Source organism: Cognatundibacterium aquatile (assembly GCF_014699135.1).
Classification (GTDB): Bacteria; Pseudomonadota; Gammaproteobacteria; order Burkholderiales; family Burkholderiaceae_D; genus Undibacterium; species Undibacterium aquatile.
In genome coordinates this window covers 57672-969802 of sequence record NZ_JACOFT010000001.1, presented here as the reverse complement: position 1 = coordinate 969802, position 912131 = coordinate 57672, and the positions used below count along the sequence as shown (strand labels likewise).

At 50.4% G+C, this 912131-nt stretch carries 830 protein-coding genes, 7 tRNA genes, 1 other RNA gene, 4 pseudogenes and 2 riboswitches (1 of these 844 only partly in view); of the genes and pseudogenes, 365 read left to right on the top strand and 477 right to left on the bottom strand.

The annotated features are described in order from the left end of the window. Nucleotides 1-2: 2 nt before the first annotated feature. A complete protein-coding gene (locus tag H8K26_RS04400) occupies nt 3-389 on the top strand; it encodes an ExbD/TolR family protein (protein ID WP_190477558.1) in 387 nt (128 codons plus the stop codon). Between the two features lie 235 nt (nt 390-624). Here H8K26_RS04400 and H8K26_RS04395 read toward each other — a convergent pair whose 3' ends face one another. The 7 genes from H8K26_RS04395 to H8K26_RS04365 all read right to left on the bottom strand — a co-directional run bounded on the left by H8K26_RS04395 (nt 625) and on the right by H8K26_RS04365 (nt 12681). Then, nucleotides 625-1047: a hypothetical protein gene (locus tag H8K26_RS04395; RefSeq protein ID WP_190477557.1), complete on the bottom strand. Its 423-nt coding sequence runs from the start codon at nt 1045-1047 to the stop codon at nt 625-627. Nucleotides 1048-1090: 43 nt separating this feature from the next. Further along, complete coding sequence (locus H8K26_RS04390) at nt 1091-1963, bottom strand: DUF6348 family protein (RefSeq protein WP_190477554.1); 873 nt, start codon at nt 1961-1963, stop codon at nt 1091-1093. Nucleotides 1964-2146: 183 nt separating this feature from the next. Then, entirely contained in the window at nt 2147-4030 is a 1884-nt protein-coding gene (locus H8K26_RS04385) for a glucokinase (RefSeq protein ID WP_190477551.1), read from the bottom strand. A 127-nt stretch (nt 4031-4157) separates the two neighbouring features. Further along, nucleotides 4158-6590 (bottom strand): glycoside hydrolase family 31 protein, encoded by a 2433-nt coding sequence (locus tag H8K26_RS04380; RefSeq protein ID WP_223826814.1) that lies wholly within the window; start codon nt 6588-6590, stop codon nt 4158-4160. Beyond that, nucleotides 6587-8347, bottom strand: coding sequence for an alpha-amylase family glycosyl hydrolase (locus H8K26_RS04375; protein WP_190477550.1), 1761 nt, complete (start codon nt 8345-8347; stop codon nt 6587-6589). The genes H8K26_RS04380 and H8K26_RS04375 overlap by 4 nt, the downstream gene beginning before the upstream one ends. Before the next feature lie 167 nt (nt 8348-8514). Continuing rightward, nucleotides 8515-9834 (bottom strand): MFS transporter, encoded by a 1320-nt coding sequence (locus tag H8K26_RS04370; RefSeq protein WP_190477547.1) that lies wholly within the window; start codon nt 9832-9834, stop codon nt 8515-8517. Nucleotides 9835-10017: 183 nt separating this feature from the next. Further along, entirely contained in the window at nt 10018-12681 is a 2664-nt protein-coding gene (locus tag H8K26_RS04365; protein ID WP_223826813.1) for a TonB-dependent receptor, read from the bottom strand. Nucleotides 12682-13199: 518 nt separating this feature from the next. Between H8K26_RS04365 and H8K26_RS04360 the strand changes: the two genes are divergently transcribed. Next, nucleotides 13200-13571: a hypothetical protein gene (locus tag H8K26_RS04360; RefSeq protein ID WP_186896545.1), complete on the top strand. Its 372-nt coding sequence runs from the start codon at nt 13200-13202 to the stop codon at nt 13569-13571. A gap of 127 nt (nt 13572-13698) precedes the next feature. Here H8K26_RS04360 and lnt read toward each other — a convergent pair whose 3' ends face one another. The 7 genes from lnt to H8K26_RS04325 form a co-directional block, all read right to left on the bottom strand. Beyond that, the gene (gene lnt / locus H8K26_RS04355) at nt 13699-15294 is read right to left on the bottom strand and encodes an apolipoprotein N-acyltransferase (protein ID WP_223826812.1); all 1596 of its coding nucleotides are present in this window, start codon (nt 15292-15294) and stop codon (nt 13699-13701) included. A gap of 7 nt (nt 15295-15301) precedes the next feature. Then, the gene (locus H8K26_RS04350; protein ID WP_190477545.1) at nt 15302-16180 is read right to left on the bottom strand and encodes an HlyC/CorC family transporter; all 879 of its coding nucleotides are present in this window, start codon (nt 16178-16180) and stop codon (nt 15302-15304) included. Nucleotides 16181-16382: 202 nt separating this feature from the next. Continuing rightward, nucleotides 16383-17273, bottom strand: a complete 891-nt coding sequence (locus H8K26_RS04345) for an ion channel (RefSeq protein WP_190477542.1) — start codon at nt 17271-17273, stop codon at nt 16383-16385. 8 nt (nt 17274-17281) lie between these two features. Beyond that, complete coding sequence (gene ybeY, locus H8K26_RS04340; protein WP_190477540.1) at nt 17282-17749, bottom strand: rRNA maturation RNase YbeY; 468 nt, start codon at nt 17747-17749, stop codon at nt 17282-17284. Next, complete coding sequence (locus H8K26_RS04335) at nt 17733-18815, bottom strand: PhoH family protein (protein ID WP_190477539.1); 1083 nt, start codon at nt 18813-18815, stop codon at nt 17733-17735. The genes ybeY and H8K26_RS04335 overlap by 17 nt, the downstream gene beginning before the upstream one ends. After that, nucleotides 18812-20152: a tRNA (N6-isopentenyl adenosine(37)-C2)-methylthiotransferase MiaB gene (miaB, locus tag H8K26_RS04330; protein WP_186886191.1), complete on the bottom strand. Its 1341-nt coding sequence runs from the start codon at nt 20150-20152 to the stop codon at nt 18812-18814. The genes H8K26_RS04335 and miaB overlap by 4 nt, the downstream gene beginning before the upstream one ends. 169 nt (nt 20153-20321) lie before the next feature. Then, on the bottom strand, nt 20322-20705 hold the full coding sequence (locus tag H8K26_RS04325; protein ID WP_186886176.1) for a hypothetical protein: 384 nt from the start codon (nt 20703-20705) through the stop codon (nt 20322-20324). 290 nt (nt 20706-20995) lie between these two features. Here H8K26_RS04325 and H8K26_RS04320 point away from each other — a divergent pair, with 290 nt between their 5' ends. Both H8K26_RS04320 and H8K26_RS04315 read left to right on the top strand, forming a co-directional pair. Next, complete coding sequence (locus tag H8K26_RS04320) at nt 20996-21505, top strand: flavin reductase family protein (RefSeq protein ID WP_186886175.1); 510 nt, start codon at nt 20996-20998, stop codon at nt 21503-21505. Between the two features lie 6 nt (nt 21506-21511). Further along, entirely contained in the window at nt 21512-21772 is a 261-nt protein-coding gene (locus tag H8K26_RS04315) for a SemiSWEET transporter (protein ID WP_190477537.1), read from the top strand. 51 nt (nt 21773-21823) lie between these two features. Here the strand turns inward: H8K26_RS04315 and H8K26_RS04310 are convergent, their stop codons facing one another. From H8K26_RS04310 to H8K26_RS04270, 9 genes are all read right to left on the bottom strand, one after another. Continuing rightward, nucleotides 21824-22861: an L-threonylcarbamoyladenylate synthase gene (locus H8K26_RS04310; RefSeq protein ID WP_190477535.1), complete on the bottom strand. Its 1038-nt coding sequence runs from the start codon at nt 22859-22861 to the stop codon at nt 21824-21826. Further along, on the bottom strand, nt 22858-24075 hold the full coding sequence (locus H8K26_RS04305) for a 5-(carboxyamino)imidazole ribonucleotide synthase (RefSeq protein WP_190477533.1): 1218 nt from the start codon (nt 24073-24075) through the stop codon (nt 22858-22860). Before H8K26_RS04305 ends, H8K26_RS04310 begins: the two co-directional genes overlap by 4 nt. A 362-nt stretch (nt 24076-24437) precedes the next feature. Further along, nucleotides 24438-24935 (bottom strand): 5-(carboxyamino)imidazole ribonucleotide mutase, encoded by a 498-nt coding sequence (purE, locus tag H8K26_RS04300; RefSeq protein WP_186886171.1) that lies wholly within the window; start codon nt 24933-24935, stop codon nt 24438-24440. A gap of 1 nt (nt 24936) precedes the next feature. Then, nucleotides 24937-25833, bottom strand: a complete 897-nt coding sequence (locus tag H8K26_RS04295) for a phosphoribosylaminoimidazolesuccinocarboxamide synthase (protein ID WP_190477531.1) — start codon at nt 25831-25833, stop codon at nt 24937-24939. An 88-nt stretch (nt 25834-25921) separates the two neighbouring features. Beyond that, nucleotides 25922-26986, bottom strand: a complete 1065-nt coding sequence (gene fba, locus H8K26_RS04290; RefSeq protein WP_190477529.1) for a class II fructose-bisphosphate aldolase — start codon at nt 26984-26986, stop codon at nt 25922-25924. Nucleotides 26987-27029: 43 nt separating this feature from the next. Further along, on the bottom strand, nt 27030-28463 hold the full coding sequence (gene pyk, locus H8K26_RS04285) for a pyruvate kinase (RefSeq protein WP_190477528.1): 1434 nt from the start codon (nt 28461-28463) through the stop codon (nt 27030-27032). Between the two features lie 67 nt (nt 28464-28530). Further along, complete coding sequence (locus tag H8K26_RS04280) at nt 28531-29724, bottom strand: phosphoglycerate kinase (RefSeq protein WP_190477526.1); 1194 nt, start codon at nt 29722-29724, stop codon at nt 28531-28533. Between the two features lie 191 nt (nt 29725-29915). Beyond that, entirely contained in the window at nt 29916-30239 is a 324-nt protein-coding gene (locus H8K26_RS04275; RefSeq protein WP_186896532.1) for an AzlD domain-containing protein, read from the bottom strand. Continuing rightward, entirely contained in the window at nt 30236-30964 is a 729-nt protein-coding gene (locus H8K26_RS04270) for an AzlC family ABC transporter permease (protein WP_190477524.1), read from the bottom strand. The genes H8K26_RS04275 and H8K26_RS04270 overlap by 4 nt, the downstream gene beginning before the upstream one ends. A gap of 126 nt (nt 30965-31090) precedes the next feature. Here H8K26_RS04270 and H8K26_RS04265 point away from each other — a divergent pair, with 126 nt between their 5' ends. The 4 genes from H8K26_RS04265 to H8K26_RS04250 are packed head-to-tail and all read left to right on the top strand — an operon-like array spanning nt 31091 to nt 33317. After that, complete coding sequence (locus H8K26_RS04265) at nt 31091-31291, top strand: zinc-finger domain-containing protein (protein ID WP_186886164.1); 201 nt, start codon at nt 31091-31093, stop codon at nt 31289-31291. Nucleotides 31292-31306: 15 nt separating this feature from the next. Further along, nucleotides 31307-31738, top strand: a complete 432-nt coding sequence (locus H8K26_RS04260; protein ID WP_186886163.1) for a YybH family protein — start codon at nt 31307-31309, stop codon at nt 31736-31738. Between the two features lie 6 nt (nt 31739-31744). Continuing rightward, the gene (locus H8K26_RS04255; protein ID WP_190477675.1) at nt 31745-32707 is read left to right on the top strand and encodes a YheT family hydrolase; all 963 of its coding nucleotides are present in this window, start codon (nt 31745-31747) and stop codon (nt 32705-32707) included. Continuing rightward, nucleotides 32700-33317, top strand: coding sequence for a DUF2946 family protein (locus H8K26_RS04250; protein WP_190477522.1), 618 nt, complete (start codon nt 32700-32702; stop codon nt 33315-33317). The genes H8K26_RS04255 and H8K26_RS04250 overlap by 8 nt, the downstream gene beginning before the upstream one ends. Nucleotides 33318-33336: 19 nt before the next feature. Here the strand turns inward: H8K26_RS04250 and H8K26_RS04245 are convergent, their stop codons facing one another. Further along, entirely contained in the window at nt 33337-34854 is a 1518-nt protein-coding gene (locus H8K26_RS04245) for a M48 family metalloprotease (RefSeq protein ID WP_190477520.1), read from the bottom strand. Between the two features lie 81 nt (nt 34855-34935). On the opposite strand from H8K26_RS04245, the gene moaC reads away from it, so the two are divergent. Continuing rightward, nucleotides 34936-35445: a cyclic pyranopterin monophosphate synthase MoaC gene (gene moaC, locus H8K26_RS04240; RefSeq protein ID WP_190477518.1), complete on the top strand. Its 510-nt coding sequence runs from the start codon at nt 34936-34938 to the stop codon at nt 35443-35445. A gap of 12 nt (nt 35446-35457) precedes the next feature. Here moaC and H8K26_RS04235 read toward each other — a convergent pair whose 3' ends face one another. The 14 genes from H8K26_RS04235 to H8K26_RS04170 all read right to left on the bottom strand — a co-directional run bounded on the left by H8K26_RS04235 (nt 35458) and on the right by H8K26_RS04170 (nt 48864). After that, the gene (locus H8K26_RS04235; RefSeq protein ID WP_223826851.1) at nt 35458-36645 is read right to left on the bottom strand and encodes a PglL family O-oligosaccharyltransferase; all 1188 of its coding nucleotides are present in this window, start codon (nt 36643-36645) and stop codon (nt 35458-35460) included. Nucleotides 36646-37310: 665 nt separating this feature from the next. Continuing rightward, nucleotides 37311-38126: a TfpX/TfpZ family type IV pilin accessory protein gene (gene tfpZ / locus H8K26_RS04230; protein WP_190477514.1), complete on the bottom strand. Its 816-nt coding sequence runs from the start codon at nt 38124-38126 to the stop codon at nt 37311-37313. Nucleotides 38127-38273: 147 nt separating this feature from the next. Next, complete coding sequence (locus tag H8K26_RS04225; RefSeq protein ID WP_190477512.1) at nt 38274-38720, bottom strand: pilin; 447 nt, start codon at nt 38718-38720, stop codon at nt 38274-38276. Between the two features lie 80 nt (nt 38721-38800). Continuing rightward, a complete protein-coding gene (locus H8K26_RS04220) occupies nt 38801-39262 on the bottom strand; it encodes a pilin (RefSeq protein ID WP_317889240.1) in 462 nt (153 codons plus the stop codon). Between the two features lie 69 nt (nt 39263-39331). Next, entirely contained in the window at nt 39332-39793 is a 462-nt protein-coding gene (locus H8K26_RS04215) for a pilin (RefSeq protein ID WP_317889239.1), read from the bottom strand. A gap of 203 nt (nt 39794-39996) precedes the next feature. Beyond that, nucleotides 39997-40596, bottom strand: coding sequence for an FHA domain-containing protein (locus H8K26_RS04210; protein ID WP_190477510.1), 600 nt, complete (start codon nt 40594-40596; stop codon nt 39997-39999). A 31-nt stretch (nt 40597-40627) separates the two neighbouring features. After that, a complete protein-coding gene (locus H8K26_RS04205; protein WP_190477508.1) occupies nt 40628-41434 on the bottom strand; it encodes a Stp1/IreP family PP2C-type Ser/Thr phosphatase in 807 nt (268 codons plus the stop codon). A 189-nt stretch (nt 41435-41623) separates the two neighbouring features. Continuing rightward, entirely contained in the window at nt 41624-42505 is an 882-nt protein-coding gene (gene sucD, locus H8K26_RS04200; protein WP_110255493.1) for a succinate--CoA ligase subunit alpha, read from the bottom strand. A gap of 18 nt (nt 42506-42523) precedes the next feature. Further along, complete coding sequence (sucC, locus tag H8K26_RS04195; protein WP_263398846.1) at nt 42524-43705, bottom strand: ADP-forming succinate--CoA ligase subunit beta; 1182 nt, start codon at nt 43703-43705, stop codon at nt 42524-42526. Nucleotides 43706-43735: 30 nt separating this feature from the next. After that, a complete protein-coding gene (locus H8K26_RS04190) occupies nt 43736-44320 on the bottom strand; it encodes a DUF2889 domain-containing protein (RefSeq protein ID WP_390365860.1) in 585 nt (194 codons plus the stop codon). Between the two features lie 175 nt (nt 44321-44495). Continuing rightward, entirely contained in the window at nt 44496-44948 is a 453-nt protein-coding gene (recX, locus tag H8K26_RS04185; protein ID WP_263398842.1) for a recombination regulator RecX, read from the bottom strand. Nucleotides 44949-45031: 83 nt separating this feature from the next. Next, on the bottom strand, nt 45032-46078 hold the full coding sequence (gene recA / locus H8K26_RS04180) for a recombinase RecA (RefSeq protein WP_190477504.1): 1047 nt from the start codon (nt 46076-46078) through the stop codon (nt 45032-45034). A 158-nt stretch (nt 46079-46236) separates the two neighbouring features. Continuing rightward, nucleotides 46237-47865, bottom strand: a complete 1629-nt coding sequence (locus H8K26_RS04175) for a methyl-accepting chemotaxis protein (protein ID WP_190477502.1) — start codon at nt 47863-47865, stop codon at nt 46237-46239. Between the two features lie 528 nt (nt 47866-48393). Further along, a complete protein-coding gene (locus H8K26_RS04170) occupies nt 48394-48864 on the bottom strand; it encodes a cache domain-containing protein (RefSeq protein ID WP_186896501.1) in 471 nt (156 codons plus the stop codon). A gap of 316 nt (nt 48865-49180) precedes the next feature. Here H8K26_RS04170 and H8K26_RS04165 point away from each other — a divergent pair, with 316 nt between their 5' ends. The 3 genes from H8K26_RS04165 to H8K26_RS04155 all read left to right on the top strand — a co-directional run bounded on the left by H8K26_RS04165 (nt 49181) and on the right by H8K26_RS04155 (nt 51417). Further along, a complete protein-coding gene (locus H8K26_RS04165; RefSeq protein WP_190477501.1) occupies nt 49181-49747 on the top strand; it encodes a nucleotidyltransferase family protein in 567 nt (188 codons plus the stop codon). Between the two features lie 172 nt (nt 49748-49919). After that, nucleotides 49920-50495: a TMEM175 family protein gene (locus tag H8K26_RS04160; RefSeq protein WP_190477499.1), complete on the top strand. Its 576-nt coding sequence runs from the start codon at nt 49920-49922 to the stop codon at nt 50493-50495. Between the two features lie 43 nt (nt 50496-50538). Next, a complete protein-coding gene (locus H8K26_RS04155) occupies nt 50539-51417 on the top strand; it encodes a pirin family protein (RefSeq protein WP_190477498.1) in 879 nt (292 codons plus the stop codon). Nucleotides 51418-51617: 200 nt separating this feature from the next. Here H8K26_RS04155 and H8K26_RS04150 read toward each other — a convergent pair whose 3' ends face one another. Together H8K26_RS04150 and H8K26_RS04145 are read right to left on the bottom strand one after the other, a co-directional pair. After that, nucleotides 51618-52058 (bottom strand): ProQ/FINO family protein, encoded by a 441-nt coding sequence (locus H8K26_RS04150; RefSeq protein WP_186884912.1) that lies wholly within the window; start codon nt 52056-52058, stop codon nt 51618-51620. A gap of 175 nt (nt 52059-52233) precedes the next feature. Then, complete coding sequence (locus H8K26_RS04145; protein ID WP_190477496.1) at nt 52234-53124, bottom strand: LysR family transcriptional regulator; 891 nt, start codon at nt 53122-53124, stop codon at nt 52234-52236. Between the two features lie 91 nt (nt 53125-53215). Between H8K26_RS04145 and H8K26_RS04140 the strand changes: the two genes are divergently transcribed. The 9 genes from H8K26_RS04140 to H8K26_RS04100 all read left to right on the top strand — a co-directional run bounded on the left by H8K26_RS04140 (nt 53216) and on the right by H8K26_RS04100 (nt 63350). Next, on the top strand, nt 53216-54181 hold the full coding sequence (locus H8K26_RS04140; RefSeq protein ID WP_190477494.1) for a sodium-dependent bicarbonate transport family permease: 966 nt from the start codon (nt 53216-53218) through the stop codon (nt 54179-54181). A 346-nt stretch (nt 54182-54527) separates the two neighbouring features. Beyond that, the gene (locus H8K26_RS04135; protein ID WP_186884909.1) at nt 54528-55241 is read left to right on the top strand and encodes a response regulator; all 714 of its coding nucleotides are present in this window, start codon (nt 54528-54530) and stop codon (nt 55239-55241) included. Next, complete coding sequence (locus tag H8K26_RS04130; RefSeq protein WP_190477492.1) at nt 55238-56776, top strand: sensor histidine kinase N-terminal domain-containing protein; 1539 nt, start codon at nt 55238-55240, stop codon at nt 56774-56776. The genes H8K26_RS04135 and H8K26_RS04130 overlap by 4 nt, the downstream gene beginning before the upstream one ends. A 1-nt stretch (nt 56777) precedes the next feature. Continuing rightward, the gene (locus H8K26_RS04125) at nt 56778-57071 is read left to right on the top strand and encodes a DUF4212 domain-containing protein (protein WP_190477490.1); all 294 of its coding nucleotides are present in this window, start codon (nt 56778-56780) and stop codon (nt 57069-57071) included. A gap of 4 nt (nt 57072-57075) precedes the next feature. Then, the gene (locus H8K26_RS04120) at nt 57076-59115 is read left to right on the top strand and encodes a sodium:solute symporter family protein (RefSeq protein ID WP_190477488.1); all 2040 of its coding nucleotides are present in this window, start codon (nt 57076-57078) and stop codon (nt 59113-59115) included. 71 nt (nt 59116-59186) lie between these two features. Next, entirely contained in the window at nt 59187-60611 is a 1425-nt protein-coding gene (locus tag H8K26_RS04115) for a circularly permuted type 2 ATP-grasp protein (protein ID WP_190477486.1), read from the top strand. Nucleotide 60612: 1 nt separating this feature from the next. Continuing rightward, a complete protein-coding gene (locus H8K26_RS04110; RefSeq protein ID WP_190477485.1) occupies nt 60613-61563 on the top strand; it encodes an alpha-E domain-containing protein in 951 nt (316 codons plus the stop codon). Between the two features lie 17 nt (nt 61564-61580). Continuing rightward, entirely contained in the window at nt 61581-62387 is an 807-nt protein-coding gene (locus H8K26_RS04105; RefSeq protein WP_190477483.1) for a transglutaminase family protein, read from the top strand. A 72-nt stretch (nt 62388-62459) separates the two neighbouring features. Then, nucleotides 62460-63350 (top strand): proteasome-type protease, encoded by an 891-nt coding sequence (locus H8K26_RS04100; RefSeq protein ID WP_190477481.1) that lies wholly within the window; start codon nt 62460-62462, stop codon nt 63348-63350. Nucleotides 63351-63384: 34 nt separating this feature from the next. On the opposite strand, the gene H8K26_RS04095 is transcribed toward H8K26_RS04100, so the two are convergent. From H8K26_RS04095 to purM, 4 genes are all read right to left on the bottom strand, one after another. Then, nucleotides 63385-63942, bottom strand: coding sequence for a DNA-3-methyladenine glycosylase I (locus tag H8K26_RS04095; protein ID WP_190477478.1), 558 nt, complete (start codon nt 63940-63942; stop codon nt 63385-63387). A 93-nt stretch (nt 63943-64035) separates the two neighbouring features. Beyond that, nucleotides 64036-64407 (bottom strand): hypothetical protein, encoded by a 372-nt coding sequence (locus tag H8K26_RS04090; protein WP_190477477.1) that lies wholly within the window; start codon nt 64405-64407, stop codon nt 64036-64038. Next, complete coding sequence (locus H8K26_RS04085; protein WP_223826810.1) at nt 64407-65819, bottom strand: S41 family peptidase; 1413 nt, start codon at nt 65817-65819, stop codon at nt 64407-64409. The genes H8K26_RS04090 and H8K26_RS04085 overlap by 1 nt, the downstream gene beginning before the upstream one ends. Nucleotides 65820-66095: 276 nt before the next feature. Continuing rightward, nucleotides 66096-67139, bottom strand: a complete 1044-nt coding sequence (gene purM / locus H8K26_RS04080) for a phosphoribosylformylglycinamidine cyclo-ligase (protein ID WP_190477475.1) — start codon at nt 67137-67139, stop codon at nt 66096-66098. 154 nt (nt 67140-67293) lie between these two features. Here purM and H8K26_RS04075 point away from each other — a divergent pair, with 154 nt between their 5' ends. The 9 genes from H8K26_RS04075 to H8K26_RS04035 all read left to right on the top strand — a co-directional run bounded on the left by H8K26_RS04075 (nt 67294) and on the right by H8K26_RS04035 (nt 74267). Further along, nucleotides 67294-68379, top strand: coding sequence for an AI-2E family transporter (locus tag H8K26_RS04075; protein ID WP_190477663.1), 1086 nt, complete (start codon nt 67294-67296; stop codon nt 68377-68379). Continuing rightward, nucleotides 68376-69050, top strand: coding sequence for a DnaA regulatory inactivator Hda (gene hda, locus H8K26_RS04070; RefSeq protein WP_190477472.1), 675 nt, complete (start codon nt 68376-68378; stop codon nt 69048-69050). Before H8K26_RS04075 ends, hda begins: the two co-directional genes overlap by 4 nt. A 17-nt stretch (nt 69051-69067) precedes the next feature. After that, nucleotides 69068-69745 carry a histidinol-phosphatase gene (locus H8K26_RS04065; RefSeq protein ID WP_190477471.1) on the top strand — a complete coding sequence of 226 codons (678 nt, stop codon included), beginning with the start codon at nt 69068-69070 and terminating at the stop codon, nt 69743-69745. Then, on the top strand, nt 69742-71109 hold the full coding sequence (gene pcnB, locus H8K26_RS04060) for a polynucleotide adenylyltransferase PcnB (RefSeq protein ID WP_190477469.1): 1368 nt from the start codon (nt 69742-69744) through the stop codon (nt 71107-71109). Before H8K26_RS04065 ends, pcnB begins: the two co-directional genes overlap by 4 nt. Continuing rightward, complete coding sequence (gene folK, locus H8K26_RS04055) at nt 71109-71588, top strand: 2-amino-4-hydroxy-6-hydroxymethyldihydropteridine diphosphokinase (RefSeq protein ID WP_190477661.1); 480 nt, start codon at nt 71109-71111, stop codon at nt 71586-71588. The genes pcnB and folK overlap by 1 nt, the downstream gene beginning before the upstream one ends. An 82-nt stretch (nt 71589-71670) precedes the next feature. After that, nucleotides 71671-72018 carry a DMT family protein gene (locus H8K26_RS04050; protein ID WP_186884895.1) on the top strand — a complete coding sequence of 116 codons (348 nt, stop codon included), beginning with the start codon at nt 71671-71673 and terminating at the stop codon, nt 72016-72018. A 63-nt stretch (nt 72019-72081) separates the two neighbouring features. Next, nucleotides 72082-72894: a 3-methyl-2-oxobutanoate hydroxymethyltransferase gene (gene panB / locus H8K26_RS04045; RefSeq protein ID WP_190477467.1), complete on the top strand. Its 813-nt coding sequence runs from the start codon at nt 72082-72084 to the stop codon at nt 72892-72894. Between the two features lie 9 nt (nt 72895-72903). Then, the gene (locus tag H8K26_RS04040) at nt 72904-73611 is read left to right on the top strand and encodes an ABC transporter permease (protein ID WP_186896483.1); all 708 of its coding nucleotides are present in this window, start codon (nt 72904-72906) and stop codon (nt 73609-73611) included. Next, entirely contained in the window at nt 73608-74267 is a 660-nt protein-coding gene (locus H8K26_RS04035) for an ABC transporter ATP-binding protein (RefSeq protein WP_186896482.1), read from the top strand. Before H8K26_RS04040 ends, H8K26_RS04035 begins: the two co-directional genes overlap by 4 nt. On the opposite strand, the gene H8K26_RS04030 is transcribed toward H8K26_RS04035, so the two are convergent. Next, the gene (locus tag H8K26_RS04030) at nt 74254-74535 is read right to left on the bottom strand and encodes a TIGR02450 family Trp-rich protein (protein WP_223826809.1); all 282 of its coding nucleotides are present in this window, start codon (nt 74533-74535) and stop codon (nt 74254-74256) included. The genes H8K26_RS04035 and H8K26_RS04030 overlap by 14 nt on opposite strands. Nucleotides 74536-74631: 96 nt before the next feature. Here H8K26_RS04030 and H8K26_RS17865 point away from each other — a divergent pair, with 96 nt between their 5' ends. Continuing rightward, on the top strand, nt 74632-74757 hold the full coding sequence (locus tag H8K26_RS17865) for a hypothetical protein (RefSeq protein ID WP_263398841.1): 126 nt from the start codon (nt 74632-74634) through the stop codon (nt 74755-74757). A 41-nt stretch (nt 74758-74798) separates the two neighbouring features. Beyond that, a complete protein-coding gene (locus H8K26_RS04025) occupies nt 74799-76973 on the top strand; it encodes an NHL domain-containing protein (RefSeq protein ID WP_223826846.1) in 2175 nt (724 codons plus the stop codon). 16 nt (nt 76974-76989) lie between these two features. On the opposite strand, the gene can is transcribed toward H8K26_RS04025, so the two are convergent. The 5 genes from can to grpE all read right to left on the bottom strand — a co-directional run bounded on the left by can (nt 76990) and on the right by grpE (nt 82529). Beyond that, on the bottom strand, nt 76990-77658 hold the full coding sequence (gene can, locus H8K26_RS04020; protein WP_186884890.1) for a carbonate dehydratase: 669 nt from the start codon (nt 77656-77658) through the stop codon (nt 76990-76992). A gap of 117 nt (nt 77659-77775) precedes the next feature. Beyond that, nucleotides 77776-78384, bottom strand: a complete 609-nt coding sequence (locus H8K26_RS04015; protein ID WP_186884889.1) for a chalcone isomerase family protein — start codon at nt 78382-78384, stop codon at nt 77776-77778. A 288-nt stretch (nt 78385-78672) separates the two neighbouring features. Next, the gene (gene dnaJ, locus H8K26_RS04010) at nt 78673-79791 is read right to left on the bottom strand and encodes a molecular chaperone DnaJ (RefSeq protein WP_186884888.1); all 1119 of its coding nucleotides are present in this window, start codon (nt 79789-79791) and stop codon (nt 78673-78675) included. Nucleotides 79792-79888: 97 nt separating this feature from the next. Then, complete coding sequence (gene dnaK, locus H8K26_RS04005; protein WP_186896479.1) at nt 79889-81823, bottom strand: molecular chaperone DnaK; 1935 nt, start codon at nt 81821-81823, stop codon at nt 79889-79891. A 142-nt stretch (nt 81824-81965) separates the two neighbouring features. Further along, the gene (grpE, locus tag H8K26_RS04000) at nt 81966-82529 is read right to left on the bottom strand and encodes a nucleotide exchange factor GrpE (RefSeq protein WP_190477462.1); all 564 of its coding nucleotides are present in this window, start codon (nt 82527-82529) and stop codon (nt 81966-81968) included. Nucleotides 82530-82875: 346 nt separating this feature from the next. On the opposite strand from grpE, the gene rfbB reads away from it, so the two are divergent. From rfbB to H8K26_RS03905, 19 genes are all read left to right on the top strand, one after another. After that, nucleotides 82876-83943 carry a dTDP-glucose 4,6-dehydratase gene (gene rfbB, locus H8K26_RS03995; protein WP_190477461.1) on the top strand — a complete coding sequence of 356 codons (1068 nt, stop codon included), beginning with the start codon at nt 82876-82878 and terminating at the stop codon, nt 83941-83943. Next, the gene (rfbA, locus tag H8K26_RS03990; RefSeq protein ID WP_186884884.1) at nt 83940-84836 is read left to right on the top strand and encodes a glucose-1-phosphate thymidylyltransferase RfbA; all 897 of its coding nucleotides are present in this window, start codon (nt 83940-83942) and stop codon (nt 84834-84836) included. Before rfbB ends, rfbA begins: the two co-directional genes overlap by 4 nt. A gap of 3 nt (nt 84837-84839) precedes the next feature. Beyond that, nucleotides 84840-85385, top strand: a complete 546-nt coding sequence (gene rfbC, locus H8K26_RS03985; RefSeq protein WP_186884883.1) for a dTDP-4-dehydrorhamnose 3,5-epimerase — start codon at nt 84840-84842, stop codon at nt 85383-85385. After that, nucleotides 85382-86287, top strand: coding sequence for a dTDP-4-dehydrorhamnose reductase (gene rfbD, locus H8K26_RS03980; protein WP_190477459.1), 906 nt, complete (start codon nt 85382-85384; stop codon nt 86285-86287). Before rfbC ends, rfbD begins: the two co-directional genes overlap by 4 nt. 154 nt (nt 86288-86441) lie before the next feature. Beyond that, nucleotides 86442-87227, top strand: a complete 786-nt coding sequence (locus H8K26_RS03975; RefSeq protein ID WP_190477457.1) for a glycosyltransferase family protein — start codon at nt 86442-86444, stop codon at nt 87225-87227. Continuing rightward, entirely contained in the window at nt 87193-88179 is a 987-nt protein-coding gene (locus H8K26_RS03970; RefSeq protein ID WP_223826808.1) for a UDP-glucose 4-epimerase family protein, read from the top strand. Before H8K26_RS03975 ends, H8K26_RS03970 begins: the two co-directional genes overlap by 35 nt. Nucleotides 88180-88186: 7 nt before the next feature. Beyond that, nucleotides 88187-88747, top strand: a complete 561-nt coding sequence (locus H8K26_RS03965; protein ID WP_186884972.1) for a sugar transferase — start codon at nt 88187-88189, stop codon at nt 88745-88747. 55 nt (nt 88748-88802) lie between these two features. Then, nucleotides 88803-90689, top strand: coding sequence for a polysaccharide biosynthesis protein (locus tag H8K26_RS03960; protein WP_317889238.1), 1887 nt, complete (start codon nt 88803-88805; stop codon nt 90687-90689). Nucleotides 90690-90740: 51 nt separating this feature from the next. Then, nucleotides 90741-92117, top strand: coding sequence for a phosphomannomutase/phosphoglucomutase (locus H8K26_RS03955; protein WP_190477453.1), 1377 nt, complete (start codon nt 90741-90743; stop codon nt 92115-92117). A gap of 228 nt (nt 92118-92345) precedes the next feature. Then, a complete protein-coding gene (waaC, locus tag H8K26_RS03950) occupies nt 92346-93317 on the top strand; it encodes a lipopolysaccharide heptosyltransferase I (RefSeq protein ID WP_190477451.1) in 972 nt (323 codons plus the stop codon). A 55-nt stretch (nt 93318-93372) separates the two neighbouring features. After that, the gene (locus H8K26_RS03945; protein ID WP_190477449.1) at nt 93373-94362 is read left to right on the top strand and encodes a glycosyltransferase family 2 protein; all 990 of its coding nucleotides are present in this window, start codon (nt 93373-93375) and stop codon (nt 94360-94362) included. Between the two features lie 49 nt (nt 94363-94411). Further along, on the top strand, nt 94412-95311 hold the full coding sequence (locus H8K26_RS03940) for a DMT family transporter (RefSeq protein WP_190477447.1): 900 nt from the start codon (nt 94412-94414) through the stop codon (nt 95309-95311). A gap of 3 nt (nt 95312-95314) precedes the next feature. Then, on the top strand, nt 95315-96595 hold the full coding sequence (gene waaA, locus H8K26_RS03935) for a lipid IV(A) 3-deoxy-D-manno-octulosonic acid transferase (RefSeq protein WP_190477445.1): 1281 nt from the start codon (nt 95315-95317) through the stop codon (nt 96593-96595). Nucleotides 96596-96829: 234 nt separating this feature from the next. Beyond that, on the top strand, nt 96830-99334 hold the full coding sequence (locus H8K26_RS03930; protein ID WP_190477444.1) for an adenosylcobalamin-dependent ribonucleoside-diphosphate reductase: 2505 nt from the start codon (nt 96830-96832) through the stop codon (nt 99332-99334). A 1086-nt stretch (nt 99335-100420) separates the two neighbouring features. Beyond that, nucleotides 100421-103570: an autotransporter domain-containing protein gene (locus H8K26_RS03925; RefSeq protein WP_190477442.1), complete on the top strand. Its 3150-nt coding sequence runs from the start codon at nt 100421-100423 to the stop codon at nt 103568-103570. Nucleotides 103571-103801: 231 nt separating this feature from the next. After that, entirely contained in the window at nt 103802-104560 is a 759-nt protein-coding gene (gene modA, locus H8K26_RS03920; RefSeq protein WP_390365878.1) for a molybdate ABC transporter substrate-binding protein, read from the top strand. Nucleotides 104561-104569: 9 nt separating this feature from the next. Further along, a complete protein-coding gene (gene modB, locus H8K26_RS03915; protein WP_190477439.1) occupies nt 104570-105247 on the top strand; it encodes a molybdate ABC transporter permease subunit in 678 nt (225 codons plus the stop codon). 11 nt (nt 105248-105258) lie between these two features. Then, nucleotides 105259-105957: a sulfate/molybdate ABC transporter ATP-binding protein gene (locus tag H8K26_RS03910; RefSeq protein WP_190477437.1), complete on the top strand. Its 699-nt coding sequence runs from the start codon at nt 105259-105261 to the stop codon at nt 105955-105957. A gap of 111 nt (nt 105958-106068) precedes the next feature. Next, entirely contained in the window at nt 106069-106881 is an 813-nt protein-coding gene (locus H8K26_RS03905) for a TOBE domain-containing protein (protein ID WP_190477435.1), read from the top strand. Nucleotides 106882-106896: 15 nt separating this feature from the next. On the opposite strand, the gene H8K26_RS03900 is transcribed toward H8K26_RS03905, so the two are convergent. From H8K26_RS03900 to H8K26_RS03885, 4 genes are all read right to left on the bottom strand, one after another. Continuing rightward, nucleotides 106897-107337, bottom strand: a complete 441-nt coding sequence (locus H8K26_RS03900) for a universal stress protein (RefSeq protein WP_186896462.1) — start codon at nt 107335-107337, stop codon at nt 106897-106899. 89 nt (nt 107338-107426) lie between these two features. Continuing rightward, the gene (locus H8K26_RS03895) at nt 107427-109001 is read right to left on the bottom strand and encodes a DHA2 family efflux MFS transporter permease subunit (protein WP_390365881.1); all 1575 of its coding nucleotides are present in this window, start codon (nt 108999-109001) and stop codon (nt 107427-107429) included. A gap of 9 nt (nt 109002-109010) precedes the next feature. Continuing rightward, nucleotides 109011-110135 carry an HlyD family secretion protein gene (locus tag H8K26_RS03890; RefSeq protein WP_190477433.1) on the bottom strand — a complete coding sequence of 375 codons (1125 nt, stop codon included), beginning with the start codon at nt 110133-110135 and terminating at the stop codon, nt 109011-109013. 28 nt (nt 110136-110163) lie between these two features. After that, complete coding sequence (locus H8K26_RS03885; RefSeq protein WP_190477431.1) at nt 110164-111627, bottom strand: efflux transporter outer membrane subunit; 1464 nt, start codon at nt 111625-111627, stop codon at nt 110164-110166. A 118-nt stretch (nt 111628-111745) separates the two neighbouring features. On the opposite strand from H8K26_RS03885, the gene H8K26_RS03880 reads away from it, so the two are divergent. Together H8K26_RS03880 and H8K26_RS03875 are read left to right on the top strand one after the other, a co-directional pair. Then, nucleotides 111746-112363: a TetR/AcrR family transcriptional regulator gene (locus H8K26_RS03880; protein WP_186896459.1), complete on the top strand. Its 618-nt coding sequence runs from the start codon at nt 111746-111748 to the stop codon at nt 112361-112363. A gap of 5 nt (nt 112364-112368) precedes the next feature. Then, nucleotides 112369-112740, top strand: a complete 372-nt coding sequence (locus H8K26_RS03875) for a c-type cytochrome (protein WP_190477429.1) — start codon at nt 112369-112371, stop codon at nt 112738-112740. Between the two features lie 304 nt (nt 112741-113044). On the opposite strand, the gene H8K26_RS03870 is transcribed toward H8K26_RS03875, so the two are convergent. Beyond that, nucleotides 113045-113551, bottom strand: a complete 507-nt coding sequence (locus tag H8K26_RS03870; protein ID WP_186896458.1) for a hypothetical protein — start codon at nt 113549-113551, stop codon at nt 113045-113047. Nucleotides 113552-113769: 218 nt separating this feature from the next. Here H8K26_RS03870 and H8K26_RS03865 point away from each other — a divergent pair, with 218 nt between their 5' ends. Then, complete coding sequence (locus tag H8K26_RS03865) at nt 113770-114369, top strand: phosphorylase family protein (RefSeq protein ID WP_190477428.1); 600 nt, start codon at nt 113770-113772, stop codon at nt 114367-114369. 76 nt (nt 114370-114445) lie between these two features. Beyond that, nucleotides 114446-114757 (top strand): hypothetical protein, encoded by a 312-nt coding sequence (locus H8K26_RS03860; RefSeq protein WP_186884861.1) that lies wholly within the window; start codon nt 114446-114448, stop codon nt 114755-114757. Between the two features lie 51 nt (nt 114758-114808). Here H8K26_RS03860 and H8K26_RS03855 read toward each other — a convergent pair whose 3' ends face one another. The 7 genes from H8K26_RS03855 to H8K26_RS03825 form a co-directional block, all read right to left on the bottom strand. Further along, nucleotides 114809-115510: an ABC transporter ATP-binding protein gene (locus tag H8K26_RS03855; RefSeq protein ID WP_190477426.1), complete on the bottom strand. Its 702-nt coding sequence runs from the start codon at nt 115508-115510 to the stop codon at nt 114809-114811. Further along, on the bottom strand, nt 115503-116672 hold the full coding sequence (locus tag H8K26_RS03850; RefSeq protein WP_223826807.1) for an FtsX-like permease family protein: 1170 nt from the start codon (nt 116670-116672) through the stop codon (nt 115503-115505). Before H8K26_RS03850 ends, H8K26_RS03855 begins: the two co-directional genes overlap by 8 nt. A gap of 56 nt (nt 116673-116728) precedes the next feature. Next, entirely contained in the window at nt 116729-117949 is a 1221-nt protein-coding gene (locus H8K26_RS03845) for an efflux RND transporter periplasmic adaptor subunit (protein WP_223826806.1), read from the bottom strand. Nucleotides 117950-118175: 226 nt separating this feature from the next. Continuing rightward, nucleotides 118176-119498, bottom strand: coding sequence for a TolC family outer membrane protein (locus H8K26_RS03840; protein ID WP_186884857.1), 1323 nt, complete (start codon nt 119496-119498; stop codon nt 118176-118178). Nucleotides 119499-119521: 23 nt separating this feature from the next. Continuing rightward, complete coding sequence (locus H8K26_RS03835) at nt 119522-119845, bottom strand: rhodanese-like domain-containing protein (RefSeq protein WP_186884856.1); 324 nt, start codon at nt 119843-119845, stop codon at nt 119522-119524. 24 nt (nt 119846-119869) lie between these two features. Continuing rightward, nucleotides 119870-120520: a protein-L-isoaspartate O-methyltransferase family protein gene (locus H8K26_RS03830; protein ID WP_190477419.1), complete on the bottom strand. Its 651-nt coding sequence runs from the start codon at nt 120518-120520 to the stop codon at nt 119870-119872. 192 nt (nt 120521-120712) lie between these two features. Continuing rightward, on the bottom strand, nt 120713-121348 hold the full coding sequence (locus H8K26_RS03825; protein ID WP_186884969.1) for a TetR/AcrR family transcriptional regulator: 636 nt from the start codon (nt 121346-121348) through the stop codon (nt 120713-120715). Nucleotides 121349-121797: 449 nt separating this feature from the next. On the opposite strand from H8K26_RS03825, the gene H8K26_RS03820 reads away from it, so the two are divergent. After that, on the top strand, nt 121798-122055 hold the full coding sequence (locus H8K26_RS03820; protein WP_190477417.1) for a YkgJ family cysteine cluster protein: 258 nt from the start codon (nt 121798-121800) through the stop codon (nt 122053-122055). Nucleotides 122056-122087: 32 nt separating this feature from the next. Here the strand turns inward: H8K26_RS03820 and H8K26_RS03815 are convergent, their stop codons facing one another. Both H8K26_RS03815 and H8K26_RS03810 read right to left on the bottom strand, forming a co-directional pair. After that, on the bottom strand, nt 122088-125438 hold the full coding sequence (locus H8K26_RS03815) for a PAS domain-containing protein (RefSeq protein WP_190477415.1): 3351 nt from the start codon (nt 125436-125438) through the stop codon (nt 122088-122090). A gap of 346 nt (nt 125439-125784) precedes the next feature. Then, a complete protein-coding gene (locus H8K26_RS03810) occupies nt 125785-126252 on the bottom strand; it encodes a hypothetical protein (protein WP_190477413.1) in 468 nt (155 codons plus the stop codon). Nucleotides 126253-126695: 443 nt separating this feature from the next. Here H8K26_RS03810 and H8K26_RS03805 point away from each other — a divergent pair, with 443 nt between their 5' ends. Genes H8K26_RS03805 through H8K26_RS03795 form a run of 3 tightly spaced genes read left to right on the top strand, consistent with a single transcriptional unit; the run spans nt 126696 to nt 130230 of the window. Continuing rightward, nucleotides 126696-127541: an undecaprenyl-diphosphate phosphatase gene (locus tag H8K26_RS03805; protein WP_190477411.1), complete on the top strand. Its 846-nt coding sequence runs from the start codon at nt 126696-126698 to the stop codon at nt 127539-127541. 3 nt (nt 127542-127544) lie between these two features. Next, nucleotides 127545-129389 carry a DNA helicase RecQ gene (gene recQ, locus H8K26_RS03800; protein WP_190477409.1) on the top strand — a complete coding sequence of 615 codons (1845 nt, stop codon included), beginning with the start codon at nt 127545-127547 and terminating at the stop codon, nt 129387-129389. 22 nt (nt 129390-129411) lie between these two features. Next, the gene (locus H8K26_RS03795; protein WP_190477407.1) at nt 129412-130230 is read left to right on the top strand and encodes a fumarylacetoacetate hydrolase family protein; all 819 of its coding nucleotides are present in this window, start codon (nt 129412-129414) and stop codon (nt 130228-130230) included. A gap of 51 nt (nt 130231-130281) precedes the next feature. Here H8K26_RS03795 and trmB read toward each other — a convergent pair whose 3' ends face one another. Together trmB and H8K26_RS03785 are read right to left on the bottom strand one after the other, a co-directional pair. Continuing rightward, the gene (trmB, locus tag H8K26_RS03790) at nt 130282-130998 is read right to left on the bottom strand and encodes a tRNA (guanosine(46)-N7)-methyltransferase TrmB (RefSeq protein ID WP_190477405.1); all 717 of its coding nucleotides are present in this window, start codon (nt 130996-130998) and stop codon (nt 130282-130284) included. A gap of 25 nt (nt 130999-131023) precedes the next feature. Beyond that, a tRNA-Gly gene (locus tag H8K26_RS03785) sits at nt 131024-131097 on the bottom strand. Nucleotides 131098-131335: 238 nt separating this feature from the next. Here H8K26_RS03785 and H8K26_RS03780 point away from each other — a divergent pair. Then, nucleotides 131336-131779 (top strand): thioesterase family protein, encoded by a 444-nt coding sequence (locus H8K26_RS03780; RefSeq protein WP_186884965.1) that lies wholly within the window; start codon nt 131336-131338, stop codon nt 131777-131779. A 61-nt stretch (nt 131780-131840) separates the two neighbouring features. Next, on the top strand, nt 131841-132197 hold the full coding sequence (locus H8K26_RS03775; protein ID WP_190477403.1) for a DUF1304 domain-containing protein: 357 nt from the start codon (nt 131841-131843) through the stop codon (nt 132195-132197). 65 nt (nt 132198-132262) lie between these two features. On the opposite strand, the gene H8K26_RS03770 is transcribed toward H8K26_RS03775, so the two are convergent. Together H8K26_RS03770 and H8K26_RS03765 are read right to left on the bottom strand one after the other, a co-directional pair. Then, nucleotides 132263-133372, bottom strand: coding sequence for a phospholipase A (locus H8K26_RS03770; protein ID WP_190477402.1), 1110 nt, complete (start codon nt 133370-133372; stop codon nt 132263-132265). 52 nt (nt 133373-133424) lie between these two features. Beyond that, nucleotides 133425-134168, bottom strand: coding sequence for an LOG family protein (locus H8K26_RS03765; protein ID WP_186896424.1), 744 nt, complete (start codon nt 134166-134168; stop codon nt 133425-133427). Between H8K26_RS03765 and polA the strand changes: the two genes are divergently transcribed. The 3 genes from polA to H8K26_RS03750 all read left to right on the top strand — a co-directional run bounded on the left by polA (nt 134169) and on the right by H8K26_RS03750 (nt 140405). Next, nucleotides 134169-136949: a DNA polymerase I gene (gene polA / locus H8K26_RS03760; protein ID WP_190477400.1), complete on the top strand. Its 2781-nt coding sequence runs from the start codon at nt 134169-134171 to the stop codon at nt 136947-136949. A gap of 707 nt (nt 136950-137656) precedes the next feature. Further along, entirely contained in the window at nt 137657-139348 is a 1692-nt protein-coding gene (locus tag H8K26_RS03755; protein WP_190477397.1) for a methyl-accepting chemotaxis protein, read from the top strand. Between the two features lie 271 nt (nt 139349-139619). After that, nucleotides 139620-140405, top strand: a complete 786-nt coding sequence (locus H8K26_RS03750; RefSeq protein ID WP_190477395.1) for a substrate-binding periplasmic protein — start codon at nt 139620-139622, stop codon at nt 140403-140405. Between the two features lie 88 nt (nt 140406-140493). Here the strand turns inward: H8K26_RS03750 and corA are convergent, their stop codons facing one another. From corA to mpl, 9 genes are all read right to left on the bottom strand, one after another. Continuing rightward, nucleotides 140494-141468 (bottom strand): magnesium/cobalt transporter CorA, encoded by a 975-nt coding sequence (gene corA / locus H8K26_RS03745; protein WP_186884826.1) that lies wholly within the window; start codon nt 141466-141468, stop codon nt 140494-140496. Nucleotides 141469-141644: 176 nt separating this feature from the next. Further along, nucleotides 141645-142106, bottom strand: a complete 462-nt coding sequence (locus H8K26_RS03740) for a hypothetical protein (protein ID WP_190477393.1) — start codon at nt 142104-142106, stop codon at nt 141645-141647. After that, a complete protein-coding gene (gene mtgA, locus H8K26_RS03735; RefSeq protein ID WP_186896419.1) occupies nt 142103-142798 on the bottom strand; it encodes a monofunctional biosynthetic peptidoglycan transglycosylase in 696 nt (231 codons plus the stop codon). The genes H8K26_RS03740 and mtgA overlap by 4 nt, the downstream gene beginning before the upstream one ends. Continuing rightward, nucleotides 142798-143652, bottom strand: coding sequence for a shikimate dehydrogenase (gene aroE / locus H8K26_RS03730; protein WP_190477392.1), 855 nt, complete (start codon nt 143650-143652; stop codon nt 142798-142800). The genes mtgA and aroE overlap by 1 nt, the downstream gene beginning before the upstream one ends. Next, a complete protein-coding gene (locus H8K26_RS03725; RefSeq protein WP_186884964.1) occupies nt 143649-144542 on the bottom strand; it encodes a TonB family protein in 894 nt (297 codons plus the stop codon). The genes aroE and H8K26_RS03725 overlap by 4 nt, the downstream gene beginning before the upstream one ends. Before the next feature lie 35 nt (nt 144543-144577). After that, the gene (locus H8K26_RS03720) at nt 144578-146686 is read right to left on the bottom strand and encodes a ribonuclease catalytic domain-containing protein (protein WP_190477390.1); all 2109 of its coding nucleotides are present in this window, start codon (nt 146684-146686) and stop codon (nt 144578-144580) included. 147 nt (nt 146687-146833) lie between these two features. Further along, nucleotides 146834-147454 carry a chorismate--pyruvate lyase family protein gene (locus H8K26_RS03715; RefSeq protein ID WP_317889237.1) on the bottom strand — a complete coding sequence of 207 codons (621 nt, stop codon included), beginning with the start codon at nt 147452-147454 and terminating at the stop codon, nt 146834-146836. A gap of 2 nt (nt 147455-147456) precedes the next feature. After that, nucleotides 147457-148038, bottom strand: a complete 582-nt coding sequence (locus tag H8K26_RS03710) for a YqiA/YcfP family alpha/beta fold hydrolase (RefSeq protein ID WP_186896416.1) — start codon at nt 148036-148038, stop codon at nt 147457-147459. Continuing rightward, nucleotides 148035-149429, bottom strand: coding sequence for a UDP-N-acetylmuramate:L-alanyl-gamma-D-glutamyl-meso-diaminopimelate ligase (gene mpl, locus H8K26_RS03705; protein WP_190477389.1), 1395 nt, complete (start codon nt 149427-149429; stop codon nt 148035-148037). Before mpl ends, H8K26_RS03710 begins: the two co-directional genes overlap by 4 nt. A gap of 93 nt (nt 149430-149522) precedes the next feature. Between mpl and H8K26_RS03700 the strand changes: the two genes are divergently transcribed. The 7 genes from H8K26_RS03700 (at nt 149523) to H8K26_RS03670 (ending at nt 155641) form a co-directional block, all read left to right on the top strand. Then, a complete protein-coding gene (locus tag H8K26_RS03700) occupies nt 149523-150146 on the top strand; it encodes a hypothetical protein (RefSeq protein ID WP_190477388.1) in 624 nt (207 codons plus the stop codon). Continuing rightward, nucleotides 150143-150685: a TlpA family protein disulfide reductase gene (locus H8K26_RS03695; protein ID WP_190477387.1), complete on the top strand. Its 543-nt coding sequence runs from the start codon at nt 150143-150145 to the stop codon at nt 150683-150685. Before H8K26_RS03700 ends, H8K26_RS03695 begins: the two co-directional genes overlap by 4 nt. Nucleotides 150686-150757: 72 nt before the next feature. Next, nucleotides 150758-151195, top strand: a complete 438-nt coding sequence (aroQ, locus tag H8K26_RS03690; protein ID WP_186884817.1) for a type II 3-dehydroquinate dehydratase — start codon at nt 150758-150760, stop codon at nt 151193-151195. A 145-nt stretch (nt 151196-151340) separates the two neighbouring features. After that, entirely contained in the window at nt 151341-151799 is a 459-nt protein-coding gene (gene accB / locus H8K26_RS03685; RefSeq protein WP_190477386.1) for an acetyl-CoA carboxylase biotin carboxyl carrier protein, read from the top strand. Between the two features lie 65 nt (nt 151800-151864). Next, the gene (accC, locus tag H8K26_RS03680) at nt 151865-153232 is read left to right on the top strand and encodes an acetyl-CoA carboxylase biotin carboxylase subunit (protein WP_186884815.1); all 1368 of its coding nucleotides are present in this window, start codon (nt 151865-151867) and stop codon (nt 153230-153232) included. A 57-nt stretch (nt 153233-153289) separates the two neighbouring features. Next, on the top strand, nt 153290-154201 hold the full coding sequence (gene prmA, locus H8K26_RS03675) for a 50S ribosomal protein L11 methyltransferase (protein WP_190477385.1): 912 nt from the start codon (nt 153290-153292) through the stop codon (nt 154199-154201). A 6-nt stretch (nt 154202-154207) separates the two neighbouring features. Then, complete coding sequence (locus H8K26_RS03670) at nt 154208-155641, top strand: DUF3426 domain-containing protein (RefSeq protein ID WP_190477384.1); 1434 nt, start codon at nt 154208-154210, stop codon at nt 155639-155641. A 64-nt stretch (nt 155642-155705) separates the two neighbouring features. On the opposite strand, the gene H8K26_RS03665 is transcribed toward H8K26_RS03670, so the two are convergent. Beyond that, nucleotides 155706-156626 (bottom strand): pseudouridine-5'-phosphate glycosidase, encoded by a 921-nt coding sequence (locus H8K26_RS03665; RefSeq protein ID WP_190477383.1) that lies wholly within the window; start codon nt 156624-156626, stop codon nt 155706-155708. Next, nucleotides 156611-157729 (bottom strand): carbohydrate kinase family protein, encoded by a 1119-nt coding sequence (locus tag H8K26_RS03660; protein ID WP_190477381.1) that lies wholly within the window; start codon nt 157727-157729, stop codon nt 156611-156613. Before H8K26_RS03660 ends, H8K26_RS03665 begins: the two co-directional genes overlap by 16 nt. 547 nt (nt 157730-158276) lie before the next feature. Here H8K26_RS03660 and rbsK point away from each other — a divergent pair. The 8 genes from rbsK to H8K26_RS03620 all read left to right on the top strand — a co-directional run bounded on the left by rbsK (nt 158277) and on the right by H8K26_RS03620 (nt 166684). Continuing rightward, entirely contained in the window at nt 158277-159206 is a 930-nt protein-coding gene (gene rbsK / locus H8K26_RS03655; RefSeq protein WP_190477379.1) for a ribokinase, read from the top strand. 193 nt (nt 159207-159399) lie between these two features. Next, nucleotides 159400-160395, top strand: a complete 996-nt coding sequence (locus H8K26_RS03650; RefSeq protein ID WP_190477377.1) for a BMP family lipoprotein — start codon at nt 159400-159402, stop codon at nt 160393-160395. Between the two features lie 91 nt (nt 160396-160486). Further along, nucleotides 160487-162016, top strand: coding sequence for an ABC transporter ATP-binding protein (locus H8K26_RS03645; protein WP_190477375.1), 1530 nt, complete (start codon nt 160487-160489; stop codon nt 162014-162016). 65 nt (nt 162017-162081) lie between these two features. Next, nucleotides 162082-163164, top strand: a complete 1083-nt coding sequence (locus tag H8K26_RS03640) for an ABC transporter permease (protein ID WP_190477373.1) — start codon at nt 162082-162084, stop codon at nt 163162-163164. Next, nucleotides 163161-164132 (top strand): ABC transporter permease, encoded by a 972-nt coding sequence (locus H8K26_RS03635; protein ID WP_190477371.1) that lies wholly within the window; start codon nt 163161-163163, stop codon nt 164130-164132. Before H8K26_RS03640 ends, H8K26_RS03635 begins: the two co-directional genes overlap by 4 nt. A gap of 177 nt (nt 164133-164309) precedes the next feature. Beyond that, a complete protein-coding gene (locus tag H8K26_RS03630; RefSeq protein ID WP_190477369.1) occupies nt 164310-165302 on the top strand; it encodes a nucleoside hydrolase in 993 nt (330 codons plus the stop codon). Between the two features lie 11 nt (nt 165303-165313). Beyond that, entirely contained in the window at nt 165314-166153 is an 840-nt protein-coding gene (locus tag H8K26_RS03625; RefSeq protein ID WP_190477367.1) for an isopenicillin N synthase family dioxygenase, read from the top strand. Nucleotides 166154-166285: 132 nt separating this feature from the next. Beyond that, entirely contained in the window at nt 166286-166684 is a 399-nt protein-coding gene (locus H8K26_RS03620; RefSeq protein ID WP_190477365.1) for a cytidine deaminase, read from the top strand. A 147-nt stretch (nt 166685-166831) separates the two neighbouring features. Here H8K26_RS03620 and H8K26_RS03615 read toward each other — a convergent pair whose 3' ends face one another. Continuing rightward, on the bottom strand, nt 166832-167464 hold the full coding sequence (locus tag H8K26_RS03615; RefSeq protein WP_190477364.1) for a hypothetical protein: 633 nt from the start codon (nt 167462-167464) through the stop codon (nt 166832-166834). Between the two features lie 498 nt (nt 167465-167962). Between H8K26_RS03615 and H8K26_RS03610 the strand changes: the two genes are divergently transcribed. Next, complete coding sequence (locus H8K26_RS03610) at nt 167963-169384, top strand: MBL fold metallo-hydrolase RNA specificity domain-containing protein (RefSeq protein ID WP_190477362.1); 1422 nt, start codon at nt 167963-167965, stop codon at nt 169382-169384. A gap of 83 nt (nt 169385-169467) precedes the next feature. Here the strand turns inward: H8K26_RS03610 and H8K26_RS03605 are convergent, their stop codons facing one another. Beyond that, the gene (locus H8K26_RS03605) at nt 169468-171165 is read right to left on the bottom strand and encodes an L-lactate permease (protein WP_190477359.1); all 1698 of its coding nucleotides are present in this window, start codon (nt 171163-171165) and stop codon (nt 169468-169470) included. A 176-nt stretch (nt 171166-171341) separates the two neighbouring features. Here H8K26_RS03605 and H8K26_RS03600 point away from each other — a divergent pair, with 176 nt between their 5' ends. The 3 genes from H8K26_RS03600 (at nt 171342) to H8K26_RS03590 (ending at nt 173356) form a co-directional block, all read left to right on the top strand. Then, nucleotides 171342-171479: a hypothetical protein gene (locus tag H8K26_RS03600; protein WP_190477357.1), complete on the top strand. Its 138-nt coding sequence runs from the start codon at nt 171342-171344 to the stop codon at nt 171477-171479. Nucleotides 171480-171563: 84 nt separating this feature from the next. After that, nucleotides 171564-172445, top strand: coding sequence for a dienelactone hydrolase family protein (locus H8K26_RS03595; protein ID WP_190477355.1), 882 nt, complete (start codon nt 171564-171566; stop codon nt 172443-172445). Between the two features lie 209 nt (nt 172446-172654). Further along, a complete protein-coding gene (locus H8K26_RS03590; RefSeq protein WP_317889242.1) occupies nt 172655-173356 on the top strand; it encodes a ZIP family metal transporter in 702 nt (233 codons plus the stop codon). Nucleotides 173357-173435: 79 nt separating this feature from the next. Here the strand turns inward: H8K26_RS03590 and H8K26_RS03585 are convergent, their stop codons facing one another. The 3 genes from H8K26_RS03585 to H8K26_RS03575 all read right to left on the bottom strand — a co-directional run bounded on the left by H8K26_RS03585 (nt 173436) and on the right by H8K26_RS03575 (nt 176428). Next, on the bottom strand, nt 173436-174302 hold the full coding sequence (locus tag H8K26_RS03585; RefSeq protein WP_190477353.1) for a sulfurtransferase: 867 nt from the start codon (nt 174300-174302) through the stop codon (nt 173436-173438). A 41-nt stretch (nt 174303-174343) separates the two neighbouring features. After that, entirely contained in the window at nt 174344-175264 is a 921-nt protein-coding gene (locus tag H8K26_RS03580; protein ID WP_190477351.1) for a DMT family transporter, read from the bottom strand. A gap of 63 nt (nt 175265-175327) precedes the next feature. Next, nucleotides 175328-176428, bottom strand: a complete 1101-nt coding sequence (locus H8K26_RS03575; RefSeq protein ID WP_186896396.1) for an aromatic ring-hydroxylating oxygenase subunit alpha — start codon at nt 176426-176428, stop codon at nt 175328-175330. A gap of 543 nt (nt 176429-176971) precedes the next feature. On the opposite strand from H8K26_RS03575, the gene H8K26_RS03570 reads away from it, so the two are divergent. After that, nucleotides 176972-177904, top strand: coding sequence for a lipase family alpha/beta hydrolase (locus H8K26_RS03570; RefSeq protein WP_190477350.1), 933 nt, complete (start codon nt 176972-176974; stop codon nt 177902-177904). A gap of 50 nt (nt 177905-177954) precedes the next feature. Continuing rightward, on the top strand, nt 177955-178926 hold the full coding sequence (locus tag H8K26_RS03565; protein ID WP_190477348.1) for a lipase secretion chaperone: 972 nt from the start codon (nt 177955-177957) through the stop codon (nt 178924-178926). Nucleotides 178927-178974: 48 nt separating this feature from the next. Here the strand turns inward: H8K26_RS03565 and H8K26_RS03560 are convergent, their stop codons facing one another. Then, nucleotides 178975-181191 carry a DUF1631 family protein gene (locus tag H8K26_RS03560; protein WP_190477346.1) on the bottom strand — a complete coding sequence of 739 codons (2217 nt, stop codon included), beginning with the start codon at nt 181189-181191 and terminating at the stop codon, nt 178975-178977. Between the two features lie 411 nt (nt 181192-181602). On the opposite strand from H8K26_RS03560, the gene H8K26_RS03555 reads away from it, so the two are divergent. Genes H8K26_RS03555 through dxs form a run of 3 tightly spaced genes read left to right on the top strand, consistent with a single transcriptional unit; the run spans nt 181603 to nt 184644 of the window. Next, nucleotides 181603-181875, top strand: coding sequence for an exodeoxyribonuclease VII small subunit (locus H8K26_RS03555; RefSeq protein WP_190477344.1), 273 nt, complete (start codon nt 181603-181605; stop codon nt 181873-181875). Beyond that, nucleotides 181872-182759, top strand: a complete 888-nt coding sequence (locus H8K26_RS03550; RefSeq protein ID WP_190477342.1) for a polyprenyl synthetase family protein — start codon at nt 181872-181874, stop codon at nt 182757-182759. The genes H8K26_RS03555 and H8K26_RS03550 overlap by 4 nt, the downstream gene beginning before the upstream one ends. A 13-nt stretch (nt 182760-182772) precedes the next feature. Then, a complete protein-coding gene (gene dxs, locus H8K26_RS03545) occupies nt 182773-184644 on the top strand; it encodes a 1-deoxy-D-xylulose-5-phosphate synthase (RefSeq protein WP_190477340.1) in 1872 nt (623 codons plus the stop codon). A 204-nt stretch (nt 184645-184848) separates the two neighbouring features. Here dxs and lpxC read toward each other — a convergent pair whose 3' ends face one another. Together lpxC and H8K26_RS03535 are read right to left on the bottom strand one after the other, a co-directional pair. Next, a complete protein-coding gene (lpxC, locus tag H8K26_RS03540; RefSeq protein WP_190477338.1) occupies nt 184849-185784 on the bottom strand; it encodes a UDP-3-O-acyl-N-acetylglucosamine deacetylase in 936 nt (311 codons plus the stop codon). A gap of 156 nt (nt 185785-185940) precedes the next feature. After that, the gene (locus tag H8K26_RS03535) at nt 185941-186447 is read right to left on the bottom strand and encodes a peroxiredoxin (protein ID WP_190477337.1); all 507 of its coding nucleotides are present in this window, start codon (nt 186445-186447) and stop codon (nt 185941-185943) included. A gap of 289 nt (nt 186448-186736) precedes the next feature. Between H8K26_RS03535 and H8K26_RS03530 the strand changes: the two genes are divergently transcribed. Further along, nucleotides 186737-188404 (top strand): RCC1 domain-containing protein, encoded by a 1668-nt coding sequence (locus H8K26_RS03530; RefSeq protein ID WP_190477335.1) that lies wholly within the window; start codon nt 186737-186739, stop codon nt 188402-188404. Between the two features lie 52 nt (nt 188405-188456). Continuing rightward, entirely contained in the window at nt 188457-189965 is a 1509-nt protein-coding gene (locus H8K26_RS03525) for a S8 family peptidase (RefSeq protein ID WP_190477333.1), read from the top strand. A 105-nt stretch (nt 189966-190070) separates the two neighbouring features. Here the strand turns inward: H8K26_RS03525 and ftsZ are convergent, their stop codons facing one another. From ftsZ to rnpB, 17 genes are all read right to left on the bottom strand, one after another. Next, nucleotides 190071-191267, bottom strand: a complete 1197-nt coding sequence (ftsZ, locus tag H8K26_RS03520) for a cell division protein FtsZ (protein ID WP_186884961.1) — start codon at nt 191265-191267, stop codon at nt 190071-190073. 123 nt (nt 191268-191390) lie between these two features. After that, nucleotides 191391-192623, bottom strand: coding sequence for a cell division protein FtsA (gene ftsA / locus H8K26_RS03515; RefSeq protein ID WP_186884784.1), 1233 nt, complete (start codon nt 192621-192623; stop codon nt 191391-191393). After that, nucleotides 192620-193402, bottom strand: coding sequence for a cell division protein FtsQ/DivIB (locus H8K26_RS03510; RefSeq protein ID WP_190477331.1), 783 nt, complete (start codon nt 193400-193402; stop codon nt 192620-192622). Before H8K26_RS03510 ends, ftsA begins: the two co-directional genes overlap by 4 nt. 14 nt (nt 193403-193416) lie before the next feature. Further along, entirely contained in the window at nt 193417-194376 is a 960-nt protein-coding gene (locus tag H8K26_RS03505; protein ID WP_190477328.1) for a D-alanine--D-alanine ligase, read from the bottom strand. An 18-nt stretch (nt 194377-194394) separates the two neighbouring features. After that, nucleotides 194395-195780: a UDP-N-acetylmuramate--L-alanine ligase gene (gene murC / locus H8K26_RS03500; RefSeq protein ID WP_190477326.1), complete on the bottom strand. Its 1386-nt coding sequence runs from the start codon at nt 195778-195780 to the stop codon at nt 194395-194397. Next, nucleotides 195777-196859 (bottom strand): undecaprenyldiphospho-muramoylpentapeptide beta-N-acetylglucosaminyltransferase, encoded by a 1083-nt coding sequence (gene murG, locus H8K26_RS03495; RefSeq protein WP_190477323.1) that lies wholly within the window; start codon nt 196857-196859, stop codon nt 195777-195779. Before murG ends, murC begins: the two co-directional genes overlap by 4 nt. After that, nucleotides 196856-197989 (bottom strand): putative lipid II flippase FtsW, encoded by a 1134-nt coding sequence (ftsW, locus tag H8K26_RS03490; RefSeq protein ID WP_223826840.1) that lies wholly within the window; start codon nt 197987-197989, stop codon nt 196856-196858. The genes murG and ftsW overlap by 4 nt, the downstream gene beginning before the upstream one ends. A gap of 83 nt (nt 197990-198072) precedes the next feature. Further along, nucleotides 198073-199575 (bottom strand): UDP-N-acetylmuramoyl-L-alanine--D-glutamate ligase, encoded by a 1503-nt coding sequence (gene murD / locus H8K26_RS03485; protein ID WP_190477321.1) that lies wholly within the window; start codon nt 199573-199575, stop codon nt 198073-198075. Between the two features lie 38 nt (nt 199576-199613). Continuing rightward, on the bottom strand, nt 199614-200783 hold the full coding sequence (gene mraY / locus H8K26_RS03480) for a phospho-N-acetylmuramoyl-pentapeptide-transferase (protein ID WP_186884777.1): 1170 nt from the start codon (nt 200781-200783) through the stop codon (nt 199614-199616). A gap of 1 nt (nt 200784) precedes the next feature. Next, nucleotides 200785-202182, bottom strand: a complete 1398-nt coding sequence (locus tag H8K26_RS03475; RefSeq protein WP_190477319.1) for a UDP-N-acetylmuramoyl-tripeptide--D-alanyl-D-alanine ligase — start codon at nt 202180-202182, stop codon at nt 200785-200787. Then, nucleotides 202182-203717, bottom strand: coding sequence for a UDP-N-acetylmuramoyl-L-alanyl-D-glutamate--2,6-diaminopimelate ligase (locus H8K26_RS03470; protein WP_190477316.1), 1536 nt, complete (start codon nt 203715-203717; stop codon nt 202182-202184). The genes H8K26_RS03475 and H8K26_RS03470 overlap by 1 nt, the downstream gene beginning before the upstream one ends. Beyond that, complete coding sequence (locus H8K26_RS03465) at nt 203717-205480, bottom strand: peptidoglycan D,D-transpeptidase FtsI family protein (protein WP_186896381.1); 1764 nt, start codon at nt 205478-205480, stop codon at nt 203717-203719. Before H8K26_RS03465 ends, H8K26_RS03470 begins: the two co-directional genes overlap by 1 nt. Next, nucleotides 205477-205752 carry a cell division protein FtsL gene (gene ftsL / locus H8K26_RS03460; protein WP_186884773.1) on the bottom strand — a complete coding sequence of 92 codons (276 nt, stop codon included), beginning with the start codon at nt 205750-205752 and terminating at the stop codon, nt 205477-205479. Before ftsL ends, H8K26_RS03465 begins: the two co-directional genes overlap by 4 nt. Next, nucleotides 205749-206708 (bottom strand): 16S rRNA (cytosine(1402)-N(4))-methyltransferase RsmH, encoded by a 960-nt coding sequence (gene rsmH, locus H8K26_RS03455; RefSeq protein WP_190477314.1) that lies wholly within the window; start codon nt 206706-206708, stop codon nt 205749-205751. The genes ftsL and rsmH overlap by 4 nt, the downstream gene beginning before the upstream one ends. Before the next feature lie 9 nt (nt 206709-206717). Continuing rightward, a complete protein-coding gene (gene mraZ, locus H8K26_RS03450; RefSeq protein ID WP_186896379.1) occupies nt 206718-207146 on the bottom strand; it encodes a division/cell wall cluster transcriptional repressor MraZ in 429 nt (142 codons plus the stop codon). 430 nt (nt 207147-207576) lie between these two features. Further along, nucleotides 207577-210771: an EAL domain-containing protein gene (locus H8K26_RS03445; protein WP_190477312.1), complete on the bottom strand. Its 3195-nt coding sequence runs from the start codon at nt 210769-210771 to the stop codon at nt 207577-207579. Between the two features lie 274 nt (nt 210772-211045). Then, nucleotides 211046-211385: RNase P RNA component class A (gene rnpB, locus H8K26_RS03440), an RNA gene on the bottom strand. Nucleotides 211386-211507: 122 nt separating this feature from the next. Between rnpB and H8K26_RS03435 the strand changes: the two genes are divergently transcribed. Next, nucleotides 211508-213214 carry a thiamine pyrophosphate-binding protein gene (locus H8K26_RS03435; protein WP_190477310.1) on the top strand — a complete coding sequence of 569 codons (1707 nt, stop codon included), beginning with the start codon at nt 211508-211510 and terminating at the stop codon, nt 213212-213214. Between the two features lie 82 nt (nt 213215-213296). Continuing rightward, nucleotides 213297-214490, top strand: a complete 1194-nt coding sequence (locus H8K26_RS03430) for an MFS transporter (RefSeq protein WP_190477308.1) — start codon at nt 213297-213299, stop codon at nt 214488-214490. A gap of 27 nt (nt 214491-214517) precedes the next feature. On the opposite strand, the gene H8K26_RS03425 is transcribed toward H8K26_RS03430, so the two are convergent. Then, a complete protein-coding gene (locus H8K26_RS03425; RefSeq protein WP_186884767.1) occupies nt 214518-214691 on the bottom strand; it encodes a hypothetical protein in 174 nt (57 codons plus the stop codon). A gap of 300 nt (nt 214692-214991) precedes the next feature. Here H8K26_RS03425 and H8K26_RS03420 point away from each other — a divergent pair, with 300 nt between their 5' ends. Beyond that, on the top strand, nt 214992-215717 hold the full coding sequence (locus H8K26_RS03420; RefSeq protein ID WP_190477306.1) for a DNA/RNA non-specific endonuclease: 726 nt from the start codon (nt 214992-214994) through the stop codon (nt 215715-215717). A gap of 70 nt (nt 215718-215787) precedes the next feature. Here the strand turns inward: H8K26_RS03420 and H8K26_RS03415 are convergent, their stop codons facing one another. The 6 genes from H8K26_RS03415 to H8K26_RS03390 all read right to left on the bottom strand — a co-directional run bounded on the left by H8K26_RS03415 (nt 215788) and on the right by H8K26_RS03390 (nt 223844). Then, on the bottom strand, nt 215788-216564 hold the full coding sequence (locus tag H8K26_RS03415; RefSeq protein ID WP_186884765.1) for an enoyl-CoA hydratase: 777 nt from the start codon (nt 216562-216564) through the stop codon (nt 215788-215790). A gap of 223 nt (nt 216565-216787) precedes the next feature. After that, a complete protein-coding gene (locus H8K26_RS03410) occupies nt 216788-217984 on the bottom strand; it encodes an acetyl-CoA C-acyltransferase (RefSeq protein WP_190477304.1) in 1197 nt (398 codons plus the stop codon). A 123-nt stretch (nt 217985-218107) separates the two neighbouring features. After that, complete coding sequence (locus H8K26_RS03405) at nt 218108-220495, bottom strand: 3-hydroxyacyl-CoA dehydrogenase/enoyl-CoA hydratase family protein (protein WP_190477302.1); 2388 nt, start codon at nt 220493-220495, stop codon at nt 218108-218110. A 192-nt stretch (nt 220496-220687) separates the two neighbouring features. Continuing rightward, complete coding sequence (locus tag H8K26_RS03400; protein ID WP_190477300.1) at nt 220688-222478, bottom strand: acyl-CoA dehydrogenase C-terminal domain-containing protein; 1791 nt, start codon at nt 222476-222478, stop codon at nt 220688-220690. Between the two features lie 76 nt (nt 222479-222554). Further along, nucleotides 222555-223157 carry a TetR/AcrR family transcriptional regulator gene (locus H8K26_RS03395; RefSeq protein WP_186884960.1) on the bottom strand — a complete coding sequence of 201 codons (603 nt, stop codon included), beginning with the start codon at nt 223155-223157 and terminating at the stop codon, nt 222555-222557. Nucleotides 223158-223439: 282 nt separating this feature from the next. Next, entirely contained in the window at nt 223440-223844 is a 405-nt protein-coding gene (locus tag H8K26_RS03390) for an RNA-binding S4 domain-containing protein (protein ID WP_190477299.1), read from the bottom strand. 267 nt (nt 223845-224111) lie between these two features. Between H8K26_RS03390 and H8K26_RS03385 the strand changes: the two genes are divergently transcribed. Next, entirely contained in the window at nt 224112-224765 is a 654-nt protein-coding gene (locus H8K26_RS03385) for a TetR/AcrR family transcriptional regulator (RefSeq protein WP_190477297.1), read from the top strand. Between the two features lie 199 nt (nt 224766-224964). On the opposite strand, the gene H8K26_RS03380 is transcribed toward H8K26_RS03385, so the two are convergent. From H8K26_RS03380 to H8K26_RS03330, 11 genes are all read right to left on the bottom strand, one after another. Continuing rightward, on the bottom strand, nt 224965-225765 hold the full coding sequence (locus tag H8K26_RS03380) for a DUF429 domain-containing protein (RefSeq protein ID WP_190477295.1): 801 nt from the start codon (nt 225763-225765) through the stop codon (nt 224965-224967). Further along, nucleotides 225762-226934: a cardiolipin synthase ClsB gene (gene clsB, locus H8K26_RS03375; RefSeq protein ID WP_190477293.1), complete on the bottom strand. Its 1173-nt coding sequence runs from the start codon at nt 226932-226934 to the stop codon at nt 225762-225764. The genes H8K26_RS03380 and clsB overlap by 4 nt, the downstream gene beginning before the upstream one ends. Before the next feature lie 10 nt (nt 226935-226944). Further along, a complete protein-coding gene (locus H8K26_RS03370) occupies nt 226945-227751 on the bottom strand; it encodes an endonuclease/exonuclease/phosphatase family protein (RefSeq protein ID WP_186896369.1) in 807 nt (268 codons plus the stop codon). Between the two features lie 4 nt (nt 227752-227755). Further along, nucleotides 227756-228205, bottom strand: a complete 450-nt coding sequence (gene nudB, locus H8K26_RS03365; RefSeq protein WP_186896368.1) for a dihydroneopterin triphosphate diphosphatase — start codon at nt 228203-228205, stop codon at nt 227756-227758. 186 nt (nt 228206-228391) lie between these two features. Beyond that, nucleotides 228392-228871, bottom strand: coding sequence for a cache domain-containing protein (locus tag H8K26_RS03360; RefSeq protein WP_223826804.1), 480 nt, complete (start codon nt 228869-228871; stop codon nt 228392-228394). 385 nt (nt 228872-229256) lie between these two features. Then, nucleotides 229257-230063 (bottom strand): CsgG/HfaB family protein, encoded by an 807-nt coding sequence (locus H8K26_RS03355; RefSeq protein WP_190477291.1) that lies wholly within the window; start codon nt 230061-230063, stop codon nt 229257-229259. 144 nt (nt 230064-230207) lie between these two features. Next, nucleotides 230208-230735 (bottom strand): GNAT family N-acetyltransferase, encoded by a 528-nt coding sequence (locus H8K26_RS03350; protein ID WP_190477289.1) that lies wholly within the window; start codon nt 230733-230735, stop codon nt 230208-230210. 69 nt (nt 230736-230804) lie between these two features. Further along, nucleotides 230805-232610 (bottom strand): aspartate--tRNA ligase, encoded by a 1806-nt coding sequence (gene aspS / locus H8K26_RS03345; RefSeq protein ID WP_190477287.1) that lies wholly within the window; start codon nt 232608-232610, stop codon nt 230805-230807. A gap of 70 nt (nt 232611-232680) precedes the next feature. Beyond that, a complete protein-coding gene (locus H8K26_RS03340) occupies nt 232681-233289 on the bottom strand; it encodes a DUF502 domain-containing protein (RefSeq protein WP_186896366.1) in 609 nt (202 codons plus the stop codon). Nucleotides 233290-233344: 55 nt separating this feature from the next. Beyond that, complete coding sequence (locus tag H8K26_RS03335; RefSeq protein ID WP_190477285.1) at nt 233345-233665, bottom strand: FmdB family zinc ribbon protein; 321 nt, start codon at nt 233663-233665, stop codon at nt 233345-233347. 166 nt (nt 233666-233831) lie between these two features. Continuing rightward, nucleotides 233832-235262 carry a high affinity choline transporter 1 gene (locus tag H8K26_RS03330; RefSeq protein ID WP_190477283.1) on the bottom strand — a complete coding sequence of 477 codons (1431 nt, stop codon included), beginning with the start codon at nt 235260-235262 and terminating at the stop codon, nt 233832-233834. Between the two features lie 634 nt (nt 235263-235896). Between H8K26_RS03330 and H8K26_RS03325 the strand changes: the two genes are divergently transcribed. From H8K26_RS03325 to H8K26_RS03300, 6 genes are all read left to right on the top strand, one after another. After that, nucleotides 235897-236631, top strand: a complete 735-nt coding sequence (locus H8K26_RS03325; protein WP_190477280.1) for a ribonuclease T2 family protein — start codon at nt 235897-235899, stop codon at nt 236629-236631. Nucleotides 236632-236772: 141 nt separating this feature from the next. Further along, on the top strand, nt 236773-237738 hold the full coding sequence (locus H8K26_RS03320) for a hypothetical protein (RefSeq protein ID WP_190477278.1): 966 nt from the start codon (nt 236773-236775) through the stop codon (nt 237736-237738). Nucleotides 237739-237964: 226 nt separating this feature from the next. Continuing rightward, nucleotides 237965-239215, top strand: coding sequence for an exonuclease SbcCD subunit D C-terminal domain-containing protein (locus tag H8K26_RS03315; protein ID WP_190477651.1), 1251 nt, complete (start codon nt 237965-237967; stop codon nt 239213-239215). Next, nucleotides 239212-243159, top strand: a complete 3948-nt coding sequence (locus tag H8K26_RS03310; protein WP_190477276.1) for an AAA family ATPase — start codon at nt 239212-239214, stop codon at nt 243157-243159. Before H8K26_RS03315 ends, H8K26_RS03310 begins: the two co-directional genes overlap by 4 nt. 88 nt (nt 243160-243247) lie before the next feature. Continuing rightward, nucleotides 243248-244570, top strand: coding sequence for an anti-phage deoxyguanosine triphosphatase (locus tag H8K26_RS03305; protein ID WP_190477274.1), 1323 nt, complete (start codon nt 243248-243250; stop codon nt 244568-244570). Nucleotides 244571-244704: 134 nt separating this feature from the next. Continuing rightward, nucleotides 244705-245034, top strand: coding sequence for a DUF2322 family protein (locus tag H8K26_RS03300; protein WP_190477272.1), 330 nt, complete (start codon nt 244705-244707; stop codon nt 245032-245034). Between the two features lie 184 nt (nt 245035-245218). Here the strand turns inward: H8K26_RS03300 and H8K26_RS03295 are convergent, their stop codons facing one another. The 4 genes from H8K26_RS03295 to H8K26_RS03280 form a co-directional block, all read right to left on the bottom strand. Next, complete coding sequence (locus tag H8K26_RS03295) at nt 245219-245545, bottom strand: phage tail protein (protein ID WP_190477269.1); 327 nt, start codon at nt 245543-245545, stop codon at nt 245219-245221. Nucleotides 245546-245648: 103 nt separating this feature from the next. Next, a complete protein-coding gene (locus H8K26_RS03290) occupies nt 245649-247850 on the bottom strand; it encodes a PGDYG domain-containing protein (protein WP_190477268.1) in 2202 nt (733 codons plus the stop codon). Between the two features lie 34 nt (nt 247851-247884). Beyond that, the gene (locus H8K26_RS03285) at nt 247885-249369 is read right to left on the bottom strand and encodes a toll/interleukin-1 receptor domain-containing protein (RefSeq protein ID WP_190477266.1); all 1485 of its coding nucleotides are present in this window, start codon (nt 249367-249369) and stop codon (nt 247885-247887) included. Between the two features lie 63 nt (nt 249370-249432). Continuing rightward, entirely contained in the window at nt 249433-250662 is a 1230-nt protein-coding gene (locus H8K26_RS03280; protein ID WP_190477264.1) for a hypothetical protein, read from the bottom strand. Nucleotides 250663-250998: 336 nt separating this feature from the next. Between H8K26_RS03280 and H8K26_RS03275 the strand changes: the two genes are divergently transcribed. Continuing rightward, a complete protein-coding gene (locus H8K26_RS03275) occupies nt 250999-251310 on the top strand; it encodes a single-stranded DNA-binding protein (protein WP_190477263.1) in 312 nt (103 codons plus the stop codon). A gap of 51 nt (nt 251311-251361) precedes the next feature. Here H8K26_RS03275 and H8K26_RS17860 read toward each other — a convergent pair whose 3' ends face one another. After that, nucleotides 251362-251496, bottom strand: coding sequence for a hypothetical protein (locus H8K26_RS17860; RefSeq protein WP_263398840.1), 135 nt, complete (start codon nt 251494-251496; stop codon nt 251362-251364). Nucleotides 251497-251739: 243 nt separating this feature from the next. On the opposite strand from H8K26_RS17860, the gene H8K26_RS03270 reads away from it, so the two are divergent. Together H8K26_RS03270 and H8K26_RS03265 are read left to right on the top strand one after the other, a co-directional pair. Beyond that, nucleotides 251740-253200: a hypothetical protein gene (locus tag H8K26_RS03270; RefSeq protein ID WP_190477261.1), complete on the top strand. Its 1461-nt coding sequence runs from the start codon at nt 251740-251742 to the stop codon at nt 253198-253200. Between the two features lie 273 nt (nt 253201-253473). Then, a complete protein-coding gene (locus H8K26_RS03265) occupies nt 253474-254178 on the top strand; it encodes a substrate-binding periplasmic protein (RefSeq protein WP_190477259.1) in 705 nt (234 codons plus the stop codon). A gap of 56 nt (nt 254179-254234) precedes the next feature. Here the strand turns inward: H8K26_RS03265 and H8K26_RS03260 are convergent, their stop codons facing one another. After that, entirely contained in the window at nt 254235-254375 is a 141-nt protein-coding gene (locus H8K26_RS03260) for a DUF3149 domain-containing protein (RefSeq protein ID WP_186884739.1), read from the bottom strand. 298 nt (nt 254376-254673) lie between these two features. On the opposite strand from H8K26_RS03260, the gene H8K26_RS03255 reads away from it, so the two are divergent. Together H8K26_RS03255 and H8K26_RS03250 are read left to right on the top strand one after the other, a co-directional pair. Then, entirely contained in the window at nt 254674-255849 is a 1176-nt protein-coding gene (locus tag H8K26_RS03255; protein WP_190477257.1) for a GNAT family N-acetyltransferase, read from the top strand. A 158-nt stretch (nt 255850-256007) separates the two neighbouring features. Next, nucleotides 256008-256817 (top strand): substrate-binding periplasmic protein, encoded by an 810-nt coding sequence (locus H8K26_RS03250; protein WP_190477256.1) that lies wholly within the window; start codon nt 256008-256010, stop codon nt 256815-256817. A 3-nt stretch (nt 256818-256820) separates the two neighbouring features. On the opposite strand, the gene pssA is transcribed toward H8K26_RS03250, so the two are convergent. The 12 genes from pssA to H8K26_RS03190 all read right to left on the bottom strand — a co-directional run bounded on the left by pssA (nt 256821) and on the right by H8K26_RS03190 (nt 271061). Beyond that, complete coding sequence (gene pssA / locus H8K26_RS03245) at nt 256821-258191, bottom strand: CDP-diacylglycerol--serine O-phosphatidyltransferase (protein ID WP_190477254.1); 1371 nt, start codon at nt 258189-258191, stop codon at nt 256821-256823. A 63-nt stretch (nt 258192-258254) separates the two neighbouring features. Continuing rightward, nucleotides 258255-258881, bottom strand: coding sequence for a methyltransferase (locus tag H8K26_RS03240; protein ID WP_190477252.1), 627 nt, complete (start codon nt 258879-258881; stop codon nt 258255-258257). Between the two features lie 3 nt (nt 258882-258884). Then, entirely contained in the window at nt 258885-260450 is a 1566-nt protein-coding gene (gene ubiB / locus H8K26_RS03235) for a ubiquinone biosynthesis regulatory protein kinase UbiB (RefSeq protein ID WP_190477250.1), read from the bottom strand. After that, nucleotides 260447-261019, bottom strand: coding sequence for a ubiquinone biosynthesis accessory factor UbiJ (locus H8K26_RS03230; RefSeq protein ID WP_190477248.1), 573 nt, complete (start codon nt 261017-261019; stop codon nt 260447-260449). Before H8K26_RS03230 ends, ubiB begins: the two co-directional genes overlap by 4 nt. A gap of 201 nt (nt 261020-261220) precedes the next feature. After that, nucleotides 261221-262138, bottom strand: a complete 918-nt coding sequence (locus tag H8K26_RS03225) for a Tim44 domain-containing protein (protein WP_190477246.1) — start codon at nt 262136-262138, stop codon at nt 261221-261223. Nucleotides 262139-262168: 30 nt separating this feature from the next. Beyond that, nucleotides 262169-262903 (bottom strand): bifunctional demethylmenaquinone methyltransferase/2-methoxy-6-polyprenyl-1,4-benzoquinol methylase UbiE, encoded by a 735-nt coding sequence (gene ubiE, locus H8K26_RS03220; protein WP_186884731.1) that lies wholly within the window; start codon nt 262901-262903, stop codon nt 262169-262171. Between the two features lie 191 nt (nt 262904-263094). After that, a complete protein-coding gene (locus H8K26_RS03215; protein WP_186884730.1) occupies nt 263095-263592 on the bottom strand; it encodes a TonB family protein in 498 nt (165 codons plus the stop codon). Nucleotides 263593-263744: 152 nt separating this feature from the next. Further along, nucleotides 263745-264164 (bottom strand): gamma-butyrobetaine hydroxylase family protein, encoded by a 420-nt coding sequence (locus tag H8K26_RS03210; protein ID WP_186884729.1) that lies wholly within the window; start codon nt 264162-264164, stop codon nt 263745-263747. A 9-nt stretch (nt 264165-264173) separates the two neighbouring features. Continuing rightward, the gene (locus H8K26_RS03205) at nt 264174-264620 is read right to left on the bottom strand and encodes an HIT family protein (protein WP_190477244.1); all 447 of its coding nucleotides are present in this window, start codon (nt 264618-264620) and stop codon (nt 264174-264176) included. Nucleotides 264621-264623: 3 nt separating this feature from the next. After that, nucleotides 264624-268598, bottom strand: coding sequence for a DUF3683 domain-containing protein (locus H8K26_RS03200; protein WP_190477242.1), 3975 nt, complete (start codon nt 268596-268598; stop codon nt 264624-264626). A 445-nt stretch (nt 268599-269043) separates the two neighbouring features. After that, nucleotides 269044-270348: an HAD family hydrolase gene (locus tag H8K26_RS03195; RefSeq protein ID WP_190477240.1), complete on the bottom strand. Its 1305-nt coding sequence runs from the start codon at nt 270346-270348 to the stop codon at nt 269044-269046. Nucleotides 270349-270569: 221 nt separating this feature from the next. Continuing rightward, nucleotides 270570-271061, bottom strand: a complete 492-nt coding sequence (locus tag H8K26_RS03190) for a YqaA family protein (protein ID WP_186884958.1) — start codon at nt 271059-271061, stop codon at nt 270570-270572. Between the two features lie 81 nt (nt 271062-271142). Here H8K26_RS03190 and ilvA point away from each other — a divergent pair, with 81 nt between their 5' ends. The 7 genes from ilvA (at nt 271143) to rapZ (ending at nt 279349) form a co-directional block, all read left to right on the top strand. Continuing rightward, nucleotides 271143-272690, top strand: a complete 1548-nt coding sequence (gene ilvA, locus H8K26_RS03185; protein WP_190477238.1) for a threonine ammonia-lyase, biosynthetic — start codon at nt 271143-271145, stop codon at nt 272688-272690. Nucleotides 272691-272697: 7 nt separating this feature from the next. Beyond that, nucleotides 272698-273546: an NADPH-dependent 7-cyano-7-deazaguanine reductase QueF gene (queF, locus tag H8K26_RS03180; protein ID WP_190477237.1), complete on the top strand. Its 849-nt coding sequence runs from the start codon at nt 272698-272700 to the stop codon at nt 273544-273546. Between the two features lie 49 nt (nt 273547-273595). Continuing rightward, nucleotides 273596-274180, top strand: a complete 585-nt coding sequence (locus H8K26_RS03175) for a hypothetical protein (RefSeq protein ID WP_223826803.1) — start codon at nt 273596-273598, stop codon at nt 274178-274180. A 95-nt stretch (nt 274181-274275) separates the two neighbouring features. Further along, entirely contained in the window at nt 274276-276930 is a 2655-nt protein-coding gene (locus tag H8K26_RS03170) for a putative bifunctional diguanylate cyclase/phosphodiesterase (protein ID WP_190477235.1), read from the top strand. A gap of 103 nt (nt 276931-277033) precedes the next feature. Next, nucleotides 277034-277507 carry a PTS sugar transporter subunit IIA gene (locus tag H8K26_RS03165; protein ID WP_186884721.1) on the top strand — a complete coding sequence of 158 codons (474 nt, stop codon included), beginning with the start codon at nt 277034-277036 and terminating at the stop codon, nt 277505-277507. Between the two features lie 41 nt (nt 277508-277548). After that, nucleotides 277549-278490 (top strand): HPr(Ser) kinase/phosphatase, encoded by a 942-nt coding sequence (gene hprK / locus H8K26_RS03160; protein ID WP_190477233.1) that lies wholly within the window; start codon nt 277549-277551, stop codon nt 278488-278490. 1 nt (nt 278491) lies between these two features. Continuing rightward, nucleotides 278492-279349 (top strand): RNase adapter RapZ, encoded by an 858-nt coding sequence (gene rapZ / locus H8K26_RS03155; RefSeq protein ID WP_190477231.1) that lies wholly within the window; start codon nt 278492-278494, stop codon nt 279347-279349. 110 nt (nt 279350-279459) lie between these two features. Here the strand turns inward: rapZ and H8K26_RS03150 are convergent, their stop codons facing one another. The 6 genes from H8K26_RS03150 to mutM all read right to left on the bottom strand — a co-directional run bounded on the left by H8K26_RS03150 (nt 279460) and on the right by mutM (nt 287091). After that, nucleotides 279460-280614, bottom strand: a complete 1155-nt coding sequence (locus tag H8K26_RS03150; RefSeq protein WP_190477229.1) for an ABC transporter permease — start codon at nt 280612-280614, stop codon at nt 279460-279462. Between the two features lie 5 nt (nt 280615-280619). Beyond that, on the bottom strand, nt 280620-281477 hold the full coding sequence (locus H8K26_RS03145) for an ABC transporter ATP-binding protein (protein WP_190477227.1): 858 nt from the start codon (nt 281475-281477) through the stop codon (nt 280620-280622). After that, entirely contained in the window at nt 281474-282907 is a 1434-nt protein-coding gene (locus H8K26_RS03140) for an alpha/beta hydrolase (protein ID WP_190477225.1), read from the bottom strand. Before H8K26_RS03140 ends, H8K26_RS03145 begins: the two co-directional genes overlap by 4 nt. 145 nt (nt 282908-283052) lie before the next feature. Next, nucleotides 283053-284219, bottom strand: coding sequence for an A/G-specific adenine glycosylase (gene mutY, locus H8K26_RS03135; RefSeq protein WP_190477223.1), 1167 nt, complete (start codon nt 284217-284219; stop codon nt 283053-283055). A gap of 11 nt (nt 284220-284230) precedes the next feature. Next, entirely contained in the window at nt 284231-286168 is a 1938-nt protein-coding gene (locus H8K26_RS03130; protein WP_190477221.1) for a dynamin family protein, read from the bottom strand. Between the two features lie 101 nt (nt 286169-286269). Beyond that, the gene (gene mutM / locus H8K26_RS03125) at nt 286270-287091 is read right to left on the bottom strand and encodes a bifunctional DNA-formamidopyrimidine glycosylase/DNA-(apurinic or apyrimidinic site) lyase (RefSeq protein WP_190477219.1); all 822 of its coding nucleotides are present in this window, start codon (nt 287089-287091) and stop codon (nt 286270-286272) included. A gap of 184 nt (nt 287092-287275) precedes the next feature. Between mutM and H8K26_RS03120 the strand changes: the two genes are divergently transcribed. The 7 genes from H8K26_RS03120 (at nt 287276) to ggt (ending at nt 294679) form a co-directional block, all read left to right on the top strand. Beyond that, nucleotides 287276-289123, top strand: coding sequence for a tetratricopeptide repeat protein (locus tag H8K26_RS03120; protein ID WP_190477217.1), 1848 nt, complete (start codon nt 287276-287278; stop codon nt 289121-289123). A 96-nt stretch (nt 289124-289219) separates the two neighbouring features. Continuing rightward, nucleotides 289220-289837, top strand: coding sequence for a lipoprotein insertase outer membrane protein LolB (gene lolB / locus H8K26_RS03115; RefSeq protein WP_190477216.1), 618 nt, complete (start codon nt 289220-289222; stop codon nt 289835-289837). Next, nucleotides 289834-290676, top strand: coding sequence for a 4-(cytidine 5'-diphospho)-2-C-methyl-D-erythritol kinase (gene ispE, locus H8K26_RS03110; protein WP_190477213.1), 843 nt, complete (start codon nt 289834-289836; stop codon nt 290674-290676). The genes lolB and ispE overlap by 4 nt, the downstream gene beginning before the upstream one ends. Before the next feature lie 83 nt (nt 290677-290759). Further along, nucleotides 290760-290836, top strand: a tRNA-Gln gene (locus H8K26_RS03105). 122 nt (nt 290837-290958) lie between these two features. Next, nucleotides 290959-291921, top strand: a complete 963-nt coding sequence (locus H8K26_RS03100; protein ID WP_186884709.1) for a ribose-phosphate pyrophosphokinase — start codon at nt 290959-290961, stop codon at nt 291919-291921. 115 nt (nt 291922-292036) lie between these two features. Further along, nucleotides 292037-292636 carry a 50S ribosomal protein L25/general stress protein Ctc gene (locus H8K26_RS03095; protein WP_186884708.1) on the top strand — a complete coding sequence of 200 codons (600 nt, stop codon included), beginning with the start codon at nt 292037-292039 and terminating at the stop codon, nt 292634-292636. A 333-nt stretch (nt 292637-292969) separates the two neighbouring features. Then, a complete protein-coding gene (ggt, locus tag H8K26_RS03090) occupies nt 292970-294679 on the top strand; it encodes a gamma-glutamyltransferase (RefSeq protein ID WP_390366128.1) in 1710 nt (569 codons plus the stop codon). 244 nt (nt 294680-294923) lie between these two features. On the opposite strand, the gene H8K26_RS03085 is transcribed toward ggt, so the two are convergent. After that, nucleotides 294924-295517 carry a 5-formyltetrahydrofolate cyclo-ligase gene (locus H8K26_RS03085; RefSeq protein ID WP_223826802.1) on the bottom strand — a complete coding sequence of 198 codons (594 nt, stop codon included), beginning with the start codon at nt 295515-295517 and terminating at the stop codon, nt 294924-294926. 34 nt (nt 295518-295551) lie between these two features. Between H8K26_RS03085 and H8K26_RS03080 the strand changes: the two genes are divergently transcribed. From H8K26_RS03080 to H8K26_RS03065, 4 genes are all read left to right on the top strand, one after another. Continuing rightward, nucleotides 295552-297534: a lytic transglycosylase domain-containing protein gene (locus tag H8K26_RS03080; protein WP_190477211.1), complete on the top strand. Its 1983-nt coding sequence runs from the start codon at nt 295552-295554 to the stop codon at nt 297532-297534. After that, nucleotides 297521-298234, top strand: coding sequence for a glutathione S-transferase family protein (locus H8K26_RS03075; protein WP_190477645.1), 714 nt, complete (start codon nt 297521-297523; stop codon nt 298232-298234). Before H8K26_RS03080 ends, H8K26_RS03075 begins: the two co-directional genes overlap by 14 nt. Continuing rightward, entirely contained in the window at nt 298231-299484 is a 1254-nt protein-coding gene (locus H8K26_RS03070; RefSeq protein ID WP_190477209.1) for a multifunctional CCA addition/repair protein, read from the top strand. Before H8K26_RS03075 ends, H8K26_RS03070 begins: the two co-directional genes overlap by 4 nt. Nucleotides 299485-299566: 82 nt before the next feature. Further along, a complete protein-coding gene (locus H8K26_RS03065; protein ID WP_186884703.1) occupies nt 299567-300247 on the top strand; it encodes a GNAT family N-acetyltransferase in 681 nt (226 codons plus the stop codon). A 37-nt stretch (nt 300248-300284) separates the two neighbouring features. On the opposite strand, the gene H8K26_RS03060 is transcribed toward H8K26_RS03065, so the two are convergent. After that, complete coding sequence (locus H8K26_RS03060) at nt 300285-300788, bottom strand: Lrp/AsnC family transcriptional regulator (RefSeq protein ID WP_186896329.1); 504 nt, start codon at nt 300786-300788, stop codon at nt 300285-300287. A 175-nt stretch (nt 300789-300963) separates the two neighbouring features. Here H8K26_RS03060 and hppD point away from each other — a divergent pair, with 175 nt between their 5' ends. Both hppD and phhA read left to right on the top strand, forming a co-directional pair. Next, nucleotides 300964-302079: a 4-hydroxyphenylpyruvate dioxygenase gene (gene hppD, locus H8K26_RS03055; RefSeq protein WP_190477207.1), complete on the top strand. Its 1116-nt coding sequence runs from the start codon at nt 300964-300966 to the stop codon at nt 302077-302079. 90 nt (nt 302080-302169) lie between these two features. Next, complete coding sequence (gene phhA, locus H8K26_RS03050; protein WP_390366130.1) at nt 302170-303057, top strand: phenylalanine 4-monooxygenase; 888 nt, start codon at nt 302170-302172, stop codon at nt 303055-303057. 173 nt (nt 303058-303230) lie between these two features. On the opposite strand, the gene H8K26_RS03045 is transcribed toward phhA, so the two are convergent. The 3 genes from H8K26_RS03045 to H8K26_RS03035 form a co-directional block, all read right to left on the bottom strand. Then, nucleotides 303231-303761 (bottom strand): hypothetical protein, encoded by a 531-nt coding sequence (locus H8K26_RS03045; protein WP_190477203.1) that lies wholly within the window; start codon nt 303759-303761, stop codon nt 303231-303233. A gap of 269 nt (nt 303762-304030) precedes the next feature. Beyond that, nucleotides 304031-304894 carry an LpxL/LpxP family acyltransferase gene (locus H8K26_RS03040; RefSeq protein ID WP_190477201.1) on the bottom strand — a complete coding sequence of 288 codons (864 nt, stop codon included), beginning with the start codon at nt 304892-304894 and terminating at the stop codon, nt 304031-304033. Further along, nucleotides 304891-305751: a lysophospholipid acyltransferase family protein gene (locus H8K26_RS03035; protein ID WP_186884697.1), complete on the bottom strand. Its 861-nt coding sequence runs from the start codon at nt 305749-305751 to the stop codon at nt 304891-304893. Before H8K26_RS03035 ends, H8K26_RS03040 begins: the two co-directional genes overlap by 4 nt. Nucleotides 305752-305972: 221 nt before the next feature. Here H8K26_RS03035 and metK point away from each other — a divergent pair, with 221 nt between their 5' ends. From metK to H8K26_RS03000, 7 genes are all read left to right on the top strand, one after another. Further along, complete coding sequence (gene metK / locus H8K26_RS03030) at nt 305973-307154, top strand: methionine adenosyltransferase (protein WP_186884696.1); 1182 nt, start codon at nt 305973-305975, stop codon at nt 307152-307154. Between the two features lie 26 nt (nt 307155-307180). Continuing rightward, entirely contained in the window at nt 307181-308098 is a 918-nt protein-coding gene (locus H8K26_RS03025; RefSeq protein ID WP_223826801.1) for a M14 family zinc carboxypeptidase, read from the top strand. 666 nt (nt 308099-308764) lie between these two features. Beyond that, entirely contained in the window at nt 308765-310639 is a 1875-nt protein-coding gene (locus H8K26_RS03020; protein ID WP_223826800.1) for a M4 family metallopeptidase, read from the top strand. 326 nt (nt 310640-310965) lie between these two features. Then, complete coding sequence (locus H8K26_RS03015) at nt 310966-313077, top strand: prolyl oligopeptidase family serine peptidase (RefSeq protein WP_190477198.1); 2112 nt, start codon at nt 310966-310968, stop codon at nt 313075-313077. A 344-nt stretch (nt 313078-313421) separates the two neighbouring features. Continuing rightward, on the top strand, nt 313422-315173 hold the full coding sequence (locus tag H8K26_RS03010) for an ABC transporter ATP-binding protein (protein WP_190477196.1): 1752 nt from the start codon (nt 313422-313424) through the stop codon (nt 315171-315173). Between the two features lies 1 nt (nt 315174). After that, nucleotides 315175-316935, top strand: a complete 1761-nt coding sequence (locus tag H8K26_RS03005; protein WP_223826799.1) for an ABC transporter ATP-binding protein — start codon at nt 315175-315177, stop codon at nt 316933-316935. Between the two features lie 6 nt (nt 316936-316941). Beyond that, nucleotides 316942-319176 (top strand): penicillin-binding protein 1A, encoded by a 2235-nt coding sequence (locus H8K26_RS03000; RefSeq protein WP_190477192.1) that lies wholly within the window; start codon nt 316942-316944, stop codon nt 319174-319176. Between the two features lie 156 nt (nt 319177-319332). Here the strand turns inward: H8K26_RS03000 and metC are convergent, their stop codons facing one another. Further along, nucleotides 319333-320538, bottom strand: a complete 1206-nt coding sequence (metC, locus tag H8K26_RS02995; protein ID WP_190477190.1) for a cystathionine beta-lyase — start codon at nt 320536-320538, stop codon at nt 319333-319335. Nucleotides 320539-320692: 154 nt separating this feature from the next. Between metC and H8K26_RS02990 the strand changes: the two genes are divergently transcribed. Then, on the top strand, nt 320693-321175 hold the full coding sequence (locus tag H8K26_RS02990) for an Lrp/AsnC family transcriptional regulator (protein ID WP_190477189.1): 483 nt from the start codon (nt 320693-320695) through the stop codon (nt 321173-321175). Here H8K26_RS02990 and H8K26_RS02985 read toward each other — a convergent pair whose 3' ends face one another. The 7 genes from H8K26_RS02985 to H8K26_RS02955 all read right to left on the bottom strand — a co-directional run bounded on the left by H8K26_RS02985 (nt 321176) and on the right by H8K26_RS02955 (nt 328603). After that, on the bottom strand, nt 321176-321958 hold the full coding sequence (locus H8K26_RS02985; protein WP_223826798.1) for an oxygen-binding di-iron domain-containing protein: 783 nt from the start codon (nt 321956-321958) through the stop codon (nt 321176-321178). Between the two features lie 248 nt (nt 321959-322206). Continuing rightward, nucleotides 322207-323034: a methylenetetrahydrofolate reductase [NAD(P)H] gene (gene metF / locus H8K26_RS02980; protein WP_186884689.1), complete on the bottom strand. Its 828-nt coding sequence runs from the start codon at nt 323032-323034 to the stop codon at nt 322207-322209. Then, nucleotides 323031-323375, bottom strand: a complete 345-nt coding sequence (locus H8K26_RS02975; RefSeq protein ID WP_190477187.1) for a phage holin family protein — start codon at nt 323373-323375, stop codon at nt 323031-323033. Before H8K26_RS02975 ends, metF begins: the two co-directional genes overlap by 4 nt. Nucleotides 323376-323443: 68 nt before the next feature. Then, complete coding sequence (gene ahcY / locus H8K26_RS02970; protein WP_190477185.1) at nt 323444-324871, bottom strand: adenosylhomocysteinase; 1428 nt, start codon at nt 324869-324871, stop codon at nt 323444-323446. Between the two features lie 26 nt (nt 324872-324897). Further along, nucleotides 324898-324971: riboswitch (S-adenosyl-L-homocysteine riboswitch) on the bottom strand. Between the two features lie 385 nt (nt 324972-325356). Continuing rightward, on the bottom strand, nt 325357-325881 hold the full coding sequence (locus H8K26_RS02965; RefSeq protein WP_190477183.1) for a GNAT family N-acetyltransferase: 525 nt from the start codon (nt 325879-325881) through the stop codon (nt 325357-325359). 163 nt (nt 325882-326044) lie between these two features. Next, complete coding sequence (locus H8K26_RS02960; protein WP_190477181.1) at nt 326045-326587, bottom strand: adenine phosphoribosyltransferase; 543 nt, start codon at nt 326585-326587, stop codon at nt 326045-326047. 33 nt (nt 326588-326620) lie between these two features. Beyond that, on the bottom strand, nt 326621-328603 hold the full coding sequence (locus tag H8K26_RS02955; RefSeq protein ID WP_390365946.1) for a monovalent cation:proton antiporter family protein: 1983 nt from the start codon (nt 328601-328603) through the stop codon (nt 326621-326623). Nucleotides 328604-328727: 124 nt separating this feature from the next. Here H8K26_RS02955 and H8K26_RS02950 point away from each other — a divergent pair, with 124 nt between their 5' ends. The 8 genes from H8K26_RS02950 (at nt 328728) to H8K26_RS02915 (ending at nt 335494) form a co-directional block, all read left to right on the top strand. Beyond that, nucleotides 328728-329768 (top strand): KpsF/GutQ family sugar-phosphate isomerase, encoded by a 1041-nt coding sequence (locus H8K26_RS02950; protein ID WP_186896314.1) that lies wholly within the window; start codon nt 328728-328730, stop codon nt 329766-329768. Continuing rightward, nucleotides 329768-330292, top strand: coding sequence for a KdsC family phosphatase (locus H8K26_RS02945; RefSeq protein ID WP_190477177.1), 525 nt, complete (start codon nt 329768-329770; stop codon nt 330290-330292). Before H8K26_RS02950 ends, H8K26_RS02945 begins: the two co-directional genes overlap by 1 nt. Next, on the top strand, nt 330289-330909 hold the full coding sequence (gene lptC / locus H8K26_RS02940; protein ID WP_190477175.1) for an LPS export ABC transporter periplasmic protein LptC: 621 nt from the start codon (nt 330289-330291) through the stop codon (nt 330907-330909). The genes H8K26_RS02945 and lptC overlap by 4 nt, the downstream gene beginning before the upstream one ends. Nucleotides 330910-330973: 64 nt before the next feature. Beyond that, nucleotides 330974-331549, top strand: coding sequence for a lipopolysaccharide transport periplasmic protein LptA (gene lptA / locus H8K26_RS02935; RefSeq protein WP_186884680.1), 576 nt, complete (start codon nt 330974-330976; stop codon nt 331547-331549). A gap of 1 nt (nt 331550) precedes the next feature. Further along, the gene (lptB, locus tag H8K26_RS02930; protein WP_186884679.1) at nt 331551-332303 is read left to right on the top strand and encodes an LPS export ABC transporter ATP-binding protein; all 753 of its coding nucleotides are present in this window, start codon (nt 331551-331553) and stop codon (nt 332301-332303) included. Nucleotides 332304-332314: 11 nt separating this feature from the next. After that, nucleotides 332315-333796 (top strand): RNA polymerase factor sigma-54, encoded by a 1482-nt coding sequence (locus H8K26_RS02925; RefSeq protein ID WP_190477172.1) that lies wholly within the window; start codon nt 332315-332317, stop codon nt 333794-333796. A 109-nt stretch (nt 333797-333905) separates the two neighbouring features. Then, nucleotides 333906-334250: a ribosome hibernation-promoting factor, HPF/YfiA family gene (gene hpf, locus H8K26_RS02920; protein ID WP_186884677.1), complete on the top strand. Its 345-nt coding sequence runs from the start codon at nt 333906-333908 to the stop codon at nt 334248-334250. Between the two features lie 149 nt (nt 334251-334399). Then, entirely contained in the window at nt 334400-335494 is a 1095-nt protein-coding gene (locus H8K26_RS02915; protein ID WP_190477170.1) for an enoyl-CoA hydratase/isomerase family protein, read from the top strand. A gap of 352 nt (nt 335495-335846) precedes the next feature. Here H8K26_RS02915 and H8K26_RS02910 read toward each other — a convergent pair whose 3' ends face one another. The 13 genes from H8K26_RS02910 to H8K26_RS02850 all read right to left on the bottom strand — a co-directional run bounded on the left by H8K26_RS02910 (nt 335847) and on the right by H8K26_RS02850 (nt 351153). Then, nucleotides 335847-336575: an ABC transporter ATP-binding protein gene (locus tag H8K26_RS02910; protein WP_186884675.1), complete on the bottom strand. Its 729-nt coding sequence runs from the start codon at nt 336573-336575 to the stop codon at nt 335847-335849. A gap of 10 nt (nt 336576-336585) precedes the next feature. Beyond that, complete coding sequence (locus tag H8K26_RS02905; protein WP_190477168.1) at nt 336586-338550, bottom strand: branched-chain amino acid ABC transporter ATP-binding protein/permease; 1965 nt, start codon at nt 338548-338550, stop codon at nt 336586-336588. Nucleotides 338551-338559: 9 nt separating this feature from the next. After that, a complete protein-coding gene (locus H8K26_RS02900) occupies nt 338560-339450 on the bottom strand; it encodes a branched-chain amino acid ABC transporter permease (RefSeq protein ID WP_186884673.1) in 891 nt (296 codons plus the stop codon). Nucleotides 339451-339620: 170 nt separating this feature from the next. Then, on the bottom strand, nt 339621-340778 hold the full coding sequence (locus H8K26_RS02895) for an ABC transporter substrate-binding protein (protein ID WP_186884672.1): 1158 nt from the start codon (nt 340776-340778) through the stop codon (nt 339621-339623). Nucleotides 340779-341088: 310 nt separating this feature from the next. After that, nucleotides 341089-341793: a DUF4197 domain-containing protein gene (locus H8K26_RS02890; protein WP_190477166.1), complete on the bottom strand. Its 705-nt coding sequence runs from the start codon at nt 341791-341793 to the stop codon at nt 341089-341091. Between the two features lie 35 nt (nt 341794-341828). Continuing rightward, on the bottom strand, nt 341829-342983 hold the full coding sequence (locus H8K26_RS02885) for a deoxyguanosinetriphosphate triphosphohydrolase (RefSeq protein WP_190477163.1): 1155 nt from the start codon (nt 342981-342983) through the stop codon (nt 341829-341831). Then, complete coding sequence (gene aroKB, locus H8K26_RS02880) at nt 342980-344605, bottom strand: bifunctional shikimate kinase/3-dehydroquinate synthase AroKB (protein WP_390366132.1); 1626 nt, start codon at nt 344603-344605, stop codon at nt 342980-342982. Before aroKB ends, H8K26_RS02885 begins: the two co-directional genes overlap by 4 nt. Nucleotides 344606-344654: 49 nt before the next feature. Next, the gene (locus H8K26_RS02875) at nt 344655-346037 is read right to left on the bottom strand and encodes a hypothetical protein (RefSeq protein ID WP_190477159.1); all 1383 of its coding nucleotides are present in this window, start codon (nt 346035-346037) and stop codon (nt 344655-344657) included. Between the two features lie 58 nt (nt 346038-346095). Beyond that, the gene (gene pilQ / locus H8K26_RS02870; RefSeq protein WP_190477637.1) at nt 346096-348207 is read right to left on the bottom strand and encodes a type IV pilus secretin PilQ; all 2112 of its coding nucleotides are present in this window, start codon (nt 348205-348207) and stop codon (nt 346096-346098) included. Nucleotides 348208-348239: 32 nt separating this feature from the next. Continuing rightward, nucleotides 348240-348776 carry a pilus assembly protein PilP gene (locus H8K26_RS02865; protein ID WP_223826797.1) on the bottom strand — a complete coding sequence of 179 codons (537 nt, stop codon included), beginning with the start codon at nt 348774-348776 and terminating at the stop codon, nt 348240-348242. Then, nucleotides 348773-349423, bottom strand: coding sequence for a type IV pilus inner membrane component PilO (locus tag H8K26_RS02860; protein ID WP_190477157.1), 651 nt, complete (start codon nt 349421-349423; stop codon nt 348773-348775). Before H8K26_RS02860 ends, H8K26_RS02865 begins: the two co-directional genes overlap by 4 nt. A 21-nt stretch (nt 349424-349444) precedes the next feature. After that, complete coding sequence (locus H8K26_RS02855) at nt 349445-350077, bottom strand: PilN domain-containing protein (RefSeq protein WP_190477156.1); 633 nt, start codon at nt 350075-350077, stop codon at nt 349445-349447. Beyond that, nucleotides 350077-351153: a pilus assembly protein PilM gene (locus H8K26_RS02850; RefSeq protein ID WP_186884664.1), complete on the bottom strand. Its 1077-nt coding sequence runs from the start codon at nt 351151-351153 to the stop codon at nt 350077-350079. The genes H8K26_RS02855 and H8K26_RS02850 overlap by 1 nt, the downstream gene beginning before the upstream one ends. Nucleotides 351154-351496: 343 nt before the next feature. On the opposite strand from H8K26_RS02850, the gene H8K26_RS02845 reads away from it, so the two are divergent. Beyond that, complete coding sequence (locus H8K26_RS02845) at nt 351497-353815, top strand: penicillin-binding protein 1A (RefSeq protein ID WP_190477155.1); 2319 nt, start codon at nt 351497-351499, stop codon at nt 353813-353815. A 20-nt stretch (nt 353816-353835) separates the two neighbouring features. Here H8K26_RS02845 and cyaY read toward each other — a convergent pair whose 3' ends face one another. Next, nucleotides 353836-354147, bottom strand: a complete 312-nt coding sequence (gene cyaY / locus H8K26_RS02840; protein WP_186884662.1) for an iron donor protein CyaY — start codon at nt 354145-354147, stop codon at nt 353836-353838. A gap of 63 nt (nt 354148-354210) precedes the next feature. On the opposite strand from cyaY, the gene lptM reads away from it, so the two are divergent. Further along, nucleotides 354211-354327 carry an LPS translocon maturation chaperone LptM gene (gene lptM / locus H8K26_RS18015; protein ID WP_186884661.1) on the top strand — a complete coding sequence of 39 codons (117 nt, stop codon included), beginning with the start codon at nt 354211-354213 and terminating at the stop codon, nt 354325-354327. A 69-nt stretch (nt 354328-354396) separates the two neighbouring features. Here lptM and H8K26_RS02830 read toward each other — a convergent pair whose 3' ends face one another. Then, nucleotides 354397-354990 carry a 1-acyl-sn-glycerol-3-phosphate acyltransferase gene (locus H8K26_RS02830; protein ID WP_223826796.1) on the bottom strand — a complete coding sequence of 198 codons (594 nt, stop codon included), beginning with the start codon at nt 354988-354990 and terminating at the stop codon, nt 354397-354399. Between the two features lie 75 nt (nt 354991-355065). Here H8K26_RS02830 and H8K26_RS02825 point away from each other — a divergent pair, with 75 nt between their 5' ends. Continuing rightward, nucleotides 355066-355815: a transporter gene (locus H8K26_RS02825; protein WP_190477153.1), complete on the top strand. Its 750-nt coding sequence runs from the start codon at nt 355066-355068 to the stop codon at nt 355813-355815. Between the two features lie 27 nt (nt 355816-355842). Here H8K26_RS02825 and H8K26_RS02820 read toward each other — a convergent pair whose 3' ends face one another. The 5 genes from H8K26_RS02820 to H8K26_RS02800 all read right to left on the bottom strand — a co-directional run bounded on the left by H8K26_RS02820 (nt 355843) and on the right by H8K26_RS02800 (nt 361689). Next, on the bottom strand, nt 355843-356460 hold the full coding sequence (locus H8K26_RS02820; protein ID WP_190477152.1) for a protein-methionine-sulfoxide reductase heme-binding subunit MsrQ: 618 nt from the start codon (nt 356458-356460) through the stop codon (nt 355843-355845). A 1-nt stretch (nt 356461) separates the two neighbouring features. Beyond that, nucleotides 356462-357442, bottom strand: a complete 981-nt coding sequence (gene msrP, locus H8K26_RS02815) for a protein-methionine-sulfoxide reductase catalytic subunit MsrP (protein ID WP_190477151.1) — start codon at nt 357440-357442, stop codon at nt 356462-356464. Nucleotides 357443-357559: 117 nt separating this feature from the next. After that, the gene (ccsB, locus tag H8K26_RS02810) at nt 357560-358708 is read right to left on the bottom strand and encodes a c-type cytochrome biogenesis protein CcsB (protein WP_390365958.1); all 1149 of its coding nucleotides are present in this window, start codon (nt 358706-358708) and stop codon (nt 357560-357562) included. 78 nt (nt 358709-358786) lie between these two features. Beyond that, nucleotides 358787-360943, bottom strand: coding sequence for a cytochrome c biogenesis protein ResB (locus H8K26_RS02805; RefSeq protein ID WP_190477148.1), 2157 nt, complete (start codon nt 360941-360943; stop codon nt 358787-358789). Nucleotides 360944-361023: 80 nt separating this feature from the next. Then, a complete protein-coding gene (locus H8K26_RS02800; RefSeq protein ID WP_190477146.1) occupies nt 361024-361689 on the bottom strand; it encodes a c-type cytochrome in 666 nt (221 codons plus the stop codon). 211 nt (nt 361690-361900) lie between these two features. Between H8K26_RS02800 and yihA the strand changes: the two genes are divergently transcribed. The 6 genes from yihA (at nt 361901) to H8K26_RS02770 (ending at nt 368327) form a co-directional block, all read left to right on the top strand. After that, nucleotides 361901-362608 carry a ribosome biogenesis GTP-binding protein YihA/YsxC gene (yihA, locus tag H8K26_RS02795; RefSeq protein WP_186884653.1) on the top strand — a complete coding sequence of 236 codons (708 nt, stop codon included), beginning with the start codon at nt 361901-361903 and terminating at the stop codon, nt 362606-362608. Nucleotides 362609-362781: 173 nt separating this feature from the next. Beyond that, entirely contained in the window at nt 362782-363792 is a 1011-nt protein-coding gene (hemB, locus tag H8K26_RS02790) for a porphobilinogen synthase (protein WP_186884652.1), read from the top strand. A gap of 154 nt (nt 363793-363946) precedes the next feature. Beyond that, nucleotides 363947-365194, top strand: a complete 1248-nt coding sequence (locus H8K26_RS02785; RefSeq protein WP_190477144.1) for a sterol desaturase family protein — start codon at nt 363947-363949, stop codon at nt 365192-365194. Further along, nucleotides 365175-366269: a magnesium transporter CorA family protein gene (locus H8K26_RS02780; protein ID WP_190477142.1), complete on the top strand. Its 1095-nt coding sequence runs from the start codon at nt 365175-365177 to the stop codon at nt 366267-366269. Before H8K26_RS02785 ends, H8K26_RS02780 begins: the two co-directional genes overlap by 20 nt. Nucleotides 366270-366407: 138 nt before the next feature. Continuing rightward, nucleotides 366408-367850: an exodeoxyribonuclease I gene (gene sbcB / locus H8K26_RS02775; protein WP_190477140.1), complete on the top strand. Its 1443-nt coding sequence runs from the start codon at nt 366408-366410 to the stop codon at nt 367848-367850. A gap of 45 nt (nt 367851-367895) precedes the next feature. Beyond that, nucleotides 367896-368327, top strand: coding sequence for a hypothetical protein (locus H8K26_RS02770; protein WP_190477138.1), 432 nt, complete (start codon nt 367896-367898; stop codon nt 368325-368327). 149 nt (nt 368328-368476) lie between these two features. On the opposite strand, the gene H8K26_RS02765 is transcribed toward H8K26_RS02770, so the two are convergent. The 36 genes from H8K26_RS02765 to rpsL form a co-directional block, all read right to left on the bottom strand. Beyond that, nucleotides 368477-369115 carry a peroxiredoxin gene (locus H8K26_RS02765; RefSeq protein WP_190477136.1) on the bottom strand — a complete coding sequence of 213 codons (639 nt, stop codon included), beginning with the start codon at nt 369113-369115 and terminating at the stop codon, nt 368477-368479. Nucleotides 369116-369271: 156 nt separating this feature from the next. Further along, complete coding sequence (gene dsbD / locus H8K26_RS02760) at nt 369272-371068, bottom strand: protein-disulfide reductase DsbD (RefSeq protein ID WP_190477134.1); 1797 nt, start codon at nt 371066-371068, stop codon at nt 369272-369274. Further along, complete coding sequence (cutA, locus tag H8K26_RS02755) at nt 371065-371400, bottom strand: divalent-cation tolerance protein CutA (RefSeq protein WP_370587083.1); 336 nt, start codon at nt 371398-371400, stop codon at nt 371065-371067. The genes dsbD and cutA overlap by 4 nt, the downstream gene beginning before the upstream one ends. 146 nt (nt 371401-371546) lie before the next feature. After that, nucleotides 371547-371942 (bottom strand): 50S ribosomal protein L17, encoded by a 396-nt coding sequence (gene rplQ / locus H8K26_RS02750; RefSeq protein WP_186884644.1) that lies wholly within the window; start codon nt 371940-371942, stop codon nt 371547-371549. A gap of 121 nt (nt 371943-372063) precedes the next feature. After that, the gene (locus tag H8K26_RS02745) at nt 372064-373041 is read right to left on the bottom strand and encodes a DNA-directed RNA polymerase subunit alpha (protein WP_186884643.1); all 978 of its coding nucleotides are present in this window, start codon (nt 373039-373041) and stop codon (nt 372064-372066) included. Between the two features lie 102 nt (nt 373042-373143). Further along, nucleotides 373144-373767, bottom strand: coding sequence for a 30S ribosomal protein S4 (gene rpsD, locus H8K26_RS02740; protein WP_186884642.1), 624 nt, complete (start codon nt 373765-373767; stop codon nt 373144-373146). Nucleotides 373768-373963: 196 nt separating this feature from the next. Next, entirely contained in the window at nt 373964-374368 is a 405-nt protein-coding gene (gene rpsK, locus H8K26_RS02735) for a 30S ribosomal protein S11 (protein ID WP_110255932.1), read from the bottom strand. A gap of 31 nt (nt 374369-374399) precedes the next feature. Continuing rightward, nucleotides 374400-374765, bottom strand: a complete 366-nt coding sequence (gene rpsM, locus H8K26_RS02730; protein WP_186884641.1) for a 30S ribosomal protein S13 — start codon at nt 374763-374765, stop codon at nt 374400-374402. A gap of 28 nt (nt 374766-374793) precedes the next feature. After that, nucleotides 374794-374907 (bottom strand): 50S ribosomal protein L36, encoded by a 114-nt coding sequence (gene rpmJ, locus H8K26_RS02725; protein ID WP_014004415.1) that lies wholly within the window; start codon nt 374905-374907, stop codon nt 374794-374796. Nucleotides 374908-374940: 33 nt separating this feature from the next. Continuing rightward, the gene (gene infA / locus H8K26_RS02720; RefSeq protein WP_005663428.1) at nt 374941-375159 is read right to left on the bottom strand and encodes a translation initiation factor IF-1; all 219 of its coding nucleotides are present in this window, start codon (nt 375157-375159) and stop codon (nt 374941-374943) included. 24 nt (nt 375160-375183) lie between these two features. Next, nucleotides 375184-376521 carry a preprotein translocase subunit SecY gene (gene secY / locus H8K26_RS02715; RefSeq protein WP_190477132.1) on the bottom strand — a complete coding sequence of 446 codons (1338 nt, stop codon included), beginning with the start codon at nt 376519-376521 and terminating at the stop codon, nt 375184-375186. A gap of 25 nt (nt 376522-376546) precedes the next feature. Continuing rightward, nucleotides 376547-376978, bottom strand: a complete 432-nt coding sequence (gene rplO, locus H8K26_RS02710) for a 50S ribosomal protein L15 (RefSeq protein ID WP_186884639.1) — start codon at nt 376976-376978, stop codon at nt 376547-376549. 28 nt (nt 376979-377006) lie between these two features. Next, complete coding sequence (gene rpmD, locus H8K26_RS02705; protein ID WP_186884638.1) at nt 377007-377186, bottom strand: 50S ribosomal protein L30; 180 nt, start codon at nt 377184-377186, stop codon at nt 377007-377009. Between the two features lie 10 nt (nt 377187-377196). Then, nucleotides 377197-377715, bottom strand: a complete 519-nt coding sequence (gene rpsE, locus H8K26_RS02700; protein ID WP_110255927.1) for a 30S ribosomal protein S5 — start codon at nt 377713-377715, stop codon at nt 377197-377199. A 12-nt stretch (nt 377716-377727) separates the two neighbouring features. Further along, on the bottom strand, nt 377728-378090 hold the full coding sequence (rplR, locus tag H8K26_RS02695; RefSeq protein WP_186884637.1) for a 50S ribosomal protein L18: 363 nt from the start codon (nt 378088-378090) through the stop codon (nt 377728-377730). Between the two features lie 12 nt (nt 378091-378102). Then, on the bottom strand, nt 378103-378636 hold the full coding sequence (rplF, locus tag H8K26_RS02690; protein WP_186884636.1) for a 50S ribosomal protein L6: 534 nt from the start codon (nt 378634-378636) through the stop codon (nt 378103-378105). 10 nt (nt 378637-378646) lie between these two features. Beyond that, nucleotides 378647-379042: a 30S ribosomal protein S8 gene (gene rpsH / locus H8K26_RS02685; protein ID WP_186884635.1), complete on the bottom strand. Its 396-nt coding sequence runs from the start codon at nt 379040-379042 to the stop codon at nt 378647-378649. Nucleotides 379043-379056: 14 nt separating this feature from the next. Then, entirely contained in the window at nt 379057-379362 is a 306-nt protein-coding gene (gene rpsN / locus H8K26_RS02680) for a 30S ribosomal protein S14 (protein WP_186884634.1), read from the bottom strand. Between the two features lie 7 nt (nt 379363-379369). Next, nucleotides 379370-379909 (bottom strand): 50S ribosomal protein L5, encoded by a 540-nt coding sequence (rplE, locus tag H8K26_RS02675; RefSeq protein WP_186884633.1) that lies wholly within the window; start codon nt 379907-379909, stop codon nt 379370-379372. Between the two features lie 4 nt (nt 379910-379913). Next, nucleotides 379914-380228 carry a 50S ribosomal protein L24 gene (gene rplX, locus H8K26_RS02670; protein ID WP_186884632.1) on the bottom strand — a complete coding sequence of 105 codons (315 nt, stop codon included), beginning with the start codon at nt 380226-380228 and terminating at the stop codon, nt 379914-379916. A gap of 9 nt (nt 380229-380237) precedes the next feature. Then, nucleotides 380238-380606: a 50S ribosomal protein L14 gene (rplN, locus tag H8K26_RS02665; protein ID WP_006464924.1), complete on the bottom strand. Its 369-nt coding sequence runs from the start codon at nt 380604-380606 to the stop codon at nt 380238-380240. 239 nt (nt 380607-380845) lie between these two features. Further along, the gene (gene rpsQ / locus H8K26_RS02660) at nt 380846-381118 is read right to left on the bottom strand and encodes a 30S ribosomal protein S17 (protein ID WP_186884631.1); all 273 of its coding nucleotides are present in this window, start codon (nt 381116-381118) and stop codon (nt 380846-380848) included. Beyond that, nucleotides 381118-381309, bottom strand: coding sequence for a 50S ribosomal protein L29 (gene rpmC, locus H8K26_RS02655; protein WP_186884630.1), 192 nt, complete (start codon nt 381307-381309; stop codon nt 381118-381120). Before rpmC ends, rpsQ begins: the two co-directional genes overlap by 1 nt. A 13-nt stretch (nt 381310-381322) precedes the next feature. After that, on the bottom strand, nt 381323-381742 hold the full coding sequence (gene rplP / locus H8K26_RS02650) for a 50S ribosomal protein L16 (protein WP_186884629.1): 420 nt from the start codon (nt 381740-381742) through the stop codon (nt 381323-381325). A 2-nt stretch (nt 381743-381744) separates the two neighbouring features. Then, nucleotides 381745-382569, bottom strand: a complete 825-nt coding sequence (gene rpsC / locus H8K26_RS02645; RefSeq protein WP_186884628.1) for a 30S ribosomal protein S3 — start codon at nt 382567-382569, stop codon at nt 381745-381747. A gap of 9 nt (nt 382570-382578) precedes the next feature. After that, nucleotides 382579-382911, bottom strand: coding sequence for a 50S ribosomal protein L22 (rplV, locus tag H8K26_RS02640; protein ID WP_186884627.1), 333 nt, complete (start codon nt 382909-382911; stop codon nt 382579-382581). 6 nt (nt 382912-382917) lie between these two features. After that, a complete protein-coding gene (gene rpsS, locus H8K26_RS02635) occupies nt 382918-383193 on the bottom strand; it encodes a 30S ribosomal protein S19 (RefSeq protein ID WP_124574225.1) in 276 nt (91 codons plus the stop codon). Nucleotides 383194-383203: 10 nt separating this feature from the next. Then, nucleotides 383204-384031, bottom strand: a complete 828-nt coding sequence (gene rplB, locus H8K26_RS02630; protein WP_186884626.1) for a 50S ribosomal protein L2 — start codon at nt 384029-384031, stop codon at nt 383204-383206. A 2-nt stretch (nt 384032-384033) separates the two neighbouring features. Continuing rightward, on the bottom strand, nt 384034-384348 hold the full coding sequence (gene rplW, locus H8K26_RS02625) for a 50S ribosomal protein L23 (protein ID WP_186884625.1): 315 nt from the start codon (nt 384346-384348) through the stop codon (nt 384034-384036). After that, a complete protein-coding gene (gene rplD, locus H8K26_RS02620; protein ID WP_186884624.1) occupies nt 384345-384968 on the bottom strand; it encodes a 50S ribosomal protein L4 in 624 nt (207 codons plus the stop codon). The genes rplW and rplD overlap by 4 nt, the downstream gene beginning before the upstream one ends. A 3-nt stretch (nt 384969-384971) precedes the next feature. Continuing rightward, entirely contained in the window at nt 384972-385628 is a 657-nt protein-coding gene (rplC, locus tag H8K26_RS02615; RefSeq protein WP_186884623.1) for a 50S ribosomal protein L3, read from the bottom strand. Nucleotides 385629-385844: 216 nt separating this feature from the next. Then, entirely contained in the window at nt 385845-386162 is a 318-nt protein-coding gene (rpsJ, locus tag H8K26_RS02610; protein ID WP_110255911.1) for a 30S ribosomal protein S10, read from the bottom strand. A gap of 130 nt (nt 386163-386292) precedes the next feature. Further along, nucleotides 386293-387483: an elongation factor Tu gene (tuf, locus tag H8K26_RS02605; RefSeq protein ID WP_186896239.1), complete on the bottom strand. Its 1191-nt coding sequence runs from the start codon at nt 387481-387483 to the stop codon at nt 386293-386295. A gap of 78 nt (nt 387484-387561) precedes the next feature. Next, nucleotides 387562-389667 carry an elongation factor G gene (gene fusA / locus H8K26_RS02600; protein ID WP_186886133.1) on the bottom strand — a complete coding sequence of 702 codons (2106 nt, stop codon included), beginning with the start codon at nt 389665-389667 and terminating at the stop codon, nt 387562-387564. Between the two features lie 128 nt (nt 389668-389795). Continuing rightward, nucleotides 389796-390266: a 30S ribosomal protein S7 gene (rpsG, locus tag H8K26_RS02595; RefSeq protein ID WP_162039546.1), complete on the bottom strand. Its 471-nt coding sequence runs from the start codon at nt 390264-390266 to the stop codon at nt 389796-389798. A 144-nt stretch (nt 390267-390410) separates the two neighbouring features. Continuing rightward, nucleotides 390411-390794, bottom strand: a complete 384-nt coding sequence (gene rpsL, locus H8K26_RS02590) for a 30S ribosomal protein S12 (RefSeq protein WP_186886132.1) — start codon at nt 390792-390794, stop codon at nt 390411-390413. A gap of 426 nt (nt 390795-391220) precedes the next feature. On the opposite strand from rpsL, the gene H8K26_RS02585 reads away from it, so the two are divergent. The 11 genes from H8K26_RS02585 to H8K26_RS02535 all read left to right on the top strand — a co-directional run bounded on the left by H8K26_RS02585 (nt 391221) and on the right by H8K26_RS02535 (nt 401912). Continuing rightward, complete coding sequence (locus tag H8K26_RS02585; RefSeq protein ID WP_317889235.1) at nt 391221-393176, top strand: phosphoethanolamine transferase; 1956 nt, start codon at nt 391221-391223, stop codon at nt 393174-393176. Nucleotides 393177-393499: 323 nt separating this feature from the next. After that, nucleotides 393500-394624, top strand: a complete 1125-nt coding sequence (locus H8K26_RS02580; RefSeq protein WP_190477130.1) for an MlaE family ABC transporter permease — start codon at nt 393500-393502, stop codon at nt 394622-394624. Continuing rightward, complete coding sequence (locus H8K26_RS02575; RefSeq protein WP_186896281.1) at nt 394624-395406, top strand: ABC transporter ATP-binding protein; 783 nt, start codon at nt 394624-394626, stop codon at nt 395404-395406. Before H8K26_RS02580 ends, H8K26_RS02575 begins: the two co-directional genes overlap by 1 nt. Nucleotides 395407-395413: 7 nt before the next feature. Continuing rightward, complete coding sequence (locus tag H8K26_RS02570) at nt 395414-396352, top strand: MlaD family protein (protein ID WP_190477128.1); 939 nt, start codon at nt 395414-395416, stop codon at nt 396350-396352. A 30-nt stretch (nt 396353-396382) separates the two neighbouring features. After that, the gene (locus tag H8K26_RS02565) at nt 396383-396997 is read left to right on the top strand and encodes an ABC-type transport auxiliary lipoprotein family protein (protein WP_190477127.1); all 615 of its coding nucleotides are present in this window, start codon (nt 396383-396385) and stop codon (nt 396995-396997) included. Nucleotides 396998-397005: 8 nt separating this feature from the next. Next, complete coding sequence (locus tag H8K26_RS02560) at nt 397006-398202, top strand: VanZ family protein (protein WP_190477126.1); 1197 nt, start codon at nt 397006-397008, stop codon at nt 398200-398202. A 98-nt stretch (nt 398203-398300) separates the two neighbouring features. After that, nucleotides 398301-398627: a (2Fe-2S) ferredoxin domain-containing protein gene (locus H8K26_RS02555; RefSeq protein WP_186896277.1), complete on the top strand. Its 327-nt coding sequence runs from the start codon at nt 398301-398303 to the stop codon at nt 398625-398627. A gap of 9 nt (nt 398628-398636) precedes the next feature. Next, nucleotides 398637-399284, top strand: coding sequence for an alpha/beta hydrolase (locus H8K26_RS02550; protein ID WP_190477125.1), 648 nt, complete (start codon nt 398637-398639; stop codon nt 399282-399284). Between the two features lie 57 nt (nt 399285-399341). After that, complete coding sequence (locus H8K26_RS02545; protein ID WP_190477124.1) at nt 399342-400490, top strand: D-alanyl-D-alanine carboxypeptidase family protein; 1149 nt, start codon at nt 399342-399344, stop codon at nt 400488-400490. 218 nt (nt 400491-400708) lie between these two features. Next, nucleotides 400709-401554: a D-amino acid aminotransferase gene (locus tag H8K26_RS02540; RefSeq protein ID WP_190477123.1), complete on the top strand. Its 846-nt coding sequence runs from the start codon at nt 400709-400711 to the stop codon at nt 401552-401554. Nucleotides 401555-401630: 76 nt separating this feature from the next. Then, the gene (locus tag H8K26_RS02535) at nt 401631-401912 is read left to right on the top strand and encodes an HP0495 family protein (protein WP_390365974.1); all 282 of its coding nucleotides are present in this window, start codon (nt 401631-401633) and stop codon (nt 401910-401912) included. Between the two features lie 105 nt (nt 401913-402017). Here H8K26_RS02535 and gcvA read toward each other — a convergent pair whose 3' ends face one another. Then, on the bottom strand, nt 402018-402908 hold the full coding sequence (gcvA, locus tag H8K26_RS02530; protein ID WP_186886120.1) for a transcriptional regulator GcvA: 891 nt from the start codon (nt 402906-402908) through the stop codon (nt 402018-402020). Between the two features lie 188 nt (nt 402909-403096). On the opposite strand from gcvA, the gene H8K26_RS02525 reads away from it, so the two are divergent. From H8K26_RS02525 to lipA, 3 genes are all read left to right on the top strand, one after another. Further along, nucleotides 403097-403420: a DUF2917 domain-containing protein gene (locus tag H8K26_RS02525; RefSeq protein WP_186896274.1), complete on the top strand. Its 324-nt coding sequence runs from the start codon at nt 403097-403099 to the stop codon at nt 403418-403420. Between the two features lie 192 nt (nt 403421-403612). Then, complete coding sequence (gene lipB / locus H8K26_RS02520) at nt 403613-404281, top strand: lipoyl(octanoyl) transferase LipB (protein ID WP_190477122.1); 669 nt, start codon at nt 403613-403615, stop codon at nt 404279-404281. Between the two features lie 32 nt (nt 404282-404313). Then, the gene (gene lipA / locus H8K26_RS02515) at nt 404314-405309 is read left to right on the top strand and encodes a lipoyl synthase (RefSeq protein ID WP_190477121.1); all 996 of its coding nucleotides are present in this window, start codon (nt 404314-404316) and stop codon (nt 405307-405309) included. A 267-nt stretch (nt 405310-405576) separates the two neighbouring features. Here lipA and H8K26_RS02510 read toward each other — a convergent pair whose 3' ends face one another. Genes H8K26_RS02510 through H8K26_RS02500 form a run of 3 tightly spaced genes read right to left on the bottom strand, consistent with a single transcriptional unit; the run spans nt 405577 to nt 409468 of the window. Then, on the bottom strand, nt 405577-405978 hold the full coding sequence (locus tag H8K26_RS02510) for a GtrA family protein (protein ID WP_223826795.1): 402 nt from the start codon (nt 405976-405978) through the stop codon (nt 405577-405579). Further along, nucleotides 405978-406925, bottom strand: coding sequence for a glycosyltransferase (locus tag H8K26_RS02505; protein ID WP_190477120.1), 948 nt, complete (start codon nt 406923-406925; stop codon nt 405978-405980). Before H8K26_RS02505 ends, H8K26_RS02510 begins: the two co-directional genes overlap by 1 nt. Further along, nucleotides 406922-409468: a DUF7657 domain-containing protein gene (locus H8K26_RS02500; RefSeq protein ID WP_190477118.1), complete on the bottom strand. Its 2547-nt coding sequence runs from the start codon at nt 409466-409468 to the stop codon at nt 406922-406924. The genes H8K26_RS02505 and H8K26_RS02500 overlap by 4 nt, the downstream gene beginning before the upstream one ends. Before the next feature lie 532 nt (nt 409469-410000). Between H8K26_RS02500 and infA (H8K26_RS02495) the strand changes: the two genes are divergently transcribed. Beyond that, entirely contained in the window at nt 410001-410264 is a 264-nt protein-coding gene (gene infA / locus H8K26_RS02495; RefSeq protein ID WP_186896270.1) for a translation initiation factor IF-1, read from the top strand. 126 nt (nt 410265-410390) lie between these two features. Here the strand turns inward: infA (H8K26_RS02495) and mdcG are convergent, their stop codons facing one another. The 3 genes from mdcG to H8K26_RS02480 all read right to left on the bottom strand — a co-directional run bounded on the left by mdcG (nt 410391) and on the right by H8K26_RS02480 (nt 413968). Next, nucleotides 410391-411074, bottom strand: coding sequence for a malonate decarboxylase holo-[acyl-carrier-protein] synthase (mdcG, locus tag H8K26_RS02490; RefSeq protein WP_190477116.1), 684 nt, complete (start codon nt 411072-411074; stop codon nt 410391-410393). A 12-nt stretch (nt 411075-411086) separates the two neighbouring features. After that, nucleotides 411087-412613, bottom strand: a complete 1527-nt coding sequence (locus H8K26_RS02485) for a biotin-independent malonate decarboxylase subunit beta (RefSeq protein WP_190477113.1) — start codon at nt 412611-412613, stop codon at nt 411087-411089. A 74-nt stretch (nt 412614-412687) separates the two neighbouring features. Next, nucleotides 412688-413968, bottom strand: a complete 1281-nt coding sequence (locus H8K26_RS02480) for an HD-GYP domain-containing protein (protein WP_190477111.1) — start codon at nt 413966-413968, stop codon at nt 412688-412690. Between the two features lie 182 nt (nt 413969-414150). Between H8K26_RS02480 and H8K26_RS02475 the strand changes: the two genes are divergently transcribed. Next, the gene (locus H8K26_RS02475; protein WP_186886138.1) at nt 414151-414486 is read left to right on the top strand and encodes an ArsR/SmtB family transcription factor; all 336 of its coding nucleotides are present in this window, start codon (nt 414151-414153) and stop codon (nt 414484-414486) included. Between the two features lie 49 nt (nt 414487-414535). Beyond that, nucleotides 414536-415645 (top strand): 6-phosphofructokinase, encoded by a 1110-nt coding sequence (locus H8K26_RS02470; protein ID WP_190477109.1) that lies wholly within the window; start codon nt 414536-414538, stop codon nt 415643-415645. 58 nt (nt 415646-415703) lie between these two features. On the opposite strand, the gene H8K26_RS02465 is transcribed toward H8K26_RS02470, so the two are convergent. Continuing rightward, nucleotides 415704-417014, bottom strand: coding sequence for a hemolysin family protein (locus H8K26_RS02465; RefSeq protein WP_190477628.1), 1311 nt, complete (start codon nt 417012-417014; stop codon nt 415704-415706). Nucleotides 417015-417307: 293 nt separating this feature from the next. Here H8K26_RS02465 and H8K26_RS02460 point away from each other — a divergent pair, with 293 nt between their 5' ends. After that, entirely contained in the window at nt 417308-419335 is a 2028-nt protein-coding gene (locus tag H8K26_RS02460) for a site-specific recombinase (RefSeq protein WP_190477107.1), read from the top strand. A gap of 135 nt (nt 419336-419470) precedes the next feature. Next, nucleotides 419471-420103, top strand: a complete 633-nt coding sequence (locus tag H8K26_RS02455) for a YitT family protein (protein ID WP_190477105.1) — start codon at nt 419471-419473, stop codon at nt 420101-420103. Here H8K26_RS02455 and H8K26_RS02450 read toward each other — a convergent pair whose 3' ends face one another. Continuing rightward, a complete protein-coding gene (locus H8K26_RS02450; protein ID WP_190477103.1) occupies nt 420104-421108 on the bottom strand; it encodes a GlxA family transcriptional regulator in 1005 nt (334 codons plus the stop codon). It lies immediately after the preceding gene. Between the two features lie 193 nt (nt 421109-421301). Here H8K26_RS02450 and H8K26_RS02445 point away from each other — a divergent pair, with 193 nt between their 5' ends. The 3 genes from H8K26_RS02445 to H8K26_RS02435 all read left to right on the top strand — a co-directional run bounded on the left by H8K26_RS02445 (nt 421302) and on the right by H8K26_RS02435 (nt 424750). Next, complete coding sequence (locus H8K26_RS02445) at nt 421302-422408, top strand: S-(hydroxymethyl)glutathione dehydrogenase/class III alcohol dehydrogenase (RefSeq protein WP_190477101.1); 1107 nt, start codon at nt 421302-421304, stop codon at nt 422406-422408. Continuing rightward, entirely contained in the window at nt 422408-423295 is an 888-nt protein-coding gene (gene fghA / locus H8K26_RS02440) for an S-formylglutathione hydrolase (RefSeq protein ID WP_317889234.1), read from the top strand. Before H8K26_RS02445 ends, fghA begins: the two co-directional genes overlap by 1 nt. A 333-nt stretch (nt 423296-423628) precedes the next feature. Further along, nucleotides 423629-424750 carry a beta-ketoacyl-ACP synthase III gene (locus tag H8K26_RS02435; RefSeq protein ID WP_186896261.1) on the top strand — a complete coding sequence of 374 codons (1122 nt, stop codon included), beginning with the start codon at nt 423629-423631 and terminating at the stop codon, nt 424748-424750. Nucleotides 424751-424784: 34 nt separating this feature from the next. Here the strand turns inward: H8K26_RS02435 and H8K26_RS02430 are convergent, their stop codons facing one another. The 3 genes from H8K26_RS02430 to H8K26_RS02420 form a co-directional block, all read right to left on the bottom strand. After that, complete coding sequence (locus H8K26_RS02430) at nt 424785-426986, bottom strand: TonB-dependent receptor plug domain-containing protein (RefSeq protein ID WP_190477099.1); 2202 nt, start codon at nt 426984-426986, stop codon at nt 424785-424787. A 118-nt stretch (nt 426987-427104) separates the two neighbouring features. After that, entirely contained in the window at nt 427105-428982 is a 1878-nt protein-coding gene (locus H8K26_RS02425; protein ID WP_190477097.1) for a M56 family metallopeptidase, read from the bottom strand. Next, on the bottom strand, nt 428979-429386 hold the full coding sequence (locus tag H8K26_RS02420) for a BlaI/MecI/CopY family transcriptional regulator (protein WP_190477095.1): 408 nt from the start codon (nt 429384-429386) through the stop codon (nt 428979-428981). Before H8K26_RS02420 ends, H8K26_RS02425 begins: the two co-directional genes overlap by 4 nt. Before the next feature lie 266 nt (nt 429387-429652). Between H8K26_RS02420 and H8K26_RS02415 the strand changes: the two genes are divergently transcribed. After that, a complete protein-coding gene (locus H8K26_RS02415; RefSeq protein ID WP_190477093.1) occupies nt 429653-432244 on the top strand; it encodes a cation-translocating P-type ATPase in 2592 nt (863 codons plus the stop codon). A 19-nt stretch (nt 432245-432263) separates the two neighbouring features. On the opposite strand, the gene H8K26_RS02410 is transcribed toward H8K26_RS02415, so the two are convergent. From H8K26_RS02410 to H8K26_RS02400, 3 genes are all read right to left on the bottom strand, one after another. After that, nucleotides 432264-432785, bottom strand: a complete 522-nt coding sequence (locus tag H8K26_RS02410; RefSeq protein WP_186896256.1) for a TlpA family protein disulfide reductase — start codon at nt 432783-432785, stop codon at nt 432264-432266. 132 nt (nt 432786-432917) lie between these two features. After that, complete coding sequence (locus H8K26_RS02405; protein WP_190477091.1) at nt 432918-433721, bottom strand: transporter; 804 nt, start codon at nt 433719-433721, stop codon at nt 432918-432920. A 1-nt stretch (nt 433722) separates the two neighbouring features. Next, entirely contained in the window at nt 433723-434178 is a 456-nt protein-coding gene (locus H8K26_RS02400; RefSeq protein WP_186886100.1) for an Lrp/AsnC family transcriptional regulator, read from the bottom strand. 132 nt (nt 434179-434310) lie between these two features. On the opposite strand from H8K26_RS02400, the gene lysA reads away from it, so the two are divergent. Beyond that, on the top strand, nt 434311-435558 hold the full coding sequence (gene lysA, locus H8K26_RS02395) for a diaminopimelate decarboxylase (RefSeq protein WP_190477089.1): 1248 nt from the start codon (nt 434311-434313) through the stop codon (nt 435556-435558). Nucleotides 435559-435628: 70 nt separating this feature from the next. Here lysA and H8K26_RS02390 read toward each other — a convergent pair whose 3' ends face one another. The 3 genes from H8K26_RS02390 to H8K26_RS02380 form a co-directional block, all read right to left on the bottom strand. Next, the gene (locus H8K26_RS02390; protein WP_190477088.1) at nt 435629-436525 is read right to left on the bottom strand and encodes an alpha/beta hydrolase; all 897 of its coding nucleotides are present in this window, start codon (nt 436523-436525) and stop codon (nt 435629-435631) included. Between the two features lie 96 nt (nt 436526-436621). Further along, complete coding sequence (gene sodC, locus H8K26_RS02385; protein WP_390365986.1) at nt 436622-437140, bottom strand: superoxide dismutase [Cu-Zn] SodC; 519 nt, start codon at nt 437138-437140, stop codon at nt 436622-436624. Between the two features lie 130 nt (nt 437141-437270). Then, nucleotides 437271-438023, bottom strand: a complete 753-nt coding sequence (locus tag H8K26_RS02380) for a phytanoyl-CoA dioxygenase family protein (RefSeq protein WP_190477085.1) — start codon at nt 438021-438023, stop codon at nt 437271-437273. Nucleotides 438024-438165: 142 nt separating this feature from the next. Between H8K26_RS02380 and H8K26_RS02375 the strand changes: the two genes are divergently transcribed. After that, nucleotides 438166-439221, top strand: a complete 1056-nt coding sequence (locus H8K26_RS02375) for a 3-deoxy-7-phosphoheptulonate synthase (RefSeq protein WP_190477084.1) — start codon at nt 438166-438168, stop codon at nt 439219-439221. Nucleotides 439222-439345: 124 nt separating this feature from the next. Here H8K26_RS02375 and H8K26_RS02370 read toward each other — a convergent pair whose 3' ends face one another. After that, nucleotides 439346-442114 carry a M16 family metallopeptidase gene (locus H8K26_RS02370; RefSeq protein WP_190477083.1) on the bottom strand — a complete coding sequence of 923 codons (2769 nt, stop codon included), beginning with the start codon at nt 442112-442114 and terminating at the stop codon, nt 439346-439348. A 607-nt stretch (nt 442115-442721) separates the two neighbouring features. Between H8K26_RS02370 and H8K26_RS02365 the strand changes: the two genes are divergently transcribed. Then, nucleotides 442722-443285 (top strand): GNAT family N-acetyltransferase, encoded by a 564-nt coding sequence (locus H8K26_RS02365; RefSeq protein ID WP_190477082.1) that lies wholly within the window; start codon nt 442722-442724, stop codon nt 443283-443285. A gap of 148 nt (nt 443286-443433) precedes the next feature. Here H8K26_RS02365 and H8K26_RS02360 read toward each other — a convergent pair whose 3' ends face one another. The 20 genes from H8K26_RS02360 to H8K26_RS02265 form a co-directional block, all read right to left on the bottom strand. Next, nucleotides 443434-444795 (bottom strand): formimidoylglutamate deiminase, encoded by a 1362-nt coding sequence (locus H8K26_RS02360; RefSeq protein WP_190477081.1) that lies wholly within the window; start codon nt 444793-444795, stop codon nt 443434-443436. After that, on the bottom strand, nt 444792-445607 hold the full coding sequence (hutG, locus tag H8K26_RS02355) for an N-formylglutamate deformylase (protein ID WP_190477080.1): 816 nt from the start codon (nt 445605-445607) through the stop codon (nt 444792-444794). Before hutG ends, H8K26_RS02360 begins: the two co-directional genes overlap by 4 nt. A gap of 80 nt (nt 445608-445687) precedes the next feature. Then, nucleotides 445688-446488, bottom strand: coding sequence for an IclR family transcriptional regulator (locus tag H8K26_RS02350; RefSeq protein WP_190477079.1), 801 nt, complete (start codon nt 446486-446488; stop codon nt 445688-445690). Nucleotides 446489-446709: 221 nt separating this feature from the next. Then, nucleotides 446710-447357, bottom strand: coding sequence for an SPOR domain-containing protein (locus tag H8K26_RS02345; RefSeq protein ID WP_186896243.1), 648 nt, complete (start codon nt 447355-447357; stop codon nt 446710-446712). 51 nt (nt 447358-447408) lie between these two features. Next, a complete protein-coding gene (locus H8K26_RS02340) occupies nt 447409-448179 on the bottom strand; it encodes a type III pantothenate kinase (RefSeq protein WP_190477078.1) in 771 nt (256 codons plus the stop codon). Between the two features lie 42 nt (nt 448180-448221). Further along, nucleotides 448222-449064, bottom strand: a complete 843-nt coding sequence (locus H8K26_RS02335) for a biotin--[acetyl-CoA-carboxylase] ligase (RefSeq protein ID WP_223826794.1) — start codon at nt 449062-449064, stop codon at nt 448222-448224. 387 nt (nt 449065-449451) lie between these two features. Continuing rightward, nucleotides 449452-453678 (bottom strand): DNA-directed RNA polymerase subunit beta', encoded by a 4227-nt coding sequence (rpoC, locus tag H8K26_RS02330; RefSeq protein WP_190477076.1) that lies wholly within the window; start codon nt 453676-453678, stop codon nt 449452-449454. Nucleotides 453679-453908: 230 nt separating this feature from the next. Next, complete coding sequence (gene rpoB / locus H8K26_RS02325) at nt 453909-458015, bottom strand: DNA-directed RNA polymerase subunit beta (RefSeq protein WP_190477074.1); 4107 nt, start codon at nt 458013-458015, stop codon at nt 453909-453911. Between the two features lie 215 nt (nt 458016-458230). Continuing rightward, nucleotides 458231-458605, bottom strand: coding sequence for a 50S ribosomal protein L7/L12 (gene rplL / locus H8K26_RS02320; RefSeq protein ID WP_186886085.1), 375 nt, complete (start codon nt 458603-458605; stop codon nt 458231-458233). Between the two features lie 57 nt (nt 458606-458662). Then, nucleotides 458663-459160 (bottom strand): 50S ribosomal protein L10, encoded by a 498-nt coding sequence (gene rplJ / locus H8K26_RS02315; RefSeq protein ID WP_186886084.1) that lies wholly within the window; start codon nt 459158-459160, stop codon nt 458663-458665. A 292-nt stretch (nt 459161-459452) separates the two neighbouring features. After that, entirely contained in the window at nt 459453-460145 is a 693-nt protein-coding gene (gene rplA, locus H8K26_RS02310) for a 50S ribosomal protein L1 (protein WP_190477072.1), read from the bottom strand. Continuing rightward, nucleotides 460145-460576, bottom strand: a complete 432-nt coding sequence (gene rplK / locus H8K26_RS02305; protein WP_186886082.1) for a 50S ribosomal protein L11 — start codon at nt 460574-460576, stop codon at nt 460145-460147. The genes rplA and rplK overlap by 1 nt, the downstream gene beginning before the upstream one ends. A gap of 121 nt (nt 460577-460697) precedes the next feature. Then, complete coding sequence (gene nusG, locus H8K26_RS02300; protein WP_186886081.1) at nt 460698-461291, bottom strand: transcription termination/antitermination protein NusG; 594 nt, start codon at nt 461289-461291, stop codon at nt 460698-460700. Then, on the bottom strand, nt 461291-461674 hold the full coding sequence (gene secE, locus H8K26_RS02295; RefSeq protein ID WP_186886080.1) for a preprotein translocase subunit SecE: 384 nt from the start codon (nt 461672-461674) through the stop codon (nt 461291-461293). Before secE ends, nusG begins: the two co-directional genes overlap by 1 nt. 38 nt (nt 461675-461712) lie before the next feature. Further along, nucleotides 461713-461788 (bottom strand) — tRNA-Trp (locus H8K26_RS02290). Between the two features lie 73 nt (nt 461789-461861). Further along, nucleotides 461862-463052 (bottom strand): elongation factor Tu, encoded by a 1191-nt coding sequence (gene tuf, locus H8K26_RS02285; protein ID WP_186896239.1) that lies wholly within the window; start codon nt 463050-463052, stop codon nt 461862-461864. A 74-nt stretch (nt 463053-463126) separates the two neighbouring features. Continuing rightward, nucleotides 463127-463201: transfer RNA gene (locus tag H8K26_RS02280), tRNA-Thr, on the bottom strand. A gap of 32 nt (nt 463202-463233) precedes the next feature. Continuing rightward, nucleotides 463234-463307: transfer RNA gene (locus H8K26_RS02275), tRNA-Gly, on the bottom strand. A 39-nt stretch (nt 463308-463346) separates the two neighbouring features. Beyond that, nucleotides 463347-463431 (bottom strand) — tRNA-Tyr (locus H8K26_RS02270). Nucleotides 463432-463503: 72 nt separating this feature from the next. After that, nucleotides 463504-464226, bottom strand: a complete 723-nt coding sequence (locus H8K26_RS02265; protein ID WP_223826793.1) for an MgtC/SapB family protein — start codon at nt 464224-464226, stop codon at nt 463504-463506. A gap of 178 nt (nt 464227-464404) precedes the next feature. Then, nucleotides 464405-464533: riboswitch (yybP-ykoY riboswitch) on the top strand. Nucleotides 464534-464624: 91 nt separating this feature from the next. On the opposite strand from H8K26_RS02265, the gene H8K26_RS02260 reads away from it, so the two are divergent. Genes H8K26_RS02260 through H8K26_RS02250 form a run of 3 tightly spaced genes read left to right on the top strand, consistent with a single transcriptional unit; the run spans nt 464625 to nt 466375 of the window. Further along, nucleotides 464625-465197 (top strand): TMEM165/GDT1 family protein, encoded by a 573-nt coding sequence (locus H8K26_RS02260; RefSeq protein WP_190477071.1) that lies wholly within the window; start codon nt 464625-464627, stop codon nt 465195-465197. 10 nt (nt 465198-465207) lie between these two features. Continuing rightward, the gene (locus H8K26_RS02255; RefSeq protein ID WP_190477069.1) at nt 465208-465579 is read left to right on the top strand and encodes an arsenate reductase family protein; all 372 of its coding nucleotides are present in this window, start codon (nt 465208-465210) and stop codon (nt 465577-465579) included. Next, nucleotides 465572-466375 (top strand): hypothetical protein, encoded by an 804-nt coding sequence (locus tag H8K26_RS02250; protein WP_190477067.1) that lies wholly within the window; start codon nt 465572-465574, stop codon nt 466373-466375. The genes H8K26_RS02255 and H8K26_RS02250 overlap by 8 nt, the downstream gene beginning before the upstream one ends. An 18-nt stretch (nt 466376-466393) precedes the next feature. On the opposite strand, the gene H8K26_RS02245 is transcribed toward H8K26_RS02250, so the two are convergent. The 5 genes from H8K26_RS02245 to H8K26_RS02225 all read right to left on the bottom strand — a co-directional run bounded on the left by H8K26_RS02245 (nt 466394) and on the right by H8K26_RS02225 (nt 472115). Then, nucleotides 466394-467038 carry a LysE family transporter gene (locus H8K26_RS02245; protein WP_190477065.1) on the bottom strand — a complete coding sequence of 215 codons (645 nt, stop codon included), beginning with the start codon at nt 467036-467038 and terminating at the stop codon, nt 466394-466396. A 99-nt stretch (nt 467039-467137) separates the two neighbouring features. After that, nucleotides 467138-468691 carry an HDOD domain-containing protein gene (locus H8K26_RS02240; RefSeq protein ID WP_186883807.1) on the bottom strand — a complete coding sequence of 518 codons (1554 nt, stop codon included), beginning with the start codon at nt 468689-468691 and terminating at the stop codon, nt 467138-467140. Between the two features lie 100 nt (nt 468692-468791). After that, nucleotides 468792-470426 (bottom strand): tetratricopeptide repeat-containing response regulator, encoded by a 1635-nt coding sequence (locus H8K26_RS02235; protein ID WP_186883808.1) that lies wholly within the window; start codon nt 470424-470426, stop codon nt 468792-468794. Nucleotides 470427-470629: 203 nt separating this feature from the next. Beyond that, entirely contained in the window at nt 470630-470827 is a 198-nt protein-coding gene (locus H8K26_RS02230) for a DUF2905 domain-containing protein (protein ID WP_186883809.1), read from the bottom strand. Between the two features lie 112 nt (nt 470828-470939). Further along, complete coding sequence (locus H8K26_RS02225) at nt 470940-472115, bottom strand: class I SAM-dependent methyltransferase (protein ID WP_190477063.1); 1176 nt, start codon at nt 472113-472115, stop codon at nt 470940-470942. A gap of 45 nt (nt 472116-472160) precedes the next feature. On the opposite strand from H8K26_RS02225, the gene H8K26_RS02220 reads away from it, so the two are divergent. The 3 genes from H8K26_RS02220 (at nt 472161) to ttcA (ending at nt 474396) form a co-directional block, all read left to right on the top strand. Further along, entirely contained in the window at nt 472161-472958 is a 798-nt protein-coding gene (locus H8K26_RS02220) for an SDR family oxidoreductase (RefSeq protein ID WP_190477062.1), read from the top strand. 86 nt (nt 472959-473044) lie between these two features. Then, nucleotides 473045-473443, top strand: a complete 399-nt coding sequence (locus H8K26_RS02215; protein ID WP_186896232.1) for a dihydroneopterin aldolase — start codon at nt 473045-473047, stop codon at nt 473441-473443. 8 nt (nt 473444-473451) lie between these two features. After that, nucleotides 473452-474396 carry a tRNA 2-thiocytidine(32) synthetase TtcA gene (ttcA, locus tag H8K26_RS02210; RefSeq protein ID WP_190477060.1) on the top strand — a complete coding sequence of 315 codons (945 nt, stop codon included), beginning with the start codon at nt 473452-473454 and terminating at the stop codon, nt 474394-474396. Between the two features lie 76 nt (nt 474397-474472). Here ttcA and H8K26_RS02205 read toward each other — a convergent pair whose 3' ends face one another. Further along, the gene (locus H8K26_RS02205) at nt 474473-475351 is read right to left on the bottom strand and encodes a pirin family protein (RefSeq protein WP_190477058.1); all 879 of its coding nucleotides are present in this window, start codon (nt 475349-475351) and stop codon (nt 474473-474475) included. 37 nt (nt 475352-475388) lie between these two features. Further along, nucleotides 475389-475991 carry an FMN-dependent NADH-azoreductase gene (locus tag H8K26_RS02200; RefSeq protein ID WP_190477056.1) on the bottom strand — a complete coding sequence of 201 codons (603 nt, stop codon included), beginning with the start codon at nt 475989-475991 and terminating at the stop codon, nt 475389-475391. Nucleotides 475992-476168: 177 nt separating this feature from the next. On the opposite strand from H8K26_RS02200, the gene H8K26_RS02195 reads away from it, so the two are divergent. Next, the gene (locus tag H8K26_RS02195; RefSeq protein WP_190477055.1) at nt 476169-477086 is read left to right on the top strand and encodes a LysR family transcriptional regulator; all 918 of its coding nucleotides are present in this window, start codon (nt 476169-476171) and stop codon (nt 477084-477086) included. A gap of 156 nt (nt 477087-477242) precedes the next feature. Here the strand turns inward: H8K26_RS02195 and H8K26_RS02190 are convergent, their stop codons facing one another. From H8K26_RS02190 to hmgA, 4 genes are all read right to left on the bottom strand, one after another. After that, nucleotides 477243-477779: a flavin reductase family protein gene (locus tag H8K26_RS02190; RefSeq protein ID WP_190477053.1), complete on the bottom strand. Its 537-nt coding sequence runs from the start codon at nt 477777-477779 to the stop codon at nt 477243-477245. Between the two features lie 135 nt (nt 477780-477914). Further along, on the bottom strand, nt 477915-478349 hold the full coding sequence (locus H8K26_RS02185) for a YidB family protein (protein ID WP_186883818.1): 435 nt from the start codon (nt 478347-478349) through the stop codon (nt 477915-477917). A gap of 142 nt (nt 478350-478491) precedes the next feature. Beyond that, nucleotides 478492-479823, bottom strand: coding sequence for a fumarylacetoacetase (gene fahA / locus H8K26_RS02180; RefSeq protein ID WP_190477622.1), 1332 nt, complete (start codon nt 479821-479823; stop codon nt 478492-478494). Between the two features lie 44 nt (nt 479824-479867). Beyond that, a complete protein-coding gene (gene hmgA, locus H8K26_RS02175) occupies nt 479868-481169 on the bottom strand; it encodes a homogentisate 1,2-dioxygenase (protein WP_190477051.1) in 1302 nt (433 codons plus the stop codon). Nucleotides 481170-481285: 116 nt separating this feature from the next. On the opposite strand from hmgA, the gene H8K26_RS02170 reads away from it, so the two are divergent. Both H8K26_RS02170 and H8K26_RS02165 read left to right on the top strand, forming a co-directional pair. Further along, entirely contained in the window at nt 481286-482206 is a 921-nt protein-coding gene (locus tag H8K26_RS02170; RefSeq protein ID WP_190477049.1) for a LysR family transcriptional regulator, read from the top strand. Between the two features lie 94 nt (nt 482207-482300). Next, entirely contained in the window at nt 482301-483437 is a 1137-nt protein-coding gene (locus tag H8K26_RS02165) for an alpha-hydroxy acid oxidase (protein WP_186883821.1), read from the top strand. A 77-nt stretch (nt 483438-483514) separates the two neighbouring features. On the opposite strand, the gene H8K26_RS02160 is transcribed toward H8K26_RS02165, so the two are convergent. Then, nucleotides 483515-483967, bottom strand: coding sequence for an Hsp20 family protein (locus H8K26_RS02160; RefSeq protein ID WP_186883822.1), 453 nt, complete (start codon nt 483965-483967; stop codon nt 483515-483517). A gap of 225 nt (nt 483968-484192) precedes the next feature. On the opposite strand from H8K26_RS02160, the gene H8K26_RS02155 reads away from it, so the two are divergent. Next, nucleotides 484193-484744, top strand: a complete 552-nt coding sequence (locus tag H8K26_RS02155) for a thymidine kinase (protein WP_190477047.1) — start codon at nt 484193-484195, stop codon at nt 484742-484744. 368 nt (nt 484745-485112) lie between these two features. After that, nucleotides 485113-487653, top strand: a complete 2541-nt coding sequence (locus H8K26_RS02150; RefSeq protein ID WP_223826792.1) for an alkaline phosphatase D family protein — start codon at nt 485113-485115, stop codon at nt 487651-487653. A gap of 123 nt (nt 487654-487776) precedes the next feature. On the opposite strand, the gene H8K26_RS02145 is transcribed toward H8K26_RS02150, so the two are convergent. Next, nucleotides 487777-488580: a prohibitin family protein gene (locus tag H8K26_RS02145; RefSeq protein ID WP_190477044.1), complete on the bottom strand. Its 804-nt coding sequence runs from the start codon at nt 488578-488580 to the stop codon at nt 487777-487779. A 151-nt stretch (nt 488581-488731) separates the two neighbouring features. Here H8K26_RS02145 and rlmF point away from each other — a divergent pair, with 151 nt between their 5' ends. The 3 genes from rlmF to H8K26_RS02130 all read left to right on the top strand — a co-directional run bounded on the left by rlmF (nt 488732) and on the right by H8K26_RS02130 (nt 491717). Further along, complete coding sequence (rlmF, locus tag H8K26_RS02140) at nt 488732-489706, top strand: 23S rRNA (adenine(1618)-N(6))-methyltransferase RlmF (protein ID WP_190477042.1); 975 nt, start codon at nt 488732-488734, stop codon at nt 489704-489706. Between the two features lie 206 nt (nt 489707-489912). Further along, nucleotides 489913-490152 carry a hypothetical protein gene (locus H8K26_RS02135; RefSeq protein WP_190477041.1) on the top strand — a complete coding sequence of 80 codons (240 nt, stop codon included), beginning with the start codon at nt 489913-489915 and terminating at the stop codon, nt 490150-490152. 308 nt (nt 490153-490460) lie between these two features. After that, complete coding sequence (locus H8K26_RS02130; RefSeq protein ID WP_190477039.1) at nt 490461-491717, top strand: nitronate monooxygenase; 1257 nt, start codon at nt 490461-490463, stop codon at nt 491715-491717. A gap of 187 nt (nt 491718-491904) precedes the next feature. Here the strand turns inward: H8K26_RS02130 and H8K26_RS02125 are convergent, their stop codons facing one another. Together H8K26_RS02125 and H8K26_RS02120 are read right to left on the bottom strand one after the other, a co-directional pair. Further along, the gene (locus H8K26_RS02125) at nt 491905-493044 is read right to left on the bottom strand and encodes a cupin domain-containing protein (protein WP_190477037.1); all 1140 of its coding nucleotides are present in this window, start codon (nt 493042-493044) and stop codon (nt 491905-491907) included. 160 nt (nt 493045-493204) lie between these two features. Further along, nucleotides 493205-494227 (bottom strand): DUF2804 domain-containing protein, encoded by a 1023-nt coding sequence (locus H8K26_RS02120; RefSeq protein WP_190477035.1) that lies wholly within the window; start codon nt 494225-494227, stop codon nt 493205-493207. 219 nt (nt 494228-494446) lie between these two features. On the opposite strand from H8K26_RS02120, the gene H8K26_RS02115 reads away from it, so the two are divergent. Then, complete coding sequence (locus H8K26_RS02115) at nt 494447-495850, top strand: 3'-5' exonuclease family protein (protein ID WP_223826791.1); 1404 nt, start codon at nt 494447-494449, stop codon at nt 495848-495850. Between the two features lie 70 nt (nt 495851-495920). Here the strand turns inward: H8K26_RS02115 and H8K26_RS02110 are convergent, their stop codons facing one another. From H8K26_RS02110 to H8K26_RS02095, 4 genes are read right to left on the bottom strand one after another with little or no spacing between them, the layout of a single operon-like run. Beyond that, nucleotides 495921-497183: an alkaline phosphatase family protein gene (locus H8K26_RS02110; protein ID WP_317889233.1), complete on the bottom strand. Its 1263-nt coding sequence runs from the start codon at nt 497181-497183 to the stop codon at nt 495921-495923. Between the two features lie 39 nt (nt 497184-497222). Continuing rightward, the gene (locus H8K26_RS02105) at nt 497223-498278 is read right to left on the bottom strand and encodes a bifunctional nicotinamide-nucleotide adenylyltransferase/Nudix hydroxylase (RefSeq protein WP_190477034.1); all 1056 of its coding nucleotides are present in this window, start codon (nt 498276-498278) and stop codon (nt 497223-497225) included. 15 nt (nt 498279-498293) lie between these two features. Then, nucleotides 498294-499484, bottom strand: a complete 1191-nt coding sequence (pncB, locus tag H8K26_RS02100) for a nicotinate phosphoribosyltransferase (RefSeq protein ID WP_190477033.1) — start codon at nt 499482-499484, stop codon at nt 498294-498296. Nucleotides 499485-499539: 55 nt separating this feature from the next. Beyond that, on the bottom strand, nt 499540-500409 hold the full coding sequence (locus tag H8K26_RS02095) for a cysteine hydrolase family protein (protein ID WP_190477032.1): 870 nt from the start codon (nt 500407-500409) through the stop codon (nt 499540-499542). Between the two features lie 460 nt (nt 500410-500869). On the opposite strand from H8K26_RS02095, the gene H8K26_RS02090 reads away from it, so the two are divergent. The 3 genes from H8K26_RS02090 to H8K26_RS02080 all read left to right on the top strand — a co-directional run bounded on the left by H8K26_RS02090 (nt 500870) and on the right by H8K26_RS02080 (nt 506499). After that, the gene (locus tag H8K26_RS02090) at nt 500870-503515 is read left to right on the top strand and encodes a hypothetical protein (protein WP_190477031.1); all 2646 of its coding nucleotides are present in this window, start codon (nt 500870-500872) and stop codon (nt 503513-503515) included. A gap of 256 nt (nt 503516-503771) precedes the next feature. Continuing rightward, nucleotides 503772-505373: an HD domain-containing phosphohydrolase gene (locus tag H8K26_RS02085; protein ID WP_317889232.1), complete on the top strand. Its 1602-nt coding sequence runs from the start codon at nt 503772-503774 to the stop codon at nt 505371-505373. 160 nt (nt 505374-505533) lie between these two features. Further along, a complete protein-coding gene (locus tag H8K26_RS02080) occupies nt 505534-506499 on the top strand; it encodes a cation diffusion facilitator family transporter (protein WP_390366136.1) in 966 nt (321 codons plus the stop codon). Between the two features lie 67 nt (nt 506500-506566). Here H8K26_RS02080 and H8K26_RS17920 read toward each other — a convergent pair whose 3' ends face one another. Continuing rightward, on the bottom strand, nt 506567-508078 hold the full coding sequence (locus H8K26_RS17920; RefSeq protein ID WP_190477029.1) for a methyl-accepting chemotaxis protein: 1512 nt from the start codon (nt 508076-508078) through the stop codon (nt 506567-506569). 420 nt (nt 508079-508498) lie between these two features. On the opposite strand from H8K26_RS17920, the gene H8K26_RS02070 reads away from it, so the two are divergent. Beyond that, the gene (locus tag H8K26_RS02070; RefSeq protein WP_190477028.1) at nt 508499-510211 is read left to right on the top strand and encodes a cation:proton antiporter domain-containing protein; all 1713 of its coding nucleotides are present in this window, start codon (nt 508499-508501) and stop codon (nt 510209-510211) included. 53 nt (nt 510212-510264) lie between these two features. On the opposite strand, the gene map (H8K26_RS02065) is transcribed toward H8K26_RS02070, so the two are convergent. The 7 genes from map (H8K26_RS02065) to H8K26_RS02035 form a co-directional block, all read right to left on the bottom strand. Then, nucleotides 510265-511062 (bottom strand): type I methionyl aminopeptidase, encoded by a 798-nt coding sequence (gene map, locus H8K26_RS02065; RefSeq protein WP_190477027.1) that lies wholly within the window; start codon nt 511060-511062, stop codon nt 510265-510267. Then, nucleotides 511059-511319, bottom strand: a complete 261-nt coding sequence (locus tag H8K26_RS02060) for a ParD-like family protein (RefSeq protein WP_190477026.1) — start codon at nt 511317-511319, stop codon at nt 511059-511061. The genes map (H8K26_RS02065) and H8K26_RS02060 overlap by 4 nt, the downstream gene beginning before the upstream one ends. Before the next feature lie 103 nt (nt 511320-511422). Continuing rightward, nucleotides 511423-512067 (bottom strand): maleylacetoacetate isomerase, encoded by a 645-nt coding sequence (maiA, locus tag H8K26_RS02055; protein WP_190477025.1) that lies wholly within the window; start codon nt 512065-512067, stop codon nt 511423-511425. A 190-nt stretch (nt 512068-512257) separates the two neighbouring features. Next, nucleotides 512258-513673, bottom strand: coding sequence for an aminotransferase-like domain-containing protein (locus tag H8K26_RS02050; protein ID WP_190477024.1), 1416 nt, complete (start codon nt 513671-513673; stop codon nt 512258-512260). Between the two features lie 129 nt (nt 513674-513802). Next, complete coding sequence (gene ccoG, locus H8K26_RS02045) at nt 513803-515206, bottom strand: cytochrome c oxidase accessory protein CcoG (protein ID WP_317889231.1); 1404 nt, start codon at nt 515204-515206, stop codon at nt 513803-513805. Nucleotides 515207-516109: 903 nt separating this feature from the next. Further along, nucleotides 516110-516601, bottom strand: coding sequence for a GIY-YIG nuclease family protein (locus tag H8K26_RS02040; RefSeq protein ID WP_190477023.1), 492 nt, complete (start codon nt 516599-516601; stop codon nt 516110-516112). A 77-nt stretch (nt 516602-516678) separates the two neighbouring features. After that, nucleotides 516679-517038 (bottom strand): hypothetical protein, encoded by a 360-nt coding sequence (locus H8K26_RS02035; protein WP_190477022.1) that lies wholly within the window; start codon nt 517036-517038, stop codon nt 516679-516681. 615 nt (nt 517039-517653) lie between these two features. On the opposite strand from H8K26_RS02035, the gene H8K26_RS02030 reads away from it, so the two are divergent. Further along, nucleotides 517654-518271 (top strand): carboxymuconolactone decarboxylase family protein, encoded by a 618-nt coding sequence (locus H8K26_RS02030; protein ID WP_190477020.1) that lies wholly within the window; start codon nt 517654-517656, stop codon nt 518269-518271. 219 nt (nt 518272-518490) lie between these two features. On the opposite strand, the gene H8K26_RS02025 is transcribed toward H8K26_RS02030, so the two are convergent. From H8K26_RS02025 to H8K26_RS01995, 7 genes are all read right to left on the bottom strand, one after another. After that, the gene (locus H8K26_RS02025; RefSeq protein ID WP_190477019.1) at nt 518491-518874 is read right to left on the bottom strand and encodes a hypothetical protein; all 384 of its coding nucleotides are present in this window, start codon (nt 518872-518874) and stop codon (nt 518491-518493) included. A 95-nt stretch (nt 518875-518969) separates the two neighbouring features. Next, complete coding sequence (locus tag H8K26_RS02020; RefSeq protein ID WP_190477016.1) at nt 518970-519506, bottom strand: hypothetical protein; 537 nt, start codon at nt 519504-519506, stop codon at nt 518970-518972. 322 nt (nt 519507-519828) lie between these two features. After that, nucleotides 519829-520413, bottom strand: coding sequence for a transglutaminase-like domain-containing protein (locus H8K26_RS02015; protein ID WP_190477015.1), 585 nt, complete (start codon nt 520411-520413; stop codon nt 519829-519831). Nucleotides 520414-520620: 207 nt separating this feature from the next. Continuing rightward, nucleotides 520621-520869 (bottom strand): hypothetical protein, encoded by a 249-nt coding sequence (locus H8K26_RS02010; RefSeq protein ID WP_190477013.1) that lies wholly within the window; start codon nt 520867-520869, stop codon nt 520621-520623. Nucleotides 520870-521066: 197 nt separating this feature from the next. Beyond that, nucleotides 521067-521534: a hypothetical protein gene (locus H8K26_RS02005; RefSeq protein WP_190477011.1), complete on the bottom strand. Its 468-nt coding sequence runs from the start codon at nt 521532-521534 to the stop codon at nt 521067-521069. A gap of 300 nt (nt 521535-521834) precedes the next feature. Next, nucleotides 521835-522329 carry a GNAT family N-acetyltransferase gene (locus H8K26_RS02000; protein WP_186883850.1) on the bottom strand — a complete coding sequence of 165 codons (495 nt, stop codon included), beginning with the start codon at nt 522327-522329 and terminating at the stop codon, nt 521835-521837. Nucleotides 522330-522515: 186 nt separating this feature from the next. Beyond that, nucleotides 522516-523757, bottom strand: coding sequence for a YbfB/YjiJ family MFS transporter (locus H8K26_RS01995; RefSeq protein WP_190477009.1), 1242 nt, complete (start codon nt 523755-523757; stop codon nt 522516-522518). A 64-nt stretch (nt 523758-523821) separates the two neighbouring features. Between H8K26_RS01995 and H8K26_RS01990 the strand changes: the two genes are divergently transcribed. Then, on the top strand, nt 523822-524688 hold the full coding sequence (locus tag H8K26_RS01990; RefSeq protein WP_190477007.1) for a LysR family transcriptional regulator: 867 nt from the start codon (nt 523822-523824) through the stop codon (nt 524686-524688). 76 nt (nt 524689-524764) lie between these two features. Here the strand turns inward: H8K26_RS01990 and H8K26_RS01985 are convergent, their stop codons facing one another. From H8K26_RS01985 to exaC, 3 genes are all read right to left on the bottom strand, one after another. Then, on the bottom strand, nt 524765-525142 hold the full coding sequence (locus H8K26_RS01985; RefSeq protein ID WP_190477615.1) for a DUF779 domain-containing protein: 378 nt from the start codon (nt 525140-525142) through the stop codon (nt 524765-524767). Nucleotides 525143-525247: 105 nt separating this feature from the next. Then, complete coding sequence (locus H8K26_RS01980; protein WP_190477005.1) at nt 525248-526399, bottom strand: iron-containing alcohol dehydrogenase; 1152 nt, start codon at nt 526397-526399, stop codon at nt 525248-525250. A gap of 215 nt (nt 526400-526614) precedes the next feature. After that, a complete protein-coding gene (gene exaC / locus H8K26_RS01975; RefSeq protein WP_190477003.1) occupies nt 526615-528135 on the bottom strand; it encodes an acetaldehyde dehydrogenase ExaC in 1521 nt (506 codons plus the stop codon). Between the two features lie 343 nt (nt 528136-528478). Here exaC and H8K26_RS01970 point away from each other — a divergent pair, with 343 nt between their 5' ends. Continuing rightward, nucleotides 528479-530410, top strand: coding sequence for a sigma-54-dependent Fis family transcriptional regulator (locus tag H8K26_RS01970; protein ID WP_190477001.1), 1932 nt, complete (start codon nt 528479-528481; stop codon nt 530408-530410). Nucleotides 530411-530520: 110 nt separating this feature from the next. Here the strand turns inward: H8K26_RS01970 and H8K26_RS01965 are convergent, their stop codons facing one another. Continuing rightward, nucleotides 530521-532497, bottom strand: a complete 1977-nt coding sequence (locus H8K26_RS01965; RefSeq protein WP_223826788.1) for an autotransporter-associated beta strand repeat-containing protein — start codon at nt 532495-532497, stop codon at nt 530521-530523. Nucleotides 532498-532714: 217 nt separating this feature from the next. On the opposite strand from H8K26_RS01965, the gene H8K26_RS01960 reads away from it, so the two are divergent. Both H8K26_RS01960 and H8K26_RS01955 read left to right on the top strand, forming a co-directional pair. Then, nucleotides 532715-533002 (top strand): metal/formaldehyde-sensitive transcriptional repressor, encoded by a 288-nt coding sequence (locus tag H8K26_RS01960; protein ID WP_190477000.1) that lies wholly within the window; start codon nt 532715-532717, stop codon nt 533000-533002. Nucleotides 533003-533012: 10 nt separating this feature from the next. After that, nucleotides 533013-534119 carry a nickel/cobalt efflux protein RcnA gene (locus tag H8K26_RS01955; protein ID WP_190476998.1) on the top strand — a complete coding sequence of 369 codons (1107 nt, stop codon included), beginning with the start codon at nt 533013-533015 and terminating at the stop codon, nt 534117-534119. A gap of 49 nt (nt 534120-534168) precedes the next feature. Here H8K26_RS01955 and H8K26_RS01950 read toward each other — a convergent pair whose 3' ends face one another. The 8 genes from H8K26_RS01950 to H8K26_RS01915 all read right to left on the bottom strand — a co-directional run bounded on the left by H8K26_RS01950 (nt 534169) and on the right by H8K26_RS01915 (nt 545112). After that, the gene (locus tag H8K26_RS01950) at nt 534169-534915 is read right to left on the bottom strand and encodes a TorF family putative porin (protein WP_190476995.1); all 747 of its coding nucleotides are present in this window, start codon (nt 534913-534915) and stop codon (nt 534169-534171) included. A gap of 171 nt (nt 534916-535086) precedes the next feature. Beyond that, on the bottom strand, nt 535087-535821 hold the full coding sequence (kdpE, locus tag H8K26_RS01945) for a two-component system response regulator KdpE (RefSeq protein ID WP_390366013.1): 735 nt from the start codon (nt 535819-535821) through the stop codon (nt 535087-535089). Further along, the gene (kdpD, locus tag H8K26_RS01940) at nt 535818-538616 is read right to left on the bottom strand and encodes a two-component system sensor histidine kinase KdpD (RefSeq protein WP_190476993.1); all 2799 of its coding nucleotides are present in this window, start codon (nt 538614-538616) and stop codon (nt 535818-535820) included. Before kdpD ends, kdpE begins: the two co-directional genes overlap by 4 nt. A gap of 114 nt (nt 538617-538730) precedes the next feature. Beyond that, nucleotides 538731-539327 carry a potassium-transporting ATPase subunit KdpC gene (gene kdpC, locus H8K26_RS01935; protein WP_190476991.1) on the bottom strand — a complete coding sequence of 199 codons (597 nt, stop codon included), beginning with the start codon at nt 539325-539327 and terminating at the stop codon, nt 538731-538733. Between the two features lie 20 nt (nt 539328-539347). Then, complete coding sequence (gene kdpB, locus H8K26_RS01930; RefSeq protein ID WP_190476989.1) at nt 539348-541540, bottom strand: potassium-transporting ATPase subunit KdpB; 2193 nt, start codon at nt 541538-541540, stop codon at nt 539348-539350. Between the two features lie 18 nt (nt 541541-541558). Further along, nucleotides 541559-543370: a potassium-transporting ATPase subunit KdpA gene (kdpA, locus tag H8K26_RS01925; protein WP_190476987.1), complete on the bottom strand. Its 1812-nt coding sequence runs from the start codon at nt 543368-543370 to the stop codon at nt 541559-541561. Further along, entirely contained in the window at nt 543370-543459 is a 90-nt protein-coding gene (kdpF, locus tag H8K26_RS01920; protein WP_186883864.1) for a K(+)-transporting ATPase subunit F, read from the bottom strand. Before kdpF ends, kdpA begins: the two co-directional genes overlap by 1 nt. A gap of 480 nt (nt 543460-543939) precedes the next feature. Further along, complete coding sequence (locus H8K26_RS01915; protein ID WP_190476985.1) at nt 543940-545112, bottom strand: GGDEF domain-containing protein; 1173 nt, start codon at nt 545110-545112, stop codon at nt 543940-543942. A gap of 620 nt (nt 545113-545732) precedes the next feature. Between H8K26_RS01915 and H8K26_RS01910 the strand changes: the two genes are divergently transcribed. Next, nucleotides 545733-548261, top strand: a complete 2529-nt coding sequence (locus H8K26_RS01910) for a PAS domain S-box protein (protein ID WP_190476983.1) — start codon at nt 545733-545735, stop codon at nt 548259-548261. 34 nt (nt 548262-548295) lie between these two features. Here the strand turns inward: H8K26_RS01910 and H8K26_RS01905 are convergent, their stop codons facing one another. From H8K26_RS01905 to H8K26_RS01895, 3 genes are read right to left on the bottom strand one after another with little or no spacing between them, the layout of a single operon-like run. Beyond that, on the bottom strand, nt 548296-548994 hold the full coding sequence (locus H8K26_RS01905) for an anaerobic ribonucleoside-triphosphate reductase activating protein (protein WP_190476981.1): 699 nt from the start codon (nt 548992-548994) through the stop codon (nt 548296-548298). A 7-nt stretch (nt 548995-549001) separates the two neighbouring features. Further along, nucleotides 549002-549193, bottom strand: a complete 192-nt coding sequence (gene nrdD / locus H8K26_RS01900) for an anaerobic ribonucleoside-triphosphate reductase (RefSeq protein ID WP_190476980.1) — start codon at nt 549191-549193, stop codon at nt 549002-549004. A 16-nt stretch (nt 549194-549209) separates the two neighbouring features. After that, nucleotides 549210-551240 carry a ribonucleoside triphosphate reductase gene (locus H8K26_RS01895; RefSeq protein WP_190476977.1) on the bottom strand — a complete coding sequence of 677 codons (2031 nt, stop codon included), beginning with the start codon at nt 551238-551240 and terminating at the stop codon, nt 549210-549212. Between the two features lie 533 nt (nt 551241-551773). Here H8K26_RS01895 and H8K26_RS01890 point away from each other — a divergent pair. Continuing rightward, nucleotides 551774-552526: a substrate-binding periplasmic protein gene (locus H8K26_RS01890; protein WP_190476975.1), complete on the top strand. Its 753-nt coding sequence runs from the start codon at nt 551774-551776 to the stop codon at nt 552524-552526. A gap of 131 nt (nt 552527-552657) precedes the next feature. After that, a complete protein-coding gene (locus tag H8K26_RS01885) occupies nt 552658-553764 on the top strand; it encodes a porin (RefSeq protein WP_223826787.1) in 1107 nt (368 codons plus the stop codon). Between the two features lie 75 nt (nt 553765-553839). Here H8K26_RS01885 and H8K26_RS01880 read toward each other — a convergent pair whose 3' ends face one another. The 4 genes from H8K26_RS01880 to H8K26_RS01865 form a co-directional block, all read right to left on the bottom strand. Beyond that, nucleotides 553840-555426, bottom strand: coding sequence for a methyl-accepting chemotaxis protein (locus H8K26_RS01880; protein ID WP_190476973.1), 1587 nt, complete (start codon nt 555424-555426; stop codon nt 553840-553842). A 415-nt stretch (nt 555427-555841) separates the two neighbouring features. Next, nucleotides 555842-557161 carry an MFS transporter gene (tcuC, locus tag H8K26_RS01875; RefSeq protein WP_190476971.1) on the bottom strand — a complete coding sequence of 440 codons (1320 nt, stop codon included), beginning with the start codon at nt 557159-557161 and terminating at the stop codon, nt 555842-555844. Between the two features lie 97 nt (nt 557162-557258). Then, the gene (locus H8K26_RS01870; protein WP_223826786.1) at nt 557259-558053 is read right to left on the bottom strand and encodes a substrate-binding domain-containing protein; all 795 of its coding nucleotides are present in this window, start codon (nt 558051-558053) and stop codon (nt 557259-557261) included. An 18-nt stretch (nt 558054-558071) separates the two neighbouring features. After that, on the bottom strand, nt 558072-559160 hold the full coding sequence (locus tag H8K26_RS01865; protein ID WP_190476967.1) for a porin: 1089 nt from the start codon (nt 559158-559160) through the stop codon (nt 558072-558074). A gap of 158 nt (nt 559161-559318) precedes the next feature. Between H8K26_RS01865 and H8K26_RS01860 the strand changes: the two genes are divergently transcribed. The 3 genes from H8K26_RS01860 to map (H8K26_RS01850) all read left to right on the top strand — a co-directional run bounded on the left by H8K26_RS01860 (nt 559319) and on the right by map (H8K26_RS01850) (nt 562983). Next, nucleotides 559319-560239, top strand: coding sequence for a LysR family transcriptional regulator (locus H8K26_RS01860; protein ID WP_186883875.1), 921 nt, complete (start codon nt 559319-559321; stop codon nt 560237-560239). Nucleotides 560240-560241: 2 nt separating this feature from the next. Next, entirely contained in the window at nt 560242-561507 is a 1266-nt protein-coding gene (locus tag H8K26_RS01855) for a cation:dicarboxylate symporter family transporter (RefSeq protein WP_223826785.1), read from the top strand. A gap of 708 nt (nt 561508-562215) precedes the next feature. After that, nucleotides 562216-562983 carry a type I methionyl aminopeptidase gene (map, locus tag H8K26_RS01850; RefSeq protein ID WP_190476962.1) on the top strand — a complete coding sequence of 256 codons (768 nt, stop codon included), beginning with the start codon at nt 562216-562218 and terminating at the stop codon, nt 562981-562983. A gap of 125 nt (nt 562984-563108) precedes the next feature. Here map (H8K26_RS01850) and H8K26_RS01845 read toward each other — a convergent pair whose 3' ends face one another. After that, complete coding sequence (locus H8K26_RS01845; RefSeq protein WP_317889230.1) at nt 563109-563816, bottom strand: MOSC domain-containing protein; 708 nt, start codon at nt 563814-563816, stop codon at nt 563109-563111. Beyond that, nucleotides 563813-564517 carry a glutamine amidotransferase gene (locus tag H8K26_RS01840; RefSeq protein WP_190476960.1) on the bottom strand — a complete coding sequence of 235 codons (705 nt, stop codon included), beginning with the start codon at nt 564515-564517 and terminating at the stop codon, nt 563813-563815. Before H8K26_RS01840 ends, H8K26_RS01845 begins: the two co-directional genes overlap by 4 nt. A gap of 152 nt (nt 564518-564669) precedes the next feature. Here H8K26_RS01840 and H8K26_RS01835 point away from each other — a divergent pair, with 152 nt between their 5' ends. After that, the gene (locus H8K26_RS01835) at nt 564670-565215 is read left to right on the top strand and encodes a helix-turn-helix domain-containing protein (RefSeq protein ID WP_186883879.1); all 546 of its coding nucleotides are present in this window, start codon (nt 564670-564672) and stop codon (nt 565213-565215) included. Nucleotides 565216-565302: 87 nt separating this feature from the next. Here H8K26_RS01835 and H8K26_RS17650 read toward each other — a convergent pair whose 3' ends face one another. The 3 genes and pseudogenes from H8K26_RS17650 to H8K26_RS17645 all read right to left on the bottom strand — a co-directional run bounded on the left by H8K26_RS17650 (nt 565303) and on the right by H8K26_RS17645 (nt 566316). Then, on the bottom strand, nt 565303-565761 hold the full coding sequence (locus tag H8K26_RS17650; RefSeq protein ID WP_399320317.1) for a helix-turn-helix domain-containing protein: 459 nt from the start codon (nt 565759-565761) through the stop codon (nt 565303-565305). After that, nucleotides 565762-565965, bottom strand: a pseudogene (locus tag H8K26_RS17855) (AraC family transcriptional regulator); the annotation flags it as partial. It lies immediately after the preceding gene. A gap of 18 nt (nt 565966-565983) precedes the next feature. Further along, nucleotides 565984-566316, bottom strand: a complete 333-nt coding sequence (locus H8K26_RS17645) for a type 1 glutamine amidotransferase family protein (RefSeq protein WP_223826784.1) — start codon at nt 566314-566316, stop codon at nt 565984-565986. A 115-nt stretch (nt 566317-566431) separates the two neighbouring features. Here H8K26_RS17645 and H8K26_RS01825 point away from each other — a divergent pair, with 115 nt between their 5' ends. The 9 genes from H8K26_RS01825 (at nt 566432) to H8K26_RS01785 (ending at nt 576065) form a co-directional block, all read left to right on the top strand. Then, entirely contained in the window at nt 566432-567244 is an 813-nt protein-coding gene (locus H8K26_RS01825; RefSeq protein ID WP_190476958.1) for an alpha/beta fold hydrolase, read from the top strand. A 33-nt stretch (nt 567245-567277) separates the two neighbouring features. Continuing rightward, a complete protein-coding gene (locus H8K26_RS01820; RefSeq protein ID WP_190476956.1) occupies nt 567278-567904 on the top strand; it encodes an FMN-dependent NADH-azoreductase in 627 nt (208 codons plus the stop codon). A gap of 32 nt (nt 567905-567936) precedes the next feature. After that, nucleotides 567937-568254: a YciI family protein gene (locus H8K26_RS01815; RefSeq protein ID WP_190476954.1), complete on the top strand. Its 318-nt coding sequence runs from the start codon at nt 567937-567939 to the stop codon at nt 568252-568254. A gap of 65 nt (nt 568255-568319) precedes the next feature. Further along, a complete protein-coding gene (locus H8K26_RS01810; RefSeq protein WP_190476952.1) occupies nt 568320-569291 on the top strand; it encodes an MBL fold metallo-hydrolase in 972 nt (323 codons plus the stop codon). Nucleotides 569292-569771: 480 nt separating this feature from the next. Further along, on the top strand, nt 569772-571469 hold the full coding sequence (locus H8K26_RS17915; protein WP_190476951.1) for a methyl-accepting chemotaxis protein: 1698 nt from the start codon (nt 569772-569774) through the stop codon (nt 571467-571469). 646 nt (nt 571470-572115) lie between these two features. Then, nucleotides 572116-572724 carry a TetR/AcrR family transcriptional regulator gene (locus tag H8K26_RS01800; RefSeq protein ID WP_186883881.1) on the top strand — a complete coding sequence of 203 codons (609 nt, stop codon included), beginning with the start codon at nt 572116-572118 and terminating at the stop codon, nt 572722-572724. Nucleotides 572725-572824: 100 nt separating this feature from the next. Beyond that, the gene (locus H8K26_RS01795; RefSeq protein ID WP_190476949.1) at nt 572825-573619 is read left to right on the top strand and encodes an SDR family NAD(P)-dependent oxidoreductase; all 795 of its coding nucleotides are present in this window, start codon (nt 572825-572827) and stop codon (nt 573617-573619) included. A gap of 34 nt (nt 573620-573653) precedes the next feature. Next, nucleotides 573654-574727: an alkene reductase gene (locus H8K26_RS01790; protein WP_190476947.1), complete on the top strand. Its 1074-nt coding sequence runs from the start codon at nt 573654-573656 to the stop codon at nt 574725-574727. A 330-nt stretch (nt 574728-575057) separates the two neighbouring features. Beyond that, on the top strand, nt 575058-576065 hold the full coding sequence (locus H8K26_RS01785; RefSeq protein WP_190476945.1) for an NADP-dependent oxidoreductase: 1008 nt from the start codon (nt 575058-575060) through the stop codon (nt 576063-576065). 189 nt (nt 576066-576254) lie between these two features. Here the strand turns inward: H8K26_RS01785 and H8K26_RS01780 are convergent, their stop codons facing one another. Beyond that, on the bottom strand, nt 576255-576902 hold the full coding sequence (locus tag H8K26_RS01780; RefSeq protein WP_190476943.1) for an NADPH-dependent F420 reductase: 648 nt from the start codon (nt 576900-576902) through the stop codon (nt 576255-576257). A 121-nt stretch (nt 576903-577023) separates the two neighbouring features. On the opposite strand from H8K26_RS01780, the gene H8K26_RS01775 reads away from it, so the two are divergent. Continuing rightward, a complete protein-coding gene (locus H8K26_RS01775; RefSeq protein ID WP_190476941.1) occupies nt 577024-577947 on the top strand; it encodes a LysR family transcriptional regulator in 924 nt (307 codons plus the stop codon). A gap of 80 nt (nt 577948-578027) precedes the next feature. On the opposite strand, the gene H8K26_RS01770 is transcribed toward H8K26_RS01775, so the two are convergent. The 3 genes from H8K26_RS01770 to H8K26_RS01760 all read right to left on the bottom strand — a co-directional run bounded on the left by H8K26_RS01770 (nt 578028) and on the right by H8K26_RS01760 (nt 580279). After that, entirely contained in the window at nt 578028-578426 is a 399-nt protein-coding gene (locus H8K26_RS01770) for a helicase (protein ID WP_190476939.1), read from the bottom strand. Between the two features lie 53 nt (nt 578427-578479). Then, the gene (locus H8K26_RS01765) at nt 578480-579328 is read right to left on the bottom strand and encodes an alpha/beta fold hydrolase (protein WP_190476937.1); all 849 of its coding nucleotides are present in this window, start codon (nt 579326-579328) and stop codon (nt 578480-578482) included. 72 nt (nt 579329-579400) lie between these two features. Then, complete coding sequence (locus tag H8K26_RS01760; RefSeq protein WP_223826828.1) at nt 579401-580279, bottom strand: alpha/beta fold hydrolase; 879 nt, start codon at nt 580277-580279, stop codon at nt 579401-579403. A 656-nt stretch (nt 580280-580935) separates the two neighbouring features. Between H8K26_RS01760 and H8K26_RS18010 the strand changes: the two are divergent. After that, nucleotides 580936-581055: pseudogene (locus H8K26_RS18010) on the top strand (ATP-binding protein); the annotation flags it as partial. A gap of 1253 nt (nt 581056-582308) precedes the next feature. On the opposite strand, the pseudogene H8K26_RS01755 reads toward H8K26_RS18010, so the two are convergent. Both H8K26_RS01755 and glmS read right to left on the bottom strand, forming a co-directional pair. Next, a pseudogene (locus H8K26_RS01755) lies at nt 582309-582668 on the bottom strand (IS66 family transposase); the annotation flags it as partial. 122 nt (nt 582669-582790) lie between these two features. Continuing rightward, the gene (gene glmS, locus H8K26_RS01750) at nt 582791-584608 is read right to left on the bottom strand and encodes a glutamine--fructose-6-phosphate transaminase (isomerizing) (RefSeq protein ID WP_190476935.1); all 1818 of its coding nucleotides are present in this window, start codon (nt 584606-584608) and stop codon (nt 582791-582793) included. 160 nt (nt 584609-584768) lie between these two features. Between glmS and H8K26_RS01745 the strand changes: the two genes are divergently transcribed. Next, nucleotides 584769-585230 (top strand): Lrp/AsnC family transcriptional regulator, encoded by a 462-nt coding sequence (locus H8K26_RS01745; protein ID WP_190476932.1) that lies wholly within the window; start codon nt 584769-584771, stop codon nt 585228-585230. Here H8K26_RS01745 and H8K26_RS01740 read toward each other — a convergent pair. After that, nucleotides 585227-585988, bottom strand: a complete 762-nt coding sequence (locus tag H8K26_RS01740) for a substrate-binding periplasmic protein (protein WP_190476930.1) — start codon at nt 585986-585988, stop codon at nt 585227-585229. The genes H8K26_RS01745 and H8K26_RS01740 overlap by 4 nt on opposite strands. 264 nt (nt 585989-586252) lie before the next feature. Beyond that, complete coding sequence (locus H8K26_RS01735) at nt 586253-586942, bottom strand: Crp/Fnr family transcriptional regulator (protein WP_190476928.1); 690 nt, start codon at nt 586940-586942, stop codon at nt 586253-586255. A 117-nt stretch (nt 586943-587059) separates the two neighbouring features. Here H8K26_RS01735 and H8K26_RS01730 point away from each other — a divergent pair, with 117 nt between their 5' ends. Genes H8K26_RS01730 through H8K26_RS01720 form a run of 3 tightly spaced genes read left to right on the top strand, consistent with a single transcriptional unit; the run spans nt 587060 to nt 589239 of the window. Continuing rightward, complete coding sequence (locus H8K26_RS01730; protein ID WP_190476927.1) at nt 587060-587647, top strand: HD domain-containing protein; 588 nt, start codon at nt 587060-587062, stop codon at nt 587645-587647. 18 nt (nt 587648-587665) lie between these two features. Further along, a complete protein-coding gene (locus tag H8K26_RS01725; protein WP_186883895.1) occupies nt 587666-588421 on the top strand; it encodes a class II aldolase/adducin family protein in 756 nt (251 codons plus the stop codon). Next, nucleotides 588418-589239, top strand: a complete 822-nt coding sequence (locus tag H8K26_RS01720) for an SDR family oxidoreductase (RefSeq protein WP_190476925.1) — start codon at nt 588418-588420, stop codon at nt 589237-589239. The genes H8K26_RS01725 and H8K26_RS01720 overlap by 4 nt, the downstream gene beginning before the upstream one ends. Before the next feature lie 113 nt (nt 589240-589352). Here the strand turns inward: H8K26_RS01720 and H8K26_RS01715 are convergent, their stop codons facing one another. The 3 genes from H8K26_RS01715 to glmU all read right to left on the bottom strand — a co-directional run bounded on the left by H8K26_RS01715 (nt 589353) and on the right by glmU (nt 592013). Continuing rightward, a complete protein-coding gene (locus H8K26_RS01715) occupies nt 589353-589676 on the bottom strand; it encodes an AzlD domain-containing protein (RefSeq protein ID WP_190476923.1) in 324 nt (107 codons plus the stop codon). Continuing rightward, nucleotides 589673-590416, bottom strand: coding sequence for an AzlC family ABC transporter permease (locus tag H8K26_RS01710; RefSeq protein WP_190477603.1), 744 nt, complete (start codon nt 590414-590416; stop codon nt 589673-589675). Before H8K26_RS01710 ends, H8K26_RS01715 begins: the two co-directional genes overlap by 4 nt. A 238-nt stretch (nt 590417-590654) precedes the next feature. Further along, nucleotides 590655-592013 carry a bifunctional UDP-N-acetylglucosamine diphosphorylase/glucosamine-1-phosphate N-acetyltransferase GlmU gene (glmU, locus tag H8K26_RS01705; RefSeq protein ID WP_190476921.1) on the bottom strand — a complete coding sequence of 453 codons (1359 nt, stop codon included), beginning with the start codon at nt 592011-592013 and terminating at the stop codon, nt 590655-590657. A gap of 160 nt (nt 592014-592173) precedes the next feature. Between glmU and H8K26_RS01700 the strand changes: the two genes are divergently transcribed. Continuing rightward, nucleotides 592174-593592, top strand: coding sequence for a tetratricopeptide repeat protein (locus tag H8K26_RS01700; RefSeq protein ID WP_223826783.1), 1419 nt, complete (start codon nt 592174-592176; stop codon nt 593590-593592). Between the two features lie 39 nt (nt 593593-593631). On the opposite strand, the gene H8K26_RS01695 is transcribed toward H8K26_RS01700, so the two are convergent. The 4 genes from H8K26_RS01695 to H8K26_RS01680 form a co-directional block, all read right to left on the bottom strand. Next, the gene (locus H8K26_RS01695) at nt 593632-593973 is read right to left on the bottom strand and encodes a zinc ribbon domain-containing protein YjdM (protein WP_186883899.1); all 342 of its coding nucleotides are present in this window, start codon (nt 593971-593973) and stop codon (nt 593632-593634) included. A 64-nt stretch (nt 593974-594037) separates the two neighbouring features. Next, nucleotides 594038-594994 (bottom strand): hypothetical protein, encoded by a 957-nt coding sequence (locus tag H8K26_RS01690; RefSeq protein ID WP_190476920.1) that lies wholly within the window; start codon nt 594992-594994, stop codon nt 594038-594040. Between the two features lie 44 nt (nt 594995-595038). After that, on the bottom strand, nt 595039-595302 hold the full coding sequence (locus tag H8K26_RS01685; protein WP_190477599.1) for a DUF2164 domain-containing protein: 264 nt from the start codon (nt 595300-595302) through the stop codon (nt 595039-595041). 101 nt (nt 595303-595403) lie between these two features. After that, entirely contained in the window at nt 595404-596252 is an 849-nt protein-coding gene (locus tag H8K26_RS01680; RefSeq protein ID WP_190476918.1) for a DUF4062 domain-containing protein, read from the bottom strand. 631 nt (nt 596253-596883) lie between these two features. On the opposite strand from H8K26_RS01680, the gene H8K26_RS01675 reads away from it, so the two are divergent. Continuing rightward, a complete protein-coding gene (locus tag H8K26_RS01675) occupies nt 596884-597528 on the top strand; it encodes a 2OG-Fe(II) oxygenase (RefSeq protein ID WP_317889229.1) in 645 nt (214 codons plus the stop codon). An 81-nt stretch (nt 597529-597609) separates the two neighbouring features. Here H8K26_RS01675 and H8K26_RS01670 read toward each other — a convergent pair whose 3' ends face one another. The 12 genes from H8K26_RS01670 to H8K26_RS01620 form a co-directional block, all read right to left on the bottom strand. Beyond that, nucleotides 597610-598119, bottom strand: a complete 510-nt coding sequence (locus H8K26_RS01670) for an energy transducer TonB (protein ID WP_190476916.1) — start codon at nt 598117-598119, stop codon at nt 597610-597612. 126 nt (nt 598120-598245) lie between these two features. Further along, nucleotides 598246-598626, bottom strand: coding sequence for a hypothetical protein (locus H8K26_RS01665; RefSeq protein WP_190476914.1), 381 nt, complete (start codon nt 598624-598626; stop codon nt 598246-598248). 48 nt (nt 598627-598674) lie between these two features. Next, nucleotides 598675-598980 (bottom strand): hypothetical protein, encoded by a 306-nt coding sequence (locus tag H8K26_RS01660; protein ID WP_190476912.1) that lies wholly within the window; start codon nt 598978-598980, stop codon nt 598675-598677. A gap of 445 nt (nt 598981-599425) precedes the next feature. Continuing rightward, entirely contained in the window at nt 599426-600730 is a 1305-nt protein-coding gene (locus H8K26_RS17910) for a glycosyltransferase (RefSeq protein ID WP_190476910.1), read from the bottom strand. Nucleotides 600731-600869: 139 nt separating this feature from the next. Next, on the bottom strand, nt 600870-601289 hold the full coding sequence (locus H8K26_RS01650) for a DUF4019 domain-containing protein (protein ID WP_190476908.1): 420 nt from the start codon (nt 601287-601289) through the stop codon (nt 600870-600872). Nucleotides 601290-601341: 52 nt separating this feature from the next. Beyond that, the gene (locus H8K26_RS18005; RefSeq protein ID WP_223826782.1) at nt 601342-601515 is read right to left on the bottom strand and encodes a DUF6404 family protein; all 174 of its coding nucleotides are present in this window, start codon (nt 601513-601515) and stop codon (nt 601342-601344) included. A 161-nt stretch (nt 601516-601676) separates the two neighbouring features. After that, complete coding sequence (gene pstS, locus H8K26_RS01645) at nt 601677-602720, bottom strand: phosphate ABC transporter substrate-binding protein PstS (RefSeq protein ID WP_190476907.1); 1044 nt, start codon at nt 602718-602720, stop codon at nt 601677-601679. A gap of 334 nt (nt 602721-603054) precedes the next feature. Continuing rightward, entirely contained in the window at nt 603055-603273 is a 219-nt protein-coding gene (locus H8K26_RS01640) for a hypothetical protein (protein WP_190476905.1), read from the bottom strand. Between the two features lie 64 nt (nt 603274-603337). Then, complete coding sequence (locus H8K26_RS01635) at nt 603338-603910, bottom strand: DUF7010 family protein (RefSeq protein WP_190476903.1); 573 nt, start codon at nt 603908-603910, stop codon at nt 603338-603340. Nucleotides 603911-604089: 179 nt separating this feature from the next. Beyond that, a complete protein-coding gene (locus H8K26_RS01630) occupies nt 604090-604728 on the bottom strand; it encodes a hypothetical protein (RefSeq protein WP_190476902.1) in 639 nt (212 codons plus the stop codon). Between the two features lie 1378 nt (nt 604729-606106). Continuing rightward, complete coding sequence (gene icmF, locus H8K26_RS01625) at nt 606107-609475, bottom strand: fused isobutyryl-CoA mutase/GTPase IcmF (protein WP_190476900.1); 3369 nt, start codon at nt 609473-609475, stop codon at nt 606107-606109. Nucleotides 609476-609762: 287 nt separating this feature from the next. Then, on the bottom strand, nt 609763-613374 hold the full coding sequence (locus H8K26_RS01620) for an indolepyruvate ferredoxin oxidoreductase family protein (RefSeq protein WP_190476897.1): 3612 nt from the start codon (nt 613372-613374) through the stop codon (nt 609763-609765). Between the two features lie 574 nt (nt 613375-613948). Here H8K26_RS01620 and H8K26_RS01615 point away from each other — a divergent pair. Then, nucleotides 613949-615310: a pyridoxal-phosphate dependent enzyme gene (locus tag H8K26_RS01615; protein WP_190476896.1), complete on the top strand. Its 1362-nt coding sequence runs from the start codon at nt 613949-613951 to the stop codon at nt 615308-615310. Between the two features lie 78 nt (nt 615311-615388). Continuing rightward, nucleotides 615389-616537: a trans-sulfuration enzyme family protein gene (locus H8K26_RS01610; RefSeq protein WP_190476894.1), complete on the top strand. Its 1149-nt coding sequence runs from the start codon at nt 615389-615391 to the stop codon at nt 616535-616537. Nucleotides 616538-616553: 16 nt separating this feature from the next. Here H8K26_RS01610 and H8K26_RS01605 read toward each other — a convergent pair whose 3' ends face one another. After that, nucleotides 616554-617492 (bottom strand): LysR substrate-binding domain-containing protein, encoded by a 939-nt coding sequence (locus H8K26_RS01605; protein WP_190476892.1) that lies wholly within the window; start codon nt 617490-617492, stop codon nt 616554-616556. Between the two features lie 2 nt (nt 617493-617494). After that, nucleotides 617495-617941 carry an Lrp/AsnC family transcriptional regulator gene (locus tag H8K26_RS01600; protein ID WP_186883919.1) on the bottom strand — a complete coding sequence of 149 codons (447 nt, stop codon included), beginning with the start codon at nt 617939-617941 and terminating at the stop codon, nt 617495-617497. A 133-nt stretch (nt 617942-618074) separates the two neighbouring features. Here H8K26_RS01600 and H8K26_RS01595 point away from each other — a divergent pair, with 133 nt between their 5' ends. Both H8K26_RS01595 and H8K26_RS01590 read left to right on the top strand, forming a co-directional pair. Beyond that, nucleotides 618075-618302: an EamA family transporter gene (locus H8K26_RS01595; protein WP_190476890.1), complete on the top strand. Its 228-nt coding sequence runs from the start codon at nt 618075-618077 to the stop codon at nt 618300-618302. Continuing rightward, on the top strand, nt 618302-618946 hold the full coding sequence (locus H8K26_RS01590) for an EamA family transporter (RefSeq protein ID WP_190476888.1): 645 nt from the start codon (nt 618302-618304) through the stop codon (nt 618944-618946). The genes H8K26_RS01595 and H8K26_RS01590 overlap by 1 nt, the downstream gene beginning before the upstream one ends. 84 nt (nt 618947-619030) lie before the next feature. On the opposite strand, the gene H8K26_RS01585 is transcribed toward H8K26_RS01590, so the two are convergent. The 3 genes from H8K26_RS01585 to H8K26_RS01575 all read right to left on the bottom strand — a co-directional run bounded on the left by H8K26_RS01585 (nt 619031) and on the right by H8K26_RS01575 (nt 622623). After that, nucleotides 619031-620743, bottom strand: coding sequence for a sensor domain-containing diguanylate cyclase (locus H8K26_RS01585; RefSeq protein ID WP_190476886.1), 1713 nt, complete (start codon nt 620741-620743; stop codon nt 619031-619033). 469 nt (nt 620744-621212) lie between these two features. Next, the gene (locus H8K26_RS01580) at nt 621213-621722 is read right to left on the bottom strand and encodes a DUF1993 domain-containing protein (RefSeq protein WP_190476884.1); all 510 of its coding nucleotides are present in this window, start codon (nt 621720-621722) and stop codon (nt 621213-621215) included. 289 nt (nt 621723-622011) lie between these two features. Beyond that, nucleotides 622012-622623, bottom strand: a complete 612-nt coding sequence (locus H8K26_RS01575) for an OmpW/AlkL family protein (protein WP_190476882.1) — start codon at nt 622621-622623, stop codon at nt 622012-622014. Nucleotides 622624-622805: 182 nt separating this feature from the next. On the opposite strand from H8K26_RS01575, the gene ettA reads away from it, so the two are divergent. From ettA to H8K26_RS01545, 6 genes are all read left to right on the top strand, one after another. Beyond that, entirely contained in the window at nt 622806-624473 is a 1668-nt protein-coding gene (ettA, locus tag H8K26_RS01570; protein WP_186883924.1) for an energy-dependent translational throttle protein EttA, read from the top strand. Nucleotides 624474-624541: 68 nt separating this feature from the next. Continuing rightward, nucleotides 624542-624973 carry a flagellar basal body-associated FliL family protein gene (locus tag H8K26_RS01565; protein WP_190476880.1) on the top strand — a complete coding sequence of 144 codons (432 nt, stop codon included), beginning with the start codon at nt 624542-624544 and terminating at the stop codon, nt 624971-624973. A 108-nt stretch (nt 624974-625081) separates the two neighbouring features. Further along, complete coding sequence (locus H8K26_RS01560) at nt 625082-625663, top strand: IMPACT family protein (RefSeq protein WP_190476878.1); 582 nt, start codon at nt 625082-625084, stop codon at nt 625661-625663. Nucleotides 625664-625791: 128 nt separating this feature from the next. Further along, nucleotides 625792-626094, top strand: coding sequence for a DUF2288 domain-containing protein (locus H8K26_RS01555; RefSeq protein WP_190476876.1), 303 nt, complete (start codon nt 625792-625794; stop codon nt 626092-626094). 156 nt (nt 626095-626250) lie between these two features. Then, entirely contained in the window at nt 626251-626841 is a 591-nt protein-coding gene (locus H8K26_RS01550; RefSeq protein WP_190476874.1) for a hypothetical protein, read from the top strand. 128 nt (nt 626842-626969) lie between these two features. Then, nucleotides 626970-628247 (top strand): tetratricopeptide repeat protein, encoded by a 1278-nt coding sequence (locus H8K26_RS01545; RefSeq protein ID WP_190476872.1) that lies wholly within the window; start codon nt 626970-626972, stop codon nt 628245-628247. Nucleotides 628248-628445: 198 nt separating this feature from the next. Here H8K26_RS01545 and H8K26_RS01540 read toward each other — a convergent pair whose 3' ends face one another. From H8K26_RS01540 to H8K26_RS01530, 3 genes are read right to left on the bottom strand one after another with little or no spacing between them, the layout of a single operon-like run. Further along, entirely contained in the window at nt 628446-630020 is a 1575-nt protein-coding gene (locus H8K26_RS01540) for an ammonium transporter (protein ID WP_190476870.1), read from the bottom strand. A gap of 21 nt (nt 630021-630041) precedes the next feature. Next, nucleotides 630042-630380 (bottom strand): P-II family nitrogen regulator, encoded by a 339-nt coding sequence (locus tag H8K26_RS01535; protein WP_186883931.1) that lies wholly within the window; start codon nt 630378-630380, stop codon nt 630042-630044. Between the two features lie 14 nt (nt 630381-630394). Further along, nucleotides 630395-631141 carry a TorF family putative porin gene (locus H8K26_RS01530; RefSeq protein WP_190476868.1) on the bottom strand — a complete coding sequence of 249 codons (747 nt, stop codon included), beginning with the start codon at nt 631139-631141 and terminating at the stop codon, nt 630395-630397. A gap of 434 nt (nt 631142-631575) precedes the next feature. Between H8K26_RS01530 and H8K26_RS01525 the strand changes: the two genes are divergently transcribed. From H8K26_RS01525 to H8K26_RS17995, 7 genes and pseudogenes are all read left to right on the top strand, one after another. Continuing rightward, a complete protein-coding gene (locus tag H8K26_RS01525; RefSeq protein WP_186884197.1) occupies nt 631576-631815 on the top strand; it encodes an accessory factor UbiK family protein in 240 nt (79 codons plus the stop codon). Between the two features lie 15 nt (nt 631816-631830). Then, a pseudogene (locus H8K26_RS18000) lies at nt 631831-631938 on the top strand (magnesium chelatase domain-containing protein); the annotation flags it as partial. A gap of 52 nt (nt 631939-631990) precedes the next feature. Next, nucleotides 631991-633721 (top strand): recombinase family protein, encoded by a 1731-nt coding sequence (locus H8K26_RS01520; RefSeq protein WP_190476866.1) that lies wholly within the window; start codon nt 631991-631993, stop codon nt 633719-633721. Further along, nucleotides 633714-634556 carry a DNA/RNA non-specific endonuclease gene (locus H8K26_RS01515; RefSeq protein ID WP_317889228.1) on the top strand — a complete coding sequence of 281 codons (843 nt, stop codon included), beginning with the start codon at nt 633714-633716 and terminating at the stop codon, nt 634554-634556. The genes H8K26_RS01520 and H8K26_RS01515 overlap by 8 nt, the downstream gene beginning before the upstream one ends. A gap of 140 nt (nt 634557-634696) precedes the next feature. Beyond that, nucleotides 634697-635065: a hypothetical protein gene (locus H8K26_RS01510; protein ID WP_190476864.1), complete on the top strand. Its 369-nt coding sequence runs from the start codon at nt 634697-634699 to the stop codon at nt 635063-635065. Nucleotides 635066-635074: 9 nt separating this feature from the next. Continuing rightward, nucleotides 635075-635494, top strand: coding sequence for a DUF1249 domain-containing protein (locus H8K26_RS01505; protein ID WP_190476861.1), 420 nt, complete (start codon nt 635075-635077; stop codon nt 635492-635494). Next, nucleotides 635481-635705, top strand: a complete 225-nt coding sequence (locus H8K26_RS17995) for a SymE family type I addiction module toxin (RefSeq protein ID WP_190476859.1) — start codon at nt 635481-635483, stop codon at nt 635703-635705. The genes H8K26_RS01505 and H8K26_RS17995 overlap by 14 nt, the downstream gene beginning before the upstream one ends. A 159-nt stretch (nt 635706-635864) precedes the next feature. Here H8K26_RS17995 and H8K26_RS01495 read toward each other — a convergent pair whose 3' ends face one another. Beyond that, on the bottom strand, nt 635865-637952 hold the full coding sequence (locus H8K26_RS01495; protein WP_190476857.1) for a plasmid replication protein, CyRepA1 family: 2088 nt from the start codon (nt 637950-637952) through the stop codon (nt 635865-635867). Between the two features lie 101 nt (nt 637953-638053). Further along, nucleotides 638054-639013: a hypothetical protein gene (locus H8K26_RS01490; protein WP_190476855.1), complete on the bottom strand. Its 960-nt coding sequence runs from the start codon at nt 639011-639013 to the stop codon at nt 638054-638056. A 13-nt stretch (nt 639014-639026) separates the two neighbouring features. Here H8K26_RS01490 and H8K26_RS01485 point away from each other — a divergent pair, with 13 nt between their 5' ends. Then, nucleotides 639027-639176 (top strand): hypothetical protein, encoded by a 150-nt coding sequence (locus H8K26_RS01485; protein ID WP_190476853.1) that lies wholly within the window; start codon nt 639027-639029, stop codon nt 639174-639176. A gap of 24 nt (nt 639177-639200) precedes the next feature. Here H8K26_RS01485 and H8K26_RS01480 read toward each other — a convergent pair whose 3' ends face one another. From H8K26_RS01480 to H8K26_RS01470, 3 genes are all read right to left on the bottom strand, one after another. Beyond that, nucleotides 639201-640034 (bottom strand): hypothetical protein, encoded by an 834-nt coding sequence (locus H8K26_RS01480; RefSeq protein WP_190476851.1) that lies wholly within the window; start codon nt 640032-640034, stop codon nt 639201-639203. Between the two features lie 128 nt (nt 640035-640162). After that, entirely contained in the window at nt 640163-640666 is a 504-nt protein-coding gene (locus tag H8K26_RS01475; protein ID WP_190476849.1) for an H-NS histone family protein, read from the bottom strand. Between the two features lie 230 nt (nt 640667-640896). Next, on the bottom strand, nt 640897-641820 hold the full coding sequence (locus tag H8K26_RS01470; protein ID WP_190476847.1) for a hypothetical protein: 924 nt from the start codon (nt 641818-641820) through the stop codon (nt 640897-640899). 237 nt (nt 641821-642057) lie between these two features. Here H8K26_RS01470 and H8K26_RS17990 point away from each other — a divergent pair, with 237 nt between their 5' ends. Further along, the gene (locus H8K26_RS17990; protein ID WP_190476846.1) at nt 642058-642678 is read left to right on the top strand and encodes a tyrosine-type recombinase/integrase; all 621 of its coding nucleotides are present in this window, start codon (nt 642058-642060) and stop codon (nt 642676-642678) included. Nucleotides 642679-642760: 82 nt separating this feature from the next. Here the strand turns inward: H8K26_RS17990 and H8K26_RS01460 are convergent, their stop codons facing one another. After that, nucleotides 642761-643789, bottom strand: a complete 1029-nt coding sequence (locus H8K26_RS01460) for a hypothetical protein (RefSeq protein WP_190476844.1) — start codon at nt 643787-643789, stop codon at nt 642761-642763. A 312-nt stretch (nt 643790-644101) separates the two neighbouring features. Beyond that, nucleotides 644102-644734: a DNA-3-methyladenine glycosylase family protein gene (locus H8K26_RS01455; RefSeq protein ID WP_190476842.1), complete on the bottom strand. Its 633-nt coding sequence runs from the start codon at nt 644732-644734 to the stop codon at nt 644102-644104. A gap of 40 nt (nt 644735-644774) precedes the next feature. Between H8K26_RS01455 and H8K26_RS01450 the strand changes: the two genes are divergently transcribed. Further along, nucleotides 644775-645662, top strand: coding sequence for a hypothetical protein (locus H8K26_RS01450; RefSeq protein ID WP_190476840.1), 888 nt, complete (start codon nt 644775-644777; stop codon nt 645660-645662). On the opposite strand, the gene H8K26_RS01445 is transcribed toward H8K26_RS01450, so the two are convergent. Then, nucleotides 645659-647032: a site-specific DNA-methyltransferase gene (locus H8K26_RS01445; RefSeq protein ID WP_223826781.1), complete on the bottom strand. Its 1374-nt coding sequence runs from the start codon at nt 647030-647032 to the stop codon at nt 645659-645661. The two genes, H8K26_RS01450 and H8K26_RS01445, sit on opposite strands and share 4 nt — an antisense overlap. Nucleotides 647033-647294: 262 nt before the next feature. Here H8K26_RS01445 and H8K26_RS01440 point away from each other — a divergent pair, with 262 nt between their 5' ends. Together H8K26_RS01440 and H8K26_RS01435 are read left to right on the top strand one after the other, a co-directional pair. Then, nucleotides 647295-648005, top strand: a complete 711-nt coding sequence (locus H8K26_RS01440) for a hypothetical protein (RefSeq protein WP_190476839.1) — start codon at nt 647295-647297, stop codon at nt 648003-648005. A gap of 71 nt (nt 648006-648076) precedes the next feature. Further along, entirely contained in the window at nt 648077-648946 is an 870-nt protein-coding gene (locus tag H8K26_RS01435; protein ID WP_190476837.1) for a DnaB-like helicase C-terminal domain-containing protein, read from the top strand. Nucleotides 648947-649196: 250 nt separating this feature from the next. Here H8K26_RS01435 and H8K26_RS01430 read toward each other — a convergent pair whose 3' ends face one another. The 3 genes from H8K26_RS01430 to H8K26_RS01420 all read right to left on the bottom strand — a co-directional run bounded on the left by H8K26_RS01430 (nt 649197) and on the right by H8K26_RS01420 (nt 652708). Beyond that, nucleotides 649197-650360 carry a lysozyme inhibitor LprI family protein gene (locus H8K26_RS01430; RefSeq protein WP_190476835.1) on the bottom strand — a complete coding sequence of 388 codons (1164 nt, stop codon included), beginning with the start codon at nt 650358-650360 and terminating at the stop codon, nt 649197-649199. Nucleotides 650361-650476: 116 nt separating this feature from the next. Beyond that, nucleotides 650477-652396 (bottom strand): DUF4214 domain-containing protein, encoded by a 1920-nt coding sequence (locus H8K26_RS01425; RefSeq protein WP_190476833.1) that lies wholly within the window; start codon nt 652394-652396, stop codon nt 650477-650479. 96 nt (nt 652397-652492) lie between these two features. Next, nucleotides 652493-652708 (bottom strand): helix-turn-helix domain-containing protein, encoded by a 216-nt coding sequence (locus H8K26_RS01420; RefSeq protein WP_223826823.1) that lies wholly within the window; start codon nt 652706-652708, stop codon nt 652493-652495. 285 nt (nt 652709-652993) lie between these two features. On the opposite strand from H8K26_RS01420, the gene H8K26_RS01415 reads away from it, so the two are divergent. Then, nucleotides 652994-654103 (top strand): helix-turn-helix transcriptional regulator, encoded by a 1110-nt coding sequence (locus H8K26_RS01415; protein WP_190476829.1) that lies wholly within the window; start codon nt 652994-652996, stop codon nt 654101-654103. Nucleotides 654104-654188: 85 nt separating this feature from the next. Here H8K26_RS01415 and H8K26_RS01410 read toward each other — a convergent pair whose 3' ends face one another. Genes H8K26_RS01410 through H8K26_RS01400 form a run of 3 tightly spaced genes read right to left on the bottom strand, consistent with a single transcriptional unit; the run spans nt 654189 to nt 656789 of the window. Then, a complete protein-coding gene (locus tag H8K26_RS01410) occupies nt 654189-655301 on the bottom strand; it encodes a beta family protein (RefSeq protein ID WP_190476827.1) in 1113 nt (370 codons plus the stop codon). Nucleotide 655302: 1 nt separating this feature from the next. After that, nucleotides 655303-656517, bottom strand: coding sequence for an ImmA/IrrE family metallo-endopeptidase (locus H8K26_RS01405; RefSeq protein ID WP_190476825.1), 1215 nt, complete (start codon nt 656515-656517; stop codon nt 655303-655305). 8 nt (nt 656518-656525) lie between these two features. Continuing rightward, nucleotides 656526-656789 carry a type II toxin-antitoxin system HigB family toxin gene (locus tag H8K26_RS01400; protein ID WP_190476823.1) on the bottom strand — a complete coding sequence of 88 codons (264 nt, stop codon included), beginning with the start codon at nt 656787-656789 and terminating at the stop codon, nt 656526-656528. A 289-nt stretch (nt 656790-657078) separates the two neighbouring features. On the opposite strand from H8K26_RS01400, the gene H8K26_RS17985 reads away from it, so the two are divergent. Genes H8K26_RS17985 through H8K26_RS01385 form a run of 3 tightly spaced genes read left to right on the top strand, consistent with a single transcriptional unit; the run spans nt 657079 to nt 658900 of the window. Next, a complete protein-coding gene (locus tag H8K26_RS17985; protein ID WP_399320021.1) occupies nt 657079-657471 on the top strand; it encodes a helix-turn-helix domain-containing protein in 393 nt (130 codons plus the stop codon). Nucleotides 657472-657482: 11 nt separating this feature from the next. Then, complete coding sequence (locus H8K26_RS01390; protein ID WP_190476819.1) at nt 657483-657872, top strand: hypothetical protein; 390 nt, start codon at nt 657483-657485, stop codon at nt 657870-657872. Nucleotides 657873-657910: 38 nt separating this feature from the next. After that, nucleotides 657911-658900 carry a hypothetical protein gene (locus H8K26_RS01385; RefSeq protein WP_190476817.1) on the top strand — a complete coding sequence of 330 codons (990 nt, stop codon included), beginning with the start codon at nt 657911-657913 and terminating at the stop codon, nt 658898-658900. A gap of 97 nt (nt 658901-658997) precedes the next feature. On the opposite strand, the gene H8K26_RS01380 is transcribed toward H8K26_RS01385, so the two are convergent. Then, complete coding sequence (locus H8K26_RS01380; RefSeq protein ID WP_190476815.1) at nt 658998-660038, bottom strand: DUF4917 family protein; 1041 nt, start codon at nt 660036-660038, stop codon at nt 658998-659000. Nucleotides 660039-660080: 42 nt separating this feature from the next. After that, nucleotides 660081-660239 (bottom strand): hypothetical protein, encoded by a 159-nt coding sequence (locus tag H8K26_RS01375; protein WP_190476813.1) that lies wholly within the window; start codon nt 660237-660239, stop codon nt 660081-660083. A 234-nt stretch (nt 660240-660473) separates the two neighbouring features. On the opposite strand from H8K26_RS01375, the gene H8K26_RS01370 reads away from it, so the two are divergent. From H8K26_RS01370 to H8K26_RS01355, 4 genes are all read left to right on the top strand, one after another. Next, nucleotides 660474-661913 (top strand): YifB family Mg chelatase-like AAA ATPase, encoded by a 1440-nt coding sequence (locus H8K26_RS01370; RefSeq protein WP_317889227.1) that lies wholly within the window; start codon nt 660474-660476, stop codon nt 661911-661913. Nucleotides 661914-661985: 72 nt separating this feature from the next. Then, a complete protein-coding gene (locus H8K26_RS01365) occupies nt 661986-662675 on the top strand; it encodes a DUF2076 domain-containing protein (RefSeq protein ID WP_190476809.1) in 690 nt (229 codons plus the stop codon). Between the two features lie 123 nt (nt 662676-662798). Next, nucleotides 662799-664391 carry a DUF1800 domain-containing protein gene (locus H8K26_RS01360; RefSeq protein ID WP_190476807.1) on the top strand — a complete coding sequence of 531 codons (1593 nt, stop codon included), beginning with the start codon at nt 662799-662801 and terminating at the stop codon, nt 664389-664391. Nucleotides 664392-664460: 69 nt separating this feature from the next. Next, a complete protein-coding gene (locus H8K26_RS01355; protein WP_190477592.1) occupies nt 664461-665675 on the top strand; it encodes a DUF1501 domain-containing protein in 1215 nt (404 codons plus the stop codon). Here the strand turns inward: H8K26_RS01355 and H8K26_RS01350 are convergent. Beyond that, nucleotides 665647-667839, bottom strand: a complete 2193-nt coding sequence (locus tag H8K26_RS01350; RefSeq protein WP_190476805.1) for an ATP-binding protein — start codon at nt 667837-667839, stop codon at nt 665647-665649. The genes H8K26_RS01355 and H8K26_RS01350 overlap by 29 nt on opposite strands. Before the next feature lie 190 nt (nt 667840-668029). On the opposite strand from H8K26_RS01350, the gene H8K26_RS01345 reads away from it, so the two are divergent. Then, entirely contained in the window at nt 668030-669568 is a 1539-nt protein-coding gene (locus tag H8K26_RS01345) for a M20 family peptidase (RefSeq protein WP_190476803.1), read from the top strand. A 216-nt stretch (nt 669569-669784) separates the two neighbouring features. Further along, nucleotides 669785-670045, top strand: a complete 261-nt coding sequence (locus tag H8K26_RS01340; RefSeq protein WP_190476801.1) for a DUF1161 domain-containing protein — start codon at nt 669785-669787, stop codon at nt 670043-670045. Nucleotides 670046-670059: 14 nt separating this feature from the next. Here the strand turns inward: H8K26_RS01340 and H8K26_RS01335 are convergent, their stop codons facing one another. Together H8K26_RS01335 and H8K26_RS01330 are read right to left on the bottom strand one after the other, a co-directional pair. After that, nucleotides 670060-670563 (bottom strand): GNAT family N-acetyltransferase, encoded by a 504-nt coding sequence (locus tag H8K26_RS01335; RefSeq protein WP_190476799.1) that lies wholly within the window; start codon nt 670561-670563, stop codon nt 670060-670062. An 11-nt stretch (nt 670564-670574) separates the two neighbouring features. Next, on the bottom strand, nt 670575-670976 hold the full coding sequence (locus tag H8K26_RS01330; RefSeq protein ID WP_223826780.1) for a hypothetical protein: 402 nt from the start codon (nt 670974-670976) through the stop codon (nt 670575-670577). Between the two features lie 188 nt (nt 670977-671164). Between H8K26_RS01330 and H8K26_RS01325 the strand changes: the two genes are divergently transcribed. The 10 genes from H8K26_RS01325 to H8K26_RS01280 all read left to right on the top strand — a co-directional run bounded on the left by H8K26_RS01325 (nt 671165) and on the right by H8K26_RS01280 (nt 680319). Next, nucleotides 671165-672112, top strand: coding sequence for a DMT family transporter (locus H8K26_RS01325; protein WP_190476797.1), 948 nt, complete (start codon nt 671165-671167; stop codon nt 672110-672112). A 36-nt stretch (nt 672113-672148) separates the two neighbouring features. Further along, nucleotides 672149-672646: a hypothetical protein gene (locus H8K26_RS01320; RefSeq protein ID WP_190476795.1), complete on the top strand. Its 498-nt coding sequence runs from the start codon at nt 672149-672151 to the stop codon at nt 672644-672646. 162 nt (nt 672647-672808) lie between these two features. Beyond that, on the top strand, nt 672809-673147 hold the full coding sequence (locus tag H8K26_RS01315) for a DUF1840 domain-containing protein (protein ID WP_190476793.1): 339 nt from the start codon (nt 672809-672811) through the stop codon (nt 673145-673147). Between the two features lie 3 nt (nt 673148-673150). Continuing rightward, nucleotides 673151-674038, top strand: coding sequence for an alpha/beta hydrolase (locus H8K26_RS01310; RefSeq protein WP_190476791.1), 888 nt, complete (start codon nt 673151-673153; stop codon nt 674036-674038). A 29-nt stretch (nt 674039-674067) separates the two neighbouring features. Further along, nucleotides 674068-674706, top strand: a complete 639-nt coding sequence (locus tag H8K26_RS01305; RefSeq protein ID WP_190476788.1) for a LysE family translocator — start codon at nt 674068-674070, stop codon at nt 674704-674706. Between the two features lies 1 nt (nt 674707). Next, nucleotides 674708-676120 carry a 16S rRNA (cytosine(967)-C(5))-methyltransferase RsmB gene (gene rsmB / locus H8K26_RS01300; RefSeq protein ID WP_190476786.1) on the top strand — a complete coding sequence of 471 codons (1413 nt, stop codon included), beginning with the start codon at nt 674708-674710 and terminating at the stop codon, nt 676118-676120. Between the two features lie 56 nt (nt 676121-676176). Then, the gene (locus tag H8K26_RS01295; protein WP_190476784.1) at nt 676177-676764 is read left to right on the top strand and encodes a DUF4390 domain-containing protein; all 588 of its coding nucleotides are present in this window, start codon (nt 676177-676179) and stop codon (nt 676762-676764) included. Further along, complete coding sequence (locus tag H8K26_RS01290) at nt 676761-679115, top strand: sensor histidine kinase (protein ID WP_186883960.1); 2355 nt, start codon at nt 676761-676763, stop codon at nt 679113-679115. Before H8K26_RS01295 ends, H8K26_RS01290 begins: the two co-directional genes overlap by 4 nt. Before the next feature lie 99 nt (nt 679116-679214). Continuing rightward, nucleotides 679215-679937 (top strand): response regulator, encoded by a 723-nt coding sequence (locus H8K26_RS01285; protein WP_190476782.1) that lies wholly within the window; start codon nt 679215-679217, stop codon nt 679935-679937. Next, nucleotides 679900-680319 carry a GTPase gene (locus tag H8K26_RS01280; RefSeq protein ID WP_317889226.1) on the top strand — a complete coding sequence of 140 codons (420 nt, stop codon included), beginning with the start codon at nt 679900-679902 and terminating at the stop codon, nt 680317-680319. Before H8K26_RS01285 ends, H8K26_RS01280 begins: the two co-directional genes overlap by 38 nt. 47 nt (nt 680320-680366) lie before the next feature. Here H8K26_RS01280 and H8K26_RS01275 read toward each other — a convergent pair whose 3' ends face one another. Next, nucleotides 680367-680549, bottom strand: coding sequence for a hypothetical protein (locus H8K26_RS01275; RefSeq protein ID WP_190476780.1), 183 nt, complete (start codon nt 680547-680549; stop codon nt 680367-680369). A 24-nt stretch (nt 680550-680573) separates the two neighbouring features. Here H8K26_RS01275 and H8K26_RS01270 point away from each other — a divergent pair, with 24 nt between their 5' ends. The 4 genes from H8K26_RS01270 to H8K26_RS01255 all read left to right on the top strand — a co-directional run bounded on the left by H8K26_RS01270 (nt 680574) and on the right by H8K26_RS01255 (nt 683767). Further along, nucleotides 680574-680831: a BTH_I0359 family protein gene (locus H8K26_RS01270; protein WP_186883964.1), complete on the top strand. Its 258-nt coding sequence runs from the start codon at nt 680574-680576 to the stop codon at nt 680829-680831. 121 nt (nt 680832-680952) lie between these two features. After that, the gene (gene xdhC, locus H8K26_RS01265; protein WP_190476778.1) at nt 680953-681837 is read left to right on the top strand and encodes a xanthine dehydrogenase accessory protein XdhC; all 885 of its coding nucleotides are present in this window, start codon (nt 680953-680955) and stop codon (nt 681835-681837) included. A gap of 5 nt (nt 681838-681842) precedes the next feature. Then, nucleotides 681843-682871 (top strand): adenosine deaminase, encoded by a 1029-nt coding sequence (locus tag H8K26_RS01260; protein ID WP_190476776.1) that lies wholly within the window; start codon nt 681843-681845, stop codon nt 682869-682871. 365 nt (nt 682872-683236) lie between these two features. Continuing rightward, nucleotides 683237-683767 carry a DUF6985 domain-containing protein gene (locus H8K26_RS01255; RefSeq protein WP_190476775.1) on the top strand — a complete coding sequence of 177 codons (531 nt, stop codon included), beginning with the start codon at nt 683237-683239 and terminating at the stop codon, nt 683765-683767. A 96-nt stretch (nt 683768-683863) separates the two neighbouring features. Here H8K26_RS01255 and H8K26_RS01250 read toward each other — a convergent pair whose 3' ends face one another. The 4 genes from H8K26_RS01250 to H8K26_RS01235 all read right to left on the bottom strand — a co-directional run bounded on the left by H8K26_RS01250 (nt 683864) and on the right by H8K26_RS01235 (nt 687282). Next, entirely contained in the window at nt 683864-684955 is a 1092-nt protein-coding gene (locus H8K26_RS01250) for a porin (protein WP_186883968.1), read from the bottom strand. A 91-nt stretch (nt 684956-685046) separates the two neighbouring features. Continuing rightward, nucleotides 685047-685565, bottom strand: a complete 519-nt coding sequence (gene uraD, locus H8K26_RS01245) for a 2-oxo-4-hydroxy-4-carboxy-5-ureidoimidazoline decarboxylase (RefSeq protein ID WP_190476774.1) — start codon at nt 685563-685565, stop codon at nt 685047-685049. Next, nucleotides 685562-686542, bottom strand: coding sequence for an allantoinase PuuE (gene puuE, locus H8K26_RS01240; protein WP_223826779.1), 981 nt, complete (start codon nt 686540-686542; stop codon nt 685562-685564). Before puuE ends, uraD begins: the two co-directional genes overlap by 4 nt. 2 nt (nt 686543-686544) lie before the next feature. Next, nucleotides 686545-687282, bottom strand: coding sequence for a GntR family transcriptional regulator (locus tag H8K26_RS01235; RefSeq protein ID WP_190476772.1), 738 nt, complete (start codon nt 687280-687282; stop codon nt 686545-686547). A 239-nt stretch (nt 687283-687521) separates the two neighbouring features. Here H8K26_RS01235 and uraH point away from each other — a divergent pair, with 239 nt between their 5' ends. The 6 genes from uraH to H8K26_RS01205 all read left to right on the top strand — a co-directional run bounded on the left by uraH (nt 687522) and on the right by H8K26_RS01205 (nt 693351). Then, complete coding sequence (gene uraH, locus H8K26_RS01230) at nt 687522-687875, top strand: hydroxyisourate hydrolase (RefSeq protein WP_190476770.1); 354 nt, start codon at nt 687522-687524, stop codon at nt 687873-687875. Nucleotides 687876-687947: 72 nt separating this feature from the next. Continuing rightward, the gene (locus H8K26_RS01225; protein ID WP_190476768.1) at nt 687948-689153 is read left to right on the top strand and encodes a urate hydroxylase PuuD; all 1206 of its coding nucleotides are present in this window, start codon (nt 687948-687950) and stop codon (nt 689151-689153) included. A 28-nt stretch (nt 689154-689181) separates the two neighbouring features. Continuing rightward, a complete protein-coding gene (gene alc / locus H8K26_RS01220) occupies nt 689182-690192 on the top strand; it encodes an allantoicase (protein WP_190476767.1) in 1011 nt (336 codons plus the stop codon). A 30-nt stretch (nt 690193-690222) separates the two neighbouring features. Next, nucleotides 690223-690717 carry an ureidoglycolate lyase gene (locus H8K26_RS01215; protein ID WP_190476765.1) on the top strand — a complete coding sequence of 165 codons (495 nt, stop codon included), beginning with the start codon at nt 690223-690225 and terminating at the stop codon, nt 690715-690717. A gap of 796 nt (nt 690718-691513) precedes the next feature. Beyond that, nucleotides 691514-692722: a M20 aminoacylase family protein gene (locus tag H8K26_RS01210; protein WP_190476763.1), complete on the top strand. Its 1209-nt coding sequence runs from the start codon at nt 691514-691516 to the stop codon at nt 692720-692722. 50 nt (nt 692723-692772) lie between these two features. Next, nucleotides 692773-693351: an ATP-dependent Clp protease proteolytic subunit gene (locus H8K26_RS01205; protein ID WP_190476761.1), complete on the top strand. Its 579-nt coding sequence runs from the start codon at nt 692773-692775 to the stop codon at nt 693349-693351. Nucleotides 693352-693539: 188 nt separating this feature from the next. Here H8K26_RS01205 and H8K26_RS17905 read toward each other — a convergent pair whose 3' ends face one another. The 6 genes from H8K26_RS17905 to H8K26_RS01175 all read right to left on the bottom strand — a co-directional run bounded on the left by H8K26_RS17905 (nt 693540) and on the right by H8K26_RS01175 (nt 702752). After that, complete coding sequence (locus H8K26_RS17905; RefSeq protein ID WP_190476759.1) at nt 693540-695294, bottom strand: methyl-accepting chemotaxis protein; 1755 nt, start codon at nt 695292-695294, stop codon at nt 693540-693542. A 393-nt stretch (nt 695295-695687) separates the two neighbouring features. Continuing rightward, nucleotides 695688-696101, bottom strand: a complete 414-nt coding sequence (locus H8K26_RS01195; RefSeq protein WP_186883978.1) for a type 2 periplasmic-binding domain-containing protein — start codon at nt 696099-696101, stop codon at nt 695688-695690. Nucleotides 696102-696111: 10 nt separating this feature from the next. Beyond that, nucleotides 696112-697302 carry a hypothetical protein gene (locus H8K26_RS01190; protein ID WP_190476757.1) on the bottom strand — a complete coding sequence of 397 codons (1191 nt, stop codon included), beginning with the start codon at nt 697300-697302 and terminating at the stop codon, nt 696112-696114. 310 nt (nt 697303-697612) lie between these two features. After that, complete coding sequence (locus H8K26_RS01185) at nt 697613-699868, bottom strand: TonB-dependent receptor (RefSeq protein WP_190476755.1); 2256 nt, start codon at nt 699866-699868, stop codon at nt 697613-697615. A gap of 183 nt (nt 699869-700051) precedes the next feature. Next, a complete protein-coding gene (locus H8K26_RS01180; protein WP_190476753.1) occupies nt 700052-701485 on the bottom strand; it encodes a metallophosphoesterase family protein in 1434 nt (477 codons plus the stop codon). 88 nt (nt 701486-701573) lie between these two features. Continuing rightward, on the bottom strand, nt 701574-702752 hold the full coding sequence (locus H8K26_RS01175; protein ID WP_223826778.1) for a serine hydrolase domain-containing protein: 1179 nt from the start codon (nt 702750-702752) through the stop codon (nt 701574-701576). 106 nt (nt 702753-702858) lie between these two features. On the opposite strand from H8K26_RS01175, the gene H8K26_RS01170 reads away from it, so the two are divergent. The 5 genes from H8K26_RS01170 to H8K26_RS01150 all read left to right on the top strand — a co-directional run bounded on the left by H8K26_RS01170 (nt 702859) and on the right by H8K26_RS01150 (nt 709211). Continuing rightward, on the top strand, nt 702859-704127 hold the full coding sequence (locus H8K26_RS01170; protein ID WP_190476751.1) for a glycerate kinase type-2 family protein: 1269 nt from the start codon (nt 702859-702861) through the stop codon (nt 704125-704127). Between the two features lie 343 nt (nt 704128-704470). Further along, complete coding sequence (locus H8K26_RS01165) at nt 704471-706018, top strand: ABC transporter ATP-binding protein (protein WP_390366141.1); 1548 nt, start codon at nt 704471-704473, stop codon at nt 706016-706018. Next, a complete protein-coding gene (locus tag H8K26_RS01160; protein WP_190476749.1) occupies nt 706011-707087 on the top strand; it encodes an ABC transporter permease in 1077 nt (358 codons plus the stop codon). The genes H8K26_RS01165 and H8K26_RS01160 overlap by 8 nt, the downstream gene beginning before the upstream one ends. A 2-nt stretch (nt 707088-707089) precedes the next feature. Then, entirely contained in the window at nt 707090-708001 is a 912-nt protein-coding gene (locus H8K26_RS01155) for an ABC transporter permease (RefSeq protein WP_186896077.1), read from the top strand. A gap of 70 nt (nt 708002-708071) precedes the next feature. After that, nucleotides 708072-709211 carry a BMP family ABC transporter substrate-binding protein gene (locus tag H8K26_RS01150; protein ID WP_190476747.1) on the top strand — a complete coding sequence of 380 codons (1140 nt, stop codon included), beginning with the start codon at nt 708072-708074 and terminating at the stop codon, nt 709209-709211. 77 nt (nt 709212-709288) lie between these two features. Here the strand turns inward: H8K26_RS01150 and H8K26_RS01145 are convergent, their stop codons facing one another. Together H8K26_RS01145 and H8K26_RS01140 are read right to left on the bottom strand one after the other, a co-directional pair. Further along, nucleotides 709289-710215 carry a LysR family transcriptional regulator gene (locus H8K26_RS01145; protein ID WP_190476746.1) on the bottom strand — a complete coding sequence of 309 codons (927 nt, stop codon included), beginning with the start codon at nt 710213-710215 and terminating at the stop codon, nt 709289-709291. Continuing rightward, on the bottom strand, nt 710212-710991 hold the full coding sequence (locus H8K26_RS01140; RefSeq protein WP_190476744.1) for a class II glutamine amidotransferase: 780 nt from the start codon (nt 710989-710991) through the stop codon (nt 710212-710214). Before H8K26_RS01140 ends, H8K26_RS01145 begins: the two co-directional genes overlap by 4 nt. Before the next feature lie 280 nt (nt 710992-711271). On the opposite strand from H8K26_RS01140, the gene H8K26_RS01135 reads away from it, so the two are divergent. Next, a complete protein-coding gene (locus tag H8K26_RS01135) occupies nt 711272-711595 on the top strand; it encodes a hypothetical protein (RefSeq protein ID WP_190476742.1) in 324 nt (107 codons plus the stop codon). A 52-nt stretch (nt 711596-711647) separates the two neighbouring features. Here H8K26_RS01135 and H8K26_RS01130 read toward each other — a convergent pair whose 3' ends face one another. Continuing rightward, complete coding sequence (locus tag H8K26_RS01130) at nt 711648-712538, bottom strand: LysR family transcriptional regulator (protein ID WP_190476740.1); 891 nt, start codon at nt 712536-712538, stop codon at nt 711648-711650. A gap of 121 nt (nt 712539-712659) precedes the next feature. Between H8K26_RS01130 and H8K26_RS01125 the strand changes: the two genes are divergently transcribed. Both H8K26_RS01125 and H8K26_RS01120 read left to right on the top strand, forming a co-directional pair. Next, on the top strand, nt 712660-713526 hold the full coding sequence (locus H8K26_RS01125) for an MBL fold metallo-hydrolase (RefSeq protein ID WP_190476738.1): 867 nt from the start codon (nt 712660-712662) through the stop codon (nt 713524-713526). Nucleotides 713527-713538: 12 nt separating this feature from the next. After that, complete coding sequence (locus H8K26_RS01120) at nt 713539-714177, top strand: DsbA family protein (protein WP_190476736.1); 639 nt, start codon at nt 713539-713541, stop codon at nt 714175-714177. A gap of 125 nt (nt 714178-714302) precedes the next feature. On the opposite strand, the gene mnmE is transcribed toward H8K26_RS01120, so the two are convergent. The 5 genes from mnmE to rpmH all read right to left on the bottom strand — a co-directional run bounded on the left by mnmE (nt 714303) and on the right by rpmH (nt 718502). Further along, nucleotides 714303-715709: a tRNA uridine-5-carboxymethylaminomethyl(34) synthesis GTPase MnmE gene (gene mnmE / locus H8K26_RS01115; RefSeq protein ID WP_190476735.1), complete on the bottom strand. Its 1407-nt coding sequence runs from the start codon at nt 715707-715709 to the stop codon at nt 714303-714305. A gap of 154 nt (nt 715710-715863) precedes the next feature. Then, nucleotides 715864-717609: a membrane protein insertase YidC gene (yidC, locus tag H8K26_RS01110; RefSeq protein WP_190476733.1), complete on the bottom strand. Its 1746-nt coding sequence runs from the start codon at nt 717607-717609 to the stop codon at nt 715864-715866. 9 nt (nt 717610-717618) lie between these two features. Continuing rightward, complete coding sequence (gene yidD / locus H8K26_RS01105; protein WP_186896068.1) at nt 717619-717918, bottom strand: membrane protein insertion efficiency factor YidD; 300 nt, start codon at nt 717916-717918, stop codon at nt 717619-717621. A gap of 1 nt (nt 717919) precedes the next feature. Beyond that, the gene (rnpA, locus tag H8K26_RS01100; RefSeq protein ID WP_186883995.1) at nt 717920-718327 is read right to left on the bottom strand and encodes a ribonuclease P protein component; all 408 of its coding nucleotides are present in this window, start codon (nt 718325-718327) and stop codon (nt 717920-717922) included. A 40-nt stretch (nt 718328-718367) separates the two neighbouring features. Beyond that, on the bottom strand, nt 718368-718502 hold the full coding sequence (gene rpmH / locus H8K26_RS01095) for a 50S ribosomal protein L34 (protein WP_061535510.1): 135 nt from the start codon (nt 718500-718502) through the stop codon (nt 718368-718370). A 521-nt stretch (nt 718503-719023) separates the two neighbouring features. On the opposite strand from rpmH, the gene dnaA reads away from it, so the two are divergent. From dnaA to H8K26_RS01070, 5 genes are all read left to right on the top strand, one after another. Next, a complete protein-coding gene (gene dnaA / locus H8K26_RS01090; protein ID WP_186883996.1) occupies nt 719024-720406 on the top strand; it encodes a chromosomal replication initiator protein DnaA in 1383 nt (460 codons plus the stop codon). A 290-nt stretch (nt 720407-720696) separates the two neighbouring features. Continuing rightward, nucleotides 720697-721803, top strand: a complete 1107-nt coding sequence (gene dnaN / locus H8K26_RS01085) for a DNA polymerase III subunit beta (RefSeq protein WP_190476731.1) — start codon at nt 720697-720699, stop codon at nt 721801-721803. 181 nt (nt 721804-721984) lie between these two features. Then, nucleotides 721985-724489, top strand: a complete 2505-nt coding sequence (gyrB, locus tag H8K26_RS01080; protein ID WP_190476729.1) for a DNA topoisomerase (ATP-hydrolyzing) subunit B — start codon at nt 721985-721987, stop codon at nt 724487-724489. Between the two features lie 196 nt (nt 724490-724685). Continuing rightward, complete coding sequence (locus tag H8K26_RS01075; protein WP_190476728.1) at nt 724686-725105, top strand: nucleotidyltransferase substrate binding protein; 420 nt, start codon at nt 724686-724688, stop codon at nt 725103-725105. An 8-nt stretch (nt 725106-725113) separates the two neighbouring features. After that, complete coding sequence (locus H8K26_RS01070; protein ID WP_190476726.1) at nt 725114-725434, top strand: nucleotidyltransferase family protein; 321 nt, start codon at nt 725114-725116, stop codon at nt 725432-725434. A gap of 18 nt (nt 725435-725452) precedes the next feature. Here the strand turns inward: H8K26_RS01070 and H8K26_RS01065 are convergent, their stop codons facing one another. Continuing rightward, nucleotides 725453-726673 (bottom strand): MvaI/BcnI family restriction endonuclease, encoded by a 1221-nt coding sequence (locus H8K26_RS01065; protein WP_190476724.1) that lies wholly within the window; start codon nt 726671-726673, stop codon nt 725453-725455. Nucleotides 726674-726747: 74 nt separating this feature from the next. Then, nucleotides 726748-727989 (bottom strand): DNA (cytosine-5-)-methyltransferase, encoded by a 1242-nt coding sequence (dcm, locus tag H8K26_RS01060; protein WP_223826777.1) that lies wholly within the window; start codon nt 727987-727989, stop codon nt 726748-726750. A 155-nt stretch (nt 727990-728144) separates the two neighbouring features. Here dcm and H8K26_RS01055 point away from each other — a divergent pair, with 155 nt between their 5' ends. Together H8K26_RS01055 and H8K26_RS01050 are read left to right on the top strand one after the other, a co-directional pair. Continuing rightward, the gene (locus H8K26_RS01055) at nt 728145-728609 is read left to right on the top strand and encodes a very short patch repair endonuclease (protein ID WP_190476719.1); all 465 of its coding nucleotides are present in this window, start codon (nt 728145-728147) and stop codon (nt 728607-728609) included. Nucleotides 728610-729073: 464 nt separating this feature from the next. After that, the gene (locus H8K26_RS01050) at nt 729074-729694 is read left to right on the top strand and encodes a glutathione S-transferase (RefSeq protein ID WP_190476717.1); all 621 of its coding nucleotides are present in this window, start codon (nt 729074-729076) and stop codon (nt 729692-729694) included. Between the two features lie 222 nt (nt 729695-729916). Here H8K26_RS01050 and H8K26_RS01045 read toward each other — a convergent pair whose 3' ends face one another. Further along, a complete protein-coding gene (locus H8K26_RS01045) occupies nt 729917-730114 on the bottom strand; it encodes a hypothetical protein (protein ID WP_190476715.1) in 198 nt (65 codons plus the stop codon). A gap of 530 nt (nt 730115-730644) precedes the next feature. On the opposite strand from H8K26_RS01045, the gene H8K26_RS01040 reads away from it, so the two are divergent. The 5 genes from H8K26_RS01040 (at nt 730645) to H8K26_RS01020 (ending at nt 733790) form a co-directional block, all read left to right on the top strand. Beyond that, nucleotides 730645-730860: a hypothetical protein gene (locus H8K26_RS01040; protein WP_190476713.1), complete on the top strand. Its 216-nt coding sequence runs from the start codon at nt 730645-730647 to the stop codon at nt 730858-730860. A gap of 35 nt (nt 730861-730895) precedes the next feature. After that, nucleotides 730896-731591 carry a DUF3334 family protein gene (locus H8K26_RS01035; RefSeq protein ID WP_190476711.1) on the top strand — a complete coding sequence of 232 codons (696 nt, stop codon included), beginning with the start codon at nt 730896-730898 and terminating at the stop codon, nt 731589-731591. 327 nt (nt 731592-731918) lie between these two features. Then, complete coding sequence (locus H8K26_RS01030; protein ID WP_190476709.1) at nt 731919-732713, top strand: tRNA-uridine aminocarboxypropyltransferase; 795 nt, start codon at nt 731919-731921, stop codon at nt 732711-732713. A 93-nt stretch (nt 732714-732806) separates the two neighbouring features. After that, on the top strand, nt 732807-733055 hold the full coding sequence (locus H8K26_RS01025; protein WP_190476707.1) for a DUF3297 family protein: 249 nt from the start codon (nt 732807-732809) through the stop codon (nt 733053-733055). Between the two features lie 144 nt (nt 733056-733199). Continuing rightward, nucleotides 733200-733790, top strand: coding sequence for a hypothetical protein (locus H8K26_RS01020; protein ID WP_190476705.1), 591 nt, complete (start codon nt 733200-733202; stop codon nt 733788-733790). A gap of 45 nt (nt 733791-733835) precedes the next feature. On the opposite strand, the gene H8K26_RS01015 is transcribed toward H8K26_RS01020, so the two are convergent. Then, nucleotides 733836-734588, bottom strand: a complete 753-nt coding sequence (locus tag H8K26_RS01015; protein ID WP_190476703.1) for a substrate-binding periplasmic protein — start codon at nt 734586-734588, stop codon at nt 733836-733838. Nucleotides 734589-734938: 350 nt separating this feature from the next. Here H8K26_RS01015 and H8K26_RS01010 point away from each other — a divergent pair, with 350 nt between their 5' ends. Further along, the gene (locus tag H8K26_RS01010) at nt 734939-735820 is read left to right on the top strand and encodes a hypothetical protein (protein ID WP_190476701.1); all 882 of its coding nucleotides are present in this window, start codon (nt 734939-734941) and stop codon (nt 735818-735820) included. Nucleotides 735821-736026: 206 nt separating this feature from the next. Here H8K26_RS01010 and H8K26_RS01005 read toward each other — a convergent pair whose 3' ends face one another. After that, on the bottom strand, nt 736027-736347 hold the full coding sequence (locus tag H8K26_RS01005; protein ID WP_190476698.1) for a hypothetical protein: 321 nt from the start codon (nt 736345-736347) through the stop codon (nt 736027-736029). A 255-nt stretch (nt 736348-736602) separates the two neighbouring features. Continuing rightward, complete coding sequence (locus tag H8K26_RS01000) at nt 736603-736938, bottom strand: hypothetical protein (protein WP_190476696.1); 336 nt, start codon at nt 736936-736938, stop codon at nt 736603-736605. A gap of 271 nt (nt 736939-737209) precedes the next feature. On the opposite strand from H8K26_RS01000, the gene H8K26_RS00995 reads away from it, so the two are divergent. The 5 genes from H8K26_RS00995 (at nt 737210) to H8K26_RS00975 (ending at nt 743341) form a co-directional block, all read left to right on the top strand. Further along, on the top strand, nt 737210-737602 hold the full coding sequence (locus H8K26_RS00995) for an MAPEG family protein (RefSeq protein WP_190476694.1): 393 nt from the start codon (nt 737210-737212) through the stop codon (nt 737600-737602). 24 nt (nt 737603-737626) lie between these two features. Next, the gene (locus tag H8K26_RS00990; RefSeq protein WP_223826776.1) at nt 737627-737881 is read left to right on the top strand and encodes a hypothetical protein; all 255 of its coding nucleotides are present in this window, start codon (nt 737627-737629) and stop codon (nt 737879-737881) included. Nucleotides 737882-738121: 240 nt separating this feature from the next. Next, nucleotides 738122-738601: a low molecular weight protein-tyrosine-phosphatase gene (locus H8K26_RS00985; protein WP_186884014.1), complete on the top strand. Its 480-nt coding sequence runs from the start codon at nt 738122-738124 to the stop codon at nt 738599-738601. Between the two features lie 286 nt (nt 738602-738887). Next, nucleotides 738888-740090, top strand: a complete 1203-nt coding sequence (locus H8K26_RS00980; RefSeq protein WP_190476692.1) for an efflux RND transporter periplasmic adaptor subunit — start codon at nt 738888-738890, stop codon at nt 740088-740090. A gap of 2 nt (nt 740091-740092) precedes the next feature. Beyond that, a complete protein-coding gene (locus H8K26_RS00975) occupies nt 740093-743341 on the top strand; it encodes an efflux RND transporter permease subunit (protein WP_186896053.1) in 3249 nt (1082 codons plus the stop codon). Between the two features lie 97 nt (nt 743342-743438). Here H8K26_RS00975 and H8K26_RS00970 read toward each other — a convergent pair whose 3' ends face one another. Then, entirely contained in the window at nt 743439-744428 is a 990-nt protein-coding gene (locus H8K26_RS00970) for an LLM class flavin-dependent oxidoreductase (RefSeq protein WP_190476689.1), read from the bottom strand. A gap of 292 nt (nt 744429-744720) precedes the next feature. Here H8K26_RS00970 and H8K26_RS00965 point away from each other — a divergent pair, with 292 nt between their 5' ends. Continuing rightward, entirely contained in the window at nt 744721-745206 is a 486-nt protein-coding gene (locus tag H8K26_RS00965; RefSeq protein WP_190476688.1) for an arsinothricin resistance N-acetyltransferase ArsN1 family B, read from the top strand. A 116-nt stretch (nt 745207-745322) separates the two neighbouring features. Beyond that, nucleotides 745323-746228, top strand: a complete 906-nt coding sequence (locus H8K26_RS00960; protein ID WP_190476686.1) for a DNA ligase — start codon at nt 745323-745325, stop codon at nt 746226-746228. A gap of 131 nt (nt 746229-746359) precedes the next feature. Here H8K26_RS00960 and H8K26_RS00955 read toward each other — a convergent pair whose 3' ends face one another. Next, on the bottom strand, nt 746360-746875 hold the full coding sequence (locus tag H8K26_RS00955) for a hypothetical protein (RefSeq protein WP_190476684.1): 516 nt from the start codon (nt 746873-746875) through the stop codon (nt 746360-746362). A gap of 577 nt (nt 746876-747452) precedes the next feature. Here H8K26_RS00955 and H8K26_RS00950 point away from each other — a divergent pair. Further along, on the top strand, nt 747453-748394 hold the full coding sequence (locus H8K26_RS00950; RefSeq protein ID WP_190476682.1) for a peptidylprolyl isomerase: 942 nt from the start codon (nt 747453-747455) through the stop codon (nt 748392-748394). Between the two features lie 80 nt (nt 748395-748474). Here H8K26_RS00950 and H8K26_RS00945 read toward each other — a convergent pair whose 3' ends face one another. The 3 genes from H8K26_RS00945 to H8K26_RS00935 form a co-directional block, all read right to left on the bottom strand. Beyond that, nucleotides 748475-750820, bottom strand: coding sequence for a DEAD/DEAH box helicase (locus tag H8K26_RS00945; RefSeq protein WP_190476680.1), 2346 nt, complete (start codon nt 750818-750820; stop codon nt 748475-748477). Nucleotides 750821-751053: 233 nt separating this feature from the next. Then, nucleotides 751054-751863 (bottom strand): substrate-binding periplasmic protein, encoded by an 810-nt coding sequence (locus H8K26_RS00940; RefSeq protein WP_190476678.1) that lies wholly within the window; start codon nt 751861-751863, stop codon nt 751054-751056. 27 nt (nt 751864-751890) lie between these two features. Next, on the bottom strand, nt 751891-752727 hold the full coding sequence (locus H8K26_RS00935; RefSeq protein ID WP_190476675.1) for a 1-aminocyclopropane-1-carboxylate deaminase/D-cysteine desulfhydrase: 837 nt from the start codon (nt 752725-752727) through the stop codon (nt 751891-751893). 270 nt (nt 752728-752997) lie between these two features. Between H8K26_RS00935 and H8K26_RS00930 the strand changes: the two genes are divergently transcribed. After that, a complete protein-coding gene (locus tag H8K26_RS00930; RefSeq protein ID WP_190476673.1) occupies nt 752998-753660 on the top strand; it encodes a GGDEF domain-containing protein in 663 nt (220 codons plus the stop codon). A 65-nt stretch (nt 753661-753725) separates the two neighbouring features. Here the strand turns inward: H8K26_RS00930 and H8K26_RS00925 are convergent, their stop codons facing one another. Next, nucleotides 753726-754259, bottom strand: a complete 534-nt coding sequence (locus tag H8K26_RS00925; protein ID WP_190476671.1) for a restriction endonuclease — start codon at nt 754257-754259, stop codon at nt 753726-753728. Nucleotides 754260-754351: 92 nt separating this feature from the next. Continuing rightward, nucleotides 754352-756628, bottom strand: coding sequence for a KAP family P-loop NTPase fold protein (locus H8K26_RS00920; RefSeq protein ID WP_190476669.1), 2277 nt, complete (start codon nt 756626-756628; stop codon nt 754352-754354). Between the two features lie 408 nt (nt 756629-757036). On the opposite strand from H8K26_RS00920, the gene H8K26_RS00915 reads away from it, so the two are divergent. Further along, nucleotides 757037-758965 carry a CocE/NonD family hydrolase gene (locus H8K26_RS00915; RefSeq protein WP_190476668.1) on the top strand — a complete coding sequence of 643 codons (1929 nt, stop codon included), beginning with the start codon at nt 757037-757039 and terminating at the stop codon, nt 758963-758965. Between the two features lie 191 nt (nt 758966-759156). Here the strand turns inward: H8K26_RS00915 and H8K26_RS00910 are convergent, their stop codons facing one another. The 5 genes from H8K26_RS00910 to H8K26_RS00890 all read right to left on the bottom strand — a co-directional run bounded on the left by H8K26_RS00910 (nt 759157) and on the right by H8K26_RS00890 (nt 765504). Then, nucleotides 759157-760023, bottom strand: a complete 867-nt coding sequence (locus H8K26_RS00910; protein WP_190476667.1) for a DMT family transporter — start codon at nt 760021-760023, stop codon at nt 759157-759159. 126 nt (nt 760024-760149) lie between these two features. Continuing rightward, nucleotides 760150-760905: a LytR/AlgR family response regulator transcription factor gene (locus H8K26_RS00905; protein ID WP_190476664.1), complete on the bottom strand. Its 756-nt coding sequence runs from the start codon at nt 760903-760905 to the stop codon at nt 760150-760152. Then, nucleotides 760902-762305 carry a sensor histidine kinase gene (locus tag H8K26_RS00900; protein ID WP_190476662.1) on the bottom strand — a complete coding sequence of 468 codons (1404 nt, stop codon included), beginning with the start codon at nt 762303-762305 and terminating at the stop codon, nt 760902-760904. Before H8K26_RS00900 ends, H8K26_RS00905 begins: the two co-directional genes overlap by 4 nt. Before the next feature lie 123 nt (nt 762306-762428). Next, complete coding sequence (locus H8K26_RS00895) at nt 762429-762851, bottom strand: ANTAR domain-containing response regulator (protein WP_186884031.1); 423 nt, start codon at nt 762849-762851, stop codon at nt 762429-762431. A gap of 151 nt (nt 762852-763002) precedes the next feature. After that, the gene (locus tag H8K26_RS00890; RefSeq protein ID WP_223826775.1) at nt 763003-765504 is read right to left on the bottom strand and encodes an alpha/beta hydrolase family protein; all 2502 of its coding nucleotides are present in this window, start codon (nt 765502-765504) and stop codon (nt 763003-763005) included. 344 nt (nt 765505-765848) lie between these two features. Here H8K26_RS00890 and H8K26_RS00885 point away from each other — a divergent pair, with 344 nt between their 5' ends. Continuing rightward, nucleotides 765849-767378: a peptide MFS transporter gene (locus H8K26_RS00885; RefSeq protein WP_222610781.1), complete on the top strand. Its 1530-nt coding sequence runs from the start codon at nt 765849-765851 to the stop codon at nt 767376-767378. A 95-nt stretch (nt 767379-767473) separates the two neighbouring features. Here H8K26_RS00885 and H8K26_RS00880 read toward each other — a convergent pair whose 3' ends face one another. From H8K26_RS00880 to H8K26_RS00865, 4 genes are all read right to left on the bottom strand, one after another. Beyond that, the gene (locus tag H8K26_RS00880) at nt 767474-768652 is read right to left on the bottom strand and encodes an acetyl-CoA C-acetyltransferase (RefSeq protein WP_190476660.1); all 1179 of its coding nucleotides are present in this window, start codon (nt 768650-768652) and stop codon (nt 767474-767476) included. A 209-nt stretch (nt 768653-768861) separates the two neighbouring features. Next, nucleotides 768862-769422 carry a phasin family protein gene (locus tag H8K26_RS00875; RefSeq protein WP_186884033.1) on the bottom strand — a complete coding sequence of 187 codons (561 nt, stop codon included), beginning with the start codon at nt 769420-769422 and terminating at the stop codon, nt 768862-768864. 206 nt (nt 769423-769628) lie between these two features. Next, nucleotides 769629-770132, bottom strand: coding sequence for a methylated-DNA--[protein]-cysteine S-methyltransferase (locus H8K26_RS00870; RefSeq protein WP_190476658.1), 504 nt, complete (start codon nt 770130-770132; stop codon nt 769629-769631). Between the two features lie 2 nt (nt 770133-770134). Continuing rightward, entirely contained in the window at nt 770135-771847 is a 1713-nt protein-coding gene (locus H8K26_RS00865) for an AlkA N-terminal domain-containing protein (protein WP_317889224.1), read from the bottom strand. 60 nt (nt 771848-771907) lie between these two features. Between H8K26_RS00865 and H8K26_RS00860 the strand changes: the two genes are divergently transcribed. The 3 genes from H8K26_RS00860 (at nt 771908) to H8K26_RS00855 (ending at nt 775522) form a co-directional block, all read left to right on the top strand. Beyond that, nucleotides 771908-773119 (top strand): MFS transporter, encoded by a 1212-nt coding sequence (locus H8K26_RS00860; RefSeq protein WP_186896024.1) that lies wholly within the window; start codon nt 771908-771910, stop codon nt 773117-773119. 2 nt (nt 773120-773121) lie between these two features. Continuing rightward, on the top strand, nt 773122-773256 hold the full coding sequence (locus H8K26_RS17840) for a hypothetical protein (RefSeq protein ID WP_263398838.1): 135 nt from the start codon (nt 773122-773124) through the stop codon (nt 773254-773256). Between the two features lie 124 nt (nt 773257-773380). Next, a complete protein-coding gene (locus tag H8K26_RS00855) occupies nt 773381-775522 on the top strand; it encodes a M3 family metallopeptidase (RefSeq protein WP_190476656.1) in 2142 nt (713 codons plus the stop codon). Between the two features lie 94 nt (nt 775523-775616). Here the strand turns inward: H8K26_RS00855 and H8K26_RS00850 are convergent, their stop codons facing one another. Beyond that, nucleotides 775617-775964: an energy transducer TonB gene (locus H8K26_RS00850; RefSeq protein WP_190476654.1), complete on the bottom strand. Its 348-nt coding sequence runs from the start codon at nt 775962-775964 to the stop codon at nt 775617-775619. A gap of 86 nt (nt 775965-776050) precedes the next feature. Further along, nucleotides 776051-777811: a methyl-accepting chemotaxis protein gene (locus tag H8K26_RS00845; RefSeq protein WP_223826774.1), complete on the bottom strand. Its 1761-nt coding sequence runs from the start codon at nt 777809-777811 to the stop codon at nt 776051-776053. A 474-nt stretch (nt 777812-778285) separates the two neighbouring features. On the opposite strand from H8K26_RS00845, the gene xdhA reads away from it, so the two are divergent. The 3 genes from xdhA (at nt 778286) to guaD (ending at nt 783496) form a co-directional block, all read left to right on the top strand. Beyond that, nucleotides 778286-779782, top strand: coding sequence for a xanthine dehydrogenase small subunit (gene xdhA, locus H8K26_RS00840; protein WP_186884038.1), 1497 nt, complete (start codon nt 778286-778288; stop codon nt 779780-779782). After that, a complete protein-coding gene (gene xdhB, locus H8K26_RS00835; RefSeq protein ID WP_190476652.1) occupies nt 779779-782094 on the top strand; it encodes a xanthine dehydrogenase molybdopterin binding subunit in 2316 nt (771 codons plus the stop codon). Before xdhA ends, xdhB begins: the two co-directional genes overlap by 4 nt. A gap of 109 nt (nt 782095-782203) precedes the next feature. Continuing rightward, on the top strand, nt 782204-783496 hold the full coding sequence (gene guaD / locus H8K26_RS00830) for a guanine deaminase (protein ID WP_223826773.1): 1293 nt from the start codon (nt 782204-782206) through the stop codon (nt 783494-783496). Nucleotides 783497-783584: 88 nt separating this feature from the next. On the opposite strand, the gene H8K26_RS00825 is transcribed toward guaD, so the two are convergent. Together H8K26_RS00825 and H8K26_RS00820 are read right to left on the bottom strand one after the other, a co-directional pair. Then, nucleotides 783585-786350 carry a TonB-dependent receptor gene (locus tag H8K26_RS00825; RefSeq protein ID WP_190476650.1) on the bottom strand — a complete coding sequence of 922 codons (2766 nt, stop codon included), beginning with the start codon at nt 786348-786350 and terminating at the stop codon, nt 783585-783587. Nucleotides 786351-787218: 868 nt separating this feature from the next. Then, nucleotides 787219-787758 (bottom strand): c-type cytochrome, encoded by a 540-nt coding sequence (locus tag H8K26_RS00820; RefSeq protein WP_190476647.1) that lies wholly within the window; start codon nt 787756-787758, stop codon nt 787219-787221. Between the two features lie 230 nt (nt 787759-787988). Between H8K26_RS00820 and H8K26_RS00815 the strand changes: the two genes are divergently transcribed. The 4 genes from H8K26_RS00815 (at nt 787989) to H8K26_RS00800 (ending at nt 793110) form a co-directional block, all read left to right on the top strand. Beyond that, a tRNA-Arg gene (locus H8K26_RS00815) sits at nt 787989-788065 on the top strand. A gap of 408 nt (nt 788066-788473) precedes the next feature. Beyond that, a complete protein-coding gene (locus H8K26_RS00810; protein WP_190476646.1) occupies nt 788474-790882 on the top strand; it encodes a TonB-dependent receptor plug domain-containing protein in 2409 nt (802 codons plus the stop codon). Between the two features lie 11 nt (nt 790883-790893). After that, a complete protein-coding gene (locus H8K26_RS00805; protein ID WP_190476644.1) occupies nt 790894-792225 on the top strand; it encodes an aminotransferase class V-fold PLP-dependent enzyme in 1332 nt (443 codons plus the stop codon). A 126-nt stretch (nt 792226-792351) separates the two neighbouring features. Continuing rightward, nucleotides 792352-793110, top strand: a complete 759-nt coding sequence (locus H8K26_RS00800; protein WP_190476643.1) for a substrate-binding periplasmic protein — start codon at nt 792352-792354, stop codon at nt 793108-793110. 166 nt (nt 793111-793276) lie between these two features. On the opposite strand, the gene dinB is transcribed toward H8K26_RS00800, so the two are convergent. Next, entirely contained in the window at nt 793277-794362 is a 1086-nt protein-coding gene (gene dinB / locus H8K26_RS00795) for a DNA polymerase IV (RefSeq protein WP_190476641.1), read from the bottom strand. A gap of 158 nt (nt 794363-794520) precedes the next feature. Here dinB and H8K26_RS00790 point away from each other — a divergent pair, with 158 nt between their 5' ends. Further along, on the top strand, nt 794521-795000 hold the full coding sequence (locus H8K26_RS00790) for a thioredoxin family protein (RefSeq protein ID WP_186884049.1): 480 nt from the start codon (nt 794521-794523) through the stop codon (nt 794998-795000). A 138-nt stretch (nt 795001-795138) separates the two neighbouring features. Then, on the top strand, nt 795139-797499 hold the full coding sequence (locus H8K26_RS00785; protein ID WP_190476639.1) for a PAS domain-containing sensor histidine kinase: 2361 nt from the start codon (nt 795139-795141) through the stop codon (nt 797497-797499). A 10-nt stretch (nt 797500-797509) separates the two neighbouring features. Here H8K26_RS00785 and H8K26_RS00780 read toward each other — a convergent pair whose 3' ends face one another. Further along, entirely contained in the window at nt 797510-798538 is a 1029-nt protein-coding gene (locus H8K26_RS00780) for an AraC family transcriptional regulator ligand-binding domain-containing protein (protein ID WP_190476637.1), read from the bottom strand. Between the two features lie 149 nt (nt 798539-798687). Between H8K26_RS00780 and H8K26_RS00775 the strand changes: the two genes are divergently transcribed. After that, nucleotides 798688-800289, top strand: a complete 1602-nt coding sequence (locus H8K26_RS00775) for a GMC family oxidoreductase (protein ID WP_190476635.1) — start codon at nt 798688-798690, stop codon at nt 800287-800289. A gap of 124 nt (nt 800290-800413) precedes the next feature. Here H8K26_RS00775 and H8K26_RS00770 read toward each other — a convergent pair whose 3' ends face one another. After that, a complete protein-coding gene (locus H8K26_RS00770; protein ID WP_190476632.1) occupies nt 800414-800560 on the bottom strand; it encodes a hypothetical protein in 147 nt (48 codons plus the stop codon). A gap of 16 nt (nt 800561-800576) precedes the next feature. Here H8K26_RS00770 and H8K26_RS00765 point away from each other — a divergent pair, with 16 nt between their 5' ends. Beyond that, nucleotides 800577-801794 carry a DUF4124 domain-containing protein gene (locus H8K26_RS00765; RefSeq protein WP_190476630.1) on the top strand — a complete coding sequence of 406 codons (1218 nt, stop codon included), beginning with the start codon at nt 800577-800579 and terminating at the stop codon, nt 801792-801794. Nucleotides 801795-802490: 696 nt separating this feature from the next. Continuing rightward, nucleotides 802491-805241: a M16 family metallopeptidase gene (locus tag H8K26_RS00760; RefSeq protein ID WP_190476629.1), complete on the top strand. Its 2751-nt coding sequence runs from the start codon at nt 802491-802493 to the stop codon at nt 805239-805241. Between the two features lie 129 nt (nt 805242-805370). Here H8K26_RS00760 and H8K26_RS00755 read toward each other — a convergent pair whose 3' ends face one another. Next, the gene (locus H8K26_RS00755) at nt 805371-806012 is read right to left on the bottom strand and encodes a YcbK family protein (RefSeq protein ID WP_190476627.1); all 642 of its coding nucleotides are present in this window, start codon (nt 806010-806012) and stop codon (nt 805371-805373) included. 294 nt (nt 806013-806306) lie between these two features. Between H8K26_RS00755 and H8K26_RS00750 the strand changes: the two genes are divergently transcribed. After that, nucleotides 806307-807515: a GIN domain-containing protein gene (locus tag H8K26_RS00750; RefSeq protein WP_190476625.1), complete on the top strand. Its 1209-nt coding sequence runs from the start codon at nt 806307-806309 to the stop codon at nt 807513-807515. 94 nt (nt 807516-807609) lie between these two features. On the opposite strand, the gene H8K26_RS00745 is transcribed toward H8K26_RS00750, so the two are convergent. From H8K26_RS00745 to H8K26_RS00730, 4 genes are all read right to left on the bottom strand, one after another. After that, nucleotides 807610-808014, bottom strand: coding sequence for a hypothetical protein (locus tag H8K26_RS00745; protein ID WP_190476623.1), 405 nt, complete (start codon nt 808012-808014; stop codon nt 807610-807612). A gap of 3 nt (nt 808015-808017) precedes the next feature. Further along, nucleotides 808018-809022, bottom strand: a complete 1005-nt coding sequence (locus H8K26_RS00740) for a TraB/GumN family protein (protein ID WP_190476621.1) — start codon at nt 809020-809022, stop codon at nt 808018-808020. An 82-nt stretch (nt 809023-809104) separates the two neighbouring features. Next, the gene (locus H8K26_RS00735) at nt 809105-809962 is read right to left on the bottom strand and encodes a CPBP family glutamic-type intramembrane protease (protein ID WP_190476618.1); all 858 of its coding nucleotides are present in this window, start codon (nt 809960-809962) and stop codon (nt 809105-809107) included. 139 nt (nt 809963-810101) lie between these two features. Continuing rightward, nucleotides 810102-812135: a UvrD-helicase domain-containing protein gene (locus tag H8K26_RS00730; protein ID WP_190476616.1), complete on the bottom strand. Its 2034-nt coding sequence runs from the start codon at nt 812133-812135 to the stop codon at nt 810102-810104. Nucleotides 812136-812253: 118 nt separating this feature from the next. Between H8K26_RS00730 and H8K26_RS00725 the strand changes: the two genes are divergently transcribed. Further along, nucleotides 812254-812736 (top strand): SRPBCC family protein, encoded by a 483-nt coding sequence (locus H8K26_RS00725; protein ID WP_190476613.1) that lies wholly within the window; start codon nt 812254-812256, stop codon nt 812734-812736. Between the two features lie 43 nt (nt 812737-812779). Here the strand turns inward: H8K26_RS00725 and H8K26_RS00720 are convergent, their stop codons facing one another. The 5 genes from H8K26_RS00720 to H8K26_RS00700 form a co-directional block, all read right to left on the bottom strand. After that, complete coding sequence (locus H8K26_RS00720; protein WP_190476611.1) at nt 812780-813268, bottom strand: DUF4405 domain-containing protein; 489 nt, start codon at nt 813266-813268, stop codon at nt 812780-812782. Nucleotides 813269-813331: 63 nt separating this feature from the next. Then, on the bottom strand, nt 813332-814150 hold the full coding sequence (locus H8K26_RS00715) for an FAD:protein FMN transferase (RefSeq protein ID WP_223826772.1): 819 nt from the start codon (nt 814148-814150) through the stop codon (nt 813332-813334). Next, nucleotides 814147-814683 (bottom strand): FMN-binding protein, encoded by a 537-nt coding sequence (locus tag H8K26_RS00710; RefSeq protein ID WP_190476609.1) that lies wholly within the window; start codon nt 814681-814683, stop codon nt 814147-814149. Before H8K26_RS00710 ends, H8K26_RS00715 begins: the two co-directional genes overlap by 4 nt. A gap of 9 nt (nt 814684-814692) precedes the next feature. Beyond that, the gene (locus tag H8K26_RS00705; protein ID WP_223826771.1) at nt 814693-816039 is read right to left on the bottom strand and encodes a hypothetical protein; all 1347 of its coding nucleotides are present in this window, start codon (nt 816037-816039) and stop codon (nt 814693-814695) included. A 70-nt stretch (nt 816040-816109) separates the two neighbouring features. Continuing rightward, complete coding sequence (locus H8K26_RS00700; RefSeq protein WP_190476607.1) at nt 816110-817354, bottom strand: cytochrome-c peroxidase; 1245 nt, start codon at nt 817352-817354, stop codon at nt 816110-816112. A 376-nt stretch (nt 817355-817730) separates the two neighbouring features. Between H8K26_RS00700 and H8K26_RS00695 the strand changes: the two genes are divergently transcribed. After that, the gene (locus H8K26_RS00695) at nt 817731-818807 is read left to right on the top strand and encodes a polymer-forming cytoskeletal protein (protein WP_190476605.1); all 1077 of its coding nucleotides are present in this window, start codon (nt 817731-817733) and stop codon (nt 818805-818807) included. Then, nucleotides 818758-819348, top strand: a complete 591-nt coding sequence (locus H8K26_RS00690; protein WP_190476603.1) for a GNAT family N-acetyltransferase — start codon at nt 818758-818760, stop codon at nt 819346-819348. Before H8K26_RS00695 ends, H8K26_RS00690 begins: the two co-directional genes overlap by 50 nt. A 92-nt stretch (nt 819349-819440) precedes the next feature. Here H8K26_RS00690 and H8K26_RS00685 read toward each other — a convergent pair whose 3' ends face one another. The 7 genes from H8K26_RS00685 to H8K26_RS00655 form a co-directional block, all read right to left on the bottom strand. Then, complete coding sequence (locus tag H8K26_RS00685; protein WP_190476601.1) at nt 819441-819770, bottom strand: hypothetical protein; 330 nt, start codon at nt 819768-819770, stop codon at nt 819441-819443. A 155-nt stretch (nt 819771-819925) separates the two neighbouring features. Then, nucleotides 819926-820294 (bottom strand): VOC family protein, encoded by a 369-nt coding sequence (locus tag H8K26_RS00680; RefSeq protein ID WP_190476600.1) that lies wholly within the window; start codon nt 820292-820294, stop codon nt 819926-819928. Between the two features lie 141 nt (nt 820295-820435). Next, entirely contained in the window at nt 820436-820816 is a 381-nt protein-coding gene (locus H8K26_RS00675) for a hypothetical protein (RefSeq protein WP_190476598.1), read from the bottom strand. Next, nucleotides 820809-821450 (bottom strand): DUF2238 domain-containing protein, encoded by a 642-nt coding sequence (locus H8K26_RS00670; protein ID WP_190476596.1) that lies wholly within the window; start codon nt 821448-821450, stop codon nt 820809-820811. Before H8K26_RS00670 ends, H8K26_RS00675 begins: the two co-directional genes overlap by 8 nt. A 3-nt stretch (nt 821451-821453) precedes the next feature. After that, a complete protein-coding gene (locus tag H8K26_RS00665) occupies nt 821454-821987 on the bottom strand; it encodes a GNAT family N-acetyltransferase (RefSeq protein ID WP_190476594.1) in 534 nt (177 codons plus the stop codon). Nucleotides 821988-822007: 20 nt separating this feature from the next. Then, entirely contained in the window at nt 822008-822724 is a 717-nt protein-coding gene (locus H8K26_RS00660; RefSeq protein WP_190476592.1) for an FRG domain-containing protein, read from the bottom strand. Between the two features lie 183 nt (nt 822725-822907). Further along, nucleotides 822908-823282 (bottom strand): hypothetical protein, encoded by a 375-nt coding sequence (locus H8K26_RS00655; RefSeq protein WP_190476590.1) that lies wholly within the window; start codon nt 823280-823282, stop codon nt 822908-822910. A gap of 91 nt (nt 823283-823373) precedes the next feature. On the opposite strand from H8K26_RS00655, the gene H8K26_RS00650 reads away from it, so the two are divergent. Next, nucleotides 823374-825497: a S46 family peptidase gene (locus H8K26_RS00650; protein WP_390366145.1), complete on the top strand. Its 2124-nt coding sequence runs from the start codon at nt 823374-823376 to the stop codon at nt 825495-825497. Between the two features lie 134 nt (nt 825498-825631). Here the strand turns inward: H8K26_RS00650 and H8K26_RS00645 are convergent, their stop codons facing one another. After that, nucleotides 825632-828454, bottom strand: coding sequence for an EAL domain-containing protein (locus H8K26_RS00645; RefSeq protein ID WP_190476587.1), 2823 nt, complete (start codon nt 828452-828454; stop codon nt 825632-825634). 497 nt (nt 828455-828951) lie between these two features. Between H8K26_RS00645 and dbpA the strand changes: the two genes are divergently transcribed. Beyond that, the gene (dbpA, locus tag H8K26_RS00640; RefSeq protein ID WP_190476585.1) at nt 828952-830343 is read left to right on the top strand and encodes an ATP-dependent RNA helicase DbpA; all 1392 of its coding nucleotides are present in this window, start codon (nt 828952-828954) and stop codon (nt 830341-830343) included. A 330-nt stretch (nt 830344-830673) separates the two neighbouring features. Here the strand turns inward: dbpA and H8K26_RS00635 are convergent, their stop codons facing one another. The 5 genes from H8K26_RS00635 to H8K26_RS00615 are packed head-to-tail and all read right to left on the bottom strand — an operon-like array spanning nt 830674 to nt 833098. Further along, complete coding sequence (locus H8K26_RS00635) at nt 830674-831159, bottom strand: GNAT family N-acetyltransferase (RefSeq protein ID WP_190476583.1); 486 nt, start codon at nt 831157-831159, stop codon at nt 830674-830676. 15 nt (nt 831160-831174) lie between these two features. Beyond that, complete coding sequence (locus tag H8K26_RS00630) at nt 831175-831468, bottom strand: DUF6916 family protein (protein ID WP_190476582.1); 294 nt, start codon at nt 831466-831468, stop codon at nt 831175-831177. Nucleotides 831469-831518: 50 nt separating this feature from the next. Continuing rightward, on the bottom strand, nt 831519-832034 hold the full coding sequence (locus H8K26_RS00625; RefSeq protein WP_190476581.1) for a phage tail protein: 516 nt from the start codon (nt 832032-832034) through the stop codon (nt 831519-831521). Between the two features lie 10 nt (nt 832035-832044). Continuing rightward, nucleotides 832045-832578 carry a phage tail protein gene (locus H8K26_RS00620; protein WP_190476580.1) on the bottom strand — a complete coding sequence of 178 codons (534 nt, stop codon included), beginning with the start codon at nt 832576-832578 and terminating at the stop codon, nt 832045-832047. Nucleotides 832579-832588: 10 nt separating this feature from the next. Continuing rightward, nucleotides 832589-833098 carry a phage tail protein gene (locus H8K26_RS00615; RefSeq protein ID WP_190476579.1) on the bottom strand — a complete coding sequence of 170 codons (510 nt, stop codon included), beginning with the start codon at nt 833096-833098 and terminating at the stop codon, nt 832589-832591. Nucleotides 833099-833460: 362 nt separating this feature from the next. Here H8K26_RS00615 and H8K26_RS00610 point away from each other — a divergent pair, with 362 nt between their 5' ends. Next, nucleotides 833461-838902 (top strand): fibronectin type III domain-containing protein, encoded by a 5442-nt coding sequence (locus H8K26_RS00610; protein ID WP_190476578.1) that lies wholly within the window; start codon nt 833461-833463, stop codon nt 838900-838902. Between the two features lie 154 nt (nt 838903-839056). Here H8K26_RS00610 and H8K26_RS00605 read toward each other — a convergent pair whose 3' ends face one another. From H8K26_RS00605 to H8K26_RS00515, 19 genes are all read right to left on the bottom strand, one after another. Continuing rightward, nucleotides 839057-841093, bottom strand: a complete 2037-nt coding sequence (locus tag H8K26_RS00605; RefSeq protein WP_190476577.1) for a primosomal protein N' — start codon at nt 841091-841093, stop codon at nt 839057-839059. Between the two features lie 495 nt (nt 841094-841588). After that, on the bottom strand, nt 841589-842680 hold the full coding sequence (gene hemE / locus H8K26_RS00600; RefSeq protein ID WP_186884082.1) for a uroporphyrinogen decarboxylase: 1092 nt from the start codon (nt 842678-842680) through the stop codon (nt 841589-841591). A 438-nt stretch (nt 842681-843118) separates the two neighbouring features. Next, nucleotides 843119-843943, bottom strand: coding sequence for a PPK2 family polyphosphate kinase (locus tag H8K26_RS00595; protein ID WP_190476576.1), 825 nt, complete (start codon nt 843941-843943; stop codon nt 843119-843121). 3 nt (nt 843944-843946) lie between these two features. After that, entirely contained in the window at nt 843947-844402 is a 456-nt protein-coding gene (locus H8K26_RS00590) for a CoA-binding protein (RefSeq protein ID WP_223826770.1), read from the bottom strand. 84 nt (nt 844403-844486) lie between these two features. Next, nucleotides 844487-844909: a F0F1 ATP synthase subunit epsilon gene (locus tag H8K26_RS00585; RefSeq protein ID WP_186884084.1), complete on the bottom strand. Its 423-nt coding sequence runs from the start codon at nt 844907-844909 to the stop codon at nt 844487-844489. A gap of 76 nt (nt 844910-844985) precedes the next feature. After that, nucleotides 844986-846392 carry a F0F1 ATP synthase subunit beta gene (gene atpD / locus H8K26_RS00580; protein ID WP_186884085.1) on the bottom strand — a complete coding sequence of 469 codons (1407 nt, stop codon included), beginning with the start codon at nt 846390-846392 and terminating at the stop codon, nt 844986-844988. Nucleotides 846393-846421: 29 nt separating this feature from the next. Further along, the gene (atpG, locus tag H8K26_RS00575) at nt 846422-847291 is read right to left on the bottom strand and encodes a F0F1 ATP synthase subunit gamma (RefSeq protein ID WP_186884086.1); all 870 of its coding nucleotides are present in this window, start codon (nt 847289-847291) and stop codon (nt 846422-846424) included. Nucleotides 847292-847309: 18 nt separating this feature from the next. Beyond that, nucleotides 847310-848851, bottom strand: coding sequence for a F0F1 ATP synthase subunit alpha (atpA, locus tag H8K26_RS00570; RefSeq protein WP_190476575.1), 1542 nt, complete (start codon nt 848849-848851; stop codon nt 847310-847312). A 25-nt stretch (nt 848852-848876) separates the two neighbouring features. Further along, nucleotides 848877-849410, bottom strand: a complete 534-nt coding sequence (locus tag H8K26_RS00565) for a F0F1 ATP synthase subunit delta (protein ID WP_186895980.1) — start codon at nt 849408-849410, stop codon at nt 848877-848879. Nucleotides 849411-849412: 2 nt separating this feature from the next. Next, nucleotides 849413-849883: a F0F1 ATP synthase subunit B gene (locus H8K26_RS00560; protein ID WP_186884089.1), complete on the bottom strand. Its 471-nt coding sequence runs from the start codon at nt 849881-849883 to the stop codon at nt 849413-849415. Nucleotides 849884-849950: 67 nt separating this feature from the next. Next, on the bottom strand, nt 849951-850190 hold the full coding sequence (gene atpE, locus H8K26_RS00555; protein ID WP_162019491.1) for a F0F1 ATP synthase subunit C: 240 nt from the start codon (nt 850188-850190) through the stop codon (nt 849951-849953). Nucleotides 850191-850268: 78 nt separating this feature from the next. Continuing rightward, the gene (gene atpB / locus H8K26_RS00550; RefSeq protein WP_186884090.1) at nt 850269-851090 is read right to left on the bottom strand and encodes a F0F1 ATP synthase subunit A; all 822 of its coding nucleotides are present in this window, start codon (nt 851088-851090) and stop codon (nt 850269-850271) included. Then, entirely contained in the window at nt 851087-851431 is a 345-nt protein-coding gene (locus tag H8K26_RS00545) for an ATP synthase subunit I (RefSeq protein ID WP_186884091.1), read from the bottom strand. Before H8K26_RS00545 ends, atpB begins: the two co-directional genes overlap by 4 nt. Before the next feature lie 159 nt (nt 851432-851590). Continuing rightward, nucleotides 851591-852151: an RBBP9/YdeN family alpha/beta hydrolase gene (locus H8K26_RS00540; protein WP_190476574.1), complete on the bottom strand. Its 561-nt coding sequence runs from the start codon at nt 852149-852151 to the stop codon at nt 851591-851593. Between the two features lie 7 nt (nt 852152-852158). Then, nucleotides 852159-853052: a ParB/RepB/Spo0J family partition protein gene (locus tag H8K26_RS00535; RefSeq protein ID WP_190476572.1), complete on the bottom strand. Its 894-nt coding sequence runs from the start codon at nt 853050-853052 to the stop codon at nt 852159-852161. A gap of 2 nt (nt 853053-853054) precedes the next feature. Further along, complete coding sequence (locus H8K26_RS00530; protein ID WP_186884094.1) at nt 853055-853831, bottom strand: ParA family protein; 777 nt, start codon at nt 853829-853831, stop codon at nt 853055-853057. A gap of 18 nt (nt 853832-853849) precedes the next feature. Next, nucleotides 853850-854497: a 16S rRNA (guanine(527)-N(7))-methyltransferase RsmG gene (rsmG, locus tag H8K26_RS00525; RefSeq protein WP_190476570.1), complete on the bottom strand. Its 648-nt coding sequence runs from the start codon at nt 854495-854497 to the stop codon at nt 853850-853852. Next, nucleotides 854497-856449, bottom strand: a complete 1953-nt coding sequence (gene mnmG / locus H8K26_RS00520; RefSeq protein WP_190476568.1) for a tRNA uridine-5-carboxymethylaminomethyl(34) synthesis enzyme MnmG — start codon at nt 856447-856449, stop codon at nt 854497-854499. Before mnmG ends, rsmG begins: the two co-directional genes overlap by 1 nt. A gap of 175 nt (nt 856450-856624) precedes the next feature. After that, nucleotides 856625-857386 (bottom strand): sulfite exporter TauE/SafE family protein, encoded by a 762-nt coding sequence (locus H8K26_RS00515; protein ID WP_186884097.1) that lies wholly within the window; start codon nt 857384-857386, stop codon nt 856625-856627. A 123-nt stretch (nt 857387-857509) separates the two neighbouring features. Between H8K26_RS00515 and H8K26_RS00510 the strand changes: the two genes are divergently transcribed. Next, nucleotides 857510-858667 carry an iron-containing alcohol dehydrogenase gene (locus H8K26_RS00510; RefSeq protein ID WP_190476566.1) on the top strand — a complete coding sequence of 386 codons (1158 nt, stop codon included), beginning with the start codon at nt 857510-857512 and terminating at the stop codon, nt 858665-858667. 287 nt (nt 858668-858954) lie between these two features. On the opposite strand, the gene H8K26_RS00505 is transcribed toward H8K26_RS00510, so the two are convergent. From H8K26_RS00505 to H8K26_RS00470, 8 genes are all read right to left on the bottom strand, one after another. Next, on the bottom strand, nt 858955-859935 hold the full coding sequence (locus H8K26_RS00505; RefSeq protein ID WP_190476565.1) for a branched-chain amino acid ABC transporter permease: 981 nt from the start codon (nt 859933-859935) through the stop codon (nt 858955-858957). A gap of 11 nt (nt 859936-859946) precedes the next feature. Next, a complete protein-coding gene (locus tag H8K26_RS00500; RefSeq protein WP_186884100.1) occupies nt 859947-860831 on the bottom strand; it encodes a branched-chain amino acid ABC transporter permease in 885 nt (294 codons plus the stop codon). Nucleotides 860832-861026: 195 nt separating this feature from the next. Then, entirely contained in the window at nt 861027-862238 is a 1212-nt protein-coding gene (locus H8K26_RS00495) for an ABC transporter substrate-binding protein (RefSeq protein WP_190476563.1), read from the bottom strand. A 69-nt stretch (nt 862239-862307) separates the two neighbouring features. Continuing rightward, the gene (locus H8K26_RS00490) at nt 862308-863042 is read right to left on the bottom strand and encodes an ABC transporter ATP-binding protein (RefSeq protein ID WP_190476561.1); all 735 of its coding nucleotides are present in this window, start codon (nt 863040-863042) and stop codon (nt 862308-862310) included. Continuing rightward, complete coding sequence (locus H8K26_RS00485) at nt 863039-863812, bottom strand: ABC transporter ATP-binding protein (RefSeq protein WP_186895968.1); 774 nt, start codon at nt 863810-863812, stop codon at nt 863039-863041. The genes H8K26_RS00490 and H8K26_RS00485 overlap by 4 nt, the downstream gene beginning before the upstream one ends. A 294-nt stretch (nt 863813-864106) precedes the next feature. Further along, nucleotides 864107-865732 carry a GMC family oxidoreductase gene (locus tag H8K26_RS00480; RefSeq protein ID WP_190476559.1) on the bottom strand — a complete coding sequence of 542 codons (1626 nt, stop codon included), beginning with the start codon at nt 865730-865732 and terminating at the stop codon, nt 864107-864109. Between the two features lie 11 nt (nt 865733-865743). Then, nucleotides 865744-866805 (bottom strand): NAD(P)H-dependent flavin oxidoreductase, encoded by a 1062-nt coding sequence (locus H8K26_RS00475; protein ID WP_190476557.1) that lies wholly within the window; start codon nt 866803-866805, stop codon nt 865744-865746. Between the two features lie 188 nt (nt 866806-866993). Continuing rightward, entirely contained in the window at nt 866994-868490 is a 1497-nt protein-coding gene (locus H8K26_RS00470) for a CoA-acylating methylmalonate-semialdehyde dehydrogenase (protein WP_186884106.1), read from the bottom strand. A gap of 169 nt (nt 868491-868659) precedes the next feature. On the opposite strand from H8K26_RS00470, the gene H8K26_RS00465 reads away from it, so the two are divergent. The 4 genes from H8K26_RS00465 to H8K26_RS00450 all read left to right on the top strand — a co-directional run bounded on the left by H8K26_RS00465 (nt 868660) and on the right by H8K26_RS00450 (nt 871283). Then, on the top strand, nt 868660-869553 hold the full coding sequence (locus H8K26_RS00465; RefSeq protein ID WP_190476555.1) for a LysR family transcriptional regulator: 894 nt from the start codon (nt 868660-868662) through the stop codon (nt 869551-869553). A gap of 257 nt (nt 869554-869810) precedes the next feature. Continuing rightward, the gene (locus H8K26_RS00460) at nt 869811-870497 is read left to right on the top strand and encodes a substrate-binding periplasmic protein (RefSeq protein WP_190476553.1); all 687 of its coding nucleotides are present in this window, start codon (nt 869811-869813) and stop codon (nt 870495-870497) included. Continuing rightward, entirely contained in the window at nt 870497-870760 is a 264-nt protein-coding gene (locus tag H8K26_RS00455) for a hypothetical protein (protein WP_186884109.1), read from the top strand. Before H8K26_RS00460 ends, H8K26_RS00455 begins: the two co-directional genes overlap by 1 nt. A gap of 82 nt (nt 870761-870842) precedes the next feature. Further along, a complete protein-coding gene (locus tag H8K26_RS00450) occupies nt 870843-871283 on the top strand; it encodes an FKBP-type peptidyl-prolyl cis-trans isomerase (RefSeq protein ID WP_190476551.1) in 441 nt (146 codons plus the stop codon). 41 nt (nt 871284-871324) lie between these two features. Here H8K26_RS00450 and H8K26_RS00445 read toward each other — a convergent pair whose 3' ends face one another. Continuing rightward, nucleotides 871325-871594, bottom strand: coding sequence for a hypothetical protein (locus H8K26_RS00445; RefSeq protein WP_190476549.1), 270 nt, complete (start codon nt 871592-871594; stop codon nt 871325-871327). Between the two features lie 112 nt (nt 871595-871706). Here H8K26_RS00445 and glpK point away from each other — a divergent pair, with 112 nt between their 5' ends. From glpK to H8K26_RS00415, 6 genes are all read left to right on the top strand, one after another. Beyond that, nucleotides 871707-873176 carry a glycerol kinase GlpK gene (gene glpK / locus H8K26_RS00440; RefSeq protein WP_190476547.1) on the top strand — a complete coding sequence of 490 codons (1470 nt, stop codon included), beginning with the start codon at nt 871707-871709 and terminating at the stop codon, nt 873174-873176. A gap of 210 nt (nt 873177-873386) precedes the next feature. After that, on the top strand, nt 873387-873794 hold the full coding sequence (locus H8K26_RS00435) for a hypothetical protein (RefSeq protein ID WP_190476545.1): 408 nt from the start codon (nt 873387-873389) through the stop codon (nt 873792-873794). A gap of 125 nt (nt 873795-873919) precedes the next feature. Further along, the gene (locus tag H8K26_RS00430) at nt 873920-875134 is read left to right on the top strand and encodes a BtaA family protein (protein WP_190476543.1); all 1215 of its coding nucleotides are present in this window, start codon (nt 873920-873922) and stop codon (nt 875132-875134) included. An 11-nt stretch (nt 875135-875145) separates the two neighbouring features. Then, nucleotides 875146-876225, top strand: a complete 1080-nt coding sequence (locus tag H8K26_RS00425; RefSeq protein ID WP_190476540.1) for a hypothetical protein — start codon at nt 875146-875148, stop codon at nt 876223-876225. Between the two features lie 1027 nt (nt 876226-877252). Next, entirely contained in the window at nt 877253-877780 is a 528-nt protein-coding gene (locus H8K26_RS00420; protein ID WP_186895958.1) for a DUF2059 domain-containing protein, read from the top strand. 267 nt (nt 877781-878047) lie between these two features. Further along, entirely contained in the window at nt 878048-878518 is a 471-nt protein-coding gene (locus H8K26_RS00415) for a GNAT family N-acetyltransferase (protein ID WP_190476538.1), read from the top strand. 147 nt (nt 878519-878665) lie between these two features. On the opposite strand, the gene putA is transcribed toward H8K26_RS00415, so the two are convergent. Next, nucleotides 878666-882325, bottom strand: a complete 3660-nt coding sequence (gene putA / locus H8K26_RS00410) for a trifunctional transcriptional regulator/proline dehydrogenase/L-glutamate gamma-semialdehyde dehydrogenase (protein WP_190476536.1) — start codon at nt 882323-882325, stop codon at nt 878666-878668. Nucleotides 882326-882476: 151 nt separating this feature from the next. Here putA and H8K26_RS00405 point away from each other — a divergent pair, with 151 nt between their 5' ends. Continuing rightward, complete coding sequence (locus tag H8K26_RS00405; protein WP_110254407.1) at nt 882477-882935, top strand: Lrp/AsnC ligand binding domain-containing protein; 459 nt, start codon at nt 882477-882479, stop codon at nt 882933-882935. Nucleotides 882936-883061: 126 nt separating this feature from the next. Here the strand turns inward: H8K26_RS00405 and H8K26_RS00400 are convergent, their stop codons facing one another. Beyond that, nucleotides 883062-883574, bottom strand: coding sequence for a MarR family winged helix-turn-helix transcriptional regulator (locus H8K26_RS00400; protein ID WP_190476533.1), 513 nt, complete (start codon nt 883572-883574; stop codon nt 883062-883064). Nucleotides 883575-883666: 92 nt separating this feature from the next. Here H8K26_RS00400 and H8K26_RS00395 point away from each other — a divergent pair, with 92 nt between their 5' ends. After that, nucleotides 883667-884551, top strand: a complete 885-nt coding sequence (locus H8K26_RS00395) for an EamA family transporter (RefSeq protein WP_190476531.1) — start codon at nt 883667-883669, stop codon at nt 884549-884551. A 122-nt stretch (nt 884552-884673) separates the two neighbouring features. On the opposite strand, the gene H8K26_RS00390 is transcribed toward H8K26_RS00395, so the two are convergent. From H8K26_RS00390 to H8K26_RS00380, 3 genes are all read right to left on the bottom strand, one after another. Then, nucleotides 884674-885378 carry a riboflavin synthase subunit alpha gene (locus tag H8K26_RS00390; RefSeq protein WP_190476529.1) on the bottom strand — a complete coding sequence of 235 codons (705 nt, stop codon included), beginning with the start codon at nt 885376-885378 and terminating at the stop codon, nt 884674-884676. A gap of 121 nt (nt 885379-885499) precedes the next feature. Next, nucleotides 885500-887545 (bottom strand): sensor histidine kinase, encoded by a 2046-nt coding sequence (locus H8K26_RS00385; RefSeq protein WP_190476526.1) that lies wholly within the window; start codon nt 887543-887545, stop codon nt 885500-885502. Nucleotides 887546-887683: 138 nt separating this feature from the next. Beyond that, a complete protein-coding gene (locus H8K26_RS00380) occupies nt 887684-888652 on the bottom strand; it encodes a LysR family transcriptional regulator (RefSeq protein WP_190476524.1) in 969 nt (322 codons plus the stop codon). A 139-nt stretch (nt 888653-888791) separates the two neighbouring features. Here H8K26_RS00380 and H8K26_RS00375 point away from each other — a divergent pair, with 139 nt between their 5' ends. Both H8K26_RS00375 and H8K26_RS00370 read left to right on the top strand, forming a co-directional pair. Next, nucleotides 888792-889109, top strand: a complete 318-nt coding sequence (locus tag H8K26_RS00375) for a hypothetical protein (protein WP_186884124.1) — start codon at nt 888792-888794, stop codon at nt 889107-889109. Between the two features lie 47 nt (nt 889110-889156). After that, nucleotides 889157-889549, top strand: a complete 393-nt coding sequence (locus tag H8K26_RS00370; protein ID WP_190476522.1) for a DUF2798 domain-containing protein — start codon at nt 889157-889159, stop codon at nt 889547-889549. 223 nt (nt 889550-889772) lie between these two features. Here the strand turns inward: H8K26_RS00370 and H8K26_RS00365 are convergent, their stop codons facing one another. Continuing rightward, on the bottom strand, nt 889773-891635 hold the full coding sequence (locus H8K26_RS00365) for a phosphoenolpyruvate carboxykinase (GTP) (RefSeq protein WP_186884126.1): 1863 nt from the start codon (nt 891633-891635) through the stop codon (nt 889773-889775). Between the two features lie 343 nt (nt 891636-891978). Here H8K26_RS00365 and H8K26_RS00360 point away from each other — a divergent pair, with 343 nt between their 5' ends. From H8K26_RS00360 to H8K26_RS00290, 15 genes are all read left to right on the top strand, one after another. Then, nucleotides 891979-892953, top strand: a complete 975-nt coding sequence (locus H8K26_RS00360) for a D-2-hydroxyacid dehydrogenase family protein (protein WP_190476520.1) — start codon at nt 891979-891981, stop codon at nt 892951-892953. A 418-nt stretch (nt 892954-893371) separates the two neighbouring features. Continuing rightward, on the top strand, nt 893372-893977 hold the full coding sequence (locus tag H8K26_RS00355; RefSeq protein WP_190476518.1) for a hypothetical protein: 606 nt from the start codon (nt 893372-893374) through the stop codon (nt 893975-893977). Nucleotides 893978-894379: 402 nt separating this feature from the next. Continuing rightward, a complete protein-coding gene (locus H8K26_RS00350) occupies nt 894380-894592 on the top strand; it encodes an alpha/beta hydrolase family protein (protein WP_190476516.1) in 213 nt (70 codons plus the stop codon). A 117-nt stretch (nt 894593-894709) separates the two neighbouring features. After that, complete coding sequence (locus tag H8K26_RS00345) at nt 894710-895396, top strand: hypothetical protein (protein ID WP_223826769.1); 687 nt, start codon at nt 894710-894712, stop codon at nt 895394-895396. 112 nt (nt 895397-895508) lie between these two features. Next, on the top strand, nt 895509-896042 hold the full coding sequence (locus tag H8K26_RS00340) for a hypothetical protein (protein WP_190476514.1): 534 nt from the start codon (nt 895509-895511) through the stop codon (nt 896040-896042). Nucleotides 896043-896044: 2 nt separating this feature from the next. Then, nucleotides 896045-896455 (top strand): hypothetical protein, encoded by a 411-nt coding sequence (locus H8K26_RS00335; RefSeq protein WP_190476512.1) that lies wholly within the window; start codon nt 896045-896047, stop codon nt 896453-896455. A gap of 104 nt (nt 896456-896559) precedes the next feature. Next, on the top strand, nt 896560-897210 hold the full coding sequence (locus H8K26_RS00330; RefSeq protein WP_190476510.1) for an SGNH/GDSL hydrolase family protein: 651 nt from the start codon (nt 896560-896562) through the stop codon (nt 897208-897210). Nucleotides 897211-897280: 70 nt separating this feature from the next. Further along, complete coding sequence (locus tag H8K26_RS00325) at nt 897281-897553, top strand: hypothetical protein (RefSeq protein WP_190476508.1); 273 nt, start codon at nt 897281-897283, stop codon at nt 897551-897553. 63 nt (nt 897554-897616) lie between these two features. Beyond that, on the top strand, nt 897617-898393 hold the full coding sequence (locus tag H8K26_RS00320) for a sterol desaturase family protein (RefSeq protein ID WP_190476504.1): 777 nt from the start codon (nt 897617-897619) through the stop codon (nt 898391-898393). 443 nt (nt 898394-898836) lie between these two features. Beyond that, nucleotides 898837-899346 carry an SRPBCC family protein gene (locus H8K26_RS00315; RefSeq protein WP_190476502.1) on the top strand — a complete coding sequence of 170 codons (510 nt, stop codon included), beginning with the start codon at nt 898837-898839 and terminating at the stop codon, nt 899344-899346. A 54-nt stretch (nt 899347-899400) separates the two neighbouring features. Then, nucleotides 899401-899616, top strand: coding sequence for a cupin domain-containing protein (locus tag H8K26_RS17610; RefSeq protein ID WP_223826768.1), 216 nt, complete (start codon nt 899401-899403; stop codon nt 899614-899616). A 420-nt stretch (nt 899617-900036) separates the two neighbouring features. After that, entirely contained in the window at nt 900037-900834 is a 798-nt protein-coding gene (locus H8K26_RS00305; RefSeq protein WP_190476500.1) for a hypothetical protein, read from the top strand. A gap of 25 nt (nt 900835-900859) precedes the next feature. Then, a complete protein-coding gene (locus tag H8K26_RS00300) occupies nt 900860-901186 on the top strand; it encodes a hypothetical protein (protein WP_190476498.1) in 327 nt (108 codons plus the stop codon). Continuing rightward, nucleotides 901161-901523, top strand: a complete 363-nt coding sequence (locus tag H8K26_RS00295) for a hypothetical protein (protein ID WP_190476495.1) — start codon at nt 901161-901163, stop codon at nt 901521-901523. Before H8K26_RS00300 ends, H8K26_RS00295 begins: the two co-directional genes overlap by 26 nt. A 428-nt stretch (nt 901524-901951) precedes the next feature. Continuing rightward, on the top strand, nt 901952-902167 hold the full coding sequence (locus tag H8K26_RS00290) for a hypothetical protein (protein ID WP_190476493.1): 216 nt from the start codon (nt 901952-901954) through the stop codon (nt 902165-902167). Between the two features lie 274 nt (nt 902168-902441). Here the strand turns inward: H8K26_RS00290 and H8K26_RS00285 are convergent, their stop codons facing one another. Further along, nucleotides 902442-902618, bottom strand: a complete 177-nt coding sequence (locus H8K26_RS00285) for a hypothetical protein (protein WP_190476491.1) — start codon at nt 902616-902618, stop codon at nt 902442-902444. A gap of 152 nt (nt 902619-902770) precedes the next feature. On the opposite strand from H8K26_RS00285, the gene H8K26_RS00280 reads away from it, so the two are divergent. Beyond that, the gene (locus tag H8K26_RS00280; protein ID WP_190476489.1) at nt 902771-903421 is read left to right on the top strand and encodes a DUF1877 family protein; all 651 of its coding nucleotides are present in this window, start codon (nt 902771-902773) and stop codon (nt 903419-903421) included. Between the two features lie 692 nt (nt 903422-904113). Further along, nucleotides 904114-904443 carry a hypothetical protein gene (locus H8K26_RS00275; protein WP_190476486.1) on the top strand — a complete coding sequence of 110 codons (330 nt, stop codon included), beginning with the start codon at nt 904114-904116 and terminating at the stop codon, nt 904441-904443. Between the two features lie 373 nt (nt 904444-904816). Here the strand turns inward: H8K26_RS00275 and sugE are convergent, their stop codons facing one another. Further along, a complete protein-coding gene (gene sugE, locus H8K26_RS00270; protein ID WP_190476485.1) occupies nt 904817-905137 on the bottom strand; it encodes a quaternary ammonium compound efflux SMR transporter SugE in 321 nt (106 codons plus the stop codon). 318 nt (nt 905138-905455) lie between these two features. Further along, nucleotides 905456-906229 carry an L-asparaginase gene (locus tag H8K26_RS00265; protein WP_223826767.1) on the bottom strand — a complete coding sequence of 258 codons (774 nt, stop codon included), beginning with the start codon at nt 906227-906229 and terminating at the stop codon, nt 905456-905458. A 120-nt stretch (nt 906230-906349) separates the two neighbouring features. On the opposite strand from H8K26_RS00265, the gene H8K26_RS00260 reads away from it, so the two are divergent. Together H8K26_RS00260 and H8K26_RS00255 are read left to right on the top strand one after the other, a co-directional pair. Next, nucleotides 906350-906835, top strand: coding sequence for an asparaginase domain-containing protein (locus H8K26_RS00260; protein ID WP_190477569.1), 486 nt, complete (start codon nt 906350-906352; stop codon nt 906833-906835). A 10-nt stretch (nt 906836-906845) separates the two neighbouring features. Continuing rightward, a complete protein-coding gene (locus tag H8K26_RS00255; RefSeq protein ID WP_190476483.1) occupies nt 906846-907340 on the top strand; it encodes a DEAD/DEAH box helicase family protein in 495 nt (164 codons plus the stop codon). A 141-nt stretch (nt 907341-907481) separates the two neighbouring features. Here the strand turns inward: H8K26_RS00255 and hisC are convergent, their stop codons facing one another. Together hisC and alaC are read right to left on the bottom strand one after the other, a co-directional pair. Continuing rightward, a complete protein-coding gene (hisC, locus tag H8K26_RS00250) occupies nt 907482-908543 on the bottom strand; it encodes a histidinol-phosphate transaminase (RefSeq protein WP_190476481.1) in 1062 nt (353 codons plus the stop codon). Between the two features lie 152 nt (nt 908544-908695). Continuing rightward, on the bottom strand, nt 908696-909961 hold the full coding sequence (alaC, locus tag H8K26_RS00245; protein WP_190476479.1) for an alanine transaminase: 1266 nt from the start codon (nt 909959-909961) through the stop codon (nt 908696-908698). Between the two features lie 190 nt (nt 909962-910151). Between alaC and H8K26_RS00240 the strand changes: the two genes are divergently transcribed. Next, nucleotides 910152-911027, top strand: coding sequence for a Dyp-type peroxidase (locus tag H8K26_RS00240; protein WP_190476477.1), 876 nt, complete (start codon nt 910152-910154; stop codon nt 911025-911027). On the opposite strand, the gene H8K26_RS00235 is transcribed toward H8K26_RS00240, so the two are convergent. Next, nucleotides 910986-912131 carry the 3' portion of a bifunctional diguanylate cyclase/phosphodiesterase gene (locus H8K26_RS00235; RefSeq protein WP_190476475.1) on the bottom strand. The gene runs 1773 nt beyond the window's last position, so only the last 1146 of its 2919 coding nucleotides appear in the window; the start codon falls outside the window, past its right edge — the gene reads right to left on this strand; its stop codon occupies nt 910986-910988. The two genes, H8K26_RS00240 and H8K26_RS00235, sit on opposite strands and share 42 nt — an antisense overlap.

The window sequence follows — 912131 nt, the reverse complement described above, 5'->3', positions numbered from 1 at the left end:
AAGTGATGATAGAAATGAACATGACGCCGTTAATCGACGTCATGTTGGTGCTGATCATCATGCTCATCATCACGATCCCGATTCAGAATCACTCCGTGAATCTGAACATGCCGACGAACACCCCGAGCAAGCCGACAGAACCACCGGTCGTGATCAATATCGACGTTGACTTTGATGGCACGGTGTTATGGAACGGTGTGGCCGTGGCCAGCCGTAACGAACTCGAAGCGAAGCTGGGTGAAGTGGCGGCACAGCCGAATCAACCGGAAGTGCATCTGCGTCCGAATGCGGTGGTGCCGTACAAATCGGTGGCTGCAGTGATGGCTTCGGCTCAGCGTCTTGGGGTGACCAAGATCGGGATGGTCGGCAATGAGCAGTTCTTGAAGTAATTCAGCCGCAAACGTAGTCGCAAAATACCGTCACAACGCGGTACATAAAAAAAGGCAGGGATTCCCTGCCTTTTTTGCTTTCGGTCCAGTCTGCCTGTAAGGTGCCCGCTGAGCAATAAATATACTCCCCCCAGTATCTTAAAACGTCTTTATTTCATAAGGACATCAGGGGTAATTTCATAAAAACAAGGGGGAGTATATGAAATTCAGGATAAAACAGCTGCCGTTGTGCATCTTACTGCGACTCTTTTTCAGCCGCAGTATGAGTTGTAGCATCAGCCGTCGTATTAGTGACAGCTTCGGTTACAGCTTCGGTCGCAATGTCATCAGCCACAACATCCGCAATACCAGCATTAGCAGCATTCGTGGCAGCAGCAAGCGGAGTGAACCCGGCAGACTCCGGCTGATTGCGGTCTTTCTGCCGTATCGTTTTGAGCGCCAGTGCAATCAATAAAAATAACAGACACAACAAAGCAATCGCTGGCGCAACCCATTTCACCCCCAGCAAGATCAGCCGTTGCTGCTCTTCTGATTGTGCAAAGAACCAGACGTCCACTAATGGCAGCACATAGCTGACAAACACCGATGGCGCCAGCACCAGCACCGCCGTCATCACCAGAGCAATCAGCAAGGCTATCAGCTTAAGCAATACGTTCATTCTCATCTTCCTTCGCAATCGGCATCGTTATTCTTGCGCGAACTCAGCTACTCACATCCGTGCTACTTAAAGGAACAGCGCTGGCATCCACTATCCGACTCACGGTGCGGATCACCACATATTGCTTACGGAATTCCAGTCCGCGTTGCGGCCATTTTTCTACATAAGCCGTCAGCGCTGGCAATGCCGCGGGAAAATCCTCACCGTTGACGCGGCAATCCGCTGCCTGCGCACCGAGCTGATCACGCGATGCGAACAGGCGCACACCAAGAAACTGATCGGTCTGCAAGACAGAGTGAAATGCCTCCATGCTCTCAGTAAACAAACAGCAAGGGCAAAACGGATGCGCTTCTTTTTTCTTTGGTGGCGGATTGGTCGCCAGATGCGCGACCGGCCCTAATATCACCTGACGGAACTGGGTAAGTCCGGCAACGTCAGACGCGTCAACAACGTCTGAAGCTCCGGCCACATTCATTTCTATCACGGTGCAATCACGCGGTACATCACGCGTCGCATCCAGCAAAACCACCAGATCCATTTTGATCCATTGCGCAAAGCCTTCAGCGATGGCAGCAGCCTCATCCGCGCCAAGCGCATGCTGATATTCTGATATCCCTTGCGGAAAATACTGTGGATGCCAGGCGTGTATGCGGGTGCAGCTACGAACCCGCCCTTCACCAATCACATTCGTTGTCACCGGCTGCACGGCCAGTGCCAGCCCTTCCGGCAGTTGTATGCACGATGCTAAACGTTCAAATGCGATTCCTGCCTCACTTAATGAAGCGGCCAGCACTTCCGTCAACAGCGGGTCGCTCTGCATCTGCGGCGTCTGCACTGACGACGTGACAGAAGCCACCGCAGGCGAGCCAGAGCTGAACTTATTTTTGAGGGTTTTGAGAGATTGAAGCAGCGACATAAAGTAAGATCAGAAGGCAGATGAAGCGCAATTGCAGGTCACGCTAAACCAGCATTGTACTTTTTTACGCCGCTACTGAGCAGCAGTGCAATAAATTCTTACACTGCATCACACCATAACCGGCTGAGCCTGGCTGCCTCGCTGCCTCGCTGCCGTGAAACCAGTGTCGCAACCCGCCTGATATCAACTATCCAGATGTGAAATCAGCAGATGGCTCAGACGTGTCGCTTCTTTCTCGCGGGAGTCTGCGCTGTGTGGTGCATCGACTGATAAACCGACGGCCAGAATATCGATCAGCAACAACTGCAATATGCGCGAAATCATCGATAAAAATGTAGCGTTATCTTCGGTGTGATTCACCGCCAGACAGACGCTGGCTTTTTTCGCTAATGGCGACTGGTGCGGGGCAATCGCAATCACATCAGCACCTGCATTCAATGCAACGTCCACTGCATTCAGCAGTTCCGGCAACTTACCGGAATTGGACACCACAATCACGACATCACCGGGATTGAGTAATTCGGCTGCCATCGTGAACAAATGCGCATCACCGTAATTGGCGGTCGGAATGCGGAAACGGAAAAATTTGTGCTGCCCATCCAGCGCGACCGCGCGGGAATTACCCATCGCATAAAATTCGACCTTGTTTGCCTTGCGCAATAAGGCAATCGCCTGATCTATCGCGTGCACTTCCAACTGATCGCGGAAATTTAAAATCGCCGACACGGTGTTATCGATCACTTTGGCACTCAGATCGTGGGTGCTGTCATTGCGCCTGACCTGGCTGTGACGTACGGGAATCGTTCCCGTCAGACTGCTGGCAAATTTCAGCTTGAAATCGGCGAGACCGGTAAAACCCAGCGAGCGGCAAAAACGGATCACCGTTGGCTGGCTGACATCGGCCAGACGCGATATTTCTGCAATCGCTTCATTCAATACGGTGCGCGGATTCTCCAGTATCAGCGCCGCAACACGACGCTCTGCCGGGCTCAGTTCCAGCTGTATCTGTTGTATGCGATCCAGCAAAGAACTGTCGCCGCTGCGCCCGCGCAAATGCTCAGACAAGATAGCCGACACACCGTAAAACGCTGGATTCGGTGTGGTAATCACATACGTTGGAATTTGCGCCAGATAGCTGCTGAAGCGCCCTTTCGCCTCGAAACGGCTGCGGAACAGCGACGCTGCAAACTTTTCGCCCATCAGTGGCACGATGCCGCCGCCAATATAAATGCCGCCAAAAGCGCCCAGCGTTACCGCCAGATTCGCAGCGAAACTTCCCAGCATCGCGCAAAAACATTCCAGGGTTTCCAGACTGAGCGGCTCGGCTTCATGCAAGGCGGCATGCATAATTTCCTGCGCCGATAAGGCGCGCACCTGCTGCTGATGCCGCGCTGCCAGCGCACGATAGATCAGCTCCAGGCCGGGGCCGGAAATCAGACGCTCAGTCGAGACGTGCGGCCATTCTTTCCATGCGAACTGCAAGATCGCATATTCACGTTCATCACACGGCGCAAAATTGACATGCCCACCTTCGGAGCCCAAAGTGACGAAACCATCCGAGGTAGGTATCAGCCCGGAGACACCCAGACCGGTACCCGGGCCGAGCACGCCTATCACTGATTTTGCGACGGCAGTGCCGCCGCCGATCTGCATCACATCGCTTGCCTGCAAGCCGGGCAAAGACATCGCCAGCGCCGTAAAGTCGTTCACAATCAGCAAGGTGTACAGGCCAAATTCACGCCGCACCGCTTCGATAGAAAAAGCCCAGTCACGATTCGTCATGCGGACATCGTCGCCGTCAATCGGGTTGGCAATCGCAAACGCTGCATGTTGAATACGGCTACCCTGATGATCATGCAGGTAAGCACGGATCAAGGGCACGATGCCGGTGTAATCATCACATTTCAATACACGTACTGCAGAAAAATTTCCGGGTGCCGTTTCCAGCGTAAAACGGGCATGGGTCGCGCCGATGTCAGCCAGTAAACGTGGGCCACCGGAAAACCCGGCGCTATGATGTTCTGCGTGTTCTGCGTATGCAGGTCCTGCCAACGTGTGTTCTGCCATGTTTTTTTATTTAATTAATTTCCGGAATTTCATCACACCATGATCCAACATTTGTCTCGCTGTCTGCGCTGACAAAGGTTAAGCAATTTACCATAGCCGCTGCCGGTTTCCGCATATTCTGTCGCGCTCATTCCGACATTTGAACAACTAATTTCGCCGTGCTGCCCGCCTTCCAGAGTACATCCAGCGTCACTTGCCGGCTGGACGCATCCCAGGCAAACGCGACCGGCTGATGTTGCAGCAGAATTTTTTCCGGTGCAGCGGCGATATTGTGAATGACCATCTGTACACGCCTGTCGCTGACGGCACGCTTATTGCCATTATTTTTACCATTCACAGCATCCAGTGTCAGCACCAGTTGCCGTTGCCGGTATGCGCTGTGAAACTTCATCAGTGTGTATGCGCCGCGTTCAAATGCCTTAGCCGTCATACCGTCATCATCGTATAACTGCGACTGGGAAGAGGCAACTGCGGGGTCATAGTAGTAGTGTAAATCAAGCGTCTGAGTCGAATACTCCCGGGTATTCTGCAGCGGCTTTGTCATGGGAATGAACGCACCGCCACGAACAAAAACCGGAATATGTTCACGAACGATATCGATGCTCTGGCGGCTGCCTGCGGCATAAGTCTGCCCCGTATAAAAATCAAACCAGTTACTGCTGACTGGAAAGTAAATGTCTGCCTTTTTCTGACCTGCACTCAGTACAGGATGCACCAATAAATCACGCCCCCACAGATAACTGTCGGATGCCGAGGTCAACACCGGATTCATTGGTTCGGCAAAAAACAGCGGGCGCATCAGTGGCCAGCCATGCTGGTTATTCTCAAATGCCAGCGTATAGTTATACGGCAACAGGCGGTAGCGCAACGCTATCGCCGCCTTGGCAAGCGCCCGCGTCGCAGGCTCACGAAACACCGGTTCTGAGGCAACTTCCTCCTGTGCATGCGGGCGGAACACAGGTTGAAATACACCATATTGCAACCAGCGTGTATATAACTCGTCGTCCAGATTGGCACCGGCAAAACCGCCAAGATCAGAATGCATATACGCCATTCCCTGCATTCCCATTTGCAGCGCAATTTCGGGTTGCGAACGCAAACCACCCCAGGTCCGGTTCACGTCGCCCGACCACGGAATCATACCGAAACGTTGCGAGCCGGAATAACCCGCGCGCATCAGAATGAAAGGCCGTTCTTGCGGATATTCTTTGCGGTAGCCTTCCGCAATGAGTTTCGCCCATTGATGCCCGTAAATATTATGGACCTGCTCTGCCGATCCGGTTTGATGCTGCAGACCGGCAGGATGCACTTCCGGCTCGCCCAGATCGCCCCACCATCCGGCAACACCTTCGGCTTTCAGATTTTTATAGATATTCCAGAACCATTGTTGTGCATGCTTATCGAACAGATCAATCAGGCCAGTGTGACCGAAATAAAAATCATAGGTATAAGGCTGACCTTGCTGATCTTTCGCCAGAATATTTTCTGTAACGGCTTCTTTCCATCTGGCCGAACTGGTCAGGATAAACGGTTCAGTAATCAGTATGGTTTTGACGCCTTGTTGCGCAAAGTCGGCAATCATTTTTTTGGGTTGCGGGAAATTATCGCGATCAAAAGCGAGATTGCCCATGGTTCCTTTAATCTCTTTTCCGAACCAGTACAGGTCAAAAATAATCGCATCAACAGGAATCTGCTCTTCCTTATATTTCGCCAGTACCGAACGTGCCTCGGATTCTGAATGATATCCAAAGCGGCTGGCGAAATTACCGAAGGCCCAACGCGGCGGCAATGGTTGCCGGCCTGTCAGTTGCGTGTACGCAGAAACAATGTCTTCCCAGCTATCGCCCGCAATCACCTGATAAGTCTGGCGTCCGCTCAGGCTTTCATAGGCGAGCAGATTTTTCTTTTTACTGTCGAGATCGAGAAATCCTGTCGTCGGATTATCAAAATGTATGCCGTACATTTTGGAAGAAAAAACCAGAGGCATAGCAAAATTCATTTGCTCGGAATGTTCTTCGTAACCGTAATGCGCTTTGTTATATAAAGGCAGGCGATAACCACGCCGGTTCATGCCAAGGGCGCGGGCACCTGCGCCATATAAAGCCTCATCCTGATCCAGCTGGAAATCCAGACTTCGCCCCTGTGCCGATTGCTGATAACCCTCATGTTCTGCAATCAGGGCTTTATTTTTGTAGGTATAACTGATCTGGAATGGCGCACGATTGATATGAACTGCCATATTGCCGGCGATATAGCTGAGATGCTGGGCATCAGTACGAAGCTGTGCTTTGATTTTTTCCGGCTTCAACACCACCGCATGTGAGGCTTGCTGAAAATGTTCGCCCGCCGGAATAAAACTGGTCTCGATAATATTTTTTGTATACGGCTTGAATAGATAGCGGCCATCATTCGTTACCACTTCGAGATAAGCAGGCTGAACAGAAACACGCTGTATGCTGCGGCTGAGATTTTGCGCGGCAAGATCAGTCACACAGAACTGCATCAACAGCGCCAGCGTTGCCAGACATGAGATGCGTTTGAAATGCGTTTTCTGTTTCATGGTGCATCCTGTGCAATCAGAGCAATCGGAAACTGGCTCGCAAAAGTCACGCGGCCGTTAATGACGATTGCAGTCTTTCCTGAATAATGGTCGCGTAATCGCTGACCATCAGAAAATACGCCGGTAACTGAAATCGGATTATCCTGATGTGCAGGTAAATCTAAGGCCACCACTACCTTGTCGTGCCGCCCGTGGTCGTCGTATGTGCGCTTGAATGTATAAGGACGATCATTGATTTTCTGATGTCTTCCCGCGCCGATGGCAGGATGCAGCCTTCTGAATGACGCTAGTTTTTGCCAGTGTGCGAGTACATCGGCAATCCGGTAATCCTGTTGCATAGCATTGGCTTTCAGCGCGTCCCAGTTCATGAAGGAACGCAGTCTGGCATCGCCCTGCGCTTCTTTCACATCGATATCACGCGCGGTTTCGTCGCCATAATAAATCTGCGCTGCGCCCGGACTCAGCAAGAGTCGCGTCGCCGCCTCAAAAGGCTGGTGTCGTTGCAGATCAAAAGGTGCGCTGTCATCGTGAGAGCTGATGTAGTTGAGAACCGAATAACCTTGCAAATCACCGTGCAGTCGCGCTGAATACGTGCTGAAGAGCTGCTCACGATCTTTCTTCGCATCAGACTTGAAGCCAAAATTAATCAGATTATCAAAACCGTTTTGGTAAAAATTAATCTGGCTGCCACCATCCATCGTGAACTTCTGGCCTTCAGTGATCGAATAACCATAAACTTCTGCGGTCATAAAAAAAGGCGTGTCCCCGATTTTTTTCTTGGGGTTTGCGGTTTTCCACTCTTCATAAGCACTGCTGGCGAGTTGTTTCAGTTCTTTCCAGACATCTGGCTCAACGTGCTTGACGGTATCGGCACGAAAGCCGTCAACACCGTATTTCCGTATCCAGTCGGTATGCCATTTCATCAGATAATACTTTGGCGCACGCGGATAGCCGGTACGTTGAAAAAATTGATCAAGCTCGCCGATTTCTTTGGCATAACGGCCTTCGGCTTTCCACTTGTCGATCAGAAATGACGGCAATGGCGTCGACTCATTACTGTCGGTACGGATGTCCGGCAAGCCTTGCACTAACGTGCAACTGACGGTACTGGCCACATCCTTGTAGGTACAGACAGGCGCATGGCGCACCCAACTTTCCGGCCAGGCAGTATCTTGCTCAGTCTGCGGGCCGACGTGATTCATGACGATATCCAGCAAGACGCGTATGCCATGTGCGTGCGCGGTATCGACCAGTTCGTGCATATCGGCTTCCGTGCCAAGATTGGCATCAACGCTGGTGAAATCGCGCGCCCAATAACCATGAAAACCGTATGATTTGCCACTGCCTTCATCGGTTGCACCATGTATCTGTTCGACTGGCGGTGTCAGCCAGATCGCATCCACACCCAGCTGATTGAAATAGCCTTCTTTTATTTTCGCAGTAATTCCGGCCAGATCACCGCCCATATAAGCACGCAATGGTGCCGCATCTTTTTTCCTGCTGTAAGCAAGATCATTCGCAGGATTTGCATTGTAAAAACGGTCGGTCAGCAAAAAATAGATGGTCGCATTGTCCCAGGTAAAGAAGGGTTTCTCAGACAATGGAATTTTATTTTTTTGGCTGCTATCGCTGCCGTGGCTTTCGGCTTTCAGGTGAACTTCATTGCCCGTACTCTCTGCGCGGGCTGAAGGCGATACACATAAACTGCTAAAACACAGGAATAAAATTGGAATACAGAACAGGAGGTTTTTTTTCATGGCGGAGCTCTTACCGGTCAATGCGGAATTGGGGCGCTGACGAAAGAAAAGTATCAGGTTGCGCCAGAGGAGATTGGAGACACCGCAACCTGAATTCAAATCAGCGTAATACAATCAAAACTCAGACAAAAATAAAGATGATTTTTTAAACCAAACGACATCGCGGCTTATCTATGCGACTCATCTTTCACGATCAGAGTCAGCAAGCCCGCCAGTATCATGCAGGCACCACCAAGCACCAGCGTTTGCATGGTGTGTCCGTGAAAGAAAGTCTTCGTCACAAAGCCTAACAACAAGCCGCTGACAATTTGTGGAATCACGATAAAGAAGTTAAACACGCCCATGTAGTAGCCCATCTTTTCAGCCGGCAATGCAGACGCGAGTATCGAATACGGCATAGTCAGAATACTGGCCCATGCGACACCGACACCGATCATAGGCAGCAGCAGCCATTCTTTTTGGGTGATCAGGAACATGCTCATCAAGCCCAGGCCACCGAGCACAAGACAGGTCAGATGAACCATCTTTTTGCTGGTCAGTCGGGCAAAAACCGGTAGCAAAAATGCTGCCAGCGCCGACACACCGTTGTAGACGGCAAACATGGTTCCCACCCAGTTTCCGGCATCCTGAAAAATACCGGAATGAGAATCCGTCGTGCCGAATACCTTATCGGCCACCGCTGACGTGGTGTAAATCCACATCGAAAACAAAGCGATCCAAGTAAAAAACTGTACGATCGCCAGTTGCACCATGGTCTGCGGCATCTGACGAAAACCGGCCATGATCTCTTTGACTACGTGAGCCATTCCGACTTTTTTCTGACGAGCCGCCTGAAACGCCTGCAGATCGGCCGGTGGCAATTCGTAGCTGAAAAATACCGTCCACATCACTGCCAGAAAATAGATAGCACCACCGGCATAGAATGAATATCGGACCGTGTCAGGAATCGTACCGTTCAATGACTCATTACTGAAACCAAACACGTCTGAAAACAGGGTCGGCAGCAATGATGCAATGACCGCACCGCAACCGATGAAAAAAGTCTGCATCGCAAATCCTGCTGTCTGCTGTTCCGGATTCAGCTTGTCGCCAACGAAGGCGCGGAACGGCTCCATCGACACATTGATCGCCGCATCCATCAGCCACAGCACCAGGACGGCCATCCATAACGCAGAAGAATTCGGCATCAGAAACAAGGCCAGCGAGGCCAGAATTGCGCCGATAAAAAAGAATGGCCGGCGACGGCCCCATGTCGGATGCCAGGTGTGATCGCTGAGATAGCCTATCACTGGCTGCACCAGCAGACCGGTGACCGGCGCCGCCAGCCAGAATAAAGGGAGATCATCCGGGCTGGCACCCAGGGTTGAAAATATGCGGCTGGTATTGGCGTTCTGTAATGCAAACCCGAATTGAATTCCAAAAAATCCGAAACTCATATTCCACAACTGCCAGAAAGACAGCAGGGGTTTATTGGTCAAACTAGGCATCTTGGTGTCCCCGTATTATGTGTGAGGCCGGATGAAATCTGGCATTGCGACCGCAAAGTCTTCACATTTTATGCTTGAATGTTTTTCAGATGATGAAGGCAATCACAGCCATGCTGAAAAACCCTTCTCCGGCATGCGTCAGAGAAGGGTCAGATTCACTACAGTGCTGAATTACTGGGGCAATTACATTTTGTAATTAATACCGACAAACATCTGGCGACCATACTTCTGGTAGCCGCGTGGACGATCAGGCGAGCCGGAATACGTCTGGAACGCGGTATCGGTCAGATTATTCACCTGGAACAGTAACGATGCGCCTTTCGCAAATCCACTGGAAAAATCATAGCCAAGTTGCAGATCGACGACATTATCCGCCTTCACAAACGTCAGCTCGTTCTGTCCACCCGGGCCACCGATTTCGCCAACAAAATCGCTGCGGCGGCGCTGACTGATACGTGCAGAGTAGCCGTTCTTTTCATAGTAAGCGGTGATATTTGCGACGCTCTTGGAAAGACCTGGCAAAGGAACGCTCTGACTACCGAAACGGCTGTCTTTGATAGAAATAGCGCTGTTAGTCAACGACAGATTGGCTGTCAATCCAAAGCCATCCAATGCCGAAGTCAGCAAATCCAGTGGCAGAGATGCCGCCAGTTCCAGGCCTTCGAGCTTGCCACCCTGACCATTAATCGGTTGGGTAAATGTGCCGATATTTGTCGTCGCACCTGCAATATTCATGGCCGAAAAATCATACGGTGTCGTTTGCTTGTAGATATATGATTTCAGGTTTTTATGGAATATCGCTGCAGAAACGTAGGCTTTCTTACCGAAATATTTTTCGTAAGAGAGATCAATGTAATCTGCCTTCCATGGATCAAGCTGCGCATTACCACCGTTACCGCTTGGTGTTCCGGTTTTGCCGTTAGACAGGCCGACTTCACGCGCCGCATTCAGCTCATCCAGCTTAGCCCGGGCAATCGATTTACCAATACCAAAACGGATTACCTGATCACCAGGCAAATTAGCTGCCAGATTCACACTAGGTAAAACGTCGGTATAAGTCTTTCCGTCGGTAATTGGCACCAAAGCAGCGATAGGCCAAGACAACAAAGCATTCGATGTCGATGACTGATCCGTACGCACGACCTGTGCACCAACGTTACCCGACACAGGAATATTGGACACCATCGTTTCCAGATTCAGCTTCGCATAACCGGTCGTAACTTTTTCTGTCAGAGACCAGTTTTTTGTCGCGCCCCATGGATTCAGGACTGCGGCTTTGTAGGGGCCGAAATTAGAGGACAGAACGCCCGGAATATCCCAGCTCAGCGTGCTTGGTAAGCCAATGAAACTGAGGTCCTGAGGGCTATACAAAACGCCAGGAGAAAACGTCCCTGCGCCGATTTTATCGAAGCCGGTTTCCAGGTGCTCTTTCGTCTTTTCACGTTTGGAATAATTCACGCCAACTTCCGCGCTGGAAATCATGCCATCGGTGAAATCGCGCTTCAGACTGAAGCGGATGGAATTGAGCTTGTCACTCAACGATGGAACATTCACATAACCGTCGCCGTATTTGCCGCCTATGCTGATCGCAGAAGGATCAGAAAGACTGTCAGCAAAAGTAAAGGTAGGAATGTCACGTCCGTTCAGATAATTGTAGGAGATATTACCTGCGCTGCGACCAGAGTTGATCTCTATGAGTTTTTCATGAATGTTCGCCGATGAATGACTAAAATCCGCGACGGCAGTCCATTGATCAACAGTGAATTTATTATTCCAGCCAAATGCTTTGATATCACTCTCTTTAGTGAACCAGTTATTCCGGATCACAGGGCTGGCATTGATCGTACCGCCAACGGCGAGTCCGTTGACAATATTCAGATTAGAGAAATTCGCACCGGACCAGCTTTCCAAAGGCACTTCCACGCCACGGCGAATTTCATTTTGTGACAACTTTGAATAGTAAGTATCCAACGTCGAGATAAAATTTTTCGATGGCCGCCACTCGAGTACGCCGATCACGCCATCACGTTTGGAATTACCTGTGATTGCCAGACCTTTCACACCTTGTGGAGCTTTAACGCCTGCAGGAACGCCGTTATTTCCTTCAACCCAGTTCCAGGTTTCGAAAAAATTGTTGACGTTCGGTTTGTCGCTGTGCGCAACGCCGACGGCCAGACCGATGGTGCGGTTCGCAAACTGATCAATGTAGGACGCGCTGAAACGATTGCCGGTACTTGGTGCGCCCGGGCTTTCACTGCCGAGAGAATTTTTCTCGCCGCGTGCATTGAGGGAAATAGTGCGCCCGCCAAATGCCAGCGGCTTAACGGTCTGCAAATCAACCGTACCTGACAGACCTTGTCCGACCAGAGATGAGTCTGCAGTTTTATAGACAGTCACACCATTGATCAGTTCGGAAGGATACTGGTCATACTCAACCACGCGGCTGGCACTGGTGCTGGCTTGTTCACGGCCATTCAGTGTGACCGTCGATAAATCGCCGGAGGTGCCACGAATACTGATTTGTTGTGCCTGACCATTCACACGTTGCGCGGATAAACCTGGCAAGCGGGCAATCGATTCAGCGATGCTGGTATCGGGCAATTTGCCGATATCTTCAGCAGAAATCGCTTCGACGATGGAATTGGAATTTTTTTTCACACTGATCGCATCTTCGATACCTTTGCGGATACCGGTAACAACGACAGTGTTTTCTGCAGTCTGCTGCGCATGTGCAATACCGGTCAGACTCAAGACCAACACTGCACAACCTGCCGCAACAGGACTCAACTTAAAACCCGGGCGCGCAAAATCCTGCCCATGCTCGCGCTTCTGCATAGCGTGCTTCATTTAATGTCCCCTCACTCTTATATTTGACCTACACCTCAGGAGTGATACTTTGTTTCAAAGTGCACTCAGAACCCAACGTTCCGAAAACAATTTTGTACTAAAACTAGATTATTTGTCAAACAGAGACTACAAAAAACTACTTTAACTATCAAACCTATGCGAAAACTGAGAGTAGATAAGGTGCAGCCTCGTTGCGTTTCTTCCACAAAGAACAAATCAGTAAATGTAGTTCAACTACTTTCGGCGATTTATTGCCTCACTTATTGCCTCACTTAGTGACGTCATTTAGCAAATGGCGTTTCACAAGCCCTTTCTCGCCTGCTACCGAAAAACTTGAATTCTATGATCACGGCGCAAAACCGGGAAAGTTGGCGGTGCTATGATATATTCCCATTCGAAAATATCTCTGCCAGACCGGTGCGGCATATGTCCGCTGATCTGTGGATATTGGCAACAATTGCAGTAAATATCGTCGCTGGCAGCTTCAGTTCAGCGACATCCCGAAAAAGAAAGCCACAATGAATCACAAATTAAGTATTGATGAATACGATGCTCTGGAACAGATCAGCAAACTGCCTAAAAACGTTAAACCTAATGCCTGCATAGGCAGAAATACGAAACGTCTGACCGGTATCAAACTGGTCGCGTACCGTAAGGACGGCAGCCTGGAACTGACTGAGAACGGTCGTCAGGTTTTGTTCATCAAGCAATGTATCGATGGTCTGCGCGCAATTGCAAATGACGCCGGAACCAAGCTATCCGGGCCTGTCGCTATATTTCTGGAAAAAAAGGGACACATACAAATCAATCCCGAATCAGGGCTGCATGAAATCAGTCAGCGCGGTAAAGAATGCCTGGCCGATATAGAAACCAACAGCAAGAAAGCCTGATTCGCTGCGAAATCACAATGACGCAGTAATGCGTCAGCAGGATGAAGTTCATGAAAAAAATGCCGCCCGTTTTAACAAATGGGCGGCATTTTCTATTTCAAAATCAACAGAGCTTACAGACAACGCTTCAGGACTCGCGCTGACATGAACGCGCAGATCTGTGAGTCAAATAAGCTGCTAGTATCAGACTGCATAGTGCCAGCAACATCACGATTGCATTGCCCCAACGTATATACGGCGTCACGCCTTGCCGCCCCTGCACTGTCGCCTGCAATATCCCCTGTTGCAGGTAGGGCAGTTGCGTCACCAGTCGCGCACCAACGTCAATTACCGCAGTCGCACCAGTATTTGTCGCCCGCAGCATAGGACGTCCTGTTTCCAGAACACGCATCATGGAAAACTGTAAATGCTGAGGGATCGCAATGGAATCACCGTACCATGCCATATTCGAGACATTCAACAACAGGCTGGCAACGTCTTTACCTGAACTGTTTTGTGATGCCAGTTGTGCAGCGATTTCGTCACCAAACAGATCTTCATAACAGATATTCGGCAATACAAACTGATCTCTTACCTGCATCGGCGCCTGAATCGCATTCCCCTTGGTAAAGTCACCCAAAGGAATATGCATGAGATCGACAAACCAACGAAAACCGAAAGGAATAAATTCACCGAAAGGCACCAGATGATGCTTGTCGTAGCGATAGGCTTGCTGCTCATAAGACGGTGAGAAACCTAAAACACTGTTTGCATAGCGACTGCCACCGTCGTGCACGGCAACACCGAGCACAACTGCACTCTGATTTTTTTGTGCAAACGCGTTAATGGCAGGCAAATAATCAGGCGGCAATTGCGATGACAACATCGGCAATGCCGTTTCCGGCGTGACGACCAGATCCGCTTTCGATTGCAGTATCAGATCATGGTACAAATGCAGGGAATCATTCAGGTGATCCTGATCGAATTTTTTATCCTGTTCAACATTGCCCTGTATCAGATTGATAGTTAAAGGCTGGCCCAGAGGCTGAGTCCATGTGATCGTGGTCAGATACTGACCGCCACCAAACAGCGCAATGACAGCGACAAGAACCAACAAGCGTACACGCCTGCTGTCTGTAAAGATCATCAAACCCAATCCGCCTGCGCAGAGGGCGACGAGCCAGCCTAGCCCAAGAACGCCAAGCACAGGCGCATAGCCCGCGAGCGGACTGGCAGTATGTGCATAGCCGATAATTGCCCATGGAAAGCCAGTGAATAAATAACCGCGCAGCCATTCATTCAGCAGCCATAAAGCAGGGAATAACAATACGGCACAGATTGTGGGATTAACTTGCCAACGTTGCCGCAGCCAGGCGAGCGTTGCCGCACATAAAGCGGCAAACAACGCCAGATAAGATGTGAGTAAAGCAAGCGCTATAACAGCAAGAAAGATGGGCATGCCGCCATAACGCGTCATGGCAACTAACAACCAACTGGTTGCAGTAAACAGACTGACGAAGCTGAATACCCACGCCAGCACTGCAGACTGGCGGATAGAAAACGCCTGCTGTCCTGGCCGGAGCAGCAAAGAGGCGAATAAAGCCATGCTCAGCAATTGACCCGGCCAGAAACCGAATGGGGCAAAGCCCGCAACGGCCACCACACCCGCCAGCGCCATCACCAGCAGCGCAGAACGGAAAGACAGAGTGGAAAGTAAAACCGCTGGAGACAATCGTTTCAGCAAACCAGCCTCATTCTTTCAACAAGTTTGCTGGTCGCTGCTCAACCTGCAATATCTGCACCTCAACAGCATCGGCACGCAATACCTCAAAATGTAAATTACCGATTTCAAACTCATCGCCTTTATGCGGCACCTGACCAAGATGGCGTATCAGAAAATCGCTGATGCTTTCCAACTCATTACCTGGCATATGCGCACCAAGAACACTGTTGAACTGCTCAAGCTCAGTCAGACCTTTGATGCGCCAGCGCTTGCCGTTACCTTTATTTTCCAGCGCCAGAATATTGTCTTCTTCTTCATCGAAATCGTATTCATCATCAATGTCGCCGACGATTTGTTCCAGCACATCTTCGATTGTAATCACACCTGCAATGCCACCATATTCATCAACCACCATCGCCATGTGATTATGATTGGCACGGAAATCGCGCAACAGAACATTCAGTCGCTTTGATTCAGGTATGTAAATAACGGGACGCAGCATATCCCGCACATCGAACACTTCTTCTGCGTAATAGCGGAGCAAATCCTTCGCCAGCAGAATCCCGACCACTTTTTCAGGGTCACCATCGATAGCAGGGAAACGCGAATGCGCGGTACGCAGTACTTCCGGCATCCATTCTTCCAGCGGGCGGGAAATATCGACAACGTCCATTTGTGCGCGTGGCACCATGATATCGCGGGCAGAAAGATCAGATACCTGAAATACGCCTTCTATCATTGCCAGTGCGTCAGCGTCGATCAGATTGCGTTCTTGTGCATCGGTCAGAACTTCTAACAGTTCAGCGCGATTTTCAGGTTCGGGGGATATGAATGCGGTCAATCGTTCAAACAATGACCTGTGGGGTTTAAGGTCAGTTGATCTGACCTTACTAGAGTGCTCTTGCATAGGAGGCGTGACGCCGTTGTTTCAATCCTACAGAATACAACAAATACGCCTGATTCCAAAATTTTGTTAAGACGTTCACCTTGTTATTTCACAAAAAGACGGTTATTCGATGGCTGTTAGGTTGTTATTAAATGGCGATTAACGAGATTTAAAGTAAAGCCGGTCGCATGTATTGCACATGCCGGCAAAACACGCCAACGCATCAGCTTATGTCATCCAGATTCTCGGATTCATGGAATTTTGCATAATGCAAATGTGGTGTATCGCCTTGAAACTTCAATATATCAACATAGCGATGATTCCAGCGTATCGATGAACACGGATAATAATGACGCGCCCTCTGGCTCTGATTCGTCATTTCATCCAGCCCTTCGATACTCAGCACTAATGCCGCATTGAGTTCATTCAGTTGTTCTTTGGTGTAACCGTATAAAGGACTGGACTCGTCGATCACATGTATCACAGTCCAACCCAGACTAAAAATGGGGTGGTGGTCACGCTCCAGTTCCAGATCAAGAATTTTACGGAAGCTGCCTGTCTCGGGAGAAGCATGATTTTTAACCAGACGCAGTTTTGCCGATGCTTCACTGATGATATTCATGCGGGCATTCGCCAGACGTATCATCAGTAATCGTCGCCCGTCAACCATGTGGCAAACCGGATGATCGGCAAAAATAATGTTCGAGCGCGGACGCGAAAAGCGCGCAAACATCACACCTGTCGTCAACGCCACACTGGACATTCCGATAAATATTTCCACAGACGAAATCACATGTGCATAGACCGTTTGTGGATGCATATTGCCGTAGCCGACCGTTGCCAGTGTCTCTACGCTGAAGAAAAAATATCCGAGAAAATTATCCGGCGTCAGATTCGCAACAGGATGATCGCCGAGCGCATACAACCCAGCAAACACTATATTAAAAATCAGATATACCACGGCTGCAGCGAAAAAAAACATCGTCCAACTTGATGTCATCGCATAAAAATAAATGTCCTGCAGATAATGGCGGTCGAGGCCAAAAGCGACAACATCACGTCCGCCCATACTGATACGGCGGCCATGATGCTGGTGAGAGCGCGGCATTTTCATACTGAAACTTAGTCTTGATAAGGATTTGCAAGACCTAAACCGGCGAGGATGGCGATTTCCAGCGCCTCCATCTCTTCAGCTTCTTCATCCGTCTCGTGATCATAACCCTGTGCATGCAGCACACCGTGAACAATCAAGTGCTGCGCATGCTCGACGACGGATTTTTTCTGTTCACTGGCTTCGCGCTGCAACACATCAGTACACAGAATAATATCGGCCTGAGTGACTTCTGCATCCTCATCTTCGGTGTACGCAAACGTCAGCACATTGGTCGCATAATCTTTACCGCGATAATCGCGATTCAATATCTGCCCTTCCTCTGCATCGACAAATCTTAACGTCAGTTCAGCCGGAAAATATAAGGCGGCCTGTACCGTTTTACGCAACAAAGGACGCGGTAATATTTCTTGCAAGCGCGGGTCTGCGTATTGAACTGATAAGTTCAGTTTATGTTTGGAATTACTTTTTTCGGCCATGATGTACAGAACTGAATTGCGTTGTATTTTTTAATAAACCGAGTGCCGCGCTCTGCGCAGTGCTACCTGCATTCGCCGTTTCGTAAGCATCGACGATGCGTCCGACCAGAGGATGGCGCACAACATCAGCACTGGTGAATTGTGTGAAAGCGATACCGCGTACATCTTTCAGTACCTGGCAAGCATCGATCAGACCACTTTTCTGACCCCGCTGCAAATCCACCTGCGTCACGTCACCGGTAACGACAGCCTTGCTGCCAAAACCTATGCGGGTCAGGAACATTTTCATTTGTTCCGGCGTGGTGTTTTGTGCCTCGTCGAGAATGATGAAGGCGTGATTCAAGGTACGGCCGCGCATATAAGCCAGCGGTGCAATTTCTATCGCCTGTTTCTCAAACATTTTTTGAGTGCGGTCAAAACCTAACAAATCGTATAAGGCATCGTACAAAGGACGCAGATACGGATCAACCTTTTGCGCCAGATCACCCGGTAAGAAACCCAGGCGCTCACCGGCCTCAACCGCCGGACGCGTCAGAATAATCCGTTTGACGGCATCGCGCTCCAGCGCATCCACGGCACAGGCAACGGCGAGATACGTTTTACCGGTACCGGCAGGGCCAATCCCAAACGTAATATCGTGTTCGACTACCGCCCGCAGATACTGGGTCTGGTGCGGTGTTCTACCGCGCAAATCGCTACGGCGGGTTTTCAGCACCGGGCTTTCCAGTTCACCAGCGTTTATTTCTTCAGCGGATTCTTCCAACGCTGCCAGCATCGGCATTTTCTGGTTCTGATGCGCCGTTTGTTCGACTAAGGCTAACTGCACCTCATCCACCGATACCGGCTTTTTCGCCAGCAGATAAAACTGCTCGAGTAATGCCAATGCCCGTTCAGCGTTATGTCCGCTGATAATGAATTTTTTACCGCGACGAAAAATCGTCACATCCAGCGCGGCTGAAATCTGACGCAAATTTTCGTCCAGCGGGCCGCACAGGTGAGCGAGGCGGGTGTTATCCAACGGTTGCGGAATGAAATGAGAAACGGGCACCGGAGTCTTAGCCATCATGCAGTCACAGTCTCGTCGATCAACTCGCCACGCAAAGAGTAATTATAGGATTCAGTAATGCGCGTATTTACCAGCGTTCCTATCAATTCTTTGCCGCCGGCAAAATTCACTACCCGATTATTTTCCGTACGCCCCTGTAACTCATTCGGGTCTTTGACCGAAGGCCCGTCAACCAGAATGCGCTGCACGGTACCTATCATCGCGTTACTGTATTTTTTGGTATTCGCGTCAATGACCGCTTGCAAGGTTTGCAAGCGGCGTAACTTCAATTCCGCTGGCGTGTCATCAGCAAGATTGGCGGCTGGCGTACCGGGGCGCGGGCTGAAGATAAAGCTGAAGCTGTTATCGAAACCGACATCATCAATCAGCTTCATCAAGGCATTGAAATCTTCGTCCGTCTCGCCGGGGAAACCGACGATAAAATCGGAAGATACCGACATCTCAGGTCGCACCTGCTTCAGGCGGCGCAATACGGATTTATATTCGATTGCGGTATAGCCTCGCTTCATTGCCGACAAAATACGGTCTGATCCGTGTTGTGCAGGAAGGTATAAGTGGTTCACCAATTTCGGCACTTTTGCGTAGCAATCGATCAGTCGCTGAGTAAATTCTTTCGGATGGCTGGTCACGAAACGAATCCGTTCTATCTGCGGAAATTCAGCGACATATTCAATCAGCAAAGCAAAGTCAGCAATCTCGCCATCTTCCATCACGCCACGGTAGGCATTCACGTTCTGCCCCAGCAGGGAAATTTCTTTTACCCCCTGCGCAGCGAGACCGGCTACTTCAGCCAGCACATCATCAAAGGGACGCGACACTTCTTCACCGCGGGTATAAGGAACCACGCAGTAACTGCAATATTTGCTGCAGCCTTCCATAATAGAAACGTAGGCCGTCGCACCTTCCACCTTCGCTGGTGGCATGTGATCAAATTTTTCTATTTCCGGAAAACTGATATCAACCTGCGAGCGACCGGACAAGCGGCGTGCATCAATCAGTTGCGGCAAGCGGTGCAGAGTCTGCGGGCCAAATACGACATCAACATACGGCGCGCGTTTGATGATGGCATCGCCTTCCTGCGAGGCGACACAGCCACCGACACCGATCAGCAGATCAGGTCTTTTACGCTTCAGTTCACGCAGACGTCCCAGATCCGAAAACACTTTCTCGGATGCTTTCTCGCGCACGCTGCAGGTATTCAACAGAATCACATCAGCATCATCCGGAGAGTCGGTTTTTACCATGCCATCAGCGGCATTCAACACGTCTGCCATTTTGTCTGAGTCGTACTCATTCATCTGGCAACCGAAGGTTTTAATAAATACTTTTTTTTGCATCATTTTTTTCTGTAAAACAGCCCGCTTTCTCAATATGAAACGCCGCAGGCAATAACCGGATTCCGGCTGTATTCGAACATACACAAACTCATCACGCAGGAAAACCGATTCACCTTCTCAAACAAAGCGACATCTGCTGACAGCGAGAAAACAGCCGACGGAAACTTATTTACTTAATTTCCGGATTTTTAAATGGTATCGGTGCCCAGACTTCTGGCTTGGGTAATTGTTTCGGCATCTCATCCGATGTCAGTATCCAGACCTTATCAATATCACCGAAAGAATTCTCCGTGTAATTCACCACAATTTTCGGCGCATCCAGCGAAGCTGCCAGCACGATCAGATTATCCGCGTTGTATATGCGGCTGGATGGCGCCAGGTAGCGTGGTTTTCCATCCAAACGGATATCCGGATACGAGGACATATCGAGTTCACCACGCATGGTGTTCGGCGGAAACTGACGTTGCGTCACACCTTGTGCAAAAACTGTACATGTCAGACCGAACAAAACCAGCAGTAAACTGAGGCGACGGCAAATTGTAGTCAGGAACATAGTTATCACTTCATTTAAAGATAAGACCGGTACAAAATTATGCGGACTGGACATAACGACGAAGGCCATACACTGAGTGCAATCCGGAACGATCAAGCAGCCAGGGCCATTTTGCACAAGTCTTAAGATAAAATAAAAAAACCAAAAGAATCAATTACTTAAAGTATGAATCCAGATTTTGACAAGGGCGCAAGTTTACCACAGTCGCCCGTCCCAAGAGGGAATACCTGCCGCAGATCAACGGCCAGAGCGAAATCTGGGATAATGTCGCAAAAATTGATGGATGACTGATGCATACCCGCTCTCCCCGCGCCGAAAAACGTGATTTTGATACCCGCCACTTCCGCCACGCCCTGTCTCAGTTTGCGACTGGCGTGACAGTCATTACCACCAAGCTGGCAAACGGACAGTTTCTCGGCCTCACTGCCAGCTCATTCAATTCTGTTTCACTCGAGCCGCCACTGGTTTTATGGAGCCTCGGTAACGCTGCCAATAGCATGCCTGTGTTCACCGGCAACTCACATTACGTGGTTAACGTACTGTCCGACCAACAAGCCTGGCTGGCAGAACAGTTTGCCAGCCGTAAAACTGACAGGTTCGAGGGCGTCGAATACACCTTGTCGCGTACCGGTCATCCTATCCTGAAAGGCGCCTCTGCCTGGTTTGAATGCCATAACCGCAGCCGCTATCCAGAAGGCGATCACGTCATTTTTGTTGGTGAAGTTGAACATTGCGAATTCACCCAACAGGCACCGCTGATTTTTCACGGTGGCCAGTTTATCCACGCATCATCCAAATAACCTGCCATGTTCACACTGACATCCGATGTGATCGGCTATATCGCCGCTTGCCTGACTACCAGTGCGTTTGTGCCACAAGCCTGGTTAACCTGGCAACACAAACGCGCCGAGGGCGTTTCCACCGGTATGTATCTGATCATGGTTTGCGGCGTGCTGATGTGGATGGTCTACGGAATACTGTTGCATGCCTGGCCCATCATCATTGCGAACGCAGTGACGCTGGCACTGGCGATGTTTATTCTGGTGATGAAAATCATCTATAAATAAATCGCGCAAATACCAAAAACTCCCGCGGATGCCGTCAACACTGGCGTCAACTCAGGCTTGCAGTATTTTCTGTAAAACATCCCGTGAATCAAACGCGGCGCGTCGCAAGCGGTCATTCACGCCCAGCCATTCTTTATCCTGAGGTATCGCTTCGACCAGAATCAGATCAGCATGGGCATGATCCAGTTCACGCAAACCGGCATACAAATCATGTGCATAACCAGCCGCATCTGCCGGTAACTGCCGCACTGCCAGCGCCACGATTCCGGGATGCAGCTGGTAACAGAGCAATGCGATCGTTTTCCCTTTTGCCTGCAATTGCGCAGCAACATTATCCAACTCAGCAAGCGCCACCTGCACCACCGGTGTTTGCGGCGCGTAATGGGCATCAAGGGTGCCGGAAGCGCGCGGCGCAGCGGCGTCCGGGCTGGCAGGTGTCACGCCCAGCACTTCGGCTAACTGGGCAGTACTGATCTGCCCTGGGCGCAGCAATACCGGGCCATGTGTCGCCAAGCGGCTCAGATCAACGATCGTCGATTCAATCCCTACCTCACTCTGACCACCGTCAAGCACCGCGGCAATCAGGCTGCCAGGCAAAATTTCCTGGGCAAATTCCTCGGCCACATGCTGCGCCAGAGTCGGGCTGACATGACCAAATTTGTTTGCCGAAGGGGCAGCCACGCCGCCTTTGCCGTTTTTAAAAGCAAGCAATAATTGTTGCGCCACAGGATGCGAAGGGCAGCGTATACCAACCGTATCCTGGCCGCCGGAAACCGCATCTGGAATATGATCGGCGCGTTTTAAAATCAGCGTCAACGGTCCCGGCCAGAATGCTGCAATCAACTGATCTGCTTCGTGCGGAATATCTTTTGCCCAATAACGGATATCGGCACCGGGAGCAACATGCACGATCACAGGATGATCCGATGGACGTCCCTTGGCTTTATAAATATCAGCGACTGCAGCCGGGTTTTCAGCGTCGGCCCCGAGCCCGTAGACGGTTTCAGTCGGAAATGCGACCAGACGACCAACCTCCAGCGCCTGCGCTGCCGTGACAATTGCGTCGGGTGTTGATACCACTACATTCATGCCTGCTCCGGTGCTGCCAGACCTAAAATGCCGCAGGCTTGATGTAATGCTGCCCGCGCTTGTTCCATCGTTGGCGCAACGAAAGTGATGTGTCCCATCTTGCGCCCGCGCCGTGCTTCCGCCTTACCATACAAGTGCAAGTGAGCGCCCGGTATTGCGAGTATCTGATCCCAGACGGGTTCACGTGGCGTGTCGCTGCTGCCGCTGAACCAGACATCGCCAAGAATATTCAGCATCGCTGCAGGTGAATGCTGACGCACATCGCCCAACGGCAACTGTGCGAGCGCACGAACCTGCTGTTCAAACTGGCTGCTGACGCAGGCATCAATGGTGTAATGGCCGCTGTTATGCGGACGCGGTGCCATTTCATTCACGACCAGAGTGCCGTCGGTCAGCACAAAAAATTCGATGCACAGCACGCCGACGTAACCCAGCTCTTCTATGATCGTCAACGCGGCTTTTTGCGCAGCATCGGCGACATCGGCAGATACGCTCGGGCTCGGCGCCAGCGTCGTGAACAGGATGCCATCGCGATGCACGTTTTCGGCGATAGGGTAAACCACGGCCTGACCATCGACACCTCGTGCGACCAGAACAGAAATTTCGTAGGCGAGTGGCAGCATTTTTTCAAGCACGCAGGCCTGACCGCGCATGCTGATAAAAGCTGCCGCCAGTTCTTCGCGATTACGGACACGCGCCTGACCTTTGCCGTCGTAACCAAGACGCACGGTTTTTAAAATACCAGGCAACAAATCATCTTTCGCGCTGGTCACGTCTTCCTTACGCGAAATACCCCAGTGCGGCGTCGGGAAAATACCGGTACGCAGACTGCAACGGGTGAAAAAGCGTTTTTCTATCAGCCGGTCTTGCGCAATCGACACGCAATCGCCGGAAGGAGACACGAAACCGTCGTAAGCCAGTTCCTTCATGCTATCCGCGGGGACGTTTTCAAATTCAGTCGAAATATGTTTCGTCAACGCCAGCAAGGCCTTCAGACCTTCGGGGCTATCGTAGTCTGCCTGTACATGATGTTCAGCAACTTGCGCTGCAGGGCAGCCAGCCTCAGGCTCCAGCACGGCAACCTTGTAACCCATCGCCTGCGCGGCATGCGCGAACATGCGACCCAGCTGACCGCCGCCCATAATGCCGAGACAGCTTTTTTCTGTATTGGGTAACAGGGCTTGTCGAGGACGTACTTGTTTGTCGATATTCATGATGTCTGTCTGAAAGTGACGCGATGACTGAGCATCGCCAACGATTACGAGAATAAGGCAGGAGAAATCATATACTCCCCCCTGAAAATGCAAAAAACCAGCTAATGTCGGCAAAAACAAAGGGGGTTTAAAAATACTCCCCCGGAGTATATAAAGCGACTGATGCTGCTAACTAAGGTCAGTCTGATTAAATGGCCCGATTAGACTGAATAGCCTGAGCGAAGCGACTTACTTCCATCAGCTATCCACAAATTAAGCAAAAAAATATCCGAATCAAAACGCTGCGCGAGAGAAATTATCTCTGACAAACTTTCCCTCGCCGCAACTCTGATGATGAGCAATGGCTATGCTTGCCGTTATTTTCAGACGGGCAACACCATGTCGCGTGCGACTTGCGTCTGTCTGACTCGGAAATCGATCAGCTTTTGCGCTAATGCCTCGTCGGTTGTCGCCAGCATTGCGACTGCTGCCAGCGCCGCATTCGCCGCCCCGGCTTCACCGATCGCAAAGGTCGCTACCGGTATGCCTTTTGGCATCTGCACGATCGACAACAATGAATCCTCGCCACGCAGATATTTGGATGGCACAGGGACACCAAATACCGGCACGATGGTTTTTGCCGCGATCATGCCAGGCAAATGCGCCGCGCCGCCAGCGCCAGCGATAATCGCACGAATGCCGCGTTCGCGCGCTGTCTCGGCATAGCTGAACATTTCATCCGGCATGCGGTGTGCCGACACCACCTGCGCTTCAAACGGAATACCGAATTCCTTCAGAATCGCGACGGCGTTTTGCATCACGTCCCAATCAGAAGAGGAACCCATCACGACACCCACTAGGACTTTATTCGCTTGCGTCATGTTATGCCTTCAAAGTCTCGCCAGTCAGGCGCTCCAGCGCTTCACGGTATTTTGCCGCGGTCTTCTGGATCACTTCTTCCGGTAATGCCGGTGCCGGCGCAGTTTTATTCCAGCCGGTGATCGTTTCCAGATAATCACGCACAAATTGTTTGTCAAACGACGGTGGTGAAATGCCGGTCGCATACGAATCCGCAGGCCAGAAACGGGAGGAATCTGCCGTCAGCACTTCATCCATCAGGTGCAAGACACCATTGTCATCCAGGCCGAATTCAAACTTCGTATCAGCGATGATGATGCCGCGCGTTGCCGCATAGTCTGCCGCTTCAGTGTACAACTGTATGCTGATGTCGCGGATTTTCGCGGCCAGTTCTTTACCGATTAACTCTTCTGTTTTTGCAAAACTGATGTTCTCATCATGCTCGCCCATTTCCGCTTTCGCCGCAGGCGTGAAAATCGGTGCTGGCAGTTTTGCCGCTTGCGGCAAACCGGCAGGCAGGCTAATGCCGCAAATCGCGCCGGTTTCCTGATAATCCTTCCAGCCGGAACCGATGATATAACCACGCACCACCGCTTCCACCATAATCGGTTTCAGGCGTTTCGCGACGACCGCGCGACCGCGTACCTGCGCTACTTCATCGGCCGCCACCACAGTCTCAGGTGCGATACCGGTCAGATGATTCGGCACGATGTGACCGAGCTTTTCAAACCAGAAATTCGCCATCTGATTCAAGACGCGGCCTTTATCCGGAATTGGTTCGTTCATGATGACGTCGAATGCAGATAAACGATCGCTGGTCACGATCAGCAATTTATCGTCACCAACAGCGTAGTTATCACGAACTTTGCCACGACCTAACAATGGCAGCGAATGAAGAGTGGAATTAATTTGGGTAGTCATGATTTTTTCAGCACCTCACGGCGCAACAATTTTGATTCAGCAAAAATGCGCAGGGCGCATACTCTGCGCCCTGAGATACGACGTCAGCTTAGTTGACGATCTGCGACAAAGCGCCTTTTTTGTATTGCTCGGCCACTTTTTCGAGCGCCATAGGTTTGATTTTCGCGGCCTGACCTTCGCAGCCGAAAGACAGATAACGCGCCTTGCACACCAGTTTTGCAGCTTCGCGTGCAGGTTTCAGGTAATCACGTGGATCAAATTTGCCCGGATTTTCAAACATATAGCGGCGAATCGCCCCTGTCATCGCCAGACGGATGTCGGTGTCGATATTAATTTTGCGCACGCCGTTCTGAATACCGATGACGATTTCTTCTACCGGCACGCCGTAAGTTTCTTTCATGTCGCCACCGAACTGACGGATTTCTTCGAGTAATTCTTGTGGTACGGAAGAAGAACCATGCATCACCAGATGCGTGTTAGGAATGCGTGCGTGGATTTCTTTGATGCGATCGATCGCCAGGATGTCGCCGGTTGGCTTACGGGAAAATTTATACGCACCGTGCGATGTACCGATCGCAATCGCGAGCGCATCACATTGCGTTTGTTTGACGAAATCAGCGGCTTGCTGCACGTCAGTCAGCAATTGTTCACGTGTCATTTTACCGTCGGCACCGTGGCCATCTTCCTTGTCGCCCATCATGGTTTCGAGTGAACCGAGCACGCCGAGTTCGGCTTCGACTGTCACACCGATGGAGTGAGAGAATTTCACTACTTCGCGCGACACTTCCACGTTGTATTCGTAGCTGGCAACCGATTTACCGTCTTCCATCAGCGAGCCATCCATCATCACCGAAGTGAAACCAGATTTAATCGCAGCCATACAGACGGCAGGTGATTGTCCGTGATCCTGGTGCATGACCACAGGAATATGCGGATACGCTTCAACCGCAGCTTCAATCAGATGGCGCAGAAATGCTTCACCGGCATACTTGCGGGCACCGGCAGAAGCTTGCATGATCACAGGAGCGCCAACTTCATTGGCGGCGTCCATAATCGCGGTAACTTGTTCCAGATTATTGACGTTGAACGCTGGCAGACCGTAGCCGTTTTCGGCGGCGTGGTCCAGCAATTGACGCATGGATACGAGAGGCATAATAAACTCCAGAAGTACTATTAAAAAATTTAACCTGGCAAACTCAGTTGTCGCCGACTTTCACTATTTTCATTGCGTTCGTGCCGCCGACCTGCCCCATAGGTTCGCCCCAGGTCACGACGATCTTATCGCCCTGACTGACAAAACCTTTTTTCAGCAATACAGCTTCTGCCGCTTTCAACACCGCATCACGATCGGTCGAATACGGCGAATTGAAGGTACTGACATTACGGTACAGCGCGACTTTACGCTGGGTGACAATACTTGGTGTCAGCGCAAACAAAGGCACATTAATACTGTGGCGGCTCATCCATAAAGCCGTCGAGCCAGACTCTGTTAAAGCGACGATGGCTTTAACGCCCAGATGATGCGCCGTAAACAACGCACCATACGCAATCGACTGATCAATACGGGTGAACGCCAGATTCATAAAATCGGAATCGAGCTTGGATTCCTGAAATTTCTCGGCATCAAGACAAATGGCCGACATGGCTTCCACTGTCTCGACCGGATATTTACCTGAAGCCGTTTCGGCCGATGCCATCACAGCATCAGTGCCATCCAGTACTGCATTGGCGACGTCGGATACTTCCGCACGCGTCGGCACCGCATTCACGATCATGGATTCCATCATCTGGGTCGCGGTAATCGCCAGTTTATTTGACGCGCGCGCCATCTTGATCATACGTTTTTGCAACGCAGGCACAGCGGCATTACCGACTTCAACAGCCAGATCACCACGCGCCACCATGATGCCATCAGATGCATCGAGAATTTCCTGCAGCGCCGGGATCGCCTCTGAACGCTCAATCTTGGCAATCATCATCGGCTTGTGATTATAGGCTTCGCCAGCAATATTCGATAAATGCCGTGCCATTTCCATGTCCGTCGCATTTTTCGGAAAGGAAACGGCGACGTAATCAGCCTGAAAAGACATCGCTGTCTTGATGTCTTCCATGTCTTTGACCGTCAGCGCAGGTGCCGTCAGGCCGCCGCCCTGACGATTGATTCCCTTATTGTTCGACAGCTCACCGCCAATCTTCACAACGGTATGAATCTCGTTGCCGATAATCCGTTCAACTTGCAGCACGATCAAGCCGTCGTTGAGCAGCAAAATATCACCAGCACGTACATCGCGTGGCAAGGCTTTATAGTCCAGGCCGACTCGCTCCTGGTTACCGATAACGCAATCGGCATCCAGAATGAATTTATCGCCATCAGCAACCACAATGCGCGTATTTTCAAACTTGCCGATACGGATTTTAGGTCCCTGCAAGTCTGCCATGATGGCAACTTCACAACCACATTCAGCCGCCGCCTGACGCACCATCGCGGCACGGTCTATATGATCCTGCGCCTTACCATGAGAAAAATTCAGGCGCACAACATTCACGCCCGCCTTAATCATGCGTTTGAGGGTTGCCACATCGTTAGACGCGGGGCCTATGGTGGCGACGATCTTGGTTGCACGCAGCATCTGGTCTCCTGAATTATTTTTTATAAGATGAAGCTAAACGATGATCAAGCTTTGCAGCAAAGAACCCTTATTTTGCCGCGCGTTGCAACAGTATCTCAACCGCAGGCAAAGTCTTGCCTTCCAAAAACTCGAGGAAAGCACCACCGCCGGTGGAAATATAACCAACGCGATCAGCAATGTGGTACTTCGCAATCGCCGCCAGTGTATCGCCACCACCGGCAATCGAGAATCCGGCAGAATCCGCAATGGCCTGCGCCAATACCTTCGTACCGTTACCAAACTGATCAAATTCAAACACGCCGACCGGACCGTTCCAGACGATAGTGCCGGCTTTTTTGATTTGCTCTGCGAGCAGCGCTGCGGTCACCGGACCGATATCCAGAATCATGTCGTCATCAGCGACATCGGCCACTTGCTTCACAGTCGCCACTGCTGTCGGGGAAAACTCTTTTGCACACACCACATCGGTAGGAATAGGCACGGAAGCACCACGCTTTGCCATCATGTCGATGATGGCTTTTGCTTCATCGACCAGATCAGCTTCTGCCAGCGATTTACCGATTTTCAGACCAGAAGCCAGCATAAAGGTATTCGCAATACCGCCGCCGACAATCAGGTTATCGACTTTATCTGCAAGCGATTTGAGGATAGTCAGCTTACTGGAAACTTTAGAGCCGGCGACGATTGCGACCAGCGGGCGCGCCGGATGGCCCAACGCCTTGCCCAATGCATCTAACTCTGCGGACAACAAAGGACCGGCACAGGCAATCGGCGCAAATTTTGCAATGCCGTGCGTTGTTGCTTCGGCGCGGTGAGCAGTACCGAACGCATCGTTCACATACACATCGCACAATGCTGCCATTTTCTGCGCCAGCGCGTCGTCATTTTTCTTTTCACCTTTGTTGACGCGGCAGTTTTCCAGTAATACCACCTGGCCAGGAGCGACATCGACGCCATCTACCCAGTTTTGCTTCAGCGTCACAGGCACACCCAGCAATTCGGACAAGCGCACAGCAACGGGTGTCAGCGTATCTTCAGGCTTGAATTCGCCTTCGGTCGGACGTCCGAGATGAGATGTCACCATCACTGCCGCCCCAGCTTGCAATGCTTGTGCTATCGCAGGCACAGAAGCACGGATACGCGTATCTTCGGTGATATTACCGTTGTCATCTTGTGGCACATTGAGATCGGCACGGATAAAAACACGTTTGCCTTGAAGCTGATTAGCTGCGATCAGATCGCTGAGTCGGTTGAATTGCATCGTAGTCTATGGGGGCAAGGTTAAAAAGCAGTCTTCCGGCCAGCGCAGCCAACAGCAACCAGGTATTTCTTCACTGTTGCCTGTTTGAATCGATGCTGACGCGGATTAAACCGCTATTTTACCAAAGCCCCAGCGCCTGCCACAGCGTTTTCCGGTCTAATTGCATGCATACCAGTGACGCATGTTGAAATTCACAGATAAAGCCGTGCCAGCGTGAATACCAGCATGCCAAAAATGATGGTTTGCAGCATATCTTTGCGAATCAGAAAAAAGACGGTAGCGAGCACTCCGGCAATCAGCCGGGGATTATGCCAACTGACATCCAGTTGCGCGTTAGTCAGTAATAAATCCGGAACGATGATGGCAGCCAGCGCACAGGCAGGCGCATAGCGCAGGGCTTCCTGTACGCGCTTGGGTAATTGAATCCGATTTCCTGCCAGCCAGAAACTGCTTCTGGCGATGAAGGTTGCCAGAAACAATAAAAAAATAACCATCCAAATATCAACGGCGCTCATCGCTTGCCCTTTCTATCGTGTCGGTCGCGACGTGATTCGCGCCATTCATCGACCAACATCGCCGTCCCCATGCCAGCAATAACAGCAATTAACAACCCCAGCTTATATGGCATTGCAAATGCAAGTAGTGCCACAACACTGGCAACCAATACCCCGACTATCGCGGCATGGTTCATCATCAACGGCAACATGATGCAGAGAATTGCCAGCGTGCCAGCGAATCCCAGCCCCCAACTCGCTGGCACCTGACTACCTAACAGAACACCAATCACGGAACCGAGTTGCCAGGAAGCCCAGTTAGGGAAGATCAGGCCTTTCAGGTAGGCAAGCTTCCCTTTTGCATCAGCGAACTCAGGAAAACGCTGAATAAACAAAGTGACAGAAAAATCGCCGGATAAATACCCGAGCCAGGCGCGGGTGCGCCACGGCAGATGGGAAAAATGCGGTGACAAGAGCGCTGAAAAAATCACAAACCTCAAATTCACTACCAAGGCAGTCACAAAAATCACCCATAACGGCGCATGCGCCGCAATCAGTGGCAGCGACGATAATTGCGCGGAACCGGCGAAGACGATCAGCGTCATTCCCAGGGCTTGTGGCACACTCAGCCCTGCCTTAATCATGGCAACGCCGACCACCAGCCCCCATGCACCGACACCGAACCAGGTGGGTGCTCCCACTTTCAGCGCGGCTTTGGTAGCGGCTTGATCAGATTCAAATGACATGAGATTTTTTGCAATAGAAAAGTCCGCGATTTTACCGTCGAATCAAAAAGCACGCTGATCAGGCGACTGCAAGCGGCAGGAATCCGTTAAAATTCTCGTCTGGCGTTTTAACTTTATGGAATCATCATGACCACATCTAACACCGCGAATAACGTTGTCGAGCTGCAAGCCAAAGATTTGCCTGCCTATTGCCCTAATCCTGCGATGCCGCTCTGGTCTTCACATCCACGCGTTTTCCTGGATCTGTCGCATGGCGGCTCAGCAACCTGCTCATACTGCGGTACGCAATATAAATTAGCGCCTGGTACTGTCCTTAAAGGGCATTAATCAGCACCACCAGCTATGTCAGCCAAAAAGCAATTTAACGGTAGTGCAGATGAAGCCGAGGCAGCATTTTATGCTGCCCTTGCCCGCGCCGATCTCGACGCACTGATGGCGCTATGGGCCGATGACGAAGAAATCGTCTGCATTCACCCCGGTGCTGCGCGCCTGATAGGGCATGCAGCAATACGCGCATCTTTTGAGGCTATCTTTGAAAGGGGCAGTGTGCAGATTCATCCGACACAATTGCATGCTACGCATACGATGGCGACAGCCGTACACAGCGTGATTGAGCAAGTCACGAAAACCAGCGACGCGATGCCGGAAGTTCACATACTGGCGACGAACGTTTATCTCAAAACACCGCATGGCTGGCGCATCACCATGCATCACGCCTCTGTTGCGGCGGGCAAAGCCCCCCTGGATTTATTTAAAGCCAGTGTTCTGCATTAAAACGTGATGAAATATCTGGCTCCTGCATGGCTACCCGGTGGTCATCTGCAAACAATTTATCCGGCCACATGCATCAGCAAGCCAGCGGTCAGATTCCGTCGTGAAAGGTGGGACACTCCCGACAATGATTTCATTGACGTTGATTTTATCGATGGCAAAGCTGGGCAACCATTTGTTGTCCTGTTTCATGGTCTGGAAGGATCGAGTGACAGCCACTACGCACGTGCATTGATGGCGGCTGTTCAGGCGCGCGGCTGGTCGGGGGCAATTCCGCATTTCCGCGGATGCTCAGGAGAACTGAATCAGGCACCACGTTTTTATCATTCTGGCGATGCCGAAGAAATTAACTGGATCATTCGTCGCTTGCATGCACAACATTGTCAAAAGAATGCGGCTGCGCCCTTTTTTGCCGCTGGCGTCTCGCTCGGTGGAAATGCCTTATTACGCTGGATCGGTGAATCGCAACAACAAGCGACTATTGTTCATGCTGCCTGCGCTGTTTCCGCACCGTTGGATCTGGCGCAAGGCGGTGCGTCCTTATCCAGCGGCATCAACATGCTTTACACCCGCATGTTTTTAAAAACCTTGAAGCCAAAATGTTTGCGCAAGCTGGAGCAATTTCCGGGTTTATTCGACAGTAATCGCTTACTTGAAGCAAAAAATTTATACGAATTTGATAATGTCGTCACTGCGCCGTTACATGGCTATCTGGATACGGATGATTACTGGCACAGAGCCAGTGCAAAACACGTGCTGAACGACATCACTATTCCTACGCTGGTGTTGAACGCAAAAAATGATCCGTTTCTTCCCGGCCAGTATTTACCATTGAAGGCAGCGAAGTGCGTGCAACTCGACTACCCTGATCGTGGTGGGCATGTTGGTTTCGTCAGCGGAAAAATTCCAGGGCAACTGGATTGGTTACCACAAAAAATCCTTCACTTTTTTGACAAGGCGACACATGGATGACATCGTCAAAGCAGCAATGGCAAAGTGGCCCGATGTGCCCGATTGTTACGGCTGGTTAACTTTGGATGCGCGCGGCAACTGGCGCATGCGCGATGCACGATGCCAGGCGCTGAACCTGCCGGGCGACATCATCCGCCATCCAAGCTTGTTGAGTTTTATCGACCGGAATTATCAGCACGATGACAAAGGCCAATGGTACTTCCAGAATGGCCCGCAGCGAGTATATGTAGATCTGGAAGCTACGCCGTATATCGCCCGCACTTCCTGTGCCGGATTTACTCTGCATACCGGGGAAATATTGCCACAGCCAGATGCAGCATTTTTTAACTCAGAAGGAAATCTGATACTGCAATCAAATAAGATATTGGCACAATTAGACGACCGCGACCTCGCGGAGGTAAGCAGTCAGTTGTATGAAAACAATCAACTGCTGGACGACAATGATCTGATGGATTGGCTGAATCAGACAAATCAGGCTGATTGCAAACGACGACTGGTTTGGTGTTTTCACGGAAAAAGTGACTGTGCGATTCCCGTTGCAAAAAATGAACTCGCAGACTTAATGGCGACGCTGGGCTTTAAATCACATCCGGCGGCAGATCATCCATAATCAATATTGTCTTGCTTGCCTACTTACGTTTGCGCTCTTCGGCCAATTCTTCTTTGTGCAGCTCTTTCCATTCCCGCTCGCGCGCATCAATCACTGACTGCTCGTAGTATTGCGCATCCTTCTCATTCCTGGCGATGTCCAGCTGCTGTATCGCGGCTGGCCAGCTGCCCTGAATCGCGTAGGCTTCGGCTAAGGCAATGTGTTGCAGCGCTTGCTTACCCTGAGCGGCGTATACCTTTGCAAGTAAATTCTGCAGCCTTGCATCCTGCCGGTACATCACAAGCTGATCCCGCAGGTATGCACCGGCAACCTCATATTTCTTAGCAGATAACAAGGCCTCAACATATTGATATACCAGACCGCGCGACAATGGCAGTTGCTGCATTGCCTTTTCTGCACTCGCTGCAGCCAGTTCAAATTGCTTGCTTCCCAACTGAATATCGATCGCCAGACTGGCAAACATACTGCTGGTATTCAGTATGTTTTTATTTGCTTGCGATTTTTCGAGTCTGGTTTTCGCTTGTTCCAGCAAGACTCTGGCGTTAGCAAAGTCCAGCTGTTTAAAAGCAACAAATGCAAGGCCATAAGTACCCGCAATTTTGTCCTCTTCTTTCTCTGATCTGATTTGCGTTTCGAAAAATACCTTCGCATCCATCAGACCTTGTATCGTCGAATCCTGCAACACCCGGATTCGTGCCTTAGTCAGGTAGAACTCCAGACTATCTGCCCGCTGCCGGTAGCGCTGATCCAACATTCTCGCCTGAATATCTGCAATACGTTCGCTGGTTAATGGATGGCTGCGCAAATAGGCAGGAGCGTTATCGGTGTAGTTACGCATAGATGCTTGTAAACGACCAAAAAAGCTCACCATACCAGCAGTGTCAAAACCGCTGTCATTTAAAATCTGAAAACCAACCCGGTCAGCTTCACGCTCCGCTTCGCGACTGAAATTGAGCTGGCGCTGTATTGCCAGTCCCTGCCCGCCCATCGCAACCGCCATTGCAGCGTCAGGGCTGGTACGGGCAGCAAGCACTGCCAGAGCTAATGCTGCTAAAGGAATAAAAGAATCAAATTTCTGGCTCGTCAGCATACGGGCAATATGACGTTGCGCGACATGCCCTATTTCATGCCCCATGACCGACGCAAGCTCGGACTCAGATTGTGCTGCCAGAATCAGACCAGAGTGAAATCCAATAAAACCACCAGGAAACGCAAACGCATTGAGTACCGGGTCACGTACTGCGAAAAACTCGAAATCATAGGTCGTCTCGCCCCTCGCATCGGGGCGGGCTTCCAGCATTTTATTGCCCAGCCGGTTCAGATATTCAGAAATTGGTCCGTCATCCATGAAATCCGGATCACGCCGGACGCTGTTCATGATTTGCTCACCCAACTTACGCTCCATAAGTGGCGACAATTCCTCACGGGAAGTATCGCCCAAGGTTGGTAAATTTTGCGCTGCAGACACGGATAAAAATGATGCTGACATTAACAAAGCGAAAGTCAGCGCACCATAGCAGAACAGCTTTTTCTTCATGTGGTTATTTTTTGATTCCGCGGTGCTATCATGATCCGTTAATGGAAACACTCCGAATATCTTCAACTTTTCACCTTAAATATGACTACTGAAGCCCCGAATTCTGGTCTGACACATTTTAACCAAACAGGTCAGGCACATATGGTCGATGTCGCAGAAAAAAAAGACGCGCATCGTACTGCCATCGCAGCAGGAAATATACGAATGAAACCAGAGACACTCGCCATTATTCAACAAGGTTCAGCAAAAAAAGGCGATGTCCTTGGCATTGCGCGCATTGCTGCAATTATGGCAGCAAAACGAACCAGCGACCTGATTCCCCTATGCCATCCACTGGCCCTTACCAGAGTCAACGTCGATTTTAACATTGCAGAAAAAACCTCTACTGTTCAGTGTATTGTTCAAGTAGAAACCATCGGGAAAACTGGCGTCGAAATGGAAGCACTCACCGCTACGCAGATAGGCTTACTGACGATTTATGATATGTGTAAAGCAGTTGATCGAGGTATGGTCATCAGTGATGTCAGGGTACTCGAAAAGCATGGTGGAAAATCCGGTGACTGGGTGAGTCTGGCAGATGAGGCTATTTAGCAATTTGTCAGATCAGGGCGCGTCGCGCCTTGGCATATTCACAAAAACAGCGTGATAACGCGCGTCAATATTACCCTTTGCTTTCCAGTAGTCAAAATAATCGGGATAAAGATCCGGATGCAGACGCTGCAACGTCTGCATCATGCGTTCTGCTTTTTCAGGGGCACCATTCAGAACATAAATCTCAGCCATCTTATTTAAGATATGCACAAAGCCAAAACGTGGAGTCCAATGTTCAACGTAGGCGATAGTCTCTTTCGACATACCTTCTGCCGGCTCTATTTTCATCAACTTAAAATACGCAAAAAATTGCGGAAAAAATGTGAATTCAGGCTGTTCAAGCAAACGTACATCGACTTTCGTGCCCGACTGTTCCCATCTCAGAACATTAAAACCTGTCACCACGCGCTGATAATCCCAGGTAATTGCTCCCGTCAAAAAAAGTCCAAACACAACAACCGGAATAATCAGAGCTTTGCGAATCATGACGCCACCGCCTGACCAACGCATCTGATGTAACATTCCCATGAATATAACCGTCGGGAACAACACATATCCATACCACAAAGGAAACTCAACCAGACTGTGAACAAATACTGCAATCAAACACAGAATGGCAAACTGTCTTGTGGAAGTTTTCACAGGCTGCATGCAAGCCCGATAAAACCAACAACCCAGACCTGTAAAAATCAACACCGTCAAAGGCCAGCCTAATTCAGCAGCGAAATTCAACACGATGTTATGCGCATGTTCGGCATAAGTGGACGATGGAAAATCAGCGGCAATGTGAACTTGCGCCGGGCCGAAACCACCCCAGCCGACACCAAACCATAGGTGATGAGCCGCCATTGACCAGGCTTGCGCCCATAAACCCATACGCTCAGATCTGCCACCAACGTGCTCGGCCACGGAGCCGCCGGAAAAACCGAAATGACCGATGATGTGAGACAAACCAAACACCATCAGAAAATAAGCCATCAGCAATAACATAAAAAATGCCGCGGGTGCCCGTCGCTCATTTACATCCGTTTGGGTCTTCCAGATATAGAAACAAAACATGGGCAGAATAATCCAGCCGATTCTCGACTGAGTAAACACTAAACCGACGATCAACGTGACTGCGGCGACAATAGCAACAGTCTTGGTAATTTTTATTTTTCGATATAAGAACCAAGTTGACGCAAGAGCAAAACAGAGCATAAGCGCTAACTGATTTGGTTGCGCAACATTCGCGTATGGCCTGGGGAAAGAACCCGTGTTAGAAATAAACATCACCAGTGAGCCCAAATGCAAACCGGAAATTTGCACAATCTGCATAGCAACGGAGAGCCCCCCTGCTAGAACGTAGGCATAGGCAAACGCCAGACATAATTTTTCCTGCTGCTCGGGTTCGGTCGACAAGGATGCCCCAGCAGAATAAGCAAAAGGAAGTAACAACAAATACAGGCAAGGAATAAACAAATCTTCCAATGCTTGCGAATGTTCCAAAAGGAATTGGAACAAAATACAACTCGCAAGCCCAATGCAAATCAAAGATAGCCCATTGAATCGTAGCTTCAATTGCCCATTCAAAGATAAGCTAAGGATAGCCAGCAACAAACCAAGAATAACGATTGCATCCTGATAAAACGTACGTAAAGGATGAATGTGAATTGGCAGCAAGTAAGAGAAAACGATACTCAGTCCGAGAATCGCAAAATTTATATTATTTTTATTTGACATTAGCTTACGTGGAAATAAGTTCCTGTTCCATCCAGACATGAAGCCATCACCACGTGAAGAACATCATCATTTAACAAAACCGATCTATGAAAAAAACGCTTCTGTTTAGAATGAAAAATTGAATACTTCTCAAACGTTGAGGATCAGAAAAATCCGTCCTTCTGGACAAAAAACAAAGGCTTAGCTGTGTTGGCATCAATAACTACAATCCAGTCTGAGTCTCGGCTTAATACTGGTAAAAACTTCACGTTGGCGACAGCGTAACCAACATTGTTCAGTTGATGCTCTATCTCAACTTTACTTTCCGGATACTTCTTAATCAGCAACTCAATCGGTCTGGCTATCTTCAACACCTTCGCCTGAGAATCGGCATAAGCTTGCCAAAAAGACGGTCTGGCACCAATGTCATAGCCAGAAAAAGCACGAAAAGCAGCATCTGATTTTTCGACAGCGTCCTTATAATCCCGAACGCCCAGTAAAATCGGCCCTGTCAGCGACAAGTTACGCATGTCTTCCCGTGCCAATGGCAGCTCATTTGTATCGACATCGTTAGCTGTCACGATACGAAACTGAGAACCCTCAAAAACCATCGCAACCGGTCGGGCGACATAGACTATGTGCGCCCCGTAGATCAAGCCAGAAATTTGTAAAATACCAATCACCGCGATATCACGCAACAACTCTGATTTTTTCTTCTTTTGGTTGAATGCGACAAATGTCAGCAGCGGGCCAAGTACGATATCAACGGATATCACCAGCCATATCAACTGAATTCCTTTGCAAATGTCAACATATTGGCCTGGATACCACAAAAACAGAATGGTGCCCGCAACGACACTGGCAATGATCGCAGATGCCACCAAATGCATTCCTGACGCACGCAAACGAAAAAAAAGTCCGGACATAATCAAGCTGCCAATAAAAAAAGCATTCTGTAGGAATGCCTTAAGTTGAAACATGAAGAAAAATGATTGGTGACTATCGTGTCACAACAACAGCTATTTCTTTGTCCTGAATTCTAAACTAATCCAACTTGTTTTGGAGTGATACGTACTGACAAAAAGTTATTTTCAAATATGAAAAGACTCGGCACAGTCTGCAAAGACTTATTTACATGCCTGAGGGCGCCACTTCAGATCGATGTCAGTACCCGCACCTGTGCTGCAATCCCAGATTTTTCCACCGTCAGGCGTTTTAAATACCACTTTCTTAGTTTCCGCCTGACCATAAGTCATCACCGAGGTGATACTGCCTTCAGGATAAGTTCCTTGCACAGTACTATCAATTTTTGAATATTTACCCACCAGAGCAACATTAATTTGCGTTGCCGTAGGCGAAGTATCGACTAAACCCGGCCATTCCTTATTTTCATAACCATAAACGGCAAGTGGTCCCTTCACGCCCGCAAGCAACTCCACCGCTTCAGACACTTGTGCACGAGTGGTGTAATCGAGGTATGAGGGTAATGCTATTGCGGCCAAAATACCAATGATGGCTACCACTATCATTAACTCTATCAGAGTAAATCCTCTTTGAAACAGTTTTTTATACATGGCAATCTCTCGGCAAGGAACGACTCAAAAAAAAAGGTGCCGAAAACCAGCACCCTTTTTTACACAGCAAGAGGTATAAATTACTTACATGCTTGTGGCAACCACTTGATATCAACTGTAGTAATTGTATTCGCGGCGGTGCAGTCCCAAGTTTGACCACCATCGGCCGTAGCCATTCCGACGACCTTTGTATTTGCCTGACCTGCTTTCATCGTCGCTTTAATAGAACCTACAGGGAACGCTCCTGTAACTGCATTAGCGACATTCGAATATTTACCAGTCAATGTTGCAGCAACATCAGTAGCCAATGTTGGCGTTGCAGTCAAAGTTGGCCATGCTTTATTTTCGTAACCGTATGCAGCAATAGGTCCTTTCAAACCGCCAAGCAATTCAACCGCTTCAGACACCTGTGCGCGTGTTGTGTAATCATTGTACGCAGGCAATGCCACTGCAGCCAAAATACCGATAATCGCGACAACGATCATCAATTCAATCAAAGTAAAACCTTGTTGTACTTTTCCAACCAATTTCATAGATTTCATGTTAACTCTCCAGGTAATGATTCAAAAAAAACGCTTCTAAAGGAGCATTACCTCAGAAGCGCATTTAAATTATTTACATGCTTGTGGCAACCACTTGATATCAACTGTAGTAATTGTATTCGCGGCGGTGCAGTCCCAAGTTTGACCACCATCGGCCGTAGCCATTCCGACGACCTTTGTATTTGCCTGACCTGCTTTCATCGTCGCTTTAATAGAACCTACAGGGAACGCTCCTGTAACTGCATTAGCGACATTCGAGTATTTACCAGTCAATGTTGCAGCAACATCAGTAGCTAATGTTGGCGTTGGAGTCAAAGTTGGCCATGCTTTATTTTCGTAACCGTATGCAGAAATAGGGGCTTTCAAACCGCCAAGTAATTCAACCGCTTCAGAAACCTGAGCACGTGTTGTGTAATCGTTGTAGGCAGGCAACGCCACTGCAGCCAGAATACCGATAATCGCGACAACGATCATCAATTCAATCAAAGTAAAACCTTGTTGTACTTTTTTAACCAATTTCATAGATTTCATATAGTTCTCCGGATAACAATTAAAAAGGATGACCCTGCTCACCTTACAGCAAACTGTGTGCCAGCTATTTAATATTAAGCTGCTAGAGTAAATTGACGTTAACATTGAAGATGAACATAAAAAAAATGACACCCTACGTCAATCAATGACATTTTTTGTCAGCAATTTACATTCGAAGTCGGAAATATTTATGGTATTGGCAACTAATTGCTGAATTGCATGTGAGTACCGCTGATATCAATCACGTCGCCATGCTGTAATGTATGCGGCTGATCTGAAAGCAGTTGCCCATTCACTTTCGGAAATTCTTTACCTTCCACATGGCGGACAATATATTTGTCCGTTTGCTTTGCAATTGCAATAACCTGCGTTCCGGGACTACCCACTGTCGTCACTGCTTTTGTCAATGCCAGTTCTTTACCTGCATTCGCGCCATTGATCACTTTTATTTTCGCCGGAGCCTGTGCCATCACTGACGCCGAAGCAACTGAGGAAACTGCTGTGACCTGCGCACTCTTCTCTACCTGAAAGCGTAATTTGTACTTACCGATATCAATGACATCGTCGTGCTGGAGTAAATGCTTTTTGACTGGCTGATTGTTGACCAACGTGCCATTGGTACTACCTAAATCGAGAACGAAAGAACCGTTTGACGTGGTATCGATCGCCGCGTGTTGACCACTGACAGTCAGGTGGTCAATGACTATATCGTTCCCAATGCGCCGACCTATCGTAATACGGGACTTGTTAATACTAACTTCTTGCTGCACCAATCCATTAAAGGTGACGATTATTTTCGCCATAAATCATCTCTCACTCATTCAATTTAAAAAATTACCGAAATAGCAATTTCTCCACCCACGACGGACCTGATACCGCCTTTAATTTAAACAAAACAACAGAAGTGTTATCAAAACCCCCTGCCTCATTTGCGCAATCAATTAATGCCCTGCAACACGCCTGTAAATTACCTTCGTACTGCCGCAATATGTCCTGTATCTGATCGTCAGCAAGCAAGTCAGTCAATCCGTCAGAACAGAGCATATACACATCGGTCTCATCTGCCTGATGCACACTCAGGTCTACCTCAATATTCTCCTGGGTTCCTACCGCACGCGTAATCAAATTTTTGATCGTTGAAAACCGTGCCTGCGATTCTGAAATTAAACCTGCATTGATTTGCTCCTGGAGCACGGAATGATCTTCCGTCATTCTTACAAGCGCATGATTACGATAGCGATATGCCCTGGAATCGCCTACATGTGCAAATAAAATTTTATCTTGAGTACAACATGCTACAACCACTGTTGTTCCCATACCAAAACATTCCGGATTTTCCTGCGAAGTCTGCACGACCTGACGATTTGCTAAATGAATGGCATCTGAGATCCAGCGCGACAAATGAATCGATTGGAAACCCAATTTTGTATACCAAGCTGAATCCAGTTTTGCGCAGAGATAATCAGCAACAATCTTTGCCGTCATCGCACTGGCAACTTCTCCTGCTTTGTATCCTCCCATGCCATCCGCAAGCACAACACAGCCGTAATCAGCACAGACAACGATCGCATCTTCGTTATGTTTCCTGACTCGTCCGATATCAGACAGTGCAGCAAATTCTAGTACATACTGATGTGACATCGATAAATAGCGCTCATTGATTACAGGCTCGGGCAGAAAACCAAGGAAGTTTAGTTTATTTAATATTGCCTATCGTTGCTAGCTTAACATTAAGGTATTGAGTTTGCACTTCATATACTCAAAAGCAAAGTGTGAGTACGAAAAAAAACCGCGAAAATCGCGGTTTTTTTATTTTGAATAAAAAGAAAATTACAGCATTGCTTTCAACAAACGCGCCATTTCAGATGGATTCTTCGTTGCTTTAATGCCGCACTCTTCCATAATGTCCAATTTTGCTTGCGCAGTATCGGCACCACCGGAAATCAACGCACCCGCATGACCCATGCGTTTGCCTGGAGGCGCAGTCACACCAGCGATGAAACCAACCACTGGTTTCTTCATGTTGTCGCGTACCCAGTAAGATGCATTCGCTTCATCTGGACCGCCGATTTCGCCAATCATAATCACAGCGTCAGTATCTGGATCATCATTGAACATCTTCATGATGTCGATATGTTTCAAACCGTTGATAGGATCGCCACCGATACCAACTGCAGAAGACTGACCCAGACCCAGTGCTGTCAATTGACCAACAGCTTCGTATGTCAAAGTACCTGAACGGGAAACCACGCCGATACGGCCTTTACGGTGAATATGGCCTGGCATAATACCAATCTTGATTTCGTCTGGTGTGATCAGACCTGGGCAGTTAGGGCCGAGCAATTTTGTTTTGCTGCCAGCTTTAGCCATGCGGTCTTTCAACATCATCATGTCGCGGACAGGAATACCTTCAGTGATGCAAATAGCCAAATCGAGATCCGCTTCTACAGCTTCCCAGATCGCAGCTGCTGCACCTGCTGGTGGAACATAGATCACAGAAACAGTTGCACCTGTTGCTGCCTTCGCTTCGGAAACATTCGCGAAAATTGGAATGCCTTCGAAATCTTCACCAGCTTTCTTAGGATTGACGCCTGCCACGAAACAGTTTTTACCGTTTGCGTAATCGCGGCACATACGTGTATGGAACTGGCCAGTTTTACCAGTGATACCTTGGGTAATAACTTTAGTGTCTTTATTAATCAGGATGGACATAGTGATTCCTTGCGATAATTAAGCTTGAGCAGCAGCGGCAACAACCTTCTGCGCTGCCTCTTCCATCGTGTCTGCAGAAATGATAGGCAGACCAGAGTCAGCCAACATCTTCTTACCGATATCTTCGTTTGTACCTTTCATGCGTACAACCAAAGGCACTTGCAATGACACTGCTTTAGACGCGGTAATCACGCCTTCTGCAATCACGTCACAACGCATAATGCCGCCGAAGATGTTGACCAGGATCGCTTTCAGACCTGGATTTTTCAACATGATCTTGAAGGCTTCAGTGACTTTTTCTGCTGTCGCGCCACCACCTACGTCGAGGAAGTTAGCTGGCTCACCGCCGAACAATTTGATGGTATCCATTGTTGCCATCGCCAAACCTGCACCGTTGACCAAGCAACCGATATTGCCGTCGAGGGAAATATAAGCCAAGTCAAATTTAGACGCTTCGATTTCCGCTGGATCTTCTTCATCCAGATCGCGGTAAGCAACGATTTCAGGTTGGCGGAACAAAGAGTTCGCGTCAAAGTTAAATTTCGCATCGAGTGCAATTACTTTGCCTGAACCAGTCAAGATCAGCGGATTGATTTCAGCTAAAGAACAATCTGTTTCCATGAAGGCTTTAAACAAACCTTGCAATTGAACGCGCGCATCAGCGATAGAACCTTCTGGCACCCCGATTTTGCGGGAGATATCATCAGCTTCTGCGTCTTGTAAGCCAGCACTTGGATCGATCGCGATAGAGTGAATCAACTCTGGATGTTTCTCTGCAACTTCTTCGATGTCCATGCCACCTTCAGACGATGCCATCAATACAACGCGTTGGCTGATACGGTCAGTCACCATACTGACGTACAGTTCTTTCGCGATATCGGCACCCTCTTCGATCAACAAGCGACGAACTTTTTGACCTTCAGGGCCGGTCTGATGTGTCACCAGTTGCATACCCATGATCGCATCAGCGTATTCACGCACTTGCTCCAGAGATTTTGCGACTTTCACGCCACCACCTTTACCGCGGCCACCCGCGTGGATTTGCGCCTTGACTACCCAGACTGGCCCGCCCAGAGTTTCAGCCGCTTTAACGGCTTCATCAACAGACATGCATGGGATACCGCGTGGTACGGTCACTCCGAATTTACGGAGGATTTCTTTACCCTGATACTCATGAATTTTCATACGACTTCCCTTCAGACACTGAGGTATAAATAATTAAAAAACAAACTAGCTGGGTGATTTTGCGTTAGGCACTGATTTCGCCCAACGCGGGTAATACTGAACGACAGCCGGACCATCCAGACGCAAAGCGTGGCAACGGTCAAGCTGAAACGGTTGTTGAGATTCAGTTGAGCTACTGGCGCCATCGCGAGTGTCAATAACATCGCCGGCAAAAGCCTGGATCGCAGCGGTTGGAAGTACTAAAGCAAGTTCCGTTAAATGAGAGCAACCATTAACACCTGACATGCGCTCTTTGACTCCCTGACGAAATTGCTGCATCAGATTGAGTCCAATAAGCTTTTTATAGTCAGCTTCTATGACTTCACAATAACCAGGATAAGGAACTGCCACTGACAGCGCCTGCGCATCGACAATGGTCAATTGCAGGTCAATCGTTACACGTAATTGAAGATCGTGCAAAGCCACACCCTCCGGTCGGACGCCGGACGCAAGCGTAATATCACGGGTCTTATGATCAGTGATACGCGCGTCAAGATCCCATAATCCATCGTCCCGGGCGAACGCGGATATGCTGATCGCACGCGTATGCTTCAACGTGCGTTGTATATTGGGAGTAGATAAGGGCATCATGCCTTTTAAGCGGCTTACTTTAAATTAGCCACAATTGCGTGTCGCTACCGCAGCTTCTACGGTAGCAGCCGCTCCTGCGGCGCTGCAAAAAACCTGCGGATTCTAGCACAGCTAATTAAGCAACTCGTATCTCGCCTCATTTTTTTTTGCATGACGAAACCGAGATTTACTTTTGCTAATCATTGGCTGAACGTTCCGTCTTCAGGGCAAGTTGTATGGACTTCCCGGAAAAACCTCTTTGTTGTAAAAACCTACTTTGCTTGAGGCGTTCAATTTGATTCAAAGGCGGACGGGGAAATTTGCGGAGCAATACATCAACTGCTCTGGATGTCTCGGACTCTGCTAATTCGGATTTAATCCGGTCTATTTCTATGGCATCTACGTTGTGACTTTGCAACTCCGCCAGAATACGATGATTCCCAAAGCGCCCCGAACGTCTGTTGACCAACGAATCTGAAAATCTTTCTGTAGATAGAAAATTATTTTCTTCAAGCCAGTCAAGAATGGCATCGACATCATCCCCATCTTCTGCGTGTGAAGATAGTTTTCTGAATAATTCGGCGCGACTGTGCTCACGCATAGATAAATACCTGAGTGCCCTGCCTTTAAGACTTAATTTTTGTTTCATCACGATTAAAAAAGCCGATAAACCCATTAACAGAGGGCTTATCGGCTGTTGTTCTATCCTGAATCGATTACCGGTAAGTATCGTTAAACTGCTGCGTCAGAGCTGATCGCAGGCAACAAAGGTACACCAAGATGTTCACGTACCTTATTTTCGATCTCATGCGCAAGCTGCGGACGCTCTTTCAGGAAATTACGAGCGTTATCTTTACCTTGACCAATGCGCTCGCCATTGTAGCTGTACCACGCACCGGCTTTTTCAATGATTTTAGCATCCGCACCCAAATCAAGAATTTCTCCTTCACGAGACGTTCCTTCTCCATACAAAATATCAAAATGTGCTTCTTTGAATGGTGGCGCAACCTTATTTTTGACAACTTTGACTTTAGTTTCATTACCGATCACTTCATCGCCAGCCTTAATAGAACCGGTACGGCGGATATCCAGCCTTACAGAAGCGTAAAACTTCAAGGCATTGCCACCAGTCGTCGTTTCCGGGCTGCCAAACATAACGCCAATTTTCATACGAATCTGATTAATGAAAATCACCAGCGTATTCGTCCGTTTAATACTACCGGTAAGCTTACGTAAAGCTTGGGACATTAAACGAGCCTGCAAGCCTGGCAAAGAATCGCCCATGTCGCCTTCGATTTCAGCACGTGGTGTCAATGCTGCGACCGAGTCAATTACGACCAGATCGACACTCCCAGAACGAACCAGCGCATCCGTGATTTCCAGCGCTTGCTCACCTGTGTCCGGCTGAGAAATCAGCAGATCATTTAAATTCACGCCCAGTTTCTGAGCGTAACCTACGTCTAATGCATGCTCAGCATCAATAAATGCACAAGTACCGCCAATCTTTTGCATCTCAGCGATCGCTTGCAGAGTCAAAGTGGTTTTACCTGAAGATTCCGGGCCATAAATTTCAACCACACGCCCGCGTGGCAAGCCACCAACACCTAAGGCAATATCCAGACCGAGCGAACCAGTGGAAACAACCTGCACTTCTTCCACCACCGCACCATCGGCCATACGCATGACCGATCCCTTACCAAATTGCTTCTCGATTTGCGCCAATGCTGCGGCGAGTGCCTTGCTCTTCTCTGAGCTGTTTTCAGGTTTCTTATCGTCCATACATTCTTTCATTCAATAAGCAGCGGGTGGAAAGTCAAACCGCAATTAATATTAACTGCGTTTGACAGTACTGTATAAAAAAACAGTGATTTATGCAAGCGGGATTTTTATTTTATGTACATATCATTGACCAGCACCGACACCCGCTGCCCAATATGTCATTGCCCGCTCAAATATGTGGTGTGCGGATGCGTGCCGGTAGCGGCATTTTTTGCAACTCTTTTCATGGCTTGCTGATGATCTCCCTGATTTAGCCGGAAGACGCTGACTACGTTGGACAAATTCGCGGCCTGTTCTTGTAAGCTTTGCGCTGCAGCTGCGGCCTGCTCTACAAGTGCGGCATTTTGTTGCGTCGTGTTGTCCATTTGAATGATGGCTTGATTCACTTGCTGAATACCTGCCGATTGTTCTTTGCTGGCGTTGTTGATTTCACTCATGATGCCGGTAACATGCTTAACGCGATCGACAATTTCTGTCATCGTTGCTCCGGCCTGATCAACCAGCTTCGTTCCCTGATTCACTTTATCAACCGAGTCATCTATCAGTTGTTTGATTTCCTTCGCCGCGCTAGCGGAACGCTGCGCCAGATTACGGACTTCCGACGCTACTACAGCAAATCCACGCCCTTGCTCACCCGCCCGCGCAGCCTCCACAGCCGCATTGAGTGCAAGGATATTCGTTTGAAAAGCAATGCCATCAATGACCGCAATAATATCGACGATTTTTTTCGATGATGTGCTGATATCGCCCATCGTGCCAACGACTTGCGAGACAACCGTACCGCCCTGAATCGCTGCATCTGCCGCTGCATGTACGAGTTGATTTGCGTCATGTGCGTTCTGAGAATTCTGCTGCATCGTGCTGGTCAGCTCCTCCATTGAAGACGCGGTCTCCTCAAGTGATCCCGCCTGGGATTCTGTTCTGGAGGACAGATCCATATTCCCGCTGGCAATTTCGGTAGAAGCAGTGACGATGGTATCCGTGCTATCTCGAACCTCGGCCACAATTTTCCGCAAACCTTCGTTCATATCTTTTAATGCCATCACCAACTGACCTGTCTCATCGCTGGAATCAATACGAATATCACTCGTCAGATCACCATCCGCCACGCGGCGTGCAAGCACTACTGCTGAATTTAATGGCCGGGTGATACCTATGGTCAGATACCATGCACAAAAACTACCTATCAGCAAAAACAGAACGATCAGAGTCGTAATAAGGATGCGGCTGCTGGCCGCAATGGCATCGACTTCCTTACTGAGATGATCCACCTCTTCCTTCTGAAAATTAAGATAATCGAGTAAGGCTTTTTGAAAGGCGTCAGACATTGGTATGAATTTTTCAAACAGTTTATTCATCTCCTCAGTCTGGCCTTCTTTTTTGGCCTTTAAAATCTGGTCTCTGGTGCTGACGTAGGACTTACGTACAACAACGATGTTTTCCAGAAGTTGTTTTTCGTCAGGCGTATCGACGTTACTTTCCAGGTATTTTTGAATTTCATTATTTCGTGTGGTTGACGTCTTAACGTCCGCAGAAAAAAAATCGCCTAATGATTCATCGGAACTTTTAACAACCGCCAAAGTACGCTTTAAGCCCGCAACGGTAACCCTGTACCACTCCTCTGTTAGACGCTCTTTTTTTAAAGGCTCCTGCATCATCGCCCTCGTACTACTCGCCACCTCGTTCAGTCGCCAAAGACCTATGCATGAAGATATTGTTGCCAATAAAAGTACTATCCCAAAACCAAAACCGAGTCGCGTACCGATAGGCAGATCTTTAATTTTCATCTTATCCTCACAAGTTAACTGAGCAGAGCGAAACTGGTTACAAAAGCTGACGACTGAGCGGATCACAACGGCAACAGGCATACTGTCATGCTCATATTACGCCTTGATATCACTATAAAAAACTAATACGTGCAAACATCAAACAAACGTCTATTCTTCCTGTGTATTTTTACGACAAGCCATACGAAACAATGTCACTTTTATTTCATACAACTAGCGTAACGAATAACGAGAAGTGAAAACTCACTCCATTGGGAAAATTCAAATTAACAATGAAGCTGTGTGAGGAAGTTCAGTTTCAGACTCAGAATGAAATGCAAGGCTGTCAGTACCTAGCAACAGAAACAGCGCAGACTATCCGGAAGCGTTTCTGTTCCCTAAAGTAGCTAAACAATTTGGAAGCATTGAAAAGAATTTGATGCATCAGACTGGCCGCGTTGATGCATCGCAAAAGTGACGGCCAATCTGATAAGAAATGAGGTACAAGCGCAGTATTATGAATTACAAAAAAAAGAGGAGCCCTCAAAATTATTTATAAATTCCACAGGCAAAGTACACGTCATCGACGCGCTCAACATAAGTACTTTTTTGTTCCAATGCTTTGGTCACAGGATTTGGCCATCTGTAATCAACCCAGCCCTTACCTTCTTTACTGGCGGCGACATCATTGATTTTTTTAACAAAGAAAACACCATCGCCATCACGCAATTCTCCCAGCGGCTTACCTAATAATTTAGGATTACCGCCATGCGCCAACGTCACGCCACCTGGTTTCACCGAGCCTGCAAAAACATAAAGATCTTTGTAGATGAACTGTCCCTTAGGATCGTTCACCGCAGCATAGGTTTTTTCCGGACCATTGGCTTTATAAAAAGCGATGACTTTTTTGATCATCTCAGTTGCTTCCTGAGCAGTTGCGCGATCTGCAGCAACAGCCGCTCCGTGTGCAAGCAATGACAGGGAACAGGCGAAAAGAATACTTTTAAAAAATTGTCTCATGTTGACTCCGTTATATGTTTTTTTAAGTTTATGTGCTCAGACACGCCTGCTATGCAGCAATATGAATACTGCTGAAACACCAGAAAATACCACAGCAGATACCGATCTGCTTTACAAAGTGTTCTGTCACGCAAAAAACAATAACAGATTTCTTTATGGCAATGTGAGTGAAATACTGATGGCACGATTAAAATTCATTTGCTCTCTTTAACTTTGGGCTGAACACAACAAAGAGCAAGGCAAGACAAGTAAAACTTCGACAAATTCCCTTTACTATCCGCCATTGGCATTACCGACAGTTAATAGCATCAGCAATATGAATCTCAATACAAAAATAAACGACTGGATCAAGGCCGATCCAATTCGTTGGCAAGCACTAGAAATTGCTGCTGCGCTAGAGCTGAAAGACTGGTGTCTGGCGGCTGGCTTCGTGCGCAACTTAGTCTGGGATAAACTGCATCATTATCCGCAACCAACGCCTTTATCAGACATTGACCTGATTTACTTTGATCCATCGGATATCTCTCCCGAACGAGATGTGTTTTTTGAGACGTCATTACGCTCACGATCTGCACTGAACTGGTCAGTTAAAAATCAAGCCAGAATGCACTTACGGAATAATGATCATCCCTATCTGAATACTCTCGACGCGATGTCGTACTGGGTAGAAATTGAAACCGCAGTCGGTATTCAGTTAAGCGTTACAGGCGAATTGCTGATACTTGCGCCATTCGGACTGAACGGACTGAGTCAACTGACAATCACACTAAACGATAAGCGTCCGAAGCCTGCAGATTTTTACGCCAGAATCACCGAAAAAAGATGGCTGGAAACATGGCCGCAGTTAAAGCTTGTCAACAACAGTTTGCTGACAGATATATAGATGCTTTCAGCGTATCGATACAAGAAGCTCCCGATAGTGAATCGCCACAGTGGAACGATAATGTCGCGTTTGCAGTAAGATAAGTCAGCGTCGGCCTGATCAGGCGTGAAACGGTTCATCCGAACTGGCGTTTCATTCAAAACGAATACTTGTTTTTTTATCTGGAGAACCCGTGGGGAAAAATCGCCTGGAAGCATTCAGTGACGGCGTTATCGCCGTCATTATCACCATCATGGTATTGGAAATGAAAGCACCGCATGGCGAGAGCTTTGCTGCACTGATTCCCGTTATTCCTATATTCCTGAATTACGTACTGAGTTTTATTTACGTCGCGATTTATTGGAACAATCATCATCATTTAATGCATGTGACACAGAAAGTGACTGGCGGCGTCCTTTGGGCAAATTTGCACTTGCTATTCTGGTTGTCATTATTCCCCTTCGCTACTGCGTGGATGGGCGAAAATCATTTCGCCAGTGACCCCACCGCAATATATGGCGTGGTGTTATTTATGGCCGCAGTTGCCTATTTCATTCTTGAGCAAGTGATTATTGCCGACGAAGGTTCGGCATCACCTTTAAAAAAAGTACTGGGTCGCGACCGCAAAGGAAAAGCCTCAGTGATTCTGTATGCGACCGGTATTGCAGCGTCATTCTGGGTACACTGGATTGCGCAAGGAATATACGTATTGGTGGCATTGATGTGGCTCATTCCTGATCGCCGTATAGAACGCGCCAGCAATCACTGAGTTGAAAAATCTGAATCCGAGCATAGTCTGGAGAAACGCCACCATGAACAATTTACTTCGCATCCCCGGACGAGTCACTCATCTTGTCGATGAATTTCCTGTTCGCCGTTTGTTACCGGCAGCCGCCAGACGCTCCATTGGTCCGTTTATTTTCTTCGATCACTTCGGCCCCACCACACTCGCGGCAGAGAGCAATAGTGATCTCGGGGTTCATCCGCACATCGGGATAGCGACCGTCACTTACTTATTTGAAGGCAGTCTGCTGCATCGAGATAGTCTGGGTACGGTGCAAACGATTACACCCGGTGCGATTAACTGGATGACGGCAGGCCGGGGAATTGTTCACAGTGAGCGCACAGTTGACACTGAACGCGGAAAAGTACGCCGTCAGCATGGTTTGCAACTATGGGTTGCGCTGCCACCGGATCAGGAAACTGTCGCCCCATCATTTCAGCACGTGGCCGCCGCCGATTTACCGCTGATTGAAATGGAAGGCGGCGTACAGATCAGAGTATTAGCTGGCAGTGCTTTCGACAGGACAAGTCCGGTAAAAACGCTGTCTGCCACGCTTTATCTTGATGTTTTTCTGCCACCCGGACATGAATTTACGCTACCGGTTCTGGCATCTGAAATGGCTCTATACAGTCCCGAACATGCCTTAGTGATTGACGGACAAGAGGTCGCAGAACAGCAACTGGTCGTGCTGCAACAAGCTCCGGTCAGGCTATGTGCGGGGTCGTCTGGCGCGCGCCTAGTCGTCATCGGCGGCGCCCCACTGGAAAAACCCGTCCGCATGTGGTGGAATTTTGTATCAACCGATCGCGGCCGGATTGCAGCAGCGGCACAGCGATGGGACAAAGGTTTGTTTGAACAGATCAGTGACGATCAGGATCTGATCACTGCACCGCCGTGGAAAGAGTAAGTGGCAGGCGGATCCAAGCGCTGTCAGTACGTCGGCTGCTTTTCAAGCATCATACTTACCCCGCCTTGCTGACATATGGGCAGCATAAGCGGCGTCAAAGTTTTAAAGCGATAGCAATACCGCGATTGCGCTGGCATAAAAAAGGAGGCACAGCGAACGCTGTTGCCTCCCGATGTAACCAATATGAAAATCAAAAATAATTACTTAGCGAATTTCTGCGCAAGCTGGTTGATTTTTTCTGCTCTCTTTTGCAGTTTTTCTGCTTCCTCTGCAGCTGCTTGCTGTTCACGTTTAAGTTTTGCTTCAGCCTTCGCACGTTCAGCATTATTCTTTGCACGCTCTTTCAGCATTTCTTCTGCATGCGTTTTATGCGTCTCTTCTAACGGTTCTGCCGGATTGCCATCGAGATCAAAACGCGTCGTCGCTTTAATGGTCTTTTGCAGATATCGGGTCGATTTCGTATGATAAGCAAGCACCATCCGTAAAACTTTGCGCGGGGTCTCAGGCAATCTGGCAAGGATTTGCTTGTCGATGCCTATCGCCAACGGCTCATGATTGAGAAACACCGGAAATGTCTCTTTTAAGGTGCTCAACAGGGCTTGCGCATCAGAAACGGGAATGGACTTGCTTTTGGTATTCATGACTTTAGAGAACTTTATTACAAAGGAGCAAAGCATAACATAGTGGTTCAGCACTTACCTTCAATAGTCAACTCTGCCGCCATAGGAAAATAGTCGCTGTCAGAAAAAATGCTGAATGATGTGCGCAACTGACAACAAGCAAAAACCGAAAAATAAGTTCGCGCGAGCAGCCATTTCAATCTTGCGCATGCGCCTGCAGATATTCAAGGAACGAGGTTGCGACTGGCGATAATCGCTTCCCTTTCAGATAAACAATATACCAGCTGGAATGCACGGGAAAGCTGCTGACCTTCAATACTGTCAGCGATTGATCAACTAAATGTTCACCCAACGCATGTGCGGATAAAATCGCCAGTCCCATTTCTCCCGCGACCGCTTGCTTAATGGCCTCGTTACTGCCTAACTCCAGTCGCACGAGCGGGGTAAATCCTTGTGCGGAAAAATGCTGATCGCAAGCGAGCCTGGTACCCGATCCTTTTTCACGCAAAATAAATCGCTCCTGGCTGAGATTTTCCAGCGAAATCCGTTTACGTTTGGTCAAAGGATGTGACAAAGGCGCAATCACCACCAGCGGATTTGGTAAAAAGACCTGCTGTACAACGTCAATATCTTTTGGCGGGGCAGACATAATATATATGTCATCGCGGTTATCACGTAAGCGCTGCAAAACACCATCACGGTTTTGCACTTCCAATGCAATGTCAATTTCTGGAAAATCACGACAAAAAGCCCCCAGTAACCGGGGAACAAAGTATTTTGCCGTGCTGACTACCGCCACCCGCAAACGTCCACGCTGATAGCCTTTCAGACTATCGATACGTTGTCCAAAAGACGACCACTCGTCCGCTAACGTGCGCGCAGTTTTTGCGAGTTCTTCACCTGCCTGGGTAAGAAAGATTTTTTTGCCTATGACTTCATACAATGGCAAACCGATTTCTTCCGTCAGTTCACGCATCTGCATAGATACAGTTGGCTGCGTAACATGAAAGCTGCGTGCAACTCCACTGATGCTGAGCTGTTCAGCCAGTTCCGCAAACAAACGTAATTGACGGAAAGTGACATTCATAGATTTTTACTGATGATCATAGCGAGAAAAATTGATTTTACCTGATGATTTAGTCTGCGTAGTATGGCGCCTGAATTTTGAAGGGAAATTTATGTCCAGTTTGCGCGATCCAGCTATTTTATTTTTTAGCTTCGGTATCTTTGCCGGCCTCATCCGCTCTAATCTGAGCATTCCTACACATATCTCCCGATTTTTATCGCTGTATCTGTTAATGGCGTTGGGTTTAAAAGGAGGATTTGCGCTGAATCATTCCGGATTAAATTTACAAATCATGAGCAGTCTGGGATGTGCTGTTTTTCTGGCGCTGCTGACACCAGCGCTTGGATATTTTTTACTGAAGCGGATTATTCCTGCACTTGATGCCACCGCAATCGCCGCCACGTATGGTTCTGTCAGCGCAGTTACGTTTATAACCGCTGTTCAATATCTGGAAAGCAGACATATAGAATATGGCGGCCATATGGCAGCGGCGATGGCGTTAATGGAGTCGCCTGCCATTATTTTTGCCGTCATTTTGTCGAATACGATCCGGCGTAGGGGAACGTCGATGCAAATGGGAACGCTGTCCTCGGTCAAAGGTGTTTTGCATGAATCGCTGACAGATGGCGCGCAACTGCTATTGTTAGGTGCGATGCTGGTTGGCATCCTATCCGGCGATGCAGGTAAGACAGCCATGCAACCGTTTTCCGGCGATTTATTTAAAGGAATGCTCGCTTTTTTCCTGCTCGATATGGGGCTGATGACAGCGAAAAGCCTCGGTAACATCAAAGGCAATTCGCCCTTGGTGATCAGCTATGCCATTCTCGCCCCGCTCTGCCACGCAACTATTGCGTTAATGCTTGCTGTGTTGCTGCAAATTCCGTACGGCGACGCCGGATTGTTGATGGTGCTGGCGGCAAGCGCCTCATATATCGCGGTTCCGGCTGTGCTGCGTTACGCCATACCAGAGGCATCACCATCGCTTTATCTCGGCATGTCTCTCGGCATTACTTTTCCACTGAATATTTTGCTAGGCATTCCCGTTTATATGAACGCGGCAAAATTTGTTCTGGGCTAGTCATGATCGTTTTCAGATCAGACTCAAGCAAACTTACTTGCGTCTGATTTCCACACTGTCTGAACCTACCACATTCAGCGATGCGCTTGAGGGGATAGATGGAAATCCAGACATATTAAAAATTTATTGTGCCTTTAAATCTACGCAGACCTGAATTGGGCTAAAGTTGAGCTAATATTAATGGCTGGGGATGGCGATACAGATAACGGCCAAGATTGTTATCTGGAATCGCCTTTGCAAACCCGCGAGACCTTTCATTATCCAAAAAAATCAGAAAAATCGGTCAGCGGCACGGATACCATTTATCCATTTCCCGTCAGAATCAACTTGGTTTGGAATATTCATTATGCGTATTTTATTAGCAGAAGACGACAGCGTGCTGGCAGACGGACTGACCCGCTCACTGCGGCAATCAGGTTATGCGACTGACTGCGTCAGCAACGGACAGGAAGCGGATTCTGCGTTATCGACTCAGGACTTCGATTTACTGATTCTGGATCTCGGCCTGCCAAAAATGAGCGGATTGGAAGTACTGCGCCGTTTGCGCGCCCGCAATTCACATCTTCCGGTACTGATCCTGACTGCTGCTGACTCAGTAGAGCAAAGAGTAAAAGGGCTGGATTTAGGTGCGGACGATTACATGGCTAAACCGTTCGCCTTGTCCGAACTCGAAGCACGCGTCAGGGCTTTAACACGACGCGGTGCTGGCGGCGGCCCCACTGTTATTAAACACGGGCCGCTCAGTTACGATCAGGTTGGCAGAATTGCATATATCCACGAACAGATGCTGGATTTATCGGCACGCGAACTGGGTCTGCTAGAAGTGTTATTACAAAGAACCGGACGTCTGGTCTCGAAAGAGCAATTGGTCGACCACCTTTGTGAGTGGGGCGAGGAAGTCAGTAATAACGCGATCGAAGTGTATGTGCATCGTCTGCGTAAAAAAATTGAAGTTGATGGCGTCAGAATTGCGACAGTCAGAGGATTAGGTTACTGCCTTGAAAAATTCTTCGTCGCACCGTCAGCGAAACCAGCCAATCCAGATGCCGGACAACAATGAGTACAGACAGCAGCGTCGCTGATACTTCATCGAATTCTGCGCCCGCTGCGTCAGAAAATATATTGTTGCAGCAGCCAGAAGAAAAAATCCAGCGCTCGTTATTTGGCGAAATTCTTGACTGGATGCTGGCGCCGCTGTTGCTGCTGTGGCCTATGAGTATTGCCATTACGTATCTGGTGGCAAAGTCGATTGCAAATCAGCCTTTCGACCGTGCACTGGAAGACAAGGTGCTCGTGCTCGCACAACAGGTCAAAGAATTTGATGGTCAGGCGATTACCCAATTATCCAAACCGGCACGTGATATTTTGCGGGCCGATGATCTCGACAATATTCATTTCCAGATAAAAAATGCCAAGGGGGATCTGATCGATGGCGATCAGGATATTCCGGCGCCTGCTGATGAAGAACGACCTGCGGCCGGTAATATTCAGTTCAGAAATCTGAGTTTGCGCGGTATCGATTATCGCATCGCGTACAGTTATATCGATTTAACGCCACCGACCAAGAAAACGGTCAATCCTGAGTCGTCGCAGATCATGATACAGGTCGCGGAAACGCTGGAAAAACGCGCTGTTCTGGCGAATGAAATTATTAAAGGTGTGGTGCTGCCACAATTCATTATCTTGCCAATCGCGCTGGCACTGGTTTGGTTTGCACTGAGCCGGGGCTTATCGCCGCTGGCCGAATTGCAACAACGCATACGCGCCCGCCGCCCGGATGACCTCAGCCCTATCGATTCGCGCCAGGTGCCGGAAGAAATCACACCCCTGGTTAATTCATTAAATGACATGCTGGCACGTCTGGCGCAAACGATAGACATTCAAAAACGCTTCATCGCGGATGCTGCGCACCAGATGAAAACACCGCTGGCGGGTATGCGTATGCAATCTGAACTGGCATTACGACAAACCGATCAGGAAGAAATCCGGCGCTCACTATTGCAGTTATCGACCAGCTCAGAAGCAGCAACCCGCCTCATCAATCAATTGCTGACGCTGGCTCGCGCAGAAAACCTGACCCCAGCCACCCGGCCTCTGGAGCAAGTGAACTTGAATGAACTGGCGATGAATGTCGTTCGGGACTGGATACAGGCATCATTCGCAAAAAAAATTGATCTGGGTTTTGAACAGCCCGATTTTCCCATCACCATTTTCGCTAATCCGTTGATGCTGCGGGAAATGCTGAGCAATCTGATCGACAATGCAATCCGTTATACACCGTCAGGCCACAGCATCACGGTCAAAGTCAGCATGAATGAACAGCAGGCGCTGGCCATCATCGAAGTAGAAGACAATGGTCCCGGTATCCCCGTCGCTGAACGTGAACATGTATTTGAACGTTTTTACCGCATCCTCGGCAGCAATGTACAAGGCAGCGGACTTGGTCTGGCCATCGTCAGGGAAATCGCCCAGCAACATGGCGCGCAGATAGAAATTCTCGATAATCCCCATCCTCAGGACCCGCAATTTCCTGGTACCGTTTTCCGCATTTCGTTCAGATTAAACCCCTTTGATGAATTCATCGGCGAAGCGTGAAATGAAGACGCCATCGACATCAATACCGGAAACAAAGTCTGCGCCACATCATTATTGGCGACGCACCAAACGGCTGACTACGGCTCTGTTGTTATGTTGGGGATTGCTCAGTTTTTTCAGTCTGTTTTTTGCGCGGGAACTATCCGAATGGCATTTCTTTAGCTGGCCACTGTCGTTTTATCTGGCAGCGCAAGGATTGACGCTGAGTTACGTTCTGATCCTCGCGATTTACTCGATAGGCATGCGCTGGATACAACGCCCTCGACAAGACGATAAAAACGATAAAGACGAATAAGCACATGTCGCCACAAAAACGATTTACACAGAGATTAACGTCCTACTATCTTTGGTATACCTTACTTTTTTTTATCTTTCTGATCGTCCTGACGATACTGGAAAAAGAAGGCGTTCCACGGGTCTGGATAGGCTATCTGTTTATGTTCGCCACCATCGTTATTTACGCTGGCATCGGCTTGGTCAGCCGAACCTCTGACATTGCAGAATACTATGTCGCCGGCAGACGGGTGCCAGCAGTATTTAATGGCATGGCAACTGCGGCCGATTGGATGTCTGCCGCCAGTTTTCTGAGTCTTGCCGGCGGGCTGTATTTACAAGGCTTTGACGGACTCGCCTACATCATAGGCTGGACCGGCGGATTTTGTCTGGTAGCGATGCTGATCGCACCATACATCAGAAAATTCGGCCAATACACGATTGCAGATTTTCTGGGTACGCGATTTTCAGGTAAACCACATACCAATATCGTGCGTATTCTGGCGGTACTGGCGACCGTATTCATTTCTTTTATCTATGTCGTGGCGCAGATTTATGGCGTCGGCCTGATCACTTCGCGCTTTACCGGCGTCGATTTCTCGGTCGGTATTTTTCTGGGATTAGCCAGCATACTGGTTTGTTCATTTCTGGGCGGTATGCGTGCCGTCACATGGACGCAGGTGTCGCAATACATCATCATCGTAATCGCATTCATGATTCCGGTCGCCTGGTTGTCGGCCAAACATACGGACAATCCATTTCCGCAAATATCCTATGGTGCATTTTTACCAGAGCTGGCAAAAAAAGAAGCCCAGTTTGATAAGAGCCCCAAGGAAAAAGAAGTCAGGGACATTTATAAATTACGTGCAGACGAATACGATAAAAAAATTCAGCAGTTGCCTGAATCATGGGAATCTGGGCGCGCCGAGCTGCAAAAAAATCTGGAAGAATTAAAAGCCGGGAATGGCTCATTAATTGCGATCAAAACTGCCAGTCGTGCACTGGCGAACTACCCAGCATCGCCAGCTGATGCAAGAAATAGCTGGGCGGAAGCGCGCAATTCCTATCTGTTGAAATCCAGGCCGGGCTTTGCACAATACACGCCTTATGCTGCCAAAGATAAGGCTGAATCCGATATCAAACGAAATAATTTCATGGCGCTGGTGTTGTGTCTGATGATGGGTACCGCAGCCTTGCCCCACGTACTGACACGCTATTACACTACGCCCTCAGTGACAGAAAGCAGAGACTCCGTATTCTGGTCTTTGTTTTTCATTATGCTGCTGTACATCACGATTCCATCGCTGGCGATACTCGTTAAGTACGATATCTATAACTCGCTGGTTGGCAGCGAATTCTCCAAGTTACCTTCGTGGGTCACGTATTGGGCAAACATTGACAAACTTAACCCGCTGGTCAGCATCACCGATATCAATAAAGACGGCATAGTGCAACTTGCGGAAATCGTCCTTGATGGCGATATCATCGTTCTCGCCACGCCGGAAATTGCTGGCTTACCTTACGTTGTTTCCGGTCTGGTCGCCGCTGGCGGGCTGGCGGCGGCACTGTCAACGGCAGATGGATTGCTGCTGACTATTTCAAACTCTTTGTCGCACGATATCTATTACAAAATCATTGACCCCACGGCATCTACACAAAAGCGGGTGACGATTTCAAAATTACTGCTGCTGGTCGTTGCGCTGATTGCGGCCTATGTGGCATCCCTCAAACCAGCCGATATTTTGTCACTTGTTGGTGCGGCCTTTTCTGTCGGCGCATCGACACTGTTTCCCGCACTAATATTGGGCATATTCTGGAAGCGCGCGAATCGTCAAGGCGCTGTTGCAGGCATCATCACAGGCTTTTTTGTCTGTATTTTCTATATGGTATTCACCCACCCATTATTTGGCGGTAGTCCGGCCAATCAATGGTGGCATATTGCACCGATATCCGCCGGCGTATTCGGTGTTCCTGCAGGATTCATTGCCATGGTGATCGCCAGCCTGATGACACCAGCACCCGATCACCATACTACGGAACTGATTGACTATATCCGCGCCCCCTGATTTACACGACTGAGTTTGCTTGGCACGCTTTTTGATATAGCTAAGTTGACTCAGTAATCGTGGAATGGGACATGGCAAAATTCTTTAATGAAATGACGGCCGAGACCATCGGCACAGCAGATTCGACGCGTGAGCATTATCGCGAATTCCATCACTGGTTAGCGAAGCAATCAGCGGAGCGTCTGCAACGCAAACGAGCGGAAGCCGATCTCAGCTTTCGTCGCGTCGGCATTACCTTCGCTGTCTATGGCGACGATGCGGGCACAGAACGCCTGATTCCTTTCGACATCATTCCCCGCATTATCCCCGCCAAAGAATGGGCTCTACTGGAAACCGGGCTGGTACAGCGCGTGAAGGCATTGAATATGTTTATTCATGATGTCTACCATGATCAGAACATCATTAAAGCCGGGATCATTCCACCTGAGCAGATTTATAAAAATGCGCAGTACCGGCCTGAGATGCAGGGCGTTTCTGTTGCATCAGATATCTATGCACATATCGCCGGCGTCGATATTGTGCGTGCAGGCCAGGGTGATTTTTACGTATTGGAAGATAATCTGCGCGTACCATCCGGTGTCTCTTATATGCTGGAAGACCGCAAAATGATGATGCGGCTGTTTCCTGAATTATTCGCCAAAAACAAGATTGCTCCTGTAGACCATTACCCGGATATGTTGCTGGATAATCTGCGCTCAGTGGCGCCGATGGGAATCGACAATCCGACCATCGTCGTCATGACGCCAGGTATGTATAACTCAGCTTATTTCGAGCACGCATTTCTGGCGCAGCAAATGGGGGTTGAGCTGGTCGAAGGTAAAGACCTGTTTGTTGACGATAACGCCGTGTATATGCGCACGACGCGAGGGCCAAAACGGGTGGATGTAATTTATCGCCGGGTCGATGATGATTTTCTTGATCCACTCGCATTTCGCCCGGATTCATCACTTGGCGTTCCAGGTTTATTATCGGTCTATCGCGCCGGACGCGTGACCCTTGCCAACGCGATTGGCACAGGGGTTGCAGATGATAAATCGATTTATCCTTATGTCACGGATATGATCAAATTTTATCTGTCTGAACAACCGATACTGAATAATGTGCCGACGTATCAGTGTCGCAAACCGGATGATCTTGCCTATACCCTCGCCCATCTTCCTGAATTGGTCGTGAAAGAAGTTCATGGTGCAGGTGGCTATGGCATGCTGGTTGGCCCAGCTTCGAGCAAACAACAAATTGAAGATTTCCGTCAGCGCCTGCTTGCCAAGCCAGAAGGCTATATCGCGCAACCGACATTAGCCTTGTCGTCATGTCCGACTTTTGTCGACAGTGGCATTGCTCCGCGCCATATTGATTTGCGGCCATTTGTATTGTCTGGCAAGACGATCTCGATGGCACCTGGCGGACTGACCCGGGTCGCGCTGGAAGAGGGTTCATTAGTCGTGAATTCGTCACAAGGTGGTGGCACCAAAGACACCTGGGTATTGGAGAACTGACATGCTGAGCAGAACTGCTGATCATTTATTCTGGATGGCGCGCTACACAGAACGCGCTGAAAACACCGCCCGCATGCTGGACGTGAATGTACAGACATCCATGTTGCCGCAATCTGCAGAACATGCAGAAAATGGCTGGCGTGCCATGTTGGGTATCTCGGAGTTGCAATCGTCGTTTGATTTCCACTATGGCATCCTGACCAAAAAAGATGTGCTCGATTTCATGGTGCGTGACCCGATGAATCCATCCTCGATTGCGTCCTGTTTAAAAGAGGCCAGAGAAAACGCACGTGCAGTGCGCGGCACGCTGACAACCGAAGTATGGGAAACCCAGAATGCAACCTGGCTATCGATGCAGGAAAAACTTGCGAGCGGCATCGTCGAACAAGACCCCAGCCAGTTCTTTGAATGGGTCAAATACCGTTCGCATTTATCGCGCGGTGTGACGCTGGGAACGATGCTAAAAGATGAGGCGGTTCACTTCATACGGCTCGGTACATTTCTGGAACGGGCCGATAACACGGCGCGTATTCTGGATGTGAAATTTCACGGCACGAAAGCAAAGGGGCAGCCGAAGGAAAGTATACAAAAGGATTTTTATTACTGGGCAGCATTGCTGCATTCCGTTTCAGGATTCGAAATTTATCGCAAAGTGTATCGCGACGTTATCACACCGGAACGCGTGGCAGAGTTACTCATGTTACGCGGTAATATGCCACGCTCTTTACTCGCATGCATGGATGAAGTCATTGCCAACCTCGCGGTGGTCAGCAATGATGTCTCAGCAGACACCGAACGTTTCGCCGGAAAGCTACATGCGGAATTAAAATTTGCCACCATTGAAGACATTCTGAACGCCGGACTACACAACACGCTGACGGAATTTCTGGAGCGCATTTTTGAATTAGGCAATCGCATCAGTCGTGATTTTTTAGTACCTCTGGCTGCCTGAAAGCACCAACGTTCATTATGCAACTCAATATCCGGCATCAGACCAAATATATCTACTCCGCGCCATCGTCATACACGATACAGCAATTGCATCTGACGCCACGTACGGAGTTGCATCAACATATAGCGCAGTGGAGCATTGTCGCTGCCGGACATCGACATGCATACACAGACGCCTATGGCAATCAATCTCATACATTGACCATTACTGAACCACATCTGGAGGTCAATATACTGGCATCGGGCATCGTCAATGTCAGAAGCCCGGATGCCGGACGTATTACCAACGCCGAGCCATGGTCGCCACTAATATTCACCATTCCCACTCAGCTCACGGAAAGCAGTGCGGAAATTCAGACGTTTGCGAAACGCTCTTTACCTCGGGAACAATCGGCCTCCAGCCGTGAGCTCCTTTATCTTGCAGAGCAAATAAGAAATGCGGTTACCTATCAGACCGGCAGCACGGTCGTTACCACTACAGCCAACGATGCCTTGTTAATGGGACGAGGCGTGTGTCAGGATCATGCTCATTTATTTCTCGCTTGCTGTCATGTCATGGGCGTACCTGCCCGCTATGTCTCAGGATATATCGATCCGGAATCCAGCGATCACGCTGAAAGCCACGCCTGGGTGGATGTCTGGGCGCAAGACCATGATTATCACGGCTGGATCAGCATCGATGTGACCCACGTCAGACTGATGACAGACTCTTATTGCCGCCTTGCTATCGGTCGTGATTACGATACGGCTGCACCGGTTCGCGGCATACGGCGCGGCGGTGGTATTGAAACATTAACGGTCAGCGTACAGGTGACGCCGCAATAGCGTGTTGCATGACAGTTCAATGATGGCCTGAGGTAAAATCCTGACTTATACATACTCTACTCACGATTTAATATGACTTACTGTGTAGGCATACGCCTCGATGCCGGGCTGGTTTTTCTATCTGATTCCCGCACGAATGCCGGCGTGGATCAGGTCGGTACATTCAGAAAAATGTCCGTCTTTGAGAAAGCGGGCGAACGCATGATGGTATTGATGACGGCGGGTAATCTGTCGATTTCACAGTCCATACGCGAATTACTTTCTGAGTATCAGGATGCAAATGGCAATACGATCTGGAACGTTCAGAGTATGTACGATGCTGCACGTATTCTGGGTGAAGCCGTGCGTGTCATACATCAGCGTGATGCCAAAGCCTTATCCGAATTTGGCATCGACTTTAATGTCAGCCTGATGTTTGGCGGACAAATCAAAGGCGAACGTTGCCGTCTGTTTCAGATTTATTCAGCAGGTAATTTTATTGAAGCGCACAACGAAAACACCTACTTTCAGATCGGCGAAGCCAAATACGGCAAACCTATTCTCGACCGCGTCATCAATCCTGCCACCAGCCTTGACGATGCGGCAAAATGTGCGTTGATTTCTATGGATTCCACACTGCGCTCTAATATCTCCGTCGGTCTGCCCTTGGATCTGCTGGTCTATGAAAATAATCATCTGGCAGTATCACGCTTCGTCACCATCGATGAAAAAAATCAGTATTTTCAGATGATCAGAAATAGCTGGGGGCAACAATTAAAAACCGTCTTCGAAGGAATAGAAGCGCCGGTCTGGGATATCAATGCTTCCGCAAGTAATCTGACCGGGCATCAACCATCAGCTTCAGCGGCCAATACTCACAGCAAACCTGTGATGGTTGCGCATCCGGATAAAACCTCAGGCACATCCACAATGGGAAGCCTGCAATCCTTCGCGGAACAACGCAGCAATCCGCGTCAGCATTGATACGTTTGTTTAATTTTGAACTGAAGGTAATTAATCAGACTGCAGACTGACGCCAGTCACAGTCTGCGGCATGATCCTGCACCATGCCGATGGCCTGCATATACGCATAAATTATCGTTGAGCCGACAAACTTAAATCCTCGTTGGCGCAGATCCTTGGAAATACGATCAGACAATGGTGTCGTTACTATGCGCTCACCATGATTCAGTATCGGTTTGCCGTCGACATATGCCCAAAGATACTTATCCAGACTGCCTACCTCCTCGCATAGTTGCAGATACGCTTTGGCGTTATTGATGGTCGCTGCGACTTTTAAACGATTACGCACGATGCCGGGATTGGCCAGTAATTCCGCCACCTTATCGGCGTCGTACTGTGCGATTTTTTTTGCGTCCCAGTCATCAAAAGCGATGCGGTAACTCGCGCGCTTATTTAAGACGGTTTCCCAGCTTAGTCCGGCCTGAGCACCTTCCAGATTCAGCATTTCAAACAAACGGTTTTCATCATGACATGGGCGCCCCCACTCGTTATCGTGATAGGCAATGTATAAGGGATTGACTGAGTTGGCCCAAGAGCAGCGTTTGACGTTCATCTTTCATTTTCCAATCTGTACGTGATCAGTTGGGATATCGATCATCAACTTCCGGCCGGAGATGCGCGGAAGTTGATGTTTTCATTACCTGATTTATTTCACCTGACAGCGGGCTGCATTCAAAAGGCGACGTTGTCCCGAGTTCAGATGAACCAGCCAGCATTGCGTTCCATTCGTCTCTAGCCTGAAGCGATGCGGTATTTCCAGATCACGCCCTTGTATCAGCTCACCATGCTGGTTCGTCTGATGTTTGCGCTCAATGATCACTTCGCTGCTTTGCATGAAATCAGAAGCAGATAAAGTGACTTCAGAAAAGCCGCTCATACTGCTGATGGCAGCACCTAACTCCTGCATCACTACAGGATCGGAGGCCAGCAACACTGCCGCTTTATCAGGGGAAGCAGCAGTGAACTGACATGCCGACAGCATCAGAATACTAACGGCAAAAGTAAGCTGATATCTCATCAGTGTGGCATCGCCGCGAGAATACGCATTTCCTGACTTGCCGGACGTATCAACTCATAACCGGGCTCGGCACCAAGCACATTGGCACCAGCAGAATTAGCCGGGCACAAACCTGTCTGACGATAAGATAAAGCCGTTTTGAGCATCGTTTCATTTGCGTCGCCACGCAGATGAGTGACATCGTCGGACGCTTTGCAGGTCGGTGAAAAGCCGTCAGCATAATCGCCAAATCCTTTTTGATTCACACCTTTAAACTGAATCGCGAAATAGGTGTACGAGCAATTGTCCTGAGGAACGAAACCATAAGGCTTACCGCGTGTCAGATCGCCGATCAGATCAACTGCGACATCGACTCCGCGCAAACTGTTAATAATCGATTCGCTTGCGGAAGCGGTATTCCGTGTGACCAGCAGGGTGACACGTTTTAAACCCAGATATGGAAGCTGCTCGTTCGCCGTCGTGACCGCATAGAACGGATACACCGTATTTTTTGCAGCGAGCTTGTCGTTGTAAGTCAGCTTTTCAAATATCTGTCCGTTTGTCGTAGTTGGTCCGGCAATCATATATGCCAGTTGACTCGCAACATACAAAAGGCCACCGCCGTTGTAACGCAGATCGATGACCAGATCCGTAACGTTCGCAGCTTTCAGTTGCTTGATGGCGGCAATCAACTCCGCTTCGGATTTCGCGATATGTGTATCAAACGTGAAATAGCCAACCGTACCGAATGCCGTTGGAATAGTCTTCACATTCAACACTGTTGACGTCGAATAGGTCGCAGGAGTCAGACTAATCTCTGCGGCACCGTTGAACCCTAATTGATGCGCCACCACTTTAGTCGGAGAGAGGATCTCACTCAGATCTGCAATGCCGACAGGCACGCCATCAATCGAAGTAATAACATCGCCGCGCTTGATCCCCGCCAATGCAGCGGGCGAACCAGGTGCAACATCCGCTGCAAGAAGGATGAATGACGGAGCCGTACCTTTTACCATCCATTTAATGCCGTAATCCTGCGCAATACCTGATGACGACGCATTCCAGGATGCGGTGGTCTGCGACCAGTGAAACTGATCAACACTTGCGCCAGAATTAGTCTTGGCGTTTGTTTTCAGCACATCAAAATAGAGTTGCGGCGTCGCATAATTTGCAGCCACGATATTGGAAGGTATATCGGCGTACCAGAGATAAGTTTCGTCGACAAACGAACGTAAATAAGATTTTTCGTTCTCGACGGTCCCCTGACGATCGCTAGTATTAGCGCGGGGATTAGCACAAAGATTTGCCAGCGTGGAAGATGGCGGAAAACCTGAATTACCCGGTGGCGTAGTGGTGCTATCACCACTGTTACCGCCTCCACCACCACATGCGGCCAGAATACTCAACAAGCTCAGTGAAATTATTTTTCTCATTTTAATTAACATTTAAGTGGTCTTTAACAAAATCCAGTTTCAGATTCTGCACCGAACAACAGCAAATAAAGTGTAAGTTAATTAATTAAAAATGAGCAAGTTGATTATTAAATTTATTAAATCAAGGAAAATCAGGGACTAAAACTATCTCCCTGATTTACCTTTTGTTTGATTCAAAACTGACGCAATTTATCCGGGCAAGGGATAGCGGCGCAGACAGTGCCAATGTAGGGTCAGTGGCCATAACGCCGCTTGGGCGTTGCATAAGTTCTACGCTTAAACAACGATAGTCGGATGTTCATTGCCTTCGCGGGCACGAATTTCACCGATACGATAAACCGATTCGCCAGCGGCGCTCAGTTGTGCCATCGCTGCATCTGCGTTTTCAGCAGACACAATCACCACCATGCCGATACCACAGTTGAATACACGATGCATTTCGGCATCTGCCACACCGCCGTGTTGTTGCAGCCATGTGAATAATGGCGGCAGAGTCCACGCATCTTTATGCAGGACCGCAGTCAGTTTGTCACCCAGCACGCGAGGTACATTCTCGACCAGACCACCACCAGTAATGTGTGCCATGCCTTTCACTTCCAGCGACTCCATCAGCGCCAGCAAAGGTTTCACGTAAATACGTGTCGGTGCCATCAGTGCATCGCCCAGGCTGCGTCCGTGGAAATCTGCATTCAGGTCAGGTTTAGCCACTTCGATGATTTTGCGCACCAGAGAAAAACCGTTTGAATGAATACCGGAAGAAGCCAGACCCAGAATCACGTCGCCCGGTTGAATTTTGCTGCCGTCGATGATTTTAGATTTTTCAACCGCACCGACCGCAAAGCCGGCCAGATCGTATTCGCCATCCGGATACATGGAAGGCATTTCAGCAGTTTCGCCACCGATCAGTGCGCAGCCAGCTTGTTCGCAACCGAAAGCCACGCCTTTGATCACGTCCGTGGCGGCCGCCACATCGAGTTTGCCGCAGGCGAAATAATCGAGGAAGAACAAAGGCTCAGCGCCCTGCACCAGAATATCGTTGACACTCATCGCGACCAGATCGATACCGACCGTGTCATGTTTGTTGAGGTGAAATGCCAGCTTCAGCTTGGTACCGACGCCATCGGTGCCTGAGACCAACACAGGCTCTTTGAATTTTTTGCTGACTTCAAACATCGCGCCAAAACCACCGATACCGGCCATGACGCCTTCGCGCATCGTGCGTTTTGCAAAAGGCTTGATTGCATCGACCAACGCGTCGCCAGCAACCATATCGACACCGGCGTCGGCGTAAGAGAGAGAAACAGGGGTAGAAGTGCTCATGATATTCGTCAGTAGGGGGCTTGAGGCGGTAAAATAGGAAAATTGCCAGAAAACTCCGGCAAAACCGCTATTTTAACAAAATGACTGCGTATTGACCTATATTTGGGCGATACGTAACAAGCCGACAACTTATTTGCAAGCACACCATCTGAAAATGCCATTTTCTTTTTCGCCAGAACAAAAGCAATCCCTACTCTGGATCCTCGTCGGTGCAGCGTTCCTGCTATTGCTGTCGTTGCTGGGTCCGGTGTTAATGCCATTCATCGTCGCCGCGATACTCGCGTACGTACTCAACCCCTGGGTCGATAAACTGTGTGCGCTGCGATACAAAAATCTGCGTCTGCCGCGCACAGTGGCAGCCACGCTGTTGATTATTTTCGTCATCGCTGCAGCATTGGCGATGGTATTGATTATCGTGCCTATCCTGCAAAAAGAAGCGCCGCAGTTACAAGAACAGATACCGCGTTTTTTTGACAAATTCGATCAGGTGATTTCGCCGTTTCTGGCGCATTACGGATTCACGATACGCCTGGACAGTACCGGAATTAAAGCCTTGCTGACCGAGCAAATGGCTGGCAGCGGTGACGTCATCGGTAAGGCGGTTTTGTCATCGATACGCGTTGGCGGCACCGCCCTGCTCGGTCTGCTGGCGAATTTATTACTGATTCCGATAGTGCTGTTTTATCTGTTGCTGGACTGGCACCCGCTGATCCACAGGATCGCGCATTTCATCCCGCGCCGCTGGGTGCATGGAGCGAACAATGCCGTGAATGAGGTTGACGATATTCTTGCCCAGTATTTGCGCGGACAAATTCTGGTGATGATCGTGCTCGCTGCATATTATGCAATCGCACTGAGCATCGCCCGTTTCGATCTGGCGCTGCCCGTCGGCATCATCACTGGCTTTCTGGTGTTTATTCCTTATCTCGGCTACGGCATAGGACTGGCGCTCGCCCTGATCGGCGCGGTCTTACAATTTAACGATCTGAGCGGATTAATTTACGTCGGCATTATTTATGGCTTCGGACAATTTTTTGAATCATTCATACTGACGCCACGTCTGGTCGGTGAACGCATCGGCCTGCATCCGCTGACGGTCATTTTTGCGCTGATGGCGTTTGGTCAGTTATTTGGCTTCATCGGCATTCTGGTTGCCTTACCAGCGTCGGCAATTATCTCGGTAGCCGTCAAACATATACGCAGCTCTTACCTGAACAGTCCTTTTTATCGCCAGCCATGAGGCAACTTTTACTCGATCTGGATGCGCAAAAGCTGCCATCCCTTGCTACCTTTGTGGTCGGACAAAATGCCGAACTGGCGCAATTGCTGGGTTTATTCTCACAGCGCATTGCGAGTCAGTATGGTGAGCGCTCGGTCTATATCTGGGGTGAAGCCGGTGCGGGTAAAACCCATCTGCTGCACGCCCTCGCAGATCATCCGGATTCCCGCTACATCCCCGCCAATGCACCAGAAGAAGCATTTGATTTCAGCGATGAAGTCAGCCTGTACCTGCTTGACGACTGCGAACAATTATCGCCACTGAACCAGATTGCGGCGTTCAATCTGTTTAATGAAGCCCGGGCACGCGGCGGTTTTCTGGTGGCAGCAGGCAACCATCCGCCGATGATCTTGAATGTGCGCGATGATTTACGTACCCGCTTTGGCTGGGGCCTGATTTATCAGCTCCATGAACTCACCGACGAAGATAAGATAGACGCCTTGGAACGTGCTGCGCAGGCACGCGGCATCCAGTTATCGACAGGCGTGTTACCCTATCTGATCACGCACTACCGGCGCGACATGAGTTCATTAACCGCGATGCTGGATCAGCTCGATCATTATTCGCTGGTCACCAAGCGCCCGATTACCTTGCCGCTCCTGCGTGAACTGATGCTGCAACAACAGCCCTGAATCCGGAATACAACAGCATGCCTAATATTGCTTTATTTGATCTCGACCACACCCTGATTCCTATCGATTCCGATTATGAATGGGGCCAATTTTTATGCCGCGTCGGCGCGGTCGATGCCGAAGCATTTGCCAAACGGAATGCCGATTTTTTTGCACAATATCAGGCAGGCACTCTGGATCCGGTGGAGTATCTGGAATTTGCACTCGGCACGCTGGCACAATTTCCACGCAAGAAAATCGACGAGCTGCATCAGCAGTTCATGCAGGAAGTCATACAGCCTGCCTTGTTACCGGCCGCGTTTGATTTACTGAAAAAACATCAGGATCAGGAAGACCTGATCGCGATTATCACGGCGACCAATCGCTTTGTCACCGCCCCGATTGCACAGGCATTAGGAGTACCGCATTTACTGGCTGCCGAGCCTGAGCTCGATGCCGCCAACAATATCACTGGTAAACTGCTGGGCGTGCCAACTTCGGGCGCCGGCAAAGTCATCCATTTACAGGACTGGTTAGCAAAACAAGAAAAACAACTCAGCGATTTTGGCAGCAGCCATTTTTACAGCGACTCCCATAACGATATCCCTTTACTCGAGGTCGTGACACATCCTGTCGCCACCAATCCGAATGCCAGGTTGAGCGCACATGCGCTGGCAAAAGGATGGCCTCAAATCCAGCTGTTCGACAAACAATGATCAAGAAATTTATTCGCAAAATACTCGGCGTGAAAAGCGTCCCGGAAGCTACCGTAGCTGCCGTCAGCAATCGCAAGCCAACTGTGCTGAGCGCGAAAGAGCATGGCATCAATCCGCAACTGGTGTCGGCGAATGCGATTCGCGTGACGCAGACTTTGCAGGACAATGGTTTCAAAGCATTCATCGTTGGCGGTGCCGTGCGCGATCTGCTGACTGGTGTGAAACCGAAAGATTTTGACATCGCCACCAACGCCACGCCAGAACAAGTCAAACGCCTGTTCCGGCGCGCCTTTATCATCGGCCGTCGTTTCCAGATCGTGCACGTGATGTTCGGTCAGGATCTGCTTGAAGTCACGACCTTCCGCGGCCCATCCAACGATGCAGCACCAAAGGATGAACATGGCCGCGTGCTGCGCGACAACACCTTTGGCGAGCAGCACGAAGATGCGGCGCGGCGCGATTTCACCATCAATTCGATGTACTACGATCCGGCCTCGCAAACGGTGCTCGATTACCACGGCGGCATCAAAGATATCCGTAAAAAAATCCTGCGTATTATCGGCGTACCGGAAGCGCGTTACCGCGAAGACCCTGTGCGTATGCTGCGCGTGGTGCGCTTTGCCGCAAAATTACAATTTACGATAGACTCAGCCACGCAGGCACCGATCGCGGTGATGGCACCGCTGATCAATAACGTGCCGGCAGCACGCGTCTTCGATGAAATGCTGAAACTACTGACCAGCGGCCATGCCATGGCGTGTCTGCAGGAACTACGCAAAGAAGGCCTGCATCACGGTCTGATGCCTTTGCTGGACGTGGTGTTGGAACAGCCTATGGGTGAGAAATTCATCACGCTGGCGCTGGCGAATACCGATGAACGCATACAACAGGGTAAACGCGTTTCACCAAGTTTCCTGTTCGCCTCGCTGTTGTGGCATCAGGTGCTGGAAAAATGGGAAGCCTATAAAGCTGCCGGCGAATTCCCGATTCCGGCACTGCATCTGGCGGCAGATGATGTGCTGAATACGCAAACAGATGCGCTCGCGATTCAACGAAAAATCGGCGCCGATATGCGCGACATCTGGGCGATGCAGCCGCGCTTCGAAAAGCGGGTGGGCAAAACGCCGTACAAAATGCTTGAACATCAGCGCATGCGGGCGGCCTATGATTTCCTGTTGCTGCGTTGCGCCTCGGGCGAGATCGATGCTGACATCGGCGAATGGTGGACTGCCTTCATCAATGGCGATGCCGATGAACGTGAACGCCTGATTAACAGCAAACCCAAAGCCCCGGCGGGTGCCAGTGCCGCAAAAAAACGCAAACCACGGCGCCGTGCGCCACGCAAGGCGGCAGCGCAGGAATGATGCTGGCTTACATCGGTATCGGTGCGAATCTGGGCGCAGCACAGGATACGGTGCAGCAAGCCATCGCCCGCCTTGGCCAGATTCCGGCAACGCAGTTGCAACGCGCCTCGTCGCTGTACAGCAGCGCGCCAATCGATTCCAGCGGTGACGATTATGTGAATGCCGTGGCGGCCATCACCACGAGCCTCAGCGCTAACGATTTATTGCTGGCCTTGCAGGAAATCGAGCAGGCATTTGGTCGTGAGCGTCCTTACCGTAACGCCCCGCGCACGCTGGATCTGGATTTGTTGTTATATGCGGATCAGCAGATCGCGACAGCACAACTGAGCGTGCCGCATCCGCGCATGACAGAACGTGCATTTGTGCTGCTACCGCTGCTGGAAATCGCAGCGAAAATCGATATCCCCGGTCAGGGGCCGGCACAGACATTTGTCGCCGGGGTCGCACAGCAGGCTATTTTCAGGTTACCGGCGGGCTAAATCGGTTTAAATATACACCCCCCAGTATTTTTTAAGCCCCTTTAAAATCAAGGACATTAAGCCATTTTTACGGGATACTCCCATGCAAATACCAGTTATCGTACAAACTGCCGGGTTGTTAACGCTGTCAAACGTCTTCATGACCATCGCCTGGTACGGGCATCTGAAGAATTTATCCAGCAAAACCTGGTGGATCGCCGCGCTGATCAGTTGGAGCATTGCGCTGTTTGAATATCTGCTGCAAGTACCGGCGAATCGTATCGGTTACACTCAGTACAGTCTGGCGCAGCTCAAAATTTTGCAGGAAGCGCTGACGCTGATCGTATTCGTGCCGTTTGCGATGTTCTATATGGGGCAACCATTCAAACTCGATTACGTCTGGGCTGGCTTATGTCTGGTCGGCGCGGTTTATTTTATTTTCAGGAATTAGGACGCAAGCGCCTGATGACGCTGTCAGCGACAACTCCTGACAGCTTTACCTTTGGAGAAACACATGGCGGAATATTTGCAAGACCGTAAAGCAGTCAGCATTCCCGGCTTAATGTCTATGCGTGAGCAAGGCAACAAAATCACGATGCTGACCTGCTACGATGCCAGCTTTGCCTCATTGATGGACAGATGCGGTGTCGAAATATTACTGATCGGCGACTCGCTTGGCATGGTCTGTCAAGGACATCAATCCACGCTGCCAGTGACGATTGCCGACATTGCCTACCACACCGCTTCCGTTGCGCGCGGCAATCAGAAAGCACTGATCGTGGCCGACATGCCGTTCGGCAGTTATGCCACACCGGAAGCGGCGTTTAATAATGCCGTGCCGCTGATACAGGCCGGCGCACAGATGGTGAAACTCGAAGGTGGAACCTGGTTGCTGCCAGTCATACAATTTTTAACTGAGCGCGCGATTCCGGTCTGCGCGCATCTGGGGCTGACGCCACAATCCGTACATCAGCTCGGCGGTTATAAAGTCCAGGGTAAAACCACCGCCGCCGCCGATTTGCTTAAAGCAGAGTCACTCGCAGTGCAAGCCGCCGGAGCCACCCTGCTGGTGCTGGAAGCGATTCCTGCCGCGCTCGGCAAAGAGGTCACCGACGCATTGACGATTCCGACCATCGGTATCGGTGCCGGTGCGGATTGCTCCGGTCAGGTGTTGGTGATGCATGATTTGCTCGGTGTCTTTCCTGGCCGTAAAGCGCGTTTTGTGAAAAATTTCATGGAAGGTCAGACCAGTATTGATGCAGCAGTGACGGCATATGTCGCGGCGGTGAAAGACCAGTCTTTCCCCGGACCAGAGCACTGCTTCTGATTTTAATTTATGAATATCAGCATCGCGATTCAGGACGCGTTTTCCCTCTTGTTCAGCGGCGATGAAACGCTGTGGAATATCGTCTGGGTATCGCTGAAAACTTCACTGGTCGGTTTAGCCTTTGCAACGCCGCCGGCGCTGCTGCTCGGCTATGCCATTGCGAGCCACGCGTTTCCTGGCCGCCGTATCGCGATCTGGCTGGTGCAGGCCGCCCTGTCGCTGCCGACGGTGCTGATTGGTTTATTGTTGTATCTGCTGTTAAGCCGCCAGGGCTTGCTCGGCTCATGGCATTGGTTGTTCAGCCAGACCGGCATCATTGCTGGTCAGGCGGTGATCGCGTTTCCAGTCCTGACCGCATTCACCCTGAGCGCGGTGCAATCGGCCGACCCTCGACTGGCAGAAACCGCGATCACGCTGGGCGCGAATCGCCGCCAGGTAATGTGGACGGTGCTGCATGAAGTGCGTTTCGGCGTGATGGCGGCGCTGATCAATGGCTTTGGCCGTGTCTTATCGGAAGTCGGCTGCGCCATGATGGTGGGCGGTAATATCGCCGGTGAAACCCGCACCATCACAACGGCCATCGCTCTCGAAACCAGTAAAGGTGAATTTGCGCAGGGCATTGCGCTCGGCATGGTCTTGATTGCACTGGCCTTGGTCATGAATGCGGCGCTGATGCTGTTGCAAGGCGACACCCGGAATGCGGAGCAATTGCAATGAGCACACTCTTACAAGTACGCGGTTTGCGCAAATCGTTCGGGCAGCGGCACCTGCTCGACATCGCCGAACTGAACATCGAACAATCACGCGCTTATGTGCTGACGGGTATGAATGGCAGCGGTAAAAGTACGCTGCTACGCATACTCTCAGGACTCGAGCAGGCGCAGATAGATGAAGTGAAATACCTCGATAACGCAACGACATTTGCGCCGTATCCGCGCCACTTACGTACCGACATCGTCTATGTGCACCAACACCCGGTGATGTTTTCCGGCACGGTTGCCGAAAACATCGCCTATGGTTTACGTTTAAGAAAAGCGGAGAATATTGAAAAGCAAGTCGCGCTCGCCATGTGTTGGGCAGGCATACTGCATCTCAGTGATCACGATGCGCGGCATTTATCCGGCGGTGAAAAACAAAGAGTGGCACTGGCACGTGCCAAAGTGCTGGAACCACGTTTGCTATTGCTGGACGAGCCAACCGCGAATCTGGATGGGGAAGCGCGGGAACAGGTGATCGCCCTGATCCCGACGCTGACACAGGCGGGCAGCAGCGTGGTGGTGGTTTGCCACGACCGTGAACTGATCGCCCTGCCCGACATGCATAGACTGAAATTACGCGACGGCAAACTGGAACTCCGCACTACGGGCACATAAGCACGCAGTCAGAGCCAGCGTTAGTTTCAGTGCCAGCCCCATTTCCACAAGCGCTCATCCTGTAACTCACGCCACGGAATCTGACGCACCTCTTTGTGTACACCGCTTCGATTTCGATCAACTCTGGCGGTGCATCAGACAACGCGGCTGACTCAGGCTGAATCACTTTACTGACAATGAAATGCTTTTGCTTCGCGACGACTTGTACCGCCGTCCATTTCGACAATAAAAGCTTTTTCGGTTGCAGGCTGATTTTCATCGTTTTCATCTCATTTAATCGCAATAAGGCATGTATTTCATACGTCTCAAATAGCATGTGCCTGTTGGCACGAAATGCTGCCAGAAACCAGACCAGATGCCGATATTGAGTATTCGATACACGCAGAATAAAGCAGCATTTAAAACACCATTGAATACACCATTCTGGCATGAATCAGCATCTGCCGTTGGCAGCGCCGGATGGCTGGCGATCTGCGGACAAATACGCTAAGCTGCGCCCCTCACACACCCATATTGGAACCTCAGGTGGCAATGCATTTCTCGAAACCGACTCTGATAGCAACGCTGGCGATGACTCTTCTGATTGGCAGTGTCGCTTACTTTTTCTCACCGTTCTCAGGCAATCAACACATTGGCAGTCTGATGGAAAAAGTCGGAAAAACACTGGGAGTAAAGCCGCGACTACAGCCAACGTCCACCGACTGGCAGCCGCATGTGTTACGTTTCGCTGGCGACGGCACTGCGGGAAAACGTGACGGTGCAGCATTGCAGGCACGTTTTGCTGACCCTTTCGGCATGGTGCAGGATCAGGAAGGCAATCTGTATGTCACTGATGCCGCCGACAACAATGTGATACGCCGTATCGCTCCCGATGGTCAGGTCAGCGTCTATGCCGGGGGCAAAGAAGGTTTCGCCGATGGCGAACGTATGCAGGCTGCTTTCAATACACCTTCCGGCATCGCGATTGATAAACAAGGCAATCTGTATGTGGCCGATACCGGCAATCATGCGATACGCAAAATCTCCAGCCAGGGACTAGTCACAACATTGGCTGGCAACGGCCAAGCTGGCGATCGTGATGGTGATGGGACTTCGGCGCAACTGAACGCACCTCTGGCCGTTGCCGTTGACGCTGACGGCAACGTCTATGTGGCCGATACCTATAACGATAAAATTCGCCGCATATCGACCGACGGTAAAGTCAGCACCATCGCTGGCGGTAAGCAAAATGGCTTACTGGATGGCGCTGCCAGCGATGCCTTATTCGATACGCCGTCTGGCATTGCAATCAACTCGCACAAGGATCTGATCATAGCCGATACGCGTAATAACGCGATTCGTAAACTGACGCAGACGGGTATGGTCAGCACGCTGCAGCAATCCGCCAGCAACGATAAAAATGCGCTGATGCGACGTCCGGTCGGGCTGGCCATCACGCATGATGATCACGTTTATATCGGAGAAAGTGGCGAAGGCCGGATTTTACATCTGACGCCAGACGGCATACTCAGAGGCGTCACAGGCATCGATGTTGATTTTGTCGCCGGTGACGAGAAGGTTTTACGGCTATCTTCACCAAGCGGTTTGCTGGTGACACCAACCGGTGAAGTCATGGTCGCAGATTCAGCTACCACATCGATATACCGGCTGACATCAGTGCAGCCAGCGACGCCGGAGCAAAGCAGATTTCCGGCGACCCACCTTGACCTGCAAACGATGTTTGCCGGTCAGACTTTTCCGTGGCCCTTAAAGCCATTTCAAACAGCACACGAAGTGGTCGGCACAATGGGAGAGGTGCGTGGAAAAACGGATGGTGAAGCACGCGATCATTTTCATAGTGGGCTTGATATACAAGGCAATCTCGGCGCGACAGTGTATGCCGTTGCCGACGAAAAGGTGCGTCATCCTGTCACTGCCTGGGGATATGGGACGCTGAATGAAGGAATCAATATCGATCATTTTTCTTACATCCACATGAAAGCAGGACGCGACCGCGACAATCTGCTGATCGATGCCCAGCGCTTTCAGATCCTGAATGATATGCAGGGAAAACCAGCTGCAGTCAGAATTCCGCGCGGAACAAAATTCAAAACCGGAGATGCTTTAGGTAGTATCAACCGCATGTACCATGTCCATCTGAATTACAGCCTCGGCAGCGGCGAAATCAATCCCTTAGCCTTGCCGTTCCCCGGCTTTAAAGATGAAACAGAACCGGTGATTGAGTCGATACAAATCACCGATGATCAGGGCAAACCGCTGAAACAGAAACAGGATAATCGCCTCCTCATCCCACGCCAGAGCCCATCATTGAATCTGCTTGTCGATGCGTATGATCAGAGCGATGACAATCTTTCGCGCAGACGACTGGGCTTATACAAGATAGGCTATCAATTCCTGCATGCGAATGGCAAAACTGTCGCCGGTTATGAGCAAGCATTGATGACGATAGAATTTAATCAGTTACCGCCTGATCGCTCGTCCGTCAAAGTCGCCTATGCAGATGGCAGCGGCATTACCGTGCATGGCAATGCGAAAACCCGCTTTTTGTATCAGGCCAGTAATGTCGTGCGTGACGGCTATGCCAGAAATGCTCACCTGCCTGTAGATAAACTGGCTGCCGGTGATTATATTCTGCGGATTTTTGCCGCAGATTATGCCGGCAACATGGCCAGATCTGGACGCGATCTGGCCATCAGAATTGAATGAGGCGGATATATGTTGTTCAGTCCTGATACCGGGTCAGACTCGCGGCAAACTGGGTGGCAAGCATTTCCGGTGAACTGACCGCCATTCCCAGTGGATTTAATAAGCCATCCTGAATGCCATAGACCCAGCCATGCACAGTCAGTGTCTGGCCGCGTTCCCACGCATCCTGAATCACGGTGGTCTGGCACAGATTGACGACTTGTTCGATCACGTTCAGTTCGCACAAGCGGTCTGCGCGCTGTTTTGTATTCAGTGTTTCACCAAGATAGCGTTCATGCTTCTGATGTACATCCTGTACGTGACGCAGCCAGTTATCGGCCAGACCGACACGCCGCCCGGTCATTGCAGCATGTACGCCTGAGCAACCATAATGACCGCAGATGATAATGTGTTTGACGCCCAGAATATCGACTGCAAACTGCAGCACAGAGAGGCAATTTAAATCTGAATGAACGACAACGTTGGCGATATTTCTGTGTACAAATAACTCACCAGGTAAAAGCCCCAGCAATTCATTGGCAGGGACCCGGCTGTCAGAGCAGCCTATCCACAGATATTCAGGATTTTGCTGGGCTGCGAGTTTTTTAAAAAAATCAGCATCCCGGTTGGAGATTGCCTGCGCCCATTGACGATTATTTTCAAATAACTGTTCCGGAGTTAATTCGGCACGATTTTTCTCGGTCATCATCCTGTCCTGATATTGAAAACAGGCGTGATTCTAACCTTTATGCAGGTAAGCTGCATAAACAGAAAAAGCCGTACCCGGGCAGGTACGGCTTTTTCTGTTTCAGATCAAGGTAAATTAACGATACATATTTCTGTCGTCAGGCTCAGCCAGCATCGCTTTCTTCAAGCCGCTGTCAACGGGTTTTTCACCTAACCAGATGCGCAGCAATGCGTTGTTAAATCCGATGTCAGGGTAAGGTTCACCCATTTTTTTTCCATTTAAATACACCACCGTACCAACGCCGGGAACCCAGTCGTTCACCATGACATCCCCTTTTTTCAATTCAGGAACGGATGCAAACAACTCACCGAAACGAAGAAACTGCGAAGTGAATTTCACTTTTTCTGCTTTGTCTGTATTTTGTTGTATACCTTGCATAAAGCCGCGGCCAAAATCTTCGTTACTGAGATCGCGCAGCATCACTATCGTGACCCGACGCGGACCTTGCGAGGCAAGTACTTCAGGTACGGTATTTTTCTTGTCTTTGAGGTACAGGCCCGCTGCGTACACTTTGAAAATAGCTTTGTAACGGATCCCGGCTCCATTCAGTTTCAGATCGGTGTTTGCAACATGAACCGTATCTTCAAATTTGGCACCCGCTATATCCACGGTACCGGCATTTGCTGTACTGAGCAGGGTCAGACCCAGCCCGGCTAACCAACATTTATATTGATTCCAACGCATTTTTGTCTCCTGTTTATATTTTATTGATTCCAGATTGATCAGGCTTGGCAGATAAGATGCTGTCGCTGATAAATCCGGGCACCGCTACTTATAATGTAGTTTTTATATTGGCTCTTTAGCTTAACCGATTCCCGGGCGTATCGTCAGCGCTGATTTTGGAGTCCGCTCTCTAATTTAGCAGCAAATTTATCCGCCTGATGCCTGTATCTAAATACCGATCTCCGACAACACGGGAAGTAAACGTTAAAAAGCCCCGTTCAACATCAACGGGGCTTTTTTTTAGCAAAATTATTCAAAGAATTTTTTTACTTTATCCATCCAGGTTTTACTTTGGGGGTTGTGCTTAGCCCCGCCTTCTACCGTCAACTGCTCAAAATCTTTCAACAACTGCTTTTGCTTTTCAGTCAGCTTGACTGGCGTTTCTATCACAACGTGACAGAACAAGTCGCCAGCATAACCAGAACGCACGCCCTTCACGCCTTTGCTGCGCAAACGGAAAGTTTTACCTGACTGCGTTCCTTCCGGTACAGTGAACGACGCTTTGCCACTCAACGTAGGTACTTCAATCTCGCCGCCCAGAGCCGCTTTCACAAAGGAAATTGGAATCTCGCAATGCAGATCATCGCCTTCGCGCTGGAACACCGGATGCTGCTTGATATGTATCTCTACATACAAATCACCCGGAGGCCCGCCGTTGACGCCAGGTTCACCGTTACCCGATGAACGGATACGCATGCCATCGTCTATCCCTGCTGGAATTTTAACTTCCAGTGTTTTATTGCGTTTGATGCGACCAACACCTGAGCAAGCGGTACATGGATCAGGAATCATTTTCCCTGTGCCATGACACTTAGGACAGGCTTGCTGGATACTGAACAAACCTTGCTGCATCCGTACCTGACCGTGTCCGCCACAAGTGGTGCACGTTACCGGTGACGTACCGGGTTTTGCACCGGAGCCGTGGCAAGTATCGCACTCATCCCAGCTAGGCACGCGTATCGTCGTATCAAATCCGTTAGCGGCCTGCTCGAGTGTGATTTCGAGGTTATATCGCAAATCAGCACCGCGATATACCTGAGGACCCGCACTACGACGGCCACCGCCGAAAATATCACCAAAAATATCGCCGAACGCATCAGCAAAACCGCCTGCACCACCGCCACCGCCGCCACCCATATTCGGATCAACACCGGCATGACCGTAACGGTCGTAGGCATCCCGTTTCTGGCTGTCGGAAAGCATCTCGTAAGCCTCTTTGGCTTCCTTGAATTTCTCTTCGGCAGACTTATTATCCGGATTACGATCCGGATGGTACTTCATCGCCAGCTTGCGATAAGCCTTTTTAATTTCGTCTTCTGAAGCGTTTTTACCGACGCCGAGAATTTCATAAAAATCACGCTTCGCCATCTCTTGTTAACCTCTGTATTAAGCGCAAACGCCGGGCCAGCAACGCAAGCGCGAGCCACCCGGCGAGTGATGACGGGCAAGCCCGTCAGACTGGGAATTACTTATTGTCTTTCACTTCTTTGAAGTCTGCATCGACAACATCGTCATCTTTAGCTTTTGCATCAGCGTCCGCAGTACCGCCCGCTGCACCAGCCGCAGCTTGCTGAGCCTGCATATCCGCATAGACTTTTTCGCCCAGCTTCTGAGCCGCTGTCGTCAAAGCACCAAGCTTAGTATCGATCTCAACTTTGTCGCCGGTTTTCAACACATCTTCCAACTCTTTGATCGCAGCTTCGATTTTTTCTTTCTCGCCTGCGTCCAGTTTGTCGCCATGTTCAGCCAGCGCTTTTTTGGTTGAGTGCACCAATGCATCACCCTGATTGCGGGACTCAGCCAGTTCTTTGACCTTTTTGTCTTCTTCCGCGTTCAGTTCTGCATCTTTCACCATTTTCTGAATTTCTTCTTCAGTCAAACCTGAGTTTGCTTTAATAGTGATTTTGTTTTCTTTACCGGTTGCTTTGTCTTTTGCACCTACATGCAAAATACCATTCGCATCAATATCGAACGTGACTTCAATTTGTGGTGTGCCACGTGCTGCTGGTGGAATACCTTCCAGATTGAATTCGCCCAGACCTTTATTACCGGCAGCGATCTCACGTTCACCCTGGAACACTTTGATCGTTACCGCAGGCTGATTATCATCTGCTGTCGAAAACACCTGACTGAACTTAGTCGGGATGGTCGTGTTTTTCTGTATCATCTTCGTCATCACGCCGCCCAGAGTCTCGATACCCAGCGACAATGGTGTCACGTCCAGCAACAACAGATCTTTACGATCGCCAGACAATACAGAACCCTGAATTGCTGCACCGACCGCTACTGCTTCGTCCGGATTCACGTCTTTACGTGGCTCTTTACCGAAGAACTCTTTAACCAGTTCCTGAACCTTAGGCATACGGGTCATGCCACCAACCAGAATGATGTCGTCGATATCAGATACTTTAACGCCAGCATCTTTAATCGCCAGACGGCAAGGCTCGATGGTTTTCTTGACCAGTTCTTCGACCAGCGCTTCCAGTTTGGCGCGCGTGATTTTCAAGTTCAGATGCACCGGTGCGCCATTCGCCATCGCGATATATGGCTCATTGATTTCAGTTTGCTGTGCGCTTGACAGTTCAATTTTTGCACGCTCAGCAGAAGCCTTGATACGTTGCAAAGCGATAGGATCTTTGGACAAATCCAGACCATTGATCGTTTTGAATTCTGTGATGATGTAATCAATGATACGTTGATCGAAATCTTCACCACCGAGGAAAGTATCGCCGTTAGTCGACAACACTTCAAACTGCATTTCGCCATCAACGTCTGCAATTTCAATAATGGAAACGTCGAAAGTACCGCCGCCAAGGTCATACACAGCAATCTTACGATCGCCTTTTTCTTTTTTATCCAGACCGAACGCCAATGCGGCAGCCGTTGGTTCGTTGATGATACGTTTCACATCCAGACCAGCGATACGGCCGGCATCTTTCGTTGCCTGACGTTGCGCATCGTTGAAATAAGCAGGAACGGTAATGACCGCTTCTGTCACTTCTTCACCGAGGTAGTCTTCGGCAGTCTTTTTCATTTTGCGCAAAACTTCAGCGGAAATCTGTGGTGGCGCTAATTTTTTATCGCGCACAGAAACCCACGCATCACCATTGTCTGCTTTGGAAATCGTGTAAGGCATCAGACTGATGTCTTTTTGGACTTCTTTTTCTTCAAATTTACGACCGATCAGACGTTTGACCGCAAATAAAGTGTTTTTCGGATTTGTCACTGCCTGACGTTTTGCAGAGGCGCCGACCAGAATCTCGCCGTCTTCCTGATACGCGATAATCGATGGTGTCGTGCGTGCACCTTCTGCATTTTCAATCACTTTTGGCTGGCCGCCTTCCATGATTGCAACGCAAGAGTTGGTTGTACCCAAATCAATACCAATCATTTTTCCCATGATATTTCCCTTAGAATGTAGATTTTATTTGTCAATGTTGGTGAGTCGGTCTGAATTTAGCAGCAAAACCAACTCGTCTGTTCCGGATATAAGGTAAAAAACCCGCTTTTCAAGCGTTTTATGCGTTTTTTTTACGTTTTTCTTACTTTCCTTGCGCAACGGTCACTAAAGCCGGGCGCAAAAGACGATCAGCAATCGTGTAGCCTTTTTGCAGTACAGTCACGATAGTGTTGGCCTCTTGCTCTGCCGGAACCATAGAGACAGCCTGATGTTTAGTCGGATCAAGTTTTTCCGCCTGCGCCGGATTCACTTCCATCAAGCGATTTTTTTCAAATGCAGAATTCAATTGCTTCAGCGTAATTTCCACGCCTTCTTTTAAAGAATCAATGGATGGCGTTTCCACTTTCAAGGCCATTTCCAGACTGTCTTTGACGGGCACCATTGCTTCCGCAAAACCTTCTATCGCAAATTTATGTGCTTTCGCGATATCTTCCTGCGCACGGCGACGGATATTTTCACCATCAGCTTTGGCGCGCATAAAAGCATCCTGCAGCTCAGCAACCCGCGCTTCTAACTCAGCAATTTTTGCTGCTGCGTAATTCGCTGGATCATTTTGCTGCTCTACAACAGTCTCCGCAGCTGCAACTTCGGCGCTCTCAACTGCAGTAGCAGGGTTTTCAGCCTGATGATTTTCTTGTTCTTGCATCCTGTTTCTCCATTCAAATACACGTTACACCTGTAAATAGGGCTGATTCTGATTATTTCAAGGGATACCTGGCACCCTAAATCGACGATTCATATCGCAAACGGCATATGTATGTATGCATCATTGGAAAGTCAAAAATCAAGGCAGCCCGATTAGCAAAATGAAAGCTTGAAATGCGGGCAGACATGAAAAACACTATTCCCGACATATCAAAACCACATTAATGCAAATAATTGTTACTAATCTTACAGCGTAAAATCATCACAAAATAGAACGACTTCGGGCTTATCTCAAGTAAAATCGCGGGTTGGGTATTAAAAATAAGCGGTTCAGACAGGGGTTAGTTATGATTTTCGTCACAGGCGGCGCTGGATTTATCGGCGCTAATTTTGTATTAAGTTGGCTGGCACAATCTGACGAGACAGTGCTTAATTATGACAAACTGACTTATGCTGGCAATTTAAACAATCTTACAAGCTTACGTCACGATAACCGGCATATTTTCGTTCAGGGTGACATCTGCGACGGCGACAAACTGACAGCATTGTTTGCAGAACATAAGCCACGTGCGATCGTGCATTTTGCGGCAGAAAGCCATGTAGATCGCTCGATTCATGGTCCGGCAGCTTTCGTCACAACCAATATTAATGGCACGTTCAGCCTGTTAGAGGCTGCGCGGGCTTACTGGAATTCACTCGAAGCTCAGGAAAAAAAGGACTTTCGTTTCCTACATGTATCAACCGATGAAGTGTATGGAACGCTGGGTCCGGAAGATCCGCCATTCAGCGAAACAACTGCTTACGCGCCGAACAGCCCGTATTCCGCATCGAAAGCAGCATCCGATCATCTTGTTCGCGCTTATCACCATACTTATGGCATGCCAGTCTTAACAACGAACTGCTCGAATAACTATGGTCCTTATCATTTTCCGGAAAAACTGATTCCGCTGATTATTACCAACGCCCGCGCAGGTAAAGACTTGCCGGTGTATGGCGATGGTCAGCAAGTGCGTGACTGGTTGTTTGTGACAGATCATTGTGCAGCAATCCGCCGCGTCCTTGAAGATGGACGCCTGGGCGAAACCTACAACGTCGGCGGCTGGAACGAACAGACCAATCTCAGCGTCGTTCATACCATTTGCGATTTACTGGACGAATTACAACCTAAAGCACAAGGCAGTTACCGCGATCAGATCAAACACATCACTGACCGCCCGGGCCACGATCGCCGCTACGCTATTGATGCGCGCAAAATCGAACGCGAACTCGGCTGGAAACCGGCTGAAACGTTCACGACTGGCCTGCGCAAAACAGTGGAATGGTATCTCGCCAATGATGCGTGGGTCGCGCAGGTACAATCCGGCGATTATATGAAATGGGTTGATCTGCAATACAGTAACAAGGAACAAGCATGAGTTTTACATCAAGTACCCGCAAAGGCATTATTCTGGCCGGTGGTTCCGGCACACGCCTCTACCCGGTCACACAGGCAATCTCCAAACAACTGCTGCCGGTATACGACAAACCGATGATTTATTACCCGCTGACATCGCTGATGCTGGCAGGTATTCGCGACATCCTGATTATCTCGACGCCACAAGATACGCCGCGTTTTTCTGAGTTGCTTGGCGACGGTTCGCAATGGGGGATTAATCTGCAATATGCAGTGCAACCGTCACCTGATGGTCTGGCTCAGGCCTTCATTATCGGTAAAGAATTTATCGGCAATTCTCCTTCTGCGTTGATTCTTGGCGACAACATCTATTACGGCCACGATTTCGAACCTCAATTACGCAATGCCGATGCCAGAAATCAAGGCGCAACCGTGTTTGCTTACCACGTGCATGATCCTGAACGCTATGGCGTAGTTGATTTTGACGCTAACAAACAAGCACTCAGCATCGAGGAAAAACCAGCAAAACCTAAGTCGAATTACGCGGTGACTGGCCTGTATTTTTATGATCAGCAAGTATGCGATATCGCCGCCAACATCAAACCATCACCACGCGGCGAACTGGAAATTACCGATGTCAATAACGTTTATCTGAAACAAGGCGAGTTAAACGTCGAACTGATGGGACGTGGCATGGCATGGCTTGATACCGGCACCCATGAATCTTTACTGGAAGCAGGTCAGTTTGTCGCGACGATAGAAAAGCGCCAGGGCTTGAAAGTCGCCTGCCCTGAAGAAATCGCCTTCCGCCGTAACTACATCAGCGCCGCGCAGCTCGAAACGCTGGCACAGCCGCTGAAGAAAAATGAGTACGGCCGCTATTTGTTGAACCTCTTAGAGAAAAAGACGTTTTAAACCATGAAAGCTATTCCTACCAATCTGCCAGAAGTCATGATCATAGAACCGAAAGTATTCGGTGACGAACGTGGTTTTTTCTTTGAGAGCTTCAATGCGAAAAAGTTTGCTGAACTGACGGGTGTCGATGTTGAATTTGTTCAGGACAACCATTCACTCTCAGCAAAAAATATCCTGCGCGGCCTGCACTATCAAATCAAACAGGCACAGGGAAAACTGGTGCGCGTCGTGACCGGCGAAGTGTTTGATGTGGCTGTTGATATCCGCAAAAGCTCACCACGCTTCGGCCAGTGGACCGGTGTCGTTCTGTCCGCAGAAAATCAACGTCAGCTCTGGATCCCGCCTGGCTTTGCACATGGTTTTGTTGTGCTCAGTGATAAAGCGGAATTCCTCTATAAAACCACAGATTACTGGGCGCCGGAATATGAACGCTCATTGCAATGGAATGATCCTGCAATTGGTATTGAATGGCCGATTCAGGGCGAACCGGTGATGTCTGCTAAAGATCAGCAAGGAAAACTGCTCGCTGATGCTGAGGTATTTGAATGAAGATTTTATTGACCGGCGTCACGGGACAGCTGGGCCATACTTTACAGCAGCAACTCAGTGCGCAGCATGAAGTGATCGCCCCTGATCGCAGCCAGCTTGATTTAAGCGATGCTGCTGCGATTACTGCGTATGTTGATGCGATACAGCCAGATCTGATTATCAATCCGGCCGCCTACACCGCAGTCGATAAAGCAGAGTCAGAAACTGAATTAGCAGAAGCGATCAATGTGACAGCGCCAGCGACCTTTGCTGCGGCAGCAAAAAAGCACAATATTGGTCTGATTCACTATTCGACAGATTACGTCTTTGACGGCAGTTTGCGCGATGCCCACGCCGGTTTAAAAAGTTATACAGAAACAGAAACAACTCATCCGTTGAATGTGTACGGCACAACGAAACTCGCAGGCGAGCAAGCCATTATTGCCAGTGGCTGCCGTCACCTGATTTTCCGCACCAGCTGGGTCTATTCGCGCTTCGGTAAAAATTTCCTGCTGACGATGTTACGGTTGGCGAATGAGCGTGACGAACTGCGTATCGTCAACGATCAGTGGGGCGCACCTACATCGGCTAAAGCCATCAGCAACGCCACTTGTCAGATTCTGGCGCAACTGCTGGCCGCACCGGATAGCGGACAATGGTGGTCGCAATATCAAGGTTTATATAATCTGACGACAACCGGACACACAAGCTGGTGTGGCTTTACCGAAGAAATTTTGCGTCAGGCGGCTAGCCGTGGTTTGCTGAACAAGCCAGCACCCGTTGTGCATGGAATTCCTGCCAGCGAATACCCGACACCTGCAACAAGACCGGTCAATTCCTGTCTGAACACAGATAAAATCAGCCGCACGTTCGGATTGACGTTGCCATCGTGGCAAACGGCGTTGACGGATAGTCTGGCATAGATACTGGTAAGGAATAGTTCATCGCGGGCAAAGCGAATGCTGTTACTCTGTACGCCAACACAGCAATCGCATACGCCGCGCGTCGTGACAGCACAGTAAAGCAGATGCCAGCAAGCATGCCCTCACACCCAAATATGAATGGAATCGTTCACTTATGATTCATGTTGCCATCATCAGTCATGGACATGAAGATCTGCTGATCTCAACCCGGCTGGGCGGATTACTCGGCCAGCATGACGATATCCATCTGTGGCTGAAAGATAATCTGCCATCCGCAAAATTAAAAGACTACTGCCACCAGCACGGCGTTTCTTACACCGATGCCTCTGCAGGACTGGGCTTCGGTGCGAACAATAATTTTCTGTTCCGGCAAATACAAAATAGTGTCGGCTTGCGCTCAGGTGACATATTCGTCGTCATGAATCCGGATATTTCCATCACCCCGGATACGCTCAGGCAACTGGTTGAAGAAATGCAGCGTGATCAGTTTCCACTGGCAACCCTGAATCTGTTTAAAGATGAAAATCACCTCAGGACTGATGCGAATATCCGCCTGTTCCCAGATTTTCTTTCGCCATTGCGTATGGCCGTCATACGCTCGCTGACGCAGGCCTACGATAAAGAAAAAATCACAGCGCCGTTTCATGCAGACTGGGCTTCCGGTGCTTTTTTAGTATTCGATGCGCGGCATTACGAAGCGCTGCAGGGCTTCGATGATCGCTATTTTATGTATTTTGAAGATGTCGATCTTTGCTATCGCTCGTATCTGATGTTGGGAAAAGGTGTGCGTTATTACCCGCAACTGCAGGCAGTCCATTTTGCGGCACATAAAAACCGCAGTCTGTTGTCGCCGCACGCGAATTGGTTTATCCGCAGTTTCCTGAAATTTTTATCGCGTAAATATTTTGTCTATTCACGCCGTACAAGCGGCGCGCGCTGATATGGTTCAGCGTATCTTCATCACCGGTGCGAGTGGATTTGTCGGGCAGGCAGTCGCCAGATATTTTCTCGCACAACATCAACAATTGGTCTGCCCAAGTCGGCAGCCACTCAGCTTTCAATCCCTACTGATGGCAAACCCGCTGATTCCGGAGCTTTCTCCTGATCTCGACTGGTCTGCTCATTTGCATGAGATTGACGCGGTGATTCATTGCGCGGCCCGTGTGCATGTGATGCAAGAGTCCGCGGCTGATCCGCTGGCCTTGTTCCGTCGCGTCAACGTCGACGCGACACTGGCGCTGGCCAGACAAGCGGCAGCGGCGGGAGTGCGCCAGTTTATTTTTATCAGTTCCGTCAAAGTCAACGGCGAGCTGACGCAACCGGGAAAACCGTTCAGCGAAAAAGATGTATCCCTTGCCGAAGACCCGTATGGCATATCGAAGTGTGAAGCAGAAATTGCCCTGTTGCAGCTGGGTGAGCAAACGGGTATGGCAGTAACGATCATCCGGCCACCGCTGATCTATGGACCAGGCGTGAAAGCGAATTTTTTAAGCATGCTGCGCTGGGTTAAAAAAGGTATACCGCTGCCGCTGGCCAGCACCAGAAATAAGCGCAGCTTTGTTTATCTCGGCAATCTGATCAGTCTGATCGATACCTGCCTGCATCACCCACATGCGGGGCAAGAAATTTTTCTGGTCTCCGATGGTCAGGATTTATCGACCGCTGAATTATTGCAGGCGTGCGCCAAAGCCTTGCAGGTGCCATCACGCTTGCTGCCGTGTCCACCATCTTTACTCACGCTGGCGGCAACGCTGGCCGGAAAAAAATCTGTTGCTGATCGCCTGTGTTTATCATTGCAAGTCGATATCACCAAAGCGAGAACATTACTAGGCTGGACTCCGCCCTATACTGTGGAACAGGGACTGGCCGCTACCGTGACACAATTACCATAAGACTATGTTGAAACGTTGCTTTGACCTGCTGCTCGCTGTATGTGCCACACTCATATTGCTGTTGCCCATACTGATCACCGCCTTGTGCGTGAAGCTGACTTCGCGCGGCCCTGCCGTTTACTGGTCGGATCGTGTTGGCAAGAATAATGTCATCTTCAAGATGCCGAAATTTCGCAGCATGCGCATAGACACGCCCGCAGTTGCCACTCACTTGTTGAGTAACCCGGATCAGTATCTGACGCCGATAGGTTCGTTTCTCAGAAAATCAAGTCTGGATGAGCTGCCGCAACTGTGGAGTATCCTGAATGGCGATATGAGTTTCGTTGGCCCGCGCCCGGCGCTGTACAATCAGCATGATCTGATTGCCTTACGTACGGAAAAAAACGTCCATACGATTCCGCCCGGTTTAACTGGCTGGGCGCAAGTTAATGGTCGTGATGAATTGCCGATTCCGGTGAAAGTGGAACTGGATGCCTATTATCTGCAACATCAGTCATTTCTTCTGGATATGCGCATATTGCTGATGACCTTTTTCAAGGTTTTGCGTCGCGACGGCATTACGCATTAGGACAAACTTCATGCTGCAAACTCTACTCCATCTCCCCCGCCTGCAGAAGCAAATCATGGCCGCTGCGCTTGATGTGCTGTGTCTGCCGCTGATCTTCATACTGGCAATATGGTTGCGTTACGATGGTTTTAACGCCGAGTTATTCCGGCATTATTTCTGGCTGATCGTTTCTATCCCTGTTGTCTCCATCCCGATTTTTATCCGCATCGGTTTGTACCGTGCAGTGATTCGTTTTATCGATCAGAAAATTATCAGCGTGATTTTTATCGGTGCCTGCACGTCAGTTCTGCTGCTGGCCTTCATCGGCGTGATGCTGCATATCATGCCGATTTCACGCGCGATCTTTGGCTTTTTCTGGGCCGGCTCGATACTCTATCTCAGCGCCAGCCGTTTTCTCGCACGCAACTGGTTTCTGCGCGCCGATATGGCAGACAACGTGATTCATGTCTGCATTTACGGCGCAGGAAAAGCCGGGGCGCAACTCGCTACGGCATTGCGGGCTGGCGGTGAACATATCTGCGTTGCGTTTATTGATGACAATGAAAAAAAACACCGCTCAACGATCGCTGGTATCCAGATTTACAGCCCGGCAGAGATTGATGCGCTGGTCGTTAAATTAGGTATCAAACAGATTCTGCTGGCGATACCCTCGGCCAGTAAAACCCGGCAAAAGCAGATATTGAATCAGCTCGAACATCTGAAGCTAAAAATTAAAGTCACGCCTTCCATACAAAGTCTGGTCAATGGCGAGCTGCGTGTTCAGGATGTACGCGACGTTGAAATTGAAGATTTGCTGGGCCGTGATCAGGTCGAGCCGGATGCCCGTTTACTGAGTACCTGCATCACTGGCAAACATGTGTTGGTCACCGGTGCGGGTGGCTCCATTGGTTCAGAACTGTGCCGCCAGATTCTGCGTCAGCGCCCCAAAAAACTGGTGTTACTGGAAATGTCCGAATACGCTTTATATGCGATCGAACATGAATTGCTGTCGCTGCGCGCTCAGCTTCATCTTGATGTCGAGATACTGCCGTTTCTCGGCACGGTGCTTGATGCTGCCAAGCTCGACAGAATTTTTGCAGCCTGCAATATTGACACGCTATACCACGCCGCTGCCTACAAACATGTGCCGCTGGTCGAACACAATCCGGTCGAAGGCATACGCAATAATGTGTTCGGTACGCTGGCGGTGGCGCAAGCAGCGATCAAAGCGAAAGTGGCTAATTTCGTGCTGATTTCCACGGATAAAGCAGTGCGTCCTACGAATATCATGGGTACCAGCAAACGGCTTGCAGAATTAATTTTGCAGGCATTTTCGCATGGTCAGCACAGCACGCGTTTTTGTATGGTGCGCTTTGGCAATGTGCTGGGCTCGTCAGGCTCAGTCGTGCCGCTGTTTCGCAAACAGATCATGGCAGGTGGCCCGATTACTTTGACGCATCCTGAGATCACCCGCTATTTCATGACCATCCCTGAAGCAGCGCAACTGGTGCTGCAGGCAGGTGCGATGGGCGAAGGCGGCGATGTGTTTGTGCTTGATATGGGTGAACCTGTACGCATTATCGATCTGGCGCGCCGCATGGTGCATCTGAGCGGGCTGGAAGTGAAATCAGAAACTACGCCGCAGGGAACGATAGAGATACAGCACGTCGGCCTGCGTCCCGGTGAAAAACTGTACGAAGAACTGCTGATCGGCGACAACGTTGAAGGCACCAGCCACCCGCTGATTATGCGTGCGCAGGAAAATGAAATTCCCTGGGAGCAATTAAGTCTGGCGCTGACCGCGCTTGAGCAAGCCTGCACCGCATTTGACTATGAACAAATACGTACGCTGTTGTTAAAAACAGTGGCAGAATACCAGCCGCAATGCGGCATCGAAGATCTGATCTGGCAAGCATCCCATGTCAATTCAGGCAGCACGACCGACATCAAAGTTCTGCATTAAATAGCTATTTACAATTCCAGTCATCATCTCATTTTGATCAGCAAGGTTGCTATGTCCCTACTTTCCCCCAGCATTTTCAAGGCTTATGATATTCGCGGCATTATCGGCAAAACGCTCGATGCTGATGTTGCTTACCTGATTGGTCAGGCATTCGGCAGCGCCGCCGTTGCCAAAGGTGAAAAGACCGTCGTGATTGGCCGTGATGGTCGCTTGTCCGGCCCCGATCTGATCACCGCACTCGCTAAAGGTTTGCAATCCACTGGTGTCGATGTGATCGATCTCGGTGTGGTTGTCACACCGATGGTGTATTTCGGCACCAATGTGCTGGGTGCGACATCCGGCATCATGGTCACCGGCAGCCATAATCCACCCGATTACAACGGCTTCAAAATGGTGCTCGCCGGTGAAGCGATTTATGGCGATGCGATTCTGGCCTTGTATCAGACCATACTGAAAAAAGAATTTGCTCAAGGCAGCGGTAACTACCGTACCCACGACATCAGAGCGGCCTATCTTGAACGCATTATCGGCGACGTTAAACTGGCGCGCCCGATCAAAATCGCCGTCGATTGCGGTAACGGTGTGGCCGGTGCGTTTGCGGCAGATCTGTATCGCGGCATGGGTTGCGAAGTGATTGAGTTATTCTGCGAAGTTGATGGCACATTCCCGAATCACCATCCTGATCCTGCGCATGCTGAAAACCTGCAAGACTTAATCCGTTGCCTGCAAACCACCGATGCCGAAATCGGCTTGGCCTTTGATGGCGATGGCGACCGCCTCGGTGTCGTGACGAAAGACGGACAGATCATTTACCCTGATCGCCAGCTGATGCTGTTTGCCGAAGATGTGCTGACACGCAATCCCGGTGCACAGATTCTGTATGACGTGAAATGCACGCGCCATATCGCACCGTGGGTCAAAGCGCGCGGCGGTGTACCGCTGATGTGGAAAACCGGGCATTCGCTGGTGAAAGCGAAATTGCGTGAAACCGGCGCACCACTCGGCGGCGAAATGAGCGGGCATATTTTCTTCAAAGACCGCTGGTATGGTTTTGATGATGGCTTGTATGCCGGTGCCCGTTTGTTGGAAATTCTGAGTCGCGTTACGGACATGACAGCAACCCTGAATGACTTGCCACAATCGGCCTCGACGCCGGAGCTGCAACTGAAATTAGCGGAAGGCGAGAATTTCACACTCATCGCCGCAATGCAGGCGAATGCCAATTTCCCGGGTTCCGATGAAATCATCACGATTGACGGTCTGCGGGTTGAATATCCGGATGGCTTCGGTCTGGCACGCTCGTCCAATACGACACCAGTAATCGTGATGCGTTTTGAAGCAGAAACGCCCGCCGCACTGGCACGCATACAAGCGGCGATGAAACAGGCAGTGCTGGCGGTAAAACCGGATGCGGTGTTACCGTTTTAAACCGCTTGGCGCTTCACTGGTCTGAGAATAACCAGTAAAAGCAAAAAAGCCCTTTAAAATGCTCTTAATATACTCCCCCCCAGTATTTTCTACAGCCCAATGTTTATAAGGACATGAAGCCGAAAATACTAAAAAAGAGGGGGAGTATATGAAAAAAGCACAAAATTTCGGCTTCTGGCTACTCTGTTCTTCGTTTAATCTGTCCCTGCTTTTGTGACTGACAATTCCGTGAAAATTCTGCTGGTCCGTGTTTCTTCCCTTGGCGATGTGCTGCATAACATGCCGGTTGTTGATGATCTGCTGCGCCATTTCCCTGATGCGCAGATCGATTGGGTGGTGGAAGAAGCCTATGTGAATCTGGTGCGTCTTCATCCGGGTGTGCGTCACATCATCCCTTTTGCCTTACGACGCTGGCGCAAGAGTTTGCGCTCGGCCGCAACACGCGCAGAAATCGCCGGTTTTTACCGCCAGTTACGGCATGACGCCTACGATCTGATCCTCGACACCCAAGGGCTGCTGAAAACCGGCCTCATCATGGGCATGGCACGCAAAACGCCAAACGGGAAAAAAGTCGGTCTGGCGAATGGTACCGAGGGTTCTGGTTACGAAGGCGTTTCGCGACTATTTCATGATCTCAGCGTACCGGTCGACAAACACACCCATGCTGTCTTGCGCGGCCGTCTGGTCGCTGCCGCAGCGGCTGGCTACGTTGTCAACACACCGGCCAGTTTCGGCTTGCGTGTGCCCGCTGGTGACACCAGTTGGAAACCGGCGACACCTTACGTGGTCTTTTTCCACGGTACCGCAGGCGCTGCAAAGAAATGGGCGCGGGACAACTGGATAGCGATTGCCGCGTATTTGTACCAATACGATTTACCTATCCTGCTGCCGTGGGGCAGCCCGGCCGAAAAAGCCGAAGCAGTAGCAATGGCCGCCGCCATGCCGAATGCCACGGTGTTACCGGCGCTCTCCATGCAAGAGGCCACGATACTGGCGCAATCAGCCGCGCTGGCGATCGGTGTCGATACCGGTCTGACGCATATCGCAGCCGCCTACGAAACGCCGACCATAGAAATTTACTGCGCCTCACCGAAATGGAAAACCGAAGGAAACTGGTCACCGAAGATCATCAACCTCGGTGATAATGGCGTACCGCCCGGCGTTGCTGAAGTCGAACAGGCAATACAGCAGTTACTATGACAACGCAGCCGCTGTCAGCACCTCCGGCAATTTGAACCGAAAAGAATATCACCGCATGCAAGCCGCTCATTCACCGCATTCCCCCAAAGTCAGTGTCGTCATCGTCAACTGGAATGGCGGCGACTTGCTACAACGCTGCGTCACCGATCTGTGTGCGCAAAGTTATCAGCCGCATGAAATCATCGTGGTGGACAATGCCAGCAGCGACGGCTCCGGTCATGCGATAGAACAGGCATTTCCACAGGTCAAAGTGATACATGCGGGCAGCAATCTCGGGTTTGCGGCGGGAAATAATCTCGCCGTCAAACTGGCAGCGCCCGACAGCGAGTGGATCGCGTTGCTGAATCCGGATGCGTTTCCGGAACCGGACTGGCTCAAAGCCTTAGTCGATGCGGCCGCTGCGCAGCCGGAATTCGCGATCTTCGGTAGCCGCCTGATGGATGCCAACACACGTACCCTGCTCGACGGTGTCGGTGACGCGTATCACGTCAGCGGGCTGGTCTGGCGTGAAGCCCATGGTCAGCCATTGCAGCCATCATTTTTAGAACGCAGGGAAATTTTTTCGACCTGCGCAGCCGCCGGTTTGTACCGGCGCGATGTGTTCGACGCGATTGGTGGTTTTGATGAAGATTATTTTTGCTATGTCGAGGATATCGATCTCGGCTTTCGCTACCAGTTGCTTGGCCACCGCTGTTTGTATGTGCCGGAGTCAGTTGCCAATCATGTCGGCTCGGCATTAACCGGCAAACGCAGCGATTTTTCTGTGTATTACGGCCACCGCAATCTGGTCTGGACTTTCGTTAAAAATATGCCCGGCATCCTGTTCTGGCTTTGTCTGCCTTTGCATATATTGCTGAATCTGATCACGATTGCCTATTTCATCAAAGCTGGTCAGGGCAAGGTCATTCTGCGCGCCAAGCGTGACGCCTTGTACGGCTTGCCGGACACCTGGCGCAAACGCCGTGCAATACAGTCACAACGGGTCGCCAGCATCAGCCATATCTGGCGCTTGCTGAACAAGAAACTCAGCCGCCGTGCGACTTAGGGTATAGTCCTGCTTCTTCAGATTTCTGCATTATTTTCTTTTTTACCACATGACTATCCGCAAGAGCCTCGACGGCAACGCCATCGGTCTGATGTTACTGCTGTGCCTGTGCTGGGGTTTACAACAAGTGGCGGTCAAAATGGCCGCGCATGCTATCAGTTCCACACTACAACTCGGCTTGCGCTCTGGCATTGCCGCCATGTTAGTGCTCGCTTTAATTTCGTTCAGAAAAATTCCGTTCACACTCAGCGGCCCGCATCTGCGCCCGGGTTTGCTGGCCGGTCTGCTGTTTGCCGGCGAATTTCTGGCGGTCTCGTATGGTCTGAATTTCACCACGGCGTCACACATGTCGGTGTTTTTGTACACCGCGCCCATCTTCACGGTACTCGCGCTGCACTGGCTGATTCCGGCAGAACGCCTGCAGGCGCGGCAATGGCTGGGCATATTGATGGCCTTTGGTGGCGTCGCCATTGCGTTTTCCGGCGCGTTTGGCAATAACCCACGCGCCATGCATGACATGCTGATCGGTGACAGTTTCGGTATTCTGGCGGCGCTGCTGTGGGCATCGACGACGGTGGTGATACGTAAATCGAGCTTATCTGAAGCTGAGCCGACGACCACGCTGTTTTATCAGCTCGCCGGTGCAGCTGTTGCCTTAACCGTCATTGCCTATGCGCAGGGCGATAATGTGTTTGCAGCGTGGGATCAAACCGCCTGGATCAGCATGTTGTTTCAAAGTGTGGTGGTGGCTTTCGCCAGTTATCTGGCATGGTTCTGGCTGATGCGCCGCTATCTGGCATCGCGCCTGTCTGCGTTTTCGTTTCTGACGCCGCTGTTTGGTGTCGCGGCGGGTGTCGTGCTGATGAATGATGTCGTCAGCCCGCGCTTTGCAATTGGCGCCGTGATGGTACTCAGTGGTATCGTGCTGGTGAATTTCAGAAAAAACTAATCCATGCGCCTTCTTTATTCTTTCGTCTGGGGTTTATCGCTGCCCTTCGCCGTATTCCGTCTCTGGTGGCGTGGTCGTCGCGAGCCGGGTTACCGCCAGCATATCGCCGAACGTCTGGGATTTTTCCCTGCTTATCAAACGCAGGCAACGATCTGGGTGCATGCGGTATCGGCTGGTGAAACTCGCGCCGCCGAGCCTTTGATACGGGCATTGCTCGATGCGTATCCGCAGCATCATCTGCTGCTGACGCACATGACCGCGACCGGACGTGAAACCGGCGGCAAGCTGTTTGCCGATGTATCGTCACGGCTGACGCAGGCATTTTTGCCGTATGACATTAACTGGATGATGCGCCGTTTTCTGCGGCATTATTCTCCGCAATTGTGCGTGCTGATAGAAACGGAAGTCTGGCCGAATCTGATTGCTCAATGCAAAGAATTGCAGGTGCCGGTCACGCTGGTGAATGCACGACTGTCAGAAAAATCGCTGAACAAAGCACGCCGTTTGTCCGCCCTGATGCTGCCCGCGGCACACGCGATCAGCGCGGTTGCAGCGCAGTCAAATCCGGATGCGGATCGCTTACGTGAACTGGGTATCAGCGAACCGCAAGTCACAGGCAATATGAAATTTGATGTCACGCCGCCAGCACTGATGGCAGAACGCGGCATAGCCTTACGCCGTAGTTTTGGCGAGCGTCAGGTCATCTTGTGCGCCAGTACCCGTGACGGCGAAGAAGAACTGATACTCGCCGCGTTTCAGGAACAGTTTCCGTTGCTGACAGAAAAACCGCTGCTGATCATCACACCGCGCCATCCGCAACGTTTTGATCAGGTGGCAGGCATGCTGGAAACGCGTGGCATCGCGTATGTACGCCGCTCCACACTTGATCACGACACAGTCGCGCCGATTGCCAGCGATGTACAAGTATTGCTGGGTGACACCATGGGTGAAATGTATATGTACTATGCCGCAGCGGATGTCGCCTTCGTCGGTGGCAGTCTGGTGCCACTGGGCGGACATAATCTGATCGAAGCCTGTGCCATGGGCAAGGCCGTGCTGACGGGGCTGCATACCTTTAATTTTTCCGAAATTACCGATCAGGCCATTGCAGCCGGTGCCGCTTTGCGGGTTGACGGTGCGCGGAGTATGCTACGCGAAGCGCTTGCCTTACTTGGTGATGATAAAAAACGTAACGATATGGGACAACATGCCTATGCGTTTTTTTTACAGCATCAGGGTGCAACCGCCCGCACCATGGCAATTCTGGCACCATACCTGAGCTGAGTCACAGAATCAGGGTCTTTTCAGCATAGCAATTACTTACTGGCGAAATTACTGCATCAGTAAGAATTGAAACAAGAAATGATGAACAGGCAGGGATTTTGTCTGCCTTGATACCCATCAAGGCAAATCAGCCCCTGCCCCATATACTGAAGCGCTGCCCATCATAGTGGCGCTGGCTTTACGACAATAATCGATACGATAATCTGTAATCCTCACTGAGAAATTAAGCTGATAATGAATGCGAACGCACAACTCCCGGGAATCACTGACATGGCGCCACAGGAAATCTCACTCGATGTTTTATTAGAAAAATACGCGAAGGGCGAAGAAGCCACGATTCATGATGTGCAGGCACGCGTCGCCAAGGCACTCGCTAGCGTAGAACAAGCGGACGTGCAGGCCTATTACGAAGAAAAATTCTTATGGGCGCAAAAAAACGGTTTTGTTCCTGCGGGCCGGATTAATTCCGCGGCCGGTATGGATTTACATGCGACGCTGATTAACTGTTTCGTACAACCGGTCGGCGACTCTGTATCCAGCCCGACGGATGGCAAACCCGGCATTTACGCAGCATTGGCGGACGCGGCTGAAACCATGCGGCGCGGCGGCGGTGTCGGCTACGATTTTTCCAGCATTCGCCCGAAAGATGCGCTGGTGCGCGGTACACGTTCGCGCGCCTCCGGCCCGGTATCCTTCATGCAGGTATTTAATGCCTCATGCTCGACGGTTGAATCTGCCGGTGCGCGGCGTGGTGCGCAAATGGGCGTGCTGCGCGGCGATCATCCCGATATTCTGGAATTTATCCGCTCGAAAGACGAAGGCGGCCTGACCAACTTTAATATCTCAATCGGCGTCACCGATGAGTTCATGCAAGCGGTTGCTGACGACACAGATTTCTGCCTCGTGCACAAAGCAGAACCGAGCGAAGACCGCAAAGCCGCAGGCGCCTATCAGCGTAAAGATGGTCTGTGGGTCTACGAAACACTGCGCGCCCGCGACCTGTGGGAAGTCGTCATGAAATCGACTTACGACCATGCAGAGCCAGGCATTCTGTTCCTGTCACGCATGAATACAGAAAACAATCTGTATTACTGTGAAAAAATCGAAGCGACCAATCCTTGCGCCGAACAGCCTTTGCCGGATTATGGCTGCTGCTGCCTCGGCTCTATCAATCTGACACGTTTCGTCAAAAATCCCTTCTCGCTCGGCACCAGCTTTGATTTTGATGCATTTAAATCCGTCATCACAGTGGCGACCCGCATGCTCGACAATGTGCTCGATGCCACCGCATGGCCACTTGATCTGCAAAAAGCCGAAGCGATGTCAAAGCGACGCGTCGGCCTTGGCTTTCTCGGCATAGGTAGCACTCTGGTGATGCTGGGCATACGCTACGATTCCGACGAAGGGCGAGAATTCGCCCGTCAGGTATCTGAAGTTCTGCGCGATACGGCGTATCTCGCCTCCGCCGAACTGGCAAAAGAAAAAGGCGCATTCCCCTTGTTCGACAGCCAGAAATATCTGGCGGGACAGTTCGCACAACGTCTGCCGAAGGCAGTTCGTAAAGCCATAGAAAAAAATGGTCTGCGCAATTCTCACCTGCTGTCGATTGCGCCGACCGGCACCATCACACTGGCATTCGCCGACAATGCATCGAATGGTATCGAGCCCGCGTTTTCATGGGTCTATAACCGTAAAAAGCGCATGGCCGTTGGCGACGCGCGTATCTATGAAGTCGCCGATCACGCCTGGCGTTTATACCGCGCGATGGGACATGACGTGTCCGACGACAGCAAATTGCCGCATCAGTTTGTCACCGCGCTGAATATGTCAGCCAGCGACCACATGAAAATGCTGCAGGTCGTGCAGCCTTACATAGACTCGGCGATCTCGAAAACAGTGAATGTTCCGGCCGATTATCCATACGAAGACTTCCAGAATTTGTATATGGACGCATGGCGCGCCGGACTCAAAGGTCTGGCAACCTACCGGCCAAACAGCATACTCGGCAGCGTCTTATCTGTCGCCAGCACCACACCGGAAACCGAAACGGCTACGACGGTTACGCATCAGCCGCATGATGAAGATTTGCTGCGCAAGCAGTTTGAGGGACGTCCTTTCGGCGATCTGGAATCGATCACCTCAAAAGTGCAGTACACCACCTATGAAGGTAAAAAAACGGTCTACCTGACCGTCAGCTTCATACACGTACAAGGTATGGTCGGCGGCGAACTGATCACGATAGAACGTCCGTTTGAATTCTTCATGCCAGCCGGTCAGAAAAACGACGGCCAGCAATGGATTTCCGCCAGCATGCGGCTGCTGTCGATGGCGGCGCGCTCTGGTGGTTCGATTGCAAAAGCCTTGGCCGATATGCGTGAAGTGGTGTGGGATAAAGGCACCGTACGCTGCGGCATGCTGACCAAAGACGACGGCTCACAAGCGCCGCTGTTCCACGAATCCGAAGTGGCTGCCATCGGCTACGCATTGCAGCGCATCCTGATGAAACGCGGCTTTCTGGACGCATCCGGTAATCAGATTCCGGTGCATGTACTGGCTGAGAAATTTAAATCCCGCCTGCAGCAATATGGCGTCAATGATCTGACTTACGTCGCGGAAACTGCGCCGGTATCGTATATCCCTAGTGGAAAAAAATGCCCGGATTGCGGCGCGTATGCATTGCAAAAAATCGACGGCTGCAGCCGTTGTGTTTCCTGCGGCTACGTCGGCGCTTGCGGCTGAGCAAACACTAGCCGGATACGTTCGAAGCCTTCACCTGCTCGCTTGAGCGGGTGAAGGTAAAAAAGCAGTCCTCGTTGTATTTCATTGAGACTAACGAAAAATTGCCCCGGCAAGGCAAAATAAAGACGGCACCCAACCTACACGTCAACCAGATGCACACATGACGTCATCTCACGGTATTGTTCAAATACCCTCAGCAAATTGCCTTGAACGCGTCTTCGTGCATAACCATCCCCTGATACTGTCAGCAGTTTCGTATTAGTCACATACTCATACGTCTATTTTTAAAAAAACAACACTGTCGGGACTTCGGTGGTAATTTTCATTGTTGCAAAAATAAAAACTGTACAATGGAATCCTCATCTGTGCTTTACCGCTCACTTTTCCGCAGTCAATGCTCGCATTGAGCTCTGATAGTGCATCAATGCGCTGGCGTTGCAGACACATCTTTTCCCCGTTTCGCTCTATTTATTTGAAAGTCGCGCCATGCTCCAACGCATCTTTTCGATAAGATGGCTGGCTTTTGCCAGCCTCTTCATCACCATCCTCAGCACGGCGCTACCGGTGCATGCAGACCCAATTAGTTTCAATCCAGCCCAGGGTAGCAACTACACTTGCACAGTAAACACCAATTGCACCATCAGCCTCACATACGGCTTCGCTGGAACAATTAGTAATTTTAATGCGAATTTTCCAGCTTCACTAGCAAATGGGTACGGAGGGCAGTTGAATGGGATAACTAAAACTGTTTCTTTTAATTTCACTGCTTTAAATACTGGAACGTACCAAATAGACATTATTTTATTTGATACCAACTCCGTTCAATATCCGGTGACCTACAACCTTGTTGTGATTCCAACGCCGCCCATGAGTTTTAACCCAGCCCAAGGTAGCAGCTACTTTTGTACAGTAAACACCGATTGCAACATCAGCTTCGCATACGATTCCACAGCAAGGGTTAACGATATTAGTCCAAATACTCCCGCTTCAGTTCAACCGCGCCAAGGGCAATATAATACGGCCGCTCAAACTGCTTCTTTTAATTTCACTGCTTCAAATACGGGAACGTACCAAATAGAAATGATTTTGGATAGTCGCAGCTCCGGTCGATATTCGGTGACCTACAACCTTGTTGTGACTCCACCGCAGATTCTGAGTTTCAATCAACCTAGCCCGCCCCCGATCACTGCCGGCAATGGTCTGACAAATCCAGCAACATCAACGCTCAGCGGAGGCAGTTATGGTGCGATCACCTACACCAGCAGCAATACCGCCGTTGCCACGGTGAACGCCAGCGGCACCGTCACTACCTTGAGTGGGGGAACGGTCACAATTACCGCAACGCAGGCAGCTGTCACAGGAATCAACGCACAGGTGATCAATACTTACAGCCTCACCGTCAATCCCGTGCCTGTCCCCGTTTTAAATTTCAATCAGCCGGGGCCGCTCGCAATAACCGTCGGCAACAGCCTGACAAATACGGTGACGTCGACATTGACTGGCGGCAGTTATGGAGCGATCAGCTACAGCAGTAGTGACTCCACCATTGCCACAGTGAACGCCAGCGGCTCCGTCACGACACTGAATGCGGGAACGGTCACCATTACCGCAACACAGGCAGCTGTCACAGGAATAAACGCGCAGGTGATCAAGACTTACAGCCTCACCGTCAACCCCGTGCCTGTCCCCGTTTTAAATTTCAATCAGACTGGCCCACTCGCAGTAACCGTCGGCAACAGCCTGACAAATACTGTGACGTCGACATTGACTGGCGGCAGTTACGGCACGATCAGCTACAGCAGTAGCGATCCCACCATCGCCACGGTCAACGCCAGCGGCGCCGTCACGACGCTGAATACGGGAACGGTCACAATTACCGCAACACAGGCAGCTGTCACAAGAGTGAACGGACTATCGACAAAGACATACAGCCTGAGTGTTATTGATGTACCTGTGCTGCGTTTCAGCCAAGCGGGTCCGTTACAAGTCACATTAGGTAACAGCCTGACGAATATCGCGACCTCCACACTCAGCGGTGGCAATTATGGTGCAATCAGCTACAGCAGCAGTAATCCCGCCATCGCCACGGTCAATTCCAGCGGCACAGTCACTACATTGAATGCAGGGGCAGTGACAATTACGGCGACGCAAACAGCAGTGAACGGAGTGAACGAACAGGCTATACAAACCTACGCCTTAACGGTTACGGCATTACCATTGCCAGTACTCAGCTTCAGCCAACCGGGGCCGTTGCAAATCACTATCGGTAACAGCCTGACGAATATCGCGACCTCCACACTCAGCGGTGGCAGTTATGGTGCGATCAGCTATAGCAGCAGTAACCCCACCATCGCGAGTATCGATGGCGTTGGTAAAGTCTCTGCGCTGGTATCCGGTAGCGTGACCATTACGGCAACACAGGCAGCAGTCAAAGGTATCAATGCACAGACATTGGCGACATATAGTCTGAGTGTTAGTAAGAATGCGCAGATCGCATTGGTGCTGAACGCAGATAAACGCGCCATCTATACATCGACAGGCAAAGCAATCATCACTGCCTCTGGCGGTTCCGGCAGCGGCGCGGTCAGTTTTGCCATCACATCTGGTGCTTGCAGTTTGTCTGGCAATATCCTGTCAGCTGGTAGCACCGCTGGCACATGTGTTGTTACCGCAACCAAAGACGGCGAAAGCAATTTCAATCCGGCAACGACCAGCATTAGCATTGAAATTCAGAACCTCACTGCTTCTGCTGTAACGATAGGCACGTCCCAATCACAGGTGTTGGATGGCGTTGCTGTGACGTTGACTGCGGCGGTGAGCCCGGCAACATCGACGGGTTCAGTCATCTTTATGGACGGACAGGTAAATCTGGGAAGCGTGCCATTGGCAAATGGTTCCGCCGCGTTAATGACGAAAAATCTGTCGGTCGGTACTCATTTAATTACTGCGCTCTACTCTGGCGATGCGATAACTGCTGGTGCGAATAGCACGGTGTTGAATGTCGTCGTCGGCAAACGCCCTGATCCTGTGAGCAATGCTGTAGTGAAAGCGACGGCAGTTGCTGCGGCTAATATCAGCCAGCGCTTCACAGAGACCCAGATCACGAACGTGTATAGCCACGTTCAGATTCTGCATAGCGACTTTTCGATTAAAAACCGCTTTGGTGTCGCACTCAATGCCCCCGGACTGGATATGTTCAGAATGGCTGTTAATAAAATTTCTGACAATCTGACTGCAAGCAAGGACACCTTCGGTAACGATTCGTACCATCTGAGTCCGAAGGATTCCCAGGAATACACAATGGCAAAAGCGCCATTTGCCAAAGGTGAAGCCTTCCATGCAGATGATGGTAACAATGAAGAAGAACCAGCAAAAAATAATGAATTGCTGCAGATTGCGGGTAAGCCAATCGGCATCTGGACGGCGGGTAATATCGACGTTGGTGGTATTGATGCTCAGAATGGTAAGCGGACAAAATTCTCCAGCAGCGGCCTTACTATCGGTTTGGATATGATGTGGAATCCCAAGCTGATCATTGGCGCATCGATTGGCTATGCACGTGACACAGCAACCATGGATACGCTGGGGAGCGAAAGCAAATCCAGACAATGGTCTGGCATGTTGTACGGCACGTACAAGCCAGAGAAACAATGGTTTGTGGATGGTGTCGTAGGTATGGGCAAGCTCAATTTTGATAATCGTCGCTGGGATGATGTCAATAATCAGTTGCTGGCGGGCGAGCGTTCCGGTCAGGTCAGCTTTGCATCGACGGCGCTGACACGCGATATCACGATGGGCAATGATTTACATATTCAGCCATTCGGACGTCTCGATGTATTGCATGCCAGACTGGATGCCTACAATGAGCGCGGCAGCGTTTTAGCTCTTTCTCTGAATAATGCCCGCAGCACTACCACTGCATTGACCGGAGGTCTGACGATTGCAAAAGACCTGTACTACGAGTTTGGTCAGGTTTCACCATCGTTGAAGCTGCAATTGCGTCACCGCACCAGCGGTGATATGGATCAGTCTATGTATTACACAGATCTGGGTGCAGGCAGCACTAATTACAGTGTCGTCGTCGTTGGTTTACCGGAAGATATCCAGTCTGTCGGTCTGGGTCTGAATGTCAGATCGCGTCGTGGTTTAACAACCAACTTTAGCTGGCTAGGTTCTATGGGTGCGAATACCTATCGTGCTAACAGTTTCAGGGTCGATTTCCGGCTTGGATTCTGATCAGTCTCTTATCCTAAAAAACACCAGCTTACGAGCTGGTGTTTTTTTTTGCGAAAAAGCACGACCAGCCCTGCCCCGATATTGAGACAACGATCAGGTGCCTCCCCGCCCCTTATGCTCCCGGTTTTTCTTTCTAAACTGACCTGAGTCAAGATTATCCGGACTCGGTCTTTGATAGCGTTATATATAAGTGTATATTACGACTTCTGTTCAACTCACCGGAGCTGTCACGTGCAAACGAAAACCTTGAAACGCCTGATGTTGGCAACTTTACTGGTCGGGGTTTCAAATCTCGCCTGTGCGGCAGAAATCACGGTTTCGGCAGCAGCCAGTCTGACCAACGCGTTCAAAGAAATTGCACAGAATTATCAGGCGCAATATCCGGATGCGAAAGTCTCCCTGAACTTTGCTGCATCAGGTGCCTTGTTGCAGCAAATCGCCAAAGGCGCACCGGTAGATGTGTTCGCCTCGGCGGATCAGGAAACCATGGATGCCGCAGAAAAACAGGGCTTGGTAATGGCGAGTGACCGTCATGATTTTGTGCGGAATGCCCTCGTTCTGATCGAACCAGCCGACAGTAAAATCGCCATCAAACGACTCGACGATCTGAATCAGGCAAATATCAAACGCATCGCGATTGGCAATCCGGCCAGCGTGCCCGTGGGTCGCTATACCATGCAGGCGTTGGAAACGGCAAAACTGTGGCCAGCACTCGAAAACAAAACCATCAGCACGCAAAACGTACGGCAATCGCTCGATTACGTTGCCCGCAGCGAGGTTGACGCTGGCTTCGTTTATGCGACGGATGCCGCGATCATGAAAGACAAAGTCAAAGTCGTGCTGGAAATACCGACTGCCACAGCGATCAGTTATCCGGTTGCCCGCATCAAAAATAGTGCTAATGCAGAAGAAGCGAAGCGCTTCATCAACTATCTGCTGTCCGCACCGGGACAGACGGTGTTGACGAAATACGGATTTAAGAAAGGCTGATCGTCTGGTATGGATGTCGCATGGAACGCGCTGCTGTTGTCGCTGAAAGTTGCCGGTTGGGCGACCGCGCTGAATCTGGTTGCGGGTATCGCCGTTGGCTATCTGTTGGCGCGCGTTCGCTTTCCCGGGCGCGATCTGCTCGACACCTTGCTGACCTTACCGATGGTGATGCCTCCAACGGTGCTCGGATATTATCTGCTGGTCTTGCTGGGACGCCGCAGCTGGCTTGGCGCATGGCTGCAGGATCATCTTGGCATCAGCCTGATCTTTACCTGGCAAGGCGCCGTCATTGCCGCTGCTGTCGTCGCGTTTCCTTTAGTCTTTAAACCGGCACGAGCCGCCTTTGAAGCAATCGACGGACAACTGGAACAAGCCGCGCGCGTACTAGGTATTTCAGAAATTGGTATTTTCTTTCGTGTGACCCTGCCACTCGCATGGCGCGGGATTCTGGCCGGTGTGTTGCTGGCATTCGCACGGGCATTAGGTGAGTTCGGCGCAACCTTGATGATCGCCGGCAGCATCCCTGGTAAAACACAAACCCTGTCTATCGCCGTGTATGAAGCCGTGCAGGCCGGGCAGGACGATGTCGCCAACACGCTGGTGTTACTGACCTCATTCGTCTGCATCAGCGTGTTACTGCTGGCAGGAAAACTGGCGCCGGGGCGCATCGCACATCGCTCTTCATAACGGAATGGTCTATGCAGTTTGATCTCCACATTCAGAAAACGCTGATCTCAGGCACACGTCGGTTTGAACTCGATATTCAGTTCGCCAGCGATCAGCAGCGCGTCGTCATCCTCGGCGATTCCGGCGCGGGCAAGAGCCTGACGCTGAAAGCGATTGCCGGATTACTGACGCCAGATCGCGGCCATATCCGTCTCGGCGAAACGACTTTATTTGATCATCAGCAGCGCATTCATCTGGCACCGCAAAAGCGGAATATTGCCTATCTGTTTCAGGAATACGCTTTATTCCCGCACCTGAACGTGCGCCAGAATATCGGTTTCGGACTGACGCAGGGTTGGCGTAATCCGGACCGGCAACGCAGCAATGAAAAGGTCAATCATTGGTTAGCTGCGCTGGATTTACAAACAGTCGCCGATCAGCTTCCACATGAACTTTCGGGCGGACAAAAACAGCGTACGGCGTTGGCACGGGCATTGGTTGCGGAACCCCGGGCATTATTGCTGGATGAGCCATTCGCTGCGCTTGATCCATCTTTGCGTATTCTGATGCGCAAAGAACTCGATAGTTTGCAACGTACATTGCAAGTACCGATGATATTGATCACGCATGATCCGGAAGACGCCCATGTCTTTGGCGATCACGTTGTGCATTTACGTGATGGGAAAATTCGTCATGATGATGCACCGGTCGTACTCAGCCAATGCGTATGAACAATGACGTTCTCACAGCTGACGAAGAAAAGGGCAGCGTGACTTCAGCGCTACGGCTGATACTTCCGACACTGCCAGCTTCTGGCAGATGTTTTTAAGACGGGTGTTTGTATGACGAGCAAAGAGAAAACGATAGCCTTACATGGCTCGGTCTGGATGACCGTTGATGGAGAAAATTTCGGCGGCAAAGGCAGGATTGCCCTGCTGGCGCAAATCGCCGCTTGCGGCTCGATCACACAAGCAGCCAAAGCCATGAAGATGAGCTATAAAGCCGCCTGGGATGCGATTGACAGCATGAACAATCTGGCGGGCGAACCGCTGGTTGAACGACTGACCGGCGGCAAAGGCGGCGGCGGGACAAGGCTCACGCAACGCGGTCAGCAACTGATCGACAACTTCCACATTATCGAACAGGAACATCGTGATTTTATCCGGCAACTCAGTCAGCAAGCGGATGGCATCGCCGACGATTTTTTACTCATCAAAAAAATGAATATGAAAACCAGCGCCCGCAATCATTATCTGGGCAAAGTCACGCACATCAAACTGGGCGCGGTGAATGATGAAATAGAACTGACGATTGCAGGCGGGCAAAAAATTGTCGCCGTCATTACCCATGAAAGCACGGAAGAGCTGGGGTTACAGCCGGGTGCAGAAGCATTTGCGCTGATCAAATCTTCGTCGATTATCGTCATGACAGAAAATCAGAATACCCGCTTATCGGCACGCAATCAGTTAAGCGGCATCGTCACACGCATACAACCGGGTGCCGTGAATACCGAAATTATTATCACGATGGAAGGCGGCAGTACACTGGCTGCCATCATCACCAATGACAGCTGCATCGCGCTGGGCTTGCAGACCGGCACAGCTGCCACCGGTATATTCAAAGCCTCCAGCGTGATACTGGGTGTGCCGGCATGACAGGCGACGATTAAATCAACGATAAACCAATACCGGTATAGTCGAATGTGTGAGTACCTTCTGCGTTTCGCTGCCGAGTAACAAGGCATCCAGCCCGCGCCTGCCGTGAGAAGCCATGAAAATTAAATCACAGCCCTGCAGCGTCGCTGCCTCGATAATTGCAGCATAAGGCTGCTCTGCAATCTGCGACAACGTTGTACAAGGAACACCCTGTATCTGCGCCTGCTTTTCTGCCGCAGCAAGAATTTCCTGACTGATGTTATTCGCGATGTCGCGCAGAGTTGCAGGTGTCTGCGCAGAAAAAATGCCGCCCAGCCCATCGTACATGGTAGCGGCTTGCGCGGCACAGAAAAAACTGATGCGCGCACCAGACTCTTTCGCAAACAACACCGCTTTTTCTATGGCTGCCTGCGATAGTGCAGAGCCATCAGTGGGAACAAGAATATGTTTGAACATGAGAATTCTCCTGTCATCCGTGAGAAATTAAATGAAAGGGCTGACCGGCATCCGCTGCACCGGTCAGTCGCCTGACGAACGGGTGTCGTCTAGTGTCCGCCCGCTCCCGGCTCGACCACTCTGGTCGGTTTCGGTGCCAGCCAGATCACCGACGCAGCAACCAGAAATGCGACAGCGATACCCATCATTAACTGGTTGGTCGCCAGCATCACGCTTTGACTGGTAACCAGAGAATCGATGGTTCCCCGAACCGCATCAATTGCCATTCCTGAGCTTTCCAGCATTTTCTGTACACTCAGATCGGTATCGGTGAGCCCGACCAGTTCGGCATGATTGCGGGAAATCTGATCATCCCAGATGGTTGTCACCATTGAGGTTGCAAACGCACCGGATAAAGTCCGTAAAAAATTCATCAGACCCGCGGCAGAATCCATTTCACGTTCCTCGACACTGGCCATAGCGAGCCCGGTTGTAGGAATGAAGAAGAAGGGCAAACCTAATCCCATGAACATCAGCGGCATGGCAATGTCCCAGTAGCCCATATCTGTCGTGGCAAAGGTGCGCCACAAAGTCATCAGCCCCAGCCATGCAACGCCGCCAAACACCAACCGGCGCGGATCTGTTTTCGACGACAAGCCAGCGGCAAGAGGCGCAACAAAGACAGCAAAAATACCTGTCCATGCCGTTACCATGCCAGCCTTGGTTGAGGTGTATCCCATGAATGCCTGCAACCATTGTGGCGTCAACACATTCGCAGCAAAAAAGGCAGCAAACGCGACACTGATCGTGAGTACGCTGACGGAAAACCCGCGATGCCGGAACACCCGTAAATCGACAATCGGATGCTTTTCATGAAACTCCCAGATTAGAAAAACGACGAAACCCACCGCCGCCACCAGACTGAGCAAAACGATTTCAGTTGAGGCAAACCAATCGAGTTCTTTTCCTTCATCCAGCACCAGTTGCAAAGCACCGACCCAGATCACCAGCAATGCCAGCCCGACTTTGTCTATCGGATTGAGCACCGGCGCTTTTTCATAGCGTTTGAGTAATTGCCACGCCATCGCCGCGCATAAAACGGCAATCGGCAGATTGATATAAAAAATCCACGGCCAGGAAAAATCATCACACAGATAACCGCCAAGAATGGGGCCCAGCACCGGAGCGATCAGAGTGGTCATCGACCATAAACCTATCGCTGCCGGTGCTTTCTCTTTCGGAAAAATCCGCAGCAATAAAGTTTGTGACAATGGCATCAACGGGCCACCCGCAAAACCCTGACAGATACGCGCAAATACCAGCATGCCGAGAGAATTGGCGAGGCCGCAAAGACCAGAGAAAATGCCGAACATCGCCATCGCTATCGTGAATACACGCACAGCGCCAAAACGCGCTGCGAGCCAGCCAGTCAGCGGTACTGTAATCGCCTCTGCCACTGCATACGAGGTAATCACCCAGGTGCCCTGACTGCTGGTCGCACCCATTGCACCAGCGATGGTCGGTACAGATACATTCGCAATCGTCATATCCAGCACGGCAATAAAATTGGCAGCCGCCAGAATGATGGCGGCGAACCAGAGCATGCCGCCTGTCAGCGGTGCATCTTCTGACGCGCTCCCCGCTGGCGTACCGGGTGCTCCGCTCTGCAAAGCATGGTTTTTCATATTGCCTCCTTAGCGTTGCTGATCGCGGGTATCAATGCGGGCGCTCATGGAAAGGCCGACTTTCAGCGGATGGGCTTGCAGCTCTTTGGAGTCGAGCTTGATACGTACCGGTAAACGTTGGACAACTTTGATCCAGTTACCGGTTGCGTTCTGTGCCGGAATCGCGGCAAACGCAGCGCCCGATCCACCCGAAAAGCCTTCTACTATGCCGTGATAAGTCACGCTGCTACCGTGGATATCCGCCTGCAATGCAACCGGCTGACCGGCACGAACATTTTCCAGTTGTACTTCTTTGAAGTTCGCATCAACGTGCATCTCCTGCACAGGCACGACCGATAACAATGGCACGCCTGACGACACGCGCTGACCAAGCTGAGCCTGGCGTTTAGCAATAATGCCGTCAACCGGTGCGCGCACGACAGTGCGTTCCAGATCAAGCGCAGCCTGATCGCGGCGGGCGCGGGCAAGAGCAACTTCCGGATTGTTTTCTTCACTGACATTAGCGATCAATACGGCATTGGCCTCACGTGAGCCAAGCGCCATAGTTTGATTTGCCTGCGCCTGCGCAGCGGCGGCGCGGCTCGCTTCCAGATTCGCTTTCGCAGTTGTAAAAGCATTCTGTACACGGGTCAGTTCATCACCGGAAACCGAGCCTGAGGCGGCCAATGCTTCGCGGCGTTGCAGATCAATTTTTGCCCGCTCGAAATCGGCTTCCGCCGCACGCAACTGCGCCGCTGCTTTTTTCTCATCGGCTTCGCGGGCAGTGATCTGTGCTTTCAGACTGGCATCATTGGCGACAAATCCTCTGACCCGGCGTACAGCACGATTCAGATCAGCCTCGGCCTGCGCCAGTGCCAGACGCGCATCCGCAGGGTCGATCCTGACCAGGATCTGGCCTTTTTTTACCGCTTGGGTATCCGTGACTAATACTTCGTTAATCGTGCCGCCGACGGCCGATGTCACCTGCGCCACTTCGACTGCAGCGTAGGCGTTATCGGTAGAGACAAAATGCGAGCCATACGTGAACCAGTAAACACCTGCGGCGATCGCAGATAAAGCCACGACACCTGCAACACCGCCCAGTAATTTATTGCGTCTTTGTACGTTATTTGCGTTCAGATTCGTTTCAGACATGGTAAAAATCCTTCAGATAATTTTTAAATTAAGTATTTGCAGTTGACTGATAACCGCCGCCGAGCGCGCGCTTCATCGCGACATCGAGAGTAAAGGCACGCGCCTCCAGCGTGGTCAGTGCACGCAGGTTGATCAGCAGACTATCTTCCGCGGATAAAACTTCGAGATACGTTGCCAGACCACCCTGATAGCGATTTTTTGCAACGCCGTAGGCATCGGTCGCCGCCGCAACACCTTGTTTGCTTTTCATCAGTTGCGCACTTAATGCCTGCTGGCTCAGACCGGCACTGGCCACTTCCTGCAAGGCCTGACTAATCGCGCGGTGGTAGTTCGCCACAGCTTCGTTATAGCTGGCGGTGCTGCTGCGTAACTCACCCTGCAAGCGACCTGCGGTGAAGATCGGTAAAGAAATCGCCGGGCCGATACTGCCGGTGGAGGAACCACTTTTACTCAGCATATTCAGATCCAGCGATTGCACGCCTATGAATGCCGACAGATTGATATTCGGATAAAACTCTGCTTTTTTCTGATCTATGCTGTGCGCACTGGCTTCGGCTTGCAGGCGGGCCGCAACGATGTCCGGGCGGCGTCCCAACAGATTTGTCGCCAGTTCCGCAGGAAGACCGGTGGGCATCTGCAAATTCACGGTAGGACGGGAAATCGCCAGCGCACGGTCAGGCCCGGCACCCAGCAACGCAGCAATCCGATAACGCTGCAGACCGATTTGCTCTTCGTTTGCCAACAACTCCGCTTCGGCACTGATCAGTCGGACTTTCGCTTCACTCAGCCCGCCTTTGGTTTCCATGCCATAGGCAAACCGGTCGGCAAACATCTGGACGGTTTTCTGACGTATCTCTACCGAACGTTGCAGCGTGTCGCGTAATACAAATAATTGCGCCAGATCGGCGTACTGACTGGCGATGGCCGCGGCAAGAGTCAGACGCGCCTGTGCGTATTCGGCGCGGCTGGCTTGCTCCTGTGAAGTCGCCGCCGCCAGTGCAGCGCGATTTCTACCCCAGAAATCCAGCTCCCAGCTGACATCTAAAGTCGCGCGTCCGTAATCATTCCAGCCATTCGGCGTCATCGACTTTGGCGTCAGATAGTTGTAACTCATCTTTTGCTCTGTAATCGATGCATTGGCATTGACCTGCGGCTTTGTTGCCGCATTTTTTACCTGACTGAAGGCTTCTGCTCTTGCCAGTCGTGCGGCAGCGGCGCTCATGTCCGGCGCATCACGCAAGGCTTCGTCAATCAAAGTATTCAGTTGCGCATCCTGATATGCCTGCCACCAACGTTCATCGGGCCAGATGCTGGTAGCGGAGGTAGTCGCTGCGAACGCGTTTGCCGCTGGAAAATCAGCGCCAGTCTTCATTGATAAAGTTGGTTCTGATTGCGGCAACTGGGCGCAGCCGCCTAGCGCCAAAGTCAGCGCCAGCAGCAATCTGCGGAGCTTAATCTGAGGTAAAAACCCGGGTGAAGATATAGAAGACATAAGAAGTTCTCTCTTTCATTCATTACTGTACCGTACAGTACGTTTTACGAATTATAGCAACCACATGCTAAAATGAACAGGTCGGTACAGTTATTTATTTTTGAGAGATGCTATTGACATGAAAATGAAAACCGAAGCAAAACGGCAGGCCATACTGAGCGTGGCGGCACAGGCTTTTCAGGAATTGGGATTTGAACGGACGTCGATGTCGGAAATCTGCGCCCGGCTGGGGGGCTCGAAAGCAACGCTGTATAACTACTTCGCGTCAAAGGAAGAGTTATTTTTTGAAATCATGTACAAGTCTGCCGAGACCAAGCGCCAGGCAATGTTCGATGCATTCGACCAGACCAACACGGATATCACCGATGCCTTGCGTTACTTTGGCGAACATCTGCTGTCATTTCTGTATTCTCCAGAAATCATGGCGCAACGACACATGGCAATTACAGCGCCAGGGCAACTTGGCAAACTGCTCTATGAACGCGGCATTCTGAGTAGCCAGAGCATTATCACGAACTTTCTGCAAGACGCCATGACGCAAGGAAAGCTACGCCAGGGAAATGCGGCAGTCGCCACTCTGCAATTACATGGTTTGCTGGAAGCGGAATTAATTAATCCATTTCTGTTCAAGCTGCTGGAGCATGTCAGTGAAGCAGAAATCAAAGCAATGACGGCCAGAGCAATCGATGTCTTTATGGCGGCCTATGCACCGCAAAAACCGGCGCAGACGACATGAGCCTGATGAGGCAACGCCACCTGCTTCTGCTAGTCATGGCAATGGTTTCGCCATTTGCGGTCGCCGCAGGAAATGTCGAGGCGGGCAAATTGGTGTTTACATCGCGCTGCGCGTCCTGCCATCAGATCGGTGCTTCCGCACACGGCGGCTTTGCGCCACAACTGAACGGCGTGATCGGCAGAACAGCAGGGGCGACCATTGATTTTAAATATTCTCCCGCGATGAAAAATGCGAAGCTGATCTGGACAGAAAAAAATCTGCGCTCTTTTCTGCAAGCGCCGGAAGATGTCGTACCCGGCACGAAAATGCGCTTTTATGGCATGAGCGATGACAAAAAAATCGCCGATCTTCTGGCCTACTTGCGCAGCTTTCAGTAAGTCAATCTCAGCGAGCGCCGCTGCTTCTGCAACATAATGCAATCACCCAGTATGGTTGCGGCAAACCCGGTTATCCGCAACGATGCAATTGTGCAGCAAGACCCGTCTGTACCGCTGCACAATACCCCTTTTTTTCATAAAACAGGGGAGTATCAGCCAAAACATGCCAGATGTCCTTATAAACAAAGGCGGTCTGAATATACCCCCGGGAGTATATTCAGACCGCCTGTAGCCATTCCGGAATGCCCGGGCACAATGCCTGCGCTAAAACCGCGACAGACATCGTTCGCCAGCCACTGGCAGATTAATCGTTATGCTGCCCTCTGCCGTGCCCATTATCGTGGCCACGCCCATTTCCCTGACCACGGTCATTATCTTTACCGCGACCGTGTTCGCGATTATCTCTGTCATCGCGGCCATCGTAACCTCGGTTTGGTCCGTTGTTATAGTCGCGGTGTGGTTCACGATATTGACCGTCACGATAGCGAGGCACCACCTGAGTGTTATACCAATTCTCGGTCACAAAATAAACCGGCCGGCCACAAGCGTCATAACGTGAACAATGCTTATCCCAATGTTTGCGATGACCGGGAGGCACAACCAGATACAGCGGCGGCAATGGCGCGGGGCTGCGATAAACGATGCGGGGTTCGCGATAAATTAATTGCGGCTGCGGAAAATTACCGACATCCAGTTGCCCGTAAAAACCCGGCTGACCAAATTGCACCGATAAATTAACATTCTGCGCTGACGCCGACTCAACACTCAGCAATGAGGACGCAAGCGCCGCGAATAAAATGATTTTTTTCATATAAGCTCTTAAATTGTCTCTGCTGCTGTCAGCGAAATGAATGGCAACCAGACGAGCATCGTCATGCTATTTCGATGCGGTTTAGTTGAAAATGCCTGTACTCCTTATAACGCGCTGCAAAGAAAAAGGTTTACAGCATTTTGTTGATTTGCGACATGGCAGCCGATAAGGATACGCAATACCTTACACCCTTTCCCCTTGAATCCGACTCTCCTCCTATGAAGATCATTGTTCTGTTTCCTACTCAAACCGAAGCCAGCCTGTTTCAACGTAATGACGTGATCAGTATTGTTTCCGGCGTCGGCCTGACGGCAACCACGTATGCGACCGTCAAAGCGATACATGAGCACCGCCCGGACATGCTGATTTTGTCCGGCATTGCTGGCGTATTCCCTCATTCACGTTTCAAGATCGGCGATGTTGTGCTGGTAGAAAGTGAAGTAGAAGCCGACCTCGGATTTTTCACACCGACAGGTTTTGTCCACATGGCGCATCTGCCGATAGAGATGGAATTTGAACGCCGTCACACCTTGCACTGCGAACACATCCCCGTCGGACAACCCTTTCCGCTGGCACATGGTATTTCCGTCAATGCAGCCATGGCGCCGTTTATCGACAACAGCAAATGTGATATCGAGAATATGGAAGGTGCCGCTTTTTTCCATATCTGCCAACTGGAAAAGCAGAAATTTCTGGAACTCCGGTCAGTCTCAAATTACGTTAAAATCGGCGACGATCAATGGGATATGCTCGGTTCAGTGCAAGCAATGACTGCGGGTTTGCATCAATTGATCAATCATTTGCAGACAAACGAATAAAGCACTTCCCTGGCAAGACAGTTCAGGCCGGGGAGAGCTAATTCTCCGGCACACTTACGCAGAAGGAAATCATCCGATGAGGTCATTACCTGTCATGGAATTTGCTCACAGAATCATGGTGTCGGCACTCTCTGCGTGGATTGCCTGGAGCGCCATTATTGCGATTGCTGCACCGTACCGCCCCGAAGGTTTTTTATTGATACTGTTCATGTGCTCGCTGGTGCTGGTCTACCTGACGTGCGTATGGGCGGTCACACCATTGATTTCCCGTCAGTTGTGGTTACTCTGGAAAGTCATTGCGCAGGCCTGCGTTGCTCTGGTGCCATTCATGCTCATCGTCGTCTTCGGACATTTTATCGGTCTCAATGTCAGAAACTGGTTCAGCTGAGTCCTATCTGAACCAACTGAATCAGCAAAATCAACAGAGCCGGTCTTACGTTTAAGTCACGGAAGAAATCGGCGGAGCGATTCTTCCGTCGACCAACTCTATCGTACGATCACAACGTTCTGCCAACTCCATATTGTGCGTCACCATCAGAAACGTGGTGTGTTGATCGGCATTCACTTTACGCATCAACTCAAAAATAGCGTCAGTGGATTTGGTGTCGAGATTACCGGTAGGCTCATCTGCGAGTATCAACGGCGGATTCAGTGCCAGCGCCCGCGCGATCGCCACCCTTTGTTGCTGACCACCAGACATATTTCCCACCAGACTATCCTGCCATTGCCTCAAGCCCACTTCAGCTAACAAATGCTGTGCCCGTTCGCGCATACGATCATCCGGACGACCATTCTGCATCAGCATAGGCATCATCACGTTTTCTGTCGCGCTGAACGCAGTGAGCAAATAATGCGACTGAAAAACAAAGCCGATCGCCTGCCCGCGTAACTGCGTCAGCCGCGCCTCATCAAGATTGCCGGTATCCTGCCCGGTCATAATCAGTTGCCCGCCACTGGGACGATCCAGTAAGCCTATGATATTGAGCAAGGTGCTTTTACCGGAACCTGAAGGTCCGATCAACGCGGCAAACTCGCCCTGCTGCAGGTGTAAATCGATATCAAACAACACCTGCGTTTCTGCCGGCGTACCGACAGCATACGATTTACAGACTTGTTTAAGAAGGAGGACAGTATCAGCCACGGATCGCCACCACAGGATCAAGTCGCGCGGCACGCACCGCCGGGGTCGCCGCAGCAAGCACACCGGCCAGCATCGCCAGCAATGCGCTCCAGACAAAGAACTGCCAATCGACATTAATCACAAACATGGGCGTTCCATCCGGATTTCTGGCAACGATTTTCCACATCGCCAGTAAGCCAACCGCCATCATAGAGCCGATCACAGATCCCGCTAAACCAACCAGCGCACCTTGTATCAGGAATATCCGACGCACCTGCCCGCGGCTGCCGCCCATCGCCCGCAGGATGCCTATGTCTTTTTGCCGCTGCACAACCGACACCACCAGCACACTGGCGATCCCCGCTGCCACCGACAGCGCAACGAAAAGACGGATCAATAAACTGGAATAAGTCTGCGCCCGCATCGCCAGGAAAAACTGGCTGTTGGTGGTAATCCAGCTCAGCGCGTTAAGCCCCGTACTGTTGGCAATAGATTGCGCAATATCCTCTGCGCTGTAGGGATCATGCACCGTTAATTCTATGCTCGACACGCCACCGACCATATTCAATAAATTCTGTGCGGTCGACAACAGCACATACACGTTACGCTGATTGGCAGCGCGGCTACCCAGATCAAAAATGCCGACGATATTCAAGATCAGACTGGTGCCTGCTGCTGAATTGAGGCGTAATTTATCACCGAGCCCAACGCCCATGTCTTCCGCCAGTTGCGTGCCTATCATGACGTCGGTATTCGTCAGGCGAAAAACACCAGCGGTTATTTTTTCTGAGAGCGGCACGATCTTGTTGTATTGCTCGGGCAAAATGCCGATCACTGACACCGATTGCGTGGCGCTGCCGCGCACCACCAGTGCCGGTCCGGTTGTGGTAGGCGAGACGGTCACAACGTCGTTGCGAGCCTCGACCTGATCGCGGATTTTTTGCCACTGGTCGATGGTATTCACGCGCTGCGACGGTTTTTGTATCGTCGTCACGATCTGCTGTCCCGGTGCGGCAAGCAATACCGGGGTCGCCTGCTGCTTCGGTCTTTCGAGCGTGATATGCGGCTGCGAACTCAGCACGCGGCGAAATAAATTGGCCTGCAAGCCTGCCAGTAAGGCCGACATAAACACGATCACGCCGACACCGATAGCAACCCCGAGAATAATAAACAGAGATTGCATGCGCCCCTCCCGCAAAAAACGGGTGGCGACTATCCACTCAAAAGGAAGCCAGCTATTCATGGCTGCGGATTTTTCGTGACGACAGGACGTACCCGCTGCCCCGCCTCGACCGTCATATTTGTCGCTGGCAATACGACGTCATGCTGATTCAGCCCGGAAGCAATTTCCACGCTTTTATCGCCGCGTATGCCTATCGTCACCGGACGCCGGGCTGCGCGGCCATCCACCACAGCCATCACCCACGGATGCAGCGTACTCGCATCACGGATCGCTTCTACATTCAGCGATAAAGCATTCTGACTTCTGGCGACTTCTATCTCCACCGATACCGTCATATCCTGCGTCAGAAACAGCGGTGGTTTTAATACGTTCAATTTGACGTTCACTGATCCCCTCTGCGCGTCAACGCCGGGGTTAATATACGCGACTTGTACCGGAAATTTCTGCCCGGGATAGGCATCAGTCACGCCGAAGGCAGACTGCCCCATACGGATGTAACGCAGATTCTTTTCATCTATCTGCACCACTAACTGGCTGATTCCTGCGGGCGATAACACCATCAGGATTTTGCCCGGCTGCACGATATCGCCACGCTCTACGTCTCTGGCAATCAGGACGCCATCCACTACCGCCGTGATTCTGGTGTGCTCAAGTTTGGCCTGCGCTGCCGCCAGATTCGCTTTCGCCTGCTGTAATCCGGCAACAGCGAGTTGATAATCGCTGCCGTCGGGCTTACTCGATTGCAGCTGGAATTGCGCACTCTTTAACTGACTTCGCGCAACATCGAGCGCGCGCTGCGCCTCATCGAGCTGCGCCTTACCGACAAAACCCTGCGCAACCAGCTCGCGGGTGCGCTGATATTGCTTATCGACGTTAATCAGATTGGCCTGTGCCTGTACCAGCACTTGCTCCGCGGTCGGCTGCGTCAGTTGTTGCAACTGCCTGAGTCTGGCCTCGGCTTGCCGGACATTCGCCTGCGCCAGCTCCAGCGCTGCTTTTTCGTCGGCAGCAGCCAGCTCTATCAACAGCTCTCCTGCTCGCACAGTCTGCCCTTCTTTGACGGGAACAGCAGCAACGCGCCCGGTAATTTGTGTACCGACATCCACTCTTGCAGGTGTCGCCACCCTGCCGCTGGCAACCACGGTTTGTACTAATTCACCGCGTTGCAAAGTAAAGACCTCCAACCGGGGACCAAACAGCGAGGACGAAAAAATCAAGCCTGACAGCAAGATCAATCCGGCCAGAACAAAGACTGGTAGCAGCCAACGCTTATTCAAAAACCCGGACAACGCCATAAATGACTTTCATAAGTAAATCGGTAGCCAGGCTGGACGACAACATCTGTGTACCAGCGATCAGCACCTATGATACGTCAGTGTTCACTCTGCGCTAAAGTACAAATTGATATGCAACAAACTGGCATGATCAAAATCAAAAAAGCCCGCATTCAGCGGGCTTTTTTGTTGTCGGACTGTTGTCCTGGAATCGACTTGCTTTTTGTTTTTAGCGCTGCAACAAAGTATTCACTTCAGATAAATCTTCTTCTTTCAATGTACCCGCTGCCGACTTCAGACGCAGACCATTCATGATGGTGTCGTAACGTGCTTTCGCCAGATTCTGACGAGTGGTATACAACTGTTGTTGCGCATTCAGCACATCGATATTGATGCGGACACCAACCTGATAACCGAGTTTATTTGAATCCAACGCAGACTGACTGGAAATTTCTGCTGCCTCATATGCTTTAACCTGTGCCAGACCGCTGGTCACGCCGGTGTAAGCCTGACGCGCGCCTTGCGCTGCGCTGCGACGATTTGTCTCCAGATCGTTGCGGGCTTTTTCTTGCAAGGCAACGGCTTCTTTGACTTTGCTGTCAACCGCAAAACCGGCAAATAATGGAATGCTCCATTGCACACCGATCGTCGTCGGTTTCACAACGCCGGTGCCAGTCGAAGAAGCACCACCTGTTGCGGTACGGCCGGTACTCGCCACCAGATCCAGCGTAGGATAATGTCCGGCGCGGTTTCTTTCAATTTCACGTTTCGCGACTTCAACTGCAACTTCGGAGGCGACAACATTGAAGTTTTGTTTTTCAGCGGAGCTGACCCACTCATTCACCGCTGCTGGCTGAGGTGAATTCAGTTTTACACCGGCTTTCAGTGTCGCCAGTTCACCCGCTTCCTTACCAATGATTTGCTGTAAGGCGGAACGCTTGACCTGCAGATCACTTTGCGCAGCGAATTCCTGTGCCGTTGCCAGGTCGTAACGCGCCTGTGCTTCATGCGTATCGGTAATGGTTGAAGTACCGACTTCAAAGTTGCGTTTCGCTGATGCCAGTTGTTCTGAGATCGCCACTTTTTGCGCCTGCAATGTTGCCAGCGTATCTTGCGCGGCGAGCACATCGAAATAGGCCTGACCGACACGTACGATCAAATCCTGTTTTGCCTGAGCAAACTGCGCTTCGCTGATCACGACAGACAATTTACCTTGTTCGTATTGTTGCCAGTTCGCCCAGCGGAACAAAGGCTGCGACAAGGCAAGCGACCAGGTATTCGAGAAGGTCGTAAAATTGCGATCCGCATTCGCAATATCTGGTTGTGATTCGACACGTGAACGGGTATCACTTCCGTTCAGACCTATCGTTGGCAGCAAACCAGCGCGTCCCTGAACTGACTTTTCCTGACCAGCCGTCAGCGAGGAACGGGCGCTCGCATATTGAGGGTCATTCGCCAGAGCATCCTGATAAATTTGCAGCAAATCAGTAGCATTCGCACTCAGCGACAGGAAAGCACTTGCAAGCAGTGCAGCAACAACTGGATTACGCATGAAACACTCCGAATAAAAGTTAGTTAATAGGTCGGCATAGCCGGATCGACTTGCTGTGCCCACGCATGCACACCACCAGTCAGGTTAATCACTTTGCTGTATCCCCGGTGTTCGAGGAAATGAGCGACTTGCATACTGCGACCACCGTGATGACAAATACAAACAATCGTCGCATCCTCATCCAGCTCATTCAAGCGCGCAGGAACTGTCTGCATAGGCATCAGCTGTGCGCCCTCAATATGACAAGTTTCATACTCGCCGGGTTCCCGGACATCGAGTAAAAGCGGAGATTTTTTACTGCTATCAGTCAGCCATTGCGCTAGTTCTTGTGCGGTGATGTGTTGCATACGTTTTCTATTTTGACTAACAGATCAGAATTTGAATTGTGAGGAAGGTACGGCGCCCGGTGCTGCCGCAACCACCGTATCAAACACAATGCGAGTGTCGTATGCGGCATCAGCAGAGCGGGTGATCAGTTCTGCGTGCATGACCGGCAAGCGGCCAACAATTGCCAGCAAACGACCGCCGATATTCAATTGTTTTTTCAATGTTTCAGGAACCGATTCCACGGCGCCGGCAACCACGATCACATCATACGAACCTGTATGCTGACCGGACAATCCGTCTGCCAGTAAAACGCTGACATTCCGTACGCCATCTGCCGCCAGATTTTTTTCAGCAAGTTCTTTCAGCACCAACGATGTTTCCAACACAGTCACGTGGCTGGACATAGAAGACAGCAAAGCCGCCAGATACCCGGATGCAGCGCCGATCAGCAGCACAGACTCCTGTTTTTTAAGGCCCAGTTCCTGAACAATGCGCGCCTCCAGTTTAGGACTCATTGCTTTAGAGCCGTCCGGCAATGGCAACTCTGTGTCAAAGAAAGCCAGTGTTTTCTGGTCTTGCGGAAAATAGTTTTCCCGCTTCACCACAATCAACATATCCAAAATATCCTTATCCAACACGTTCCAAGGACGTATTTGTTGTTCAATCATGTTGAAACGGGCTTTTTCGATATTCATTTGTTCACTCGATTGCATAAATTAAAGGAACCCGCATTTTATCAAAGCACTGCTCTGTATGCCGGTTTGATTCCGGTATTCAACGATATTTAATGTCTTTTCAGTACGCCATTTTCTGTTTAAGCAGACGCCGGAATCATTCAACAGGTATAAATCACCAGAGTCACCATTGGCGCGTCAGCCAAGCCACATTTATCCCTGCCGTATCAATAAACTATTCCAGGCCATCTGGATGTAATGCTCCAGATAGACGTTGAGTTTTTCTGGCTCGATCTGGCACACGCATGATGAGTGCTTCCACATCATCATCATGATCACCGGCGCGATCAACAATCTGGTATCGATTTCCAGATCGATATTCCGGATCTCACCACGCTGCATTCCCCGCGCCAGCACCGTTGCCAACAATGCCTCACCGCGGGCAATCACTTCATCCTGATAAAACCGTGCAAGCTCGGGGAAATTTCCGGCTTCCCCCATCATCAGTTTTGGCAAACCGGATAACTTAGTTTCTCCCGCATTGCGCCACCAACTCAGTGTCAACTCCCGGAACAGACTTTCTGTATTACCTTCAAAAGCCGTGATCATCCCCTCAGCTTCACCCAGCAGCGGCACGATGTTTTCGCGCACGACTGCTTTGAACAAATCTTCCTTGCTTGAAAAATACAAATACAAGGTTCCTTTGGAGACGCCTGCGGCTTTCGCAACATCATCCAGACGGGTCGCAGCGAAACCGCGCTCAACAAACAGATTTAACGCAGCAGCAAGCAATTCCTGAGGACGAGCTTCTTTGCGGCGCTCCCATTTCGGTTTAAACGGACATGACATCATAACGATAACTTTTCACTGAATCTCAACACAGTACGCACCGTCAGGTCATATACAAACATAACAACCATTGATTGATGCACACTGCCTTTGTAAGTATAAATAACTTACCCATGAGTCAGTAATGTAATCCGCCGTCCAGGTAGCGTCAAGCAGCGATTCCTGCGCATCATGCAAGAAAGACAGCGGCAAAACCAGGCAAATGCGACAAAATGCCAAAATCTGCACTTAAAATGATGAATTGACGGCATCACCTGCATGCGGGTATTAGCCGTTCTACCAAGCGCAACGCCATCGCACTCTGGCTCATTAATCATTGGATGTCTAAGCAAGTATGAAAAGAATTCACGGTCGCAAGCCAACACGCGCAAATTCAGAGAATGCTGTTAACGCGTTCCGCAGAACAATATCCGCCCAGTCCGTCTTATCCCCAAAAAAGGAGGCGATCCATGCAGTGTCGTGATGCTTGCGGTGCGTGCTGTATCGCACCGTCGATTTCCAGCCCCATACCTGGCATGCCTGAAGGGAAGCCTGCGGGCGTTAAATGTATACAACTGGCAGATGATCTGCGATGTCTGATTTTTGGGAAGCCTGAGCGACCAGCCTGCTGCTCTGGCTTGCAGGCGTCGCATGACATGTGCGGAACAAATCGCGAACACGCAATGTTATGGTTGCATGAACTGGAAAAAGCGACCGCACCGCGATGAACATCATGCAAACGCTGAATCCCGCACTGTTCTTATTTCTGTGCCTTTACGATGCGGTTGCGGCCACCGTTTTTAGCCCGATACAGCGCTGCATCGGCCTCCGCTAAAATGCTCTCGGGGCTGCCATTCAGTGGCGCGATACCTCCGCTCAAAGTGATTCTGATGCAATGGCCTTCACCGGAATCGATCATGCTGTCTTCCAGAGCAAGACGTAAACGTTCAGCGACCATCATGCCGTCTTCAGCGCTGGTGTTTGGTAACAGCACAGCAAATTCCTCGCCCCCCAGACGGCCAGCCAGATCGTCTTTACGCATGGTATTGCCGTGCAGAAGACCGGCAAGATAAACCAGCACTGCGTCGCCAGCAGCGTGACCAAAGCTGTCATTCACATGTTTGAAGTGATCAAGGTCGAGCATAATCAGCATGCCGCCTTTTCCGCCTTGAGCGATCAATGTCAGCTCTGCCTGCAGACGCGCCATGAAGGCGCGGCGATTCGCTAACCCCGTGAGCGCATCTGTGGTCGCTAAATACTCCAGATTCTGCTCATGGCGTCGCCGCTCGGTGACGTCACTGACGATCATCAGGCGACCAATATTGTCGTCGCCATTTTTCAGCGGAATCAGATTAATTCTGATGGTGCGGCCATCCGGCAAACTGTATTCGCCATCTTCGACAGATTCTTGGAATGTATCCAGAATGTCTTGCGAAATCATTTTGCGAAAGGCTTCCCGGTTGATCCCGGTCAGCGCCACAGGAGGCGTCTGCACCCCCAGAAGATCACAGATCACGCGGTTCGCCACAACAACGTCGCCATTCTGATTTTGCGCCAGAACACCACCCGGAAAATGTTGTATGACTTCAAATAAGTGCGCGCGGGTGCTGCGTAATGCATCCTCTATCCGCCGGCGCTCGGTGGTATCGACCATGGTCCATATCAGATCACCCTCAGGATTATCGGGATCCAGCAAACTGCCACGAACCGCAAACCAGCGCAACTCACCACCAACGATAAACTGTTGATAATCAATATTAATGCCGCCATCCTGCCGCACCGTTCTGTAATAGCCGCCAAAGGTATCAAAAGAATCGTCATCAGGATGGATGATGCGAATACTCCTGCCGGTTAATGCCAATCCATCTTCAGAAAACGTATCAATCGCACGCTGATTTGCCAGACGGATAATGCGCTGCGGGGTAGTCACAAACAAAGCTGCCGCCGCATTATCGAGCAAGGCACGGCGCAAGGTTGTATCGGCCATGCGCTGACTGATGTCCGTCTGCGTTCCTATGACCTGTTGTCCTTTGCCATTGAGTTCCTGCGTAATCTGGCCGCGTATTTCTACCCAACACCAATCACCTTGCGATGTCAGCAGACGGGTTTCAACATGAAACGGCTCACTGCGCTCTATTTGTGCCTGTAATTGCTGTAGCACGCTCATTCTGTCGTGTGGATGCAGCCACTGGCTCCAGTCATCAAATTGAATAGTGTCATCGTGTGCCGGATAGCCCAGCATTTCGTAACAACGCGCATCCAGTTGGATCTGACCACTGCCGAGATCCCAGTTCCACAGACCATCCTGCACCGCCAATACGGTCAGGCGTAAACGTTCTTCCCTTTGTTGCAAGGCTTCATGCTCTGCATGCTGTTTGGTCACGTCTTGTATATAACCGTGCCACAAGGTATTGCCGTCCGCTTCACGCTCAGGATTAGAGCATCCGGCTAACCAGCGTATCTCACCGTTATCACGGACAAAGCGATATTCGTTGAACCAGGGTGTCAGCGCGCGGGCGGATTCGTCAATACTGGCGCGCAGTTGCGGCTGATCCTGAGGATGAACGTGCTCAAGCAGAAAAGCAATATCCTTTGCCGCTTCTTCCGGCGTCGTATCGTAAATATCCACAATATGCGGGCTGGCATACGGGAAATAGCCGCTACCGTCAGGGCGTTGGCGATATTGATAAACAACACCCGGTACTTGCGCCACCAGTTTGGTCAGGCGTTGCTCTAATTCTCTGCGCGCAGCCTCGACTTCACGACGCGCGGAAATATCGGTAAAAATACCAAACACCTTACGTGCCCGGCCATCTTCGTCATGCAGAATCACCCTGCCGCGCGCACTGATCCAACACCATCCGCCATCGCTACGCAGCATTCGATGTTCGTTCTCAAAGTTATCGGTTTTACCGTGGCGTACCTGTTCCAATTCGGCATACACCGCTGGCCAGTCATCCGGATGAATCAAACGCCGGATACCCTCAATACTCTGTTCAAGATCGTCCGGAGTAATACCCAATATGAAATGAATGCGACTATCGATGTTCATATGGTCGTTACTCAGATCCCAATCCCAGACACCGAATACGCCGCCTTCCAGCGCCATCTCGAAACGCCGCATATGCTCCTGCAGCAACATCTGTTTGCGACGCACGCGCTCGAATAAGGAAACAATCCACAACACGGCAGCCAGAATAAGAAGCGTACCCAGCGCATTTCTCCAGCGGCTGTCAGAAATCGCCTCATGTAAATTCTCCAGTGCACGCTCACTATCCAAGCCGACGCTGACCACGAGCGGATAGTTTTTCAAGCGGTTCCAGGCGTAGTAACGCTCAACACCATCAACCTTCGCCTTGACATGATATTCCCCCTGATTTTTTTGTGGCATCCGCACAAATTCACGTTCCGGCGCGACCCATTGCGTCATCGCCTTATCCTGCATCACCGAGCGCGCCAGATAGCTGCCATCGTTGCGCACGACAAATGCGACGTCGCTGCCGCCGGAAAACACCTCACGGAAATAATTGGAAATGTAATCGGGTGAGATGGAGAGCACCAACACGCCGGCAAATTGACCGGCACGCTCCACCGGGTAAGAAAACTGCAGCGACCATTTGCCTGAAACGCGTCCCATGATCGGACGGCTGATAAATAATTTTGCAGGGCCACCATGTGTATGCGCCAGGAAATGCTCACGGTCTGCAATCGACACTTTAGGTGCTGCGCCCTGCGGGCCGGACAAACTCGAATAAACGAGATTTCCGCTGACATCGGCGACGGCAATTTGCAAGATACTGTCACGCGGAAAAGTCTTGAGTGCAGTCTCAACTGAACGCGGAAAATCCGGTGCACGGTCAGTCACGAACTTCGTTGCGAGCGTGTGCGCCAGATATTCGAGGCTGGCGATCGACGAGCTGACCTGCGTCACCATCGCCGCCGACATTTGCACTGCCCGCAAACGCGTCTGATATTTATTGTCCTCTAATTCAGAGGCCTGATAACGCAGCAACTGCGCCCAATACAATGCGCACAGCAGTAATGCCAGCGTAATCGCAATGAAGGGACGTAAAAATGCACGGTGACGGGGGAAAATTCTGCTGGATATCATTTTAATCATGCTTTCAACTACCGGGTATTCACATCCGGTAGCTTTCTGTTTCGCACGCATTGACCTCAACACGTGCAACTAAGTTCAGAATAAGCGATTTACTGACGAAACAGAACAGAGCAAAAACTCTATCTTTGCGGAAACTCAGGCTATATCAAATCATAGACACAATGATTGACATTTAGTCGTCAAAAATAGACGGAAATGTGCTTCCGATTTAGCATCGGAAAAAGAAAATGCACCGCCAGCAGTTGACGATGCATTTGAAGAATAAAGCGAAGAATAGCGTCATTCCAAAAATGGAATATCGAGAAATTAAGTGGCCGCAGGACCAGCTTATTTCTGATTACATCAGGCGCATACGCATGGTGTCGCCATTCAGAAAGAAAAGCGACACGCCATCGTCGTGCGCTTTCACCAGATCGACCTGTTGTTCAAGTACCGTTGCATAGATTTTCTTGCCATCTGCACGGAAAATTCCGAACCAGCATTTGCTATTGGAAATCAGCTTAGAGACTGAACGTGCCGCCAGAAATAAATACTCACTACCACGCACGTTCATGCTGGCACTCAGTATCTGCCCGCGCGCAAATGGCGTTGGCAAATGCGCCGAGATAATCCGTGCCCCCTGATGATCAACTTCCATCACCGCACCTTTGGTCGGCCGGGATGGTTTCACTACAAATTGATACGACCCCATATTTGTTGGCACCTTCGCCGCAATTTCTGCGGTTTCCGGAAAATCCTGAAAATACGTCCCCGAATTTGCTTGCTGCTTCAGGGAAGCGCTGGTTTGTATGCCGGATTTTTGCATGGTGATATCTCCTCTGCTGGCAATGATGTGCAGACATCTGCATTCGTTTTCCATCTCATCACTCAACAAGGCGATCACGATGGAGGAGTAAAGTATCTTTAAACCTCACAAGAACAACAATAATTTTTAATTAAGTATTAAATTCCGATACTATGCGTAGCAATATCTGCACGGCATTGCTTACCCTGCCCAAATCGGGCTACACAGGTAAAAATATACTCCCCCCAGTATCTAAAACAGCTCAGCAAATACGCTGACATTAGCTGCATTATTGAAAAATATGGGGGGAGTATGCATTTCTGGCCGTATTTCCCGGGTCGCGGGCGGCAAAAACCGGAATTGAGTCGCGTCCGGCATGTTAAGCTTCATGCCTGCTAAAACTGCGGCTTCCGCCCGGTTCAATATCGCCCGATTCAACATCGATTACACAAGTGACAAACGCTATGGATTTACTGCTCGCCGTTAAAATTATCATCATGGGCATCGTCGAAGGTCTGACGGAGTTTTTGCCTATCTCTTCCACCGGTCATCTGATCCTGACCGGCAGCCTGTTGAATTTCACCGGTGAGACGCAAAAAGTATTTGAAATCGTGATTCAGGCCGGTGCCATTTTCGCCGTCTGCTGGGAATACCGCGCCAAAATTGCTTCAGTACTATCTGGCCTCGGCCGCGATCCCAAAGCACGCAAATTCACACTCAATTTGCTGATCGCCTTTTTTCCGGCAGCCATTCTGGGTCTGCTGTTTTCCAAACACATCAAAGCCGTGTTATTTGCGCCGGTGCCAGTAGCGCTCGCCTTCATCGTCGGAGGCCTGATTATTTTGTGGGTAGAACGCAATCAGAAAGGTGCCGACACGCACGATGACAGCCATGCGCGGATACAGACGGTCGATGACATGACACCGCTCGATGCGCTCAAAATCGGCGTCGCGCAGGCGTTTGCGCTGATCCCGGGCACCAGCCGTTCCGGTGCCACGATCATCGGCGGTATGCTGTTCGGCCTGTCACGCAAAGCGGCAACCGAATTCTCCTTTTTCCTGGCGATACCAACCCTGCTGGGCGCCACGGTTTATTCGCTCTACAAAGCCAGAAACGAATTGTCGATGGCAGATTTGCCGATGTTCAGCCTTGGCACTGTGGCGGCGTTTATTTCTGCTTTCTTTTGCGTACGCTGGCTGTTGCGCTACATCAGCTCACACAATTTCAATGTGTTCGCGTGGTACCGCATCGCGTTCGGCATCATGATTCTGATCACCGCATATACCGGCATGATTCAATGGGTTGATTAAGCAGTGTCATCAGCAAGTTATCCCGCCAATACGGTTGATCAGGCGCTGCACCTGCTGCAAACCGTTTTTGGCTATCCCGCTTTCCGTTCGCAACAAGGACAGATCGTAGAACATGTCGTGCACGGCGGTGATGCACTGGTACTCATGCCGACCGGCGGCGGTAAATCGCTGTGCTATCAGATTCCGGCACTGATCCGTCACGGCGTTGGCATCGTGGTGTCACCGCTAATCGCGTTGATGCAGGATCAGGTCGATGCGCTGGCCGAAGTTGGCGTACGCGCAGCATTTCTGAATTCCACTCAGAGTTTTGACGAGATACTTGGGGTTGAAAAAAAGATGCGCGAAGGCGAGCTTGATCTGGTCTACATCGCGCCCGAACGTTTGCTGACGCAGCGCTGCCTGGAATTGCTGGAAGTCGTTGATATCGCCTTGTTCGCGATTGACGAAGCGCATTGCGTATCGCAATGGGGACATGATTTCCGGCCTGAATATATCCGCCTGTCGATACTGCACGAACGCTTTCCGCAGGTGCCGCGCATTGCACTGACGGCCACCGCCGATCAGCAAACCCGCGATGAAATCATCCATCGTCTGCGCCTGGAAAATGCGTTGCAATTTGTGTCTTCGTTTGATCGCCCGAATATCCGTTATCAGATCGTCGAGAAAGGCAACGGGCGTAAGCAGTTGCTGGATTTCATTCAGGCGCAGCATGCGGGTGACGCCGGTATCGTGTATTGCCTGTCGCGCAAAAAAGTCGAAGAAACTGCCGAATTTCTGAATGAAAACGGCATCACCTCCCTGCCCTATCACGCAGGTATGGACATGACGGAGCGCAGCCGCAATCAGGCGCGCTTCCTGCGCGAAGATGGCATCATCATGTGCGCCACGATTGCGTTTGGCATGGGGATAGATAAGCCGGATGTGCGTTTCGTCGCCCATCTGGATCTGCCAAAAAGCGTCGAAGGTTATTATCAGGAAACCGGACGCGCCGGGCGCGATGGCGCCAGCGCGAATGCCTGGATGGCGTATGGTTTGCAAGATGTGGTGCAGCAGCGACGTATGATCGATGAATCGGAAGCCAACGACACGTATAAACGCGTGCAAGGCGTCAAGCTCGATGCCATGTTATCGCTGTGCGAAACTCTGAATTGCCGTCGCGTTCATATTCTTGATTATTTCGGACAAGCATCCGACCCCTGCGGCAACTGCGACACCTGCCTCAGCCCGCCGACCTCGTTTGATGGCACGATCGCGGCACAAAAAATTCTGTCCACCATTTACCGCGTCGATCAGCGTTTTGCTGCCGGTCATATTGTCGATATCTTGCGCGGCATCGATACCGAACGCGTACAACAGTGGCGTCACGAACAGTTGTCAACGTATGGCATAGGATCAGACAAAAGCGAAGCCGAATGGCGCGCGATTCTGCGCCAGTTGATTGCACTCGGCCTGATTGCAGTCGACTATGAAAATTACAGCTCACTGAAACTGACCGAAGCATCACGCGCTGTCTTACGCGGTGAAACCAAAGTTCAGTTGCGGCAATACAAAAAAGCAGAAAAAGCGGTGAAACATAAACGCCAGTCTGCGAAAGATTATGCGGAAGCCGAGCTCGGTGCAGAAGAACAGGCCTTGTTCGACAAGCTGCGCTGGTGGCGTGTCGAAACAGCGCGCACACACAACGTCCCGGCGTATGTGATTTTCCCCGATGCCACATTGCGCGAAATCGCCCGCAACGCACCGCAAACACTGACCGCGCTACGTGCGATTTCAGGTGTCGGTGATAAAAAGCTCGACAGTTATGGTGCAGAAATTTTGCAACTGATTGCAGAACTGCACGCGACCTGACATGACAATGGAGCATCTGGACATGCCCTCTTTTCACTCGAATCAACAGCAGCGCTTTTCTGAAGCGGCAGCTATCCTGCTCCAACGCAGGCGTAATGGCAACAAAGGCGAACGATTACCAGAGTCCTGCCGCCCGCAAAATCTGGATCAGGCACTGGCGATACAAGCAGAAGTAAGCGCGCAATCTGGTGACAAAATAGCAGCATGGAAATGCGGAATGCCGGGTGCAAATACGGTCGTACTCGCACCGATTTATGCCAACACCGTTTTTCAAGAAACGGATACCTGCGAAGTCTGGGGCGATCAGCCATGCGCACGCATAGAGCCAGAACTGGCCTTTATTCTCGGACGTGATTTACCGGCTCGCACAGAGTCTTATACGGTTGCCGAAATCGATGCGGCTATCCGGGAAACGCGACTGGCGCTGGAATTGATAGGCACGCGTTACAGCAATCCCGACGCTGCTACTTTTGCCGAACATCTTGCCGATGGATTGTTTAATCAGGGCTTATATCTTGGCCCGGTGATTCATACAAACATTCACACCGACATTCATACCGACGATGCGGCAAACTTACAAACGATGCCGATAAAGATCAGTTGCGCCGGACATACGCCACAACAATTTTCTGGTGTGCATCCGGCAGGTAACCCGCGTGCGCCGCTGTATTGGCTGGTGGAGTTTTTGCGCAACCGTGGTCAGGGCTTGCAGGCAGGTCAGGCCATTATTACCGGCTCTTATGCCGGCAGCCCCGATGTTCCGTTGCATGAAGATATCAGCGTCAGTTTCGGGCAGCTCGGTGAATTGCATGTGCGTTTTATCAGTAAAACGCCAGCATAAAAAAAGGCAGCTCAGATTAACTGGCTGCCATTATTTAAGCTACTGCTGATATTATTTTTTTAGGAACACCAGATCCCATACGCCATGCCCTAAACGCAGACCACGGTTTTCAAATTTGGTCACCGGACGATAGTCAGGACGCGGCGCATAGCCATCTGCCGTATTTTCCAGCGCAGGCTCAGCACTCAACACCTCAAGCATCTGCACGGCGTATTCTTCCCAGTCAGTCGCACAATGCAGATAACCACCAGACGCCAATCGTGACGCCAATAATTGCACCAATGGTCCCTGTATCAGGCGGCGCTTATTGTGACGCGCCTTGTGCCACGGATCGGGAAAGAACACATGCACACCATGCAAAGACTCTGGCGCAATCATATTGGTTAACACTTCGAATGCATCATGCTGAATAATGCGCTGGTTTTGCAAGCCCATCTCATCGGTCAGTTTCAGCAGACTGCCGACGCCCGGCGTGTGTACTTCAACGCCGATGAAATTTTTCTCAGGCATGCTGGCAGAAATCTTGGCACTGGTTTCACCCATGCCAAAACCAATTTCAAATACCGTCGGCGCATGACGGCCAAAAGCCGCGTCAATATCAAGTAGCTCTTTTTTATACGGAATACAAAAACGCGGCCCCAGAGTTTCAATCGCACGCGCCTGCGCATCAGACAAACGTCCTGCGCGGGTCACAAAGCTGCGGATGCGGCGCTCAGTAGGGTCATAAAACAGCGGTTTGCTGCTGTCAGCAGGCTTGGAATCAGGCATACGGGAAATCAAAGGAAGAATTTACTGGAGCGGGTGAAGGGAATCGAACCCTCGTATGAAGCTTGGGAAGCTGCCGTTCTACCATTGAACTACACCCGCGAAATCGCCATTTTACGCGGGTTTGACTATCCTTGGCAAACCGCCAGCCGCCTGGCTGACGGTCACGGAATCCGGAATGATGAATGCAAGCGATGTCTTGTCGTCACCGCAGCAGGTTCCGATTTCGTGCGTTAAAACCTGCTGGCGGCTTGGATAGTCAACTTAGGAAGCCGTCCAAGATCGCCTCAGAACGGCTAAACGGCTACAATCAGACTTTATGTCTTTTTCCAGAATTCCCATGGCTCGCCTGCAATTGCATTTCCCTGAAGACCAGTATTACTACTCCACTCAGCTCACCGTTCGCGTTACTGATATCAATGGTGCCAATCATCTCGGTAACGATTCCATGATCTCGATGATTTCTGAAGCGCGTGCCCGTTTCTTGTTTGAGTTCGGCATCCGGGAAACGGCTCAGGATGGTATCGGCATTATCGTCACAGACTTGGCGACAACCTATAAAGCCGAGGGACATGCGCGAGACCAGTTGCTGTTTGAAGTCGGCGTGATGGATTTTAATAAATACGGCGGCGACATTACTTTCCGCATCAGCCGCCCGGCAGATCAGGCGCAGGTCGCAATGGCAAAATCAGGTTTTGTATTTTTTAATTACCAGTTGGGAAAAGTCGTTCCTATGCCGGAAGAGTTTAAAAACAAATTTAATCGCGTTAACTGGCTGGACTGATGCTCAAAAATGCAAGATCCGTTATGATCATCACAATTAATAATATAAAAGGAGCATCTGCATGTCTTTAATCGGAAACATCATCGTTGGGCTGGTTGCGTTATTACATGTCTACATTCTGATACTGGAAATGTTTTTATGGGAAAAACCAGCGGGACTGAAAGCCTTCAGGCAAACCAAAGAATCCGCCGCTGCCACCAAAGTGCTGGCAGCAAATCAGGGTTTGTATAATGGATTTCTCGCCGCTGGCTTATTCTGGGGACTCAGCCTCGGCAGCGCCGGACATGATGTGAAGGTGTTTTTTCTTGCTTGCGTTCTGCTTGCCGGTTTGTACGGTGCGGCAACCGCCAGCAAGAAAATTCTCTACATCCAGGCATTGCCCGCCTTGCTCGGTCTGATACTGCTGAATGTAGCCTGAACCTGCAGTTTCGTTATTCATCTCCAAAAAAGCCCGTCAGTTATCAACGACGGGCTCTTTTTTTATCAACGCCACTCGACCAGGGAAATACCGAGGCCAAACCTGTTCTGGCGGAAATTGTAATCAATCAGACTTTCGCCATAACCACTGAATATCTGAGCATATCCATGCAAACCAGCAACCAGCGGAAATGCCCATTCCAGCTGAACGGAACCACGGGATTCTTTCCCAGAACGCAAACTATGCCGCCCCTGAAAAGTAAAAATATGCTCGCCGGTTTTGCGGGTCAATAACAACTCACCCCGTCCAATATAATTTTCAATGCCGGGATTATCATCTGCACCAGCCGTCTCCTTGATGCGCCACCAGGGACGCAGACTGAGGCTCCAATCGCCACGCTCAGCGGCGACTTCACCAATCACACGATTCCAGCTGCGGGATAAAGGCAGGGAGCGGCCATTTGACTGGTGATTTAAACTGACCGATGCCATGCGTCCATGCCAGCCCATGACTTCAAACGGTGTGGAAAAAACCGCCATCAGTTCAGGCTCATAATTCGTTTCGCGGAATGGTCGCGACAAATCGTCGTTGTACACCTGCCAGCGTGAGGATTGCGTATAGCCGCCCCAGATCGTCGCGCGGTCGCCAAATAAACCGTCAATAATCTTGGACTTAAAACTCAACTGGAATTTTGCTTCGGCAGGGCTCAGTCCCATCGCATCGGACTGATGCCCCGGAGTTGGCGAGAATGGCGCTTTGTTGATCCGGCTACTGTAGGTCGCTGGCAAGATGTACACAGGTTTATACAAACGCGGTAAAAACCGTGGATTTTTATTCGACGGATCAAGATCCCAGCGCTCGGTCAATCCATCGACCCGCTCGCTCAGAAACGAGCGCGGCGCCTCACCTTCTGCAACAACGGCAACCGGTGCAATAGGTGAAACGACGGTTTCCGCTGTCATTGCAGGTGCAAGATTAACGGCATTTGCACCCGCCACACTCTTATTCCTGTTATGCAATTGATCGTAACAGGCGAGTCGTTCTGCATCGTTTGCCAACTCAACGCAATTACTCTGTGCGGCAGCATTCAGACATGGTGCCATCAGCAACAGCGCGCTCATCGGCCATATCTTCTGACGCGATTTATTTAATTTATTCGATTTATTCTGTTTCATTGCATTTTTTCTTGTCTGGCATCATCGCTGACGGATATTTCCTACACTGTGATTACAAGTACAACATGCGTTGCCGTTCGTCTTCAGAAGGCTCGATATCGCGTGCTTCGTAGAAGGCAAAAATTGCATCGACAATATTTGCGGGCTCATCAATCAGATGCACCAGATTCAGATCCGACGGCGCAATCATGCCATTGCCCGCCATCTGTACCCTGATCCATTCCAGTAAGCCGCTCCAGAAACTGGTGCCCACCAGAATCACGGGTATATGCCGCGTCTTTCCAGTTTGTATCAGTGTCAGGACTTCGCTGACTTCATCCATCGTGCCAAAGCCGCCGGGAAACACGACATACGCATCGGCATATTTAACAAACGCGACTTTACGTGCAAAAAAATGGCGGAAACTCAGGCTGATGTTTTGCCACGGATTCGTACGCTGCTCATGTGGCAATTCGATATTCAGTCCCACCGAGGGCGAGGCACCTTCATAGGCGCCTTTGTTCGCGGCTTCCATAATACCGGGGCCGCCGCCGGAAATAACTGCAAAGCCCTGATCTGACAAACGGCGGGAAAGGTCAACACAGAGCTGATAGTATTTGTCATCCGGTTTGGTTCTGGCTGAACCAAAAATAGTCACCGCCGGGCGTATCGTCGAAAGGCGCTCGGTGGACTCGATAAACTCTGCCATAATCGTGAACATATGCCACGATTCACGCGCTTTTAAGGCGGTTGCCTTATCTCTGTCGATAATCTGGCGCAACCTCGTTACATCTTTTCTGTTTCCGTTTCCGTTCATATGCAAAATACCCTGTTATTAGTCGATGGCTCAAGTTATCTGTACCGAGCCTTTCACGCCATGCCCGATCTGCGCAATCCGCAAGGAGAGCCAACCGGCGCCATCTACGGCATGATCAACATGCTACGCCGTTTGCGCAGTGATTATCCGGCAGCATACATGGCATGTGTATTTGATGCAAAAGGCAAAACTTTCCGTGACGATTTGTATCCCGAATACAAAGCACAGCGTGCCGCCATGCCTGATGATTTGCGCCTGCAGATAGAACCGATACACGAAGCCGTCAAAGCCATGGGCTGGCCTATCCTGATGGTCGAAGGCGTCGAAGCCGATGACGTGATCGGCACACTCGCTGTCGAGGCAACGGCACGCGGCCTCAATACCATCGTTTCTACCGGTGACAAAGATCTTGCTCAGTTGGTGAATCCCCACGTCACCCTGATCAACACCATGAGCAACGAAAAGCTTGACGAAGCAGGTGTGCTGACAAAATTCGGCGTACCGCCTGAGCGTATCATCGATTATCTGACGCTGATCGGCGATACCGTCGATAACGTTCCCGGCGTGACCAAATGCGGCCCCAAAACAGCGGTCAAATGGCTGGCCGAATATGACAGTCTGGATGGCGTGATCGCTAATGCTGACAAGATCAAAGGTGTGGTCGGCGATAACCTGCGTGCGGCATTAGACTGGTTGCCGCAGGGTCGCGTGCTGATCACCGTCAAAACGGATTGCGATTTATCAGCACATCATATTTCTATCGATGAATCGCTGGTCGCAAAAGAAGAAAGCAAAGAAGCGATGCTCGCGTTCTACAAACGCTATGGTTTTAAAACCTGGCTACGCGAATTATCCGGCGATGCAACGGCGGGCGCGACGCCGTTAAGTTCAATAGCAAAAGCCACTGCTGGTTCAGGTAATACGCCGGCACAGGCAGGCTTATTCAATGACGACGGCGCAATACCTGCAACCGTTATCAGCAATTACGAAACTGTGCTAACCGAAGCCCAGCTTGATGCCTGGATCGCACGGATCAATGCTGCCAGCCTGACCGCGGTCGATACCGAAACAACCTCGCTCGAACCGATGACAGCACAGCTGGTCGGGATTTCTCTGTGCTGCGAAGCAGGTCATGCCTGCTATATCCCGGTGGCGCATCAATATGCAGATGCACCGGCACAACTGTCGCGCGCATCGGTATTGGAAAAACTCAGGCCGTGGCTGGAAGATGACAGCAAAGCCAAGGTCGGGCAAAACCTGAAATACGATACGCATATTTTTGCGAATCATGGCGTCGCGCTGCGCGGTATCGTCCATGACACCCTGCTCGAATCTTACGTCTTTGAGTCGCATAAATCGCATAACATGGACAGCCTCGCGCTGCGCCATCTCGGTAAAAAAACTATCAGCTTTGAAGACGTCTGCGGCAAAGGTGCGGCGCAAATCTGTTTCGATCAGGTCGAGCTGCAACGGGCGACAGACTATGCCGCGGAAGATGCTGATATCACACTGCAATTGCATCTGGCGATGTGGCCAGAAATCGAAACTGACGCCAGCTTGCAACGCGTTTATCACGACATAGAATTGCCGACTTCGGTTGTATTGCAAAAGATAGAACGCAACGGCGTCCTGATCAATAAAGACTTGCTCAATGCTCAGTCAAATGAAATCGGCAAACGCTTGCTGGAGCTGGAACAAAACGCCTACGAACTCGCTGAACAACCGTTCAATCTGAATTCCCCCAAACAACTCGGTGAGATTTTCTTTGGCAAACTGGGCTTGCCCGTCGTAAAAAAAACACCCTCCGGTGCGCCGTCGACGGATGAAGAAGTTTTACAAAAACTTGCGGAAGATTACCCGCTGCCCAAAGTATTGCTGGAATATCGCGGCCTCGCAAAACTCAAATCGACTTACACCGACAAACTGCCGAAAATGGTCAATGCGCAGACGGGTCGCGTGCATACCAACTATGCGCAGGCCGTTGCCGTGACTGGTCGGCTGGCATCGAATGATCCTAATCTGCAGAACATTCCGGTGCGCACGGCAGAAGGCCGGCGTATCCGCGAAGCCTTTGTCGCCGCACCTGAGCATGTGATTATTTCCGCTGATTATTCGCAAATCGAATTACGCATCATGGCGCATATTTCCGGTGATGCCAGCTTACTGAAAGCCTTTGCCGATGGCGAAGACGTGCATAAAGCCACCGCCGCTGAAATTTTTGGTGTTGCGCTTGATGATGTCACGAGTGAGCAACGACGCTACGCGAAAGTGATTAATTTCGGTCTGATCTACGGCATGAGCGCGTTTGGCCTCGCCAGCAATCTCGGCATAGAACGTGCGGCGGCACAAAGCTATATCGACAAATATTTTCAGCGCTATCCCGGCGTTGCGCAATACATGGCCGATACCCGCACCAAAGCCAAGGCACACGGCTATGTCGAAACCGTGTTCGGACGGCGACTGTGGCTGGCAGAAATCAACAGCCCGAATGGCCCGCGTCGTCAGGGCGCCGAACGTGCAGCGATCAATGCGCCTATGCAAGGCACTGCTGCCGACCTGATTAAACTCGCCATGATTGCAGTGCAAAACTGGCTGGAAAACGATCACTTGCAATCAAAGATGATCATGCAAGTCCACGATGAACTGGTGCTCGAAGTACCGGAATCTGAACTCGAACTGGTACGCAAAAAATTGCCAGAACTGATGGCGAATGTGGCGCAGCTGCACGTTCCTTTGCTGGCAGAAGTCGGTATAGGAAAAAACTGGGAAGAAGCACATTAAAGTGCATTAATTTCCGCGACACCTCCGTTATATATGCGGCTGCTGGCAGCGTTTCGTGCCAGCAGCCGCATATATATTCAACATAGCCAACGATAATAGTTGCCCATAATTGCCGACCATTGATACTGCGTCTGGTGCGAACGCATTGTTTACCTCAAGTCACCGACAGCACGCCCATTTTTGTCTGATTAGCGTCATACGTTAAGCCCTTCGTTTACCGTGAAACGTTAATTAAAGTTAAGTCAGTCAGTCCTTTTTGCAGCAAATAAGATCCGTTCCTGCCTGTAAAACAGCCAGATTGGCGCTGATCACACCCATCCTCTTGCAACTGCATTTAATTTTGCACGTCAATAGCGACGCAATAAATTTGCGACGTATCCACTGAGCAACTTCCCTTTTACCGGCAAAAAATTTACTTATTGTCAGCTATATTTTCTTGGCGTAGAGTCGAAAAGGAGCAATTTTTGATCGCTGAAAATGTTCCGCACTCTGACATTCTGAGTGTTTTTTTTAATGCATATCACCTGCTTAGGTACTCTGATTTTTGACATTAACCTGTAAGTCACATCGTTCTTTTTTATCAAATACGCAGAGTGATATTGAATGTTTCAATGCGTCTCAAGCTGTACAACGCAGTACTGAGAATTTATGTTGAACCAAACAGGATGCGGAGATTCCAGCCGCTCAGATCATGAAAGAGGAATACCATGCGTTTAAATATGCCTGTCAGTCAGAATGAACATCCGATCAGTGATACAGAATCAATTGTCTCGACCACCGACTTACAAGGAAACATTACTTACGCCAATCCTTATTTCATTGAAGTCAGTGGTTTTACAACAGATGAGCTGATAGGTGCACCACAAAATATTGTTCGTCACCCTGACATGCCAGTTGAAGCCTTTGCTGACTTATGGAGCACAGTCAAATCCGGCTTACCATGGACCGGTATCGTAAAGAATCGCTGCAAAAATGGCGACTATTACTGGGTCTGTGCGAATGTCACACCGGTGATTGAGGATGGTAAGCCAGTCGGCTATATGTCGGTACGTACCAAGCCATCGCCCCGACAAATCAGTGACGCAAAAAAATTGTATGCAGAACTGAAAAACGGCAACCCGAATAATATCCGCCTGCATCAGGGTGGCGCTCGCAGTAATAATTTTATTGCCCGGTTACGTTCTCGTTTCAGGTTCTCCATCAATCATCACCTCGCTCTGACCGCGGCTCTGATGGTCACTTCTTTTGTTTTTACGCTGATCTGCAATTTTGTGGCGATAAACCCGGCGACTGAAAGTCAATGGCTGACAGGGCTGCTGTTTCTGTCCACTTTCAGCGCGCTGTCATCGTGGTACAACTTTCACCGGGCCGTCACGATTCCCAGCCGACGGGCGCTGGAAGCCTGCAAAATTATGGCGGGCGGCGACCTGACCGGCGAAATCAATACCAGCCGTACCGATGATCTGGGACAGGTGTTACGAATGCTGAGACAGTTACGAATTAACCTGCACTCTATCGTCGGTGATGTCCTCAAGAATGCAGAAAAAATAGGGCTGGCAACCAAAGAGATTGCGGCGGGCAACCTGGACTTATCCAGCAGAACTGAATCGCAGGCATCCTCGCTTGAAGAAACCGCCGCCAGTATGGAGCAGTTTGCATCCACTGTATCGCAAAACTCTGACAATGCAACACAAGCCAGCACCATGGCGAACGAGGCCTTACATATCGCTGGCAGTGGTGGAAAAATTTCTGATCAGATGGTCGCGACGATGGATGACATCAGCCATTCCTCCAAACGCATGATAGAAATTACAGGCATCATCGAAGGTATCGCGTTTCAAACGAATATTCTGGCGTTAAATGCTGCGGTCGAGGCTGCCCGCGCAGGCGAACAGGGACGCGGCTTCGCCGTCGTGGCGTCAGAAGTGCGTAATCTGGCGCAACGCAGCGCATCTGCATCAAAAGAAATCAAAGAACTGATTGATGAATCCATGCAAAAAATTCAGACAGGTTCATCGCTCACCAGTAATGTCGGCGGTGCCATGCGGGAAATTATCACCACAACGGAAAAAGTAACGAGCGTCATGGGAGAAATTGCCTCAGCCTCACAAGAGCAACGTGCAGGCATATTGCAAGTCAATGATGCGGTTACGCTGATGGATGAGGTGACACAGCAAAACGCCGCATTGGTAGAAGAAGCGGCAGCCGCAGCAGCGAGCCTGGAAACCCAGACCACAACGCTGGTGAGCGCATTATCAGTTTTCAAGCTGACTCATCGTTCGTCGCAGACATCAGCAAAACACGTGTCATATGCTCAGCAATCACGCACAAAAGCAGTACCGCGTTCCACATCTGTGAAAAATCGTCAACCTGTTGCGCAGATAGAACAGCTAAGCTGAGCACCGCCTCCCCTGGAAAACCCGCGTATCAGGACTAATCTGCCGTGGGTTTTCTTTTTTTCTGGTGTAACAGCATGCGTCATCTCTCAAAATAACTTACGGACGCCATGATCGTCACTACTTAAGACGCAAACGACATCGACCATCGACGCTTTGAATTGTGAAAAAATGCAGAGAGCAGGAAAAGTGAAAATCAGGTCTATGTAATTCCGTCAAAATACGTCAATATGATGATCAATAGCGATCAATATTTATCTCCAACCATATCTGCATGACGATCCGTAGTACAAGCAACATCACTGTGCGTTTTTTGCGTTTGCTGCTGTTGTTCGTTTTTATCACTGGCAACAGCCTGGCGACTGCGAGGGCTGAAACGATCACATTGATTGGTGAGGATGACTGGTACCCATACTCCGGGCTAAAAGATGGCAGGATTCGCGGCTTTGCCGCCGACATCATTGAAGCCGCGTATGCCGCTGCTGGTATTCAGGTCAAATTTACATCGGCGCCCTATTCACGTTGCCTGATGCTGGCACAAACTGGTCAAGCACTCGGCTGCTTCGACAGCTTGCAAGATGCCAAACTTGCGTCGCTGTTTATCTTTCACAAAGAGCCCATATTCAAAGCTGTCATCGGAATTTATGCCAGAGAAAACGATAAGCTGCCAGCCATAACCAGACTGGATCTACGCGGACATCAGGTTGGCGTCACCCACGGTTATACCTACGGCAGCGACATCGAGAATGATGCTGGAATAATCCGGGAAACCGCACCGTCTGACCTGTCAAATTTACGTAAATTATTACGCGGAAGGTCGGATTATTCACTGGTCTATACCAGAGTTGCCGATCACCTCCGCGTCACTCATCCGCAAGAATTTCAGGGGAAAATTAAGCAGGTCGGTGTTGCGCTGGAAGACAAGCTGTTTGTCAGCTTTTCAAAGTCCTGGCCGGGTGCCGCCCGCTACGCACAGTTACTCGACAGTGGCTTGGTTACGATCAGGGCAAACGGAACGTACGCAAAGATAGAACAACGGTGGCAAACGCCACCGCCCTGACCCCGATGCTGAAGCGGATATTGATGTGATATTTTGATCCCGCCTATGCGCGTTCAGAGGACAGAGCTGCGCTGCTATACCACAGCTTTTATTTTAACCAGCCGCGACGACGGAAATACCAGAACGGTGTGATCGCTGATGCCAGCATCAGCAGCAGAGCGAATGGATAGCCAAGCTCCCAGTCCAGTTCCGGAAACCAGCCTTTGAAGTTCATGCCGTAAATACTGGCAATCAGCGTCGGCGGCAGGAAAGCCACACTGGCGACCGAGAATATCTTGATGATCTTATTCTGATTGATATTGATAAAACCAACGGTGGCATCCATCAGGAAGTTGATTTTATCGAACAGAAATGAGGTGTGACCATCGAGGGATTCGATATCGCGCAAAATCTGGCGCGCTTCCTCAAACTGATCTGCATTCAGCAACCGGCCACGCATCAGAAAACTGACTGCACGGCGCGTATCCATCATATTACGGCGGATACGACCATTCAGATCTTCCTCTTGTGCGATCGAATTCAGTGCCGCAGCGGCGTCCTGATCGCTGAAATCTTTTTGCAGCACAGCGCGGCTGACATCTTCCAGATTTTGATAAATACCTTCCAGCGCATCCGCCGAATACTCGGCATCGGTCGCATACAAATCCAGCAGTACATCTTTGTAATCGTTAATAGAACCAGGGCGTGAACGGGCACGCATGCGGACCAGACGGAACACCGGCAAATCGGTATTGTGTACAGAAAAGAGAATATCGCGCGCCAGAATAAACGCGACTGTCACCGTGCGTGCTGGCTCATCGTCTTCGTTTTCATCGATCAGAAAATCGGTGCGTAAATGCAGATCACCACTATCAGCTTCGTAATAACGTGCAGACGCTTCAATATCTTTGACTTCGTCTTCGCCCGGCAAAGTCACGCCGTAGATACTTTTGACCCACTCGCGTTCTTCTTCATTCGGGTCTGTCAGATCGACCCACACCGGCAAGGTATTTTCGAGATCGGCACGATTTTCGATATTAATCTGACTCAGCCGTCCATTGTGTAAAACGAAAACATTAATCATGGGCAATTCCGGTAAAACCTGCTAAGGGTGGGGCCGGGCGGGCAGTGCACTGATCGCTATAGTTGCGGTAAATTGCTGCAAGACCCGGCCTGACTTAAAATTTCTATGTTCGCGTACATCCTGCGAACAGCGCGCAAACAATAAAAAATATGCGCTCTACATTTGCGCGGCGACGGTCAGCGCTGTGCCTTTTGCAAGGCTTTTTCCAATGCTTTCAATCGCAAGTCTTGCTCCGCATTGCTGGCAGACGCTTCCTCAACCGGCGGTGGAGGTTTGACGAATCCCTTAGCATCATTGAGCTTGATATTTTTACTGGTCGGATTACTGTCAAGACAGGCGGTATCTGAATAAACGGTTTTGCCATCGATGGTACAACGACGCACACCGGATTCAACCGTGGCGGCCTGGCGGACACCGCTGCTATTTTGACCCGGTAAACTAAGTTCCTGTATGCCCGTAACATTTTTCAATTCATTACCAATCACGTTCGCCGACTTCCCCCATTTCGACCAGACATCCTGCATCGGTAAATGTCCGTAACGTATCGTGTATAAAAAGCCCATCGATACTAAGCCCAGTAACATAAACAAAACAGAAATCCAGATCAGACTCAGACCGCGTTGTCGTTGTAAATTCATGGTACCTCCGCGTAATTCATACGTTTTAAAATTAACTCAGTCCTTCTCTGCAAATAGCCGGACCCCTGATTTTTATCAAAGTAACGGGGCTTCGGCAGCATCACCGCTAAACGCGCCGCTTGTGCTGCCCCCAGATTTGCCGCACTGGTGCGGTAATAATGCTGGGCTGCTGCTTCGGCACCAAATACACCAACGCCCCACTCGACCGAATTCAGATAAATCTCTAATATCCGGCGCTTACTCATGCAGGCTTCGAGCATGTAAGTAATGACCAGCTCCTGTCCTTTGCGCAGATAACTACGCTGACCAGATAAGAACAAATTTTTTGCGAGTTGCTGCGTGATCGTGGAACCGCCGGAAACCACCTTGCCCTTTTTCTGATTCTTTTCGTAGGCCTTTTGCATGGCTTCCCAATCGACACCTTCATGATCCACAAAAGTATCATCTTCCGAGGCAATCACCGCGCGTTTCAGATGCGTGGAAATGCGGTTATACGGCACCCATTTATGCTGTAACTGCGCATCCGGATTTTTCTCCTGCAACACGCTGAGTTGCTGGCGCATGAAACTGGTGGAAGAAGGATTGAAATTAATCCACCAGCAAATCTGCAACAGAAAATACGCTTGCAGCAAAATCACCAGCAACAGCGGCACCGCAACCAGCCAGAACAACAATCGGCGGAATAATTTCATTACGCCTCCGCAGTGACATTCAATGCTTGTCGCAAATCAGCCAGCACCGTTAATGTGTCCGGCCGCACTCCGCGCCAGATAAAAAAAGCTTCCGCCGCCTGCTCTACCAACATGCCAAGGCCATCGCGACATTGCGCGCCGTGCGCTGCTGCGAAACGCAAAAATGCCGTTGGCTGCGCGGCATACATCAGATCGTAAGCCAGCGTTCCGGTATCAAACAAGCTGCCCGCCAGTGGCGGCACATCGTCATGCAAACTGGCAGAAGTCGCATTGATGATCACATCGAAATGGCCTTCAACATCGGTAAAAGTCCGGGCAAAAACCGGAATCTGAGGCAGATATTGTTGTGCCAGTTGCTGCAGCTCATGCGCCTTCGATAAGGTGCGGTTGGCGATCACCAGTTCTGCCGGCAATTGCTCCAGCAAAGGTAATAAGCTACCGCGAGCCGCGCCACCTGCACCGAGCAAGAGAACGCGCTTGCCCTGCAGAGATACGCCTGCATTACGCACGATGTCGGTCACCAGTCCGATGCCGTCCGTGTTGTCACCCAAAATTTTTTCGCCATCAAAGCGCAAAGTATTGACGGCACCTGCGGCAGCGGCACGGGTCGTTAATTCAGTTGCCAATGCGCAGGCGTCCAGCTTGAATGGCACGGTTACGTTCGCACCTTTGCCACCCTGTTGCCGGAACGTCTGCACACTGGCAGCAAAGCCATCCAGCGGTGCCAGCAAACGCTGATAGTCCAGCGCCTGGGCAGTCTGCGTTGCAAATGCTGCGTGGATATACGGCGACTTGCTGTGCGCAACAGGATTGCCGATCACGACATAGCGATCTGGCGTTGCGGTGTGACTCATTTTTTACCTCCGCGCAATTCTGTTTCTAACTGCTGATCACGCGTGAATTTGAAGCGGGTGATGACCACCCATAAATCGTCTTTATCGTCCGAGCGCATGTTTTGCGGGAACTTGCCAAACGGTGCCGCACTGCGCACGATACGCAATGCGGCTTTATCGAGCGCCTTATTGCCAGACGATTTTTCTATGCGCGGGCCGCCTTCTTTTTCATAAATGGTGCCATCCTGAAAAATCGGGATATACACAATCAATTCACCGTAGAGTTTCTTCCCTTCTTTTTGCGGGAAATTCAGGGTGCCGAAATCTTCTATGCGCTTTTGCAATTCCTTGTAATACATCGCATAGCCAACCTTTTGCGTACTGGGTGTGATGAAGGTTTTACGCGGACGTTTATTCTGATCTTCGATGGTCTGTGAAATCTCTGCTGCCATCCGGGCTAACGCTTTGCTGGTATCGAGATCGTCGCTGCCTTTATTCGGCGTACGGCTGTCATCGAGGCGACGTTTTTCTTGCTGCGGCAAGCGGAAATTTTCTTTACGTTTAGCCTGATCAAGCAATTGCTGTTGCTGCTGTTCCAGCTCTTCTATGCGTTTGGTGGCGGTACGGATATTGTCGCCATCTTCGCTTCTGTTCATATCCGGCAACGGCGATTTACTGCGGCCGCTGTCATGGGCACCGCCGCCGTCAAGATCGGCTTGTGCCAGCGCATCTGCTTTCAACGGCTTGCGGTCGTGTTTGGAATTCACCAGTATCACTTCCAGCCCGGGGTCTGCGGCCTGCGTTTCTGCAGGCTTAGGTGCGACGAAATGAACCAGCAGCAATGCCGCATGAACGACCACGGAAATGGTAACCGCAATCGTGAGTATCAAATTATCAAACACGGATTTCATGGGCATGCTATCTGTCTTTTCTGTCGCGCTATTCATTACTCGGCTTGTGGCTGAATGTTGTCACTATCACTGCTGTTGTTGCTACTACTGTCTGCATCTGACACGGCTTCCTGATTGCCGTTTGCAGCGCTACCGTCATCCGGCAATGCATCAACCGCATGTTCCAGTGCATTTTCAAGTTCGGCATCCATTTCAGCTTCGAGCACTTCATCTTCACCGATCTCTGTCACGGTTCCCAGCACTTCAAGTATGCGCGCCTCAACGCTGAGATCGACTTCATCCCAACGCAAAATATCGAGTCGGACTTGCGCGCCACGCGCAGTCTGCGGCATACCTGGCAAGCGGATCACCAGCGGAATCTCAACCAGACGCAGAATCTCGTCTTTCAACACCACCGCATCGACCTGACGCGCCTGTTCCTGCTCCAGCCAACGCAGGCACCAGTAACGTTCCATATTGGTCTGGAAATCGTTGTACGCAGAATACGCTGCATCAAAGCCGGAAACGATCGCAAATAAATCGGCATCTTTCGGTTTGAACGGTGCCACCAGCGGCGCAGTCACACCGTGTTGTACGCAAGCGATGATCTGCCACTGGTTCACCAGATCCGTGTAACGGCGCAATGGTGATGTACTCCATGCATACTGATCCACGCCCAAGCCCTGATGCGGTGCCGCGTGCGTCAGCATACGGACTTGCATGCGGCCAGCCCAGCCGCCCTGACCACGGCCACCCGCCACGCCCTGCGCGCGATAAATGCCGGGGATGCCGTGATCCGCCATCAATTTACCCCAGGTGCTGTTAGCGAAAATCATCAGCTCCGCCACCATCTTATCGAGCGGTGCGCCGCGTTTGCGACGGACAATACTGACGACATCGTCTTCGACATAAAAATTGAAATCGACGCGATTGGTTTGTTCCGGCTTCATGCCGAAACTTTCACGCTTCGCCATACGTCCCTGTTCCAGCACCAGCGCCCATTTCCAGATCTGCGCAATCTCGGCTTTATGCGGATAGTCACCCGCATCGTTCGCCAGATTTTCTTCGGTCACCAGCGCATCGAGATCGTTATGCCGCAAATTCGACGCCATCGGTACCGCTTCAACTTTAGTTTCCGTACTGATGACGGCCCAGTCGGCAGTATCCAGCGTCGCGTACAGCGACAATGCTGGCCGTGTTTGCCCGGCACCAAGCGTGTAGGTATCAACCAGCTCATCTGGCAACATGGTGATTTTGTCGCCCGGCATATACACCGTCGACATGCGCGCGCGCGCCAGCTGATCAATCGCGTCGCCGCGTGCCACGCCTAAGGCCGGTGCGGCAATGTGGATACCGACGCGCAACTTGCCGTCACCCAGATCAACGACGGAAAACGCATCGTCAATTTCAGTCGTCGTCACGTCATCGATAGAAAATGCCTGTACATCGGCGACCGGTAAATCGGTCGGTAAGGCCGGTATCGTAATCGCCGGAAAGCCCAGACCTTTGGGGAAATGCTCGAAATAAAATTTCGCCAGATGCAGCTCTTTCGGGCTGCGGATGCCACCGGTCGCCAGCATCAGGCGTGAGGCCGACATTTGCAGTGCATCGCAAGCCTCTGCCAGCGCTTTGTATTCGATCGTGTTTTTATCGGGCTTGAACAGGAGCTGCAAAGCGAGTGGTTTCATCGTTTCCGGCAAACGATGCTGCTTCAGCTCTTCCACGTAGCCAGCTTGTATCAGCAATTGCTGTTTTTTCTTTTCGATACCGGCGAGTGCGGCTTTCAGTGATGCTTCCGGCGCAGCCTTGTAACGGCCACGGCCTTTTTTGTAGAAATACACCGGTGCCGAATGCAATGCAAAAATCAGGCTGGCTGCTTCCACTGGCTGCGGTGCATGGCCAAAATATTCAGCGCCGAGTTCAGCAAAGCCGAACTCTTCCTGACCAGCGACTTCCCATAAAAATTCGAGGTCAATATCTGCCGCGGCTGCGCGTGCCTGCTCTATCAGCGTGACCGGATCAGGCGCCGCGAATTGCAACAGCACATCCTTGGCTTTGATTTTGCTGCGTTTACCGCTCGCCAGTTCGACCTGATAGGCCTCGCCTGCCTGCGACATCATGCTGCCCGCTTTAAAATCGCCCGATTCTTCAAAAAATAAATTCATGCAAGACTTCTTTTCTTCATTTTTACGTCTGTATTTTTATCAATCGGGGGGAGTATCTTGTATTTTCAGCCTAATGTCTTTGTATTTAAAAGGCTTTTAAAAATACTCCCCCCAGTATATTTTTCCGGTTTTTCCCCGTTTTCAGCGTCAGCGTCGCTTGCGCACTGTTTCCGGCAGCTTGTGCGGCAATGTCAGCACAGCGGGCAAAAACACCTCAGTCACCAGCAGGCAGGCACCTTTGCGCCAGAATAAGGAGCGTCGCGCCGTCAGACTGCGTTCTGCCGACAGCCGCGGCAATGCCCGCACGATGCGACGCATCAGCGGGTGCGTCTGATGCAAGCGGGCATACGATAATGTGCCGCGCACCACCTGCGGATCATTAAACAAGGTGCTGCCTAAAGAACGCTCTCCCAACCCCTGAAACAAAGGCCATTGCGTCGCCGTTGCACTCAGCGGCACCACGGTGTGACCGTAAATCATTGCTTCGCCATCGCAGCGCAATATCACTTCGCGCTCATGCACCTGACGCCGTTGCGCTAATCCGATCACAGCGTACTCATCCGGCAGACACAGCGCCTTGTGCTGCGACAAACGCTGCACCCGGAATTGCGTACAACGTGCAGTCAGTCTGGCCGTCAGCGAATCGCGGTTGGTCAGCCAGTCCTGCATCGCCGGCCGCCGGTCGATGGTGTTGATATGCTCAACCCAGTGCGCCATTGCCGCATGGCGGAATGCGGGAATCAGAGCGCTTCCTCCAGCATCACGCACGGTCAGACCTCATCATCACAAAAAGCCATGACCAGACCGAGGTAATCTGCGAACTCCGCAATGCCGTGGTCGCTGCCTTCGATGATTTTCTGTTTTGCTCCCGGATAATGCGCAACCATTTCGCGCCAGTCGAGTACTTCATCGCCGGTTGCTGCCAGCAAAAAATAACGTTCAGGCCGGGTAATTTTTTCGACTGCCAATGCCCGCAATTGCGCGACGTATTCCGCTTTGAACTCAAATACTTGGTCGCTGTGATAATACGTCGTCACACCGACATAACTTTCCAGATCGCGTGGCGGTTTGACGGCAGGATTCAGCAGCAGGGCTTTGCAAGCATACTTTTCCGCCAGCCAGGTCGCATAGAAACCGCCTAACGAAGAACCTATCACCGTCAATTTTGCGCGTTGCGCCGGATCAGCTTTGGCAATGATGGCTTCCGCCTGCGCAATTGCCTCGGCAGGTGATGGCGACAGCGCCGGACAAAAAAATTCATCCGTGCGTCCCAGCTCCTGCATATGTTGCTGCATCACCCGCGCCTTATAAGACTGCGGGGAGGAACGAAAACCATGCAGGTAAACAATCATGCTGCCGCAACCTCAGCCTGCGCGCGGATTTTCAACGCATCGAGTAATTTCTGATGCACACCGCCGAAGCCACCATTACTCATGATCAGCACATAATCACCGGGCCGCGCCTGACGGACGATCGCTTCAACCAACTCGGGGATCACGGAAAAAGTCGCCAGCTTGTCACCCAGCGGTGCCAGTGTTTCTGCCAGATCCCAGCCAAGCGCATCTTTGCCTTCATGCGCGCCAAAACCAAATACCAGATCGGCTTCTGCCAGACTGCCGGGCAGCGCTTGCTTCATGGTACCGAGTTTCATCGTATTCGAACGGGGTTCGAGCACAGCCAGAATGCGGGCGTTACCAACTTTGCGGCGTAATCCGGCCACCGTCGTCGCCACTGCGGTCGGGTGATGGGCGAAATCATCGATCACGGTAATGCCGTTTTCGACGCCACGCACTTCCATGCGTCGTTTGACATTCACAAACTGCGCCAGCGCTTCAATCGCTATCTCCGGCTTCACACCGACATGACGGGCGGCAGCAATCGCGGCCAGGGCGTTCTGGCGATTATGTTCGCCATTCAGTTGCCATTGCACCGTACCCTGACATTCATCCTTGAAAAAGACCTCGAAATCTTCACCGTCTTTTAAGACGATGCGCCATTCCTGTTCGCTGCCGAAAAACTCTTTCTCGCTCCAGCAACCGCGTTGCAACACGCGTTGCAGCGATGCATTCTGGCCATTGACGATCAGACGCCCGACACCGGGCACTGTACGCACCAGATGGTGGAATTGCGTCTCTATCGCGCCGACATCGGGAAATATATCGGCGTGGTCATATTCAAGATTATTCAGAATCGCCGTCTTGGCGTGGTAATGCACGAATTTGCTGCGCTTATCAAAGAACGCGGTATCGTATTCATCTGCCTCAATCACGAAAAAATCTGAAGCGTGATTGCCTTGCAAACGCGCGGAAATGCCGAAATTCAAAGGCACACCACCGATCAGGAAACCCGGCGCGTAACCGGCATATTCGAGTATCCAGGTCAGCATTGCCGAGGTCGTGGTTTTACCGTGGGTCCCAGCTACCGCGAGTACCCACTTATGACGCAGGATATGATCGCCCATCCATTGCGGGCCGGAAACATAGGGCAAGCCGCGATTCAGAATTTCTTCCATCAGAGGATTGCCGCGCGACACCACGTTACCAACAACGTATAAATCCGGCTCCAGCGCGATTTGTTCGGCACCGAAGCCCTGCGTGAGCGTAATGCCCTGCGCTTCTAACTGCGTGCTCATCGGTGGATAAACGTTGGCATCACAGCCTGTCACGGTGTGTCCGGCTTCCTTTGCCAGCACAGCCAGCCCGCCCATGAACGTGCCGCAAATACCTAAGATATGAATGTGCATAATTTAACTAAATTTCAGAATCCCGCAATTCTACCTGACTGCGCCCGTGTTTCCCTATGCACAAAGGCGCAGATGTTAGGTTATGATGCCGCCATGATGATTCACACTCCCAACGAAGCCGAAGCCCTGCGGGCTGAAATCGCCATGCTGGCGGCACGCATGATCGCTGAAGACGGCGCAGACTATGCGACCGCCAAGCGCAAGGCTGCCAAACAGTTGCTGGGTAACCGCAAAATCAAGGGCGATGTCCTGCCAGACAATGCGCAGATCGAGCAGGAAGTCCGTGAATACAATGAACTCTTCTTTGGCGACACGCAGCCGCAAAGGCTGCTCCACTTAAGGCAACTGGCGGCAGAATTAATGGAAGAGCTGACGCGCTTTCATCCTTATCTGGTGGGCGCGGTACTAAATGGAACGGCGGGCAACCATACCGACATCTATCTGCATTTATATACAGACAATACCAAAGACGTCGCTATTTATCTGCTGAACAGGGATATTCAGTTTGAAGTCTCAGAGCATTTCAATAATCGCAATGAAAGCGTAGAAACCCTGAGTTTCCTGCATGAAAATGAGGGCGTACACCTCGTCTTGCATGACCATGATGCGATCCGTAACGGTGGTGGCAAGAGCCTGGAACGCGCCAATTTGCAGGCATTAAAAGCACTGATGCAGGAAACTGCGGATCAATCTGCCGGAAAGAAAGACCTGATATGAATAAACGATTTATCTCCATCGCCCTGCTTTGCGGCACATTATTCGGCGCGCTCGGTATTTACGCCGGAAATCTGAAGACAGCGCCCGAAACACCGCAAAGCGATGCCGTCAAACAATTAATGGCAAAGACTTTGCCAGACAGCAATGGTAAGCAACAAGCCTTAGCACAATGGAATCAACGCCTGCTGGTGGTGAATTTCTGGGCAACCTGGTGCGCCCCTTGCGTACAGGAAATGCCGGAATTATCGGAGTTGCAGCAGGAATTGAAAGGCAAGCCGGTACAAATCCTTGGCCTTGGCATAGACAGCCCCACCAATATCAGCGAATTCGCCAAAAAACTGAACGTCAGCTACCCGCTGTATGTGGCTGGACTCGATGGAAGCGAATTGTCGCGCCAACTCGGAAATAAGGCGGGCGGCCTGCCATTTACCGTCCTTATTTCCGCTGATGGCAAGGTGCTGAAAAGCTATCTGGGTCGCCTGAAGATGAATGAGCTGCGCGCCGATATCGCCAAATTTTCTGCGGAAAAGGCCAAGTAAGTTGATTTTTCCTTGCCAATTTGCTGTCATTAGCGGCAAAATGCGGCCATCTTCGTCAAATTGAATGTGACTATGGCGCGCAAACTATTGCTGCTGAATGGCCCCAATCTGAATTTACTAGGCACCCGCGAGCCTGCCGTTTATGGCTCGACCACGCTTGCCGACATTGAATCCGCGGCACAGGCACAAGCCGCCGCCGCTGGCGCTGAACTGATCAGCTTTCAAAGCAATCACGAAGGTGCGCTGATCGACAGAATACACGCCGCGCGCGCTGAAAAAGTCGATGCGATTGTCATTAATCCCGGTGGACTGACCCACACCAGCGTCGCCCTGAGGGATGCGCTGGCAGGCGTTGCCATCCCTTTCGTCGAAATTCACATCTCGAATATTCATCAGCGCGAGAGCTTCCGTCACCATTCTTTTCTGTCCGCCATCGCCAAAGGAGTGATTTGCGGCCTCGGTACCGACGGTTATCGACTGGCTATTGATTTTTCTCTAAAAAATATCTAATTTCGCTCTTCTTCGTGCATTTAACGAATATTTTCGTTTAATTTAATGTACAATCACTTTTTTTCCGGCATTGCAGGAACGTCAGAAACGTTCTATATTGCGCGCTCTCATTAATTCAGAACTACTTTTTTCTAGGGGATTCCACATGGATTTAAGAAAACTCAAAACCCTGATTGACCTCGTTGCAGAATCGGATATTGCCGAACTCGAAGTCACAGAAGGTGAAGGCAAAGTCCGTATCGTTAAATCTTCGGCATTACCTCAGAATCAAGTGGTCATGATGCAGCAGCCACAACAGCAACAGATGGCACCAAGTGCAGCGCCAGTTGCTGCCGCGCCAGTCGTCGCAGCGGCACCGGCTGTACCGGAAGGCAATATCGTGAAATCCCCGATGGTCGGTACTTTCTACCGCTCATCCGCTCCTGGCGCCGCACCTTTTGCAGATATCGGCAAAAGCGTCTCCAAAGGCGATACGCTGTGCATCATCGAAGCAATGAAATTGCTGAACGAAATCGAAAGTGACTTTGAAGGCACGATCAAGCAAATACTGGTGGAAAACGGCCAACCAGTTGAATTCGGCCAGCCTCTGTTCGTCATTGGCTAATTCCGGCAACGTGCCAGATGTCACTGCACTCATAGCAGCAACCATTGCCACAGCAAAGTTAAATCATGTTTGAAAAAATTCTTATCGCCAACCGTGGTGAAATCGCGCTCCGTATTCAGCGCGCCTGCCGCGAGATGGGCATTAAAACCGTGGTCGTGCATTCCGAAGCCGACCGCGAAGCAAAATACGTCAAACTCGCCGATGAATCTGTTTGTATCGGTCCTGCCGCTTCCAATTTAAGTTACCTCAGCATGCCAGCGATTATCAGTGCCGCTGAAGTGACTGATGCGCAGGCAATCCATCCGGGTTATGGCTTCTTGTCAGAGAATGCCGATTTTGCTGAACGCGTCGAGCAATCCGGTTTTGTTTTCATCGGCCCACGTGCCGAATCCATCCGTCTGATGGGCGATAAAGTATCGGCCAAGCACGCGATGATAGAAGCGGGCGTTCCCTGCGTTCCGGGCTCAGAAGGCGCCTTGCCTGATGATCCGAAAGCGATTGTGCAGACGGCCCGCAAAGTGGGTTATCCAGTCATCATCAAAGCAGCAGGCGGTGGTGGTGGACGCGGTATGCGCGTCGTGCACACAGAAGCCGCCTTGATTAATGCAGTGGCAATGACGAAAACCGAAGCTGGTGCTGCGTTCGGTAATCCTGAAGTGTATATGGAAAAATTCCTGGAAAATCCACGCCACGTGGAAATCCAGATTCTGGCCGATCAACATGGTAATGCGGTCTGGCTGGGTGAGCGCGATTGCTCCATGCAACGTCGCCATCAGAAAGTGATAGAAGAAGCGCCTGCACCTGGCATTCCACGCAAGATTATCGAAAAAATCGGCGACCGTTGCGCTGCTGCCTGCCGCAAGATCGGTTACCGTGGCGCTGGTACATTTGAATTTTTGTACGAAAACGGCGAGTTTTATTTCATCGAAATGAATACCCGTGTGCAGGTTGAACATCCGGTAACCGAAATGATTACTGGCGTGGATATCGTACAGGAACAAATCCGCATTGCATTCAATGAGAAGTTGCGCTTCAAACAAAGCGATATCACGCTCAAAGGCCATGCGATCGAGTGCCGTATCAATGCAGAAGACCCATTTAAATTCACACCATCACCAGGCCGCATCACGTCGTGGCACGCGCCGGGTGGCCCTGGTATCCGTGTTGATTCACATGCATATGCAGGCTACTTCGTGCCGCCTTATTATGATTCGATGATAGGCAAAGTCATTTCTTACGGTGAAACACGCGAACAAGCGATCCGCCGTATGCAAATTGCGCTGTCGGAAATGGTGGTGGAAGGCATACAGACCAATATTGCCCTGCATCGTGAACTGATGATTGATGCGCGCTTTATCGAGGGTGGCACCAATATTCATTACCTCGAACATAAACTGGCAGATATGCCGGATCTGGCAAAGAAAAATCAATAATCATCACCACGGATCTTGCGTTATGAAAATGGCGCAAGATCTTTTAGAAAGAGCAATATGGGTTGGATAGAAGTTGTTATCGAAGTGGCACGTGAACATGCGGAAGCATTATCAGACGCGTTGATGGATACTGGCGCATTGTCGGTTTCTGTCGAAGATGCGGACGAAGGCACTGCGAACGAAAAACCATTGTTTGGCGAACCGGGCATGGAGCCTGAAGAAGCCGCATGGGATCGCAGTCGTGTGGTCGCACTCACCGATACCGACAGTGATCATGCGGCGATAGTTGCCGCCGCAGCGCAATCCATCGGACTGCCTGCAACCCCGTCCTACACCACGCGCTCAGTGGAAGAACAAGACTGGGTGCGCTTGACGCAATCCCAGTTTGCGCCGATTCATATCGGCAAAAATATCTGGGTCGTCCCTAGCTGGCATGATGCGCCGGATGCCAATGCACTGATACTGGAACTCGATCCTGGGCTGGCATTCGGTACTGGCAGCCATCCGACAACACGACTGTGCATGGAATGGTTGGAAGCACATGCACCGGCAAACCTGACAGTGCTTGATTACGGCTGCGGCTCGGGCATTCTGGCGATGGTTGCAAGCAAACTCGGCGCTGGCAAAGTCATCGGCGTTGACATCGATCCGCAAGCGATAGAATCGGCGAATTTCAATGCCGAACGTAATCATTGCAACATCGAATTTGCGTTGCCCGAAAAATTTGGCACCGAACATCCATCAACTGAAAAATTCAATGTCGTCGTGGCGAATATTCTCTCCAGCCCGTTGAAACTGATGGCACCGATGCTGGCGGGACGCGTTGCAGCAGGCGGCTCACTGGTGTTGTCCGGCGTGCTCGCACGTCAGGCGGAAGAAGTGGCGGCAGCTTATGCTCCATTTATCCAACTCAGCGTCTGGGCAGAGCACGAAGGCTGGGTCGCGCTCTCAGGACAATTGCCAGGTTAATCTGTCATGGCTCTCGCCACACGCTGCCCTCACTGCCTGACCATCTTCCGCGTGGCGAATGACCAGCTGAAGCTGCATGCGGGGCTGGTACGTTGCGGCTCTTGCCAACAGACGTTTAATGGCGTTGAACATCTGGTTCCGCCGCACGAATTAACAAAACCAGTTCAACCTAAACCCGACGTCGCCACAAACAGCGCGACGGCGCAAGCGCAGCCTCAAGTTCAGTCCCAAGCACAGCAAGCTGAAATATCGGCAGAAATACCTGCTGAAAAAATGCCTATTCAGCCTGAATCTATCGTTACCCCAGGCCCGGTTGAGATCATCATCGATGAAGCGGCGTTAGAGAAAGCGGCATTTCCTTCGGTCGCAAAAACACCGGTAGCGCAGGCAGTCGTTGACGATATTGAGATTCGCGAAAAAACGAATGAATTGCCGGAAGACCTGGAATCGGTTCTGGCAGCCACAACGACGCGCAAACCGGAAGAGCCGGTTGCTCCTTCGCCTGCGCCAACACCGGTACCAGCGCCAACACCAGCGCCGGAATCATCCGCGTCACTGGATTTTTTCTTTGGTGAAGATGATCCTTTTGCTGAAATAGCAGCCACTCCCCCGGAAACAGTCTCGGCTCAAATCCAATTGGAAGCAAAAGCAGCAATGCTGGAAGAACCCAGCATAGACTGGTCAGTGGCGGATGAAGTCAGCACCACCGGTGCCGGACAAATCTCAGAACCGGACGCAGATGAACCAGAAGAGTCTTTACCGACCACGATTGTGGTGGATACGATTCAGGAACCTTATCTGCCAGATACTACGGATGATGTTGCGATTGCCGAAACAGAAGCTGCATTAGAACAACTGGCAACGGCAGCAGAAGACTCCGTCAGCGATACCGGTACAGGTGTCAGCGAAGACGATAAGCCTGAATTTGTCTTGCAGGCAGAAAAAGCAGAGAAACGCGGGCGACTGTATAGCATAGTCATGATCTTGCTGAGCCTGATTTTGCTGCCGGCACTGATAGTACAATCTGGCTATGTCTTCAGAAATCAGATCGCAGCAGCTTACCCGGAAACTCGTGCCGTACTGGAACAAGCCTGCCGCATTCTGCATTGCCAGATTTCACTTCCAGCACAAATTGACTACATCACGATAGAGTCAAATGAATTACAGACACTGTCACCGGAAAAGAATACGTTTTCGCTGGTCATGCAGTTGCAGAACCACAGTAATACCGTGCAATCATGGCCAACGATTGAGTTAGTACTGAATGACGCGAAAGACAAACCAGTGTTACAGAAAGCCTTCGCTCCGAAAGACTATCTGAGCGAGCCAGCTGAGATAGCAAAAGGTTTCTCACCAGTCTCAGAAAAAAACATCACACTGTATTTTGAATTGCCCAAGCTGAAAGCGTCCGGTTATCACGTCAGAGCCTTTTATCCATGACATACACTGGTAGTCATCGCGGATGACTACCAGTACCAATGCAGCTGGATGCAATTTATCTGTATCAGGATTTTTTATGTGCGGCCAGTGCGTGCGCCAGTTGCGCTCCGACTTTCGCATTATTTTTCACCAAAGCGATATTGCTGACCAGACTGCGACCTCCAGTCAGCTCCTTAATTCTTGCCAATAGAAACGGCGTCACAGCTTTGCCGCTGACACCTTGTTGCGCAGCTTCCTGCAATGCTTGCTGAGTGATGCCCTCGATCTCTGCGCGCGGCATCGCATCCGCGACAGGAACCGGGTTCGCAATCACGACCCCGCCACGCAAACCCAGCGTCCACTTTGTAGCGATAAAATCAGCCTGCTCAGCAGCGCTATCGAGTTGAAAATCCGCGCGGAAACCGCTGTTGCGGGTAAAGAATGCGGGGAATTCAGCCTGACCAACGCTGACAACAGGAACGCCGTGGGTTTCTAAATATTCCAGCGTCAGACCAAGATCCAATATCGATTTCGCGCCAGCACAAACGACAGCGACGGAGGTGCGCGCCAGTTCCTGCAAATCGGCAGAAATATCGAAACTGGTTTCTGCGCCACGATGTACGCCACCGATTCCGCCCGTCACAAACACCGGAATACCAGCCAGCTCAGCACAAATCATCGTCGCGGCAACCGTTGTTGCACCCAATTTTTTAGTAGAAATCACATACGGCAAATCGCGACGACTAACTTTCAGCGCATCTGCCGATTGCCCCAACAATTCCAGTTCTGCGTCTGACAGGCCTATGTGTATCTTGCCATGCATAATCGCAATGGTGGCAGGAACCGCACCGTGTTCGCGAATAATGGCCTCAACCTCACGCGCGGTCTGCACATTTTGCGGATAAGGCATGCCATGCGAAATAATGGTGGATTCCAGCGCGACTACAGGTTTGCCTGCGACTCTCGCAGCGCGTACTTCTTCAGAAAAGACTAAATAGGATTGCATGATGGTTCCTCATTAAAAATTGTTGTATGCGGTGTTTGCAATACACTGGTATCGGTTTGTATGGTCAGCGCCGCCAATTGCAAACCGCGCTGACAGGCAAGCAACATATCCTCCGGAGCGTGATGTAAAGACCCGCATACGGCAGCGGAAAAAGCGTCGCCTGCGCCCGTTACGTCAACGACCTCTACCTTTGGCGCTGGTAAATATTGTGCTGGTGCGTTGTATTTAGAATCTGTAAAAACGATACCGTCCGCGCCGAGGGTAACGATAACGTCAGTCACACCTTGTGCCTGCAGTTGCGCACACGCTTCAATAATCGCGCTGGTATCAGTGAGTTTAGTCGCTAGCCGCTGTTCGAGTTCGGTCTGATTCAGAATCAATAAACGCACTCCTTTTAAGCTTGCAGGAAGACGCGCCATTTTCGGCTGGGAAACGGCGACGATCACCAGCGGTTTGTTATTCAAGGCTGCCTCATTCATCAGTAACTGAATACTGTCGGAGGGCAGATTCATGTCCGCGACGATCATCGCAGCAGCATTCAGTTGCGGTCGGCACCCAGCCAGATAATCACGATCAAGCAACTCACACAATTCCATATGAGCCAGCGCCAGCACCAATTCACCGGCATTATCCAGAATCGCCGTGTAGGTTCCGCTGCAAGCGCCTGCAACGTGTAAAGAACCACTGGTGTCAATTCTTGTGCCGTCTGCATGCGCCATCAAACCTTTGCCGCTGACGTCATCACCTACCGCGCAGATTAATGCCGCGGGGACGCCCTGCCGCGCCAGATTTTCGGCAATATTGCGGGCAACGCCGCCGTAAGACTCGGTCTGACTGGCCGGATTTGACGTACCCATTTGCAAGGCCGCCAGCGTTCTTAATTTGCGGTCGATATTTGCGCCGCCAATGCAGAGTATCGCGCGCGTCCCTGGAAACGTATATGCCCGCCCGAGGATACGCCCTTCCCTGATCAGGGCGGCGATATGACCTGCAATCGCAGATCGCGATAATTGCAATACGTCTGCCAGCTCTTGCTGCGACACATAAGGATTCGCACTCACCAGCGCAAATAATTGCTCTTTTTTTGACAAAGGCTTACTCATGTCATCTTCCCCACCAACACTTCCCGGCCAGAATAGCTGCCCGGCATCAGATAAATAGCGATCAAGCTATAGTCAACTGTAGTCAACATATCGCCGCGTTAAAAAGCCCAGCAACACGCAGGAATCTACAACAACGATATGCAGCAGCAACGCACAAATCAAATACCAAGATCAAATTCAAAAATCAAATACATAGCTCAAACAAAACAAACAAATGTCCAATAAAAAAACATTTGTTTTAATTTTAAATATTAACACATCCGACTGTCGCCATTTATTGAATCAGACCGCGTTGAAACCTTGGTGTCGTCTGCAATTCCGATTTGACAGCAGTTACTATCCACAGCACAATCTCGCTCGGCATTAACCAATATCAAAAAAATAAAACAAATCACTGCTCGGCCTCAAGGTTTTGCCTGTCCGGAAATTGCATAAAATTTCATCAAAATTTGAGAATGCGCTTGACTAGCAGAAGTAGGCCATAGTTAAATACGAAATCGATTGCGCAAACGATTGCGCATCATTATTTTATCGAGAAAAAAGCATCATGAAGCCACGCATTACCGTAGTCGGCAGCGTCAATATGGATTTAGTTTTCCGCACGCCGCGCATGCCCGCAGTGGGAGAAACCTTGCTGGGTCATGAATTCCGTCAGATTCCCGGCGGCAAAGGTGCCAATCAGGCGGTGGCCGCTGCACGTCAGGGTGCCGATGTGAGCTTTATCGGTGCAGTCGGCGATGACGGTTTTGGTGATTTTTCGCAGCAATGTCTGACGAAAGAAGGCATCAACATCAACCACCTCGCGCGTGTTGCCGGTGTTGCCACCGGTGTGGCTGGCATATTGGTGGAAGACAATGGCAGCAATAGCATCGTGCTTGCTGCCGGTGCAAATGCGACGCTGAACGTCAATCAGATTGAGGCAGCGACAAGTGCAATAGGTGCGGCACAATTATTGCTGTGCCAATTAGAGACACCGATCGCGACGGTGACCAGCGCCATCACAATCGCGCATGCTCAGGGTGTCAAAGTGGTGTTAAATCCGGCTCCGGCACAACAGCTGGACCCTGCATTATTAAAGCAAGTCGATTACCTGATCGTGAACGAAACAGAAGCGTCGCAACTCAGCGGCATCAGCGTGACCAGCCAGGCCAGTGCACAGCAAGCATCAGAACGCTTACTGGACTTGGGTGTCGGTACTGTGTTGCTGACCATGGGCGGCGACGGCGCGTTGATCACACAAACAGGCAGTAGCGAATTTATTCCGGCGATTAAGGTCGATGTGGTTGATACCACCGCTGCTGGCGATACTTTTGTCGGCGCGTTTGCAGTTGGTATCGCGAATGGGCTCAGCGTCTCAGACGCCAGCCGTGAAGCACAATATACTGCTGCACTGACCGTGACGAAATTGGGAGCACAGACTTCGATTCCCCATCGACATGAAGTTCTGGATTTCATGAAAGCGCGGAAAGTCGCCTGATTGCGATTGAATACGAATACAAGATGGCAGGATTTGATAGAATTTTGACCTTACAGCCAGACTCGCTGGTGACGCGTGGTAGTCTGATGTCAGTAAGTGCCGATAAATAATGAGTGATGCCACTTGCGACTTGCCGTCAGCGAATAGCGATCACGAACGCAATCACACAAGATATACGAATAAGGAAGCTCTCATGAAACTCAAACAACTCTGCCTGACTCTGGCTGGCTTGCTCGTTGCAGGCGGCGCTTATGCTGCAGACCCGAAATTTGCCGTCATCTACGATGCGGGCGGTAAGTTTGATAAGTCTTTCAATCAGTCCGCTTCCGAAGGTGCAGAGCGTTTCAAGAAAGAAACGAAAATCGGCTTCATGGAAGTGCAGGTCGCCAGCGACACGCAAACAGAACAAGTGCTGCGTAATCTGGCACGTAAAAATGTTGATCTGATTGCCGCAATCGGCTTCGGACAAGCGCAGGCAGTGCAAAACATCGCCAAAGAATTTCCGAAAACAAAATTCGTGTTGATTGACGGCGTTGCCGCTGGCAACAATGTCAGCTCGGTATTATTTAAAGAGCAGGAAGGTTCCTATCTGGTCGGTGTTGCTGCAGCACTCAGCAGCAAATCCAAAAAAATTGGTTTCATCGGCGGCATGGATATTCCACTGATCCGCAATTTCTCCTGCGGTTATACACAAGGGGCGAAAGCCACCGATGGCAAAGTCGAAGTGATACAGAATATGGTAGGCACCACGACCGCAGCATGGAACGATCCGGCCAAAGGCGGCGAACTCGCGCGTGCGCAGTTTGAACGTGGCGTCGATGTGATCTTTGCAGCAGCTGGTGGCAGCGGCATGGGCACACTGCAGGCGGTCAAAGAAAAAGGCAAACTCGGTATCGGCGTTGACTCGAATCAAAATTATATGCATCCGGGCAATATGCTGACATCGATGGTCAAGCGCGTTGATCAGGCGATTTATGACAGCTTCATGCAATTGAAAAATGGCAAATGGCAAGGCGGTACCGTCTACAAAGGCCTGAAAGAAGGCGGCGTGGACTGGGCGCTGGATAAAGACAACCGCAGCGTTGTCAGTGCCGAGGTTGAAAAACGCGTCAATGCAGCGAAACAAGACATCATCAACGGGAAAATCAAAGTCGTCGATTTCCGTGATGCAAATAAGTGCCCGATTTAAAATAAAACTCACCATGATCGGGGCGCCAACATCGGCGCCCCGAAATTTTTACCCCTATTCCTGACTCGATCACACCGAGAATCCCGAACGTATGCAAGCTGCCGTCGAATTTCAACACATATCCAAACGCTTTGGCGCAGTGCAAGCGAATCGCGATGTGAGTTTTTCCATTGCACCCGGTTCCATCCACGGCATCATCGGAGAAAATGGTGCAGGTAAATCGACATTGATGAGCATCCTGTACGGTTACTATCGTGCGGATGGCGGTCAGTTGCTGATCAATGGCACGCCACAACAAATCCGTAACAGTCAGGAAGCAATCGATCTCGGCATCGGCATGGTGCATCAGCATTTCATGCTGGTCGAAAACATGACCGTGCTGGATAACGTGATGCTCGGCTCTGAAGGCGGCTTCCGCCTTGCCGCTCATCGCAAACAAGTTGAAGCCAGCCTGCGTGAAATTTGTCAGCGTTACTCGCTCGACGTTGATCCACTCGCCAAAATTCAGGATTTATCGGTCGGCATACAGCAGCGCGTTGAGATTCTGAAACAGATATACCGCAGTGCGAATATCCTGATTCTGGATGAACCAACGGCAGTGCTGACGGTACAGGAAACCGCCTCGCTGTTTGCTGTTTTGCGCCTGTTCAAAGAGCAAGGCAAAACGATTATTCTGATCACCCACAAGCTGCAGGAAATTCTCGACATCACCGACGAAGTGACCGTGATGCGCGCGGGTACCGTCGTCGGTTCCGTGCAGACGGCGAACACCAATAAAGAACAACTGGCAGAACTGATGGTTGGTCGCCCTATCGAAACACATCTGCCGCGCGCGCCTTATGCGCCGGGTGAAACAGTGCTGGATGTGAAGGGTCTGAATCTGATCAACACCCAGCAAGTCAGCTTGCTCAAAGATCTGAATTTCAATATCCGCGCCGGAGAAATCGTCGCCATCGCTGGCGTCTCCGGGAATGGACAAAGCGAGCTGCTGGAAGTGCTGAGCGGTATGCGCTTACCGAGCAGCGGTGCAGTGACGATGCAAGGAAAGCCGCTGCCATTTGTAGGGCGCAAAGATGCTGATGGTTTGCCTGCGACGTTCCGCGAACTCGGCATCGCACATGTACCGGAAGACCGCTTGCGCGATGCGGTCGTGAAGAATTTCTCGGTCATGATGAACAGCTTTCTCGGCTATCAGAAAAAACTGGGCAAAGCCTTTGGCCTGCTCGACTACAAAGCCATACTGAAAACCTGCAACGAGTTGCTGAGTAAGTTTGACGTGCGCCCGGCTGATCCGCATTTGCGCATCGCCCTGCTGTCTGGCGGTAATCAGCAAAAAGTGGTGATGGCGCGTGAGATGGCATCAGAACCCAAACTGATGCTGGTTGGCCAGCCAACACGCGGTGTCGATATCGGCACCATAGAAAGTCTGCACGCGCGCCTGCTGGCGATGCGCGATGCCGGTGTCGCCATACTGTTAGTGTCTGTGGAGTTGGAAGAAGTCCGCGCCCTGGCTGACCGCATACTGGTGATGTCGGGTGGCTGTATCACTGGCGAGCTGAAAGTAGAAGAATTTGATGCGACCCGCATCGGCCTACTGATGGGTGGATTACACAAGCACTAAGCAAGCAGCCGGAATACAAAGCAAACATAAGCGAAATAAGCGAACAAACAAGCGACGAACCACGTATGAATCAAGCCGATCTTCCCCGCTGGGCCACCGCCTTTGCCCTGCCTTTACTGAACTTGCTATCCGCCCTGCTGGTGGCAGCCGGTGTGATTTATCTGCTGGGTGAAAGCCCGCTGGAGTCGCTGGGCATACTGCTGAATGCTGCCGTTTTCAATCCTGAAGGACTGGGCTACACCCTGTTCTACGCCGCCACATTTATCTTCACCGGTCTGTCGGTGTCAATTGCGATGCAGGCAGGTTTATTCAATATCGGCAGCGAAGGTCAGATGTATCTGGGCGGTCTCGGGCTGACACTGGTGCTGCTCGCTTTTGATGCCAGCTTACCGGCATGGCTGTTGATTCCGCTGGCGATTGCCGGCAGCGCAATCTTCGGCGCGGCATGGGCTTTTTTACCCGGTTATCTGCAGGCAAAACGCGGCAGCCATGTGGTGGTAACGACCATCATGTTCAATTTCATTGCGGCCAGCCTGATGAACTACATCATCGTCAGCTTTCTGATTCCTGCCGGTGAACAAAACACCGCCAGCCGCGTCTTTGCCGATAGCGCATGGCTGCCTAAGCTGAATGGCATCCTGCCTGTGCTGGGTGAAACACCGCTGAATATCAGCTTCATCATGGCCTTGCTGGCATTGGTCATTTACGGCATTGCTGTGTGGCGCACAACCTGGGGTTACCAACTGCGCGCTACCGGTCTGAACCAGCACGCAGCGCACTATGCGGGCATTTCCATCAGCAAAACCATCATGATTGCGATGATGATTTCCGGTGCACTCGCCGGTCTGGCATCGGTCAATTCCGTCATGGGATCAACCCATTATCTGGGCTTGAATTTCCCCGCAGGCGCAGGCTTTATCGGTATCGCCGTGGCATTGATGGGGCGTCAGCATCCGATAGGTATTTTGCTGTCGTCGATACTGTTCGGTGCGCTGATCCAAGGTGGTTTTGATCTGTCGCTGGAAAAACCAAATATTCCGACCGAAACTTTTATTTTCATTCAGGGCCTGATCATTCTGTTTTGCGGTGCGATGGAAAATCTGTATGCCCCGGCGTTATCCGCCCTGCTCAAACGTAAGGAAAAATGATGTTTGATGATTTTCAATTTTCCAGCATTCTGGTCTCTACCATCCGTAATGCACCGGTATTAATGTTTGCAGCGATGGCGGGTCTGTTTGCCGAACGCAGCGGCGTGGTGGATCTGGCACTCGAAGGCAAAATGCTGGCAGCGGCATTTGTGTCAGCAGCAGTCGCCTTTGCGACGCAAAACCCGTGGTTCGGCATACTCGCCGGTATCGGCATTTCCGCTGTCATCGCTTTGTTGCAAGGTTTTGTCAGCATCACGCAAAAAGGTAATCAACTGGTAGCCGGTATTGCGTTGAATATTGCCCTCAGCGGTCTGACCTTTGTGCTTGCCCAGTTTTTCTTTATGCAGGGCGGACGCACGCCAGATCTCGGTTCTGCCCGCCTGTTTGATATCGTTTTACCGGGTTCAGATGCGGTGGCAGGTATCCCATTTCTGGGCTGGTTTTATACCAAGCTGATCGGTGGTCACAGCGCGCTGGTGTATCTGGCGTTTGCCCTGATACCGCTCGTGCACTGGGTCTTGTATCACAGCCGTTTCGGCCTGCGTCTCCGCGCCGTTGGTGAAAACCCGCACGCGGCCGATGCGGCCGGCATCAATGTCGAACGTACCCGTTTTATGGCGATGCTGTGTGCCGGTGTGTTGTGCTCATTCTCCGGCGCTTATCTGTCCATCGTGCAAAGCGGTTTTTTCCTGCGCGATATGTCGGCCGGTAACGGTTATCTGGCGCTGACGGCGCTGGTGTTCGGTAACTGGCGGCCACTGCAAACGGCGCTCGGTTGCCTGATGTTCGGTTTTTTCACTGCTCTGCAAGTTCAGATCGAAGGCGTGGTCTTCCCTGGCTTGGGCAAAGTACCGGGATCATTGATACAGATGATTCCGTATGTAGTCACCGTCGTCGTTCTTGCGGGCCTGATGGCGAAATCCGTCGCGCCGAAGGCGATAGGCGTGCCGTTTGTAAAGTCACGATAAAAGACTATAAAACCTGCCGGTCGTCCGTATGGGCTTGCCCCGTACTGGCTGCCGGTGATTTATTTTTTAAATCGACAACGTTAATAACGGCCTCCTTGAACCAGGTCAAACACAACAAATTGCTTCAAACTGGGTTCTGTTCAATGGCCAGTTGAAGTTAATTCCTGGAGTATTTTCATGCAAGCAAAACATAAAGTCATTTTCGATACGGACCCTGGCGTTGATGACGCAATGGCCTTGTATTTCGCGCTCGCGCATCCGGATATCGACGTGGTCGGTATCACCACTACTTTCGGCAATGTGTACGTCGAACAAGCAACCATCAATGCGCTCTACCTGACCCGCATCGCAGGCCGCGATATTCCGGTGGCGCAAGGTGTGAATGTGCCGTTTGCGAAAGCCGCCGGCACTCCGCCAGATTTCATCCACGGTGCAGACGGTCTCGGCAATCTGCCGTCCCGTATCGAAGTCGGCGGTAAAGCTGAAGTGGAAAGCGCGGCAGAATTCATCGTCAAGATGGCACGTCAGCATCCGGGTGAAATCACACTGGTTGCAGTTGGCCCGCTGGGCAATCTGGGTCTGGCACTGAAAATGGAACCGCAACTGCCTAAGCTGCTGAAAAAAGTCGTGCTGATGGCCGGTGCTGTCGATGAACCCGGCAATGTCTCACCAGTCGCAGAGGCGAATGTCTGGAACGATCCGGATGCCGCCGATCTGGTTTTCACTGCAGGCTGGGATCTGACCATGGTTGGTCTGGATGTGACGCATCGCGTGGTCTTGCCGTCGAGCTTCTTTGCGCGTCTGGCAGGACAACACAAACACGTGGCGATGGACACGCTGTCGCACGCCGTGAATTTCTACGCGAACTTCTACCAAAGCATACGTCCAGATCTTGGCCATGCTTGCTACGGGCATGACGTGCTGGCGTTTGTCTGGCTGGTCGCACCGGAAATTTTTGAAACACAAAATGGCCGTGTGCGCGTTGCCAAAGAAGGCATAGGCAATGGTCAGACCATGATGGCGAAACTGGCGATTCCTTACCCGCAAGCAGGTTGGGAAGCCAGCAAACCAGAAACCCGCGTCTGCATGAAAGTGGATGCCGAGGCCTGCGCTAAACTGATCGACCAGACCTTGTCCGGCGACTGGCTGAAACCAGCACTGGCAAAATAAGGGGAACCGTCATGTTGATACAACCAGTTGATTACCGTGATCCGGATGCGGCAAGAAAATTCACCGAAAGCCTGCACAACACCGGCTTTGGCGTACTGACCAATCATCCTTTATCGCAAAATCTGCTCAATACTATTTATCAGGAATGGTACGAGTTTTTCCAGACCGATGCGAAAAACAAATACGCGTTTACGGAAAAAATGGACGGCTATTTTTCGCCGAAAATTTCCGAAACCGCCAAAGGCTATGCCAAGCGCGATCTGAAAGAGTTTTACCATGTCTACCCGTGGGGACAATATCCATCCGAAGTCTCCAAGGCTGCGCTGGAATACTACGAACACGGCAACAAACTCGCCACTGAATTGCTGCAATGGGTCGAAGATCACACACCGGCAGAGATCAAGGCCAAGTATTCGATGCCCTTGTCTGACATGATCACCGACAGCGATCTGACCCTGCTGCGCGTGCTGCACTATCCGCCGCTGACGGGCGATGAAGAGCCGGATGCAGTGCGGGCAGCGGCTCATGGCGACATCAATCTGCTGACCGTGCTGCCAGCCGCTACCCAGGCCGGTTTGCAGGTATTGGGCAAAGACAATGCCTGGCATGATGTGCCGTGCGATTTCGGCATGCTGATCGTTAATATCGGTGACATGCTCGATGAAGCCTCGCAAGGGTATTACCCTTCGACGATTCACCGCGTACTGAATCCGACCGGCGAAGAAGCGAAGAAATCCCGCATTTCACTGCCCCTGTTCCTGCATCCGCGTCCAGACGTCGTGCTGTCTGAACGTCACACGTCCGGCAGCTATCTGCAGGAACGTTTGCGCGAACTGGGCGTGAAAAAATAATCTCCCAAACCTGCTGCGCCTTTCAGGGTATAAATGATCTGAAAGGCAGAAAATATGCGCAGTAGATATCAGGAATAAACTTAAACAAAAAAGGCATGCTGACCGGCGTGCCTTTTTAAATGGAAAATAAAAATGAACATGCAAGAACTGATCATTGAAGCCAAACTGGCGCGCGAACGCGCGTATGCACCGTATTCCAAATTCAAAGTCGGCGCGGCCGTGCTGACCAAAGATGGCAAAGTTTTCCACGGCTGCAATGTGGAAAACGCGTCGTACGGCCTGTGCAACTGCGCCGAACGCACCGCCTTATTCAGCGCCGTCGCCGCGGGTTATCGCCCCGGTGATTTTCAACAAATCGCCGTCACCGGCGACACCGACGGCCCGATCGCCCCTTGCGGTGCCTGCCGACAAGTCATCATCGAACTCGGCGGCCCGGAACTCGAAGTCGTGCTGACCAACACCAAAGGCGACATCAAAACCACCACCGCCGGCGCACAATTACCGGACGCGTTTTATCTGCAACCGGAATAAATTTCTACCCAATAAAAAATCCCCGACAGATCGTTTGATTTGTCGGGGATTTTTATTGGGGAAACTATCGCGCTGTTGCTATCTCAACATGAATTTTGAAGGTATCACATTGTCGAATGCAATCAATTGTTCGATTGAAATTATAGTTTACACATTGAGAATACTTTGCAAAAAAGGAAATTCCTTTAGACAAACGGCATCAATTTGTGAGCGCAAATAATCATCGCCACTCTTATGTTTTCCTATGCAGAGATAATAGTTTCTGCTCTCATATTTCGCGAAAATTAGCCACTCTCCGGTGAGAGACTCAGTTTCAACAAGCCTTTCCCAATTCGACGAAACTGCATCATTTACGATATGAGGTATGTCCGCCTCTGTAACATACCGCTCTTCACCCGCAAACTCTGCTTCTACAATTTTTTGGTTGAAATATGGCAGTCCAAATTTATCCAGGCCTTTTAGAAAATTTTTAGCGAAACTTTCCATTCCGTCCTCAAGATAATGCTGATGCCACAACCCTTTAAGCGCGGGGCGGTTGAATGGGGTAGGAGCCTTAAGCCCATTATTTGCTTCCAACCCTTCCAGAACCCTGATCTGACTGACTACTTTCGCGGGATTTAAGTGCCCAGATTTAGCCGCATCAAAAAGTTGAAGTAAGAGCAAAAAGCTATATCTATCGCTAGTTACAGATTCGAGACCAATGTATTCAGCAAAATTCCTTAATTCAGAGTTGGCATCAGTGCCATCTGCGAAGGTTGCATTGAAAGATAAGCGAGGCATTATATTTGGCCTAACTTGTTTTGAAGTGACAGAACTCGAAATTAACATGCCAGTGCAAAATTAGCCACACTATTCCAAACTTCTCTACAGCCAGGTATCTTCCATATTCCCTTGAACCAGCAACGGCAAAATTCATTGTTATTCGCCTCATCACTACGTTCGGCGTTAAAAACCCTTCAAACAGCCCAATATATACTCCCCCCAGTATATTTTAAGCCCCTTTATTCTTGCTAAGATCAGGGCGATTTTCATGAAATATGGGGGGAGTATCTTGTTTTCTGAGAATTTAGCGCCGAAAAGGCGCAGCCATCGTCAACGCCAAAGCAGGTCACACAACGCCCAAAGTTTGCGCTAACGCAGCATGCATGCATTCATTGCGGCATTCACCGACGATGGTGCGGTGTTCGCTATCTGAATGGCATCACACTGGCTATACTTGATACCTCGGGCGGCGCAGCGGTAAGCGCGATGCCCTGATTGTTCTGTGAGGAAATTCAATTGAAACTTTCATTTCATGGTGCCGATCTCGGTGTGACCGGTTCCTGCCATCTGCTGGAATGCGATGGTGTGCGCATACTGATTGACTGCGGCATGTATCAAGGTAGCCGTAATCTGAATGAAGAGAATGCCGATGCCTTCGGCTTCGATGCGGCATCCATCGACTATGTGTTGCTGACGCATGCGCATCTGGATCATTGCGGTCGTCTGCCATTGCTGGTGCGACGCGGATTCCGTGGCAACATCATTGCCACCGCTGCGACCCGCGATCTGGCGCGCATCGTGTTGCTCGATTCTGCGCATCTGCAGGAATCGGAAGCCGAATATCAGAACAAGAAAAGCGCGCGGCGCGGTGAAGACAAGCGCACCGAAGCGCTGTACAACACGCATGATGTGTTGCATATGCTGGATCACTTTAACCAGACTGTGCATTACGATCAGGAGCTGCTGATCGCGCCCGGCATCACCGCGACGTTTATCGATGCCGGCCATATTCTGGGTTCATCCTCTGTCGTGCTGAATCTGACGGAAGATGGCAAAAAATGTCGCATCGTTTTTTCTGGCGATATTGGCAGCAACGGCAGAAAGCTGCTGCGCAACCCGACGACGCCGCCGAAAGCCGATGTGGTGGTGATGGAAACCACGTATGGCGACCGTCTGCACAAACCGCTGGATCTGTCGATAGAAGAGCTGTATCAGGTGATTACCGACACCTTCCGGCACGGCGGCAATGTCGTGATTCCGACCTTCGCGCTGGAACGTGCGCAAGAGTTGCTGTATTACCTGCGTGAAGGCGTGCAGCAGCATCGCTTACCGCGTTCCATGCAGGTGTTTCTGGATTCACCGATGGCGATCTCGGCGACGGAAATTTTCCGTCAGCATACCGGTTGTTATGACGCCGAAACGGCAGCGATGTTCAGCAATGAGCATGATCCGTTTGATTTGCCCGGTCTGCATTTCACGCGGGATGTGGCGGACAGTATGGCGATCAACCGTTTTTCCGGCGGCGCGGTCATTATGGCAGGCGCTGGCATGTGTACCGGCGGCCGTATCCAGCATCATCTGAAGCATCATTTATGGCGACAAAACGCCAGCATCGTGTTCGTCGGTTTTGCGGCGAAAGGAACGCTGGCACGGGAAATTATCGATGGTGCGCGTACAGTGCGTGTGCTTGGTGAAGAGATCGCAGTCAGAGCTGGCGTACATACCATCAACGGTTTTTCAGCGCATGCCGACCGCGATGAATTACTGGCCTGGCATCAGCATACGCATGCCACACATACGTTTCTGGTACATGGTGAAGAAGAAGTCATGCGCAGCTTTGCGCGCTTGCTGCCAGCAGGTGCCGTCAGCCTGCCGCAGACGGCCGACAGCATTGATCTGACGCCGTATTGCCATCCTAAGAAAACAGCGAAGCACTGAAAAAAATCCCTGCGCACAGCACGCTGTGACAGGGATTTTTTTATACGACAGGGACAATCGCCCCTATCGTTTGTAATGCGTCTTTAATGTACCAGTGAAGTGAATGGCGCAACGTAGGCTTGCATAAACACGAAGAAGCCAACCAGCACCGCCAGCGCCAGACTGTGGAAAAACACGAAGCGCAGAATCGTACCTTCATGTCCATACCAGCGTGTGGCGGTACTGGCGACCACGATACTCTGCGCATCGACCATCTTGCCCATCACACCGCCCGAACTATTGGCCGCCGCCATCAGCACAGGGCTTAAACCGAGTTGCTCTGCGGTGGTTTTTTGCAGCCCGCCAAACAGCACATTAGCTGCCGTATCCGAACCGGTCAGCGCCACACCGAGCCAACCGAGCAAGGTGCCGAAGATAGGATAGAAAGCACCGGTATGCGCAAACACCAGACCCAGCGTCGCATCGGTGCCGGAATAGCGTGTCAGGTAACCCAGCGCCAGCATCAGCACAATGGTCAGCAGCGAATAACGTACCAGCCAGATCGTGCGGAAATAAATTTTGACCAGATCCAGCGGCTTGTATTTCATCAGCAAACCGCTAATGATGGAGGCAAGGAAAATCCCAGAACCTGTGGCCGACAGCCAGTTCAGCGTATACACCGCCGCTTCTTTATGCGGTTTGGCGACGACAGGGGCGACCTTCTCGACCATGTTATGCAAACCGGTAAATGGAATCTTGAACACAGAAATGCCATCGACCCATTTTTTGAATTCTGGTATGCCCCAGATAAACACTAACGCCGTTAAGATCACCCACGGCATCCATGCCAGCACCAGCGCACGGGTATCGTGCTTTTTGAAAATCGCTGCCGCGGCATCGGCTTCATGACCATGCGGTTTTTCACTTTCCAGATCAGGTTCGCCGGAATCGGTTTCATGACCTTTGAGTGAAGTCGACGTCCAGATTTTTTTCGGTTTCCAGACTTTCAGGAACAAGATCAGGCTGACCATAGACACAATCGCCGCGACCACGTCCACCAGCCACGGGCCATGGAAGTTCGACACCAGATATTGCGGAATCGCGAAGCTCAGACCGGCAACCAGAATAGCTGGCCAGATTTGCAGCATGCCGCGGAATCCGGCAAACGCCCAGATCAGCCAGAACGGCACCAGCAAAGAAAATAAGGGCAACTGACGGCCGATCATGCCGGACAACTGCATCAGATCGATGCCTGTCACAGCCGCCAGCGCAATCACCGGCGTGCCGAGCGCACCATACGCCACTGGCGCGGTGTTCGCGATCAGACACAGGCCTGATGCCGCCAACGGAGAAAATCCCAGGCCTATCATGATCGCTGCGGTCACAGCAACCGGCGTACCAAAGCCAGCAGCACCTTCAAAGAATGCGCCGAAACAGAACGCGATCAGCAATAACTGTATGCGGCGATCATCGGTGATGCCGGTCAGGCTGTCCTGCAATACAGAGAATGAACCGTTTTCTATGGTCAGCTGGTGCAGGAAAATAATATTCAACACGATCCAGCCAATGGGCAGCAGACCAAATGCGGCACCAAAACCTGCCGCATTCCATGCCAGCCCGGCAGGCATGCCGAAACCAAAAATCGACACTGCCAACGCGCTCGCTAAACCAAGACCCGCAGCGTAATGCGCCTTCATATGACCAAATGCAATACATCCCAGCATCACAACCACAGGTATCGCCGCCATGAGGGCGGATAACCATATATTGCCTAGCGGGTCATAAACCTGACTCCAGACCATTTCTATCTCCATTGTTTTAAAAGCGCTTGCGGACAATTGCCGCTATAGCGGCGATAGTACGACAGGAAGCCATGCAGTTTTCGCATTGCACAGATGAAATGATTTTCAACTATTGTTGAATAATTCGATGCTTTCCTTAAAACAGAATTGCGCTTTAGTTAAAGCTGCCTTATTTGATGCGGCAACGTTGCACACCGCAAAACCGTAAAAAGCAACAAGGCGATGCCGTGCTGACGTTATCGTGCGCGGCCAAAGTGCCGTATATGCCTGCGGCAATTGACGTGATTGCGCTAACCGGGGCGGCTTCGGAATAATTTTTCTTTTCAGGTTAATATCTTTCGCACAGCTGCTCACCCGTTTGCAGCTTCCCCCCCAAAAAAATACCAACGGAGATCACCATGCAACTTGAAAAAGACTGCCGCAGCCTGATCGGGCATACGGATGTTGATGAAGGCATCAATCGCAGAAATTTTATTCAGACAGCAGTCGGCGTCGGCTTTGCGGCAGCAGCACTGCCCGTGTTTGCGCAAAGCGTGATTAAAACCGATACCAAAGGCTTGAGTGCAGGTGTGGTTTCGCTCGACATCAATGGTCAGAAAGTACCGCTCTACTATGCGCAGCCAGAAGGTAAAAGTAATCTGCCGGTGATACTGGTGATCTCGGAAATATTTGGCGTGCATGAGCATATCGCGGATGTGGCACGCCGCTTTGCGAAACTGGGTTATCTGGCTCTGGCACCGGAATTATTTATCCGTCAGGGTGATGCCGGCAAATATGCGTCGATTGCAGAACTGATGAAGGAAGTGATTTCTAAAGTGCCGGATGCACAAGTCATGAGCGATCTGGATGCCGTCGTTGCCTGGGCGGGCAAGAATGGCGGCGATTTGCAACGCCTTGGTATCACCGGTTTCTGCTGGGGTGGGCGCATCACCTGGATGTATGCGGCGCATAACCCTGCCGTCAAAGCGGGCGTCGCCTGGTATGGTCGCCTGAGTGGTGACGCCAGCGCGCTCACGCCTAAGCACCCTATGGATATCGCAGCCAGCCTGAAAACGCCGGTACTCGGTTTGTACGGTGCGAAAGACACGGGCATCAGCGTGGAATCAGTCAAGAAAATGGAGGCGGCGCTGGCGCAAGGCCATAGTCACTCGGCATTCAACATCTATGAAAATTCCGGCCACGCTTTCCATGCCGATTATCGTGCCAGCTATGTGGAAGCCGATGCCAAAGATGGCTGGAGCCGTTGTGTCGCCTGGATGAAAGCCAACGGCGTCGCCTGATTGCTGCTGTAAAAATGCGGGTTGCCATCAATGTTATGAGCATTGAGGCAACCCGCAAAAGCATGCATGCATTTGCGTAAATTGCCAGCCTGTGCTTTAATTTGCAACCTGGTTGCAAATTATCCCCGAGGCTCAAAATTCACTCCACGCTGTTATCCATCCTTTTTACCACCGCGATTGCCGGGGTATTAAGTATTTCTGCCGCTGCGATTTTTTCGTTTTCACTGCTGACCAAAATGGTCGAGCGCATGGTCAGCCTGTCTGTCGGCATCATGTTGTCGACATCCTTGTTGCACGCATTACCGGAAGCGTTTGAATCAAAAGCCGATACGCGTTCTTTATTCGCCTGTTTGCTGGCGGGCTTACTTGGATTTTTTCTGCTGGAAAAATTTGCTGTTTTACGTCACTCACATCATCATGAGGGCGACGGTCATCATCACGAACACGGCCATGATGCGCACGAAGCGGGCAAAGCTGGCTGGATGATACTGGTTGGCGATGGCATGCATAATTTTACCGACGGCATCCTGATCGCGGCAGCATTTCTGGCCAATCCTGAATTAGGCTTTGTCACCGCGTTTGCCATTATTGCGCATGAAATTCCGCAGGAAATCGGCGACTTCATCGTTCTGCTGAACGCCGGATTCAGCCGCATGCGCGCTTATATGTATAACCTCGCCTGTAGCATGATGGGTGTGCTGGGCGGCGTGATCGGTTACTTCACACTGGAACGTGCGAGCAATCTGATTCCGTATGTATTAGTGATGGCTTCGTCCGGCTTCATTTATATTGCCGTCAGCGATCTGATGCCGCAAATGCAGCGCCGCGCAACGATGCGGGAAACGATAATACAAGTGATACTCGTCACCATGGGAATCTTGCTGGTGCTGTTTGTCACGCGCCACCGATAAAACACAGCGGGCATAAAAAAGGAGCTGAAGAAGCTCCTTTTTTTGTGCCTTAAGCTGCGTTAAACGGTACAGCCATGCATCAACGCGCAACCGGACGGGAAGGATCGGCACACCACTCACTCCAGGAACCCGGATACAAGGCTGCGCCTGGTAATCCGGCCACTTCCAGCGCCAGCAGATTATGGCAAGCCGTCACACCGGAACCACACTGCATAATCGCTTTGCCTGGATCCGGCAACAGTGCTCGCCATTCTGCGTTCAACTCAGGCGCTGTTTTAAAACGGCCATCGGCTTGTAAATTATCTTTGAAAAAGCGATTCAGCGCACCGGGAATGTGGCCACCGACCGGGTCTATCGTTTCATTTTCACCGCGATAGCGATCTGCTGCGCGGGCATCAATCAGCGTGCATTCCTGAGTGTCTATATTTGCCAATACCTGATCCACATTCACTTGTCCAACTAAAGAAGGCTGGGGGCTGATATTGCCAATACGTACAGCAGGCAGCGCCGTTGTCACCGGCAATTGCTGTGCTGTCCACAACGGGAAACCACCATCCAATACGGCCACCGCCGCGTGTCCGACCCAGCGCAACATCCACCATAAACGTGCCGCAAACATTCCGCCCTGCGCATCATAAGCGATGACCTGACTGTCATGATTGATACCCAGATCGCGCAAAGTCTGAATAAACGCCTCTTTCTCTGGCAACGGGTGACGACCGCGGAACACACCGTCGGCGGATAATTTAGGTGCGGATAAACGCTGATCAAGATGAACAAATTGTGCGCCTGGCAAATGCCCCGCGTCGTATGCTGTCTGGCCTGCATCCGGATTCATCAGATCATGGCGGCAATCCAGCACGATCCAGTTACGGCCTGTATCGCTGCTGAGTTGGCTGCTGAGTTGGCTGGCCAGATCTGCGGCACTGATCAAGGTGGTATACATCGTCTTCTCCTAAAAAATACATCGCGGACTATCAGGTAATTTTATTCTGAACAAATCGCATCTCTGTGAATCGGTGACTGGTCTGCTCTGGCATTATAAAAAGTGGCAATCAGGCCGCTGCATAAAATCACAGCGATGCCGACCCAGCTTAACCATGCCAGACTCTCATCCCATAACAACATATCCCACAAACTGGAAAACACGATGCCCACGTATTGCAGATTCGCCGTCACCAGCGTATTACCAAGGCGATAAGCACGGGTCATCGCCATCTGCGCTGAAGCGGCGGTAAGACCTATCGCCAGCAACAAAAATATGCCGCGGCTATCCAGGTGATGCCAGACAATTTCTTGCGCGGAGGCTTGTGCGGATTTAGCAATCAAAGTACCGAGCACACCAGCAATTGCACAAGTCATGGAAAAATAAAATACCACGCGGTATTCCGGCTCACCCATCAATCCCATTTTTCTGACTTGCATATACGCCCATGCGGCCAGCATGCCAGAAACCAAGGCGATAATGCCACCCACCACCTGATCCGCATGTATGCTTGGACGCAACAACAGAACCACGCCGATGAACCCCAGCAAAATGGCGACGATAGGTTGCCAGGTCAGGCCGCGCTGCTTATGCCACCAGGCACCGATCAGCATCATCGCCGCGATCCATATCGGTGACATGTAATTCAGGGTCACCGCCATTGCCAACGGCAACTTACCGATAGAGTAAAACCATAACCATAAGGCCAGCACACCCACCGCACCACGCACCAGATGCTGAGACGGCATCGGTGTCTTCAAGGTCCCGCCCTGAATTCTGGCCAGCATGGCAATCATCAGCATGCCGATCAGGCCGCGATAAGCGACGATTTCAGATGTCGAATAATCCGTTGAGGCCAGTTTGACGCAGACACCCATAATGGAAAACAAAAAACTGGCAAGCAACATCCACAAAGACTGCATAAAAACCTGACTCCAAAAGACAGGGGAGGCACGCGCCTCCCCTCTTCAACTATCTGAACGACCTCAGATTTCTATTTTTTTCCGGTACCACTCATGGAAATGCTGCATGCCGTCTTCCATTGGTGACTGATAAGGCCCGACTTCGTTTTCACCGCGATCCAGCAGAATTTTACGACCGGCATCCATGCGTACACCAATTTCATCATCCTCGATACATGTCTCCATATAGGCGGCACGTTCAGCTTCGATGAATTCGCGTTCGAATAAAACAATCTCTTCCGGATAGTAAAACTCGACGACATTTCTGGTCTTGCCGGTGGCAGTAGGCCACAAGGTAGAGACGACCAGAACATGCGGATACCATTCCACCATGATATTCGGATATAAGGTCAGCCAGATTGCGCCATACTTAGGTGGTTCACCGTTGCGGAATTTCAGTACCTGCTCTTGCCAGATTCTGTATTTCTCGGAACCGGATTTCAGCAAACCACTGTTCACACCGACAGTCTGCACACTGTAATCTTCGCCGAATTCCCAACGCAGATCGTCACAGGTGACGAAGCTACCCAGGCCAGGATGAAATGGTTCGACGTGATAATCTTCCAGATAGACTTCGATGAACGTCTTCCAGTTGTAATCGCATTCGTGAACCTCAACGTGATCTAGCATGTAGCCAGTAAAGTCGAGATCTTTGGTGACGCTGAGCTGCGCCATGCGTTCCATGACGTTGTAACCATTTTGCTCAAACAGCAAGCCATTCCAATTCTGCAATGGCGTGCGCTTCAGATTCATGCAAGGCGTATCTGAAAAATGCGGAGCACCGATCAGTTCACCTTTGAGATCATAGGTCCAGCGATGCAGCGGACAAACAATATTATTTGCATTGCCGCGGCCATTAAACATCAGCGCCTGACGATGACGACAGACGTTAGACATCAGCTCGATACCCTGAGCGCTGCGAACCAGCATACGCCCTTCGTTTTCGGACGCTAAAGTTGCGAAGTCACCGAGATTCGGCACCATCAACTCGTGACCGACGTAACGAGGACCAGAATGGAACAGGTCTTTGATTTCGCGCTGTAACAGCGTTTCATCAAAATAGACATGCACCGGAAGTTGCGCGTCAGAACGCGCGAGTGTAGACAAAGAAGCCAGATCGGACATCCCCACCCCCCAAATTAATTTGCACCAACCTAAGAGAGAAAGAATCCACAAAAACCTGTTTTCGCTTGGGTTTTCAATCCAGACGAAAGTTCAAACGATCAAACGACTTGAAGAGGAAATTTTGGACAGAACCGCGGATTATACCCGAATCGTCGCAGGTTCGCCCCGCAAGCAATGATTTCCTGAGAAAAATCAAATAATTAAACCAATACGGCGCTCGTCTCAACACAGGCCTCTCGCATCGGCAAACAAACAACATCCATGCTTTTTAGATTAGACCATCTAATTTCACTCTTTCGCCGCATCAAAAACGACACTTGCTACCCGCCTCACTCTGAAGAAAATTTTGCTGCAAGTGCAAATATATGATGAAAATTATTAATTATATTAACCAAATCCAACTTTTATGCTGCATAGCAGCTTGTCTTCACCTTTCTCTGAACTTAGCCTGATTCTGGCTGATTTGACCAGAACTCGGAGAAGTTCAGTGCAAACACGCTCCCATCCGGTTTCATTTGAATTAACTTATTCGAAAGAATCAACATGAAAAAAACACTGATAACAAAGCTGATGGCGATTTTGTTTGCCATCTGCGCCCTGCCCGCTCAGACATGGGCAGCAGGGTATACGGAGACAAAATATCCTATTGTGTTAGTCCATGGTTTATTTGGATTTGACAATATTGGCCCGGTTGAATACTGGTACGGTATTCCATCGGCTCTGCGCTCAGACGGTGCGCGCGTGTATGTCACGCAAGTCGCAGCGGCCAACAGCACAGAAGTGCGCGGTGAACAATTGCTGACGCAGGTTAAGCAAATTCTCGCAGTCACCGGTGCCAGTAAAGTGAATCTGATCGGTCATAGTCACGGTGGGCCAACGACCCGCTATGTAGCATCGGTCAGGCCAGATCTGGTCGCATCAGTCACCTCAGTCGGTGGCGTCAACCGGGGTTCCGCTGTGGCAGATATTATTTTGGGCATCGCGCCGCCGGGCTCTGTGACAAACAGCGTGCTTGTTTCCGTGACTAACGGTCTGGCGAAAGTCATCAGCTTCTTGTCGGGTCAGCCTAATTTATCGCAAGATGCACTGGCTGCAGCCAATTCCCTCAGCACCGCAGGTTCGCTGAAATTCAATAGTAAACATCCGGAAGGCGTACCGACCACTGCTTGCGGTGAAGGCGCATATCAGGTCAACAATGTTGCGTATTACTCATGGAGTGGCGCAAAACCATATACCAATGTTCTTGATGCCGTTGATCCGGCCTTATCACTGACCTCGCTGGCCTTTGGCAGTAGCAAAAACGACGGACTGGTCAGCAGTTGTTCATCCCATCTCGGCAAGGTTATTCGCGATGACTATGCGATGAATCATCTTGACGAAGTGAATCAGACCATAGGCCTTGTCAATATTTTTGAAACGAATCCGGTGACGATATACCGGCAGCATGCAAATCGCCTGAAAAATAGCGGCTTGTAAGCAGAAACACCAGCGCTGAAGATTTTCTGAATATACCGGATCGGGATTTTATGAAAACAAGAAATCTGACTTTTCTGGCAGCGACGCTCATTCTGATCGTCGCCTCTTTTTTCCTGATGTCGAAACAAGGTAGTCACGAAGAGCAGGCCATCAGGCTGACACCTCAAGACCGCATGTTTTCATTTGTACGATCGATGGAAGGCACCAGCGTAGATGGACAAGCGACACAAGCAGACGATGGAAATCTGGTCGTCAACGCTGAATTACGACTGATGTTTGATTATTACCTTGCTGCCACTGGTGAGAAAAGCATTCCGGACATTAAACGCGAAATCGAAACCGTACTCGATCAGAAACTCAAGCCGCATGCAGCAGCGCAGGCAAAAGAATTACTGACACGCTACCTTGCGTACAAGCAGGCATTACTCGATCTGGAGAAAAATACCGGAGCATCAGCGACAAGTCACACAAATAACATGAGCAACGACATGATCTCAGCGATGCAGAACCGTTGGCAAAGCATGCAGAAATTACGCTTGCAATTTTTTAGCGCTAAAGACAATCAGGCGCTGTTTGGCTTTGATGATGCTTACGATATGGATGCACTGGCACGGTTAGAGATTAGTCAAAACCCTGCCTACAGCGATAAACAAAAACAGGAAAAACTTCAAGCCCTGGACGCCACAATGTCACAGGAACTTCGCGAAGCGAAGAGCGCGCCATACCAGATCATACGACTGGAAGAACAGGCGCAGCAATTACGTTCCAGCGGTGCGAGCGAGGACGATATTTACCGGATGCGGGCGGCTGCTGTCAGTCCTGAAGCAGCCAACAGACTGGCCGATCTGGACAGGGAAGAAGCAGAATGGAAAATACGGATCGCAAACTATCTTGAGCAAAGAAGGCAGTTGCTGAGCAGGGATGAAAATAAAAGTACGACTGACAAAATCGCGGCACTACAACAATTACGGGATCGGTATTTCAGTATTCAGGAACAAAATCGCCTGGCGGCGTATGAGTAAAAATATCTGATGAAACTGGCATGCCACCTCAGCCTGAGCAGCAATCAATCAGGCTGCGGGCTCGCGTGCTTCCAGCTGTGCGTCCGGCGAATCCGGCAACGTCGCCAGCGCTTCTTGCAATGCGCGATCAACGACTTTATCTAACTGTAAAATCTGAGCACGTTTTTCACGGAATGCCTGTTCCAGATTTTTTGCGGAGACAGAAAAACTTTTTTCTTTTTCACTCGCGGTAAAAATATACAGGCTGCGCATAGGGCTGACCCATGCGAGCCTGACTCGGGCTATCTGCGCATTCTCCTGGGTGAATTCTATCCAGATACCACGTTCCAGCTGATGCACAACATCGACAAATTCATCGTCAGTGGCAAGCTCTTCCTGCGCTGCATTTTTCTCAGCTTCGGCACGTTTTTCCAAGCGACGTTCGGTCGCTTGCTGCGCAGCTTCAACGGCAAGCTCCAACTGCCGGTCTGGCGATAACTCTAACGGTGCGCGCACGATAGACGCGTGGCACTCAGAAAGTTCAGCAAAAAACTGTACGCGATCGGCATCTTCCCATTTAATCAGGCTCAGCCATTTATTCAGACGTGCCAGAATCGCCGGCAGACGATTTAATAATTCCTGCCTGTCTTGCAAGGTAAATTTTGGCTTCACACTCCAGATCAGGTCATCCATCGTCTTGATCGCATCTTGCACCGCATGTGGCTTTTCATCTCTGACACTGTAAGCCAGCGTCAATACCTTAATCCACCGGCTTTCCAAGAAAGTCTCGACAAAAGCGACGACTTCGCCGGAACCAACACGGATTGCGACTTCCTGATTCGCATGTATGCTCGCCTGCTTAATTTTTTCTTTGCGGATCGCACTCTTGATCGGTGCTTCTAATGCTTGCGCATTTGCCTGTTCTTCTTTCTCGATGAAAGATTCAAGATCGGTAACGACCTCGTCAAACAAGGCAATTTCCTGATCAAACTCTTGCGATACTCGTTCGACATTGCGCTTCATCGTCTGGAACAGAGGATCTTGTGCGCCTTTGTTCTGATCCAAGGACAAACTGTAACGGGACAACAGATCAATCAGGCGACGCGCAGGATGCTGATCTTTAAAGAAAAATTCTTTATCAATTAATGCCGCTTTTAATACCGGTACCTGCAGAACGGAAATCAGTTCTTTTACCGGTGCGGGAATTGCCTGATTACGGAAAACATTATCAAAGACCTGCGACAACAAATCGAGCGTATGTTTTTCAACGCCTGTCGTCGCTACGTCTGCAACATGTTCGCGCATTTGCGACAGGCGCATTACCTCGCCTGCGCCGGACATCATCTGATTGAGTTTCAGATTCTGTTGAAATTCTGCCAGATGCTGAAACAGGCGGGACTCAGCAGGATTGGATGCAAATCCGGAATGATCAGAGTAATTTCCGTTACTGCGTGGTGCTTGTTGCTGACTCTGCGCACCGGAAAAATAACGCTTCAGCTTTTGCGCTATGTCTTGTGAATGACTTTCCTGTTCCGCGTTTTTAGCTTCCGTTTCGTCATCCGCCGGACTGGTCGTCTTGTTTTGATTGCGACGAATTTTGTAAGAATCCTGCAAATCAGGCAGAATTCCTTTCTTCACCAGAGCCGAATTGATCTCGTACAAAATCGGTTCAAGATCAAACAAAATATCGGCTCGTAACAAAGGCAGTACCATCTCATGCGTTCCCACCTCAGGATCAAACTGACACCATGCTGAGTACAAAGCATTCAGCAAAATATCCGGGCGGAACGGATTCTGGGCAATACTTAATGTTTCTCGCCCAAGCAAATGCGACAACCGCATGTTCAATGCCGCATATTGCTCTGCGCTATCGAGCTCTATTGTGCGGCTGACTCTGCTGAGAGCCAGCTTTTTATCCATTTCTTCATAACTGATCAGACTCAGATCTGCATCCGTTGCCGTACTTACTCTGTTTCCAGATTGCTTGGGTGAAATCAGCAGATCCACTTCCTGGCGAAACGCTTTTTCTACATCGGCAGAAGATAAATGATAAAACGCATACGCATTTTTTTTCAGTATCTGCCCGGCATTGAAACTCAGATTTGCTTCGCGCGAATCCATGCTTTGCTCAGACATCGCCAGAAAAGCATTCGACAAACGTGAAGAAAATGCATCCAGTTGCGACACAACCAGATGCGTTGCCAGCGGAATCAATCCACGCAACACGTCCTCAGCGGCGGCAGAGCCCGTCGCTGTTTTTGCGTGTAATGGATGAAGACCACTCATAATTGAAAAGAAAACCTTATCAGATGCAACAAATGTAGAAAATAAGACTCATATTTACGGCACTCAATTGTGGAAGTTGAGGAATTGCGCGTATCACGGATGAAATCTGATTATTTCAACAAGATCAGTGACTTACGATGCAATATACAGTCAATAAAAAGGCCATTGAGCACACTATATACGCATATTTTCCACATGGAAATGTTTTGAATGCAATTTCAGATTGCGTTCAGTATAAATCTCTACGCGCAAGCACACCGGTTTCCCAACTGAAACAATTATTTCAAATTGTAAGTAAACATCGGGACTAAAAAAGCAGAATCACCGCCAAGCTGACTTGTTTGCTCTAAAATAGAACGTTACATTACTTTTTTGCGTAATTTCACGCGCTGTTAGTCATTAAATATCAATATGCCTAAAAAAAACGCTGGCGCAAACCAGCCGGATCCCGCCAACACGCCAGTCTCTTTTGAGGCAGCAATGAATGAACTAACCGGATTGGTGGCAAAAATGGAAGCCGGGGATCTGCCGCTGGAAGCCTCTGTCATTGCTTATCAGCGTGGCGCTGAATTAATTCAATTTTGCACTTCACAGCTGGATAAAGTGGAGCAACAAGTCAAAGTATTGGAAGCCGGAATGTTGAAATCTTTCCATGTAGACAATGGGGATGAGGATCTCACATGAGCCAACAATTCCGTGTCTGGATGCAACAAAAACAGGATCAATGCGAACGTGCGCTAGCGGATTTCATTCCGCAAGCCTCCGTTGTTCCGGGTCATTTACACGAAGCTATGCGTTATGCCGCGCTGGATGGTGGTAAGCGCGTTCGCCCATTACTGGTCTATGCAGCCGGACAATTATTCGATGCGCCGCAAGAAGCGCTGGATCGCGCTGCCGCCGCAGTCGAAATGATTCACGCCTATTCGCTGGTACATGATGATATGCCATGCATGGATGATGATGCGCTGCGCCGTGGCAAGCCGACCGTCCATGTGAAATATGACGAAGCAACCGCCTTGCTGGTTGGCGATGCGTTACAAGCACAGGCGTTTCTGGTTCTTTCCGAGGGAAATGCCAGTGCAGAAACCAGACTCGGGCTGGTGCGCCTGCTTGCCCATGCTTCCGGCTCGGTCGGCATGTGTGGTGGTCAGGCCATTGATCTCGCCAGCGTTGGTCTGGCACTGACACGCGAACAGCTGGAACAAATGCATCGCTTAAAAACCGGCGCTTTGCTGCGGGCTTCGGTACTCCTGGGCGCTTCCTGTGGCAAAACATTAAATCCGGAAGAAACTGTTGCGCTCAACACCTATGCTGCGGCAATCGGCCTCGCCTTCCAGGTCGTCGATGACGTGCTTGATGCGACGGCTGACTCTGCAACACTCGGCAAAACAGCCGGTAAAGACGCCGCGGACAATAAACCGACGTATGTCAGCCTGCTGGGTCTGCCGGCATCGCAGGAATTAGCTCAGCAACTTTGCCGCGAAGCACACGGCGCGCTGGATTCTTTTGGCGAAAAAGCACAATTGCTCCGGGATCTGGCTGACCTGATCGTGCAGCGACAAGCATAACAAGCACTTAACTATGACGAATTTACTGCAAAAAATTAACTCTCCTGCCGATCTGCGGCTGTTGTCGCGCCATCAGTTAGCGCCGCTGGCGGATGAATTGCGCCAATACGTGATTGATTCCGTTTCCAAAACCGGCGGGCATCTGTCGTCCAATCTTGGTACGGTAGAGCTGACACTGGCGCTACATTACGTATTTAACACACCTGAAGACCGTTTGATCTGGGACGTTGGCCATCAGACTTATCCGCACAAAATTCTGACCGGCCGGCGTGATCGCATGCACACTTTGCGTCAGTGGGAAGGCATCTCCGGCTTCCCGCGCAGGGACGAAAGTGAATACGATACCTTTGGCACTGCGCATTCATCGACTTCAATTTCTGCGGCGTTAGGTATGGCTCTGGCCGCCCGCACGAAAGGTGAAGACCGGCATGCGGTTGCCATCATCGGCGATGGCTCCATGACTGCCGGCATGGCATTTGAAGCACTGAACAATGCCGGGGTACATGAAGACATCAACCTGCTGGTGGTACTGAACGACAACGATATGTCGATCTCGCCGCCGGTCGGTGCACTGAACCGTTATCTGGCAAGGTTGATGTCCGGCAAATTCTACGCAGCAGCGCGCAACGTCGGCAAATCTGTACTGCCTTCGCCAGTGCTGGAACTCGCCAAACGCTTTGAGGAACATGCAAAAGGCATGCTGGTACCAGCCACGATGTTTGAAGAATTCGGTTTCAATTACATCGGCCCGATTGACGGCCACGATCTCGAATCGCTGATCCCGACACTGCAAAATATCCGGCAACTCAAAGGGCCGCAGTTTTTGCATGTGGTCACCAAAAAAGGTCAGGGATATAAACTGGCGGAAGCCGATCCTGTGTTGTATCACGGCCCTGGCAAATTTAATCCAGCCGAAGGGATCAAACCAAGCACGTCAGCGAAACAAACCTATACCCAGGTTTTCGGGCAATGGTTGTGCGATATGGCAGCCAGCGACCAGAAACTGGTAGGAATCACGCCTGCCATGCGTGAAGGCTCAGGCATGGTGGAATTTGAAAAGCAATTTCCTAAGCGCTATTACGATGTCGGCATTGCTGAGCAGCATGCCGTCACATTTGCCGCCGGCCTCGCTTGCGAGGGTCTGAAACCTGTTGTCGCGATTTACTCGACCTTCCTGCAACGCGCTTACGATCAGTTGATCCACGACGTCGCCCTGCAAAATCTGGATGTGACATTCGCGCTGGATCGCGCCGGGCTGGTTGGCGCAGACGGCGCCACCCACGCGGGCAATTACGACATCGCCTATTTGCGCTGCATTCCTAACATGGTCGTGATGGCTGCTTCCGATGAAAATGAATGTCGCCAGATGTTGACGACCGGCTACAACTACCCCGGGCCTGCCGCCATTCGCTACCCGCGCGGCGCCGGTATCGGCGTCAAACCTGATACTGAATTGAGCAGTCTGATTATTGGTAAAGGCGAAGTCAGACGCGAGGGCAACAAGATCGCCATTCTGGCCTTTGGCTCTATGCTGCAACCATCGCTCCACGCCGCTGATATTCTGGATGCGACCGTGGCGAATATGCGTTTCATCAAGCCGCTTGATGTCGAATTACTGAAAACTCTTGCTGACTCGCATGATGTTCTGGTGACCGTGGAAGAAGGCTGCAAAATGGGCGGCGCCGGATCGGCCGTTGCCGAAGCGCTGGCCGAAGCTGGCATCTGCAAGCCTTTGCTGATCCTTGGTTTGCCGGATAAATTTATCGATCATGGCGATCCGGCATTGTTACTGAGCCAGTGCGGTCTCGATAGCAATGGCATCGTGCAGGCGATACGCGAGCGCTTTAAGCTCAGCGCCACATCAACACCAGCGCAGGCTGCCTGATTAACGACACCGGCGCGATCAACGAAAAATGGCTACCGTGCGGTAGCCATTTTTTTGCCTGATTGAGATCGGTGGATGAGCGCCAAAGACATCAATACCGGAAAATCGAAGCCGCTGAGAGCTAAAATATACTCCCCCCAGTATCTATTAAACCCCTTTATTTACGCTGAGAATAAGCGTTTTTTACGACATACTCCCCTGAAATCAGGCGGCAACCCATTCGCGTGTGGCTTGTCCGGCATAGCTGACGGGCGCATTCTGCACATCATCAAACGTCACAATCTCGTACGCATCCGGCTGTGCCAACAAAGCACGCAACAATTGATTATTCAGTCCATGTCCGGATTTGTGCGCTGTGTAGCTGGCCAGGAAAGGATGACCGATCAGATACAGATCACCGATGGCATCGAGAATTTTATGGCGCACGAATTCATCGTCGAAACGCAGACCATCTGAATTCAGTATCCGGTATTCGTCCATGACGATCGCATTTTCCATGGAACCGCCACGGGCAAGGCCTATGCCGCGCAACATTTCCACATCCTGCATGAAACCGAAAGTGCGCGCTCTGGCGACGTCTTTGACAAACGAGACTTTTTCAAAATCGACCTCGGCAGTCTGCACCGTGCCATCCACAGCGGGGTGATTGAATTCAATGAAGAAATGCAGTTTGAAACCGTTATATGGCTCCAGTCTCGCCCATTTTTCAGCGGCCCCTTTGCCCTCGCGGATTTCTACCGGTTTCAATACGCGGATAAATTTCTTGGCTGCGTCTTCCTGTTGCAACCCGGCTTCCTGCAACAAGTAAACGAACGACGATGCGGAGCCATCCATAATCGGAATTTCTTCAGCGCTGACATCGATATACAAATTATCGATACCCAGTCCGGCGCATGCAGATAACAGATGCTCGACCGTCGAAACCCGTTCGTCACCATTGGATAAAGTGGATGCCATGCGGGTGTCGCCGACACCGGTTGCGGTGGCCGGGAAAACTAATGGCGGGGTCAGATCCGTACGGGTAAAAACAATGCCGGTATCCACCGGTGCAGGACGCAATACCAGTTCGACCTTGGTGCCGGAATGCAGGCCCACGCCTATGGTTCTGACTTCTTGTTTGATAGTGATTTGCTTTAACATCTTCGTATTATAACGAGTCACGCCAAGCCGATGTGCTGGCACGGTCATTCGCTGTTGCAAAAACAGATATACCGCAAACGAGCGGTAAAAAAATCATTTATATAAAAAAACAGCGCCAGCCAGAAATGGCGGCGCTGCTCTCATGGAAACTGAAAATTAAGCGAGTTGCGCTAACAAGGTTTCCACATTGGATACTTCAAATTTTCCGCCAGCTTCCACGTTCAGTTGCTTGACGACGCCGTCAACTGCCAGCAAAGAATAACGCTGGGAACGAATACCCATGCCAAATTTACTGAAATCTGCGTCCAGACCCAGCGCTTTGCTGAATGCAGCATTACCGTCGGCCATCATACGCACGACGCCGGTGGCTTTCTGATCGCGGCCCCACGCGCCCATCACAAATGCGTCGTTCACGGAAACACACCATATTTCATCAACGCCTTTGGCTTTTAATTCAGCAGCATGCGCGATGTAGCCAGGAAGATGTTGTGCCGAACAAGTTGGCGTGTATGCACCTGGCAGACCAAAAATCGCAATCGTTTTTCCTTTGACCAGATCAGCAACCTGGAAAGTATTCGGGCCAATACTGCAACCTTCGCCAGCAACCTCGATAAATTCTGCCAGGCTGCCTGCCGGTAAATGTTCGCCAATTTGTATGCTCATCATCATTCCTTTCGTTTAATTCAAATAATTAACTATCTTGCGATAGCCCGGTACGCCAGATCATTCCGGCGATCAAGCTCGCAGTATGCCTGAGCTGTCGAAAAGCTGCTGGCGCCGTCCCAAAGTCAATTCAGGAAAACCAAAGTTGTAAAAATTTTTACATTTTTATATGTAATTTCCCAACAGTAAGTTCCATAAATGCAATACAGATGCTAGGATAGTCCAATTAATTACTTAAATATCAATGATTCGGACTGGTAATTCCCATTACATGGAGGGGTGCATACAAATGAAGCAATCCAAGGCAAATGGCAGTATTCACAGGAAATATCTTGCAAGCGCACTGATCAGCATCGGCGTCAGTTATGGGCTTTCAGGCTGTGGCGGTGGCAGCAGTGCTCCGGCGGTGGTCGCGCCACCCACACCACCAACCGTCAGTATCGATGTTTTCGGCGCACGCGGCGCGCTATTAACCGCAGTCGTCAGCAGTACGGACTGCGCCACGACGCCAACAGTCAGTTGGCAAAATTCTTCTGGCGTTGCGGTGGGTAGCGGCACCAGCATTCAGGACACACAACCCAATTCCATTCTGACTGCGACGGCAAGCTGCTCAAGCGCTACTGCCAGCCAGAAGCTCGCAGCGAATTCTGTGCATACCGCACTTTCCGCTTTTGCGGTACTACAAAACGGCAGCGCCGTGGCCTGGGGCAATCCGGTCTGGGGCGGACAAACCAGCACCGCTGCGGCAATCACGGGTATTTCTCAGTTATACGCGTCCGAGCGCGGCTTTGCAGCGCTGCTCAGCGACAATACAATGAAGGCCTGGGGCAGCAGCTATGTCGCTGTCACCGATCCGAATTTAGTCTATCCGGCAACAGGCGCGATCGCTACCAGCCCACTGACCAACATCGCTACCGTCATGCCAGGCAGACTCGCCTATTTCGTGACAAAAAAAGATGGTTCGATTGCTGCCTGGGGAAATTTCCGTGGCGTCACCGATGGCGTGGACGGCTATATCGGTGATGCGAAAACTGGTCTCAACCCTGTCACGCTGGCGTTGCTGACCGACGTCAAAGCGCAGGCTTCGACCGAAGGTGCGTATGCCTTATTGAAAGGCGACGGTACCGTGGTGACGTTTGGCGATCAGGATGCGGGCGGGAACTCGTCAGCAGTTCAGCCCTTACTGGTTGGCGTAACGCAGATCGTCGGGAATAACTTTGACTTTGTCGCCTTACGTAAAGATGGCAAGGTAGTGACCTGGGGTTACGGCTACGCGGCACAATCAGGTGATGCCGAAATTAATCCAACGCTGGCAGACATCTCGAAACTTTATGTCAGCGGTAATGCGGCGGCGGCAGTATCCAACACCGGAGCCGCATTTGCCTTTGGTTTTACACCCCAGATTGAAGCAGCCGATTCCAGTTCACTGACAGCATCACTGACCAACGTCAGCAATATCTATTCAACGCAAACGGCATTTGCCGCATTGCGAACTGATGGCACCGTTATCAGCTGGGGTGATCTGCCACGGATGGGAAATAGTCTGAATGCCGTTCAGTCTTCCCTGACGAACGTAAAATCAGTACAGGCGACAGAATATGCATTCGCTGCACTGAAAGGTGATGGTACGGTCATCAGCTGGGGCGATCCGGAACTGGGTGGCGACAGCAGCGCAGTGAAAGCGCAGTTAACTAACGTCGTTGCTCTCAGTGCCAACAAATATGCATTCGCCGCACTGAAGTCAGATGGCAGCGTGGTGACCTGGGGCATGAAAACGAAAGGCGGCGACAGCAGTGCCGTCGCGGCAAAATTAACCAATGTCCGCGCCATTTATGCCACTGCATATGGTGCGTTCCTCGCAGTGAATAAAGACGGCAGCTTTGTTACCTGGGGCGATCAGTGGGCTGGCGGCGGAACCGCTCCGGCAACATTGACAAAAATCCCTTACCTCGGCTGACATCAGCGTCATCCATCGCATCAATGCCATGAATAGAAATGGAGAACATCGTATGAAATTTTTCGCTTTCAAAGCAAAACCTCTGATCGCAGCCATACTCGGCACCATGATATGTGCGTCAGCGCACGCCACCGTCAGAGAGCAGGACAACACCACTGCCACGCCTCGCAGAGAAGCAGAAAATCTGACTCAGATCATAGTGAAGTACCGCAATGAGCGCAGCAATGCAAACGAAGCGGCCAGCCTCAGCGGCAATAAAGCGGCGCTGGCACAAGTGCAGACACAAAGAATATCGGCACTACAATCAGTCGCCAGAACTTATAACGCCACATTTGCGTTAAAGCGTCAGATCGTTACCGGCGGCTGGGTGTATCGCGCAAATACTGCGTTAAAACCTTCGCAAATGATGGCACTCGCCGCGAAACTGCAAGCAGCCGACCGCTCTATCGAATATGCAGAACCAGATTACATTCTGCGCCCGGCGTATACCCCGACCGACCCGCTATTTACCTCGCAATGGGATATGCAGGAAAGTGCCACACAGCCAGGCGGTCTGAATCTGTCTGCGGCCTGGGATATCAGTAAAGGTGACAAAGTCACCGTTGCCGTCATTGACACTGGCTACCGTCCACATCCGGATCTGCTGCAAAATCTGATCCCGGCACCAGGCGGAAGCGCAAATCAGTATGGCTACAACTTTATCAGCAAGGCCTCGACAGCCCGCATTACGTTGCCAAAGGATGTGAGCAGCGCGCGCGGCCCGGATGCGATTGACCTCGGTGACTGGGTAGAAAAAACGGATACAGATTGCCCGTCTCACGCACAAGATAGCAGTTGGCATGGCACACATGTGGCAGGCACAATTGCTGCAGCAGCCAACGGTACCGGAATTACCGGTGTCGCACCGAACGCCCGGATTTTACCGTTAAGAGCACTGGGTAAATGTGGCGGAGAAAGTTCAGATATTGCCGATGCCGTTGCCTGGGCTGCAGGATTACATATCGAAGGCGTGCCGGATAACACCAACAAAGCGAATGTCATTAATCTCTCTCTTGGCGGTACACATGCCTGCAGTAAAACAAATGCAGCAGCCTATCAAAGTGCGATCGCGAATGGAGCAGTGATTGTTGTCGCGGCCGGCAATGAAGCGCTTGACGCACGCCTGTCGAGTCCGGCGAACTGCCCGGGTGTGATTACCGTCGCATCAAACTCGATCACCGGTGGTCGCGCAAGTTATTCAAATTACGGAGCGACCGTCAGCGTCACCGCGCCGGGTGGAGGCTTTACGACAGCGGCAGACAGAATCCTCTCAACGCTGCCAAGCGGAAAAACCGTCGCGACGGATGACACCACGTATGGTTTGATGGCGGGTACCTCGCAAGCGACACCGCATGTGGCGGGTGTGATCGCGCTGATGATGGCAGTCAATCCTAAACTGACATCCGCGCAGGTACGCAGCATACTGATCAAAACCGCGCGCCCGGCACCGGCAAACTGTCCCGGCTGTGGAGCCGGTATTGTTGACGCAACTGCAGCTGTCAAAGCGGCCAGCGGAAATTAAGAAATAACGCCCCGGATGTATCGAGGGCGTACCTCGATTAATTTTGCCAAAAATAAAAAAAGCCCGCATTGTATGCGGGCTTTTTTAATGAGTACGACAGATAAATCAGTCTGCCTGCTTACGCAAAAATGCTGGAATGTCGTACGTTTCCATGCCATTTTTTTCTAACGCACGCACCGTGTCTGACGCAGATTCGCGACGCCATACTGCTGGCTTGCTCAATCCGTCAAATGCTGGTGCAGCGCTTGCCATACCATTCGACACTGTCGTTGTAGCCATCGCCGCAGCCATCATCGGCTCATTATTGGTACCGGTACGCAGCATCGGTGTTTGCACCAGCTGAATATTTTTCTTACCGCGTCCCAATCCTGTTGCAACGACCGTCACACGGATATCGTCACCCATGGTGTCGTCGTATGCGATACCTTGAGCAATCGATGCATCCGGTGCTGCGAATGCGCGCACAGCTGCCATGACTTCTTTAATTTCTTTACCTTTGAGGCTACGGCTGGCAGTCACATTCACCAATACACCACGCGCACCGGACAAATCAATACCATCCAGCAAAGGTGATGCAACGGCTTGCTCAGCAGCGATGCGTGCGCGATCAACACCGGATGCTGTCGCCGTACCCATCATTGCTTTACCTTGCTCACCCATGATCGTTTTCACGTCGTTGAAGTCAACATTGATATGACCCGGTACATTGATGATTTCAGCAATACCGGCAACGGCATTATTCAGCACATCATCCGCATGTTGCAGCCATTCGATCATGCTGTCGTCTTCATAAATCTCTTCGAGTTTTTCGTTGAGAATGATGATCAGCGAATCGACGTGCTGGGTCAGCGCATCCAGACCTTCATCAGCGATGTCCATGCATTTCTTACCTTCGTAAGAAAAAGGTTTGGAAACCACCGCCACGGTTAAGGCACCAAGCTCTTTCGCCACTTGTGCCACGACTGGTGCTGCACCGGTACCGGTACCACCACCCATACCAGCAGCGATAAAGACCATGTGTGCGCCACGCAATGCGTCTTCGATGCGGGCACGTGAATCTTCTGCCAGCTTACGACCGACTTCCGGTTTCATACCAGCACCCAAACCGGTTTCACCGATTTGAATCACGTTATGCGCTTTGGATTGCAGCAATGCTTGCGCATCCGTATTTGCGGCGATGAATTCAACGCCGCAAACCCCTTTATTGATCATGTGCTGAACAGCATTGCCGCCGGCACCACCCACGCCAACCACTTTGATTACAGTACCTTGTGTGGCGTTATCAACCATATCGAACTCCATCATGACTCCTCCAGATAGGCAGTTACCAGTCGCTAATGATCACAAGATGTGACGACTAGCGACTAATAACTGTAGATCAAACCATTATAAAATGAGTACACCAATTACGATACAAAAAGCTACTTAAAAATTCCCCAAAAACCACTCTTTCATGCGCTGCCAGACTGCTTTTGCTGAACCTTCCTGCCTTGTCACAAGATGACCGCGCAAATACTGCTTCTTCGCTTCCAACAACAACCCTAAAACAGTGGCGTAACGCGGACTTCTGACAACATCAGCAAGTTGTCCGCTGTACGCTGGCATCCCTAATCTCGTTGGCTTTAAAAATATATCTTCCGCCATCTCGACCATACCTGGCATCGCTGACGATCCGCCTGTTAAAACGATGCCTGATGAGAGCACATCTTCATAACCGGATTCACGTACCACCTGGTGCACCAGCGCAAATAACTCTTCAACACGTGGTTCAATCACTGCTGCCAACGCCTGACGTGACAACGAGCGCGGACCACGATCACCCAGCCCCGGCACATCCAGCGTATCCGCCGGATCAGCGAGCACTTGTTTGGCAACACCGAAACGCACTTTGATTTCTTCCGCTTCCGAAGTCGGTGTGCGCAAAGCCATCGCAATATCATTCGTGATCTGATCACCTGCAATCGGAATCACAGCCGTATGACGAATCGCGCCTTCACTGAAGACCGCCACGTCTGTCGTGCCGCCGCCAATATCAATCAGAACAACGCCGAGTTCTTTTTCGTCTTTCGTCAGCACCGCTTCTGCCGACGCCATCGGTTGCAGAATCAGATCGGACACTTCCAGTCCACAACGGCGCACGCATTTCACAATATTCTGGACAGCAGAAACGGCGCCAGTCACGATATGTACTTTGACTTCGAGACGGATACCGCTCATACCTATCGGTTCACGTACATCATCCTGACTATCGACAATGAATTCCTGAGGCAAGGTATGCAGCAGCTGCTGATCAGTCGGAATGTTGACCGCTTTTGCCGTTTCGATTACGCGCGACACGTCGGCGGCGGTGACTTCCTTATCTTTAATCGCCACCATGCCGCTGGAATTAAAGCTGCGGATATGACTACCTGCAATGCCGGTATAAACACGACTGATCTTACAGTCCGCCATCAGCTCGGCTTCTTCAAGCGCACGCTGTATCGATTCGACGGTCGCCTCAATATTCACGACCACGCCTTTTTTCAGGCCTTTCGATTCGTGCTGTCCCAGGCCGATCACTTCATGCCTGCCATCCGGCATGACTTCAGCGACAACCGCCACCACTTTGGAGGTTCCGATATCGAGACCAACGATCAGATTTTTTGCGTCTTTTGTCATGTCTTTCCACTTGCTTTTGTTTGCTTTTTCAATCCCATGGAACTGTGGCTGGATTTCAACGCCAATCCATTTGGATAACGCATATCTACACTTTGAATACTATCTTCCAGACTCGATATCAATTGCGGATAGACCGTCATCAATTTATCCACTCTATCCTGCAAAGTCTTACCGTCCTGCACCCTGCCCAACTCTACCTGCATGCCATTATTTAACTTGACGCTCCATGCATACCGACTGGAATATTTCACTTCGTCCGGTTCAAGATTTATTCTGGAAAACCATTTTTTAAATTCCTGATACTGCGTCAGCACTTCTTTTTCACTGCCATCAGGGCCGCTCAGGTTAATCAGATCAGCGTCTTCTTCTGCTTCGGCAAGATTGGCGGTAAACACATCACCACTCACAGAAATCAAACGACCGTCATCCCCCCAGGTGCCTAACACAACATGCTCGTCCAGTTTCACAATCAGCTTATTCGGCCACTCTCTCTGAATACTCGCTTTTCTTACCCATGGAACGCTTTCGAAAGCACCGCGTACTGCATCCAGATTCGCCGTAAAAAAATTTCCTCTGATTCGTGGAATGGCTGAATTTTTAATCGTCAACGCATTCACGTGTTTTAAGGCTTGCGAACTCATGCCTTCCACCCGGATCGAGGCCAATGTGAACATCGGGCGTTGTATCACCCACCAGACGCCAGACATCATCAGAATGAACAGCACCATGCCGAATAAGGCATTTGCCGTGTTGTTCATCAGTTTGACGTCATGCCACATCAGTTATTCCTTTTTTACTTTGTTTCAGTACGGATTTTCAAGCGTGCTGTTTTTAAAATTTCAACGCACAGATCCTCGTAACTCATCCCAGTTGCTTTGGCAGCCATCGGTACCAGTGAATGCCCTGTCATACCTGGCGAGGTATTTATCTCCAGCAAAAATGGACGCTGATCAGAATGACGTACCAACACGTCTATCCTTGCCCAGCCTTCACAATCTAGTGCGCGATAAGCCTCCACAGCCATTTGCTGAATCTCTGTTGTCAGTACCGCATCCAGTGGTGCGGGACACAGGTATTGCGTATCGTCGGTAAAATATTTGTTCTGATAATCATAGTTACCATCCGGTGCAACGATTTCAATGATGGGCAATGCATAAGCCTGCTCACCTCTGCCGAGTACGGCAACAGTGAATTCACGCCCCTCAATAAATTCCTCCGCCAGCACGACTTCATCAAACTGCGCGGCAAGCGTATACGCCTGCTGCATTTCAGCAGCAGTATTCACTTTAGTAATTCCTATCGTCGAGCCCTCGTGTGGCGGCTTCATGATCAGCGGCAAACCCAGGTTCTGAGTAATCGCTGCTAAATCAGATTGCGCGTTCAACACAGCGTAGCCCGGCGTGCTGATGCCATGGGTTTGCCAAATGCGCTTCGTAAAAATTTTGTCCATGGCAATCGCAGATGCCATGACACCGCTGCCGGTATACGGAATATTTAACTGTTCCAGCACACCTTGCATACTGCCGTCTTCACCATATCGACCATGCAATGCGATAAACACGCGATCAAATTTTTCAGCAGCTAATTCCGCAATACTGCGTTCAGCAGGATCGAAGGCATGCGCATCGACGCCCTTGCTTTTCAGCGCTGCCAATACGCCGCTGCCAGACATGATGGAGATATCGTGCTCAGCAGAACGCCCGCCAAACAAAACGCCGACTTTACCTAAAGATTTATAATCAATTTCGCTCATGATTTTGTATCACTTCATTTATTTTGCCTGTGCCAGTTTTGCCGGCACTGCACTGATAGATCCTGCACCCATCACAATCAACACGTCACCATCTTTTAGGACGTGTAACAAGCTTTCCGGCATCTCTTGTATTTCCTCAACAAATACCGGCTCTATTTTTCCCATCACCCGCAAGGCGCGTGCCAGTGAACGTCCGTCAGCGGCGAGTATCGGCGCTTCGCCTGCGGCATACACTTCCGCCAGCACGGCAGCGTCAGCTGTAGAAATGACTTTAACAAAATCCTCAAACAAATCGCGTGTCCGGGTATAGCGGTGCGGCTGAAATGCCAGAACTAAACGACGTCCCGGATAAGCGCCACGCGCGGCCGCCAGGGTTGCCGCCATTTCGACCGGATGATGACCATAATCATCTACCAGTGCGAAACTGCCACCACTGGCCAAAGCGATTTCACCATAACGGGTAAAGCGACGCCCCACACCATTGAATTCGCTCAATGCTTTTTGTGTCGCTTCATCTGCGACGCCGACTTCACGCGCGATCGCAATCGCAGCGCAGGCGTTCTGAACATTATGCATACCAGGCTGATTTAAACTCACTCGCATATCAGCATAACCATCCTGCACCACGGTGAAATGCATCTTGCCATCGGCAGCAATCGCGTCAATCGCGCGGACATCTGCATCTTCCCGAAAACCGTAAGTGACGACAGGCTTAGAGATAAACGGCATGATTTCACGTACATTCGAATCATCCACGCACAACACAGCAACGCCATAAAATGGCAGGCGTTGCGTGAATTCAATGAATGCCTGTTTCAGTCGCGCAAAATCATGTCCATAGGTTTCCATGTGATCGGCATCGATATTCGTGATGACTTCTATCACTGGCAACAGATTCAGAAATGAAGCGTCCGACTCATCCGCCTCGGCAACGATGAAATCGCCACTTCCTAATTTAGCATTGGCACCAGCACTGTTAAGGCGTCCGCCAATCACAAACGTAGGATCAAAACCACCTTGCGCCAACACGCTCGCCACCAGACTGGTCGTCGTTGTCTTGCCATGTGTGCCGGCAATCGCAATGCCGCTCTTCAGACGCATCAGCTCGGCCAACATCAGCGCGCGTGGCACGATAGGAATGTGCTTCGCTCTGGCAGCGATCACTTCCGGGTTATCTGCTTTCACTGCCGTTGACGTCACAACCGCGTCCGCTCCTGCAATATTTTCCGCCGCATGCCCGATCTTCACGTCAGCACCGAGGCTTGCGAGACGTTGCGACGCAGAGTTGCTACTCAGATCTGAACCTGAAATGGTGTATCCGAGATTGAGTAAGACCTCGGCGATACCACTCATGCCTGAGCCGCCAATACCGACAAAATGAATATGTTTAACTTTATGCTTCATGCTAATGCTTCCAGAATTTTTGCAATGTTTGCATTCGCTTCGCGTTGACCGAGTGCATACGCTTTCTCTGCCATCTGCAAACATTGGTGGCGATCAAGCGCCTGTAATTTTTCAGCCAACAGCGCCGGTGTCAGCTCCGACTGAGGCAGATAAACTGCGGCCTGCTGCTGTGCCATCCAGGTGGCATTTTCCTTTTGATGCGACGTACTGGAAGCCATAAAAGGTACGAGTATGCTGGCAACACCTGCTGCAGTTAACTCCGATACCGTAATGGCACCAGCGCGGCAAATCACCAGATCTGCCTCAGCATAACGCTGCGGCATGTCGTCGATGAAATCGAGTATCTCGGCCTGCACGCCAGCTTGCGCGTAATTCGCACGCAAAGCATCAATATTTTGTTTGCCTGACTGATGAGTTAACGTCGGACGCTGCGCTTCCGGAATCAATGCCAGTGCTTGTGGCAGGCAATCATTCAACACTTTTGCGCCAAGGCTACCGCCGACAACCAGAATACGTAAAGCACCTGTACGCTGCGCATAACGCGTTGCGGGTGCAGGCAAAGCCGTAATTTCCTGACGCACAGGATTACCGGTCAAAGCGATTTTTTGATCTACGGATAAACTCTCAGACGGCAGTCCAAATAACAGTTTGCTGGCAAATGGTTTCAACGCTTTATTCGACAACAACAATGCGGCATCGGCATTCATCAATACCAGCGGAGTACCACGCAAGGCGGCGACAACACCGCCTGGTACCGTCACATAGCCGCCCATACCAAGCACAACATCAGGCCGACGCTGACTGAAAATGCGTGCGCAATGAAAAAAACTGGCGATCAGTTTGAAAGCCCCGGTCACGCTGTGTTTCCAGCCTTTGCCTCGCAAACCGGTGAAGTCCAGGCTATCCATAGGAATTTGATACTTAGGAACAATCTGGCACTCCATGCCTGTCATGGTTCCGAGCCAGGACACTTCCCAGCCGCGTTCCCGCATCAATTCTGCAATTGCCAGCCCCGGGAAAATATGACCGCCAGTACCCGCCGCCATAATCATGAGCTTTTTCGGTGAGACTGAAGTCATAAGCGGCCTCCACGCATCAAAACGCGATTTTCATAATCGACCCGCAGCAAGATAGCCAGCCCCACACAATTAATTAACACACCAGAACCACCATAGCTCATCAACGGCAAAGTCAGACCTTTGGTTGGCAACAATCCGAGATTCACGCCCATATTGATAAACGCCTGTACACCAATCCAGATGCCGATTCCCTTCGCGGTCAGACCGGCGAAAGTCTGATCCAGCGCGATCGCTTGTCTGCCAATTTCAAATGCGCGTTTGATGATCCAATAAAACAATAAAACGACGACAGTCACACCGACGAAACCCAACTCTTCACCGATCACGGCCAACAGAAAATCCGTATGTGCCTCCGGCAGATAATGTAATTTTTCAACGCTGGCACCCAAGCCGACACCAAACAACTCGCCGCGCCCGAACGCAATCAGCGAATGCGTCAATTGATACGCTTTGCCAAGCGCATGATCATCGTCAAACGGACTCAGGTACGCAAAGATACGTTCGCGGCGCCACGGCGACAGCAAAATAACCATCGTGAAAATACCCACCAGCGTTGCGGCGATACCACCGAACCAGATGCCATTAATCCCACCCAGAAAAAGTATGCCCATCGCAATACAGACAATCACACCGAAAGCGCCAAGATCGGGCTCCAGCAGCAGCAACAATCCCACGACGCCCACAGCTGCCAGCATAGGAACGAAGCCCTTGGTCAGCTTGTGCATATATTCTTGTTTACGCACCGTATAGTCAGCGGCATACAGCACCATGAATAACTTCATGAACTCGGATGGCTGCAAATTAAATACCTTGAATGAAAGCCAGCGTTTCGCGCCATTCACACCCTTACCGAGTCCTGGGATCAGAACCGCGACCAGCAAAATCAAAGTGAAGACGAACAAATACGGTGCCAGTTTTTGCCAGGTCAAAACGGGCATACGAAATACCAGAGCAGCTGCGATAATCGAGACCAATACAAACATCGCCTGGCGCACCAGAAAATGCGAATTTTTATAGCTCGCATATTTAGGTGAGTCTGGCAGAGAGATCGATGCCGAATACACCATGACCATGCCGAATAACATCAGGATCATGGTGACCCATACCAATGGTTGGTCGTAGTTCATCATTTTCGAACGATTCACCAGTTGCGTCTCCGGACCCGGAGCCGAAAATGGCAGCCATCGCTGTATTGGCAGGAGCAATTGCTTCATCAACAAATCTCCCCGCGTGACAATGCTACTTCACGCACTGCATCAGCAAAGACCTCGGATCGGTGCGCATAGTTACGGAACATGTCCAGACTCGCACAAGCAGGGGACAGCAGAACAATATCGCCCTCTTTTGCAATATCTGCCGCCGCCTGCACCGCAAGCTCCAGGCTGTTAAGTTCCTGAGTCTCGACCTGCGTTGTAGAAATCGCCTGACGAATCTCGTCCTTCGCTTTACCGATCAGCAATACACTCTTCGCATATCGTCCGACCACATCTGCCAATGGAGAAAAGTCCTGTCCCTTGCCCTCGCCACCCGCAATCAGAATGATACGTTTGTCGAATCCGTCAGCCTGCTGCCCCAATCCTTTTAAGGCGGCGACAGTTGCACCGACATTCGTTCCTTTACTGTCATCGATGTAATCAACACCACCAACACTATTGATGAGTTCAACCCGGTGCGGCTCACCTTTATATTCACGTAAGCCGTGCAGCAAAGGCGCAAATGAAAGACCTATGCCACGACATAATGCCAGTGCTGCAAGCGCATTCGCTGCATTATGCTGCCCACGAATCTGCAAAGCATCCGTTGGCATCAGTCGCGTGATCATGCACGGAATTTCTTCTGCTTCTTTTTTCTTCCGACGACTGGTGACGACGGGGGCGTCTTCCGCCGCAACAGATACTGCCAGCCAGCCCATGCCATGTTCATTCAGCAGACCAAGATCACCGATATGCACTGGCGCATCAACCCCAAAACTGATTACCGCCGCCTGTGGCTTCAACATCGACATCACCAAAGCGTCGTCACGATTCAGGACTTGTATCGTTGTCTCACCGAAAATCCGCGCTTTATCAGCGCAATAGGCTTGCATGCTGCCATGCCAGTCGAGGTGATCCTGGGTGATATTAAGCACGGTCGCCACATCCGCATTCAGACTGAATGTCGTGTGCAACTGAAAACTGGATAATTCCAACACCCATACTTGTGGCAGAACGTCTTGTTCCATCACTTCGTACAAGACATCAAGAACTGCCGGACTAATATTGCCAGCGACACGGGTTGATAAACCAGCGCGTTCGCACAATAAGCCAACCAGACTGGTCACTGTAGTTTTACCATTCGTGCCGGTAATCGCAATGACTTTTGGCTGATACGCACGCTCTTCTTTCAGGCTCAACAGGGCTTGCGCGAACAACTCGATCTCGCCCCATAGCGGGATATTCTGCGCAGCTGCAGCCGGAATGATGTCACGCAGTTCGCGCGCGGGAGCAAGACCGGGGCTGACTGCCACAAAATCTATATCGTTCAGCAATTCTGCAGAAAACTCACCGGCAATGAATTCAATCTGATTGCTCAAAGCGCGTAACGCCGTTAAACGTTCAGGTGCAGAGCGGGTATCCGCAACACGCAGACGAGCCCCGGCACGCAACAACCAGCGTGCCATTGCGAGACCGGATTCTCCCAGCCCCAGGACTAATACGTGTTTTTCAGAAAATTTCATAAACCCTTACTTCTGCCAGAAAATAACAAAACCAGACTTCAACGTAACTTCAGTGAAGATAAGCCAACCAATACCAGCAACATCGTGATGATCCAGAAACGCACGACCACCTGCGTTTCCTTCCAACCTTTTTTCTCAAAATGATGATGCAGAGGTGCCATCAAAAATAAACGGCGGCCTTCACCAAATCGTTTTTTAGTAAATTTAAAGTAAGACACTTGCAAAATAATCGACAGTGTTTCCGCGACAAAAATACCGCCCATAATGAACAAAACGATTTCCTGTCTGACGATTACCGCCAGCGTGCCGAGCGCACCACCCAGCGCCAATGCGCCGACGTCGCCCATAAACACCTGCGCTGGATGCGCGTTAAACCACAAGAATGCGAGACCGGCACCGGTCATCGCGCCGCAGAAAATCAGCAATTCACCTGCTCCCGGAATATGCGGAATCAACAGATATTTCGAGTAACCGATATGTCCGGACAAATAGGCAAACAAACCTAATGCAGTACCAACCATAATCACGGGCATGATGGCAAGGCCATCGAGTCCATCGGTAAAATTCACCGCATTACTGGTGCCGACGATCACGCAATACGTGAGCGCGATAAAGCCCCAGACTCCGAGTGGATAGCTGATCGATTTAAAAAACGGCACAATCAAATCTGCCTTCGGCGGTAAATCCATACTGAAACCTGATTGCACCCACGCAAACAGCAATTCAAGAATCTTGGAATTACTTGGTGCCGATACCGAGAATGCGAGATAAAACGCCGCAGCAATACCGATCAATGATTGCCAGAAATATTTTTCGCGCGAACGCATACCTTCCGGATCTTTGTAGACTACCTTGCGATAATCATCAACCCAACCGACCGCACCGTAACCCAGAGTCACGATCAACACGACCCAGATGAAGCGGTTACTCAAGTCAGACCACAGCAGCGTCGACACCGCAATCGAAATCAAAATGAGTACACCGCCCATCGTTGGCGTGCCAGACTTCACCAGATGCGTTTCCATGCCATACGAACGCACGGCTTGGCCAACTTTCAGACGAGTCAGCATACGGATCACCGCTGGCCCGGCAAAAATGCCGATCGCCAACGCGGTCATGGTCGCAAATACTGCGCGGAACGTGATAAAACCGAAGACGCGTAGCAGCCCCAGATCCTGTTTAAAAATTTCTGCCAACCAGAGCAACATGCTAATGAGTTCCTGTTATTTTTTGTTGTGTTGAAGTGCCGTCATCCGCCGCCAACAAATGGCTGACAACGCGTTCCATTTTCATGAAACGTGAGCCTTTGACCAGTACTGTCTTTTCCTGATGAATACTGTTGTCTAAGGCGTTGAATAAATCCTGTATCTCAGTGAAATAGTGTGCCCCGGCATATGCCGTTGCCGTATGGGCGACCAGATCACCAAGTAAATACAGCTCTGTAATACCCTGAGCTTTGGCATATTCGCCGATCTCTTTATGAAACTGAGCGCCGTTTTCGCCCACTTCACCCATGTCACCCAGTACCAGAACAGTACCTCCGCCGATCTGCGTCAGCACGTCGATTGCGGCACGGACAGAATCCGGATTGGCATTGTAGGTATCGTCAATCACCATCGCGCCACAGCTGGCTTGCTTACGCTGCAAACGGCCACTCACCGGGCTGAAATTCTCCAGGCCAGCAACGATTAATTCGTCAGAAATTCCTATCGCGTGGCAGCACGCGGCGGCGGCGAGCGCATTCAATACATTGTGCTGACCGGCTGCCTGCAAATGAACCTCAGACGCGCGGCCTGCTATATACATGTTGACTTCACTACCAAATGGGGTCGCCACAAAACTGGCATGGACTTCGGCATCGCTGTTTAATCCAAAGCGAATAACTTTACGTTGTCCGCGTTCTGCCGCATATTGCTGCCACAAAGAACAATATTCATCCTCTGCAGGAATAACAGCAACACCGTCATCTGGCAGAGCTCTTATAGCTGCACCATTTTCTTCAGCGACAGCTTTCACCGTCTGCATAAACTCCTGATGTTCACGCTGGGCGTTATTAACTAAGACGACTGTCGGTAAAGCAACTGAGGCAAGCAAGGCAATTTCCCCGGGATGATTCATACCCATTTCTATCACTGCTGCCCGGTGAGATGAGTTGAGACCAAGGATAGTCAGCGGTACGCCGATTTCATTATTCAGATTGCCGCTGGTCGCTAAACGACATTCGACACCAAAAGCCACGCTCAGAATCGATGAAATCATTTCTTTAACGGTCGTTTTACCGTTACTGCCAGTCACCCCGATGACATGCAACATAAACTGTTGTCGCCAGTATCGGCCGATCTCAGCTAATGCCAGTTTGGTATCCGGCACGATCAGTGCAGGTAATGCAAAATGTTCCGGAATCCGTTCTGCCACGACAGCGACTGCGCCTGAATTAGCAACCTGCGCGAGGAAATCATGGGCATCAAAATTTTCACCACGCAAGGCGACAAACAAATCCCCCGCCTTAATTTTGCGGCTATCGGTGGTTAAACCTGTCACCGCTGCGTCCGCTTTCATGATCGCGGATGTCAGCACTGGCTGCAATTGTTGAAGAGTAAAATGCATCAGCTACCTCTCTTCATGTTGCCGCTGGTTGCCACGGTTGCAAGCGCAAGCGCAGCATGTTCTGCATCTGAAAATGGCCATTTCTTACCATTGATATCCTGATAGGTTTCATGCCCTTTGCCTGCCAGCAGCACCACATCCTGATCACCAGCGTGTTTAATTGCGTACAAAATTGCGTTTGCCCGGTCTTCGATGATGTGGGCAGTTTTACTCATCCCTGCCACAATCTGCCCGATGATATGAGCGGGATCTTCGCTGCGCGGATTGTCGCTGGTGACAATCACGTGATCCGCTTGCTCCGATATCCGTCCCATCTGTGGACGCTTGCCTGGATCTCGATCACCGCCACAACCAAAAACACACCATAGTTGTCCACCACGCTCATCCGCGACGAGGCGCAAAGCTTCAAGAGTCTTTTCAAGGGCATCCGGTGTGTGGGCGTAATCAATCACGACCATTACATGTCCGGCAGTACCGGCTAATTGCATGCGACCTGGCACCGGCGGTAATTTCTCTATCAGCGCCAACGCTTTCGACAAAGGAATTCCTTTGCTCAGCAGAACAGCGAGGACGCCAAGAATGTTGCTGACATTAAACCGGCCTATCAGTTGTGTTTTCACCAGACCGGAGCCAAGCGGCGATTCAAGATGAAAGCTGGTTCCGGCATGCGTTGTTTTCAAATTACTGGCGCTCAGTAAAGCAGTACCTTCGTAACTTGATTTTTCAAGACTGTAAGTCATCAGACGCACGTCTGGCCGTGCCTGCTGCAAATGCGCTAAAAGTTTAAGCCCGAACACGTCATCGAGATTGATGATGGCGGTCGTCAAACTATTCCAGCCAAACAAGCGTTGTTTGGCCGCGGCATAGGCATCCATATCACCGTGATAATCAAGGTGATCGCGTGTCAGATTAGTAAATAAAGCGACGTCAATATGTAAGCCATTCAGCCGCCCCTGATCCAGACCAATGGACGATGCTTCTATCGCCAGCGCCTTTGCACCATTCTTCTGCATCACAGACAACTCGCGTTGCAAACTGATTGCGTCTGGCGTTGTAAAGCCCGTTTCTGATAACTGTCCTAATACTCCCTGATGATAAATGCCGGTACCCAGTGTGCCTATCACTGCGGTGTCACACTTTTCCATTGACAGCGCTTTTGCCAGCCACTGACTGCAGGATGTCTTGCCGTTGGTGCCGGTCACAGCGACGCTGAACATAGCCCGATCTGGATTGCCATACCACTCGTTGGCGATCAACCCGAGTTGCTGCGATAAATCCGGCACTGCAAAATGAGGGACTGAAATACTCTCATCCCACACGAAAGTATCGCCATCCGCAACGTCATATACAACTGCAATTGCGCCACGAGCAAGCGCATCAGGAATATATTTGCGGCCATCGCCATGATGCGTGCGGGCAGCAAAAAACACATCGCCAGTAATGATTTTTGCCGAATTTGAGCACAACTGTGCTTCAGGTGCGACTTGCCGCAGCCAGTTAACAATCTCGTTAATGGATATTTTTTTATTGGTCATTACATGCTCTCCTGCACGCTATTGTCAGGAATGATGCTGGTGACGGATGAATCAGGTGGCACGTTCATAGAGCGCAATACGTTCGCGGTGATTGCAGCAAAAACCGGGGCGGCGACGATGCCGCCAAAATGACCGCCAGCGCTTGGTTCATCAATCATCACAGCAACGATGACTCGTGGATTCGATACCGGAGCAAAGCCAATAAAGTCGCCGACATATTTATTCACGTAGCGACCACCTTCTATCTTATGTGCAGTACCGGTTTTTCCGGCAACGCGATAGCCGGGCACACGCGCCTGCGTTGCGGTACCACCCGGCTGTGTTACCGATTCCATCATGACGCGCAATTGCTGCGCTGTTTTGTCGGAAATGACCCGCTGCGCTGCCGGAGCGTCACTAGTTTTTTGAAATGTGATCGGTATCATGTCGCCGTTGCGCGCAAAAATCGTATACGCACGCGCCATTTGCAGCAAGGACACCGACAGACCATGGCCGTAACTCATTGTCGCCTGCTCGATGGGCCGCCAATTTTTATAATTACGCAAACGACCGGCAACGGCACCGGGAAAACCAATTTTTGGCTGCTGCCCAAAACCTAAGGTGGTAAACAACTCCCACATTTCCTTAGGTGGCATTTGTAACGCCATTTTGGCGACGCCGATATTCGAGGATTTCTGGATAATCTGCGCAACGGTCAGCACAGATTCTTTATGGGCGTCATGAATCACAGCCGGGCCTATCGTCATATAACCCGGTGCGGTCTGAAATACGGTATCCGGAGTAACCCGTCCAGTCTCAAGCGCCAGTGCAACGGTGAAGGGTTTCATGGTCGAACCCGGCTCGAACGTATCGGTAATAACACGATTACGCAACTGCGCACCGGTCAATACCGAGCGGTCGTTCGGGTTATAGCTGGGTAAATTCACCAGAGCCAAAACCTCTCCGGTGTGAACGTCAAGCACAACGGCGCCGCCAGCTTTTGCCTTGTGTTTTTCTACTGCATCTTTTAAATGGGTGTAAGCGATATACTGAATCTTGCTATCAAGCGACAAGGTCAGCTCTTTGCCATCATGTGGTTCACGAATAGCACGAATATCTTCAACGATGCGACCAAGGCGGTCTTTAATGACGCGACGGCTACCCGTTTTACCTGCTAGATTTTTTTCCGAGGCGAGCTCAATTCCTTCCTGCCCGATATCTTCCACATTCGTGAAGCCGACGACGTGTGCCATGACTTCACCCTCTGGATAAAAACGCTTGTACTCTTTGCGGGTTTCAACACCAGGAATAGCAAGCGCCTGAATTTTGTCGGATATCTGCGGTTCGACCTGCCGCTTCAGATACACAAACTGACGATCAGAATCGAGTTTCTTACGTAACTCAGCCTCACTCATATCGAGTAAGGCTGCGAGTTGTCGGATTTTATCTTTGGGCGCTTCCAGAACATCGTCGGGGATCGCCCATATCGCCTTTACTGGTACCGATGACGCCAGCACCTGACCATTCCGGTCTGTGATTTTTCCGCGCGTTGCCGGTAGCTCTAATGTGCGGGCATATCGATTAGCTCCCTGCTTCTGCAAAAAATCCGTCGTCATTCCCTGCAGCCACAAAGCACGGGCGATCAGCGCAAAAAAAGCGCCGAATAATAAAAATAAAACCAGCCGGGAACGCCAGATAGGCAATTTCACTTCCAACACCGGATTGGAAGAAAATGAAACACCGCGTGAAGCAGCTGTGCGCGACATGTTCCCAGCACGGCTCATTTCAGCTCCGCCGCTTTCAGATATTGGGTGCGCGCCGGCGTGACCGGCACCATGTTCAGTTCCTTGCTCGCGGTTTCCTCAATGCGCGAGTGTTTACCAAAAGTGGATTGATCCAGTTTCAATTGGGTCCATTGCAATTCATATTGTTTGCTGAGACTTTGCTCACGCTCGAGCTCAATAAACAAACGTCGAGCCTGATACTGAGAATTAATCAGAGACAAAGCGCAGGCGATCAATGCGATTGCCAGAAAAATGTTCACGCGCGTGATCATTTCAGCACCTCTGGCAAACGTTCAGCAATACGCAAGATCGCCGAGCGCGCACGAGGATTGGCAACCACCTCGGCTTCAGAAGGCTTAATCCGGTTCAGCAAACGCATTTGTGCTTGCGGTAAATCGACGTGACGGATAGGCAAGCGCCGGTCTGGCTGCTCAAGTTTCACTTTAGAAGCAAAAAACTGCTTCACTATCCGGTCTTCAAGAGAATGAAAACTGATCACTGACATTCGCCCGAAAGGAGAGAGCGCAGCAAAAGCAGCATCAAGCCCTATCTCGAGATCTTCAAGCTCCTTATTGACGAAAATCCGTATAGCCTGAAAGGTGCGAGTTGCCGGGTCCTTGCCCTTCTCGCGAGTTTTGACGGCGTGCGCGACAAGTTCGGCGAGTTGTCGGGTTCCAGTAATGGACTCCGTTTGCCGGCGAGCAACAATCGCCTTTGCAATCTGAAAAGCAAACCGTTCTTCCCCATAATTTTTTATCACCTCCCTGATTTTTTCTTCTTCTTCCACTGCCAGCCATTCAGCAGCAGACATGCCACGACTGGTATCCATCCGCATATCAAGCGGACCGTCTGAGCGGAAACTAAAACCACGGCTCGCGTCATCCACTTGCGGTGATGAAATACCCAGATCCATCAAGATACCGTCCACTTTACTGACGCCGAGTTCTTCCAGCGCAGCGGTCATTGCCGCAAAACTGTCATGCACAATATGAAAACGGGGATCGCTGATTTCAGCTGCACTGGCAATCGCCTGCGCATCTTTATCAAAAGCAATCAGACGACCTTTCGGTCCGAGCTGTTGCAGGATCAGGCGGCTATGCCCACCTCGCCCGAACGTGCCGTCAATGTAGACACCATTTGCCCGTTCACCGGCTATGCCGAGTGCATCCACTGCCTCATTCAAGAGCACAGTTGTATGGGTATATTCTGTCGCCTGCTGTATCGTCATTGCCCGCGATCAGAAAGTAAAATTGTTTAGCACATCAGGAGCACCAGCCGCTTTCGCGTTGGCTTCATTTTCGGCAAGCTTACCGGCATCCCATATTTCAAAATGGCTCCCCATGCCCAGCATCATGATGTCACGCTGAATACCAACGGCATTACGCAACTCTGGTGCCAGCAAAATACGGCCAGCACTATCCATATCGACGTCAAATGCATTTCCCAGAAAAATACGTTTCCAGTCACGCGCCTGGATAGGCCAGGCGGCGATTTGCTCACGATGAGATTCCCAGGTCGGACGTGGAAACAGCAACAGGCACCCGTCAGGATGGCGGGTCAGGGTGATGTGGCCCTCGTATTGTTCGCTCAGGGCATCACGATAGCGGGCAGGAATTGACATTCTGCCTTTCGCATCGAGATTGAGTGCGGATGGACCCTGGAACACGCTTTTACCTTTTACCTGGACTTGGATTGATATGACTCAGTTTGCGAAGATAAATGAAAATTGGGGATTTATCCCACAAAATTACACTTTCTCACACTGTTTCCCACTTTAGAGGATGCCATCAACATGGTCAAGTGAAATTACTCAGAAAAACAGCAGTTTCTTTAATGAAGTCAATGACTTAGCGCAACTATCGAGAAAGTTAATTTATTCAAATAACTGAATAAAATTAATGAGTTACAGAAGATAGTGAAAGTGGCTTGTAATACGCGGAGGAATAAAGAGCTTAAAATCCCGCGTCATTGGATCTCTTAGGGTAATTTTGAGGATGTTGCGACCGTGTTTGCCGACGTTCGCCTGCATTCCCAGCGGCAAAGATGAAACGAGAGAGATCACAAGTAAAGATCGCCTCTTGAATAAGGCGATGGCTTTAATTCACTTGCTGTTGCAGCAGTTGAAGAAATTCTTTTGCAGGCACCGCTTTACTAAAATAAAAGCCCTGATATTCGTCGCACTTAAAGTCAGTCAGAATTGCCAGCTGCGTCTGCGCGTCGACACCTTCAGCAATAACTTTTAGTCCCAGGGTGTGCGCCATCGCGACGATGGCTAATACGATCGCGGTGTCATTCGGGTCATCCGGGATATCTTTGATGAAGGAGCGATCCACCTTCACACTATCAACAGGAAATCGTTTCAGATAAGCCAGGGAAGAATAACCGGTACCGAAATCATCGATGGAAAGGCTGAAACCCGCCGACCTGAAGCCATCCATCAACACTATCGCCTGCTCACGGTTATGCATCACCATACTTTCCGTGATCTCAAATTCAATGGCATCGGCAGGCACCCGCCAGAAATCGACGATACCCTTAATTTCATCTAAAAGCTGAGGGTCATTGAATTGCGAGCCTGATAAATTAATTGCAATCCGCCCAAAATCACTGTCCATCTGCCGGAAGCTCAACACATCGCGACAGGCAATATCGAGCACGAGCATGCCGAGCCGGCTAATTAAGCCCGTCTCTTCCGCCAATTCAATAAAATCTCCGGGATAAAGAATTCCACGCTCAGGATGATCCCAGCGAACCAAGGCTTCGGCTCCGACGATCTTTCCGGTCTGCAGTGAAATCTTAGGCTGATAATACACAACAAATTCCAGTCTCTCTAAAGCCTTACGCAAACGAGCCTCAAAAGCTAACTGCTCAATTGTGTGTGTATTCATTTCAGATGCATAAAACTGGTAATTATCCTTGCCCTTATTTTTGGCTCTGTACATCGCGATATCCGCATTTTTCAGCAGAGTTTGCGCATCGTGTCCATCTGCGGGGAAAGTGGCAATACCAATGCTGGCACTGAGTTGGCATTCCTGACCATGAATTTCAAATGGTTGCGATGCTTCGAATAACAGTTTGTCCGCGACATCCCCCAAATCACGTGGGTCACTGAATTGATCAATCAGCAAAATAAACTCATCACCGCCAACTCTGGCAATGATGTCCGATTCCCTTAAGACCTGTCGGAAACGCTGAGAAATACTGCGCAAGACACGATCACCTTCATCATGACCAAAGGTGTCGTTAATATTCTTAAATCGGTCCAGATCGAGAAAAAGCACCGCAAGCTGACAGCTGTTTCGCTCCGCCAGTGCCAAAGCTTTGGCGAGATGCTGATGATATAAAAACCGGTTGGGTAAACCAGTAAGCTCGTCATAATGCGCCAGTTGCAGTATTTTTTTCTCGGAGCGGCGGCCTTCAATCGCGATCGTGGCGATCTCGATCATGATGCCAATCAAACTCATATCGTCATCGCTTAATTCTTGCGATTCCGCCAGTAACACCGTGAAACTGCCTAATATGTGGCCATGCTTGTCCATCAACGGCCACGCACTGCCAGCATTTATTTTACCCAACGCTTCCAGATCATTGACGAACTGCATCGATGGCGCTTGCTGAAAATTACTGAGCTGCACCGGGCAGGCGACTAATACAGCTTCGCTCCAGATCCCACTGCCATGCGCAACCGGCATATCGACGATCTGTTTCGATAATATGTCAGGAAAACCGCGCCCGACACTTTGAATAAAAGTTCTCTGATCATCGGCCAGTAACTGAATTCCCACACACCAGAATGGCCGTAATTTTTCGACAAAATCACAGACTGAGCTCAGAATAAACAGCGGATCTTCATTCGCACCGATCAGTTGCAACAGATGATTCTGAGCCTCCAGCAATTGCTCTGAATATTTCTGGGCGCTGATGTCTCTCTCGGTACAAAACAACAGCCTCTCGCCATTTAACTCAACCAGGCTGAGAGTCACCTCGTTATACAGGGTATTCCCCTCTCTCTCCATGATCGATTCAAAACGCTGAGGAACACCATCAAAAGCACGTTCGATGAATTGATCAATCAAGGTATCACCGTCATTTTGCGGCGTGCCCGGCATCGCTTGCAATATGGATGAAAACTCACCCGCTTTGTGACCGACGATATCGGCGACACTGCTAACGCCAAACAACCTGACGGCAGCGGGATTGCAATCGACATAACGATGATCCTGATTAATCAGCAAAATCGCATCTTCTGCGCCGCTAAACAGCAAGCGATATCGCTCCTCACTTGCCTCGACCCGGAGGCGGGAGTGATTTAACTGCTGCACCTGCCTTAACAAGAGCCAGATCAGAATCAGGATAAGAATAAGCGTCGCTGATGTGTACAACATTTTATGCCTGACCCTGCTCTTCCAGTCCGACAAAATATTTTCGACATTGCGTGCATATAACAGCGTCAGTGGAAATCCTGCGACTTTCCGGTAGGTGTACAAAAACTCACCACTGCCATCCTGTAGTGCGCCACCATAAAGCGATCCCTCTCTGGAGCCATCGACGATCGCCGACAATAAAGCTGGCTGCTTAAGACTACGATTAAAAATATAATTATCAGCTGGTGCCCCGGTCAGAACGATTCCGTTCAAATCATGAAGTGAGACCGATGCCACGCTGCCGCGTGCAACCAATTCATAAAATTCTTGTAGATAGTTGAGGCGCATTTGCACTTCAAGAATGCCAGCACGCTGGCCATTCAGCCCCATCACGTTTCTAGCAACTGGCAATATCCACTGATCAGAACCTGTCAACTTGATTGCGGCCCCCACTCTTAATTGCGTATCGGTGGGATTACTGATGAGCGATGTCACATGCAACTGTGGCGATAACGGTGGTGTTGGCCGAAGCTGCTGAGATGAGCTATCGACAAAATCAGAAGCAAGATGCTGCCCCTGTGTATCGAACAGCGATACCGCACTCAATAACTGCGAATGGTGGCGTTGATTCGCTAAAATCTGTTCCGACCTGCTTTTCTGGGTATCTTTTTCAGGCGGGTAAGTAGCGACCTGTTCACTGATCGCATCCATCAACTGAACAACTTCACTTAATGCGCGATTGGCATGCTCTTCAAGAATACGGACGGTGAAGTAACTATCCTGCTGGGCGTCAGACAAGGTCAGATTTTTATCCTCGGCAATCGACCACCAGCTCTGCGCCACAATGACGGCAAGAATCAGACAAGTGCAAAAGGCAAATATCTTCAGGGGAATAATCCGTTCTTTATTTTTGCCTCGGTTTTCCATGAGTCTGGAATAATTTATCGTTAATAGGTATTCAGAACAGGCGTTTGCAATGATCAGACAGGATATTAGTCAGCAAGCTGCTGCATATAAACCGGATTGTATTGCGGCAAGTGAGTGTAACACCAGTTTTTTTGAATTATTCCGATTTACAACAAACAGAAGCGCAATCGCGTAATGCTGCAAAAAATGAACATGGTGCGTTATCTGGAGTTGTGTCAGAGATGATTCTGACAGATAGCGGTCGTCTGCGCCTGGCGACGACCAATGGAAAAAGAAGTAAAGCAGGCCGGTAGGCCGGATTCTGTTACGGTCTTTCATATTGCTATGACCGACTATGACAATCATTCCTCTAGGCGACGGATTGCTCCGCCGCTCAAGCTTTCTACCCGCACGCTCCGCGAGCCACCTCAACGCGTGCCTATTTGAAATTGCTCCGGGTGGAGGTTACCGCGTTTCACCGTAACTTAATACGCTCGTCTCTGTGGCCCTATTCCTCGTCTTATACCTTGCGGCTTTCAACGTACGGCCGTTAGCCGTCACCCTGCTCTATGGAGTCCGGACCTTCCTCCCGTCACCATATTGCTATGGCAACCAGCGATTGTCTGGCCTGCTTCGGGCGCTATTTTACTCTACTCACCCGCAATTCGTTCGCAATTCGTCGTGACTCATCAATAGCGCTGCAAATTCGGCAAGCTTTCTGTTAGCGTATGGTTTTTCCTTTTTAGCTATTACTGTCATGTTGAAATCTCGCTCGGGTGGTCAGTTAATTGTCAATGCTTTGCAAATCCACGGTGTCGATACTATTTTTGGTGTACCCGGCGAGAGTTACCTGCCGGTGCTGGATGCGCTGCATGACAGCGCGATACGCTTCATCATCAACCGCCAGGAAGGTGGTGCGGCATTTATGGCCGATGCCTATGGCAAGATGACAGGCAAGCCCGGCATCTGCTTTGTGACACGCGGGCCGGGTGCCACCAATGCCTCGATAGGCGTGCATACCGCGTATCAGGATTCGACACCGATGATCTTATTCATAGGTCAGGTCGGTAATGATTTTGTGGAGCGCGAAGCCTTCCAGGAAATCGATTACCGCCGCATGTTTGGCCCCATGGCGAAATGGGTGGCGCAAATCGACCGCGCCGACCGCGTACCCGAATACATCGCGCGCGCCTTTCAGGTCGCCACCAGTGGCCGCCCTGGCCCGGTGGTGCTGGCACTGCCGGAAGACATGCTGGCCCAAACGGTGGAAGTGGCGGATACCCTGCATTACACGCCAGTACAGGCCTACCCTTCGCCAGCACAACTGAGCCAGTTACGCAGCATGCTGGAGGCGGCTGAGCGTCCCGTGCTGATCCTAGGCGGCAGCGGCTGGGATCAAACCGCCTGCACGCAGCTGCGTGAATTCGCAGAACTGAATCATTTGCCGGTCGCCTGCGCTTTCCGCTTCCAGGACTTGCTGGACAATGCGCATCCTAACTACATCGGCGATGTCGGCATCGGCATCAACCCACAACTGGCAAAACGTATACAACAAGCCGATCTGGTGATCGCGATCGGCCCGCGTCTGGGTGAAATGACGACCGGTGCCTATACCCTGCTCGAAGCGCCGCTGCCAAAACAAACTCTGGTGCATGTCCACAGCGATGCGCTGGAACTGGGGCGCGTGTATCAGGCACCGCTGATGATCAACAGCGGCATGAAGGAATTCGCGCATGCGCTGTCGGAACTGGGCAAACAGGGCAAATTAGAAAGCGCCGCCCACTGGCAGCACAGCGTGGCGGAAGCCAAAGCAGAACTGCAAGCCTGGCAACAGGAACCCGCCATTTTTGCTAAAGAAAATGCGCCGCTCAATCTGTGGCAAGTGGTGCAGGACATCATGCGCCTGGCACCGGCTGACAGCATCATCACCAATGGCGCAGGTAATTACGCAACCTGGGCTCATCGCTACTTCCGTTATGCCGGACTGCGCACCCAGCTGGCACCGACGTCGGGCGCGATGGGTTACAGCGTGCCATCCGGCATCGCGGCCAAACTCATCGCACCGGAACGTTGCGTGGTCACATTTGCGGGTGATGGGGAATACATGATGAATGGTCAGGAACTCGCGACTGCCGTGCAATACCGCGCCGGTATCGTCATCATCGTGTTTAACAATGGCATGTACGGCACTATACGCATGCATCAGGAACGTGAATTTCCGGGGCGGGTGTCCGGCACGGAATTACACAATCCTGATTTTGCCGCACTGGCGCGTGCCTATGGTGCGAGTGGAGAAACCGTCCTGACGACAGCTGAATTCGGCCCGGCGCTGGAACGCGCGCTACAGCATACGCACGATCACCAGTTACCGGCTGTGATCGAACTGCGTTACGACGGCAATCTGATCACCCCGGGCGCCACGCTGGAAACTCTGCGACAAACAGCACGTAATGCGGGAAAATGATCAGTACTGACCAAATCAGTTTCAGATAAATTAAATTCCTGCATTTATCGCCATAGTCGCAGATGATTTTCGCTTAACACACATGACACGTCCCCAAATTCCCAGAAGTATCTGGATACTCGGTTTCGTCAGCATGCTGATGGATATTTCTTCAGAAATGATTCATAGCCTGCTGCCGATGTTTATGGTTGGAACCCTGGGGATCAGTGTGTTTGTGGTGGGCGTGATTGACGGTATCGCCGAATCAACGACCTTGCTGGTTAAAGTATTTTCCGGTGCACTCAGTGATCGTCTCGGAAAACGCAAAATGCTGGCGGTGTTTGGCTATGGGATCAGTGCCTTCTCCAAACCTCTGTTCGCACTTTCGCAGGGGATGGGGCTGCTGTTAACCGCCCGCCTTCTCGACCGCGCCGGCAAAGGTATCCGTGGCGCTCCGCGCGATGCACTCATTACGGATATTACGCCGGCAGAAATCCGTGGCCAAGCCTTTGGCTTAAGACAGTCACTCGATACGATAGGTGCCGTCGCCGGACCACTGCTGGCCACGGCACTGATGCTGCTTTGGGCAAACGATTATCGCCATATTTTCTGGCTTGCAGTGATCCCGGGTCTGGCGGCAATGCTACTGCTGTTTGTCGGTGTGCAAGAGCCGGATACCAGACCGCAAACCAGCCTTGGCAACCCACTCAGCAAGCACAATCTGAAACGGATGGGGCAGGAATACTGGTGGGTGGTTTCTCTCGGATGTTTGTTTACGCTCGCCCGATTCAGCGAAGCATTTCTGATCTTACGGGCACAACAATTATCCGTTCCTGTCGCGCTGGTGCCACTTGTGATGGTCGCCATGAACCTCGTCTATGCGGCGACAGCTTATCCATTTGGTAGATTGTCAGACCGCATATCTCATCGCCATATGCTCGCTGGCGGATTAGTCATACTGATTGCCTCTGATCTGATACTCGGATACAGCCAGAGCTGGAGTGGATTGTTAGCTGGCATCACGCTCTGGGGCATACATATGGGAATGACGCAAGGCCTGCTGGCAAGTATGGTTGCCTCCAGTGCACCATCCGATTTACGTGGCACGGCATTTGGCTTTTTCAATCTGGTCAGCGGTATCGCTCTGTTGCTTGCCAGCGTGGTAGCGGGTCTTTTGTGGGATCAGTTGGGTTCCACTTTTACTTTTTATACCGGCGCGGCATTTGCCACCGTCAGCCTGATTGGTTTATTGGTGCATTCAGCCCGCAACGCGCCGTTACTGTCTAAAAAAAAATAAACGTAAACATCGGCTCCCCAAAAAAAATCAGTCGGTGTCATCCCCACCGGACCGACCGGATAACACGCCATGCAGGCGTTGTTTGTACTTTCGCCGCTCTGCCCGCGCCGGTTGAGATGCGCCATGCGCCCCGCCTTTACGCTGTTTCACTAATACAGCCAAAGGATTGCGTGGTTTTGGCAATTTGACTCTGATCTTCATCGATGAAACTTCCCTGAAAAATGATCGGGGTGTTAGTGGCATACGCCTCGCCAGCACACACCTTACGAATAGCAGCACCTGATTAAATAGTGAGCAAACCAATGTTCGGTAGTGCAACTCTACTGCACGGAAGCAAATAAATAAACACAACTGAGATTTGTTGCCGTTAAAATTCGTGTCGGAAATGTGCTGCTGCACTTTCTTCTTCGCTTCACTCTCCCGCTTTGCTGATGGCCGCGTGGTTGTATGAGTTGCGGTTTTCAGTACCTGTTTTTCTTTTGATTTTCGCGCATAAAATTCATGTTCAAAAAGTTTATTTTCGCGTTAGCGTTAGTGCTATCGTCGTCTGCCAGTTTTGCCGCCCCGCCATTTTCAGAATGTCGCCAATTTTTTTCCAAAGGACAGATTCCCGTTATCCCGCATGAAACCGAATTCAATACACGGGCATTGTGCTATTCATCGTTCGCGATCCTTCATTCGGCTAAAAGCCACACACCGATTTATGTCGCAGAAAAACTCAACCGACAAACCATCATCGATGCGAAAGGAAACGAAAGAACGAATCGTTTTTTTGCCGATGCCCGTTTGCCTCGTGCTGAACGCGCTGAACTGAGCGATTACAAGAACTCCGGCTATGATCGTGGTCACATGGCGCCGGCAGGAAATATGGCAACACCGGAAGCAATGGCGCAGAGTTTTTCTCTTGCAAATATGGTTCCGCAAGCACCGGAAAACAATAGAAAGACCTGGGCATCGATAGAAAATGCGACACGTAAATACGCCATGCGTGCCCGTGGTGATGTCTATGTCCTGACTGGTCCGGTATTTGAAGCCAGACCGACAACGATAGGAGAGAATAAAGTCTGGGTACCCAAATATCTTTTCAAACTGGTCTACGACCCGTCAGAAAACAAGAGATGGGCTTACTGGGTCGAAAACATCGACAACACAAAAGCAGGAAAACCGATCACCTATGAAGAACTGGTCAAACGCACCGGCATACAGTTCTTTACTGAGAGAATGTAAGCAACAAAATAAAAAACCTGTTCATATCAATGAACAGGTTTTTTCACCAGATAAACGATTGATTCCGCTATCAGTTGAACTGACTGAAATCCGGTTTGCGTTTTTGAAAAAAGGCCATGAATGCTTCTTTGGCTTCTGGGCCATTCAGCATCGCCGCAAAATGTTTATTCTCTTCCAGCATTTTTGCATTCACTTCGGCAGGCTGATTCGCTTTCATCAGACGTTTAGTGACGCGTATCGACGCTGCGGGTAAAGCCACAATTTTTGCAGCGACTTGCTGCGCATACGGTAACAACTCGTCCAGCGGCAATACTTTGTTGACAAATCCCATCTCCAGCGCTTCCTGCGCGCTAAACGGTTCACCCAGCATCAATTTCTCAGCGGCACGCTGATAGCCGACGATTTTCTGGAAAATCATACTGGAAGCAAATTCCGGGCATAAACCCAATTGCGTGAATGGCATGGATAACTTCGCATTATCGGCAAGATAAATCAGATCACAATGCATCAGCAAGGTCGTACCGATGCCGACGGCTGCACCGGAAACAGCAGCAATTACCGGCTTACCCGATTCATTCAATGCCTGCATGAACTGATAGACAGGAGGTACAACCTCTGGCGAAGCAAGTGAAGACGCATTTTTCATGAAGTCTTCAAGATCATTACCGGCAGTAAAAATTTCTGGCTTACCGGTAATCAGAATCGCCCGCACGGCATTGTCGCTCTCGGCATCACGCAATGCGTCAGCCATCGCCTGATACATTGCCGCGGTGATCGCATTTTTCTTTTCAGGGCGATTGAAGCTAATCGTCAGAATGCCATTTTCTTTGTGAGTCAGGATATCCATTATTTTGTCTCTTCAAATCGATTATTTTTTTGGGGTGTTATGACCAGTAATTGTAAAGCCTGCTGCCAACAGGTATGACGTTTTTCGTCACCCATCGTGCACTGGCGGCAGCAACAATTTGTCGCGCCCGTATGAGAGCAGATTCCAGATCATTTCACATACCTTTAAAAAAAACGCGCAGAAAAATTATTCTGCGCGTTTTGATTGTAGCCGGGCTTAAAGCTTACATACGCTCGAAGATACCTGCTGCACCCATGCCGGTACCAACGCACATCGTCACCATACCGTATTTCAGGTTGTTACGATGCAATGCATGGATGGTGGTTGCGGAACGGATTGCACCGGTTGCACCGAGTGGATGACCCAATGCAATCGCGCCACCCATAGGGTTCACTTTCGCTGGGTCGAGGCCGAGGTCTTGCACCACTGCCAGCGATTGCGCAGCAAATGCTTCATTCAGTTCGAACCAGTCGATCTGATCTTGCGTGATACCAGCGGCGCGGCAAGCAGCCGGAATCGCTTCTTTCGGGCCGATGCCCATGATTTCCGGTGGTACGCCACGCACGGCGAAAGACGCGAAACGTGCCAGCGGTGTCAGGTTGAATTGCTTCAGGATTTTTTCACTCACGATCAGCAAAGCACCTGCGCCGTCGGAAGTCTGGGAACTGTTACCGGCAGTAACGCTGCCTTTGGCGGCGAACACGGCTTTCAGTTTTGCCAGACCTTCCAGCGATGTATCAGGACGTGCACCTTCATCGCGAGTCACGGTGCGGGTTTTCAGTTCAATTTCGCCAGTCGCCAGATTCGGCACACGGTCGATGATATCCACAGAAGTGGTTTCCGCATCGAAGTAGCCCGCGTTTTGCGCAGCGATTGCACGTTGATGCGATTGCAAGGCAAATGCGTCTTGTGCTTCACGGGAAACTTTCCATTGCGCAGCAACTTTTTCCGCTGTCAGACCCATACCGTAAGCGATACCGGCATTTTCATCTTTCAGAATCGCCATATTCATCGATGGATTACTACCCATCATCGGTACCATGGACATCGATTCGACACCGGCAGCGATCATCACGTCGGCCTGACCAACGCGGATGCGGTCAGCCGCCATTGCCACGGCGGTGATACCGGATGCGCAGTAACGGTTAATCGTGACGCCACCGATAGTGTTAGGCAAACCTGCCAGCAATACACCCATACGCGCCAGATTCAAGCCCTGCGCGCCTTCCGGAAACGAGCAGCCGACAATCGCGTCTTCGATCAGTTTCGGATCCAGATTAGGTACCTGTGCCACTGCCGATTGCAGTACGCGCACCAGCAGATCATCAGGACGGGTGTTACGGAACATACCGCGACCGGATTTGCCGATCGGGGTGCGTGTAGCAGAGACGATGTATGCGTCTTGAAGTTGTTTAGTCATTTTGAGTACTCCTTTTGAGTAAAGTCAATTTGTATCCGGAAGGAGAGCAAGGCGCGCTATCGAAGACAGTACTTTAGTACGCCAAGATTGCGTAAGGCAGCTATCGTTCCGGTGACAAATTGATTAATTGCGTACTGGTTTGCCGGTTTGCATCATGCCCATAATGCGCTCTTGCGTTTTCGGATGATTCAGCAATTCCATAAACGCCTTACGTTCCATGTCGAGCAACCATTGTTCGCTGACCAGACTGCCATTATCGATATCGCCGCCGCAAACCACTTCTGCAATCATTCTGCCGAGTTTGAAGTCATGCGCAGAAATGAAGCCGCCGTCACGCATATTGATCAATTGCGCGCCGATTGTTGCAATGCCATGACGACCAGTGACCGGCACCAGCTTTCTCATCGGTGCACGATAGCCCGCATCAAACATCGCACGTGCTTCTACCTTCGCTACATGCAGCAATTCATAAGGGTTGAACACGACGACATCGCTGTCAGACAGGTAACCCATTTTCTTCGCTTCCAGTGCCGATTTGGATACTGCTGCAGTCGCTGCATTGGTGAAGTAGTTCTTCAGGAATTGCAGCAAGTCTGTGCCTTTGGCATCTGCTGCAGCACGTACTGCGGCTTCTTTCAGACCGCCACCGCCTGGAACCAGACCAACGCCGACTTCAACCAAACCGATGTAGGATTCTATCGACGCAACGCGCTTTGCTGCGTGCATCATCAATTCGCAACCGCCACCAAGTGCCAGACCAGAAACGGCTGCCACCACAGGAATATTCGCGTATTTCAATGCCTGATGCGCATTTTGCAGACGGGAAATCGCAGGCTCGATCGCTTTCACACCACCGGACATGAACAGCGGCAGCATCGCTTGCAAGTCAGCACCGGCGGAGAACGCGCCGCCATCAGCTGCATCAGCACTCCAGATCACCAGACCTTTGTAATTCTTCTCAGCTTCGGCGATCGCTTTTTCCATGCCTTCGATCACGCCTGGGCCAATCACATGCATCTTGGTTTTCATCGACAGAATCAGCACGTCGTCATTCTGATGCCAGATACGGACGGAGTCATCTTCGAAGAATGTTGTACCGGCTGTTGCACCAGTCGCGGCGCCAGTACCGAGTACAGGAGCGCGGAATGCCTGACGGTCATACACAGCCAGTTTGGAACGCGGTACATAAGTGCTGCTTGCTGGCGACCAGGAACCTTCGGCTGTATGTACACCGGTGCGGCCATCAAATACCCACGCTGGCAATGGAGCGTTACACAATGCTTTACCGGCGTCGATATCTTCTTTGACCCAGCCAGCTACTTCCTGCCAGCCTGATGCCTGCCATGTTTCAAACGGACCTACCTGCCAGCCGAAACCCCAGCGCATCGCAAAGTCAATGTCGCGTGCATTGTCGGCAATCGTTGCGCCATGCACAGCGATGTAATGGAACGCATCACGGAAAATCGCCCACAGGAACTGCGCCTGTACATTGGTCGATTCACGCAGGGTCTTCATTTTTTTGACCGGATCTTTTTCTTTCAGCATGCGGGCAACAACGTCATCTGCTTTCGCGCCGCCAGTCACGTATTGTGCTGTCGCGAAGTCAAGACGCTGAATATCTTTACCCACTTTTTTGTAGAAACCGGCACCGGTTTTGGAACCGAGCGCACCGGCTGCGACCAGCTTCGCCAATACTTCCGGTGTTTTGTAGACCGCGAAGAAAGGATCATCCGCCAGGTTGTCCTGCATGGTCTTGATTACATGACCCATGGTATCCAGGCCAACCACGTCGGCAGTACGGAAAGTACCGGACGATGCACGACCGAGTTTTTTACCGGTCAGATCATCGACAACGTCAACGGTCAGACCAAATTTTTCTGCTTCATAAATCGTTGCCAGCATACCGAAAATACCAACGCGGTTAGCGATGAAGTTCGGTGTGTCTTTCGCACGTACCACGCCTTTACCCAGCGTTGTTGTCAGGAAGCCTTCGAGCTGGTCGATGATTTCAGGACGGGTAGCCACGGTAGGAATCAGTTCCACCAGATGCATGTAACGTGGTGGGTTGAAGAAGTGCACGCCGCAGAAACGCGCTTTCAGTTCTGCGTCAAAGCCTTCGGACAATGCTGTGATCGACAAGCCGGACGTATTCGAAGCGAAGATCGCAGTTGGCGCAATGTGTGGCGCAACTTTTTTGTACAGATCATGTTTCCAGTCCATACGTTCAGCAATCGCTTCGATGATCAGATCGCAGCCAGCCAACACGTCGAGATTGTCTTCGTAGTTGGCGACTTCGATCAGCGCAGCGTCGTCTTTATTGCCAAACGGTGCAGGATTGAGTTTTTTCAGGTTGTCGATCGCACGCAGAACGATGCCGTTTTTCGGGCCTTCTTTGGCAGGCAGATCAAACAGAACGACAGGCACTTTTGCATTGACGCAATGTGCAGCAATTTGCGCACCCATAACGCCAGCGCCGAGAACGGCGACTTTTTTAACGATGAAATTGGTCATTTTTAACCTCGGTTAAATTCGTAAAACAACGAAAAGCAATTTTTTCAGATGCCCCTCTTAGCGAGAGGGTGGGAACGGGTGACAGATGAAGCAACTCCGGTTGGTATTCTGCTACCGAAGAGCTTCAATCTGATGACATCATTTCATCCGTTACCAATAACGCTCTCCGTTTGACGGGAGAGCGCATTTGCATCAGAACAGATCAGCTTCGAGAGACAACAGATTAGCGGAGCCGGAACGTGCCTGACGGATCAGCATGGCTGTTTCAGGATACAGGCGGGCAAAGTAGAAACGTGCTGTAGCCAGTTTCGCTTTGTAAAAGGTATCGCCGGAATCTTGTTTCGCCAGTGCGATTTTTGCCATTTGTGCGAAGAAATAGCTGTAGACCAGATGGCCAACCACACGCAGATAAGGCACAGCAGCAGCGCCGACTTCATCTGGGTTCTGGAAGGCTTTCATACCGATTTCCATCGTCAGTTTAGTCACTTTGTCACCGATTTCAGCCAGTGGAGTGATGAACTCTGCCATCGCTTCGTCTGTACCGTTCGCTTCGACAAATGCCTGTACTTTCGCGCCGAATTTACGCAGTTTCGCGCCGTTGTCCATCAAGATTTTACGACCCAGCAAATCGAGTGACTGAACGGTGTTTGTACCTTCGTAAATCATGTTGATACGGGCATCACGCACGTATTGCTCCATGCCCCATTCAGCGATGAAACCGTGGCCGCCGTAGACTTGCAGACATTCAGATGTCGCAGTCCATGCGTTATCTGTCATGAAGGCTTTGATGACCGGTGTCAGCAACGCAACTTCATCGGCACAGTCTTTACGTACTTGCTCGTCAGGGTGATTCAGTTCTTTATCCAGTTGCAACGCAACGTAGGAGCTGAATGCACGGCCAGCTTCTGCGTAGGCTTTTGCTGTGAACAGCATACGACGCACGTCAGCGTGAACGATAATCGGATCAGCAGCTTTGTCCGGTGCTTTCACGCCAGACAGACTACGCATCTGGATACGGTCTTTCGCATACACCAGCGCGTTTTGATACGCGACTTCAGTCAGACCCAGACCTTGCATACCAACGCCCAGACGCGCAGCGTTCATGAACACGAACATCGCATTCAGACCTTTGTGCGGGCCACCGATCAGCCAGCCGGTTGCACCGTCCAGATTCATCTGGCAAGTGGAGTTAGCATGGATACCCATTTTTTCTTCGATCGCGCCGCAGAAAATCGGGTTGCGCGCGCCCAGTGTGCTGTCTGCATTCGGCAAGAACTTCGGAACGATGAACAGGGAAATACCTTTCGAACCTTCCGGTGCATCTGGCAAACGTGCCAGCACCAGATGAACGATGTTTTCGGCAACATCATGTTCACCGGCAGAAATAAAGATTTTTGCGCCAGTGATTTTGTAAGAGCCGTCTGCCTGTGGTTCTGCTTTAGAACGCAGCAAGCCCAGATCGGTACCGCAATGCGGTTCGGTCAGGCACATCGTACCTGTCCATTCACCGGAAACCAGCTTAGGCAGATACAACGCTTGCTGTTCTGGTGTGCCATGTTCATGGATACATTCGTAAGCACCGTGCGACAAGCCTGGGTACATCGTCCAGGCCTGGTTCGCAGAATTCATCATTTCATAGAAAGAATTGTTGATGACAACAGGCAAGCCCTGACCACCGAATTCCGGATCGCAGGACAATGCTGGCCAACCAGCTTCCACGTACTGTTTGTACGCTTCTTTAAAGCCTTTTGGTGTCGTGACGGTGTAGTTTGTTTTGTCGTGGTGGCAGCCTTCGCGGTCACCGGAATGGTTCAGCGGGAAGATGACTTCAGAACTGAATTTGCCGCCTTCTTCCAGAATCTGATTGATGATGTCAGCATCGACTTCAGCATGCTTAGGCAGTTGCTTGAGTTCAGATTCAACATTCAATAATTCATGCAACACGAACTGCATATCACGCAATGGAGCGATATATTGACCCATGATTTTCTCCTGACGGCAAAGTTAGTACATTAGATTGAGAAACAAAATTTGGCTTGCAACAACAACGACAGCCGCCTCAGACTTTTGAAGCTGCTGGCGCGTAATATTCGATCATTCGTTCAAATCCGACCTGTGCCCTATCCACACTTCCCGGTTTGCGCAAGAAACGCGCATCGTGGTGCAGAGCGAGTATCAGTCCATACATTTCATAGACGATCTGATCGGCATCCACATTGGCATTCAGATGACCAAGCTGGATGGCCTGACTTGCTGCGCGGTGCAATGCGCCTTGCCAGGCTTTCACCATGCCGACCAGTTCATCACGGATAGGTCCCTGCCGATCATCGTATTCGGCCGCGCCACTGATATAAATACAACCAGAGGCAATTTCAACCGTCACGCGTTTAATCCACAATGCAAACATCGACTGCAAACGCGGCAAGCCACGTTCTTCTTTCATGCTCGGGTAGAACACTTCCTGCTCAAAGTGATGGTGATATAACTTCAGCACTTCGATCTGCAAATCCTCGCGCGAGCCGAAATGAGCAAAAACGCCGGACTTGCTCATGTTCATCTTGTCGGCCAACAAACCTATCGTCAGACCTTCGATGCCATCACGACTAGCGGCGTCCAGTGCAACATCCAGAATGGCGGCGCGAGTCAATTCTCCCTTACGCATGAATTTCGATGTCATATTCATATTACATTGTTTTTATTGAAATGCTTCTTGCTTACATAAAACATGTAAACCAGTGAATTAATCGAACGCTCGTACTATTAAGCAGAGCGCATTAAAAGTCAAACCCGATTCCGTCTTTAGAGGAGAGTATCTACTTGTTTTGCTGGCCTGACGGCTGCCGTTTTTTTACTCCTTTTTTGCCATATTTCCCTCTGAAATTCCAACCTCCACAAGATTGCTGTCAAGTTGCCCCGTCGCGCTGCAATAGAGCTTTTCTTCAAATTAACCGCGGGTAAAATCGATTTGCCGCCGGTCACGCTTGGTCGGCCGCCCCTGCAGTTGAGCGGCAGGTTCGCGGAAGTATTTTCTGTCTTCCGCTGCCTTACTGCGTTTTGCCAGACTCTCTGCCGTTTCTTCATACATCGTTTGCGCGACCGCTGCCGGTCCGCGCACATCAGAGACGCGCAGCACTTTGATCTGCCAGATTTGTTCGCCGTGCTGGACTTCGATCAGATCACCGGCTTTCACACTATGCGCTGGCTTGATACGCTGTTCGTTCTGCAAAACCCGACCCAGCTCGACGGCATGCGTGGCGAGGCTGCGGGTTTTAAAAAACCGCGCGGCCCATAGCCATTTATCGATGCGGATAGTGCCGTTCTTGTCGTTCTTCTCGTTCTTGTCGCTCATGTCTATCATTTTGTTCTGACGGCCGGCAGACCTGTGCCAGGTGTGACTGGCGACTGAAAAGGCGCCGCTGCCAAATCCGTACGTTCATTCTATTTTGAAGCAATGTATTGCAGCCCGACGGCAAATACAAGGCATTTATATTGCCAGCGCAGGAACAGCGGCGGATTCCGTTGCTTATGTTGCGGCGCGCATAGACAAGAATTCGCACGACCGTACAATTCACGACACCTTACTGTTGGCATAGACGTTTGCACCTTGGGATCTGTGATGAGCTCAGTTGATGATTTGAACGGAAAAAAGCGTGCCATTCTGATCGCTGCCGAAAAATGCTTTGCAGCGCAAAGCTACGAGGGCGTATCGATTCGCGACATTGCGCATGAAGCCGCAGTTCCCGTCGCGCTGGTCGGATATTACTTCGGTGCCAAAAATGAGTTGTACCACGCGATCTTTGAATATCACAGCAGTTATCTGGCCGAGCGCCTCGACAAATTACGTCATGCGCGCCAGCAGGCAAGGAACGACAGCATGCTCGATGCCGTCATTGCCGCCTTCATTTTGCCTACCCTGCAACTGAATCAACACCCGGAAGGCAAGTATTTCTGCCGCATGGTCATGCGCGGCGCCATCGACCAACACGAAGCCAGCGAACGGATTTATCAGGATTTTTACGAACCGATGGCAAAAGAATTCATCGCCGCCCTGCGAGACGCGCTGCCCGATGCCAGCGCCGACAGCATTTGCTGGAGCTATCAATTTACGCTGGGGGCGCTGCTACACCATGTCGTCGATACCAGTCTGCCGCGTCTGGCTGGTACGCCCTACGCTGACAAGCTGAATCTGAACGCCGCGCCCTATTTGCTGAAATTCATCAGCAGCGGCATACGCGCCACCACCGACACGGGTGTCGCAGAGGAAAATTAAGGATACTCCCCCCTGTTTTTATTAAAAACGCCTTCATCTCCTTGAGAATAAAGGGCTTTAAAACATACTGGGGGGGAGTATATTTAGCATCAAAAACCGCTGAATTACCAACTTTGCGATGCTGACGCCGGATAGTCATACAAGGTCGGCAGACGTTGCGCTCAAATCAGCCGCAAATCAGACCTCAGCCAGACCAGATTCAGGCACCGACGATCCAGCCTTCGAGTGCATCAAACTCCGGCAAACCATAATTCTGCTCCCGCCGTTGCCACGCCCATGCGGCGAGCATCAGACATAACACGGCATCGAGCAAATCGGCGCTGCCATCGTCGATCAGCGCATCGCGGAATTGTCCGGCGTCGAGTCGAATCTGCCACGGGGTCGCGCCCTGCTCCAGCGCAGAAACGATGCGCTCGCGCGCAAGGCGGCGTTCCGGTGTCTGCTTGGTTTTATCATCGCTCTTGTACGAAGCGCTGGTAATACTGCGCGCCACCATGCCAGGATAAGCTTCCAGCGCAATGCGTTGCGGATCACCGGCAATCATGCCGGGAATGCTGACCTCGGCAGCCAGCAAGCGCGGCGCACCCGCATGCAACATATACGCGACCGGCGGATTGACCCATTTCATTGATGGGGAAGAGCCTGCCGGAATATCCGTCGCCCGGTGCGCGAACTTGCCTCCCACGGGGCGGGCATCGCAAAAAGCCTTAAATTGCAATCGCATCTCTGCGCGCGTGACAGTAGTCAAATGACGCATCAGGGCTTGCCACTCCTGCGGCCAGTGCAGATGCGCCAGCAATTCCCGTGGTAAAGAAAATGGCAGATCAAACCCAGCCAGCCACGGCCCATCATGTTTTAACCATGTATCGAACGCCGCAAAACTCGTCAGCGATTGCAAACTGTCGAGACATAAAACGCCGGATCGCAGCACGCCGCTGGCGACGGTGATCGCCTTGCGTTTCGACGGTGCAGAAGTGAAATCAACGCCGTGCAGCCTCATCCGTAGCCACCCAGCGTGACAATGCGCATCAGACCGCGATACAGCAGATACACGGTGCCATACCAGGCACGCCGGTACCATGCGCGGCTGACATAGTCTTCCAGTAATACCTCAACGCCATCGTCAATACCTTGTTGCAACTCGGTCGTCAGACGCTGGTTAAAATGTTTGTCACGAATCACGATATTGGCCTCATGATTAACAAACAAGCTCAGCCCATCAAAGTTACTGGAACCAACTGTCGCCCAATCATTGTCGATCACAGCCACTTTCGCATGCAATTGTGTTTTCCTGTATTCAACGATGCGCACGCCTTTGCTGAGTAACTTTGGATAGTAAGAATGCGCGACGGCGTCTTGCAAAACAAATTGATTCACGCCGATCAGCAGCGTTACATTCACGCCACGTGACGCCGCAGAAATCAGAGCACTCCGGAATTTTCTGCCGGGCGCAAAATAAGGTGTCACCAGCACCGCGCTCTGGCGTGCGTTGCCCAGCGCATGTAAATAAGCTTTTTGTATGGTGGCGCGGTTACGCAAATTATCCCGGACAATCAGCGCCGCCCGGCTGAGGTGCCGAAGCTGGCTGCGCGAGACTTTTGCGTCGGTGCGCAAATCACGCATCAGACCTATCCGGGACAACAAATCGAGCCGGCCTGTGCGCCGCCATTGGGCATCAGCTTCCAGATGAATATGCGTGACCAGCGGGCCGCTGATCGCGACCGCAAAATCCCAGCGTGGAAACGCTAAGGTATCCGCCCAACCGTCATCGGAAATGTCGTCGCTGATAATATTAAAGCCGCCCAGAAACGCGCGTTGCCGGTCGATCACGCAAATCTTTCTGTGGGTGCGCGCCCATCCGCGCCGGAACCACGGATTAAAGCAGCGACACTCAACACCGGCAGCCACCAGCAAAGCAGTTAATTGCAAAGCCTGATCGCGCCCGCTGCCCAGCCAGTCGATCACCACCCGCACCACGACGCCGCGTTGCGCGGCCGCGATCAGCGCATCACGCACCTGAGTTGCCGTTACGTCGCTCGCAAAAATATAGGTTTCCAGACAGATTTCTTGTTGCGCCTGCGCTATCGCCGCCAGCAAGACAGAAAAATATTCGCCGCCAGAATGCAATAGCCGGACATCATTACCGTCGATGTAATGAAGCTTTTTCATGCCTCAAACATCAGCGAAGCTGGCGCAATTCAAGATGCGCCATGATGGGAACATGATCTGACAATTTGCGCCACGGGTCGCCGGTCATCACATTCGCTGCGGCAATGTGAAAGCCACGCAGATAGACGCGATCCAGACAAAGCCACGGAAAGCCCGCCGGAAATGTGCGTGCATGAGCAGAAGCGGACTGTGAAAATAAATGCGCCAGACCTTTGCGCTGGAATTTATCAGTACCATGCTGACCATCCACATCAAAGGCTTCCACTACGCCTAGCTGTTCATATAAAGCAGAACTGAGGCGTTGATTCCAGTCATTAAAATCCCCCGCGATGATCAGTGGCGCATCGGCTGGCGTATCTCTTTGGATGGTATCAATCAGCGCTTGAATCTGGCGCCGGCGACTGGCGGCAAATAAGCCCAGATGAATCACAAAACAATGAATATCAACCTGATTTGCGCGGACCACGGCATGCAAAATACCGCGTTGTTCATACGCGTGATCCGAGACATCATGATTCACCTGAGTGGTAATCGGAAAGCGGCTGAGCAAGGCATTGCCGTGATGCCCGTGGTCGTACACCGCATTCATTCCGTACGCGACATGATGCGATGCCCCCGCCAGAAATTCATGCTGCCCTTCTTGCGGCCAACTGAGATGTTTTCTGGCGTGCATATCATGCTGTCCCTGCACTTCCTGCAAAAACACCATATCGGCATCCAGCGCCGCAATCGCGTCTTTAATGCTGTGTATGCGCTCATGCCGGCCAAAAGCACTGACGCCTTTGTGGATGTTGTAGGTCGCAATGCGTAGCTTCATGATTTCAGTTCTGATTAAATTCTGGCAGCAGCAATATCGCTTCTGCATTCGATGCTGAAAAACAGCGGTCTGCAGCGGCTTGCCAGGGCAACCATTGATATTGCACGTGTTCACGCGGGGCAAGGCGCACCGTCACATCCGGGCTGACACATAAGCCAAATACGTGTTCCGTATTGTGTGTCACACCCGGCGCATAGCGATGACGCCAGACCGGATAAATTTCATACACATTCGATAATTGCCAGTCGCGCAGCGCAAATTGCGTGGCGTCGATGCCAGTTTCTTCTGCCACTTCACGTATGGCGGTGGTAAGCAACGCTTCGTCCGGCGTATCTTTAGAGCCAGTGACCGATTGCCAGAAACCGGGTTTATCAGCGCGTTCAATTAAGAGTACATCGAGTGCAGGGGTGTAAATCACAACCAACACAGATTCAGGAATTTTATACGGGGACATTATGCTCGTGGGTGCTTATGCTTATACATACATGTGTCGTCAACCACTCCATTCTAGCGCCTTTAGCTACCGTTTTTTTCTTTCGCTGAAAGTAAAACGCTGCTCCGGAACAAACTTTCACGGAACAGCGTTTTACTTTTGTCAGATCAGTGCCCGCGTTTTGCAGCAGGCATTTTCCGAAGCAGATTATTTGGCAACGTAAGTGCCGACACACACGATGGTATCACCCGCACCACGTTCGCAATACGAACGTTTCAGATCATACGATTTGGTCGCCGGATTATTGAATTTATACGGACCGTACCAACCTTTTGACGATGCTTTGACGGTATCGATCATACCTTTGATAAATGCATTGCCATCGACGTCTTTCATCGACAACAGGTTTTTACCAACCATCTTGGCATTCGCACCCTGTGCCAGACAGTTGCCTTCAAAGTCGTACACGAAGACATACAGATCTTTATGGTTAAACGTTGCGTCTGGATGCTCGGTGAATGCTTTATAGGCTTTTTCCGGGCCGGCTGATTTCACCAGCGCTACCGCTTTTTTTACCATCTCTTGTGCTTCCGCTTCAGTCCCATGATCCGTCGCATACGCAACCGACGACAACGCAACACTTGCCAACATGGCGACTGGCATGATTTTCTTTACAAAACTGCTCATTTTCCACTCCCTGAAATTAATTATTGTTCTGACCAGATACCAATATTTCTTGTAACTACAGGATAGTTATAGCAGTTTTTTATTGCTTAATTGCATCTGGAAACAAGAATTCACATTGTCGTATCGATGTCGTTGTGACGGTATGTAGCACCAACGCTAAGCGTGACAAAATGCGTTCCCGGCTTCGTGCAGCAACATTTTTCAGTTTGCTCAATGGGTATCGAGGCTGTGCCTGTAAGGCTGAATCCGGCGGATCAATTCAGCAGCAAACGAGGTCCGCGGATATGTTCAATTCAGGAAAATCAACATGCAACAGCGCCCACAACGTAAAAGGGTTCGCCATGCGAACCCTGAACAAACTTTTATCACCCGCAAAAAATAAATGCTATTTCTTCAGCGGCACAGCAGGTGGTAATTCTTTACTCTGCAACTGCCTGATCTGCGACACCAGTTTATTGTGTGCATCAAGAAAGGCGGCAACAATCACTTTGGCTTCGTTGGTATTGCTCCATCCAGCCCCTAAGCCGCCTATGCCACCACCAAAACTGAGTCCGCCGATACCAAGATCAGTCGTCTTCGCAGCGCCCGTTGACGCCGCGATTTGTTCGGTTGTCTCATTATCAGTTAACAATAGTGCGACCTGCGCTTCTTTAAAACTGACCTTTTCTGCATATCCGGTATAGTTTTTCAGGAAAGGAACCATGCCCATAATGACACCGAGCACGCCGCCAGCTTTGCTTTCGGAAAATGTCAGGCTCGGCGTCATGGTGTATTGCGCTTCATAGCCTTTGCCTTTTTGCACGGTCGTATTCTTGCGAATGATGCCCTGTGCCTGTAAATCCTGCTCTTGTATCACGGCCTTCAAACCTGACGCCCGGTCAACGACGCGGAAACATCCGCTTTGCTGCGCCAGCAAACGAATCAGCGGTACAGGCGAAGTCGGCAAATTGTAGGAACTTTGGAGCGTATAGCCATTCGGATTTTCCACCAGCGCCAGCGTGGCGACAGGTGCATCACACTTCACCAGCGATTTGTTTGCTCCCATTGCACCGACTGGACCCGCAGCACCGGTGATTTCCGACGAACCTTGTCCCAGCTCGGTCTTTTTTTCACCACAGGCACTCAGTACGAATGCAGTAAGCCCGAGCACAACACAGACACCGCAACGAGATGCAGACAGACGATATTTCATCACTACGAACCCAATCTTCCAAAAAATGAACCCGCCGAATTTACACGAAATTGCACTCCGCAACGCCAAACCTGATATGTAAAATTCGTAACAATTTATGTTTCAGGCCGATGACGATAGCGCTCCGCGTCTCTGCACTGGTTCTTATGCTGTGTCTGGTGTTTGTAACATGATCCAGTTTTTATGCCGGGTCTCTCCTAAGTCAAAAAAGATCTCGCCACATTGCTGGTATTGATGTTTCTGATAAAACTGCATCGCTTTGCTATTTTCCGCATTGACACTCAACCACAAGCGGCTGCCTTGTGCTGCAGCCAGTTGTCCGGCACGTTGCAACAATGCTGTACCAAGACCATTGCCAGCAAAATGTGCCTGCACATATAAAGTCTTCAATTCGACATGGCTATCGTCACACGTCGGACATGCACTATCGGTATCCACCAATGCCAGTGCGAGCAAATGTTGCTGATGTTCAACCACCAGCAGTTGCTGCGATGCCTGTTGCATACATTGCAGAAAATAAGCAGGCGTCAGATTCTTCAGGACATAGCTGGCAATCTCGTCGTTAATTCCCTGCTTCGCATAGGTATGCGTCCAGACCTGCACTGCCAGCACGGCCAGACGCGGTGCATCTGCCGGAGTGGCAAGGCGAATCTGCGTGGTCAAATTCAGCATAGTTCAATTTTTCAAAAAAGATGGCGAAAAAAAAGCGCGGAATCCGCGCTTTTTTTAATCTGAAATAATTCAGGCTTTGATTGCTGGCTCTGTCGCACGCAGACGGATGTGCAATTCGCGCAATTGCTTTTCGTCGACTTCCGATGGTGCCTGTGTCAACAGACATTGTGCACGCTGAGTTTTCGGGAAAGCGATCACGTCGCGAATCGATTCTGCACCAGTCATCATCGTGACGATACGATCCAGACCAAACGCCAGACCACCATGCGGAGGCGCGCCGTATTGCAATGCATCCAGCAGGAAGCCGAATTTCAATTGCGCTTCGGCATCGTCGATCTTCAATGCACGGAACACTTTGCTTTGTACATCAGCACGGTGAATACGAACCGAGCCACCGCCGAGTTCCCAACCATTCAGCACCATGTCGTAAGCCTTGGCGATACACTTGCCCGGATCACTTTCCATCAAGTCTTCATGACCATCTTTCGGAGCAGTGAACGGATGATGCGTTGCTGTCCAGCGATCATTTTCTTCGTCATGTTCAAACATCGGGAAATCAATCACCCACAATGGTTTCCAGACATCTTCAAACAAGCCGTTGGCTTTACCGAATTCACTATGGCCGATCTTAACGCGCAAAGCACCGATCGCATCGTTAACAACTTTGGCTTTGTCCGCACCAAAGAAAATCAGATCGCCGTCTTTAGCGCCAGTGCGAGTCAGGATTTCTGTCAGTGCAGCGTCATGAATATTTTTGACGATAGGCGACTGCAGACCGTCACGGCCTTTTGCCAGTTCGTTGACCTTGATGTAAGCCAGACCTTTAGCGCCATAAATCGCAACGAATTGCGTGTACGCATCGATCTCGGAACGCGGCATGTTCGCGCCACCCGGCACCAGCAAACCAACCACGCGGCCATTGTTCATGTTGGCGGCGCCAGAGAACACTTTGAAATCCACGTCCTTCATCACGTCGGTCAATTCAGTGAATTGCAGCTTGACGCGCATATCCGGTTTGTCGGAACCATACAGACCCATCGCTTCGGCAAAGTCCATCACTGGGAATGGATTCGGCAGGTCGATATCCAGCGTGTTTTTGAAGACCAGACGGATCATGCCTTCAAACATGTCGCGGATTTCCTGCTCATTCATGAACGATGTTTCGCAATCGATCTGAGTAAATTCTGGCTGACGGTCAGCGCGCAGATCTTCATCACGGAAGCATTTGGTGATCTGGTAGTAACGGTCAAAGTTAGCCACCATCAACAATTGTTTGAACAACTGCGGCGACTGTGGCAACGCAAAGAAATTACCCGCATTCACACGAGACGGCACCAGATAGTCGCGTGCGCCTTCCGGTGTGGATTTGGTCAGCATCGGTGTTTCGATATCGATGAAGCCGTTTGCATCCAGGAACTTACGCACTTCCATCGCGACTTTGTAACGCAGACGCAGATTGTTTTGCATTTGCGGACGACGCAGATCGAGTACGCGGTGGGTCAGGCGTGTAGTTTCAGACAGATTGTCGTCATCCAGCTGGAACGGTGGCGTGACGGAAGGATTCAGCACTTCAACGTTGTGTGCCAGCACTTCGATCTTGCCGGATTTCAGATTCGCGTTACCGGTTCCCTCAGGGCGGCTGCGTACAACACCGGTGATACGCAGACAGAATTCATTACGCACAGATTCTGCGGCGGCAAAAACATCTGCACGATCAGGATCGCAGACCACCTGCACCAGACCTTCGCGGTCGCGCAGATCAATAAAAATCACACCGCCGTGATCACGACGACGATGAACCCAGCCGCACAGGCTGACGGTTTGGCCGAGTAATTCCTCAGTAGTGAGGCCGCAGTAATGGGTACGCATGGACATAATTTCTTACCTGTCTGTATTCAAAATTTAAAATGAGTTGATCAAGCGGCAGCTTGTGGCTGCAAGATCTTTATTTCTTCTCGGTGGGGAGATGCTCGGGAGCCACCACGCCCATGGAAACAATATATTTGAGTGCCGCATCGACACTCATATCCAACTCTATCGCATCCGCCTTCGGCACCATCAGGAAAAAACCTGAGGTCGGGTTCGGCGTCGTCGGCACATACACGCTGACAAAATCACCTTGCAGATGATTAACCACATCGCCGCCCGGCACACCGGTCAGAAAACCGATGGTCCAGCAATCACGGCGCGGATATTCGATCAATACGGCTTTACGGAAAGCATTGCCGGATGACGAAAACAAGGTATCAGAAACCTGTTTAACGCTGGAATAAATCGAATTCACAATCGGAATCCGGTTTAGCAAGCCTTCCCAGATACGCACAACATAATTGCCGATGAAATTTCGTGTCAGCAAGCCTGTCACAAAAACAATCAACACTGTCAGTAAGGCACCGAGACCGGGCACCTTGGTACCGAACACCACTTCAGGCCGCCATTGCTCCGGCAGCAGCAGCAAAGACTGATCCATGGTCGTGATAATGGCGTGCAACACCCAGAAGGTGATACCCAGAGGAACCAGAATCAGCAAACCGGTAATAAAGTATTTACGCATAGTGTTCAGTCAAGCTCAGTCTAAGTAGTGTTTCATTGTGCATCGTTGACGACGCTCAGGTCGATGTCTTGTCGCTGGCCGCAGCCGGTGCTGCTGGTGTGGCCGGTGTTTCTCTCGCCGTTGGGGCGCTTCCTGCGGCACTACCGCCATCTGTCGGCACAGCCGGCGCGGATGTTCCAGCAGAACCACCGGAACCGCCACGGAAATCCGTGACATACCAGCCCGAACCTTTAAGCTGAAAGCCAGCGGCAGTGACTTGTTTCTTAAATGAGGCTTTGCCACAAGAAGGGCAATCTGTCAGCGGTGCATCGGAAATCTTTTGCAATACATCTTTGGCAAAACCACACTCTTCACAACGGTAAGCGTAAATCGGCATACTCTCGCCCTAAAAAAACTGATAAAACCCTGAATTATAAAGGTTTTCAACTGAAATTTGCGCATTGCATCAACAAGCGGTGTGCTCGGTAGCGCTAAACACCGACCCACGTCACTGGCTGGTGACATCGCTGAGGCGGACAAAAAGCGCTGCCACAAGCTGGAAATCAGCGTAACGACGTTTTCACCCCGCCCTTGTATTGCGGTAATAGCGAACCAACGATCATTCCCGCCATGCTCATCAAGACACCGACCAGTTGCGGCGGCCAGAAACCTTCCGGCGCGGTCAATTCCAGCGCAACCCAGCAAGTAATGCCGAAAATAATCGATACCAGCCCGCCCTGCGCCGTTGCCCGTTTCCAGTACAAACCGAACGCCAGCGGCACAAACGCAGCCACCAGCGTCACTTTGTAAGCATTTTCCACCATCTTGTAGATGCTCGATTCGGTATTCATGGCAAAGATGGTCACGATTGCGGTAAATACCAGTACCACGATCCGCATCATCAGCAGGAACTGCTTATCAGACTGTTTAGGGAAAAATGGCTTCAGGATATTTTCTGAAAAAGTAACCGATGGTGCCAGTAAGGTCGCACTGGCGCAGCTCTTGATCGCCGACAACAAAGCGCCGAAAAACATCACCTGCGCCAGCATCGGCACTTTATTCATGATCAGTGTCGGTAAGATCAACTGCGAATCTTTATCGATCAGACTATTCACCATGCCAGGGTCGATCAGCGTGGCGGAATACGCGAGAAACATAGGAATAAACGCAAAGCAAAAATACAAAACGCCGCCGAGTATCGACGCGTTCCCGGCAATTTTTTCGTTTTTCGATGAGGCTACGCGCTGGAAAACGTCCTGCTGCGGTATCGACCCCAGCATCATCGTGATCCACGCGGCAAAAAACCACAGCATTTCCCGCGCTGTCGGCGATGGCCAGAATTCAAATTTACCCGCAGCCGCCGCATGTTCGATCACGACGCCTGCACCGCCCACCATGCCGGAAACTTCCCAGCCTATGTAGACCATGCCGACCACGATAATGATCATTTGCAGAAAATCGGTAATCGCCACCGACCACATACCGCCCATCAGCGTATAGATCAGCACGCTGGCGGCACCAATGATCATGCCGGTTTCCATGGCTATGTAACCACCTGAGACCACGTTAAACACCAGCCCCAGCGCCTTGATCTGCGCCGCAACCCAGCCCAGATACGAAATTACGATACACAAGGTAACCAGAATTTCGACTGTGCGTCCAAATTTATTCCGGTAATAGTCGCCTATCGTCAGCAGATTCATGCGGTACAGCGGTTTGGCAAAAAACAACCCGACCAGCACCAGACACAAAGAGGAACCAAACGGATCTGCCACCACGCCTTTTAAGCCTTCTTTGACGAAAGTGGAAGAGATGCCCAGCACCGCCTCAGACCCGAACCAGGTCGCGAATACGGTGGCAGTCACCACGTACATCGGCAAAGAGCGTCCGGCAACAGCAAAGTCCTTAGAGTTATTCACATAGCGCGCCGCATACAGGCCTATGCCAACCGAGATAACCCAATACAGGATAACGAACCAGATAAGTGTATTCATGAAGTTGCGTGTGTCAGGAAACCAATAAAAAAACCCGCGAATTTTGAGCGGGCATTATAAAGACATAGGAGATGAGAATATACAGCGAATAATCACTATTTATATAGAGAAAATCATCAGTTTCCGGCATCACCGTAATGATCTGTGCGTATCTTCAAGCTTTGCAACAGCATGCGTGCATACAGTTCGAATCACAACTGTCATACCCACGTAACACTCAGCATATATAGTGCGCGTCAGACATGTGAACGTCTCCCCTCGGATTAACCATCCATTCGGCAGCCTGATAAGGCTGCTTTTTTTTGCTGTTTTCGACAGAAAACGCCACCCGTAGACAGACTATGACTGCGAACAGCGTCGCCATCACAACGGCAACAGTTCGACAATCTCGCAGAAATCGTTATAAAACAACATTTGCCACACCAAATAGTTTGATGGGGCCAATCGCTCATTGTTGTTATATTTAAATTACAAATTTGTCACATTGACGTCATATCCTGACGGTAACTTTCTGAAGTCGCCACACTGGCGATAAATCCGGCGCATTCATGTCTCAGCGATGCGTTTTCACTTCACTGGCATCTCAGTGTATTTCGCTTTAAAAACAAATAAACACTAACCTCAGGGAAAATCTATGTTGTCTAAACTTATCAAGGCGTCAGTCGCTATATGTGTTTCTATGCTGGTCAGCGTTGCGGCGCAAGCGCAATCGTATGACTTCGTTTTACTTGCTGCGTCCTGGCAGCCTGGCTTTTGCGTCACCCACAGCAGCAAACCAGAATGCCAGAATCTGAAAGGCACTTACGCTGCCACACATCTGTCTCTGCATGGCTTGTGGCCAAATGCCTACGATGGCAACCATCCACAATATTGCAATGTTCCGCAAAAGGATATCGATCTGGATGCGAGCAGCGCCTGGTGCAGCATGGATTCTTACGGCGCCAGCAGTTCCACCTTGTCGGTGCTGAGCACTTATATGCCAGGCGTGCAATCCTGCCTCGACAAACATGAATGGTTCAAACACGGCAGCTGCAGCACCAAAACAGCCGACAACTACTGGGGCGATGCCAGCAGCCTGAGCAATCGTCTGGGACAAACCGCGCTGAACACGCTGATCGCGAATAACATCGGCAAAACTTTGTCGCGCTCGCAATTGCTGGCAGCAGCGAATACATCGTTCGGCAGCAGCGGCTCATCCGCAGTGTCGCTGAAATGTACCAAAACCAACGGCGTCAGCTATCTGACTGAAGTCTGGGTCAATCTGAATAAAAATAATCTGAGCCAATTCCCGGCATCGACATCGCTGGTCACAAATGCGAATGTTGCTGGCACCTGCCCAAGCTCCAATATTTTTATCGCTAAACCATAATGACTATAGAGTTGCGTTGCTGACGACATTCGTCACGGTCGAATTGTCGTAGATCGAAAAATTTACGGTGACGGTGACGCAGTACGCAACGCAGGTCAAAAATAAAAACAGCTATCCGCTTGCATGACGGATAGCCGCTTCATGCAACATCAATCCGCCATCGACAGTCATTTCATGTCCCACAAACAATTGCTGGCATTCTCTTTATTTCTCAGCAGCGTCGTGCTGATGCTGGTATTCGCCACGCAAAATTCTGGCGACAGCGATCATGCGCCGATCAGATTAATCATGCACGGCAGTTCATCGGCACCAAGTGGCGACAGCAATCACCAGAACGATACGCACCTCACCGAAACGCTGACGACAAATACCGTCATTGCCGACCCGCTGGAACAAAGCAAAGATTTACACGCGATTTTTGAACAAAACAAAAATGCGCAGGATGCCGCACGCCAGCAACTGGCTTATCGCGCCTGGCGCACCTGTCTGCCAAATTTTGCAGGTACCGGTGGCGATACCCTGCGCCAACAGATGCAATTGCTAGCGGATAACACGCCACAAAAAATCGCGTACCGACAACTGACCGAACGCTGCAAAAATTTCGATCAACTCTCTGCGGATGAGATACGGCAACAGCAAGAGATACAGCAAACGCATTGGTCCGATGGCATGGTCAGAACAGCGGGTGAACGCGCAAGCCAATTGCTGCAGCAAGAGCAGTACGCTGCCGCGATGCAAGCGGCCAACGCTGCGTTAGCGACGCGTAACCCGCAGGCGCTGGAATCCTTGCGCGGCTTTGTCAACGCCTATCTGCGCAGCAATAGCCTCGATGAAGAACAACAAGCCGCGCTCAGCATACGCGCGCAGGCATTCACGCTGGCGGCATGCCAGCTCGGTTATCCATGTGCTGCTGACAGCCTGCAGGCGACTGAGCAATGCGCGTACAGCGGTGTCTGCGAAGGAAATATCCGTGAACGATTGCTGGCGGCATTTCCGCATGATGCTGGCGGCGACAGACAGCGCCAGCAATTATTAAGCGACAGCGCCCGCATCCTCAAAGAGTTGCAAGCACCGCACCCGGATCTGCAAACGCTGCTGAATCCCTGAATTAATATGCGCGTTTCCAGCCATTTTTGGTCTGTGAAGCGCATAAAATATAGGACATTCATCGTCAGGTTTTCTGCCATCTCATCCGCCATTTTGCAGACAGCTCTGGTAAAGTCATCGCTATACATTTAAACGCACAGCGATGTCCGCCGCACCTCGGAAAGCCACCCCAACATGGCATCCGGACAAACTGACATCGCGCCGCTACCGCATTCAAAGGCTCCCCTTGCGCATCATTCATACTTCCGACTGGCATCTCGGCCAGACTCTGCACCAGTTTGACCGCAGTGTTGAACATCAGGCTTTTCTCGACTGGCTGAGCGACACGCTGGTCAGCGAACAAGCCGATGCCTTGCTGATTTGCGGCGATATTTTCGATACTGCGAATCCGTCTGCCGCCGCCCAGAAACAGTTCTACCGTTTTCTGCAGCAAAGCAAAACCCGCCTGCCGCAATTACAGATAATCATCATTGCGGGCAACCATGATTCGCCGGGACGTCTTGAAGCACCTGCTCCTTTACTCGATAGTTTCGGTGTGACTGTGATCGGCTTCGTGCCGCGTCAGGCCGATGGCAGCATCGACATCGCATCGTTGCTGCTGCCGCTGAAAAATGCGCAGGGTGATATTGCCGCATGGTGTATGGCCATTCCGTTCCTGCGCCCGGGCGATGTGCCGCGCATAGAACAGGCCAATGATCCGTATATGGAAGGTATCGCGCTGCTGTATCGTCAGGTCTTGCAACATGCCATCGACATACGCGAGCCGCAGCAAGCCATCATCGCGCTTGGTCATTGCCATATGGTGGGCGGTGAAATTTCTGAAGAATCCGAACGCCGCATTGTCATCGGTGGCACCGAAGCTTTATCGGCGACTATTTTCGACAGCAATGTCGCTTACGCAGCGCTCGGGCATTTGCATCTGGCACAAAAAATCGGCAAGCAGGAACACTTGCGTTATTGCGGCAGCCCGCTGCCCTTGTCGTTCGCCGAAGTGGATTATCGCCATCAGGTATTACGCGTCGATCTGCAGGAAAATCAGGTCAGCGCGATCACGCCGCTGTATGTGCCGCGTGCAGTCGCCTTATTGCGCGTGCCGGAAAAACCGGCACCGCTGGCGCAAGTGCTGGTGGCATTGACCGCGCTGGATATCCCGCACGATACTCCCGCCGAACGTATGCCGTTTCTGGAAGTACGCGTGCGGCTGAACGCACCGGAACCCGGTTTGCGCGCAGCGATAGAACAGGCGATCGAAGGCAAACCTGTGCGTCTCGCTAAAATCGACACCAGTTTTGCGCAAAGAGAAGCCAGTGCAACATCCGATGTCGCACTTGCCGAGCTGGAACGCCTGCATCCGGATCAAATTTTTGATCGTCTGTATCAAAGCAAATTCGGTGATGACAACCAGAGCGGAACACCGCCGGAAATCAGCGCTGCCTTTGCTGAATTATTGCTGGCAACGCCGGAGGTACAGGCATGAAAATTCTGGCACTCCGCGGTAAAAATCTGGCCTCACTGGCGGGTGAGTTTGTCGTCGATTTTGAACAGGAACCCTTGCGTTCCGCTGGCTTATTCGCCATCAGCGGCGCCACTGGTGCAGGTAAGAGCACGCTGCTCGATGCGCTCTGCATGGCCTTGTATGAAAACACGCCGCGTCTGGTAAAAGCCGGTGGCAATAAAACCCTGCCGGATGGCAAAGAACTGATCTCGCAACAAGACACCGGCAACCTGCTGCGCCGAGGCACTGGCGAAGGCTATGCCGAAGTGGACTTCACCGGCAACGATGGCATCAATTACCGTGCGCGCTGGAGCGTGCGCCGCTCGCGTAACAAGGCGAATGGCAGCTTGCAACCAACGACGATGACGCTGCATCAATTGCCGGAAATGCTGGCGATCGGCGGCAAAAAAACTGAAGTCAAAGATGAAATCGTCAAACGTATAGGACTCAAATTTGAACAATTCACGCGCGCTGTTCTGCTCGCACAAAATGAATTTTCCAGCTTCCTGAAAGCCGACGATAACGAGCGCGGTGAATTACTCGAAACACTCACCGGCAGCGACATTTATTCTGTACTGTCGAAGCGCGCGTTTCAGCGCGCCAAAGACGAACGCGAAGCACTGGAACGTTTTCAAAGCCGCCTGGCCGACCATCAGCCATTGAGCGATGAAGCACGCGCGTCGCTGGAGCAGCAGATCACCGCCGCACAAACGACGCTGGAAAAACTGAATGCCCACAGCGCTGCGATTGAACTGCATCTGCGCTGGCATCAGGATGCTGAAAAATTCGCGCAAAGCGAGCAAGCCGCGCTATCGAATTTGCAGGAGCGCGAGCAGGAGTATGCCGCCAGCATCCCGCGTCAGCGCTTGCTGGAACAACTTGATGCGGTGCAAAGCGCCAGCCCTTTGTTCGCCGACATCACCCGCCTGCAACGCGAGATTGTGCAAGATCAGGCGACGATAGAAGCTGCGCAGCATCAGCTGCTGCAGACACAACAGGCGCAACAACAAGCACAGGCAGCGTTCCTTCTCGCGCAAAGCGAATTGCAAAACAGAGAGCAGGAACAAGCTGCCGCTGCTGTCTTGCTCGATCAGGCAAAAGCACTGGATGCCAGCATAGACATTATGCTGCCTGCGCATCAGGCTTTACAGCAAAGTAAGGAGCAAGCCGATCTCGCATGCAGTGACGCCAACACGGCATGTCTAAGCAAGCAAAATGAACTCGGCCAGTTGCAAAAGCGCCTGGCACACTCGGCGCAATGGTTGCAACAACACGCTGCGCTGCGTGTGCTCGCTGAACATTGGGATAAATGGGATGCCTTGTTATCGCAGGCCGCCGTTGCCCGCGCCGACCACGAACGCTATCAGGCCAATATCCTCGCACTGGATGCAAAACAATTGACGCAGCAAGCGCAAGTGGCACAGCACGCTACCAGCCTGCACACTGCAGAAGAAGCACTGGCTGCCGCCGATCAACAACGTCAGCAAACCGCGCAGGCATTCGCGGTGATCGATATCGACGCACTCCGTCGCAACAAACAAAACGCGGAAGAAAAACGCGAACAGCTCAGCAGCGGCATGCAATTATTGGGACAGTTGCAGGAACGCCATGCGCGTCTGCAAAACTTGCAGTCACAAGCAGATCAGGCGCGACTGGCGGTCACTGCCGCACAAGCTGCGAGCGTGCAAGCGAGCACGACCTTGCCGGCATTAAGCGCAGCGTTGCAGCAAGCGGAACGCGCACTCAGAAGCGCAGAAGCAGCCTGCGCCGACAACGTAGAAAATCTGCGTGCGCAATTACAGGATGAAGCGCCCTGCCCGGTGTGCGGCGCGACGGCCCATCCGTATGCGCAGGCCGACAGCAATCCGCAATTGCATGCGTTGCTCACGCAACTGCAAGCGCAGGTGCAGGATTGCCGTCTACAAGAACAGCTCGCCCGCGAACAAGCCAGCCACCACCACACGCTAGCCACACAACACGGCCAGCAGCTTGCACAACTTCAGCAGGAACTCAGTACCCTGCACGAACAGATCGCACACCAGCAGGCGCAGTGGCAACAACACGCCATGTTTGCGTTCGCCGCATCTGAGGAATTACCTTATCTGCAAACATGGCAATCGCTGGAACAACAGCAGCAAGCGCTTCACCTCCATACAGCAGAAATACAAAAAAGCGAGACCGTTTATTATCAAGCCCTGCAGGCCAAAGATGCCGCACAAGCCGCATGGGATAAGGGACATCAGTTATATCTCGGTTTAAAAGAAGCACACAGCATTGCGTTGAACGCGCTGGAAAATAACGCAACTGAACGTGCAAATAACGCGGAACAGGCGATACACAGTCGCACCCGGCTTGACGACATATTGAATGAACTCGATACCGCTTTCGCCGTCACGGATGTCGTCAGCGATGACAGCAACGATGCACAAGTATCCTGGCGCGACCACTGGCAAGCGTCTGCCATCGCCTTCCAACAACAATGCAAACAAAATGCCCTAGCCTGGCAACAGCAGCAGCAAACACATCAGCAAGCTGAACTCGGTATTGCAACGCTGAATATCAGTCTGGAAAGCAGCCGCATTCAGCAGCAAAAGGCGAACGACGATCAGCAAGGTATTGCGCTGGCACTCAGCAACAGCGAACGTGCGCTCAGCGAAAAACAACAGCAACGCCGCGCGCTGTTTCAGGGTGAAGCCGTGGCGGTGATCAGCGCGCGTTTTGCCAACGCTATACAAGTGGCGAAAGACCAGTTGGCGCAACATACGATCGCCACCAGCGCCAGCCAGCAACAGCTAAGCCGCAACACCGAAGCACTCGCCCAGGCACAAGCGCGGCTCAGCTTGCATCAGCAAGAAGCGATCAACGCACACACGCAACTGGCTGCATGGTTAGCGCACTACAATGCACAGACTACCGACGCCAGACAAGGCGACGCTGAGAATGATCACGGCGATGACGATGCCAATAGCGGCAGCATCCTCACCGAAGCGCAGTTGCGCACGCTGCTGGAGCACGACAATGCATGGATCAGCGCCGAACGCAGCGCACTGCAAGCGATTGCCAATGCGCGTCAGCAAGCGGCGACAGTGTTGCAGGAACGCCGCCAGCAAAGCAGCACCCATCAATTACAGCGACCACCAGCGTTGCCACAGCCAGATGTTGCTGACGCCGAAGATAGCGACAACACCACAGCGACCAGCAACAACGGTGACGACAGCGCACCGTTGGCAGAACAAGCCTCAAAAGAAGATAACAGCAATGCGGCACACATCGCCCATTTGCAACAATGCCTGCAGACCTCACATACCGAACGTCAGCAAGCGCAACAGCATCTGGGTCAACATCAGCTTGCCAAAGCACAGGACGATGCACGTCGCCAGCAGTCCGCCGATCTGCTGCAGGAAATGCAGCAGCAACAAAACCGCCAGCGCATCTGGGCGCAGCTCAACGACCTGATCGGTTCGCAGGACGGCAAGAAATTCCGCAATTATGCGCAGCAATACACTCTCGATGTGTTGCTCGCTTATGCCAATCAACATCTGCATCAGCTGGCGCGGCGTTACCGTCTGCAACGCATACGCGACAGCTTAGGCCTGATGGTAATTGATCAGGATATGGGTGACGAAAACCGCTCGGTACATTCGCTGTCCGGCGGCGAATCTTTCCTCGTTTCACTTGCCCTCGCGCTCGGTCTGGCTTCGCTTTCCAGCAACCGCGTGAAAGTCGAATCGCTGTTCATCGACGAAGGCTTCGGCAGCCTCGACGCCGACACCCTCAGAGTCGCCATGGATGCCTTAGACAGCCTGCAAGCCCAAGGCCGCAAAGTCGGCGTCATCTCACATGTACAGGAAATGACCGAACGCATCGCAACGAAAATCATGGTGCAAAGAACAGCGGGAGGACGGAGTTTGGTGGGGGTGGTGTAACATTTTTTTACGTATAGTCGTTTTTTCTGAAGTCATGTTGTAAGTAAGTCGGGTTATTCATTTTTAACTAATTTCAAAGGGAAACTACATGGGCGATTTATGGACTGTCAGAAAGCGATCTGACGACGAAAACTACGAGGTTAAAAATTTCAACTCAGCAGCAGCTGATGCGCAATTTCAAAGAGATAGGGCAAGGATTATTCACTCATCATCTTTTCGTCGACTCCAATCAAAAACCCAGGTGTTAACTTTGGGAGAAAGTGACTTCTACCGTACACGTTTGACTCATTCACTCGAAGTTGCTCAAGTAGGATCAAGCATATGTGAACATTTAAAAGAAATAACGATTAGTGAAGAAATACGAAACTTAATTCCACCTACAAGTCTTATTGAGTCTATATGTCTTGCTCATGACTTGGGACATCCGCCGTTTGGTCATGGAGGAGAAGTAGCCCTCAATCACTTCATGAGAGATGATGGTGGATTTGAAGGTAATGGCCAAACCTTGAGAATCGCCAGTAAATTAGGCGAGTATTCACCTAATCACGGATTGGATTTGACCCGTCGCACGTTGTTAGGTTTGATTAAATATCCTGTTACTCACAGCCAGGTAAGAAATTATCAAGATAAAAAATCAGACTCTTCAAATATTGAAAGCTCCAAACCTCCCAAATGCATACATGATGATGAAAAAGACATTCTTGACTGGATTATTATGCCTTTTTCGGAAAACGACAAAAATTTGTTCACTCAAATTCAAACCCAAACTCACAAACACCATCGCTCATCTAGTAAATGCCTAGATACGTCAATAATGGAGTTAGCGGACGATATCGCATACGGTGTACATGACCTGGAAGATGCACTTGCTTTGACGTTTGTTACGCAAAAGGAATGGAGCGAACATATCCTTTCGAATAAAAACTTATTTCAAAGTTCACCAATTATCAAAGACGAAAAATTCTATTTGGATAAACTTTTTTCTAAGTCAGGAAAAGAAAGAAAACATGGAATTAGCAAACTTGTTGGTTATTTTATTTCTGGAATTCAGTTAAAAGTTGTGTCAAACACTGCTAATTCAAATTTCTTAAAATACAACGCAATAATGGATGATGAAGCAAAAAAATGTTTAGAACTTTTGAAAAAATTAGTAAGGGATTTTGTCATTTTTAGACCGCAAGTGCAGGCGCTTGAATTTAAGGGGCAACAAACAATCCGATCATTATTTGAGACTTTTTTAGAAAATCCAAAGCGATTGCTACCAGAGAATGTGCAGGAAAAATATAAGGTCAGTGGCAGCAAAAATCGAATTATCTGTGACTACATTGCTGGAATGACTGATGTCTACGCAACAAAACAATATAGGCGACTATTTGTGCCAGATATCGGATCAATATTTGACAGACTATGAATACTGCGTTGGACTAATCTAGTGATAATTTTTCTGGCAATTCACAATTAAAATGCTTCTGTTAAGATCGACCGACGAGATTGCTGTACGCAATTCGTCTGCTCGATCAGCTTATTTATATCGAAGGAAACCCGATGGAATTCAGTGAAATTTTAGCCACCCTACCCAGCATTGACCATATCGCCGCGCTGGAATTATCTGATGGTGATGTACTCATCGCCAGACTGGAAAACAAGCCTGGCACGGCAGGCAGTGTGCGTGTCTATCATGCGCTGGCGCAGGAGTTTGGCGAGATCAATACCGCAGCGGCAGAAAAAGGGCTGCGTTTGTATGCAGAGCACACCGCCGATGCCAAAGCGTTTCCGGGTAAGCATCCGAATATCGACCGCTTGCTGACATTGATCAGCAACGCTGCCGATCATACTGGTACGCAGTCTTTTGCAGTCAAACTGATTGCACAATAAGACACAGTGAGTGGCAATGCGCGGTGCTGATGTGCCGCAGGCTATACCCTAATAAAAATGCGCCTTGCAAGCCATTAATGACTTGCAAGGCGCATTTTTATTAGGGGTTTTATTTTACTTTCGATTTTCTTGATAGAACAAAATCCCGTGAGTAAAACGCAGTGAGTATTAATTTCAGCGAATGTCAGACAAATCTGATCAACTGAGAAATCGTGATGTTTGTGGGTCTGGTCTCAGTCGCGTCTCCCACCGGCGATATATTGGCAACATCTGCCTGAGGAATATGAAATTGTCCGTCACTGCCACCAAATCGATAACCGATTACGGCAAATAAAACGGGATACTGCTCAACGTTCAGCGCTCTGCCATCGCATACCATCCATCCGGATGATTCAATCGTATTTTTTGTCGCATCCCCTGCAAATGCCACGATACTGCCAACAGGTGGTTCAGTACGGATCAATCCGGGAATTCCGGAAGCATTAATTGTCGCAGCGCCAGGTGTTTTCATGGTGACCTCTTTCGTTTAGTTGTTAAAAATAGATAGCGTCGGGATTTTATCTCGCTAAGAATATACAACACCGCAAATATTCATCAGAAATCCAAGCTGAATTTCAACCTCCGGTCGCGGCTTCCACCGGACGTTCATGATGGAGCGCATGCCAGTTGGCCTGGTCGAGTACAAACACGCGGCCTATGCTGAGGATGGCTGCACGATTGATCTGATCTGCATTGCCATCATTTTGCAGCGAGCTCTGCGCGCGCAAAAACACTTTCACATTATTGAATGCAGCAACCATCGCTTTCGCTCTTCTGATTTCGCTTTCCAAACCGAAATTGTCGAGTACTTTTTTATTCGCAGCCCAGAAACTCAGCGATGCCAACGTGATCAGAATCAGAAAATGATGTGCCATGCCTTCCATGCCAACATGCAGAAATGTCTCAGAAAAAGTATTGATGACGATGGCAATCACACACAGTACGAAACAGGACAAGCCTATTCTGGCGCGGGCAGCGAGGTAATTGGCGGCCAGTTCACGACGCTCCAGCAAAATGCTCTCGTGGTAGCGCAGCTGGCCTTCGATGAATTCTTCTTTTATCGGTTCAGGTGCATCTGGTGTCTGTGCTTTATTTTGATCTGACTCTTGCAGATGGATTGCCCGCAAAGCATTTTTGATCCAGTGATTATCTTCGCTATCGACGGTGGGCAGCGCATCTGCAACGCATTCACTCAAGCCTGAATGATTCCAGTAATGCTGCACGCGCAGACATTCTGCGAGCAAACGATAATCCTGATGCTTGCGTTCAGACTCCGCACGCTTGGCGCTGCCATAACGGAAAAATGCAATCAGTAAGGCAGCCAGATAAATGCTGAGGAATACCAGCCCGGCGTAGTGTTCCCACGCCGCAGATGCACATCCGGTAAACGCAAAAGGATCGTCTGCTTTGCAACCACCGGAGAGTTCAGTGTAAGCGGCAAACGCAATGGCGGCAATCATGCCCAAACCGACCAGCGAGCGGAACCGAAGCAGCCATTCCTGAAAAAAAATCTGCAGATGGGAAGTGCGCCAACTGTAAATAAATCCACCATTCTGCGCAATGCGCTTGGTGGTCGAATACACCAGTGTTTGCCAGGCGTCCTGATATTGTGACGCCAGCGTATCGGCAATCGTGTGCATGCGTTCGGTTGCCGTGACTCCGGTGAAAATATGATCTGCGCCCGATGCTTGCTGTCGCTCAAACGCCTGCGCTTCGATGTTGAACAAATTTAATTCCTGTAATTGATTACCAAGAATCGTCAACTTCTTACGCGATGCTTTGTCTTCGGTATTCGTCAGCGTTAAGCCACGCCAGATTGCTGTCACATCAGGCAAGGTCTGACGCAATGTCTGCCATCGTGTGATGCGTCTGGCCTTCATGCTCATGCTAGTCTGGCGCCCAAGCTCGTTCAGTAAACGCTGGAATTCCTGCTTACCCAGTAAAGGTGCCGGCTGCGGCAAGGAATGCAAATCAAGATTTCCGCCCGACTGCGCAGAACCGGTCGCAACAGCGGCCCAATATGGCAGACCTTTGCTGTATTCATTCAAGATCGCGTGAAGCTGGCTCTGCTGTTGACTGGCGCGTAAAACCAGACTGCAACTTCGTAATAAAGTGACAGCCTGATGCTCGTCCTCGCTACGGCTCATATCCGACGGAGTAAGCGCACTTGCATCGTTGGTGATCTTGCTGAGTTGCTGATGGATAAAGTGATATTGCGCCGGAACTCCGGATGCAGTGGCGTGCAACACGCGCAACGGCGTCGCTGGCAGTAAGGCACTCAGCGCCGTTAATTGCGCCAGCGTCTGCTGATCCAGTTCGCCTGCAATCCCGATCACCAGCGGCACCGCATGCTGTTGTAACACATAGGTTGCGGTGAAGATTTCGTCTGCGACAATACTCTGACTCTGATCCGCATATTGCACCAGCCAGCTACCGGGCTTTCCGTGTAACACACCGATACCACCCGCCAGCGGCAACTTTAACTCGGTCTTTAAACGCATTGCCAATACGCGTACCGGCAAACTTTGATAACGCCCCGATTCGCCCGCAGCAGTCGGTGGTAGTGGCTGATATTTTTGTCTGAATTTTTCTGGATTGACTGGCCAGCGCTCACCGCTGATACCAGTCACAATCGCATCGCCGGGAAGGCATTGCACCGGGCCTTCGAGCGTTTCTATGGTTTGTTCATACTCAGAAAATACGACACCAAAAGAGAGTATTTTCTTTTCATACGGCAAAGCGCCATAGTTCTGTTGCGTTCTTAAGTCGATCATCATCTCAGACATCAGTGATTGTTACAGATTGAGAAATTTATGCGTTGAGCATCAATGCCGGCTGATGCTGATTCACCCAAAAGGCGAGATTTGTCAGCAACGGCAAGCTGGCGCGAGCACCTGCTTTGACTTCCATTTCCTGAATAATTTTTTCAAATCGCTGGCGATAATACAAAGCTTCCTCTTCATCCAGACGCGCTGTTGCATAGCGAAATGGCATAGAAAAAGTCTCGCCTTCCCGTTCTTTCGGAAAACATTCAAGTATCTCTTTGGCGGACAAATCAATATCAACGGCAAAAAATAATTCTGGCTTACCGCCGCGCAGCAGTTCCCGGCTAAGCCCCATGAAACAACGCTCCGCCACTGAATTTTTGCGAATACCGAGTTCTTCTGTCAGCTCACGAAACACATGCACATCCTGCAAAACGCCATGGGTATCGCGACCAGTAAAGCAGCGGCGAATATCATCTTCCGTCATCGCACCGGAAAATCCTTGGCAAAGCTGATTGGGATTGGTCAACACTTTGGCACTGCGACGCTGAAAAATCATGTGCCCGTCATTCGAGAATACCAGCCCGCTGATACCAGTCTGGTTCGCCAGTTTACTTTTTGAGAGTAATTCCAGTTTGCCGTCGCGATGTACTTCATCGCGTAAGATGCCATCAACTGCATCGTCAAAATCCATCGCCATATTGGTTTTGACGTACTCAAAATACGATGTGGGTTGAAAAATTAATTTAATTTTTTCGCCGCCAACGACATCAGCCAAACGCGCTGTCTCTGTATCGTAGAACGACTTTCCGCGATGAATCGCGTCTGCTTTATATTCTTCGAATGCTTGCCGCGAACCTATCTTCGCTTTAAAAAATTCATCTTTTAATTCGACTTCGACTTGCTCTTCGTTGCAACCGTCATTTGCATTTAATACGGCGACGGCCGGAATCCGGTAACTGTCACCCAAGTCGCTGTCTACCGACAATATCTGCGGCTGGTTCGGATAACGTTCCAGCATATCCATCAGAGGATCAAGAAAACGACGCAAGCCTGCCGCAGGTTTGCCTTCCCTCACCGGGCGGATATGCGCTAACACGCCACAGATCTGCGTCAGAACTTTGTCGAAATCTTCACTCTTGGGCGATGCCAGTGTCAGCGCATTATATTGACTGAGCAGACAAATTTCTTCCGGCAAATCCAGCGGATCGGGCATGCTGGCAGCACTGATCAGCAGTGGCACAATAGTCTTCCCCAGCGCGATAGCCGTTTTTATTTCCCAGACAACCTGATCTTCGCTATCTGCACGTTTCTGTATTTCTTCCATCCATAAAGGACCGATGACAACGATGACCAGACTAGCTGCATTAATCGCGGTTTGCAGACGTAATTTCCAATCTGCGGCGACATCGATGTTTTCTACGTCAAGAAAGACTTCTTCTTGTCCCAGCTTTTTATCTAAACCCTCATGCAGTCTGGCAGAAAACTGCTCACTGTCTTTCCTGCGATACGAAATAAAAACGGCGCTCAAAAATCTCTCCTTCAAACTTCAATCTGGTCGCTTTGATTCACGACAATCAATTCTCTAAACAAATCAGCTTGTCATCATCGATGCGCTTTTCGGGTGACGCAACAGATCGGTTAACACCTGCCAGCGCAAATCTTGATTATCGGTTCCGGCGCGCTTTTCTATGTAGGCCTGCACGACATCCTGACCAAGATTGTAGTTGATGACATATGAACGTAAATGCTCGATAAAACGCAGCCGCTGCGCTGAGCGGTCTGCATCTGAGAGGCTGTATTTCATCAACATTGCCAGCGCGGTGTCTTTATCAATCATGCCATCCAGATACTGTTGCGCCACCATATTGCCGGCATACGACAGCTTTTGCAGCACGGCTTGTATCTGGTAATAGCGTTCGGCTTTGGCGGGATCAATACCGGCCAATGGGAACAAAACTTCCTGTTCAAACTGCATGCGTTCTGCATGTGGAAAGGCTACCTCGATACCGTAATTCGCACTTCCTTCAGCCAGAAACGACATCGGTGAATACAGTGGATATATCGAGTATTCGATCCAGCCTTTTTCTTTCACTAATTCATTTTCGATCAGCACATTAAAGACGTGGTGACCGGGATAGGCTTCGTGGCTGGCGAGATCAATCGCGCGGCTGATGAACATAGGAAAATCGGTGTTGATTTCGATCAGGCTGTGGCTGTTTCCCTTGTACCAGTTATACGCACTCCAGACTTTATCCGTCACATAGGCAACCTGAAAACTTTCATGCTCAGGCAAGGCGATATAGCGTCTGGTGCGGACGCGCGCTTCATTAATCGCGGCAGTGAAAACGGCATCGAGTTTATCGCGCGGAATTTCAAATGCTTTGTTATAAGCAGACAATCTCGCATTCAGATCGCTGCCCTGAATTTCCAAAGGTAAAAGTGTCGCCAGTTCTGCCAACGTGATATCGAGGTCCGCTGTGGTCAACGCCGGGGATACTGCGTCGTATAAGGCTTTCGATTCCGCATCGAATGCCAATTTGTTGCCATTCAGTTGCGCGATAAAAGCTCTTACTGCATGTAGCTGCAGACGTAAAAATTCCTGACGTTCAAGCTGATCTTGTGGCGGCGCCGGCAAAGCATCTGCCTGCTGCAATAAGGTATCGGCCTGCATCAATAATTCTGACAATGGAGTCGCCGGTGATTGTTGCGCTTCGTTTTGCCAGGATGGCGGGCCAATATAGGCATCAACATAACCGGCGTCATGCTGACCTACAGCAAGGACGAGTTTGACGTAGTGTTCCGCAATCTGATTCAGAGTCATGGCGTTTAAGAAAAAAGTAAATGTGGAAGGCAGAGCTGAGACGATATCACGCCAGCGTCGTTGCGCAGGCTTGAAGTATAAGCATTTTACTTTTGATGTTCACACATCCACACCGACCGCGTATGAATGTGATGGATGAGTCGCTTATTTGCTTTATTCCCGCATCCGGCGTTTAATTCGTTTCGCACAGAAAAGAGACTGACAAAAAATTGACGAGACAAAATGTGGCGGCAAAGATAATGCAAATAGCCGCGATGCAATCCGAAAGATGGACAGCAGGTTCTCATAGTGAATCCTCTGGTGTCTCAGACCAGACTGAATGAAAATAGAAAAACGATGATAGATGGATTAATCGCCGGGCGCATGTACGGCAGCGCCGAAGAACGTAGCGGGCAAGCTGGTTCAGCATATGTGACTTGTAAGGTGCGTGCTGCGACAGATGACGGTGACACAATCATGTGTAATGTGATCGCCTTTAATGACAAGGTACGGCAGGCCTTACTTGCGTTGAACGATGGCGACAGTGTCTCGTTGTCCGGCGCTTTAACACCAAAAGTCTGGGTTGATAAGCAAGGAAAACCCAGACCCGCCATTGATCTGATTGCGCATCAGATTCTGACGGCCTATCCATCAATGGCGTCTGCCTGAGTAAGCAGATGCGCCATCCTTCGCGGTGCGATTGATCTGCTGAAAGGCAGATCAGCTGTCCCAACAACCGCGCGTCGCGCTGGTCTTGCCCCGCATCCGCGCGACGATAAATAACTCCGCATATTCAAAACCTGCATGCTTCTGACCGGCACCAGGAATCTCATGCGTCCGTGACATTTGAGACATGCATCCTTCAAATTTGATTTCAGAAAAACATCTGCTGCTCACCCGGATACCCGATGGGAAAACGATCAATCTATTTAGCTTGCTATTTCATTCATTCCAGCTACACTGAAAATCTTACATAAAAAATAAGAAAAAAAGCAATATCCCCGCTGGCACTATTATTCAACGTTCCACGCTATCGGGTTCCGTTTCAAGCCTCAGATCAACCTTACGTCGTTCGCAGTAACATCACAGGGAGAAGGTATGAAAACGCATCTGAAATTCGATCATTCCAATAAGACCAAGCTTCGGCAGATACGCATTTTCTGCTCAGCAACGATGGTCGCTGGCTTGTTGAGCAGTCAAACGCTACAGGCACAAACGATGCCTGCGGATAGCGGCAAATCCAATGTCATTGTCAGCTCTTTTAAGCCAGTTCCACTACAAGATCCTAAGATCCCCGGTTATACCTACCCTGTCGCGGCAGACACGATTACTGCCTGGACAAAATCTCCGAAAGGACAAATTGAAATACAAAAACATGCATGGGGTATCTGGACGGCGCTGACACTCAATTCAGGCGAGACCTATCAGGGGCAGCCTTTGCGCGTCTTTGAAACCTGGGAAACGCCAGACGATATTATGACCGCCAGTTCGCAAGCATTAATGAATAAGCCACGTGTTCCCAACGTACTCACACCATTTCATCAATTGAACCACGCCGGATTATTGAAGACCACCCAGGGAAAAGAAACAGTGCTCGGCTTTGTCAAATATGATCCGATTGCCGCAGCGCATATCCGCGCGAATAATCTGTTTTCCATCGCTGCATTAAACAAAATGCTGGCAGCGAATGAGACCAGCATTCCGGCTTTTCCTGCGCCATCCCTCTCTCTGAAACCAGTATTTCAGACTTTAAAAAGTAAGAATCTGGTTCAGGCAAGATATTTTCAATTATCGGTCTGGCCCGGCCCGCCAAAAACTCCGGTTCCATTTCCGTCTTCCGACTGGAAAACATGTGTTTGGATAGATACTCAGGATACTGGCACAGAGAAATTATCCGGTGGTGTCGATAACAAATGTGCGGCCGATGGTTCATCACGTACAGCTGCAAACACCTATGGTCTGAAAAATTTTATCCACTTTAAAGTGGATGCTGCCAATGCAGAATTGCTGAACAAATCGACTGAGAATTTCAAAGGTATCGCAGCCGGTGATTATTCAGTGCTCGTCGCCATGCACGTCGGCAGCCGTGAAATTACGGAGTGGACCTGGCAAAGTTTCTGGTGGACGCCAGCCCCCGATTTACCGCCAGCACCTAGTTCAGCAGCGATAGCGAAACTGCGCCCTGCCGCACTGCAAGGTGCACCGCGCCATTACGCGCATTGTGCGGCCTATCAGACCCTGTCTCCACCACAACCTGAAACTGGCGGCAAAAATGTCGGGGAATCCGTCTACTGCTACAACCCGTATCTGGAAGCAGGATTTGGCCCGAGTGATTTGCCCGACTCCATTCCGGGTAAATATAAGGGACAAACCGTTGCCAATAATGTTGGTGTTCAAACTAACTGTATGAGCTGTCACGCAGCCGCAAATTTCAATCCTAAAAACCTTACGACTGCACCAAATTATTCCGGTGATCGTTACCTTGGTTTAAACGATCCGCGCTTTAAGGGAACTCTGCAAGTAGATTTCTTATGGTCAATTCCTGGTAATGCTAAATAAAGCAGCTTAAGCCCGTGCCAGCCTGTGTAGCGGTAGCATCAGTTTTGATGCCGGAACGCAGGTTGGTGCTGGTGCAGACAGTATCTGAAGCCCTCTCTCGCCACAGTTTCGTGACAAACGGCGTGGCATTCTCCCCACATTTTCTTTCCAGGTTGCATTACACATCAGAATCAGCCAACATTAAATCGTGAAGACGATGCCACTGGTGCGACATCGTTGACTTTATTTGGCACGGTGATAAGGGCTGACATGAGGTTTTTCCGGATATATGTATTGCTAAGTTGTCTGCTGACGAGCTGGGAAGCGCAAGCACTGGAACTCTTGTTTCATGTTTCAGCGTTACCACCGTATGTCAAAGACGATCCACGTCGGGGTCTGGTGCCAGAAATTGTTACCCGCGCCTTTGCCACGCAAGGCATACAGTGCAGATTTATCCGCTCGAATAACAAACGTATGGAAACTGAGGTGGAAGCGGGAACTGCAGATGCGGGGTTTGCCGGAATTCCGGTGAATAACGCGAAAATCTTTTTCTCTGACCCTGTCATCGAATTTGAGAATGTGGCTGTCACTCTGCGTGATAAACACTTACAGATCAATTCCTTATCTGATCTATCAGACAAAAAAATCGTGGCGTTCAGCAATGCGCAAAAAGTGCTTGGCTCAGAATTTACGATGGCAGTTAAAAACCATCGATCATATTCAGAAGTAGGCGATCAGGCTTCTCAGGTACCGATGCTGGATGCCGGCCGGGGGGATGTTATCTTGCTGGATTTACGGGCTTTCCTGTATTTTGCGAGGTTATTGCATGGCAAAACAGAGGCGACGAACCGTTATACGGTACATCATTTATTTAAACCGACTCCACGCTTGCTTGGTTTCCACAAAAGTGAACATCGCGATCACTTCAATAAAGGATTGAAAGCAATACGGCAAAGTGGTGAATATGCCGCAATTCTGAATAATTACCGCAACGACTGAAACAAAATCAAGGTGACCGAAAGCACAAGGTCACCAATTTCATAGGTATCCGCAGCTTATCGTTCTTGCTGCTCTTCTTCACGCATGTGCGATAAGAAATAGCGAATAAAAAATATCCCCATGCAAATCATAAAAATGATTCCGGCAATACTCATCAGGCCGTAGTCAGTAGAAAACAAGTCGATTAACAGTTTCATTTCCGTTCTCCTTTAAAGTTTTTACTGCAGGAAGTATGGAGTGCTTACTCTCGTCTGCTGTTGATTTGTATCAAGGGGCGACCGTGACAGATTCAGAACACTTTATGTGTACGAAAAATAAGACAATATGGTAGCCAGAGAAATGTACGCCGCCAATCTCAAATAAGCCTATTGATACTCGCCATTCTCCCTTGCAAAAAGATAACTTTTATGGGATAAGTTACTTGTTTCAGTTTGTAACGTACTCTATCAAACAGGCAAACAGATAAAGTTAAATCAAAGCAATATTTTAGTTTCTGTGAGCTCGCCACATTTATCTTCGATGCACAACCTCAAACAAATCATCATCACCAAAGAAAAAGATTTCGAAGCTCTTGCAACCGCATGGCGAGCTTTAGAGACGAAAGTAAACTATCTGCTCCCGTTCCAAACCTACGACTGGAACTGTGCATGGTGGAAAGTTTTTTCTGGCAAATCCTTCTTTCATCAACATGAACTGGCTATTTGTGCCGTGTACGATAACGATCAGTTGGTTGCAGTGATGCCGCTGATGAACACGCATGTAGGATTGCATCGTTTTTTCCTGTATCGCTATGTACGGCCTTTCGGCGGCGACCCCAATCTGACCGAATTACGTGTTCCCCTCACCTTGCCGGAATATGCTGAGAAAGTTCTGCAACTCTGGGAAAATTTAACTCGGTGCGAGACCTTCGGACTCACTGAGTTTCAGATCATCGGAGCTAAAGCTCCCGCAGATCATTTCATCCAGAATAATAAGTCGCTCTTCCCTCTGACTGACCGCACTATTCCTAACTTCGTACTGACGCTGGGTGAAGACTGGGATAGCTTTAAATCCGGATTAAAGCGCAACATTAAAGAATCCCTGCGTCGCTGTTACAACTCGCCGAAACGAGACGGTCTGGACATGAATTTCCGCGTTCTCCAAGGGCGTACCGCTATCGTTCAACAATTACCGATGTTTTATGCGCTGCATGGTGCACGTGCGTCAGCGAAAGAGACGATAGAACATCCTGATTATTTTTCTCATCCACAACACAAGGCACTGCTGGAAAATCTGCTTGATACGCCTTTTGCTGATCGCATGTGTTTGTTTTGTCTCGAGTTGAATGGCAAAGTCGTCGCGATGCGACTGGCATTCAATATGGGTGATGAACTCTATTTATATTATTCGGGCTACGATCTGGATTATGCGCAATACAGCGTCATGACGACCTTAGTAGCAGAAGCAATCCAATGGGCAATCGGACAAAAAATTCAACGACTGAACCTGTCAATTGGCGAGGATGTATCCAAAACCCGCTGGGGCCCCGCTGTGATTAACTATGTTGAATATCAATGCGTCAAAAACAGTGCTTGGCGCAGGTTTGTCGGAAAGCAGATTTTCCGCTTGAGAAAAATCAGAAATAATCAGAGATCTCAACTCAGCTCTGCCAACGACGACAAGCCAGGCTGATGGCGGTAAAAAAGTATCATTGTGACGATGTGTTACATTCACAGTGATTACCTGAAATCCTCTGGCTCTGACTGTGTAAACGGTTTACATTGGCAATATGTGTACACACATTTTGTTGTTCACTGCAATTTGCCAACGATTTGCTGCTGATGATGATCATGTCCCACATTGACTGTCGCCCACTGATCACTACCCGCTGTCGCACATTCGTAGCGATATGCCTGTCATTTTTCTGTTCTTTGTCTGATGCACAAGAGTTACAGATCCTGACTGAAAACTGGCCTCCGATTTCTTTCGGCAATGATACGAAAGCAGAAGGTATGGCGGTAGAAGTCGTCAAGGCAATACAAGCAAAAACAGGGAATACACAAGCTATTCAGGTAGTGCCATTTGCGCGAGGATACAAAGCCTTACTGGATGAGTCTAACGTTTTACTTTTCACGGTAGGACGCTCGGAAGAGCGAGAAAAACTCATGCACCTGGTGGGTCCGGTTGCGATCTCTTACATCACGCTGTATACCCGTAAAGGAAATGCGGCAAATTTGCTGCGTCAGGGAGACGCTATCCGCAAACTGAAAGTCGGTGCTTATCGCTCCAGTATTTTTGCCGACACTGCACGTAAAAAAGGTTTTTTCAATCTGGAACTGGCAGTATCACCTCTGGTCATCGCAAATATGCTGATGGCCAAACGTTTTGACTTATGGGTGGAAGGCAGTATTGTTGTCCCCTCGATTCTGAAAGACATAGGCTATTCCAGCGATGATGTTGAGCCTGTCATGGTGCTTGATGCACTGGAGCTATATCTGGCGTTTTCCGCTAAGACGCCAGCCTCGACTATTAAGATATGGGAAGATGCATTACGCGCCATCAAGAAAGACGGTAGCTTCGCAAAAATCTATCATAAATGGTTGCCTGACGAAGTCCCGCCCATGCAAGTCATTCATACCTCTCCGCCAACACAACCTTAACTTCTACAGCACCCGGTAAGCCAAGCGATCCAGTCTGATGGTACTCAGGCGTGTCAGTAATTTCCGGACTGGTTCCGGATAATCTTTTACCTTCTCCAAAGTACGATAATCGCTGATCAGCGTCGTATGCTCAACGATGCTCATCAGCTCTGCATTTCTTTGTGCCAGTAACTCTTGCCGCGGATCATGAATTAACAGCGCATTTTCCAAATCAAGACGGAATGCCCTGGGATTCAGATTATTTCCGGTCATCAGTGCGTAACACTGATCTATCCACAATCCTTTCAGATGATAGGTATTCTCCCCATCTTTCCACAGGCGTAATCTGAGTCGATTTTTTTGGATATCAAGCTGATGCGCTTTGGCGAAACGCCTGAGGTTGACCTCATAAAGATAAGGAAGAGCCGAAATGACTTTAAAAGGCTGCTCCGGTGGAATAAAAAAATCATTCGCAACTTTATCGCCGACGATAATATCAACGCTCACTCCGCGTTTCAGCGCGCGATTCACTTCTCTGGTCACAGCACGGGGAAAATTGAAATAAGGGGTACAGATGATAATCTGCGTCTTACTCGCCGCAAGCAACTGACATATCGCTTTATTCAGTGGATTATTTTTACCAACACCAACCAATGGCGTCACACTCAGTGCAGGTGGCGTCTCTGAATATTGTCCTACAAATTTTTCATTGAACTGATAGCGCGCCTTTTTTAACTGCTCGCGAAAGCGGCGAATATCATTACGAATGCTACGTGTGGCAGGAATTTCTGCCTTATCAAGGCGATGTACCGCCGAGGCTAACAGCAAGTGCTGACGTATAAAATCGACCATCGTGGTCGCCAATACAGAATTCTGGATCAGTAAATAACGGTCATGCCGGTATTTATCCTGCTTATGCAGATACACGTTATTAATACTGGCGCCGCTGTAAATCACCACATCATCAATCACAAAACCTTTAAGGTGCAAAACACCAAACAACTCGCTGGTCTGTACCGGAATGCCATACACTGGTACGCCTGCAGCATGCGCCAGACTTAGTTTTTGATACCAGGCGGCATTTCCGGTTTGTTGCCCTGCCTGCCTGCGTTCGCCGATCAAGCCACGTTGCGCGCGATGCCAATCCACCAATACCGCAATGTCCAATGATGGGCGTGCAGCTTTGGCAGCATACAAAGCCTCCATGACTTCGGCACCAGCCTCATCATTTTGCACATATAAACTGCACAGATAAATTCTGTGTTTTGCACTGGCAATCTGTTTTAGCAATTCGACCCGGTATTCAGCCGCACCAAACAAGGTTCTGACCGCCTCTGCCTGCAATGGAATTGCGGGTAACTGCTCAGTGCTCAAACGGGGATTCAGATAGCGCATAAATGGGTATCACAAATAAAACACGTGCTGATAGTAGCACTGAAAATCATCGCTAAAAAAGGATTACTGGCCATTCGTCGCGTGACGTCGCTGCCAGATCTGCCAACGCTCGCGGCCTTCGAATACGGCAATCGAATCGTTCACAGCCCTATCTGTCAATAACGTGAAATGAGGCGCCATTAACTCTTGCCAGACCTGATCCGATATAGAAAAAGGCGGGCCCTTCTTGCTCGCGTCGGCATTCGTATCAACGAAAAAATATCCTGCCAGCAAAGCACCGGGAGGCAGAAGTTCAGCCCAGCGCTGGACGATATCCTGTCGCCGCACCGGCGGTAAGGCACAGAAAAATGCGCGCTCGTAAATCAACTCCGGCGCCTGTGCGGGTTGATATTCAAAAAAATCCGCTTCAACGACATGGCGGGACCACTCCCCTATCGCCATCTGCGCACTTTTCACTGCTGCCGGTGAGAAGTCGATTGCAGTCACGTCCCAGCCAGCCTGCGCCAGAAAAGCCGCTTCATAACCGTTACCGCACCCTGGTATCAGCGTTCGCATTTTGCCAGTGGCTGTTAGCACAAAATCGCGTAAGTCCTGAGGAACCGCCCCTTTATCCCAAGGCGTAAAATTTTTGCTGAAACGCTCGTCCCAAAAACATGAATTATTCGGATCTCTGCTGACAAAATCTGCCATGACTCAGCCAATAAAATAAAAATGAAGTAATAGCTGCGCCGCGATAACGCCGGCGAACAAACCACCGCCGAAGTAGATAATAACTTTCAGCAAGGTATTGGTGCTACGCTGCTCCGACAATAATGCAGCAAGCATTTCATTACTATTATTTTGTTCGCCAGCCCGGCTCAGAGCCTGATGCGCAAGCCGCGGCAATTGTGGGAAGATGTGACTGTAACGTGGCGCTTCCGCTTTCAATTTATCAATCAACCCGCGCCAGCCCACTTGCTCATTCATCCAACGCTCAAGATACGGTTTAGCGGTTTTCCATAAATCCAGCTCAGGATCGAGTTGACGTCCGAGACCTTCAATATTCAGCAAAGTCTTTTGCAATAAAACAAGCTGAGGCTGGACTTCAACATTGAAACGGCGCGATGTTTGAAAGAGACGCAACAACACCTGACCAAAGGAAATATCTTTCAGCGGCCTATCAAAAATCGGCTCACAACAGGCGCGGACGGCCGCTTCCAGCTCATCTACCCTCGTATCCTTAGGCGCCCAGCCAGATTCGATATGCGCCTCGGCTACACGTTTATAGTCACGCTGAAAAAATGCCAGAAAATTTTGCGAAAGATAGTCTTTATCAAAATCATTCAAGGTGCCAACAATACCGAAATCGAGCGCGATATAGCGCCCGAAAGTTGCAGGATCAGTCGAAACCAGAATATTCCCCGGATGCATATCCGCATGGAAAAAACCGTCGCGGAAAATCTGTGTAAAGAAAATCGTGACGCCGTCGCGTGATAATTTCGCCAGATCGACACCCGCCGCCTGTAATTTATCGATTTGCGAAATCGGTATGCCATTCATACGTTCCATGACGATCACGGATGAAGAGCAGTAATCCCAATACATTTCCGGCACCAGCAACAAATCGGAATTCTGAAAATTCCGCCGTAACTGGCTGCCGTTCGCGGCTTCCCGCATCAAATCGAGTTCATCATGCAAGTATTTATCAAACTCACCGACCACTTCTTTTGCCTTGAGACGCTTGCCATCTGCCCATAAAGCTTCCAGCCATCCGGCGGCTACCTGCATCAGTGCAACATCTTTATCGATCGTCTCCTTCATGCCGGGACGCAGCACTTTCACTGCGACTTCACGACCATCTTTCAGCGTGGCGAAATGTACCTGAGCGATCGATGCCGATGCCACCGGAACGCGCTCAAAACTCGCAAACAATGTATCCGGATGCGCGCCTAATGACTTGGTAATCTGCGCTATCGCCAAATCAGGATCAAACGAAGGCACACGATCCTGCAACTTCGCCAGTTCATCTGCGATGTCAGGTGGCATCAGATCACGCCGGGTCGAAAGTACCTGCCCCAGTTTCACAAAAATCGGTCCCAGGTCTTCCAAAGCCTTACGTAAGCGTTCGCCACGGGGAGCCGATAAATCGCGCCAGAACAGCAGCGTCTCTATCAGGCGTGCAGTACGCGGGACTTTAAGACCGGATATGGCGATTTCATCAATCCCGTAACGTAACGTCACGCGAATAATTTTAAAGAGCCGTAAAAACTTCAATATCATCTGCGCGTCCTTTCGAGTTTCTCGATGCGCTTGATGAGACGCTCGACATCATCACGAGTTTTATTCACTTCTGTAGCAAAGCCCTGCACTGCGACCGGACGAACCAACATGGGGTTTTCTTCGAGAAAATATTCCGCCAGATTTTCCTGAATTTTAAGATGCGTCTGCTGTGCGGTTTTGAACATCGATTTAGCGCCACCGACCATGCGAACCGCCGCAATATCACCAAATATTTTACTTAAATCGGCTTCGGCTTCCCATTTTAATTCCTGACTCAAGTGGGAAATCGTATTCGCAAAATCAGCATCTCCTTCAATCTTGACATAAGAAAATGCACGTTCACGATTCTGCGCCATCAATGGCAAATCGCTCAGTCTGGCACGGATAGTCACATCGGGAGACGTCTGTGCAGCAGCAGATTCAAGGTATCCGTCAACACCGACTTTCAGGCGCAATTGAAATGCATGCAAATCAATACAGGCGATTTTGCCAGCATGTGGCAGGAGCATATTTCTGGCCCAGGTTTCCTGTGCCAGCAAATGATTAATGAAGGGAGCAGTTGAAATCATATCGTTGAGAAAAGACTGACGCAGGATTGTGCAATAAGCAGTTACTTTGTCGAAACAAGATCCCGGCGGATCAATCTGAGTCATTCTTAATAAAAAACCGCCCGACAAAATGACGGGCGGTCTTTAGTTTAACAGCTTATGCAGCCTGTTATGTTCGATCTGCATCAGGACTTATACGAATCAGGCTAAGTCCTGCTGACATCATAATTGCTGAATACCTGCGAGTACCCAACCGCCCTGACCATTCACAGGTTTAGACAAGTTCCAGACCTCGGCAAAAGCTTCTGCCGGGGCATTGGCGGCTTCTTTGATCATGCCGGTAAATTTAACGCTCGCCAGATGATCATTGCCGATGTTTTCTATACCCAGCAATTCAGCATCGATCGATACGACATCCGTCACGTTGGCAGTTGCGCCACGTTCCTGAATTTCCAGTTTCAGCTCTGCATACATTTCAGGTGTCGTGAACTCACGCAAATCATTGATATCAGCTTTATCCCATGCGGCCTGCAAACGAATGAAATAAGTTTTCGCGCTACGCAGGAAAGCAGGCACATCAAAATCAGCAGGAATACCCCAGCTTGCCGCGGCTGGTGCTGCGGACGTGGAAGAGCCAGATTGATATGCCTGCGGCTCCAGACGCGAACCAATTTCTGGCGTCGCAGAGGAAGGCACACCCGCATAAGCTGGCGGAGCAAATGCCGAAGGTGCATTCGTATTCGCTTTATTGCCGCGGAACAAACGGATAACAAAGAAAATCGCAAAGGCGATCAGCGCAAATGTCAGCAAAGAACCTAACATGCTGGCCATCGCGCCACCCAGTCCGAAGTGCGACAACGCTGCACCCAACAATGCACCGCCGATCAGCCCCCCAACGATGCCTTTCCATGGGCTTGCCGGTTTAGGTGGAATCGCTGGTGCAGGCGCTGCAGCCGGAGCCTGTGCTGGCCGGGCCTGATTGGCATTATTGGTATTCGACGGTGGCGTCGCCTGACGCGAGACATTGCTTGACTGGCGACCGATAGAACCACCACTGCCCAGACGTTTGGCGTCGGCATCATGCATCGTCATTGCGAATGTGCTGGCAACCATCACCATGGCGAGTAAAAATTTCTTCATTGATGTCACTCCTTTTGCTTCGTCAGCGATTTAAAGTTTAATACCAGTGTGTAATGCGGCCACACCTGCCGTCAAATTAAAGTACTGCACTTTTTCAAGACCCGCCGTTTCCATCATACCTTTCAGCGTTTCCTGATCAGGGTGCATGCGTATTGATTCTGCCAGATACCTGTAACTGTCCGCATCACCCGCAATTTTTTGCCCCATCCACGGCAGAAAATTGAATGAATATAAATCGTAGGGCTTTTGTAAAATTTCCGGCACTTTAGAAAATTCCAGCACCAGCAATTTACCACCCGGCTTTAACACACGCTGCATCTCGGCTAAAGCCTGATCTTTATGTGTCATATTGCGCAAACCGAAAGCCACCGTCACACGGTCAAAATAATTATCCGGAAATGGCAGTTTTTCTGCGTCACAAAGTAACGTGGGGGTGATCAGGCCTTTATTCAAGAGGCGATCCCGGCCAACCCGTAGCATGGATTCGTTGATATCCGTGTGCCAGACTTCACCTGTCTTGCCAGCTTGTTTGACAAATTCTTTCGTCAGATCGCCAGTGCCACCGGCAATATCCAGCACCTTGAATCCAGGACGTACACCTGCCTGTGCAATAGTGAACATTTTCCAGATACGGTGCAGACCGGCGGACATCACGTCATTCATGATGTCGTATTTCGCGGCCACCGAATGAAATACCTCGGCAACTTTATGCACCTTCTGGTCTTCTTCAACAGTGGTATAACCGAAATGGGTAGTATTACTCATGATCTCAAGGCTCCTATACGAAGTCGCATTATAGGGGAACTGAGACTGGCTTGGCAGCAGATTGGCTGAAAAAGGCTAGCCAGCCTGACCTTAGTCAGAAGGCGGAGAATGCAATCAAAACCAGCGGGGGCGCTTAAACAAAGGCCTGATCCGCCGCGACTCAGGAATGCCAGCTTTTCCCGAAGGAATTTTTATCCGGCACGCTGCGGCAATGCAATGCTGCGGATCTGAAAGCGTCCATCATCGTTAAATAACCATGTTTCCGACACTTCAAGGCGCCCGCTGCGCAATAACTGCGGATGCGGTTTAGGGAATGGTGCACTATTTTTCAGACTCGCCAGAGCAGTCTTTTCCGTCTCATGGTCTTTGTTACTGCGCTGAATCTGGGCGTTGATCAAGCTGCCATCAGCATTGACTGAATAACGCACAACGACGACTGAACGTAATAATGGCTGAGGGTTTTCAGAATAAACCTGCTGCCGGTGCAGGTGACTGATACGGTGCGCCACTTCTGCCTTGTACGCTTCGACAGTACGAGACGCTGACGCGACCGGAATTAGTTCACTTCCCTTTGTTGTTTTGCCGGATTGCACGCCGCTCACAGTTTTACCCGCGCTGTTTCCGGTTTCATTTGTGGAGCAAGCGGCCAGCGCACAGACGGTGACCATGCTCAGTATGCGTATTTTCATGCTTATCGTTCCCAGCTTAATGATGATTCTGCGGTAAAAAGATGCCTGTTCGAGGAATCAGAGATGATGAATCACCTTACTGCCAGGCTCAGCAATAGCCAAATTTTTATCGTAAGCAAACGTAAAAAAATGCGTCACGAAGACGCATTTTTTTAATGATGGTGGCCGCAGGCACTGCCCGACTTTGCCGTCATCGGAGCATCCCTGCCGGTTTCTCCCGGATACCCGGCTTCCTGCAAGCGTCCAAGATATTCCTGCCAGAGCTGCGCCTGATTCTCGCCCAGCCAATATAAGTAATCCCACGAAAATATTCCTGAGCTATGTTCGTCAGAAAATACTGGTTTGACGGCGTAATTACCGACGGGTTCCAGCGCAACCAGGCTCACTTCTCGCTTACCGGTTTGCAGCGTTTCCTGTCCCGCGCCGTGCCCCCGCACCTCCGCTGATGGCGAATACACCCTTAACAGCTCAAACGGTAAAGAATATTCTTTACCGTCGTCGAAAGAAATTTCCAGCACCTTCGATTGGGTGCGCGCGTTCAGGGATGTTGGTTGTGGCTTACTGTTACTCATTATTTCTGCCTAATAAAAACGGGAAACAAGCGCTGTACGCAATGCCGGCAACAGCGCACGACGCGCATTCAATGCAGCCGCATCAACAGCGGTCTTTTTTTCTGATGCCCATATGGGATCAGGAAAATGCAGGTCATCGGTGTAACGCGGGATGACATGCCAATGCAAATGCGGAACCATATTCCCCAGACTTGCCAGATTGATTTTCTGTGGCGCCATGACATCGCGAATCGCCTGCTCGGTTTGGCATACCGCCTGCATGATGGCAGAACGATCCTCTATCGATAAATCGGTCATTTCTTTCGCATGAGCATTCCAGATCACGCGACAAAAACCCGGATAATTCGCGTCATCCACTAAGACAACGCGCAACTTATCTGTTTTGACGATGAGTTCGCCACCATCCACCTCACATAATTCACAAGGAGGGACATCACGATTGATTAAGGTGCTCATCGTTTATACCAATACTCTCTCAATACCACCGTTATTCGCTCTTGCGACGTATTCTGGCAGCCAGTTCTCACCCAACAAATGACGAGCCATCTCGACAACGATGTAATCGGCTGTCGTGTCAGCATCTTCGTTATAACGGGATAAACCTTGCAAACAGGACGGACACGACGTAAGGATTTTCACATCGCCATGAAAACCGTCTGCCCGCAATTTATCTGCCCCCTTACGCATTTCCTCTTCTTTGCGGAAACGTACTTGCGTAGAGATATCCGGGCGGGCAATCGCCAGCGAACCGGACTCACCACAGCAACGCTCACTTTTTTCGATCTTAACATTACCCTCAGTCGTAATCAGCGTATTCACCGTTTTCACCGATTCCTGCAACTTCATCGGATTATGACAAGGTTCGTGATACATGTAACGCGTACCTGTGACACCTTCAAGTCTGACGCCTTTTTCCATCAGATACTCATGAATATCAATAATGCGGCACCCCGGGAAGATTTTTTCAAACTCATAGGTTTCGAGCTGGTCATAACATGTCCCGCAAGACACAACGACGGTTTTGATATCCAGATAATTCAGTGTATTCGCCATGCGATGGAATAACACGCGGTTATCCGTCATCATCTTTTCTGCTTTATCAAACTGACCGCTGCCGCGCTGCGGATAGCCACAGCAGAGATAACCCGGCGGTAATACCGTCTGCACACCGACATTCCACAACATCGCCTGCGTCGCCAGCCCTACCTGCGAAAACAAACGCTCGGAACCACAACCAGGGAAATAAAATACGGCTTCCGTATCCGCGGTAGTCGTCTGCGGATCGCGAATAATCGGGATGATTTTATCGTCTTCAATGTCAAGCAAAGCACGCGCGGTTTTCTTCGGCAGATTGCCCGGCATCTTTTTATTGATGAAGTGAATCACCTGCTCTTTAATGGGCGCTTTACCAACAGTCGCCGGGGGAATACGGGTTTGCTTTTTCGCAAATTTCTTCAGCAAATCATGACCGAAACGCTGTGCTTTGTAACCCCAGCCTATCATGACCTGGCGCGTCGCATTGATCGTCGCCGGATCTGTCGCATTCAAAAAGAACATGGTTGCAGCCGAACCGGGATTAAAGGATTTTTTCCCCATCTTCCGCAACAGATTTCGCATGTTCATCGACACATCACCAAAGTCGATATCGACCGGACACGGGTTCACGCATTTATGGCAGACGGTGCAATGATCAGCGACATCTTCAAATTCTTCCCAGTGTTTGATCGATACGCCGCGGCGGGTTTGCTCTTCGTACAGAAAAGCCTCAACCAGCAAGGATGTCGCCAGAATTTTGTTACGTGGCGAATACAGCAGATTGGCGCGCGGTACATGCGTTGCACAAACCGGTTTGCACTTGCCGCAACGCAGACAGTCTTTCACGCTATTTGCAATCGCCCCGATGTCGCTTTGCTGCATGATCAGCGATTCATGCCCCATCAGGCCGAATGACGGCGTATAGGCATTACGTAAGTCAGCAGCAAAATCTGGCAGGTTCAGCAGCTTGCCTTTATTGAAGCGGCCTTCAGGATCAATCCGTAATTTGTAGGCGCGGAAATCTTTAATCTCATCTTCGGTCAGGAATTCCAGTTTGGTAATGCCGATACCGTGTTCGCCAGAGATCACGCCATTCAGCGAGCGCGCTAGCACCATGATGCGGGCAACCGCATGATGTGCGACCTGCAGCATTTCATAGTCGTCGGAATTCACCGGTAAATTGGTATGCACATTGCCATCACCGGCATGCATGTGCAAGGCGACGAACACGCGGCTACGCAATACTTTTTTATGCAAAGCAACGCACTCATCGAGGATGAGTTTGAATGCCGCGCCGCTGAAAATCTGGCGCAATTGCGCGCGTATTTCCGTCTTCCATGAAATACGGACTGTTCTGTCCTGCACGATAGAAAACACGGTGGCGTCAGGCTGACGCTGCAAACGCTCATCAAACACAAAAGCCAGTTTATCTAGACCCAGGTCAATCAATTCTGCTTTTGCGTCGATCAGCGGTTTGTCGAGATTATTCAGCACATAGGTCCAGCGGGCATGCGTTGCATCCAGCAAGGCTTCGGTCTGATGAACCCGGTCTTCCAGCAATTCGGTCGCAGGAATATCGTCGCCATCAACGTCTTCACTTTTACCTAATGGCAGATTACCTTTTGCAAAAAAATCCTGCAGCGCGGCGACTAAGGCGAGTTTGTTTTGTATCGACAACTCGATATTGATACGCTCAATGCCATCCGTGTATTCACCCATACGATTGAGCGGAATGACCACGTCTTCATTGATTTTGAACGCATTCGTATGCTTGGAAATCGCCGCTGTTTTAGCACGATCCAGCCAGAATTTTTTACGTGCTTCGGGGCTGACCGCAACAAAGCCTTCACCAACCCGCGTATTCGCCATGCGCACGACTTCAGATGCAGCCTGTGCTACCGCATTTTCATCATCACCAACGATGTCGCCGAACAAGGCCATCTTAGGCAGCACGCCGCGTTTCGATTTCGTGGTGTAACCCACCGCGCGCAGATAACGTTCGTCCAGATGTTCAAGCCCGGCAAGGATAGCGCCGCCTTTTCTGGTTTCGCCATCGAGATAATCTTTGATCTCAACAATGCTCGGAATAGCGTCGCGTGCCTGTCCAAAAAATTCCAGACAAACAGTGCGCGCAAATTTCGGCATCTTGTGCAAGATCCAGCGTGCCGACGTGATCAGACCATCGCAGCCCTCTTTCTGAACGCCCGGCAAACCGGCCAAGAATTTATCGGTGACATCTTTACCCAGACCTTCTTTGCGAAAGACGCGGCCTTTGATATCCAGTTGTTCGGTTTTGAACGGCTGTTTTTCACCAGGATGTCGCCATTCGAGCCGGAATTTCGCGACTTCGACATCATGAATTTTGCCGAGATTGTGTTCAAGACGGGTCACTTCCAGCCAGTCGCCATTCGGGTCGACCATTTTCCATGACGCGAGATTGTCTAATGCGGTTCCCCACAATACCGCTTTCTTGCCGCCTGCGTTCATCGCGACGTTACCGCCAACGCAAGAAGCTTCGGCAGAAGTCGGGTCAACGGCAAAGACAAAGCCTGCCTTTTCAGCCGCATCCGACACCCGCTTGGTAACTACACCAGCACCGGAATAAATCGTTGCATAGTCACGATCCACACCTGGCAAGCGCGTCATTTCAACAGCGCCAAGCTGTTCCAGTTTTTCAGTATTAATCACCGCAGATAACGGTGTCAGCGGAATAGCACCGCCGGTATAACCCGTACCGCCGCCGCGTGGAATGATCGTCAATCCAAGCTCAATACAGCTTTTGACCAGCCCGGCCATTTCATCTTCAGTATCCGGTGTCAGTACCACAAACGGATATTCAACACGCCAGTCGGTCGCGTCAGTGACGTGGGAAACACGGCTCAGGCCATCAAACTTAATATTGTCTTTGGCGGTGTAGCGCGATAACAGCTTATTCGCCTTTTTACGTAAATCGTACGTATCGCGGAATTCCTGCGAAAAATCGGCGACTGCTTTGCGCGCCGCCAGCACCAGCGTTTCGACACTGTTGCTGCGCTCCGCATCGTCATCATTTGCGGTATTTAAACGGCGTTTTTCCACTTCGCCCAGACGATGGTTCAGTGCATCGATCAGATCCTGACGGCGCTTAGGATTGTCCAGCATATCGTCTTGCAGATACGGATTACGCCGTACCACCCAGATATCGCCTAACACTTCGTACAGCATGCGGGCAGATCGCCCGGTCTGCCGTTTCCCACGCAATTTGTCGAGCAACTGCCAGGCGTCTTCACCGAGCAAGCGGATCACAATCTCACGATCAGAAAATGAGGTGTAGTTATAGGGAATTTCCCGGACACGGGTAGGCGAAGCGCCCTGCGGCGACTCGGCATGCAGGTGAGGTATCTGGACTGGAGCGTTCATGTATGGCGTGGTTTGGCGATGACAGACAACGCAATCAAACTGCCGGCAAACCACCGCCAGCTCAATGCCTTACATCCGTCTGAGGTTTCTCAAAGGCTTATTCTAACTTATTGCGATGCACCACGCGGCAACAGCCTTGAAGTTTGTACGGCTATGAGCCTGTTTTGTGGCTATTCACCAAAGTTTATTTCGTTGAAGGTTAAATTTCGAGAAAAATAAATGAAAATTTAATCGTCATACAAAATCAGTCAATGGAAAAATATGACCATTTTTCAGGAAAAATTTTCCGTGAATATAGCTTGCCGTAAGCTCGGATTGATTCTGCATCGCAAGATGTTTTCATCATGCCAGATATGTGTTAACTGACTACATATCTCAAAACAAATCCCGGGAACCAGTTGGCGCCCGGGATTTTTTGTTCAACCAACGAATATTATCAGCTGACTCAGCCTAACAACGCGGCGGCAGTTTTGCCGAATTTAAGCGTGGTTTCGACAGGCAGCCAGTTGCCTGTCGATTCCTGACGCCCCTGCAATAAGAAGCGAGGATGCACTTCTTTCAATGCCTCAGCTGCAGCCTTCGATAATTCACCGATTTTGCCTTTTTTCAGGCGGTTGACGACCAGGCCGATTTCGGTTTCCGGGAAATCACGCAACATATCGTAATCGCCGTCGCTGTCGCCAGCAACAAACACCGGACCATAGCCTTTTTGCGCAACCAGTTCACGCTTAATGACCGCAGTTTTACCCGGGCCCCAATTCAAAGGCCAGTCTTTGCGGTAGGCGTTTTTATAGACGTCGCCGTTTTGTTCCAGGCGCAAACCCAATACGTTTTCGCGTTTGACGTGATAACCATACTTAGGATTGGTCGCAAATACAGCAACCACATCTTCCAGCGAAGCGGTACTGACATACACGTCGAAACCATGATGACGGAAGGTGTCCATCAGTGTCGCGATTTCTGTGCATAAGCGTATGCCGTGAAAATGGGCAGTCGTGATGACACCGGCCACACCGGGCAAAGATGCCGGGCTGGTGTATTTGGTCTTAGTCAGGCTCATGCCAAGATTGGCGTCATTCGATGCCTCGGTCAGTGCACTGACTTCAGATACGGTCATATTGGCAAAGAAGTAAATCACCCATGGATAACCGACATTCACGCCATGCGTATCATTGACCGCTTCGTACAGGAAATACAATTTGGCGCGGAAATCTTGGAATTGTGGTGTCTCTACGATCTCTTCCAAGGTGCGGCTACCGGCCATACCTTTGTAATTCGCATGCAGGAATGCGTAATCGCTGTCGAGATCAGCGCAGATACTTGCCAGATCCAACACTTTGCCGGACGCATTTTTGTAGTCAGGCGCAAAGTTCCCGGCAGGAACATTCTGACGAATGATCGCAGAGAATTCTGTCGGGCTGAGTTTGAAGGCCAGATGGTTGATCTGGTACATCAGCAAAGCTTCTTCGCAGTCATTCATGATGCTGGTGTTATCCCAGTCAAACACTGCATAGGGCTTGCGTTTAGGGTTATAGGTCTTACTGCTGACGCCATGCTTGGCGATCAGCGCTGTCACCATTTCACGGTTACGCGGTGCCCATTTCGCTGCATCCAGATACACATTTGCCACTGTCGTCGCTGGTTTTGCTATGGCTGGGGCAGCGAGAGCGGTACCCGCCGCCGTAGCGACCAATCCTTGCAAAAATCCCCGGCGTGGTTGCTTGCTTATCAGTTCTTCTCGGTCTTGCATTTCATTTCCTTGTGTTGAGCATGCCTATTCCGCAACGCCAGGTGAATAATCCTGACAACCCGTCAGCTAAAAAAAGCATTGATATGCTGAAGACTGACGATCATATTCAACAATTGTGACAAGCCTGTAAAACGACGGCATTTTTCGGATAAAAATCTGCTCTTCTCAACGCCTCTCAGCACTGTTCAAGCGTAGGAAAATTAAATTTGCATGAAATAAGATCAAAAAATGAACTTGGCAACACTGTGCCAGAAACCATCCGGCACACTGAGCAGTAAAGAACTGACCGTCAGGTAACGCAGGAATTTTCCCAGTGCCATATAGGCGATGCTGGGCCAGAAAGGCAGCTTCAGCCACCCGGCCAGCGTACAGATAGGATCACCAATAACCGGAAGCCAGGAGAGCAACATAGTCTTCGCACCGAATTTCTGTAACCAGGCAAACCAGAAACTCTGACGTTCATGATGAAACGCCCGGTTCGCGGCATAGCCCATCGCATAATCAACAACGCCACCCAGCGTGTTACCCAGAGTCGCAACCAGCATCGCAGGCCAGAATAATTCAGGGTTGGCTTTAATCACCGCAAATACGGCGGGTTCCGATCCCATAGGAATCAGCGTCGCAGAAATAAAACTGATAATAAATACAGAGCTGAGACCTACTTTGGGTAGGGCTAATACGCTAAACAACCATTGCACACCTGCTTCTATCATGTCATTCCAAAGGTCAGCTGAAATGACATCCATTATAATAGGAGCCATGTTTCCCACCATCCCACTCACTTTCTCAAGCATATGAGCACTGATTATCTGAAAAAGATCCTGACTGCGCGCGTCTATGACGTTGCATTTGAAACACCGCTGGAATTCGCTCCCAGCCTGTCAGCGCGGATGGATAATCGAATTATGTTCAAGCGTGAGGATATGCAAAGTGTCTTCAGCTTTAAGTTGCGCGGCGCTTACAACAAGATCGCGCATCTGACACCGGCCCAACTCAAACGCGGTGTCATCTGCGCTTCTGCCGGCAATCACGCTCAGGGGGTCGCCCTCAGTGCGAAACGCGTCGGTTGTAAAGCGGTGATCGTGATGCCGACTACAACGCCGCCAGTCAAGATTGATGCGGTTCGTGCGCATGGTGGTGAGAATGTCGAGATTGTGCTGTTTGGAGATTCGTATTCAGACGCGGCAGCCTATGCGTCTGAGCTGGAAAAGAAACGTAAATTGACGTTTGTGCATCCGTTTGACGATCCTGACGTGATCGCCGGACAAGGCACTATCGGCATGGAAATTTTGCGCCAGCACTCTGCGCCTATCCATGCAATTTTTGTCGCAATTGGCGGTGGCGGTCTGATCTCTGGTGTGGCGGCGTATGTGAAAGCGATACGCCCGGAAATCAAAATTATCGGCGTGCAAACCGTCGATTCAGATGCAATGGCACGCAGTCTGAAAGCGGGCAAACGCGTAGCATTGACCGATGTGGGCTTATTTTCCGATGGCACCGCAGTCAAGCTGGTTGGTGAAGAAACCTTCAGACTGGCAAAAATGTACGTCGACGAGATCATCACTGTCGATACCGACGCCGTCTGTGCCGCGATCAAGGATGTATTTCAGGATACCCGCAGCATTCTTGAACCTGCCGGGGCATTGGCGGTCGCTGGTTGCAAGGCATATATCGAACGTGCCAAAGCGAATAAAAAGCCACTGAAAAACGAAACACTGGTGACCATAGCCTGTGGCGCGAATATGAATTTCGACCGCCTGCGCTTCGTTGCTGAACGTGCCGAAGTCGGTGAAGCGCGCGAGGCAGTGTTTGCCGTCACCATTCCTGAAGAACGTGGTAGTTTCCGACGTTTTTGCGAACTGGTCGGTGACCGTAATGTCACCGAGTTTAATTACCGCATCAACGACGAGAAAAATGCGCATATTTTTGTCGGCATACAAGTCAATGGTCGCGCCGAATCTGGAAAAATCGCCAGAAATTTTGAAAAACATGGTTTTCCAACCTTAGATCTGACGGATGACGAGCTGGCAAAAATGCACATTCGCCATCTGGTCGGAGGTAAAAGTGGACTGGCGGAAAACGAATTACTGTACCGCTTTGAGTTTCCAGAACGCCCTGGCGCACTGACTCGCTTCCTCAATAGCATGGCGCCGAACTGGAATATCAGCCTGTTCCACTACCGTAATCATGGCGCGGATTACGCGCGAATTCTGGTGGGATTGCAGGTACCGAAAAAAGAAATGCGTGCTTTCCGCGAATTTTTATCGACACTCGGCTATCAATACTGGGATGAAAGCAATAATCCTGTCTATCAATTATTTTTAGGCCAAAAGCCAAACTGACTTTGCAATGACTGAATCAACATCCGGTAATCTGCCTGAGCAATCCTTACTCGGGAAAGTCGCCACCTACAAAGCAGAATATGATCCCTCACTGCTGTTTCCGATTCCCCGCTCGGGTAAACGCGAAGAGATAGGCGTCGGTAATACCTTGCCTTTCTTTGGCATCGACATCTGGAATGCCTACGAGGTGTCGTGGCTGAATTTACGCGGCAAACCGCAAGTCGCGATTGCCACGGTCACGGTGCCGGCAGATTCGCCAAACATCATCGAATCCAAATCATTCAAGCTGTATCTGAATTCGTTTAATCAGACAAAACTGGCAGGCAGCGATGCATTAATCAGCTTGCTGCAAGCCGATTTATCTGCGGCAGCCGGTGCGCCTGTGCATGTGCAACTGACGCTGTCAGACAATTTTGGCTCGCTGACGATGGCAGAACTTGAAGGTACTCTGCTCGACAGACTTGATATCGAAGTCGATTCTTACACGCCTGCACCGGAATTGCTGCGTGCCGATCAGGCAGAAGCCATCGTTGAAGAAACTCTGATTTCTCATTTACTGAAATCCAACTGTCTGGTGACTGGCCAGCCAGACTGGGGCAGCGTACAGATTCACTATGTCGGCGCGCAGATTGATCAGGAAAGCCTGTTGCGCTATCTGATCGGTTTCCGTAATCACAACGAATTTCACGAACAGTGTGTCGAGCGTATTTTTGTTGATATCATGCGCCACTGCAAACCGCAGAAGTTATCAGTTTATGCACGTTATACCCGCCGTGGCGGGCTCGATATCAATCCCTGGCGCAGTAATTTTTCGACCGGGAAAAAACCGGCAAATGACCGGAACGCGCGGCAATAAGAAGCAGCACAGGAAACTCTGTACATTTTTATATTTTTCTGAATTGATTATGTCTATTTCTAAAATCTCATTTTTACATCGTTTTTTTTGCATGTCAGGTTTGCTGATGGCATTAAGCGGCACTGTTCATGCGCAACAAAAAGAAGACGAAAGCTGGTGGGACAGCGGCAAAGCGAAAGCTGAAAATATTCTCGACAAAGGTGATTTGTCTTTACTGCTATCCGGTTACGCTCATCATGGCCGCAACACGTACACCCGTGAGCGCCTCGCAGAATTGAATGAACGCGCATGGGGTTTAGGTTTTGCCAAAACGATACGGAATGAAAAAGACAATGAAGAATTGTTGTACGCAATGATTATTTCTGATTCTCATTTCAAACCGCAACCGATGGCAGGTTATGCCTATCAATGGATGAAGCCGCTCTCTGAAAAACTGGAAGTCGGCGTTGGTGCTACCGCCTTGTTAATCAGCCGCGCCGATTACTTCTCAGGCGTTCCGTTTCCGGCAGTATTACCGATTGCCTCCATCGGTACCCGCAAAAGTAAATTAATGGCATCCTATGTGCCGCGCATCTCGCAAAATAAAGGGAATGGCGACGTCTTGTTGTTATTTGTGCGTCTGGATTTGAACTAAACAATTGACGAAGCGACTAAGAGTTTGTCATTATTGATGGCGTACATTGCCATAGTGCAACAACCGAAGTTCGAACAGATTCCAGAATTGTTGTCGTGAAATTGCCTCCACCACTCCTGAGTAGCAACATTCCTGCGTACATCCTTGATGACGAATGGCATGCAACCTTGTTGGAACAGCATCCTGACGCCTTCTATGTCCTGATCGACAATCGCATCGCTTATGCAAATCCTGCCGGGCTGGCTTTAATAAAAGCCGCTGATCTGGTACAAGTGCTGGGCTTAAAGCCTGAGGCTTTCTTACTCGCCAGACAGCCCGGTGCGGGAATCATACCGACACCCGGCAATCACGACGATCTGCACTTTTATCAATGCATCGCACTCGATGGTCAACAACAAGAAATTGAAGTCCGCAGCGTTAGCTTTGACTATCAGGGGCAGCCGGCAATATTGCTGAGTGCCCGTGAAACGCACCGGCATGGTCTTCAGGTATTCAGCCGCAACGGGAATGACTCCTTAGACGCAAAAGCCAGCAGAATTCACGAAGCACTGCATCACGAGAAAGAGATTCTCGAGATGATAGCGCTGGACAAACCCTTGGTACACATACTGGAAGATGTCTGTGACCGCATGGAACGCTTGCTGGACAACAACGCCCTTTGCGCAATCAGCCTGTTTGATCATTCAAGCAAGCAAATCACGATAGGTGCCGCGCCCTCTCTGCCGGAAACATTCACTTCCCTGCTCAACAATATTGAAGTTGGCACAGACAGCTGTACAGCCGCCGCCGCAGTCCATTACAACCGCCTGACGATCGTTCAGGACATCGCACATAGTCCGATGTGGGAAAAATTCAAAGCCAGCGCGCTGGAACATGGTTTGCAAGCGTGTTGGTCTTATCCTATCAGTACCGCTTTTAACAGCGTGCTGGGAACGGTGGACGTCTATTACCGGCACCGGCACAGCCCTGGTGAGGATGAGCAGGCCATGATCATTGATGCCTGCGATCTGATCGGTTTGGCGATCGATAAAAAGAACATGGAGCAAACGCTGGAAGAAAGCGAAGAACGCTATCGCTCCGTTGTCACTAATCTGTCCGAAGGCATTATGGTGATTGCGCCAGGAGGACAAATCCTGACCAGTAACCCCAGCGCACTCAGAATTTTAAAGATAGACGATATTACTAAAATCAGTCGCCGCCACCGTTACTTCAAACGTCTGATGAGCGAGGACGGGAAAGATATCCGACTCGGTGACGATCCGGCTTCTACCGTTGTTCGCACTGGCAAACCGATATTGAATTTATCAACCAGCGTGGAATTAAGTGATGGTTCTATCGTCTGGCTACTGATCAATTGCTTCCCGATTTTTAAAAACCGCAGCACTTCCGTTTCTGCCGTTTTACTGTCGTTCACCGATACCACCCAAGTCAGGGAAACGCAGCAGCAGTTAAAGTTCATGGCATCGTTTGACGCACTGACAGGTCTGCCGAACCGTCATCAACTGAATTTAAGACTGACCCGGGCGCTCACTGATTCGCAGCAAAAAAAGCAACGCGTGGCGATATTATTTCTGGATCTCGATCGTTTCAAATACGTCAACGACACCGCAGGACATGCCGCCGGAGACAGCTTGTTGCGCGATGTTGCAAAACGCCTGAGCTCGTGCATACGCACCACCGATCTGCTCGCTCGCTTAGGTGGCGATGAATTTGTGATCGTTGCCGAAAATGTCGAAGATGTGCAATACCTGCGCGACCTCAGCGAACGCGTTCTGGCAAGAATGCGCGATCCTTTCATCATCGATGGCAATGAATATTATCTCGGCACTTCCATCGGTATCAGCATCTCGCCGCATGATGGATTGGATGCCTCTACGCTGATGCTGTGCGCGGATTCCGCGATGTATCACGCCAAAGAATCAGGCCGGAATAACTATCAGTTTTTTACAACGGAATTAAATACTCGCGCCCAGCATCGGTACACGCTGGAAACGAATCTGCGACGGGCGCTGACCGAGCAGGAATTCCTCGTTTATTATCAGCCTAAAATTTCTCTGCAAACATCGCGTATCGTCGGCGCTGAAGCCCTGATACGCTGGCAAATGCCCGGCCAGGGTTTAATTCCTCCGAATGAGTTCATACCAATTTCTGAAGAAATTGGACTGATTCTGCCGATAGGGCGCTGGGTGCTGGAACAAGTCTGCTATCAAACAAAATACTGGCGGGACAATCTGGTTCCCGATCTGGTGGTCAGCGTGAATATTTCTCCGCGTCAATTTCAGGATGTGACGTTGTGCGATTTTATTGCGGCAACCCTGCAAGAATCCGGCTTACCGCCTTCGGCTTTACAACTGGAAATCACCGAAGGTTTGCTGATGGGTGAGATTGATCGCCTGTTGCCGATGTTCAACGCAATCAAAGCACTGGGCGTGAGTATCTCGCTTGATGATTTTGGTACCGGCTTCTCCTCTTTATCGTATTTACAACGCTTCCCTATCGACAACCTGAAAATTGACCGCTCCTTTATCAGTAAAATTCCGGAAAATCAGGATTCTGTCGTCCTCACGCACGCGATTATTGCGATGGCCAACGCATTGGGTATGAGTATTACCGCCGAAGGTGTGGAAAATGCAGAGCAAATGTTTTTCCTGACCGACTCCGGATGCCAGGAAATGCAGGGCTATTATTTTAGTAAGCCCTTACCCGTTGAGCAATTTGAAAAACTGTTGAAGAACAACAGACAGCAGTGAAGTTGCGCTAATTTGCCGCCCCCTCCAAAAGCAGCCTATAATTCGGTTCGCACCGGACTCGCCTTTGCACACCAAACCCTCTGCTGTAACCCGATCTTGCACTATGACGAATATCGCAAAAATTCTTCCCCTCGCCAACGTACTGCTGGACCTGGAAATTTCCAGTAAAAAACGTGCATTCGAGCAAGCAGGCCTGTTATTTGAAAATAATTGCGGCATCGCCCGTTCTACCGTCTCCGATAATCTGTTTGCGCGCGAACGCTTAGGTTCCACCGGACTGGGGCACGGCGTTGCCGTCCCGCACGGACGCATCAAGGGTTTGAAAACTCCGATCGCAGCATTAGTCAGACTGAAAGACGGCATTCCGTTTGAGTCACCGGATGGGCAGGCTGTCAAACTGCTGATTTTCCTGTTAATGCCAGACAATGTGACGCAACAACATCTGGAAATACTGTCAGAAATTGCCGAAATGTTGTCGAATGAAAGCTTCCGTGACGAATTAAACGCAGAAGCCAGCGCCAGCGTCGTGCACGAAAAAATTCTCGCCTGGCGTCCGGACGTTTCCGCCGTTTCCTGACACACCATATTGTTGTCGTCTGATTTTTTTATTGCTTATCCATGCCCTTACTCACTGAATTAACGATACAAAAAATTTACGATGACAATCGCGACATCATGCAACTCGGCTGGTTCGCCGGCTTTGCAGGTGCCGATAAACAAATCATCGGCGATGCAGCCTCGTCTGCGGATCAGGTTGGCCATTTAAATCTGATTCATCCGGGTCGCATTCAGGTACTTGGACCGCAGGAGTTAGCCTACTTTGAACGTTTATCCAGTGCATCCCGCGCCAACCTTTTCCGGGAACTGGTGGCCGGTGAGCCGCCGGCACTGATCGTCGCACAGGGACTCGATTCCCCGCCGGAATTTCTGACTGCCTGTGACGATAACAATATCGCCCTGTTTTCTACGCCTTATCCTTCGGCGCAGGTGATCGATTATCTGCGCGTGTATCTGTCGAAAAAACTGGCGCAAAAAATCACCATGCACGGCGTCTTCATGGACGTGCTGGGCGTAGGTGTACTGATTACCGGTGAATCCGGTTTAGGTAAAAGCGAGCTGGGTCTGGAATTGATTTCCCGTAGCCACGGTCTGGTGGCGGACGATGCGGTTGAATTTTCCCGCATTGCGCCGAACATGATAGAAGGCCGCTGCCCTGAGCTTTTACAAAATCTGCTGGAAGTCCGCGGTCTGGGTCTGCTCGATATCAAAACAATTTTCGGTGAAACAGCAGTACGCCGCAAAATGCGGCTGAAACTGATTGTGCATCTGGTTCGCCGCAGCACACTCGAAGAAAATTACGAGCGCCTGCCTATCGATTCGCATACCGAAGATGTGCTGGGGCTACCGATACGCAAAGTCGTGATCCCGGTTGCGGCAGGTCGTAACATCGCCGTTTTGCTGGAAGCAGCGGTACGCAATACGATCTTGCAATTGCGCGGTATTAATACACTGGAAGATTTCATGGAACGCCAGCGCCGCGCGATGGAGGCGGGAGACTGACATGCAAATCCTGCTGATCTCCGGTATTTCCGGCTCAGGAAAATCGGTCGCGCTGAATGTACTGGAAGATGCAGGCTATTACTGCGTCGATAATTTACCGCCCAGCCTGTTGCCGGAATTAATCACAACTTTATCGAATGAACCGCAGGTCGCGGTTGCGATTGACTCGCGCAGCGCCAGCCAGCTGACCGGCGTCCTGCAGACCAAGCAGATTTTATCGAAGGCCGGACACGAAGTCAGAATGCTTTTTCTCACGGCCAGCACTGATTCGCTGGTCGCCCGTTTTTCAGAAACGCGGCGCAGCCATCCGCTGTCGCACCGGCTGATCCGGGAAGATGCTTGTGTCGAAAAATTAAGCCTGATTGAATGCATAGAAGAAGAGCGTGAAATTCTGGCCGAAATTCAGGCCTTAGCCCATGTCATCGACACGACAGACCTGAGCGCCAATCAGTTGCGTAGCTGGGTCAAGAACATGATCGACATGCCGCATGCGCCATTAACGCTGATGTTTGAATCATTTGCGTTTAAACGCGGCGTACCGCTTGATGCTGATTATGTTTTCGACGTCAGGATGCTGCCGAATCCTCATTACGATCTGGTGCTGCGTCCGCTGACCGGGCGTGATGCCCCTGTTGTTGACTATCTGGACAATCAGGCCATGGCGCAGGATATGTATGCAGATATTCTGGCTTTTCTGACGAAATGGATACCGTCGTTCAAAGACGACAATCGCAGTTACCTGACTATCGCCATCGGTTGTACCGGCGGCCAGCATCGCTCGGTGTACATGGTAGAAAAACTGAGCCGCCATTTTCAGCACTCAGAGCAGGTGCTGGTCAGACACCGCAGGCTGCACTGAGCATTTTTAGCAAAAATATACTCCCCCGGAGTATATAAAAACCCCGTTTATTTATAAGGACATCAACGGGGTTTTCCTAAAAACAGGGGGGAGTATCGCTAAAATGTGCGTTACACCATCACTACCTTGCGCATTTTCTGCGCAATATACATCAGACAAATCACGGTAATCAGAACACAAGTGGCAAGCGCCATACCAACCGTCAGCGGGTGCAGCACCTCGCCTTTTAATACCTGATTCATCATCTGATTCTGCGCCAGCACCGGCACCCATTTGAACCAGGCCGGCTCGCGCCCCGGGAACAAAATAGGAATCAAGCTGACGAACGGAATGAACATGGTCACGATCTGATTGCGAACCTGCGCTTCTTTGTAGCTTTTACAATCGAGCGCAATCGCGATCTGTAACGCCGCCATGCTCGCCGCCAACGGCAACAGCACCATCAGAAAACCGATCGCATCCTTGATACCGAATTGAAACTCAGCGCGCAAAGTGTCATTTTTAATCAGCCACTGCGACGGAAAAAAGCTGAAGATCGTCAACACCACCACTCCCATTCCTACCGCCGCTACCGCGCCCCATTTGCCTATCGCCAGTTGCCAGCCGCTGACCGGATTCATCATCAGTGGTTCGAGCGAGCCGCGCTCACGTTCACCCGCCGTAGTGTCAATCGCGGCATACATGCCACCGATGATAATCGCCATCAATACCATCATCGGCAGCATTTCCGTGATCGATGCTTTGCGTTCTTCCGGCTTTTGCAAACGACGTTCCCTGACTTCAATCCGCTGCAATAATTCGGTGGAAATGCCGCGCATGGTCAAGCCCATCAGCGTGGTTTCCTGCGTGAAGGCTTCCAGCAAACGCTTGAGTGGTCGCAAACCGAATTCGGCCTGACGATTATTACTGTCATACGCAACTTCGAGAATGGCTTTATCGCCCGTCATCAGCTTCTTTTCAAAATCCTGCGGCACCAGTAACACTGGCTGATCCAGCTCTTTACTACGTGATTTGGCCTCATAATCCACCGGAGCAGCTTTGATCTGATATCCCTGCCGCAAAATGAAATTTTCCAGTTGCGGCGCATATTCGATACCAACCGCCAGCACTGTGCGTTTCTCTTCCTGTGACTCGACCTGCGATAATACAGTCGAGAAAATAAACAGCATCAGAGGAACGCCAAGCAGGGAACTCAGCAAGGCCGTCATCAACGTGCGGCGGTCGCGCAAAGCATCTTTTATCTCTTTGCGAAAAATCGTTAACATCGCTTTCATCCGCGCGCTCCCATCGTCACATTAGTCGTCACATTAGTCGTCACATTTTCGGTCTGCAAAAATGCCAGCTTCACGAAGGCATCTTCAAAATTGTTTTCTTCCGCCTGTTGCAACAAGCCGGCAACGGTGCCGCGCGCAACATTTTTTCCTTGTGCCACGATGACGACATCGTCACACAGACGTTCCACTTCCTGCATGATGTGGGTGGAAAAAATAATGCATTTGCCGCCGCCTTCGACAGAACGCAACCAGCGCAAAAATTCTCGCAATGCGCGTGTCGCCACAACATCCAGACCATTGGTTGGCTCGTCAAGAATGATGTTCTTAGGATCGTGCACCAATGCCCGCGCCAGTGCTGTTTTCATGCGTTCGCCCTGACTGAAACCATCGGTACGTCTGTCCAGTAACGCGCCCATTTCCAGCCAGTGCGACAGTTGCTCGGTGCGCTGCGCCGCCTGCTCTGCGGACATGCCATGCAACAGACCATAGTAGTGAATATTCTCGCGAGCCGTCAGTCGCGGATACAAGCCGCGCGCATCGGATAACACGCCCATCTGCGATTGCGTCGATGAAATGCCCGCCTGCACCTTAATGCCATCGACCGTAATGTCACCGCGATCAGGATTCAGTAAGGCGGCGACCATGCGTAAGGTAGTCGTCTTACCGGCGCCATTGGCGCCCAGCAGGCCAGTAATCGCGCCGTCCTGTGCAGTAAAACTGACACCATTGACGGCATTCACTACTTCATTTTTTTTCTTCATCAGTCCCAGCAAACGCGCAATATCGGTGATATTTTTTGTGCTGACTTTTCCTTGTCTGACGAAAGTCTTATGTAAATCGTTGACGATAATCATGGCTGCACTTCCTTTCCGGCTTGCAGAGCTTGCCACGCCAGCGGTCGTGGAATCTGACGGACGCAACTGCTATCAACTTTCAGCGCATCGGTATTTTCTTTGGCGTTCAGAAAACGATAAACCACATCCCGCACGCAACCTTGCGCCAGCAAACCATGACCAGCGTTCTCTATCGTGATATGCACAGCCTGCGAACCCAATGCTTTCGCAACGGCTGCACCATGCCGTATAGGCGTGACCGGATCAATGCCACCGCTCAGCAACATGACTGGTGACTGTGCTGCTGGAATCGAGAAAAATTCCGCCGGAATACTGGCGCGTGGCCAGTTTTTACAAGTGCGCTGATACATATCCGTCATCAGCTTTTCAAATTCATCTTTAGGAGGAGCTAAGGAGCGCGCAAATATCTCGGAACACCAGACCGAAAAATGCATGCCGTAATTAATTCCTGCCGGGCCGGGCAGATTCGTAGCGCCACTCAAAGTAACCAGCGGCTGGTAGTTGCCCTGACCTGCCTGCGTCAGCGCATACGGCAAACCGGCGACCGTTGTCGGTGCATACAAGGTCTTATGCACCAGACTCAAAAGAACATCATGCGTCATATTGAATTTCAACGGTGTCCCCAGGCGTGGATGCGTGACACTGACAGATTGCGGCATGCGCGTGGTTAAACTTTTCCACTGCTGTGCCAGCGCCGGATAAGCCGCGTTGCACGATGCTTGCCGGGCGCAATCCTGAAACACGCCATCCAGTGCAGCCTGCGCATCAGCGGCCGGCAGACTCATATCCGGCGGCACCACGCCATCAAGTACCATGCGCTTCACTGAAAGGGGAAATTGTCTGGCAAATTCAAGACCTACGCGAGTGCCATACGAAGCACCGACCAGATTAATTCTGTCGTACGCCTGTTGCTTGCGCACCGCTTCAATATCCTGCACCGCGATACTGGTACTGTAAAAACGCAGATCACCGTGCGGCAAGGTTTTTAAACGCGCCAGACAAGCGTCTGATTGCTTTTGCATCTGCACGTCATCGGCAACGTCTGGTGAATTTTCTAGTTCAGGGCAAGCCAGCGAGGCGCTGCGTCCGGTACCACGCTGATCGACAAAGACCAGATCACGCCGCTTATTTAAACGGCTGAACATGGCCTGCCCAAAGCTGGCGAGACTGATCGCACTCTGCCCCGGACCACCGGCAAGCAAGAACACGGCATCAGGCAGTTTATTTTTATCCTGCGAAGGCAATACAACGTAATGCACATCGATTTTTTTGCCGCCCGGCTCCGCCGGATTCAACGGCCGTTGAACTTTTCCGCATCGTAATTCCTGAGGAAATTCAGGTAAACGGCAGGGGCTGGTGACGGTATCAGCGGCGAACGACGCACCGGCTGAAAAAATACCAAAAACCGCAAGGAAAATATGCTTTCGCAAGGTGGTCTCCTGAATAAACAATATCGAGGAGCGTAGTGTAAAGCGAACAATATATAAAAAGTCCGTCTTGCGATAAAACAACGAAATCAGCGACGAAAACCGTGGAAACGGCGATGAGTCAGCAATGGCAAGGCAACAAGATAAATCAGAGTTGCAATTCCGCCTGTGCTAAAGACTGCAATAGAGTCTTGATCGGGGCTGGCACACCGGCCTCAGCGGCCTGCTGTAAATCCAGCCACACGTAACTGTTCTCAGGCACTTGCGGCGCATGCTGCGACAGTTCAGCAAGCACCGTATGAATATGCAATCTGAAATGCGTGAAGACATGCTCAATCACTGGCAATTCACGACGGATTTCAACTTCACCAAAGCGCGCAGTCAGCGCCAGCAAGGCGGGGGTCACCACCGAGAATACCGCAGCGGTATCGCCGGTATCCTCCTCCGTCCGGACGTATGGCTGCATGCCGTCAACCTCCGGTAAGGACAACAAGCCGCCCCATATACCGCTATCGGGCCGCCGCTCTAATAAAACCCGGTTCTGATCCAGCAACAGCAGCATCACAGCGCGCTTTTCTTTCGCCAGTTTTTTCGGTTTACGAGTCGGCAATTCGGCGGTACGGCCTTCCGCAAAGGCGACACAGCGCGCCTGCAAAGGACAACGTCCGCAAGCAGGGCTGCTGCGGGTACACAAGGTGGCGCCGAGATCCATCAGACCTTGCGTGTAGGATTCAATACCCTCGTCCGGCAACAGCGCGAGCGCACGTTGCCACATACTGTCCTCGATGACTTTACTGCCGGGGTAACCGGCAATACCGAATACCCTTGCAAACACGCGTTTAACATTACCGTCGAGGATGGCCGCCACCGTACCATACGAAAATGCTGTAATCGCGGCGGCAGTAGAACGACCTATGCCCGGCAATTGTTCGAGCAAAGTCTGGTCTGCGGGAAATTGTCCCTGATATTTTTCCACCACCTGCTTTGCGCACTGATGCAGATTGCGGGCGCGGGTGTAATAGCCGAGTCCGCTCCAGTGCGCCATCACAGCCTCGGCTGGTGCGGCGGCGAGATCAGATACGGTAGGGAAGCTTTGCAGAAATTTCTGGTAATACGGAATCACTGCACTGACCTGCGTCTGCTGCAACATGATTTCGGATAACCAGACGCGGTAGGCGTCGCGGCTTTGCTGCCAGGGTAATCCATGTCTGCCATGCTGTTTCTGCCACCGGATCACCGTTGCAGAAAAATCGGGATCAACAAATTCAGGGTGAATAAAATTGGCGGCCGCAGCCGCCGGAATACGACGTTTCATTAATTCTCGACTTATGCCGCGACCTTCAGGTTTTTCAAGTCTGCGCTCAATGCTGCTTTCAAATTGTCCTGCATCTGTTGCAAACCCTGCTTCTGTGCATCCACCTCGGCTTGCAGCGCTTCGAATGAGGCAATTTTATCTTCCAGGCTATCGGTCGCAACGTGTATCCGTTGTATCGACTGCATGCGGTTTTTCAGTTGATTTTTGTGTTCACGGATTTGCGCTTCTAACGGTGCCATCACCACTTTCTGCCAGGCTTCCACATCTTTATTTGCCTGTAAAAAGTTTTGCTTTACGCGCGCCGCAACAGAATCGAAAAACTTACGCATCAGGGCGACACGGGTGTTCGTCAGCATGGTCGTCGCGTTAAATTGTTTTTGATATACGACTTCGATTGCGTCCAGTTCTTTGATGTACTTATCCAGAGAAAACGGCATCGGTGCTGATAAGGCCAGGCCATGTTCGGTCGAGAATTTACGGTACATCACGACCATCATTTCTGATATTTCATCCGTCTTTTTATTGGACTCAATCAGATTCAGGCGCACCTGCGCAAAGAAGTGTTTGATTGACTCGCGCAAGCCCAGCGACAAATAACTTTTTTCCATCGCTTCACGGGTCTTGCGTATCTCTTCACGCAAAATATCCATGCCTAGATTGGTGTAGACCTCGGTCGACAGGCGAGTAAAGACGGAACGTGTTCCCTGCATACGGATCAGGCTCGCATCAAATTCTTTTTTCTCTGCGTCGACACGTTTCATCATGTGTTCGATCACATTCATGTTTTTGCCGCGCAAACCTTTGAGCTCCAGCATTTGCTCCACGACGTTCCGGCCGCGCGATGAAATGATGGCCTGTTGCGTAGCAGCGATTTCATGGATATCGGATTCCAGTTGGGCGCGGATGATGTCTTGTTTAGCCGGAATCAACTCTTTCGATAACGCGTATTCCAGTGCGGGCAAGCGGGTTTTCGCCAGTAAAGGCGCATCTTTGTTGATCTTGGCGACCAGCCCTTTTTGTGCTGACACAGGAAAAATCTGCTTTTCTTCAATCGCCAGCGTATGCGCAACGGTAGTCACCTGACGCGACAACTGCTTTTCAATTTCTTCCGGTGTGCGCAACTCATCCCACATGCTGTCGATCTTGTTCAGTACGACCATGCGTCCTGGCCCGCCACCGATATGGTTACGCCAGACATCAATATCACTCTTGGTGACACCGGTATCAGCTGCCAGAATAAACAAGACGGCATGCGCATTCGGAATCAGATTCAGCGTCAGTTCAGGCTCAGTACCGATCGCATTCAAGCCCGGCGTATCAACAATGATCAGGCCTTCTTTTAACAAAGGATGAGGGAAGTTCACGATGGCATGACGCCATTGAGAAATTTCCACCATGCCGTTTTCGTCGATTTCCAGCGCGGCATCCGGGTCATCTTCATCAAACAAGCCATATTGCTTAGCCATCTCGATGCTGACTTTCTTGGTCAGACTGACTTGCTTGAATGCTTCCAGCATGCCATCACCGGAACTGATATTCAGCGGCAGCACTTTCCAGACGTGGCTCTGACCTTTGTATTCGCTGGTGGACTGTGCCTCTGCGCGGGTCTCTATCGGCAACAGGCGTATACATGGCGGAATCGTGTCGTCATACAGTAATTCTGTCGGACACATCGTCGTGCGCCCTGCTGAAGAAGGCAGAATGCGCTGACCGTAATCGGCAAAAAAAATCGCGTTAATCAGTTCAGATTTACCGCGCGAAAATTCCGCCACAAAAGCGATCGACAATTTATCGTCAACCAGACGTTCCATCAGGCGCGCAAGTCGCTGATCTGTCGCCGTATCGGCCATATCCGATCCATTCGTCCAGGCGCGATACTGTTCAAGTGCACGTACAACTCCCTTGCGCCACTCACTGTATTCTTGGAATTTTTGGACCAGATTGCTCATGTTTCCCTCGGTTAATTTCTTATTCGTTCAAGTATATATGGGTGGACGAAAAAATACCCGTAAATCCAGCTTTCACTCACAATTCGAAACACAAATGCGATTTATTTCTGACAATTCGTACAATAAAAGCTGCTGCGCTGCCCTTGCAATATTTTGCGCACAGTCTGCCCGCAAAGCCGGCAATCTTCACCTGCGCGATCATAGACGAAGTAATTTTGCTGAAAATAGCCGCTTTGTCCGTCAACTCCGACGAAATCTTTTAAGGTGCTGCCACCCTGCTCTATCGCTGCGGCTAAGGTTTCGCGTATCGCCTCGGCCAGCAAACGATAACGGGCAAGACTGATGCGTTTTGCCTGTGTTTTCGGATTAATTTTTGCTTTAAACAGACTTTCCGATGCGTAAATATTGCCAACGCCGACCACGATATCGCCTGCCAGCAATACCTGCTTGATCGCAGCACTGCGCTGTCGGGTCTGGCGAAACAGCAACTCTGCATTGAACTGATCTTCCAGCGGTTCAACACCCAGATTTTTCAGCAAGACATGATGATCGAGATCCCCATCCGCCAAGGCATGCCAGAGTACCGCGCCAAAACGACGCGGATCCGTCATCCGCAACGCCTGCCCGCCGACGATGATATCAATGTGATCGTGTTTTTCTGGCGGCGTTGTCGCTGGCAAAATACGCAAATGCCCCGACATTCCCAAATGGATCAGCACCGTGCCATGCTGAAAATGGAGCAACAGATATTTACCGCGCCGCCCTGTCGCAAGTATGGTGTGCCCCGTCAGCAAAGCAGGTAAATCTGCTGGAAAAGGCCAGCGTAAGCCAGCGCGCCGCATGATCACAGCGGTCACCCGCTGCCCGGTTAAATGGGGCGCAACGCCACGACGTGTCACTTCAACCTCAGGTAATTCGGGCATAGTCTGGAACTTTTATATCAATGAAGTTTCTAATTTTGCAGAGTTCAGAAAGTAAGGCGGCATTCATGTGCGTGAACATGAGTCATCGCTATGTACAATTTGAAACAGGGTCAGGCGTGTCAGCTCCCACGCGTTGGCTACTTCGGCGTAAAATCAGCCATCCACAGTTCATTTCGGGTTCGTCTTGAAAACTATCTCTGCATTTGTCACCACATCTATTGTATCCGTACTTCGTCCGGCGGCTTACCTCAGTTGCGCCGCGCTGCTGTCTGCCTGTGCCGGCATCGGCGGATTACATAATTTTAAATCCGAAGACACCCATCATGTCAGCGATGCAGCGAAAGCGGCTCTGTCTGCCGATCAGGATCTGAACGGCGCCAGCCCGACGATTGTCGAAAACAAAGATAAACTACCGGCGGTCGCCCTGACAGACGAGTTGTTATACAAAATACTGACAGCAGAAATCGCGTATCAACGCGGTAACTGGCAGGCAGCGTATATCACTCTGATGAGCACCGCTCAGCAAACCAGCGACCCGCGTCTGGCAAAGCGTTCAGCGGAAATTGCCCTGAGTGCGAAACAACCCGGCGAAGCGCTGGCAGCAATCCGTCTGTGGCGCGAACTGGCACCAAACTCAAATGAAGCGACCCAGTATTATCTGGGCTTCATGGTCATGAATAATAATCTGGGCGAAATCCAGAAAGTGTTTTCGGAAAAGCTCAAAGAAGCTGACCCGAAACAATACGGCGTCATCATGTTGCAAACCCAGCGTCTGCTGGCACGCGGACGTGATAAAAATGCCGCATTTGACGTACTGGAAGAAACCTTAGCGCCCTACAAAACCTTGCCGGAAGCCCATCTGGCGCTGGCGCAAGGCGCTTACAGCAAAGGTGACAACAAACGTGCCGTTGAAGAAGCGCAACTGGTTCTGAAAACCAAAACCGATTCGCAACTGGCGATACTCACCATCGCACAGGCATCGTCGCAAAAAGATGCCGCCAAAGCGATGGCGGCATTTCTTGCAAAAAATCCGGATGCGCGCGATGTCCGCCTGGCCTATGCCAGTATCCTGATCGATTTAAAACAACTGGACAAAGCCAGTGTCGAGTTTGAGCATATTTTGCGCGACAAACCCGATGATCTGAGCGCGATTTACACACTCGGTTTGCTGGCGATGGAGAAAAAACAGCCGCAACAAGCCGAAGAATATTTCATGCAGCATCTGAAAATCGTCGAAACCAAAGGTGAAGACCGCGACACCACACCAGTGCTGCTGAATCTGTCCAGAATCGCGTTCGAACGCAAGGACTACAAAGCCGCACAAGAATGGCTGAGCAAGGTTGAATCCTTTGATGGCCGCAATTCTGCATGGTTTAATGTACAGATGCGGCGGGCAAACTTATATGCCCGCGATGGCAAGCTCGACAGTGCGCGACAATTGCTGAAAGACCTCAAACCGGCAAATCCGTCTGAACAACTGCAGATCATACAAACCGAAGCGCAAATTCTGCGCGACAGCGGTCTGCCAGCAGAAGCCGATCAGGTTCTGCAAAACGCGATCAAAGCCCATCCGGATAATGCAGACCTGCTGTATGACTACGCAATGCTGCTCGAATCACAATCAAAGTATGCAGAAATGGAACAGGTTTTACGGCGCGTGATCAGCATTGAGCCAAAGAGCCAGCATGCTTACAATGCGCTCGGATACTCGTTTGCCGACAGAAATATCCGCCTTGATGAAGCGCTGACACTGATCGCAAAGGCAAACGAATTATCGCCGGATGATCCATTCATTCTGGATAGTTTAGGCTGGGTGAAATTCCGCCTCGGGCAATTTGATGACGCAGAAAAAGCCTTGCGCCGCGCTTATGAATTGCGCTCCGATACCGATATTGCCGCCCATCTTGGCGAGCTGTTATGGACACAAGGTCAGAAAGATGCGGCACGCAAAATCTGGCGTGAAGGTCGTACCAAAGACCCGAAAAACACTTCCCTGAAAAATACGCTGGAACGCCTGAATGTGAAGCTGTAAGCGCTCAGTCAAGACCTTCAGATAATGCATATACTCCGGTGGGGTATATGCATTATTTTTAATATAGTCCAATAAAATAAAGGGCTCCAGAGCATCATGAACAGATACTCCCGCATTTTCATGCTTCTGACAGGCTTATCCGGCGCGCTTCTCAGCAGTGCGTGCAGCAGCCTTCCAAACGCTAATGTCAGCAGCACAGAACAAGCTCCCAAGGCAACCCGCAACTACCAGGAAACCATACACCTGAACGGTAAAATCTCCGTTCGCTACGAACACAACAACAAACCGCAAAACCTGCCCGGCAGTTTCGAGTGGGAACAAACCGGCAACAGCTTGCAGATCACATTGTTCTCTCCGGTTGGACAAACGATCGCCAAAATCACCCAGAACGAGCGTGGCGCATTACTCGAGCAGGAAGGCAAAATGCCGCAGCAGGCAGACAATCTGGATCAGCTACTTGCCGATGCACTGCGCTGGCCGCTGCCGGTGTCCGGTATGCGCGATTGGCTGCAAGGCTTTGTCCGTCAGCCTGATGGCAGCAGAACCGCGCTGACAGCCAGTGATCAGACCATCATTAGCGACGGCTGGAATATCCGCTACGCGAGTTGGCACGAATCGACAAATTCCCCCAAGCGGATTGATTTAAATCGCTACACCACGAGTGCCGGCGAAGTAACCCTGAACATTTTTATTGAAGCGCCACAGAACCCATGACGCAACGACTCCTTGCCTGCCCGGCACCCGCCAAACTGAATTTATTTTTGCATGTGACCGGTCGGCGTGCCGATGGCTACCACTTGCTGCAAACCGCATTTCAACTGATAGACCGTTGCGATACGCTGGACTTTGAAGTTCGCGACGATGGTCAGATCATCCGCTCCAACGATATTCCCGGTGTGCCGGCAGAAACCGATCTGATCGTGCGCGCCGCGCGCCTGCTACAAGAAAAAACCGGATGCCCACTCGGCGCCAATCTGACACTGCATAAAATTCTGCCTATGGGTGGCGGACTGGGCGGTGGCTCCTCCGATGCAGCCACCACACTGATAGCACTAAACCGTTTGTGGCACACAGGTCTGAGTAAAACGGAGCTGATGTCGCTGGGCTTGCAGCTCGGTGCCGATGTACCGTTTTTTATCTTTGGCGAAAATGCTTTTGCGGAAGGCGTCGGTGAAGAATTGCAGGCAATTCAGACGCCGGAACGCTGGTTCGTCGTCATCGAACCCGGCGTGCAAGTGCCGACACCTGCAATTTTTTCGGCAAAGGAGTTGACAAGAGACAGTAAGATCGTCAGAATAGCGGACTTTTCCAGCAATGCAGAAATGTTCTGGAAAAACGATCTGCAAACAGTTGCCTGCGCAATGTTTCCTGAGGTTGACGAAGCGGTTAGATGGCTGTCACAATTCGGAAACGCGAAGATGACAGGATCAGGATCTTGTGTTTTTTGTGCTTTTGCCGACGAATCGGCAGCAGACAAAGTGATAGCGCAAATGCCTGAACGCTGGACATCGTGGAAAGCAAAAGCACTGAATCGCCATCCTATGGATGAATGAAGCAGAAGTAAAAAAGATTTGGTCTGATGCCGATTTGACGCTAAAATAGCGGTCGATTCTGGACGACAGACAAACGGTTGAGTAGGGGAGTCGCCAAGCTGGTTAAGGCACCGGATTTTGATTCCGGCATGCGAAGGTTCGAATCCTTCTTCCCCTGCCATTAAAATTAAAGCCGCCGCATAGATTCTGCGGCGGCTTTTTTAGTTTTTACTTTTGATTTTTTTGCAAAAAGTCTATGCAAATAAATCAGGTCCTCAAAAAATTCAGCCAATAGGTCCCGCCATGGCAAACGCGCGCGCAAATGACAACATGATGGTCTTCACTGGCAATGCCAATCCGGCATTAGCAGCTGGAGTCGTCAAACAACTGGGCATTCCTCTAGGTAAAGCAGATGTTTCAAAATTCTCCGACGGTGAAGTAATGGTCGAGATTAATGAAAATGTCCGTGGTAAAGATGTCTTCGTTTTACAATCCACCTGTGCTCCAACCAACGACAACCTGATGGAAATCATGTTGATGGTCGATGCACTCAAACGTGCTTCTGCTGGTCGCATTACAGCAGCCATTCCTTACTTCGGTTACGCCCGTCAGGATCGCCGCCCACGCTCAGCGCGTGTTGCGATTTCTGCCAAAGTGGTCGCGAACATGCTGGAAGAAGCCGGCGTTGACCGCATCATGATCATGGATTTGCATGCCGATCAGATTCAGGGTTTCTTCGACATTCCGGTCGATAACATCTACGCGTCGCCAATTTTGCTGGGCGATCTGGTCTCGAAAAACTATGACAACCTGCTGGTTGTTTCCCCGGACGTCGGCGGTGTGGTACGTGCCCGCGCTCTGGCAAAACGCCTCGGCTGCGATCTGGCGATTATCGATAAACGCCGTCCGAAAGCCAATGTGTCAGAAGTCATGAACATCATTGGTGAAGTCGAAGGCCGTAACTGCGTGATCATGGATGACATGGTCGATACCGCAGGTACGCTGACCAAAGCAGCAGAAGTATTGAAAGAACGTGGCGCCAAAAAAGTGCTGGCGTATTGCACGCATCCGGTATTATCCGGTCCGGCCATCCAGCGCATTACCCAATCACCGCTCGACGAGTTGGTGGTGACGGACACGATTCCATTATCCGAGGCAGCGCGCGCATGCCCGAAAATCCGTCAACTGTCTTGCGACAGCTTGCTGGCAGAAACCTTCCGCCGTATCACCAAAGGCGAATCAGTTATCTCCCTGTTCACGGATTAATTTGTACCAGTTTCGGCGCTGTCTTTTATCTGACGGCGCTTTTTTATGAATCCCTGGTCGCGGGGATTCTTTATCGCAAAACGACAAACCGTTTTGCATTTTTTGGAGTAACACCATGAAAGTTATCGCATTTGCACGCAAAGAACAGGGGACCGGAGCGAGCCGCCGCCTGCGCAATGCTGGCCAAACACCTGGCATCATCTATGGCGGCACAGAAGCACCAGTCGCTATCACGCTGGATCACAATGCGCTGTACCATGCATTGAAAAAAGAAGTATTCCATTCTTCTATTCTGGATCTGGAAGTTGACGGTAAAGTAGAAAAAGTTCTGTTGCGCGACTTCCAAGTCCACGCATACAAACAATTGGTATTGCACGCTGATTTCCAACGCGTTGATCCAAATAAAGAAATCCACGTTAAAGTGCCTCTGCACTTCGTGAACGCTGACGTATCCCCGGCAGTAAAAACTTCTGGCGCAGTCATCAGCCACGTAGCAGTTGAGCTGGATGTATCCTGCTTGCCAGCAAATCTGCCAGAATTCGTTGAAGTTGACCTGTCCAAACTGGAAGCTGGTCAATCTATCCACGCGTCTGGCCTGAAACTGCCAAAAGGCGTAACAGCTGTTGTACACGGTGGTGATATCACTATCGCTATCGCAACTGTACCAGCAGGCGCAGTTTCTGCTGAAGCTGAAGCCGGTACTGAAGCGAAATAATTCTCGCGAATTCATTTCGTTTTACCGCTGAAAAGCCACCTTACGAGGTGGCTTTTTTATTTTGACGACAGCTCTGGACTGAGCTCCCCTACTCTCTTTACACATCCGCACAAGAGCGCCGCATCGCCCGTCAATCGCACACGCCCCACGTGCAAATCACCTATCGATATGCGATAGAAATATATTCGTCGCCTGACGAAGCAGATACACTGTCGGCTGCGCATTATGCAACGCACACCAGACATGACATCACGGAGAATTCGCGTGTTACTAAAGAAAAAATCGGGGCTGACGCCATTCATTGCAGCCAGCTTCACGGGTTTCAGCCTCGCTATCAGCGTCGCCATCAGTCTCACCATCAGCCCACTCCCGGCACAGGCGCAAATCGCGGCGAACATCCGTTACGATACCAATTTCCCCATCATCAGCCCGGTCAGCAGTCGTCACGGTATGGTCGCGACCGAACAGGCTTTGGCCAGTGAAGTCGGTGTAAAAATACTCGCGCAAGGTGGCAACGCTGTCGATGCGGCAGTCGCCACCGGATTCGCTCTCGCAGTTGTGCTGCCGAATGCCGGTAATATCGGCGGCGGCGGCTTCATGGTGATTCACGATAGTCGCTCCGGAAAACAGATCGCCCTCGATTTTCGTGAAAGCGCGCCGGAAAAAGCCCACAAAGACATGTATCTCGATGCCAGCGGCAACGTTATTCCCGGCAGTTCCACCCACAGCCATCTGGCGATCGGTGTGCCCGGCACCGTCGCCGGTCTGGAGCTCGCGCTCAGCAAATACGGCAGCATGAAACTGAAAGACGTCGTCGCACCCGCGATCCGTCTGGCGGAACAGGGATTCATCGTCACGCCTTATCTCGCTGCATTGTTGCAGGCCGAACGTGAGCATCTTGGAAAATGGCCGTCCAGCCGGGCGATTTTTTTCAAAGACGGGCGACCATTGCAGGCCGGTGAAAAGCTGGTTCAAAAAGACCTTGCGCATTCGCTGCGACTAATAGCGTCACAAGGTTCCAAAGCATTTTACGAAGGCGAGATTGCAAAGAAAATTGTCGTCGAAGTGCAGCAGCATCAAGGCTTTATCAGCGCCAGCGATCTGAAGAATTACAAGGCGATAGAGCGCCAGCCAGTCAAAGGCAATTATCGCGGCTACGAAATCGTTTCCATGCCGCCACCCAGCTCTGGCGGTGTGCACATCATCCAGATGCTGAATATGCTGGAACACTACCCGCTCAGACAGCAAGGTGCCAACAGCGCGCAGACCTTACATCAACTCAGTGAAGTCATGAAGCTCGCTTATGCCGACCGTTCCGAATATCTGGGCGACCCGGATTTCTACACCGTCCCCAAAAAAGGACTGACTGCGCGCAGCTACGCCGATGAACTCGTCAAAAAAATTAATTCTGAGCGCGCCACGCCTTCGGCAGAAATCAAGCCAGGCCAACCACAAGCCTATGAAAGCGACCAGACTACGCACTACAGTGTGGCCGACAAATTCGGCAACGTCGTTGCAACGACCTACACCCTGAATCTGAATTTCGGCAGCGGCATTGTCGCCAGCGGCACTGGCATCGTGTTGAATGATGAGATGGATGATTTTTCCGTCAAGGCGGGTGTACCGAATGCATTCGGACTCATCGGCGGCGCCGCTAATGCAATACAGGCAGGTAAGCGCCCACTGAGCTCGATGTCACCGACGATAGTGTTGAAAGATGGCAAACCGTTTCTGGTCACAGGCAGCCCCGGTGGCAGCCGCATCATTACCACCACGCTGCAAACCATCTTAAATGTGATCGACCACGGCATGAACGTCGCCGAAGCAACGATCGCGCCACGCATCCACCAGCAATGGATGCCGGATCAGCTGTATTTTGAAAAAGGCATCAGCGCCGATACGCTCAAAATACTGGCGGACAAAGGCCAGAATCTGAAACAAGCGCCTGTCATAGGAAAAACCCAGACCATACAAATCAGCGATGGCGTGTTTTACGGCTTTTCTGATTCGCGCAATCCAGATGGTAAGGCGCTGGGGTTTTAAAGAACGACATTGCTGATCGCATCGCGGGGCGTATCAATGCACTTGTTGTTGCGCCCTTATCTTCCCTGTTTTGATATCGGATCAGTACTCCCGCATCATAAAAAACACCGATTTTTAGCATACTCCCCCTCTTTTTTATCAAAATCACGCTCTTGTCAGCGAAAAATAAGGGGGTAAATATATACTCCCCGGGAGTATATAAAGCACATAAAACGCCGAAAATAGCTCTGTTGCACCAGCTGACTCAAGCCAGACATCCGGTTTCGGTGATGATCTGCGTCATCGGGATGTCGTGTTCACCCGGCGCAAAGTCGGCGCAGGCGCATTGATAGGCGATGCCGAGGCTGACCGCATCCGGCAGACCGGGCAACGTTCTGTCGTAATACCCACCACCATAACCGAGACGATAGCGATCGGTATTAAAACCAACGCAGGGAATCAGCAGTGCAGCTGGCGTCACCAGATGATTGCGTTGCGCCGGTAAAGGAATGCCGTAGTCATCCGTCAGCATCGCATCCCCTTCGCGCCAGGCGAGAAAGCGCAAAGGTGCCTCTTTCGCGCTAACCCAGGGCAATGCGAGTTGTATTCCCATTCCAGCAATCGCGGCGTAGCAGGAACGCAAGTCCGGCTCAGCCTGTATCGGCCAGTAAACGGCCAGACTGGCGGGTTTTTCCTGACGGCACCACGCCAGTAAATGATCTGCGATTTGTGCGTCCCATTGCTGGCGCACAGCTGCGTCAAGCTGACGACGGCAATCTAATAAATATCGTCGCAAGGCGCTGCGATTCTGGCTAAGTTCTGCGAGGCTGGTGTGTCCGCTCAGAGGTGGCTGTGTCATACTGTCAGAAATAGATTTTGATAGCGATACAAAGATGTCTGTGAAAAATAAATTAGCGCAATGTAGCCTCATGATCTTAGCAGGTTTGAGTGTTTTACCCAGTGCGTATGCGGCCTCTCCCAAAAAGAGTTTCATCAATGATGATGATCGCTTCATGGCCTTACGCGATGCAGGCTTGCATGAAGATGCGGCAAGTGCCGAGCAGCATGCGCCGGCACTGGCGCAATATGAAATCCCATCGTATGTCGATTACTACCGCCTGCGCTCGCATCTGCAGCGGGCATCGAATACAGAATTCCGCGAATTTATCAGCAAATACGAAGGCAGCGCCATCGCAGACCGCTTGCGCAATGACTGGTTATCTTTGTTAGGCAAACGCGGCGAATGGGATTTATTTGATCAGCAATATCCACAGTTTGTGGTGGCCGATGATAATCAGTTGCGTTGCTATGCACTGTTATCGAAAGCATATAAACAGCAGAAAGTGGCAACCGAAGCCAAAGCCTTGCTGAACGCGCCGCGTGATTATGGCGAGGGCTGTTACAGTCTGGTGAGCTATCTGGCGGCAAATGGCCAGCTCAGTCAGGCGGATTTGTGGACACAGATACGCATGGCAGCAGAATACGGTGCCGTACCGCTGGCACAACGCCTGGGGAAATTACTGGATTTGCCGGAGAAAAAGCTGAGCGCGGCACTGGAGAAACCTGCGAGTCTGTTAAAAACCGGGCCGGAAAATAACCGGATTTCCAAAGAGTTGTTCGTCATCGCGCTGGGTCGCGCAGCGAAATCAGACTCCGAAGACGCGGCAGAAAAATTGTCGCGTTTCAGCGCCAAACTCAACGACAGCGAACGCGCGAATGCGTGGGCGCAAATTGCCTTACAGTCGGCGCTGAAATTAGAACCGGAAGCGTTGGCTTACTGGGTACGCGCGGATGGCGCCACCTTGTCGCAGGAAGCCTACCAATGGCGGGTGCGTACTGCATTGCGTGAAGGCGACTGGAAAATCGTTAAGACAACAATCGCGCTAATGCCTGCTTCACTGAAAAATGAACCGGCCTGGATTTACTGGCTGGGACGTGCGCTGAAAGCCGAAGGAAAAAACGAAGAAGCGCGGCAGTTATTTGCCAGCATCGCTGATCAGATTCATTTCTATGGCCAACTCGCGCTGGAAGAAAACGGTCAGAAAGTCGGAGTGCCTCTGACTTCCAGACCTGTCACTGCCGATGAACTGGCAGCGGTGGAACGCAATCCGAATTTGCAACGAGCGCTGAAATTTTATTCCATGAATCTGCGGCTAGAAGGCACGCGGGAATGGAACTGGGAATTGCGCAAAATGACAGAGCGGCAGCATCTGGCTGCGGCAGAACTGGCGCGTAAAAACAATATGCTGGACCGCATGGTGAATACCTCTGACCGCACCCGGGGCGAATTCGATTTCAACCAGCGCTACCCTACGCCGTTCAACGACAGCATGTACAAAACCACACAGGCACTCGGACTCGATATGGCGTGGGTGTATGGTCTGATCCGTCAGGAGTCGCGGTTCGTCATGCATGCGAAATCACATGTCGGCGCATCGGGATTGATGCAAATCATGCCAGCGACGGCCCGCTACGTCGCCAAAAAAATTGGGCTGGGTAATTTCGTGCCGGAACAGGTCAATGATATCGATACGAATATTGCCCTTGGTACCAATTACCTCAACATGGTGCTGACCGACTTGGGCGGCTCACAGGCGCTGGCATCGGCAGCCTATAACGCCGGCCCTGGCCGTCCACGCGCGTGGCGGGCGAAACTGACGCGGCCAGTGGAAGGTGCCATTTTTGCTGAAACCATTCCATTTGCAGAAACCCGTGGTTACGTCAAAAATGTATTGTCTAACGCAACTTATTACGCGGCATTGTTCGAGAAAAAACCACAATCGCTGAAAGCCCGTCTCGGCATTGTAGTACCGAAAGGCATGTCCGCTACTGATGCCGAAATACCTGATGAGTCAACAAATAATGCAAGATACTGAAATACTTCCCGCGCTGGCTGAGCTGATGGATGAACGCCGCTCTCGCATGGTGCTGGTGATAGGAAATAAAAATTATTCGTCGTGGTCCATGCGCGCCTGGGTGACCATGAAAGCCTTTGGTATTCCATTTGAAGAGATACGCATACATCTGGATCAGCCTGATACCACGGCAAAAATTTCAGAATATTCGGCGGCGGGAAAAGTGCCGGTGCTGATCGCCAACGATATTACGGTCTGGGACTCGATGGCGATCTGTGAATTTTTAGCCGAACAGTTTTCGTTATTAAATTTATGGCCGGAAGACACAGCAGCACGTGCATTTGCGCGTAGCATCTGCGCTGAAATGCATGCCGGATTTTCTTCGCTGCGTTTTGACATGCCGATGAATATCCGGGCTGATTTACATGGCAAAGGCCATACCCTCGGCGCGCAGGCGGATATAGGCCGGATTTGTGAAATCTGGGAAGATTGCCTCGCACGGTTTGGCGCACATGAATTTCTGTTTGGTGCATTCTCGATCGCCGATGCTTATTTTGCGCCTATCGTTACGCGCTTTAAAACCTACGGCGTTTCCTTAGCCCCGGCACTGGCAGCGTATGCCGACCGGGTCTGCGCGCACCCGGCCGTGGCGCAATGGATACGGGAAGCCAAGGCCGAAACGGAATCCGCTCCCTGGCATGATGCCCGCCCGCTAAAATGAGCGTGAAACAAACCTATATCGTCGGCGGCGCAGTACGTGACTCCCTGTTGGGACTGCCGGTACAGGACAGGGATTATGTCGTCGTCGGTAGTACGCCGGAAGAAATGATCCGGGATGGGTTTCAGGCCGTGGGTAAAGATTTCCCGGTGTTTCTGCATCCGAAAACCCACGAAGAATATGCGCTCGCGCGCACCGAACGCAAAACAGCCGCGGGCTACAAAGGCTTTGTTTTTCATACCGATGCCAATGTCACACTGGAACAGGATTTAATCCGACGCGATCTGACGGTGAACGCGATGGCGCAAGACAGCAACGGCCAGATTACCGATCCGTTTGGTGGTCAGCAGGATTTGCAACGACGCGTATTCCGCCATGTTTCTGCCGCATTTGCGGAAGACCCGGTGCGCATACTGCGGGTTGCGCGCTTTGCTGCGCGCTTCGCCTTACCGCCGCACAACTTTACCGTTGCCGACGAAACCAATGCGCTGATGCAAGAAATGGTGGCAGGCGGGGAAGTCGATGCGCTGGTGCCAGAGCGCGTCTGGCAAGAGCTGGCGCGCGGTCTGATGGAGGTCAAACCATCGCGTATGTTTGAAGTCTTGCGCGCCTGCGGTGCTCTGAAACGATTACTGCCCGAACTGGATGCGCTGTGGGGCGTGCCGCAACCGGAAAAACATCATCCCGAAATTGATACCGGTGTTCATGTCATGCTGGTCGTCGATTATGCGGCGCAACAGGGATATTCGCTGCCGATCCGGTTCGCTGCCCTGATGCATGATTTAGGCAAAGGAACAACACCTGCAGAACTCTGGCCAAAGCATCACGGTCACGAGGAGCGTAGCGCAAAGCTGGTCGATATCGTCTGCCAACGCTTGAAAGTACCGTCAGATTGCCGCGATCTGGCTTACATGACCGCGCGTGATCATGGCAATGTTGGGCGCGCGTTTGAAATGCGTGCGTCGACTATCGTCGATTTTCTGTCCCGCAATGATGCATTCCGTAAACCACAACGTTTTAGCGACATGCTGCGGGCGGCCGAGTGTGATTGTTTTGGTCGTGCGGGCCTTGAAAACACAGAATTTCCACAAACTGCATTTTTAGAACAGGCACTGAATGCAGCGCAGCAAGTGAATGGCGGTGAAATTGCACAGCTCTGTAAAGATCAGCCCAAACGCATCCCAGAAGCCATACGCGACGCCAGAATTGCGGCGGTGCAACAGATTAAAAAACAGACTCCACTCTCACATTGACAATGTTTTCTGGAATAATCAGAACAGATCGCCTACAATGCTTTGTGCACTGCACAAATTCTATTTGCAGTAAGGACATGTCATGAATCCTACCGATATTTTCCCCATTAATTTCAATGAACATTCCGGCAGCAACAAGCCTGCTGTCTACGTCAAAGAATTGTCTGAAAAAGACCGGCATCGCATACTCAAACATTTTCTGGCATTAGAAGAAAGTGATCGTTTACTGCGTTTTGGCACCTATCTGCCGGATCCCATGATAGAAAAATATGTTAATGGTCTGGACTTTTCCCGGGATAAAGTATTCGGTGTGCTAAGCCGTAACTTCCGGCTGGTCGGCGTCGGTCATCTCGCATTTGCGCCGCGCAGCGAAAAAGATGAGGCTACCGATAAAGATACGGTCGCTGAATTTGGTGTCTCGGTATCCAAATCAGCACGCGGCAAAGGCGTTGGCGCCAAGCTGTTCGAACGCGGCGCGATTCATTGTCGCAATGCCGATGTAGATACCTTGTACATGCATTGTCTGTCGTCAAATCAGACGATGATTCATATCGCCAAGAAAGCAGGCATGGAAATCCAGCGCGAATACGGCGAGGCCGATGCCTATCTGAAATTATTGCCAGCCGATGCAGTCAGCGTTCTGAAAGAAGCCGTGCAGGAACAAGTTGCCGCTATTGATTACTCGATCAAAGCGAATACCCGTGCCGCCGTCAAATGGCTCAGACACTTGCCGGGTATGGGCAACCACTCTGAAAAAAAATAGTCACCGCGCGGCGAATCATATACTCGCTGATTCGCCGTCAAGCCGTGCCTGACACTGGCATGGCCGTCGTCTCTTTGATCTGCTGTAATGCAAAGCTGGATTTCACATCCAGCACAGCCGGATGACGCAATAAGGTCTCCATCATGAAGCGTGAAAAATGATTCATGTCTTCGACATGCACGCGCAGTAAATAGTCCATTTCACCCGTCATCGCGTAACACGCCACCACTTCTGGCCATTGCCCTACCGATGCAGAAAAATCGTCCCGTGGCGACCGCGAGCCACTCTTTCCGGGCAAATCATTGTGTTTTTCCAGGCGCACATTCACGTACGCCAGCAAACCCAGACCAATCTTGGCAGGCTCGAGCAAAGCCACATACTTGCGTATCACACCACTCTCTTCCAGTCGCTTAATACGACGCAGGCAAGGTGAAGGTGACAGATTCACGCGCTCTGCCACCTCCTGATTCGTCAGCCGCCCGTCGGCCTGCAAGATCGCCAGAATTTTACGATCAATTTTATCGAGAGGAATTTCAGCCATTATTTGCCAATATTTAAAATAAATAAGACATATTATTGCTCAAATAAGAAATACCTTAGGTTATTTTGAAATTTAATGGCGCATTTGCCGGACTATACTGCTCGTTTGATCTACATCAAAACACGCGTAACGACGTGCCGATGCAGACCCGGACGAATTAATACAGGAGACACGCATGACTTTCCAGACTTGGGAAAACCCTATGGGGACAGATGGTTTTGAGTTCATCGAATACGCAGCACCAGACCCAAAAGCACTCGGTGAATTATTTGTTACCATGGGCTTTACCGCCATCGCCAGACACCGCACAAAAGATGTCACACTGTTTCGCCAGGGTGACGTAAATTTCATCATCAATGCCGAAAAAGATTCGTTTGCACAGAAATTCGCCCGCAAGCATGGTCCGTCAGTATGCGCTTTCGCATTCCGCGTCAAAGATGCCAATGCCGCCTACAAACGCGCGCTGGAATTAGGTGCCTGGGGCTTTGATAACAAAACCGGCCCGATGGAATTAAACATTCCTGCCATCAAAGGCATCGGTGATTCATTGATTTACTTCGTGGATCGCTGGCATGGAAAAGACGGCGCACAACCCGGCGCGATCGGCAATATCAGTATCTATGATGCTGATTGTGTTGCGATTCCGGGCGTTGAGTCCAATCCGGTTGGACTGGGTCTCACCTACATCGATCACCTGACCCACAACGTGCATCGCGGCCGCATGAAAGAGTGGGCTGATTTCTATGAAACGCTGTTCAATTTCCGCGAAATCCGCTACTTCGATATCGCCGGCAAACACACCGGTCTCAAATCAAAAGCGATGACATCGCCTTGCGGGAAAATCCGTATTCCTATCAATGAATCGTCGGACGACAAATCACAGATTGCCGAATATCTCGACCTGTATCAGGGCGAAGGCGTGCAGCATATCGCGATGGGCACGGACGATGTGTATGCGACCGTCAGCGGCATGAAAGCAAGTGGCGTGGCGTTCCAGGACACGATAGACACTTACTACGATCTGGTTGATCGTCGTTTGCCCGGCCACGGTGAAAATCTGGAAGCCTTGCGTAAGTTACGGATTCTGATTGATGGCAAGAGCACAGAAACATCGCGTGAATTATTACTGCAGATTTTCACGACAACAGTGATCGGCCCTATTTTCTTTGAAATCATTCAGCGTAAAGGGGATCAGGGCTTTGGCGAGGGTAACTTCCGCGCCCTGTTTGAATCTATCGAGCTCGATCAGATTCGTCGCGGTGTACTGAAAGACGACAAAGCGACAGCATAAAATTTCTGAACGGATGTGATGTGAATGACCTCAAAAGGCTGACCGGTTTCTGGTCAGCCTTTTGTCAAAGAGAGACAAACTATGGACAACATCAACACAAACAACATGACCGTCAGTAATGAAGAATTTCTGGCAACCGTGGCTGAAAAATCTCATGGGGCAGCGCTGCGCGGTGATTATGAACATGCTGATTCGCACTACGTCGTCAAACAACATTGGCAGGCTTATACAGAGGCAGAACACGATCTCTGGCGCGCCTTATATCAACGGCAGATGTCGCTGTTACCGGGACGCGCATGCGACGAATTTATTGATGCCTTACATAAAATGAATGCAGCCGACGGTATTCCTGAATTTGAAAAAACATCGCGTGAATTATTTGCAGCAACTGGCTGGACTATCATCGCCGTTCCTGGACTGATTCCTGAGCTGACCTTCTTTGAACACCTTGCGAATCGCCGCTTTCCGGTCACCGTCTGGCTGCGTAAGCCCGAAGAATTCAACTACATCGTTGAACCTGATGTATTCCATGATTTCTTCGGACATGTGCCTATGCTGTTCAATCCGGTATTTGCCGATTATATGCAGTTGTATGGCAAAGGCGGCTTAAAAGCCATGCAGTTGGGTGGTCTTGAGCAACTGGCGCGTCTGTATTGGTACACCGTGGAATTTGGCCTGATCAACACACCGCAAGGTTTACGCATTTATGGCGCAGGTATTTTATCTTCCGGTGGCGAAGTCGAATATTGTCTGACGCCAGGCACCAGCTCGCGGCATATCCATCTGGATATACAACGCTGTCTGAATACGCTGTACAAAATCGATACCTATCAGGAAACCTACTTTGTCATTAACAGCTTCCAGGAATTATTTGATGGTACTGCGGCAGATTTTGCGCCGTACTATGAAAAACTGAAACAAGGTCAGGCGTTACCTGCCAATACCTTGTTGCCTGACGAAACCGAGCTTTTAGTGTAAATCCTTAGTCTTTACAAAGCCTGCGAACCACGAACGCCGGAGAGTAATTCACCGGCGTTTTTTGTGGGTAGCTGAATATTTACCAGTTTTCAAATCTGGATAAAATTTTTCAACACCTGTGGCAGTGATGACCAACGGGGCTGTCAATCAAACGCGGTTTGCGGTCAACTCTGCTATTGCGCAAAGCGACCAACACGGCTGGTTTGTAAACGTTGTAATGCCAGCGCCTGCCATGCAGGACTGGCATACGCCAGCGTCAGATTTCTTTGCAGGCCGTGCCACAATCCCGCATCCAGATTCAGCTGCAGCGCTTCCAGATAATGCGTGCTGACCAGCATGAATTGCCGCCGGTAAGGAAGCAAATAAAGATGCGGGTCGGCCTGCAGTTGCTTGTCTGCGTCGGCGTAAGTGGCATACCAGAGATTACTCAGACCAGCGACTTCCGGGCCATGCCAGAAATCCCCCATATCGTCACCCGCTTTTGCCTGACCAGACAGCACGTGGCGGGCATGCTCCCAATGAGAAAAGCCAATATCCGCCGCGGCCAGATTAAGACAATGGCGCAGTTGCCAGCCGTCAGGAATATCCCAGCGGTGCTGGCGACAAAGAACCTGCGCACGCTTGCGAGCATTGGCATTGTCACTTTGCAGCAGTGTTAACCACAGACGGGCGCGAGTTTTGAGTTCGTTGATTAAAACGTTCATGTCTGCGCTCCCTGAGTAAGGCAGACAATAAAAGGAAATAGTGCAGAAATATACAAGGTCAACATGACGAGCTCCGATTCGTTATCTGACGACCCGCTACGTCAAACGAATTTCGCTTATCACATCAAAAGATGGCAGCAACAGTATCGTCAGTAACGACATTAGTACTGTGGCTGCAAAGATAAAGGGTGAGAGCCTCTTGTGCGGGAAGGCGCCCCTTAGCACCTGTGCCGCGATTGTAAAAGTAAGCGCAACAAAGTGTCAACCGCTCAATACAAACTAGCTTCACCTTCCGGCCGGGTCTTAAAGCGTTTGTGTGCCCAGAAATATTCCGCCGGTGCTTTCAGGATTTCCTGCTCAATGAAAGCATTCATCTGACGGGTCGCTGCGATGATATCTGCACCAGGGTAATTTTCCCATGGTGGATGAAATGTGACTTTCCATCCCCGATAATCTGGCAGCATCGTTGCAATGACCGGCACCACTTTTGCGCTGGTCGATGCGGCAAGCCGTGGCAATGCAGTCAGCGTTGCGGCAGGTACGCCAAAGAATGGAACGAACTCTGCATTTTTTGCGCCGAAATCCATATCTGGCAACATGAAATACGGCAGACCTTCATGCATCGCCCGGATAATCGGTTTCACACCATCCGCGCGTGAAAATAACTTCACCGGCCGAAACCGCGAACGGCCGCGACGCAAAGCGAGATCAAAAACTTTGTTTCTCTGCTCGGTGTAGATCGAGCACAATGATGATTCCAGCATCACAGCGACACCAGCCACATCCAGACAAACAAAATGTGGACACATCAGTATGGTCGGTTCCTGTTGAATAACATCCAATGGAACAGCTGGTTCGACCTGAATCAGACGCTTAAGACGAGGTTCTGATGCCCACCAGAGAATGCCGCGTTCCAGCACACTGCGTGCATACATTTGAAAATGCTGGCGGGCGATACGCACTCTTTCTGCCTCACTCAAATGCGGTAAACAGAGTCGCAAATTGGTCAGAGTAATATGGCGACGTTTGCGTATCAGGGAAAACAATATACTACCGACGCCCGCCCCCAAACGCCCCAAAACTGGCAAAGGCAACCAATGCAACAACCACATCATCAGGAGCACAGCTCTCATGCCTGTCCCTCTGTAACATCAGTATCGGGACCACTGACACCATCCGGTTTTTTGTAGCGGTTATAACTCCAGAAATACTGTGCTGGTGAACGGGCAATCAATTTTTCCATACCGCGATTAATCGCTTCCGCCTGTTGTACAGGATCACTTCCTAACTCTTCCTCAAATGCGGCAAAACGTACCACGTAGCCACGTCCATGCGGCAATCGTTCCGCGTAAGTCAGAATAATCGGCGCACCGTTCATACTGTGCAACTTGGCAGACAAGGTCATCGTATACGCTGGCTTACCGAAAAATTTTGCCCAGACACCTTCGCCTTCCTGCGGTACCTGATCTGGCAATAAACCAATCGCCTCGCCTTTCTTCAGTGCCTTCGCCATAATGCGCACACCAGATAAATTCGCCGGTGCCAGCAACAGATTTTCCCGCGCACGCGCCCCTTCGATCAAGGGCTTCAGTGCGTCTTTACGGGGCGGTCTATACATCACCGTCAAACGCGTGCGTACCGCGATCGACTGCGCAACAATTTCAAAGCAGCCTAAATGCGGTGTCAGAAAAATCACGCCTTTTTTGGCATCCAGCGCCTGTTGCACTAAGTCCCAATTTTCCAGACTGGCGGTACGCAAAACACGATCAGGTTTCGCGCACCAGATAAAAGGTAACTCGAGTATATTTTTCCCGGCCTCTTTGACCGCATCGCTTAAATGTGCGGAAAATCCGGCACGTTCGAGATTTTCCCGCAAGCGCCGACGATAAGAGCCTGACAACAAATACACAATACGTCCTAATACTGCGCCAATCAGATGCAGTACAGAGAGCGGAAAAAACGACAGAAATCGGAATAGAATGACAAGCATGACGCTGCTCAAGAATAGGTAAAAAAAAGAGGGGTATTCGACAGAAATCGAATAGAGAGCGTAAAATATCACACATTGGCTAGCTGTTGAGGTTCTGACGGCAAGCTACCGCCGAGTTAACAGACAACTTGCGAGGCGGTTTATAAAATTCGCTAAAGCGTCGCAGGATCTCTTTCCGACTGCGGCACAATTTTTTACGGTCATTTTTACAGGAGCCTGCGATGGCAAATGATTTTCTTTTTACCTCAGAATCCGTTTCTGAAGGACATCCCGATAAAGTCGCGGATCAAATCTCCGATGCAATTCTCGACGCTATTCTCGAACAAGATCCCTACTCCCGTGTTGCGGCTGAAACGCTGACAAACACTGGTTTAGTTGTCCTTGCCGGTGAGATTACGACGCAAGCCAACATCGACTATATTCAGGTAGCACGCGATACCATCAAACGTATCGGCTATGACAATACTGAATATGGCATCGACTACAAAGGTTGTGCCGTCCTGGTCGCCTACGACAAGCAGAGTAACGACATTGCACAAGGTGTGGATCGCGCGAGCGACGACTATCTGAATATCGGTGCGGGTGATCAGGGTCTGATGTTCGGCTACGCTTGCGATGAAACACCTGAGCTGATGCCAGCACCGATTTATTACGCACATCGTCTGGTGGAACGTCAGGCGCAATTGCGTAAAGATGGCCGTCTGCCTTTCCTGCGTCCGGATGCCAAATCTCAGGTCACAATGCGTTATGTCGATGGCAAGCCACACAGCATCGACACTGTCGTGCTGTCAACCCAGCACAGCCCGGATCAAAGCGAAACACCAACCAAGATGAAGCAGTCGTTCATCGACGCGGTCATTGAAGAAATTATCAAACCCGTGCTGCCGAAAGAATGGCTGCAGGATACCAAATACCTGATCAACCCTACCGGTCGCTTTGTGATCGGCGGTCCGCAAGGCGATTGCGGCCTGACTGGTCGTAAAATTATCGTTGATACATACGGTGGTGCCTGCCCGCATGGTGGCGGCGCATTCTCCGGTAAAGATCCTACAAAAGTTGATCGTTCTGCTGCTTACGCTGCACGTTATGTCGCAAAAAATATCGTGGCGGCAGGTCTGGCTAAGCAATGTCAGATTCAGGTGGCATATGCGATCGGCGTGGCACGGCCTATGAATGTCACGGTTTATACCGAAGGCACCGGCGTGATTCCTGACGCGCAGATCGCAGCACTGGTTAATGAATATTTTGATCTGCGTCCAAAAGGTATTATCCAGATGCTGGATTTACTGCGCCCGATTTATTCAAAAACTGCGGCGTATGGTCACTTTGGTCGTGAAGAGCCAGAGTTCACTTGGGAACGCACAGATAAAGCAGCGATCTTGCGGGCGGCGGCAGGTTTGTAATTTTTGTAGCGGGAGTTGAAGTAACGATGCAGTGGTTTTTATTGAGTGGTAAAAAAGTCATTGCATCGTCCTGCAAAAAAACAGCGCTGGCCTGCACGATGCTGATATCCGCCGTATCAGCATCCTCGGCATTTGCCGTCCCCCTAATCAAGACAAAAACCGTCACTGATTGGTGCACTCCGCTTGCACTCAAATTACCGGGAGTCAATGTCAACGATTGCCTCAAAAGTAAGTTGATACCCGCAGGTACAAATTCACTGAATGGTTTTCCTCTGCTGTCACGTGACTGGCGTGCAGATGCCAGACATCCGCATGCCATCAAAGTATTGCTGCTCGGCGGCATTCACGGAGACGAACAAACGGCGTCGGCCATCGTATTTAAGTGGCTGGAAAATATCCAGAAAAATGACGTGACCGAGTTTCATTGGAAAATCGCGCCGGTCGTGAATCCTGACGGCTTACTCGCGGCGAAACCGCGCCGGGTCAACGCCCGTGGCATTGATCTGAACCGCAACTTCCCCACACCAGAATGGGAAAAAGAAGCGCCCGCCTACTGGGCTCGCGTGACAAGAAAAGATCCGCGCCGCTATCCAGGTAAAGCACCAATTTCCGAGCCGGAAAGTCGCTGGGTGTATGACACCATCGAAAAATACAAACCGGATGTGATCATCTCGGTTCATGCACCATTTGGTGTGCTGGATTTTGATGGTCCAAGTAAGCCGCCGAATCGTTTTGGCAGACTGGTCTATAACCGTGTCGGTGTTTATCCGGGCTCACTGGGAAACTATAGTGGCTTGCACAAGGATATTCCAGTCGTCACCATAGAGTTACCCAACGCAACTCAGATGCCACCTGAAGCTGAGGTGCAACGCATCTGGCAAGACATGCAAAAATGGATACGCCAGAATATCGCGGCACCGGTAAGAACTGCGCGCAACCCTTAAGTAAAAGTATTTTCAAAAAAATTTTAAAAATAGAAAGAGGCATTTCTACGCACAAAATCTGGCATTCAGATAAGGCAGCATCCATCCCCCAAAGAACGGTTGCAGCTACTTAACTCGATGCAGAAAAATAAATTGATTATTTTTCTAAATAAAGGGAATTTTTTTCGATACGGCGAATCTTAGCTCTGACTGATCAGAATCAATACGCCAGTCTTCAGAATAAGTTATTTAATCACAATAGTTTTTCTGTCAAGCCCATCTATCATCTTCCATTACTTATTACATAATAATTAGTAAAAATATTTTTAACTATTTGTTATGTAATATCCCTGTTTGCTTCGTACATCCCGTGTTTCGATGAAGCAAGTTCAATATTTACTAATTGAAAAGAAATTTTCTTCTGTTGGTAAAAAATTTACTTTTTTAAGTAATTAAAAATACGCAACACTGTCATTTTCCCTTAACAAATTATCTGATTAACTATTTATCGCTATCAGGGCAATCGCTTGTCGGGTAGCGAGCATGTATCGCAGTGTTTTCGCTGGGCGATAAGCCATTTGTTTCAGGCTTTCCCGCTTTGATCTGGTTTGTTTAAGTTCTACTCTTAACTTGCTGCCATAAGCTGCAAGTTCAATAACATTAACAACAATTTAGGGATAAACAAAAATGACACGTACTTCTAATACCAGCTTAGTGTTCCGGCCAACCATGATGGCAGCGTTGCTCGCCTGTGCATGGAGCGCCTCAGCAGCAGACAAAATCAATTTGGAACAATTGACACCTTCGGCGACAGCGCAATCTGCGGCAAGCAGATCATCCTCGGTCACAGGTAAAGCGAGCTCGGGGGCTCCCAGCATCCACAGCACTTTGGGTTTAACAAGCAGTGAACTGCAAGCCGCACGCAGCCAGACTTACGCTAACGGTCGCGTAGTAACGCGCTTCCAACAATTTCATCAAGGCGTGCCAGTCTGGGGTGAGGCCATTGTTGAGCACGCCAATGCTGGCGCAGCGCAATCGACCCTGTCAGGCTATCTGATCAGCAATCTGGCCAAAGATGTACCAAATGCCAAACCGTTCTATTCAACAACACAGGCAGTTACTCTGGCAAAAACTCAGGCTCGCGCATCCAGCAGCGAAAATGAACAGGCAAAACTGTTTGTGAAACTGGACGAGAATAACGTCGGCAAACTGGTCTATCTGGTGTCATTTCTTGACACTACAAATCCGGCAAAACCCAGCCGTCCGCATTTCATCATCGATGCCAATACTGGTGTCGTTGTCGAGAAATGGGAAGGTCTGACTCACGCAACGACAGGCACAGGGCCTGGCGGCAATGCGAAAACCGGTCAGTATGAATATGGTACAACAGCCGGATACGGCTTCCTCGACGTGACTGTCAGTGGTTCTACTTGTACGCTCAACAGCACTAATGTTGCCACCTACAACATGAACAGCGCAACCTCGGGTTCAGGGACGTTGCATTCATTTACCTGCCCGAGAAATACCGTCAAAACGATCAATGGCGGTTACTCACCGATGAATGATGCACATTACTTCGGTAACCAGGTATTCAACATGTACCAGACTTATCTCGGCGTGCGTCCTATCAGCCAGAAGCTAGTCATGAAAGTGCATTATGGCTCCAGCTACGAAAATGCGTTCTGGGATGGCAGCTCGATGAATTTCGGCGATGGCGCATCTACTTTCTATCCGTTGACAGCACTGGATGTAACCGGACATGAAGTCAGCCATGGCTTCACCGAACAAAACTCCGGTCTGGTGTATTCGGGTATGTCGGGTGGTATGAATGAAGCATTCTCCGATATGGCTGGTGAAGCAGTTGAGTACTATGTCAAAGGGACGAACGATTTCAAAGTCGGTACCGATATTTTCAAAGCCACAGGTGCATTACGTTATATGTACAACCCACCGCTGGATGGTGGCTCCATTGCAAATGCGAGCAACTACACCAGCAGCCTCGATGTTCACTATTCGAGCGGTGTGTATAACAAAGCCTTTTACCTGTTAGCAACAACAGCAGGCTGGAATACACGCAAGGCATTTGAAGTGATGGCAGATGCAAATCGCCTCTACTGGACATCCAGCAGCACATTTAACCAAGGTGCCTGCGGTGTAGAAAAAGCAGCGACTAACCGTGGCTATGCCACTGCAGACGTGACTGCTGCCTTCGCCAGCGTTGGTGTCAGCTGCGCAAGCACAGCACCGACTGCGACCCCACTGACTAAAGGCGTGACCGTCAGCGGCATCACACTGGCGAAAGGTGCAACGAAACTGTATTCCATCGTTGTTCCTGCTGGTGCGACCAATCTGACATTTAAATTGTCTGGCGGTACAGGTGACGGTGATATTTATGTCAAAGCATCGACAGCACCGACAACGACATCGTACACAGCAAAATCAACCGGTTCCACCAATACCGAAACCGTGACTATTGCTTCGCCGTCAGCTGCAACATACTATGTTCTGGTCAGTGCGTACGCGGCAGTCAGTAGCACAACGCTGGTCGCGAATTACCAATAAACGTAAGTACAAAGCCGTCGCTCATTCGTAACGAATGAGAAAAAAATCCCGCTCCTTCTGCTATGCAGTTGAGCGGGATTTTTAATGCGCAGAAGTACCGCAAAAATGTGTGATCTGCACATCCTGTCTGAATCTACGCGTCAATTCAGATCGGCATAACAAATCAACTTTCTTACGGGGTGCCATATCAGAAGCAGGAAATATATGCTTACATGGAACTAGTCAGTTAATTCTGTGTCGATGTATAGCTACAATGGCGCAGATAAACAATACGACACCAGCCACAAAACAAGTAACAAAATCACACAGCGGAGAACTCTTAAAAAATGAAACCACAGTTATCACTGCTCACCACCCTCTGCATGCTCGGCGTAACCAGCATCGCGGCGGCACAAACCACGGATTCTCAACAATGGCTGGAAGACGTCACCGGAGAGAAAGCGCTGAATTGGGTCAAGGCACAAAACCAGGTCACCCGTAACAAACTTGATAACGACGCTGGTTTCAAACAATTACGCAGTGATTTGCAAGTCATCCTGAATTCCAAAGACCGCATCCCCGGCATACGAAAAATGGGCGATGCGGTCTATAACTTCTGGACCGACGCTGAACATCCGCGCGGCATCTGGCGCAAAACTTCGCTCGAGGAATATCGTAAGCCTCAACCGAAATGGGAAACTGTCCTTGATATCGGTGCGCTGGCGGCAGCAGAAAACGAAAACTGGGTATTCAAAAACAGTAATTGCCGCGAACCCGCATTTGACCGCTGCCTGATCGAACTCTCCCGTGGCGGCGCCGATGCCGTCACCATGCGCGAATTCGATCTGAACACCAAAACATTTGTGAAAGATGGCTTCTCGCTGCCGGAAGCAAAAATGTCGCTGGACTGGCGCGATAAAGACAGCTTGTTTGTCGCCACCGACTTTGGCGCCGGCTCACTCACCGATTCCGGTTACGCCCGTATCGTCAAATTATGGAAACGAGGCACGCCGATCAGCGCTGCTAAAACTATTCTGGAGGGTAAAAAAACCGACATGGCTGTCTCAGCACAAAGTACGCAGCATGGCGGAATTCAACACAATCTGGTTCATCGTCAGATCACGTTTTACACCGCAGAAAATTTTTTACTGGAGGGTGACCAGTTGAAGAAGCTTGATATTCCGGAAAAATCCGGCGTAGCCTTTTTCAGCACACAAATGATTGTGACACCAAGAGAAGCCTGGAAAATTGGTGAAAAAACCTATACCAGTGGCAGCGTTCTCGCGATTGATTTCGAAGCCTTTCAACATGGTGATCGCCAGTTCACCACCTTGTTTGAACCAACCGACAGCACGTCTTTCACGGGCTTAACTGCAACTAAGAACTACCTGTTAGTACAGTCACTCAACAATGTTAAAAGCCATTTGCAGGAATGGAAATTTGCAGATGGAAAATGGGTATCCCGCCAGGTGCAGTTGCCGACCATGGGCGCAGTGGGCATCAGTGCCGTTGATACTGAAGGCAATGATGATTACTTCCTGAGTTATTCTGATTATCTGACTCCAAGCGTCTATCTGCTCGCACATGCTGGCAACGATACGCGCGAACAATTGAAATCAGCGCCAGCATTTTTTGATGCATCTCCTTACGAAACAGTTCAGCAATTTGCAACTTCGGCTGACGGCACGAAAGTTCCTTACTTCGTCGTCAAACGGAAAGATGTCAAATACGACGGCAACAATCCTACCCTGCTTTACGGTTACGGCGGTTTCCAGATTTCCATGACACCATCCTACTCTGGCGCCTTAGGTAAAACCTGGCTGGAAAAAGGTGGCGTCTACGTCGTTGCGAATATTCGTGGCGGCGGTGAATTCGGCCCACGCTGGCATCAGGCCGCACTGAAAGAAAACCGTCAGCGTGCGTATGATGACTTTGCTGCCGTCGCAAACAGCCTCATTACCAGCAAAATAACCAGCCCGCGCCATCTTGGTGCCATGGGTGGCAGTAACGGCGGCTTGCTGGCAGGCGTCGCTCTGACTCAGCATCCGGACCTGTTCAACGCCGTTGTTAGTCAGGTGCCGTTGCTGGATATGCAGCGCTACAATCAACTGCTGGCGGGTGCGTCCTGGATGGGCGAATATGGTAACCCTGACGTGCCGCAAGAATGGGCATACATCCAGCGTTACTCGCCTTACCACAACGTCAAAGCAGGCGTTCGCTATCCTAATGTTCTGTTCATTACCTCAACCCGTGATGATCGCGTACACCCCGGCCATGCCCGTAAAATGGCAGCAAAAATGCTGGATCAGGGTCACAAGAATGTCTGGTACTACGAAAACATCGAAGGCGGACATGGCGGTGCGGCAAATAATGAACAAAGAGCCGATATGAGCGCAATTACCTATAGCTTCTTGTGGAATATGTTAAAACGCGACAACGAAGCAAATGCGATTCACTGATTGCGGCAAACTGCCACAAATTGGAGCGACGCTGATTCAACGATGATAGTCGAATCAGTCTGTGATCCAATCACAATCCGTTTAATCCGTTTACAATCCGTTATCCTGTTGCGGGATAACGGATTTTTTATTTAACAGGGCTGACGCAAAATTGACCCGGCAAGGCTAAAAAGCTTTTTTCTGCTTTGGGAAACATCGCTGGTAAGCGATGTCCGTTTCGCCAGCAGGCAACATGTTGCCTGAAACCCTGGCTACACCATGGCGACGAAGATAGTACGAATAGGTCGGCCAGGAGCCATCACGCCACAGAGGCGGTTTTGCGGAAGTCCTACTTAAGAATTTGCATGACACTGTTCCAACTACTGAAAACATTTATCCGCCGCCATTGGCAGCGCTATTGCGCAGCAGCCAGTATGCTGTTCGCCGTCGCCCTAATGACCGTATTGATACCACGTCGCGTTGGCGCCGTCATTGACGGACTGGTCAGTGGGCAGCTTGATCAACGCGGTATGCTGACCGAACTCGCATGGCTGTTATTGATGGGCATCGCCATTTATTTCCTGCGCGTCGGCTGGCGCATGCAGCTGTTCACAGCCTCGTATCAGCTCGGCGTTGAACTTCGCACTCGTTTATATCAGCGCCTGAGTTTGCAGGGACAGAATTTTTTTCAGCAACAACGTACCGGCGACCTGATGGCTCTCGGCACCAATGATGCCGATGCGATAGAACTTGCGGCCGGTGAAGCAGCGCTGGCAGGTTTTGATGGATCGATGACATTTGCATTAGTCATCGGCATGATGTTACTTGGCGTCGATTGGCGTCTTGCGGTGGCGGCGTTATTGCCGTTTCCCCTGATGGCCTGGGCGTTCCGGCATATCACACATCAGGTGCATGAAGCCTCGCGCGATTCGCTGGAACGCTTCAGCAAACTCAACGATCAGGTGCAGGAAACCCTCGCTGGCGTGCGCACTCTGCGCGCTCTGGGTCTGGAACAACGCAGTGCCGCGCAGTTTGCCAAACTCGCTGAAGACGCTGCCAGCGCCAGCCTCTCGGCGCAAAGCTGGGAAGCCGCCTATGAGCCTGCGGTCGGCATCACGCTGACGGCAGCCGGTGCACTGACTTTGGCGGTCGGCGGCTATCTTGTGTGGCACGAAGAAATGACGATAGGCGCGCTCACCAGCTTTACTATGTATCTGGGACAACTGATCTGGCCCATGTTTGCTGCGGGCTGGGTATTATCGTTAATGGAGCGCGGCAAAGCGGCCTGGGGCAGACTGGAACCTGTTCTGTCACAAGAACTGTCGATTCAGGATAAGGGCACGCTGAGCAGCCCGCTATCTGGCACAATTCATTTTGACCACATCAGTTTTTCGTATCCCGGCCAAAGCAGAAATGCACTGAACGATATTTCGGTGTCAATCGCGCCTGGACAAACGCTGGGCATCGTCGGGCCAACTGGCGCAGGAAAATCGAGCATCATTAAATTGCTGTTGCGGCAAATAGAAACTGCGCATGGGCAGGTGCGGTGGGGTGAACATGCCATCGCAGAATATCCATTGCACAGCTTACGAACGGCCATTAACTGGGTAGCACAGGAACCTTTTTTATTTTCGGCGTCAGTGGCAGAAAATATTGCGCTGTCGAATCCCTATGCCAGTCGTGAGCAGGTAATCCGTGCCGCGACCTTAGCGGCAGTACATGATGACATTCTGCGTTTTCCACAAGGCTACGACACACCCGTCGGTGAACGTGGTGTCACACTGTCAGGTGGGCAGCGCCAGCGCGTTGCGATTGCCCGCGCACTGCTGACATCCAGTCCGCTGTTGATACTGGACGATGCGCTTTCCGCCGTCGATACGGATACCGAAACCCGCATCCTTCAGCATCTTGCCGAATTACGCCAAAAACAAAACGAACGCAGTGCGATCATCATCAGTCACCGCCTGAGTGCGGTGGTCGATGCCGATCACATCCTTGTTTTGCGGGATGGAAAAATCACTGAACAAGGAACGCATCAACAACTGCTGGACGCCAATCAATGGTACGCATCGCAATGGCGCTATCAGCAACTGGAGGCAAGCTTACATGCCGCGTGATATGAGTACGACAGAAAATACCACTCCGAAATCTGAAAAAAAATTAGCGGTACAGTTATTGGTGCAAGCAGCCCAGCCAGAAAAAAAGCACGTGATCTGGGGCGTATTTTTTTTGCTGATTGCGGCGGGACTGGAAGCGCTCGGCCCTTTGCTAGGCAAAGCGTTTATCGACCGCTATCTTCTGCCGCGCAGCATGGACTGGCCTGCTGTTATCGCCTTACTGGTGGCGTATGTCGTAACAGGCTGGGGAGCAACCTGGCTGCGCTACATGCAGTTGACCCGGCTTGCAGGCGTTGCGATGCGCTCCGTGCGGCGCTTACGCGAACAGGTGTATGGGCATGTCCTGCGTTTGCCTATGGCCTTCTTCGATAAGGCGATTACCGGTCAGCTCGTCAGCCGCGTCACCAACGATACCGAGTCGGTCAAAAATCTGTATGTGCAAGTTTTGTTTGTGATGCTCGACAGCTCCATCGTTGTGCTCGGTGCACTGGTGGCAATGGCATGGCTGGACTGGCGGCTGATGCTGATCGTCATCACCTTAATTCCGGCCGTCGTGATTATTGTCTGGTTTTACCAGCGCTGGAGCGCTCCGGCGGTCAGCCGTGCACGCCAGTTACGCAGCGACATCAATGCGCAGGTTGCAGAGAGCATCAGCGGCATGAGCGCACTGCAGGCCAGCAATGCCGAACAACGTTTCGGCCAGCGCTTTGCCAACACCAACCAATTGCATTACGTCGCCCGTCTTGATGAACTGCGTGCAAACGCGTGGTTACTGCGACCAGCACTGGATTTACTTAATTCCGTGCTGCTGGTGGTCGTGATTTACAGCTTTGGGCAACGCAGTTTTTCAGGTGTCGAAGTCGGGATTCTGTATGCATTTGTCAGTTATATCGCGCGCGTTGTTGACCCGCTGATTCAGATTACGCTGCAATTCGGACAAATTCAGCAAGCCGTCGTCTCAGCTGCGCGGGTCAACACCTTGTTACACGAACAGCAGGCAACGAACACCAGTACCGATGTACAAATGCTGTCAGGCGACGTGAACATCGCGCATCTGAGCTTTGCATACAGCGCCGGACATCCGGTATTGCAGGACGTGAATTTACACGTGCCGGCAGGGAGTTTTTTTGGCGTGGTCGGTCATACCGGCAGCGGAAAATCGACGCTGATGAGCTTGCTGCTGCGCTTTTATTCCGCGCAATCCGGCAGCATCAGGATCGATGGGCATGACATTGCCGCTTTCTCAGACGAGCATTTCCGCGCCAGCGTCGGCCTCGTACCGCAAGAACCTTTTTTGCTTGCCGCCAGCGCGCGTGAAAATATTGCGATGGGACGCAGCATCAGCGAGGCTGACATCATCACGGCAGCGAAAGCAGCGCACGTGCATGAGTTTATTCTGCAACTGGAACATGGCTATGACACGCCACTCGGCGAAGGCGGAGCCAGACTATCCACCGGGCAAAAGCAACTGATCGCCATTGCCCGCGCGCTGGCGGGTCGGCCACGCATCCTGTTTCTGGACGAAGCGACCTCCCATATTGATAGCGAAACCGAACAGATCGTGCAGATTGCGCTGAACGAATTACGCGGCAAAGTCACCATCATCGCCATTGCGCATCGCCTTTCCACCATCAGGGATGCGGACAGCATCATCGTTCTGAATCACGGCAAAATCGCAGAACAAGGTCAGCATCAGGAATTAATGCAGATAGATCAGGGTATTTATCAAAAACTGTATCTGCTGCAAACTTTAGAGGATTAAACCGACATGAAATGGATTGCTGCCATCGTGGCATCGCTGGGCATCATTGCTGCGGGCGTGCTGGCCTACGTGTTTCTGGTACTTGCACCAAACCTGCCGCCACTCGACGCGGTAACCGATTACCGTCCCAAGATACCGCTGCGTATCTACACAGCAGATAACGCGCTGATCGGTGAGTTTGGTGAAGAACACCGCGAATTTGTACCAATCAAAGAGATTCCAGAAAAACTGAAAACAGCCTTGCTGTCGACTGAGGATGAACGCTTTTACGAACATAGCGGTATCGACTTTATCGGTGCCGGTCGCGCCGTGCTGGCAGATTTGCGCGGTGGTTTTCATCAGGGCGCCTCGACCATCACGATGCAGGTTGCCAGAAATTTTTTCCTGTCGCAGGAAAAAACCGTGAATCGCAAACTCAAAGAATTATTACTCACCACCCGTATCGAAGCCGCACTCAGTAAAGACCAGATTCTGGAGTTGTACATGAACCAGATTTATCTGGGTCAGCGTACCCATGGCTTTGCCGGTGCGGCACGCACTTACTTCAATAAATCGCTGAATGAACTGAGTCTGGCGGAAGCCGCAATGCTGGTCGGGATACCGAAAAATCCGGTGCGGCATAATCCGGTAAGCAATTTCCAAAAGGCCAAGCAAAGGCAGGAAGTGGTGCTCAAGCTCATGCTCAATCGTGGCGTGATTACCGAAGCGCAATACGATCAGGCCATACATGAAAGAATCACCGTCACCGGCAAACAAATTTATGACACTCATGCCGACTATGTCGCTGAAATGGTGCGCCAGAAAATCGTCGACGAATACAAAGAACAAGCCTACACCAGTGGTATCAAAGTCTATACCACGCTGCTGAAAGCAGATCAGGAAGCTGCTTATGAAGCCGTGCGTAACAACGTCATGGCATACGACCAGCGCCACGGCTATCGCGGCCCCGAAGCCTTTATTCAGTTACCTGCTGATGAAGATGAACGTGACGATGCGATTGATGAGGTGCTGCGCAAACATCCTTCCAGCGACAAATTACAGGCCGCAGTCGTAACCGAAGTCAGCAGCAAAGTCATCAAGGCAGAACTGGTCAACGGCGACACTGCAGTGGTTGATGGCGACGGCTTAAAATTTGCTGCAAACGCCTTACAAGCGAAAGCGAAATCCAGTCTGAAAATCGTTCCGGGCGCGGTGATCCGCGTGATACAGGATACGAAGAAACGCTGGAGCATCAGCCAGTTACCTGAAGTCGAAGGTGCCTACGTTGCCCTGAATGCGGAAACCGGTGCTTACAGTGCACTGATAGGCGGATTCGATTTCAATCGCAAAAAATTCAACCATGTCACCAGCGCCTGGCGTCAGCCTGGTTCCAGCATCAAACCCTTCATTTATTCTGCTGCGCTGGAAAAAGGCTTTTCTCCGGCAACGCTGATCAATGACGTGCAACTCTCCGCCACAACAGGCACCCTGCTGCGCTGGGACCCACGTAATGACGATGGCAAATATGATGGCCCCATCAGCATGCGTACGGCGCTGGCACAATCGAAAAACGTGGTCTCTGTGCGCATACTCAAAGCCATCGGTGTCGATACTGCGCATAACTGGTTGCCACGTTTTGGCTTTAATAAAGAAAAGCATCCGGATGATCTGACCATGGCGCTCGGCACTGGGGCAGTCACACCTGCGCAACTAGCGGCAGGGTATGCCGTATTTGCGAATGGTGGTTATCAGATCACGCCGTGGCTGATCAGCAAGGTCGTTGATGCCAAAGGCAAGGTGCTGAGTGAAAATAAAGTACCGGTGATTGCCCAAGAAGATGCTCGTGTGATTGATGGCAGGAATGCCTTTGTGATGCATAGCCTGTTAAGTGAAGTCACCCGCAGCGGTACCGGCGCCTCAGCAAGCGCGCGCTTAGGGCGCCATGATCTGGCCGGTAAAACAGGGACGACCAGCGATGCGGTTGACGGCTGGTTTGCTGGCTACGCAGCGAATGTCGTCGCGGTTGCATGGATGGGCTATGACGATCCTAAATCCTTAGGCGGCAGAGAATTTGGCTCCACGCTCGCCTTACCTATCTGGATAGACAGCATGCGTGCGAGTCTTGCTGGTAAAGCCGAGAGCCAGAGAAGTGCACCGGACGGCGTCAGCAATGCCGAAGGCGACTGGATGTACGTGGAATTTCTGAATGGCGGCGGCGTAAAAACATTGGATATGGATGAGGCAGTCAGCCCGCCACCATAACTCACCACCCCAAAAAAAACCCGCAGAAAAATCTGCGGGTGAATATCCTGACCTTTGGAGGTAAAGCAGTAGGACCTTGGCATCTTAATCAACGTGAATGACACGTTGATGACAATACCGGCGAACGCCACGAACTGCATTCACTGTATTAAAAATTTATGCTGCTCTGGCGATAGCACCTGGCTCTCTTAATGCAGAAAATCCAGCGTCCAGATCGGCAATTAAATCCTCCACTGCTTCCAGTCCGATATGCAAACGTATCATCGGTGCGCTCCATTTTTCTGCATTAATCGTCCGGTATCCGGCTGGGCGGGTCGGCAGAATCAGGCTTTCATATCCGCCCCAGCTGAAACCTATTCCAAACAAACGCGTACGGTCAATCAATGCAGCGACCTGCGCTTCAGTCACGTTGGAATGAAAGACAGCGCCCATCAATCCACATGCATATTCGGCGCGGAAATCGCGCTTCCACAAAGCGTGCCCTGCAGCGCCTTCCAGCGGTGGATATAAAACCTCTGCCACTTCAGGCTGCGCCTGCAGCCACTTCGCAACGACCTGCGCACTTTCGCGATGCACTGCCAGACGCGCAGCCATGGTACGCAAACCGCGCAATGCCAGCGCCGCATCATCACCGCCGACAGACATGCCCAATTGCTTATACGTATTGCGAATACGCAGATGCAAGGCTTCATTCGTCAAGATCGCACCCATCAACGCGTCAGAGTGACCGACGATGTACTTGGTCGCTGCATGCAGTGAAACATCCACACCCAGCGCAAAGGAATCCCAGCCTATCGGTGTAGCCCATGTGCTGTCAGAAACCACCACCGCACCAGCCGCATGTGCAACAGCCGCAATCGCCGGTATGTCCTGCACTTCAAACGTCAGCGAACCCGGAGACTCAACAAAAACCACTTTAGTGGTCGGCTGCATCAACGCAGCAATACCCGCACCAATCAGCGGGTCGTAATACGTTGTGCTGACACCGATCTGTTTCAACAAACCATCACAGAACTGGCGCGTAGGATCGTAAGCCGTATCGACCATCAACAGATGATCGCCCGGTTTCAGCAAAGCCAGCAAGGTCGTTGTAATCGCAGACAAACCCGACGAGGTCAGCATGCAGGCAGCAGCTCCCTCTGCTGCGCACAATGCCTGCTCCAGCGCCAGTGTGGTTTCGGTTGCATGACGCGCATACGAGCGGCGGGTGCCATTAGCTTCCTGCAAAGCCGCACAATCGGGAAACAACATCGTCGAGGCGCGAACCACAGGCGGGTTGACGGGGCCATGATGCTCTTTTCCTTTGCGCCCGGCATGGGTCAGGCGCGTTGCCGTTTGCAATTCAGATGAGTGTTGCTGCATGGCGTTCTCCAGAGACAGAATATTTCAGGTATCGCGTTCAGGTGACTGTAGGCGATGGTATAACCGTCATCGTAACAATCATCGGGCGGAAATTTTTACTCATTTTTTATGTATATATGTTATTTTTAGAAAAATTTACTAAAAAAAACTGATTATGGATAAAAAAGATCTTGAAATACTGAATTTCCTGCAGAAAGATGCCTCGATTGCGCTGGCCGATCTGGCGCAGGCAGTACACCTTTCCGTCACACCTTGCTGGCGGCGGGTGCAAAAACTGCAGGAAGATGGCGTCATCCGCAGTCAGGTTGTTTTATGCGATCCGGGCAAACTGAATCTCGGTTTAACCGTGATGGTGGCGCTCAAGGCGGCACAGCATAACGAGAAATGGATGCAGAAGTTTATTGCGGGTGTCAAAGACATCAGCGAGATTGTTGAGATACTGCGCATGAGCGGCGACATCGACTATCTGTTGAAGGTCCATGTGCCGGATATGGCGGGCTTTGATCTGGTCTATAAAAAACTGGTGAAAGTCGCCGACTTGCAGGACGTCAGCTCCAGTTTTGTGATGGAAGTGATTAAGAGTACTACCGCATTGCCTCTCGACTATGCGGTAGTGAAACCGCTGAAAACTGGCTGATCAGCCACGGAAGCGGTAGTTTTCCTGCGTGAACAGGTCGATGCCGCACTGCAAATTTTCTATCCAGTCGAGGAACGCGTGTATCGCTTCTTTACCGAAAAAATAACGGCCGTGCTGCGGCACCATCATTTCAATGTCCATTTGCCGTACCATGTTTGCCCACAGGCGACAGACCTTGTTTGACACCATGTAACGCTTATGGAAACCACTCATGGTGTGCAGCTCTTCGAGGAAATCTGCTTTGGTTCTCATCGGTTTCTCGATATCGCTCGCATCCACCATCGACGCGCCCATATCACCGGAAAACAGGATTTTTGATTTCGAGTCGTAAAACTGGAAATTGCCTTCCGCATGCAGAAAATGCGCAGGTATTGCATGGATCGTGGTGTCACGCATAGGCACAGGCATACCCTCATCTGGAATACCGATAATGCGGCCGTCAGCACGGTTCAGATTACAGAAATGCGGTACAAAACGTGACCAGAGTTTAGACACGTACAGATTACATTCGGTACTGAACAGCCACTTGTCGAGTGAACCGATAATGTCAGGATCCTGATGCGAAGCAAACATATACTTCAACTGCTGCTTGGGTACGTATTTGTGCATCGCCAGTACCAGCGAGTTGTATGTCAGATGGCCGGACGGATCTATCAAAGCGCCTTCACCATCGGAAACGACAAGGAACTGGTTGGCCTGAACGGCATGATCCCCGGCATCTTTCACCAGATCGTTAAACATCACGCAGATGTGTTTGCCGTCATTGTAAAGTTCAATAGCCAATTTTGCTCCCGGTGGCAAGGTTATTTAAATATGAAAAATTAAATATAACGAATTATTGTAGTGCAGAAAAAGGCATGTATTCTTGACTTGAATCAAAATAAATATTTTCTTACAGACAAGAATTTGTGCTTAAAAACGGAGAATGAGTTCAGCAGCCTGACAAACCGCTCCTTTTTCACAAGCAAAAAAAAGCGTGCTGACATTGCCTTCAGCACGCTTTTGAAAAAATGGACGATTACAATGGACGGTTACACTAGGCGTTGCCAGATTGCCGTTGTTGCGGCGGCCTGATTCAATGAATAGAAATGCAGCCCGGGTGCACCGCCTGCCAGCAAACGTTCGCACATAGATGACACCACGTCGAGTCCAAAGGCTTTGATCGACGCTGTGTCGTCGCCAAAACTCGCCAGCTTCAGGCGTACCCAGCGTGGGATCTCTGCACCGCACATTTCAGAGAAACGCAACAACTGACTGCTGTTGGTAATCGGCATAATGCCAGCGACGATAGGTGCGGTCACACCAGCCTTCTGTGCTTCATCGACGAAACGGAAATAAGCATCCGCATTGTAAAAATATTGCGTGATGGCGGCATTGGCTCCGGCGTTCATCTTACGGACAAAATTTTGTAAATCGTCTTGCGGTGAACGCGCCTGCGGATGCATTTCCGGATAAGCCGCCACTTCGATATGAAACCAGTTACCGGTTTCGGCACGGATAAATTCAACCAGATCACTGGCGTGACGGAATTCGCCGCCCATGCCATAGCCACTCGGCAAATCACCACGCAACGCCACCAACCGCCGTATATCATTGGCCTGATATTGCTGCAGAATGTCGCGTATCGATTCACGGCTGCCGCCGACACAAGACAAATGCGGCGCGGCGTCGTAGCCTTCTTTGCGAATGTCCAGAACAGTATCCAGCGTCCCCTGCTGCGTCGTGCCACCGGCACCAAATGTCACGGAAAAATATTTAGGCTGCAACTCAGCCAGTTTTGCTCGGGTTGCACGTAATTTCTCAGTGCCTTCCGCCGTCTTTGGCGGGAAAAATTCTATGCTGAAATTATGCGTCTTCATCGTTGTTGGAAGAGTAAAGTCGACAGTGTCCAGGAGATCACGCTGTACAACAAAGCACCGCCGACTGCTGCCCAGAATCCTGCAACATGAAAGCCATCAACCACGTTCGCCACAGCCCAGAACAACAAGCCGTTGATGACAAAAATAAACAAGCCCATGGTCAGCATCGTTACCGGCAAGGTCAGCACCAGTAACACCGGGCGCAAGATAGTATTCACCAACCCCAACACCAGCGCCACCAGCAAAGCTGTGCCGAAACTATCGATGGCAACAGAATGCATCAGATAAGGAATGGCGAGCAAGGCAAGGGCGTTGATTAACCAGATAGCAAGCAGACGCATACGGACTCCTGTTTTAATGGACAAGAAAAACTCCCCGCTGGCAAGGCCAGACGAGGAGTCAGTGACAATTAATAACGGTAGTGATCAGGCTTGTACGGGCCTTCTTTTTTTACACCGATATACGCAGCCTGCTCATCGGTCAGTTCGCTCAGTTGCGCATTGAGTTTTTTCAATTGCAAACGGGCGACTTTTTCATCCAGATGCTTAGGCAAGGTGTAAACGCCAACCGGGTATTGATCGTTGTTCAGGAACAGTTCAATTTGCGCAATCGTCTGATTTGCAAAGGAAGAGCTCATCACGTACGAAGGATGGCCGGTACCGCAACCCAGATTCACCAGGCGACCTTCTGCCAGCAGAATAATGCGTTTGCCGTCAGGGAAAATCACGTGATCCACTTGCGGTTTGATGTTATCCCAGGTGTATTGCTTGAGCGAAGCGACATCAATTTCATTGTCGAAGTGACCGATATTGCAAACGATCGCCTGATCTTTCATCTTCAGCATATGCGCATGATTGATGACGTGGTAATTACCGGTTGTCGTCACGAAAATATCGCCATGTTCTGCGGCGTATTCCATCGTCACCACGCGGAAACCTTCCATCGCTGCCTGTAATGCGCAGATAGGATCGATCTCAGTCACCCAGACCTGTGCCGACAATGCGCGCATCGCTTGTGCGCAACCTTTGCCGACGTCACCGTAACCAACGATCACCGCGACTTTACCGGCGATCATGACGTCAGTCGCACGCTTGATACCGTCCACCAGCGATTCGCGGCAACCATACAGGTTATCGAATTTGGATTTGGTCACGGAATCATTGACGTTAATCGCAGGGAAAGCGAGTTTGCCTTCTTTATGCATCTGATACAGACGATGCACACCTGTCGTCGTTTCTTCGGTCACGCCTTTGATAGCGGCCAGACGTTTGGAATACCAGTCTGGTTCTGTTTTCAGATGCGATTTGATTGCATTAAACAGGCAGATTTCTTCTTCTGAACCTGGATTGGCCAGCACAGAAATATCTTTTTCCGCACGGGTGCCGAGATGCAGCAACAAAGTCGCATCGCCGCCATCGTCCAGAATCATGTTGGAATAACCACCGTCAGTCCATTCAAAGATACGGTGCGTGAATTCCCAGTATTCATCGAGGTTTTCGCCTTTGAATGCGAATACCGGTGTGCCGCCCGCAGCGATCGCCGCCGCTGCGTGATCTTGTGTCGAGTAAATATTGCAGGAAGCCCAGCGCACCTGTGCACCAAGTGCATTCAGGGTTTCGATCAAGACGGCCGTCTGAATTGTCATATGCAGCGAACCGGTGATACGTGCGCCTTTTAAAGGCTGGCTGGCAGCGAATTCTTCGCGGATTGCCATCAGGCCTGGCATTTCTGTTTCAGCGATCTGGATCTCTTTGCGACCCCAGTCTGCCAGACTGATGTCGGCAATGAGAAAATCCTGGGATGTATTCGATGGTGCGGAAGTTACAGTGGCGTTCATCACGCCCTCCTTTCTGATTGAAAAAAGTAACGTGAGCGCAGTTGTGTGGATTCCAAGCCTGGCAAGATAGCAAGATCTTGTCGCAGCGCTCCTTGGAAGACCTGAAGTATAACGCAGATGCCTGTTGTTGGGCGATGTAAAAAACTTCGGCACAATACGTCGGCTTGTCCATCTTGTGCGGATGAAACTGGTCGCAAGACGAAGCACGGCATCGGAAAATCAGCCGTGCATGCCTATTTTCCCAGCGCCAGTCTATGCCATTTTCTGCCGGAAAATTTCTGTCAAAATATGATTTTGATGGGAGTATATTCAAAAACCACGCTATTCTCACAATAAAACAAAGGGGTTTTTTATATACTCCCCCTAGTATATTTTAACGTCCAAACGGTCGCTGACAGAAAAAAGCATGTCAGCATACGCAGCACATCGCAGAACAACGCCGTGTTGGCGTTTGCAAAAACATACGCTAGCAGCGTCGTCCGCTTTTACCCGCGTAACAATTGTTTATACATAATGCTCGTGCTGTCTAGCGTTCCCGTATCTGACATGGCATAACCGGGAATCGTCCCGGCCAACTGAAAACCCAACGAAAAATACAAAGGTTCTGCGGCATCGCCGGTTCTGGTATCGAGCACGATCAGACTGCGTTGTTCCGCGCGGCAAACATCTTCCGCCCACAGCATTAAGCTGCGCGCAATACCACGCCGCCGGGCGTCCGGTGCCACCATCAACTTGGCGATTTCTGCACGATGCTGGCCGTTTTGCGGCATATCCAGCACAAGCTGCACGGTGCCCTGCACCTGGCCATCGTCGTCGAGCGCCAGCGCCATACGTCGTTCGCCAGACTGTACGGACTGATGGACGTTTGCCCAGAAAGCCGCCGCTTTATCGTCGCTGAGCGGCGCGATGAAACCGATGCTGGCACCAGCGGCAACACATTGCTGCAACAACAGATTCAACTGCGCCGCATACGTCGGCAGCGTCGCGCCCTGCACTTCCAAAACAGGCATACTTTATCCCTCACAATTTCGGCATAAAAAAAGCTGATAGCAATCAGCGTATCAGCTTTTTTTCAGGGTCAGACGAACCAGTCCGTTCTTCTTTTCATTTTTTTACGCTGTCATGACGCCGTCAATTCAGCACGGCGTTCAGCGGCGAATTAATTTGCCGATATCAATGTCCGTCGAAATTACACACGGTAAACAGTGGCAAGCCACTATCTTTAATCAGCTTAGAGCCGCCCAGTTCAGGCAGATCAACAATCACCGCGCCTTCGACCACGATTGCGCCGAGACGCTCCAGCAGCTTTTTACCGGCCATCATGGTGCCGCCAGTCGCAATCAGATCGTCGATCAGCACGACACGCTCACCTTTTTTGCAGGCATCGGCATGCAGCTCGACGGTTGCGCTGCCGTATTCCAGCTCATATTCTTCCGACACGGTGTGAAACGGCAATTTACCTTTTTTTCGGATAGGCACGAAGCCCAGATTCAATTCATACGCCAGCACCGAACCGATGATGAAGCCGCGCGCATCCAGACCAGCGATCACATCAATCTTCTGATCCATGTAGCGATGCACAAACATGTCGATTAAAACGCGAAACACCTTAGGATTTTGCAACAAAGGGGTGATGTCGCGGAACATCACGCCTTCTTGCGGCCAGTTTGGCACGGTGCGGATATGTTCTTTAATGTACTCGGATGGATTTATCATCGCCGGATGACCTTCAAATTTTAAAATAACCCGCTATTTTAGCAGTCGCTGCTCTGCTCTTGCGACTGCTTCTGATGTTCCGCGCACGACGATCACGTCGCCTGCCTGTAAAACGATTGTTTCGACGTGCGCAAGACGTTGGCGGCCACGGCGCACTACATGCACATCCGCCCCTGTTTCCGTCAGGCGTATCTCTTGCAGGGATTTACCTGTTGCCGTTGCCCGCTCATTCAAAACGATCGTATGCAAACGGATCTGCATCGCTTCCGGGCTATCGGACGCATCGCTGGCACCACGGAAAAATCCCCGCAGCGATTCATAACGCTCATCACGTGCCGCCTGCACGCGATGCACAACGCGCCGTAAAGGCACACCAAGAATCACCAGCGCATGCGATGCCAGCATCAGGCTGCCTTCCATTAATTCAGGCACCACCTCGGTGGCGCCGGCGGATCTGAGTTTATCCAGATCCGCATCATCGTGGCTGCGTACGATCACCGGCAAAGCAGGATTGAGCTCATTCACGAAATGCAGAATTTTCAACGCCGAGGCAGTGCTGGTATACGTCACGACCAGCGCGGCCGCGCGATTAATACCAGCCGCCGTCAGGCTTTCACGGCGCGCCGCATCGCCATACGAAACATTTGCACCCGCCATCTGCGCTTCTTGCACGCGATCAGGGTCGAGATCCAGCGCGTGATACGTGATCCCCTCCTCTTCCAGCAGACGCGCCAGACTTTGCCCGCTGCGCCCGAAACCGGCGATGATCACGTGCTTTTTCGCATTCATCGTGCGGGCGGCAATTTGTGTCAGGGCGAGTGATTGCATCATCCATTCGTTGGCGGAAAACTTCATGACGATCACATCTGATTTCGCCAGAATAAACGGCGATACCAGCATCGATAACACCATCGAGGCCAGTATCACCTGCAGCAATTGCGGGGGTATCAGATGCAGATCACCGGCCTGGTTTAGTAAAACAAAACCAAACTCACCGGCCTGCGCCAGCGCCAGACCGGTGCGCAAAGAAACACTGGTCGAATTGCCAAATAATTTCGCCAGGCCGGCGATCAACAACAGCTTGATGACCATCGGCAAAATAAATAGCAACAACACTAACCACAGATGCTCAACCACCAGCCGCCAATTCAGCAGCATGCCGACGGTGATAAAAAACAGCCCCAGCAACACGTCGCGGAAAGGCTTGATATCTTCCTCCACCTGAACGCGGTATTCAGTTTCTGAAATCAGCATCCCCGCCACAAATGCCCCCAGTGCCATTGAGAGGCCAGCCTTGTCAGTCAGCCAAGCAGCCCCCAGCGTAATCAGCAAAAGATTGAGCATGAATAACTCTTGCGAACGCTGTTTCACCACCACACGAAACCAGGCACGTATCACTTTTTGCCCGACGACCAGTAATAAAATCAAGACCAGAATCGCCTTCGCGCTTGCCCATGCGAGGTTTTGCAGCAGATCTGAAGAATGTGAAGCCAGCGCCGGAATCAGGATCAGCAGCGGCACCACCGCCAGATCCTGAAACAACAGGATGCTGATAATCTGCCGCCCATGCAGGCTTTCTAACTCCAGCCGCTCCGTCAGCATTTTGGAAACGATCGCTGTCGATGACATCGCCAGTGCACCGCCTAAGGCAAAAGCGGCTTCCCAGCCGATCTGAAAATACTGCGGCAACCAGATGCTGGCTAAGCGCGCCGCCGCCAGGCTAACCGCAATCGTCACGAATACCTGTGCCATCCCTAAGCCGAATACCGCCTTGCGCATCGTCATCAGCTTGGGCAAAGAGAATTCCAGCCCGATAGAAAACATCAGAAACACCACGCCAAACTCGGCGAGTTCGTGCGTGACCGCGCCATCGTCGGCAAACCCGAGGCCGAACGGACCGATCAGCACGCCGACCACGAGATAACCCAGAATCGGCGGCAATTGCCACAGACGAAAAACAACAACCCCGAGAACCGCGGCAGCTAACAGAGACAGAGTAGTATCAAGGGCGTTCATAAAGGACATTATTGCCGATTTATGCCTATGCTTCCGTCATATCTCGTTAACAATATCGACTGAATATGCATTTCGTTACGTCTGGCAGAGTTTTTGCTTATAGGATTTCGTTTATACTTCAGGCATGAATGATCTGAACGCAACCCCATTTAACGAGACGACTGCAGACGATGCGTCCTCGATCGCCGCGCAACGCGCGGTGCAACTGGCATCCACGACCCTGCAAATCGAAGCAGATGCGCTGATTGCCTTACAAAACAGGCTTAATTCTGAAGACGCTGCGAGTTTTGCCGTTGCAGTAAAGATGCTGCTTTCATGCAACGGTCGTGTGGTCGTTTCCGGCATCGGTAAATCCGGCCATATCGCCCGCAAGATTTCAGCCACCTTCGCCTCCACCGGCACTCCGTCGTTTTTTATCCACCCGGCAGAAGCGGCGCACGGTGATCTGGGCATGGTGACCAAACATGATGTGTTCATCGCGATTTCCTATTCTGGTGAGGCGGCGGAATTAATCTCTATTTTGCCCATCATCAAACGCCTTGGCGTCAAACTGATTTCACTGACAGGCAATCCGCAATCGAGTCTGGCGAAACTGGCCGATGTACATCTGAATCTGCACGTCGATAAAGAAGCCTGCCCGCTGAATCTGGCGCCGACAGCAAGCACCACGGTGACACTCGCTTTAGGCGATGCGCTGGCCGTCGCAGTATTGGATGCGCGCGGCTTTCGCGAAGAAGATTTCGCACGTTCCCACCCAGGTGGCGCGCTGGGACGCCGTTTGCTGACCTACGTCAAAGATGTGATGCGCACCGGTGACGCGGTGCCATGTGTAACACCCGAAACCAGGCTGACCACGGCATTGCTGGAAATAACCAAAAAAGGCATGGCGATGACAGCAGTCATTGATGCCGAACGAAAAATTATCGGCGTTTTCACCGATGGTGATTTACGCCGCCTGATGGAAGATGTGCGCGATTTCACGCAAATTCAGATTGCTGACGTGATGCACAAGAATCCACGCAGCATACGCGCCGATCAATTGGCTGTCGAAGCCGTCGACATCATGGAAACCTATCGCATCAACCAATTGCTGGTGACGGATGAGCACGACAGATTAGTCGGCGCCCTGCATATTCACGATCTGACCCGCGCCAAGGTGATTTAATGTCCGACGCAAGCACAAGAGCCGCAAAAATCAAACTGATGATCTTTGATGTCGACGGTATTCTGACCGATGGCAGCCTGCACTTCGGTGCGGACGGAGAAGCGCTGAAAACATTCAATGTGCTCGATGGGCAAGGCATACGCCTGCTGCAAAACGCGGGCATTGCCACTGCGATCATCAGCGCCCGGCAATCACCGATCGTTGCGCGGCGCGCCGCTGACCTGGGGATCACCCATGTACGCCAGGGCATCCATGACAAAAAAACGGCGTTTCTGCAACTGCTGCATGAACTCAGCATAAGCGCAGACGAATGCGGCTTCATTGGTGACGACGTGATCGATCTGCCGGTTCTGACCCGCGTCGGTTTCGCGGCCAGCGTTCCAAACGGACACGCCGAAGTGCGCCAGCGCGTGCATCATGTGACGACCGCCAGCGGCGGCAAAGGCGCGGCGCGGGAAGTCTGCGACTTCATTTTACGTGCGCAAAACAAGTACGACAGCGTTCTGGCAGAATACCTCGCATGAAGGCACAAATCACTATCGACCGTGCACGCATCTGGATGGCAATCGCTGCTGTCGGTGTCGTTGCACTTGGCAGTTTCTGGCTGTATGACACGGTGCGCCGTCAGGGTGCTGATGACTACAACCGGGCATCGGCACGTCTGGAACCGGATTATTACGTAGAGAATTTCAATTTCATCAAACTCTCAAATAACGGTAAAGCGAATTATCATGTCACCGGAAGAAATCTGATTCATTTACCGCGCACAGATCAATACGACATCAAAGAGCCGCGCATCAGCAGTTTTGATGCGCAGCGCACACCGATTACGATCAATGCCGGACGCGCGGTTGTGGAACAGAAATCGGAAGTGCTGACACCCAAACGCACAGAAGACGTGGTGCATCTTTATGATCAGGTCACAGTCGAAAGACCCCAGGGCATCAATTCCAGTTTCATGCGGGTGGAAACTGAATATCTGCAATTACTGCCCGATGCCGACATCGTGAAGACCGATCAACGCATTAAGCTGATTACGGATAATGGCGAAACCCTTGCCACCGGCATGATGGCTAACAATACGAATCAGGAATTACGCCTGCTCAGTAAAGTACATGCGCGCCTGTCAAAACATAAATAAAGACATGCGCAAAGATATTTTTTCACTTCATCAACATCAACATCAACAAGTCAGAGAGTAAAACATGCGCCCCGAAAAAAAATCAGTTTATCTGGTACTGAACTCATGGACGTTAGCCCTTGTGACTTTGCTGTCAGCGTCCGGCGTTCATGCTGAAAAAGCAGACAGTCTCAAAGAAATGACGATAGAAGCAGATCAGTTTTTAAATAATGGTAAAACCAATGTCAGTACATTTTCAGGCGATGTCGTGGTAGTACGCGGTACGCTGAAAGTCAAAGCAGAAAAAGCCGTCGTGACAAAAAGTGCGGATGAATTCCAGCACGTGGTGCTGACGGCCAAACCCGGTGCAAAAATCAGCTTTCGCCAAAAACGCGATGGCGGTCCGGATCTGTGGGTCGAAGGCGAATCAGAAAAAGCCGAATACGATGAAAAAACTGAGTTTGTAAAATTCCTGTCCAAAGCGCAGATACGCTATCTTGATGGCAGCAAAGTCACTCAGCAGCAAGAAGGTGAATTCCTCTCTTACGACAGTAAAAACGATGTCTTTGTTGGCGTCAATTCCAGCTCAGGTCAGTCAGTTTCAGGTGGCGGTCGCATCAAAACCACGATACAACCAAGAACCGAAAAACAGGCAAATTAAGATGGCATCAAAAGACAGTACGCTGACCGTCAAAGGTCTGCAAAAACGCTATGGCGCGCGACAAGTGGTGCGTGATGTCTCGCTGTTGGTGAGAAGCGGTGAAGTCGTCGGTTTGTTAGGGCCGAACGGTGCAGGTAAAACCACCTCTTTTTACATGATCGTCGGACTCGTGCCTTCGGATTCCGGTGAAATCAATATCGACGATACGAACGTTTCTGATTTACCGATACATCAGCGCGCCGTACTCGGTCTGTCGTATCTGCCGCAGGAAGCATCGGTATTTCGCAAGTTGACGGTGGAAGAAAATATCCGCGCCGTGCTCGAACTGCAAAGGGACAAAGAAGGAAAATTTTTGTCTGAGAAAAAAATCCGGCAACGTCTGGATAGTTTGCTGACCGATCTGCAGATAGAAAAAATCCGTGACAGTCAGGCGCTTGCGTTATCGGGCGGTGAACGGCGCCGGGTTGAGATTGCGCGTGCACTCGCGACGAACCCGCGCTTTGTTCTGCTAGATGAACCTTTTGCCGGTGTTGATCCTATCGCCGTCATTGAGATTCAACGGATTGTCCGCTTCCTCAAAGAACGCGGCATCGGCGTGTTAATCACCGATCATAATGTGCGCGAGACACTGGGCATTTGTGACCACGCCTACATCATCAATCAAGGCTCGGTATTAGCCAGCGGCAAACCCGACGATATCATTCAGAATGAGTCCGTGCGACGCGTCTATCTCGGAGAACATTTCCGGATGTAACGGGACGCATTATGAAACAAAGCCTGCAACTACGTACTTCACAGCATCTTGCACTGACGCCTCAACTGCAGCAATCAATACGGCTGTTGCAACTGTCAACGCTGGAACTGCATCAGGAGCTGGAAACGCTGCTGATAGAAAATCCTATGCTGGAGCGTGTCGACGATCCTATGGACAATGCGGTTCGCTTACTGGCCGACGGTGCGATCAACAACACAAGTACGACACCGGATGCAGGCATGGAAAGCGCCGCTCAGGCTGACAACAATACACCGCAAGAAGCGACAGCCGACGCCGATGTACCAGTCAACGACAGCGTCAGCGCTAACGAGGAAGAATGGAGTTTTAACGACGCGCCTTCCGGTGCATCTAACAGCGACGAAGATGAAGGACGTCCGCAGCTGGAAGCGGCGCACATCAGCTTACGCGAATACCTGCTCGAACAAATGCGTCTGACGCTCAGGGAACAACGTGATCGTGCGTTGATGGAACTGATCATCGACACCCTGGATGACAACGGCTATCTGACAGAAAGTCTGGAAGAAATTCATGCCGGTCTGCCGATAGAATTGTTAATTGAAGAAGATGAATTGTCGTTTGCACTGAAGATGCTGCAGAGTTTCGATCCGCCCGGCGTCGGTGCCAGAAATTTATCAGAATGTCTGGCGCTACAGATCAGGCGTCTGCCAAAAATTCCTTTTGTCACCCGTCGTCTTGCACTGGCCGTGGTGGAGACTCAGCTGACTTTATTTGCGCAGCGAGACTTCACTAAATTAAAAAAAATATTCGGCTGCGACGACGAAGATTTACGTGAAGCACAAGCAGTCATACGACAGTGTGAACCACGTCCCGGCATCACATTTGCCACCAGCAGTTCCGACTATGCAGTGCCTGATGTGATCGTCAAAAAAAGTGGTAATGGCTGGCAGGTTTTACTGAATCAGGATGTGATGCCGAAACTGCGCGTCAGCAGTATGTACGCCAATATCATGCGGCAAAACCGTGGCGAAGCAGGACTGGGAACGCAGTTACAGGAAGCACGCTGGCTGATCAAAAATATGCGTCAGCGTTTCGATACTATTTTGCGTGTATCGCAAGCGATAGTTGAAAGACAACGTAACTTTTTTACGCATGGTGCAGTCGCGATGCGCCCCCTTGTTTTGCGCGAAATAGCTGATACACTAGGTCTACACGAGAGCACTATTTCTCGTGTGACGACCCAGAAATACATGCTGACCCCGCATGGTATGTTTGAGTTGAAATATTTTTTCGGCAGCCATGTCGCGACGGAAACAGGGGGTGAAGCATCTTCCACCGCGATACGTGCACTCATCAAGCAGTTGATAGGAGCAGAAGACCAGAAAAGCCCACTCTCTGATAGCAAAATTGCAGACATGCTGGGCGAACAGGGCATGGTAATAGCCCGACGGACCGTTGCCAAATACCGTGAAGCCCTGAAAATTCCGCCAGTGAGTTTGCGTAAATCTTTGTAAGACGTCCTTGTAATCACGGTTTGAATTGCTATATATGATTTAGCTCAACGCAGTAAAAACGAAATGAGCTTATCGTTAATAGCAAGTAATATCACTATAGGAGCACAGTATGAATCTCACCATCAGTGGACATCACGTCGAAGTCACTCCTGCCATTCGTGAATATGTACATACCAAGCTGGAACGCATCCGGCGCCACTTTGATCAGGTCATTGACATTACCGTCACGCTGACCGTCGACAAACTGAGCGAAAAAGAGAAACGGCACAAAGCCGACATCGATCTGCATATCAGCGGTAAAGATATTCATGTTGAAAGTCTGGCGCATGATTTGTACGCAGCCATTGACACACTGATTGATAAACTGGATCGTCAGGTGATAAAACATAAAGATAAAGTCCAGGGTCACGATCGCGATGCGATCAAACATATCCCCGATCCTGCATCGGCATAATCGCCAACCCCGCGCTTAACGGGACTCCAAAACAAGGACGCCAACAGCGTCCTTTTTTGTTATCTGTTTTTTGTTATTTTTGTCGTACTGACGATGTGCAAACAGGAATAAAATGAATGCCCTGTCACGACTATGTTAATGGTATCTACATGAGCGAATACGTAATCACTTCCGTTAAAAATCAGATCGGCTACATCACTCTCGACCGCCCCAAAGCATTGAACTCCTTATCGCTGGACATGGTGCGCACACTCACCGCGACTTTATTGGCATGGCGAGACGATACAACGATCCGTGCAGTATTCATTCACAGCAGTAGTGAAAAAGCATTTTGTGCCGGTGGCGACATCCGTTTTTTTTATGATGTCGGCACCGCTACGCCAAGCGGTGACAGCGCCCTGCTTGAAGATTTCTTTACCGAAGAATATGCGTTAAATCATTTGATACATTTTTACCCCAAACCCTACATTGCGTTGATGAATGGTGTGGTGATGGGTGGCGGTATGGGCATTGCGCAAGCAGGTGAAAATTGCCGTCTGCGCATCGTTACCGAGCGTACCAAAATGGCGATGCCGGAAGTGAACATCGGTTTATTTCCCGATGTCGGCGGCAGTTATTTCCTGTCGCGAACACCGGGTGAAATCGGTACTTATCTCGGTCTGACTGGCGACATCATCGCCGCCGCAGATGCCTTGTATGCAGGCCTCGCCGACGTCTATATTCCGACGTCCGAGTTACCGGCATTACTGTCCATGCTGGAGACCAGCAACGCGCAGGATATACGGCTGGCGATACGTGAATTTGCTGCGCCATTTGCGTCACAGGCCGATCCGGCCAGCAGCAAACTTGCCAGCCAGCGCACCTTGATTGATCAGTTTTTCAGTGGCAACAACGTGCTAACCATCGCAGAAAAATTAAGCAACAACAGCGATGCATTTGCCCAACAAACGCTGGTCACGATGGAGAAGCGTTCGCCTTTACTGATGTGCGTCACACTAGAACAACTGCGGCGCGGTGCACGTCAGAATGTGGCTGACTGTCTGCGCATGGAACGCGCCATGGTACGCCATTGCTTCAAACATGGCGAAGTGCTGGAAGGCGTGCGGGCCCTGGTCGTTGATAAAGACAATATGCCGCAATGGTCGCCCGCGCATCTGCGCGATGTGAGTCAGGAACAGATCACACAGTTCTTTACCGAAGTGTGGCCGGCACACGCACATCCGCTGCGCCATTTGCAGGGTTAATAGCGGACAGGTTTCTAAGCAATTTCACTAACAGATTTACTGACAGATTCGCCAGCACATTTTTTCCGGCATCAGCACAGTAGCGCCCATCACGCAATAAAGTGATGGGCGCTTTTTCATGGAACGCTGCTTAAAAAATGTGGCTGTATTTCTATCGCATCCGTGTTTCAGTATCAGATCACGACAAATCCTGCAACGAAGTATCAGGAAATTCCATTAAGAGCATCAAATATACTCCCCCCAGTATATGTAAACCACCCTTATTTTCTGCTGACAATAGACCGATTTTATAAAAAAATAGGGGGAGTATGTGAACTCCCCCTCTTTCGTTTTGACTTCTGACTTACTTCATTTAATGATGTGAGCCACCACCCAGATACGCTGCTTTCACTGCCGGATCATTTTGTAATTTATCAGCTGGGCCGTGCACCGAGATGCGACCATTTTCCAAGACGTAACCGTAATCAGCAACAGCAAGTGCGGCGGCGGCAAACTGTTCCACCAGCAACATGGTGCGGCCTTCCTGCTTGAGTCGCTGGATGATACGAAACACTTCATCCACCAAGATCGGCGCCAACCCCATCGATGGCTCGTCCAGCAAAATCACTTCCGGATTCAGCATGACGGCGCGCGCCATCGCCAGCATTTGCTGCTCACCACCGGATAAAGTTCCGGCTAGTTGGTGACGGCGTTCACGCAGGCGTGGAAATAATTCCATCGCTTTTTGCAGATCGCTTTCGATATCGCCACGCGGGCGCGAACGGGTAAAACGCGGAAACGCACCTAGCAGTAAATTATCTGTTACCGACATCGTGGCGAAGACACGGCGACCTTCCGGTGAATGGGCAAGGCCAGCGCGCGCGATCTTATGCGAGTCCAACCCGGTCACATCTTTACCATGCAAAGTAACGGTGCCTTGTTTCGGTTTCAGCATGCCGGAAATCGCGCGCATGGTCGTGGTTTTGCCAGCGCCATTCGAGCCTATCAGCGTCACCACTTTGCCCTTAGGCACGTCCAGCGAAATACCATGCAAGACTTCCACCTTGCCGTAAGCCGCGTGTAAATTTGAAATACTTAACATACTGATCTCCTCAGGCGGTGGCGGTCGATGGGGCAGCAGACCCCAGGTCATCACTGACGCTGCCACCGAGATACGCTTCGATTACTTTCGGGTCTGCCTGCACTTCGGCTGGCTTGCCTTCAGAAATTTTCTGACCAAAATCGAGCACGGTCACGGTATCGCAAATCGACATCACCACGTCCATGTGATGTTCAATCAGAATGATGGTGATATCGTGCTCGCGGATTTTACGAATGATCGCGATGAGGTCTTTGATGTCCGGTGCGGTGAGACCAGCCGCAGGCTCATCCAGTAACAGCAACTGTGGATTCAGCCCCAGTGCGCGACCAATTTCCAGCAAGCGTTGTTTGCCGTAAGGCAGATTCCGCGCTTCTTCATTCGCCAGATCAGCCAGACCAACAAAGTTGAGAATACTCGCCGCCCGTGCACGCGCTTCGCGCTCTTCACGCAGATAACGCGGGCTGTGTATCATCACGTCAAACACATTGCTGCGGAAAGTATTGTGCAAACCGACCAGCACGTTTTCTGTTGCGGTCATTTCACCGAACAGTTGCACATTCTGGAAAGTCCGCGCAACACCGCCCAGCGCGATTTCTGAAGGTGTGGTGCCGGAGATCACTTTGCCACCGAACTCGACCACGCCATCGGTAGGTTTATAGATACCGGTCAGCACGTTCATCATGGTGCTCTTACCGGAACCGTTCGGTCCGATCAAGCCATGTACCGTGCCTTTGGCGATTTGCAAATCCACCTGATTCAAGGCTTTCAAGCCGCCGAATTGCATCAGCAACTGGCGTGCGCTCAACAACACACCGACACGTTCGCCGTTGGCTTTGACGATCGCCAGATCTTCACCGCCGCTCAGCTCACCGGCTTTCGCCAATAAGTGGCGCGGGCCTTTACCTAACAAGGAATTGACGAAACCAACGATACCATCCTGCAGGTAATACACCACGAACAGCGTCATCAGACCGAACACCGTCAAACGCCAGTCGGTGATATTTTCCAGCTTGTAGGAGAAGATCGCCATACCGACAACAGCCGCCACCGGCACCAGCAATTCCTTCGCTGTTTTACGTCCCTTGGCGATAGTAAAGGCAGCACCGGCAATACCAATCACCGCAGCAACGGTCGCAATCTTGCGGAACAGCTCAATGTCTGCCAGTAACGACGGCAGCATCACCACAATAAACGCCCCCAGCAAAGAACCGATACGCGACTTGCGGCCACCCATGATCACTGCGAGCAAGAACATAATCGTCAGCTCAAAGTTATACGTATTCGGCGAAATGTATTCTTCGGAATACGCATACAGGCTACCCGACAGACCAGCCAGTGCCGCACTGATAATGAACGCATACACTTTATAGCGATAGACGGAAACGCCCATGCAATCAGACGCGATCGGGCTGTCACGCAAGGCCTGAAAAGCACGGCCGAGATGCGAGCGCAAAATGCGATGCACCACAATCATCGCCACGACCATCATGCCGGCGACCAAATAGAAGTTACCGACTTCACTCAGTTTTTGACCAAACAGAATTGGCTTCGCAACCTTGATCCCCATCGGGCCTTCGGTCAGAAACGTCATTTCGTTGATCAGAATCTGAATAATGGTGCCGAATGCCAGTGTCACCATCGCCAGATAAGGGCCGGTGACGCGCAGCGCAGGCAAGGCCAGCAAGGCTCCAAAAATAGCGGTCACACCGATACTGGCGGGGAGCGCCACCAAAATCGGCATACCCAGCTTGAAATACAGCACGCCTGTGGTGTACGAGCCGATTCCGAACAGACCTGCATGTCCGAGCGATACCTGGCCGGTGTAACCGACAACGATGTCCAGACCGAACAATAAAATCGCGTAAATTAAAATCGTTTCGGCGAGATGTATGTAGTACGGGTTATGTACTATCATCGGAAACAGTATCAGGGCAATAATGCCGAGAATTGAAAAAGCTAAGGTTTTCTTGTTCATGTTTATTCCTTATACCTTTTTGATCGCTGCTTTGCCGAACAGACCAGCAGGTTTAAATGCCAGAACCAGCAACAGCAATACCAGGCCAGGTACTTCTTTGTAACCTGTCGAAATATAAAAACCTGTGAGCGTTTCCGCCACACCTAAAATCAGGCCACCGACAATTGCACCGACACCGGAAGTCAGACCACCGATAATCGCCACCGCAAATGCCTTCAGGCCGAGCGCAGAACCCATCGTTGCACCAGTCAGTGTCAACGGTGCCACCAGCACGCCTGCAAACGCCGCTGTGGCCGACGATAATGCATAAGAGAAGGTGATCACGAGGCTGGTGTTAATCCCCATCAGGCCAGCCGCATCGCGGTCATTCGAGGTTGCCACCACGGCTTTACCGTAAATTGATTTGCGGTTGAATAATTCCACCGCCAGCATAATCGCCAGCGCGCCAACCACGACGACGATTTGCATTGCCTGCACGTTCGCGCCGAAAATTTGAAACGGTGCAGCAGACAATGGCGACGGGAAAGTCAGATCGTCTTTACCCCAGATATTTTCAGCGACATTTTTAAAGATAATCGCGAGCGCAATCGTGGACATAATCCAGCCAAACTCTGATTTGATTTTGATCGCCGGACGCACACCTATCCATTCAACGAACATCCCTTGCAAGCCACCGAAGACGATGACGATAGGAATCATCAGCCAGTAATTCATGTAAGGGCCGCCATGAATATTACCGACCACACTCAGGCCGACCAGCGCGCCCAGCATCAATGATTCGCCCTGACCGAAATTCAGGGTGCCGGAAGTGGCAAAGGTCAGTTGATATCCAAATGCGATGACCGCGTAGATCATGCCAAGAGCGATACCACTGAACACTAACTGTAATAAAATTTCCATTTTCATTTACCTAATGGAGAGCACGACACAAGACTCACATAACAGCTGCAGACATGGCCGAGCCATTCAATGCAAGCGATGTGGTCTTGATGATGCAGTACAGAGAAACGAGTCAGATCTTGCCTGAATTGCCGCAGACCTGACTCTGATGACAGCTAAAAGACGACGTTTTATTTAGCCAGAACGATGTGACCGCCTTTGGCTTCACCCATCACTGGAATACCAGTTTTGATCGCTTCGTGATCGTCGTGGGTAAATGGTTTGTTGTAAGTCGTTACAACACCATCGACTTTTTCAGTCAGATTTTCGAGCGCTTCACGAACTTTCACGCCGTCAGTAGTACCGGCCTGTTTGATCGCTGCAGCAAGCACGTAGATAGAGTCGTAGCCTTGTGCAGCAGAGACTGGTGAAGGAATACGCTCAACTTTGTAAGCCTTCTGATAGGCATCAATGAAGGACTTGCGTTTCGGTGTTGTCGCGTCTTGAATGAAGGTCTGTGGCATACGTGCGCCATCGCCATTTTTGCCAGCGTTATCAAGGAAGTTACCCATCGATAATGTCCAGCTGCCTATCATCGGTACTTTCCAGCCAAGCTTTTCCATCCCATTGGCGATCTGCGCCAATTCAGGGCCGATACCGTAAGTCAGAATCGCTTGTGCGCCGCCTTGTTTGGCTTTCAGCAATTGCGCCGTCATATCCACATCTTTGATATTGAATTTTTCTACTGCAACTGGCTTGATGCCTTTTGCTGCCAGCGCTTTTTCCAAATCTTCGCGGCCTAATTGTCCATAGTTGGTGGAGTCAGCAAGAATCGCCACTTTAGTGAATTTATGCTTGCCGATCGCTTCTTCCACAATCATTGCGGATTGAATCGTATCACTGGCAGCAATACGGAAGATGTAGTTATCTTTGTGTTCTGGCGCAACGAACTGCTTGGTGATTGCAGTACCGGTAGCGATGTTATTCATGACCGGAATTTTAGCTTCCTGATAGAAGCGCTGTGAAGCCAGAGCCACGCCGGTGTTTGCGTAGCCGACGGTAGCGACCACTTTTTCTTTATTGATCAGCTCTTGCGCGACCTGAACGCCGCGTTCGTTCTTGGCTTCATCATCACGTTCAACGAGTTGGAACTGACGACCAAGTACACCGCCTTTTGCATTGATTTCAGCAACAGCAATTTTGACGCCATCGCGCATCGAAACGCCCATCGGTGCAGAGCCGCCAGTCAGCGGGCCGGAAACGCCGATCTTGATCGGTTCGGCAGCAATACCTGCTACGGACCAGCTTACGAGTGCAGATGCAATAACAGCTTTCATTTTGTATGACATGTCGGTCTCCAGATTATTTGTATGAATTTGAATATTTGCTTTTCGACGTACTACCCATACAAATTACCAGAAAATTCTTTTTGCATTGCAACAAAAGCTACTTAAGTAAAACTACGCAAGCTATTTTCTGTCAACACTCGTCATTCGTAATCCCGTTGAAGACCTCATGTTTTCTGGGTTTCCGCAGAGAAAACAATTTTCCATCAAATCTGTTTCATCAAAAGGCGAAATTTTTTTCACCAATTCTGATCAGAATTGATTTTTGTCAAGAGCGCAAAAAGAGACAATCAACATGCAGCACTGCGGTCGCTTATTTCAGTAAGCTGAAAACCTGGCTGATCGCTTTGCTGCCGGAACCAAGCGGATCTTTGCGTATCGCCTTTTCTTCTTCCGCAATCATGAGATACAGACCATCTAATGCTCGCTGCGTCACATAGCCTTCCACCGTTGACTCTTGTGCCGGGACCACGCCGAATTTCTGCGCTTGTCCCATCATATTGTTGTACTTAGAAGATAAGCCTGCCTTATCCGTCACATTCTTCACCAGAGGCAAAAATTTGACCGCTAACGGTGCCGCTGTTTTCTCTTTGAAAAAATCGGTGACCGATGTCTCGCCGCCAGTCAGAATATTTTTTGCGTCAGTCAGTGTCATTGATTTGACCGCGTTGATTAACAACGGCTTCGCCAAAGGCACGGCTGATTCAGCAGCACGGTTCATTGACAACACAAGCTCATCGAGCTGCTGCGACTTTCCGGTCATTTTCAATATTGGCCGCGCTTTTTCCAGCACCGATGGCAGCGGTATTCTGACCTTCTCATTATTCAGAAAACCGTTTTCCACGCCAAGTTTGGCGACCGCGGCCACACTGCCCTTGTCCAGCGCCGCTTTCAAGCCAGTGCTGGCATCTTTATTACTTAAATCACTGAAGGAAATCGCGTGGACGGACATCGCTATCGTCGTCAGCGAAACAGCCAGCAGTAAGCGTCTTTTAGATAAGGAATGATCAGAAAACATAAGGAACTCCACAATAAATGTGATACAGCAGCAGATTAAATTTCTTGCATAGAAAACAGGCGTCTATGTTCACGTATTGCATAACGATCAGTCATACCTGCGACGTAATCGGCTATTTTTCGCGCTTGTAAATTACCGTTGTCGTGATTCCGCGATTCATGCGCCACCTGATAATCTGGCGGCAACAAGTTAGGTTCAGCTATCATCGTGTCGAATAATTCTTTAATGATTCTGCGCGCCTTCGACGTCATACGGTTGACCTGATAATGCCGGTACAAATGGTGATGTAAAAATTGCTTAAGCAATTTGGCTTCTTCAAATCTGGCATCCGAGAAAGCGATCAGTTTGCTGCTGTTTCTGACATCATCGACAGATTGAGGAGCACAATCGCGGATGCGCGATGCAGAGGTTTCAATCAGATCAGTGATAAGGGTGTTGATCATGCGTCGTATGGTTTCTGAAATTGCCCGGCGCCCCTGTACACCCGGATATGCCGCACTAACCTCAGCACGATGGCGGGCGAAGAAATCGACTTCCATCATCTGCGCCTCAGTCAGCAACCCGGAGCGTAGTCCGTCATCAATATCATGATTGTTATAGGCGATTTCATCTGCCAGATTTGTCAGTTGCGCTTCAAGACCAGGCTGAGTTTTATTGATAAACCGCTGCCCAACGTCGCCGAGTGCAGTGGCATTGGACAAGGAGCAATGCTTGAGGATACCTTCGCGTGTTTCAAAGCATAAGTTCAATCCATCAAAGCCCGCATATCGCTCCTCAAGTTGATCTACGATGCGCAAGCTTTGCAGGTTATGCTCGAAGCCGCCATAAGGCTGCATGCTGGCATTTAAGGCATCCTGCCCCGCATGACCGAAAGGTGTATGGCCGAGATCATGCGCGAGTGCAATCGCTTCCACCAAATCCTCGTTGAGTCGCAGGTTACGTGCGATAGAACGACCTATCTGCGCGACTTCCAGGCTGTGCGTCAGCCGCGTCCTGAACAAATCGCCTTCGTGATTCACGAACACCTGGGTCTTATATTCCAGCCGCCGGAATGCGGAGCAATGAATGATACGATCCCGGTCCCTCTGGAACTCAGTGCGTGAACCGGATGACGGCTCAATAAAAAGCCGCCCACGTGATGTTGCTGATTGGGCGGCGTATGGTGCTAAATGGTCGTCGGCGAAATTCATTTATGGTCAAGAATACAGTGACGTAAGGTTTGTAATAATAACTCTTCCGGCACATTGGTAATGACGGAATGCCCTAAAGGTTTTAGCAAAATAAATTTGATTTGCCCACCTTCATTTTTCTTATCCACTTCCATTAATTCTAACCAACGCTGTTCGCCAAGGTCCGGTGCAATGACCGGTAAACCCGCAGCTTCGACTAGCTGTTTAATTCTGGTTTTAGTCACAAAATCAATATAGCCTAAGCGGCAGGAAAGATCCGCAGCCATGACCATGCCACAGCCAACCGCTTCACCATGCAGCCATTTTCCATATCCCAGACCAGATTCAATCGCATGTCCGAAGGTATGTCCGAAATTCAAAATTGCGCGCAAACCACCTTCCCGCTCGTCCTGTCTGACGACATCGGCTTTAATTTCGCACGAGCGGATAACCGCATAAGCTAAGGCTTGTTCATATCTTGCCCGGAGCTTCAACATGTTAGCTTCCAGCCACTCAAAAAAAGCCAGATCAATGATCGCACCATGTTTGATGATTTCAGCCAGACCTGCGGATAATTCATTATCCGGTAGCGTAGTCAGCGTTGATGTATCTGCAATAACGGCCTGAGGCTGATAAAACGCGCCGATCATATTCTTGCCGAGCGGATGATTAATGCCAGTTTTACCGCCGACCGACGAATCCACCTGAGACAATAAGGTCGTTGGAATCTGCACGAATGGAACACCGCGCATGTATGTAGCGGCAGCAAATCCTGTCATATCGCCGATCACTCCACCGCCAAGCGCAATCAAAGTGATTTTACGATCACACTTTTGCTCCAGTAAATGATCAAAAATCATCATCAGACTGCCCCAGTGTTTATGCTCCTCACCATCTGGAAGAATCACAGCACTACATGTCTTGCCAATACCGCGCAGCGTTTTTTCAAGAGAAGGCAAGTACAAAGGGGCGACCACTGTGTTCGTGACGATAACGACGCTTTTACCCTTGATGCGATCTGCCAATACGGAGGCATCATTTAATACGCCAGCACCGATAGTGATAGGGTAAGACCTATCGCCTAACTCGACATTCAGTGTGTGAAATCCGGCTTCTGTTTTATGCATACTGAGATGTTTCTGAGGAAATCGTTCGCTGACATCAGACCGGGGCAACTTATCCAGAATGTTCTGTACCAGATGCTGAACATTCGGACGTCCGGTTTCTATGACTAAATCAGCAATTTCCTGATATAAGGGGTGACGTTGAGACTCAAGTTCTTCGAGTTTTTTACGCGGATCTGCAGTACGAAGCAAAGGCCGATTTTTATCGTTGCGGGTACGCTGGAGAATACTATTTACACTCGCGTGCAAATAAATAACGGTACCGCGCTCTTGCAGGTAACGGCGGCTATCTTTATTCAGAATAGCACCACCACCTGTTGCCAGCACGATACCGTCTTGCGCGGTTAAGTCACGTATCACCTCAGCCTCTCGCTGACGAAAACTGACTTCACCTTCAATTTCAAAAATCACCGGAATCGAAACGCCTGTACGCGCCTCGATTTCGTGATCTGAATCAATGAAACGTTTATTAAGCTTCTTTGCCAGGGCCCGGCCTACTGTTGTTTTGCCGGAGCCCATCAAACCTACTAAGAAAATATTATTCGACACTGTCTTGCTTTAATTCCCATTATTTACAAGTAGAGTCTAAAGTATCTCTGACCGACATAATACTAACAGCAGACGCACCCAAACTATCAACCACTGTGAGAGATACTGGATATACACCTAACACTGTTGTCGGTGTTACGCATCGACGATTTGTACCACCTGGCGCCGCTACTGTATAAGTATTCCCCGAAATGGACACAACTCCAAACTGAGGATCACTAGTGAAAGCAGTATATGGTGCAGAACCACCATAAATTTTCAATTGGAAAGATTCAACCGATTGTTCGCTGACTTCGATAGCATTCGGCGCCAGACGGAGAGTTGACGCATTAGCATTGACTACAATAGTAATATTGCTGGTTGTTCCTAAGGAATCAATGATGGTAACAATTGTGCTACCTACATTTCCTAAAGCCGCAGTAAATGAAGATCCATTACCGGAAGCTGTAACCACGGCAATACTATCATTAGTATTGGTAATCTTATAAGGTAATACGCCCCCAACGACATTAAACTTTAAGGTATCACCGACACTACCAGAAGCACCAGCAGGCAAAACAGACAATGTACCTGCGGCTGGAGTCGTTACAGTTACAGCAATGGTGACTGAACTACGGGATGCGTCGGTCACGATAATATTAGCAGCCCCGGCCGTGATGGCCTTGATATCAAAATCGGTACCATTTTGTTTTAAGCTTACGTCAGCGGCCGCTGAGTTATTACTGGAGACAGAGTAAGGTGCAGAGCCACCTGAAATCGAGTAAGAGACTGTTTTACCCGATGGAACCGTAACTGCAGAGGGTGCTGTCGTAAACAGTGAAAGAGTTCCACCAACCACAGTAACATCAATGCTCACAGATTGACCTGCATTGTCTTTTACAACAACTGTTGTTTTACCAGTACTGACGCCACCAATCACAAACACACTTCCGGACACGCCGACGTTCGCAATAGAAGTATCACCGCTATTTACCGCATACACTCCAGTTCCACCAGTAATAGAGTATTTCGATGTTACAGCACCAACACCAACAGTAATGGACGCCGGAGCGCTGGTAGTAAGTGTTGCTCCGGTTCCGACAGTGACTTCGATAGACACCTTAGCACCAGCTTTATCAGTAACCGTCACGGTACCAGTCCCCGTTGCATTGGTAGTAACTGTTATTGCTGTTCCAGTCAGAGTTGCGGAAACTGCTCCAGAACTTGATACTGAATATGATGGAACACCGCCACCTACTGTAAAAGTTTTAGTTTCTCCATAAAGCATCTGAATCTTGTCGGCCGCAGTTGTAAACAAGGCAGCGCCGTTCATGCTAGTTCCAGCAGAACCGCCGCCGCCACCGCACGCAGATAAGATTGCCAGCAAAAATAGTCCAGAAACTATTTGAAAAAACGTCTTCATGTAACACCTGTAGTTAAGCTAAAAATTATCAAATCTGCGCGTTAGTCTAAGTTCAGTATTACTTCACACTAAACTTATCAGTTACGATTTTAGGCGTAATGAAGATTAACAATTCAGTTTTGTCATTTGTGCGGCCGGTATTCTTAAACAAGTTACCAAACAGCGGGATATCACCAAAAAATGGTATTTTCGTAATATTATCACGTTCGGTCTGTTGGAAAATCCCACCTAACACAACGGTACCGCCATTTTCAACCAAGACCATCGTTTTTACTTCTTTAGTATCAATTGCATAACCCATGCGTGTTTCCTGACCAACACTGTCTTTGTGCACTTCAACATCCAGTATGACGTTACCGTCAGGGGTGATCTGAGGTGTTACTTCCAATCTCAAAGTTGCTTTACGGAAGAAAATCGATGTAGCACCACTGGATGTCGCCACCAAGTAAGGTAATTCAGTACCCTGCTCAATTAACGCCTTTAATTGATCCGCAGTAACAACCCGTGGGCTGGAGATAATCTTACCTTTACCATCGGCTTCTAGTGCAGATAACTCCAAATTCAAGAAGCGATTTGCGGCAGCAGAGAACAAACTGATAGCTAAACTACCTGGTGTTGAGCCATTAATACCGGCAGCAGGCAGACTGACAAACTGTGAGTTAGGCACGAAACTCTGATCGGTAATCTTAGCCTGACCAGTTTGCTCACCAACACCCAAATAATTGCCGGTCAAAGCGACGCGCTGATTTCCACTGACAGAATATCCTGCATCACCACCGCGTAATCCACGCAGATCTGTGAACCCTAATTTTGCACCGAGGTTTTTACTGAATTTATCATCTGCTTCAACAATCCTTGCCTCAATCAACACTTGCTTTGAAGCGATATCTGTTTTTTGAATTAACTTCCGAACTTCTTCAAGTTTTGAAGGGATGTCAGTGATAAATATCTGATTTGTTCGAGGTTCAATAACAGCACTACCACGCTTAGACAAAATACGATTTGTGGACGCACCGTCGACACCAAATACTTGCTTAAACGCTTCGGCTTTTTGATAATTCAACTGAAAAGATTCAGTCTTCACCGGTTCCAAATCTGCAATCTGTGCTTTTTGTTCCAGCTCCAGTTTTTCTTTCGTTAACAATTCATCTTTAGGTGCAATCCAGATCACATTACCGTTCTTACGCATATCAAGACCCTTGATTTGCATAATGTTATCCAACGCCTGATCCCACGGAACGTCTTTCAGACGCAAAGTGATAGTTCCGGTTACAGTATCGCTCGCGATAACGTTCAAGCCACTTACTTCGGCGATAATTTGTAAAATTGCCCGAACTTCGATGTTCTGGAAATTAAATGACAGGCGTTCCCCCCTATAACCTTGTGTGCCCTGTGTCAGCTTGTTCGGATCTTCTTTGATAGGCTTCACTTCAAGCACAAACTGCGTATCACTTTGATAGCTACTTTGTTCCCATAATCCTTTTGGCTCAATCACCATCTGCACGTTATCACCGACTGGAGTAGTAGTAATAATCTGCACAGGAGAACCAAAGTCAGCAACATCTAAACGCTTACGCAAGACTTCAGGCAAACCAACTTTCTGGAACGTCACCAAAATCTTTTGTCCTTGTTGACGCACGTCCACAGCAATCTGATTCAAAGGCAGATCAACAACTATCCGACCATCGCCAGCAACTCCGCGACGGAAATCAATGTCACGTATCTGTGGCTTTGTCGATATCGGGCTCTCAGTATTAACAGGAAGCCCTTGTGAGTTAACTGCGGTTGCAACTCCGCCAGAACCATCAATAGTAACAATCAGAAATTTACCTTCGATCACGGTTGCGTAATTCAACGGCTTATTCAGATTGAATATCATCCGGGAACGGCCTGAGGCCTCGACAAGGGTAACTGTACGTAAATCGCCGATATTGACATCGACCGTTGCCTTGCCCGTTGCATTCGAAACATCAGCAAAATCAAGTGCGATGCGAGCCGGATTCGCGATAGAAAACCCAGCCGGTAATTTTGTGATTGGATTTTTCAAACCAACTTTCACAACAATATTCGAACCTTGTTGATTAGCAACAACTGACTCAATACTGTTCGATTGGGCAAAAGCCAACTGGCAAATGCCCAGCATCATAAAGATACAGGCTTTAAAAAACATGGCGCCCCTTTTACTTATATTTATCAACGCGTTCATTTCTTACTCTCCTGCAACTCAAGCTTAACGTTACGTTCAACCCACTCCCCTGATGCATCTTGAATGGTTTCTTTAATTTCAATCTCAGAATCAGTAATTCGTGTCATCAGTCCAAAATTTTGTCCAATATAACCACCAGCTTTCGCCTGAAAAACAGTTTTATCTGCTTGCACCAAAGCTTGCTTAACCCCGGATTTTTCAATCACACCAACCATTTTTAACGCATCAAGAGGGAATGCCTCTAAAGCTTCTTTCCTCCTGTCCATATCAGGTTTAAAACCATTACCGGAATCTCTCATTCGTGCAAGAACAACAAGAAGCTTAGCGGGATTAAAAGGATCAATGTCTGCTGCACCAGAATAAGCAACAGGAACATACACTTTAGGTGGACTCAGCTTAGGAATCGATAATTTGGTCTCTTTCTTCACTGAGTTCATCCACTCGGTCAGCTCAGAAACACCATTGTCGCCACAACCGGCAAGGAAAATTGCTGGCAACAGCAGTATCAGTATTTTGAAATATCTAAACATCATTTCTTTGCTGCCTTTTTCAGGTTAGCCTGAGCTAAAACTTCGTCCTTATCCAGATAACGGAATGTTTTAGCGACGACATCCAAAGTCAACCCGCCATCTTTGCTGCTTGTCAGAGCCAGGTTATTCAAAGTTACGATCCTCGGTAATTTTGCGATGTCAGCAACAAATTCGCCTAAATCATGGTAACTGCCAGCAAGTTTGATATCAATCGGCAATTCAGCATAATAATCTTTGACAATAACGACACCAGGTTTAAACGAATCAAATTGCAACCCACGTCCTGTTCCCGCCTGATTAATATCCGACAGCAACGCATACATTTCAGCCTTGCTCGGCAATTGCTTTTCCATCGTAGCGACATATTGCAACACCAACCCGCGTTGATCTTTCAAAGCATCCAGATTAATCGCTTGCTGCATTTTGTCGCGGTAGTCCTGCTTCAACTTAACTTCTTCTTGCAGCTTTTGGTTTATTTCCTCTGTTTGTCCATCCCAGTAAAAAAACCAACCTAGTACCAGAACCACTACCGTCAAGGCAAAAGCCATAGCGATTCTCGGGGCAATCGGCCACAAACCAGGATGCAATCCATTCAGGTCACGGAATTGCTCGCTGATTCCTTCAAAAAATTCTTTTGCATTTGTTGCCATTCCTGATCTTCCCTTTTTACATTATCGAGCAGGACTCGGAGCACTCGTATTTTTTACCGGGTTCGCCACAACACCGGATGCCGATTCTTCTTTTTCACGCGGGCGTTTAATGCCAACATTCACAGTAAAGTCTGAAACTTTTTTAGCGTCCCTTCCTTGTCCGATTCCTGTTGTGTGGATATCAATCAGCTCCGGCTTAAACATCCATTCAGAGTTATTGCTTAGATTACGAATAAACTCAGCGACCCGCTCTTGCGATTGCGCGTACCCATTCAAGGTCACACGCTGTCCATCCTGTTTCAACGCACGCAAATAAACGCCTTCCGGAGTATGCGTCACCAGTTCACTCAATAAAAACACTGGCTGATTCCGGTCACTCTGCAAATCTTCAACGGCCTGCTGGCGCGCTTTCAAAGAGTCGATTTCTTGCTTCAACGTAGCGATTTCTTTAATTTTCTCGTCGAGCTTTGCATTTTCGCTCTTGATGAAATTCACCCTGTCTGTTTGTATAGCAAGCTCTCGCGCATTAAATACACCAACCACCACAACAATTAACGCACCAACGATCACTGCCAATAGCAAGAGGGAATAAAAGTCTTTAACCCGCTGTTTGCGCTTTTCCTCTCGATGAGGGAGAAGATTAATTTTTATCATTAGTCAAATCTCCGCAGCGCGAGACCGCAAGCAACGGTGTAAGCAGGTGCTTCACTGCGCAAAGCTTTTTCATTTACTCCTGTACCCAATTCCATCCCCTTAAACGGACTGATAACCGCGGTCGAAATCTTCGTACGCTCAGCGACAATATCAACAAGTCCTGCAACAACAGCACAACCACCAGTCAGAAAAATCTGATCAACTCTTGTATAAGGAGTGGATGTAAAGAAAAACTGAATTGCGCGGGTTACTTCTAACGCAGCATTCTCTAAAAATGGCTCAAGCAGCTCCATTTCATAACTATCAGGTAGATCACCGTTTTTCTTTTTAATTTCGGCTTCTTCCTGAGAAAGTCCGTAATTCCTGACGATATCCTGAGTCAGTTGCCCACCGCCGAATTGCTGCTCACGTTCATAAACCACTTCACCATTGAACATGATGTAGATATAAGTTCGTTTGGTACCAATCTGGAAAATAGCAAAAACCTGATCACGTCCCTCGTTGGCCTGTTTTTCAATCAGACGCTGCATTGCAGCGCGAGCCGCATAGGACTCAATGTCCATTACTTTTGCCTGCAATCCCGCTGCCTGAACAACAGCAACCCGATCTTCAATTTTTTCTTTACGTGAGGCCGCCAGCATCACTTCGACATCTTCCTGATTTGCAGCCGGGCCGATCACACAAAAATCAAGGCTGACTTCATCCATAGAAAACGGAATATATTGGCTTGCTTCAGATTCAACCTGGACTTCCAAGGCCTGATCACTCAACGTTGCAGGTAAAAATATTTTCTTTGTAATGACCGCTGCAGCAGGCATGGCAACCGCAGCATTCTTTGAACCGGACCCGCTTTTCTTCAACAATTTTCGAATCGTGTCAGAAACCTGCTCGATGTTTTCAATATTGCCGTCCAGAATCGCGCCCTTAGGCAAAGGCTCGGAAGCATAGCGTTCCAGCCGGTATTCTTTATCGCTACCCTCAGAAAGTTCGACCAGTTTGATATCAAACGAACTGATATCCAACCCGATAAGAGGCGGATTTTTTCTGCCGAGCAGTGAAGCAAGATCTAAAGCCAAGAATACCCCCTCATGAACACATCCGTTTTTTTAAACACGACAGTGTTCGTTTTTTAAACACTTCAGTGTTCGTTTTTTACAAATTGAAACAAACCCATCAATGAAAACCGAAAAATCTCTTTAAAAACCGCTATTTAGGAGACACTTATAAAAGCCTACGTGAAATGCTAGCAACATCGCCAGTATTGGTAAAGAACTTTCCTAAGGGCATATTCAGAATCCGTTGCCAAATCCCCACGCTCGGTCAAATTTCATGTCCGGGCGCAAACCGGGAATCAGGTTTCAACAGCTGTCGAGGTGACAACCGTTATAATGTCTGCCGCGATTGTTACTGAGTAAACACATGACGGATAACGAAAAAGAACTTTCTCAAAAGAACACCCATAAGGCAGGTGCAAAACGCAGCCTCGCCAGTCGTATCGTCATTGTTACCTTAGGCACACTATTGGGTTTAGGTGTCGCCCTGGCACTTGTCATTGGTTTTGCCTTAACCATGGCCTATCCGAATTTGCCCGAACTTGATTCAATCACCAGCTACAAACCGAAAATGCCTCTGCGCATTTTTTCTGCTGACAATGTATTAATTGGCGAGTTTGGTGAAGAGCGAAGGAATGTCGTTCGTTTCGATCAGATCCCTGACATCATGAAAAAAGCGGTTCTCGCGATCGAAGATGATCGCTTCTACGAACACGGCGGTGTTGATTATCTGGGTATCACACGTGCAGCTCTGCACAATCTGACTGGCGGTGCCAAGCAAGGTGCATCAACGATTACGCAACAAGTCGCGCGTAATTTCTTTTTATCGAGCGAGCAAACCTTTAAACGAAAAATTTACGAAATCCTGCTTGCCTGGAAGATAGAACAAAATCTGAGCAAAGATCAGATTCTCGAAATTTACATGAACCAGATTTATCTGGGGCAACGCGCTTACGGCTTCTCGTCGGCAGCGCAGATTTATTTTGGCAAAAACCTGAAAGACCTCACGATTGCCGAAGCAGCGATGTTGGCCGGCTTGCCGAAGGCTCCTTCTGCTTACAACCCAGTCGTTAATCCGAAACGGGCGACAGCACGTCAGCAATATATCCTGCAACGGATGCGACAACTTGGCTACATCACCAATGATCAGTATGAACAAGCCAAGGCCGAAGAACTGGTCACAAAAACAGACAGCAGCGAATTCGGTGTGCACGCAGAATACGTCGCCGAAATGGCGCGCCAACTGGTGTATGAGCAGTTTAAAGAAGATACCTATACACGCGGGCTGAACGTCTACACAACGATCACTAAGCCAGATCAGGATGCGGCTTATTTATCGTTGCGCCGCGGGGTGATGGAGTACGAAAAACGCCATGGCTATCGCGGGCCGGAAGCAATTATCAGCATACCGGAAGGAAAAGAAGCGGCGGAAGATGCGATTGAAAAAGCACTCGCAGAGCACTCGAATAGCGATGACTTGCAGGTGGCAATGGTACTCGACGCCACGCCAAAATCGGTACGCGCCATTCTGGCTTCGGGTGAAGAAATTCGCATGGATGAAGCCGGCATCAACTTTGCGGCTTCAGGCTTGTCTGCAAAAGCGCCGGCCAACAAACGTATACAGCGCGGTGCTGTCATCCGCGTGATGCAGGAAGGGAAAAACTGGGTCATCACGCAGATGCCTGAAGTGCAGTCGGCGTTCGTGGCCGCCAGCACCACCGATGGCGCAATAAAAGCGCTGGTCGGCGGTTTTGATTTTGACCTGAATAAATTCAACCATGTGACACAGGCATGGCGTCAGCCGGGCTCCAGTTTCAAGCCGTTTATTTACTCCGCTTCGCTGGAAAAAGGTTTATCTCCGGCCACCATCATCAATGACGAACCCATCAGTTTTGACGCAGGTCAGACCGGCGGTCAGGCGTGGGAACCAAAAAACTATGATGGTAAATACGAAGGTCCGATGACCATGCGTAAGGGCCTGACGAAATCGAAAAATATGATTTCGATTCGTATCCTTAACCGGATAGGGGCGAAATATGGGCAGGAATACACCAGCCGCTTTGGCTTTCTCCCGGAAAAAAATCCACCTTACCTGACACTCGCCCTCGGCGCTGGCGCAGTGACACCATTGCAGATGGCAGGCGCATACGCGGTGTTTGCGAATGGCGGCTATAAAATCAACCCGTATCTGATCAGCAAAATTACCGACAGCAACGGCAATGTGCTGGTCACTGCAAAACCGGATAAAGCGGGCGATGAAAGTAACCGCGTTATCGATGAACGCAATGCATTCCTGATCGATAGCATGTTGAAAGACGTGGTGCGCTATGGTACTGCCGCCAAAGCCATGGTGCTGAAGCGTCCGGATCTGGCAGGTAAAACAGGAACAACGAATGACTCTTTCGACGCTTGGTTCGCTGGTTACCAGGCCAAGATCGTGGGGATTGCATGGATAGGTTTTGATCAGCCGAAGAATCTCGGCAATCGTGAAACGGGCGGTGGTCTGGCATTACCTATCTGGATAGGCTTTATGCAAAAAGCGTTAAAAGATATTCCTATCGAAGAGCGTCCGGTTCCTAATGGCATCATTTCTGTGAATGGCGATTTCTATTATGCAGAGAATCCGCCCGGAACCGGGATCAGCGATCTGAGTACACCGCCGGTGATTGAAGAACCGAAAGAGTAACTTCAGTAAATTCGGTAAATTCAGCGACCTTGTTCTTGCGCCAGCGAGGACAAGGTCGTAAATAATTCCGAGCCATCGCGCGTGTTGCGCCATTGCTGTCCATCATATTTATAGTGGTAACCTCCGGCGCGCGCCGCCAGCCACATTTCTTGCATCGGCGCCTGACTGTTGACGATCATTTTTGAGCCGTTGTTCACAAACTCTATCGTCAATACATTCCCGGTACGGCTGCATTCAACATCCAGCTCATCATTGTCGAACGCTTTTTCAAACATCTCTTCCACTTGGCCAAGGCAAGATTCCGCCAGAGTCAGGAAATCAGATTCAGTCATGCTACACTCCTCGCATTGATTCACACTTAAAACGCCATTTTATACGGTGTCAGACAATTCAAGATGCGTACCCTGATTTCTTCCCTGTTACTCCTCAGCCTGCTTTCCGCCTGCGGACAAAAAGCTCCTTTGTATTTGCCGAATAAACCGAGTGCCCAGACGCTCTCTACGGCAAAATAATACTCCCCGGGAGTATATTTAAAGCCCCTTTATATTCGTAGAGATTCAAGCATTTTTGGCATATACTCCCTATTTTTTAGCGTTATCGGGGCGAAACTGTATCGGGCTGGCGAGTTGCGGACGACACCCCTGCACGCCATCGTAAATGCCGCGTATCTTCGCCAGATCGCCATCGATGTCGCCACTTAACTCAAGATAGTCGACCAGACTGACTTCTTTGCGACGAAAATCAAAATAGGCGCAGCCCAAAGGAACCCTGGCAGCGCAAGTGATGTGATAAAACCCGCTGCGCCAGTAAGGTTTACGACTACGGGTGCCTTCAGGTGCGATCACCATCCAGTACCAGTCAGACTGATTGACTTTTTCCGCCAACCGGGAAATCGCACCAGTCGAGACACCGCGCTCCACAGGTTCGCCGCCCAAAGCGCGGATAATGCGGCCTATCGTCGCGCCAGTGAAGCCTTCGAACAGAGAAGACTTTGCGATGAAATAAAATGGCATACCGATCGCCAGCTTTCCCAGAACACCGATAGGAAAATCCCAGTTTGACGTATGCGGATAAACGATGATGATGCCCCGGGGACCGGGCAAGGGACGGAAATGCACCTTCCATCCGATGCAACTTAACAGTCGCAACGCCACGCGCTGCGTCAGCGTTTGCATCTGGTCCTTTTTAAGTAGATAGCTTGTCATAATTCAACGGTACGATGTGCTGAAAATTGTGCCGAGCATTATGCCGTGGAAAAAATAGAGATGCAAAAATTACGTAAAACCATGTTGCTCATCGCCTGCGCACTGATGACACAGAACGCAGCACATGCCGCCCATCCGCTGGTGACAGAAGACGCCAATCTGCAAACCACTGGCAAACAGCAAATTGAATTTAATAGTGATCACTGGTCAACATCGAGAGCACACAGTCAGATCGGCAATCTGACTTACACCTACGGTGCCAGCGATCAGCTCGATCTGTTTTTTTCCAGTCCCATACGCTGGTCTTCTCCCGGTGCGCTCGGCGATTTGTCGGTCGGTAGCAAGTATGTGTTCTCGTCCCGGGAAAACACCAACTGGGCCTGGAAAACCGAAGTCTTTTTCCCGACTGGCGCAAAGACATTCGGTAGCGACCGTTATGATCTCGCCCTGACTTTGGTCCGTACGGAAAACGCCGGGCCGTGGGTGATACACAGCAATCTCAGTCTGAATATACGTCAGCACCGACAGGCGCTGGCAGATGCACAGCAACGCGATCAACTATGGCGCACGTCGGTCGCAGTATTGCGTGCGATCACGCCACAAACACAGTTGCTTGCTGATATGGGCATAGCGCAAGCCGATCAAAAAAATGATGGCTACTGGCAACCTTATCTGGTCGCTGGCGTCATTTATTCGCCAGCGAGCAATCTCGATCTGGATATCGGTTTCAAATATCAGAAGAAAACGCTGTTCACAGAACGGCAAATCGGCATAGGTATGGCCTGGCGTTTTTAAGCGATTTGTCTGGCGTTTTCAGCGTCCCTACGACAGCTCGCTGCGGCTGGCAGACCAGCGCCACCACATGCGCATCAACAACAACACGCCGACCAGTACAGCAAACATCAGTGGTTGCGACAAATCATGCTTACCGGCTTTCATCCAGTAATAATGCAAGACACCGGCAGGCACAATCAGATAAATCAGGCGATGCAAAAGTTGCCAGCGCTTGCCGCCGAGGCGCTTGATCATGCCATTCGTGCTGGTCAGCGCCAGCGGTAACAATCCGGCAAAGCCGAGAAACCCAACCGTGATGAACGGACGTTTCAGTACGTCAGCCCACATTTCCGCCAGATCAAAAAAGTGATCGAACCAAAGGAAAGTCAGAAAATGCAGGCTGGCATAAAAGAATGCATACAAGCCCAGCATGCGCCGCAAGCGCAGTAACCAGCTCCAGCCAGAAATTTTACGTATGGGCGTCACTGCGAGGGTGGCGCATAAAAAATACAAGGTCCAGTCACCAGTGTTGCGGGTAATAAATTCCAGAGGATTGGCACCCAGTTGATCCAACACAGCGAAGCCTATAAGCCTCGCCAAGGGCAATAAACAAAGAATAAAGACGACGGTTTTGATCACCGTTATCTGCCGCTGAGACATCGCCATATCAAAAGAATTTTTTCAGATCCATGCCCGCGTACATGGAAGCGACTTCAGGATAACCATTAAACATCAGGGTCTTGCGCTTGCGGGTAAATAAGCCATCTTCACCGATACGTCGTTCCGTTGCCTGCGACCAGCGCGGGTGATCGACTTGCGGGTTCACATTCGAATAAAAACCGTACTCGTTTGGCGCAGATTGATTCCACGCCGTGCGCGGCTGCTCTTTAGTCAGACGGATTTTAACGATAGACTTGGCCGACTTAAAACCGTATTTCCAAGGGACAGACATGCGTACCGGTGCGCCATTCTGATTCGGTAAAATTTCACCGTACATGCCGAATGTCAGCAGCGCCAACGGATGCATCGCTTCATCTATCCGCAGACCTTCGACATACGGCCAGTCGAGCACAGGGCTGCGCAAACCCGGCATCTGCTTCTTATCGTCGAGCGTGATGAATTCTACGTATTTGGCGTTGCCCGTCGGCTCTACTTTTTTCAGCAGATGCGATAAAGAATAGCCTACCCACGGAATAACCATCGACCAGCCTTCGACGCAACGCAGACGATAAATGCGTTCTTCCAGCGGCGCCAGCCTGAGCAAACTATCGAGGTCGAGTGTGACAGGCTTTTTGACTTCGCCTTCGATCACCACTGTCCACGGCCGTGTTTTCAGGCTACCAGCCATCACGGCCGGATCTGCTTTATCGGTGCCGAATTCATAGAAATTATTGTAGGTCGTGGCGTCTTTGTAAGCGGTCTTTTTCTCTACCAGCGCGTATGCCGGATTAAGATTCGCCGCCAGTTTCTGCGCCGCCGGTGTTTGCGCAAACGCTTCACGATTGGCCATTTCCAGCAAGCTACCACCGGCAATCGTTCCGACGGCCAACTGGCGTATGAAATCGCGACGCGATTCAAACACCTCTTTTGGGGTAATTTCAGATGAAAGCGGCAAATGCTTGCCACTGGGATGAGATTTGATCAGCATGACAGACTCCAGGGTTGAAACGCCAGACAAAACAGAATGAATGAAACACTCACCCTGTTTTGCCGCTTAGTTTCTCACGAGTCGCAAAAGTCTGCTGAGCGAGGAAAATTTAACTGATTACAGCGTGCCGTAGGAATGCAGGCCGGACAGGAACATATTGACGCCAAGGAAAGCAAATGTCGTCACGAGCAAACCCACCAGCGCCCACCAGGCGGCAACCTGCCCCCGCAAGCCCTTCATCAGGCGCATGTGCAGCCATGCAGCGTAATTCAGCCAGACGATCAGCGCCCAGGTTTCTTTCGGGTCCCACGACCAGTAACCGCCCCAGGCTTCCGCAGCCCACAGCGCACCAAGTATCGTGGCGATCGTGAAGAAGGCAAAACCCACCGCAATCGCTTTGTACATCACATCGTCCAGCACCTCCAGTGCAGGCAGGCGATCCTCCAGATAGCCTTTCGATTTCAGCAGATACGCCATTGCCACCATCGCCGCCAGCGCAAACGTGCCGTAACCGATGAAGTTTGCAGGTACATGAATTTTCATCCACCAGCTTTGCAGCGCCGGCACCAGCGGCTGAATTTCTGCCGCATCGCGAGTGACTGTGTACCACAGCAAAAAGCCAACCGCAGCGGAAATCACGAGCAACACAAATGCCCCTAATTGCCGGGTTTTGTATTCCTGTTCGTAGTACAGATAAAACAGTGCCGTAATCAGCGAAAACAGAATAAAGACTTCATACAGATTTGAGACCGGAATATGACCGATGTCGGCACCAACCAGATACGACTCATACCAGCGCACCAGCATACCGGTAAAGCCCATCACAACCGCCGCCCAGCACAGCACAGAGCCGACCGAGGCACCGAAATCAGACCGGGCAATCAAACCGCCCCAGTAAAATAAAGTCGATAAAAAGAACAGCGTGCTCATCCACAGAATCGCGGACTGGCTCGACAGCAGATATTTCAGAAAGAATTTCTGGTTCGCCATTTCCAGTGAACCGGCGTACAAATGAATGGCAAAGAAACTCAGTAAGGCCAGCAGTACGATCAGCGGACGCACCGGCTTCCAATGCCAGCCCAACCATGCAAATGTCGGGGCAGCTAACAACAAAATGCCTTTTTCATAGACATCCATGTAAGCACCGAAACGGTTCAATGCAAACAGCGACGCCATGCACAGAGCAACGGCATACAGCCAGTCGAGCACACCCAGTCGCTTAAAAAAGCCTTGATAGGGCGTGTAATTTTGTGTCATTTCCATCATTTCTCCCCGAACCAGAATAGGAAAATATCCTGGTCGTCAGTGTAGTCTATTCGTTGCATCTTTGTTCTGATTACATTCTTACGCCTGACCGTTACTGATCACCTGCCCCAGCTGCGCCTTCAGTTCGCCGAACTCTTTTTCAAAATCCAGGGTTTTGCGTTGTGAACTCAGAGCCATCAGTGTATTCGTCCCCTGTCCGTCGTCTTTGAGCCAGATCCAACAACGTCGCTCACGGATGTAAAACATCGCAAACACGCCTATGACTAAAAATAAGCAGCCGAGATAAACGATATTTTTCCCCGGTGAGCGAGTGACTTGCAATACCGATGCCTTGACCTCGTCAAAGCCTCTGAGTTGCAGATACACAGGCGCACCATAGAAATAAGCATCTGACATCGCACCGATAGATAATTGCAGGAAACGTCCATGTTTCTCAGTCAGTTCCAGCGCAGGCAACCCGTCTTTCTCACGCGCCAGCATCCACAGATCCCACAGGCTGCCATTCAGAATTTTCATGAATACATCCGCCGCCTTGCCCTGATCTGCGGCGGGAATCTGTTCTAAGAATGTCGAAATAGCCACGAAACCAGCTTGTTTTCCGTCGCCTGCAAAAATGCCCAGACTTTTTTTCGCAGATTCTGCCAGTTGCGTCTGCATCTGCGACGCATTGTTCATTTTGGCGGGCAAAGCTCTGGCTGCATAACGCTGTGCGGCAGCCTCACGCAGAGCCGGATTGGCGACCGCTGCGCGCAGACGCATCCATTCATTCACGCTGTCATTATCATCGGCAGGAATACGTAAATACCGGAAGGCATCAGCCGGACTATCTCTGGTACCGGCAAGAAACATGTAATCGCCATCGACCAGCAATGGCTGCATGTAATTATGAAACTCCCGCGCTTGCCCGGTTTTGTCGCGCAATTTGTACTGCACACTGGGGCCGACGTTTTTCAAATCCTTGTTGTTCGCATTCTTCGCAGCAGAACCAAGATGTTTGTCGAGATCGGCACTGAATTTTTCGTTAAAAGATTTACCGGTATTGACCGCGCGTACGTCAGCGCCATTCCGCGTCATGTTTTCGACGTTGAACGGGCGGAACCCTGACCATTCTATGGTGTAAGCATTGCCGCCCTGCCCGCTCAGCGGCGTATTTCCGCCGACTTCACCTGCGACTTCAAAACTGGTCGCCGATGCCCCGGACATAGGAAATGCGGCTAACTTCAAACGACTGCCGCCATCTTCAAAACTCGATTGATAGACCGCCACGCCTTTGTATATCAAAGGCTGATTCACCTTAATCGTAGAGTTGAATTTTTTACCGGTTTCATGATCGGTCACCTCAACATCGCTGGCAAACAACTTAGGCATGCCACTGCTGTAAAAATCGATCGTGAATTTATTCAGTTTAATCGTGAACGGCAAATCCTGAATCAGGACACCGGTTTGCTGCGGAATAATTGCAGTATTGCTGCTGGCACCTTCAGGAATCATAGTATTGCCACGGAAAGTGGGATTCGCCAGCGACAAGCGATGTTGCTGCGGAATATTGGCAATAATGCCGTTACCATCAAACGGCACTTTACCCATGAACCATTGCTGAAAGCGGATTGGCAACTCGGAGTCCAGCATGCCGCCGATACAGATAATCACGATCGCGGCATGCGCAAAAATATAGCCCCATTTATTCCCCGCTCCTTGCTTGGCGGCGATCAGGGTTGCACCTTCTTTTTCTACGACTTTGAATTTATAACCAATACGCGCAAGGTGTTGCGTCATATCAGCCAGCAGTTGCGAACGCTGATGCGTTGACGTCCATTCTGCTTTATGACGGAAATTGCGCAATGATTGCTCGCGCACGTTGTCGCGCCAGCTACGCATGTCTTTCAGCATTTTGGGGGCATTGCGAATCAGGCACAGACTGGTCGACAAGACCAGAAACGCCATGATCAGCAGAAACCACCAGGCAGAATACACAGAATACAAACTGAATTTACCGAAGACCTCAAACCAGAATGGCCCGAACTGATTGACGTAATTCGGCATAGGCTCATTTTGCTTGAGCACGGTGCCGATCACCGATGCAATCGAAATCAGCGTCAGCAAACTAATCGCAAAACGCATAGACGATATTAACTCTATCGCGTCGGCCAGCCACAACTTGCGGGTCGCAATCTGTATACCGCCGGTGTCGGCCACCGGATCATCCGCGATGCCGGTTTCTGTTTTGTTTTCCATACTGCTCCGAGAAAAACCTGAAAAAAAAGGGGATGGCTTTGCGCCACCCCCTCCTGTTGTCTTTAGCTTGTAGTAATCAGTTATTTCAAACCGGCTACGTAATCTGCAACTGCCTTCATTTCATCGTCCGACATTTTTTTGGCGATGGTCACCATTTGTGCGCTGTTTTTACGTGCACCAGTGCGGAAATTGGTCAACTGAGCAATCGTGTAATCCTGATGCTGGCCAGCGATACGTGGGAACTGAGCAGGAATACCGGCACCGTTAGGGCTATGGCAACCCGCGCAGGCAGGTACATTTTTCTCAGCAATACCGCCGCGATAGATTTGTTTGCCCAGTTCAACGATGTCTTTATTTTTTGCAGCACCCGGCTGAGATTTTTGTTTCGCCAGATAAGCAGCGACGTTTTTCATATCGTCTGCCGTCATCACTTTTGCAAAAGTCGTCATGACCGGATTGTTACGATCAGCGCCGGTGAAATCCTGCAACTGCTTCACGATATACGCGTCGTGCTGTGCAGACAACTTAGGATTGACGGTAATCGTGGAATTGCCGCCGGCACCATGACAGGATGCGCAGGCAACGATGCCGCGCGCCGGGTCGCCGTTAGTGAACAGCGCCTCGCCTTTAGCCGGATCTGCTTTAACAGCCTTGGCTGGTTCATTGGCATACGCGGAAGCAATCGAGGACAACGCCAGAATAGCGATGCTGATGGACTTCAAAAATGGTAAGAAAGCACGGTTCATTCAAACACCCTGAGACTAAATAATAGAAATCTGCCCTGATGGCGACACGTAGCTACTGGCTTGATCTGAATTCAGTTGAATCAAACCCTGGAAACAACCAGAAGGGGTCAGTACGATGCTGCTACCGCCCGTTACCGAACCCCTTATTGTACAATAGCTTTCAGGCGTTTTTACTGCTGACTGTTGCATTTTTCAATTTTTCCTTTCCTCTATGTCTATCCTCTGGCAAGCCCGCTTCTTTACTACGGTAAATCACTTACGTGATCTGCCGCGTACCCATGTACCGGAAATCGCATTCGCCGGTCGCTCCAATGCAGGCAAATCAACTGCCATTAATACCCTATGCAACCAGAAAAAGCTTTGTTTTGCATCAAAGACTCCTGGTCGCACTCAACATATCAACTATTTTTCTATCGGCGGAGCCCACGTCGCGATGCATCGCAAAGATGAAACCCGGGTTGATGAGATCCGTGCGCTACTGGTCGATTTACCCGGCTATGGCTACGCTGAAGTGCCCGGCGCGGCGAAAAATCACTGGAACCAGTTACTCGGCTCCTACATACAACGCCGAACGCAGCTCGCGGCATTGGTGCTGATTATGGATGCACGCCGCCCGTTTACCGATCTGGACATCCAGATGCTTGAATGGTTTGCGCCAAGTGGACGGCCTATCCATTGCATACTCACCAAAGCAGATAAATTAAACAAAAATGAATCTGCCAATGCTTTGCGCCAGGCCAAAGACATACTCGCCAGCTACGCGGATGATGAAGGTCCTTTATTTCCATACAGCGTGCAATTATTTTCAGCCTTGAAACGCACCGGCATAGAAGAAGCCGATGCAACGATACAGCGTTTACTTGGTCTGGATCGCCCGCCTGAACAGATGGAGACAGAAGTTCCACCAGAAAGCGAATAAAAAAAACCCCGGCTTTGGCCGGGGCGAAATAACACCGATACGAATAGGGACGAACGGTGCCCGCTCAGGGAGGAGAAGCGGTAGGCTTGGAGATCATGATTCCTAACCTGTGCGTTAAGATATGGCTGAACCCAAAAAGTTTCATTTACCTGACAAATATTTTTTAATTCATCATGGCCCAAAACAAACCCAATCTTTTCCCCGCTGTACGTATGCGTCGCATGCGTAAGGATGTTTTTTCACGCGCGATGATGCGCGAAAATACCATTACCTCTGCCGATCTGATTTATCCGGTATTTATACTGGATGGCGTTAATCAATGCGAAAAAGTGGCGTCGATGCCAGGCGTGGAACGCGTTTCCATTGATCTGCTGCTGGGCGTTGCAGAAGACTGCGTCGCACTCGGCATTCCAGTGATGGCTTTATTCCCGGTCATTAATCCCAGTTTAAAAACCCCGGACGGTATCGAAGCAACCAATCCTGACGGCCTGATGCCACGCGCTATCCGCGAGTTGAAAAGCCGCTTCCCTGAACTCGGCATTCTTACCGATGTCGCACTGGACCCCTACACCAGTCACGGTCAGGATGGCCTGATCGACGCGAATGGCTATGTGCTGAATGATGAAACCACAGAAATGCTGGTGCGTCAGGCACTGACCCACGCCCGCGCCGGCGCTGATATTGTTGCCCCCAGCGATATGATGGACGGCCGCATCGGTGCGATTCGTCATGCACTCGAAGCGAACAATTTTATTCACACGCGCATCATGGCTTACTCCGCTAAATATGCATCCGCTTTCTACGGCCCGTTCCGTGATGCGGTTGGCTCTGCGACCAATCTCGGCAAGAGCGATAAAGCAACCTACCAGATGGATCCGGCCAACAGCAATGAAGCCTTGCGCGAAGTGGCGCTTGATCTGGCCGAAGGTGCGGATATGGTGATGGTGAAACCCGGCATGCCATATCTTGATATTGTGCGTCGCGTCAAAGATGAATTCAGGGTGCCGACCTTCGCTTATCAGGTCAGCGGCGAATACGCGATGATTAAAGCGGCTGCGCAAAACGGCTGGCTCGATCACAACAAAACCATGATGGAATCCATGATGGCATTCAAACGGGCTGGTGCCGATGGCGTACTGACCTATTTTGCCCGCGATATCGCACGCTTGCTGCGACACGCTTAAACCACCACACCGGCTGCGCCGGTGTTCTACCTACGCAGATAACTGCCGCCAGCGATGCTGCGCGACAGCATTCTGCGTCACGGCTACAGGCATTCCCAAGATGTCTGTAGCCGTGTAGCATCACTGCTTCCTTTCTCTTTTGACGGTGAAGCGCATGCAAGAAAAAGTCATCACTTTTGCCAGCCCGATATTTTTTCTGCTGATCGCGCTTGAAGCCTACGTCGCTATGCGCCGGCATCGCCATGAATACCGCGTTAATGATGCGATCAACAGCCTCAGCCTGGGCGTGATGAGCCAGATTATTAACGTCTTTCTGAAGTTATTATCTATCGGTATTTACGTCTGGGTTGCGCAACATTTTGCCATCGCCACGCTGCCAGCAGATCAACCCTGGGTCTGGCTCAGCGGTCTGTTGCTGTATGACTTTTTATATTACTGGCTGCACCGCATGGGTCATATGACGAACCTGCTGTGGGCAGCGCATGTCGTCCATCATCAAAGTGAACATTACAATCTGAGTACCGCGTTGCGGCAAACCAGCAGCGGCCATTTATTCGGCTGGATATTTTATTTACCGATGGCATTGCTCGGTTATCCGCCGGAAGTATTCATCGTCGTGGGACTGATCGATTTGCTGTATCAATTCTGGATACACACGCAGCAAATCGACAAGCTGGGCTGGTTTGACCGCGTGTTTGCATCGCCGTCAAATCATCGCGTGCATCATGCGGTCAATGACATCTATCTGGATAAAAATTTCGGCGGCATCCTGATCCTATGGGATCGCTTGTTCGGCACCTTCATCGAAGAGCAGGATGCGCATCCTGTCGTGTTTGGCACACGCAAACCCTTGCGTAGCTGGAATCCATTCTGGGCCAATGCGGAAGTCTATGCTGCCGTGCTGAAAGACATGCTGAGTACCCGGCGCTGGGTGGATAAATTCAAGATCTGGCTGATGCCGCCGGGATGGCAACCTGCCGATCTGGCGGCACGCTCTGCGCCCGTCACATTCGATCTGCAACGGCCAGAATATAATCCGCCATTGCAAGGCGCGCTGATGTGGTACTGTCTCGCGCAGTTCGCGCTGGGACTGAATATCACAACGCATTTTTTACTCAGCGCAAATAACGCCGGTGGCGTTTCGCTGATGCTCTATGCAATGTGGCTGCTGGCCGGTTTCTGGATCATCGGCGGTCTGATGCAACAGCAAAAATTCTTTGCGCTGTTCGAAGCATTCAGAATTGCAATCTGTGCTGCGATGGTGCTGACGACATCAAGCTGGTTTGGCATCAGCACACTCACCAGTACGGCGCAGGCCTGCATCCTTACCGCCTGCGCGGCTTGCTTACTGACGCTCTTACTGATTTTTAAAACGAAACCGCATGGATATCTTTCATATTAACGACAATCAGGTATTACTCAATCCGGATTCCGCCGTCACACCGCAAGGCTTTCTGTGGCTGGATGCAACCCACGATGAAGTCAGCAACAATGCAGAGGCATGGCGGGCAGAAGTAGAACGCATTACCGGCATTCATATTTACGATCTGCATCTGAGCGATGCCGTCAATCTGAGCCATCCTTCGTATTTCGATAACACCCATGATTACGAGTTGGTGGTCTTTCGCAAGCTCGCGTTAAACGGTGAAGCTGTCGCAACCGACACCACAGAAAAACGGAAAATTCCGGCTGCGCTGAATAAATTATTGACCGTTCCGGTCTCCTTTTTTGTCTTCAGTCATGCGCTTGTCACCGTCCGTGCGGCGAACAGCAAAACCATCGACAACGCCCGCGCCCGCTTGCTGAATTACAAGGCCAAAGCCGATGGCGGCAGTCATGGTCGCTTGCCAGCGTCACCCGAAGATCTGATGCTGCGCTTACTCAATGCGATGGTGGATCAGTATCTGGAATTGCGCCAGCCACTGACACAACAACTCGATCGCTGGCAGCACGCGCTGCTGGACCCGCGCCGCCCGTTCAATAATTGGATGGCCTTGCTCGATTCGCGTCTGGAATTACGCAAACTCGATAATCTGTGCGAAGAACAACGCGATGCATTGCAGGAATTGCGCGATCATATCGTCGATACGCATGACGGCAATGACGATGCGCAAAGCCGTGCGAAAGATTTGTTATTGGTTCGCACGACTGATGTGATGGAACACATCAGCCGCGTACTGAATCATGCGCGCCGCCTCGAAGCATCGCTGGAATCGGCGGTGCAGATACACTTTTCTGCGATGGCGCACCGCACCAGCGAAATCATGCGCACCCTGACAGTCATCACGGCCTTGTTCATGCCACTGACACTGATTACCGGGATTTTCGGTATGAATTTTGAAGTCATGCCGCTGCTCAAAAACGCCTCCGGTTTCTGGATCACGATGGGTGCGATGGGCTTCATCGTCGTGCTGCTGTTGATATATTTCCGCAGCCAGCGCTACCTCGAAGATCGCCTGCGCAATTCGCGTCGATAATACGTTTTTGGGGGAGTATGTGGTTAAATACCCTTCATTTCCTTATAAACATTGAGCATTTAAAAATACTCCCCCCAGTATATTTCACCTGTTTTTGCACTTATTTCTTTTACTTTTGCAGCCATTCCTGACGATTCCATGCAAGCACTGACCTATCTGTGGCACGACTATGAAACTTTCGGCGCCGTGCCACGCCGCGATCGCCCGGCGCAATTTGCCGCCATCCGCACCGATGCGGAACTCAATGAAATCGGCGACGAACTGATGCTGTATTGCCAGCCCGCACCCGATTTTCTGCCCGATCCACAAGCCTGCCTGATCACCGGAATCACGCCGCAAACTTGCCTGCAAAGCGGCGTTCCGGAACACGAATTCGCGCGGCAAATCGAAGCCGCATTCGCGCAACCCGGCACCGTCGGCGTCGGCTACAACACCATACGCTTCGATGATGAAGTCACCCGTTTTTTATTCTGGCGCAATCTGATCGACCCGTATGCCCGCGAATGGCAAAACAATTGCAGCCGCTGGGATATTCTCGATGTCGTGCGTACCGCGTATGCGCTGCGCCCCGACGGCATACAGTGGCCGCGTAACGAAGAAGGTAAAGTCAGCTTCCGCCTCGAACATCTGACGGCCGCCAACGGCCTCAGCCACGAAGCCGCGCATGATGCTTTATCCGATGTGCGCGCGACGATTGCGATGGCGCGTTTGCTGAAAGAAAAAAATCCGCGGCTGTTTGATTTCTGCCTGAGTCTGCGCAAGAAAGATCGCGTGATGGAAGAGATAGGCTGGCCTGTGCCAAAGCCGTTTCTGCACATCACGGGCATGATTCCGGCAGAACGCGGATGCATCAGCGTGATGTGGCCGCTGGCGATGCATCCGACCAACAAAAACGAAATCATCGTCTGGGATTTGAGCGCCGATCCGGCTGAATTATTTTCGCTCAGCAGCGAAGAAATTCAGCTGCGTATGTTCAGCAAGAGCAGCGATTTACCTGAGGGTGTGACCCGTCTGCCGATCAAAACCATCCACATCAATAAATCACCAATAGTCATCAGCAATCTGAAAACACTATCCGCCGAACGCGCCGCGCATTGGGGCATCGATATGAATGCAGTGATGGCGCACGCTGCCATCGCAGCCCATGCGCCGGACATGGCTCAGATATGGGAAGTGGTGTTTGACCGCTCTGCCGCAAACGGCTCATCAACGAACAATGATGTTGACGAAGATTTGTACAACGGCTTCATCGGCAATGCTGACCGGCGCTTACTGAACGAGCTGCGGGCGCTGCCAGCAGAACAACTGGCGCAAGCCTCGACCCATTTTCAAGATGCACGACTGGACGAACTGCTGTTCCGCTATCGCGCCAGAAATTTCCCCGCAACGCTGAGTGCGGAAGAAGCAGAAGTATGGGAACAACACCGCGCCGCCCGCCTGCATGACGGGCTGGGCAATGCAATGACGGTAGAACAGTTTTTTGAGCGCATCGATCAGTTATCGGAAGAAGCCGATGAACGCGCCGAAGAGATACTCGGTGCTTTGTATGATTACGCTGAGCACATCACGCCTATGCGTTGAACAGAAAAAAGATAGAACTTGCCTCCCAATACTCTCGATGCCAAAATGGCATTCTTACAATGGGAGCAAGTTCTAATGAAAACATTTTTCCGTATTGCGATCTTGATCGGAATGATCGCTCAAACTGCTTGCACCCGTGAAAGCACTCAAATTGCACCTGGCAAGCTCACGGTACGCTGGGAGCTGCCGCCTCAAAAAGTCACGATGGATGTCAATCGCGAAGCACCTACGATAGATCCGCAACTCGATCAACAACTTCGTACCATCGGAAGTTATCAACTGACGAAAAAAATCATTTATCAGGATGGTCAGCAGACTGATTCTTATGTTGCAGAATTCGTCAATCCAATATCAGAAGAAAAACGCAAACAGGCAATACCAGTGCTCGTCAGCATGCTAGATAAGTACACTGTCTCAGTAACCTCGGAAGGCAATAAAAAGCTCACTACGAAGACGATTAGCCAGCTTCCCTGGTGAGAGAACGCATACGCATCCGCTTGTCTGCAAAAGCAATGATGCGTCAATGCACGAACAACAAGGATATCTGCCAGCTTAGGAACGTTGGGCCACGCAAATAAAAAATCCCCGATCGCTTTCGCACTGGGGATTTTTCATTGAAACGTCAGTTACTTATTTGGTTGCGGTGTAATGCGCAGATACGGCTTCGGTGCTTTGTAACCTTTCGGGTATTTCTGCTTGATCACTTCTTCATCTTTGATCGACAAAGGAATAATCACATCGTCACCATCACGCCAGTTGCCTGGTGTGGCGACCGTATAGCCATCGGTCAGTTGCAGGGCATCGATCACACGCAGCACTTCATCAAAATTGCGGCCAGTGGTCAACGGATAAGTAATGATCAGGCGAACTTTTTTATTCGGATCAATGATGAATAGCGAGCGCACTGTGACGGTTTCCGATTGATTCGGGTGAATCATGTCGTACAACGCGGCAACCTTACGATCAGCATCAGCGATGATAGGGAAACCAACCACGGTATGCTGCGTTTCCTCAATATCTTTAATCCATTGCAGATGTGAATCCGCGCCGTCAACCGACAAGGCAATCGCTTTGACATTGCGCTTGTCAAACTCTGGCTTCAGCTTCGCGGTCAAGCCGAGTTCTGTGGTGCAGACCGGTGTGAAATCCGCCGGATGGGAAAATAGCACCACCCAGGAATTGCCAGCCCATTCGTGGAATTTCAGTTTTCCTATGGAGGAATCCTGCTCGAAATCCGGTGCAATATCGCCTAAACGTAAAGTCATCTTACTCTCCCAAAAATGTAGAGTCTGACTATAAGTCGCCTCTTTCAACTTCTCAAGAACAGAGAAGTTGCAAGCTTATATCGGCTTAGTTATATAAGTGCGATTAGGAGGGACGCTGGATCAGCGCTGCAAAAGTACGGCGCTGATCCCGGTTAATTACTTACCTTCAATTCTTGATAGGGACTGCAAGAATTTTTCAGCATTCTGGAAGCCGACGACGCGACTGTCTGGAATTTCTGCACCTTGATTATTGAAGAAAATGATGCCCGGAGGGCCGAATAATTTAAAGCGCTTCAGCATTTCTTTATCGTCGTCATTATTCGCGGTAACGTCGACTTGCAGCAGCAACATTGCATCCATTTTTACTTTTACTTTAGGATCTGTAAACGTCAGTTTCTCCATCTCTTTACAAGAGACGCACCAGTCGGCATAGAAATCGAGCATCGCGGTTTTTCCTTTGCTCTGCGCCAATGCCGCGTCCAGCTCTGCAACATTACGTACACGGACAAACACTGCACCATGCGTCTGCGTGCCGAACAAATGAGCGACCGGAGCATAGATATCGCGACCGCCGGTAGCGACACCAACGAGCTGCAATAAACCCAGTACGCCGAACGCAGCGGCAATCAGCTTCCCTGGCAAACCTGATCGATGAAAAAATAACTGATAGCCAGCGTATGCAATCAATAGCGTTGCCCACCCGAGCATCTGTAACCAGACCGGAATGACTGGCGAAATCATCCATAACGCCATCGCCAGCATCAGCACACCAAAGAAACGTTTGATGTTTTCCATCCAGATTCCAGCGCGTGGTAACAAGCTGCCTGCAGATATACCGAGTAACAACAAAGGCACGCCCATACCGATCGCAATAGCGAACATTGCGGCACCACCAACGATCACATCGCGCGTCTGACTGATATAGACCAGCGCGCCAAGCAATGGGCCCGTGACACATGGTCCAACGATCAACGCAGAAATCGCTCCCATCAGGAATACACCAATTAATTTTCCTAATTTACTATCGCGCTGACCTTCGGAAATTTCGGTTAACTTAGTTTGTAATGCCGCCGGCATTTGCAATTGATAGACGTTAAACATCGACAACGCGAAGAACACCATCAATAAGGAAAATGCACCCAATACCCAAGGATTTTGCAGGGTCGCCGCCAAGCCCTCACCGGCGAGACCGGCAGCAACACCCATTCCTGTGTACACCAGTGACATCCCCAGGACATACGCAAGCGATAACATAAATCCACGCGTACGACTGACACCCGCGCCTTCACCAACGATGATAAAAGACAAAATAGGCACCATCGGCAGCACACACGGTGTCAGCGATAAGCCCAGACCAAGAATGAAGAACAAAGGCAGGATGACGGATAACTTACCGCTCTTTAGTGCTGCACTGATGCTGCTGCTTTCTGCATCTGGCGCGGCATCGGTCTTGCTGAGGTCTGCGCCGCCCGACTGTGACGAAGTGGCAGCGTTACCCGCTGCGATGCTCAGTCTGAATTCACTTTCCAACGGCGGATAGCACAAGCCCTGATCAGCACATCCTTGTCTGCCGACTTTCAATGTGAAGTCATTAGCAGCCTGTACCGGAATCCTGATCAATACAGACTTGCGGTACGTCTCAACGTCTTTCTGAAAAGTTTCGTCAAACTTGACCTTACCGGCTGGCAGCACGACATCGCCAATTTTTGCGTCGGCCGAAGTGAATTTCAACTTTTCACGGTACAAATAATAACCATCAGCAATGGTCAGCGTCACCTCGGCAACGCCGGGTTCAGCCATTCTGGCTGATGCTTTGAAAGCGACTTCCGGATCGAGAAACTCATCGGCATGCGCCAGGCTACTGAGAATCAGAAATGCGCTCATTAACAGCATCTGTAATACATGAATGAAACCGTTTTGCGGCGAGAGCGTTGCGATGCGATGCGTGTTCATTTAAGTCCTGTTTGTTCTTGTACCCATTGCAGATAGGCAGGTAAGCCATCGACCACGGGAATAGCAATAATTTCCGGTACTTGGTAAGGGTGCAGCGAGCAAATCAATGCCTGCAGATCTGGATAGGCTTGAGTTGTTGTCTTGATGTGCAATGGCACTTCAGTAGTGACTTCCTGCTGACCATCCCACGTGTACAGAGACATTATTTCGGGCATGACGTTCACGCATGCGGCCAAATTATTTTCTAATATATTTTGGGCGATCGTGAGCGCAACGGTCTTATCCGGACAATTCGTCATTACCAGTAAAACTTTATCGTCGTTTGTCTTCATAGCGCTCATTTTAGCAAGAGTCTGATGATCACGAGCAACCCAAACTGAATAGAGCTAAATATAAACGCGTTGATAACAGGCACACAAATGAAGAAAAAAAAGCCCGGATAAACCGGGCCTTTTTATTTAAGAAATATCGTCTTAAATTATTCTGCTACTGGAGCATTTTCTACATCAGTGACTTCTGGACGATCCAGCAACTCAACGTAAGCCATCGGTGCATTGTCGCCAACGCGGAAGCCCATTTTCAGAATACGCAGGTAGCCGCCATTACGATTTGCGTAACGTGGGCCGAGTTCCGCAAACAGTTTCAAAACCATTTCGCGATCGCGCAGACGGGAAAACGCCAGACGTTTGTTAGCCAATGTATCAACTTTACCCAAAGTCAGAATCGGCTCGATAACGCGGCGCAGTTCTTTTGCTTTTGGCAATGTTGTTTTGATCGCTTCGTGACGCAACAGGGATACTGTCATGTTGCGCAACATAGCCAAACGGTGGGATGAAGTACGATTCAGCTTACGTAAGCCGTGACGGTGACGCATGGTATTTCCTTTCAGATTTCATTGCCAGCTCTTCTATCGACAACATTGTCGCGGGCCGGTAATTATTTTTACTACGATAAAAAAATGAACGGCTTTATTTAAAACCGTTCATTCCGACAAATTATTTTTCCAAGCCTGCAGGTGGCCAGTTTTCCAGCTTCATGCCCAAAGACAAGCCACGGGAAGCCAACACTTCTTTGATTTCGTTCAAAGATTTGCGACCCAGGTTTGGTGTCTTTAACAGTTCATTTTCGCTACGTTGGATCAGATCACCAATGTAGTAAATGTTTTCTGCTTTCAGGCAGTTTGCTGAACGTACTGTCAATTCCAGATCATCCACTGGACGCAACAGAACTGGATCAACGGCTGGTGCACGGGATGGTGCTTCAGCGGCTGCTTCTGTACCTTCCAGAGCAGCGAAGACATTCAATTGATCAACCAGCACGCGGGCAGATTGACGAATTGCTTCTTCTGGTGTGATCACGCCATTGGTTTCAATATTGATGATCAATTTATCCAGATCGGTACGCTGTTCAACACGAGCGGACTCAACGGAGTAAGAAACACGACGCACTGGAGAGAAAGACGCATCCAGAATCATGCGGCCTATCGTTTTGTTTGCATCTTCAGACAAACGACGAACGTTACCAGGCACATAGCCACGGCCTTTTTCAACTTTGATCTGCATGTCCAGCTTACCGCCGGCGGTCAGATTCGCGATGACGTGATCTGGATTGATCAGTTCCACATCATGTGGCAACTCGATGTCGGACGCCAACACTGCGCCTTCGCCATCTTTTTTCAATGTCAGTGTCACTTCTTCACGATTGTGCAACTTGAATACAACACCCTTCAAGTTCAACAGAATATCAACGACGTCTTCTTGAACGCCATCGAGGGATGAATACTCATGAACAACACCAGCAATCACTACTTCAGTTGGCGCATAACCAACCATCGTCGACAACAATACGCGACGCAGCGCATTGCCCAGTGTGTGGCCATAGCCACGTTCAAACGGTTCCATCACGACTTTAGCGTGACCGGCACCCAGCATTTCCACATCGATAATACGTGGCTTCAACAGATTGTTTTGCATGAAATGTCCTTTTCAATACCCTCGGCTCGTTACACCGATAAGGCTGACGGCATTAAAGAAAAAGCCTGCCTGTCGTAAAACAGGCAGGCGATGAAACTAAAATTAACGAGAATACAATTCAACGATCAGGGATTCGTTGACATCGTGAGCGATATCGCTACGATCTGGCATGGACTTGTAAGTGCCTTCCATTTTCTTCGCATCAACAGCTACCCATGAAGGCATGCCGGATTGCTCAGCCAGGGACAGAGCTTCAACGATACGAACTTGTTTTTTCGCTTTTTCACGAACAGCAACAACGTCACCAGCTTTAACTTGGTAAGAAGCGATGTTAACAACGATACCGTTGACTGTGAAAGCTTTGTGGCTTACCAACTGACGTGCTTCAGCACGTGTAGAGCCGAAGCCCATGCGGTATGCAACGTTGTCGAGACGGGATTCCAGCAATTTCAACAGTGTTTCGCCTGTGTTGCCTTTTTGGCGATCAGCTTCAGCGAAGTAGCGGCGGAATTGACGTTCCAGAACGCCGTACATACGTTTAACTTTTTGCTTTTCGCGTAATTGATTACCGAAGTCAGAAGTACGTGCGCCAGATTTAGCACCGTGTTGACCTGGTTTTACATCTAATTTGCATTTTGAATCCAAAGAGCGGCGTGCGCTTTTCAGAAACAGATCCGTGCCTTCACGACGGGATAACTTAGCTTTTGGTCCGATATAACGTGCCACAATATTTTCCTTTTATAAATGACGCAGAACTTGGCTGCGCTAGTCTGATCTGCTTGCTATCAGACAGTGGTCTTAAAGGCGAAAGCGAATCGCTTAATGCCTGAAATAAAATTCCCAACACAAAACCCGCCAACAAAATGGCGGGCTTGCATTCTAACGGAAATACCGTCAGAACGCCAGCAGCAAATGCTACCGCTTAGATACGACGACGCTTTGGAGGGCGGCAGCCGTTGTGTGGTACTGGAGTTACGTCTTGGATCAAAGAAATCTTGATGCCGAGATTGTTCAGTGCGCGTACTGAAGATTCACGACCTGGGCCTGGGCCTTTGATGCGAACTTCCAGATTTTTGATACCGCATTCAACAGCAACTTTACCTGCTGCTTCCGCTGCAACCTGAGCTGCGAACGGAGTAGATTTACGTGAGCCTTTAAAACCAGCACCGCCAGCAGTTGCCCAAGAGAGAGCATTGCCTTGACGATCAGTGATCGTGATGATGGTGTTATTGAAAGAAGCGTGAACGTGTGCGATACCTTCAGCAACGTTCTTTTTAACTTTCTTACGAGCACGTGCTGCTGCTGCGTTGTTTTGTGCTTTTGCCATAATGATTTCCTTGGATCCGGGCTAGCCTGGATTATTTCTTCAAAGATTGAGCTGCTTTACGTGGACCTTTACGTGTACGTGCGTTAGTACGTGTACGTTGGCCACGGCAAGGCAAGCCTTTACGATGACGCAAGCCGCGATAGCAACCCAAGTCCATCAAGCGCTTGATGTTCATGGACAATTCACGACGCAAGTCACCTTCGACGATAAATTTACCGATTTCGTCGCGAAGCTTCTCGAGTTCGTTGTCATCCAGATCTTTAACCTTTTTATTGGTCAAAACACCTGTTGCTTCACAGATTTTCTGTGAGCGTGGACGGCCAATACCATAGATAGCAGTTAAGCCGATTACGGTATGCTGATGATTTGGGATATTAACCCCTGCGATACGTGCCATTCGTTATTCCTCGTTCAATAACGTTAAATTAACCTTGGCGCTGTTTATGGCGTGGTTCTGTGCAAATAACACGAACAACACCTTTGCGCTTGATGATTTTGCAGTTGCGGCAGATCCGCTTAACTGATGCGAGAACTTTCATTTTTGCCCTCTTCCCTTCTTGTTCACTTTTAATTTACTTGGTTCGGAACACTATTCGCGCCCGGCTCAAATCATAAGGCGTCAATTCCACTGTCACCTTATCACCTGGAAGAATACGGATATAGTTCATCCGCATCTTCCCGGAAATATGGCCTAGTACAACATGCCCGTTTTCCAACTTAACTCTAAATGTTGCATTCGGAAGATTCTCCAGAATCTCGCCCTGCATCTGTATAACGTCGTCTTTTGCCATTCGATCTGCTGTCCCTTCAGCAAATTACCGCGAAGGAATCCCGCCCTTGAAATTTGCTTTACGAAGCAGCGACTCGTATTGCTGCGACATGACATAGTTTTGCACCTGAGCCATAAAATCCATGGTCACCACTACGATAATCAGCAGGGATGTACCACCGAAGTAGAAAGGAACTTTCCATTTGGCAATCAAAAATTCAGGTAACAAACAGACTAGCGTGATATAAACCGCACCAGCCAACGTCAATCGCATCAAAATTTTGTCGATATAGCGGGCAGTCTGATCGCCTGGACGTATTCCAGGGACAAACGCTCCACTCTTCTTCAAATTATCAGCTGTTTCTTTGCTGTTGAATACCAAAGCGGTATAAAAGAAGCAAAAGAAAATAATCGCAGCAGCGTACAACAACGCATGAATAGGCTCGCCTGGCGCCATTGATGCAGCCAGATCTTTCAAGAACGTAATAAACCCGCTCGTTGAAGAATCTGCACCCTTGGTGAACCAGCTGGTAATCGTCGCTGGGAATAAAATGATCGATGAAGCAAAAATCGGAGGAATTACACCAGCCATATTCAACTTCAGCGGCAAATGACTGCTTTGCCCGCCATACACTTTATTTCCGACCTGACGCTTCGCATAATTAACCAGAATCTTACGTTGGCCACGTTCCACAAATACCACCAGAAACGTCACAGCTACCGCAATAACACAGATCAACAATACTGACGCAGGATGCATAGAACCAGTACGAACCAACTCAAACAAACTTACCAAGGCACCTGGCAAACCAGCAGCAATACCGGCGAAGATAATGATAGAAATACCGTTACCTAAACCGCGCTCAGTGATTTGTTCGCCCAGCCACATCAAAAACATCGTACCAGTCACCAATGACACTACAGTAGTGAATCTGAAAGCGAGGCCGGGATCAATAACGAGCCCTGGCTGCGCCTCCAGACCAAACGCAATGAAATATGCCTGCACTGTCGCCAGTAACAAAGTTCCATAACGTGTGTACTGAGTAATTTTTCTGCGACCGGATTCACCTTCTTTTTTCAGTGCTTCCAGTTGCGGAGAAACGATAGACATCAGTTGCATGATGATCGATGCCGAGATATACGGCATGATGCCGAGTGCAAACACGGTGAACCGTGACAATGCACCACCGGAGAACATATTAAACATCCCCAAGATACCACCTTGGTTTTGCTTAAACAGATCTGCCAATGCAGTTGGATCTATACCTGGAACAGGTACATGAGCACCAATCCGATAGACAACCAATGCTGCAAGCAGGAACCAGAGTCGCCCCCAGGGAAATCCGCTTGCTGCACTTTTAGCTTGTTGTGGAGATGTTGCCAATTATTGCTCCGGTGTCTGCAGTGAATTAAGCGATCGTACCGCCAGCAGCTTCGATTGCAGCTTTAGCGCCTTTTGTGACGATCAAGCCGTTCAAAGTTACTTTCTTAGTAATCGCACCAGACAAGATCACACGAACTACACGTGCGAGCTCAGAAACAACACCAGCTTGTTTTAAAGCAAGGATGTCAATTTCAGTGACTGGCAAATTTTCCAAGTCTGTCAGACGAACTTCTGCTTTGTACGGTGTTGCCAGTGATTTAAAACCACGTTTTGGCAAGCGACGTTGCAAAGGCATCTGACCGCCTTCGAAACCGACTTTATGAAAGCCGCCGGAACGAGATTTTTGACCTTTATGGCCGCGACCCGCTGTCTTACCCAAACCTGAGCCGATACCACGACCAACACGACGTTTGTAGTGTTTAGCGCCATCAGCAGGTTGTATGTTATTCAATTCCATAATTTGCTCCGAACATAAGTCTGACGACTTACGCTACAACCTTCACAAGATACGAGACTTTATTGATCATGCCGCGTACTGCTGGCGTGTCTTGCAATTCAGAAACTGAATTAACACGACGCAGACCCAGACCACGCACGGTAGCACGGTGATCCTGGCGTGTGCCGATCAGACCTTTGACCAATTGCACTTTTACTGTCTTAGTCATCGCGCTCTCCTTAACCGAGGATTTCTTCAACGGTCTTGCCACGCTTTGCAGCGATTTCAGATGGAGTACTCATCTTAGCCAGACCATTCAAAGTTGCACGAACCATGTTGTAAGGATTTGTTGAGCCGTTGGATTTAGCAACAACATTAACAATACCCATTACTTCAAAAATCGCGCGCATTGGACCACCAGCGATAACGCCAGTACCTTCTTTTGCAGGAGAAATCATGACGGAAGACGCGCCGTGCTTACCAGTAACGGTGTGTTGCAAAGTACCGTTTTTCAAAGTCACTTTGATCATCTTACGACGTGCTTCTTCCATCGCTTTTTGTACGGCAACAGGAACTTCTTTCGACTTACCTTTGCCCATACCGATACGGCCATCGCCGTCGCCTACAACTGTCAATGCAGCGAAGCCCATGATACGACCACCCTTAACCACCTTGGTTACACGGTTGATCGCGATCATTTTTTCGCGCATGCCATCATCCGGCTTGTCGGCTGCTGTTTTTGCTTGCATTTTTGCCATGACAAATTTTCCTTAGAACTTCAAGCCAGCTTCACGGGCAGCTTCTGCAAGCGCCTTGATGCGGCCATGGTAACGGAAACCGGAGCGGTCAAACGCAACTTCGGTAACCCCTGCTTTGATTGCCTTCTCTGCTACACGCTTGCCGATCAAAGTCGCGGCTGTGGTGTTGCCACCAGCTCCGGACTTGCCAGCCAATTCTGCACGTACTTCCGCCTCTACGGTGGAAGCCGACGCCAACACTTTGGCGTCTGGGCCAATAATGTTTGCGTAGATGTGCAGGTTGGTGCGATGCACGGCCAGGCGGTTCACTTTGAGTTCTGCGATCTTGGCACGGGTTTGACGTGCGCGGCGCAGACGTGATTGTTTCTTGTCCATCGTCAACCCCTATTACTTCTTCTTGGTTTCTTTAATCACAACCACTTCGTCCGCATAACGGACACCCTTGCCTTTATAAGGCTCTGGGCTGCGGTATGCACGGACTTCAGCTGCCACCTGACCTACTACCTGTTTATTAACACCTTTAATCAGGATTTCAGTAGGAGTTGGCGTAGCACAAGAAATACCTTCTGGCATTTGATGTACGACTGGATGTGAAAAACCTAAAGACAAATTCAACTTATCACCCTGAGCTTGCGCTTTGTAACCAACGCCGACCAAAGTGAGTTTTCTTTCAAAGCCTTTAGTAACACCGGTAACCATGTTATTGACCAAGGCACGTAAAGTACCAGTCATTGCATTAGCTTCACGGCCATCATTGGCTGGTGAAAAACTCAAAGTGCCGTTATCGTTCGCAACTTTCACTAAGCCATTGAGGCTTTGTGTCTGCACGCCCATAGGACCTTTTACTGTAATCTGCTCTGCTGAAATTGCAACTTCTGCACCGGCCGGCAAAGCGATTGGCATCTTACCTACTCGAGACATCTTTCACTCCTTAGGCGACGTAGCAAATTACTTCGCCACCGACACCGGTTGCGCGCGCTTTGCGGTCAGTCATGACGCCTTTTGGTGTAGAAACAATCGCTACACCCAAACCGTTCATCACATTTGGAATCTCGTCTTTACCTTTGTAAATACGAAGACCTGGACGTGAAACACGTTCCAAACGTTCAATAACTGGACGTCCTGCATAATATTTCAAGCCGATTTTTAATTCGGACTTCCCTGCAGTTTCTAAAACTGCGAAATCTTCAATGTAACCTTCGTCTTTAAGTACGTTTGCAATTGCAATCTTTACTTTAGAGGACGGCATCGCAACAACAGTTTTTTGAACAACTTGTGCGTTACGAATGCGGGTCAGCATATCGGCGATAGGATCGCTCATACTCATTGCTTATTCTCCTATTACCAGCTGGCTTTAGTCATACCCGGGATTTCACCACGCATGGCGACTTCACGGAGTTTAATACGGCCCAAACCGAATTTACGGAATGTGCCACGCGGACGACCTGTCAAAGCGCAACGATTACGCTGACGTGTCGGATTAGAATTACGTGGCAAAGCCTGCAACTTCAGACGAGCAACATAACGCTCTTCTTCAGTCTTTGATTGGTCATCAACGATGGCCTTCAATTCGGCGCGCTTACCAGCGAATTTCTTCACCAAGTCTGCACGCTTTTGCTCACGATTAATCAGTGCCAGTTTTGCCATGGCGACCTCAGTTTCTGAACGGAAATTTAAATGCGGCGAGGAGTGCTTTCGCTTCTTCGTCGGTCTTTGCGGTTGTCGTGATACTGATATTCATACCACGCAATGCGTCGATCTTGTCGTACTCGATTTCAGGGAAAATGATTTGTTCCTTGACACCGATATTGTAGTTACCACGACCATCAAACGCACGACCAGAAACACCACGGAAGTCACGTACGCGAGGCAAAGCCACGGTAATGAAACGATCCAGGAATTCATACATCTGAGCGCCACGCAAAGTAACCATACAGCCGATTGGATAACCTTCACGGATTTTAAAACCTGCGATCGCTTTACGAGCTTTGGTCACAACTGGCTTCTGGCCTGCGATTTTCGTCAAGTCACCAACTGCATGCTCGATAATCTTTTTATCTGCAACTGCTTCAGACAAACCCATGTTCAGGGTGATTTTCAAGATACGTGGAACTTCCATGCTTGACTTGTAAGCGTACTTTTCAGTCAATTCACCGACGATTTTTTCTTTATATAATGCTTGTAGACGGGCCATGATGTTATGCCTTCACAACTTCGCCAGTCGACTTGTAGATACGGACTTTCTTACCATCCACTACCTTGAAGCCTACACGGTCTGCTTTGCCAGATGCAGCATTGAACAACGCCACATTGGAAACATGAATCGGCATCAATTTATCAACGATGCCACCAACTGCGCCAGTCATTGGGTTTGGCTTAACCGCTTTTTTAGCGACATTAATACCAGCAACAACAACGTAATCACTATCGATGCATGATTGCACCTGACCGCGCTTACCTTTGTCTTTACCCGTCAAGACGATGACTTCGTCGTTTTTACGAATTTTATTCATCACGACTCCTTACAGCACTTCTGGAGCCAAAGACACGATTTTCATAAAGCGCTCAGTACGCAGTTCGCGTGTCACTGGGCCGAAAATACGAGTGCCGATAGGCTCAAGCTTTGCATTCAACAATACTGCAGCATTGCCATCAAATTTGACCAACGAGCCATCTTGACGACGAACACCCTTAGCTGTTCTCACAACCACGGCGTTGTAAATTTCACCTTTTTTTACACGACCGCGCGGAGCAGCAGATTTCACAGTGACTTTAATTACATCACCGATACCCGCATAACGACGCTTGGAACCGCCCAACACTTTAATGCACAGAACTTCACGCGCACCAGTATTGTCAGCCACTTCCAGCCGGCTTTCTGTTTGAATCATAATGTTCTCTTTCCCAACTTAATCCACACAACTTACACAATGCAAGCTTGTAGTCAGTCTTGGTCCTGCCAGCCAACCCCTACATAACCTGCAATGCACGAGCCAACTGATTAGGTGGACGATTTTTTAACCACTTTCACAACGAGAGGGTGTTGCGAAAGACATTTAGGCTGTCATTTACTTACTACGCAAATGACAGCCCATCATTATTACATCAAAAAATTTTTTGTGCAATAACTTTATACGACTTGTGCTACTTGAACCACACGAGTCAATGTCCAAGCTTTAGTCTTGGAAATTGGGCGACCCTCTTGGATTTCAACTGTGTCGCCAGCTTTTGCCTGGTTAGCTTCATCGTGTGCATGGTACTTTGCAGTACGTACGATGATCTTGCCATACAAAGGATGTTTAACGTGACGTTCAACCAGTACTGTGACTGTTTTGTCCATCTTGTCAGACACAACCTTGCCAATCAATGTGCGCTTCAGAGCCACTTTAACTTGATCGTTCATTATTTGGCATCCTTCTGATTCATGACGGTTTTAACGCGTGCGATGTCGCGACGAACTTTTTTCAACTGTGAAGTATTAGTCAGTTGCTGTGTAGCGATTTGCATACGCAGGCTGAATTGTGCCTTCAACAGATCATTCAGTTCTTTCGTCAAAGCTGCAGAGTCTTTGCCTTGGAGTTCAGATACTTTCATTTACAACTCCCTATTAAGTGCCGACTTGACGTACGACAAACGTTGTCAACAATGGTAATTTGGCAGCTGCCAAGCGGAACGCTTCACGCGCCAGCGCTTCATCAACGCCATCCATTTCGTACAACATTTTGCCTGGTTGAATCTCGGCAACGTAGTACTCAGGATTACCTTTACCATTACCCATACGAACCTCTGCAGGCTTCTGGGAAATTGGCTTGTCCGGGAAAACGCGGATCCAGATACGACCACCGCGCTTGATATGACGAGTCATTGCACGACGCGCCGCTTCAATCTGACGCGCTGTGATACGACCACGGCCAACCGCTTTCAAGCCAAACTCACCGAAGGAAACAGCTGTACCACGAGTATGCGAAATACCCTTGTTACGGCCTTTTTGCTCCTTACGATATTTTCTGCGTGCTGGTTGCAGCATGATTATTCTCCTGCTTTCTCAGCTGGTGCAGCATCAGCTTTTGCGCGTACACGCTTAGCTGGAGCTGCTGCGCCAGATGTATTTTGCCCTTCAGGACGTTTAGCACGTGGACGGCTGCTCGGCTTGCCATCGTCACGACGTGGGCCACGACGTTTTTTGTCGTCTTCCGGAGTCGATTCGATCACAGGCGCATCGCCATTTGCTAAACGGTCACCTTTGTAGACCCACACTTTTACGCCAATAATGCCGTAAGTTGTGGATGCTTCGCCAAAACCGTAGTCGATATCAGCACGCAAAGTATGCAGAGGCACGCGGCCTTCGCGATACCATTCTTTACGAGCGATTTCGATACCGTTCAAACGACCACCGGACATGATCTTGATACCTTGAGCGCCGAGACGCATTGCATTCTGCATCGCACGTTTCATCGCGCGGCGGAACATAATACGTTTTTCGAGCTGCTGAGCAATAGAGTCAGCGATCAATTGCGCATCGATTTCTGGCTTGCGAATTTCTTCGATGTTGACGTGAACTGGCACGCCCATCATTTTCGACAAGTCAGCTTTCAATACTTCAATGTCTTCGCCTTTTTTACCGATCACAACACCTGGACGGGAGCTGTAAATGGTAATACGTGCGTTTTTCGCAGGACGCTCAATAACGATGCGGCCTACAGACGCGTTTTTCAGTTTTTTCTTCAGGTATTCACGTACCTTCAGATCTTCACCGAGCATAGAAGCAAAGTTACCATTGCCTGCATACCAACGGGAAGACCAGTTACGCGTTACCGCCAGACGAAAACCGGTTGGATGTATCTTCTGTCCCATCGTGACTCCTTAGTTACCAACAGTCACGTAGATGTGACAGGATTGTTTAGAGATACGATCACCACGACCTTTAGCGCGTGCTGTGAAGCGCTTCAGGATCGCACCTTTTTCGACATAGATACTCTTTACTTTCAACTCATCGATATCTGCGCCATCATTGTGTTCAGCGTTTGCAATTGCAGACTCCAACACTTTCTTGATGATTGCAGCACCTTTTTTAGGGCTGAAGGCCAGGATATTCAATGCCTGATCAACTTTTTTACCACGGATCAGGTCTGCCACGAGGCGACCTTTTTGCTCGGACAGACGCACACCGCGAAGATTAGCTTTAGTTTCCATCATCGGTCCTTATTTCTTAGCCTTTTTGTCGGCAGCGTGACCCTTGAACGTACGGGTCAGCGCGAATTCGCCGAGCTTGTGACCAACCATGTTTTCGGAAACATAAACTGGTACGTGTTGCTTACCGTTATGAACCGCAATGGTCAAACCGATGAAGTCCGGCATAATTGTCGAACGACGGGACCAAGTCTTGATTGGTTTCTTGTCTTTATTTGCCTGAGCAGCTTCGACTTTCTTCACCAGATGAGCGTCGCAAAACGGCCCTTTTTTCAATGAACGTGTCATGTTTTATCCCTTATTTCTTACCACGGCGTGAGACGATCATCGAAGTAGTACGCTTGTTGCGACGTGTCTTCTTACCCTTGGTCTGTTGACCCCATGGAGAAACTGGATGACGGCCTGCTGCAGTTTTACCTTCACCACCACCGTGAGGATGGTCAACCGGATTCATTACCACACCGCGAACGGTAGGACGAATACCACGCCAACGCATCGCACCAGCTTTACCAATCTTACGCAGATTGTGTTCGCCGTTACCAACTTCACCGACGGTTGCGCGGCATTCGATATGAATACGACGAACTTCGCCAGAACGCAGACGAACTTGAGCGTAAGTACCTTCGCGCGCCATCAGAACGACACCAGCACCAGCTGTACGTGCAATCTGCGCGCCTTTTCCTGGCAGCATCTCTACGCAATGCATAGTTGTACCGACTGGAATGTTGCGGATAGGCAAGCAGTTACCAGATTTGATCGGGGCTTGTGAGCCACTGATCAATTGATCGCCTACTGCAACACCTTTAGGAGCGATGATGTATGCACGTTCACCATCCGCGTAACACAACAAAGCGATGTGTGCTGTACGGTTAGGATCGTATTCAATACGTTCAACTTTTGCAGGAATACCATCTTTGTTGCGTTTAAAGTCAACAACACGGTAATGCTGCTTATGACCACCACCGATGTGGCGGGTAGTGATGTGACCGTTGTTATTACGGCCAGCAGTTTTGGATTTCTTTTCCAACAAAGCAGCGAACGGACGACCTTTGAACAGGCCTTCAGTTACCACTTTCACCATACCACGACGACCTGGTGAGGTTGGCTTCATCTTAACGAGTGCCATTATTATGCCCCCTCAGTGAAGTTGATTTCCTGACCTGGCTTCAAGCAGACAAAAGCACGTTTTGTATGGTTGCGGCGGCCAGTAAATCTACCGGTACGTTTTTGTTTACCTTGACGATTTGCCACTTGTACAGATTCAACCTGAACCTTAAACAGCAATTCGACGGCAGCTTTAATTTCTGGCTTGGTTGCATCTGGAGTAACCAGGAAAACCACTTGCTCATTCTTTTCAGCAACCATCGTTGCTTTTTCAGAAATCACAGGAGCCAGCAACACCTTCATCAGGCGCTCTTCACTATGTTTGATTAATGCACTCATGCCAGCATCTCCTCAATCTTTGCCAGTGCTGGCTTGGTGATCAACACTTTCTTGTAGAACACCAAAGAAACTGGATCAGCGTAACGTGGCTCAACAACCAAAACATTTACCAGATTACGTGCTGCCAACATCAGATTTTCATTGAATTCGTCAGTGATAATCAGAACAGAATCCAGGCAACCCAATGCTTTGAGCTTTTCAGTCAACAACTTAGTCTTTGGAGCATCAACCGTTACAGCATCAACCACGCTCAAACGATCTTCACGAGCCAACTGAGAAAGGATAGAGCAGATACCTGCGCGATACATTTTCTTGTTAACTTTGTGAGAGAAATTCTCATCCGGGCTATTCGGGAATATACGACCACCGCCACGCCACAAAGGAGAAGAAGACATACCAGCACGTGCACGACCAGTACCTTTTTGACGCCAAGGTTTCTTGGTTGTGTGATGGACTTCTTCACGATCTTTTTGCTTGCGGTTACCGCTACGAGCATTTGCCTGATATGCAACAACAACCTGATGAATCAGAGCTTCGTTGTAATCACGACCGAAAATAGTGTCAGGAGCAGCAACATTCGCAGCAGCTTGACCTTGTTCGTTTAGGAGCTTCAGTTCCATGGATTAGGCTCCCTTCTTAGCTTTAACTTTAACAGCAGGAGATACAATCACCTGACCATTTTTTGCACCCGGCACAGCACCCTTCACCAGCAACAACTGACGCTCTGCATCAACGCGAGCGATTTCCAGATTTTGCACAGTGCGGTTAACGTCACCCAGATGACCAGTCATGCGCTTACCAGGGAAAACACGACCTGGATCCTGCGCCATACCGATAGAACCTGGAACATTATGGGAACGGGAGTTACCGTGAGTGGCGCGACCAGAAGCGAAGTGATGGCGCTTGATAGTACCGGCATAGCCTTTACCAATCGTCACACCTTGCACGTCAACTTTCTGACCAGCTTCGAACAAACCGACAGGCACAACATCACCAGCCTTCAGTTCAGAAGCTTTAGCAGCATCAACACGGAATTCTTTTAATACAGTACCAGCTTCAACACCTGCTTTTGCGAGGTGACCGGCAGCCGCTTTAGTTACGCGGGATGCACGGCGCTGACCGAAAGTAACCTGAACAGCAGAGTAACCGTCTGTTTCAGGAGTTTTGACTTGCGTCACGCGGTTGTTGGACACATCCAGAACAGTAACAGGAATTGAATCCCCGTCATCTGTAAAGATGCGCATCATGCCAACCTTGCGACCAACTAGGCCCAAGCTCATTATTTTCTCCATTCTCACCTACGATTGGGTGAGGCTGATGTTTAAAAAACTTAAACGAAAAGGTCAGCAAAAGCCGACCCACATTTAAGCCTTCGATTATAGCCCGCAAATTTTTTATTTACAAGGCAAATTATTTGAAAATTCGAAGAATTGTGGTATGTCAAATTTCTTCAATTATCTGATTTTTAATCAAATCAGATATTGATAAAAATCTGATTACTGCAATTTGATTTCAACATCAACACCAGCAGGCAAATCGAGCTTCATCAAAGCATCAACTGTCTTATCTGTTGGATCAACGATGTCCATCAGACGTTGGTGTGTACGAATTTCAAACTGATCACGGGAAGTTTTGTTCACGTGTGGTGAGCGCAGAACGTCAAAGCGTTGAATGCGAGTCGGCAAAGGTACAGGGCCTTTTACAACAGCGCCAGTGCGCTTTGCTGTTTCAACGATTTCCAAAGCGGATTGGTCGATCAATTTATAATCGAATGCTTTCAAACGAATGCGGATCTTTTGATTCTGTGTAGACATAACATTTCCTAAAGAACGAGCCACAAACTCAGTGAGAGTGGCATTTTTAACAAAGAGCGAATACTAAAAAAAAGCGGCTGTCGCTTAAAAAAACAGCGACAGCCGACTAGTGTACTACAAAATTACGAAATTACTCGATAATTTTAGCAACAACACCCGCACCAACAGTACGACCACCTTCACGGATAGCGAAACGGAGACCTTCTTCCATCGCGATCGGGTTGATCAGTTTGACTGTGATAGAGACGTTATCACCTGGCATGACCATTTCTTTGTCTGCTGGCAACTCGATCGAACCAGTTACGTCCGTTGTACGGAAGTAGAACTGTGGACGGTAGTTGTTGAAGAATGGTGTATGACGACCACCTTCATCTTTCGACAAAACGTAGATCTCGCCTGTGAAGTGGCTGTGTGGCTTGATTGAACCTGGTTTTGCCAACACTTGACCACGTTGGATGTCTTCGCGTTTTGTACCGCGCAACAAAACACCGACGTTGTCACCGGCTTGACCTTGATCCAGCAATTTGCGGAACATTTCAACGCCAGTACATGTTGTTTTAACTGTGTCTTTAATACCGACGATTTCGATCTCTTCGCCAACTTTGATGATACCGCGTTCGATACGACCAGTCACCACTGTACCGCGACCAGAGATGGAGAATACGTCTTCTACTGGCAACAGGAAAGCGCCGTCAACAGCACGTTCTGGTGTTGGGATGTAGGTGTCGAGTGCATCAGCCAGTTTCAGGATTGCTTCTTCACCCAATGGACCTTTGTCGCCTTCGAGCGCCAGTTTTGCGGAACCTTGGATGATAGGCAGATCGTCGCCTGGGAATTCATATTTGGACAGTAATTCACGTACTTCCATTTCAACGAGTTCCAGCAATTCAGCGTCATCAACCATGTCGCATTTGTTCAGGAAAACGATGATGTATGGAACGCCAACCTGGCGAGCCAACAGGATGTGCTCACGTGTTTGTGGCATTGGGCCGTCTGCTGCGGAGCAAACCAGAATCGCGCCGTCCATCTGAGCCGCACCAGTGATCATGTTTTTAACATAGTCAGCATGGCCTGGGCAGTCAACGTGAGCGTAGTGGCGTGTTGCTGTTTCGTATTCAACGTGGGCAGTATTAATTGTAATACCGCGTGCTTTTTCTTCTGGTGCTGCGTCGATTTCGTCGTATTTCTTCGCTTCGCCACCGAATTTTGCAGACAATACTGTTGCAATCGCTGCTGTCAATGTTGTTTTACCGTGATCAACGTGACCAATTGTACCTACGTTGACGTGCGGCTTGGTGCGTTCGAACTTACCTTTTGCCATTTTATTCTTCCTTCAAAAAGAACGATTTATCAATAAGATGCCTGCTCCAGGCAAGGAGCAGGCTTTTCAGATTACGAATTACTTAGCTTTGGATGTCACGATTGCGTCGATAACATTTTTCGGCGCTTCGGAGTAATGCTTGAATTCCATAGAGTACGTTGCGCGACCTTGTGTTGCGGAACGCAATGAAGTGGAATAACCAAACATTTCAGACAAAGGAACTTCAGCCTTAATGATCTTACCGCCACCACCAGCAACTTCATCCATACCCTGAACCATACCACGACGGGAGGACAAATCGCCCATGACCGTACCAGCATAATCTTCTGGCGTTTCAACTTCAACTGCCATCATTGGTTCCAGAATAACTGGACTTGCTTTGCGGCAGCCATCTTTAAACGCCATCGAACCCGCCATACGGAACGCGTTTTCGTTGGAGTCAACGTCATGGTAAGAACCGAAGAACAGAGTTACTTTAACGTCAACCACTGGGTAGCCAGCCAATACACCGGATGTCAGTGTTTCACGAACACCTTTTTCAACTGCAGGGATGTATTCGCGCGGAACGGTACCGCCTTTGATCGCGTCAACGAATTCAAAGCCTTTACCTGGTTCTTGTGGTTCAATTTTCAGAACAACGTGACCATACTGACCGCGACCACCGGATTGCTTAACGAATTTACCTTCGATTTCTTCGCAAGTTTTGCGAATAGTTTCGCGGTAAGCAACCTGCGGTTTACCAACTGTCGCTTCAACGTTGAATTCACGCTTCATACGATCAACGATAATATCCAGATGCAACTCACCCATACCGGCAATAATTGTCTGACCTGATTCTTCGTCAGTACGTACACGGAAAGATGGATCTTCAGCAGCCAGACGGTTCAGCGCCAAGCCCATTTTCTCTTGGTCAGCCTTTGTTTTTGGCTCAACAGCCTGAGAAATAACTGGCTCAGGGAAAACCATGCGTTCCAGAACGACAATCGCTTTATCATCACACAATGTATCACCAGTTGTTGTGTCTTTCAGACCAACAACCGCAGCGATGTCACCGGCAAGCATTTCTTTGATTTCTTCGCGCTGATTCGCATGCATCTGAACAATACGTCCGATACGTTCTTTTTTACCTTTGACAGAGTTATAAACTGTGTCGCCAGAATTCAAAGTACCGGAGTAGCAGCGGATAAAGCACAATTGACCAACGAATGGATCCGTTGCGATTTTGAACGCCAAAGCAGAGAATTTTTCATCATCTTTTGCCTGACGAACCACTGGCTCTTCATCTTCGTTTGTACCTGGTACCGGTGGAATATCCACTGGAGATGGCAGGAATTCAACAACCGCATCCAACATCGCCTGCACGCCTTTGTTTTTAAAGGCAGTACCGCACATCATCGGAACGATTTCACTCGCGATAGTACGCTGACGAATCGCCGCTTTGATTTCGGCTTCAGACAAATCACCTTCTTCAAGGTATTTGTTCATCAATTCTTCAGAGGCTTCAGCAGCTGCTTCCACCATGTTTTCGCGCCATTTCTTAGCATCAGCCAACAAATTCGCAGGGATCTCGCCGTATTCAAACTTCATACCTTGGGATGCTGTATCCCAGATAATCGCTTTCATTTTGACCAGATCGATAACGCCTTCGAACAAGTCCTCAGCACCGATAGGCACTTGCATAGGAATTGGGTTTGCCTTCAGGCGTGTGCGCATTTGCTCATACACTTTGAAGAAGTTCGCGCCAGTACGGTCCATCTTGTTGACGAATGCCAGACGAGGAACTTTGTACTTATTAGCCTGACGCCATACAGTTTCAGACTGAGGCTGAACGCCACCTACCGCACAGTAAACCATGCAGGCGCCATCGAGAACACGCATAGAACGTTCAACTTCAATAGTGAAGTCAACGTGACCTGGTGTATCGATAATATTGATATGGTGCGGCGCGAAATTATTCGCCATACCGCTCCAGAAGCAAGTTGTCGCTGCAGAAGTAATAGTAATACCGCGCTCTTGCTCTTGTTCCATCCAGTCCATGGTAGCAGCGCCATCATGCACTTCACCGATTTTGTGGTTGACACCGGTGTAGAACAGAACACGTTCTGTCGTCGTCGTTTTACCTGCATCAATGTGAGCCGAGATACCGATATTGCGGTAGCGCTCAATGGGGGTCTTACGGGCCATAGATAATCCTAAATCTTTTAATGGACAAAACCGAGCGCAATTTTTTGTGAAAATCGCGCCCGGCCTGATTCAAAATACTTGCCAGAACCATTGCATAATCATCATACAAAGGCTCCTTACTCTTACTCTTAGAAGCGGAAGTGAGAGAAGGCCTTGTTGGCTTCAGCCATACGATGAACTTCGTCACGCTTCTTCATTGCACCGCCGCGGCCTTCTGCGGCTTCTAACAACTCACCACCCAAACGTTGTGGCATGGATTTTTCACTACGCTTGTTTGCAGCTTCACGCAACCAACGCATAGACAAAGCCAGACGACGAACTGGACGCACTTCAACAGGCACCTGATAGTTCGCGCCACCAACACGGCGGGATTTTACTTCAACCAGTGGCTTGGCGTTGTTAATTGCCAATGCAAACACTTCCAGAGGATCTTTACCAGATTTTTGCTGGATGTGATCAAACGCACCGTAGATGATGCCTTCAGCAACAGACTTCTTGCCGGACAACATCAATACGTTAACAAATTTTGCTACTTCAACATTACCAAATTTTGGATCTGGCAATACGTCCCGTTTCGGGACCTCACGACGACGTGGCATTTCAATTCCTTTCAATCTTCAGTTGAGCATCGGGCAACAATTCACCTGACACTCGCGACAGGCCATCATAACCAGTCACTTACTCGGCTCATTCCGAACCGACACTGATCCGTAATACTTTACGGAGATTAAATTACGAGATAATTACTTCTTCACTGCCTTAGCGCGCTTAGAACCATATTTGGAACGAGCTTGCTTACGGTCTTTAACGCCTTGTGTATCCAAAGCACCGCGAACCATATGGTAACGAACACCTGGCAAATCCTTTACACGACCACCGCGCAGCAGGACTACGCTATGTTCTTGCAAGTTATGGCCTTCACCGCCAATGTACGAAATAACTTCGAAACCATTAGTCAGGCGAACTTTGGCAACTTTACGCAAAGCCGAGTTAGGCTTTTTTGGAGTTGTAGTATAAACGCGGGTGCAAACGCCACGTTTCTGCGGGCTGTTTTCCAGCGCCGGCGATTTGCTCTTAACCACTGCAGAAACACGTGGTTGGCGAATCAGTTGATTGATGGTTGGCATCGTTTTTAATCCAACAAAATACAACGTTAAACACAAACCCGGAAACGGTTGCCCGGGAACTAAAAATCATTTTTTACGTCCGAATTATTCAGACGAGCCCAATATCTGCCTGCTTTTTAAGCATATTTTTTCGCAAAAAACAGCTAGAAACATGTTGAAAACTGCAAACCCAAAATCGAGAACTCGCAATTTTATGTCGCCTGATCCAGCTATGTCAACGTTTTTCGTTGCGAAGCAGACTGCTCCGACTACTTCAATATGGCAAGTCAGGGTAGGAAATTTCCTTGAAAAATCAAGCATTCCCATGCTTTTTATTTAATTTTGTTTAAATTAATGCAGTATGTTGAAGTGATTTCGCTAATGGCCTCCACCAGCAGCGCCCCGTATTTTTGCAAATCATTTATATTGTCGACCTGAACTCTTTTAGTGACCATCCTATGTTGCGGTAAACGGCGACGTATCCGTCACACCGCAACAACCGCAAGCCAGCCTGCCACTATCCTGATGCGCTCTTTATTACGCCCAAGCCCTCTCTTTCTGTTATTGAGTTACCTGCTGCTCTCAGCGATTCCATTTTTTTCGCTGATGCTGGGCAAACCGGTAGAAAAAGGCTGGCAGCTGCTGGCGATGGAGGTCATCTGCTGGCCGATACTGTGGGCGGTCTTCAAGCATCCGCGCTGGTTTCATTTCCTGTTACTGCCGGCAATGCTGGCGATACCCATAGAGATTTATCTGCGCCTGTATTTCGGACAGAGCATTTCGACTCATCACCTGGGCATACTGCTAGAGACCAGCCCCAAAGAAGCGATTGAATTTCTGGGGCAAAAAATCTGGCTGCTGCTGTTTCTGACGCTGATGATTACAGCGTGGTGGTGGAGCCTGCTGAAAATTGCGCTGAACACGCCGGCGCTGCACTGGCAACATCCAAGCCGCTGGGCGTTGATCAGTATGGTGGCGATGGGGTTCTGCATCTGGGGTTACGGCGAATATGTTGGCGTCACTGCACCACCAGCATCAGCGTCAGCGGCAAGTAGCCATAGCGACGACGACAGCGACGGTGAGCCCGTTTCGGTCGCCAGTGCCAAGCCGATGGGCAAAGTGATTCCACTGGTTTGGCTGGAGCATCAACGACAGAAATTAAGCCACGCCCTTGGCCCGCTGCCGTCCTGGGCTCAAATACGTTACGACGAGGATGTCTTCACAAGTACCTGGCCATTCGGCCTCGCAGTGCGTATTGCTGACTTCTGGAGCGAACGTGGATATTTATCGAAGCTGTCTGAAAAAAGCCGCAACTTCCGCTTCAACGCCGCCCTCGAAGGCGATCCAAAGTTAGCGCAAACTATCGTCGTAGTGCTTGGAGAGTCATCGCGCTACGACCGCTGGAGCCTGAATGGCTACGAACGTGAAACGAATCCCTTGTTATCACTGGAAGACAATCTGGTCAGCTTCAGCGACATGATTACCGCCGTTGCTGCAACTCGCCTGTCGGTGCCTGTTATTGTGTCGCGCAAACCGGCGGCACAAAGCCTGAAGGCCGGTTTCTCTGAAAAATCCTTTCTGTCTGCGTTTAAAGAAGCGGGATTCAAAACCTTCTGGATATCGAACCAGATGAGCTTTGGTCAGTTCGACACGCCGATCTCAGTGTTCGCGAAAGAAGCCGATGTCACGCAATTTCTGAATCTCGGGGGCTTTACCAATAATTCCAGTTTCGATGACATCCTGCTCGACCCCATGAGCCGCGCGCTGAACGATGCCACACCGAAAAAACTGATCGTCTTACATACCTTGGGCAACCACTGGAATTACAGCCATCGCCACCCGAAAGAATACGACCACTGGAAACCATCGCTGTTCGGGGTCGATAACCCGGCCTATACTGACCTGAAGAATAAACCGGCACTCAACAACAGCTATGACAATTCAATTCTGTACACTGACTGGATATTGTCGGAAGTCATACAGCGCCTGAAGGCCAGCCAGCAAGTCACCTCGATGATGTATATCTCCGATCATGGGCAAACCTTGTATGACGGCACTTGCGGTCTGGCGTTTCATGGTCACAATACGCAATACGAATTTCACATCCCTGCCTTCATCTGGTATTCGGATGACTATCAGCAACTGTTTCCAGAAAAAATCCGCCAGCTCAAACGCCATCAGAAATTCCGTCTGTCAACAGAAAACGTGTTTCACACCTTGCTCGACATGGGCAATATCCGCTATCCCGACGAAAGGCTGAACTGGAGCATCCTCAGCCCGCAACTGGTTGCGCACACGCGCTATGTCGATAGTTACGGATGGTCTGATTACGATAATGCGACGCTGAAGGGAGATTGTCGCGAAGTGATTGATAAAAAAACGCCGGTACGGCAAGAGAAATAAGCGTTACACCAAGTGACAACACCGATGCAGCATCCCCGTTACGTGCCCATGCGCGCCTGTTGAGCACTAAATATACTGGGTGGAGTATATTTAAAAGCCCAATGTTTATGCTGAGAATAGCCCGATTTTTGAATATACTCCCCCTTAAAGCTCATTTTCACAGCAGAATAAAACCAGTTTTGCCAGCAAAGCATCTGACTTACGTCATCGCTAGCGGTCGAGCTCAGACGCCGATGGCGTATTTCTTTTAATGAAGATCAACCTCAGTCAATGTATGCTTTGCTTCATTGCAGCAAAACAGTTATCTCGTTTACACTGACGACATGCCCTCAGTTAGCCCTCCCACCCTGACCGTCAATCATGCAGATCAGACCACGATTAGCGTCGCTGGCGCGTGGCTGGTGCACGCTTTGTCCGAAGGTCACCGCTTGCATGATTTGCAGAAGGAGCTGACCAACCAGGGAAAGCGCGACGATATTCACTGGGATTTAAGCCAGATCAGTGCGCTCGATCATGTCGGTGCGCAGATATTGTGGCGCGCCTGGGGCAAGAAAAAGCCACAACATCTGTTACTGCAGCCGGTACATGAAGGTTTGTTTCAGCGTGTCGCAGAAGCCAGTCAGGTCAATCTGGTCAGCGCAAAACGCCCGCTCTTTTACGGCATCATGCAGTTGGGCGAGATCGTGCTTGGCTTCTTTGAGCACTTGTACGGCTTCAGCATCTTGCTCGGTCAACTGATGATCGATCTGGCTGGGTTTATACGCCACCCGCTGCGAGGCCCATGGAAAGAATTGTCAGCCAACCTTTATCGCATGGGTGCGCAGGCGCTGGGCATTACCGCGCTGGTCGGCATCCTGATAGGGATCGTGCTTTCTTATCTGTCGGCACAACAATTACTGACGTTCGGCGGCGATTTATTTATCGTCAATATTCTTGGCATGAGCATCATCCGCGAACTCGGCCCTTTGCTGGCGGCGATTCTGGTTGCTGGTCGTTCGGGCTCGGCCATCACGGCGCAGCTCGGCGTCATGCGGGTCACCGAAGAGCTCGATGCAATGCTGGTGATGGGCATACCGCATGGTTCGCGCCTGATCCTGCCCAAGGTGCTGGCACTGGCGATCGCCATGCCACTGCTGGTGATCTGGACGGATGTGATGGCACTGATAGGCGGGATGATTTCGGCACAAGCGCTACTCGGTATGAGCCCGGAATTTTTTGTCTATAAATTGCCGGATGCCGTGCCGCTGTTGAATTACTGGATAGGCTTGGGTAAAGGTGTTGCCTTCGGTATCCTGATTGCGTTGATTGCCTGCCATTATGGTTTGCGCATCAAACCGAATACGGAAAGTCTGGGGCACGGCACCACCAATTCCGTGGTGATTGCGATTACCGTCGTGATCATTGCCGATGCAATTTTTGCGATTATTTTCAGCAAAGTGGGCTATTGATGACGACCGATAACGTGATCGAAATTCAGGGTTTACGCACGCAGTTCGGGCGTGCCGTCGTCCACGATAATCTGGAATTATCGGTCAGGCGCGGTGAGATTTTGTCTATCGTCGGTGGTTCCGGCACCGGTAAAACCGTACTCGTGCGCCAGATGCTGGGGCTGGAAACACCACGTCGCGGCAGCATCAAAGTCTTCGGTGAAGACTTGCAGGTGTCCGACAGTCGTCATCTCGATTATCTGCGCAAACGTTCGGGCATGTTGTTCCAACATGGCGCTTTGTATTCGGCGCTGAGCGTGTTCGATAATATCGCCCAGCCGATGCGCGAACTCAAAAAATTGCCGGAATCGCTGATCACCGATCTGGTGTATCTGAAATTGCAGATGGTGAATATCGCCTTTGAACATGCACCGAAAATGCCGGCAGATTTATCCGGCGGCATGATCAAACGGATCGCGCTTGCTCGCGCTTTAGCACTCGACCCTGAATTATTGTTCCTTGACGAACCAACCGCCGGACTTGATCCGGATCGTTCCGACAGTTTCGTCGAACTGATACAGTCACTGCACCGGCAACTCTGCCTGACAGTCATCATGGTCACGCATGATCTCGACAGCCTGTTTGCACTGTCGAATCGTATTGCGGTGCTGGCTGAAAAAAAAGTCATCGTCGTCGGCACACCGCAAGAAGTCGTACGCTTCCAACATCCGTTCATCAGCAGCTTCTTCCTCGGTGGTCGCGGCAAACGCGCCATGGAAGTGCTGACACCCGCTACACCATAGGAAAGCCATGGAAAACCGATCGCACGCCTTAATCGCTGGATTCTTCACCATCGCCTTATTGATACTCGCTATTTTTATCGCGATCTGGCTGGGGCGCGACAAAATTCAGCGCACGCCGTATGAGATCGTGACCAAATCAGCGGTCTCCGGCCTCAACGTGCAAGCGGCTGTCCGCTACAAAGGGATTAAAGTCGGCAATGTGACCGACATCGATTTTGATGATAAAAATCCGGGACAACTGATACTGCGTCTGGAAGTGATTCCGGATACGCCCGTCACCAACGCCACCTTCGCCACTCTCGCCTATCAGGGTGTGACGGGCATTGCATTTGTGCAGCTGGATGAAGACAAAACAGCGGGCGCTTCTGTCCCTTTAGCGCAGGATGGTACAACGCAACGGATTCCGCTGCGTCCCGGCGTCATGCAAAATCTGGAAGAGCGCGGGCTCGCAATTCTGACGCAAACCGAAGAACTGACCCGCCGTATCAATAGCCTGCTCGACCCGAAAAATCGTCAAACCATGATCAGCGCCGTCGACAATATCAACAAAGCTGCGGAAGCGTGGCAGACATTACCGAACAAACTCAACCCCAGTCTGGATAAATTGCCCGGGCTGATCGATCAGACGCAGAACACATTAAACACCGTCAGTGTGTTATCCAAAGACGCATCGCGCTTCACCAATAATCTGAACCAGCTGAGTACGCAATTGCAGTCTGCCGATGGCCCGATCGCCCGCTTTAATCTGGCATTAGACCAACTGAGTAACGGCGTAACGATGGAAACACTGCCACGTATCCAGAGTCTGACCGGCGAAGCCCGCAGCAGCCTGCGTTCTCTCAACCGCACCACGGAAAATCTGAACGACAGGCCGCAAAGCATCCTGTTTGGCAATCCGCCAGCCGCGCCCGGCCCCGGCGAAGCCGGTTTTGTCGCACCCAAATAAATAACAGAGAAGACTACCTGAGGACATCGTATGCAACGACTCTATCGCCTTACTCACTATCGTTTTCTGCCCGTACTGCTGATCTGCTGCAGCCTGCTGAGCGCCTGCAGCAGCACGGCTCCGGCACAACGCCAGCAATACGATTTCGGCCCGTTCAATACGGTCTCGCTGCCGAATACCAAAATGCAAATTGCGCTCGCCGAGATTCAGGTACCCGCCGCGCTCGACAGCAATGCCATGCTGTATCGCCTGCAATACGATAACGCACAGCAGTTGAAGCCGTATGCGCAGGCGCGCTGGAGTATGCCGCCCGCACAGTTAGTCGCGCAAAGAATCAAGCTGGTGCTGAACTCGCGCGGCGCTGTGGTCACCAACACCGCTGATAGCGCGGGAAGTTTGCCGGTCTTACGCCTGGAGCTCGATGAATTTTCTCAGATATTCACCACGCCAAGCGCCAGCCATGCACACATTTATGCGCGCGGCATCGTGCTTAAAGGACGCAACATCGTCGGCACGCGGAATTTTCTGTTGCAGATACCGGCTGCCAGCGCTGATGCTGCGAGCGGTGCAAAGGCCATGCAAACCGCAGTCGACACCATGATCAACGACATGCAGAAATGGCTCAATAGCCTGGCTCTGAATTAACTCCCGCCATGAGCGAACACCTGCCGGACAACCACGCTCCGTCGCCAGACGCAGGTGCGGACAGTCACTTAGTCAGTCACGTCGTCAGCCACTTACACAGCTCCCCTTTCGCACGTGTCTGCCTGCTCGCCTATACCGTACTGATTCTGTATGCGAGCTGGTATCCATTTACCGGCTGGCAGGCAAATAATTTATCTGCGCTGCCTGATGTGATCCGGCAATGGCCACGTTACTGGACCAAATTTGATGCCGGCATCAATATTGTTGGCTATATCCCGTTTGGCACCCTGATCGTCTTTGCGCTGTACCCGCTGGTGAATCGCTGGTGGGCGGCGCTGATCGCCTGTTTTGGCGGTGCGCTGATCTCTGCGGTGGCCGAACTGGTGCAATATTTTCTGCCGAGCCGCGTCACTTCGCTGCTGGATTTTCTGACCAACACCAGCGGCGCGGTACTGGGGGCGATCTTAGGTGCGCTGCTGACGCCGCTGATACTTGAAAAAGGACGTCTGCAATTATTGCGCAAACAATGGACGTATCAGGATTCGAGCTGGGAAATCGTCTTGCTGGGTTTATGGCCGATGGCGCAACTGTATCCACAGGCCTATCTGTTCGGGCTGGGGCAATTGCTGCCGATATTGTCGCAACACCTGAGCGACTTGTTCGACATGGATATCGACATCGGCGCATTTGTTCTGCAAGGCATGGAATTCAGTGCCGATGAATATCTGCTGGCAGAAACCTTCATCACAGCCAGCGGTTGTACCGGTGCCATCCTGATCTGCCTGAGTTTATTTAACCGCCATGCACCAAAATTCCCGCTTGGCATGCTGTTGCTGAGTATGACCCTGATCGCCAAAACACTCGCCAGCGCTTTGCTGTTCAAGCCCGAATATGCGTATGCCTGGCTGACGCCCGGCGCGATCGGTGGTTTGCTGATCAGCGCCATCATGTTGTACGGTTTTTCATTTGCGCCTGTGCGGGCGCAAAAGCGGCTGGCATTTTTACTGCTGCTGATTTCGCTCGTGGTGCTGAATCTGTTACCGGACAATCCCTACTTCGCCGCGACGATGCAAACCTGGGTGCAGGGAAAATTTTTGAACTTTAACGGTGCTGCGCAGTTCTTATCACTATGCTGGCCTTGGATGGCATTGTGGACTTTGTTACGAAAGCCCAAACCGGCAGCTGCGCAAGTTGCAGTATCATAGCGGCTTGACGGCACAGCCGTTCGCCCTTCGCCTGACCGCTCTCACCGGATAGCCATCCGGAGTCAGATTAACTGCCTGAAGCTAAAGAATTGCTCATCATGTCTGAACCTCTCTATTTTCAAAAACATGTGTTTTTCTGCATGAATCAACGCGACGATGGTCGCCCCTGCTGCACCGATCACGGCGCGCAAGCCGCACAGGAACACGCCAAACGGCGCATCAAACAAATGGATATGAATGGTCAGGGCAAAATCCGCATTAATAAAGCGGGTTGCCTCGATCGCTGCGACGAAGGCCCGGTGATGGTGGTCTATCCGCAAGGCACCTGGTACACCTTCGTCGATCAGACAGATATTGATGAAATCATCGACGTTGATCTGGTCGGCGGCGGCATCGTTAAACGCCTGCAATTACCGAATACCTGATTTTTCCGCATGAACGCACAAACTGAACATTTTCTGGTGCCCGGCGCCATCGGCCCCTTGCAATGCGCGCTCGATTTACCTGATCCTGAAATTTTCGCCGCGCCGCTCGGTCTGGCACTGGTCGCGCATCCGCATCCGCTGTACGGCGGCACGATGGATAACAAAGTCGCGCAAACACTGGCACGCACCTTCACTGGCTTGGGCTACGCCGCCGTGCGTATGAATTTCCGCGGCGTCGGCCAGTCTGCCGGAACACATGATGCAGGCATCGGTGAAACCGATGACATGGCATTATTGCTGGCCCACATGCGCGCACGTTATCCCGCGTTACCAGTAGCGCTGGCGGGATTTTCTTTCGGCACCTTCGTGCAGGCTTGCCTGCAGCAAAGGCTTATACAGGCAGGTATGCCAGCCGAACGTCTGGTGTTAGTCGGTGCTGCCGCGGGTAAATGGGCGATGCCTGAGATTCCGGCGAACACCATACTGATCCACGGCGAACAGGACGATACGATACCGTTGTCCGCCGTGCTCGACTGGCTGCGCCCGCAAGATATTCCGGTCACCGTGATTCCCGGTGCCGATCATTTTTTCCATCGTCGCCTGCACCATATCAAACAGCTGGTCACCAGCATGTGGGATAAACCTGCTGAGCGTTGAAGCCTTTTGCTTTTATCCCCTTTTGCTTTTATTTTTTGTTTTTTTAAGTCTCATCCAATGAAAAAATTCCTTGCCACTATTGCCGCCTCACTGCTGACGATGTCAGTGGCGATGGCACAAACTCTGCCAGCACCGACAGTTGCTGCGAAATCCTGGATACTGGTGGATGCCACCAGCAATCAGGTGATCGCAGCCCAAGACCCGGATCTGCGCATAGAACCAGCGTCGCTGACGAAAATCATGACAGCCTACATGGTCTTTTCTGCGCTCAAAGAGAAAAAGCTCGATCTGAATCAGAGCGTGAATGTCTCTACCCGCGCCTGGAAAGTGGATGCCAGCAGCTCGAAGATGTTCATCGAGCCAAACAAGCCTGTCACCATCAATGAATTGCTGTACGGTCTGATCGTGCAATCCGGTAACGATGCTGCCGTCGCATTGGCAGAGGCCGTCGCAGGCAGCGAAGAAGCCTTCGTCGTGCAGATGAACCGCGAAGCAGAACGCATAGGCATGAAATCCAGCCACTTCGCTAATCCGCATGGTTTGCCCAGCCCGGAAAACTATGCGACCGCACGTGATCTTTCCACGGTAGCAGCACGTCTGATTAGTGATTACCCAGAATATTACAAAACCTATTACAGCACCAAGAGCTACACCTATAACAAAATCACCCAGCCTAACCGCAACCGTTTATTGTGGCTGGACCCAACGGTCGATGGCATGAAAACCGGCCATACCGAAGCGGCTGGCTATTGCCTGGTCTCTTCGGCGAATCGTCCGAATGGCACGGGTCAGCGCCGCCTGATTTCCGTTGTCACCGGCACCGCCAGCGACCAGGTACGGGCACAGGAAAGCCTGAAATTGCTGAACTGGGGCTTCCTGAATTTCGATACGGTCAAACTGTATGCTAAAGGCCAGGCCATCGACACGCCGGTGATCTGGAAAGGTTCGCAGGCACAGATCAAGATCGGTTTCGACCGCGACCTGTACGTGACGCTGCCAAAAGGCTCGGCAGCTAAACTGAAACCAGCGCTGGAACGCAAAGATCCGCTGGTGGCACCGATTGCCCAGAACAGTAAGGTCGGCACCGTGAAAATGATGCTCGATGGCAAAGCGATTGCTGAATTCCCGGTACTTGCTTTAGAAAAAGTCGATCAGGCCAACATCTTTGGCCGCGCCTGGGATTCAATTCGCCTGATGTTCAAATAAGTCAGAAGACACGCATGCCAGCGTAACGCGTCATGCCCACAAAAAGCCACGCTCGCCGCACGGTTTGCGTGGCTTTTTTACGTCTTCAGCAAGGCTGATTTCAAGCAAATACAGCACCAGACAAATAACCCGGGGGCATCCTTGTATGCGATATTTGCATAATCTGGCAGCATTATTTGTGTGAGAATAAGTTCTTTCTTCTCACTGGCACTCACATCATGAATGATCCTCTGGTTTATCTGAACGGCGTAATGACGCTCCTCTCCGAAGCTAAAATTTCCGTGCTGGATCGCGGCTTTATTTTTGGCGATGGTATTTACGAAGTCATTCCCGTTTATGGTCGCAAGATGTTCCGCGCAGACCAGCATCTGGCACGCCTGTTCCGCAGCCTCGACGCGATCGGCATCAACAATCCGCACAGCAAGGAAGAATGGCTGGCGCTGATCGCCAAGGTCATGGATGCGCATGAAGCCGATGATCAGATGGTCTATCTGCAAATCACACGCGGTGTTGCCAAACGTGCCCACGCTTACCCAAAAGATGTGACACCGACCGTGTTCATCATGACCAATCCTATCGTGATGCCATCCGCCGAAGCGCGTGAACATGGCGTCGCCTGCGTCTCTATGGAAGACCTGCGCTGGCTGCACTGCGAAATCAAATCGATTTCTTTACTCGGCAATGTTTTTGCGGCGCAGAACGCGGCTGAAAACGGCGTCACGGAAACTATACAATTCCGTAACGGCTATCTGACCGAAGCCTCGTCATCGAATGTCTGGATCGTGAAAGACGGCGTGCTGATGGGCCCGCCGAAAGACAATCAGATTCTGGAAGGCATACGTTATGCACTGATCGAAGAAATCTGTGCCGCCAACCATATCCCATTCAAAGCCTGCCGTATCACCCGTGATGAAGTGTTTGCGGCAGATGAAGTCATGTTGTCATCGGCGACTAAAGAAGTGCTTGCCGTCGTCAAACTTGACGATCAGACTATTGGAAATGGCCTGCCAGGCCCCATCTACCAGCAACTGTATGCCGCATATCAATTAGCCAAAGCGGCGTAAGCGCAGCGTATTTCCATTTCTTCATGAACTCAGGAATGCAAAGCGCCGTCCGGCAAGATGAAGAAATGGAATTATCATGGAAATGAAACCTATCCCGCCAGAAGAGAGCCTGATCGAATATCCGAGTGATTTTCCGATCAAGATCATGGGCGCAACGCACGACGCCTTTGCGCAAACCATCGTGGAAGTGGTGACACTGCACGACCCGACGTTTCACGCCGGGAAAATGGATATGCGCCCTTCCAGCAAAGGCACCTATCTGTCATTAACGGTCACGGTCTGGGCCACCAGCCGTGAACAACTCGACAATCTGTACCGAGAGTTGTCTGGTCATCCTATGGTCAAAGTCGTGTTGTAAGCAATATTTAGTACTGAATATACTCCCCCCAGTATATTTTAAAGCCCTTTATTTCTGCGGACATAAAGGGCTTTTTCATTAAAACGAGGGGGAGTATGCAAGAAATCAGGTTCTGGCCGAGCGCACTTCTGCCAGCAACCACTCCCTGAATGCCCTGACCTGTGGCTTATCCATAGAACTCGCCGGATACACGAGGTAATACGACACAGGGCAAGGAATACTGATGTCAAACAAGCGTCGCAGCAGGCCGGATTGAATATCCGATTCAACGATCGCATGCCTGCCGAGCGCGATTCCCTGACCATCGACCGCCGCTCTGGCGAGCATGGAAGAATCCTGAAAAATCAGGCCGCCACTGGGTTCATCCGCATCCAGCCCGGCCGCCCGGAACCACGGCAACCAGGGCTCTTCGTCACAACGCAACAAATGTGCGCCCACCAGCTCGGCTGGCGTCTGCGGCACTTTATCAGCCTGATAAGTGGGGCTGATGACAGGATAATATTCATCGCCCATCAGCAATTCGCTGACGAGTCCCGGATAATGTCCGAGGCCAAAACGTATCGCAATATCCACCTGCTCGCGGGTGAAATCGACCAGCGATGAACTCGATTGCAGGCTGACTTCCAGGTCGGGGTGGTGTTCGATGAAACGCCCCAGACGCGGCGACAACCAGCGGGCAGCAAATGAAGGCAGCGATGTGATCCCCAACCGTTTTTGCTTATTACGGTCACGCAGCAAATCCGCCGCATCCGCCAATTCCTGCAAGGAACGCCGGATCGCACTGGCAAAACGTTCACCGTCCGGCGTAATGCGGATGCGCTTGCCATTTCTGACGAATAACTCCACGCCGAGCTCTTCTTCCAGCGCCCTGACCTGATGGCTGATCGCGCCGTGGGTCAGGTGAATTTCGTCAGCAGCACGCGAGAAATTTTCATGACGGGAAGCCGCTTCAAACGCACGCAAAGCAGCAAGATTCGGCAGACGGCGGAAATCCATTTGGCTTATATCTCCTATTTCGATAACGCATATTACTGTGAATTTAATTAGCAAGGAAAGACAAAATTACTCGTTTTGCATCTTACTTTCCAACGACTACAATTCTGACATCGTAATGCAGGATTGGTCTTTTCAGAGATAAATTGCTGCATATTTAACTTTATGCAGATATCGCAAGGAGTCTGGAAATGACAATTAATTTCGCAAAACCATCATTCACTATCACTGCGGGCGACACCGTTTCAGGCCAAAGTGAACAAGCGCAAACATTCACCGTTACAGCTGGCCGTGTCTGGCTGACGATTGCAGGTGAAGACGAAGATTTCTGGCTGAGCGCTGGCGAATCCGTAACAGTACCTGCTCACCGTCTGGTGGTGATTGAAGCCGATCAGCAAAATAGCAGCATCGCATCCGTGGCAGCAACCCAGCCACAACAAGCGTCAGCAAAAAATGCAGGATTCCCGTTCCAATGGCAAAAACTGACGCAAAAAATCAGCCACGTTTTTGCCTGATCAACGTAGCCAGTGTTTCAGCATAAAGATCACCGGGATGTCCGCGTGATCTTTATTTTTTTGGGAACGCATTAACTTGTCGAAACGCGCTCACTGAGACTCCTCGGCAAGCGGCGCCACGCAATACATGCCACAATTGCTGGCGGCGCTAAAAGCAGAATTCGTCGCGCAGCGATGTTACACTAGCGTTCTATGCAAGCAGCTCAGTCTAATTCCATCTCCCCTCGCGTCATCCATCGCGGCGTTGAATCTTATCAGCTCACTTTTGATGCGATGCGTGCGTTCACCGATGCGCGCTATGCGCAGACGCCGGATGAGTTCTGGATCGTTGAACATCCTCCTGTATTCACACTCGGCCTCGGCGCAGATCAGTCGCATGTATTGGCGGCGCATGATATTCCGGTTGTGCAGACCGATCGTGGCGGCGAAGTCACTTATCATGGTCCGGGCCAGGTTGTGATTTATCTGATGATGGATCTGCGCCGCAGCCACCCGAAAGCGCGCTTGTTTGCGCGTGAATTTGTGCACAAGATAGAACAGGCCGTTATCGATACGCTGGCAGCGTATAATCTCGCCGGCGAACGCAAAGCCGGCGCGCCTGGCATTTATGTCAGCGATGGTCAGTACAAAGGCGCAAAAATCGCCGCGCTGGGACTCAAAGTGCGCGGCAATGGCTGCACTTATCACGGGGTTTCGCTGAATGTGGCTATGGATCTGGCGCCATTTTCATGGATCAATCCCTGCGGCTATGCTGGACTGGCAACGGTAGATATGAAGACGCTGGGAGTCAGCGTTCCGCTGGCCGATGTACAGACGACACTCGCACAACATTTGCAGCACCTTTTGACTGTTACTCAATAAACGCTTTCTGATTTTCTGAACCGATCCGTATCATGACAACCGACAACACACCCGCATCCCCCGCCACCACGACTGCTGCTTACGATCCGACTGAAAAACAGAAAGGTGCCAGCAAAACTGCGCGCATTCCTATCAAGATTGTGCCGATGGAACGCTTGCCTAAGCCCGACTGGATACGCGTGAAAGCGGGTTCGCCGACAACCCGCTTCTACGAAATCAAAGATATTCTGCGCGCCAGCAAACTGGTCACGGTCTGCGAAGAAGCTTCCTGCCCGAATATTGGCGAATGCTTCGGCAAAGGCACGGCAACCTTCATGATCATGGGCGACAAGTGCACACGCCGTTGCCCGTTCTGCGATGTCGGTCATGGCCGCCCGGATCCGCTTGACGTCAATGAACCATTGAATCTGGCAAAAACCATTGCCGATCTCAAACTCAGTTATGTTGTCATTACCTCGGTTGATCGTGACGATCTGCGCGACGGCGGCGCGGCCCACTTTGCCGAATGCATTAGTAAAATCCGCGAATTGTCGCCAGCAACGCGCATAGAAATTCTGACGCCGGATTTCCGTGGCCGCATGGATCGCGCACTGGAAATTCTGAACCGGGCACCACCTGATGTGATGAACCACAATCTGGAAACTGCGCCACGCCTCTACAAAGAAGCGCGCCCCGGTTCAGATTACGAATATTCACTGAGCTTACTCAAGCGTTTCAAGGAACAACATCCGGACACGCCGACCAAATCCGGCATCATGGTTGGCCTCGGTGAAACCGATGAAGAAGTGCTGCAAGTGATGCGCGATATGCGCGCCCACAATGTCGATATGCTGACCATAGGCCAATATCTGGCACCAAGCGGGCATCATCTGCCTGTGCGCCGTTATGTGCATCCTGACGTCTTCAAAATGTATGAAGAAGAAGCCTACAAAATGGGCTTCGCCCACGCCGCCGTCGGCGCAATGGTGCGCTCGTCATACCACGCAGATCAGCAAGCGCATGGTGTTGGAACGGATGCAAAAAGTTAATCAGTAAAGAGAAAATTGAGCAGTTAGTGAGAAGAATCAATCCTTTAACAAGCACTGATTTGAACGCTAACTCTCATAATTTCAGTCTTCCCGAAGGATGAAGAAATATGGTGTATTGACTGGTTCGGAACAATGTTTTTCCAAACCAGTCAATACACCCAACTCAGCCTTCCGTCATCGGTGATAGTACCGCCCAGGTTACACCGTCAACCGATCCGGTTCCCCAATTGCAATCACGGAACGCTTGTTTGATCTCCCGTGTTGAATTTATATGTGTTTTTTTTGTTTCGAGTACAGCACATATTTCAGGGAGAGAAAGTTAATCGTCATACTGGCAACACTGCCCGCAGCTACCGCCCACACCGGGTATTTCTGCATATAGGAAAACCAGTGAATCAACGCTGCATACGTCAGATAATTGATTGCTCCGCCACCCAGCATCAGCCAAAAATAACGGATGAACTCAAGAACCGGGGAAACGCCTGAGGCTTTTCCATGAAACGTGAACTGCCGGTTCAGTAACCAGGTACAAAACACTGCCAGAAAAAATGACAGTGCACGTCCCAAATAATAGCCAAGGCTGTCTTTTACCAGATATAAAACACCAGCATCGACGACGAAGCCAACGGTGCCGGCAATCGCAAAACGCAGTAATTCTTTTTTCACCATTACGCGTCGTACCGCTCAGCAAAACGGGCAACCGACAAATAAGCAAGGCGTTTCATTTCATGCCGTCCGCGGGTGACATTGTCGAGTAATAAACCGCAAAGAAGCGACAATAAGCCGGACAACATCACACCTACGCTCAAAACCGCTGTCGGCAATCGGCGCACCAACCCGGTTTCATAAAATTCCAGAACCACCGGACCAATTAAGCCTAGCGACAGCAATGTCAACAGCAGACTGATGATGCCGAAAAAAGCAAATGGTCGCTCCATCATATAAAAACGAATAATGGATTTCAGAATACGAAAGCCATCGCGGTAAGTAGAGAGTTTGCTCTCCGAGCCTTCCGGACGTGCACCGTAGGGAGTCGTGACCTCGCCATACGGCATACGCAATTCCAGCGCGTGTATTGTCAGCTCGGTTTCAATTTCAAAGCCCTTAGTCAATGCGGGAAACGACTTCACGTAGCGTCGGGAGAATGCACGGTATCCGGATAACATATCGGTGAATTTGCCGCCAAAAACACTCCTGACAGCGCCTGTTAACAACTGATTACCCCAACGATGCCCTGGGCGATAGTTTTCTGCCTGCCCCTGATCGACGCGGCAACCAACAACCATATCCAGATGCTCATTTAACAGCTTCGCTATTAATTTGTTGGCGCAACTGGCATCGTAAGTTGCATCTCCATCGACCATCAGATAAACATCTGCTTCGACGTCGGCAAACATGCGGCGCACGACATTACCTTTCCCTTGCAAGGGTGTATCCACCACGATTGCACCTGCGGCAGCAGCCACCTCTTTTGTTTTATCACGGGAGTTATTATCAAACACGTAAATACTCGCTGCAGGAACCGCAGCCTGAAAATCGCGGATTACTTTTGGCACCGTTAATTCTTCGTTATAGCACGGTATCAGAATCGCTATCCGGGGTAACAATTTGGTCATTTTTTTAATTCGCAATAAGGTAAATCTACTGGGTTATTCAACAATACCCGACGGCCTGTGCCGACGTCATGTGATACAAGACAAAGTGAGGAGATTTTGCCAGTCACAGGAATGGACAGAGTAAATCCATTCATTGCCGGAACCTGATTATTCGTGTTAATCGGTAAATCTGAGCGCATCATCATTTCGTGCACAGGCGCACCATTTGCCCCCGGACTAACCATGATTTCGAGTGCGTGCTCTTGCAGTGGCGCTTTCCAGGCAGCCCATCCTGTCAATATCAGTTGCTTGCCCTTCGTTGTTTCGACGTTGAAATAACCATCTTTTTCGTTTGGCAAGGAATTGAATTTGACATAGTCAGCCGGCAAGCTGCGTTTTTTTTTGTTCAAGTCGCAATAAGGCAAACCTTCTGGATTATTCAACAAGATTCGACGACCAGTCGAGATGTCCAGTGATACGAGGCACAGCGAAGAGACGTTACCATTCACTGGAATGCGCAGCGTAAACCCATTTAATGCGGAGACCTGGTGATTGGTATTCATCGGCAGATCCGGGCGCATCATCATTTCATTTTTTGGTTCGCCAATGGTTACGGGGGGGATCATGATCTCCAGAGCATGCTCTAACAGCGGCCCCTGCCAAGGTGCCCATCCTTTCAACACAAGTTGCTTATCATCCTTAATTTCAACTTTAAATTCGCCATCTTTCTTATCGGGCAAAGAACTGAAATTAACGTAGTGAGCCGGTAAATGACCGGCTCTACTGAAGTGATTGAATGGCACTCTTATAACGTCCAGTTGAGGGGAGTCAGGTTTTTCAATTTCACCAGTGAGATGAATGTGAGAATACCGATTGAATACCTGATTTAGCTCCGCGGCCAATAGCTCTGGAAATTGCTTGCGCCAGAATTCCAAATGAGGAACCGGTGTAACGTGACTTACCGATAGAAAACCCATTCCATTTGCCGTGGCACCGGGTAAATCCTGAACGGCAAGCACGCCATTATTTGCTGACGCTAATGCATCATAATTCCGGATTATTTCATTTTTTTCGTGATTAAAAATCGGCCATGCTGGCTGCAACGGATTGAAACGTCCAAATAGCAGTGCAGCAAGTATCAGAGAAATAGTAACTAATCCGTGGTGAGGCTTAAACCATTGTCTGCGAACACCGACATAGGCCATCACTAGCAGGAACAAAAATACGAGTTCTTCAGCAATACTCCTGTCTTCAGGACGTTTGATGCAGTACCAGGTAGACAGAACAATCGCACTCAGAATCACGCCTCTGAGAAGCGACAATTTCAAGCCAAAACTGTTCGCGGCAACAAACATCAGGCAAGTCAGCAATACCCCTCCTGCGAACTGCATCCGTGCAGCCTGCACATGATTCCACAGCAACGGTTTACCAACCCAATCAGGCAGAGGCAATAACATCCATGCTGCCATCATTAAAAAGCCGGCCCCCAGTATCAATAAACGCAAACGAGTTTTTTGATCACTCCATGGAGTTCGCCAGTTACTGAAATCCAGAAAGCAAGCGATCAGCAAGTAGTAATACATCCCAACCGTGCCCAACTCAGAAATATTGGCGGCGATAGTTGGCTCATATCCCCAGTGAAAATTCAATGCAGGGAAAAACCATGAAAGAAAAAAACGATCAAACGTATGATTGCCCCCTACACTGCGACCACCTGGATACACTGTTTGTGCTGTTGCCTGCAAATAATCCCAAAGATATGCTGCCGTGGTTAAGGAAGCGAGACCTGCAACTAAAATCAGAATCACGCAGGTTTTAAATTTGAATAATTCTGGCCTGTACGCCAATAAAAGTACCGCTCCGGTAAACGCCAGAGAGATTTGTATGGGCGGATAAAAATCGACTAGCAGCCAGCAAACCGCCAGCCAGTAGAGCAGCAATGCTTTCGCCCAGATGGAAATGCGCGAGAACAAAGGTAGAATCACCCATGGAAAGAAGGCAAATATCGGCCCTTTCTCGCTCCACCAAAATTGTGCAAAACCAGTGAAATACAAACCGAAAGACAAACCGTAGGCGATTACCGGACTTGCTCCCAACTGCCGAAATAAAAATGCATAACCAAAAATAAATAAACTAAATATGGCATACCAGTGAAATGAGTATGCATAGGCAGGATTCACAAATTTGTACAACCACATCGTGGGCTTAAAAATAATGCCCCAATCCATTACTGGCAAACCGTAATTAATGCGCAAATCTTCTTTGTATAACGAAGTCTGGTTAAAGCGTTGGAAATGATTATTCACCGTTGCTTGTGTCAGCGGCGTCGCCACTATCCATTCGTCGCTGCGAATAGGACGTGGTTTTCCAAGGTCGGGACCACTTGCGGAATAACCAAAAAAGTGTTCCAGCGCTATACCGTAAGAAGATGGAGACCAAGTGTTGGCGACATACAATATTGCTGTCAGTAAAAAAACTACGGTGGCAATCCTGTTCCAACGATGCCACAGCCTGTTATTCTGTTTTACTTCTACTTCTGCAGAAAAAGATGAGAAATTACCCATAAAGATTACATTATTTATAATGACAGAATCATACACCGACATTATTGGACTTGGCACCTGCCTGAATGCTCCAGCTCTCAGTTAATGGAGAACGATCCCTCGCATTGTCTATTTAGGTGTGAAAATTTATGATCGCCCTCAGCCCTGTCTGTAAAAGACAATGCAATAGTGATTAGAAAAGGAAAATCTGAGAAGCGACTACGACCACCTAATCAGGGTATAATCTTCCATTAAAGTGAGTTAGTCCAATTATCAAACAAATTTTCCGGCATCCGTTATCCTCTTCCGTCAGCTTAGTACTTTGCGTCAATTGGTGGCTCTTGCCTGTGCTGATTTTCCGGATATGTCTTTACGCTCTGACGTAAATGCCATACAAGTATGGCCCGCATAACGATCTTTTTCTCTTTAATGCAGCGGATACGCTGTACGAACAATAAGTAAAACCAGCTCCTGCAATAAATGTCATTGCAGGACTATATCAACTGCCGCAACAGCGACAGTACCTAATCATTAATATGAATGTGAACCCACAATGGCAAAAGAAGAACTGTTAGAAATGAGCGGCCTGGTTGAAGAAGTTTTACCGGACTCCCGCTTCAGAGTGAATCTGGAAAATGGACATCAACTGATCGCCTACACATCAGGCAAAATGCGTCAGCATCACATCCGCATTCTTGCGGGAGATAAAGTGACACTGGAAATGTCGCCTTATGATTTGACTAAAGGCCGCATCACTTTCCGCCATATTGAAAAACACAGCGGCTCAGGTTCTGCTCAGCCACGCCGTCGTTACTAAACTGCAGGTGCGTTGAAATAAGCTGTCCGGACTGATCCAGGTAATCAACTCGTCAAGTGATGAGGGCATTTGAAACCGAATCAGTCTTCGCTTTGAACATGCCTGTATTTTGCCATTCCGGCAAGGCTAAGTTTCATGCAGACTTTCTGTCAGCACATGTTTAGGAAGTAGCCGTGCCTGATACATGTCTTTCACCAGAACAAGCTGATCCTGCGCAGCGTCCGGCACCGAATCGGATAATAACCACTCCTTCCAACTGACCGCCTGCCCACGTGGAAAGATGACTTCACCATCCAGCGGCATCTGTTCACGATAACGCTGCAATAAAGTCAGTCCGGCAACAAGATGTTTGTGGTCCTGCGGACGAAACAGGATGTCAATTCTGGAATTCGTATCGAGATAATTTAATCCCGTCAAAAACTGCAACGCGAGTGCACCATACACGCGTAAGCGCACACCGGCAGCCGTTGCCTCCAGATTCAGCTCTCGTAAAGCGGTTTGCCAGGCAACAGGTGCTACCGGAATGACCGTGCTCAGCGATAAGCTCGACTGATGCTCTATGATGTACTCGACTCTGGTTCTGGCAAATATGTATGGCTTACGTCCATCCGTCAGCGACAGATCAAATCCTATACAGACTTCATCATCGGCGGCGTCCGCATCCCGGCGCAACACCACAGCAGGCCACTCCTCATGTTGCCAGCGTTGCAAACCCTCGCTATTTTGCGTTTGCCTGGAAAAAATGTCGCTCCATGCCTGATCAGATAACCACACCAGATCGTGACGCTGAAATTGTTCAATCTGATCCAATTGAATACTGCCTTAACGTTTAATATCTGCAAATAATACGGCATCAACGACTTTTTGTGCCATAACACGCCCACCTCGTGCGGCGCCGTGCGACATACGTAAATCTTCATTGGAAATATCTGCGAATGCGGTCATCAGACAAGATGCCAGATTATTTTTCCAAATTTCCTGCATGCCACCCATGCGTTGATAGTTTTCAGGGCCGGGCGCAAAAACCGGATGAGATTGCGCCAACCCGGCAAGCGTTTCCGGTGGAATTTTCATAATGCGCGCCATGGCAGATAAATCCATGACTCTGATTATTGACGAAGGTAGTGCGTAGCAAGCATCTGCCATCATGCCGCTACTGACAAAACCTCCGGATAAGGCCTGCCCATAGACCAAAGCGACGATCTTATGTCCGTTTCGCCGCGCTGATTCTATACATTTTCCCAGATGCGCCATATATCGTTGGATGCCCAGCATTTCATCCCTGCGACGCAAACGCTGCCCCGTCGTATCGACCAGCAACAAAATCGGTCGCTCTGGATAATCACGCATCGTCATCAACACCAGTTGTGCCTGCTTCAGAGCGATTTCCACTCCGATTTCGGTGTGATTTGTCGTACCCATAACTCTGACGGTTGCGCTATTCATTTGCGCAGTGCCTGATAACACTGAGTTTTCTTCGGCGATGTCATATCCTTCAGGGAAAAGCTGTGCCGCCAGATGACCCCATTCCGGCTCAGGCTTCCCGGCTCTGCAAGTATCAGCGTAACCAATATCGCCAGTCGCTGGTGGGAATGTCGCTAAGCGCTGCGTCAACATTGCATGTTCGGCTTCAAGTGAGCTGAAGCCCGATACTGTCTGCCTGGTGACCGTCAGTGCCTGCACCGCCGCTGCTTTAAATGCGGCAATCGTATCTTCCACCAGCATCTGGCAATCTCCACTACGATAGCGATGTTCGCCGCCGCTGACTTGCCATACCAACGCACGATCTCTGGAGTCAAATTCCTCAATACCATGCACAGTTTCAATGACTCTGGGCCCGGACATTCCCAACCGCGCCTCGGTCGACATGACGAGAGTATCCGCGCAATTGGCGACGATGCCCATACCGCCAAAACATCCATGCTGGCCTCCATTGAATACGATTACAGGAATACCGGCTGCACGCACCGCCAATACTGCCCGCATCAGCTCAGAAACTGCGATCAAACCCGCGTTGGCTTCTTGTAAGCGCACGCCGCCAGATTCAGCCAGAAGTATCACTGCCGTCGGTTTTTCCAGCAGCGCTTTGCGCAATAAGCCAACTAATTTGGCACCATGAATTTCGCCTATCGCACCGCCCATGAAATTGCCATCCTGCACAGCAGCAAACACCATTTTTCCACACAGGTAGCCGTAGCCTATGATGACACCATCATCGAATGCAACCGGAGTATTCAGGTGTGGCAAATGCGGACTACCCCATGCAGGTGATGCGGGTAGCAATTCTTGAAAATGTTCAATGATGCCGTTTATGCGTTGCCGCGCAGTCGCATGCAGATAACTGGTCATGTCTTTATCCGGATAAATTTGCCGCTCTTGCTGCGCTGTGAGCGACCGGGAATCAGTCTCGTCTGACAGACCTATCAGGATGACTGTCTGGCGTTTTTCTGGGTATCGAAGAAATAAGTCATGCGTTTGCGCGGACTCAGATATTCATATATTTCAGGAGCAAGCTGAGCAGGCTTCAGACTCGCCTCAATCTCAAGAACCGGCTCATGAACCAGATCAAGAATAATCGCCTCCGATTTAGGGACACTCGGATCATAGATCAATACACTGGGACGTAAGGGCTTACCAGAATTGACAGCAACGACCATACCGTAAGTGCCATCAGATAACCGGACTATCGTTCCGGGAGGATAAATACCCATACTGCGGATAAACAGATTCAAGGCAGCAGGGTCAAACTGCTTGCGCAGATGACCGAACATATGCGCCATCGCTTCGTAAGGACTCATGGAATCTGCAGGATTAGGGCAATTACACAAATTATCGTAAGCATTCGTTATCGTCACAATGCGCGCCAGTGGGGAAATTTTTTCGCCCGGCAAAGCACCCGGATAACCGCTCCCATCCATATGTTCATGATGCTGATTGATAATATCCAGTACCTGTTTTGGCAAATGTAATTTTTCAGCAATTTGCTGGCCATAAAAAACATGCTGTCGCAATAAATTCTGCTCAGCACGCGTCAGTTCAAATGTCTTATTAACAATCCGGTCAGGAATCTCCATTTTGCCTATGTCGTGAAACAGGCATCCCATACCCATCAACTTGATATCATCGGCGGAAAAAGCGAGTTCTTTCGCCAGCATCATCGTCAGCACAGTCACATTCAGTGAATGGTAATAAGCCTCTTCACCAGCGATTTTGTCATTCATCAGATGGATCGCGATATCCTTATCAACGAGCAGAGACTCCAGCATCTGTTGCACCAGTTCATCGGCTTGTCGGACGGATTCCTGCGGGCGGGCGAACAGGTTCTTCGTAATATTTTTCAACGTCCCCGCTGCTTTCAGCAATTCCTTTTCACACTCGGCAATAGCATTGCGCTCTTTCAGAAGACGATCAATCCGCGCGCGCTTTTCTTTGATTTTCTCAAGTTCCTCGGGCGTCGGCAGGGCTACTTCTGCAACGGGTGCGTTGGCCGATGGCGGTGGCAGAGGCCGACAATCCGACTTGGATGGATTCACCCTGATCGTTTTCAAACCTAACTGGCGAAGTGCCAGAATTTCCTGTTCGTTTTTTATCTTAAAACTGTTCAACGCAAAGGAATGATCAAGCCAGGAAATATCGAGATGAACATATAAGCCGACACACAGTTGTTCGACCGGAACGTTCACAGTAATTGGGGTAGCGCACATGTTGCAGATGAAAAGTATGAGTCAGGCTATTTTAACAGCCTGACAGCTTGGAATGACCGCGGCACTGTGCTTTCATGCTGAACTCTAAGAGTCGGCGCTGGCATCCGCTTCTCTTGATGGACACCTGCATCGCGCATTGAAATGGTATGATTGTCGCTTTAGAAGCGGAGCTTGCTACTGTGATGGAAGGCTTGTCAGATCAGGCGTTGACGCAAGTCGCGCAGTATTTCTCAGCGTTGGCAGAGCCAACGCGTTTGCGCATTCTGAATTGTCTGCGCGATGGCGAACTGAATGTTGGTGAACTGGCGGAACGCTGCCAATGCTCTCAGGCGAATGCCTCACGCCATTTATCGACGCTGGCAAAACACGGACTGGTTGAACGTCAGAGTCGTGGCACAACGGTGTTCTACCAGATCGCCGATCAATCCGTCTATGACTTATGTGATCTGGTCTGCGGCAATGTGGCCCGACAACTTGATGCGCAAGCAGCTTTGCTGGGATCAATCAGAGGCAAATAGTGACCTGAGCGCAATCTGATCCGCTTCATTGGTATCACAGAGGAAATTCATGTCACATCCTATACGACGTATTGCCATCAGCACCGGTGGTGGCGATGCCCCGGGTTTAAACGCCGTCATACGTTCTGTCGTTTTTGCCGCTGAAAAACGCGGCTGGGAATGCTTCGGTATCCGCGAAGGCTTTAATGGCATATTACGACCGGATCGCTATCCGGTTGATGGCATTACCAAACTAACGATGACACAAGTCGATCATATCGGTCATCTTGGCGGAACAATACTGGGAACCACCAATCATGGGAATCCTCTTAAGTTCGCCACCACCATGCCAGACGGCAGCGTGACAGAAACCGACCGCAGCGGGGAAATACATGCCGCGCTGAAGGCAATGGATATTGATGCCTTAGTCTGCATCGGCGGCGACGGCACATTAACGATTGCCAATGTGCTTCATCAACAAGGAATGCGCGTCGTTGGCATTCCGAAAACCATCGATAACGATCTCGATAAAACCTTTACCACATTTGGCTTTGACACCGCCGTCGCCTTTGCAACCGAATGCACAGACCGCCTGCACAGCACTGCCGGTAGTCATCAACGGATTATGGTGGTCGAGGTCATGGGACGTTATGCCGGCTGGATCGCATTACATACGGGTATTTCTGCAAATGCGCACGCGATCCTGATACCGGAAATTCCTTACGATATTGAAAAGCTGGCTACCCACCTGACCGCCAGAGACCGCGCCGGCCATCACTATTCCATCGTTATCGTGGCCGAAGGTGCGAACCCATTGGGCGGCGAACGCGTACTGCATGAAAAAGCGGGAGCCGGCTATGTGGAAAGACTGGGTGGTATAGGCGAAAACCTGGCGCAAGAATTACAGAGAAAAACCGGGAAAGAAACCCGCGCCGTTGTGCTCGGTCATCTATTACGCGGCGGTAGTCCGAGCGCCTTCGACCGCGTTTCTGCAATGCGCTTTGGTGCTGCTGCAGTCCGGGCATTAGATGAAGGGCATTCCGGCATCATGGTGGCACTGGCATATCCGGATGTGAATTATGTCGCACTGGAAGAAGTGGCAGGACGGATGAAAAGTGTGCCGCTGAATGGTGATATTGTGCAGACTGCGCGCGACCTGAATATCTGTCTCGGCGACTGAATTTCCTACTGTATCCGACTTCGCATCAGCACGTCACAGCCTGCTGATGCGACGCGTATCACGATACGGCAAGCTCTTTTTTAGGGTAAATCCTGACTAGGACGATGCGTGGACCATTCATCTTTTTGACCACGGCGTCAAAACGGTCGAACTCCACTTTCTGTCCTTCGACCGGCAAGTCACCTAATTTCTGCATGATCAAACCACCGATCGATTCGACTTCATCACTATCGAGATCAAAGCGCAATGCCATGCCCAGCGTGTACAAGGGCAAGCTACCTTTTCCTATCAGTGTGCCATCATCCAGCAATGTCCAGTCGTTTTCATTCTGCCGGAATTCATCGCGAATCTGACCAACCAACGCGCCCAGCAAGTTATCCAGCGTTAAGAAACCGACTGGCTTACTGCCTTTATGTCCGACTATCGCGAAATGCGGTGCGCCTTTACGAAAGCGACGGAACAACTCCAGAGCAGGCATATTCGGCGGCACAAATTCTACCTGACGCAAATGTTTACTCAGATCATCCAGCGGTTTGCCGGATTGCTGCGCCAGAAATAAATCCTTCAGATGCAACATACCCAGTACCGTTTTTTCATCTTCATCAAAATACGGATAGCGGCTGAAACGGTTACGTGCTGCCGTCTCCATGTTTTCTTCCAGGCTGGCGCTTTTGTACATCGCCACGACTTCATTAATCGGGCGCATCAGATCAGAAATTTCCAACCCGCCGAAATCGAGCACCTGCGCCATGATGCTCCATTCATCGCGTATTTCTTTGCTGCCGCCATGACTGCCGCGCAAAATCAGCTTCAATTCTTCCGGTGAATAATGGCTATCGCCGCCATGCGCAACATCCAGCCCCACCCATTTCAGTACCAGATTCGCACTACTGTTGAGCACCCAAATTACCGGGTACATCAGCCAGTAGAATGCATATAAAGCGGGAGCCGTCCACAAAGACACTTTTTCTGGCATACGAATTGCCATCGATTTCGGTGCCAGTTCGCCCACCACAATATGCAGGAAAGAAATGACGAAAAAAGCAAAAAAGAAGGAAACACCGTGAATAATTTCAACCGAAGTCACGCCCAAAACGTGGAACAAAGGTTGCAATAAATTTGCAAACGCAGGTTCGCCTATCCAGCCCAACCCGAGTGAGGCGAGCGTAATACCAAGCTGGCAGGCAGAAAGATAAGTATCGAGATGCTGATGTACCGTGACTAATAATTTGCCACGCAAGCCCGAAGATTTGGCAATACTGCGAATTCGGGTCTGGCGCAACTTCACCAGTCCAAATTCGGCTGCCACAAAAAAACCGTTTAACAACACCAGTAACAGCGCAGCTATCACTAACAATAAATTATCCAACACGAAACCTTAGTTACGAACACGGCATTACTTTAGACTAGTTTGCAACCATTTGCATGCAAATGCCTGTGAGTCACACAAAAAATGGAACTTTTCCTGGTTTTTCCCGGTCCATCTTGTCACACCTCACAGGTAAAGCCGGTTCATTCAAGTATTGAACCAGCAGCCGGTACCGGCATCTTCCTCCTCCATAGCCCTGCGTTCATCGCGAATAGCAAGAGATGAACCCGGCAACATGACAAATCGTGCAAAGTACGCTACAAGTTGTCAGCAAAAAAATTAAGGAGAATCAAATGTCTTTCGATATGATTCTGGCAGAAATAAAGTCCAGCCTTGCATTAACACCTGCATATAACGACATCAGCCCGCTGCGCCGCTTAGTGGCACAAATACGGCCACGGCAAGCAACCGACAAGCAAAGAGCCACCGATAACATACGCGCGCTGTGCTTTGTGTTACGCCAGCATCCGGCATGGCGCAAGGCGCTGCGCGAATACGTGCTGCAAGTCATCAGCACCCGCACTCTGGTCCATTTACTGACGGACACCGGCATCACCTTGAACAACGGCTTCTGGGGTGCTGCCTGGCAAAGACTGATCAATAAATTTCTGCCACCGTTAGTCAACAATGATTATGTGAAAGACATTTTCGGGCAAATCTTTGATCACCCTTCCGATCACATTTGGGTCAACGAGTTGGATGAAAGTACCTGGCAAGATCTGATCGACAGTATCGGTTTTCGTACCTCAAAAGCACGACAAGCACATGCGGCGTTAACCAACGAAATTCTGAGCGCCGTACAGGTATTGTCATACCGGATAACCAATATCGGACTGGAAGCAGAGCTGGTACGCAATTATCCTGAGATCGAAAGATTCGAGTCGCCGTTTCTCCGGCAAAATGACGAGATCAACAATTACGTGATCAGCTATCGCACGTGGTTAAACGACTGCACAACAGCACGTGAAGACAATAAACATATCGAAGTCTTGTTGTCGCAGTGTGATGATATCGTCAACCGGATACGGAAAACCGCAGCTGTCGCAGGGGTTTCTGTCAGCCTGACCCGCTTGCTGTTGCGCCTGACGCAAAGCATGCACAGGTTACGCAGTCTGCTGGATTTACTCGACAGCACGGACGCCAACGAAGTGTCCTCAATAGCCATACGCTTATTCAAAGAACTCGTCAGTGCCGACAACAAACGTCACAGCCTGACCGACCTGATGCAGACCAACACCGAATTACTATCGCTGCAAGTGACAGAACGCGCCGGGAAAAGCGGGGAACATTATGTGACCAATAATCGCAATGAATGGATGGCGATGCTGCGCTCGGCACTCGGTGCTGGCTTTATCGTCGGCTTCATGGCAACGATAAAAATCCTGTTCAGTAAATTAGCACTTGCCCCATTTGGGTATGCGGTTCTCTTCAGTCTGAATTATTCAACGGGTTTCATGTTGGTACATGTACTGCATTTTACGATTGCGACCAAACAACCGGCGATGACTGCCGCGCTGATCGCCCGTGCGATCGACGAAGGCAAACAAAAGCTCGATGAGCTGGTCGAGCTGATCGTACGCGTCTTCCGCTCACAGTTCATTGCCATCATAGGCAATATCGGCTTAGCGATACCGACGGCCTACGTCATTGCGTGGGTCTGGCTTTGGATGACCGGCAGCCATTTGGTCTCACCGGAAAAAGCCGAATATCTGCTGCACGATCTTGATCCGCTCAATAGCCTCGCGCTGCCGCACGCCGCGATTGCCGGCGTCTGCTTATTTTTATCGGGATTAATTTCAGGCTACTACGATAATAAAGCCAGTTATGGGCATATCCCCGCCCGCTTACGCCAACTTGCCTGGCCAAGAAAAATATTCGGTGAAGAACGTCTGCACCGCATCACTGATTACATCGGTGACAATCTGGGCGCACTGGCCGGAAATTTCTTCTTCGGCATCATGCTAGGCACGATAGGTCAGTTAGGCGTTTTCTTCGGGCTGCCGGTTGATATTCGCCACATCACTTTTTCCAGTGCCAATTTTGCTTTTGCGCTGGTCGGTCTGGATCACCATATCAGCTGGCAACTGGCACTGTATTCATTGCTGGGCATCTTGTTGATCGGCATCGTCAATCTTGGCGTCAGTTTCAGTCTGGCAATGCTGGTTGCGCTGCGTTCGCGCCGCGTCAGCTTTGGTCGCGGTAGTACCCTGGTGCATTTGTTGTGGCGCAGGTTCCGTTCCGGTGGCAGAGATTTTTTCTTTCCGGGCAAAGAGCAACACCCGGAAAATCAAGCGCCAGAACAACGCGATCAGCAACATTAAGGCGTCTCGTCTGGGTCTGTTATTGATACAACTCAAGTATCCGGCTCGCAGCAGTTATCCGCCTTCATGACACTGCTGCGAGAGCCTGATCAACAGGTACAATAAGCGTCCTTTCCGGTTCCTACGCTTCCCATCATGTCAACGCAGCCCACACCATCCAAACGCTTTATTCCGCACAGTTTGCTGGAAGACGTGCTGGCGATTCTGACCGGCACGTTATTTGTCTCGCTAGGGATTGCGCTCTTCAATCAGGCTGGGTTACTGACCGGCGGCACAGCTGGGCTGGCATTCCTGATTCATTACCGCACAAGCTTGTCATTCGGCTCTGTCTTCTTTCTGGTGAATCTGCCGTTTTACTGGCTCGCTCTCAAACGTATGGGCTGGCGTTTTACACTCAAGACCTTTTGCTCGGTCGCCCTTGTCTCTTTATTCTCGGGGCTGCATCCTAAACTGGTACATCTGGTCGATGTGAATATGCTGACGCCGTTTTATGTCGCGCTGATTGGTGGCTTACTGATGGGCGTTGGATTTATCGTTTTGTTCCGCCATCAGGCCAGCCTTGGTGGAATTAATATTCTGGCGCTGTACCTGCAACAGACACGCGGTATCCGTGCCGGAAAAATACAAATGGGGCTGGACTTCGTCATCGTGCTGGCGTCACTTGCTGTCGTCACACCGCTCGCATTGGCAGCCTCAATACTCGGTGCTTTTGCGCTGAATCTGGCGATCAGTCTGAATCACCGCCCGGGGCGTTATATGGCGATGTGATCACTTCGTCGCACGCAGTCGGGCGCGATAATCTGTCGGCGAACAACACAAACGTTTTTGAAATACGCGACGCAAATGATCGTCGCTGGAAAAGCCGCAACGCGCTGCAATGGCTTTAACGGGCGCATTTTTTTCCGCATTGTCTGCCAATAATTGACAGGCAAATTCGACCCGCGCCGCTTCAATAAACTCCAGAGTGCTGACGCCGACTTCCTGATGAAACAGGCGACTGAAATTGCGCAGACTCATCCCCGCCATCTTAGCCAATTGCGCAACTGGTAAGCGTTGATGCAGATTCGCCATAATCCACTGCTGCACATCGCGGATATTCGATTGCGCTGTTTTCTGACTCAATAAATGCGTACTGAACTGGGATTGCCCACCCGGCCGCTTCAGATACACGACCATGTCGCTCGCGACTTCCAGCGCGAGCGCATGGCCGCAATCGGCTTCAACAAATGCGAGTGCCAGGTCAATCCCTGCAGTAACACCGGCAGAGGTCCAGAGATTGCCGCTGCGGATAAAAATTGCATCCGCATCCACCTGAACCGCCGGGAAATCCTGCTGTAATTGTGCGGCAACGCTCCAGTGCGTCGTCGCATGTTTGCGATCCAGCAGCCCCGCTTGCGCCAGAAAAAATGCACCGGAACACAAAGCCGCCAGCCGATTGATTTTGGGTGCGGCCGCCGACACCCAGTCAATGATTGCCGGGTTTTCGACCAACGCAGCATTGATATTGCGAGAGCCGACGATAATCGCGTCGTCAGGCAGCGCCAACGTATTCAACGCCTTGGTCGCATCCAGACACATCAGCGTATCGGAACGCACCATGCCAATCTGAGCGGCGGCAATTTTTACGTCATATGCCGCAGGCTTGCCCTTTCGCTGCAAATGAATATTCGCATATTCAAAAACGGACATAGGACCGATGGCTTCCAGTGATTTAAAACCGGGATAAATCACAATATCCACGGTTCTCGGCAAGTGGTGCTTTTCTGATTTCATCAAACACATCCGGCTAAATTAACAACGACATGATAAACGCGATCAGGACGCCCGTCATTTTCAGCCATTCTTCAGCTGTTTTACGCCACACTACGCGATAAGCGATGCAAGCGCGCGTGCTATCCACGACAATCTGCGGCATCACATCATCTGAAGAGCGCCATTCCCGGCGTTCTCTCCTTAAAGGATTAACATGAAAACCAAAGCCGCCATTGCCTGGAAAGCCGGAGCACCATTGACCATCGAAGAAGTCGATCTGCAAGGGCCGCGCGCAGGTGAAGTCCTGATCGAAGTCAAGGCCACCGGTATCTGCCACACCGATTACTACACGCTGTCCGGCGCCGATCCTGAAGGCCTGTTTCCGGCGATTCTGGGCCATGAAGGTGCCGGCATCATTGTTGATACCGGCCCGGGTGTCACCAGCGTGCGCAAAGGCGATCATGTGATTCCGTTGTACACGCCAGAATGCCGTCAATGCAAATTTTGTCTGTCGCGCAAAACCAATCTTTGTCAGGCTATCCGCTCGACTCAGGGTCGCGGTCTGATGCCAGATGCCACATCGCGCTTTTCGCTGAATGGCCAACCGCTGTTCCACTACATGGGCACCTCGACATTCTCTAACTACATCGTCGTGCCGGAAATTGCCGTCGCCAAAGTCCGCGAAGATGCACCATTCGACAAAATCTGCTACATCGGCTGCGGCGTGACCACCGGTGTCGGTGCTGTCGTATTCAGCGCGAAAGTGGAAGCCGGTGCGAATGTCGCCGTCTTCGGTCTGGGCGGTATTGGTCTGAACGTGATTCAGGCCGCCAAAATGGTCGGTGCAGACAAAATTATCGGTGTCGATATCAACCCTAAACGGCAGGAAATGGCACGTAAATTTGGCATGACGCACTTTGTGAATCCGAATGAAGTTGAAAACGTGGTGGATCACATCACGCAACTGACGGATGGCGGTGTCGATTATTCGTTTGAATGCATAGGCAATACCAAGGTCATGCGCCAAGCGCTTGAATGCTGCCACAAAGGCTGGGGACAATCCTTCATCATCGGCGTGGCGGAAGCCGGTGCAGAAATCAGCACCCGTCCGTTCCAGCTGGTGACGGGACGCGAATGGAAAGGCTCCGCCTTCGGCGGTGCCCGTGGCCGCACCGATGTGCCGAAAATCGTTGACTGGTACATGGAAGGCAAACTGAATATCGACGATCTGATTACCCATCGCCTGCCGCTGGAACGGATCAATGAAGGTTTTGATCTGATGAAGAGCGGCGAATCCATCCGTTCTGTTGTGCTGTACTGATGATGGCGGACGTCACGATAAAGGCGCTGTCTGAAGGTGTGGAACTGCTGAGCCAACACGCGTGTTTTGGCGGACTCCAGCAGTTTTATCGCCATGCATCCACAGAAATCGGACTGCCGATGCGCTTTTCAGTTTTTCTTCCACCGCAGGCACTGACAGGCGCAGCATGTCCGGCGATTTTTTTTCTGGCAGGTCTGACCTGCACCGAAGAAACCTTCATGATCAAAGCCGGAGCGCAACGCGTCGCTGCGCGTGAAGGGCTGATTCTGATCACGCCGGATACCAGTCCGCGTGGTGCGAATATTCCCGGTGACAGCGAGGCCTGGGATTTCGGCGTCGGTGCGGGCTTTTATCTGGATGCCATCGAAGCACCGTGGAGTGCGCACTACCGCATGGAAAGCTACATCGTCCATGAACTGCGTGCGCTCCTGACCCAGTTCTTACCCATCGACACAGAACGCCTCGGCATCATGGGGCATTCCATGGGGGGACATGGCGCACTGACACTGGCCTTGCGCCACCCCGGCATTTACAAAAGTCTGTCGGCTTTTGCACCGATCGCCGCGCCGACCGAATGTGCATGGGGACAGAAAGCGTTTCAGGGCTATCTCGGTAAGGATAATGCCGTCTGGGCAAAGCATGACGCCAGCCTGTTGATGGCACAACAAACGCTGGCACCTTTTCCACAAGGCATACTGATCGACCAGGGCGAGGCAGATCAGTTTCTGGCCAGTCAGTTACACCCGCATTTATTCGCAACCGCCTGCGAAAAAGCAGGGCAACCACTGACTTTGCGTCGGCATGCAGACTATGATCACGGGTACTACTTCATCAGCAGCTTTATCGAAGACCATTTACTGCACCATAAAAATCAGTTGACCACCTGATTTTGCGAGAGGATGAAGCACCGTGTACGCAGTACTTCATCCTGTCATCCGAGTTGACTGCTCCCTTCCGCCACAGTTAAATGCTTGTTTTTGATTCATTTTTTACCCTACTGGCTAGCATAAAAACTCTATTTCTATCGCTAATCGGATAAATTTGACGGAGTTTTGTGTAAAATTGGGCGACAACGTCGCGCTTACAACGCATTCACATGACCAACATTAGGGCGCCGCTATCCCTCATATTCCGATTATCGTCACCGGTGTAGCGCACACCATGCGCCCGGCACAATATTCCGTAGCGGAAACACGGCACCCAGCATAAGAAAGAAAACGATGAACAAAGTAGTCATCAGCGGCACCGGCCTTTACACACCTTCCGAATCCATCTCCAACGAAGAACTGATCGTCTGTTTTAACGCCTACGTACAGAAATTCAATCAGGAAAACGCCGCCGCCATCGCCGCCGGTGAAGTCACAGCACTCGAAGAATCTTCGGTCGCCTTCATAGAAAAAGCATCTGGCATCAAATCACGCTACGTCATCAACAAAGATGGCATTCTGGATGTCAACCGCATGGTGCCGCGCATTCCTGAGCGCAGCGATGACGAGCCTTCTGTGATGTGTGAAATTGCGATGGCCGCTTGCCATCAGGCGCTGGAGCGTGCTGGTCGCACAGCGGCAGATGTTGATGCTGTCATCTGCGCCGCATCGAATATGCAACGTGCGTATCCGGCGATGGCCGTCGAAATTCAGAATGCACTCGGTATTGACGGTTACGGCTTTGACATGAACGTCGCCTGCTCTTCTGCGACGTTTGGTATTCAGGCCGCGGTCAGTGCGATCCAAAGCGGACAAGCCCGTGCGGTGCTGGTCGTCAGCCCGGAAATCACCAGTGGTCATTTGAACTGGCGTGACCGCGACAGCCACTTTATTTTTGGTGACGGCTGTACTGCCATTTTGTTGGAGCGCGCTGATCTGGCAACATCAAAACACCAGTTTGAAATCCTTGGCCTGAAACTGAAAACTCAGTTCTCCAATAACATCCGTAACAATTTCGGTTTCCTGAACCGTGCCGACGAGTCTGGCATCGGCAAACCAGACAAATTGTTCCGCCAGCAAGGTCGTAAAGTATTCAAAGATGTGTGCCCGATGGCGGCAGCGACGATCACTTCCACTATCGAATCAACTGGTGTCCCTTTGCAAGACGTCAAACGCTTCTGGCTGCATCAGGCAAATTTGAATATGAACTTGCTGATTTCCCGCATGATACTGGGTCGCGACGCAACGCCTGAAGAATCACCGACGATACTCGACACTTACGCCAATACATCCTCTGCCGGTTCGATTATCGCGTTCCACAAATATCAGGATGATCTGACCGCCGGTAGCGTGGGCGTAATCTGCTCGTTTGGTGCTGGCTATTCCATTGGCTGTGTGCTGGTGAAAAAGCTCTGATCAATCCCTGGCTTCCAGGCTCTGTCAGACAAGGTCACAACTTAAGCTCCCACGCCAAACGCCATGTGCGCGCTGATTGCTGACGACTATTGTCGCTCCAGCGCGCGGTCGGCGTGGTGTAAGTGTCACTATCGACGCTGTCCTGTTGCAGCACATTGCTGATAGACATTCGTAGCTGGCTCTGAGGGTTTTGCTTCCAGGCCAGATAGAGATCAAGATGACGTTTTGGGTTGCGATGAACCCGCATATATTCTGATTCACGCGTAGTATTGCTGGCCTGAAAATGATAGTCCCCACCGATACGCAAACGAGGCAGCAGCTGATAATCTGCCCCTGTGCTGATCAGCAAAGGCACTTGTTGCGATAAGTGATTATCGGGACCAGGAACATTGTTCAGCCTTGACCAATTGCGGTTGAGCGTTGCGCGCAATTCCATGTCGGGGAAACGACTGGATAATTCTGCTAACTTTGTTTTCACTTCGATTTCCAGACCCATCACGCTGGCGCGGCCATGATTGCTCAACACATTCAGCCAGCTGCCGCCGCTCTGGCTAAGCTGCTCCATGATAATGTCGTCAATCTGACGCCGGTACAGATTCGCACTGATCAGGCTGGTGCTACCAAAATAATGTTCATACGCCAGCTCAAGACCCCACGCACGTTCAGGGCGCAGTTGTGGATTCCCCTGAAAGTCTGCATTAAGCGGAGTATTGTTGTTATCGACGCGAAAACGGCGCGGCACCAGATTGGCAACGCTGGGTAATTTAAAGCTGCGGTTCATTGCAAGCCGCCACTGCGTCTGTTCTGTCTGCTTCCAGACGGCTTGCAATATGGGACTGGCCATGGTCGCAACATTATTGAAATCAAACCCGTCAGCTGCGAGCAACTCTTTACTGCCGCTGGTAATGCGCTCCCAACGCAAGCCCAGATAAGCCGACCAGGTTTTATTGATACGCCATTCATCCTGTATGTAGGCAGCGAATTTATTGATGCGCGCCTGGTAGAAATGCGCATCGCTGATCACGCTGCTATCGCTTACCTGTACATCGCGTTCAAGGCGATTTTCATTGCGCAAGGCGTGGCTGACTTCCCAGCCCAGACTGACAACGTGGTCAGCCGAATACGGCGCAAGATATTTACCTGACAGGCGATATTCATTTTCCAGCGCAGCACCGTTGACGTAGCGTATTTCCTGCAAATTCGCCTGACTATCTTTACCCCAGAACTTGAATTTTGCGTCACGTTCCAGCCTGTTCCATCCAAAGTTAATGTTGAGTTTGGCGCTATCATCGAGACGACGTTCCCAACTGAGATCATTGCGCGATGTCAGCACATGCGCCGCCCAGAGACTATTGTTCGTCGGGAAGTCTGTCGTATCACTGTCGTCTTGCTCATGCTTTGCTTGTTCCAGTCTGCTGGCGTTAATGTTGCCTTGCCAGTTCAGACTGTTTTCTGCATTGATTTTCCATTGGATGCGAGGCGATAAATTCAAGCCATCTTTACGGTTTTGCTGCGACTGTTGTAGTTGCCTGCGGATTTGTGTTTGCCATTGTCCATTTGCAGGCTGAAAAACCGCGACGTTTTCCGCCAGGCTGATGTTGACATCATTGGTATTGCTTTCGGCATTTCCAGCTAAGACGTAAGAAATATCACCCCATTCTTCCGGAGCCTGCGCCCCAAGGCTCCAGGACACATTACCAGACAACCTGTTTGCTTGCAGGCTGGCATTGGCCTTAAATTCGCTCGCCTGTTTGCTGCTCTTTTTCTTGAGGACAATGTTAATGATGCCTGCGATGCTTTGGGCGCTCATATCAGCACTGGCGACGCGCATGACCTCGATTTTTTCTATCAAATCGGGAGCAATGTTATCGATGGAAAAACCGCTGGGCGTGGCCTGACCATTGAGCAGTATCTGGGTATAACCATTGCCTAAGCCACGCATACGTATTTCAGACGCTTTTCCCGCGCCTTCGCTGATGCTGATGCCGGGCAAACGTTTCAGCACTTCGCTAAGATTGGTATCGCCGTATTTTTCTATCTCGTCACGACCATAAATGCTGCGCATGCCGATGTCGTCCTGGCGCTCGCGTACTGCCGTTGTTTTTCCGGTGATGTCGACTTGCTGGCTGGTCGCTTGCGCGAACGTAGCTTTACTGACGAACAGGCTGAAGACAGCCACAGCCAGCACCTTTAGTCGCGGCAACTGACTGCTGAAAATTTCACGTGTAAATTGCATGGTGTGTCTTTCTTTTGTTGTGTGTGGACGTGCCCTGTCCTTGCACCGCTCGGGGCGCAATATGTAAGACATGGGGGGAGATAGCGTCAGCCAGCGAACCTGACTGACTAAAACCTGCTTAGCTGGCTGTGGTCGGTAGCATGGCAGCCCGTATATTCATCACATCACCATCGCGCGCATCAAGGTTTCTGGCATTCAGTAATACCATGACGACAGGCTTACCTCCGATATTCATACGCATGGCCAGACAGCGACCAGCCGCTTTGGAATAGCCAGTTTTGGACAGACTGATGTTCCAATCCTGGTTGGCCGTCAGGGCATTGCTACTCTGGTATTTTTGCAGCGTGCCGTCGATGAAAACAGCACCTTCGCTACGGCTGCTCTGGCGGCTTAACTCAGGATACGCAGCCGCAGCCATCACCAGTCTGGCAATGTCTTTAGCACTGGAGCGATTCTGGCTTGAAATACCGGTCGCTTCGACCAATTGTGTTTGCTGTAGCTTGAGCTGACTTATTTTCTTTTGTGCGGCATCGATAAATGCAGGCTCGCCACCGGGATAAGTCCTGGCCAGCGCCTTGGCAGCGATATTGCTGGAGGCGGTCAGCGCCAGTTCCAGCAAGCTTTGCCGCGTCAGTACCTGACCGGGCTTCAGCATGATCTGACGGGTATTCCAGACTGCAGCATCGTCTTTTGTGATGGTGATTTTTTCCTGTCGATCTAAACCTGCGTCGACAATCAGCATGGCCGTCATCAGTTTGGAGATAGAGGCGATAGGCACAATCGCGTCCGCATCTTTGTCCATCAATACCTGCCCGGTTTGCTCGTCCATCACAAGCACATGTTCAGACTGGGTGCGGACATATACTGTTCTGCGAGGTGCAGCGTTGTTAGCAGCGTTGTTTACAGTATTGGCGTTGCTGACATTACCATCGATTGCGGTCGGCACGGCAGGACGTTCTGGCATAGTCATATCCGCCGTTGCCATCATCGGCATCTGCATCAACAGCAGCAATGCCATTCCGATACCCAATACGGGGCTCGCCATTTTCCAGTGCCATGGTTGCGCGTCAGGACGTATCAGGTGTCTGATACGTGACAGCAGGTCACCGCCATTCGCAGCGAGCCCGGGCCGGTAAAGCACACCTGACTCGAGTTTATCCAGCGCTTGCAATGCACACGCCAAAGGGCGGGCGTGACCAACGGCACTGATTGCAAGGTCATCGGCAATCAATTCTCTTTCTGTATTGATGCGCCGTGACAACCACCAGACAGCAGGATGGTAGAACAACAAAGACAAGACCAGATTTTGCAATAAATTGACGGCGTAATCCCAGCGTTTGATATGACCAAGCTCGTGTGCCAGCAAGGCTTCTATCATGTCGTATGACATACCGCTCAGCAGCGACGCAGGCATGAGTATCACCGGTTTGAAACAACCGTAAGTAATGGGGCTGAATAATTGCTGGCGAAATTGCAGCGTTACCTGACGTTGGATACCAAATTTGTGCGCCAGTCGATTGGCGCGACACTGCCATGTTGATGACGCGTCAGCTAAGGTGCCCGTCGCATGCTGCGCTCCCAGCTTGTGTACCCATAGCAAACCCAGCCCAAGGCGTAGCATCATGATCGCGACGCCGAGACTCCAGACACTGACGATAAAGGGCAGGCAGGCGCCGATTCCCGCAACAAAAGCGCTTTCTTTTATCCACACCAGATCCAGAGCGATGGCCGTGTTTGTTGCCAGTTGTAATGCCGCCTCCAGACTGAGCGTTTGAGGCGCCTGCCATTGCTGGACAATGCTCAGCAATGGCCATAACAGGCACAGCAACATGGCGATACAGGCAATCAGATAACGTAAATGCGGGCGGGCATTGCGGCATAGCGCAAACAGGATAGCGCTGATGCTGGCGATCAAAGCGCCCTGCCAGACGAAATTGAGTAAAGGCCAGCCCAATACCTCACTCATGCTGCGCGTCATGATGTCTGCGGATATCATGATTTCTTTTCTTCCTGCAGAATTTGCTCTATCTCTTTGCGTTCTGCGGCGCTGACATGACCACGTAGGGCTGCCAGTACCAGCGCCTTGCCAGAACCGGCAAAGACTTTCTGTATCAGATCCTTGAGCAGATTAGTTTGCAGTGAGTCTTGTTCTTGTGACGGTGCATATACGTGCGATCGCTGGCGTTCATCGCGGGTCAAAATACCCTTCCCATGCATGATTTGCAGATGGCGCAATACCGTCGCATAGGCGAGGTCAGGACGTTCCGCATGGGCAGCCTCATGTACCTGTTTGGCATTCATCGGGCCCTGCTGCCACAGTATCTTAAGCAAATTCAGCTCCGAGGCTGTGGGCTTGGGGATGGCGGATGTGGACGATACAGATTTAGGAACGGAGTTCATGAATAACTTCGAAATCAGGAATGAATGCAGAATAAATGTTCTAGAAACTTTTGTCTAGAAATTTTTTTCTATAATATTTTCGACTAATAAGCACCGGATCTCAGTCCATTGCGACGCTTCATAATGCGACAGTCGCTTGCAAGCCATTGCAAATCAGTCGCCGGACTTGCTCTTGCACAAGCTTATCTGGCGAGTTTGTTTGCTACTATGAGCATGTGTTTTTTGCATACTCCTCACCTGCCAGCTCACGTGAAAAGGTTCAGTACATGGTATCCGAAGTGAACGCAATGACCGGTCTTAGCGCTACGGAAGCCGCCGCCCGGCTGACGGCAGAGGGCGCCAATGAATTACCCTCCGCCAGACCGCGCAACATCGCCAATATGATATGGAAAGTCATCAGTGAGCCCATGCTGCTGTTGCTGTTTGCCTGTGGTGGTGTCTATCTGATTCTTGGCGATACACACGGCGCTGTCGTACTGGTATTTTTTATCCTGATCATCGTCAGCATCAGTCTGTTTCAGGAACATAAAACCGAACGTGCACTCGAAGCACTGCGTGACTTATCCAGCCCACGAGCCATCGTGATACGCGACGGCAGACAGCAAAACATCGCCAGCCGGGACGTCGTTTGCGGTGATCTGTTGGTTTTGTCAGAAGGTGATCGTGTCGCTGCTGACGCCATATTAGTTTCGAGCATGAATATGAGCGTGGACGAATCCTTGCTGACCGGTGAATCTTTAGCTGTCGGAAAAACAGTGGCAAAGCCGGCGCCGCTCACAATGGGACAAGCTGGCGGCGAACACATGCCTTTTGTGTTTTCCGGATCACTAGTGGTGCAAGGCAACGGCATTGCGCGCGTGATGGCGACTGGCAGCCGCACGGCGATAGGAAAAATCGGACAAGCTCTGGCCAGCGTGCAACAGGAACCAACGCGCGTGCAGACTGAGATGGACAAAGTCGTCAAAATGATCGCCTTTGCCAGTCTGGCTGTCGCACTGCTGCTGACCATTTTCTATGGCATCAGTCGCCACGACTGGCTGAACGGGATTCTGGTTGGCATCACATTTGCCATGGCGCTGATTCCGGAAGAATTACCCGTCGTGCTGGCTCTTTTTCTGGGACTCGGTGCCTGGAGAATTGCCCGACAAAGAGTGTTGACCCGCCGCGTACCGGCGATTGAGATGCTCGGTGAAACAACGGTGCTGTGCGTCGATAAAACCGGCACGCTGACACAAAACAAAATGGCCGTTGCGCGCCTGTTTGCGCAAGGCAGCCACTATTGCTGTACCGCGCCCGATGCGAAGCAGCCACAGGTACTGGAAGAAGAGTTTCACGAAGTACTGGAATACGCGATTCTGGCCAGTCATCGCTCGCCATTTGATCCTATGGAAGTGGCGATTCAGGAATTCGGAAAATCAATGTTGGGGCAAACCGAACATCTGCACGATAGCTGGACGCTGGTTGATGAATATCCGCTCTCAAAAGAATTACTGGCGATGTCACGCGTATGGCAATCGGCCGATCAGGCACATTTTGTGATCGCCAGCAAAGGCGCGCCCGAAGCGATTGCCGATCTTTGTCATCTCAGCGTTGAGCAAATAAACGCATTGCACAAGGAAGTCGATCTGCTGGCGAAGCAAGGATTACGCGTACTTGGCGTCGCCAAAGCGCAATTCAGCCCGGTATCACTGTCTGCAACTGAAAATACAGATAAAAAACTGCCGCCTATCCAGCATGATTTCGAGTTTGAGTTCATCGGCCTGATCGCGCTCGCCGACCCGATCCGCGCTGGCGTACCCGCGGCGATACAGGATTGCCAGACTGCTGGCATCAGAGTCATCATGATTACCGGCGACTATCCTGCTACCGCGCAAAACATCGCTCAACAATGTGGCTTTGCAACATCCTCCGGCATCATGACCGGCGCCGAATTAACTGCGATTGACGATGCCGAACTCAGCCAACGCATCAAGACAACGGGTATCTTTTGCCGCGTATCGCCAGAGCAAAAACTAAGACTGGTCAACGTGCTGAAAAAGAATGGAGAGATCGTCGCGATGACCGGTGATGGCGTCAATGATGCGCCTGCATTAAAGGCCGCCCATATCGGTATCGCCATGGGCAAGCGCGGCACCGATGTAGCGCGTGAGTCGGCTGCACTGGTATTACTTGATGACGACTTTACAGCGATCGTGGCGACCATACGCTCAGGACGGCGCATCTTCGATAATTTACGCAAAACCATTCGTTTCATCATTGCTGTGCACATTCCGGTGATCGGCATGTCGCTGATTCCGGTGCTCGCAGGCTGGCCGCTGGTGCTTATGCCCGTGCATATTATGGTGTTGCAACTGATTATTGACCCGACCTGTTCACTGGTGTTCGAGGCGGAATCGGAAGAGCCCGATGTCATGCACAGACCACCGCGTTCCGTCAACGCCAGTATTTTTGATGCTGCAGTACTGCGTACCGGCTTGTTACATGGCACGGCGTTACTACTGACGGTGCTTGGTATCTATGGGTATGCATTGCAGCATTATCCAAATACCGGAGAAGCCCGCGCCCTGGCGTTCACGGCAATGGTGATAGGAAATATCGGTTTGATTTTTATTCATCGCAGCGTGTCGTCAGACATCATCCACAGTCTGCGTTTGCCAAATCCGGCATTGTGGTGGGTGGTCGCTACGGCCTCAGCAATCTTGCTTCTGGCGCTAAGCATACCGGCGATCAGTGCACTGTTTCACTTCGGGCAACCGGCTTTACCCGAAGTGCTGACCAGCGCCGCAGCGGCTCTGTTTTGTATCGGCCTGATTGCCGCAGCCAAAGCATACCGATACAGACAGCGCCGTTTGTCCTGAGCTGTGTCTCAGATGAAGATCAACCAGCTAAAGCTTTTTCCAACAAACCATGCAATTCAGTGAATGAAGGCTCACCGACATAACGTTTTAAAACATTGCCCTGCTTGTCGATAACATAGGTAGTCGGCGTCAGCTTTACATCGCCGAAAGCCTGCGCCAACTTGCCCTGCACATCCAGTGCAACGTGAAATGGCAGTTGCCGGGTCTCAGCATAATTGAGTACATAATTCGGCGGATCGTAGCTCATTGCCACCGCAACAAATTCCAGACCTTGCTTGTTGTACTTGTTATAGGTCTCTATCATTCGCGGCATCTCAGCGATACAAGTAGAACAGGAAGTCGCCCAGAAATTCACCATAACGACTTTGCCGCGCAAATCCTGCGTCGTCAATTTGTCGCCTTTCAGATTGGTGAACGTCACTTGTGGCATCGCCGGTTTGGCAGCGACCGATTGGTAAAAGAGAAAACCAAGCACAGCCAGTGCGATTGCGGCGATAGCGGCAAACAAAGCGAATTTACGTGGAGAAGACGGTGCCAACATGGGACTTCCTCAATAGTTCAGAGATAAGCGGGCATTATACGGTTTACGCGTGATGTCGGCAGCGTGTCATCCATGTAGCGCCGGATTGACTGCCCTCGGTCTGACCTTCATCAAACGGCTGCACTCCTGCAGCTAAAATAATCTGGCAACCGGCACAACCACGCCCGCAAAAAAAGCACGATCAGTGGCCGTAGCGCTGATGCCTTTGCTCAACCCTATATCAAAAGTCAAACGTTTGTTCGGGCTGTAAGTCAGCGCCAGCAAGATCTGATTTTGCGGCTGACTGCCTTTACTTTTAGTTCCCGACCACTCAGCAGTGACACCCAGAGCCTCGCTGAGGCTATATGAAAAAGCCGAAGACAGACCAGTTTGCCAACGCGATACGCCGTCATCTGCCCATCCCATTCTCGTCACATTCGCGTTCAGATCCAGATGCCAGTCGCCCAGGTCTTTGCTGTAAATACCGTTCAGGGTGTAATCGCGTTTTTCTGTACCTATCGCTTGTTTTGCGGTTGGCAGTTTCACGCCCAGCTCCAATCCGAAAGCAGTGTCGCTGTCGATCACAAACGCCCGCTTCAACACCAGATTCACGTCACCCATGCCACGCACACGCGCCCCCGCGCCATCATCATTCATCACCCGCAGATCACCGCCCAATAAGATGCCCCACTGCTCGGAAAAAGCCAGTTTCAACAATGAAGGCAAGCAGTCACGCCTCGCTTCTCCCGATTTACCGGATAACATACCGAACTCCGCTTCGAGCTGACCTGGAAACGGCAATTGCGCCGAGTTCGATACCGATGGCCGATACGGTGTGATCGGCGCATCGTTCTGCTCTGCGGCGGCAGCCAGAAGGCTTACGCTACCAGCCAACAATCCTGCGCCGATACGTTTGATACACGCAACTCTCTTACCGGAAAATCTCTTATTTTTCATCTCAGCCTCCTTCATGGACAGGTGCTGTAATCGTCTTTCCGGCAACATGCGTCGTCAGCACGATCGCCGTTGATGTCGATCCGAAGGCATTGAGCTCATTGATAATGCGCTGCAAATGCTCCACGTCAGTTGCCAGCACACGCATCACCGCACCGTCTTCGCCGGTAACCGTATAACAATCGATAATTTCTGGACAAGATGCGACATACTGCGCGTAAGGTCTGCCCTGCTGCGTCGATAAACGTATCATTGCTGTAATCTGATAACCGAGCGCCTTAGGATTCACGTCTGCACGGTAACCACGTATGACTTCAGCCGCCTCCAGACGCTTGATGCGTTCGGATACGGCGGGTTGACTCAGATGCACCTGACGGCCAATTTCCGCATGCGACATGCGTGCATCCTGTTGCAATAAACTCAGGATTTTCTGATCAAAATTATCTATTTTGGGATTCATAAGGAGACAAAAGAATTTTCCGTTGAATTCCATCAATCACGGTTGAATTGCTTATGGAATCCTATTTAAGCATCACGAAGCGCTTGTTAAAGTAGAGCTTACACTAAACCCGGTAAGGTTCAAGAGATCATCATGACGACCACTATCAGCAACACCCAGATCGCGCAGATCGCCAAAGAATTCCACACCCCTTGCTGGGCATACGATGCCAGCATCATTCGCCAGCAAATCGCCCGCCTTAAACAGTTTGACGTGATCCGATTTGCTCAGAAAGCCTCCAGCAATATTCATCTGCTGCGCCTGATGCGCGAACAAGGGGTGATGGTTGACTCGGTCTCTCTTGGTGAGGTTGAACGGGCACTGGCGGCCGGTTATGCGCCAACCGCCAATGCCGATCAGACCCATGCACCGATCGTGTTCACAGCGGATCTGCTGGATCGCAATGCATTGAAACGCGTGGTCGAACTGAATATTCCCGTTAACTGCGGTTCGCCACAAATGCTGGAACAGCTTGGACAGGCACATCGCGGGCATCCGGTCTGGCTGCGTATCAATCCCGGTTTTGGTCATGGTCACAGCCGCAAAACCAATACCGGCGGAGAACAAAGCAAACACGGCATCTGGTTTGAAGAATTGCCGGATGCACTGAAGATCATTGACCAGTATGGTTTGCAACTGGTGGGTCTGCACATGCATATAGGCTCAGGCGTTGATTACGACCACTTGCAAAGCGTCTGCGATGCAATGATCGCGCAGGTAAAAACCGCAAATCGTGACTTACAGGCGATCTCCATCGGCGGCGGCTTATCGATTCCTTATCGTGGCGATGAAGCTGTGGTCGATACCGATCATTATTTCCAGATCTGGGATAAAGCGCGTAAAGAAATTGAAGCGCATCTCGGCCACAAAATCAGTATGGAAATTGAACCGGGACGTTTTCTGGTTGCACAGTCGGGCATCCTGATTTCGGAATTACGTGCGCAAAAACAAGTCGGCAGTAATTTCTTTGTACTGGTCGACGCCGGCTTTAATGATCTTGCCCGCCCGGCGATGTATGGCAGTTTCCATCGCATCACCGCCCACACCGCGGACGGCACACCGCGCACGACCGCATTGAAGCCAACCGTGGTGGCGGGTCCTTTGTGCGAATCCGGTGATGTGTTCACACAGGAAGACGGCGGCGTCGTGATAACGCAGGATTTACCCGCCTGCGAAATCGGAGATCTGTTTGTCTTTCACGATACCGGCGCTTACGGTGCCAGCATGTCGTCGAATTACAATTCACGTCCGCTGATTCCGGAAGTGCTGGTCGATGGCGATAAAATCACGCAAATCCGCCGTCGTCAGACCATACAGGAACTCATCGCTTTAGAGCTGTAATACAGGGCCCATTGCGATGAAAACGAAAGGCGCTATACGTGCCATACAGCTCACGCTGTTGCGCCTTTTTTTATTTCAGACAAGCTCCGAGAAACTCCTGAATTTTTGCGGACACCTGGCGTCCCTGAGAACCAAAAGCGAAATGATCGGCATCGGCAATCGTCATTAACTCCACCGATGCGCCAGTTGCTTTCATTTTCTTTGTAAAATCCCTTGCCTGCCGCACAGGTACAGTCGCATCCAGCTCGCCCTGCAACAGCAATAATGACGGCAGCTTATTTTTAAGTTTGCTTGATGCCGGGATATAACTGACAGGACTGGCGTCTTGGTAGATGTTCGCCGATGCAGAGAAATCTTCACCCAGCAGCGATTTCAACATTACCCGCGGTGACATGGGGCCGCGTATTGCAGGGTCGGCAGTTTTCCACCAATCGACAAAATCCAGCGGCGGCGCATGTAAAACCGCACACCGCAACTGACTGCTGATACCAGCATAACCACCTGTGTTTTCCCATTTCCCCGGCGTGACCGCTGCCAGTGCAAGCAAATGCGCACCGGCGGAAACACCAAATGCGCCAATTTTTTCGGGATTGATCTGATACTCAACTGCATGGCTGCGTAACCAGCGCACCGCACATTTCACATCCTCTATCTGCGCCGGAAACCGTGCTGCGGGCGCCAGGCGGTAATCCACACTCATAGCGACAAAACCCATACGCGATAATTGCTGCAACAAACCGTGTAAATCCGTACGGGAACCGCCGAGCCAGCTACCGCCGTGTACCACTATCATCGCAGCGTATGGCGGCGATGCGTTGGCCGCTGGCAGCACATCAAATTTCAGAGGTACATCATCGCCGCAAGCGGTGACGGTTTGCAACACCGGCGTCGCTGTTGTCGTTGCAGCCTGCGCTGGATGAATGAATATCACCAGAATCAACACAGATAAACAAAAACGCAGAAGCATAAAAACCATTAAAAAGAAGTACGAAGAAAAAAACCTCACGTCAGACGCAAGGTTTTCAAATCACGACACAAAAGAAACTGCTCATGCCCTTGGAAATTACGGAACCACGCCACACGCCATACGTGCACCGCCACCGCCCAGCATTGCAGGATGATCGCTATGATTATCGCCACCCGCATGCACCATCAGCGCATGCCCACTGAGATCGGCCGCCTTCAGACGCGGTGCCAGCACAGGATAATTCGCCTTGCCATCCGCATTCACGTACAACGCTGGTAAATCGCCTTTATGTCCTTTGCCATACGGCCCCAGATGCGCGCCTGATTTTTCCGGGTCCCAATGTCCTCCGGCGCCTAATGCCGCTGTCGCGACGCCATTATTTGCAGCTGGTGCGCAAGAAGGATTCGCGTGTACGTGAAAACCGTGCACACCGGCTGGAAAACCAGTTAAATCCGGTGTCATCAGCAAACCGTAGGCAGTATCTTCCAGTGTCACTTTGCCAGCAGAACCTAGATTGCCGCTCGCATCGACAAAATGCAATTCCAGTGTTTGTGCCTGCGCAATTCCAGTAATCAGGCTTGCCGCCATCAGACTCAGCTTCATTTTCGATAACATGTTGTCTCCTCAGGTTGTATGACAGGTGAAACGAAGCCATTGCCCGCATGTATGCATGTAACAACATTCTGCAACGGTATCTGGCAATGGACTGTGAAGCACAGCAAAGGCTGACTATACACTTTTTATATCACAAAGGAATTTCAGGCAAACTCGCCGAACGCGAACCTGCTTCCGGCACATTTGCCGCATCCCGATAAGTGAATACCATAGAAAATTTTCCTGCGGTGGTCAGATTTTTTCCCGCCGCATGAAACAGATTACTGTGAAACAGCAAGACATCACCTTGCTGCAAAGCCACTGGATTCGCCTGTGCCAGCAAGGCTTGATTCTGCGGCAAATCAGCACGTAAAAACTGTGCCGCATCCAATTGCGATGCATCTATCTGAAGCTGATGCGATCCCGGTATCACCAGCAGACATCCGTTTTCCACCGTTTCATGTCGTAAGGCCAGCCACGCTGAAATCAGTTCGGCGCGCGCAAAATGCCAGTAGCGGCTGTCACGGTGCCAGCCAGTTGCCGTGGAATACTGCGGCTGTTTCGTCATGATGCAATTGTGATGTGCTTGCGACATCAGCGCACCATTGCCAAGTAATTGCAACAATGGCTGCGCCAGTGCCGCGCCTGTCGCCCATGTTGCCAGCAGAGAATCACGCCCATACGCCTGCAACAAACGGCGTGCGGTATGCCCACCTTCGGCTTCGCGCGATGCCGGTGCGCCGGGATAGCGGGTATCCGCCTCATATTCTATGGGCTGTACGTCGTCCGTTAATTGTTGCTCTGCAAAGCGAATCACTTGTTCGCAAAAATCCGGCGTTGCCAATCCTGGTAAAACTAAAAAACCCTGAGTCTGAAACTCCTGAATCTGATCATGACTAAGCATTGTTATTGCCAATTTTCAAAAAGTGCAAAGCACTATTGTGCCACGCACTCGACACCGCGTTGCCCTGAAAACAGGCAAGTTTTGCGGCAGAGCAGCAAATTAAGTCATAATAGTCTCCAGGTTTTTCACTACTGACACCAACATGACTACTACCGCACTCGAAAATATCAACATCGTCTCGTTTGACCACATGCCTGCGCCGGAAGAGCTGCATGCACGTTTGCCGCTCACGGAAGCGGCAGGTAACGTCGTCGAACAAAGCCGCGAAGCCCTGCGCAATATCCTTGATCGCAAAGACAAACGTCTGTTCGTCGTCGTCGGCCCTTGCTCCATTCACGATCCGGTGGCGGGTCTGGATTACGCGCGTCGTCTGAAAGCGTTGCAGGCAGAAGTCAGCGATGTGATGTTGCTGGTGATGCGTGTCTATTTTGAAAAACCACGCACCACGACCGGCTGGAAAGGTTACATCAACGACCCGTATCTGGATGATTCTTTCCGTGTCGATGAAGGCATGGAAAAAGCGCGTCGCTTTTTACTCGACGTCTGCGAGCTCGGTTTGCCTACCGGCACCGAGGCACTCGACCCGATTTCACCGCAATACCTGGGTGATCTGATCGCCTGGACAGCAATTGGCGCACGTACGACAGAATCGCAGACCCACCGGGAAATGTCGTCCGGTCTGTCAACACCAGTCGGTTTCAAAAATGGTACTGACGGTGACATCAGCATCGCGATCAATGCGATTCTGTCCGCCTCGCATCCACATTCCTTCCTCGGCTACAACAGTCAGGGTCAGGTGTCGATAGTACGCACCAGCGGCAATCAATATGGCCATGTCGTGTTGCGTGGCGGCGGTGATCGTCCGAACTACGACACGGTGTCGGTGGCGATGGCGCAGCAGGCACTGGTGAAAGCGAAACTGCCGCCGAACATCGTGGTTGACTGCTCACATGCCAACAGCTTCAAAAAGCCGGAATTGCAACCACTGGTGATGGCGGATGTGGTGAACCAGATCGCCAACGGCAATGACGCTATCGTCGGCGTCATGATCGAATCGAATATCGTCGCGGGTAATCAGGCAATTCCTGCCGATTTATCGCAACTGAAATACGGCTGTTCCGTCACCGATGCCTGTGTGGACTGGAACACGACCGAAAATATGCTGCGTGAAGCAGCCGCCAGATTGCGTCAGAAATAATCTGGCTCAATCTGGTTCAGCATGTAAAAAAGCGCAGTGTGAAAAATCACACTGCGCTTTTTTTATATTTCCACTGACAGTTACGCGAGCAGAATTTTCTGTCGCGTTATGCCCTCAAAAAAACTTACTTCGCGGCTGCTGCTTTTTTCGCTGCGCCAGCAAAATCGCCGACATAGAAATGGGCAAAACTGTCTGGTTTCACGTATTTGCGTATCACCGCATTCACATCGTCCAGCGTCAGTGCGGCAATTTTCGCTTCGACCTCAGCATCAAATGCCATAGAGCGACCAACATATAACTGGCCGCGCAGGTTGCCTGCCAATGCCGGATCTTGCGCACGGCGGATATTGCCTTCCTGTGCGATAGACTGCTTCGCGTCCGCCAACTCTGCTGCCGTCACGCCATCTTTGACTAACAAAGCCAGCTCTTCTTTCACGCCGGTTTGTAATTTCGCCAGATTTTGCGGTGCGTACATTGCGTACAAAACAACCGCTGCGTTTTTGTCCAGACTCGGCACGCTCAGTGAACTGCCGGCACCGTAGCTGATGCCTTCTTTCTGACGCAGGCGATTGAACAGACGTGATTTGATACCACCACCGAGGATATTATTGGCAACGCGCAACGCTGGATAATCAGGCGACTGGTCATCGAGTTCAAACGGCAGTGATGCCAGATAAAACGCATTCGCTTTGTCCGGAGTTTCTATGCTGTTCGCTTGCCCGTTTGCATTCAGATTCAGGCTGGGAACACGAACATACTTCGCTGGACTATTCCAGTCGCCAAGCACCGTGGCCAGTTTCGTTTTGACTTCTGCCGCATCAAAATCACCGACCAGAGAAAACTCGGCACTGTTTGCACCATAGAAGGTTTTGTAGAAATCTTTGACGCTGTCGAGTTTTGCAGTGCTGTATTCTTCCATCGCTTCATTGAAAGAAGACTGATAACGAATATCGCCTTTTTTATACAGACTGTTTTTCAAAGCGCCCATCGCACGTGTTGCAACGGCTTGTGGCTCGTTTTTACCAGATTCTATCTGCGTCAGATTTTCTTTGACCAGCAAATCGAATTCAGATTGCGGGAAAGTCGGTGCACGCAGAACGTCACGCAGCAGATCTAGCAAGGCAGGCAGATTGGCGCGCACGGTGTCAAAGCTGACATTCAGATTCTGACCTGCACCGGAAATACGTAATTTAGCTTTCAGCTCACCGAGTTTGGTATCGAGTTCGGCACGGGTAAATTTTCCCGAACCGCGCATCAGCATATCCGCAGTCAGATCGGCAACAGCGACTTTGCCGAACAGGGATTTTTCATCGCCGAAATGCAGACTCAGATTGCCATTCACGGTTTCACCGCGTGTTTTTTTACTCAACAACGCGACTTTCGCACCATTTTTCAGCGTCAGTTTTTCTGTGCGCTTATCGATATTGGCAGCGGTTGCATCGAAAGTTTCGCCTGCCGCTACAGTCGCACGGCCTTTGTAACCCTCTACCAGTTTGGCAACGTCCGGTGCCGCCGGAATTTCGGCGCGATCAGGTTTTGCCACTGGCAGGAACTGACCGTAACTGCGGTTATCGGCTTTAAAGTAATTTTGCGCGACGCGCTGTACATCAGCAACTGTCAGCGCCTCAATGCGATCACGTTTTACGAAAAACATGCGCCAGTCACCCAGCGCGATCGATTCAGACATACTGACGCACAGACGTTGCGGATCATTGTTGATTTTTTCCAAAGTATTCAGCAGATTGGTTTTCGCCCGTTTCAATTCAGCTTCGGTGACTGGTTCTTGCGCCAGCCCTTCGACTGTTTCAATCAGACCTGCTTTAACGTCAGCCACATTCTGATCTTTGCTAATGATACCGAGGAACATGATGTAGCCAGGCTCTGCCAGCTGGAAAGGCACGTCTTCGACACTCACCGCCTTTTTGCTTTCCACCAGTTTTTTATACAAACGGCCATTGGGTGCCGAACCAAGAATCTCGCCTAACGCAGATACTGCAACAGCATCGGTATGACTGCCTGATGATGTCGGATACAGTACGGCAGCCAGTTGCTGATCGCTGACGCGGCGTACTGTTACCTCACGCGTACCGTCGCGTGGTGCTTCGCGGGTCCAGGTGTTGCTCAGTTCACGTGTCGGTTTGGCGATGACACCAAAGGATTTTTCGATCAGCGCCAGCGTTTTTGCCGGATCGAATTTACCGGCCACCATCAGCACAGCATTATCCGGCTGATAGAACTTACGGTAAAACGCCTGCAGGTTAGTAATTTTCACACCCTCGACGTCAGAGCGTGCACCGATGGTGCTGTGACCATAGTTGTGCCAGTCGAAAGTGGCGGCACTCAACTGCTTCCAGAGTACGCCAATCGGATTGTTTTCACCGATTTCCATTTCATTGCGGACCACGGAAAATTCGGTATCGAGATCAACCCGCGCCACTTTGGAATTGACCATGCGGTCGGCTTCCATTTCCAGCGCCCATTTCAGATTATCTTCACTGGCAGGGAAGGTTTCGAAGTAATTGGTGCGATCGTAAGACGTGGTGCCATTGAACTGCATGCCGCGCTTGCCCAGCTCTTGCATGATGTTGCCACGGTCTTTGGTACCCTTGAACACCATGTGCTCAAGCAAATGCGCCATACCTGTTTCGCCGTAACTTTCATGGCGTGAACCAACAAGATAAGTCACATTGACGGTGGTGGTTGGTTTTGATGCATCCGGTGCCAGCAATACGCGCAAGCCGTTAGGCAAACGGTATTCCGTGATGCCTTCAACACTGGTGTACGCAGTCGCTTTTGCTGCAACAACCGCTTTTGGCGCTGCTGCAAGGGTAGGCATTGCAGTCGCAGCAGTAAACGCGAGGGCAAATGCAAGGCAAATTGGTTTGAGTTTCATTGATTTATTCCATTAGTCGTTAAACGGTCAACTTCACTACTTCTGAACTTTTCTCTTCTATTTCTCTGATCTCTGATGTCAGGCTGACATCGATAACAGCGATCAGTACCACTGATGCACCATCACGCCGGAAAGGCGGTTTTGCATGCACCTCGTTAGGACAGAAAATGCTTGTTCTCTTATTAAACGAGAAATGAAGCATAACAAATTTTCATTGTTTTGCGAGAGTTTGTGACGAAACGATGAATACGCCGACGAAATGCAGAATGTGGTCAATAAAAATAGCGTGAATTCCCCCTCAAGAAGATCGCTGAAGTTCATCGACAATATCAATAAAAATGGGGAGTATGTGGCTTTTTCATCCTTATCTCTTTATGAAATAAGGATGTCTGGAAATACTGGGAGGGAGTATATTTATTCTTTCGCGACGAATTAGTGCGCCACAGACACTTCAATGCTGGCTTGATTCGCCTGACTTTCGCTTACTTCGGCTCCACCGCTTGCCAGTAGATTGGTTTTGTCTGGCAGGAATACTAACCTGCTCCTGTGCAGCGGCGTTGCACGAAAAACCAAGCAGCGACACATCCCTTGCACCTGAGATCAACCGATGACATCTTCACCCACGTCTTACACCGTACGTCCCTTAACCGCACACGAATGGCAACAATATCGGCAGATCAGACTTCGCTCTCTTGCCGATGCGCCAGACGCCTTTGGCAGCACACTCGCCGCAGAAAAAGATCGTCCTGACGATGTCTGGGCAACACGACTCTTACTGGCAACAAGCTCAGGAAAAGATCGCCCGTTAATAGCGGAAATCTCGGGCATTAAAAATGAATTTGCTGGTTTGCTGTGGGCGAAAGAGGATGCCACTGATACTTCCGTCGTCAATATTTTTCAGGTGTGGGTGGCACCAGAATATCGGGGACAAGGTATGGCAGCGGCGCTGCTCAGAGCAGCAATTCTCTGGGCGAGATCCAGACGCGCCAAGCTTGTTCAATTAGGGGTGACATGCGGCGACAGCGCCGCAATGCGACTCTATCTCCGGGAAGGATTTCAGGCCGTCGGCGTGCCTGAACCGCTGCGTCCGGATTCCGCTTTACTGGAACAAACAATGCGTCTGGTACTGGAGCAAACGCCTGTCGCCACGGACATTCCCCCTGAGAAATAGTGGCATATTGATTGCGCATCGACCTTGTTCATTGACTGAAAATTGGGGGAGTATGCACAAAAACAGCCTTAATCTCAGCATAAAATAAGGAGGTTTAAAAATACTCCCCCCAGTATATTTTTCACGTCCAACAACGGAAAATGCAAAATCACAGCCTGCGCAACTCGCGCATGCAATTGACATAGGCGCTTTCTATCTGCGCTTGATGGCAGTGGCGGCCATTGCTGACGACTTGTTTTCCACCGACATAAACGTCACGCACCAGCGTATCGTTTCCGGCAAAGATCCAGGTATTCAGGACATCGCTGCTGGAAATTCCGGCCAGATTCGGATGCGCATCGTCGAGCACAATGAAGTCGGCACGATAACCGGAAGCGAGTTTGCCCAGCCTGCGCCCGCTGGCTTGCGCGCCGCCTTGCAGCGCTGATTGCCACAGAAAATCGCCCACCTTTTTTTGCTGCGCGTTGCTGGCAATATTACGACCTTGCAGACGCAGACGCTGGCCATATTCCAGCCAGCGCAATTCTTCGACCACGCTGTGCGAAACATGGCTGTCGCTGCCGATACCGAAACGGCCACCGGCGGCGACGTAATCCGGCAAATCGAAAAAGCCATCACCCAGATTCGCTTCGGTGGTCGGGCAAAGTCCAGCCACGGCACCGCTGGCGGCGATGCCGGCGACTTCAGTTGACGTCAGATGCGTTGCATGCACGAGGCACCAGCGCTGATCGACGAGCCCGGTATCCAGCAGCAATTCGACCGGGCGCTGGCCGCTGGCAGCAAGACAAGCCTCAACTTCTTTGATCTGCTCTGCGATATGGATATGCACTGGCCGCCCGACAGGCATTGCCTGTTGCAGCTCACGTATCTGGCCTATGCTGGCCGCACGCAGTGAATGCGGCGCAACGCCAACTTCCACCTGATGACTGCGGCTGGCTTCCAGATTTTGTACCAGCAGCAATATGTCATCGACACTCGTTGCAAAGCGACGTTGATCATCACGCAGCGGCTTTGCATGGAAGTCAGCATAGCTATACAACACCGGCAGCATAGTCATGCCGATGCCGCTCTGACTGGCAGCAGCGATCAGGCGTTGCGCCATTTCCGCCGGATTTGCATACATCTTACCCGCAGGGTCACGGTGCAGATAATGGAATTCGCACACAGCGGTGTAACCGTGGCGCAGACATTCTGCATACAGTTGTGCGGCAATCGCCTGTATCTGCTCTGGCGTGATGTGCAGCGCGTAGCGATACATGAGATCGCGCCAGGTCCAGAAACTGTCTTTGCTGTCACCGGCGATTTCGGTCATGCCCGCCATCGCGCGCTGGAATGCGTGGGAATGCAGATTGCACATGCCAGGTAACACGTAAGTCGCCTGCGGTTCGCCGGGTCTGACGGTGGCATCGTTTTCTATGCTTTGAATATCGCCCTGCGCATCCCACTGCAGGCGGACATTCTTTGTCCAGCCTTGCGGCAAAAACGCATTGCGCGCAAACAGCGTGGTCATGCCGCCTCCGTTTCATTCGCCCAGTCTATGCACTGCTGCAGCAATTGCCGCAACAGACCCTGCACCTGCTGTGCCAGATCGGGGCGATACGCATACGGCGCGGCTTCGTTCATATACATGCGCTGGCTCATTTCCAATTGCACTGCGTGAATGTGCTGTGCGGGTTGTCCGTACTGGCGCGTGATATAACCGCCCTTAAATCGACCATTGAATACATGGCTATAGCGCTGCGCATCAGCGGAATATTGCAAGCAGGCCGCCAGCCTTTGCTGTAATGCGGGGGCGCAGGATTTCTGATCGGCGGTACCAAAATTCAGATCAGGTAATCTGCCATCAAAAAAGCGCGGCACGACCGATGGAATGGAGTGGGCATCCCACAACACCACTCTGCGATGCTGACGCTGCAAGCGGGCAAGTTCTGCTTGCAATTGCTGGTGATATGGTTGCCAGTACGTTTGGATGCGTCGCTGAATTTCAGCGTCCGTCGGTAGCTGATCCGGCAGATACAAAGGCTGTTTGGCAAACGTATCGACGGGACACAGGCCTGTCGTATCCTGCCCCGGATACAGATTCGCATTATCCGGCGCACGATTCAGATCAATCACATAGCGCGAATGCTCCGCTATCAGCGTTGATGCGCCCAGCTCCTGCGCCATGTTGTAAAGCAAAGCTAAATGCCAGTCGGTATCCGCTTTCTCTTGCGCCACTGGCAGCATCTGCGCGGCGACTTCGGCTGGTATCGTTGTTCCGACATGCGGCATGGAAATCAGTAAAGGCGTGCTGCCTGGTTGAAAATGGAATGCGGGATACATGGGACGCTTTCAAAAATGGCTAAGACGATAGAGGTAATGTTAGCGATGGTAACGGCACTGTCGATATAGTTTGTTCAGATTCAGATACGGCTTTCGATACGCAGACGCTGACTGATCTTGGCCGCAGCCGCCTGCGTCAGCCGTATCAATTCATCGCTACGCGGCAGGGCGCGGCTGGTCGGCGCCATCAGTGACAGGGTCGCCTCGGCCTTCGTCGTGCCTGACATCACCGGCACGCTGACGCCCCAGACGCCGATGTCGACTTCATCCTGACTGACCGCATATCCTTGCCGGGCGATCTCTTGCAGTTGTTGTTTCAGCTTAGCGACGCGTGCATCATCTAATTGCTGAGTCGCCAGTTGGGCATCCAACACGGCGGGCGGCAAGCTGGCCAATAAGGCTTTGGCCGATGCGCCGCGCGCCGTCGGCCCTGTGCTGCCACGCGTGAACGAACAGCGTAAAGCCTGCGGACTTTCCAGCATATCGAGACAAATTACCTGCCCATGCAAGTAAATTAATAAGCCTACGCTTTCGCCGGATCGCTCCAGTAATTGCTGCATTTCTTCGCGCGCTTGCTGCATCAGATGGGAATGATGATCGAAGCCCCACGCAAGCTGTACCGCCATTGGCCCAGGCTCATATAATCCGCTCTGGGCTACCTGCCCGTTGTGCACATGTTCCTGCAACAGTCCCCACTTTTTGAGCATGGCAATTTGCCGGTACAAGCTGCTCAGCGGTATTCCGGTTTGTGCAGCCAATTCTCTGGCGCTGAGTGCCTGCCCTGCGCGCGCGACGCAAGCCAGAACCTGCAACACCCGCTCACCGGATGGCACATCGAACCGGACATCATGTACAGGTGCAGAAGGAAAAAAGTTGATCATCGCTGACATTTCAAAAGAAGCTATGCCATGCTAACAGCAGACTCCGGAATATCAAGTCTGCATTCTCATATTATGAGAATAGGTGGTGAGATTTTAATCAGAAAAGGATAAAGAGCAAATACTACTTAGCTTTGCGTCTCGGGGACAAAAGGTGATAAAAAAGCGCCACGGCGGGCGCTTCATCAGATCATAAAAACCACTGTTCAAAATGCGAATGAAGATCAGCTTTTGCTATAGGCCGTATTCTGGCAATTGCGGGTTTCCTGTGCAGGGAATTGTGCCTTGATCGCATCAAACTTCGTCTTTTCATCCCCATTCAGCGCCCGTAGCTGATAGGCAAATTTGGAGGTGGTCACTGTACGCGGCATGATGCGGGCGGTGCGTACCCCTTTATTATTCAGATTGGCCAGATGCAATTTCGCCGCTTCTTCAGTCTTGAAAATGCCGAGTGAAATTCCCCAATGTAAGGTGCCTTGTTCCTGTATCACGAAGAAATCAGTAATGCCGATACGGCGCAATTCACCTACTTTCTTATCCGCACCATCTTTGCTGCCCTGAGACGGGATGTACACCATGTGGGTGCCGATATCGCTGACATTCAGCCTTGACTGTCTATCACCCAAAGCCAGCGTCTTTAACTTCTCTTCTATCTTCGGTGCCTCGGCCTGAGGAAAATTCCCGATTTCCAGACAAGCGATGATTTCAGCTTTTTTTTCCGGCACGGGCTCTGCCGCGGTCATCGCTGCGCTGGCGGAAATCTGTACCAGTTCATCGACATGATGCTGTTTTTTCAGGCGTTCCGGCTCATGCGTCTCCAATGACCAATGTCCCAGCCAGCCAAGATTGAACGCCAGCGCAAATGCGTTCAAGACCAATAAACTCCAGAAAAAAAATCGCAGCATGATGATAAGTAGGTGAATTCAGCTCGGGCTTGATTGTGCCACGACATACAGTCCAGTCAAGACAAGATTGGGGATATGCTGGCAATCAAAATCCAGATGGGGCAACAGATAAGGCGCGGCACCGCCGGAGATCAGACACGTCACCGCTGTTTTCTGTTCCTCGGCGAAGGCTTGATAAGCCAGTGTGATCGCACCAGTCTGCGCATGTATACAACCGCTGACGATCGCCTGATCAGTGTTATCGGCAAATGGTTGATGGACCCTGATGCTTTCTGCAACCTGCGGCAATTGTGCTGTATTGCGAGCCAGCGATTCCGCCATCAGTTTCAAGCCCGGCAAAATCATACCGCCAGTGAACACACCATCCACACTGACCGCATCGACCGTCGTCGCAGTACCGCAGGTTGCCACAATCAGATTCTGTTGCGGATACAGATAATGCGCCGCAATCGCAGAGATAAAACGATCACAACCCAATTGCTGCGGATGACGATAATGGTTTTGCAGACCGGCCAACTCCGCTTGCGACGCCAGCCAATATGGTTGCAGCGCGGGGAAAATACGCACCAGTATATCGTTGAGCTGCGCTTTCACACCCTCACCCGCGACATTCGACACCAGCACTCTGGTGACAGGATATTGATGCCAGCGCTCCGCCAGGGTGGCAATCTCTGTATGGGCAACAGAATCCATGGCCAGCCAGTCTGGTAACGTGTTAGTCAACGCTGTCGCTAACTGGGGGATGCCCCATTTGATGCGGGTATTACCGGCATCAATCAGTAATAGCATGTCTATTCTTCTTTCATTGTTTGTGCAATCTCAGGGGGTATCTCAAACAGTATCGACTGGTCTCAACGAGACATCGCCTGCGAGTACGGGTATTTGCCCATTGGCAGTTTGCAGCAGCAGACGGCCGCTGACATCGACCCCGGTGGCGATACCACGCTGCAGTATCTGGCCGTGGTCAATGATCTGCACCTCCTGATTCGCGTAGGCATGCAGCGCATTCCAACGCGCCTGAAACGCAGAAAAACCGTGCTGATCGAACTGCTCGAAAGCTTTTGCGAGGGCGTTCAGCAAATGCGCAAGCAAAGCATTTCTATCCATCCGTGCCAGCCACGGCGCATCTGCAACTGCACGCCCCAGGCTGGCTTCAAATGCCTCGGGCAACTGCAGATTCAGGCCGATACCAGCCACAATCCAGGTGCCGCCATTTTTTTGGGCGGCACTTTCGATCAGTATACCTGCCAGCTTTTTTCCGTCGCGTAAAATATCATTCGGCCACTTCAGTTGCACTGGTAAATCGAGTGCCTGTAATACGTCTGCAATAGCAACGCCAACCGCCAACGGCAATCCCATCAGTGCGTGTGTCTCCCGGCTCAATGGCCAGGCAAGCGAAAACATCAGCATGCCACCCGGCACCGATTGCCAGCTGCGACCTGCGCGCCCGCGGCCGGCAGTCTGATGCAAGGCAACGCGCAACAGCGGCTTATTCAATTCGCCCAATCGGGACAGCAGATCAGCATTCGTCGAGCCGGTTTCCGCGACAACTTCAACATCTGCCAACATACCAAACGCGTCACGCAACACGAGGATCTTCTCCGCAGTGATATTGAGCTGAATATCATCAGTACGGCTGCTTGCAGGCGTTGTGGTCAGGCATTGATCTGGCATGAGTCTGTATTCGTCGTGAAAATTTAAATTTTTATGAACCTTGCTTCAGACGTCAGCCTCTGGTGCAGTACGGTTAGGGGTAACAGCAACTGACAACACTGCGATGGGCTACGCTGAATCTCATTCTCTTAGGGCTGACGCAATTTGCCCCGGCAAGGCTAAAAAGCTTTTTTCTGCTTTGGGAAACATCGCTGGTAAGCGATGTCTGTTTCGCCAGCAGGCAACATGTTGCCTGAAACCCTGGCTACACCATGGCGACGAAGGCAGTACGAGTAGTACGGCGAGGAGCCATAACGCCGCTGGGGCAGTTTTGCGACAGTCCTATCTCTATAAAAAAACGGCACCGGAGACTAAGCTTCGGTGCCGTTTTTATTCTTTCAGCTACGCTTACGCGTCGCCTTCATGCACATCAGTTGTTGCTTCTGGAGCAGGAGCGAAGACTGCTTTTTCTGCTTCCAGCAACGCGTGACGTTCATCCGCTTCCCAGGTTTCTTTCAACTTGCGGGCGCGGTGGAATGCCAGACCGGTACCAGCAGGAATCAGGCGACCCACGATGACGTTTTCTTTCAGGCCGCGCAGGGTATCTTTCTTGCCCATGATCGCTGCTTCTGTCAGAACGCGGGTTGTTTCCTGGAAGGACGCTGCCGAGATGAAGGAATCAGTCGACAGAGACGCTTTGGTAATACCCAGCAAGATATTTTCATACGTTGCAGGAATACCGCCAGCAGCGACCACGCGATCGTTTTCACCTAACAGGTCAGAACGTTCAACTTGTTCACCGACGATGTAGTTCGCATCACCTGGATTCACCACAACCACACGACGCAACATCTGACGCACGATCACTTCAATGTGCTTGTCATTGATCTTAACGCCTTGTAAGCGGTACACGTCCTGCACTTCATCAACGATGTAACGTGCCAACGCTTCGATACCCAGCAAACGCAGGATGTCTTGTGGATCAGCCGGGCCGTCAACAATCATCTCACCTTTGTTCACAACCTGACCATCATGCACCAGGACTTGTTTGTCTTTGGTAATCAGGAATTCGTGTTTCTCACCGTCCATGTCGGTGATTTCCAGACGTTGCTTACCTTTGGTTTCTTTACCAAATGCAACCGTACCAGTTACCTCAGCCAGCATACCTGCATCTTTTGGTGAACGTGCTTCGAACAATTCAGCAACGCGTGGCAGACCACCGGTAATATCACGGGTTTTTTGTGATTCAGTCGGGATACGCGCCAGAACTTCACCAACGTGTACTTGCTGACCATCTTTCACCGTAATCAGCGCGCCAACCTGGAAGCCGATTGTCACCGCATGTTCAGTGCCGGAGATCTTGACCTCTTCACCTTGTTCGTTCAACAGCTTAACCTGTGGGCGCAGTGTTTTACCTGCTGCACTACCACGACGTTTCGCATCGATCGCCACCAGTGTGGACAAGCCAGTCACTTCATCAACCTGTTTCGCAACAGTTACGCCTTCTTCGACGTTTTCGAACTTCACAGTACCTGTGTATTCGGTAATGATAGGACGTGTCAGCGGATCCCATGTTGCCAGTGCAGTACCAGCCTTGATCACCATACCGTCTTTCACGATCAGCGTGGCACCGTAAGGTACTTTATGGCGTTCACGTTCACGACCGTGGTCGTCAGTGATCAATACTTCACCGGAACGGGAAATCACGATCTGATCACCCTTACCGTTCGTCACATAACGCATCGTTGCTGTGAAACGAATCGTACCGTTGGATTTTGCTTCAACGGAAGATGCCACTGCTGCACGGGAAGCCGCACCACCGATGTGGAACGTACGCATCGTCAACTGTGTACCTGGTTCACCGATGGACTGCGCAGCGATAACACCGACTGCTTCACCAGCATTCACCATCATACCGCGACCCAGATCACGTCCGTAACACATTGCGCACAGACCGTAACGTGTGTCACAAGTCAGTGGCGTACGTACTTTGACTTCATCAATGCCCAGTGCTTCGATACGTTCAACCGCAACTTCATCCAGCAAAGTACCTGCTTCGTACAGTGTTTCCTGCGTTTCAGGATTCACGATATCGTTAGCAGAAACACGGCCCAGGATCAGGTCGCGCAGAGGCACGTTAACTTCACCACCTTCGACCAGCGCTTTCATCGAAGAACCATTGCTTGTACCGCAATCGTCCTCAACCACGACCAGATCCTGCGTCACGTCAACCAGACGACGTGTCAGGTAACCGGAGTTCGCTGTTTTCAACGCCGTATCTGCCAGACCTTTACGTGCACCGTGCGTAGAAATAAAGTACTGAAGAACGTTCAGACCTTCGCGGAAGTTCGCGGTAATCGGTGTTTCGATAATGGAGCCATCTGGTTTCGCCATCAGACCACGCATACCGGCCAGCTGACGAATCTGCGCAGCAGAACCACGCGCACCAGAGTCGGCCATCATATAAATCGCGTTAAACGATTCTTGCGTACCGACTGTGCCGTCGCGGCGTGTGACTGGTTCCACTTTCAGTTGCTCCATCATGGCCTTACCGACTTCATCACCGGTTTTGCCCCAGATATCGACCACTTTATTGTAACGCTCACCAGCCGTCACCAGACCGGACGCATATTGCTGCTCGATCTGTTTCACTTCGTGCTCAGCCGCTGCCAGCAAAGTCACTTTTTGTGGCGGTACCAACATGTCATCGATACAGATAGAGATACCGGCGCGTGTCGCGAGGCGGAAACCCATTTGCATCAGTTGATCGGCAAACACAACGGTAGCGCGCAGGCCGCACTTACGGAACGATGTATCGATCAGTTTGGAAATTTCTTTTTTCTTCAACGCGCGGTTCAGCACGGTGAATGGTAAACCTTTTGGCAGAATTTCTGACAAAATCGCACGACCAACTGTGGTTTCGTAACGTTTGATCGTTTTAACGAATTCACCAGTTGCCGGATCTTTCGGATATTCCGTAATACGGACAGTCACGCGTGTTGCCAGCTCGACTTCCTTATTGTCCCAGGCGCGGATCGCTTCTGAAACGTCAGGGAACATCATGCCTTCGCCCTTGCCGTTAATGGCTTCGCGAGACGCGTAGTACAGACCCAACACGATATCCTGAGAAGGCACGATAGACGGTTCGCCATTGGATGGGAACAGAATATTGTTAGACGCCAGCATCAATGTGCGGGCTTCCATCTGCGCTTCGATAGACAAAGGCACGTGAACCGCCATCTGGTCACCGTCGAAGTCGGCATTGAAAGCCGCGCAGACGAGTGGATGCAACTGGATCGCTTTACCTTCGATCAACACTGGTTCAAACGCCTGAATACCCAAACGGTGCAAAGTTGGCGCACGGTTCAGCATAATCGGATGTTCGCGGATCACTTCTTCCAGAATATCCCAGACGACTGGTTCTTGAATTTCAACCAGTTTTTTCGCTGCCTTGATCGTTGTTGCCAGACCCATCAATTCCAGTTTATTGAAAATGAATGGTTTGAACAGTTCCAAGGCCATCAATTTTGGCAGACCGCATTGATGCAATTTCAGTTGCGGACCAACCACGATAACGGAACGACCAGAGTAATCGACGCGCTTACCCAGCAAGTTCTGACGGAAACGACCGCCTTTACCTTTGATCATCTCAGCCAGAGATTTCAATGGACGCTTGTTCGCACCAGTCATTGCCTTACCACGACGACCATTGTCTAACAATGAATCGACTGCTTCTTGCAACATACGCTTTTCATTACGCGTAATGATTTCCGGAGCGCGCAATTCCATCAGGCGCTTCAAACGGTTATTACGGTTAATCACGCGACGATACAGATCATTCAGATCGGAAGTCGCAAAACGGCCACCGTCCAGCGGTACCAATGGGCGCAGCTCTGGCGGCAACACTGGCAACACTTCCATGATCATCCAGTCTGGTTTGATACCGGAGCGTTGGAACGCTTCGAGTACTTTCAGACGTTTTGCATATTTCTTGATCTTGGCTTCAGATTTGGATTCTTTGAGTTCTACACGCAAAGTTTCAGCATCACGGTCGATATCAATCGAACGCAGCAATTCACGGATACCTTCTGCGCCCATGAATGCGGTGAATTCATCGCCGTATTCTTCGTATTTAGCAGCGTAGTCGTCTTCCGACATGATCTGGCATTTTTTCAGCGGTGTCATGCCAGGATCGGTCACAACGTATGCTTCAAAATACAAAACGCGTTCGATATCGCGCAATGTCATGTCGAGCACCATACCCAGACGGGATGGCAGAGATTTCAGGAACCAGATATGCGCTGTTGGCGATGCCAGCTCAATGTGACCCATGCGTTCACGACGCACTTTCGCCAGTGTGACTTCAACGCCGCACTTTTCACAAATCACGCCACGGTGCTTCAGACGTTTGTATTTACCGCACAGGCATTCGTAATCTTTGATAGGGCCAAAAATTTTGGCGCAGAATAAACCGTCGCGCTCAGGCTTGAAAGTACGATAGTTGATGGTTTCCGGCTTTTTAACTTCGCCGTAGGACCAGGAACGAATTTTTTCAGGAGACGCCAGACCAATTTTGATCGCGTCGAATTGTTCGTTAGGTTGGACTTGCTTGAATAGATCGAGCAGGGCTTTCATGTATATCACTCCAGTGAAGCGCGCAATTTACTTTGAAATTCACGCTTGGTGGCTGAATGGTGCTGCAACAGAAGGTCTTTCGCCTTACCCTGTTCGCATCAGCGGGAGAGCCAGGTCTGTCGACACTGGTTCCGCTCATACCGGGAACGAACTCGCTTCCAAACTGCTGGCTAGCTGAATGACCAACGCCCGAAACTCGTTCGGGCGATGGTTTTACTACTTAATTACAATTAATCGCGTTCGAGATCGATATCGATACCCAGAGAGCGGATCTCTTTGACCAGAACGTTGAACGATTCCGGCATACCAGCGTCAATCACGTGGTCGCCCTTAACGAGATTTTCGTACACTTTCGTACGACCATTCACGTCATCGGACTTGACGGTCAACATCTCTTGCAAGACATAAGACGCGCCGTATGCTTCGAGAGCCCAAACCTCCATCTCACCGAAACGCTGACCACCGAACTGTGCTTTACCGCCCAATGGCTGTTGAGTCACCAGAGAGTAAGGACCAGTCGAACGGGCATGCATTTTATCATCAACCAGATGATGCAGTTTCAACATATGCATGTAACCCAGTGTGACTTTACGTTCAAACGCTTCACCAGTACGGCCATCGTACAAAGTAACCTGGTTTTTCGATGGTGTCATACCGAGGTGCTGCGCGATATGGTCAGGGAAAGCCAGATCCAGCATGCGACGAATTTCCTCTTCATCCGCACCGTCAAACACTGGCGTTGCAAACGGCACACCATTTTTCAGGTTATTCGTCAATTCCAGAATTTCTGTATCGGTGAAGCTGTCCAGATCTTCTGTTTTGCCGGATTCGTTGTAAATCTTTTTCAAGAATTCACGCAGCTCTTCGACCTTGGCTTTTGCCTTCAGCATTTCGCCGATACGCAAGCCCAGACCTTTTGCGGCCCAACCCAGATGTACTTCCAGAACCTGACCCACGTTCATACGTGAAGGAACACCCAATGGGTTCAATACGATGTCTGCAGGAGTACCGTCGGCCATGTATGGCATATCTTCGATAGGCACGATACGGGAAACCACACCCTTATTACCGTGACGACCCGCCATTTTGTCACCTGGTTGCAGACGACGTTTAACAGCCAGATAGACCTTGACCATTTTCTGTACGCCTGGCGGCAATTCATCGCCTTGCGTCAGTTTGGTACGTTTTTCTTCGAAAGCCAGATCAAACTGGTGACGCTTCTCAGCGATAGAATCTTTGATCGCGACCAGAGCATTCGCTGCTTCGTCCGATGCCAGACGAATATCGAACCAGTGGTATTTGTCTATACTTGCCAGATATTCTTTGGTCAGTTTCGTGCCTTTCGCCAGTTTGGCTGGGCCACCATCGGCAATCTTACCGTCAAGCATACGTTCCAGACGTTCAAACGCATCGCCTTCAACAATACGCAACTGATCGTTCAGATCGAGGCGATAACGCTTCAATTCATCATCGATAATTTGCTGTGCACGTTTGTCGCGTTGGATGCCTTCGCGAGTGAACACTTGCACGTCGATGACTGTACCTACCATGCCTGAAGGCACGCGCAGGGACGTATCTTTGACGTCAGACGCTTTCTCACCGAAAATCGCGCGCAACAGTTTTTCTTCCGGTGTCAGCTGAGTTTCACCTTTTGGCGTCACTTTACCGACCAGAGTATCACCAGCTGTTACCTCAGCGCCGATGTAGACGATACCGGACTCATCCAGACGAGCCAGTTGGTTTTCTGCCAGATTCGAGATATCACGTGTGATTTCTTCGGCACCCAACTTAGTATCACGGGCAACAACAGACAACTCTTCGATATGAATCGATGTATAGCGGTCGTCAGCGACCACTTTTTCAGAGATCAGGATCGAATCTTCGAAGTTATAACCGTTCCATGGCATGAACGCGACCAGCATGTTCTGACCAAGAGCCAGCTCACCCATATCTGTCGATGCGCCGTCAGCCAGTACGTCGCCTTTAGCAACCACATCACCGACTTTAACGATCGGACGTTGGTTGATATTTGTATTTTGGTTAGAACGTGTGTATTTGATGAGGTTGTAAATATCCACACCGACTTCACCAGCCTGCGCTTCAGCATCATTCACACGAATAACGATACGGCCCGCATCGATATAATCAACTTTACCGCCACGCAATGCCTGTACTGTTGTACCGGAGTCAACTGCAACAGTACGTTCAATACCTGTACCGACAAATGCTTTTTCCGGACGCAAGCAAGGAACTGCCTGACGTTGCATGTTGGCACCCATCAACGCACGGTTCGCATCATCGTGTTCGAGGAATGGAATCAGCGATGCCGCAACAGAAACGACCTGGCCAGTTGCCACGTCCATGTACTGGATACGTTCCGGGGATACCAGGATCGTTTCGCCAGCTTCACGCGCGGAAACCAGTTCATCAATCAGTTTGCCTTCGCCATCGATCGTCGCATTCGCCTGAGCGATGATGTAACGACCCTCTTCAATCGCGGAAAGGTAGTCGATCTGATTCGTGATTTTGCTGTCAACCACTTTACGGTATGGCGTTTCCAGGAAACCGTATTCGTTTAGACGTGCATACAACGCCAGCGAATTGATCAGACCAATGTTTGGTCCCTCAGGAGTTTCAATCGGGCAAACACGACCATAGTGAGTTGGATGAACGTCGCGGACTTCAAAGCCAGCGCGCTCACGTGTCAAACCACCAGGCCCCAGAGCGGAAATACGACGCTTATGCGTGATCTCGGACAATGGGTTAGTCTGATCCATAAACTGAGACAATTGTGAAGAACCGAAGAACTCACGAATCGCAGCAGAGATAGGCTTGGAGTTGATCAGGTCATGCGGCATCAGGTTGTCGGCTTCAGCCTGACCCAGACGCTCTTTCACTGCACGCTCTACACGTACCAGACCAGCACGGAACTGATTCTCAGCCAATTCACCGACGCAACGTACACGACGATTACCCAAGTGATCGATATCATCGACTTCACCGCGACCATTGCGCAGTTCTACCAGAATCTTGATTACGGCTAATACATCTTCGTTCGACAGTGTCATCGCGCCTGTCAGTTCATCACGACCGATACGGCGGTTGAACTTCATGCGACCGACAGCAGACAGATCGTAACGGTCTTCGCTATAGAACAAACCATTGAACAATGCTTCAACGGAATCTTCTGTTGGAGGTTCGCCAGGACGCATCATGCGATAAATCGCAACACGGGCAGCCATCTGATCCGAAGTGTCGTCAGTACGCAAGGTCTGAGAAATATAAGCACCCTGATCCAGATCATTTGTGTACAGAGTCTGAATATCAGTCACACGTGCATCGCGCAAACGCGCCAGCAATTCCTCTGTCAACTCGTCGTTGGCATTCGCAATCACTTCGCCAGTATCAGCGTCGATAATATTTTTTGCCAACACGCGACCAAGCAGATAATCTTCAGGTACGGAAATATGCTTGATTCCACCCGCCTCGATTTCACGTACATGCTTAGCATTGATACGCTTATCCTTAGCAACAATCACTTTGCCGGATTTGTCAGCGATGTCGAAACGCGCAACTTCACCGCGCAAACGCTCAGCGACAAATTCCATCTCTGCGCCATCTGCATGCAGGTTGAAATTATCGAAAACAAAGAAGTTTGCCAGGATCTGTTCGTTGCTCATGCCGATAGCACGCAACAAGATCGTTACTGGCATCTTACGGCGGCGGTCAATACGGAAGAACAGGATATCTTTCGGGTCAAACTCGAAATCCAGCCATGAACCACGGTAAGGAATGATCCTTGCCGAGAACAACAATTTACCGGAAGAATGCGTTTTGCCGCGATCATGTTCAAAGAACACACCTGGCGAACGATGCAACTGGGAAACTATCACACGCTCGGTACCGTTAACAACAAAAGAACCCGTCGTCGTCATCAAAGGCAATTCGCCCATGTAGACTTCCTGTTCTTTCATTTCTTTAACGACAGGCTTAGTCGGCGATTCTTTATCCAGAATCACCAGACGTACTTTTGCACGCAATGGTGACGCATAGGTAAGTCCACGCAATTGACATTCCTTGACGTCAAAAGCAGGATCACCTAAAACATAGGACAAGAATTCGAGACGAGCGAATCCATTGTGTGAAACGATAGGAAAAATCGAAGTGAAGGCTGACTGCAAGCCCTCATTTTTGCGGTTTGCCGCTGTTCTGTCTTCTTGTAAAAAGCTTTGGTACGACTCGATTTGAGTCGCCAATAAGAACGGAACGTTGTGGACGTTGGCGCGCTTCGCAAAAGATTTACGAATACGCTTCTTCTCAGTAAATGAGTAGTGCATGGACACTCCGTGAGTGACAAGGAAGGATGGAGAATTCAGGATTCCTGTCACAAAATTAATTCAACTCTGCGACAAAAAACCTCAAGTCTCAGCCCTCGGTCTTAATAAACAGCTAAACAACCCTGAACGACAAAGAAGCCAAAGAGGAACCCTCTCTTTCGAGAGGATTCCTGCCTTTGACTTCGGCAAATCCGCAGATTTGCCTTAATACTGTATTACTTAACGTCGACTTTAGCGCCAGCTTCTTCAAGCTTTTTCTTAGCGGCTTCAGCGTCAGCTTTAGCAACACCTTCTTTAACTGCTTTAGGTGCGCCATCAACCAGATCTTTAGCTTCTTTCAAGCCCAGACCTGTGATTTCACGAACTGCTTTAATGACGCCAACTTTGTTCGCGCCAACTTCAGCCAGAATTACGTTGAATTCTGTTTGTTCTTCAGCAGCTGCAGCAGCACCGCCACCAGCAGCAGGACCAGCTGCAACTGCAGCAGCGGACACACCAAATTTTTCTTCGAAAGCTTTAACCAGATCGTTCAGGTCCATTACGGACATCGCGCCTACGGCTTCCAGGATATCGTCTTTGCTAATTGCCATTTGAAACTCCAATTAATTAATTACATTGATACGGTATTTGACGGAAACATCAGTGCATTACGCAGCTTCTGTTTCTTTCTTTGCTGCCACGGCGGCCAGAGCACGTGCGAAAGCAGATACAGGAGCCTGCATCATACCTACGACTTGCGCCAACAATACTTCGCGGCTTGGGATGCTTGCCAATGCAACAACGCCAGCTTTATCCAGCGATTTGCCTGCATAGTTACCCGCTTTGATAACCAGTTTGTCATTGCTTTTTGCAAAGTCTTGAACGACTTTAGCAGCAGCAACAGCATCTTCCGAGATCGCATAGATCAACGGACCGGTCATTTCAGAAGCGAGGCTGGCAAATGCAGTTCCCTCAACAGCGCGACGTGCGAGTGTGTTTTTCAACACACGCATGTATACGCCTTGAGCACGTGCGTTAGCACGTAATTGCGTCAAATGACCGACCTGGATGCCACGATATTCAGCCACGACGATAGTCTGAGCAGTTGCTACTTTTGCAGAGACTTCAGCGACGACGGCTTTTTTGTCATTCAGATTGAGACTCACGGTCAACCTCCATTAATGATATTCAGTCTGCACATCAGGATGATGCACTTCCCTCACATCGTTTCGAACACGGCGTCCGAAGTTAGGAGTTTCACTGGGGGACCAGTAATCACTACAAAACTTGTTCGGGTACACCATCTGCGTTGGGTTCTGCAAATTACTCCGCAGATGTTTAACTTGTAACAAAGTAACAAGCCCAACGGTCTTTGACACTCTGAATATCCTGATTACTCAAGATATCCAGCCCAAAGATACGCCTCATGCAATACAGCATGAGGACTTAATTTTTTACTTAACCGAGATTAGCGTGATCAACGCGTACGCCCGCACCCATCGTAGATGAGATAGAAATCTTACGCAGGTAAACACCTTTGCTTGTCGCTGGTTTAGCTTTGTTCAGTGCATCAATCAATGCAACCAGATTCGACTTCAGATCACCATCAGCAAAAGACTTACGACCGATAGTAGTGTGAATAATACCTGCTTTGTCTGTACGGTATTGTACTTGACCTGCTTTTGCATTTTTAACTGCAGTAGCAACGTCAGGAGTCACAGTACCAACTTTCGGATTTGGCATCAGGCCACGTGGACCCAGAACCTGACCTAAAGTACCAACGATACGCATAGTATCTGGAGATGCGATCACAACGTCAAATGGCATATCGCCAGCTTTAACGCGCTCTGCCAGATCTTCCATACCAACGATATCTGCACCGGCTGCTTTAGCTTCTTCAGCTTTTGAACCTTGAGCGAATACCGCTACACGTACTGTTTTACCTGTACCAGCTGGCAACACAACTGCGCCACGAACAACTTGGTCAGATTTCTTAGGATCAACACCGAGTTGAACAGAAACGTCGATAGATTCGTTGAATTTCGCAGTAGCACATTCTTTGATCAATGCGATAGCATTGTCAAACGGGTACACTTTCAGACGATCTACTTTAGTTGCGAGCAACTTTGCTTTTTTAGATAACTTAGCCATTACAGACCCTCCACCGTGATGCCCATAGAGCGAGCGGAACCAGCGATAGTACGCACTGCTGCGTCCATATCAGCTGCTGTCAGATCTGCGCGCTTAGTAGTCGCGATCTCTTCAGCTTGCTTACGTGTGATGCTACCAACTTTATCAGTGTGAGGTTTAGCTGAACCTTTAGTGATACCTGCAGCTTTTTTGATCATATAAGTTGCTGGTGGAGTCTTCATCACGAAAGTGAAAGACTTATCCGCAAATGCAGTGATCACGACAGGAATCGGCATACCTGGCTCAACACCTTGAGTCTGTGCATTAAATGCTTTACAGAATTCCATGATGTTCAAACCACGTTGACCCAGAGCTGGACCGATTGGTGGGGATGGATTTGCTTTACCAGCTGGCACTTGCAGCTTGATAAAACCAATAATTTTCTTTGCCATGTTGGCTCCTTCATTAATTGAGTGTTAGCGCCTGACAAGGCTATTAACTAAGTCAGGCTCCTCTGCTTACTTCTCAGTTTCAAAAATTGCTTTTTTTCGTACTGATCAACGATTGCTACTCTCAGACTTTTTCAACCTGAGCAAATTCCAACTCAACTGGTGTAGCGCGACCAAAAATCGTCACTGTTACACGCACTTTGGATTTCTCGTAATTAACTTCTTCAACGTTTCCGTTGAAATCAGTGAACGGGCCTTCCTTAATACGTACAACTTCACCAACTTCATACAATACTTTTGGCCTTGGCTTCTCAACGCCATCCTGCATTTGCTGCAGAATTTTATCTACTTCATGCTGAGGAATCGGCGCAGGCTTATTCGACTTACCACCAATAAAGCCAGTCACTTTGCTGGTATTTTTTACCAGATGCCATGTATCGTCCGTCATATCCATTTCAACGAATACATAGCTTGGAAATAAACGGCGCTCAGTCACTACTTTACGACCATTGCGAACTTCAATCACTTCCTCTGTTGGCACAAGAATGCGACCGAACAGATCTTGCATTTCAGCGCGCTCAATACGCTCCACCAGAGCACGGTGCACACTTTTCTCCATGCCTGAGTAGGCGTGAACGGCATACCATCTTTTAGCGCTTTTAGGCACAGACACCTCAGGCGCTGTACCTTGCTCGTTTTCCTGAATGTTATCGCTCATTATTTTTTCCATCCAAGAATTACGTCATACAACAAAAACTCGAGAAACTTATCCGTCCCCCAGAGAAAGATCGCCATGACCAATACAAAACCAAACACCACTGCCGTAATCTGACCGGCTTCTTTGCGCGTAGGCCAGACAACCTTTTTTGTTTCACGAACAGATTCTTTAGCGAAATCAAAAAAATTACGACCAACTTCGGAGATTGCAAGCAGTCCGACAGCAACAACCAAGCCCGCCAGAAGAGCAACAACCCGAACCCAAGTCGACTGACCAGCGAGAATGTAAAAAGCAGCAATTCCAGAAACGACTGCAGCACCAGCCAAAATGACTTTATATTTGTCATTGGAGGTACTTACTGTTTGTACGGAATGATTAGACATACTTTTGATTTACTTTCGGTGCCCTGCGGCCTTGACGGTGGCAGGGGCGGTAGGAATCGAACCTACAACCTTCGGTTTTGGAGACCGACGCTCTGCCAATTGAGCTACACCCCTACATCTTAGAACCACTTGATAAGTACTGCGACCTTGGCAAGCCGCAATACTTATTTCGAATGAACTTTAAAAATTACTCGATAATTTTAGCAACAACACCCGCACCAACAGTACGACCACCTTCACGGATAGCGAAACGGAGACCTTCTTCCATCGCGATCGGGTTGATCAGTTTGACTGTGATAGAGACGTTATCACCTGGCATGACCATTTCTTTGTCTGCTGGCAACTCGATCGAACCAGTTACGTCCGTTGTACGGAAGTAGAACTGTGGACGGTAGTTGTTGAAGAATGGTGTATGACGACCACCTTCATCTTTCGACAAAACGTAGATCTCGCCTGTGAAGTGGCTGTGTGGCTTGATTGAACCTGGTTTTGCCAACACTTGACCACGTTGGATGTCTTCGCGTTTTGTACCGCGCAACAAAACACCGACGTTGTCACCGGCTTGACCTTGATCCAGCAATTTGCGGAACATTTCAACGCCAGTACATGTTGTTTTAACTGTGTCTTTAATACCGACGATTTCGATCTCTTCGCCAACTTTGATGATACCGCGTTCGATACGACCAGTCACCACTGTACCGCGACCAGAGATGGAGAATACGTCTTCTACTGGCAACAGGAAAGCGCCGTCAACAGCACGTTCTGGTGTTGGGATGTAGGTGTCGAGTGCATCAGCCAGTTTCAGGATTGCTTCTTCACCCAATGGACCTTTGTCGCCTTCGAGCGCCAGTTTTGCGGAACCTTGGATGATAGGCAGATCGTCGCCTGGGAATTCATATTTGGACAGTAATTCACGTACTTCCATTTCAACGAGTTCCAGCAATTCAGCGTCATCAACCATGTCGCATTTGTTCAGGAAAACGATGATGTATGGAACGCCAACCTGGCGAGCCAACAGGATGTGCTCACGTGTTTGTGGCATTGGGCCGTCTGCTGCGGAGCAAACCAGAATCGCGCCGTCCATCTGAGCCGCACCAGTGATCATGTTTTTAACATAGTCAGCATGGCCTGGGCAGTCAACGTGAGCGTAGTGGCGTGTTGCTGTTTCGTATTCAACGTGGGCAGTATTAATTGTAATACCGCGTGCTTTTTCTTCTGGTGCTGCGTCGATTTCGTCGTATTTCTTCGCTTCGCCACCGAATTTTGCAGACAATACTGTTGCAATCGCTGCTGTCAATGTTGTTTTACCGTGATCAACGTGACCAATTGTACCTACGTTGACGTGCGGCTTGGTGCGTTCGAACTTACCTTTTGCCATTTTGGACTCCTAACGATTTTATGAGATACTCAGGCACGCGCCCGACGACTTCAGACTTGAAACACCAGCTTACATGGTGCCCTTGACGTGGATTGAACACGTGGCCTCTCCCTTACCAAGGGAGTGCTCTACCACTGAGCTACAAGGGCAGCTTAGTCTGCACAAAGCCATGCAAAATAACTGGAGCGGGTGAAGGGAATCGAACCCTCGTCATAAGCTTGGAAGGCTTCAGCTCTACCATTGAGCTACACCCGCAGGGGCTACCACTTCAGCCGCAATACAAATTCTTTCCTATGGTGGAGGGGGCTGGATTCGAACCAGCGTACTCAGAGAGAACAGATTTACAGTCTGTCGCCTTTAACCACTCGGCCACCCCTCCATAGGGAACTCAGAACTATAGAGATCCGAAGCACTGATGTCAAGAGCTATTTAAAAAAAGTGTCGAAAAGAGTCAATTTCGTGCATGCGACAGCTGGAAGGAATCAACGCCGTCAAATTTTTCGAAGTCCTGAGATAAAACACTGATTGGCAGCGCAAGCTTTTTATCCATTGCGACGGCAACAAAACGCCACTCCAGAGCACCATTACTCTGTGCAATCGCCAATGTACCACTGGCCATTTCATAACCGCGTCTCAAAGCCATTTCGCCCATCGTTTTCTCATCCGGCAAAAATCCCTTTTTAAAACGTATCGTGATCACAATTGCCGCCTGTGAAGGTAACCAGGACTCAAGGCGATGCACCCATACCATGCAGGCGGCCGACAAAAGTGCCAACAGAATTGCCGCGGCATAAAAGCCCACTCCGACCAAAACACCGATCGCAGATGACGCCCACACCGAAGCAGCCGTCGTCAAACCGCTGATCGTGAATCCCTCCTTCATGATCACACCGGCACCGAGAAAGCCAATACCGGTAACGATTCCCTGAATAATTCTGGTCGGATCAAGCGCCACCGGCGCTATCGCGCGACCGCCGTACCAGAAGTCAGGGTAGCCGGCAATCACGACCAACGCTGCAGAAGCCATGCATACCAGCCCGTAAGTCCGCATGCCTGCGGCACGTCCGTGATAAGATCGTTCATAGCCGACGACAAAGCCCAGCAACATTGCGCCAGCCAGATTCAAGAATATGATGATGTTGGCGTTCAGCTCGGCAGCCGACCAGAAACTCATGAAATGACTCAGGTAACTTCCCATAACGCCCCATAAATGATGTAAATCGTTTTTTAGTTTATCAACTATCAGTCTGTGGCGGAAAGCAATTTACGCTACCTGCGTAAGATATCCGGGTAAAAATCAGCTCCGTTTTTTAAACCTATCATCCGCAAGCGACTATGCAGTATAATCCGCGCTCACATTCATTGGGGAGTAGCCTGCTTCAGCCTTGCTGAAGAAATCGCATCAACATACTTGACTCAACAGTCATGGTGCGGTTGATCCTGTAATCAGCAATGGATCAGCGATGATCTGCGCGGGATTTGGCAAGACCTTTGATAGTTGCACTTCTGTTACCGGAGATCGGGCGGAGTGTTGCTGTCATTGGTTATCAGCGCCCGATCTCAATAAAAATCATGGAAGCTTTCCTCGTCTCTGCTCTGGCCGTCACCGTTGGCGAAATTGGTGACAAAACACAATTGCTCGCCTTATTACTGGCAGCGCGCTATAAAAAACCAATCCCTATCATTCTCGGCATATTGATTGCTACCTTAGCCAATCATGCTCTGGCCGGATTACTGGGCCAATGGGTTGCTACTAATATTCCCTCCACGTTGTTGCGCTGGGCGCTAGGATTATCTTTTCTGGCCATTGCAGCCTGGACACTGAAACCTGATGAAATGGAAGATGAAGGTCTGAGTGAAGGAAAATACGGCGTCTTCGCGCTGACCTGCATCACTTTCTTTATTGCTGAAATCGGCGATAAAACACAGCTGGCAACGGTCGCACTGGCAGCAAAATACTCGAATCTCTACCTGGTTATCGCAGGTACAACGCTGGGTATGCTGATTGCTGATATTCCTGCAGTCTTTTTAGGAAAAATCGCAGCGCCGAATTTTCCATTCAAAATAGTCCGCTGGATTGCTGCTGGGGTATTCGCTATTCTTGGTGTCTTGGTGCTGTTGGGTATCGGCGATCGTTTTTTATAAAGAGAAAGAAATGCTGACGATTTATCATAATCCGCGTTGCTCCAAATCCCGTGAAGCACTGGCGATACTCGAATCTGCCTGCGCTGAACACGCGCAGGAGTTAAAGGTCATCGACTACCAGAAAACACCGCTGTCGGTCGGACAATTAACGACGCTGCTGGAGCAACTGGGCGGCGATGTACAACAAATGTTGCGCAATAACGAAGCGGAATATGCCGAGAAAAATTTAGCGGAAGCCGACGATTCCCGCGCGCTTCAGGCCATCGCTGATTGTCCCAAATTACTGCAACGTCCTATCGCTACATTCAATGGAAGAGCAGTCATAGGACGTCCGCCGGAGCAAGTGCTGCATCTATTTAAGAAAGTGTCATCACATGAGTGAATTTAAACTTGCCGCTGGCAGTATCGTCAAATTCGGCTGCACGACAACCCAGCTTTATCCGATTTTAAGAAATGGTATTGCGATGAGTAGTGTGCGCCAGGGTTTGCAAGATGCCGCTGGCGCATCAATACCAGGAATCATGATAGGCGAGTTGATGGCTTACTTCGCTGCGTGTGCAGATTTCTGCAATGACACCGGCGCTGTCCATCACGCACATCAGGACATCATGGCAGCTTTCGTGCAGGCACTGCAGAATCATCGCGGCGAAAAACCGCAAATGCCGGAGCTGGAAAGCATTGCCAGTGAAACCGGCTTACCGGTCGTACTGGAAATCGTGCTCGGGGAAGATTGCGTCATACTGGCAGACACGCATTTCGTCAGTGAAGGTGAAGCCGAGAAAAGCTGGAAACTCTGGCGCAGTGGTTCTTTGCAAAGAGAAGGCGGAATTCCGGCGAATTGGATCAAACAATTTTATTTCCCGCGCCTGCTCGATTACCGCGATATCAGCGTTGCCAGAAATCCACGCAGTCTGGAACAAACTACCGATACAGCGTTGATGGTCGGTGGCCTGATGCAATCGTGGCACAAAGACACACCGGCAGATTTACTGAATGCCTTTAACAAGCAATACGGTCGCATTAATTTTTCTCAGCGCAGTCAATTTGATGAAACATCGCTGGAGCGCTTCTTCAATCTGAATGCCATGCTGGACCCGGCAACCCGCTTGTTAAATCAGATGACCATCTGGCAAGACATTGATTCTCTCGCCAAGAAACAAGGTATTGAGCTGAACTAAAGCAAATCAGTTGGATGTTCAGTTGGACGGGCTGCGTTTGACGAAAAACAGCGCAGCCCCAATCGCCATCAGTATCCCGCCAAAGAAGCGATTCTGGCTTTTTAACCAGCTTGGATCACTGAAATATCTCTGCATGGTCGAGGCGGCATACGCATAGCTATGCATCACGATCAGATCGACGCCGCACATAGTCGCCCCGAGTATGCAAAGCTGCGGCAACAACGGCGCATCATGCGAAATAAATTGTGGTAACACCGCCACCATAAAAATGATGCCTTTAGGATTCGTCGTATTCGTGAAAAAACCGATCAGGAAACGTCTGCGTGCAGTGGGCAACTGTGTCAGCGTGACGTTTTTTTCTTCTTCCTTCACCACTTCTACCCGCGCACGCCATTGATTAAATCCAAGATAAATCAAATACAGCGCACCAACGATTTTAACGATATTAAACGCGAATTCTGACGCTAACAGAATCGAACCCACCCCTGCCCCGGCAATCGCCAGAATCAACAACAAGCCAGCCTGCAAGCCCAGTATCGTTGTACTGGCTTTTTTGACGCCGTAATTCAGCCCATGCGACATTGATAACACTGCACCAGAACCAGGGGAAATAGCGATTACACAAGCGGCAATCAGAAAGGCAAACCAGGTAGAAAAAGTCATAATCATCAATAGCGACAAGCGCTGAAATTAAACTGCAAAAAAAACACAAAAACTATTGTAGCCGCTGCCGCAATCAATCGCAGATCGTAGAATAAAAAATCAGCCTCGCATCATCGCCGCGAGTAACTGACTTTTCAAGGTCTTGATCAAAGCGGTTTCATCCGGCGGCACGCCTTCATCTGCGGTGGTCGCGCGATCCGCATAAAACAAGCCCAGGGGCTTCTTTTGTATGACCAGCGGCAAAATAATGAAACTACGGGCGTCCGGTAATAATTCCTGATGCCAGGCTGGCAATAAACTGCGGATTTTTGGCACCATCGCATCCGAAATCATCACGTCAGCATTATTGCTTAAGGCCAGCGCAAATAAATCAGACTCGGATTTGCCGCCGAAGAAAAAGCTCTTTTGCCGTTCGGCATAATGTTCACCAACCGCCAGGCGCGCGACATAACGCCCGCTGCTGATATCGCGCAGGCAGACTGTGGCAAAACGAAATCCCATGCTGGTGTACAAGGTTTCGAGCACCAGCAAGATCAGATCATTCAGCTTGTAGTCATCGGAGGTCAGCATCTGCGTCACATCCTGCACGCCGGTCAGCAACAGATCGCGCGCGTTGTGCGGTTTTCCGCTGGGGTAACGAATCGCTTCCTGTGCGGGAGTGACTTCGGCGGTCTTCAGCAAAAATTCACTGGGAACGCCCAGCGTTTTCAATAATTCCGGCGCTTCTGCATTCGCCTCTGGCAAGGCAATATCCATGCTCTTTGCCATCTGACGGGTCTCAGCTTCGACTTTGAGCAACAAATCGTCCAGCATCGCCTGATCCAGCTCCAGCACTTTACCGAAGCGCTTCAGCAATTTTTCATAACGGGCTGATTTATCGCCGACACCCGAAATCAGAATACCGGCCAGCGCATCGCTGAAGCTTGCCACTTGTTTCAGCCATTCATTACGTTGCGTGCTCTTACGCAGCTCGCCGGAAGGCAATGGCGCCATCGCCTGAATAATTGCGTCCGGGATTTTCCAGCCTTGCAACGCCAGCTCGCCAAAACGCTCGAAGCTACAGCCGAGCAACAAGACCGATGCCGCATCCTCACTGGTTTCTCCGGTGGCAGCAACATTCTGGATACGAGAAAATAATCCATGGTCAAACGAGGCAATCAGAACCTTGCCGACATTCTTGAACAAGGAAGCAACCGCCGCTTCTTCGCCATCCTGAAAGCGCCCACGCTGTGCAATTTCGCGGCCGATAATACTGGCGCACAAAGAATGAATCAGCTCTTTACGTACACTGATCGCCTGCGCCTGATCTTTGAAAAAATCGACCAGCAGCATCGCCAGCGCGCTGGTTTTAACGGTATTAAATCCGAGCAAAAATATCGAGCGTGAAATGGTCGTCACCGCAGCGCCAGCCGCAGTCCGGTATTGGACCGTATTTGCCAACCGCAAGATTTTTTGCGTCAGACCGACATCCGACAAGACAAAATGCGCGAGACGGGACACCGAATCTTCGCCGGACGAAGTAATTTCAACGACTTTAGCGATCGCGACACCCAGTGTCGGTAAATCGTTTTCGTCTCTGATTTTTTTTAATAAGCGTTCGCGATGCGACTCGAGGGGAATCTGAGAAAAACCTGCTGTTGGATAAGTTGCCATAGTTCCTGCGTGTGCAGCCAATGAATTCTACAAGATACTGTGCGACTCCTGCCTGCCGTTCGATCAATCGCCGATACGGCTGGCAGATATGGCAATCGATCTAATTTTTTGTAAAACGACTGATACTCAAACCATACTTTTTCTGCAGCTCATCATATAAACCCCGAATCGCCTTCAGACGCGGATTCATAGGATCAAGATGACGCGCAGATTCGATCAGCGCCTTCGCCTGCTCGCCGATAGTATTGTCCCAGCCAAGATTTTCCAGACATTTCAATGCCGCCAACGCGGCATTCATCACCACTTGTGAATTGTCCGGCGATTTACGGGCAGCGGCCGTCATCAGCTCAACCGAGCCGCGGAAATCGCCCTGCTTCGCTTTTTGCACACCCAGCGCCACCAGATCCATAACTTCCTTCTTGCTGCGCTGTGCCAGCTCTTTCGCCAGATGCCCTTTGCCGGCGCTTTCAAACACGCCCATCGCCTTGTTCATGACCTGCTGGTTACTCGCCGCATTTTTCATCACGTCGAGAATAATTTCGGAAGCCGCATCTTCATTGTCGTTATCAAGGCAACTCTTCGCCAGACCGATCTTGGCACCGGTCGATAAACCGATGTCTTCGCGCGAGGCTTCGACGGCGGCACCGAGTTCTTCGGTCAACCTCGCGTCACCGGTTTTGGCATGCACCATCGCATTTGAAATCGCGCGGCAGGCCGCGGTCTTTTTCAGACCGACCATACTTCTGTCCATGTCGCGGATCACCGATTTAGCCTGATCGGTATCGCCTTTTTTGACCAGCGCATCGACCAGATTCATGTGATCTTCTGGGTCACGGAATTCAGAAAATTTTGCCTTGCTGACGACTTTTTTAAACACGTTTTCTGCGGTTTCGATGTCACCGGTTTCCATCGCAATCCGCCCCAGATTACGTAAGCGGCGTACACCGTGCGGCGAAACGGCGACCGCCGTATCGAGCACTTCTTTCGCTTCGGGGAGCTGGCCAACCATTTCATGTGTTTTGGCAAGCCAGTCATACGCATCCATGTACTTGCTGTTTTCCGCGACCAGATTTTTCAGGATGCTTTCCGCTTCCTGATATTTTCCCTGCATGTACAGCGTTTTCGCCAGACCCAGGCGAGCCCAGGCGACGGCTTTCATTTCAAACAGCTGGGTGTACAGCGCTTCGGCTTCGGCGGCTTCGCCCAGCACCACATGCAGTTCGGCGCGCAGGCGCATGAAATCAATCACATAGCGCGGAAATTCACGTTCGCCGTGGTAGGTGGCAGTAATCGCCTCGCTCACTTGGCCCTGTTCCATCAGGTTATAGACATCGACAAAGGCTTTGCGTTTTTCCAGCGCACGAACCACACGTTCCAGCAGCATGTCGGCAGTAAATGGCTTGAGCAGGTAATCAGACGGGGCAAGTTCAGCGGCGCTGACAACTTTGGCGTAAGAGCGCTCGGCGGTCACCATAATAAAGATGGTCGATAAAGGCGCAAGCTTGTGATGGCGCATGTCTTCCAGCAATTGCTGACCGTCCTGACCGACGCCGAGATCGTATTCGCACAGAATCAGATCGAATACTTTTGCCTGTATGGTCCGCACTGCAGTACCGGCAGTCAGCGAGTGCTCGATTTTTGTAATGCCACACAGATTGAGCATATTGTGCAAACTGACCCGCATTCCCTGATGCGGTTCAATGAGCAATGCCCTGATTTCGCTGAGTTCGCTCATTTCTACCTTTAGCGTAATTTTTTGTTTGTAATCGCTAGTAAGACATATCAGATAGCAATGCTGATATAAGTTCAGCAACCTCCTGATTGCTGCCACGCCTGTCGATTCATTATATTAAAGTGACGGCGAAATAGCGTAAAAACTTTAATCGGCCAACGCTGCAAAATCGGTGCAAAACCGGCATTTTTTCTGCGCTATTGCGTTCACTTGAAGACGCGCGCCAGCAACAACACGACCAGCGAAATCAGTATCGTCGAGGCAAACGGAAAAGAAAAATCACGGCCAAATAAGCGAAAACGAAGGTCGCCGGGCAAGCGCCCTATGCCCAGTTTCTCCAGCCACGGCAGCAGGCTGGAAAACACCACGACGGCCAGAAATATCGTCAATACCCACCGAAACATCAGATACTCCCCCCTGTTTTCATTAAAAACACCTTTATGTCCTTATAAACACTGGGCTTCAAAATATACTCCCCCCAGTATATTTGACGCCTATTTTCACGTCAGCACGCGATCAAAGACGGTGACTACGGTCGTGCCGCAGTAAATTGTCAGGAAGATCAACGCCGCTGCCGACCACAAGGACTTTGAATAACTCGCCCATTTCCGCCGGAGAGATCAGTTTTTGCAACGCGTTCGCCTGCGGCAGATAAGCCATCACCTCTTCCGGCGAGGTACGGCTGAGCAGGTCTGCAATGCCCGATTCGAGTAAAAAACCGGCCTGACTGGTGTAGCTCAATACAGACAAATTTTCTTCCAGCGCCGCGCGCGCCATGGCAGTAAAGTCAACATGGGCGGTGATATCTTGCAAGCCTGGCAAATAAAACGGATCAGGATGTGCGTGATGGCGATAGTGACACATCAGGCTGCCCTGCGAGCGCTGCGGATGATAATACTCTTGCGCCGGAAAACCGTAATCGATCAGGATCGCCGCGCCGCCTTTGCCAGTCGCTGCGCAACCAGCATTCAGCATCTGCGCCAGACTGTGCATAAAACCGCTGGCCACCGCATGCACTTCAGTCAGATAAGCAACCGGCAGCTCACCGGCATCAGGAATCTGCGCGCATTTTTCTGCATCGCAGGCACGTTCGCAGTATTGCAGAGGTGCCGCGTCGCCGTCGTCCGCCAGCGCCACGCCGATCTCGCACCAGCCATCGGCGGTCTTGCGCACCAGATCGACCGGCATCGCATCGAGCACTTCATTGCCCAGCACGATGCCGGAAAATGAGACTGGCATTTCCTGCAACCAGACCACCTGCGGAAAGTCTTTCAGCAAATCTTCCTGACGGGCGCGCAATTCGCCGGACAATTCCACGATAAAATAGCGTTCTATCGCGATACCGGATAATTGACACTCCGTTAAAAAATCTTTGGCGAGCTTACCTGTACCGGCGCCGAATTCCATGACTTGCGCGGTGGTTTGGGCGAATAATTTGCCCGCCAGCGTGGCCAGCGTCGCACCGAATAAAGCAGACATTTCCGGGGCTGTTGTAAAATCGCCGTCTTTGCCTAATTTTGTGGCACCGCCGCTGTAATAACCCAGATCCGGCGCATACAAGGCCAGTTCCATGTAGCGCGAAAAAGGGATCCAGCCCTGATGTTGCCTGATGTCGTCAATGATGAGCTGTTGCAGTGCCTGTGAAGCTGCGAGCGCCTCCGGCGCAGGAATAGGAAGAGATAATTTTTGCATACCGGCATTGTAGTAAAAACCCCGTAGTCACGTTAAAGAATTTCCATGACCCAGACCAAGCTCAACAACACCGAGGCGCGTGTTGCTCTCGTTACCGGCGGCGCGAAACGCATAGGACGGCATATCGCCCTGACGATGGCGCAACAAGGCTGGGATATCGTCGTGCATTTCGGCACGTCGGCCAGCGATGCCGCCAGCGTAGTGCAGGAAATTCAGGCGCTGGGGCGACGCGCCGTGGCTTTGCAATGCGACCTCGCTGATGAAGCCGCGACGCGCGCTTTGTTACCGCAAGCGATATCCGCGATGGGTGCCGTGCATTGCGTGGTGAATAATGCGTCGCTGTTTGCCGAAGACAGCGCCAGCAGTTTTACCTATGCGGCGCTCGACCGCCACATGCACGCCAATCTGGGTGCACCGCTGATCCTCGCGCAGGCGCTGCATGCGGCCACTGGCGAAGGTCAGCAAGCCTGCGTGATTAATTTGCTCGATCAGAAATTATTTAATCTGAATCCCGATTTTTTATCGTATACCTTGTCCAAAGCTGCACTACAATGCGCGACCACGACGCTGGCACAGGCGCTGGCGCCACAAGTGCGGGTGGTCGGTATCGCGCCTGGCATCACGATGGTGTCCGGTCATCAGAGCGAGGCCGATTTTCAGCAAGCGCATCAGGTCACACCGTTGGGTCGTTCCAGCACGCCGGAAGATATTGCGCGCACAGTCTGCTTTGTTGCCGACAGCCCGGCGATGACAGGCACGACCTTATTGGTCGATGGCGGGCAGCATTTAATTCCTTTGCGGCGCGATGTGATGTTTGTTGCCACTGCAAATCAATGCTCATGAATCACAGAAAATGATACGCAGGCCTGACGACGCACTTGCCGCAGGCTACCCGAATCAGAACACGTTTTTACTTTATCAGGCTCTTTATGCTATCCATTTTGCACCACCCACAACTCGCCGACTGCCGCCGCTTGTTTTTGCGGAATTACGAAGTGTCGATCAATATCGGCGTTCACGAGTTTGAGAAAAAAGGCGAACAGCGCGTCATGATCAATGTCGATCTGTATATTCCGCTGGCACTCTCGACACCGAAAGACGATCAGCTTGATGAAGTCGTCGATTACGATTTCATGCGCGGCACGATCGCCGCCCGCGTTGCGCAGGGTCATGTACATTTGCAGGAAACGCTGTGCGACGACGTCGCCCGCATCATGCTGGCACATCCGCGTGTGCGCGCCGTGCGTGTATCGACCATGAAGCCGGATGTGTATCCCGATTGTGAAGGCGTCGGCGTTGAAGTATTTCAGATCAAAACAGAAATTTAAGTCAGACCATGCAAGCAATCAATGAATCTTTAACAGCACAGGCTGATGCGCCTGCTGCCGTTGCAAAATCGCAGGAAAAAATCACCTACGAAAATAATAAGCTGCACAAACGTCTGTGCCGTCAGGTCGGTCAGGCGATTGGCGATTTCAATATGATAGAAGACGGTGACAAAGTCATGGTCTGTCTGTCGGGCGGCAAAGACAGTTATGCCTTGCTCGATATTCTGATGACGCTGCGCGAACGCGCACCGATACATTTCGATATCGTCGCGGTGAATCTCGATCAGAAGCAACCGAACTTTCCGGCCGATGTCTTGCCGGCGTATCTGGAAAAAATCGGCATTCCGTATCACATCGAAAATCAGGATACTTACAGCATCGTCAAGCGCCTGATCCCGGAAGGCAAAACCACCTGCTCGCTGTGTTCGCGCCTGCGCCGCGGCATTCTGTACCGGGTTGCCGATGAACTCGGCGCGAATAAAATTGCACTCGGCCATCACCGTGACGACATACTCGAAACCTTTTTCCTGAATATGTTTTTCGGCGGAAAAATCAAAGGTATGCCAGCCAAATTGCAATCCGATGACGGCAAACACATCGTCATCCGCCCGATGGCATATGTCAAAGAAGCCGATACCGAGCGTTATGCGCAGGTCAAAAACTTCCCTATCATTCCTTGCGATCTGTGCGGCTCGCAAGAAAACCTGCAACGCAAGCAAATCAAAAATCTGATGCGTGAATGGGATAAAAAATATCCGGGTCGCGTAGAAAATATTTTCTCGTCTTTATCGACCGTGGTGCCTTCTCATCTGATGGATAAAAACCTGTTCAACTTCACCGATCTGCAAATCAGTGGCGAAGCAAATCCGGATGGCGATATTGCATTTGACGAAGAGCCATGCGCGACGCCAGCCAGCGGCGTGATTCAGTTGCATCTGGATCAGGACGATTAAGTCTTTTTCCCTGACAAAAAAAGCGGGCATGAAATAAATTCATGCCCGCTTTTTTATTTTCTATACTGCGTCCGTTTCAGGCAAATTTCCCTTCACGGAAATCGCTGATCGCTTTGAAGATTTCTTGCTGGCTATTCATCACAAACGGCCCGTACTGCACTATCGTTTCACCCAGCGGTTCACCGGCAATCAACAAAGCGCGGGTAGCCGTGGCAGCGCTGATGATGACGCCATCGACATCCGCTGTTTTTTTCAAAATCGCCATTCTTTGCTGCGGCACTGCTTTGCCCGCGACTTCCAGCTCGCCTTCATACACATATAAAAACGCATTGGCCGTCGCACTCAGATGCTGACGGAATTGCGTTCCGGCAGGCAAATGTATATCGAGATACAAAGGCTGCGTTACTTCACGCTGCATCGCACCGGCAACGCCATGACTATGCCCAGCAATCACGCGCGCTTTCACGCCTTCTGCGGTCAGCAATTCAGGAATCGCTTCACTCTGAATATCGCGATACCACGGCTCTGTCATCTTATCCTTGGCAGGCAAATTCAGCCACAACTGGAAGCCCGCCATGCGGCCTTCTTCCTGCTCCGGCAATTCTGAGTGAATCACGCCGCGCCCTGCGGTCATCCATTGCACGCCGCCGTTTTGCAGCAAACCTTCGTGCCCGGCGCTGTCGCGATGACGCATGCGCCCGGTCAGCATGTAAGTGATAGTTTCAAAGCCGCGATGCGGATGGTCGGGGAAACCACCGATGTAATCATCCGCTTCGTCACTGCCAAACGCATCCAGCATCAGGTAAGGATCAAGACGATACTGGAACGGTTGCGTCAACACCCGCGTCAGTTTGACGCCGGCGCCATCGGAGGTCGCCTGACCGGCAACCAGTTGTTCCACCACCCGCGACTGGTTGACGTTTTCGGTCTGCAGATCTGTATGTACGGTGCTCATCCTGATTCTCCTTGTAACTGATTGCGCCAGATGGCAATCAGGCTTTCAGTGCATCTTCAATTTGTTGTGTCGCTGAAGCAATCGCTGCCGCTTCGGCGTCCGGCCCCATTGCCAGACCTTCGGCATAAATGAATTCCACATCGGTCATGCCGAGGAAGCCGAAGAAAGTCTTCAGGTAAGGCATTTGTGTGTCATTCCCTGTGTTGCGATACAAGCCACCACGGGTCAGCACCACATACACTTTTTTACCGGTCAGCAAACCTTCAGGGCCATTCGCGGTATAACGGAAAGTGACCTGAGCACGTGAAATCGCATCGATCCAGTTTTTCAGCTGGGACGAAATACCGAAGTTATACATCGGTGCGCCGAGCACGACCACGTCTGCTGCCTGAATTTCTGCGATCAGCGCATCATCTTGTGCCACACGCGCCTGCTGCGCTGCATTGCGCTGATCGGCCGGTGTGAACAAGGCTTGCAAGGCCGCTTCGTCGAGTGCCGGATGTGGCGTATGTCCCAGATCACGCACCGTCAGCGCTGCGCCCGGATTTGCTGCCAGCAAACGCTCGACCAGCACTTTAGACAAACGGTTGGAATGGGAACCTTCGGAACGGACGCTGGAATTGATTTGTAAGAGTTTCATTTTCTTGCCTTCGATAAAGTGGTTAAGGATCAGATGACCATGAACGTACTTTATATGTTCCAATCATATTCCAGAAGACCATAAATTGGATATCATTATCCCAAATATGAAACAATAGCTTATTTCATCAATCAAGCCACCCAGCTCCACAAAAAATCAAGCGAAAAGAGAACGACGATGCAACTGGAAGCGAATGATCTTTTACTGTTTGCCCGCATTGTGGCCGAAGGCAGCTTCAGCAAAGCGGCCGCCCGTTTAGCGGTGCCGAAATCAACCCTGTCACGCCGCATCACGGCGCTCGAATCGCAACTCGGTGAACGGCTGCTGCTGCGCACGACCCGCAAACTCAGCGTCACTGAATTTGGTCAGCATGTCTTGCAGCACGCGCAGCATGTGCAGGAAGAAGTCGATGCAACTCTGGCGCTGACCCAGCATCGCCAGGCCGAACCTTCGGGACGTCTGCGGGTCTCGATGCCCGCCGATTTTGCGAATCAGGAAATGAGCCAGTTTTTATCTGCGCTGATCGCTGCGCATCCGGCGATTGCGTTTGAAATTGATTTGTCGCCGCGCCGTGTTGACCTGATCGGCGAAAACTATGATGTCGCCATCCGCGCCGGTGATCTGCCGGACGATGCCTCGCTCGCGGCGCGCCGGCTGGCCGTGTTCACAGTCGGCCTGTATGCGTCGCCCGCGTATATCGCGCGGCACGGCTTACCCAGCGAACCGGAAGCGCTGATGGAGCATGATGCTTTGCTGCTGTTGGCGCGCAATGGCGAGCCGACGCCGTGGAAACTCAGTCGCAATGAAGAAAAATGGGAAGGCATTCCGCCCGGACGCGCCAGCGCCAATTCGCCGGAACTGCTGACCCGCCTCGCGCGCAATGGTAATGGCATCATCATGCTGCCGGATAATTTTGCGGAATGCTATGTGAAATCGGGCGAACTGATACGCATCCTCGGCGACTGGCAATCGCCGGATATCAAACTGTGGGCAGTCTTTCCCGGCCGTCGTCTGATGCCAGCGCGCACCAGAGTGTTTCTTGATGCCTTGCAGCAGCAATTTGAATCGACCTGCGCGTCGAAACAATCAGCCTGAAAAGCCTGCGAAAACCTCAAAAATTGAGGTTTTCAGGGGAGTATATGGCAATTTCGCACTCATGTCCTTATGAATAAAGGGCTTTAAAATATACTCCCCCCAGTATATTTTTAGTCTCTGGTGCCGGAAATAGCTGAAAAATGACAGCCGCAGCCATTAACGCATGGTCGATTTCAACTGAATGATGTCGCCAGCGACCATGAATTTGCCGTAACCCAGATGATGCAAGGTGCGCGGCGCCGTCACCGCCGGATCACGCCACGCCTTGACGACTTCCAGCACAAACTGACCGTATTTTTTGACCCTGCTGATGTCCACCACCCGGCATTCCAGACTCGCATAACATTCAGCGATCAGCGGCGCACCCACCATTTTTGCGGCGACCGGCGTCAGCCCGCATTGCAGAAATTTATCGACCGTCGCACCGCTGACATTGCCGCATTGCACGACTTGTTCCGCAATCTCTGCGGTCGGAATATTGATCACACATTCCCGCGTTGCCATCAGCAAATCGAAAGAATAATTACGGTTGCTGACGACGCAGCTCAGCAGCGGCGGCTCGAATTCCAGCATCGCATGCCACGACATCGTCATCACATTCGCCCGCCCCGCAGCCGCCGTCGTCAGCAACACCACCGGGCCCGGTTCCAGCAAGCCATAGACTTTGGCCAAGGGATAAGATTTTTTGGGCATGATTTCAGTTCACTCAATATATCGTCTTCACTGCTGCACGCTATCCATACAAGCACAAAAAACTGAGCCCGTGAAACGATCAACGATTCACAGGCTCATATTGTGCAACATTCCGTTATCAACAAAACGCTGCGATCAGCGGCTCATGCCCTTTAACATCCCCAACACACTGCCCAGAGTATCGCCCATCGCATTGCCTTCAGGCACAGTGCCGTCCGGCGTTAACTTGTCAACGACCTGAGGCAACAGTTCTGCCAGATGACCAGACACTTCCTCAGCGGAAAATCCAAATTTTTCAGCGATCGCCTGCACCTGTTCACTGCCGAGTACCGACTGTAACTGCTCAGCAGATATCGGCAGATTCTCGCCGGTTGCAACCCACGAGGAAACTACGCCACCCAGCCCTTTTTCCTGAAATATGGTGATCAAACCGCTCAGGCCGCCGATCTGCGGATTATTCATCAAACCGCCTATCGCTTCCAACAACCCCGCATGCTGCGTTGCGCCTGCCTGACCGGACTGCGTCAACGAGCCCAATACCTGTCCTGCGATTGAATCGAATAATCCCATCATCATCTCCTCAACTAAGCTACTGAACGCCTGAATGTCCATACATTCAGGATCTGACCAGATTGGCTTGCTTAGTATAAGCATAGATCAGTTAAATGCGCAGTAATTGGTTTCAGCGATGAATACAGTCTGCGCCAAGACCTCAGCTTCTGGCAGGCAACAAAGTACCGGTGACTTCGCCGAAACCTATGCGCGGCAGGCCTTGTTTTTGCGTCCAGCCGCGCAGGATGACGGTGTCGCCATCCTCCAGAAACAGCCTTTGTTCACCATTGCTCAGTGCAATCGACTTTTTGCCGCCTTCGGTCAGTTCCAGTAAAGAACCGGCTTCTTCCGGTGCCGGGCCGGATTGGGTGCCGGAACCGAGCAGATCGCCGGGATTGAGGTTGCAACCATTGACCGTGTGATGCGTGACGAGTTGCGCTACCGTCCAGTAGGAATCGCGGAAATTCGATGTCGACAAGCGTTGCGGTGCGGCGCCGTCAGCCCGCATTTTTTCAGTTTGCAGCAAGACTTCGAGCTGAATATCAAACGCTCCACTGTCGCGCAGATCGGGCGCGTCCAGATACGGCAAAGGTTGCGGGTCAGCCGCATTGCGCTGCCACGCCTGACGATATGGCGCCAGCGCTTCCAGCGTGACGACCCAGGGTGAAATCGTGGTGGCAAAATTCTTTGCAAGGAAAGGGCCGAGCGGCTGGTATTCCCAGGCCTGCACATCGCGCGCCGACCAGTCGTTCAACAGGCACAGGCCAAACACATGTGCTTCAGCCTGATCCATGCTAATCACATCGCCCGGCGCATTGCCCTGACCGATGAAAATGCCGATTTCTAGCTCATAATCCATGCGCTTGGCCGGGCCGAATACCGGTGTCTCCGCTGTCGGCGGTTTGGTTTGCGCGACCGGGCGACGGAATTGCTGGCCGGACACGCCTATTGATGATGCGCGTCCGTGATAACCGATAGGCACCCATTTGTAATTCGGCAGCAGCGGATTATCGGGACGAAATAATTTACCGACCGCCGTTGCGTGATGCAGCGAGGTGTAAAAATCGGTGTAATCGCCGATCTGCGCAGGTAAAGCGTATTCCGCCGCGCTCTGCGGCAGCAGGCAGTTTTGCAATGCGGCCAGATGTTTGGCATCGGCCCGCAATACGCGCGATAAAGCCAGACGCAATGCCGACCAGACCGGCGTGCCGAGTGCCATCAGCGCATTCAGGTACGGTGCATTAATTGCTGTCGTAAAGTGCCCGCCCTGCAATTCGGTATAACCGGCAAACGCGTGTATCGCATGGGCTGCGGCCAGATCAAGAATCTGGTCACCGATCGCCACACCGATGCGGAAAGCCTGATGGCTGCCGTGGCGGCGAAATACGCCGAAAGGCAGATTCTGGATAGGAAAATCGCTGTCAGGCTGATTCGCCGACGCAACCCAACTGCGCAGCTCGGGATTGTGGGTTTCGTTCAATTGTATCGTCATGGTGATGCTGTCTTTCACACTTGTTTTCACGCTTGTTTTCACGCTTATTGCGGATTGAAATTTTTTCTGATGCCCTGCCAGCATTGATAATAATCCGCCTGCAATTGCGGCGATGTCATGGCGGCGCGGGTCGGTTTGATTATGTTACGCGTCTCTATCATGAACGCCATCGTATCTACGACTTTGTGCGGTGTGCTGGTGTCAATATTGCTGGCTTTTTCAAACGTAGATGCATCCGGGCCGTGGCCGCTCATGCAGTTATGCAGACTCGCACCACCCGGACGGAAACCGGTCGATTTCGCATCGTACTGACCATGAATCAGCCCCATGAATTCACTCGCGATATTGCGATGGAACCAGGGCGGGCGGAAGGTATTTTCTGCGGCCAGCCAGCGCGGCGGGAATATCACGAAATCGATGGTATCGACACCCGGCGTATCGCTGGGCGATTGCAATACCAAAAAAATCGACGGGTCCGGATGATCGTAACTGATAGAACCTATGGTGTTGAAATGACGCAAATCATATTTGTATGGCGCAAAATTGCCATGCCAGGCGACCACATCAAGCGGTGAATGGCCGATTTTTGCCGACCACAGATTGCCGCTGAATTTAGCCAGCAATTCAAAATCACCTTCTTTATCTTCATACCACGCGACCGGCGTCTGAAAATCGCGCGGATTGGCGAGACCATTCGAGCCGATCACGCCAAGATCAGGCAAGCGGAACATGCTGCCAAAGTTTTCACAAACATAGCCACGCGCCTCGCCATCCGGCAACTGCACCTGAAAACGGATGCCGCGCGGAATCACCGCTATCTCTTGCGGCTCAATATTCATGCGGCCCAGCTCGGTGAGTATATGCAAGCGCCCTTGCTGCGGAATGATCAGTAATTCGGCATCGGCGTTGTAATAGAAACGCGTGCTCATATCGCGGTTTGCCGCATACAGATGGATCGCGCAACCGCTCTGCGCATCGGCAGAGCCATTGCCTGCCATCGTCAGCCAGCCATCAATAAAATCGGTGGGCGTCAGCGGCATGGGTTGCGGGTCCCAGCGCAGTTGATTCGGTGTCGATGGCATCTGACTAAAATCATTCGTCATGTTGCCATTGCTGACTTGCTGAAACGGCTGATGCATTGCCGCCGGACGGATGCGGTACAACCATGAACGCCGGTTCGCATGGCGTGGTGCGGTAAACGCCGTACCGGACACCTGCTCGGCATACAAACCGTACGCGCATTGTTGCGGAGAATTCTGGTGTTGCGGCAACGCACCAGCCAATGTTTCACTGGCAAATTCGTTTGCAAAACCGGTCTGATAACGAAGGATATCTTGCATGCTCATAGCGCCATCCTGTCAGGAAATAGGAGAATTTCTGGAACTCTACTGCAGGCAGGTGTTTTTTACGATATAAATATAGAAATACAGACCATTCATCAAATCAATAATAAGAGACGCGCATGATAGAAGCCAAAGATATCGACCTGAATCTGCTGGTGGTGTTTCAGCATATTTTTGAAAGCAGACAAATTTCGCTGGTGGCGCGTCAGCTTGGCCTGTCGCAACCGGCGGTCAGTAATGCGCTGGCAAGGCTGCGACGCAGTTTTGATGATGAACTGTTTGTGCGCACCGCCAACGGCATGCAGCCGACGCCACGCGCCGCACAACTGGCGGATTCCGTTGCACTCGCACTCAGCCATATCACGCAGGCCTTGAACAGCGAAGACAGCTTTGATGCGGCAAGCTCGAAACGCCACTTCACCGTGGCGATGACGGACGTGGGGGAAGTCTATTTCATGCCTTTGCTGGTGGAGGAATTGCTGCGGCAAGCACCGCAGATACAAATATCGACGGTACGCGCTGGCAGCATCGATCTGAAAACCGAGATGGAATCTGGCCGTGTCGATCTGGCGATCGGTGCGTTTGATGATTTATCCGATGCCTGGTATCAACGTCGTTTATTCCGGCAAAACTATGTCTGCATGTTGCGGCAGACACATCCGCTGGCGGGCAAGCCGCTGGAGCTGAAGGAATTCGTCGCCGCACGCCATCTGATCGTCGCTTCGCAAGAGGAACCGTATATCAGTATCAATCAACGTCTGGAAAAAGCGGGCATCCATCCCCACGCCCACTTTAAAGTGCCGCATTTCGTTGCTGTTCCGTATATCGTCAGCAGTAATGATTTACTGGTCACCGTCCCGCGTAAGCTGGCGGAGCGGGCGGCAGCGCCTTTTGGTTTGACGTATGTCAAGCCGCCGCTACGTTTGCCAGCGCTGCAAACGAATCTGTTCTGGCACCGTCGCTATCACCAGGATGCCGGCAATCAATGGCTGCGGCAGTTTATTTGCGAACGTTTTGTCGAAACAGAAACGCTCAGTTGAAAATACTTCACCGCAAAACTGAAACGTTTTCCCCCATCAAATCACCGTTATCCCCTACACTTTTACCTATTCATTAGTCCACCGGAGAATCAGCATGCCTGTCATTACTTGTGTAGAAGATTTACGTTTACTCGCCAAAAAGCGCGTACCGAAAGCATTCTATGACTACGCGGACAGCGGTTCGTACACGGAAAGCACGTATAAAGCGAATAGCAGCGATCTGGCCGCAATCAAGTTGCGCCAACGTGTCGCTATTAATGTGGATCAGCGCAATACCCGCACCACGATGATAGGTCAGGATGTCACGATGCCGGTCGCCATTGCGCCGACCGGCCTGACCGGTATGCAGTGGGCGAACGGCGAAATGCTGGGCGCGATTGCCGCAGAAAAATTCGGCATTCCATTTACGCTGTCCACCATGAGTATCTGCTCGATTGAAGATGTTGCCAGCGTGACCACCAAGCCATTCTGGTTTCAGCTGTATGTGATGCGCGACCGTGGCTTCGTCAAAGAAATGATACAGCGCGCCAAAGCCTGCAAATGCTCAGCACTGGTATTGACGCTGGATCTGCAAATTCTCGGGCAGCGTCACAAGGATTTAAAAAATGGCATGTCGGTACCGCCGAAACTGACGCTCGCGAATATTCTCGATCTGGCAACCAAACCATCATGGGCACTGCGCGCGCTGGCCGGGCGTAAAACCTTCGGTAATCTGGTCGGCCACGTCAAAGGTGGCGATGGCATACTGACACTAAGCCAATGGACGGCCAGCCAGTTCGATCCTACGCTGAACTGGGACGATGTGGCCTGGATTAAAAAAGAATGGGGCGGCAAACTGATCCTGAAAGGCATACTGGATGTGGAAGATGCCAAACTGGCCGTCGCTGCCGGTGCCGATGCGATTGTCGTCAGCAACCATGGCGGTCGCCAGCTCGATGGCGCAATGTCGTCGATTGAAGCTTTACCGGCAATTGTAGACGCCGTCGGTCATCAGACCGAAGTCTGGTTCGATGGTGGAGTCCGTACGGGTCAGGATATTCTGAAAGCGACTGCACTCGGCGCTAAAGGCAGTATGATAGGCCGCGCGTTTCTGTATGGCCTGGGGGCGATGGGCGAAAAAGGCGTCACCACGATGCTGGAAATTTTACAAAAAGAACTGGATGTCAGCATGGCACTGACTGGCACAAAAGATATCCGCGAAGTGAATCTGAGCAATATCATCCGCAAATAAAACTAATCAAACGTCATAAAAAAAGCATGGAAAAATTCCATGCTTTTTTTGTTTGCGTATCAGAACAAACGTAGTGTTTACGCTGCTTGTGACTGCACCAGTTGCAGGTTGTCGCCATCAATCAGGATGCGACGTGGTTTATAGGCTTCCGGTACTTCGCGCACCAGCTCTATGCTCAGCAAACCATTGTCAAGACGTGCGCTGACCACTTTCACATGATCGGCAAGGCGGAAGCGGTGTTCAAAATCGCGTGAGGCGATGCCGCGATGCAGATAGTTTTTCTGGGTTTCATCTTTTTGCTTGCGACCGACGATTTTCAGTGTATCGCGTTCGCTTTCGATATCGAGTTCGCTGCGATCAAATCCGGCAACGGCCATCGTGATCGCATATTTATCTTCCGCAATCAGTTCGATGTTGTATGGCGGGTAGCTTGGTGTTGCATCATTACGCTGCGCGTCATCAAACAATTGTGCAAGACGGTCAAAGCCAATTGCCGAACGATACAACGGAGCAAAGTCAAAATTACGCATGGTGATATCCTTTTAAATTGAAGCGATATAAATAATTTCCGCAGACCTCAGGTGAGCATCTGCTGAGTCAAAGATAGGGTGCGTCAAAAGCTTTTCAAGAGAAAAATTTGTATACATTTTTTTCGTGACCCGGGGCGTGATGATTCTCTACAATAGCGGTTTCGACGCTCTTGAAATCACCCCAGACCGTCACTATTTATCTCGACCTCAATTTTAAGGAACACCGTGGCAAAGCTTTATTTCAGATATTCAGCCATGAATGCAGGAAAATCGACCGCCCTTCTGCAAGTCGCACACAATTACGAAGAACAGGGTCAGCAAGTCTGTCTGTACACGGCCGCGATCGACCATCGCTACGGCCAGGGCAAAGTTACTTCGCGTCTTGGACCGCAACGTGAAGCCGCCGTGTTTGATGCCGGTTTCGATTTTTTTGAAGAAGCGCCGCAAGTCAGTTGCGTGCTGGTCGATGAGGCGCAGTTTTTATCTGCCGATCAGGTAAAGCAATTGCATCAGCTCGCGCATGTGCGCGGTGTGCCCGTCATTTGTTACGGCCTGCGCAGCGATTTTCTGGGTGAACCATTTACCGGCTCCACGTATTTACTGGCACTGTCAGACACGATAGAAGAACTCAAAAACATCTGCAGCTGCGGTAAAAAAGCGACAATGAATATCCGCGTGGACGAACAAGGCAAGCGCACCCGCAGCGGCGAACAGATCGATATCGGCGGCAACGAACGTTATCACCATGTCTGCGGCCGCTGTTTTTACAGTAACTGAGTTCACAGTAACGAAACTGCCTGTCGAGCAATCTGCTTCAGCGCAAAATTCTAAGAGATGGCAGCGGTTTTACAAACGCAGCAAATACCGCCGACCATCTCGTTCTTCTTTTCCCGGGGCATAGGAAGCACAGATATTTCAGCTGACGAATAGAGTAAACACCCTAGTATCAATGTCATCACGATGACATATCCACCCCCTAGTCTTTCTGGTTTTTAGCTTGTTGTTGTGTACTGCTTTTTGCGTACGCCAGCAATATGGTCTGATGCAGAATCGTCTGTCGCATCAACGCATGACCTCCGGCTCCTGTATGCCCATGCGATACGTCAACAGCAGTCTGCTCAACCGCCAACTCCAGGGAGATGAAATTGGATAGACGACAGTTTTTGAAATATAGCGGCTTTTTATCAGTATCAGTGGCCACCGGCAGTCTGAGTGCCTGCGGCGGTAGCAGCAGCGTTGCCAGCGACCAATCTGAATTACCGCTGGCTACCGGCACAGGCTGGAAATTCCCGCAAAGTGTCGCTTCCGGTGACCCTCGTCCTGACAGCGTTATCCTGTGGACACGTGTAACTCCGGCATCGCTGGGAGTCGCAGCGGTAGCGCCAACTGGCAACGATGTCGCAATACGCCTGATCGTAACCGCAACAGATAACACAGCTCTGCTCGGCAGCAATACCGCACTGACTGGCACGACCGTCGTCGATACACGTTTGTCTGTACTCGCCAGCTTCGATAACACAGTTCGCAATAAAGTGACTGGCTTGCAGGCAGGTCAGACTTATTTCTATCAGTTCATCGCCGGTGATGTGCGCTCGAATGTCGGACGTTTCAAAACAGCGCCAGCAAGCAACGCAGATGTCGCACAATTACAGTTCGCCTATCTGACTTGCCAGGATTGGAGCGTCAATCACTGGGGTGCGATGGACTACATCGCTAAAAATGAAAATCTCGATTTCATCATCCACCTCGGCGACTATATTTACGAAACCGTTGGTGCGGCATTCCAGACAGGTAATGCAGAAGCGCGCCACACCGCATTGCAATTGCCTGATGGCACTGCATTGCTGAATGCCGACGGCACTACCGGTAAAGCTAAATATGCAACGACGCTTGCCGATTACCGTTACCTTTACAAAATGTATCGCAGCGACCCGCGTCAGCAAGCGATACACGAACGTTTCGCGTATATCGCGATCTGGGACGATCATGAATTTTCTGATGACGCCTGGAAAGACGCCGTCACCTACGAAAACAACAGCCTCGATTCAAGCGGCAATAATATTCACCAGACCAGTCGCCGCCGCACAGCGAATCAGGCATGGTTTGAATTTATGCCGGCCGATGTCAGCCTGGATGCAGCAAATACCGGCTTCCAGAATATCCAGATTTATCGTGACTTCCAGTTCGGCAAGCTGATGCAACTGGTCATGACCGATGAACGCTTGTATCGTTCAGATCACGTCGTGCCGGAAAGCCTGTTCAACCCTGCAACAGGTAAGGCGCTGAACAGCAGCATGGGCACACGTTATGTGGTGCCGCAAGATGTATTCAATCTGGTGGAAGGACAAAAAATCACTGCGGCCACTGCCATGACCGGCGATCCATTGTCGGATGTCAGTATGCTGGGTAAAACCCAGCGCGACTGGTGGAAAAATAAAATGCAGACATCGACCAATACCTGGAAAATCTGGGGTAACGAAGTCTGCCTGATGCGCATGGGTCTCAATGGTACGGATGCGATTGCGACATTACTTGCACTGAATTCCATCTCCACACTGGCAACAAATATCACCACCACACTGAGTAATCCTGCACTCGGCGGCAATGTGCTGGTCGCAGCAACGCTGGTGGCAGCAATGACTGCCGGTGCTTCACAGGCTGTTGCCAGTGGTGCAGCAGTCGCCATGGTCACGGCTGCCGCAACGGGCGGCAATGTCGCCACAGCAGGAACATCGGCGGGTCTGACTGCTGCGCAGGCAGGTATCGCCGTAGCAACGTTCAACGCCGCGAAAGCTGCTGCAGCAGCGGGAACAGCGCCACAGATCGGTGCCGCTGCGCAAACCATCGCGTTTGGTTACATCAAACCGGACGTGCAGACCAACAAGCAAAATTCCAGTTTCGTCATCGCTTCAGGTCAGCAAGCGGCGCTGTCATCATTCTTTACTAAGTTCTTGCTGAACTGCGATCAATGGGATGGTTATAACAGCGAACGCAAAGCGCTGATGCAACATTTGCTGACGAATAAAATCAGTAACGTGGTCTCGGTGACCGGTGATATTCACGGCTTCTTTGCCGGTACTGTTAACGATGATTTCGATGCGGCTGGTGGTGGCACACCTGCGATGGTAGATCTGGTCAGCGCCGGTATCAGTTCCGACTCTTTCTTCACTTATATGAAAGATGGTGCAGGTTCTACCGGTCTGGCAACGATCATCTTTTACCCGCTGAGTATTCCTGTACCGAATATCGGCACGATCACCATCAACGTCAATATGCTCGATTACACCATGGGCAAAGCAGCGCCGACGGTCGATGGCCTGCTGGAACAGATCCGCGTACAACTGACAGGCGCGCTGACAGCCAAAGGCGTACCTGAAGGCGCAACGCTGACGGGCACAGTACAGGCCATTCTGGCGGGGTTGAAAACGAATAGCGACTTCAATACCAGCCTGCTGGGTCTGGCGCAGCAACTGGCAGCACTCGGAAATAATCAGTGGATGAAGTACATCAATTCCGATGCGCAGGGATATACGGTGGTGACATTAACGCCGGGTAAACTGGTCGCCCAGTTTAAGCAAGTGAATAAGCTGGTGAATAACGGTACGATGACAGCACCAACAGATGTGATCGCTCGCATTACCACTGCCACCGTCAACAGCGGCACCAGTGCGGTCAGCATTTCCTAATAACTCGCAACAACATTTACCAGAAAATCAGGTGCCGGTTCTGCGGCACCTGTATTCACAGCAGTAATGATGCATGAACGCCGTTGTCTGACACGTTTGCCAGACAAGGGCTTTTTTTTTTGCTTATTTATTGTTGCCGTTACTGTTGATATTCAAAAACGGAATCGCGCCACCGGTTGTAGTCGGCAGACGACCATCCCATTTCTCTATCGCTTTCGCCTGATTTTCTGTTTCACGCAGACGCAGCAACTCCGGTGTCACCTGCTGACGTTGTAAGGCCAGCGCTTCCGCTTCAGCACGCGCACGCGACACTTTTTGTTTCGCTTCGACTTCGATACGTTGCAAATCACGTTCCGCTTTCATTTTTAACTGATCTGCGGTCGTTTTCGCTTCAATCGCTTCATTGAACGTGCGGCTGAAATTGAAGTTAACGATAGAGAATTCATCCACAACTAAACCGTGTCTGGCCATGCGTTCTTTGAGCGCGATGACAATTTCATCGCGGACTTGCGAGCGTTTTGAAATCAGCTCTTCAGCGGTGAATCGCGCAGTTACGGCTTTCACCGCTTCCTGCACACTAGGAATAATGATGCGCTCGCCTGGCTCATTGCCGAGATCACGGAAGACGGAGACTACGGCATCTGGTCTGACGTGGTAATTGATCGCAATTTTTGTATGAACGGTTTGCAGATCTTTCGATGCGGCGTCACCATCGCCCTCGCCTTTCTGTATCGCGACCGATACTTTATGTAAGCGCTGTGCAATCGGCCAGACGAAATGGATGCCTTCGCTATACACCTCATCAGAGGGCTTACCAAACGTCGTTAACACACCGCGATGTCCCGCTTGTATCGTGGCAAAGGGATTCAAAACCAGTAACAGCAAAATCACAATGATGATGGACGCAATAGCAGGAATATTTTTCATGATGTCTTTATCTCGTTATTGAAAAAACATGTGAAGTATAGATTTAAGATTTACAAATGACCGTGGTAATTTTTTCAAAAAAATACCACTGTCGTAATTTCGCCGCAGTTTGTGCAACAATGCCTTCTCTACCAGACCGGTTCATCAACGCATGTCACGCCCGCATCCCAGCTCCGCTATACAAAAGTCCAGCAAACTCCATCCGCGCAATCGCCATCAGGGGCGCTATGATTTCGCCCGGCTTGTAGCGGTGGACAGTGCATTGGCGGTGTTTGTGATGCGCAATGAGTACGGTGAATCCAGTATCGATTTTGCTGACCCGGTAGCGGTGAAAGCGCTGAACCGTGCTTTACTGAAAAGTGAATACGGGATACTTGACTGGGATATTCCGGAACAGCAGCTTTGTCCGCCAGTGCCTGGACGCGCTGATTACCTGCACTATCTGGCGGATTTACTGACATCGACGAACAAAGGCGTGCTCCCGAAAAAAAATTTACTGAGTGTGCTCGATATCGGTACGGGAGCGAATGGCATTTATCCGCTGATCGGTGTCAGCGAATACGGCTGGCAATTTACCGCGACCGACATCAATCCGGCATCGCTGGCGAATGTACAACGCATACTCGACGCGAACCCTGCACTCGCTGCCAGAATCAATTTGCGTCTGCAGCCATCGGCAAACGCTATTTTTAATAACATCATTTTTGATGATGACTGGTTTGATCTCAGCATGTGTAATCCGCCCTTTCACACTTCGATGGCGGAAGCGCAGGCAGGCTCGCAACGTAAATGGAATAATCTCGGCAAGGAAAAGCAGGCCGATGCAACTACGCCCATACTGAATTTCGGCGGCCGCGATGCTGAACTGTGGTGTCCTGGCGGTGAGCTTGCTTTTATCGAACGCATGATCACTGAAAGCGCCAGCATACCGGGACGATGCTTCTGGTTCAGCACGCTGGTATCAAAATCAGATAATTTGCCCGCACTCAAAGCAGCACTGAAACGCGTCAAAGCGCTGGAAATCAAAGAAATTGCCATGAGCCAGGGCAATAAACAAAGCCGTTTTCTCGCATGGACTTTTTTGACACCACCTCAACAAACAGCCTGGAAAAAATTGCGCTGGTGAACGCCAGGCGAGAGTCTGCAACGCGGCACTCATTACCATCAGCACGGCAACAGAGACTGACGGAGGCGATCAGAAATAAAACTCAGGAAGACATTGTTTTTTTCTGAGAGAGCCTTATGTAAAGCAGATATCAAGCGCATCGCACGAATGATGAGCAATTTAAAAGAAGACGTCATTCAACTCTGGCACTGGTCTACGGCAATATTATGTTTGCCAGCGTTGCCGGTGTTCGGCAAAAAGTGCAGGCTAATGCGACAATCGTACGTGTGAGCCGCCTATGTCATGTCCCTGAAACAGTCGTCAGGCACATTGAGGCGTCAATAAAACCACTTCACGCCAGTACGAATTTGAGGGATATCAACAAGCTGCAAAAAAATAGCGCTGACTGCAATTATTTTCCGGGAGCAGAAAAAAGAAAAATGATGTTTTTACTAATATCTGTGTAAAAGAAAAATAGCTTAATTAGGATTATTTCCCTCCCTTTGTCGTCTAGCTGTCTGCAAAATCATAAAAATGATGCTAATGACAATTTTTGTGCACTTAAATTTGCTGTTTTTTTAGGCACAAATGTGAATATTTGCGAGACGAAATTATTCACAGCGCATAGCTAGCCTGGCTTACAATCTGGGGCGCTGTTATTTTATAAAATAGCTTTGTGAAAATATTTGACAAACTTATGTTGAATAACCGCCTCACTCAGTAACGAGATTTCGCCATCGGGTGCGACTTACAGCTCAATGTGTCAAGGATTGCAATGAAACGAGTAGATGATTTCCGCCTGAAGTTAGGCAAAGATGAACTGGTTCCCATCATGATAGGCGGGATGGGTGTCGATATTTCCACTGCGGAGCTGGCGTTGGTTGCCGCCCGTCTGGGTGGTATCGGCCATATTTCTGACGCACTGGTGCATGATGTGTCGGATCGCCGCTTTGGTACCAGCTACATCAAGGAAAAAACCAAATTCTACAAATACAACATCAACAATACCGACAAGACGGATATCAAATTCAATCTTGAAGACCTGGCTGCGGCGACGCGCCTGCACATTGGTCGTACCATGGAAGCCAAACAAGGCTCGGGTATGATCTTTGTGAACTGCATGGAAAAGCTGACCATGAACGGCCCGCGTGAAACGCTGAAAGTGCGTCTGGAAGCAGCGCTGGATGCGGGTATTGACGGCATCACGCTGAGCGCCGGTCTGCATCTGAGCTCCTTCGGTCTGATGGCGGAGCACCCGCGTTTCCGTGAAGCCAAGCTAGGCATCATCGTCTCATCAGTCCGCGCGTTGCAATTATTCCTGCGTAAAAATGCAAAATTAAACCGTCTGCCTGACTACGTGATCGTCGAAGGTCCGTTGGCGGGTGGTCATCTGGGTTTCGGTGATGACTGGGCCACATTCGATTTACAGACGATTGTGACCGAAGTGTCTGAGTATCTGAAAGCAGAACAACTGGATATTCCTATCATTGCGGCGGGCGGTATTTTCACCGGCAGCGATGCGGTTTCCTTCCTCGAAAACGGTGCCTCCGGCGTACAGGTGGCAACCCGTTTCACGGTGACGAAAGAATGCGGTTTGCCGGATAGTGTCAAACAGGAATACTTCAAAGCCAGCGAAGACGATATTGAAGTCAATCATATTTCGCCGACCGGCTACCCTATGCGTATGCTGAAAAATACGCCAGCAATTGGCGATGGCATTCGCCCAGGCTGTGAGTCGTATGGTTATCTGCTGGATGCGAACGGCAATTGCGCTTACATCACGTCATACAACCGTGAAGTTGCGCTGCACCCGGATGCAAAAAAAATCTCAGTCATGGACAAGACCTGCCTGTGCACCCACATGCGTAACTTCAATTGCTGGACTTGCGGTCAGACCACGTATCGCCTCAAAGACACCACGCGCAAATTGCCGGATGGTACTTACCAGATCCTCAGTGCCGAACATGTGTTCCGTGATTACCAGTTCAGTACCGATAACAAGATCGCCTTACCGGACGCACAGCCTGAATAACTAAGCCTGATTCAACGCTAAACGCCAGTGCTCTCCTGACATCGTAGTCAGAAGACACTGGCGTTTTTTATAAGTACTGTTCGTCCGGGCTGGTCTTTATTTAGTACTTCAGACGACTACGCTGATTATCAGCATTTTTATTCTCTGATCTCAATATTGAGACTCGAGATGCAAATCAACGCGCCATTCAGAAATACCAATAACCGTCATTCACCCATTGCGTCAGCGCTTTGACGAAAGCAGCGTGCTGTAAACCTTGTTCCAATGCCGCCAAACTGAGATTGTCTTCATCGCACAGCGCCAGCACAGTCGCACTGCAGTCTGCCCCGAATTCGTACCGCTCGCCGTTGACATAGCAAATACCCTGACTGATGCTGTCGTCAAGATAGAAACAACGCAAGCCACCGGTGCGAATCAGATCGGTTTGCTGCAAACTCTTGCGTAACTCGGTTTCATTGATAGGAAAATCCAGCGCCTGCAAATCGAGTTCGCATTTGGTTTTCGATAAATGGCAGCCGACAAAATTCATCATGATTTCGTCGTCATTCAGTATCGTCTGCATTTGCTGTTTGATCAGCGCAAAATCACTGGCATTAATATGCCCCTGATGCTGATGCATACGGCGTTGCGGATCACTGATCAGGGTGCCGCCGAGTTCATTATCTATCAGGTAGTCCGCCAATCCGCTCAGCATATCGCTGGCGGATTTGCTGCGAAAGCCCACTGAAAAACTCATGGAACTCTCAAGTGATACGCCATCATGCGGAAAGCCGGGTGGGATATAGAGAATGTCACCCGCAGTCAGCACCGCGTCGATAATGGGTTCGAAAGGATCGGTATGCAATAAGGCGGCGTGAGCGGCGAATTGACGATGGTTACCCCGATCACCAACGCGCCAGCGACGGCTGCCTGAGCCCTGACAGATAAACACGTCATACAAATCGATGTGCGGCCCGACACCGCCGCCCGGCGCGGCAAAGCTGATCATCACGTCATCGAGCCGCCATTTCGGAATGAAAGAAAATGCCCGCACCAGACTGGCGACTTCAGGCGACCAGTGATCAACGGCCTGTACCACCAGCGTCCAATCGCGCTCGCCAAGATGTTCGTAGCTTTCAAACGGGCCATTTTCGGCTTGCCATTTTCCTGATTGTTTATAAATCAGACGAGAATCTATCTGCGATTCACATGCCAGCCCAGCCAGTTCATCCGGTGAAATCAGATCGCTGAATCCAGGAAAGCCCTGACGTATCAGGACCGGCTTTTGCTGCCAGTAATCAGCTAAAAATTTATCAAGCGAAAATTCATTGAGCGTGAGGGTCAACATGGCAAAATGAAAATAAGAAAGTAAAGCTGTCTTGTAGCATGAAGAAATCAAACCTCATACCGGGCAGATCAAACTTTCAGCAGAAAACCGCCGGCCCGCACATCAATCCGGCAGAATCAGGCGCATGACGTTGATCTTGCTTGATCGCAATCAAGAAAAATTACCAGCGTGCAAAATGGTCTTCAGTCACGCCAGCCAAATAGCTGACGGGGCGTGGCAGCTCATCTGTGTGTGCCCTGACCCAGCCGCTGAAACTGCCCACCGGTTGTTGATAGCGACTCGCGGCAATCAGCAGATTCTTGTTTTCACTGCGCACGCCTTCCGGTTGAAAATGCAAATCCAGTAAACCATCACTGGTGTGGATATGCCACGGTGCGAGCACGTTCGCCGGGTCGTATTCAAAGTGCGCGCTGCTCAGAGAAATCAGTTGTCCGTCCAGCCACAAAGCATTTTCCTGATCGCCGAAATAGCCGGATTGCAGATTAAACCCCATATCCAGACTATGTGCCGACGCCCACAGCCAGCGCGTTTCCCGCGCCAGAAAACCATTGCTGTGATCGACACTGCCGCAACCATCGCTAAGGCTGAAACACCGTTGCCCGACTTTCACTTCCCCGCTCAAGCGCATCCCGCCAGATTTCATCGTTGCATGCACGCTGCCACCAATGACATTGCCGACGGCCAGCAATTCCGGCGCTGCATCGGCCAAATGTAATTCAGCATCAATATGGCAATCGCGAAACGACACCTGAATACGGTAAGTATTGTTGGCAGGCTGATGATGAAAATGTAGCCGCTGTCCGGGAAAGCGAAACCAGCTTTCAGCGCCGGTGGCAGGATGGGCATTCAGATGCGCCGTCAGCCCGGGTATGCCATCCTGCGAAAATTCTGCCAGCAGCTTTTTTTGCTGACGGTCAAACACGTAGGCAAATGCAGTATTGGACCAGCCAACATCCACAATCGCGATGCCGCAAAATATCTGATCCGTCACCAGTGCAGCATACTGCCAGTGCTTGTGATGAAAGCGCTGCCATACGACACCGCGCCGGAAAGGAGCCGCAAGCGCAGACCAGTCAATCACCGAGACGGCACCGGCAAATTTTCCGGTACGAACCTGACCACACGCATCGACCAGCGCATCCGGCGCCGTCGGCAAATAAGCTGGCTGAGAAGTAGTTGGCATGATGTTTTTATGAAAAGATATTCCACACATTGTCCGATAATCCGGCGCCGCGGAACATCAAAATCAGACGATCTGTTCCATAAGGTTTAATTAAGCCAACATAGCTGCTTAAGAAGTGTCCAGGATGCGAAAGACGCGTGCAACAAGGATGAGGACACATCAAAAAGCGCTGATCCCCTATACAATGACGGGCTATATACGCACCAACTGAGTCAGATTTTGAGCCTACTTGCAAGCCCTCTTGCCTTCGTCGACCTGGAAACCACAGGCACCATCGCAACCCGTGACCGTATCACTGAAATCGCTATCGTGACTTTTGATGGCGAACGTACAGAACGCTGGTCACAACTATTAAACCCCGAAGCAGCTATCCCGCCCTTTGTTGAGCAACTGACCGGCATCAGCAATGTAATGGTCGCTGATCAGCCTGTATTTGCTGATATTGCAGAAGAAGTTTTGCAACGCCTGCAAGGACATATCTTCGTTGCGCATAATGCGCGCTTTGATTATGGATTTTTGAAAAATGAATTCAAGCGCCTCGGCCTCACTTTCAGAGCAACGGTGCTGTGTACACTGAAGCTGTCGCGTCAGTTGTTCCCACAGTTTGCCAAACACAATCTTGACTGTCTGATCGAGCGCCATCAGATCAGCGTCGGCGATAGACATCGCGCCTTGACCGATGCCGATGCGATTTACCAGTTCTGGTGCGATCTGCAGGCGACTTTACCCGCAGAAACCTTACAGGTAGCGGTACAAGAACAAACAGCGCGCCCCAGTCTGCCGCCGCATCTGGATGCGGATATTGTGGAGCAACTGCCAAAAGGCTATGGCGTTTATCTGTTTTTTGCAGAAAACAGATTGCCGCTTTATGTCGGCAAAAGTAATACGCTGCGCCAACGGGTGTTATCGCATTTTTCTTCGGATCATGCGATTGTCAAAGAAATGAGCATCTCGCAACAAGTCCGCGATATTGAGTGGATAGAATGCGAGGGTGAAATTGATGCGCTGATTACCGAAGCCAGGCTGATCAAGGAAATGCAACCAACGCTGAATCGTCAGTTACGCCGCAACACAGAATTCTGCTCGTGGCGTCTGAAGGATATGGGCAGCGGCTTGTTGCAACCACAACTCGTGTATGCCCGTGATCTGGATCTCGGCAGACAAGAACAGTTATACGGTCTGTTTAAAAGCGGCGCCAGCGCACGCGAGTTTTTATTGCAGGCAGTGAAGCAATTTCAACTATGTGCTGCCACGCTGGGATTAGAAAAAGGTGGCGCGGGCAAGCCTTGCTTTGCGCGCCAACTGAAGCAATGCAAGGGAGCATGCGTCGGCGCGGAATCACCGTTGCAGCATAATCTGCGGCTGGCAGAAGCACTCGGTGCAATGAAATTAAAGGCATGGCCATTCTCTGGCCCCGCTGTACTCAAAGAAGGCAATGTCCATCACGTGATTGAGGCATGGTGCTATCTGGGCAAGGCGAAGAGTGAAGCAGATATTCAGGATTTGCTGACACGCGGCAAACCGCGTTTTGATCGTGATACTTACAGAATTTTGCTCAAGTATCTGAGCAGGATGAAAGCCATCAGCGTCGCAGGCATCAAAGTTCAGGCAGAAGTTAGCTAAAAAGACGGGGAAAGCGGGAAACGGAGCACAGCCAGGCTGGCTGTGCTCCGGAAAGCTGTTGGCGAAAATATTAATTCAACGCTGCAGCCGTTGGTTTTTCACTGCCATCCGAAGGCAAGGCGGGAACGCCTATCAGCTTCATCAGCAAAGGATACACGTCAACGTTGTCAAACGCGGGGATCACCACATTCTTTTTGAATGCAGGCCCATTGGCAATGAAGGTCGCCGCCATTTCCGGTGCCGTATTGTCGTAACCATGCGCGCCGCCGTTAGCACGGTTTTTGATATTTTCCTCACCAAAAATCATCCAGCCGACATCGGCCAGACAAACGACGGATGGCACGCGGACATTGCTACCGAAGTGGTAGCGCACCGGAATATCGGCTTTCTTCCAGCATTCCATGTGCTCGTGTTTTTTCAACAGCTGTTGCTTCACAACGGCATCTTGCCCGGGAGCCACTTCGATACCGGCGTAGGTTCCCGCTGTCACCACCTTAAAACTGTCTGGCGGCAGGATTTTATTCAGATACACCACCCGTTCCGCGCTGGTGGCTGCCATCCCGTGATCCGACACCACCACAATGTTGGCGTTGACCTGACGCGAGCGCAGGCCGGCAATCAGACGGCCAATCGCCGCATCAACACTGGCAACAGCATCTGTTGTGTGCCGATCGTCCGGCCCGAATTCATGACCCGCATGGTCCACATCATCAAAATACAAAGTCAGGAAACCCACTCTTTTCTCGACAGGCTGATCGATCCAACCCAGCAGCGTATCAACGCGTTTTTCTGGCGGCAATTTACCATCGAATACGCGCCACTCTGTCGGACGTACACCATGAATATCCGCTTCTGAACCTGGCCAGAACATAGTGGCGGTACGGACACCATTTTTTTCTGCGGTCACCCAGACTGGCTCGGCCTGATCCCACCAGCGACGATCGATGACGGCATCGCGGTTACCCAGACCGAAACGGACACCGGGAATCGCCGGATCTATCATCGTATTTCCGACGATGCCGTGATGATCAGGCCGTAAGCCGGTCACCAGCGTGTAGTGGTTAGGGAACGTGATCGACGGAAATGAGGGAAGCATTTTTTCTGCACGCACACCGTCAGCAATCAGGGCATTCAGATTCGGCGTCACGCCGCGTTGCAGGTAGTCAGGTTTGAAACCATCGATCGATACCAGAATCACTGGTGGTCGTGCTGACTGCTCAGTCGCAGCAGAAACCGTCGTTTGCTTGACTGGTTGCGCGCAGCCTGCAACACCGATGACCAATGCCGCACAAACCGCTTGAATAAAGCGTTGTTGAGAAAAAATCTTAATCACATGTCACCTTAAAAAAAGGGGCAAGCTGCCCCGCATCAATTAATTTCCTTCCACGATCAGTTGCAAAAACCGATCAAGAATATGGAAATGATCATCAAAAAACTGTTCTTCCATCAAGCGCAATTCTGTAACCGGAAACCACGCCGCCCGCGCTGCATCATCGGCAGCAACAATCTCAGGCAGCGTTGCCAATGGCAGATCAAAGAAGTGGGCATGCGTAATCGTACGTCCACGCTGACTGCGAGCCGGGTGATCAAATACGCGAACATCAACCAGCGCCTCTTCGAGTTCCGGTTTGGACACCGCAAGATTCGTCTCTTCGATTAATTCTCGGATTGCGCCTTGCAGCAAAAGTTCCTGCTGATCAAGGAAACCACCCGGTAAGGCCCACAAACCTTTGCCCGGGTATCCTCCGCGTTGCACCAACAAAACATGTCCGGCTACTTTTACCACAGCATCCACGGTACAAAATACCGGCGGATACGGTGCTGCTTTCCAGGCGTCTTTGTATTTCTGCAGTTGCAGATGCTCTTGCACCAGCCCGGCATAATCAGGCGTTAATACCCACTCACTGATAAAACGCTTCACAGACAATGGCAGAAACGCTACCACCGCATCCAATGTTGCCTGCATATCCTTTGCTGCAAACAGCTGTTGCCGTATCTGTGTTGCATCCGTTGTGACAACCCGCTCTGCCTCTATCCATTGCCATTGCGGGAAGTGCTGCAAATAATAGCTGGAGGCATCTTTTACATAGCCGATCAGCGCGATATGCAACGCCTCATCACCCCGCCCGACAATAGCTTGCGTGACCTTGTTCTGCACGGCATTTGCCCAGCGCAGATCATTGTAATAATCGCGCACAGGAATAAAACTGACACGCTCCTGATCAGCCTCAGACAAACTTGCACTGATCATTGCCGCCCGCTCCTGCCAGGTGAACGGGTTCCTGACACTTCTGGCGCAAAACGCCGAACCTAGCACAACGATCACCTTGTCCGCGTTCGACAGCGCAAGAGCCAATAAACTGGCATGCCCTTGATGAAACGGCTGAAAACGACCAATCAGGACTGCAACATCGAAATTATTCGTCATGGCATAGTGGCATAGTCAGATGGCAGGATGATGAAATACCTGACGCAAGTACGCCAGAAAGGTTTCGTCGGTGCAGAGCGTTTTGCCGGCGGAGTCCGATAACTTAGCAACTGGCTGACCATTGCATGACATGAGCTTCATGACGATATTCAACGGTGGGATTCCAGTGTCATTAGTCAGGTTGGTACCGATGCCAAATGCCGGCATTGTACGATCCGCAAAGTGACGGTAAATTCTGAACGCAGTATCAAAATCGAGTGCATCGGAAAACACCAGACGCTTGGTTTTACCATCTATTCTGAGTTTCGCATAATGCGCCAGCGCCTTTTCGCCCCAGACGATAGGGTCGCCGGAATCGTGCCGCAAACCATCAAACAACTTGGCAAAATACAGATCAAAGTCAGCGAGGAAAGCATCCATACCAACGACATCGGTTAAAGCAATCCCTAGATCACCGCGATATTCCTGCACCCAGTCTTCCAGCGCCGCTTTCTGAAAATCGCGCAAACGCACGCCAAAAGACTGATAGGACTGCAAGTATTCATGCGCCATCGTTCCCATCGGTACGAGGTGATGTTTCTTAGCAAGATAGACATTCGATGTACCTTTGAAAAATTCCGGTACTTCGCGTGCCAGCGTAGTGATGACTTCGTCATGCCAGGCTCCGGAAAAACGGCGGCGCACGCCAAAATCAGAAAACTCAAAAGGATGAAATTTTTTTGGTTCCTGCGCAAACGCCTGTAACTGTGAAAGCTTTGCAGCCAGTCGCCGGCGCGCTTCCGGTAAGGTGGCATCGGTCTGCAAACGGCGGAAATACAATTCATTAACGATATGCAACACAAAAATCTCGAACGCCGAAACATGCACTTGCGGGCCAGTGGCAACGATCTCCAGTTGCTCGCCATTCGTACTGACTTTGATGAACTTGCGCTGGAAATGAAATAGCGCCAGAAAATCGGTGAAGTCACTTTTGATGAAGCGTAAGGACCTCAGATAATCGAGTTCATCTTCGGTGAACTGCAATGAACACAAATGATCAAGCTCACGCTCAACATCGTCTTTCAATTCCGCCAACGGATAGACTGGCGTGTTTCTGCACACAAACGCATATTCCGTCTGTGTATTCGGATGGCTGTGCAACAGCGCCTGCCACATCGTGAACTTATATAAATCGGTTTCCAGCAAGCTTTGTACAACGGGCTTCATTTGAAATTCTTTACGGTAATTGATAGACACCAGCATGATGGCTGGCGTATGAAATTCAGCGCGCCTGATTCGCTACTAAGTCGGGCAACACATCGGCTGCGGTGGCGATCTGCACACCGCGTTGCTGCATATCGTGAAGGAAACTGGCATATTGCGCCTCAAACCCTGCTACCGGGCTGATGCAGTCACTCAGCAATACCAGCTTTGACAACTGCGTTGGGTCAAAGTGTTCAACGATGTGTTCTGTTGTCGCTTTGACGCAGTGGCTACCAGCCTCGCCCGCAATGTAGATCTGATCGGCTCCGGCCAAGCTGTCGATAAAGTTGCGGTTTAGCTGCGTTGCAGGGTCTTGCGGGTCCGGTACTTCTGCCATCACCGCAGAATAATGTTCAGTCCAGGGATTGCTGCCTTTGATCAGTTTCATCGCGACGCTGCTGCCAGCATCCTCCCAGCGACCGTAAGCCGCCCGCACATCCGCATGAACATTATGTCCCCAGCTACCGATTTCGCAATGCACCGGCCACACCATCAGTTGATACCGCCCATTCGTTTCCAGACTATCCAGATACGCGAGTGTGCGGGCGAGTGATTGCGACTGACGTGGCAGATAGAGTCCATCCCTGACATCTTGCGCCGAAATCACGGTGAACGGTGCGATCGCCTTTCCGCTGGTATCCATCCAGAAAGGCGGATGGGCGATGTCATACCGGTGATGAGAATCCAGCGTGATACTAATGTCGGACAGCCCAGCGCCAGCGCGTTCTATGAGTTCTGCAATTCGCAACATATCGGCATGTGCGCCCGCCACAGGTAAAGCGGGAGTGACGATTTGTCGGCTGACAGGGTCGGTCATCAGATAATCGGCGGGAACGTCACAAAAATCATTTTGCGGGTCAATGAGGAGGAGATGCAGATTACGTTTCATAAACTTTCCTGTGCTGAAGGCATGATTTTATGCCATGACGCAAGATCGTTCATGAAATGCCTGAGTTGAGTGCCAGATCGCCGTTGAATTTGTCTGTTCTTTCGTTTCGACTATCAGGCTGGGAATGCCATATTTGTGTATAAAAAAACACAGTAATGTTCTAGGCTTCTGAAAAATCTGTAGCCATTATCAATATGCAACTTTTCTACTCTTAACAATGTAGAATATGTAAAGATTCCTTCATCTGAGTCAAGGTCATGCAAAGATTCATACTTCTGTAAGATTCTTACCTTGTATCAACTGAATTCGGGATTGAATAAAGACAGATGTTGAACAATACTTCCTCTGTTTCTACCCGTAACACCCCTTTTGTAAAAACTAAGCTTCAAACGTGGATCAGAGTGTGCAATCACATCGTCTGCCGGAACTTAGCTTATTCTTAAATCAAACCAGACAAATTATGCTCAGTCATTTACTTAAGTCTTTCGTCTGCAGCGTGCTGATCGCCACGCTGGCTGCTTGTGGCGGCAGTACGCCGGACACAAGTTCAACCAACAGCAACAACGCCGCCGGAAATTCCGTGCAAGCGATGGCTGCAAACTATGTTCAACCGAGAACTGGATGGTTCTGGAATCCGGCGGAAGGTGGCCGGGGTTTTGCGATTGAACGTCAGGGCAGCCAGTTGTTCGTTGCCGGTTTCATGTATGAAACAACGGGTGAGTCAACCTGGTATGTCAGCACCATGAATCAACAGCCTGATGGCAGTTACCGTGGCGATTTCCTGCGCTATACCGGTGGTCAATCTCTGCTGGGCACCTATAAACAAGCGCAACCAACGACCTACGCAACGGCAACTGCATCTTTCGACAGCAGCACAACCGGTCAGTTAAGCGTCACGAGCTCAGGCAGCAATGCGACAACGGTGATCGCGCTTCAGGCTTTTCCGATTTCAACCCCAACCGCGTTCCAGCCTTCTACTGACCAGTTCCAAAGTGGCTGGTGGTGGAATCCGGAAGAAGGTGGACGCGGTTTTTTCATAGAAGCACAAGGAGCACAAGCCTTCATCGGCAGCTTCATGTATCAGGACAATGGTTTGCCGACCTGGTATGTCAGCAGCGCGAAGTTGCTGGCACCGAATCTGATCAGTGGCAACCTGGAATCCTACTCTAACGGTCAATCGATGTTTGGCGGCTATAAAGCAGCGTCCCTCTCGCCAAGCGGCCCGGGCGTAGTCAGCTTCGAGATGACAAGCAATACCACCGGCGTTATGACGCTCACGAACGGCAATAAAATCAATGTGCAGCGTTTCGTCTTTAATACAGAGCCTGTCGCAGCGGAAACTGTAAAAAATCTGCTGATTTCTGAAGTCTCTTCAGACTATTACAGTAACGGATCCACATGGTTCGAAGTCTATAACCCGAATGCAACTACCAGCATCAATCTGGCCGACTATACATTGCGTAGCACTTATCTGGATCAGGGGTCGATTTATTCAACGCCGACGACTTTCCCAATGCCGTCAGTTACTATTCCACCAAAATCGTATCTGGTAGTCTCAAGCAGAACCGTGGATAACCCTGTCGATAGTAAACAGATTGTTTATGTTGGCAACAGCGCACAAAAACCTTTCTGGACATCATCAGGTTTTATTGAACTGATCAAAGGTGGTCAAACCGCTGATGTCGTTCGTTTTGGCAACAACAGCACGAGCCCGACAACTGCCAGTGCTTGGACTGGCGCCAATGCACCAGCGCTTCCTTTTGATAAAACCCAGTATGGCTACTCTATCGTCCGCCTGGCTGCATCTGGAATGACGGATAACAATACAGGTTCGGACTGGTCTTCGGTCAACTTTGCTACCCCGGCAGGTCCGAATGACGTCGGTGTCGGCGTAGTTGACTCTGATGGCGACGGCATCCCTGACAGTGCAAAAATTAATGGTAAAACTTTTGCTGGGCTGGATCTCTATGCCATGGGTGCTCGCCCGGGTCAACGTGATGTGTTTATGCAAATTGACAGCATGAACAGCAACGACCCTGGCATCATTCTGCGCCCGGAAGCAGCACAAAAACTGGTCGATACTTTTGCCAATAAAGTCTACAGTGCTGGCAAGAAAAAAATTGCCTTGCATATCGATGCAGGTAATTTATTCTCCCCGACAATCAATCCGGGAGCGTTCAACCTTGGTGGCGGTAAATCTGTGCCTTATACTCCATGTCTGGCATTGGATTATGACAAGGTTACGACGTCAGGCTGCACCAATCTGTACGATGTAAAACGGACTAACCTTGATGTACGTCGTAAGCTGATTTTCCATTACGTCATTATGGGGAATTCTCAGCAAGTGGACGGTAGTTGCGGTTCCAGTGGCTTGGGGGAAATGGGCGGCAATGATTTTATTATCACCCTTGGAAGTTGCGGCTTGACGACCACCCCAGGAGCAGAACTCAATCTGTTAGTCAACGCCCAGGCAGCGACGTTCATGCATGAATTTGGTCATAATCTTGGCCTCAACCATGGCGGAAATGAAAGTAATAATTACAAGCCCAACTATTACAGCATCATGAACTATATGTATCAGCTCAAAGGATTAAGTGCAAATCCAAGCGGCGCACAGGCAGCTAACCGCTTTTATCTGACTAACAAAACCTACGCCAAGGCTACTGGTCTCAGCCTCTGCAACATCGATAATTCGCCTTGCGGCAACAGCTTTATCATGGATTATTCGAACGGCAGCAGTATCGATCTGGATGAAAATAACCTGAACGAATCTCTGAATATCGGCCGTGGCGCAGTTGCTGGCGCCTATGCGGACTGGGATAACAGCAATAATCAGACGAGCGGCACATTTGCGTTCAACATCCACAATCCGGATACGACGACAAGCCTGAGGGTACTCAAGGATTTCAACGACTGGGACAATCTGGTATTGCCTTTAGCACGTACTTCGCTAGGCGTAAATTCTGGTGCGGTATTGCCAACGATGCAGCCAGTCAAAGAAATTGTCCGTAAAGATACGATGAGTGACAGGCCACGAAATCTGGTCTACGAAGATCCGAATCTGTTGCCGAAGCACTTAGATTCAATACGACGAACTCAACACTAACCAGAACAGCCCGCAATCGAAAGACTGCGGGCTTTTTTTATAGTCATTCCATCATTTCTGAGCACTCAGGGTGTCCACTGTCGACCCTGTCTCAGCAAACATCCGCTTACCCTGGAATCATAGTTAACAATAATTGTCATCCCGAGGATTTAGTTAATTACAGCCATATCTATTACAATGCGCACACTTCCTGTGTGACTTGTTATATCCCTCTGCGTTTGAGCTCAGGTCGCGGATATCGGCCACCAAACCACGCATGTTATTCAATAATAAATTTAGTGATTATTCAAATATGGACATCCCTGTAGCCGATATAAATAAAACGGCAAGTAATGAAGATTTACATACGATGGCCTGGAATCACTCAATGTTTCCCCTGTTTGCAATAGATATGGCTTCTGGTCAGTTGCTTGATGTGAACCGGGCAAGTGAATTACTGACTGGATATGATCGGGCAGAATTGATAGGCATGTCATATCAATTATTGTTTCCAGAAAACGAGCGCAGCTCCCTGCACACGACTCTGCTCACCGTATCGACACCTGCCGTTCTCAAAGATCTGTATATACAGACAAAAACGATGCAACTGATCCCGGTGGAAGTCTCACTGGCAACGATGTTTGAAAATCAGGGTAGTTACCAGCTGATAGGCAGTTTCAGAAATCTGCAAACCATCGCAGACACTGAATATGAACTGGCGGCGAAGAAATGGGAATTATCAGCGTATGCCAGCGCCGCACTGGCACTGTCACAGGCAAGTTCAGCAGAAGAGTTAATGCAGTTGGTATGCGAAGCCTTAACGCACGAACATCGCTACGTTCTTGCCTGGGTTGGTATCGCCGAAAACACCGCAGACAAACGTGTACGTATTGCCGCCGGATCCGGTTGCAGCAAAAACTATCTGACGGATTTGTCCGTCAGTTGGGCGGAAGACAGTCCTTGGGGACAAGGCCCGACCGGGCTGGCGATACGCAGCGGCCTCACCCTGATGATGAAAGACGCTGAAACCCATCCCGGCTTTACGCCATGGAGTGAAAAAGCAAAACAGGAAAATATTCGTGCCAGCGTTGCCGTTCCATTCAAATATCAACACGAACAACATGGCGCCTTAACGGTTTACTCGTCAGAGCCTGAGACTTTCGGCAAAACTATGCTGGAATTATTCGAGCATCTGGCGGGAGAAATTGCGCACGGGCTGAATAAATTTGCTCAGAATGCCGTGATCGACAGCGAACGGCAGCAGCGTGAAGCAGCACAGTTGAACTTATCCAATGCCCTGGGCGCGGCAATCCGTGCAATGGCAAAAACAATGGAAAATCGTGACCCTTATACTTCAGGCCATCAGGACAGAGTATCTGTGATTGCCTGTGGTATTGCGCAGCGGCTGGGCTGGAGTAGCGATCGCTTGCAAGCACTGCAAATGGCGGCAGTCGTGCATGACATAGGAAAAATTGCGATTCCGATTGAAATTCTGACCAAGCCGAAGCGCCTGAGTGATGCTGAGTTTCTATTGATGAGCGAACATCCGTACACCGGTTACACGATACTGAAAGACATACCGTTCCCGTGGCCTGTTGCAGAAATTGTTTATCAACATCACGAAAAAATAGATGGTTCCGGCTATCCGCGTGGATTGCAGGGAAATGAAATTCTGCCGGAAGCACGCGTACTGGCGATCGCGGATATCGTCGAAGCAATGGCCTCGTATCGACCTTATCGACCGGCTTTAGGCATAGAAAAAGCACTACATGAAATTGAACTGCTTGCAGGTAAGCAGTTAGATGCTGAATATGTTGCCATTTGTACGCGGATGTTCAGAGAGGAAAATTTTGCGTTACCTTTGCCGGATCATCTCTGATCGGAAGCCAGATACAGCGAGAGATACACGCGGCTGACTTTTTACCCGGAAGACAGATCGTTTATTCTATTAAAAATAATTTTTTCACAGAACATCATTTCATTGAGAGTTTCATCCGCGCGACGCTGATCAGCTCAGGAAATGTCAAATCAAATTTATGATGATGCACAACGATATGCACAACGATACGCATGACGACACAGAAGACGACTATAAAACTGCGGCGGAACGCAACGCCGCTGCTGCACGCAGCACCTGGACCAGCGTTGTCGTTAATCTTGCGCTGACCGCGCTGCAGATCAGCGTCGGTATATTCGGCAAATCGCAGGCACTGATCGCCGACGGCATACACTCGCTATCCGACTTGGTGGCAGACTTTGTCGTTCTGTTTGCCAGCCATCACAGTAAAAAAGATGCGGATGAAGATCATCCTTATGGACATCAGCGTTTTGAAACAGCAGCGTCGCTGATACTTGGCATGTTATTGTTAGCGGTTGGTATCGGCATGTTATGGTCAGCATTCAGAAAGCTGGAATCACCGGAAAGCGTGCCTCAGGTGCACAGCATTGCTTTGTGGGTCGCTGGCAGCGCGTTGATTTCCAAAGAGCTGTTATTCCGTTACATGCTGACCATTGCACAAAAAGTAAAATCCAGCATGCTCGTTGCCAATGCCTGGCACGCCCGCTCAGATGCAGCCTCGTCGCTGGTGGTCGCTTTGGGTATTATCGGCAATCTGGCTGGTTACCCGATTCTTGACCCGATTGCGGCGCTGATCGTCGGCTTTATGGTGGCGAAGATGGGCTGGGAGTTCAGCTGGGAAGCGCTGCATGACCTGATGGATCGCGCTGCCGATGATCAGGAAGTACAGGCAATACGTCAGACACTGCTGGAAACCCCGGGTGTGATTGACGTCCACGATGTGCATACCCGTAAAATGGGTGACATGATCGTGGTTGATGCGCATATTGAAGTCGATGCGACAATCACGGTGGAAGCAGGACACGACATCGCCGTCGAAGCCCGGCAACGCGTGATGATGCGACACCGGGTACTCAACCTGATGACACACATCGACCCATGGAAGCGTCCCGACAGAGATCACGCCGAATCAACGACAACGGTCTGACGGGAAAAAGACGAACAGATGACCCGGCGTTTTCGGAATCAACCACAGCTCACGTCAGGTTCAGCGATTATCTGAGTCGGGCAACCGGCGTGGCTGGTGTTCTTTGTATTTTCGTTTGCGCGTACTGACTCTGCTGCTGATGGAAATTATTCGTGTTGCCTTCAGCGATCACAAACAAACGAACCACACCCTCCAGCTTCTCAGCCTGTTCACGCATACTTTCAGCTGCTGCCGCCGCTTCCTCAACTAATGCCGCATTCTGCTGCGTCATCTCATCCATATCGCTGACGGCCAGGCTGATCTGTTCAATTCCACCGCGCTGTTCCTGACTCGCCTGCGCGATTTCGTGCATGATGTCGGCTACTTTCTTCACACTGAGCATAATGTCTTCCATGGTCTGACCGGCTTTATCAACAAGCTGGCTGCCCTGTTCGACTTTATCCACCGAATCATCAATCAGCGCCTTGATCTCTTTGGCAGCACCCGCACTGCGCTGAGCAAGATTACGAACTTCGCTGGCAACAACGGCAAAACCCCGCCCCTGTTCGCCGGCACGCGCGGCTTCCACCGCTGCATTCAGAGCGAGGATATTGGTCTGGAATGCGATACCGTCAATAACGCTGATGATATCGACGATTTTTCTTGAGCTGTCTTTGATTGAACCCATGGTCGTGACAACCTGCCCTACCATGTCGTTCCCCTTACTCGCAATATCAGAGGCGGTAATGACCAGCTCATTTGCATGGTAAGCATTATCCGCATTCATCTTCACGGAGTGCGTCAGCTGAGTCATGGAACTGGCAGCTTCCTGCAAGGAACTTGCCTGCGCTTCAGTACGGCGGGAAAGGTCAGAATTGCCGGTGGCGATTTCAGATGAAGCGACCACGATAGAATCGACCCCTTCTTTGACGTTACGCACAGCGTCATGCAAAGTCGTAATCACTTGCTGCAACACAATGCCGGATTCGCTGGCCGGATGTGTATTGTGATCACGTAAGTTGACCCTGCCCTGTTCTCCATTCAGCGCCTTCGTATAGTCCATCAACTCACCTTCCTGTAATCGCCCTTTATAGATCATCAGCGAGATATAGGACAAAACCGCGGCCTCCACCACCACATAAGCAGCATGCGTGAGCAGAATCAGCCAGCTTGGTTTGGTAAAGCAGAAAACACCGACGCCTAATTCCTGCAGATAATTAAAACTGAAATGATGCGCTGCCACCACGACTGCGGACGCCAATATCACGCGCCAGTCACCATAAATCACCAAAAACGCCAGGAATGCAAAAATACCAAAGTGAATTTCTGTCATCCCCATTGATTGATGGATATGCAAAGCGCAATAAATCATGACTGCGCATCCATTGAACAGACGGGTCAGCAACTGCCCCGGTTTTGCATAGACAAGAGCGATCGAAATCAATAGTACAGGCAGACCGATCAGAAAAGAGAGTATCCATGTTCCATACCAGTCGGCGAGCGCAAATGAAAATATCTGCATTCCGCCCAACACGGCCAAAATAACTTTGTCCGCCCTCGCGAAAATGGTGTCTATGTAGTATTTGCTTGTATTGGCCATAAGAATCTCTGACAGTTGACTGTTTTCAGCCCGAAGATTAGCCTCAGTTGCAATTTCAGGTGATGTCAAATTAGATTTTTTTAATATAAATTAACCCCATTTAACGAAATTTTTCATTTGTCTGTGAGATGCGGCGACAAGTTGCGATGAGTGGAATCTGATAAGTGACCGCCTTATTGCTTGTCTGATATTGACATAGCAAAGTATCATAGAAATAAATTCACCCGCAGGCACGACCATTGAGCTTGATCGAATGGTAACCACACGCTCTGCGATACACTACCTTTCCACGCACATGCTGCGTATCGTCTTGCCATCCACGGCAGAGACCAGGAAAGCTTCTGCGCCAGTGCACGCACTGGTATCACCTCAGTAACATTGTCAGTCATGCTCACCGGGCTGTCTGAAGAAAGGGATTGAATGGATCACGGCGTATCTCTGATCACCACTGTCGCGGCCGCTTTTGGTGTCGCACTCATTCTCGGCTTCATCGCTGAACGGATTAAAGTACCCGCCTTAGTTGGTTATCTTGTAGCGGGCATCATTATCGGACCGGCGTCGCCAGGCTTTGTGGCCGACGTCAATATCGCTTCGCAGCTTTCTGAAATCGGCATCATGTTGCTGATGTTCGGCGTAGGCCTGCATTTTTCGCCTGCCGACCTGCTTGCTGTCAAACGTCTCGCCGTGCCGGGAGCCATCGTGCAGATGGGATGTGCCGCTTTACTCGGTATCGGGCTTGCCTCGTGGTGGGGCTGGTCATTTGGTGCGGCGCTGGTATTCGGTTTGTCCTTATCCTGTGCCAGCACGGTAGTGTTGCTGAAGTCATTAGAAGCACGCAATCTGCTCGATACCATGAATGGCAAAATTGCCGTAGGCTGGCTGGTGGTACAGGATCTGGTAACGGTCATGGTATTGGTGTTGCTGCCTGCATTGGCTGGCATACTCGGCAGTCATACTGCAGTGGCCAACAGCAGTTCTTTGTGGTCAACAATAGGTCAGACACTGCTGCAAGTCACTGCATTTATTGTACTGATGCTGGTCGTTGGACGACGCCTGTTGCCGTGGATGCTGTGGCAGGTTGCGCGCACCGGTTCGCGTGAATTGTTCACATTATCCGTGATCGCAACAGCGATTGGTATTGCCTATGGTGCGGCCGAATTATTCAAAGTGTCATTCGCGCTCGGTGCATTTTTTGCGGGTTCAGTCATGCGCGAATCCGAATTCAGTCATCGTGCCGCAGAAGAATCGCTGCCTTTACGCGACGCATTCTCGGTACTGTTTTTTGTCTCGGTCGGTATGCTGTTTGATCCGTCGGTGCTGGTTGACCGGCCGCTGCATGTATTGGGCGTGGTTGCGATTATCCTGCTGGGCAACTCCATCCCGGCGGCCACGCTGGTACTGGTCTTTAAATATCCGCTGAATACGGCGCTGACAATTGCCGCCAGCCTCGCCCAGATCGGTGAATTCTCATTCATTCTGGCCGGGCTCGGAAAATCCATCGGTTTGTTACCAGCCGAAGGTGTCAATCTGATTCTGGCGGGCGCACTGATTTCTATCGCACTGAATTCTTTCGTCTTTACCGCGATATCACCGTTCCGCCGCTGGATACTGGATCGTTCGGCATTGGCACGTCGCCTGGAAGTTAATCTCGACCCTTACGCCGAACTACCTATGAGTACCGAGCGCAAATATCTGGAGGGACAAGTGGTGCTGGTCGGCTACGGTCGTGTCGGCAGACGTATTGCGAAAGCACTGGATGAACGCGGTATTCCTTACGTTGTGGCAGAACAAAACCGTGAAGTGGTAGAAGATTTACGTAAAAACGGTCGCGCCGCCGTGTCAGGTAATGCAGGCGATCCGGCTGTGCTGATTCAGGCACATATCGCCAACGCTGCGATGCTGGTGGTGGCGACACCGGATACGATCAACGTCCGCCAGATGGCTGAAACGGCACGCACGCTCAACCCGGCTATCGAAATCATTCTGCGTACCCATAACGAAGAAGAATCCGTCCTGTTGCATAACGAGGGCATCGGTTCCGTATTCTTTGGTGAAGAAGAATTAGCCAAGGGCATGACCAGCCACGTCCTGGATCGCTTCGCACCAGGTAGTTCCGCGACCGGTGCCCACTGAATGGCGTTGCAGTCAGCCACTTTCTATCATCAGGAAAGGGCTGACTAAATAACTCAGGCAATTGCAGGATATGTACCAGTGCCGTCTGGCCATGGTGTCAGCACTTCAAAACCGTTGGCTGTCACCACCACCATGTGCTCCCATTGTGCCGATAAAGAATGATCCTGCGTCACGACAGTCCAGCCATCCTGCAATTCTTTGACGCCGCGTTTTCCGGCATTGATCATCGGTTCTATCGTGAAAATCATGCCTTCTTCGAGGCGCAAACCTTCACCACGTTTGCCGTAATGCAGCACCTGCGGCTCATCATGATAAATTTTGCCGATACCGTGGCCGCAGTACTCACGTACCACGTTGAAACGATCGCGATGCGCAATGGTCTGGATCGCATGGCCGACATCGCCCAGTGTCGCACCTGGGCGCACCTGCATGATGCCCGCCCGCATTGCCTCATAGGTCGTATTCACCAGTCGGCGTGCCTGTGGGCTGGGCTCTCCGGCAAAATACATGCGGCTGGTATCACCAAACCAGCCGTCTTTGATGACGGCAACGTCAATGTTAACGATATCGCCTTTTTTCAGAATTTTTGTCGATGACGGAATACCATGACAAACCACGTGATTCACCGAAGCGCAAATCGTTTTTGGGAAACCGTGATAGCCGATATTGGCAGGAATCGCCTTGAGTTCATCCACGATGTAATCATGGCACAGCTTATCCAATTCTTCGGTACTGACGCCCGGTTTGACATGCGGTGTGATCATATCGAGTACCGCTGCCGCCAGTTTGCCGGCGGCGCGTGACATGGCGATTTCGTCCGGCGTATGAATTTTGACTTTAGCGCCTCTCATTGCACACCTCCGGCCACGACGCCAGTGCCCGGCCCGGCGGTACGGATAGACGATAAAGTCGCCAGATCGAAGCCACCGGCCTGTTCGGCACGAATCAGCAACTGACAGATATCGCGGTGATCCAGATCAGGGTAGATTTCGGCCAACATGCCGATACGCATCCAGTGTTCAGCCTGCGCGTTGATAGAACGAGAGAGCGCATTGCTGGCAACACGCAGATTCTCATGCATTTGTTCGGAAATTTTTACGATGCCCATGGCTTTTCTTATATATGAAACATAAACAATTCATATATTACCATAAAGCGCTGCAAGCGTTGCCAGCCAGCGCCTTTTCTAGCCCCGAGCGAGGACCTGCCAACTATTCCGCATCAAATTGCTGTGCTGGTGCCGCCAGTTGAAATGCTGGCAGCGATTCACACGCAGCAACGATGCGGCTGATCACGGGTAAGTCGTCCAGCGGGCATTGGAAACGGCGGGCATTGAATACTTGCGGGATCAGGCAGCAATCCGCCAGTCCCGGCGTATCGCCATGGCAGAAAATGCCGGTGCGCGGGTCGTTGGCGAGCAATTGCTCGACCGCTGCCAGCCCTTCATTCACCCAATGCCGGTACCAGTCATTTTTCTGCTCTTCTGTGATGCCGATATTTTTTGTCAGATAAGCGAGCACCCGCAAATTATTCAGAGGGTGGATATCACAGGCGATGGTCTGCGCAATCGCTCTGACGCGGGCGCGTCCGTCGGCATCGTCGGGCAACAAAGCGACTTGCGGATAAGTTTCATCTAACCATTCGATGATCGCCAGCGACTGCGTGAGCACAGCGTGTTCGGTCTCCAGCGCAGGGACGATGCCTAGCGGGCTTTTCTGTTTGTAATTTGCCTGTTTCTGTTGACCACCATCGCGCAGCAAATGCACAGCCACGGCGTCATACGGCAGTTGTTTCAGATTCAGCGCAATGCGGACACGATAAGCAGCCGAGCTACGGAAATAGGTATACAGCTTCATGGAAGAAAATTAAGTGTGATGATGATTGATCAGGCGGTTATCCGATGAGCCTTTACTCGCATAACCAGAAAATACAGCCACTGTATTCTATTGAAGTTTGAGCGCTAACGTTCGCTTATCTTGTGCGAAATTTGCGTCGAATTTTCCCTGATCTTGCGTTCGCCATTCATCACCGCACCGGCCTCGACCATCACATCAGGCTGATCACCAATTTCCCCAGTGTCTGCAAGGCCGCATCCATACGTGCATCAAAGCGATGTCCATAATTGATACGCAGACAGTTTTTGAAATGCCGTTGCGCTGAAAACATCGGTCCCGGCGCGACACTGATGCCCAATGATAATGCCCGCCGATGTACCTCTAAGGCATCCACATGCGCGGGCAATTCTACCCATGAAAAATAGCCGCCACCCGGCCGCGTCGCTTTTGTCTCTGCCGGAAAATAACGGGCTATCGCCTCAATCACCGCGCTTTGCTGCACCGATAAAACATGCCGCAACTGCCGCAAATGACGATCAAACTGCCCCTTCGCCAGATAATCCGCCAGCGCCTCTTGTGCAGGAACAGAGGCCGATAAGGTCGTGGTCAGTTTATGTCTGGCAACCGCGCTGGTAAACCGCCCCGGCATCGCCCAACCGACACGAAAGCCCGGTGCCAGCGATTTGGAAAACGACGAACAATGCATGACCAGCCCTTTGCTATCAAAGGCTTTTGCCGGCAACGGGCGGCGCTCGCCGAAATACAACTCGGCATACACATCGTCTTCAATCAGCGGCAATTCGTAGCGGGTGATCAGTTCCACCAGCGCGCGCTTTTTTTCATCCGACATCTGGCTGCCAAGAGGATTCTGGAAATTCGTCATCAGCCAGCACGCTTTCGGCTGATGCTGTTCTATCGCATTCGCCAGCGCATTCAGATCAACGCCTTCACGCGGATGCGTCGGCACTTCAATTGCTCTCAAGCCCAGACGTTCGAGTGCCTGCAAGGCACCGTAAAAACTGGGGGACTCAATAATCACCGCATCGCCCGGTCTGGTTACCGCCAGCAGACACAAATTCAGCGCATCCAGCGCGCCGCTGGTGATGATGATGTCGTCGGTATGCACATGCATACCGCTGACCAGATAACGCAAGGCAATCTGTCGCCGCAGATGAATGCTGCCGGGCGTCAGATCATCGACCGTGCTCCACGGATCCATCACCCGCATGCTGGCATTCATTGAACTGGCGAGCTTATCAAACGGAAACAATAAGGGGCTAGGAAACGCCGAACCGAAAGGCGCAACATCGCGCATTTTTGACGCTTCAAGAATATCAAATACCAGCCGACTGACATCCACTTCGGTCGAACTGCTGGCCGGGTTGGAAACACGCTCTGGTTCCGGCGGCAGCTTTTTTGCGCCCGCAATCACGTAATAGCCGCTGCGCTCTTTGGCCCGTATCAGACCACGCGCTTCCAGCAAATAATAGGCTTCAAAAACAGTAGACGGGCTGACGCTGCGACTGATACTGGTCTCGCGCACCGATGGCAATTTGTCCCCGAGTTTCATGACTCCGGTGCGGATGGATTGGGCGATATCTTCCGCCAGGGTCTCATACAATTTCATATTTTTTCTATCTGCGCAGCCATCTTTTCAACACAGTTATACCTGAATTGCAGCGGTGCTGACCAGCGCATTATTGCGTAGGTTTATCAGCACATCGCCGCAATACACACACTAAGCACACTAAGCAGACTACTGGCGTGGAACGAAGAACGTCGCTTTTTCAGAAATTTTCACCTGCTCATTATCCAGCGCCTGTAATTCGATATGAATAGGATTGGCACCTTGCACACCGTCACCGCCCGGCACCCGCACCGTCACCGGTACGATTCTGGATTCTGTCGGACTCAGCGTCACTTCATTGGCCGTTTCCAGCATGATATTCGGAATACCGCTGACACGGATCTGATAACGATGCGCCTGCTCATCCGAATTCATGATATGCAGGCGGTACACATTTTCTACCGCGCCATCATTCACTATCCGCCCCATATTACCGCGATCGCGAATCACATTCATTTTTAACGGCACATGCGTCGTCAGTGTATAAGCAAATGCGCCTACCATCGACATCAGAATCAGACTATAAATAAGCACCCGTGGACGCAGGATATTGCGCATGATCTGCTTCGTTGTCAGCCCGTTCTGCACTGCATTTTCTGTTGTGAAACGAATCAAGCCTCGGGGTGAGCCTATCTTATCCATCACACTATCGCAGGCATCGACGCAGGCCGCGCAACCGATGCAATCATGCTGCAAGCCATTGCGGATATCGATACCCGTCGGGCATACCTGCACGCACATAGAGCAATCGATACAACCGCCTTTCGCGATCATCGCAGGATCAGATTTATTCAACACATTCCTTGGCTCGCCGCGCGCTTTGTCGTAACTGACAACCAGCGTGTCTTTATCAAACATCGAACCCTGAAAGCGCGCATACGGACACAGGTAACGGCACATCTGCTCACGCATGAAACCCGCATTGCCGTAAGTCGCGAAACCGTAAAACAAGATCCAGAATGCTTCCCACCGCCCCAAAGAAAAACTCAGCACTTCGCTACCCAGCAAATGCACAGGAATGAAATAACCGACGAAGGTAAACCCGGTCCAGATACCGACCAATCCCCACACCGTATGCTTGCTGAATTTTTTAGTGAATTTTTCCAGATTCATCGACTGCTTCGCCAGCCGCATACGCGCACTGCGCGGCCCCTCGATCTTATTTTCTATCCACATGAAAATCTCGGTGTACACCGTTTGCGGACAAGAAAAACCACACCAGACCCGCCCCGTCACCGCCGTGAACAGAAATAAGGAATAAGCGCAGATGATCAGCAGCACCGCCAGAAAAATGAAATCCTGCGGAAACAACACCAGACCAAATAAATAAAACTTACGCGCAGCAAGATCAAACAACACCGCCTGCCGCCCATTCCAGCTCATCCAGGGCGAACAATAAAACACGCATTGCGTGAGCCAGACAAAAAACCAGCGCCAGTTGGTATACCGCCCCTTCGACTGCCTGACATAAATGTCATCAAACTTCCTGTAAATACTCACTACGGATACGCGTGCGTCTGCCTGACTCATCATTTCACTCAATAGAAAAACAGAAATTAATCCCCGCCACCGCATAGTGCACACGACAACGGATAAGGAATAACGCAAACTTGTTCCGGCAAGGCATGGCCTCACATGGATTTACAGAACATCACCATCAGCGCCAGCGATACAAGCAATGCACATCTGCAAAAGCAGTATCACCGAGAGCCATCACGCCACCGTGGCGGTTTTGCGTCTATCCTGTGGATATAAAAAGAGACAGTTCAGATAAAACCGATGCAGAACACCCACCACCGCATCCACCACCATGAACCATCACCACTGGTATTGACGGTGCCAGTGTGCTACGGAGCAGAAGCAAAAAACAGTGGCAGAAACGGATGAAAAACCATATCAGATGGAAATTCAGCGGAGCAGATCAGAGAAATAGTGAAGTGAAAAGCGGCAGGAAACAGAGATGTCAAGAGTAAGCGTTTGGTGAGCGGATGCCATTGGCAGCGTCACAATTCAAAGATGCGCGACACTTAGCCAACTGGTTCGGTCTAACGCTGAAGGCGGATCAACGAAGCTTCCGGCAACATCTCCGCCTGCCTGATTTTGTATAACCAGCGAATGACACGATGATCACGCAGATTTTATGTCGGCACAGAACACATTAGATTCCACATCAGATGCCGGATAGTCGACTGCAGGCTTATTCGATGCGCCAGAACTATTGATTAATTTCTTGTTATCAGGCCAATGTCTTTGATATCTTTAGGCAGCATCGTGGTCATTGCGCTCTAACGTTTAGGTAGGGGCTGCGGTACGCAGCCCCAGAGAGCGAAGAGAACGATTTGAAGCGCTTGTTAGGCGCGAACCATAGAGTTTTGACCAGCACTACGAGTGCAATAAATACACAGAGTATCGAGGTGTCATTCAATATCAAAACAGTTATCCAATTTGCTTGTTGAATACTGGCAGTCTACCAAATTCTTTTAGATGCATGACTTGTAAGTAAACCTCTATAACAGAAACAACATCAGGATCGGAAACCGTAAAAACGTGCAACTTGATATTTCCATTTATGATGCTGGTTGTTAATTCCAAAGATTCACGCGAGTTAAATTTAGTTTTTGGGAATGTCATCCAGCCGTTTTCTAGCCTTTTCGGTGTCCCTAGATGATCCCAAACTCTCTCGTGAAGATTGTCTTTTGTGGCTTTTCCAATGTATATGATTTCATCATTCTCAGATGAGAAAATATACAGTCCGCTTTTCTCGCCAATGTCGTTTCCTCCAAGACATCCTCTGAATTCTTCGTTCGAGTCGTCTCCAATGTTTGGCCTGCTTTCGCCAAAAGCGTAGATGATTTCAGTAGCGGAGAAAACCTCAGGAAGAGATTTTTTAAGTTGAAATATACTTTCGCGTGCTGAGTTGATTTTCATATATTTATGCTTGGCGCCTAAGTTCGAATTAACCGGCTGGCGCGGCACTATCGCGCCAGTCCGTGTTGAATGATTGGTTAGCGCTCAGCTTTGCTGTGATAGTAATAAAGGTAAGCAAGACCAATTGGCGCCACAAATATGGCGAATACCCAGCACATTGCCATTGTGATGAATTTCGTGACAAGCATAAATATCGCATTAACGAAAAAAACGTTTTCCCCCATGATGAAGCCAACAATACTTTCATAGACAAAGCGAGAATATGGGTAAAGGAGTGTGTTGATTACAGTAAGGAGTAGCACGCCTATTGGTATTGAGCGCCCGCCTTGCGTTGACATAGTAAAAATAAGAGCGGCCACAACTAGGCCAAAGAAAAACTGGCGAAAATAGTACCGTGAAGACAGACCGCCGAGCGTTTTCTGAATAACTGGATGCATGAAAGTTTTCCTATGGTTGGTTGAGTTGATCAGTAGATCGCTAACTTGTTTTAAAGTACAAAATGGCAAAATATCAGATCGATAAAAAATAAGCAACGAGCTCCAATGCGTCGCAAGTCCTTATCTGGTATCGATTGCAGTGCCTGTATGACGTCTTCGCCACTGAAAAATGGTAACTGCTTGAGGATGAATTGATCTGCTTTTTTCCGGTCTGCGTCATCTACCGGAAATATGGGGTGGCTTTAATGGCGGGAGCGAGCGGTTTGGATGGCGCTACGCATTTGCGTGCGGCACTATGCAAAGCCAGCACTTACCAAAGAAGGTTTCGGTAATGTGATGGCGAACGAAAACATCACCAGCGCCGGCATAGATTTCGCGCGGTGGTATCGGCATTTTCGATCTCCCTGCAAGCATTCTGATGCTGAAGGATAATAAGCCATCGACTTCAACTCATCATTCAGTCGAGTGCGTTTGCAAACGCAGCGGATGTTGCCGCAGCATTGTTCATCTGCTGTAAAAATCGACCGCCGATTTCTGGCGCAGAGCGCTTGCTTGTTGACTGATCTTGAGCCTGTTTATCTGACCCAATTTTACGTTCACCCCTGAGGAGACTCCATGAAAAATAAACTTTGTTCCAGTATCGCTGCCGGTTTGATTTCGACTTCCGCTTACGCCGCTGAACGGCTTCCGACCATACCACCCGATCAATACACGACGGAACAACAAAAGGCCGCTGAAGAGTTTTTGGCGACGCGTAAGGTTCCCGTATTTGGCCCGTTTGAACCCTTGATGCACAGCCCGCAAGTCATGTCGCAGGCCAGAGCCATGGGCGATTATTTGCGCTACAACTCGGCGATAGGCAATACCTTAAGCGAGCTGGCAATTTTAATCACCGCACGCGAATGGACGCAGGATTTTGAATGGTACGTGCATTATCCTATCGCGCTCAAAATGGGCATCAAACCAGAAATCGCCAACGCCATCGCCGACGGCACTCGCCCTGTTGGCATGACTACAGATGAAGAAATTGTGTATGACTTTTCGACCGAGCTGCATAAAAACAAGCGCGTCTCGGACGCCACATTCGCGCGCACCGAAAAGCGTTTTGGTAAAAAAGGCGTCGTCGATTTAACCGGCATCAACGCCTATTATTCTTTGCTGGCGATGCAGCTCAATGTCGCACAATATCAAGCGCCCAAAGAAAGTAAAAAACTCGTCCGTTTTCCAGAATAAATCTGTCTGGTCATTGTGAGAAATGGGGTGTTGAATAGTGAGCGTCAGCACCCTTCCTATTCAGATGGACTTGGCTGCTGCAAGGTCTCCAACCTCAGCCGCTTGGTTCAAGCGGGTATCCACGTCGGTTTCTCCGGAAATATTACCTAGCCACATAGCGATTGACATTAGGGACTTTCGGTAGCAAGTCCCAATTGATGGATGGGTTGGGGATGTAGCTCATTTTTTTATCGGAATAATTTCGAGAGAGACGAAATTTTCTTTAACATCAAAAGCTTTTTCGAGCGTGGATTTTCGCCCTTTTTTGTCGAGCCACAGATATTCGGTGTTAAAGCAGAACAAAAGGGTGTTGCCCCCATCCTGGTTTTTGGGTTTTCCTTCAAGGCAGTACGGGCCAATTCGGCGATGTCCTAGCCGCTCGTTGACATTGTTGCCAATCATGCTGGCACCACCACTTGAAGCGAGGTAGAAGGCTGATGTTATAGATTGCCATAACGCCGGAATTTGTTGCTTGATCGGAGCAAACTCAGCATCAACTGCAAAGGAGCCTCCAGCATGAGCTGGCGCAATAAACAGGAATAGAATTAAAAGTGCTCTGATCATAGTAAGACCCAAAGTGGAGGTAACTGGCACTGCGCGGCTTTATCGCGTAACGTCCAGCGAGCAAATAGAGCTAGATTGAGCGCTGCGTTAGGTTGCTATACGTTTGCATAGAATTTGCTCAGTTCCTTGTCAAAACTACGCCTTAGCATAACAAAGTCATCGCTGTACTTCTTTGCCATTTCCGCACTAGGGAGCACCTTTTCAAACATCACTTTGTTTCTATATTCAGCTATGCCAGCTCCTATTTCACCAAGGATCGCTTCAGCATCAATAGCTTGAAGAAGCCGAAGCCTGGCGCGCGCGGAGCTGGCTGCGTCAAATGTAGAATTAAGCTCAGTGTCGCACTCTTTGATGGTTTTTTGCTGAGCTTCATTAAGAGATACTTCATCAGCAGTATCCATGCGTTTTCTTATACCTTCCAATCGGTTGTGTAACTTTCTATACGCCACAAAATATGCATCGCATCGGTCTGCGATCAACTCGAGGGTCTTTATCTTGTGTGCACGGATGTCTTTGTTTCGATCATTGAGATGATTTAGCTTGTTGCTCTTGTAGGTGGCAAACGCCGTTATTGCAGCACCCAGTCCAATCTTTACTACTGAATCCAGAATCTCTAGGAGGGTCATCGTCATAGAAAAACCTAACTTTTATTTAATTTAACAAAATTGAAGCTTAGCTGGAGGTGTTAAAAAAGACAATTTACAATAAGGTACCTTAATATCCTCAAGGAACCTTGTTGTGCATGGTTATGCTGACTACAAGCAAATCGCCGCTTTGAAACGATCATTTTGGCAAAAATCGGGGAGTATGTGCCAAAAACACCTTATTCTCGGCATAAAACAAGGGCATTTAAAAATACTCCACCCAGTATATTTACGCCTTCAACGGGCAAATTTGAGGTAAACGACGCAGTTGGCGCGGCTAACGCCATCAGCGCCATGCGCTTTTTGTAGTTCAGGCGAACAGTTCGACATCGGGCAGATTTGCCAGCACCTGGTCGTATGTGTCGTAGCTGCGCAGCGCGGTGACGACGACGGGTAAAGGCTCGCTCCAGACTTCGGGCAGATCGCGTTCATGCGGTGCGAGGATGGGAAATGCGAGCGCTTCCTGCGGCGGATGAAACTCTGCTGCTACGCCGGGTTTGTTGCCGCGCGCATCGATCCGGTACCAGCCATGTTCCGGCAGATAAACGGCGTTGAGGCCGTGCAGGCAATACGGCGCGCCGTCGCCGGTGACGGACAAGCGTTGGTAGCACAGCCCGGTCGGAATGCCGTTCGCGCGCAGCAGCGCGGCGAGCAAGTGGCTCTTGGCGTAGCAGTAACCGGTGCCGTGCAGCAGCACGTCAGACGCTTTGCAAGTCACGGGGTTGAGCTTGTAATCGGAGCTGTGTTTGATCTGATCGCGCACAAAATGAAAGATGTGGCGTATCAGTTCATGCGTGTTGGTCGCGCCAGCGGATGCCCCGAGTTCCTGCGCTTTTTGCCGGATGGTGGGATGGTCAAGATCGATGTATTCGCTTGCAGATAAAAATTGCTTCATAAAATTCTGATGGAATGAGGAGTGTGCCGCGACACTGTATACACGATCAAGGTGCCACGTATTTTTAGATTATCACTGATGATGTTCGGCAGGCAGTACGAGCCTCAATCGCGATACACGTCTGCGGAATAGTGAACGTTGATCATCGGCCGGTTGCGCATTCTGCGACACGCGCTTTGCTTGGCTCGAACAGCACCAGAACCAGGCTCAGTGCGAGCCCCAGCGCCAACGTGGTGGCTCGCCTTTGAGCAGACAAACTGCGATCAGCGCGGCGCAGATGATTCCGAGGTAGAGATTAAAGATCAGTTGCCCCTGCGTTGGCAGCACGACGACAGCACCGGCCACTACCAGCAAAAGGAAGACAAACAACACCAGCCAACCTTGCCACACGTTGGGAATACCCCAGCCCCAGCCATAACGCTTTGCGGGAAACCAGTATTTCTTTTCGACGGACATGGCGCCTCCTTGTAAGTGTGTTGCTTGCTGAAGTGTAGCATCCGGGCAGCGGCGCTGATCGCATGCAAATGAGAAAACATGCACCGCATCGTGATCGCTTCAACATCAGATGCCGGATAGCCGGTTGCTGGCTTATTCCTGATGCCAGTAATATGGCTTAGCTTTTTGTACTCAGAGATCCGGCCTGACAGGAACGCTTAGCCAACATGGGATATCTCTCTGATTCGTACATTGACTCGCCAATAGAATATGAACGAAAAAAGTGCTCCGGTTGCGACCACGCCGACTGCGCCCGCCTTCTCGTTGAGATCAAGAAGAAAGGTCGAGCCCACGATTGCCACCAAAGGAACACCAACGACAAAAATGAGCGCAAAGAACCGTAAGCCAATGGGCACATGCAGCGCAAGGAAGCGCGCGACAAAGTCTCTGTTATCACCAGCAGCGTTGGATCGGAAGCACCAAATGATACCAAGCATCACAAACGAAACCTCAGTCACGACGGCAGCCCATGCTGGAAGGAAGGTCGGTTGCGTTGCATCGGAAGGCATAGCGGCGCTCATCGCAGCAAGAGCCGATGAGAAAAGAAAATACTTGAGTTGCTCCAGCTCTGGCAATGGGCCACGTTTGAGGTCTTCGACAAGGGAGCGTATATTCCATAGGTACATGATGTTGCCTTGCGTAATTTAATTTGACAGAAATGCAGCTTAACTCGAAGTGTTAAAAAAGACAATTTTTAACATACCATTAAAACAAAGTGCAACAACAGAAAAATCGCCGCTTCAAAACGCTGGTTTTCGTAAAAATCGGGGAGTATGTGCCAAAAACACCTTATTCTCAGCATAAAACAAGGGGCTTTAAATATACACCCCCCAGTATATTCAGCCCTTCCACGGGCTGAAAGTGAGCAGACTGATGTGCTCGGAGCGCGCTTGGCAGCAGGTGTGATTTGTGTGGAATACGGCTGGTCAGGTATGTTGCTCTGTCCACATGGCGTTGATGATCGCCCAGCGTTCATGGTCTTTCCACTCCAGCCCGCCGATTCTCAAATAGTTTTTAGAAAATCCTTCTTTCACAAAACCGGCGTTTGACACGAGGCGGATGGACGCCAGATTTTCGGGTTGTATGTTGGCTTCGAGCCGATGCAGATGCAATTCTTCGAACGCTTCTTTCAGGAGCAGTGTCATGCCCTTGCGCATGTAGCCTTTCCCCTGATGTGGGTGAAAAACTTCGTAGCCTAAATACGCCGATTGAAAATAGCCGCGCACGATGCCGGAGATATGGAAGGTGCCGAGAATATTGCCGTTCGTTGCGGAACAAACAAAATACCGGTTTTCCTGGCTGATATAGACCTCGTAATCGCGCGGCGCATAAGTCCACGGCTGATGAAAAGAAGTGCTTTGTTCGTATAATTTTTTGACTTCAGCAATATCACTGAATTCTGGTTTTCTTAAAATGACCATTTTTTTCTCGTTGCGGTGATGTCTTCAGAGATGCGATGCGCAGCACCATCTGCATCAGTAAATGCGAATAAGTGCCGCGCGAATGCAGTTCGCAGTTTATTCGCTTTCATTTTAACTTTCACCTGCAAGTCGTCAGGTATTTCGCGGGGTCAGGCAATTTTCCAGTGTTATCGAACCGTATTGCAGTCAATGACGTTGTGCTGATTCAGCTCTGCGCCATAAGTAAATGGCGCTTGCCACCAGGCAGGCTGTTGCGAGTTGCAATGCGTAGCGGAGTGCGCTTGCGTGATCGGCGGCAAATGTATTCATCAAGGCCACGACGACGGGGCCGAGCAATTGACCAAGCGCGAAGCTGGCGGTCATGCGTGCCAGGACGGCGGTCGGGTTAGCTGCGGCGCGAGCCCGTGCTTCCTGCATCCCCAGCATGGTGATGACCATGAAATTTCCGCCGACGAACAAGGCGGCCAACACGATGCTGGTCATGGAAAGCCAGAGGCAGGGCAATATCACGCCGACCGCCATCAGCGCATGGGACGTTGCCCATACATTCAGGCGATTGCATTGGCCGAGCACGCCTGCAACGATCAGGGTCGATGCGGCAGCCGCGATGCCGAATACCGGCCATGCCCAGCCGAATATCTGCGGGTCATCCAGCAATTGTCTTGCCTGTGCTGGCAGATACGTCGCCGGCAGGATGTAGCCGAAACCAAACATGCCGTAGCAGATAATCAGCCCCGTCACACCGGGTGCTGAAGTTGATGCTGAAGTTGATGCTGATTCTGATGCTGATACTTGCGCGGCATTCACAGGTGCAGCGATGCTGTTTGCAACTGGCGGTAAAGGACAGTAAAAGCTGACGATCAGTGGCAATATGGCGACCAGTGACGCCAGACAAGCTAAGACTATCCACATCTCACTGGCAGGCATTTTTTCTGCCGCCCACAAACAAAAAATACCCGCCGCGACGATGCCCAGCCCAACGCCAGCATAGATAAGACCCGTCAGTCGGGGCCTGGCCAGATTCGCCATCCAGCCCAGACCCCACGCGCTGGTGGCAATCAAGGCCCATGCACTGCACAGACCAGCCAGAAAACGCAACACAGCCCAGGCCCACACAGACGATGTGATGCCCATCGCAGCGGTGACGATCACGATGCAAATCAGGCTGAGCGTCAGCAATCTGGCGGGCGGCAAACGCACCCGGCTGGCACACAGCGCGCCGATCAGATAGCCCAGATAATTGCTGGCGGCAAGCCATGCGCCTGAATCGCTCAGCAACACGCCATCCCGCAACATCAATGGCAGCAGAGGTGTAAACGCAAAACGGCCGATGCCCATCGCCAGCGCTAAGGAAAACATGGCGGCAATAGCGATGAGGATAGCGAGGTGTTGCGGACGTGCAGCAGGATGCAATGCGGGTGTATTCATCCGTTCATTAAAATGGAAATCTGCTTCACTGACAAATGAATTATTCTGGATTAATATTCTCTTTATGAGAACAATAGATTTAGAGTCACTGCTGATATTCCGAACCGTGGTCGAAGAAGGCGGTGTGGTGCGCGCGGCAAGCAAGTTGCATCGTGTGCCTTCAAATGTCACTACACGCATACGGCAACTGGAAGAATACCTGGCCGTTCAACTCTTCCGACGCGAAGGCCGTACGCTGGCGTTGACGACGGAAGGACACACACTGCTGAACTACGCGCATCGGTTGCTGCGTCTGGCAGACGAAGCGGTAAACGAAATGCAGACCGGAAAGCCGCAAGGTACGTTCCGCCTGGGCTCTCTGGAAAGCACCGCGGGCAGCCGTTTAGCACCGATACTGTCACACTATCACGAGCAACATCCGGATGTGATTGTCGAACTGATGACTGGAACCACCGCCGCGCTCATCAAGCGCGTCACGCAGTTTGAGATCGAAGCGGCATTTGTTTCTGAACCTTTCACCGCACCGGAACTGGAATCGATTCCCATCTTTCAGGAAAAACTGGTGTTGATCACTTCAAACAAAATCAGCCGCTTGCACAGTCCCAGTGATCTGGGCAGCAGCACCATGATTGCATTTGCGCAGGGCTGTTCGTATCGCCAATGTCTGGAAAACTGGTTAAGCAATCACAATGTGATTCCGCAACGTGTGCTGGAATTTGCTTCCTATCAGGGAATGATCGCCTGCGTTGCCGCCGGAACCGGATTTGCCATCGTGCCGGTATCGGTCTTGAGCGCTTTGCAGGCGAATGACAAAGTCAATCAGCATGCATTACCAAAACAGGTGTCGTCGAACAAAACGCATCTGGTCTGGCGGGGTCAGGCATCGTCAGCATTAACGGCATTCATCAAAATGCTGAAGACAAAAAAATGAAGCCACAACTGGTCTGCTTCACATCTTAAAATATCCGACAGGCTGATAACCATAACGAAATTAAAACAGACAGAAATCAGGCCAGATCGTGCGCCACCTGGTCTGCGATCTGCGCCCATTCTGCATCGGTGAACAGACGCGAACGGGTGTGAAACGCCTTGCCGCTTGCGCCTTCCAATGAAAATGTGCCGCCGTGACCGTCGATCACATCCAGAATCAGCTGGGTGTGTTTCCAGTAATCGTATTGCAGCTTGCCTATGTAAAACGGCACGCCGCCGACCTCGCCCAGTTTGATGTCGTAGGGGCCTATGGTCAGATCGGTGGGCAGATAGCAATTGGCGGCGCTGTTGTCACAGCAGCCGCCGGACTGGTGAAACATAATGCTGCCATGTTCGACCTGCAATTGCTGTATCAATTCCAGCGCTGCGGGTGTGGCGGTGACTCGCTCAACCATAATCGCCCCTCCAAAACCGTCCATCTCTATTTTTTCGAGTTAGGCGGTGGTTTGTGATGAATTGGGCATGGCGGTTTTGTCCGCCACCCTTGTTCCAATCAATTTTTATGAGCGTTTGCCGTAAGCCGACGCAAATATACCCACAATCTCATCATGCGATGCTTGAATCGGATTGGTTAAACCGCACACATCTCTGAGCGCGTTTTGTGCCAAGACATCAAAATCCTCTTGTTTCACACCCAACTCTTCGAGTGATTTTGGAATGCCCACGATATCTGCTAATTTTTTAATCGCTTCAATGACGCCCAAACCTGCCAAATCTGGATTGCTGGCATTCAAAATGCCGCCAATTTGATTTAAGCGCTCTTGTGCGGCACGCAAGTTAAACGTTTCCACATGTGGCAAAAGGAGTGCATTGCACACACCGTGCGGTAGATTATAAAAGCCGCCCAATTGGTGCGCCATCGCATGAACGTAACCTAACGACGCATTGTTAAATGCCATACCCGCTAAAAACTGCGCATAGGCCATTTGCTCGCGTGCTTCCTGATTTTTAGGTTCTTTGACCGCAGTTGGCAAATAGCGCCCGATTAACTCTATGGCCTTGACTGCGCAAGCATCAGTCAGGGGAGTGGCAATCGTTGAAACATAGGCTTCAACCGCATGCGTCAGTGCATCCATCCCAGTAGCCGCAGTCAAGCCAGCGGGCATCGCCTCCATCAAACCTGAATCGTTGATGGATAAAAATGGCGTCACGTGGCTGTCGACTATCGCCATTTTAACGTGCCGGGTTTCATCCGTGATAATGGTAAAACGCGTCATTTCAGACGCAGTTCCAGCCGTTGTATTCACGGCGATGAGCCTCATTTGTGGCACTTTGGATTTATCTAAGCCCTCGTAATCCTCAATTTTCCCGCCATTGCTCGCAACCAATGCAATGCCTTTGGCACAGTCATGCGATGAACCGCCACCCAAAGAGATGATGAAATCGGCTTGCGCGGTTCTTAGTTTTTCCAGACCGGAATTGACGTTACCAACGGTTGGATTGGGTTGCACGCCATCGAATACGTCTGCCGAAATACCTTGGGCAGCTAGCTTATCGGCGACCGTTTTTGCCAAACCCATTTTTGATAAAGCACCGTCCGTGACGATTAAGGCTTTTTTATAGCCCATTTGTCCTATTTGATTAATTCCCTCATCTAAAGCACCTAAACCAAGAATGTTTTTACCTGGCATAAAAAATTGTGAAACGCCCATAACGATTTCCTTAATTTTTTTAAATAAGAACTTACGTAAATTTGTCGCGGCAAGGTATGGCGACGAAGACAGTACACACAGTACGGAGAGGAGTCATAACGCCGCAGTGATGATTTTTGCGTAAGTCCTGCAAATATTCAATCAACACTACAAGGGGCACCATGGACAGGTGACGAGCCACCTGTCCAAATCAGAGACTTAACTCCCCATGGAAATTAAAAGAAGCCGAGTTTATTCTCACTGTAGCTGACCAGCAGATTCTTGGTTTGCTGGTAATGATCGAGCATCATTTTGTGAGTTTCACGTCCGATACCGGATTCTTTATAGCCACCGAATGCTGCATGCGCTGGGTAAGCATGGTAGCAGTTAGTCCAGACGCGACCCGCTTTGATAGCACGACCCATGCGGTAAGCGACATTACCATTGCGGCTCCATACACCGGCACCCAGACCATACAAGGTGTCGTTGGCCAGCGCCAAGGCTTCAGCTTCGTCTTTGAAGGTGGTCACTGCCAGCACAGGGCCGAAAATTTCTTCCTGGAAGATGCGCATTTTGTTGTGACCTTTGAACAGCGTTGGCTGCACATAGTAGCCGCCTTCCAGATCGCCACCCAGATGCGCCTGACTACCACCCGCCAGCACTTCGGCACCTTCTTGTTTGCCGAGATCCAGATACGAGAGGATTTTTGTCAGTTGTTCTTTGGAGGCCTGCGCACCCATCATGCTGTCGGTATCCAGCGGATTTTTATGCTGAATCGCGGCAACGCGTTTCAATACGCGTTCCATGAATTTGTCGTAGATCGATTCCTGTATCAGCGCACGTGATGGGCAGGTGCAGACTTCGCCCTGATTGAAGGCAAACAAGACCAGACCTTCGATGGCTTTATCGAGGAATTCGTCGTCTTTGTCCATGATGTCGGCAAAGAAGACGTTTGGCGATTTACCGCCCAACTCCAGCGTGGCCGGAATCAGGTTGTTGGCTGCTGCCTGCGCGATCACGCGGCCAGTGCTGGTCGAACCAGTGAACGCAATCTTGGCGATACGTTTGCTGGTCGCCAGTGGCATACCGGCTTCGCGGCCGAAACCGTTAACGATATTGAGCACGCCAGGTGGCAACAGATCGGCAATCAGATCCATCAGAATCAGAATCGAGATCGGTGTGGATTCAGCCGGTTTCAGCACGACGCAATTACCTGCACCCAGCGCCGGAGCCAGTTTCCATGCGGCCATCAGGATAGGGAAATTCCACGGAATGATTTGCCCGACGACGCCGAGCGGCTCCTGAATATGATAAGCGACAGTGGTTTCATCGATATTCGACAAAGCACCTTCCTGCGCACGCACGCAACCGGCGAAATAACGGAAGTGATCGGCGGTCAGTGGAATATCGGCATTCAGCGTTTCGCGTATCGCTTTGCCGTTGTCGACGGTTTCGGCATAGGCCAGTAATTCCAGATTCGCCTCGACACGGTCGGCAATTTTCAGAAGGATATTGGAACGTGTGGCAGCATCGGTCTTGCCCCAGGCATCGGCTGCAGCATGTGCTGCGTCCAGCGCCAGCTCGATATCTTCGGCTGTGGAGCGCGCTGCCTGTGTATAGACTTTGCCGTTGATCGGGGTGATGACATCAAAATACTCGCCTTTCACAGGCGCAGTCCATTTGCCGCCGATGAAGTTGTCGTAACGGGATTTATATTGGATTTTGGCGCCTGCAGCACCTGGGGCTTCATAGATCAAGGTTGTCTCCTTCAGTTAGTTGTTATTGACAGTCACAAAGTTTTTTTGCGCTGGTCAGCGCCACTATTCGCAAAAGCCATGCCAACACCGGATGACAAGATAATCAGCCTGCTTTCCCCTCTGGCGTCGCCTGTACGAGAGCCTTGACGAAGGCGACACATGCACTTTTGCCGACGGATTCCTGCTAAGATAGTTGTCAACTGTCCGCTGATGTCTGTGACACCTGACACAAAATGAGACAGGTATAACAGTGGCAAAAACAGCAGTAAACGCAGCAGTAAACACAGCGGCAAACACAGCACTAAACACAGCGGCAACTACCGATGCCGCAGGAGACAAGTTCATGCGCAACCACGCCATTCTGCCCTCATCCCATCTGAAGCAGGCCCGTTTGCAATTGGTCGAATATGGCATAGCTCCGGCCCCGGGCATTGATGATCGCATTGCACAATCCTGGCAGCGCAGCTTGTCGGCAGGGCTTTTCCCGGTAGGACGGGTCGAATGCGAAGACAATTTAAGCAGCAGCAATTTACAACATGCCCGCCACTTCAATCATGAGCTGATCAGCCATTCAGAACCGGTGATCGAATATCTGTTTGAACAGGTGCGGCACAGCCATAGCATGGTGATACTGGCCGATGCGCAAGGTGTACTGATGCATACGCTGGGTGATCTGGATTTTCTGAATAAGGCTGACCGTGTGGCATTGAAATGCGGTGCCACCTGGGCGGAAAATCAGCGCGGCACCAATGCGATCGGCACGGCAGTGGCTGAGGCAAATGAAATCGAGATTCACGGGGCGGAACATTATCTTGAGCATAATGAATTTCTGACCTGCGCTGCGGCACCTATCTTGTCCGCACAAGGGAAGTTGATGGGGATACTGGATATCTCCGGCGACCATCGCAGCCGCCATCCGCATACGCTGGGTCTGGTCTCTACAGCGGCACAAATGATAGAAAACAGCATGGTACTGAGCGCTTGTCAGCATCAGATTATCGTGCAATTGCATCCGCGCGCCGAAGGTCTGGGCTCGGTAGCGCAAAGTGTGCTGGCATTCTCAGAAGATGGCTGGCTGACTGGCGCGAATCGTAAAGGGCTGGCATTACTAAAATTGCAGTACAAAGACATCGCGGCAACCTGCTGGTCAGATTTATTCGAGACAGAATTTCAACAGATACTGTCATTTCACCAGCGCGCAGTGATACGGCCTGAAACGCTGCGAACCAAAGATGGCGGCATGTTGTTTGCGCAGGTACATAGTCACAGCCTGGCGCGGCAAGCACTAAGCGCCAATACAAAAGCCGCTCCGGCAACACCTATATCCCCGACGACAAATGAAGATACCCAGTGGCTGGCCGCAAGCGAGAGAGCACGCAAGGTCATCGACAAGGCGATTCCTTTACTGGTGACCGGCGAATCCGGGGTCGGCAAAGAATTGTTTGCACAGGCAACACACCGGGCATCACTGCGCCGGAATAAGCCGTTTGTCGCGGTGAATTGTGCAGCGATTCCAGAACATCTGATCGAAGCTGAATTATTCGGTTACGTCGCAGGCGCATTTACCGGCGCGACGAAACAAGGTGCACAAGGACGTTTGCGCGAAGCGCAGGGTGGCACTTTATTTCTGGATGAAATCGGCGATATGCCTTTAGGCTTACAAACACGATTGCTGCGGGTGTTACAGGAACGTCAGGTTACGCCGCTGGGAAGCAGCACGCCGGTGGCGGTGGATTTCAATTTAATTTGCGCCACGCATCAGAATTTAAAAAACAGCATCACTGCTGGCCGTTTCCGCGAAGATCTGTTTTATCGCATCAATGGTTTAAACGTCTGCCTGCCTGCGTTACGGGCGCGGACGGATTTTGAGTTTTTATGCGGAAGACTATTGCAAGAATTTGCACCGAACAGCGATCTGCACATTGCACCTGATCTGCTGAGCGCGATGAAAGCCTTTCACTGGCCCGGCAATCTGCGTCAACTCAGCCACGTGCTGCGCGCTGCGGTCGCTTTACGGGATGATGACCAACACTGCATCAGTTGGGAACATCTGGCAGACGATTTGGTCGCAGAGTTGCGGGCGCCGACTGCTCAGAAAGCCGCTGCGACAATCGTCAGCGACAACGCTGGTGAGCCGCAAGAACTCAGCTTACATGCACGTTCGATGAAAGCGATCCGACAGGCGCTTGCCAATGCGAATGGCAATGTCTCGGCAGCGGCACGCGAATTAGGCATCAGCCGGCAAACGCTGTACCGCAAGCTGCAAGAGACTTAATCCGTAAGACAATTCCGGCAAACCTTTTTTTCTGACGAGGCATAAAAAAACACTGGCTCGCAAGCCAGTGTTTTTTTCGGTTCTACTACTAATAAGTTACGACCAATCACTCAGGCATCTAAACGGATAGTGACAGAATCAGCGTTGTAAGTGACCGTCGCTTTAGGAAAGCCATCGACTGTCACGGTAGCGAATTTGCCACCGACCGATTTTGCGCTCAGTATTGTCAGTACGGTTCCTGCCGCGGGTTTGTAATCGGCAGCGAATTTCAGATTCAAACTGGCCGCACCATCAATCGCGACCGCACCTGCGACCTGAATTTTCCCGAGGTTGCTGCTGTTGGCGACGATTTCCAGCGCGCTGCCATTGAGTTGCGTGTAGTTTGCCAGCAATTGCAAAGGCAATTTGCTGTTATGCACCAGCTTGCCGCCATTCAGATAAACGTCACCTTTACCAAATGCCTGATTGCTGTCTGCTGCCAGCGTGCCTGCACTAATAATCGTGCCGCCACTGTAGCTGTTATTACCGCTCAGACGCAGAATGCCCGTGCCCAGTTTCGTCAGGCGTCCAATACCGCTGATGTCATTTCTCCAGCTATCCTGCGCAAAGAAGCCACCTTTCGTTGCATCCATCGTGACGCTGACATCGCCGTTGAATGCAGCGTAAGCATCCGCCGCCGCGAACAGATTCAAGCGGCCCCAGCCTTCTTCATCATCCAGAATCGGATAGCCAGATGGCAATGCGGTAGTTTTCAGCACAACGCGGCGCTGATTTGCATCGAGATATGGCAAACGCGTTTCCAGTAATATTTCCGCACCTTTTGGTACGACGGCTGGTTTGCTGGTGTCGCCAATCGCTGGCAAGCCAAAAGTCAGACGACGCAGATAATTCGTCTTATTGATCTGGTAGTCAGCAAACCGGTCATTTGCCGCCGTGCCGCTATGGGCATAGGTCTGTAAAGCGGCAGCATCACTCAGTTTCAGGGCGGTTTGCAAGCCGGATTGTGCCTGTTGATATGCCTGCGTTTTCAGATCATTCTTAGCATTCGCACCGGTGGCAATACTCGCTGTCGCCACGGCCTGCGCCTGCACGCGGCCACTGATCACATCGAGCGGAGAGTGCATACCAGCGAGGATACGGTTTTCACCGAGTTCCAGACCCCGCGCCAGCATTTCCTGATAGCGCTGCGGCACCAGATACGCCATCGCAATCGCCTTGCGCACCGCTTCCGCAGAGTGACCACTGATATAACCGCCATCGGTTGCCGGGGTTGTGCTTTTCGCTGGTTCCAGCGCCGCGACGACCTTGACATTGCTGTTCCAGCGCCATGGGCGGGCATATTTGAAGAACCGTTTAGCTGGTTCAGTCGAACCATTTTCTCCGATGTTATTGATGAAATCGACCGCCAGACCAAAGCTGGTGTTGGTGCTGCTACCGACGCCGATATCATTGCCTTTATCGTCATAGCGTACAGTCGTCGCATCCGCCGCGATGTCGGTGATGGTGGTGGTTTGTTGCGCACTGCTACGCCATGCTTGCGTCAACGGTCCCATGCCATCGCTGATACTGTATCCCTTGTTACGGCGATCATCCAGATAGGCGGCGAGCTCCTGCTCAGGCGTACGCACTTTAGTTGCGTCGACTACATACTGAATATTGGCGTTGTGTATCGTCGTGTTGAGCACTTTGCCATCGGTCGCATCACCTGGAATACCAGTCCAATCCGATGCTGTCACGGCAGGAAAACTGCCATTCGCTGCTGCCGGAGAACCCGCATCCACCAACAGACTGCGCGGTTGCCAGAGTTGCAGAAAACCCGCAACGACGCGCACACCGGCGTTGGTCTGCAAGGTCGCATAGCGTGCATCGCCGCGTTGATTGGTATAAGCAAAGTCAACGTATGGAAGCACTTTACTTTCGTCAGCAACCGGCGCGCTATCGGTAACACCAGAACCTTTAGGTGCATCCGGAATAACTAAAGGCGCCGTCGCCACGACTGAATCGGAAGATCCGCCACAAGCAACAAACATGAAGCCAGAAATCAGAACGGCGGAAATCGTACGTAGCGGAAATGAGGTTTTTATCATTTTCTATACACAGTGAGATGAATGGGTCGGCCGAATCAACGAATAGAACAAGTCGGATACGGGCGCTCACTATAAGGGCAGCGTATGTCATCCCTGTGACACCGTTCATTCAATACAGGTTGTGATGAAAAATAACTCACCGATTCAGGCGTAAAACTTATTTTTAAGTATTTACTGAATGAGATATAGTATACCCCCCTACCCTATTTTATCTAATATGAGTCACACGATTAAAGATAAGCAAAAGCTACTGAACCGGGTACGTCGTATCCGTGGGCAGCTCGAAAGCATAGAGCGGGCGCTGGAGGAGGAAAAAGGCTGCATGGAAATACTGCATCAGATCACCAGCTGCCGCGGCGCGATGAATGGCCTGCTCGCCACGGTACTGGAAGACCACATACGCACGCATTTGATCGATGCGCCGCATGACAGCACCGAACACAATGAAGACCACACCGATGCACGCGAACAGCTGATTGATGTGGTGAAAAGTTACTTAAAATAAAGCGCTCAACATGATTGAATTCTCAACTCTGCTGCAACAAGGCGCAACGAATGCGTGGTTGTTTATTCCCAGCGCCATCCTGCTTGGCGCTTTACACGGACTGGAACCTGGCCATTCAAAAACCATGATGGCGGCATTTATCATCGCCGTGCGCGGAACACTGACGCAGGCCGTTTTGCTGGGTTTGTCGGCAACCCTGTCGCATACCGTCGTTGTCTGGATCATCGCACTGGCCGGTATGTATTTCGGCCAGCAATGGAATGCCGAAGCCACTGAACCTTACTTACAGGTTGTGTCTGCAATCCTGATTATCAGCATCGCCGTCTGGATGATGTGGCGTACCTGGCGCGAGCAGCATCATGCTCACCACCATCACCACGATGATATGCAAGAAATCGATACAGGGCATGGCATTGTGCGACTGGAGATATTTGAAGACGGCGTACCTCCACGGTTCCGGCTCTATCAAGACAACCAGGACAAGCAGCACAATCACGTCTGGACGGCGGAACAGCTGACGTTGGAAACCGTGCGTAACAAGAAAGATCACCAGACTTTCAGGTTTGTGCAACGGGAAGGCTTCATAGAATCAGAACAGACGATTCCTGAGCCGCATGAATTCTCTGCCCATTTGCACTTAGGTCATGGCAGCCACTCGAATGAATATGTCGTGCATTTCACAGAACATGAACATCATCATACTGAGTCAGACGGCCTTGACGTGGCCGGTGACGAGTATCAGGATGCGCATGAACTTGCCCATGCGAACGACATACGCCGTCGCTTCACCAACCGCGAAGTAACGACCGGACAAATTGTCATGTTTGGTTTAACCGGCGGCCTCATTCCCTGCCCTGCGTCAATCACGGTCTTGCTGCTCTGCCTGCAACTGAAAAAGGTCGCGCTGGGTGCAACACTGGTGCTGAGTTTCAGCATTGGCCTGGCGCTGACCATGGTCATGTCTGGCGTGTTGGCCGCACTGAGCATCAAACACATCTCGAAACGCTGGAGCGGTTTCGGCACATTTGCCCGCAGAGCGCCGTATTTATCCGGCGCTCTGATTTTACTGGTCGGCTTCTATCTGGCTTATGAGGGCTTGCATAGCTTACTGAGATAAGATTAGCGGTAAGCGGCTTCCGGCATCAGCCTCGCGCCCTGCCCCAGCATTAAAACGTTTTGCTGATGCTGACGACCAGAGCCGTCTTACCAAGAAACTTCCCGTTTGCCGGCGATGCATAGCTCGTCTCACTGGCATTCGTACCAACCACCGCCACAGCGCCTGTCAAGACACTGAAATCTTTGGTGATGCCGATTTTCCAATCTGCATAGCTGCTGCCACTGTTATTTTTCACTTGTTGACGCCCCGCATGGATGTTCAACGTCAGCCCAGTGGCGACGTCGATGTTGGCACCCAGATCAAGATAGCCGCTGTTTTTACTGTCAGCAATACCGAATAAATTGGTGACCGCATGTGAATACTTCACGTAGGCCGGGCCATAGGTCAGTTGCCCGTAAACCTCGGTGGTATTCGCATCCGTGGCCAATCCATTGGAAGGATAAACATAAGTCAGAACACCGATGTCGTAGCTGATGTCTTTGTTTATCTCACCACGGCGACCAGCATACAGATCCGCTTCAAGATTACCGCCACCGCCCGCATCTTTCGTCCACTTAATGCTGGAAAACCATGCGCCCGCATACAATCCGCTCGAATTGTGAACGTAATCAGCACCGCCTTGCAAAGCTGCTTGCAGACGTGTTTGCGAAATACCGCGATAACGGTAGTCGGAAGTCAGCGCAGCATTAAAACTGACTTCGTTGTCCGGCTTCATTTCAGGTTTGACTTCCTGCGCCTGGACATAGCCTACAGACAATAAGGTCGGGAAAATTGCTGCAACAAGTATTTTTTTCATAGCACTTCCTTTCATGATAACGACAATGTCGTTCTGATTGATGTTCATCGTCCGCCGCAAATTTCAATTCGCTGAGTGACGAAAAACATATAAAAACTTAAATTACAGGCGTGCAGACGCCCCTCCGGAGAGCAGATTCTGGCGCCGGATACTCAGAGAAAAAATGAAAAATCAGCTAGGTAATAACAATCGGTAGCCGACCGCTGTTTCGGTCAGCAGATAACGTGGCTGGGTCGGATCATCTTCTAATTTATGCCGCAGATAGCGCATGTAAATGCGCAGATAATGGCCACTTTCTGCATGCGATGGCCCCCATACTTCGCGTAATAATTGTGGGTTAGTCACGACCCGGCCAGCACTATTGATCAGTGCACTCAGCAGACGAAATTCAGTCGGGGTGAGTTTGACGATGATGCCCGCTTTCGTGACCATACGCGCCTTCACATCGACTTTAACGTCGCCAAACTGAACGACGTCATCTGGTGTACTACCGGGTTGACGCTGACGCCGCAAAGTTGCCCGCACCCTCGCCTGCAATTCACCGACACCAAATGGTTTCGTCAGATAGTCGTCGGCACCGGCATCCAGTGCCTTGATTTTTTCCGCTTCGCTCACTCTGGCTGACAACACGATAATGGGGACACCCGACCATCTGCGTACATCCTTAATAAAGTCGATACCATCACCATCAGGCAAACCAAGATCAAGAATAATCAGATCGGGCTGGCGGGTGCCGGCATCGACCAGTCCGCGTTGTAAAGTGCCGGACTCAAACACCTGCCAGCCACCTTCTTCTAAAGAGCTGCGGACGAAGCGGCGAATTTGCGGTTCATCTTCCACCAGCAAAGCGGTGGGCAGAGTGGCATTGTGTTCTGACATAGGCGGCGTCGATGCTGATATATTCATACGGATAATGGTCGTATTGGATGGTTGTTGCCGATGGTGTGTGCTTCGTGGTTCATGAGGCTCATGATTTCCATGTCCGGCATATCTGGCGGATTTCCTAATGGCAGAGAAATGATAATACAGGCACCGCCATCGGGCGACACACCGGAGTGGATACGTCCTTTATGGGCTTCAACGATAGCGCGACAGATGGCCAGCCCAAGCCCCACACCCGGTTTGGAGGACTCTCTCTCGCCACGGGTGAATTTTTCAAACACGGCCTCTTCTCTGCCCTGCGGCAGACCCGGCCCATTATCAAATACCTTGATATCGATGTCGGCTCCGCTGGTTTCGGCACTGAGGGTAATACGGGAACCAGCCGGTGTATATTTCGCCGCATTTTCCAGCAGATTACAAAGCACACGTTCTATCAGCACGGCGTCAAAATGAATTAACGGTAAATCCGCTGCCATGATAGTCTGCACCTGATGCTCTTTCAGTTGTGGTGCGCAGATACGGATAGAGCTGCCGATCACTTCTTCCAGTGGCTGCCATTGCAGATCGAGTTTGATTTCACCACTCTGTATGCGCGCCATATCTAACAGATTGGAGACCAACGCACTCATACGCAAGGTTTCATCATGTAAGGCATGTGCCATTTCTTTTTGGCGATCACTGAGCGGCGGTGTTGACATCGTCAGCGATTCGGAGATCCCCACCAGCGAGGTCAGCGGTGTACGTAAATCATGTGACAGAGCGGCCAGCAAGGAATTACGTAAACGCTCGGACTCCATGTGCACCAGCGCATTCTGCGCCACCTCAATGTAATGCAGACGCTCCAGCGCAATCGCCGCCAGCGCAGCAAATGTATCCAGCTGCTGCCTTTGTTCCGGTATGAGTATCCAGCGACGATTATCAGGTTGTATCGCTAATAATCCGCGTGTACGCATAGGTGCCACCAGCGGCAGATAAAAGAAATTGCTGGCAGGCAGAGTGTCAGTGCCGATACCTGCGGTTTCGGCTTTATCAAAAGCCCATTGCGCTATCCCCATATCCAGACCAGGAACTTCAGGTGACGGCGGCTGTAAGCGGCCTTCATCGTCAGGTAACAAGAGTGTCGCGTTCGCCCGGAATGCACGCTGTATGATGGCCTGGGTTTTATCAGAGATCTGTTCGCCCTGTAACACACCGGATAAATCACGGGCAAATTCGTATAAGGCGCGGGAGCGGGATTCTCTGCGTGAAGCGACTTTCGCCTGATACCGCAAACCCGCCGTGAGATGTCCGGTAATGAGCCCCACCACTAACATCACGACAAACGTCATGGCGAATTGCAGATCACTGACGGCAAACGAAAAACGCGGTGGCACAAAAAAGAAATCAAACGCCAATACGCCCACCACCGTTGCCAGCACGGATGGCCCCCGGCCAAAACGCACAGCGACCAGCACGACCGTCAATAAAAACAACATCGCAATATTGACCAGATTAAAAATGTCGAGCAAGGGCGTCGCCACCAGCGCTGTCGCCATACTTGCCAGAGCGGCCAGCAGATAACTCCGTATCTGGTTTCGGTTGTATCGATTGGCAGCCGGAATGCGTTTATCCAGCGCGTGCATCGCCACGGATTCCGCCGCCATCTCTGACAGCGAATCCTCATGATCAGATGCGGCGCGACCAATTTCTATCAGATCAATATGCGGCGCTAATGCAGCGACTGTCCTTGCATACGACGTCGTCCACGGTAACCAACGTGACAGGCGTGACTGCCGCCCCATCACGACGCGTGAAAAATTCTGTCCGTTCGCATAATCAACAATTGCCTGCGCAATGTCATTACTGAATAACACCGCAGTGTTGGCACCCAGATCCTGCGCCAGCTTCAGACTTTTTAAAATACGTTCACGCTGCGCTGTCGGTAACTTTTGCAATGCAGGTGTTTCGATATAAACAGCGTGCCAGACTGCATTCATCTGCCCCGCCAGTCTGGCCACACTGCGTATCAGATGATCCGCGCCACGCCCTGGTCCAACACAAGCAAGCAATGCTGCATCCGTTTTCCAGACGGTATTGATCGATTTTTCAATTTTATAGGCGCGAACATCGTCCTCTACCCTGTCAGCAGTGCGACGCAAGGCCAGCTCACGCAGCGCGATCAGATTTCCTTTGCGAAAAAAATTCTTCGCAGCGCGTTCTGCCTGCGGTATCTGATATACCCGCCCTGATTTCAGCCTGGCTAACAGCTCATCCGCAGGAATATCCACCAGCACCACTTCATCGGCTTCATCAAACACGGTGTCCGGCACGGTTTCTGCCACCCGTATACCGGTAATACTGCCGACCACATCATTCAGACTTTCTAAATGCTGGACATTCACGGTCGTGTAGACATCGATGCCAGCATCCAGTAATTCTTCGACATCTTGCCAACGTTTAGGATGACGGGAGCCGGATGCATTCGAGTGTGCCAGCTCATCCATCAGTATCAATGGCGGATGCCGCTCCAGTGCTGCATCAATGTCAAACTCGGACAACACTTTGTCGCGATAAGGAATATTCCGGAGCGGTAAGACATCCAGACCATGAAGCAATGCAGCGGTTTCTTCCCTGCCGTGGGTTTCTATCACGCCGACCAATACCTGACGACCATCCGCTATCAGTTTCCGCGCGGCGGTCAGCATTGCATAGGTTTTACCAACACCGGCAGACGCGCCGAAGTAGATACGCAACTTGCCACGCGCGGCGCGGCGCTCCTGTGCCTGCACATGTGCCAGCAACATATCGGGGTTAGGACGCTGATCGCTATTGATGGCCATCGTTATTGTATTTCTCTTGAAAATCAGTCAAAGCAGCTGAGTGACAGAATTGACGGAAGCGCAGCATTCGCGCACTTCCGTATCACATCAAATTTCTGCAACATGTTGCACTACTTATTTTTTCTTCTTATCCAGCGCCAGGTTTAACGCCAGAACATTGACCCGTGCTTCGCCAAATAAACCTATCACCGGATGTTCGGCAAGTTCATCAATCAGCTTACGCACCTGGTCTATTCCTATCTGACGCGCATGCGCCACACGAGACGCCTGATAATACGCTGCAGCAAGGCTGATGTCAGGATCCAGCCCACTGGCAGAGGCCGTCACCAGATCGACCGGTATTTTGGCCGTGTTTGCAAGATCTGCGGCTTTCAGAGCATCGATACGGGCTTTGACTGCATCCGTCTGAGCCTGATTGCTCGGACCAAAATTGCTACCGCTGGAAGCAAGCGGGTTATTTGGCATAGGGCCTGTAGCGGAAGGACGCCCCCAAAAATACTGCGGCGAACTGAAAGCTTGTCCTATCAGGGAGGAGCCAACAATTTTCCCCTCTTTGCGGATCAGACTACCTTCCGCTTTGTCTGCAAAAGCGATCTTACCGACGCCGGTCAGCGCAACCGGATAGAGCACGCCAACCAGAATTGACAGGCTGCAAAACAGCATGAATGCAGGACGCAGCGTGTGAGTGAAAGAGTGAGTGACAGAGTTCATGAATATTCTCGATTTCTACGTTAAGCCAATTGCAATGCGGTCAGAATCACATCGATCAGTTTGATACCGGCAAATGGCAAGAGAATGCCGCCAAGGCCATAAATCAACAGATTGCGACGCAATAACAGCGATGCACCGATCGCACGGTATTTCACGCCTTTGAGCGCCAGCGGAATCAGAAACACGATGATCAGCGCATTAAATATCACCGCAGACATGATCGCAGATGACGGGCTGGTCAGATGCATGATGTCCAGCGCTTTTAATTCCGGATACGTCGCTACAAATGCGGCCGGAATAATCGCAAAATATTTAGCGATATCGTTGGCGATAGAAAAAGTCGTCAGAGAGCCACGCGTCATCAGCATCTGTTTACCGATTTCGACGATCTCCAGCAACTTGGTCGGATTCGAATCCAGATCCACCATGTTTCCCGCCTCTTTGGCGGCCTGCGTACCGGAATTCATTGCCACCGCCACATCTGCCTGTGCCAAAGCGGGTGCATCATTAGTCCCATCACCAGTCATGGCGACGAGGCGACCGTCGGATTGATAACTGCGTATCAGTTTCAGCTTATCTTCCGGCGTCGCTTCTGCCAGAAAATCATCGACACCCGCCTCTGCCGCAATTGCGGCTGCCGTCAGCTTATTGTCGCCGGTAATCATGATGGTTTTAATTCCCATACGACGCAACTCGGCAAAACGTTCCTTGATGCCACCCTTGACGACGTCTTTCAGCTCTATCGTTCCCATCACCCGGCCATCATCCACTACGACCAGCGGCGTACTGCCACGACGGGAAATGTCATCGACGGTTTTCGCGACTTCCAGCGGAAAGGAACGCCCCATCGCCTCGACAAATTTTCTGACTGCGTCAGCAGCGCCCTTGCGTACGATGCGTTCCCCGATATCAACGCCACTCATGCGGCTTTGCGCAGTGAACTGGACAAACTGTGCGTGGAGTGAAGACATTTCCCTTTCACGTAAATTAAAGCGTTGTTTTGCCAACACCACGATACTGCGTCCTTCCGGTGTTTCGTCAGCCAGCGATGCGAGTTGCGCTGTGTCGGCAAGTTCAGACGGTGTCACGCCGGGCGCAGGAAAGAACTCGGATGCCTGACGATTGCCTAAGGTAATCGTGCCGGTTTTATCGAGTAACAGGATATCCACGTCCCCGGCGGCTTCAACCGCACGACCCGATGTAGCGATCACATTTGCCTGCATCATGCGACTCATGCCCGCCACGCCTATGGCTGACAACAAGCCGCCGATGGTCGTTGGGATCAGGCACACTAACAGCGCAATGAGTACCGTGATAGAAATGGGCTGTGAAGTCATCCCTAGCGCCTTGGCCGCATCGACACTGAACAATGAAAACGGCAGCAGGCTTACCGTCACCACCAGGAAAATAATGGTTAAGGCGATCAGTAAAATCGTCAGGGCAACCTCGTTTGGTGTTTTCTGACGTTTGGCGCCTTCGACCATGGCAATCATGCGATCGATAAAGCCCTCGCCCGGATTCGACGTCACACGCACCACCAGCCAGTCAGACAACACCCGGGTACCGCCCGTCACGGCAGAAAAATCACCGCCAGATTCACGTATCACCGGAGCTGACTCGCCTGTGATTGCGCTCTCGTCTACTGTAGCAACACCCTCTATCACTTCGCCATCCACCGGAATGATATCGTTGGCTTCGACTAAAAAGACGTTGTCTTTACGCAGATCTTCCACTGCCGCTGGCAGCCAGGTGGTGCCATGTTTAGGGATAGCCAGCTTTTTGGCCATCACCGTTTGCTTCAGCGCCCGTAAGGATGCCGCCTGTGCTTTGCTGCGTCCCTCTGCCAGCGACTCGGCAAAATTGGCAAATAAGACCGTGAACCATAACCAGACGGAAATGGCGAAAATGAATCCCGAACTGGCTTCCCCCTGACCAAACAGGGATTGCAGAAACAACAGACTCGTCATCACACTGCCCACATAAACGACAAACATGACAGGGCTGCGCAACTGTGTACGTGGGCTGAGTTTTCTGAAAGAGTCGGCAATTGCCGGGCCTATCAGACTCGCATCAAAGAGCGGAAGACGAGGCTTGCCGCCGGTTTGCACGGCATAGTCAGCCCCTACGCTGGTACGGTCGGAGGAACGGTCATTGCTGTGATCGGCGGAACCAGCTTTGTTATCAGAACTTTTTTGGACATTGGTACTGGACATCAGATTTCCCCTCAATTCTTAGCGTGGTGCAACAAGCTGCAGATGTTCGGCGACCGGCCCTAAAGCCAGTGCTGGCACATAGTTCAGTACGCTGATCAGAACCACGGTACCTGCCAGCAAGGCAATAAACATCAAGCCATGCGTAGGCATCGTGCCGGCATTCACTTCCAGACGTTTTTTGGCCGCCAGCGAACCAGCAATTGCCAATACAGGCACAATCATGGCGAAGCGCCCGAACCACATCGCGATCGCCAGCATGATGTTGTAGAAAGGTGTGTTGGCACTGATACCGGCAAATGCGCTGCCGTTATTGTTGGCGGCTGAGGTGAATGCATACAGCACTTCAGAAAAACCATGCGCTCCGGGATTCAGAATGCCGGCACGACCTGCCTCTGTCATGACAGCAATCGCGGTGCCTGCCAACACCAGTACAGGCGTGACCAATATAGCGACCGAGGTCATTTTCATTTCATACGACTGGATTTTTTTACCCAGATATTCAGGCGTACGACCTATCATCAGACCCGCAATAAATACCGCGAGGATGGCAAAAATCAGCATCCCGTATAAACCCGAGCCAACACCTCCGAATACAACTTCTCCGAATTGCATTAGCGCAATAGGGACAAGACCACCGAGTGGCATTAAGGAGTCATGCATCACATTCACCGCGCCACAAGAAGCAGCAGTAGTCACTGCGACGAACAGTGAGGATGCACTGATGCCGAAGCGGGTTTCCTTGCCTTCCATGTTGCCGCCTGACTGCAGAGCACTGCTGCCCTGATCAACATTCATCGCTGCCAGTGCAGGATGGGTCTGCTGCTCGGCTACCATCACACCGACCGTCATCACAACGAACAGTAATGTCATCGTCACCAACACTGCCCAACCTTGTCGCTGATCGCCGACCATGCGGCCAAATGCAAAACACAAGGCTGCCGGTATCAGAAAAATTGCGATCATCTGAAAGAAATTGCTCAAAGGAGTAGGATTTTCATAAGGATGAGCAGAGTTCACATTGAAGAAACCGCCACCGTTTGTCCCCAACAGCTTGATCGCTTCTTGCGAGGCAACCGGACCCATCGCCAGCGTCTGTGTGCGGGTTGTCACCTCTTCCGTTACAGGTGCGCCTTTGCTGTCTTTTAAGGGCTGACCATCCGCGCCAGTCTTAGGCATGCTATAGGTCACGGCGTCAGATAACTGCACGTCTTTATATGCCGAGAAATTTTGCACCACGCCTTGTCCCATCAGGAAAACAGCGAAAATCACAGACAAAGGCAGCAACAGATATAAGGTCGAGCGCGTGAGATCGACCCAGAAATTACCTATAGATTTGGATGAGTGTGCGGAGAAGCCACGGATCAGAGCGAAGACCACGGCAATGCCGGTCGCGGCTGAGAAAAAATTCTGCCCGGCCAACGCCAGCATCTGCGTCAGGTAACTCATCGTTCCTTCACCAACGTATCCCTGCCAGTTCGTGTTACTGACAAAACTGACCGCTGTGTTAAAGGACGAATCCGCACTGACATTCGGCATTGCTTGCGGATTCAGCGGCAACCATAATTGCAATCGCTGTATCGCATAAACAAACAAGGTACCAAGTACATTAAATACCAGTAAGGCTAAGGTATACCCTTTCCAGGTCATCCCTTCGTCTGCTTTGACTCCGGCGATTTTATACATGCCTCGCTCTGACCAGGACAGCCATCGCATTCCGGGCACCGGCGCTTTGCCATCAGCAATTTTTGCAATCAGTATCCCTAATGGATACGACAACACCAGTAATACCGCTAAAAATACGATTAATAGAATAAGCGCTTGTGTCGTCATCACAGTTCCTCTGCGTTCAATAACGCGATCACCAGATACACCAACAAACCTGCGGCAATTAACGCACCGCCGATATAAAACATGTTCATGACTTCGCTCCTAATTTTTCACACACCAACATCAGGACCCAGATCATCAAAAAACAGATGACTATCCCGCCTGCATAAAGAATGTCCGTCAACAATTCCATCACATACCTCTTCCGGTTTTTCCACACTGTGGAGAATAGACAAAAGGGTCTAAGAGTTTTGTTAAAACTCTGGGTGAAGCTGTAAACAAACTGTAAAAATTTGGGTTAGAAGAGAACTCGTGCAGATGCTGTACGGACTACGTCGAGACGACGACATCAGAACAGGCAAATTGAAAGTGAACTATCAGCGCAAAGGAGAGGGCCAAGCAGTGATCGCTTTGAATTAAGCCGCTTTCCATATTGGAAAAGGCGTCATTACCGCAAGTAAATGTAGCTATCGGATAGACGGGGAAGACAGCAGCCGCTTTTGTTATACCGGTTGAACAGCATTGGAGATAACAAGCTACTACTAGTGGTGGCTCGACTTACCAGTGAATATTCACCCAGCCTTCACTTTACTTATGTCAGGCATAGAATCAACCGTGTCTGCCGATTGCTGCAGACAAACGATCTGATTTCTGCCCTGTGCTTTTGCTGCATACAGTGCCTCGTCGGCACGGGTGAGAGTTTTCTCGAACGCCTCTCCTGGCTGGTATCTGGTCACACCGATAGAGACGGTCAGACTGATCCATGAACCGGCGAATTTGACAACATCGGCTGCGACTGCGGCACGCACACGTTCCAGGCAAATCAGTCCGACGTCGAGTTCAGTCTCTGTCAGTAAAATCAGAAATTCCTCACCGCCCCAGCGTGCCAGAGTATCGGTAACGCGGATTTTTTCCTGCACGGTTTTAGTAAATTTCTGTAATGCGACATCGCCGGCCTGATGACCATAAGTATCATTGATGCGTTTGAAATAATCGATGTCCAGCATCGCTACCAGCAACGGGTTCGCAGAACGATCGGAACGCTGGCTTTCGTACTGTATCAGTTGCAGCATATGCCGCCGGTTTGCTGCACCGGTAAGTTCATCATAGTTAGCGGTTTGCTGAATTTTTTCCAGCGCCTGTGTCAGTTGCAGCTTCTGATGCCGCATGTGCTCACGCATTTCGCACAGTCGCCAGGTCAAAAAAGTGGAACTAGCAAGCACAATCACCACCATGAAATAGTAGGCACCATACAAATAGTAGGTCGTTCTTTCTGTCTCCCGCAGCAGAGAAAAAAGAATCGCTTCAGCAAACAGCATCAGGCCGTACACCGCAACGGTAATCACCTGCTGTATGGATAAACCAAACATGCCGAACATCAGAATCACGGCCAGCAACGGTAAGGTCACGCCCCGGCCATCACCGGCCAGCGCGAACGCTGCAGCATTGCAGGCAATCGCAAACAGCATCTGCACAAATGCCAATGAAGGATCAGCCCAGCGCAAGGAATAGCCACTGCGTATCAGCGCATACACGATCATCAGACCTGCGGTTGAACAGGCGGCCCACAATCGCACGTCGCCCATCCCGCCAATACCCACCGATTTCATGAAAAATAAGACACCAATGCTCGCCAGCATCAGCAATGCGGCAAGTACAAACTGGCTGGTACGGATGCGCATCGCCTTTCCCGATCCGAGTACCAGATCAAGGCTGTACCTGATGAGTGTCTTCATAACAGACATGCAAAAAACTCCGACCATCAATCTGAGAAAAATTACCGGCTGTCTGCGCACATACCAGTTGTACGCCTGACAGCAAATGCCTGAAACCAGATACTGCTACGACACTGACTGTTGATTACTAAAACAAATGCAAGGTACTGGAAGAAATAACAAATGGAGGTCACGCAGTGTATCTGTTGTATTTGGGGAAAGTTCCCACCCTCATTTATTCATGGCAAGCGCTGAACCCTGCTGCCATCCACAGATACAGGATGTATAGGTCTCCGATCTATTCGATTTATTCTATTTTCCGACGCAAGCAATGTCTTCACAGCACGCTGTCGTCATTCCGCTTTGCATTTATAACATTTTTAAAAAGACAGATCAGCCTAATTCAAAAAAGATGTCCCTCGGCTCCACTCACGGACAACGGTTTACCTTGAGCTGAACATCTGCCGATATTGTCACTTGATCATACCGACATATGACGGCATCGCGTTTCAGATTACTGCTTTTTTGACCAAATTTCACATTGGCAATTATTTTAAAGAATTACAATGGAATGATGTGTGGCACATACACACCAAAGCCCATGAAAACCTGATCAATAAACATGCGATCCGAAAATATAAAAAACAGGCATGCAGAATCTTTTAATCAATACTTTGCGCCCCGCTGACGATCAGGAATGTGATGTCGAGGCGCACCTGCTGTACGCAACATACAGCCAGGAGCCACTGAATCAGACGATGGCTGTGATTACTGCGGTCTTCGGTGGCGCTATCGTTTGGGGCATCGTTCCCGTCCCGCAATTGTTACTCTGGATCGCCGCTGTATTAGGAAGCGCAGCACTCGGACATGTGCAATATCAGTTCTTTAAAAAGGCAGCACCGTCCGGTTCCGCCATCAAAAAATGGCAGAAAATATTTTTTGTACAGGCAACGACGCATGGTGCAGCGTGGTCTCTGGGACCTGTCTTATTACTTCCTCACAGCAGCGGCGTTCTGCCAGCCTTTTTTATCGGCACCCTATTGTGCGTCAGTGCCGTTTCGGTCAGTACAGTAGCAAAACAGTTTCATGCCATGCGCGGATTTATCATCGCCAATCTGCTGCCTCCTGTCGTTGCGATATGGCTGTCCGGTGACAGCAAGGAACTCATGCTGATTCTGATCTTGCTGGCCAGTAGCATGGCATTTATCGCCGTTGGCTACTATTCAAATCAGTCTGCACGCACGATCTACGAGACGCAGTTTCAGCTGCGGGGAATTTTAAATTCGTCACAGGACGCGATTATCACCATCGACTCCCGGGGCAGAGTATCCGACTGGAATCCGCGGGCAGAACAAATGCTGGGCTGGACAAGGGCCGAAGCGCTGGGGCTGGTATTAAATGACACTATTACGCCCCCCAAAAACCGCGAGTATTTTCAGTACGGAATGAAACGCTTTCTGGCGTTAGGTGAGGGACTGATATTAAATAAACGCATAGAGACAAGCGCATTACATAAAAACGGCACAGAATTTCCAGTTGAGCTGACCTTCACTCATCACAAATTAGGACGACATTTTTATTTCACTGCCTTTATCACCGACATCACTGAACGCAAGGCGATAGAAGACCGTCTGGAGTTATTCCGTCGGGTTTTTCATGCCAGTAATCAGTGTGTCGGCATCTGCGATGGCAAAGGCTATCTGCTGTATCAGAATCACGCTCTGGAAAAAATGCTGGGGTATACCGACGCGGAAATAATCGGCCAGCATTTCAGTTTTGCTTTAGCAGAAGCACAGGCGAAAGACATTACGCAGGAAGTGGGCAGGTGTATCCGAAGCGGTAAAAACTGGGTAGGGGAATTGCCGCACCGGCGCAAAGATAGTTCCGTTTTCATCACCATGAGCAACATCGGTTTTATCAAAAATGATCTTGATGAAATTCAATACATCTTTAATATCTGGACTGATTTCAGCCAGGAAATCTCCCGCAGAAACGAACTCGCCCTGGCGCGAGAGGCGGCTGATAAAGCAAATCAGGCAAAGTCAGAATTTTTCTCCAGCATGAGCCATGAATTGCGCACACCCTTGAACGCTATTCTCGGCTTCGCCCAGATGCTGGGCTATGAAGCTCCACTGACTCCCGCCCAACAGGATCATGTACAGGAAATTCTGAAAGGGGGGCGACATCTGCTGGAGCTCGTCAATGAAGTGCTGGAACTGGCCAAAATAGAAGGTGGCCATGTGCGCCTGTCGCTGGAACCTGTCAACCTTGAAGACCTGATTACAGAATGCTTCGATCTGATCCGCCCGTTAGCGGCAGAAAGAAAAATATCGATGCAATCGCTGATTACCTCGCCCGTCGCCGTGCGTGCCGATCGTGTCCGCTTAAAACAGGTTGTATTGAATCTGCTGTCCAACGCCATCAAATATAACTACACCGGTGGTAACGTGCAGGTCGATGCCGCAATACAGTCTTCCGGAAATATGCGGCTTTCTGTGACCGATACTGGCATCGGCATTCATCCGGATAAGATGGGTGAACTGTTTCAGGCATTCAACCGGCTTGGCGTAGAACTGGGAAATACTGAAGGCACAGGTATTGGTCTGACGATCACGCAAAAACTGACCGAACTGATGCATGGAAAAATCGGCGTGGAGAGTAAATTAAATCACGGCAGTTGCTTCTGGATTGAGCTTCCAGGTGACGCCATTCCTGCCGCGCCTATGCATGTTGTACCGCAACTGTCTGACGAACCAGTCTGCGCCTGGGGAAAAAATGCGGTCATCCTGTATATCGATGATAGTCCGGTCAATCTGAAACTCGTCAGACAAATCCTCGGCTTACGATCTGGCATGCAATTACTGACAGCACAAACACCGCAAGCAGGCATTGAGCTGGCGCACCAGCATCAGCCGGATATTGTGCTGCTCGACATTAACATGCCAGAGATGGATGGCTACGCGGTATTGCATCAGATGAAAGCCGATACCCATCTGCGTTGTACGACATTTATTGCATTGACAGCGAATGCAATGAGTCAGGATATTGAAAAGGGGCTCAACGCCGGTTTCCATTCTTACCTCACCAAGCCGCTGGAAATTAATACCCTGCTGTTAACGATAGACCGCTGTCTGGCTCCCGGAAATGCGCGTGCTGCCATGCAAACACCTGAACCATGAGCATTGCCAGCCTGAGTGAGGCCAGCATGCCCGTTTACGCACGTATCAGCAATGTGGGGAAAAGCTCACGTATTTTTTCCTGCAATGGCAGTGAAGGATAATCGGCGATCAGCACCTGGTTCAAAGCCTTTGTCTGGCATCCCTGTGTGCGGAATTTCTGCAGTACGTAATGTTGCACACCGATTGCCGACAGTTCCAGCGCCAGCGCCATTATTTTCTGTTCACTGAGTAAGGTCGGATGTATGGTGGTCCGGCATTCGTAATCAACGCCGCTGGCAAGTATCATTTCTGCGCATTGGTGAACTGCACGGTCGCTGCCCTGCACACCGGTAATAGCTGCGTAGTCCGCCAACGGTGCCTTAACGTCGAAGCCAACCCAGTTCAGCAACGGCAACACACGCTCTAACTGTTTGGGATAAATGCAGGCAGTGTGCAAACCCACCTGAAAACCGAGTTCGCGAACCTCTTTCATTGCCAATGCTAAAGCGGGATCCATCGTCGCTTCGCCGCCGCTGAAAACGACCGCATCAATCAATCCGGTTCGACGTGACAAAAAACTACGGATAACCTCCCAAGTCTGATCCGTTGCGGTTCCGCGTTCCTGTAAATGTGGATTATGACAATAGGAACAACGCCAGGGACATCCTTGTACAAACACCACAGCAGCGAGTTTCCCCGGATAATCTGTTGCGCTGAAAGGAGTGAATCCGCCAATTCTCAGGTTGTTCCGCATGCCACGGTTATCGCAGCTGAGCGGCATTTTCGGTGAAATAAGTACGCTCGCAGAACTCCCCTTTTTTCCCGGTGTTGAAAGAACTGACCGGGCGATGGTAACCCATCACCCGTGTCCATATTTCACATGGCTGACGTTCTTCGTCATTGAGTACAACGGTATGTTTTTCTGTAGTTTGAGCGGTATGAAGTAATGACATGATGAATGACCTCTGGTTAGTTGGTGGTAGTTTGCATGGCTGTCATGCGTTTGCGGGCAATGATCTCGTCATCACATTTCGGACAGAATGGATGGTTTCCCTGCAGATATCCATGCTTAGGACAAATGGAAAAAGTCGGCGTTACTGTGATGTACGGCAGCCTGAAACGGCTCAGTGAGCGCTGCACCAGTTGCCGGCATGCTTCTGCACTGGATAAGGCTTCGGTCATATACAGATGCAGTACGGTGCCGCCAGTATATTTACGCTGCAAATCGTCTTGCAGCTCCAGCGCTTCAAATGGATCTTCGGTAAAGCCGACCGGTAATTGTGATGAATTTGTGTAGTAAGGCATCTCGGCCGTACCGGCCTGCAGAATATCCGGAAAGCGCTTGCGGTCTTCTTTCGCAAAACGGTAGGTTGTTCCTTCCGCAGGTGTCGCTTCCAGATTGTACATATGGCCGGTCTCGTCCTGAAATTCCAGCATTCTGGCGCGGATATGATCCAGCAGACGGATCGCCATCGCATGGCCAGCAGCGCTGCTGATATCGTCTTCACCGGCAGTGAAGTTACGTATCATCTCGTTGATACCGTTCACACCCAGCGTCGAAAAGTGATTACGCAAGGTTCCCAGATAGCGCTTGGTATAAGGGAACAGGCCGTTATCCATGTGCCGCTGTATCACTTTGCGCTTTATTTCCAGGCTGTTTTTTCCGAGTTCCAGCAAATGATCCAGTGCTGTCAGCAAGGCAGACTCATTACCTCGATAACGATAACCGAGACGGGCGCAGTTAATCGTGACCACACCGAGCGATCCGGTCTGTTCAGCAGAGCCAAACAAACCGTTACCGCGCTTCAGCAATTCACGCAGATCCAGCTGCAAGCGACAACACATAGAACGTATCATGTTCGGCTTGAGTTCAGAGTTAATGAAATTCTGAAAATACGGCAAGCCATAACGTGCCGTCATTTCAAACAGACGTTCGGCGTTCGGGCTGTACCAGTCAAAATCCTCGGTCATGTTATAGGTAGGAATAGGAAAGGTGAACGCGCGCCCTTTTGCATCACCGGCCATCATCACTTCGATGTATGCACGGTTAATCATGTCCATTTCGGCCTGTAATTCACCGTAGGAAAATGGCATTTCGATGCCAGCGATCACAGGTATCTGATCACGTAAATCAGCCGGGCACACCCAGTCGAAAGTCAGATTCGTAAAAGGCGTCTGAGTGCCCCAGCGTGACGGCACATTCAGGTTGTAAATCAGCTCCTGCATACACTGTTTAACACTGGCGTAACTCAATGCATCCTTGCGCACGAAAGGCGCCAGATAGGTATCGAAAGAACTGAATGCCTGAGCGCCCGCCCATTCATTTTGCAATGTCCCGAGAAAATTCACGATCTGGCCGACTGCGCTCGATAAATGTTTTGGCGGCGCAGATTCGACCTTACCAGGCACGCCGTTCAAGCCTTCGTTCAACAAGGTACGTAAAGACCATCCGGCGCAGTAGCCAGCCAGCATATCCAGATCATGAATATGCAGATCCGCTTCCCGGTGTGCCATACCGACTTCTGGCGGATACACATGACTCAGCCAGTAATTCGCAATGACTTTGCCGGAGACATTCAGAATCAGACCGCCGAGCGAGTACCCCTGATTGGCATTCGCATTGACACGCCAGTCCTGACGCTGCAGGTATTCATTGATGGATGACTCGACATCAACGAGGGTGTGTTGATCATGCCGCAAACGTTGGTGCTGTTCGCGATAAACAATATAGGCGCGCAAGGTCTGGCGATAACCGGACTCAAATATGACTGATTCGACTACGTCCTGAATCTGCTCGATATGCAGTAGCGGCGTAGCGTTTACCATCGCATTACTTTGCATTACCTGTGCGCACAAATCACTCGCCACGCATAAATCAAATTCACCACTCGCCTGACCTGCGCGCTGCAGGGCAAATTCAATTTTCTTTGCATCAAATGCGCTGATGCTGCCATCCCGCTTGATTACCTGTGTCTGCGATTCACAAAATTGCTCAGTCATTATCGTTATCCAAATACACAATATTTAGTAGTTGAATTTAGAATAATCACTAAATATAGTATAGTCAAACGAAGACTGATGCTTTTTTAAAATCATTGATCCGGGTCAAAAAACTCATAGATCAACTGATTGATACGAAAAAATTCGCAGCGCCATGATATTACGCTTGCTGTGCTGATCGGCCTGTCGCCACTGTAATGCGCACTTTCTATCAGTCTTTCGAGATCAAAAAAATGACTTCTGGCAGCAGACATCTAAGCCTGCGGACAGATCAACGCAGGCATAAAGAAAGACAGCGGGAAGCTGGCGGGAGCAATCTTGCCTGCGGTAACTATATAAACAGATACAGAAATATTTGTACCGACGCCACAGCCATACACGAAGGAATGTGGCAACATTTATAGCCATAAAGGGCAAGTCGGATTACAAGACGACAATCGACTGCGTCAACACTACAATGCTCTGCAATTGCTGAAACGTATCCGGGATTGCTTACTATTCTAAACATAACGCGTTCAGGTATGAGACAAACGATGAACTTGTTGATGCAGATAATGACGGCGTTAATTTCAACAAGTGTTGCGGCTGAAACACCTGGAAATTTACATATTTCTGTCAACGTCGACTCTGCCACTGGCATGATTGCAGCATCCATACTTCGCGAAGTATACAAACAGACGAAGCTGGAGTTTTGTATTATCAACCTGCCGCCACTGCGCGCAACCAAAGAGGCTAAGGCTGGAAACATAGACGGCGAAGTATTGCGGCCACCCAATTACGCAGCATCACATCCAGAGTTAATACGTATTGATCCGCCTTATATTGTTGTTGAAACTCTGGCGTACACATTAAAAACCCGCAATCTGACTATTCAGAAAAAAAGCGATTTAAAGCCACTCAGAGTTGGTGTCGTGCGCGGAATTATTAATGCGCAAAATGCGACCGAAGGGCTAAACGACATTACGTTTGCCGATACATCAGAAAGTCTCTTCAAAATGTTGACCGCTGGTCGTATTGATGTCGCGGTGGACTCCAGATATAGCGCAGACCGGGCAATGAAAAAAACAATGATCAATGACATTGTTTCGGAAAAAATCGTCTTGCTGGTACAACCCGCTCACCACTATCTGAATATCAAACATAAAGCGTTGGCAGCGAGTCTGGCCACAACAATCAGTCAGCTCGCGGCAACTGGAGAATTGCAGCGACTGGCAACGACTGCAGAATCTGAGCAAATGAAAAACGACAACGCAACAGCGACACTTCCTGTGAAAAACTGTAGCTGAATTACAGTCAGATAAAAAAGTGATTTTACGCAGCAGATTCATCCGTAGTGTGTTTCACCCCGTGTGTCAGAAGAAAAGAAACGTCGATAGTAATCGCAGGCCTGAACTCAACAATATACGAAGAGGACACTATGAAAACGCGTTTATTTTTATCCGGAATAAGTCTGGCAGGAATGTCTGCCTTTTCACCAACTGTTTCAGCACAATCGAATGTCGTGCTGTATGGCATCGCAGACCTTGGCATTCATTACAGTAATGGATTAAACGCCAGCAATGCTCCCACAGCATCGAATTCCACCACGGCTATGAGCAGCGGCATCAACAATACCAGTCGCTGGGGCATCAAAGGTCAGGAGACGTTGGGAAATGATATGTCAGCACTTTTCCAGCTTGAAGGCGGCCTGAATATTGATACGGGTGGTTCTGCCAAATCGGATAAGTTGTTTGACCGGATCGCATTTGTTGGCTTAAAGACCAGCGCCGGCGTACTGACGGCCGGGCGTCAGGCGACGATATTATCGGATGCGATATCGCCGGTCGATCCTTTAGGAATGCGCTTTGCCAGTTTCAACCCTAACATCAACGTGACCGCATTAAGTAATACGGCTTTTGGCACTCATGCTTTTGGAATGCAATACGGCACCAGCGGCTACAACGACAATTACTATCGTCTGGACAATATGCTGAAATTCACCAGTGACTTTGGTCCGGTGACAACTCGCGTCTCCTATTCATTTGGTGAAGTGGCGGGAAACACTAGCGCGTTGTCGACAGTGGGCGCGGGTCTGAGCTATCAGCAAGATGGCCTGGCTGTTTCTGGCGCGTATATGAAATTGAAAAACAGTGCCAGTTTCAGCCTTGACGCCTATACGCTGGGCGCCGCCTATAACTTTGGTGAATTCACACTCAAAGCCAATTATGGCAATAACAAGGCAGAAACGGCAATCAATAAGGAAACAAAAGAAAATATCTATTCAGGCGGCGGCAACGTCGTGATTCGCCCCGGCCTGTCGCTGACCGCCGCGTATTATCGTGTACGACGCGACAGCACCGGCTTTACCTCGGATGGGTTTGATCGCGTCGTTGCCTATCTTGAACAGGAAATGTCAAAGCGCAGCACTTTATATGTCGAGCTTGATTCAACCAAATGGAACGGTAATGCAGCTGGCACAACCGGAACGCAGGCAAATAAATCCAACGGGTATGGTGTCACCCTGGGTCTGATGCATAAATTCTGAAGAACGTCTCTACAACGGATCATCTGCCATAGCGCGCGGCTGAAACAGATTCAGCCGCGCTGCAGAGTCAGGCAATTACTGTCCCAGTCTGCGGGTAACACGGGAGACTGAAGTCGCATCCAACCGGAAGACACTGACGGCATTCGTCAAATGCACGGCCTGATCCTGCATGGATTGTGCTGCCGCTGCGGCCTCTTCCACCAATGCAGCATTTTGCTGAGTCACTTCATCCATCTTGATGATGGCGTTATTCACTTCCTCAATTCCTATGCTTTGCTCTTGTGTCGCCGCACTGATTTCATTGACGATATCGCTGACTTTACGCACACTATCAACCACTTCATCCATGGTGCTTCCTGCCTGATTCACCAGCTTGCTACCAGCCGCCACTTTTTCTACTGAATCGTTAATCAAATCCTTAATTTCTTTAGCTGCTGCGGCACTACGCTGAGCCAGATTCCGGACTTCGCTCGCCACCACGGCAAAACCACGTCCCTGTTCTCCGGCGCGAGCTGCCTCTACTGCAGCATTCAGTGCCAGAATATTTGTTTGGAACGCGATACCATCAATCACGCTGATAATGTCCACAATTTTGCGGGAAGACTCATTGATGGAACTCATGGTCGCAATCACTTCGCCAACGACCTCTCCACCTTTGCCTGCGACCGTTGTGGCAGAGCCGGCCAGACTATTGGCGTGTCGCGCATTGTCTGCATTCTGCTTTACCGTCGACGTTAACTCTTCCATCGCCGATGCGGTTTCCTCAAGAGATCCCGCCTGCTGTTCGGTACGCGCAGACAAATCAAGGTTGCCGGTCGCGATCTCCTGAGAAGCGGTATTGATTGCATCCGTACCCTCGCGAACCTGTCCCACCAGTCTTTGCAGGCTTGCATTCATCGTTTTCATCGCGCGCAGTAACTGACCGATCTCATCGTCTGATTCAGCCTCAATCGATACCGTCAGATCACCGCTGGCAGCACTTTCCGCCATAGTGACTGCCGCACGCAGTGGTCGGCTGATCAGGCGTGCAATCCATAAAGCCAGAATCACGCTGAGCACCATTGCCGCACTCATAATTCCAATAATCCACGAGCGTGAAGACGAAAACAAATCATCGTTGGTGACCAGTGCACGCTCGCTTTCAGCCTGACTCATCTCCACCAGTTTATCGACGAGATCGTTCACAGATCGAAATAATTTTACGGAATCACCACGGATCGCTTTCCGCGCCTCATCCTGATTTCCGGCACGGGATAGCTCAAGCACTTTTTTGCCCGCATTGCGATACGATATAAACGACTGATCTAAGGTATCGAATATTTTTTTCTCTTCTGCCGAGTTGACCAGAGATCGATATTTTGTTTCATACCCCGTAAATTCTGAAGTACGGGATTCAATACTCTTTTCGTAATAACTGAAATCCGACTCTTCGCTGGAAAGAATATGCTGCAATTCCGATACACGCATACGGTTCAGGGTCGCCTTCATCAGCAGCGCATAACGCACTCCCGGCAACGTATCGTTGAGTACCGTCGTTGACGCAGCATTCAGGCGTGCGGTCTGAACGATACCAAAAATGCCTGTAGCCAGGGTCAGACTCAGGGCAATAAAAAAAGAAAGCAGTAATTTATACGCAATCTTCAGATTCAGAAACCAGCTCATATCAGCTCCTTTAAAGCTATTAACAACGACGTTTCCCGCGACGAAGTAATGGATTCATTTTCAAATGCTCTTTGCACGAAGGAGGACCAGAATTTGATTCTGCACAGAATCCAATGACTGGCCGTCCTGACGTTGCTCAGAAAAAAGAATCGACAGAATGGTAATCACCAGCGTTGCGACAGGCAGATCTGCTCCTATCATTCACACGAAAAGCGATGATGGCAAACAATAAGAAGCGACTCAGAATTCCTTTTTCCAGAAATGTTGTCAGCCAGAGACACATATCGGTAAATTGACAGTCATGCGCTTTCTTAAACCTCGTACAAATAATAAAAAAAGCAGGCAGTAGTGATTCACTCACTATCTGCCATGCTTTTTACTTTGAAAAACTGGCTTTAATTGCCAGCCCGTGCGATTAACATTCCTTGACTACACCGCGATAAATCAGGAAAGTCGCCAGCAAGCCAACACTGCCAGCCATTGCCATCCAGTATCCCGGCGATGCCTTATCGCCCGTAGTTTCTATCAACCAGGTGGAAACCAGCGGTGTCAGACCGCCAAACAAGGCTGTTGCCAGGCTATACGCCAGTGAGAAACCTGTGGTACGGATACGGACAGGAATGATTTCGGTCAGAGCAACAATCGTCGCACCGTTATAACTTCCGTACAGGAACGACAGCCATAATTCTGCCAGCAGCATATGCTCAAAACTCGGATTGGCGATCAGCCATGACAACAGCGGATAAGCCGTCACAGCAGTCAAGCCGGAAAACAGTGCCATGATGGGCCATCTGCCGATTCGGTCAGACAAGGCTCCCATAACCGGCAACCAGATAAAGTTGGATACCCCCACACACAGCGTCACCACCAGACTCTCGACTGTTGTCAGCTTCAGTACGGTTTTACCAAAAGTTGGCGTATAAACGGTGATCAGGTAAAACGAAACCGTGGTCATCACGATGAGCATGGTGCCGGTCACAACCAGTGGCCAGTTCAGAGAAATAGTTTTCAGCATTTCTCTGAACGTAGGATGCGTTTTCTGTGCCAGATATTCTTCTGTCTCTTGCAAAGAACGACGAATGAAGAAAACTACCGGAATAATGGAGCAACCAATGAAGAAAGGTATGCGCCAGCCCCAGTCCGCAATGAATTCCTTACTCAAGGTTTCATTGAGAAAGTATCCCAACGCTGCGGAGAAAATGATGGCCACTTGTTGACTGGCTGATTGCCAACTAACGTAAAAACCTTTGTGACCCGGTGTTGCCATTTCGGATAAATACACAGACACGCCGCCCAGTTCAACCCCGGCAGAGAAGCCCTGCAGCAAACGACCAATCAGAACCAGCAGAGGTGCCAGCAAACCGATGGTGGCATAACCGGGGATAAAAGCGATCATGGCAGTACCCGAAGCCATAATGCCCAGCGTCAGCACCAAGCCTTTGCGGCGACCGATGCGGTCAATATAGCTACCCAGAATAATCGCGCCCAGCGGCCGCATGAAAAAGCCCGCGCCAAAAGTCGCAAATGTCATCATCAGCGCCGCGTATTCACTGCTGGCAGGAAAAAAGGCTTTAGCAATATAGGTTGCGTAAAATCCAAACAGGAAGAAGTCATACATTTCAATGAAATTTCCACTCGTCACGCGGATGACGGTAGAAAATTTCGAGTGGCGTTTTGCCGCAACATGACCATCCTGATGGACGTTGCTTACTGCGTTAGAAGTTGTGCTGGACATACTATCAACCTTTTTAATCGGCGACCGTGCAGTTGCACAGCCAACCCGTCAAAACAAGATAAAAAAAACGAACAAAGATTAACGCTGAATCAGCGTCTTACTTTTTAGCAGCAACCGGCGCCAGGCCAGTCTCTGCAATCACACCGGCATTTTTTTCCGACGACAGGAAGTCAAGCAAAGCCTGTGCGTTTTTCTGTACCTTACTGCCGCTGACTATGGCTGCAGAGAAAGGTGTGCTCAGTTGTACTTCCTGCGGCAGCAAGCCGACAATATCAATTCCTGCGACCGGCAATAATTCACTACGTTGCTGGCACCCGAAATCGGCCTCACCGTGAGCGATGATTTCACCGACAGGTGTGGCAGGAATTTGTGCTGCCTTGCCCTGCATCTGCTCTGCAATACCCAGCTTTTTCATCAATTGGTGCTTGATGTATTCACCGCTGGCACTGTCGGAATAAGCGACTGTTCGCGCTTGCAAAAATGCTTGTTTCAGACCATCAACGGTGCTGATATCGGGCTTGGCATTCCCCGTTTTTACCGCGCAGGCTATCAGTGAATTTGCCAGCACCACTTTGCTACCGGCAACCAGTTTTCCTTCCTTCATCAAGGTGTCCAGAGAATCACCTACCATGATGACGACATCAATATTCTCACCACGAGCCATACGCACCGGGATCGCATTTGCGGTTGTTCCCATCGATGGCCCCCAGCCAGATATCAGCTTATCGCTACTACTCTTTTCATATGCAGAAGCGAGATTTTTGTATGCTTGCGCAAAGCCGCCCGAACTGATGACGCGAATGTCCTCCGCTGCTGCCAGGCTGGTAACAAATAAGCTGCTGACCGCCAGCGTGATTGCCGTCATATTGAAACGAAGCTTAAACTTCGACATAGTGATTCCTTTCATTGCTCAGAACTTGTGCATCAGACCTATCGTCAGACCATAACCGTTACTGCTGTTCGTTTTGTTACCGCTAACACCGGCAGCATTAGCTTTCCAGTTTGTGTAATCAGTTTCGATATACGCAGTGCTACGTTTTGACAGGGATTTTTCCAGATAAATAAAGCTGCGATCAAAGCCATCATCGGCAAAGCCGGTGGCTTCACGACGGACGCGGTAGTACGCCGATGTCAGCGTCAGATCTGCGGTTAATGCCAGTGCAGCACCGCCAGAGGCGATGTGTTGGCGGGTTTGTTTTGTTGTACTGGTATCGGCGCGGTTCTGACCAAAATTGACCTTCAGTTGCACGCTACCCAATTGATAGGCCGCACCGAGGGTATAAGCCTGTAAATCAAAGTCAGCGCTGTTCTTGAATTTCATCCAGGCACCAGAGATATTCAATCCGTCTTGTTGAAATGCGAGGCCGACACCCATGCTCGACAACGCGCTGCTATTGCCCGCCACTTCACCAAATGAATATGACGCCCGCGCCACCAGCGGACCAAAGTCACCGGTGTATTTCAGCATGTTGTCCAGACGATAGTAATTGTCGTTGTAGCCGCTGGTGCCATACTGGACGCCAAACGCATGAGTACCAAACGCGGTATTGCTCAGTGCCGTGACATTAATATTCGGGTTGAGGCTTGCATACCGCATCCCCAGCGGATCAACCGTCGATATCGCATCCGACAGTATCGTTGCCTGGTGGCCGGCGGTCAGGCTGCCATAACCGGTTTTAATACCAACGAAGGCGAGGCGATCAAATAGCTTGTCTGATTTTGCAGATGCGCCGGTATCGATGTTTAAGCCGCCTTCTAGCTGAAACAGGACACTCATATCAGCACCAAGAGACTCTTGTCCTTTGAAACCCCAGCGGCTGGTATTATTGACACCGCTGCTGACGGAGCCGGTGGAACCGGATACGACAGGCGCATTGCTGGCATTGATGCCGTTACTGTAATGCACGCCAAGATCCGCGATGCCATACGGTGTGACAGTAGATTGTGCAAAGGCGCCGCTGCTGATGCCCAGCAAAACGACGAGATAAGAAGGTTTCATGTGGTCTCCGAGGTATTGCCTTCTTAATGAGGCCTTGAGATGTCTGTAATGCTTGGTTTGAGCCGGTCAATATTCACGTACCGCCGACTTTTTATTTGGTCTGCATCATCCGCCACATGGCATAATTTGTGAATTGCAATATTTATTAAGATTAATGCATGGGACGCATCAATTTCGATTTACAAGAACTGCAGGCCTTTGTCGCCGTCGCAGAACGCAGCAGTTTTAAACAGGCGGCGGAAGATCTGTTTTTATCGCAACCGGCATTGAGCCGCCGCATTGAAAAGCTGGAAGATATGCTGGGCGTCAAATTATTTGAACGGACCACGCGACGCGTGCAACTGACTAATATCGGCAGAGTATTTCTGAGCAATGTCCGTACCGCACTCGATGAACTGGAAGGCGCGATACTGAACATGTCGGATCTGGCCGCACACCGCACCGGTATCGTGACCCTGGCGTGCGTTCCATCAGCCGTGCATTATTTTTTGCCCGACGTATTGAAAGGTTTTACCGAGCGCTTCCCCAAAATACGCGTGCGCATATTTGATGAGAGCGCGCAAGACGTGCTGAATCTGATATTGGCTGGCGAGGCGGATTTTGGTATTAACTTTGCCGGTGCTGAAGACCCGGAAATTGATTTTCACCCAATTTACAAAGAGAGTTATGTGCTGGCGATGCGCCATGATCACGCACTGGCGAAACGCAAAAAATTATCCTGGAAAGAAACTGCCAGCGAGCGTTATATCTCGGTCTCCAAGTCCAGCGGCAACCGCAGCTTGATCGACAATGCGTTGGCGGGCGTAGAAAAACACCCCGTCATTTTTTATGAAGTGAACCATGTCTCTGGCATTCTGGCACTGGTTGAAGCAGGCATGGGAGTCGCCGCCGTTCCTCGCTTATCGCTGCCAAAATATATGGATGCAACGCTGGTAGGCATTCCCTTAGTCAATCCTTCCATCCACCGAACCTTAGGCTTGATCTCTAAACGCGGGCGCATCATGCCACCAGCAGCCAGAACCTTATTCGACATGTTGGTGCAAAGTAGTAAAACGAATAAATCAGTGCTGCCGAAATGACCTTGCCCTTCTCATTTCTGAGCAAACGTTTGTATCTGCAAGTTTTGCTTGCCGTGTTTCTCGGCATAGGATTTGGTCATTTCTGGCCAGCACTTGGAACAGAATTAAAGCCGCTGGGAGATGCATTCATCAAACTGGTCAAAATGATGCTGGCACCGCTCGTGTTCTTTACCATCGCTGGCGGTATCGCAAGCCTGAATGAGCGTCGCGGAGTGACCAGCACGCTCGTCAAAGCGATGCTGATTTTTTATTTGCTGACTTTACTGGCGTTGTTAACCGGATGGCTGGCAGCGTCCCTCATGCGTCCAGGGGCTGGATGGCATTTTCACCCGACCGCCACCGACAAAAATACTCTGTCGCCGATGTTGGGTCATGCCGAATATCAGGGTTTCGCCGATTTCATTCTCCACATCATTCCACATTCCTATGTCGGTGCTTTTACCCAGGCCGAGGTCTTACCAGTCTTGTTGCTTGCGGTACTGACCGGTTTTGCGATCGCCCGTAGCCGACGCCCCGGTGACCGTATGCTGACAACAATTGATGAGTTAAGCCGCCTGTGTTTTAACATTTTTGATTACGTCATGAAACTGGCGCCATTGGCGGCATTCGCCTCTATCGCCTATACGGTTGGACGTTTTGGCATAAAGTCTGTGGCTGCGTTCAGTTATCTGATTCTGAATTTCTACATCGCTTGCGCGGTTTTTGTCGTCGTCATTCTTGGAAGTCTTGCGAAGCTGCATGGTTTCAGTCTGTGGAAACTGATGAGTTATATCCGGGAAGAGTTGCTCGTTGTATTGGGTACATCCTCATCAGAGCCGGTGCTGCCGCCGCTCATGAAAAAACTACAAACGCTCGGTTGCAAAAAAGATGTAGCAGGACTGGTGTTACCGATGGCGTATTCGTTTAACCTCGATGGCACCGCAATTTACCTGACGCTCGCCTCAATGTTTATTGCCCAGGCCTGCGACATACAACTCAGCAACGGTCAGATCCTGAGTCTGATCGCCACTATGTTGCTGACATCAAAAGGTGCCGCCGGTGTCAGTGGCAGTGGCTTCGTCACACTGTTGGCAACGCTTACTGTCATTCCGGATCTGCCGTTGGCAGGTGCTGTTTTATTGCTTGGCATAGACAGATTCATGTCAGAAGCCCGCGCTGTCACCAGCACGATCAGCAATGTTGTGGTGTGTATCGTCGTTGCACTCTGGGAAGGTGCCTGTGACAGAACGATACTCAAACATCAGCTTGAAACGTCAAAGTCAATATAAGGCCGGATGTCGTCATATATCGCAGAGGTAATCTATCCTGAATTCGTCGTATTCAAGCTTGTTCACAAAACGGGTTCACAATAATACGACGAGACTGAATCAGCACGGCATCCAGCGCTAAAGTGGTCAGCACTGACGATACGCATAAATTCTCCATCCCAAATTTAGTAATAGCACCCGGCTCTAAACCAACCGATCAAGTAAGTTGATTACACACCAGGCAGACCTCGCTGCAGTAAGCATGCCGGACACTCCTGAATGAGCCTAACGTTACCACGTCAGCGTAAGAAAGAGCTCCCAGAAATTTCACTAATGCTCTCTCATGTTTTTCCACGCATGCATTACAAATGCACGTTGAAATTATATTGAAACGAACTTGGAACGATAAACAGACCGTAATAATTCTTACCGGCCGACACCCCGTCAGACTATAGGTGCAAAAAATATCGCTTGCTGATAATATACGAAATATATACAATTAATATACATTACATATATCCCTATAAGGTTGAGAATTTTGAATACCTCCAATGATCTGCACAACCAGATGTACGCAGCACACACGATGATGACCGCAACCATGAATAGAAAATCTGCTGGAATAAAAATTGGTAGCTTGATTGATATCAGGCCACCGCACACTGTCACTGAAGCCTTTACCCGGGAGCAAAGGAATGCTCATACCAGAGCGATAGTCGGAGCATTCATATGACAAAGCGACCGGAAGAAATCGCCTTAATGGCGGAGTCGGGCAGACTGCTGGCGCAGGTATTTAGCCATCTGGATAAATTGAGCATGATCGGCATGTCAACCATGCAGGTAAATGACTTGGTCGATAGATATATTGTGAATGAGCTTAAGGCACGTCCGGCAAGCAAAGGTCAATACGACTACGCTTACGCGCTGAATTCTTCACGCAACAACGTCGTCTGCCATGGTGTTCCTTCCACCTCGGATATCTTGCTGAACGGAGATATCGTCAATTTTGATATCACGTTAGAAAAAAACAACTTTATCGCTGATTCCAGCAAAACCTATCTCGTCGGCGATGTATCGAATGCTGCCAGACGGCTGGTAAAAGTCTGCTACGAAGCAATGTGGAAGGGAATCAACGTTGTCCGTCCGGGTGCCCAGCTCGGCGATATCGGTCATGCTATCGAGCGTCACGCCCGGCAAAACGGCTATTCCGTCGTGAGAGAGTATTGCGGTCACGGGATTGGTCGTGAAATGCACGAGCCACCTCAAGTGCTGCACTGGGGAAGAGCGCACACCGGACTGACAATGCAGGAAGGAATGGTGTTCACCATCGAACCAATGATTAATCAAGGTCGTCATACCGTTAAGACGGAAGAAAATGGCTGGGCGGTCGTTACGACGGATGGGAAATTATCCGCGCAGTTCGAGCATACGGTAGCGGTAACACATAACGGAGTACAGGTTTTAACTCTGCGCCCAGAAGAAAGAACGTTGACCTGAATCCGCCCAAGCGAAGAATATAAACGTAAAGCCTGGGCATTCAGCCAGTTGCAAAATACGCCCCCCTCAAAAATGTGAACCTATGCGATCTTTTGCGATGAATTCCGCCAGCCATGATTGATACGTCAAAAGATCGCAGGTGTTTGCAAGCGGCGCTGCCAATCTTCAACACTGCCGTTTCTTAATCGGTCTTGCGCGATTTTTTTCCACGAGGGTGTCAGCTCCTCAAGTTCACTCATGGCTTGCATTGCTTGTGCATTCATCGTATCGATATACAGGTGGTGTAGCAAACGTGCCAGCGACCAATCCGGTTGTGTACGATCAAGCAAACGCAAGCTATCGCCCGGTGCAACGGACCCTGCTTGCAGGACACGGTAATACCAACCTGTACGCAAACTGTTTTGCACGATGCTGGCCATACGATGGTTTTCAAAACGGAGATTCAGTTTCCAGCACGGCTGACGTGCTTGCGTCACTTGCAGTATTGCAGTACCCAGCATAAAGACATCGCCGATGCAAACCTTATGCTCAGTCCAACCCGAGGTAGAAATATTTTCACCAAAGCCGCCCGGACAAAAGCGTGACGCTGCATCGTCCCCGAATTGCGCACGCCAGATGGCGTAATGTTCAGACGGATAGTGGTGTACGGCCTTATCCGGCCCGCCGTGATATAACTTGTCACCCTGTTCGTCTCCCTGCAAGCCGGACGTAGTAACTGATACCGCATCCCAGACCTGCTGTTTTTGTATAGCGCTGACTTCACCATTTGGCCCGAAAGCACGCGCTTGCCCGATAAAGATTGCATCAATGGTGCTTTGAATAGTTCGCATCATCGCCCGCACACGTTAAGCCATTCAGCGAAAAACAAACGCGCCTGTTGTGTCAGTTTCGGGCCATGGATAGCGGCCTGTTGACGCATCAGTGACGGCGAATGTTTTTCATGCAGCATTTCATGGGCGTGCCCGACATACCAAGCCTCCAGGCCGTTGGCAGTGACTTCTGGGTGACATTGAAACGCCAGTGCATGTTTTCCCCATTGATATACCTGATTTTGACAGGCGTCACTTGACGCCAGCAATTGTGCGCCGTACGGTAAATCGAAGGTATCGCCGTGCCAGTGGAACATCGTGCAATCTCTTTCGTCAAAATATCGCACCGACGTATGCTTACCTTCCTGCGTGATCCTTAGCGGATACCAGCCCAGCTCTTTGGTTGTGGCCGGATACACACTTGCACCGAGTGCCCGCGCCATCAATTGTGCGCCGAGGCATATCCCCAGTGTCGGCAAGTCTGCATGCAGGCGCTGCTGTAAAAAATGCACTTCTTGTAGCAAAAATGGGAAATGGTGATCTTCGTAGGCACCGATAGGCCCGCCCAGCACGATACAAACATCGGCATCAAGCGGGTTGAGTTCAGCCCAGTTGTGGTTGCAGGCATTGACTTCCTGAATAGAAAAATTCATCTCCTTCAGCAAAACAAGAAAACTACCCGCATCTTCAAAAGCGACATGATGGATGATTAACGCCGTTTTCATCTTCAACCTCCAACTGGCAAAATAGAATAAATTTCATAAATCAAAATGACACGATGTGTCATATATTACACTAATTGTCATTTAATTTTCCATTCCTGGAATTTCAGTAAGATTCATCAGATCAGGCAAAAAATAAGAAACGGAAAACAAAAATGTCGCAAAAAATTAAAATGCTGCGCCAGCAAATGGGCATGAGTCTGCAAGATATGGCAGATGCCAGCGGTCTGACCAAGAGTTACTTATCAAAGGTCGAACGCGGAATCTGTGTACCTTCGATTGCCGCCGCGATTAAAATTTCCACAGCACTGAAAATCGATGTCGGCCAGTTATTCAGTCCCACAAGCAGCAGCGAAATGCTTTCTGTCGTGCGACACAATGAGCGCCTGTGCATCGTCAGAGCGGCTGGTGAGGGCAGCAGCATGGAAGCCTTGGCAGCAGAAATCAACAACAAGCGCATGCAGCCTTTCATTGTGTACCCGCCCAGTGAGCTGTCCGACGGCCCGCATGCTGCTGGACACGCGGGTGAAGAGTTCTTATACGTATTAACGGGGAGCATAGAAATTCAATTCCCCGACCATCGCGAGCAACTTAAGAAAGGCGATGCGATTTATTTCAACGCACTGCTACCGCATTGCTTGCGATCTGCCGGTAAGCAACAGGCATCAGCGTTGGTGGTGATTAGCTACGATCAGGGGTAAGTTTGAAGCAGAAGAAATCGTAAGTCAGAAATCAGAAATCAGAAGACGCTACTACGCGACACGGACTCTTCCGTAATTCACGCCATATCAGGATGAGCTGATATTGCGATTGTTTGACCAACGCTTGTAATCGACAGGCGACATCCCAATGAGTTGGATAAAAGCGCGCCGGAACGAAGTATCATCGTTATAGCCACATTGCGTGGCAACCTGCTTGATACTGGCACCCGGAGTATCCAGAAGCATACAGGCAGTTTCGATTCGGACGCGGGTGATGAATGCTTTGGGTGACTCATTAACCAGATCTTTCAGGCGCCGATGTAAGGTCCGTTCACTCAGATTCAATGCCTTGGCTAACCGTTCGGCAGTCATACCCGGCTCATCATGACGGATGATTTGCTCGGCTTGGAGTAATAAAGGATCGGTGGTGTTGATGAAACCTCGCGGCGCATAAACCAATTGCGGCAGCGACTGACTGTCGGCCACCGAGATGTTGGCAGCCAGTTTGGCGACTTCGGCTCCGGCCAACCGACGAATCATGTGCAAAGCCAGATCGACCCAAGACAGTGGCCCACCAGTCGTCACAATACGATCCTGCTCTTCAATCGCAGCCCCCCATGCGACATGTGCTTTGGGAAACCGCCGTTTGAAAGCATGATGCAGCCACCATGTGGTCGTGCAACGTCGTCCATTCAGCAGGTCGGCCTCCCCTAGTACAAAGGTGCCTGCGCACGCAGCACCAACCCAGGCACCTTGCTGATGGCTTTGCTAGAGCCAATGCGCAGCCTGCTGAATGGACTCTGACATCGGTGGTAGGCCGTCAGCCCCGAGCGCCATGCCAGTGACAAGAACAACATCGTATTCCTTCGCTACGGCAAAACCTTCGTCTACTGGAATCAGGCGACCCTGTGGATCACGTAAAGGCTGTCCATCGGCACTGACGATACGGGTTTCGAATGTCAATCCAGACGGAATCGCCACCCCCTGCTCCATGCCTTCCGGTGGCGCGCGCAGCGCCTGATTGGTAATCCAGAACAGATCGGACAAGCCTGCTATTGCAGATAGCAGGCTCCCCTCTACGGCAACAATCGCGATCCGCATGTATGGCTCCAAAAAAAATGGCGAACTTTGCATGAAGTATGTCTGACTTGCCATCTAACGTAAAGCAAGCACTCCATCTAGACTTGAATGCATCGACATTGCAAACACTGCTGATATGAAAACTTCAACCAAAAGACCACGCCGTCATCCGTGGTTCAACGCACTTGCTGTGGCACTGAGTTTCACCCTCATGCTGGCAAATGTGCCGGTTCTCGCAGATGCTGACGAGGCCAGAATCAAAAACATCGTGCTCGTCCACGGAGCGTTTACGGACGGATCAAGCTGGACACCTGTTATTTCCCCACTACAAACTATGGGTTATCACGTCACCGCCGTCCAGAATCATCTGACCTCGCTGGCAGATGATGTCGCCCAGACTGAAAAAGTCTTACGCCGGCAAGCAGGCAAGGTATTGCTAGTTGGTCATTCTTGGGGTGGAGCTGTAATTAGCCAGGCCGGTAATGCATCGAATGTAGTGGGTCTGGTCTATCTCTCCGCTCTAACGCCCGATAGTGGTGAATCAGTCGCCGAGCTATTGCAGCGGTTGGATGTCAAGATGACGGGTCTTGTACCGGATGAAGCGGGTCTGATCTGGCTCGATCAGCCAGAGCAATTTAAGAAGGTCATGGCTGGCGATATACCCCTCACACGAGTACGTCAACTCGCTGCTGTACAGCAACCCATTGCAGCTCATAGCTTTGCAGAACCGGTCACGCAGGCAGCATGGCATACCAAGCCCAGTTGGTATCTGTTGACCAGCCTCGATCAGGCACTACCTCCTGCTACCCAGATAACTATGGCGCAACAGATAGGTGCCAGCGTGCGAAGTATTCCCGCCAGTCACCTGTCCATGATTTCACGACCGCTTGCCGTGGCAGCGTGGATTGACCAGGCCGCAAAAGCAGTGGTGCATACCGCAGCACATTGAAGTCCAGCCCGATTCACTAATAGAGAGATAAATATGAAAATCCTACACATTGATTCAAGTATTCTGGAAGGCAACTCAGTCACTCGTGAGTTGTCCTCAACCATCGTCACACAACTGAAAGCGGCTCATCCTGAAGCTAGCGTGACTTACCGCGATCTGATCAAGAATGAGATACGCCACCTCACTGGTTCAATAGCGGCAGGTTTCAGGATAACCGGATTTGAAAATTTTGATGAGGCTACACGCCAAGAGCATCAGATTTCCGCTGAGCTAGTTAGTGAGTTTCTGGCTCACGATGTGATCGTCATTGGTGTGCCAATGTACAACTTTTCTGTACCAACTCAGTTGAAAGCTTGGCTGGATAGACTTGCTCAAGTTGGGCGCACCTTCAAATATACCGAGACTGGGCCAGTCGGACTAGTCAGTGGCACGCAGGTGTTCGTCGCTTCTGCTCGGGGTGGCTTCTATGCCGAAGGCCCGCTTGCTCACATGGACTATCAGGAAAGTTACCTCAAAACATTCTTCGGATTTTTGGGGATTAATGATGTTCACTTTGTTCGTGCAGAAGGCGTATCCAAAGGCCCCCAAGTCAAAGAAGCAGGTATCCGGCACGCCCACACCACTATTGCCGAGACGCTTGCGCTCTTCCAAACAAACTAACCCACTGAACACACAAAGAATAGGATCGTCATATGCTGTTTGCTATTACCCTGAATTACCTCCGTCCACCCGAAGATATCCAGACGCAACTGGATGCTCACAAAGCCTGGTTGGTTCAATACATCCAGACGGGCAACATCTTGTTTGCTGGCCCGCTACATTCCAAGGCTGGAGGTTTCGTGCTCGCGCATGCCTCTGATCAGATAAATATTCAGAATATGATCGCAGAAGACCCATTCTATGTTCATAACCTTGTCAGCTTCGATGTCCAAGCCACCGAGCCCGCAATCCGTGCTGAAAATTTTTCGGGTCAATGGGCAGTAGATGCCAAAGCAATTCCTTTGGCATAGACAGATTTTGACTACGTGCTTATTCCGTCACTAACCCCGACCATTACAAGCTAAAGGTGAATTACATGAAGCGGAGAAATTTCCTTACATCAATCGCAACAATCACAGCGCTGTCCCTTGGCCCGTCATTGCCCTCATTTGCTCAGTCACCGCAGAATTTTGGGTTACCTAATCTCCCGAAAGAACGATTCCACAGCGTCAAAGTTGGAGGCATTGAAATCATCGCATTGCATGATGGCGCCACCCGCCTACCTCTTAATGAAAAGTATGTAACCAATGCCCCATTCGCGGAAGTTAAAAAGCTAGCTTCTGACCTGGGGCTCAGTACCGATTATGTGGAACTTCCGTTTACCGCGTACCTCATCGTTTCTGGCTCCCGGCGGATTCTTCTCGATACCGGTCTAGGCGATTTTGGCACTCCGACTGAAACGACTGGCAAACTGGTGAACAGTCTGAGTCGTGCTGGATACAAACCGGAAGACATTGATACAGTCCTTATTTCACATTTCCATCCTGATCACATCAGCGGGCTGCGAAACCGTGCTGGCGTATTTACCTACCCCAATGCCAAGGTCTGGGTTTCTAATAAGGAATACGACTATTGGATGAGCGAAAAAAACATGCAGGAAGCCCCTGAACGAAAAGCGGCGTTCGAAGTAGTCAGACGCGTGTTCATTGGCATGCCTGATTCCATGCTTCAGAAGTTCGAGCCTGGCGGAGAAGTTACGCCCGACGTATTCTCACACGCAGCTTATGGACATACTCCAGGGCATACGATATATGAGGTCAAGTCAGGGCAAAAGTCGTTCTACTACATTGCTGATATGATCAATGTTCCAGCCTTCTTTGCACGAAATCCCGAATGGATGGTCGCTAGTGACATCAATCCAACTGCAGCACTCAGCGTCAGAAAACAATTTCTATCGACCGTAGCCCAGTCGGATGCCCTGATTGGTGCCTTCCACTTTCCATTCCCTGGAATAGGATATTTGCGTCAAGAGGAACAAGGATTTAAATTTGAAGCTGTAAAACAATGAATTTCCAAAGTGAATGATCTTGAGTCACCTAGTAACAGCTCAGATCTTATCTCGGGGGTTACAGGTATTGATGCGGGAAACAGTGCGAGCAATATCACACTACTGTTAATCACATAGTACGAACCACTACACACACGTATGGTGAGGCCTTAGGCTTAACATATTCATCATTAGCGTCGAGTTCGCGCAGAGCACAGATATCCGAAGGTTAGAGCATATTTAATCAACTTAATCGTTGCCTGATTTAAGCAAAAACACGACAGAGAATTAAATATAGTTAAATGAGTTTCGCACTCCTTTTCCTCGGAGCAATTTCTAACTAAAGTAAACAACAGTAGTTATATTTTTCTGCAATGACTGCTGTTTTTATTTGTCTTTCTGACTCATACCGTATGCACGATTATAAGGATCACAGCTACCTTTACTAAGTAGCTAGCGCATAGTCAGATTTCCCTACGAAGATTACTTGCCGGAGTAAAAATGACCATCGCCAAACGTCTCTATATATTAATGGCTGCAGTTTTGATTGGTATCGTAACGCTGATTGGCATTGGGATTTCTCAGATCAATAAAGTGTTTGAAACGACGAATTATGTGAACGTCAATGTTGTTCCTAGTTTGATTGATCTGAATCTGATTAAGTCTGGAACTGCGCAGAATCGTATCTTGAGCTGGCAGTGGCTGGCTGCGTCCGATCCTGCAAAAAAAGCTGAACTACAAAAGAAAATTGACGAAGCAGAGTCCGGAGTACTCAAAGCCTTTGATAAATACGAGAAAGATGACATTAGTGACGATAAAGATCGCGCGATGTTGTCAGATGACAGAAAAGCTTTTGAGGTATACCGACAGATCCGGAATAAGGCGATCGAGATCGGTAACGGTGCCGGTGCTGAAGAAGCCCGGGCTTATCTGTTTTCTCAGCAGACCGATGCCAGTAAAGTAGCAAAGCTGGTCGATGATCATATTGATTACAATGTACAGATAGGTATAAACAGCGCTGAAGAAGCAAAAAAAGTGCAGAATTCTGCTATCTGGATGTCACTCGCCATTGGTGCAATCGCACTGGCAGCGATTGGACTGATGGGGATCCGTTTAGCGCGTAACATTTCGTCTTCTCTCAATTCGGCAATTGATATCGCAGAACGTGTGGCGGCAGGTGATTTGACTCAGGTGATCGAAGTCAAAGGCACGGATGAAGTCGCAAAATTGATGATCTCCCTGAAGAACATGTCATCCAGTCTTGAGCATATTTGCACAGAAATTCGCCATAGCACTGATTCGATTGCGACTGCTTCTGGAGAAATAGCTTCCGGCAATATGGATTTGTCGTCACGTACTGAACAGCAAGCTGGTGCACTGGAAGAAACCGCATCGTCAATGGAAGAGCTGACCTCGACCGTGAAGCAAAACTCAGATAATGCACGTCAGGCGAATGTCCTTGCAAGCACCGCAACAACATTGGCAGTGGAAGGTGGTAATGTGGTCGGCGAGGTAGTGCATACCATGGGTGAAATCAATGAGTCCGCGAGAAAGATCGTGGACATTATCAGTGTGATCGATGGAATTGCTTTTCAGACGAATATTCTTGCGTTGAATGCGGCTGTCGAAGCTGCACGTGCCGGCGAACAGGGACGAGGCTTTGCGGTGGTGGCGTCAGAGGTGCGGAATCTGGCGCAGCGTTCCGCTTCGGCTGCGAAGGAAATTAAAGCGCTGATTGATAACTCGGTAGAAAAAGTCGATGCCGGTAGCCGCCTGGTAGATAAGGCGGGTAATACGATGTCCGAAATTGTAACGGGAATCCATAAAGTCAGCGATGTGGTGAGTGAGATCAGTAGTGCCAGCAGTGAACAGAGTGCGGGCATAGAGCAGATTAACCAGGCAGTTGTTCATATGGATGAGACCACGCAACAAAATGCGGCGCTGGTCGAAGAGGCCGCTGCAGCTGCTTCTGCGTTGCAGGATCAGGCTGAAAAACTGACAGAACTGGTTTCTTTTTTCAAGCTCAGAGAAATGGGTGGCGCGTCTAAACGCTCAGTTTCAAGGACAACACAAACGACAGCACCCGCACCGAAACCGGTAGCAAAAGCATCTGCCAAACCAGTCGCCATTGCGGCCCGCCCTGCGTTGAAAACATCCGCGCCGACCAACGACTCCGGCACTGATTGGGAAGAGTTTTAATCAGTGTGAAAATACGAAATCGAGAGAGCAATATGGATGAGCCAAATCAACCAATGACAGAAGAAATGTTCTATGCTCTCTCGGCAAAATATCTCCCGATCTTGCGCGATAAATTGATTGAGATGTCCCAAGTACTTGAAGATAGACTGTTCGAGATGGATTGTGAACAGACTCAGCGCGCCAACGAAGTTGTGCACGAAACTCTAGAATCGTTAAAGATAAGGAAATAACGTTTTCTGACCACAATTAATTGTGCTATTTGTCACCGAAAAGGCGCTTATTGTTTAAGTTCACGCAAGGCAATCCTCCCCCCCAAAAAGACAACGTTAAAAGTAGAATTTTCTTATATGAGATTTTGAGGAAGTTTTACACGAAGACGTCACGCTTTAGCGACAGCCAGATCATCAGTATTTTGAAGCAAGCCGAGAGGGGCGCGCTCAGGAGTGCCATTCCGAAGCAGGAATTAGCCCAACCGACTTAGCCTCTACTTTTTGCTTTGCTCAGTAATGGGGAAATACCCTTTATCGGGAATAAGACATTTGGCTTCAAAGTACTTTCTTCACTGCAGGGTGATCTTTCCGCACTGTTCTTTCCAAACTGTCGAAAAAAAATACTTTGTCTCAAGCACGGATTTTAAAATTAATATATGATGGTAATCATGCAGAAAAAAACAAATCAATCCCTGACACCTGGTCGCAAAGAACTCACTCATGGCCGCATCGTAGATGTAGCGTCTCGCGCGATTCGTCGTAGTGGCTACAGCGGCACTGGCGTGGCAGATATTATGAAAGAAGCTGGCCTTACACACGGCGGGTTTTATGCACACTTTGAATCCCGGGATGCTTTATTGGCTGAAGCAGCGGGCAAGGCGGGTAGTGATTCAGTGGCACTCGCAGCGCGCATTGCCGCGAGTGCCCCACCTGGTTTGGCGGTACAGGCGATGATGCAAGCATACCTGGCGCCTGAGCATATAGCGGGTATCGAGACAGGCTGCCCCGTTTCGGCCTTGGCCTCTGAAATGCCTCGGCAAGCGCCAGAAGTAAGGCACGTAGCGACTATGCATATTAAGGAGATGATTGATTTGTTTGCCAGGCAGATGCCGGATTGGGGACAACCAGATGCGCACGAACGTGCAATGGCTCTGCTGTCTGCTTTGATCGGAACAACCATGCTCGCACGTGCTGTGGATGATCCAAAGTTGTCCGCGGCACTCTGTGCTGCAACAATGAAACAATTCGCAACTACTGCCGATTGAATTACCGGCAGTTTTTTTTAACAAAATATATGATGATCGTCATATATTATTTACTAATAGCTCGTGCCGATGGCGCGGCACTTTCAAAAAAGGATTTCAAATGACTAATTCATCACAAAAAACTGCTGTTGTAACAGGAGCATCGTCAGGCATCGGCGCAGTGTACGCAGACCGGCTTGCCCAGCGCGGCTACAACTTGGTCCTGGTTGCACGTCGCGAAGATCGGCTTCAGTCCGTCGCAGCCGCAATTAAATCAAAATATAGTGTGCAAGTTGACATCTTGTGCGCTGATTTAAGTACCGAAGACGGCTTGTCCACTACTGAGCAATTGCTCAAAGAAAAATCGTTCGACCTGCTCGTTAATAACGCAGGTATCGCCAGACTGGCTCCGCTTGCACATGGTCCGTTAAGTGATTCGCTCTCACAAATTGCCCTGAACATCACCGCGTTAACCCGGCTCACCCAAGCCATCCTCCCCGGAATGAAACAACGAAATTCAGGAACCATTATCAATATAGCCTCGGTGATGGCATTCAGCACCTTGCCTATGGGTGCGGTTTATAGCGGAACCAAAGCATTCGTACTGTCCTTTAGTCAAGTATTACAGCAAGAACTCTCTGAAACAGATGTCAAGATACAAGTGGTGCTCCCAGCAGCGACTGCTACCGAAGTATGGGATAACTCGGGTGTGCCATTGTCAGCACTTGACCCCTCCGCTGTTATGCAGACAGAAAATATGGTGGACGGAGCGTTACAAGCATTGGACAACGGCGAGGCTATCACTTATCCATCGGTGGCTGATGAGGGAATGATTTCACGTTTGGAGGAAGCAAGAGTAGCCGTCTTCGCAGCTGCGCAAACCAGCCAGGTCGCTCCACGTTTAATTTCGCAATAATTTTATCAATAAGATTTTTAATAAAGGCACAAAAATGTTATTTGAAACTTTCAAGCTCCGCGATGTTGATCTCAGCAACCGGACAGTAATGGCACCTCTTACCCGCAGCCGTGCTACAGAAAACAATACCGCCAACAGTTTAATGGCAGAGTATTACGCACAGCGTGCGACCGCCGGGCTGATTATCACTGAAGGTACATCGCCGTCGCCTAACGGTTTGGGCTACGCGCGCATCCCAGCGTTATATGAGAATGACCATGTTAAAGGCTGGAAATTGGTCACCGATGCTGTCCATGCTAAAGGCGGCAAAATCGTTGTGCAGTTAATGCATACTGGACGCGTAAGCCATCAAGAAAATCTGCCAGAAGGTGCTGAAGTACTGAGCTCTTATGCAGAAGTCTGTCCAGGTGAAATCTGGACAGACTCCATGGGTAATCTTCCCCACACACTTCCGCGCGCGATGAATACAGCGGACATCGACGCGGCCGTCGCCGAATATGCTGCTGCCGCAGTGTTAGCAATGAAAGCTGGGTTTGACGGCGTTGAACTTCATGCTGCTAATGGCTACCTTATTGAACAGTTCCTTAACGCAAACGTTAATCGTCGTGACGACGCCTACGGCGGATCGGCGGAACGACGCAACCGCTTTTTACTTGAAGTCACTCGTGCCACAATAAAAGAAATCGGTGCGAACCGGGTTGGCGTACGCTTATCACCATACGGTGTAGTCAATTCAACTGGCATCTATGATGGCGTCGACGATCAGTACATTCCACTGGTCAAAGAGTTGTCCGGGCTTGGACTGATGTACATTCACGTTCTGGATCATGCAGCGATGGGGGCACCAGCAGTTCCTTCCGAGTTAAAGACGGCTCTGCGTGCCGCATTCAACGGCCCTTTCATCCTTGCCGGTGGATTTGACAAAATGAGCGCTGAGCAGGCTCTTGCTAGTGGACAAGCTGATCTCATTGCAATGGGGCGACCATTTTTAGCAAATCCCGACCTGGTTGCACGTTTGCAGCAGGATCAAGAATTGAATAAACCTGATCCCAGCACTTTCTATACGCCAGGACCACGAGGCTACACTGACTACCAACTGAAAGGATAGTCCATCGAAATTCAGCTTCCGTAGGCTCTTGATTTTTGCTCGCTACTAATTTTTTACCGTCAAATTAGTAGTTCAACATATACCGGAAGCTGGCTATGGCAGCCGTCACCCCATTGCGCTTTATGTTGCTTTCGGAGTGACCTCCATAGCAGTAGCAGCAGAGGTTTCGTACACGCTGGCTTTTCTGGTCGGTCAGGAAAAATATCGCTAAGCTGTCTATACAACAGTATGCGATAAATTAAGTCAGTTTCAGCGCCTGCGTTCAGCATCTGACCAACTATCAGCGAAAGAAGATAGGCGATCATCATTCAAATATAAAGAAAGTAAAAAATGAAAGCACTTGTCCTGAAGCGGTATGGCAAAGCTGACCAAATTGAGTTTGCCGATGTACCAAATCCCTTGATCAAACCCAACGAAATACTAGTTCGCATTCATGCAGTCGGCCTGAATCCAATCGATTACATGATCCCCAAGGGCGCGTTCAAGCCCATGCTGAAATTTGATTTGCCCGCGACCCTGGGCAGTGATCTGGCTGGTACTGTCGTCGAAGTAGGAAGTCAGGTCACGCGGTTTAAAGCAGGTGATGCTGTTTTCGCCAGCCTGTTCGACCTTGGTAATGGCTCGCTTGCCGAATTCGCCGCCGTACCGGAACACGTGGCTGCGCTCAAACCTGCTAACCTGAACTTTGTTCAGGCAGCCTCTATACCCATGGTGGCATTAACTTGCTGGCAAGCTCTCAATGAGCGTATCAAAGTCACTCCCGGTCAAAAGGTATTCATACCAGCAGGCTCTGGTGGTATCGGAACGTTTGCTATCCAGTTAGCCAAATACCTCGGCGCACACGTTGGAACAACGACCAGTACCGCAAACGTCGATTTAGTTCGTAGCTTGGGAGCCGACGATGTGATCGACTACAAGAAGCAGGAATTTGAGAATGTGCTGAGTGGTTATGATGTGGTGCTGGGAACCGTCCGGGGAGATGGCATCGAAAAAGCACTACGCATCCTGAAGCCAGGTAGCAACGTCGTTTCGCTGATCGGTCCGCCAGATGTTCCGTTCGCCAAGGCGCGCGGAATGAATTTTCTGATGACGTTTATCTTCGGCTTGCTAAGCCGTAAAATTATCCGCCTTGCTAAACGGCAAGATAGCAACTACTCCTTCCTGTTTGTTCGTCCGGACGGAGAGCAGCTCGGTAAAATCAGTAAGCTCATTGAAGCCGGCACGATACGTCCGGTAGTCGACAAAGTATTTCCTTTCGTTCAAGCGAAACAAGCCTTGGCTTATCTTGAACAGGGACGATCAAAAGGTAAAGTGGTTGTGGAATTAGAGCAGAGATAATTCTGAGTTCGATCTGCAGCAACACTTGCACTTACCATAGAAAACGATCAGTACAAATCATCCTCACTAAAGGAGAGATAGATCGCTGCACGTTTTTCCGAGGTACTTGCAGCAACAATTATCTCGCGAAACGTACGTCGCGCCCCCAGCAGTTGCCGACATTTTCTGCCGGGGGAGCCCCTGTTTCAATCAGATGCTGACGAAATTGTGCGTTGACAGCGGGCCAAATGGCAGCGAGGCAAGTGGCCCACCAACATCGAGCGGGCCGAGGTCGATCGGGAAGAATCCGGCTATTTCCATGATGTCACGCACCTCAGCTTTTGCGGCAGCGTCGTCACCCGAGTAAAACAATACGCGTTTGCCACCTGCTGTTTTTGGTTCTTTCAGCACATTGACGTCGTTGTGGTTGAACGCTTTGACGACGCGTGCGCCAGGAACGAATTGCTGGATAATCTGACTCGAGTGCTTTCCGCCGAGATCGACCGCCTTGATCCCGTAAGCCGCGAGGGGATTGCTCGGATCGTTCGCATCCGGCGAGGTTGCGGGGTCGAAGAACTCCACTGGGTTAGTACCGTCGATCACAATGCGACCATTCCACGCTGGCAGGCTGCCCAGTACTTTTTCTGCATCAACCCAGCGAACCGCGACCAGCACTATGTCTGCGCTTGCAGCCTCTTCCACTGTACTGACCTTGATAGATGGCCCCAACTCTTTGACCAGCTCTGCCAGCGAAGCAGGTCCACGGCTATTAGAAATGGTGGCCGAGATTCCTGTGTTGGCGAGAATGCGGGCGAAGTTGGAGCCGAGCGCGCCCGAGCCAATGATACCGATAGTCATACTATTTCCTTTAAATTAAGTGAATAAACTGTTTGCTGAGTTGAATTTTAGGGTCTTGTTGTTTCTATTGTTAGTAGCATTCAACTATAATCAGTTTCAATTATTACTTTAAAATAAAGTCATGGAGACTCTCGCCAATCTGGAATCCTTCGTACGCAGTGCCGAGAGCGGTAGCTTTTCTGCTGCGGCACGTCGTCTGGGTTTGACACCGGCAGCAGTGAGCCGGAACGTTGCGTTTCTTGAGCGCAATCTTGGCGTTCGACTATTCGCACGCAGCACGCGCGGTCTGACATTGACTGAAGCGGGCGAACGTTTTCGGCTATCGGTACAGAGTGGTCTCGACAGCATTCAGGAAGCCATCGCTGATATTAAGATGAATGCAGGGGAACCGGCCGGTGTCTTGAAACTAAGTGCTGCACCTGGATTTGGTATGGATTTTCTGTTGCCTCTGATGCCTACATTTCTCGAACGTTATCCCGGCGTAATTCCTGATTGGGTTTTTGATAGCCGTCCGCTGGATCTGATCGCGGGCGGCTTTGATGCAGCGATAGGCGCTGGCTTTGACCTGCCACCGGGTATGGTCGCACGTGAACTGGCACAAATCCATTTGATTGCGGTGGCTTCGCCAGCCCTATTACGGGGTAAGCGTCATCCCAAAGATCCAACCGGACTTGCTGAATTCCCCAGTGTTGTATTGCGCTCGCCATTGAGTGGCCGCGTGCGCACGCAGGTTATGCGTAATAAATCAGGCCTCGAGGTCACTGCAAAGCAGCAAGCGGTCATGCTTGTCAACGATCCTGATGCACTCTGCCGCGCCGTGGTGCTGGGCCTGGGCATCGGCTTAATACCCGTGTCACACGCCGCTTCACATCTGGAAAATGGTTCGCTGGTGCGGTTACTGCCAAATTGGTACGGCGATGTGGGTGCGATCTCGCTGTATTTCACTAGTCAGAAACTGTTGCCAGCGAAGACGCGCGCTTTTATCGATTTTGTTGTCGAGGCATTTAAGGTACAGAAACTGCCGCAAGTCCTCGCCACTCATTAGCGTACCGTTGAGCGTGCGCATTTTCGCAGTCTGCGTGGTTCTATGACCTGACAAGTTATGAGGCAGCAAGCATATGCTGCTCAAAAGACGGTGCGATCATAGGGTGAGAAAACCTTAGGCGGCTGCAAAAAGGCACTTAGCCCCTGAAACCACATAACCTCGCGAAAATCTCCGCTAACGACAAGATCCTTGCTGCCCACTCCTCGGATGAAAGCCGCTTGACTATCCTTGGCCGAAAGGATCTCGAAGCCTTTCAACGCATCTGAGAATGTGAAAGTGAATTGTGGGTGCGGAGCAAGTCCAGAAAAGGAACGGATGGTTCCGGACCGGATCTCATAATAGCGACCAACGCCTGAAGCGGTGCAGATCTGGAACACCAGCACTTTTCCCTGAACGTAGCGTCCACAAAGAAGATTATTATTGATCTGTCGTCTTAGCAATTGGTTGAAAAACCATAACAATAATTTGAATTTCAGCATGGCGGCCTTTAGATATTTGATACGTCAATTGAAGAGATTGAATAGTGTTACCGTCACTCCGCAAGGAAGTGCACTGCGTGATACAGAAAGCGTTCTGGGTACTGGAACTGGGCTCCGTGCCCTGCGTCTGGATAAATAAAAAGCTGCGCATCAGGTATGTTGCGGGCCATATAAAATGAATTCACGGTCGGAATCATCACGTCGTGCACACCATTGAGTATGAATGTAGGCTGATTGATAGTACGCAGATAAGCAAACGGGTCCTCCTCGGACAGTCGCGGCAAATAGTGCATATTGGCTTCGATCTGTGCGTTGGCAGCCTCAAGCGACGACGGAGGATCCTGATCAGCGCGCAGGTGACGACGCTGCCAGAATTCACGCGAGGCCTGAAGCGCGCGCGGTGAGCGTCCAAAGAACAGATACTGGAAGTCTTCCAGTGTGGGCACTTCGTGTACGGCCGTCGTCAGTACCTGCGCCTCCATCTCTGGATCTCCACCACGCGGTCCAGTGCCAAGCAGCATGAGCTTACGCACAAGATGTGGATGACGCCAACATAGATCCAGTGCTTGAAAACCTCCCAGTGAAAAACCAAGCAGGTCAATCTGCGACAGATTCAACGCCTGTACAAATTCTGCCGCGTCATCTGCCATGTCTTCGATACGTGTGCGCGGCTTACCGCCCGAAGACGCGACACCCCGGCCGTTAAATAGAATGACCTCACGCCCTTCGGCAAGACCATCCGTAAGCAAGGGATCCCAATGATCCATGCCACCCCGAAAATGCTGAAGCATCAGGATGGGCGGCAGATCGGAGTCTGTATTTCCCCAGCGCCGGTACGCAAACTGCGTGTTAGCAATGTTCACGTAACGTGTGGGCGCGGTGTTATGGGTATCAGTCATCATTTATCGTCTGTTGAGTGGCGTTCGCCTTGAGATCGTCATTGCGTTAGATCAGGCGCTGTGCCGGTTAGTGATTTAGCGTGCCAGGAAGTTCAGGACGGATGACACGAATTCGGCGTGATACTGAAATATGCCCCCGTGACCCGCATCTGGATAAATGACGAGGGTGCTATTCGGTAGTCGTTGTGCGAGGTCGCGTGAGTTGGAAGTCGGTACCATACGATCCTGATCCCCATTCGCCACAAGAACCGGCTGTGTGATTACCGACAAGTCTGCCGGAAGTTTGTTACCCCATGCTTTCAATGCTGCAAGTTGTGCCAGATAAGCGGAGACGGCGATGTCCTTATCGCGGTCTTGCGAGCGCTCTTTCAATCGTGCAAGGAATGCCTTCCCTGCCGCGATGCCATCGGGGGTACGGGTGAAGAATAAGAACTGCTTTGGGTCCTGGAACGTGATCAATCCACGCAAAATGTCCAAGTTAGCGACACCCGCTACTGAACTGATCCCTTCACCGCCAGCCGGCCCGGTTCCTGCAAGGATCAGCTTTCGGACTAGCTGTGGGTGCTTTAGTACGATTTCCTGAGATACCATTCCGCCCATTGAAAACCCAAACAGATCAACCTGCTCAAAGCCCATAGCTTTGATGAAAGAGACTGTATCGTCGGCCATTTCCTCAGTCGTCTCAGGCGTCGCACCGCTGGACGCGCCGATACCGCGGTTGTTAAATACGATAACGTGATGTTTTGCCGCAATGCCATCCACAACGCGCGGGTCCCAGTTATCGAGTACGGCAGCTAGATGGTTGAGTAGCACCACTGGTGTACCACCATGTTGCTTTCCTAACTCACGATAGGCGAACTTGATTCCGGCAGCAGATATCGTTTGCGTCGGAGTCTTAGCCCAGGCGAATGAGGCATTGGAGGCGTCGATAACTGGTACAGGGTTGTCCGCCATTGCAGCAAATGGTGTCACCATTGTTCCAGCAACGATGGACGCGTGTAAAAGCGCTTTTTTTAACTTCATTACATAGTGCATGAGATGACTCTCCTGGTTAAATTTTCTCTGACATTTATTGTGGCTCTCATGTGAGGCACCTGATAGATTTCCAGATGCTTATTACAGGAATATCCAACTAGCCCAGAGGCCTGACTCGTTAGCATGGGGGCGATATGTGTGTTGCCATAAAAATCAGCCATGTTGAAACCTCCTAATCAGATGTTCAAAAATCCGGGTCGCCAACAAATATATGACGATCATAATATATTATGATCGTCATATATTCAACCATTCAATGATGCGATCTTAAAAAATACGATGTGGCTGAAATTTCGTGCCGGATAAGGCAACATCACGGCTTGCGAACGGACTGGCGAACCGCTCGAACCGAATGCCCAGGCTCATCACAAGATCAGGAAAGTTGACGATCCGGATCAGGCCCTGAATCTGGATAACATCGAAGTCATAAATGCGGATCCTCACGTAGCGCACTATGCGAACGAGAGAAAGATCGACTTCAATTGATTCGGTAACGTCGTCCCAGGTATGCGCTTGCTGTTCGCACGTGATTCGTCACCTTACTCTGGACTGAAACTCCGAGCAGCCCTATAGCTCGAATCACGCATCATTGCGATATCGTGGAAACCGGCAACGACAGCTACCGTTTTAAAGAGAGTGCCCAGCAAACAAAAAAGGAGAGAAAAACATCCAAGTTATCCACATCCCAGACGTAAAATAGTAACGAAAAGGGTGAGTCAAAATTCAATGCAAAGCTGGGTCAGTTTTAAATGCAAATCAACAGCCTAACCCTTGAAAACACAACTACTTGTCAGAATTAAGTAGACATTTATATCCCGAAGCGATTGAATAAGCATGGTTGCGGCCAGCAAGTGCTATCACAGTACTCCCTTCAGATACTTTCGACAAAAGTAGTTGAGCATAGTGAAAATCTCTGAATGTCTTCTCACGTCTTATGATTTCGTTCGTAAATCGACCGCCAGTGTCTTCCGATGATAGTAAGGGATTAAACCAAGTCGCGGGCGTTTGACGCCAATCGAAGTCAGGCCAAATCTTTCTAACTGCGACAGTTAGGTCGAAAATGTTTTTAATTGAGACAACATCGTCCAATTCCCTGGCGATTTGATTCCACATCCTAAGCTTTTCGAACGTCGCATCCTCGAGTCTCTCGCCTGAGGCCCTGTGTCGATCTCTTACGAGCTGAGTCTCGCGTAGAACCAATGTGAGTATGATCTGATCCGCGGAAAAGTACTTGCGTAGGTTTACATAAAGATCAATATCGCGAGGTTCCAAAGGAAGTACGGTAACCCTGCGCTCCCTCGCTATAAATCCGAGGTAGCTCGGCTCGCCGCGAGTTGCTATGACGGACTCCTTTTCTTCCGGCAACTTGCGCAAGTAGGACACGTCATTTACCTCTATGTATGACTCGCTGGGCTTTTCTTTATCGAAGGTGCTTTCGATTAAGTTGAAAAGACTGCGATCCGGCGATGTAACGTGTGGCCCGCCTAAAAATATCAATTGTCCATTCGAAAGACTAGAAATCATCCGTACTTCGTAAATGTCGTCGCGTGGCTTCTGCGCACTTAGGTTTAGTGAACGTGTCCGTGCGATCGTTCCAATAGGCGCATTAACAGCGGTAGCGTTCTGCAATTGGAAACATCTTTCGAGTGCATCCGGTGCAAGCTCATGCCCCTGACTTACTTGGGCGTGCGATGGAAGACAAAACAGCAAACTACCGAACAAGCGCATTACAAATTTCATTGCGGCATCACCTTTCCTTGAATCTCTAGTGCAATTTAATACTACCTGATTAGTCACGACTCTCAGCCCACTTGCGAATCTGCCGCTCACGCTTTGGCGCAGTAAGTGCAGCGTGACTGAGCAGGTTACGCAGAAGTTCCGCGAGGTTGAAGCGCGATTTGAAGCGGTATGCGAAGGCGCCGAGGTACGGTCGGGCGTACGTAAGCAGTTATTTCCGCCCGATATTACCCCGCCGATCCGCGTCATACAAGTCTGAGCGCAGAGGATTGTTGGCAAACATCTGTTTCCAGACGCGTGGCGTCAGCAGATGCACCAACGACGCAGGATGTTGACTGATACGCTGGAGCACATCGACAAAGTAGTCGTACGAATTGATATCATGCATACGGCAAGTCGTGATCAGGCTTTGGACGATCCCAACTTGCTTGGCACCAAGCTCTGTCCAAAAAAAAATCCAATTCTTTCTTCCCATGGGAATAGCACGTAGGGCTCGCTCAAGATGGTTGGTGTCGATTGCGACATCAGGATCATCCAGATACACCGACAATCCAACCCGGCGCTCACGGATAGCGAGCAAGTCTTATAAGGCTTTACGGGAAGTAAGCCCCCCCGGCAAATAACCTATCAATTCGACAGCGCGCTAACCTATCTTTTAAGCTCGGACAACAAGTCAAAATTACTGATTTTCCCCTATTCGACTGTGACACTTTTTGCTAAATTTCTTGGCTTATCAACGTCGGTGCCGCGAGCAAGGGCGGTGTGGTAGGCGAGTAATTGTAGTGGCACGACGTGCAGGATAGCGGATAGTTGTCCGTAATGTTCAGGCAGGCGAATCACATGCACACCTTCGCTGGAGGTGATGTGCGAATCGGCATCGGCGAATACAAACAGCTCGCCGCCACGGGCGCGAACTTCCTGCAGATTGGATTTGAGTTTTTCAATCAGTGCGTCATTCGGTGCCACAGTTACCACTGGCATTTCTTTAGTCACCAGCGCCAGCGGGCCGTGTTTCAACTCACCTGCGGGATACGCTTCTGCATGAATATAAGAAATTTCCTTGAGCTTGAGCGCACCTTCAAGCGCGATTGGGTAATGCAAGCCACGACCGAGGAAAAGGGCGTTTTCTTTGGCGGCGAATTCTTCAGACCAAGCAATGATTTGCGGTTCCAGCGCAAGTACGGCACTGACAGCCAATGGCAAGTGGCGCAGCGCTTTAATATGTTCGGCCTCATCCGCGTCACTGAGCCGGCCTTTGCTTTGTGCAAGTGTCAGCGTCAGTAAAAACAACGCTACTAGTTGGGTAGTAAATGCTTTAGTCGATGCCACGCCGACTTCAATACCGGCGCGTGTGATATACGACAAAACACACTCTCTGACCATCGCGCTGGTGGAGACATTGCAGATCGTCAGCGTGTGCTGCATCCCCAGCGAACGGGCATGTTTTAAGGCAGCCAATGTATCTGCCGTTTCACCACTCTGCGAGATAGTGACGACCAGCGAATTGGGATTCGGCACGCTGTCGCGGTAACGGTATTCGCTGGCGATTTCTACATTGACCGGAATTTTTGCAATCGACTCCAGCCAGTATTTTGCGGTAAGCCCAGCGTAATAGCTGGTGCCGCAAGCGAGTATCAGTACCGAATCAATTTGCTTGAAAACGCCGTAGGCTTTATCGCCAAATAACTCAGGCATGATGCTGGTGACGCCTTCGAGTGTGTCACCGATGGCACGTGGCTGTTCGAATATTTCTTTTTGCATGTAATGACGATACGGGTCGAGTTCAGCCGCACCGCTGTGCGCATGAACGGTACGCACTTCGCGTTCCGCCGCTTTGCCATGCACGTCGACAATCCAGCAGCGTTGCAATTGCAGATCAACGACGTCGCCCTCTTCCAGATAAATGATCTGGTCGGTTGTTCCTGCCAGCGCCATTGCATCTGAGGCGAGAAAATTCTCACCTTTGCCGACGCCAACGATTAACGGCGAACCCTGACGTGCACCGATCACGCGATGCGGCTCGTCCCGGCAAAATACCGCAATCGCATAAGCACCCGTCAAGCGTTTCACTGCTTGCTGCACTGTCTCAAATAAATCGCCCTGATATAAATGATCAACCAGATGGGCAATGACTTCGGTATCGGTCTGGCTTTCAAAAACGTAGCCGAGCGCTTTTAATTCGGTGCGTAATTCTTCATGATTTTCGATGATGCCGTTATGCACGAGCGCAATCCGATCGCGTGAAAAATGTGGGTGGGCATTGGCGGAAGAAGGCACTCCGTGGGTCGCCCAGCGCGTATGCGCGATGCCGGTAAAGCCGGATAAGCCACTCTGCTCCACCTGCGCCTGTAATTCGGCAACACGGGATGTGCTGCGTGAGCGCTGCAACTGGCCATTGACATGCAAGGCAATGCCGCAGGAGTCATAACCACGGTATTCGAGACGCTTGAGCCCTTCAAGCAGGATAGGCGTGATGTTACGCTGAGCAACTGCACCGACGATACCGCACATAATGACCTCGTGAATCAGGAAATAAGAATGCGTCTATGCTAATGTAGTTTCAATGAATAATTATTTCAAAATTAAATAGATTATGAAATTTAGTTATGCCACTATTTAATTATGACTATTTATTTCAAAAATTAAATAAATTAACTTATTTATTTCAAACATGACGATATTAGATGAGCTCGACAAACGTATTTTGCAGCAACTGCAGCGAGATGCTTCGCTGACCAATCAAGAACTGGCCGAACGGGTACACGCGTCCGCACCGACCTGCATGCGGCGGGTAAAGCGTCTGATTGAAGAAGGTGTGATCGCGCGTCAGGTAGCGATTCTGGCGCCGGAAAAAGTAGGAGCGGGATTAACTGCGATTGTCGAAATAACGCTGGATCATCAGGCAACAGAAAGACTGATCGAGTTTGAACAGAGGGTCGCTCTCGAGCCCGCCGTACAACAATGCTACCGGGTGTCACCGGGGCCGGATTTTATTCTTATCATTCAAGTCGCTGACATGACCGCATATCATGCGCTGGCGCATCAGTTGTTTGCGACCCAGAGCAATATCAGAAACGTCAGAAGTTTCTTTTCAATTCTGCGCAGTAAATTTGAAACCAGAATTGCAATCTAGTCAGGAATCTGACCTGATGAGCGTAAAGTATCGCGTGGACGGACACTATCTTTCAGAAATTCTTTTTTGTAATAACGCTGAAAGCCTTTCCAGATCAAACCATCACCTGCAGCACGCTCAAAAATTTCCTGTAGCGCCTGCACATCCGCAGTGCTTAATGATTTTTTAGAAAAATAGACGCCACTTTCACCCCAGTTCAACTCTTGCAGCGGCTGATATTGCAATTTATCTTCGAGATCAGTAACGCGTTCATCAATCTGTACCGAACCGGCAAAAATCGATGGCGCCATCAGCGTGTAATCGGCCGCACCGGACTTCAACAGACGAGCAACCGAGACCGGATCAGCTTCGAAGCGGAGCCGGTTCCGCTTCTGTAATTCCTTAAGAAACGCCTGATACTTTTCTCCGTAATCAAAACCCCGTACTACCGCTATTTTTGCCGCTTTCTGCTCCAGTAGTTCCTTGAAATTTTTTACAGGAATACTTTGCTCCTGAACAGAAATCAGCATCGCCCGATTAGAAATGAGTGGGATAAAAAAACCCAGCTTATCGCGCCTGGACGTACGCGTTGCCGGTATAAGAATATCCGCATAACCATTTTCAAACATCATTTCGAGCCGGGCACGCGGCACAATTGAAAGTTCAAAATTACATTTTTCTTTTACAGATAAATCACTCAGTATTTCAGGATACACCCCAGAAATATTTTCTCCGCTGACGATAACACTTAAACCTGTCGCCGCCAGGGGAACCTTCATAGTACGAGAACAATTGTCATATGCTGCAGAAGTGCCGGCAAAAATAATCGTTAAACAAAAACACACTGTCTTGTGCAGAATTCGCATAGAAGAGCCTGTGGAAAAGCGGGATAAATATCCGAATACGAAGCTATTTTTTGTGACGTGAAATGAAAACTATAGTGCTGGATTTTGCAAAGAATAACAAGGAAAACAAAACCAAAAAATATTGTATCAATTGATTAATATAGCCTTAATTACATTATCTTTCGTTTATCTCCGGCTTTAATCTTTTTCACACAGCGTGCTCAGTTTATCCAGCGATGAAATCCGGATAGAGCGATACCCGAGCCGGATCAATCCTGCTTGCTCAAAAAATTTCAATTCCTTGGAAAGGCTCTGGCGACTCATTCCCAGCATCATTGCCAGCGATTCCTGCGATACCGGAATATCCATTTTTTCTGACTCGCCTTGTTCTTTCTCGCTATTCGCCAGCAATACCAGGCGTCTCGCGACCCGCGCTCTGGCTGAACGTAAATGCGCATCTTCAACGATGCCGTACAACAAACGAATACGTTTCGCCAGCATCTGCGCAACGGCCAGGGCAAAGTCTGCGCCTTGCATCAGATGATCAAAACAGGCCGGGGTCATCATCAACACTTCAGCACGCCCAATCGCCGTTGCATCATGCGTTCTCGGTTTGCCATCAATCAGGGAAATTTCACCGAACCACGTGCCAGGCTCAAGAATGGTCAGTATCGCCTCGCACCCATCTTCACTCAAGGTCGACATTTTCAGCTTGCCGCCCAGCAAAGCATAAAAACCGGCTGGCGGATCGCCCTGACGGAACAACATTTCACCAGGTTGCAGATAATGTTTTTCGCTGCAATCCAGCATTTCCTTGCGGGTCGCTGCGGGTAATGCCGCAAACCAGTCATCACCGACAAGTGAACTGAGTACAGAAGATGGTGGCATAAGCTGGATTCGTGGATAGTGGGCGCTGGATCGATACGGGTAATTGTAAAATATTTGACAGTTTGCTGCCGGGTGCGCCTGTATGGTGAGAGTACAAAAATTAAACAGGAGACAAAAATGCCTCATCGCGCTCATTTCCAGCGTATGGAAGACAGTACGCAACAAGACTGGCAACTGATAGCCGGCGAATTTATGCAATTCACGCAAAAATTACCTGATCGCGTCATCCAGCATCTGCAGTTACTCGAAGGTGATTACGGCGGCTTCCCGATTGATCGTTACACCCACTCATTACAAACCGCCACCCGCGCGATGCGCGATGGCCGTGATGAGGAATATATCTGTTGTGCTTTGTTGCATGACATCGGCGACACGCTTGGTAGTTTTAATCACCCGGATATCGCTGCGGCAATCCTGAAGCCGTTTGTCAGCGAAGAAAACCTATGGATGGTGCAACATCACGGCATCTTTCAGGGGCATTATTTCTTTCACCATCTGGGTATGGACAGGGATATGCGTGAACAATTCCGCGACCACCCACACTTTGAACGCACCGCGGAATTCTGCGCGCTGTATGACAACCCGTCGTTCGATCCGCACGCAGAAACTTTTCCGATGATTGAATTTGAACCCATGCTGAAGCGCTTGCTGGCACAGCCCAAAAATACGATTTACAAAGCCGCAGTTACACCTAAACACCAATAAAAATGAACAGGAGACACCATGCAAATACCTTCCCTCAAAGATAAAGTCAGCCCCGAAGAATGGCAGTTACGGGTCGATCTGGCCGCCTGCTATCGCCTCGTCGCCGCTTACGGCTGGAGCGATCTGGTGTTCACTCACATCAGCGCGCGTATACCTGGGCCGGAGCATCATTTTCTGATCAACCCTTATGGGCTGATGTTCGATGAAATCACCGCATCCTCGCTGGTGAAAGTCGATCAGCAATGCAATAAGGTGATCGACTCACCTTTCCCTGTGAATCCCGCCGGTTTTGTAATTCACAGCGCGGTACATGCCGCGCGCGAAGACGTGCAATGCGTACTGCATACCCATACCAAAGCGGGTGTTGCGGTCAGCGCCCAGCGCTGCGGTATTTTGCCGCTTTCTCAGCAATCGACATTTGTACTCGCTTCGCTCGCGTATCACGATTACGAAGGCGTGGCTTTCCGCGACGATGAAAAGCCACGTCTGCAAGCGGACATGGGAAATGCGAATTTCCTGGTGCTGCGCAATCACGGTTTGCTCACTGTGGGTAAAAGTATTGCCGACGCATTTTTGTCGATGTACACGTTTGAAGCCACTTGCCAGATACAACTGGCGGCGCAGGCTGGCGGCGAACTGATTCATGTCAACCCGCAAATCGTGCAAGGTGTTGCGGAATCGATGCGGGTACAAACCGGTGGCCTTGGCGGCGCATTCGTCTGGCCATCACTGATACGCAAGCTCAACCGCATGGATGAAAGTTATCAGTCATGAGCGGACAAAATAAAGTCATCATCATTACCGGTGCGTCTGATGGCATCGGTGCAGAAATTGCGAGGCAACTGGCGAAATCCGGCGGCAGCCAGACCTCACTGGTACTTGCTGCGCGTAATGAAGGAGCATTGAAAAAAGTAGCCGCAGAGTGCCAGACCTATGGCAGCGTCTGTCTGGTCGTCAAAACCGATGTCGGCGTCGAAAGTGAGTGTCGCCAACTAATCACGAAAGCAGCAGAAACCTTTGGTCATATTGATGCGCTCATCAACAATGCAGGTAAATCCGCGCAAGCCTTATTCAGTGAAGTCGCTGATCTTGCCTGGTATCAGGAATTAATGCGGATTAATTTCTGGGGCAGCGTTTGGTGTACCCATGCGGCACTACCTTACCTGAAGCAATCACGCGGGCATATCGTTGCGGTGTCCTCGCTTGCCGGACTCATCGGCGTTCCGGGTCGCACCGCGTACAGCGCCAGTAAATTCGCGATGAACGGCTTTTTTGAAAGTCTGCGCAGCGAAGTCAAAGAAGCGGGCATCAAAATCACGCTCGCCTATCCCGGTGTAGTGGCCACCCGTATACGCTATCACGGCTACAACGCGGCCGGAAATGCAGCAGGCAGCAGCGGCCTGAAAGAAGACGATGCGATGTCGATAGAGGAATGCGCACACCTGATCATTCAGGGCATGGAGCATGGCAAGCGCGAAGTCGTCATGACAGGCAAAGGAAAACTCGGTCGCTGGCTGAAACTGATCGCTCCCGGTCTGGTGGAAAAGCTGGCCATGGCGGCACTGAAAAAAGAAGTACGTCCGCCGCAATGAATTAGCTTTCAACCGTCTCGCGACACCATAAAAAGTGCCGGACAATATTCCGGCATTTTTTATTCTGAAACTGATTTCTGCATCTGTTTTCTACGTCTGTCAGACAGCACAGATTACATAGAAAACTGCCACTGAAAAAAGAAAAAACTCAGCAAACCGACGACGATCGTCAGTAATTGTCTGCGGCTCAGCACGCAAACAATAACGGCAATCAGCGATGCCAGTAATTGCGGATTCCACCAATGCAGCTCCAGCCCGTTGCCATGCGGCGCCAGTATCATCGGCGTGATAATTGCCGTCAACACGGTTACCGGTACAAAGCTCAGTGCCAGATTCAGCCATGGTGGAAAAACCAGCCTGTCGCCAAGAATAAAAAACAGGGCTTTAATCAGCACCGTCACCAGCGCCATACCGCCTATCATCAGCACGTAATTCATACTGCCGCCTTCGTTCTGGCAGCGAAGCGTGTCAAGGCCATGCCGACCGCGACACCGATCATTACCGCGCTCAGTAAGCCCAGCTTATACGGCAAGCCCTGCAACAGATAAGCGCAACTACCGGCGGCAAGTGCGGCGGAAAATTGTGGAAACCGGTTGAGCTGCGGCACGATAATCGCAATGAAGGTTGCCACCATTGCATAGTCCAGACCCAGCGTCTGCAAAGCAGGAAACAAGGTGCCGAACAGTAAACCAACCATCGTCCACAGCTGCCAGTTCGCATACATCGCCAGACCGGAACCGAGAAAATACCAGTGCGAATAGCGGCGTTCTTCGCTGCTCAATGCTTGCTGATGGTAACCGGCAACGACGGCGAATGTTTCGTCGGTCAGCAAAAAGCCCAGACACCAGCGCCAGCGGGCAGATAAATGAGCAACATGCGGCAGCAACGTTGCGGCATACAGCATGTGGCGCAGATTGACGATGAATGTCGTCAACCAGATCACCAACATACCGGTATGACTAGCCACCAGGCCGGTTGCAATGAACTGACTTGATCCGGCAAACACCGACATCGACATCAGTTGCCCATGCCACGGCAGCATAGGGCTGGTGGAAATCAGCGCGCCAAAGATCATGCCAAACGGCGCGGCACCGATCAGCATCGGTATCGTGTCACGCGCACCGCGCATCAGGCTGCGGCGCTTCTGGTCGCGTATATCGGGTAAATCAAGCTGCATATCAGACATCGTCATGCTTACTCCTTTGCGACGAAGTATACATGGTGAGTGCAACTTTCCTGCTTGGAATACGGTGAAATAAGGTCAAATGCACTCGACATCAATGTCGTCAATATCAGCAACGCAGGCAGAAATTCTAAGGAATAAAAAAACCAGCCTGTTATCTGGCTGGCTTCAGGCTGGCTGCTTATTCAACTCTTGCGCGACTCTTGCGCGAATCTTGCGGCGCAGGCGCGGCTTATTTCTTTTGCTTGACCGGCCGCTGCCAGTTTTCTATCGTGATTTGTTTCGCTCTTGAGACGGTCAGCTTTCCTTCCGGCGCATCTTTCGTCAGCGTGGTACCGGCACCCAGCGTTGCACCTTTGCCTACGCGCACCGGCGCCACCAGTTGTGTGTCGCTGCCGATGAAGGCATCGTCTTCGATAATCGTGCGGAATTTATTCGCGCCATCGTAATTACAAGTAATCGTACCCGCACCGATATTCACGCGGCTGCCAACGGTCGCATCACCGACATACGCCAGATGATTGGCTTTGCTGTGCGCCGCGATCTGGCTGTTTTTGATTTCCACGAAATTCCCCACATGCACGTCTTCTGCCAGCTCAGTCCCCGGGCGCAAGCGCGCATACGGGCCGATCTGCGATTGCGCACCCACTTTAGATTCTTCGATGTGGCAAAACGCCTTAATCGTTGCACCAGCGCCGATATGCGCGTCTTTGATCACGCAATTGGCGGCAATCGTTACGCCATCTTCGAGTGTGACATTGCCCTCAAACACACAACCAACATCAATGCTGACGTCGCGCCCACAGACCAGCTTGCCACGCACATCAATACGTGCCGGATCAAGCAGGGTTACTCCTTGTTCCAGCAATTGCCGTGCGATATTCGCCTGATGCACACGTTCGAGTTCAGCCAGTTGCACTTTGCTGTTCACGCCCAGGGTTTCCCAGATCGCATCGGGATGCGCTGATACCACCGCCACACCATCCGCCACCGCACGGGCAACGATATCGGTCAGATAGTATTCGCCCTGCGCATTATTATTCGACAAAGTCGCCAGCCATTCTTTTAACTTGACGGTCGGAACGATCATGATGCCGGTATTAATTTCAGTGATCTGACGCTCGGCTTCGGTCGCATCCTTTTGTTCAACGATACGACGGATCTCACCGTTTTCACGGACAATACGCCCCAGCCCGGTCGGATCGCTCATTTCCGCGGTCAGTATCGCCAGTTTGTCGTTGCCAGCAACGCTGATCAGACGTTGCAGACTGGCGGCTGTCGTCAGCGGCACATCGCCATATAACACCAGCGTAGGCTGACTATCATCGAGCACAGGGATTGCCTGCGCCACCGCATGACCGGTGCCGAGTTGCGGCTCTTGTCTGGCAAAACGCAAATCGTCGGCAGCGACCGCCGTCAATACCTGATCACCGCCGTGACCGTATATAACGCAGATAGACGCGGCGTTCAGGCTGCGCGCGGTATCGATCACATGCTTCAGCAAAGGCTTTCCGGCCACAGAGTGCAATACTTTAGGCAAGGACGATTGCATGCGTTTGCCCATACCGGCAGCGAGAATAACGACGTTCATAAGTAAGCGTGTTTGAAAAAAGGTGAATGAAGAAATCGCGTCAGAGACGCACTAAAGAGATGAAATTTTAACATGCGCATGATCCCCGCATTCCTTGAAAACGGGCGATACCGGCAAACAGACAGGCTGAATTAATCCGCTGCGGACTACGCACGGCGCTATGATGTCGGTTATCGACGCTCATTACTTTGCACTTATGTCTGCTGACTATCTTTCCGCCGAACAGTATTTCATTGCAGCCAATCAGGCGATGGCGTCAGGTGAACTAACACAGGCAGAGCATTTATTTCAAGAAGCGCTGCAAGCTGATCCTGCTTGTGCCGAAGCGATGGCGAATCTCGCTTATCTGAAAACGCAGCTCAGACAATACGATCTCGCTGACCAATACTACCGACAGGCGCTCAGTTTATTGCCGGAGAATGTACAGATCCATCTGAACTATGGCGCTTTGCTGATGTTGCAGTATCGCTTTGATGAAGCCGAAAAACACTACCGGCAAGCCTTACAGATCGCACCGGCATCAGCGGCGGCCTGGTCAAATCTCGGCGTGCTGCTAGCCAGCACGCAGCGCGAAGCCGAGGCCGAAGAATGTTATCGCAACGCATTGCTATGCGATCCGGCGTATCAAAAAGCCAGTTTCAATCTGAGTTATATCCTGCTGAAACAAGGGCGTTATGAAGAAGGCTGGCAAAGGCTGGAAGCGCGTGCGCAGGATGCGGTACTGAATACGTATTTTCATTTTCCGCGCTGGCAAGGCGAGGCGCTCAGTGGCAAGCGCATACTGATTGCCTATGAAGGCGGTTTTGGCGACATGATGCAATTCTGCCGCTATGCCAGTCTGCTCAAAGCAGCCGGTGCGTCGAGTGTCAGTCTGGTTTGCCACCCACCGCTGACGCGCTTGATGCGCAGTCTGCACGATATAGACGAGATTTATTCTTATGAGGATGACGTGCCTCACAGCGGCTGGGATTACTGGGTGCTGCCTATGAGCCTGCCTTTTTTGTGTCAGACCCGTTTGCATAATATTCCCGCCAGTCTGCCGTATCTTTATGCCGATCCGACACGCTCAGTGTCATTACCCGGGCTTGCACCTGATGCTCGTTTGCGTGTCGGCCTGGTGTGGCAGGGAAATCATTTATTCGATAACGATGCGGCGCGTTCCATCGTCACGCCGGAACTATTGCATCCACTGTCTGTGGTCAGCGACGTGCAATTCATCAGCCTGCAAAAAGGCGCAACAAATGAGCAACTCCGCGCGTTGCAGGCGCAACTGCATGTCGTTGATGCAGCGCCTTTACTGCATGATTTTGCTGATACGGCGGCGCTGATACAGCAGCTTGATCTGGTCATCAGCGTCGATACTGCGATGGCTCATCTGACAGCGGCAATGGCGAAACCATGCTGGGTGCTGCTGCCGTATTATCAGCCAGACTGGCGCTGGCTCAGCAAGCGCACTGACAGCCCGTGGTATCCGGAAGTGATGCGCTTATTCCGCCAGCCAGCGATGCATGACTGGGCGTCTGTGATTGCTGAAGTTGTTACTGCGCTCAACAGCTTACAAAAACAAAACCCAGCGTGATGCGATCAGCGCCGGGTTTTGTTTGTGGTCTGAAAAAAATCAGACTTTTTTCAGATAACAGGCTTTCAGCATATAGCTGCCGCTGTCGGTTTTGCAATCGACTTCATGGTCGCCGCCAACGATGCGTATGCTCTTGATTTTGGTTCCCATTTTCAGTGTTGTGGAAGAACCTTTCACTTTCAGATCCTTGATCACCACCACGGCATCGCCATCAGACAAGACATTACCGTTTGAATCTTTGACGATACGTTCATCATTATCATCGGCGCTGGCTGCGGCCACCATAGGCCATTCGTGACCACAATCGGCACACACATAGTTTTCGCCGTCAGGGTAAGTATTTTCCATGCCACATTGTGGGCAGGCAGGTAAGCTGGACATAATTTCTTTCAACAATTGCGGATAAGTGTCCGTATTATATCCGATCAACCCCGTAAAATCGGCGTTATTGAGGTACAACAATCTCCCGCACCGAAGGATAAGCGAAGTCCACATCATGAAAACCATCGGTACGGAACGTCGTTTCCCAGCCACCCCAGTTCACCAGTTTGCTGTACTGCCCCGTGCGTTTTCCTTCTACATCAATGTATTCGCTGAATAAGCGCCAGTTGTTTTTTGGCAGGCCAGTGCTGAGATCGAAAGGGTCGGTATCAAGATACAAGCGATGAATCACGCGCTGAGTATCGTGCGGGTCATTCCAGCTGATCAGCTTCATGCCTATCCAGACATTCTCCTGCAAAGCAGCGGTAAACTCGGGTTTGAGTGTCACGTAATCGTAGCGCGGATGCCGCAGCTCTTTACCGAAACGCGTTACGCTGCCGTGTCCCTCAGGTGATAAAGTCAGCATGACACAGGAAGCCGCATCCGGATTTTTATCGCTATGTGCGCCACCTCTGATTTTCAGCGAAATCTGCGCGCGTGCCGGATCAAGGATCTGATGCACCCGCATAAAGATCGTCATTTCCTGATTTTTTAATTCTGCGGGATGACTCAAAAAACCGCGCTGGTTTTTCCAGTTAAATTTTTGCTGACCGCCGCTGGCGTAAATGTGCAAACGGCTGCTCCAGCCCTCGCCGCCACTGGCGTAACTGAGCGGGTGCGAAGCCAGATTCCAGAATTCGAGCACACCATCCTTGCCTGCGGTCGCTTTGGTTTTCTTCTCAATCACGAAACCGCGTGTGCTGTTGGGATTATGTTTGCCAAGTCGGAACTGCGCGCCCGGTGCTGACGGGTAAAACATCAGCACATGATCATCATCAAACAAATCGGCAATCGACGGAACCTGCGCCCCATCCGGCTTTTTATCTTCGGCCTGAATCGCCAACGGCAAAGCAAACGTCGCCGCCAGTAATAGAGAAAGAGAGCGACGGCGATAGTGTTGAAGCGGATGAAGCAGAGACATGTCTTTTCCTTGTGTCGATGATGCCGGTACTGCGACAAAATATATCAGCGGCGTCTGCCTTGTTTTGGCCAATATTGAAACGCTTCTTCATGAACCTCGATATCGACTTCCATCACCCGCGCCTGCAAACGTTCCTGCACATCAGCGACGGCTTTGTTATACACCAGCGGGCCGATTTCTTCGAGAAAAAAACTCAGCAGACCATCCGCTTCCAGACCGCTGACAGGTTCGGGAAAATTTTCGCGGCAATAGCGTTCTATTGAGGCAATCGCTTCTTTGCGCGATTCTTTAGCAATCTCGATAGTCATGGCAGAAAAAGAAAGAATAAAGGCAGGCAGCATACTATGCGGCCTGCCTTACAATCAACAGCGGAGGATATCAGCGTCACACCCATATCCAACCACTCAAGCTATTTAACGGCACCTGTCTGCGCCTGTCGGCGTTGTACCGTCTCGACAATCACGAGTTCAGTTTTCCTGACTTCCTCAATCGCGTCTTCCAGTGAAATTCCGGCACCACGACGCAGCGCCGAGGCGGCCGACATCGTATTTCCCGCCAGCAGATATTCAATCACATCCTGCAACACCGCGTCTGGCATTTCACGCTGAAACAAATGAGCGACTTTCTCTTTAAAGAAGGCAAAACGCGGCGGCGTCAGCGCATAACGTTTCGACGCCATCGTGCCTGTCAGACCTGAGGGCATCTCATTTGCTTCAACAACCGGTTCTGCTACCGCATCTGCTTTCGTGCTCTCAGCAACCGCTGCAGGAGCGACTGGCGCGGGCACTGGTGCAGGTGCAAAGACACGTAATAAATCGTTTTCTAATTTAGCGACCAGATCGTCTGCCGACTCATAAAAACGCACATCCTGCGTCTGGCTGAGGTGCGACTTCAATTCACTAAGATACAGCGCAGGTGTCCCGGTATCCACATGTTTAGGCAATACCAGATGCTCATCTTCATCAATAATATAAATCAGTATCGGCAGGCCAGCCGCCAACGCTGCTTCGTATTCGAGCTGCACCAGCGATTTGCCGCTTGCTGTATCCACGTTGCCATAGACCATGCCGAACACGCCCACATACGCGGACGCCTGACGCACCAAGCGCAGCCGCTCAGCAAGACCGGTTTCCGGCGCTGCCAGCACAACTCTCAACGCAGGCGAACCTGATTTCGCCTGTGACAACGCGTCAGCTATTTTATTTCTGTGTAACGCCAGGTCAAACGGCGTCGAGCTGATAAACAGAGATGCGCTCATACAATTTCTCACGAAAAAATTAATCCACAACGAAGGCAGACCATTGCATATAAAAATGGTCGGTAACAGCCTCTCCACCGAAACCGACACCGGCACTTGATACTAGCACGAAGGGAGAAGTGGATGAAGACAGTCCGGTTGAATTCCGCTTGTAACAGCGACGGTGCAACAGACATCTGGCACCACATCCAGCGCAGTCAAACTGTCTCAGATACGCGCCGAAATCAGAAATTACCCAGAAATTTCAATGAATTGGGGGAGTATGTGTATTTTTGTGCCTGATGTCCTTATAAACAAAGGCTGTTAAAAAATACTCCCCCCAGTATTTTTGGGGTCAAAAACATGCCTGACCAGGCTGGCTGGGTGGCTGGCTGGCCTCATGCTGCTGCCGTCTGCTGGTTTGAGTAACAAAATTGATCATGGCAAAAACACCAAAGTGCGATCTCACAGCATAGAGCTTGGATCTGCCCGCGGTTGTCTGACAAGCCGCGTAATGCAATCAATTCTGGCCAGGCTGCACGTTTATAGCGTACATTGAGTCACGCAATTGAATCACGCAAAATTCCAGCCACATTCCCTGTCTGTCCCGGGTTCATGCCTTGCCACGCAGTATTCACCCTGAAAGACACCCGTGATTGCCCTTGCACCGTACACATCCTCTTCAACGCCAGACCAGCTCAACGATACTGTTCATGCCAGCCTCTGTGACAATCTGGCGCAACACGGCTGGTCGCAGCACAACCTCTTTTTAACGCCAGCGCTGGCGCTGACACTGGCGACAGAATGTGTGGCATTACGACACAACGATCATTTGCATTCCGCGCGGGTGGGGCGTGGTGACTCGCCGACACTGCAAACGACGATACGCAGTGATCAGATCGCGTGGTTGCAAGCCGGACAATCCGTCGCCTGCGATGCCTATCTGCTGCTGATGGAACAACTGCGCATGTTGCTGAATCAGAAACTGTATTTAGGGTTGGAAGAATACGAAAGCCATTTTTCTTGTTATCAGCCCGGCGCTTCGTACAGCAAACACCTCGACCGCTTTCATGACGACGACGCACGTACTATTTCCGTGGTCATTTATCTTAATGAAGACTGGCAAGCAGAACATGGTGGCGCGTTGCGCCTGCATCCACAAAATTTACCGATACAAGATATCTCGCCCATCGCTTGCCGCATGGTCGTTTTTCTATCCGCAGAAATGCTGCACGAAGTGTTACCTACCACCCGCAACCGCATGTCGCTGACCGGATGGTTCCGGCGGCGTGACTGATGTTGGATAGACAGATTTTATGTTTTCCACCTGCATGGTTGCTTGCTTATTGTTTCTGAGCTGATAGCAATCGAGAGCACATCACTCAAACGACAACCGGACAGGAAAATCCATGACACAGGCTTTCCCTCCGCATTTTGCTGGTTTAAAACGTATCAGGTACAAGAGATTTGCCGCGAATCTGGTCATTTCCGGGCTAGGCGACTGCAAAAGCTTAACTTCTTGAACCGCTCCCTCGGCATCCACGGTCGCGAACATGCTAAGTTGTCCCCGGTCATACAACTTATTATTTACTTCCCGCAACGGATCATAGATAATCTGCAGGCCTTTCAGCGGGAACGGAGGTTCATCACCCTCTGCAATATGCTCATACAAAGAATTCAGTTGTGCTCTGTCGGCTGCGGCTAGCTTCTCAAACGGCAAATTCATCGCGATCTTAGAACCAGTGACCTGGTCACGCCGGATATTAGAACCTGTACGCACCTCATCTTTAATAGAGTATTGAGGTTTCACTTCCTGCGCCAATCCAAGAGAAGAGGCCAGTAGCATAGGCAACAGCGCAAAGATTGCGTGTCTGGAATTGTGGCTCATATGAATTCTGATTAGTCTAAAGTATTAAATTATAACTATTATCAGAATGAAAATATGAGCGCATGGTGTTTTTTCATGCATTTACTACAACCTATGCGGCAGTAAAATGCGTCGGTATATCAATGTTCAGCGCAACATTGAATAAGAAAGCACGGAAGCGAACGCCTTACCCAAAAGGCCTCCGATCAGACTTCCGGCAATCAAACTGCCACTGAAGGCTGCGGCAATCCCAAGCGCTAAGCCAACAGGAACAATACCTGTCCCCCATCCCACAGCCGATCCCGCGATATCGCCCAAGGCACCGCCAAGATTGCCGCCGACCACCAATGCAAAAAAAGCTGATGGTAATAAAATTATCAATGCTCCTATGACTGCCCCCGCCATTACAAAATGGGGTGGAGAGAATAACTGAGGCCAAACAAGAACGAGTGACTTGCAGGCCATATAAGCACACAAGCCACCACCAACGATACCCAGCGCTGTCGCCAACATCATGATGTTTTCCATATCTGCTTCCTTCCTTTTTTACTTTACATATGTAAAAACCCAAGCCGCTCAATTGTTCTGGCTGTTCGCAGCAACTGCCGCTTTTAGTAACTCGTCCTCGATATTGCAGCCTGGTACTGCCTCAGTCTTATCCACGACGAGCGACCAATCAGCATCCATAGCTAATTGTCGTCTGGCCGCGAGGAAGTAGCGAGTACATGGCTCAACCTTCAATGCAAACGACTTCTGTACACCGTTTCTCGCACCAGAACCTGGTGCAGCCTCGAACACGATAGAGCGTGATCCCGGAGATATCTGAATCGGCTTGCTGGGGCCAGCGAACTGAATACTGCCATCAACTGAAACGATGCGCACGGGGTAAAGCGTAAAATCTGTCAGAGTTTGCGGCGTTCCCTGGATAAAAGAAAGTGGAGCAGAAACGCAAGCGGCCAAATTAGTCACTGCGACAACTACTAACGGCAGTAACCCTGTATGAAAATGTCTGCTCATGTGATTCTTCCAATGACTAAAATATCGTTTGTCGGACACAGTAAAAAGTCAATTAATCAAGACAACTCTTTGTCATTTCCCCACGTCCGCCATGATCTTGTCGATTCAGATCATTTACAAAGAATGCATTCCCAGTTAATTCTGAGTAAGGATTTTAAAAGAAAAAAATGAAATTTCGTCGCATACAGAAATAGGCGTCACGCCGACGATGGGATCGAACAACTTCAAAATTGCCTCACTAAAATATAAAAAAATTAATATTACATTTTTTAAGCTACAGGCCACTTTTTTTAATTCACGACGAAAAATGTTAGTCATTCTTTTTCAGAGAACGAACACCGTTACCGATAGCAAGTAACTGGCGTTCAATTTCTTTGCAAAAAGCGAAGGCATCAAATGCCGGGGTGAAACGTGAGGCAACGGTGGCGCACTGCGCCCGCACGGTGTCAGAAGTGCATAGATGTTGCAGGCTATGCGCCAAGCGGCGAGGTCGTAAGTGTTTCGCAGGAATCACCTGACCAACGCCGATCGCGGCAATGCGGGCACCGTTATCAAACTGATCCCAGGCAAACGGAACAACGAGTTGCGGGATACCTGCGCGCAGCGCTTCAGCGGTAGTGCCAATGCCGCCATGATGTACAAGTGCGGCGACATGCGGCAACAACGCCTTCAGCGGCACATACGGCTGCCAGATGACAGAGGCAGGCAGCTTCGATGGTATTTGTGCCTGCTCGCGCGTCAGAAAAATCGCACGCCGACCAGCGCTTTGTGTCGCCGCCAGTGCATGTTTGAAAAAATTCACCGCATGGAGATTGCCCGTGCCCGGTGTGAACACTACCGGTTTTTCACCTGCAGCGAGAAAGGCCGATAAATCCGACGACAAAGCATCTTGTTTGCTGCTTTCAAATAATTGGAAATCGCCGTCAAGCAAGGGACGCGGCCAATCAGGCATCGTTGGCGCAAACCACGACGGAAAAAGCGTTACCGCCAGATCCGGCGTCTGACTGATATGCGTCAGAAAAGAATCAACTGCTGGCAAACCCAAAGGCAGACGCACCGCATTGATGTGACCCAATGCAACCGGGTCTACCCATTTCTTTTCAACCAGATGCCAGAGCGCACGTCGCCAGCTCATCGGAACCCAGCGTGGCACAGAGACATCACCGATATGCAGCGGGTCGTGGCAAGTCCGCAAATTCGACGGCGCCAGATAAGCAGCAGCCACTGACGTCACCAAACCCAACTCACGGGCGATGATGGCGCCGGGAACTGCGAATGGATGAGCGATCACCATTTTCGGTGCGTTGGTGGAAATCGATCGTATGCTGGCGATAGTCTGTTGCAAACCTTCGCCATAATTCGCCATCAATGCCGCAAGACCTTTGCGCGGATTCCAGATGTCCGGATTACGGAGAATACGCAGAAATTCCTCATCTGTGCCAACGCCGATAAACGCCAGCCCCGCATCCCGCACCATGTTCTCATAATAAGAATGGCTGACGAAGGTCACCTGCCGCCCAAGCGATTGCAAGGTTTGCGCAATGCGCATCATCGGATGCAGATCACCGTTGGTGCCCACAGTGATGACGATGTAGTGTGGCGTGGTTTCAGACACAGCGGCAGACTTTCAGGTAAATGCCGACAAACAGCAAACGATTTTTTACGGCACAAACAGCACTCTTTTGCCGTACACGGAAAATGAATACATCAGACAGCGCCTGACTGGTTCACGACTGTCGCGTTATCAATGAAGCTTAGTGAACGAAATAGCCAGTAACGCGCCAGGTGCCGTCTTTGTCTTTCATCGGCGTCACAACCTCAATGGCCCCATTCTTATTCTCGAATGTGGTTTCAAATTGCACGGTCACATACTCGCCCTCTGGTGCACCTTGAATATTTTTTTTGTAATCAGCCGATTTGACTTTGCGAAATTTCGCCGCCCCCAAAGGGCTACGGATACCTTGTATCGCATCAAGCCACTTCGATTTCTCGACCATGCCCTTAAACACGCTCCCTGCCTGATCCCAACTCGCGGCGTAATCACCGCCATCGACCAACTCAAGCCACTGCGTTGCTGCTGTCTGAGCCAGAGCAACGCTATCGGTCTTCTGCGCATACACCGACGACAAGGACAACATGCCGACAGCAAAAGCGGCAACAGTAATGAATTTCATAAAGACTCCTGAGATTGATAAAAACGATCTGACGTGTGCTAGTGTGTGCTGATCAGTTTCCTGAGGTGACACCAATTTCTTCCCATCTTGGCAGTTGGTATTTACGGCGCCCGATTGCGTAATAGCTTGCCATAAAAAAACCAAAGCAACACTCGCCAATTGCCTCACCAGCCTGACACAAGCACGCTTCTTGTACTTTGTACTCCTGATAAACGAAAACATCCATTCCAATATCAGTTCAGATGGCAGTTCTCAAAAATAGTTCGAGACTTCGATCAGATTTTGATCGGGATCGTGGAAATACACAAACAAGATCGGTCCCGTTGCATCCTTTCTCCGTATCAGCCGCTCGGTTACTTTCACGTCGGCAGCATCAAGTTCGTTGAATCAGGGAAAATTCATCCATTGCAACGGCTTGCCTTTGGCATCGGTCACCGTGGTCATTTCTTTGAAAATTCTGGCTTGAATACTATCCGGTAAACGAACCATATCGACGGTACGCACCAAATGATCACCGTTCATGAAACTCCAGGTAAAAAACTTTAATGCCGCAATCGATTTTTCTACATTGGTGGCAGTCTTCTGAAGAATCACGAAGGTGCCCATAGAGATAGGCCAGCTATTCAAACCCGGTTTATCGGTCAGCATTTCCTCAAATCGCCCATTGGATTTCCAGCCGCTGTTATTCATACTGGCGGCAAACGCTTCAGCGGAAGGCGAGACAAATTTACCGTCGCGATTTTTCAGAATCGCGTAGCTCAGATTATCCTGAAGGACGTAGTTGTAATCAATAAAACTAATGGCATACGGAGTACTTTTTACCGCTGCAGAAACACCGCTGCTACCCTTAACCTGAATCAGCTCGGCATGCCATTTGATCGTAAAATCTTTGCCGTATTTACTTTGCCATTCGGCATTCACTTTGGACAGGTAATCAGTGAAGTTATAGGTGGTGCCGGAACCTTCCTGACGCACGATTACCTCGATGATTTTCTTGGGAAGTTTTAAATCAGGGTTCAACGCAACGATAGCAGGATCGTTCCATTGCGATATTTTGCGTGCAAAAATGTCGGCCAGTAAATCACCGGTCAACTTCAATTTTCCGGTCGGAATACCAGGTAGATTCACCACCGGTACAACACCGGAAATCGCAGATGGAAACTGTATCAGATCATCACGTTTTAAATCTGCAACACTCATCGCCACATCGCTGCCAGCAAAATCAACGGTCTTCGCTTTGATTTGCTTAATACCAGCAGAAGAACCAACCGCCTGATAGGCCAATCCAATTTTCATTTTTTTGTTATACGCATCGGCCCATTTCGCATATAAAGGCGCGGCTGCTGAAGACCCGGCACCGCTAATGGCATTTTCGGCTAAGGCTGATAGGTGGACAGATAAAATGAGGCAAAGCGATAACAATTTGAACATGATGCTTATTTGAAGATGAAGTTGGGGAATCTTGTAACTCGTGGCGACTCACAGCTGGCGGCTGGCAGTGCTGACTGCCGTCGGTATGTAGTTGATCAGTACAGTGCTACCGGATTTTCATGATGCCGCCTTCTTATCCAGCTATCTGTAGCTGATGCGGCGAACGCTGACCCAGTGTTGAGTGATGAGGGGTTAGATTATAAAGCAGTTCAAACATCAGGGTTCGCCCTGGCCATTGCTGACCGCGTATAGCACCAGTAGGCGTTCACTGACGAGTAAGCGCTGAGACGAGCAATGGTCTCCTTACGGTTTATTGAAACTACCAAAGTATCCGTCATTCCATAAAATAACGGATCAAGCGTTTAATCAGACCAGTGACAAACACGGTCAGCCCCAGGAAAATTCCCATGGCCGCCAGCAACCCCAGACCAATAGGGTTTCCGTCAGATGGCCCGAAAATAATATACAACTGAAGCGGCAGACACGCTGCAATAGCAATAGTCACACCAACAAGCAAAAACCGTGATAAAGGCCAGCGCCCATCATCTGTCATATCAGATACTCCCGGAATCAATCCATGACCAGCAGCCAGCATGCCTTACGTACATTACTGGATCTTACTGTTCGGGCACTGCATCAGGCTGCGCAGAAGAATGGAATAACAGCGCAGAAAGAGCGCTAGCCCAAAGAATCAGACCCGCGCCCAGACAACCGACCGGATCAGCAGCGCCACTCTGTGCAAGCTGCGGATACGCCAATGCCCAAACCATCATCGCAACACCGATCACCGTATGTCGCCTGCTGTGAAACACTTTGGCCAGCGGGATGAAATGCGCACCGACAATAAAAATAAAGGCAGGCACAAACCATTCAGGGTGCCCGATATTCTTCGCAATATTCGCGGACAAAAAAATGGCAACGCCCTGAACAATATTGACGATGTTAAAAATGCGCTGCTCTTTTTTATTTTCAGGCGACTCAGCAGCGGCCGCATGCGCCTCACGATTGCGCCGGTACTGCCGGAAAGCCGCGAAAAACAAAGCCAGCCCCAAGCCACTAATCAAAGCACACATCAAAGCAGCCGGTGCAAAACTTCTGGCAGCCCAGAAAAACAACCAGCCTGAGCCGAAGACCGAAAAAATCATGGCACCGATAGCAGCACCAGCGCGGGATGCAGATTGTTTTTCCATTACTTTCATCCTGTTGAATGTCCAGATAATGCCAGCATTATTTCCCCTTGGCGTTTGCCACAGTGCCATCTTTTATCAGCGGGATCAAGCCATACACGGTACGCCATGCGCAACGCAATTTCCAGGCATTTCTCTGTTGAGTTCTTCGCATTTAGCCAATAGTGCGCATGATGGAAGGATTAAATCACGCTCGCAGCGTTCTGCTCTATTAGCCACTGCTGCGCCAGATATACAAAATCTGGGTAGCTAATTTCGTTGTCATCTATTCCTGCGCCATCGCATAAATCGGGCAGTGCGCCATAGAAATTGTCGAAAGCCTTCTGGATACGCAGGTGTCCTGGAATCCCCGTTCGTTTGGATTGCTGAAACAACCAGGTTCGAACGATGTTTGCAATGCGTTTCTCTGATCCTGCATGAACCTTCAGATCTTGACCCGCGATATCTGACAAACATTTCTGTGACGTGTACGCGTTGCGCTCCATCACCAAAATCGGGCGATTCGTGTACTTACTGCCAGCTAGTTTCCTGCACCCAATAACGAGACCAAGTTCGAAAGGCATGTTAAATCTCGGCAGACCGTTGATGCCGTCCAACTCGATAGCGGATAAGTCGTGGATGCTATAGTGAGACTCCTTAATCAGTCGAACTATCTTGTCGAGGCGAATGTCCCCGGCGTCTCCAGTTTCTAACGCACTTCTCGGACGAAACCCGCAGGCCAAAACACAGAAGATGATGCAGTGGAAGAGCTTCTTGTATTCATCCGTGAATGGACAGTTGATGAAGACAGAATCTTTCTGTGATGACGTTATGCGAGGCATGCGAGCTCCCTACGTGTTTTTCTTAGCCGCGACCTTGCGAACGATTGCCGCACTTTGCTTCTGCGTAAGACTGCTCCCAGTTACTCGATAGGCTTTCACTGGGAAAGGAGAACTCTTCTGGGTCAAAACGCTAGCCGCTAAGGATTTGGCCGACTTGGCGGAAGTTGGGCTCGCAAGTACCTTTGCGGCAGTCCTGGCTTCCTGTGGAGAGATCATTTTCGGGGCACCTCCCTTAGAGATTGCACTGCCCGCCACTAACTTTGTGGTCGAACTTGATTTCTTGCTACTTGGGGCAGCTGAGGCCTTCTTGGCTATCGCTGAGTTTTTCTTATCTGATCTCATGTATTTACCTTTTTACTTCTCAAGCAATCGATTAACCGACTTTCGCCATCTAACGTTGGTAAGGTATGGTCGGAACACAGCAGGCGTGGAGGGAAGCCAAAGCGCAGTTTTGGGTCGTCACGTTGACCTAAAGGTTAGGACTATTTTTCATTGAGTACTGAAATCGTTAATGCACTTCATATATAGATCGAAAATATGTTCAACTTGCAGAATGGTGAAGCAGATTATTGGTCGTAGAGTTACATATTTGGATTTAGAGAATTTGAAAAATTTTTCATCGTGCTCTTTTGTGTTTGAAAAATTAGGACCGTAATGAACCAGGTGATTTCTCAGGCTTTGTAAAAACATTAAATCCTGCCAGTGAGGGGAGTTTACTTGTATTTTCTTCCCAAGAACTTTATTCGCGTAAGTAAGCGATCTGGAAATTCCTTTGTCTTTGAGGTCACTAGGTGAAATTTCTATATTCCTCTGTGTTCGCTCCATGAGGACTAATTCATCGAGGTTTTGCTCAATTATCGAATAGGATGCGATGAAAACGGCTCGTATCAAACTTTGTCTTGTGGCATTCAAATTGCCGATAACATGCCTTGACTCATCGTTAGATTCGATTGGCAACTTTGCAGCGAGATGTTCGTCGGCCGCTTTCGCAGCTTCTAAAAGGTATGCGAGATCAATGAACGACAAAAATCTCGGAACGTTATATGTTGAATCCTCTGTTCGTTGCATATTGCCTGTAATAGTCCTAAAGTTATTGAGGTTTACAAGATTGCATCTTAACTCAGCGTTAAAAAATTAACCATTTTTTGTCAAGCCTTATTATTCGCATCCAGTCTGACTATGTTTGGTGATACCGCTTAAAGATACATTGCAAGCAAATGACTAAAAACATCACATCGCCGCCTCGCTGACCCGATCAGGTCCGTCAGCGTTTGCAGAAATAAAAATCCCGGAACTCGTCCGGGATTTTTTTATGTGCAGTTGCTGTTGACGGTGCACACATCTATGCGACAGCGCATTGGATTGATGAGCGGGTCAACTACATATTGCGGCGGTATTGCCCGCCCACTTCAAACAAGGCGGTGGTGATCTGGCCGAGTGAGCAGACCCGTGCTGCGTCCATCAGTTTTGCAAACACGTTTTCATTGTTGATGGCGGCCTGTTGCAACGCTGCCAGTGCTTGCGGTGCAACGTCGGCGTGGCGTCGATGAAAGTCTGCCAGGCGCGTGAGTTGCGATTGTTTTTCCTCTTCGGTTGAACGTGCGAGTTCTATCTTTTGCGGCGTGTCATTTGCCTTCGGATTACGGAAGGTGTTCACGCCGATGATAGGCAGCGTGCCGTCATGTTTCAGGTGTTCATAATGCATGGACTCTTCCTGTATCTTGCCGCGTTGGTAGCCGGTTTCCATCGCACCCAGCACGCCACCGCGTTCGGCGATACGCTCGAATTCCTGCAACACGGCTTCTTCCACCAGATCGGTCAGTTCTTCGATGATGAAGCTACCTTGAATCGGGTTTTCGTTTTTCGCGAGACCCCATTCACGGTTGATGATCAGCTGTATCGCCAAAGCGCGACGCACTGATTCATCGGTCGGCGTGGTGATCGCTTCATCATAGGCATTGGTATGCAGGCTGTTGCAGTTGTCGTAAATCGCAATCAATGCCTGCAGCGTGGTGCGGATATCGTTGAAGTCGATTTCTTGCGCGTGCAAGCTGCGTCCCGAAGTCTGAATATGGTATTTCAGTTTCTGACTGCGATCATTCGCAGCGTATTTGTCACGCATCGCCACCGCCCAGATGCGGCGCGCCACCCTACCCAGCACAGTGTATTCTGGGTCCATGCCATTGCTGAAGAAGAAGGACAGATTCGCGGCAAAATCATCGATGTGCATGCCACGGGCGAGGTAGGCTTCGACAAAGGTAAAGCCATTTGACAGCGTGAATGCGAGCTGCGAAATCGGATTCGCACCGGCTTCGGCAATGTGGTAACCGGAAATCGACACCGAATAGAAATTACGTACCTGATGGTGCACGAAGTATTCCTGAATATCGCCCATCACCTTGAGCGAGAACTCGGTCGAGAAGATGCAGGTATTCTGACCCTGATCTTCTTTCAGAATATCGGCTTGTACCGTGCCGCGTACATTCATCAACACCCATGCGCGGATTTTGGCGGCTTCGTCAGCAGTCGGTTCGCGCTTGTTGTCCGCACGGAATTTATCCATTTGCTGATCAATCGCGGTGTTCATGAAGAAGGCGAGTATCGTCGGTGCCGGGCCGTTAATGGTCATCGATACCGAAGTCGCAGGATCGCACAGATCAAAACCGTCGTAGAGCACTTTCATATCATCCAGCGTCGCAACGGAAACGCCGGAGTTACCGATTTTGCCGTAGATATCAGGGCGAATCGCTGGGTCAGCGCCATACAGCGTGACCGAGTCAAAAGCGGTGGACAGGCGCTTGGCATCCATGCCTTGCGACACCAATTTAAAGCGGCGATTGGTGCGGTAAGGATCGCCTTCACCGGCGAACATACGGGTTGGGTCTTCGCCTTCGCGTTTAAACGCGAACACACCGGCGGTGTAAGGGAAAGAGCCCGGCACATTTTCCAGCATCAGCCAGCGCAGGATTTCACCGTGATCGACAAAGCGTGGCAAGGACACTTTGCGTATCGTCGTGCCAGACAAGGATTTGTAAGTCAGGCGGGTGCGGATTTCTTTGTCGCGGATTTTGACGACATATTCATCACCGGAATACGCCTGCTGCATATCAGGCCACATGCTGATCAGCTTTTTGGATTCGGCATCAAGCTGGGCATCTTTGTCGCTGGCAAGCTGATTCAGTTCAAACAAAATATCGTTTTCGCGCAAGCGGGATTGCAATTCCCCAGCCCCGGCCTGCTCTGCCTGCGGGCGAACGAGTACCGGAGCGCGGCCGCTTGCATGCAGATGTTCATGCAGCATGCGTGCTGATTCGTGCAGTTGCTGGCGTTCGCGCGCGAGCACCACTTGCTTGCCGGTATGCTTGTGATAACCGCGCACGGTATCGGCAATTTCGGCCAGATAACGGCTGCGGGCCGGTGGCACGATCACGTTTTTGGCGCTGGAAAATTTCACGGTCACCGGTGCCAGTTTGCCTGGAATAGCTTTCAAGCCACGGGCGGTCAGCGCTGGCAGCAAACCCTGATACAGGGCCGTCACGCCATCATCATTAAAGCGCGAAGCCTGCGTGCCATAGACTGGCATCTCGTCAGGCTTTTTGCTCCACATTTCGCGGTTGCGCTGGTATTGTTTGGCAACATCACGCAGGGCATCCTGCGCGCCTTTGCGGTCGAATTTATTGATCGCCACAAAATCGGCGAAATCCAGCATATCGATTTTTTCGAGTTGCGAAGCAGCCCCGAATTCCGGCGTCATCACATACATCGATACATCGACATGCGGCACGATCGCCGCGTCACCCTGACCGATGCCGGAGGTTTCCACGATCACCAGATCGAAGCCAGCCACTTTGCAGGCCGCAATCACATCGGGTAAAGCCTGGGAAATTTCCGAACCGGCTTCGCGCGTGGCGAGCGAGCGCATGAACACACGCACTTGCCCGGCCCACGGATTAATCGCATTCATGCGAATGCGGTCGCCCAGCAAGGCACCGCCGGATTTACGGCGCGAAGGGTCGATAGAGATCAGTGCGATATTCAATTGATCATCCTGATCAAGGCGAATACGGCGGATCAGCTCATCGGTCAGCGAGGATTTACCTGCGCCACCAGTGCCGGTAATGCCGAACGCTGGCACAGTGGTTTGTTCTGCGGCTTTCAATAATTCGGCGCGCAATTCCGGTTTGACGCTGTCGTTTTCCAGCGCGGTAATCAGTTGCGCCAGCGGGCGATGTTTGGTCGTGATGTCACCTTCTGTCAGCACATCGAGCGAGGTCGGTGCATAGCCGGACAAGTCCACATCGCAGGCCTGTATCATGGACAATATCATGCCGACCAGCCCCATGCGTTGCCCATCTTCCGGGCTGAAAATACGCGTCACACCGTAAGCATGCAGATCGGCGATTTCTTCCGGCACGATCACCCCGCCGCCGCCGCCGAACACCTTGATATGCGCGCCGCCACGCTGTCTGAGCAGATCGATCATGTATTTGAAATACTCGACGTGGCCGCCCTGATAGCTGGAAATCGCAATACCTTGCGCGTCTTCCTGCAAGGCGGCGGTGACGATTTCTTCGACCGAGCGGTTATGTCCGAGATGAATCACTTCGGCGCCATTCGCCATCAGGATGCGGCGCATGATATTGATCGAGGCATCATGGCCGTCGAACAGGGATGCGGCAGTAACAAAGCGCACTTTATTCGCAGGTTTATATTCGGTCAGATTCTGGGCTACGGACAGGTCAGTCATGTCTTCCTCAACAAGGTATGGCAAAGGTTTGCGCTCTGGGCGGCGGATTTCCTTTGCTGATTAATTATGCAGCTAAGTTATATGACGTTAACGTAAACGTCAATGAGTATATGTAAGCAGGTAAAAAGCGTGACACTCAATACTGACGCGGCTTACAGACCAAAAATGGCTCAGCATGCCCATGCAGATTGAGTGCCTGAAAAATATTCACGATTCCGGCAATCATTTCCGGTTCGCAAGCACGCCCCTGCCATCAAAAAGCAGCGGCAGGAGCGCGCTTGTCAGCCTCAGGCGACGCGGGAAAGTTCTGTTACTGTCGCTTTTTGCGGGCTGAGCAAGGCGGCTTTTTCAGCATAGTAGGTTAGGACCGATTTTTCCTTCACGTGACCAAAACCACGGATATGTTCCGGCAGATTGGCCAGCGCCACCGCCTGTTCCAGATTATCTTGATTCAGACCTGACATCAGGTTCAGGATCAGATCGCGGTAGTCGGTAATCAGGGCACGTTCGGATTGACGCTCTGCGGTATAAGCAAAGATATCCAGCGCCGTGCCACGCACACCTTTGCATTTCGCCAGCAGTTTAAATGCCTGCCAGACCCAGGAGCCGTATTGCGCCTTGACCAGATGTCCTTGCCCATCCTTCTTCGAGAAAATGGGTGGTGCCAGATTAAATTTCAGACTGAAATCGCCTTCAAACTGTTGTTTGAGTTTGTCAGTGAATTCGCCATTGGTGTACAGGCGCGCGACTTCGTATTCATCTTTGTAAGCCATCAGTTTGAAATAGTATTTCGCCACCGCCGTACTCAGACGATTACCCTGCCCCAAGGCGCTTTCCGTGCTGCGCACCCGGCTGACCAGATCGCTGTATTGCGCGGCATAGGCGGCATTCTGATACGCCGTCAGATAGTCAACGCGGCGCTGGATCAGCTTGTCCAGGCTTTGCGGCATGCTCACAACGACGTTCTGAGCCGGAATCGCAATTTTTTCTACTTTCGGCAGATCGACCGCAGCGCGACGACCCCACAGGAACGCCTTTTTGTTCGCTTCAACCGCTACGCCATTGAGTTCAATCGCACGCGTTAACGCGGCTTCCGATACAGGGATCGCGCCTTTCTGATAGGCGAAACCCAGCATGAACAGATTGGTCGCAATCGAGTCACCCATCAGCGCGGTGGCCAGACGGGTCGCATTGATGAAATCGACCTTGCCACCTACCGATTCGCTGATCAGATGTTCGACCGACTCCAGCGGGAACTGCCAGTCTGCATTTTTGGCAAACGCGCCGGTCGGTTGTTCGTGGGTATTCACCACGGCACGGGTACGACCTGCACGCATTTTGGAAATCGCATCATGCGCACCGGCAGTCAGGATGTCGCAACCCAGTATCAGATCGGCTTCACCGGTGGCGATGCGTTGCGCACGCAGTTTGTCAGCCTGTTCGATGATGCGGATATGCGAAGTCACCGAGCCATTTTTCTGCGACATACCGGTCATATCCAGCACCGATGCGCCCTTGCCCTCCAGATGCGCCGCCATACCAAGCAAAGCGCCGACCGTGATCACACCAGTACCGCCAATACCATTGAGCAGGATGTTGTAAGCGCTGCCGCAGGCCGGCAGTTGCGGCTCAGGCAAAGCACCGAAATCATCGTTCTTTGCGGTGCCAGTTTTTGATTTGCGCAGTTTGCCGCCTTCTACCGTGACAAAGCTGGGGCAAAAGCCTTTGACGCAGGAATAATCTTTATTGCAGGAAGACTGGTCGATCACACGTTTGCGGCCAAATTCTGTTTCCAGCGGCATCAGCGAGGTACAGTTGGATTGCACGCCGCAATCGCCACAGCCTTCGCATACGGCGTCGTTAATGAACAGACGCTGATCCGGGTCGGGGAATTCGCTTTTTTTGCGGCGGCGACGTTTTTCGGCGGCACAGGTCTGATCGTAAATCAGCACGCTGCAACCAGCGATTTCGCGCAATTCGCGCTGTACCGCATCCATGTCTTTACGGTCGTGCAGCGTGACCATCTCCGGTAATTGCGAGCGGTCGCTGTAACGCGACAAATCTTCCGTCACCAAGGCGATGCGCTTGACGCCCTCGGCCGCCATTTGCTGCGCCATCATAGGCACGGTAATGGTGCCGTCGACGGGCTGGCCACCGGTCATCGCGACCGCATCGTTATACAAAATTTTGTAGGTGATATTTACTTTCGCCGCCACCGCCGCGCGTATCGCCAGATAACCGGAATGGAAATAGGTGCCGTCACCGAGATTCTGAAATACATGCGGTAATGTGGAAAAAGCCGCCTGACCTATCCACGGCGCGCCCTCGCCGCCCATGTGGGTGGTGAGCTTATTGTGTTCAGGATAAATCGCGGTCGCCATCACATGGCAACCGATACCGGCCAGCGCCAGGCTGCCTTCCGGTACCTTGGTCGAGGTATTGTGCGGGCAGCCCGAGCAATAGTAAGCCGGACGCGCCGGAGTATTCACCTGCTTGGTCAGCACCACATCTTTCGCTTCCAGAAACGCCAGACGCGCCTTGATCAGGTCGCTGGTGTGGAAGCGCGCAATTCGTGAAGAAATCACACGCGCAATCTGCGCCACAGAAAAATCAGCCTTGGAAGTCAGCAGCCATTCACCACGCGGATGTACCCATTCGCCTTTTTCATCGAACTTACCGATCACGCGCGGACGCACATCGTCACGCCAGTTATACAACTGTTCTTTGAGCTGGTATTCCACCATCTGGCGTTTTTCTTCGACCACCAGAATTTCATCCAAGCCTTGCGCAAATTCGCGTATGCCATCCGGCTCCAGCGGCCACGGCATAGCGACTTTATACAGGCGGATACCGATCTCAGCAGCGAACTTTTCATCAATGCCCAGCTCTTCCAGTGCTTCCAGCACATCGAGATAAGATTTACCGGAGGCGACAATACCCAGTCTGGCCTGCGGGCTGTCTATCGTTACGTGATTGAGCTTATTGGCACGCGCATACGCGAGCGCTGCATAGATTTTGTAATCCTGCATCAGCGCTTCCTGCTTACGCGCCTGTATGCCCAGCGTGTCCAGCGACAAACGGGTATTGAGACCGCCTTCCGGCATCACAAAATCTTCAGGTATCTTGATCTGCAAACGGAAGGGATCAGCATCGACCGAGACGGTGGATTCCACCGTATCTGCGAGTGCCTTGAAACCAACCGCACAACCAGAAAAACGCGACATGGCCCAGGCATGTAAGCCCAGATCCAGGTATTCCTGCACATTGCAGGGATACAGCATAGGAATCATACATGCAGAAAAAATATGGTCAGACTGATGCGGCAAGGTGGACGAATACGCGCCGTGATCGTCGCCGGCCACCAGCAAGACGCCGCCATGTTTGGCGGTACCGGCATGGTTCATGTGTTTAAACACATCGCCGCAGCGATCTACGCCCGGGCCTTTGCCATACCACATAGAAAACACGCCGTCGTATTTGGCCGGGCCGATCAGATCGACAGTCTGGGTGCCCCAGACGGCAGTTGCAGCCAGATCTTCATTCACACCCGGTACGAACTGTACGTGATTTTGTTCTAATAATTTTTTGGTTTTCCACAAAGTCTCATCGAGACCACCGAGCGGCGAACCGCGATAACCGGAAATAAAACCGGCCGTATTCAGACCCGCAGCCAGATCGCGCTGACGTTGTATCATCGGCAGACGGACTAAGGCCTGTATGCCTGAGAGAAAAATCGTTCCGCTGTTGGACGTGTATTTATCGTCGAGCTGCACATCGTGCAAAACCGGTGAATTAGCAGAATTAACTGAGGGTACGGATTGGGTTGTTGCTGTGGTGGACGGGCTTGCGCCTGAGGCGGACGAAAGTCCAGCAGACCCCATCGTGGTGTCGGTTGACATAGTGGCTCCAAAATTTGTGATTTTTGATCGCAAAGAACATACAGAGCGTCCGGTAAGACACACATTTGTTCGTCACCTGTAGCGAGGTATCGGGTACAGGTTCATTGCGTTGGCTGAGATAGCAGCCATTTTATTCGAATCCGGAACAAAACTCGATAGCCAGAGCAGCCATTACCATGGCAATGCTAAATACGTCGCCACCAGGAATACGATTGATGACTCAGTTCTTTGCAGTACGGCCTTTTGTCCAGATCCGGAAAGATATCAAAGAAAGCTTTCGAAATTATCGCTGCAGCGCTTTCCCGACTTCCTTTGAAATCTGCTGTGTTCACAGTGTAGATCGCCCTATGGATTATAGAAAATACGGAATTCAAATACGGGTATCATAAAAATTGATAGCCAAATTCTGCGCCTGCTATTAGTTCAAAAATAAGCGCCTCACTTCCGACGGTATGCATTTTTTGCATTTGTTAGTACGAATTCATTCTTTCTTTGAATTCTGGTGGCACTGCTAAGATTTCACGCCTCAGATTGCCAAATTGCAATCTTCTACCCTATTGCACATTCCCCAAATATGTCTTTTGATCCTGTACTCACACTCATAGGTAATACGCCAGTTGTCCGCATCCAGTCACTGGATACCGGTCTGTGCGAACTGTATGTCAAACTGGAAAACCAGAATCCCGGCGGCTCTATTAAAGATAGGATCGCTCTTTCCATGATAGAAGCGGCCGAGCGCAGTGGTGACCTGCAACCCGGCGGCACGATCATTGAAGCTACAGCGGGCAATACCGGGCTGGGGCTAGCGTTGGTGGCAATCCGCAAAGGCTACAAAATCAAGCTGGTAGTGCCGGATAAAATGAGCACAGAAAAAATCCAGCAACTCAAAGCGATGGGTGTGGAAGTCTTGCTGACACGTTCGGATGTCAATAAAGGTCATCCTCTTTACTATCAGGATTATGCCCGCCGCATCGCTGATGAAACGCCGGGATCGTATTACATCGATCAGTTCAATAACCCAGCGAATCCGCTTGCACATCAAACCAGTACCGGGCCGGAAATCTGGCAGCAGATGGGAAACAGACTCGATGCGATTGCGGTCGGTGTCGGCTCCAGCGGTACCTTATCCGGACTCAGTGCCTATTTTTCGACCGCCGCGCCAGAACTCGAATTTGTACTCGCCGATCCGCAAGGATCGATTCTCGCTGATTATGTAGAAACCGGCAGCTACGGCACCGCTGGCAGTTGGCGCGTCGAAGGCATTGGTGAAGACTTCATCCCGCCACTTGCGGATTTTTCCATGGTGAAAAGTGCGTATCGGATCAGCGATGAAGAAAGTCTGTTCACCGCCCGCGCCCTGTTAGAAAAAGAGGGTTTGCTGGCGGGCTCTTCGAGTGGCACGCTGGTTGCCGCCGCGCTGCGTTACTGCCGTGCGCAAACCAGACCTAAACGGGTGCTGACTTTCATCTGCGACAGCGGCAACAAATACCTCTCCAAGCAATTCAACGATAACTGGCTGGTTGATCAGGGTTTGCTGCAACAACCGCAACACGACAATCTGACTGACCTGATTACACGGCCTCATCAGCGTGGTGCCACTGTCTTTGCACGCCAAGAAGACACACTGGCAGATGCGTATCAGAAAATGCGCCGTCACGACATTTCGCAAATGCCAGTCATAGAAGGCAATGCGCAGCTGGTCGGCATCATTGATGAGTGGGATATTTTGCTGGCACTGCGCGCCGATAAAGCCAACTTTACGCAGCCAGTACGCCAAGTGATGAGTAAGGATCTGGTGACGCTGCATCCGCACGACCCACTGGAAAACCTGCTCGGTATCTTCCGCGAAAACAAGGTGGCACCCGTCATCGATGGCGACAATTTTCTCGGCCTGATTACACAAACCGATGTGATCAACTACTGGCAACGCCATTAACCCGGCCACCGTCGAAAACCAACTGACACCGCGATGCACCGCCACCTGACAGTCTTCATTCATTTTTAGGAAATAAACATGTCTCACCCCGATACCCTGAGCGTACACGCAGGCTACCAGCCAGATAGCACCGGCGCGGTCATGCCACCAATTTATCTGAGCTCCACCTACGCGCAACGCGCTCCGGGCGAGCACACTGGCTTTGAATATGGGCGCAGCGGCAATCCCAGTCGTCAGGCTTTCGAGCGGGCGCTGGCAGAATTGGAAGGCGGCACTGCCGGTTTCGCCTTTGCTTCCGGTCTGGGAGCCATGACGACAGTACTGGAATTATTAGAAGCAGGCAGCGAAATCGTTGCGGTGGACGATTTATACGGCGGTGCGTGGCGCTTATTTGAACAAGTCAAAGCACGTAGTGCTGGTTTAAAAGTACGCTATGTCGCGCCCGATGATCTGACTGCTTTGCGATCTGCAATCACACCTGCCACCAAACTGGTCTGGCTGGAAGTGCCGACCAATCCGTTGCTGAAATTTCCGGATATCGCTGCCATCACGGAAATCGCACGCGGCGTTGGCGCGTTGACGGTTGTTGATGCGACCTTCGTCACACCTTACCTGTTGAAACCACTGGAATTCGGTGCCGATATCGTACTGCATTCGATCACCAAATATCTGAATGGCCATTCTGACGTGATCGGCGGTGCTGTCATCGTCAAAGATCAGGCGCTGGCAGATAAGCTGCGCTGGTTGCAAAATGCAGTTGGCGCAATATTGGCACCGTTCGACAGCTTTCTCGCGTTGCGGGGCTTACGTACATTAGCCTTGCGCATGCAAAGACACAGCAGCAATGCGCTGACACTGGCAAGATGGTTGCAACAGCAAAGCGGAATCAGCGATGTGATTTATCCCGGCCTCGCCTCGCATCCGCAACACGCACTCGCGCAACGTCTGCTACCCAAAGGACAAAGTGGCATCATCTCCATCAGACTCAACACCGATGCCGCTGGCTTGCGACGCTTCGTCGCGGCACTGAAATTATTTACGCTGGCGGAAAGTCTCGGCGGCGTAGAAAGTCTGATTAACCATCCGTGGTCGATGACACATGCAGCAATACCGGAAGCATTGCGTATTGAAAGAGGCATAGGTGAAAATTTACTGCGCCTGTCGGTCGGTATCGAGCATCCTGCCGATCTGCAAGCGGATCTGGCGCAGGCTTTAGCGGCGATCTGAACACCAACGGCGGGGCTTACGACATCAGACTGCGCGTATGCGGCCAGACCCGGTGCTGACAAAGTTGCCGGGTAACGTCGAGCACCCGTTTTTCGACGGCCATGGCCGCATTTGTGAGGGGGATATTTTTCGACGAACACAGCGTCACAGTACGCGACAGCTGCACATCGCTGACAGGCCACGCCAGCAACTCTCCGCGTTCGATTTCCGCCAGCATCGGTGCGACCGGCAAAATGGTCGCGCCCATGTCGGCCAGCAATGCCGATTTCAGAATGGCAATTGAGGTGATATCAATCACCTGCTCGATTTCCAACCCATGTTCACGTGCCACTTTTTCTATTCCGGGCCGCACACCATGTTGAATACTCGGCAGGATCAACGGCGTCTGCAATGCCTTTTTCAGACTGATGCTTTTGCGTTTACAGGCAAACTGCGAATCGGCGCGGGTGATATACATCATTTCTTCTTCGACCAACGGTGTGCATGCGAAATGATTTTGCAGTTGTCCATCATTAAACAGAATAGCCAGATTCAGACGACCTGATTTTAACTGCTCGGTCAGATTGCCGGTCAGCTCTTCTGTGAGTTGAAATACGATATCCGGAAACGCTGCACGCACCGCCGTCAAAAGTGGAAAAGCGAGCGCACCGGAAACGCTTTGCGGTATGCCAAGCGCCACCGTACCACTGGGCTTATCGGTTGATTGGGTGACAGCTGATTTGGCGTCACTAACCTGTTTCAATATGGCTTGCGCATGTTCATAAAACAGCTTGCCGGCATCGGTCGCCTGCATACCCTGCGCTGACCGATGCAGCAAGGTGGCACCCAATTCTTCTTCGAGATGTTGTAATTGTTGCGTCAATGCAGGCTGTACGATATGCAGCACTTTCGCCGCACGTGACAAGGAACCATGATCCACAATCGCGATGAAATAACGTAACTGGCGCAGTTCCATACTTACTCCACCGGCTTGATCGCACGCCGCTCGATTGATGAAGATAAAATCAGCGAAGTCGATGTCACGCCGCAGCGGGCAAGACTGGCAATGACCCGCTCCAATTCTCGGACAGATGAAGCGACTACTTTAACGATCACGCAATCTTCACCAGTAATAGCGTGACATTCGACCACTTCTGGTACCTGCTCAGCAATTTTGACGACAGGCATATCACTGGAACGACTTGCTATCCGCACAAATGCGGTGATGCCATAACCCAAGGCTTCCGGGTTGACGTGCGCGTGGTAGCCGGTAATGACCTTCGCAGCTTCCATGCGCTTGATGCGCTCTGCCACTGCTGGCTGACTCAGATGTATGCGGCGGCCAATTTCGGCCAGCGTCACACGAGCATCTGCCTGCAGAATATCGAGAATTCTGGCGTCCATCATATCTAATTCTATCTTCATGGTGAAATCGTCTTTTTTCAATTAATTTAAAAGAAATGTACCTGATTTACCTTGAACTATCCATTTAAAAACAAGGCAGAGTTCCCTACACTATTCCACATTCAGCTCTTTCTCCTCATTCTCGTCTATTTGCATGCGCCACCTGCCCCGTTCCGTTTTAACTGCCCTGCTGACCGTCTACGTTGTCTGGGGCTCTACCTATTTCGCAATACAAGTTGCCTTGCAAGCGTTTCCACCGTTCATGATGATAGGCACGCGCTTTCTGGTCGCTGGCGCGATTTTATTTGCCTGGCAAAAATGGCGTGGCGCAGCGAATCCGACACTCAGCGAGTGGCGTGACGGTGGCATCGTCGGCATTTAATGCTGGGTGGCGGCACAGGTCTGACCGCCTGTGCGCAGCAATATGTGTCTTCCGGGCTGACTGCGGTATTTATCGCCTGCTCTCCGATGATTTTATCGGGCTTGTCGGGACTGTTCGGCGACTGGCCGAAACGGCGCGAATGGATAGGGATACTGGCTGGGTTTATTGGTGCCATGTTGCTGGCGTCCGATGGTGATTTCGCCGCGAAACCTATCGGTGTCCTGTTCCTGCTTGGTGCGATATTGTGCTGGGATGTCGGCTCTATCCTGTCGCAGGAAAAACTCAAAATGGCGGCTGGCGGTATGGGCTTTGCGAGTGAGATGCTGATCGGCGGTTTGTTTCTGGTGATCGTCAGTCTGTTGAAAGGGGAAAGCATGACAGGGCCAGTCACTGTTGAAGCACTGGCGGCCTGGGCCTATCTGGTGATCGCAGGTTCCTTACTGGCGTTCACCGCGTATATGTATTTATTATCGAAAGTATCCACCGGACTGGCTGCCAGCTATGCGTATGTGAATCCTGTCATCGCCGTCGCTCTCGGTGTTTTGTTTGGCGGCGAACATTTGTCGTTCAAAGCCATGCTGGCCATGGCAGTCATACTCGGTAGCGTTGTTTTGCTGACCACGGCACGTCAGGCCAGCAAATAGCAGAAAAATTGGCGGGCTCCTTACTTATAACTTAGGCGGAAGCCCTGCGCAATTGCAGCCATGGCTGCTGATCCAGCAACCACGTTAGACTATATGAATCAACTGCCCTGACTTGCGGTCGCGCTTGGAATTGTACATACGGCTATCGGCAATCTTGATCAGTTGTACATATTCATCACCATCCTCGGGAAAACAGGCCCAGCCTATTGATGCGCCAATTTCAACGACCGCATCATCCAACGCGATAGGCTCTTCAACCAGAGAAGAGATTTTCTCCACCATGTTATGAATATCAATAGAATTTTTGGTGTCTCTCAACAGCAATACAAATTCATCTCCACCATAACGGGCAACATCATCGGTATCGCGGATCGCGGACAAAAGTCGTGCAGCGGTAATCATCAGCACCTGATCGCCAGCATCATGACCATGGCTATCGTTGACCTGTTTAAAACGATCCAGATCAACGAACAGTAAAGTAAAGCCGTTTTCCTCGTCCGGGTTTTCTTTCGAGTTTTTTTGCAGGTAAGTGATTTTTGCAAACAATGATTCGCGATTGGCGACTTGCGTTAGTTTGTCAAATCGCAGCTTTTTTTCCATGTCAACAAAGGTCTGCGTCAGTATCCCTATCTCATCCTGACGACGGATATGTAGCTTAGGCATAGGTTCGCCATTACCGAATTTTTCTGCCGCTGCAGTGAGTTTTCGTATATCGCGAACCACTCGTTCAACAATTGTTAGCCCTATCGTCAGCGCAAAAATAATACATGCGATAGCAATCACAACACTTTGCATAAACCCTTTATTTATTTCGCGCATGAAATCGGCACGTGGTACTGCAACAATCGTCTGCCAGTTCAATCCTTGTCTGACGCCAAGTGGAGATATTGCGACATCCACTGCGCCACCGCTGAGGTCCATAGCCAATACCTCGGGCTCCACCGTTTTTGACTTACCAATATTCGAGAAAGTGTCTCTGATCAACGCCGTCTTCATATCGACCGCGCGCACGCGTTCGGGTACGCCATTGACGGTACGCTGTGGCACCTCCTCGCCCGAAGTCGCAACGATATAACCATCTGCGTCAACAATGTAGGCAACGCTGTTTTTGCTGATTTCCAGCTTTCGTAAAAAATTCGATAGCTCCATCAGAGTCATATCAGTCGCCAACACGCCTGCAAACTCATGATTTTTCTGGAATACAGCCTTCGCCAGCGTTATTGTAGGGAAATTAAACGAAAAATTGTTGTAAATCTTGGACCACACTGGTTTTTCAGAACGCATCGCCGTCTGATACCAGGGTCTCTTGCGGGGATCAAATTCATCGCTGCGTATCAGTTCCGAACGGTCACCGATACCCGTCACATGATAGACGTCCCGGCGACTGGCTTCCGGTTCGCGCCAGAATAACTGGACATCCCGCTTGGAGATACGATAGACACCGACAAAACGCCCATCTTTGCCACCAAAATAGACGTAATTATTCACATCCATAAACAAGCCGCTGGCGGCCCAGAACTTGTCTTCCAAGGTATGCATGTCCGTGGAAAATACATGTTCTTTCGGCATACGATCCGCACTGGGGGCCACCGATTCCAGCGCTATCAATGCACCCTCTATATGTCTTTCAGTAGAGAGGTTGATGCGATTGACCATATCAACCAGCATACGTTGCGTGAGCGTATGCACCGCGTCTGTACCTGCTTTCATAGATACCCAGCCGATCGCAGCCGAAACACCGATCACCAATAAGGTAATCGGAATCACAAGTTGGCGGCGCAGAGACGAATGACTCATATCAGATTCAGGCTAAACAACAAAAGTAGGGAAAAGCGATGTGCGGTAGAGGATCTGATCTCATTCACTCGTCCACGCCACGGCTATATTCCAAAGACGCAATTAAAAAAATACCGTATTTGTGCAGCATACTATGAACTGCATGCGTGTCGATAGAGCGCTTACTCTGTTATCAAAAATCAGCGTAGAGAAATTTATTCTTGCAGTTGGCACAACGCAGAAGATCAGCTATTTGTAAAACTGACTGCGGAAATTTTAAGACTAGCCTCGCCATGAAATGCGCAAAAATTGTTATCCAAAATGCGTAGCATGGTTCTGCCAGACCGCATAAAGAATGTTGGCAACATGTTTGCCAACCACCAATGCGTATGGGCGTCATGAACTTTCAACTTTGGAAAAAAACAACACCGGTCTGCGCTTAACCTCGTCATCAGACCTGCGTGTTGTTGAAATTCAACTGACTGCTTAATTAATAAGCGCCCATGAAGTCTTTTTTACCTAGCGCGACACCGTTATGACGCAAAATTGCGTAAGTCGTTGTGACGTGAAAAAAGAACTGCGGCAAACCGTATTGCAGCAAATAAGTTTGACCGTTCAGTTTTTTTTCTTTAGGCGTACCAGGACGCAAAATAATTTCACGCTCTTCGCTACCGGCAAATTTTGCCGCATCTAAAGAACTGATAAATGCTTTAGTTTTCGCGATCCGTGTCTGCAAATCGGCGAAAGTCTGCTCATTGTCTTCATACGCAGGCAATTCGCTCTCTGCCAGACGACCCGCAACGCCTTTCGCAAAATCAGCAGCAATCTGCACCTGACGTATCAGCGCGAACATGTCAGGAAATAAACGCGCCTGCAATAAAATTTCCGGCGCGATATTTTTTTCTGCCGCGTGCTCTTCGGCTTTCTTTAAAACTTCGCTGAGACTGTCCAGCATTTGGGTGAATACGGGCACTGATGCTGCATACATAGAAATCGTCATGGTGGGGTTCTCCGTTAATGGCTGACAAAAGTCACATAAAATCAAAGCTGATCAAGCGCGCTGATTATAGGCCGGGTTGATTTTCCACGTACGCGGGCAACACAATTGCTGCGAAATCCATGCATAGATATCGATAGGTCTGTCAGCACCACTTCTGGTCTGCGCATAAGCAGCTTGTCCGTGAACCAGCAAAGCATATCTAAAACCCCAGACACTACGAACAAAACGTCAGCAAATAAAAAAGCCGGTCATCAGACCGGCTTTTTTTACAAGATAAACTTGCTGTTGCTTAGAAGCGATAGCCTACACCTACGCCTACCAACCATGGATCAACCTTAACAGCACTGATTTTCGCACCGCCCAAAGTCACATCGCTGCGAATCTGTACTTTTTTCACATCCAGATTCAGAGACCAGTTTTTATCCAGTTTGAAATCCACGCCAGCTTGAATCGCGAAACCAAAGCTGTTGTTGTCCAGATCAGCAGCACCTTTTAACAGATTAACATCGGAGATACGTGTGTAGTTCACGCCAGCGCCGAGGTATGGGCTTACTTGTGCATCTGGAGCGAAGTGGTATTGCGCTGTCAGTGTTGGTGGCAGATGTTTGAATGTACCGATGTTAGTACCATTCAATGTCACATCATGTTTTTGTGGGTAAGTCAGGATCAGTTCTGCAGACCAGTTTGGTGTAACGAAGTAAGTGATATCGACTTCAGCAATAGTTTTGTTGCTGACGTGGATAGCATCTGCAGCCGCCAAACCGGCGATAGCATCAGATTTATTATCTGGGCTGATGTTCACTGCGCGGGCACGTACTTGCCATGGGCTTTGTTGAGCCATAGCTTGCGTTGCTGTTAAACCCATTGCAGCTAAAGAGAGAGCGATAACGATCTTTTTCATTTTGTTTTCCTCGGTTGTCTAAGTTGATGAATGAAGTGTAGTTCTGGGATACGCCTTGCAATTTGCGCTAAATCAAATTTGATGCGAGGCACAAATTTATGTGAAATTTGGCAAAATACGTTTGTCTCGGCGCGCATGAGGTATCCTTGCGGGCATTGTCTACATTTAACAACAAAGAAATAATGGCTAATTACGTTTACACCATGAATCGTGTCGGAAAAATCGTTCCGCCGAAACGTCAAATCCTGAAAGATATTTCACTTTCTTTCTTTCCTGGCGCCAAAATTGGCGTGCTTGGTCTGAATGGTTCAGGTAAATCCTCGCTGCTGAAAATCATGGCGGGGATTGATAAAGACATTCAGGGCGAAGCCGTACCGATGCCTAACCTGAACATCGGTTATTTGCCGCAGGAACCGCAGCTCGATCCTGAGCAAACCGTACGTGAGGCGGTCGAATCTGCACTCGGCGAGGTATTTGAAGCAAAAGCAAAGCTGGAAGAAGTGTATGCAGCTTACGCTGAAGAAAATGCCGATTTCGATGCTTTAGCTGAAGAACAGGCGCGCCTGGAGGCCATCATCTCGGCTTCTGCAGGCGATAACGTTGAACTGCAACTGGAAATGGCCGCGGATGCACTGCGCCTGCCGCCGTGGGATGCCAAAATCGGCGTGCTGTCAGGCGGTGAAAAACGCCGCGTTGCTTTATGTCGTTTACTGTTGTCAAAACCCGACATGTTGCTGCTTGATGAACCAACCAACCATCTGGATGCAGAATCTGTTGACTGGCTGGAACAATTCCTGTTGCGTTTCCCCGGTACCGTCGTTGCGATTACGCATGACCGCTACTTCCTTGATAACGCTGCAGAATGGATATTGGAGCTGGATCGCGGTGCTGGCATTCCATGGAAAGGCAATTACTCTTCCTGGCTGGATCAGAAACAAGCCCGTCTGAAGCAAGAAGAAGCGACCGAATCAGCACGCCAAAAAGCACTGCAGAAAGAGCTGGAATGGTCGCGTCAGAATCCGAAAGCACGTCAGGCCAAGAGCAAGGCACGTCTGGCCCGTTTCAATGAGATGAGCGAGCACGAATACCAGAAACGCAATGAAACCCAAGAGATATTTATCCCTGTCGCTGAGCGTCTGGGTAATGAAGTCATCGAGTTCAAGAATGTCTCGAAAGCTTTCGGTGACCGTCTGCTGATCGACAACCTGAGCTTCAGGATTCCACCTGGCGCAATCGTGGGTATCATCGGCCCTAACGGCGCCGGTAAATCGACGCTGTTTAAAATGATCAAAGGGTTGGAACAACCAGACAGCGGCGAAGTGGTGCTCGGTCAGACTGCCAAAATCTCGCTGGTCGATCAGTCACGTGAAGACCTGGGCAATACCAAAACCGTGTTTGAAGACGTCGCCAATGGTGCCGATATTCTGACGGTTGGTCGTTTTGAAATGCCATCGCGCGCGTATCTGGGTCGTTTCAACTTTAAAGGTGGCGATCAGCAAAAGATTGTCGGCAATCTGTCCGGCGGTGAACGCGGTCGTCTGCATCTGGCGAAAACCCTGCTGCAAGGCGGCAATGTCTTGCTGCTGGATGAACCATCGAATGATCTGGACGTGGAAACCCTGCGCGCGCTGGAAGACGCTTTGCTGGAATTCGCTGGCAGCGTGATGGTGATCTCGCATGATCGCTGGTTCCTTGATCGTATCGCGACGCACATCCTGGCATTTGAAGGTAACTCGCAAGTCACGTTCTTCGATGGCAACTACCAGGAATATGAAGCCGACAAGAAAAAACGTCTGGGTGAAGAAGGTGCCAAACCTAAGCGTATTCGCTACAAACCACTGACGGTGTAACAGCACCAGAGGACAGCAGACACCGCATTGCTGTCCTCTTATAAAAACAAGATTTCCGGAATTTCATTATGGCCAATAACAGACGCTCCATTTCTTTATCAAAAGCGATTTTCACCAGCATTTTTTGTTTTTTCACGCTGTTATCCGGCCATGCGATAGCCAATTCCGGTGGCAAGGAAGCCAGTGCGTCTGCCGGCGCCCCAACCGCCGCACTGGAACCTATCATCGTTAATCTGTCGAGCTTTGACCGTTATCTGCAAATCGGCATTACTCTGCAGTTAGCGAAACCTGAAATCGCTGACAAAGTTAAAGTAATGATGCCGGTCGTGCGTCATTCGTTGATCATGTTACTCAGTGGAAAAGAATCGACACAGATTCAGACCGCCGAAGGTAAAAATGAGCTGATCGATGAAATAAAAGAAAGAATTAATCGTGTACTCGACGTCAAAGAACACGACGGCGTGACGGATATTTTCTTTGTTAATTTTGTGATTCAATGATCGAAAGCAGCTGCGCTTCTATGCATAGTAAGCACTGACAAAAGCTGCTGTCGTTTTCTGATGTAACTTCTGCCTGCAGTTTCTGTCTTCATTTTCTTCGTCAATTTCATGTACCAACTGGCAGCACCCGCTTTCGCGGAGATAGAAATAAAAAAAAGCCGCTTTCTGGGCCAGTTGTATCCGCTACACACCCGTGCTGAGGCGCGCGCCCGTCTGGCGGATATCCGTGCGCAGCATCCGGGTGCCGTGCATGTCTGCTGGGCGCTGGTTTGTACGGGTGACTCAGGTCTGGATGACGATGGCGAGCCATCGGGTACCGCCGCCAAACCGATGTACAACGTATTGGTACACAAAGATGTGACCAACGTGCTTGCGGTGGTTGTCCGTTACTGGGGCGGCACCAAATTAGGCGCAGGCGGATTGACACGCGCCTATGGACAGGCCATTTCCGATGCGTTTAAAACTGCCCAGTTGATCGCCGTCGAAACGATGGCAGAAATCATGTTCAGCATTGCATTTGCAGATGAATCGCAAGTACGGCGCTTGATTGAAAAATATCAGGCGCAAGTGATAGCAGTCAGCTACACCGAATCCACTCAGATGCAGCTCAGCATGAAAGAAAAACAGATTACCTCGTTTATCGATGAGCTGACCGAAATGCTGAAAGGCCAGGTTCAAATTTCCTCCTGATATGATCAGGCGAACGACGATGCCAGCGCAACGATGCTTTAGGTATCATGACCGACGAGCTGATACCGTACTTTTGAATCGCACTTCTGAACCGCATTTCTCAATAATTTTTACCGTTTTCCATTCTTATGTCTTCTACTACCGACCATCTGCGCACGAAAATCAATCAGGAAACAGCGCTTTTTCCCTGGAGCGAACTGCTCAAACATTTTGCCTCCGGTAATGTGCTTGCCATTGCACCGGATCTCGATCTGGTCGAAATTGCACTGCACATGGCCAACGACAATGCAGCAGAAATTCAGTCATTACTGAGTACAGGTCGCTTGTATAAAGTCAGCGATGAGCAGGCCAAAGTCTGGCTGGAACATGAACTGGAATTATGGACGGTAGTGGTCAAACCCTGGATACTGGTGCAACACCGGGCATCTTAAAAATGGGGGAGTATCGCCAATGAACGGTGAATTCCCCTTATTTTAATTAGACTTCAGGGATAATTTTATAGATACTCCCTCCCAGTATATGAGGCTGTTGAACTTTTATTAAAAACCGTTGGTCTGAGTGCCATGTTCAATGCAACAGGAAATGCCATGCAATTTCAGCTGCACAAACCCCTGACCTTCACCCGCCGCACAGTGGCGTTGGTATTGATGTTATTTGTACATGGCGTCTTGTGGCTCGGCTGGCAGAATCAGCACTGGATAAGAGTGCGCACCGAAGCAAACGAAATGCGCTATCTGCAATTGATTGATATACAAACGCCGCGCATTCCCGAAGTAAGTTTAGTGCCGCCAGAAAAAAATCTGCCGACAGCCCCGAAACGCAACAATCCCACACCGCTCAATAACAAGCCCGAAAAAGCCAACGCGATCACGTTGAATCCTATCGCGGAGAGTAATGCTAGCGTCATCACGCCAGCCGTCACCAGCGCAGAAGAGCCGCGCCTGAATCTGGACGATTTGAAGCGATCGGCATTGGCGATCGATAAACAGCGTCAGCCCGGAACCATAGAAAAAATCCAGCAAAGTCATCGGCGTGACGAGGGCTTTGAACAGAAACTGGCCGATGGCACCAAAAAAGCCGAGCGCAAAGACTGTCTGAAAGCCTATTCAGGTATAGGTTTGCTGGCGGTCATCCCACTCGCAGTCAGCACTGTTGTCGATACCGGCTGCAAGTGGTGAACGCTGTCACGGGCTCAGTTATAATTCGCTGTTCGCCCCATCCACAGCCAGACAAAATGAATGGCTGAATGTGATGCTAAGTAATAACCGTGTCCATGCGGTCATGTTCATTTTTTACCGGATATTTCATGAAAAAAATCTCTTTTCTGTTCGCTGCGATGATGTTTGCAGCACTCGGCACAGGCATTGCCCCAGTCACCGCTGGCGTAGCGCATGCAGATGAAGCAGCCGACAAAGCTGCGGAACTGGCCAAAAAGTCTGTTGTTCGTAAAGAAATGGTTAGGCCATTAACTGAAATTCAGGAATTACTTGAGAAAAAGCAGTACAAAGAAGCACAGGATAAAGTGAATGAACTCAATGCCTTTGAGAACAAAACTGCCTATGAAACCTTTGCTCTGCATCGCCTGAACGCAGTCATTGCTTCCGGTACCAACAATACCGATCAGCTGGCGACAGCATTTGAAGGCATGGTCAATTCAGAATTTCTGAAAGATGCTGAAAAACTGCGTCTGATCGAAGGCCTTGCCGGTACGTATTACAACGAAAAAAAATATGATCAGGCCATCCTGTGGGCAAAACGTTATCTGGAAAAAGATAACAGCAATGCTCAGGTCAAAAATATGGTTGCCCGCGGCTACTACCTGAAAAATGATTTCAACAGCGCCATCAAACAACTGAACATCATGCTGGCCGAAGATGAAAGTGCGAAACGCATTCCTTCAGAAGAAAATCTGCGTTTGCTGGCCAGCAGCTATCAGCAACTGAAAGACAACGCTGGTTACGCTGCGGTATTAGAGCGCGTGGTTCAGCATTATCCGACCAGAGAATACTGGGGTGATCTGATTTACCGGACTGAACACAAACCCGGTTTTTCTGACCGTCTGCGTCTGGACTTGTACCGCCTGCTGTTGGTCACAAAAAATATCGATGATGCCGGACAATACGTAGAAATGGCCGAGTTGGCCTTGCTCGCCGGTTTGCCGGCAGAAGCAAAAACCACGATAGACGCAGGTTACACTTCTGGTTTGCTGGGCACAGGAAAAGAAGCGGCTAAACATAAGCAATTGCGTGATCGCGTGTACAAGCAAGCGGCAGAAGATATTAAAACGCTGGATGCTGGTGAGACTTCTGCTAAAAATGCCAAAACAGGCACAGGCCTGGTGAACATTGGTTACAACTATGTGATCAATGCACAGGCAGAAAAAGGCATTGCACTGATGGAGCAAGGAATTGCCAAGGGTGGTCTGAAATCGATGGAAGAAGCAAAACTTCACCTCGGTATGGCTTACCTGCAATCAGGCAATCGCGATAAAGCTTTGGAAGTGTTCAAATCCATTCAGGGTACAGATGGCGCTGCCGACCTTGCCCGCCTGTGGACTTACGTTCGTCCTGCTGAAGCAAAATAAAATACAGACCTCATTCGAATCAAAAACACCGGCACATTTGCCGGTGTTTTTTTTCGCTTCCAATCCGTCATTCACTGTCTCTTGCAAGCAAAAAAAAAGCGGTCTGGCTGTGTGGCCAAACCGCTTGTAAATCAGTCGCATGCGCTCTGTTTCATGCACTGAGGATACTAGCTTTACTACGACAATTTCATTCCTGTATTAAGAGTGGTAGGCAGACTCACCATGGCTGGTGATATCGAGACCTTCACGTTCTTCATCTTCAGGGACACGCAAACCAACCACCAGATCAACCAGTTTGTACGCGATCACGGAAACCACTGCCGACCACAGAATTGTGACGCCGACCGCTGTTGCCTGTGTCGTTACCTGATCGATAATGGAGTAAGGATCAGCAGACATTTTGTTAGCGACGTAATCAAAAATACCCTGGCCGCCTAAGGATGGCGAAGCAAAGACGCCAGTCAGCAGAGCGCCGAGAATACCGCCAACGCCGTGTACACCGAAGACATCCAGAGAATCATCCGCACCGATCAGACGTTTCAGGCCATTCACGCCCCACAAGCAGACAATACCTGCCAGCAAACCAATAATTAATGCACCCATCGGTCCGACGAAACCACATGCTGGTGTAATCGCAACCAGACCCGCAACTGCACCAGATGCACCGCCCAGCATGGATGGCTTGCCTTTAGACATCCATTCACCAAAGACCCAGGATACTGTCGCTGCTGCGGTTGCCAGTAAGGTATTGATGAATGCCAGCGCTGCGATATCGCCAGCTTCCAATGCTGAACCAGCATTGAAACCAAACCAGCCCACCCACAACAAAGACGCACCGATCATGGTCATCGTCAGAGAATGCGGCGCCATCGATTCCTTACCGTAACCAACACGTTTGCCAATCAGGAAAGCACCGACCAGACCTGCTACTGCGGCATTAATGTGAACCACTGTGCCGCCAGCAAAATCGAGTGCACCTTTCTGGAATAGGAAGCCTGCTTTAGCAGTTTCAGTTGCCAGCGTTGCTGCATCTTTAATCGCATCAGGGCCAGTCCAGAACCAGACCATGTGGGCGACAGGCAGATAACTGAAGGTGAACCACAACACCACGAACAACAATACCGCAGTGAATTTTGCACGTTCAGCAAATGCACCAATGATCAGCGCACAAGTGATAGCTGCAAAAGTTGCCTGGAACGCGACATACACAAACTCAGGGATCACCACACCTTTGCTGAATGTTGCGGCAGTGGAGAATGTCGCCTTAGCAGGATCCCAGATACCTTTCAGGAACAGACGGTCGAACGAGCCGATAAACTTACCGCCTTCGGTAAAGGTCAGCGAATAACCATAGATGCACCATAAAACGATGATCACGGCAAAGATCATGAAAACCTGCACCAAAATCGATAACATGTTTTTAGAACGAACCAGACCACCGTAGAACAATGCCAGACCTGGCAAGGTCATCAAAATCACCAGCAAGGTAGCAACCAGCATCCATGCGGTGTCGCCTTTATTTGGCACAGGTGCAGCAGCCACCGGTGCGGCATCTGCCGCAGAAGCGACCGCCGCGGCTGGTGCTGCCGTCGGTGCCGCCACCGAAGCAGCCGCAGCCTCCGTCACTGCTGGTGCCGAGGCACTGGTGGCGACCGCAGATGCGACAATGGCATCCGCTTTGGCCGGTGCATCGTCAGCCCACGCGACCGCAGTCATTCCTATGGAAGCGAGAAATGCTCCCGCAACCAGTATGCTCTTCAGTACTTTTTTCATATGAACTCCCTAGTGTGCGGATCAGAGTGCGTCGTTGCCGGTTTCACCGGTACGAATACGCACAACTTGTTGCAAGTCATAGACGAAAATCTTGCCGTCACCGATTTTTCCAGTGCGTGCAGCGCTTTCAATCGCTTCAATTGCACGATCCACAATCGCATCGTCCACGGCTGCTTCAATTTTTGTTTTTGGTAAAAAATCGACGACATACTCGGCACCGCGATACAACTCGGTATGCCCTTTCTGACGACCGAAACCTTTCACCTCAGTCACAGTAATTCCTTGCACACCCATTTCTGATAAAGCTTCGCGGACTTCGTCGAGCTTAAACGGTTTAATAATGGCAGTAATCAGTTTCATGTTGTTCTCTCATTTCAGAAAGTTTTTACAGCGGTCAACAACAGGGTAGTTTTACCGGTAAATTTGCCTGCTGGGGTGACATACAGTTTTTTGTCAGCATTAGTACCGACTGCGGCCAGACTGAAATTCACACCAAAGAATTCTTTCGTGACGCCTACTTTCCAGTCGTTATACGAAGACGCCGAATTATTTTTAATCATCTGGCGACCGACATGCAAGTTCAGGGTATAGGCATCCGGTAACTCAATGTTTGCCCCCAGATCAAGGTAGCCGCTGTTTTTGCTATTCACAAAGCCGAACAGATTTGTAACGGAGTGAGAATACTTCGCGTACACAGGGCCAGTGCCGATCTGTCCATAGATTTCAGTCGTGTTCGCATCAACAAAGCCCGGAACCTTATCCAGACCGTTAGAGAGATAAACGTAAGTCAGGACACCAGCGTCGTAGCTGACATCCTTAGTGATTTCGCCTTTCTTACCGGCGTAAATGTCCCACTCAACATCACCGCTGCCACCCGCATCTTTTACCCATTTAATGGTCGATAACCATGTACCGGCGTAAAAACCGCTAGGATTGTGAGTGTAGTCAGCGCCGCCTTGTAACGCTGGATCCAGACGCGTCTGCGCGATACCACGATAACGATATTCACTGGCAACACCAACGTTAAAACTCAATTCATTGTCTGGTTTTGGCTCATCTGCGTAAGCGAAACTGCTTAACAATGTTGTGGTCACTGCAGCGGCGAGTACTGATTTTTTCATTATGCTTCCCCTTGTTTATATATAGTAAACATCGATTTGTATAAGAAACTGGACTGAACTCACTTCATCAACCACCGGTACGCAAAGCCAGAAGATCGTTCGTGGCCTTGCAGGAAATGAACTTCGAAAAGTTACGAACGCTTCACTATTAGCAGAAGTCGTGCCAACTGTACTTTTTCACATACAGCCCGCCTGTAGTGCAGTCATAGAGGTATAACAATCAGGTATAGGAATACAATCAAATGAATACGCTGGTGGGCACATCCACGGCTTTACGCTATGATTTCTGTTTAATAGCGAAGTGGTAAATAAAATACTGGCGCTCCATCTCGCACCGTTTTGACGCGGGATGCGCAATGTGTTTTATGGCTGCACTTTTTTCGCACTAGTAATGTGCAATCGCAAACTCACTTACAAATACAGGCAGGTATATGATGGATAAGCAAAATTTCTTCAGTGATGTACAGGCAAAAATCAGTCAGGCGCTGGAAAACTCTCCTGCCAAAGACATAGAAAAAAACGTCAAAGCCATCATGACTCAGGGTTTCTCTAAACTGGATCTGGTAACCCGGGAAGAATTTGATATACAGGCACAAGTACTGGCCAAGACGCGCAGTAAGCTAGAAGCACTGGAAGCACGTGTCGCGGCTTTAGAAGCGCAGATAACGGAATAACAGGGCGTTCCGGATATGTCGCTGGCGGTTCTTAAAAGTCGCGCACTCAATGGGATGGATGCTCCGCAAGTGACTGTGGAAGTCCATCTGGCCAACGGTTTGCCTGCTTTTACTATATCAGGCACCATTAGACCCTCAATAACAAGGGTCTAATTATTCCCACTATATTGATATAATGACCGGTCAGACGATTATTCATTTTGCCGGACTAGAAAAATTGCCAATTGCATACTCCTATATTAGATTTTCCACCCCAGAGCAGTTAAAAGGCGGCAGCCTTCGCCGCCAACTCGAACTATCTGAGAAGTATGCAGCCGATCATGGTCTTGAACTTGATACTACTCTCAAGCTTCGCGATCTAGGTCTTTCCGCATATCACAAGGTGAACCTTGAAAAAGGTGCTCTCGGCGTATTCTTTGAAGCCATCAAAGATGGCAGAGTAAAGCGAGGTTCGTATCTACTTGTCGAAAGCCTTGACCGACTTTCTAGAGCGACTGTTCTCGATGCCCAGCGTCAATTCCAAGACATCATCCTTGCTGGCATAACCATCGTCACACTTACAGATAAGATGGTCTATAGCGAGCAAACCATCAGGGAGAACTTTGGAAGCTTGATTTATAGCTTGGTCATTATGTCGCGTGCTCATGATGAGAGCGACACGAAATCACAGCGAATTTCTGAATCGTGGGATTACAAAAGAAAACACGCAGATACCAAAGTCATGACAAAGATGGCGCCGTCATGGCTTAGAGTCGAAGACGGAAAGTTTGTCGTTATCGAAGAAAAAGCCGATATAGTTCGCGAAATTTTCAGACTATTACGTAATGGCTATGGCTTGGACATGATTGAACGGAAATTCAATCAAGAAGGCGTTCCGACAATCAGTCGTGCTAAACAATGGTACAAGTCCTATATCTTCAAAATGACTCTGAACAAATCTGTAATAGGGGAATTTCAACCGAAGACGGGTCGCCCACCTAATGTCACGCCAGTTGGAGACGCTATTAAAGATTACTATCCGGCGATTATCTCGGAAGAGGATTTTTATGCAGCAAAGAGTGCCATGCAAGCCAGAAGCACTAGCGGCGGCAGAAAAGGAAAAGGAATTGCCAATGTATTCAGCGGATTGTGCAAGTGTGGTTACTGCGGTGGGACTATGCGCTATATCGACAAAGGAAAAAATTCGATCTACCAATACTTAGCCTGCGCGAATGCTAAAAGCGGATTGGATTGCAAGTATGTTACTTGGCAATACCAAGAGTTTGAAAACTGCCTACTTTCACGGCTTTCTGGTCTTGATATAGGTGTGGTTCTAGAAGATGACGGCGCAGAGAAAGCAAAACACAGGCTTGAGGTTGAACGCGCCAAACTTGAAGAAGTGCGAACACGCCTAAAGAAATTAGTACGCATTGCAGAAATGGCGGATGAGATAGAAGGTATTTCAATCAGGCTGTCTGAACTGAATGCCGAAGAAAAAGCGTTAAAAAGATCAGTTGCAGAACTTGAAGCAGCCGCCCTTTTACCAACATTGGCTCGAAAACACTTCCAACAGTTCCAAAGGTTACGAACTGCGTTAGACAATGCATCCGGTGAAGACCTTATAGACTTACGGCTTCGAATCAGCAATGAGTTAAAACGACTGCTTGATAGAATCGAAATCTATCCCGAAGGTGCTGAACCTTGGTCGAGTAGCATGAAGCTGATCGGAGTGAAACCGGGCAAAGAGGGGCGATTCGCTGTCGCAGTATTCAAAACTGGTGATGGTCGCGTTCTGCATGGCGTAAATTCAATGGCAACGATCTGGCCGGGTCCGAAGACTGAAGAAGGTGTAGCCACTGCGCACTTACCGCCCTATAACAAGAAAGCTAAACAGAATCAGGAGAATGTAGAAGGTCGGGATGAGTAGCCTGCCAATGATCATGAAAGGCTTTGCCAGCTTGGTGCTGGCACTCGGAATGGGACTAACGCTAGTCCCATTCGAGGTATCTGGCAAGGAACCAAGAACCAGCGCACCTTCAATCTTCGTAGATTGCCCACAGTTTTTCTATCAGGGTATGCCGCCGAATTTACCAAAGGCCGAACATTGGAAGGCTCGGGCATTGTGCTTTGATGCCTTCGCGGTACTTCACTCTGGTAAGACCCGGACACCGATGTATGTTGCGGAACGTTTGAACAAGCAACATCTGGAGGATGCAAGGAACGAAGTGAGAACCAATGAGTTCTTTGCTGATGCACGACTACCATTCAATGAACGCGCCGAACTAAACGACTATCAAGGAAGTGGATATGATCGTGGGCACATGGCTCCGGCTGGCGATATGCCCACACCGCAAGCAATGGCTCAAAGCTTTTCCCTTGCGAATGTCGTACCGCAAGCGCCGCAGAACAATCGTGGACCTTGGGCAAAGTCGGTAGAAAAAGCCGTTCGCAAGTATGTGATGAGAGCCAAAGGCGATGTTTATGTGATTACGGGTCCAGTCTTCGTAACAAGCGAATCTGCGAACCAACAGATCAACCGCGTATGGGTTCCAGATTATTTGTTCAAGCTGGTCTATGACCCATCAGCAAATAAGGCTTGGGCATACTGGCTGCCAAATCAAGACGGTGTTCGCATTCAAGGCGTGATGTCATATCAAGATCTTGTGAACCGAACAGGCATCGAATTCCTTCCAGCACTATCTGCCGCTTCGGTGGAAGCGGCAGGAGGAAGTAAGGTGCAAGACCAAAAGGTTACACGGTAGAAGCAACGTAATTACGCCCACCTTGCAAGCCAATTCTAACCTTTTTGAAATAACTGAAAATATCCGCAAACAGGCTATGTACGAGGTTTGGGAGGCTGGATACTATGTCATTGTCATTTTCACAATCAAGGAGAAATGCAATGGCAACCAAACCCGAAACCATCACTTCCGCTATAACCTCAAAACCTGACAATGCTCTGGCAAAGGTCGAGGTGAAACCAGAAGTCAAGACCGAGACAAAGCAAGAGGTCAAAACTGAGTCCAAACCAGTTCGTGAGCCAGTAGCACGGATGTCCACAGCCACGCTCAGGACTGAAATGGAAAAGATCGACAACATGATCAATGAACTTGCAGCAGGCAAGCAGTTTAACTCAGCAACGATGCGTCTAATGGCGCGGTACGAAACCCAGAAGCATCGTTTGCTGATGAATCGCCTTGCTGCATTGCTGAAGAAGGGTCATGTGGAAGTACAGCCCATAGTTGAAAAACTGTTGTCCATCGAAATCTAAGGTGGCGACATGAGCAACGAAAAGCTTCACCAAAGCATTTACAGTAAATTGCTGGATGTGGTGCCTGACTTGCACACCATCGAATCAAATGGAAAATCGGTAGTGGGTGGTGGCATCATGGATTTGTGCTTCGATGTGCTGAGTCGCAGTGATAGCAAGATAGTCATCGCGCTCAGCCACTACTACAAGCATCCGAGTGGCGACATGATTGCTGACCCGGACATGGAAATTGCCGTGTACCCTAAACGGCAGGTCGCGGAAGCCTTGAGCTTTCAGGATGCAACCATCTATCGAACTGTGTATTCTTCTGATCGATTGATAGTAGATATTCGAGCGAAGAAAGACTTAAACGACTTTCTCAATTTCTGGCTTACCAACCTGATCCAGCAAGGTCATAGCATCAAGGTTGGCGTAGATGGCGATGCTTGAGCAAGAACTAAGCACGGAAGCGGCGAAAACGAAAATTCGCCGCTTCCGGTTTCTGACGGTTTCCCTTTACCCTGAATCAAGGCCGTGTCGTCCTTTTATCCGGCTCTGTGGTCACTGGCTACGCGATGCTGGATTTCTGCCACAGATGAAGGTCAGGGTCGAGGTTGAGCACGGCAGAATCGTGATTACAGCCGACTCTGCCAGCAAATGAGATGTAAATGTCTCCAGCCTGCCGTAAATCTCCATTTTCCCAACACTGCGGCCTCGTACAAAAATCAGCAGCTTTGCAGTTAATCTGTGTTCGAAGACACATACTTATTTCACTGCAAAACTGCTGATTCCGGTACAACGCTAGCAAATCAGGCTCCGGCTAATTTCTCAGGATTTTTGCCATATCCTTCTTAGCCGCCATCTCAGCAATCATGCTGAAGTCAACCACATATTCGATGTGCTGTACCTTGTTGATAGTTTTCGTCCTTTTCTGGATGGTCACACCAAGCTCACCCATCGTTTTATTAAACACCTTGGTTTTTGCTTCTGGCGAAGTTGGCTTTTTGAATTTTGAATCCAAGAACAAGTTGATCACCTCAAGATGTTGCGATACATACTCTGCTACTCGGTCTATTTGTTCTTGAGACACCAAACACTCAATACCAGCCATTGCAGCTTTAAACTCGGCTTTGACCGCCCGACCTTGCCGACTATTGCCATCAATACCTTGAAGGTCTTTTACCCTCTTTGATGTTATCTGAGCATACCGATTTGCCCGCGTCATAATATCAATTGGGTCTATCCCAGATGCTTCCTGAATTCCGAGAAGTAAATCACGGCGTTTAGTCCTATGCTGAAAGTCGGTAAATAACATATCCTCATTTCGACGTTCAACAGAATCAGCGAAAATGGCTTCATCATGGCTCTTGCAAAGTAATCGCAAAGCCTTGGCTTTCTCCCGAAAGTTATTTTCCTTATAGTCCCGAACCTGAGCAAGTGTAAGTTCTACCACTGAATTCAAACCATAGAACTGCGCGATCCAGTATTTGTCGATTGCAAGCTTTTCCTCTGCCGACTTTTCATTCTTGTGGCTAATCGTTTCGAAGTCCTCAACTTCAAGATTGTCGGCTTCGAGGATGCGCCGATATTTTGCATCTCCACTTGGGTCAACAGAGATGCGCATCAGTTCCTTACCAGCCTTTGTCAAGCTAGTCTGCTGCTTGATTTCCGTGACAAACCACCCATCGGTTTGCTTCATTTCAATGAATTTGTTTTTTCTGTCGAAGCTCCATTCATCTTCGTAGAAGTCAATACGTGAAAGCACATCAACCGCAAGCACCTCTGCCTCATTAAGTGCGGCTTGTTCACCAAGCCAATACTTACGTGTAACGATCTCTTTGGCAATTGGTCCTTGCTTTGCTTGTTCAAGCGACTGATATTTCCTACCTTGTCCTTTATGTATCCAAACCTTGACCGAGCCACATCGGCGTACGCGGCTTATGGCCTGATCACAATCCTGAAAAGTATAAGGCCTACTATCGAAGATTCCATACACTGCATCAAAGTGTTTGCAATTGATACTAACCCCGGTGCTCAAAGTCGATGTTGCGATCAATACGTCATACTTCTTAGCTTCAACACTAGGACTTGCGAAGAAGTTTTTAGCCAATTCCGACTGACTCGTCTCTCCATTGAGGGACAATACTCGCAACTTTTCACCACTAGGCATTCTGCAATATCGAAGTAGCTTCTCAAGTTTCTCCGCCAAGTCCAACCGACCGACTGGCACATAAACCCGCTTGCCATCACTGACATCAACAATCAAATCGGCGATAAGGTGGTACTTATCCTCGTAAACATCAATATGGCGATTTGCTTTGGGTTCGTTAATGATAAGCGCAACGTTATCCTGTTCGAAATTGCTGCGCAATTTCGCAATCAGGTGGCTGGTGAGTTCACCAGTCAAATCAGCATCGCAACAGATCACTTGCTTGGCATTTTGGATCAAATTAACGAAGATACTAAAAATGGAGGCTCGACGTTCCCTGACCGTATCACCGCACAGATGCCGTAGGACTTGTTCAATTTCATCAATCACAAGTACATCGTATGTAGAAGTAACTAACTCCAAGCTATCTACCGTGACCGCATAGCGAATAGCTGGCTGCTTGTCGTCTGAATAGCACGTCAAAATGAGTTCATTGGAAAGTGATCGTTCGAGCGATTTACGATGACCGATCTGAAGGACACTTCGTTTCCGAGGGAATGGTCCCGGTTTGAGATAGGCTTTTAACCACTGAGTCTTCCCAGTTCCTTTCGGTGACTTCAAAAGGATGATGTCTTTTTGTTTCAGGTGAGCGTAGAAGGGTTTCAGATCATTAGGCAGGAAAGTTGATTCAAGACGGATCACCGAGTCATCCAAAATATTCCCGCCATACTCCAATCGCTTTGCCTCTGTCGGAGGCATGTGACTAGGTCTATACTCGACCTGTGGGTGGACGCATGCCATCCAATATTCACTCATGCCAGGAATAATTTTAAGTTTAGTTTTTTGTGTTCGAGGCGACATCAAACACCTCCCTTCTTGGCTTTGATCTTGGCAATAGCCGCAATGAGTGGGTCTTCCAATGATTTCGAAGCCCGATTCATAAATACCGTTCCACACTTCCTGCAAACTAAGTACGGCAAACCACTGGGAGTAACCGCGACAAATTCAGAGGGATTCACATCGTTATGGAAGGGACACATCACTTTCGAAATTTTGCGGTTAATATCTTTAACCATAATTGGAGTACAAGCAGTCTCAAGCCACATATCCGGCAACAATTTCAGATCGCCGACGGATTTCACAATGGTAGTAATCGACCTTTCTACATGTTGTACATTGCTTCCTGTTGAAACCTCAAACATAGACCAGTCAAGTAGCTTGCCTTGGTTATGCCATGACACCGCGTTGTGCTGTTGATCTGGCCGTGTAGCAGGCAAGATGAACACTTGGCACAAGTGATAGGAGGCTGGGTCTGCCTTAGTCTCGCCATCACCTTCAACCCAATGTTGAATCGCAGACTGAATGCGGTGAAACATACCGATTGGTAGTGGTACTTTATACGGCAGAACAATACGGTGTTTGTCCTTGCCTTCTTCCCCGTGATTGAAGGATGTATAGCCTACATGCTCGTAATCTATAAACCGCTGACGTGCGTTTTTTAACGGTAGTCCGCCATCGAAGTCGAGGACAAGTGCTGCCATGTCTAGCGCGTTCGCGCTCAAGCGCCGAGTGTAATGCGAGCTGAACCATTTCAAAGGCCGCCCGTCTTGATCGTCTCCGTGATTAACTGTGGGGTCTGATGGAAGCTTGTAACGCCAACTACTGAAAGCAGGAAGATGCTCTTTGGCTTTGTTACTGATTGGGTATGGTTTGGTCAAGTCCTTTGCAAAGTCTTGCCAAGAGATGTCCAGCGGTTTGATTTCATTATCAAACAAGCTGTTGTGAACCGACATTGAGAGTCGGGGATTGTTTTTATGCATGATGATTCCTTATATGCGACCGAGCACGTTAGGAATCAATGACATTGATTCCGCTTCGCTGTTTATGGTCGAGTTACCAGTTCGACTGAATCAGCACAGCATGGGCTTCGCCGTTATTGCAGGAGGTAACGGTGCGAAGCATGGCGAAGTCCATGCTGGATGATTCATCTCTATTTATTGGAAAAAATTAACTACCGAGGAATAAGCTATACAAAGGGGGCGCACCTTCGTTATGCTCGTCAAGATCAAGTCCTTCAAAGTAGATGTGGTCCCCCAAGGAGAAATCTGCCATCAAGTTATGCAGCTTGAAAAGCAATTCACCGTGCGTAAACCATTTTCCGTTATCACTATTCAACTCGAACGCAAGTTCCGATCTGTGACTTTCAATTGGGTTTGCGATGCGAATTTTAGGCGCGAGGATTGCAGCACGTTCGGTGTCCCACGAACCAGTGAGGTAGATTTCAAGACGGCTCCGAAAAACTTCATCGTCAAACCGCTTCCGGCATAAAGATTTCTCTTCGTAGAATGACCACTGAACGTCGCGCATTGCACACTTAGGAATTCCGCCAACTTTTTCCAGTTCAAAACATGCTTCCATTCGTTCTGTGCGCAGAATTTCTTCAAGGTCATTGACGATGACTTCAAGCGAGTTCATGAAAAACGCATCAAAAGCAAATGTCCTATTTGTAAAGTAGGCTTCTCCATTGTCATCAATCTTCGACATGGTGCGCACCATTCGATCTAAAGCATCTTGAAGTTCCAGTTGTTCAAAATATCGAGTTGAGTCAGTTGATTCCGACGTGTCGCTATATTTGTCAATCAACTTCAGAAGTTCCGTAACGCAGGAAGGGTGAACGAGTTTAATCAGGTTGCCCTTCATATAGTCGGCTGGACGTGGGACACTACTAAAACTCGATTCAATGTCTTTCATGGCGGCGATCCGGTCTTTGAAATACATATCGCGCTGACTGATAAATTCGCACTGCTCAGGTGTGAGATTGCTGAAATACATAGGTGTCATACTTAATCTCCAAAAATTTAGGCAAAAGAATCCCCGCATAGGCATTTGAAGCCTATGTTTGTTAAATTGCGGGGTTTGATTTAAGAAAGCTTCGTATTACTTGGTCGAAGCCCTCAAGATTGGCTGTGTTATGCCGCGAGTTGCACGACAGGTTGGTTAGAAGTTTCTGCAACCAGATCGGCGTACTTAATAACAACATCAGAAATAGTGCGAACATCTTTCTTAATCTTCAGCGCGATTTCTTTAGCCTTGTCATCGGGAATCAGATACTGATCCATGCGCTTTGGAGTTACGGTCAGATTTGCTTTATCAAATTCCATAGCATCTTTAAATGCTTTTGGCGTAGTTCCATTACCAGACCAATGCACGCCGGTTGCAGGATCGTAAATTTTTGCTGGCATAGTGGCACCCTTCGCTTTCATTGCTTGCTTGGCCTCTTTAAGAGCAAAGAGATCGGTCAAGGTCATGCCATAGAATTTAATCTTTGAGTTCACATCGACAATAGCTGCGGCTTTTTTGCGCGTGCGAATTTCTTCAGTGCGACGTTCGGCTGCTACTTGAAATTGCAGGAATGTGTCATCGTCAAGGCTGTCTACAAATGTTACTGGATTGATGTTAGTTTCGATCTGCATGTTTACTACTCCTTTTAGTTAGAGGATGGGTTTAGAAGTATGGCGAAGCTCAGTGCATCAACCACAAGTGCATTGTGCTTTGCGGTTCTTTTTAAAGGCAGGAGCAACCAAATCTATTGCTCGCCCCCCCTTGTCGTTAGTCTTAAAAGTAGATTCATCGTTGGACTAGTCCTGGAAAGCGAAAAGCCCGTTGCTGGTAGGGCAACGGGCTTTTTGATAGAACGTAATGACTATTTTTTAGTACTAGTATGTTTGGGAGGAAATGTATTGCTAATAGCCTTGATCTTGCACAAGTCATAGGTCTCTTTCCACCTGCGAATTGTCCTCCTATTTGCTTCGACAAAATCTTCCAGTTCATCGACTGACTCTACATGCTTAAAGTCAGTGCCTTGCATGCCCTGAAACAGTTCCCACTCAGATCGATACTTTCTTGTTACGTCACGGACTGAGTCATTCAGAAAATCAAACTGATCGTATACATAGCTGGAAACATGCAGACGTTGTGCCGTATCAGCGAAATTCTCCCCGCGAACCTTTTCAATCTGGTATTTTGGTTTGGAACCAATCTTCTTGCTCTGTTCAAGAAGTACTTCAAAAATTCTATCAAGGTGTTCTGCCTTTGAAACACCATCTGGTACGGTGACGGCCATCACGCCGCTTGGAACAATTGAACCCGGCTCTACAACTTCAATCCAAGCAGGCATGAACAGACGGTGATTGGTCTTAATCCATTCCATATCATCCTGAACACCACGCACATCGCCCCAATCTTTGTGGAACTCATATATGAATGAACCCAGCGGTGCGATTTTCTTCACTTGATCGCCGTGCGGCTCAAGCTTGATTGCGTCGCAAAAATCACTATAGGTCGTATCATCCCGTACACAACGCAGCCAATAGGTGATCAGACGTAGGTACTGTTGATACTCTGTGTACTGGCAAGAACCTTCTTCATCGTACAGTATTGCGAGGTAAGAATTTTTGTTTTCAAGACTTTCGCACAAGACATTATCGTTCGCATCTCGCGCGTTTGAGTAGTCTTTAAAGGTTGGTCGCTTATTGGCGGCATGAACCCACTCCATGCGCTGAACAATGTACTCGCCGTCATCCCAATCGTCCTCTTTAGTTACGGCCATTTCTTCAATACTATTCATGTTCGTTGCTCTTGCATTATTGGATTGAGGGATGTTGCTGGAGGCCGTCTTGGGGGCAAGGCAAAATGCTAAAAGTCGGCGTCACAGCTCTGCATTTTACCAGTCGCAGCAACCTCGCAGAATACCCACCAAATAGACCGAATATATGTTGTAGGTCTTTGAACAAAAGGTGTATTTTGTTAAAAGTTTAAGATAAAATAGGTCGTCAGGTATAGCTATAAAGGGTACTTCCTGACCATGCCAAAAAGTCGAAATGTTAAAAGTCAAAAGACTTATCCAATCCCTGTCCAAGACCTTCAAGCGGTCGATCAGCATGAACGCGGCCGGGACTTCCTATCACCAGCCGAAGTAGGCAGACTTCTTGATGCCGCTAAAGACGGCAGATACGGCGAACGTGATTACCTGCTGACCTTGCTCTTGTATCGGCATGGTTTTCGAATCACCGAACTCTGCAAGCTTCGCCTGACTGACCTAAATTTAGACGCTGCACGTATTTGGATTCCGCGATCTAAGGGAAGTCTATCTACAGAACAGCCCTTGGCAGGTGAGGAACTTCGTGCGATTCGCCGCTACATACGCAATAGGCCAGCTCCCTTACCTTGGCTATTCGTCAGTGAACGACTAACCCAACTAACTCGTCATGCTGCCTACTACTTGATCCGGCAAGCTGGTGAACGTGCTGGCTTCGACTTCATCGTTCACCCCCACATGCTTCGCCACTCATGCGGCTTCTTCTTGTCGAACAAGGGCTATGACAGCAGGTTGATACAAGACTACCTTGGGCATCGTGACCCAAGGCATACGGCAAGATACACGCGAACGGCTGCGGCTAGGTTTGAAGGCTTGTGGGAAAGATAACCAATAGGAATCCAATCTACACTGAGGTAGATGTTCTTGGTGAATCGAGTACAAACCGAAATTTTGCCAATGCTTGAATTACTTAACTCTTGCCTAATTGCATGATAATGTCACGCCATCCATGGTTTAGCGCATCAAGTATCTCAATTTGCTCGTCCAGAAGGCCAACTTTCCACTCTGACTTTGGTAGTCCTTCATAAAATAATGACTCTAACTGCAATTTGTAGTCCTTAAGAAGCTTCGCTACTTCAGCATCTTGAATGATTTCGGCAATTGGCTCTTGATATATCCTTGATTCACGCTTCATCTCTCGATATTGGTCAAACTCCGAATTCCCGTGTCTTACGCCCCCGAATGGATTAGCTTCTCGGTACATATTGTAATATGGGTCGAATGCTTCGGAGTCTAAACCATCGAATCTGTCCACCACCCCTAAAGCAAGATTGTTGTAACAATCTGTGGCGTGTTTGAGAGCTACAAGTTTTAACGGGCTTAAGCTAAGGCTACCTACACTGAGAGAAGCATATGGATTCAATTTGTCTTCTCTTAGCAATTCTTCATGTTCAGCAGTAACATTAACCCACTTCGAACTTTTACTTATCTCCTCATGTATGTCGAGTGGAAAAATATATTTTGTTGAACCCTTTCCATAGTTCATGGACTTGAAGGGAAAGCCGATTTCGTTGAATATATCAGCAACGAGATCGGAGCAAAATGCTTCCCATTTCTCATCATCGTCATCTAAGGATATGCGATATTCTTTGCCAATATGATTTTCAAGTACCCCCCTGACTTCCAAATGCCTGTCATTATCGGCAGAGATTGAGTTAAATAGTTCGACATTTCTCCAGATAGACCATTCTTGGAATTGATTCATCTTAATGTATTTTAAAGATGCATGAACCCCATCCCCCGGCATTGCATGCAAAAAAGAAAATCTATTTAAAAAAATACCAACATGCGTTTTCGATAGTGATTCACTTCGATTATTCCAACTAGGTTGATGTTGTCTGAACTTTATGGAGCGAATTAGTTTCCCAAGAAATTGTCCTACCACGTTCACGGAGGCCGCTTTCCCGGCTCCTGAGCAAATCAATATATCGCCTAGCATTCAAAATTCTCCATTCTCAAGACATCCAAGGATTCGCGGTTAAAACAGTCAGCAAAGCAAATCAAAAAGTATTTGGAGCCGGTCCCAATAATCAATTCCGCATTATGTACGGCGGCGCTAATTGGCTAGAGAGTCCAAATACTTTGCCATCATCGTCACTCATACGGCTTCTTCCTATCAAACAAGGGCTATTGACCTCGCGTTTGATCCAAGACTACTTTGGGCATCGTGACTCAAGGCATACGGCAAGGTACTCCCGAACGGCGGTGCCAAGGTTCGAGGGGTTTTGGGAGTAGCGCAAGTAGTGTGTCGTTAGCTTCCTTGCTTCGAAAAATAGCCAGTGTCCAAGGCCGCCCATAGGTATAGAGCAAGGAACGAACGAAAAGGGGCACACCTAGTATGGTCAATCGCCTCTTGAGCCTGTGTTTCGGCAAACATCTTCATGGCACGAGTTAGACTTCCGTCAGCTATGGGGAACACATCTTCGTTTCCGAAGTGAAAGATCGCCAGCATCGATGCGCTCCATTCGCCAAGACCCCATATGTCTGTAACAGATCGAACTAGATCTTCATATTCAAGCATCGGCCAACGCTCTACAGTCGCTCGATCTTCGTCCCATCGACATCCGAACTCCCGCAATGTCCGCACCTTACGCCGACTCAAGCCGCATTGAAGCAAGGTTTTTTCGTCTAATTGCCATGCATTTTCCCCTTCTTGTAGAGCGTTCTCGATGCGCCCGTAGATCACCTTGGCGACAGAACCCGATAACATTTGACTAACGATGATCTTTGCCATCGCTTGCGGAATCGGTTGCACACCAATTTCGGGCATCTTCTGCAAGCCAACCGCCTCGACGACTTGCGTCAAATGGGGGTGACTCGTCAAGATGTGCTTCTGCGCCTCTATAGCACGTCTTTGCGTGTGTTGAGATTCTTTGGGTAACATGTGCTAATCTTCTTGTCTTATATGGATAAATGGAGATTGCATGTCTGTTAAGTATTTAGAGTCGATCACCGAACCAAACAAAATTATTACACCGATTGATGCCTCGGTGCGTTTTCCCGAGATTTTAACCTCTTGTCAAAGCAAGTACGTTGAAGACATTGCACGCTTCAAAGCATTGGTAGCTGAGTCGGCAACTAGCGCGACACTTCTAGGTCGAATTCGCTCATCAGAGTTTACGGCAGATCAAAGAATGTCGTTACTGAAAATGTTCAGGCGATGCGTTTCACCCGTTCTCGATACTGAAATGGCGAAGAAAATTACCAAAGTTTCAACGGATAGTTTGGTTCAGTCTCTCGGCCACACGTTCAAACGCATCGATATGCTTAAACAGCAGATGGCATCCCTGACCAAAGATCAGGAAGCTGCTTTAGCTGCATTGATCGGTGAATACGACACGCGTGGACAGCTAGGTTATTTGCTGACTGATGCCTTTTTCACTTGGTTCGAAGGAAGTTTCAACGGAACATTCACAATAGATGGTCCAAGAGGCGCTGGTCGCGACATTGAATTGTCAAGCATATTTCCTAACTACACTGGTAGCTACCCTTGTGACTTCGTTATTCGCAATACTGTAAGTAGAAACGTTTGCGCAGTAGGCTTCGCGCGTTATGACTCAACTCGTGGTGGCGCACAGTCTGATGATAGAACTGGCGGGAACTCTGACAAGGTTGGCAAAGCAAGAGAACTTTTCAATGCTACGGGTGAGAAGTTTCGCTTGATTTTTCTCGCTGATGGTCCCGGTCTTATCCATAATGACACATGGGCTGAAGCATGTAAGCTCGATGGAACTTGGGATGGTAACGTTAGAGTTACCACTCTCAAGACTGCATCATCACGCATTACCACAGATTGGCTCCAGAATACCTAACGGAGCAGAGCCGACAACTCGCTCAATTCCGTAGGATGAGCCGAAGCAATTTCATCGTCGACGTACACGCTGAAGTCAGCTTCGGTCTTTTCATGTTGCACTACTGCTTCCTCCTGTGAAAATAGATCAAGCGGCGACTCCCGTTTAATGTAGTCGCCCATAGGCTTTCTGCCGCGCAACAGTCGTTCCGTCACAGTTTTGGCTGCAAGGTATGATTGATCAATGCCAAGCCATTTGCGTCCAAGTTCATCTGCTGCATGAAGTGTTGATCCAGACCCGCAAAATGGATCAATTACCAAATCACCCGGATTACTACTTGCGCCGACTATCATTTTCAGCATGTCAAAGTTTTTTTCCGTTGGATAGCCCGTAATCAATATGCTTTGATGATACGCGTCGCGATACTGATCCCAGTAGTCTGACAGACCAATGCTTTTATCCTCAGTCAAATAAACCTTCCGGCGCGGATTTCCTGTCTTTGACCAGTGAATTTCCCCTTTTGCATCAAACTCATCTAGCTTGGATGGCTGATACTGCCAGTGTTTTCCAGGAGGGGGCATCATGCCTCGCCAAGCCTGTCCCGTCTCTCCACGACGAACACCAGGTGCATGAACAGGAACCAGCTTGTATTGGCCTTTTTCGTCAACCTTCGTGTACTCTTTTGCGATCCATGCGGGGTCCGGCTTCTGAGAGGGTTGATTCCAAATATAGTTCGCTGACTTTGTGTAAAACAACACATAGTCATTCATGTTTGAGTACTGATTCTTAGTGAAATTCTTACTACTGCACTTCTTTCGAGAAATCAAATTCCTGAAGTTGCGTTGTCCAAATATTTCATCCATAACCATTTTTAGCTCGGACACCATTTGGTGTCCGATATGCACATAAATTGAGCCTGTCTCGTCAAGCAGTTCCCGAAGCAGAATGAGCCTGCGGCGCATAAATTCGATGTAAGCAGCATCACCAAGTGAGTCATTGTAGGCATGCTCTAGATCACGTGACTGGAAGTCATATCCGGTTGCATAGGGCGGATCAAGGTACACTAGCTGCGCCTTGGTTTTGGCTTCAATTAAGGAGTGAAGACCAAACCAATTGTCGGCCCAGATGAAACCATTCGCACCGATGTTCTCTGCATCTGAAATTGATGCCCCGTACATTTTCTTGTACGTGGTGGATACGGGCTTCAAAACATCTACTTTTGGAAGCTTACCCGGATAGCTAAGCACAACCTTGGCCTCCGATGTAGGCAATGGTGGTGAAAGATGGAGTTCTCGTACCAGCGCCGGTCGCGCTGCTTCTGCAAGTTCTGATTTGTTGAGTCCGACAGCCATAATGATTTTTTCGGTAACCTGGATACCGAATTTTAACATCGAAGGCGGCCTTTGTGTCTGCCGTTAGAGCTACATGTGTTCGCTCATTATTGGTTAATATCAAGCGTAGGCATCTAAACATCATGCTAGCAAACATGTTGGCGCTGACTAATGATAAAATCTGACAGAGGCCGACCGTCCGGCCTGTAAGCCGACCTTGCGCAAGCATGGCGAAGATCGCGTCAGATCAGCGGGTAGTGAACATTTGTCCGTCCCTCCAAGGTACGGCGAGTCGGCTGCCTGCCTTTTTTGAGGAGACGACATGTCTACTGATCTACTAAAATTTCCCTCTGGCCGTTCGGTCGGAAACTGCCGCAACGACGCGAAACGCTTAGCGCGGCAAGAAAACATTCCACTTCACGAAGCACTTGATCGCGTGGCTGCTACCAATGGGGTTGCGCAACCTTGGGCGCGCGCAATGACACTTGTTGGTGATGGCGTTACCGGGCAACGATCATCGCCTGATGCAATCACCGTTGACGACATTCGCGCCGTCATGGAGAAGTGGCCGCATCTGAGTCACTCAGGTTTTGAAGTCAGTTGCCGACCAAATGAGTCTTACCGCGAAGTGTTGGCGGCCAGCAGAAAACAATTACTTGAAGCTGTTGACGAGTGTAACCGAGCGGCTCGCTTTTTGAAGCATATTGAGCGACGCAAGACTATCAACCTGAAGGCTGGTTCAAGCTACGGCTTGAAGCATGAGGTTGAATATTTTTGTCATTCATTTCCAAACGCTGAATATACAAATCAGTATGTTGCGAATGGTTCATTTATCTGCGTCGCGCTTCATCTTGGATTTGAAGTGCAGCCAACCCACTTTGGCAGCCCAAATGTATATTTCAACATTAGCAGCCGATCACCGGTCTTTGAGTGGAGGCGGCTAAAGGATCGCGCAAATGGCCTCTACTACTACCCGAAGGATGTCGAACGCCTTGCTGAACTTGAAGTTGATTTAGGATTGAAGTCGGCTTAGTCGCTAGAGCTGCCTTTTTGCAATAAATACCTCCATAGCCTAACCACATAACAACAGGCTTTGGAGGTAACATGGAACACTTAAATCAAGGCTCAGTAACAAATGCTGAAGTCCATTCAACACAAAAAATCAGAAACTCAAAAATCGCAGCCCTTACCCGTGCATGGATAAGGCTACCAAATTCAAAGAACACACATCCACCATATACAACCGGATTCACGGAACTAAATCATCTGCTTGGTGGCTGGCATCGCGGAGGCATTTCTGTGATTGCAGGGCATCCAAGTATGGGTGTTGTGCCATTGTCTAGTACATTGGCAGAAGCATTTGCACGTAATGTAGGTCAAGTCATTTGGGTGGGCAAAGAATCAGACCTAAAGATTGCGACAGACATTTTAATCATGCGCAATACCGGATTTGATCCTCGATTCACTTACTGCGGAATCAGCCAGCAAGCTTTAGATGAGTTGCAAGCCACAATGAATGAGCTTTCAAATCTGAATGTTCATTACTATGTGCTTGATGATGAAACTTCGATAGTTGAAGACATCGAATTTCTAAGCCATATTGAACCCAACATTCCAACTCTGCTAGTTTATGACTCATCTCGAATAAATGATGACAATCCAGATCACCCCGACATATCACCAATCATTAACAGCATCATTGAGTGCAACAATAATGTCAGTGTTCTTTGCCTACTACCTATGGCAAATGATATTGAAAGTTCTCCGAATCAAACGCCAAAGCTAAGTGATGTAATTGGACTAGATCAAATAGCCGACATAGTCGATGTCGTCATGTCTCCAAATCGTGGATGGTTGCACCGTGAATGTGCAAATGGAAATGACTCATGGAAGGCAGAAGTCCATGTTTTACTGAATCACATTAGCGGTATGGGAAATACTGGATCATGTGAATTTTCGAGCGATTTGAAATGACGCTATGTATTGGTAAATATAGGCTGCGATAGGACGTTTGAATTGTGATTGACTATATCAACTACCTAACGAGAAAGGCGGCTCTTAGTGCCCCTTCTCGGTATGTTTGATAGGTGATGCTGGAATGATGGATGATAGTTTTTAAGACTTCCCGACTACGTTCAATAATCCGGAAAAATAGTGTCGATCATGCAACCATTATATCCAGCTTACAAAAATCGTACATTGAAAATTCTCCTGTCACGGTCAACTACGATCCTTTTTGGTTTTGATAACAGCGTTGCGCGAGGATGCGGATTGTTTCTTGATCCCCCACTTTTTTTACTGTATTGACTACATTGGTTCGGGATGATGGAAGTACTCTATGCATTTCCGAACTAATTTTTTTTCGTATCAAGGCTTTATTTTCAACTGCGACAGCGTTGGCCATGACATCAAGATTTTCATCAATTAACTCTGACATTCTTTCATCACTTACGTTAAGTGTGCCAGTCATAACCACATTGATTGCCAGCATTTTGCAATATCCTTGTTTATCAGAGTCCGACAGTGCGACGTTCATGGCTTGAGTTTCAACTTTCTGTTCTTGAATTCGGCGATATTCTTCATTGGTTTTCGCAACTGAAGCATCGTGTTCAGCTTGTTTTACTGCCTTGACATTTGCTTCGTAAGCCTTGGCTTCTTTACTCTTGGTATATTCAGCTAATCCGCCTATTGGCAAGCCAACCAACAATACATATAAAAATAATTTCTTTCTTGTTGGGTTCGCAGATTTTCTTAATATCCATGCTGGATTAACCAAGCCAATTATTAATGCTAAAGCGATGATTCCTTGGATGAAAGCTGAAGTCTCCGAAATAAATCCAGCGCTTGGCTTGCCTATACTTGAAGTGCTGCTACCTTGTTGATTGTTTGGTTCAACTTTGATTTCAGGTTTTGACGCAGATTCGATAGCAGTGCTGTTAGTAGCAATTGAATTTACTGCATTTGATGATGCAATGGAGGCCGCCGCATTTGGCTGCACCACATTATTCGCTTCAGGCTCTGGTTGTGTGAGTGCAGTAGGCGGACTTTCAATTGCTAATGCTTTCGTGTCGTCTGCGCTTGAACCTGAAATTTCAGAAAGTCGTTTTTTATATTCGTCTGCGATACAAACCGCATCAGTACATTTACTTCGCACACCTTTAATCCATTCGATTTGTCGTTGCTTCAATACTGTCTTGTCAGAAGCTTCTGCAAGTGCAGCCTTGTATTTCTGAGATAGCATTACATCGAGTTCAGCAAGACTATTGTCTGAGCAAATCAAACTTTCAACAGTGTTTGATGCCTTTGAACAATCGAAGCTAGGTGATGTGTCTGCAAGTGCAAACCCAGAAGAAAATATTAATGCAACTACTGCGATATGATGTCTCATAATTTGTTTACCTTGGAGTCAATTTAAATACGTCGATTCATGGAAGACGTTGGCACTAGGTAGCATCAAGCGACAACCTATTCCATTCTTTTTGTATATTTTTAAAGAGTCTTAGCCTACTTATTGATAGCAAATCCATAAACAGAATCGTATGCGACTAACATATTATTGAATGGCATAAACCATACAAAGTCTTGGCCTTCTTTTGAGTAAACCACTTCATAGCTGGAAAAATCTTTAGCGAATTTTCGAATTTGAACGAGTGGCGAATTGTTGACATATAAGTGCTCATACATCACACCATCAACGAACACCATGTCAGTAACATGTGCTTCATTTGAAGCCTTGGGAAATTGCTTAATGACAGTATCGAATCGACCTTTACCATCACCAGATAAAATGTAGGTGTGCATGTAATTCTCGCTGCCTGACGTGAACATATCGAGTTTGCCGTCATTGTTCATGTCAACCAATTCGATATGGAAGGCGCTGAAGTAATAGTTGATACTATCGACAGTTTCACCTTCTGCGACTGGAGCCATGAACGGGGTATGATCAACGGTGAAATTTCCATGTCCATCACCGATAAGTCGCATGTAGGCATATTTTCTATCGCGCCCACCAAGAAGACCATCGCTAGTAACAATATCGATTGTCCCGTTGTTGTCGATATCGGCTGCCGCAGCACCATGACAATAACAGGACAAGTCCAACCTGATATTTTTATATGTTCCGTCAGGCTGACTCAATAGCACCCGTTGATTTTCACCTGGCCAAGTTTTTGGGTCGCCTTGTTCTGATCCGTGACAAGCACTGTACACATCTGGAATACCGTCATTGTTAAAATCAGCGACCAATAATTTTCGAGGTGATATGCAACCTGCGTTATCTTTAAGTAGGTCTGTCGTCCTATCCACCCATTGACCGTTCTCATTCTTGAAGAAGTAGATTTTTCCTTGCTCTGGTACAGTGCCAATAGTTGCATTGTAATAGTGTCCAAGATTAGAGAATGCAACCATCGAAATTTCACCAGTCTGGAAGAAGTCACCATAAGCAAGTCCACCAGTGATTCGCTCAAAATTGTCGTTAGTGCTTCTGATGGTTGGTACATTTTGAGCAGGGATATTTAGGTTTTTTGCGTTCAGATAGGATGTCGCTTGAAGCGGAATCGGCGTACCTTTAAATGTTGGATTCAATACTTCACGGAACATCCAATCAACCCGACCAATTAAGTTCACTGCATTTGCGGTGTTATCTGGTTTGATTGCAGCAACTAACGCCATTGTTTTTGAAATGGAATCTTCATCAGTGATGTAATTGATTCCCTGTTGAATCGTAAATAGATTCGCCAATTTCACTTTGTTGTCGAGTAGGTCTGCAACCCATCCATAGGTTTTATCGCCTTTAAATCCATGCGCAGAACCAAGTATGGTGTTTATTAAAGTACCGCGTGTTGCCGCACCAGAGGCGAGCGACTTTGTCCAGTAATCTAATCCTTCTTGATCTACGGAGTCTCGGCCAAGAACATTTTTATAAATGATTTTGACGAAATCGGTATTAGTCATCGTTGACGAATATCCCGTTAATGAAGAATATTGAATAGCTGCATTGTAAAAAGATTGACCTATTTGATCGATTGTCTGTCCCGCTCTTACTTGGTCGATCCAGTAACTCAAACCGTCAGCATCAGGAACTCGGTTGAAATACGCAATGTAAAGTTCTATCAATGATTGAAGGTTTGCAGGCGATATAGTCTGCGATTTATCGCCAATACCAAGATTGATTCGCATATCAGTAAAGACGAACTGATTGATTTGACCGTAGGTTTGGGTGACACCAGTTTTATCAGTTACTGCATATCCTGAAGATGTCTTTAAGATCGAATAGTCTGATCGCAATCCCGTGAGCGAGATTGAGGTGATTGGTACTGCTGGAGGTGGTGCAATGACTACTGGATTACTTGGTGTAGTCGTTCCACTACCACCACAGGCAGCCAAAGTAAGTGCAATAAATCCTGCTAAGACTGACTTCTTCATCCGATAACCCCCAATGCGCTTTTGTTGCGCCTGCCATTAATCAATTTCCGGCAGTAGAAGTTATCGGCGTAAGTCTTTTATCTCACCCGAACGATGCTAGATCATAGGGTGAGTTCTAACGATGCGTGTCCTGTATTCTTCAATGAATGCAGTTACGTCAACGCCAAGAGCATCAGCAATGGTAATGAATTCTGGAAAATCCAGTCGTCGCTCGCCTCGCTCATACTTCGATACAAAAGACTGTGTCCTTTGGAGTTTATCGGCTAAATCAGCCTGTAATAGTCCGCGGGACGTACGCGCTTCGACCAGCATTTGCCGAAACACTTGTGAGTTGGGGTCGTGGATAGGATTAGCCATCCCCGAATCTTGAAACCCAACTTCGGATATACCATAACCTATTATGGGTTATACTATCATATAAAATGCGACAACTACTTTCTTTTTGGAAAGCCTTGTGCATCCAGAACGGCTATTTGAGTGAAAGTCCTTCTTATCCCAAATCAAAGTTACATTCTTACGTGAATAATACGGACTAAGAAGAATCAAGGAATCATCCTGCGGGATGATTTTGCTAAGTGGAACAACAACTAAGGATGCATGGAAGAAAAACTAGACAGCATCATCGGCAAAATCTATGACGTAGCACTTGATCAACAAGCTTGGTCGATGCTTCTGGCCGACATCTCTGAAACTATCGGGGCAGTTGCAGGCTTTTACGCCGGGTTGGATACCCGCAATGGGCGAGGTGCATTCTGGTACACCCACAACCATGTACCCGACATTGCCACGCTGTATAACCAACAGTACCTACCTCACGATCCAACTTTAGCGCATGTGATCCAGTCGCCGGGAAAAGCATTCACATGTGCTGACTACATCAGCGATGAAATCGCCAAGGAACATCCGTTCTACACCAATTTCCTTACACCAATAGGCATTCGCTATGTCCTAAGTGGCGTTGTCTCGATGCGTGGAAGCACGGTCAGTTTTTTCGGATTCCAACGCACTCCCAATCATCCACCCTTTGGAAGTCAAGAAACGGCCATCATGCAAAGGCTAATTCCGCATCTACAGAAGGCAGATGAACTAGCGACGAAGATGAGCGAAATCAGCGAAACGAAGCGGCTGGCAATGGCGTTCTTGGATCGCATTGATTACGGAGTAGTGTTCGTAGATGGCACCGGACTTATCCGTATGACGAACCAACGTGCAGAACGCTTGTTGCAAATTGGCGATGTGATTTGCGCACGCTTCGGTCGTCTTCAGATGAAGTCATCCAAGGAAGATCAAACTTTACGCGAACGAATTTTTTCTGCGATTTCTGCCTGTGATCCCCAAGGTGGTGCTGTAGTCACTTCAGACGCCGCAGAAGACGTTCAGGTAAGGGTTGTGGTACTTCCTATCGGTCGTGATGAACAGAAGCGCCTAGACGATCAGGAAGCAAGGGCGGTTGTAGTGATTACTGAATCAGAACGGAAGAGTGCATTGGCACCACAGTTCTTGCAAGATCAATATGGTTTGACGGCAGCAGAAATAAGGGTAGCCATTGGACTTGCATCCGGTAGGTCGTTTGAAGAGTTATGCGAAGTCTTGTTTGTGTCTTTGCCGACGATCAAAACTCATGCGCGACACATCTTCCAGAAGATGGACATCCATCGCCAAGCTGAACTTGTACGACTTGTGTATGGCTTGCCTGCACTTGCATAGCATGCCAAACGTCACAAATTTTGGTCTTTTCTAGACGACTAAATGTCAAGGCGAACGAGCCAATTGTTCGCCTAATGAAGTCCACTTAGTTTGCTGAACTTTTCGCCATTGAATGCACGGTAGTACGTTGATGTTCGAAGACTTCAGAAATGACCGCATTAATATGATGATTGGTGTCCACCGCAATCATAGTTGTTGCGTCACGAATTTCCTTAACACCAGTACTGCAACTCAACACTTCACTGTCCCCCCAGCTAAAGGAAGGTCCCATGTAGTGAGCTGATCTGGCGAGTTTCGATGACAACTCCTTATGCTGAATAGTCAACGAATCTAATTTCTTCGAGTGGCCGCGCACAATGAAGAATTGGTTCTCGATAGTGTAGCGAATTTTTGCATTGGCATTCGGGGCGATCACCCCATCGGCCGCATCCGGGTTACGAATCAGATAGTCACCAAAAATGACGTTGCGATCTTTGCCTTTCGAAAAAATGGCCTTCCAAGCAAGCATCTCTATGCGTGGGATGCATCCGACAGCATCAGGTGTATCAACCGCTTCGTTCACAGCCGTTGGCATCGACCCACCCGCAACTATCACAACTTTGAATCCTAAACCACGCAGGACATTGATTGCGTTTTCTGCGTTTTCAATCAAATCTGGCACTGGAATGGTAGACACGTTACCAAAATCGACAAGAACATAGCAATTGATCGGGCTGACTTCCAAGGCCGCCATGATGTCGCTAAGACGTTCAGAGAAGTATTCAACATCAAGCATGTCATCTTGAATCGCCTCGCGGTCAAGTCGAATACACGGCGTAATACGATGCATGGCACGAATATTCTTGATGGCTTGACTGTATACCGGATCATCCCAACGGTCATATCCGACGACCGGGTTGACTAGTATTCCATTGGATACGAACTGTGAAAATGCATATTCCAATACATGTATACCGCTTTCAGTTCGTGCGTTAGGACTCCACTTTGATATGTCTAAGAAGGCAGAGCGCCCCGACCAAGCCTTTCCTGCATTACCAGCGGTCCTATTGATAGACTTCTCATATATTGTTGTATCTGTTTTTTGTGCAGGTAATTCGAATATCGGCATTGCTTTCTCCGAGATAGAGGTTTGCAAGTTCGACAAGGCATCAAATTCACCTTTTTTTGCTCCCATCACGGGTACGTAAAGTAGACTCATTTTAAACCTCTATTTCTGAAAAATTAAAGTGCTTACGCACTTGTCCATGCCCAATCAAATCATTAAAAATCGTATAGTTCTCTCGTTCTTTTCGTAGCCTTCCAGCGATAATTGCTGGATGTACCTTCAATTCTCTAGAAAGCTTATCTATGGCCGAATTGCTTGGATTCAAGTAAGCATCGCTGCGTTTCCAAGCTACTCTGGGTATTAAGGCTTCTTTCGCGATTCGATTTGCCTCTACTTCTCTCCGATCCTCAGATGACGCATCAAGATTGTCTAAGAATGTTTCTTCAAGATCGACGTGTTTCCATAAATGGGCAACTTCATGAAGTAACGTAAACCAGAAATTATCCAGTCTATCGAACCGCAAAGTTAGACCTATAATTGGTGTTCCGTCTTCATCTTGCATTGCAGCACCATCTAACAAAGTGCCCTTCAAATGCGGTTCAATAACGACTGCAATGCCGTGTTTCTCCAAAAATTCAACTGCCAAAACTGGTCCATGGTCAAACCAACTTAGTTGGGCTAGTTCGCGCAGGAACGTTGGTGAGAACATGTTATTGTCAAATGATCCCAGTACAGATTTCCGCTCCCTAGCCTTTTGGATCACACGCGCAAGCCAAGCATGAAGCGCATATTGCGTTGCTGGCGAGTACGCATCGCCGCCAAGTGTTCTGCGAAATGCAGTACTTCCAAATTGCATCCCTACGTTAGCAATAAAACTCTGAACCAGTTCTTCAGTGGTCTTAACGGTCTTGTTCGTCAGTTTTTGAAGCCATCCACGAGCGACCATTTCCTTTATTGGGAACCTGCCCCAATCAACATCATCTTTCTCGACCTGTGAAGTTTCCGCATGCTCCACACCTACAAGTGTTTCTGTCGATATACCGAGGCCACTAGAAAGTGCTCGGATCATGTTGACTGTCAGTGGCCGCTTCCTTGCAAGAACTTCTGAGACGCGGCTTCTAGTTCCGAAGTAAGGCACTAGGTCTGCCTGCTTCAAGCCTTGTTCTTGCATACGAAACAATATAGCGCTAATCGGATCAGGCGCTTCTATTGGGTACTTCTGATTCTCGTAGGCTTCAACGAGAACAGAAAGAAGCTCCAATTGTTCCGATGCATTACTTCCCGGTTGCGGATTGCACGCAATTAAGTTTTGTATCTCTAGTAGATACTCTTGGTGCTGCTCTTCTGAGCGAATTACTTTAGCTTCCATTAGCATCTTCATGTCGTTTGTTTTAGATCTACCACAAGGGCAACTGCCTGCGGAAATACCATTGCAACTTCAATAAATTGCAGGCTATGCCCAACAGGGAACTGGAAAACATCATTCGCTAGATTCCGTGCCTTCGGAAATTGACGCAATACATCTCTAGCCATTTTCCAGTTGGCATGTGAAAGCTCTGATACCCAGTTATGCATCCATGCATCTGTTTGATCGTCGTGACCGTAAAGTACTCGAAGACGATTCCTGCCAAGTAGTTTCATAATAGTCGATGTTCGTATTTTGGGAACATTATACAACAAAAAAGAAAGCAATCAAGTTCCCAAAATGAGAAATTTCATGAATTTCACAATTATGTTGTATTGATTTAGGTCTATATGTGCTGAATATTAGGCTCGCCGAAGCCTCAAGCATGACAATATTGAAAAACTTCCGGCTATGGTTCACCGATGACCATCATATGCAAACCAGAAGCATGTCATAAGTTACTCTCCTCAATCGATCACAAGTTCAGGTTCTGGCAAACGTCTCGCAGAAATCTCAGACGCTCCTATGGTCGTGCCATGGACATTCTCTTTGTCAAACTTTTCGTTTGTCCATGAATTTGTTGACAAACAATGTCTTGCATGCAAAACTAAGCATAAGTTTAGTAATTTGCTTATGCGGAGGTTTGAAATGGAAAGCAACGAGGTAGTTGAGATTCGGAAGTTGTTGCGGCTCACTCAAGCTGACTTCGCTCGCTTGTTCGACACCCATGTAATGACTGTGAGTCGTTGGGAACGAGGTACGGCAAGTCCGACTCCGTACCAAGTAGCATTAATGGAGCAGTTTCGGGTGAAGGCACTAGCATCGGAGGCAAAGGCCATTGAAGGACTAAAAACGATGCTTGTTGGCGCGGGAGTTATTGCAGCATTGATATGGCTATTAAGCCAAACTAAGAAATAGAGGAGTCAGGTTTGAATCAAACATTTTTTCCAGTACGCCTGCCAATGGCGATCATCAAACGTGCCAAGCTTTCCGGGCTTGGCGACCATATAGGCATATTGCAACCAGATGGATATGTCTTTCATACGACGGACGACAAGGGACCACATATGACAACCCTTCAAGGGTTCTCAGCTGGTCGCCAAGTGGAGATTGTTGAAGAAATACCCATGCATAAGTACTGGGAGGCTCAAGCACGCATTCAAAGCGAGTTGTTCTCCGGGAAAGCATACAATTTACTGAATAACAACTGCGAAGTGGTTGCCAACAGGATCGCCGGAAATCACCCCGAAAGTAGACAGGTTGCATTCTGGCTCATGGCACTGATGCTGGCTGGTGTAGCAGTTGTGCTTTCGAAGTAAAACGCAGTGCACTGGTCGAACAATCAAAAGGGGATTCTATGGATTGGAATTGGTTTTTCAGTTCACTATCACAGTCTTCGGCGGCGATAGTTGGCATTTTTGGCGCATTTATCATCACCAAAATTCTCTCCAATCAAGCGCAATTTGGTGAAAGAAGCGCTCGCTTCAAGTCTCTGCGGGCAGCTGCCTCAAAGCTGGAGAATAGTGCGAGTAACCTTGCATTTGCATGGTATGTTCGACTAACGGCAGAGAATCAGTTGGAGAAAGCAGAAGACCTCCTTGAGAAAGACGATAACCTAACGTCAGATGATCTCTATGCCAAGCTAAGGTTCCCACCTTATCTTGCGCGCGAAAATGCAATTCGCACTCTTCAATCTGTAAAGGATAGGCGTTCGGCTGCTGCAGAAGCGGAGCGGCAACGCATCCAAAAGATGGCACAACTACAAGCCGAGCGCCGGTCAAAGTTCGGTGCGGCTGGAGCGCTCATGTCGGCGGGGATGAGCGGAGATGGATTCACCATTCCCATGCAACCTCACCTTCCACGCGGACTTGCATCAATTAATAATTTTCATGCCGAACTTCAGAAAGAACGTGAGGCTATCGATGCATTAGAAGTCGAAATACGCCATCACATGCGAACGATTTCAGACTTTCTTGAAGCTACATCTTCAAACCCAGAGTCGTCGGCAGCAATAATGTGGGCTCTTACAATGGTTGCTGCTTTGTTCTTGGTTGGTGTGATATATCCGCTAAGTTTCATGCCTTCACCGGTTCCTTGGACACCTGCCTTGGAGATTCATGGCTTTTGGGATCGCGCGTTTTCATTGCGCGGTATGCTTCTTATATTCATATCTTTAATCTTTCTTTCTGCACTCACAATGTTTGCGCTTATGAATCGTCGAATGCGCTATTCTCCAGACGAAATTCAAGCTTTAGGGAACTTTACCCACATAGGAACTTACTCTAGGTACTATGCGATTGCTGAAGAAAATGAAAGTATAGCGCGCGAAATAGCGAAGTCATCGTAACTAGACGGCGGATTCAATCTGGAAATGCGCCGGACGATGTTAAGGTGATTTTTCAGAGATCGTCTGAAAGGTAAATTAATCCGATGGACAAGGATTCTTACCCCCAAATTAGTGCTGTAGTAGCATCATATGTATTGACTTTGGCATGCATAAGTTTTTCCAAAGCTGTTGCGCGCGCCTTGTCCGCATCGGAGAAGACGCCGATGTATATGCTCCAAAGCTTGGGAACATCTTTAGAGGGAAAGTGCGTTGCACGATTCAAAGCATCGACGATATGAAGGTCGCTGTCGCCGAAGGCAAAACCAAATGTAACGATTGAACCATCAACGCTGCTGAGGTAGTCATAACTATCGGCGAGGTAGGGATTGGCACGAATCTGCGCCAGCTTTTCCTCTCCTGTGCCGGCGGTAACAAACACTGGGTAATCATCCGCATTAATACGAGCACTAATATTTTCGAGCAAATAACCCTCTTGATCGTATTGTTCCTTCTCGACATTAGTTCCTGTGTCAAAGAGTGGTAAGGAACCATGTACATAAAAAACATTTTGCCTCGACCGATTAGGACCCCAGCGCAGTACTGACCAATCTGCTTCCTCGGTCTTGTTTTCAACTTCGACAGGGTTCAGAAGTTCTCGACCAAAGCCATCACACGCACTCGGGATTCCTTGCCGCATTAGCACCCAGTACAGCAGAAGATCGTAATTGGATGTGAAGATCGAACCACCGGTTTCAAGGAATCGGTTCACGAACTTAGCGCATGACGCACTCTTCTCATCTGGCACTTTGAAAACGTGCTCGGGGTGTAGTGACTTGATAGCATCGATCAAGCTTTTTCGAAGGCCATCGTGAACAATTTGGACTTTGGCTTTAAGGGTTTGATCGCCGCCGAGGACATCTAGAAGAACGGAAAATGCATCTAGCTGCTCCATCATTAGTTCAAAATTCTTGGTCTTCATCGCGCCAAGCACGTCGGCGAGCAAGGGGTCCTTAAGACTCTCAACAAAATCAAATAAAGCGTTATATGAGAAGATGGAACTGTCGTATGCCATGCTAAAGCCATTGCCTAATAGCAAATGCGCTTTGCGCTTCTTCTTTGCTAAGGCTGTCATGACTTCTTCAAATGAATCGTAATGCATCGTCTCTTTTCCCCGAGTTACAGGCTTCCGAAATTCGGCATGTCAAGAACCAAGACTTCTTAGATTATAGGAAATGACCTCATCAAGCTGCGAAGTCGATCGCACAAATTCACCAACGATCACCACATGCGTGTTGCCACGCTTCTTGTGGATCGTGGCATCCTCGTCCCAATGACAGTTATCAAGTCCTAGTTGCTTCATGCCATTCCCTTTTGCAAAGAAGTTGTGAGCATTGATCGGTATTGAGTGGCTCCCGTTGGGTCGCCTAATATTCGCTATCTTGGGACTCCAAGAATCATTTCAAGTGCTTGGCTAAAATCATTGCTCCCGATTGGCTAAAAGCTATCGCACATGACTGAACAGATAACCGCCATCATTAATTCCTTGCAAGTCAGCTAAAGCATGTTCAATATGCTACAAATATTAGGTCTAATAGTGCCCAATATTACTATCGTTGGTCTCCCGGAAACAGAAGTAAAAGAGTCCAAGGACCGCGTCAGGGCAGCATTACAAAATGCCCGTTTTGAATTTCCGGCAAAAAGAATCACTGTCAATCTGGCGCCGGCAGATTTGCCAAAAGAATCCGGCCGTTTCGATTTGCCTATCGCCCTTGGTATCCTGGCCGCATCCGGACAGATACCCGCAGATGCCCTCGCACAATACGAATTCGCTGGCGAGTTATCACTGTCGGGTGATTTACGGCCCATCCGTGGTGCACTGGCGATGACCTTCGCGATCTGCAAAAGCACGGCTGACGGACATACAACACCTGCATTTATTTTACCCAGAGCGAATGCCGATGAGGCGGCTTTGGTGACGGAAGCAGCCATTTATCCGGCAGATTCATTGCTTCAGGTTTGTGCTCACTTCGCCGCCATTGACGAAGAAAACAAGCTGCAACGGCATCGCCCGCAGGCTGCAATTCAACATCGCACCTATCCTGATTTTTCCGAAGTCAAAGGTCAGTTACAGGCAAAACGTGCGCTTGAAGTTGCCGCAGCAGGAAATCATTCTGTGCTCATGGTAGGGCCGCCAGGAACGGGGAAATCTATGCTGGCTGCACGCTTCCCCGGAATACTGCCGTCAATGACGGATCAGGAAGCGCTGGAATCAGCCGCAGTACAATCCCTGACTTCGGGTTTCTCTATCGATAAATGGAAATCGCGCCCTTTTCGAGCACCTCACCATACAGCATCTGCCGTTGCACTGGTTGGCGGCGGTGGCACGCCACGTCCGGGCGAAATTTCACTGGCTCATCAGGGCGTTTTATTTCTTGATGAACTTCCCGAGTTCGATCGGCGCGTTCTCGAAGTGCTGCGGGAACCACTGGAATCCGGACACATCACCATTTCCCGCGCTGCCCGGCAAGCGGATTTTCCAGCCCGCTTTCAACTGATCGCCGCCATGAATCCTTGTCCCTGCGGCTACTTCGGCCACAGTAATGGCAAATGCCGTTGCACGCCGGACAGTATTGCTCGTTATCAGGATAAAATTTCCGGCCCTTTGCTGGACCGCATTGATTTACAGATTCAAGTAGCAGCATTACCGCACGAGGATCTGTTGAAACAAGCGACAGGAGAATCCAGCCCGGTGGTGGCGCAACGTGTCGAAGCCGCATTTGAGCGCCAGCAACGACGTCAGGGCAAGGTCAACAATTTACTCTCCACGACAGAAATCGATACTTACTGCCGCCCGGACAGCAGTGCAGATCAGTTGCTGAAAAATGCCATGAGTAAATTTAACTGGTCAGCCCGCGCCTATCATCGCGTATTGAAAGTAGCGCGTACCATCGCCGATCTGGCTGGTGCAGATCACATCAGTTCGGCCCATGTTGCGGAAGCAATACAGTACCGGCGGGCATTACGCGAGCATTGACTATAAACATGCATTGAAAAAGCCGAGGCCATGACCAGATAGTGCCCATATCGCTTATTTCAGGAGAAAACGATGTCGCCACAAGAAATGCAGGTTCTGCAAAATTTTCTCGCCCAGCTGGTTCAGGTACAAGGCGTCGCCAAAGACCCGCAAGCCGCCAGTCTGATCAGCGAGGCAATCAGCAAGCAGCCGGATGCAAGCTACTTATTAGTACAACGGGCCTTATTACTGGAACAGGCGCTGGCGAATGCAAACAGCCAGATTGCAAGCCTGCAGGCAGATTTGCGTGAGCAACAAGCACTCAATGCGACACAAAATCCGACGACACCCACACAATTTCTCGATCCTGCCGCAAGTAACTGGGGCAACAGTGCCAGCAGTCGCCCGCTAAATATTCCGTCCAATACCGGCACCTCAGTCACTGGAGCACCTTTAGCGGCCTATCCGGCGATGGCAGCCGTGCCTGTCAGCCAGCCAGGCGCCGTCGCAACGGCGCCTGCAAGCAGTTTTTTCGGTAATACGGGTGGCAGCATGCTGGGGACCGTCGCTGCAACAGCCGCGAGTGTCGCTGCTGGTGCCTTTTTGTTTCAGGGCATCAGCCATCTGATGAATGGCAATTCGCATCAGACAATGGCAGACAACTCCTCAACGGCTAATCTCAACGATGCTGACGGCGGACTGCTCCCCGGCTATTTTGATCAGGATCAGGCCGACAGCTCGCCACTGGAAAGTCTGCCTGACGAGAGTGACGACGTCATCTGACCTGTTACTTTTAATGAGGTAACGCTCACAATCGGTTGCATTTCGTCACTCGCAGGTCATCCAATTGCCGGACAATCCGTTGTATGCTGATGGCCATCGATAGTGCCCGGAGAAGTGACTTCCATGTTGAGCGACTCACCTTTACAGCGTCTGCTGGCTTTAAGCCCGGTTTTCATCCTCATTTTCGCAATGTCAGGATGCACGACGTCGCCCGCGCCAAACAAGGTAACGGATGCCGGGCCATCCAGATTTCTTCCTCCCAGCAGCAATACTTTTGCGAAAGCGAACGTCCAGCCAGAGCTGTTGCTCAACCGGCTGACCTGGGGTAGTAACTTCTCAACTTATCAACAATTGCAAGCGGTTGGCATGGACAAGTTCCTTGACCAACAACTGCGTGGACGCGCCAGCGTCGTGCCGCCAACAGTGCAGGCGCAAATCAGCGCGATGACGATTTCACAGCAACCGATAGAGAATATCGTCAGGGAGCTGGAGCATAAACGCGTCGTCGCCGAACAGCAAAAGGGCACCGATGACAGCCTGCGGAAAGAGTATCAGCAAGAGTTGAACCGTCTGGCCAAAGAAGCTGCAACACGCTCGCTTTTACGCGATATCTATTCACCGAATCAGTTGCAGGAACAAATGACATGGTTCTGGATGAATCATTTCAACATCCACGCAGGCAAACATAATCTGCGGGCCATGGTCGGCGATTTTGAGGAACACGCGATACGCCCGCATGCTCTGGGTAATTTCCGCGAATTACTCAAAGCCACCGTGTATCACCCGGCGATGTTGCGCTATCTCGATAACGAACATAATGCGAATGGCCGTATTAACGAGAACTATGCCCGTGAATTAATGGAATTACACACGATGGGCGTCAATAGTGGCTATACCCAGAAAGACGTGCAGGAACTGGCACGGGTGCTGACTGGCGTCGGTGTTAATCTGGGCACAGACACACCAAGACTTAAAGCCGAATTAAGTAAATTTTATCTGCGTAAGGGTTTATTTGAATTCAATCCGCAGCGACACGACTTTGGCAACAAGCAGATATTAGGTAACAACATCAAAGGTCGCGGTATCAGTGAAGTTGAGGAAACGCTGACACTGCTGAGCCGGCAACCAGCGACAGCGCGCTTTATCAGCCGGAAACTGGCGACGTATTTCGTCTCTGACACGCCGTCAGAAAACCTGATACAAGCGATGGCTAACAGCTTTCTGCAAAGCGATGGCGATATTCCCGTCACCTTGCGCACGATGTTTGACTCGCAGGAATTTATTGCTTCCTTAGGACGCAAATTCAAAGATCCTGTGCACTACGCCGTTTCCTCCATGCGGCTAGCGTACGACGGGAGTTGCATCGTCAATGCCGCTCCGATCATCAACTGGCTTAACGTGATGGGGCAGCCATTCAACGGCAGGCAGACGCCGGACGGATACGCCATGACAGAAAGTGCCTGGGCGAGCCCCGGACAAATGACAGTCCGCTTTGATGTCGCCCGCAGTATCGCCTATGGCACGCCTGCACTCTTCAAAACAGATCAGCAGATTTCAGCAGAAAAACCGCGTACGCCGGCCATTGCAAGCTCGTTGTATGTCAAAAACTGGGTGCAGTCATTCAGCAAGGACACACAACAGACATTACAACAGGCAGCCACACCCGCAGAGTGGAGTACCTTATTTCTCGCCTCGCCGGAAATGATGCGCCGTTAGCAAATAAACGCGGGTACAGTGATCGACAACTGACCATATGATGAACAAGCAGACCGGATGAAAGTCAACATGAATCGTCGCCAATTATTGCAGTGCCTGGCCAGCATGGCTGCGTTGCCGGGTGTTACTTACAGTAGTCAGTTACTTGCGGCACCGGCTACGCAAAACCGTCTGTTGCTGGTATTTTTACGTGGCGCTTACGATGCCAGCAATTTTCTGGTGCCGACGGCCAGTGATTTTTATTATGAATCCCGTCCGACCATTGCAATCAGACGCCCCGGCAACGAACCAGGCGGTGCTATCGCATTGAATGCCGACTGGGGTTTGCATCCGGCATTGCGCGACACGCTCTACCCTATGTATCAGAGTAAGGAAATCGCCTTTATTCCTTTTGCCGGTATCGACGATGTATCGCGCAGTCATTTTGAAACGCAGGACAGTATAGAACTCGGGCAAGCACTCAATACCACCCGGAATTTTCATTCTGGCTTTTTAAACCGCCTGGCAGCCGTAATAAATGGCGGGAAAAATGACGGAAAATCTGCCCCGGCAATGGCATTTACTGATCAACTGCCACTTATTTTGCAAGGTAATGTACAAGTCGGGAATACAGCATTAAAAAGCATTGCAAAATCCGGTCTGAACGAACACCAGAACCAACTGATAGAACAAATGTATCGCAAGACCGCGCTGGCGCAACAAGTCAATGAGGGCTTCGCCGTTCGCCAGGAAGTGGTGAAAGAGATGCAGGAAGAAATGAACGCAGCCAACCGCAATGCGATCAGCACTAAAGGATTTGAACTGGAAGCGCAGCGCATTGCCAGAATGATGCGGGAAAAATATGCACTAGGATTTATTGATGTCGGTGGCTGGGATACCCACGTGAATCAGGGTGCAGAAACAGGCGTGCTGGCAAATAAGTTCGAGGAACTCGGACGTGGTCTGCTCGCCTACAAGAATGCCATGGGCGACCAGTGGCGTAACACGACTGTCGTTGTGATCAGCGAATTCGGACGTACGTTCCGTGAAAATGGAAAACGTGGCACTGACCACGGGCATGGCAGCGTTTATTGGGTGCTCGGTGGAAGCGTACGCGGTGGTCAGATTTACGGGGAACAGGTCGCACTGACGCCAAGCCAATTATTTCAAAATCGCGACTATCCGGTATTGAATGAATATCGTGCCGTACTTGGCGGACTGTTCAGTCGTATATATGGACTCAATCCCCGGCAACTCGACACCGTTTTCAATGGAATCAAAGGACGGGACTTAGGTTTGATATAAGCGATTGCGACGCCGCCACAATCGGCAAATCAATGTAAAAATGAGCACCGCCGCCCTGCTCAGGGGGCAAGTTATAAAAACCTATTTCACCGTGCATTTGCTGAATAATCACTTTGGAAATCGCCAATCCCAGACCCGTTCCGCCTTTGGCTCTCGTATCAGACGAATCAGCCTGAGAAAATTTCTTAAAAATTCTGTCTCTGAAGTTTTCCGGCACGCCGCCGCCCTGATCGGTAACCAATATACGTACCGAACAAGCGCTGACGACTAACGCAATAACACGCACAACACCACCTTCCGGTGAGTATTTGCAGGCATTCGAGATCAGATTGGCGAGTACCTGCTGGAAACGTCCCTGATCAACATTAATTTCAATGGGCCGTATTCTTGTCAAATCCACATCAATTTCCAGCCGGACGCCGCGCCCCTCTGCAATACTTTGATTTTGTTGCACAGCAAGTTCGAGCAAGCTGAGTAAATGCAGGCGTTCAAATGCGAAATCCATTTTCCCGGCCTCAATTTTCTGAATATCGAGTAAATCATTGATCAGGCGCGTCAGACTTTCACTATTTTTATGCGCCATCAAAATCAAAGGCTGCAGTTTTTCTGGTATTGATCCTGCCGCCCCTCCGACCAATAACCCAAGAGCGCCGCGAATCGCTGTCAAAGGCGTGCGTAATTCATGGCTGACCGTAGAAATGAATTCATTCTTCATGCGATCTATTTTGCGACGCTCAGAAATGTCACGCACGATGGTGATCAACTTACGTTTTCCAGCCAGACTATATTCACTGATCGACAGTTCAGCCGGAAACAAGCTGCCATCTCTGCGCAGGCGTTCCGTTTCTATACGCAAACGCCTTGTTTGCTGGAAATCATCGTTATTGATCGCAATTTCCAGCATATCGAGCTTGCCATCCGGTGAGAACAAATGATTTGCCTTGCCCACCACCTCCTCGGATGAATACCCGTAGATGGCAACAGCAGCAGGATTAATGGCTTCGACAATGCCGGTATCATCCGTCATCACAATACCATCAGCAGCATTCTGAAAAATCGCCTGCAAGCGGTCGGATGATTCTTTTAGTGCTTTCTGCTGTTCCGTCAGATTTTGCAACAGTCTGGTCTGGTTCCGGTTAATGACATCAGCCTCCCGTTTCAGCTCCGTCATCACCTGCATATCACTTTCTTTTTGTATGAATAACTGTATCAATACGCGAAATGCAGCGATCACGGCTGCAATGGCAGCAACGGTCACAATAGCAACCGCCAGGCTGATCGCATGCCAGTCAGATAAATACAGATTTTCATCCACAGAAAAATAAACAATCAATGGATATTTTTCAAGATATTGGATAGCCGTTATGCTGGGCTTCCCATATTCAAGAGCGGAAGTATCAGAGGTGATCACAAGCGATTTTCTATCGTCTGCATCGATACTGCGATGGTGAATGCTGGCTGCAGCGTGCTTCGTTCCCATGACTGCTTCAGTGTCCGGCCAGCGAGCCAGGTAAGTAAAATCGTCTCTCAGCAGTGAAATAGAAACATGACCATCAACGTTCAGTTTTTCATAAAATTTGGTGTAAAACTTCGGTGAGATGCCAATGATGGCAACGCCAATAAACTCACCGTCACTGCCAGTCAGGCGATGGCTGAGAAAAAATATCCAGTCGCCAGTCGTTTTGCTGCGCACCGGATTACTGAGATAAATTCCCTGCGTAGGATGATCGCGCTGCACCTGAAAATAGTCGCGATCAGCAAGGTTATAGGCGGGTGACGGAAAATTTCTGGACGTACTGATGACATTCCCATTGACGTCGAGAATAGAAATGACCTCAATCGCCGGAAACAGGGCAACCTTTTCTTTCAGAAACTGATGGAAATCGTAAGTGCCAAGTTTGGATGACAGGTATTCTGCGCTGATACTCCAACGGTCTTGTATTCGTTCAGCGATATTACCCAGGGCAGTGTAAGCAAAATCCATCTGCTGACTGGTGTTTTCTGCCAGCACAACGCTGAAGGTTTCGGTCTGCTTTTCCCACTTATGTATTTCTTGCAAACGCAGCGTCCAGACAAATACGCCGGCAGCAAGCACAATTGCCACCACCAGACTGATTGCAAATGTTTTAGCAATACGACTGGTATGTAGTCCCGTTTGTATCATGTTGAAAATCAGTCTTAATCATGTTGGAAATTCAAAAATCGAATCTCAGCTCGGGCAAATTCAGCTCTGCAATGCGCGCATTAAAACAAAAACGTTCATCCATACCTTGCGTAACTTACCTGGAATCTGAAATTTGTGAAATGATAGGCTGTCTAAATTGGCAATTTATCCTATTCAATGGGAAAGTACCATGATCAAGCGGATTTTTTTATTTCTCATCATTGCCCTGCTAAGTTTAGTTCTGGTCATTGGCGCAAATACGCTGCGTCAGTCTTCCAGACAAATACCGGTACAACCAGCAGTCATAGTCAAGCTTGACGAACAGGCGGCAGCGCAACGTCTGGCAAGCGCCTTACGCCTGCCAACGATAGCAAATGCCGACAAAGTGCAAACGCAATCAACGGCGTTTAACGCGTTACATACCTTACTGGAAAAGTCTTTTCCTTTGGTTCATGCAAAATTACAACGCGATATCGTCGCGGAACATAGTCTGCTGTATCGCTGGCAAGGCACGGATACCAATACCAGACCGATATTGCTGATGGCGCATCAGGATGTCGTACCGGTAGCACCCGGCACAGAGCACTTGTGGCAACAGCCGCCATTTGCCGGCGAGATAAAAGATGGTTTCATCTGGGGACGCGGTGCGTGGGACGATAAAGGCAATTTGTTTGCCATGATGGAAGCGATAGAAACAGCGCTTGCCTCAGGCTTTCAGCCTCGCCAGACAATTTATCTGGCCTTTGGGCATGACGAAGAAGTCGGCGGTCTGCATGGTGCGAAAGCGATTGCGACATTGTTAGAAAGCCGGAACATCCGCTTCGAATTCATACTGGATGAAGGAATGCTGGTCACCGAAGGTATCTTAAAAGGTCTGGACCAGTCTGCCGCGCTGATAGGCGTTGCCGAAAAAGGTTATGCCAGCATGCAGCTGAGTCTGGATGCCACGCCCGGTCATTCATCTATGCCGCCACAAAAAACAGCCATAGGTATGATGAGCAACGCGCTGAGCAAACTCGAACAACATCAGTTGCCAGCCAATATTCGTGGCATCGCACTCGATATGTTTGAAACGATAGCGCCTGAAATGCATGGTCTGAACCGCGTCTTATTATCTAATTTGTGGTTATTCGCTCCTCTGGTACAACATGAACTTGAAAAAAGCGCCAGCACGAATGCAACACTGAGAACGACCACCGCACTGACGATGGTTCATGCAGGGAACAAAGATAATGTCCTGCCCGGACAAATTCAGGCAACCGTGAATTTCCGTACCTTACCGGGTGATACTCAGACCAGTGTGATGGAACACATCAAAACCACCATCGGTAATGATGCTATCCGCATCAACTCGCTCAACGGGAATTCTGAACCATCCAGAGTGTCGCCAGTAAACTCTGACGCATACCGGATGCTGCACAAGACAATACGTGAAGTCTTCGCCAATACCATCGTCGCGCCAGGCTTAATGCTGGGCGCAACCGACTCACGTCATTTTGAAAAACTGAGTCCGAATATATTTAAATTTTCACCAGTCAGGGCAACTAGTGAGGATTTACCACGTTTTCATGGAACAAATGAACGCATCTCTGTTAAAAATTACCTAGAAATGGTACGGTTTTATCACCAGCTTTTAACCAGAACTCATTTCATCAATAGGGATGAGTGCGAGCAAGGCGATTCGGGATGCAGTGCAAGGCGTGACGCGCAGCTAAGGCTGGCGCCTTAGCAAGCGGCGCAACGTAGCAATGCGCCCGAATCGCCAGCTCCCGGAGGGTTTGCCTCATAACGCGTGCCGGACTGCGTTGGACTCGTTGTCAATAGACCCGCTATTGACTGCCTCGTCCGCCTTGCCAGCCCACGTTATGAGACAAACGCATCTCACCCCTATTGATGAAATGAGTTCTTATAACAGTAAATCATCCATGGAAAAGGAGAAGACAAAATGAGGAATCCCATTTTTACTAAGAGTCTGGTATCTGGCTTACTGCTATGCAGCGCATCCAGCTGGGCGGCAGTCACACCATGCGAAGCGATCATGGACAAAATCAATGCCAAGTTAGAAGGCAAAGGGGTCAGTGATTACGCTCTCAAAGTCGTACCAAAAGATACAGAAACCAAGTTGCGCGTCGTCGGTGTCTGTGAAGGTGGCAGCAAAAAAATCATTTACCAGAAACAGAAAGGCAAGAAAAAAACCGAAGAATAAACTCTTCTATTCTTTTATAACTGTTTCACACAGTAATGAGCTAAGCCAGAGTATGTCATCAGTGCCGATGTCTGCTCTGGCGATAAAGCCGTCACTTCAACAAAACCCTGCTTTTGCCAGAACGCTTTCGTACTTTGCACTGAGACCAGATGCATTGTCGTCCAACCTGCACTGAGAGCGTATGCTTGCGCATGTTCGACCAGCCGCACGCCTACGCCGCGTCCATGCATCGCCGTACCAACTGCAAGATCGTGCAGATACAGACTATCGGCGTCCCTTGCAGGGTCAAAATCACTGCCAAGAGATGAAATCTTCCCGCTGCTTGAGGGATAAGCCATCAGATATGCACAGACACCCACTGCCGCATCCTCCGCAACCCAGCAGGTAGCCGGTGCCGCTCTCAGTCGCGCATGAAAAATGCTCTCAGCCTCGACCATCGCACTCACATAGGCCTGTGTCTGTACCCCGAACACCGCAGCGATATCCTGTTCACGCATCAAACGAATTTGTAATGACATACGACGCCAAGTTATTTTTTTGATTTGGCAGACGCGGATTCCGAAGCAGATGCAGACTCTGAGGCACTGGCATCGTCTTTAACCGGCGGCGCGTTTGACGCAATTTCTGGTTTGACGTTGTCTATCTTGTTTTCACGCATATAGTCGTTCATCTCTTTCCATCCGGCGTACACGGACGATCGGGCGGCATCGGGATTGAGCGCATAGCAGTCTTCAATCGCGCGCCCGGCATGACGACAGGCGCTACCGGTAGCACGCGCATCAGATTCCTTCTGCGCCGCTTCTTTCGCCGGATCTGCAATGCCCAGACGTTCGCATGCACTCAACAAAAATAAAGGAAACAAAGCCAACAGGACGGAATGACGAAGCGACATCGCAGCACCAATGAAGAAGGAGAAAATCGTAAGCTTCATCACCATCTGACGAAGCAGTTTTATCGTTTCCTATGATACCCCACTGTCATCACAAAACCATAGAGATCTATCCGATGGTAAAAGCATGCACTTTGTTGTGTTTCTGCCGATATGTCCTTTAACAATATCAAAGCTACTATGATGTCAGCTTGATTGAATAAGCGAGATCTTTTGATGAGTGTGGCAAGATGGTAGGCGGCGTCCTCGCTGCGCTGGGTGCAGGTTTATTGTGGGGTCTGGTCTTTATCACGCCCTTGTTATTACCGGATTATCCCGGCGTGGTGCTTTCATTTGGCCGCTATCTGGCATTTGGCCTGATCGCACTGATTCCGGCATGGTTTGACCGCCAGCGTATTCTTGCCCTCAGCAAAACTGACTGGCACAGCGCACTGAAATTGGCGGCAGTCGGCAATATTATTTATTACGCTGCGCTGGCCAGTGCGATTCAGCTTGCCGATGCGCCGCTGCCAACCATGCTCATCGGCACCTTGCCAGTCATGATCGCGGTCTTTGCGAACTGGTCACCACATCATCCTTCCGAATCCATCGCCTGGAAAAAACTCGTGCTGCCGCTATTGCTGATTTTTTGCGGCATCATGCTAGTCAACAGCGAAGAATTGCGTCATCTTGATGCCCAACGCTCGATCAGCGATTACGTGAAAGGTGCAGGCCTGGCATTGATTGCCGTCGCTGCATGGACCTGGTATCCGATCATGAACAGCCGGTATTTGAAGAATCATCCACAAATTCAATCCAGCACCTGGGCAACTGCACAAGGATTAGCAACCCTGCCGCTCGCCCTGTGTGGTTTTCTGCTCTACGGAATGGTTCAGACGATGCAGCCAACGCCAGTCTATGATTTTCCATTCGGCAGCAGCCCCGGTAAATTTATCGTCGGTATGCTGACACTGGGATTACTGGCATCATGGCTGGGCACGCTGTTATGGAATCGGGCGAGCCAGAAATTAGCCACCAGCCTCAGCGGTCAGTTGATTGTGTTTGAAACCCTGTCGGCGCTGTTGTACGCATTCATTCTGCGTCAGACTGTTCCTGCTCCGCAGATACTCTTGGGAGTATTATTACTTTGCCTTGGTGTCGCCTTTGCTTTACGCGGGTTTCAGAGTAAGCAGGAGTGATACTCCCCCTAATTTCTACTATTTGCCAGTGAAACTATGTTGACTAAAAAAATCCTGAGCACTGCCGCGATACTGATGCTCCTGGCATGCAGCCCGCAGTTTGACTGGCGCGAAGTCCGCGGCAACGATGCACCTTTCCGTGTCCTGATGCCAGCGAAACCGGCGAGTTTCAGCCGGGACATGCAACTCGCCGGGCTGACGCTGAACATGCAGATGACAGCAGCCGATGCAGCAGGCGTCAATTTTGCAGTCGGCAGTGTCAGACTGGATGATCCCGGCAAAGCTGGTGTCGTGGCAGAAGCAATGAAAGATGGGATGCTGAAAAACATAGATGGGCAGATCACGCAAGCGGCCAGCAGCCCCGACGGTATCGTTGAAATGCAGGGAAAATTGCCCGATGGCGAAGTAGTCACTATGGCCGCTCGCTTCATCATACGCGGACCACGGGTATATCAGGTGATTGCGATTGGTCCGGCAAAAAAACTGAAACAAGATGTCATCGATACTTACATGAGTTCATTCAAAACCGACTGAAGCACAAACCACAAAAATCAGGCAATTACGATTATGATAGCTTCAGCAACGTTCCCTATCATCCGCCATTGTTTCGCGGCGCCGTTTTACACTGCAATACCACGCCATACGTGAACACTGTGTCTGACAAAACCGCCCTGACACCCAAAAAATGGAGACCCCATGCTGATCATATTCAAATCAAAAGCGGCCGCAGAAATCGTCATGTATAAGGAACATGCACGGCGTATTCTGGATCTGCTGAACAAGGATGTCGAACAAGGCATCATCACAACCGCTGAATTACCCGCAGCGATCGCCAGCATTGAAGCGGCCATTGCTGAGAGCAAGATCCACTCCGTTTCCACTGAAGTCGCGCATGATGTCAACGCGCATCAAAATGAGAACGACGACGAACATGAAAAGCCTGCAACGGTATCGTTCGCCACACGGGCATTTCCTGTGCTTGAGATGCTGCAGGCTGCACAAAAAATGCAAAAAGACGTGGTGTGGGGTGTCTGATTCATGACGGCTCATATCGAAAACACCCGGGAATTTGATTTAACGACGCAAGATGGCACCCGCCTGTTCGTCCGCGACTGGCCGCTCGCTCCCAACGGCGATCAACTGCCGCCAGGCGTGCTGCTGATGCACGGCCTGGGCGAACACTGCGGCCGCTATGCGCACATTGCCCGTTTTTTTAATGCCCTCGGTTTTGCTGTCCGCACTTATGACCATCGTGGTCATGGCAAATCCTCTGGCAATGCCGGAGATGTCCCTGACGACGACGCGATATTGAGAGATGCACAAACCATCATTCAGGATTTCAGTCAGCAACTGGCGGCACCGCCTATTCTGCTGGGACATAGTATGGGAGGCTTATTCGCTGCCCGTTTTGTCGCCGCGAATCTGGCACCGGTCAGGGCGCTGATACTTTCATCTCCGGCTCTGGCAATACGTATGTCAGGTTTTGAGCAACAACTCGCCAAAGTGGCACTGGCGCTGTTTCCCGGAACAGGGCTGCCGAATGGACTGAAAACCCGCTATCTGTCACATGATGCCGAAGTGGTTCAGGCATATCAGAATGATGCGCTGGTACACCCAAAAATCAGTGCCCGTCTGCTGCGCAGCATGCAGGCAGCAATCGCTTTTACTCATCAGCATGTCAGCAATATTGCTATTCCGGTGTTGTTATTGGTCGCTGAAGACGACCATCTGGTTGATCCGGATGGTAGCCGCCGTTTCGAAAAGGGCGTCGTCCCAACATTGATGACCGCGCATTATTACGACGGCTTTTATCACGAAATTTTTAACGAGCTTGATGCAACACCGGTCTTTGACGATCTCCGTACATGGCTGGAACAACAACATCTGACGCCGCTCACAGCAACGTCCCATGTAACAGGAACCTGAGCCACCAACTGAATCACCAGGAAATAAATATGGAACAATTTGGCATCATTCATTTTGGGTTATTTTGTCTGGCAGTGATGTTGCTCAATGCAACGCCCGGGCCTGATACCGCCTATATCGTCGGGCGCAGCATCGCTCAGGGTCGCACTGCCGGTCTCATTTCCGCACTCGGCATCTCGGTTGGCTGTCTGTTTCACGCATTCGCATCTGCATTCGGGCTGACCGCAATCATTGCCACCTCGGCACTGGCATTCACCATCATTAAACTGGCGGGTGGCGCCTATCTGATTTACCTGGGTGTCAGAATGTTGTTCAGCAAACCGGCAGTCTTGATTGCACGTTCAACCGAACCGGAACGCCGCCCGCTGCAGAAAATTTTCTGGCAAGCGGTACTCACCAATATTCTCAACCCGAAAGTCGTGCTGTTTTTTCTGTCGTTTTTCCCGCAATTTGTCTCAACCGATGCAAATCACAAAACCTCTGCATTTCTGCTGCTCGGCGCAACCTTCGTCCTGATGAGTACGCTCTGGAATAGCGGCACTGCCTTTCTGGCTGGTACACTAGCGCGCCGCGCAAGTCAGAATCCCCGCTACAAACTCTGGCTGGAGCGCTTTGTCGGAACAGCATTTGTCGGTCTGGGAATCAAATTGCTACTCACCAAACATTAATATGCAAGAACAACCAAGAAAAATCCTCGGCAAACCTGCCATCAAACCGGCTCGTACAGTCGCTGCGGCACCTGAAGCTCAACCACCAGCGCCACTGCTGGAGCTGAAGCCGGATTCACTGGCTTTCAGCCTTTCCGGTGCAGCACAGGCAGTGGCCTATGTACTCGAAGGCATGGCGCTACCACAGGCATTGGCAAAAGTTTTTTTACAAACGAATGCATTGCCGCAAGCGCGTGGCGCGATACAGGATATTTCTTACCGGACGATGCGTCAGGTCGGGCGCGTTGATGCGCTGCTGAAAGCCATGACAAATAAAGCGCCAGAACCAGCATTGTTGTACGGCTTGCTTTGCTGCGCCCTGACTTTGCTGGTGAAAAATGAAGGCGAAGATGCGCCGTACGAGGATTTTGTAGTGGTTGATCAGGCCGTCACCGCCGCCAGCGCCAATGCTCACATGGTCTTTGCCAAAGGCATGGTGAACGCTGTATTGCGCCGCTATCTGCGTGAAAAAGAAGAATTACTCAAGCTCGTCATGAAGCAACCTGCGGCGGTCTGGAATTATCCGCAGTGGTGGGTAGACCAGACCAAAGCAGCCTATCCGGATAACTGGCAAGCGATTTTAACGACCGGCAACCATGCACCGCCGCTGACCTTACGCGTGAATCGCCGGATCACCAGCACCGCCGCCTATTTGCAATTACTAGCGGAACAGCAGATTGAAGCCTCACAAATCGGGCCGTTTGCGGTACGTCTGGCCAAGCCTTTGCCAGTCAACAGCATTCCGGGCTTCGAAGATGGCATGGTATCGGTGCAGGATGCGGCAGCGCAACTCGCCGCGCCACTGTTGGATGTGCAAGACGGAATGCGGGTGCTCGATGCCTGCGCGGCACCGGGCGGCAAAACCTGCCACGTGCTGGAACTGGCCGACGTCAATCTGCTGGCGCTGGATATCGATCCTTTGCGCGTCAAACGCATACAGGAAAATCTGACCAGGCTCAAACTATCCGCCACCATCAAAGAAGGCGATGCCAGCCGTTCGGGATGGTGGGATAACAAAGCGTTTGACCGGATACTTGCCGATGTCCCCTGTACCGCCTCAGGCGTAGTACGCCGTCATCCGGATAGCCGCTGGTTACGCCGCAAAACCGATACCGCGCAGCTAGCTGCCTTATCATCGCGCATACTCGACAATCTGTGGCGCATGCTGGCACCCGGCGGCAAAATGCTGATGGTCACCTGCTCTATCTGGCCTGCTGAGTCGGAGGCGCAAGCTGCTGCCTTTGTCGCCCGGCATGGCGCAATCCGTCTCGATGCACCAGGCCAATTATTGCCAACCATGGCGAATCCGTCCGATGCAAACAACGAACACGACGGTTTGTTCTATGCCTTGTTTCAAAAACCCGGGCAAAGCTAACGGAAAACACGAGCTTCAAGTTATCATTGGGGCTACGATTTTTATTTCCTGATTGCATGCTCCTTCGTCTGAACGATCACCTACGCCGCTTAGCGCTGACACTTGTGTTAGCGCTATTGGCGTTGCTCATCGTTCCGACTGTGCATGCGGCGGAAGCTGAAGTCACCTCAGCCAGAATCGAAGCAAGCGATGAAGGCTACCGTCTGGCCGCCAGCTTTTCGTTCGAACTCAGCCACGCGCTGACCGACGCAATCGCCAAAGAAATCCCCATCTCATTCACCACCGAAGTCGAACTGACCCGTCCCCGCTGGTACTGGTTTGATGAAAAAACCATACGCGCAGTACAAACCGTCCGCATCGGCTACAACCCCTGGACGCGGCAATACACCGCCACCATCAATCAGGGTTTACAGCAAAATTTTGCCACGCTCGAAGATGCACTCGCGCTGGTATTGCGACCACGACGCTGGATCGTCGCCGATAAAGGCACGCTGACTGCCGGTGCAGTCTATAACGTTGCCGTCAAACTGAAACTCGATCTGAGTTATCTGCCCAAGACTTTCCTGATTACCTCGCTCAATAACAGCGACTGGCGTTTCTCCTCAGACTGGAAACGCTTTACCTTCAAGGCTGAAGACAAGTGACAAGATTTTTGCGGTATGCCTTGATTATCGGCGGTGCTCTGATGAGTATCCTGCTGTTTTTACTGACTACCGCTTCTGAAAATTCCGCTAATTTTGAGCCCTACTATGGCTGGCTGCTTGGTGCCAATGCCGTCGTCGCCTCCGCTTTATTGCTGCTGATTTCCGCTTTGGTATGGCGTTTATTCAGTCGTTTCCGCAGCCGTGAATTCGGTTCCAAACTGATGACGAGGCTGGTGTTATTGTTTGCGCTGGTGGGCATACTGCCGGGCTCGGTCATCTATGCGGTATCCGTCACCTTCGTGTCGCGCTCAATAGAATCCTGGTTTGACGTCAAAGTGGAGTCTGCTCTGGATTCCGGCAAGAATCTCGGTCTGGCGGCGCTCGATTTTCTGCTGGCCGATCTGCAGGCAAAAGCGCGTGAAATGGCGAGCGAGTTATCAACGCCGTCAGACACGCCTTTATCCATCAAGTTATCGCGTCTGCGCGAACGGGCGCTGGTGCAGGAAGCTACGATCGTTAACAGCCGCGGCAGGCTGGTTGCCACCGCCAGCCAGAACTTTGGACGGCTAGTGCCGGAACTCCCGACCGCCGACATGCTGCGGCAAGCACGTAATTCGCGCATCTTTGCCGCCATCGACGAAAAAATTAATACGCCGGACCCCGCCGAGGTGAATAAAAATGCCGGGTTGAGCGACGCAAAACGTCCGATTCTTCCACAAGAAAACAATAAAACCCTGCGTTCGCGTGTTGTCATACAGTTGCAGGCAAGTGATATGGCGCTGTCCTTGCAGCGGGAAACCTATTTTCTGCAACTGATACAACCGGTTCCGACAAATCTGGCAGCGCACGCCGAAGCGCTGCGCAATGCGTCGACCGAATATCAGTTGCGTTCGCTGGGCCGGGGCAGCTTGAAAACCATGTATATTTTTACGCTGACGCTGACCCTATTACTGGCTATTTTTGCCGCCATTGCCAGTGCCTTCCTGATTTCCGGTGAACTCGCGCGCCCCTTACTGTTGCTGGCGGAAGGAACGAAAGCGGTCACTGAAGGTGATTTTTCACCGCGCCCTATCGTCACCAGTACGGATGAACTGGGCAGCCTGACGAAATCGTTTAACACCATGACACGCCAGTTATTCGACGCCCGTGCCGCCGTCGAAAAAAACCGCAGTGAACTGGAAAATGCCAAGGCCTATCTGGAATCGGTGCTGGCCAATATGTCGGCAGGTGTGATGGTATTGGATCAGACTGGCCATCTGGTGACGTGCAACGAATCTGTCGAACGCATACTGCAACGGCCATTAGAAGCGGAGATTGGTCAGCCACTGGCGGATATCAATGGTATGCATGATTTTGCCGATGCCATCGACAAAGCCTTTTCAGAACAACATGCGCAATCAGCAGCCGGTGGTAAAGAGCAACAGGAACACTGGCAACAACAAATTGAAGTACCCCGTCCTGATGCAGTCAAAACAGCAGAGCCAGCTTCAGGTGCGATGCCGAACGACGATAAACAGACGATTACTTTGCTCGCCCGTGGCTCACATTTACCGGTCGGCGCGGGTAATGGCTATGTCATTGTGTTTGATGACATCAGCAATATTATCTCCGCGCAGCGTTCGATCGCCTGGGGCGAAGTGGCGCGACGACTTGCGCACGAAATTAAAAATCCGCTGACGCCAATACAACTATCTGCAGAACGTCTGCAAATGAAATTGCAGGATAAGCTCAATGAAGCCGATGTCGCCATTCTGAATAAGAGTACAACGACCATAGTGAATCAAGTGTCATCGATGAAGCGCATGGTCGATGATTTCCGCGATTATGCGAAAACTCCACCGGCAGTATTGTCGCAGCTTGATCTCGGTGAACTGATCGATGAAGTGCTGCATCTGTATCTGGCGGGCGATGACCGCGATATCATCCGCCTGCATCTGGCACCGGATTTACCGAAAATTATGGGTGATGCTACGCAACTGCGCCAAGTCATCCATAACCTGCTGCAAAATGCACAGGACGCCGTTGCCGATCAGCCGCAGTCCGACGTGCCACCACGCATTGATGTGATCACCGAAGTCGTTCATTACAACAGCAAAGCGCAGGATGTCTGCAGCGCAGTGAAGCTATCAATTATCGATAACGGCCCCGGATTTTCCAGCAAAATTCTGGCGCGCGCATTCGAACCTTACGCGACATCGAAACCACGCGGAACCGGATTAGGACTTGCCATGGTGAAAAAAATCATCGACGAACACGGTGGTCGTATCGATATTCAGAATCGCAGTGATACAAACGGTGCAAAAGTAGCGATTTTGCTGTTAAAGTTAGCACCGGACTCAAAAACAGCATGAACAGGCTGATTTCCATTCGACATTAACGAAGATTAATGCGGAAGAGTAATGCGGAAATAAGAAAGAAAAAAACCACAAGGGCAGTAATAGGGTAGATTTATGGCAAATATTCTGGTCGTAGATGATGAAATGGGTATCCGGGAATTACTCTCGGAAATTCTGGGAGATGAAGGACACGTGGTGCAACTCGCGGAAAACGCGCAGCAGGCACGACTGGCCAGACAGGAAGCAAAACCCGATCTGGTGTTGTTGGATATCTGGATGCCGGATACCGACGGCGTCACCTTACTTAAAGAGTGGCAGCGCGACGGTTTGCTGACCATGCCGGTGATCATGATGTCGGGTCACGCGACCATTGATACCGCCGTCGAGGCAACCCGTATCGGTGCGCTGAACTTTCTGGAAAAACCCATTGCTCTGCAAAAATTACTCAAAGCCGTGCAACAAGGGCTGACCCGTACACCCGAACCTGTACGTCCGGCAGCGCCAGCATTGCGCGTCATCAGCAGCGATCACAACCATCCCAGCCTGACTCAGGGCGGCATACAGGCAAGCAGCGGCACCTTTGAATCGCGCCAGTTCAATACCGCTCCTGCCGCAGCAAGTGCGCCGGCAAATCAATTCGCCAGTCTGTCGTTTGATTTACCTTTACGCGAAGCCAGAGACGCGTTTGAACGAATTTATTTTGAATATCATTTAAATCGTGAAGGCGGCAGCATGACGCGGGTTGCCGAAAAAACCGGCCTTGAACGCACCCACCTTTATCGCAAACTCAAACAACTCGGTGTCGAGTCCGTCAAATACGCCAAACGCGGCGAATAATCTGCAAACTGCCGTGCCGCTGACGCTCGTCAGCGGTGGCAGCTATCGCCAGCGGGAAGCTCAGATCGCTGCCTGTATCGACCATGATCAGAAGCATGATAAAAGCATCGACCGCGTCGCCGTCCTGCTGGAAGGTTTGCCTGAGGGCGATCTGCTGCTGAGCGATACCCAACAACTCCATTTACAAAGAATTGCCCCCGGCTGTTTTTGCTGTATCGGCAATCTGACCATGCGGGTCAGCCTCAACCGGGCACTCCGGCAACGGCCACAACACGTTTATCTCGGCGTTGCCAGTAGTGAGCATCTCGACAATCTCAGGCTGACTTTACAACAAGCACCCTACGACCAGTTACTGACAACAGAAGAATCTGTTTCCCTGTAAATTTTCAGAATAAACTAAAGCTATTCTTTACGGCACCGTAACCTCTATCAGGCAGCACGTTTTTTGCTTACTTGTGGGACTTGCGCAAAGTTGTCCCGGTAAGGCGTGGCGACGAAGGCAGTACGAATAGTACGGCTAGGAGCCATAACACCGCTGGGGCGACTTTGCGCAAGTCCTAACTTGAAATTTGCTGCTAACAGCACCATGTCCGGTCTATATGAGGAAGTCATTTCTCCAGCCAGAAAGGATGCAAAATGAATCTTATTTATAACAGTGAAAATTACAGCGTCGTTGAATACAGTGAAGATGCGGAGCACGAAGCTCTGCGTTTTGGCGGCTACGAAATTACCGACAAAGCAGTACGTCGTGAATGGTTTATCGGTGGTCCGCAGGCGCTGAATTTCCGGCATGGTGTCACCGAGCTGATCGCGAGCGAACCCAGCATAGAAGAGATCGACGATTTTCTAGGTCAGTTTGATGGCTATATGCGGCAAAGCGTTCTGCTGCACTGACCCACCGTAATATCCACCCACCAATACACGGCATCAGTTGCCGTGTATATCCTTACTACGGCAAGCTGCTATCTTGCTGTTTTGCTGTTTTTGCTGTTCAGCGCCACTCAATAACCTGGTCATGCCTATTAACTCTCATACAAGCTGGCTGGAAAGTCTGCAAGCTCTGCCAGAGAATGCGCCTGCGATCCTGATCACGGTCACGGCAGCTAAAGGCTCGACGCCGCGCGGCACTGGCACGCGCATGCTGGTCACGGCACAGCATCAGTACGACACGATAGGCGGCGGTCATCTCGAATGGAAAGCCATTGCGCATGCCCGTCTGTGGCTGGCGGAAAGCGCTGAGCATAACGCCGCCACCCGGCATCTCGATCTGGCGCTTGGCCCCAGTCTCGGTCAATGTTGTGGCGGCGCGGTCAGTATCATGCTCGAACGCACCGATAGCTGGACTACCGAACAAAAGCTGGCGCGCTATGCCGAATTTCAACAACAGCAAGCGCAATTACCGCATCTGTACCTGTTCGGTGCCGGTCATGTCGGTAGCGCGCTGGTGAATGTATTACAGCAAACCCCTTGCCGCATCACCTGGGTCGATGAGCGCGACCATTTGTTTCCAGCGCATTTACCACTATCGGTGCAAACGGAAGCCACTGACTGTCCCGAAGATGTCGTCGTTCATGCCGAAGCAGGCGCTTACTTTCTCGTCATGACCCATCACCACGGTCTGGATTTGCTGCTGAGCGAACATATCCTGCGTAAGAATGATGCCGCCTGGTTCGGTCTGATCGGCTCACAAACCAAACGCGCCCGCTTTGAACACCGTTTGCGCGAGCGCCAGATAAGCGCCGCCCGGCTGGCGACGATGGTCTGTCCGGTCGGTATTGACGGTATCACTGGTAAAGAACCCGGCGTCATCGCCATTGCCATTGCGGCACAGTTATTGCAACTCTGGGCGAAGACACCTACACTGCCGGACTTCGCCTCTATCACTCACACAGCGGAATAAACAGCATGAGTAACTCTTTACACGACTTTATCCGCGGCTTGCCGAAAGCCGAACTTCATTTACACATCGAAGGCTCGCTGGAGCCGGAAATGATGTTCGAGCTTGCCCGGAAAAACGGCGTCAGCCTGCCGTATGCCAGCGTAGAAGAAGTCCGCGCCGCCTACGACTTTGAAGACCTGCAATCATTTCTGAACCTGTATTACGCCGGGGCCGCAGTCTTGCAGACCGAACAGGATTTCTTCGATCTGACCCATGCTTACATACAGCGCGCCCGCGCCGATCATGTCTGCCACGTCGAATTATTCTTCGACCCACAAACCCACACCGAACGCGGCATCGCGATAGCAACCGTGTTTGCCGGCATTGCCCGTGCCTTGCGCGAAGCGAAAGCGGCGGACGGTTTTTCCGGCAGCATGATACTGTGTTTCCTGCGTCATCTGAGTGAAGAAAGCGCGCTGGCGACGCTGGAAGCCGCACTGCCGCTGCGTGAAGCCTATGCCGACGTGTGGACCGGTGTTGGTCTCGATTCGGCCGAAGTCGGTAATCCACCAGAAAAATTCGCCCATGTGTTTACGATCGCCCAGGCGATGGGTTTCCGGCTCGTCGCCCATGCCGGTGAAGAAGGCCCGCCAGCTTACATCCACAGCGCGCTGGATGTGCTGGAAGTCGAACGTATCGACCACGGCGTACGAGCAGAAGAAGACCCGGCGCTGATGCAGCGTTTAAAAACCAGCCGCATTCCGCTGACGGTCTGCCCGCTGTCGAATCTCAAATTATGCGTCGTGAAGGATTTGCGCGAACACAATCTGGCGCGCATGCTGCGTGATGGCTTATGTGTGACGATCAATTCAGATGACCCGGCCTATTTCGGCGGCTATATGAACGCGAATTTCATCGCCACTGCCGATGCGCTGGCGTTGAGCCGTGAAGAATTGGTGCAACTGGCGCGGAATAGTTTTGAAGCATCCTTCGTATCTGACGCACAGAAACAAATCTGGTACGACGCGCTCGATACCTATCTGGAAAACACTTGAAAATCGCCTGAAAACGCCAAAAAACAGTAAAAAATGGGGAGTATATGCATAAATTGCCTTTATCTCCTTATAAACAAAGGGCTTTAAAATATACTGGTGGGAGTATATTTATCGCCCTGAACGCCTCCAAACCATTATTTCCGACTCGCATTGCGTGCCCGGACAAATAATTTTAGCTGGCAAAAGCGGTGTTCTCCTTTCAGTCAGACAAGGCTGGCCTGCATCAACACCACGCTAATTAGCTCACCGTCCGGGTGGATATATTGATAAAATGCTTCGCCCGGACCGATGTCCGCATGCTTTTCTGAGACAGCGCCACGGCATCTGTGGACGCTGCACCTCACGCCTGTTTTTATGGAATCCCTATGCAAATCCCCCCACTCGGCACGTTGATCAAAGATGAAGAAAATGACTGGCTGATCAGCGACGCGTTCAACATCGCCGCTTTCAACAATACGCCATGTGAATTTCTGATCGAAGGCTACGAAGCCGATCTGCATCCGCAGGATTTTTCCGACGCGATCAGCAATTTCATCACACTCAGCAGCAGCGCGCTGAAGGCTGCAGAAGAACCGGTTTTCAACTATTACCTCGATTGGGCACGCCTGGCAAAAGCCGAAGGCCAGCCCTGCGTAGAGATTGCCGAACCAGCGGATATCTGGCAGCACATTCAGTTCGGCAATGAGGCACTGGTTTGCCGCCGCAGCAATGGCGATCAGGCGGTTTATGTATTGTTTGAATGTGATTGCGACTGGAATCAGGAAGATGGTCTGCAGATCGTTTTCAAACACGGCAATCAGGTCAGCAAGGTCGGCCCGTTTGATGATTTTTTAAGTAATGAAGACGTGTACGGCTTGCCGGAACTCGATAAAGTGATTTATCAAAGCCCTGGTTAAATATGGCACGCAGCAGGCTTGCTGCAAAATCGCGTCACCATAAAAAAAAACCGCATGATTCATGCGGTTTTTTGTTTTATACCTGACGACTGGCCATCAGAAACGGTGACGGATACCCGCAGCGACGCTGGTTGCACGGTCAGCCGTGTTGAGTTTGTCGCTCATGACCAACGCGTAGACGTCAGTACGTTTGGACAAATTGTAGTCGTAGCCTGCGGAGAAAGTATCGCGCTTCAGATCCGCACCAACCAGGCTGCCTGTACGTTTAGTATTCGCAAACGCCAGCAAAATGTCGCCGCCGCCAGCCGGTGCTTTCACGCCCAGACTGTAAGTTTTGTCATCCAGTGATTTCGGGCTGGTCGTGTCATCTTTGCTGGAAGAATACGTCGCAAACAGTTTTGCTACTGTCAGGTCATAGCTACCGGCAACAAAGTAAGTTTTCTGATTATTGATCGAAGCGTAATTCACAGGCGCTGCTGTTGCATCCACAATCGCGCCACCACTGAGCGGATTGCTGACCTGCACCTGATGATAGTAAGCACCCAGAGCGAGTGGACCATTGAAATACAAGGCATTGATACCGACGTTTTTAGTACCGGTACTGCCTGCTTTTTCACCGAACTGGTAATGCACATTCGCACTCAGACCATCAAAATTCGGTGTCGTGTAAACGATCTCGTTACTCCAGCCAGAGTCACCTGCGGCGGAATTGGCCCAGGTGCGGGCAGCATAATTACCGCTGGAAACCCAGGTGTGCAATACCAATGGCGAGAAGCTGAAAGAATCGCCGAACGGATTGAAAATCACGGTAGGTAAAAAACTTGGTGCCAGACCGCGACCCAACGATACTTTACCGAAAGAGCCGGACAAACCAACGTTCGCATCGCGCGAAAACATGGTGTCGCCGCTGAAACGGCCAGAGGCGCCGGTATCTGCCTGCAAGAAACTGGTCAATGCAAAATCAGCTTTCAAACCGCCGCCCAGATCTTCAACGCCTTTGAAACCGACCCACGATGTCGTCATACCGCCGCTGTTAACGACAGCCTGACGACCGCTGTCGCCACTGTATTTAACGGAACCCAGAGTCACGTCGAGCAAACCTTCGACGGACACCTGTGATTGTGCAGATGCACCGCCAGCAAGCAGACAAGACACTGCCAACACCATACTTTTCAATTGAAATTTCATCGGTTTTCCTTGATTGATGTGATAAAAAATTGTTTCGTATGCGGTTACCGGCAATCAGCGTCGCGTCCTGTACAGTGAGTCTGCTGTGTATTCAGGTGCTGATGAGATCAGCCAGCCGGAATTCCCCGATACGGATAATCTGTTCTATGCATTCCCGCATTTCGTCGGCGCGACTGGCAGCCAGACGTTGCGTGAAGTTGCGGATAATACTTTGCCGGTCATGATTGCGTACAGCGATGATGAACGGAAAGCCGAATTTTTCCTTATATTCGGCATTTAAACGTTGTAACTGCGCAAATTCTTCCGCGCTGCACTGGGTCAGACCAGCGCCACTTTGTTCACGACTGGACTCTGCCGTCAGCTCGCCACGTATCGCTGCTTTTCCCGCTAATTCAGGATGGGCGCAGATCAATTTCAGCCGCGTACTTTCCGCCGCAGTTCTGACGGCATCCGCCATCGCCTGGTGTAAGGCCAACGTACTGGCAAATGGTCGCTGCGCGACAACCGCTTCAGCCACCCACGGCGAGTGTTCAAAAATACCGCCCAGAACATCGACAAACGCCTGCGCCGAACAAAGGTTCAATTCATCTAAACTGTAAGTCTTGCTCATGCTGCGGCTCCTTCTGTTCCTGCGGTTCCTGCAGCTTGCTGCTGGTACGGATGCGTCTTCATCCAGTGCCGTACGATATCGATGCGGCGGCAAATCCATACCTTGTCGTGTGACTGTATGTAATCCAGAAAACGCTGCAAAGCACGGAAACGCCCAGGCCTGCCTAACAAGCGGCAATGCATACCCACCGACAGCATTTTCGGCGCATTGTCGCCATCCGGATCACCTTCTGCATACAGCACATCAAAACTATCTTTTAAATACGTATAAAAATGATCGGCAGTATTGAACCCCTGCGGTGTGGCAAAACGCATGTCATTACTGTCCAGCGTATACGGCACCACCAGATGCGGTCGCTGCTCGCCCGCGCTGGTGCTGACTTCGGTCCAGAATGGCAAATCGTCGCCATAGTAATCGGCGTCATAAGCAAAGCCGCCATGCTCAACCAGCAAGCGCCGCGTATTCGGCGAATCGCGCCCGGTGTACCATCCCAGCGGCGCGGTGCCTGTCAGCTCGCGCATGATTTGTACTGCCTGTTGCATATGTTCGCGTTCGATTGCCTCATCCAGATTCTGGTAATGTATCCAGCGCAAACCATGACAGGCAATTTCGTGTCCGAGCGCGCCAAATGCCTGCGTCAGTTCAGGATGCCGCTGCAACGCCATCGCCACGCCGAATACCGTCAGCGGCAATCCGCGTTTTTCAAACTCGCGCAAAATCCGCCAGACACCAGCGCGCGAACCGTATTCGTAAATCGACTCCATCGACATGTGCCGCGCTTCATATGCTGCCGCACCGACGATTTCTGATAAAAACTGTTCCGATGCCTTGTCGCCATGCAGCACGCAGTTTTCACCGCCTTCTTCATAATTCAGAACAAATTGCACCGCAATTCTTGCCTGACCCGGCCATTGCGCATGTGGTACCTGCGCTCCGTAGCCGATCAGGTCGCGTGGATAAGCTGCTGTCATACTCATAATTAGTGACTCCGTGAATGCCCGAGAACGGCTTTTAAATCAAAACCCTTGCCAGCATTTTTCGGCGTGCGACAGGCACACTGATGCAAATGTTGTGCCATTGCGTGCAAGGCTGCTTTTTTATCCTGACGCTCCAATGCCGCCAACACCTGAAAATGCTCATCAAATGAACAGGAGCGCGTCGTTGCCACTTCCTTATTCGAAATCATCAGCGTCGTGCGCGAAACGAGGCGGCGCAGCATATCGACCAATAAATCATTGCCGCTCAGACGCGCGAGGGCGATATGAAAATCGGCCGACAGGCGTATCCATTGCGGCCGATCGCCACTTTCATAGGCGTCCCGTTCACGCTCGACCATGCGCCGCAGTTCAGCAATCGCGCTGGCATCAGCGTGCTGCAAAACTTTTTCCAACGCCATCTGTTCCAGCGTCTGGCGCAATTCAAACATGTCGTGCGCCTCTTTTTCGCCCGGGCTGGCAATAAACGCACCACGGTTGGGCTCCAGATCGACCAGCCCGTCAGCAGCCAGTTGGCTTAATACTTTACGCACCCCGTGTCTGGCCATCTGATAAATCTGGCTCAGAGATTGCTCAGTCAATTTGGTCCGCGCCGGTAAACGGTGATCCATGATCGCATCGTAAATATCGCGATACATGTGGTCTTCCTTCTCTGCCAGTGTCGATGTGCGGCGTGTTTCAGGTGCATTCATGCTGAGTGAAGAATAAAAATAGTGAGGCATATTTAATCACGATTGTCGACAATATTAAATATGCCGCAGTATTCTTTACGAAATCATTTACATAAATAGCTGTTTTTATTCGATTTTATTTATTTTTATTTGACAGGCTTAAATTATGGCAATTAAGATTGTCGACAATATTTTCAAATCAATGAAACAAGACTGACGCAATTTGTCCCGGCAAGACATAGCAACGAAGCCGGGGCTGCTCTGCGTCAGTCCTATGAAATAAGGATCACATGGGACGCCTGACCACACATGTACTCGACACCGCCCACGGCAAGCCCGGGCGAGGTATCAGCATTGCGCTGTATCGTGTCAGCCCGCAGCAACGCAGCCTGCTTTGCGAACGCCTCACCAATGCCGACGGACGCTGCGATCAGCCTTTGTTGGAAGATAGCGCCATGCAAACCGGCACCTATGAACTTGATTTCGACATCGGCAGTTATTTCGCAGGGCTTGGACTTGATCTGCCGGAACCAGCGTTTCTAAGCATCGTGACTTTGCGGTTTTCTATCGCCGATGCCAATGCGCATTATCACGTGCCGCTGGTCGCAACGCCGTGGAGTTATTCAACCTATCGCGGCAGTTAAGGTAGAAGACGCAACAAACTTCTGGCAATGCAAACCTTGCCTCTGCATCTGGAAAAAATAATCTGGAAAAAAATGGAAGCATATTTATTTGACTGGGCAAATCTGTTGCTGCGCTGGCTGCATGTCATCGTTGCGATTGCCTGGATAGGTTCATCTTTTTATTTCGTCTGGCTGGATAACCATCTGACTGCGCCAAGTGATCCACAACTCAAGGCACAAGGTGTCGGCGGTGAATTATGGGCGGTGCATGGCGGCGGCTTTTACAATCCGCAAAAATATCTGGGCGCCCCACCGAAATTGCCGGAACATCTGCACTGGTTTTACTGGGAGTCTTACAGCACCTGGCTGTCGGGGTTCAGCCTGTTTTTGCTGGTGTATATTTTTAATGCCCGCACTTATCTGATCGACCCGTCTGTTGCCAATCTCACACCTGCCGTTGCAATCGCGGCGGCCTTAGGTTTTCTGGCACTCGGCTGGCTGGTGTATGACTTGTTGTGCCGCTTATTCGGCAAGAATGAAAAGCTGTTGTCAGCATTGATTGTCGCTTACGTCATCGCCGCCGCCTGGGCTGCCTGCCATTTATTTTCCGGTCGTGCTGCCTTTCTGATTACAGGCGCGATGATCGCCACCATCATGAGTGCCAACGTGTTTTTCTGGATTATTCCGGGACAGCGCAAAGTCGTGGCGGCCATGAAAGCGGGAGCTCCGGTTGATCCGGTGCATGGTCAACGCGGCAAACAACGCAGTGTGCACAATACTTACTTTACGCTGCCGGTCTTGTTTGCAATGCTATCGAATCATTACAGCATGACGTATAACCACGCGCAAAACTGGCTGGTGCTGGTCTTGATCATGATCGTCGGCGTTCTGGTGCGGCAGTTTTTTATTCTGCGTCATAAAGGCAAAACCAGTCCCGTTTATCCGGTGTTGGCGATCGTCATCCTCGCTGCGCTGGCAGCGTGGATGGCACCAAAGTCCGCGGCTGTCAGCAGCACAAAGGAATCGCCGGCAGCGCAGTTTGCCCAGGTTCAGCAAGTGGTGCAGGCACGCTGCATACAATGTCATGCAGAACATCCGACACTGATGGAATTTCCCGCCAAAGGACTGATGCTGGATAAACCTGAGCAGATCAAGGCGGTATCGCAACTAATTTATCAACAAGTGGTGCAACAAAAGCTGATGCCGCTGGGGAATCTGACGCATATCACCGACGAAGAACGCGCTGTCATCGCGCGCTGGGTAGAAAACGATACGGCCAATATGGCTGGCACAAAATAATCAAGAAAGTAATCGAGAAAGACATACTATGGCCATCATCACGCTCGACCCGAATGCTCCTGAATTTACCCGCCGCTATCCGAATCTCGCTGACCCACGCCTGGGCGCCAGAACACTGGCTTGCAGCGATGATTTTTTTGCTGAGATGGCGCGCATGTTGAATCCTGAACCCGCTGTCTTCATTCCCGGCAAGTACGATACCAATGGCAAATGGATGGATGGCTGGGAATCCCGTCGCAAACGAGTGAATGGTCATGACTGGTGCGTGTTGAAACTTGGTCGCGCCGGGATACTTAAAGGTGTCGATATCGATACCAGCCATTTCACCGGCAATTACCCGCCTGCCGCCGCAATTGAAGGCGCATTTCTCGCCAGTGGCGAACCGGATGACCAGACCGTTTGGCAGGAAGTGCTGCCATCGGTGAACCTGCAAGGCAACAGCCATCATTACCACGTCATTCAGAGCACACAAATATTCAGCCACCTGCGCCTGAATATTTATCCGGATGGCGGCGTGGCCCGTTTGCGCGTGTATGCACAACCGGCAAACGACTGGGCAAACGCTGATCCGCATGCGCTGCACGATCTGATTGCGATGGAAAATGGCGGCTATATTGTGGCAACGAACAACCAGCATTTCGGGCTGGCATCCAATCTGCTGATGCCGGGACGCGGCGTGAATATGGGCGACGGCTGGGAAACGCGACGACGCCGCGAGCCTGGTAATGACTGGTGCATCATCGCGCTGGCACACGCCGGTACCGTGCAAAAAATTGAGGTGGATACCTGCCATTTCAAAGGCAACTATCCAGACAGCTGTTCGATACAGGCCGCATCCATGGCGGGCGGCACGGACACTTCGCTGATCACGCAATCGATGTTCTGGCCTACGCTGTTACCGCAACAAAAGCTGCAAATGGATCATCAGCATTATTTTGCTGACGAGCTGCAATCGCTGGGGACTATCACGCATATTCGTCTGAATATTTTCCCGGACGGCGGGGTATCACGCTTGCGTCTGTTGAGTAAAATCGCCTGAGAACCTTCACAGAATCACATTGCCAACGACATGAAAAAACTTAGCATTTCCCCTCTGACACGGGCGGCGTTTGCGCCGTTTGGCGAAGTGATCATGACGGATGGCGCGCGCCATTACCCGATTAATCAGGGTACTACCGAGCGTTTTCATGCCCTCGCCTGCGCTGACACGCACAGTAAAAATGGACAAACTATACTCAGCCTGTTTCGCGCGCAGCCACGCCAACTGCCGCTGCCAATCACCATTATGGAAAGGCATCCGCTAGGTAGTCAGGCATTTGTCCCGCTGACACAAAATGAGGAAGACGAATATCTGGTCGTTGTCGCACCAGCGGGGGAATTTGATGAAAACAAGATGCAGGCTTTTTTGTGCAAAGGCTTGCAAGGCGTGAATTACGCTAAAGGCGTCTGGCATCATCCGCTGATCGCCCTGCATAAAATCAGCGACTTCATCGTCATGGATCGCATCGGCCACGGTCACAACTGCGATGAAATCACGCTGGATGGCAGCTGGGTACTCGCCTGAACATTTCACACACCGCGCATTAAATCAACATTCGCAAGCGCCCTGCGCTATTCTTTTCGCGTATCAGATAGAAGGTACAAACAAAAACGCAGGCAAAAAAATAGCCCGCTAAGAGCGGGCTTAAATCCAAACCTTAGGAGGTGTTGGAGGAGACAGGTGTAACTATATCGCACCGCAACAAATACGCAAACGACTATTTTTGCATATCAAACATTCACAAATCAGATATCTGAAAACGATATTAAATTACCTAGAAGAAATCTTATTTCAAATTTTTATCGTTTCTATTGAATTTTTTAGTGCTTACCGGAAAAAGGACAAAAAAAACCCGCGACCTTGCGGTTGCGGGTTAAATCCAAACCTTAGGAGGTGTTGGAGGAGACAGGTGTAACTTTACTGCAGTGCAGCAAACATGTCTGCTTTATTTTCGATATATCAATCATCACCGCAAAGAATATCTGCGCACCATGCTCTGCGAATGTTTTTTGAAGATGTTTTCTTATACCGACTATGCATGCGGATGAATGAAAAAAATCAGCGCAACACGACCTTCTGCGACTCAAGATCAGGCAGTAGCCTTGGCATCTGAACGACTCAGGAACACTTTCCTTGTTTTTATTCAAATTCCGCATCGGTGCTGATGCCCGCCTCTGTGGAATCTGGTATCGTTCTCTCTGATGTGCTTGCTGCAGACGATGCAGCGACTTCATGTCGAAAAAATAAATTGCGTCCTGCTGCGGCTCACTATCCATCCCGATACCAGCCAGCACATCTGCAACGCAATCCGGAGACTCGTATGAAACTAATAGATCCTATTGTTCAATTCCAGGCAGAAATTCAACAAATCCGCCGTGATATTCACGCTCACCCTGAGCTTTGTTACGAAGAACACCGCACCGCAGACGTCATTACTCGCCAGTTGCAACAGTGGGGCATTCCTGTTGTTTCGGGTTTAGGCGGCACTGGCGTCCTGGGCATCATTAAAAATGGTAACAGCACGCGGGCGCTTGGTTTGCGCGCCGATATGGATGCCTTACCTATGCAGGAAATCAACAGCTTCCCACACCGCTCGCAGCATGAAGGAAAAATGCACGCCTGCGGGCATGACGGGCATACCGCGATGCTGTTGGGTGCCGCGCATTATCTGGCGCAACACCGCAATTTCGATGGCACGGTATATCTGATTTTTCAACCCGCAGAAGAAGGTGGCGGTGGCGCGTCGGCGATGATCAACGATGGCCTGTTTGAAAAATACCCTATGGAAGCGGTGTTCGGCATGCATAACTGGCCAGGCATTCCGGCGGGCTCATTCGGGCTGACGCCGGGGCCGATGATGGCCTCATCGAATGAATTTTATGTCACGGTCAAAGGTAAAGGTGCGCATGCAGCGCAACCACATAAGGGCATCGACCCTATCATGATCGCGATACAGATTGCGCAGAGCTGGCAAACCATCGTCAGCCGTAATGCCAGCCCGCTGGAATCGGTGGTGCTGTCGGTCACGCAGATTCACGCGGGCAGCGCCACCAATGTGATTCCCGACGATGCACAACTGGTCGGCACCGTGCGGGCCTTCAGCAATGACATGATCGATCTGGTTGAACAACGCATGCGGGCGATTGCCACACACACCGCAGCGGCGTTTGATGCCGAGATCGATTTTGAATTCCGGCGCAATTATCCGCCACTGATTAACCATCCGGTGGAAACTGCATTTGCTGCGGAAGTGCTACGTTCTGTGGTCGGTGACGAGCGCGTGAATGCGCAGACCGAACCGACCATGGGTGCAGAAGATTTTGCATTCATGCTGCAAGCGAAACCGGGTTGTTATGTCTTCATCGGCAACGGCGAAGGTGATCATCGCGATGCCGGTCATGGTCTGGGTCCCTGTAATCTGCATAATCCCAGTTACGACTTCAATGATGATTTGCTGCCCATCGGCGCGACTTACTGGGTCAGGCTGGCAGAAACCTACTTGAAAAAAGCCACCGACGCAGCCATCTGAGACAGCAGACAAGCTACAATTTCAACCTTCATAACCGGACACGATTTCACATGGCAGACGAAAAAGACAATAACGACGTACAACGCAGCCCTTTCCTCGAAGAGAAAGCATTTAAATCCCGCACCGTGCTGGTTTTCGGCACCATCAACGATAAGCTCGCGGCCGATGTCAGCAAGCGCCTGATCGCGCTGGCGGCCGAGTCAAAAGATCCGATCACTATGCTGGTTTCGTCGCCTGGCGGTCATGTTGAATCCGGCGACGTGATTCATGACATGATTAAATTCATCGATGTACCGGTGAATATGGTCGGTACTGGTTGGGTAGGCAGCGCTGCCGTCAGCGTGTTTCTCTCGGTGCCGAAAGAACGCCGTGTCTGCCTGCCGAACACACGTTTCCTGATTCATCAACCTAGCGGCGGCTGTGGTGGTCAGGCAACGGACATTGCGATTCAGGCGCGCGAAATCGTCAAAGTGCGTGAACGTATCTCGGCATTGATTGCGCGTGAATCCGGGCAGACGCTGGAACGCGTGACGAACGATATTGACCGCGATTACTGGATGAGCGCAGAAGAAGCCCTGGAATATGGTCTGATTTCACGCACCATCATCAAACAGAGCGACATCGCTTAATTGCCATTCATCCTGATTCCTGCATTTCAGGGCTTAATTCGGGGGTAAATATACTCCCCCCAGTATATTTTGAAGCCCTTTAAATATAAGGACATGAGCGGTGAATACTAAAAAAGCAGGGGGAGTATATGCTCCGACCTGCTTTTTTTACGCCACGGCTGTGCCTGTCAGTACAAGACTAAGCAACATCAAAACTCTTCCCAGTCTGCGGTGTCGCCTGCTTTTTCAACTGCTTTCGCTGCCCGCTGCGGACTTTGCCGGACACTGGATGACGCAGATTTGATTGCCGTGCTGTTCGTTTCCTTTTTGCCCGGCTTTGCCATCGTCTTTTTTGTCGCGTCAGCAGTATTGCGATTCACCTGCATTGCAGATGCGTTCGGCGCCGCCGTCTGGCTCTGATCTAATTTGAACACGCTGACGACGCTGCTGAGTTTTTCTGCCTGCCCCTGCAATCCGGCAGCGGCGGCAGCGGCTTCTTCGACCAGAGCTGCATTTTGCTGCGTCAGCGTATCCATATTAGTAATCGCATCATTGATCTGCGCGATACCAGCGCTTTGTTCCTGACCGGCAGCCGTAATCTCGTTGATCATATCGCTGACACGCCGCACGCTGGCCACCACTTCGCTCATCGTGTCGCCCGCCTGATCCACCAGCCGCGTACCTTGTGCAACTTTATCGACAGAATCGTTGATCAGCTCTTTGATTTCTTTCGCCGCACTGGCAGACCGTTGCGCCAGATTCCGCACTTCCGACGCGACCACCGCAAAGCCGCGTCCCTGCTCACCGGCACGCGCCGCCTCCACCGCAGCATTGAGCGCCAGAATATTCGTCTGGAATGCGATGCCATCAATCACACCAATGATGTCAACGATCTTGCGTGAAGATTCGTTGATCGAGCCCATCGTCTGCACCACTTGCGAAACCACGTCGCCGCCTCTTTGCGCTACGGCCGAGGCAGAATCCGATAACTGATTCGCCTGGCGCGCATTGTCTGCATTGTGATGAATCGTCGAAGTGATTTCTTCCATCGAGGACGCGGTTTCTTCGAGCGAACTTGCCTGACTTTCAGTGCGCCCCGATAAGTCAAGATTACCTTGCGCGATTTCTGTCGCCGCAATGGTGATGTGATCCGTCCCCTGCCGCACTTCGCTGACCACCTTCAGCAAGTTATCGTTCATGTCTTTCAAAGCTTGCAACAGCATGCCGGTTTCGTCTTTACTGCTGGCTTCAATGTGACTGGTCAGATCACCGGACGCTACTGTCTGCGCGACTTTTACCGCATTCATCAGTGGCCGTGATACCAGACGGGCAATCCAGAAAGACAATGCCAGCCCCAGCACAACACAGATTGCCAGCGCCACTAAAATCAGCGAACGCGCCGTTTCATAAACCTGCGTGCTATGTTCATAGGCAGCGATCCCGCCATCAGACTGAATTTTCACCATCTTATCGACATGGTCGCGCAATCGCGTATTCGCTTTTGACGAGGTGGTGCGTAGCAGGCTGACGGCTTCCGTCGAGTTACCGGCTTTGGCGGCGGCAATCATCTTATCGGTGATCTGCAAATAGTCCGCCATCAGCTTTGCATATTCATCGTAATTCGCTTTCTCTGCCGCATTCGTCATCATGCGGCTGTAATCCGCTTCGATCTCGCGCAATCCGCTAATCGCTTCCTTTGTTCTGGTCACGTATTTTTCAACTTCCTCGGGATTTTCCGCAAACACCATTTGCGCCTCTTGCGAGCGTATACGTGAGACACGTTCCTTGATGCCCATCGCCGCTTTGACGCTGGGCATCCAGTTCTCACCCAGATCTCTGGCTGCTGTGTTGACCTGAGCAAGTTCAGTCACAGAAAAAATGCCGATGAAAATTGTGATCAACAACAAACAGAGCGAACTGATTAAGAGCTTGACAGATATTTTCAGATCATAAAAAAACGACATAGCTTACTCCGGAAGTAATGTTGATATGGCACGCAGCAAATGCGGAATGCATCTGCTGCGATGAATCAGTACAACGGAAAATGCAGGTCAGATGCGGCAACGGCAGATGAACGGCAGACGAAAAACACAGCTTTTCGCCTGGCACATCGGTGGAACATATTTGTGTTGCGGGACAATTTCATGTGAAGCTCCGGAACAGGATCAGACATCAAAATTGCGACAAATATTGAAAAGACTTTGTGTGGAATTTGGAAGAAATAGCGACGGAATAAAAAGAACGCGATACGCTCCAGCGCTTTTTCAACACACAGAAAAGAGACTAACTGTTAGCGACTAAAAAAGCAAAAGGGGAAAAGCAACTATGCTTTTCCCCTTTTTCAGTTCAGACGACGATTATTGCAAGGTAGTAATAACCTTGACCGTGGAATCGACCGCCGATTTTTCGATATAGCCAATTCCGGTAGGATTTGCCGCAATCGCTTTTTTCACTTCAGCAGCAGACTGGTACTCTTTTGGTGCAGCGGCCTTACCCGTAAACACCAGCTTAGACCAAATCGATTTCACTTCAGATAAATCTTTACCGGCTACTTTTTTATAAAATTCAGCACGTACCGGTGAATTTTCTGGCAGATCAACCGGCGTAAACATAGGTGACTTTCCCAGAAAGAACTGTGATGCCTGTGCTGCCGTCATCGCAGTCGCCGGGTTCGCAGGATTCACGATCACGACGATATCGGAGGCACTCGCACTCGCTGCAACAGAGGAAAACGCTGCGGCGAGCATGACTTTTTTCAAAAATGTTGTCATCGCCATCTCCTCAGAATACAAAATCAACCGCAGCAGCAAACACATTTACCGGGCCTTTAAAGCCAGGTTTGGCGTTGATAAATACGCCATTGCCGTTATCTGGAGACATGCGATCAAATTGCACTTTTAATGCAGCCGATTTATGGAAATCCCAGCGTACGCCTATGCTATTGCTGGTCTGAATCGGAGAAGCTGAAGCCAGTGCATTGGCACCTGCTGTGTAAGCCAGCAAAGGACCGGATGTCGGTGTTCCGGCAACCGTTCTGGCGCTATCCTGTTTTGCAGAAGCATGCACAAAATACGGCAGGAAACTGCCTGTACGGTAACCAAACATGGTGTACCACGAAGTCGTGTCAGCAACAGCCAGACTACCGGATTTACGCTTACCGTATTCCGCCTGCACCACGACGTTTTTCCAATCTACGCCTAAGCCCAGAGAAGTAAACGAAGCTTTAGTGTCCTGCACCGCAATCGCATTCGCGGCACTGGTGTAGCCATATTTATTCAGGCCGCTGACCAGTGTGTTCAGGTTGACAGAATTATCAACAGACACGTTGGTATCAACACGACCAAAACGCACCGTGAACGGGCCGTTTTCCAATGTCACGTTGAAGCTGGAGAGTTTTTTAAATTTCGCTTTGTAGCCCGGGCTTTCATTCTCTGTCACACCGTAGGCCAGTTGCGAAGAAATGTTAGTTTCACCAACGGCGGTCTGATAAGTCGCATCGACACCATCAATGCTTTCCAGCAAAACCTGGGTGTACATCTCGACTGGTGGACGCAACATCGTGTTGGCATAGCCAACATTGCGATAATCAGAAATCATGTACACAGGCAAGCCCATGCGGCCAACGCGCACGCTTAACTGATCGTTCACTTTGGCTTTGGCAAATGCCCATGCCAGCTCTGCGCCAAAATTATCAGTGACGTTTTTACGTACCAGCCCCTGGCCAGTAAAAGACAACCAGTCAGTAGCTTTTGCAGTCACCTGAATCCCGAAATTGGAATCCACGCCTGTTTTTGCGCCTGTTGTCACACCGGCTAATTGATTCGGGCGCGCAAATTCTGCATCCGACGTATTAGTGCGTGTCAGAGCCGCAGTACCAAAGCCGCTGATCGTCACATTAGAACTGTCGTCAGCCCAGACAGCGGATGCTGCGAGCGACATTGCCGTTAAGGCCGTTAAAGTTTTTAATTTCATATTTCCTCCTCTTAATAAGTTAATTTTAGCCTTCAAAATTGTTTCCTCAAAGAAGCAAAAATGATATAAATTAAGCAATAATTGTACTTATTTCGTGCAATTATTGCCAAAAACAATCGACAGTGTAGGTTTTCTTCCTATGGTGGGGCACTGTTCAGATTACTTGACCGGGATACTCCGAGATCAGAAAAACCGATCAGAACGATATGCCTATTTGACGATTTTTTACAAATCCGTTGCTTATTCTCTACACAAAAAAAGAGGAAATAAACCACGGATTTACCAATATTTAATGCGGATGGGATGTGGATCAGAAATCAGCGCTGACAGACAAGCTCCAGCTGCGTGCAGGCTGGAAAGTATATTGATCGAAAGCGACGCCTTTGCTATTGGCTGAGACAGCAGTCACATCCTGTTGATCAAACAGATTATTGATTCCTAACTGCGCCTTGACGTTTTTGACCAATGAGCCAACGGCTTTCCAGCGATAACCTATCGTCAGATCGGTCGTCAGGTAAGACGGTATTTTGTAAGCAGCTGGCTCGCCGTCTTTTGCATATTGCGTGCCGACATTTTTAGCGATCAGCGAACCATACAAACCGTTCGCTTTGTACAAAAGACCAAACGCACTGGTGCTCTCTGGCGCTTTCGCTACTTGCAGACCCGTGTCTTTGGCTTTTGCACTGTTGAGAGAGGCATTGGCATGCACCGAGAAGCCACTACCGATGTAATACGTGGCAGCCGCCTCAATACCTTTATAGACAACACCGCCCTGGTTGTAATACACCAGATCGTTGCCACTGCCGGTGGACGCAATCTTATTATCAAAGTCGATGTAGTAAATGTCGGCATCCAGCGTCAGGTTACGCGACTGATGCACAGTACCCAGCTGATAATTCGTTGATGTCTGTGCTTTCGGCGTGCTCAGATTCGGGTTATTCACATAAAACATGGACAGATCAGGCACCAGAAAACCTTTGGCAATCTGCGCATACGCAGACCATTCTTTATTCACACTGTAATTCGCGGTCAGGAATGGCAACGTCGATGTGTAGGTCTGTTCAGCATTCGTCGCGATACGCGTGCCCTGATTCACAGAGGCATCAATTTCGCGTTTGAAATGCATGTATTTCACACCCGGTGTGATCGTTAAATCTGGTGCGGCATTCCATTCAAATTCAACAAAGGGCTGATACTGCTTCCACGAAGAACGCTGTTCGTAAGACACGCTTTTCGGTGCAGTTGATTCTTTAGGATTCGGCACCCCTAAGGTCCAGTCGAGATCATAGGTATGACGGTTGGTATTTGAACTTTCCAGCCAGACACCGGCACGCAATAAACCAGCATCAAATTGATTGGTGACCTTGAAAATATCGCCGTTGACACGATACGCATTGAGCTTGTTATAACCCGGAACATTCTTATTACCGGCAGCACCGGCTTTGGTGCCATTCGCTGTTGCACCACTGGCATCCTGACCAGAATAAGTATCGTTATTGTACGAATAGGTATAGAGCGTATTGTCGATATTCCAGCCAGCTAACTTCGATTGCAGACGGATATAGTCAAAATCCGTCGTTTTGTAGTTGAAGTTATAGCCGTAATAATTCTGGCTCGTCGGATCGTTGTTCAGGGCGTAGTTTTTACCGAACTGGGCCACCTGATTCAAAGTCACACCGCCTTTATCCGGGACATAGCTGTTGATCTTGTTATAGGTGGAAAACACAGTCAGCACGGTATCCTGAGCAAGATTGCGCTGGAATTTGAACTGGTAATTGTCTTCGGTGACGCTGCTGTAAGTCAGGTAACCGTCGGATGTCAGACGTGAAGCATTGAACATCATCTGTGCATTGCCAAAGTTCGACAACATCCCGCTGTCGATCTGCGCACCATACATGCGGGTGTTCCAAGAGCCAAATGTTGAATACGGTGTGAAATTAAAATCCGCCGACAATTCTTTAGAGAACAAATTAATAGAACCGCCGAAAGTGGCTTGCCCCAGATTGCTGGCATTGCCCGGGCCGCGCTCGATCACCATGCCGCCGATGATGCGTGCCGGGAAATAAGACGTGGAATGATGCGTAGGATTATTCGTATCACCAAAAGGGATACCGTCATACGTCATGTTGTATTCACCATCCTGAAAACCACGTAACGTGACTTTGGATTCGGCAAGACCAGGGCCATTGGCAGACACGCCGGAACCCACACTCGGCGCAATCCGCGCAACGGTATTGAAATCAGCCAGATCAGTCACCGACTGTTCAATAAACGTCGCAGTGATAATTGATTGTGGCTGCGTCGCTTTCAGTGAGCTTTGTACCGGAGCACGATTGCCGACACTCGAACCACTGATCACAACCCTTGATTTGATCGCTTCCGCGTCCAGCGCTGAATCAGATTCAACACTGCTGTCAGTCTTTGTCATTGACTGCGCCTGAGCGTGGTGCGCAACCATCAGCGTGATGGCGAACACGACCTGGGCTGACATCCGTTTGCGTGTCAATTGTGGTCGGGATTGCTGCTGGGATTGCTGCTTAATTTGTTGCGATTTCCGGGACATCATCTTGCCTTCCATTGAACTTGGTGGGTAGAAAACTCACAAGTCTAGGCAGGCGGTATGACGTCAGGATGAATTTAGCTGACAGTCAGATGACATGACAACAGAATGACGGTATCAGGCTTTATATTCCATTTTATATTCCGTTTTTATTGATACCGTCTTTTCCCGATGCGCTGAACGGTGGTGTTATTGGAAAGATTGGCACTGGGTTTTCTTGCCCTGTGTACGGCATTCGGTCATCAGCTTACCGTTCTTATTCCATGCCTGCATTTTCCAGGATTGCGATTCACGTTCCATCACCATGAAACCAACGTCATTGGAATTACTGAAATGCGCTATTTCTGCTGCGGCATAAGGTGTGGTTCCCGCTGGTAAAACTGCTGGCAGCGGCGAATCAAGCGAGGAACCGCCATTGCCTGAAACAAACTGCACCGGATGATCAGTGTTAAATGTCAGCGCCTCGAACAAATGAACATGCCCTGCCAGAGTTGCCTGTACTTTGGAAGGAAACAGACGCGTCGAATTAACCTCATGCATCACTCCCTGCAAGGTGGCGTTGCCGGGCCAGATCGTTAATCCACCCTCTTTATTCCTTCCCGCACCCAGACCAAGAATAGGATGATGATTGATGAAGATATTAAAGTCGGCTGCGTCAGACAACTGATTCACCGTCTTGAATTGTTCCATGTAAACCTGATACGGCACATCATTTTTACCTAGTGTTTTATTCGGTACTTTAGACGAATCAAACACGATCAGTTGCGCAGCTTCTTGCCCGACGCGCCCTAACGGTACCGCGTAAGGCGGACTGTAATCACCACTGGCATCGTCGCGTTCAGCATTACAATCACGTCCGCTTTGCAGAGGACGGGGATCGAGGAAGCGCCACCAGCCTTGCCCGGCGCGGGTGCAGGTTTCATGGTTGCCACGCACCATCACCCACGGTGCAGCTTTCAATAAAGCCTGTGCCGGATCGAAAAAATCCGCTTTCCAGGTATCCCAGCCATAACCCCAGGGGCTGCCAGCACAGTCTTTATTCCCTTCCGGGCAGGCATTCTCGCGGTAATGATAATCACCGACATGAATCACCAGATCCGGCTTTGTTTTGGCGGCGGCCTCGACCATCGATCTGAATGCCCATTTTTCGCTGTCGCTACATGACTGAAAATAGTTATCCGCCAGTTTCAGACGGCAACCGGTATCGCCAATCACGACAATTTTTTTTGCGACAGGCTGCGGCAACGGCAACTTGCGCCCGCCAACGCTGGCAGACGTGGTTGTTGGTGATAATGCCGCCTCGCAAGTCAGCACCGGAAATGCGGACGGTTTAGAATCGTTCGCACTACTTGCGGTCTTGCGTTGCGGGATAGTCGCGGCGTCGGCACGCGCGGTCATCATTTGCGCTTTACCATCTTGCGTCAACACCGGACAAACCGTATCCGTGGTCACCACACGTGCCACTGCTTGCCCCTGTTCACCAAGCACAGTCCATGCTTGTTGCAGGCCATCTTGTTGCGCAGACAGTTGGGGTGACGTACTACAAGCGGATAAAGTCAGAACAGTTGCGACCGGCAATAGCAACACAGACGACAATACAGAACGAATGGAACAGGTAGTCATTTTTCCTCACACTATTTTTAATCTGGGGCCATGCTAATCATTGGATGTGTCGGCAATATGAATTGCTTTTTCTGTGTGCAACAACTATTTATTTCACGCCCACCGCAGCATACGCGAGACGCTTGAAATCAAACGAAAACGGATGCCAGAAACTCATTAATCTTTGCGTCATCAGTATTCCCGCAATATTGCGGCGGGGGTTGATCCACCAGTGCGTACCGGCGATACCGCCCCATTCAAATTCACTTTCCGAACCGACCGGGTCGATGGATGACGGCAGCAAGGTCACGGCGCCACCGAATCCAAAACCCTTGCCCGGCACATCACCGACACCCGGAAAACCTATGCCTGCGCCCGCTGGCAACTGATTCTGCATCATCAGATGCATGGTTTCCGGTTTCAGTAAATGATCACCGTCCGGCATAAAACTGCGCATCAGCACCAGCATATCGTGCATGCTCGATACCAGCCCACCGCCGCCGGACAAACGCGGCACCGGCTTGGTAAACGCACCGGGATACGGCGATTTATCCAGTCGGCGCAAACCGCGCTGCAACACATTTGCAGGATCAGCACCGCCGTAATAAGCGGTCAGTCTGTGCAGTTTATTTTCCGGAACATAGAAACCGGTGTCATCCATTCCCAGTGGATTAAGTATCCGCAAGCGCAGGAACTGATCGAAATTTCTGCCACTGACAACCTCGACCACACGCGACAACACGTCAGTAGCAATTGAATATTGCCAGGCTTCACCGGGATGAAAACTCAGAGGCAATTCCTCCAGAATATCGATCATTTCCGCCAGCGTCTGGAAAGCATTCAACACTTTACGTTCGTTATAGGCTTTGTACATCAGGCTGCCGTGATCCAGCAGTCCGTAACTCAGTCCAGACGTGTGGTTCAGTAAATGACGGATAGTGATCGATGAACGTGCTGGTTCGGTATCGTCAAGACTGTTCGCGCCAGCCTTCAACACGCGACGCTTACCTAGCTGAGGCAAATAATTTTCCAGTGGATCATCGAGTGCGATTTTTCCATCCTCGATTAACAGCATGATCGCCATCGAGGTGATCAGCTTGGTATTCGAAAAAACCCGGAACAAATGATCGCCACGCAAGGGAATTTGGTTCTCAATGTCGGCCCAACCGGTGTGGTGTTCATGCACCAGATCACGTCCCACCAGCACCGCCGTTGATACCCCCGCCAGTATCTGACGGTCCACATATTGCTGCATTGTTGAATTTACTTCACCGAAATCGTAAGCCATATCGTTTATGATGATTTTTCTGTTTTATGTATTTTGTTCAGTGGCACTTGCTAGTTGTAATCCGAAGTGCTGTTGTCGTCGAACCGCCATCTTACTACTCAACACTATGCCCATCTCATCTCCACGCGAATTTCTGAATTCCCTGTATCAGGCAGCGGTCGATGCCGTCAGTGCAGAAAAATGTCTGCCTGCTTTTTTGCCGGAACCACCACGGCATGGCCGCACCATCGTGATCGGCGCAGGCAAAGGCGCGGCAGCGATGGCACACACGGTTGAACAACACTGGAAAGGCGAATTATCGGGGCTGGTCGTGACGCGTTATGGTCACGGTGTAGCGTGCGAGAAAATTGAGGTCATCGAAGCCGCACATCCCGTCCCTGATATCGCCGGGCAGCAAGCAGCCGCGCGGATTTTGCAAATGGTGCAGGGTTTAACAAAAGACGATCTGGTGCTGTGCCTGATTTCCGGCGGTGGCTCTGCTTTACTGGCCTTGCCTGCAGAAGGCATCACACTGGAACAAAAACAAGCGATCAACAAAGCGTTGTTGAAAAGCGGTGCCGCCATCAGCGAAATGAATTGCGTACGCAAACATTTGTCGGCAATCAAAGGCGGCAGATTAGGATTAGCCTGTGCACCGGCAAGAGTGATCACCCTGATGATTTCAGATGTGCCAGGTGATGACGCCAGTATTATCGCCAGTGGCCCGACGCTGCCGGATGACACCACCTGCGGCGACGCACTCGCTATTTTGCGCAAATACGCGATTGCGATTCCTGACAATATCAAAACCCATCTGCAGTCCGGGCAGGGAGAAACACCGAAATCCAGCGACCCGCGCTTCGCCCGCCACGAACACCACATCATCGCTACTGCCCAGCATGCGCTGGATGCCGCGGCGTATCAGGCCAGAACTATGGGCATCGCAGCGCATATCTTATCGGATGGCATCGAAGGCGAGGCGCGTGATATCGGCCTCATGCATGCGGCGCTGGCATTGCAGGTCACCCGTAAAAGCCAGCCATTCCCCAAGCCTTGCGTCATTTTGTCCGGTGGTGAAACCACGGTAACCGTACGCGGTAATGGTCGCGGTGGCCGCAATGCAGAATTTTTACTTAGTCTGGCCGTTGCACTCAATGGCTGTCCGAATATTTACGCACTGGCCTGCGACACTGATGGCATCGATGGCTCTGAAGATAATGCCGGCGCCTACTACGAACCTGCATCTGCGCAAAGGGCAATGGCACTCAATTTATCGCCAAAACACATGCTGGAAAATAATGATGGCTATGGCTATTTTTCGGCTCTGGGAGATTTGATCGTCAGCGGGCCGACACGCACGAATGTCAATGATTTCAGAGTAATTTTGGTTTTGTGAATGCGGCAGTCGCATTTATAATGTCGGCCGAATACTCAACATGCGGTTTTCATGATAATTCCTGCACAACAAGCCTCTTAATCTGAGGGCATTGTTCTTGCTTAAAGCTAGTGTTAATTAAGCATTCCTGATGTAGTTAATGATGCAGTAACAATGAAATAACGAGCAACAGATGGCGTGCAAGATATTGGTTAAATACGTGGATAAATACGGGCGTCCACTCCGTGCCAACCTGACATCTGCTTGTCCCGTCATTCATCATTGATCAGGATTTATAAATAGCTACGCCCATGTTCACCAGCACTCCAGCCGTTTTTTCCATAGAAAGGTCATTGTGACTTCTATCGCAGCACCGCTATCGTCGAGGTTAGCACTGTCTGATATCTGTAAAAGCTATCCCTCTGTCGTCGCCAACGATCATATCAATCTCAGCGTTGCTCCCGGCGAAATCCATGCGGTACTGGGCGAGAACGGTGCGGGTAAATCAACGCTGATGAAAATTATTTTCGGCGCGGTCAAGCCAGACTCTGGCAAAGTGCTGTGGAATGGTCAGGAAGTGAAAGTAGCAACGCCACAAGATGCGCGCAAACTTGGCATCTCCATGGTGTTTCAGCATTTCTCTCTGTTTGATACGTTAACCGTGACAGAGAATATCGCCCTCGGCCTGGATGCCGGGACAGATATGACGCAACTGGCAGAACAAATCCGCCAGACTGGTGAAAACTATGGTCTGGAGCTGGAACCACACCGGCATGTTCACACCTTATCTGTCGGCGAACGTCAGCGTGTGGAAATTGTGCGTGCCCTGCTGACGCATCCGCAATTATTAATTCTGGATGAACCAACCTCAGTCCTGACACCGCAGGCAGTACAAAAATTATTTATCACTCTGCGCAAAATTGCAGCAGAAGGCTGCAGCATTTTATATATCAGCCATAAGCTCGATGAAATCCGTGAACTGTGCCATTCGGCGACCGTGATGCGCATGGGCAAAGTCACTGGTCATTGCGATCCGCGTCAGGAAACAGCCGCCAGCCTGTCGCGCATGATGATCGGCGACGCCGTTCAGCATCACCCGCATGATGCAAGCATACAAAAAGGACCATTGCGACTGCAGATAGAGCAACTCAGCCTGCCGAAAGCGCATGCATTTGCGACGGCATTAGAGCAGATTGACCTGAGCTTGTTTGGCGGTGAAATCGTTGGTATCGCCGGGGTTTCCGGTAATGGTCAGCAGGAGTTACTGGCGGCCTTGTCCGGTGAAGACCGCCGTCCGGCGGCGCAGATGATACAACTCAAAGGCAAAGCTGTCGGCCGTTACGGCCCGGAAGCACGGCGCGAACTGGGACAAAGTCTGGTGCCAGAAGAACGCCTGGGGCGTGGCGCAGTACCCGAACTCAGCCTGACGGATAACATGCTGTTGTCACAGCAGAAAGCGCCATTTGTACGCCACGGCATGATCAATTTCAAACACACGATACAAGCTGCCAGCGACATCATCGGCCGTTTTCGCGTGAAAGCCTCAGGACCTGCAGCCGCCGCACGCAGTTTATCCGGTGGGAATTTGCAGAAATTTATTGTCGGTCGCGAAATTATGCGGCATCCCGAGGTGTTCATCGTCGCACAACCGACGTGGGGCGTGGATGTCGGCGCTGCCGCCCAGATTCACGGTGAAATACGTCAGTTGAAACAGGCAGGCTGCGCGGTGCTGGTGATTTCCGAAGAATTAGATGAATTATTTGAGTTGTGCGATCGCATGTATGTCATTGCCAAAGGGCGCTTGTCACCCTCGGTGGCAACGGCAGACGCCAGTAGAGAACAGATAGGATTATGGATGAGCGGTTTATGGGAAGATCAGGCGACAGCTAAGCAAGAGGCCGAGCATGTTTAAACTGGAATTACGTCCTGCCTCTTCACGGGTGATGGCTTATTTCTCACCGGTATTCGCCCTGTTGCTGACGGTATTTTTTGGTGGCCTGCTGTTTCTCGCGCTCGGTAAAAATCCGTTGACCGCCTTGCAGGTATTTTTGCTGGAACCTTTACGTAACGCTTCGACCATCGCCGATTTATTACTGAAAACCACGCCACTGGTGCTGTGCGCGCTGGGCCTGTCGGTCTGTTACCGCGCGAATATCTGGAATATCGGTGCCGAAGGTCAGTTGATTGCTGGCGGCCTTGCCGCTGGTGCCACGATTTTGTTTTTCGATCAGGGCACACCGGGCATTTCGAATATTTCCGGCGGTCTGGTGTTGTTACTGGCAACGCTGGCGGGTGTTGCCGGTGGCGCCGCATGGGCATCTGTCACGGCCTTATTGCGCGACCGTTTTAACGCGAATGAAATTCTGGTATCGCTGATGCTGACCTATATCGCGCAGTTATTGCTGATGTATGCCGTCAACGGCCCGTTGAAAGATCCGAACGGAATGAACTTTCCGCAATCAAAAGTTTTTTCCAGCGAATTTCTGTTGCCGCATATCTTCCATGGCAGTCGTTTACATATAGGCTTTCTGGTGATGCTGGTTGCCAGCGGCGGCATGGCGATTTTTATCTATCGCAGCTTTGCTGGCTTTCGCTTAACCGTCGGTGGGCTCGCACCGCTGGCCGCCCGTTATGCCGGTTTTTCCAGTCGCAAAGCTTTATGGACTTCGCTGTTGATTTCTGGCGGTTTCGCGGGCATGGCTGGCGCATTTGAAGTCGCGGGACCTATCGGTCAGGTGCTGCCGTCGATTTCGCCCGGATATGGCTTTGCGGCCATTATCGTTGCCTTCATCGGTCGCTTAAATCCTATCGGCACCATTTTCGGCGGACTGGTGCTGTCTCTGTTTTACCTCGGTGGTGAAATGGCGCAGTCGCGTCTCGGTCTGCCCTCAGCGATTACCGGCCTGTTTCAGGGCATGCTGTTATTCATGTTGCTGGCCTGTGACACCTTAATCAATTACCGCCTGCGCTGGAAGAAATAAGCATGGAAAATTTTGCTGCTCTGATTGCTGCGTCAATCAATTCTGGTACACCGCTGCTGATCGCTGCCTTGGGTTTGCTGATCAATGAACGTGCAGGTGTGCTCAATCTTGGTGCTGAAGGCATGATGCTGGTCGCTGCGATTGTCGGCTTTGCGGTGGCTCATCAGACCAATGTTCCTGCTCTTGGTTTTGTCGCAGGTGCGCTTGCAGGAATGCTGATGTCCAGCCTGTTTGCATGGCTGACATTGGTACTGACGACCAACCAGGTAGCGACGGGTCTGGCATTATCGATTTTTGGTGCCGGACTATCGGCGTTTATCGGGCAATCTTTCGTCGGTCAATCCTTACCGGCAGGCGCGCATGGTATTCCATTTTTATCGGAATTGCCGTTTCTCGGTAAGGCGTTATTTGATCAGCACTGGGCCGTGTATTTCAGCCTGTTGTTATGTGCCGGCATCATCTGGTTCTTATATCGTACCCGCGCCGGGCTGGTGTTGCGCGCCGTTGGCGAATCACCGGAATCTGCGCATGCTCTCGGTTATCCAGTCAGAAAAATCCGCTACGGTGCCCTGTTGTTCAGCGGTGCCTGCTGCGGTATAGCAGGCGCCTATCTGTCGGTAGTCTACACACCAATGTGGGTGGAAGGTCTGGTCGCAGGACGCGGCTGGATTGCCCTTGCACTGACCACGTTCGCCACCTGGCGTCCGGCACGCGTCTTGCTGGGTTCCTTACTGTTTGGCAGCGTGACTATCCTGCAGTTTCATTTTCAGGCGATCGGTATTGCGGTTCCTTCACAAATTTTATCGATGCTACCTTATGCAGCAACGATACTTGTGTTGGTACTGATTTCACGTAATCCGGATTGGATACGCCTGAATATGCCAGCATCACTGGGGAAACCTTTCCGCCCCTGAACCGGCCAGATGGTTCACGCTGTACTGTTTTTTGAAAACCTTATTTTTTGTTCACCGAAGGAAGCTCATTATGAAAATTTCCCGTAGAAAAACACTGGTGGCAGCAATGTCACTGGCGGTCTTTGGCCTTGCTGCTTGCGGTAAAAAAGAAGAAGCAAAACCTGAAGCCGCGCCAGCCAGTACGGTTGCCGCAACGGCAGCAGCTGAACCTTTAAAAGTCGGCTTCATCTATGTTGGCCCAGTCGGCGACGCGGGCTGGACTTATGCCCACGATGCGGCACGCAAACAGGTCGAAGCCAAATTCGGCGACAAAGTAAAAACCACATTTGTCGAAAATGTACCGGAAAGTGCTGCTGATGCTGAACGCGTAATTCGCGATCTGGCAACACAAGGTAACAAGGTAATTTTCGGTACCACCTTCGGTTACATGGAAGCAATGCTGAAAGTAGCGAAAGATTTTCCTGATGTGAAATTTGAACACGCAACGGGCTACAAAACGGCTGACAATCTGGCGCAATACGATGTCCGTACTTATGAAGGCGCTTATCTGGCGGGTATCGCTGCCGGTAAATTGAGCAAATCCGGCAAATTGGGCGTGGTCGCTTCCGTACCAATTCCAGAAGTGCTGCGTAACATCAACGCATTTACGCTTGGTGCACGTGCCGTGAATCCTAAAGCAACGACCAAGGTTGTGTGGGTTAACAAATGGTTTGATCCGGGCAAAGAACGCGAAGCAGCAACGACACTGGTTGGTCAGGGTGTTGATGTACTGATGCAAAACACGGATTCTGCAGCAGTTGTACAGACAGCCGAAGAAAAAGGCGTGGTGGCTTTCGGCTGGGATAGCGACATGACGAAATTCGGTCCGAAAGCGCATGCTGCAGCGTCGGTAATCGACTGGAGCGGCTACTACATCAAGCGCGTTGGCGAAGCGATGGAAGGCAAATGGAAATCAGAAACCACCTGGTGGGGTCTGAAAGAAAACATGATAGACCTGAAAGCATTCAATGCGAATTTATCCGATGATGTGAAAAAACTCATCGCTGAAAAACGTCAGGGTGTGATTGATGGCACAGCGCCAATCTGGAAAGGTCCGATCAAAGACAACACAGGCAAAGAAGTGCTGGGTAAAGATGTCGTTGCTGACGACAAGTTCCTGCACGAAATCAAGTTCTATGTTGAAGGCGTGGATGGCAAAGTACCAGGCTGATCTGCCTCTGATCACATAGTCAAATAAAAACGTCGCCCAGTGCCACACCCGGCGACGTTTTTTATCTGCGCCCTGTCTCAGGCGTAGACTTCACCGGCGGCCTCTGCCACTATACGGCGCAGCCATTGCACTTCAGCTGCCGCATGTACCCGCTCGTGCCACAACATGAAGAACTGCATCTTCGGCATCGCAATCGGCATCGCTAATATTTCTATCGGCCAGTCTTTCGCACACTGAACGGCAAAGCTGCGGCTGGTCGTGAAAACCAAATCCGTCTTCGACAAGATGTACGGCACCATGCCGAAATACGGTATTGTCATCTGTATCTTACGTTTCAGTCCCTGCTCCGCCAGCGCCGTATCAATAATGCTGCGGTGTCCCATCATGTAAGGCGTCGGTGCCAGATGTGCCATTTCCAGATAATATTTCAGCGACAATCCTTTGCCGACAACAGGATGTTTACGATTCACCATGCAAACGACGTCGTCTTCAAACAACTGCGCGATATGCAAATGCGGCGGTAAATCAGGCCAGTTACCGATCACGCAATCCAGCTCTCCACTTTCCAGCGCGGCGGCATAATCAAAACCGGCATTCAGTGCATGCACAACCAGAACTGCGTTGGGCGCGAGTTCCCGCACTTTTTCCATCACCAGAGGAATCAGTAAGACGCTGAGGTAATCGGGCGCACCGAGATGAAATACCCGCTCGCTGGTCGCCGCGACAAATGCCGGTGGTGGGCTGGCAATGCTTTCCAGCAGACTCAGCCCCTGACGCGCCAATAGCAGTAACTCCTGCCCGCGTTCGGTCGACGTCATGCCATTTTTACCGCGCACCAGAATTGCATCGCCAGTGATATCCCGCAGGCGTTTGAGCATATTGCTGATGGCAGGTTGAGATTGCCCCAGCTTCATTGCGGTACGCGTGACACTGCGTTCGCTCAGCAAGGTATGCAATACCCGCAGCAAGTTGGCGTCCAGCTGATCAACCGGGCGCCCGCTCATGCCAGTAACTCCGTCTGCACCTTGCCGTCGACAAACACTTTCATTTCTCCAGGGGCAAACTGCGTCCATATTTCGTCGCTGGTCAGCGGTTCGGTGACGATCACCGCCACTCTGTCATCCGGTGTGGTGACCTCAGCAAAATCAACCGTCACCTGCTCATCCGATAAATTCGCCGTCGTGAACGGATACTGCCGGATGATGTAATGTAATTTGGTCGAACAGTGAGTGAATAAGGCTTCACCGTTTGAGAGCATCATATTGAATGTACCAAATGCGGCGATTTCGCTGGCAATCCCGCGCAGAAACGAAGTCAGCTCGGGCAATGCAGGTAAAGTTCGTCCAAACCGATGGCGCATTTGCTGCAAGATGAAGCAAAAAGCACGTTCACTATCCGTCGTTCCTACCGGTAAAAAACTGCCATCGAGTTCAGGCGCGAATTCTTTCAGGTCGCCATTATGGGCAAATACCCAGTAACGGCCCCAGCATTCGCGCACAAACGGATGGCAATTTTCCAACATGACTTCACCTTGTGTCGCCTTACGGATATGCGCAATCACATTTTTTGATTGGATCGGTAAACGCTTGATCAGATCAGCCACCGGTGAGCTGACTGCGGGCTGATGATCGACAAAATGACGTACACCATTGCCCTCAAAAAAAGCGATGCCCCAGCCATCTTTATGCTCGTCGGTACGTCCGCCGCGCGTCGCAAAACCCGTGAAACTGAACACGATGTCGGTCGGGGTATTGCAGTTCATTCCTAATAATTGACACATGATGCAAACAGAAAAATTCGGTATCCGCACACCTTAACATAGGCGAACTTATTTATGCTCCCGGGCGATGTATATTCAGACTGCGATTATCAGCTTGCTGCTAACAAGTGTTAGTAGATTTCAACAGCGCAGCAAGAAGCTGCAACAGTGACCCAACTGATCAGATAGATTCCTCTATGATAAGGAAAAAGATTAAAATAAACATGTATTTACTACTACATAAAGAACAACAAACTTACCGTTTCTATCCATCCTGAAATACAGACACCTGAGGCAAAGCATGATCAATACATTCGGTATCAGTGCGGTTTTGTCAGCCATTCCTGAGCTGAAATCGGTCGCCCCTGCGCACTATCCGCGCTTGCTGGCAGAAGCAGAAAAGACGTCCTTTTCTACACAATGGGGCCATTGGCGAGCCGTCTTTGTCGGCATCCTGGTCTGTTTTTTTTATATTTTTCCGTCGACAACCTCGTCTGGCGGTTCGTTCATGCTGCAGACATTTGTCCAAGTAGGATTTGCATGGATCATATTGTTTTTTTGCGACTACTTTTATTTGCGCATACTCAGAAATGCGGTGCTGGCGGAATTAAACAAAGTGGTGTGACGCTGCCCGTCGTCATCGACAGCGAGCATATTCAGTCAACCGGTATTCATCACTACCACGTCCTATTGGCAAAGCGCTCTGCCAGAAAATCCAGTAAAGCCCTTACCGCTGGCGACAAATGTTTGCGTGACGGGTATAGCGCATAGATAGACATGTCCGGCAATTGCCATTCGGGCAGCACCACTTGCAGGCTTCCGTCTTCCAGATATGGCTTTGCCAGATAAACCGGTTGCAGAGCAATGCCGCCACCGGCCTGCGCAGCGCACAACAATGCGGTTGCTTCATTGGCGCTGAAATAGCTGCTGATTCTGACGGATACCAGTTCCTCCCCGCGCCTGAGAGTCCACACACTTTTACCAAAATTGGCATAGCTGAGACCACGGTGTGCCGCCAGTTCGGCTGGTGTCTGTGGCATACCATGAGCACGAAGATACGCGGGAGACGCAACCAGAACTGAAGAGCACGGTGCCAGTACCCGTCCTATCAGACTGAGATCAGGTTCAGCGCTGATGCGAATAGCCAGATCAATACGGGCATCGACCAGATTCAGCGCGCCTTCACTGATGTTCAGATCAATTTTTAGCTGCGGATAGCGTTTCAAAAAATCCACAATCGCTGCCGCGATCTGCGCATAGGCAAATGACATGCTGCAAGTGATGCGCAACTGCCCCCGCAATTCGCCTTCGTGGCTGCCGGTTTCCTCCTCCATGTTTTCCATCAGCGCCATCATTTGCTCACTGCGTCGTAAACAGTTTTCACCGGCATCGGTCAGCGTCACGCGTCGCGTCGTTCGTTGCAGCAAACGTGCACCCAGCCATTGTTCGAGTTCACTGACGTAGCGCGTGACCATCGCACGCGACATATCGAGCTTGTCAGCAGTTGCCGTAAAACTGCCACTCTTTGCCACCTCGGTAAACACTTGCATTGCAATCAGTCTATCCATCATTCGCTCATTTTATGAAACAGTTATGCGCAATTTATCGTATTTATCTGTACAAATACTGAAACTATAGTAGCTACCTGTACTGCAAAACAGTTTTTTTAATACTCAACAGGAGTTCACCATGATCCGCACATCCATCGTCGCCGCATCTCTCGCCATCGCTTTCACCTCTGCACACGCAGCACAACCGCTGCAAGTGAAGGTGTACAACGCGGACGGCAATAGTTTTAACGTTAATTCAACCCTGGTGTATGGCGAGAAAGATGCGATGGTCATTGACGCCGGCTTTACCCGCGCAGATGCACTGCGTATTGCCGCCAATGTACTCGACAGTGGAAAACAATTGACGACCATCTATGTCAGTCAGGCTGATCCCGATTACTACTTTGGTGTGGAAACACTGAAAGAAATATTTCCTCAGGCTGACGTCGTAACGACTCCGGCTGTGCTGGAGAAGCTGATGCCGAAACTGGCAGGTAAAGTCGCATTCTGGGGACCTAAAATGGGCGCCAATGCACCCCGCAAACCAGTGGTACCGCGAGCATTGTCAGAGAATACCCTGACGCTGGAAGGGCAAACCATTGAGATCCTCGGCACACAAGGCGTACTGGCGCACCGCCCTTATACCTGGATTCCGTCCATCAAAGCCATTGTCGGTAATATCGGTGTTTTCGGTCAGATGCATGTCTGGACGGCGGACACACAAACCGCAGCAGAGCGCGCCGCCTGGGTCGCGCAACTGAACGAAATGGCAGCGCTGAAACCTGAGCTCGTCGTACCCAGCCACATGCAATCAGGAACAAAAATCGACATCAGCAACATCACGTTCACTAAAGATTATCTGCAAACATTTGAGAGAACACTCGTGACCAGCAGCAATAGTGCAGAGCTGATCAAGGCAATGAAACAGGCCTATCCGCAAATCAGCGCTGGTAGTATGTCGCTGGACATCGGCGCCAAGGTCAACAAAGGCGAAATGAAGTGGTAAGGAGAATGCAACATGAAAACGACAATCACCTATCTGTTTGATCCCTTGTGTGGCTGGTGTTACGGTGCGGCACCGATGATAGGAAAGCTGAGCGAACAAAGCGATATCACGCTGGTGCTGGCACCATCCGGCCTGTTTTCGGACAGCGGCGGACGCGTCATGGATGCGGCGTTTGCTGATTACGCATGGTCAAATGATCAGCGTATCGAAAAACTCACAGGACAACGCTTTACTCCGGAATACCGCTCGCACATTCTGGGTAAGCCGGGTAGCCGGTTCGATTCGGCAGCAGCAACAATGGCGCTCAGCGCGGTTGCGATGAGCGCACCGGAAAGAGAACTCGACGCACTCAGGCTGTTACAGGAAGCCCGTTATCTGTACGCACAGGACACCTGTGATTGGTCTGTCGTGACCACTGTTTTACGCAATAACAATTTTAATCGTGCTGCAGACAGTCTGGCATCACCCGACGATGCCCTGCGCGACCGTCACCGGACGCGTATCCGCAACGCACAGGAAATGATGCACAGTTTCGGCGTACAAGGAGTACCGGCGTTGATTATCAGCGATGAACAGGGGAGCCGACTGCTCAGAAGTAATGCACTGTACACCAGCTTTGATACCCTGCTCAGCGACATTGCGGCAGCGTGACGCAAATCATTCCGCTCATCGCCATAAAAAAAGCTGACCGTTTGGTCAGCTTTTTTAGCGTCATATCCGAGCAAATTACCCCAACACGGTGATTACAGATCATTCTGCCGTCAAGAAGTGTCGGTCTACTTTCCTATACAGAAACGTGAAAAAATCACACCCAGCAAATCGTCCGACGTGAATTCACCGGTGATGCTGTTGAGGCGATCTTGTGTCAGGCGCAGTTCTTCGGCGAATAAATCCAGCGACTGATCATTTTGCGCGGCGTATTCAGCCGCATTTTGCAGATGTTCATGTGCTTGCTTCAACGCAATCAGATGCCGTTCGCGGGCCAGATATAAAGATTCACCCGTCTGCTGCCAGCCCGCAATACGCAATAACTCCTTGCGCAACAGATCGATGCCGATATGCTCAGAGGCGGACAGATAAATATGCGTCGCATCATCCATAGAATCAACGCTGGCATGATGACCAGAGAGATCAATCTTGTTCCAGACGCGAATCACAGGAACACCATCAGGAAAACGGGCGACAATGGCTTCGTCAGCGCGGGTCGGGCCGCGGCTGGCATCCAGCAGATGCAAAATCACATCGGCCTTTTCAACCTCGGCCCAGGTGCGCTCAATGCCAATACGCTCAACCGTATCAATGGCATTCACGATACCACCGGGCTCGGTATCGTCGTGCTCGTGACGTATGCCTGCGGTGTCGATGATATTCAGCGGTATGCCTTCGATATGGATGGTTTCCGTCACTTTATCGCGGGTCGTGCCGGCAATCGGTGTGACAATGGCCACATCATCACCAGCCAGCGAATTAAGTAAAGAAGATTTACCGACATTCGGCTGCCCGGCCAGCACCACATTCAAACCCTGACGCAGTAATGCGCCCTGCGCAGCCTGCTCGAACACTTTTTGCAAAGCGGTCTGTATCACCGATAGCTGACCTCGTGCATTTGATTTTTCGAGAAAATCGATTTCTTCTTCAGGAAAATCCAGTGTCGCTTCCACCAACATACGCAGATGCACGACCTTCTCCACCAAGGCATGAATCACTTTAGAAAATGCGCCGGACAAGGATTGCGAAGCCGATTTCGCAGCAGCTTCGGTCGATGCTTCAATCAGATCAGAAACTGCCTCTGCCTGCGCCAGATCGAGTTTGTCATTCAAAAACGCACGTTGTGTGAATTCACCCGGCTCTGCCAAGCGCAGACCAGATTCTTTACCAGCTTCCAGACAGCGACTCAGTAACATTTGCATGACGACCGGGCCGCCATGTCCTTGCAACTCAATCACGTCTTCGCCGGTATACGAATGCGGTGCTTTGAAATACAGCGCGATACCCTGATCAATGACCGTGCCATCCGATTGTGTAAAAGGCAGATAAGTTGCGTGACGGGGTTTTAACTGGGTGCTGCCAAACAACGCTGTCATCACGGTAGTCAGATTTTTACCGGAAATCCGCACAACACCGATGCCTCCGCGTCCGGGGGCAGTGGCAATGGCGGCGATGGGAATAGGATCGTAAGTCATGTTGAAATTCTATCTGTGCTTGCACTCTTCAAGTGCAGAATTGTCTGAATAGCTGTGACTGAAATGCGACAAGCTGAAGCTACGTCTTGCAGCCTGAACATCGTTGCAGCGATAAAAAAAGCCCGCACAACGCGGGCTTTTTTCTGGTGTGACGTTAAGCCTTGTGCTCAGGTGGAATCAATTTATTGTTGATCACCCATTGCTGACCTATCGACAGAATATTATTCACGACCCAGTACAGTACCAGACCGGATGGGAAGAAGAAGAACATGACGGAAAACGCTAACGGCATGAACATCATCATCTTCGCTTGCATAGGATCTGCCGGTGCCGGATTGAGCTTGGTTGTGATGTACATCGAGATCGCATAAATCACCGGCAAAATGAACAACGGATCAGGTGCGGTCAGATCAGTGATCCAGCCCATCCATGGTGCGCCGCGCATTTCCACGCTGGCTTGCAATACCCAGTACAAGGCCAGGAAAATCGGCATCTGAATCAGGATAGGGAAGCAGCCACCGAGTGGATTAATCTTCTCAGTTTTGTACAACTCCATCATCGCCTGATTCATTTTTTGCGGATCGTTTTTATAACGCTCGCGCACTGCCTGCATCTTCGGCGTAACCACTTTCATTTTCGCCATGCTGCGATAGCCAGCCGCTGACAATGGGAACAAGGCCAATTTGATTGCAATAGTGAAGGCAACGATAGTCCAGCCCCAGTTGCCGATCAGACCGTGTATCAACTCCATCAGACCAAACAATGGTTTAGCGATAATTGCCAGGATGCCGTAGTCTTTCACCAGCTCTAAACCTGGGGCAATTTTTTCCAATGTGGCAGTCGATTGCGGACCGGAATACAAAACAGCATCACTAGATTTGCTTGCACCCGGAGCGATACTACCCAGCGGCAATACTGTGCTGACTGAGAAGACATTCTCTTTCACTTGTTCCGTGCGGAACTCGCGCGCCCCCTTGTCTTGCGGTACAAATGCGGAGACAAAGAAATGCTGTATCACTGCAACCCAGCCGTTATCGGCTGATTTTGCATGGCTGTTGTTGCTGCTGCCAGCCAATTCTTTTTCCGCTTTATGAATTTTTTCAAAATCCAGTTTCTGGAATTTTTCAGCATCGGTATAGATTGCCGGTGCATAAAATTCACTTGGGCCGGTGAACATCGAGCCACCCTCTGGTTTTGTGCCATCGTGAATTAACTGCAAGTACAGCGATGGAGTAATCGCCGCTGTGCTGTTGTTGCTGACCGTATGTTGAACGCCGACTGCGTAATCACCTTTTTTGAAGGTAAAGGTTTTCGTCAGTTTCACGCCATTCTGTTCTGACTCCAGCACCAATTGAACGCTGCTATCTGCATCCAGCGTACGCTTACCTGGTTTCGCAACAAACACAGATTTATGGTTAGGAAATGCACCGTTGATCAGGCCAGTCTGTGCCAGATAAATTCGTTTTTCGCCAGCATCAAACAGAACAACATTTTTGTGATTTTCTGTCTTTTCTTTCAAGCCAACGGCTTCCAGAAACGGCGTGTAGAAATGCTCGTGTTTAGCGTCCTCTTTGTATTTCAACAATTCAAGACGTCGAACCTCACCACCCAGCGTGTCGATATCGGCTTTCATCACGTCAGTCGTGATCGTGATGATCTCGCTCTTGACAGGAGCAACGGCAGGGTTATTCGCAGAGACCGGAGCGCCATTTGCACTGACTGCCGGTGTTGGTGCGGCCACAGCGGAGGCAGAAGCCGGAGCATTGGTATTTTTACTTTGCTGCGTGGTCGCGGAAGGAAAAAACATGGACGATTTGCCATTGTGGCGCATCCAGTTGTCCCACAGGAGCAACAGCGACATAGAGAAAATAACCCACAGGACGGTACGTTTGATATCCATTTGTGTATGTCAGGAAAGGTGTGAGGAATGACCAGTGTCGCCAGTATGATCGTGGCAACACTTGTCGGATGTGGGGACGGTCTTATTTTTTTCACCGGCAGGTGGAACATTATCCACGCCACCAGGATGCCAGGGATGACATTTGCACAGGCGTTTGCCGGCTAAATAACTTCCCTTAACGGCACCATGCAGCTGAATCGCCTCTGCTGCATATTCAGAACAACTGGGGTAAAAACGACAATTCTGCCCCAACATAGGACTGATTGCGTACTTATAAAAGCGTAGCAACAGGAGCAGCAGTGTTTTCATATCAGCCAGCCTTACAAGCAGGCGCAGCGAACAGACGCACGATTTCCGCCCGCAGCTCACGTTTGAGCTGGGCAGTTGTCGCAGGACCGTCTTTGCTGTTCACTGGTCTGGATAAGCGCACAATACAATCCACGTTTTGCAACGCTGAGCACCGGAAGATCTCACGCGTGACGCGCTTGATCGTGTTGCGTGTCACCGCCCGGGGCGCAAAGCGCTTGGCAGCAACAACACCCAGACGAGCGTGCGGCAAATCATTGGTTCTGGCATACAGCACAAAATGCGGCGTTTTTTGTACGGGGCGCAAACGAAAAACGGATGAAAACTCATCCGTTTTAACGATGCGACGAACGCGGGCAAAATCTGCACCGCCTGCATCTGCCTGAACTGGGTCAGTTAAATGATTGATCATGCGATTTCAGCCAGAGCTGCCGCAGACCAACAATTTAAAATCAAGCTGCCAGGCGTTTACGGCCTTTGGCACGGCGTGCGTTCAGAACAGCGCGGCCACCGCGGGTTGCCATACGTGCGCGGAAACCGTGGGTGCGCTTGCGGCGAACGACGGAAGGTTGGTAAGTACGTTTCATGTTGGTCTCGCTATTTGAGCAATAAAAAAAATCGGAATTACGGGTAAAGGCTTGCGTTTAATTGACGTCAGGCTTTTCACCTTTACTGCCCCAAAACCGCTGCTCATGGCTTGTTGCATGTCGTAAAAACGATGCACCATCCAATAAAAGAGGGTAGGGAACCCTGAATTAGACACCATTTTTAGCTTACGTGTCAATCACTTAGCACAAAATTTAATCAAAGCCCGTTTACGTACGGTCGTGCATAGGGAAGAATAAATTTAATCTCAAGGCTGTGGATAACTCTTGCAGTCGCGGTTAAAATAGAGGATTAGCGCGGCACCGGTTTATGCCTTTAAGGCAACTTTTTTGATCTGACTCAGATACAATGAGTTCAAAAAGGATAATAAGAAACTGTTGCGAAATTCGTCTGTGTTCTCTCAACTACAAGCGCCGTTCCGGCTTCCGGATGGCAGACTGATTTCGCAATCGCTTCATAGATTCGGCACCGCGCATTTGCATTTAATACATTAAAGTCATACATGGAAAATTTCTGGCAAGCCTGTTCGTCCCAACTTGAGCAAGAGCTTCCACCGCAACAATACAGCGCCTGGATCAAACCTCTCGTACCGCTCGACTTCGAAGAAGGCAAGCTGCGCATTGCTGCGCCTAACCGTTTTAAACTCGACTGGGTGAAAGCCCAGTTCGCTAACCGCATTTCAGAATTAGCCAATCAATATTGGGACGATGAAGTCGAAGTACAGTTTGTACTTGATCCGCGTGGCGGCAAAAAGCCAGCTGCACCCGCCCCTCGCGGCAACGGCAGCGATGGTGATCATTCCACGGCTAATGTCGAAATTGTCCAGGAAGCTGTGGCTGCGCCAGAAGCATCACCACGGCGCGACCTGAGCCGCATCAATGTCGAACTGACTTTCGACAGCTTCGTAACAGGTAAGGCGAATCAATTGGCACGCGCCGCAGCGATACAGGTGGCGAATAATCCGGGCGTATCTTACAACCCGCTGTTTCTGTATGGTGGCGTCGGGCTCGGTAAGACGCATTTGATTCATGCAATCGGCAACCAGATTCTGGTGGACAACCCGAATGCCAAAATCCGCTACATCCACGCTGAGCAATATGTACGCGACGTTGTCACGGCATATCAGCGCAAGGGTTTTGATGAATTCAAACGTTATTACCATTCGCTTGATCTGTTGCTGATCGATGACATTCAATTCTTTGGCGGTAAAAGCCGTACGCAGGAAGAGTTTTTCTATGCGTTCGAAGCACTGATCGCCGCAAAAAAACAGATCATCATCACCAGCGATACTTATCCAAAAGAAATCACGGGGATGGATGACCGCCTGATTTCGCGTTTTGACTCTGGTCTGACGGTCGCCATTGAACCACCGGAACTGGAAATGCGGGTGGCGATTCTGCTCAAAAAAGCGCATTCCGAAGGCGTACATTTTTCTGACGACGTCGCGTTTTTCGTTGCCAAGCATCTGCGCTCAAACGTGCGTGAGCTGGAAGGCGCACTGCGCAAGATTCTTGCTTACTCCCGCTTCCACGGCAAAGAAATCACGATCGATGTGGTGAAAGAAGCGCTGAAAGATTTATTGTCGGTGCAGAACCGCCAGATCTCGGTAGAAAACATCCAGAAAACCGTGGCTGACTTTTTTAATATCAAAGTCGCTGATATGTATTCTAAAAAACGTCCGGCCAATATCGCCAGACCGCGCCAGATTGCGATGTATCTGGCAAAAGAACTGACGCAAAAGAGTTTGCCTGAAATTGGTGAATTATTTGGCGGACGCGATCACACCACAGTCTTGCATGCAGTACGCAAGATCACAGCTGATCGCGCGAAAAACCCTGAGTGCAACCACGAGCTGCATGTGTTGGAACAAACGCTCAAGGGTTGATCGCTGAAGCTTGAAAGTCTGGTCGGGCTAAAATAACCGAACCATCATGATGCAGAAGTGACAGCAGCAATCAAAGTATAAAGGCCTCGCCCACTTTTCGGGTCAGGCGTGAGTTTTTAAGTAGTCAGGCAGTACATAAAAAGTAATAAGAGACGAAGCAGATAAAGTCACGGGCAGAAAGCAGATCGCAAAACAAGAGGCAGCAACGTGCGAGATGCGACTGCCAGTGAACTTAACTGAGGCGCCCACAAATCAGGTCCCTTATCAACAACATAAGTGAGGATATTCAAATGCAATTGGTTAAAACCCACCGGGATACCCTGCTCCGGCCTTTGCAAATTGTGAGTGGTATTGTCGAGCGTCGGCACACATTGCCGATTTTGGCCAATATCCTCATTCGCAAAGATGGCGAACAAGTGTCGTTCCTCTCGACGGACATCGAGGTGCAGATCACGACCAAAGCAGAAATCGGCTCTGGCGGCGAGAGCGTTGCCACCACAGTCGCTGCGCGTAAGTTGCTGGACATCTTGCGCGCCCTGCCGGATGACAATGATGTTGTCTTGAAACTGGATAACAAGCGCATGAGCGTGCAATCGGGCAAATCCCGTTTCTCGTTGCAGACGCTGGCAGCAGAAGAGTTTCCTACAGTAGCGCAGGCTGAGCACTTCAATGCCAGCGTGAACCTGCCACAAAAAACACTGAAACACTTGTTCAACATGGTGCATTTCTCCATGGCGCAACAAGATATCCGTTATTACCTGAACGGTCTGTTGCTGGTGGTCGATGGCAAAAACGTCATCGCCGTCGCCACTGATGGTCACCGTCTGGCGTATTGCCAGGTCGAAGTCGAACAAGAATTTCCACGCCACGAAGTCATCATTCCGCGCAAAACCATCATAGAGTTGCAGCGCTTGCTGGAAGACAAAGATGATCCTGTGCAAATCGACATCGCGAATAACCAGGTCAAACTGACGTTTGCTGATATCGAGTTGATTTCCAAACTGGTCGAAGGCAAATTCCCAGACTTCAACCGCGTGATTCCTAAAGGTTACAAAAACAATTTCACGCTGGGTCGCGAACAATTGCTGCGCTCTTTACAACGCGCCGCGATCATGACCAGCGACAAGTTTAAAGGCGTGCGCTGCGTCATCACACCTGGCAGCATGCAAATCTTGTCGACCAATGCCGATCAGGAAGAAGCGATGGAAGAAATTGAAATCGACTACGGTGGCGACAACGTCGATATCGGTTTCAATGTCAGTTATCTGCTGGATGTGTTGAATAACCTGAAGTGCGAGCAAGTCAACATTGCTTTGGGCGATTCAAATTCATCTGCACTGATCACCATTCCTGACAACACCGACTTTAAATACGTCGTGATGCCAATGCGGATCTGATTTGCTCTGCCCCTTCTTCTGTCCGCAGAAGAAGGGTTGGGGATGAAAGCACCGTCATCACGCCGCGTCCTGCATAGTCTTGCTGATCAGCGTTTTACTCTGCTGTCACCCCGCCCTCTTACACCTACGCAAGAGGGAGTTAACACCCTTGAACACGCAGTAAACACAACAGAAGGTAGCCATGTCCGATAACAACCAAGACAATACTCCAGCCCAAGCCGCCAGTTCAGCGCAATACGGCGCATCCTCCATCCAGATTCTGGAAGGCCTGGAAGCCGTGCGTAAGCGCCCCGGCATGTACATTGGCGATACATCGGATGGCACCGGCTTGCATCATCTGGTATTTGAAGTTTTAGATAACTCGATTGACGAATCGCTGGCAGGACACTGTACCGAGATCAACGTTGCGATTCATACCGACAATTCCATCTCCATAACTGATAACGGTCGCGGCATTCCGACCGGCATCAAATGGGACGATAAGCACGAACCAAAACGCAGCGCCGCCGAAATCGTCATGACCGAATTGCATGCAGGTGGTAAATTCGATCAGAACTCGTACAAAGTATCCGGTGGTTTGCATGGTGTCGGTGTTTCCTGCGTGAATGGCTTGTCCAAATTACTGAAGCTGACGATACGCCGCGATGGCAAAGTTCACACCATGGAATTTGTCCGTGGTGTTCCGCAAAACCGTGAACTTGAAACGGTTGATGGCGTTCTCACTTCCCCGATCAAAGTCATCGGTGACACGGACAAACGCGGCACCGAAGTTCATTTCTGGGCTGACGAAGAAATCTTCACGCATGTTGAATTTCATTACGAGATCCTGGCAAAACGTATCCGCGAACTCTCATTCCTGAATAACGGCGTACGCATCAAACTGAATGATCACCGCACCGGCAAAGAAGAAGTATTTGCTTTTGAAGGTGGCACCCGTGGTTTCGTTGAATACATCAACAAGAATAAATCGGTCTTGCATCCGACCATTTTCCAAGCAACTGGTGAAAAAATGTCGGATCAGGGCACCAACATCACCGTGGACGTTTCCATGCAATGGAACGATGCCTACAACGAACAAGTGCTGTGCTTCACCAACAATATTCCGCAACGCGACGGCGGAACGCATCTGACCGGTTTGCGTGCAGCGATGACGCGCGTGATCAATAAATATATCGACGAACACGAATACGCAAAGAAAGCCAAAGTCGAAGTCACCGGCGACGATATGCGCGAAGGCTTAACCTGCGTCTTGTCCGTCAAAGTTCCTGAACCAAAATTCAGCTCGCAGACAAAAGATAAGCTGGTGTCTTCTGAAGTGCGCGGCCCTGTCGAAGAAATCGTCACCAAAACATTGACGGATTATCTGGCTGAAAAACCAAACGACGCCAAAATCATTTGCGGCAAAATCGTTGAAGCATCGCGCGCCCGCGAAGCCGCCCGCAAAGCCCGCGAACTGACTCGTCGTAAAGGCGTGATGGATGGTTTAGGCTTATCTTCCAAACTCGCCGACTGCCAGGAAAAAGACCCTGCCCTGTGCGAACTGTATATCGTCGAAGGTGACTCTGCGGGTGGCTCTGCGAAGCAAGGCCGTGATCGTAAATTCCAGGCGATTTTGCCATTGCGCGGTAAAGTGCTGAACGTAGAAAAAGCCCGCTTTGAAAAAATGCTGTCGAGCGAACAGATCACCACCCTGATCGCCACCCTCGGCACATCCATCGGCCCTGACGAATTCAACGCCGATAAATTACGCTATCACCGCATCATCATCATGACCGATGCCGACGTTGACGGTGCCCACATCCGCACCCTGCTGCTGACCCTGTTCTATCGCCAGATGCCGCAACTGGTCGAACGCGGCCACATCTACATCGCACAACCACCACTCTACAAAGTCAAAGCCGGTCGCGATGAACGCTACCTCAAAGACGATGCCGAAGAAGCGCAATACATGATGACCGTGGCACTGACCAACGCATCGCTGATACCAAGCACAGGCGCAGCGCCTATCACTGGCGACGCACTGGCCGAATTGGTACGCCAATACAATCTGGCCAACGCCATCATGACCCGTCTGACACGCCTGATCGATCGCGCCGCACTGACAGCGATCATGACTGGTGTCACCCTGAATTTTGAGAGCGCAGAAAGTACCGAACAAACTGCTCTGCAAATGACCAACACCATCAACGACCCGGCAATCAAAGTCGTCGCCATCAATGATGATGTCAATGGCACCCGTACCCTGCGTGTAGAACGCCTGCATCATGGCAACATCAAAGTCAGCAACATCGAATCTGATTTCGTCGTCAGCGCCGATTACAAAGTATTGGAAAACGCGGCCGCCACATTTAAAGGCTTGTTAGGCGAAGGCGCGTTCATCCGCCGTGGTGAAGGCGAACGCATCAAGGAAATCGCTGTGCAGGATTTCCACCACGCCATGCTGTGGTTGCGCGAAGAAGCCGAACGCGGCGTCTCCAAACAGCGCTACAAAGGTCTGGGTGAAATGAACCCAAGCCAACTCTGGGAAACCACCATGGACCCAACCGTGCGCCGCTTACTCAAAGTGCAAATCGAAGACGCGATCGCCGCCGACCAGATCTTCACCACCCTGATGGGCGACGACGTAGAACCCCGCCGTGCCTTCATTGAAAGCAATGCGTTAAGGGCGGGGAATATTGACGTTTGATATAACATGGAACAACAAAAAGCCCTGCCATTTGGTTGGGCTTTTTTGTTGAATGAGAAAATATAAAACAGTAAGGCCAGACACATATCATCCACGCGCACTTCCAGTCATTCGCCCCTGCAAGGCGCATAGACATTGCGCGACAAGGCCGCGCTGAATTAAGATTTTTCTTTATCAGAATACCAGCGGAGAAATCATGGCTATTCAACTCGATCTAAGTTCATTAGAAAATGCCTTGCAACGTCTGAGCGAAGCATTACAAGCCTACGCTGCTGATGCACACAATTCACTTTATCGCGACGCTTGTATTCAACGCTTTGAATTCTGCTACGAGCTTTCGCACAAAATGCTCAAGCGTTATCTCGAACTTGCTGCGGCTAATCCGGTTGAAATTGATGAGCTGCCATTCGCAGACTTAATCAGAACCGGCAGCGAACAAGGCTTACTGCGCAACGGCTGGGATCGTTGGAAAGATTACCGTAAAGCACGGAGTATCACCAGCCACACCTATGACGAATCCAAAGCCATTGAAGTCATGCAAATCGTGCCGGATTTTCTGCTTGAGGGGCAAGCATTACTGGCAGAACTGAAAAAACGCGGTACGCCGCCAACGTGAAACATGTGATGACAAATCCAGCAAACACGCAGCCAAACATCGCCATCACGCCAGACCAATGGCTGATCGTCTCCGCCATATTACAAAAACACGTACCAGAGAACGAAGTTTGGGCTTTTGGTTCAAGGGCAACCCACACAGAAAAACCGTACTCCGATCTGGATCTCGCCATCATCGGCAATACTCCCTTAACACTCAGCCTGCTCGCCACAATCGAACACGATTTCTCCGAATCAAATTTGCCTTTCAAGGTGGATGTGGTGGATTGGGCGACGCTGAGTCCAGCGTTTCGTGAAATTGTTCAAAGTCATAGAGTCAAACTTAAGTGAAAAAGTGCACGCACTGACTCAACGAAGCTGCAGTTTTGTAGAAAAGAGACGATCTAACAGATCTTCATGATTCAGTCTCCAAGGATATCCGTGGTTGCGCACTTTCCGATTTTCTTTCTCGGACATCGTAAACTCAAAAACAATTTCATTACTCAAAACAAGTTGGATGAATTTTTGTATTGAAGGCTGTTCACAATAGACGAACTCTTTGTATTTGAACTGTGTACCACTTTTTGAAATTTCCGCCTTGATAAATGCTGTCCGACTGTGTTTTTCTAGTAAGCGATCTTCCAACGTTTGATACGGCCAATATCCGATTTGTTCGAATTGTTTTAGTAATTCGACTATGGCATTAACATCGTTTGCCTTAAGAAGAAGACCGAGGTTATTCTCCTTTGTCGTTAGCTGCGAGTAACAAGCCAATCTACCATCGCCGTTGAGCCTTCCTATTTTTTCAAGTCGCGCATAATTACTGAGCTTTTCCGCCCATACTGGAGCTTCTTGGAATAAGTTAATCTTTCCCGTTGAACGCGTGCCTTCTGATTTCAATTTTTTGCATTTGATTTCGATACCGCGATAATCGGCTTTCTTATCATTATTCTCTTCAATCCCTACCAATGACTCGAAGGTGTAACCAATACCCGTGTCACCGCTACGCAAGTTTTTAACCCATCCCATCTCTGCGATTTGATCGAACTTTTGAAGAAGGTCCGTAAGAGGCTCGTCAAACTGTAGTTCGGTTGAACTGATGTCGCGAAGCGCAACAAGTCCTGGTTCTGGATCTAACTTTTCAGAGAACAGTAAGGGATAAATTTGCGCAAATTTATTTCCCTCATCTGATAATGCCCCATCAATGTAATACGATTCAGAGCCATCCTCATGCATAGCTTTAACAAAGACAGCCAAAATAAAACCATGATTCTTGTCGTTAAGAATGCCGTTGAGTCGGGTGATGCGTCGCTCTGGGTAACGTTGGTAATACTTCCAAGCTAGTTCAACAGGCTTACAGGTGATGCTGTCAAACGCATTGAAAAACGTCGTTGCGTTTTCATTGATATCGACAATCTCTAACTCAGGGAAAAAATCATAATGTTCCGTTGGTATGAGAACACCATGGCGACCAGAATCATCATTCTTGGTAAGAATTTTCGCCAATATTTCGCCAGATTTAAGACGTCTGCCCGCTGCCTGCACCATTGCTCGAACATAGTCTTCAAGCGTCAAGATATTTTGATTCATTGGAAAAATTGGCTTTACAAAGGTACTAAAGTCTAATGGCGAATAAGCAAATGAACAACGATTATGAATTTACTCTAAGTAAGATGAGTAGACATTGCGTTTGCGATGTAGCTCATCACATCCACAACGACTGAATTTCCAAACTGCTTATACGCACGGGTATCTGATACCGGAATTTTGAAGGTGTCAGGAAAGCCCATTAAGCGAGCACATTCTCTGGGCGTTAACCTTCTTGGATTTTTGTTTTTTCCTTGGCTAACTAAAATCTCAGAACCATCTTTGTAATAACGAGCAGACAGGGTTCGCGTGACGCTATCTTTGGTGACGAGGCCAAAGCCAAATCCATTACCTTTTTCCTTATGCTTCGCTGCGTAGTTTTGCAAGTAAGTCCACAGATTGTCGGTGAGCGTATATTTGTCTAAAGGTTTTTTGTTTTTGTGATCGAAGTAGGCCGAATCATCCCAAGGGAGAAAAGGTTCCGTGCCATCGGTCTTGTGCAAAATATCGCCGAGTTTTCGCTCACCTTTGGGCGGTAAATCTAATCCGTGTAAATCGAATTGTATGTTCAGGTCATTGCGGAAACCAACGATCAGAATACGTTCGCGATGCTGTGGTACGAAGTGTGCGCCATCGATCACGCGATAACTCATGGTGTATCCCAGCTCTTCGAGGCTACGTTTGATGACGTCAAAGGTTCGGCCCTTGTCATGCGATGTCAGATTCTTCACGTTTTCCAGTAAAAATGCCCGAGGTTTTTTTTCATCGATGATGCGGCAGATGTCGAAGAATAATGTGCCTTGCGTTTCATCGTTGAAACCATGTGCACGACCCAGGGCATTTTTCTTGGATACTCCCGCAATAGAAAAAGGCTGGCAAGGAAAGCCTCCGAGTAATACATCGTGATCTGGAATATTTTCGGCAGCGATTTGGGTAATATCACCGTTGATCTGGTGGTTATTAGGATAATTGTGCGCATAAGTTTTTTGCGCGTAAGTATCCCATTCACTAGTGAATACACAATGACCACCAACGCTATCAAAGGCCTGACGAATACCACCGATTCCGGCGAACAAATCGATGAAAGTGAATGCAGCATTCTTCGCAGCATCAGGATCGCTATCACCCAGCGGTAAAATTTGCTGAAGAGCATAGGATAAGTAAGGCGGAGGTTCATTTTCACGTGCCTCCCAGCGTCTTACCTGGCGAGCGTTGACGCCCAGTATTGTTGCTATTTCTTCTTGAGTTTTAAATTGGCGGGCAGCCGCTAAATATTGAAGCACTGCGTCGGAATCATGGGTTTGAATTGGGTCTGGCATAAACATCTCGCTGGGAATTTTACAGGACAATACGTCCAATTTTTAACCCAGTCAAGTTTTTACTGTGTGTAAACACAGTAAATTATAAATGAGCTTTATAGTTCTATCTCAAAACCAATATCATTGGTCTGTGTGTGCAAACAAAAAGTGGTGCGATGGCAGATGTTCACAGCAAGGCAGCACGCTCAAAAAATATGCGTGCTATCAAAGCAAAAAATACTCAACCAGAGTTACTGATCCGGCAGGCATTGTATGCCCGGGGATTTCGTTATCGTCTGCATGACAAAGGCTTACCTGGCACCCCGGACATCGTATTGAAAAAGTATAAAGCGCTTATTTTTATCAACGGCTGTTTCTGGCACGGGCACCGCTGCCATCTGTCGAAAATACCTCAAACCAGAACGGCATTCTGGCTGGCTAAGATCTCCGACAATATCGCGCGGGATCAGCGTCACCAGACTCAGCTGCTGGCATCTGAATGGCGTTATGCGGTTATCTGGGAATGTGCACTAAAAGGAAAAACGCGCCTCAGAGCAGATTATCTGATCGACTGTGTGGAAGACTGGATCATTAACAGCAATTCAAAGAGTCTTGAAATCAGCGGAGCGTCTGTGAAGTAAGGCGGAAACCGCTTTCTTCGCGTCACTTCTTGCACTTTCTGGTGAGTAGCTTAGTCCGCAATCGAGCTCGGTCTGATTCAGGCTCACTGACCAGACGTACCCACCCCGAAAATGGTCTGGATCAGGCTCTATCCATATAACCATGTCGTCAATCACTTCCTCGATATATCCGGTCATTCTATTCTCCAACAAATGTGATAGTTAATCTGGTTGTTTGTTTGAGTTTAGATCTTCAATATGAGATGGTCTACGGACGATGAGTCTCATTTCATTCTGACTGAATTAGTCTGTCTGGCAGCATCAATATCGACATGCTGTTTCAAGCGAGTCAGATGCACACACATAAAATCCGGCATTCTGCCACCCCTTGCTGACCCTGCTATGATGGCGCGGGTTTTGGGTTCGTCACGCACCCAAAGCAGCCAATTTTTTAGTTCCGCTTTTATTCGCTTTCAGGAGACAGCATGCCGCAACTTAAACTGACCTATTTCGATTTTCATGGTGGCCGTGGTGAGCCAGTACGGCTGGCGTTGGCGCTAGGCGGGGTGGCGTTTGAAGATCATCGTTTCAGCTATCCCGAATTTGCCGACGTGCGCAAAGCGACGCCGTTCGGGCAGGTGCCAGTGCTAGAGGTGGATGGTGTGCAACTGACGCAGTGTGATGCGATCCTGCGTTATGCGGGCAAGCTGGCGGGTCTGTATCCGCAAGATGCGTTGCAGGCTTTGTACTGCGACGAGGTGAGCTTTGTCGTGGAAGAGGCGGGTATCAGGATGGGCCCGACTTATCGTATGACGGGTGAAGAGCAAAAGGCAGCGCGCCTGGCTTTGGTGAACGGTTCGATGCCGGTTTATCTGCGCTGGCTGGAGCAGCGTTTGCTGGCGCAAGGCGGCGAATACTTTGCTGATGGTCGCCTGACGATCGCCGATCTGAAGGTGTTTGTGGATATCCGTAATTTGAATGCCGGTCGTCTGGATCATGTGCCGACCGATCTGGTGGCGCAAGTTGCACCGGCGCTGAATGCGCATAATCAGCGCATCGCGGCCTTGCCTGCGGTGCAGGCGTATTACGCGAAATTTGCTCAATAAAGCGGCAGTGACAAACAAAAAGTACGGCAACCAGCCGAATAACGTCTGCAAGACTGTGTATTGATCAGGTCTGCAGCCTGAAATGCTGCCAGCAGCCGCATGGAATTTCAGACCTTGAACGCAGACCCGGGTTTTCGTGCGATTTTTTGCCGCCTCTTTTTCCGCTTCAAAAAAAACAGCCGGTATCAACACCGGCTGTTTTTTTATGCGTCAGCGTATTGCTTAACGGCTGTTCTGTTTGCAGGTAAAACTGGTCGTAGTCACCTTATCGACATTACCCTGACCACAAGTGGCAACGGCTTGTTGCGACATCACGCTGATTTGTTTGCCAGCTTCAGCAGTGCTTTCAACGACCGAAATACAGGCGCTTAAGCTGGCAACGATGGCGACCAGGCTCAGGATATGCAGGATTTTTTTCATAGTCTCACTCTCAGATTGATTTAATTTGGCAAAGCAGACATGTCGTTGGTCGCTTCGTCATTTGATAGACCGGCATGCTGTTGCTTGGTTCCCTGCATGCCGGAGCGAGTGGCAGGCCATCACCACTGTTTAAACTTAACGTTTCAACAATCTATCCGGCTGACTTGCAACACACCTTTATTTCCGGTGATAACAAAGACGCAGCTATTGCGCCTGAAAGAAGCGCGAAATGCTACTTTTATCAGCAACCGGGTTTGTAAGTGAGCCGCCGTTGTGGCGTTATTTGTAGGCATGTTTTGCTTCATTTTGTATCATGAAGCTAAGAAAACGTGCAGAAACTTGGGAATCCGATAAAACCGCCTGCCTTTACAGGCGTTTGCCTGTCCCAAATCGCACAGAAAACGTGAAACATCTGGACGCAGCGTGTACCATTGAATATTCTTATCTATTTCCATGGTACAAGTGTTCTGCGTGCGGCGATTGACGCTGCGCTGAGTTCCCGGTAACACTGCCACGCAGAGGAGAAAATCATGTCTGGCTTCGCCCTGTCACCGCAAACATACTTGCGAGAACCGATGGCAAACCTGCTTAGCCGTATCGCCCTGTTTCGTGTGGTATTTACCAGCGAAGCGCGACGGCACGACATTACTCCCGGCGCTGGGCGAAACGATGTGTCTGCGAACGTGTCAGCCAACGTGTCGGTCATAGCGCATCGGCCACTGCGCGGACAAAATAACAATAGATAACAATCATTTCAAGAAACCTAATTCAGGAGTTGGTCATGAGTAACGAAGAAAAAAGAGTTGTCTACGGAACAGAAGATCTGTTGACCAGTTTATGCAATTCGGTCACGCGAGTACTGAACGTAGCGACGCAAAGCAAGATTCATTACTCTGCGATGGTGCAAAGAATTACCAAAATCGGTCTGAAGCCGGATATCGGTTGTTTCGTCTTATTTGACGGTGGATTTTCCGGTTTGGTAGTGTTGAATTTTGCAGGCAACGCCGCGTTGGAAATTTACGAAAAATACATGCTCAGCATGGGCATGCCGAAATCGGAACTCGCCTCGTCGTTCAGCTCGGACGAAGTGTCAAATATCCTCGGCGAACTGATGAATCAGATCGTTGGGGACTTTACCGGCAAAATACGCCGGGAACTGCAAACCAACATCACCCAGAATCAACCAAAAATGCTGGTGCTGAATAAGCAGGTGATGCTGAGTGTGGATACGCCGCTGGATCGCCCTGAAATCCGTCGCGTGTCGTTTTTCACTGAAAACAATAATATTTTCTATCTCGAACTCGCGATTGATCGCACGGAATTCATTAAATTGCATGATTTTGATTCCAGCGAAATCATTGATCCGGATGCCTTGCTGGATATGGAACAAGCCGACCAGAGCAAAGCAGCGCCAGCCGCAGCCGCACCGGTGGTGGATGACGAAAGCGATGAACTGTTACGTTCGTTAGGCATGTAAGCACCGGCGTCTGTGGCTGATCTGCACCTGATCAACGCAACAGCTGTTTTGAAAAATAAAGAACGTCACGTAACGATATGGCTTACGTGGCGTTTTTTATTGGCAAAACGCATTTTCAGCCAATTTGCTGTAAACACCCCCTAATGTTCATGCGGGTTTCCAAGGCATACCCCTGTATCCCCGCATAGATATTGGCTGTTGGCAGCATCACCCGGCAGAAGTCCATTTAATGCGGGGTTTGCAATGTCGCGTCGCTCATGCCAAGATACGCGCCCTGTCTGAATGATAAATCGCGCGGCAATCGTCTGTCGCACCTGAGTTTCCCTGATGAATACCACTCACCCACCGCATGCTGTTTCCCGCTTACGTACTGCCCGTCTGGCACGCAGCACGCGACCGTTTCTGGCGCGCGGCGGGCCGCATGGCGAGCGTTGCGGTGGCTGCCGCCTGATACTCAGCCATTGCATCTGCGCGCTGCGTCCTGTGGTGCCGACGCGTGCCGGGGTGTGCCTGATCATGGCAGAACATGAAGCGCTCAAGCCCAGTAACACAGGTTGGCTGATCGCTGATGTGGTGCCGGATACGATGGCATTTGGCTGGGCGCGCACGGAAGTGGATCCCGCCTTGCTGGCGGTGCTGGCGGACCCGCAATGGCAGCCATATGTGGTGTTTCCGGGTGAATTTGTGGCGCCAGAGCGGGTGATTACGCAATTACTACCGGAACAGAACGTTGCGGATTCCAGCGAACCCGCAGCCGCAATCACAAAGAAACGGCCGCTGTTCATTTTGCTCGATGCGACCTGGCCGGAAGCCCGCAAAATATTCAAAAAAAGCCCGTATCTGGAACAATTTCCTGTGCTGAGTCTGTTGCCGGAACAATTGTCGCGCTACCGTTTGCGCCGTTCGCGTCGTGATGAACATTTGTGCACATCGGAAGTCGCCGGTTTATGTCTGCAACTGGCGGGCGATGTGTTCGCCGCGCAAACGCTGGAAGCGTATCTGGATGTGTTCAGCGAACATTATCTGCGCGCCAAACAGCAATTGAAGGTGGACTGGGAAGACGATTTCCATCAGCGTTTGCGCGCATTGGCGGCAGCGGCAACATCAACGCCCCAAGCCTGATGACACGACAAAGCTGGCGCGAAATATCCGTCGCTGACAGCAAAATCGACAGCAGCATTGAACAGACTGCGCATCTGGTGGATAATTCGGCCTATGAACGATACTACACAACTCCCCCCATTACCGGATCGCCTGTCGGTTGATCCGCGCAGCCCTTACTACGTCGCCGCCGTGTTTGAACACGAAGTGGGCATCAAGCTCAACGGTAAAGAGCGTCTGGACGTCGAAGAATATTGCATCAGCGAAGGCTGGATCAGCGTGCCAGCAGGCAAGGCGCGTGACCGTAAAGGCAATCCGCTGATGATCAAAGTCAAAGGTGAGGTCGAGGCGTTTTATCGCTGATGTCTGCCGCTCAGGCGCGAATCTGACGATGGCGTCTGTATCTATCATTACTGCAACTCAAATGAAAAAGTCCCTGTATTCATGCGCTGGTCAGGCCATTTTCGCGCCACAAAGCGCATGAACACAGCGGGCTGGCATCGACTGATGCCATTGCTTTTACTGGCATTGGTCACAACGCTGACTGCCACCGCCTATGCAAATGCAGATGAACAAACCTTTCCTGTCAGACTCAGTCGCAACGAACATCTGTTGTTAGAAAAACTGGTCTGTGGCATTCCATTCGGTGTCGGCGTTGCAGAGATTGATGCGCGCGCTTTCAGCGCTCAGGCGGACAAGGCAAATTACGCCGATGTGAAATGCCGTCCGCATGCGCAACTCAAGACCCAGCCTTTATATTACGTTGCCCAATGCGGGCGCGATGGTAAGCAATGGAGTTGTGGCGCGGCAGAGGTGGAAACAATCGTGCCACTGCAAGCGCGTAAGCTGATTGTGCGACCAGGAACAGTGCCACCGCAACGCGCAACAGAAGCGATACAAACCATCAGCACCTACGGATATTTTCAGGCGAAATCGCTCGATGCAGCGCTGCAGTCAACCTGCACTATGGGCATGGGCGACACAGCGGATCTGGTTGAAATTTCTTGTCGGCGCTGGTCGATCACGGTGTCATTCTGGTGCCCGCAGAAATCACCACAATCGCCCTGCCCACGTGTGATTTATATGGGAGAGCGTTGAAAAAATCAGCGCAGGAAAAGCGTTCAGCAAGTTTGCGAATGAAATTTAATCGAGAGCATTTGCTTTGATGATGCGGTTTAATTCACCGTTACGCACAAGTTTGCTGAAGGCATTGTCAATCTGCGCCATTACTTCTTTCGGAACCATTTTTCCACCCGCAATATAGGCCGGGCTGGGGTCAAGTATGACGGGGAGCAATCGGATATTCGGATGATTTTTCGGTGAGTAGGCACCGCTCTTAAAAAAAGAATCGCGGTGATAAAAAAATCTGCCGCGACCTGCTTCCAGTTTGATCAGATTCTGTTCGGCGGTCGGTGTGCCGCTATCGAGGATAATGCCTAACTGCTGCAAGCGTTCGACCTCGGCATGCCCTTGCATGATCAGCACTTTGCCGGCCTTGCCCAATTTTTTCACATCGCTCCAGTTATTCACAACGACATCATCACCAGCTCTGACTGCCAGCCGATAACCCGTCGTGTGCAAACCCTGTTTCAGAAACTGCATACCAGCAGCTTCACGCGATGCATTCTTTCTGGCGCCACAGATAATGTCACGCCGCCCGGCGCTGAGCTCATATTCGATACGGCGAATCGGCATAGGATCGTCATCCAGCAAAAAATGCAACTGCGGATCAATTGCCTCTATCGCACGATAGACGTCAACACATGGCCCTTTCCAGCCGCTTTCAGTTTTCACGTTATATGGCGCAGCACTTTCCCATATCGCTACGCGTAAATCCGTTGCAGATGCTTGCCATGCGCAAAACAATCCAAGTAAGCAAAACACTTGTTTCTTCATACATTGAAGTCGGTCAGTGGCGATAAATATTGAACTCACATTTAACCACATCTTGACCGCATCCCCGTGCGCAAGAAACCACGATATACGCGTTTATTTCGTTTTCGATCTGTAAGAAGAATTTTGTGATACAGGCTCGGCCAAAAAAGAGAATTAAAGTTAACAAATTCATTCGTGTCAGATATTCTTTAGTCAACCAGGATAAATCTGTTGATCACTACGGTACGCATACTCAGACTCAAATCTGAGTATCGTTGCCGGATCATTTTCTGGCATTCCCTTTTCACCATTGAGTAATTTTCTTCCAATATTTTATGACGCAATATTTGTTTTCATTCCTATACAAGCTGATGCTCATATTTTTAATGGCAATACTCAGTACGAGCGGTGCGTATTCGCAAACGCTGGAACAGCAGTCCGCCGAGTTGGATAACATTGCAAATGCCGCGACGGAAACAACATCAACTAAGGCAATCGCAGTGGCAAATGCTTTCGATCGCCTTATGCTTCCGTTTCTGGATGCAGAAAAAATAAAATTAACCACGCCATCTGATTTAAAAATTCTTTTTCGCGCGGCAGACATGACCGCTTTTTATACCGCTGAAACGAAATATGTAGAATATCTGCAGCGTATTTCCAAGGTGTCAGAAGAGCGCAAACTGATCACTGAAGAACACTATACAAAGTTATATTTCGCGCTCTTGCAGGTCAGAATGTTGAAAGAGGCAGACGCACTTTTGGCACGGCACAAACTATCAGTGAATGACGCTTTGCCTGCACATCGGGAAGCGCCTGATTTATCCGCTCAGATGCCAACAGAATGGCTGATTGAAGCAAACAGCTTATCTTTATTACGAAGAAATGTTGACATCAATCAGGGCGCAAAAATTATTGTGGTATCCAGCCCAGGATGCCATTTTTCCAGAAATGCGGTACGCGATATTTCGCAAGATCCCGCCTTGATGACGGTGTTTCGCGAACATGGAAAATGGCTGGTTCCGCAAATGCGCCACAGTTACTTTCACGACATCCAGAAGTGGAATCGTTCTTTTCCCAACTTTCAAATGACCATGGTTTATCAAGGACAGGAATGGAAAGACATTGACCATTGGGGAACGCCGACTTTTTATTTTTTTAAAAATGGAAAACTCAGCAGCAAGGTTACCGGCTGGCCGGAACAGGGAAATATAAAAGAACTGAAAAATTCACTGCAAAAAATCGGATTGCTTTGAGAATGAATTGGAATTAAAACAGATGAAATTTTTTCTCATCGTTCACAGGTATTAATCTGTTAAAGAAAAAATTTTTAAGAATACAGATCAGAAAACGTCTGCTTTGAGTTGTGTATTTTCATCAAGATGATAATTACGTATCACGGATGCTTTGATCAAAAAAAACGGCGCATATCATCTGATATGCGCCGTTTTTTTGAGCTGAATTATTTAGCTGGAGCTGTCTTCGCTGCTTCTGCTTTGACTTCAGTTTTCACTTCTGATTTTGCATCTGCTTTAGCTTCTTTCTTCGCTTCTTTTTTCGCATGTTTTACATGCTTTACTTTTTTCTCTGCGGTTGCACTGGCTGCTTTTGCTTCTACTACTGGTGCTGGCGGTGTCACTTTTGTTTCCGCTTTCGTTTCGGCTTTGACTGCAGCAGCTGGCGCACTTGCTTTGGCAGAAGCAGCTGGGGCTGCTGGTGTCTGGGCGAACGCTGTACCCATTGCGAAAGTAGTTGCGATGATAGCGGCGATAACTTGTTTCATGATAGGTCCTGTTCTTTCGTTGAGTTTGTTTTGCGTAGTCAATCTACGTAAGCTAATAACGCGGCCTTGCTACATTGTGTTGACATGTTTTTGAAAAAAATTGATGTATTTATTTTTTTATTTTCCCGTATTTTTATATCTGTTTTTCAGCTACAAAGAATGCAGTACGTTTTCATCGTGTATAAAAAAACCGGCGCACATCAATGATGTTACGCCGGTCTTTTACCTCAATTCAGAGGCAAAAAAATCAAACCATTATTTTGCTGGTGTCGTCTTTGTTGTATCTGTTTTTACTTCTGCTTTTGCATCTGCTTTGACTTCTGTGTTCGCTTCTTTTTTCATGTGTTTCACATGCTTAGATTTTTTTTCTGCCGATGGTACTGACGCTTTTGTTTCTGCTGCTGCGCTGGCAGGTTTTACTTCTGCAACCGCGGCTGGTGGCGCTACTTTTGTTTCGGCTTTCGCTTCGGCTTTTACAGCAGCGGCTGGCGCACTTGCTTTGGCAGGAGCAGCTGAGGCTGCTGGTGTCTGGGCGAACGCTGTACCCATTGCGAAAGTAGTTGCGATGATAGCGGCGATAACTTGTTTCATGATAGGTCCTGTTCTTTCGTTGAGTTTGTTTTGCGTAGTCAATCTACGTAAGCCAAGAACGCAGCCCGCTTGATTTCTGTTGACACGATATTTGCCGCAGAATTGTAGCCAATTGTTACGTCGTAAAAATAAAGGGAATTTATTTCCTTTGTCGATGCTGCATTTATTGATCGCATCTTATGCTGCACGCTGTGACGTTTTACCGAAACAGGACTACTATCTGCCACGCATGCTACGTGGCGAATTTTAAAATTCAGAAAGAAGAAACTTCATGACTTTAGCAAACTGGTGTGTACTGGCAGCATGTCTGTTACCCATCATCACGGTTGGGTTGGCAAAGGCGGAGTCGGCGAAACTGTCGCGGGAAGAAGGTCGCTATAACAACCAGCAACCACGTGTATGGGCGCAGCAGTTACAAGGCTGGCGACAACGCGCGAATGCCGCACAACAAAATGGCTGGGAAGCCTTGCCTTTGTTTATTGCAGCAGTCGTTCTCGCGCAGCAAGCGCATGCAGATCAGGGATGCATTGATACGCTTGCGATGATATTTATTGGTCTGCGGCTGATCTACGTCGCGACATACCTGACAAATATGAGCAATCTGCGCAGCCTGGTCTGGACAGCCGGCATTGCGGTGAATATCGCAATCTTACTGATGTCTTGAAACGTCTTTCAATCACAGGAACAGATGATGGATGAACAGGAATTACAGGCAACTTTATTCAGTATGTTGCCGACACCCGCGTATATTTTTGGCGCTCTTCTTTTTGGCATCATCGGCTTTGCGGCGTATCGCTACGGCAAAAAGATGGAACAAACGAAGTGTAAATGGCTGGGAATTGCGCTGATGCTCTACCCTTACCTCACTGGCAGCGATACGCGCTGGCTGTATGCCACTGGCACGGTACTATGCGCGGCCTTATACATTTACCGTAACGAATAAGCAAAGGAGAGCAAACATGCTGCGATAAGTCGTAGTGATTTGCGACATTGTTTTCTTCTGTGCATTCTGGCAATGCTCAGGAATTTATTTCGCGGGACATCATTCCGCCTCAACGCAGGAACAATAAATTTATAAATCGTTGACATTTACCCGCCCAGTGAACCGCTTTTTCCCTTTCCCAGCGTGTTAACATCAGTCCCCCGCTCGTTACAAATAGCAGCTATTGGCCGTTGCGCTAAAATGAACCCTCCTAAAGTTACTTCTATTCTCTTCATTTGCATGGGGAATATCTGCCGCTCTCCCACGGCGGAGGGAGTGTTTCGCGCCAAAGCGAAAGCGGCGGGGATATCAGAACAATTAGTTATCGATTCCGCCGGGACACATGCGTATCACATCGGTGAACCGCCCGATGCGCGCTCACATGGTTTTGCGGTCAAACGTGGCTTTGATTTGTCACAGCAACGGGCACGCCAGATAAAAGCGGAAGATTTCGTTAACTTCGATCTGCTGCTGGCGATGGATAAAAGTAATCTCGCCCTACTTCAGGCTGCGTGTCCTGAACCCTATCAGCATAAGCTGGATCTGTTGATGCATTACGCCCAACATACTCAGGCGGAAGAAGTGCCCGACCCGTATTATGGCGGCGTGAGCGGCTTTGATCTGGTGCTGGATTACATTGAAGACGCATCCGAAGGGCTGGTTGCCCGTTTACAAAAGTAAGCCTCAAAGACTTTTTACAGACTGATCGCCACAAATAGCCTGTTGTATGGACATTCCATGCATTCCGGGCACAGCATCACCGTATTGGAAATCCTCCCGTCTGTCCCAAATACGTCGCTGATATTCCACGTTGCTTCATCCCTGAATGCATTTCATCCCCTGAAATTAGCATTTCATCCATCAAAAAAGGCAACTTAAATCCTTGCCTCTTGTCCAAGCACGGCGACTTCGGAATACTTCCGGTTCAGTATCATCCCGTCCCTCTCACTTGCGCAAGAGACCTCTCATGTTACGAAAAACACTTATTGTCCTCGCTATTGCCTCAACGCTCGCCGCTTGCAGCAATAAAGAAGCAGAAAAACCAAAAAATGCGGCTTCTGCCAGCAGCGCCACAAGCAAAGCGGATAAACAGGATACCGCGGCAGCGCCAAAACTGATCATCGCTCCGGAAGACATCATGAAGGTGCAAAGCAATGCGCTGGCATCCGGCCCGGTCGTTACCGGTTCAATTCAGCCTGAACGTAAAGCAGATCTGCGGGCAGAAGTGTCCACGATCGTGCTGCAGGTGCTGAAAGAGAACGGGGATGTCGTCAAGCGCGGAGATGTACTGGTCAGACTCGATGAAACTTCTATCCGGGAAAATCTGAATTCAGCCGAAGACAATGCGCGCAGCGCAGCGCTCGCACTGGATCAGGCAGATCGTGCGCTGCAAAGGCTGAAGACACTGCGGGCCTCAGGAATGACTTCATTACAGGCGCTCGATGAGGCGGAAGTCAAAGTCAACGCGGCTCGCAGCGAATTATCCGCGTCCCGCGCCCGGGCCAGTACCGCGCGCCAGCAATTACAACGCACAATCGTGCGGGCACCGTTTGACGGTGTCGTCAGCGAACGCAAAGTCTCTGCCGGCGATACCGCAGCAATTGGAAAAGAACTGGTCAAAGTCATCGACCCGACCAGTATGCGTTTTACCGGACGTGTTTCTGCCGACAAAATTGCCCAGGTCAGAATCGGTCAGCCGGTCAGCTTCCGCATCAATGGTTATGGCGGTCAGGAATTCCGCGGCAAGGTAACTCGTGTTGACCCGGCGGCGAACGATGTCACGCGTCAGGTGGAGGTGCTGGTGGCATTTGCTGACAGTAATCAGCCGCGCGTATCAGGCCTGTACGCCGAAGGCAATATCGAATCCACGACAGTGAATGCCCTCACGTTACCGGAAGGCGCATTAGTGAAAGCAGGAGATAAATCCTATGCCTGGCGGATTAATGGAAAAGCCCTGAAACGGGTTGATCTGAATATAGGAAAACGCGATCAGCGCACCGGTCACTACGAAGTGCGCAGCGGGTTGACTGAGGGTGATGTCGTGATGCGCAGCCCGAATTCCAGCTTCAGAGACGGACAGGCAATCGAAATGGCAGCAACACCAAAAGTCGACGTGGCTATCGGTGCGAATCTGCCGGCATCGACCACTATCGCCAGCGGAGGCAACTGATTATGTTTTTATCTGATTTCAGTATCAAGCGACCGATCGCCACCATCGTGATGATCATCGCCCTGATGGCACTGGGTTTGCTGGCACTCAGCAAATTGCGGGTCAATCAGAATCCGGATGTCGAAGTTCCCGGCTTATCGGTGATCATCACTTATCCCGGTGCTTCACCAGATACGGCAGAACGTGAAATTATCAACCGTCTTGAAAAATCGCTGCAAAGCGTACAGGGTGTGAAAGCCCTGTATTCGTCGGCAAACGAGGGCTTTGCTGAATTCGACATTGAATTCGTGTTTAAAAAGAACATGATCGAAGCCAGTGATGATGTGCGCAATGTGATTTCTGCAGTGCGCTACAAAATGCCGACAGAAATGCGTGAACCTGTCATCAAACGCTGGGATCCATCGGCGCAACCTATTATCAACATGGCGCTGTCATCAAGCAAACTGAGCCATGCCGAAATTTCACGGATGGCGGAAGACCTGCTGGCCGATAAATTCCGTGCAGTTCCCGGTGTTGCCACAGTGGTTGTGAATGGCTCGCTGAAACGCGAATTATCGGTTTTACTCCGAGCTGAAAAACTGCGCGAATTTAACGTATCCGTCGGCGAAGTCGTGAATGCTCTGCGCAATCAGAATACCAACGCACCGGTCGGAAAAATTCGCGGCAAGCTGGATGAAGAAAGCATACGTCTGGTGGGACGTATAGAATCACCGGAGGAATTTCAGGGCATCGTCGTCAAACGGAATGGCGATCAGATCGTGCGTCTTGCGCAGGTCGCTACTATTGAAGACAGCTTTGCCGACATCAATGGTTTAAGCATACGCAGCGGCAAACCGAATGTCGGCATGCAAATCACGAAATCGCGTGAAGCAAGCACGGTCAGCGTTGCGACCGCCGTGCGCGAAATGGTGAAAGAAATTAATGGCGGTTTTGAAAAAGATCAGCCTGGCACCAAGCTTGAAATCACGCGCGATGGCGGTAAAGATGCTCAGAACAGCCTGAATAACGTGATTGAATCGCTGGTACTCGGTGCCGGTCTGACGATTTTTGTGGTGTATGCGTTTCTCAACTCATGGCGCTCCACACTGATTACGGCACTCAGCTTACCAACCTCGGTGGTCGCAGCCTTTATCGCGGTATGGTTGTGTGGCTTCACCCTGAATTTCATGACCCTGCTTGGTCTGTCACTGGCGATTGGCGTGCTGATCGATGATGCGATCGTGGTCCGTGAAAACATTGTGCGGCACATGCAAATGGGGTCAGACCGCCGCACGGCAGCGCTGGAAGGCACTGCTGAAATCGGTCTGGCGGTGGCAGCAACCACATTTTCGATTATTGCGGTATTTATTCCTGTCGCCTTTATGCCGGGTATGCCGGGTGAATGGTTCCGGCCTTTCGCGCTGACGGTGACCTGCTCGGTACTGGTCAGTCTGGGTATTTCATTCACGCTGGACCCGATGTTATCTGCTTACTGGGGCGATCCACCAGATCATCACACCGCGCCGAAAAAAGGTTTGGGAAAAATACTGGCACGTTTCAATGACTGGTTTGATCATCAGGCTGACCGTTATGGCCGTGTGATTGCCTGGGCTTTACATCATCGCCGCTGGATGGGCACAATTGCGCTGGTCAGCCTGATTACGGCTCTCGGTCTGCAAGTCAAATGGGGCGGTACCAGCTTTTTGCCGACCGCAGATTCCGGCAACCTGATGATAGAAGTGCGGACACCGGCGTCGTCATCTCTGGAATATGCGCGACTGAAAATGGAAAGAGCAGCCGCCATTGCGCGCACGATCGCAGAGACCAAAGACACTAACAGTAATATCACACCGTCGGGTGGTCGTATCTATGTCGACATCGGTAAGCGGACTGAACGCAAACGCAGCGCCAAAGAAATTGCGGTTGAATTGCGGAATAAAATCAAACCCCTGGTCGGTGCGGAATACACTGTTCTGGATGATCTGAACAACGGTGCACGGAAACCGGTGCAGATAGAATTTACCGGCCCGGATTCACGCAAGCTGCTGGAAATTACCAGTGCTTACATGGAAAAACTGCAGAACGTGCCGGGCGCGGTCGATATCGGCTTGTCTCAGCAAGATCCGAAAAAAGAACTGAAGATAGAACTGAACCGCGGCCTGGCCAATTCTATGGGCATTTCTTCGAATGATGCAGCACAAGCGTTGCGCGTTGCATTTGCCGGGATAGAAGTCGGTGACTGGGTCGATCCTACCGGTGAAACCCGCGACGTTGCGGTACGCCTGCATCCGGATGACCGTGTCAGCAAAGAAAACATCGAACGCCTGCCGATCGCCATCACCGGAACTAACCAGATGGTGCCGCTGGATCAGATCGCCAGTATCAGCATGGGCAAAGGGCCATCGGGCATTGAGCACAGTAACGGCAAGCGGACGATCACCGTTTCTGCCAATGCACAGGGTCGCTCGAACGGTGAAGTGATTGCCGATGCCAAGAAACTGGCGGAGTCGTTCAACTATCCGCCAGGCTACGGTCTGAACATTACCGGTTCGGGTCAGGATCAGGAAGAAGTGTTCGGCGCGATGATGATTGCATTGTTGTCCGGTATCGGTCTGATGTATCTGATTCTGGTGATGCAGTTCGGCTCATTCACTGCGCCGCTGGGCGTGATGCTGTCGCTGCCTTTATCGCTGATCGGCGTCGTACTGGCCTTGTTGATCACCGGCAGCACGATCAATCTGATGAGTCTGATCGGCGTCATTATGCTGATGGGTCTGGTGGCGAAAAATGCGATTCTGTTGCTCGATGCGGCACGTAAAAATGAAGCCGAAGGTATGAACCGCGAAGAAGCGCTGATGCAGGCTGGCCGCGTGCGTCTGCGTCCGATTCTGATGACAACGTTCGCACTGATCGCCGGTATGATGCCAGTCGCTCTGGGGCTGGGTGAAGGCGGTGAATTTTACCGTCCGCTGGCAATCGCCATTATCGGCGGCACCATCACCTCAACCCTGCTGACCTTGCTGGTCGTACCAACCTTCTACGACAGCATAGAAATTGCGAAAGATCGCATGATGGACAAGATGCATGCGCGTGGCACCCGTTATCATCCATCGCTGGCATTTATCGTCACTATGCTGGAAGCATTTTTCACGTTGACCTTTGTCCGCCTGATCTATCGCAGCCTGCTTAAATTGTGGCGGCTCATCAGTGGGCGCAAAGCCAGCACTGGCGTTGCCACAGTGAGCCTGTCAGGTGCAGATCAGGTGAAATAAGCGACGGCCTGCAACGATTATCCCCGTGCTGGGGTTTTCTCCTAAGTATCCTCCAGCATTTTTTACAGCCTGCCAACCGAAAGTTGGCAGGCTTTTTTTACGACAAGGCGGAACTTATTGTTGCCACGATTTCATATGAATGCAGACGTGCCTGATGCTCAAAAATATTCGAGGCGATCATCAGTTCATCGGCACCGGTGCGGGAAATGAAATCACGCATCTGCTGTGTGACCGTCGCTGGTGATCCTATCGCCGAACAGGCCAGAATCTGGTTCAACAATGCGCGCTCGCCTTCACCCAGTTGTTGCATGAAATTTTCTACTGGCGGTGGAATTTTCGCCGGTCTGCCGCTGCGTAAATTGACGAAAGCCTGCTGCGCCGAGCTTGCCAGCAAATGCGCCTGGTCATCGGTATCGGCAGCAAACACATTGAATCCCAGCATCACATACGGCTTTGCCAGATACGCCGACGGCCGGAACGTGGCACGATAAATTTCCACGGCCTGCATCATCTGCTGCGGCGCGAAATGCGAGGCAAACGCATACGGCAAGCCCATCGCTGCCGCGAGTTGCGCGCCATACAGGCTGGAGCCGAGTATCCACACCGGCACATGCAAACCAGCCCCCGGTACCGCCTTCACGGCAGAGTGCGGCTCATCAGAAAAGTAATCGAGCAATTCCGCCACATCTTGCGGAAATTCATCGGCATCTGAACTCAGGTTACGTCGCAAAGCCCGTGCAGTACGCTGATCGGAACCCGGCGCACGACCCAGGCCAAGATCAATGCGACCCGGAAACAGCGATTCCAGCGTACCGAACTGTTCGGCGATCACCAACGGCGAGTGATTCGGCAGCATGATGCCGCCAGCACCGACGCGGATAGTCCGCGTACCGCCAGCTACGTGGGCAATGAGGACAGCTGTGGCGGCACTGGCAATGCCAGGCATGCCGTGATGCTCTGCCAGCCAGAAACGGTGATAAGCCCAGCGTTCGGCATGCTGCGCCAGATCGAGCGAATTTTTAAAGGATTGCGCAGGTTCCGTCCCTTGTGCAATCGGGGAAAGATCAAGAATAGAAAGAAGAGCCATATCGTTTGCCTGTCATGCAAAGCTTGTGGCGGGCGATTCCCGGACTCAGACAAGCAATGCTGGGATGCCTATTATCAGCGAAGTCTGTTTTGCCTGCTGCGAACAGCCGGAACAGAGATGACAAAGAACAAATATGATGTAAAAGCCACAAGACAAAATAATAAATAAATATCATAATCAATTCGATTTTTGAGGCTTTTTGCGAATAAGGATGAGAAACACGAATAAGCCCTTATATTTCTTCCTCCAATAAGAGCCCTTGCCGCACATTGATTTTGTTAAAGGATGAATTGTGATCCGTTTAGCCAACGCTGACGATGCCGCTGCAATCTGCGCCATTTATAACCGCTATGTTCTGAACACGACCATCAGCTTCGAAGACACCACCGTGCGCGCACCAGCTATGGCAGAACGTATCGCTGCCGTATTTGCAGCGGGTTTGCCGTGGTACGTCTGCGAGGAAGATGACGTCATTCTGGGTTACGCTTACGCCAGCCCTTGGCGAACCCGCCATGCTTACCGGTTTTCGGTTGAAATATCCGCCTACATCAGCCCTGAACGCAAACAAAGCGGCATCGGCTCGCAACTGTATGTGCATCTGATCGACGATCTGCAACAACGTGGCATGCATTCAGTCATTGCGGGTATCTCCCTGCCGAATCCGGCCAGCGTGGCGCTGCATGAAAAATTTGGTATGACAAAGGTCGCCCACTTCAAGGAAGTAGGTTTTAAGTTTGGCCGCTGGATTGATGTTGGTTACTGGGAAAAGCAGCTGTGAATAAGGGCCAATCGGTCTGATGGCGATGCTGCACTCTGGTCAGTACTCTGTGTCCGTTCTCAGTCTTCTCATTTTTCACTGATTTCACTGATGATTCATTCGACAGAAAGCTCATTATGCGTTGCAATCCTCTGCCTTCACGTTTGCCTCTGCCCCGGTTACGCGCGCTCGTTCTGAGTCTGTGCCTCGCTGGTGTCGTTACGCCACTGGCATTGCTGCCAGATAGCGCCATCGCGGCCACCGACATCGACGCACCGGCGATACTGCTGGCGCGCAATTACCATGCGAAAGTGAATCCGGCGGCGTATCTGGTCAGTGAAAAACTCGATGGTGTGCGGGCGATCTGGGATGGTAAGCAATTGCGCTTTCGCAGTGGCCGCCTGATACAAGCACCCGCATGGTTCATTGCCGCCCTGCCGGCACATCCGCTGGACGGTGAATTATGGATGGGGCGACGCCGCTTTGAAGCCTTGTCTGCAGCAGTCCGGCGGCAGATGCCTGACGAGGCAGAATGGCGGCAAATCAGCTATCAAATTTATGAATTACCCGAAGGCAGCGGCAATTTCAGCGAGCGTCTGGTCACGCTCAGGCAGAGCATTGCGGGTAGCCAAGCGCCCTGGTTACAGGTATTGCCGCAGCAGCGCATCAGCGACCACGCCGAACTGCAGGCGCTGTTGAAAAAAATCGTCAGCGAGGGAGCGGAAGGCTTGATGCTGCATCAGGCGGATGCCGTCTGGCAGACCGGCCGCTCGGATGTGCTGCTGAAACTCAAATTACATCTGGATGCAGAAGCCGTGGTCATCGGCCATGAACCCGGGCACGGAAAATATCAGGGTTTGCTCGGTGCCTTGCTGGTGCAAACGCCGGAAGGTCAGCGCTTCCGGCTCGGCAGCGGCCTGAGCGACGCGCAACGGCAATCACCACCCGCCATCGGCAGCACGGTCACCTATCGTTATCGCGATCTGAACGCGAATGGCATACCAAAATTTGCGACCTTCCTGCGTGTCAGGGACAGTGAATAAACAGTCCGCGCAATAAAAAACTCAAACTCCTTGATAAATAAGGGTCGCAGCCGACTATTGGGCTGCGACCCTTATTCTATGCGGACATTCATTGTAAAAAACACGAATATCCGTAAAAATATTGGTCAAAATCAGTTGTAAGGTTGCGTTTCATGTAAAGAACAGGCTTGCACTTTCGCGCCGAAAAAATTCGCCTGTAACTGAAATGCCTGCAAAATTCTTTGCCTGCCAGCAGCATCGGCAGGCAAGGCAAACACCACTTTCAAAAACTGCTGCTCAGTGCCGCTGACGGTTTTACCAATATCCGCGACCAGTAAATCCTGTTCCAGTAAAGCCTGCGGCACGGGCGGCACGACTTCCTGCGTCGCGCGCATCGCGGCCAGCACTTCCGCTTCTGTCACCGTCAACGCGTCATCCGTGGTCTGAAATTTTTTGACGCCGCCGATATTCACGGCAACGCCACCTGTCACTTCAAATTCTGTCGGTGAAATCCGCTCGTAATGAAAGGCCTCCCAGCCCGGCACACCGCGCTTGCGCTGCGCGACTTGCGCCATCGCCGCTGCTGCGGTGCCACCGCCATTAATCATGCCGACCGGCAGCATCCCGGCGAGATTGTCAGGGATCGTATCTTTGCTGGTATCGCTCATGGTGCATGCTCACTGTATAGAATCAGCTTGCATTGTATGCTGCCTGTCGCGCAGTTGGAAAACAATACACCGTGAAATGGACGTATTTATCTGCATTTCTGTGCCGTTGGCAGAACATTGCTCAAAGAAGAAAATCCTGAGAAAGTCATGAAAAATGAATAGCCAGAACTCATTTCATCAATAGGGGTGAGATGCGTTTGTCTCATAACGTGGGCTGGCAAGGCGGACGAGGCAGTCAATAGCGGGTCTATTGACAACGAGTCCAACGCAGTCCGGCACGCGTTATGAGGCAAACCCTCCGGGAGCTGGCGATTCGAGCGCATTGCTACGTTGCGCCGCTTGCTAAGGCACCAGCCTTAGCTGCGCGACGACGCCTTGCACTGCATCCCGAATCGTCTTGCTCGCACTCATCCCTATTGATGAAATGAGTTCTACAACTCACCACGCATTGCGGGTAAAATTCAGCGGCAATTTTATTTTGGAAGCATCAGACATTGTCGTCTGCTGCAAAATCGTGATAATGCTGCGTCGCAGCTGAAACGAATTTCAACCGCAGTTCACATTTAAGGAAATTTTCATGTCGATCAAATCCCGTGTAGTTTTGGGTAGCGCTATTGCTCTGTTCGCGCTCAGCGCTTGTAATGATAAGGATAAAGCCGCTTCAGCGTCAGCCCCGGCTTCTGCCGCTGCGGAAAGCAAAGAAGCAGTCGCTGCGACTGTGAATGGCACGCCTATCAGCAAAAAACAATTGGATCAGATCATGCAGCAGCAAGCAGCGCAAGGCATGCCGGATAATCAAGAAACACGCAAAATGGTGATCGACCAACTGGCAATGCAAATTCTGGTCGCGCAGGAAGCAACGAACAAAGGTCTGGATAAAGTACCTGAAGTCAAAGAACAACTGGACATGGCGCGTTTGTCTATCCTCGCCAATTCCTACGTTAAAGACTACATGAAAACCGCGACCGTCAGCGATGAAGCGCTGAAAGCGGAATACGATAAATTCAAAACTACTGCCGGTGGCACAGAATTTAAAGCGCGCCATATTCTGGTCGCCAGCGAAGAAGAAGCCAAAGACATCATCGCCAAAATCAAGAAAGATGTGAAAGCATTCGACGGTCTGGCAAAAGCAAAATCACAAGACCCTGGTTCCAAAGGCAAAGGCGGCGATCTGGGCTGGTTTAATCCACGCAGCATGGTGCCGGAATTCGGTGAAGCGGTCGCAAAACTGGAAAAAGGGAAATTCACTGAAACACCAGTCAAATCGCAATTTGGTTACCACGTCATCATTCTCGACGACAGCCGCCCATTGGCAGTGCCTGCGCTGGACGATGTCAAAGCACCTCTGACTCAGCAATTGCAACAGCAAAATCTGAAAAAGACTTTTGATGATCTGAAAGCCAAAGCAAAAATTGAAATCACCGCTGTAGTGCCAGCCGCGCCAGCTTCCGCTGCGGCAGCCAGCCCAGCTGCAACACCAGCGCCGATTGCAGCGCCAGCAGAAGCAGCAAAAAAATAATTGCGACACTCTGGTCAGCGATAAAAAAACCGCCATTTTGGCGGTTTTTTTTATTCCTTTATATCGCAACAATGACAGTCTTATTTAGCTGACTTACGACGCGTGGTACCACTGTCTTTATCGAACTTGGATGGACGGCGTTCGCCTGGTTTAGCGGATTTAAAACCCGGTTTGCCATGCGCTTTTTCAGCAACGCGACGATCGCCGCCGCCACGTTTCGGGCCGGATGGAAAATCCGCCGCAATGCCGCCGCTTGATGAGCCAACTGCGCTGATCCGTATTTGTTTACCGGCAACCCAGACATCCTTGAGTTGCTGCAATAATTCCTTCGGCATCCCATCCGGCAGATCGAGTGTGCTGTGATCGTCGAAAATAGCAATGCGACCGATGTATTTCGCTTCCAGCCCCGCTTCGTTGGCAATCGCGCCGACGATATTCGCCGGCGTGACGGCATCCGCCTTGCCGACTTCGATACGATAAGTCTGCATAGGAATGCTGACTTTTTCCTTGTCTTTTTTCGATTTAGCCGGACGTGGTTCGTCGTCTTCTTTGCTAGTGAAAGCGCGATCGACCACCTGATTCAAACGGCTACCGGGTGCGCTGTCAACGATACGCGGTGCGCGCTCAGCACGCGGTTCGTCACGAGTTTCAGCACGTGCAGGGCGCGCGGCAGGTGCAGCGGCGGCACCCGTTTTTTCGGCGCTGATACGCAAAGACTGACCGGCCACCCGTACCGACTTCAGATGATCAAGCATGTCTGCTGGCAAATTATCAGGCAGATCGAGGATAGTGTAATCGTCGTAAATATCGATGCGGCCGATGAATTTCGATTCGATATTCGCTTCATTTGCAATCGCACCAACGATATTACCGGGCTTCACACCATGCTCATGGCCAACCGCGATGCGGTAGGTTTGCATGCCAGGTTCGGCAACGCGCGGGCTATGTTCGCGACGTGCACCACGGTCTTCGCGCTCAAATCTGTCGCCACGATCGCCGCGCTCGCCACGATCACCACGTTCACGTGAAGGACGCTCACCGCGATCGCTGCGGGCAGGGCGTTCATCGCGCCAGCTGTCATCGTTTTTAACTTCACGACGATTTTTATCGAGCAGCAATGGTTCATCGCCGCGCGCCATTTTTGCTAAGGCAGCTGCGATTTCGATGGCAGGAATATTGTGTTCCTGTTCATAAGCTTCGATCAACGATGTGAATTCTTGCAAGCCGTCCTGCGCCAATGTAGCAGTGATCTGATCTTTGAAGCGGGCAATACGGACATCGTTCACAGTCTGTATCGTCGGCAATTCCAATGGTGACACTGGCTGGCGGGTCGCACGTTCTATCGCTTTCAGCAGATTTTTCTCACGCGGTGTGATGAACAATATCGCTTCACCGCTGCGACCAGCGCGGCCAGTACGACCGATACGGTGCGTGTAGCTTTCCGGATCATACGGCACGTCGTAGTTGATCACGTGGCTGATACGTTCAACGTCCAGACCACGCGCGGCCACATCAGTCGCTACCAGAATATCGATCTTGCCGTCTTTCAGTTGCTGGATCGTGCGTTCACGTTGCTGCTGGTTGATATCGCCATTGATCGCGGCCACGGAAAAGCCTCTGGCATCAAGCTTGGCGGCGAGTTCTTCGGTACCGAGCTTGGTACGTGCAAAGATGATCATGCCGTCGAAAGTTTCTGCTTCCAGAATACGGGTCAGCGCATCCAGTTTATGCATGCCGGACACCAGCCAGTAACGTTGGCGGATATTGTCGGCGGTGCCGGTTTTAGCCGCAATCGTGACTTCGGCAGGCTTGTTCAGATATGTCTGGGCAATGCGTTTGATAGCCGATGGCATCGTTGCCGAAAATAAGGCAGTCTGACGATTTTCCGGTGTTTCCTGCAGAATGCGTTCGACGTCATCGATAAAGCCCATACGCAGCATTTCATCGGCTTCATCGAGCACCAGCGTTTTGAGCGCAGATAAATCGAGTGAACCTTTATCGAGGTGATCAATCACGCGACCAGGTGTACCGACAACCACGTGCACACCACGGCGCAGTGCCGACAATTGCGGGCCATAGCTTTGTCCGCCGTAAATCGGCAACACGTGAAAACCGGGAATATGCCGCGCATAGGTCTGGAATGCTTCGGCAACCTGTATCGCCAGTTCGCGGGTCGGTGCCAGCACCAGTGCTTGCGGCGTCGTCTGCCGAATGTCGATGCGCGACAAAATTGGCAAAGCAAATGAGGCCGTTTTACCGGTGCCGGTTTGCGCCTGACCGAGGACGTCGCGGTTATCCATCAGGTAAGGGATGGTCGCCGCCTGAATAGGTGACGGGGTTTCGTAGCCGACATCTTGCAAGGCGCGCAGCAAAGGCGCACTCAGTTGCAGATCGGAAAAAGAGATGGGGGAAGTAGATTCAGACATGCGATGCTCGCTTATTTCACTCATATCGCAGGATGCGACTAGATTTGGGGCGTAGTTTACCCTGTTGTCATCCACTCAGGGAGAAACCACGGGCAATTTTGCACATTTTTTAAGCAAAGCGAAGATAAAAAGCTAAGCACTGATGACAGGCATGCAATGCCTCTGTTCTTTTCGGCAATGTCAAACCAGTTAGTGAGCGGTCTGGCAATCTGTTTGCTGGTCTGACGGATCGCTTATTTCTCAGACAAACCGTATTTGCGCATCAACCTGTCTTGTGTGCCGTTCTCTTGCAAGCGATGCACTATCCGATTGATCTGCTCTATCTTCCACGGCGATTTCAGCGACAAAGCACATTGGGTATACACGACTGAAAATGGGGTTTTCGACACGCTGTACAAAGCATGCTTGTCGGGGAATTTTTTGAAATAACCGGCAATTTCAGACTCCGAGGTAATCAGTGCATCGGCACCACCGAGCGCGAGTAAACGAAACATACTCGGCACATCGGTCATGTCAACACGGGTCGTCCGGCCAGCAGCCAGATCCGGTGCAATCGCCGCGTAGTGATAACCGATCTGCGTCGCGATTTTTTTACCCTGTAAATCGTCAGGAAACTCATTTGGCACGACCGTTTCCTTGCGGACCACCACACGTTCTGTCTGCGGCAGATTTGGAATAGTCCATGCAAAATCGGTCGGCTGATCCACCCATTGCGGGCTGTGATAACAGACCAGATCAGCTTCACCGCTGAGGACAGCAGGCTCAATCCGGCGACGGGAATAAGGCAAATAAACCGGCTTGGCATCCAGCCCTCTGGCGATCGCATCGGTGTACTCTTTCAACAGGCCACCGACCAGTTGATGCTGTTTATCAAAAATGATCAGCGGATCACTCAGCGTCTCAAAACCCGCAATTTTGAGTTGATCCTGTGCCTGCACTTGCGACGCGACACTCAGAGTCACTGCCAAAAATGTCATCTGAAAAACACAACGGCCATGGTTTGCTGCCGCTGGTAGTACTTTTGTTGTTACGACTCGTGTCACTGCATCTGCTTTCTGTCTGTTCTGATCTCACGGTGTTTTTCCGTAGCCACGCAAGCCTTGCAAGCCACCGGTATGCACCGCCACCACCTTACTTTCCGGAGCGATTTGCCCGCTCAGCCACAACTGGCGCAGAGCAAACAACATTTTTCCGGTGTACACCGGCTCCAGCAATATCCCGGTATCTTCGAAAAAATTCTCGCAAAACGCGCTGAGCTCCGCGCTTACTTTAGCGTATCCACCGTGATGGAAGGTAGTTAACAATTGATAATTCTGATGTGTGGGGTAGCCCGCCGCCGTCAATAAGCGGGCAACTTCGGCATGCAGATAATCCGCATTTTTGAATGCCGCCACCCCGATCACCCTGCCCTGTCCACGCAATCCGGCCAGCACGCCCGCCATCGTTGCGCCTGTGCCGCAAGCCATTACCATCAGATCCGGCGTAAATTCCAACTCGCTGACGAGCTCGGCAACACCATGTAATGCGGTCGCCGCACTGCCGCCTTCGGGCAGCCAGACATGCTGCGCGCTGCTATCTGGCAGATGCTGGCGCCACGCCTCAGTATCATCCCGCAAAGCGCGATACGCCTCGCGCGAAACAAAGCGAATTTGCATTCCCAGCGCGCGGCAATCGTCCAACATCGCACTGTTCATGCCTTCCGCAGCGCGCACCAGCGCCGTTGCCGGAAACCCGGCGATTGCCGCAGCATGTGCCAGCGCATGCAAATGATTCGACCATAAACCGCCCATGCTGACCAGATGCACCTGTTGACCCGCCAGTGCCTGCAAAGGATATTTCAGCTTACGGAATTTATTGCCCGATACCTGCGGATGCAGCAGATCGTCGCGCTTGAGCCACAAATTCATGTGCGGAAATAAGCTGCTGCGTATTGGTTGGCAAGGAGAAAAAGGAGCAGAAAACACAATATTGTTTTTATTGCCTGATGGTAAAGTATTATATTGTCAGGACTGACGTAAAATGATTTCAGCCAGATGTGGTGATGAAGGCATACGCGTAGTAAAACGCCAGCCCCAAGCCCTATTGTATCGCCCGTTGCCAGCATCCGGGATGACTTATGTCACGGCGATCATCGGCGCACTGGCCGCACTGAATTATTCAATGAAGTTGGAGAGTACATGCCTGCAGACGGAGATCAGCCACTGGTGAATGCCAGACAACAGCTGACACAGTTAATCAAACAAATTAAAGAAAACGGCAAGCAAGACAATCTGCTGCCGACTCTGCAAACCGTATTGACTCAGCTAGAAAGTCTGACCAAGCACGACCAACTGACTGGCGCGCTCAACCGTCGTACTTTGCTGAGCATGCTCGACAGTGAATTAGCGCGCTCATATCGTACCGGCCACACTTTTTCATTTGCCGTTATCAGCGTCGATCATCTCGAAAAAATTCTGGAGCAACACGGACAGGCCGTTGCCCGTCAGGTATTGCAAATGGTCGCCAAAGAAGCACTGGACATGCTGCGCACGCTTGATTCTTTCGGTCGCGTTGCCGCCAATGAATTTGCGATTGTGATGCCAACCACCTGGCTGGATCAAAGCCTGAAAGCCATCGCCCGCCTCAAAAAACGCGTCGCGGCCTGCGACTGGAATGCCGTCGCCCCCGGCTTGCAGGTGACGTTTTCAACCGGCCTGACAACCAACGCCATCAAAGACACCGCAGAAATCATGCTGGCGCGCGCCACCTCGGCCTTGCAGACCGCAAAAGCCAAAGGCAGCGACAGCATCGCGGAAGCCGAATTACCGCTGCCGGAATATCTGCCGGAAGAGGACGAGTGAGGAGAATGCAAATCCTTTATTCAAGAACGGTAAGAATAATTTTCTCTATTGTCCCCACTAAATCATCACCATTCTGAAGCTAACCACTTGCGAAGTGCATCATGTTCATTGCGACTAACAATGGCCATGCTGTAGCCTTGTTCCGTTGGCGTGCACATCCAAGCAACACACTTGTTGGGTGTTTGAACAACGATTTGAGGTCTCAAAGAACGGGTCATGTACTCCATACCCGCATCGGTAACTCGAAGCGTTGCGATTCCGTGAGTCTCGGCAAAGGTCAACGCTCCAGATTGAAAATCAACTGTGGAAAAGATCATACCTTTATGTGCCTTAGTATCTCGAAGCTTTGACTCAAGCACCATAACCACATCGCGTTTGATTGGATTTTTATGATGTTTGCATTCGACAAGAATAACAAGATCGGCTCCCTCAAAGAGCCTCAAACGAACAAGCACATCTATCTCATATTGCCCACCAGCGCCTTCAATTTTTTCCAGTCGTGTGATCTTGAATTCAGATAGATTAGCTCCCGTGCTTAAGAGCCAATCACGGACATGATCTTCAAAGGCTTGTGGGCTCAGTTCAAAAAGTGATTTCATGCACCGTAGCACTTGGAAAAATCGTGCTGCACTCTGCCACAAATTGGGAACCTATTGAAAAGCTTGTCCGACAGCAGCGCTTTTTTGGTTCATTACCAGTCATCACTAATTCCTTTTTCTCTTTTTTCCAATGCGGCTCGAAATGCTTTTAGTGCCTCTTGCCCCTCTGGATCAAGAATGGTGTCGTCAAGACTACATACTTTTTCAAGAATTGATCCAACTTCTAGAAAATTTTCAATACTTTCAAGTTTGATATATGTCGTTATCTTAGCTACGTAATCACCACTTGAATGTGAAGATGATTTACCTGCAAATCTTTTTAATAATTCTATGCAACCTTCAGCACTTTCAGCCTGGCACTTCAACCAGTTGATAACTTTTTTTTCATCACCCCAACGCTTCCACCGGTATAGAAAAGAAACTAGGTGTTCATGAGTAAGCAGTTCATCGGGAGAACCAACAGCCATTTGGTCTAATTTTTTTACAAACTCGGCTTTAAGCTGATCGAATTCTCTATCGAGCAAAACTTGATCAACATCTAATTTTTCTCGGCGGTTTTCATCGGCTTGCAATATCTGTTCAACAATAGATATCCCGCGAGAAGCTTTAAAACATTCGAGCAACAGCTTTCCTCTTTCTTCCATATCATCAATACGCCGAAGAAACCAGACAGTAAGCCTTACCGCGTGCGTATTAGAGCTAAACATCGTAAACCCTATCGACTTATGGTCGATTTGGTCTCCAATATCTAGTAGCCCTTTAATATAAGCATTGCCATTTTCCAATGGAATAATTTCTGTAAATGCTTCAAACTGTGATAACGCATTTTTGAGAATGCCGCGTTCTTTCAGAGATAAAATAAATGAACAAAATTCTTCCGCATCAGATGTCAGGCTTAGCATTTCCTGTAGATCTGAATTTGAGAGCTCACCACTTGGAATAGAAAATTGAAAATACTTGTCGAAATTAGAAGCATGGCAAACCCGCATCTCCCTTAACCATGTGTTAGCAGAACTTCCAGAATATTGCACTCCTCCTAGTGCCCATTGAATTGTTGGAAATAGTTGTTCAACCATTTCTTTTACAAACTCCCTTTTATTAGGGCTGGCTTTATCCAAGAAACCTTCGATCAAAGTAATTGTAGATCCCTTATTTTCACCATATCTATCTGAGCTATTTTTAGTTAATATTTCTTTTGAGCGAGCGATTTCCCTATAAACATTTGGCTCAAACACTCTTAAACATTCAATTGCAATTAAATCGACAGGATTGACTTCAAACGCTTTTTTCCCCTTAAGGAGGGCAAAGTGAAATGATAGGGTTGAGGTATATCTATAAACGTTTCTCAAATTATCAAAGTACGCATGCAGGGATCCATGAAAAATATTCCCCCAACGACTAGAGTCGAACATCTTTGCAGCTGATTTATCTTGTTCTATGATTTTGTCTAGTTTTTCGAACAACAAGCTGTGAAGCCGTGTGATTTCTATTTGGGGGATATCAAAAGGCACTTGGATTATTTTTTCTAAGTAGTCCCGTCCTCGCTGCATGCCATCGTTCATCTTGTCTTCTACAATATCGCGCTGAAATAGAAGAAGAAACACCACATTCGGAAATTCCAAGTTTGCTTTTACAAGCTGAAAAACCATTCTCAATTGAGATGAAGTTAACCTGTCCAGATCGTCCATTACTACGATTAAGGGATTATTTCGTCTTTTCAGTAAGCTGTTCAGCTCCTGCCTTATATCACTCAAACTCTGCGCTCTCTCCTTCGAGGTCTCGTCAATATTTCCACTCAATTTACTGACGAGATCTTTACCCCACTTCAACGTTGCAGCCCAAACTCCAAGAACAAAAAGTATCGAGGAGCAAACATTTTTAACCCAAGCTTCGTCTGAAAAATTTCCACCCAGTCCAACCACGGTTGCAAGCACGAATAGCGTAGGAAGGGCTCCAGAAAGGCCTGACAATACCGATTCACCTGTATTAAGGTAACGACCATATTTTTTAAGGGTTTCCGCCAGCTTCTTTCCTGATTTACTTTTGTCTTTACGGCCAATTGATTTTGATATTTCCTGAAAAAAGGAAGCGGTTATTTTTTCTTGCGCAGCCCATTCCCAAGGAGAAAACTCGATCACATCAGGCTTATTTTCTTGAATTTCCTCCAAGCGAGAAAGCGCCATATTCTTAATTGATGACTTCCCTGATCCCCAGTCACCGTGCAAGGCGACTACCAAGCTATCGTTTCCATGCCAACTTGCCATCGCATCAGCCAAGTCAGTTGAGAAGTCTGCCCGACCTAATAAATCATTTTCTATTTTTGTAATTGGCCTATCAGAGGCAAATTCATGTAAATCATTTTGTCCCATTTACAATCTCAAGTGGAATCTAGCAAAATTAGCCATCAAATTGACGAGCGAAAAGGCAAAATGAAACATCACACTTCTCCACAAGTCGTCTCAAAAATCACTTACCAATTGGCTTCCCAGAGACCGGCTGTCTTTTACGCAGCATGAAAATTTTCATGGAAAGTACCACGGTGATGGTCTTGCATTCTACCTAGCTTCCTCATCATGTCAATAATGCAATTTAGCACAAACATGATTGCGATCATCCGTAGGTAATATCAAGTCCCTGCAAATCAACTAATTGAGCATTTCCCTCACGGTTCGCGGAACTTCTCACAAATATCGCGTACTAAACCTGTACCAGCTGTGTGGTGTTTCCAACGCAGTTGCACTTATCTTGTTCATGCCTCAGCCCATTCAGGATCATCCATGAAACGCTCTCCCCTGCTGGCCAGTTTGCTGGCCGCTTTTGTATTGACCGGCGCGGCATTGCCGGTGTCTGCCGCGCAGCAATCCGTCGTCAGTCTGAACAACCGCGCCGATGCGATGAGGCAGCATGCCGACTATATTCGCGAGCATTACAGCAAATTTGAATACCGGATTCCGGTGCGCGACGGTAAAGCCTTGTTCACGTCGGTGTATGTGCCTAACGATGCGAGTGTGAAAAAAACCTATCCGATTTTGCTGGTGCGCACGCCGTATTCTGTCGCTCCGTATGGCGCAGATAATTACAAAACTGCTCTGGGGCCAACCGCCGAGTACGACAAAGAGGGTTTCATTTTTGTGTTTCAGGATGTGCGCGGCACGAATATGTCGGAGGGTGAATTCGTCAATATGCGACCGCATCTGGATGTGAAAAAGACGTCGGCAGATATTGATGAAAGCAGCGACACCTATGACAGCATAGACTGGCTGGTAAAGCATGTGCCGCACAATAACGGCAAGGTCGGTCAGTGGGGCATTTCGTATCCGGGCTTTTACACTTCAGCTGGCGCGATTGATTCCCATCCGGCACTGAAGGCGATTTCACCGCAGGCACCGATTGCGGATTGGTTCCGTGGCGACGATATGCACAGAAACGGCGCGTTCAATCTGCAGATGGCCTTCGGCTTCTTTAACAGCTTTGGTCAGCCGCGCCCGCAACCAACCGATAAGCGCAACTGGAAAGAATTTAATTACGGTACGCCTGACGGTTATCAGTTTTTTCTGGAACTCGGTTCGGTTGCGAATGCAAACGACAAATATTTTAAAAACGGCATTCCGTTCTGGAATGAGATCGTCGCCCATCCGGATTACGATCAGTTCTGGCAAAGCCGCAATCTGCTGCCACATCTGAAAAATATTAAAGCAGCCGTGCTGACGGTTGGTGGCTGGTATGACACCGAAGATTTATACGGCCCACTGCAAACCTATCGCGCAATAGAAAAGCAAAATCCGGGCATACAAAATACGCTGGTGATCGGCCCGTGGACACACGGCGGCTGGACGCGTAGTGATGGAGATAAAGTTGGCGACGCGAATTTCGGTTTCAAGACGGTGCGCAATTATCAGCCAGTCGAGTTCGCGTTCTTCAAACATCATCTGAAAGGCGGCGAGAATCCTGCGTTGCCGGAAGCTTGGATGTTTGAAACCGGTGCGAATCGCTGGCGTGGTTTCGATGCCTGGCCGCCGAAAGAAAGCAAAGAACAGGCTTTGTATTTCCATGCAAACGGCAAACTGAGTTTCACAGCGCCAGCAGCAAACGAGAGCGGCTTTGATGAATACATCAGCGATCCGGCCAGGCCAGTGCCGTATACAACCGAGATTCTGAACGGCTGGAGCAAACAATATGTCGCTGCCGATCAGCGTTTTGCCAGCCGCCGCCCGGATGTGCTGACCTGGCAAACCGAGGTGCTGGATAAAGATGTGACGCTGGCGGGGCCACTGAACGCCGATCTATTTGTCAGCGTCACTGGCACCGATGCTGATTTTGTAGTCAAGCTGATCGACGTGTCGCCAGCCGATGCGAAAGACGGGCCAATCAATCGCGGCAATCAGCAAACGCTGGTACGCGGCGAACCCTTCCGCGCGCGCTTCCGCGATGGCTTTGAAACGCCGAAAGCCTTCACACCCAATGCCGTGACGAAGGTGGCATTCAATATCAACGATGTGCTGCATACGTTTCAGCGCGGTCACCGCATCATGGTGCAGGTGCAGTCGAGCTGGTTCCCGTTTATTGACCGTAATCCGCAGACCTTTGTGCCGAATATTTACGCGGCAAAAGACAGCGATTTTGTTAAGGCCACGCATCGCGTTTATCACAGCAGCAATCAGGCGAGTGCGCTGCGGGTGAAAGTCTTGCCAGCACTCGGCGAGTGATACAGGCAGCGACACTGAGCGAAATCTTCAGCAATACGCGTAGCAATAGTAGCAATAAAAAAAGCCCGGAAATTCCGGGCTTTTTTGCATTTTTTGGGGAGTATATGGCAAAAAACGCTTATTGTCCTTATAAACAAAGGGCTTTAAAACATACTCCCCCCCAGTATATTTTCGTTCTTTTTGCGGCGTTTTCAGGCATTTTTGGGTGCAAACACCACCAGCCAGGTCGCCAGCACCACGCCTGCGCAGCCGATCAATGTGCTCAAGGTGATCGCTTCGTGCAAAAATAAATGTCCCCACAACAAGGCGAACAAGGGAATCAGAAACGTCACCGTCAGCGCTTTGGTTGGCCCCACATCGGTCATCAGGCGGAAGTAAATCAGATAGGCGACTGCGCTGCATAACAACGCCAGCGCCGCGCCGAGCAGCAGAATCTGGCTGGTGATTTCACCTTGCACCGGTGCCAGCGGCAGAAACGGCAGCAACACGAGGGCGGCTCCGACTTGCGAGCCAGTCGCCATCTGCATGGAATTCATCGCGCCGGATACTTTTTTGGAATAGATGCCTGCCAGCGCATAACAGATCGTCGCGCCGACGCAAGCCAGCACACCGAGCAGCAAATCACTGGTGAATGCGACCGGCCCCAGACGCACAAGAAAACCGACGCCGACCACGCCACACAACATACCCAGCATTTTGCGGCCGGTGAAACGTTCACTCAGAAAAATCGCGCCCATCACAGCGCCCCATAAGGGGCTGGTGGCATTCACAATCGCAGAATAACCGGCAGGCATACGCATCGCGGCAAACGAATACAAGGCAAAAGGCAGCGCCGAATTCACCAGACCCAGCAACAGATATTGTCGCCAGTGACGCCGGATATCGACCGGTTTTTGCGTCGCCAGCATCAGCAAAGTTAATGCAAGCCCCGCCAATCCGACGCGGATTTCTGCGGTCCATAATGCACCCAGGACAGGTGCCAGCACCCGCATGAACAGAAACGAAGCGCCCCAGATCGCAGCCAGCGATAAAAGGCGAAGAAGATCAACACTGCGCATGCGGTTTTCCGTATCGATGAAAAACACCCAGCTTAACAAATTAGCGTGATCGCCGCTGGCTATTTCCGGTCATCACATGCCGACGCGGTGCCAGCTTTCATCGTCGAACCGGCATTTAATCGGTGTCTACATCGGCTTAAAGCGCCACGCATAGGCCTGACTGACTTTGAGTTTTTCCGGGCTGCCGTGCAGCTCCACCAGATAGCGCCCCATGTCGTCGCGCTGCGCGCGCGCAATCGCATCGGCTCGCACCACCGTGCCGCGATGGATCTGCCAAAAGATATCGGGATCAAGCCCTTCCATCAATTCTTTCAGCGGCTTGCGCACATGCGCTTCGTCATGCCCGCACACCACGCGGGTATATTTTTCATCGGAACTGAAAAACAGGATTTTTTCTATCGGGAACATCTTGATCGTATCGCCGACGCTGGCACTGATCCAGCGTATGCGCTCGGCCGCATTGCCACGGATGCGTTTGTCGAGTTCCGACATCAGCTGGCTCAGATCGGGTGCCGCCTGTTTGCTGGCAAGACGCGCTTTCAGACGCGCAATTGCTTCCGCCAAACGCGCCTGCGCCACTGGCTTCAACAGATAATCGATCGCGCCGGCGGCAAACGCATCGAGCGCATGGTTATCGTAAGCAGTGGTGAACACCGCATGACAACGCCCTTTGACCGCATTTGCGACATCCAGCCCCGACATGCCGGGCATGCGGATATCCAGAAACGCGATGTCGGGCTGGTGGGTGTAAATCGCATCGAGCGCATCAGCGCCATGCTCGCACTCGGCGATAATCTGCAGTTCCGGCCACAACTCATTGAGCATGCGGCGCAATTCTTTACGTGGTAAATCTTCATCTTCAGCGATGATGGCGGTGATCATGCAGCCTCCGTCTGTTTTTCTAAAGGAATCGTGATGATGGCAGCAACGCCGCCCTCGGGACGGGCTTTCAACAGCAGGCTGGCGCGTTCGCCGTACATCGCAGCCAGCCGCTGATGGATATTCGCCAGGCCAATGCCAGAGCCACTGTTGTGACCGCCAAAACCGACGCCATCATCTTCAACGCGCATTTCCAGCATGCGCGGCTCTGGAGTTTCTTGCGTTTCTTGCATTTCTTGTGTTTCGATGACACGCACTGTCACGGCGATGTGCGCCGCGCCAACCTTGGGTTCTATGCCGTGTTTGATTGCGTTCTCGACTAAAGAAATCAGCATCAACGGCGGCACTGCGGCGTCAGCAATCTGTGACTCGACACTGAAACTCAGGCGCGGAATGCGGGCCTGCATCAGGCTCAGATACGCATGCACGGCGTCAAGTTGTTTGCTTAAACGTGACTGCACCGAGCCGCCGTCGTCGCGCATCTGCGGTATGGTCGCCCGCAGATAATCGACCAGATGATCGACGATCGCGACCGCCCGTGCTGGCTCAGTGCTGATCGCCGAACGCACACCGGCCAGCGTGTTGAACAGAAAATGCGGTTCCACCTGCGCAGCCAATACCGACAAGCGTAATTCGGTTTCTCTTTGCATCGCCTGCGCCTGTTCTGATGCGCGCTTACTCTGTGCGACTTTCAACATATTGCGCTGGCGTGAAAACAGCCAGAGATCGTAACCACCGCTGAGGTAAATACAGACGGAAGACAATACCAAACCGATATAAAAGCCTTTCCAGAAATCCGAGCCTGCAATATCAGGCGGGCGTGGTGCGCGGTTTTGTTTACCATCCTGAAAGCCCTGCTCAAATCCGGCTTTGAATTCAGATAACCAGTTTCCGGCAGGCGTGGCCGCGGTTGTTTTTGCGGAATCAGGCGAACCAGAATAATGCAATTTCAGCGCGGTCAGCATCGGTGCCTCGTAATGCAATAATTGCTGTGTCGCCTGCCTCGCTGCAAAAAATAGCAATAGACTGCACAATAATCCGGCACATAAGACCGTGATCAGACAACGCCATTCTTTTTTTTCCGCATAGCCGCGTTGTCGCACCCAGACCGCCAGCGCAGCACCACCAAGATGCATCGCGGTACCGGCAAGAGACAGCGGTATCCAGACGACAAAGAAGGTGCGCCAGTCCGCGCCGCGTGCAGCATCGATCAGAAAAATCAACAGCAGCGAGGGAATCAACGTACCCATCCAGGCACGTGCTCGATAGCGATACCAGGTGCGTGAAAACACCGGATAATTGCGCGCCCGGGTCAGCCAGGATTCGCTTCTGGCTGAAACTTCCGGTGGCAATATTTCTTCATTTACCGATGGCGGCAAATCGATTGCAGATGTGGCTGACATGATCTTCCCTTTCAACGACAGATACAGTCTACGCGGAGCTCATGAGATTGCGCGGGTATGCGACGAATACGGATCAGGGCGGATAAAACAGGTGTCGTGCCGGATGAAACGATTAACGCGGATTCAGGCCGATTCAGCACCACCGTTGCTGGCGGCTTCTGCATTCGCACGCTGTTGTTTGGCAATACGGACGATGGTGTTGCGGATGGAAGTCAGAACCGCGACGGAATTGAAAGGTTTCACGATAAAGCCATGCACACCGCGCTGCTGCGCATCCTGAATCAATCCGGCGTTAATTCCGGAAGACACCAGAAACAGCAGCGACTTCGGCAGTTCAGTGCGTAGCTGGGTGATGATGGCCCATCCAGCTTCATTTGTTTCGCCAAGATCGATGCAAACAATTTGCGGTCTGAGCCGGATCACGCGTGCAAGGCTGGCTGGTGCGAGGTTCGCGTCAGCAATCACTTCATGGCCGCCGTTATTGAGTACGGAAGTCAGTAAATTGCGGGCAATCGCATTCGCATCCAGAATAACGGCTTTGAGCATAGAAAACCTGACAAGATAAAAGCAATTTGCATCTTAATGCAAAACTTTAATGTAAAACCTTAAGTAAGGGGAAAAAGGCGGAAAAAGCCACATCCGGCGATGCGGGTGCCGTGCAATCCACGCATCATCAGGCACCCTCCTTCGCAGATATTCAGTCCTTCTCTCCGGCTTCGCCTTTCGCATTTTTTACATAGGTTTCCAGCCAGCGATCCTGTTCCCACAACATGTGCAGCACAGATTCGCGCGCACGATAGCTATGGCTTTCATTCGGCAACATCACCAGACGCGTCACCGCGCCCAGACCTTGCAAAGCCTGATACATGCGTTCACTTTGGATAGGGAAAGTGCCGGGGTTGTTGTCTTGTTCACCGTGAATAAAGAGTATCGGGTCTTTGATCTGGTTGGCGAAATTAAACGGCGACATTTCCTGATACGTCTTGCGCGCCTGCCAGAAATTGCGCTCTTCTGACTGAAAACCAAACGGCGTCAGGGTGCGGTTGTAGGCACCGGAACGGGCAATACCGGCGCGGAACAAACGCGTGTGCGTCAGCAGATTCGCCGTCATGAACGCGCCATAGCTGTGACCACCGATCGCGATGCGGTTGCGGTCGGCAACACCGAGTCGCACAACTTCATCGATCGCGGCTTCGGCACTCATTTTCAACTGTTCAAGGTAAGTGTCGTTCGGCTCTTTCTTGCCTTCACCGATAATCGGCATGGTAGGGCCATCCAGTACGGTGTAACCACGCGCCAGCATGACTTGCGGACCGTTATAGGAAATCCGGTTGAATTTATACGGCGAACCGTTCACCTGACCTGCCGCTTCGGCCGTTTTAAATTCACGCGGATACGCCCACATAATCATGGGGCGCGGGCCATCGCGTTTCGGGTCGTAGCCTGGCGGTAAATACAGGGTCGCGGTCAGATCGACACCATCCTCACGTTCATAGCGCAGTTGCTGTTTTTTAACTCCTTTGAATTGTGGCAAAGGATGCGGAAACTGGGTCAGCGCCCTTGCGGCCTCATTGTGTGCCAGATCGCGGACAAAATAATTAGGGCGTTCCTCGTTCGATTCGCGGCTGGTGACGATACTGGTACCTTTATCGTTCAACAAACCAAGCACTTCTTCGTAATACGGCGCCTGCGAGCGGAACATGCGCACCGCTTGCTTACTGGTCAGATCAAACCGATCCAGAAACGGGCGATCACCATCCGGGCTGGCACCATTACCGGTCATGAAAATCGACTTGCCATCCGGAGCCACGCGCAGCACCGCGCGGCCGTACTGATTTTGCGTCATCACTGGCTGTCCCGGGTGGGCATACTGGTCTTCTGATTTACGGGCAAACAACAGTTCGGGTTTGCTGTCGGCGACGCCGGGACGAATACGCCAGATGCGGGTATCACGGGTTTTCCACCAGCTTTCTGTCACCAGCGCCAGCCCGTCGTTGCCCCATTGAACATTATTGAAGCGCCACGCCAGATCCATCAATTTTTGTGGCGGCGCATCAAACGGTGCTGCCTGTTGCATCAAAACATCATGTACTTTGACGGGCGCTTCAGGATCGCCACCGGCCTGTGCTTCTAACCAATACAAAGTGGCGGGTTTATCGTTGCGCCAGGCAAAGTCACGCGGCCCGGCCTGTACCGCGTCATTCCCGGTGGGCAAGCGCTCACGCATAGGACGTTCTGCGATGGTTTTCACTTTCTTGCCATTCTCATCCCACAATTCAATCAGTTGCGGAAAACGATCCACGGGTAGCATTGTTGAATAAGGGCGGCGTAATTGTGTGGTCAGAATCAGATTACCATCGGGCGAAGCCTGCGCTTTGGTCAGTGTCATGACCGGGCCGATGCGACGCACATCACCGCTGAGGTTAACAAATGCCAGTTGCGTCTGTAACTGCCAATCCAGCATATCGGCATCTGCCGCTGTTTTCAGCATGTCCGGATAAGTGCGGTTTTGCGTCAGCTTGCCGCCTTTGCTTTCCAGCGCATTTGGCCCCAGCGGCTTTTGCGTCAGGTTCGGTGCAGGTTTCGGACGTGCGGGCAACAAGCGCACCAGCAATTGCTCAGAACCATTGCTCCAGGCGAATCCGGCGCTGGCGACGGCGTTTAACTTTTCGTCCATCAGTCTTTGCGCATGGGCTTTCTTCACGTCCAGCAACCACAGTTCCACGCCATCATCGCTCCAACGACTGAAGGCCAGCCATTTTTCATCCGGCGACCACAGTGTTTCAGCAATCCGCGGCTTCGCTGGCAAACCACTGACTTCGCGGATTTTTCCGCTTGCCACGTCCAGCAAGCTCAGGCTGTTACCAAAATCAAAATGACTGGCAGCATGAGTACGTGGATTAATACGCAAACCGGCTAGTTTGAGCTCTGGCTGCGCGACTTCGGCGATACTCGGCAAACCCGGCAAGCTGACCAGCAATGCAGTTTTACGCTGCGGTCCGAGTTTAAACACCGGCCCACGCGGTGCATCGACGATTGCCTGCAATTCTGCTGGCGGCAAACGATAACTGCCTTCTGCGGTAGCGGCAGGAGGCACTGCGCTTGAGGTGGCAAGTGCCGGGACGTGGATGCCGGACAACAGTGTCACCGCGCCTGCGATGATCACCGTGGAAGGAAGTCGGGAAGAAAAAAACATCATTCGTATATTCACTATGTTAAAAAGCCGCACCAAAACGAGCAGCATCGCCTGCATTTTTATCAGAAATGCGCATCAGGATCGCACAAAATGGCGTTCTGGCAAACCCGCCATTCTCAGAACCACGTCCCGGATGTCTCTCTGATGGTGTCGCAAAGGCTTATCCACACTCATTCGCCTACGGTGGCACAACATTTGCTGCAACGCACAATATGTCTTTCTATATGAGTTTTTCATCGTGGTAAGCTACGCGCCGAATTGATTCAATTCAAATCATTCTTGCCTCAGGCTTGAAAATTTATTTGCTGGCGAATCATCATCCAATTAAACCAACAACGGAGAGCAATTTGAACAAAATTCAAAATCCAGGGGTGAACACTATCCTGGGACACCCCGATAGCTTATTTGTTTTGTTTTTCACAGAAATGTGGGAACGATTTTCTTATTATGGCATGCGCGCATTGCTGGTCTTGTTTCTGGTCACAGAAACGGCCAAAGGCGGCTGGGGCTGGACCCGCGCAGACGCCACCAATCTGTACGGCTGGTACACCGGTCTCGTATATCTGACACCGATACTCGGCGGCTATATCGCGGATAAATTCCTCGGCAGCCGTCGCTCGGTTGTTCTGGGTGGTTTCATCATCGCTGCCGGTCATGCATCACTGCTGTTTGACACACCAACGATGTTCTACGTCGGTCTGTCACTGGTCGTTGCCGGTACAGGTTTGTTTAAACCGAATATTTCGGCAATCGTCGGTCAGCTTTACACCAAAGATAATGAAAGTGGTCGTGACGGTGGCTATACCCTGTTTTACATGGGTGTGAATGCCGGTGCGTTTTTCGGTATTTCACTGTGCGGCTATATTGGTGAAAAAATTTCCTGGCCACTCGGCTTTGGTCTGGCTGGCGCCTTCATGATCCTCGGTGCGATTCAGTTTTACTTCGGTCAGGGTATTTTCGGTGAGATAGGTTTGCCAAAAGCGCAGCGATCTGCGACCGTCGCACCGGTAGAAGAGGCTGCACCACATATCGTCGCTGATCGCCTGAAAGCAATTTGCGTATTTTCTTTCTTCACGATTTTCTTCTGGTTCGCCTTTGAGCAAGCTGGCGGTTCAATGACAATTTTTGCCGCAGACTACACCGACCGCACACTGGTTGGTACCAGCGGCTTTGCGTTCAAAATCATTAATTCCCTGATGACAGTCATACCAACGGCGATCTTGTCGTGGTTGCTGATCAAACTGTTTATCGGTACCGCAAAGCGCTATTTGTTGTCGAATCTGTTGCTGGTCTTGTGTATTGGTCTGATCTGGGCGCTCGTGATCTGGATGCTCGGTCGTGAATTCTCTATGGAAAACTCCAGCGTACCTGCCACTTGGTTCAATGTTCTGAACTCTTTTTTCCTGGTGATTCTGGCACCGATGTTTACCAAAATGTGGGATAAATACTGGAACCCCAGCGGCCCGATCAAATTTGGCACTGGTCTGATTTTGCTGGGTCTGGGTTTCGCGGCCTTGTCTTATGGCGCATCCAGCATTCCTGCCGGCGCGAAAACCGCTTCCGTCAGCATGATTTTCCTGATCGCCGCTTACTTTTTCCACACGATGGGCGAGTTGTGTATTTCACCGGTCGGCTTGTCGTACATCAGTAAGCTCGCGCCGCCACGACTGCTGGGTCTGATGTTTGGCGTCTGGTTCCTGAACACGGCGATTGCGAACAAAATTGCCGGCTCTACTGGCAGCTATATCGACCGTATCTCAGAAACCTATTCCTTATCCACGTTCTTCCTGATCTTCACTATTATTCCTATCGGTGCAGGTCTAGTGCTGATGACGCTGAATAAATGGATGGAAAAGAAAATGCACGGTATTCACTAATCAAGAGTATCCGACCCAACAAAAATCCCCGCCAAAAGCGGGGATTTTTTTTAACTATTTCCGACAAATTCCGGCGGAATTCTGCCTCAGACTTGTCATGAGCGTTCGATTGCCAGCGCCACGCCCATACCACCACCGATACACAAACTCGCCAGACCTTTTTTAGCATCACGACGTATCATTTCGTGAATCAGGCTGACCAGAATACGGCAACCGGAAGCACCGATAGGGTGACCAATCGCAATCGCACCACCATTCACGTTGATCTTGCTGGTGTCCCAGCCCATTTCTTTATTCACGCCTATGGCTTGCGCCGCAAAGGCTTCATTAATTTCCATTAAATCCAGATCAGCATGAGTCCAGCCCGCTTTTTTCAAGCAGAGCTGTGCTGCAGGCACCGGCCCCATGCCCATGATGGATGGGTCTACGCCTGCCGACGAATACGCTTTGATCCGCGCCAGCACTGGTACTCCCAGCTCTTCCGCTTTCTTTGCCGACATCATGATCACTGCGGCAGCACCATCGTTCAGGCCGGATGCATTACCTGCGGTGACGGTACCGTTTTTGTCGAAGGCCGGGCGCAATGCTGACAAGGATTCCAGGGTTGCGCCATGTTTGATGAATTCGTCGGTATCAAACACGACCGTGCCTTTTTTCGACACGATTTCTACCGGAATGATTTCATCTTTGAACTTGCCGGCTTTTTGTGCCGCTTCCGCTTTGTTTTGTGAGGCAAGTGCAAATACATCCTGCTCTTCACGGCTGATGCTGTATTTCTTAGCGACGTTTTCGGCGGTAATGCCCATGTGGTATTGGTTGTACACATCCCATAATCCATCCACGATCATGGTATCGACCAATTTGGTGTCACCCATACGGAAGCCATCGCGCGAGCCATTCAGTACATGTGGCGAAGCGCTCATATTTTCCTGACCGCCAGCGATGATAATGTCAGCGTCACCGACTTTAATGGCCTGTGCCGCCAGATGCGTTGCTTTCAAACCGCTGCCGCAGACTTTATTAATCGTCATCGCTGGTACCATCACAGGCAAACCCGCTTTGATGACGGCCTGCCGCGCTGCATTCTGCCCTACACCGGCCGTCAAGACCTGACCGAGCAAGACTTCGTTGATCTGGTCGCCGCTCAGACCCGTTTTGGCGAGCAGGCCTTTAATCACAATCGCACCCAATTCGGCGGCTGGGATTTTAGCCAGGGAACCACCAAATTTACCTACCGCTGTACGACCAGCAGCAACAATGACGACGTCTTGCATGTTGAATCTCCTGTTATAAAAAAAGATGCGTCAGACAAAAATGCATAATCTGTCTGATACGGTAGCGGTCAGATTACACCAGCTTGCCGGTTGATGTTCATCCTGCTGAAATTTTGAGCAAAAAAAAGCTCCCGATTGAAGGGAGCTTTTTGGTTCAGGCGAAGTTCATATCGAACTTGTCCTTGCTTTACTTAAGTAACTTAAGTTACTTATTTTTTCTTTGGTGTCGCTTTTTCAGCAGCTTGTGTGAACTGTTGTGTTGCTTTTGCCAGATTTTCTTCCAGCGTTTCTACCGCTTGCTTGGTCGTTTTGGACAATTGCTCGTAACCGGCGTTGATGTTACCAACGACAGATTTCAACGCTGTCACGGCTTGTTCGGAACCGGCTGGTGCATTTTTAGTGACTTCATCGATCAGGGAAATCACTTTAGTATTTGTTTCAGCGATATGCGCTTCCACTGCTTTTGTGAACTCTTGCTGAGTAGCAGAAGTGATGCTGGCCAGATGACGACCGTATGCCAGTGCTTTTTCTGCAGTTGGCTGTGCTTGTGCTGTGGTCAGCGTGAAAAATTCCTGAGGATCTTTTGCGCTCAACAGTTGTTTCGCAGCAGCAGTACCTTCTTCGATACTGGCTTTGGCAGCGTTCACGTTCAGAGCGAACAATTGCTCCAGACCTTCAAACGCTTTTTTGTTCAATGCAGTCAGGGAAGCAAACTGCGCTTCGAGGTTGGCTTTAGTTGCAGCAATAAATTGTTCTGGTGATGTAGACATGGCATTCTCCGTTAAAGGGGATTAATAATCGGCAGCGCCTTCCACAACTTCTTTAAATGGTGCACCGCAACAAGTTCAATTCTACACGGCATATTTCGTACGTCAAGCTTTTTTTGTGCATCGCAACAAAATGATGTAAATGATATCATTTTAAAAATGCAAACCCCAATATCCATCAGGCTTTCCAGAGCATTTCAGGCTAAGGCTCAGGTAAATAGCGGGGATTGATGCCGAGATTTATCTGCCTCAAATTGTAGCAAGGCCTGCTTATTTTTTAAGCCGCCGGCATAGCCAGTCAGCGCACCGTTCGCTGCGATCACCCGGTGACAAGGGACAATAATCGACAAGGGATTGCGTCCGTTAGCTGCGCCAACCGCCCTAACTGCCGATAGTTTGTTGATGCTGGCGGCAAGAGCGCCGTAACTGCACGTCTGACCGAAAGGTATCTGCTGCAACGCCCGCCATACGCTTTGCTGAAATGGCGTGCCCGACGACATGTCGAGAGGAAGATCAAAATGCTGGCGCTGACCGGCAAAGTATTCTTGCAGTTGTTGTGTCGACAGTTGTAATACCGGATGTTCCGGTACGAGTTGCCATCCCTGTATGCCTTTGAAATGGCGGTGCTGTTCAAAGTAAACACCGCTCAATCCTATGTCGCTAGCAGCCAGACAAAGCACGCCGAGCGGGCTGTTGAATTCTGTATATTTCATCGCTACACCTTATTTTTCTGTACTGCTTTGCTTGCCGCATTGTGCCCACTAAAGCTGTCCGTCGTGTTAAGCGACTGCCATAGCAACATGGCGGCATAGGCGCGCCACGGTGACCACGCTTGTGCCTGCAACAGCAACTGCTTTTCTGTCCAGCGCGTCTGGGCAGGCGATGCCGCGAGTGGCGATAATTGCGCCGCTGCCTTTTGCAAACCGAGATCACCGGCAGGAAAAGCATCTGGAAAACGCAGCGCACGCATCGCGATATATTGCGCCGTCCATTCACCGATACCGCGTACGCTTTTCATGTTGTCCAGCATCGTCGCCTGAGTGCTATCCGGCAAACGCTCAAAGCCGCCCGCCAGCGCGAAGCGGGCGACGTTCTGCAAGGTCTGGGCGCGTGTTGCCGGAATCCCTATCCCCGCCAATTCATTGATGGGCAGCGCGATAATCGTTTCCGGTGTCGGAAAATGACGCGTAATCGCCGCCAACGGAGTTTCCACCGTATCACCAAAGCGCTGCACCAGACGACCGGCAACGGTCGTTGCACCAGCTACGCTGACCTGTTGCCCCAGCACCGCACGGATCGCCAGTTCAAAGCTGTCAAAAGCGCCCGGTACACGCAAACCCGGCGTTGCCTGAATCTGCGCTGCTAACAAGGCATCTTGTTGCAAGTGGCTTTGAATAAACGCGGGATTCGCTTCCAGATCAAATTGCTGCCGCACTCTCGCCAGCACCGGCATCAATACCGGCGTCAGTTGTGGCGCGAGTTGTAGCAATAACTGATTTTTCTGCGGTAAATGGCTGACCTTCAACCAGCCTGAGATCCCTTGTATACGCACGCTGCGCACATAGGCGGCCTGATCACCGTCCTGACCTTCCTGAATCACGGCTTCCAGCCCTGGCATCGCACGTCCGCGTAAATAGCCGATTACCGCGTCCCACGCATACGGCGGACGATACGCCAGACGCAATAAAATACCTTCGCCACGCCCATCTGCCGCGCGCCGCACTGAGCCGGGTGCCATCTGATAACGTTGCAAGAAAAGAGCGTTGAAACGACGGACGCTGCCAAAACCAGCGGCAAATGCGATATCGGTCATCGGCAGGCAGGTTTCTTGCAGCAGTTTTTTGGCGAATAGCAGACGCTGGGTTTGTGCGAGTTCGACCGGGCTGGCACCGAATTCCTGCAATAACACACGCCTGAGCTGGCGTGAAGACAAACCGATTTGTTGCGAAAAATCTTCGACATTCATTGCATTCAAAGCGCCATCAGCAATCTTCTTCCAGATCGCATGGGCAAGATTCTGTTGTATCGCATACGGCGCCAGCTCGGGACGACAGCGCAGACACGGTCGATAACCGGCCGCTTCCGCTGCAGCCGCTGTCGAAAAGAACTCGCAGGAACTTTCACGCGGCGTTCTGACCGCGCAAACCGGGCGGCAATAAATACCTGTTGTTTTTACGCCAGTAAAAAAGACGCCGTCAAAGCGGCTGTCTTTTGCGGCGAGCGCACGATAGTACTGATGTGCCTCGCGCGTCAGCCTGCCTGGGTTGGTCTCAGGTGTATTCATCGTGATGTCGTTATCGGTCTGCATGTGCACTTTATACGCGTTGACCGGCACCAGATCTAGCCATTTCCGGACATGCGTATTGTTGCTGGAAGAGTGGTCACGATAAACATCGCCACAGCCGTCATGGTAAAACCGGCAGGCCACATGATTTAGACGTTTCCACTACACTAGTGCGCTGATATATATGTGCAGAAAGCATAAGCCATGACCGTCAAGCAATCTCCTGATTTGAAAACCGTCCTCATCGCCAGCGGCTTTGTATTAACGCTAGCTATGGGCGTGCGTCATGGCTTTGGCTTCTGGTTGCAGCCGATTTCGCAAGCGCATGGCTGGACCCGCGAAACCTATTCGATGGCGATGGCAATCCAGAATTTGTTATGGGGCGTGTTCGGCCCATTCGCCGGTATGGCGGTGGATAAATTCGGCACCGCCCGCGTCGTCATCTTTGGCGCACTGATGTATGCGGCTGGTTTGCTGTGGATGGCGACGATCAGTCATCCGCTGCTGTTTGTCATCGGTTCCGGCGTTTTATTAGGTGCGGCGCTCGCCTGCACCGCTTTTGGTGCCGTCAGCAGCATTATCGGACGCACCGCACCAGCGAATAAGCGTTCTTGGGCGTTCGGCATTTCTTCAGCCGCCAGTTCTTTTGGTCAGTTTGTGATGATGCCGGTCGAACAGCAATTAATTACGCACAGTGGCTGGCAAACGGCGTTTTATCTGCTGGCGGGCTTACTGATCGCCGTTATGCTACCCATGGCGTGGAAGCTGCGCGAGCCACCGATAGATCATAGTCATGGCCCGCAGCAAAGTATCAAAGAAGCTATCCACGAAGCGTTCTCACATAAGCCTTTCTTGTTTTTAGTCGCAGGTTATTTTGTCTGCGGTTTTCAGGTAGTTTTCATCGGCGTGCATATGCCAGCCTATCTGAAGGACAAAGGCATACTCGACCCTAACGTGGCAGTGTCGGCGCTTGCACTCATAGGCTTGTTCAATATTTTCGGTTCGTATTACGCCGGCAAGCTCGGTGGCATGTTCCAGAAACGTTACCTGCTGTCTTCCATCTATCTGTCCCGCACGATTGTGATCAGCCTGTTTCTGCTGGCGCCACTGTCGTCCTACTCGGTGTATATCTTTGCCGCCGGTATGGGCTTGCTGTGGTTATCGACAGTACCGCTGACTAACGGCGTCATCGCCAGCATCTTTGGACTGAAATATCTTTCTATGTTGTCCGGCTTTGTTTTTTTCTCGCATCAGGTCGGCAGTTTTATGGGAGTCTGGCTCGGTGGCTATATCTATACACTGATGGGCAATTACAACCTTGTCTGGGGCATTACGCTGGCACTCGGTATTTTCGCGGCACTGATTAATCTGCCGGTGAATGAAAGCCCGGTTGCACGTCAGACGGCGACGGCATAACGATGATGAAACTGCGCCAGACATTGTTGAAGCTGTCTCTGATTCTGTTGCTGCTGCTCGTGCTGGCAGTAGCGTTTCTGGCTTATCTGCAGCCTGGTTTTGTGCTTGATCTGGCGAATCGCTTTGTGCTTTGTTGAATAAATGAGTATTCGGTTGATCTGATCGATTTAGATAATTTTAAGGAATTATTTTCTCAGCACGAAGTCTGATGTTATTCTTTTCAACTCCTATTTTTCAGATCTGATTCCCATGAACAAATCCATGCTCATGCTGCTGTGTTCTGCGCTGGCAATACAATCCAGCGTTGCCGCAGATCCCTCCGTCACTTCAGCACCGACCAGCAAACCCCTTATGAATAAAGCGCTTGCAGCCAATCCTCTGTTGGCAGCCAGTACTCTGGCGTATGAATATCCAGCCTTCGATCAGATCAGAAACGAACACTATGCGCCAGCGTTTGCAGAAGGCATGCGTTTGCATCTGGCCGAAATCAATGCGATTGGCAACAACACCGCCAAACCAACTTTTGATAATACGGTAGTAGCGCTGGAACGCGCAGGGCAGGCGCTGAACCGCGTCAGCACAATCTTTTTCAATCAGATCGCTACTAACACCAACCCGACACTGGAATCACTGTCCACCGATCTGGCGCCGAAATTGTCCGCTCATCAGGACGTGATTCTGATGAATGCGAAGCTGTTTAAACGCATCAACGCCATCATCAGCCAACGCGACAAACTGAAACTCGACGCCGAATCCAATCGCTTGCTGGATCGTTACTACACCGATTTCGTGCGTGCCGGTGCAAAATTATCAGACAGCGATAAAGCCAAACTCAAAGCAATCAATGCCCAACTGGCATCGTTAGGCACAAAATTCAGCCAGAATGTATTGAAAGAAACCAATGCATCGGCCGTCATCGTTGAACATAAAGAGCAGTTAAAAGGCTTGTCTGAAGGTGAAATCAACACCGCAGCCGCAGCAGCAAAAGCCAAAGGGCTGGATGGTAAATATCTGATCCCATTGATGAATACCTCTGGACAACCGTATCTGGCCAGCCTCGAAGACCGCGCTGTGCGTCAGCGTTTGCAGGAAGCCTCTGTTAATCGTGGCAGCCACGGCGGTGATTTCGATAACCGCGATACAGCTCTGCAATTAGCCCGCCTGCGCGCAGAACGTGCCCAATTGCTGGGCTATCCGAATTACGCCGCCTACGGCCTCGAAGATGAAACGGCGAAAACCACCACTGCCGTCAATAAAATGCTGAGCGAACTGGCACCGGCAGCAGTCGCCAACGCCAAAAATGAAGCCGCTGAATTACAAAAAATTATTGATGCCAACCATGGCGACTTTAAGCTCGCGGCATGGGACTGGGCCTACTACACCGAGCAATTGCGTACCGCAAAATATGCGTTTGACGATACCCAGTTACGCCCGTATTTTGAACTCGACAGCGTATTACAAAATGGCGTGTTTTTTGCCGCGCATCAGTTGTACGGTATCAGCTTTAAAGAGCGAAAAGATTTACCTGTCTATCACCCCAGCGTCAGAGTGTTTGAAGTATTCGATGCCGATGGTAAATCGATGGCGTTGTTTATTGCCGATATGTACGCCCGTGACAGCAAACGTGGCGGCGCATGGATGAACTCGTATGTCGAACAATCGACGCTGTTCAACAAAAAACCCGTGATTGCGAATCACCTGAATATTCCGCAGCCACCAAAAGGCGAACCGACCTTGCTAACCGCGGATGAGGTGAAAACGGCGTTCCATGAATTCGGCCATGCGCTGCACGGCCTGTTCTCACAAGTACACTACCCACGCTTCTCCGGTACCAATGTACCGCGCGATTTTGTCGAGTATCCTTCACAAGTCAACGAGATGTGGGCAACCTGGCCTGAAGTCTTGAAGAACTACGCCAAGCATTACAAAACAGGTGAGGTCATTCCTCAGGCGCTGGTCGACAAAATCACCGCCAGCAACAAGTTCAATCAAGGCTTTGCGACCACAGAGTATCTGGCGGCATCCTTACTTGATCAGCGCTGGCATCAGCTGACACCGGCGCAGATACCAAGCGATGCGATTGCGTTTGAAAATGTGGCACTGAAAGAAGCTGGCGTTGATTTTGCACCGGTACCGCCACGCTATCGCTCCACGTATTTCTCCCACATATTCGGCGGCGGCTACTCTGCTGGCTACTACGCTTATCTGTGGAGTGAAGTACTGGATGCCGATACCGTTGAATGGTTTAAAGAAAATGGCGGGCTGACGCGGAAAAACGGCGATTGGTTCCGTCAGCAATTGCTGTCACGCGGCGGCAGTATCGATCCTATGGAGTCGTTCCGCAACTTCCGTGGGCGCGATCCAAAAATCGACCCATTACTGTTGCGTCGCGGCTTAAAATAAAACAAGCAACTGGCAAGACCTGCAGGTCTTGCCATACGATAAAAAAGGGGGGAAGACATTGCGTCTTCCCCCTTTTTTTAATTTCTTACTGAACTTATTCCAGTTTCCAGACAAAATCAGTTTTCACCCAAGCCTGCTCGGCTTTGCCGTCTTTTGTGCCGGGCTTGAACTTACATTGGCTAAAAGCACCGATGGCCGCCTTATCCAAGCTGCGTGAGCCACTAGATTTTTCTACTTTCGATTCTACGACTTTACCGTCAGCAGAAACCAGAAATCCCATCGTCACCGTGCCGCTCTCTTCGTTCATCAAAGCCGCTTTCGGATACTTCGGTGGGTCGCAGGATTTATTATCCATCACAGGCGCTGTTTCAGCAGCCATCACCGAAGAAGCAGCCACACACAACATGGCTGAGATAAGGAAAGAACGCGAAGATTTCATCATGGTATTTCTTTTCATTTCTGATCAATATAAAAATGTGGTGCTTATGTCTTGTTACTGCTGATTCTGCCGCCTAGTCTGACGATTAATCAAAACTCTTCCCAGCCATCATCGCTGGCAGCAGATGCGGCTTTTTTCACAGCAGGTTTTGCGGCAGGTAAAGATTTCACCGGACTGGCTTTTGCCTTGGATTTTGCCGCTCTCATTGCAGGCTCTATGCGTTTCACAACCGGTGCGGCCGGTTTCGCTGGTGCCGACTGAAATGATAAGAGACCTTCATTTTTGTCGAGTTTGAATACACCCACCACATTTGCCAATTCAGCGGCCTGATCCTGCAAACTTTGAGCAGCTGCTGCAGCCTGCTCTACCAGCGCCGCATTTTGCTGCGTCACGCCATCCATTTCGATAATCGCGTGGTTCACACGCTCAATACCGGCACTCTGTTCCTGACTTGCTGCCGTAATTTCCGTCATGATCTCGGTCACATGCTTAACACTGGTGACCACCTGATCGATCGTCACGCCAGCCTGACCCACCAGCCGCGCACCGATTTCAACTTTTTCGACGGAATTATCAATCAGCGTTTTGATTTCTTTCGCAGCAGCGGCGCTACGCTGCGCCAGATTACGGACTTCTGCTGCTACAACGGCGAAACCACGTCCTTGCTCACCGGCGCGCGCAGCTTCCACCGCAGCATTCAGCGCCAGAATATTCGTCTGGAATGCGATGCCATCAATCACACTGATGATGTCGACAATCTTGTTTGACGACGTGTTGATGTCACCCATGGTCTCAACCACTTGGGCAACCACCGCCCCACCCTGACGAGCAACTTCCGAAGCAGAGGCAGCCAATTGATTCGCTTCACGCGCATTATCGGCATTTTGCTTGACGGTGATAGTCAGCTCACGCATGGATGAAGTCGTTTTTTCCAGTGAGCTCGCCTGTTGCTCGGTACGGGAAGAGAGATCCAGGTTACCAGTCGCGATCTCACTGGAGGCGGTAGCGATCGTGTCGGTACCGGAACGCACTTGCGCGACGATATTGACCAGACTGTCACGCATGTTTTTCATTTCAAATATCAGACTGGACTGATCACCATTTCTGACGTCTATCGGCGCGCTCAGTTCGCCCGCAGCAATCTGACCGGCAATCTGTGCCGCATAATCAGGCTCACCACCAAGTTGCCGGATCAGACTGCGGCTGATATAAAACGCCGCCGCGATACCGCCTGCTAATGCCATCAGACCAAGAATCAGCATCAGGCTGGTCGCCGATTTAAATGCTGAGTTTGCTTCGCTGGCGACTTCAGAATTCAGTTTATCTTCCAATACAACCAATTCATCCAGAGTATCGAGCCAGCCTTGCTGAACCGGACGCAGTTTTTTGATCAGGGTGATGGTCGCCATTTCCTGATCGTTCGCCAGACCAAGCGCCTTGGCTTTTTCCGGCAAAGAAGCAGCGGCTGTTTCGCGCTCTTTCAATTTATCGAATATGGCTTTCTTTTCACCCGAAACGACATCGGCCGATTGCGCAAGCTTGATCAGTTTTTCACTCGCTTCCGCGTATTTTTTTGACTGTTCGGCGATGTTCTTCAGATCTTTTTCCATGTCCCCCTCGTCATTGAGCAAGGTCAGGTTGCGTAAAGCCACCATACGGTCATAGACGATCGCCCGCATATCGAGTGCCAGTCGGGTTTCGACGTTACTGACATTCACGATCTTTTCGAGACGCCCCTGAATTTGAGACATCCGGAAAACACCGACGATCGTCAGTGCGATCAAAAATATTAAAACCAGAGCAAAACCCAGCCCCAGGCGTTTACCAACAGTCATTTTTGATAGATTCATTTACGCCACTACTTTGAAAAAGAATTAAAACATTCAAAAGCGCTAAAATTTCAGCAACTTATGTGCCTGTCCCCTGATTGCAAGTCCTGGTTTTGTTCAGAATCAACTCGCACTTTGTAACATTCAGGTAGGAAATATACTGTAATTTTTCCAGATGGAAACATTTTTTTACACTTTTTTTTCACACATGTTCAATAACTATTGCGAAATAAATAGTTTTCATTTATTCGTTGGCAACTAATGCAGTCTGCACTATTTTTGTGCAAACTAATTATGCTTTTGTAAGAGCCACTGTGCTCAGAACTTTCTTTGTTATTCCCCTTCTTTTTATCGATTCGCTGGCATAAATTCTGCTGTTGATAGTCAGCATCATCATTTCGATATAAATTTAATTTATCTGAATGCTAACCTTCACGATTCACGTCACTCTCGACTGCTGCGTGCAATTTCACAACACTTCTACACGGGATTCTCATGTCTGGGCTGATACGTTATTTTTTCCAGGGACAAATTCACGAGGCAGACCATTTGCCGCCCACCCGTACCCTGCTCCAGCACTTGCGCGAAGACCTGCATTGCACCGGTACCAAAGAAGGCTGTGCCGAAGGTGATTGCGGCGCCTGCACCGTTGTTACTGGTGAACTGCGGGATGGCAAAGTCGAAATGAAATCCGTGAATGCCTGTCTGCAGCTCATGCCTACGCTCGATGGCAAGGCTATTTTCACGGTGGAAGACCTGAGCCAGGAAGCACCTTTGCATCCGGTGCAGCAAGCGATGGTGGAGTGCCACGCGTCACAATGCGGCTTCTGTACGCCGGGATTTGTGATGTCTTTGTGGGACCTGTATTTGCAAAGAAGCCCGGAGTCAGCGCCCCTGCAACGCAAACAAATCGATATCGCTTTATCCGGTAATCTGTGTCGTTGCACCGGTTACCGCCCCATCATTGACGCCGCGCATCGTATGGAAGAATTACCGCGTCAGGATTTCGATCAGGCCGGGTTGGCAGCCATACTGGCGGGCTTGGTTCGCAGTGAAACGCTGGAGTATGTCTGGCAGGGCCAACACTTTTATGCGCCACGCACGATGGCAGAATTAGTCCGCTTGCGGGCCGCTCATCCACAGGCCTGTCTGCTCGCAGGCGGCACAGATATTGGCTTATGGGTGACCAAACAATTCCGTGAACTGGGCGATATTATTTATCTGGGACACGTTGAAGAGTTGCGCTCGGTAACTGAGAAAAATGATGTTCTGGAGATCGGCGCCGCAGTCACGCTGGACGAGGCCTATCGCGCATTGTGTGAATATTATCCGCAGGAATTAAGCGAGTTGTGGCAGCGTTTCGCGTCGTTACCGATACGCCACGCGGGCACACTGGGCGGCAATGTCGCCAATGGTTCACCGATCGGTGATTCTATGCCGTGGCTGATTGCACTGGGTAGTCGTATCGTCCTGAAAAGCGCTGATGGCGAACGCGAGCTGGCGCTGGAAGATTTTTATCTCGGTTATCAGCAGAAGGACTTGCGCCCGACTGAGATCGTCGCTGCGATACGCATTCCTTTACCGGGCGCCGGAAAAATTTTCCGTACCTATAAACTGGCGAAACGTTTTGATCAGGATATCTCTGCTGTGTGTGCCGCCTTTTCAGCACAGTTGCAAAATGGAATATTGTCAGAAGTCAGAATCGCCTTCGGCGGAATGGCTGCAACGCCGAAACGGGCAACGCATGCCGAAACCGCGCTGGAACAACAAGTCTGGAATGAAGCAACATTGCAAACGGCGATGCTAGCCTTAGCCGAAGATTACGCACCACTCAGCGACATGCGTGCATCAGCAGAGTATCGCCTGCAGACCGCGCAAAATCTGTTGCGTCGCTTCTGGTTGGAAACGCGCGCAGACGATGCTCTACCGACCGCCTTACTCAATCCATTTGCGGCTGCGGCTGACACAAGCTCAGCAGAGGAGTCCGTATGATCAGGCAAAACGAAACACCGTGGGCGGAAGTAGGTAAATCGCATCCGCATGAATCCGCCGTGTTGCACGTCAGTGGCAGCGCAAATTACACCGATGATATTCCTGAAACGCAGGGCACGCTGCATGCTGCACTCGGCTTATCAGCGCAAGCACATGCGCTGGTGCGCAATATGGATCTGGATGCCGTGCGACAGGCGCAGGGAGTGATTGCCGTATTCACTGCCCGTGATTTCCCCGGCAGCAATCAGTGTGGTCCTATCATCAAAGATGACCCGATACTGGCAGACGGCGTCGTTGAGTATGTCGGTCAGCCGCTGTTCGCCGTGGTTGCCCGCAGGCATGAACTGGCTCGCCGCGCCGTTCGCCTGGCAAAAGTCGATTACGAACCACTGCCGGCCGTCCTGCATCCGCGCGCCGCGCACGAACAACAATCGTATGTGCTGCCACCGATGTCACTGGCGCGTGGAAATGCGCAGCAAGCTCTTACCGACGCACCGCACCGCATCCGTGGCAAATGGCAGGTCGGCGGCCAGGAACAGTTTTATCTTGAAGGCCAGATCGCGTATGCGATTCCAAAAGAAGCGCAGGGCATGTACGTCGCCTGCTCAACTCAGCATCCTAGCGAAATGCAGCACGTCGTCGCTCATGCGCTGGCTATTCCTTCGCACAGTGTGCAAGTCGAATGCAGGCGTATGGGCGGTGGCTTCGGCGGTAAAGAATCGCAATCAGCGTTATGGGCTGGTGTTGCTGCTCTGTGTGCGTTCAAACTGCAACGACCAGTCAAGCTCCGTGCAGATCGCGACGACGATATGCTGGTGACGGGCAAGCGTCACGAATTCCACTACGACTATGAAGTCGGTTACAACGATGAAGGGCTGATGCTTGGCGTCAGAGTACAAATGCTGTCGCGTGCCGGATTTTCCGCCGATCTGTCCGGCCCGGTCGCTACCCGCGCAGTTTGCCATCTGGATAATGCTTACTTCCTGTCCGACGTCGATATCCGCGCCATGTGCTGCAAGACAAATACGCAATCGAACACCGCATTTCGCGGCTTCGGCGGTCCGCAAGGCGCGATACTGATAGAACATATCATCGACGATATCGCCCGCCATCTTGGCAAAGATGCGCTGGATGTGCGGCAGCTGAATTTTTACGGACGCAATGACAACGAAGGCAGAAACGTCACCCACTATGGTCAAAAAGTGGTCGATAACGTGATACACGAGCTGGTCAGTGAATTAGAACAGAGTAGCGACTATAGAGCACGCCGGGCAGCGATTGCAAAATTCAACGCGACCAACCCTGTGCTGAAAAAAGGGCTGGCACTGACGCCGCACAAATTCGGTATCGCCTTCAACGTGACGCATCTGAATCAGGCTGGTGCCCTGGTACATGTGTATCTGGATGGCTCCGTGCTGGTCAATCATGGCGGCACCGAAATGGGGCAGGGACTCAACACCAAAGTGGCTCAGGTGGTGGCGCACGAGCTCGGTGTACCACTGACCGCCGTGAAAGTGACGGCAACCGATACCACGAAGGTGGCCAACACATCTGCCACCGCTGCATCGACCGGTACCGATCTGAATGGTAAGGCGGCACAAGCTGCAGCACGCCAAATACGCGATCGGCTCGCCACATTTGCGGCTGCGACCCTTGGCGGCATCGCCAACGAAGTAAGCTTCTTTGATGGCCACATCAGCTCAGGCGGCAATACTGTTTTGTTTGCAGAACTGGTGCAGAAAGCCTATCTGGCGCGAGTGCAATTATGGTCCGATGGCTTTTATGCGACGCCGGATTTGTATTGGGACGGCAAATCCATGAAGGGTAATCCGTTTTCGTACTATGCCTACGGCGCGGCAGCATCAGAAGTGGTCGTCGATACGCTGACGGGCGAATGGAAATTGTTACGCGCCGATGTGTTGTACGATGCAGGTCATTCACTCAACCCTGCGATTGACAAAGGCCAGGTAGAAGGCGCATTCATACAAGGTATGGGTTGGCTAACAACGGAAGAATTGGTATGGAATGCCAACGGTAAATTGACCACGCATGCACCATCGACGTATAAGATACCGGCAATCTCAGATTGCCCGGAAGATTTCCGCGTCAGCCTGTTTAAAAATACAAACGTCGCTGACAGCATACACAGATCAAAAGCCGTAGGCGAACCACCACTGTTATTGCCTTTTTCCGTATTCTTTGCGATACGCGATGCAATTGCCAGCGTCGCGGATCACCAACGACATCCGCCTTTACCTGCGCCAGCAACCAGTGAAGCCATACTGCGCGCAGTGAATGCGATTCGCGATTAAGATACGCGGATCAAGAATACATTTTTTCAAACAATCACCCAATATTGATGCGGCTTTTCGGGCAAATTAGCCCTGCGAGCCGCATCAAATCTCTGTCCGACAGAACCAGATGACTATCCACAATATGCAAGCCTACCGTGCAAGCCTGCTGCACTTTACCGATGATCCACTGCGTAATCCGGATGGAACACATTGGCATGAAGACGGCCTGCTGATCGTCAATGATGGCCACGTTCAGGCAGCGGGCGATTATCAACAGTTAAAATCGACGCTGCCTGATCACGTCGTGGTTGAGCACTTCCCCGGCAAAATCATTACTCCCGGGTTCATCGATACGCATATCCATTATCCGCAGACCGACATCATTGCGTCACCGGCACCGGGGCTGCTGCCTTGGCTGGAACAATATACGTTTCCAGCGGAAAGACAATTTGAAAATCCCCTGCACGCGCAGGAAGTCGCCAATTTTTTTCTGGATGAATTACTGCGTTGCGGCACCACCACCGCGATGGTGTATTGCACCGTGCATCCGGCATCGGTCGATGCCTTTTTCGAAGCGAGCGCGGCACGCAACTTACGCATGGTCGCGGGTAAAGTACTGATGGATAGAAACTGCCCGGAATTTTTACGCGACACCGCAGAAGGCGGCATCCGCGACAGCGAAACCCTGATCAAAAAATGGCATAAACATGGCCGCCAGCTGTATGCGATCACACCACGTTTTGCGCCGACTTCCAGCCCGGCGCAAATGCAGCTCGCTGGTGAGTTAGCACGTGCCTACCCCGATACCTTTATTCAGACACATGTGGCAGAAAATCGGGATGAATGCGCCTGGGCACGCTCGCTGTTTCCTGAAGCGCGCAGTTATCTCGATATTTATGATCGCTATGGCCTGATGCGGGAACGTGCGATGTTTGCCCACTGTATCTGGCTCAACGATGAAGACCGTGCGCGCATGGCGGCCACCCGATCCGCCGTCGCCTTATGCCCGACATCGAATCTGTTTCTGGGCAGCGGCTTATTTAATTTTCAGCGAGCCGAAGCCCAAAACGTCCCGCTGTCGCTGGCGACCGACGTCGGCGGCGGCACCTCGTTTTCTATGCTGCAAACGATGAACGCCGCGTACAAAGTGGCCCGTATGGGCGGTACCTATCTGCCCGCAACCAAGATGTTTTATCTCGCCACCTTAGGCGGCGCACGCAGTATGCAACTGGAAGGCTATATCGGTAATTTCGTGACCGGTGCCGAAGCAGACTTTATCCTACTCGACCCGCAAGCCACACCGCTGCTGAAACGGCGTACCGCCAGTTGTAATTCATTGGAAGAATTACTGTTTGCATTGGCGTTATTGGGAGATGACCGCAGTATTGCAGCGACTTATGCGGCGGGAGTCTGCGTTTAAACTGTCGCTCCTTAAAAAAAAGGATCTGGAATATTTCAATTCCAGATCCTTTAAATTTTTGGATTAAATGAACTTAATCCAAGTGTTCTTATTTAAACTTATAAGATGCAGTCACGTACAAGAAACGACCGCGTGGATCATATTGGTAAATATCATAGCCACTTTGGAACTGATTGGTTGCAGGAATAAATACATCTGGTTTTTTATCAAACAGATTTTTAACACCTACAGCCAGCGTCGCATTTTTGATACCAGTATAAGTCACGTTCAGATCATATATTTGCGAATCGCCAATAAAGTTAGGCAGATCCTGAGTCGTGTTTTTAGTACGATAACTAGACGAATAATTTTGGATAAAAGTTGTCGCCCATGCGTCACGTGTCCAAGTAGCAGACAATTGATGTTTCCAACGCAGAATCACACCACCGCTGTTCGAACCAATAACTGGTGTAGCAGTTCCAGCAACATCATTAACCAAAGTACCGACCTTACCGTATAACTGACCGCCAGGTGAAGTCTGGTCAAATTTGTTCATGTAAGTACCGTTCAAATTCACATTCAAACCACCGAATGAAAATTTGTCTTTCCAGTTTGCAGCAACGTCCAAGCCTTGCACATCAGCAGTACCTGCGTTGGCTGTAACGGCAATGAGACGTGTGATGTTATTACTTGCATCTACAATTACTGATTTTGCGTAGGTAGGATCTCCGCGACGGAAGCCATCGACAATTTCTTGCTCAGTTGGAGTAGAAATATAATCACTAATTCTGATTCGGAACCAGTCTAAACTCAGACTCAGATTGTTTGTAGGTTGCAATACGATACCCATCGAGAACTGTTTCGATTTCTCTGGCTTCAAATCCGGATTACCACCAGATTTTTGATTTGCCTGTATCGAAAATTGATTAGTCGTAGGGTCGTCAAATTGTGCAGAAGTACCTAACGTTTGCGGATACCATAAATCAACCAAAGTAGGTGCGCGGAAGCCAGTACCATAAGATGTACGCAACAATACCGACTTCACTGGTTGGTAACGAACATTTGCTTTGTAGTTCGTCGTGTTACCAACATCGCTATAACGGTCATTGCGAACCGACACGTTACCATCCAGGTTTTTCAATACAGGAACATTAACTTCAGCGAAGAAAGAATTAATTGTGCGGCTCTTATCCAAAGGAACAATAGTGCCTCCCAAACCAGCGATGTCACCGTCAATATAAACTTGACTTGGATTCAATGCATAATTTTGTTTAGTTGACTGAGCACCCGCAGCGTACTGAACAGGAGCATTACCCAAATTAAATAAGTCGCCAGCAATCTTAGCATCAAATGTATCCAGCTTTGATGTTGCAGACAAATAGTCACCAGCGAACGCTGCAGCTTGAATTTTTGATGTCAAAGCCGCATTTTGAACTCCTCCTGGAGCCCATGGATTCCAGCCGCTATTAGGATCATTAATTGCTTGAGCATAAGCAACCTGAGAGAAATAGCCGCTAGTGACGTTGCTCGTCAATTTAGACTTATTGGTTGCATAAGCAACTTCGTAGTCTTGATTCGCTATGGTACCTTTCGCGCCAATTACCATTCTGTATTGATCCGCAGTATCAACACCAGAACGTTGGCCAAAATCTTTTACACGAGCAGTAATAGCCAACGGTTTGCCAATCATGCTAGATTGACCGATTTGGTTCAAATACGGAACTGCGATCGTCTGGTAGGCTGGGTTATTTGGGTAAAGTAATAACGCACGTTCAACTTTTTTTGTATCGAATAAGGCATCTGTATCAAAGAAATCACTACGCGCAGGAGATGCTTGGAAAGTTTGAGTAACCTTACTTTGGGAATACATAGCATCAGCAAACAACTGAAGGCTATCGTTCACTTTGTAATTCAAATTACCAGTGAAGTTGATAAGTTCACGATCTGGTGTCAAGCCAACATCGGGACCACTGTCATACGCACAATATTTTTGCTTCTTCGAAGATAATCCTGGATAGGCCACCATACCAATGGCACCACATTGACCTGATGCAGCCATTGGATTGCCATAACCGCTACCGCCTGTTGCTTGATCATCACCTCCTCCGGGAGTCCAAGTACCCTGAATGTTACCTTGGCCTGTCGCACCAGCGCCATAATAAGGGAAGTTGTTTGCAGATTTAGCATATGAGCGGTCTTTACCAAAGAGCGCCTTTTCTTTTTCATATGATCCAGAGACCACACCACTAATTCCGCTTTCAGTACCGAAACCCGCAACGATGGAAGCACGTCCATTTTGACCGCCGCCGCTAGTAGTTGGAGAGCCCAATTGGCTACTGATCTCAATGCCATCATATTTCGTCTTCAAGATGAAATTGACAACACCGGCCATCGCATCACTACCGTAAATACCTGAGGCACCATCTTTCAAGATTTCCACACGCTCAATAGCAGCCAGCGGAATAGAATTGACGTTGACAACAGTACCACCGCCACTTGCAAATGGCGCTAAACGACGTCCGTTCACTAAAACCAACGTACGTGAGTCACCTATGCCACGCAGAGAAATAGTTGACAAACCACCAGTCGATGTACCTGCTCCACTTGCGTTCGATATGCTTCCGCCCGCAGAAACCGCAGAAATCGAAGCGAGTAAATCTTGTGTACTCGTTACACCGCTTTGCGCGATCTCAGCCTTTGTCACAATTTGAACAGGTAAGGCTGTTTCCGAGTCAACTCGTTTAATGGAGGAGCCGGTAATTTCTACGCGCTGTGCTTCTTGCGCCATTGCCAGACCAGGTAATGCTGCAACACCAAACGCCATCGTCAACGCATGGGCAACCAGCGTTTTTTTAAAAACTATATTTTTTGACATGTGAGTTCCTAAGTATCCAATTAAACAATAAGCAACAAGAAACGATGAAAAACCCCGTTCTCTGCTGCTTGTTATTTTTGTGTATGTTTTACGATCAAAAATGAATCAATCCTGCTGCAATACACAATGTCCAACACCCCGTTAAATATTTTTTGCAGATTTTTACACGTTGTTATAGCTTTTGTTCTATGTAAATAAGCCCATTCATACGAACCCATTTATGTAAATAATTCTGTCAAAAAAATATTATTCGTCATAGAAACATCTGGGTACTCTTAGTGTCAATCTGGTTTTTTTTTGCCTTCGCAAAAAAACAACATCGATTTTTCAATAAAAAAACGTCCCTCAGAGACTCGCGCTTTTTTTGTGCAAAGCAATATAAATTATTTGATCGATTGTCGTTTTTTGTTCAATCTGCATTTTATTTATCAAATCATCACAAATGGCCGAAGAATGCCCGATGGGAGCTAAAAAATAGCAAATAGATTGACTTATATTTACTTCTGGGAAAGACAGCTTTTATGACGATAAAAGATCTCGGGAAGAGAAAATTTGACTTATTTGCACCATTTTGTGGCAAAAAATATTTTTGCACCATTTTGTGGAAATTTTGCAATTCAAACTGAGTAGACATATTTTTAGGAATGTAGCAGCACCAACCTCGTATAAATCAGCATGCAAGCAATGAGGTAAAAGCAGTTGCTTATTCAAGACCAGCGCTTACGCGGCATGAATGTTTTACGTATCTGTTGACGTGAGAGACTTATTTCGCACTAAGCAACAAACAAAAAAGCCCTCGTAAAAACGAGGGCTTTTTTATTACTACACTCAGTCACAGCACTTATCGTGCAAGTGACGCAGCATGTGTTTATTTCGCTGAAGCATCCGCCTCTGCTGCCGCTTTGACTTCCGGCTCTTTAAATTTGGCGCCACCTGCATTTGCCAGATGCACCACAGCGCGAGCAACTTCGACATCGTCCAGATCAGGATTGCCGCCTTTGGCTGGCATTGCGCGCAAACCGCCAAGCGCGTGCGTTAACACTGTATCGTAGCCCTGAGCAATACGTGGCGCCCAGGCAGCAGCATCGGCAAATTTTGGCGCACCAGCAGCACCGGAGTCATGACATGCGGAGCAAACCATTTTATAGACGGCTTCGCCTGACTGTAATTGTTTAGGGCCAGTGTTGTCTTGGAATGTAAAACCCTGATCAGCGATCGGGTGAATACGCGCGGCAATCGCTTCCGGCGTTTGCGCAGATGAACCAGCGCCAACTTTTTTATCATTGGCTACATATTGAACCAATAAAACAATAGCGATAATGGGGACCAGAAATCCGGCGAGAATCGCAACGATAAGTTGCTTTGGTGTCTTAATCGCTGATTCGTGTTCGTCGTGCGCGTCGCTCATGGTGTCCTCGTTGCAAATGAAATGGTCGTTCCGGTTGCCCGCCAGCGACTGGAAGTGGCTGGTATCAAAGTTTTTGATTATAGAGCGAAAGATAAGGGTTTGGAACGAAAAGCGGAGTTTCTCTGATCAGTATCAGCGAATCTGCTGATCATCTGCGACAAAAAGCGCGAAGTGATTTACAAGAAACGATGGAAATTAGGTTAAAATGCTGGCCTTGCAACATCCTCACCGCGCCAGTAGCTCAGTTGGATAGAGTACAGCCCTCCGAAGGCTGGGGTCGCACGTTCGATTCGTGTCTGGCGCACCACACTTCCTTTCATTCATTCTCCGGCATTCGCTAGTTGAAGGCGTCTCGTCAAAAAAACACTGAAACGTGTTGATTGCCGTTGATCTTCCCGACTAAGCACATCTGCTGTCTGCGATACCGATAGCTGGTCGGAACATGTGTTCCAAACGCAAATCACCTACCTCGTTGTTGCCAAACATCAACATTTCACATCTGATTTGTCTATCCGTGATATCCGTAAAGAGATAGATAACAGATGTCACGCCAGAGAAACATTTCGTTCTTAGTATCTGACTGCTTCGCATCATTCGCATGATTTAAATGCTTTTAATGTGAGTAAAATTAACTTCGTGATAATTACTGCAATTTGTTAACATTTTTGCCAAACGCGGAGTTGCCTGACAGACTCAAACACAGAGAACGTATCCAATGACTTTATCCCGTACCCGCATCGCACAAGCCGTGGCATTACTGTGTAGCCTGAATGCATTGTTGACCCCACAAGCGCAAGCACAAAATAATCTGACTACGCCGTCCGTGACCGGCAATGAAGAAGCTGGGGCTCAGGCGGTGATCGTCACGGGCACACGCGGCAGCAATCGTACCCAATTTGACACCATGGCACCGGTTGATGTGTTTAACCGGGAAGATATCCGCTCTGTCGATTCATCTGATCTGAATAATGTGCTGGCACAACTGGTGCCTTCGTATGTGGTACAGCGTCTGCCGATGGCAGATGGTCAGGTCTTCGTGCGACCCGCGACCTTGCGCGGCTTATCACCCGACCAGACGCTGGTGCTGATCAATGGCAAACGTTTCCATCGCAGCGCGCTTCTTGGTTCACGCGGTGCGCAGGCCGCAGATCTGGCGCAGATTCCTGTCAGCGCGATCAAACGCATAGAAGTTCTGCGCGATGGCGCGTCTGCACAATATGGCTCGGATGCGATTGCCGGTGTGATCAACATCATTCTTGACGATACGCCGGGTACGGAATTCTCGGTTCGCCATTCGCAATATTCTGAAGGCGATGGCAAGAGCAATGAAGTGAATCTGAAGACGGGCTTCACATTCGGCGACGCTGGAAAAGCGACGATCTTCGGCGCGCTGGCCAAGTCTGATCCTACTTCACGCACGCGCCAGCGAGCCGATGCGATTGCGTTTCAGGCGGCGCATCCGGAACTGAACGTGCCGAATCCAGTACAACGCTGGGGTCAGCCTGAATTAGAAAGCAAGCGCATCGGTTTCAACGCCAGCATGAACCTCAGCGACACAATCGCGCTGTACAGCTATGGCTTATATAGCAGCGGCGACGGCACCTCTGATTTCAATTGGCGCAATCCAGACACAAGCACCGGTGCGTACAAAACCAGCAGCGTATTCCCCGGCTGGGATTTGCGTCGTTTGTACCCTGTCGGTTTCAGCCCCAGCTATTCCAATGAGCAGGATGATGTGCAGTTCGTCGCTGGCCTACGCGGGCAGGCGAGCGAGCGCATGAATTGGGATGTCAGCGCCTCCTATGGCCGCAACCGCATCGACTATAAACTGGCGAATTCTATTAATGCGTCGATGGGGCCAACCAGCCCGACGGCGTTTTACCTCGGACGTCTGTCGCAGGAAGAAAAAATTCTGAATGCGAACGTCAACTACGAGTTACCAGTTGCATCAATGGCGCAACCGCTCAATATTGCGTTTGGTACTGAAGTCCGGAACGAAACCTACGGCGTCAAAGCAGGTGAGGTCGCCTCATATACGGTCGGCCCCGGCGCTGCGATCGGGCTGGATGCTAATTCTAACGGCGCACCGGGCTTCAGTGACAGGCAGGCCGGTAGCTGGGGACAGGATAGTTATGCCGCCTACCTTGACATCGAAGCGCCGGTCAGCAAAGCGCTGAATCTCGGTGCCGCCGTGCGTTATGAACATTTTTCAGAATTCGGTAACACCGTCAACGGCAAGCTGTCGGCGCGCTATGCATTGAATCCGGATACGGCCTTGCGCGGTTCGTACTCGACCGGTTTCCGCGCTCCAACGCCGGGACAATCAAATACCAACAGCACCGGTCAGGGTCTGGATACAAAAACACTCTTGCTGTTCACCAGCGGACGTCTGGCGAATAATGATCCGCTCGCGATTCTGCTCGGCGCACAGCCATTGAAACCCGAAAAATCACAAAATCTGTCGCTCGGTCTGACATGGAAAAATGCGTTGGGCTTTTCCGGTTCTGTCGATGTGTACAACATTAAAGTGACAGACCGTTTCAGCACCTCAGCTTCATTTGCAGTACCAGCAGGCATCGCGAATCCGCTGCGTTACACCTCGGTCAGTTATTTCACCAATGACTTCGACACCACGACACGCGGTATTGATATCGTCGGTAGTCATCTGAGCAAGCTGGGCAACGGCAAACTCAATCTGACACTGGCATATAACTACAATACAACCACGGTTGACAGCGGCCAATCCAGCGTCGCCACCAATGCGGCACAGCGCAAGGTGTTCGAAGAACGTCTGCCACGCCAGAAAGCGACGATCAGCGGTAACTATGAAAGCGGCAACTGGGATGCACTGGCACGCGTTCGCTATTACGGCGCCTGGACCGACAATTCCGGCAATGCGACCGGCGATATTTTCCAGCGCTTTGGCGGCATTCAGTTTCTCGATATCGCCCTCAGTTACAAGCTTAGTCAGAAGCAATCGATACGCGCCGGTATCGATAATCTGCTCAATAAATACCCCGATGAAGCCAGCTTTCAGGCCAGCCGTGGTCTGATTTACTCACGTAACGCACCGTATGACACGGACGGCCGCAGCCTCTACGTTGAATACAAGGTGAAATTTTGAGTGGTAACAGTATGAAAAACAACGACAAAGTCGATGCCAGGCGTCGTCATTTATTATGCTCAGGAGCACTGTTGGGAACGCTGCCGCTGGCATCCGGTAGCGCAGGTGCGGCAGGCCAGCCATCACCAGCTTCACCAGCCATGCCGGTCGCCCCTGTTGGCGCAACACCGGCGACGCTGGCGCGTGATAACGCTTACTGGAATGCAGTCGCAGCACAATACGACATCACGGATGATGTCATCCTGCTCGACAATGCTTACTGGGGTTCGATGTCGAAGTCTGTGCTGGCCGATTATCAACAGCAACTGGCGATGGTCAACCGTGGTAATGCCTGGTACGGGCGGGTGCGCTTTCCTGCCGAATTCGAGACTGCCCGCAAACGTACCGCCGACGCGCTCGGCGTTCACCAAGATGAAATCGTATTTACGCGCGGCGCAACCGAAGCCTTGCAAGTGCTGATCGCGGGTTACCAACGCCTGACAGCAGGTGACAGCGTGCTGTATGCCGATATCGATTACGACAATATGATCACCACCATGCGCTGGTTAAAGCAACGCCGTGGCGTCAACGTTGTGGCGATCAGTATGCCTGAACCATTCAGTTACGATGCCGTGGTCGCCGCCTATGTGGCAGCGATGGATCAGCATCCGCGCCTGAAATTAATTCTGCTCACGCATGTCAATCACCGCAACGGCATGGTCTTACCCGTCGCCCACATTGCCCGACTGGCGCGCGAACGCGGTATTGATGTGATCGTCGATACCGCCCACGGCTTTGGACAACTCGACATGCGCATTCCTGATCTGCAGGCGGATTTCGTCGGCATTAATCTGCACAAATGGATAGGCGCGCCGGTCGGTGTCGGCGCGGTGTATATCAAGCGTGGGCGCGTGCGCGATATTGCCCCTTATCTGGGTGAGCCTGATGGCGACGATATCAGCACACGCGTGCACACCGGTACACTGAATTTTGCGGCTTACCTGAGCCTGCCGAAAGCGCTCGATCTGCACGCCGCCGTCGGCGTGGCGAACAAACAGGCGCGGCTGCAGTATTTGCGCAATCGCTGGGTCGAAGGCGCGCGCCAGATCAAGGGCGTCGACGTGCTGGCCTCGTCCGATACGCGGCTGAGCAGCGCCATCAGCGCATTCCGTCTGAAAGGAAAAACCAAGGCGGAAGACACCACGGGATTAGCAACACAACTCGCCTTGCAATATGGCATTTTTACGGTTCCCCGCAACGGCCTGGTATCTGGCAGCTGCATCAGAGTCACACCCGGAATTTTTACTCCCGAATCACATATTGATGCCTTACTCGCAGCGATGCAAAAAGTGGCCGCAGCTTAATGCACATCATCGTATTTCGCCTGACGAAATACGATGTGATGCAATGTGATATGAATATGTGAATAAAAGCCGCCAACGATGGCCTGATACTCACCTTCGCACATATCCAACTGTTAAAATCCCGGCATGCCTCGCTTTGCTTTTTCTTTGTTATCTGATTGTTTGTTGTTCTGCGCATGCAGTCTGGCACCCGCAACCGTCTGCGCCAGTCAGTTATCGGTGGTCACCGAGAGTTTGCCACCGCTGAATTTCGAAGAGCATGGCAGCGTCACCGGCTATTCCACCGAAATTGTGCAGGCGGTTTTGCAAGAAGCAAAGCTGGCAGCCCCGATAGAACTGATACCCTGGGCACGCGCGTATCAACGTGCGCTGCAACAACCGAATACCCTGATTTATTCCATGACCCGCACGCCCGAGCGTGATGCGCAGTTTGAGTGGATAGGCGTGCTCAGCAACCGCCAGATTTATCTGTATAAATTGAAGTCCCGCACCGACATACAGATAAAAACGCTGACCGATGCCGGTGCTTACAAAACCGGGCTGGTACGGGAAATGGCATCAGCGAAGGACTTCATGCGTAAAGGACAGTTTCCTGACTACGTGGTCGACTACGCACCGACTGACGAATCCAACATGAAAAAATTTCTGATGGGCCGCGTTGATCTGGCCATTTTTCAGAACTGGAGCGCCGCGTTTTTAATGAAGTCGCAGAACCGTACGATGGATGAACTCGAACCATTGCTCCTACTCGATGGCAGCAGCAATTATTATCTGGCGATGAGCAAAAACAGCGACCCGGCGCTGGTGAAAAAGCTACGCAAAGCTTTTGAAAAGGTGCAGCAATCCGGCTTATTCGACAAGCTGCGGCTCAAATATCTGCGCTGATATCTAAGCTGATGTCTAAGCTGATATGTCTAAGCTGATAATTCAGCCGAAATCTACACTGAAAAAGCGGGTATTTTCATATACTCCCCCTGCTTTTTCATCAAACACACTTAATGTCCTTATGTTTAAAGGGCTTTAAAATATACTCCCCCCAGTATATTTATCCTCAAAACAGACCTAATTGCTGCCCGCTGGCGGCTTCCGTTTCAGCAAGTCGCACGCCCAGACCCAGCAGGCGCACGGGTAACTGGCGGCGCTGAAATCCGGTTTCCAACAATTGCTGAAACAAACCGATATCCAGCGTTTTTGAAACGCATTCGACGGTGGTGATACGAAAATCAGAAAAGCGGATTTTGACGTAGAGTTTATGAATATGGCTGATCGCATCTGCCCGCTGCACCCGCTGTTGCAGCGACGCGTATAAAGCAGGCAGTTCGGCCACACACGCGGTCAGATCGGGCAAATCATGGACATAGGTTTCTTCGGTACTGACCGATTTGCGCTCGCTGCTGGCGCGCACCTCGCGCAGATCAATACCGCGACACAACTGATACAAGCTATTGCCGAGCTTGCCGAAATGTTGCATCAGATCTGCCAGCGACCACGCCCGCAAATCGCGGCATTCCTGAATGCCCATGCTGTGTAATTTGGCGGCAGTGACTTTGCCGACGCCAAACAATCTTGCCACCGGCAAGGCCGCAACGAACTCTTCCACCTGATCCGGCAAAATGACGAACAAGCCATCCGGCTTGTTCCAGTCGCTGGCAATCTTGGCGAGAAACTTATTTGGCGCCACGCCTGCCGAAGCGGTGATACCGACGGTGTCGGCAATCCGGGCGCGGATTTCACGCGCAATCAGGGTCGCGCTGCCATGATGGCTGGTCGCCTGACTGACATCGAGATACGCTTCATCCAGCGATAAAGGCTCGATCGCCTCGGTGTAGTCGCGGTAAATCGCCAGAATCTGGCGCGATGCAATCCGGTATTTTTCCATCGTCGGCGGCAAAATCAGCAGCTCCGGGCAACGGCGTACTGCCTGCGACATCGGCATGGCTGAACGGATGCCGAAACGCCGCGCCTCGTAATTACAAGTCGCCACGACGCCGCGTTGATCCGGTTGACCGCCAATCGCCAGTGGCCTGCCCCGCAATGACGGATCGTCCCGCATTTCTATCGAGGCGTAAAAACAGTCGCAATCACAATGAATAATTTTTTTCAAAACGCAGATCGTTGGGGTGAGATTGAAACTCATTTCATCAATAGGGATGAATTCTGGTTTATTTTATCTGTTTTTCGCTACAAAACTGTATGCATATACAGTTATTCCAATCTTGCTTGCGCCATATCAGCGATGACAAAGCGCAAAAATTACGTCACTATCTGAAAGTTTTCCTTTCCTGCGGCTTCAACATGAAAAAAACTTTCTCCTTTGTCTCCAGACTCATTTCCGCATGCACGATTGGTCTTGCGTTAAACCTTGCACATGCCGACGTTGCCAGACCATATGACGAAACTGCTGATGCGCCCGCTGCAGTCGCCAAAGCGCTGACGCAGGCACAGGCCAGCAACAAAAAAGTGCTGGTGATTTTCGGCGCGAACTGGTGCAAGGATTGTCTGGAGCTCGACCGTTCTATGCAAGGACAAAGCGCCGCCCTGATCGCCAGCAAATTCGTGCTGGTCAAAGTCGATGTTGGTCAGTTTGATAAAAATCTGGCGCTGGCAAACAGCTACGGCAACCCGATTAAAAAGGGTATTCCGGCCGCTGTCGTTTTAAAAGCAGATAACAGTGTCTTGTTTGCATCGAAAGGTGGTGAATTGTCGAATGCACGCAAAATGAGTGAACAAGGCGTGTATGATTTCTTCAATCAGATCATCACGCAGCACCCGTAACATCAGGTTTCCTGCTGTCATCTGAGATACGCAGCAACGGCAGCAACAACGGCTCGCTGCCGGTCATGGGCATGATATCGGTTGTGCGTTAAACACCCAATTTTCTGCACATTTTTTCTGTTTTTTTTAAGCAAGCTGATGTCTGTCACACCAACGCCACCCAACCCGGTTGCTGCAGAGATCACGGCAGCAGAGCTGAAAGCGCTGAAAGTCAGCCAAGCCTTGCTGAATAATTTCTCGCGCTTTCTGCCGGCAGTTTTTTTTCAGTATCAACGTTTTTCCGCCGAACGCTTTTGTTTCAATTATGCAAGCGAGGCGGTTGAACGCTTGTTTGAATTCAGTGCCGCAGAGCTGTGCGCAGACGTCAATATTCTGTTCAGAAAAGTGCATCCGGCAGATTTATCTGCATTCATGCTCAGCGTCCGCACGGCGGCTGAACATCTGCACGTCTGGACGCATGAATTCCGCATCGTTCTCAAGAATGGCGAAGAGCGCTGGATGGCGGGCGAGGCCAGCCCGGAACTGCAGGCCGATGGCAGTCTGCTCTGGCATGGCTGCTTTATGGATCAGACCCGCAGCAAACAGACTGAGCGCAGCTTAATCACAGCGGAACAACAGCGGCGACTGGTCATGCAGGCCTCGAATCAGGGTTTGTACGACATCAACCTGAACACCGGCGCCGCCACCTTCAGTCCCGAATACAGCAACATGATCGAACACTCGATCGAAGAATTTGCCAATCCGTTTGCATTCTGGGATTACTTCTGGAAGCACAGCGTGCATCCGGACGATGTTGCCGGAATAAAAGAAGCCTATCGCATCCATTTTGCTTCGAAGGGCAAAACCGATTACCACGCCGAGTTCCGACAGAAAAATCGTGCAGGCGAATGGCGCTGGATTATGTCACTCGGGGCCGCTGTCGAATGGGATGAAAATCAGCGTGCCGTGCGTATCGTCGGCACCCACATCGACATTACAGAACGCAAACGCACAGAAGAACAATTGCAGCTGAATCAGGAATTGCTGCGCTCGAATAATGTCCGTTATAAAGAATTGGCACGCGAACTGGAAATTCTGATCGCCAACGCGCCGGTGGGCATTATGTTCGTCAGCAACGGCGTCATCATCCGCGCCAATGAGGCTCTCGCCGATTTGTGCCGCTTCCCTGATGCGAAATCAATGATAGGGGTAAAAACCACTTTTCTGTACCACAACGATGAAGACTACCGCGCCTTCGGTCAGGCAGTGATACCGAATCTGGAAGCCGATGAACTGGTAGAGCTTGAATGGTATCTGCGGCGCGCCGATGGCGAGTCGTTCATGGCGCGCGTCGCTGGTCGCGCCCTGCCCGCTGAAACCTACGAAAAAGGGGCGGTCTGGATGATAGAAGATATCACCGGACAAAGAAAAACTCTGGATGCGCTGCGCGAAAGCGAAAGCCGCTTGCAGCGCATCATGAATTCCAGCCTGATCGGCATTTTGTATGGCAGTGACGGCTCCCGTCTGACGGACGTGAACCGCATGTTTTGTCAGTTGTCCGGATACTCTCGCGAACAACTACTGGCAGAGCAGTTTCTGTGGCGAGTCGTGTTGTCAGAGCAGGATCAGTATCTGGTACATCAGGCATATACAGAAATGCTCAGCACCGGTACCACGGCACCGTTCGAAGTCATGCTGCGACGTGCCGATGGTTCGGCAATACCGGTGCTGGTGGGTCTGGGTTATCTGGAAAATTCTCCGCGCGAGTGGGTCGTCTTTGTCATGGACATCAGCGAGCGCCTGCGTATCAATCAGCTCAAAACAGAATTCGTGTCGATGGTCAGCCACGAACTACGCACGCCGCTGACCTCAATTCGCGGCTCACTCGGTTTGCTGGAATCCGGCGTCGGTGGCACCTTACCTGACGCAGCCCGGCAATTGATACGGATCGCGCACAATAACAGCAAGCGCCTGGTGAATCTGGTCAACGATATTCTCGACATCGATAAACTGAACAACGGCAAAATGAATATCCGTTCTGAGCCTGTCGATCTGATCGAAATGCTGCACAATGCGATGGAAGCCAACGAAGCCTACACCAGCTCGCTGCGCGTCGGGCTGATCATGGAACAACAAGTGATGCAGGCCTGGAGTCTGGGTGACCACGACAGGCTGATGCAGGTGATGGCGAATCTGATCTCCAACGCGGCCAAATTCTCACCCGAAGGTGAAAGCGTGACCGTCAGAATTTATCAGGAACAGAGCCATTATCATATCGCCGTCAGTGATCGCGGCCCCGGCATTCCACTCGATTTTCAGACGCAATTATTTGAACCGTTTACGCAGGCCGACGGCACCAATACCCGTCGCCAGGGAGGAACCGGTTTGGGGCTGGCCATCACCAAAGCGCTGGTCGAAAAAATGCATGGCGAAATCTTTTTCCTGAGTTGCCCCGGTGAAGGCTCGACATTCTGGTTCAGCTTACCGGCGTGCGTACCGCCAGCGTCTGCCATCACCTGAAATCTGGGATTCAACGCAGCTGTGTCTGCGCCTGACTCTGACGGAATTCAGCCGGGGTCTGCGTCGTCCAGCGTCTGAACGCGCGCCGGAAACTGCGACTGTCGGAATAGCCGAGTTCTTCCGCAATACGTTCCAGACTCAGGCCGGTTTGCAGTAATTGCCGCGCCCGTCCGATGCGGATAGTTTCGGTAATCTGGAAATACGAAGTTCCTTCGCGCGCCAGCAAACGATGCAAAGAACGTTCGCTGGTTCCCAGGACAGATGCCGTCTGTGCCACGCTGTGCAATTCACACTGAAGCGCAGTCAGAGTGCGTAGCAGGCTTTGCCGTCCAAGCACACCAACCGCCGCCAGTTCCGCCTGACAAGCGTCGTGCGAAGTATGTGCCAGCAGCGCATCCGGTTGCGGCAACGCCATTTGCAACACCTGGTTGTCGATCACGATACGACTGACATCAGCACCCGCGATCACAGTGCAGGCAAAGAATTTTTCGTACGCTGTCAGACTCGCGCCGGGCTGCGAACGCAGTTCCACCCTTACCAGCGGAAAGCGGCAGCCGCACAATTGGCGCGCCGCATTGATGGCGGTAACCAGATGATCGACTTCCAGAAAATCCTGCAATTCCGCATCGTCGAATAAAGGCAAGGCAAGCAGTGCCGATTGTTGCGGCCCCGCTTCCAGTTGCAGATGCACCATAGAGCCGGCGATCAGTTGATAGTCGAGACCGAATTGCAAAGCCTGCGCCAGCGTTTCCTGCGCACGCATACCGGTGGCCATCTGACCCAGTTGCGGCAAGGCTTTACGCGTACCGGATCGCAGCCCCAGATCAGCGCCGCCACGGTGTCGCGCCTGTAACAGGCCTTCGCGTGCCTGGGTATAACTGATGCGGTTATCGTGATGCTCGGCAAAGGCGGGAAACATATCCTGCCAACGCCAATCCTGCTCACGCGCGATCGCCAGCACTCCGCTGAACGGATGAGCAGGAAATACCGCATCTTGTACCGACAAGAGTGCGGATATGGTGGGCGCAGGCTGGTTCATCTGTGATGGTCTGACAACGTGGCAGTAAATGTCCTTACTTTAACCGAAACGGCATACTAATATCACCGTACCGTACACCGGAAAAATAAAACAACAGGCCTGACACTGGCGAGGCCATCGCGTACAGCCTCATCCAAAGAGAGAGACACATGAATAATATCAGCGACTATATTGTGGTCGGCGGTGGTTCCGGCGGTTGTGCCGTGACCGGACGCCTGACTGAAGACCCGGATCTCAGCGTAACCCTACTGGAAGCCGGTGGCGGTGGCGACAGCCTGGTGGTGAATACGCCCGCTGGTGTGGTTGCCATGCTGCCAGGCAAACTGAATAACTGGGCGTTTGAAACCGTGCCACAACCCGGCCTGAATGGACGCCGTGGCTATCAGCCGCGCGGCAAAATGCTGGGTGGGTCTTCCGGTCTGAATGCAATGATTTACGTGCGTGGACACCGGCAGGATTACGATCACTGGGCAGCGCTGGGCAACACCGGCTGGTCGTATGACGAGGTTTTACCGTATTTCAAACGTTCAGAAAATAATGAAACCCATCATGACGCATACCACGGCAACGCCGGGCCGCTGCATGTCAGCGAGTTACGCACCGATAACCCGTATCAGCAATTGCTGATCGAAGCGGGCAAACAGGCGGGCTTTCGCATCAATACCGATTTCAACGGTGCCGAGCAGGAAGGCATAGGCTTGTATCAGCTGACCCAGCACAATGGCGAACGCTGGAGTGCATCGCGCGCGTATCTGCGGCCGCACATGGGCAAGCGGCCAAATCTGCGCGTGGAAACCGGCTGCTATGTCACCAGAATTCTGTTTGAAGGCAAGCGCGCCGTCGGCGTCGAAATGCTGCAAAACGGTCAGAAAAAAACCCTGCGTGCACGGCATGAAGTCTTGCTAGCAGGCGGTGCGCTGCAAACGCCGCAATTACTGATGCTGTCCGGCGTCGGCAATGCGAATGCGCTGCAAAGCATGGGAATCCCTGTAGTGCACGACCTGCCCGGCGTCGGTCAGAATTTGCAGGATCATCCGGATTTCGTGTTTAAATATCGCGCGAAAAGCCTTGATCTACTTGGCGTTTCCGCCGCTGGCAGCCTGCGTCTGCTGCGCGAACTGGGGCGTTACCGTTCGCAACGACGCGGCATGCTGACCTCGAACGGTGCCGAAGGCGGCGGTTTTCTTAAAACCGATCCGTCTTTGTCTGCGCCAGATATTCAATTGCATTTCGTCATGGCGATGCTCGACGACCACGCGCGCAAATTGCATCTCGGTCATGGCTACTCGTGCCACGTCTGCCTGTTACGCCCGAAAAGCATAGGCGAAGTCACGTTAGCCAGCCCCGATCCTATGGCAACGCCACTGATCAACCCGCGTTTCCTGGAGCATCCCGACGACATGGAAGTCATGCTGAAAGGCTTTAAGCTGACCCGCAAACTGATGGATGTGCCCGCACTGGCGAATGCCCGCAGCAGCGATTATCAGACCGCCAATGTGCATACCGATGATGACATCCGCGCCGTCATCCGCCAGACCGCCGACACCGTCTATCACCCTATCGGCACCTGCAAAATGGGTAACGACAACATGGCGGTGGTTGATCCGGAGTTAAAAGTCATCGGCCTGCACGGTCTACGCATTGTCGATGCATCGATCATGCCTACCCTGCTGGGCGGTAACACCAATGCACCGACCATGATGATAGGTGAGAAAGCAGCCGACATGATTAAGGACGGACTGCGCGCCTGACCATCACCAGAAACCACTTAACAACGCATAGCGGTAACCCAGCATGTTTGCGCTGCCCCGCTCACTTCCCTGTCGTGCTGGATGGAACCCGCTGGCACGACAGCGGCCAAATTACGCAGCCCCGCTACGACAGGCATGCGGCACGATTGACTAGCCAGCGCAGTGCGATATTCAAATAAAGCTGAATTGCATGTCTATGAAAATCAATGCCAATGGTCACGATGGTATTCGTGGTGGGTTCTGGTGATGCATTAATGATATGCTTGTGCATGACTTCTCCCTCTTGATTGGATCATGATGTTGACTGGAATTTCCGTCTTTGCACTACTTCGGCAAACCGTAAAGGTGATGCCATTTTCTTGGGACGGGGAAGTCCCTTTCTTTCGTTAGGCTTATTTTCGGGAGATGCTGTGAATTATTGTCGATCAATTGCAATCCTTCTTGCCAGCGCATCGCTATGGGCACTCGCCAGTGACGCTGCTAGCGTCAACATGAATAGATGCAAGCTGTCTGACGGGCGGATTGAATTTACTGATCAGCCATGTCCATCAGATGCGTCCTCTGCATCTATCGAAAGCAATGCATCCCCTCACCCAACACAGCAGAAGCACTTGAAGGCAAAGAATGGAATAGCACTCAGCGGATTACCTCCCGAAGATCGAATGACGTCCTGTGAACCAAGCATCGCGATTGCCGCAGCAGAAGAAATTGTCAGCAATCCTTCTAACCTGAAAGAACCTTTGCAATTATTTCCCCCTGCTTTCGCCTTTTTCCAGAATGGAAAGAAAGACGATGGGGTGTTTTGGTTTTATGCGGCACAGCTGCGTGTTCGTCAGCAGATGATTTTAGAAAATGGCGATCGGGGTCAACTCTTAGCAATCACGCAAATGACCATGGGAGGCCCCATCAATAACTATGCCTTCCAGAACACTTCAAACCTCAATCAGATTTTGGACAGGGTATTGAAATGGGACAAAGACACCCCGAATCCATTTCGTGAAAAAGCTAGGACACAAAAGCTAGATAAACAAATGGACCAGGTTTATGCTGGACTGGACGAACTTAAATCCAAACTTATTAATGAAAAAAACTCTTTGGAAGCTGCGGCACGACAGGCTGCATCTGGAGTTGAGCAAATGAATGCCCAAATGATTAGCCAGCGTTGTCGCAAAGGACAACCTGATCCCGCCTACGATAATCAAACAAAGAAAACAGAAGAACAACTTGCTTTGGATTACATAACACATAATGAACAGGTGATTAAATTAGCAGGGGGAGCAGTGAAGACATATCCTGCTGCATCTACAACCTATAGCAATGACAGAAACAAGGGTAGATATGATTTTTCTATCTCAGGCTCAAAAAGCTTTTATGCCATTGTTGACGTTAATCGAAGTTCTGGGAAACCAGAGTTCAGACTTGCCTGTGTGACGACACTATCCATGGGGTATCGTGAGGCGGGTAAAGATGCTTGCTCACAATCCACAATAGCGTTGCCAAAATGACGCAACCTAACACTGCATTCGAGAGGGACTGCGCAAAAGCGCGCTGCCCCTCAATTTGAACGTTAGGCGTCATGAGCATCACTCTTTCGGAAGCTTGGGTGAAGAAGACCCCGGTCACCGCTGCAGTGCAAGTAAATGGTGCGCTCAGTGTCAGCTTCTCATATTGGCAAATTTTTGGTGCTCGTAATGTCGAAAGCATCGCTGATGCCATGCACCAGCTCAGAGGCGTGCCAGTACGCTCAAGAGCGTCGGCTGGCACGAAGTTAATTCATGTGGCGGTGGTTTCTGCTTTGCCGCACGTGAAGCCATGTTCTCAACACAGAGAATTTTTCAGGTTCCGGGGGCTAGTGACCTCCCAACAATTCCGTCGAGGGACCGCCTACAAGCGACGCTTGTGGATGGCATAGCTGCTTGCGGGGAGATGTCATCTAAGCTGCCCAAAAGTTCAGAATTAGATGAACAACATTCAGAGTTAATTAAATTTCGACACACAGTCAGCCGCAAAATAATTTTGCTTGCGGACATCATTCCGCCGATTATTATTGCTATTTATTGCTATTATTATCATTTAATCAGGATACTCCCCCTCTGATTAAATGAAATCGCTCTATTATCAGTATATTTAAAGGACGTGTGAAACATACTCCACCCAGTATATTTCACACCTATTTTGTTGTTTCTGCTATCAGGATCACTATGTCATCTCGTTCTGCTGCAATCCCCTTCTCACTTACCCCGGTTTTGCGCGCGCTGGTTCTGGGCGGTGCCATCCTGTTCACGACGCCTGCGGTACTTGCCGATGCGCTGCCAAAAGGCGTGAGCCAGATCACCAGCGTCGAAGGTCTGACCGAATACCGCCTGCCGAATGGCTTGCGGGTCTTGCTGATGCCGGATGCGACCAAACCGACCGTCACCGTCAACATGACTTATCTGGTTGGCTCGCGTCATGAAAATTATGGCGAAACCGGGATGGCGCATTTGCTCGAACATCTGTTATTCAAAGGCACGCCGACGAATCCGAAAATCGACGATGAATTCAACAAGCGCGGCATGCGCTCGAACGGCACGACCTCGCTCGACCGCACCAATTATTTTGAACTGTTCAAAGCCGATGACGACAATCTGAAATGGGCGCTGACGATGGAAGCCGACCGCATGGTCAATTCCTTTATCGCGAAAAAAGATCTCGATACCGAAATGAGCGTCGTGCGTAACGAATATGAACGCGGCGAAAATTCACCCGGCAATGTCTTGCAAAAACGCATGCAAAGCGTTGCCTATGACTGGCACAACTACGGCAATTCCACGATAGGCAATCGCAGCGATATCGAAAACGTCAAGATAGAAAACCTGCAGGCGTTTTATCGCATGTACTACCAGCCGGATAATGCCGTACTGCTGGTCGCCGGTAAATTCGATACCGATAAAGTGTTGCAATGGATCAGCGCTGCTTTCGGCAAAATCGCTAAACCAACGCGTACACTGCCGCAATTCTGGACTACCGAACCAACGCAGGATGGCGAACGCAGTTTCGTCGTGCGCCGCAGCGGTGATATTCAGATCGTCTTGCTCGGCTATAAAGTCCCAGCCAGTCTGCATAGCGACCGCAACGACCTTAGTTTTGCGGGTAGTATTCTGACCAGCGCCCCGCATGGCCGTCTGCATAAACAACTGGTGGAAACCGGCAAAGTGGTGCAGGTATTTTCCGGCGGTTCCGGGGCGGTAGCGCCAGGCCTGATGACGATAGGTGCGATAGTCAAAAAAGGCGAATCCGTCGATGCCGCCAAAGAGGCTCTGCTGGCAGGAATCGAGGATTTTAAAAATAATCCGCCGACCAAAGAAGAAATCGACAGGATCAAACGCGATACGGCCAATGCGTTTGAAAAAATGCTGAACAACCACGAAGCCATCGGTATCAGTATGTCGGAATTCGTCGCCATAGGCGACTGGCGCTATCTGTTCAAAGTGCGTGATTCAGTTGATGCGATCACAGCCGAGCGCGTCGCTGCTGCCGCAAAACATTATCTGGTGCGCGATAACCGCACCATCGGCATGTTCATTCCCGAAGACAAGCCACAACGCGCCGAGATTCCGGTAGCGCCGGACATGGCCGAGGTCATGAAAGACTTCAAACCCAAGCCATCCACGCTGAGTGGTGAGGCGTTTGATTCTTCTCCGGCGAATATTGATCAGCGCACGCAAGTTGGCAAAGCCGGTAATCTGCAAATCGCTCTGCTGCCCAAGAAAACACGCGGCGAAACCGTGAATGTCGCGCTGAACCTGCATTGGGGCGATGAAACCAGCCTGCGTGGCAAAGCCATCGTCAGCGGCATCACCGCTGGCTTGCTAGGCACGGGCACCAGCAAATACAGCCGCGCCCAGCTCTCTGATGAAATGTCCAAACTCAAAATGAGCGGCGGCATCTTTTCATTCCAGACCACCAAAGCCAATCTGCCTGGGGCACTGGCGCTGGTAGCGCATGTGCTGCGTGAAGCAAGTTTCCCGGAAAATGAATTTACTCAGGCCAAAGAACGTGGTCTGGTGGGTCTGGAAGCTTCGCGCAAAGAGCCTGGCAGCATACTCTCGCGTGAGATGTCGCAGTATTTCAATCCGTATCCGAAAGGCGATTATCGCGAAGCAAAAACACTCGATGAGGCCATCGCTGATTTCAAGGCAGTGAAACTCGATGATGTGAAAGCCTATTACAAAGAATTCTACGGTGCGTCCAAAGGCGAGTTGTCGGTGGTCGGTGATTTCGATGCCGGCAGTACCAAAGCCGTGATCGCACAGATGTTTGATGGCTGGGTCAGCAAAGCACCGTACACCCGCATGGTCAGCAAACGTCTGGATCCACCGGCGATACGCAAAGTGTTCAACACACCGGACAAGGAAAATGCGGTTTACAGCAGCAAAATGACGCTGGCTTTGCGCGAGGATGATGCTGATTATCCAGCGCTGAGTATCGCCAACTATATCTTCGGCGGCGCCGGTCTGAATTCACGTCTGATGGAGCGCATACGCCAGAAAGATGGTTTATCGTATGGCGGCGGTTCCAGCCTGAGTGCGGGCGATATCGACCCGGTCGGCAGTTTCGGCATCAGCGCCACGGCAGCGCCGCAGAATATGGAAAAACTGGAAAAGGCGATACAGGAAGAACTCAGCAAAGCACTGAAAGACGGTTTCACTGCGGAAGAACTCGCTAAAGCAAAATCCGGCATACTGCAAAAGCGTCAGCAAAGTCGCACCAGCGACGCTGGTATCGCCGGTGGCTGGAATCACTATCTGTACCGTCAGCGTAACTGGTCTTACTCGCAGGCGATGGATGACAAAATCCAGGCGCTGACGCTGGAACAGGTGAACGCGGCATTCCGTCGCTATATCGATCCGTCAAAAATCAGCACGTTTATTGCGCTGGATGAGGTCAAGGCAAAAGCACCTGCGAAGTAAGCTGCAACAATAAAAAATCCCGGTACAGACCACCATTGTCTGTACCGGGATTTTTTTTAAACTGTGACGATGGCGTTCAGGCAGCCAGACGCTATCGTTGTCGCTATCTTTGTCGCTATCAGCCTTGTTTCAGCCTTTCCAGCTGCGCTGCAAACCAGTGTCGGTATGTATCCAGCCACCGTTTGCCGTTGCACGATAATAAAAGCCGACGCCGCCCTGACGGAAGCTGCTGATCAGACCGCCCAGCACTTCTTCATGCAACTGTGAAATGCGGATGTCGGCCGCCTTGCCATCCATGTGCAAGGATTTACGCGCAGCCGGCACACCCTGTTCTATCAGGCGCTTATTCGATTCCGGTGTGCGGTAGCCAGATAAAATTTCCAGCGGCTTGGTCATGCCGAAGCGCGCGATATAGGCTTGTGTTGCCCAAAGCGTTTCAAGTAATTTCGGGTCCATCGGTGCCGATTTTTTGCCATTCACATCGCGCAGTAAGTGACACAATTCCTGATACGCGGAATCAATCATCTCGCCGTCTTTCCAGTACAGTAATTTGCTGCGTTCGCCGGATTGCGGCCGCACCAGATCGAGGGTGCGCGGCTTGACCCAGAAATCCAGATCGAGTGCCTGTGAATCGAATAAATCCGGCGGCGGTGCTAATTGCGTCGATTTTCCAGCGTTGCTGTCATTGCCGTTTGCGAAGGCCGTTTCACGAAATAAACCAAGTGTGGTCAGAACTAAACTACTTTTGAGTATGTGGCGGCGGGTTGTCATGAGCCTGATAAATCCGTTGGTGAAGTTCTTATACAGATAGTGTACTTCTCTGGCTGACAGATGTGAATCTATCTGTAAAATTTACCGTTGATAATCCTGATTCTGCATTCTGTCGCAAACAGCTGATGCGCTCCGGAGTTTTCAGATTACACTTCATCCTGTTGCAAAATTGATCCGACTAAATAGGCGACGAAAGCAGCACCGGAAACGCTGGTGCGCAGCGTCAAGCCGTCACGCCAGCGGGTAGTTTTGCGTATGTCCTGTGTACGACCTATTACTGATCACATTCATATCATGCTCAAATCTATCACCTGGACCAGCCTGTTCATCCTGATGCTCGCCGGATGCGACATCCAGATTGACGGCAAACATATCAGCAACGGCAAAACCATCAACGGCGGTAAAGCCATCACCGAAAAACGAACGCTGACCGCCTTTACCAGTATAGAAAACCGCAGTTTTCTCGATCTCGTGATTACATCCGGACAACCGGAACTGGAAATCACCGCCGATGAAAAATTGCTGCCGGACATAGAAACCGTGGTCGAAAACCAGCGCCTGATCATCCGCAAAAAAAATGTGACGGTCACGATAGGCGGCAGCCCGCAAGGGAATATCCGCATCAGTGCCAATCAGCTGCAACAATTGCTGCAATCTGGCAGCGGCGATATCGAGCTGAACAATATCCAGGCAGAGAAATTTGAACTGACGCAAACTTCATCCGGCGACATCAAAGTCAGCGGGCAAATCAAACAACTCGATCTCAGCGTCAGCGGCAGCGGCGACATCGATCTGCGGCAATTACAGTTAGGCAGCGCCAACGTCAATATGCGCAGTTCCGGCGATGTCAGAATGCATCAGTTGACCGGTGCCCTCGTTGCCGAAGTGCATGGCAACGGCAGCCTGAAAGTCGATGCGATGCAAAATGCCTCCGCCAACATTCACCGCAACAGTTCCGGCGACATCAGTCTGCACGGTGATATGCAACAGTTGCAGGTTGATGCGTCCGGCTCCGGTGATCTCGATATCGACAGCTCGCAATTAGCGCTGGCAAATATCCAGCTCAATGGCTCCGGCGATCTGGCCTTGCATGGTCATATTGCAGTGCTCAATCTCAATCTGCGTGGTTCCGGCGAAGTCAAAGCCAGCCAGCTCAGCGCCGATGATGTACGCATCGAAAGCCATGGCAGCGGCGACCTGCGCATTAACAACATACGCCAAAGTCTGAAGGCAGACCTGTCAGGCTCCGGCAATCTGCATACCTCGCTGGAAAATGCGACGCTCGCTGAGCTGATTATGTCGCGCAGCGGTGATGTCACTATTGATGGCACGGCAAAAAAACTGACCGCCAGACTCAGCGGTACAGGTGATCTGCGCGCGCAGGACTTATTACTCGATACCGCCAGCGTCAAAGTTACCGGCAATTGCGAAGCACAGGTGAATGTCAAAAAAGCGGGCGGCTCACGCGTAGTGAAGGTAGATCGCAACGGCGTTGTCAGCTGATTTTTATAACGAAGATACTGACGCAGAAATGAAAAAGCCTGATCGTGTCAGATCAGGCTTTTTTTACGCCACATTGCAAGCTCAACGTACAAGCTCAACGCTTTACAATCCGGTATTCATGTTGCACCACCAGACGGCTGGTGGCAATCAGACTATTCAAGCCCAGTATCAGTTGCATCAGCACCTGCCCCGGCACCAGCCAGATCTGCCCACGCGGGGGCGACACTTGTGTCACGGCAGTCAGTACCGGTGTCACCCACGCTGCATCCGGCGTCACATCGAGCAAAATATCGCCGTCACTATTGGTGTGCAGATACACTTCGCCACCGTGCAATAAGGTAAAACACACGCCATAACCGGCCTGTGGATTTTTACCCGCGAGTTGCTGCAATTCGCGATCATACAAATCCAGCCAGGCCTCGACATCATTGACCGATTCCAGTGAAATCCATGGCAGATCAGGATAATTTTTTTCTGTGGATAAAGCCTTCAATGTCATGCCTTACTTTTTTTGTGCGGTTGCTGAAACTGCGGTGGACGCGGTAACGGTTGTGGCTGTCGTTGCGGATGAAACGTTCAGCGCACCGATTTCAGGCTTCATCTGACGTACCTGCAAACCACGTTGCCTGAGCAAATCCGTAATACTGTTTTTACCGGTAATGTGCCCGGCACCGACCACGATCATCACTTTTTTTCCCGCGCTCATCAAGGCCACGATCTGATCTGCCATCGCGGGGTTGCGGTCATCAAGCAAGAGCTTCATGATCTTGCGCGAACCGGCATCTTTATTCGCCGTTTCTTCCAGTATCGTCGCCAACGCCTCGGCATCACCGGCTTTCCATGCCTGCACCATCAGAGCCGTATCGCGCACGGCATCGCCATTGCTGAGGCTGTGTAAAGTCTGCGACAGCATCGCATCGCCATCTTCATCACTCAAGCCGCCCAGCATACGCGCCTGAAATTCCAGACTTTCTAATTCCACCAGTTGCTTGCCGTCTTTCTTTGCCCTTTTGATGAAGTGCAGGTCGATGCCCTGCGCCGGATCATAGCCTTGCTGCGCCACCACGCCTATCATCAGGCCAGTCGCCACCATCGCCGGTTTGAGGCTCTGAAACTGCGCGGCGGAAGCCCCCAACAACTTCTGCATGCTTTCCCAGGTCGCTTTCTGCAGATGATTTTCCAGTTTGTCCGGCGCGGCATAAGACAGCAAAGGAATCAACTTACGACTGAATTGCGGGTCGCTGGCGTCCACCTCCACCGCCAGCGTATCGGCTTGTTGATACGCGTTTTGTACTGCGGCAGGCAAAGGATAAAAGCTGGCTTTGGCGAGGTGAAATGAACCAAATAAATACGCGGTATTCATCGCCGATTTCACTTCCCACATAATGCCATTAGCGGGCGTGTCATCTGCAGCCAGGGCGAGACCGTGGGTGGCAATCAGCGCGGTAACGACCACCGATGCGACCCGCTTCAATCCCTGATTCAACAACAAAAAATTCATCATCATTTTCCCATTAAAAAATGTCGGTAAAGTGCACCTCAACTGACGCACCTGCTATCTCTTTTCCTGTCGCGGGCAGAATGTGCCACTAAGGAAACAATAACTCAGCACATAAACACACTGCATTGAACAATACATGGTACGCGATTGCGCTGCGCAAACCCTGTCGCAATCGCAGATAGCCAAGCAATGCACCACCAAATAGTTGTGAGCTCACGGCAAAGACCAGCCAATAATCACGACCATTTGTAGAATATAAATTGGAAATGTGCACCAGGCCAAAACTGATGGCGTACATCCAGAAAACATAGGGATAACGTCGGATAAATGCGCGGCTACGCACAAAACGAATGCTGACAGCAGAGGCGGTATATCGCAAACGTATCACATCCGCAGCGGCAATGCTCAGCAATATACCAGCCATGATCAGGGCAAGCATTTTGTCCGCATTCAGCAATGCTATCAGCACAGGGGCAACAAACAAGCTGTACTTTACCTGCCGTAAACCAGCTCTGAAAGCCAACTCTTCGCCCAAAGGTGCAATCAAGACGGCGATCACCCATTGGGAGATTTTTGTTGCGTCGCTCTTTACGGACTCCTCAAGACCAGCCCAATGATATAGCGCTGCGTCGATTGGTAAAGTCACGATAACGATAAAGCAGAAATTCAGCGCCAGCATCAACGCGATGCGCCGCCATCCTTGTCTGAGTGTCAGTACCTTTGCATGTCCGCGCACGGGCTTACGCAAAAAGGCGATCAGTTCACGCAGTTCGCGACGCCAGTCAAAATCGGCAGAACTTATTGCCTGCTCATTGGTATGCGCTATTGTTTGCTTCACCGCCAGACCAGGTAGGCCAACGCTGCCATTACTGGCGAGAATCATTTCTGGAGCCTGATGATCGCCAGAACCGGCGGGGCTTGTATTTTCAGTTAACACTTGCGACATAGCGCCCTTTAAAAAATGCTGCGCACATCATTGCGCTGAAGCATTCTCTTTTTTTGTTTTATTTTAGTCAACAAAATTCAAGGCATTTGTCCGGCATTTTTCTGCATCAGCAACGCACGATATCGCACCGAAATACCAACTACTCTGATTTAGGTTGACTCAATAAAGCTTTCAGATTGGCGAGCCGTTCTTTCGGCGTCAGGGCTTCCGCTTCGGTGGGAACGGCGTCGCCTTCGTCGAGTTTCATTTCTTTAATAAAGCGTGATGGATCGCAATGTACGGGCACACCTGCGCGTTTGCGCTTTTTGCACCAAGTGATGTGCAGGCTGCGTTGCGCGCGTGTGATGCCGACATACATCAGACGACGCTCTTCTTCTATGCGTGCCGCCAGAATTTCTATCGGCGTATCGGGGTCGCCTTTGTGCGGCAAAATGCCTTCTTCGACGCCGACCAGAAACACGTGCGGATATTCCAGCCCTTTCGACGCGTGCAAGGTGGACATGCGCACCGCATCAGGCTCTTCGTCCTTGCCTTCCATCATCGACATCAGCGCCACCATCTGCGTCAGATCGAGCAGGCTGCGGTGATCGTCAGTGCCGTCTTTACCGCCGCTGCCTTTGGTTTTCAGCCACTGCGTAAAATCGAGCACGTTTTGCCATTTGTTTTGCGCGGCGCGGTCATCGAAGCTGTCGTACAAATAGCCTTCGTAATTAATTTCCTTCATCAGATCATCCAGCAATTCGCTGGCATGACCTTCGCGGTGGGCATGCGCTTCAACCTGATTGATGAAGGTGCAGAATTCGCGCAGCGGGCGCAGTTGGCGATCAGTTAGTTTCGCTTCGATGCCGCCTTTGAACACCGCCGCGAACAGCGAGCATTGCCACTGCCCGGCAAACGCACCCAGCACCTCCAGCGTTGCCTGACCGACGCCGCGTTTCGGCGTGGTGATCGCGCGGATGAAGGACGGATCGTCGTCTTCATTCGCAATCAGGCGCAGATACGAAATGATGTCTTTGATTTCAGCACGGTCAAAAAAACTCTGGCCGCCGGAAATGGTGTACGGAATCCGTTCGCGCCGCAGCGCCTGCTCGATCACACGCGATTGGTGATTACCGCGATACAGTATCGCGTAATCGGAATAGTTGGCGCGCCGCTCAAAGCGATGCGCCGAGATCATGATCGCGACTTGCTCCGCCTCCTGCTCATCATCCTGCATGCCGAGCACCTTGACCGGATCACCGAGGCCATGTTCTGACCACAGCGATTTTTCAAACAGCTTGGGATTATTGCCAATCACAGCATTCGCCGCTTGCAATATGCGGGTGCTGGAACGGTAATTTTGTTCGAGCTTGATAATTTCCAGATCCGGAAAATCGACTTGCAGCGTTTTCAGATTTTCTATGGTCGCACCGCGCCACGCGTAAATCGCCTGATCGTCGTCACCCACGGCGGTAAACATCGGCTTTTTGCCGATGCCGGTGACCAGCAATTTCACCAATTCATACTGGCAGGTATTGGTGTCCTGATATTCATCGACCAGCAGATAACGCAGACGGCGCTGCCATTTGTCGCGCACCTGCTCATTGCTGCGGAACAGCTCAACCGGCAGCCGGATCAGATCATCGAAATCCACCGCCTGATACGCCGACAGCGTGGCGACATAGCTCGCATAAATGCGCGCCGCCGTGGCTTCGTCGTCATCTTTGGCCTGTTTCAATGCCAGCTCGGGCGTGATCAGCGCATTTTTCCAGAGCGACATCGCGGTCTGTATGCGGCGGATTAATTGCTTGTCGGTGGTGATCGCCAGATCCTGCACCAGCGAAAAACAATCGTCGCTGTCCATAATCGAAAAGCGGTCTTTCAGCCCCAGTGCCTGCGCTTCCTGGCGCAAAATTTTCACGCCCAGCGAGTGAAACGTCGAGACCGTCAGTTGCTTGGCCTGACGCGGTTCGGCCAGTAATTTGGCGATCCTTTCCTGCATTTCATGCGCAGCTTTATTGGTAAAAGTCAGCGCCGCGATATGCTTGGGCTCGTAGCCATGCAACTCGATCAGATTGACGATTTTTTGCGTGATCACCCGCGTTTTGCCCGAGCCCGCCCCGGCCAGCACCAGACAAGGGCCGTCCATGTAGTTAACTGCATTGCGTTGCGGGGTATTCAGACCGTGGGACATAGAAGCTGACAAAAAGGCTGGGCAACCCCTATTGTATCCGGTCGCCGGGTCAGCGCCGTTTTCACCGGCGCCGCGACAACGGGAGTAAACTAGGCAAATATCTTACTGAGGCACTGCCATGAAATTTGAACATCTCGTTGAAATCAACGATATTCTCGACCCCTTGTCCGACACCATCACCCGCGAGCAGCTATGGCGCGGCCTGGTGCTGCGGGCGGAATCACCCAAGCTGTTTATCCCGTATCTGGATGAAGCGCTGATTACCGGCCGCACCGAAGCCAGCATGCAGCGCACGCTGCGCTACGGCGAACTGCGCGTCACCGATACGGTGAGCTTTGTGCATCTGGAGCATGTGCATTATGACGTTGCGGCACAGGGCGATATTCCGCAGTCTTCGCTGCGCATGCTTATCGAGGAACCGCAGCCAGACTGTCTGTTCGTGCGCTTTGTGTACGAAGACGGCGCCAGCGAAGCGGAAGACGAAGTCAATGAAATGTATAACGATTACCGCAAATCGGCTTATGAGGAAGCGGATATCGACACCATCCGGGTCATCCGGGAGCTGGCAGAAACTGGCCGGCTCGACGCCCTGCCCAGCTAAAGCGCCGCACGGGGCGCTGGCGTCAGAGTCCCCTCAGCGCCGATCAGTGCGCCGTTTTCCGGCGTCCCAGCCAGATATGCCATACCAGCAGCAGCGGCAAAGCGCAGCCCGCCAGCCAGTGCGCTGACGACCAGTAAGGCCGCCAGCTTTCACTCGCCAGATAGTACAGACCGTAACCCGTCAGCGCCAGCCAGAACAGCAGCAGCAGCATACTCCAGCCGCTGCCGCGGTTGCATGCGGCGCGGTGCGCGCGGCGCATATGCTGGAACAGCATGCTGCCGGTCAGGAAGCTGACCGGCACTACCAGTGCGCCATGCCATTGCATGGACCAGTGTTCCAGCGGGTGGATGCTTTCTCCGAATTCTCCCGGCATCCGCAGCCAGTAATGCGCCACCAGCCAGCTGATGCCACTGGCAAACAGCATGGCAAACAGCAGATACAGGCCCCGGCGGTGCCAGCGCTCCAGCCGGAAATGCGGCCTGGCAGCGGCAGGCAGGGATGGATGATGCAGACTGTGTTTATGGGTACGCATGGCGGATAGCTAGGTAAAAAATTTTAAAACAGACCGTACTCTGGTCATCCGGTCAAAGCCCGTTCACAGGATCAGCGCCTTTGCCTGAAACCGGGCGAGACAGGAGTGCGCGGCATCACCGGTGGCGGCCAGGATTTTAGTCAGCGCATCGGCCACCATGCAGGTATCTGCCAGCACGCTGAAACTGTGCGGGCTCGACAGCGACACGCCGGAACGCCCGTCAAATAAGGCGCTGCCAGCCTGCCCCTGCACCGTCTGCTGTGAAAAATACATGGCCGAAGTCGCCAGCGCCTGATCTGATACCAGGATGTCTCCGGCTGCCTGCCACGGCTGCTGCGGATCGCGCAACTGAATCCGGTGCTGCCCCATGACGCGCACATCCCCGCCGGCATTCACCACCGCATCCGAAATGCCCTGCTGCTGCAAAACAGCCAGCGCTGCATCGACAGCATAACCCTTGGCGATGCCGCCGACATCCAGCCAGTCGTTGCGCAATTTTTCCACGCACAGCGCATCCAGAAACCGGTAGGCCTGCTGACCCGGCTCAAACACTGGCGGCACCCCCGGCGAGGGCAGCATGGCGCAGGCTGCCAGACGACTTGCAAGGCGGATATCAAAAATACCGCCGCTGGCCTGCTGCATTTCCAGCGCGGCGCGCAATACCGTCGCCGTGTGCGGACTGAGCCGGAGCACAGCGCCTGTCGCCGCCCGGTTGAAACGGCTGATATCGCTGCCGGGCGCATGAAAACTCATGGCATGGTGTACCGCTGCCATGACTTCAAAAGCCGCCTCAAAGCCCGCATGCAGACTGGGTTGCAGCAGGGTGCCGGGCAGGCTGATTTCGACCAGGGTGCCCAACCAGGGCTGGGCGCGGCGCATCATTTTTTCAGCGCAATCCGGGCAATGGCGGCAATCCGCCGCACGCCGTCAGTCACATGGGTGCAGGACAGGGTAGCACCGCTGATATTCGCAATTCCCTCGCCCACCGCGATCCCTTGTGCGGCGGTTTTCCCGGCGAACTGACGGCGCCAGCTGGCGTTGCGGATTTCAAATCCATGGCTTTCACGATACGCCAGAATTTCGATCTGCCGCACACTGGCATCCGGCAGCAGGCCGACTGCATACGAAATCAGTTCAAACTTGCCAATCACCTCATCCAGCACCACGTAGCCCAACAGTTTTTCATCCTGATAGGCAGCGGTGACGCGCCACGAGACCGAACGCGCAGGCAAGCCTGCCAGCGTTTCCACCTGCTTCATCTGCTCAGTGCTGAGCTGCAGCGGCAAGGGTTTGAAACGATTCGCTTCCGGAAAAATCGTTTGCTGCGCCTGCTCTGCCGTCAGATATTGGGTCGCAAATGCGCTGCTGCTGGCAGCAGCCAGCAGCGTCAGTGTGATAGGAGTCAGAGGATGCATCAAAGAATGTTAAAAGGAGTAGCCAACGCCGAGATTGTAGCGGTCACGGCTGCTGTCGAGCCGGAATTTCTGATAATCGGTTTTGAATACCACACCTTCGCCGACCTTGAAGCTGACGCCGATCGTCGTGACTTTTTCATCTTCTGCCGCAGCGACACCCAATCCTTGCGGTACCGGCGCATAAGATTTTGCGGTGTTGAACTGCTCGTAGCGGATGAATGGCGTCAGGCTGTAATCTTCATTTTTCCATGCCTGATACGCACCCTGCAGATACCAGCCGGCAAACGTTGACGGCACCGGCGTCGGCTGGCCGACGAATGTCAGGTTCAGAGCGTCGGTATTGCTGATAGTGCCGCGTGCATACAATGCAGTCAGGTCGAGCTTGCCGGGGTTATAGCGGCCATGCATTTCCCACAGCGTCACCCGTGCATCGTTCGCAGCAAAACCGCTGGTGCCGTGGCCTGTCTTGCCGCTGAAAGCCGAGCCGCCCAGCAGCACGCCCGGAATGCCGCGCCAGTTGATCGCGCCATGCAGACTCAGGTCTTTGGATTTTGCCAGCTGCCCTTCCTGATGAATCGCACCCAGCGGTGAGGAGCGGCCATCGCCGGAAGTGGCGTCCCACTTGGTCAGGTCAAATCCGGTGGTCAGGCCGGCATCCCAGCTGAAGCCGTTTTCATGCGTGCCGGACAGCCCGATACCTGCTTCGCGCCAGGTGGTCGGGATAATCGCTGTCTCGACGAAATTACGCTGCACGCCGTAGTAAGAAGTTGGTTCATGGCTGGTGTTCAGGAGCCCGGTAGGAATCAGGAACAGACCGGCTTTCGCCTGCAGGCCCGGCTTCAGTTCATGCTCCACATACAACTGCTCGACTGCCGCTTCGCCATTGTCGCCTTTGGAGGCAATCGCATGTTCCCATTCAAATTCCGCGACCATTTTGGTTTTCTCGCTGAAGCGGTGCGTCACGCCGATGACGGCGCGGGCAACGTCGGTCTGCGCCTGGCTGGCGGCATTACGCGGACGGTTGTAGCCAATCTCGCCATAGCTGCTGATGACGGTCTGCTGCATGGTTTTGCGCAATGCGTCCAGTTGCGCTTCAGTGACCGGCACGGCGGCAGGCGTTGCCGGCGCTGCCGCTACCCGGGCGACTTCCGTGCTGATCGCTTCCTGCTTTTTCTCAACGACTTCTGTTTTTTGCCGGGTGGCCGCCAGTTCAGCCTTGATCGCGGCAAGCTCTGCTGCAAGTTTTTCGATTTTTTGCAGCAACTCGGCTTCTCCCGCCTGTGCAGGCGCGAGGAAAGCGGTGCTTATCAAGGTAGCGCAAAGGCTGCGGGCAAGGTATTTTTTGGTCATCATCATGGGCTTTCGGTAATGGTTTTCGGTATTGTGTAATGTTGTGTAAAGGTATGCGTCAAGGTCAGGCAGCCGCTCAGGGCCGGTAGCCGTCATTCAGGGTGCCGAGGAATTTCAAGACATCCTCCACCTCGCCCGGGCTTAAAGCCGGTGCCATGCCGCGCTGGCGGTTATAGGGCACTTCCTTGGTGTTCACGTTGGCGACGTAGGCTGCCGGCAGATCATTGAATTTCCAGACCGTACCGTCTGCCATCTGCGGAAACCACTCTTCAGGATTGGTATCGCGGCGGACATAAAAATTCACCACATCGCGCAGATTGCTGAATTTCCCGTTATGGAAAAATACCTTGCGGGTCGCCACATTGCGCAGCGTCGGCACCTTGAAAGCGCCGCACAGTTCAGTGCGGCTGGCGAGGTCGGTACGGTCAGGACCGCATAAGCCCAGATCGTAATAATCAGGATTGGCAGTCGCCGGAATGCGCTCATTGCGCGGCACACCAAGATTGTCATAAGAAAAATCGGTGAACAGCGGTGCCGAACCGTCTGCACCCTTCTTGCTGGTGTGGCAGGCCGCACAATTGCCCTTGACCGGATTATTGAACAAGGCCAGACCACGCAATTCGGCGTCGCTGAGAACCGCCTGACCCGCTAAAAACCGGTCGTATTTGGAATCATACGGATGAAAATCCGGATCTTCTTTCTGGTACTGCTGCAGGGCATACAGAATGCGGTCGAACGCATTGTCCGTATTACTGAAAATCGTGCTGCCGAAAGCGGCTTTAAATTCATTGGCATAACTGCCTTGCTGTACTTTACTGACGACGTCAGCCGCATCTTTGTTTGCCATTTCATGCGCGGCCAGAAACGGCGTCGCAGCCTGGGCCGCCAGCGTGTCGGCGCGGCCATCCCGCGTGAAGCCGCCTTTGGCTTTTCCTTCGCTGTCAAAGCCAAAGGCAGGCGTCAGATTCAGGTAACGCAACGACGGCACAGCGCGAAAGCCCGGCACATTCAGCTGCGGACCACCCAGCTGAACGCTCAGATCATTGCTCTGCGCATGGGCATTTGCCGGATCGTGGCAGCTTGCGCACGACATCTTGCCGGACGCCGACAAATTCACATCCTTAAAAATTTTCTCACCGACTTGCGCAGCCGGGCTGATGCCAGTTCCTGCTGGCTGCGCGGCTGGCCCGGCACTGCTGCCGCCGCCACAGGCTGCCAGCACGGCAATCAGGCCGATCTGCAACACCAGCCCGGCTGGCCGGGGATAAGAGCAAGAGGCAGTTGCCTGCGATTGATGTGTGAAACGAAATGGAAAGCGCATAGTCATCATGAAAAAATGGCAGGCAAGATATCAACCGTAACCAGCCAGAAACCGGGTTAATCTGATTAAAACCAATAAAAGCAAATGAGAATGATTGTCATTATATTTTATAAAAATCCAATTCCGTCAAAATTTCTGCTGAGACTGATGCTTTTCAGCCCAAAAAAGCAAAATCTGTTGTTCTGCGTCAATTTGATGGCCCCTGATTTCGCATTCTTGCAAGCTGTCAGGCTGGGCGCAGCGCCAACTGCGGCGCCTGTGCCAGCGCAGCCGTTCACCATGAACGCGGAAAAATCACGATCGGCACATATTTCCGCCCTGAGTCTGGGATAATGGCGGGCAAATTCCCTCGTCCCCTCTTTCATGAAAGCCTGCCATGACCCGACGCGCCGCCCCTTCCGCCAGCCTGCCTGCCGCTCCTGAGCCGGTTCAGGCAAAAACGCTCAAACGCAAGCAGTTTTCCAGCACCGGCGATGTGCATATTCTGGGTGACGTCACCATCACGACCCAGCTGATCGTCGGGGGTGATCTGCTGATTGACGGCGACCTGATTGCCGAAGAAGTGTTTTGCCTCGGCAAACTCACCGTCACCGGCGATATCCAGGTGCAATCGCTGTACATCGGCCAGACGCTGGATGCGGGTGGCAATATCGACGTTGAGTTTCTGGTCAAAACCGGCTGCAGCGCCGAATGGATGGCGCGCGTGCTGGAACTCGATCAGCGCAAACTGAAGACGGAAGACAACTTCATCGATCTGCTGGTGCACCCGGCGATTCTGGCGCGCCATGCGCAGAGCGAACTGCCCGGCGGCTCCGGCGATATTCAGGGGCTGGGCTATTTATCCTGCGCCGATCTCGACTGCCAGGGCAACCTGCAGCTTGACGATGATCTGGATGCGGCAGAAGTGCAGTTTGTCGGCGGTCATCTGGCAGCCAGCAGCGTCTATGTGAGCGGTGACTGCAACTGTCAGGGCGAAGTTTTCAGTGAAACCGACATCGTGACCGGCGGCAGCCTGTTTGCCGGAGAAATCGTCTGTCAGGGCAATCTCGCCGCCGGCAGCATCGGCAGCCAGGGCGACATCAGCGCCTGGGGCAGCATCCGCGCCAAAGGAGAAATCAGCAGCCTGTTTGGCGAAATTCACGCTGGCCGCTGGATCGCGAGCGGCGCCACCCTGTATGCCGCCAAATACATCAAGGCCGGTGAATCCGTGATCGGCGAAAAAGGCATCCACTGCGGCAAAGATTACGGCATCTTCGCTGGCTCCACCCTGCCACGCTCGGCATGGGCAACGCAAGGCCTGATCTCTGCCGACAGCAAACCGCGCCTGATTTTGTCGGGTGAATTTGTCGAAGGCAAAAAACTGCGCCACATCGACGCGCTGGAAAAAAAGCGCGATAAAGAACTTGACTGGGAAATCGCCCGCCGCGTTAAACGCGAAATGCTGGCAGAGTAAAAACAATAGAACGGGTGCAGCTGACGCACCCGTTTTTGCATATTGTGGTCTCATTGAAATGGTGCGCACGGCACACCTTACTCTCGCTAATATGAGTTACGACTTTTCAAAGCAATCTGACATTGAAATACTGAATTTTATCAATGATAATTTTCAGTTATTTAGCGAAAATCGTTCAGATTTTTCATTACCACAAATGTTGAAATCCTTAGACCAAAAGGTTGTTTTCATCAATAAAAGGAAAGAAGGATTCGTTGTCGCGCAAAAGGAGAGCGAGCACCCGGCGACGGACTTGCCACTGCCAGCGCACATTCATTTTCTGTATGTACAAAAAGAATTTGAAGGAAGAAAAATTGGATCGGAATTAATGCGTTGTGTAATTTCTCAATTTTCATTAGGTACAAGGATCAACATCGTATGCGAAGGACAACGAAGGAAATCCCTATTTGAAAAATTGGGGTTTCAATTGCTAGATAATGATAATTCCAGTACGACCACCTTCTGTATGTCCATTAACCTAGTAAGTTTGTACCAAACTTAACCCGCACCTTACATAAGTAAGACAATATAATTCATGAATTACCCTCGCGCTGCGAGTGAAGTGCGACACGACGCGCACCCGCACCAACAGCACTACCAGACGGTGTACAAAATTATAAAACCGGTGGCGACCATGCCGGTTAATGCGACCAAAAATATGACGTCGCCGATTAACTCTAATTTCGTAGCCAACGAGGGATTTCTGGTGCGCAAAGAAAAGAAAAATAAATAGGTCGCCAACAAAAAAAACAATGACACCGCAGCCAGTATATCGTCGGCAATCGTCACGGCAATTCTGTCTGCGCCTTGTTTTTTGAAGATGGTTAACGCCGTGATGCTCAGACCCGCCAGCGTAGCAGACAAAGTGAGTAATTGCAGAATTTCATGCCTGTCCCATTTCCTTTGCATTGCAACGCCTTTCATTCAGACTCAATACAGAAGAATGGACTATCAGGCGAAAATTTAGTTCGTGTATTTATATTGCGTTACAAAATACAGCGCAGATAGCAGATAACGCGCAGACGAGTAATGCATGGCATTTGCTGCGCGTTTGAGATGGAAACGTCGTCACGGGTGGCTTATTTATGCTGACGAAAAGCGCGACTGGAAATACACACAGAATTGTTATCCGGGTCTTTCGCATTCGAGAAAGAATAGCCATTCGCAATATGCGTACTTCCAAACTGCAGACCCAATTCCAGCGATTTTTTCTTGAAGGCTTCGACGTCCTCAACATCGAACATGAGCTTCACGCCCGCTTGTCCCAGCTTGACACTTTTTGCCGCCTGATGGATCAAGATACTTGCGCCACCGTGCTGTGCGGTCAACTCTATCAGGCCATCGACAACCTTTCCTGTTGAAACGAAATCAAAATACTTCTGATAAAACTCAGCCGTTTTTTGCATCTCTTTCGCATAGATAATGATGACGCTAAGTGCTGGAGTCATGATAGGTCCGATATGTATTCAGGCGACCCCATGTCGCCCAAGAACTGATTTTGAAATGTAGGAAGTCATTGTGATGTCTATGTGGATAAGTGATCAGGTGAAATGGTGCGTGTAACGCCCCCTACGCTAGCTAGACGCATATCAAATGATCTTACAACGGATGATCGCGTCCTCATCAAATCCATAGATCGCGCACAGCCTGTGGTAGCCATCGGCGATAATCACTTTGCCGTTGCTTTCATCTCTGACCAGCAGCAGCGGCGACAGGGCAACGCCATTCGCGATTTTCTTTCTGTCTTTCTCTACGTGGGAATTACTGATGCCGAGCAAGGATAATTGCGATGCTCTGAAAATATCTTTGGATTTAAACTTGACGATAGCCGCCTTTCTGAGGCTGGCGACCATGTCAGCAACTTTCTTATCGTTGTAGATAATTCTCAGATAAGAATCGGCTGCGGGATAGTCATGCTCCTCTACATCAGGGAGCCATAATATTTTTTCAGATGCCAGGTGCTTAGCCATTGTTCACCTCAAAAGAAAATGCAGAGTTTCGCAAGCGCACTATCTGGCGGTCTTGCGTTCGTGCCAGTACAGCTTGTGCGACAACTGCCCCGATGAGTGCGAACAGCATGTCGGATTGTGTATCCCAAGGATCGCCCTGAGTACCAAGAAATTCGTCAGCGCCCTGCCCGAGCGAGATGGCGGCCGCCCACTCGATGAGTTCATACGATGCGCTGATGGCGAGAACAACACAGGTCACCAGAAAGCTCAGCATTTTTCCCGCACGGACATATCCGCCGCGCAGCAGAATTTCCCGCGCCGCCAGCGCCGGAACAAAGCCCTGGGCGAAGTGGCCGATCTTGTCATATGGATTGCGATGCAGACCAAGTGCCTCAGCAATTTGGAAACCAAAAGGTACTCTGGCATAGGTATACGCGCCGCCGACCAGCAAAATAACGGCATGCACGAAAATACAAATGTAAAGCAAGTGCGTCAGCGGAAAACGCGTGTAGCTTGCGATCAACACAGGCACGACGATGAATATCGGCAGCACCTCCATCAGCCACGTGGCGCGGTCATAAGGATGCCAGCCAGACCAGGCCAACAGGCCGAGCAGAACGAAGAGAGCGACAAGGAGGGTTTGGGTGCGGGGCATAGGCTAACGTTTAGTAGATTGAGAACCGTCCGGTGCCGCAGGCGACGGATAACCGAGAAGCGATGGTTGGACACCAAGAGGGTTTGCATGAAGCTGCATTGGTTGAAATGAGATGCCATGCATCTGCTGGACTTCGCCCGTGCAGATGAAGCCAAATCTTTCATAGACGGGGACAGCGTTAAGACTGGAATTCACCGTGAACTGTCCTGTGTTACCTGCAGCTAAGGCTTCGGCTTTGACAATGTTCCAGAGCCTCGTGGCCAAGCCGGTTCGCTGAAGCGATGACGCGACGAAAAGGTGGAAGAGATGGGCATTATCCCGGAGCGCAACAACGCCAGCGAGTTGACCGTGTGACTCGACGACGTAATACAAGAAGTTTGATGCAGACAAATTGCGACATTGCGCTTCTGCATTAACAGATGCCAAAAACGGTTCTGCACCGGCGCGTGTGGGCGATGTGTAGAAAGGGGTGCTGAGATCGATAATCAGCGAGCTGATTTGCTCAGCATCTGCAGGAGTCGCAATTCGAATGTTCATGGTGTCCGACGGTTGAGTGATTAGGCCGCAGTTTTCCTGGCGCTCATTAGCTTAGTTTCCCAATTGAAGTGTTTTGACAAGCCTTCCAAGTCCGGGAAAAGCGTAACGCTGTCTATGCCGTAATCACTTGTCATCTTCAGTAAGTCCGCCTTTAGAGTTGACGGAATGCTCAACTTAACGAGATTGGGATGATCAGTCAACACGGGACTGGCTTGAACTTTAATTTCCTCCGTTGGTGGGAGGTGAACCGTGAATACGGCGCGCTGGTTAATTACGCGTTGAGAGATGGCGCGAGGAATGAATCCGATTCCGTTGCATTTTAGTTCCTCAAGGTCCAGTACATTCTCATTGACGAACGTTTTGGGATCAAAACAGTAAACTGCCGCCTCAGTGTCTTGATGCTCGAAACATGCGAAATAGACTGCAACTAACGGGTTGACGGTCCAATCGAGAAGACATGTTGCCAATCCGAAGTGTTGTGCGACTGCCAAACGTTCCCAGGTGTTGTCCGGTAAGTTCTGGTCATATGCAATGGCCTGCTTACACCAAGTATTGAAGCGCTTTATAGATCGGTCGCCTGGGAGGTGAAACTCTGATCTTCCGGCTTTTGGCAGAAGTGGCCAACTGGAGTCGGCTTGTCCTCGAAACCACCACCCGGTGCGCCCGTGTGAACGGTAAGCTCGGAAGATTTGATGTATGTGATCAACACTGCCTACTGTTAGATGCTTCGGTGTCATGGTTCTGCGGCCTAACTTTTATTTAATTTGACAGAAATGAAGCTTAACTTGGAATGTTAAAAAAGACAATTTTCTTCAAATACCTTGAAAGCCGCATGCAGCCTTATTGTCTTTGCTCAAACTAGGCATACAGTTTAAGCAAATGAACAAAAACATCACTCACCGACATCACCAAAACCCCGTTTATTCGATCAGGCGCAGGAACGTTTGTGTTATCAGCAACTGCTTCGCTACTGAAAACTGCATGGTACAGGGCACATTGCTTTCTGCACGCTTCCACCACCATCCCCTCAATCCATCTGACTGACCAACGCCACACCTTATAAATGTAAATAATTTTTCCTTTTTTTCTTTACGGTCGTAAAGATATCTGTCAAATTTCATTCTTTGCCGGAACTTTTCCTGCTGCAGCGGGTCTGGTTCTGGAGTCGCAATTCGATAATAATGAGCGGAGTACGGCGCTGTTCTGATGTGATGTGTGTTGCTGCGTGTGTGCATCTGGGTGTTTTCCAGACACTGTTTTCGCATCGCATCTGACACTTTTTTAGCGCTGGTCACCCGCCCCCACCTGCAACGCGCTGGCTGCACACTGTGCCGGCGCTTTTGACCATAGACGGAGAGTAAGTTGAAACAATCGTATGCATGGAGTCTGGCACTGGCCGGGCTGAGTCTGGCCAGCAGCCCGCTGAGCTATGCCGATGAAGGCCAATGGCAGCCGCATCAGTTGCCGCAATTAAAAGCGGAGCTGAAACGCATAGGCATCACGATTCCGGCAGAAAAGCTGGCGGATTTGTCTAAGCACCCGATGAGTGCGATGGTGTCGCTGGGCGGTTGCTCGGCCTCGTTTGTGTCAGACAGCGGGCTGGTGGTGACGAATCATCACTGTGCTTACGGCGCAGTACAACGGAATTCGACAGCAGAAAAAAATTACATCAGCAATGGCTTTCTGGCGAAAACCCGCGCTGAGGAATTACCTGCCGGCCCGGATTCGCGTATGTATATCACCGATAAAGTGGAAAACGTGACCGAGCAGGTGTTGAGCGGTACCACGCCAGCGATGTCGGGCAAGCAGCGCCACGAGCATGTGCAGAACCGTATCAAAGCGCTGATCGCGGATTGTGAGCAGGATAAAGCGTATCGTTGCTCGGTGCCGAGTTTTCATCGCGGGCTGGAATATTACCGGATACGTCAGATGATGATCCGCGATGTGCGGCTGGTGTATGCGCCATCGGACAAGATCGGTAATTATGGCGGCGATGTGGATAACTTTGAATGGCCGCGTCATACCGGCGATTTTTCTTTCCTGCGCGCGTATGTCGGTAAAGATGGCCGCCCGGCTGATCCTTCGGCGGATAACGTGCCGTATCACTCTAAAGATTTTCTGGTGGTGTCGGCACAGGGTTTGAAAAATGGCGACCCGATTTTGCTGGCGGGTTATCCAGGCACGACCAGCCGTTATAAATTGCCGGAAGAAATCCGCTTTGCGCGGGACGCCAGCTATCCGGCGCGCGTGGCGGAATACAAATCTGATTTGTCGGTGATCGCAGCGGCAACGCAAGGCAATGCGAATGCCGAAGTGCGTTATGCGAGCGTGGCGAAAAGCATCAACAATCGTTTGAAAAAAACCGAGGGTTTGCTGGCCGGGTTTGCGCGTAAAGATATCGCCGCGATTAAAGACGCGCAGGATGCCGAATTCCGCAGCTGGTTCAGTCAGCACAGCGCTGACCAGAGTTTGCTGAAAGAGCTGGATGCGGTGATCGCCAGCGATATGGCATTGAATGAAGAAGAGTTTGCCTGGAGCGTCGCGACCAACAGCGATTTGCTGAAAAATGCGCGCACCTTGTATCGCCTCGCGCTGGAAAGCAGCAAGCCAGATGCCGAGCGCAAAGCGGGTTATCAGCAACGTGATGTGTCGTTTATCTCGGCGCGCCTCGCACGTCTGGAACAATCGTATGTGAGCAATGTGGATCAGGCACGTTATACGGCGGCGCTGCAACGGTATAACAAACTCGATAGCAAATTCCGTCCGCAAGGTCTGGATATTTTGCTGCCGACACCGGAATCGGTCGCGGCGCTGTACCGTCAGTCTGAGCTCGGCAATACCGCGACGCGTCTGGCGTGGCTGAAAAAAGATGCGGCGGCATTCCAGCAATCGGACGATGCATTTATCCGTCTGGCAGTGAAGCTGCATGATATCGGCCTGTCACTGGAAGAACGCCGTAAAGAAGTCGATGGCAATCTGGAACGGGTGATTCCGCAATATATGCAGGCAGTGATTGCATGGAAAAAATCGCAGGGCAAACCTGTGTATCCGGATGCGAATTCCACGCTCCGCGTGACTTACGGCACTGTTGCACCATACAGCCCACGTGATGGCGTCAGCAAAGGCCCATTCACAACGGTAGAAGGCATCGTTGAGAAACACACTGGTAAAACACCATTCGATGCGCCGGAAAGTTTGCTGGCCGCTGTTAAAGAAAAACGTTACGGCGTATTCAAAGACAATGTGCTCGGCACAGTACCGGTGAATTTCTTGTCGAGTGCAGATACCACCGGTGGTAATTCGGGTTCAGCAGTAATGAATAAAAACAGTGAACTGGTCGGGCTGAATTTTGATTCGACTTATGAATCGATCACCAAAGACTGGTACTTCGACAGCGCCATCACACGCGCGATTCATGTCGATATCCGCTACATGTTGTGGGTGATGAAAGAAGTCGATCATGCAGATAATCTGCTGAAAGAAATGACGATACGTTACCCGGCAAAATAAGCAGCGTAGGCAGCATAGACAGCTAACGCAATAAAAAACGGCGCACATCTGAAATGATGCGCGCCGTTTTTTTTATGTCATCTGCATCAGGTTGTATGCAAATGGATGCATTCGATTTGGTGGAATGTGTAACGTCAGGCTTGTTGCAACCACTGCTCAGGCTGGACATAATTTTCTGCCCACTTCTCTACGCGGGACGCAGGCATGGGGCGGGAAACGCCGTAGCCCTGTGCGAAATTGCAGCCGAGGCGCATCAGCGCAACGCCGTGTTCTATCGTTTCCACGCCTTCGGCAATCACTTCGCGTTTAAACGCATTTGCCAGACCGACGATCGCGCTGATCAGCGCCAAATCATCTGAATCTTCCAGCATATCGCGCACGAAACTCTGATCGATTTTGAGTATATTGGCTGGCAGACGTTTCAGATACGATAAAGAGGAGTAGCCAGTGCCGAAATCATCGAGGGCAAAACGCACGCCTAGCTGCTGACAGGCACTCATTACTTCGCGCACTTGCTGCACGTCTTGCAAGGCGGCTGATTCGAGAATTTCTATTTCCAGATATTCAGGCGGCACATCGGGGAACTGGGCAAGATAACTGCGCAGATTTTCTAAAAAATCGGCATGTTGAAAATGGCGCGCGGCGATATTCACACTGACGACCCAGGTATAGCCATTGGCGATCCAGTTACTCATCTGCTGCAAGGTCTGATGTATCACCCAGTTGCCGATGTCGATGATGATGTTGGTGTTTTCCACCAGCGGTAAAAATTCCATGGGACCGACGATGCCGCGCTGCGGATGATTCCAGCGTATCAGCGCTTCCATGCCGGTGATACGGCCATGCCGCATATCGACTTTGGGTTGGAAGTACAGCTCAAACTCGTCCGTCAGCAAGGCTTCGCGAATCCGTGCACGCTGATTATGGCGGGTGCGGACTTCTTCGTCTTTTTGCAGGTCAAACAAATGATACTGATTACGTCCGCTGAGTTTGGCCTGATACATCGCCTGATCGGCATAGCGTAATAACACATCGGGGCTAAGCTCATCATTCGGATACATCGCAACGCCGATGCTGGCGCGCATGGTCATTTTTTTATGCTCGAATTCATAGGGTTGGGCCAGTTGCCCCAACAGCAAAGCAATGTTTAACTCTACTTCGTTCAGATCGCTCTGATTTTGCAACAGCACCACAAATTCATCGCCGCCAAGACGGGCAACCGGATTATTTTTACCAACGCAACTTTCTAATCGGCGCGCCACTTGCTGTAATAACTTGTCGGCTACTTCATTACCGTGTTTGTCGTTAACTTCCTGAAAATGATCGAGATCGAGCAGGCACACCGCCAGCAGTTTGTGATGTTCACGCGCATAGGCTATGGCTTGTGAAAAATGGGCTGATAAAGACTGGCGATTTGCTAATCCTGTCAGTAAATCATGCCCGGCCTGCCAGGCGATTTGCCGCATCAGATAATGCGTTTCACTGAGATCGCGGAATACCAGTACGCTGCCGGTGACGGTGCCATCCGGCTGACGGATTGGCGCCGCACTGAGATCCACTTCGAGTTGCCTTCCGGCGCGGGACAACAGCGCCAGATTGTGTTCCTGAAACGTCGCACCGGTGCTGACAACATTCGTCAGATAGGTGTGCAATGCAGTTTGTTGTCTGCTGTCGCCTAAGGTAAAGACGGTGGCAAGCTCTTGCGACAAGGCTTCCTCAAGCCGCCAGCCGGTCAGCTTTTGTGCGGAGCGATTCAGGGTCAGGATGCGGCCATCGATGTCGGCGCTGATGACGGCATCATCAATCGAATCCAGCGTCGTTTCCACACGTTCTTTTTGTTCTTCCAGCGCAGCCTGAATTTTTTTGCGCTCGCTGATATCGACCAGCGCGCCTATGATGCCGGAGGCTTTGCCATCAACACTGGTATACGTCGCCTGATAATACAGTGCAGAAATATGTTCGCCATTAACTTGGCGGGGTATATCAGGAATGGTTTTGTGAGAACAGATGGCTAAGCCGGCGGAAGAAATATGACGCGTATCGAGTGTCGCTAAGAAAGGCAGTAACTTGTGCATGGGCTGACCGACCGCGTCTTTCTGATGTATGCCAAACATCTTGCACCAGGCTGGGTTTACCCCCCGACAGATGCCCTGGCTATCCTGAAAAAATGTCGATACCGGCAGCGCATTGAGCAGTTGTAATGTGAAGTGCATCTGCTCGCTTTGTTCGCGCTGACTTTTCTGCAGCGTCAACAAAATGCTTTCGATTTCTTCGGCCATGCCATTGAAGGTAGTGGCCAGCAAACGCTCTTCATGACTGCCGCGAACGTCCATTCTGACGCCATGATCACCGGTCTTGAACCGGTTCGTTGCCAGCGCGAGCCGCTTCCAGCTGCGCTCATTGACGCGCAATATCAGCCCCAGCAAAAAATAGATAAAAAAGATCGCCATGGCAGAAATCTGCAACTGCACCACTACTTTCTGCCAGATGCGGTTGACGGCACTGTTCGTACTGATTTCTACGGTGACTCTGGCAGCATTTTTGTCGGCGGTCGTGATGGTCTTACTCAGCGTCGCCGGCATCTGCAAGATCGCCTGAAACCATTGCGGTGCAAGCATGGGCACGGTGAACGTACCTGTCATGTCAACGTTGCTTTGAGGGTAGCTCCAGGTCAGACGGGTCAGATCAGGATCATTTGCCAGTTGCCGTCGTAAGGTGTTGGTGATCTCTGTCTGATCCTGAGATTTGCTCAATTTCAGCAGCGTCGGCCCCAACAGGTGCTCCATATTTTCGGCATGCGTGAGAATCTGCTGTTTTGCCCCGGCAACTTCCGCATGAATCAACAGGTCGTAACGCAGCCCGCTGACCACGAATATCAGCAATGTAATGGGGACAAATAATCGCGTGTAAGCTCCGAGAGCTAACCACGCTTGGATAAGAGATTCAAAAGGGCGCACAGATTCTCATAGCGAAGAGGAGAAGTTCAGGAGATGAATTCCTTGTGGCTGTGATCAATTCATCATGAAAAATGAAACAAATTTTAACCTATCGCAACATTTTTCAGTATTATTTTGTTGCTTTATGGAAATTTTGTGGAAACCACGTAGCACTGAAACCAGCCCCAATCCGGAGTCGCAACGCAGCAGTGGCACAGACAAACGAGTGCGGCAACAACTGAGCATAACGCCATCGTCTATATTTGTGTCATCAGATCAAAAATTGTAAGCATGCGACAAACAGGCGGTCGCCCGGCTTATCGCCTACAATAGCGACATTCCTTCACGCGCCTGCGGTGTATGGGCCGGCGGATAGCTTGGCACACGGGTGATACAGCCGGTAGATGGCGATTACGCGTCAACCCGATCAGGCCGTGAACCTGCACCCACGCTGGCATCGCGCCTGTTTTTTGTCATCGCTTCGCCCCTGTTTTTACCTGTTCCAAGAAAAAATTCCCATGTCTGACGCTACTGCTTTCAATTCCTTACCTTTATCTGCCGCCATGCTCGCCAATCTGGAGAGTCTCGGTTACACCACCATGACGGCAATTCAGGCGGAGAGTCTGCCCGTGGTTTTGCAGCAGCGTGACCTGATCGCGCAGGCAAAAACCGGCAGCGGCAAAACCGCCGCTTTTGGGCTGGGCATACTGGCAAAACTGAATCCCACATATTTCGCAGTACAAGGCTTGGTGATTTGCCCGACGCGAGAACTGGCGGATCAGGTTGCGAATGAATTACGCCGTCTGGCGCGCGCGATTGAGAATGTAAAAATCCTGACCTTGTGCGGCGGCACCGCGATGCGCCCGCAGATTGCTTCGCTCGAACACGGCGCGCATATCGTCGTCGGCACACCAGGGCGACTGATCGATCATATCAGCCGTGGCACCATCAATCTCAATACCGTGCAGACTCTGGTGCTGGATGAAGCCGATCGCATGGTGGACATGGGCTTTTACGACGATATTTACACCATCGTTGCAGCCTGCTCACCGCGCCGTCAGACCTTGTTATTCTCCGCGACCTACCCGGACAATATCCGCAACGCCAGCGAACAATTGCTGCGCGACCCGGTGGAAATCAAGGTCGAATCACAACATGCGGCCAACCATATCGAACAATTGTTTTATCTGGTGACACCGGAAGAACGCAACGAAGCCGTGGCGCGTTTGCTGCATCATTACCAGCCGGTATCAACGATCGCGTTTTGCAATACCAAAATTCATTGTCGTGAACTGACCGAAGAATTGCAGGCGCAGGGCATCAGCGCGCTGGCCTTGCACGGCGATCTGGAACAACGCGAGCGCGATGAAGTGCTGATCCGTTTTGCGAATCAAAGCTGCTCGGTGCTGGTGGCAACCGACGTGGCCGCGCGCGGGCTCGATATCCAGACGCTGGGCGCGGTGATTAATGTCGATGTCTCGAAAGACACGGAAGTGCATATCCATCGCATCGGTCGTACCGGCCGCGCTGGTGAAAAAGGTCTGGCGCTGAGTCTGGCGACGCCGAATGAGAAAAAATGGGTGAAGCTGATCGCGGAATATCAGGGTGAAGCTGTCACCTGGGCCGACATCAATGAACTCGAAGCAGCGCCGGAACAAACCCTGGCTGCGCCGATGATGACGGTCTGCATCATGGGCGGCAAAAAAGACAAACTGCGTCCCGGTGATTTACTCGGTGCGCTGACGGCGGATATCGGCCTGAAAAAAGAACAGGTAGGCAAAATCAATGTGTCCGAGTTTGTGACCTATGTTGCGCTCGACCGCCACATCGCCGCCAAAACGGTAGAGAAACTCAGCTTCACGAATATCAAAGGTCGCCAGTTCAAAATGCGGCTGATCAACAGCGTGTGATGCGGCGTGGTGCGACGTGATGTGGTGTGATACGGCGCGGCGTAATCCGGTAACCTGAGCTTGCCACTGAACAACTCCATCAGATCGCCATGAGACCACAATACCAACGAGATTGAACCCTGAAATTTGCTGTTATTTGCTGTTTTAGGGGGAGTATCTGGCGTTTTGGCCTTTATGTCCGCATAAACAAAGGGGCTGTAAATATACTCCCGGGAGTATATTTACAGCCCAAAATGCCTGAAAAACACCTGTAGCGATGATTTCCGTGCAGTGCAAGCAGCAGAACACGTTGCGAATTCAGGCCGCAGGCACCGCACCGTTCAGCACCGCTCAATCCGTTTCGGCGGGACGCCGCATCAGCAGATACACGCCTTTATCTTCCACTTCCACAAAGCCCAGCCGCTGATACAGGCGTAACGCCGGATTAAATTTTTCGACATGAATCTGCACCGCTTTGTGCGCTGCCCGCGCCTGGGCGAAAACCGCTTGCAACAGATCGGTGCCGATGCCCTGGCCGCGCGTGTCGGCCATCAGCGAAATATCGACTATCGATATCGTCTCAGGCTGGTGTTGCAGATACAAACGACCGATGTCTTGCTGCCCGCGCTGAACAATAAAATAGTCGGTATCGGCATAAGCAGCATAGGCACGGTGTTGCGCCTGAAACTGCATCGCCAGAAAAGCGGCTTTCTGTTCTTCAGGCCAGCCTGTGGGGCGCAACTCTTCCTCGCGCACAGACGCATACAAGCGTTGCAAAAATGCCAGATCGGTGTCGCTGACAGCGCGCAAGGCTAGTTGCGGATGCCGGAAAATCATCGCCGATGGCACTGCTTATTTCTCCACACTGAACGTCGCGGAATAAGAAACGCCACGTTCTGTTTTCGAAAACGGCACCAGAAAAATTTCCTGCGTCGCTAAGCTGGCATGCTGCAAGGCGTAGATTCCCTGTGGCAAAGCCGTGCTGGCATTGCTGGAAAAATTCAGAGAAAAAAAGTGATGCGGGGAAGATGCGGTCGTGCTGTCTTTGACATCATCCAGTGTCAGGGTCAGGCTCAGACCATCGCCAAACGGAATAGAAAACTGAGAACCAACATGCGGTAAAAATTGTGCAGCGGTAAAAGTCATATTGTGAGATGTTCAGACAAAAAAATGCCAGAGCAAGCTCTGGCCAGAATTTAAGGACGCTGCGGAAACACGCCGTACAATGAAATGCAGAAATTCAGCACGCTGAAAGGCTGACGATTTTCATGCGCACCCCCCTGACCAATCACACTGATGCCCTGTGGTGACAGGGTTGTCAGCGTTGGCGCAGGCGTATCGGTCGTGGCGGCATACAGATTGCCGCTTGTCAGCTTAGAAGGTAAATGTCCGCCAGGGCCTGCCGACACAAACTGATTTGCATTGACATGCAAATCATGCGTATGCGCCGTCATTTCGCTCAAGATCAAACTCACTGCGTTCTCACCTTGCTGTTCACCTACCAGATTATTTTCCGCGCCAATCACGGCTTGCCCCATTAAATTTGGCAAGCCAAAAGTCGAGGTGCCATTCCCGCCATAATTGACGCCAAGAATCGAGAACAAGGTTGTATTTTGCTGGATAGGTACCAGCGCGCCGTCACAGAATGCCCATTGATAAGGGGCAAAGTTGAAACCAAACGCGCGGATTTCTCCGATAAATGGATCTGCCATTCTGTTCTCCTTAAGCTTGCTGCGGGTAAATGCCGACCGTTGCGATGATGTAATTCAGTGCTGTTGTGGGCATCAGATTGCTATGCGGGAGGCTGCCGCCAACAACAGGGATCGATTGTGGACTGAGCTTGCGTTCCAGCGTGGGATTTGGCACGCCAGAGTCGTACAAAGTACCGCTGGCCAGCGTTGCCAACACCGTCGTCGGTCCGGGAACACCAATAGTGGCATTATCCGCACTGCCCTGTATCGTATGGCTATGCGCAGGGAGTTGTGCTTGCGTCAGTGGCACACTTGCCGCCCCAAATGTCTGCCCCATGGTGCGTGGCGACAGAGCCGGACCGGTACCCTGCCCGACGGGCAGGCGATTGCGCAGATCGGGCAAAGCAAATGTGCGGACGCCGTCGCCGCCGTAGGTGGTGCCCAGTAATGTAAATAAAACCTCGTTCTCTGAAATCTGAACCTGACTACCATCACACGCTAGCCAGCCCTGTGGCGCGTAGGTGCCTGCAAACAAACGAATTTCGCCAACAAAAGGATCAGCCATTCTGTTCTCCTTAATTTCTGGATGGGAAAATGCCAGTAGTGGCAATGATGTAATTGATGACGAGTGACGGCTGCATGTTTTCATGCGCGGCGCCAGCACCTATTGTCGAGGTCATGCCAGCTTCCATTGCGACCAGATTAGTGGGAGCACCGTAGATGTTGGTCGCCGTTGCCGCCAATACATTCTGCGCCGCACTACCGACACGCGGGACAGTTGCAGACGAACTGGCTACCACGACATTATGATTGTGCGGCGGTAAATTCGCGGCCTGCAGGGCAACCGTTTCCTGACCACCGGTTTGACCTTGTATAAAGGTATTGCCATCTCTGTGGACGGCAACGCGCCCGCGTAAATCCGGCAGAGCAAAAGTATTTTTTCCATCGCCACCGTATTGCACACCCAGCAATGCGAACAAGGCATTGTTCTGTTGCACGCTCATTAAGGCACCATTACAGAGTGCCCAGCCTTTCGGCGCAAATGGAAAAGCGCAAATCTTAATCTCACCTAAAAACGGCTCCACAGTTTTCTCCTTAAAGAGGTGCTGACGGTTAAAAAAGTGCTGACACTGACCACTATTGGCAATTTTTATTTTTTTGCAACAAACATAATTCGCTCAAAATAAATTTTCGTCAATCATCTATTCAGACTAAAGAGGCGAAAAGAACACACTTATAGGCAATTCATTTTTTAATTTGCCTTTTTTTTGTGCAATGTGGCTAAAATATTACCGTCGCTAACAATTGCCTAATAAATCACTTTTTGTCAAGGAAAAGTTTATTTCAGGCAATTATCAGCAATCCGATTCTCTGCTTCAGAATATTTCAATCCCAATCGGCATCACCCATTACCAGTCAATCAACACGGAACATCCCCGAGGAAAAAATGACGATATATCCCAGCCATGATCCCGCCAGCCAGGCAGAAAGAATGCGCTATCCCACATGGTGCAGCCTGCTTTTATTCACCTTACAAAAACAGATGCTGCGCGGCTTAGTCCAACTGATGCTGCTGATTTTTTCCTTGCTGGCCTATGGACAAGCATCTGCTGCTTGTAATCTCAGTTTTTCGACGACTGTAGGTGGGCAGGTCACGCAAAGTGGCAGTGAATATAAATATACGTTTTCAACGACAGATTATGCGAACTGTGATCCGGGCGGAAAAACGGATGGAACTGGTGCCAGTCTGGGTATTTACGTCGATGCCATAGGCAACCAGAATAGCGCCGGTAACAAGACTTTCCCGTCGTCGAGTGCGCATGGAACCAACAACGTTTTCATCATGTCGATCGGTGGTTCCACAGGACCGACCAATATTGATGCGTTCTATTACACGCCGCCAAATGGCTACTCTGGACCAGATTCATTTGTTTTCTACGATTTCAACGGTTCTCCTTATACGGTCAACGTCACAGTAGTTGCGCCCGTACCCGGAGCACCAACAGGTGTTACCGCTACGCCAGGAAGTGGGCAAGCGTCGGTTGCCTTTACGGCTCCCGCCTCCGATGGCGGTAGTGCCATTCTTGACTATACCGTCACATCTAGTCCCGGCGGCTTTACTGCTACCGGCGCGGGCAGTCCGCTGGCAGTGACGGGGCTGACAAACGGAACGTCATATACTTTCACGGTCACGGCAAGAAATGCCAATGGCTCTGGTACTGCGTCTTCCGCGTCCACGGCGGTCACGCCTAAGGCAACGCAAACCATTACCTTTAACCCTCCCGGTGCACAGACTTTTGGCACGACACCGACCTTGACGGCTACGGCTTCTTCTGGTCTGACGCCGACATTCACATCAACGACAACCGGCGTCTGTACGATCACTTCCGGTGGTGCTTTGACGTTTGTCACGGCAGGGTCTTGTACGATTAATGCCGATCAGGCTGGTAATACGACATACTCGGCAGCAGCAACGGTTCCGCAAACCTTTACTGTCAACGCCATTGCTCCGGGGGCACCAACGGCAGCAGCCGGCACCGCTGGGGACACTCAGGTCTCCGTCGCCTTCACCGCACCAGCTTCCAATGGCGGCAGCGCTATTCTTGACTATACGGTCACGGCCAGCCCCGGCGGAGCCACGGCTACCGGTGCAGCCAGTCCGCTGAACGTCACTGGTCTGTTAAACGGAACTGCTTATACTTTTACTGTGACCGCCAGAAACTCGGCTGGCTCCGGTTCGGCATCCACGGCGTCCTCTGCAGTCACGCCTAAGGCACCGCAAACCATTACCTTTAACCCTCCCGGGGCACAGACTTTTGGCACGACACCGACCTTGACAGCTACGGCTTCTTCTGGTCTGACGCCGACATTCACATCAACGACAACCGGCGTCTGTACGATCACTTCCGGTGGTGCGTTGACGTTTGTTACGGCAGGCTCTTGTACGATTAATGCCGATCAGGCTGGTAATGCTGCCTTTTCAGCAGCAGCAACGGTTCCACAAACTTTTACTGTCAACGCCATTGTTCCGGGAGCACCAACGGCTGCGGTCGGTACACCAGGAGACACTCAGGTCTCCGTCGCCTTCACCGCACCAGCTTCCAATGGCGGCAGTGCTATTCTTGACTATACGGTGACTGCCAGCCCCGGCGGAGCCACGGCTACCGGTGCAGCCAGTCCGCTGAACGTCACTGGTCTGTTAAACGGAACTGCTTATACTTTTACTGTGACCGCCAGAAACTCGGCTGGCTCCGGTTCGGCATCCACGGCGTCTTCTGCAGTCACGCCTAAAGCTGCACAAACCATTACCTTTAACCCTCCCGGTGCACAGACTTTTGGCACGACACCGACCTTGACGGCAACCGCCAGTTCCACCTTAGCTGTGAGTTTCACCTCCACAACAACCGGGGTCTGTACAGTCACTTCCGGTGGTGCGTTGACGTTTGTTACGGCAGGCTCTTGTACGATTAACGCCGATCAGGCTGGTAACGGCACATACCTGGCAGCGACTACCGTCGGCAGAACATTTGCGGTTAATGCGACTGTTCCAGGTGCCCCAACCGGTGCCGTTGGTACAGCCGGAGGTGGACAAGTATCCGTGGCCTTTACGGCACCGGCTTACAACGGCGGCAGCGCCGTCACAGGCTACACGGTGACTGCGAGCCCCGGTGGCGCGAATGTCAGCGGGGCGACCAGCCCATTGGTCGTCACCGGCCTGACAAACGGAACGCCATACACTTTCACAGTGACGGCAACCAATCTGGCAGGTACTGGCGCGGCGTCTACCGCATCCACGGCAGTGACGCCTAAGGCAGCGCAAACCATTACCTTTAACCCTCCCGGTGGTCAGGCTTTTGGCACAACACCAACCTTGTCCGCTACGGCTTCTTCCGGTCTGATACCAACATTCACCTCCTCAACAACTGGTGTCTGTACTATTACTTCCGGTGGTGCGTTGACGTTCGTCACGACTGGCACTTGTATAATTAATGCGGATCAGGCCGGAGACGGCACGTATGGGGTAGCAACGACGATCAGCAGAACATTTGCCGTAAATCCTGTTGTACCTGGTGCGCCTACCGGTGCCGTAGGCACTGCCGGAGCCGCCCAAGTGTCTGTCGCCTTTACTGCACCGGTATTTAATGGGGGTAGCGCGATCACAGGTTACACGGTCACTGCAAGCCCCGGTGGTGCGTCTGTCAGCGGTGCGACCAGCCCATTGGTCGTCACTGGCCTGACAAACGGAACGCCATACACTTTCACAGTCACGGCAACCAATCTGGCAGGTACTGGAGCCGCATCAACGGCGTCTACCGCAGTCACGCCAAAAGCACCTCAGACCATTACGTTTGGCAATCCCGGTACACAAACTCTCGGAACGGCATTGACATTGACAGCCAGCGCCTCTTCCGGTTTAACGGTCACATTCACATCATCAACACCCGGTGTTTGCTCAGTAACCCCGGGAGGTGTTGTGTCCTCTATCTCTGCGGGTGTCTGTACCATCAATGTTAATCAAGCTGGTAACACGAACTTCGCAGCAGCGACAACGGCGACGCAATCGTTCACCATCAGTCCTTTGCCAGTTGGCGTGCTGACGTTTGCCAAACCGGGCGCCGCACTGGTCACGATGGGTTCGAGCTTCACAAACGTTGCAACGTCAACTTTGAGCGGTGGCGGCTTTGGTGCCATCAGTTACAGCAGTTCGAATAATGCCGTGGCAACGGTGAATGCGGCCGGTGTCGTGACATCGGTCAGCCCCGGCTCAAGCACCATAACGGCAACGCAAGCTGCTGTGCCTGGTATGAACGACCAGGCGACACAAACCTATACACTGACAGTTGCACCTCTGCCGGTTGGTATCCTGAGTTTCACTACACCAAATGCAGCAACGGTCGTGATGGGAGGTACGCTGACTAATCCTGCAACATCAACCCTGACGGGTGGTAGTTACGGAGCGATCAGTTACAGCAGTTCAAACACTGCCGTCGCTACCGTGAGTGCAAATGGCGCAATCACTACTGTCAGCGCCGGTACGAGTACGATCACGGCGACGCAAGCAGCAGTCGCCGGGGTGAATGCTCAGGCAACGCAGACTTACGTGCTGACGGTTGGTAAAAATGCGCAAGCGACACTCAGAGTCGTCAGCGATAAATCAAGCATCTTTAAGGTGACAGGTACAGCAACACTGACCACAACTGGCGGCTCTGGTACCGGCGCCATCAGTACTGCAGTCACAACGGGTACTTGCTCAGTTGCTGGCAATGTGGTTACTGCAGGCAGTGTTGCAGAAACCTGCGTCGTCACAGTGACTAAGGCAGCAGATGCTAACTACAGTGCGGCAACGGCAACGGTCAGTATTCAAGTCTTGAATATGGCAACGTCCAGCGTCACTCTGGCGAGCTCTTCACTAAATCCTATGCTGGGGCAAAGTGTCAATCTGACCGCGACTGTTAATCCTGGCGCGGCAACGGGAAGCGCCAGTTTTATGGATGGCACGACTCTGATCGCGAAAGTGAATCTCAGTGCGGGCGTTGCAAGTCTGACGACCAGTACTCTCGCCGTCGGCAGCCACAGTCTGACCGTGGTGTATTCTGGTGATGCCAATCTGGCCAGCTCCACCAGTGGTGCCATTGTTGTGAACGTCAATGCCCGACCTGATCCGGTAAACAATCCGCTGGTGAAACAAAATATCGTTTCGCAAGCAACGACAACACAACGCTTTACTGTGGCACAGATGAGCAACATCTATTACCACGTACAGATTCTGCATAATGACTTTAATATCCGTAACCGTTTCGGGGCTGGTCTGAATGTGCCGTATCTGGATACTTTGCGCCTGGTCGGTGGAAAAATTCTGGATAATTTCAGTGGCACTCAAGAGAAAGATGTTCTTGCCGGAGAATTCGGAACAGTGAAAACGGCGGAAAATCAACGCCGCGCAAGAGCGCCATTTGCTCAGGACGGTACGGCCCATCAGAAAGAGAAACGCATTGCGAAAGACGATGAAGCTGATCAAGAACCGGTCATCAGCGATGATGTTCCACGGATTGCCGGTATGCCAGCAGGCTTCTGGACTGCGGGTAATATCGACGTCGGCTCTCTGGATGCACAGGATGGTTCCCGTACTAAATTCTCCAGTGCAGGTCTGACGCTGGGTATGGACGTAATGGTCAATTCTAAGTTGATTGCCGGTGGCTCATTAGGCTACGCTAAAGACAACGCTACTTTTGATAATCTTGGTAGTGAAAGTAAAGCAAAACAATGGTCTGGCTCGCTGTATGCAACTTACAAACCAGAAAAACATTGGTTTGTTGATGGCGTACTTGGTGCCGGTCATGTGACCTACGACAATCGCCGTTGGGACAGTAACAATAATGTCCTGTTGTCTGGTGACCGCAAAGGTAAGATCATTTACGGTTCACTGAGCCTGACACGCGAATTGATTCTGCAACAGTTCCGTGTACATCCATTTGGTCGCGTCGACGTAATCAACGTCAAACTGGATAGCTACTCAGAACAAGGTAGTCCGATGGCATTAACCTTTAAAGATAGCAGCTTTACCAATTCCACCGTCACTGGTGGTGTGGATATCTTTAAAGACTATTTCTTTGCCAGCGGTCAGGTAACACCTTCACTGAAGCTGCAACTGTCACACCGCACCAGCGGCGATATCAATCAATCCGTGTATTACTCTGACATGGGTGCGAATGGTCCGACGTATAACGCGATCGTGACAGGTATTCCGGAAGATGTTCAGTCTTTAGGTTTAGGGCTGAATTTCAAAAACCGTCGTGGTTTCCAAGCAAACTTCGCGTGGCTAGGATCGATGGGCGCCAATGCTTATCGTGCCAACAGCTTCCGACTGGATTTACGCTTCGGCTTCTGATGCATTGAGTTAAGCGTATTTCAAATAAAAGCCCCCGTTAGCAATAACGGGGGCTTTTTCTTTATGGCGGCTGAACATGAACGCCTGCTCAGCAGCTATCTGATAAAAAACTGGCGATAGATTTTCAACGCATCATCATCGTGGAAAGCGCGCCTCAGATATCCACAGGATCAATTTCTACCAACCACTTCACCCGGCTTTTCATTGCCCGCAAAGTCACTATCCATTCTTTGACAAACGCCTGCAATGCCGGACGAGAAACCGACTCAACCAATAATTGGGCACGGTCAACATTCGCAACTCTGGTCATGGTCATGGGAATCGGATCATTGATCGTGATGCCAGTATGTTGAGTGCAGCTTGCTGCCTGCTGCAAAAATTCTATCGCCGTTGCTAACTCGCGCGCCTCGGCACGCAACAAAGCCTGATACATAAACGGCGGCAGTTGTGCCTGCTGGCGTTCCTGCAATAAATCGGTCGCGAAACTCTGATAGTTGTGCGCCATCAACGCGTGATACAAAGGATGATCAGGGTAACGCGTCTGGACCAGCACTTCAGAGATGCTGCCACCCTCCTTTTGCGCCGTTCTGCCGGCACGCCCCGATACCTGCATCAGTTGTGCGAACAAACGCTCGCTGGCGCGATAATCCTGAGAAAACAAAGCGGCATCCGGATTCAAAGCCGCAACCAGAGTCAGGCGCTTGAAGTCGTGTCCCTTGGCAACCATCTGTGTGCCAATCAGAATATCGACCTCGCCATCGTGCACGCGCTCAAAGGCGGCGGCTGCACTGCCTTTCAGACGAGTCGAATCAGCATCGATGCGAAATACCCTCGCCTCCGGGAAAATACTGGCCAGCGTTTCTTCCAGCCTTTGCGTGCCGCGACCCAGCGGTTGTAAATCAATATTGCCGCACGTCGGGCAAGAACGGGGGATACGTTGCTCCAGCCCGCAGTGATGGCAACGCAGACGATGGTCGCCTTTGTGCAACACCAGATTGGCAGTACAACGAGTGCAATTGCTGATCCAGCCGCAGGCATCACAGGCTAGTACAGGTGCGTAGCCACGCCGATTCAGAAACAGTAGTGACTGCTCACCTTTCTCTAAACGCTGACGTATCGCGGCAATTAATCGCGGGGTTAAACCTTCACTGGGTTTTTCACGCTCCAGATTGATAATTTTAACAACGGGCAACACGGCGTCTTTGACCGCGCGTTCGTGCAACTCTAACAAGCGATAGCGCCCACTTTGCGCGCCATGCCAGCTCTCCAGCGATGGCGTCGCCGATCCCAGCACAACAGGAATCCGCAATTGATGTGCGCGCCAGATCGCCAGATCACGCGCGGAATAACGCAAACCTTCCTGTTGCTTATAAGAAGGGTCGTGCTCTTCATCAACGATGATCAGCCTTAAGTCCGGCATCGACGCCAGCATCGCCAAACGCGTCCCCAGGACAATGCGAGCCTGCCCCTGATGCGCAGCCAGCCAGTGCAACAAGCGTTCGCCCTCAGCCATACCACTATGCAAGGTTGACAAGTGTAGGCCGGGAAAGCGATCGCGTATGCGCGCCTCAAATTGCGGTGTCAGATTAATTTCCGGTACCAGAATCAATATCTGCCCACTTGCCGACTCAGCAAGAATTCTGGCGGCAGACTGCAAGTACACTTCTGTTTTTCCGCTCCCTGTGACGCCGAACAAGAGATAAGGACTGAATTCGCGGGTATGCGTTATTGCGTTGACCGCCGCTTGCTGCTCAGCATTGAGCGCAGGTTCGTCTTGTGGAGCAGCGTCGTGCGGGAACGATAATCTGCCTAATTTCTTCAGCGCCCTGTCCAGAGAAACGGTTTTGGCTACTTTTAAATTTTTAGGCAAGGCGGGTAATGCGACTTCTCCCAGAGGGCGCTGATAATAGTCAGCCGCAAACTTGATTAACGCCAGCCATTCAGCGTTCAAAGCAGGAAGCACATGGCGCACAGCGATCACATCGCGCAACTTATCTACGGGTACCGTTGTTGTTTCTACTATATCAACAATAAGACCTGTGATTTCCTGGCGACCAAACGGTACCAGCACCAATTGCCCTATGGATGGCTGATTGGATGCATTCGCCTCTTCTGTCGCGGAAACCCAGCGGTAATCAAAGAAAGTGTCAAGCGGTGTATCTAACGCGACACGCAGGAAAATGGCGTTCACGTGTCTAGTTTTTGTCGTAAAAAATAACGTTAAGCATTGATTTTATGAGTAGTTTGCCAGTTATCCACAATTTCTGTGAATAACTTTGTGGGTAAAGGTCTATTGACATCGCTTTTTGCTAAGGTTTACGCGGGTTTCAACAAAATGCTTATTCTGAAGGCAAATTAATTTATCATTTAAAATCAATGAGTTAGGAAAATCATTTGCTTACTTAAAAATATTTTTTAAAGTTTTTTTCAATTGCCCTGAATTTGTGCATAAGTAAGATAAATCAAGCTTGGTTTTACACAATAACTCTCGTTATACAGCTTGGTTTTCCATCGTTTTTGGGCTTGAAAAGGGCGTGTATACAACGTTTTGCAAAGCAACATGCTGAGCTGATCAGCAAAAGCAGGCATCGTTAATTGATTGACGTTTTAAATGCCTGCTTTTCTATTCATTTTGTTATGCGTAACCAATGTGCAAAGCCAAAATTTGAGCGTCAAGATACGGCACTTATGCTACTTTTTGGCGCTGGCTGCGACTGTATTCGTGCACAGTCTCGACCAGGACGCTCACGGAATCCGGTGAGGTAAATTGTGAAATTCCATGGCCAAGATTGAATACATGCCCATGACCCGCTGCAGGAGTACCGTAACTATCCAGTGTTTGTATAACCTGCTGACGAATTTGCTCTGGTTCTGCAAATAAAATCGCGGGGTCAAGATTGCCCTGCAGCGCTACCTTATCACCGACCCGGGCACGCGCTTGTCCAAGATTGACGGTCCAATCCAGACCCACTGCATCGGCACCGATCGCTGCAATTTTTTCCAGCCACAAACCACCACCCTTGGTAAAGACAATCGCCGGGATACGTTTTCCGTCTTTTTCTTTTTGTAATTTATTGACGATGTCCTGCATGTAGCTCAGTGAGAACTCCTGATAAGCTGCATCCGCCAACGCGCCACCCCAGCTGTCGAAAATCATCACCGCCTGCGCCCCGGCATCGATTTGCGCATTTAAATAGCTGGCAACAGCGTCCGCGTTGACCCTCAAAATATGGTGCATCAGGTCTGGGCGCTTATACAGCATGGTTTTTACTGTGTGGAACTCACGTGAACCCTGCCCTTCCACCATGTAGCAAGCCAGTGTCCACGGGCTGCCCGAGAAGCCGATCAGCGGTACTCTGCCATCAAGCGCGGTACGAATCTGCGTCACGGCATCAAATACGTATTGCAAGCTACCTTCTTCAGGGACTTTTAATGCCAGAACGTCTTTTTCTTCTTTTAAAGGCCGTTCAAATTTCGGTCCCTCGCCCTCTTCAAAGTAAAGACCCAGCCCCATCGCGTCCGGTACGGTCAGAATATCGGAAAACAGGATAGCTGCATCCAACGCAAAGCGGTCTATCGGCTGCAAAGTAACTTCTGTTGCGAACTGTGGATTCTTTGCCAGACTCATAAACGAACCTGCGCCTTTGCGCGTAGCGCGGTATTCCGGCAAATAGCGGCCCGCCTGGCGCATCAGCCACAATGGCGTATATTCAGTCTCCTCGCGCAACAGAGCTTTGATGAAGGTATCGTTTTTGAGTGGAGCAAAATTGTGGGACATGTTAACTTTCAGAACACTGTTTTAATTTTGTGAAGATGCGGAAAACATTGCAAATCTCGGAATAGCTGACATTATCGCCTAAGCTGCATCGAACGGCATCTGATCTTGCGCAATTGACTCAACAGGGCTGTAATGCCATGAATATAAATTGTGGATAACTTTGTGGATAGCTTTATCTATTTTAGTATTTAGCTTTGATTGTTAAATACAGTTAACAAAATAAGCCTTCAACTCATTGATTTCATTGAATTTATTTTTCATCGATTGCTATAAAGAAAAATTTCTTCGAAAACATGTTTGTAATAGCTTGTGCATAAGTCCGCCTGTCAATGAGATTTTAAAATAATTACTTCCCCGGACACCGCATGCATTCCACCTCGCCGGTACGCTGATTTTCTCTACGTTCAGAGCAAACGCAAGTTATTACCCTGGCTTGGGTTATTCGACCTTAATTTTTGCGTAATCCGGATTAGCCGGTGGAAATTTGAGTTTCATACTTTCCAGTTTTTCCAGAACAATACTGGCGATAGCCAGATTACGCTGCGTCTTGGAATCAGAAGGAATGACATACCAGGGTGCAGTTTCGCTATCGGTGGCACTGATTGCTGCCTCGTAAGCGCGTTGATAGGCATCCCAATACTTGCGTTCAGCCAGATCCTGCATATCAAACTTCCAGTGCTTGTCAGGATCGGCTAAACGCTCTTCCAATCTGCGCTTTTGTTCCGCTTTAGATATGTGCAAAAAAAACTTCAGAATGATCGTCCCCGTCTCTGCAAGCATGCGTTCAAAGTCACGGATATGCGCATAGCGTCTGACGCATTCTGCGTCATCAATCCAGTCGTGCACCTTGCTGATCAACACGTCTTCGTAATGACTGCGGTTAAAAATGACAATTTCACCTTTCGACGGAACCTCCTGGTGAATGCGCCACAAATAATCATGGTCTTTTTCGGCCTGGCTCGGTGCCTTAAAAGCCACCGTTCTCGCACCCAGGGGATTAATCTGTCCAAATACGCCTTTGACTGTGCCATCTTTGCCCGAGGTATCCATTCCTTGCAAAATGATCAGTAATTTCGGCGCTTTTGAAGCGACAAAAACATTTTGCAAATCTGCAATCTTTTCAGCAAGATTAAAGGTCTGGAGTTTATCGATAGATTTCGCATCAGGTTGCGCGGTTACCGCCGCACCCAACACCTTACGATTAGCGTCGGTCTCTTTTAAAACAAAATCTGATTTCACCCGGAATTGATCTGCAACCGCCATAAATTACCTGTTTGATGTGTCAGAGAAAAGGTTGGGACGAATTTGGTGTTCAATTTTCAAACACCGGTCCATCACCACAAATACGCCCGCCGATTGCAATGCTGCCGCTGCGGCGACGTTGACTATACCCGATTGCATCCACAGGCATGGGGCAGATATTGCGATCGCTTGTTCGGCGATCGGCGGAATATCATCGGCATTCCTGAAACAATCAACGATATCGATAGCATGTTCACGACTCGCCTCAATCAGACCCGGATAGCAACATTCACCAAGGATCAAGTCCCCCGCATAACCCGGGTTAACCGGAATAATCCGGTAGCCATGCGCTTGCATATAAGCAGCGACCATATAGCTGGCACGATGTTGTTTAGGAGACAGGCCAACAACAGCAATATTTTTGCTTGATTTAAGTAATGCCGAAATTGCGTCGGGGTCGTTGATCATGACTGAATTCATCCGTGCTTCTGTAAAACAAAAAGGCAGCCAGAGCTGCCTTTTTGTTGTATTGCCTTCGTCGCGATAGTTAATAACGCAAACGAATTAACGCTTTTGACGCAATTTCTGTATCGCTGCCAACTGTGCGATCGCTGATGCCAACTCTGCCTGTGCTTGCGCATAGTCAATTTTGGAATCACGATTAACCAATGCTTCTTCTGCCAGTTTTTTGGCTTCTACGGCTTTGGCTTCGTCCAGATCATGACCGCGAATCGCAGTATCTGCCAGAACAGTCACTGTATCTGGTTGCACTTCAAGCAGGCCGCCCGCAACGAATACAAATTCGTCTTCGGTCTTGCCCGGAACCTTGATGCGCACTGCGCCCGGTTTGATACGGGTAATCAGTGGCGTATGTTTTGGGTAAATACCCAATTCACCAGCCTCACCCGGCAACGCGACGAATTCAGCCTCGCCAGAAAAGATCAACTCTTCCGCAGAAACAACGTCAACGTGAATAGTGTGTGCCATGTTCGACCCTTTTTATTCGCTAAAAGCTGGGGTGCGACTCAGTTGATTCAACTCTGCCGCACCACTATGCTGACAATTAAGCAGCAGCCAGTTTTTTCGCTTTTTCGATTGCTTCGTCGATAGTACCTACCATGTAGAACGCTTGTTCTGGCAGGTGATCGAGTTCACCGGAAGCGATCATTTTGAAGCCCTTGATCGTATCTTTCAGTGAAACATATTTACCTGGAGCACCGGTAAATACTTCAGCAACGTGGAAAGGCTGAGACAGGAAACGTTGCATTTTACGTGCACGGGCAACGATCAGTTTGTCTTCAGGTGCCAATTCATCCATACCCAGAATCGCGATAATGTCGCGCAATTCTTTGTAGCGTTGCAAAGTACCTTGAACAGCACGCGCTGTTTCGTAGTGTTCTGCACCAACCACTTGTGGGTCCAGCTGACGGGATGTTGAATCCAGTGGATCAACCGCTGGGTAAATACCCAGAGAAGCGATGTCACGGGACAAAACAACGGTGGAATCCAAGTGAGCAAACGTTGTCGCTGGGGATGGATCGGTCAAGTCATCGGCTGGAACATAAACAGCTTGGATCGATGTGATCGAACCAGTTTTAGTCGATGTAATACGCTCTTGCAGACGGCCCATTTCTTCAGCCAATGTAGGTTGATAACCCACAGCAGAAGGCATACGACCCAGCAACGCGGATACTTCTGTACCGGCCAGTGTATAACGGTAGATGTTGTCCACGAAGAACAGAACGTCTTTGCCTTCGTCACGGAAACCTTCAGCAATAGTCAGACCTGTCAGAGCAACGCGCAAACGGTTACCTGGTGGTTCATTCATCTGACCATACACCATCGCAACTTTGGAATTTTCTGGATTTTCCAGATCAACCACTTTAGCGTCAGCCATTTCGTGATAGAAGTCATTACCTTCACGAGTACGTTCGCCAACACCGGCAAACACGGACAAGCCGCTGTGTGCTTTAGCGATGTTGTTGATCAGTTCCATCATGTTCACGGTTTTACCCACACCCGCACCACCGAACAGACCAACCTTACCACCTTTAGCGAATGGGCAAACCAGATCAATAACTTTGATACCGGTTTCCAGCAATTCTTGCGATGGGGACAGTTCGTCGTAAGCAGGTGCTTTACGGTGAATGGAAGCTGTCTGCTCATGGCTGACAGGACCACATTCATCAATTGGGTTACCCAGTACGTCCATGATACGACCCAGCGTTGCTTTGCCAGTTGGTACCATGATAGGGTTGCCAGTATTGGAGATAATCATGCCACGACGCAGACCATCGGAAGTACCCAGCGCAATCGTACGGACTATGCCGTCACCCAATTGTTGCTGAACTTCCAGAGTCAGTTCGGAGCCTTCCATTTTCAAGGCATCGTAAATCTTAGGCATCGCGTCGCGTGGAAACTCAACGTCCACAACAGCGCCGATACACTGAACGATTTTGCCATTAGCCATGTTCGTTCCTTCAATAATTAGTATTCAGTTTAGACCGCTGCCGCGCCGGCGACGATCTCGGAGAGCTCTTTGGTAATGGCAGCTTGACGGGTTTTGTTGTAAACCAGTTTCAACTCACCAATCACGTTACCAGCGTTATCACTTGCTGATTTCATCGCCACCATACGAGCCGACTGTTCAGATGCCATGTTTTCTGCGACTGCCTGGAAAATCAGCGCTTCGACATAACGTATCAGCAATTCATCAATCACCGTCGCCGCATCTGGTTCGTACAGATAATCCCAGGAATGGGCATTTTTATCTGTCGCCAGTTTGTCCGATGTCAGCGGCAATAATTGCTCAATGACCGGTTCTTGCTTCATAGTGTTGATGAACTTGGTATAACTCAGATAAACCGCGTCCAGTTTGCCTTCCTGATAAGCATCCAGCAGTACTTTTACCGGACCAATCAGTTTGTCGAGATGAGGCGTATCACCCAGTTGTACCGCATGCGATACCACCGGTGCCCCAATACGATTCAGGAAACCAAGACCTTTATTACCAATTGCGACCGCTTCTATCTTTGAACCCTTAGCTTCTAGTTCACGCAGCTTGTTGGTGACCAAACGCAATACGTTCGTATTCAGGCCACCGCACAAACCCTTATCTGTCGTCACAACGATCAGTCCAACCTTCTTGGACTGATCTTGCTGAACCATGAAAGGATGCGTGTACTCAGGATTCGCTTGTGACAAGTTCGCAGTGATATTACGAATTTTTTCACTGTACGGGCGAGCCGCTCGCATCCGATCCTGCGCTTTGCGCATTTTGGATGCGGCGACCATTTCCATCGCCTTAGTGATCTTTTTCGTGTTTTCTACACTTTTGATCTTGCCACGTATCTCTTTGCCTGAGGCCATGTTTAGCTCCAGTTAAGATCAGTACGCGCCAGATTTTTTGAAATCAGCAACAGCTGCTGACAAAGTGGCTTCGCCGTCTTTATCGAGTTGCTTGGTTTCTTCAATCTTAGCGAGCAATGCTGCCTGGCTAGTCTTCAGGTAATTATGCAGACCAGCTTCGAAAGACAATACTTTCTTCACTTCGACATCATCCAGGAAGCCTTTGTTCACTGCGAACAGGGAAGCGGCCATCAGAGAGATCGGCAATGGAGCGTACTGCGCTTGCTTGAGCAATTCTGTCACGCGGGCACCACGATCCAACTGCTTACGTGTGGATTCATCGAGGTCAGATGCGAACTGCGCAAACGCTGCCAATTCACGATACTGCGCCAAGTCAGTACGAATACCACCGGACAGGTTTTTGATAACCTTAGTCTGAGCAGCACCACCAACGCGTGAGACAGAAATACCAGCGTTAATCGCAGGACGGATACCGGCGTTAAACAAAGATGTTTCCAGGAAGATCTGACCGTCAGTAATCGAAATCACATTGGTAGGAACGAAAGCAGAAACGTCACCAGCCTGAGTTTCAATGATAGGCAATGCTGTCAAAGAACCTGTTTTTCCTTTAACTGCGCCTTCCGTGAATTTTTCAACGTAGTCAGGATTCACGCGGGCTGCACGTTCCAGCAAACGGGAGTGCAGGTAGAACACGTCACCTGGGTAAGCTTCACGGCCTGGTGGGCGGCGCAGCAACAGGGAAACTTGACGGTAAGCAACCGCTTGTTTAGACAAGTCATCATAGATGATCAATGCATCTTCACCGCGGTCACGGAAGTATTCGCCCATGGCGCAACCGGAGTAAGCGGAGACGTATTGCATCGCTGCAGATTCAGCCGCAGTCGCCGCAACAACAATGGTGTATTCCATCGCGCCGTGCGCTTCCAGAGCACGCACAACGTTTTTAACGGAAGACGCTTTTTGACCGATCGCTACATAGATACAAGTAACGTTCTGACCTTTTTGGTTGATCACAGCATCAATCGCAACAGCTGTCTTACCAGTCTGACGATCGCCAATGATCAATTCACGCTGACCGCGACCAACAGGAACCATCGCATCAATTGACTTGATACCAGTTTGCATTGGCTCAGAAACAGATTGACGTGCGATAACGCCAGGTGCGATTTTTTCGATAGGCGCAGACAATTTCGCATTGATCGGACCTTTGCCATCGATAGGCTGACCCAGCGCATTAACAACACGACCACGCAGTTCAGGACCAATAGGTACTTCCAGAATACGACCAGTACATTTCACTGTGTCGCCTTCGGAGATATGTTCGTAGTCACCAAGAATAACGGCGCCAACGGAATCACGTTCCAGATTCAATGCCAGACCAAATGTGTTGCCTGGGAATTCCAGCATCTCACCTTGCATCGCGTCAGACAGACCGTGAATGCGGCAGATACCGTCGGTAACGGAAATAACCGTACCTTGATTACGAATCTCAGCAGTTTCACCAAGGCCTTGAATCCGGCTCTTGATCAGCTCGCTGATTTCAGATGGGTTGAGTTGCATACTAACTCCTAATATTTATACGTTCTTACGCGGTCAGGGCTGAGTGCATTTTTTGCAGCTTAGCGCGAACCGACGTGTCAAGCACCTGATCACCAACCACGATGCGCACACCACCGATCAAAGCAGAATCTACTTTGACGGTAGGATGCAATTTGCGGCCAAATTTCTTTTCCAATGTAATCGCCAGGTCGCTCAACTGAGCTGCCGACAATTCAAATGCGCTGGTCACTTCAGCATCTGCCGCACCTTCGTGGGCGTTTTTCAATGCATGAAATTGGAAAGCGATTTCGGGCAGCAAAGTCAGGCGATCATAGTCAGCGAGTGTATTGATGAAGTTTTTCGCTTCAGCAGTCACTGGAGATTTGAGCACAGACAGGAAAATCTCAGCTTTTTGCGAAGCCGAGACTTTTGGGTTGTGTGCAAGAGCTTGTACATCGGGATGCGCACCAGCCTGTGCCATTTCGGCAACCAGATCCGACCAGGCGGACAGGTTACCGGATTGGGCAACACGAAACAGCGCTTCTGCGTAAGGACGAGCGATCGTTGCGAGTTCGGCCATGATTACAGCTCGGTTTTCAGTTGATTCAACAGATCTGCGTGAGCGGATGCATTGACTTCACGTTTCAGAATTTGCTCTGCGCCTTTGACTGCCAATGTAGCAACCTGATCACGCAGTTCTTCGCGTGCTTTAGTTACCTGGTTTTCAGCATCAGCTTTTGCAGCAGCAATAATGCGGGCAGCTTCAGCAGCGGCAGTATTTTTGGCTTCATCCACGATCAGGGCAGCGCGTTTTTCCGCGTTGATAATCTGTTTCTGGCCTTCTTCACGGGCGCTATTCAATGCAGCTTGCGCTTCTTTTGCGCCATCTTGCAAAGTCTGACGCGCTTTGTCGGCTGCAGCCAGTCCGTCTGCGATTTTCTTCGCACGCTCGTCGAGCGCGTTCATCAGTGGCGGCCACACAAACTTCATTGTGAACATTGCCAAGATGAAGAAAACCCCAAACTGAACGAACAATGTTGCGTTTAAGTTCACGGTAATTCCTTATCTAAATGGATCAAGCCGAAAGCACAGTGCTTCCGGCAGTAGAAGGAAAAACTGATTATTTGAATGGGTTAGCAAATGCGAACAACATTGCGATACCAACACCGATCAGGAACGCAGCATCGATCAGACCAGCCAACAGGAACATCTTAGTTTGCAATGTGTTCATCAATTCTGGTTGACGAGCAGACGCTTCGAGGTACTTACCACCCATGATAGCGATACCGATACAAGCACCGATCGCGCCCAAGCCGATGATCAAACCGCAAGCCAAAGCAACAAAAGATAAATCAGTCATGACATTTCCTTAAAAGTTAAAAATAATAAAAGACTAAAACTAACAAAACCAAATCGAAACAATTACTGCAAAAATCAATTAATGATGTTCATGCGCTTGACCGATGTAGACCAGAGTCAGCATCATGAAGATAAACGCTTGTAAGAACACAATCAGAATATGGAAGATCGCCCAGATAGAACCAGCCACCAGATGACCAAACACACCAAATACTGTTGCCATCGAACCCAACAAAGCGATCAACAAGAACAACAATTCACCAGCAAACATGTTACCGAACAGTCGCATACCCAGAGAAACGGTTTTAGCAGCAAATTCGATCAGTTGCAAAATCAGATTAAATGGTGCCATTTTAATACCAAATGGAGCTGACACCAATTCATGCAAGAAACCACCAAGACCTTTGATCTTGACACTGTAATACAGCATTAAAGCCAACACGCCGAGCGAAATACCCAGAGTGCCATTTAAGTCAGCAGTCGGAACAACACGGTGATGAGTAAAAATGTGTTCTACGCCCAGCAAGGAAAACAAGCCAGAGAACAAATCGACAGGCAAGAAATCCAGTGAGTTCATCAGCGCAACCCAGACAAACACGGTCAGCGCGAGAGGAGCGATGAAACTGCGGTCACCGTGGACAATGCCTTTCGATTGTTCTTCTACCATCTCGACCAGAATTTCGACGGCAGCCTGAAAACGGCCAGGCACACCGGAAGTTGCCTTACGTGCAGCAAGCCACAAAATCAGGCTACCAACGATACCGGAAAATATGGACCAGAAAATGGTGTCCATATTGAAAATAGAAAAATCAACGATTTTATCTTGGTGATGGGTCGAGAAATGTCCTAAGTGATGGACAATATATTCTGACGCTGTTGGTGCGTGCTCAGTTGCGCTCATGGTCGTTGTCTAAATAGTAAAATAAAATAACTTTTCAGTACTACGATGAAGGCGATCAAAAATGCCGGCCAATTTACATCGCGGTACCAGTAGACAACCGCCGCCATCAGCGCAATTGTCAGTGCAATCTTGATAAATTCACCGATGAAAAATGTCATCGGGTTCGCACCACCAGGTTTTTTGGTGCCCATGAACAGGCGTAACGCAAAAAACGCATTTGGTAGTGAGCAACACATCCCACCAATAAAGGCAGAAAAAGCCAGGGAAGTGTTACCAAAAATTCCGGCTAACAGAGCCACAACCAACGCTGTTGCCATCTGCAACAGTACGATACGGGCCATGCTTTCCTCACTTATTTACAAATGACTGTTGATATTCAAGCAGTTGCCACAAAATATTATCAGGCAGCGCGAATCCTCGCCAATCAAAACCACGGAATTATACGTGGTAGTGCGTAACATCGTCAAACGTTTGATGCAATGCATCAGAATGAGACATTTTTAATTTTTCCGCCCCGCCCTTATTTCATTCAACATGCTGGAAAGATAGTCCTGGCCTTGCTTCCAGACTCCCAGCCCTGAGTCACCATTGATGTGACCGTAAGCACCAATATTGTGAAATGTTGCCCCCCAGAGTCGAGCCCAGTTCTCAGCAACCTCTATTTCACACCAGGGATCATCTTCAGAAGCAACAACTTTGACTGGAAATGGAAAGCTCGTCGTCGGCATCGGTGCGAAACTTGGAGCAGGAAAGTTTTCCCGGTTCACGCTTGGCGGAGCAACCAATAAAGCAGCCTTGACTTTACTTTTGTCCCGAACACCGGGGAAATCCTGCGCAACCCACCATGCAGTCAATGCACAACCGAGGCTATGGGCTACCAGAACAATATCGTCGTCACAGGCATTGATTGCTGCGGATAAAGTCTGCACCCATAAATCACGGTCCGGCTGTTCCCAATTCGTTTGCTGAACACGTTCGACATCCGGCAAAGATGTCTCCCATAAACTTTGCCAATGTCCGGGCCCAGAATTGTACAAGCCCGGCAGAAGAAAAATTTTCATTTTGAATTTATTGACCTCGGATTTTCAAAATAATGCCGTCCAGAGAATCCAGATCGGCGAAATCAATCACCATCTGACCACGTCCTTTGCTTCCCATCTTCAGAGTTACCTGTGTCGCTAACACATCCGACAACTCTTCCTCCAGACGCGTGATATCGCGTGATTTTTCGGCTTTATCGCGAGGCTTTGCGCCAGAACTCATTTCAAGTGTCGTTTTTGCAACTAATTTTTCTGCTTCCCGCACAGACATGCGCTTTGCGACAATCTGATTCGCCAGTTGTATCTGCGTCGCCGCGTCAGTCGCCAGCAGCGAACGTGCATGACCCATATCGATATCACCAGCCATCAACATGGTTTGTACCGGCTTTGCCAGGTTCAACAAGCGCAATAAATTCGATACTGCACTACGTGATCGACCGACTGCGGTTGCCGCCTGTTCATGCGTAAACGAAAAGTCAGTAATCAAACGGTGGATACCTTGCGCTTCCTCGAGAGGATTCAGATCTTCACGTTGTATATTTTCAATCAATGCCATCGCGGCGGCGGCCTGATCGTCGACGTCTTTGACCAGTACTGGCACTTCGTCCAGCCCGGCCATTTGTGAGGCGCGGAAACGGCGTTCACCGGCAATAATTTCGTAGCGAATCACACCATTGTTTTGCCCCACCGGACGCACCAGTATCGGTTGCATCAGCCCTTGCGCCTTGATTGAGGCTGCCAGCTCTGTGAGTGCACCTTCATCCATGCGTGTACGAGGCTGATATTTACCCGCTTGCATTTGCGTTACCGGCAAGCTCGTCGGCGCACCACTGACCGTTGGTACTGCTTCTGCAAAATCCCCTGCACCACCTAATAATGCGTCCAAGCCACGGCCTAAGCCTTTTTGTTTTTTTGTGACCATGCTTATTTGTCCAATTGTTTAATTCTTTCAACCATTTCTGCACCGAACGCAATATACGCCTGCGCGCCTTTCGACGAGGGGTCAAATACCACGCCAGGAATGCCATACGAAGGGGCTTCTGCCAGGCGCACGTTACGCGGAATCAGTGTTTTGAAAACCTTGTCGCCAAAATGTTGCTCCAATTGATCTGATACCTGCTGCGACAAGGTCATGCGTGGATCAAACATTACACGCAGTAAACCAACGATTTTCAGATCAGGGTTCAGATTGGCGGAGACCTTCTTAATGGTATTTGCCAGATCGGATAAGCCTTCGAGCGCATAGTATTCGCATTGCATAGGAATGATCACGCCATGTGCGGCACACAAGCCATTCAACGTCAGCATAGACAATGCCGGAGGGCAATCGATCAGTATGAAATCGTACTCATCAGCAACGGCTGAAAGCGCGTCACGCAGACGTTTATCACGGTTGTCGAGCTCGACCATCTCAACTTCGGCACCAGCCAGCTCACGGTTCGCTGGCAGCACGTCAAACTTACCCGATTCAGAACGCTGGCGAGCAGTTGCGACATCGGACATGCCAAGTAACACTTCATAAACAGACGCTGTCAGCTTTGCCTTATTGATCCCCGCCCCCATGGTGGCATTGCCTTGCGGATCGAGATCGACCAGCAACACACGCTGCTCAAGCTTTGCCAGACCAGCGGCAAGATTAACGGTGGTCGTCGTTTTGCCGACACCACCTTTTTGATTTGCGACACAAAATATTTTTGCCATAGAGGTTCCGTGTAAATTTCAGACTGCAATTTTCTTGACAAAGACCAGGTGACGCTCTGCCTGCAGACCAGGTACTGCCAGCGCTTGTACACCCGTCACAACCCACCCCTCTGGCAGACGCTCAATCTCCTGTGCAGGAGCGATGCCTTTCATCGCAATAAACTGGCCGCCATCGGCCAATAAATGCCAAGACCAGTTAATGAAGTTACACAGCTCGGAAAAAGCACGTGAAGTAATAACGTCGAATTTATCCTTCACTTGCAAAGACTCGACCCGTCCCGTGTAGACGGTCACGTTACTTAGGCCAAGCTCAGTTTTCGCTTGCGTCAGGAAGGCAGTTTTTTTACTGACGGTATCGATCATGGAAATGCGGGTATCAGGGTATGCAATTGCCAGCATCATTCCTGGTAAGCCACCGCCAGCCCCAACATCCAAAATGTTTTTTGCGTCTTTAAATGCTGGTGCCGCAGACAGGGAGTCCAACAAATGCTGTTTCACCATTTCTTTAGGATCACGGATGGCGGTTAGATTATAAACAAAATTCCATTTAGACAATAATGCTAAATAGGCAATCATTTTGTCGATTTGTGCATCACTCAGGTCGAGACCTAACTCCTGCACACCATTTGCAAGCATATTCCGTAATGCTGAAATATCTCCACTCATTATGCATCTTCCCCTGTTGCGATCTCAGCGACAATTTCCGGCGTCGCAGCGAACTCTTTGAAGCCACGCTTTTTTAAGTGGACGAGTAAAAGCGAAATAGCTGCCGGGGTCACACCAGATATACGCCCGCATTGGCCCAAGGTTTCCGGCTGATGCTTATTGAGTTTCTGACGAACCTCGATCGATAAGCCATTTACTTCCATGTAATCAAAACCGACTGGCATTTTCAGGTTTTCGAAATGGGCGTGGCGCTCCACTTCTTTTGCCTGGCGATCAATATAGCCAGCGTACTTAATCTGAATCTCAACCTGCTCCCGCACAGCCTCATCGCCAACACCTGGCCCAGCCAGCGCCTGCCCTTCTACACCTTGCAGACTCATCAGACTTTCATACGTCACTTGTGGACGGCGCAGCAAATCTGCCAGTGAATATTCGCGCTCTAAAGCCTTACCGATGACACGTTCAGCTTCAACATCAGCCAGAATGCGTGGATTCACCCAAGTCGAACGCAAGCGTTCTAATTCACGTGAAACGCTTTCACGTTTTTGCTCGAACATCTGCCATTGCGTATCACTGACGCAACCAAGCTGGCGCCCTATTTCCGTCAGTCGCATATCGGCGTTATCTTCACGCAGACTTAATCTGAATTCCGCGCGACTGGTGAACATCCGATACGGCTCCTGAACACCTTTGGTAATCAGGTCATCCACCAACACACCGAGGTAGGCCTCATCACGACGTGGCACCCACGCCTCCTTGCCCTGTGTTTGCAATGCGGCATTCAAGCCCGCCAGCATTCCTTGTGCAGCCGCCTCTTCGTATCCTGTTGTGCCGTTAATTTGGCCAGCAAAGAACAGACCCTGAATTTGCCGTGTTTCCAGCGAAGACTTCAATCCGCGCGGATCGAAATAATCATATTCAATTGCATACCCTGGACGCAGGATGTAGGCATTTTCCATACCGCGCATTGATCGCACCAGATCAAGCTGCACATCAAACGGCAAACTGGTAGAAATGCCATTTGGATAGAATTCGTTCGTTGTCAACCCCTCAGGTTCAAGGAAAATCTGATGTGACTCTTTGCTGGCGAAACGATGGATTTTATCTTCGATCGACGGGCAATAACGCGGACCAACACCCTCAATAACACCTGTGTACATCGGGCTACGATCTAAACCTGCGCGGATGATATCGTGCGTTTTTTCATTGGTATGTGTAATCCAGCAAGGCATCTGCTTGGGATGCATGCTCGCATTACCCATATACGAAAACACCGGCACCGGATCCAGATCACCCGGTTGCTCCTGCATCACTGAAAAATCGATACTACGACCATCGATGCGCGGTGGCGTTCCTGTTTTCAGGCGACCTTGCGGCAAGGCCAGCTCTTTCAACCTCGCTGACAAAGAAATCGCTGGCGGGTCACCCGCTCTGCCTGCGGAGTAATTATTCAGGCCAACGTGAATTTTGCCGTCTAAGAAAGTACCTGCGGTCAACACCACTGCACGGGCACGAAATTGAATACCCACTTGGGTTACAGCGCCGACAACCCGATTGCCTTCCACCAGCAGATCATCTACTGCCTGCTGAAACAGCCAAAGATTAGGCTGATTTTCCAGCCGACTGCGTATCGCTTGCTTGTACAAAATTCTGTCGGCTTGCGCCCTTGTCGCACGTACCGCCGGCCCCTTAGATGAATTCAATATACGAAACTGTATGCCCGCCTCGTCTGTCGCAATCGCCATTGCGCCACCCATTGCATCAACCTCTTTAACCAGATGTCCCTTACCAATACCACCAATAGATGGGTTGCAGGACATCTGACCAAGTGTCTCAATATTGTGACTTAATAACAGCGTGGACTGCCCCATACGAGCCGCGGCAAGCGCAGCTTCGGTGCCGGCGTGACCACCGCCAACAACAATTACGTCGAATTCTTTAGGATAAAACATAGCTAGCTTCTGACAAACAAGGATTGCACGAGGCTCGATTATAGTTTGTTTTACGCCCCACTCACTTTTAACAATGCAAAACAGCCAAAAATTAGCCCGATTGTTTCACGTGAAACACCGGGCTAAATAACTAAACATCCGTTTTACCTCTAAGATTGTGTTTCACGTGAAACAATCATCTCAAAAATCCATCGTAACTTGTTTTGCAAATCAGGCAGATAACAACGAACAAAAACATTTTTCTGACAAACCCAGTACCGTGTTTGATAGCGAGATGGGTTCCAAGCAATGACCCGCCTATACCGCAAACCGCCATTAAACCGCCAAGCATCCAAAGGACATGCCCACTGAAGCCAAACCACGATAAGGCGGCGGCATTACATGCAACGTTTAACACTTTCGCTACCGCTGACGCTCTTAAAAAATCGTAGCCAAAAAATCTGACGAACAGAAACATGAAAAAACTACCCGTTCCCGGGCCAAAGAATCCATCATAAAAACCTATGCCGGCACCAACCAGCATCGCCAGCCAGATTTCTTTATTTCCGGAAAATAGCGGCCTATCTGCCGAACCAAAATCCTTTTTCTTAAACGTATAAATAGCAACTGCAACCAATACAAACGGCAACGCTTTCCGCAAATGGGTAGGTGGAATATGTGTGACCAGATACGCACCGCCAAAAGAAAAAAGGAAAGCCATGGCAGCTGCGGGTACCAACATCGCCCATCGCACCTTCACCTGACGTAAATAATTGCGTGCAGCTACTGTCGTCCCCCATACGCCGGCAAACTTGTTCGTTCCCAATAAGGTCGCAGGTGGCGTACCTGGGAAAAAAGAAAACAATGCCGGAACTTGCACTAATCCACCTCCGCCCACAATAGAATCAACAAAACCTGCGAAAAATGCAGCTAGCCCCAACAAAAGCATATCCATCATGAAATTTATTAACCTTCATCAAAATACAGACAACATCTGGCAAGCTAGGGAGAATAGCAATTCTTCGCAGTCTTAGGTAACACCGACACAATTATCTTTTGCCCGTCAAGAAAGGCATGTGCCATGAATAATTTCGAATTCCAGACCGTCCCTCACCTCATCAGTGAATCCGGTGCGGCCAGTCGTTGCGGCGACATCATACGTAAATACTATCCAGAAGCCCGTCATGTGTTGATCGTCACCGATGCCGGATTTCTAAAAACGGGATTAGTGCAACCGGCTATCGATAACATAAAAAGCCAGCAAATCCGGGGCAGCGTATTTTCTGATGTGATTGCCGATCCACCGGAAGCTGTCGTCCTACAGGCGGTTGCAAATGCGCGCGAACTCGGCATCGATCTGGTTGTAGGCTTGGGTGGCGGCAGTTCTATGGACGTTGCCAAGCTGATCGCCGTTCTCGCCGGAAGCGAGCAGCCATTATCGACAATGTATGGAATAGGTAATGTAAAAGGTGAACGATTACCCTTAATACAGATTCCGACAACGGCAGGCACAGGCTCAGAAGTGACGCCGATCTCTATCGTCACCACCGGCACCACTACCAAAATGGGGGTCGTCGCACCACAGCTATACGCCGACATCGCCATCCTCGATGCAACGTTAACGACAGGATTGCCAGCAAAAGTAACCGCAGCAACCGGAATTGACGCTATGGTGCATGCGATTGAAGCCTATACAACGCGCCATAAAAAAAATCCGATTTCTGACATGTTGGCGCGTCAGGCACTGAAATTATTGTGGAATAACATTGATCAGGCCTGCGGCAATGGCAGTAATTTAGCGGCGCGCCAGGCCATGCTGGTAGGTGCGATGATGGCCGGTCAGTCATTCGCCAATGCGCCGTGTGCGGCTGTTCATGCGCTCGCCTATCCGATAGGCGGCATATTCCATGTTCCACACGGTTTATCAAACTCACTGGTTTTACCACACGTCTTGCGTTTCAACGCGCCTGCGGCAGCAGAACTGTATGCGGAACTCGCTGAAATTATCGCGCCCGAGGCCATGGGCAGCGCAGAAGCACGCAGCAATGCCCTTATTACAGCCATGGAAGACCTTGCGCAGCGTGCCGGTATCGAAACCCGTCTTACTCAGGTTGGTGTCACTGAGAGCGATCTGGATCGTCTGGCAATCGATGCGATGCTACAGACGCGCTTACTTGGAAATAATCCAAGAGAAGTCAGTCTCGCCGATGCAAGAGCAATTTATGCTGCAGCGCTGTGAACTACAGCTATTTGAAAGACCGGTGAAGACAAGGCTGAATAGCCACGCGAGTTTCCCGACATAATCCTGCTGCGGGGGTGATGGATATTGGACATCCATTTTTTTACAAAGAGACGGTGTTTGTTAAGCAAGTGGATAACATCCGTGTTCCACGTGAAATAAGGAAGAGAGGATCGACCTTAAAATGAAATTTTATTATCAATTTTGCATTAAATAAAATTGATGTCATAAATGAAATACCCCGCACTTGCGGGGCATTTTTTCTGAAGTACAGAACCTGAACAATATTAACTCAGCTTCGTTTTACGTACGCGTTGCAGCCAGTCACTCAACTCACCGACAATTCCCTTACGGAACGCCAGCACGCAGACAATAAAGATCAGTCCGGTCACGATCGTTACGGAATCACCAAGATTACGGAACCACTCTACCGTCGTCCAGTCTGCCAGCAGATTGCCGAGGTCACCGAGTTTATTCTCCAACGCAATGATAATGATTGCGCCGACAATCGGGCCCACCAGGGTACCTAAACCGCCCACCAGGGTCATTAATACCACGAGGCCTGACATCGTCCAGTGCACGTCCGTCAGCGTCTCAAAACCGAGTACCAGCGTTTTAGTCGCGCCAGCTAATCCGGCAAGCGCAGCAGACAAGACGAAGGCCACCAGTTTGTACTTATCCACATCGTAACCAAGCGACACGGCACGCGGTTCGTTTTCTTTCACCGCTTTCAAGACGTGACCAAAAGGAGAATGAATCGCCCGCACCACCACTGCGAAACCGGCAATCGCAATTGCCAGCACCACGTAATACAAAGTAAGATCCGATGTCAGATCCAGGCTTCCCAGCAGTTTTCCGCGTGGAACACCTTGCAAGCCATCCTCGCCGCCGGTGAACTTCGCTTGCAGAAACACAAAATACAACATCTGCGCCAGCGCCAGTGTGATCATGGTGAAGTAAATCCCCTGCCGCCGTATCGCCAGAGCGCCCATCACCAGACCAATCAGGGCGGCGGCGAGGACACCAAGCACAATACCCAGTTCCATCGGTAAGCCAGCATCACGGATCGCCCAGCCAGCGACGTAACCGGCGCCGCCGAAGAAAGCCGCATGTCCAAACGACAGCAAGCCGGTGAAGCCGATCAGCAAATTAAAAGCGCAGGCAAACAAAGCAAAGCACAACAACTTCATCAGAAACACGGGATAGACAAAAAACGGTGCTGCCAGCAATACGGCAAGTGCAATGCCATAGCCAATTTTCTTATTCATAGAAGCTCCGATTATTTTTCTTTACCGAACAGGCCAGCGGGACGAATCATCAGCACGATCGCCATCACGATGAAGACAACGGTCGCCGATAACTCAGGATAGAAAACGCGTGTCAGACCTTCGATAATTCCGAGCGCGAGACCCGTCAGTATGGAACCGAGAATCGAGCCCATGCCACCAATCACCACAACCGCAAAAACGGTAATGATCAGATTCGAACCCATCAGCGGCGAGACCTGAATCACCGGCGCTGCCAGCACGCCGGCAAACGCAGCGAGCGCGACACCGAAGCCGTAAGTCAGCGTCACCATCAACGGCACATTCACGCCGAAAGCTTCGACCAGTTTCGGATTTTCCGTACCGGCGCGCAAATAAGCGCCAAGCTTCGTTTTCTCAATCACAAACCAGGTTGCAAAACAGACAGTCAGCGAAGCAATCACCACCCATGCGCGATAGTTAGGCAGGATCATGAAGCCAAGATTCGTCGCCCCCATCAATGCATCCGGTACTGAGTAGGGTTGCCCGGAAACGCCATAGACCGAACGGAAGACTCCTTCCAGCATCAGCGTGATACCAAAGGTCAGCAACAATCCGTACAGATGATCGAGCTTATACAGCCAGCGCAGCATCGTCTTTTCTATGATGATGCCAAATAAGCCGACCAACACCGGAGCCAGAATCAGCATCACCCAATAATTGATGCCAAAATAATTCATGCCCATCCAGGCCAGAAATGCGCCCATCATGTACAGCGCACCATGCGCAAAATTAATCACATTCAGCAAGCCAAAAATGACTGCCAGTCCGAGAGACAGCATCGCGTAAAACGAGCCATTGACCAAGCCCAGCAACAGCTGGCTCAGCATCGCCTGAAGCGGAATACCAAATATTTCCATGGCACTCTTTAGAAAATAACCCGCAAAACCGGCGGGCAGATGTCAGGAAAAGGATGTACTTCAACGTCGCTAAATCATTGCCAGGCAGCGCCAACGTACATCCGGCTTACGTATCAATTTATGTATCAATTTATGAGTCAATACAAGCAGAATGAACTTCCCTGCTCCAAGGACAGGAGTAGGGAAACCAGTACTTTATTTCCACAGAGCGCACTTGGATTCGGCTTTCGTCGTGAAGGCCTGTTCACCTGGAATAGTCTGCGCCACTTTGTAGTAATCCCAAGGCTCTTTTGATTCGGCTGGCGACTTCACCTGCATCAGATACATATCGTGAATCATGCTGCCGTCAGCACGGATGTAGCCATTTTTCGCATAGATATCGTTGATCTTGGCGGCCTTCAGTTTCGCCATCACTTTATCGGTGTCGTCGGAACCAGCGGCCTTGACTGCGTTCAGATATTGCAAGGTTGCGGAATAATCAGCCGCTTGCAAACTCGATGGCATCTTTTTCATTTTTTCAAAATAACGACGCGACCATTTACGTGCTTCATCATTCTGATTCCAGTACCAGCTGTCCGTCAGATACATGCCACTCGTCAGGTTCAGTCCCAGAGAGTGAATATCATTAATAAACATCAGCAGACCAGCGAGCTTCATGGTTTTGGTAACACCGAATTCATTCGCTGCTTTAATCGCATTGATCGTATCGCCACCGGCGTTAGCCAGTCCCAGAATCTGGGCTTTCGATGCTTGTGCCTGCAACAGGAATGAAGAGAAATCAGACGCGGATAATGGATGTTTGACCGATCCGGAAACACTGCCACCAGCGGCTTTCACAACACTGGAAGTATCACTTTCCAACGATGCGCCAAATGCATAATCGGCAGTCAGGAAATACCAGCTTTTACCACCCTGTTTAACAACCGCAGAGCCTGTGCCTTTCGCCAGCGCGACGGTATCGTAAGCATAGTGAATTGTGTTTGGTGTGCATTCTTCGTTGGTCAATCGTGCAGTACCGGCACCGATAGAGATGAACACTTTTTTCTTTTCTGCTGCCACTTTCGACATCGATAAAGAAGTGCCGGAATTAGTACCGCCGATCAGCATATCCACACCATCGCGGTCAAACCACTCACGTGCGCGGCTTGCCGCAATATCCGCTTTATTCTGATGATCGGCCGTTACCAGCACAATCTTTTTACCGAGCACAGTGCCGCCGAAATCAGCGATCGCCATTCTGATCGCTTCCGCACCGCCGTTACCGTCGATATCAGAATACAAGCCGGAAATATCTGTGACGAAACCAATCTTGACGACATCGCCCGATACCTGAGCGCTGGCCGTCCCTGCGAAAGCCGCGAGTGCAGCACTGACAGCCAGACTGGCAATTTTAAATTTTGTGTTCATTTGTCTTCTCCTATCGTTTTTATAAACGCCCGCGCCATTGCTATGGCTGCAGGAACCACCACCATCAATTTACACGCCCAACAACTCATTCAACACAGGCATTTTTTCCTGCAATTGCGAGGCTGCAAAAGTCTCGACAATCTGTCCATGTTCCATCACATAAAACCGGTCCGCCAATGGGGCTGCGAAACGGAAATTCTGTTCCACCATCACGATGGTGTAACCCTTCGCTTTCAGGGTGGTAATCATGCGTGCCAAAGCCTGCACAATCACCGGTGCCAGACCTTCGGAAATTTCGTCCAGCAATAGCAAACGCGCCCCGGTACGCAGAATGCGCGCCACCGCCAGCATCTGTTGTTCACCACCGGACAGACGCGTACCCTGACTGTTTTTGCGCTCTGCGAGATTCGGAAACATATCGTAAATTTCTTCCACCGACATGCCTTGCGCATCACGCGAAACCAGCGGTGGCAACATCAGATTTTCTTCTGTGGATAAGGAAGAAAATATCCCGCGTTCTTCCGGGCAATAACCGACGCCAAGATGAGCGACTTTATGCGTCGGTAAATGAATCGCTTCGACACCGTTGATTTTGATCGAGCCTTTGCGGGCGCCTGTCAGCCCCATGATCGCGCGCATCGTTGTCGTGCGGCCTGCACCATTCCGACCAAGCAAAGTCACAACCTCACCCTGATTCACTACCAGGTTCACATCATGCAAAATATGCGACTCACCATACCAAGCTTGCAGATGCGAAATCTCCAGCGCTGGGTTTGTTTCGGCTTGATTCGTTGAAACACTCATGCGTGCGCTCCTTCCAATTCGCCGCTGGTGCTTCCCATGTAGGCTTCCATGACTTTAGGATTTTTCGATACTTCAGCATAAGTGCCCTCGGCCAGCATGGCGCCACGCTGCAACACAGAAATTTTGTCGCAGATGCCGGACACGACACTCATATTGTGCTCGACCATCAGAATGGTGCGCCCTGCCGATACTTTTTTGATCAGTTCAGTCACACGATGTACGTCTTCATGCCCCATTCCTTGCGTTGGCTCGTCAAGCAACATCATCTCCGGCTCCATCGCCAGCGTCGTCGCAATTTCCAGAGCGCGTTTGCGGCCATACGGCAGATCCACGGTCATGGTATCGGCAAATTCAGTCAGATCGACTTCAGCCAGCAACTGCATCGCACGATCATTCAGGTTACTGAGGCTATTCGCGCTTTTCCAGAAATGAAACGACGTGCCGAGGCTGCGTTGCAAACCTATGCGTACATTTTCCAGCACGGTCATGTGCGGGAAAACAGCAGAAATCTGAAATGAGCGGATGATGCCCTGGCGTGAAATCTGTGCCGGTTTCGCAGACGTGATATCACGCCCGTTAAACAGAATTTCACCGGATGTCGGTACCAGGAATTTGGTCAGCAAATTAAAACAGGTGGTTTTACCGGCACCATTCGGCCCGATCAGCGCGTGGATATGCCCACGCTGCACCTGCAAATTCACTTCGCTTACGGCAGTGAAGCCCTTGAACTCTTTGGTCAAGCGCTTAGTCTCGAGGATGACATTGGTCATCGCGTCTCCTTATTGTCTTGCTTCAGGCCCTCTTTGGGGATCCAGTTTTTTTAACATGACAAACTTACTGTTCGTGCAGTAAGTATTTATTATTTTTTATTCAAAAAGCACCTGTCACCATCTCTGATGTTGCCGCAGCTCAACGCATTGAAGCGTTATGCCATGCGACTTCCGACAAATACAGTACTGGCGTTTCTTTGAATTTTTGATAGTACCTATCAAACGGATTTTTCAACAATACGGTATAACTACTGTACGTAGTTTCACGCAAGCTGACATAAAAATAAAGTTCGTTTATCGTTCTCCGGACAAAATAGACCGCGCCGCTTTTTCAGCGATCATGACAGTCGGTGAATTGGTATTACCTGAAGTGATTGTCGGCATCACAGAAGCATCTGCCACCCGCAGCCCGGCGATCCCTATGACGCGTAAATCGCTGTCGACAACTGCACTGGTATCATCACGCCGCCCCATCTTGCAAGTACCGACCGGATGAAAAATTGTCGTGCCGATATCACCAGCCGCTTTCGCTAATTCTTCTTCCGTACGAAATTGCGCACCGGGTTTCATTTCCTCCGGCTGATATTTTTTCAACGCAGGCGCCGCAACGATCTTGCGTGTCAGCGTCAGCGAGTCTGCGGCAATCTTACGGTCTTCATTTGTACTCAGATAATTCGGCACGATTTTTGGTGCCGCTAAAGGGTCAGCACCGGTGATCCGCACATAGCCGCGCGACGTTGGGCGCAGGTTACAGACACTCGCGGTAAACGCCGGAAAATCATGCAAAGGATCACCGAATTTTTCCAGCGACAAAGGTTGCACATGGTATTGCAGATTCGGTGTTGCCTGCGACGCGTCAGAGCGGGTAAAAGCGCCCAGTTGCGACGGTGCCATCGACATTGGACCACTCTGGAATAACGCATATTCGAGACCGATACGCGCCTTGCCCAGCAGACTGTTAGCCATCTTGTTCAGTGTTTTCGCACCCGTTATTTTGAAGGCAGAACGGATCTGCAAATGATCCTGCAAATTACCACCAACTCCTGCCAAATCGTGGACAACAGACACACCGGCTTGCTGCAATTGGCTGCCGTCGCCGATACCGGAATACTGCAAAATCGCGGGTGATCCTATCGCGCCTGCGGCCAGCACCGTTTCCTGAACGGCATCGGCAAACCACTCACGACCGCCGCCAATAAATTCGACACCGGTACAACGTTTGCCGTGTTCATCGTCAACAATGCGCAGACGCCGGACCTGGCAGCCAGTCATGATCGTCAGGTTGCCGCGTGTTGCGGCAGGCTTCAGAAAGGCTTTCGATGCATTCCAGCGGATGCCGCGTTTCTGGTTCACATCAAAATAGCCGCAGCCTTCGTTATTGCCGCGATTAAAGTCGTCGGTTTTTGGGATGCCGACTTCTGCTGCCGCATCGCGAAATGCATCCAGAATTTCCCACGACAAGCGCTGCTTTTCTACGCGCCATTCACCACCCTGACCATGAAATTCCGCATCGCCGCTGTAATGATCTTCGCTCTTTTTAAACAGTGGCAACACCTGATCCCAGCGCCAGCTATCGTCCCCGGTCAGCGCCGCCCATTCATCGTAATCACGCTGCTGACCACGCATATAAATCATGCCGTTGATCGATGAACAGCCACCCAGCACTTTGCCACGCGGATAGATCAGGCTGCGCCCATTCAGACCCGGTTCGGCTTCGGTACGCAGCATCCAGTCCGTGCGTGGATTATTAATGCAATACAGATAGCCAACCGGAATATGTATCCACACATAATCGTCTTTACCACCGGCTTCGAGCAGTAACACGCGCTTGTCCGGGTTCTTCGACAAACGATTCGCCAATACACAGCCGGCAGTACCGGCACCGATCACGATGTAATCAAACTGTCCTGCTGATTCCATGTATTTTTTCCTTAGCTTTTACGAGTCGCTGTCTGCATTTCCTGCACCAGCGTAGCGACCAGATCTGCAGCATGAACATCACGCGCGCGGGCAACACCCTGCCCACACCACATTGACATGAATTCGGTTTTGCTTTCTTTTGCCGCTGCCGAGCGTATCGCTCCGGTCAGGGCGTTTTGCACAGGGTACGCTGGCACCTGATCTGCCACGGATTCCATTAGTTGCATGAAACGGTTATCCAGACCACGCGCAAAACGGCCGGAAAACGCGCGGGTCTGACGCGTGGTAGCACTGGTGTCGCTGGTCGCTGCCAGTAAACGCTGTTTGTAAGCGGGATGAATTCCAGACTCTTTCGTGGTCAGGAATGCCGTTCCCATCTGTACCCATTGCGCGCCGGCAGCAAGAGCAGCAGCGATATCCGCACCGTCCATGATGCCACCCGCAACGATCAGCGGAATCTGTATCTGCGGGCGGCAAACGGCCAGCAATTCTGCGGTGCTCAGCGTTGCGTCCTGCTGCGCCCCGATGAAAGTGCCGCGATGTCCGCCAGCCTCAGTGCCCTGCAGGCAAATTGCGTCGGCACCTATCGCTTGCCAGACAATGGCTTCCGCCAGATTCGTCGCGGTACCGATCACCAGTATTCCGGCCTCATGCAGACGTTGTACCTGGCTGCCATGCAAAACATCGAAGGTAAAACTGGCGACTGCCGGACGTGCGGTGATCAAGGCATCTAATTGCGCTTCAAAATCCTCGCACCAGCGGGTTGGTGTCGGCAAGGTCGTCCAGCCTAATTCGGCGCACACCGGTTGCAGCAATAATTTAGCCGCCTCTATCTGGGCAAAATCGACTTGCGGGCGCGTCTGTACAAACAGATTGATGGCAAAGGGTTTATCCGTCAGGCGACGAATATGTTCGGCTTGCTCAATGATCGCCAGCGGCGTCAGCAAAGGCGCTGCGAGAGAGCCCAGCGCACCGGCTTCCGATACTGCCGCCACCAGTTCCGGCGTCGTCGCGCCGCCTGCCATCGGCGCCTGGATAATCGGGTACTGGCATAAGGTGTTGATCGTCAACATAATGTGGTTCTTTCACATACTGGGGAGGAGTATGAGTTACTGCACCCGTTAACCCCTTTATTTATAAGGACATCAGATGCAAACTGAAAGATACTCCCCCATCCCGCAGAGGCAATCTGGGTGCGGAGGGTTATTCGGGCGGCTCCCGGCAAGTCTTTACAACATCAACGCACCGGGAGCAGAGGAAATTACTTCGCTACCGGCATCGTGAATTCAGCACCTTTGCCTATGCTGTCTGGCCAGCGCTGCATCACGGATTTGTAACGGGTATAGAAGCGTATGCCTTCTTCGCCATACGCATGCTGATCGCCGAACAAAGAACGTTTCCAGCCACCAAAAGAATGCCATGCCATAGGCACAGGAATAGGTACATTGATACCGACCATCCCGACCTGAATACGGCGTGAAAATTCGCGTGCCGTGTTGCCATCGGACGTGAACAAGGACACACCATTGCCGAATTCATGGCGGTTAATCAGCTCAACGGCCGACGCAAAATCCGGCACGCGGATGATGCACAATACCGGCCCAAAAATCTCTTCGCGATGAATTTTCATGCCTTCTTTGACGTGATCAAACAGTGTGCCGCCGAGGAAGAAACCGCCTTCATGACCAGGCACAGAAAAGCCACGTCCATCAACCAGCAATTGCGCGCCTTCAGCCACACCATCGGCAATATAGCCTTCGATTTTTGCCTTGTGCACCGCTGTTACGACCGGCCCCATTTCGGCATCGGCTTCCATGCCATTTTTAATGATCAGCGTTTTTACGCGGGGCACCAGTGCGGCGACCAGTTTATCGGCCACATCACCGACCGCCACCGCCACAGAAATTGCCATGCAACGTTCACCTGCAGAGCCGTATGCCGCGCCCATCAAGGCGTCGACGGCCTGATCCAGATTCGCATCCGGCATCACAACCAGATGATTTTTAGCACCGCCGAGCGCCTGTACGCGTTTGCCCAGGCGTGTGCCTTCGCTGTAAATATATTCGGCAATCGGCGTCGAACCAACGAATGAAACAGCGGACACATCCGGATGCTGCAGCAAGCCATCCACCGCGACTTTATCGCCTTGCAATACGCCGAACACGCCATCTGGTAAGCCCGCTTTTTTCAACAAATCAGCAATCAGCAATGCGCAGGAAGGATCGCGCTCAGAAGGTTTCAGAATAAATGTGTTACCGGTCGCAATCGCCAGCGGAGCCATCCACATCGGTACCATGAAAGGGAAATTAAACGGCGTAATACCGGCAGTCACACCGAGCGGCTGACGCAGGTTGTAATTGTCGATGCCACCGCCGATGTTGTCAGAAAACTGGGTTTTCAACAGTTGCGGCATACCGCAGGCGAATTCAACGATTTCAATACCGCGGGTGACTTCGCCCATCGCATCCGACAAGACCTTGCCATGTTCACGCGTGATCAGCGCGGCGATTTCTTTATGATGCTGATCCAGCAGTTCTTTGAACTTGAACATAATGCGTGCACGCTTGAGTGGCGCGGTCTCCGCCCACGCTGGCGCTGCCGCTTTCGCCGCAGCCACCACCGCATTCACTTCGTCCAGATTCGCCAGCACCACTTGCGCCACAACCGCGCCGGTCGCCGGATTAAACACGTCCTGCTGACGGCCACTGGCCGAGCTTACTACCTGGCCATTCATAAAATGCTGTATCAACGATGTCATAAGAAACCCTTAGTCAGAAATGGAAGTTCGATAGCAGATTAATGGACTACTCATAGCAAATCCAATTAATTATTTTCAATAGCAATATAAGACATGCTTATAATATTCAAAAAATTCTGCGTGCCAGTGTTATCAACACCAGTTTATATCCCACGCTGATGGAGACAACATGGATTTCACTCAATTACGCGCTTTTGTGACCGTCGCCAGAGAAGGTAATCTGACCCGCGCCGCCGAGCGTCTGCATGTCACTCAACCCGCCGTCAGCCTGCAAATCAAAGCATTACAGGAAAGCCTGAATTTACAACTGTTCAGCCGCAGTGCCAGCGGCATGACGCTGACCAACGATGGCGCGAAATTGCTTCCTTATGCAGAACGGGTCTTAAGTTGTCTCGTTGAATTTCGTCAGGCATCGAATTCTTTACACTCCACGCTGAGTGGTGAACTGGCGATAGGAACGATACTCGACCCTGAGTTCACCCGCCTCGGTGCATTTCTGAAACGGCTGGTAGAAACTTATCCACAGTTATCCACACGACTGCAACAGGGGATGTCTGGTTCCGTGTTACAGCAAATCCGCGCTGGCAGTCTGGATGTCGGCTTTTATATTGGCGAAGCCCCCGACGACGGTAAAACGGCGGTTTACAGTGTGGTGCTGACTAATTTTACTTATCGCGTGGTCGCGCCCAGCGGTTGGAATAAGCGTGTACTCGGTCAGGGCTGGCAAAGTCTCGCGCAATTGCCATTGATATGGACACCGCCCGAATCGGCCCACAACCGACTATTGACGAAAATCTTTGCCGAACTCAATCTGACGCCGAATAAAGTCGCGCTTGTGGACCAAGAACCGTCGATGCTGGATCTGGTGAAATCGGGTGTTGGCCTGAGCCTGATCCGCGATGCGATTGCGATACGGGAAGCGCACGCACATGGTTTAGTCATCGCCGACGCCGTCAGCGTTGAAACGCAACTTTGTATTATTTGTCAGGAAAAACGGAAAAACGAAGCGATGATCGCCGCCAGTTTTGAACTGATCAAACAGTGCTGGCAATTATTAATTTAGCTTTTTCAACAGAACCGACAACAACAGAAACAAGTAAAAAAATTTGCTGTCGCCCTCGCTTTTCCCCAGATCAAATTCACGTTGTATTTGCAGCTTTTATTGTCATTCTCAACATCAATTTTTTGCCGCAGACGTATACAATCCGGACTACCGAAAATAAAAATAAATCTCGATGCCGGTAGTTCCTGTAAGCCGCACTGAAAGTAAATGCTTTGAAAGCCCAGACTCTTATTATTCTCTCCGCCGGTCTTACCTCTATGCCCTCGATTACACTGGCTGAGAGCCTGCATTTACTGATACAGGAATACGCACCGTTCTCATATACCGAACCGAAAACGGGAGAAATCCGTGGTTTCGTCACCGACAAAATTATAGAAATCATGAAGCGGGCAGGTGAAACCCCGGATATCAACAGCACCTCACTCGCACGCGGGCTGCACTCCACGCTGAACGACGATAACACTTGCCTGTTCGCCTTTCGCCGCACGCCTGAACGAGAAAATTTATTCAAATGGGTAGGCCCGCTCACCAATGATAACTGGGTTCTGTACGGACGGAAAAACGATAGCCGCGTATTAAAAAAATTTGAAGATGCCAAACCTTACTCTATCGGTTCCTACAAAAATGCAGCGACCGGCATACAGCTGACAGAACAAGGTTATCGCATCGCTTTCGCCAGCGAAGACGATGACAACCCGCGTTTACTCGTCAACAAACGCATCGATTACTGGGTGGTTTCTGAATTGCATGGCATGTCGTTGGCCCAACAACTGGGTTTTGCCAATGACATCGTGCGTGCTGCCCGCTACAAAAACATCGAACTCAATATGTTGTGTAATATCCGCATGGATAAACAACGCATTGATCTCTTTAACAAAATCAATCGCGAATTAGATAACGACGGCACGATGGAAAAACTGATGCGTAAATATGGAATCCGCTGATGGCACGCTCGACGAAAGCAAGTAATGCAGTGCAAAGACTGAAAGACCGTAGCAACGGCACCGCCTATTCTATGGTCAGCATGGCCGATGGTCGTTTTTTTCTGACGCGCTCCAACGGCACCAACACGCCAGACGTATTACATGAGCCGCTGGAAATCGATGCCTTCGTCGCCTACGTCAATTCTCTCGAAAAACAGGCGCCGAAAAAAGTCAGCAAGCTCGATCTGGCGTTTGAACAGAAATTACAGAATTCAAAAAAATAATTAATCGCCGTGGCGCGCATATCGAGAGCCGGTTGGTTTTCTCGGTTGCAGTCATGGCTTACTCAAAAAGGATGTTTTAGTGATGAAATCTCGTCTGCTTGTTGCTGCATTCGGTTTGTCTGTTCTTTTAACCGGCAATATTGCCACTGCACAGATGCAAAGTGATACCACAACAGTCGGTAGCAGCTTGCAAAAAATCGACGTTAAAACCGGGACCGGACAAGAAATTGCAGCAGGAAATAATGCCCTGGTACATTACACCGGCTGGCTGCATGATCCTCTCGCTGCGAAAGAACATGGAACCCAGTTTGACAGTTCTTCCGGCAGACCACCGTTCAGTTTTACAGTCGGTGCCGGCAAGGTCATTAAAGGCTGGGATCAGGGAGTTGTCGGCATGAAAGTCGGCGGCAAACGTACCTTGATTATTCCGCCAGAACTGGCGTACGGTGCACGCGGTGCAGGTGGCGTCATACCACCGAATGCGACCCTGATTTTTGATGTGGAATTAGTCGGAATAAGGTAAAAAAAGCCAGCTATGCTGGCGCTTATCCTGGCTGAACGAGTTTATTCCCGGTCGCTGGTTTGTCGGGGTTCCGACTGCGGTGGATCGAATGTATACACCGCATAAAAAAAACAAGAAACCACCAGCACGGTGGCCAGCGTACCGATAAAAAACAAGGGTTCTAAACCCTGAGGGAAAACAAACTGGTACCAGTTAACCAGGCCGGACAATACCATCGCGGCGAAAGAAAAATTCATTAGCAAACGCGACCGACGCAAAGTCGCCACCGCAAATAACAGCATCACCAATAAAGATAATGAAAAGCTGATCATTCCCGCCACAATCTGACCTTTTGTTTTTTATATTATTAGCAAAATAACATAATGGTTCTGTCTCAGCCAAAGTTTTACATCTTTTTTCAATTTCCTTACGGCAGGATCATCAATGGCTTATTTGCTCGCACTTGATCAGGGAACTTCCAGTTCACGCAGTATTATTTTTGATGAACAGGGTCAGATAGTTGCCTCGGCACAGCAAGAATTCCGTCAGATATTTCCGCAGCCGGGTTGGGTCGAACATGATGCCAATGAAATCTGGCAAAGTCAGTTTGTCACCTGCCAGCAAGCCATGCGCAATGCACGTTTGCAGGCGAATGACATCGCCGCCATCGGCATCACGAATCAGCGCGAAACCACGGTGTTATGGGATAAAAAAACCGGCCAGCCTTTGTACAATGCAATTGTCTGGCAAGACCGCCGCACCGCCGCGTATTGCGAAGAACTGCGCGCACAGGGTTATGCTGAAAAAATTCAGGCAAAAACCGGGCTGATACTCGATCCGTATTTTTCGGCAAGCAAACTCAAATGGCTGCTCGATCACATTCCCGGCGCACGCCAGCGGGCGGCACGCGGCGAACTGGCATTCGGCACGATAGATACCTGGCTGGCGTGGCAACTCAGCGAAGGCAAGCTGCATGTGACCGATATCACGAATGCCTCGCGCACTATGCTGCTGAATATTCATCAGGGACAATGGGATCAGGAATTACTTGATCTGTTTGATATTCCGGCTGCGGTGTTACCCGAAGTGTCGCCATCCAGCCATGTTTTTGGCACTTGCAGTTTGCTCGGCAGCGCCATCCCCATCGCAGGTATTGCCGGTGATCAGCAAGCCGCGCTGTTCGGGCAGGCGTGTTTTACACCCGGTATGGCAAAGAATACCTATGGCACTGGTTGTTTCATGCTGATGCACACCGGCGCGCAAGTTGCGACATCGCACAATGGTTTAATCAGCACGAGTGCTTGTCAGACGGGCGTCACCAGCCAATATGCGCTTGAAGGCAGCGTATTTATTGGGGGAGCCGTTGTGCAATGGCTACGCGATGGGCTGCAGGCGATACAACATTCCACCGACGTCGAACAACTCGCCAGCAGCGTGCCGGATTCCGGCGGCGTGGTCTTTGTACCCTCGTTCACCGGACTTGGTGCACCTTATTGGGTGGCCGACGCCAAAGCCGCGATTGTCGGTCTGAGCCGTGGCAGCACGGTTGCCCATATTGCCCGGGCAGCACTTGAATCCATTGCGTTTCAAAGTACCGCCGTATTGCTGGCGATGGTGAAGGATGCGGTCTCCCCGATCACTGAATTGCGCGTCGACGGTGGCGCTGCAGCCAACAATCTGTTGCTGCAATTTCAGGCAAATTTACTCGGCATTCCCGTCATCCGGCCAAAAGTAACGGAAACCACGGCTCTGGGCGCGGCTTATCTGGCCGGGCTCGGTGTCGGTATTTTTGCGAATCAGGATGAATGCGCGGCAACCTGGAGAATGGACAGACAATTTATCCCGACCATGAGCCGCGCGCAGGCACAAGCGCTGATGGCTGAATGGGAAACGGCGGTAAACCGGGTGCGCTGAACATTAACGCACAAGGCAGTCAGCCAGCGATAAGGTCACCATGAACACGGTTTATGGATAAAATGCAGGCTGGTTCGTGATCGGCAATGACGATGAACGAACCGGAACTGCCTTCGTTTTGCGAAACACAGCGAAGCTTCACCTGTGATTGACGCGGCATTTGATGCTCAGCGTTTTATATTTTTCTGTATTTTTTACTGCTCTCCACTCATGAAACTCAAGTGCACTCTGGTTCTGGCAATGCAATTATTCAGCGTCACAGTCTTTGCTGCTGATACCACGCCATCAGCGCCACCTGCACCAACGTCACCAACGTCACAATCAGTCGCCCCATCCGTCTCGCAATCGGTGTTCGTCGTCGCGCCGGAAGATTTACCAAAACAAACGACCGGCGTCGTCATCGACACACCGAAAATGCCAGAACCGGAAAAGAAAAAAGAATCCGCCCCTATCACTGCTGCACAAGTCTGGTCTGGCCCGGTGCCACTATCGGGTGGTTTGTTTTTTCTGGTCGCATCGATGCCCGTCTTAGCCTCGCTCTATTTCGCGTATCAGTTGTATCTGTTCATCGTTGCCCGTCGCCGTCGCTTATCTATCCGGCATAGCAAAGAAAACTGAGCCCGCCGTTGGCGAAACACTGCTACCGCTGTTCGTTTTTCACCAAAACTTCATCTGTTTGTCACCAGCCTGTCACCTGCCCGGCCTACAGTCTCCATTATCAATAACGATAATCGGAGAACAATATGTCCAGCAAAGCACTGATCGCCAGCGCGGTGTTTAACTCGACGACCCAGGGTCGTAAAGGCATCGCTGACAAACTGTTCGCGCACTGGTTCAGCCGCCTCGTTCATGCGCAGATCTGGGAAGACCCGCAAGCCGATCTGCATGCGCTGCAATTACGTCCCGGTGCCAACATCGTCACGATTTCTTCCGGCGGTTGTAACGCGCTGGCGTATTTATCTGCCGAACCGGCAGCTGTGCACGCGGTTGATCTGAACGCCGCGCATCTGGCGATGCTCAACATCAAACAGACCGCGATCAAACATCTGCCCGATTATGATGCCGTGCTGGCATATCTCGGTGACGCGAATCATGCCGATAATCTGAAACGGTATAAACGTCATATCCGCCAGCATTTATCCGAAGATGCGAGTAGCTTCTGGGAAAGCCGCACGATCACAGGCAAACCTCGCTATCACTACTTTACCAATCAGGCCTATCAACACGGTTTGCTTGGCCGCTTCATCAGCTTCGCCCACGGTTTTGTCAGATTGATGGGCGGCGACATGAGCAAGATGCTCGAAGCCCGCAGCGTGCAGGAACAACGCGATATATTCGACCATTACATTGCCCCGGTATTTGATACAGGCTTGTTCAAACTGCTCGCCCAACAGCCGCTGGCGCTGTATAGCATTGGTGTACCACTGTCGCAGTTCGCGGCGTTGAAAAAAGATGCCGATGAAGGATTACATGTCTTATTCAAAGAAAGAATGCGGCATTTATCCTGCGATTTTCCACTGGATCAGAATTGTTTCGCGCAACAGGCATTTGGCCGGCGCTATGACATACGGCGTCAGGCCGCTTTGCCCATGTATCTGCAACAAGCGCATTTCTTCAGCCTGCGCCGCAATATCGACCGCCTGCATGCGCATCATCTGACGATGACCGATTTCCTGCGTACCCAGCCACGCGCTTCTATGAATGCCTATGTTTTCCTCGATGCACAAGATTGGATGGATCAATCACAACTCACCAGCCTGTGGGAAGAAGTCAACCGCACTGCTGCCCCCGGTGCCAGAGTCGTGTTCCGTACAGCTGGTCAGTCGTCGCCATTGGAACCGGCATTACCAAGCACATTGTTATCCACATGGCATACCGATACGGAACATAACCGTGCTTTACACGCGATTGACCGTTCGGCCATTTACGGCGGCATGCATCTCTATCAAAAAACCTGACTTTTCCTGATTTGAATACTTCCATCCCACCGCGTCTGGTGGCTGATGCCCTCTGGTTGCTGACCGCACGTTCGCGCGGCGGCAATCATTGGGTCAGTAATGCCCATTGCCAGATCCAGACCATAGAATTTGGTGGCCACAGCCATCCCATCAGCTTGCTTGAACACAGCAATTGGCAAGAATGCGCCGCCTCCAGCCCTCGTTCGGCTTTACTGCGAGCCCATCGTCAACGTCTGAAGCAATCGACGTCAGCCACCGCACGCATAGCTGATACCCTGTCTTGTCTGGTGTACGGGCCGTTATCGGCGCTCATGCACACCGGTAAGCTGGATCAGGCTGCCCTGGTCGCCAACTATCTGCTGCCGACCAGCCTTTATCCGGCCTGGGGTGCAGACGATATCCAGCTAATGACAGAACGATTGCAGACAGCACATCCGCAACGTCCGCTGATGATGCAACATCTCAGCTCTGAAGTCTGTCCGCAACTGATGCAACATCTGCGTAATCTGGGTTGGAAAATGGTAGCGACACGTACTGTCTTCTTGTCGGATCCGCAGCAAACCCAGCAAACTGGTTTCTGGCCTGACACTGATGTCGAGATTGTCCATCAGGATCAGCTCAGCAATAGCGATCTGCATGAATTACATGCGCTATATCAACTGCATAAGCGATCTAACGTCAGGCAAACAAACCATCTGCAGACAGATTTCAGTCTGGCTTTTTTTGAATTATGTCTGGAAACCGGCTTTGTTGAACTGACTGGCCTGCGCTGGCAAGGACACTGGGTCGGCATCCTGGGAACTTATACACAAACAGACAGCGACTGGCTCACCGCCCCATTGATGGCGTGGGATCACAACTTACCTGTGTCAGTAAAACCAGAACACCTGCTACATGACTTATTCATCCGGGAAGCACAGCAAAAACAATTGCGCCTGCACTGCGGTACTGAGCAGAAAATCGCTCCCGACCGCAGTCATAGTGCGATTGAATATACCGCCATTTACGATCAACACTTGCCAACTACTCAGAAAATCGCCAACCGGTGGTTCTCTGCGCTGTTTCAGCAATGTGTTTATCGTCCTTCATAATCAATCGGCATCAATCTTCATCAATCAACAGCACGACATCACCGTTTTACTGAATACCGGAATAAAAATAAAGACAACACTTGCAAGCATTCAAGCTCAACGCTGAGCCTATAAAACCGCAACAAGTGCAAAAATCAACGCAGAATCAGAGTTAAAACCCTGTGGATAAGGCTTTGCATATCCACAGTATCGTTTGGGGAAAACCGTCAAACTTTTCCCCAGGTTTTTATTTATCCCAAAACTATCATCAAACGATACAAGGCTTATCAGAACAGATATACAGTCACTAAGTCTTTGTTTATGTGAATAAATAAGGACTTATCCACAAAATATCGCGCCGTTAACTATCACTACTATGTATATATAAACTAAGTTATATAAGTAAACCGGTTTTGAATATTTTTCAAAGTTTCAGCTCATCGCAAACCACAAACAGATTTAAATTTAAAATTTTTTAAATCTGATCCTGTTTCAACTCAATTTAAAAAATAGATCAGCAATCCATGTAGAAAGAACGGTTGATTTTTTTTTAACGTCGAAAAAAATGAATAACAGCATGTTGAAAAGCCAGTTCTTTTACCCACAAAAACCGTATGCCAGTGGAAAACAAGATTATTGCTGACCACTTTTTTATCAAAACAGCCGCAAAAAGACAGAAAAGCCACGTTTTTTGAAAATATTTTTGTGGATAAGCTCACTGATATCCACTGCATACATTGTGCGTAAACAAGTAAATGCGGATCAGATACTTTTCTATCCAAATTTTGTCCTGTGGATATACAGACTTTTTGCACCGCCTTATCAATTGCTTAAATAATTGATTCTGTGGACGTTTACTGACTTATCCACAGCAAATGAATGGCGTTAACAACTACTACTATTTATATACAAAGTTATTATCTTTAAAGGTATCCACAGGCAAAAAAAGCGAAATCCCCACAAGCAAAAATTTCCTTTAGAATCCGTTACTTAGAAATCCAGCACCGCATTACGGCGGGTTCTTCGTCTTTTTCTTCCGGGGATATTCATGAAACTTTGGCATACCTTGTCGCTTAGCCTGACACTCAGTCTTTTTGTGGCAACAGCTCACGCTGCTGCACCGACCGATGCGTCCATCAAAGAGTTATTGCAGGCAACGCAGAGCAAAGAATTACTGCAATCGGTTCAATCGCAAATTGACAATATGACCGCCGGCATCATGCGTGACGCTGCCAGCAGTACGAAAATCGATGAAGAAAAGCAAAAAGCGCTGGATAAATTCCGCGAAAAGATGATTGCGATTCAAAAAGAAGAACTTTCCTGGGAAAAAATGGAACCGATGCTGATCAGCATCTATGCCAGCTCGCTGACGCAGGAAGACGTCGATGGCATTACAGCATTTTATAAATCGCCTGCTGGCAAAGCCTATGTGCAAAAAATTCCGGCAATCATGCAGCAAACCATGGCGCAAATGCAGGCAAAATTAAAGCCTATGGCTGAAAAAGTGAAACAGGCTCAAAAAGAATTAAACGAAGAATTTGCGAATATCGATAAGAAGAAAAAAGCATTAAAATGATTTATCTTTATTTAAAATTATTTAAATTTTCATTAAATGTCGTTAATTTTTTTTTTGTTAACTCATTTTTCTGCTGATGCCAAAAAAATCTTCATCAGAAAAAAAAACCTGATTTGTTCCAGTTTTTAATGCATTTCGGGGGAGTATCATTAATTTCGGCTCTAATCTCAGCGTCAACACTGGGTTTTAAAATATACTCCCCCCAGTATTTTTTATCGCTGAAAGCTGGTTCTGGCCGTTGGAATACGCTTATTTCGCTGACAATTTATGTATTTACGATCTCTCGATGCTGCCGACGCGACACATATTGCAGGCCTCTGGCTGACGGGAGCAGCAGAAAGTGGAAAAACAGAAGCCGCTTATTTACCGCAAGTATCTCAGCAAGCCTATGCGGCGACGCTCGCGGCCGATCTGGCCTCCGAGGCCTGTATAGGCTGGGGGATCTTTGATGCTGCCACAGCAAGCTTACTGGCCTATCTGACGGCAAAAATCGCCACCCCCGAAGCTGAATTTAAGCAAATTCCGTATTTATATCTGTTGGATCTGGATGTGCACCCGCAACAGCGGCGGCGCGGACTTGGCGCAAAACTGATTGCCGCTGCCAGAGCGTATGCAGAGACGCAGAAACTTGGCAGTATCGAAGTCAACTGGCTCAGCGAAGACGCGCAGGCATCTGCATTCTGGCTTAGCCAGGGATTTGGACAATTTCTGGTACGTGGACGCTATCGCTTGTCCTGAGACTGCCAGCACCGCTCAAAACGTCACCGGCCGCGTATTTGCAAAGCAAAGTAGAAAGCAAAGCACTGCACAACATCCTAAGCAAATGCAGCGCAAAAAAAAGCCCGCACATCAGCGGGCTTTTTGCAAATGATGATCAGGCCGCAATCAGCTCGCCATCGCCATCAGGCTGGCATTTCCGCCAGCTGCTGTCGTATTGACGCACAAAGCCCGTTCCGCGACCAAACGCCAGAGTGGAATCTCAGCGGCATGCGTTGTCTCGATCACGGATGCAATCGCCCCATCAAGCGCCGCAAACACGGGTTTGTAAATATTCAGCAAGCTGCTTTCGACCAATGCAATCTGCGCGCCGCAATCCTGCACTTCCGCACTGATGATCTGCTGCCGCAGTTCTGCCGGAAAACTGGCTGGCAACAGCATCAATGCCTGTTGTGGCAAAACCGCTGTGTTACCGGTTGCGAGTGTCGCTGCAAGCTGATTCAACAGGCACGGCAGGCTGCTGGCCGCACAATAGATACGACCACGCGGTACAAACGATAAAGTATTGCGTTCGCCTGTTGGACCAGGCAGCACTTGCGTGATCTTATATGGCGTCTGATGGCTGTATTGATCGCCGAGATTGCCCAGTTCCTGCATGTGCTGAGTTTTCGCCCATACGAGTAAGGTGCTCAGCGCAGCAGGTTCTTGTCGCTCATAGACGGTGTGGCCGCCAAGGCTGATATCCGGTGTGCGTTGCAGACGTTTCAGATACAGCGGACCACCGGCTTTCGGGCCTGTGCCGGATTTACCTTCGCCGCCAAACGGTTGCACGCCGACGACCGCACCGACGATATTACGATTCACATAAATATTGCCGACGTGAGCGCGGCTGGTGATGAAATTAATTGTTTCATCAATCCGTGAATGCACTCCCAGCGTCAGGCCAAAGCCTGTGCCATTGATCTGATCAATCAGTTCGGACAATTGATCGCGGCGGAAGCGCAAAATATGCAGTACCGGACCGAATACTTCTTTTTGCAGTTCGGCCAGATTGCTGATTTCTATAACCGTTGGTGGGATAAAGGTGCCTTGCTGGCAGCTTTCCGGCAGTGTCAGGCTGAATACCGATTTGCCCAGGCCACGCATCGCATCGATGTGCCGTAGTAAATTGTTTTGCGCTTCTGCATCAATGACGGGGCCGATATCGGTCGCGAGGCGATCAGTCTGACCGATACGCAACTCCTGCATCGCACCATGCAGCATTTCTATCGTTTTGTCAGCGATATCTTCTTGCAGACACAAAATACGCAGTGCTGAACAACGCTGACCTGCGCTGTCAAAGGCAGAGGTCAGGACATCGTTGACGACTTGCTCAGGCAGAGCGCTGCTATCAACGATCATCGCATTTTGGCCGCCAGTTTCCGCGATCAGCGGTATATCGATGCCTTCAGCGACAGCGCGTTTGCTGAGGGTGCGGTTGATGATCTGTGCGACTTCGGTTGAACCTGTAAAAATAACACCTTTGACGCGGGCGTCTGCGACCAGTTGCGCACCGACGACTTCGCCAGTCCCAGGCAAAAATTGTAATGCTGCACGGGGGATGCCTGCTTCGTGCAACAGCTGTATCGCGCGATACGCAATCAATGGAGTCTGTTCTGCAGGCTTCGCCAACACCACATTACCAGCAGCCAGAGCTGCGCTGACTTCACCGATAAAAATCGCCAACGGAAAATTCCACGGGCTGATACAAACTACCGGACCGAGTGCTTTGGTATTGGCGTGTGATTCGACCTGCGCTGCGTAATAGCGTAAAAAGTCGACCGCTTCACGCACTTCTGCAATCGCATTCGGCAGCGATTTACCCGCTTCGCGTATGGCGAGTGCCATGAACTCAGGTGTATTTGCTTCCAGTAAATCAGCTGCTTTTTTCAGGCTGGCCGCACGGATCGATGGGGCGGTCGTTTGCCATTCCAGTGCGTAGTGTTCTGCTGTGTACAAGGCTTGTTGCACGTCTTGCGTATTGGCTTCAATCACCGCACCTACGGTATCAGACAGACAGGCCGGGTTGCGTACATCGCGCTGTACGATGGCACTGCTGTCACTGGCTAATAATGGCGTGGCAACGATGAACTGGCTGGCGGCGCTGTTGAATTCTTTCGATATTTCCTGCAGCGTGATTTCATTAGAAAAATCCAGACCGGCAGAATTCTGACGTTCATGACCAAACAATTCGCGTGGTAGGGCAATACCTGCATGTGGCTTGCCACCGAGATCGCGCGCAATCGCAATCGGATCCGCGATCAGTGACTCAATCGACACGCTTTCATCGACGATCTGATTCACAAACGACGAGTTGGCGCCGTTTTCCAGCAAGCGACGCACCAAATAGGCAAGCAAAGTCTGATGCGAACCCACCGGTGCATAGATACGGCAAGGCTTATTCAGCTTATCTTTACCGACAACCTGATCGTATAAAGTTTCGCCCATGCCGTGCAGACACTGGAATTCATAATCCGTCACGCCTGCTTCTTTTGCCCAGGTATAAATTGTCGCCAGCGTCAGTGCGTTGTGCGTGGCGAACTGTGGATAAATCACGTCGGTCGCTGCCAGCAAGCGTTGCGCACAGGTCAGATACGATAAGTCGGTATACACCTTACGTGTGTAGACCGGAAAATCACTCATGCCATCGACTTGCGCACGTTTGATTTCGGCATCCCAGTAAGCGCCTTTCACCAGACGCACCATAAATTTGCTGCCGCTGCGGCGCGCCAGATCAATCAGATAATCAATCGCATACGGGCAGCGCTTTTGATAGCCCTGCACCACGTAGCCTATGCCTTCAAAGCCTTTCAGGTCGGGATCGAACGCCAGTGCTTCCATCAGATCGAGCGATAATTCCAGCCTGTCGGTTTCTTCCGCATCGATGTTCAGGCCGATGTTGTAGTGCTTTGCCAGCATCAATAAATTTTTCAGCAGCGGCAATAATTCCGTCATCGTGCGTTCGCGTTGTGCACGCGAGTAACGCGGATGCAAGGCCGACAATTTCACCGAAATACCCGGGCCATCTTTGATGCCGCGACCATTTGAGGCTTTACCGATCGCGTGAATCGCGGTTTCGTAAGACTGATAATAATAGGCCGCATCTTTGGCGGTCAGTGCTGCTTCACCCAGCATGTCATACGAATAGCGGTAACCGCGTTTCTCATTTTCCTGACTGTTTTTCAGCGCTTCTTCTATTGTTTGCCCAGTGACGAACTGATTGCCGAGCATACGCATGGCGAGATCTACACCTTTACGGATCAAAGGTTCGCCGCCTTTGGCAATCAGACGCGTCAACGCAGCGCCAAGGCCTTGTTCGCTATTGGTTGCCACCAGTTTTCCTGTCACCAGCAAACCCCAGGTCGCAGCATTGACGAACATAGACGGTGATTCGCCCAGATGTTTTGCCCAGTCGCCTTTACTGATTTTGTCCGCGATCAGGCGATCTGCGGTCTGATGGTCAGGGATGCGCAACAGCGCTTCGGCCAGACACATCAGTGCGACACCTTCTTCGGATGACAAAGAAAATTCATGCATCAGCGCATCGACACCGGATGCACGCGTGCGTTGCTGACGTACTGAGCTGACTAATTTTTGCGCAAGTTCTGCAACATTATTTTGTAACGAGGGGTAAGAATTAACTTGTGACAGCAGATACTGCACAGCCTCGGTTTCATTGCGACGGTAAGCGTTGGTAATTGCATTTCTGAGTGGGCTGATATTCACTAACAGCTCGGCATGCAGTGCCGCAAACGGGGATGTAGATGTAGTCACAGAGGTCGCAGTCATATAGAAATAATAAAAACAAATATGATTTCATTGTATCGACGCTGCTCAATGATTAATTCTGGAAAATAGAACTCATATCGAAATTTTCTTTTTTGTGAGAAAATAATCCCGAATATTATTAATCACCACTCTGATCAATTTTTGACTTCTTATGCTAGACAAAATCAGTAAAAGAATTCTGGCCGAATTACAAAACGATGGCCGTATCAGTAATGTAGAACTGGCGACACGGGTTAACCTATCCCCGGCAGCCTGCCTGGAACGCGTGCGTAAATTGCAGGAGTCCGGCTACATTCTTGGTTACACAGCACAACTCAATCCGCATCTGCTGGATGTGGCTTTGCTGGTGTTCATCGAAGTTGTGCTCGACAGAACCACTCCCGATGTATTTGATGCGTTCCGCCGCGGCGTGCAGGCAATTCCCGAAGTACTGGAATGCCACATGGTTGCCGGTGGTTTTGATTATCTGGTCAAAGCGCGCGTGAAAGACATGAACGCCTACCGCGACTTCCTTGGTAAATCATTGCTGCAATTAAATGGTGTACGCGAAACGCATACCTATGCAGTGATGGAAGAAGTTAAAAATACCAGTTGTCTTCCGATCAAATAAGTGGCTTGCTGTTGCTGGTATCATGCCGGTAATGGGTTCACTACGATAAGTGGATAACCCGCCACATAAAAACGCTGTAAAAAAATTGGCCACCTGACGCAGGTGGCCAATTTTCATGCTGCGTTGTTATTGCTGGTTAAGTTCCTCAAGCACTGCAAGCAATTCCGTCAGACGCGCGTTCAGCGCTGCCTGACTGCTCGCTTTCAGCGGTGCCAGTATCCGTCTTTCATTTTCCACATGCGCTGCGACAGCGCGATCGATCAGCTTCAGGCCACTGGCAGATAATTGCACCAGCATACTGCGGGCATCAGCCGGGTTTGGCAGACGCTTGATCAGCGCGCGGTTTTCCAGACTTTGCAGGCGGTGCGTCATCGTACCGGAGGTAATCATCATGCTGGAAAATAAGGCTGTTGGCGTCAGGCGAAATGGCTTACCTGAACGACGTAGTGTCGCCAGCACATCAAACTCCCAGGCGCTGAGGTTAAACTCTGCAAATGTAACGTCCAACTGCGGTCGTAACAGCGCTGTGCAACGCCCGAGTCGACCGATAATTGCCATAGGGCTGACATCCAGATCAGGTCTTTCCTGGTGCCATTGCTCTAATAAGATGTCGACAGCATCTGACTGATTTCCGGTCATTGATATTCTCCATTTATCTTGATATCAAGATTATATATCTTCTCTTTGTCTTCTTTGTGATAAGATTATTTATCTTGAATTGAAGATAAATAATGAAAAAATTTTCCACGAACTCTGTCGCTTGGGGCGACATTTTAGTTACCGCACTCGCACCGGTTATCTGGGGTAGTACGTACATCATCACTACGCAATTTTTACCACCAGATCGCCCATTTACTGCAGCGTTGATACGGGTGCTACCTGCGGGTATTTTGTTGTTGTTAATGACGCGTCGTCTTCCGCAATTTTCTGCCTGGCCACGATTACTGTTACTGGCCGCACTGAATATAGGATTTTTCCAGGCTTTATTATTTGTCGCTGCATACCGCTTACCCGGTGGTTTAGCAGCCGTGGTCGGCGCTTTGCAACCTTTACTGATGATCGTGCTGGTATGGGTGTTTGATCAGCGTAAGCCGGGTATGCCAGTGATTTTCGCCGCGATCACCGGCGTTCTCGGCATGGCTGCATTATTACTGGGGCCAGGCTCTGTTTGGGATCCGGTTGGCATTGCAGCGGCACTCTCAGGAACGGCCTGTATGGCAGTGGGAACTTATTTATCGCGGCGCTGGAACATTGCCTTACCAGTGCTGGCATTCACCGGATGGCAATTGCTTCTGGGTGGCTTAATATTGCTGCCACTTGCCTGTTTGTTTGATCCGCCATTACCGGTACTGACGCCGGTGAATATCGTTGGGTATGCCTATTTGTGTGTGATCGGAGCCTTGTTCGCGTATGTGTTGTGGTTCCGCGGTGTTGCGCGGCTACCGACAGTGGCCATATCGTCGCTGGGACTGTTTAGTCCTTTGACTGCAGTATTGTTGGGGTGGATTTTTCTCGGACAAACAATACGCGGGTTATCGTTGGCTGGATTATTGATGGTGCTGTTAAGCATCCTTGCAGTGCAATGGCTGAGTAAGCCTGCAGCGCCGAGAAAATAGTGACAAGCGTCGTCTGTTCGACTTAACCTGCAAATGGTGTGATGACTGAATCTATGCAAGATGAATTCGTCATCAACCGAAAGAACGCATTTCAGCGTGACAGATGAAATGCGTTCTGCCTGTTACTTATCTGCTTTGATAGTGTTCAACAATTGTGCGCTGCTGACGCCTTGTTGTTGCAGCAGCGATTCGAGTGCGGGCAGTAATGGCCCCAGCGTTTCACTAAGTATATTGCGTACCGTATCGACGATTACCTGAGTGCTGCGCTCGATTTCTATATTCAGTGCAGCACCTGTTTTTTTCTCTGCAAATACCGTCATGCGCAATGTTTCCGGGATCAGCCAAACTTCAAACCAGGCTTCATCGCGGTTGACCTCAGCAATCGTCAGGCTGGCGCCGTTGATGGCGATGTAGCCTTTAGCGAAGATGTAACGCAACCAGACCGGCGGAACCGCGATACGGATCACGTAGTTATTTTCCAGTTCACGAATCTGGGCGACGTGCGCTGTGAAATCGACGTGCCCGGATAAAGGATGTCCACCGATTTCAGCGCCGTCTCTGGCAGCACGTTCAACGTTGACACGGCTGTTTTCGGCATAACTGCCGAGAGTGGTTATCGTGAGACTTTGTTGCATCACATCGAAGTCTGCTGCACGCTCACCATGCAATTGTGTGACGGTCAGGCAAACACCATCAACGGCAACGCTGGCGCCGATTTCCAGTGCGTTCGCAAAGCCATCGGGAAACTCAATCTGAAACGTGCGCAAGCCCGGTTTATCGTTGATGCTTGCGATGCGGGCGATGCCTTGTACTATGCCTGTGAACATGATGATAACAATGGAAAGTAAATGGAAAGTTGGCGAGCAGCCGTGATTGTAAGGCGAATTGCAAATACAGATGCAGCTACACGGATAGTCGGTTATTTGATCCGCTAGTTAATCCGCTGGTTCAAGTGCCGGTCAGAACCTGCACCTGTGCCGGAGATACCGCCGCCAGCGGTAATTCGACCATGAAACTGGTACCAGCACCCAGCGTACTGACGCAACGGACGCAGCCATCTTGTGCCTCGCTGAGTTTTTTAACGATGGATAAACCCAGCCCGCTGGAATGTTCGCCAGCCGTTGGTGTCGGCGATAATTTTGAAAACTTCGTGAACAAATGTTGCTGATCTTCACTGGACAAACCCGGCCCCTCATCGCGCACTTCAAATCGTCCCATGCCATTGTGCTGATTGATTGTCAGCCAGATTGTTTTTTCTGCCGGAGAAAATTTGATCGCGTTTGAAAGCAGGTTATCGAAAATACGTATGCAGGCATTCAGATCGGCGGTGACAAAAACACTGCTGTCGATATCCACAACCGTATGCAGATTTTTCGCTTTCAGTGCCGATTCATATTGCTGAATGATGTCTCGTAACAATTGACCGAAATCGACGGTTTGTGCCGACAAATGAAAGTGTCCTGATTCCAGCGCATTCACATCCAGCAGATTGGTGACGATATGCATCATCCGCTGACCGCTGTTACTGATACGTTCAAGATACTGATGCTGCTGTTCTTCGGAAATCTGATGGCGCATCTTACGCAGCAGATCACTCATGCCGATAATACTGGTTAATGGGTTTTTGAGATCATGTGCCGCAATCCCGAGTATGTCGTCTTTCTCTTTATCCAGCAGTTTCATGCGTTGAACCGCATCATCCAGTTCAGCGGTTCGCAATTGCACTTTGGCTTCCAGCTCATATTCAGCCTGCTGCGAAATTTTCAGCAACTGCCGCTGTATATCGACGCTTTCTTTTTTAATCAGACTGATTCTGTAAGCCTGTGCTAATGCCAGCAAGATCGCTTCCATTGCAGAACCGATCTGGAAACCGTAATCTGTGATCCAGCTGGATTCCAGAATACCGAGATTGCGTAAAGGCAGGAGAAAAATACTGACGACCCAGGAAACAGACGCAACACAAACGATATACCCCGGCAGGTACCCACGCAGACCTGCCAAAAAACAGATCGGTAAAAAAAAGATGACCTGAACCAATCCGACTAATTGCACAAACTCAGCAATGGTCGTGTTGTATCCAGCCAGAATAAGGGCAATAAAAATCAGCACCATGACCTGCATGATTTTGAATGCCTTGTAGAAAAATGGCATCGTTTCTTTGAGCCGTAGAAAACTGCTGATAAATAACGATGAGACGAGAATAATTAATTGTGGTAACAGTGCCGGCATGATGTCGACCAGCCAAGGCCAGTCGGGGGCGATAAACATGCCTATGTGGCCGTTGATACTCATACCGGCAGCCAAGGTTCCGAATGACAGCAGCAGGTAATAGAACATGGAAATATCGCGATAAGTGATCAGCAATATCGCGTTGTAGATAATCATGGCCAGCATCACACCGTAATAAATACCCATCAGGCTGGCGATGTAGTCAGAGGTCTCTGTGAATTTATTCGGTGTCCACAATACTGCGCGGAAAAAGACGGAGCTAGTGCTTTGTATCCGTAAATACACCGTCGTCGTTTCTGTATCCTGCAGATAAAGTTTGAAAATGGGATAGTGGTGCCGGATTTCCTGCTGTGAGAAAGCAATGTGATCACCCGCCCGTTGAATTTCCATGCTGCCGTCTTTGCCGCGGCGATACATGCGGATATCGTCAAGCATAATGGGCATCATTTCCAGCAACCACATCTTATTGCTGTCGGCGCTGCTTCTTTGTAAATCCAGACGTAGCCAGAATGCCGATTCGGAATAACCTGCGCTCAGATTTTTTGACAGTGGTTTGAATTGGCGCGCGATCTCCGGTGACAGAATATCCTGAATATCAAGCTTGCCAGTGGTGTCTTCAAATAATAGAAAATTATTATGCAGAGGTATTTTCTGTTCGCCTTTTTCGAGCAAAGTCACTGCCGCCTGCGCTGTTAATCCTTTGAGTAAAAAAGATAACAGCAACAAGGCGAAAATAAAAAATCGGCGATAGCGGGCTGTATGCATCTTTCTGGGCGGGTAAGTCGCTATACGGAAACGAAGCGAAAAATCAACGCGGAATGTAAAAAACTGTTAAACAGATGAAGCAGCCTAACAAGTTTCAATCCGCTTAGCAATCAGAAAGAACAATAAGATACTTTTCAGTTATTCCTGTTTGTCCTGCTGCAATTCCGGGATCAGATTGGAATGCGTCATCGTGATCAGATTGTTTCTCAGCCATTGATGCGCGGGATTGCGGGCATCGCGTTCATGCCACAACATATCGATATGTACCGCCGGGGTTTCAAACGGCAATTCTGTCCAGATCAGCGCGTCGGTCATGCCGGTGGCTGAAATCAGGTGTCTTGGCAACACCGTCAGCAAGTCAGAATTCGCAACCACGCGGCCTGCTGTAAAAAACTGGTTGATGGTCAGCAAAATACGTCGTTCACGCCCCATTTTGCTCAAAGTTTCATCAATCAGCCCATGGGCCCGTCCTGAGAAACTCACCAGCAAGTGATTGGCACCGCAATAATCATCGACCGTCAGGGTTTTCCCTGCCAGTGGATGATTCTGCCGCATCACGCACACATAGTGACCAGAATACAGCCGTTCATGGCGGATGGCGCTGTTGCCAGCGGTCTGGCTTCCGGAAAGCTGAGCGACGACACCTGGAAAAAAACCGACCGCAATATCGATATCGCCATGTAGCAGCATAGGGCGAGGTTCGCGCGTTGTCAGAGGCATCATCCTGACGTTAATACCGGGAGCGTCATTCTGAATGGAGCGCACCAGCGTTGGCATCCACAGTGCTGCAGTGGCATCTGCCATCGCCATGCGAAACGTCAGCTGCGCCTGTGAGACATCAAAGGCACCGGGTGCAATGGCTGATTCCAGGCTGGACAAGGCCTGCCGTATGGTTGGCCACAATGCCTCGGCGCGCGGAGTCGGCTTCACGCCATACGCGGTGCGTATCAGTAATTCATCGTTCAGTGAATGGCGCAGGCGTTTCAATGCATTTGACACGGCGGGCTGGGTCATTGCGAGTTTATCTGCTGCGCGGGTCAGGTTTTGCTCAATCATTACCGCATCAAACACCCGCAATAAATTCAGATCCAGTGTCAAAAAGTTCATGTTGTTTGCCTCCGTTAATATCGTTATCTGCAATTATTCACAAATAATATATTGATTATAGGAAATCGAAATTAGAATTATATGTTGCAATGCAATATGATCTGATTATTCCCAAATGTAAATAAAAGTAGAGATCATCATGACTTTCCTCAATATCGCTTTCCCTGCCACCAGTGCACTCCCTGTTGCCGAAGTTGCTATCAGCGCCTTGGTTGCCGCTGCCCGTCCTTTGATTGGCCTGAGCATCCTGACCACAATGTTATTGGTCTTTAAGCCATTGATTACAGGCATGTTGCGCGCATTGAAGCTGGCTGTATTCCCAAACAAAACACGCGAAGAAAAATCTGCCATGCGCAATTTGCGCAGCATGCTGGCCGTTCGCAATATCGCCAACGAACTCGACAGCACTTCGCCTAACATGGCCGCTGAGCTGCGCGCACTTGCGGCTCGCGGTTAATCAACAATTTTGCAATGCAACATAGCCCAGTGTACAGCGAGTTAACCATGTCTGCCTATACCCCAGCTTACCAGCGTACAACACCGCGTGAAGTCGCTGGTTCCAGAAGTCTGGCATCAATGCTGCCAAGTCTGCTGATGACAGGTTTGCTGACCTTGATCGTTACCGCCGTCTTGCGTTTGTTGTGGGTTGGTCTGACTAACGACTTCTTCGCATCGTGGATGGAAGCGTGGCTGACGACCTGGCCTATCGCATTTCCACTGGCTTACATGGCGTTGCCTGTGATTCAGAAAATTTCACGCAGCCTGAGCAAACCTGCTGTGTTGAAGCGTCGTACACAGGGCATCAGTATTGCAGCGATACAGCAAGTGTCTGATGAAGTCACCCTGCAGAATGGCTTAACGGTCAAAGCACCACAACTGCCAAAAATTGTACGTTAATTGCACACTGACCGACCCGATTTGTCTCAAAAAAGCCGCTGATTCGTAGCGGCTTTTTTTACGTGCTCTGCTGCTGCCGGCGTGATTGTTAGCGTCAGTATTTTTGCTGCGCTGGTCAGGTCAAAAAGGATAAACACTACTCGCAGCTCGATTTGCATCGATATAAAAAAAGCGCGACATCGTCGCGCTTTTTTACCGGGCTGAATTTATTGCGCTGAGAAACTTACATGCTCAGGCGGTTTTTCAACGCCACACGGGTTGCTTCCAGTTCTGCCGGCAAACGGTAAGCCAGTTTTTCAAACAACTCGGTATGCAACACCAGCTCTTCTTCCCACGCGGTGACGTCGATCGATGTGATGGTATTGAATTGTTCCTGGGTGAATTCCAGACCATCCCAGTTCAGATCATCAAAGCTCGGTGTCACACCAAATACGTGTTCCACGCCATTCGCTTTGCCTTCGATACGTTCCAGCATCCATTTCAGCACGCGCATATTGTCGCCGAAACCTGGCCACACAAATTTGCCGTTTTCATCAGTACGGAACCAGTTCACGCAGTAGATCGATGGCAAAGTCGCGCCGATCGCGTCGATTTTCTTACCCATATCCAGCCAGTGCTGGAAATAGTCGCTCATGTTGTAACCCATGAATGGCAACATCGCGAACGGGTCACGGCGTACCACGCCTTGCTGACCAGCCGCCGCCGCAGTAGTTTCCGAGCCCATGGTCGCGGCCATGTAAACGCCTTCGATCCAGTTACGTGCTTCCGTTACCAATGGCACTGTCGTTGAACGACGGCCACCAAAGATGAATGCAGAAATTGGCACACCAGCAGGATCATCCCATGCGGCATCGATCACAGGGTTTTGTGTTGCAGCGACAGTGAAGCGGGCATTTGGATGCGCTGCTTTACGGCCGGTTTCTTTACCGATGGCTGGCGTCCAGTCTTTACCTTGCCAGTCGATCAGATGCGCTGGCGCTTCTTTCGTCATGCCTTCCCACCAGACATCGCCGTCGTCAGTCAGCGCGACGTTCGTGAAAATGGTGTTGGCCGTCAGCGATGCCATGCAATTTGAATTCGTTGCCGTGTTGGTGCCCGGTGCCACGCCGAAATAACCTGCTTCCGGGTTGATCGCATACAAGCGGCCATCTTTACCTGGTTTGATCCACGCAATATCGTCACCGATCGTTGTGACTTTCCAGCCTTTGATTGCTGGGATCAGCATCGCAAAATTCGTTTTGCCGCATGCTGACGGGAACGCCGCTGCGACGTAATGTTTTTTACCTTCTGGTGATTCCACGCCCAGAATCAGCATGTGTTCTGCCAGCCAGCCCTGATCACGACCCATGGTGGAAGCGATACGCAGCGCAAAGCATTTTTTACCGAGTAGCGCATTGCCACCGTAACCGGAACCAAACGACCAGATTTCGCGGCTTTCAGGGTAATGCACGATGTATTTCGTCGCATTGCATGGCCAAGCCACGTCTTGCTGACCAGCGGCCAGCGGCGCGCCGACAGTGTGCACGCAAGGAACGAAATCGCCATCCGTACCCAGCACGTCATACACCGCTTTGCCCATACGCGTCATGATGCGCATGTTCACTGCCACATACGGCGAATCAGACAATTCAACGCCGATATGCGCGATGGGGGAACCCAGCGGACCCATAGAGAAAGGCACCACGTACATCGTGCGGCCTTTCATGCAGCCGTCGAACAGCGGGTTCAGCGTCGCGCGCATTTCTGCCGGTGCCATCCAGTTATTGGTCGGGCCCGCATCTTCTTTTTTCTCAGAACAGATGAAAGTGCGGTCTTCCACACGCGCCACATCGGTAGGATCAGAACACGCCAGATAGCTGTTCGGGCGTTTTGCGTCATTCAGTTTTTTCATGGTGCCGCTGGCAACCATTTGCGCGCACAGGCGATCATATTCTTCCTGTGTGCCGTCGCACCAGACGATATTGTCTGGCTTCGTCAGCGCAGCAATATCAGCGATCCAGCTGATCAGCTTCTGATGTTTGACATAAGCGGGCGCATTGATTGTTGCACCGATGGCCGCGATGTCGTTGGCGGTTGTTTGACTCATACTGACTCCAATAAGATTGCAATAAAAAAACCGGGGTAGCAGCGCGGCAGTGTCGTCGTTAGAAAGTCAGGCGATGCGAGCACGGTTGGAAAACGATCCCAGCTCCAGCAAGGCGAACACGATGGCGGCGGTTCTGTCGGATAATAGGCAATCAGGAGGATGATCCCGACTCCAGCTTGCGTCGGCGCGGTAGGCGGACGGAAGAATCAAAAAGCTACGTAACCGGATATTCTACACGGACGCGCCCATTTGGGTGCAGTTCACATCAGATTTATTATCACAGTAGTACCGTTTTTGAAAGTGAAACTGTTTCAACAGTGACGCTCTATAAGGAAAAAAAATCATGAAGATTGCCATCCTCGATGATTACCAGGATGTCGTGCGGCATTGCCAGTGCTTTGCGATGCTCAAAGACCATGAAGTCAAAGTATTCAACAGCAGCGCCGTCGGTATAGGCCAATTGGCGATACGCCTCGCCCCGTTTGATGCACTCGTGCTGATCCGCGAACGTACCCGCTTTCCGCGCGCCCTGCTGCAACGCCTGCCGAATTTAAAACTCATCTCACAAACCGGCAAAGTCGCCGGACACATCGACCTCACCGCCGCCAGAGAAAAAAACATCGCCATTGCCGAAGGCGTGGGCGACGCCACCGCCCCCGCCGAGCTGACCTGGGCGCTGATCATGGCCGCCTCGCGCCGCCTCACCAATTACGCGTCTTTACTGCAACAGGGAACCTGGCAGGCATCCTCCGTCCAGCCCGCACAGAATCGCCTCGGCAGGGTCTTAAAGCAACGCAGCCTCGGCATCTGGGGTTACGGCAAAATCGGCAAACGCATCGCCAGTTACGCCACCGCGTTTGGCATGCATGTCGTCATCTGGGGCAGCGCAGCCAGCCGCGCCCAAGCGCTGCAGGATGGCTATCAGGCCGCCGCTTCGCGCGAAGCATTTTTTGCCGACAGTGATATTCTTACCCTGCATTTACGGCTGAATGACGCCACGCGCGGCATCGTCCAGCCAGACGACCTGGCCCGCATGCAACCGGACGCCCTGTTCGTCAACACCAGCCGCGCCGAGTTGCTGGCACCAGACGCCCTCGTCCACGCACTCGATGCTGGCCGCCCCGGTTTCGCCGCCATCGACGTCTTTGAAACCGAACCCGTACCGCAAAACCACCCGCTGCTGCACCGTGAAAACGTCCTCGTTACACCGCACATCGGCTACGTCGAACAAGACAGCTACGAACTCTATTTCGCCGCCGCATTCCAAAATATCCTGAATTTCGCCGTAGGAACACCGACGAATTTATTGCATGGATGAAGGTGGAGTGTGGATAAGGTTAGGCATATTCATAAACGGCAAATACAACAAGGCTTATATGTGGCTTTTAAGACAGTTGAAAAAAATTGTCTTTTTTGACATTCCAAGTTAATGTTTACTTTTATTAAATTAATCATGTTAGAGCCATACAAATGGAAGTTATAACTCAATATCTCCAAGTGACTGTTCTAGCATTGGGCGCAATTTGGAATGCAATCGTGGCTTATGAGGCATATCCGAAAGTATGGAAGGTCGTATTTTCGGCGTTAGTTGCTTTACTTCTCTCTATTACAGCATTTAATAAAGCATTTCCATTTTATGGCTAAATGTATTTTAAAAAATAAGCTTTAATATATCCATTAAGTGGGCCGCACTAAAGCGCACCTCTTATGTCAAACGTTAGATTAAATATATCTCCATGACAGATTTATTTGAAATTCTAAAATCTTGGCCTGCGGCCTCGGCTGCCATCGTTGCCGGGATAGCGGCCATCATAAAATCCATCCAATCCATATTTGAATTTCACAGCGAGCATCTTAGAAATCGAAAATTAAAACGGCTGGAGATTTTGGCTAAAGAGTGTGAGGAAAATGGGGATCTAAAGCTCTTGGTTAGAAGGGCCAAGGATGAAGAGATATCGCGTAATTTGCTTGGTAGAATCTGCACCCCAGAGTTTACAGAGGCTCTTGCGAGGAGCTATGAATCCGGCAGGCTAACACTATCTATGCTGCGCGCTGCCTTGCCATACATTGAAGTAATAAACGGCTCACTTCATGTAAACTTGGGGCTGCAATCCAAGGTATTGTTTTGGTTCTCAACTAGCCTAGTTTTGGCTATGAGCATCTACTTTTCATGGTTAATCTTACTTTTGTCCAAGGTTCAATCTGCTGGGGCATACGGAGCCATGCTTGTCGTAGCCGTTTTTTATTTGGCATTTGTTCGCTTTGTAGGCGGTGATGCGAGAGCAGTCATAGCAGCACGTAGAGTCAGAGAAAAACTTGGGGCTTGCACAGATGCAACCTAACTTTTCCTATATGGACTCTGGCCTTACCCCAAAAAAGTACAAAAAACTAATCAATAGTTCTGGCGTGAGGAACAAGTCTGTAATCGACTAGCTGCCCTCTGTGGTCGAATCCACCGCCTCCCACAGCCTCAAAACACCAAAAATATACTCCCCGGGGTATGTCTGCAAGCCTAATGTTCATGCAGGGATTTAGGGTGTTTTCCTAAAAACTAGGGGGAGTATGCAGAATGCGGGCTGTTCGCCTGTATTGTGGATGCGGCCGATTAACTCAGCAGCTGGCCCGATTATGCGATTGCACTTTATCCGGGTCACCTTTGCCGCGCTGGTGCCACGTTCGACCCTTCGATCAAAGTCACCGCGCAAACGCCGACTACATTTTTACTACAAGCGTGGGACGACCCTGTGGACAAGATTTGCAACAGCACGCTGTACGCGAAAGCACTGAACGAAGCGGGCGTTCCAACAGAAGTTCACCTGTTCGCCAAAGGCGGCCACGCTTTCGGCCTGCGACGCAATCCCCATCCCATTTCGTCATGGCCGACCCTGGTTGAACACTGGCTCAGAAATATCGAGATACTCCCGCCATTGGCACCTGACCTGAAGAGTGAGCAATAGCGAAGCAATTGAGCTACATTCGATGGTTTCAAGGCATTTGAAGAAAATTGTCTTTTTTAACATTCCAAGTTAATCTTCATTTTTGTCAAATTAAATAAAAGTTAGACTTGCAAAATCATGGAGCCATACCTCTTCCACGGCATCGTTCTTCCAGAACGAGCCCAACTATCGCTTGGGTTTTCCGTCAAGTTCGATCATATCGCCACGAAGGTCAAGGCCGAGGCACAAGTCAGCATTGTCTTCAACCAAGTTGCGGTATGGGTCACCAGCGACCACGAATGGAACATCTTTGACTTACGAAATGTCGTTAAGAACCTAGTCCAAGGGCATCTGGCGATGATTGGGTACCTCAAAGGTTATGCGTACGATATCGAAATCACACGGGTATTGTCCCGCGAGAGGGGCATCGATTACGTTTTCGGAATTGACATTCCGTGCATCGCGAACAGAAATCAAGACATTGAACTCAATGAAGCGCTGCTTCAACTAAGACAGAAAACAACCGGCGAGCATGGAGTATTTCTCCATCGCTGCTTTGATGATCTCGTTTCAGCAATGAAGCATGCAGACGACACAGGTTTCTATTGCTACAGAGCGATAGAGTCTCTTCGCCACCACTACGCGGCCAGAACTGGCTTACGAGAAGTCGCCAAGAATCAACAATGGCAGGCGTTTCGCGATTTCTCTGGTGTTGACGAGAAATCCATTAGGGTTATCAAAGCCGCAGCGGATCCACTAAGACATGGTGAACCTGGCACTGAGGCCAGTGATCGTGCAGAACTTTTTACCACCACTTGGGCATAGTTGACGCATATGTCAGCAAAGTATAAATGTCGGTTCAGCGTGGACAAAAATGCTTCGCTTTTTTGCTGGTTAAATTTAGCGTTAGAGATAACATTTACAACAAACCAAACACATGAAGTACACACCTTGGATCATCACTGCAATCGCGGTAACATCGTTAGTCGGGCTAGTAGTTTTTTATCAAGGAAAGATTACTGAAAAAGAGGCTGAAATATCCAAGCTCAACGCTCAAATGTTGGATTTGGCCTCAACAGCAGACCGAAAAATACAAGATATACAGCGACAATACAAAACTCTCGAAGTTTTGACAAATGAACGGCAACAAAAATTCAACTCGCTTGCGGCTGAGGCTGATGCAAAAATTCATGAGGCAAATTTGCGTGAAGCCGAGGTGAAGGTTAGTTTTCGTCGTGCCCTTTTATTCAGTGGATTTGTAGCAGTCATCGCTAATACTTCTGGCCAAGCGCAATCCTTCAATATAGAAATAAACAGACCAAGTAGCGGTAAGAGCAAAGTATTAGAGGTGGTGATTAACCCTAACTCTACTAAAGAAATTGGAGAGCACGAAGGGTGGGCTTTTGTTTCCGGTGACAGAATTACGATTAAGCAAGCAGAGCACAAAGCACTTACTTTCACACAGCAATAACGATGATAAAAACCACTTTTTACGTAACGGCGGCAATTTTAGCGATAGCATCTGTAAATAGCGTTAAAGCAAGTTCATGTTCGCCAACTACACACGCAAAACTGCCAGTTATTAATGGAAAAAGCTATCATAAAGCCCGAAAATCTTTACTTGCAGTTGGCTGGCAGCCGCTACGTTCAAAACCGCTGAACCAAGCAAATGAAGACCCTGATATTAGCTACGGCAATGGAATGATATTTTGGGATTTGGGTTACCGCGAAGTGGAGAGCTGCTCAGGCACCGGTCTTGCGCCGTGCTCATTCTTGTTCCAAGATGCTTACGGCAACAAACTTCGAGTTATCACAGAAGGGGAAGAGTCTCCTAAAGATAAGGCCGTAGCCTCCGTGAGCAGCTATAAATTCACTTGTGAGTAACCCTGCCCAAAAGACAATGTTCTAACTGGCGGTTAGAAGGGACGAATAATGCTTCGTATTATTATCCTATACCTTAAACGTAGACCACACATTCCGGAGCCGCCATGCAAAACATCCTTGTCTACTCAGATTCTTTGTCGTGGGGCATAGTCCCAACGACGCGAAAGCGCCTGCTGTTTGAGCAGCGCTGGCCGGGCGTCATGGAAATGTCTCTCTGTTCCGCTGGTTCGAAGGTTCGTGTCATCGAAGATTGCCTGAACGGACGGCGTACGGCATGGGACGATCCCTACAAGCCAGGGCGGAACGGGCTTGTCGGGCTGGCTCAACGAATCGAAATGCATTCGCCGCTTGCGCTTGTTGTTCTGATGCTCGGGACAAACGATTTCCAGTCTATGCACGAGCACAATGCCTGGCATTCATCTCAGGGTATCAGTGCGCTTGTCTCTGCCATCCGCACCGCGCCCATCGAACCCGGCATGCCTGTGCCAGAAATTCTTGTCGTTGCACCGCCACCCATCAGAACGCCGCAAGGGCCGATTGCACCAAAATTCGCGGGTGGCGACGTTAAGTGTGTTGGTTTGTCCGCCGCTTACCGTATCGTGTGCGAAGAAGCGGGCTGCCATTTTTTCGATGCTGGCAGCGTCGTCACATCAAGCAAGGTCGATGGCGTGCATCTTGATCTTGAACAGCATTTGATCCTTGGCAGCGCGGTGGCTGAAGTTGTTAAACCGCTGCTCTCGAAAAATGTAGCCTAACCCTGAGGTTCACCGGAGGCTGCGCGATAAAGCCGCATCTGTGTCGGGAACCTCCATACCTTAAAACGCTATGACCATTAAAGACATCGTTGGGCTGATCTTCTGCGGCGCAGGTGCTACGTTGGGGACAATAGGCTATCGGTTGCTGGGGCTGGAATGGTTCTTTGGTGCCTGTATTTTATTGATCATTGGCACATGTCTCATTTGGGATGCATCACGTGATCGAAAATTACGCGATGCATTGGATGATGTGCCTGGCGATTCGGGCGATCGGCACTACATCTCGGGCACAAGTTCTACGGATGGTTTTGATGTCGGAGGAGATGATGGCGATGCGTCTTAATTTAATGTTCAACAAGGAATCAACGATGAAGCCGTTGATGTGGATAACTCAACCTTAGGCGTCATGGAAATCGACATCGTTCCCTTGCAGCTCCTCGAACAACTCCTTCCGGCTTCGCTCATCTGCGTTGTGACATTGGCGTTCTTTCTATTTGAGCGAATTCGCCCGGGTCGCGAGTTGCCTCACGTTCGCGGCTGGTACAAGCGAGCAGCGCTGATGAATATCATGCAGTTGACGCTGGTCGGTGTCGGCGGTCTCGTATGGAACAAACATTTCAGGGATCATGCTCTTCTCAACCTCGGGCATTGGGATAGCCCGATTCTCGAGGGAGCATTCTACTGGTTCGTCGGAACGTTCATCTTTTATTGGTGGCATCGCCTGCGACACGCTAACGGCTTTTGGTTGGCGTTCCACCAGATTCACCATAGCCCCGCGCGCATTGAAGTTCTCACTTCCTTTTACAAGCACCCTGTCGAGATCGCAGCCGATTCTATCCTGACGGGTTTCCTCATCTACTGCGTCTTCGGGGGATCAGCGCTAGCCGGGGCGTGGACCTCTTTTTTCGGAGCCGCTGGCGAGTATTTTTACCACTCGAATATCCGCACGCCAAGGTGGCTCGGCTGGTTCTTGCAGCGGCCTGAGCATCACTCGATTCACCATCAACTAGATGTTCACAACTTCAACTTCGGCGACCTGACGATCTGGGATCGACTCTTCGGTACCTTCAAGGACACTGACAATTTCGCCAAACGGTGTGGTTTTCCTGGCAGGAACGAGGAAAGACTGCACGAAATGCTCGCCTTCAAAGACGTCTATGAGCCGGACCCAAGCGATTCCTGATCCCTCATTCAAGCGGGCCCGCCTGCGTTGCATTTAGGGTGATATACCGTATTATTAAAGGTTTCAAAATTGCTTGGGATAAAAAAGTTATTGATCAATGTGGGAAATTATTCGAGAGCGCCCAATTTGAGCAGCTGGTTGAATACCGCGAAAAAAAGCGAATTCAATATCCTGAAGTGCTAGCGCAATCTGGTGGCCAGCGAAAGGCAAATTAGAGTTGGGTAAATAATCGAAAGCGCAGCGCCTTTTTTTTATAGAGTTTTGGAAATTGAACTCAGTTGGTAAGAAACGCACATTAATCCATACTTCAAAAAAACTTCTAATGAGTAACGCTGCCTGAACATACAATTCAGTGAGCTGCCAGCAAGCAAGGCATCGCTTCTCATCTCAAACCTTAAGCATCATTCATTTAGTTTTCGTACACACTTTAAAAGGGGAAAAAAATGAAATGGATAGTTGGTTTGGTTGTCGGTCTTCTGGCGCTCGTCGCTTTGCTTGTCGTTGTTGGCCTGCTGCTACCAGAAAAGCACCGTGTCAGTGAATCCGCCCGCTTTCGTGTCAGTACCGAACAACTGTGGGAGATCATCACAAACTATAGTGCTTACCCCACATGGCGCAGTGGTGTCCGTGCGGTTGAGCGTCTGCCCGATACGAACGGGCATACCGTATGGAAAGAAACCGATTCTCATGGTGAAGGTATTCCCTATGAGACAGTGGAGTCTATTCCCAACAAACGCCTTGTAAGGCGGATCGCTGATCCAAAACTTCCTTTTGGCGGCACGTGGACACTTGAACTAGAAGCTGCCCCTGAGGGGGTTACCCTCACTATTACCGAGGACGGTGAGGTTTATAACCCCGTTTACCGTTTTGTCTCCCGGTTTATTTTTGGTCACACCACGAACATTCATGGCTATCTAAACGATTTGCAAACAAAGGTCGCGAGCAAGCCGTAATGATGCCTGGATGACGTTCGAGATGGCGGCGCATGTTGCAGAGGCAGTGAATAAATGCGGCGGGACTTAGAGAACCGGAGTTCTTCGCAAATCTGCTGTCTGGTCGTGGGAACACGCGCACCAGTCGATCACATCACCTACCCGGAACATGACCGGGTCTGTCTGCGAGATCGATCACTGCCGACGACCTATGGACAGACGCTGCTGGTCAGCCAGCCTGCCGTACTAGCGGGCGGCGTCCAAACAGGCGTGCGCCCGTCAGCCGAATGAATGTGCCCCGCAAGCTGGGTCACGCTTGTCATCTCACACCTTGAATCAAAAACTCGCCTGTTCCCTTCAACAATAATCGCACCAAGCTGACCACACATCGTCTGCGCACCCTCATCCAATCCAACGCCTCCCACACCCTCAAAACGCCAAAAATATACTCCCCGGGGTATCTCTACAAGCCCAATGTTTATGCAGGGATATGGGGTGTTTTCTTAAAATCTGGTGGGAGTATGCATAAATTGCGTTGTTGGCCTGTGGCTGACGCGATGATTTTTTAACGGTGTGCTTCAACTGCATCGAGATCAGGCATTCGCAATCGCAACCTAGCACTATGGTGTTTTAAGTGGGTGCACCAAATTGTCTTTTTGAACAATCCTGATTAAGCTTCACTTTTGTTCAATTCAATTAATCTTAGAGGCGATGATGGGCGCGTGGGGGACGGGTCTTTATTCGGACGACACAAGTTGCGATGTGCGGGATGACTATGTCACGCATTTGACGCAGGGTTGTGCAAGCGAAGAGGCTGAACAAAAAATTCTTGGTGGTTATGGCCCGCTTTTGGCACAGCCAGAAATTGCCTGCTGTGTTTATTTTGCTTTGGCAGACACCGCCTGGAAATATGGTCGCTTGTCGGCATCGCTCAAGGCGAAAGCGCTTTCTTTATTGCAATCAGGTGGTGATGTCTTTGTGTGGAAACGCGATGCGCCGACAAATGTCGCAGCACGAATCAAGGTTCTGAAAGCACTTGAGGCACGGTTGAACCGCATTCAACCTACAGAATTGCCGATGCAACTCACGCCGCCCAAACCCCAAAAAGTGCGTACCACAGCACCAATCGGTTCGGTTTTTTCCTTATCTTTGCCGAGCGGTAATGTGGCACTACTCATTCTGGTTGGCTACAAAGAATTGGCGGAAAGTATTGATCCTGTTTTTTCAGCGTTGTCCTGGCGAGCTGCCTCGGTTGACGCTGCACCTCGTCACATTGCGGCCACTGATCCGACCTTGCCCTTCAATGCATTTCGCAAACAGTGCGCGCATGTTGCGATTCTCCCGGGCGATCAACGACGGAATATTCTGTTCGGTCTGGAACAAACAAGTATCCGGGTCGAGGCTCTGCTGCCGTACAACCCGGAAAGCATCGTGTGGTTAGCCATCGGCAGAATCGCCAGAGAAATCGATGCTTTCTATCATAACCACGCGTCATCACCGACACGTTAACGCTTGATTCAGACAAGGATGAGCGATGCAGATGGAAAAGAAATTGATCAACTATCACGGCACGCAGGTCATCGAAGGCTGGCCGGAACGAATCGAAGAGTCGCAGTTGCAGCACAGCTATTCGATTGCTGGCGCAGAGCAACAACGCATTCGCTATGGCGAAGAGAACGAAGACTGGGGCGCCAATGAGCACCCTTGCCATGACTGCGCCGTTATCAAAGGCCAATTCCACGTCATCGGATGCGATGTGGAAAGGTGTCCAAGCTGCGGAGGACAGGCGTTCTACTGCGATTGCGAGTATGACGATGACGGGGATCAGGAAGAAGATGAGCAAGCAGATCAAAACGAATAGCAGACACGACACCGCCATCAAAGAAAATCTGCGCGTCGCATCCTTTATGACATTTGCCCTTGCGCTGCTTGCCCCGGTTGGCTGGGCGTGGGCGCAGCTTTCCTCGTTCAAGGAGCAACACCCAGATTTTAGCTGTGGCCTGCCTGTACTCGCGATCTACGCATTTGCGGTGTGTGGTGCAGGGGTGCTTTCTCTTGTGGCCACCTCATTAAACGTTGTCGCGTTTCGTCGCCTGAGTCGGCCGCGTTCCTTTGGCCGAAAGGTCGAAATCGTCGCAATTTCAATGCCGGCAATTATTGCGACGGTAATGATTTTGGGTGTGTGGTATGCCGGCTAAGCAGTCCGTCAACGGAGAACCCCTAAATTCCCAAGCTTCCTTCAACAATCATCGCATCAGCCTGAGTCTGACGTTGCCGATCTGCTCCCGGTGATTGATCCTCCTTGCCCTCAACCCGCTCAAAACCCTCAAAACATACTCCCCGGGGTATCTCTACAAGCTCAATGTTCATGCAGGGATATTGGGTATTTTCTTAAAAACAGGGGGGAGTATGCAGAATGTGAGCAGCTTTTCGCAGGTTTGATAGCATGATGTGCTGCCTTTTTCTGGATGGGCCTGTTAAGACGATTGAAACTTAATTGCTATATATGCATCATTGTGTTAATGTTGATTTAAAACAAGTCAGGCGTATAACTGTGCGTCGGTTGACCTGTTGCACATTAAGTGAACGAGTGGTCTGAGTTTCTATTATCAAAAAAGGAAGTTTAATGTCTGATTCTGTTGTGCAATTTGCTATTAGCACGATTCCAATTTTGGTCATCGGACCATTAATGCTTGCTTTGCTTGTCTGGACTTTCAAGATTTGTTGGAATCGTGTTTTGCCCCCGGTCTTTGGACTAAAAGAAATTGACTTTCTGGACTCAGCCGCCTTCCTGATCCTGTTGGCGATTGTCTTTTCAATGTTGCATGGCGCTGTTCGTTAAATCTTGCCGTAACTCGGCAAGTTAACTTTGCACGGTGTCGCTCTGTCGCCTCTGCCGTTGAACTCAAACGTTCTTTTCCAAAGCCTCAAGTTTCCTTCAACAATTATCGCATCTGCCTGACCCCGGCATTATCCATCTGCCCTTGGTGATCCAATCCACCGCGTCGGACACCCTCAAAACGCCAAAAATATACTCCCGGGTGTATATATACAAGCCCAATGTTGATGTACAGATTTGGAGTGTTTTCTTAAAAATAGGGGGGAGTATGCAGAATTCAGGCCGCTCGCCTGCCGTTTTTAAGACGATTTTTGTCTGTTGCCAGCGTATGAAGAAACGTATCCCATGCGCTTGGTTTTTCAGTTGCGAAGAGGTAACGCTGATAACGCAAACGTTCCCGCACCTGATCGAATAAACGGGGTGTTGGCGATGTCGGTGAAGTGATGTTTTCCATCTGATTACACTGCATTGATATTCACTACCGCTAATTACAACAAGGTTGCATAAGGCTTTGAAGACAGTCGGAGAAAATTGTCTTTTTTTACATTGCGAGTTAAGCTTCACTTTTGTCAAATTAAATAAAAGTTATTTCGAAGGAACAAGAATATGAGCGTTATCGCTTACTACGTTCACGTTGACGAGGGGCAGCTTCAATACCTTCGTGAGCAGCCGGCTCTAGTCTGGAACATCAAAAGTGACCCACGCTTTGCCTCGGCAGTGCTCTTCGATGTTGACAAGGACTATGACCTTCTCGCTTGGCTGGCTTCCGAGAAGAAACGTAAGGAGCAGGCACAGCAGATCGCTAGCTATCGAGCTATTGATCGAGAATCGAAGTCGGGGACCGACTATGACAAGGCTGAGTTCACTCGCGTGATGAACGATGAGCTTCAAAAGCTTGGGGTATCGCCGGAGGATACGAATGCCATCCCAACCGATCCCGCACTGGAGGCGATCGAGGGTCGCGGAAAGGAGAGTCAGCGCGATCCCAAGATCAATCTGGGTATGGGTAATGCCCGCCACTTCACGCCGAGCGAAGTGACGAAGTTAGCGGATGCACTTGGGCGAATTACAGAGGCTGACCTTCGAAGGTCGTTCAATCGAGCGGAAATGGCCAAGTTCGATGTTGGTGGTATCGGCTGGCTTGAAGAAGAAGATTCAGTATTCGAGGAGTTTTTGCTTCCTGCCTTTCGGGGGCTTCAAGGTTTTTATAGGAAGGCTGCGAAGTCTGGCCACCATGTTCTCGTCATCTACCAGTAACGACATGAATGTGTGTCGCCTACGACATAACAGGTCGTTCCAGCGGACCGCCTCCGGCGGCGGAACTCAGAATTAAGTTCCAAGTCATGGTTTGCTAGACACCATGTTGCGCTGTACCTTTTATAAAGTCTCACTTCAAATCAATGGGAGATAGATATGAATAAGCAATGCAATGTGGTAGTAAAGCGTTTAATGGCGCCAGTGACCGCTGCAATATTTACAGTCTCACCTGCATTCTCTGCGCATGGAACTGAAGAGATTCTACTTGGCGTCAAGTAGAATTTCAACGATATGGAGTTCACAGTCGCGTCCGCAGGATGTACAGACAAAAAGACTTTGCAGTTGAAGTAAACAAAGGATTTACTGGAAAACCTCCTTATTTGCTGACGATTCGTAGAATAAGACCAGACGATAGCAAAGCATTTCTGGAGAACGGAACCGTTGTCAAATTCAGCAAAGAGGAGATAGGGCTATCGGACGTTATTGAAATGATACTGATAAATGAGATTGGGGACACTTCACCGCATCGGTAAAGCGAAACCTAAGCCTAAGTAAGTAAGCAATGAGGGCTGCGCAATAGGTCGCGCAACCCTCATTGCTTCCCCTTTCGTTTTTTTTATGACCATGGTTCACGAGACGCCATGTGATGCAGTTGAAACAATGTCTCGTTTTTAAATCTCAGGGAGAGAGTTATGGCAATTCAATGTAGAGACTGGCACGCTTGGCTTAACACTATGCCTCCAAAACCGGATGACTTCCATGTCGCTGGCGATGTAGTTGTGGGCAACCCTGGAGTTGAAGCAATTTTTACTATGCGAGAGCCGCAAGGTATAAATCCTACAATCCTCATTCTTGATCTTTATCTAAATCAAAAGCCGGGCAATTGGCCGCAGGTCATGACCTGTGCACCCGCCAAATTTAGTCGTGTAATGCCGCCAAATTCAACAAGTTACCAAGCTGTCGAAATCTATTCTCAAGGTCAGAAAGTCGGGTTTATCGATCACGTCTCTGTCGTTTCCTGAGTGAAAAACTAACCCTACAGCGGGGGGGACGCGCCGCGACAAAGCTGCGTCACCCCTCACTCCACGTTGCTCACCCCGATCCCCAAGCTTCTTTTAATGATAATCATACCAACTGATGCCAGCGTTACCTATTCGGTATCAAGTATCCAATCCACCGCGTCCGACGCCTTCAAAACCCAAAAAATATACTCCAGGGGGTATATCTACAAGCCCAATGTTTGTGCAGAGATTTGGGGTGTTTTCTTAAAAACAGGGGGGAGTATGCAGAATTCTGGCAATTCGTCTGTCATTTAGAGGATGAATCACTCGCAATCGCCCGATGCACCTATGCATAAATCCGCCCTTATGCACAGGCGCATTTCCGGCGACTAACTTACGCAGGCGTGGCGAGTTTCAGGCCGATGATGCCGCAGACGATCAGGGCGAGGCTGAGCAGGCGGGCCGGGTTGGCGGATTCGCCGAACAGGATGATGCCCAGAATCGCAGTGCCGACGGCGCCGACGCCGACCCAGATTGCGTAGGCTGTGCCGACCGGCAGGCTCTTCATGGCGATGCCGAGTAAGCCCACGCTCACTGCCATTGCCGCCAGCGTCAACGCGCTGGGCCAGAAGCGGGTAAATCCTTCGGTATATTTGAGGCCGATTGCCCAGACGATTTCAAACAAGCCTGCGGTGATGAGGATAAGCCAGTTCATGTTGCGTTCCTTGTGCGGTGGCAGGGTCGTCCCTGCAAAAAATCGGAACCGCAGAGGTCGTCCTCTGGCGGGGATGTTGCTGAATTCGGCGTTACCGGCAGTGGCGGTGGCTGCGGTTTTGCCGCGCTTGCATCTTGGCCTGCATTGTTGTGCTCATTGTTGTGTACTCGGTGGCGCCGATAGTGCCAGTCATTGTGCGGCCATCAGGCCACTACAGGCACTAAAAATACTCCCCCCAGTATATTTTACAGCCCAATGTTCATGCTGAGATTTGGGGTGTTTTGCTAAAAACAGGGGGGAGTATATCTGCAACGCTGTTTAAATATCGATGGGCAGGCTCCAGCCGGACGGAATTACATCGTGGCGCACGACGGCGCGTTGCTGGTGGCGGCGGGCGAGGCTGTCGGGGCTCCAGGTGCGTTCCCAGCCGGGTGGATACGGTAATTGCCGTTCCAGTGCGGGCTGGCGCTGGCGCACGCCAATGACGGGCAGATACAGCGGCAGCGGGTTGTCGGCGGTATCGGCACCGAGGCTGTAGGCGTAATCGGGCAGCAGCGCATCGCAGACGTCGGCAAACCAGGCGCTGTGATCTTCGTCGCGGCCCAATGCCTGCGCCAATCCGGCGGGGTCGAACTGCGCCAGTGCCTGACTCAGTTCGGCGCTGCTGGCACCGGGCGCGTCGCCCCACCCCATCACCGGATTAAAAATATAGTCAGCGCCGGAACCATACCAGCCTTCGCGGCACGGGCGTTGCATCCAGTTGCGCGTGCCTGTGAATAACTGCCAGCGCCAATGCAGGCCGGAGGCTTTCGGCCAGATATACAGATACAGTTTTTGATAACCGGCGGCGTGCAATTCGCGCACCATCGCCATCAGGCGCGCTTGCGGCATGCGTTCCGGCGGGTCGCGGCGAAACAGGATCGCGCTGCCGTCGGCATGTTGAATTTCGTCTGTGGATAAGTTCAGATCAAGGGTGCGCTTTTCATCGCCAAAGCGGGCGGCGACCCAGCCGGTCAGCAGATTCACCGTCGTCAGCACGCCGTAGCCGCGATGACGGTGAAAGATAACAGTGCCGGGGGCGATCGTTTTCATGATGGTGCGTGGGACAGAAAAAACAGGTCAGCGATGATGAGGCGCAAGTGTAGCAGCTTTCAGCGCGCCGCCTGGCGCGTTACAATGACAGCCTCTGACACTTCATTTTTCCGGCACACCATGAGCTTGCGTATCCTCGCCACCGGCGGCACTTTTGACAAACATTATGATGAAATCGCGGGCAAGCTGGGTTTTGCCGACAGCCATTTGCCGGAAGTGATACGCCGCGCGCGGCTGACGGTGCCAGTCGAGCTGGAAATCTGCATGCTGATGGATTCGCTGGATATGGACGACAGCCACCGTCAGACCATCTTAGCGGCATGCCAGGCATCGTCGGAAAAAGCGATCGTGATTATTCACGGCACCGACACCATGCGCGAAACCGCTGAGGTGCTGGGCGCGGCGAATCTGGGTAAAACCATTGTGTTTACCGGCGCGATGATTCCGTATGAAATTGCGAATTCCGATGCCTTGTTCAATCTGGGTTTTGCCTGCGCCGCCGCGCAATTGCTGCCGCCTGGTGTGCATGTGGCGATGAATGGCAAAGTGTTCCCGTGGAACGATGTGCAAAAAAACCGCACGGCAGGCGTGTTTGTGAATAAATGAGGATGACATCATGAGATGGCTGCTGGCAGCGGTATTGCTGAGTTTGTCGACGCTGGCGTCGGCGGCAGATGTGCGTTTTGATGCGTTTTATTTCTTTCAGTCAGAAAGCGTGCTGCAACAAAAAGGCATCAATGTGGACAGCCTCGGTCGTTACACACGGGCGCTGCAATCGCAGATTTACAAAGCGTTCAAAAAATCGAAAGTTGCACCCAGCACAGGTTATGTCGTGATCGCGATTCGCTCGGATGGTGCGACGTATTCATGGCTGGATATGACGCCAATGGTGCACGAATATTTTGATAATCAGATTTACGATATCGTGCAGAAACTGCCGCCACCTGACGTGAAAACCGGCATCTTTGTGTTTGCGATGAAGATGGCGATTGATACGCCGGTGTTCACCAGAAAACCTGTACCCGAGCCAGCTGATTGGCCTGCTGCAAAAAAGAAAATCAGCAACCCGGATAACATCGAAGAACTGGTGATGTCGCTTTGGCCTGATTAAAAAAGCAGCATTGGCGGGCATCCTGTTCGCCATCGCTAAAAAAAACGGCGTGATTTCTGAATAAGGAAATCACGCCGCTTTTGTTTGGATTGTCTGTTGATGACTCGCTGCGGTAGATGCAGTAGATGCGGTCGGAAATGATTACGCCAGCAATTCCTCCAGCGCTTCGATCAGCAATTGCGATTCCGCATCGGTGCCGATGGAAATCCGCAGGAATTGCTCTATCCGCGGCAGCCGGAAATGGCGCACGATGATATGCCGTGCACGCAGGTCTTGCGCCAATGTTACTGCATCATATTCAGGGTGACGCGCAAACACAAAATTCGCCGCCGAAGGCAAGACTTCAAATCCTAATTCCTGCAAACGTACCGTGAGCTTTTGCCGCGTGTTGATGACGGCATCACAGGTCAGTTTGAAATAGTCCTGATCTTCAAACGCGGCGATCGCACCGGCAACCGCAAGCCTATCTAACGGGTAAGAATTGAAACTGTTTTTGACGCGGTTCAGCGCTTCGATCAGATCCGGATGGCCGACCGCCAGCCCTACCCGCAGGCCCGCGAGTGAACGCGATTTGGACAAGGTCTGCACCACCAGCAGATTCGGAAACTGCGCTACCAGACTGATTGCCGAGGTGCCGCCGAAATCAATATAGGCTTCATCCACCACCACAACTGAGCGCGGATTATTCTTCAGCAAATCAGTGATTTTTGCCAGACCGAGCGCGCAGCCGGTTGGTGCATTTGGGTTCGGAAAAATAATCGCGCCGCCATCTGCCTGTGCATAATCTTCGATATCAATCTGAAATTGCGCATTCAGCGGAATGGTTTTGTAAGCGATGTCATACAGGCCGCAATAGACCGGATAAAAACTGTAAGTAATATCGGGAAACAGCAAGTCGCTATCGTGTTTCAGCAGCGCCTGAAACGTGTGCGCCAGCACTTCATCGGAACTGTTACCGACAAACACATGTTGCGGTGTGACCGCGTAATAATCGGCAATCACTTCGCGCAGACGGTCTGAGCCCGGATCAGGATATAGACGCAGATCGCCAGAGGTGGCTTGCGTAATCGCTGCCAGCACTTTCGGTGACGGCGGATACGGGTTTTCGTTGGTATTAAGTTTGATCAGATTTTGCAGCTTGGGTTGTTCACCCGGCACATACGGTGTCAGTGTGTGTACAAGCTTGCTCCAGTATTGGCTCATGATGATTTTTCATGTGGGACCGCGCACAACAGATACCTGGCGCTGATCTGGTGAAGATAAAAATATCGTTGGTGTTCGCGATGTTGCTGGTATTGCTGATTGCAGGAAAAAAGTAAGGGCATATCCGCCCTTACTTTTTTATCAGACATAGTTTAGCCGATCAGACCGTCTTCTTTAAACATGTGCTTCAGACCGCGCAAAGCCTGACGGATACGTGATTCGTTTTCGATCAGCGCAAAGCGCACATAGTCGTCACCGTATTCACCGAAACCGATGCCTGGCGAGACGCAGAGTTTGGCTTTATCCAGCACTTGTCGCGCGAATTCGAGTGAGCCGAGATGGCGGTAATGTTCAGGAATATGCGCCCAGATATACATCGATGCTTTCGGCTTATCGACCATCCAGCCGATGTCGTGTAAACCTTTGACCAGCACATCGCGGCGATTCTGATACTGATCGCGGATTTCATGCGCACAGGTCTGATCGCCTTCCAGCGCGGCGATCGCGGCGACCTGCACCGGCGTGAAACTGCCGTAGTCGTGATAGCTCTTGATGCGCGCCAGTGCTGCGACTAATTCCTTGTTGCCGACCATGAAACCGATACGCCAGCCTGCCATGTTATAGCTTTTCGACAGCGTGAAAAATTCCACCGCCACGTCACGCGCATCCGGCACCTGCATAATCGATGGCGCTTTCCAGCCGTCATACACGATATCGGCATACGCCAGATCATGCACCACCAGAATATTGTGTTCTTTGGCGAGCTTCACCACGCGTTCGAAAAATTCGAGCTCTACACATTGCGCGGTTGGATTCGATGGGAAACCGAAAATCATCATCTTCGGTTTCGGATAGGTTTCGCGTATCGCGCGTTCCAACTCACTGAAAAAATCTACATCCGGGCTCATGCGTATCGAGCGGATATCAGCACCCGCAATCACCGCCCCGTAGATGTGAATCGGGTAGCTCGGATTCGGCACCAGTACGGTGTCGCCTTTATCCAGCGTCGCCAGCATCAGATGCGCCAGACCTTCTTTCGAGCCTATGGTGACGATGGCTTCGGAATCGGGATTCAGATCGACGGCGTAGCGGTCTTTATACCAGCGCGCAATCGCACGGCGCAGGCGCGGTATGCCCTTGGAGGCCGAATAACCATGCGTATCAGGGCGTTGCGCGACTTCGACGAGTTTATCGACGATGTGTTTTGGCGTTGCGCCATCGGGATTTCCCATCGACATATCGATGATGTCTTCGCCACGGCGACGGGCGGCCATCTTGAGTTCGGCCGTGATGTTGAACACGTAAGGCGGCAGACGATTGATGCGGGAGAACGAAAATTTTGGCGAGGAAGCAGGCGTGGATGCAGGTGTATTTTCACCCGTTGAACCCCGGCCCGGCGGAGTAAGTGGATTTGTCATGATCAGTTTGTATGTGGTTAACGTAGCGCCCGGAACCGTCCGAGCGACGTGGAAGCCGTAACTTCCTTTTTTATTGTACCCACCAAATCAATATGTTCACAAGGCTTTTGTAAAGTGATTACTGTCAAAAAAAGAGGCATACGTTATGCTGTGGACATTGATAGATTTTGACAGAAAGACGGAGAAAATTATGTCGCAGCATCAGGCAGCAATCGTGCAGGATTTACCTTTGCACGCGGTGTATCTGATTTTTGATTTGCAGGAAAATGTCAGCCAAAGCGCGGTACGCGAGGCTTTGCAGCAATTACAAGCACTCGCTGACGGTGAACATCTGGTGATCGGCATCGGTGCTTCGCTGGCCGGATTTTTACAGGCCGGCATACCTGGCTTGCGTGAATTCACCGGCATCGCAGGCAGCAAAGTACGCTTGCCTGCAACACCGGCGGCGTTGTGGTGCTGGTTGCGTGAAGATGAACGCGGCGAGTTGTTGCATCAGCAAATCCGCTTGCAACAGGCATTGGCAGGCGCGTTTGTTTTGCAGCAAAAAACGGATGCGTTCAAATATGCCGGAGGCCGCGATCTCAGCGGTTATGAAGACGGCACAGAAAATCCGCAAGGCGATGAAGCGCTGGCGGTAGCGATTGCTGCCGATGGCAGCAGCTACGTCGCGATACAGCAATGGGAACACCGTTTTGAACGTTTGCAGGCAATGCCGCAAGCGGAACAGGACGATATGATCGGGCGGCGTAAAGACGACAATGAAGAATTGGAAGAGGCGCCGGAATCGGCGCATGTGAAACGCACCGCGCAGGAAAATTTTGAGCCAGAAGCCTTCGTGATGCGCCGTTCTATGCCGTGGGCAGATGGCGCGCGCGGCGGTTTGTATTTCGTCGCATTTGCAACTTCTTATGCGGCGTTTGAAGCGCAGTTGCGTCGCATGTCGGGTGCTGAAGATGGTACGACCGATGCGTTGTTTCAATTCACGCAGCCGCAAACCGGCAGTTATTTCTGGTGCCCGCCGCTGTTATCCGGTAAAGCCGATCTGCGCTTGCTTGGTGTGGGCTGAATGTTCCTGTTCTAACAAGCACATAAATTCTTCCATCGGCAAAGGTTTGGAAAACAGATAGCCCTGAAATGCCGTGCAGCTGTGTTTAATCAGAAATGCACGCTGGGCGCTGGTTTCCACACCTTCCGCAATAACGTTCAGACCGAGATTGATGCCCAGTGCGATGATGGCGCGAACGATGGTCGCATCATTTTCATCGTGGCTCAGATCCCGTACAAATGACTGATCGATTTTCAGCTGATTCAGCGGCAGTCGCTGCAGATAGGCTAATGAAGAATACCCGGTACCGAAATCATCCATAGAAAAAGCGATACCGAGTTTTTTCAACTCGCGCATTTTTTCTGTGGTGGCATCGATGTTGTCGAGAATGGCACTTTCGGTCAGCTCAATTTTAAGCAGCGCAGGATTAATCTGATGCCGTGCGACGATCTCACTCAGTGTTTCGACAAACGACGTGAGTTGAAATTGTTTGGCACTGACATTCACTGCCAGGCTCAGATTTGCGGTTGCGGCTGATTTTTCCCATTGCTTCAATTGCGCACAAGCGGTTTCTAACACCCACTGACCGATAGGAATGATCAACCCGGTTTCTTCTGCCAGAGGAATAAATTCAGCTGGCGAGATGAAGCCGCGATCCGGATGCCACCAGCGTATCAGTGCTTCAGCGCCCAGAAATTTACCGTCAGCATTCACTTGCACCTGATAGTAAAGCTGGAACTGGTTCTGTGATAATGCCAGTCGCAGATTCGATTCCAGCAGCATGCGCACCAGTAATATCGCCTGCATTGCCGGATCGAAAAAGCGAACGGTATTTCGCCCGGCTGTCTTGGCTTCATACATGGCGGTATCGGCCCGCTTGAACAAGTCTTTGACCGTGATTTCGTCACCCTGAAATAAGCACACGCCTATGCTGCTGGAACCATGATGTTCAAAATCGGCAATCTGGTATGGTTCACTCAGAATCTGGCGGACTTTTTCTGAAATTTTATCTGCCTGAATAATCGCTTCTTTTCTGTCTGTACTGAGTTCTTCAAGTATGACAACAAACTCATCGCCACCTAATCGGCCAACGGTGTCGCTTTCGCGTATGCAACTGCTTAAACG

What these genes read in the sequence shown, in the direction of transcription:
- H8K26_RS04395 (WP_190477557.1), bottom strand. Translation starts at nt 1,047, where the DNA reads ATGAACGTATTGCTTAAGCTGATAGCCTTGCTGATTGCTCTGGTGATG.
- H8K26_RS04390 (WP_190477554.1), bottom strand. Translation starts at nt 1,963, where the DNA reads ATGTCGCTGCTTCAATCTCTCAAAACCCTCAAAAATAAGTTCAGCTCT.
- H8K26_RS04385 (WP_190477551.1), bottom strand. Translation starts at nt 4,030, where the DNA reads ATGGCAGAACACACGTTGGCAGGACCTGCATACGCAGAACACGCAGAA.
- H8K26_RS04380 (WP_223826814.1), bottom strand. Translation starts at nt 6,590, where the DNA reads ATGAAACAGAAAACGCATTTCAAACGCATCTCATGTCTGGCAACGCTG.
- H8K26_RS04375 (WP_190477550.1), bottom strand. Translation starts at nt 8,347, where the DNA reads ATGAAAAAAAACCTCCTGTTCTGTATTCCAATTTTATTCCTGTGTTTT.
- H8K26_RS04370 (WP_190477547.1), bottom strand. Translation starts at nt 9,834, where the DNA reads ATGCCTAGTTTGACCAATAAACCCCTGCTGTCTTTCTGGCAGTTGTGG.
- H8K26_RS04365 (WP_223826813.1), bottom strand. Translation starts at nt 12,681, where the DNA reads ATGAAGCACGCTATGCAGAAGCGCGAGCATGGGCAGGATTTTGCGCGC.
- H8K26_RS04360 (WP_186896545.1), top strand. Translation starts at nt 13,200, where the DNA reads ATGAATCACAAATTAAGTATTGATGAATACGATGCTCTGGAACAGATC.
- H8K26_RS04350 (WP_190477545.1), bottom strand. Translation starts at nt 16,180, where the DNA reads ATGCAAGAGCACTCTAGTAAGGTCAGATCAACTGACCTTAAACCCCAC.
- H8K26_RS04345 (WP_190477542.1), bottom strand. Translation starts at nt 17,273, where the DNA reads ATGAAAATGCCGCGCTCTCACCAGCATCATGGCCGCCGTATCAGTATG.
- ybeY (WP_190477540.1), bottom strand. Translation starts at nt 17,749, where the DNA reads ATGGCCGAAAAAAGTAATTCCAAACATAAACTGAACTTATCAGTTCAA.
- H8K26_RS04335 (WP_190477539.1), bottom strand. Translation starts at nt 18,815, where the DNA reads ATGATGGCTAAGACTCCGGTGCCCGTTTCTCATTTCATTCCGCAACCG.
- miaB (WP_186886191.1), bottom strand. Translation starts at nt 20,152, where the DNA reads ATGCAAAAAAAAGTATTTATTAAAACCTTCGGTTGCCAGATGAATGAG.
- H8K26_RS04325 (WP_186886176.1), bottom strand. Translation starts at nt 20,705, where the DNA reads ATGTTCCTGACTACAATTTGCCGTCGCCTCAGTTTACTGCTGGTTTTG.
- H8K26_RS04320 (WP_186886175.1), top strand. Translation starts at nt 20,996, where the DNA reads ATGCATACCCGCTCTCCCCGCGCCGAAAAACGTGATTTTGATACCCGC.
- H8K26_RS04315 (WP_190477537.1), top strand. Translation starts at nt 21,512, where the DNA reads ATGTTCACACTGACATCCGATGTGATCGGCTATATCGCCGCTTGCCTG.
- H8K26_RS04310 (WP_190477535.1), bottom strand. Translation starts at nt 22,861, where the DNA reads ATGAATGTAGTGGTATCAACACCCGACGCAATTGTCACGGCAGCGCAG.
- H8K26_RS04305 (WP_190477533.1), bottom strand. Translation starts at nt 24,075, where the DNA reads ATGAATATCGACAAACAAGTACGTCCTCGACAAGCCCTGTTACCCAAT.
- purE (WP_186886171.1), bottom strand. Translation starts at nt 24,935, where the DNA reads ATGACGCAAGCGAATAAAGTCCTAGTGGGTGTCGTGATGGGTTCCTCT.
- H8K26_RS04295 (WP_190477531.1), bottom strand. Translation starts at nt 25,833, where the DNA reads ATGACTACCCAAATTAATTCCACTCTTCATTCGCTGCCATTGTTAGGT.
- fba (WP_190477529.1), bottom strand. Translation starts at nt 26,986, where the DNA reads ATGCCTCTCGTATCCATGCGTCAATTGCTGGACCACGCCGCCGAAAAC.
- pyk (WP_190477528.1), bottom strand. Translation starts at nt 28,463, where the DNA reads ATGCTGCGTGCAACCAAGATCGTCGCCACCATAGGCCCCGCGTCTAAC.
- H8K26_RS04280 (WP_190477526.1), bottom strand. Translation starts at nt 29,724, where the DNA reads ATGCAATTCAACCGACTCAGCGATCTGATCGCAGCTAATCAGCTTCAA.
- H8K26_RS04275 (WP_186896532.1), bottom strand. Translation starts at nt 30,239, where the DNA reads ATGAGCGCCGTTGATATTTGGATGGTTATTTTTTTATTGTTTCTGGCA.
- H8K26_RS04270 (WP_190477524.1), bottom strand. Translation starts at nt 30,964, where the DNA reads ATGTCATTTGAATCTGATCAAGCCGCTACCAAAGCCGCGCTGAAAGTG.
- H8K26_RS04265 (WP_186886164.1), top strand. Translation starts at nt 31,091, where the DNA reads ATGACCACATCTAACACCGCGAATAACGTTGTCGAGCTGCAAGCCAAA.
- H8K26_RS04260 (WP_186886163.1), top strand. Translation starts at nt 31,307, where the DNA reads ATGTCAGCCAAAAAGCAATTTAACGGTAGTGCAGATGAAGCCGAGGCA.
- H8K26_RS04255 (WP_190477675.1), top strand. Translation starts at nt 31,745, where the DNA reads ATGAAATATCTGGCTCCTGCATGGCTACCCGGTGGTCATCTGCAAACA.
- H8K26_RS04250 (WP_190477522.1), top strand. Translation starts at nt 32,700, where the DNA reads ATGGATGACATCGTCAAAGCAGCAATGGCAAAGTGGCCCGATGTGCCC.
- H8K26_RS04245 (WP_190477520.1), bottom strand. Translation starts at nt 34,854, where the DNA reads ATGAAGAAAAAGCTGTTCTGCTATGGTGCGCTGACTTTCGCTTTGTTA.
- moaC (WP_190477518.1), top strand. Translation starts at nt 34,936, where the DNA reads ATGACTACTGAAGCCCCGAATTCTGGTCTGACACATTTTAACCAAACA.
- H8K26_RS04235 (WP_223826851.1), bottom strand. Translation starts at nt 36,645, where the DNA reads ATGCTCTGTTTTGCTCTTGCGTCAACTTGGTTCTTATATCGAAAAATA.
- tfpZ (WP_190477514.1), bottom strand. Translation starts at nt 38,126, where the DNA reads ATGTTTCAACTTAAGGCATTCCTACAGAATGCTTTTTTTATTGGCAGC.
- H8K26_RS04225 (WP_190477512.1), bottom strand. Translation starts at nt 38,720, where the DNA reads ATGTATAAAAAACTGTTTCAAAGAGGATTTACTCTGATAGAGTTAATG.
- H8K26_RS04220 (WP_317889240.1), bottom strand. Translation starts at nt 39,262, where the DNA reads ATGAAATCTATGAAATTGGTTGGAAAAGTACAACAAGGTTTTACTTTG.
- H8K26_RS04215 (WP_317889239.1), bottom strand. Translation starts at nt 39,793, where the DNA reads ATGAAATCTATGAAATTGGTTAAAAAAGTACAACAAGGTTTTACTTTG.
- H8K26_RS04210 (WP_190477510.1), bottom strand. Translation starts at nt 40,596, where the DNA reads ATGGCGAAAATAATCGTCACCTTTAATGGATTGGTGCAGCAAGAAGTT.
- H8K26_RS04205 (WP_190477508.1), bottom strand. Translation starts at nt 41,434, where the DNA reads ATGTCACATCAGTATGTACTAGAATTTGCTGCACTGTCTGATATCGGA.
- sucD (WP_110255493.1), bottom strand. Translation starts at nt 42,505, where the DNA reads ATGTCCATCCTGATTAATAAAGACACTAAAGTTATTACCCAAGGTATC.
- H8K26_RS04190 (WP_390365860.1), bottom strand. Translation starts at nt 44,320, where the DNA reads ATGATGCCCTTATCTACTCCCAATATACAACGCACGTTGAAGCATACG.
- recX (WP_263398842.1), bottom strand. Translation starts at nt 44,948, where the DNA reads ATGAAACAAAAATTAAGTCTTAAAGGCAGGGCACTCAGGTATTTATCT.
- recA (WP_190477504.1), bottom strand. Translation starts at nt 46,078, where the DNA reads ATGGACGATAAGAAACCTGAAAACAGCTCAGAGAAGAGCAAGGCACTC.
- H8K26_RS04175 (WP_190477502.1), bottom strand. Translation starts at nt 47,865, where the DNA reads ATGAAAATTAAAGATCTGCCTATCGGTACGCGACTCGGTTTTGGTTTT.
- H8K26_RS04170 (WP_186896501.1), bottom strand. Translation starts at nt 48,864, where the DNA reads ATGAGACAATTTTTTAAAAGTATTCTTTTCGCCTGTTCCCTGTCATTG.
- H8K26_RS04165 (WP_190477501.1), top strand. Translation starts at nt 49,181, where the DNA reads ATGAATCTCAATACAAAAATAAACGACTGGATCAAGGCCGATCCAATT.
- H8K26_RS04155 (WP_190477498.1), top strand. Translation starts at nt 50,539, where the DNA reads ATGAACAATTTACTTCGCATCCCCGGACGAGTCACTCATCTTGTCGAT.
- H8K26_RS04150 (WP_186884912.1), bottom strand. Translation starts at nt 52,058, where the DNA reads ATGAATACCAAAAGCAAGTCCATTCCCGTTTCTGATGCGCAAGCCCTG.
- H8K26_RS04145 (WP_190477496.1), bottom strand. Translation starts at nt 53,124, where the DNA reads ATGAATGTCACTTTCCGTCAATTACGTTTGTTTGCGGAACTGGCTGAA.
- H8K26_RS04140 (WP_190477494.1), top strand. Translation starts at nt 53,216, where the DNA reads ATGTCCAGTTTGCGCGATCCAGCTATTTTATTTTTTAGCTTCGGTATC.
- H8K26_RS04135 (WP_186884909.1), top strand. Translation starts at nt 54,528, where the DNA reads ATGCGTATTTTATTAGCAGAAGACGACAGCGTGCTGGCAGACGGACTG.
- H8K26_RS04130 (WP_190477492.1), top strand. Translation starts at nt 55,238, where the DNA reads ATGAGTACAGACAGCAGCGTCGCTGATACTTCATCGAATTCTGCGCCC.
- H8K26_RS04125 (WP_190477490.1), top strand. Translation starts at nt 56,778, where the DNA reads ATGAAGACGCCATCGACATCAATACCGGAAACAAAGTCTGCGCCACAT.
- H8K26_RS04120 (WP_190477488.1), top strand. Translation starts at nt 57,076, where the DNA reads ATGTCGCCACAAAAACGATTTACACAGAGATTAACGTCCTACTATCTT.
- H8K26_RS04115 (WP_190477486.1), top strand. Translation starts at nt 59,187, where the DNA reads ATGGCAAAATTCTTTAATGAAATGACGGCCGAGACCATCGGCACAGCA.
- H8K26_RS04110 (WP_190477485.1), top strand. Translation starts at nt 60,613, where the DNA reads ATGCTGAGCAGAACTGCTGATCATTTATTCTGGATGGCGCGCTACACA.
- H8K26_RS04105 (WP_190477483.1), top strand. Translation starts at nt 61,581, where the DNA reads ATGCAACTCAATATCCGGCATCAGACCAAATATATCTACTCCGCGCCA.
- H8K26_RS04100 (WP_190477481.1), top strand. Translation starts at nt 62,460, where the DNA reads ATGACTTACTGTGTAGGCATACGCCTCGATGCCGGGCTGGTTTTTCTA.
- H8K26_RS04095 (WP_190477478.1), bottom strand. Translation starts at nt 63,942, where the DNA reads ATGAACGTCAAACGCTGCTCTTGGGCCAACTCAGTCAATCCCTTATAC.
- H8K26_RS04090 (WP_190477477.1), bottom strand. Translation starts at nt 64,407, where the DNA reads ATGAGATATCAGCTTACTTTTGCCGTTAGTATTCTGATGCTGTCGGCA.
- H8K26_RS04085 (WP_223826810.1), bottom strand. Translation starts at nt 65,819, where the DNA reads ATGAGAAAAATAATTTCACTGAGCTTGTTGAGTATTCTGGCCGCATGT.
- purM (WP_190477475.1), bottom strand. Translation starts at nt 67,139, where the DNA reads ATGAGCACTTCTACCCCTGTTTCTCTCTCTTACGCCGACGCCGGTGTC.
- H8K26_RS04075 (WP_190477663.1), top strand. Translation starts at nt 67,294, where the DNA reads ATGCCATTTTCTTTTTCGCCAGAACAAAAGCAATCCCTACTCTGGATC.
- hda (WP_190477472.1), top strand. Translation starts at nt 68,376, where the DNA reads ATGAGGCAACTTTTACTCGATCTGGATGCGCAAAAGCTGCCATCCCTT.
- H8K26_RS04065 (WP_190477471.1), top strand. Translation starts at nt 69,068, where the DNA reads ATGCCTAATATTGCTTTATTTGATCTCGACCACACCCTGATTCCTATC.
- pcnB (WP_190477469.1), top strand. Translation starts at nt 69,742, where the DNA reads ATGATCAAGAAATTTATTCGCAAAATACTCGGCGTGAAAAGCGTCCCG.
- folK (WP_190477661.1), top strand. Translation starts at nt 71,109, where the DNA reads ATGCTGGCTTACATCGGTATCGGTGCGAATCTGGGCGCAGCACAGGAT.
- H8K26_RS04050 (WP_186884895.1), top strand. Translation starts at nt 71,671, where the DNA reads ATGCAAATACCAGTTATCGTACAAACTGCCGGGTTGTTAACGCTGTCA.
- panB (WP_190477467.1), top strand. Translation starts at nt 72,082, where the DNA reads ATGGCGGAATATTTGCAAGACCGTAAAGCAGTCAGCATTCCCGGCTTA.
- H8K26_RS04040 (WP_186896483.1), top strand. Translation starts at nt 72,904, where the DNA reads ATGAATATCAGCATCGCGATTCAGGACGCGTTTTCCCTCTTGTTCAGC.
- H8K26_RS04035 (WP_186896482.1), top strand. Translation starts at nt 73,608, where the DNA reads ATGAGCACACTCTTACAAGTACGCGGTTTGCGCAAATCGTTCGGGCAG.
- H8K26_RS04030 (WP_223826809.1), bottom strand. Translation starts at nt 74,535, where the DNA reads ATGAAAACGATGAAAATCAGCCTGCAACCGAAAAAGCTTTTATTGTCG.
- H8K26_RS04025 (WP_223826846.1), top strand. Translation starts at nt 74,799, where the DNA reads ATGCATTTCTCGAAACCGACTCTGATAGCAACGCTGGCGATGACTCTT.
- can (WP_186884890.1), bottom strand. Translation starts at nt 77,658, where the DNA reads ATGACCGAGAAAAATCGTGCCGAATTAACTCCGGAACAGTTATTTGAA.
- H8K26_RS04015 (WP_186884889.1), bottom strand. Translation starts at nt 78,384, where the DNA reads ATGCGTTGGAATCAATATAAATGTTGGTTAGCCGGGCTGGGTCTGACC.
- dnaJ (WP_186884888.1), bottom strand. Translation starts at nt 79,791, where the DNA reads ATGGCGAAGCGTGATTTTTATGAAATTCTCGGCGTCGGTAAAAACGCT.
- dnaK (WP_186896479.1), bottom strand. Translation starts at nt 81,823, where the DNA reads ATGGGAAAAATGATTGGTATTGATTTGGGTACAACCAACTCTTGCGTT.
- grpE (WP_190477462.1), bottom strand. Translation starts at nt 82,529, where the DNA reads ATGCAAGAACAAGAAAATCATCAGGCTGAAAACCCTGCTACTGCAGTT.
- rfbB (WP_190477461.1), top strand. Translation starts at nt 82,876, where the DNA reads ATGATTTTCGTCACAGGCGGCGCTGGATTTATCGGCGCTAATTTTGTA.
- rfbA (WP_186884884.1), top strand. Translation starts at nt 83,940, where the DNA reads ATGAGTTTTACATCAAGTACCCGCAAAGGCATTATTCTGGCCGGTGGT.
- rfbC (WP_186884883.1), top strand. Translation starts at nt 84,840, where the DNA reads ATGAAAGCTATTCCTACCAATCTGCCAGAAGTCATGATCATAGAACCG.
- rfbD (WP_190477459.1), top strand. Translation starts at nt 85,382, where the DNA reads ATGAAGATTTTATTGACCGGCGTCACGGGACAGCTGGGCCATACTTTA.
- H8K26_RS03975 (WP_190477457.1), top strand. Translation starts at nt 86,442, where the DNA reads ATGATTCATGTTGCCATCATCAGTCATGGACATGAAGATCTGCTGATC.
- H8K26_RS03960 (WP_317889238.1), top strand. Translation starts at nt 88,803, where the DNA reads ATGGCCGCTGCGCTTGATGTGCTGTGTCTGCCGCTGATCTTCATACTG.
- H8K26_RS03955 (WP_190477453.1), top strand. Translation starts at nt 90,741, where the DNA reads ATGTCCCTACTTTCCCCCAGCATTTTCAAGGCTTATGATATTCGCGGC.
- H8K26_RS03945 (WP_190477449.1), top strand. Translation starts at nt 93,373, where the DNA reads ATGCAAGCCGCTCATTCACCGCATTCCCCCAAAGTCAGTGTCGTCATC.
- H8K26_RS03940 (WP_190477447.1), top strand. Translation starts at nt 94,412, where the DNA reads ATGACTATCCGCAAGAGCCTCGACGGCAACGCCATCGGTCTGATGTTA.
- waaA (WP_190477445.1), top strand. Translation starts at nt 95,315, where the DNA reads ATGCGCCTTCTTTATTCTTTCGTCTGGGGTTTATCGCTGCCCTTCGCC.
- H8K26_RS03930 (WP_190477444.1), top strand. Translation starts at nt 96,830, where the DNA reads ATGAATGCGAACGCACAACTCCCGGGAATCACTGACATGGCGCCACAG.
- modB (WP_190477439.1), top strand. Translation starts at nt 104,570, where the DNA reads ATGGATGTCGCATGGAACGCGCTGCTGTTGTCGCTGAAAGTTGCCGGT.
- H8K26_RS03910 (WP_190477437.1), top strand. Translation starts at nt 105,259, where the DNA reads ATGCAGTTTGATCTCCACATTCAGAAAACGCTGATCTCAGGCACACGT.
- H8K26_RS03905 (WP_190477435.1), top strand. Translation starts at nt 106,069, where the DNA reads ATGACGAGCAAAGAGAAAACGATAGCCTTACATGGCTCGGTCTGGATG.
- H8K26_RS03900 (WP_186896462.1), bottom strand. Translation starts at nt 107,337, where the DNA reads ATGTTCAAACATATTCTTGTTCCCACTGATGGCTCTGCACTATCGCAG.
- H8K26_RS03895 (WP_390365881.1), bottom strand. Translation starts at nt 109,001, where the DNA reads ATGAAAAACCATGCTTTGCAGAGCGGAGCACCCGGTACGCCAGCGGGG.
- H8K26_RS03890 (WP_190477433.1), bottom strand. Translation starts at nt 110,135, where the DNA reads ATGTCTGAAACGAATCTGAACGCAAATAACGTACAAAGACGCAATAAA.
- H8K26_RS03885 (WP_190477431.1), bottom strand. Translation starts at nt 111,627, where the DNA reads ATGTCTTCTATATCTTCACCCGGGTTTTTACCTCAGATTAAGCTCCGC.
- H8K26_RS03880 (WP_186896459.1), top strand. Translation starts at nt 111,746, where the DNA reads ATGAAAATGAAAACCGAAGCAAAACGGCAGGCCATACTGAGCGTGGCG.
- H8K26_RS03875 (WP_190477429.1), top strand. Translation starts at nt 112,369, where the DNA reads ATGAGGCAACGCCACCTGCTTCTGCTAGTCATGGCAATGGTTTCGCCA.
- H8K26_RS03870 (WP_186896458.1), bottom strand. Translation starts at nt 113,551, where the DNA reads ATGAAAAAAATCATTTTATTCGCGGCGCTTGCGTCCTCATTGCTGAGT.
- H8K26_RS03865 (WP_190477428.1), top strand. Translation starts at nt 113,770, where the DNA reads ATGAAGATCATTGTTCTGTTTCCTACTCAAACCGAAGCCAGCCTGTTT.
- H8K26_RS03860 (WP_186884861.1), top strand. Translation starts at nt 114,446, where the DNA reads ATGAGGTCATTACCTGTCATGGAATTTGCTCACAGAATCATGGTGTCG.
- H8K26_RS03850 (WP_223826807.1), bottom strand. Translation starts at nt 116,672, where the DNA reads ATGCAATCTCTGTTTATTATTCTCGGGGTTGCTATCGGTGTCGGCGTG.
- H8K26_RS03840 (WP_186884857.1), bottom strand. Translation starts at nt 119,498, where the DNA reads ATGCGTAATCCAGTTGTTGCTGCACTGCTTGCAAGTGCTTTCCTGTCG.
- H8K26_RS03835 (WP_186884856.1), bottom strand. Translation starts at nt 119,845, where the DNA reads ATGCAACACATCACCGCACAAGAACTAGCGCAATGGCTGACTGATAGC.
- H8K26_RS03830 (WP_190477419.1), bottom strand. Translation starts at nt 120,520, where the DNA reads ATGAATATCGAAAAAGCCCGTTTCAACATGATTGAACAACAAATACGT.
- H8K26_RS03825 (WP_186884969.1), bottom strand. Translation starts at nt 121,348, where the DNA reads ATGTCATGTCCGTTTAAACCGAAATGGGAGCGCCGCAAAGAAGCTCGT.
- H8K26_RS03820 (WP_190477417.1), top strand. Translation starts at nt 121,798, where the DNA reads ATGCAGTGTCGTGATGCTTGCGGTGCGTGCTGTATCGCACCGTCGATT.
- H8K26_RS03815 (WP_190477415.1), bottom strand. Translation starts at nt 125,438, where the DNA reads ATGATATCCAGCAGAATTTTCCCCCGTCACCGTGCATTTTTACGTCCC.
- H8K26_RS03810 (WP_190477413.1), bottom strand. Translation starts at nt 126,252, where the DNA reads ATGCAAAAATCCGGCATACAAACCAGCGCTTCCCTGAAGCAGCAAGCA.
- H8K26_RS03805 (WP_190477411.1), top strand. Translation starts at nt 126,696, where the DNA reads ATGGATTTACTGCTCGCCGTTAAAATTATCATCATGGGCATCGTCGAA.
- H8K26_RS03795 (WP_190477407.1), top strand. Translation starts at nt 129,412, where the DNA reads ATGCCCTCTTTTCACTCGAATCAACAGCAGCGCTTTTCTGAAGCGGCA.
- trmB (WP_190477405.1), bottom strand. Translation starts at nt 130,998, where the DNA reads ATGCCTGATTCCAAGCCTGCTGACAGCAGCAAACCGCTGTTTTATGAC.
- H8K26_RS03780 (WP_186884965.1), top strand. Translation starts at nt 131,336, where the DNA reads ATGGCTCGCCTGCAATTGCATTTCCCTGAAGACCAGTATTACTACTCC.
- H8K26_RS03775 (WP_190477403.1), top strand. Translation starts at nt 131,841, where the DNA reads ATGTCTTTAATCGGAAACATCATCGTTGGGCTGGTTGCGTTATTACAT.
- H8K26_RS03770 (WP_190477402.1), bottom strand. Translation starts at nt 133,372, where the DNA reads ATGAAACAGAATAAATCGAATAAATTAAATAAATCGCGTCAGAAGATA.
- H8K26_RS03765 (WP_186896424.1), bottom strand. Translation starts at nt 134,168, where the DNA reads ATGAACGGAAACGGAAACAGAAAAGATGTAACGAGGTTGCGCCAGATT.
- polA (WP_190477400.1), top strand. Translation starts at nt 134,169, where the DNA reads ATGCAAAATACCCTGTTATTAGTCGATGGCTCAAGTTATCTGTACCGA.
- H8K26_RS03755 (WP_190477397.1), top strand. Translation starts at nt 137,657, where the DNA reads ATGCGTTTAAATATGCCTGTCAGTCAGAATGAACATCCGATCAGTGAT.
- H8K26_RS03750 (WP_190477395.1), top strand. Translation starts at nt 139,620, where the DNA reads ATGACGATCCGTAGTACAAGCAACATCACTGTGCGTTTTTTGCGTTTG.
- corA (WP_186884826.1), bottom strand. Translation starts at nt 141,468, where the DNA reads ATGATTAATGTTTTCGTTTTACACAATGGACGGCTGAGTCAGATTAAT.
- H8K26_RS03740 (WP_190477393.1), bottom strand. Translation starts at nt 142,106, where the DNA reads ATGAATTTACAACGACAACGCGGTCTGAGTCTGATCTGGATTTCTGTT.
- mtgA (WP_186896419.1), bottom strand. Translation starts at nt 142,798, where the DNA reads ATGAAATTATTCCGCCGATTGTTGTTCTGGCTGGTTGCGGTGCCGCTG.
- aroE (WP_190477392.1), bottom strand. Translation starts at nt 143,652, where the DNA reads ATGAGTCACACCGCAACGCCAGATCGCTATGTCGTGATCGGCAATCCT.
- H8K26_RS03725 (WP_186884964.1), bottom strand. Translation starts at nt 144,542, where the DNA reads ATGAAATCCGTGTTTGATAATTTGATACTCACGATTGCGGTTACCATT.
- H8K26_RS03720 (WP_190477390.1), bottom strand. Translation starts at nt 146,686, where the DNA reads ATGAATTTATTTTTTGAAGAATCGGGCGATTTTAAAGCGGGCAGCATG.
- H8K26_RS03710 (WP_186896416.1), bottom strand. Translation starts at nt 148,038, where the DNA reads ATGATTGTTTACCTGCATGGTTTTCGTTCCTCCCCGCAGTCTTATAAG.
- mpl (WP_190477389.1), bottom strand. Translation starts at nt 149,429, where the DNA reads ATGCACATTCATATCTTAGGTATTTGCGGCACGTTCATGGGCGGGCTG.
- H8K26_RS03700 (WP_190477388.1), top strand. Translation starts at nt 149,523, where the DNA reads ATGATGATTCACACTCCCAACGAAGCCGAAGCCCTGCGGGCTGAAATC.
- H8K26_RS03695 (WP_190477387.1), top strand. Translation starts at nt 150,143, where the DNA reads ATGAATAAACGATTTATCTCCATCGCCCTGCTTTGCGGCACATTATTC.
- aroQ (WP_186884817.1), top strand. Translation starts at nt 150,758, where the DNA reads ATGGCGCGCAAACTATTGCTGCTGAATGGCCCCAATCTGAATTTACTA.
- accB (WP_190477386.1), top strand. Translation starts at nt 151,341, where the DNA reads ATGGATTTAAGAAAACTCAAAACCCTGATTGACCTCGTTGCAGAATCG.
- accC (WP_186884815.1), top strand. Translation starts at nt 151,865, where the DNA reads ATGTTTGAAAAAATTCTTATCGCCAACCGTGGTGAAATCGCGCTCCGT.
- prmA (WP_190477385.1), top strand. Translation starts at nt 153,290, where the DNA reads ATGGGTTGGATAGAAGTTGTTATCGAAGTGGCACGTGAACATGCGGAA.
- H8K26_RS03670 (WP_190477384.1), top strand. Translation starts at nt 154,208, where the DNA reads ATGGCTCTCGCCACACGCTGCCCTCACTGCCTGACCATCTTCCGCGTG.
- H8K26_RS03665 (WP_190477383.1), bottom strand. Translation starts at nt 156,626, where the DNA reads ATGCAATCCTATTTAGTCTTTTCTGAAGAAGTACGCGCTGCGAGAGTC.
- H8K26_RS03660 (WP_190477381.1), bottom strand. Translation starts at nt 157,729, where the DNA reads ATGAGTAAGCCTTTGTCAAAAAAAGAGCAATTATTTGCGCTGGTGAGT.
- rbsK (WP_190477379.1), top strand. Translation starts at nt 158,277, where the DNA reads ATGAAGCCACGCATTACCGTAGTCGGCAGCGTCAATATGGATTTAGTT.
- H8K26_RS03650 (WP_190477377.1), top strand. Translation starts at nt 159,400, where the DNA reads ATGAAACTCAAACAACTCTGCCTGACTCTGGCTGGCTTGCTCGTTGCA.
- H8K26_RS03645 (WP_190477375.1), top strand. Translation starts at nt 160,487, where the DNA reads ATGCAAGCTGCCGTCGAATTTCAACACATATCCAAACGCTTTGGCGCA.
- H8K26_RS03640 (WP_190477373.1), top strand. Translation starts at nt 162,082, where the DNA reads ATGAATCAAGCCGATCTTCCCCGCTGGGCCACCGCCTTTGCCCTGCCT.
- H8K26_RS03635 (WP_190477371.1), top strand. Translation starts at nt 163,161, where the DNA reads ATGATGTTTGATGATTTTCAATTTTCCAGCATTCTGGTCTCTACCATC.
- H8K26_RS03630 (WP_190477369.1), top strand. Translation starts at nt 164,310, where the DNA reads ATGCAAGCAAAACATAAAGTCATTTTCGATACGGACCCTGGCGTTGAT.
- H8K26_RS03625 (WP_190477367.1), top strand. Translation starts at nt 165,314, where the DNA reads ATGTTGATACAACCAGTTGATTACCGTGATCCGGATGCGGCAAGAAAA.
- H8K26_RS03620 (WP_190477365.1), top strand. Translation starts at nt 166,286, where the DNA reads ATGAACATGCAAGAACTGATCATTGAAGCCAAACTGGCGCGCGAACGC.
- H8K26_RS03615 (WP_190477364.1), bottom strand. Translation starts at nt 167,464, where the DNA reads ATGCCTCGCTTATCTTTCAATGCAACCTTCGCAGATGGCACTGATGCC.
- H8K26_RS03605 (WP_190477359.1), bottom strand. Translation starts at nt 171,165, where the DNA reads ATGGTCTGGAGTCAGGTTTATGACCCGCTAGGCAATATATGGTTATCC.
- H8K26_RS03600 (WP_190477357.1), top strand. Translation starts at nt 171,342, where the DNA reads ATGCGGCAACGTTGCACACCGCAAAACCGTAAAAAGCAACAAGGCGAT.
- H8K26_RS03595 (WP_190477355.1), top strand. Translation starts at nt 171,564, where the DNA reads ATGCAACTTGAAAAAGACTGCCGCAGCCTGATCGGGCATACGGATGTT.
- H8K26_RS03585 (WP_190477353.1), bottom strand. Translation starts at nt 174,302, where the DNA reads ATGTATACCACCTTGATCAGTGCCGCAGATCTGGCCAGCCAACTCAGC.
- H8K26_RS03580 (WP_190477351.1), bottom strand. Translation starts at nt 175,264, where the DNA reads ATGCAGTCTTTGTGGATGTTGCTTGCCAGTTTTTTGTTTTCCATTATG.
- H8K26_RS03575 (WP_186896396.1), bottom strand. Translation starts at nt 176,428, where the DNA reads ATGTCCGATCTGGCTTCTTTGTCTACACTCGCGCGTTCTGACGCGCAA.
- H8K26_RS03570 (WP_190477350.1), top strand. Translation starts at nt 176,972, where the DNA reads ATGAAAAAAACACTGATAACAAAGCTGATGGCGATTTTGTTTGCCATC.
- H8K26_RS03565 (WP_190477348.1), top strand. Translation starts at nt 177,955, where the DNA reads ATGAAAACAAGAAATCTGACTTTTCTGGCAGCGACGCTCATTCTGATC.
- H8K26_RS03560 (WP_190477346.1), bottom strand. Translation starts at nt 181,191, where the DNA reads ATGAGTGGTCTTCATCCATTACACGCAAAAACAGCGACGGGCTCTGCC.
- H8K26_RS03555 (WP_190477344.1), top strand. Translation starts at nt 181,603, where the DNA reads ATGCCTAAAAAAAACGCTGGCGCAAACCAGCCGGATCCCGCCAACACG.
- H8K26_RS03550 (WP_190477342.1), top strand. Translation starts at nt 181,872, where the DNA reads ATGAGCCAACAATTCCGTGTCTGGATGCAACAAAAACAGGATCAATGC.
- dxs (WP_190477340.1), top strand. Translation starts at nt 182,773, where the DNA reads ATGACGAATTTACTGCAAAAAATTAACTCTCCTGCCGATCTGCGGCTG.
- lpxC (WP_190477338.1), bottom strand. Translation starts at nt 185,784, where the DNA reads ATGTTAAAGCAAATCACTATCAAACAAGAAGTCAGAACCATAGGCGTG.
- H8K26_RS03535 (WP_190477337.1), bottom strand. Translation starts at nt 186,447, where the DNA reads ATGAGCATACAAATTGGCGAACATTTACCGGCAGGCAGCCTGGCAGAA.
- H8K26_RS03530 (WP_190477335.1), top strand. Translation starts at nt 186,737, where the DNA reads ATGAAGCAATCCAAGGCAAATGGCAGTATTCACAGGAAATATCTTGCA.
- H8K26_RS03525 (WP_190477333.1), top strand. Translation starts at nt 188,457, where the DNA reads ATGAAATTTTTCGCTTTCAAAGCAAAACCTCTGATCGCAGCCATACTC.
- ftsZ (WP_186884961.1), bottom strand. Translation starts at nt 191,267, where the DNA reads ATGGAGTTCGATATGGTTGATAACGCCACACAAGGTACTGTAATCAAA.
- ftsA (WP_186884784.1), bottom strand. Translation starts at nt 192,623, where the DNA reads ATGACAAAAGACGCAAAAAATCTGATCGTTGGTCTCGATATCGGAACC.
- H8K26_RS03510 (WP_190477331.1), bottom strand. Translation starts at nt 193,402, where the DNA reads ATGTGGCATGACGTCAAACTGATGAACAACACGGCAAATGCCTTATTC.
- H8K26_RS03505 (WP_190477328.1), bottom strand. Translation starts at nt 194,376, where the DNA reads ATGAGCGAAATTGATTATAAATCTTTAGGTAAAGTCGGCGTTTTGTTT.
- murC (WP_190477326.1), bottom strand. Translation starts at nt 195,780, where the DNA reads ATGAAGCATAAAGTTAAACATATTCATTTTGTCGGTATTGGCGGCTCA.
- murG (WP_190477323.1), bottom strand. Translation starts at nt 196,859, where the DNA reads ATGACTTCAGTCTCACCGAAAAAGCTCATGATTATGGCGGCGGGTACT.
- ftsW (WP_223826840.1), bottom strand. Translation starts at nt 197,989, where the DNA reads ATGATGAACTACGACCAACCATTGGTATGGGTCACCATGATCCTGATG.
- murD (WP_190477321.1), bottom strand. Translation starts at nt 199,575, where the DNA reads ATGAAATTTTCTGAAAAACACGTATTAGTCCTGGGGCTGGGAGAATCC.
- mraY (WP_186884777.1), bottom strand. Translation starts at nt 200,783, where the DNA reads ATGTTGCTCTGGTTGGCAGAAATTTTTAAACAGGATCTGGGGCTGCTA.
- H8K26_RS03475 (WP_190477319.1), bottom strand. Translation starts at nt 202,182, where the DNA reads ATGCATTTTACTCTTCAACAATTGCAGCCAGTGCTGACATCCGCGATC.
- H8K26_RS03470 (WP_190477316.1), bottom strand. Translation starts at nt 203,717, where the DNA reads ATGACCAATAAAAAAATATCCATTAACGAGATTGTTAACTGGCTGCGG.
- H8K26_RS03465 (WP_186896381.1), bottom strand. Translation starts at nt 205,480, where the DNA reads ATGAGCCGTGCTGGGAACATGTCGCGCACAGCTGCTTCACGCGGTGTT.
- ftsL (WP_186884773.1), bottom strand. Translation starts at nt 205,752, where the DNA reads ATGATCACGCGCGTGAACATTTTTCTGGCAATCGCATTGATCGCCTGC.
- rsmH (WP_190477314.1), bottom strand. Translation starts at nt 206,708, where the DNA reads ATGACGATACAGCAGGCGACAGAATATACCCATACAACTGTGCTCTTG.
- H8K26_RS03445 (WP_190477312.1), bottom strand. Translation starts at nt 210,771, where the DNA reads ATGGAAAACCGAGGCAAAAATAAAGAACGGATTATTCCCCTGAAGATA.
- H8K26_RS03435 (WP_190477310.1), top strand. Translation starts at nt 211,508, where the DNA reads ATGTTGAAATCTCGCTCGGGTGGTCAGTTAATTGTCAATGCTTTGCAA.
- H8K26_RS03430 (WP_190477308.1), top strand. Translation starts at nt 213,297, where the DNA reads ATGACACGTCCCCAAATTCCCAGAAGTATCTGGATACTCGGTTTCGTC.
- H8K26_RS03425 (WP_186884767.1), bottom strand. Translation starts at nt 214,691, where the DNA reads ATGAAGATCAGAGTCAAATTGCCAAAACCACGCAATCCTTTGGCTGTA.
- H8K26_RS03420 (WP_190477306.1), top strand. Translation starts at nt 214,992, where the DNA reads ATGTTCAAAAAGTTTATTTTCGCGTTAGCGTTAGTGCTATCGTCGTCT.
- H8K26_RS03415 (WP_186884765.1), bottom strand. Translation starts at nt 216,564, where the DNA reads ATGGATATCCTGACTCACAAAGAAAATGGCATTCTGACGATTAGCTTC.
- H8K26_RS03410 (WP_190477304.1), bottom strand. Translation starts at nt 217,984, where the DNA reads ATGACTAAACAACTTCAAGACGCATACATCGTCTCTGCTACACGCACC.
- H8K26_RS03405 (WP_190477302.1), bottom strand. Translation starts at nt 220,495, where the DNA reads ATGACCAATTTCATCGTTAAAAAAGTCGCCGTTCTCGGCGCTGGCGTT.
- H8K26_RS03400 (WP_190477300.1), bottom strand. Translation starts at nt 222,478, where the DNA reads ATGGGTCAATATATCGCTCCATTGCGTGATATGCAGTTCGTGTTGCAT.
- H8K26_RS03395 (WP_186884960.1), bottom strand. Translation starts at nt 223,157, where the DNA reads ATGCGTAAGGGAGAATTGACTCGCGCCGCCATTCTGGATGTTGCACTG.
- H8K26_RS03390 (WP_190477299.1), bottom strand. Translation starts at nt 223,844, where the DNA reads ATGAGCGACAAGAACGAGAAGAACGACAAGAACGGCACTATCCGCATC.
- H8K26_RS03385 (WP_190477297.1), top strand. Translation starts at nt 224,112, where the DNA reads ATGAGCTCAGTTGATGATTTGAACGGAAAAAAGCGTGCCATTCTGATC.
- H8K26_RS03380 (WP_190477295.1), bottom strand. Translation starts at nt 225,765, where the DNA reads ATGAGGCTGCACGGCGTTGATTTCACTTCTGCACCGTCGAAACGCAAG.
- clsB (WP_190477293.1), bottom strand. Translation starts at nt 226,934, where the DNA reads ATGAAAAAGCTTCATTACATCGACGGTAATGATGTCCGGCTATTGCAT.
- H8K26_RS03370 (WP_186896369.1), bottom strand. Translation starts at nt 227,751, where the DNA reads ATGAAGCTACGCATTGCGACCTACAACATCCACAAAGGCGTCAGTGCT.
- nudB (WP_186896368.1), bottom strand. Translation starts at nt 228,205, where the DNA reads ATGTCCCCGTATAAAATTCCTGAATCTGTGTTGGTTGTGATTTACACC.
- H8K26_RS03360 (WP_223826804.1), bottom strand. Translation starts at nt 228,871, where the DNA reads ATGAGCAGTTTTGTAAAGAAAATCATGCCAGTCGCCATGTTGGCAAGT.
- H8K26_RS03355 (WP_190477291.1), bottom strand. Translation starts at nt 230,063, where the DNA reads ATGAAATATCGTCTGTCTGCATCTCGTTGCGGTGTCTGTGTTGTGCTC.
- H8K26_RS03350 (WP_190477289.1), bottom strand. Translation starts at nt 230,735, where the DNA reads ATGCTGAATTTGACCACGCAGATTCGCCTTGCCACTCCGGCAGATGCA.
- aspS (WP_190477287.1), bottom strand. Translation starts at nt 232,610, where the DNA reads ATGTCCATGCGTACCCATTACTGCGGCCTCACTACTGAGGAATTACTC.
- H8K26_RS03340 (WP_186896366.1), bottom strand. Translation starts at nt 233,289, where the DNA reads ATGCGTAAATACTTTATTACCGGTTTGCTGATTCTGGTTCCTCTGGGT.
- H8K26_RS03335 (WP_190477285.1), bottom strand. Translation starts at nt 233,665, where the DNA reads ATGCCGATTTACGCTTACCGTTGTGAAGAGTGTGGTTTTGCCAAAGAT.
- H8K26_RS03330 (WP_190477283.1), bottom strand. Translation starts at nt 235,262, where the DNA reads ATGAATACACTTATCTGGTTCGTTATCCTGTATTGGGTTATCTCGGTT.
- H8K26_RS03325 (WP_190477280.1), top strand. Translation starts at nt 235,897, where the DNA reads ATGTTGTCTAAACTTATCAAGGCGTCAGTCGCTATATGTGTTTCTATG.
- H8K26_RS03320 (WP_190477278.1), top strand. Translation starts at nt 236,773, where the DNA reads ATGCAACATCAATCCGCCATCGACAGTCATTTCATGTCCCACAAACAA.
- H8K26_RS03310 (WP_190477276.1), top strand. Translation starts at nt 239,212, where the DNA reads ATGAAAATTCTGGCACTCCGCGGTAAAAATCTGGCCTCACTGGCGGGT.
- H8K26_RS03305 (WP_190477274.1), top strand. Translation starts at nt 243,248, where the DNA reads ATGGGCGATTTATGGACTGTCAGAAAGCGATCTGACGACGAAAACTAC.
- H8K26_RS03300 (WP_190477272.1), top strand. Translation starts at nt 244,705, where the DNA reads ATGGAATTCAGTGAAATTTTAGCCACCCTACCCAGCATTGACCATATC.
- H8K26_RS03295 (WP_190477269.1), bottom strand. Translation starts at nt 245,545, where the DNA reads ATGAAAACACCTGGCGCTGCGACAATTAATGCTTCCGGAATTCCCGGA.
- H8K26_RS03290 (WP_190477268.1), bottom strand. Translation starts at nt 247,850, where the DNA reads ATGATGATCGACTTAAGAACGCAACAGAACTATGGCGCTTTGCCGTAT.
- H8K26_RS03280 (WP_190477264.1), bottom strand. Translation starts at nt 250,662, where the DNA reads ATGACTCTGAATCAGATTGCGGAACACTACGTCAAACTCGTCCTTGCT.
- H8K26_RS03275 (WP_190477263.1), top strand. Translation starts at nt 250,999, where the DNA reads ATGATAGATGGATTAATCGCCGGGCGCATGTACGGCAGCGCCGAAGAA.
- H8K26_RS17860 (WP_263398840.1), bottom strand. Translation starts at nt 251,496, where the DNA reads ATGTCTCAAATGTCACGGACGCATGAGATTCCTGGTGCCGGTCAGAAG.
- H8K26_RS03270 (WP_190477261.1), top strand. Translation starts at nt 251,740, where the DNA reads ATGAAAACGCATCTGAAATTCGATCATTCCAATAAGACCAAGCTTCGG.
- H8K26_RS03260 (WP_186884739.1), bottom strand. Translation starts at nt 254,375, where the DNA reads ATGAAACTGTTAATCGACTTGTTTTCTACTGACTACGGCCTGATGAGT.
- H8K26_RS03250 (WP_190477256.1), top strand. Translation starts at nt 256,008, where the DNA reads ATGTCCCACATTGACTGTCGCCCACTGATCACTACCCGCTGTCGCACA.
- pssA (WP_190477254.1), bottom strand. Translation starts at nt 258,191, where the DNA reads ATGCGCTATCTGAATCCCCGTTTGAGCACTGAGCAGTTACCCGCAATT.
- H8K26_RS03240 (WP_190477252.1), bottom strand. Translation starts at nt 258,881, where the DNA reads ATGGCAGATTTTGTCAGCAGAGATCCGAATAATTCATGTTTTTGGGAC.
- ubiB (WP_190477250.1), bottom strand. Translation starts at nt 260,450, where the DNA reads ATGATATTGAAGTTTTTACGGCTCTTTAAAATTATTCGCGTGACGTTA.
- H8K26_RS03230 (WP_190477248.1), bottom strand. Translation starts at nt 261,019, where the DNA reads ATGATTTCAACTGCTCCCTTCATTAATCATTTGCTGGCACAGGAAACC.
- H8K26_RS03225 (WP_190477246.1), bottom strand. Translation starts at nt 262,138, where the DNA reads ATGAAGAAATTTTTACTCGCCATGGTGATGGTTGCCAGCACATTCGCA.
- ubiE (WP_186884731.1), bottom strand. Translation starts at nt 262,903, where the DNA reads ATGAGTAATACTACCCATTTCGGTTATACCACTGTTGAAGAAGACCAG.
- H8K26_RS03215 (WP_186884730.1), bottom strand. Translation starts at nt 263,592, where the DNA reads ATGAAAATACGCATACTGAGCATGGTCACCGTCTGTGCGCTGGCCGCT.
- H8K26_RS03210 (WP_186884729.1), bottom strand. Translation starts at nt 264,164, where the DNA reads ATGAGTAACAGTAAGCCACAACCAACATCCCTGAACGCGCGCACCCAA.
- H8K26_RS03205 (WP_190477244.1), bottom strand. Translation starts at nt 264,620, where the DNA reads ATGAGCACCTTAATCAATCGTGATGTCCCTCCTTGTGAATTATGTGAG.
- H8K26_RS03200 (WP_190477242.1), bottom strand. Translation starts at nt 268,598, where the DNA reads ATGAACGCTCCAGTCCAGATACCTCACCTGCATGCCGAGTCGCCGCAG.
- H8K26_RS03195 (WP_190477240.1), bottom strand. Translation starts at nt 270,348, where the DNA reads ATGCAAGACCGAGAAGAACTGATAAGCAAGCAACCACGCCGGGGATTT.
- H8K26_RS03190 (WP_186884958.1), bottom strand. Translation starts at nt 271,061, where the DNA reads ATGATAGAAGCAGGTGTGCAATGGTTGTTTAGCGTATTAGCCCTACCC.
- ilvA (WP_190477238.1), top strand. Translation starts at nt 271,143, where the DNA reads ATGAGCACTGATTATCTGAAAAAGATCCTGACTGCGCGCGTCTATGAC.
- queF (WP_190477237.1), top strand. Translation starts at nt 272,698, where the DNA reads ATGACTGAATCAACATCCGGTAATCTGCCTGAGCAATCCTTACTCGGG.
- H8K26_RS03175 (WP_223826803.1), top strand. Translation starts at nt 273,596, where the DNA reads ATGTCTATTTCTAAAATCTCATTTTTACATCGTTTTTTTTGCATGTCA.
- H8K26_RS03165 (WP_186884721.1), top strand. Translation starts at nt 277,034, where the DNA reads ATGACGAATATCGCAAAAATTCTTCCCCTCGCCAACGTACTGCTGGAC.
- hprK (WP_190477233.1), top strand. Translation starts at nt 277,549, where the DNA reads ATGCCCTTACTCACTGAATTAACGATACAAAAAATTTACGATGACAAT.
- rapZ (WP_190477231.1), top strand. Translation starts at nt 278,492, where the DNA reads ATGCAAATCCTGCTGATCTCCGGTATTTCCGGCTCAGGAAAATCGGTC.
- H8K26_RS03150 (WP_190477229.1), bottom strand. Translation starts at nt 280,614, where the DNA reads ATGTTAACGATTTTTCGCAAAGAGATAAAAGATGCTTTGCGCGACCGC.
- H8K26_RS03145 (WP_190477227.1), bottom strand. Translation starts at nt 281,477, where the DNA reads ATGATTATCGTCAACGATTTACATAAGACTTTCGTCAGACAAGGAAAA.
- mutY (WP_190477223.1), bottom strand. Translation starts at nt 284,219, where the DNA reads ATGAAACGTCGTATTCCGGCGGCTGCGGCCGCCAATTTTATTCACCCT.
- H8K26_RS03130 (WP_190477221.1), bottom strand. Translation starts at nt 286,168, where the DNA reads ATGAGCAATCTGGTCCAAAAATTCCAAGAATACAGTGAGTGGCGCAAG.
- mutM (WP_190477219.1), bottom strand. Translation starts at nt 287,091, where the DNA reads ATGCCCGAATTACCTGAGGTTGAAGTGACACGTCGTGGCGTTGCGCCC.
- lolB (WP_190477216.1), top strand. Translation starts at nt 289,220, where the DNA reads ATGAACAGATACTCCCGCATTTTCATGCTTCTGACAGGCTTATCCGGC.
- ispE (WP_190477213.1), top strand. Translation starts at nt 289,834, where the DNA reads ATGACGCAACGACTCCTTGCCTGCCCGGCACCCGCCAAACTGAATTTA.
- H8K26_RS03100 (WP_186884709.1), top strand. Translation starts at nt 290,959, where the DNA reads ATGGCAAACGCGCGCGCAAATGACAACATGATGGTCTTCACTGGCAAT.
- H8K26_RS03095 (WP_186884708.1), top strand. Translation starts at nt 292,037, where the DNA reads ATGAAAGTTATCGCATTTGCACGCAAAGAACAGGGGACCGGAGCGAGC.
- H8K26_RS03085 (WP_223826802.1), bottom strand. Translation starts at nt 295,517, where the DNA reads ATGACACAGCCACCTCTGAGCGGACACACCAGCCTCGCAGAACTTAGC.
- H8K26_RS03080 (WP_190477211.1), top strand. Translation starts at nt 295,552, where the DNA reads ATGTCTGTGAAAAATAAATTAGCGCAATGTAGCCTCATGATCTTAGCA.
- H8K26_RS03075 (WP_190477645.1), top strand. Translation starts at nt 297,521, where the DNA reads ATGCAAGATACTGAAATACTTCCCGCGCTGGCTGAGCTGATGGATGAA.
- H8K26_RS03070 (WP_190477209.1), top strand. Translation starts at nt 298,231, where the DNA reads ATGAGCGTGAAACAAACCTATATCGTCGGCGGCGCAGTACGTGACTCC.
- H8K26_RS03065 (WP_186884703.1), top strand. Translation starts at nt 299,567, where the DNA reads ATGAATCCTACCGATATTTTCCCCATTAATTTCAATGAACATTCCGGC.
- H8K26_RS03060 (WP_186896329.1), bottom strand. Translation starts at nt 300,788, where the DNA reads ATGGCTGAAATTCCTCTCGATAAAATTGATCGTAAAATTCTGGCGATC.
- hppD (WP_190477207.1), top strand. Translation starts at nt 300,964, where the DNA reads ATGACTTTCCAGACTTGGGAAAACCCTATGGGGACAGATGGTTTTGAG.
- H8K26_RS03045 (WP_190477203.1), bottom strand. Translation starts at nt 303,761, where the DNA reads ATGAACGTTTTAATCAACGAACTCAAAACTCGCGCCCGTCTGTGGTTA.
- H8K26_RS03040 (WP_190477201.1), bottom strand. Translation starts at nt 304,894, where the DNA reads ATGAGAGCTGTGCTCCTGATGATGTGGTTGTTGCATTGGTTGCCTTTG.
- H8K26_RS03035 (WP_186884697.1), bottom strand. Translation starts at nt 305,751, where the DNA reads ATGCTTGTCATTCTATTCCGATTTCTGTCGTTTTTTCCGCTCTCTGTA.
- metK (WP_186884696.1), top strand. Translation starts at nt 305,973, where the DNA reads ATGGCAAATGATTTTCTTTTTACCTCAGAATCCGTTTCTGAAGGACAT.
- H8K26_RS03025 (WP_223826801.1), top strand. Translation starts at nt 307,181, where the DNA reads ATGCAGTGGTTTTTATTGAGTGGTAAAAAAGTCATTGCATCGTCCTGC.
- H8K26_RS03020 (WP_223826800.1), top strand. Translation starts at nt 308,765, where the DNA reads ATGACACGTACTTCTAATACCAGCTTAGTGTTCCGGCCAACCATGATG.
- H8K26_RS03015 (WP_190477198.1), top strand. Translation starts at nt 310,966, where the DNA reads ATGAAACCACAGTTATCACTGCTCACCACCCTCTGCATGCTCGGCGTA.
- H8K26_RS03010 (WP_190477196.1), top strand. Translation starts at nt 313,422, where the DNA reads ATGACACTGTTCCAACTACTGAAAACATTTATCCGCCGCCATTGGCAG.
- H8K26_RS03005 (WP_223826799.1), top strand. Translation starts at nt 315,175, where the DNA reads ATGAGTACGACAGAAAATACCACTCCGAAATCTGAAAAAAAATTAGCG.
- H8K26_RS03000 (WP_190477192.1), top strand. Translation starts at nt 316,942, where the DNA reads ATGAAATGGATTGCTGCCATCGTGGCATCGCTGGGCATCATTGCTGCG.
- metC (WP_190477190.1), bottom strand. Translation starts at nt 320,538, where the DNA reads ATGCAGCAACACTCATCTGAATTGCAAACGGCAACGCGCCTGACCCAT.
- H8K26_RS02990 (WP_190477189.1), top strand. Translation starts at nt 320,693, where the DNA reads ATGGATAAAAAAGATCTTGAAATACTGAATTTCCTGCAGAAAGATGCC.
- metF (WP_186884689.1), bottom strand. Translation starts at nt 323,034, where the DNA reads ATGAAGACGCATAATTTCAGCATAGAATTTTTCCCGCCAAAGACGGCG.
- H8K26_RS02975 (WP_190477187.1), bottom strand. Translation starts at nt 323,375, where the DNA reads ATGCGTCTGCTTGCTATCTGGTTAATCAACGCCCTTGCCTTGCTCGCC.
- ahcY (WP_190477185.1), bottom strand. Translation starts at nt 324,871, where the DNA reads ATGAACGCCACTGTAACTTCCGCACCATCGAATACATCCCAGGATTTT.
- H8K26_RS02965 (WP_190477183.1), bottom strand. Translation starts at nt 325,881, where the DNA reads ATGCCTGTTTTGGAAGTGCAGGGCGCGACGCTGCCGACGTATGCGGCG.
- H8K26_RS02960 (WP_190477181.1), bottom strand. Translation starts at nt 326,587, where the DNA reads ATGATAAATCCATCCGAGTACATTAAAGAACATATCCGCACCGTGCCA.
- H8K26_RS02955 (WP_390365946.1), bottom strand. Translation starts at nt 328,603, where the DNA reads ATGAACGCCCTTGATACTACTCTGTCTCTGTTAGCTGCCGCGGTTCTC.
- H8K26_RS02950 (WP_186896314.1), top strand. Translation starts at nt 328,728, where the DNA reads ATGAATGATCTGAACGCAACCCCATTTAACGAGACGACTGCAGACGAT.
- H8K26_RS02945 (WP_190477177.1), top strand. Translation starts at nt 329,768, where the DNA reads ATGTCCGACGCAAGCACAAGAGCCGCAAAAATCAAACTGATGATCTTT.
- lptC (WP_190477175.1), top strand. Translation starts at nt 330,289, where the DNA reads ATGAAGGCACAAATCACTATCGACCGTGCACGCATCTGGATGGCAATC.
- lptA (WP_186884680.1), top strand. Translation starts at nt 330,974, where the DNA reads ATGCGCCCCGAAAAAAAATCAGTTTATCTGGTACTGAACTCATGGACG.
- lptB (WP_186884679.1), top strand. Translation starts at nt 331,551, where the DNA reads ATGGCATCAAAAGACAGTACGCTGACCGTCAAAGGTCTGCAAAAACGC.
- H8K26_RS02925 (WP_190477172.1), top strand. Translation starts at nt 332,315, where the DNA reads ATGAAACAAAGCCTGCAACTACGTACTTCACAGCATCTTGCACTGACG.
- hpf (WP_186884677.1), top strand. Translation starts at nt 333,906, where the DNA reads ATGAATCTCACCATCAGTGGACATCACGTCGAAGTCACTCCTGCCATT.
- H8K26_RS02915 (WP_190477170.1), top strand. Translation starts at nt 334,400, where the DNA reads ATGAGCGAATACGTAATCACTTCCGTTAAAAATCAGATCGGCTACATC.
- H8K26_RS02910 (WP_186884675.1), bottom strand. Translation starts at nt 336,575, where the DNA reads ATGTTAAGTATTTCAAATTTACACGCGGCTTACGGCAAGGTGGAAGTC.
- H8K26_RS02905 (WP_190477168.1), bottom strand. Translation starts at nt 338,550, where the DNA reads ATGAACAAGAAAACCTTAGCTTTTTCAATTCTCGGCATTATTGCCCTG.
- H8K26_RS02900 (WP_186884673.1), bottom strand. Translation starts at nt 339,450, where the DNA reads ATGGAAATTTTATTACAGTTAGTGTTCAGTGGTATCGCTCTTGGCATG.
- H8K26_RS02895 (WP_186884672.1), bottom strand. Translation starts at nt 340,778, where the DNA reads ATGTCATACAAAATGAAAGCTGTTATTGCATCTGCACTCGTAAGCTGG.
- H8K26_RS02890 (WP_190477166.1), bottom strand. Translation starts at nt 341,793, where the DNA reads ATGTTTTCTGATCATTCCTTATCTAAAAGACGCTTACTGCTGGCTGTT.
- H8K26_RS02885 (WP_190477163.1), bottom strand. Translation starts at nt 342,983, where the DNA reads ATGAATTTCGCCGACGACCATTTAGCACCATACGCCGCCCAATCAGCA.
- aroKB (WP_390366132.1), bottom strand. Translation starts at nt 344,605, where the DNA reads ATGGGCTCCGGCAAAACAACAGTAGGCCGGGCCCTGGCAAAGAAGCTT.
- H8K26_RS02875 (WP_190477159.1), bottom strand. Translation starts at nt 346,037, where the DNA reads ATGAAGACGTTTTTTCAAATAGTTTCTGGACTATTTTTGCTGGCAATC.
- pilQ (WP_190477637.1), bottom strand. Translation starts at nt 348,207, where the DNA reads ATGTTTTTTAAAGCCTGTATCTTTATGATGCTGGGCATTTGCCAGTTG.
- H8K26_RS02865 (WP_223826797.1), bottom strand. Translation starts at nt 348,776, where the DNA reads ATGATGTTTAGATATTTCAAAATACTGATACTGCTGTTGCCAGCAATT.
- H8K26_RS02860 (WP_190477157.1), bottom strand. Translation starts at nt 349,423, where the DNA reads ATGGCAACAAATGCAAAAGAATTTTTTGAAGGAATCAGCGAGCAATTC.
- H8K26_RS02855 (WP_190477156.1), bottom strand. Translation starts at nt 350,077, where the DNA reads ATGATAAAAATTAATCTTCTCCCTCATCGAGAGGAAAAGCGCAAACAG.
- H8K26_RS02845 (WP_190477155.1), top strand. Translation starts at nt 351,497, where the DNA reads ATGACGGATAACGAAAAAGAACTTTCTCAAAAGAACACCCATAAGGCA.
- cyaY (WP_186884662.1), bottom strand. Translation starts at nt 354,147, where the DNA reads ATGACTGAATCTGATTTCCTGACTCTGGCGGAATCTTGCCTTGGCCAA.
- lptM (WP_186884661.1), top strand. Translation starts at nt 354,211, where the DNA reads ATGCGTACCCTGATTTCTTCCCTGTTACTCCTCAGCCTGCTTTCCGCC.
- H8K26_RS02830 (WP_223826796.1), bottom strand. Translation starts at nt 354,990, where the DNA reads ATGCAAACGCTGACGCAGCGCGTGGCGTTGCGACTGTTAAGTTGCATC.
- H8K26_RS02820 (WP_190477152.1), bottom strand. Translation starts at nt 356,460, where the DNA reads ATGGCGATGTCTCAGCGGCAGATAACGGTGATCAAAACCGTCGTCTTT.
- msrP (WP_190477151.1), bottom strand. Translation starts at nt 357,442, where the DNA reads ATGCTGATCAAATCTCATCCCAGTGGCAAGCATTTGCCGCTTTCATCT.
- ccsB (WP_390365958.1), bottom strand. Translation starts at nt 358,708, where the DNA reads ATGATGGAAATGACACAAAATTACACGCCCTATCAAGGCTTTTTTAAG.
- H8K26_RS02805 (WP_190477148.1), bottom strand. Translation starts at nt 360,943, where the DNA reads ATGGAAAACAAAACAGAAACCGGCATCGCGGATGATCCGGTGGCCGAC.
- H8K26_RS02800 (WP_190477146.1), bottom strand. Translation starts at nt 361,689, where the DNA reads ATGAACCGTGCTTTCTTACCATTTTTGAAGTCCATCAGCATCGCTATT.
- yihA (WP_186884653.1), top strand. Translation starts at nt 361,901, where the DNA reads ATGTCTATCCTCTGGCAAGCCCGCTTCTTTACTACGGTAAATCACTTA.
- hemB (WP_186884652.1), top strand. Translation starts at nt 362,782, where the DNA reads ATGGCCCAAAACAAACCCAATCTTTTCCCCGCTGTACGTATGCGTCGC.
- H8K26_RS02785 (WP_190477144.1), top strand. Translation starts at nt 363,947, where the DNA reads ATGCAAGAAAAAGTCATCACTTTTGCCAGCCCGATATTTTTTCTGCTG.
- H8K26_RS02780 (WP_190477142.1), top strand. Translation starts at nt 365,175, where the DNA reads ATGGATATCTTTCATATTAACGACAATCAGGTATTACTCAATCCGGAT.
- sbcB (WP_190477140.1), top strand. Translation starts at nt 366,408, where the DNA reads ATGCAAGCACTGACCTATCTGTGGCACGACTATGAAACTTTCGGCGCC.
- H8K26_RS02770 (WP_190477138.1), top strand. Translation starts at nt 367,896, where the DNA reads ATGGCATTCTTACAATGGGAGCAAGTTCTAATGAAAACATTTTTCCGT.
- H8K26_RS02765 (WP_190477136.1), bottom strand. Translation starts at nt 369,115, where the DNA reads ATGACTTTACGTTTAGGCGATATTGCACCGGATTTCGAGCAGGATTCC.
- dsbD (WP_190477134.1), bottom strand. Translation starts at nt 371,068, where the DNA reads ATGAACACGCATCGCATCGCAACGCTCTCGCCGCAAAACGGTTTCATT.
- cutA (WP_370587083.1), bottom strand. Translation starts at nt 371,400, where the DNA reads ATGAAGACAAACGACGATAAAGTTTTACTGGTAATGACGAATTGTCCG.
- rplQ (WP_186884644.1), bottom strand. Translation starts at nt 371,942, where the DNA reads ATGCGTCACCGTCACGGCTTACGTAAGCTGAATCGTACTTCATCCCAC.
- H8K26_RS02745 (WP_186884643.1), bottom strand. Translation starts at nt 373,041, where the DNA reads ATGCAAAACAATCTGTTGAAGCCACGTATTATCGATGTGGAAATGCTG.
- rpsK (WP_110255932.1), bottom strand. Translation starts at nt 374,368, where the DNA reads ATGGCAAAAGCACAAAACAACGCAGCAGCAGCACGTGCTCGTAAGAAA.
- rpsM (WP_186884641.1), bottom strand. Translation starts at nt 374,765, where the DNA reads ATGGCACGTATCGCAGGGGTTAATATCCCAAATCATCAGCATACCGTA.
- rpmJ (WP_014004415.1), bottom strand. Translation starts at nt 374,907, where the DNA reads ATGAAAGTTCTCGCATCAGTTAAGCGGATCTGCCGCAACTGCAAAATC.
- infA (WP_005663428.1), bottom strand. Translation starts at nt 375,159, where the DNA reads ATGGCAAAAGACGACGTTATACAGATGCAGGGCGAGATTCTGGAGAAT.
- rplO (WP_186884639.1), bottom strand. Translation starts at nt 376,978, where the DNA reads ATGGAATTGAATAACATACAACCTGCTGATGGCGCTAAACACTACAAA.
- rpmD (WP_186884638.1), bottom strand. Translation starts at nt 377,186, where the DNA reads ATGACTAAGACAGTAAAAGTGCAATTGGTCAAAGGTCTGATCGGCACA.
- rpsE (WP_110255927.1), bottom strand. Translation starts at nt 377,715, where the DNA reads ATGGCAAAAATGCAAGCAAAAACAGCAGCCGACAAGCCGGATGATGGC.
- rplR (WP_186884637.1), bottom strand. Translation starts at nt 378,090, where the DNA reads ATGGACAAGAAACAATCACGTCTGCGCCGCGCACGTCAAACCCGTGCC.
- rplF (WP_186884636.1), bottom strand. Translation starts at nt 378,636, where the DNA reads ATGTCTCGAGTAGGTAAGATGCCAATCGCTTTGCCGGCCGGTGCAGAA.
- rpsH (WP_186884635.1), bottom strand. Translation starts at nt 379,042, where the DNA reads ATGAGTATGAGCGATCCTATCGCCGATATGCTGACCCGCATTCGTAAC.
- rpsN (WP_186884634.1), bottom strand. Translation starts at nt 379,362, where the DNA reads ATGGCAAAACTGGCACTGATTAATCGTGAGCAAAAGCGTGCAGACTTG.
- rplE (WP_186884633.1), bottom strand. Translation starts at nt 379,909, where the DNA reads ATGGCCCGTCTACAAGCATTATATAAAGAAAAAATCGTCGGTGAATTG.
- rplX (WP_186884632.1), bottom strand. Translation starts at nt 380,228, where the DNA reads ATGAATAAAATTCGTAAAAACGACGAAGTCATCGTCTTGACGGGTAAA.
- rplN (WP_006464924.1), bottom strand. Translation starts at nt 380,606, where the DNA reads ATGATTCAAACAGAAAGCCGGCTGGAAGTGGCTGACAATACTGGTGCG.
- rpsQ (WP_186884631.1), bottom strand. Translation starts at nt 381,118, where the DNA reads ATGAACGATCAAGTTAAAGTGGCTCTGAAGCGCACATTGATTGGCAAG.
- rpmC (WP_186884630.1), bottom strand. Translation starts at nt 381,309, where the DNA reads ATGAAAGTATCTGAACTCCAAGGCAAAGACTCTGCAGCTTTGACGAAA.
- rplP (WP_186884629.1), bottom strand. Translation starts at nt 381,742, where the DNA reads ATGCTGCAACCAGCACGCAGAAAATATCGTAAGGAGCAAAAAGGCCGT.
- rpsC (WP_186884628.1), bottom strand. Translation starts at nt 382,569, where the DNA reads ATGGGACAGAAGATACATCCAACCGGTTTTCGTCTGGCGGTAACGCGT.
- rplV (WP_186884627.1), bottom strand. Translation starts at nt 382,911, where the DNA reads ATGATGGAAACTAAAGCTAATCTTCGCGGTGTGCGTCTGTCCGAGCAA.
- rpsS (WP_124574225.1), bottom strand. Translation starts at nt 383,193, where the DNA reads ATGACACGTTCATTGAAAAAAGGGCCGTTTTGCGACGCTCATCTGGTG.
- rplB (WP_186884626.1), bottom strand. Translation starts at nt 384,031, where the DNA reads ATGGCACTCGTTAAGATGAAGCCAACCTCACCAGGTCGTCGTGGTATG.
- rplW (WP_186884625.1), bottom strand. Translation starts at nt 384,348, where the DNA reads ATGAGTGCATTAATCAAACATAGTGAAGAGCGCCTGATGAAGGTGTTG.
- rplD (WP_186884624.1), bottom strand. Translation starts at nt 384,968, where the DNA reads ATGGAACTGAAGCTCCTAAACGAACAAGGTCAAGCTGCTGCGAATGTT.
- rplC (WP_186884623.1), bottom strand. Translation starts at nt 385,628, where the DNA reads ATGAGCTTGGGCCTAGTTGGTCGCAAGGTTGGCATGATGCGCATCTTT.
- rpsJ (WP_110255911.1), bottom strand. Translation starts at nt 386,162, where the DNA reads ATGTCTACACAGAATCAAAAGATCCGCATTCGTTTGAAAGCATTCGAT.
- tuf (WP_186896239.1), bottom strand. Translation starts at nt 387,483, where the DNA reads ATGGCAAAAGGTAAGTTCGAACGCACCAAGCCGCACGTCAACGTAGGT.
- fusA (WP_186886133.1), bottom strand. Translation starts at nt 389,667, where the DNA reads ATGGCCCGTAAGACCCCCATTGAGCGCTACCGCAATATCGGTATCTCG.
- rpsG (WP_162039546.1), bottom strand. Translation starts at nt 390,266, where the DNA reads ATGCCACGTCGTCGTGAGGTCCCGAAACGGGACGTATTGCCAGATCCA.
- rpsL (WP_186886132.1), bottom strand. Translation starts at nt 390,794, where the DNA reads ATGCCAACCATCAATCAACTGATTCGCCAACCACGTGTTTCTGCAGTG.
- H8K26_RS02580 (WP_190477130.1), top strand. Translation starts at nt 393,500, where the DNA reads ATGCCCTCAGTTAGCCCTCCCACCCTGACCGTCAATCATGCAGATCAG.
- H8K26_RS02575 (WP_186896281.1), top strand. Translation starts at nt 394,624, where the DNA reads ATGACGACCGATAACGTGATCGAAATTCAGGGTTTACGCACGCAGTTC.
- H8K26_RS02570 (WP_190477128.1), top strand. Translation starts at nt 395,414, where the DNA reads ATGGAAAACCGATCGCACGCCTTAATCGCTGGATTCTTCACCATCGCC.
- H8K26_RS02565 (WP_190477127.1), top strand. Translation starts at nt 396,383, where the DNA reads ATGCAACGACTCTATCGCCTTACTCACTATCGTTTTCTGCCCGTACTG.
- H8K26_RS02560 (WP_190477126.1), top strand. Translation starts at nt 397,006, where the DNA reads ATGAGCGAACACCTGCCGGACAACCACGCTCCGTCGCCAGACGCAGGT.
- H8K26_RS02555 (WP_186896277.1), top strand. Translation starts at nt 398,301, where the DNA reads ATGTCTGAACCTCTCTATTTTCAAAAACATGTGTTTTTCTGCATGAAT.
- H8K26_RS02550 (WP_190477125.1), top strand. Translation starts at nt 398,637, where the DNA reads ATGAACGCACAAACTGAACATTTTCTGGTGCCCGGCGCCATCGGCCCC.
- H8K26_RS02545 (WP_190477124.1), top strand. Translation starts at nt 399,342, where the DNA reads ATGAAAAAATTCCTTGCCACTATTGCCGCCTCACTGCTGACGATGTCA.
- H8K26_RS02540 (WP_190477123.1), top strand. Translation starts at nt 400,709, where the DNA reads ATGAATGATCCTCTGGTTTATCTGAACGGCGTAATGACGCTCCTCTCC.
- H8K26_RS02535 (WP_390365974.1), top strand. Translation starts at nt 401,631, where the DNA reads ATGGAAATGAAACCTATCCCGCCAGAAGAGAGCCTGATCGAATATCCG.
- gcvA (WP_186886120.1), bottom strand. Translation starts at nt 402,908, where the DNA reads ATGGATTTCCGCCGTCTGCCGAATCTTGCTGCTTTGCGTGCGTTTGAA.
- H8K26_RS02525 (WP_186896274.1), top strand. Translation starts at nt 403,097, where the DNA reads ATGACAATTAATTTCGCAAAACCATCATTCACTATCACTGCGGGCGAC.
- lipB (WP_190477122.1), top strand. Translation starts at nt 403,613, where the DNA reads ATGCAAGCAGCTCAGTCTAATTCCATCTCCCCTCGCGTCATCCATCGC.
- lipA (WP_190477121.1), top strand. Translation starts at nt 404,314, where the DNA reads ATGACAACCGACAACACACCCGCATCCCCCGCCACCACGACTGCTGCT.
- H8K26_RS02510 (WP_223826795.1), bottom strand. Translation starts at nt 405,978, where the DNA reads ATGGTGAAAAAAGAATTACTGCGTTTTGCGATTGCCGGCACCGTTGGC.
- H8K26_RS02505 (WP_190477120.1), bottom strand. Translation starts at nt 406,925, where the DNA reads ATGACCAAATTGTTACCCCGGATAGCGATTCTGATACCGTGCTATAAC.
- H8K26_RS02500 (WP_190477118.1), bottom strand. Translation starts at nt 409,468, where the DNA reads ATGGGTAATTTCTCATCTTTTTCTGCAGAAGTAGAAGTAAAACAGAAT.
- infA (WP_186896270.1), top strand. Translation starts at nt 410,001, where the DNA reads ATGGCAAAAGAAGAACTGTTAGAAATGAGCGGCCTGGTTGAAGAAGTT.
- H8K26_RS02485 (WP_190477113.1), bottom strand. Translation starts at nt 412,613, where the DNA reads ATGACCAGTTATCTGCATGCGACTGCGCGGCAACGCATAAACGGCATC.
- H8K26_RS02480 (WP_190477111.1), bottom strand. Translation starts at nt 413,968, where the DNA reads ATGTGCGCTACCCCAATTACTGTGAACGTTCCGGTCGAACAACTGTGT.
- H8K26_RS02475 (WP_186886138.1), top strand. Translation starts at nt 414,151, where the DNA reads ATGGAAGGCTTGTCAGATCAGGCGTTGACGCAAGTCGCGCAGTATTTC.
- H8K26_RS02470 (WP_190477109.1), top strand. Translation starts at nt 414,536, where the DNA reads ATGTCACATCCTATACGACGTATTGCCATCAGCACCGGTGGTGGCGAT.
- H8K26_RS02460 (WP_190477107.1), top strand. Translation starts at nt 417,308, where the DNA reads ATGTCTTTCGATATGATTCTGGCAGAAATAAAGTCCAGCCTTGCATTA.
- H8K26_RS02455 (WP_190477105.1), top strand. Translation starts at nt 419,471, where the DNA reads ATGTCAACGCAGCCCACACCATCCAAACGCTTTATTCCGCACAGTTTG.
- H8K26_RS02450 (WP_190477103.1), bottom strand. Translation starts at nt 421,108, where the DNA reads ATGAAATCAGAAAAGCACCACTTGCCGAGAACCGTGGATATTGTGATT.
- H8K26_RS02445 (WP_190477101.1), top strand. Translation starts at nt 421,302, where the DNA reads ATGAAAACCAAAGCCGCCATTGCCTGGAAAGCCGGAGCACCATTGACC.
- fghA (WP_317889234.1), top strand. Translation starts at nt 422,408, where the DNA reads ATGATGGCGGACGTCACGATAAAGGCGCTGTCTGAAGGTGTGGAACTG.
- H8K26_RS02435 (WP_186896261.1), top strand. Translation starts at nt 423,629, where the DNA reads ATGAACAAAGTAGTCATCAGCGGCACCGGCCTTTACACACCTTCCGAA.
- H8K26_RS02430 (WP_190477099.1), bottom strand. Translation starts at nt 426,986, where the DNA reads ATGCAATTTACACGTGAAATTTTCAGCAGTCAGTTGCCGCGACTAAAG.
- H8K26_RS02425 (WP_190477097.1), bottom strand. Translation starts at nt 428,982, where the DNA reads ATGATATCCGCAGACATCATGACGCGCAGCATGAGTGAGGTATTGGGC.
- H8K26_RS02420 (WP_190477095.1), bottom strand. Translation starts at nt 429,386, where the DNA reads ATGAACTCCGTTCCTAAATCTGTATCGTCCACATCCGCCATCCCCAAG.
- H8K26_RS02415 (WP_190477093.1), top strand. Translation starts at nt 429,653, where the DNA reads ATGGTATCCGAAGTGAACGCAATGACCGGTCTTAGCGCTACGGAAGCC.
- H8K26_RS02410 (WP_186896256.1), bottom strand. Translation starts at nt 432,785, where the DNA reads ATGTTGGCACCGTCTTCTCCACGTAAATTCGCTTTGTTTGCCGCTATC.
- H8K26_RS02405 (WP_190477091.1), bottom strand. Translation starts at nt 433,721, where the DNA reads ATGAAAAATAAGAGATTTTCCGGTAAGAGAGTTGCGTGTATCAAACGT.
- H8K26_RS02400 (WP_186886100.1), bottom strand. Translation starts at nt 434,178, where the DNA reads ATGAATCCCAAAATAGATAATTTTGATCAGAAAATCCTGAGTTTATTG.
- lysA (WP_190477089.1), top strand. Translation starts at nt 434,311, where the DNA reads ATGACGACCACTATCAGCAACACCCAGATCGCGCAGATCGCCAAAGAA.
- H8K26_RS02390 (WP_190477088.1), bottom strand. Translation starts at nt 436,525, where the DNA reads ATGCTTCTGCGTTTTTGTTTATCTGTGTTGATTCTGGTGATATTCATT.
- sodC (WP_390365986.1), bottom strand. Translation starts at nt 437,140, where the DNA reads ATGTTATCGAAAATGAAGCTGAGTCTGATGGCGGCAAGCCTGATTACT.
- H8K26_RS02380 (WP_190477085.1), bottom strand. Translation starts at nt 438,023, where the DNA reads ATGCTTAGTCATGATCAGATTCAGGAGTTTCAGACTCAGGGTTTTTTA.
- H8K26_RS02375 (WP_190477084.1), top strand. Translation starts at nt 438,166, where the DNA reads ATGACTACTACCGCACTCGAAAATATCAACATCGTCTCGTTTGACCAC.
- H8K26_RS02370 (WP_190477083.1), bottom strand. Translation starts at nt 442,114, where the DNA reads ATGAAACTCAAACCAATTTGCCTTGCATTTGCCCTCGCGTTTACTGCT.
- H8K26_RS02365 (WP_190477082.1), top strand. Translation starts at nt 442,722, where the DNA reads ATGACATCTTCACCCACGTCTTACACCGTACGTCCCTTAACCGCACAC.
- H8K26_RS02360 (WP_190477081.1), bottom strand. Translation starts at nt 444,795, where the DNA reads ATGACCACGCTGTTTGCGCGCAATGCGTTTTTGCCGCAAGGCTGGACA.
- hutG (WP_190477080.1), bottom strand. Translation starts at nt 445,607, where the DNA reads ATGTATCCCGCATTCCATTTTCAACCAGGCAGCACGCCTTTACTGATT.
- H8K26_RS02350 (WP_190477079.1), bottom strand. Translation starts at nt 446,488, where the DNA reads ATGATCAACTTTTTTCCTTCTGCACCTGTACATGATGTCCGGTTCGAT.
- H8K26_RS02340 (WP_190477078.1), bottom strand. Translation starts at nt 448,179, where the DNA reads ATGCTATTACTGATTGATGCCGGTAATACCCGCATCAAATGGGGCATC.
- H8K26_RS02335 (WP_223826794.1), bottom strand. Translation starts at nt 449,064, where the DNA reads ATGCCAGATCAATGCCTGACCACAACGCCTGCAAGCAGCCGTACTGAT.
- rpoC (WP_190477076.1), bottom strand. Translation starts at nt 453,678, where the DNA reads ATGAAAGCCCTGCTCGATCTATTCAAGCAAGTCCAACCTAACGAACAA.
- rpoB (WP_190477074.1), bottom strand. Translation starts at nt 458,015, where the DNA reads ATGCACTACTCATTTACTGAGAAGAAGCGTATTCGTAAATCTTTTGCG.
- rplL (WP_186886085.1), bottom strand. Translation starts at nt 458,605, where the DNA reads ATGGCAATTAGCAAAGACGATATCCTGGAAGCCGTAGGCGCGATGTCC.
- rplA (WP_190477072.1), bottom strand. Translation starts at nt 460,145, where the DNA reads ATGGCTAAGTTATCTAAAAAAGCAAAGTTGCTCGCAACTAAAGTAGAT.
- rplK (WP_186886082.1), bottom strand. Translation starts at nt 460,576, where the DNA reads ATGGCAAAGAAAATTATTGGTTTTATCAAGCTGCAAGTGCCAGCTGGT.
- nusG (WP_186886081.1), bottom strand. Translation starts at nt 461,291, where the DNA reads ATGAGCGATAACATTCAGGAAAACGAGCAAGGTACAGCGCCTGAGGTG.
- secE (WP_186886080.1), bottom strand. Translation starts at nt 461,674, where the DNA reads ATGTCTAATCATTCCGTACAAACAGTAAGTACCTCCAATGACAAATAT.
- tuf (WP_186896239.1), bottom strand. Translation starts at nt 463,052, where the DNA reads ATGGCAAAAGGTAAGTTCGAACGCACCAAGCCGCACGTCAACGTAGGT.
- H8K26_RS02265 (WP_223826793.1), bottom strand. Translation starts at nt 464,226, where the DNA reads ATGAGTTTCTGGTCGGCTGCCGAGCTGAACGCCAACATCATCATATTC.
- H8K26_RS02260 (WP_190477071.1), top strand. Translation starts at nt 464,625, where the DNA reads ATGGAAGCTTTCCTCGTCTCTGCTCTGGCCGTCACCGTTGGCGAAATT.
- H8K26_RS02255 (WP_190477069.1), top strand. Translation starts at nt 465,208, where the DNA reads ATGCTGACGATTTATCATAATCCGCGTTGCTCCAAATCCCGTGAAGCA.
- H8K26_RS02250 (WP_190477067.1), top strand. Translation starts at nt 465,572, where the DNA reads ATGAGTGAATTTAAACTTGCCGCTGGCAGTATCGTCAAATTCGGCTGC.
- H8K26_RS02245 (WP_190477065.1), bottom strand. Translation starts at nt 467,038, where the DNA reads ATGACTTTTTCTACCTGGTTTGCCTTTCTGATTGCCGCTTGTGTAATC.
- H8K26_RS02240 (WP_186883807.1), bottom strand. Translation starts at nt 468,691, where the DNA reads ATGGCAACTTATCCAACAGCAGGTTTTTCTCAGATTCCCCTCGAGTCG.
- H8K26_RS02235 (WP_186883808.1), bottom strand. Translation starts at nt 470,426, where the DNA reads ATGAGCGAACTCAGCGAAATCAGGGCATTGCTCATTGAACCGCATCAG.
- H8K26_RS02230 (WP_186883809.1), bottom strand. Translation starts at nt 470,827, where the DNA reads ATGTTTCGGTGGGTATTGACGATATTTCTGGCCGTCGTGGTGTTTTCC.
- H8K26_RS02225 (WP_190477063.1), bottom strand. Translation starts at nt 472,115, where the DNA reads ATGCAAAAATTATCTCTTCCTATTCCTGCGCCGGAGGCGCTCGCAGCT.
- H8K26_RS02220 (WP_190477062.1), top strand. Translation starts at nt 472,161, where the DNA reads ATGACCCAGACCAAGCTCAACAACACCGAGGCGCGTGTTGCTCTCGTT.
- H8K26_RS02215 (WP_186896232.1), top strand. Translation starts at nt 473,045, where the DNA reads ATGCTATCCATTTTGCACCACCCACAACTCGCCGACTGCCGCCGCTTG.
- ttcA (WP_190477060.1), top strand. Translation starts at nt 473,452, where the DNA reads ATGCAAGCAATCAATGAATCTTTAACAGCACAGGCTGATGCGCCTGCT.
- H8K26_RS02205 (WP_190477058.1), bottom strand. Translation starts at nt 475,351, where the DNA reads ATGAGCACCGTACATACAGATCTGCAGACCGAAAACGTCAACCAGTCG.
- H8K26_RS02200 (WP_190477056.1), bottom strand. Translation starts at nt 475,991, where the DNA reads ATGAAACTCTTACAAATCAATTCCAGCGTCCGTTCCGAAGGTTCCCAT.
- H8K26_RS02195 (WP_190477055.1), top strand. Translation starts at nt 476,169, where the DNA reads ATGCAACTGGAAGCGAATGATCTTTTACTGTTTGCCCGCATTGTGGCC.
- H8K26_RS02190 (WP_190477053.1), bottom strand. Translation starts at nt 477,779, where the DNA reads ATGCCCAAAAAATCTTATCCCTTGGCCAAAGTCTATGGCTTGCTGGAA.
- H8K26_RS02185 (WP_186883818.1), bottom strand. Translation starts at nt 478,349, where the DNA reads ATGGGATTATTCGATTCAATCGCAGGACAGGTATTGGGCTCGTTGACG.
- fahA (WP_190477622.1), bottom strand. Translation starts at nt 479,823, where the DNA reads ATGACGATACAATTGAACGAAACCCACAATCCCGAGCTGCGCAGTTGG.
- hmgA (WP_190477051.1), bottom strand. Translation starts at nt 481,169, where the DNA reads ATGAGCATGCAAGATATCCTTCGTTATCAGACCGGTTTTGCAAACGAA.
- H8K26_RS02170 (WP_190477049.1), top strand. Translation starts at nt 481,286, where the DNA reads ATGATAGAAGCCAAAGATATCGACCTGAATCTGCTGGTGGTGTTTCAG.
- H8K26_RS02165 (WP_186883821.1), top strand. Translation starts at nt 482,301, where the DNA reads ATGCCTGTCATTACTTGTGTAGAAGATTTACGTTTACTCGCCAAAAAG.
- H8K26_RS02160 (WP_186883822.1), bottom strand. Translation starts at nt 483,967, where the DNA reads ATGCGTAATTTTGACTTTGCTCCGTTGTATCGTTCGGCAATTGGCTTT.
- H8K26_RS02145 (WP_190477044.1), bottom strand. Translation starts at nt 488,580, where the DNA reads ATGAAAAATATTCCTGCTATTGCGTCCATCATCATTGTGATTTTGCTG.
- rlmF (WP_190477042.1), top strand. Translation starts at nt 488,732, where the DNA reads ATGTCACGCCCGCATCCCAGCTCCGCTATACAAAAGTCCAGCAAACTC.
- H8K26_RS02135 (WP_190477041.1), top strand. Translation starts at nt 489,913, where the DNA reads ATGTTTGCCAGCGTTGCCGGTGTTCGGCAAAAAGTGCAGGCTAATGCG.
- H8K26_RS02130 (WP_190477039.1), top strand. Translation starts at nt 490,461, where the DNA reads ATGAAACGAGTAGATGATTTCCGCCTGAAGTTAGGCAAAGATGAACTG.
- H8K26_RS02125 (WP_190477037.1), bottom strand. Translation starts at nt 493,044, where the DNA reads ATGTTGACCCTCACGCTCAATGAATTTTCGCTTGATAAATTTTTAGCT.
- H8K26_RS02120 (WP_190477035.1), bottom strand. Translation starts at nt 494,227, where the DNA reads ATGCCAACTACTTCTCAGCCAGCTTATTTGCCGACGGCGCCGGATGCG.
- H8K26_RS02105 (WP_190477034.1), bottom strand. Translation starts at nt 498,278, where the DNA reads ATGACGAATAATTTCGATGTTGCAGTCCTGATTGGTCGTTTTCAGCCG.
- pncB (WP_190477033.1), bottom strand. Translation starts at nt 499,484, where the DNA reads ATGAAGCCCGTTGTACAAAGCTTGCTGGAAACCGATTTATATAAGTTC.
- H8K26_RS02095 (WP_190477032.1), bottom strand. Translation starts at nt 500,409, where the DNA reads ATGAAACGTAATCTGCATCTCCTCCTCATTGACCCGCAAAATGATTTT.
- H8K26_RS02090 (WP_190477031.1), top strand. Translation starts at nt 500,870, where the DNA reads ATGCTCAGTCATTTACTTAAGTCTTTCGTCTGCAGCGTGCTGATCGCC.
- H8K26_RS02085 (WP_317889232.1), top strand. Translation starts at nt 503,772, where the DNA reads ATGTTATTCAATAATAAATTTAGTGATTATTCAAATATGGACATCCCT.
- H8K26_RS02080 (WP_390366136.1), top strand. Translation starts at nt 505,534, where the DNA reads ATGATGCACAACGATATGCACAACGATACGCATGACGACACAGAAGAC.
- H8K26_RS17920 (WP_190477029.1), bottom strand. Translation starts at nt 508,078, where the DNA reads ATGGCCAATACAAGCAAATACTACATAGACACCATTTTCGCGAGGGCG.
- H8K26_RS02070 (WP_190477028.1), top strand. Translation starts at nt 508,499, where the DNA reads ATGGATCACGGCGTATCTCTGATCACCACTGTCGCGGCCGCTTTTGGT.
- map (WP_190477027.1), bottom strand. Translation starts at nt 511,062, where the DNA reads ATGAGAGGCGCTAAAGTCAAAATTCATACGCCGGACGAAATCGCCATG.
- H8K26_RS02060 (WP_190477026.1), bottom strand. Translation starts at nt 511,319, where the DNA reads ATGGGCATCGTAAAAATTTCCGAACAAATGCATGAGAATCTGCGTGTT.
- maiA (WP_190477025.1), bottom strand. Translation starts at nt 512,067, where the DNA reads ATGAAGCTGTATACCTATTTCCGTAGCTCGGCTGCTTATCGTGTCCGC.
- H8K26_RS02050 (WP_190477024.1), bottom strand. Translation starts at nt 513,673, where the DNA reads ATGAAATTGTATGAGACCCTGGCGGAAGATATCGCCCAATCCATCCGC.
- ccoG (WP_317889231.1), bottom strand. Translation starts at nt 515,206, where the DNA reads ATGATGAGTCAGGCAGACGCACGCGTATCCGTAGTGAGTATTTACAGG.
- H8K26_RS02040 (WP_190477023.1), bottom strand. Translation starts at nt 516,601, where the DNA reads ATGAAAATCAACTCAGCACGCGAAAGTATATTTCAACTTAAAAAATCT.
- H8K26_RS02035 (WP_190477022.1), bottom strand. Translation starts at nt 517,038, where the DNA reads ATGCATCCAGTTATTCAGAAAACGCTCGGCGGTCTGTCTTCACGGTAC.
- H8K26_RS02030 (WP_190477020.1), top strand. Translation starts at nt 517,654, where the DNA reads ATGAAAAATAAACTTTGTTCCAGTATCGCTGCCGGTTTGATTTCGACT.
- H8K26_RS02025 (WP_190477019.1), bottom strand. Translation starts at nt 518,874, where the DNA reads ATGATCAGAGCACTTTTAATTCTATTCCTGTTTATTGCGCCAGCTCAT.
- H8K26_RS02020 (WP_190477016.1), bottom strand. Translation starts at nt 519,506, where the DNA reads ATGACGATGACCCTCCTAGAGATTCTGGATTCAGTAGTAAAGATTGGA.
- H8K26_RS02015 (WP_190477015.1), bottom strand. Translation starts at nt 520,413, where the DNA reads ATGAAGCAATTTTTATCTGCAAGCGAATACATCGATCTTGACCATCCC.
- H8K26_RS02010 (WP_190477013.1), bottom strand. Translation starts at nt 520,869, where the DNA reads ATGTCCGTCGAAAAGAAATACTGGTTTCCCGCAAAGCGTTATGGCTGG.
- H8K26_RS02005 (WP_190477011.1), bottom strand. Translation starts at nt 521,534, where the DNA reads ATGTACCTATGGAATATACGCTCCCTTGTCGAAGACCTCAAACGTGGC.
- H8K26_RS02000 (WP_186883850.1), bottom strand. Translation starts at nt 522,329, where the DNA reads ATGGTCATTTTAAGAAAACCAGAATTCAGTGATATTGCTGAAGTCAAA.
- H8K26_RS01995 (WP_190477009.1), bottom strand. Translation starts at nt 523,757, where the DNA reads ATGAATACACCCGCATTGCATCCTGCTGCACGTCCGCAACACCTCGCT.
- H8K26_RS01990 (WP_190477007.1), top strand. Translation starts at nt 523,822, where the DNA reads ATGAGAACAATAGATTTAGAGTCACTGCTGATATTCCGAACCGTGGTC.
- H8K26_RS01985 (WP_190477615.1), bottom strand. Translation starts at nt 525,142, where the DNA reads ATGGTTGAGCGAGTCACCGCCACACCCGCAGCGCTGGAATTGATACAG.
- H8K26_RS01980 (WP_190477005.1), bottom strand. Translation starts at nt 526,399, where the DNA reads ATGGGCGTTTCACAATTTTTTATGCCAGGTAAAAACATTCTTGGTTTA.
- H8K26_RS01970 (WP_190477001.1), top strand. Translation starts at nt 528,479, where the DNA reads ATGCGCAACCACGCCATTCTGCCCTCATCCCATCTGAAGCAGGCCCGT.
- H8K26_RS01965 (WP_223826788.1), bottom strand. Translation starts at nt 532,497, where the DNA reads ATGATAAAAACCTCATTTCCGCTACGTACGATTTCCGCCGTTCTGATT.
- H8K26_RS01960 (WP_190477000.1), top strand. Translation starts at nt 532,715, where the DNA reads ATGAGTCACACGATTAAAGATAAGCAAAAGCTACTGAACCGGGTACGT.
- H8K26_RS01955 (WP_190476998.1), top strand. Translation starts at nt 533,013, where the DNA reads ATGATTGAATTCTCAACTCTGCTGCAACAAGGCGCAACGAATGCGTGG.
- H8K26_RS01950 (WP_190476995.1), bottom strand. Translation starts at nt 534,915, where the DNA reads ATGAAAAAAATACTTGTTGCAGCAATTTTCCCGACCTTATTGTCTGTA.
- kdpE (WP_390366013.1), bottom strand. Translation starts at nt 535,821, where the DNA reads ATGAATATATCAGCATCGACGCCGCCTATGTCAGAACACAATGCCACT.
- kdpD (WP_190476993.1), bottom strand. Translation starts at nt 538,616, where the DNA reads ATGGCCATCAATAGCGATCAGCGTCCTAACCCCGATATGTTGCTGGCA.
- kdpC (WP_190476991.1), bottom strand. Translation starts at nt 539,327, where the DNA reads ATGAACTCTGTCACTCACTCTTTCACTCACACGCTGCGTCCTGCATTC.
- kdpB (WP_190476989.1), bottom strand. Translation starts at nt 541,540, where the DNA reads ATGTCCAGTACCAATGTCCAAAAAAGTTCTGATAACAAAGCTGGTTCC.
- kdpA (WP_190476987.1), bottom strand. Translation starts at nt 543,370, where the DNA reads ATGACGACACAAGCGCTTATTCTATTAATCGTATTTTTAGCGGTATTA.
- kdpF (WP_186883864.1), bottom strand. Translation starts at nt 543,459, where the DNA reads ATGAACATGTTTTATATCGGCGGTGCGTTAATTGCCGCAGGTTTGTTG.
- H8K26_RS01915 (WP_190476985.1), bottom strand. Translation starts at nt 545,112, where the DNA reads ATGTCTGTTATGAAGACACTCATCAGGTACAGCCTTGATCTGGTACTC.
- H8K26_RS01910 (WP_190476983.1), top strand. Translation starts at nt 545,733, where the DNA reads ATGCAGAATCTTTTAATCAATACTTTGCGCCCCGCTGACGATCAGGAA.
- H8K26_RS01905 (WP_190476981.1), bottom strand. Translation starts at nt 548,994, where the DNA reads ATGCGGAACAACCTGAGAATTGGCGGATTCACTCCTTTCAGCGCAACA.
- nrdD (WP_190476980.1), bottom strand. Translation starts at nt 549,193, where the DNA reads ATGTCATTACTTCATACCGCTCAAACTACAGAAAAACATACCGTTGTA.
- H8K26_RS01895 (WP_190476977.1), bottom strand. Translation starts at nt 551,240, where the DNA reads ATGACTGAGCAATTTTGTGAATCGCAGACACAGGTAATCAAGCGGGAT.
- H8K26_RS01890 (WP_190476975.1), top strand. Translation starts at nt 551,774, where the DNA reads ATGAACTTGTTGATGCAGATAATGACGGCGTTAATTTCAACAAGTGTT.
- H8K26_RS01885 (WP_223826787.1), top strand. Translation starts at nt 552,658, where the DNA reads ATGAAAACGCGTTTATTTTTATCCGGAATAAGTCTGGCAGGAATGTCT.
- H8K26_RS01880 (WP_190476973.1), bottom strand. Translation starts at nt 555,426, where the DNA reads ATGAGCTGGTTTCTGAATCTGAAGATTGCGTATAAATTACTGCTTTCT.
- tcuC (WP_190476971.1), bottom strand. Translation starts at nt 557,161, where the DNA reads ATGTCCAGCACAACTTCTAACGCAGTAAGCAACGTCCATCAGGATGGT.
- H8K26_RS01870 (WP_223826786.1), bottom strand. Translation starts at nt 558,053, where the DNA reads ATGTCGAAGTTTAAGCTTCGTTTCAATATGACGGCAATCACGCTGGCG.
- H8K26_RS01865 (WP_190476967.1), bottom strand. Translation starts at nt 559,160, where the DNA reads ATGAAACCTTCTTATCTCGTCGTTTTGCTGGGCATCAGCAGCGGCGCC.
- H8K26_RS01860 (WP_186883875.1), top strand. Translation starts at nt 559,319, where the DNA reads ATGGGACGCATCAATTTCGATTTACAAGAACTGCAGGCCTTTGTCGCC.
- map (WP_190476962.1), top strand. Translation starts at nt 562,216, where the DNA reads ATGACAAAGCGACCGGAAGAAATCGCCTTAATGGCGGAGTCGGGCAGA.
- H8K26_RS01845 (WP_317889230.1), bottom strand. Translation starts at nt 563,816, where the DNA reads ATGATGCGAACTATTCAAAGCACCATTGATGCAATCTTTATCGGGCAA.
- H8K26_RS01840 (WP_190476960.1), bottom strand. Translation starts at nt 564,517, where the DNA reads ATGAAAACGGCGTTAATCATCCATCATGTCGCTTTTGAAGATGCGGGT.
- H8K26_RS01835 (WP_186883879.1), top strand. Translation starts at nt 564,670, where the DNA reads ATGTCGCAAAAAATTAAAATGCTGCGCCAGCAAATGGGCATGAGTCTG.
- H8K26_RS17645 (WP_223826784.1), bottom strand. Translation starts at nt 566,316, where the DNA reads ATGCGGATCGCGATTGTTGCCGTAGAGGGGAGCCTGCTATCTGCAATA.
- H8K26_RS01825 (WP_190476958.1), top strand. Translation starts at nt 566,432, where the DNA reads ATGAAAACTTCAACCAAAAGACCACGCCGTCATCCGTGGTTCAACGCA.
- H8K26_RS01820 (WP_190476956.1), top strand. Translation starts at nt 567,278, where the DNA reads ATGAAAATCCTACACATTGATTCAAGTATTCTGGAAGGCAACTCAGTC.
- H8K26_RS01815 (WP_190476954.1), top strand. Translation starts at nt 567,937, where the DNA reads ATGCTGTTTGCTATTACCCTGAATTACCTCCGTCCACCCGAAGATATC.
- H8K26_RS01810 (WP_190476952.1), top strand. Translation starts at nt 568,320, where the DNA reads ATGAAGCGGAGAAATTTCCTTACATCAATCGCAACAATCACAGCGCTG.
- H8K26_RS17915 (WP_190476951.1), top strand. Translation starts at nt 569,772, where the DNA reads ATGACCATCGCCAAACGTCTCTATATATTAATGGCTGCAGTTTTGATT.
- H8K26_RS01800 (WP_186883881.1), top strand. Translation starts at nt 572,116, where the DNA reads ATGATGGTAATCATGCAGAAAAAAACAAATCAATCCCTGACACCTGGT.
- H8K26_RS01795 (WP_190476949.1), top strand. Translation starts at nt 572,825, where the DNA reads ATGACTAATTCATCACAAAAAACTGCTGTTGTAACAGGAGCATCGTCA.
- H8K26_RS01790 (WP_190476947.1), top strand. Translation starts at nt 573,654, where the DNA reads ATGTTATTTGAAACTTTCAAGCTCCGCGATGTTGATCTCAGCAACCGG.
- H8K26_RS01785 (WP_190476945.1), top strand. Translation starts at nt 575,058, where the DNA reads ATGAAAGCACTTGTCCTGAAGCGGTATGGCAAAGCTGACCAAATTGAG.
- H8K26_RS01780 (WP_190476943.1), bottom strand. Translation starts at nt 576,902, where the DNA reads ATGACTATCGGTATCATTGGCTCGGGCGCGCTCGGCTCCAACTTCGCC.
- H8K26_RS01775 (WP_190476941.1), top strand. Translation starts at nt 577,024, where the DNA reads ATGGAGACTCTCGCCAATCTGGAATCCTTCGTACGCAGTGCCGAGAGC.
- H8K26_RS01770 (WP_190476939.1), bottom strand. Translation starts at nt 578,426, where the DNA reads ATGCTGAAATTCAAATTATTGTTATGGTTTTTCAACCAATTGCTAAGA.
- H8K26_RS01765 (WP_190476937.1), bottom strand. Translation starts at nt 579,328, where the DNA reads ATGATGACTGATACCCATAACACCGCGCCCACACGTTACGTGAACATT.
- H8K26_RS01760 (WP_223826828.1), bottom strand. Translation starts at nt 580,279, where the DNA reads ATGGCGGACAACCCTGTACCAGTTATCGACGCCTCCAATGCCTCATTC.
- glmS (WP_190476935.1), bottom strand. Translation starts at nt 584,608, where the DNA reads ATGTGCGGTATCGTCGGTGCAGTTGCTCAGCGTAACATCACGCCTATC.
- H8K26_RS01745 (WP_190476932.1), top strand. Translation starts at nt 584,769, where the DNA reads ATGACGATATTAGATGAGCTCGACAAACGTATTTTGCAGCAACTGCAG.
- H8K26_RS01740 (WP_190476930.1), bottom strand. Translation starts at nt 585,988, where the DNA reads ATGAAGGTTCCCCTGGCGGCGACAGGTTTAAGTGTTATCGTCAGCGGA.
- H8K26_RS01735 (WP_190476928.1), bottom strand. Translation starts at nt 586,942, where the DNA reads ATGCCACCATCTTCTGTACTCAGTTCACTTGTCGGTGATGACTGGTTT.
- H8K26_RS01730 (WP_190476927.1), top strand. Translation starts at nt 587,060, where the DNA reads ATGCCTCATCGCGCTCATTTCCAGCGTATGGAAGACAGTACGCAACAA.
- H8K26_RS01725 (WP_186883895.1), top strand. Translation starts at nt 587,666, where the DNA reads ATGCAAATACCTTCCCTCAAAGATAAAGTCAGCCCCGAAGAATGGCAG.
- H8K26_RS01720 (WP_190476925.1), top strand. Translation starts at nt 588,418, where the DNA reads ATGAGCGGACAAAATAAAGTCATCATCATTACCGGTGCGTCTGATGGC.
- H8K26_RS01715 (WP_190476923.1), bottom strand. Translation starts at nt 589,676, where the DNA reads ATGAATTACGTGCTGATGATAGGCGGTATGGCGCTGGTGACGGTGCTG.
- H8K26_RS01710 (WP_190477603.1), bottom strand. Translation starts at nt 590,416, where the DNA reads ATGCAGCTTGATTTACCCGATATACGCGACCAGAAGCGCCGCAGCCTG.
- glmU (WP_190476921.1), bottom strand. Translation starts at nt 592,013, where the DNA reads ATGAACGTCGTTATTCTCGCTGCCGGTATGGGCAAACGCATGCAATCG.
- H8K26_RS01700 (WP_223826783.1), top strand. Translation starts at nt 592,174, where the DNA reads ATGATGTCGGTTATCGACGCTCATTACTTTGCACTTATGTCTGCTGAC.
- H8K26_RS01695 (WP_186883899.1), bottom strand. Translation starts at nt 593,973, where the DNA reads ATGTCCAGCTTACCTGCCTGCCCACAATGTGGCATGGAAAATACTTAC.
- H8K26_RS01690 (WP_190476920.1), bottom strand. Translation starts at nt 594,994, where the DNA reads ATGTCTCTGCTTCATCCGCTTCAACACTATCGCCGTCGCTCTCTTTCT.
- H8K26_RS01685 (WP_190477599.1), bottom strand. Translation starts at nt 595,302, where the DNA reads ATGACTATCGAGATTGCTAAAGAATCGCGCAAAGAAGCGATTGCCTCA.
- H8K26_RS01680 (WP_190476918.1), bottom strand. Translation starts at nt 596,252, where the DNA reads ATGAGCGCATCTCTGTTTATCAGCTCGACGCCGTTTGACCTGGCGTTA.
- H8K26_RS01670 (WP_190476916.1), bottom strand. Translation starts at nt 598,119, where the DNA reads ATGAGCCACAATTCCAGACACGCAATCTTTGCGCTGTTGCCTATGCTA.
- H8K26_RS01665 (WP_190476914.1), bottom strand. Translation starts at nt 598,626, where the DNA reads ATGGAAAACATCATGATGTTGGCGACAGCGCTGGGTATCGTTGGTGGT.
- H8K26_RS01650 (WP_190476908.1), bottom strand. Translation starts at nt 601,289, where the DNA reads ATGAAATTCATTACTGTTGCCGCTTTTGCTGTCGGCATGTTGTCCTTG.
- H8K26_RS18005 (WP_223826782.1), bottom strand. Translation starts at nt 601,515, where the DNA reads ATGGATGTTTTCGTTTATCAGGAGTACAAAGTACAAGAAGCGTGCTTG.
- pstS (WP_190476907.1), bottom strand. Translation starts at nt 602,720, where the DNA reads ATGTTCAAATTGTTATCGCTTTGCCTCATTTTATCTGTCCACCTATCA.
- H8K26_RS01640 (WP_190476905.1), bottom strand. Translation starts at nt 603,273, where the DNA reads ATGACAGATGATGGGCGCTGGCCTTTATCACGGTTTTTGCTTGTTGGT.
- H8K26_RS01635 (WP_190476903.1), bottom strand. Translation starts at nt 603,910, where the DNA reads ATGGAAAAACAATCTGCATCCCGCGCTGGTGCTGCTATCGGTGCCATG.
- H8K26_RS01630 (WP_190476902.1), bottom strand. Translation starts at nt 604,728, where the DNA reads ATGCCTCGCATAACGTCATCACAGAAAGATTCTGTCTTCATCAACTGT.
- icmF (WP_190476900.1), bottom strand. Translation starts at nt 609,475, where the DNA reads ATGACTGACCTGTCCGTAGCCCAGAATCTGACCGAATATAAACCTGCG.
- H8K26_RS01620 (WP_190476897.1), bottom strand. Translation starts at nt 613,374, where the DNA reads ATGTCAACCGACACCACGATGGGGTCTGCTGGACTTTCGTCCGCCTCA.
- H8K26_RS01615 (WP_190476896.1), top strand. Translation starts at nt 613,949, where the DNA reads ATGTCTTTTGATCCTGTACTCACACTCATAGGTAATACGCCAGTTGTC.
- H8K26_RS01610 (WP_190476894.1), top strand. Translation starts at nt 615,389, where the DNA reads ATGTCTCACCCCGATACCCTGAGCGTACACGCAGGCTACCAGCCAGAT.
- H8K26_RS01605 (WP_190476892.1), bottom strand. Translation starts at nt 617,492, where the DNA reads ATGGAACTGCGCCAGTTACGTTATTTCATCGCGATTGTGGATCATGGT.
- H8K26_RS01600 (WP_186883919.1), bottom strand. Translation starts at nt 617,941, where the DNA reads ATGAAGATAGAATTAGATATGATGGACGCCAGAATTCTCGATATTCTG.
- H8K26_RS01595 (WP_190476890.1), top strand. Translation starts at nt 618,075, where the DNA reads ATGCGCCACCTGCCCCGTTCCGTTTTAACTGCCCTGCTGACCGTCTAC.
- H8K26_RS01590 (WP_190476888.1), top strand. Translation starts at nt 618,302, where the DNA reads ATGCTGGGTGGCGGCACAGGTCTGACCGCCTGTGCGCAGCAATATGTG.
- H8K26_RS01585 (WP_190476886.1), bottom strand. Translation starts at nt 620,743, where the DNA reads ATGAGTCATTCGTCTCTGCGCCGCCAACTTGTGATTCCGATTACCTTA.
- H8K26_RS01580 (WP_190476884.1), bottom strand. Translation starts at nt 621,722, where the DNA reads ATGACGATTTCTATGTATGCAGCATCAGTGCCCGTATTCACCCAAATG.
- H8K26_RS01575 (WP_190476882.1), bottom strand. Translation starts at nt 622,623, where the DNA reads ATGAAAAAGATCGTTATCGCTCTCTCTTTAGCTGCAATGGGTTTAACA.
- ettA (WP_186883924.1), top strand. Translation starts at nt 622,806, where the DNA reads ATGGCTAATTACGTTTACACCATGAATCGTGTCGGAAAAATCGTTCCG.
- H8K26_RS01565 (WP_190476880.1), top strand. Translation starts at nt 624,542, where the DNA reads ATGGCCAATAACAGACGCTCCATTTCTTTATCAAAAGCGATTTTCACC.
- H8K26_RS01560 (WP_190476878.1), top strand. Translation starts at nt 625,082, where the DNA reads ATGTACCAACTGGCAGCACCCGCTTTCGCGGAGATAGAAATAAAAAAA.
- H8K26_RS01555 (WP_190476876.1), top strand. Translation starts at nt 625,792, where the DNA reads ATGTCTTCTACTACCGACCATCTGCGCACGAAAATCAATCAGGAAACA.
- H8K26_RS01550 (WP_190476874.1), top strand. Translation starts at nt 626,251, where the DNA reads ATGCAATTTCAGCTGCACAAACCCCTGACCTTCACCCGCCGCACAGTG.
- H8K26_RS01545 (WP_190476872.1), top strand. Translation starts at nt 626,970, where the DNA reads ATGAAAAAAATCTCTTTTCTGTTCGCTGCGATGATGTTTGCAGCACTC.
- H8K26_RS01540 (WP_190476870.1), bottom strand. Translation starts at nt 630,020, where the DNA reads ATGAAAAAAGTACTGAAGAGCATACTGGTTGCGGGAGCATTTCTCGCT.
- H8K26_RS01535 (WP_186883931.1), bottom strand. Translation starts at nt 630,380, where the DNA reads ATGAAACTGATTACTGCCATTATTAAACCGTTTAAGCTCGACGAAGTC.
- H8K26_RS01530 (WP_190476868.1), bottom strand. Translation starts at nt 631,141, where the DNA reads ATGAAAAAATCAGTACTCGCCGCTGCAGTGACCACAACATTGTTAAGC.
- H8K26_RS01525 (WP_186884197.1), top strand. Translation starts at nt 631,576, where the DNA reads ATGGATAAGCAAAATTTCTTCAGTGATGTACAGGCAAAAATCAGTCAG.
- H8K26_RS01520 (WP_190476866.1), top strand. Translation starts at nt 631,991, where the DNA reads ATGACCGGTCAGACGATTATTCATTTTGCCGGACTAGAAAAATTGCCA.
- H8K26_RS01515 (WP_317889228.1), top strand. Translation starts at nt 633,714, where the DNA reads ATGAGTAGCCTGCCAATGATCATGAAAGGCTTTGCCAGCTTGGTGCTG.
- H8K26_RS01510 (WP_190476864.1), top strand. Translation starts at nt 634,697, where the DNA reads ATGGCAACCAAACCCGAAACCATCACTTCCGCTATAACCTCAAAACCT.
- H8K26_RS01505 (WP_190476861.1), top strand. Translation starts at nt 635,075, where the DNA reads ATGAGCAACGAAAAGCTTCACCAAAGCATTTACAGTAAATTGCTGGAT.
- H8K26_RS17995 (WP_190476859.1), top strand. Translation starts at nt 635,481, where the DNA reads ATGGCGATGCTTGAGCAAGAACTAAGCACGGAAGCGGCGAAAACGAAA.
- H8K26_RS01495 (WP_190476857.1), bottom strand. Translation starts at nt 637,952, where the DNA reads ATGCCTCCGACAGAGGCAAAGCGATTGGAGTATGGCGGGAATATTTTG.
- H8K26_RS01490 (WP_190476855.1), bottom strand. Translation starts at nt 639,013, where the DNA reads ATGCATAAAAACAATCCCCGACTCTCAATGTCGGTTCACAACAGCTTG.
- H8K26_RS01485 (WP_190476853.1), top strand. Translation starts at nt 639,027, where the DNA reads ATGCGACCGAGCACGTTAGGAATCAATGACATTGATTCCGCTTCGCTG.
- H8K26_RS01480 (WP_190476851.1), bottom strand. Translation starts at nt 640,034, where the DNA reads ATGACACCTATGTATTTCAGCAATCTCACACCTGAGCAGTGCGAATTT.
- H8K26_RS01475 (WP_190476849.1), bottom strand. Translation starts at nt 640,666, where the DNA reads ATGCAGATCGAAACTAACATCAATCCAGTAACATTTGTAGACAGCCTT.
- H8K26_RS01470 (WP_190476847.1), bottom strand. Translation starts at nt 641,820, where the DNA reads ATGAATAGTATTGAAGAAATGGCCGTAACTAAAGAGGACGATTGGGAT.
- H8K26_RS17990 (WP_190476846.1), top strand. Translation starts at nt 642,058, where the DNA reads ATGCCAAAAAGTCGAAATGTTAAAAGTCAAAAGACTTATCCAATCCCT.
- H8K26_RS01460 (WP_190476844.1), bottom strand. Translation starts at nt 643,789, where the DNA reads ATGCTAGGCGATATATTGATTTGCTCAGGAGCCGGGAAAGCGGCCTCC.
- H8K26_RS01455 (WP_190476842.1), bottom strand. Translation starts at nt 644,734, where the DNA reads ATGTTACCCAAAGAATCTCAACACACGCAAAGACGTGCTATAGAGGCG.
- H8K26_RS01450 (WP_190476840.1), top strand. Translation starts at nt 644,775, where the DNA reads ATGTCTGTTAAGTATTTAGAGTCGATCACCGAACCAAACAAAATTATT.
- H8K26_RS01445 (WP_223826781.1), bottom strand. Translation starts at nt 647,032, where the DNA reads ATGTTAAAATTCGGTATCCAGGTTACCGAAAAAATCATTATGGCTGTC.
- H8K26_RS01440 (WP_190476839.1), top strand. Translation starts at nt 647,295, where the DNA reads ATGTCTACTGATCTACTAAAATTTCCCTCTGGCCGTTCGGTCGGAAAC.
- H8K26_RS01435 (WP_190476837.1), top strand. Translation starts at nt 648,077, where the DNA reads ATGGAACACTTAAATCAAGGCTCAGTAACAAATGCTGAAGTCCATTCA.
- H8K26_RS01430 (WP_190476835.1), bottom strand. Translation starts at nt 650,360, where the DNA reads ATGAGACATCATATCGCAGTAGTTGCATTAATATTTTCTTCTGGGTTT.
- H8K26_RS01425 (WP_190476833.1), bottom strand. Translation starts at nt 652,396, where the DNA reads ATGAAGAAGTCAGTCTTAGCAGGATTTATTGCACTTACTTTGGCTGCC.
- H8K26_RS01420 (WP_223826823.1), bottom strand. Translation starts at nt 652,708, where the DNA reads ATGCTGGTCGAAGCGCGTACGTCCCGCGGACTATTACAGGCTGATTTA.
- H8K26_RS01415 (WP_190476829.1), top strand. Translation starts at nt 652,994, where the DNA reads ATGGAAGAAAAACTAGACAGCATCATCGGCAAAATCTATGACGTAGCA.
- H8K26_RS01410 (WP_190476827.1), bottom strand. Translation starts at nt 655,301, where the DNA reads ATGAGTCTACTTTACGTACCCGTGATGGGAGCAAAAAAAGGTGAATTT.
- H8K26_RS01405 (WP_190476825.1), bottom strand. Translation starts at nt 656,517, where the DNA reads ATGGAAGCTAAAGTAATTCGCTCAGAAGAGCAGCACCAAGAGTATCTA.
- H8K26_RS01400 (WP_190476823.1), bottom strand. Translation starts at nt 656,789, where the DNA reads ATGAAACTACTTGGCAGGAATCGTCTTCGAGTACTTTACGGTCACGAC.
- H8K26_RS17985 (WP_399320021.1), top strand. Translation starts at nt 657,079, where the DNA reads ATGGTCGTGCCATGGACATTCTCTTTGTCAAACTTTTCGTTTGTCCAT.
- H8K26_RS01385 (WP_190476817.1), top strand. Translation starts at nt 657,911, where the DNA reads ATGGATTGGAATTGGTTTTTCAGTTCACTATCACAGTCTTCGGCGGCG.
- H8K26_RS01380 (WP_190476815.1), bottom strand. Translation starts at nt 660,038, where the DNA reads ATGCATTACGATTCATTTGAAGAAGTCATGACAGCCTTAGCAAAGAAG.
- H8K26_RS01375 (WP_190476813.1), bottom strand. Translation starts at nt 660,239, where the DNA reads ATGAAGCAACTAGGACTTGATAACTGTCATTGGGACGAGGATGCCACG.
- H8K26_RS01365 (WP_190476809.1), top strand. Translation starts at nt 661,986, where the DNA reads ATGTCGCCACAAGAAATGCAGGTTCTGCAAAATTTTCTCGCCCAGCTG.
- H8K26_RS01360 (WP_190476807.1), top strand. Translation starts at nt 662,799, where the DNA reads ATGTTGAGCGACTCACCTTTACAGCGTCTGCTGGCTTTAAGCCCGGTT.
- H8K26_RS01355 (WP_190477592.1), top strand. Translation starts at nt 664,461, where the DNA reads ATGAATCGTCGCCAATTATTGCAGTGCCTGGCCAGCATGGCTGCGTTG.
- H8K26_RS01350 (WP_190476805.1), bottom strand. Translation starts at nt 667,839, where the DNA reads ATGATACAAACGGGACTACATACCAGTCGTATTGCTAAAACATTTGCA.
- H8K26_RS01345 (WP_190476803.1), top strand. Translation starts at nt 668,030, where the DNA reads ATGATCAAGCGGATTTTTTTATTTCTCATCATTGCCCTGCTAAGTTTA.
- H8K26_RS01340 (WP_190476801.1), top strand. Translation starts at nt 669,785, where the DNA reads ATGAGGAATCCCATTTTTACTAAGAGTCTGGTATCTGGCTTACTGCTA.
- H8K26_RS01335 (WP_190476799.1), bottom strand. Translation starts at nt 670,563, where the DNA reads ATGTCATTACAAATTCGTTTGATGCGTGAACAGGATATCGCTGCGGTG.
- H8K26_RS01330 (WP_223826780.1), bottom strand. Translation starts at nt 670,976, where the DNA reads ATGAAGCTTACGATTTTCTCCTTCTTCATTGGTGCTGCGATGTCGCTT.
- H8K26_RS01325 (WP_190476797.1), top strand. Translation starts at nt 671,165, where the DNA reads ATGGTAGGCGGCGTCCTCGCTGCGCTGGGTGCAGGTTTATTGTGGGGT.
- H8K26_RS01320 (WP_190476795.1), top strand. Translation starts at nt 672,149, where the DNA reads ATGTTGACTAAAAAAATCCTGAGCACTGCCGCGATACTGATGCTCCTG.
- H8K26_RS01315 (WP_190476793.1), top strand. Translation starts at nt 672,809, where the DNA reads ATGCTGATCATATTCAAATCAAAAGCGGCCGCAGAAATCGTCATGTAT.
- H8K26_RS01310 (WP_190476791.1), top strand. Translation starts at nt 673,151, where the DNA reads ATGACGGCTCATATCGAAAACACCCGGGAATTTGATTTAACGACGCAA.
- H8K26_RS01305 (WP_190476788.1), top strand. Translation starts at nt 674,068, where the DNA reads ATGGAACAATTTGGCATCATTCATTTTGGGTTATTTTGTCTGGCAGTG.
- rsmB (WP_190476786.1), top strand. Translation starts at nt 674,708, where the DNA reads ATGCAAGAACAACCAAGAAAAATCCTCGGCAAACCTGCCATCAAACCG.
- H8K26_RS01295 (WP_190476784.1), top strand. Translation starts at nt 676,177, where the DNA reads ATGCTCCTTCGTCTGAACGATCACCTACGCCGCTTAGCGCTGACACTT.
- H8K26_RS01285 (WP_190476782.1), top strand. Translation starts at nt 679,215, where the DNA reads ATGGCAAATATTCTGGTCGTAGATGATGAAATGGGTATCCGGGAATTA.
- H8K26_RS01275 (WP_190476780.1), bottom strand. Translation starts at nt 680,549, where the DNA reads ATGACTTCCTCATATAGACCGGACATGGTGCTGTTAGCAGCAAATTTC.
- H8K26_RS01270 (WP_186883964.1), top strand. Translation starts at nt 680,574, where the DNA reads ATGAATCTTATTTATAACAGTGAAAATTACAGCGTCGTTGAATACAGT.
- xdhC (WP_190476778.1), top strand. Translation starts at nt 680,953, where the DNA reads ATGCCTATTAACTCTCATACAAGCTGGCTGGAAAGTCTGCAAGCTCTG.
- H8K26_RS01260 (WP_190476776.1), top strand. Translation starts at nt 681,843, where the DNA reads ATGAGTAACTCTTTACACGACTTTATCCGCGGCTTGCCGAAAGCCGAA.
- H8K26_RS01255 (WP_190476775.1), top strand. Translation starts at nt 683,237, where the DNA reads ATGCAAATCCCCCCACTCGGCACGTTGATCAAAGATGAAGAAAATGAC.
- H8K26_RS01250 (WP_186883968.1), bottom strand. Translation starts at nt 684,955, where the DNA reads ATGAAATTTCAATTGAAAAGTATGGTGTTGGCAGTGTCTTGTCTGCTT.
- uraD (WP_190476774.1), bottom strand. Translation starts at nt 685,565, where the DNA reads ATGAGCAAGACTTACAGTTTAGATGAATTGAACCTTTGTTCGGCGCAG.
- puuE (WP_223826779.1), bottom strand. Translation starts at nt 686,542, where the DNA reads ATGAGTATGACAGCAGCTTATCCACGCGACCTGATCGGCTACGGAGCG.
- H8K26_RS01235 (WP_190476772.1), bottom strand. Translation starts at nt 687,282, where the DNA reads ATGCCTCACTATTTTTATTCTTCACTCAGCATGAATGCACCTGAAACA.
- uraH (WP_190476770.1), top strand. Translation starts at nt 687,522, where the DNA reads ATGGGACGCCTGACCACACATGTACTCGACACCGCCCACGGCAAGCCC.
- H8K26_RS01225 (WP_190476768.1), top strand. Translation starts at nt 687,948, where the DNA reads ATGGAAGCATATTTATTTGACTGGGCAAATCTGTTGCTGCGCTGGCTG.
- alc (WP_190476767.1), top strand. Translation starts at nt 689,182, where the DNA reads ATGGCCATCATCACGCTCGACCCGAATGCTCCTGAATTTACCCGCCGC.
- H8K26_RS01215 (WP_190476765.1), top strand. Translation starts at nt 690,223, where the DNA reads ATGAAAAAACTTAGCATTTCCCCTCTGACACGGGCGGCGTTTGCGCCG.
- H8K26_RS01210 (WP_190476763.1), top strand. Translation starts at nt 691,514, where the DNA reads ATGAAACTAATAGATCCTATTGTTCAATTCCAGGCAGAAATTCAACAA.
- H8K26_RS01205 (WP_190476761.1), top strand. Translation starts at nt 692,773, where the DNA reads ATGGCAGACGAAAAAGACAATAACGACGTACAACGCAGCCCTTTCCTC.
- H8K26_RS17905 (WP_190476759.1), bottom strand. Translation starts at nt 695,294, where the DNA reads ATGTCGTTTTTTTATGATCTGAAAATATCTGTCAAGCTCTTAATCAGT.
- H8K26_RS01195 (WP_186883978.1), bottom strand. Translation starts at nt 696,101, where the DNA reads ATGACAACATTTTTGAAAAAAGTCATGCTCGCCGCAGCGTTTTCCTCT.
- H8K26_RS01190 (WP_190476757.1), bottom strand. Translation starts at nt 697,302, where the DNA reads ATGAAATTAAAAACTTTAACGGCCTTAACGGCAATGTCGCTCGCAGCA.
- H8K26_RS01185 (WP_190476755.1), bottom strand. Translation starts at nt 699,868, where the DNA reads ATGATGTCCCGGAAATCGCAACAAATTAAGCAGCAATCCCAGCAGCAA.
- H8K26_RS01180 (WP_190476753.1), bottom strand. Translation starts at nt 701,485, where the DNA reads ATGACTACCTGTTCCATTCGTTCTGTATTGTCGTCTGTGTTGCTATTG.
- H8K26_RS01175 (WP_223826778.1), bottom strand. Translation starts at nt 702,752, where the DNA reads ATGGCTTACGATTTCGGTGAAGTAAATTCAACAATGCAGCAATATGTG.
- H8K26_RS01170 (WP_190476751.1), top strand. Translation starts at nt 702,859, where the DNA reads ATGCCCATCTCATCTCCACGCGAATTTCTGAATTCCCTGTATCAGGCA.
- H8K26_RS01160 (WP_190476749.1), top strand. Translation starts at nt 706,011, where the DNA reads ATGTTTAAACTGGAATTACGTCCTGCCTCTTCACGGGTGATGGCTTAT.
- H8K26_RS01155 (WP_186896077.1), top strand. Translation starts at nt 707,090, where the DNA reads ATGGAAAATTTTGCTGCTCTGATTGCTGCGTCAATCAATTCTGGTACA.
- H8K26_RS01150 (WP_190476747.1), top strand. Translation starts at nt 708,072, where the DNA reads ATGAAAATTTCCCGTAGAAAAACACTGGTGGCAGCAATGTCACTGGCG.
- H8K26_RS01145 (WP_190476746.1), bottom strand. Translation starts at nt 710,215, where the DNA reads ATGAGCGGGCGCCCGGTTGATCAGCTGGACGCCAACTTGCTGCGGGTA.
- H8K26_RS01140 (WP_190476744.1), bottom strand. Translation starts at nt 710,991, where the DNA reads ATGTGTCAATTATTAGGAATGAACTGCAATACCCCGACCGACATCGTG.
- H8K26_RS01135 (WP_190476742.1), top strand. Translation starts at nt 711,272, where the DNA reads ATGATCAATACATTCGGTATCAGTGCGGTTTTGTCAGCCATTCCTGAG.
- H8K26_RS01130 (WP_190476740.1), bottom strand. Translation starts at nt 712,538, where the DNA reads ATGGATAGACTGATTGCAATGCAAGTGTTTACCGAGGTGGCAAAGAGT.
- H8K26_RS01125 (WP_190476738.1), top strand. Translation starts at nt 712,660, where the DNA reads ATGATCCGCACATCCATCGTCGCCGCATCTCTCGCCATCGCTTTCACC.
- H8K26_RS01120 (WP_190476736.1), top strand. Translation starts at nt 713,539, where the DNA reads ATGAAAACGACAATCACCTATCTGTTTGATCCCTTGTGTGGCTGGTGT.
- mnmE (WP_190476735.1), bottom strand. Translation starts at nt 715,709, where the DNA reads ATGACTTACGATCCTATTCCCATCGCCGCCATTGCCACTGCCCCCGGA.
- yidC (WP_190476733.1), bottom strand. Translation starts at nt 717,609, where the DNA reads ATGGATATCAAACGTACCGTCCTGTGGGTTATTTTCTCTATGTCGCTG.
- yidD (WP_186896068.1), bottom strand. Translation starts at nt 717,918, where the DNA reads ATGAAAACACTGCTGCTCCTGTTGCTACGCTTTTATAAGTACGCAATC.
- rnpA (WP_186883995.1), bottom strand. Translation starts at nt 718,327, where the DNA reads ATGATCAATCATTTAACTGACCCAGTTCAGGCAGATGCAGGCGGTGCA.
- rpmH (WP_061535510.1), bottom strand. Translation starts at nt 718,502, where the DNA reads ATGAAACGTACTTACCAACCTTCCGTCGTTCGCCGCAAGCGCACCCAC.
- dnaA (WP_186883996.1), top strand. Translation starts at nt 719,024, where the DNA reads ATGGAAAATTTCTGGCAAGCCTGTTCGTCCCAACTTGAGCAAGAGCTT.
- dnaN (WP_190476731.1), top strand. Translation starts at nt 720,697, where the DNA reads ATGCAATTGGTTAAAACCCACCGGGATACCCTGCTCCGGCCTTTGCAA.
- gyrB (WP_190476729.1), top strand. Translation starts at nt 721,985, where the DNA reads ATGTCCGATAACAACCAAGACAATACTCCAGCCCAAGCCGCCAGTTCA.
- H8K26_RS01075 (WP_190476728.1), top strand. Translation starts at nt 724,686, where the DNA reads ATGGCTATTCAACTCGATCTAAGTTCATTAGAAAATGCCTTGCAACGT.
- H8K26_RS01070 (WP_190476726.1), top strand. Translation starts at nt 725,114, where the DNA reads ATGACAAATCCAGCAAACACGCAGCCAAACATCGCCATCACGCCAGAC.
- H8K26_RS01065 (WP_190476724.1), bottom strand. Translation starts at nt 726,673, where the DNA reads ATGAATCAAAATATCTTGACGCTTGAAGACTATGTTCGAGCAATGGTG.
- dcm (WP_223826777.1), bottom strand. Translation starts at nt 727,989, where the DNA reads ATGCCAGACCCAATTCAAACCCATGATTCCGACGCAGTGCTTCAATAT.
- H8K26_RS01055 (WP_190476719.1), top strand. Translation starts at nt 728,145, where the DNA reads ATGGCAGATGTTCACAGCAAGGCAGCACGCTCAAAAAATATGCGTGCT.
- H8K26_RS01050 (WP_190476717.1), top strand. Translation starts at nt 729,074, where the DNA reads ATGCCGCAACTTAAACTGACCTATTTCGATTTTCATGGTGGCCGTGGT.
- H8K26_RS01045 (WP_190476715.1), bottom strand. Translation starts at nt 730,114, where the DNA reads ATGAAAAAAATCCTGCATATCCTGAGCCTGGTCGCCATCGTTGCCAGC.
- H8K26_RS01040 (WP_190476713.1), top strand. Translation starts at nt 730,645, where the DNA reads ATGTCTGGCTTCGCCCTGTCACCGCAAACATACTTGCGAGAACCGATG.
- H8K26_RS01035 (WP_190476711.1), top strand. Translation starts at nt 730,896, where the DNA reads ATGAGTAACGAAGAAAAAAGAGTTGTCTACGGAACAGAAGATCTGTTG.
- H8K26_RS01030 (WP_190476709.1), top strand. Translation starts at nt 731,919, where the DNA reads ATGAATACCACTCACCCACCGCATGCTGTTTCCCGCTTACGTACTGCC.
- H8K26_RS01025 (WP_190476707.1), top strand. Translation starts at nt 732,807, where the DNA reads ATGAACGATACTACACAACTCCCCCCATTACCGGATCGCCTGTCGGTT.
- H8K26_RS01020 (WP_190476705.1), top strand. Translation starts at nt 733,200, where the DNA reads ATGCCATTGCTTTTACTGGCATTGGTCACAACGCTGACTGCCACCGCC.
- H8K26_RS01015 (WP_190476703.1), bottom strand. Translation starts at nt 734,588, where the DNA reads ATGAAGAAACAAGTGTTTTGCTTACTTGGATTGTTTTGCGCATGGCAA.
- H8K26_RS01010 (WP_190476701.1), top strand. Translation starts at nt 734,939, where the DNA reads ATGCTCATATTTTTAATGGCAATACTCAGTACGAGCGGTGCGTATTCG.
- H8K26_RS01005 (WP_190476698.1), bottom strand. Translation starts at nt 736,347, where the DNA reads ATGAAACAAGTTATCGCCGCTATCATCGCAACTACTTTCGCAATGGGT.
- H8K26_RS01000 (WP_190476696.1), bottom strand. Translation starts at nt 736,938, where the DNA reads ATGAAACAAGTTATCGCCGCTATCATCGCAACTACTTTCGCAATGGGT.
- H8K26_RS00995 (WP_190476694.1), top strand. Translation starts at nt 737,210, where the DNA reads ATGACTTTAGCAAACTGGTGTGTACTGGCAGCATGTCTGTTACCCATC.
- H8K26_RS00990 (WP_223826776.1), top strand. Translation starts at nt 737,627, where the DNA reads ATGATGGATGAACAGGAATTACAGGCAACTTTATTCAGTATGTTGCCG.
- H8K26_RS00985 (WP_186884014.1), top strand. Translation starts at nt 738,122, where the DNA reads ATGAACCCTCCTAAAGTTACTTCTATTCTCTTCATTTGCATGGGGAAT.
- H8K26_RS00980 (WP_190476692.1), top strand. Translation starts at nt 738,888, where the DNA reads ATGTTACGAAAAACACTTATTGTCCTCGCTATTGCCTCAACGCTCGCC.
- H8K26_RS00975 (WP_186896053.1), top strand. Translation starts at nt 740,093, where the DNA reads ATGTTTTTATCTGATTTCAGTATCAAGCGACCGATCGCCACCATCGTG.
- H8K26_RS00970 (WP_190476689.1), bottom strand. Translation starts at nt 744,428, where the DNA reads ATGGCTCTTCTTTCTATTCTTGATCTTTCCCCGATTGCACAAGGGACG.
- H8K26_RS00960 (WP_190476686.1), top strand. Translation starts at nt 745,323, where the DNA reads ATGCGTTGCAATCCTCTGCCTTCACGTTTGCCTCTGCCCCGGTTACGC.
- H8K26_RS00955 (WP_190476684.1), bottom strand. Translation starts at nt 746,875, where the DNA reads ATGAGCGATACCAGCAAAGATACGATCCCTGACAATCTCGCCGGGATG.
- H8K26_RS00950 (WP_190476682.1), top strand. Translation starts at nt 747,453, where the DNA reads ATGTCGATCAAATCCCGTGTAGTTTTGGGTAGCGCTATTGCTCTGTTC.
- H8K26_RS00945 (WP_190476680.1), bottom strand. Translation starts at nt 750,820, where the DNA reads ATGTCTGAATCTACTTCCCCCATCTCTTTTTCCGATCTGCAACTGAGT.
- H8K26_RS00935 (WP_190476675.1), bottom strand. Translation starts at nt 752,727, where the DNA reads ATGAATTTGTGGCTCAAGCGCGACGATCTGCTGCATCCGCAGGTATCG.
- H8K26_RS00930 (WP_190476673.1), top strand. Translation starts at nt 752,998, where the DNA reads ATGCCTGCAGACGGAGATCAGCCACTGGTGAATGCCAGACAACAGCTG.
- H8K26_RS00925 (WP_190476671.1), bottom strand. Translation starts at nt 754,259, where the DNA reads ATGAAATCACTTTTTGAACTGAGCCCACAAGCCTTTGAAGATCATGTC.
- H8K26_RS00920 (WP_190476669.1), bottom strand. Translation starts at nt 756,628, where the DNA reads ATGGGACAAAATGATTTACATGAATTTGCCTCTGATAGGCCAATTACA.
- H8K26_RS00915 (WP_190476668.1), top strand. Translation starts at nt 757,037, where the DNA reads ATGAAACGCTCTCCCCTGCTGGCCAGTTTGCTGGCCGCTTTTGTATTG.
- H8K26_RS00910 (WP_190476667.1), bottom strand. Translation starts at nt 760,023, where the DNA reads ATGCGCAGTGTTGATCTTCTTCGCCTTTTATCGCTGGCTGCGATCTGG.
- H8K26_RS00905 (WP_190476664.1), bottom strand. Translation starts at nt 760,905, where the DNA reads ATGATCACCGCCATCATCGCTGAAGATGAAGATTTACCACGTAAAGAA.
- H8K26_RS00900 (WP_190476662.1), bottom strand. Translation starts at nt 762,305, where the DNA reads ATGTCAGCCACATCTGCAATCGATTTGCCGCCATCGGTAAATGAAGAA.
- H8K26_RS00895 (WP_186884031.1), bottom strand. Translation starts at nt 762,851, where the DNA reads ATGCTCAAAGCCGTTATTCTGGATGCGAATGCGATTGCCCGCAATTTA.
- H8K26_RS00890 (WP_223826775.1), bottom strand. Translation starts at nt 765,504, where the DNA reads ATGATGTTTTTTTCTTCCCGACTTCCTTCCACGGTGATCATCGCAGGC.
- H8K26_RS00880 (WP_190476660.1), bottom strand. Translation starts at nt 768,652, where the DNA reads ATGCAAGACGTCGTCATTGTTGCTGCTGGTCGTACAGCGGTAGGTAAA.
- H8K26_RS00875 (WP_186884033.1), bottom strand. Translation starts at nt 769,422, where the DNA reads ATGTCTACATCACCAGAACAATTTATTGCTGCAACTAAAGCCAACCTC.
- H8K26_RS00870 (WP_190476658.1), bottom strand. Translation starts at nt 770,132, where the DNA reads ATGAAATATACAGAATTCAACAGCCCGCTCGGCGTGCTTTGTCTGGCT.
- H8K26_RS00860 (WP_186896024.1), top strand. Translation starts at nt 771,908, where the DNA reads ATGACCGTCAAGCAATCTCCTGATTTGAAAACCGTCCTCATCGCCAGC.
- H8K26_RS17840 (WP_263398838.1), top strand. Translation starts at nt 773,122, where the DNA reads ATGATGAAACTGCGCCAGACATTGTTGAAGCTGTCTCTGATTCTGTTG.
- H8K26_RS00855 (WP_190476656.1), top strand. Translation starts at nt 773,381, where the DNA reads ATGCTCATGCTGCTGTGTTCTGCGCTGGCAATACAATCCAGCGTTGCC.
- H8K26_RS00850 (WP_190476654.1), bottom strand. Translation starts at nt 775,964, where the DNA reads ATGATGAAATCTTCGCGTTCTTTCCTTATCTCAGCCATGTTGTGTGTG.
- H8K26_RS00845 (WP_223826774.1), bottom strand. Translation starts at nt 777,811, where the DNA reads ATGAATCTATCAAAAATGACTGTTGGTAAACGCCTGGGGCTGGGTTTT.
- xdhA (WP_186884038.1), top strand. Translation starts at nt 778,286, where the DNA reads ATGTCTGGGCTGATACGTTATTTTTTCCAGGGACAAATTCACGAGGCA.
- xdhB (WP_190476652.1), top strand. Translation starts at nt 779,779, where the DNA reads ATGATCAGGCAAAACGAAACACCGTGGGCGGAAGTAGGTAAATCGCAT.
- guaD (WP_223826773.1), top strand. Translation starts at nt 782,204, where the DNA reads ATGACTATCCACAATATGCAAGCCTACCGTGCAAGCCTGCTGCACTTT.
- H8K26_RS00825 (WP_190476650.1), bottom strand. Translation starts at nt 786,350, where the DNA reads ATGTCAAAAAATATAGTTTTTAAAAAAACGCTGGTTGCCCATGCGTTG.
- H8K26_RS00820 (WP_190476647.1), bottom strand. Translation starts at nt 787,758, where the DNA reads ATGAGCGACGCGCACGACGAACACGAATCAGCGATTAAGACACCAAAG.
- H8K26_RS00810 (WP_190476646.1), top strand. Translation starts at nt 788,474, where the DNA reads ATGACTTTATCCCGTACCCGCATCGCACAAGCCGTGGCATTACTGTGT.
- H8K26_RS00805 (WP_190476644.1), top strand. Translation starts at nt 790,894, where the DNA reads ATGAAAAACAACGACAAAGTCGATGCCAGGCGTCGTCATTTATTATGC.
- H8K26_RS00800 (WP_190476643.1), top strand. Translation starts at nt 792,352, where the DNA reads ATGCCTCGCTTTGCTTTTTCTTTGTTATCTGATTGTTTGTTGTTCTGC.
- dinB (WP_190476641.1), bottom strand. Translation starts at nt 794,362, where the DNA reads ATGAGTTTCAATCTCACCCCAACGATCTGCGTTTTGAAAAAAATTATT.
- H8K26_RS00790 (WP_186884049.1), top strand. Translation starts at nt 794,521, where the DNA reads ATGAAAAAAACTTTCTCCTTTGTCTCCAGACTCATTTCCGCATGCACG.
- H8K26_RS00785 (WP_190476639.1), top strand. Translation starts at nt 795,139, where the DNA reads ATGTCTGTCACACCAACGCCACCCAACCCGGTTGCTGCAGAGATCACG.
- H8K26_RS00780 (WP_190476637.1), bottom strand. Translation starts at nt 798,538, where the DNA reads ATGAACCAGCCTGCGCCCACCATATCCGCACTCTTGTCGGTACAAGAT.
- H8K26_RS00775 (WP_190476635.1), top strand. Translation starts at nt 798,688, where the DNA reads ATGAATAATATCAGCGACTATATTGTGGTCGGCGGTGGTTCCGGCGGT.
- H8K26_RS00770 (WP_190476632.1), bottom strand. Translation starts at nt 800,560, where the DNA reads ATGCACAAGCATATCATTAATGCATCACCAGAACCCACCACGAATACC.
- H8K26_RS00760 (WP_190476629.1), top strand. Translation starts at nt 802,491, where the DNA reads ATGTCATCTCGTTCTGCTGCAATCCCCTTCTCACTTACCCCGGTTTTG.
- H8K26_RS00755 (WP_190476627.1), bottom strand. Translation starts at nt 806,012, where the DNA reads ATGACAACCCGCCGCCACATACTCAAAAGTAGTTTAGTTCTGACCACA.
- H8K26_RS00750 (WP_190476625.1), top strand. Translation starts at nt 806,307, where the DNA reads ATGCTCAAATCTATCACCTGGACCAGCCTGTTCATCCTGATGCTCGCC.
- H8K26_RS00745 (WP_190476623.1), bottom strand. Translation starts at nt 808,014, where the DNA reads ATGACATTGAAGGCTTTATCCACAGAAAAAAATTATCCTGATCTGCCA.
- H8K26_RS00740 (WP_190476621.1), bottom strand. Translation starts at nt 809,022, where the DNA reads ATGATGATGAATTTTTTGTTGTTGAATCAGGGATTGAAGCGGGTCGCA.
- H8K26_RS00735 (WP_190476618.1), bottom strand. Translation starts at nt 809,962, where the DNA reads ATGTCGCAAGTGTTAACTGAAAATACAAGCCCCGCCGGTTCTGGCGAT.
- H8K26_RS00730 (WP_190476616.1), bottom strand. Translation starts at nt 812,135, where the DNA reads ATGTCCCACGGTCTGAATACCCCGCAACGCAATGCAGTTAACTACATG.
- H8K26_RS00725 (WP_190476613.1), top strand. Translation starts at nt 812,254, where the DNA reads ATGAAATTTGAACATCTCGTTGAAATCAACGATATTCTCGACCCCTTG.
- H8K26_RS00720 (WP_190476611.1), bottom strand. Translation starts at nt 813,268, where the DNA reads ATGCGTACCCATAAACACAGTCTGCATCATCCATCCCTGCCTGCCGCT.
- H8K26_RS00715 (WP_223826772.1), bottom strand. Translation starts at nt 814,150, where the DNA reads ATGATGCGCCGCGCCCAGCCCTGGTTGGGCACCCTGGTCGAAATCAGC.
- H8K26_RS00710 (WP_190476609.1), bottom strand. Translation starts at nt 814,683, where the DNA reads ATGCATCCTCTGACTCCTATCACACTGACGCTGCTGGCTGCTGCCAGC.
- H8K26_RS00705 (WP_223826771.1), bottom strand. Translation starts at nt 816,039, where the DNA reads ATGATGATGACCAAAAAATACCTTGCCCGCAGCCTTTGCGCTACCTTG.
- H8K26_RS00700 (WP_190476607.1), bottom strand. Translation starts at nt 817,354, where the DNA reads ATGCGCTTTCCATTTCGTTTCACACATCAATCGCAGGCAACTGCCTCT.
- H8K26_RS00695 (WP_190476605.1), top strand. Translation starts at nt 817,731, where the DNA reads ATGACCCGACGCGCCGCCCCTTCCGCCAGCCTGCCTGCCGCTCCTGAG.
- H8K26_RS00685 (WP_190476601.1), bottom strand. Translation starts at nt 819,770, where the DNA reads ATGAAAGGCGTTGCAATGCAAAGGAAATGGGACAGGCATGAAATTCTG.
- H8K26_RS00680 (WP_190476600.1), bottom strand. Translation starts at nt 820,294, where the DNA reads ATGACTCCAGCACTTAGCGTCATCATTATCTATGCGAAAGAGATGCAA.
- H8K26_RS00675 (WP_190476598.1), bottom strand. Translation starts at nt 820,816, where the DNA reads ATGGCTAAGCACCTGGCATCTGAAAAAATATTATGGCTCCCTGATGTA.
- H8K26_RS00670 (WP_190476596.1), bottom strand. Translation starts at nt 821,450, where the DNA reads ATGCCCCGCACCCAAACCCTCCTTGTCGCTCTCTTCGTTCTGCTCGGC.
- H8K26_RS00665 (WP_190476594.1), bottom strand. Translation starts at nt 821,987, where the DNA reads ATGAACATTCGAATTGCGACTCCTGCAGATGCTGAGCAAATCAGCTCG.
- H8K26_RS00660 (WP_190476592.1), bottom strand. Translation starts at nt 822,724, where the DNA reads ATGACACCGAAGCATCTAACAGTAGGCAGTGTTGATCACATACATCAA.
- dbpA (WP_190476585.1), top strand. Translation starts at nt 828,952, where the DNA reads ATGTCTGACGCTACTGCTTTCAATTCCTTACCTTTATCTGCCGCCATG.
- H8K26_RS00635 (WP_190476583.1), bottom strand. Translation starts at nt 831,159, where the DNA reads ATGATTTTCCGGCATCCGCAACTAGCCTTGCGCGCTGTCAGCGACACC.
- H8K26_RS00630 (WP_190476582.1), bottom strand. Translation starts at nt 831,468, where the DNA reads ATGACTTTTACCGCTGCACAATTTTTACCGCATGTTGGTTCTCAGTTT.
- H8K26_RS00625 (WP_190476581.1), bottom strand. Translation starts at nt 832,034, where the DNA reads ATGGCAGATCCATTTATCGGAGAAATCCGCGCGTTTGGTTTCAACTTT.
- H8K26_RS00620 (WP_190476580.1), bottom strand. Translation starts at nt 832,578, where the DNA reads ATGGCTGATCCTTTTGTTGGCGAAATTCGTTTGTTTGCAGGCACCTAC.
- H8K26_RS00610 (WP_190476578.1), top strand. Translation starts at nt 833,461, where the DNA reads ATGACGATATATCCCAGCCATGATCCCGCCAGCCAGGCAGAAAGAATG.
- hemE (WP_186884082.1), bottom strand. Translation starts at nt 842,680, where the DNA reads ATGTCCCACAATTTTGCTCCACTCAAAAACGATACCTTCATCAAAGCT.
- H8K26_RS00595 (WP_190476576.1), bottom strand. Translation starts at nt 843,943, where the DNA reads ATGGCGGTTGCAGATCAATTCCGGGTGAAATCAGATTTTGTTTTAAAA.
- H8K26_RS00590 (WP_223826770.1), bottom strand. Translation starts at nt 844,402, where the DNA reads ATGAATTCAGTCATGATCAACGACCCCGACGCAATTTCGGCATTACTT.
- H8K26_RS00585 (WP_186884084.1), bottom strand. Translation starts at nt 844,909, where the DNA reads ATGGCACACACTATTCACGTTGACGTTGTTTCTGCGGAAGAGTTGATC.
- atpD (WP_186884085.1), bottom strand. Translation starts at nt 846,392, where the DNA reads ATGGCTAATGGCAAAATCGTTCAGTGTATCGGCGCTGTTGTGGACGTT.
- atpG (WP_186884086.1), bottom strand. Translation starts at nt 847,291, where the DNA reads ATGGCCTCAGGCAAAGAGATACGTGGCAAGATCAAAAGTGTAGAAAAC.
- atpA (WP_190476575.1), bottom strand. Translation starts at nt 848,851, where the DNA reads ATGCAACTCAACCCATCTGAAATCAGCGAGCTGATCAAGAGCCGGATT.
- H8K26_RS00565 (WP_186895980.1), bottom strand. Translation starts at nt 849,410, where the DNA reads ATGGCCGAACTCGCAACGATCGCTCGTCCTTACGCAGAAGCGCTGTTT.
- atpE (WP_162019491.1), bottom strand. Translation starts at nt 850,190, where the DNA reads ATGACTGATTTATCTTTTGTTGCTTTGGCTTGCGGTTTGATCATCGGC.
- atpB (WP_186884090.1), bottom strand. Translation starts at nt 851,090, where the DNA reads ATGAGCGCAACTGAGCACGCACCAACAGCGTCAGAATATATTGTCCAT.
- H8K26_RS00545 (WP_186884091.1), bottom strand. Translation starts at nt 851,431, where the DNA reads ATGGCCCGTATCGTACTGTTGCAGATGGCAACAGCGTTGGTTGTGGCT.
- H8K26_RS00540 (WP_190476574.1), bottom strand. Translation starts at nt 852,151, where the DNA reads ATGAAAATTTTTCTTCTGCCGGGCTTGTACAATTCTGGGCCCGGACAT.
- H8K26_RS00535 (WP_190476572.1), bottom strand. Translation starts at nt 853,052, where the DNA reads ATGGTCACAAAAAAACAAAAAGGCTTAGGCCGTGGCTTGGACGCATTA.
- H8K26_RS00530 (WP_186884094.1), bottom strand. Translation starts at nt 853,831, where the DNA reads ATGGCAAAAATATTTTGTGTCGCAAATCAAAAAGGTGGTGTCGGCAAA.
- rsmG (WP_190476570.1), bottom strand. Translation starts at nt 854,497, where the DNA reads ATGAGTGGAGATATTTCAGCATTACGGAATATGCTTGCAAATGGTGTG.
- mnmG (WP_190476568.1), bottom strand. Translation starts at nt 856,449, where the DNA reads ATGTTTTATCCTAAAGAATTCGACGTAATTGTTGTTGGCGGTGGTCAC.
- H8K26_RS00515 (WP_186884097.1), bottom strand. Translation starts at nt 857,386, where the DNA reads ATGATGGATATGCTTTTGTTGGGGCTAGCTGCATTTTTCGCAGGTTTT.
- H8K26_RS00510 (WP_190476566.1), top strand. Translation starts at nt 857,510, where the DNA reads ATGAATAATTTCGAATTCCAGACCGTCCCTCACCTCATCAGTGAATCC.
- H8K26_RS00505 (WP_190476565.1), bottom strand. Translation starts at nt 859,935, where the DNA reads ATGAATAAGAAAATTGGCTATGGCATTGCACTTGCCGTATTGCTGGCA.
- H8K26_RS00500 (WP_186884100.1), bottom strand. Translation starts at nt 860,831, where the DNA reads ATGGAAATATTTGGTATTCCGCTTCAGGCGATGCTGAGCCAGCTGTTG.
- H8K26_RS00495 (WP_190476563.1), bottom strand. Translation starts at nt 862,238, where the DNA reads ATGAACACAAAATTTAAAATTGCCAGTCTGGCTGTCAGTGCTGCACTC.
- H8K26_RS00490 (WP_190476561.1), bottom strand. Translation starts at nt 863,042, where the DNA reads ATGAGTGTTTCAACGAATCAAGCCGAAACAAACCCAGCGCTGGAGATT.
- H8K26_RS00485 (WP_186895968.1), bottom strand. Translation starts at nt 863,812, where the DNA reads ATGACCAATGTCATCCTCGAGACTAAGCGCTTGACCAAAGAGTTCAAG.
- H8K26_RS00480 (WP_190476559.1), bottom strand. Translation starts at nt 865,732, where the DNA reads ATGGAATCAGCAGGACAGTTTGATTACATCGTGATCGGTGCCGGTACT.
- H8K26_RS00475 (WP_190476557.1), bottom strand. Translation starts at nt 866,805, where the DNA reads ATGTTGACGATCAACACCTTATGCCAGTACCCGATTATCCAGGCGCCG.
- H8K26_RS00470 (WP_186884106.1), bottom strand. Translation starts at nt 868,490, where the DNA reads ATGACATCGTTGATACAGCATTTTATGAATGGCCAGGTAGTAAGCTCG.
- H8K26_RS00465 (WP_190476555.1), top strand. Translation starts at nt 868,660, where the DNA reads ATGGATTTCACTCAATTACGCGCTTTTGTGACCGTCGCCAGAGAAGGT.
- H8K26_RS00460 (WP_190476553.1), top strand. Translation starts at nt 869,811, where the DNA reads ATGCCCTCGATTACACTGGCTGAGAGCCTGCATTTACTGATACAGGAA.
- H8K26_RS00455 (WP_186884109.1), top strand. Translation starts at nt 870,497, where the DNA reads ATGGCACGCTCGACGAAAGCAAGTAATGCAGTGCAAAGACTGAAAGAC.
- H8K26_RS00450 (WP_190476551.1), top strand. Translation starts at nt 870,843, where the DNA reads ATGAAATCTCGTCTGCTTGTTGCTGCATTCGGTTTGTCTGTTCTTTTA.
- H8K26_RS00445 (WP_190476549.1), bottom strand. Translation starts at nt 871,594, where the DNA reads ATGATCAGCTTTTCATTATCTTTATTGGTGATGCTGTTATTTGCGGTG.
- glpK (WP_190476547.1), top strand. Translation starts at nt 871,707, where the DNA reads ATGGCTTATTTGCTCGCACTTGATCAGGGAACTTCCAGTTCACGCAGT.
- H8K26_RS00435 (WP_190476545.1), top strand. Translation starts at nt 873,387, where the DNA reads ATGAAACTCAAGTGCACTCTGGTTCTGGCAATGCAATTATTCAGCGTC.
- H8K26_RS00430 (WP_190476543.1), top strand. Translation starts at nt 873,920, where the DNA reads ATGTCCAGCAAAGCACTGATCGCCAGCGCGGTGTTTAACTCGACGACC.
- H8K26_RS00420 (WP_186895958.1), top strand. Translation starts at nt 877,253, where the DNA reads ATGAAACTTTGGCATACCTTGTCGCTTAGCCTGACACTCAGTCTTTTT.
- H8K26_RS00415 (WP_190476538.1), top strand. Translation starts at nt 878,048, where the DNA reads ATGTATTTACGATCTCTCGATGCTGCCGACGCGACACATATTGCAGGC.
- putA (WP_190476536.1), bottom strand. Translation starts at nt 882,325, where the DNA reads ATGACTGCGACCTCTGTGACTACATCTACATCCCCGTTTGCGGCACTG.
- H8K26_RS00405 (WP_110254407.1), top strand. Translation starts at nt 882,477, where the DNA reads ATGCTAGACAAAATCAGTAAAAGAATTCTGGCCGAATTACAAAACGAT.
- H8K26_RS00400 (WP_190476533.1), bottom strand. Translation starts at nt 883,574, where the DNA reads ATGACCGGAAATCAGTCAGATGCTGTCGACATCTTATTAGAGCAATGG.
- H8K26_RS00395 (WP_190476531.1), top strand. Translation starts at nt 883,667, where the DNA reads ATGAAAAAATTTTCCACGAACTCTGTCGCTTGGGGCGACATTTTAGTT.
- H8K26_RS00390 (WP_190476529.1), bottom strand. Translation starts at nt 885,378, where the DNA reads ATGTTCACAGGCATAGTACAAGGCATCGCCCGCATCGCAAGCATCAAC.
- H8K26_RS00385 (WP_190476526.1), bottom strand. Translation starts at nt 887,545, where the DNA reads ATGCATACAGCCCGCTATCGCCGATTTTTTATTTTCGCCTTGTTGCTG.
- H8K26_RS00380 (WP_190476524.1), bottom strand. Translation starts at nt 888,652, where the DNA reads ATGAACTTTTTGACACTGGATCTGAATTTATTGCGGGTGTTTGATGCG.
- H8K26_RS00375 (WP_186884124.1), top strand. Translation starts at nt 888,792, where the DNA reads ATGACTTTCCTCAATATCGCTTTCCCTGCCACCAGTGCACTCCCTGTT.
- H8K26_RS00370 (WP_190476522.1), top strand. Translation starts at nt 889,157, where the DNA reads ATGTCTGCCTATACCCCAGCTTACCAGCGTACAACACCGCGTGAAGTC.
- H8K26_RS00365 (WP_186884126.1), bottom strand. Translation starts at nt 891,635, where the DNA reads ATGAGTCAAACAACCGCCAACGACATCGCGGCCATCGGTGCAACAATC.
- H8K26_RS00360 (WP_190476520.1), top strand. Translation starts at nt 891,979, where the DNA reads ATGAAGATTGCCATCCTCGATGATTACCAGGATGTCGTGCGGCATTGC.
- H8K26_RS00355 (WP_190476518.1), top strand. Translation starts at nt 893,372, where the DNA reads ATGACAGATTTATTTGAAATTCTAAAATCTTGGCCTGCGGCCTCGGCT.
- H8K26_RS00345 (WP_223826769.1), top strand. Translation starts at nt 894,710, where the DNA reads ATGGAGCCATACCTCTTCCACGGCATCGTTCTTCCAGAACGAGCCCAA.
- H8K26_RS00340 (WP_190476514.1), top strand. Translation starts at nt 895,509, where the DNA reads ATGAAGTACACACCTTGGATCATCACTGCAATCGCGGTAACATCGTTA.
- H8K26_RS00335 (WP_190476512.1), top strand. Translation starts at nt 896,045, where the DNA reads ATGATAAAAACCACTTTTTACGTAACGGCGGCAATTTTAGCGATAGCA.
- H8K26_RS00330 (WP_190476510.1), top strand. Translation starts at nt 896,560, where the DNA reads ATGCAAAACATCCTTGTCTACTCAGATTCTTTGTCGTGGGGCATAGTC.
- H8K26_RS00325 (WP_190476508.1), top strand. Translation starts at nt 897,281, where the DNA reads ATGACCATTAAAGACATCGTTGGGCTGATCTTCTGCGGCGCAGGTGCT.
- H8K26_RS00320 (WP_190476504.1), top strand. Translation starts at nt 897,617, where the DNA reads ATGGAAATCGACATCGTTCCCTTGCAGCTCCTCGAACAACTCCTTCCG.
- H8K26_RS00315 (WP_190476502.1), top strand. Translation starts at nt 898,837, where the DNA reads ATGAAATGGATAGTTGGTTTGGTTGTCGGTCTTCTGGCGCTCGTCGCT.
- H8K26_RS17610 (WP_223826768.1), top strand. Translation starts at nt 899,401, where the DNA reads ATGCGGCGGGACTTAGAGAACCGGAGTTCTTCGCAAATCTGCTGTCTG.
- H8K26_RS00305 (WP_190476500.1), top strand. Translation starts at nt 900,037, where the DNA reads ATGATGGGCGCGTGGGGGACGGGTCTTTATTCGGACGACACAAGTTGC.
- H8K26_RS00300 (WP_190476498.1), top strand. Translation starts at nt 900,860, where the DNA reads ATGCAGATGGAAAAGAAATTGATCAACTATCACGGCACGCAGGTCATC.
- H8K26_RS00295 (WP_190476495.1), top strand. Translation starts at nt 901,161, where the DNA reads ATGAGCAAGCAGATCAAAACGAATAGCAGACACGACACCGCCATCAAA.
- H8K26_RS00290 (WP_190476493.1), top strand. Translation starts at nt 901,952, where the DNA reads ATGTCTGATTCTGTTGTGCAATTTGCTATTAGCACGATTCCAATTTTG.
- H8K26_RS00285 (WP_190476491.1), bottom strand. Translation starts at nt 902,618, where the DNA reads ATGGAAAACATCACTTCACCGACATCGCCAACACCCCGTTTATTCGAT.
- H8K26_RS00280 (WP_190476489.1), top strand. Translation starts at nt 902,771, where the DNA reads ATGAGCGTTATCGCTTACTACGTTCACGTTGACGAGGGGCAGCTTCAA.
- H8K26_RS00275 (WP_190476486.1), top strand. Translation starts at nt 904,114, where the DNA reads ATGGCAATTCAATGTAGAGACTGGCACGCTTGGCTTAACACTATGCCT.
- sugE (WP_190476485.1), bottom strand. Translation starts at nt 905,137, where the DNA reads ATGAACTGGCTTATCCTCATCACCGCAGGCTTGTTTGAAATCGTCTGG.
- H8K26_RS00265 (WP_223826767.1), bottom strand. Translation starts at nt 906,229, where the DNA reads ATGAAAACGATCGCCCCCGGCACTGTTATCTTTCACCGTCATCGCGGC.
- H8K26_RS00260 (WP_190477569.1), top strand. Translation starts at nt 906,350, where the DNA reads ATGAGCTTGCGTATCCTCGCCACCGGCGGCACTTTTGACAAACATTAT.
- H8K26_RS00255 (WP_190476483.1), top strand. Translation starts at nt 906,846, where the DNA reads ATGAGATGGCTGCTGGCAGCGGTATTGCTGAGTTTGTCGACGCTGGCG.
- hisC (WP_190476481.1), bottom strand. Translation starts at nt 908,543, where the DNA reads ATGAGCCAATACTGGAGCAAGCTTGTACACACACTGACACCGTATGTG.
- alaC (WP_190476479.1), bottom strand. Translation starts at nt 909,961, where the DNA reads ATGACAAATCCACTTACTCCGCCGGGCCGGGGTTCAACGGGTGAAAAT.
- H8K26_RS00240 (WP_190476477.1), top strand. Translation starts at nt 910,152, where the DNA reads ATGTCGCAGCATCAGGCAGCAATCGTGCAGGATTTACCTTTGCACGCG.